A 922,746-nucleotide genomic window follows, 5' to 3' on the forward strand; every position below is an offset into this window, starting at 1 on the left:
TTCTGCTAAGGAATGATCCAGGGCTACCTTTCCCAATGATGTTAAATTCCCGTTTTCCCCTATGAGCTTATTGGCTTCAAGGTCCCGGCATGCCTCTTCAATCGTTTCCCTTTTAATCTGCGGGAACAGCGAAAATAATCCCGAAAGTCCAAACAGCTGCATGTCCTGAAGTGTCTGGGATGTTTTTTTCCCTCTTAAGAGATGATAAATTGCCGAAAAAGATCTCTCCCCGTTAAAGCGATCCAGGCACAAAAGACATATGTATGAATATCCTGTCACTACCATATTTAATCACCAGCGCTTCGCAGAATCTGACTATACTTGATTTTATTCTAGCAGATTTTTCATTGTCCTGAGATGTTTAAAGCTTAAGCATAAGGGTACGGTAAGGACTAGAAACGTTGTTATGATAAGCATTCTCATCGACTTTTTTATTGAAAAGTTCATACAACACCTATACAATAGGTATAAGTTAAGGACTTCACATCCTAAGAATGTGGTTTATCGGACCTTTATCCGTTCAGTCCTAAGAATGATTCAGGAGGTTTTTTACATGGCAAAGTATACAATCGTTGATAAAGACACTTGCATTGCTTGCGGCGCTTGCGGAGCAGCAGCACCGGATATTTATGATTATGATGATGAAGGTATTGCATTCGTTACCCTTGATGAAAATCAAGGTATCGTTGAAATTCCTGATGTACTTGAAGAAGATATGATGGATGCTTACGAAGGCTGCCCTACAGATTCCATTAAAGTTGCTGACGAGCCATTTGAAGGCGACGCACTTAAATTCGAATAGACTCATGATAAAAATCCCCCCTGCTGAAAAAGCCGGGGGGATTTTTTATATTCCATCATCCGGTTTGGACAGATTTTTGTTCAAACCATGCTTTCATTCTTACATAAACCATCGTAAAAATAACCGAGATCAGGATTCCTTTTATTAGGTTAAATGGGAGAATTCCCAGAATAATGAACTGATAAATTTGTTCGGCATTCATTTGCTGCGCACCAAGGAAATAGGTGTAAGCCGGCAGGATAACGTAATAGTTAAATACCGCCATCAGGACCGTCATTGCAATTGTTCCTGCCCCTAAACCGATTAAAAGGCCTTTCACCGCCTGATTCCTTTTATAGAAGAACCATACAGGCAAAATCAGCAGCGCAGCTGAAACAAAGTTCGCCGCTTCCCCAATCGGTACACCTGTCCCGCTGCCCTGGATGAAGTAGTGCAGAATATTCTTCAGCGCTTCAACCGTCAGAGCTGAACCCGGTCCGAATAAAATCAGAGCCGCCAGTGCAGGAAGATCACTAAAATCAAATTTTAAAAATACACTTCCCGGATAAGGAATTTCGAGCATCATCAGCAAATACGCAATGCTGCTTAATACCGCTGTGATGACTCTTTTTCTAATGCTGCTTTGTACCATAAACTGTTCTCTCCTTTTCATGATCTCTCTCTTGAAAAGAAGGGCTGTTCTGATTTGCAAAAACCCCCTGTCAGCAATGACAGAGGGAGTTGATGTGCAATCTGAATAAACGTGAAAAATATATATTTTTCAGCGTTCAGCCACCATCTTCTCCCATCCAGACTATACTGTCGGCTCTGGAATCGCACCAGATCCTGCCCTCATCAGGCTCGCGGGCTTAGAGACTTTCGCCTCATCACCGCCGGTAGGGAATTGCACCCTGCCCCGAAGAATGATCATATTTTATTTTGTATTCCAAGTAATTATATCGGCTTTTTTTTCATTTGTATAGAAAAAAGTCTTTTAAGTGACTGTTCATTCTTTGGGAAAAAAATATTCTTAAAGTAACCGCTTTCACACTTTACCGTGCTGATTTGTATTGTTACACTATTCTCAATATGATAAATTATCTAACAAATAGCAACCGGAGGAGATGCTTTATGTTTAGAGTTCTTGTTTCAGATCCAATAAGCAGAGATGGTCTTGAACCGCTGCTTGAAGCGGAGAATATAGAGATTGTTCAAAAAAACGTTGCCGAAGAAGAAAATTTGGCACAATATGATGCACTATTTGTTAGAAGCGCTACAAAAGTTACGGAACAATTGATGAATCAAATGCCAAATTTAAAGATTATCGCAAGAGCAGGAGTCGGTGTTGACAACATTGATGTCGATCAGGCTACAAGAAAAGGAATCATTGTCATCAATGCACCTGATGGCAATACGATTTCTACTGCTGAACATACCTTTGCGATGATTGCCTCTCTCGTCCGCCATATTCCCCAGGCGAATATGTCTGTTAAAAACCGGGAGTGGAAGCGGTCTTCCTTTGTCGGAAGCGAACTGCACGGTAAAATGCTGGGTATTGTGGGGCTTGGAAGAATCGGGACTGAGCTTGCTAGACGAGCGAAGGCTTTTGGGATGAGAGTGGCTGTGTTCGATCCCTTTTTAACGAAAGAGCGATCTGAAAAAATCGGGGTCGAAAAGCATGACTTTGAAGAGCTTCTTAATCAGGCGGATATCATTACGGTTCACACCCCGCTGACGAAAGAAACAAAAGGTCTATTGAATAAAGAAACGATCGGTAAAACGAAAAAAGGGGTTTATCTTGTCAACTGTGCCCGGGGAGGCATCATTGATGAAGATGCGCTGTGTACATATCTCGAGAACGGCCATGTGCGGGGAGTGGCACTGGACGTATTTGAAGTCGAACCTCCCGAGCATACGCGTCTTCTTGAATTCGAACAGGTCATTGCAACACCTCACCTGGGTGCCTCAACAAAAGAAGCACAGCTGAATGTTGCTTACCAGGTTTCAAAGGAGGTACTGTTATTCATTCAAGGGAAACAAGTTACAACCTCCATTAACCTCCCTGCCATGTCTGACGAAGCATACAAAAAGGTAGCTCCTTATGATACACTAGCACAAAAAATCGGCTCTTTCCTATCACAATATATGAATCAGCCGGTCCAAAGCATTACGATTGAGTACGAGGGTACAGCTGCAGAAATTGAAACGGCCTATGTAACGAAAAGTATGATTGCCTCTTTTCTTAAACAGCGCATGGACATAAACATTAATACGGTGAATGCAGGAGTGCTGGCAAGGGAACGCGGCATTCAATTTATTGAAAAGGTATCTGATCAAAATTCCGGATATTCCAATAGCATGAAGGTGACCATTCACGGAGAACAAACCACTTCAGAAATAAAAGGTACCTCTATTCCCCACTTTGGAGAGCGGATTGTATCTGTCAACGGATTTTCTATAGATTTTCATCCATCGGGCCACCTTTTGTATATTCAGCATACGGATGTTCCAGGGGTAATCGGCAATGTTGGTAGAATCCTTGGCAACCATTCTGTCAATATCGCAACCATGCAGGTGGGCCGGAAAGAAAAAGGCGGCGAAGCCATCATGATGCTGTCGTTTGACCGCCCGCTTGATCAGCCAATATTATCGGCTTTAACCGAGCTTGATGAAATCGTGTTTGTAAAAGCGATTGAGCTGTAATGAAGCTGTAAGAAAGGGGCCTTCTGCGGAAGGCCCCTTTTCTAGTTATCCAATTGGAACAACGGTTCTTTCACCCTTAGCAAACGTCACTATTGTTTCATAGCCGGTTTTTTTCGCCAGCGCAAGCGCCTGATCATAATCGGCACCGACATCCTGAGGCTGATGGGCGTCAGATGAGAGCACAATAGGCACACCTTTGTCATAGCACATTTTCAGCAGTCTTTCATCAGGATAAAGCTTGCCAGTCGGCTTTCTCAGACCCGCTGTACTGATTTCTACACAGGTTTTGCTTTTGGAAAGGGCCTCTGCTGCTCTTTCATATTGCTCCAGTAAGAATTCTTCCTTTTCAGGGACGTAGTTAAAAATTTTCACTAAATCCAGATGTCCGATAATATCAAAAAGATTCGATTCCGCGAGGGTTACTACCTGGTCAAAATACTTTGTGTATGTATCATATACATCCCGCTTATCCCATTCATGCAGGAACTCCTTTAAATCGATGCCGAAGTCCTCTACCCAATGAATGGAGCCAATGACATAATCAAAATCGTATTGGCGGATAAACCGCTCCATTTCCTTATGCCTGCCTGGTGTATAATCCATCTCGATAGACATTTTTACATCAATCCCGGCCTTTTCGGCTTCCTGAAAAAGTGCAGTGTAATCGTTCATATCATAAAATCTTCTTTCATCGACCCATGGATTGCTCAATATATCTGCAGTTTGATAAAAATGATAAGCATGCTCCGAAATACCAAAATGCTCAATATTCTTCCGTTTTGCTTCATCCGTGAATTTTTTTAAATAGTCTAAAGTGAGTGTTCCTCTTTCTAAATGATTATGATAATCAGTCAGCATGGTGTTCCCTCCCTTATTCTTTCTAAACTTTATCATATTAAAGGGAGAGAGTTAAGGAAAACGGTGAATTTTTCGACAATTTCTATAGGCAAGCAGATGGCTGCTATTTTTTCATGTCTATAAGGACTGGATTCGGGCCGAATGGAACGGTGATCGGCTTATCAATCTCTAAAGTCCCAATTTTGTTTAAATCTATATTTTGAAACTTGACCGTTTCAAAATTGAATTCTTTTGCTGTGAGAAGCAGCGCTTCCAGCATAAAGACTGTGTCTTCATTATTCTGAAATTCAAAAGAGTTAAAAGTTAGAATAAGTTCATTTCCTTTTTCTTCAATATTTTCAATTTTCGCGCCTTCTGTCATGACAGACTGAAGCCCGCTGCCGATATTTTCAGTCATATCCCTATAAGCATCGCTAAAAGAATCGTATGATACATTGGACTTCACAAAAAAAGGCTTTTTGCTTTTATGAAGATATTTAAAAAATCCTTTTTTTTCAGATGGCTGGAGCTCGATTTCATTCAGCACTCCTAAAGGACCCATATCAATACCGGGACTGTCCCCGGTGTAAAGTTCAGCCGCGCTATACCCTTTTCCGCTGAAAGAAGTCTGTATAATTTCCGCTAAGAGCGCATCCGTTGAGCTGACTATTTTGCGGTTTTCGTTCATGTGAATTTCAATATGCTGAGGATTTTCCGACTTTCTTATGTCTATGTCCTGAAAGTAATCAGATAAACCCCACTCTTCTTCATTAAAGGAAGAGCGCAGATCATTATATTGTTCAGCTTGAAGAAAGCCTCCAGAAGATACAAGCGTCACAGGGATTGTATAATTATCATTGCTGTCTGAATAAGCGAGGACGAGTGATTGATCCCTCTGATCCTCTTTTGCTAAAAACGTAACATTCAGTTCAGCAGGGGGAGCCGGTTTTTTTTCTGCCTTTTTCTCTTCTTTACGTTCCGGTAAAGCCGCCTTAGGTGCAGATGCTTCAGGCTGTTCCTGTTCAGCGGTCTGATGGTTGTCTTGAGCCTGACTTTCTTTTTCAGCTGCAGGCTCCTCAGAGGGTGTTCCTTTATTTTCTTGTGCCATTTGAAGAGACTCCTTGGTCGTATCGCCTGACTGGAACTGATTGATCCAGAATGGCGAGATTACGGCCAAAATAAAAAGCGCTGCGAAGCTTGCAACCAATGGACCGATCCAGATTTTTCTTTGTTTAAAAGAGCGGTTTCCCGCTGCCCTTTTATACACTTCATCCCGAGAGCGTTTATCTTTAATTTCAGGAAGCTTTGACAGCAGTTCTTGTATGTGCTCTTCATTATACCCGGATTTTTTCATTATTTGCTCCCTCCTTCTCGCTGAGATGAGCCATGCTCTTTTTCAGTGCTTTAATTGCCCGATGCTGGGTGGTTTTCACCTTGCTTTCCGACCATGTAAGCGCTTCAGCTGTTTCCTGGATTGAAAGACCCTGTACGTATCTCATAACAATGACCGTTCGCTGATCAATCGTACAGGCATCAAGTGATTGGTATATCCATTGGATTTGCTCGTTTTGCAAGGCTATTTCATCCGGAAGAGGAGATTGATCCTTTACCTGGTTTGCATCCCAGTCAAACTTCTCTGCCAGTCGCTGGCGTATGGTTTTTTGTTTCCTGAACCAGTCAATTGCGACATGCCTTGCGATGGAGAACAGCCATGTTTTTTCAGAACTTCTGCCTTCAAATTTATCGTAGGATTTCAGTACTCGTATATAAACCTCTTGAACAAGGTCTTCGGCCTGTTCACGGTCTTTCACCATATAAAAAAGGAATTGGAACAAATCCTTATGATGCTTCTCATATAAAGTCTGAAAGGCTTCTTCCATGGAAACCCCTCCGTTCATTTGCTTAGTCGTTTCAGACATTTTAAAAGTTACACCTGAAGCCAGGTGCCGGAAATCTGTAATAATTGAAATATTTAATTACAGTAAAAATTATACCTATGCAAAAAAAAAAAGGAAGGTGCTTCCTTCCTTTTTCATAAAAATTTACGATTCTTTTTTGTTCCCTCTAAAAACGATGGCACTTCTTTCATATTCAACATCGTTCTGACCCGATCTAAAGTTGATCACTCTGGATACGGCAAAAAAGTAGTCTGACAAACGGTTTACATATTTCATAACATGTTCATTGATTTCAGAATGCTTTTGAAGAGTGACAATCCGGCGTTCAGCTCTTCTGGCTACTGTTCTTGCCAGATGAATAGCGGCGGCTGCCTGAGTGCCGCCCGGCAAAATGAACCGTTCCAATTCAGGAGCTTCCTTCACGTATTCATCAATTCTTTCCTCTAAAAACAAAATCATTTCCGGGTTCGTTTTATCTTTGCGCTTTTCCGGACTCAGCACAGATGCAAGGTCTCCCCCGCAATCAAACAGCTCATGCTGAATTTTTTCCAGCTCGTTATATATATCCTCAAATTTTTTATCTGTCAGCAACGTCATCGCCTGGCCCACAACCGCATTCAGCTCGTCCAGCGTTCCATAAGCCTCAACACGGATGTCGTCTTTGTCTACTCTTCCACCGACAAGGCTCGTCTGGCCTTTATCCCCTGTTCTCGTGTATAAATTCACGATTCTGTATCCCCCTTTAATTGAGCTTCATCTACTTTTGATAAATAAAACGTAAAAGTTGTGCCTTCATGAATTTTGCTGTGAACCGTGATGGTTCCATGATGGGCTTCGATAATATTCTTGGCAATCGCAAGACCAAGTCCTGTGCCTGCCCTGCCCCTTGTCCTTGCCTTATCAGCTTTGTAAAACCGTTCGAATACGAAGGGAAGGTCTTCTTCGGGAATGCCCGTTCCTGTATCCGTCACATCAAATCTTAGCCCTTTGTCAGCAGATTGAACGGAAAACGTTACTTTACCGCCTTCATCAGTATGTCTGATGGCATTATCCACAAGGTTTGTCAGTACCTGCTCGATTTTATCGGAGTCCATCACAAAACTGTCATGATCCAAGTTGAGCGATGTAGACAATTCTATGGTTTTGTCGCGGGCCATGCCCTGGAATTTCCGGGAGATCTTGCTGACAAGCTCAGATACATGCACCTCTTCATATAGAAGGGTAACATGCCCGGCTTCCATTCTGGCAAGATCAAGCAGCTCATTGACGAGCCTGCCCATTCGGAGAGATTCCTCATAGATGACTTTGGAGATTTCTTTCTTTTCCTCATCCGTACTCGCAATGTCGTCGACAATCGCTTCACTATAGCCTTGCAGCAAAGCAATCGGAGTTCTCAATTCATGGCTGACATTTGCAATGAAGTCTTTTCTCAGCTTATCGAGACGTCGTTCCTCTGTCATGTCCCTTAAGACGGCCACTGCACCGCGAACATAATCCTGATCATAAAGAGGACCCATGACCATCACCCAGAATCGCCCTTGGAGTGTCATTTCAATCACTTGTTCCTTCTCTGTGTTCACGACTCTTCGAAAAAGTTCTTTGGCTTCAGGAGGAAGCTCTTCCCCGCTTTTTATATCCATTTGCTGCTCGTAATACCAGGCCTGCAAAAACCTTTCAGCAGGAGGATTCGTGACAAGGATCGTCCCATCAATATTTAAGGTAATCACTCCATCTGCCATACTGCTGAGAATGCTTGTTAAATGCTCTTTCTCCTGATTCAGGGCATTAATATGGTATTTAAGCTGACGCCCCATCTGATTGAAAGCTGCTGCGAGCTCCCCAATCTCATCCCCGGTTAAAATCGGTACTTTTTTATCAAACTTCCCTTTTGTGAGTTCAAGGGCGGCTTCTCTCATTTTTCTAAGCGGATATGTAATTCTTGTAGACAGGAAAAATGCGAAAATGGTGGTTAAAATAAGACCTACCGCTGCTCCGATAAAGGTGTAGCGGGTTGTACTGGCTGTCGCTTCCCTGATTGATGCCAGGGATTGCGATACAAAAACAGCACCGTGCTTCCCTTCAGATAATTGATAGGGAACTCCCTGAAGAAGGACCTTCTCTTTTTTATGACCGGTTTCTTCATCTGCGGTAATGGTTTTCATGCTTTCGCCTGTTCCTTTTAAAACTGCAGAAAGCTCTCTGTCATTCTTAATCGTCTTCAGGCTTATATATGGCTGCTTCCTGCCATTTCCTTTAGAGGAATACCACGCTTTCCCCTTTTCATCTACAATCATGATTCCTGTCTTTTCATCGGAAAGCTCAAGTGCAATCGATCGGGCAAGTTCCGCTGAGTCATGAATGTCATGATGATTTTCTAAAATTCCTGATATTTTGTCTGCCATTTGAGACAATTCGCTCTCTGCCTGATTGGTCTGATAATTCTCGATAAATTCAAACCAGAGGATCGTCAAAACGAGAAGAACGAACGCAACGAGCAGAAGAATGGTTCCCCAAAGCTTACCTACTACACTGCGCCAAAGTCTCATTCATTGCCAACCTCGAATTTATAGCCTACTCCCCAAACCGTTACAATCATTTTCGCCGCATCCTGTGATACTTTGTTTAATTTTTCCCTCAGTCTCTTCACATGAGTATCGACCGTCCGCAAGTCTCCAAAAAATTCATACTGCCAAACTTCTTTAAGCAGCTGTTCACGGTCGTACACTTTGTCCGGTGTCCGTGCAAGGAAGTAAAGCAGTTCATATTCCTTCGGCGTAAGACTGACTTCTTTTCCGTCAGCTGTCACGCGGTGAGCGTCATGATCGATCGTTAAATGAGAGAAGACAATGACATTTTTCGCCTTTGTTTCGGTTTTTAAGAAGCTTGTAGATGAAGATCTGCGCAATAAAGCCTTCACTCTCAAAACGACTTCTCTCGGACTAAACGGTTTAATAATATAATCATCTGTTCCTACTTCGAAGCCCTGTACTCTGTTTGCTTCTTCTCCCTTAGCAGTCAGCATAATCACCGGGGTAGCCTTTTTCTCACGGAGCTGACGGCAAACTTCAACCCCATCAATGCCGGGCATCATTAAATCCAGCAGGATCAGATCATAATCATTCGCAAGGGCTAATTCCAATGCTTCGTCACCGTTTTCTGCTTCCTCTGTTGTATAGCCTTCCCGTTCCAAATACATTTTTAAGAGTCTTCTAATTCGGTCTTCATCATCCACTACTAGTATTTTACCGTTGATCATTTCTTCCATCATCTTCTCCTCCTTCATAGTTCAGTTCAGATATGTATGTGTTCATCATACTAATTAACATACCTCTCCTGCAACGAAGAGCCTTTTCCTTGATATAATCATTAGCTCTTTTCGAAATTTACCAGTTGTTAACTAGGTCCTTGGCGCAAGGTTCGAGACTCCGCTGGAACTGAGGCTCACCTCCCGGAGCCCTTGGAAAACCAGCATTGTTTGCTACAACAAAGGGACTGGTTCAATGAAAACCGGCCCCTTTTATGATTATGCATATGAATGAAGACCCGCAATGACCATGTTCACAAAAATCAGATTAAACATGATGATGGCAAAACCAATAACAGCAAGCCACGCTGATTTTTCTCCATGCCAGCCCCTTGATAAACGCAAATGAAGGTAAGCCGCATAAAACAGCCATGTTATTAAAGCCCAAACCTCTTTGGGATCCCATCCCCAAAAACGGTTCCAGGCAAGCTGGGCCCAAATCATAGCAAATATGAGCGCACCAAGCGTAAACACCGGGAATCCAATGGTTACAGAACGGTAGCCAATCTCATCTGTTAAATCAAGATTGACTTTTCTCGTTAAGGGCTGAAGAACAGCTGATATTCTTTTCCTCGCAATCAGCCTGAATAATCCATAAAGGATGATACCGGCAAGCAAAGACCACAACACAGTATTGAATTTACTTCCATCGATGATGGCAGGCAATGAAAACAGCGGCTTCATGGCCCCTTCTGCAGCAAGCTTCCATTCATTCGGACCAGCAATTGCCGGCAAATGGTACACCATTGTATCTGCCTGGCCCCGCTTGTCTATCCATGAAAATTCAGTTTCATAGTCAGCGAGACGGAAGCCGGTTGTAATCAATATGTAGCCTAGAGTCATAATAAGAATAAACATGATAGCTTCCAGCCAGAATGTCTTCTTTGACGGCTTTGACTGGTCTACATTTTTCAAAAGATAGATTAGACCGGCAATAAAACTTAGCGCTAAAATAGCCTGGCCAAGAGCAGCCGTTGTAACGTGAATGTGCAGCCACTGGCTCTGCAGGGCAGGAATAAGCGGAGTGACATAGGACGGAAACATGCTCCCGTATGCGATAATTAAAAGGACAATCGGGAGAGTAAACAATCCAAGAATAGAAACCTTATACATAAAATAGATAATGATAAAGGCTAAAACAAGCATCATTCCAAAAAAAGTGGTGAACTCATACATGTTGCTGACAGGCGCATGGCCTGAAGCAATCCACCGGGTAATAAAGAAACCCAATTGAGAAGCAAATCCTGTGATGGTAACCGCCACTGCTGCTTTGGCCCATCGATTCGGCCCCGCTGCTGTCCGGCGTTTATCCCTTATGGAACCGCCGAAAAGAAAGGTTCCTGCAAGATATAAAATGAAAGCCGCAAATAAAAAGCCACTGCTAATTTCCGCCAATTCCAACCCCTCCGCTTCGTATCTCGCTATTTTTTTGATCCCAAGGTGCCGGGAAGGACGTTCCTTCGACTGCATCCTCAATTTCTTTTTTCAGGGTGTACCAGTTTTTATTCGTGTGTCCTGCCACTAAAATCATGCCATTTTCTCTCTTGAACCAAATCCGGCGGTGGTTCCAGTACATTCCCTGACATACCCCGATCATAAAGATCAAACCGCCCAGAGCGATAACCCATATGGTTAAATCTTTTTTAACCGTAAGCAACGATTGGCTTATCGTCTTGACACCCGCAAATTTCATCGCCATCTTGTTTTCGCCGTTTGGCTCCAAATTCATCTGAATTCCGACGAAGCTTACTTCTCCATCAGGTTTTTCTGGGGATATCATATTAAATACAAAAGCCGGATTGATTGGTGCCCGGGATTTTGTGTCCGGTCTTCCTTCCTCATTCATATAGAAATCCGGGAGGTAGGTGAGGACCTCGACTTTGTGTCCTTTCCCGAGGTCATATTCTGACTTAGGTTCATCAAGGTCCACTGTAATTGGCCCAAACGTTTCCTTTGAATCTTTGTTTAATAGATTAAATTTCAATTCCTTTAATGCTCCTGTAGAGTAGCTGTTTTGATATAAACCAAAAGATTCAAACTGAAGCGGATGATTCACTTTTATTGCATCCCGCTTTACTTCCTTCAGCTCTGGTTTCTCACCGGGAAGCGCATTACCGACTCGTTCATAAAGCACGGCATCTGTTTGAAAATTTTTCGCCACATTTCCCTCACCTGCTTCATTAATGGCTTCCTGGAATACAGCTTTTTCTTTACCGGATTCGTACGTTTCAATCGTAAATTTTTCATTCTTCAGAAAATACTTTCCATCTGTTCCGGGGATGGCTGCAACCTGACCTTCTCTCAGCCACATGTTTTCATCTACATACATTCCGGGTACAAACCTCAGCATCGCACCAATTAAGACAATAATCAGTCCCACATGATTTACATAGGGGCCCCATCTGGAGAAGCGTCCCTTTTCAGCCATCAGATTCCCGTTCTCGGTTAAGACCCTATAGCGTTTTTTCTCCAGCTTTTCTTTCACGATTTGCAGATCATTATCTTTATCAAGAACCCGTTCACCGTATAAGCGCTGTCTTCTCAAAAAAGCCGTGTTTTTCGTGATTCCCTGCACATTGAGCGTCCGGTAAAGAGGAATCACCCGATCAAGACTTGCTACGACTAATGAGATTCCAAGACAAGCAATAAGGGTAATGTACCACCATGAGCCGTAAAGATTATGAAAGCCAAGCATGTAGTAGATTTCTCCCGGCACGCCAAATTCGTCTTTGTAATAGTCTTCCGGAAGTACATTGGAAGGTATATACTCCACTTGAGTGAAAATCGTTCCTACAGCCGAAGCCGCCAGAGTAAGAATAATCAGCCAAACTCCTACCTTAACTGATGAAAAAAAGTTCCACACTTTATCAATCCATGTTTTCCTGTATGTTTGAGACCGCCTCGCGCTGCCATCATACCTCATATCAAGCAGAGGCCCGGAATCGGTGACCGGATTCTCGTAATCTGCCAGCTGCTTTCCGCAGGACTCACATAGCAGGGTCCCGGGAGGATTAATGTGTCCGCACTCGCACTTCAATTCTTCCATGTGCATGACTCCCTATCTAAGGTTTGATAGATTCCATCATATCTCTTATATTACGTTCTGTTTGCTGACCTTTTACAATATTGGTAACCTTTCCAGTTTTATCAATCAGAAACGTTGTCGGCAGCGGTTTAACTCCGTATTCATCAAGAATCTGCCTGTCCTTATCAATGCCTATAGGGAAAGTCAATCCATACTGCTTCGCAAAGCTGTTTACAGCAACGTCTGACTCCGCTATATTCACGGCAATAATTTCAACCCCTAAATTCTTATAATGATCATATTGGTTATCCATATAGGGCATCTCTCTCTTGCACGGCTCGCACCACGTCCCCCAAAAATTCAAAAGAACTCCCTTGCCGCGGTATTCAGATAGCTGATGGCGCTCACCCTCAAGATCTGTAACGACAAAATCCGGCGCCTCACTCCCTACCTTCACTCTCTCTTTATTAGCAAAAAAATTGGAGTACAGCGTATAAGCCAAAGCCGCAGCCAGCACAAAGAGAATCGCACTTCTCACAACAAGCCTCTTTCTTTTCTCCATAAAAACTCCCCTATTATGTATCCATTTCCTCTTATTATATCATTACGTAAACGCTCTCAAAATCTTTTGTTTGAAGGTTGTGTGAAATTAAGAAAAGCGGAGGCGGCTGTTTAGCCTTGAGAGACGGTGGAGCTTCTGACCGAAGGGCGCTCTTTGCCCTGACCGAAGAAGCGAAGCGGCCGAAAGGCTAGCCGCCGGAGCTAGACACCGAAACTAAGTCCAAAGCAGTTCTCAAAAACCCCTCTACTTTACGCACGCAGCCTGCTTCCAATTAGAAAACTGTTTTTGCTTTCCGCAATCCTTCCGGAGGATGAGCGGCTTATGACCTCGAGGGGCTAGCCGCTGGAGCCGGAAGATAAGAAAAGCGGAGGGCGCTTGCTCAGCAGTGAGAGACGGTGGAGCTTCTGACCGAGAGGCGTTCTTTGCCTCGACCGAAGAAGCGAAGGCCGAACGGCTAGCGCCCGGAGCTGGACACCATGAAAAGCGGAGGGCGCTTGCTTAGCCCTGAGAGACGGTGGAGCTTCTGACTGAGAGACGCCAAGTAAAGATGTTCTGCTAAAAGCGCGACGTCCTGTCACAACGCAGAACTGACCTGCATTGTGCAGGCCCACGACCGAAAAAGTGAATTGGCTGAACAGCTAGCGGGTGTAGAAAACCGGAGAGAGCTTTTTCGCTTTATGGACCGAAGTCATCTTTTTAATTACAACAACACAAAAATACTAAATAATACAGCCAAAACAATTCGATAATAAGCAAATGGCGTTAATCCAATTTTACCCAGAACTTTTAAAAAAGTGAAAACTGCAATTATTGCTACGATAAACGAAGTTATAAACCCTGCAGCAAATAGGGGAATATCTGCAGAGCTTAAATTTCCCCAGTTTTTCACCAAGTCAAGAGAGGTCGCCCCTGCCATTAAGGGGATAGCGATTAAAAAAGAAAATTCTGAGGCTGTTTTATAATTGGCTTTCGAAAGCAGTCCGCCTGAAATCGTCGAACCCGCCCTTGAAAATCCCGGGCAGACGGCTAAACACTGAAACAGACCTATTGTAATTGCCTGCTTATAAGTAAGTTCGTCTAAATTGGTACTGATCGGTTCCGGTCTCTTTTTTTCTGCAAAAATCATGAGAATAGCTCCTGCAACCAGTCCTACTACCACTACTTCAGGCTGGAACAGAGACTTTATTTGTTTATAAAAGACTAGACCAACGATCAAAGCAGGTAAAATGCCTAACAAAACATGAAGGGCATTGAATTTCTTTTCCTTTCTTAACAGCGGCTGGATATTAAACAAAGAAAGCAGCCGCTTCCAATACAATACTGCGATAGCAAGAATCGCTCCGAACTGAATAAATACCTCAAAAGTGGTTGCCCGCACTCCCTCAAAGCCTAATAAATGTCCGGTCAATATTAAATGTCCGGTCGAGGAAATCGGCAGAAACTCGGCCATACCCTCTACGAAGCCCATGATCATTCCTATAAATATATCGCTCATAATGATCTCCTTTTGGCTGAATCCAATTATTCGCCTTATCAAATCGCAGAAATATAAAGGATCCAAAAAACCCTCTATTTCTATCTATATACTAAAATAGAAATTTTTTCAAATAAATCCAACAAAAAAACAGCACCGTTTGAAATAACGGTGCTGCCGCTGATTTTCTTTTAAAAACCAACTTTCCCTGTCTCAGCTAGAGCACGGAGCTGTTTCACTTCATGCGGAGTAAGCTCTCTTGAGTCGCCAGTACTCAAGCCCTTTAGATCAAGGAAGGCATATGTTTCTCTTTTTAGCTTAGTCACTGGGTGACCCATTGCTTCAAACATGCGGCGCACTTGGTGGTTGCGCCCTTCATGAATGGTAATTTCTACAATGCTTGTTTCCTTCTTTTTATCAAGGGACAGCATTTTAACTTTTGCCGGAGCGGTCATTCCATCCTCGAGCGTAACGCCCTTTTCCATTGTTTTCAAAATCCCTCTTGGCGGAATTCCCTGTACTTTCGCTACATACGTTTTATCAATTTCATAACGCGGATGCATTAAAAGGTTCGCGAATTCTCCGTCATTTGTCAGCAAAATCAGACCGGACGTGTCATAATCCAATCGGCCGACCGGGTAGATCCTTTCCTGAATATACGGAAAGAAATCTGTAACGATTTTTCTGTTTTTATCATCCTGCGCTGCAGAGATTACGCCTCTTGGTTTATATAAAAGAAGATAGACGGGTGCTTCCTTTTGCAAAGGAACTCCATTCACTTCAACCCTGTCGTTTCCTGATACTTTAATTCCAAGTTCTCTTACGGTTTTTCCATTAACGGTCACTCTGCCGTCTAATATTAGCTGCTCCGCATTTCTTCTTGATGCAATTCCCGCGTGAGCAATCACTTTTTGCAATCGTTCCATACTATTCACCTCTTTGTACATCTTACTTGTTTCCCGTCCATTAAACAAGCACGCAAAGAGACAAAAATAAGCCCTGCTTCTTCAGCTGGGCTAAAATTATGGAAATAGGAGCGACACCACTACAATGGAGGCGATTACACCAATAAGGTCTGCAAGAAGACCTACTTTTAGAGCGTCTCCCATTTTCCTGATTCCCACCGCTCCAAAATAGACCGTTAAGATATACAGTGTCGTATCTGTGCTTCCCTGCATCACTGCGGCCAATCTTCCAATGTAAGAATCCGGACCGTTGCTTGATATTAAATCAGTTGTCAAACCGAGGGCAGCTGTGCCAGAAATAGGACGGATAAAAGCAAGCGGTACAATATCGGAAGGAACGCCGATTAGAGATAGAGCCGGTTTAATTAGATCCAATGTAAAATCAAGGGCCCCTGATGCTCTGAAAATCGTAATCGCCGTGAGCATTCCAACGAGAAACGGGATAATGGAGAAGGAAATTTCAATCCCCTCTTTTCCGCCTTCAACAAATGCTTCATATGTCTGAACCTTTTTGAATGTACCATATATAAGGATAAAGGCAATAATCAACGGAATAAGCCATAAGGACAGGATGCTGATCCACTCCATCAGGCTCCCCCTTTCCGCTTTCGTTTATGGTAAAAATACCGGTCAATCAGCAAAGCTCCGATTGCGGATATTATGGTAGCCATCAGCGTTGGCATAACGATGTCGGCGGGGTTTGCAGAGCCATAGGTTATTCTTACCGCTATCACCGTAGTCGGAATGAGAGTAATACTCGATGTGTTAACCGCTAAGAACGTAATCATGGACCGGCTTGCCGTGTCTTTTCCATCATTCAGTTTTTTCAGTTCCTCCATCGCTTTTATTCCGAGCGGAGTTGCGGCATTTCCAAGCCCAAACATATTCGCCATCGTATTGGAGAGGATGTACCCCATTGCCGGATGATCGGGCGGGACTTCAGGAAAAATCTTTTTAACCACCGGTCTGCACAGTTTCCCAAGCGCCTCCAGAAGGCCCGCTTTTTCAGCAATCCGCATAAGCCCCAGCCAGAATACGAGGACACTGATTAAGCCAAAAGCGATCGTCACCGCATTTTTGGCTCCTTGAAAAATGGCTGCATTCACGAGATCCATCGTCCCATTAAACAAAGCGTATACAATTCCAATGACAATCATGCCCACCCATATATAATTAACCATCCGTATTAGCCCCTGCCAGAGCGAAGAATAGGCGCTTGACGGACTCCCAGAGAGAAGCTTCCGGCTTTCTTGTATGTCCATTTTCATAATAGACCGGGACGTTCAGGACAGGTTCATCTTTTACAAAAACTTTCATAAGCCCTACAACGGAAGGAACCTTATCCGGGTCCTTCCAAGATTTTTGAGGTTTTTGCAGACTCACTTCTGTCCGGATCGAATCCTTCTCTTCATTAGTAAGCGGATAATACACGTCCCGTTGAATAAAGGCTTTATTTTGATAAAAGGTGTCATTCAGTGATCCTAAATCACCTTTAGGCTTTATTTTATATAAATCATAATGGTCAAAGCCATATTCATACATGCCGATATGATCGTTCCAGTCGTCCCCGGCATTGATGGTAACCGCAATCAGATCCAATCCATCCTTAGAGGCTGTAGTGACAAGGGTCCGCTTCGCCCGCTTTGTGTAGCCTGTTTTCCCTCCAGTACAATATTGGTATAGGCTTGTCAGCAGTTTGTTTTTGTTTTTCCAGACCCTGTCCCATTTCTCCTCCGGGTTTGGCGATTTATGTACCTTGGTCCCGGAAATTTCTTTAAAATCAGGATTGTTCATGGCATATCTCATAAGCAGCGCCATATCATAAGCAGTCGAAAAGTGATTTTCATGATCATCCAATCCATGAGGATTCGCAAATTCTGAATTAGACATGCCGATTTCTTCCGCTTTTTGATTCATTTTATATACAAAACCCTCCAGGCTCCCGCCTACGTGCTCTGCAATTGCAACAGCCGCATCGTTTCCTGATCTCAGCATTAATCCATATACAAGCTCGCGGAGTTTTATTTTCTCGCCAGCCTGCAAATATACAGAGGAACCTTCGGTGTAGACCGCCCTGGAACTGATGGTCACTTCCTCATCCAGCTTTCCGGATTCGATGGCAAGAATCGCCGTCATGATTTTTGTAATGCTCGCTATTCTCAGCTTCTCATTTTCATTTTTGGATAAAAGGACTCTGCCGGTCGCCTGCTCTATGAGAATCGCGCTTTTGGCGCTGACATTTGCCTCTTTAGACACTTCAGCTCGTGCAAATCCTGGAATCATCACTGTCAAAATAAAAACAGCGGCTATTATTTTTTTCATTCCTTTCATCTGCCTCCACGTCCCTTGTCCTTATTTGTACAAGTTTATGCGGAGGTAGATGACTTATGACATTGAAAGTTCAGCCTGAAATAAGGACCAAGGGCAAGACTTCCTGAATGGGAGGATGCATACGGAAGAAAACGGGTCCAAAAAAAAAAACAGCCCATCACAGGCTGCTCATCTCGATTGCATCATTTTAGTCCGGTAATCTGTTTCATAATATTCCAATTCTTCCCGTGTTTGCTGGAACTGACTTTCAAGTTCGGCAACCAGCTGTTTGACTGAAAGAGGAACCGGCTGTCTGAACTTAATGGAATTCTTTCCGGTATAGGCGGAACGGCTGTCTTCATACCACACATCATGCTTGGGCTGGAAAAATTCCTCGATGCACTGGTGATATACCCTGTACAGAATTTTCTCGGCCGCTGCTTTGCGGAACGGTTCGGTTTGCGTAATGATGCTGCATGCCTCAAGCCCCTCTTCACAGAATACAGTCAGGCGGCGGAAATTACTTAGCAATTCTTCATAAAAAAGACGGTCTCCAGGCTCTTCTTCAAGCATTGAATCGGTGGTTACCGAATTTAAATGCTTGGAAAGTCCGAAAACCACTGTTTTTAGAAAATCGGCTGTTTGCTCCGTTTGCAATTTTACCATTGAATTACCCAATTCTATCCACTTCCTCTCAAAGCATTCATTTTAAGCAGGCTGTCTCTGTAATCATACATATCTCATTTCTTCATGTTTCATGCTTAGTTTGCATGAAAAACTCTATATTTCTATTTATGTATACCCTGTTTGAACTAGATTAGACAAACTTACATGTTCTTCCCTTTAATAGTAACATATTTTCTGACTATTTAATCGCTTATTTAAGCTCTTCCATGGTTTGACTGAACTTTTCGAAAAACAGATCTGCTTCCTCCTGTACATTTTCATCACCGTCTTCCGGTAGAGGAGGAAGATCTTGAATGGAATTTAATCCAAAGTACTCTAAAAAATCCCCTGTGGTGCCATACAGTATGGCTCTTCCTGTACCTTCCGCTCTTCCCACTTCTTTAATAAGAGCCTTTGACACTAAGGTTTGAAGAGGCCTCTCTGTTTTTACTCCGCGTACTTCCTCGATTTCCACTCTGGTAAGCGGCTGTTTGTAAGCGACAATTGCAAGAGTTTCTAATGCAGCCTGAGAAAGCGATTGGCTCCCGGGCGTTTCTACTAATTTTTTCAGGTACGGGGCATGCTCTTTTTTAGTAGTCAGCTGATAGACACCAGCCACTTCTGCTATCTCAATTCCCCTCTCTTCCTTGTTGTACTCTTGCAGAAGATCTTCCATAATATCCTTTACAATGAGTTCTTCAACCTCTAATACGTTCATAAGCTGTTTAACGGACAGCCCTTCGTCTCCTGCAGCAAAGAGCAGTGCTTCTACGATGGATTTCCACTGGATGATTCCTGTCAATTGCTTTTTCCACTCCCTGTAATATATAAATCTGAAAAGTTTCCTTCCTGTTCGATCACAATAAGCTGAGATTTCATCAGCTCTAATACGGCTAAAAACGTCACAACCAGATATTCCTTTGAATCGTCAGGGAATAATTCCATGAAGTTTCGGCGTCCGGGTCTGGTTTTTAAATCATCAAGAATCTCATTCATCCGTCTTTCAATCGGTATTTCCTGTCTGGAAATCTTTGTTTGAAGCGGTTTTTGAAGCTTCTTTCTTCTTAGAACCTTCTGAAAAGCACTCAGCATATCGTAAACGGAAATATCAAGAGGTGTTCTTTCAGGAGAGGTTTCCTGTGCGAACTCGCTTAAATCGCTTGGCGGCTTTGTGTAAACAAGCGCTCTCTCCTCTTCACGGGTTTTCAGTTCGATGGCTGCTTCTTTATATTTTCTGTAATCAATGAGCCTTCTCATCAGCTCATCACGGGGATCCTCTTCAAGTTCCAGACCGAATTCCTCATCAAAAAGCTCTTCCTCCTGTTTAGGCAAAAGCATTTTGCTTTTAATGGAAAGAAGAGTTGCAGCCATGACAAGATACTCTGAGGCAACATCCAGCTCAAGCTCTTTCATTGTGTGTATATAGAGCAGATACTGCTCCGTGATTTGGGAAACGGGTATATCATATATGTCAATTTCCAGTCTGTTAATTAAGTGCAAAAGAAGATCCAGCGGCCCTTCAAACGCATCTATTTTCACTTGATATTCCAAATTAAATCTCACCAACATCCTTCTTTAAACTGCGCTATCCCTTAGTATAGAACAATCCAACTTATTGTCCAACATTAAATTAACCGGAATCGCAAAATGATATTTTTCTATAAACCGGGCGAACGCCCAGACAATTGAGTCATCCGCACATATGATACGAAGGAAAAGAGCATGATTTTGAAGGAGGAAATTAAAAATGGGTGATAAAGGATTCGGATACGGCGGCGGCTTTGCATTAATCGTTGTGCTTTTCATTTTGCTTATTATTGTTGGAGCGGCTTGGCTGTACTAATAAATATTCGGAAAGCGCCCAGCAGGCGCTTTCTTTTGTTTTAAAGGAAATCTGATCTATGGTACAATTTTGGCAATCAGAAACCGGGGTGATGGCAATGTATCCTAAAGCCTACATAGAGTATCTCGTTCATTTTCACGGAGACAGAGACTATTTTGAATGTCATGAGCTGCTGGAGGAATATTGGAAAGAAGCACCAGCTTTAGAAAGGGATCCCGTCTGGGTCAGCCTCATTCAGATCGCTGTCAGCCTTTATCATCATAGAAGAGGAAACTTTAGAGGGGCGGAACGGCTGCTTGCGAATTCCATTCGCTTCATTCGCACAAACCCTGGAGCCATGAAGGATCTTGGCTTACAGGAAGACACGCTTGCAGATCTTCTTAATGAAAGGCTCTCGGATATTCAAAAGGGCGTACCTTACAAGAGCATCCACTTGCCAATTTCAGATTTGAAGCTTGAGCATGAATGCAAAGCTCTGTCAGAAGCGAAAAATATGGAGTGGCAGTCGTTAAGTGATTTAAAAGATCAAGGAATGATTAATCGGCACAAGCTCCGTGACCGCTCTGACGTCATTGCAGAAAGGTTAAACCAGCTCGCCGAGAAACAAAAAACACGCAGAGGATTAGAATAAGTGTACAAAAAAAGCAGAGGAGTAGACCCTCTGCTTTTTACGATTCTTCCTGACCGGTCTCCCGGCATTTTTCAAAAAATGATTGAGTATGTTCATTCGGAACAATCGTCTTATTCTTATAGACGTCTTTAAGTGCCAAGACCATCTTTTTACCGATTCCCTGCTGCCGATAGGAAGGATTCACACTTACATGCTGAATTTCCACTTCGTCATTTTCTTTTAAATGAACACCAAGTGCACCGATAATGTCCTCTTCTTCTTTCCATAAAAACAGCTGCCAGTCTTTCTCTGTTTCATAGCTTTTTATGGTTTGCTGAAGAGTCTTCAGTTCTTTTTCAGCTGGCATGAAAGATAATAATCCCATGGCAATCTTTTCAAAGCTTTTCTTAAAGCGAATTAGCATAAGTACCCCTCGATTAGCGAAATGGCTCTGCATGCAGAGCGATAATAGCAATTTTGGAAATCTTATAATGAATGTATAATTGAGTCACTCCAAGTAACATTATATACAGAATTCCCGCTATTTTAAACACTTTTCGCCAATTTTATTCGAATGACTTAAGAAGATTGGCCATTTCGATTGCTGAAACCGCTGCTTCCCAGCCTTTATTTCCCGCTTTTGTTCCGGCACGCTCAATGGCCTGTTCGATTGTTTCGGTCGTTAACACTCCGAATATTACAGGGATGCCGCTCGATGCAGAAGCATTAGCCACGCCTTTCGCTGCTTCGCTGCATACATAATCATAATGGCTTGTGGATCCGCGGATTACGGTTCCAAGCGTAATGACCGCATCATATTTGCCTGACTCCGCCATTTTTTTAGCAATAAGCGGCAGTTCAAAAGCTCCCGGCACCCAGGCTATTTCCACATTTTCGTCCTCCGCTCCATGGCGCTTCAATGCATCCTGTGCCCCGCCTAATAGCTTGCTCGTTATAAATTCATTAAATCTGCCAACTACGATCCCTACTTTTAATCCAGTTGCTACTAGGTTGCCTTCATAAATCTTTGTCATATTACTCATCCTCCCGGTTTAATTAAAAGTTCAGCAAGTGCCCTAATTTATGGTGCTTTGTTTTTAGGTAGTTCTCATTCTCTTTTCTATGCGGCATTTGAATCGGCACCCGGTCGGCAATTTTCATCCCATACCCTTCCAGGCCTTTGATTTTCTTCGGATTGTTTGTTAAAAGACGCAATTCTTTCAAACCGAGATCCTTTAGAATTTGGGCTCCAATCCCGTAATCGCGCAAATCTGCTCCAAATCCGAGCTTTTCATTCGCTTCGACTGTATCATAGCCCTCTTCCTGCAATTTATAGGCTCTCATTTTATTGAGAAGGCCAATTCCTCTGCCCTCCTGCCGCATATACAGCAGAACTCCGCTGCCTTCTTTTTCAATTTGGGCAAGAGCTGCATGCAGCTGAGGTCCGCAGTCGCAGCGGTAGGAGCCGAACACATCTCCCGTGAGACATTCTGAGTGCACCCGCACCAGAACAGGTTTTTCAGGATCAATGGTCCCCTTCACTAGGGCTACATGCTCTTTTCCATCCAGTACACTTGAATAGCCGATTGCTTTAAAGCTGCCGAATTCGGTAGGCAAATTGATTTCAATCTCTCTGTGGATGAGCTGATCTGTTCGGTTTCTGTATAAAATAAGATCCTCAATAGAAATAATTTTCAAATCCATTTTTTCAGCCAGTTTTTCTAGCTCCGGCAAGCGGGCCATCGTCCCGTCTTCACTCATAATTTCACATATGACTCCGACAGGTTCGGAACCGCAGAGCTTTGCCAAATCGACGGCCGCCTCTGTATGACCAGCTCTTCTAAGTACACCGCCCTCTTTTGCAATAAGCGGGAAGACATGTCCCGGCCGTTTAAAATCATGCCCTTGGGCTTCCCGGTTTAAAAACGCCCTGATGGTTTCTGAACGTTCAAAGGCACTGATTCCTGTAGTCGTTGTTTTATAATCAACACTAACGGTAAAAGCCGTGCCATGGGGATCGGTATTTCGCTCGACCATTGGTTTTAAGTTCAATTTTTCAGCCCGGTCTTCAGTCATCGGCGTGCAAATCAAACCTTTTCCATATGTAGCCATTAAATTTATTACCTCAGGTGTGGCCATTTCACCAAGCGCTACAAAATCCCCTTCATTTTCGCGATCCTCGTCATCTACTACAATGACCGGCTTCCCTAATTTCAAATCGTGAAGTGCTTCTTCAATTGAATGAAACATCCATCATGCCTCCAGTCCAGTTAACAGTTATTTAAACCCATGCATTTCAAGAAAGCTTTCAGAGATCGGAGCTTTAGAAGAATCAGGCTTGGAAGCAGACATGAATTTTCTTACATATTTCCCGATAATATCGCACTCCACATTCACCATATCCCCTGTCTCTTTGCTTCCAAGGACCGTTTCAGAAAGAGTATGCGGGATAATCGAAACCTTCACCTTTCCGTCTTCCAGACCAAAAATCGTTAAACTGATGCCATCAATGGCTATCGAACCTTTCATAACCAGTGTGTCTGTAATATCTGAGGCTGTGCCAATCTCGAAGTAAATTGCGTTTTGATCCTGTTTTTTCGAGAGAATAACGCCCGTTCCGTCAATATGGCCGCTTACCATATGCCCGCCAAACCTTCCGTTTGCTCCCATAGCTCTCTCAAGATTCACCGGTGTCCCTTTTTTCCACTGATGGATACTTGATGCTTTGACGGTTTCCGGCATCACATCCACAGTAAAATCATTTTTCGTGAACTGCGTGACTGTCAGACAGACTCCGTTGACAGAAATACTGTCCCCGAGCTTAACATCCGTAAGAACGAGAGAAGCTCTAATGGTGTATGACATCATTTTCCCGCCTGAAGCAATCCGTTCTACGGTTCCAAGTTCTTCTACAATACCGGTAAACATCTATTCTCCCTCCTTCCGTATTGCCGTGATTTTTATATCCTTCCCCAAAACCGCGGTTTCCTGAAATTCAAGATCGATTGCATCCTTCATCCATTCAAATCCGGGGCCGCCGGAAATGGAAAGACTCTCTCTTCCCCCGAGCAGCTTGGGTGCGATATATAAAACCATTTCGTTAAAGCAGCCTTCCTTAATAAAGGAACCATGTATTTCCGAACCGCCTTCAGCCAGAATGGACGTAATTCCCCGGGCTCCAAGCTCTCTTAGGATGTCTTCTAATGAATGCATCCGTGGCAGAGAAATAATGACAGCCCCTAGATCTTCAAGTGCGGACACACGCCCAGGATCAGCCTGCTCAGACGCAACGATCCATGTTTCCGCTTGTCCGTCCGTCACTGCTTGTGAATTCAGAGGGGTCTTCAATTCCCTGTCAAGAATAATTCGGATGGGCTGTTTCTTTGGGTTTTTCAACCGGCATGTCAGACTGGGGTTATCGAAAAGAACCGTGTTGACACCTACTAAAACCGCATCATGCATTTCCCGATAGCGGTGAACATCTTCTCTTGCAAGTTCGCCTGTGATCCATTTGCTGTCCATCGACTTGGATGCTGTTTTCCCATCCAATGTGGATGCTGCTTTTAAGGTGACATATGGTGTTCCAGTCCTTATGTAATGGAAGAAAAATTTGTTCAAACTTAACGCCTCTTTTTCCAAAACGCCTTTCGTTACCTCAATGCCAGCAGCTTTAAGAAGGGCTATCCCGTTTCCTGCCACCAGAGGATTTGGGTCCTGGCTAGCGATCACAGCCCTTTTAATCCCGGACTCGATGAGAAGCTCAGCACAAGGAGGTGTTTTCCCATAATGGCTGCAGGGCTCCAGCGTGACATAAATTTCAGCCCCTCTCGCTTTTTCACCCGCCATTTGGATGGCATGAACTTCTGCATGCGCTTCTCCAGCTTTTAAGTGCGCACCCATACCGACTACGCATCCATCTTTAACGATAACAGCGCCAACAGCTGGATTTGGAGAGGTCTGGCCAATACCCTGCTGAGCAAGTTCCAAAGCAAGCCGCATAAACGATTCATCCTGCATGCTTGTATCCCCCCTTTATAAACATAATAAAAAGCCCCGAAACGAATTTCGGGGCTGGAATAGTCACGAAGGCATATCAAATAAGAGTAAGGAAACTCCATATTTTCAGAATTTACAATACCCGTCGCTGAAATAGCACGTTCGATCCTTCTCCCATCCAGACTTTAACTGTCGGCTCCAGAATCTCACTGGATCCACCGCTGGCATGCGCCACCGGGTCACGGACTTTGAAGCATTGCGCTTCATCACCGCCGGTAGGGAATTCCACCCTGCCCCGAAGGATAATCATAGTATTTAATTGTCTTGAAGCTATTTTAGCCTTTAAAAAGAATTTTTGCAATTGTAAAGCAGATATGAAAAGAAGGGATTCAGCTGTTTTCATGGAATAGTTAATTTTGAAAGGAAGTGGCATGCTTGATAAAAGCTATTTTTTTTGATTTGGATAATACCCTTCTGAACCGAGATGCCTCCGTTGAAAGGTTTATAGAAAATCAATATTACCGGCTTATTCAATACCTGGCGAAAATTCCGATCGATCATTATTGTAAAAGATTCATTGAATTGGACGCAGGCGGGTATATGTGGAAAGACAAGGTTTATCAGCAGCTCGTTAAAGAATTTGATATCGAGTTAATTTCATGGGAAGCGCTTCTTAACGATTATGTGGAATTTTTCCACTTTAGCTGTGTGCCGTTTTGTAATCTTCATTCTTTGCTGCGTTCATTGTCTGCCTATTCACTTGGAATCATTTCAAATGGTCACGGAGCGTTTCAGCTGCGGAATATTCATGCGCTAGGGATCGAGGAGTATTTAGAGGTCATTTTACTTTCAGAGTGGGAAGGCGTAAGAAAACCTGATCCGGAAATTTTCAATAGAGGATTAGAGAAATTGCATGTTTTACCAGAAGAGAGTATTTTTATTGGAGATCATATCGAGAACGATGTGAAAGCTGCCCGGGAAGCAGGCATGAAAACGATGTGGAAGAGAAACGGCAGAAACGGGGATGGTTCGGCTGATTATGCAATTGATGTTCTGGATGAAATTCCAAATCTGGTGGAAAAGCTAAGCGGAAAACTCAAATCCAGCAGATAACCAGAAGAGATATTGAACCGGCAGGCTGCTTTAGAACGTATATCGACCATGATTTTGATATATCGGCTATTAATTTCATTTATCGGCTATTAATTTCATTTATCGGCTATTTTTCAAATATATCGACCGAAATTTTGAAATATCGACCTTTCGACAAAGCCTGCTCCCAATATAAAAATAGAGAGGCAAACAGCCCTCTCTCTTACTTACTGATAAATGCTTGAGTCCAGTAGTTTCCGTCCTTCACATAACCGACTCCGATATGAGTATAGGAAGAATTCAGGATATTGGCTCTATGACCTGAACTGTTCATCCACGCTGTCATCACGGCCTGAGCACTTGTCTGGCCCTGTGCAATGTTCTCTCCAGCTGTCTTATATTTGATACCGAAGGTTTTCATCATATTAAAAGGAGTTCCGAATGTGGGGCTGTTGTGGTCAAAATAATGGCGGTCGTGCATATCCTGAGATTTATATTTTGCTACTCTTGCTAACTCCCAATCAACCGCAAGAGGCTTTAACCCTGCCTTCGCTCTCTCTTTGTTAACCAGGGAAACAACTTCTGCCTCAGTTGATGCCTCAACATTAGCAGGAATATTGATCTTTTGGCCAGCTGTGATCTGGTCCGGGTTTTTCAGCTGAGGATTGGCCTGAACCAATTCAGATACACCTGTTTTTGTTTTAGCTGCTATTTTCCAAAGACTATCCCCTTTTACCACGGTGTATGTACTTGCTGCAGAGGCGGCTGCAGGCAAAATTAAGGATAATGCCAAAGCAGATGGAATCAATTTCTTTAACACGATATTTCCCCCTGAATATGTATTTAGTTTTTTGTAACCCAGCTGATTACTCTTATAATTTAATTACATTCCAACGCCTCTATCAATCATCAATAATTGGTAAAAAGGCAAAAAAAAAAGAGAGGCCAGCAGCCCCTCCCTGTTGAAATATTACGCTTCGAACACTTCTACTTTTTCCATTTTGTCACCATTTTTCATGGCTTTCGCAGCCGCAACGTTTGATGTTACTTTACCGAAAACCGTGTGAACCCCGTTTAGATGAGGCTGTGGCTCATGTACAATGAAAAACTGGCTTCCGCCTGTGTTTTTTCCAGCATGTGCCATCGACAGGCTTCCCTCTTCGTGCTTATGCGGATTCCCTTCAGTTTCGCAATCAATGCTGTATCCAGGGCCGCCGGCACCGGTTCCAGTAGGATCTCCTCCTTGTGAAACAAAACCAGGGATTACACGGTGAAATGTAACACCGTTATAAAATCCTTCGTTCGCCAATTTTTCAAAATTAGCTACTGTATTAGGTGCTTCTGCAGGGAAAAGATCGAACTCGATTTTTTCTCCGTTTTCCATTTGTATGTATCCTTTTTTAGCCATTGTAATCTCTCCTTTAGAGTTAATCAGCCATATTATAGCACAAAAGAAGAATGACATAAAAAGTGACGATTTTTCTCCAAGTGAAACTTTCTTCTCCCTCACTCCGTCTAACGCTTTTGAAGTCCCTTATCCCGCCGGAAAATAGACTTTGGAAAAAAATATGCTATGACGTCCAAATGAAAACGGCTATAATGGTGTGGTGACCCGCAAGATCTTTTTACCTTTAAAGGAGGGTATTTACTTGAAGAAAGTATTTGCAGCGATGCTTGCCGCGTGCATGATCGCCGTTCCCCAGATCGGACTGGCAGATGCCGCTGTCGGGGATGTTATTGTTACGCTTGGAGAAAATCTTACTCCGGAGCAAAAACAAACCGTATTGCAGGATTTAAATGCACCAGAAGATGCCCAGACAGTTACGGTTTCAAACAAAGAAGAACATAAATATCTTGGCCAATATATTCCGAAAAGCCAAATTGGAACAAAAGCTCTCTCCTCTTCATCCATTACGATTGAAAAGGCAGGCTCTGGTCTTGAAGTAAAAACGAAAAACATTAATGTCATTACAGATGAAATGTATTTGAACGCACTAATGACAGCTGGTGTAAAGGATGCCAATGTTCAGGTTACTGCACCAATTGAAGTATCCGGAACCGCTGCTTTGACAGGTTTGATTAAAGCTTATGAAGTAAGCTCAGATGAAGTTATCCCTGAAGATGTTAAGCAAGTAGCAAACGAAGAACTGGTCACAACTTCAGAACTTGGCCAAAAACATGGCCAGGAAAACGCTTCTGCTCTTATGGCGAAGGTGAAAGAAGAAGTAGCAAAAAACGGCGTGCCGGCAAATGATGAAGAGCTGCGCACGATGATTGAAAATGCAGCAAAAGAACTTGGAATTACCTTAACCGAAGAAGAAATCAACAGCCTGATTTCATTGTTTAATAAAATGAAAGATGCCAATATTGATTGGAATCAGGTAAGCCAGCAGCTGGATCAGGCGAAAGAAAAGATTACGAAATTCCTTGATTCTGAGGAAGGTAAAAATTTTATCGACCAAGTTATTCAATTTTTCGCTGCCTTGTGGAACGCCATTGTCTCGATTTTCACCGGCGGACAGCAAAACGCATAATAAACGGAAGAAACCCCCAGGCAAACCACTGCCTGGGGGATTTCTTTGCTTATTTATTATCGAAAACCCAATATTTATTATCGATAATCTATAATCTGACAAATTTTGTCACATCCAATTACCTTACCTTCGCTGACAGCGGAAGGTCAAGCTTCAGCAGATCCTCAAACGATTCTCTTCTGATAACAAGCTGAGCTTCTCCATTCTCTACAAAAACGACTGGCGGTCTGGCAATCCGGTTGTAATTATTCGCCATTGAATATCCGTAAGCCCCCGTGCAGAAAACAGCCAGCAGATCCCCCGCCGAGGTTTCAGGAAGTTCGATATCCCATAAAAGCATGTCACCGCTTTCGCAGCATTTGCCTGCTATGGAAACTTCTTTCGAACAGGCGTCATTCATTCGGTTTGCAAGGGCAGCTTCATATTTTGCCTGATACAGAGCCGGGCGGATGTTATCACTCATTCCGCCATCTACTGCAATGTATTCGCGGATGTTTGGAACTTCCTTCCTTGAGCCGATGGTGTACAAAGTAGTACCGGCATCCCCTACAAGCGAACGGCCAGGCTCAATCCATATTTCCGGAATTTCCATCTCAAGAAGCTTGGACTGTGCTTTTACCGCTTGAATCATTTGTTCAACATAAGAAGCAGGATGAAGAGGCTCGTCTTCTGAGGTATAGCGGATTCCAAAGCCTCCGCCGAGGTTTACAACCGATGGGACGAAGCCAAAAGATCCCTTCCACTCTTTTATTTTCTTGAAAATCTTTTCTGCAGCGAGGACAAACCCTGCCCCATCAAAGATTTGAGACCCAATATGGCAGTGAACGCCCAAAAGGTTAAAGCTTGAATCGGCAAGCACAATTTCCATTGCACGCTCAATCTGCCCGTTCTGCAGGTCAAAACCGAATTTGGAATCCTCCTGCCCTGTTGTTATGTAATCGTGAGTGTGGGCTTCAACTCCAGGAGTGACACGGAGCAGGACAGAAACCGTCTGCTTGTTAACCTTTGCAAGTTCTGCTATGAGATGGATTTCATAGAAGTTGTCGACCACGATGCAGCCAATGCCTGCCTCCATCGCCATTTTGAGCTCTTCTTCACTCTTATTGTTCCCGTGGAAATGAATTTTTTCCGGAGAAAAACCTGCTCGTAAAGCTGTATAAAGTTCTCCTGCAGATACAACATCCAGGGAAAGGCCTTCTTCCTGTACAAGCTGAAACATAGCAACAGATGAGAATGCCTTACTGGCATATGCTACCTGAGCTTTGACGTTTTCATTCTCAAAAGCCTGTTTAAATTGGCGGGCGCGCTTGCGGATCAGTTCCACATCGTACACATATACAGGCGTACCGTATTGCTCGGCAATTGCGACTGTGTCGACTCCGCCGATTTCGAGATGACCCAAATTGTTAATTTTGCTCGTACCGTGTAGATACACCGTTCATTCCCTCTTTCTATCTGCAATAAAGTGAATCCCTCATCATTGTCATTCCCAGCCTGTCATTTCTTTTTTATAGTCCTGAGGCGGGGACGGTTATGCCCGTTTATGCCCGATAAAGGAAAAAAGCAGCCAACAACATACGGTTATCAACTGCTTTTTGTAAAAGCCCTTTAAAGAATTAAACATACATTATCACAATTATTGGCAGGATTCAATGCTCATTTTTATTTGCGTTGTCTCATGATGTCCTGAGGATGAACGATGCTTGGCCGCAGCTTCGCTCCCGGCACAGAGGTGCGAATCGCGATCTGTTTAAAAGCGGCAGCGTTAAATGGAAGAAACGGCCACAAGTAAGGAGTATTCAGTGTTTTTGTTGATGCAAGGTACAAAATAAAAGCGGTCACACCAATAATAAATCCCTTCACATGGAAAATAGCGGTTACTGCGAGCAGCAGCAGACGGACAATCTTGTTGGCGACGCTAAGTTCATAGCTTGGTGTTGTGAAGCTCCCGATTGCTGCAATGGAAACATATAAAATGACTTCGGGGACAAACAATCCGACGTCAATAGCAATTTGTCCGATTAGTACTGCCGCAATCAGTCCCATGGCTGTAGATAGAGCGGTTGGAGTATGGATGGCTGCCATCCGCAGGAATTCAATTCCGAAATCCGCTAAAAAAATTTGAGCAACGGCAGGAATGTTCGTCTGCTCATTTGGTCCTACGAACGATAAGCTTTTTGGGAGCAGCGACGGTTCCAGGATAAATAGAAACCAGAAGGGCAGCAGAAATGTGGAAGATAAGATGCCCAGAAAACGAATCCAGCGCAAAAATGTTCCAATTGCTGGAGCCTGGCGATATTCCTCCGCATGCTGAACGTGATGGAAGAGTGTGGTAGGAGTAATGATGACGCTCGGAGAAGTGTCTACGATCACAATGACATGACCTTCTACTAAATGATTTGCTGCCACATCCGCTCTTTCTGTATACCGAACCATAGGAAATGGATTGAATCCCTGTTTCACAAGAAATTCTTCAACCGTTTTATCTCCCATCGTAATTCCATCTACTTGAATCTCCTTTAATTCTTTTTTGATCAGATCAACCAGGTCTTTGCTTGCAATATCCTCTATATATGCAACACATACATCCGTCTTAGAGCGTTCTCCAACTTTAATTAACTCATATCTCAGCCGCTCATCGCGCACCCGTCTTCTGATTAAAGCTGTGTTGACTATTATGTTCTCGACAAAACCGTCCCTCGCTCCCCTGACGACCTTCTCCGTATCAGGTTCTTCCGGGTTCCTTCCAGGATAGCTCCGAACATCTACTACAAGAGCGTAGTCTGCGCCCTCAAGCATGATGGCAACGAGTCCAGACAGAACTTCTGTAACTGTTTTTTGAATGGTTTGTACTTTCGTTACCTGCTGATGAACGAGGCGGTTCTCAACAATTTCCTTAAACTTATCCAGATCCTGGTCCGTGTCATTGATCTCAGAAAGTGCCGTCAGCAAAAGCATCAGATACTGGGAGTCGCATAAACCCGTTACATAGTAAAGATTGACTCCCTTGCCCATGATGGTAAATTTTCTTACCCCCAGGTCAAAGCTCGTTCCCATCCCAACGTATTCTTTAAAATAGTTTTCATTTTCATAAAGCTTGGGTGAAATCGGCGATTCACTCTTTAGATTTCCGGGCATCTATCCCATTCCTTTCCAAAATAAGTTCAGCCGCCTTCATTGTTATCGGCGCCCCTCTTCTGACATCATCTCTTCTGGCCATTTTTCCTATGTCGCCTATGCCAACTATGATTGGAATGTCGAGCCGGTCCAGACTATAGACTGTATCGCCGTTAATTCTTCCGTCATCCAGTTCCTGAATCCCGCTTTTATCGACTCCACGCCCGGTCAGTTCCCCATCGCGGTCTATACATACATCAACTCTTGCCCAATCTGATTGTCTCGTTTTAGCAGCGACTGCGATGACGCCCAGCACCTGAATGGACGGGTGCCTGGCCACATACATCATTGCCTTCTCCCCGGGGCCTTCACCAGGCATTCCGCAATCATCAAATAGAACAAAGACCGGATCATATGGTGTTTGCAGGATCAAAGCGACCAATTCTTTCCCTGTAAGTAACGATGGATTTCCCTGGGACTGCGAAATCCAGCGCCCGCCTATCTGCTCGGCTGTATAGGCGATGGTTTTGGCCGCGTAAACGTCTCCATCTGTCACCAATATGACCTTCCTTTTCATGAGTGCATCCTACCCCTTCGGTTTAAAGATAACCGCTACGATAAAGGCGAAAAGTATTGCAGATGAGATACCCGCTGACGTCAGTTCAAATATTCCCATAGCAATTCCGATAAACCCATGTTCATCCGCCTGCTCCATCGCTCCATGCAGGAGGGAATGTCCGAACGATGTGATCGGCACAGTCGCTCCAGCTCCAGCAAAATCGATAAAGTTATCATATATCCCAAACCCATCGAGAATCGCCCCGATTACAACAAAGGAACTCATTACATGAGCTGGGGTCAATTTGAACTTATCCAAAAGAATTTGCCCCACCACACAAATCAATCCTCCGCAAACGAATGCGAGTACATATTCCATCACGCCATCCCTCCTGCAGTTCGTTCAAACACTACTCCGTGAGCAATGGTTGGAATCGATTCCTTTTGCTGAATCATTGTCGGGCTTAGCAGTGCTCCTGTCGCGACTACAAGAACACGATTCAGATTTCCAGCCTTCATTTCATTAAAAATATGACCGTAAGTAACAACTGCTGAGCAGGCACACCCGCTTCCTCCAGCAAATACATTCTGATCAGGACGGTACACAAGAAGACCGCAATCCTGATGCTTTGATGAAATCTGAATGCCTTCTTCTTTAAGGAGGTCGATTAGGATCGGGCTTCCGACTCCGGACAAGTCACCTGTTAAAATCAAATCATAATCTTCCGGTGTCCGGTTCATGTCTTCCAAATGCCGCTGTATTGTATCGGCTGCTGCGGGTGCCATAGCAGAACCCATGTCGTTCGCATCCTTTATTCCTAAATCCTGCACTTTACCGATAGTGGCAGCTGTAATCCGGATTTCACTGGGCTCATTTGTAATAAGCATGGCACCAGACCCGGTTACGGTTGATGTGGATGTATCCGGCTTCTGTCCGCCATATTCAGTAGGATTTCTAAATTGGCGCTCAGCAGTTGCATTATGACTGCTTGTTGCAGCAATCACCTTGTTAGCATATCCTCCGTCGACGAGCAAAGATCCAAGTGCTGCGGTCTCCATCGATGTGGAGCATGCTCCGAACATACAAATAAATGGAATTCCCATGTGCCTTGCAGTATAGTTTGAGGTTACATTTTGATTCAATAAATCCCCGGCAAGCATAAAGTCAATCTGGTCTGCATTTAAGCCTGCTTTACTCAGTGAATGGCCAATGGCCTGCTCCATCAGTTTGCGCTCCGCAAGCTCCCAGTTGTCTGCCCCGCAATGAAGGTCATCATGTGTTTCATCAAAAAGATTGCCAAGAGGGCCTTTCGCTTCTTTCGGTCCGACTGCCGTTCCGACGGAGGTGACAAATACATTATTTTGAAAAATCCAGGTTTGCTTTCCAGTCAGTTTCATGACTTATCCTCCTTACGATCCTATCAGCATGCCGAAGAAATAGCGGATAATTCCTACGATATAAGCGGCTACTGTACCGAATACGATGACACTTCCCGCAAGCTTGAACATATTTGTTGCAACTCCAAGCACTAATCCTTCACTTTTATGCTCAAGGGCTGCACTCGTCATTGAGTTTGCAAATCCAGTAACCGGAACCGCAGATCCTGCACCTGCAAACTGGCCGATCCGGTCATAGATTCCAATTCCCGTTAACACGGCGGAAATAAGAATTAAGGTTGCTACCGTAGGATTTCCGACCGTATCCTCTGTGAAATTGAAAAAGGTCATATAGAAATTGCTGATGGCCTGGCCTATGACACAAATAATCCCGCCGACGACAAAAGCTTTGACACAATTTAGAAAGTAATTCGGCTTCGGCTGATAAGCTTTAATGTTATCTGAATAATGATCTTTTAGCTTTGACATTCTGTTTCCTCCTTTACTGATCCACAAAAAATATCCAATGATAGAGCGATCCGCATACTTTACCGAGTACGATGGCCATAAGCATGATCAGAATCTGTTCAGCAATGCCAATTCGTTTTGCAAGAATCGGCAGTACATTCAGCACCTCAGTAAGGGCTGCTGCCAAAAGACCAATGAACATTCCATCCATTAACCCAATTGGCACCGAGAAAAATGAGGGAAGATTCAAAACTGTATTTCTCAAGCTCATCCATCCGCCTGCTGCTGCACCGGTCACCACGCTCCATTCGTATGTTTGAATAAAGGTCATTGTTTTCGTCAGCTGGCTCAGCCTGGGAATAATCCCAAGAACAGCAAGAAATGCAACAAATCCCGCTCCGACAGCGAAGCCCCAGGATAAACCCAAAAAAATAATGAACAGCATGCTAATGATCATGCAGTTTTTTCACACTTTCTTTGTTTTCATTCATTGCAACGTATTGATCCAAATCCATTTGATACTTGAACATCTCGACTTCAAGCGGACTCGGTTCTTCATTAATGCGTTTTTTAAACACATGATTAAAAAATAAAATCATTCCCAGTCCCAAACCTATGGAATAAGGAATTTGGAGCAGCAGCGGTTTTTCAAGTCTGTGGCCTGTCAGCATGAAGTACAGCTTTTGATGCACCGCCTGCATGCTCACATCCTCGTGAAAATTGATGATGGCCATTGCGGCTCCAACAAACAGAAGCATCCAAACGAGAATTAAATAAATGAGCTTCCTCTTTTTTCTCTCGTAAACAATTTCCACAACTGTTTGCGTTGGGCCGATGGATTGGATTTCTGCATTCGGCTCTGCTCTTCTGATCATTTTAATGACATGCATAACATCCACAACGACCATATTCCGGTCCCCGGCCGTCACTTTATATACATCAATTTTTTTTAATGAAGAATCTTCCTCCGAATCGATTACCTGAGCTAAATCCGCTAAAACTAAGGACGTCTCAGGGGCCGTTTGAATCCGATGCCTCAGCCTTATGTAAACCGTTTTAGCCACTTTCTTCACATCCCATGATGATACTCAGTGTATAAGTAGTATGCTATGTACGTCCTTTAAACATGCAGACAGAGCTTATATACACAAATTACCATTTAAACAAAAAGCTGTCTTCGTAAACTTCGCTTCAGTGAATGGCTAATTCACGCTCCCTCCCCGCACTAAGCGCCTGCGCGTCCCATTTGTCTGGCTGCTCCAAAGGAGTCTCGCCATCAGCTCCAATCAGCCTAAACAGTTTTAGTTCATCTAAATTAGAAACGAGCACAAAAAAAAGCAAATCCAGAGGATTCACTTTTTTTGCGGCTATCCGCCCATCAGACTTTTCATCTGACTTAATATTTTCTTTTCCAGTCTCGATACTTGAACCTGTGATATCCCAAGCCTCTCTGCCACTTCAGATTGAGTCTGATCTTTATAGTACCTCAAATACACAATCAGTTTTTCTCTTTCATCGAGGCCCTCGATCGCTTCCTTTAGGACAATTTTATCAAACCATTTTGAATCGGTATGATCCGCTATTTGATCAAGCAATGTGATGGGATCCCCATCGTTTTCATAAACTGTTTCATGAATGGAGGAAGGAGCTCTGACAGCTTCTTGTGCTAAAACAACCTCTTCAGGTGATATCTCAAGATGAGCAGCAATTTCTGTGACTGTCGGCACCTTGCCCAATGTTTTGGATAATTCGTCCTTTGCACGCCTGATTTTATTTCCAAGCTCTTTAAGCGACCGGCTGACCTTTACCGTTCCGTCATCCCGTATAAAGCGCTGAATTTCACCGATAATCATCGGCACCGCATACGTAGAGAACCGGACATCGTAGGACAAATCAAATTTATCTACTGATTTAAGAAGGCCGATGCAGCCAATCTGAAAAAGATCATCCGGCTCATAGCCGCGGTTTAAAAATCTTTGGACGACCGACCAGACGAGTCTCATGTTGCGCTGAACGATTGTGTCCCTCGCTTGCTGGTCACCCTGCTGACTTTTTAAAATCAGCTCTTTCACCTCGTGGTCTTTTAACTGAACGTTCTTCTGTTCGTTCTTAACCTCCACATCCATGGCTCGTCTCCTTAATTAACCAAAGCTTTACTTTTCGATAAATGCTTTGTCAATTTAACCGATGTCCCTAGAGAAGGGGCTGATTCCACTTGAATATCATCCATAAAATTCTCCATTATGGTAAAACCCATTCCGGACCGTTCAAGCTCAGGTTTCGTTGTAAAAAGAGGCTGTCTTGCTTCTTCCAGATCATGAATGCCCATCCCTTCATCACGGATGGTAAGCTGGACGACTTCCTCCTCTAAAGAGGCCGTAATATAGACGATACCGCTCGGATCATTGTTGTAGCCGTGAATAATCGCATTTGTAACAGCTTCAGATACGACCGTTTTAATTTCCGTCAGCTCATCCATTGTTGGATCAAGCTGGGCAATGAATGCAGCGATCGTTACTCTTGCGAAAGATTCATTTTGGCTAAGGGCTGAAAACTGCAGCTCCATTTGATTTTTCATTATGAAGCCACCCCCAATGTCTGAAGCGCTTTTTCTTCATCTTCTTCCAAACGGACAATTTTAAACAGACCCGACATATCAAAGAGACGCTGAATCGACGGGGAAATGGAGCATACAACCATTTCTCCCCCGCGCTGCTTAATTTGCTTATAACGGCCCAGGATGACACCAAGACCCGAACTGTCCATAAACATGAGGTTTCCAAGGTTCAGGATGATATGTTTCACTTGGCCCTCTTCTAAAATTTCATTCACCTTTGACCGTAATTCGTCCGTACTGTGATGATCTAATTCACCCGATAGACGAATGCACAGCACAGATTCTCGAACGCTAAGTTCAACGGCTAGACTCATCTGCAATTCCTCCTTGTTCAGTGCTTGTATGAGTCTTTCGTTTTTCCTTAGGCGTTTTCCTGCCCCTTGACAAAACTAGTGGTCTTTCGGCACAATCAGCCAGCTTTTGTAAAGTCCGACATGACCCGTTTGAATAAGGACCACCAGCTTGCCGTTTTAATATCCTTTTCGGCCATGAGCGGACTTTTCGCTACTACCGCTCCGTCTTTTTTCAGGACGAGCATTCCAAGAACATCCCCTTTTTTCAAAGGAGCAGCCAGGTTCTTTTTAGGGATAACCTCTTTTGTAATGTTTTTCGTATTTTCTCCCTTTTTTGTAAGAAGAGAGATCGGCTCAGATGTCACAAGATTTACGGTTTGATCGCTGCCTTTGCTTACTTTTTGAACGCCGATTACTTCACTTCTCTTATAGAGCGGATGGGTTTCATATTGACTGAAAGCATAATCAAGCATCTTTGTTACTTGATTGTTCCGGTCCTTTGGCGTTTCTGCGCCCATTACGACGGCAATCACTCTCATGTTCCCTTTTTTCGCAGTAGCTGTCAGACAATATTTCGCTTCATTCGTAAAGCCGGTTTTCACCCCATCTACTCCAGGATAGAATTTTACAAGCCGGTTCGTATTGACAAGCCAGAATTTCTTATCTGTATCCGTTCTTAAGTAATCTTCATATTTCCCTGTATACTTTGTAATATTTTCATATTTCAAAAGCTCCTTCCCCATAACCGCCATGTCATGGGCCGTGCTGTAATGTCCTTTTTCAGGCAAGCCGGTTGTATTTTCAAAATGGGTGTTTTTCAGTCCGAGTTCAGCAGCTTTCTTATTCATCAGCTCAACAAATCCATCCTCTGAACCACCAAGATGCTCAGCCATCGCGACGGATGCGTCATTTCCTGAACCGATTGCAATCCCTCTAAGCATTTCATCAGCTGTCATTTCTTCTCCCGGCTCAAGGAAAATTTGTGATCCTCCCATGGAAGCCGCATATTCGCTTGTTCTGATTTTATCCGATAGCTTCAGATTCCCCTTATCAAATGCATCCATAATAAGAATCATCGTCATGATTTTCGTCATACTTGCCGGCGGAAGCTGTTCATCACTATTTTTTTCATAGAGGATTTTGCCTGTATCCCGCTCAATCAGCACAGCAGACTTTGCCTGCGGCGCCAAATTCAGGCTGTTTTCTTTTGCAAATGCTCCTTGTGCAATCGTACAAAGGAAGCAAACAATTAATAGCATGGAAAAACTTTTTTTCATTTCCAAACCCTCCCAATTAAGATACAGTCCATTTTCTCCAATCCGGGCGGGATTATACATCCAGGTTTATGAAAAAGGTAGATCCGTTATTTGAGGTTTCGATAGGTTCTACTATAAGGAAGGCACAAATATTCAGTAACTAAAACTGGGGGAAAAGAAAAAAGCGAAGGATCATTGACCCTTCGCTTCAGAAATTATTCGGTTATCGTTGCATAGATCAGCTTTGGCGCATCGACTTTTTCAGAGCTCAGTTTGATGCTATCGTAAAGCTTTTCCCTTACTTCTTTTATATCTTCCTGATTGCTGTGGATGGTCACGAGGGATTCACCCTTCATTACTTGATCACCGATTTTTTTATTCAGGACAAGTCCTACAGCCAAATCAATAACGGATTCCTTCGTTGCTCTTCCTGCACCTAGCCACATAGCAGCTGTTCCAACAGCATCGGCAGCGATTTCGCTGACGTATCCGTCTTCTTTTGCTTCAAGCTCTGTTATGAATGACGCTTTCGGAAGGTCTTCAGGGCGGTCAACGACTGATGCATCACCGCCTTGAGCCTCCAGGAATGTTTTAAAGGTTTCAATCGCTTTTCCGCTGTCAATCGCTTCCTGAAGAAGTGTTCTCGCTTCTTCAAGGCTTGAAGCTTTTTCTGCAAGATAAACCATGTAGCTGCCGAGCGTCATGCAAAGCTCCTGCAAGTCCTCCGGGCCTTCTCCATTGAGCGTATCAATCGCTTCTTTGATTTCCAGCGCATTTCCGATAGCAAGACCAAGCGGCTGGCTCATATCAGAAATGACGGCCATCGTTCTGCGGCCGACTTCATTCCCGATTTCAACCATGGATTGAGCAAGCTCTTTGGATTTTTCCAATTCCTTCATGAAAGCCCCTGATCCTGTTTTAACATCAAGAACGATCGCGTCTGCGCCTGCAGCAATTTTTTTGCTCATGATGGAGCTCGCAATAAGCGGGATGCTATTAACAGTTGCGGTAACATCTCTTAATGAATAAAGCTTTTTATCCGCTGGTGTTAAATTGCCGCTCTGTCCTATAACGGCAAGCTTATTCTTGTTTACTAAACGAATAAATTCATCATTCTCAATTTCGGTATGGAAGCCGGGTACCGCTTCAAGCTTATCAATTGTTCCGCCTGTGTGGCCAAGTCCTCTTCCTGACATTTTCGCAACTGGCACGCCTACTGCTGCTACAAGCGGGCCGAGCACTAATGTCGTTGTATCCCCAACGCCGCCCGTTGAGTGCTTGTCTACTTTGATTCCTTCAATTTCCTTCAAACTGATCGTTTCACCGGAATGAACCATGGCCATTGTCAAGTCGGCGCGTTCTTTTGCCGTCATGTTCTGGAAAAACACTGCCATCGTAAAGGCGCTTACTTGATAATCCGGAATATCCCCATTTGTATATCCCTCAACGAGATAGTTGATTTCCTCTGTTGTGAGCTCATATCCATCGCGCTTTTTTTGAATCAAATCGACCATTCTCATGCTGTTGCACCCGCTTCCACAATTTTTTCAACTGCCCCTTTTACAAGGCTTAAGAAGTTGGATTTCACCTTCTCTGTTGTTTCGATTACTTCATCATGGGATAAAGGCTGATCCAAAATTCCGGCAGCCATATTGGATATACATGAAATGCCAAGGACATTCAGACCTGCATGCCGAGCCGCAATCACTTCAGGTACGGTCGACATTCCTACTGCATCTCCCCCCAGAACTCTCAGCATTTTAATTTCTGCAGGAGTTTCGTAAACGGGGCCAGTATTGGCTACATAAACACCTTCCTGGATTTTGATGTCCAACTCGTTTGCCGTTTCCTTTGCTAAACCGAGCAGATCCCTGCTGTAAGCCTGTGAAAGGTCAGGAAAACGAACACCGAGTTCTTTATCGTTCGGGCCAATCAATGGATTGGTTCCCATATTGTTGATGTGATCACGGATCAGCATCAGGTCGCCCGGCTCAAATTCTTCGTTGATACCGCCTGCTGCGTTCGTAACGATTAGCGTTTTAATTCCAATCTGCTTCATCACACGTACCGGCAGGACAACCTTTTGCATATCGTACCCTTCATAAAAGTGGAACCTGCCCTGCATGGCAATAACGTTCGCGCCTCTCAACTTGCCATATACAAGCTGGCCTGCATGTCCTTCAACGGTGGAAACAGGAAATCCAGGTATGTCCTCGTAAGGCATTTTTACCGCTTCCTCAATTTCATCTGCTAAGACCCCAAGTCCCGATCCGAGGATTAACCCGATTTCCGGCGCCTGACCGATTTTCGACTGGATATAATCCGCTGCTGTGCTCATTTCATTCATACCGCTTATCCCTCCTCTTTTATCTCTTTTAAAAAGCTTGTTCCGTATTCAGGCATTTGCACCTGGAAATTGTCTGCGATTGAAGCTCCAAGATCAGCAAATGTTTTTCTAACCGGTATTTCTCCGCCTTGACTCATCCGCGGACTGTAAGCCAATAAAGGAACGTATTCTCTCGTATGGTCGGTTCCGTGATGAATCGGATCATTTCCATGATCCGCCGTAATCATGAGCAAATCATCTTCAGTTAATTTTTCAAAAACCTCAGGAAGACGTGCATCGAACTCCTCAAGTGCTTTTCCATATCCTTCAGGATCGCGGCGATGGCCAAACAGGGCATCAAAGTCAACAAGGTTCAGAAAGCTGATGCCGGTGAATGGACGGTCCATCACTTCAATAAATTGGTCCATCCCATCCATGTTTGACTTCGTTCTGATGGAGTCTGTAATCCCTTCCCCGTCATAAATATCGGAGATTTTCCCGATGGCGATTACATCGTAATCCGCATCCTTCAGCTCATCCAATACCGTTCTGCCAAATGGCTTTAACGCGTAATCATGTCTGTTTGATGTTCTTGTCCAATTTCCCGGTTCCCCGATGAACGGTCTTGCAATGACACGTCCTAATTTAAACGGCTCAGTCATAGTCAGCTTTCTTGCCTTCTCGCAAATATCATATAATTCGTCAATCGGAACAATCTCTTCGTGAGCGGCAATTTGCAGAACGGAATCCGCGGAGGTGTACACAATTAAATCTCCCGTTTTCACATGCTGTTCGCCCAGCTCGTCGAGAATTTCTGTCCCGGAAGCCGGCTTGTTTCCAATGATTTTTCTTCCTGTTTCCTTTTCAAGCTGATCAGTCAATTCTTTCGGAAAGCCTTCCGGAAATACCTGGAAAGGCTCGCTGATGTTCAGCCCCATGATCTCCCAATGCCCGGTCATCGTATCTTTACCGCTTGACGCCTCCTGCATTTTCGTATAAAAAGCCTTTGGCTGCTCCGGCACCGGAATTCCTTTAATTTCTCGAATACTGCTAAGTCCGAGCTTTGCCATATTCGGCATATTCAGCCCGTTCATTTTTTCAGCTATGTGACCTAATGTATCCGCGCCTTCATCGTTGAATTCTTTTGCATCCGGTGCTTCCCCGATGCCAACTGAATCAAGGACGATAACAAACACCCTTTTATATGTATAGTTACTCATAGAAACCCTCCTCAAAATCGGGATTTTTTCATAACGAAGCCATCCTGTCAGAAGTCTGACAACCTCATTATAAACCGGTTACAAACAACCTGACAATCTTAATCCCGTATATAAGCAGTATTCCTTTAATTTGGAGAAGAATGTCAAAGATCGTAAGACATATAGAAAAAACCCCCTTATTAAAGCAAGGGGGTTTACGCTCTTGGATGAAACTGCTGATACACATCTTTTAATCTTGTTTTCGACACATGTGTATAGATTTGCGTGGTAGAAATATCTGCGTGACCCAGCATTTCCTGAACTGCCCTCAAATCGGCTCCATTTTCGAGCAGGTGCGTCGCAAATGAGTGCCTTAATGTATGGGGAGTCAATTCCTTTTGAATTCCAGCTTCCAGAGAAATTTTCTTGAGATTCTTCCAGAAACCCTGCCTTGTAATGCGCTTGCCGTGATGATTTAGAAAGAGAGCATCCGTTTTTTCTTTCCTGCTGGCAAGCTTAACGCGGCCTTTTTCCAAATAATCTTGAATTGAACCGGCCGCTGTCCGTCCGATCGGCACAATTCGTTCTTTGCTGCCTTTGCCGAAGCAGCGAATAAAGCCCATTTCTAAATGAACATCAGCTAAATTAAGCTGCGTCATCTCGCTTACCCGTATTCCGGTAGCATACAAAAGCTCAAGCATCGCTTTGTCTCTGTATCCAAAAGGTGAATTCATTAACGGGGTGTCCATAAGTTTCTCTACTTCCTGCAGGGATAAAACTTTAGGAAGCGTCCGTTCAACCTGGGGTGTTTCAATGTGGACAGAAGGATCCTGATCAACCGCTCTTTCACGAAGCAAAAATTGATGAAACGCCCTAATTGAAGCAACATGGCGGGCAATTGTTTTGCTCGATTTGCTGCTCTCTTTAAGCATCTTTAAAAATTGAATAATATGGACTCTTGACACCTTATTCAGGCTGTCCAATTCCTGCTCAGTCAAAAACCGCAGATAATTTTTCAAATCTCTCTCATAGGAAACAACGGTGTTATGCGATAAACCCCGTTCTACGACCATGTAATGAATGAAATCTTTTAGCTGATCATTCACATTCCTCTACTCCCCATCTGAATAAAAGAAGAAAAGACGGCTCAGCCACTGATCTGGCTGATTCTCCACCATCTTTGTTACCTTCAGCGCCGATCCTTCAGGAGGATCATACCGATGGTAATCCTGATACTCTAAGTTAATCCAAATAATAGCATAGTAGAAGAGAATCGTAAATCCAGTAAAGACAATGAATACTTTAAACATGTCTACTCCCGCTTGCAAATATCGTTTCATGAGGGCCTCCGAAGTCTTGTCTCATTTTTTAGATACTCCATTATATGCCGGAACGCCTTGCTTTTATACGAATCGGAGGGAAAGAAAAAAGACCTTTCCGCTAAGGTGGAAAGGTCTTATGTATTCTTATTCACTTTGTTCCTGATCTTCTTTTTTCTGCTGGCATTTTACGCAAATTCCGTGAAAGGTAAGACGGTGGTCCATTATTTTAAACTTCCAATCTCTCTCCACGATTTCTTCTACATCTTCAAGCAAGTCATCTTCAATTTCAGCTACTGCTCCACATTCAATGCACACTAAGTGGTGATGAAAATGAGCTGCTCCCTCTTTCCGCAAATCGTAACGGGATACACCATCACCAAAGTTTATTTTATCGATAATTTTCAGTTCTGTCAGTAATTCAAGCGTCCGATAGACCGTTGCCAAGCCAATTTCCGGAGATTTTTCCTTAACGAGGAGGTAAACATCTTCGGCACTCAGATGGTCTTCTTCATGTTCGAGCAAAACCCGAACGGTCGCTTCACGCTGTGGCGTTAACTTATAGCTAGAAGAATGGAGCTGCTTTTTAATCCGGTCAATGCGGTTTTCCATGAACGATTTCCTCCCTCGCCGCTTCCTCAACCATTATAGCAGAAGAGCGAAAGGGTTCCAACTAAAATAATTACAATTAAAAGATTATAATGATTATAAAATGAAAACGATTATTATTTATTAACAATCTGTACGACCGCCTTCATAAGTTCAGGGGAAGCAAATGCTTCCAAGACGGATGCTCCAGCGATCATAACAATGATTCCTGCAAAAACAGCTGCGTACTTAGAGAAGGATTGAAGCGGAGAGTCAATCAAGTTTCTTTTTTTATTTAACACGTACATGGCAAGCTTAAGGGAAAAAGAGATAGCTGCGGCACTCAGCACGATAAATCCAGGTATGATCAAAATGTTTTGAGGGAGGATGGAAACAAACGAAAGGATGAACCCATTCCAGCCCATTTGATTGACAAGGAAGCCGACAGTAAATCCGACTACCATTCCCTTCAGGAACAGCATGATCAGGATAATAGGAAGTCCAATAATGGAAATGCCGAGAATCCAAATCAACCCGAGATATTTAACATTATGCATAAAGCTCTGCTGAAACATTTCGGTGGAATCAGCTACTTTTCCGTCCGTGACCTGTCCAAAAAATCGGCTGAGGTAAAAAAACAGATCTTCTTTCTGTGTGAATGTCATGCTGTTAACAATAATCGCACCGAATATAACCCCCATCATGAACAGCACGCAGACAAATAAATAAATGGATGAGTGATGTTTTATGTGATTCGCGATGAATGCTTTCATCGGCTGTCTTTTCATATACTTGTCCTCCCAAACCCTAGGTTAATAGATTGTATGCAGCTGGAAGGATAATATACCGAAGAAAAAGCTGCCCCTTTAGGAGCAGCTTCTCGCCAAAATCAGTTCTTAATATATGTGACGGAAGCTTTGTCAGCTTCAATATATTGTCCGCCGCCGAGCATTAGTTTACTTCCTTCTGCTCCATACACACGGTACATGCTTCCCTTTTTAAGTTTTTTCGTTACTTTTCCATCTTTCATTAAAGAGATGTCCTGCTTAATCATAGCAATCCCTTCATAGTACACTGCATTTCTGTTTTCTTTTACATAATAGCCGTTTCCAACATTGTACTTGCCGTCTTCTCTATCAAATACTCTGACAGCTTCACCTTTTTTAAGCGTTCTGTGAACTTTTCCATCTGGTGTATACATAGTCAAAGGTGATTTGATCAGGATTCTGCCATTATAAACGGAGATTCCCTTCTCCTCTTTTTTCACATAATAAGCGCCGCCGACATTATAGTAATCTTTCAATTGACCATAAACACGGTAGGAACCCTTCTTAAGCTCTGCGGACTCAGAAAGCTCGCCATTGCTGTCAATCTTGTAAAGCGGCACGTTTTTCTTAACTTTCATCATGCCGATTGGGTTTTTGTGAATGGCTGCAGAGCCTTCTTTCAATTGCGGGAATCCGTCAACATAGCCGACTCCGCCTGTTTTATTGATTCCGATTTGCTTGTCTACTTCAGCAATCAGTGCTTCTTTATTAACAGCTGTGATTGATAGATCCTTAAGACCGTCTCCCGGATGCTGGAAGTTGCTCAGCATATAAGAATGATTCATCATGTCTTCAATCATACGCAATCCAGTCGCCTCAGCTCCTGCCGGCACGGAAAGAAGGCGCTCGAGGTTTTTCGTATCCAGGTCATATGCCCAAACATAGTTATTCGTATGGGCACCGCTGTCCTCACCAATCAGAAGGGCATTCATATCTTCTGAATAGCTCAGGTTATCAGGGCTTGCGATTTTATTAGGATTCGCAGTGTTTCCGTAAGCATCAGGCGCTGCCATGTCTTCTCCTGTCAGAAGTCCGCTGATGGAGGATGCTGCATATTCACTGTTGATAGACTGGCCGTTTTGATCCTTTTGGCCGCCTCCAAGATTCATTTCATATGCCGCACCGGATTTGATCTTCGGGAGCTGGATGTGATCTGCAGGCTCTTTTCCTGTAGCATCTTTTTCCATCGATTTTGATACATCAGCCATCGCGACATAGACCTTTTTGTCTTTTTTATTGAGCGCAAGACCTTCCATTTTATTCCACTCAGAAGTTGCACCTCTCATTGCAGCGTAACGGCGCGGTTCAAGGAAGGCAGCCGCCTTTTCCATTCCTGGTTTAAGCTTCAGGTATTCAACTTTTGAATTTGAATACGTTTTAACAGCTGTAAAGCCTTCTTTTTCTGTGTCAGAAACTTCAAAGATTGAGCTGAACTTCACACCGCTGTCGATCATCGCTTTAATTTCGGCGTCTGTTCCGTGGCCAAGGCTAATCCACTCAAAATTCCCGGAACCGCCGTTTTCTGTTCCTGTTTGGTTAAACTTCGCAGCATAAAGCGTTCCTGCTGAAAGATCCTTTTCCTTATCTGCTACATACATGAACATCATTGTATTGGCTCCGTCATCACCGAAGAACGCAGTGCGGTTATCAGGCATTACTTGCATTTGCTCGTGAGAGAATCTTCCTGTGCTGTAATGCTTCATAACTTCCGTTTTTCCGCCAGGCTTGACTGTAATTTCAGGAATCCATCCATAGTTGTATGGGTTTGCTTTCTTTTCATCACCGAAATAGAGTTTCGCAAAGCTTGTAGTCTGCGTGAAAGCTGGAGACTTTGGATCTGCTTCAAAGCTGCGTGCATCCGGCTCGTACTCTTCAGATCCTAAATGCGTTCCCCACGGAGAAGTCGATCCGTTACATGGAATCCAGATTCCGTTTACATCAGAGAAATCAATTTTTTCCACTTTCTCAGGGACAAGCTTGCCTGTCTTTTTATCCTGTTTCATTTTTGAAAGGGACATAGAAGCAGGGACGATGCCGTACGCAGATTTCCCGGCCGCATCCAATGTCTGGTATTCATAATGAGTGACCATATAAATTTCATTGCCGACTTTCAGAAGACTGTTGGAGTCCGGTGCATCAGAAACGAACGGTACAGGCTTGCCTTCAACGCTGTTGTCCATAATAGGATTACCGTTCACATCGATCGGAGTACCCGCTGCAATCATTTGACCTTTGTTAACTGCTACTTTGTCTTCTGATTTGAAAAGACGGTTGTAAGAGAGCGGATAATTTTCTTTTAAGCCGTTGCTGTAGGTTACTTCAATTGAAGCTTTTGTATAGGTGTTCACCATTTCAGGGATGGTCTTAGGTGCCTCCATGCCTTTATATTCTATGGATTTCACTGTTACTGGTCCGCTCACAGCTCCTGCGGAAGTGAAAGCAGGTACCATTAGACTAAGCGTTATTGCTGCTGCCATTCTTTTTTTCATGTCAATCCCCCTAAAAGTATATAAATCCATTACAGTTCTAATTAAATCAGAGGATTGTAAATTTTTTGTTACCTTTTGTATAATTTCGTCTAAATTTTCACACTGTATATAAAAATTACTATAATATGTTAATTCCATCAATCCAAAAGATCACCACTTGCAATAAATCATTTAATGAAATTCACCGCAGTTTTATTGGTCATTTAACCGAATTCATTTCCTTATTTTATATAAACACCAAATACACCCTAAACTTAATTCGGAATAATAGTACTCTGGTAATATATTTCATTACAAAAATTAACATAATCAATACAAAATTATTGCGAATTGGTTTCTTTTTAGATATTCAGGCGTTTTTTTCGGACATTTTATCCCTTATTCTCGCTTTGCAAGCGAAAAAGTACGACGCCGTTACTAATGAATTAGGAACTAATGCTTGCAATTATGAGTTCTGGCACCATCAAAACCATCACCGATCCATTAATGAGCGACCATTAATATTGGGGACGATTCAAATTCACTGGCATCACTTAAGAGGATGAAAACGGACCACCGCTATAATACTCACAGATTTTTTATAAATTCAGCAGCCAAAAAGGCAGCGAACCCCTTGGATTCAGCTGCCTTTTTGGCTTTGTTTATGTTCGATCAACTTTACCGTATACGCCTCCCCCGCCGCCAAATATGGCAAGTCTACCGCTTCGCGCATTTGCAATTAGCTCCGCAATTTTTGCAGGAACTGCACGGGCTAGTTCATCCTTCGATACACGATGAAGAATATCCATTTCTGTACCGAAATGATCTTTCAGTTTCACAAGTGTTTTAGGTCCAACCCCCGGTAAAAATTGAAGCGGAACCTGGTGAATGTAGGGGGGGCGGGTGTTTATGTTTACAGGCGAATCCGCAAGATCCTTTAATCGATCACTGACCCCTTTTACGACTTTCCTTGAATGGCATCTTGGACAGACCTTGACTTCATAGGTCACGGCTGCGCCACAGCCTTCACATACAGTGTGATGATATTTACCTAGAAGCGGATTAAGACCGTAATTTGCAAGGATCGTTCTTCCATTCTCATTTTTAAGAGCCAATACTAATTCTTTATAGGAAGGTTCCATCAATCGCAGCTTCTGGTATTCTCTTGCTATTTTACCTGTTGAATGAGCATCCGAGTTCGTTACAAAAGGATAAACATCAAGCTCGGAAATGGCAGACGCCATTTCTGTATCCGCGCTTAATCCCAGCTCCACCGCATCAATTAAACTCGGATCAAAGACCTCGGTTAATGATTTTTTTACTCCCCTTCCATACAAGCTTTTGAAAGGAGTGAATATATGAGCCGGGATGAATAGTCCGCCCAGCTCTTTTACTTTCAGCTGGAGAACCTTCCCTGGTGCGTAGATTCTTTGCGAGCTGAGGGTATTATTTTTCATGTATTGAGAAATCCATACCGAGAACTCTTTCATTGTTTTCAAGTGTGGAAAATAGACAAGTACATGAATGGGTCCAGAACAAGTTTCGTCATAGATTTCGAGCTCTGACCCAAGAATCAGGGTCGTATTTTGAAAACGGATTCCGCCGCCGTCAAGCTCTATGCATGCACCTGTTTCCAGCAAATGATCTGCTTCTTCCAGAACTTCCGGGACGTGGGCATCTATTATGCCAATTATGTCCATTCCCTTCTCTTCGCTGGCTGCCGCTAAAACAGACGAAAGGGTTAATGCTCTGGAAGCGGTAATCTTAACTGGCTTTCCTGACATGGAAGAGCCGATGTGAACGTGCAGATCGGCAAAAAATTCCTTCATTTTGCCTTTATTGCTTGACGAAGCTTTAAATATTGAACAGCATAGGCCGTTTTTGCATCATAAATTCGCCCGTTTGCCACCATTTCCTCTGCTTCTTCAAGCGTCACTTCCATTAACTCCACAAACTCATCCTCGTCAAGACTTGCTTTATTTTTTAAAGGAATTAAGTCTTCAGTTATGTATAAATGAACCAGTTCATCCGCAAAACCTGGTGATGTATAGAACGAAATAAGATGGTCGATACTTCCTGCTGTATAGCCTGTCTCTTCCTCCAGCTCACGAACTGCAGTTGTTTCAGGTTTTTCGCCTTTTTCCAGTTTTCCTGCTGGAATTTCAACCAGAGTCCGTTCAAGCGCCTTGCGGAACTGCTCAACCATCAATATTTTCCCGTCACTTGTCAGGGCTATAACAGCCACTGCCCCAGGATGCTTAATGATTTCGCGCTTTGAAGTTTTCCCGTTAGGAAGCTCGACTTCCTGTACATATAAATCAATGATTTTGCCTGAGTATATTTGCTCGGATGAAAGTTCTTTTTCTCTTAAATGCTCCATCTTTTCAGCTCCTGTCGTAATATTCACGCTATCCTCATACATTCTATCATAACCCTCTTTAAACGAAAGGAACGGGATCGCATGAAAATATACAAACTTGAAAAAGGGATCATCCTTGTCGGAAAAGCATGGGAAATCAGAATGAAACTAAAGGAATACAGCAAGCAATTTACAACTGTTAAGGAATGGATTGACAAAACATAAGACAGGCTTCCCGTTTGCAATTTCATCGGCGGTATACTACTGTCAGAATATATAGGACAGGAGGGAAACGCTGATGGAAAAGAGACAAATCGGGCGCTCAGATTTATATGTGAGCAAAATGGGGCTGGGCTGCATGTCACTTGGCAAAGAAGAGTCACATGCAAGATCCATCATTGATGAAGCCATCGAGCTTGGGATTAATTATTTTGATACAGCCGACCTTTACGACTTCGGTCTAAATGAAGAATTTGTGGGTAAGGCCATTCAAAACCGCAGACAGGACCTCATCATTGCGACAAAGGCGGGGAATCGCTGGGAAGAAGGAAAGGAAGGCTGGACGTGGGATCCGTCACAATCTCATATCCAGAAGGCTGTCAAAGACAGTTTACAAAGACTTGGGACAGATTACATTGACCTCTACCAGCTGCACGGAGGCACAATCGATGACAATATTGATGAAACGATTGAAGCCTTTGAAGAACTGAAAAAAGAAGGTCTTATACGAGAGTACGGGATTTCTTCCATAAGACCGAACGTAATCAAGCAGTATCTTGAGAAATCATCGATTGTCTCTATCATGATGCAATACAGTCTAGTTGACCGGAGACCGGAGGAATGGTTTCCTCTTATCGAGGAACATGGAGTCAGTGTTATTGCACGGGGGCCGCTGGCCAAAGGAATTCTTTCTGACCGGGAGTTAGACCAGGCTAGTTCAAATATGAAAGAAAAAGGATATATGAGCTATTCTTTTGCAGAGCTTGCTGAATTGCGTGCAGAATTGAAAAAAGCGGCACCGCGACACTCTTATACGGAGGCAGCCCTCCAATATTGCCTGGCTTCACCAGCTGTTGCAGCCGTGATTCCTGGGGCAAGCAAGCTTTCGCAGCTAAAGCAGAATGCAGCGGCTGTGCATGCAGAACCGCTTACTAAGGAAGAAGCCGGGCTTCTTCGCAAAATAAGCAAGGCCGGCCAATATGAACAGCATAGAGAATAGAAAGAAAGCTCTGGCCGCTAATGGATCAGAGCTTTTTTTGTATCTTTTTTTCAATGGATGGATGAATTCTTCTCCAAAAAGGGTATTGAAATCGTAAATAACTCTCTGGAGGTACATAGGAATGACAAACAGTTCGGTAAAAAACACGAAGGTTGCAATCGTTTCAGGCGGAGGATCCGGTATTGGTAAAGCGGCTGCCCTAAAATTTGCTCGTGAAGGAATTCGGGTTTGCATATTGGATTTGGATAAGGAAAGCGCGCTTGAGGTAAGAGATGAAATTAATCAATTTGGCGGGGAAGCCATTGCGATTGAAACGGATATGGCGGATGAAGCGATGGTTAAGGCTGCAATTGAAGAGGTTGAAAACCATTGGGGTAATTTAGACATTATCTTTAATAATGCAGGAATAAATGGCGTCTTCTCATCAATTGAAGAAATGGAAGCAGACGATTGGGATAAAACGATCCAAATCAATTTGAGAAGTACGTTTCTATTTGTGAAATACAGCATTCCTTTGCTTAGAGAAAACGGGGGCAGCATTATCATTACCAGTTCCATTAACGGGAACCGCATCTATAAGAACTTCGGGATGTCAGCTTACAGCACAACGAAAGCGGCTCAGGTTGCCTTTATGAAAATGGCTGCGCTGGAATTGGCTCAATTTAAGATCAGAGTAAATGCTATTTGCCCGGGTGCGATTGACACAAATATCGATGCTTCAACCGACAAGCAGGAGAACCTGAAAGAGGTAGAAATTCCGGTCGAATACCCGGAAGGCAATCAGCCTCTTGCCCAAGGATCCGGTCAGCCTGAACAGGTAGCCGATCTTGTTTATTTTCTTGCATCCGAACAGTCCTCTCATATCACAGGAACAGAAATTTATATTGATGGGGCAGAGTCCCTGCTATAACGCTAGAAATGGGCGGAGCCGTTGTTCCGCCTATTTTTATTTAGTGCATCTTTAAATTCAAGTCTCCTGTGAAAAGAGTTTGTAAAGTTTATGAGAAAAGGCTTTCTAATATGAAGCAGTCGAAATTCTATTCGGTGAATAAACTCTCTCATTCCTCAGCCTGATTTTCTTCCCGCAATCTTAGCTGAGTGCGAATCTCAGCAGCGGTTCTAGTCGGATTCTCTACCTGCAGCACAATAAGCCTGTATTTAGGATGGCCATTAAGTTCCATTAACAGTAGCGGTCCTCTGCCGCTGTAGGAAAGAAAATACCACTCATTCCTGTATTTATAGCTTCCTTCATAAATATGGAGAAAAGAAATGGACGTCCCTGGCATCCGCATCATCCATCTTGGAGCTTCAAATTGATCCACATAGACCTGGCTAATTGTTTCATAAGGAATGTCGAGCTTCATTTTAATGGCGAAAAACCCTGTGAGACCCGTTAAACGAACAACTGCTTTGTCTTTTTCCAGTTCAATTATTCTTCCCATTGCTTCCCGCACCCTTCTTTTTAAAAATAGCTCTGTTAAACTTGGCTGTTGATTTCCGTTGCAGGAATCAACATCAGGCTTTAACAGAGCCTAAAAAATAAGGCAGAACAGGGATTTACCGCCGTTCTGCCTTTGCAGGTTAATAAGCTTCGAGAATCACGTCGTCTCCTGCTATTAGTTCAGGCTCAGTCGAATTTATAATATCTTCGACTGTATACCCTTTTGCGATTTCCACCAATTTCAATCCAAGCTCGGTAACATCCAGTACAGCCCGGTCCGTAATAATGCGGTGTACGACTTTTTTTCCTGTAAGAGGCAATGAGCACTCTTTTAAAATCTTTGGAGAACCGTTCTTGCTGACATGTTCCATAATGACGATGATCCGCTGTGCGCCATGAACAAGGTCCATCGCGCCGCCCATCCCTTTAATCATTTTACCAGGTATCATCCAATTTGCCAGGTCTCCTGTTTCTGAAACTTCCATCCCGCCTAAAATCGCCAGGTTCACATGGCCTCCGCGGATCATGCCAAACGATTCGGCGCTATCAAAATAGGAAGCTCCTGAAATGGCGGTGACCGTTTCTTTTCCAGCGTTTATCAAATCCGGATCTACATCCCCCTCTTCAGGATATGGTCCGATGCCGAGCAGGCCGTTCTCCGATTGCAGCACAACCTGCTTGTTTTCCTGGATATAATTTGCAACAAGGGTCGGCATCCCGATTCCAAGATTCACGTAGAAGCCGTCTTGAATTTCTCTTTCCGCACGCTTTGCTATTTTTTCTCTGACCAGCACTTTATCTTCAATCATGACCGTTCCCCCTCATCCCGTTTTCTTTACAGTCCGGCGCTCGATTTTCTTCTGCTGCTCTCCGACTATGAGACGCTGTATGTAAATCCCTGGAGTGTGGATTTGATCCGGTTCAATGTATCCGGTCTCAACAAGCTCCTCCGTCTCTGCGATCGTAATTTTACCGGCTGCTGCAATCATTGGATTGAAATTACGCGCGGTCTTATTGTAGATGAGGTTCCCCATTTTATCAGCCCGGTACGCTCTTACAAGGCTGAAGTCAGCTGCGAGCGCTTCTTCCAGAACATATTCTTTTCCATGAAAGGATCTTGTTTCTTTTCCTTCCGCTACCTCGGTTCCATATCCTGCCGGAGTAAAAAAGGCCGGAATTCCCGCTCCGCCTGCACGGATCTTTTCGGCTAGTGTTCCCTGCGGAAGAAGCTCGACTTCCAGTTCTCCTGCAAGAACCTGGCGTTCAAATTCCTTATTCTCACCGACGTAAGAGCTGATCATCTTCTTTATCTGCTTGTTTTTCAGCAGCAATCCAAGACCCCAGTCATCCACACCGCAGTTGTTCGAAATAACCGTCAAATCTTTTACACCCGTTTCAGCTAAAGCCAAAATTAAGTTCTCGGGAATCCCGCAAAGACCGAATCCTCCGACCATTAAGACCGCACCATCACGGATATCCTCTACTGCCTTTAAAGAAGAATGATAAACCGGCTTCATCCCATTCCCTCCCTTAGTTTACGTTCTCAACGATTGTCGCAACGCCCTGACCGCCGCCAATGCACAATGTCGCGAGGCCTTTTTTAGATCCTCTCCGCTTCATTTCATGAATCAGGGTAACAAGGATTCTCGTACCGCTCGCTCCAATCGGATGTCCAAGAGCAATGGCTCCTCCATTGACGTTTAAAATCTCTTTATTAAAATGAAGCTCTTTATCCACCGCCAGCGTCTGCGCTGCAAATGCCTCATTCGCTTCAATTAATTCAATTTCGGAAAGCTCAACGCTCGCCCGTTCCAGCGCTTTTTTCACCGCTTTGACCGGCCCGATGCCCATAATGCTCGGGTCCACACCAGCGTTTCCGTTGGCTAAAATTTTTACAAGAGGTTTTACGCCCAGCTCTTCAGCTTTCTCGCGGCTCATCACCACCACCGCAGCTGCTCCATCGTTAATACCCGACGCATTTCCCGCGGTAACGCTTCCATCCTTCTTGAACGCAGGACGCAGCTTGCCAAGACCTTCTGCCGTTGTCCCTTCCCGCGGATATTCATCCGTATCAAAAATAACGGGATTTCCTTTTCGCTGCGGAATGCTGACGGACACAATCTCATCCTTAAATGTTCCTTCCTTAATGGCGCGTACCGCTTTCCCCTGGCTTTCTGCGGCAAACTGGTCCTGTTCTTCTCTCGTAATGCTATATTGATCAGCCAGATTTTCAGCTGTCATTCCCATATGGTAATTATTGAACACACAAGTCAAACCGTCAGAGGTCAGGCTGTCTACAAGCTTTTGATCGCCCATACGGAAACCATCCCGTGCGCCTTTAATCAAATAAGGAGCCTGGCTCATATTTTCCATTCCGCCTGCTACAATGACATCCGCTTCCCCAGCTGCGATTGCCTGGAATGCAAGATGGACAGCTTTTAATCCGGATCCGCATACTTTATTTATGGTCATGGATGGAATATCCTCTGGCAATCCGGCTTTCATTGCAGCCTGTCTGGCAGGGTTCTGGCCGATTCCTGCCTGCAGAACATTTCCCATAATGACTTCATCTACATGCTCCGCAGGCACTCCGGCTCTTTCCAATGCATCTTTAATGACGATGCCTCCAAGCTCAGGTGCTGAAACCCCCTTAAGTGCACCTCCAAAGCTTCCCAAAGCCGTTCTTACTGCGCTTACGATTACGATTTCTATTGCATTCATTTTTTCATCCCCTTTGCAAAAATTCCAATACTCTGAAAATACCATTTGCTTTCCCCTTTATTTTCCTACTAAAATAACAATATGTAAACCCTTACAATTAGAAGGAGGCGCGAAATTTGAACTTTCCCGCAAGAGCAGATCTCATTGAAGTCGGACCAAGAGACGGGCTGCAAAATGAGAAAAACCTGATTCCGACTGAAAACAAGCTTCAATTTATTAAGGCTTTGAAGGAAGCAGGCTTTAACGAAATGGAGATTACCTCCTTCGTTTCCCCAAAATGGGTACCTCAGATGGCAGATGCCGAAGAGATTGTGAGATATGGCTCTGCTGCTGGCAGAAATATCGTTCTGACACCCAATGAAAAAGGGCTTCAAAGAGCATTGGACAATGACTGCCGTGCTGTCGCCTTCTTTGTCGGTGCAAGCAATACATTTAATCAGAAAAATATTAACCGCACAACAGAGGAAAGCATGAATTCACTCCTTCCGTTAATAGCAAAAACGAAAGATCGCGGACTGTTCATTCGTGCCTGCATATCTACATCCTTCTATTGTCCATACGAAGGAAAAATCGAAGAGGAACCTGTTCTTGAAATCTGCCGTCAGTTCGCTGATGCAGGAGTGGATGATTTAAGTGTTGCCGATACAATCGGAATGGCCAACCCTCAGGAGGTCTACTCCCTCTTTTCCCGCTTAAAGCAGGAATTTCCCGAAACCTTAATCACCGCTCATTTTCATGATACAAGGGGACTTGGACTAGCGAATGTACTGGCTGCTTTGCAGGCGGGAGTCGACCGGTTCGATACCTCTGCCGGCGGCCTCGGGGGATGTCCCTTCGCTCCCGGAGCAAGCGGCAATGTGGCGACAGAGGATGTTCTTTACATGCTTCAGGAGATGAAGATCGAAACCGGGATTTCACTTGAGAAGGTTTTAAAGGCGGTAAACAGCATTGAGCCGTTTCTTAATAAAGCGATTTCCAGCAAGCAATATACGCTATGGAAAGCCCAAACGGCAGAAAAAGCGCAATGATGCATCGACACTCTCAGGGGGTGTCTTTTTTTTTAGCACATTGAGGAGGACGTATTATTTTTAATCTTTTCAGCATACATGTAAAATGTGACAAAAACCTTTTAAAGGGGGAAAAACCAATGAAGAAGCTTGTAATCGGACTTGGTGCAGCCCTCTCTTACATCGTTTCTGTCGGGTTCTTTTTCACTCATATGATGATGTATTCGAAAAAGAAAACGGATGAAGAGATAATCGAAAAGGAAAAACTCGGCGGCCATTTTGTCCAAAAGGATTTCGATGAGCTTGAGAAGAGGAACGTGAGCATTCCTTCCAGGTTTGGGTACAGCATTAAGGGCTATCTGATCGCTCCTTACAAAGAGAAAAAATTTGTCATCGTCAGCCATGGTGTCACGATGAACCGGTATAATTCCATTAAGTATATGAATCTGTTCCTTGACCGGGGCTATAACGTCCTGATTTACGATCACCGGCGGCACGGTGAATCCGGAGGGAAGACAACGAGTTACGGATACTATGAAAAATTCGACCTGCGCTCTGCCGTCCATTGGCTGAAGCATCAATACGGCGAGAACATTACCCTCGGTATCCATGGCGAATCTATGGGAGCTGTGTCCATGCTTCTATACGCAGGCATCCTGGAAGACGGGGCTGATTTCTACATAGCCGATTGCCCATTCGAGGATTTGGAGCAGCTGCTTCTTTACCGCCTTCAAGCTGAAATCAGTATTCCTAAATGGCTTGTCATGCCAATCGCCCGTCTTTTTCTAAAATGGCGTGACGGGTATAACATGGATGATGTTTCACCGATAAAAATCATAGACCAAATTCAAAAACCAATCCTATTTATTCACGGAAAAAAAGATGGGACCATTCCCTTTTCCTCTTCCATTCATTTGTATAATCAAAAAACTGGTTTAAAAAAGATCTATATCGCTGAGAACGCAGAACATGCGATGTCCTATACGAGGAATCAAACTGAGTATAAGCAAAGGATTAAGCTCTTTCTGCAGGAGAGCGGCATCGATGAAAAGGCTGACTAAGCTGGTCCTTTGGTTGTCCACTTCAGTCAGCTCTGCATTTCAATACTTTTCCACTCTTCTGCTTTCTCTGCGCTTAAACTTTTTATGATAGTATACATACAATCCCGCCCCAAGCAGAAACACGCCTGCAAACACCCAAACCGGATTTCCCCAGTAAAAGACTCCTTTGACGTAAATGAAATCAGTGTACCGTATTCGGTTAAGTTAATGGACGTACTAAAGAACCCCCTATTTCTTTCTTTTCAATCTATCAATCGTTAAAATAGATATAGACTAAGTCCTGAATGGAGGATGCATGAATGAAAAAGCTATGGATCGGCCTCGGCATCGCCCTCTCATACATATTCATCGTTGGCTTCTTTTTCACGAATATGATGATGTTTATTAAGAAGCGGACCGATGAGGAAATTCTGGAACGCGAAACACTGGACGGGCATTTTATTCAAACGGATTTCGATGAGCTTAAAAAATCAGAAGTGACGATTCCTTCTAAGTACGGATACGACGTCAAAGGCTACCTCGCCGCACCTTACGAGGAACGCAAATTTGTCATCATCTGCCATGGTGTTACCGTAAACCGCTACAATTCAGTAAAATACATGAATTTGTTTTTAAAGCGCGGCTACAATGTCCTGATCTATGATCATCGCAGACATGGCGAATCCGGAGGGAAAACAACAAGCTATGGACATTATGAAAAATTTGATCTGCAGTCTGTTGTCCATTGGCTGAAAAATCAATACGGCCAGGATATTACCTTAGGAATCCACGGAGAATCCATGGGATCGGTTACCATGCTTCTTTATGCTGGAATGCTGGAAGACGGTGCTGACTTCTACATTGCGGACTGTCCATTTGACAGCCTGGAAAAACAGCTGCTCTACCGGCTTAAAGTAGAATTCCGCCTGCCCGGTTTTCTCGTCATGCCGATCGCCCGTCCTTTCATGAAATGGCGAGATGGATATTCCCTTAAAGAGGTGTCTCCAATTCAATTCATTGACCGGATTAAGAACCCAGTTCTCTTTATCCATAGCAAAGGCGATGCTTACATTCCATCTGAATCGTCACAGCTGCTGTATGAGAAGAAAAACGGTGCTAAAAAAATCTACTTTGCTGAAAAAGGCGATCATGCGATGTCATTTACAGAGAATAGGGAAGAGTATGAGAGGATTTTGGATGAGTTTTTGGAAGAGGCTGTGCAGCATACTACCTATTAAAATAGACCTTTAACGAGTTTATAAATCGGGGTTTTAAGCTAATTTTCTGCTTAGAACTCTTTTTTTCTTTCTGTCTGCCATATGGGTTTCATGACCGAATTACATTTCGCGATTCCTATTTTCCATATTTTGAGATATAATTCTAACAGGAACGAATGTTCTTTTATTTTGTTTGGAGGAATTCTATTGAAACCTAACCTCACTTTAGATACACCTGTGCAAGAATTTAAAGACTATTATTGGCTTAAGGAAGAATTGCAGTCTTTTTGCAGAAAGCATGGATTATCACCCTCTGGTTCCAAATCGGAGCTTTCATCAAGAATTGAACTATTTTTGCAGACAGGGGAGATTTTAAAGCCGCTTCGATCTCCTAGGAAAAGAGAGTCCCATAGCCAGCTGAGTCTGGAAACGGTCATCACGGAAAATCATCGCTGCAGTCAGGAAGCAAGAGTCTTCTTCAAGACGGTGATTGGACCGAAGTTTCATTTTTCCACTTACATACAGAACTATTTTAAAACGCATGCTGGATATACATACAGGGACGCGGTATACGCCTGGCATGAAGAAGAGGAGCGGAAAAAGGAGTCCTCTTATAAAACGGCTATTGCCCCTCAATTCGAATACAACCAGTTCACCCGTGACTTTTTCGCAGATCCTGCAAATAAAGGGAAAACCCGCAAAGAAGCCATTGATGCATGGAATACGGTCAAAAACCTTCCTGGGAGCAATCGTTATAAGAACGGACTGTGATTCGCATTAAGCAGGAGAAGCGAATTCGTTTCTCCCTTCTCTATTATTCTTTCAAATTTTCCTTGTAAGGAGAGATGATCTCATGTCAATAAAAACCATCCTCATCACCGGTGCGTCAAGCGGATTTGGAATGCTCGCTTCCCTTGAATTAGCCAAAAGAGGCCACTTTGTGATTGCAGCTATAAGAAATATGGATAAATCAAAGGAACTTATAAAATTAGCAGAGCATAACGGATGTGCAGAAAAGATTACGATCCATTCTCTGGATGTGACCAGTGCAGACTCGATCGAGGCACTCCAGCAGTTTCTGAAAAAGATCCGAAAGATTGATGTCCTGATCAACAACGCGGGATTTGCCTTCGGAGGGTTCAGTGAGGAAATTACGATGCTTGAGTTTAAAGAACAATTCGAAACGAATTTCTTTGGTGCCATCGCGGTAACTCAGGCTGTTCTTCCTTTCATGCGCGCCCAGAAAAGCGGAAAGATCATAAACATGAGCAGCATTAGCGGACTGATCGGCTTTCCGGGTCTGTCCCCTTACGTCTCATCCAAGCATGCACTTGAGGGATTTAGTGAAAGCCTTCGTTTGGAAGTGAAACCGTTTGGCATTGATGTCATGCTGATTGAGCCGGGATCCTTTTCAACGAACATTTGGACCACCGGGAAAAAAGTGGCGGAGGTATCAATGGACCCGCATTCTCCCTACTTTTCTTATATGACAGGAATTGAAAATGAGCTCAAACGAGGAAGCGCAAAATATGGCAATCCAATGGATGTGGTGCAATTAATAACCGTTCTATGCGAAAAACGCAGGGTGAATAAGCTCAGATATCCGATTGGAAAGGGAGTCCGGCTAACACTCCTTTTAAAAAGAGTATTGCCTTGGCGTATTTGGGAATCCATTATCATACGCAAACTTTTGCCGGAAAAATAAAAAAGAACCCGTCCATCATGGGTTCTTTAAGCGCGGCTTGACTGTCTGCGATGGCGGTATTGCTGCCATTGGAAACGGATAAAGCATCCAATGCAGAAGCCCAGTATTGCTATAAAGGCTGAGAGGGCAACCATTGCCGTAAAAACATAAGCCAGAATCATCCAATTCATGACGTAGCCAATATAGCCAAGAGCAAGACAGCTAACGGCTATCGCCTGGTTAAACTGCTGCTGATCAAAATCCTCCGGAATGTATGCGGATGCCGGTTTTCTAAGAAACAGTCCGGCCGTCTTCATGACCGGATTAAATTTAAAAATCAAGCCCATCAATCCTGCTGCTAACGGTATAAGCAGTATCCATCCCCATCCAGTAAGCCATGCTGCTAAAACAGAAAGTACGATGAACCATTGATTGGTCATAACGAGAGGTTTCGGAATGGTTTTCATAAAAACCCACCTTGTCGATTGGAATATAAGTATTTTACACCATTCTATCCTTTTTGGGAAACTTGCTGTTTTCTTTCTCAAGCTTCAAGTAAACGACAGATCCAGCCAGGGAAAAAAAGCTCCCCAATATGATTACAGCATGTGTACCTGCCCTTTCAGCCAAAACACCCGCCATAAAGGCCGCGAGCGGCATAAGCGCCCATGTCATAAGCCTGCTTGTTGCCTGAACTCTCCCCAAAAAGTGATCTGGAGTAAGCTCTTGCCTTATTCCGGCGATACAAGGATTCATCACCGCAGCTGCTGCCGTTCCAACTGCATTCAGTATGATCAGCAAAAAGAATTGTTCGGTCAGAGCAAATATAAAAATGGAACACCCGCCTATAAGAGACGAGAGAAATAGAAGCTTTCGATTTGATATCCTTTTTTTGAAGAGTCCTGCCGCCATGGCCCCCGCTACCGCGCCAGCTCCGCTAAAAGAGAGCAGCAGTCCGATTTCCCATTCAGAAAGACCAATTGTATCTTTTAAATGAAAAATCAGCATCGTCACAAAAAGAGTTGTTCCAACTACAGACAGAAGCAGCGCCATGTTCGTATAAAAAATAGGCTTCGTCTTCATGACAAATTGAAAGCCCTCCACTGCATCGTTCCAAAAGGAGCGCTTTACTTTTTGAGAAATAGGAATGGATTTAATCGGGATCAATAATATGGACAAATACGCGATGAAAAAGCTAACACTGTTGATCAGCAATCCAATACCAGGATTGTACAAGCTTATTACCAGTCCCCCAATGGCCGGTGCCATTAGGACAGATGTGTTAAGGATCGATGAATTAATGGAATTTACGGCCGGTAAATCGGTTTTTCTTACGAGTTTAGGTATATAGGCAAACTGTGCAGTATGATACACCTGGCTAAAGATTCCGATTACAAAAACACCAAAGAACAAATGCCAAATTTCTAAAGCACCAATAAGATGCAGAGTACCCAAGATTCCTGTTAAAAGACATCTCCCTGCATCACAGATCAGAAGAAGCCTCCTTCGGTCCATCCGGTCTGCCAGGATCCCTGCTGCCGGCTGAAGGAGTATTGGCAGACGTTCGGCGGCAGCGGCAACCCCCATCATTAAAGGCGACCCCGAAAGAGCGAGTACGATCAGCGGTACAGTGATCAAATAGACCTGGTCTCCGAAAAATGAAATAAAATTACCGCTCAAAAGCCTCAGAATCTCTCTATTTTTCTTCAGCTCCGGTTTTGTGTCCCCGATTACATAAGCACGTTCCCCCACCCATCTTCACTCCCTTTCCAGAAATTGGGTGAGTTCTTCAGAAAGCGTTTGAAGCGAGACCTGTCTCAGGAAGTACTTAGATTCTTTTACTTCTACGAGCCTTGCACTTTTAAGCGTTTTTAAATGATGATGAATCGTTGTTTTCCCCATTCCTAGTTCATCTGTTACTTCCTGCAAAGTCCGCCCTTTACCGGAGAGCATTTTAATGATTTTTAACCTGATTTCATCTCCAAGCGCTTTATGTTTTTGAACGAGCGAGGCAGGCGGAATAAACGGATCATTCGGATAGATGCTTTCATTGGATGCCGGATAATAAAATACTTTCGTGTCTTCAAAATCCGCTTCAATATTCCACGGACGGTAAATGGTGTGGGGAATGAGCAGAACGTGATGAATACTCGGCTCAGGAGGATAAGACCTCCCCTCTGTCGCCCATTCTACAAACGCCTCAGGTTTCATTTTCTCCGCCATCTTGCTTTTGGACTCAATATCTCTTTTCAAAATGATGTTCAGTTTTTCTTCATCAGGCTTTACTGCCGCCTCATACCAGCCGGTAAGCATATCTATTAGATGCATCTTCAGCTTTCCCGGATCCTCCTTGCACACCAGCTCAATATAAGCCGGGAAAAACGGATTCCAGCTTGCCGCTTTTTGCAGCTCAAGCAATGACACTTCATCTCCCCCCGCAGCTTTTTTTCTCGTTTTCTGTAAGCGAGAGCCAAGGAATGGGAGACAAATAAATTTGAACGCTTCATCTGAAAGGGAATTTATGGAGGCTGCGAACGATGAAAGATCTTCAAAGTTCTCTTCATGCAGCAGCTGAAGAAGCGCCTTCCATGTGTTGTTTTTCTCTGCAAAATCAAGATGATGCAGCATCTCTTCCGGTAGAGAATCTTTTATTCTCTTCCACTCTGCCTCCGGCTGCTCAAGCGTCTTAATCAGCGGAGTGTTCGTGATGGCTGCAATGCCAAGTGCAGCCTCCCATAATAATGAATAGCGAACCTCAACCTGATAGGTTTCTCGTTCTCTTCCTGTCTCAAAAACAAACTCCATTTCCATCACCTCTGCTTATATTCTATATTTTTAGAATATTAAATTCAATATAATTAGAACTTTTTTCGAAAAAGCTTTGAACATAAGGGATTTTTACCTTTTACAGCGAAAGAGGGCTAGAGATTGATAGCCTGCTTTCAAATCCCCCAGTTTTTTTCTGGCGGATTTAGCTGACAAGCATCTTATATGATTTTGACCCTGACAGACTGCACCTTACCCACAAAAAAAAGAAGCGCCTAAGCGCCTCTCTCTTCATAATACATCCGTTACATCTTCCATATTTTCGCGCATCCAGGTGATGGCATCATCAATTGTCGGAAATTCCTGGGCCTGGAACGTCATTTCGTCCTGCAGGAGCCAGACGTTCTTTTGCTCGTCATGGATTCCTCCGATTGACCAGTGCATCAGACTGAATGGATGATTGTTGTTTAAAAATGATACCCATGTTTTGTCCTGGGCAATGTTTTTCATGGATTGGAATTTGTCTTTTTTCATGGTGTCTTCCTCACTTAACGACTAAACTCATGCGCGGATTGAGCATTTGTGACGGGCTTTTCAGCGCAAAGGTATTGGCGGATTCAAGAAAATCAACGGTCATGTTTTCATCTAAAAAGACCAATTTTGTCTTTTCCAAATAGACCGGTACAAAATTGGTTTCAATCTTCAAATCATCCTCTTCTGTTTCCTTCACAAGCCAAAGTGCTGCGACCCCGGATACGACACAGCCGCATCCCTCTGTATCATACTTCAGCTTCAAATGAGCTTCCGGGTTTTCACTTAAGCTTGGCGCAATTCGTTCAATTGCCTTTTCTGTAAATGTTACATTCATGTCCTGCACCTTCTTTTAGATGATGTATGGACAGTGTACCACAATCTGTGGTTTAACGCCCTACTTGTGCAAAGGGCCGTTGCTTTTTCAGATGGTTGGGATTAACATTAGAGTATCTTTTTTCTGGAAAGGAGGACACTCGTGTCTAAAGTTCAAATCAAAATACTGGATAATGGCCCTTTCCGTGTAACTGGAGATGTGGAGCTTGTGGATGCAGAAGGCAATGTGTATCCGGCCAAGCCCGCTTTCTCCTTGTGCCGCTGCGGTCAATCTCAAAACATGCCTTATTGTGATGCTACTCATAAAGGCAAATTTGACTCATGCGTGCGCGCTGAAAAAGAACTGGATTAATTTAATTAGGGGGATGGGGAAATGAAGGTTCGAGTTTTAAAGCCTGTTTTTGCCGATTCAGCAAGCAAGCTGGTTCATACAGCCAATCAGTTTGAGGAAAGAATCCTCATTAAAAAGGAGCATTGGGTCATTGACGCAAAGAGTTTGCTTGGCGTTTTGGCTCTATCTCTTCAGCCTGGCGAGACAGTTGAAATTGATGCTGAAGGCAATTCAGCTGCTGGCGAAGCGTTTATTGAACTCGGGATTTTTGAAAAATAATCCTTAAAAGCAAGGACCAATTGGCCTCTTCCAATTGGTCTTTTCCCGCTCAATCCTCATACTCCTCAATCTTCACAACGTTTTTGAGCAAAATCGTCTGCCGCTTTCCTTCTGCGTTTATAATACGGATTGCCTGTTCAAGCTGATCGAAAAAATGAATGTACCCGGTGTACGGAACGAGCTGCTCATGCTCGTGAACGGTGAAACGCAGCGGATGATGATTTTCCATTGCGATGCAGATAATTTCGTTAAACTGCTCAAGCTGCTGTTCATCCATTTCCGGCTTCGCTGTATACCGCTCTTCCTCTTTCCACTGCCGAAGCAGCTTTACGTGCTCAGGCAGCATCATAGATGTCCATTTGATGTTTCCCCGGTCGCGGATCATGTTCTTTCTCCTCCTTCCTTATGCTTTGTGCCCGCCTACAAGTGTAGCCCGGTGTCTTGCCGTTCCCGCTTTCGTGTAGGAAACCGCCCGGAGCAGGGAATCGGAGCCGTATTTGCTGCGTATGGAGTCCATAACATACCCGAGCTCGCGCTGCTTTTCCCGGTTTGGCTGAAACAGATTCAGCTGGCTTTCTGTGTCCTCTTCGATGTTCGAGAGAGCAATGGAAATTTTCCGTACTGTCTTTCCGTCATAAAATTCCTCAAAAAGCTCCAGGCAGGTTCTGTAAAGATCCATCGTAATATTCGTCGGCTCCTCCATCGTACGGGACCGGTAAAAGCCTCCGCCCAATTCATCCTTGCTGTAGCCGATGCCAAAACTGATGGTCCGGCCGGCCCGGGAGTGATGGCGGGCTCTTCTCGCCACCTCCTCGCACATCTCAAGAATGACATGCTTTACCTCTTCCGGATCCGTGTAGTCGCGCATGAGAATCTGGCTTTTGCCGAAGCTGATCTGCCCCTGCATAATCGGTTCGCCGATATCGGACAAATCCACGCCCCAAGCATGATAGTAAAGCTGATTACCCATAATGCCGAATTTCTTCTCCAGCATTTCAAGCGGATAATTAGCCAGCTGGCCTATGCTGAAGATTCCCATCCGGTTCAGATTTTTCTCCATCCTTCCCCCGATCCCCCACATCTTGCTCAGAGGCTTCAGGCTCCACAGCTTTTTCTCCACGTCATCATACGTCCACTCTGCGACGCCTGTCTTTTTCGCATCTGTATCGAGGCAGACCTTGGATAAAAGCATATTAGGTCCAATTCCGATTGCGCATGGGAGCTGAAATTCCCGCTCCATTTCATTTTTAATCTTCCAGGCAATCGTATGGGCGTCGCCCCACAGGTGCTCGACACCGTCGACCTGGATAAAGCTTTCGTCTACACTGTAAATATGAATCGCTTCTCTCGGAACATAGCGGTGAAACATTTTGGAAAGTTCAGTTGAAATGCGGATAAACATCGCCATTTTCGGGTTCACAACGTGGATCCGGGGATCATCCGGAATTTCAAATTTTCTCGATCCTGTTTTAATATTGAAGTCCTTTTTCAAATGGGGAGATGCGGCCAGTACCACACTGCCCTGCCGTTCGGTGTCCCCGACGACAGCAAGATAGCAGGTATGCGGATCCAGTCCCATCAGGACCGCTGCGCAGCTCGCATAAAAGCTTTTCATATCAACGCAAAGGATTTTTTTTTTGGGAAGCTGGTCATAATCCATCGCACTTACCCCTCCAATAAGAATATGTGTTCGTAGTTCTATTATACCGCTAATCATAATCGAATAAACGTTCGTCTTCAATGGTATTTTTTGCCGAACAGTGAAAAAGTGAGGATTTTCAATACGCAAACCATTCCATCTGCTGAAAAATCTTTTTTAAACAGAAGGAGTTATCATATAATGTGAGGAAATAGAAAGCAGGGGTGACGATGCAAAAAGAATGGCTGGAGAAAATGCTGATCCGTGCCTTCAAGCAGTATGGACGCGACTTAGAGGAGCACCCGCTTCCGGAAAAAGAAATGGTTTCATTTATTGAGGATTTAAAACATGCAAAGGATGAAGAAACGGAATATTACGAAGTTATTGAAGATCTCGTGTATGAATATATGGTGAATAAGGACGACTGCAGGTTCTAATACGAAGCAGGGGTGATGAAATGAGTCTGGGAACCGTGTATCTCAATGTTGTGATCAACCGCTTTAAAGGTGTAAAAAGCTTAGGTGACCGGGCAATGGAGCAGTTAACTGAACAGGATTTGCATTGGAAGCAAAACGAAGAAACAAACAGCATCGCGATCATTGTCAAGCATCTGAGCGGCAACATGGTTTCCAGATGGACCGACTTTCTCACAACAGACGGAGAAAAACCTGACCGCAGCCGTGAACAGGAATTTCTGAACGATTTGGGAGACAGAGCGGCTGTCATGCAGGTTTGGGAAAACGGCTGGAATGTATTGTTTCGGACACTCGATCAGCTCACGGAGGATGATCTGCTAAAAGAAATCTATATACGGGGCGAATCCCACGTGGTGATGGACGCGATTGAAAGGCAGATGGTCCACTACGCCTATCATACTGGACAGATTGTGCACATTGGAAAAGAACGGAAGAATGCGAGGTGGAAAAGCTTAAGTATTCCGAAGGGAGAGTCGGAAATTTTCCTAAAGGAAATGCTGGAGAAGCATCGGAAAAGCTGATTAGGGATTAGATGCTATTGGATACTGGAGACTTTTTTAAGCGGGGGCAATCCTCAAGCCGGCCCGCTTAGATTAGAGCCTTTCTTAACAGCACAGGCCCAAATAAACCCGTACCCCTCATGGGCACGGGTTATATTCATGGTTTTTATTAAGCCTGCATCGCAATCCATTCTCTCCGCAGAATCCCCATCACAATGCGGTCAAACGCTTTCCCATCTCTGAGAACGGTTTCTCTCAGGCGGCCTTCTTCTGTGAATCCAGCTTTGCGGTAAGCACGAATGGCTGGTTCATTGTAAGAGATTACATCAAGACCAACACGGTTCAGATTCAGCTCATAAAACGCGTATTGCAGAAGCAGCTGAAGCGCCTCGGCACCGTAGCCTTTTCCCCGGTTTTCTTCCTCGCCGATTCCGATTGCGAGAAGGCCGCATTGATTGTTCCATTCAATGCTGTGAAGGGCGGCAAATCCAAGCAGCTGATCCTCTTCATTCGTTCTGATCCTGAATTCAAGTGCTTTTGAAGGAGCATCCGGAACTTTTGGAAAGGCGTAATCGGTATCGACCATCCTAAGATAATGGCTGTTTCGCCAGTTGTTCATGTCCTCTATGTCTGCGCTCCTTGGTGCGGTAAGACTGATCGTTCTTCCTGTAAATAAATCGATCATTTGTTTCATGTCCCCCTCATTTTAGGGGCTCAGACGGTGCCGGCCCCGCTATTTTTAAAATTGGTTTTCAGCACGGCAATCATAGGCGCATCTCCTCTTATTAAGATATGTGAATTATATGACAATTCAGCGTGTAAATCAATCCCGAATGGAATATAATGGTTTTTAGAAAGGGAGGAAGAATGAATGAAGTCATCTGTCAGGCAGGCTGCGATTTATGCTGTGTTTTTACTTTTAGCTGCATCGTTATTGTATAGCGGTGCACGTTTCGGAGCCCAATTAGAAAAAGAAGCGGAAGAAATTTATGATATGAGAACGTTTTGGGCATTTCAAACTCTCTTTCCTATAGCAGCCGGGATGCTGTTTGCGGTTCCTGAGCTGATATTGGACTTCTGGAGAGAAGGACGCTGGAGAATCAATTGGCTTAAGCTCTTGATATTTGGTCTGCCTCTTGCATACGTAACAGGAGGAAGCTTACAATTTCTCACCGGAGCAAATCTCCTGCCCTTTTCTGATTTTTTCACAGGAGGATTCGGGACCTTACAGAGTCTTATGATGAGTACCATTTGCGCCACTGCTTTCGGGTATATTCTCCTTTCATGCGTAAGAAAGCAGCCCGGATAAGAGCTGCTTTTGCGGCATTTATTTACCTGCCCATACGTCCTTCGCAAAACGCCCCTGCTGCTGAAGATCAGCAAGCCACGCAGCTGCCTCTTCCTCTGAGGCATTTTTTACTGCCTGGTAACTCTCTTTCAAAGCCCCTTCAACGTCCGGCGCCATTTTACTGCCGTCGCCGCATATATAGAGGTGTGCATTTTTCTCAAGAAGCGAAAGCAGCTCGGACGCATGTTCTTTGATCAGATGCTGCACGTAGGTTTGCGCGCTGCTTTCCTCACGGGAAAATGCGGTGTGCAAAAAGACAAGTCCGTCCTTTTCCGCTTCCTTGAGCTCCTGCTCATAAAGAAAATCGAGCTTGCTGTTTCTGCAGCCAAAATAAAGGTGGGCCTCACCAAGCTTGCAGCCTTGATCCTGCAGAGCACGGCGTCCTTGGAGAAATCCTCTGAATGGTGCAACTCCGCTGCCCGTCCCGACCATAATAATTGGCGTCTCAGGATTCGCAGGGCGCTCAAAGCCGTTTTGCGGCTCTCTTATGAAACATTTCACCTCATCTCCCGGCAGCAAACGGGCAAGGTAGCCGGATGAGACTCCCTTGTATTCTCCTGCTCCGCTCCATGCCGGCCCCTTCAATACGCTGACGGTCAGGCTGACTCTTCCAGTGAACTTTTCCGGGGAGCTGGAGATGGAATAATATCGCGGTTTCAATGCCGGAAGCATACCAATGAACCGCTCAAAAGTGAGCTCGCATGCCATATATTTTTCCAATAACTCAAGAATTGAAATTCGTTTAGCCAGGATGTCCTCTTGATATCTATTTAGCATGGCTTCCAGCTCGAACTTATGGGGAGGACAGACTGTAGCCTCTGCGAGATTTTTAAGCTGGTTCCTTGTCACAGGGTGCTGCAGTTCTACACACGCAGAAAGCAGCTTGCGAACTTCAATGGGCTGACCCATTGGCAAGTGAGAAGCGCTCGTTCCTTCTCCTTTAAGGACAACCGTTTCCCGGCCGGATAAACGAAAGCGGCGGAGCACACGGTTTACTGATTCCGGACTGTTATGAGGGAGTATTCCAATATGGCCTCCTTCCCTGTAAGTCACACCTTCCGGCAATGTAATCTCAATGTGACGGGTACTCCGGCTGCTTTCAGGCGCTTGAAGCTCTTTGTTTACCGCAATTTTTGCTGAAAACGCCTGATAAACTTCTGCGATGGGGGTTTTAATCTCGCCGCTGACAAATTCAATCGTCAATTTGTCCGCTTCCTCCATACTCTCAAACTGAAGCTCTATATTAAAATGGACGGCAAGTGAAGCCCACAGCTCCCGTTCCCATTCTTTGTATTCACCATGAAAATCCGCGTCTGCGTCTCCTTTACCAAGTCTGGCAATCCGAAGCGCCCCCTTTTCCTCCATTTTCTGATCAATAAAGACAGGGATACGCTGATAGGTTGCCGACCAGCTTCGGTCACCGCAGCCGAAGACTCCATAGGCCATCCCATTCATTTCCGCTTCCTCTGCTTCATCCACCCAGCGAATAAAATTCCCTGCATTATCCGGCGGGCTGCCGTTATAGGAAGATGAGAAAATGACGACGGCACCTTGTTTAGGCAGTCTGCAAACAAAGTCATCAAGTGAACCGATTTCGGCTTGAAATCCGAGGCCAAACGCCTTCTTCGCCAGCTGTTTAGCCAGTCCTTCCGATGTACCCATATTCGAGCCATAGAGAATAAGAAGCGGTGTCCGGTGAGCGTCCTCCGATGGCGCAGAGAGGGCAGCTGAAACGGGCGATTCTTCTGATGGCTTTTCCATTTCCGCAGCAATCCATTTTTTCCTCGATTTCACCTTCATGGTAAAACCGTTCGGCTTCCAACTAAGAGTCTCTTTGATATCAAGCTGATAATTTGTATGATCAACAAAGTCAAAATGCTTCAGCAGCAATCCGAGGATCAGTGTTGCCTCATGAAGGGCAAACTGCTGGCCGATGCAAGCCCGCTGTCCGTTCCCAAAAGGTTTAAATGCATGAGGCGGAAGCGTGCTCATGTCTTCAAACCTCTCAGGCTTAAACTCTTCCGCGTCCTCTCCCCATACGCTTTTATCACGGTGAAGCTGCGGGAGCAGAACGGTCACTTCCTGTCCTTTTTCAAGTGCAAACTCCCCTCCGATCACTTCCGTTTTTTTAGCGTAAAGGGAAATAGCGGGAGCTGTAGGCCAGAGGCGAAGCGTTTCGTTTAGAATCATCTGAACATATTTCAGTTTTTTAACCTCTTTGTAAGTTGGGACAGAAGATGTTAAAACGCGGTCAGCTTCCTCCTGCGCTTTTTGCAGCACCCGCTTGTTCTTGAGAAGCTGGTAAAAAGCAAAGGTCAGCAGACCGCTTGTTGTTTCATGGCCGGCAATTAGGAATGTAATGATCTGAAATCGGATATTCTCATCATCAAGCAGCTCACCCGTTTCCGGATCCTTGTTTCGCAGCATGCTGGACAGCAGATCCTCTGCCCATTCTTCTTCCGGAAGCTGCTTTCTCTCTTCAATCACTTGATCTACCAGATCAAACATTATCTGGATATGATCCTGAAAAGCCGCTTCTTTCTCTGCAAATCGCGCTGCATCTTTTTTGGAGCGCATGAGCTTGCTCATCGACTCGCTAAGAGCAGCTCCCATGCTTTGTAGAAACGGATGAAATTGCTCGCGATAAAAGCTGTTGAACCGGTAATTAAAACCGCATAGACCGATTGTATCCAAGGTCAGCCTTGTCATATCTTCTGATACGTCAATTGAATCCCCCGAATTCAGACGCTCCCATTTTTGCAGAAGCTGGACCGCAACGTCTATCATCATTGAGTGATAGCCTTTCATTGCTTTCTGACTGAAGCACGGGAGCAGGATATTATGAGCCTTTTTCCAGTTTGGCTCATGAGTCCAGCTAGTAAAGAGACCATCTCCCGATAGCGGCCGGAGATTTTGCAAGGCGCGGCTCACGCTTTTATCAAAACGGGATTCATCGAATACTTCTGAAACGAGCTTGTGACTTGAGAGAAAAACAGGCCCGTTTGGGGGCCTGTCAAATTGAAAGATAGGCCCTGCTCTTTCGGAGATTTTCATAAGTGACTGAATCAGGCATTCGGGGTTCAGTAACGGCTGTGCCTGATTGGCACTTTTCAGCTCAAGCTTTGGGATATGGTTTTGCGATGTCATCTGATAATACCTTCTTTCGCTTATAATTCAAGTTTGACTAAATGAATCTCATTGTTTTTTTCCATACAGATACAAGCAGTTCCAAATTTTCTATGACAAGAGGCAAAGCTATGGATGGCTCCAAAATGAATCAGCCTAGTTTTAAAGAGCATGAGTTTATACTTATTCTGCGAACGCAGCAAAAGGATGATATATGAATATGAAAAATCCCTCATTTCGTGTGGACAAATGGTCCAGCGCACATAAAAAAGACCGGATAACTCCGCTCCTGGCTCTCCATATGAACAATTTCACATTGATAATAAAGAAAAGAAAGCAGTCCTTGTAATCCGGCTGCTTTCTTCTCTGTTATTTTCCTGCCCATACATCCTTTGCAAAACGGCCTTGCTCCTGAAGGTCAGCGAGCCATTTGACTGCGTCCACTTCTGAAACATTTTTATCCGTCTTATAGCTCTCTTTCATAACCGTTTCTACATCCGGGGCCATTTTGCTGCCATCACCGCATATATAGAGGTGTCCCTTAAGATCAAGAAGCGAAATTAAATGGGAAGCATCCTCTTTCATCAGATGCTGAACATATCTTTTGGCCATACCTTCCTCACGCGAGAAGGCGGTATGAAGAGTTACCAGTCCATCCTTCTCCGCGTCAAGGAGCTCCTGCTCATACAAATAATCGTGCTCCCTCGCTCTGCACCCGAAATAGAGATGTGCTTCTCCGAGCTTGTATCCCCGCTCCTTTAAAGCACGCCGTCCCTGCAAAAACCCTCTGAATGGAGCAATTCCTGTACCAGGGCCAACCATAATGATTGGCGTTTCAGGATCCGCAGGACGTTCAAAACCGCTTTGAGGCTCTTTGACAAAACACGTTACCCGGTCTCCCGGAAGCAAGCGGGCAAGATAGCCAGAAGCGACTCCGTTGTATTCACCTGTTCCGCTCCAAGCCGTATCTTTTACTACGCTTACCGTCAGGCTCACTCTTTCAGATGACATTTCAGGTGAGCTGGAAATGGAATAATAGCGCGGCTTAAGTGCCGGAAGCAAACTCAAGAACTGATCAAACGGGAGTTCACAGGCCATGTATTTTTCCAGGAGTTCGAGCACCGTTATTCTTTTTGCTAGTATTTCTTCCGGATAATTGGCGAGCATTGCTTCAAGCTCCATGCGATGCGGCGGACAAACATTTACAGCGGCCAGTATTTTCAGCTGTGACCTCGTAACCGGCTCTTGAAGTTCCACGTATTTGGAGAACAGTTCCCTTACTCCAATCGGGTGGTTTTTCGGTAAATGAGAAATGCTTGCCCCTTCTCCATTCAAAAGAAGCTGTTCATCGCCATTCAATCGGAAGCGGCGCAGAACACGGTTAACCATTTCCGGGCTGTTTTCAGGAAAAATGCCAATGTGGCCGCCCTCTTTATAACTCACGCCTTCAGGCAGAAGAAATTCAATATGGCGGGTGCTGCGCCCGCTCACTTCGGATTGAAGCTCTTTTGCCGCACTTACTTCAGCTGTGAAAGCGTTATAGGTTTCGGAAAGAGGTACAGCCGTTTCACCTGTAACAAATTCTAATGATAGACCGGTTCCCGCAACAGGTACTTCTGCAGGCAGCTGAACTCCAAAATAGGAAGCAGCGGATGGCCAGAACTCTTCCTGCCAGGCTTCAAAGTCCCCGTCAAAATCTGCGTCCGCATCTCCTTCTCCCCGCATAGCAAAGCGGATGGCGCCTTTTTCTTCTAGAGTCCGGTCAAGGAGATGGGGAATTCGCTGATACGTGCTTGCCCAGTTGCGGTCCCCGCAGCCAAATACCGTATATTGCACACCCTTGAGTTCATTCGAATCTGCTCCTATCAGCCATTCGGTAAACTTTTGGGCGTTGTCAGGAGGATTGCCGTTGTAGGAAGCGGAAAAAATAACAACTGCACCTTCCTGAGGCAGTCTTCCTGTATATTCATCGAGCGGAGCGGCTTTTGATTCGAAACCATACTGCACCCCTTTTTCAGCAAACTCCTTCGCCAAGCCTTCAGATGTGCCCATGTTTGAGCCGTAAAGAACGAGCAATGGTGTCTGATGAGCATCCTCTGGGGGCTTAGAGACAGCCTCTGCCTTGCTTGCTTTCAAAGGCTCTTCTGCCTGTACGGCAAAGCCCATCCATTTTTTTCGGGATTTCACCTTCATCGTAAACTGATTTGGCTTTAATGTGAGCGTTTCTTTCACATCAAGCTTATAGCTGGTATGATCAATAAAATCAAAATGCTTCAGCAGCAGTCCCATGACGAGGGTCGCTTCATGAAGAGCAAATTGCTGGCCGATACAGGCACGCTGACCGTTTCCGAACGGTTTGAAAGCATGCGGAGGAATGGTGCTCATATCCTCGAACCGCTCAGGCTTGAACTCTTCGGCATCTTCACCCCATATGGAACGGTCGCGGTGAAGCTGCGGAAGAAGAACGGTTACTTCCTCTCCCTTTTGGATTGAATATTCTCCTCCAATTACTTCATCCTCCTTCGCATAGAGGGAGAAAGCAGGAGCAGTCGGCCAAAGTCTTAGTGCTTCGTTCAGGATCATCTGCACATATTTCAGCTTCTTGACCTCTTTGTAGCCGGGAACAGACTCAGTCAAAACACGGTCTGCTTCTTCCTGCGCCTTTTTTAGTACGTCAGGATTTTTCAGCAAATAGTAAAAGGTAAAGGATAGAAGACCACTTGTCGTTTCGTGGCCTGCGATGAGGAACGTGATAATCTGGAACCGGATATTTTCATCACTTAGCCCTTCCCCTGTCTCCGGATCCTTGCTTCTCAGCATGTGGGAAAGGAGGTCGTCTGCCCACTCCTTCTCCGGCTGTTCTTTCCGTTCCGCAATGAGCTGATCAACCAGACTGAACATGGATTGAATGTTTTGCTGAAAGGCTTCTTCCTTTTCCTCCAAGAAAGCTTCATCCGTTTCCGTTCGCTGAAGCTTGCTCATCGCCTCTCCAAGTGCACCTGTCATACTCTCAATGAAGGGATGGAAGTTTTCCTTGTAGTAGCTGTTGAACCGATAGTTAAATCCGCAAAGTCCGATTGTATCAAGAGTCAGTCTTGTCATATCCTCGGAAACATCAACAGCGTCCCCCGCATTCAGCCGCTCCCACTTTTGTACGAGCTGGATAGCAATGTCGGCCATCATATGGTGATAGCCCTTCATTGCTTTTTGACTGAAACTTGGGAGCAGAATATTATGCGCCTTCTTCCAATTGGGCTCATGCGTCCAGCTGGTAAACAGCCCATCTCCTGAAAAGGCCCGCACGTTTTGCAATGCCTGGCTTACGCTTTTATCGAATCTTGTTTCATCAGAAACCTCTGCAGCCAGATTGCGCCCTGACAAATAAACCGTCGATTGCCCTGGTTTTTCTAACCGGAAGATCGGTCCCATTTTTTTTGCAATTTCCATTAGAGACTGAACGGGTTTATCCGGATTAAGAAGCGGAAGGTTTCCATTGTCTCCCTGAAGATCCGGCATCGGAATTTTGCTCATTGTGTTCATTCTGCATTCCTTCTTTCAAAGTGGTATTCAATCATGAATTCTGACAGCATCCCAGCAGCTTTCTTCAATCCCTTTCATTAGCTCGGGAGTTTCTTCAAGGTGTCCGGCGCGTATAAGGCGGTGAAGCTCCAGGAACGCTCCGAAAAATATAGCGATTAAGCCGTTAGCCGGCAAATCACGGATAATCTGTTTCGTCTTGCCTTCTTCAAAAAAATCATAAAGACCAGATAGAGCCTGAATGAATTGATTGGTGCTTTTCTCATTCAAAAAGTGAGCATGTGCATGATTTCTGATAAAGCACAAAGCATGTTCATTCTCATTTGTGAAAGTAACCATTCCATAAAAAAAGTGCTGAAATTGCTCCCTGGGGTTTTCCGAATCTGCAGGATATCCGTTTTTAAGAGTTTGTTTAAACCGGCTGAGACATTGCTGAAACAGCACATTTCCGAGCGTCTCTTTGTTCTCGAAATAACGGTAAATCGTTCCGGCTCCTACACCTGCTTCCTTAGCGATGGCTGGAACAGCAGTGGCATCGAATCCGCGCTCAGCGAATAAATGGAGCCCGGCCTGCAATATCTGATGTTCTTTTCCTGCCGCAGCTGCAGTCATTCTTACTCCCCCTTTCAAAGCGGAATGAACGTTCATTCCGTTCTCCTTAAAGTGTAACGCCGGGGGAATATCATCGTGAATAGAGCGGAAGAATGAAAATTTTCTGAGCGAAAAAACCCAGAATGTTCGTACATTCTGACTTTTCATACAAAAAAAGGAACAGAAAAAAGACCGGGTATATACCCCGGTCTTTTAAAAGCAGCCAAGCCTGTTATTTTTTATTAAACGCATTCCCTGCAAGTTTTTCTACTAATCCAGGCGCGATCTGGTACATGGTGCTTCCTGCGTTCATCCACCTTGGCAGGTTGATTTCCCGTTTGTACTTAACCATCGAGCCGATCACTTTATCCGCCACATAGTCCGGCGCAAGCATCCACCGCTCCACATTTTTTGTATAATCGCCGCTTTCATCTGCTGTTTCAAAAAAATTCGTTTTAATCGGTCCCGGGTTAACGGTTGTTACCTTGATCCCGGTCCCGCTGCATTCCATCCGAAGACTGTTTGAGAACCCGAGCACGGCATGCTTTGTTGCCGCATACAGACTGGATTTAGGCGTAGCAATTTTCCCTGCTTGCGAAGCAATATTGATGATGTGACCGCTGCCTTGTTTTTTCATAGCGGGCAGCACAGCTTTTGTGCAGGCAATCAAGCCAAAGACATTGACTTCAAACATCCCTTCCATTTCCTGAAGAGTGGACTCTTCCACCGTCTTGAAGACACCAAATCCGGCATTGTTAATGAGTACATCAATGCGGCCAGTCTCAGCCAGCAGCTGCCCGATGACAGGTGAGATGCCTGCCGTATCCGAAACATCCAGTTTGGCATACCGGGCTTCCGTTCCATACTTCTCTTTCAGCTCCAAAGCGAGTGCCTGCAGCCGGTCCTCTCTTCTCGCAAGCAGGACCGGGATTGCCCCGGCAGCAGCCGTTTTTCTGGCCATCGCTTCTCCAATTCCTCCGGAGGCTCCAGTTATATAAACCACTTTGTTTTTAAGCTCCATGTTCCACCACCCTAAGCAAAATACATTCGGTTTTCTTTTGAACCGTTTGAAGTGATTTTACCTAGATTCTCTAAATAATCCAACTGGGCCACTGTTTCAGACATGGTCAGCATCAGCTCTTTATGAAATACGGTCGGAAACAGCTCCGTGCAAACCTGAAAGGCTGTCATCGGTTTTTGCGCAAGCATTTTACGGACTTCCTCTGCACGGTCAGCCTGGCGCTTTTTCCGGTAATAGATGAGTTCGTGAGCATTCTCAATGATCTCCCCGTGGCCGGAGAATACTCTTGAAAGAGGAAGTTGAAGCAGCTTGTTAAATGTTTCGTTGAATTGAAGCTGCGGTTTTGGCCGCTCCGTGCCGGACATAGGCGGCTCAAGTAAAGGATTGGCGGATATTTTTTTCAAAAGGACATCTCCCCCGAACAGAATCCCGTCCGCTTCCCTGTAAAGGGCGATATGCGATTGCGCATGGCCCGGTGTTTCAATTACACGGAAGCCGGGCATTCCCGGGACTTCATCTCCATTTATAAGGGTTCCATCAAGAGAAACGGTGCAGGAAAAGGCTAAAGACCGCTCTAAATTCTTAATGTATTTCATGAAAACAGGATCCACTCCAAACTCAAGGAGAAGGCCCTGGAAGAAGGTTTTTTGACTTTCAAGAAATCCCTGATCCCTTGATAGCCAAGGCTCATTATAAGGATGCCCGATAAACCTTGCTCCTTTTAATTCATCCAGGAGTCCTACATGGTCAGGATGATGATGCGTTACAATAACCTGTTCGATATCATCAAGCCGGTAACCGGCCTTTTCAAGCTGCATTTTTAAGGAGTCCAGCGCTTCTTCTGTTTTCGGACCTGCGTCAATTAATGTCAGAGAATCTCCTCTGTAAACATACACATTGATATCCCCTACCGGAAATGGGGTTGGGATCGGCATTGTGATAATGGATTCCTGGTTCTGTGCTGGATTCATCTTTATCGCTCCTATTATTATTTTTCTATAGAGAGCTCTAGATCATTGGGGCGTTTACCCTCTCCCGCTGATGGTCTGCTCAGACCCGTTGATTGAGTATCACACAGACATTGCCATCTTTAACTCTGTGTTTTAACCCCGGGCTTTTCCTGGTACTTATGTATAATACTAGTTTACTCCGCTAACTCATTTTTGTCATTATATTCAAATAATTCAATAAAATATTTTAAACACAAGCCTATTGACATCGGCTTGTCCACCCTTGCATAATGGAGTACAAATATAAACGAGATATCGGAATCGGCGACGATCAGGATCAGTACATTCATCAATGGCGAAAGAGAGCACAGTTCACCGGCTGAAAGACTGTGCAGCCCGCTTGAGAATCGAACCTACCCTGCTAGCTGTTAGGAAAACCTAAGCGCGGCCCGCGATAAAGGCAATGAGCTGGGTGCAGAACGTTTGCGCCAACTAAGGTGGTACCGCGGAACCTTTCCGTCCTTTTACTAGAGGATGGAAAGGTTTTTTGTTTTTTTTAACTAAAAAAGGAGGATGGAATGTAATGAAAATAGGAGTAATTGGTGCAGGTTCAATGGCTGAAGCGGTCATTTCCGGATTAATAAACGGGAATGTTGTCCGTCCTGAGAATATAAATGTCTGCAATCGCAGCGACCGCAGCAAGCTTTTATATATGCAGGACCATTACGGAGTAAATGTCACTGAAAATAAAGAAGAACTATTGGACCGCTCAGAAATTATCATTTTGGCAATGAAACCAAAGGATGCTGAAGAAGCCGTTCTCTCCATCCGCCCTTACGTTAAAAAGCAGCTGTTCCTTTCCGTTCTGGCTGGAGTTACCATTCATACGATTCAGAGGCTGCTTGGAAAAAAAGCACCGGTCATACGCGCGATGCCGAATACTTCTGCAGCCATTCAAATGTCCGCAACGGCGATTGCTCCAAGTGAAGAAGTCACCATGCATCAGCTGAAAATGGCCAAACATCTCTTTGAAACGATTGGAATGGTCGCTGTTGTGGAAGAACACAGACTGGATGCTGTAACGGCTCTTTCCGGAAGCGGCCCTGCCTATATTTACTACTTTATAGAAGCAATGGAAAATGCGGCTAAGGAAATTGGACTTGACCAGGAGATTGCTAAAAGCTTAATTCTTCAGACACTTGCAGGCGCATCCGAAATGCTGATGCAATCCGATAAGCAGGCTTCCCAATTACGAAAAGAAGTTACGAGCCCAGGCGGAACAACAGAAGCCGGAATTGAGAAACTAAAAGACTATCAGTTTCATGATGCCATCATTGCGTGTGTGAAAAGAGCTGCCGAGCGCTCCGTGGAACTGCAGGCACAGGTTTCAAATGAGGAAAAGAAAATCAGAGAAGCTTAAAAGGCAGTCCGCATGATGCGGACTGCCTTCAAAACAGTTACACTTTACCTAACATCCAGTAAAATCTTCCCGGTACTCATCCGGCTTTCAATTAGGTCGTGAGCCGCTGCTGCCTGTTCAAGAGGAAAACGGTCTCCCACTTCAATATCCAAAACCCCTTCTTCAAAAAGGGCGAACACCTTTGACGCAGTATTCTGCAATAAATGAGGTCTTTTCTTCCGGGTTGTGCCAAAGCTAAAGCCTAGTATGGATCGGCAGCTTGCATGAAGGTCGGACGTTTTAAACTGGCCTGCCTCCCCCCTGCATTTCCAAAATGAACAAGACGGCCATAAGGAGCCAGACATGTTAAACTTTTCTCTGACACATCACCTGAAATGGAGTCCAAAATAACATCTGCACCCAGTCCGTCCGTATATTCTGTAACAACTGGCGCAAAATCCTCACTTTCCAGACAAATTACATGGTCGGCTCCAGCCTGATAAGCAGCTTTAATTTTCTCTGCCCTGCTCACCGTTCCAATCACTTGGGAGGCGCCCAGCCGTTTAGCCAATTTAATCGCCGTCGTTCCAATTCCGCCTGCTGCGGCATGAATCAAAACCGTTTCTCCCGGCTGGAGTCTGCCAACATCCGCAAGCAGCTGATAGGAAGTAAACGAAACAATCGGGAACGCGGCTGCAGTAGTCCAGTCCATGGCTTCAGGAATAGCAAAGGTAAGCTGCTCATCAGCAACCGCGAACTCAGCATACGAACCGCTTGAAGGGAAGGCAATAACCCGCTGCCCCGGATGAAATTTCGTTACCCCTTCACCCGTCCCGACGACTGTTCCCGCTAAATCAAGACCGGGAATATAAGGAGTTTTAGCGCCTTTTTTACCGTATCTTCCTTTAATGTCAGCAAAATTCACACTTGTTTTTTCTACTTGGATGAGTACCTCATTGGATGACGGCTCCGGTGTTTCCCACTCTATGTATTTCATATTTTCTGTACTGCCGAACTCCTCAACAATAATTGCTTTCATCTATGACACCCCTTTGTCTGCCGATCTGCTTTTATTTTATTCCCTTTTCCTTTTTTAGTAAATATATGAGCTAAACCCGTCATTTGGCGATCTGAATCCTACAAAATTGACATAAAAAAAAGAAGCGGCAGCCATATGGCTCAGCCCCTTCTCTTTTCCCAGCTGAAAAACTCCTTAATGCTCATCTCCAAAATTTCGGGCAGCTGACCGAAGGAATATGGCAAGTATAGCCTCTCTGTCCATTGATGGGCATCGCGCCCAACCGGCCCGATATTGATGACTGGCATGTTTAGATCCTTAATTTCCTTAACTGGCAAGGAATATCCTCTTTCATAAACCGGTAAGCTTTTTGTAAGCTTCGAGAGTGATTCATCTGAATCCTGCAGCTGAAGAAAGCTTAGATCGGAAAGACCCGGAAAATAGACCTGACGTTTTAGTGAAATTCCATACTCTTTTTTGGCCAATGCTGAAACAAAATCCGCGATGTGCCGAATCATTCGATTTTCATTCGATGAAACTGCAGGATAAAACGGAGGGCCATAGAAAAGAATAATCATCGGTGAAAGCTCTTTACATAAGCCAGCCAGCTCAGCGGCAATGCGGATCGAGGTTTGTCGTCCATCCGTTTCTCCTCCAGCCTCCGTCTCCAGATTGGCAATTCTTCGTTCCACTTCCTGCTTCCCGGCTTTTTTCACTGCATAGCTGAAAAGTTCGTCATAACTTATCACTTTAACAGAAAATGGATCCGGCTTGTAAGGAACTTTCTCAGAGTAAGAATTTGCTCTTTTTATGTAATGCGCTTCGATTTCTTTCGCAGCGGTTTTGGCAGATTGAAGAAGCAGTTCATGAAGCTCTTCCAGCGGCCTCTGCATGGTTAAAACATTAAACAGAGATACCGCGATATGAGGAATCTGCACGGAATACTCCTCTTTCAAATCCTTTTGCAGCAAGCTCGTTGGCGGCGGTGTGACCTCTTCTTCCACCATTTCACAGTAATCATCATTCAATTCAAGCTGCTCGCTGATTTTGGATGCCATTAAATTAGCATTCAATCCGGAAAAAGGTTCTCCAACATGTGTCTCTTTCCCATAGCAAAGGAATCCTGCGAGTACTTTTCCAATCGACCCTGTGTACAGATAATAGTCCGGGTCATTCGGATATTTCGTAAACATCGGCTCTGAATTGATGCACGCCGTATACTCGAGATGATGCCTTTCCTTCAAATCACTCAAAGCATGTACCGCTGCAAGCATTCCTTCAGAGTTTACCTCCTCGTCCGGAACCGTAAGAAGCAGCAGGTTTCCGTCGAACTCTTCTTTCATTGCCTTTTCGAGCACACCCATTTGCACGGTTAGCCCCGCCTTCATATCCATCGTTCCCCGGCCAAACAGCCAATCTCCGCTTTCCAGCTCTTTCTGGACTTGTTCAGGCAGCCACTCTTTTTTTTCCTTCAGCGTATCAGTTAGTTCTTTCGGCCGGAATGCAAGATGCCGGAGTTCTCCATAATCAATGACTTCTACCGTATCAAAATGACTTAATAGTATGAGGGTTCTGTCAGTCTTCCCTTTCACAAGAGCCGTTAAAAAACGTCTGCCATCTTTAAGTGGATGAAGAGTTAAGTAGTCCGGATTTTGGTTGAAATAATTTGTCTGATTCAGCAAATACTGTACGTATTCAGGAAACGAGGCTTCTCCAGCCGTTCCGGTTACACTATCGTATTCAACCAGTTTTGCCAATAATTCTGTTAGCTGTTCCTTTGTCTGCCATAATGTTTTCATAAACTCCCCTCCAATCCCCATTTGAATCCATTGTATAGAATATACTAATAATTTCAACAGCTTAGGGGAGAAAATCTACTCTTACCAAGTTTCCCGGGCAGATTAAGTGACTTGCCGTTATGACGCTGGTATACTTTTTTTGAATTTATTTCATGGAGGCGAAAATCTTGAATCGAAAATTATTTGAACCATATAAGATAAAAGATGTAGAACTGAAAAACCGGATTGTTATGTCGCCGATGTGCATGTATTCATCCATGAATGAGGACGGAAAGCTTGAAAGCTTCCACCGCACCCATTACGTAAGCCGTGCAGCAGGCCAGACCGGTCTGATCATGCTTGAAGCATCTGCGGTTACGCCACAGGGCAGAATTTCACCAAACGATCTCGGTATTTGGAGTGATGAGCATACAGAGGGTTTTGCAAGCCTAGTGAAAGAAATTAAAAGCTATAGATCCAAAACGGCTATCCAGCTTGCTCATGCGGGACGAAAAGCTGTATTAGAAGAAGAAATTGCAGCTCCGACTGCTATACCTTTTAATGAAAATTCAAAAAGACCAGTAGCCATGACCAAAGAAAAAATCCAGGAAACCATCCTGGCATTCCGTGATGGAGCCCGCCGAGCGAAAGAAGCCGGATTCGATATTATTGAACTTCATGGTGCGCACGGCTATTTGATCAACCAATTCTTATCTCCATTATCCAATCATCGCGATGATGAATATGGAGGTTCGGCTGAAAACCGCTACCGCTTCCTTAGAGAAGTGATTGAAGCAGTTAAAGAAGTATGGCATGGACCGATCTTTGTCAGGGTTTCTGCCACTGATTACCACCCTGAAGGATTAACTCCGGATGATCATGTTGTATTCGCCAAATGGATGCGCGAGCAGGGAATAGACCTAATCGACGTAAGTTCAGGAGCTCTAGTACCGGCAGATATTCAGGTTTACCCAGGATACCAAGTTCCATTTGCAGAAAAAATCCGCCGCGAAGCTGAAATAGCAACAGGTGCAGTAGGTATGATTACGCATGGTCTTCAAGCAGAGGAAATTCTGCGCAGCGAACGGGCAGAATTAGTTTTCATAGCCCGTGAACTTCTTCGTGACCCCTACTGGCCGAGGACTGCTGCTGAACAGCTTGGGATATCAATTGAATCTCCGGTTCAATATGAGAGAGGCTGGAAGTAAGCAGCCTCTTCACAATAAAAAAGCATCTCAAATCGCACAAGCTTCATGCGATCTTGAGATGCTTTTTTCCGCAATAGGCCCTAAAGGACTGCTTCCGAAGCCATTTTTCGCAGCACGTTCTTACGGTAGGTTTTGGTTTTCTCCCTCACCGCGGCTTGAAGGGCAATCGCATCCACTGTTTTTAGCCATTCATAGGTTTTCTTTAAGATGGGCAGCTTTTTGATGGCGGGGTCTAGTTTTAGTTGGAATCATTCAAATTGTGATGGAGGATCGTGTTATAGACGAACCTGACACATCCAAACGTCTGATTGATGAGCTGTTGCTGGGCGTGGTTTGGATGGATTTTGAACATGTACGAAATATGATTCCAATCGCTAGGTTTTTTTGCTATCGCTGCCAACTCCTGAACATCTGTTCGTCTCGCTCCTCTATTATATACAGGAAAAGGGAATTTTTCAAGGCTGAACCGATTTGAAACCACGATTCATCCCCCACTTAGCAAGCTCTTCTCGCTGTGATAATAAAATCATATGGAACACATCAACCAGGAAAACAGGTGTTATTGTGAAGAAATTCTGCCATCATTTATTTCAACCGCTTGTTCAGCAATACATACTTCAATTCGCAAACAAAACATTCCAGGTTTTGGATCCAACAACTCCATCAGCAGATAGACCTTTCATTTGCTGAAACGTTCTTACAGTCCGCTCTGTCTTAGCTCCGAAAATTCCATCCTCAGCCAGCTTAAAATTAAGCTTATTCAACTGTTTTTGCACATCCGCTGCATACATCCCTTTCGAACCTTTTTTAATTAATTCTCCAGGGTATGGTTTCGAGACTTTGGAAGGCGGAACAGGAATGCCGGACATCGTATCATACTTAGCCAGGCTGTTTCTCTCAATAATGCCGATCAGCTTTTCCGCATACATTGGATCACTTGCGTATCCTGCCTGCTGCAGAGCGGAGCATGCTTTCTTATAATCTGTTTCACCAAAAATAGGCGCGTATCTCGTCCCTCTTTTGTAAAACTCAACAAGGTCTTTAAAGGATTCATACCATGTTGGATAGCGTTTGAAAGCAGAGGAAACCACTCTTTCTTCTCCCTCCACATATTCAATAGTCCGGATGGTAACGGATTGTCCTTTATAAGAGCCTTTAATGCCGAATAAATTTAAGGCGTTTTTTGCCAGAAAGCTCTCTCCCCAGCCAGTTTCCAGTATGGATTGGGCTATTAGCATAGATGCTGAAATATTTTCTTCCTTTTGTACTTTCATAACATAAGGAACGACTAAATCAATAAAATTTTCCACAAACGGCTCTCCTTTCAAAAAAAATTTAAAAAAGATATTACATCATAAGCACATTTGCGGAAATGGTATGGATACTTGTACGGGAAAATTAAAAAGAGGCCATGCCTTTTCAATAGGCTGGCCTCTTCTTCCTTATTTCGTTTCTCTGTGCAAGGTCACACGCTTCAATCTGGGACAATATTTTTTCATTTCGATCCGGTCCGGATTGTTTCGCTTATTTTTAGTCGTAATATAATTTCGATCCCCAGTTTCAGTACATGCTAAAGTGATATTTACACGCATGTCAATTCCTCCTTATGTAATTCAAAACGTAATTATTACGATTTGATATTATTTTACACAATTACGTCGCTTTGGTCAAACTCGATTGAAAAAAATTATGGCTGCAGCATTTGAGATCAGCAATCATTGTAGACTCATATCACCCTCTTGATGGCTACTTGATTTCCAGCCTGAGCAGATCCTCCGCTATGATCGTATTGCTGTAGATTTTTCCTGCCTCGTTCAAAAGTGCTCCAACCTGATCTCCCTGATACCTTGCACTAATATGGGTAAGAACAAGCTGCTTTACTCTGCATTGTTTGGCGAGTGCTGCGGCTTGAATAGTGGTAGAGTGATAATATTCGTATGCAAGCTTCTCATCCTCTTCTCCAAAGGTTGCTTCATGGATCAGCAAATCTGCATCCTCTGCAAGTTTAGACAGCTGAGGACAGCTCCTTGTATCTCCGCAGATGGAGATGATTTTCCCCTTTTTAGGCGGTCCGAGAAAATCCGAACCATGAATAACTTTCCCCTCTTCCGTTTCAAGTGTTCCGCCATCTTTCAATTCCTGATAGGCGGGGCCAGGTTTAATTCCTGCAGCCATAAGCTTATCGGCCATGAGTGTGCCTGGTTTATCTTTTTCCATCACCCTGTAGCCATAGCTCGGAAGCCCGTGCTCAAGAAGAATGGCCTCAACGATAAACTGTTCATCCTCAAAAACAATACCTCCTTCACCTTCAATTACTTCTATTGGGTATCGTAAATGGGTCTGGCTATGAGCGAGTGCAGCTTTTACAAATTGAGTAATTCCCTTTGGCCCATATATGGTAAGAGGATCTTCTGCTCCCTGGAATGAGCGGCTGCCCAGCAAGCCGGGAAGGCCGAATATATGATCTCCATGCATATGTGTGATAAAGATCTTTTCAATTTTACGGAGCTTTAAGGAAGTGTGCAGGATTTGATGCTGGGTTCCTTCTCCGCAGTCAAACAGCCAAACGGCCCCCCGTTCTTCGAGCAGCTCCAGCGCCAGAGAAGACACATTTCTTTGTTTGGATGGAACCCCTGCTCCGGTTCCTAAAAATAATACGTTCACCGTGAAATCCTCCTAAGTACAATTCTTTCATCTAGAATACATGAAAAAAAGAAGCATGCACAGCGCACTTTGCATGCAATGGCCAATTATCCTTGAGTTATCAGCACTTCCTAAAGAGAAACGCTGTTTCCTTTTCTCTTAACCCATTGAAGCGAGGCCCGATAGGTGAAAAAGACAATCAGAAGGCCACCGGTTTTCATGGATGGACTAGCCGGTACTGGGAGGGTAAATCCTTCTAATTTTTTCGTAATCAAGTTCTGAAATATATTAATTTAAGTACTTCATTTTTTGCTCCAAATATTTTTAAAAGACTTAATTTCAGCAAAGATAAATGTTTTTAGGTTCCCCGTTCATACTAATGAAAGGAAAATTGGTTCAATTGTTTGCTTTAACCGGAATGAAGCTTTAAAATTAAGAACCTGTACGGGACCTTTTTTATGAAAGTAATTTTTTCTTATTCGGAAACGTGACACAGCCAAAGAACTGGCACTTGACTATATGAAAAGTGAGGTCTTTATAGTGAATACAGAACAAAATCCAAAAGCCGTAATTGTTATTTTTGGAGCGACGGGGGACTTGGCTAAACGCAAGCTTTATCCATCGATATACCGTCTTCTTCAAAACAATCGAATCGGTAAAGACTTTGCCGTTGTTGGGGTAGGACGCCGGCCTTGGTCCAACGAAGAGTTCCGTAAAAATGTGAACACTTCTATTGAAAATAATGTACCGGAGCATGAAGAAATGGACGAGTTTCTTTCTCATTTCCACTACCATCCTTTTGATGTGACAAACCCCGGTTCCTATAAAGAATTAAAGGGGCTGCTTGAGGAGCTTGATCATACATACGAAATTCCAGGCAACCGGATGTTTTACATGGCAATGGCGCCTGAATTCTTTGGAACGATTGCCATTAACCTTAAAAACGAAGGACTGACTTCCACTGAAGGCTGGAGCCGCTTAGTGATTGAAAAGCCATTCGGAACCGATTTGCCAAGTGCTCAAAAATTAAACGATGAAATCCGAGCCGCGTTTTCAGAGGATCAGATTTTCCGGATCGATCATTACCTCGGGAAAGCGATGGTCCAAAACATAGAAGTGATCCGATTTGCAAATGCAATCTTTGAACCTCTGTGGAACAACCGCTATATCGCCAATATCCAAATCACATCAAGCGAATGGCTTGGAGTCGAAGACCGCGGCCGCTATTATGAGTCTTCAGGTGCTCTTAAAGATATGGTTCAAAATCATATCCTTCAGGTTGTTGCCCTTCTTGCCATGGAACCGCCGATTAAATTGACGGATGAAGAAATCCGCAGTGAAAAAGTGAAAGTGCTGCGTGCCCTTCGTCCGCTTAAGGAAAACGAAGTATCTGACTACTTTGTGCGCGGACAGTATGGAAAAGGCAGCATCCGGAATGAGGATGTTCCCGGCTATCGCGAGGAAAGCAATGTGGATCCGAATTCAAATACGGAAACCTTCGTAGCAGGAAAACTGACAATTGATAATTTCCGCTGGGCGGGAACACCGATTTATATCCGGACGGGAAAACGGATGCCGGCAAAATCAACTAAAATTGTTGTGCAGTTTAAAGATATTCCAATGAATCTTTATTACAACAACGGTCATAACATGCATCCGAACCTTCTTGTAATTAACATTCAGCCTGATGAAGGTATTACACTTCACCTGAATGCGAAAAAGACAGGAGACGGTTCCTATGCAAGACCGATTAAGCTTGACTATTGCAACAATTGCATTGACGGAATTAACACCCCGGAGGCTTATGAAAAGTTAATTGATGATTGTCTTCGCGGTGATGCAACCAACTTTACGCACTGGGATGAAGTCGCCCTGACTTGGAGCTACGTTGACACCATTGCAAAGGCTTGGTCGAGTGTAGCTGCAGAATTTCCGAATTATGCTTCCGGTACAATGGGACCAGATGCTTCAGATGATCTTTTGGCAAAAGACGGCTATCACTGGTGGCCGGTAACAGACACGGAATAATGTACCTGAGCGCCCTGCCTTGCAGGGCGTTTATCCAATACATAAGGGGAATTACTTATGAAGATGTACGATGTATCCGCACCGATTTTTGAAGGAATGCCTGTTTACAAAAATAAAGAAGAAAAGCAGCCTGTTTTAAACACGGCAACGAACGGATATGTAACAGAAACACGCATCGCAATGGATTTGCATACCGGTACACATGTCGACTCCCCTCTTCACATGATTGTTGAAGGAGACACAATGGAATCGATCTCTTTGGACGATCTTGTCGGAGAAGCAAAGGTTTTTGATTTAACACATGTCGAAGACCGGATCCGCAAAGAGGATATCGAAAAATTTGATATTCAAAAGGGGGATTTCGTTCTTTTCAAAACGAAAAACTCTCTTGAGGATGAATTCAACTTTGAATTTATTTTCGTAGCTGAATGTGCAGCGAAGCATTTAAGCGAAATCGGTATCAGAGGAGTAGGAATTGATGCACTTGGCGTTGAGAGAAGCCAGGAAGGCCATCCTACACACAAAACGCTATTCAAGCATGACGTCATTATTATTGAAGGCCTCCGCTTGAAGGAAGTCAGCGAAGGAAGCTATTTTATGGTGGCAGCGCCCCTGAAGATAGTAGGAAAAGACGCAGCGCCGGCCAGAATTCTATTGTTTGAAGGATTAAAAGCAGAATAACTGATAAAAGGCTGCCGGACATGTCCGTCAGCCTTTTTCTATATCATCTTCATACGAAAAAACACGCCCCTCTCAGAGCGTGATTGCTATTAGCCTTTACCGGCCTGGAAGCTTGGATAGTTCGTCATTCCGCCATCAATGTAAAGAGTTGTTCCGGTTACATAGCTTGCTTCTTCAGATGCCAGCCAGACGGCTGCAGCCGCTACTTCCTCAGGCTCTCCGATTTTGTTGAGCGGAATCATTTTCAGGACTTCTTCCTTTGCAGCCGGGTCACTGAACTTTTCTTTGTTAATTGGTGTGTTGATGGCTCCTGGTGCCAAGCAGTTGACACGGATGCCATGCGGTGCAAATTCAAGCGCCAGTGTTTCACTCAGCATTTTAATTCCGCCCTTCGAGGCAGCGTAATGAGCAAAATGAGGCCACGGGATGATCTGGTGAACGGAGGACATGTTGATAATGCTTCCCTTTATGTCGTTTTTAAGCATATAAGCAATTGCTTCTCTGCTTCCAACAAAGATACCTGTCAGGTTCGTTGATATGACTTTATTCCAATCATCAAGGGACAATTCCTCTGTCGGCACTTCGTTTTGAATACCCGCGTTGTTGACCATGACATCAAGTGTTCCATATGTATCAATGGCAAATTGGATAATTTTTTTTACATCCTCTTCTTTCGATACGTCTCCTTGAACCTTAACGGCTTCTCCGCCTGCTTCTTTTATCTCGCCGATCAGCTCGTCTGATTTTCCCTCGTTTTTGTAATAGTTAATGACAACCTTTGCTTTCTCCTGGCCAAATCGTTTTGCAATCGCACGGCCCAGGCCTGAACTTGCACCCGTGACAACAACGACCTTTCCTTCTAAATCTTTAAACATCCCTTCAACAGCTCCTTTTCATCGTTTTGTATACCCGAGGAGAACGCCTCCTGCGATAATGAGCAGGCATCCGATGATCACGAATATGACTTGTTTTTTCGCTGATTTCTCCTGCAATAAGAACAGGCCGCCAAGTGTTGATATAACAATACCTGTTTGTGACAGGGAAAAGCTTGTGGCTACTCCTATTAACGGGAGTGACAGGAGCAAGCCCAGGTTACCTGCAGACCACCAAATTCCCGTCAGAATATTCCTTACTGCATATTTGTTAAACGGCTTGCTTTTTATGGTAAGGACCAGGGCTCCTGCGACCATACCGATTCCTTGCGGCAGGATGGCTGACCATCCGTCAATTTGAAATTGCCGGATAATAACGACGTAGCCAATATATCCAAGTGAGGAAACAAGTAAAATGAGCATTCCTTTTTTAAAATGCTTTTTGTCTTCAGCATTTTCTGCTTTTTGGCCGATAGAAGTAAGAACCACTCCAATAATAATAGATGCTACAGCAATGGAACCAAGAATAATGGCTGATTTTGTATCCCATTCTTTAAAGAGCAATACCCCGAAAAGGGTTGTACCCATTAACTGCAGACCCGTAGAAATGGGCACCGTTTTGGCAACCCCTATGTACTTGACGCTGGACAGCTGACCGAATTGTCCAATGGCCCATAAAACACCTGAAACAATTCCAATTCCCCAGGCTAAACCGGTGATATCCGGAAAGGTAAAAAAATAGGTAACGATGGCAAACAGCAGTGCGCCAATTGTAATTCCAAGCGTTTGGCTCTTAGCATCCCCGCCCAGTTTTACACTGATTAATACTAAGCTTCCCCACGTAATTGCCGGGATTAATGCTAATAAAATTCCTATCATGATGATCGACTCCTAATATGGCTAAATCTATTGACTGGTTGGTGTTCTCTTATACTTCCTCAATTCGTGAAACTTCAAACATTCATAAAGACATGAATGAAATTTTTTTTACGGTCCTTGATGAAATGAACGAGCTCCAGATGATTCTTAACAAGCTAAAAAATAAGGCCTGGCTTTATTAATAAGCCAGACCCATCAAATAAACTTATTTAGTCATCCATTCTGTGTGGAAAATTCCTTCTTTATCTGTTCGCTGATACGTGTGAGCACCGAAATAGTCTCGCTGTGCCTGAATCAGATTTGCCGGCAAAACTTCTGTGCGATAGCTGTCGAAGTAAGCAAGTGCGCTTGAGAAACCTGGCACAGCTACCCCGCGTTCAATCGCCACAGAAAGAGTTTTCCTTAATGAAACCTGATATTTTTGAACAATTTCTTTGAAATATGGGTCAAGAAGCAGGTTTGAAAGATTAGCATCTCTGTCAAACGCTTCCTTGATTTGCTGAAGGAATGCTGCACGGATGATGCATCCCCCTCTAAAAATCATCGCAATTTCACCATATTTAAGGTCCCAGCTGTATTCCTCTGAAGCAGCTTTCATTTGCGCGAAGCCTTGGGCGTAAGAGCAGATTTTACTCATGAACAGCGCCTGGCGGACCGCTTCAATCAGTTCTTGCTTATCTCCTGTGTAAGAACCCGCTTCAGGTCCTGACAATACTTTGCTTGCCTTCACACGTTCGTCCTTCATGGCTGAAATAAAGCGTGAGAAGACGGACTCTGTGATGATTGGCAGAGGTACACCAAGGTCTAATGCATTGCTGCTCGTCCATTTTCCTGTACCTTTTTGTCCAGCAGTATCCAAAATAACATCCACTAGCGGTTTGCCTGTTTCGTCATCTTTTTTTGTAAAGATATCAGCTGTAATTTCGATCAGGTAGCTGTCAAGCTCTCCTTTGTTCCACTCCGCAAATACTTCATGGAATTCCTCAGCAGAAAGTCCAAGTACATTTTTCAATAGAAAATAGGCCTCTGAAATGAGCTGCATGTCCCCGTATTCTATTCCGTTGTGGACCATTTTTACGTAATGGCCCGCGCCATCCGGACCGATATAGGTTGTACAAGCCTCACCATCTACTTTGGCTGAAATAGCTTCAAGAATTGGCTTTACGAGGTCGTGTGCTTCTTTTTGTCCTCCGGGCATGATGGAAGGTCCTTTTAACGCGCCTTCTTCACCGCCTGATACACCTGTTCCGATAAAGTGAATTCCGCTCTCCGCAAGCTCTGCATTTCTGCGCTGTGTATCTTTAAAGAATGTGTTTCCTCCGTCAATAAGGATGTCGCCTTTATCCAAATATGGGAGAAGCGTTTCAATTGTTGCATCCGTTGCAGGTCCTGCTTTCACCATTAATAATATTTTTCTTGGAGTTTCCAGTGATTGTACAAACTCCTCAATGCTGTATGTACCTTTTACATTCTTGCCTTTGGATTCTGTAAGGAAATCCTCTGTCTTATCAGAAGAACGGTTGTAAACGGATACTGAATACCCGCGGCTCTCAATATTCAAAGCTAGGTTCTTACCCATGACGGCAAGACCAATCACACCAATTTGCTGTTTTGACATGTCAAAACGTCCTTTCCTGTACGTTTGGTTCACTACAATCATGAAAATATCACACTTGCTCCTCTGCTTTCAAGCGAAGCGACCTGAAACGCCCTATTCCTTAGAATCTCTCAGAAAATCTTTGTTGAAGCTCGTTCCGCTCGTGTTGTCCTCATCGAACCTTCCAGTCAATCCCCGTTTAATCGTATTCCTTCCAAATTTCCCGTTAATTTGATCAAGTACATTCCAAAGCGGCTCATCCTTCGCATCCTCCTGGTAGGAAAACAAATCGAGCTGTTTGACGGCTTCCTCTTTCTCAAGCAGATCCATTCCGGTTATGCCAAGAAGCCGGATTGGTTCTCCTGTCCAGTGCTTGTAAAAAATCCGCTTTGCTTCTTCTTCAATACCGGATGCTCCGGCAATCGGATTTTCAAGCTTTGCCGTTCTTGTGAAGGTCTGGCGGTTTCCATACCGGATCATAACGGATAATCTTGAGGCCAGAACATTTTTCCGGTTCATTCTTCTGCTTACCGACTCAGCAAGCTTCGAAATCAGTTTATCCAGTTCCCTCGGATTTGATGAATCTTTAGGAAGCGTAGAAGAATTTCCAATGCTTTTAAAATCGTAAATGGACTCCGGATCAACAGGCCGGTCATCTGTCCCGGAGGCTCTTTTTTTCAGCCGCTCCCCATTGATTCCAAGCAGTTCTTTAAGCCTTCCATCCTCTGCCTGTACAAGATCATGGATTGTGTGAATGCCGATTCCTTTCAGCTTTTCTCCCGTCTTTTCTCCCACTCCATGCATTTCTTCAACGGGTAGAGGCCATAAAAACTGATTCAGTTCGCGCTTGCGAAGCACCGTAATACCAAGCGGTTTTTTCATATTGGATGCCATCTTAGCCAGGAACTTATTTGGAGCAATCCCTATACTGGAAGGGAGCATAAGTTCTTCAAGCAGCCTTGATTGAAGCGACTTGGCTATATCAATAGGGTTTTCACCATTGGTATAATCGGTGATATCCATATAGCCTTCATCGATGCTCACAGGCTCGACTAAAGGAGTATACTCTCTCAGAACATCAAACATCGCTTTAGAGGACTGGCGGTAGCGGTCGAAGTTCGGTTTCCTGACAATAAGATCCGGACATAATCTTCTAGCCTGCCATAGCTGCATCGTAGTTTTCACCCCATATTTTCTTGCTTCATAGGAGCAGGTCACAATGATTCCCTTCCGTTCTTCTGCGTTCCCGGCAATCGCCACCGGCTTTCCTTTCAGCTCGGGATCGTAGGCCATTTCAACCGAGGCATAAAAGCTATTCATATCGATGTGAAAAATGATGCGTCCTTTTTTCACTTCTTCCTGCATTCCGTTCACTTCCCTAGTAAGGTCCTGCCTCTATTTTATCACATTTCATTTTTTTCTCTTTCAAGCCTGCTTAAAAAAGGAACGGAGTGGAAAGAATAGAATAATTGAGTGAAAGATGTTTATGATGGAGGATATCAATCATGATGCGCCTGATGACTTTATTGATCATTTCCATGCTCTTCCTGTATGGCTGCTCTGTGTCTTCTAAGCCTGCTACATACGGGGAAGAAGCTGCAAACTTTGCATACGAATTGTCAGCAACGTCTGAACAGATCTCGACTCTATTCTATGATGCAGCTGATAGTGAAACGGCCAGAACTGAGCTTGAAACGATTCTGATCAGTATGAAAAATCAAATCACAGCCTTTAATAAGACTCAGGCACCTGAGCAGATGTCGGAGTGGCACCGGGAACTTGTGGAACAGAATCGGCATGCCTTGCAAAACATTGATGATTACTTAACTGCCATTGAGAATAACACCTACACTGATAATCTGAAAACCGATCCCGGATTGCCGCGGCAGGTAAATGTTATCCAAAGTATTGCTAAAAACATCGAGAATGATGAGAAGAAATAAGTCCATCACAAATGCAAAAAGCATCCGATTAAATGGATGCTTTTTCGTTTTCTTCATTATTGATATTGTGTATTTCAGCCTTTATTTCATCCAGTGCCTCCAATGTTCCGATGAAGGAAGCTGGGTTAACCAGTGTAATCAGCCTGCTGTCCTTCATGGCGATGGATGAGAACCATTTTGATGAGGCTCCTGCTCCGATTGGCAGCGGTTTGAGCTGTTCTTCTTCAAGTTCAAGTATTTCCTTCGCTTCGTTCACGAGCAAACCTGCTGTTAGATCATCCGTTTGAACCGTTATTACCTTCGCCTGCTCCAGCTCATTGTTTTCTATTTTGGTGAATAAGAAAGAAACGTCGATGACTGGGACCAATTCGCCTCTTATCGGCATAACACCCTTTACATAGTCCGGCAGATTGGGGATTGGTTTGAGATCCAGAACTTTTTCGATTGAAACTACATGCTCGATCGAAATCCCGAAATCCTCTTCTTGAGTTTGAAAAATGACCGCCTTCATAATTGACCATGCTCCTTCCGATATCCATCTTATCTATCATACTATGGATTGGCTGTCTGGAAAAGCCTTCCTGATATTTTTTCCTGTTTCAAGAGAGGAACAGCTTTTTATCGTTCAGGCCCTTACTGATCTTTTATATGAGTTTTATTTGAGATTGAACAGGCAATGGCTCGGATCAAGCAAGTGGAAATATAGAACACTCGCTGCGTTCGATCCGGAGTTCACGAGTGATTTCATGGAGGCGCTGGATCGTTTTTATGAGAAGAGGGAAACCGGAAAGCTCGTCCAAATAGCCGACAGGATATTGAAGCCTTTTGGCGGAAGGCTGTTTGATGGTTTTTCACTTGGAAAAGACTAAAAAAAGCAGGGCCATCTCTAATCGGGACGGCACTGCTTTTATATCATTTTGCTGCTTCTTCGATAACGGCAACAACCATTTCGGCTGTTTTGACCAGCTCTTCGATTGGCATCTTTTCGTTCGTTGTGTGAATATCTTCATAGCCTACAGCAAGATTGACGGTCGGAATTCCATTGCCTGCAATAACGTTCGCATCACTTCCGCCTCCGCTTGTCAGCAGACGGCTTTCACGGCCGATGGCAGCTGCGGCACGTTTCGCTATTTCAACAACGTGATCGCCTTCCCCGAATTTAAAGCCCGGGTACATAACCTGAATGTCTACTTCCGCTTGCCCGCCAAGTTCTTTTGCCGCTTCTTCAAACGCTCGTTTCATTTTTTCTACTTGGGCTTCCATTTTTTCAGGCACTAAAGATCTTGCTTCTGCCAGAATGTCGACATGGTCGCAGACGATATTCGTTTGAGTGCCTCCTTCAAAGCGTCCGATGTTAGCCGTTGTCTCTTCATCCAGGCGGCCGAGCGGCATTTTAGAAATGGCCTTGGCAGCAATCGTAATCGCAGAAACACCCTTTTCAGGCGCTACTCCAGCATGAGCTGTTTTGCCTTTAATTACGGCTTTTACCTTCGCCTGAGTAGGAGCGGCAACAATGATGTCCCCTACTTTCCCGTCACTGTCCAATGCATATCCGAATTTTGCTGTCATCAGCTTAGGATCAAGGGCTTTTGCTCCGACAAGACCGGACTCTTCTCCGGCAGTAATAACAAATTCAATTTTGCCGTGCGGAATTTCTTTTTCTTTTAAAATACGGATTGCTTCAAACATAGCAGCAAGCCCCGCTTTGTCATCTGCACCAAGAATCGTCGTACCATCCGTTACGATATAGCCGTCCTTGATTGATGGTTTAATGCCCTTGCCAGGTACAACGGTGTCCATGTGGGACGTAAAGTAAATGGGATCGAGTCCCTCTCTCGTTGCTTCCAGTGTGCAGATTAGATTGCCTGCACCATGGCCTGTTATGGCGGTGGTATCATCCTCAGTAACGTGGAGTCCAAGGCTTGAGAATTTTTCTTTCAGCACTATCGCAATTTCTGATTCAAACTTTGTTTCGGAATCGATTTTAACCAATTCCAGAAATTCTTCTACGATTCTGTCTTGATTTACCATGCTGGTCCCTCCGTTTTCATTTCAGTTATAGCGGGATGTTTCCGTGTTTTTTGTAAGGCCGTGTTTCTTTCTTTGAAGAAAGCATGTCCAGTGCCTGAATAAGCTTAATCCGGGTTTCCCGCGGATCGATGACATCATCAACCATTCCCTGGCTTGCAGCCACGTATGGATTGGCGAATTTTTCACGGTATTCTTCGATTTTTTTCGCTCTTTCCGCTTCCGGATCCTCACTGTTTTGAATGTCTCTTGAAAAAATGATATTTGCCGCACCTTGGGGTCCCATAACGGCAATTTCAGCGTTCGGCCAAGCGTATACCAGGTCTGCACCGATTGATTTGCTGTTTAAAGCTACATAGGCTCCCCCATATGCTTTTCTCAAAATAACCGTAATTTTGGGAACCGTTGCTTCTGAGTACGCGTATAAAATTTTTGCTCCATGACGGATAATTCCACCATGCTCCTGTTTAACACCTGGAAAAAATCCGGTTACATCTTCAAATGTAATAATCGGAATGTTAAAGGAATCACAAAAACGAATAAACCTGGAAGCTTTGTCAGAAGAATCGATGTCCAGTCCTCCGGCCATGTATTTCGGCTGATTGCAGACTAAACCGACCGTTTTTCCCTTTATCCGTGCAAATCCGACCACCATATTTTTGGCAAAGCCCTCATGGACCTCCATGAATGAATCCGGGTCCATAATATTATGAATGACGGTTCTTACATCATAGGGTCTGATTGCATCAAAAGGGATTAAATCGGTTAAATCAGGACGGTAATCGCTTCCTTCCGGTTCTTCTTCGGCTGGCGGCTTTTCTTCATTATTCTGAGGCAGATAGCTTAAAAGAAGCCGGACCTTTTCCAAAACTTCCTGCTCTGTCCCGCCGGAAAAATGGGCATTCCCGCTGACTGTATTATGTACGTGCGCTCCTCCAAGATCTTCAGAGCTGATTTTCTCACCGGTCACAGTTTCAATAACCTTTGGCCCTGTAATAAACATTTGGCTCGTTTTCTCCACCATGAAAACAAAATCAGTGATAGCCGGGGAATAAACTGCACCGCCTGCACAAGGTCCCAGAATAACAGATATTTGAGGAATGACTCCTGAATAAATGCTATTCCTGTAAAAGATGTGTCCGTAACCATCTAATGATACCACACCCTCTTGAATCCTCGCACCTCCAGAGTCATTCAGGCCAATGAAAGGAGTGCCGTTCTTCGCTGCAAGGTCCATCACAGCTGCTATTTTTTTCGCATGCATTTCACCGAGCGCTCCGCCAAATACCGTGAAGTCCTGTGAAAATAAATAAATGGGTCTGCCATTTACCTTTGCATACCCTGTTACCACTCCATCTCCCGGTCCTTTTTTGCCTTGAAGGCCAAAATCATTACACCGGTGTTCAATAAAGGCATTCAATTCAACAAAGGTCCCCTCATCAACCAGCAGGTCAATTCGTTCTCTTGCCGTCAGCTTTCCTTTTTCATGCTGTTTTTCTATTTTATCGTCTCCGCCGCCCATTTCAATTTCCCGCCTGCGGTCATATAATTCGTTAATTTTATCGTAAATATCCATAATCATTTCACATCATTCCCCTTTTTTTCACAAAGCTCTGTCAGCGTTCCACCTGTTGATTTCGGGTGAAGGAAAGCGATTGATGCTCCTCCTGCCCCGAGTCTTGGAGCATGATCAATCATCATGATTCCCTGTTTGCTAAGCTCAGCAATCCGTTCGTCAATATTGTCTACTTTATAAGCTATGTGATGAATCCCCTCGCCCCTTTTTTCGATAAATCTGGCTACCGGGCTATCAGAAGATGTCGGCTCAAGCAGTTCAATTTTTTGATTCCCCGCATCTAAAAAAGCAACCTTAACCAGCTGGGAAGGCACTTCTTCCTCACCAATGAGCTTCATCCCTAAAGCGTCTACATAAAACGGCAGCGAATTTTGAATAGATGTTACCGCGATCCCTAAATGATCTACATTTTTTATCATGCTTCATCTCTCCCATGCTGTAAACGGATACATACATACATTCTCCAATATCCGCCTTGATTCCTTCTTATTCGAGTGAATCTCTTATTTCTGATTTGGTCTTGTCCGGAAAAGAAATTCACGTTAAAATGGAACTATTGATTTTTGGGAGTGATTGACATGTCCAATAAAAAAGTCCAGAAAATTGTTGTGATGGTTATGCTGGGAGTCATGCTCCTGACAACGCTTCTAGCCGGATTATCAACTTTTATCGGGTTCTAAAATAGGTATTAATATGAGGATCGCTCAGGCAGAAACATTCTGCCGCAGCGATCCTTTTTCTTTCAGCGGAAAATTCACTTAAGGAGAAGAAATGTACAGGCAGAAAAAACTACAAAGATAAATCTCCGGAACCATTAAATGCATCCCCCGCTGAATGATACATAGGAAAATACAAAAACTCGCCAAATTTGGCGAGTTTTTTAAATCCTTTTATTCGGTTGAAATGGCCCCTTTTTCCTTAGCAAGTGTTTCAAACGTCTGATTCGTATCGGTAATCCAGACTTTGGTTCCAATTGGAATTTTAGAAAAGAGCTGTTTAACTTCTTCATTGTGCATGCGGACACAGCCCTGAGTGACAAAGCTTCCGATGGATGATTCGCGATTCGTTCCGTGAATACCGTATGTCCGTCCATCCGTTCCTTCTGCATCAAATCCGATCCATCGCGGACCGAGAGGATTTTTCGGATCTCCGCCGGGGATGTCTTTCTTCCGGTAATAAGGATCCACCGCTTTGACAATAATTGAGAATTCTCCCTCTGGTGTTAGCTTTGATTCCTTTCCGCTGGCAACAGAGTAAATTTTCTGAATTGATCCATCATCAATAAAAGCCATTTCATTCGTTTGCTTGTTTATGATCAGGTAGGGATCCCCCTCAACCGGGTTATGTCCCAGCGGCCAAATCGGAGAAGCCATCAGTATTGAAAGAATAATCATCCATTTCAAAAGCAGCACCCTCTTTTTTTCTTATTATGAGAAAAAAGAGGACGTTCCATCCTTATTTCAGGCCTTTGAAATAACTTTTCATGACTAAATATTGTTCAAGCTCCCGCACCAGATGAAGCAGGCAGGCGCGGGTTTCAAACTCATCTCTTGTTTTCGGCAGCTCCATTTCCTGAAAGGATGCTTTCATTTCATGCAGCTTTCTTAAGAACATATGGGCGGTGTTTCCGGGATGAATATGCTCGCGCAGATCCTTAATGAAGTCGGCGATCATTTCCCCCTGTTCAACCGTAACGGATAAGTTTGAGATCAGCGGCAATAGCCGTTCAATTAACTCAAATTGTTTTTCTCTCATCCGAAAATAATGGTAATACAGGTTTTCGTTCCGGAGGAAATGGTTTTCAACATCCCGGAAGGCAAGTGTTTTGGCTTCATGAATAATACTTGCCGTTTCTGTTATCTCTTTGCCATCCCATTGATTGTCTCCTTCAAGCAGATATAACTCCATCTGACGGAAAATTGAGGCAAAATTGGCTTCTATCTTTTTTTGGTATGTTTCCAGCCTTCGGTCGACGCTCGGCATATAAAGGTTCATGATTAGGGCAACACCGATACCTGTTGCTATTAGTGCAAGCTCATTTAATATGAGCGATAAAGTAATGTGGTTGGATGCGTATAAATGAAGAATGATGACAGAGCTGGTGACAATGCCCTCCTTCGCTTTTGCCATAACGGCTACCGGAATAAATAACAGCAGCATGAATCCAATGACAATGGGAGAGTAGCCGAACAGCTCGAAAAATACGAATGAAAATAAGATGGCTATGGAACACGCCAGAAATCTCGCCCATGAGCTTTGCAGGGATTTTTTCTTTGTTACCTGAATGCAAAGAATCGCAATGATTCCTGCTGAGGGGAAATTCTGAAGTCCGAACAATTGGGCGAGGCTGATCGCGGCAGCTGTTCCCAAAGCAGTTTTAATTGTCCTGTAACCTATTCTAAATGGCTTCATGCAAAAACTCCTAATTCTTGTTGTTCCTTTATTGTAACCTAAAAAAGAACCGGCTAAAGCGGAAGCACCCTCCTCTTTTGACAGACACCTCTATTAGGTGCAGCAAAAGGAGGCGGGTGCCGCTTGGCCAGCTCCTAAGTCCATCAATAGTTTACAGCATTTTGCTTAAAAAGTCTTGTGCCCTTTGCGTTTTGGGATGGGCAAAAAATTCGGCAGGAGGAGCATCCTCTACAAGTGCTCCGCCATCCAAGAACAGCACCCGGTCCGCAGCTTCCCTTGCAAAGCCCATTTCATGCGTCACAATGATCATCGTCATTCCTGTATGCGCCAAGTCTTTCATAACATCGAGTACTTCTTTGACCATTTCAGGATCCAGAGCAGATGTCGGCTCATCAAAAAGCATGACATCCGGGTTCATAGCCAGTGCTCTTGCGATAGCCACCCGCTGCTTTTGACCGCCGGAAAGACGGCTCGGGTATTCATTTGCTTTATCGCTTAAACCAACCTTTACAAGAAGCGCCTTCGCTTTTTCCTCTGCCTCTGCTTTTGACAGACCCTTAACAGTAGTCGGAGCGTAGGTTAGATTTTGCAGCACTGTTTTGTGCGGAAACAGATGAAAGTGCTGGAACACCATTCCTAAGTTCTGACGGATGACGTTAATTTTCGCTTTAGGAGCAGTGACTTTTTCACCGCCTATTTCAATTTCACCGCTTGTTGGAACCTCAAGCAGATTTAAACATCTTAAAAAGGTTGATTTTCCTGATCCTGATGGACCGATAACCGCAACCACTTCTCCTTTATTTATGGATACTGAAATATTGTGCAATACTTCGTTTTTCCCGAAGGATTTATGCAGCTTGTCCACCTTAATCACTTTGTCTCAATCTCCTTTCAATCAGCTTGCCGATCATGGTAAGGATCATGACAAGAACGTAGTAGATGAGTCCCGCGAAGAGCAGCGGTTCAAAATATTTGTACATATCGGCACCTACTTGGTACGAACGTCTCATAACGTCTCCAAGCCCGATAACCGTCACGATAGCTGATTCCTTTGTCAGGGTAATAAACTCATTTACAAGCGCTGGCAGGATGTTTTTAAAGGCCTGCGGGAGTATGATATCCTTCATCGTTTGATTGTATGGAACACCGAGAGCCATAGCAGCCTCGCGCTGCCCTTTATCTACAGCCAAAATCCCCGCACGTATTACTTCAGATATGTACGCTCCTGAATTAAGTGTAAAAGCAGCAACTGCAGCCCAATACGGTTCGATCGTCCCGATAAATTGAGGAAGTCCGAAGTATATAATCAGCAGCTGAAGAACGAGAGGCGTTCCGCGAAAGATCGATGTATAAAAATCAGCCAGCCAATTAAGCGGCTTTATTCGGCTAATTTTAAGAAGGGCAAGAATAATTGCCCATGTAAATCCAAAAAGAGCAGAAAGAGCCACAAGCTTTAATGTGATGCCAAGTCCTCCCAGAATAAAGGGAATTGAACCGGCTATTGCTGAAAAGTCGATATTCATAAGCTGACTCCTTTCTTCTTTGTCAAAGGATCTTGTCTAAAAGATTTTTACTAGAGGCTTATTTGAGCGGAAATCAACCATTTCCAATCCTGTTTATAGCAGCACAGTTTGTGAAAACAGGCTTGTCATAAGAAACGTTCAACCTTCAGAGTTGAACGTTTCTTATGCTTATTCAGATTTTTGATCTTGACCGAACCATTTCAGAACAAGCTTTTCCAATTCGCCGTTTTCTTTCATTTTATTAAGAGCTTCATTAAATTCTTTTGTGTATTTGCTGTCTTTTTGGAAAGCGATAGCGGAACCCGCTTCCTCTTCATTTCCGGTTTCCATTGTAAATCCTTCAAGTTCTTTATCTTTTTCAAAATATCCTTTAGCTACTGTGTCTTCAATGATGGCAGCCTCAAAACGTCCTGCTTTAATTTCTTGAACGATGTCAGGAATACGATTGCGGTTTTCAATTTTAATTTTTGTTTTCTCTGCGATTTTCTCTGCTTCGCCTTCCTGGATAGAACCAAGCTGTACTCCTACAGTTTTCCCTTCCAGGTCTTCAACCGTTTTAATTCCGCTTCCTTTTTTAGACACAATCATGTGCTTCGCTGTGTAATAAACATCCGTGAAATCTACGTTTTTTTTGCGTTCTTCCGTCGGTGTCATTCCTGCCAGAACCATATCTACCTGTTTCGCTTGCAGGGCCGGTACAAGACTATTAAAATCCAGGTCCTGAATTTCTACCTTGTAGCCAAGTTCGTCTGCCAGAGCATTAACCAAATCAATATCAAATCCGATAATGTCATCGCCCTTTGTTGTATCTTTGTATTCAAATGGAGGATAGTCGGCAGATGTAGCCATCTTTATAACTTTCTTCTCTTTTCCACCATCCTCTGATGTTTCTTCTGAAGATCCGCATGCGGCAAGCATAGAAGCGATAACGAGGCCAATTGCTAGCAATAACCATTTTTTCATTGATTGTTTCCCCCTATAATTTTGTAAAGTTAAAAATATTCTAAATTTAATAAAATTATGTCCTAAATCCTAGAACTTTTCAAGAAATTTTTAACCTTATATTTATACGATATTTTGTATTTTAACACGATTTAATATTTATGCAATAACTCTATTAAAAATAAATTTTATTTTATATTTTACTATTCTTAAAAAATACCGCTATATCAGGGAGCAATACCTCTTTAATTGATAAAAGCATAAAAAAAAGAGACCTTAACTTAAAGGTCTCTTTTAATAATTATGCACAAGTATGATTATACTTCTTTGCAGTGCTGCTCAAATGCTTCCTGCAGTTTTGCTACAACGGCCATCGGCTCATGGCCTTCAATTTCATGCCGCTCTACCATTGCTGCAAGTTTTCCATCTTTCATAAGGGCAAAAGATGGAGAGGACGGCGGAAATCCTGTAAAGAATTCACGCGCTCTTGCTGTCGCTTCCTTATCCTGACCGGCAAATACCGTTACAAGGCGGTCTGGACGCTTATCATAATGAACAGAATGAGCTGCAGCCGGTCTCGCAATTCCTCCGGCGCATCCGCATACAGAATTCACCATGACAAGAGTGGTTCCCTCTTGATTTAATGTATCCTCTACCTCATCTGCTGTTGTTAGTTCTGTATAGCCTGCAGCCGTTATTTCCTGGCGTGCCTGTCTGACAACATCATTCATAAACAAATTAAAATCTATGTTCATATTTATCTCTCCTTTGCTTTACACATCACAATTGGCTTTTTTTGAACCTGCTGAAGGAAGTCCTTGCCTTTATCTTACCAAGAGCAGGGACGTTTCCGCAAACAGCATGATTAGCTTTTTCATTTTAGCTCTGTTAAACTTGGCTGTTGATTTCGGCTGCAGGCTTTCGCTTCGATCATCAGGCGTTATAAATCAGCCTTATACTTTAAAATAGCCTTGATTTTAAAAAATCATCAACTAGCTCTTTGACGAGCGATGAAACAGCTGCTTTCTCTTCTGCTATATTCTGCTCAGCTGCTGAGAGCCGTTCCATCACGGACGGATTTTTGTAAAAAGCATGAAGCAGCTCATCTTTTATACTTTCGTGGAGCCAGTCCTTTTGCTGTCCGCGCCTCCGGTTTGCAAACAGTCCTGATTCCTTCGTTGCTTTCTGAAATGCCTCAATCTTTTCCCAAATCTCCCTAATTCCTGTTTCTTTAAGGGCGCTTGCCGGCAGCGCATCAGTGGTCCAGCCCTCAGTATAGGGTTTCAGAAAGTGAAGCATTGTGCTGTATTCCTGTACCGCTTTTTTGGCAAGCTGGAGATTGCCGCCATCTGCTTTATTCACAACAACGAGATCGGGAAGCTCCATAATTCCCTTCTTCATGGTCTGCAGCTCGTCGCCTGCTCCTGTCAGGACAAGCAGCAAAAAGAAGTCTACCATACCCCGAACGAGGTATTCCCCCTGTCCTACCCCCATCGTTTCTATAAGAATAATGTCAAATCCAGCAGCCTCGCAAAGCAGCATCGTTTCTCTTGTTTTCCTGCTTACGCCGCCAAGGGTTCCGCTTGAAGGTGACGGCCTTATAAAGGCATCCGGATTAATGGAAAGCCTCTCCATCCTCGTTTTGTCACCCAGAATGCTTCCTTTTGAAACATGACTGGTCGGATCCACAGCCAGTACTGCCACCTTATGGCCTTTCTTGCATAAATAGGTTCCGAACGTATCAATAAATGTGCTCTTTCCCGCTCCGGGCACTCCCGTAATTCCAATTCGGATGGAGCCGGTTCTTTTTGATAAAACCTTTTCCAGAAGGCTCTGAGCTGCCTCAAAATGCCGCTCAGCATTGCTTTCTACAAGAGTTATCGACTGAGCGAGTATGCTTCTGTCTCCCTTTAAAATCCCCTCAGCAAGATGATTGGGATCAATCGGGCGATGCACTCGTTTTCTCTTCATCATTCTTCCTTTGCGTCCTCATATCCAAGGACATCATAAAGTTTATCCAGAACCTTCATAGCAGCGGCAGGGATGACCGTGCCAGGCCCAAAAATTTCAGCTGCTCCGTTTGCTTTAAGGAAATCATAGTCTTTATAAGGAATTACACCGCCGATGATGATCAGGATGTCCTCCCTCCCCAGCTTTTTCAGCTCTGCTTTCAGTTGCGGCAGCAAGGTTTTATGACCTGCTGCAAGGGAACTCATTCCGACCACATGCACATCATTTTCTACGGCCTGTGCAGCGGTCTCAGCAGGTGTCTGAAAAAGCGGTCCGATATCCACGTCAAACCCCAAATCTGCAAAAGCCGTAGCAATCACTTTCGCACCTCGGTCATGTCCATCCTGGCCCATCTTTGCAATCAGAATCCTTGGTCTTCTGCCCTCGTACTCCTGAAATTCATCGGCTGCCTTTCGGACCGAGCTGATCTCTTCTTCATTGGAATATTCAGAACTGTATACGCCGCTCACAGATCGGATCACCGCCTGATGTCTTTTTGAAATGCGCTCAATCGCAAATGAAATCTCCCCAAGCGTAGCACGGTTTCTTGCTGCATCTACCGCCAGCTCAAGCAGGTTGCCTTCCCCTGTTTCAGCTGAATGTGTGATTGCATTAAGCGATTGCTCTGTCTTCGCTTCGTCCCGGCCGGCTTTTAAGCGTTTGAGTCTTTCAATTTGCTTGTTTCGCACTTCTGTATTATCTATATTCAGAACATCCAGGTCATCTTCTTTTTCGAGTCTGAAGCGATTCACCCCGACAATCGTTTCCATTCCTGAATCAATCCGTGCCTGCCTCCTGGCCGCTGCTTCTTCAATCCGCATTTTCGGAAGGCCGGTTTCAATGGCTTTGGCCATCCCCCCGAGCTCCTCCACTTCCTCTATTAATCTCCATGCACGATCCATTAAATCATTCGTAAGAGTTTCAACATAATAGGATCCTCCCCATGGATCAATAACGCTGCAGATGCCAGTTTCCTCCCGCAGGTAAAGCTGCGTATTCCTCGCAATTCTTGCACTGAAGTCAGTCGGCAGGGCAATCGCTTCATCCAATGCGTTTGTATGAAGCGATTGAGTATGACCCATTGCAGCCGCATGCGCTTCTATAGCCGTTCTCGTTACGTTGTTAAACGGATCTTGCTCTGTAAGACTCCATCCGGATGTTTGCGAATGTGTCCTCAAAGCTAAGGACTTTGGATTTTTAGGATTAAATGGCTTCATCAGTCTGGCCCACATTTGCCTGGCGGCCCTCATCTTCGCCACTTCCATGAAATAGTTCATGCCGATCGCCCAAAAGAAAGAGAGCCTCGGCGCAAAGGTGTCTATATCCATTCCTGCTTTCAATCCGGTGCGCACATATTCGAGGCCATCAGCAAGAGTATAGGCAAGCTCTATATCATTAGGCGCTCCCGCCTCCTGCATATGATAGCCGGAGATGCTGATGCTGTTGAATTTCGGCATATGCTGAGCCGTATACTTGAAAATATCGCCAATAATTCTCATCGACATATCAGGAGGATAAATGTACGTATTCCGAACCATATATTCTTTTAAAATATCATTTTGGATGGTCCCTGTGAGCTTTTCTGCCGGAACTCCCTGCTCTTCTGCAGAAACGATGTAAAACGCCATGATTGGCAGGACTGCTCCGTTCATGGTCATCGAAACGCTCATTTCATCAAGCGGAATGCCATCAAAAAGAATATTCATGTCTAAAATGGAGTCAATTGCCACCCCGGCCTTTCCAACATCCCCTTCTACACGCGGATGGTCAGAGTCATAGCCCCGGTGTGTGGCCAAGTCAAAGGCAACCGATAAACCTTTTTGACCCATAGCCAGATTGCGCCTGTAAAAGGCATTGCTTTCCTCAGCTGTAGAAAAGCCTGCGTACTGCCGGATGGTCCATGGTCTGTTCACATACATGGCTGCATAAGGACCTCTAGTAAATGGAGCGAGCCCCGGAAAAGATTCTTCTGTGTTTGATGCATCCTCTGCACTGTACCACTGTTTAAGCTGAATTTTTTCATTCGTTTCAAATACAGGCAGTGCGGTTTCTTTTGCTGCTGTATTTGCAGCTTCCTGTAAATGCTCTGCTGTCAGCCGGACTCTTTCCATCAGTTTTTGACCCCCAATACGTTTTGCAGCTCTTCCAAAAATGCCAGCCGGTTCATCCCCAATACAGCTTCGTTTTGAACGGACAGTCTTTCTTCCCATTCAGCAGGCTGTTTGCCGACAATGTATATCTCTCCATTTGCATTTTTGATAAAAGAAAAAATCTCATTCTTGTATTCTTTATAACTTTGATCATTTCCGCATAAAAAGGTTGTTTTGTTTAAATCGGCTTCAGCTAAAGGAGTTATGCTGCCCTCTATTCCACCGGAGGCAAGCAGACCCATCAGAAAATCAAGACGCGGTTTGAACTGTTTTAGGCTTCCAAGAACAGCAATTTGTACATAAGGGGCTTTGCCTGCCCGCTTTGTATATTCAAAAGCATCCATTCTTAATTTCTCAAAGGGTTCTGCTAGACGGCGAGACTGGATCAGTCCAGTCTTTCGATTAAGGGTTTCATAACTCAATTTTTTGCCTTCATCTAATTTAGATCTGGATTCGCTGAAGGATTCCTTTGGCCAGAGGGAGATATGAATGTGTTTTTCAGCTGCTGCAATCCTGTCTTCAGGGTTAGCGTAATAATTGACGCCGATCATCATTTTCTTTTGGGTATTCAAGCTCTCAGCCTGCGCTTGATAGCCGGCAGATAATTCAGCTTGAATATCACCCTTTCGAAGCACCTTTAGAAATCCCCCGTTTTCTTCGATTTCCAAAATTTTATCCCACGCTGCTTTGGCTAATTCCTGTGTAAGCGACTCGATATACCATGATCCGCCGGAAGGGTCGTTAACTTTTCCAAGCAAGCTCTCCTCGCTCAGCAGATAATGAATATTTCTTGCTGCCCGTTCAGATAGAATAGAGCCGCCGTTCACCTCATCAAAGGGAAGAATGGTAATTGCATCAGCATTCCCGAGCACTGCTGAAAAGGCTTCGGTTGACGTGCGGAGGAGATTTACATGAACGTCCAGCCGGGATTTATTAAAGGAGGACGTTTTAACATGTGAATACAGCTTTTGGGCTTCAAGGTCCCCTCCGAAAGCGGAAACAATCGAGCTCCACAGCAGGCGTGCTGCGCGGAGCTTCGCTGTTTCCATGAAAAATTGAGATCCGGATGAAAAACTGAATGCCGATTTACCGGCAGCGAGCTCTGCTGATTTACCATTCTGTCTGCACCAATTCAAAAAATCAATGGCTTTCGCAAAAGTATAAGCTAGTTCTTGTACGGCGTTTGCGCCGCTATTGTGAAGCAAATCCCCTTTAAACAGAATCGTTTTCTGATTCTTCTTTCCGCCGGCCGCTTCCGTGTAATCCATCATCCAGCATAGGGCATGATCAAGGTCCTCAAGGTTTCCGTTCATCACCGCCTCATATGGATCACATCCTGCAGTTCCCGCTCCAAAAGCCTTCATCTCTGCTGCAAAAAACGCCATTAGCTCCGGAGCCTCTTCAAAATCGATCATAAAATGGAGTTTGCTTGATTTCAGGAGATTTATCAGCTTCTGAAAATTATCCTGGTCGAGGATTGTCCGCATAGATGATAAATAAAAGGAATTTAACCCCTTTTCATCCGCAGAGTCCAGAGCGGATACGAGGTGATCGATCGATTCACAATGATTGACTGATTGAGCCGTTTTCCACATCGTTTTTATTTTCTCAGTACCCCTTATGTAGGGAGCTGCTCCAGGCTCTGGAACCTGTACTGAATCTTTTTTTAAATAAAGCGGTTTCAAAATAATATTCTCATTTGAAACCGTTCTAAGCGAATCAGCAGATTTCCCTTTTAAAGCTTTGCTGACTGCTTCAAGCCATGCCTGCTCTGTACTGTCTTGAAAAGCTTCCTGTGTTTTCTGCCCCTTGTTCATTCCCTGCTTCCCAATGGAAGCCCACCCCCTAAGAATGCGTTTTCATTTATGAGAAATTGCTGATCCCATCCCATACCTTATTGTATTATAACTATTTGTATCCAGCAATTGTACCGCGTAGTTTTCATCCCCTTCCCTGGTGGTATACTAGTTATAACCAATCTGTAGGAAAAGGAAGAGCGTTTATGAAAAAAACGATGCTAATCATTAATGGCAATGCCGGACAGAAAAATGTAGAAAAAAATCTGCAAATTATCGTACCGGTGCTGACCAAGGCAAGCCCGCATCTCCTGATTCTGCAGACGCAGCGTGCTTTGGATGCTAAGCGATACTGCGAATTGTATGGAGAAGAGATGGATATCGTCTATATTTTAGGTGGAGACGGTACGGTGCACGAATGCATAAATGGACTCGCTCAGCTGAAGAAAAGGCCTGCAGTTGGCATATTGCCCGGCGGAACATGCAATGACTTTGCGAGGACATTAGGTATACCGCAGAATTTGAAAGAGGCGGTCCAGGTTCTTTCCGATGGCAGCAAACGAAAGATTGATGTGCTCCAGGCGAGTGAGCTTTATTTCCTTAATTTCTGGGGAATTGGATTGATTACAGAAACCTCCAACAATATTGTGGGAGCTGAAAAGGCGATGCTCGGGAAAATCAGCTACTTTTTAAGTGCATTTCGCACGGTTCAGAAAATGGATCCATTTCCTGTCCATTTAAAGGCGGATGATCAGGAATTTAATGGCGAGGCTGTGATGGTGATTGTAGCCAATGGAGGATTTATCGGTACGAACCCTCTTCCTTATCCTGGTATTAAACCGGATGACGGAAAAGCGGATGTGTTTATATTAAAAAATACAAACCTGGCTACCATAAGAGATTTGCTTACCATGAAGGATGCGTCGCAGTGGGATAACAACGAATCGGATTTGCTGCATTTCACTGGAGCGAACATGGAAATCACAACAGAAACGCCGATGAAGGCAGATACTGATGGGGAAGTTTACTCCGGCACACCTGAAACGATAAAGGTCTTAAATCAGCATTTAGAGTTTTTGGTGCCCGTTGAGGAGCTGAAATAAAGAACCAGGTAAGGGGCTGTCTAAAAAGTCCTGAAAAGAGGATATAATAGAAACCAAAAACCCCCTGAGTGCTTCGTGGATCGAGCATTCAAGGGTATTTTACACGTATTTTTGAACAATCCTGGTATGGCTGATTGGAGCGGAAGGTGCTTGACTCCGTGCTGAGAGCAGCGGAACAGGTGAGATCCAAAAGGCGCGCAGCGCTGAGGAGGCTCACCGCCCGCCCCGCTGGTCGCTGAGCAGCCTGGAGCGGAAATCAGCAAAACAAACATAAGTAAAAGGACGAGAAGCTTTAAATCGGTCTTACTGGACAGCCCCCTTTTTCCATACCATTCACTATTAAAGTTGGTGTTCAGCCTTATTTCTTAATAAACAGATGTCGTTTCTTTCGAAATATTTTCGAGTATTTCTTTCACTCTTGCAAGGAAACGTCCGCAAACCAGACCGTCCAGTACACGATGATCAAGAGATAAACACAGGTTAACCATATCTCGGACGGCAATCATTCCATTGTTCATCACAACCGGGCGCTTTACGATCGACTCGATTTGGAGGATGGCAGCCTGCGGGTGGTTGATAATTCCCATTGACTGCACGGAGCCGAATGAACCCGTGTTATTCACCGTGAAGGTACCGTCCTTCATGTCATTGGAACCGAGTTTTCCGCTTCTTACCTTTCCGGCAAGCTCCGTAATTTCCCTGGCAATTCCTTTGATCGTTTTTTCATCGGCTTGTTTAATAACAGGGACGAATAATGCATCATCCGTGGCGACAGCGATTGATAAATTGATGTCTTTTTTCTGTACAATTTTGTCTCCCGCCCACATGGAGTTCATTTGCGGGAATTCTTTTAGCGCTTGCGAGACGGCTTTTACAAAGAACGCAAAGAAGGTTAAATTGAAGCCTTCTTTTTTCTTGAATTCATCTTTTATGGATCCGCGGTATTCCACGAGGCTTGTTACATCCACTTCAACCATCATCCAGGCATGCGGAGCCTCATGCTTGCTTTTAAGCATATTTGCGGCTATTGCTTTTCTTACACCTGTTACAGGGATTTCAATGTCTCCCGGAGCAACTGAAACAGAAGCCGGTGCAGCTTGAGCTTGAGAGCGGGCTGGTTCCTCTGCTTTAGCTTCTTTCTTCATTTCAGCAGGCTCTGGTATCTTTGTTTCTGCCGGTTTGCTTTGAGCGCCAGCTTTCGGTGCTGTTCCGCTGTCGATCAGCTGCTGCAGATCTTTTCGGGTAATTCTTCCGCCAGCTCCGGTGCCGTTCACTTGCTCAAGATCGATTGCGTTGTCCTGGGCAAGGCGCAGAACAGCTGGTGAATACCTTTTTTTATTGGGTTGATCGGCACTTGCTTCCGGCGTTTCCGAAGCTTCCTCCGCTGACTGTTCAGAAGAAGGGGCTTCTTCAGGAGCCCCTCCCTCCACTTCCACCTTGCAGATGACCTGTCCCACCTCAAGTGTGTCTCCTTCTTCAGCTACTAGTTCTTTAATAATCCCTGTAAAGGAGGAAGGGACCTCGGCATTTACCTTATCTGTCATGACTTCCGCAATCGGATCGTATTTGTTAACCTGATCTCCTACCGAAACCAGCCATTTGCTGATCGTACCTTCTGTAACGCTCTCCCCAAGCTGGGGCATGGTCATTTGTTCCATTCCCATCGATTGGCACTCCCTTTATAAAAGATTAAAATTCAGCAAGCTTTTTCATAGCCGCTTCGACTTTATCCGGATTCACCATAAAGTATTTTTCCATTGTAGGCGCATAAGGCATAGCAGGAACATCAGGCCCTGCAAGGCGCATAATTGGAGCATCGAGATCGAACAGGCAGTTTTCAGCTATAATCGCTGAAACCTCACTCATAATGCTTCCTTCTTTGTTATCCTCTGTCAGCAAAAGAACCTTGCCTGTTTTAGAGGCCGCTTCCATAATTGCTTCTTTATCAAGCGGATAAACCGTTCGCAGATCAAGGATGTGCGCAGAAATTCCGTCCTGCGCCAATCTTTCCGCAGCTTGAAGGGCAAAATGGACACAAAGACCGTATGTAATGACCGTGATGTCCTCTCCCTCTCTTTTAACGTCCGCTTTTCCGATTGGCAGCACGTAATCATCTGAAGGAACTTCCCCTTTAATTAAACGATAGGCCCGTTTGTGTTCAAAGAAGAGAACGGGATCTTCATCGCGGATCGCTGCTTTGAGAAGCCCTTTTACATCATACGGAGTAGAAGGCATGACAATTTTCAAGCCTGGCGTATTGGCAAAAAGCGCTTCTACGGACTGGGAATGATATAAAGCACCGTGCACTCCGCCGCCATAAGGAGCACGGATAACGATTGGACAGCTCCAGTCATTATTCGTCCGGTAGCGGATCTTCGCTGCTTCTGACACAATTTGATTTACAGCCGGCATGATGAAATCAGCAAATTGCATTTCGGCAATTGGACGCATTCCATACATGGCTGCTCCAATTCCTACGCCCGCAATAGCCGATTCAGCAAGAGGTGTATCAATGACACGCTCTTCTCCGAATTGGTCATACAATCCGAAAGTGGCTTTGAAAACGCCGCCTTTCTTCCCGACATCTTCTCCTAAAATAAATACTTTGTCATCGCGTTCCATCTCTTCCCGAATCGCCATTGTGACTGCATCGATATAAGATATTACTGCCATTTTGTCTCCTCCTTACTCCGCATACACATGCTTCATTGCTGATTCAGGATCTGCATAAGCCGCATTTTCTGCATAATCAGTCGCTTCATTCACAGCCTGCATGATTTCATCCAGGATTGCTTTTTCTAATTCATCTGTCAGGACGCCGGCTTCTCTCAAGTAAACAGCAAATTTAACATTCGGGTCATTCTTTTTTGCTTCTGCTACTTCTTCCTGTTCACGGTAGCTTCTGTCATCATCATCACTGGAATGAGGAGTAAGCCTGTAGGAAATTGTCTCAATCAAAGTCGGACCTTCCCCGCGGCGGCCGCGGTCAGCTGCTTCTTTTACTGCTTTATATACTTCAAGCGGATCATTTCCGTCAATTGTAAATCCAGGCATGCCATATCCAATGGCACGATCTGACACATTTTTAGCAGCGACCTGCTTCTCATATGGAACCGAAATCGCATATTTGTTATTTTCACACATGAAAATAACCGGAAGTTTATGTACTCCTGCAAAGTTAGCACCTTCATGGAAGTCACCTTGGTTGGACGAACCTTCACCGAATGTCACGAATGTCACAATATCTTTCTTTTCCATTCGTCCCGCCATCGCTATTCCGACCGCATGCGGCACCTGAGTTGTTACCGGCGAGGACCCTGTAACAATGCGGTTGGACTTTTGACCGAAATGTCCCGGCATCTGGCGTCCGCCCGAGTTCGGATCTTCTGCTTTTGCAAACCCGGATAACATTAAGTCTTTAGCAGTCATTCCGAATGTAAGTACAACACCCATATCTCGGTAATAAGGAAGAACGTAATCTTTCTCCCGGTCCAGCGCGAACGCTGCTCCTACCTGCGCTGCTTCCTGTCCCTGACAGGAAATAACAAATGGGATTTTTCCAGAACGGTTGAGCAGCCACATCCGCTCATCGATTTTTCTTGCCATAACCATTGTTTTGTACATTTCAAGCACTTGCTCATCTGAAAGCCCAAGTGCAGCATGACGACTTTCTGCCATGATAATCCCTCCTTATTCATAACTTTCATCCGCGGAATGTGTTTTCCTCTGATGGTTAGTTGAGGCCCGCAGGATGCGGCGCTTTTACTCTGTATTCCTTCGCTCGGGCAGTTATGCCTGTATATCAGACAAGCTTCAATTAGCTGTGGATGGCTTTTCCATCAACTGCAAGCGCGGCTTCCCCAATTGCTTCCGATAGCGTTGGATGAGGATGAATGGTGCGGCCAATCTCCCAAGGAGTTGCATCCAGCACGCGGGCAAGTCCGGCTTCAGATATCATATCGGTTACATGCGGTCCGATCATATGGACACCCAATACATCATCGGTATCCTTATCTGCTACGATTTTCACAAATCCATCGGATTCCCCGTATACAAGTGCTTTTCCAATTGCACGGAAAGAAAATTTGCCGATTTTAACATTGTAGCCTTTTTCTTTCGCTTCCTCCTCGGTGAACCCTACACTTGCGGCTTCCGGGGTGGAATAAATACATTTCGAGACAAGTGAATAATCAATCGGATGAGGATTTTGGTTTGCAATATGCTCTACAGCCAAAATTCCTTCATGGGATGCCACGTGTGCCAGCTGAAGTCCTCCGTTAACATCCCCAATCGCATAAATGTGCGATTCTTTCGTCTGCATGTAGGAATTTACTTTTATAAATCCCTTTTCTACCTGAATATCCGTATTTTCAAGCCCTATACCCTCTACATTAGCCTGCCTTCCTACAGATACGAGCATTTTTGAAGCTTCGAATGACTGATTGGATCCATTTTTCTCCGCTTCTACGAAGACCCCATTTTCTTTTTTCAATGTTTCCGGCAATACTTTAGCTCCCGTTACAATGGTGACCCCTTTTTTCTTTAAAAGGCGCTGCATTTCTTTGGAAATTTCGGCATCCTCCAGCGGCAGAATCCGGTCTGCATACTCAATTACCGTTATTTTGACACCGAAATCAGACAGCATGGAAGCCCACTCGATTCCGATTACGCCTCCTCCGACGATGATCATTGAATCTGGCAAACTTTCCAGTTTCAGTGCATCATCTGATGTCAGCACTGTTTCCCCGTCTATTTCAAGACCTGGGAGGGAGCGGGGACGTGAGCCTGTAGCGACGATTACATTTTTCGGAATAAGCATTTCATTTTCAGTACCATTATTCATCTCTACGGAAATCGTACCAGGCATAGGCGAGAAAATAGATGGCCCCAAAATCCGTCCAAGCCCTTCGTATACATCAATTTCCCCTTGCTTCATCAGGTGCTGCACACCTTTATGCAGCTGATCTACGATACCTTGTTTCCGTTCCTGAACCCTCGGAAAATTCAATTCAACTCCAGAGACGGTAACCCCGAATTCCTCGGATTTCTTTGTTTGAGCATAAACCTCTGCGCTCCTGAGAAGCGCTTTACTTGGGATACAGCCTGCATGCAGACACGTTCCCCCGAGCAAGCCCTTTTCAACAATGGCTGTTTTTAATCCAAGCTGAGAAGCGCGGATGGCTGCCACATATCCGCCTGTTCCTCCGCCGACAATAACGAGATCATATTCTGTCGCCATGAAATAAACTCCCTTCTGCTAGCCGAATACCTTTGCCGGTTTCTTCGTTCCGGGATATTCTTTTGCCTGTTCTTCTTTTTTCAATACTCGAAGAGCACCTTCAGCCAGTGCCTGCAATTCATTTTCACCCGGGAGAATAAGGACATCCGCTATCCAGTCTACATGACTGGAAATGAGTGAGGTAAAACGTTTGCCATGTGCAAGGCCGCCGGTAAGGACGATGGCGTCGACTTTTCCTTTAAGTACTGCACTCGCCGCTCCAATTTCTTTTCCTACCTGATAAGCCATAGCATCCATTACAAGCTTTGCCTTCACGTCTCCATTTTCAACCATTTTTTCTGCTTTAATGGCATCATTTGTACCTAAATATCCAACCATACCCGCTTGTCCTACAAGCTTCTTCATTACTTCTTCACGATAGTAGTCTCCAGAAAAGCACATCGAGATAAGGTCTCCTGCCGGAACTGTTCCCGCACGTTCGGGACTAAACGGGCCGTCGCCATGAAGGCCATTATTCACATCCACCACTTTTCCTTTTTTGTGGACACCTACCGTAATTCCGCCCCCCATATGGGTCACGATTATGTTAAGATCCTCATACTTTTTCCCGTGTTGCGCTGCCGCTTTTCTAGCCATCGCTTTCTGATTCAGTGCATGGAAGATGCTTTTGCGTTCAATTGCAGGCATACCGGATATTTTAGCTATAGGTTCCATTTCATCCACTACAACGGGATCCACAATGTAGGCCGGAATATTTAAACCAGAAGCAATCTCGTGGGCAATAATGCCGCCTAAATTGGAAGCGTGCTGCCCGGCATACCCCTTTTCGAGGTCTTCAAGCATCCTGCTGTTCACTTTATAAGTGCCGCCCTCTATAGGACGAAGCAGGCCTCCTCGTCCGCACACGGCAGAAAGCTTCGAAATGTTGATTCCTTCTTCATCCATGGCTTCTAATATCGCATTTTTTCGGAATTGATATTGGCTGATGACAGTTGGAAATTCACTAATTTCCTCTGTACTGTGCCTGATGGTTTTCTCTAGGATGGGCCGATTGGAATCAAACACACCGATTTTCGTTGAGGTTGATCCGGGATTAAGCACCAATATCCGATAATCTGTTTCCTGCAAAAGAATGTCCTCCGTTTCTAAACAAATCCGCATAGGATATAGTCCGCTCTTTTATCTGCGGTTTAAGATATGCTGGCCGTTCTGAAGAAACTGGCTTCTTGAATTTCTCATGCGCTCAATTCTTTCTTCCGCAAGACGGTCAGCTGCTTTATAGGTCGGAATGCTGTCGCGCTTCGCAATTTCAAGCACACTCTCAATGTTGCTGTATATGCCTTCAACCTTTTTCAAAGCACGGTCGCGATTATAGCCGTACAGTTCATCTGCTACGTTAATCACTCCGCCTGCGTTAATCACGTAATCCGGTGCATAAACAATGCCCATTTCATGAATGGTATCTCCATGACGTGTTTCTTTCAGCTGATTGTTTGCTGCTCCAGCAATAACACGCGCCTTAAACTGAGGAATGGTGTCGTCGTTAATTGTCGCTCCCAGAGCACACGGTGCGTAAATATCGCAGTCTACGCTGTAAATCTCATTTGGATCAACAGCTTTCGCACCAAACTCTTCGACTGCACGCTGAACGGCTTCTTTATTGATGTCTGTCACAATCAGCTGTGCGCCTTCTTCATGCAAGTAGCGGCAAAGATTGAAAGCTACGTTCCCTATACCTTGAACCGCGATTACCTTGCCTTCAAGTGAATCGGTGCCGAACGCTTCTTTGGCGGCTGCCTTCATTCCTCTGTATACTCCAAATGCAGTGACCGGTGAAGGATTTCCAGAAGAGCCGAATGCCGGGGAAATTCCCGTAACATATTTTGTTTCTTCATGGATAATATCCATATCTTCAACCGTCGTACCCACGTCTTCTGCAGTTATGTATCTTCCGTTTAACCCTTGAATATAACGGCCGAATGCACGGAACATTTCTTCATTTTTATCTTTTCTCGGATCCCCGATGATCACCGTTTTACCTCCGCCAAGATTCAATCCTGCCGCTGCATTTTTATATGTCATGCCGCGTGAAAGTCTAAGTGCATCCTCAATAGCTGCTGCTTCGGATTCATACGTCCACATGCGCGTTCCGCCCAAAGCAGGTCCAAGCGTTGTATCATGAATGGCTATGATTGCTTTTAATCCTGATTGCTTGTCCTGGCAAAATACTACCTGCTCATAATCGTATTGCTCCATATATTTAAAAAGTTCCATCTTTGTTTCCTCCCTGATTTTCATTCGTATTTATGATTGAGTAGAACAAATTGCTAGTGCTAAGGAATACAATTTGCTTTCAGCAGAGTCAGAACGGCTCGTTAAAACGATGGGAGCTTTTGCTCCTGCAAGGATCCCGCCAACCTTTGCCTGTGCAAAATAAGTCAATGATTTGTAAAAAATATTGCCTGATTCTATATTTGGCATAAGCAGAATATCTGCTTGTCCAGCCACTTCACTTTCAATTCCCTTATGGACGGCCGCTTCCTTGGATACAGCGATATCCAGCGCCATTGGTCCATCAATTAAACAGCCTTTGATCTGGCCTCTTCTGTTCATCTGCGTTAAAGCTGCCGCATCCAATGTCGCCTGCATAGAAGGATTCACGACTTCAACAGCTGCAATTGGAGCAACCTTTGGAGCATGTACTCCCAGACTGCTCGCTACCTTCACGGCATTTAAAGTGATTTGAAGCTTTTGCTGAAGATCCGGCTGCATATTCATAGCTACGTCTGTCAGAAAAAGGAGCCGGTCCATTGAGGGGATATCAAATACTGCAACATGGGATAATACACTGCCTGTTCGGAGACCATGCTCCTTATTCAAAACTTCCTTCAGCAATACAGCTGTGGGCAAGCCGCCCTTCATTAAAACATCGGCCTCTTGGCTGCTTACTGCTTTCACGGCCATTTCTGCTGCTTTTTCTGGAGACTGGGCATGTACAATCCGGATCAGATGGCTCGTGCGCAGTTCCCCATCTAACAAGGCATAAATGTTTGTTTCATCTCCATAAAGAATAAACTCTGCTAATTCCAGTTCGAGCGCCTTTTTGATCATTTCCATAACTTCCTGATCTTCTGAAGCAGCAACAGCAACTCTTTTCCCTCGAATTCCGGCTGCTTTTTGGAGAACTGTTTGCAAGTTCATGCTTGAATCACCCTCTTCAAAAATTCTGCACCCATAGAATATATAAGCAAGAACTGTGCCAACACCTAAACGCTGTTACCTCTGTACATATGAAAACTTAACCCTGCAAAATATTGCACAATACGCAAATTATTGCGTGCCAGGTTTTGCAATTCCGTACTTTTCCATTTTGTAATAAAGACTTCTCAGAGAAATTCCCAGAGATTTAGCCGTCCGCGTCCGATTATACTCGAATTTTTGCAGTGTTGCTTTAATAATGTCTTTTTCGGTCCTTTCCATAGCCTCTGAAAGGGTCATTTCCGGCTGGGTCAAACCAATTCCTGCTCTGGATTGAGCCGGTTTTCCTGATACGAAATCAGGCAGGTGGGCAGCATTTATACACCTTTCGGATGGAAGCATAAAAATCATCGCTCTCCCCAAAATATTTTCTAGCTCTCTTACATTACCAGGCCAATCATGCGAGTGAAGAATTTGAGCAGCCTCCGATGAGATCTCCTCAATATTCTTCCCGTAATCCTGGTTAATTTTCCTGATCAGATGGACGCATAGAGGGATAATGTCTCCTTTACGCTGCCGAAGAGGAGGAATGGAAATAGGATACCGATTCAGACGATAATAGAGGTCCTCCCGAAAGGCTCCCTCTGTCATGGCTTTTTCAATCTTAATATTTGTAGCCGCAATAACCCTTACATTAACAGGAATCGGCTTTGTCCCGCCTACACGGACAATTTCTTTTTCCTGCAGCACTCGCAAAAGCTTTGCCTGCATTTGCGGTGAAAGCTCTCCTATTTCGTCCAGGAATATGCTTCCATTGTTCGCTTCCTCAAAAAAGCCGGTTTTCCCGCCCCTTTTTGCTCCGGAAAATGCTCCCTCTTCATAGCCGAAAAGCTCACTTTCAAGCAGATTTTCCGCAATAGCCGCACAGTTAACCCTAATGAACTTGTTGTATTTCCTGTCACTTTCATTATGTATAGCATGAGCAAACAGTTCTTTCCCTGTTCCCGATTCTCCGCGGAGAAGAACGGTAGCGGGCGTTTTGGCGCCAAGTTTCGCCTGTTCAATCGCGAGCTTCATTTCTTCACTTTCCCCGATAATATCTAAAAAGGTGTATTTCGCTTCAAGTGTTCTAATGATTTGCCGCGCTCTGTTCAATTCCGCCGTCAGTTTCTTGATTTCAGACACATCATGAATGACTCCTACGCTTCCTTTCAGCTTTCCATCAACAATAACGGGTGCCACATTGACTAAAACATCTTTGCTGCTGTTCCCCACTTTCATCCGGACACCCCGCACAGCGCGCCTCGTCTGAAGCACCCTCAAATGCATGCTCTCCCCTTCTGAAATATCAGTTGTAGCGGGAAGGCCAATAATGTCCTCTTCCTTTAAGCCGGTCATTCGAGTGTATGCGGGATTCACAAGAATTCCTCTTCCTTTTTCATCCACTACGGAAATCGCTTCATCCGATGACTGAATAATCGCCGTAAGCATCGTTTCAATTTCCCGAAGATTCGTAATTTCTTCAGCAAGCTGGACTGCATCTGAAATATCCTTAAATATGGAGAGTGCCCCTCTCAGGCTCCCATCTTCATTCATAATCGGGATTCGAGTTGTAATAATTTTAAGCCCGTTATCAAGAATCTGCTCCTGGTTGTATTCCGATTCCTGGCTGTAAAGAACTTCAGGAAGCCTGGTAGATGGAATTACCTCTCTTATTTTCTTGCCTAACACCTGATTTCTCATGTGACCTGTCACATTTTCTGCCACTCTATTGAATAAGATGATGTCTTCATTTGCATCAATTACAATCATTCCGTCATTTGTTGAATCAAATATCGTCGTATATTTGCCAGTCTGTTCTTTCAGCCTGGTAATCAGCTGCTCTGTTTCTCTAACTAAATTCGCTATAATCAGCGCCACTGTAGAAGGTACAACGATGGTTCGGCTGCTTCTTGCCTTTAGAAGCTCCTCCATAATTTGCGGATCCCCCGTCGCTTCCATGACAACATCAATATCTTCGGTGAAAAGCATTTTCCAATTCGTGTTTACCGGAATTCCCTGTTCTCGTGCATAAACGATTCCCGGAGCTTTACGATCAATGTCGGCAACAGCCGCTACCTTCATCAGCTTTGTTTCAATTAGCATTTTTAATAGCACCGTTCCGCCTTTTCCTGCACCTACGAGCAACACTTTTTGCATAAAGATCCCCTTTGAACATGAAAAATTTTTCATCCTAATCATCTTATTTTGCAAATTATTGCACAAATCAATCATATCATACTAAACTGCCTTGACAAATCTTTTTTAAAAGCGAAAAATATAGCTAATGATCGCAATTGGAAAGGGTTACAGAGATGTCCAGAATAATAGCGTTACTCGTCGTATTAATACCGGGCATTATGGCTGCCTATGGGATCAAACTCTTACGGGATCTTTTTTTTGGTATTCTTCAGCCGCCTATTCCTTCTTTGCTTGTTCAATTCATTCTTGGAGTACTATTGTTCATCGGAGGGCTCGGTTTCACTGCAGGATTTATTTTTTATCGGGACCGTAAGCACAATAAGGTTCAAAAGCGTTTTAGCAGAAGAAAATAGAAGGAAGGCAACCCACCCGGGCTGCCTTCCTTTCTTTTACTTTATCGATTTCTTTATTTCAATTGCTTTTCCGGGATAATCGGTAAAAAAACCGTCACTTTCCCATTCGAACAGCATATGCATTTCCTTATCATCATTAACCGTAAAAGGCCGGACCGAGATACTGTTTTCCCTTGATAAATCGATTAATTCATTCTTGACCGTCCTCATTAATGGATGAATAGATCTTGCTCCTGCTCTTCTGGCATATTCATAAGGCTTGTAAATCCCGTCAGTGTAAAGCAGCGCTGTCTCAATTTTCGGTTCTGTTTTCAAAGCTAAAACCATGCTTGAGTGATTAAAGGAAGACAAAATCACCCGATCATCCAGCTCAAAATGCTTCACCAAACTAATTACTTTTTCCTCAAGCCCTGAATACTCGATTACATTATTCTTTAATTCAATATTGATAATAAATGGCACAGCGCTTTCAGAAGCCCATTTCAATACCTCTTCTAAGAGCGGTATATTTGCTTCTCCCCTATACTCATCAAATTTCCAGCTTGCATCTAAATGGACGAGTTCATCAGCTGAATAGTCTTTGACAAATCCTGAACCATTTGTCGTTCGGTCCAGCGTTTCATCATGAATGACAACTGGAATTTGGTCCTTGCTAAGATGGACATCAAGTTCAATCCCATCTGCCCCTAACCGAACTGCCTCTTTAAATGAGATCATCGTATTTTCTGGCCTTGTACCAGCCGAGCCTCTATGTCCGAAAATCAATGTCATTTCGTCACCTTCTCTCTTATAGTATCCTCTTATACTCTATATACCACAAAATTCAAACTTAAAAAACGCCTGCCCCATGCTAGGGAATCAGGCGTTTCAAAATCAGTTTTTAGAATAAGTCACTTTTGAAGAATCATGCAGGATGGAGTAGCCTCCTCCCATCATCAGGTTTTTGCCCTCCGTTCCATAAACACGGTATTGCAAACCTTTTTTAAGCATGATGGTTCTGCTGCCTTCTTTAACAAGCGGTACATTCGTTTTTATCGTAACAATTCCTTCAAAATAACGGGCATCCGCGGACTTCTTCACATAGAAGCCACCGCCAACATCATACTTTGTATCATTAGAACCATAAACCTTAATGGCTTCGCCTCTTTTCAGCGTGCGGTAAACCATTCCAGTTGAAGAGTATAACTTCGTATCTTTCATTACAAGGATTCTGCCCTTGTATGCAGCTGTATGAGAATCTTTTTTAACGAAATATTCGCCTCCGACGTTATACCATCCCTCATTGCTGCCATAAACACGAATGGTTTCGTTTTTCGCTGCCGTGCGGTGTTTTACAAGAGCTCCATCAGCGTTCCGCTTCATGATATCAACCGGCAGTTTTATAATTAGTCTTGCTGATGGAAGCATACCGATTTCCATTTCGCCAATGTCATCTTTCGATTCATCCTCTTCTTTCATCTTGGAAAGATCAAGCTGATAACCCGCAAATCCCTCAGCCTCTTCTCCTTTGTAAGCAATCGCACCATCCGCTGGGACAGAAGCTTTTGCTTCCGGTGAAGAATTAAACGTTACTTTTCCTTTGGCATCGACTTTTGCAAAGGACCAGTTTTCGTCTGCACTTGGGTCAAGTACTGATTTTGACTGTATATACTGAAGCAAAGCCTGTCTGTTTTCATCTGGCGCTTTAAAAACAATCTTGTCCGGAGTCACTCCAGGGAAATTCCCGCCGCCGGAAGCACGGTAGTTATTCGTTGCAACCAAAAATTCCTGATTCAAGTCAATCGGTTTGCCATTGTACTGCAGGTTTTTAATTCTGCTGGAATCAGCGTTTTTAATTTTGCCGTCACCCGCATATTTCGCTGGCTTTGTTACATCGATTTGATACGTAACACCATCGATAACATCATAATTGAAGGATGCAAACTCCGGGTTTAGCAGTGGCTGATCCACTGTTTTTGAAGGGTCAATCTGATTGTATGCACCCGCTGACATTTCAAGCCACTCTTTAACGTCTGAGCCTTTAAGCTTTACAATTTGAAGCGTGTTGTCATAAAGATATAAATCTCCAATATTTTTAATCGCCAATTTTCCTTTAGGTATATTTGTGAAATATCCGGAACCATTGCGTCCGCCTGCTTTAAATGGGGCTGCAGCTGATAGGAGAGGCAGCTTTTCATTCTCTGTTCCTTTCACCTTTGAAGCTGCATACCACCGTTGTGCGTCATTTACAATCTGTACGGATGGATCATCCTTGACTAGAGCGAAGAAGCTGTTAATCGGCGCGGATGTCTGCCCAACTTCTTTCCGTACATATTCCAGAGTTCCTTCATGTTCAGCCTTCACTGCATCCACGAGTTCTTTTTTAGGCTGGGCAAGTGATTTTTTTGCAGCCGAATCATAAATTGCCGAAGCGGCTGACTGGGAATCAGAAACCTCCCATTTCCCATTCATTTTAGAAAGAGTCATATCAATCAGACCAAGATGTGAGCCCCAGTTTTTAGGCATAACAACAGGTATGCCATTAACGGTTCCTTTTTTATTATCAATTTTATCAACGTTGTTATATTTCGCGTCTCCAGGAAACAGACCATGCTGATGTCCGGAAACAATGGCATCAATATCGGGAACCTTTGTAGCGAGATCAAATACCGTGTTTTCAGCTCCGTCCCCTGTGCAGCCGGATCCAGTCCGGAATGGGATAGAACAACAATAATATCAGCACCCTTTTGTTTCATTTCCGGAATGAATTTTTGCGCCGATTTTACGATATCCTTCGTTACGACCTTGCCTTCCAAATTCTCTTTATCCCATGTGTTAATTTGCGGCGGAACGAATCCAATATAACCGATTTTGATCGTCTGTTCTGCACCAGTCTCATCTGTTACTTTCTTTTCTGCGATTTTATAAGGTGTGAAGTAGTTTTCATCATTATCCGGATTTTGATCGCCATCCGCTTTGTATACATTCGCATTCACATAGTCAAAGTTTGCGTCATCCACCGCTTCATTCAGGAAATCAAGACCATAATTAAACTCATGATTGCCATATGTTGCAGCGTCATAGTTCATCAGGTTCATCGCTTTATATACCGGATGAACGTCTCCTTCTTTCAGGCCTTTAACTTTAGCCATATACTCTCCAAGAGGATTTCCCTGGATTAAGTCACCATTGTCTACAAGGATAGAGTTTTTAGCTTCTGCTCTCATTTTATCAATCAAAGTTGCCGTTCTCGTCAAACCAAAGGTTTCCTTTGCCTGATCGGAATAATAGTCATAATCTGTGACAAATGTATGTATGTCTGTAGTTTCCATTAAGCGCAGCTTCACAATGGATTCTGCTGTCTCCCCTTGAGCTGTTACAGGAAAGGCTGTTGGAAGTGAGATTGCGCTTAGAGCGACTGCTGCTGCTAAAGATAGGTTAACTAAACTATTTTTCTTTTTCATCATGTTTCCCCCGATTTTTTTAATGGGGAAGGAGAGAAGTCCCTCCCCGTTTTCCTATTTAGTTTTTGCTGTATGAAACCTTCCCTGCTTCAAGCTTGATCGAATAACCGCCGCCTACATACAGAAGGTCATCTTCTACTCCGTAAACACGGTACAAACTGCCTCTTTTGAGAGTCTTAACAGATTGTCCTTCCTTCCAGAGCGAAACATCTCCTAAAATGGAAACCATCCCTTCAAAATAAACAGCACTGTGGTCTTTCTTCACATAATATCCATTTCCTACCTTATACCTGTCCTCTTCCAAGGAATAAACTTTTACAGCTTCTCCCTTTTTAAGAGTACGGTAAACCAGTCCATTTGAAGAGTACAGTTTCATATCTTCTTTAATTAGAACTCTTCCTGTATAAAGGACTGTATTTGAATCAGCAGCTACAAAGTAGTCACCGCCTACGTTATGCCACTTGCTGTTTGAACCATACACACGAAGGTTTTCTTTTGCATTTAATGTACGAACTTCACTGAGGGATCCGTCTTGTTCATGCTTCATGAGCTTCACCGGTTTTTTCAAAATTAATCGGCCTACAGGGCTTTTCTCCTTTTCCATTTCCCATTCTGAAGGAGTTTCTGCAGCAGGTCCTTCTGAAATTCTTCCTGATGCTTTATAGGCAATTGGCTCTTTGAAGGATTTAACAAAGTTCACTGTAGCGTCCAAATCAACTGCTCCATCTGTTCTTCCCGTGCCGTTTGCACGAATCCGGTATTTATCATCTGTATGATCATACATATAGTTGTTCACAGTAAGGGTATAAACCTTTTTATCCTGAACAGGCGAACCATCTGCCATTTTCAATTCCGTTACTTTGTTTGTTTTTCCATCCCATTTGTACGTGAAGCCGCCGATTGAACAATCAGGTCCGTACTGAGAGGAAATCTGGGCATTGACGATATCACGCAGCCCTTCACCAGTGACAGACGTTTTGACAAGGTAATTTCCAAATGGCTGAACGTTAAACAGTTCTCCCCAAGTGATATCGCCTGCATTAATAACGTCACGGATTCCTCCTCCGTTCATTAGGGCAAAATCACTTTTCATTGAAGCGTTCATTCCGTCTGCAATTAAATTGCCCAGAGCATTGTCCCCTATGGCACCTTTTTTACCGTAGCCGCCTTCAATCGCTTCATCAGTTTTTCCCACTACCTCATTCAGCTTCGGCCCTGTTTGGTCAGCATACTTTTTAAGAATTTCTCTAACTGCCGGGTCAGGAGTGATGTTTTCCTGAACGACATCTACGATTTCAGCCTGCTTCTTAACAATGTCATGGGTATTACGATCAATCTCTAAATCTACATCAACAAAAGCCTTGCCGTATTCCCAGGCTTGAACGAGCAATTTATTATCCACCAGTCCATTTGCTTTCTTGTGATTGTGGGCACCGTAAATGACATCCACCTCATCATCTACTTTGTTCGCCAAATCAGCAAGCTCGCCTGTCGGAGTAACAACTCCTTCTACAGGAACGTGGGCAAGAACAACGATGGCTTTTACCCCTTGATTCTTGACTTCAGGAACATACTTATTAATCGCTTCTGCTTCATCCGTGAATTCGATATTCTCGACAGCTGACGCTACTACATTTGCAGGAGTGGCAGTTGTTGCTACACCGATGAAGGCAATCTTTTCTCCGCCTCTTTCTATGATTTTATAAGGTTCAAGAAGCAGCTTGCCGGTGTCTTTATAGTTTACGTTTGCTGCGACGAGCGGAAAGTTCATTCCGTCGTATCCTTTCGTTCCGTTTGCATGATCGCCGCCCTTAATAAGGCGATTCATCTCCGGAACCCCTTCATCAAATTCATGGTTGCCGACCGTTCCTATATCCAAACCAATGGATTCCATGATTTCAACAGTCGGTTCGTCCTGCAGCAAAGCGGATACCGGCGAGCTTCCTCCTACCATATCACCTGAATGCATTGTGATGGTGTTCGGATTAGCCGCTTCTCTTTGGCGCAAATAAGCCGCAAGGTAGTCAGCCTGTCCATACTTCTTCGGGTCATTTGCCAGCGTTCCTGTCACGTCAATTTTCCCATGCAAATCATTAATTCCCAGCAGCTGAACCTTAACATTTCCCTCTTCTGCTGATGCAGCCGGAATAGAAATAACGATAGCACTTGCCGCTGCCGTAAATGCCAGTGTGGCTTTTACCAGTCTTCGCTGAATGAATCTCCTGATTTTTCTTCTCATGTTTTCTAAAGTCCTCCTATAACGCTATGTATATTTTTAACTACTAATAATTCTAGATACACATTGTTAAATTCCTCTGTGAAATATGTTTATTTTTTGTAAATGCTGTAAAATGATAGAAAAGTAGGGGGTATTTTGTATGAATATAAGGAATGTTGTCATACGTGATTTTCTTCCAAAATGAATTACCCAGGGAGAAATATTTAAGAAGTTGATCAGATTTATTTGTAAAAAACCTAAAGCCACACCTTTATTGGAAAACTGTATTCTGGCAATTAAATGAGAAAACACAAGGTGAAAAATGATGATTGAAAGCGGGTGTATTCAATGAATGCGGCCTATACTGATCATTCGAGTGGAAGAGGAACTGATTGATTTTCCAGCGGAGCTTTAATGGAAAAAGGGAACTCTAAGTGGAAATGGAGTTCCCATGATTTATCTAGTTAACACAGCTATAAAGGTGTCCTCCGCTTCAAATTTTTTCGCCAGAAAATGAAGTGGCAGGTAGTTCAAAACCAAGTTTTAGATCCAATTCATCCTTTTGACGCAGATGATGACGAAAATGCATCCCGATAAGAGAAAACCATTCTTGTGCATTCAGCCATCCAAATCCTCCATGTTTGATTTTGTAATTTGGGTTTGAGTCTTTCACTCTCACTTCCAATTCTTTCATTCTAGTCATTAGTTGATTAAGCTCAAGGATCATGTCCTCTTTAGTTTTTGTATTGTCGGGTGGAGCATTAAGTTCATCAGGTAATTTAATTTTAATCGGAGGAAATCCACCAATAGTAAAAAGTTGTACTCCAAACTCAGTCTTTTCCTGCTTTTGATCACCAACAGCTTTTTCACAAGCCTTAACACTGTCCATATATTCATGAGCTACAACAATCAAATGGTCATACATCTGACCGATAGACCAAACCCCTGGTTCAGGTATATACCTTAGCTGCTCCAAAGAATAATTTTGCAAGGAAATTTTGTAGCTTTCAATCAGCTTCAAATCACTCAACGAAAACAACTCCTGTCATTTGATCTGAAATAGCGTGTTAACCTCCCTTCTAAATGTCATTCAATTGTCTTTCTTCAAGTAATGAACGGGACGGACTTCGATGTACCAGTCAAACTCTTCCCCTTTGCTGACTTGCGTCGTCGGATGAAGAGAGGCTTGCTGAATTGCTTCATCCATGTTTTCTGCTTCAAAAATGAATATGCTGCCTATCATCTCTTTTGTTTTTGTAATAGGACCATCTGTTGTCATCACCTTACCGTTTACACGACGCAAGCTTTTGATCTCTGACTCCAGACCGGCATCAAGCAGTACCTTACCGCTTTCATAAAATTTCTCAATGTACGGCTGGCATTCACTCATTACCGCCTCAATCTCCGCTCTTGGGCGTGCATCCATTTTTTTTGGGTTGAAATAGCCCATGCATAAAAATATCAAGTTCACCGCTCCTCGATCACTCAGATTTTTTTCAACGAATCATTCGACGATTAACAACCTGTAGATATTTTCCTTATCATTAAAAACTTTATTACTCTTTGCTCTTTAATTCAATAAAAAGCTGCTGCCTTCCTTTATTGACCTACTACCTATTAATTTCAAAGTGAAATTAGCAGTGGAGAATTCCAGGGTTATGATGCCACGTATTGTTGTATAAGTTCTTGTTTGATCCATATAAAATTTCAAATTAAAAAAGACACCTCCCCTTTACCGTTATTAAATAATAACCAATAAAAAGTGATGTCTTTCGGTAAACAACCCGTTATATTATGCTCGAAAGAAATTCGTTGGCATCTTTGGTTAGGAAGCCATATGTTCCAATCGAAGCTTATCCGCAACCATTGCGATGAATTCGGAGTTGGTTGGCTTTGCTTTCGTCATGCTTACCGTATAGCCGAACAGAGAAGAGATGGATTCGATGTTGCCGCGGCTCCAAGCCACTTCGATTGCGTGGCGGATGGCGCGTTCCACACGGCTTGCTGTCGTGTTGAATTTTTTAGCGATGTCCGGATAGAGAACTTTTGTGATCGAGCCAAGCAATTCGATGTCATTGTAGACCATGGAAATGGCTTCACGCAAATACAAATATCCTTTGATATGAGCCGGCACACCAATTTCATGGATGATGCTTGTAATGTTGGCATCAAGATTTCTCGATTTATTTTCAGGTTTTGAGCTGAGGATGGAGCTGGATGACCTTTTCATAATCGGTGCAGCATTTCCGCTTACCTGGCGGATGTGGCTCGCGAGATTTTCCATATCGAATGGCTTTAGGATGAAATAAGATGCTCCGAGGTCTACAGCCTTTTTCGTTACATCTTCCTGGCCAAAGGCAGTCAGCATAATGACGTTAGGCTGTTTTTCCAGATTAAGATTTCTAAGCTTCTCCAGAACGGCTAAGCCGTCAAGATGCGGCATTATGATGTCGAGAACCAATACGTCCGGTTTCTTTTCCTCCAGCATTTGCAGACATTCTTGTCCATTATAAGCCACGCCTTGCACTTCCATATCATTTTGTCCCGAAATATATTCCTCCAGAAGCCCCACTAGCTCACGATTATCGTCCACGATACACACTTTGATTTTATTCACCATTTTTCCTCCTCAGTCTTCAATTCCCATAGGTACTGGTCATCTAAAAGAAGTTTTCGACAATCATGAATAAAACACCTCTAATTTTTTGAAAAAAATTCAAAAATTAAATATATCTCTGTTTTTCTCCATTTTACTCATAATTTCGACCATAAATGCAATTTGACATTTTAATTTTCTGACAATTATGTCGAAAAATCTTTCTATGGATATTGTAACCAATATCCCGGCATAAATAAAGGGAATTTTAAAACTTTACAAACAAAAAGGAGTCGTGCAGAAAGCTGCTTTCGCGGTTTGAAATTCGATTGGTTTGGGATTTCCGCTGCAGGATGCTGCCTTGGAGAAGGAACACCGCCTATAATCTTTAACGGAAAACAAAAACCCGGAAATGCCAGCTTTCCGGGTTTTCATATTATTTCTCTGACAAGGCTTTTTAGGCAGCCTCCCTATCAGCTTGCAGTTTGAACTTTTTCTTTATAAAGGTTAATTCCTGCCTCGTTCAGCATCCATTCAATATGGACTCCGTAGCCCGAGGTTGGATCGTTTACAAATACATGTGTTACTGCTCCAATTACTTTTCCGTTTTGGATAATCGGACTTCCGCTCATCCCCTGTACAATGCCTCCTGTTTTTTCAAGGAGTCTCGAATCGGTGACTTTGAGAACCAGTCCTTTTGTAGCGGGGAATTTCTGCGGAATGGTACTGACAATCTTGACATCGAATGCCTCAACTTTATCATCTTCAACTACAGTAAGAATTTTAGCCGGACCTTCTTTTACTTCATGAGAAAGCGCAACCGGCAGAGGCTTGTCAGCAACTCCATTGCTCATTCCCTGATTCAGTCTGCCGAAAATTCCAAAGGGGCTGTTTCTTGAAATATCTCCGACAATGACGCGGTCACTTGAAAATCTCGCTATTTTTTCTCCGGGATTTCCGTTATTGCCTTTTTCAATGGATGTTACGGTTGATCTCATTACTTCGCCGTCATGAACGACGATTGGCTTTTTTGTATCCATATCCGATATAACGTGGCCTAGCGCCCCGTATTTTTGAGATTGCGGTTCGATAAAGGTCATGGTCCCAATCCCAGCGGCTGAATCACGAATATATAATCCGATTCTGTACGCCTGATCGTTTTCATCTTTGAGAGGGTACAATTTAGCTTTATGCGATCGATTGTCCCGGTAAATCACAAGGTTCAGGGGTTTTCCTGTTTTCCCAGATGATTCGATAAACGGAGTTACATCATTCATTTCTTCAATTTTTGTACCGTCAATTTCCGTAATGATATCTCCAACCTGCACACCGGCTATTTCTCCTGGTGACTGCTTGCCTTCAGCGGTATTGACCTGGTGATGCCCTACAACGAGTACACCAAGAGTGTTCAGCTTTACACCGATGGATTGTCCTCCGGGAATGATTTTTAAATCCGGAAGGACTCTGACCTCTGTCTTTTTTACAGGCATGCCGCCCCATTCAAAGACTACGCTTGATTCACCTGCTTTTTCACCTTTAAGCTTTACTTCAGAATTTGTTTGATCAACACTGAAAGCTTCTGTATGAGAACTTGCAGCGGCTGCCTGTACAGGCATAGCCGAAGCAAGACTGGCTGTTTGGGATTCAAAGATCGTAACCGTTTTTGGGAGCTGAATGTATTCTTTCACAGGTTTGAGAAAACCTATACTTATTAAAGATACAAGGAGAATTACACCAATTATTTTTCTGATTTTTTCTAATGCCACACTTTCACTCTCCTCGCTCCTTACCCACACCATATGAAATGGCTACACTCATTACTTTTGCCTTCTAGAGGCTCGTTTATAACCAGCGGAGAGAGAAAAAGTTGATTAAAACGAGGCAGGAATGGGAATTATATGTTTTTTTGCATCAGGACATGTACACCATAAACGCCAAGCGCCTGGAAGTGATGCCGTTTTGCTTAGTGCGCGGCGTCCTGTCTGTGCAGCCTTATCCTACGGGGCCCAGTAGGATAAGAAACTTGACGCTGGAGGTGGCGGAGGATCAAAATAAAAATGTCCGGGCACGAATAAGCCCGGACAGCTGTTTTATTTTTTTGAAGAACTTGCCAATGAAAGAAGTTCTTTTGCATGTTCCTTTGTTAAATTCGTTACTTCAACACCGGCAATCATCCTGCCGATTTCCCTGATTTTTTCTTCTTCTGTAAGCGGTTTGACACTTGTTTTTGTACGGCCCTTTTTCGTTTCTTTTGAAATAAAAAGGTGGGTATCTGCCATCGCTGCCACTTGAGGAAGATGGGTAATGCAAAGCACCTGAGAACCGATGGATACGCGGTAGATTTTTTCAGCAATCGATTGTGCGACTCTGCCGCTTACTCCTGTATCGACCTCATCAAAGATAATTGAAGTAACGCCTTGATGCCTGGAAAATATGCTTTTCAAGGCAAGCATGATTCTGGATAGTTCTCCCCCTGAAGCTGTTTTTGATAATGGCTTGAGAGGCTCACCAGGGTTCGTGGAAATATAGAATTCAATGAAATCGGCGCCGTCTGCTGTAAACTTAACGGTTTCTCCATTTATTTCCGGATCCTCTTTTCCACCCGGCTTCCGGTTGAAAACCACATCGAAGGAGGATTTATCCATATATAGCTCTTTCAGCTCGCGATGAATATCCGCCGAGAGCTTTTTTGCTGCTTGCTTCCTGACAGCGGTAAGATTTTCTGCTTCCACTTTCATGTCCATAAATAAAGAAGAAAGCTCTGTTCTCATTTTATGAACGTGGCTGTCCCTGTTAGTCAGAGTTTCGATTTCTTCTTCAATTTTGGCTGAATAAGCCAGAATTTCGTCAACGGAGCTGCCGTATTTTCTTTTTAGATGACTGATCTCGTTCAGGCGGCTTTCAATAAAGTTAAGCCGCTCCGGATCATATTCCAGTTCATCCAGCTGCGAGCGAAGCTGGAAAGACAAATCCTCTAAAATATAAAAGCTGTTGGACATGCTTTCTGACATGTTTTTCAGGGAGTCATTAATGGAGGAAACATCCTCAAGGCTGCTCATCGCAAGGCCCGTCCAATCCAATCCCCTTTGCTCGCCATTCAAAGCATTATAAGCATTCTGCAGGGCTTCAAAAACCTTTTCAAAATTAGAGATTTCTTTCCGTTCTTCCTGAAGCTTTATGTCTTCATCCGGCTGAAGGCCCGCTTCTTCAATTTCATTCAACTGAAATTGAATGAGATCAAGGCGATGTGCAATCTCCTGCTCATTATCTGAAAGCTGGCGTATTTTCTTTTTCAGTGCAGAATATTTTTTGTACAGTTCACTGTAAGCCTCATGCGCCGGCTCGATTTTAGCTGATCCAAACTGATCAAGCAGCGGCTGATGGTGCTCCTCGTTCATCAGCTCCTGATTATCATGCTGGCCATGAATATCAATGAGCATTCGGCCAACCTCGCGAAGAATCGCTATTGTTACAAGCTTTCCGTTAATGCGGCAAATGCTCTTCCCGTTTGAAGAAATATCCCTTCTTAGTACAACCATTCCGTCGCTTGCTTCAATGCCGAATTCTTCACACTTTTCAAGACAGGCATGCTGATCATTCTCAAGCAGAAATAAGCCCTCAAGCTCTGCCTTGCTCTCCCCGTACCGGACAAATTCGGAGGAGCCGCGTCCTCCGGCTAGCAAGTGAATGGCATCAATGATGATGGACTTTCCGGCCCCTGTTTCCCCGGTAAGCACAGTCAGCCCTTTTTCAAATGAAATGGTCATTGACTCTATAATTGCAAAGTTTTTAATCGATAATTCCGCTAGCAAAACAGAATTCACCTCGACTTATCATTTCTATGTCTAGAGCATTTCTAAAAAGCGATTTGTAATCTCTTCCGTGACTTCCGGAGACCTGCAGATGATTAAAATGGTATCATCACCGCAGATGGTACCCAGAATGTCATCCCAATCCAGATTATCGATAAGCGCCCCAATCGCATTTGCATTTCCGGGCAGGGTTTTCATCACAATCATATGGCCGGCAGAATCGACCTTGACGAAAGCATCAATGAGTGCACGCTTAAGTTTGGCGAGGGGATTAAAGCGCTGATCTGCAGGAAGGCTGTACTTATAGCGTCCATCAATCATTGGAACCTTCACCAAATGCAGTTCTTTAATATCCCTTGATACAGTTGCCTGAGTCACGTTGTAGCCGGAACTCTTCAAACGATCAACTAAATCATCCTGCGTTTCAATTTCATCATGTGTGATGATCTCTCTGATTTTGATATGTCTTTGCCCTTTGTTCATGCGGCACCCCTTACTGTCTTTATAGCCATCGTATGTTTTATACCCTCCATGTTATAGGAAAGCCTGATAAATGTACATTTTTTTGTCAAATTCAATCGGTTCGCGCTTTTATGTAAAAACGGAATGAAACCATGGTTTCATTCCGCTTCAGGCAGGGACTTGGATTTAAGTTCCTCATGTGCCTTCCTGACAACATCCGCTGTCTGAACGGGCAGATACGAAGCTGCTTCTTCGTCCTTTCCAGTCCACTTTAAATGCAGAAGAAACTCAATATTCCCATCCCCGCCGGTTATTGGAGAAAAAGAAAGATTCATACAGTCGAAACCTTCTTTCAATGCAAATTCAATCATTCCTGAAACAACCCATTCATGGACGTTCGGATCTCTTACAATCCCTTTTTTTCCAACCTGATCTCTGCCCGCTTCGAACTGTGGCTTCACGAGTGCAAGACAGTCTCCGCCTGGTATAAGAATTTTCTTCAATGCCGGCAGGATCAGCCGAAGTGAGATGAACGATACATCAATGGTAGCAAGCTCCGGAAGCCCTTCCTGGAAGTCTGCAGCCTCTGAATAACGGAAATTCGTTCTTTCCATTACAATGACGCGCGGATCCTGTCTAAGCTTCCATGCAAGCTGATTATAGCCTACATCTACCGCATAGGATTTAAGGGCTCCATTTTGCAGGGCGCAATCTGTAAATCCGCCTGTAGAGGATCCGATATCAATCATGATTTTACCCTCTGCCTGTACATCGAATTGCTTCAGGGCTTTTTCAAGCTTTAGCCCGCCGCGGCTGACATACGGAAGCACGTTCCCTTTAATGGTTAGCGGCAGGTCCCGGTCTACTTTTTCTCCCGGTTTGTCCAATCTCATTTCATTTGCAAAGACGAGTCCGGCCATGACGGCCCTTTTCGCCTTTTCTCTCGTCTCGATTAAACCTTTCTCGACGAGGAGTACATCTAAGCGTTCTTTTTTGCTCATTATTAGGCCCTTTTTTCTTTAATTGGTGTAATTTTTTTATGGCTGCTACAGTATGCTCAACCGTCATACCAATTTCGTTCAGCAATTTGGTTACGCTGCCGTGCTCGATAAAACGATCTGGAATCCCCATTCGTTCAATAACGGCATGGTGGAAGTGGCGGTCATGTGCGTATTCAAGAACTGCACTGCCGAATCCGCCCTGCAGGACTGCCTCTTCAATCGTTAAAATCGGCATGTTCTTTTTCAAGAGGCTATCAAGCATCGCTTCATCCATTGGTTTAATAAATCGAGCATTAACTACCTTAACCGAAATGTTCTGCCTCTCTAAAAGTTCTGCTGCTTCCATAGCCATTTCGATAGTGGTACCGAATGTCAGAATCGCTGCATCGCTTCCTTCGCGAAGGACTTCCCATGAACCGATTGGAATTTGCTTCAGCTCATCATCCATTTTAACTCCAAGGCCATTGCCGCGCGGGTAGCGCATTGCAATTGGACCGTCATCATATTTAAGAGCCGTATTGACCATGTGCTGCCCTTCATTTTCATCCTTCGGCATCATCATCACCATGTTCGGCAGATGTCTCATAAATGCAATATCAAAAACTCCTTGATGCGTCTCACCATCTGCACCTACAAGGCCTGCACGGTCAATTCCGAAGAAGACGTTCAAATTCTGGCGGCACACATCATGGACTACCTGGTCATATGCACGCTGCAGGAAGGTAGAGTAGATCGCAAGAAATGGCTTCATCCCTTGAGTTGCGAGACCTCCTGCCATGGTAGTCGCATGCTGTTCTGCAATGCCGACATCATACATTCGGTCCGGAAATTCCTCTGCAAACCCGAGGAGCTTTGAGCCTACCGGCATCGCTGGTGTTACAGCCACGACACGGCTGTCCTCTCTTGCGATTTTGCGAACCGTTTCGCTTACAAGTCCGCTCCAGGACGGGGCGGAAATGGAAGGTTTTACGAAATCGCCTGTATCAATTTTGTAGGCTGGCGTACCATGCCAATTCCCAAGTTTATCTGCTTCCGCAGGGGAGTAGCCTTTTCCTTTTTTTGTTATAACGTGCATCAGGACCGGACCTTTTGTCTTTTTCGCATAGCGCAGGTTTTCAAGCAGGTCATCATAATTATGGCCGTCAATCGGGCCAAGATACGTAAAGCCAAGCTCTTCAAAAAACACGCCGGATACAAGCAAGTACTTGAGGCTGTCCTTGATTCGCTCTGCAGTGGAAGCAAGCGCACCGCCCACTGCCGGGATCCGTTTAAGCAGCAGCTCCAGTTCATCTTTAGCCCATTGATATTTGCCGGCTGTTCTTAGCCTTCCAAGCACATTGTGCAAAGCTCCCACATTTGGTGCAATCGACATTTCGTTATCATTTAAAATAACAATCATGTCTTTTTGTTCATGCCCAATATGATTCAGTGCTTCCAGAGCCATACCGCCCGTTAATGCACCGTCGCCAATAATGGGAATAATGGTATCATCTGTCTTTTTTAAATCTCTCGCCAATACCATACCCATTGCGGCAGAGAGGGAGGTGGAACTATGTCCGGTTTCCCATACATCATGTTCGCTTTCGCTTCGTTTCGGAAATCCGCACAGTCCCTGATACTGTCTTAAGCTGTCAAAATCGCCTGCCCGGCCCGTAAGAATTTTGTGTACGTATGATTGATGCCCGACATCCCACAAAAATTTGTCTTTTGGACTGTCAAAAACCTTGTGCAAAGCAATGGTTAACTCGACTACTCCGAGGTTAGGGCCGATATGACCGCCTGTTGCAGCGAGTTTTTCGATTAAAAATTGCCGAATTTCAGCACTAAGTTTTTCAAGTTCATTATTTGAAAGCTTTTTCAGGAACCTTGGATTTTTTATCGATAATAGATCCAATTGGATCACTCACTTTCAGTGGTTTCTAATTTGGCGTGTATTTTAATCCTATATCCTATATTCTCCATGTTAAACTACTTTTACCGTAAAGAAAATGTTTATGGAACCTGAACTATTATACCAATGTGCAGATGAAAATCAATGTCCCTCAAAGGTATCTTAGTCCCCTGACTGCAGAAAAATAAAAACCGCTAGCACAATTGTGTTAACGGCTGTCAGGGAGAATTTATGAAGTCCTAAACAACCCATTTTATTTAGGACATTATAGCACAAAATTTTAAAACAGGCTCATTTTCCTATCCCTCAAGACTCTCTTATAGCAATCAGATCAGTAAGATCCTGTAAAAACGTATGTTGCATGTTCAAATCCTCAAGGACATTTTTCGCTAGGGCAATATGACTTGCAAGCTTGTCCTTAGCTCCATTAATTGTCAAAAGCGATGGATATGTTGTTTTCTGGTTGTGTGTATCGGAGCCGACAGGCTTGCCGATTTTGTCGACTGTCCCCTCTATATCCAAAATATCGTCCCTGATTTGGAAAGCGATTCCGATATGCTGGCCGAACACTCTCATTTTTTCGATTTCTGATTGTCCCGCTCCAGCTAAAATCGCACCTGCGACAAGGCTGAAGGTTAGGAGCTTCGCTGTTTTATGCATATGTATGTATTCCAATTCCTGAAGGGAGAGGTTTTTCGCTTCGCCTTCCATATCAGCAGCCTGCCCTCCAGCCATTCCTTCGGCTCCTGCAGCATGAACAAGCTCTGAAACTAATCGGAGTTTTTGGACGGGATCAACATTATCCAGGGAAATGACTGCCTGAAAGCTTTGTGTAAGAAGTCCGTCCCCGGCAAGCACCGCCAGTGCCTCACCATACACCTTGTGGTTCGTAGGCTTGCCTCTCCGAAGATCATCATCATCCATACAAGGCAGATCATCATGAATCAGAGAGTATGTGTGGATCATCTCGACTGCGCATGCAGCCGGCATGCCCATGGCTTCTTCTTTACCGAACGCTTTTAGAGAAGCAAGGACGAGAATCGGTCTTAAACGCTTTCCGCCTGCGTTCAATGAATAAAGCATGGCTTCTTTTAAAGTCTGAGGTGCACTCAGCTTCTCAATATAAAGGGGAAGTTCCTTTTCAATTAACTCTTTGCGGCTTGTCATAAATTCCTTAAACGATTCGGACAAATTATTCTTCCTCCTGAATTTCGAAAGGCTCCAGCTCTCCGCCTTCACGAAGAATATAATCCATTTGCTTTTCAACTCTTTGCAGCTTGTCATGGCAGAGCTTAGAAAGCTTCATGCCATCCTGGAAAAAGCTGATTGCCTGTTCAAGCGGGACATCTCCCTGTTCAAGCTTTCCGACTATTTCCTCCAGCTGCTCCATTGCTTCTTCAAATGTCACTTCTTCCGGAATGTTTTTTTTACTCATCTGTTTTCTCCACCTTCTCCATGACTTCACATAAAAGGGTTCCATCCTGAAGTCTCACAGTTACTTTATCTCCCTCAGCCGCATTGCTGACGGATTTGACCAGGTGATCTTCCTTATAAACCAGACTATACCCCCGCTCCATAATACTCAAGGGATTGAGCGCATTAAGTTTTTCCAATGAGTGCTGAAACTCTCTTTGCTTTGCCGAAAGAGATTGATTCATTTCCCTCGTTAGAGTTTTTACAGCTTGTTCATATCGCTGCAAGGCTGCTCTTGCCTGTGCTTTTGGATGAACACGCATCAAACGGCTTTCCTGGTTCTGAAACCGGTCTTTCTTCCCCGTTAATAAACGAATCATCTCCCGCTGCAAGTCCTCCACAAGGTTATCAAGCTGCTGTTCTTTTTGCTCATACAGCTGCTTCGGATAACGGAAGGCATAGGATCGTTCAAATGACTTTAACCGCTCCTTATCCCTCGTTACCTTTTCCTGCATCGATCTCATCAGTCTCGCTTTCCGGACTGATACTTTCTCCAAAAGCTCAAGCGTATGAGGAACAGCCAGTTCTGCTGCCCCTGTAGGTGTTGGCGCTCTGAGATCCGCAGCAAAATCAGCAATTGTGTAATCCGTTTCGTGGCCGACAGCAGAGATGATTGGAACAGCTGAATCGAAAATCGCCCTTGCTACAATTTCTTCATTGAATGCCCATAGTTCTTCAATCGAACCGCCCCCGCGCCCGATAATCAGCGTATCGAGAGTTCCCAGCCTGTTTGCTTGTTCTATGGACTCCGCAACCGACTTTCCTGCGTTTATTCCTTGAACGAGAGCAGGGATAATAATTACTTTTGCGATTGGATATCTTCTTTTAATCGTGATTAAAATATCCCGTATAGCAGCACCTGTTGGAGAGGTGACGACTCCGATGGTTTGCGGAAAAACCGGAATGGGCTTTTTGTATTTTTCATCAAAAAGCCCTTCCTTTTGAAGATTTTTCTTCAGTTCTTCATAGGCAAGATACAGGCTCCCAATTCCGTCGGGCTGCATTTCCTTTGCATAAATCTGGTACTGGCCGCTTTGTTCATATACACTGATTTCACCGCGGAGCAGCACCTTCATTCCATTTTCCGGACGGAATTTCATCGCTTTATTCTGACTTGCAAACATGACTCCCAAAATACGGGACTGTTCGTCCTTCAAAGTGAAATACAAATGTCCTCTTGAATGGATTTTCACATTGGATAACTCGCCTTTTACCCATATATCCCTTAGGTGGGGGTCGACATCAAATTTTCTTTTAATGTATTTGGTCAAAGCTGTTACCGTTACATGCTGGATTTCACTCATGACTGCCCCTCCTTTCTCCTGTTCCGGAGGCTGTCTTAGGAAATTGTATTTTTTGCTGCTTTCACAGTGTTGCTGGCGAGCATCGTAATGGTCATGGGGCCGACTCCGCCTGGAACAGGAGTAATAAAGGAAGCTACTTCTTTCGCTTCTTCAAACATAACATCTCCGCACAGCTTGCCAAGTTCATTGCGGTTCATTCCCACATCAATAACGACTGCACCTGGCTTGATATCGTTCCCAGTAATCAGATTCGCACGCCCAGCAGCTACAACAAGGATATCAGCCTGCCTGGTAATTTCAGACAAATCTTTCGTTTTGGAATGACAATAGGAGACCGTGGCATTTTCTTTGAGTAAAAGCTGGCCGATCGGCTTGCCTACGATATTGCTTCTGCCGACAACTACCGCATGTTTTCCAGCGGGATCAATCCCGGTAATACGGAGCATTTCCATAATTCCAGCCGGTGTACAGGAAAGAAAACATTTTTGTCCGGTTAGCATCCGCCCCAGATTGACAGGATGAAAACCGTCCACATCCTTCTCAGGTGAAATTTTTTCAATCACCGCTATTTCATCAATATGGTCAGGCAGAGGAAGCTGAACAAGGATGCCATGATAGGCTGGATCCTCATTGTAGCGGTCAATTACAATTAGCAGCTCCTCCTGGGAAAAAGTCACCGGAAATTGCTCTAGATTAAAATCAATTCCGATTTCTTCGGACGCCTTCCGCTTGCCTTTTATGTAAGAAAGGGACGCAGGGTTGTCTCCGACCAGAATGATCACCAGTCCCGGATTTACCCCTTGTTCCTTAAGTTCTTTTACTTCTCCAGCCAGGTTCGCTCTCGTTTGTTTTGCTATTTCTGTTCCGCTGATTATGGCAGCAGTCATCGCGCATTCCTCCAAACTGTTTAGTCGGTTTCGATGTCTTTTCTAATGTTAGAAAGTACTCCATTTACAAAACGGCTTGATTGATCATCTCCGAAAGATTTAGCAAGTTCAATGGCCTCATCAATTGATACGGAAGCAGGAATATCGTTCTCGTACTTCATTTCATAGGCAGCAAGGCGCAATATCCCTCTGTCAACATTCGCCAGTCTCTCCAGCTTCCAATTGACAAGATGCGGTTTAATGAGCTCGTCAATTTCTTCCAAGTTGGAAATCGTTCCAGTTACAAGGTCTTTTGTAAAGGAATTCACTTCTTCCTCATCAAACGCATGCTGCAGGGCATCTGCTGGATCAATTTGACTTACATCTATTTGAAACAAAGCCTGCAAAGCTTTCTCTCGGGCTGTTCTTCTATTCATTCGATTTCTGCTCCTTTTGTATACGTTAATATACTTTCATTTTATCCATGTCCATGTCTAGCCAAATCATATCATAATTTTGATGCCGAATCACTTCCAAAATACGCATTTCCGCTATAAAACCGAATAAAGAAAACTTTTTTTGTCTAAATATTCGTTATTTAATCACTTACGGCTCACATTTGGAACGAAAACGCTGGATCTGGGCGAAGTTATCGACGTTTAAATGATTCATATGCTGTAAAAAACTTCTTGTCAAACCTGCTTTTTGATGTCACTTCTTATAGGGGGTCCGGTTGACCTTTTTTATGCAGGATAATAGCGATTCCCCCTTTAATCACCAATTCCACATTTAGCCCTGGCCATTAAAAAAGGACTGCAAAATGCAGTCCTGATTCCCATATTAAAATGGTTCGTTTCTTACATTTCCTGATCGATTTCAACTTCAGGCGTTTTAGCGTCAAAAAGAATTCCCACTACATGAACATTAATTTCCGTTATATCAAGAGCCGTCATGGTTAAAAGCGCCTGACGGATATTATCCTGAATGGATTGCGCGACGTTAGGAATGGAAACGCCAAATGCCATGGTGCAATAGATATCAATCGAGATGCCATCCTCGGAGAGCTCTACTTTTACACCCTTGCCATGGTTTTTCTTTCCAAGGCGTTCGGCAACACCTGATGCAAAGTTGCCTCGCATATTGCCCACTCCCTCAACTTCAGAAGCGGCAATCCCCGCAATAACTTCAATAACTTCCGGTGCAATTTCCACTTTTCCAAGAGTACTGTCTTCCTGGTTCATTTCAAGTAAACGGTTTTCCTTCATTTCCTGCACCTCCATAAAAGATTAGGATTCCATTAGTGGATACAACTCCAGAAACTTCGTGTTAAAGTTTCCGCTTTTAAATGTTTCATGATCAAGCAGTTTTAAATGGAAAGGAATCGTTGTGGAAATTCCTTCGATTACAAACTCGCTGAGTGCACGCTTCATTCTTGCAATTGCTTCTTCTCTTGTTTCTCCATATGTAATCAATTTTGCAATCATGGAGTCGTAATATGGAGGGATTGTATAGCCGGGATATACCGCGGAATCCACCCTGACCCCAAGTCCGCCTGGAGGAAGATACATTTCAATCTTTCCGGGAGAAGGCATGAAGTTTTTGGACGGGTTTTCTGCATTGATCCTGCATTCAATCGCCCAGCCTTTGAAAACAACATCCTCCTGCTTAATGCTTAGTGTATCACCGGATGCCACTTTAATTTGCTCTTTAATCAAGTCCATTCCGGTTACCATTTCAGTTACAGGATGCTCAACCTGAATTCTAGTGTTCATTTCCATGAAATAGTAGTTTTGTTCATTGTAATCAAAAATGAACTCCACTGTTCCGGCACCCGTGTAATTAACCGCTTCTGCCGCTCTCACAGCCGCCTGTCCCATCTGCTCGCGGACTACGGGGTCCAATGCAGGTGAAGGAGATTCCTCTACAAGCTTTTGCAGTCTGCGCTGAATGGTACAGTCACGCTCGCCTAAATGAATCGTGTTGCCGTGAGTATCAGCCATCACCTGAATTTCAACGTGGCGGAAGTCCTCGATGTATTTTTCAATATAAACCCCCGGGTTTCCAAAGGCAGTTTCTGCTTCTTTCTGAGTAATACGAATTCCTTTTTCAAGATCCTTCTGATCCCGTGCAACGCGAATTCCTTTTCCGCCGCCGCCTGCAGTTGCCTTTATAATAACCGGATACCCAATTTCCTCTGCCAAGGAAACCGCTTCTTCAATATTTTTAATAATTCCCCGTGATCCCGGAACAATCGGAACGTTCGCTTCCCGCATTGTTTCTCTTGCTACATCCTTCGTACCCATCTTTGAAATGGCTTCAGGACTTGGCCCTACAAAGGTAATGCTGCATTCTCTGCACAGTTCAGCAAAGTCAGCATTCTCTGCAAGGAAGCCATAGCCGGGATGGATAGCGTCTGTTCCAGTTAAATTGGCGACACTGATAATATTGGTGAAATTTAAGTAGCTGTCTCTTGAAGAAGTCGGTCCAATGCAATAGGCTTCATCTGCGAGCTGGACATGCAGAGCGTCCCTGTCTGCTTCTGAAAAAACGGCAACGGTCTCAATCTCAAGCTCTTTGCACGCCCGGATGATTCTTACAGCAATTTCTCCCCGATTCGCAATGAGTAATTTCTTGATCATAACAGTTCGCTCCTTATTCAGGCTTTACGAGGAACAGGGGCTGGCCGTATTCTACAAGCTGACCGTTTTCCGCCAGAATTTCCACGATTTCTCCTTTAGTTTCTGCTTCGATTTCATTAAATAGCTTCATTGCTTCTACGATGCACACTACTGTGTCATTTTTAACTTTTGAACCTAATTCCACATAATTGCCTGTCTCCGGTGAGGAAGCAGCGTAGAAAGTTCCTACCATTGGAGAGGTGATTTTAACCAGGCTTTCATCCTCTGCGGATTCAGCTTCCGGCTTTTCTTCTGTTTTTGGCGCTTCTTGTCCAGCATTCGGCTGAGCTGCCTGAACTGGTGCGGCCTGCTGGACCGGAGCTTGGGCAGCCACTGGTGCTGCATGACTGTACACAGCTTCTGGAGCTGATTTTTTCAATGAAAGCTTTGCACCTTCATTTTCGTATGTAAATTCATCAATTGAAGATTGGTCGATTAACTTGATCAGTTCCCTAATCTCCTGGATTTTCAACATAAACTGGCACCCCTTATTGGAAAGTTACGTGATAAATGCAAATTTCTATCATCTGCTCCTAAAGCTAAGTCTCATAAACATCTTACGATACTATGCAAGCTTAATTCAACTTAAATCGATACGCTATACGACTTTTGAATGATTCCTGCCCCAATGCCCCTGTTCCTATTATAGACGAATTGCATTGGTTTTGAAACGAACCCGCGCAAGAGGACTGGAAAAACACAGGTTTGTCATACCTTGTGAAGGGTGGACAGATCATGGAAGGGCTGCCGATTCCCAAACTAGTCTTCCCTTTTCCAAACAAAAAATCAGCCTGAAGCTGCAGGCTGATTGGTTAAAATCTTTTATTTTGCCGGTTCAAAGGAAACGGCTACATTTTCCATACCGGCAATTTCGCTTCTTACAAGCATGATGATGTCATTAGCATCCGCTGCATTATGCTCTTTCGCTTTTACCGTAATCAAAACCTGATTATCTTCTACCCGGACTAAAGCATCATCATAATCCTCAGATTTGATTAATGTTTCAAGAATGGCTTCCTTGCCAGCCGTGTCAGACAATTCCTTCATCTGCTCATAGGCTTTGCTTTTTTCTTCAGCAGATGCATCTTTGCTTGCAACGACTGACTGAAGATGGCTCTTCAGCTCGCTTCGCTGATCTTCAAGCTCCATGCGAAGCGAGGTAAATAGTTCATCGCTTTCAACAGTTGAAACGACTGTGCCGTCTTCCCCTGATGCAGATTTTGCTTCCCCTTTAGCATCTTCATTTCCCTTTGTATCTTTGGAAACCGTTTTTGTTGCAGCCGCTTTTTCTTCTTGAGTCTGGTCCTTATTTGCTGCAGTCATATCGGTTCCTGTTCCGCCTTCAGGGGATGTAATGTAATAGACAGATAGCACTACGACTAAACTCAGCATCGTAAGCAGCCAAACGGTTTGTTTTTTAAGCATCATATTATGAAGCCTCCTTTATTTTTTTGGGAGCTACTGCAACTTTGAAGCTCTCAACCCCAAGCACTCTTGTCACAGAGTCCACGATCATTTTCTTTATTTGAACGTTGTCCGCCCCATTGGCTACAACGAGTACACCCCTGATTGCAGGTTTCGTATATTGGAGAACAAGCGGCGTTTCTTTATCGCCCTGCTTGATGATGACGACCTGTTCATCAATGGTGACATCATCAACTTTTCTTTCTCCCCCGTCCCGATCGGTTTCATTCGTGGACTGGCTTTGAGTGCTGCGGTTTTTTTCCAAAACTTTCAGTGATGTAGCATCGACATTAACAACGACTGATACATCGTCAATTCCGCTGATGGTTTCCAGTGCTTCCTTCAGCTGAGTTTCATATTCCTGTTCATAGCCTGCAATTAAATCCTTTTCGTTGTCGGCAGTTGGTTTAAACACTTCCTGAGATCCTGAATTCCCGCTTCCGGGGGAAGTGGCTGCCTGCTGTACACCTGCCGTTTTGCCTGCCTGATCAGTTAAGCTGCTTAAAAGCATAATTCCGATTCCCGCTGCGAGCAGGATCAAGATGGTTTTCGGATTCAGTTTTGACTGTCCTCCATGCTGGCTGAAAAACTTCTTGATTTTATCCATTAACGATGTTTTCTCATTCATGAACCTGATCCTCCCCTCCTTCCACATGAATCAGGATTTGCTCCTGATCCAGCTCCCATATTTGCGCAAGCAGCGAAGCCATATCCTTTAAGCGGCTATCGGCTATATCCTCTTTAGGAACCATTTCTCTGGATGCGTCAATTTGAATGGGTGCTATGGTTTCGACTGCAGTCTGTTCTTTTTCAGAGGGGGCGCTCACATATACATCTACGGATTCTACATCTTTGCTGCTGCCTATCGTTTTCTGCTCATCTGAAACTTGGATGGCAATGTCGCGAATTTCCATTGAGTATTCTTTTTCCATATCCTCCCCGGCATCTTTTTTCATTTGGACAGCCATTTGTTCTAAAATATATGCACGCTGGGAAGCTTGTATTTCTCTTTTCTGCGATTCTATTAATTTTTTTGATTGTTCATCCTGTGAAGCATCATTTATTTGGAACTCACCAATCAGCTTGTTGATATCAACAGAGAACAAACTGAATACGGGATTCATAATAACCACGATCAGCATTAATCCGATGACGATCTTTGCATATTTCTGCATGGAGGAGTTCGGAAGCAGCATATCAATGACGATGGCAAGCAGAATAAACAATAATATGTTCGTAATCCAGCTAGTAAGATAAGACATTTTCGCCCTCCTATCGAACCATTAAGGTTAAATTCCCCGCGGCAATAATGACCGTCAGACTGAGGAAGAACATAAACGAGACAATGGCCAGGGCCGCAAATATATAAATCACACTTTTGCTGATAATATCCAGGCATTTAATGACCGGTCCACCTCCAACAGGCTGGAGAATGGCAGCAGCAAATTTATAAATAAAGGCAAGGGACAGTACTTTCAGCGCAGGAAAAGCAGCAATCGCAAGCAGGATTGCAACACCGGCAATTCCGACTGTATTCTTCAATAGAACGGAAGCACTTATCACAGTATCAGTAGCATCTGTAAACATCCGTCCTAGTACCGGGATAAAGTTTCCTGTTAAAAACTTGGCGGTACGGATCGTGATGCCGTCCGTAACAGCAGCTGATGCCCCCTGAACAGAAATGACTCCTAAAAAAATCGTGAGAAAGGTTCCGAGAAGTCCGATTCCTGCCTGTCTCATGAGCTGTGCCAGCTGGGTAACTTTGTACTGATCGGTCAGTGTACTGACGATGCTCAGGAGAGCGGAAAGGAAAAGGAGAGGAAGCACAACATTCTGTATTAAAACCCCGCTCGTATTCATTAGGAAGAGAATAACAGGATGAAAGAATGCGGCAGAAACCAATCCTCCTGATGAAGCCATAAGGGCAAGCAATAAAGGGATAAGAGCCATAATGAAGTTTGTCATAGATTGGATCGCATCGCTTGTGTATTGAATGGCGATATGAAAGCTGTTTAGAGCAATAATCATCAGTACCATGTAGACGAGAGCGTAGGCTACTTTGCTGACTGTGCTCTGCTGAAAAGCATTTTGCAGCATCTGGAGCAAAACACTGAAAATCGTAAGCAGTATCAGTGTACCGAGCAATTTGCCATTGGCCAGGATTTCATGGAACAAATATTTCAGGAGCGCCTTCATCCAGTCCATAATGGAAAAATGCTTTTCACCTGTTACAAAGTCATAGAGACTGCCTTTTTGGCTTTCCGGAAGAAATCCACCATATTGTACAAGAAGCTCGTCCCAGAAAGCTTTAACATGTTCCAGTTCAAGCTTGTCCGCCTGCTGCCTGACAAGTCCTTCCTGTTCGGCAGGATCTAAAGAAGCTGAAGGGTCTGACATGTCAGCTGATTCTTCCTCTTCATTCAATGTTCCATTTTGGATGACGCTGTTTTGGGCAGGCTCATTGCCTAAGGCTTGTACACTTATAGGAAAAAAGACCATCATACAAAAAATTATCGCTGACAGCCGTTTCATGACCCTCCCTCCTCTCTCCTCTAAAATTCAGGGATCATTTGGATGACCGTTTCGATAATAACCGTTAAAATCGGGATGGCCATTGTCAGAATCAAAATCTTCCCGCCAAGCTCGATCTTGGAAGCGATAGCCCCCTGCCCTGCATCTTTTGTCAGCTGGGCGCCGAACTCTGCAATATAAGCGATGCCGATTATTTTCATAATTGTTTCTACATAAATCAGATTTACATTGGCATTTACAGCGATTTTTTCAATCATCCGAATGATTTCATATACTTGGTCTACCAGATAAAGAAAGATGACGCAGCCGGTAAAGACAACAAGCAGGAAAGCAAAGGTCGGTTTTTGTTCTTTGATCACCAGGGCAAGAAACGTAGCTACAAGACCAAGACCAACGATTTGGATAATTTGGATGGTGTTCCCCTCCTACCCTTGAAACAGAAAGACCGCTTTTATCTTTTTGAATAGGTCATCAACGATTGATGCCACCATGAATAAAATATAGATAAAACCCAGCAGCGTGACCCATTGTGCGTATTCTTTCTTGCCCATCTGATCAAGAATCGTATGGAGAAAGGCCACAACAATGCCGATTCCGGCAATTTGAAAAATGATGTTAATATCGACGCCCATTTTTAAAGCTCCTTCCTTTTGCTTCTACAGCAGCACAATAACGAGCAGCAGCCCGCACAGGAAGCCGATGCTCTTAATCATCCGCTCGTAGCGATGCTGCCTGTCAGCAGCTTCGGTCTCTTCCCGCTCTAGATGGACCATTGCAAGCTTGATATGCTTTTGCTGCGAAATCAGATCGTGGCGGCCAAGCGTCTCCCCAAACTGCTTCATCACTTCGAGTTCACCCTTTTGAAGACTGCTGGATGCAGCGAGCTGCTCTAAGCTCTCGGCCCATGCTGACTTTGTATTTTTGCCTCCGCTTGAAAGAATTTGCGAGAATTGCGAGAAAAACTCCGACAGCGGTTTCTCGAGCTGTCCGCTTAAATCATCGGCAGCAGCTTTTAAAGGCTTTTGGCTATACACGATCTCTGCTTCTAGTGACTGAAGCGCAACTTTTATTTCCCGCAGGAGCCTTGTTCGCTTCCCTAACCGGCCTGCAATCTCAAAGCCAATCCATGTGGCAGCAAAAATAATCATTGCAGCGCCAATCAGCTTGACCATATAAGTTCCTCCCCTGATACAGAAGCAAACTGCGAGTTAAGAATTTGCATGGTCCGAATACCGTTTTTCCTGCTGAGCTCCACGACCCGCTCAAACACCCCGTGTTCAAAAAGAGGCTGGATAGATGGTCTCTTTGAGGCATCCCCGGCTCCGAAACCGTGGACACTGACCATCACCTGAACTCCTGCGTGGACTGCTTCCATAATGGCACTGCAGTCTTCCGCTGAACCAATTTCATCTGCAATCAGCACATCCGGACTAAGAGAACGAATCATCATCATCATTCCTTCCGCCTTCGGACACGAATCGAGTACGTCCAGCCGGTGGCCAAAGGTATGCTGAGGAATGCCATTTACCGAACCTGCTATTTCAGAGCGCTCATCAACGATTCCAACCTTCATACTCTCTTTTCCTGAATCACCAGTGCTTACCGTGCGGGCTATATCTCTAAGAAGAGTCGTCTTTCCCGTTTGGGGAGGTCCAATAATCAGGGTATTCAGCCATCTGCCCTCATACAGATAGGGAATCAGGGGCTGGGCTGCGCCGATTTTCTGCTTCGCTACCCTTATATTAAAAGACGTGATGTCCCTAATCATTTTTACGCGGCCGCCTGCTGTAATGACCTTGCCTGCCAGTCCAATCCGGTGTCCGCCGGAAATGGTGATGTAGCCTCTGCGCAGCTCCTCTTCCAGCGTGTAAATCGAGAATTCGCTCATTTCGTTCAAGAGCACTTGTCCATCATCAAGGGTAGCCGCATACGGCAAAAAGAGATGCCGGCCGTTCAGTATGACCTCTACCGGCCTGAATACACGAATGCGGATTTCCTCCACCTGATAACGATCTCGTTCATCCATACGTTCCAAATGGCTTCTTATTGAGTCAGGAAGGATCCGCATGATTTCATCCAAAGACGTTTCCTCCTCATACCTTCTTGATATAGAAAATGTATGCAGGCTTGACCGCTTTATGCCATCGCTCATTTATAAATTCCAGCTAATATAAAAACAACTCCAAGACCGATGAAAATCATTTTCCCATAGGAAATCTCACCTGCGATCTGGAAAATACCGATTGCCATCGTTCCTATAAAGATAGCCGGTCCGACAATTGCCAGAACCGAATTAATCGCAATCGCCTTACGGACGTCATTTACAAGGAGCATACAGATTGCTGCAGTCAGTTCAATACTTGCTGATAAAAAGCGGAGACCTGCCATCGCAAGAACTGTTTGATCCAGTCCATTCCACCAATTTTTCATCCTTCCACCTCGGATCCTTTTTGTACAGCCTATGCACTTCGTCCATGAAATAGAAAGAAAAGCGTTTTTTTCTCAACCGATTCGAGTCATGATATAATGGAAATATAGGGAAATTTTTATTAAGAAGATTTTTGCAGTTTGATGCTGCGGAATGAAGGAGGGGATGAAGATGGAAGGATTTTCTCAAGCTTATTTCATACTTCAATGGATTGTCGCTGCAGGCATTTTTCTGGTTATCCCGGCTGTCATTATCATCAAGGCCTTGAAAAAGAAAAAGTACCCCAGAAGCAATTTCTACACACCATTTGACAATATCATTGAAGGCAAGAGTTCCAGTGAGAAATTGGCCGTTGACCAGCTTCAGGAAGACGAAAGACATCGGAACCGGTATGGAGAAATAGATTGATTGTCAAAAAGAAACCAGTGTCTTTATCCAATGAGAGTAAACGGATAGCGAATCTGTTTTCGTTTGCGAATCAATAGAAAAACCCGGTTCATTTGAACCGGGTTTTTCTAGGGCTTATCCATTTTTTCTGCCGGCAAGAGGAAGCAGTTCCGCTCTTGTAAGAAGAATTTTCTTTGCAGGAACGCGCGGTTTGCCCGTTACCCTTTTCAGTGACTTATAATAGGTTTCAATGATATTTTCATCAGAATGCGGAATTGCTTTACCTTTAACCATTTGTGCTCCATTAATACAGCCGCTGGTCAGCAGTATGATATCGTTAGAGTGACCGAGGCTAAGCGCCTTTAGGACACCTTGCTCCCTTGTTAAGGTTGGATGGATTTCAGCAGCTCCTGGTATACAAAAGCCGCTCATTACCTGATCGACAATCACACGCGGATCATGGTCTCCAGGATGATCGACTGTGACTACAATCTCATCCGCCTTGTTTTCAATTACCTGAGCCATTTTAGGCATTTTCGCAAAGTCTCTAATGCCTATTCCGGCAATCATTACAATCAGCCGATTGTGCGGCAGCTTCTTCACTTCTTCTAAAAGACGAGTCAAAGCAACAGGCGTATGGGCGTAATCCAATATGATCTTTTGGCTGTCAGGACCCTTTATGATCTGGAAACGCCCTTCAGGACTTTCAAGATAGCGAAGTGCTTTGATAATATCCTCAATCTTGAACCCAAATAAAAGAGCCGCTCCCACTGCTGAAAGCACGTTCGAAATGTTGTACTCACCATATACCGGAACTTCAATGCTGAAATGGGAACCCGCATATAAAAGGCTGAATTTCGAACCGGTTTCACTAAAATCAATATTAAACGCCCTTAAATCCGCCTGTTTATTTGAAGACAGGCTGTATGTGATTTGCGGTCCGGCGAAAGTGCTTGCTAACCGCTCTCCCATACCTTCATCATCAAGATTGATAACGGCATGTTTAGCTTGCTTAAACAGCCTCATCTTACATTCCATATAGTGTTCAAAAGTTTGATGGTATTCCAGATGCTCTTCAGAAAGGTTCGTATGGATGGCCACATCAAAAATAATATGATCTACACGGTGCTGATCCAAAGCAATGGATGATACCTCCATCGCTACTGCCTCATCTCCGAGAGAAACTAAATCATGAAACATACTTTGCAGATCTATGGACTCCGGAGTTGTTGGAGTACTCTTCTTATAGGACAATTTTTCCTTAGAAGACCAAATGCCTGTGGTGCCAATAGATCCAGATGGCATCCCAAGCAGTGTTAACAATGACCTCACATATGCCGCAACCGTCGTTTTGCCATTCGTGCCTGTAATTCCGACTGTTTTTATTTTTTCATCAGCAGAATTGTAATAGACTTTAGCAAACTTCGCCATCGTCTCTCTTACATTATCCACCAGCATAAAGGTACAATCAGGATGCTTTACGCTTAAGTCCTGAAGAATGGGCAGGCTGGAGCCAAAAACGGCAACTGCGCCTCGCGATAGCGCATCCTCGATATATTGATGGCCATCATGGTTTTGGCCTTTCATACTAAAAAAGACAGAGAAGTCTTTAACTAGTCTGGAATCATAAGCAAGATGGAGTATTTCCTGGGCTGGAGGACCTAATAGGTGTTTTATTGGCATTTCTTTAAGCTGGTTAAATTCAATTAGCATGATCGACCTCACAGATGATTAGTATAAATGCAAGTACAGCAGTTCTATTTTTTGCATGAGAAATGGATTGTATTCTACGAGGAATTTGGTTGATGCGTACTATGGCAGAGATCATACCTTACACTATGATTGAGTGAACCTCTTATATATATCCTGATACTATTTACCCCATTTATTGCGAATTAAAACCTGCATAGGCACTAACCTAAATGTTATTGTTTACCTATTATTTTTACACAACCATTTTAGTCATTTTTAACATCCAGTGAACATTAAAAAATCAAAGAAAAAAGAACATCGTTAAATTGATGCTCTCTTTGGTATTTAATCTAAAAATAACTAATTTGTATAGATGGTGGCTCTCCACCACTATTGCCCTTTTGCTTTACTTAAAATTTGAATAATTTGGTTATTCTGTTCAATTTGAGTATCCGTGTTATCCTTTATTTGCTTAATCCACAGTAACAGAAATATTATGGATACAGGATAAGTAAGAGTAACAATTATAGATAACAAGCCAATCAAACTTGTGACAACCGTCATAAATTTCCTCCCGCAAAGAAATTTTCCACACAGGTGAAGAGTTAATGATACTCGATTATTATCAAGTTTATGACTTTACATGGGCTGTATTCTTGTAAAGTATTTTAGGGAAAGGAAGAAGAAGTGATGGAAGATAACAATATATTAAAAGTAAGAGCTAAGATTCTACGCATAAGAATCTCATTATTCTTGATTGTCTCTGTTATATTGGCCCAAATTTATTATATTTTCCTTTTATTTGAGCCATATGAAATAGAGATGTTAAAACTTAGCCATTTTGAAGTTTTCTTATGGTTTCCTTTTTATTACACATTTCTGTTCATTCCAGTTGTATTTGCCGCAGGATTCCCTTTATCCTTGCTGCATAATTACGTGGCCAAAATATATACAGTAAATCATTTAATTAGGATTGTCCCCTATTTGATATTTGGTATCATACTTGTCTATTCACTTCCGTTTATAATTAATGATACTCTAACAAATTCTAGATACGATTGGATTGTTAATCCCTATTACTCCATACCTGTTATTGGTATTTGGTTATGTTATATTGTTGAATCCTATCTTTTAAAAAAAGAAATAGAGGCTTTCTAAAAGTCTATTCTGCGGAAATGTCTGATTTGAAAACTAAAGAACACTCGCTGTATGAGTCAAGGATGTTTTTAAGCTTTGTGCTTTGTACAATTTAGGGTTAGGCTGATTGGAGCGGAAGGTGCGAGACTCCTGCGGGAGCAGCGGGACAGGCGAGACCCCGCAGGCGCATGGCGCTGAGGAGGCTCACCGCCCGCCCCGCGGAAAGCGAGCGACCTGCAGCGGAAATCAGCTATACCTAGTCTAATTTCAAACAGTAACGTTCACGAAAACAGCTTAAAAATACCTTCTTGACAGCACCCTCACTCTCTAGACAAAACCACTTTTATAAGGAAGTTGCCGGAATGGTTGGACAACGTTGATATTCCTCAAAAATTGTCCATACAGTCGGTGCTTACTTCCTTGCCATGAACTTAGAATGATGACAACCTGGGTATTGGAGCCTGCGAAAATGTCTTAATCAGGCTCGAAGGAAGGATCGATCCTTATTTAAAAATCCCTACGAATGACAAAAAGCATCCGGATAGACTTCCGAATGCCTTTATTCTAAAAGTTAAAACCCGCCGTAGGCGGGTTTCCTATTACGCTCTGGAAACGTAAGAAGATTCTGTTGTGTTAATGATAAGTACATCCCCTTCATTAATGAAGAAAGGAACGTTAACTGTAAGTCCAGTTTCAAGTGTAGCTGGTTTTGTTCCGCCTGAAGCCGTATCACCTTTGATTCCCGGCTCTGTTTCTGTTACTTTCAATTCAACCGTGTTTGGAAGTTCTACTCCAAGAGTTTCAGCCTGGAACATCATAATTTGCACTTCCATATTTTCTTTCAGGAACTTCAGTTCATATTCAATAGCATTTGCTGGCAGCTCGATTTGCTCGTAGGATTCGTTATCCATAAACACATGCATATCATCGCTTGCATACAAATATTGCATTCTGCGCGTCTCAATCTGAGCTTTCGCTACTTTTTCACCAGCGCGGAACGTTTTTTCCTGAATCGCACCTGTACGAAGGTTGCGAAGCTTTGAACGGACGAATGCTGCTCCTTTACCCGGCTTAACGTGCTGGAAATCAATTACGCGCCAAATTCCATTGTCCACCTCTATTGTTAAACCTGTACGAAAATCATTTACTGAAATCATGAATGTGTTCCTCCTAGAAATCTTTTGCCCCGGTATTTTATACTAGAGGCTTATGTAAAAAAGCGAATGCGCCTTTTTTTACAGTATAATCAATTCTTTTGGTGATGACGTTAATGCCTCGTTGCCGTTTTCCGTGACAACCGTGTCATCTTCAATTCTTACTCCGCCAAGTCCTGCGATATAAATACCAGGTTCTACTGTTACAACCATTCCGGATTCCAACACAGTCTCGGAGCGTGAGGATAATGCCGGTCCTTCATGCACTTCCATGCCAAGCCCGTGGCCTGTTGAATGACCGAAATACTCTCCATATCCTTTTTCTGCAATGTAATCACGGGTTAAGGCATCTGCTTCCTTGCCAGTTATTCCTGCTTTAATTCCGTTCATGCCTCTAAGCTGAGCTTCCAGCACAACCGAATAAATCTCCTTCAGTTTATCAGAAGGCTCGCCGACTGCAAACGTTCTCGTAATATCCGAGCAGTATCCTTTATAATAAGCGCCGAAATCAAGCGTTACAAAATCGCCTGTTTCAATCTCTTTTTCGCTTGCTGTTCCGTGTGGGAGAGCAGAGCGAAAACCGGATGCAACAATAATATCAAATGAAGAAGAAGCTGCTCCGTTTTTCCGCATGAAGAATTCCAATTCGTTGGAAACATCAATTTCTTTTAGGCCTGGACGAACGAAATGCAGGATGTGAGAATAGGCGGCATCGGCAATCTCGGCCGCTTCCTTTAATATCTTAATCTCTGCCGGAGACTTAATCAAGCGTAACTTTTCCACGGCACCTGAAACCGGAGCAAGCGTGATTCCATTCATTGCTTTTTGGTACTGCTGATAAGCAGCAAATGTAATATGGTCCTGCTCGAAGCCAAGTTTCGTAATGCCCATCTTCTTAGCTTGTTCAGCTGCTTCCTCGATGATAGAGCCTGTATGCTGAATAATCTCGTAGCCTTGTGCCTGCTTCCCAGCTTGTTCAACATAACGGAAATCCGTAATGAATACTGCCTTTGATTCAGAAATAATTGCAAGACCGGCAGATCCAGTGAAGCCTGTCATATAACGGCGGTTGTACTCACTTGTAATAAGCATCCCATCAATTTCTGAACTTTTAAATGAATTTCTCAATTTTTCGAGCATGTTCATTTCCCCCCTGTTTGGTTCATTAGCGCTTGAAGCGCCAGTCTATATCCATAGAACCCAAGTCCGGCAATCTGGCCAATTGCTGCCGGAGCAATCACCGAATGGTGCCGGAATTCTTCTCTGGCATAAACATTTGATATATGTACTTCCATGACCGGGACCGATACTCCTGCAACTGCATCCCGAATTGCATAGCTGTAATGGGTGAAGGCCCCCGGATTCAGAACGATTCCATTGTACTGTTCATCCGCTTCATGAATGGCATCAATTAGATCCCCTTCATGGTTGGACTGAAAGCACGTAACCTCGATTCCTGCGTCTTCCCCGAATTGAAGAAGCTCTCTTTCAAGATCCGTTAAGGTCTTGCTGCCGTATACAGCCGGTTCGCGTTTCCCGAGTCTGTTTAAATTGGGGCCGTTAAGAATTAAATACCGCTGCATTTCTCTCTCTCCCGTCCTTAAAAACTGAAATATAAAGCTCGGAATCGACCAAGCCTCTTTCAGCAAAAACTGCTATGAATGCTTGTTTATTTTACCATAGTCAGCTATTTTCCTCTAATGATTTAGAAGGTTTGGATTTCGTCTCTTTCATTACTTCACTATAGTCATAAGATATGGAATACCCAACGAACGTTCCATATAGGATATAAACACATAAAGTAGTAACAACCGTATTGGAGTTCAAATCTGTAATTGGCTTTAGAACCGGAAATAGCGGAGTGATTAATAAAAAGACGAATGCCCATAAAGCGATCCCAAATCCAATTCCTGCCCATATTGAGTGAATTTTTCTTAAAATAGCGTAATAAACAAAGGCAACTCCGATTGAAATAACGCTGATCAAGCATATACTAACAATATTACCAGCCGTTCCATCCTTCCATGCACCTGCCGATACCGGCTGCAGAATCATATTTGGACTCACTTCTGAAAGCTTGAAGTAAGAAGCAATAAATGCCATTACAGACCAGATCAGGCCTCCTGCAAAACCGCATGCAGCAACCCTTCCAAGAATTGAAGCGGCTGTCGGCCCCTTTTTTTCCGTTCCTGAATTTTGATTGTTCATTTTCCCTTCACCTCATTGGTCAGTATGCCCCACTTTTCCCTGTCAATGTCAGTGTTCCGCTGATGTGTAAGAAAATAATGGATGGGTATACTATTCCTACATGCTGAAACGGCAAATAAATGTCAAAACAATGAAACATCAGCCTAGAGGTTTACCTGATTTTTAGGTAAAATAGAATAATAACACTTTTGACAGATATCCTTAGCAGAAGTGACCATGTTGAGATAGGTTGGTGTTTCATGTCTACAGAGAAAAAGCCCGCATATGGCGGGCAGGCAGTGGTTGAAGGAGTTATGTTCGGCGGAAAACATCACTACGTAACGGCGGTTCGGAGAAAAGATGATTCGATTGAGTTTTTTCATTTGCCGAGGAAAGGAAATCCAGTTCTTGCAAAACTGAAGAAAATTCCTTTTTTAAGAGGCATTATTGCTATATTGGAAGCAAGTGCAAATGGTACAAAGCATCTGAATTTCTCCACCGACCGATTTGATGTAGACCCCGCGGATGACAGGAAAGTGGCCTCCGAGAGAAAAGAATCGAAGCTTACCATGATCCTCGGCGTAGCTGCTGCAGGTATTCTGTCATTTTTGTTTGGGAAGTTTATCTTTACCTTAATTCCGGTTTTTTTGGCTGAGTCCACTCGTTTTATCTTTAGAAGTGATTTTTCGCAAATCATGGTTGAGGGGGCTTTCAAGCTTATTCTCCTGCTTGCCTACATTTATTTTATATCGTTAACCCCTCTCATTAAACGGGTATTCCAATATCACGGGGCAGAACATAAAGTTATCAACTGCTACGAAAACGATATGCCTTTGACCGTGGAAAATGTTCAAAAGCAATCAAGGCTCCATTACCGCTGCGGAAGCAGTTTCATTTTATTTACAGTTATCGTAGGGGTTTTTGTTTATATGCTCGTACCAACCGACCCTTTATGGGTACGTGTTGTAAACCGGGTGGCTTTAATACCAGTCGTGCTTGGTATTTCATTTGAAGTTTTGCAGCTTACAAATTCCCTTCGCAATGTTCCGGTCTTAAAAGCTCTCGGTCTGCCTGGATTATGGCTTCAGCTGTTAACGACCAAAGAACCTGATAGCAAACAGGTAGAAGTAGCGATTGAAAGCTTTGAAGAACTTATGAGAATGGAAAAAGAAACCAAAATGTCAAAAGAGCAAATTGTTTAACGATCTTTTCTAATTATATGGGAGGTGGAATCATGAAACGCGGATCGAACTGGTTTTTTCTGGCTATTGCAGGTCTTGCAGGTTTTTATTTGATCACAACCATGATCACAAACCCCGCTGCTCTTCTGCGGCAGGCAGCAATCTTGGTCATTACCATTGCCATTATCTATTTTGTGTTCCGTTATTTTATGAAAAAGAGAATGGGGTCTGATTACTCATCATACTCGAAAGCGGTGAAGCAGTCGAAACGAACCGCAAACGAAACAACTCATTCCGGCTCCCCTTCCAAAACGGTCACACCCATTAAAAAATATGCGAAAAGAAAACCATTCAAGAAGAAAAGTTCCAGTCACTTGACAGTCATTGAAGGAAAAAAAGGAAAAAAGAAAAATAGGGCCCTTTTCTAAAAGGCCCATGTTTGGAGAAACTTCTCCGTTTCACTTCTGCCTAGCTCAATTAGAGCTAGCTTTTTTTCTTCTGTTAAATTAAATTCTGTTGTCAAAATATGATCCACCGGTAAAAACACAATATTCCGTTCATGCTTGCTTGATATATGGCGGGCGTCATGGGCGTCCTTCATCGTTTCAAATAAAGCTCCGTACAATTCAATTGCATTCGTAATTTTATTTTTGGGCCTTTCCTGTTCATTTGGCGTTAACCGGATTCCCAGTACCGGCCGTTTCGGAAAAAGTTCCGCAGTGAAAAGCCAGATGGGAAAATTGCTGAGTACTCCTCCATCGACAATCATGCAGTTTCCCAAGCGGGATGTCAGCTTTACCGGCTCGAAAAAATAAGGCAGACTGCTGCTCATTCTTACCGCCCTCGCTACCGAAAAGTTTTCAGGAACAAGGCCGTATGAAGGCAGATCATCGGGCAATACGACAATCTTTCCGTTTGTCAGGTCAGATGCGACCACTTTCAACGAGCCTGCCGGCAAATCCCCAAAAGTCGAGATTCCCTTGACTCTTAGTTTTTCAGCAATCCAATTCTCCAATTTTTGTCCCTTGTATAACCCGAGCCTCCAATAAATCGAAATCCACTTTAAAAAACGGAGCGGAAAAAAAGAGATCCGTTCATCCATAAAATCCTTTAAATTCACTTCTTCCAGCAAGTCGATAATTTCATCACTTGTATACCCTGCCGCAATAAAGGCAGCAATAATCGATCCTGCGCTCGTTCCTGCTATACGGGCAAATCGCAGGCCCTTTTTCTCTATAGCCTGGCAGGCTCCCGCCATCGCCAGCCCCTTTATTCCTCCGCCTGAAAAAACACCGTCAATATACACAGGATTCCCCCTCTGTATGCTGTCTGTTAATCCTATTTCAATGTGCTGGTTTTTTAGAACTTAGGCACCCGGCTTGGGGTGAATCACGAAGATTTTTAGGGAAGTGTTCATTGAGGTTTTAGAAACGCAGGACAGAGTACACAGAAGCCGATGCGTCCCAGGAAACAAATCCAGGGCGCTCATCTGCTGCTTTTGTGATCTAAGAGGGATCCTGTTCACTCCGTTTCTGCACGGTTTTAAGATCTTTGGAGCGTTTCGGATCTTCCTCAAAATATTGGACAAGATCACCAATTCGATCGATGGCATTCCAGCTTAAATGGTGTTCAATACCTTCTACATCATCGTATATAATATCTTCATCAACACCAATGATTCTCATAAATTGTTCAAGAAGTTCATGCCGGTAAACGAGACGTTTGCCAATTTTCTTCCCTTTTGGTGTAAGAATTAAGCCTCTATACTTCTCATAAACTAAATATTCATCTTTATCCAGCTTCTGCACCATTTTTGTAACAGAGGAGGGATGAACGCCTAGTGCTTCTGCGATATCGGACACTCTGGCATATCCTTTTTCTTCTATAAGGTTGTAAATTTGTTCTATGTAATCTTCCATACTGGGCGTTGGCATAATTAAAAGTCCCTCCATTGCTTACCGATCATACTTCTAAAATAAATCATATCAAGTGTACACTTTTTTAGTTGCCGTGACAAGGAAAGTTCCCGTCATATAAGGCTTTTGGCAGGTATATGCATGAGATGCATACTTTGTTATTTATTTATAAAGCTCTGTTAAACTTGGCTGTTGATTGCAGCTAGCAGGCGTTCGCTTATCCTTGGGCGGGGGGTGAGCCTCCTATGCGCTTGGCGCATGCGGGGTCTCACCTGTTCCGCTGCTCCCGCAAGAGTCTCACGTCTTCCACTCCAATCAACAGGTGTTTTAAAAAAACATCATTCCTGGTTCTTACTCAAACATGGTGATTGAATGAATAACTGCTTTTCGGGTATAGCGATAATTATAGTCTAAAGGCGGTGGATAAAATGAACAATCCAGGCCCTGATCAGCTTTTCTAATTCGATCAGAATGTTGATTTAGGTTTAATCAAATTCACCGAAAAAACGTAAGAACCTCATTTATAAACATTGCAAATCTATTGCGCATAATCAAGTCAAATATGTCCTCATAACATCATTGAACTATTACACAGTCCAAAATAAACAGGCTGCCAGGATTCAGAATCCCTGGCAGCCTGACGCTGGATTAGTTATCCAGCATATTTTTTATTATAATCCGCATTTTAATTGGGCCCCGCAGCTTGTACATGTGTTGCAGCCGCCCAAATCTTCAACTGTACCTTCGCGGCATACAGGACAAGTATTGCCTACTTCGTTCCCAATGGTTACATCTGTTGAACGCAGGGCGTTGATTGTATCAACAAGAACCACCTTGCCCTTTTCTTTTGGTGCTTCTCCCGTTTCGTCATCAAACGAATTCTCTTCAGCCTTTAAAGTCAGAACCTGAGAGTCACGGCTTCCATCTACATAAACCGTGCCGCCCTTTGCTCCGCCTTTATACAGACGCTCATACACTCCCTCAACCTGTTCAACTGAATAGCCTTTAGGGGCATTTACTGTTTTAGAGATCGAGCTGTCAATCCAGCGCTGAATTACACACTGTGCATCAGCGTGGGCTTCCGGGGACAGTTCCATCGCTGAAATAAACCAGTGAGGAAGATTATTAGGATCTGCATCAGGATTGCGGTCTAAATACTCCTGAACAATATCCGCTTTCACTTCTATAAATTTACCGAGTCTTCCGCTTCTGAAGTATGAGAAGGAGAAATAAGGTTCAAGACCGGTTGAAACACCGACCATCGTTCCTGTTGAACCTGTCGGGGCAACCGTCAGCAAGTGAGAGTTGCGGATTCCGTACTTTTCAATATCTTCGCGGATATCCTCAGGCATTTTTTTCATATAGCCTGTTTCCGTGAATTTTTCGCGCAGCTCCATTGTTTCTGCTTCTCTTGAACCTGTCAGGAACGGGAAGCTGCCTTTTTCTTTGGCAAGCTCTACAGAAGCACGGTAAGCTGTGGTTGCAATCGTTTCAAACACTTTGTCAACAAGGGCATTTCCCTCTTCTGTTCCGTATTCCGTTTCACAGTAGATCAGCAGGTCATGCAGACCCATTACACCAAGTCCAACACGGCGTTCACCCAGTGCCTGTTTTTTATTCTCTTCAAGGAAATATGGTGTTGCATCGATAACGTTATCCTGCATGCGGACACCTGTTTCAACCGTTTGGCGAAGCTTTTCAAAGTTTACCGTTTTAGCAGTTTTGTCTGCCATTTCTGCCAAATTCACAGCTGCCAGGTTGCAGACTGAGAACGGTGCGAGAGGCTGTTCACCGCATGGGTTCGTCGCAACAACCTTCTGGCCGTAAGCCTTCGCATTCGTCATATCGTTCGCATTATCAATAAAGAAGATCCCAGGCTCTGCAGAGTACGTTGCACAAATGTTAACCAGGTTCCAAAGCTCTTTTGCCTTGATTTTACGGTAGGTACGGACTTTGTAGCCCTTCGCTTCCCACTCGCGAACGTCCCCTGATTTATGCCACTCTTCATTGTAAGCTTTCATTTCTTCCTTGCTGTAGCTCTCCACATCAGGGAATCTCAAGTCATAATCCAAATCCAATTCTACAGCTTTCATAAAATCATTCGTCAGGCAAATGGAGATATTTGCTCCAGTTAGGAATTCAGAGTTGTGTACGCTGTACGTTCCGCCCGTTTTAAGCTTTGTTTCTGCGTCTTTCATCACTTTGTCAGAAAAACCGCCGTTTCCGGGAATTGCTTTGTAATTCACAATGCCCTGATACATATCCTGCTCCGCTTGTGTGAATGGAGTGAACTTCAGTTTTTCCTGCGCTGCTCTTTTGATAGATTCATCCTTCGTATTTTCGATTAGATAACGGAGAATACGCGGATTTTGCATTTTGGAAATGATGAATTCCACAATATCAGGGTGCCAGTCCGCGAGCATAATCATTTGTGCACCGCGTCTTGACCCGCCCTGCTCCACAAGATGCGTTAGCTTTGCAATATCATCAAGCCATGAAACCGAACCGGATGATTTACCATTTACTCCGCGTGCTAGCGTGTTGCGCGGGCGCAGGGTCGATCCGTTTGTTCCGACTCCGCCGCCGCGGCTCATGATTTCCATGACCTGTTTACGGTGCTCTGAAATACCTTCACGGGAATCCTGGACAAATGGCATAACATAGCAGTTAAAGTACGTAACGTCTGTTCCCGCTCCTGCTCCATAAAGCACACGGCCTGCAGGCACAAAATTCATGCTGACAAGCTCCTGATAGAACTTTTCAAACCACTCCTCGCGTTTTTCCTCGGTTTCTTCCACAGAAGCAAGGCCTGTCGCATTTCGTTTCGCGATTTGTTCATAAAACACTTCTAGAGGCTTTTCAATGACATCTAAGGATCTAATGATTAATCCGCTTTCGATTTCCTCCGGCTTGTCCAGGGAATGACGGTATTCATCATCAACTAAAACAGTAGCCGTTTTGGACGTCCAATCAAGATCCGTTATGTAACCCAGCCCCCTGGCCGGAAACTTAGGATCCTCTTTAATGGTCAAAACAACGAAATCACCTTTGGATAACGTTACTTTTTCCGTATCCTTAAACGTATATCTGTCCAGCATGACAAGACGGGAAACCCCTTTATGTGTAAGGTGCATATCATCTGTCACCGGATGCACCTGCGGGAACAAGGAAATATCCTTATTCAGCTTGTCTACATCCATCTTCATCTTCTCCTCTAATGAAACGGGCATGTTAACAACTCCTCTTTCAATAGTACTAAGTAAAAATATCATACACTAGGCACTACAATCAACATATAGTGCATTCATTATTAAGAACAATACTAGATATTGATTATAGCCTGTTTTTTCCCCTATTTGTCAAATCGAAAACTTAATAAAAACAAGAGGAAAACAAAGAAAATAAGAGATTGTTCCAACTCTTCTATTTAAATTAGACCAATTTGTGATTTGCAATAATTTCGTACAAATCAACTTCTGATAAATAAAGGAAATAATTGAATTATTTTCTTATTGCACCTAAAAATAATTTCAGCTTTTCACTTATTATAGAACAAACGTTCCATCCAGTCATCGAGTAATTTCTGGCAAAATGAAAAAGCGGCAAAAATGCCGCTTAATGCTTGCTACCTTTTAAAATTCCATTCACTGCTCTCGTATTTGCTTTTTGCGAGATTCTCTACATAAATTAGTTCATCCTGCGAAAGTTCATAAGCTTCAAGCTCAATATTCAATCCTGATTCAAAGCCCTTTTTAAAAGCACGGCGCGCCTCTTCCATCGTGACAGGTGTTTCCCGTAAAGCATTTGCGGCAACGGCCTTGCTGCTGAAATTTCTGCGCATCCGTTCTTTTACCCGCTCACTTGGGTAAATGAATAAATCAAATAATTTATCCTCATCCAAATCAAGCAGAATCGAGCCGTGCTGCAGGATAACACCCTTCTGGCGGGTTTGTGCACTTCCTGCGACTTTGCGCCCTTCCACCACCAGCTCGTACCAGGATGGTGCATCAAAGCAAACAGAAGATCGCGGATTTTTAAGGCCTTCTTTTTCCTCATCTGTTCTTGGAATCGCAAAGTACGCCTCAAGTCCGAGATTCCGAAAGCCTTCTAAGATCCCTTCTGAAATAACGCGGTAGGCTTCTGTAACCGTTCGGGGCATCTCTGGGTGCTCTTCTGTTACAATGACACTATATGTAAGCTCTTGGTCATGAAGTACGCCCCTGCCGCCTGTCGGCCTTCTGACAAACCCCAGACCGTGCCGTTTGACGGCATCAAAATCAATCTCTTTTTCCGCCTTTTGAAAATAGCCGATGGACAAGGTTGCAGGATTCCAGCCGTAGAAGCGGATAACCGGAGGTATCTTTCCTTCGCTATGCCAGTCGAGCAATGCTTCATCTAGTGCCATGTTAAAGGAAGGCGAGCAGCTTCCTGAATCAATAAATCGCCATTTTTCTTTTTTCATATGCTTCCCTCTTTTAGCCATTTAATCATTGCCTCAAAAGATACTTTCTCAGTCTATCAAATCCAGACGGAGTTGAAAACAAATCTGACCTTATTTCAGTGACATTTAAGAGCCCGTCTTATATAATTAAAGGTATCGTTTAAACGAGGATTTTTTTCATTTACACAGAAGGAGTCGAGTTTCATTGGAATGGATTATTTTAATTGTGCTTATTGCAGGGATCGTTGCCTACAGTCTTTACACCTTTTTTTATCAGCGGAAAATTCTTAAATCACTTACTGAAGAAGAATTCAGGGCTGGATACCGCAAGGCCCAGCTTATTGATATAAGAGAACCGAACGAGTTTGATGGAGGCCATATCTGGGGCGCACGCAATATACCCCTTTCTCAAATGCGCCACCGGTACAAAGAAATCCGCAAGGATCAGCCGGTTTATCTGTATTGCCAAAACACGACACGAAGCGGCCGTGCAGCCCAGCAGCTTAAGAAGAAGGGCTACAATGATCTATACATGCTAAAAGGCGGCTTCCGTTCCTGGACCGGTAAAGTGAAAAAGAAATAATGAATTCCGTCCGCACTTGGCTGCGGGCGGTTTTTTATTTGAGAAGATTAGCAAACTTTGCTGCTTGAAAAAAGTATAGGGTATGGCTGATACTCCTCCCAAAAATCATCAGCCTTTAGATAGAGCGTCCCTCCGTTTGACAGACTTCCTTTGGAGGGTAAACTACCCAAAAGGAGGTTGCCGCTATGTCATTTGATTACGAGATGGATTTCGAACATACAGATTTCAGAAAAGAGCCAGAGAAATACCGGGTTGGCCGAGGCGAACAAGGGGTCTTGATGGTGGAACCATATAAAAGTGAAATACTTCCCCACTGGCGTTTTAAAACACCGGATATTGCCAAGGAATCTTCTGAAAAAATCTATGAGCTTTACCTTGGCTATAAAGAGAAAAATGATTTCCCCGGAATGGATATGGCGCGGAAATTTTTACAGATGGGCTATACCCGCTCAAGAAGGTACGCCAATTATAAAGGCGGCCGGAAATACAAAAAGGATGGCGAAGTAAATGAACGGAAAATAGATGACCAAAAGGCGGAATCTGCAGCAATCTTCGAAAAAAAGTGGAAGCTTGTCAGAGCGGATGAAGAGTATTTGAAACTAAAAAAAGAGCATCAGGAGAATTATGGCTAATCTCCAGATGCTCTTTTTGATTAATTCGTTACAGGTTCTTTTTTCTCAAACTTCAGAACCGGTTTTCTGGCAGCAAGCGTTTCATCAAGTCGTTTAACAACGGTTGTATGAGGAGCCTCCTGTACGATTTCCGGATTCTCTTCCGCCTCTTTAGCGATTTGAATCATGGCATCGATAAACGCATCAAGCGTTTCCTTCGATTCTGTTTCGGTAGGCTCAATCATGATGCACTCCTCCACGTTAAGCGGGAAGTAAATGGTTGGCGGATGGTAGCCAAAGTCAAGAAGGCGCTTGGCAATATCCAGCGTGCGGACCCCAAGCTTCTTCTGGCGCTTCCCGGAGAGAACAAACTCATGCTTGCAATGTTTATCAAACGGCAGGTCAAAATGCGGCGCGAGTCTCCTCATCATGTAATTCGCGTTCAGCACAGCATATTCAGTTACAGCCTTCAGCCCATCCGGCCCCATTGTTCGGATATACGTATAGGCACGAACATTGATGCCGAAGTTTCCATAAAACGGCTTCACTCTTCCAATTGAGTCCGGACGATCATAATCAAAATGGAACGCTCCATTTTCTTTTACCAGCACCGGTTTTGGAAGGAAGCGGATTAAGTCTTTCTTCACGCCAACAGGACCTGATCCCGGACCGCCGCCGCCATGTGGACCCGTAAAGGTTTTATGAAGATTTAAATGTACGACATCAAAGCCCATATCTCCTGGTCTCGCTTTACTTAGAACGGCATTCAGGTTCGCTCCGTCGTAATAAAGCTTGCCTCCGGCTTCATGAACAATTTCAGCCATTTCCAAAATGTTTTCCTCAAACAAACCAAGCGTATTCGGATTTGTCAGCATTAGCGCTGCTGTGTCGCGTCCAACTACTCTTCTTAAATCCTCGAGGTCCACCAGGCCAGTTTCATCTGATTTCACAGTTACCGTCTCGAATCCGGCGACAGTGGCCGATGCAGGATTCGTACCATGCGCTGAATCCGGAACAACCACTTTTGTCCGTTCCAAATCTCCATTTGCTTCATGGAATGCGCGGATCATCATCAGTCCTGTCCATTCGCCATGAGCTCCCGCTGCCGGCTGAAGCGTCACTTCGTCCATCCCGGTTATTTCTCTTAAATGCTCCTGTAAATCATACAGCAGCTCCATTGCCCCTTGAACAGTCTCTTCTTCCTGTAAAGGATGAATATGAGCAAGTCCTGCAATCCTTGCTACGTTCTCATTGATTTTCGGATTGTATTTCATTGTGCATGAACCGAGCGGATAAAAACCGGAATCCACTCCGTGGTTGCGCTTGGACAGGGCGGTATAATGACGCATAATATCAAGCTCTGATACCTCTGGCAGCTCAGGCTCCGCTTCCCTTAAGTAGCCCTCCGGAATCAGTTCATCGAGCTCCATCTCAGGAATGTCCATTTCGGGCAGGCTATAGCCGGTTCTTCCAGGCTTCGTAAGTTCAAAAATAAGTGCTTGATCCTGATTATTCATCGCGATCCCCCAATTCCTTAACGAGCTGATCTATTTCTTCCTTTGTTCTTAATTCAGTCACAGCAACAAGCATATGATTCTCCAAAGCGGGGCTGGTTAGGCCTAAATCATAGCCTCCGATAATTCCAGACTCAATAAGCTTAGCATTTGCTTCCTTCACAGGCTGATTCAGCTTAACCGCAAACTCATTAAAAATCGGCCCATTAAATGCGATATCCATTCCGGCTTCTTTAAAACGATTTCTTGCGTAATTCGCTTTTTGAAGATTTTGCACAGCCATTTCTCTCACCCCTTTTTTACCCAGGGCCGTCATGGCTACAGATGCTGCAAGAGCATTCAGTGCCTGATTGGAGCAAATATTGGAGGTTGCCTTATCACGTCGGATATGCTGTTCCCTTGCCTGCAGCGTTAATACAAACCCCCGGCGGCCGTCTTCATCCACTGTCTGCCCAACGAGCCTGCCAGGAACTTTTCTCATAAGTTTACTCGTAACGGCAAAATACCCGCAATGAGGACCGCCAAAAGCAGTCGGGATCCCAAACACTTGAGCATCTCCTACTACGATATCTGCACCTAAAGATCCCGGCGGGGTAAGGATGCCAAGTGCAAGAGGGTTAGAAGAGACTATCATCATGCTTTTTCCTTGATGGGCAATCGGTTCAATATCTTTCAGCGGTTCAATTTGCCCATAAAAGTTCGGATATTGGACGATGACTGCTGCCACATCCTCACCCATTTCCTTTTCCAGCAAAGCAAGATCGGTCACTCCGGCTGCTGCAGGAATTTCAATCACTTCGATATATTGTCCTTTTGCATAAGTACGCAAAACATCCTTGGATTCTGGATTAACAGCTTCTGATACCAGGATTTTCTTTTTCTTTGTGTGTCCTGCTGCAAGCATAGCTGCTTCTGCAAGAGCCGTTCCGCCATCATACATAGATGAATTGGCAACATCCATGCCGGTCAATTCGCAGATCATCGTTTGAAATTCGAAGATTGCCTGGAGCTCCCCTTGAGAAATTTCCGGCTGATATGGGGTATAGGCTGTATAAAACTCAGAGCGGGAAATGACATGGTCCACCACAATCGGCATGTAATGGTCATATACACCTGCCCCTAGAAAAGAAGCATTTTGGCGCAAATCTTTATTTTTCGCCGCCAGTCCGCTTAGCTCTCTTAAAAGCTCTGTTTCGGATTTGGCCGGCTTAATATCGTATTCACCTTTAAAACGAACCTGTTCAGGAATATCCTCAAACAATTCATCGATGCTTTGGACGCCGATTGCGCTGAGCATGTCTTTTTGATCTTGATCTGTCATCGGCAAATAGCGGTGCTTCATATCCATATCCCCTCTTCCTTATCCTTTTGGACGCTTATAAAATGGTGTTGGAACAACCTTTGCTTTTAATTGCTTGCCGCGAATCTCAACCAGCACTTCCGTTTCAAGTCCGCTATGTTCAGATTTCAAAAGAGCAAGACCGATATTCTTCTTAAGAGTGGGTGATTGAGTGCCTGTAGTCACTTCCCCAATGAGCTCTCCATCTTTATAAACCGGGTATCCGTGTCTTGGAATACCTTTATCAATCATCTCAAGACCGGCCATTTTCCTTGGTGCTCCGTTTTCCTTCTGATTTTTCAGAACTTTCTTGCCGAAAAAAGCTTCCTCTTTATTTGGCTTAACCGCAAAGCCGATACCTGCCTCGATTGGGGTAATATCCTTTGAAAGCTCCTGCCCGTATAGAGGAAGATTCGATTCAAAGCGGAGTGTATCTCTTGCTCCCAATCCGCACGGTACCGCACCGGACTCTTTTCCGGCTTCCAGGATTGCTGACCACAGCACCTCGGCATCTCCCGCGGCGCAATAGATCTCAAAGCCATCTTCCCCGGTGTATCCGGTTCTTGATACAAGCGCCTTCGCCCCTGCGATGGAAACTTCATCTTTAAATTTGAAAAATTTGATGCTGCTTAAGTCTTCTTCCGTCAGTGTTTGAAGGATTGCTTCTGCAAGGGGGCCTTGAAAAGCAAGGAGTGCGGTTTCATCTGAAAGGTTCGTCAGTTCAAACTCTCCTTCAGCATGCTGCGTCAGCCACTCTAAATCTTTTTCAATATTGGATGCATTGATGACGATCATGTAATCATCTTCCGCCTTTTTATAAACAAGCAAATCATCAACCGTGCCGCCATCCTCATAGCACATTGCCGTATATTGAGCACCACCGGCTTTTAACAGGGATACATCATTCGTCATCATTTTTTGAAGAAAAGGCAGACTGCCCTTCCCTCTGACTGAAACCTCACCCATGTGGGAAACATCAAACAAACCTGCTTTGGAGCGAACGGCCTGATGTTCTTCTTTAATAGAAGAAAACTGAACCGGCAATTCCCAGCCCCCGAAGTCGATCGTCTTTCCTCCATACTGTTTATACAGTTCAAATAACGGTGTTCTTTTTAGCTGTGACAATGCTTTCCCTCCCCGGAATATCATGATACAAAAAAGGACAGACTCCTCCTGATTGAATCAGAAGGCTCTGTCCTTGGCACCTGAAAGTTTACCCTGTTCGGCAGGGCTTTCCCCTTTGGCGGTTTACTGTACGTAAACTCTCTCCAGAGCTGCGTCAAATAAGAGTCTTTTTGCCTGAGAGATTCACAAATGTTTGCTCCTTCGGCGCCGCACACGGTCTTCGTCTGCTGCGGTCTCTCCCCTTATCGTCATCCGCACATATTAATCCAAATAATGGTTAAACTAATAGTCAGCATTTAATGGCTGCTCCGCTGAACGGACATGGACATAGAAGCAGACAAATGATTAACAGAAAATGATGCATTTTGTAAACTTTCTAACTACTTATCATCCTACCACCATCTTTAAAAGAGAGCAATCCTATTTTTACTGAATAATAGTTGTATAAATTCAAAAATCATTCGCTTTTAAAGCGAAATTCTTATATTTATTTACATAAAATCATTCATTTGCCTTGAAAAGTGAACATTAGAGAGAGTCGGTGAATTAAAATGAAAAGGTTTACAGGTTTTAATGTCCCTATCCATTATGATGATGAGTGGCAGCAGGAAATACTTGAACTTATTGAAAAAGATGGCCCATGGGCAAACTGGGAACTCTTTAAGCTATCCTCTGAAATACAGCACCATACAGCTGTACCTGATTTTGAAGGGCTGCAGGCCCCTAAGCATTTACCCGATTTTCAGCCCTTGCCCCACCAGCTGGAGGTTGCTAGAACAGTCGTCGAGAAAATGAACGGCAAAGCGATCCTGGCTGATGAAGTGGGACTTGGAAAAACAATTGAAGCAGGACTGATTCTCAAAGAATATATGATTCGCGGCCTTGTGAAAAAGGTGCTAATCCTCGTACCCGCTTCTTTAGTTTCCCAATGGGCTAGAGAATTAAATCAAAAATTTTATATCCCTGCTGTTGAACAAAAGAAAAGCTATGTGTGGGAGCAATGTGACGTCGTCGTTTCTTCTATTGATACAGCCAAACGGAACCCGCATCGCGACATCGTATTAAATCAGCTTTATGATCTCGTCATTATTGACGAAGCTCACAAACTGAAAAACAGCAAAACCAAAAACTACGATTTTGTCCTGAATTTAAAGAAGAAATATTGTCTGCTTCTCACAGCTACACCGATCCAAAACCGGATTGAGGAGATTTTCAATCTTGTTTCCCTCTTAAAGCCAGGCCATCTCGGGAACGAGGCCTATTTTACAGAGGTGTTTTCTGCTAAAAACCGATCTGTGGAATACCATGAACACCTAAGAGAACTGATTAATAAAGTTATGCTCCGCAACAGGCGCGGCGACACAGGAATCGACTGGCCAAAACGGATTGTAGAAACAATACCGATTGTATTTTCCGAAACCGAACAGCATTTGTATGATGAAATATCCCGTGTTAAGACAACTCTTGCCGGCGGAGTCAATACGTTTTCGATTATGACGCTTCAAAGAGAAGCATGCAGCAGCCGGGAGTCTGTCTACATGACGCTGAAAAAAATGCTCGACCGTCCTGAAGAAGATGGTTCTCCCATCCCGGAGGCAATCATTCAACAGCTTTTAGAGGCTGTAGATAACGTAACCCGTAACAGCAAGGCAGAAAAGGTACTGGAGCTGATAAAAAAAATCGATGACAAAGTGATCATCTTCACTGAATACCGGGCTACGCAAATGTATTTGCAATGGTATTTAAAGCAGCATGGCATTTCCTCCGTTCCGTTTCGAGGCGGTTTTAAGCGCGGCAAAAAGGATTGGATGAAGGATTTATTTAAAGGAAATATCCAGGTCCTCATCGCAACGGAAGCAGGCGGCGAGGGTATTAACCTGCAATTCTGCAATCAGATTATTAATTATGATCTTCCGTGGAATCCGATGAGACTGGAACAAAGAATCGGCCGGATTCACAGGCTTGGCCAGGAACGGGATGTTCACATTTACAATATGTCGACGAGAAATACGGTAGAAGAGCATATTTTGAAGCTCCTGTATGAAAAAATCAATCTGTTTGAAAAAGTAATTGGGCAGCTTGATGAAATTTTAACGAGGATGGAAATTACGAACTTTGAAGAACATCTTCAGGATATCTTATTCCACTCAGCATCTGATGGAGAAATGAAAATCAAAATGGAAAACCTTACTTCGATTCTTGATTTTGCACAGCATGAAACAGAAGGAAAAAAAGCGGCCGGAGATATTATTTAGGAGGGTGACGAATGAATCAAAAAGAAATCCATAACTTACTGGAAAGATTCTTTGAAGCCAATCAATGTGAGATTACTGAAAAAACAACCGGGGCGCTGGCCATACAGCTGACGATTGATATGGATAAGGAACTTATGAACCGGCCCTTTTACTGGCATTATCTTGAGAAAACAGGCGGAGAGCCAAATCCAATGAAACTTAATCTTTTAACGGATAAAGACGGGGTATTAAACGAAGAGAAAACGGAATTTGTTCATTTAGGCTCTCCGAGATTGCATCAGATTTTCCAGTCCGCCCGCAAGCTCGGCTCTTTTGCCCGCATGTATGAAAGACCAAATGCAGGAAGCGGACAGAAGCCCCTCCACCCTTGGCTATGCATGAATATGACCGTTTCCTATCAATGTGATATGAAAAAAGATTTCGTCTATTCCATTGGCCTCCATCTAATAAGCGGAACGATGGTTGAAAACTTTCAGGACCGTCTAAACCATCTTCAATTAACGCCGAAGATCCCTGATTTCTGTTTTACTCTTTCCCCGCTGATTCTGCCCAAAAGCGGGATGATGAGAATCCGCCAGCACATCGAAAACAAGGTAGCCGAGGATGACCACACATGGGCAGAAGAAGCAAGGCAGAGATGGAACGCTGACCTGATGCTTTTACAGCACTTCTACGAAGACATGGAAGAAAAGCCGGAGGTTTACGAGCTGGAGAAGGAAGCGCTGAGAGAGCTTTACGAGCCTAATATCCATATTTCTGTTAATAACGGGGGTATTTTTTACCTAAATCAGAGAACTATTTTCTAATTATATCGGCAGAAAAATCAAAAATTTTAATATATTTTTCCATTTCGACACAATTCAGCACCATTTTTTATTTTTCCATTCTATAATCGTGGTACAAAGGTTTTAGAGGTGAATAGAGACTATAGAATCACCTTTAGCGGGGAAAAGCTGTTCGGTCAGATAAAGGCAAACCTGCTGAAAAGCAGGGACGCAAAGTCACGGGTCTAAGGTTGTCCTCTTTGGGCAATGATGATCGCCGGATTGCCTGAAATACATACGTATTTTAGGAGGAAATGGGATGGAGAATGTAATGGTTAAAGAAGAAATGGATTTGGAGTGGAAGGAATTGATCCTGGCTGCACTTGAAATGGGGATAAGCAAAGAAGACATTCGGCATTTCCTACAATCTAAGCAGGATGAATGCAGCAATTGACCTACATGTCGAAAAAATTTTGTCGATTTTGTTCGATTTACCGAAATATTCCCTTCGTTATATGCTATAATATCTGAGGGAAGGTGATGTCATGATTGGTGAACGCATACGCAAATACCGCAAGGAAAAAAATCTTTCTTTATCTGAACTAGCAGACAGGGCAGGCGTTGCAAAATCCTACCTAAGTTCGATCGAACGGAATCTTCAATCGAATCCATCGGTTCAATTTTTGGAAAAGGTTTCATCCGTGCTTGGCATTTCCGTTAATACGCTTTTAAATGGCAATACAGAAGATGCTTATGCAAATCAGCTTGATCAAGACTGGACATCACTTGTGAAAGAAGCAATGCAGTCAGGTGTTACAAAAGATCAATTTCGAGAATTTCTGGAATTTAATAAATGGCGAATGGATCAGCCAAAAAAATAAACGGTCAGGACTCATGTCCCGGCCGTTTATTTTTTTGAATATGCCGTTCTTCAATTTTAAGAATGGCTTGCCATATTGTCAAAATAGAATAAATGATTAAGATCAGACCCGGTACAATCGCCGTCAGAGCACCGCCCTCTTTCGTCCGGGCAAAATTGCTCACGTAACCTGCATACGGCACCGTAAATCCTGTATATTGAGCGACCACGTTATCCGATTGAACCGGTGCTGAATCCTCGGACTTGTTGTTATCACCCTTAGTCCGGTATACAGCCTGTCCTCCGCTCATCACTTTTTGAGTGATTCTATGTGTCGCCAGGTCATATTCATCCATCCAGAATGTAATGACATCGCCCGTTTCAAATCTCGTCATATCCCCGCCCGTTTTCACGGCTATCACTGAGCCGGTTTGAATACCCGGCTCCATCGATCCTGAGAGGACCGTTTTTAATTGATATCCGAAAACCTGCGGCTCTCCACCGGATGCCTTCGATGAAAAAACGGCTAAAGCAAGTCCAATTAAAACGAAAAACAGTAAAATTGTAAATCCTCTGCTTATCAGTTTCATTCGGGTTCTCCTTGAGTGCCTGCCGGTTCTTCAAGAGCTTTTTCCTTCTCAGGCTCCTCCTCTGGTATGTTAGCATCTTTGGACTTTTCTTCTTTAACCCGATCCTTTACTTTCAGATCCTTTTCGGTATTCTTTATATGTTCTTCCTTGTTTTTCGGCTGTTCCTCTTCTTTATCCGGTCTCTTTTTATTCTCTTTTTTTGGAGGCGGGCATTCTGACACCGCAATGCTTGAACTTGCAGTCCGAATCGTCTCTTTTTCGTTTCCTTCATACCCCGGCCGCTGATCCGCTTCTGCATAATAGGTGCCAGGTTCGTCCGTTTGAATGGAAAGATGCCCCGTCTGATTCGCCCCTATTTGACCAAGTGTCCCTTCTGCTATTACCTTATCATCTTTATAAATGCGATAGCCTGTAGGTCCGATCATGCCGAATCCGGTATTACGAATTGAAAAAGGAAGATTCACTGAACTGCAAGCAGTGAGAGGCTTTTCCGGGCCTCCTTCTTCAAAACCCAGTTTGCTTCCATCCCACCATGACCCCATTTGAAACCCAATTTCCTGAGCTCCTTTTTTGCTAAAATAAGCTTGAACGGGCGATGCCGAAATAGCTGAAACAATTAGAACGGTCAAAGAAAATACCGATGTCCGAAATATGCGTCCCTTCTTCTTGTTCCTGCTGCTCCCCATTCTTTGTCCCCCGTTCGATATGTAGAATCTGCATTTCACATGCTGGTATATCGTCCTCATCCATTACCTTGGCGTTCATCCCGAAAAAACGAGTATAAAAAGGTAAAGGCGGATGCATCACAACCAAAATCTGCTGTTCTGCCTCCGTCCTCATACCCTTTATTATGTAAAACTACTATGATGAAAGTTTAGAATTATAGTTCCTGTCCGTCGCCTTGACGTCCGTCAAATGTCCATTTTAGCTGCAGGGAATCTCCTTGGAATTGGTTTTGATCTTCGCCATTATCTACAAATTCAAATTGGACAAACAGATCATCTGTTGTACCGGCTTTAAGTCCCTTTTTCTTTTCAAAAAGCGGAGAGAAGACATTGCTTGCCACTGCGTTCGGATCCATATCCTTCAGCTCTTCAAGTGTCGTGCTGTAAATGACATCGTTAAGCTTGTCAGCATTATAAAGGAAGTTAACTTTGATGTGGCTCCCTAAATCCTCAGTATTTGAAGGCTCGCCCTCTTTGTTCGCTACGGTGTATTCAGTAGTCAGCAATACTTTTTTGATATCCACTGTCCCGTCATTTTGAAGCTTGAAGGTGCGGGTCATCCAGTCACCAGGCTTCATATCCTTCACATTCACAATCTCAGTCGGAACCGCGTTTAAATCAAGCGTTCCGGCTGCAAAAGAGCTTGCCGCATCCGCTTTGTCATTGAAATACGCATACGTTCCCCCGCCGACTAAAGATAATCCAAGCGCTGCAGATGCAATACCCAACCCTAATTTTGTCTTGATCCCCATTTTACATTCCTCCTGATTTTTCTGTGTGTATGTGAACTCTTCACGAATAAAGAGGTTCAACCATTTTGTCATTTTCGCTCTTTTAAACTCTGCTGTTGACTTCCTCTGCAGCTCTTGGACTGCAATGAACAGGCAATCAGCAAATCAGTCTAATAGGGCTATATTTTTAAATATTCCGACAAATAAAGCTATAAGGAGGACTTTTTCCATAGTTGACAGTTTATATACAGGCTGTTAAAAATTCTTCCTTCTTGCCTCCTTTAGTTTAGCAGTCGCCTAAATTCGGCAAAAGGTTCTTTGTACCAATATATCTCCCCATCCCTTTGTACGATTTTTCCAACCGAAACTCCTTGATCTGAATTAGAAATCCTTGTAAAATGGGCTTTTTGAAAATCCCCTATTGTTCACCCTGTACCTTTCTATCCGGTACATTAGACATTTCTTGGAGCCTGAGCCAATATATACAAAAAAACCTCGAGCAAGCTCCAGGTTATCCGTTAGGCATATAAAGAAATGTTAGGCTTATGATCATACTTTTTTTCGCTGTACTTCGTTTTCATTGGAGTCACTTTAATCTGTGCATGTTCGAAAAGAGAACGCTGGAAGGTTAAATCATTCGAACATACAGGACAAATCCATTCTCCGCCATTGTGGCTGCTGTAAGAAGACTTCGCACAGCGCGGACATACTTTTTTAAACATCATCATCTCTCCTAAATCGTCGCATGAAAAATCCAAGTAGAGTGAAGCACCATCACAAACGTATATAAAATGCAGGCTGCAAATGTAACGCCCTTTAAAATTTTCGTTGTCTTAAGCGGAATTAAAAACACCATGCAAAGCATAAGCAAGGAGAACATCAGCTTCACTCCTATAAACGCAACAGGAGTCCACTCATACAGGCTTTTCATTAGAGGGTTCGCTTCCTTTATAAAACCGAGTTCAAGACCGGCTAATGTGATAAATAAATCAATTGCATTGACAATCGCCAGGTAAATGAAAGCAGTTTTCATTGGAAACATCTCCTTTGGCGTACAGGCCATTATTTATGCTATGCCTGGAATGACAGATTATGCGCCCTTCGGTTCCTCCAGCCTGGAAATCGCCCGCCAAATAGTCATAACGGAGTACCCGATCAGCAGCAAACCAGGAAGTATGAACAGGACCGCATTTCCTTCTTTAGACTTAGCATATTCAATAAAATAGCCTATATACGGGACTGTGAAACCTGTGTAATGGGCTGTCACGTTTTCGGCCAGCACCGGTTTCGAGTCAGCCGTTTTATTGTTATCTCCCTTTGTGGTGTAGATCACGGCATTGCCGCTTGCCTTTTTATCTATAATTCTATGGGTGGCAAGATCCGTTTCATCCATTTTAAAAGTGATGACATCGCCTGCCTTGAAACGCTTCATATCGCCGCCAATTTTAACCGCTATTATTGAGCCCGTCTGTATTCCTGGTTCCATGGAACCTGAAAGAACTGTTTTCAACTCGTATCCTAAGAATTGGGGATCTCCTCCGGAAGCCCTTGAAGTCAGAACGAGAATAATCATGGCCAATAGGATAATGAAAAGAAGAAACGATATTGCCTGGTTGAATAGTTTCAGTGCATATCTCATTCATTGTTTCCTCCTTCACTATGATTATTCTCCTCAATTGGCTGTAAAGAGACATCCGCTTCCTTCTCATCAGGTTTTTCTTCAACGGCTTCTTCTTTTTCTTCGGAAACCGCTTCCCCATCCTTAGCAGGTTCTTCTACTTCAGTTCCTGGTTCCTTATCATCTTTAGATTCGGTTTCCTTATCATCAATAGGCTCCACTTTCTCCTCTTCTGGAGGCGGAGGGCATTCACCAACAATAACTGTCCGGCTAGCTGTCTTTGTCACTTCACTCTCATTCCCGGCATACCCCGGCCGCTGATCCACTTCAGCCATATAGCTTCCAGGAGAATCTGCATTAATAGACAGAGTAACGGTTTGACTGGACTGAACAATTCCCAGAGAACCCTCTGTTATCAATTCACCATCCTTAAAGATTCTATAAGAAGTAGAGCCTATCATGGTAAAACCAGTGTTCGTAAGCGGAAAGTCTATTCTGACAGGCTTGCAGCTGGTTAAGTCTTCACCTGCAGGGATGTCTTCAAAAACCAAGCTGCTCTTATCCCACCATGTACCGGCTTGAATTTGGATACCCTGCTCCTGCTGATCAGTGAAATATGCCTCTGTTGGAGAGGCTGAATAAGTGAGGATTAACAAGAATGTATAAAGTAGTGCGGATCGTTTAAATAGAGAATTATTTCTAGAGTTTATGCGCCGAATCGTCTCCAGCCCCCGTTCTTATATGGTGGTAGAGTAATGAAAAAAGAAGACAGGAAGTTCCTGCCTTCCCTTCTTAAACTTATTTTTCTTCGTTCTTGCCTTGATATGCTTCAAACGTCCACTTCATTTTTAAAGAGTCTCCTTGGAATTCGTTCTGATCCTCTCCGTTATCAACAAATTCAAATTGCACATAAAGATCATCTGTTGATCCAGCTCTAAGGCCTTTTCTCTCAAACAATGGAGTGAATACGTTTTTGTCGATTACATTCGGATCCATGTCTTTTAGTTCACTAAGTTTCGTACTATAGATAACATCGTTTAATTTGTCTGCATTCCACAAGAAGTTTACTTTAATGTGATCTGCAAAATCCTCAACGTTAGCAGCAGCTCCATCCTTATTAACCACAGAGTATTCTGTTGTTAGCAAGACTTTCTTAATATCCAAAGACCCGCTGTTAACTAATTTAAATGCACGATCCATTGTGTCACCTGGTTTGATGTTTTGAACATCAATTACTGTAGTCGGATCCACATTCAAATCAAGCGTTCCAGCTGCGAAAGATGAAGAAGCCTCTGCTTTATCATTGAAATATGCATATGTACCCCCGCCTACTAGTGAAAGACCAAGTGCTGCTGATGCTAATCCCAAACCTAATTTCTTTTTAACACCCATTGTAAAAATCCCCCTAGAAAATTAATTTATATTGAACTTTTCTTTTTACAGAAAAGAATCAATCACTAGTAATCAATTTTTGCCTTCGCTTGCTGAAAAAGCAGTTTATAAGCTAAATATAAAAAGAAAAGCCCTGGCAGGATGAGTAGTACAAGAAAGCTGCTGGTGTTAGATTGTATGTAGATAAAAAGATAGCCTGCAAATGGAATCGTTAATCCAGTATAGGAGCCAACAATATTTTCCCTCTTAACTAATTCACGATCAATTCCATCGTTTGCATCACCCTTTGTCCTGTATGTTTGATTATTGAGGACTTCATGAATACGATGGGTTATCAATATTTCATCTTTCGTTTTGAAGGTAATGATTTCTCCCTTTTGAAGAACTTCTTTCGCTTCCAGTTTTTTTATTAATATCATGGATCCTGTGCTGAACACTGGCTCCATTGAACCGGATAAAACATTCTTTAAGTGAAAAGGAAGGAATTGGTTAGTGTTACCAAGAAGTAATACATAAAACAGAATGCCTAATAGAAACGTGAATCTTAAAGCATAAATCCGAATATTATTGAACATTTTGTCACCCATCACTCGTTCTCAATAAAGAATAACCTGTCCTGATTATATCTTATGGCCTATTTAAATGAAAAATCTCGAAAAATGCCATATTTTTCATTTTAACGAACATTATCGTTCGTTTTCTCGGTTTATCTTTCATTCTCTAACTATCTTGTAATTTTATTAAGAACGATTTGTTTTATATAATGAACAGAGGGGGAAGCATAAATGAATACGAAGGAGTCATTTAATGGAAGCAGTCGGGAAGAGAATTCGTGAAATCAGGCGGCAAAAAGGTTTATCACTGAGTGAATTGGCAGAGTTGGCAGGTGTATCGAAATCCTATCTAAGTTACATAGAACGAAATGTTCAAAAAAATCCCAGTTTGCAATTTCTATCTAAAATATCCGATACCCTCGATATTGAAGTGAATGTCCTTCTGGGCAGCGAGCATGATCCAAAAAGCCAGCTTGACGAAGAGTGGAAAACCCTCATAGAGAAAGCAGTTAAAGAAGGTATGAGCAAAGAAGAATTTGAAACCTTTCAGGACTATATCAAATTTACAAAATGGAAAGAATCCCAGGAGGGCCGAGATGATGATAACTGAAAAAAACATGGTCTCAGAAGAAGAATGGATTGAACTGCTGATTGAAGCAAGAAAACTAGGAATGACTCCTGATGATGTCCGGACCTTTCTATTCAAGGGTGAATTAGTAACTTCGCAATAATGACCTAAATTTGGAAGCAGGGTGCTGCATGTTAAAGGTCTTAGCTATTTTAATTCCAGCATTGTATATATCAGCAATATGGTTTCAATCCAGCTACTCCATTGATGAAATTATCTCATTTCTCACTTCAAGGATTGATCGGGTTGTTCTCATTGAAGAACCAACCTTGCCGGTAATTTTGCTTGGCACACTATTTGAACTTCTCCATTTAATTGAATTCGGAATTCTGTTTTTCTTAATGACTCTTTCTTTGCAGTTATTCGGTCTTTCGTGGAAGCGAGCGTTCCCAATCGCCATCCTCACTGCAGCCGGGTATAGCGTCATTGATGAATGGCATCAATTACATGTTCCTGGGCGCTCCGCATCATGGGTGGACCTGGTAAAGGATTGGGCGGGAATCGTGCTCGTTTGGTATTTGATGAAAAGATATGACCGAAATAAAAAGAAGAGAAGAAGACCTGAATGGAGCAGGAAAATTGGAAGAAGAGCATAATAAAAGCCGTCCGTCTGCTGGGCGGCTTTTTTCCAATTACGTAAAATATCATTTTAAGCGAATAAATCCCCGCCATCTAGCAGAGTGCAAACTCAAATAAGCCCTCACCTTCCCTCTTTTTAAAACATCATGTCCTGCTTCTGATTTTAATTGATAATCTTCGGGAAACACCCATCTACAAAATTCAGCTAATGAGTATTTGCACCGATCATAGCTGAAAAAGAGGTAGGATAGGAACGCTATATATTTCATAAAGGTCTTTTTTTCAGGTCTTCGAATCCATTCATATTTCCAAAGAACGTTTTTACTATATGGAAATGGGTTTATCTTATGAAGATATGGATAGGAATTATACACGATCGAAAGCGTCCGAATGAGCCTTTTTTTTGTATGATGTTTTTTGGCTCTCTTCAACAGCAAGTCAAAGTCTAATTGGTTTCTCAGTTTTTTAATTAGCTGGATGATATCAATAAAATACTTCAAGGAGTCTAAATTATGCCGCCAGCCATGAAGACAAATCATATAAAATTCATCAAGTTCAGAAAGTTCATGAATATAGTTTCGCTCATGCAAGAGCTGAGCTCGGCTCCAAATTTCTTCAATCATTGATATGGATGTATCCGTTCTCACAATATCCCAATGAAGTTCTACCTGCAGAGGGATAGGGGATTGAGGAATCGATTTAATAAGGGTGCAATGAAAATGTCCGGGTATTTCATCCTCGCTAGGTAAAAAACCCAGTTTCTTTAGACTTGAGATGGCGAGCAGCCACTGATCCTCCTTAATAAGCAGATCAATGTCAGAAGTGGGCCTGGCTCCGATGCTTCCAAAATATTTTCCAGAGAAATACACTCCTTTAAGAAGGATCGTATGAATGGCTAATGCTTCAAAGATTCCCAATATCAATTTTAATTGCTTATTTATGAACATATTTAAATAGAGCGTTTTATTGAATTCATTTTTCAGTACTTCTTTAAATACTGCCGGAGCATCATTGAGTTTTCCATTTTCTTTCAGAATTTGATAAGCTTGCGGCAATGCACGAAAATAAGAAAACTCCTTTAGAAGTTCATCATATGGAGGAGAAATTCGACTTCTCTCTTCAAACAAACTGGATAACACCCGATTAAGCATTTTATCCATGCTTGACACCTGCTGCACTTTCAAATGAAATCTCATCTTTTGCATACAACGTTTGGTACAGCCCCTTTCTTTGAACAAGATCCGTGTGTTTGCCCATTTGAATAATTTCTCCCTTATCCATGACAATCACCAAATCCGCATGACGAATCGTAGTCAAACGGTGTGCAATAATCAGGAGCGTGCGCTTTTGTTTTGCCTGTTTAAGCACTCTTTTCACTTGGTGTTCTGATTCATTATCGAGTGCGGATGTCGCTTCATCCAGCAATAGTATTGGAGCGCCTCTCAAGATTGCTCTTGCAATCGCAATCCGCTGCCTCTGTCCTCCTGAGACTTTAATCCCTCTTTCACCTATTTCCGTATCATAGCCATTCGGAAACTGCATGATGACTTGATGAATATAGGCATCTATGCAAGCCTGGATCATTTCTTCATCTGAAGAATCAGGACGTGCCAATTTTAAGTTCTCCCTGATTGTTCCGCTGAATAAAAAACTTTCCTGAGGGACGTACGCAATAAGATTTCTTAATTCTGCTGGGGTATAGGCATTAATCGGTTTTTCATTAAAAAGAATATCCCCTGTATGAGGCTTATAAAACCCCATTAACAACTGAGAAAGAGTGGACTTTCCCGCTCCGCTCGGACCAACAATCGCTACTGTCGAATTGGAAGGAATCACAGCATTCAAGTTCCTTAGCACTTTGCTATGATTGTCATAGGTAAAGGATAGATCATTTAATTGAATCGAAATTCCGTTTGATGAAGCGGGTTGATAGGATGGCAAATCCTGACTCTCAGATGGCTTTTCCAATATAAGAGAGATTCTTTCCAATGAAATCAAGGATCGCTGATATCCTGCCCACTGAGCTGCCAATCCTGTCATTGGGGATACCAGGTGGGATATCAAACTAATAAATGTAAAGAGACTGCCAATCGTGAGGTTTCCCCTTGCTACAAAAAACGAGCCCATAAGAAGACAGCCTAAAAATGCAGCGGAGCCTAACGCCTCGCCCCCGGCATTAAACCACCCTCTCCATTTCGCTTCTTTTAACTCCCAATCATATAGAGTATTATTCTCATTTTTATATTTTTGATAAAAAACCCTTTCGAGAGTAAAAGCACGAATCACATCCATCCCCTGAAACGTTTCATTGAGATGTTTTAAAATCCGGGTAATGCTTTTATTGATTTCTCTGCTGTTATTTCTTATTTTCAGCCCAAAAAAAGCTCCCCCAGCCGCAGCAGCCGGAGTAAGGATGAGTATACTTACTGTCATTACCCAGTTCATATTCAATAAATAAAGGAATACCGTCAATGAAATTAAAGGGAACCTGAGTAAGTTAAGAAGGCCGCTTCCAATGACACTGTCAATTTGATGCAGATCATTCGTGAAATGAGAAACGAGGTCACCGGAGTGATTGATGGATAGGGATGATTTAGGAAGCACCAGCATATGTCTGTACAGCTGAAGATTTAAATCTCTTTTTACAGAGTTAATGGCTATTGTCTCTAAATAGGTATACAAAAAGTTAGAAGCAATACTACTGGCGATGAGAATGCCTCCTATTGCTGCAAGCCATTTCATTTTATAGAAATCCCCATGCACAGCAGCATCTGTTACCGTACCGAAAAACCAGGCGAAGAGGATGGTGAAAAAAATATCACCGAGAAGCAGAATGAGCAAAAACAAATATTCTTTTTTATAGCAGAGCACATACGGTTTTAATAAATGTACAGCTTTTTTAAACTCTGCTGCTGATCCATATTCTTTCCATAAGCTGCGCAATGCCGGCTCCCCCAAACTGAAGTTTTATTTTCTTTTATAATTTAAATACTTTCTTAAAACAAGCGGAATGCAGGGCCATCCCAAAACAACAGCTGGCCATATAATCGTCCAAAAAAAAGAGGATTTTTTCGCCTTTTTGCCTCGGTGTATTTCTATTAATTTTGCAATTACCTGATCCTTTAAAACGGGAGCATCTTCCCCCAGGTTTGTATCGCCTTTAAAGATTAGGGAATGCTTTTCTTTTTTTAAGAAGCGATGAGCAATCAGCTTTCCTTCTGAAGAAACAAACAGTGCTACTTCTCCAGCCTTTAATTCAAAAGGATCTATCTTTTCAAACCGGCAAATTTCTCCCTGGCGAATATAAGGGAACATGCTTGTTCCGCTAGCAGGCAAATCCACCCGGCCATGTTTTTTTAAATATTGGCGAATTACCGCTTCTTCCGCTGAATTACCCGGCATTCTCAATCAGATCTAATTCAAGCAAATTTACCAGAAACAGTCGGACATCCTCTTCCATCTGATCCCCTTCTGTTTGAAACTGCTCTTTCATTGAACGGACTAGTGAGGTATCAGTCTGAGGATGCTTCAGCAGCTGCCAGCAGTAGCCGCCTGTTTCATTTAATGCTGTAACAGTAAACGCTTCCGAATTTAGAACAATCCATGAATTTTCATGCTTTAATGCTTCGTGGCCATGTTTTCTTATATATTTTGTCATGAAACAATCAGCTCCCAAAATGTATTATTTTTTTGAAAAGAAAGCCTGTTAATTGGAATTTTCAGAGAAAGCTGGTTCAGTAATTTTAGGACCTTTTTTGTTTGCAGCGAGTCATATTCCCAGTAGAAGGTCTTATTAATAAGCTGAACTAGGCCCTCCACCGTAGATAACCTTACCAATTGATTTACAGGCGACTGATGCAATAGCTCAATCGCTTCTAAAGGAAGCGCTTCTTCATCTATCAATGGTTCTGCTTCGCTGTTAAAAGGTGATGGAAAGACAGTGACTTTATTCTCTGAAATTTTTACAATTGCAGCTTCATCTGCATACACCATCCTTGGTGCCGAAAGTGCTGCTGCAGTTGATTTACCGGCCCCTGACTGACCTGTAAACAGAAATGCTTTCTTTAAATGGGCGACACATGATGCATGCAGCAGCAATCCCCATTGATCATGAACAATAACTGTGCTATAAAGATTCATCAAAGCGTGTTTTAACGCTAATGCATCATGCACATACATTCTGCCCTCCTGATAATTGCTGTCCAGTTCGATCTTGTAATCGCCTCTGTCGAATATAATGTGTTTATTCTTTTCAACTAATGTGCGAACCTCATATCCACCAAAAGCTTGACCATAGCCTCCATACAGTTCAAGCTGAAAAGGGATAGAACCTTCCATTATTCCAGGCTGAAGTGAATGATTAATCCATTCTTGTATCCAGCTTTCATCTATCCAAATCGAAAATAAATGTTCTCCCATTGCTTTATTAAATGATTTCATTGTTTTATCCCTATGAAAAAACTAGTACGGAGAAGGCAAGCCAAAACCTGCCTTCATCCGCCATTTCTAGTTATTTTCCCTTTCCTTTTCCTTTACCAGGTGTCCCAGCTCCACCACCTGGAGGATTTGGATTCCCGGGAGGAAAATGAATTCCATCGTTCCCTGTGCCTGGATGGTCAGTATTCCCTTTGCCCGGATTCCAGCTCTGAGCAGTTTCAAAAGAAATTGGTGCATGGCTTAGTACTGCTGGTGCTTCATATCGACTAGGGCTCATTTTTATCACTCCTTTTTTATAAAGAACATTAAGTTCTTATTATTAGTATTATAGTATTATCTTTGTTCTTTTTAAAGAATTATTTTGGTTTTGTAGTTCAAATTACTTAAATTACTAGGTTAGTAGATGAGGGATATTATCTTCGCAGGTATAAAATAGAAAACAAAAAAACCACCGCCCATAACAAGAGCGGTGGTTTTTGGTTATTGAATCGCTTCCAGCTGATTCCCAAGCAATCGGCCAAACTGACCAGACTTCTGACTAGCCAGCTCATGAAAGCCCCCAGCCTGAACAATGCGGCCTTCCTCTAAAACAATTACCTGATCGGCATTTCGAATCGTAGAGAGCCTATGAGCAATGACGATGATCGTCATCTTCCCTTTCAAGCCTTCGAGCGCTTCCTGAATCTTTCTTTCATTTTCACTATCCAATGCACTTGTTGCCTCGTCCAGGACGAGAATGGAAGGATTTCTCAAAATTGCCCTGGCAAGAACCAGCCTTTGGCGTTCCCCACCGGAAAGGCGCACTCCGCGGTCTCCGATATGAGTATCCAGTCCTTCCGGGAGCTTGCGGACGAATTCGGCTGCGGAGGAGAATTTGAGGGCTTGCCAAAGGTCGGGTTCTTTGGCGTTAGGGTGGACCATCGTTAAATTCTCCCGGATGCTGGCATTGAATAAGAATGAATCCTGCGGTACATAGCTGATTGATTTTCTCCATGCTGTCAGTCGTTCATCATTTAAAGGACCACCATCAATCAGCAGCTCCCCGTGGTCAGGTTTCATCAACCCCATTAATATATCAATAAACGTACTTTTACCTGCTCCTGACGAACCTACAATGGCTGTCATCTGGTTTGCACGAATCTTCGCATTTATACTTTTCAAAACATCGTTAGAACCAGAATTCTTATATTTAAAGCAGATATTGTTTGAAACAATACTGCTTTTTAATTTATACGGTTCAATACCATCATCCTGGTAGTCTCTCAGTTCACTAGATGAAAGGCATTCTTTATAAAGATGATGAACGGATTCAAATGCAGGGATTGTCGAAGCAATGTTTTGAATAGTAGATTGAATCCCTGTAAACCTCGGCCAAAGTCTAGAAAATATGAGGATAATTGCTAGCAGCTGTTCAAACTGAGCTTGAAATGCGGTTATAGAAAAATAAATTATAATTGCAATAAAAACAGATGAAGTTATTTTGTAATATAATTCGGAATTGGATTGCAGTTTTACATATTCAATTTGTTCACCCACCATTTTATGCGTTAGTGAACTAAACCAGGATAACTGGGAATTTTCCAATGTATTACTCTTAATGTCTTTGATTCCGTTAAATTGGTCAGACATACCCGCAAGATACTCTTGTCCAAATAATGAGGTCTTATTTCCGACTTTCCTAGCTCTATTAATAAACTTTTTAGAAAACAAGATCATAACGGCACCACATAAGAGCACAAATCCCGTGATACTAGCAGAAAGCCAGAATGCTAATATGACTTGTATCAAAGTAAATACAATTGATGTGATTAATTGCAGGACCAAATTAATCCCGCTTATGACCCTAGCCAATTCTGACGTTAACGAATTAATCAAATCAGATTTTCTTTTTCTAATGAAGAAAGACCAATCTGACCTAAGCGTCTCCCTAAAAAGTTTAATTCTTAAATCTCTGCTGAATTCATGAAGCAGCTTTACATTTAGAATGGCAATACCCCGCTGAAGAAGACTTTGGGCGATCATAATAAGAATAAATAGACAGAGCAGGAAAAAAAGCTCTGATCCTTCAGGAAATATGTCAACAAAACCTAAGTAAGGTGCGAAAAAATTGGATTCCTTGCCTGTAATCACTCCGCTGACACTAATCATAGGTATAAGCATTAAAATTCCTATGCCCTCAAGCAAACTTGCAATGACCATCCCAAAAAGGTTCAACGGCAATAACCAGCCGGAAAACTTAAATAAGTCCTTTATATATAATCGGATAATACTCATATAAGCAGCCCCTTAGGTAATCGCTTGTTTTGTTGTTTTTCTCCATAGCAAAAGGAATGGCCGTAACGGAAAATACAAAAAATGAAGTTTGCCAGGCAAAGGTAACGTATCAGCATCAATTGGATAAGGATAGAGAAAGCTGATCAAAAATAAGCATTTTTGTGCTAGAGATTTTAATGAAAATAGATAACGTGAATGATAAATGGAAACAATCTTGGGAAGTGGTTTTGTATGGAGATTCACTAGGTTTATTAAATAAAACATGCATGCATGTGCAGCTCTATTTGTTCTCCTTGTAATCAATTCTTTCATTTCAGCTGAAACATGTGTTGAAAAGATTTCTGATGATAAATGAATAGCTTGGCCGCAAGCAACGGTCGATTGATATCTTCTTTGCTGTTTTTTTATAAAAGCCCAATTTAATTGTTTCTTAGCAAGCTGATGAATATCCTGCAGCCACCTTAACCGGGACCACCCGTGTCTCGCGCCATGCTCAGCGAGGAAAATAAATAAATCCTCTGCTCCAAGATAAAAAACAGGATCCTTGGTTAAAGCACTCTTTCTTTTGCGCTCCCATAATTCAGTAAATGAAGGCTCCCTTCCCGGCCCTGGATTTAAACGCCAGTGCACTTCTACCGTAATGCCTTTTTCAGGATGTACAAACGTCAGGTGATGATGACGCCATTTCCATTCATCCAAGATAGATGAAAAATAGTCGTCTTTTACATACCCCCGGCTAACTAATAGTTTCTCTGCCTTTCTTAAATCCTGCATTGGTATAAGCAAATCTAAATCTCTTGATGTCCGGAGTGAAAGGTCCCCATATAAATCTTCTGATAATACAGGCCCTTTTAGGAACAAAGTATTGATTTCTTCATTAGCAAACAAATCGCTGACTAGTGCCATCTCATTCGTTAATTGAAGCATTTGGAACGTATTTTTCCTAAACAGGTTATAGAGTCTCTGTGTAACCATTTCAGGTACTAAGCCCTTTTTAAGCTTTGCTGTTATGGGATATAATGCTGGGAAAACCCGATGATGAAGGGCTAGCTCTATAAACTTATCCCAATCTATATTTAAAAAGTTCCCCTCTGCTGCTTTACCATTCGTTCTTAATAGTTGAATCATAAGCTGTAATTCAGCAGATAATTCAGAGAGATTTAAATGATCATATGTTCTTTCCATTTAACTCTCTCCCCTTTTTTATTAAGCATGTATTTGCAAAACAGCTTACCATAGTAAATCTCTCCATACCTTCAGATCCAGTAACCATATAAGTGCCGCTTCTTAGCCATGCATGAGCGATTAGCTGGTTATTCTCATCTTTCCCAGTACCTAAATACAACGTACTCTCAATATTTCGTCTTTCCAGCATTTTCATGGCTGCTATTCCTTTGACCAGGCATTGACTTTCCCAAAAAGTATAGCTGCTCATAATATGGATGCAATCCGATACTTTTTTAGCTATAGCAGTGTCAGCGAGAGTAAAATCTGTCTCTTTCATTGGAGTGCCCAGCAAATTGGCTGTCTTTGCAAATGGCTGGGCTTTTAACATTCTAGCCCATGCTAATAAAATGAACGCTTCAATTAAGTAAAACTTCGTTTCAAAATCCAACAGTAAAAAGTTTTTAACTTTTCTCATGCTGATCTGCCTTATTGGTCAATCGAGATTAAATTTTCTTTTCCCATATGTTCCAAAAACGAAATAACCTGTTCTTCGCATTCCATTTCATTAACATCATATTCAGACACTAATTGATGGACTAATTCCTTTATAGAAACAGGGTTCTGGATTCTTTCCCAAATAGCTCCGCCAATTTCACCTAGATTATAATAGTTCCCATTCTCAATATTTAGCATCACCTTTTCTCCGTTCATATCACTAACGAGATTGCCTTGCTTTTGAACTACAGTATGCTCTATGGATAATGGCGTTCTGATCATCTAACTCCCACCTTTTCAATTTTATTTAACATCTCTTTCATTAGCTTTTCTGCCGTTCTGCCATTTGCAGGCCTGCTTAACAAGAAAACATCAGCATGGTTCGCTATTCGTGAGATTTCACTGAAATGCCAATCCAGCATACCTAGCCTGTTCACAAAAAAGTTACGGTATGTATGGCGGGACAATGCATGCAGTTTTTCCAGTTTAGTAAGGGGCATACACTTTATTTCCAGATCTTCTGTTTTAGTAAGTTCAAAGATTCCTGCCAATTCAAGGGGTTCATTATAAAAGTGGTTATTTACAGGAACAGCATACTTTGTTTCCCGCTCAAATAGCGGCTGAAGTAGGGAAGGTTCCATTTCAAATAGCTCTAGACTTTCCTCCCATAGTTTTTGTTGAGGATAAGCGGGGGCTGCAAATGGAATTCGATTTTTAATGCTTACAGCAATGACGTCATCACTTAAAAGTTTGTAGCCTTCTCTTATTAAGGTGGAAGCCAGAGTGGATTTCCCTGCTCCGGACTCACCTACTATTGCATAGGCTTTTCCACCTATTGCTATGGAGCTTCCGTGAAGAGGGAGGATTCGTCTTTGAATTAGAAGAGCACCAAAGCAGGATCCAAGAATAAAGAGTCTAATCTTATCAATATCACTTCCAGGCATCGGTGATACGTTGATGCTGTTTCCATTTTCAATTTTAAAGATAGCTGTATCGGCAATTCTGAACATGATTATATTACTTCTGATTAAAAATTTATCCGACTCTAAGCAACTAGCATTCCATTCATCTGTTAAATCAGTCATGTTTACAGAAACATCTGTCCCAACAGAATCAATCTTTATTAGTTCTGGAAAAGAAATAAAACTGGAGACATTCAAACCATACACACTATAGCAGTTTTCATAATCAGCTTCTCTCATCTTACACATCCTTCAATATTCAGGCCTAAATGAAAAGAAAGCCCCTATAGACTTTTGGTATATAAGGGCAGGCACACATAAAAGAAATTGGCTAGTTAGCTGTATTTCGTCATATCATCTGGATCTGGCTGAACTGCATCCGGAAGACGGCGGCCAGGGCCAGCCATGGTCATGTTTACATCCAACACTTCAAGAACTGGTTTTTGCCATTGTTTCTTCATTCTAATCACCTCCTTTCAAGTTGCCGTTTTCATAAATTTATAAAAGATCAGGCTTCTCATCAGAATTCGGTAATCATCCTCAAAAACTTGATCAGGAGAAGGTTTGTTTTTGAGTTTGCTAAGAGATTTTCGAATAACATCTACATCCAAAAATTCACCAATATTCTTATCCATGCACATGGCAGATAGTTCACTAATGAAGTTCTTCCAGACCCCTGTCATTCGAAAAATTCCATCTGCTCCTTGAATCCCCGGGTTTTCATATTGAGCCTTACGTTATCTGGAAGATATCCATTTGTTGCACGTCTGATCAATGATCGATCATAGCCATTTTGTACAAACTGTTCTTCAGGAACGGATAGACAAAACCTTGCTACTCTCAAATCATTGGTTGGATCCCGATCCCAAAGCGAGTACTTAAGAGATAGTTTTGTAGAGTAGGTACCATTTATACCCCAGTAATAAGGTTTTTCAAATTGCGTTTTTCTCATCTCAAAAGCGCTTGGAAGGACAAAACCTTTCACATCCACATCTTCTTCGTTTAATCTTTCCCATACATGATGCTTCTTTGCAAATTCATTATTTATTAACATAGGGTACGGATTTATATTTGGCTTATTTATAGAAGGAAACGATTTATTGAGGATAATCGTAAATAATCTTCTTCTTCCAATCCCGATAAGATCACTGTACATTTTCAGTTCTTTATGGAATTTATTCCACTTAAACTGTTTGAGCAGCATGGCATAATAATCTAATGAGTGCCCCCATGAAACCGTCCAGTTCCCCGCTGACCATTTAATAAAACACCTACACCTTGTTGAGATGCTTGTTCATAGATGCCTTTCAGCCAAAAGCTGTTCTCATAAAACTTATATGGCATCTCCAGTGCATCCAGCCAGTCATCAATAACCGAATAGGGACTATAATTTTCAAAATCCAGAAAATTACCTTCAATATTTCCTGAGTGATCAATCGTTGATTGAATCCATGGGGTTTCATCAGGAAATCGCCTTTTGGGAGTCCAATCATCAAAATCTTTGACAGGCACATAGCTGAACGATAGCAGCTTTTTATTGCTTTTATGTAATTCTTTCGCAGCGATAGCAGCAACTGATCCGGAGTCGAGTCCTCCGCTAAGATGAGATCCTACCTGCTTGTAGGTTCTAAGCCGATCTGAAATGGCTGTTTGATACACATCCATAAAAGCTTCTTCATATTCAGCATTGGACTTTAACTTGATTTTCTTTATATCATTGAAAGAACAGTAGCGACTCAGGGTTAATTTCCCTTTTTCTAATGTTATAGAGTGGGATGGAGGAATCTGCTTAATATCCTTGTAAACTGTTAAATTTGAATCAGTAGACTCGAAATTTAAAGGAATGGCAAGAAAATCTGCAATCCATTGATTGTTAAGAGTTTTTTCAACGTAAGGCAAATTAAGTAGAGGTTTTATAACTGTACAAAATGTAAACCTGTTATTTTTCATGTGGTAATAAAGCGTGCGGCTACCAGAAAAATCTCTTGCACCGAAGAGTTTGTCTCGTTTTTTATCCCATATGATGAATGCGAAGTCCCCTACTAAATGCTTAGGACAATCGCTTCCCCATTTCTCGTAAGCTAATAAGATTAGGAAACTGTCAGTGATCTGAGTTTGTTTTTCTTGTTGTATATGCAGCTTTTCAAATAATTCACTACGGTTGTCAATTATAATGTCAGCAGTAATTGCTAGTTGTCTTTCATAATCGTAATATGGAAGTACTTCATCAATGGACTCTGGCGTGATCCACTGAGATAAGCAGCCCATAAAAATATGCTCCCTGTTCAGGCGGTTGATAGAATCAGATTGGAAAACTTTTAGCGATTCTATTAAGGAATTGCCATATTCTTCGGAAGCCCTTTCATGATTTAACTGCACAATACCTGTAATAGCACTCATATTTCCCCCACAATAAATTCTTAATAAAGAACGTTAAAGATAAAAAAAGAATACTCTGAACATCAATTTAAAACCTCATCTATTCTTTATAAAGAACATTTTATAGGTGTAGAATACCATTCCAAAATCCCTTTGTCAATCTTAATAGTCCTGAAGACTCATAATATATTTCTATTTTTCTCCAAATATCCCAAAATAAACTGGAAAAATTCCAAAAATATTATCTTCCTGTTCCTCAAATATTTCAATGTTTTTAAAACCTAGTCTGCTCATTTCTTTTATTAAACTTTGTTTGCTTAAGAATTTTGCCCTTTTCAATAAACCTAACCTTTCTTTTTGAATTGCTGGTATTTGATTTTTGCTTTTAAACAGCATCTTTCTTCTCCAAATAAAATCAAGTGGGTAGCCCGAACCATGTACAATAGCATAAAAAGAACCGCACTTGTTTAAAATTCTGTATATCTCAGCCAAGACTTTTTTTACTTCTAAATATTGAAGTGAGACTCTACATATCACATAATCTACATTCTCCATTTCATACGGAATAGAATTAGCATTTCGATAAATCTTATTAATAATCGTCCTGTTTTCGTTTTGTTCAATAAAATCAATAAATGATAAATTTGTATAACTTTCATCTATTGCATAAATTTTTTCGGGCTTTTCCTTTAATAATTCCTGAATGGTAGCTCCTGGTCCACAGCATAGATCTACAATAACTTTCTTTTTTATTGCTTTACTTAATAAAATCTTATCTAAATAACTTTTGGATGCTGATTGCCGATGGTATTCATAACAAGCATATCCAAGTGGTAAATCTAAAATATTTAAATGGTGATCTATTACACCTATATTTTGAAGATTTTTTATTTGTCCTTGATCAGGCTTATTAATTGGTATAGAATTTAAACCGTTTATTTCACAAAAATAGTAGGCTATTGAAGATATCAATAACTTATTGGAAATGATTTCTCTATAGTGATGTTCCATAAATTTGTTCCCCTTCTATAGAAAGAAATTCTTTGATGGTTGTAAATTCTCCCACTTTCATTAACTTCTCCAACCTATTATAAGCAGTCTTCCGGCCGTAGTATTGCTGTATTAACTTATTAATGTTGAAAGAGAATGTTATAGGTTGCTCATGATCAACATCATATGGATGAAGATAAAAGACGAATGGCTTGTTTCTAGTTGCTAAGAGCCTTTTCACTCCCCACTCATAAAGAGAGTATGGATATAATCTAAAGTATCCACCACCTCCCAGGGAATGGATAAGTTATTAATCTTCATATAAGGCAAAGATACTTCATAGAAATTATTATAGATCTTGTTACAAATGCTTAATTTTGAACTGTTAAAATGACTAAGATGGCTCTTCTTAAATACATTCGCAGCATAACTAGAGTCATATAAGTAGTCTTCTTCAGCCAGTATTGGTAATGCCCAATCCGTTATTGAAAAACAAGGAGCTCGATAACCGTATATTCTTTCACCTATTATGTCCTCTAGAATAAGCTTTGATTTCCTAACGTCATTTCGAAACTCATTTTTAGATTGTAAGTAAACAAGTTCATGAGCGTATCCATGGGATGATATTTCATGCCCAAGTTTGTGAATTTTTTTAACCATACCAGGTAATTTTTCTGCCATCCATCCTAGAATAAAAAATGTAGCAGAAGTCTTTGTTTCATCAAGTAATTTTAAAATTCGATCAATGTTTTTTTCTACTCTTAATTCATAATTTCCCCAACTATCTACTTTTATGCTCTGTCCATTTGTAAACCAGTCCTCTACATCAAATGTAATAACTAGTCTATATTTATTCGCTTTAAACATACTATTCCCCATTACATTTTATATTGGAAGTAGTTCAACAATTCTACCTAACTTCCTTCTTAAATTCTTTTGCTCATACATTTTTAAACCTAGGTCGTATAAGGAATCGATATCTTTTTTTTTATGGCAACTAAAAACTCGTTTGGAAAATAACTTATACTACCCTTATTTTCTATAGCCTCGAGAATTTGTTCATTATTAACATAGACAATTATAACTGCAGAGGGTGCTGTTTTAATCACGTATTTTAAGGGTTTAACTTTACTTGGATTTCCAGCACTGGCTACAGCTATCAGTTTAATTGCAACAGATGTTGAGAGAAGTATTGGCTTCGAATATTTTGACTTCCAGTAAAAGAGTTTGAACCATCGAGCGTAAAGTATATCGTTGCAGTTAATTTGAAGTTAGACTAACTTGCTGCTGAGTATTGTATATTCCTCCGCTTGGTAATGCATTGACGATTGGGGCGGATTGATCAGGTACATATTCTGAAATGTCCTGATTATTAACCATAGCTGTGTTGTCATATTATACTGGCTATTTATGCTTAAACTACTTTTCTTTTATCATTCATTATAGAAAAGTGTCAGTTAACTTTTTCCGCTTGCCTTTTAAAGGAATACTTAATTTACTCTTGAACCCTCTAATAATTACTACCAAATATTGAAATTCTTTTGTTTTATAAAATATAGCAACGTAGAATAGATTTATGATAAATACAATTAATGCAGACTTTATGAGTAATGAAATCAAGTTGTCATTAGAGACGAAAGAACTTAAATAATTCACTAAAATATACATACTTATTCCAATGGATAAGTAAGAAAAGTATAGTTTAAAGTAAGATACCAGCGACAATTTAAAAATCTTACTGAAAACTAAATACGGAGTGTACCAGAATGGCACAAGCAGCGAACTAATAAATGTCCCTAAAAAAACACCAGCCAGTCCAATGTTTTGTACAAGGATAATAGAGATAATTAAATTGAACACAGCTTGAATAATAGGCGCATATCTATCCTCGGCAAAAATGCCAGATGTAGTTTTAACAGTAGTAATTGGATTCCTCATTCCTCTTTCAAAGAAAGTAAATACTAAGATATAGAGTATCTCCTCATTTAATAAAAAATCACTTCCAATCCACAATTTTATAAATGGAGTAATAATAATCATCATGGTAACTGATACCAAAGAATACAGCCAAAAGTTAATTAAGGAATAAACTTTATAAATACTGAATACTTTCTCCTTACTTTCTTTTGCAACCAGGTTCCCTAAACTATGGTAAACGTTATTATTTATTTGATTAATGAAAGTCCTGCTAATTTCAATCAACATTTTATAGTTTGAATATAGCCCAACTGCTGCAACACTAATAAAAGAGGAAATAATAATGTTTTCTGTACCAAAAATAAGATAGTTTCCAATATTTTGAAGAACAATAGCTTTTACATTTCGAACAATATTTCCTCGTGTTTCTTCATCCAATCTTGCTGAGTTTTTCTCTAACAAATATGGGTACTTTCGATTAACTATTTTGACCAAAATAATAGATGTCAGTAGGGTAGTAGATGTTTCAATAAGAAGATACAATAAGTAGTTTTCAGTGAAATGCAGTACACAAATTTTTAATAGGGTAGAAATAATGGTCGATACTGAATAAATACCGGTGACAATATAACCTTTTTGGCAAATATTTAAAAAAGAATTTTTATAAACGTAAAGATAGGGCAGAACTGTGTTAAGCAGAAAAAGTCCATATATTAAGTACAACTGATCTACATTTGTATCTTTTGTAAACAAACCGAGAAAAGGCATGATTGATAGGCCCAAGAGTAAAACAACCGCAGCAATTGCTAAATAGGCCTTGCGAAAAAAGTTCATGAGGGCATTTATTTTATCTTTATCCTGCTCTGCTACTGGTTTATATAAACTATACATTATACTAGCGCCAATACCTGCTTCAGCTAATGAGAGCATAGCCAAGATATTAGTTAATAATCCATTTATTCCAAGGTATTCAATACCTAAAGTATTAATAAAAACTGTTCTGGAAAAGAAACTAAGTGATGTTATAAGGGCTTGATTGCCTAATCCAAACAGGATGTTAACTATTGAATTCTTTACTCTCATTTGGTCACCTTTTTATTAATTTCGTCATTTAATAAATCCAATTTGACTAGTGAGGTCATAGTACATTTTATTTCTTTGTTCTTTATTGATTTTTCCCTTAAGTGTATATTCAACTCCAAATAAAAGTGAACTTTCAGATTTTAATTTTCTTGACTGATTTAACTCATAATCTTCTATCGTTGAAATTACTCTCGCTGGATTACCACCTACCACACTCCCTTTAGGGACTGATTTGGTTACAATACTTCCTGCAGCTACAATTGACCTTTCTCCTATTGTGACTCCAGGCATTATTAGAGCTCTAGCCCCAATAAATACATTATCCTCAATAGTAACACTCCCGATTTTTGTGTAGCCAATTTTCGGCAAAGATTTTTCTGCTGGCATCATGCGCTAAAATATATGCTTCAGGAGCTATAGTTACATTGTTGCCAATCTTAATCAACCAGCAATGAGAATAATCGAAAACAACTCCCGGCTGGATGGAACAATTATGTCCAACTTTCATACCCATTTTTATAAGATCTTCAATTAACCATTTCTTGAATCTGGTTTTTATAAAATTAAGCCCCTTTTTCATCATAAATTTCACACTGCTTTCTTAACTTTCTTTTTGAGCTTAACCTGATTGCCAAGCCTTGCGTGAATGGGAGAATATTGAATAAATTAGAATAGACACCTATATCCTTTGTATCACCTTGTGAAAAATCAATTGCGCCATTTCTTCTAGTTACACTCTTTAAGTACTCACTTGCCTTATTTGCGCTAACAAGAAAACTTTCATCTAGATTTCCAGCATTAGCCATAAGCCATCCAATAGCTGCAGTAGCTGAAGAATCTGGTCTTGATTCATTTCTCGTAACTGTCCAGTTCCAGCTTCCATTAGCTTGTTGGAAACTTAGCGCTCTATAACAAAATTTCATTACTATATTCTCTAGTTCGGTATAATGTTTGTGGGTATTAGTCAGTTCATATAATGTATCAGTGATTCCTAAAGCAAACCAACCGAGTCCTCTCCCCCAGCCTAAAAGACCAAGAGGGACTTTATCATCTACCTTATAAGCATGCAAAGGGATAGTAAACTTCTCATGCAATCCATATTCTACATATTCCCGGATTTGTCTAATTGCCAAATTCACACAATCTTGCTTCTGATATTTCATTCCATAAGCGACTAAAAAAGGACATATAAAGCCTATGGTATCTACATATTTGTAGCCTTTCATAGTCTTTCTATATCCAACCGTTCCGTCTTCTTCAATATGTTCTTGGATTAGCTCCCAAATATAATCTAAAGATGGTTTGTATTCATCAGGGTTAACATTTTCCAATTTCATTATCGCATAAGCTAATATGGCTCCATCTACATGTATAGGCTTTTCTTTCCATAGCCCGTTGCTATCAAATTTCCGTTCTAAATATTTGTTGATTTCTTTGATGATTTTTTCGTTTTTTTCGTTTTTTAAGCTTTCTGTCAGTCCCAACAAGAGAGAAGCCTCCTGCCAATGCTGGATGGTATTTTTTAAATAGTTTCCCTTAAGCATATCGAGAACGATTAACCTTGTATTATCGGTGACCTTTATTTTTGGAGTATGGTTCAGCCATTTTGCTCCAATGCCTGTAACTTTTTGATTCCATTTTTCTTCTTCTTTAATTTTTCCGATTTTAATTCTGCCTGTCCAATCTGACAAGAGCGGGATCAAATCTATTAATAAAATAATAAGTACTATACTTAACACAAATCCTAATATTATCAAGACTAATGGCTTCCTCCTTTAAATTGCGTGTATGAATCTATAAAACTTTATAATTTCTTCGGTGGTGCCTAATTTTTCTTTTGAGAGATTATCTGAAAGCTGATCTCTTAAGGCAGGATCTAAAATCAACTTTTCAATACCATTTGCAAGAGATGTAGAATCCATTCCAACAATTAATCCATTGTGGTTATTTTTGATTTGATCTTTAGCAGTACTAAAATTAGTAACAACTATTGGTTTATGCAAAATTTTCGCCTCATCTATTGCAATTGATTTCCCTTCAAATCTGGAGGGCTGAACATAAATATCCGCATTTTTAATAAAAGGATATGGATTCTCTTTTATACCAAGAAAATTAACTATCCCATTCAGGTTGGTTTCTTGGACAAGGGTTTCTAATTTTTCTCGTTCTTCTCCCTCTCCAAGTATATCCCAGACCACTTCATAGCCCTTTTCGACTAATAGTTTGCATGCATCAATGGCCATTTCAAATCCCTTTTGATAATTCAACCTGCCTACGGAGACTAATTTGATTTTACTCGTAGCTTCCAGTGATTCATCCAATGATAATTGTCTTATTACTTCAGGTGAAATAATATTATACATGACTTCTATTTTTTCTTTTAAATCTGGAAACACCTCTATAAGAATGTTTGCACATTCTTCTGATACAGTAACTAAAGAATCAAGCTGTCTGAAGTATTGCTGATCCATTTTAGGAATCATTCCTAGTTTGTTGTAATCATTATGAATAAACCCTATTTTGTAATGAGCTTTTACTTTATCTACACAATAATAAATAGGATTTTTCTCTAAGTAACCAATTGCTACATCATAATTTTTCTTTAAAGGCTTAAGAATCCACCTTATTTGATTCCAAGCTTTCTGCTCGCATTTTGCTCCATTTTTCTCTGTTTTGTAAATGATTCCTGCTCGTATTCTGGAAAACGTAATATCAAATCGCTGCTGCTTAATGCTTTTATTGATAGCTTCTTTAATAGGCATATCAAAGAACGTAAACTCATTGATTTCATTCAGTAGATTAACTTGGCTAGGTACCTTGCTTAAAAATAATCCTTCCTTCTTAAACAGCAGCAAATCTACTTCAAAGCGAGAATAATCGATGGTTTCAAGTAATGAAATAAGAGCTTTTTCAGCTCCCCCGCAATTTAAATTGTTCATTACAAATAATAGGTTTTTTTTCATAGTAACCACCATTAGATTAGTTTATAAAGCTTTTTGATTTCTTCTTCTGTACCTAAACGTTCAGCGGAAAGATTTCGGGTAATGTAAGCTAAAAGCTCCTTATTTTCAGTTAATCTTTCAATTCCATTGCATATTCCCTCAACACTCTTCTCTACTATCAGCCCGTTTATACCGGTGCTAATCTGATCCTTCGCAGTATCAAAATTAGTGACGACGATTGGTTTCCCTAATATTTTAGCTTCATCAATGGCAATTGATTTTCCTTCATATCTTGAAGGCTGCACGTAAATATCTGCTTCTTTAATGTAAGGATAAGGATTGTCCTTAACCCCCAGCAAAAAAAAGTTCTTTTCTAAATTAGATAATTCAATTAACTTTTCAAGTTTCTCTCGTTCAGGACCTTCTCCGAGAACTTCCCACTTTACTTTGTATCCTCTTTCAATTAATCTCATACATGCTTGTATAGCTAAATCAATGCCTTTTTCATGACTGAGTCTTCCTACTGTGACTATTTTTATCTGTTCATTACTTTTTTCAGTAGAAGCTGTTCTTTGGTCAGCAAGCTTTAATATCGCCGCAGGGGACACAATATTTTGGATTACCTTGATTTTCTCCCTGCAGGTTGAAAATGTTTCTTTTAAAGAAACAGCGCATTCCTCAGAAACAGTTATAATGTGATCAAGCTTCTCAAAAAAGGGATTGTCATAGTCTTTATTCAAGCCGGAACTTGAATAATTGGTGTGAATCCATCCAATTTTTTTATTAGCTTTTACCTTATCAACTATGAAGTAAATAGAAGATTTCTCAAGATATCCGATCGCTGCATCATATTCTTTATCAAGAAAATTAAGCGACTTGCTTATAAATTTCCAGCTAACCTGTTCAGAATAGGCTTTATTTTTCAACAATCTGTTTGAAGCAGAATATGCTATTCTGGCATAAGCTAATTGAAATTGCTTTTTCATCACAAACTTCCTTACAGAAGAAAATAGAGTTAGTATGAAAAGCTGATAACTTTCTTGAAGTCCAATTATTTTCACATGAGCGGGTATCGAAGGAAGAAAGATACCTGATTCTTTAAACAAAAGAAGATCGACTTGATATTGGGAATAGTCTATTTGAGAAAGTAAATTTACCAGGCTTTTTTCTCCTCCGCCTGCTTCAAGACTGGGAATAACGAATAATAGCTTCTTTTTCATAGTGGTCAGCCTCTTTAAAGCTTCGAAAGAGCTTGTAAGTAATCGACAGCTTTATAGGACATTTTTTTAATTTTCGGGACCGAATTCTTTAATGTCTCTTTAATTAATTTTTCATTAATTAGCATTTCGTTGAATCCATCTATCAATCTCTGGCTAGAGGATATTTCCTTATAGTCTAGTACTAGTCTTTCCTCTCCAAATAAATCCTTAGCAATCCCTTTGGATTTAACGCTGTAGCCCAGTACAAGAGTGGGAACATAGTTAGAGTAGGCTGCAATTGTAGCATGAGTGCGCGCTCCAATAAAAAATCTCATTCTCCCGATAAATCCCTTGTACTGAGTTGCTGTTAATGAATCAGGAAGAATAAGTACTTTGCCTGTGTCTCTGTATTTCTCATAGAATTTATTGAGAATTTCATAATCGTTGTTCCCCTCAATAATGACATGCGGAGTTAAAGCGATTGTCATATCGGTAGTTTCCAATATATGCTCAATCAGCCGGCTCACTGATTCCGCGGATTCCGGATTCTTTTTTAATACAAGAGGACTAAAATTGATTCCTATGGTATTCCCCTCCTGCCATCCAGGTGGTAATGGCAGTTCTTCTGTTTCCATCGTAAACGCCGGATCTGCACATAATTTTACGTTCGTGAGTCCTTTTCTTTTTAGCATTTGGTAGGTAAGAGTTTCCCGTGCTAGGATCAAATCAAATGTCTTTAAATCGGCTAGCTTTCTCTCAGACATATCTTCTTCACCAATGGAGCAGCCCCATAGTACTAGCTTTTTCCCTTTGCTTTTTATTCTCCTGTCTATTTCATACCAGCCTGGCTGTTCTCCGTAGCAATAATTGTCTCCTCCAATTGATAAACATATATCAGCCTCATCAATCCGATTGATGATATTTTGATGTATTTTCCCTAAAGCATAGGATTCATCCTTAAACAGCTTTACTTTAAAGCTTGAAACCAGCCACTCATACGAGTACTTTTTTATCCCTTTTTCTGACCCGTCATAAATTTTATCTATGGCAGGAATAATGGAATCTGTCTCAGGTTTACCTGATGAAAGATAAATTTCAGTTTTTTTTGCTTTCTCTTTTATAATGGATGCTGATGATCTTACAATCGCTTCACAGCCCCTATTTAAGCTTCCATCATGGGCAAACATCATGATCTTCATTTTACATTCCTCCTGCTTGTTTGTTTCTAAAACGGCTGTATGAAGTTAGTCCATACAATCCTAAAACAGACTTTATTTTAAGCATCTTCAGTAGCTGCTGGTCATATCGGTTAATAGAGTCTTTCATATGCTCTAAAAATATATCGGCAGCATGCTGCACCTGATCATGTTGAATCATTTTTCTTACTTGTTTCATTTTTCTTGAAAAGCTCAATTCTTTTGAAGCAAAATAAAGGTGTATGTAGGCCAAAACACTTCGAATAAATTTAATCGATTTCAATTTTATTATCTCTGTCTTATTCATTTTTGCTGTAATTTCTTCTGGCAAATCCTCCAGATATACCTTTAAAGCATTTGAAAAATAATCTTTTTCACTGAGGTTCCGAGTGGCACTCCCTGCAACCTCACGATAGTGATATCCTGAATAATTAATGTATTTGAGAGATTCTGCACAGCAAAAATATTTCATATTGAATAAGCCGTCTTCCCCTAGTGCTACTCCTTCTGGGAATCTAATCCGGTTTTCCTTTATCAAATGATTTCGATACAGTTTTGTACAAACTGTATTTAAATCTTCAGCTTGGATGAGATATGGAACTAAATGCATTCCTATATATTCTTTATTTAACTTTTTGTTTATTGCAAATGGATAAGTGTTCATCACTTTTTCCTCATCCATTTTACTTTCAAAGTTTGAAACAATTACATCAATTTCTTCACAAACGGCCGCTTCATAAAGAATTTCCAGCATATTTGACTCAATATAATCATCCGCATCTACAAACGCTACATAAATACCCTTGGCTGCTAAAAGCCCTCTATTTCTAGCGGCACTTACACCATGATTATCCTGATTTATTAAGACAACTCGCTTATCTGATCTGCTATATTGTTCAATGATTAGCTGACTTCGGTCATTAGAGCCGTCATTGATAAAAATATACTCACAATCTTCAAGTGTTTGATTAAGCAGTGATTCTGCGCAGTGTGCTACATACTTTTCCGCATTATAAACAGGGATGATGACAGAGACCTTCATTTCCATTATGAAATCATCCCTTTCTATAATGAGGCCGCTGATAAAATGCAGGAAGTAATTCTATCCATATCATGCTCTGTCAGATTTGAACCCGATGGAAGACAAATTCCATTCTCAAATTGATCAGTTGAAACACAATTTCCTATATCATGAGGATAAAATCTTACATGTTTAAACAATGGCTGCAAATGAAGAGGCTTCCAAACCGGCCTTGCTTCTATATTGTTTTGAATTAGTGCATGCAGCAATGTCCCCAAGCTAATCCCGGCTAACTGTTCATCTATTGAAATAACTGTTAGCCACCGGTTCGTGCTGGTATCTTTCTGTTCTTGGATAAACCGAATTCCGGAATTTGAAGCTAAATCCTGCTTATATTTTTTAAAAATTTGTCTTCTTTGAGCGACCCTTTCCTCAAGTACCTGAAGCTGAGCTCTTCCAACACCAGCCAAAATATTACTCATCCTATAATTAAATCCTAACGAACTATGCTGATAATGAAGTGCCTTATCTCTAGCTTGAGTTGCTAAAAACCTGGCCTTCTCAATCGCTGCCTCATCATCCGAAACAAGCATCCCCCCGCCAGAGGTCGTAATAATTTTATTTCCATTAAACGAGTAAATCCCAAAGTATCCAAACGTCCCGCTCGCTTTACCTTTATAAGTAGAACCAAGTGATTCCGCTGCATCTTCAACCATCGGAACATCGTATAAGTTGCAGAGTGCCAGCAGCTCATCCATTTTGGCGCTTTGCCCGTAAAGGTTAACGACGATTACCGCTTTAGGAAGTTTACCTGCATCTGCGGCTTCCTTTAATGCCCGCTCAAGTGCATGGGGGGACATGTTCCAGGTTTCAGGCTCGGAATCTATAAAAACCGGCTCTGCTCCTTGATAGAGAATGGGATTGGCTGTAGCTACAAATGTGAGCGTAGAGCAAAATACGGTATCTCCCTTTTCCACGCCCAATAAAATAAGAGCCAGATGGATTGCAGCTGTACCTGAGCTAACGGCAGCTGCGGCTCTGACTCCTACTTTTTGGGCAAGTTCTTTTTCAAAGGCATCAACGTTTGGACCTAGCGGAGCGATCCAGTTGGTTTCAAACGCTTCGTTTATATAGTCAAGTTCCTTTCCGCTCATGTGCGGTGGTGATAAATAGATGCGTTTCTGCTGAATAGCCTGTTTCATACTTCTTGCCTCCTTTTCTCGTACCTCTTCTTTATCACTGCAGGTACTCCAGCTGCTAAACAATGGGAAGGAACGTGGTCAATAACTGTTGACCCTGCACCAATAACGGACCATTCTCCAATTATTTTGCCTGGAATGACAGTTGCAGAAGCCCCGATGTGAGCTCCCATTCCAATCTTTACACTGCCCGTTAACGTAGCATTAGGGGAGATGTGTACAAACTCCTGTAGAAGATTATCATGTTCAATGATTGAACCTGTATTGAGGATACAGTGATTCCCAATAGTTGCTTCCGCATTAACAATACAATTTGGCATGACTGCAGTTCCATATCCTATGGCGGCTGTTTTACTGACAATAGCACTTGGATGAATCAGCCTTGCATAGTGGTGTTCAGCAAGTCCCAGCCTTTGAAAGATTTTGTGGCGGGTGAAATTATCGCCAATTGAGATGAAAAACTTTGTCACAGTTAGATTAAAATCTTTCACAATAGACAAAGGTCCATAAACAATGTTTTCCATCATCGTTATTTCTGAAAAACAATCGTCCAGGATGGCAACTATTTCATAGACTTTACTTAAAATAGCTATTTCTCGAACTACCTTGCTGTGTCCGCCATTGCCGATTATTACGAGAGGATCCATCTTAGTTCATTCCCGTGCCTTTAAATTTTTCTACCGTTGCAAAGCCTGCCTGCTGCACACCTTCAGACTTTATTGCTTTTATACCAGTCAAAAATAGAATTTTAAGATCCAGTAAAAAGCTTTGGTTCTCTACATACCAAACATCCAGCTTAAATTTTTCTTCCCATGTAATAGCATTTCTCCCGTTGATTTGGGCCCATCCTGTAATTCCCGGCTTTACCTTATGGCGCTTTGCTTGCTCTTTCGTGTAAAGAGGCAAATATTCCATCAAAAGGGGTCTCGGGCCAACAAGACTGAGCTCGCCTTTGACTACGTTGAATAATTGGGGCAGCTCGTCTAAGCTGAACTTCCTTAAGATCTTTCCAAATGCCGTTAGGCGCTGTTCATCAGATAGCAAAAAACCATTTTTATTGGTTTCGTCTGTCATCGAACGAAACTTCATCAATAAAAATGGTTTTTCATCACGCCCTGGTCTTATTTGTTTAAAAAGAATTGGGCTTCCTAATTTTGTCTTAATCAACATCGCTAATACGATCATTGGGATACTAAAAATAAAGATAAGGAATAGGGCTGTTATCAAATCGAATAGCCGCTTCATAACATCTTCCCTCCTTATTTGGATGCTAGGATAATTTGCTTTTTAATTTCTCTTATTAATTCATTTGTTTGGATTTGTTCTCTTTTTTCAGAGATATAATAAGCACTCAATAAGATCTTTTTCAGCTGCTCCTGCGTCATGTTTCTTTATCACCTTTACCGTTTTCATTTTAAGAATATACTTTTGTTTTATATCCTGATGGATTCTTTACTTGCCAGTTCCATGCATCGCTGCACATATTGTTTAATCCTCTAGATGCATACCAGTTTAATTCCTTATTTGCTTTTCGTGCATCTGCATAGCATTCGGCTATATCTCCAGGTCTGCGAGCAGTGACTCGATAAGGAATCTTTACATGATTTACTTCTTCAAAGGCTCTTACCATTTGGAGGACTGAATAGCCAATGCCTGTTCCAAGGTTATAAGCATCAATCCCAGTTGAATAGAGATTTTTCTCGAGAGCTTTTAAATGCCCGGAAGCTAAATCCATCACATGAATATAATCACGGACTCCAGTTCCATCTATTGTCGGATAGTCATCTCCAAATATATTTAACATACTCCTCGCCCCTATTGCTACTTGGGTAATGAATGGAAAAAGATTATTCGGTATACCACTCGGATCTTCTCCAATCAGTCCGCTCACATGCGCTCCCACAGGATTGAAATAACGGAGCATGGAAATACTCCATTCGGAATTAGCCTTAGCTATGTCCGTAAGAATTTCTTCAATCATCAGTTTTGTTCGCCCATAAGGATTCGTTGCTGATAAAGGGAAGCTCTCTCTTATCGGAACAGAAGCCGGTTCACCATATACCGTTGCGGATGAGCTGAAAACTAAGTTTTTCACACCATGGTTTTTCATCACTTCCAGCAGATTCAAAGTACCCGTCAAGTTATTTTGATAATATTGAAGAGGCTCTTCAACTGATTCACCAACTGCTTTTAATCCGCCGAAGTGAATAACCGCCTCAATCTGATTCTCTTCGAATACTCTGTTCAGTTTTTCCTGATCGAGTAAATCCAGTTCATAAAAGACTGGTCTTTTCCCAGTTATCTTCTCAATCCGATTGATGGATTCAATATCACTGTTGCTAAGATTGTCGGCAATCACAATTTCGTAGTTGGCTTCAAGCAGTTCAACGCACGTATGACTGCCAATATATCCTGCTCCGCCTGTTAATAGAATCACCTTTTGTTCCTCCTGTCAGCTTTCGATCAGTTCATAAAGCTTGTTCAGTTCTGATGTATTCTCATAATTCATTGATTGCAAATTTGCTATCAGTAAATCCCTCAATTTTTTATCATGGATCATTTGTTTAATTCCCATTGCTATACCTACAGCACCATTAGAAGTGATCTTTCCATCAAAACTGTCTATTACCTGGCTTTTAGCTGTTGGAAAATCTGTAATGACAATGGGTTTTCCCAAAATTTGAGCTTCTCTTACGGTTACTGCCTTTCCCTCATACCTTGAAGGCTGAACATAGATGTCACATGCTTTTATGTACGGATATGGGTTAACTTTCTTCCCCAATAAAAAAAAACGATCCTCTAGTTTGAGATCGGTTATGAGCTGCTTTAATTCATTTTCAAGCGGTCCATATCCAACAATATGCCATTCAATGTCGAGCCCTTCATCAACAAGCAGCCTGCAAGCTCTTGCCGCTTCGTCAAAACCTTTTGCATGAGTGAGCCGCCCGACCGAAACAAAAATTGTTTTTCCTTCGCTTCTTTTGATTTCAGAGGGAACAAACAAACCTGCTTGCTCTCTTACAAAAGCAGGGGAAAGAATATTTTCTATGACTGAAGTTTTTTCTTTTAAAAAAGGAAATTCATGTATAAAGGTTTTTGAACATTCATCTGATACCGCTACAATATGATCAAGCTTGTTCCACACCCGCTCATCTGCCTTTTTATTCACATGAATATTTGAATAATCCGTATGGATCCAACCTATTTTCTTTTTTGCTTTCACTTTACTTCCTGTGAAATGATGCGGCCACAAAAATCCGATGGCAGCGTCATATTCCTTTTTCATCTTTGGAAGGAGAGGAGAGGTAAAATCCCAGCCATATTGAATGGTTAAGTAGCCTGGTTCAGGTACTTTTAGAAGTTTCCCCTGCACAGTGCTTGTATATTTAGCCAGTATTCTCCCCAAACCAATTGGATACTGTCTGTCTTTTAATACGTTAGTAATCGATTTCCTAAAAGTGGTGTAAGCCGGAATCTCTGGCAATAATGTCGGTCCTTTAGGTATAAATGGCATGAATTCCCCTTCTTGCTTGAAAAGAAGAAGGTCGACACTATATTTGTTGTAATCAATTGAATCCAAAAGCCCGATCAAACTTCTTTCTACTCCCCCAATAGCCAGGTCAAATGAGGAAACTAAAATGGTTTTCTTCATTTTATTCCCCCGCCCGATTGACTAAATGTATTCCTCATGGCAGCAATTGCTTTCGGTCCAATTATTTTACTGGCAGCTCTTTTCAACGAACTTTTAAACCTGGTACTGGCAGGTAGCCATGTTTGGGCATAGTGGTGGATGGTATAGCTTTCTTCATTTATGAAGCTTTCACCGTTTATATAATCGTATGGACTAAAATAGGTGCGGGGGAAAACGGTCACACCGTTATTTAAAACCTGATGCTTTCCATTTTGAATAAGTCCGAATTCCTTGCATTGGTTTGTCATGATACTCGTATTTGTTTTCATATTAAGTGATCCGTCATGATTAATAAAACGCTTTCCATCATAATAGCTGAGGAAATATTTAATAAGAATATGTTCCTTAGTGAATCCCATAGTTCCAGATTGAAGAAAAGTTCCATCTTCAAAGCCAGTAAAAGCTTCATATTCTAAAAGGGGATCGATTGGTTTAAGAACCTCAACATCTGTATCCATGTAGATTCCGCCATGTTCATAAAGGGCGGCTAATCTTACATAATCACTGACAAAAGCATATTTTTTTGACGCATATGCCTCTTTTACAAAGAGATGGGAATTAATATCAAAATTGTTTTCATTCCATTCAATGAAAGTATATCCTTCTAATTGTTTTTCCCAGCTTTTTATGCACTTTTGGACGATTTTGGGCTTTTCACCCTTACCAAACCAGCAGTAGTGAACAATTCTCGGAATCATTTCCTTTTTATTCATGTTCTAAACCTCCCCCCTAAAGACTAAAAAAGTTACTTTTATATATCATATTTAGTGTAATGACATGTTCATAATAAAAATAAACAGAGTAACAAATTACAATCGCATAATAAATTAGCTTCTCATCTTTGGGCCTGAATACTTTAACGATCCAAGAAATTAGGATTAAATTATACAACCCAAAATAAATAGAAAACCTGGCAAATATCCAATTCTGAGTGGATATGATCATAAATACAAGGCCTAAGATGGACATATTTACTATGATGTCACAGTTAGGAAAAACCCTTCGAAGCTTATCTCTTCCAAAATAGGCTAGAATGACTGGAGCTGCATTTACAATGACCCTCAGGTAGCTCGCTCCGCCTTCAGAAAATGTTTCATATCCAGCATATTGTGTATCCTCTATCGCAGAGAAAAGAAGAGAAGAGAACTGACCATACCCGATTACAGCTAATGCCGCAAGCATTAAAAGAATAAAGGTTTCTTTTGTCCATGCCTTCCGGTTTACTAAAAAGTAAATAGGTAGCAGGATGAATGCAGATTGGTGAATAGTTGAAGCAAGAAGAATTGTCAGAAAATACAGCAGCCATTTGCGTCTGATTAGAAACGTTGTAGCTGCAAATATGATGGAAGCTGCAAGGAACTGGCGAAGACCGTTCATCGATACTAAAAACATGCCCGATGAAATGTATACAAATAAACTGATTTCAATAACCCTTGAATATTGGTAAAGCACTTTAACGATTAATAGGTTTGTAATAAGTGCTGCTGTAAAAATAAGAACTTGAGGATCGTGAGTCATACTCTGTAAAATCATCTGCAAGACCCCGAATCCTATATCCTTTTCCTCAAGAATCTTCCCCCAGGTTAGGTTCTCTTTTTGGAAGTTTTCCATATAGACATATGTATCACCTATATTTGACCTAAGCCCTGAAACAGCTATTAGAATGATCCCAGCAGCAAAAATTAATGATTTATTTGATTTTACTTCCCTAAAATTATCTATACTTGGCTTCGAAAAATAACGGGAGAAGAGAGAGAGCAGGGATACCGCTGCTAAATTTAAATATAAAACCGTCATCTTCTGCTCCTTTCATTTCCTTAGCTAGTTTTAAAATTGATATTTCTATTGGAAAATTGGATATAAAAATAAAGCAGGATGCCAAAAGGTGTTGCAAATAGGGTCTCTAATTTGTATGGCGATTTATAAATGAAGAAAAATTCTTTAACCAGCAAACTTCCTGCAACGTAATGAATACTCTCTCTTACTCTTTTACTTATTGTGGGTGCGTATTTCATGGCCACTTTTCTATAATAGAGAAACCCTCTTGGATTTTTTTTATATTGCTTTAACATATTTAGACTTGATCCATCCTCGCGATATTCAACATGGCATAGAATTTCATTTAGGACGAGCAGTGGATATTCCTGGTCTATTAAAATGTACTTGATATTCAACGGACAATATTTTTCGCCTTCAAATAAGGGGTATGGCTGAACCTTCTTTATTAGTTCCGTTCTGTAGACGAGTTTTTTATCTCCTCTCACTTTATGAATGACATATAAATCAGTGAGTGGTGATTCCTTAATGTGCTCTGGTATTTTTGTTCCAATGATTTCTCCTGAAGGACTGGCATCCAATGCTACAATTCCCGCATACCTTTTATTTCCTTTCCGTTTCCAGAAATGAAGGATTTTTTCCACTGCATCGTCTGCCATGTAATCATCTGAATCTATACAAACATTAAGTTCTGTTACGATATTTTCATATGCTGTGTTATGAGCACCATGCATTCCCTGGTTTTCCTGATAGATGTATGTGATATCTATTATTCTTTCATTCATCCATTGTTTAACAAGTTCTTCTGTTTGATCTGTAGAACCATCATCAATAATCAGCCATTCAAAATCTTTATTTGTCTGCCTTTTCAAACTTTCATAACATTGGTCCAGACAATAAGCCCTGTTGAATGTGGGAGTAAACACTGTCAAAGTTTTCACATCATCACCTCGCAGCCTCTAAGTAAAACCCCTGCGCCCACTTTGAAGTATTTCGAATATCATAGCCATTAGAAGCCAGTGCATCTTGGGGAATATTTCTTTGTTTTGTCTCAAGAAGAATCTTAGGTATTTTTGCTGCCCAGTCTTCTTTTTGACTGATTGGAAGATAGGTTATTAAGTCAATTCCCATATCCGCTTCTCTAGTAATCTTGTCAGAAATGATACATGGAAGTCCTGCTCCCTGGGCTTCTACCAATGTTACAGGAAGCCCTTCGTGAAGAGAAGGAAACGCAAAAAGATCAAATGCTTGCAGCAGATGGTGTATGTCTGACCTAATTCCTAGGAAGCTGACTTTCTCCGACAGATTGAGATTTTTCACTTTTTGCTCCATCTCGTTTCTTAATGGACCGTCCCCTGCTAAAACCAAATGAAGATCCGTAAAGTTTTTAGAGCATTCATTGAAAACATCGATAAGAAAATTATGATTTTTTTGCAGGTTAAATCTGCCTACGTGGCCAATGACGTACTGATTTGTAATTCCTAGTTCCAATCTGATACGGTTTCTTGTTGAAGAAGAATGCTTGAATTGTTCGGAGTCAATACCGTTTTTCAGCAAAATACTTACTCTTCCTCTATCTCCAAAAAGCCATTCTGCTGCAGCTTGTGAGCAGGAAAATAAGTGTGTTGAGGAGGGATGGATCAGTCTGCCTGCATAATCTTTATATGTTTTTGCTAAGAAATTCCCTTCGCTCTGCGTATTGTGGCTATGTGCAATCCTAACCGGTATCCCATACTTCTTTGCAGCCTGCATTACAAACCCGCTCATCTTGTCCAGATGGGAATGAACAATTTTGTAATGCCTGTTTTGACTAAAAAAGGCATTTAGGCTGCGGATATATCGGAAGTGGCCGCCATCTGTGATATATGGGATGCGGTGGATCGTACCGCCAAGTTCGCGGATCTCATCATCAAAAACGCCTTCTTTACACGTAAGAAAATCAAATTGAACCTTTGACCGGTCCATATTTCGGTAAAGATTCATGATCAGTGTTTCTGCTCCGCCCCGATTCATATTCACCACCGTATGAAGCACTCTTACTGGACTGCCCATGCTGCACCTCCTGTATCCTTCATATATTTTGCATACAGAGCTCTGCTTTGCTGCAAAACAATTTTTTCACTATATTGTTTTTCAATTTTCCCTTTACTTGCCTCTCCAAGTAAATGCAGCTGATGCACTGGATAGTTGATCAGCTGCAGCATTCTTCCTGCCATATCTTCCGCATCCCCTGCTTTTACAAGCCAGCCATTCTCACCAGATACAACAAGTTCCTTATGTCCCCTGTTTTCAGTTGCGATCACTGGCAATCCGCATGCCATCGCTTCCATAATGTTTACCGGAAGTCCTTCTCTATAGCTTGATCCAACCGCTGCATCGCATAGAGGCAGGAGGTCTGCAATGTCTTTTCTGAAACCGAGGAATTCGATGAGATGATCGGTTTTCAGTTCCTTTGCAAGCTGCTTGCAGGATTCAAGCAGTTTTCCTTCTCCCGCTAGGAGAAGTTTGGCATTTGGCACTTTGTCTTTAATAGAAGAGAGTGCACGAATGAGAAGCTCTTGGTTTTTGTTCTCATTAAATTCAGCAGCATAAAACATAAGGAAATTCTCTTGTGCATAGCCGAGCAGTTTCCGCTTTTTCTCTCGTAATACTGCGTCCATTGGCTTGAACTGTTCGGTGTCTACTCCGACTCCGTTTATCTGTTCGATTCTGGAACTATTAAAAGGGTGCTGGACGGCTAAGTCGTAGTCTTCTTTGTTAATGGTAATTAAGCAGTCTGTAACAGCAGCCAGCGCCATTTCAATCGGATAATAAAGAATCCAGCTGGAAAGCGGTCCGCCTTTACAAAAATGAAAACCATGAGCGGTGTAGATTGCTTTTGTTCCTCTTTTTCTGGCATTTAATGCAGCCAGACGGGCGATAACTCCTCCCATCGGTGTGTGGCTATGGATCATATCGTAATCATGCTCGCGGATAATATCTTTTAATTCTTTATACGCCAGCCAGTTTTGGCTTCTAAAGGGAGAACGCTGTATTGGAATGTTAAATTTCAAATCTGTGTAAGGGAGCGTCAGATTTCCGCATGCCGCGATATGCACTTCCCAGCCTTGTTCTTTAAACCACTTCATTACCGGTAAATGAAACGCTTTGAAATGGTAGTCAACTGTTGCAACTAAAAGCACTTTTTTCACCATTTGATCTTTGCTCCCATATAAAAAACGCCATAAAGGCGTTTTGTATTTTATCCCGGTACGGAAAGAAGTTCTTTCGCTGCCGGTCTTCTATTGGCAAGCTCTAATAGTTTCTCTCTTAATTCCTGCGAAGTAAGATGCGGATAAGAAAGCAGCAATTCTTCTATATCCTCTATAAGCAGCTCTGACTTCTTGCCGATATAAATTTTTGGGTAAATCTGTTCTTCATGTACTTCCTCTTCTTGCAGCAATTCTTCGAAAAGTTTTTCTCCTGGCCGGATTCCTGTAAATTCGATTTCAATATCTTCTATGGAATTCCCTGAAAGAATTATTAAGTTTTTGGCAAGGTCCACGATTTTAACAGGATCCCCCATATCCAAGACGAAAATTTCTCCTCCATCTGCAAGTGCACCAGCCTGAATAACCAGTCTCGATGCTTCTGGAATCGTCATGAAATACCTGATCATATCTGGATGAGTAACTGTTACCGGGCCACCATTTTGAATTTGTTTTGTAAAAAGCGGAATGACGCTTCCCCTGCTTCCAAGAACATTTCCAAATCGAACCGCCACAAATCGGGTATCACTGACTGTATCCATATGCTGAATGACCATTTCTGCCAGCCTCTTCGTTGCTCCCATTACACTTGTCGGGTTAACCGCTTTATCGGTAGAAACCATAACAAACGTTTCGACGCCGTTCCAGCTGGCCGCCTGGGCTGCATTTCTTGTTCCGATTAAATTATTTTTGATAGCTTCTTCCGGATTTCTCTCCATAAGAGGCACATGCTTATGCGCTGCTGCATGGTATACCACATGCGGCAAATGTTTAGACATAACATGATTCATTTTATTGAGATCCTGAAGCTCCGCTATTTCTGTAATAAATTCAATGCTTTTGTCCTTATACAGCTCGTTCAGTTCCATTTCAATAGAATAAATGCTGTTTTCACCATGACCCAGAAGAATGAGCTTTTTTGGATGGAACTTCGAAATCTGGCGGCAAATCTCAGATCCTATAGATCCGCCTGCACCTGTTACAAGAACCGTTCTTCCTTCGATATATTCAGAAATGCTCCCGATATCAAGCTTTATCGGTTCTCGCCCAAGCAGGTCCTCAACCTGGACATCTCGGAATTGACTGACAGATATCTTGCCTGTGACTAAATCTTCGAGCATAGGCAAAATCTTTGTTTTCGCACTCGTTTTGCCGCATTCCTGGAAGATCCGGTTCAGCTCTTTTTTCTTAAGGGAAGGAATGGCAATTACAATGTTATCAATATTTAGATTTTCAACAGCTAATGCAATCTGTGGTACTCCTCCTACTACGGGCAGTCCCATTATATCGAGGTTTTGTTTTCTTTTACTGTCATCTATAAATGCGACCGGATGCAATTCTGCTTCCCGATTGTTTTTCAGCTGCCTTGCTACCATGGTTCCCGCAGCTCCAGCTCCGATAATAAGAGTTCGCTTTTTATTGGTGGTTCTTCTAATTAATGTATCTCTATATACCCTCCAGCAAAACCTGGAGCCTCCGATAAGCAGCATATGCAGCATCCAGGTCACAGCAAGGAGTCTGAAATAGACATCGTGAAAAGCAACTTCCTGTACAATTCCTGCTGTCATGATTGAAATGGTTACTGCCTTCATTATCATCAGGAGTTCATCAATGCTCGCGTATTCCCAGGCTTTTTTGTACAGCTTGTAAATATAGGAGAAAATATGATGGCAGATGAGGAGCGTGAAAGAACTGATGATGACGGGCACCGTTAATACATGTATATCTGCAGAAACGATAAAGCGGCTGAAAAACACAGCCGTTAGCACAATGATGGAATCAATCAGAATAAGCAAGGACAGTCTTGTCCGATAAGCCAAACTTTGTCACCCCTTTTGTTTTAATCAGTATTTGAAAACCTTAGCCATAAGCTTCTAAATAAAAGTTCATGACTAAAGTTTTCAATAGTAAAAATGGGGCATTTAACCCCTCCTCACATCACACTTATGACGACTGGCGTCTAAGGTTTATTTAAACCCGCAGCGTAACCGAGTGCCTCCGCAGATAACGGTGAGGAGACATTACCGCATTCCATTCGTTCTTTTTAAAGAACAATTTAAGTGTATGAAGTTCAGGAATCGATTTCAGTTCTCTTTTACTTTGCTTCGTTTAAGATGATCCCTAAGATTGCTGTATCAAATGATTCCAGTCTTTTTCTTGCATCTGTTAGTTTCGATTGATCGGTTTTCCCAACTCTGACAACTAAGATCAAACCCTCACATTGGCTTGCCATTACTTTGACATCTGCCGTTTCAAGAAGGGGAGGCGCGTCTAATACTACACAATCATAATCTTTAAGTGCATAATCTATAATGTTCTTTAAAGCTGAAGTGGCAAGCAGCTCTGAATGGTTAAACTTGATTGCTCCGCTAGTTAAAATATCTAACCGTCCAATTTCAGTTCTCCCTACAGCTTCTTCAAGACGGATATCTCCTCTTAAGACATCGCTGAGTCCGGCCGAATTATCGATCTTGAAAGTGGTATGCAAGCTGGGATTTTTAGAATCTCCATCAATTAACAGCACTTTTCTCCCTTGCTGGGAAAATGAAACAGCCAGATTTACACTTGTAGTAGATTTTCCTTCTTTAAACCCTGGAGAGGTAACGATATATGATTTTAATTTATACGTTTCAGGATTGTGCTGAAGGTTCGTGCGTATGGAACGATATTGGTCGGCAATTTTGGACATTGGGTTGAAATATGAAGTCAGCCTGTGTCTGTCCGTTTTTTTAGAAGCAGCTTTACTTATAGGAAACAACAGATTCACCCCTTACAGACAGCTTCAGCCGCTTATTTTTTATATGCGGTGCCGTTTTGCGGTTCATTTTAGACACCGTCCCAAGGATAGGAATACCGGAAATCTTTTCAGCTTCTGCTTCAGAACGGATACTATCATCAAGAGAATCGAGCAGGAAGATCAGTCCTATACTTAGAACAATTCCAATGATTAGCCCCATCATCATTTTTTTTACCGGACTTTCTTTATAAGGCTCAACTTTCTCTGTTGCCTGTCTGATGATCTTCATATTATTAAAATTCAAGAGTTTAGGAATTTCCTTCATATAATGCTTCATTGTGGAATTTGCAATTTTTGCAGCTATGAGTGGATTGGCATCTGTAACCGTGACCTCCACGATTTGAGATTCTCCAGCAGGGGTAACGATAATTTGGGAAGCAAGTGCTTCTGGAGAGCGATTCAGCTTAAGCTCTTCAGCAACTTTCTTCATAATAACCGGCTCACGCATAACTTCGGTCAGAGTGTTAAAAAATTTTGACTCATCCCTAATCATAATCTTTGCTGATGCACTGTAAACTGGAGTTGTATAATAGGCACTGTATAGGCCGCCCGCTGCAGAAAATAGCAAGGCAAATGCAATTAGAATCCATACTCGTCGCTTAATTACATTAAATAAATTCTTTAAATCTATCTCTTTTTCCACTTGCGCCATCCTTTCTCAAGAGAGAATGTTTTGTTTTTAATAAAGAACGAAAAGGTTAAAAAAAAGAGCTCCTGATGTTTATACTATAAGTCTAGTTCTTTATACCGAACGTGTCAACATTAGAATGGATATTTAGCGGAAAATTTACATAGAATTGACATAATTTTAGTGCCATTTACCATATATTGTTCTTCATAAAGAAATTTACTACTTTTTACCTACAAAATCAACCCTAAAATAGTAAGTTTCAGCCATTTTTTCTAAGTAGAAAGAAAAAAAGAAAAAAGACCCGGTGAATACCAGGCCTTTCTTCATCGTCTTGCTCTTCTATTCTTCACCCAAAGCATTACCGAAATCGGCAGAACACCAAACCACCGGCTCCAAAATGGAGTTCGCGTTTCCTTCTTGAATTCCTTCTGCTGCTGTCTCTGTTCCTTTGGGGTATCCATGTATTTTACGACTTGCTGGGTTACGTATTTAACATAGTCATTGGAAGACATGCTCATTCCTCCTGTCCTTACGTTCAGTATGGACAGAATTGGCGGTTTATAATCTGGAAATGATATCGTCCGCTATGTCTTCAGGGGTTTTGCCTGTTGTATTGATTGTTACAGATCCGTCCAGGTAGCAGGCCAGTCTGCTTTCGTATAATTTTTCAATTTGTTCTTTCGATTTTTCTTTTAACAGAGGGCGTGCTGTATCTTCTTTTAGCCGTTCATAAAGGACATCGAAATCACAGTGCAGGAAGAAGATTTGACCTTTTGTTTTTAGAACATGGCGGTTTTCTTCTTTAATCACGGCTCCGCCACCTGTTGTGACGATAGCTGGGGAATCGGAAAGGCTCTGGAGCATTTCTGTTTCGAAGTTACGAAACTTCTCTTCCCCATATTCGGCGAACATTTCTTTAACCTTCATCCGGTGTTTTTCCTCTAATAGCTGATCCGTATCGTAAACTGGAAGGTTTAATTTTTTTCCAAGCTCGATGCCCGCTGTCGTTTTTCCTGCTCCCATAAATCCGGTTAGTATGACTAATCCCATCTAAATCACTCCGTTAATTCGATGGTTTCTATCATACATCGAACCGCAGATTGCGTCTACCATTCATACCATTTTGATATCAATTGTTTAGGGATGCTGTATTCATAATAGGCATAATACTTGGTCTCTTTATTAAGAGTGATTTCCATGGATACACTTTTCGTCTCTGAAGATACAGATACAATCGTAAAGTGAATCGTTCCATATGGATCTTCAATGTTAAAATCTCCTGTTAAACCCTCCCTCACTTTTTTTGTGGATTGAGCCGCAGCCTTATATGTCAGGTGCTGCAGCAGGTAAAAATTTTTCGTGTCAGCATAATATTTTTTCTCTATTACGAGCAAATTTGTTAAATGGATTGCTGTCATGAAAAACAGAAGCACCAGCATGACTGTAAAGGGATAGATAAAGCCGGTTTTTATATTATCCCGCTCCATTGTTCACAGACCTGATTGATAGAGTGCGGGCCTTTCCGCTCTTGCTGGTTACATGGAAAACAATTCTATTCTTAATGACCTGCATTTCCGCTTTTTCAACCTTCTGCAGAACAATCTCATTTCCAGTTTGATTTACCTGTCTTCTCAAATAGGTTCCGTACCTTTGATAGGTAACCTTCTGCTTTAAGCGATTGGTAAAAGAGAGCGTTTCGCCGTTAATTACAGGCGACTCTGCCCCCTTCAATTCGATAGTTGCCTGTTCGCTGAAAAACTCCCATTCCAAATTGCTGATATCCCGGTACCCTTCCATTGATGTGTAAAAAAACATAATTAGCGGAAAAAGCGAGGAAACGATTAAACTGAATATTCCAAGTGAAAGAAGCATATTCAGAAAAGAGAAGCCAGCTGAATCAGTGAATCTGAAAGCAAATCTCTCTTTTTTTACCGGTGGCGTCATTCCAATACATACAGGATTGTTCTGGATCGTTCTGAATTTTATACTGAACCCCTCCTTCTTCAAACATCACTATTTCCTCAAAAGCCTGTCCCATGATCCGATCTGCTGTATGATTTTGCAATTGTTTTATAGCCTGGATTTCCAGCGATGAGTTTTCACGCTCTTGCATCATGGATACGATCCCCGGCAATAAAGTTAAAACAGCTAAACACCAAATGGAGAAGGCGGCGATGGATTCCAGGAGTGAAAAACCGTTATTGTTTGCTGACAACGAACCGCCCCTTTCCCAGATAGAATGTTATCTGATATGTTTGCTGTCTATAGACGATCCGCACTTTCCCGCTTGCAGAGATATTGCCGTTTGCAAGAAACGATACTTTTAAGCCTAATGTGTCTGTAATAAGTTTCATTCCTTCAGGAAGCCGTCTTTTTATCAAATCTGCCGAGACATCGGCCCTGCCCTCTCTAATTCTATAGCCTGTTTCATTTTCATCGAACAGGAGTGTACAGGGAACCCGGATCATTACAGCGTGCTGCTGTGCATAAAGGATGTCCTTTTGAAGCTGATCGAAAAATTGTTCCACAATCAATTCTTCCTGAATAGGTTTGAAGGAAACAATAGCTGTTAATGAAAGCACAGAAAAGATAGAAAGAACGATGAGGGTTTCGATTAAAGTAAAGCCATTCCTCCTACTTTTCCGGTTCAACAATTGCTCCGTTCGAATCCAGAGTCACTTCTGTTCCATCGGGACACTTATTCGATTTAATGTAACCTTCTGATTGAAGCACAGCAATAGTCGGTACTGTCTCTTTATTCATTCTGTAAGCTTCGGCTTGGGCAGAAATCATATTGCGCAAACCGGAACATCCTTTGTTTTGTATATTGCTGCTGTGATTCGCAATGTTAGGAATGGTAACCAGCAAAAGTATTGTAATGACAAGAAGAACAATCAGCATCTCAATGAGTGTGAACCCTTTTTGATTTTTCATATCATTTCCTCCTAAATTTGATCAATCATTTGATACATGGGGAGAATCATGGACAAGTAAACAAGAAGAACAATAAGTCCGACTGCACTGAAAACAGCTGGCTGGATAACGGATGCTGCCGATGATAGCTTGGATTCAAGTCTTGTAAGTGTGTACTGGCTGTATGTATACAGTTCTCTATGGAGCAATCCGTTTTTTTGTCCATATGCTACGATTTCCGGTAGCTGCTTGTCGTAATAGTGCTTGTCGAAAAGTCTTTCAAAATGCTCACCGTCTCTTAACCGATTGATCATTTCTTTTGCTTCCTCACAAAAAAAAGGATGCAGCGTCTGCTCACTGAAAATCAGCAAGCTTTCGTAGTAAGATAACCCCCCTTTAGAAGGGTGCTTAGCTGAAGACTTATATAATAACTGTTAAACAGCTTGAACCCTTCCCTTAGGATTGGAATTTTCATCAGCAGCCTCATTTGGGAGGATGGCTGGATCCGCCTAAAGTAAAGAAAATAATATCCGATGCATACGGCTGCAGCGGAAGGAACGATGACCGCAGCAGCTGATAGGATTTGAAAGCTTGCAAGTAAAGCTGAGTTTAAAGGGGAGGGTTTCATATCCATAGAATCGTAAACTGAAAGAAATTGCGGGGCGATCACATGCTGGACAATGTATAAAACACCTATCATGATAAATATCAGCAAGACAGGATAGCGGAGCATTTTGCTGATTTTTTTGTATTGCTCCTGCTTCCGATAGAGCAGCTCAGCACTTTCATTTAAGGAAAAAGCTAAGTCGCCATGCTGTTCTGCAAAATACAAATAGGTGACAACATCCCGGTGAAATCTCAAATGCTGCATGATTTTGAAAAACGGTGTACCGCGTTTCAGTTCTTCCAGACAATAAAGAAGATCTGTCCGCTTTTTCTTATCCGTTTGAAGCGATAAAAAACGGAGGGCTTCATCTAAGGAATAGCCTTTTTGAACAAGGCTATTTAAACGAGTGATGAATAGTGACTGGTCACTGCTCTTCCATTTAGTCTTCATTTGAGAAAATCCATCTGTGATAGGCGGCGTTGGATAAAAACCCCAGCGCAATCCCCTTTTTAATCACATCTTTCAAGGTTGGGTACTCTTCCGTTTCTTCTTCCCCTCTTGTTTCCTTAAAAGCAGCAGCTAAATTCTTTCCGTAAAGAAGCTCAAAAACTGCCGCTTTCCTTGCCTTTCTCATCTTTTTGCAAAAAGGTGAACATTTTCCCGGACAGAAAGGACACTTTATATCCACAAGTCTTTGAGCAGACACGGCAATGAGTGTCTGCTCTATTTCGGCCTGAGGCACCCCAAATTCCAGCAATCGGTATAGTGCTCCTTTTGCATTTCGCGTATGCATCGTGCTTAGGACCAGATGTCCGGTTAACGATGCACGTATCGCTATTTTCGCTGTTTCTGAATCCCTGATTTCACCCACCATAATGATATCCGGATCATGCCTTAAAATAGCTCTTAAGCCTGCTGCATAGGTGATACCTGCCTTTTCGTTCACCTGCACCTGCATCATTTCCTGATTTCGAGCTTCTACCGGATCCTCCAGTGTAATAATGTTCCGGTTAAAATGCTTTTTTGCATGGTGAAGCAGCGAGTACAGGGTCGTAGTTTTACCTGAGCCGGTGGGGCCTGTAAAAATCATTAAACCGTGAGAATGATAAAAGAAGGATAGAAGCTTTTTAGTTGCAGAGGGAAATAGAGAGATCCGGGATGATAGAGGAATTTTCTCGCTGGACAAGAGACGAATAACCATACTCTCTTCATAGATTGTAGGAAGAGTTGAAAGACGAATTGGGATCTCTAAATCTTTTAACATAATCGATAAAGCTCCGCTCTGTGGCTTTCTTCGCTCCCCAATGTCCATTGATGCTTCAAATTTCAAGTGGGATATGAGGCGCTGAGACACATCTCTTGGCAGCTGCTGCTGTTTGAGGAGATCATCATCAATCCTGTAAAGAACCTCTGTGTAATGTTCTTTCGGAACGATATGAATATCTGAAGCATGAAGCTCGACTGCCTGATTGACCACATTAGCACATAATGCTTCAATTTCCTGCAATGGATTTGCCCCTTTCATCTATTTGATTTGAAGTATAGACTGAAATGGCTAATCCGTCATATTCATAATTTTGCTTTTTGACAATTGAAAACCAGGAAAATATTAAAAATCACCAATAAAAAAACCGTTTTTTATTTTAAAACGGTCAAAAAGCAAAGAATTCATTCGCTTACGTAATAAATGTATGTCTTATTTTTACGGTTAAGTAAAGATGTTTTTTCATAGTAGATTCTATAACCGATTTGCAAAGATTCATGTCCAGTGTATTTAAGTTTACTCTCCTTCGCAAATGAGCCACTTGAAACAAACACGGGGTTATCGTAGCTTGTTGTAATAGTCCGCATATTAACCGCTACCAGGTAAAATTTATATTCAGCCATTTTGTTAACCACTCCATTAATTCTTTATAAAGAACACCTTAAGTCAGATATGCCACTTATTTTTTACAAAAACAAGGGAATTCCTCATATTTATCTTCTGAAAGTATTTTAAGGAACTTAAAAAATCACCCGCCCGGGTGATTTTTAAGAGACTGACATATGAAGCTGACCATTTTTTGTTAACTTGCTTAAGGCTTGCGGATTATAGCCGACGACCAGTTTTTTTCCATCTGTCAGGATGGGCCGGCGGAGAAGCTTCGGTTCATCGGATAAAAGCTTCAGCAGCGATGACAGATTCATATCTTCTATGTCCAGATTCAGTTCTTTGAAGGTTTGGCTTCTCGTGGCAAGAATTTCATCTATGCCGTCTGTCGTCAGCTGGAGAATTTTTTTAAGTTCATCTGCGTTAGGAGTCTCTCGGAACATATGCCTTTCCTCAAAATCGACCTCGTTTGCTTTCAGCCAGTGTTTAGTTTTTCTGCATGAAGTGCAGCTAGGATAAGTGAAAAAAGTTAAGTCGCTCATATGATCGTTCCTCCTCCATAATTTTCAAAGGCTTTTATAGTCAAGTTCAGTTTATTTGTCTGTATTTGTATTGTACATCATTTGTACATACTTTGTACAATAAAAAGCATTTTAATTATCACTCATTGCAAGGTCCCAAATGTAAACGCTTATTTACAATGAAAGGAAATGTCCTTTATAATATAAGTGGATGGACTAGAGGGGTAAGGGAGGAATTTGCATATGGATCGGATGTTTCGTGTGCTGGGATTCTGGACTGGGATCTTTGCGGTCATGTTTTACTTAGGGGAAATGGAAGAAACGTCTTTGTTATTCTTTGCTCAAACGGTATTTTTTGTATTTTTATCCTATCTTAAATTATCTGAACGAATGTACATTTATATTTTTGGAGCCTATTTAACCGTATTCTTTGTCGGATTCACGTATTGGACTACTTTTATGATGGTTCCTGGTCAAGGAGGCCATTAACTTCGTTCTTAATTTTTTCAATATTAAAAAAGAGGCTGATTTTCAGCCTCTTTTTTTATGGATGAGAACATAAAACGATTCGCTTATTCCTTCGTGAGATAAGAGGGATCGGATGGCCCGATTATCTTTTGCTGCTTTTGAAAATGGATTTGGGTCAGAGGTTTCCTGAAGAAAATCTGTAAGACCGTTCTCCCAAAAAAATTCGGTTTTCTTTTGGACAGCAGCTTTCACCCAGCCAAATTCCGCTGCTTTTTTAATATAGGCTGTTAAAGGTATGTCGTAGGTCAAATCCATTTGAAATGGATGCTTAAAGGGGTCGGGGATAAGAATATGGTTTTTGTAGCCTCGGATTGTCCCTTTTTTGCGTGTTTGCAGCTGTTCTGAGAAATATCCATAATCTGCGGTTACGATGTAAGCATTCCCAAGTTTATTCTGCAGATTCTCCAGCAGTCCGAGCATTGCGATGGGAATCTCGGCCCTATATCCTTCCGGCAGGGTGATTTCAGCCCAAATTAGATAATCAGACAGAGAGTCCTGATGATCTTCTCTCGCTTTGAAGATGAGCTTTCCCTGATCTGCTCCCACACCAATCTCTTCAATCCGTCCCTCTCGGTTTTGAGCGATCTGGACGGGCAATGCATCAAATAGTTCGTTGGAATAGAAAACGCCGGAGAATGCGTCAGGGAGCTCCTGTATGGAAGATAGAACGAATACCTCCAGAGAATCAAGCGCCGCCGCATGGTATGGGCTTGTCTCGATACAATAAACCACTCCTTCCTGATAAGAAGAGGGAGATATCCTTTTCCATTCGTTTAAAAAGGGCTGGATGAATGCCCCGGTGCCGCTTCCCATTTCACAAAAAACCGGGGGTATTTCCCCGGCTTCCACTTTTTTAATAAACCATCTCGCCATAACCGCTCCATAAAATTCGGAAATGGAACTGGACGTATAAAAATCGCCTTCTATGCCGATTTTTTGGCTTCCTGTCATATAATAGCCATGCTTAGGATGGTACAGACATAGACCCATATAGTCCGCAAATGAAAGAAAACCTCCATTTTCTTCGATTTGCTGAATGATCAGGCTTTTCAACTTAAAATCCGTTCAAAAAAGGATTTCGATCCATTTCATCCTGTATCGTTGTTTCTGGGCCGTGACCGGACAGCACAAACGTATCCTCCGGCAGATTCATTAACTGATCATGGATGCTCTTGATTAGCAGCTGATGATCTCCGCCAGGCAAGTCAGTCCTTCCGACTCCCTCTTTGAACAGGACATCTCCGCTGAATACAGCTTTTGTTTCCTCATGATAGTAAGAAACGCTGCCGGGAGAGTGTCCTGGAGTATATAGAACTTGAAATGTAAAATCTTTAAATGTAAGCGGTTCGCCAGGCAGAACAAATTCATCAGCCGGTCTGGCGTGAATAGGTCCTGCCTGGAAGAAATGAGAGCCATTCAGCTCTGGCGACGGCAGCCAGTCCTTCTCCTTTTTATGTACATAGACCGGCACGTTCCACCGGCCGCGTACTTCATCGACAGCACCTATGTGATCAAAATGAGCATGAGTAAGCAATATAGCTAATGGTTTTAAGCCTCTTGCCTGAAGAAGCTGATTCAATTTGTTTCCTTCGCTTCCCGGATCAAAGATAATGCATTCCTTATCTTTATTGCTTAACACGTAACAGTTTGTTTGCAGTGGACCTAGCGGAATTCGTTCCCAATTCATAGCAGCACCCCGTTTATTTTCTTAAATTTATGGCTCTGTTAACCTTGCCTGCTGATTAACGCCTCAAATCCCGCTTTTTTAACACGAGTCTCATGCAGTCCGCCCCAATCACCAGAGTGGCAGAATCAGCAATTAACTTGCCAAATTAATTTAGATATATCCTTTATTATTAAGGAAAATCCGAAAACTTTCAATGATTTGGGATTATGCTGAAATACCTTGCTGCTGAAAGAAACCATGGAAAATTTTAACTCGACTTTCATTTTGAAAACGTTTAAAATTGTTATGAGAACTTGTTTTTATTTTTTCCATGAAGCGATTGCAAGGGGGATTGGCAATGGGGTTGGTCATCATCTTTTCATTAATTTCGCTGTTAGCAGTATTTGGGGTATATCGCGCCTTTAAAGAAAAAAACATGCTCGGGATCATGTTTTGTGTCGCAACAGTCGGCGTGTTTGGCTGGTTCACCATTATGACCGTCATCAGTCATGGATATCCGACTCATCATTAGAAAAACCAGCAGCGCTTCATAACTGCCCCGCCAGACATAAAATGATTGCCGGTTTTATGTTTTAACGGTCAGAGCGCGGTTTCACTGCCTAATTAGAATCGTTTGCCCAAAGAAAAGCTGGCCTCAATTAGGCCAGCTTTTTTATGTAGAGCTTCTTAGTTCTTCTTCAAATGCTTTTGGACACTTTCCAGCTTGCCCTGCATTGTTGTTTTCTTATCTCTTCTGTCATCTATCCGGATGTTGGTTGCTACTCTTGATATGCCCTCCTGAAAAGGTGCTTCATGGATTGCTTGGATCACTTCAAATAATACAGGAAGCTCTCCCTCAATTAACGTATTCATGGGGGTCAGCTGGAATGTTATTTTCCCCTCTGACTTGTACCCTTCTAATATGGTTTGGATACCCGCTACATGAGCGCTGACACTTGGTGTAGCGGTTCCAATTGGTATGATTGTAACATCAGCTATTGGCATGAATCTTTCCTGCCCTTCTTTTCTTTTAAGTATATCATAGACTTAGAAGCTAAAACTTGATCAGGGTTTTCAGACTTCCGGTGATCATATCAAATACCTTTTCAAGCTGAAAACCGTATAATACTTTTGTTCCATCCGGGGAGAACAGCAAGGGCACGTTAACGGCATCTTCAAGACGAACCTTTTTTTTCTCATTGGAAAAAGAAAAAGAAATTAAATCCAGTTTACCCGTTTCTTTGTTGTATTCATAGGTTAGAAACTCTTTCCCATTTGGACTAATTTCCGCTTTAGGAATTTCAGCCGTTCCTTCCATCTGATTCAGAGAAGCAGGGAATCGATGAGTTTTCTTCCCATCATGGATATTGTAATCAATCTCTCCATTTACTTGACTCAAGGTGATCCATGCATTTTTTTTTGCATAGACAGCAAGCACCATTTCTGCCGCCAGTTTTTCCTCGTTTTTTTCCGGATCGAACTGATAAATATCTGATTGCTGCAGGCTATGATCTTTAGCAAAGAGCAGTTTGTCTTCTCCATTCCATTCAGCAAATGGAGCATCTATTGGGTTAGCATCTTCGTATCCGCTCAGTGGATGGTATATGGCGGTCTTGTAGGTCCAATCCTCGTTAAATGCTGTCACGAACAGCCGGTCAGAATTGCTTTTACTCCATGAAAAAGCAAGATCGTGTGATGAAAATTTTTCCTCAAACAACTCTTTTCCCTGTGCGTCAATCAAAAGTAAAACAATTTGTTTTGACGAAGGACTGCCCTGCAGCAGGAGGTAATCGCCTTTAGGAGATGTTTCAAAATGAGTAACTGGCATATTGACGCTGTATAGCTCCGATTTTTCACCAGTGGTTAAGCTGTACGTATACAGGATGGTTTGCTGATCCTCATATTCTGCAAAAACAACCGTATGATTCCCCATCCATCCACCAACCATTTGAAATGTCTGTCCATTCGCTTGGTAGGGAACAATGGAATCCTCCTGTTTCTGCTGATTCTTCTCAATATTTGCTTCAGCAGCGGGGATATTTTGCTGCTCAGCATTTGTACAGCCTGCAGTCACCGCTGCAAGGGCAAAAGCTGCCGTCATCACACGGAATCGATTGCTTCTCATACCTTCTTCACCTTTCTTTTTTCCTGCTTACATATATAAGGCGGCCCAAAAGATACCTTCCCCTTTTTTGCGGATGCTTTCATATTGAACTAGCGGAAGAGGATTTACTCCTAACCCCAATTCAATTGTATAGCCGGAACGGCCCCATTCATGGATAAACCAATCTCTGTAGCCGGCGTGGCTGTCAATATTCCGCACTTCTGTATAACCGCTTAATATAGAAAACTCCTTAACAATTAATGCAGCTTCCTCAGGCTCCCGATTTAAATAGCCCCAGTAAATTTCTTCTCCTTGGGTGTGAAAACATAAAAGCCGGTCGAACCCCTTCTCTTCAGATAGTCGAGCCATTGCCCTGGCTTCTGGTTCTGAAAGCGGACAATCTCCTGGATAATCTCTTGGAGCTGGAGTTTTTGGAAGCTTTCTTTCCTTTTCAATTTCCCAATAGGCAGGGAATTGATTATTTAAATCCACACCTCGAATATTCGCTTTCCATTGAGAAAAATCAAGAGATTGATGGTTGATTTGGAGAACGGTTTTCTTTAAATCGCTATCATCCGGAAGGCCTTCAAGGACAAGGTCGACACCATCCGGATTGACCATAGGAACAACCGAAAGGGAGGTATGCGTATAAAGCTGAAGAGAAGAATGGCCAAATCTGGCTTTTCCGTGAACAAGATCATTTGCATATTGTTCAAGCCAATCCATTAATACAGCAGAAGTAATCCATTCGTTTGCGTGGAAGGAGGCATTCATATGAACGTTTCTTTTTCCTGTACCCATTGTTATCTCTATTATAGGCTGATTTCGTATACTTTTTCCAATTATATGAGTGCGAATAAACGGGTACTTTAGAACCATTTTTTCTATATCACGATAGAAACAAGCTGATGTATAGCTTTTTTGTCTAAACACGATGCGTTCTGAAACTTTCACTGCTTTATCGCAGCCCTCCATTGCATCCTCCGGTTCAAAGGCTGACGGGATTGAAAGGCCGGTTAGCCCCCACTCATATCCAGGGATATTCACAATGGCTTCAGATGGAATGGGATCGGTTAACGTCTGATTGGATTGTTCAATTAAAATCGCGGGAATCTCAAAGTACGCTGCCAGGGCGTTTATTTCAACACTTTCTTTCAGTCTGATCTTCAAAGTAAATCCCCCTTTCATACAATTCATTTTATGAGAGGGATACTCCTTTCTGAACCAGTGAAAATGAGCCATTTGTCTATAGAAAAAAGAGAGGGTTTGGTTCATTTTCCCTAAAAAAAGAGCCTTGGTCATGTGACCAAAGCTCCTGAGCCTGCTATTTTTTTTCTGCCGATTTTTGTTCTTCTTTGTTGTAGAATCTTAACAAATCGCTATAGATAATTTTGTCTGAGTAGTCAAGCTCTTTCTTAGCTTTATCAACGTATGGTTCACACACATTTTCATCTTTTGCAGGCTGTCCAGTACTCTTATCGTAGCAAATATTATCGGTGTAGACATATTTATCTGTCACAAAGCTTCCGTCACGCATGACAGTGAATGGAAGGCGATCTTTAGAAAATAGGTCATTTCCAAACTCTACTTGATCTTTTGTATCAATACCCAGCAGGTTCATGATAGTAGGGCGAATATCAATCTGTCCGCCTACAGTATCAATCTCCTTAGGATTCTTATCTGTTACACCGGGAATATGAACGATAAACGGAACACGCTGAAGCTGTTCAGATTCAAAAGGAGTAACTTCTTTTCCTAAAAACTTAGCCATTGCTTCATTGTGATTTTCAGAAATACCGTAATGGTCTCCGTAGAATACAATGATGGAGTTATCATATAGTCCATCTTCTTTCAGCTTCTCAATAAAACGTTTGACAGCATCATCCTGATATTTAACTGTAGTAAAATAATTATTCAGTGTTTTACTGTTCGAATCGAATTTATCAATGGTTATATCTTCTTCACTTAATTCAAACGGGAAGTGATTCGTAAGTGTAATGGACTTGGAATAAAACGGCTGCTTCATTTCTTTCATATGGTCTGCCGTTTGTTCAAAAAACTCTTTATCCTTAAGCCCCCAGCCAACGGAAGTTTCCGGCGTTACCTTATAGCTGTTTACGTCATAGAATTTATCATACCCAAATGAATTGTAAATGAGATCGCGGTTCCAGAAAGATTTGTTATTTGCATGGAATGCAGCTGTTGTATATCCATTTTGCTTCATAATCTCCGGAGCAGCATTGAATTCGTTGTCAGGGTTTGTAAAGAAGACAGCTCCCCTGCCAAGCGGATATAAAGAATTTTCTACAAGGAATTCTGCATCAGAAGTTTTCCCCTGTCCTGTCTGATGATAAAAATTAGTGAAGTTGTAACTCTGTTTTGCCAAATCATTCAAATATGGAGAAATCTCCTGGCCGTTCAATTTTTTTTCATTCAATACAAATGACTGAGTAGATTCAAGAGAAACCATAATGACGTTGCGGCCTTTAGCGATTCCCTTCATATCTTGATTTGGCTCTTTTTTATTTGCTTTAATATAGTTTTGAATTTCTGTTAAATTTGTGCTGTCTGCCATTGCACGCTGTGCAGACGTTTTAGATTGAATAATTCCATCATAGACATGGAAGTTATATACACTGATGTTTTTAACAAGCATTTCACGGTCGAAAGATCTTGTTAGCAGCTGCGGGCGTTCTGTTTCAGCAAGGCCAAGATTAAAAAAGAAGATCGCTGCTACCAGTAAATAATATGCAGAGCGTTCTTTTCTTGTTGCCCGAGACTCAGAGCGGAAAGCAGGTTTCCTAAGCAGCCAGAACATGATGATCAAGTCTACAAACAGCAGAATATCAACAGGCTGGAACAATGAAGAAATACTGCTTCCAAGGTCGCCCATGTTGCTTGACTGGAACAATACCGGAATGGTAAGGAAATCATTAAAGAATCGGAAAAAGACCATGTTGGCAAGCAGGATAACAGTTAGCAGGATGCTGACTATAAATACATACCCGTTCCTGTTCTTTTCCTTCATAAACAATCCGATTCCAAAAATAAAGAGCAGGAAGCTGAGCGGATTGATAAAAAGGATAAATTCCTGTTTCCAGTTTTCAATTTTAATGTCGAAACTAGTTTTATAGACAATGTAAGTTTTAAGCCACATGAACAATGTAGCTATGAGCAAAAAAGAAATTTTTGATATTGAGTTTTTACGCATTCATTTACCTCCTCGTCCGGCAGAACTGCGCATTGCTTTCATCTATTCTTTTCCCAAATAAAGTAAAGGATTTATTAACAAGCTAAATCATATCTTAATACTTCGTTTACAAAAAATCAATGCTTTTAATACTTAGATTACATAACAATGGTAGAATTATATTTTGACTGTAATCTATACCCCTTGCAGAATCAAGGCAAACCGGTTTATATTACAGCTTGTTAAAGACTTTTAGTTTTTATTACATATTCTTTTTAAGCAGCTGTACCGCTGTTTTGAACAAAGAGCTAAGAGAGGTTGATTTTTACCGGTATCCATTAGTCAGCATCACAGCAATTTTTAGAATCGTGCCTTTATAGATGCACTTCTTATACATTTCACCATTTTAAGCTCAAAAACATTCATAAAAAAGGAGCCTCATGCAAAGGCTCCTTTTTAATATGCACATACTCGCTTTTCCCCATTAATATTCAGTGAGTAAGGTTTTCGCAAGCCAAGCTCCGCCGATTACACCTGCATCATTTCCAAGAGTGGCAATTTCAATAGCTGCCCCTTCTGCGACTCTTGGGAAAGCATATTTCTTAAAGTACTTCTCTACATGCACCCTCAAATATTCACCGGCTTTTGAAACCCCGCCGCCAATTACGATTTTCTCCGGGTTAAGGCCATTAGCCAGGCTGGAAAGGGCAAGACCAAGATGGAAGCTCACAAATTCAACGGTCTCCTGAGCAATGACATCGCCTTTAGCTGCGAATTCAAAAACGTCTTTAGAAGAAATTTCTCCTGTTTCATTTAGTGCATTCCTCAGCAGGCTATCCTGATCAGACTCCCCAAGCTTTTCTTTGGCAATTCTGACAATCCCTGTTGCGGATGCTACTGTCTCAAGACAGCCTGATTTGCCGCAGTTGCAAGGAGCTCCGCCTTCCGGAATAGATGTAATGTGACCGATTTCTCCTCCGGCTCCATTAACGCCGTGGATGACGTTGCCATTTGAAATGATACCGCCGCCGACTCCGGTTCCAAGAGTCACTAAAATGACATCCTTCGCTCCATCGCCTGCACCTCTCCACATTTCGCCGATTGCTGCAATGTTCGCATCATTATCAATCACAGCAGGGAGACCTGTTTCCACCTCAAGATGGTCTTTAAGCGGATAGTTCAGCCAGCCAAGATTGACCGTTTGATAAACAAGTCCCGATGCAAGATCAACAGGGCCTGGAGCACCCATTCCAATTCCCGCCAATCTGGATTTTGTTTCCCCAAGTTCCTGCAGTTTTGCATCAATCGCTTTCGCAATATCCATTGTAATCGTCTTTCCTGTTTTATCAGTAGGGATTTCCCACTTGCTGACCATTTCTCCGTAAAGGGAAATAAAAGCCATCTTAATTGTGGTTCCTCCCAAATCTACACCAACCAGCCACTTCTCGCTCATGTCTCTCAGTCCTTTGTCTAATAAATTAAGGAAACCGCTTGCACAAAATTAATTAATTAACGTTCTCTTTTCTCCCGCTCGATCTGTGCTTCGTGGCGAAGGATCAGCAGAGCCATTTGGAAAACCTGCGTTTCAATCAGCTTTGATTCATAAAGCTGCCTAACCTCGTCTTCCATCAGTTCGAGGTCTGCCACCCGGTCCCCGATATAAATAATTGTCCCGTACTTTTTTAAAAGCTGTCGGACATCATAAACTGTATTCAAGCCTTCACCTCATTTATTGCACAAGTACTTCCATATATAAGGTATCGGAGAATGTAAGTGTAGTCAAGAAAAAAAAGCCTGAATTTATGCAGATACAAACAGTTAAAATGGCTGCAGGAATCCCCTGCAGCCATCCATTTAACGTCACCATCTTGAATAGCCGAACGCCGCAAGAGAAACAGCCAGAACCAGTCCTGCTGCAGCAGCCAATCCCTGTCTTACCGATTTGGACTGCGAAGGCAGCTGCACAGCAAATGCTGCAGCCATGCCGCCAATAAGTCCGCCTATGTGTCCTGCGTTATCAATATTGGATATTGTGAAACCTAAAGCAAGGTTGATGCCAATCACCACCAGGATGTTTGGTCCGATCGTGCGCAAAAATAAATCACGCTGGACGACGCCAAGATAAAGCAGCGCACCAAAGCAGCCGAAAATGGCTCCCGAAGCACCGGCTGAAATCGATGTATTAAATGCAAAGCTTGCGAGGGTCCCCATGATTCCAGAAAAGAAATAAATCATCAAAAACCTGGCTGAGCCGAACATTTTCTCAACCGCTTCTCCAATGAAATAAAGCGCCATTGAGTTCATCAGAAGATGAATGAAGCCAATGTGGAGGAACATGGGCGTAATAAGCCTCCACCATTCACCTTCCATAATATAAGGATTGAATTTAGCACCGAAGTTCACAAGCGTCTGGTTATTCTGGCTCCCTCCTGCAAGCTCCATAAGGATAAACACAATAATTTGGATTGCAAGGAGAATTTTTGTGAATCTTGGTTTCCCATACTCAAACAGCTTTCTTTCCTGAGTTACCCGTGTATTTTCTTTCTCAATAACCTTGGCCCTGTAAGAATGAAGCTCCTCGTAGTCCGTGATTTCCGGAAGTTCTTTTTCCAGGCGGACAGATAGCATATCCTCCATTGAAATAATGCCCTCAGACCTGATTTCATCATAAATAAGTACATTTTTAAGTACAATATTTCCGTGGGAATAAGGCTTTTCGACAAGATGCTCCCAGTCATCCACAGGAGCGAAAGCGGAAATATAGATGTTTAGAATATTCATGGATTTTCTTCCAGCATCTTTCCGGATTTCATCAAACATACTCGCCGCACGTTCCATATCCTGCTCAAGCCTGTTTCCCCAATCTGCATCCATTCTTACAAAACGGACAAGCTGAAAATCAGCAACCCGCTGGCTTTCCAGCCAAACTTCATTTTGATCCTCTGCCATTGTGACAAAGCGGTACTTTCTGTCCATCAGCTGACCGATGATACTCCAATAAAAAACATCCTGCTCTAACGCCATTGCAACCTCTCCAGCACCCATTTTTGTTATGGATATTATATCAAGACCCTCCTTGAAATAGAAAGGGTTAACACTTGCATTTGAGGAAATGAAAAAAGCATCAGATGAATTTCTGATGCCTCATTCGTAGGTTTTAGGGTTCTCACAAACTTTGTTCCTATGAATGCGGTTTGTTGCTCACATTCCTTCGGGAGGCGGGTGGTGAGGGCCCAGGTCCCCTGCAAGGCGCACAGCGCCTGCCGGAGTCTCGCCTATCCCGCATGCTGCGAGAGGAGTCCCCCACTATCCGCTCGTGCTGTTAAAAGAATGCTTTATGCAGAAACTTATCTCTTACAAATGGAATTCTTAAGGAAAGCCGGATGAAAAATGCCCGCATTGTCTGGTTTCCGAGAATCAGGTTCAGTAAGCGGTATCTGAATTGGTATAAAAGATAACCGCCAAGCAAAGCAAGCAGGTAGCCTATTACTCGATTCATAAAAATCCCTCCTGCTCATACTGTTTGCCGACATTCTCGATTTTATCCGTATCTTTGTAATTTTTAACAGGCTATTCTCAGGATGTTTAGAATAGGAAAACCACAGCGGCAGATAAAGCAGCTGCAATACAGATGGAGATCATATTCACTGCATCGTTATTCAAGAACGAGTATCCTTGAACGACACGGCCTTTTACACTGCAATGTATTTTCTTCTCTGTTACTTTTCCGCATACAGGACATTCGTACTTTACTTGTACCGTTCCTCCCAGAAGTGTATCTGCCAGATTTCCTCCGAACCCGACCAGCGCAATCATTAGTCCCCATGTCCAGTCCAGATTAAAAACAAAGACGGAAAGAACCGCGATGAAACCAGCGCCGGCTGCAGCGGCAGCGGTACCTAGAAGAGAGACTGCTCCCGACGTTCCTTTTACAGTCTTCTTTAAAGACAGCAGCATGCGAGGAGCTTTTTTACTGAGTGTGCCAATTTCAGATGCCCATGTGTCTGAATTTGCAGCTGCAATCGAAGTACAGAAAACAGCAGTCCACAAATCCGCTCCGGTCAGCCAAAATAGGAAGCTTGCAATCGAAGAGATTCCGCCATTTGCCATAACCTGAACAGAGTCCCGGCGGTCACCCTTTTCCAGCATCTCATCCAGCACTTTTTTCTTATTCCGCTTATATTTGCTCAGCAGACTTGAGCTGGCGAAAAATGCTCCAAGCAAAAACAGTCCATGAAAGCCATACCCCAGATAAATTAAAAGTCCGATCAGGCATGCGGCGGCGGCACCGCTTAAGGTCAAAGACCTGATTTTCCATCCTGCCAGTGAAATCAGCCCGATTAATAGAAGCCCTATGATATGTATGGGATTACTCACGGCAATGAAGCACCTCTTTTTCAGTTATGATTCTTTGAACAGGTACATCAAAGTTTTCGGAAGGAACAAGAGGAAGAACCTGACACGAAAAGGCAAGAGACACTGTATGGCCGGTAAAATTCTGCAAATAACGGTCATAATATCCTCCGCCATAGCCAATGCGGTAGCCTCTGCTGTCAAAGCATAGCCCTGGTACGGCCAGCATTTCAATGTCACATTTATCCACCGGATCCGTCATACTTGGAATAGGCTCTTGCAGCCCGTAATATACAGTTTCCAGCTGGTTAAATGATGTAATTACCCTGAATTCCATCTCTTTCGATGCCGGAAAACATTTAGGGACCGCAATTCGTTTTCCCTCTTTCCAGCCTTTTTCGATGATGCTCCTTGTATTTGCTTCCCTATTTTGTGAAATGGTTAACCCGATTGTTCTGGCATTTTTCCAAAGCGGGGATGTTAGGAATTGCTGTTCTATCAATAGAGAGTACTCATTATATTGAACATCGTCCATTTTTTGGAGCTTAATTTTCATCTGCTCCCGTAAGCTTGTTTTCTTCATTTTTTATTCACCGCTTTTATATGTACTGATTCTATTATATATGCAAGCTTTTACATTCACAGTAAAATCCATAAAAAAAACAGCAGGAATGAATTCCCTGCTGCTTACTTTGTTTCGCGGTGCACTGTCATTTTTTTCTCTCTGGAGCAATATTTTTTAAGCTCCATACGATCCGGGTTATTACGTTTATTCTTTTTAGAGATATAGTTACGCTCACCACAGTCAGTGCAAGCAAGTGTAATATTCACACGCATGATTATCCCTCCAAACTGTTCAATCATTAAATCTAATCAGACTTTAACATCATACCACTGATACTCTAGAAATTCCACTTTATTTTTCATTTTTGAAAGTGTTTTATTTTGTTTGTGTAAACCTCATTTGTTTTCAATGCTTCTTCAGGGCGCTGATCCATTGTAATGATGGATAATACGGCATCATTCTTCAACGCAGCGATTCGTGTCCAATTGCCTTCGCCGTGGTGTATGTTGACTCCTTCAGATAATCTGATCCGTTCAAAATCTTCATCTGAAATCAAACGGCTGAGCACCCTGCTTTCATAACCGGAACGGCACGACACGTGCTGGCAGGCAGCATTGGAGTAAAGTGATAGCTTATCTTTCAGCGAGGGGTCCTTATTAATCCCCTTTAGCAGGGCGGAAAGCAGCTGAACGGGTGTCTCCGCTTCAGGCAATTCAAAACGGTGATGGAAGATTTCGTTCAGGATTGAGGGAGTGATCGGCAAATCCCCATGCGCTCCTTTTAATTCAAGTGTTTGCTCCCGCTCATCCAGCCTGAAAATTAAATCCAGCCTTTTATTAAAATTTGCAGGTTCTAATTTTACGATGAAGGGCTCTTCCATCAAATCCCGGTAAAATCGGTAGGAGAGTGCATCCATTTCCAAGCCGTATTTCAATGCTGAAGATGCTTTTATTCCCATTTCTTCAGTTTCAAGGAAATGATTGTGCTCTTTTGCCAAACCGGATAATCTCGTCTTTGTGCCGGCAATTTTGCTTGAAACGAGGGTTGCTTTGGAATAATGCAATTCGATAGATTTCTCCAATTCAGACGGCAGGATTTGCCCTGCCCCATCGAATAGCATAATGCTGCATACATGATCTGTTGAGAATGCATAAACCCCCATGCGGTGAAATTTATAGCATCCATATCTTAAAGCAGAGGGGGGGACCGGGTCTTCCTCCATATAGATTGGACAGCCAAATGATCGTAAGGAGTCAGTAAAGAGATTGGTTACTAAAGAGGAAAGGGCACTCCCGTCACTACCTGCGATTACTCCGGTTTTACCGCATGCAGCTGCGAATGCCTGGGCCAGCTTAACCGCTTTGATGGTACCTCCCTCTTCCATGGATAGATCGATGCGGCCTTTAGTGTAAAAAACCTCCTTTTCCGCAAAATACTTCGCAGAAAAAGTATCCTCTAAATGTGTTCCTTTAGGAACTTTAGTGCCCGGCCATACCCGTACGTGCTCTTTGACCACATTTTCACCCTCCAGAACTACATTTTCACCTAATACCGAGCCGTTGTTGAGTTCACTGAAAGCTTTTATTTCACAGCAGCTTCCTAATACTGAACCGCTGATATGGGTGCAGGAGTGGATTTGCTGATGACTCCAGCAAATGGATTCTTCGATTCGGGAACCTGCTGCAATGTGAGATCCGTCGCCAATTATTGCATATGGACCGATTTTGCAGCCCTTCTCTATTAATGTCCCTCTTCCTATTAGTACAGGCCCTTCTAAAACCGTTCCTTGTTCAATTACGGTTCCTTCTCCTAAACAAATCATATCCTTTAAATCATAATAGGAGAGACATTCAGGAGAGAGATTGTTGATTCCGCAAAGCAAGTCAAATTGAGCCGCCCTGTATTCGGAATGAGATCCAATGTCAGACCAATACCCTTCTGCCTTATACATTTGTACACCTCTTCCAAGGAGTATGGGCAGAATATCCTTACAAATGTCCTGAGGTTCATCCTCTGAGATGTAATGAAACAATTCGGGTTCAAATATATACATCCCTGCGTTGATATATTCGCTGTATACCTCAGTTCGATAGGGCTTTTCCATAAACTCGACAATACGTCCGGACGGATGGGCGATCATGCTTCCATAATCACCTGTCTGGATTTTTCTGACAGCAAAAACAGTACCTATGCATCCTGACCTTTTATGTGCGTGAATGCCAGCATGCAAATCAAAATTGCAGATCGTATCACCGCTTACAACCAAGAAGGCTTCATTCAAAAAATGTTCACCTAATTTCAGGCAGCCAGCCGTACCTAACGGATATTTCTCTTTAATATAAGTAATCTCGACTCCGAAGTTTGATCCATCCCCAAAATGCTGTTCTATGATACTGCTTTTCCAGCATAAAGCCATTAAAATATCATTTATTCCATGATACTTTAGATATTGAATGACATATTCTAGAACAGGCTTGTTCAGCAAAGGTACCATCGGTTTGGGCAATCTGGTTGTCAGGGGCTCCAGTCTTGTGCCCATCCCGCCTGCCAGAATTACTGCTTTCATATGAAACCCCTTCCTCTCACATGTGCTGCAGTGATTTCTTGTATAGATTGATTGTCTTATTTGCTGCTGAACTCCAGCTGTATTTTTTTGATTCATTGAGTGCTTTCATACCAAGGACTGCTGCCTTCTCTGGATGATTCAATAGCTCTTGAATCGAACGTTTTAAATCGTCTATGCGGGAGCTTTTATAAATCATACCGCTCTCATTGTGTACGATCATTTCAGGAAGTCCTCCAGCATCGGAAACGACTATCGGCTTCCCCGCCGCCATAAACTCAAGGGCCGCCAAGCCAAAGGGTTCGTAACGGCTTGGAATGCATGCTACAGCTGCATATTGTATATATCTATTCAGTTCATCACCCTTTATAAAACCTGGAAATATGACGTCTTGATGAACCTCTAAAGATTCTGCCAGTTTTTCGTATTTTTCTTTTCCCGGTCCTTCTCCCGCAATGATCAGCTTCAATGCAGGATGCTCGCTTTTAATTTTTGAAAAAGCCGTGATTAAGTCCTCAAATCCCTTTTCAGGCACAAAGCGGCCCATCGAAAAGATATATGGACTAATAAAAGGATTTCCCAAAGAATTTTTTTGGAAAGGAACAGCTCCGTTATGGATTACAGATATTTTCTTAGAATCTGCCTCTTCAAAGAGAATTTCTTCCCGCATAAAATTACTGCAGACGATTAGCTCATCTGCTTCTTTTATCAGCTTCTTTTCCATTTCATGAATCATTTTTTCAGCGGGGGTTTTCAGCACCTTTTTTCTGCCGGTTTCCAAGGAGTGAATGGTAGCGATTAGAGGGATTCTGTACATTCTTTTAGCATAGATAGCCGCTCCAGCTGTCAGCCAGTCATGGGCATGTACAAGACAAAACGATGGCTGAAGGGATTGGATCGCCTTAATCCAGGTTAGATTAATGTTCACCATCCATTCATAAGAATTATCGTATTCTTCATTCTGCAGCTGCGGACGGTATATCGTAAAGGAATGCTGCTTTTCGTATTCTGGCTCATGCGATGGTGCCGGTAAGGTAACTAGCATTCCATGAGTTTCAGCCGCGGAAAGCTCTTGTGTTAATTGTGCAGCGTGTGTTCCGAGTCCTCCCCATATTTGTGGAGGATATTCTGTTGAAAACATTAGGATGGGCGCATTTTTCGAAAGTGGTTTCATTGGATTATTTCCATTCTCCATAATCAGTGTAGGCGGAAAAATAAAGCCGGTAATCTGCATGAGACGGGTCATTCATCCTATCAGAAAGATCTAAGGGGATATCTGGTGTTTTAGCTGCAGTCAGCATCATGTTGGAGGAATTAAAAAACAGTAATTTTAATTGGAAAGCACAGAACCCTAATCTTGTATGCAGATCCATCTTTCCAGTTGAGGAATACATCGGATAGTCATAGCGGATCGGCTGTTTTGAACCATCAGGATATAAAGAAAGTCTTATTATCTTGTAAAGGCTTTCATAATCTTCATGCATGAGAATGGAAGATGCTCTTTCCGTGACCGCTGAAACATGCCATTCAGTGATCAGCAGGGATGAGACTTGCTTTGCCTTTATCCAATCTGTACCTGAAGTTTCTTGAGCCCGGTCGAAATTCAATCCGCTCTTTCCTCATTTCGCTGTTTTTCTTAACTATAATGCAAATTTCACATTGGTACAACTCCAAGCATGTGAACAAGTGAAATTTAACGAAATTCCTATAATTTATAGGAAAAACCATTAAAAAATTCGACAAACTATGATATAAAGAATAAGTGAAAACTTTATTAGAAGGTGAAGATTAAATGGAAATTGTCATCGTGGTATTGCTGATCGCAGCCATTGCCCTATTGGTGTACTCGTTTACGAAGAAGGATAAGGTCCAGGAAATCGAAAAAGATCTGGATCAGCTCCAGCTATCAGCCATGCAGGAGATTTACAAGCTTAAGAAAAAAGTAAAAGTGCTGGAAGAGGAAATTTTACAGGATGACATCCAGTCGCTGTCTCAAGAAGAGCAGCTAGACTATCATATCGAGAAAAAGGTTATTGCGAAGTATAAGCATGGAATGACGGTTGATGCCATTGCAAAATCAGAAAATATTTCTGTAAAACAGGTTCAGGCCATCATCAAGAGGAACGAGAGGATTCTAACATGAGCAGAAAAGGCATACAAGCTTTCTCCGCCGGGATCATCACCGCTACCGCTATCCTTTCCATTTCTTATTTTCTCACACCTAAAGAGGCAGCTGAATCTGAAAAAGCAACAGAAGAGCAAGTATCTGCCTATCTAGCTAGTGAAGGCCAGGTTTCTGTTTCAAGAGATACGTACGAAACCCTTGTCAAAGCGAAAGAAGCAACTGTATCGGAACCAAGCAAAACTGAAGAGGCACCAGCTAAAACTGAAGAAACACCAGCTAAAACTGAAAGTCCTTCAAAAAAGGAAACTTTCCGCTTCTTTATTTATGAAGGAACAAGTACAGCTGAAATTGCCCAAAAGCTAGAGCAAGGAAAGGTTATTAAATCCGCGAATGAATTTGCTGACTACCTGATCGATACTGATTTACATACAAAGGTTCGTCAAGGCGGATATAAACTTCCTACTGGATTAAGCAATGAAGAAGCAGCAAAATACCTCATTAAGCAATAACAAAAACTCCGCTGAGGATAATCAGCGGAGTTTTTATTAATTATTCAAATCATAGTGTCTGCCTTTTACAAGGTAGAAAATGTTTTCAGATATATTTGTCGCATGATCAGCAAATCGCTCTAAATAACGGCTCACAAACAGCAGCTGAGTAACCTGTGACATGGATTCACGGCTGTGCTGAGTCAATTCAAGCAGCTCCCGGATCGTCTGTCCATAATAATTATCTACCTCATCATCCATATCAGCCACTTTTTTAGCAAGAACAACATCTTCCTCGTTAAAAGCTTTAATGGATAATGAAAGCATCTCAGTTGCGATCGCATGCATTTTTTTAATGGTCTCTATCGGTTTGATAAGAGGATCATCCCCGATTCGAATAGCAGATTTCGCAATATTTACAGCAAAATCAGCCATACGCTCCATTTCATTCGATATTTTAATGGTGACCATAATCCTGCGCAAATCTGTCGCAACCGGCTGCTGCTTCGCAATAAGCAAAATGGAAAGATCATTAATTTCCTCATCCAGATTGTCGACAGCTTCATCCTCTTCCATAATCTCTAAGGCCTTCTCAATATTTTGATTTTCCAGCGCATCGATTGATTTAGCTAAAGCAATTTCAGTAAGACTTCCCATTTCAATTAACATTTCTCTAAGCGTATTTAAATCAAATTCAAATTTTCCACGTACGACCATGTTGTCAACCTCCAACTATTTCTTTTATTTCAATAGTTTACTCTTTTTCCTTAGAAAATGCATGAAAGATTCAAATCTCATACGTTCAAAAAAAGCCGCGCTGAACAAGCACGGCTTTTTTCTATTAGCCGAAACGGCCAGTAATATAATCTTCAGTTCTTTTATCTGCAGGTGTAGAAAAGAGCTTGTTCGTATTCGAGTACTCTACCACTTCTCCATTCAAGAAGAAAGCTGTACGGTCGGAGATACGTGCGGCCTGCTGCATATTATGTGTAACGATGATGATGCTATAGTTTTGCTTCAATTCCTGAACAAGTTCTTCTACCTTTAATGTAGAAATCGGATCAAGGGCAGATGTTGGCTCGTCCATGAGAATAACATCCGGCTCTATTGCAAGGCAGCGTGCAATACAAAGACGCTGCTGCTGGCCGCCGGAAAGTCCATATGCATTTTCTTTTAGGCGGTCCTTAACTTCATCCCAAATTGCTGCACCTTTTAAACTCTGTTCAACAATCTGATCCAAGACTTTTTTGTCGCGGATTCCGTGAATTCTCGGTCCGTATGCAACGTTGTCATAGATGGATTTGGGAAAAGGATTTGGCTTTTGGAATACCATTCCTACTTGTGTTCTCAATTCTTCAACACGGTAAGATTTATCAAAAATATTTTGTCCGCGGTAGATGATTTTACCGGATGTGCGTACAATCGGAACCAATTCGACCATGCGGTTTAAAGTTTTAATATAAGTAGATTTACCGCACCCGGATGGTCCGATAATCGCTGTTACTTCATTTTCATATACATCAAGGTCGATGTTCTTCAAAGCTTGATTATTGCCGTACCAAAGATTTAGGTTATCTGTTTTATAAACAACACTTTTATTAACATTTGCTGTATCTGTACTAATACCTGATGTTTGTTTATCTTTCACAACTGTTTTAACTTCCATTGCGAAAATCCTCCTTCACCTATAGAACCATTAAATTGTATTAATATCTTTTAGAAAATTTATTTCGAATCAGCACAGCAACTGTATTCATTACAATCAGGATAATAAACAATATTATTATACCAGCTGCAGCTAGATCATGGAAATCCGTCTGCGGTCTGGAAGCCCAATTGTAAATTTGAATAGGCATAACAGTAAACGTACTCAACAGTCCGTCCGGCAAGTAGTTGACGTATGCAAATGCGCCTACAACGATAAGCGGAGCTGTTTCCCCTACTGCACGGGAGAATGCAAGGATGCTTCCCGTTAAGATACCCGGGATCGCAGTTGGAAGAACGACACGATAGATTGTTTGCCATTTTGTAGCACCCATACCAAAGGATGCTTCTCTAAGCTGTCCAGGCACAGCGCGGATTGACTCCTGCGATGCAACTACGATAACCGGAAGAATGAGCAAAGCCATTGTGAAACCAGCTGCCAGGATGCTTCTTCCAAGTTCAAAATAACGGACGAAAATGGTTAAGCCCAAAAGACCGAATACGATGGATGGAACGCCTGCAAGGTTTGAAATATTCATCTGAATAAATCTGGTGAATTTATTCTTCTTTGCATATTCTTCAAGGTAAATTGCAGTCCCCACTCCAAAAATCAGAGCAACAGGGATCGTAACGCCCATTACCCAGAGAGTTCCGATAAAAGCTGCCTTGATTCCTGCGTTAGAAGGCCGTCTGGAAGCAAAGTTATTAAAGAAATCTGCTGAAAGGAATTCATATCCTTGAGTGAATATCCGATACATTAATATTCCCAGTACAACGAGTGAAAAAAGAGTAGCAATCAAAAAGATTGACTTAAAGACTTGATTATTAATAAGGCGTCTGCCCATCTTCTTTTCCACTTGAGCTTGATCGACTAATTTCATCTTAGTACTCCTCTCTAAAGCGGCGTGAGATGTATTGAGCCAGGATGTTCATTAGGAGAGTGAACACAAACAGGGTCATTCCGACAGCATAGATACTGTAGTATTGGGTTGTACCAAATCCTGCATCCCCAGTACTTGCCTGAACGATATAAGAAGTCATCGTCTGAATGGTTTCCGTAGGATTAAAAGTAAAGTTCGGATTTGATCCGCCTGCAAGTGTTACAATCATTGTTTCACCGATTGCACGGGAGATCCCAAGAACGAAAGACGCTACAACTCCTGAAATTGCGGCAGGCAAAATAATTTTAATGGCCAGCTCGAATTTTGTTGCCCCCAACGCCAGTGCACCTTCACGGATGGCATTAGGCACAGAGCTCATTGCATCATCTGAAAGGGAAGCAATCATCGGAATGATCATAATCCCAACTACAATTCCCGGGCTAAGCGCGTTAAAAAACGGAAGATCCGGGATCAGCTTTTGTAATAGAGGAGTAACGAAAGTCAATGCAAAAAAGCCGTAAACGATGGTGGGAATACCAGCAAGAATCTCAAGTATCGGCTTAACGATTCTTCTCACGCGGTCTGAAGCATATTCACTCAAATATATGGCTGCTCCAAGCCCGAATGGTACCGCAACAATTGTTGCAATCAGGGTTACAAGGAGAGTTCCAGAAACCAATGCAGATATTCCATAAACCTTATTTTCGTCTCCTGAAGCAAAAGGAAGCCATTCTGTTTTCGTAATGAATTCAATGAATGGAACCTGCGAGAAAAAAATAACAGTTTCTACAATTAACGTGTACAAAATTCCAAGTGTGGTAAGAACGGAAACAATTGCTGTTAGCAATAAAATTACCGGTACTGCTTTTTCAACCAATCTGCCAGAACTATTCTTGGCTTTTTTCTCTTTTATCAGGTCGCGTATTGATTGACCGCTTGACATAGCCATTTTTTGAAAACCCCTTTCCCTATACATAGGAAGGTGAGAAGCATTGCTGCTCCTCACCTATTAGATTGTTCAGGTATTATTTCGTTGCTTCTTCAAACTTAGTCATTTGCTCTTTTGTTTCGTCTTCTGGAAGTTTAACATATCCAACTTCTTCAGAAAGTGTTGGAGCATTTTCCAAGTAGAATTTAACGAATTCTTTAACTTGCTCTTTTTCTTTAAGAGATTTATTGCTTACATAGATGTATAGCGGACGGGAAAGCGGATTGTAAGAACCGTCTTCAATTGTTTTGTTGGATGGTTCAACAGCTTTTCCTTCTTCATTTACAATTGGTACAGCTCTCATAGTGTCTTTGTTTTCGAAGTAGTAAGAGTATCCGAAGTAGCCAATTGCGTTTTTATCGTTTTGAACACCTTTTACAAGAACGTTGTCATCCTCAGAAAGTGTTGCAGATTTAGTCATTGGGTTGCCTTTTTTATCGTTAGCTTCAAGGATAGCTTCTGTGAAATAGTCATATGTTCCGGAATCAGTTCCTGGAGAATAGAATTTGATTTCTTCTTTTGGCCAAGATGGATCGATATCAGACCATTTTTCTGCTTTGCCGTTCTCAGTCCACATTTCTTGAAGCTGATCTACAGTCAATTCTTTTACAAAGTCATTCTCTTTGCTTACAACAACAGAAAGACCATCGTTCGCAATTTTAAATTCAGTATATTCGATTCCAGCATCTTTAGCAGCTTTAGCTTCTTCATCTTTAATTGGGCGAGATGCTTGAGAAATATCAGTTTCACCTGCAACGAAACGCTCGAAACCGCCGCCTGTTCCAGATACACCGATTGGTGCTTTTACATCAGGGTTTTCAGCAGAAAATTCTTCAGAAACAGCTTCACCGATTGGCGCTACTGTAGATGAACCGTCGATTGCGATTTCACCGGATAGCTTTTTATCTGTCTGTTCTGTTTTTTCGCCTTCTTTAGTTTCGCCGCCATTTCCGCAAGCAGCAAGTGCTAGTACAGAAGATGCCATAATAGTAACAGCCATAAATTTTAAGCTTTTCATTATTTCTTTTCCCCCTAAAGTGGTGTTTTTGTCCTACTTGAATAAGAATACCGTTAGACTATTAACTTGGTTTTAACCAATTGTTAAGGTTTTGTAAATATGTGATGCTTTATGTCGGTTTTTGTGACAAATAGACCCATTTTTTCTCAAAAAAAGAGCACTCTGGCTTGAGTGCTCTTATTATGGCAATAGGGCTTGAAAATTATTCTAGTTAATCGTTTATCACCTTCTGCTCAATTTTTTCCATATTCTTTTCTTCTAATTGTTCCTTATCATGTTTAGATTTTAGTTCATAGTACTTATCCATTATTCTTTTGCTGATGGTTCGATTGATTGGATGGGAATTGGAACTTTTATCATACGCCCACGGAACAACCACCGAGAAGGCAATCTCAGGATGATCATTTGGAGCGTATCCGACCATCGTTAGGTTATAGGTAGGCGAAAGAAATTTGCTTTTCACAGGACCATCATAAAAAGCCTGTGCCGTTCCGGTTTTGCCGGCCGGCTTATAATCTGCACCCATGAAGTATGGATATCCTGTTCCGCCCTTCTCCTGCATGACTTGTCTGAAGCCTTCTTGAACCCTTTCAATATTGCTTTGGCTCATTTCTAGTTTATTCAGTATCTCAGGCTGAGAGGATTTCACAACCGGCCCAAGACCTTCTGAAGGAGCGGGCTCCCTTATTTCCCTGACCATCTGCGGCTTCATCCGGTAGCCCCCATTCGCAATGGTTGAAACATATTGGGCCATTTGCAAAGGTGTATACGTATCATATTGGCCAATTGATAAATCCAGCAGCAATCCCGGTGTGACATCTGATCCCTGATACCCTGTTGCTTCATTTGGCAGATCAATCCCTGTCGGAACGCCAAGACCGAATTGGCTGTAATAATTCCGGAGCACACTGAATGTCCCTGTATCAAGCGGCAGAGAACCATTTTTCTTATACTTTCCTCCGGCCATCTCAATAACCGTTTTAAACATGTAAACATTTGAAGAACGCTTCAGCGCTTCAAGATCATCAATGCTTCCCATGGTTTCATGTGATTTTTTTGGAGGCGAGCCTTTAATGAAAAGCGGTTCATCCAGCAAAGTGGTGCCGGGTTTTATCGCTCCGGACTGATAGCCTGAAAGAACGGTTGCCCCCTTGACGGCAGAGCCCATTGTATAGGAAGAAGTCATTGCACCGAGTGAGAAATCCTTCATTTTTTGCCCCCCGCTGCTATCCTTTACAATTTGCTTGCCTGCCATGGAAAGCACCTCACCATTTCTCGGATCCATCATAACAACAAATGCCCGATCCAAAAGCTCAGTGCCTGATTCTTTTTTTGCCGCTTTGAGCTCTTCCTCAATAATTTTTTCAACTTCTATTTGAAGTTCAATATCCATTGTCAGAATTAGATCTTTTCCGCTTTTGCCTTCTGAAATCATTTGGGTTTCCAGGATATTTCCTTCCCGGTCTGTTATATTCTTAGCCCTGGCCTTCTCCCCCTGCAGGACATCTTCATACTGCATTTCCAGATAGCTTGTACCTACCCTGTCATTCAAGCTGTATCCTTTAGCAAGGAAGGTGTCCCTCTGCTCCTTGGGAATTCCCTGCTCAGGTGAGGAAATGTTGCCGATCATTGTACGCAGCATTGTATCAAATGGATATTTTCGTTCCCAGTCTGTTGTAATGTCTACACCTGGAAGCTCATCAAGATGTTCGCTTACCGTTGCGAATTCCTTCGGTGTAACCTCTTTATTTTTAATAATTTGCGGAGTCATAGCATATCCGGCATCCATTTGCCGTTTAATGGCAAGTACTTCAAGCTCTTCTTTAGAAACCTTTGCTAAATCTTCCTTTGTAATTCTGCTTAGCTGAAGATCATACAGCTGGTCTTCGGATATCTTGCCTTCTCCTGCCTTTTGTCTGTCTTCATCCGTTATTTTTTTTTCTGCTTCATCAGGACGTGTAATAATCCAATAATCTTTTAAATCTCTTTCTGTGATCTTGTCCGTTTTTTGATCAATCATTTTCGCCAGGGATTTAGCAATAGCCAGCCGTTCTTCTTGGCTTGTCGCCGAAGATCTGGTGTATGTAATCGCGTTAAGCGGCTCATTGTCCACTAAAGTACTATAATTCCTGTCATACATTTTTCCTCTCGGTACCGTGGAACTCACATCGACTTCCTCTTTCCTGTCGAGTTCCTTCTGATAGTCCTGGCCATATACAATCTGGACAATGCCAAGTCTGAGAACGATTCCGCAAAAAACGAGGAATACGATCAGGAAAAGGGCATTTAGGCGGACTGGCAGAAACCTTTTTCTTCTGCTTTTCTTCTCTTTCGTCATTTTACACCACCTTTTAAAGCATTTTTTCAGAATGATGAAAGAAAGACACCCTATGAGGGTGCCTTGTCTATTGTATTATTTTTTCAGTATCATTTCTACTCAGGCACTGGATTGTTACAGAATTGTAAGGATTACAGTTAAGTACCGTTTTCCCCATCCATTAAATTGGATTCTGCGACAAGAATTTCTCCATCCTCCCTATTGATGGATTCAGCTGGCTCCTGAAGATGAATTCTCCTTACAAACAGGTAAATGAGAGCGTGTCCTGCTCCAATCACCGCTAAATAAACAGGCAGTGCCTTCTGAACATTGAATAGCGTGACGACCGTAATAAACCCTGCTATGGAAACGACCCTTCCCCCATTTAAAAATAGCTCCCTGATCACCATGTACTCGACTCTTGCCCCTGCCGCATTCCATGCTCTCCCAATTACATCATAGGTAAGCGATACATACGGAACGAGCAGCGTTGGATAAGCGATGGCAATGCACACTGCATAGATCAACAGGTTTTGATAAGACATCTTAAATAGAATCAGGAATATTGAGACATAAAGCAGCATTCCCCCTGCCAATATGGCTTTTTTCCGGATTTTTTTCGTAATCAGCCGTGACGCAGCATAGTAAGCGATAAAAGCAATCGCTGAGTTAATCATTCCAAATGTCCCTAAAGCAAGTTCACTTCCGGTGGTGATAAAAACGAACACCCCTATAACAAAAATAAAGGTGCCCTCCCGCAAGCCCTGAAAAAAGTGGGCAATCGTTATCAGCTTCCAATTCGAATCACTTTTCCTTTGAAGATAAACCTGTTTAATCAGATATTGTCCGTTAGATGGTCTTCTTTTAATAAGAAGGCTCATTCCTACTGCACAGGCAAATAAGATTAAAGAGATTGCAAAAATAATTTTATAGCCGCCATTACCAGAAAATAAGGAAATAACCAAACCTGCCGAAATTGGTCCAATCATCCCTGCAGATGAGGTTAAGATTCCTAAAAATCCGTTAAAAAAATCCCTTGTTTCCGGTTCGGTTATTTCAAAAGTCAGTACATTGAAGGCAAGCCAGTAAAACCCGTAGCCAATCCCGAGAAGGGCACCCATTAACACTAAAAATTGATTTGCATGGGTTCCAATGATGAGCACGAGTACATAAAAGATGGAAAGAAAAAGCACACCAAGCCTTAGTACAATAACACGGTCAATTTTTTTGGCCCATCGTCCCGCTAATATAAATGTAAGGGGCTGCATGATGGCAATCGATAAATTGTAAATACCCAGGTCCGCAAATTCTCCCGTTTGTTTCCAGAGATAGACATTTACAAAGGAGTTGGACAGCGCAATACTGAGGGAATACAGACCGCCGATCGTTAGCAGCATAAGCAGGTCTTTATTGATTTCGATATTACCGATGAGTTTTTGCATTTTGGACATAGCAAAACTTCCTTTCTGTCTCGTACTAGTGTGGCACGAAGAAAGGGAGTTATGTATTCAAAAACAAGACAAAAAAAGAAGCAGGGAAACTCCCTGCTCCTGTAAAATTTATTTTGCTGCTTCGTAGCGTTTTGAAACCTCATCCCAGTTTACAACATTCCAGAAGGAGCTGATGTAATCAGGACGGCGGTTTTGGTAGTTCAAGTAGTATGCATGCTCCCAAACATCAAGTCCAAGGACAGGAGTTTTACCTTCCATGATTGGAGAATCCTGGTTTGGAGTGCTTGTTACTTCAAGTTCGCCATTGTTTACAACAAGCCAAGCCCAGCCGGAACCGAAGCGGGTTGTTGCAGCTTTTGCAAATTCTTCTTTAAATGCGTCAAATCCGCCAAATTTGCTGCTGATTGCGTCAGCAAGAGCGCCAGTCGGCTCTCCGCCGCCGTTTGGAGAAAGGATTTGCCAGAAGAATGAATGGTTTGAGTGACCGCCGCCGTTGTTGCGTACAGCCGTTCTTTTTTCTTCAGGAACTGCGTCCAGGTTGGAGATTAGTTCGTCAATGCTTTTACCTGCAAGGTCTTCATGCCCTTCAAGTGCAGCATTCACGTTTGTTACGTACGTATTATGATGTTTCGTATGGTGAATGTTCATTGTTTCCTTGTCGATATGAGGCTCCAATGCATCATAAGCGTAAGGCAATTGCGGAAGTTCGTAAGCCATTTAAAATCTCCTCCTTAGTATATTATGTATTCCAGCAAAAGGACCAGGCCTTAAGCTTTCTGCAATCAGCGTACCAAATTAAATCAAATGTTTCAATGAATATGATTGGCTTTTGATACCGTTATCATTCACACGGGTTCAGGAGTCCGTTTACAGAACAACAAAGAGGAAGTACCCGATCATGATGAGCTGAATTACGCTTTTGGCAAATACGCCTGATATAAATCCAATCAGCGAACCAATTCCCACTTTTACAGAGGTTTTCAAGTCTTTTTTGTGCACAATCAGTTCTGCTATTACCGCTCCAATAAAAGGACCAATCAGAATTCCGGCAATCGGAATGGCAAAAGGGCCGACAAGAAGTCCAATCGTACTTCCCCAGATTGCCGCTTTGCTCCCGCCGACTTTTTTAATGCCAATTAAGTTGGTCACATAATCGGCCGCGAACAGCACTGCCACAAAAATCCCTTCGATAATCCAGAAGGTGTAGCCGAATTGATCAAATCCGTAAAACAATCCATAAAGCAGGAAGCCCCCGACCACAAACACGACGCTTGGAATGATTGGGTAAATCAGTCCTGCAAAAGCAATAGCAAATGCTGCGATGATTAATGCCCAATATAAGAAGTCCATTTTTTTATCCTCCATTATGAAATACGAGCAAACGCACATTGTGCTCTTGCTTTCATTATATCTTAAACGGACTATAATTAACCTTTATTTCCGATAGCCTAAAACCGCTTCCGCTACATTTACGCAGTGGTCGCCAATTCGCTCCAGGTTGCTCACTATATCAACATAGACCATACCAGCCTGTGCCGAGCATTCCCCGTTGTTCATTCTGATAATATGCTTTTTCCTGAGTGTTCTCTCCATCCGGTCAATCCGGTCTTCCGCCTCAAGAACGCGGTTGGCAAGTCCGATGTCTCGGTCATCCAGAGACTGAACTGCATGTTCAAGCGTTTTAACGGTTAAATCGAACATTTCCTCGAGGTCTTCTATAGCCTCGTCCGTTATTTTTACTTTGTTCGATAGCTTATAGTCCACTAATTCAATGATGTTTTCGAAATGATCGCCTACCCGCTCAATGTCCCTGACAGTGTCAATTAAAACAGAGTGTTCAGCCGACTCATTCTCATCCATTTCATTGCGGGATATAAGGATTAAATAGTCCGTAATTTTGCGGTCAAGATTGTTGATCACTTCTTCAATCTGGATCGCAGATTGTGCGTGCTTCTGCTGATTGGTTTTTAAATAGCCATTCGCTTCTTTTAGCCCCTTTACAGAGAAGCGCCCCATTCTCAGCACTTCTTCTTTTGCCTGACCAAGTGCAATGGAGGATGATTGTTCTATAAATAAAGGATCCAAATGCTTTGAACGGTACTCAATGGACGGATCTTCACCTGGAATAATCTTTGTTGCCGCCCAGGCAAGCGCCCCGATAAATGGAAGCTGAATAAGTGCATTTGTTACATTAAACGTGCCATGTGCAAAAGCAATCGTCATTGCCGGACTTAAATTGAGATTTGTCTCCAGAGATTCAATAAAAATCGTGTACAATGGCAAAACAATTAAAAAGATTGAGGTCCCTGCCAGGTTGAAGATGACATGAGCCATCGCTGCCCTTCTTGCAGCCAATGAAGCACCGATTGATGCGAGTACTGCCGTAATCGTTGTGCCAATATTATCTCCAAACATGACTGGAAGAGCCGCATGCAAATCGACAAGATTCTGGCCGTATAACTCCTGCAGAATACCGATTGTTGCACTCGAGCTTTGAACTACACCTGTCAGCAGCGTCCCTGCTAAAACTCCAAGGAGCGGATTAGCACTTAGTCCTACAGTTAAATCCTGAAACAGAGACAGGGTACCAAGCGGCTTCATACCGTTCCCCATTAATTCCAAACCGAAAAAAAGAGCCCCAAAACCAAATACGACTTGTCCAGCATAATGAACCTTTTTATTTTTAATGAAATACAAAAGGATGGCTCCGGCAGCTATAATCGGAAGTGAATATTCCGACACGTGGAATCCAATAATGAAGGCTGTCACAGTAGTGCCGATATTTGCCCCCATAATGACTCCAATCGCTTGCGGTAAATTCATAAACCCTGCACTGACCAGACCGACTGCAATAACCGTCGTTCCGCTGCTTGATTGAATTAATACGGTAACCGCCATTCCAGCAAGAACCGCCATAACAGGATTGGTCGTAAACCGGTCGAGCATATCGCGCAGCCGGTTACCCGCAGAACGCTGTAATCCTTCTCCCATATATTTTATTCCAAATAAAAAGATCCCCAGTCCCCCCACAAATTCAAAAATCACTCGTTGGAGATCTAATTCCATCCGTATTTCCCTCCAGCTTTCTCTCTTTATTACGTTAATCAAGTCAATTATTAATGGATTGTGTATTTATTGTAAAGCTTTTTCGATAAAAAGACTCATATTTTTACAAACATGGATATTTTCATTCAGCAGGACGAAACTTGTTTATACAGCTGCTCAAGAGTAAAATAAAATGGGATTGAATGATAAAGGAAGTGAACGCGTGAACGTATTCAAACAGCTTGCAAAAAGTCTTTACTCTCCGAAGGATATCGCTTCGTTCCGATTTCAGGGAATTGGAAAAACTATTCTTTATGTATTCATATTGAGCCTCGTGACCATCGTGCCGGCTTCTATTTTCCTTGGCCTGACAATCAGCAGCAGCATCACTGCTGCTCAGCAGACGATTCAAAGCGATCTTCCCGGCTTCGCTATTAAAAATGGAGAACTCACAGCCGAAACGGATAAACCTCTTGAAATTAAGGATGGAGAACTTTTCATCGTGCTGGACCCGACCGGATCGTTCACTTCAAAGGAACTTGAACTAAAACAGAATGCAGTTGGAATCCTGAAAAAGGAATTTGTTCTTGTTTCCAACGGTACTGCCCAGTCCATTCCATATAATAGTGCGGGTAACTTCAGTATTACAAAGGATCAAATTGTTGATTTTGCGGATCAAACCGGACAGTTAAAGCCTGTTATTATTGGTGCTGCCATCGTTCTGCTTTATTTAATCTCCTCATTTTCCAAGTTTGTAGAAGTGACGATTCTGGCTTTATTAGGGCTCATCATCCGCAGCATGCTCAAGAAAAAAGTGAATTACAAGCAATCCTGGGTTATGTCGGCCTATTCTGTCACTCTTGCCACATTATTCCTGACGATTATGAATGCTGTTCAGGCAGCTGTACCGAGCCAGGGCCTTGTCATATGGTTCGTTCATCTTGTCATGCTCTATCTTTCAATAAAAGAGGTTCCTTCAAAGAAAGAACCCGCTGTCATTGTTTAAATGTAAAAACGGCCGAGCGTGCATTCGCTTTGGCCGTTTTTCGAACACCTTTTTTTATTTTGCCAGTTTAAACTCGTTTGTCAGGCTTGACAGCTCATTGGAAAGGCTTGTCAGTTTGTTCCCAATCTCATGGGTGTGATTGATTTGAACCATCTGCTCTTCAGATGAGGCGAGCATTTGTTCCGCACTTGCTAATGTCTCCTGGGAAACCGATACGAAGTTTTCAGTTGACTGCTCCATCAAGGGCATACTTTCCTGAAGAGAGTGCATATTGCTGTTCATCTCTTTAAGCTCCGCATTCACACTTTTCATTTCTTCCATTAAATGATCAAACGAATACCTCGATTCTTCCGCAGCTGTTAAATGCGATTTCAGGCTGCTGTGGAGCTCTCCAAATTCATTGGATGCTTTAATTGAGATATTTTCCATTTTTTGAACAGAGCCTTTTATTTCTTCCGCTGCTTTTGAGGATTGATCAGCGAGTTTTCTGACTTCATTTGCAACGACTGCGAAACCTTTACCAGATTCCCCCGCCCTTGCTGCCTCAATTGCAGCATTTAATGCCAGCAATTTTGTCTGCTCTGAAACCGATTGAATTAAGCTGACTACCTTTGAAATAGAGCTGGAATGGTTTTTTACCCCGCGAATTATTTCATTCATTTTCTCAAATTCCAGTCCGAACTCATGAATTTCGCTGATAAGACCTGAGATCTTTTTCCCTCCCTTGTCCGCTGACTCATTCATTCCTTCCGCACTTTTAAATAAGTATTCCATGCTTGTTAATGCGGTTTTAATTTCTCCTTTCATCTGATTGAACGCGGCCACGCTTGTTTCCGATGTAGCAGCTGTCTGTTCGGCACCCATTTTTACCACTTTGATGGCTTCCACAAGCTGTTCATTCTGATCCAGTACATCAGCAGAAGACGCAGTCAGTTCAGAGCCTGTTTGTGATAAGTCCAGCGTGGTTGAATTCATATTCGATATCATCGTTCTCATTTGAGCAATCATTTGATTAAAGCTTGTCACTAGCGATCTGATTTCAGGAATATTGGTCTTTATTTCTTTTCCTGAATCCAGACTTCCCTCTCTTACCTGTTTCATTACAACTCTTAACTGGGATAGCGGCTTCGTCAGTCCTCTTACAAAAAATACAATCAAGATGGTAGCAATCAGAATGCTGATAGCTACTGTCCATGCTGTAAAGTTCGCCAAGGAATAGATAGGAGCCAGATAACTCTCTGTCTCTACAGCTATAATCATAATTCCTTTTAGCTCCTGAATTTCCTTTATGGACAGAGTGTAATCTACACCGTTTATTTTTTTGTGAACAATGGTCTGCTTTTCATTTTTCGCAAGATCCCCTAATTCTTGATACTTAAGTTCTTCCCCGGTACCTTCAAGCATTGTTACCTGCTTATCCTTTAGAAGGTAAAAATCTGCGTTCAAGCCATCCTGAATCAGCTGGCTGGATTGGTTAGGCAAAACCGTTTTATTAAATCGCTTGTTAAATCCTTCTTCGTCGCCAATATACGCGAACATCAGATTACCGGCTATTTCATTTGTTGTATTCACTTCCCGCTCAAGACGGTTTTCGATTATGGAAATGGTTGTTTCTTTCGCTTTTTGATAAGAAGTGATCCCAACTACTAATACGGAGGTAACAAGTATAAATAGAACAAGTGCGATGATCCGTGTCTGAAGGCTAAAGCCATTTTTGATTCCGCTGGAATTTTTGCCAAGGTTTGAGGCTGATTTCATGAACCGTTCAGCTGACTGTTTAAAAGCAAGAAAATATTGTCTATCCGGAAGCCGTCTTAGCCATATTCGTTTCATAAATGGAAAATTCTCCTTTTAAAGTACATAATGTGAAATGTAATTAAATTATCCCAAAAAAATGTTAAGGAAGTGTAAATTTCACATTAATTTTTGCGGGTTTTTGTCGAAATTTAGTTCTTTTATCATGTTTTATATCCATTATTTTTCTTAAACTTAGGTATTAGGAATCCATTTAACATTATTTTGATTGGACAAGCATAGGATGAACTAAGTCTAAAATTAAGGATGATCAGCCAATGAAAAGACTCATTCTGCTGTGCTCGATCGCACTGCTCACATATATCATTTATTATGATTTAAGCAGGGGGACCCTTCCCAGGATGGAAGAGGAGAACATAATGGCGGCCTCACAGCCTGTAAAGAAGGAGACCTTTAAAAAGCTTCATGTCCAAAAAGGGGAATCCGTTCTCATGATCATCAATAAAGTAAACGGTCATTCCATTCCGGTCCCCCTGGAAACTGCAGCAGAGGATTTCGAAAAGCTCAATCCTGGAATAAAAGCGAATAGAATTCTTACCGGACACTCCTACAAATTCCCTGTTTATGAGTAGCCGTTTTGTCTAATTCCTTGTCAATACTGCTAAATGACTGATACAATATGATAGGAAAAGATATCATTCCGGTTACCAAACCTATATGAATAAGGAGCGATCCACTCGTGGGTGAAATCACACATCGTACAAAGACTCGTCCCGTCAAAGTCGGTAATTTAACGATTGGCGGAAGCAACGAGCTGATTATACAAAGCATGACCACAACTAAGACACACGACGTTGAAGCAACGGTTGCAGAAATTAACCGTCTCGAGGAAGCTGGCTGCCAGGTCGTTCGGGTTGCATGTCCGGATGAGCGCGCTGCAGATGCGATTGCTGAAATCAAGAAGCGGATCAACATTCCTCTTGTGGTTGATATCCATTTTGACTATAAACTGGCTCTTAAAGCCATTGAAGGCGGAGCAGATAAAATCCGGATTAATCCTGGTAATATCGGCCGCAAAGAAAAAGTAGAAGCTGTGGTAAATGCGGCAAAAGCAAAAGGCATTCCGATCCGCATTGGAGTGAATGCTGGATCCCTTGAAAAACGGATTCTTGAAAAATACGGCTATCCGACTGCAGATGGAATGGTCGAAAGCGCGCTGCATCACATTAAAATTTTGGAAGATCTTGATTTTCACGATATTATCGTATCAATGAAAGCTTCCGACGTTAATTTAGCGATTGAAGCATATGAGAAAGCTTCAAAAGCATTTGACTACCCGCTTCATCTCGGTATAACTGAATCAGGCACCCTGTTTGCAGGCACTGTAAAAAGTGCAGCAGGTTTAGGAGCCATCCTCCGTATGGGAATCGGGAATACCCTGCGCATCTCGTTAAGCGCGGATCCTGTTGAAGAGGTTAAAGTAGCAAGAGAGCTCCTTAAATCATTCGGACTTGCTTCAAATGCTGCAACGCTGATTTCATGTCCAACATGCGGACGGATTGAAATCGACCTGATCAGCATTGCAAATGAAGTAGAAGAATACATTTCCACCATTAAAGCACCGATAAAAGTTGCTGTGCTTGGATGTGCAGTAAATGGGCCTGGTGAAGCCCGGGAAGCGGATATCGGAATTGCCGGAGCACGCAAAGAGGGATTGCTGTTCATGAAAGGGCAGATTGTCCGAAAAGTCCCTGAAGAAACCATGGTCGAAGAGCTTAAAAAAGAAATCGATAAATTAGCGGAAGCTCATTACGCCAAAGAAGCGGCGGAAAAAGCAGAAGCTCAGGCATAATGACAGAACGGGCACTCCCAAATGGGAATGCCCGTTTTTTTGCTCATTAAAAAAATGGTGTTACAAACAGACCCAGGACCAGGGAAACTGCTCCAATACCGATAGCCCATGCCCCAAGGGTTTTAGCACCCTTCCTTCTCGCTACAAATCCAACAATAATTCCCGCTGCTCCCAAGATTACGGGAAGGAGGAAAAGTGAGATAACAGAAAGAGCGATCGCTATATACCCGGTGGACCTGCCTTCAACAGCCCCATTACGTTCATCATCTGCCACCCGTTCCTCTTCACGGTATGAACCAATCGGAGGTGCGATTTCTGCAGCAGATTCCTCTTTATATTCACGGTGCTTTTCAATTTCCATTAGTTCATCACGGTTATTCAGGCCATTAACCTGATCTGAGTTCGTCATGTTGCCGTGATCTTCAAAGTGTCTTTCGTCTGCCATTCCTTTCCCCTCACTTTCAGATATAAGGAGCATTCCTTAGTATGCAGAGGAGTGTTCATAATTATGCCTCTAGCCATTCTTTTTGTGCACCGCTTTGTGATACACTTGGAAAAGATTAAAAAAGGAGTGTCGGCATGCTGCGTTTAGGGATTGATATTGACGGTACCATTACACCGCCAGAAACCTTTGTTCCATATTTAAACAAATCATTTAATAAGCAAATAACCCTTGATGACATAAAGGATTATGATTTAACGAAAGCTCTTGAAGTCAGTTACGAAGAATTGAATCAATGGATGGCGGAATTTGAACCAATTATTTATGGTGAAGCGCCTGTTTCAAAAGGAGCTAAAGAAATCCTCGGAAAATGGAAAAAGAAGCATGATTTAATATTCATCAGCGCACGCGGTCATCACCTCTATGATACGACCTTGAACTGGTTTGAGAAAAATCAGGTTTCGTACCATAATATCGATTTAGTCGGTTCACATGACAAGCTAGAGGCTGTTAAGAAGCACGGGATCGATGTGTTTTTTGAGGATAAGCATGATAATGCCTGCATGATTGGCGAGACGTTTAACATTCCCGTTATTCTTTTCAACACTCCTTATAACCAGGATCCCGTTCCAGAGCAAGTCGTCCGGGTTAACAGCTGGTTTGAGGCAGAAGAATGGGTCGATCGCCGGGTGCTTGAGCAAAAAGAGAATCGGTAATCGGGAAAAAAATAGGGGCAGTCTAAAAAGTCCTGCTGAGAGGAAATGATTGAAAGGGAAATCCCCGGAACGCTGTGTGAGCATTCCGGGGATTTTGTATTTTAAAATAAGCACTTTGAACAATTATGGGTTAGGCTGATCGACTCCTGCCTAGAGCAGCGGGACAGGCGAGACCCCGCAGGAGCTTGCACAGCGGATGCTCATCGCCCGCCCTGCTGGTCGCAAAGCATCATCTGGAGCGCGAAATCAGCCAAAAAAATCCAATTTCAAAAAGCGAAAGGAGCTTTAAAACCTAACTTACTGGACAGCTCTATCTTTTGTTTGTTAAACACAATCAGGACAGGTCCCGTATATCTCAAATTTATGGCCGCTCACATCATAGCCTTCAAGGTCATCCTTCAGTTTATCCATTGGGCATGAATGAAGCTCTTTCGTTTTTCCGCAGTCCATACAGATAAAATGGTGATGATGATGAGCGTGATTGCAGGTGAACCTGAATTGTTTCTCCCCGGATAATTCAGTGGTCTCCAGGATGCCAAGTTCAGCGAATAAGGATAAATTCCGGTATATTGTATCAAAGCTAAGACCGGGATAGTTGGACTTCATACTTTCGAGAACATCCCGTGCAGTTTGATATTTATTGCAGTCAGCAAAGAAGGAAAGCATTTCCTCCCGCTTGTTTGTATATTTGTAGCCAGAATCCTTAAGCATTTGGAGCGCTTGCTCAATATTCATTGTACATGTCCCCTTTTGAACTTGCTTGCTAAAATTGAAAGCACCAAGATGATAATATTCAATACCACAATCGTACCGCCTGGAGCTAAATCAATTTGATAGGCAAGGATTAACCCTATAATAACAGACAATTCACCGAAAATAACAGACAAAAACATCGCTTGCTTAAACCCTTTGGCAATTCGAATGCTTGCTGCCACCGGCAAGGTCATTAATGATGAAACAAGCAGGATCCCGACAATTCTCATGGATGCGGCTATGACTAAGGCAACGGTCAAAATAAAAATAAAATGGATCCATTTTGCCTGAATGCCAGAAGCTGACGCGTGTTCTTCATCGAATGAAAGAACAAAAAGCTCTTTATACAGAAGACCGATAATAAGCAAAACAAAAATGGAAATGCCAATCACGATCATCAAGTCAGACCGTGTAACCGCTAATACACTCCCAAATAAATAATTCATTAGGTCTTTATTGAATCCGTCTGCAAGGGATATAAAGATGGCTCCAATTCCGATTCCACCGGATAAGATGATTGGAATCGCCAGTTCCTGGTAGTGCTTGTAAAGGCCGCGGAGCCTTTCAATCAATAAAGAACCGGTAACAGAGAAGGCCATTCCCATATAAATCGGGTTAGCTCCTGCAAGGATGCCAAATTTCTTTTCAAGGAAAAGGCTGACCGCAATCCCTGCCAGTGTCACGTGACTCAGGGCATCCGCAATAAGCGAAAGACGCCTGACCACAATATAGACACCGAGCAGCGGAGCGATAAGCCCTATTAGAAGGCCTGAGAAAAATGCATTTTGCAAAAATTCAAATTCAAAGAACGGACTAATCATGATGATGCCCCTCCCCGTGATGGTCATGGGTCAAGACATGAACAGGATGACCATAGTAATCGGAAAGCGACTGTCCGTTCAATTCATCGAATTCTTTGGGAGAGCCATGGAAGTGAAGCGTTTTATTCAAACACGCGACCCGTGTTACCTTATCTGAAATGGTGCCTACATCATGAGTTACTAAAATCAGTGTTATCCCAAGCCGGCGGTTTAAATCCTTCAGCATGCGGTAGAAGCTTTGAACAGAAGCAGAATCCACTCCCACTGTCGGTTCATCCAGGATGAGGAGCTTCGGCTCACTGACAAGAGCCCGGGCAATAAATGTCCTTTGCTGCTGGCCGCCTGAAAGCTCTCCGATGTTTCTTTTGGAGAATTCACTAAGTCCAACCGCATCTATGGCTTTTTTCACTTTCACACGATCTGCTGCTTTCATATAGCGGAACAATCCAAGCTTACTTGTAAGCCCGCTCGCTACTACCTCAAAAACAGAAGCTGGAAAGCCTGTATTAAAGCTGCTCGCCTTTTGTGAAACAAAACCGATTTCGTGCCAATTCTTAAATTTTTTCAATTCCTCTCCAAAGAGCCGAATCGATCCGCTTTGCGGTCTAAGCAGGCCAAGCAGACATTTAAGAAGAGTGGTTTTCCCGGAACCATTCGGACCGACGAGCCCGATAAATGCTCCCTCTTCCACCGTTAAATTAATATCATCAAGAACTTTTGTCCGATCGTATGAGTAGGATAAATGCTCAATTTCAATAACAGGATGAATCATCCTTTTCACCTCTTGCTTTGCAATAATTAAAGTAAGAACGATTACGATTTACTTATCAAAAATAAAATGGCAGCTTTTCCGCTAACCATTTTATATAACTATGAAAGTATACATGCCTTCCCTTCTTTTGTAAAGACAATCAAATTAGTGGATGGCGGACTTAAATCGTGCACCATGTGTTTCCTGCGTGTTCATGATGGTGATAAATGCATTTTCGTCAATTTCATGAATAATAGACTTCAGCTTTGTTACTTCCAGCCTTGTGACAACTGCATAAATAACTTCTGTATCTTCGTCTGAATATCCGCCTTTTCCCTTCAGCTTAGTTGTACCGCGGCCCAGCCTGTGCAGGATCGCATCCGAGACCTCTTCGAACTGCTCGGTCACGATGATGACGGCCTTTGTCTCATCAAGGCCCTGTATGACTGTATCAATGGTTTTGAATGCTATGTAATAAGTCATTACCGAATACATGGCCTGCTCTGGGCCAAATACAAATGCTGCCCATCCAAAAATGAAAATATTGATGAACATAACGAATTCCCCTACAGATACCGGGAGCCGTTTTGTCATTAAAATTCCAAGGATTTCTGTTCCGTCCAGCGTCCCTCCATTCCGAATGACCAAACCAACTCCGAGCCCTAAAATAAGCCCTCCAAAAACAGTAGCGAGAATCGGCTCCGTTGTGAATGGGTCAACATGATGAAGGGACTGCTCAATGATTGCCAAAGCGATAACCCCGAATATAGAAGAAATCATGAAGGTTTTTCCGATGTGTTTGTAGCCGGAATACATAAAAGGAAGATTCAGCACAACTACAAGTGTACCAAAACTAATAAAAGCTAGTCCTGCGGGAGTTATGTGGTCAAGAATTAGAGATATACCAATAATTCCGCCATCAATGATGTTGTTGGGGATTAGGAAAAGCTCAAGTGCAGCGGCTGCCAGACCCGCTCCGATAATGATCATGATAAATCGATAGATGGTTCTTCCTAATTTTTCTTTGCGATGCTGTCTTTTTTCCATAGCCCTCTCCTTTTTCTGCTTATTTTCATACATGAAATACTCTTAAGCCCATATGTATATGATATCCCTCTTCATATAGAGGATTGAAGCGGCAAGGCCTCATCCTTCCGCACACCTTAGGCTTTAATCCATACATTGTAGTGAGAGGAGGTTTAATTTTGATTTTATTTCAAAAGATAGTCAATCAAAAGGTCAATTCCATAACAGCCGATGAACTGCTTCAGCTGGCTAAACAAAATCAGCTTTCCATCAATCCCGCTCAGGCAGTCCAAATTGTTAAAGTTATTAAAGGGAAAAATGTGAACATCTTCAATGAAAATGAGAGAAGAAAACTGCTTGCCAGTATTGCAGCGATTACGTCCACAGCTACGGCACAACAGGTGGATTTGCTGTTCAAGCAGTTTGTAAAATAGCTTATGTAAGAGAATTCCCTGCTATTACGGCTTTTGTGCAATTATAAAAAAAATACAGAAAGGCTGTCTTTAGGAGACAGCCTTCTTCTTGTTTATCCCGGTTTAGCGGGCAGGAAATCTCCCGCTCATGGAAGTTTCACTTTATTGACTGACGATTTTTTCTAAAACTCCATCATCAAATTCTTTAGACCGAATCATTTCAATCTCAAATTTGTATGGCGGTTTTTTATTTTTTTTATCTTCCCCTACATAGGGGGTTTCCAATATTTTCGGCACTTCCGCCAGAGAAGGATGGTGCACGATGTTAAGAAGTGCATCAAAGCCAATATGACCGAAACCGATATTTTCATGCCGGTCTTTTCTGGCACCAATCGGATTTTTGCTGTCATTGACATGAAGGACCTTCAAACGATCAAGTCCGATGATCCGGTCAAATTCCTCTAACACCCCATCAAAATTATTGATAAGATCATACCCTGCGTCATGTGTATGGCATGTATCAAAGCAGACAGATAAATGTTCATTGTAATGAACACCGTCCATAATCCGTGCAAGCTCTTCGAAGTTTGAACCGATTTCTGAGCCTTTTCCCGCCATCGTCTCAAGTGCAATTTGAACCGGCTGATCCTTGAGCAGCACTTCATTAAGTCCCTCAACGATTTTCCTGATGCCCTCTTCTGTTCCAGCCCCGACATGTGCACCTGGATGGAGCACAATTTGTTTTGCGCCAAGTGCCGCTGTCCGCTCGATTTCAGATCGCAGGAAGTTTACTCCAAGTTCAAAGGTGTCCGGATTAACGGAATTTCCAATATTGATGATGTAAGGGGCATGGACAATGATGTTGTCCATGCCGTTCTCTTTCATATGGGCCTGTCCGGCCTCGATATTCAGATCTTCAATTTTTTTGCGTCTCGTGTTTTGAGGGGCACCTGTATAAATCATAAAGGTGTTTGCTCCATAGGATGCTGCTTCCTGGCTGGCCGCCAAAAGCATATGCTTCCCGCTCATCGAGACATGGGAGCCGATTCTAAGCATGCAAATCCCCTCCTATTTCTCTCTTCTCTTGATTCGGCGCTGCTTTTTCTTGATTTTATCCATTTCCCATTTCATGTGTCTTTTGTAGCCAGGCTTTACTTTTTTAGGCTTGCGGATCCCGTGTTTCGCACGCTCATCGGTTTCTCTATCTGTTTTCGGACGATTTTTTCTGCGATGACGGTCATCTGCATCTTTAAATTCAGTGCCTTCTAAATCTTTGTATGCAAATGATATGCCCATTTTTTCAAGCTTAGCCAATGCATCTTCATCGGAAGTTTCATATATGGTTACTGCCAGACCTGAATACCCGGCACGCGCTGTTCGTCCCACACGGTGAATGTAGAAGTCCAAATCCTGAGGAAGTTCATAATTGATGATATGGCTGACACCTTCAATATCAATTCCGCGCGCAGCAAGATCCGTTGCAACAACGTATTGATATTCCAGATCGTTGACCTGTTTCATTACCTTTTTGCGTTCACGCGGAGGAAGTCCACCATGGATACGGCCAACTTTTAGACCTTTTGCAGCAAGCTCATCAGCAACGGCATCGGCCATTTTCTTCGTATTGGTAAAAACAATCGCAAGATATGGATTATAAGCAAGCAGCATATCATGGACGAGTTTCGTTTTATTGCGGTGTCTCAGCGGCAACAGCACATGCTCAATCTTCTCTGCGGCAGCCTGCTTAGGGGCAACATGAGTGAATTTTGGATTGGCCATGTATTTTTTCAAAAACGGCTTCAGTTTTTCTGGAATTGTGGCTGAAAAAACGAGCATTTGAAGCTGTTCCGGCATTCCGCTTGCAATTCGGTCCACATCCTCAAGGAAGCCCATATCCAGGATCATGTCGGCTTCATCGACGACGAATGATTTCGTATTGTTAACATGCAGGGCGTTTACTTTCAGCAAATCATGCAGTCTTCCAGGTGTCCCAATGACGATTTGAGGCTGCTGCTTCAGCTTATCAATAGAGCGCTGCTTGTCAGTTCCCCCAGTAAAGCATCTTGCCTGAATGTCCTGATCATGGTGGCTGATCAGTTTAAGAACTTCCTTGTAAATCTGATTAGCCAATTCTCTTGTCGGTGAAGTAATTACTACTTGTACAGATTGGGAAGCAGGGTCCAGGTTATTTAAAAGAGGAAGCAAGTAGGCGTGGGTTTTTCCTGTCCCGGTTTGAGACTGGCCGATCACACTTTCCCCTTTTATGATCGAAGGAATAATTCTCTCCTGTATTTCAGTTGGCTTATCAAAGCCCAATTCTTTCACTGCGTCTATTAGAAACGGTTTAAGCTTTAATCGTTCAAATCTCTCCATAGTATTATAAAACTCCCTTAATAATTTGCCATCCTGTCTGTTAGACGTTCCGTATCTGGACAGGTTTAACCATTTTCACATTATATACGATAACAGCCTAAAACACCAACCTTGCAAAGTCTTTTCCAGCGAAAAGAAAAACCTTTTTTCCGCTTGCGCATATTCTATAGCAGGTAACAGGATAGAAAGGAGTAAGACTATGTTTCCACAAAGACCTATGCCGCCGGGCGGCATACAGGGTAGAGGATTCATGCCGGGGCCATTTTCAGGCGGCAGACCGATTGCTGGCAGAGGCGGACCATCTTTTCCTGGAATTCGTCCATTTAACGGGCAGACACCAGGAGGAAGAGGCATTTTTCAAGGAGGAAATTTCGGAGGATTTGGCGGTCCTCAAGGATTTGGCGGCGGTCAGGGCTTTGGAGGCAGCCAAGGATTTGGCGGGTTTGGAGGCTTCGGCGGACAGGTTCCCGGCGCCCAGCAGGCAGCCGGTGCAGGCAGCGGAGGAATTAGAGGATTACTATCCCGCTTTATGCCTTCAGCAGGCGGTGCAGGAAATATTGCAGGAGCAGCCCAGCAGGGAATCTCTGGTCTTGCCAATCCGTCCAATATAACAGGGATGCTCGGAAATGTTCAAAAAGTTCTTGGTATGGCTCAGCAGGTGACACCAATGGTCCAGCAGTACGGTCCATTAGTAAGGAATCTGCCGGCAATGATCAAGATTTTCAGTCAAATGAACAGTGATGACGGGGAAGACAGCAGCTCTTCTTCTGAAGAACAGCCAGAAAAAAAAGCTGATATACAAACGCCAGCCAAGAAAAAGACAGAGTCTTTATCAAGGAAAGCTGATTACAGTTCAGAGCAAGAAGATGAATTGTCTGAAAGGGCTTCTGCCAGAAAAGGAACGTCAAAACCTAGACTTTATGTATAAGAGTTTTGTATTCTTCCTCCCATTTCGCTATAATAATGTCAGGTAATGAGAAAAAAGGCCGGTTATCGGCTTTTTTCATTTTCGTTCCCTGATCATCCTTTAGGAGGAAGATACATGGATGTAATTAAAATTGCTCCGCGCGGATATTGCTATGGTGTTGTAGATGCGATGGTCATTGCGAAAAACGCGGCAATGGACAAAACCCTGCCAAGACCGATCTACATTTTAGGTATGATCGTTCATAATAAACATGTTACAGATGCTTTTGAAGAAGAAGGAATTATCACTTTAGACGGAACAAACCGTCTTGAAATCATGGAAAAAGTAGACAAAGGAACCGTCATCTTTACAGCGCATGGCGTCTCACCTGAAGTCAGACGCATCGCCGAAGAAAAAGGACTTGTGAGCATTGATGCCACATGCCCGGATGTTACGAGGACACATGATTTAATCCGGGATGTAAAAGGAAAAGGCTATGAAGTTATTTATATCGGAAAAAAAGGCCATCCTGAACCAGAGGGTGCTGTGGGAGTGGCTCCTGAAATTGTTCACTTGATTGAGACGGTAGAGGATGCCGACGCACTTGAAATCAACTCCGAAAAAATCATCGTTACGAACCAGACGACGATGAGCCAATGGGACGTATACGATATTATGGAAAAGGTAAAGGAAAAATTTCCGCATGTTGAATTCCATCAGGAAATTTGCCTTGCTACCCAGGTGCGCCAGGAGGCTGTTGCAGAGCAGGCAAAGGAAGCTGACTTGACAATCGTCGTCGGTGATCCTAAAAGCAACAATTCAAACAGACTGGCACAGGTATCGGAACAGATTGCCGGAACACCGGCTTATCGGATCTCCAACCTTTCTGAGCTGAAACTGGAATGGCTGAAGGGCGTTAAAACAGTTGCAATCACTGCTGGCGCCTCTACTCCGACCCCTATTACAAAAGAAGTTATTGCTTTCCTTGAAAAATACGAGGATGATGAAAACAAGGTTTGGGATGTTGTCCATGCTGTACCGCTGAACAAAATCCTGCCGAAAGTACGAGCGAAAAAATGAGAAAAAGGTGTTCCCGCAAATTTGCCGGAACACCTTTTTTAAATCATTTATTAAACAAATTTAAATGGATCTGTATGAACGGCAGACGGAACAATACTGACCTCATATTTCTTTTCCTCACATAATGAAAGCATTATTTCTGTTACTCCCTGCTTCATTACCTTCTCTACGTTATGGCCTGGGTCCACCACATTAAGGCCCATCATTATGGCATCATGTGCCGTGTGATAATAGAGGTCTCCCGTAACATACACATCTGCTCCGCTGAATTTAGCGTCATAAAGGTACTTATTTCCGTCTCCGCCCAGTACAGCACATTTTTTAACTTTAGCATCTAAATCTCCAACGACCCGGACCGTTTCAACATCCAGCGCTTTTTTCACTTGTTCCGTGAATTCCCTGAGTGTGATTTCTTCCTCAAGCCTGCCGATTCTTCCAAGACCCATCACTAGCCCTTTTTGATCCAGAGTGTGCATATCATAGGCGGGTTCTTCATACGGATGTGCCTTTATCATGGCGGAAACCACTTTTTTCTCAAGGTTCTCTGGGAAAACCGTTTCCAGTCTAAATTCATCTGCCTCTTCAAGCTTCCCTGCTTCCCCAATAAAAGGGGCTGCTCCTTCTAAAGGCAAAAAGGTCCCTGTTCCTTGAGCAGCAAATGTGCAATGGCTGTATTTTCCGATAGCGCCGGCCCCAGCATCTCCAATAGCTTTCCTTACCGTTTCTATATGTGAAGAAGGTACGAAAACCGTTAATTTCTTGAGTTTTTCCTCAATCACAGGAGATAAAACTTTGGTATCCTGTAAATTTAATGCCTGTGCCAGCAAATCATTGACACCGCCCTCTGCAACGTCCAAATTCGTATGGGCCGCATAGATGGCAATGTCGTTTTTTATGCATTTTTCAAGCAGCTGCCCCGCAGGCTGATCGGTTCTCAATGCTTTCAGCGGTCTGAAGATCGGCGGATGATGGGCAATGATTAAATCGACATTCAGGCTAATGGCTTCATCGACTACTTCGTCCAGAACATCCAGTGCAATCATAACCTGTTTAACCGGTTTATTAAGGGTTCCCACTTGCAGACCGATCTTATCTCCTTCGACTGCATATCGTTTAGGAGAAAAGCTTTCAAACAGTTCAATGATTTCATACCCGTTCGGTATTTTGCTCATTCCAATACCTCCGATGCCATGGTTATCAAAGTCTCCATTTCTTCTCGTCTGCTCATTGATTCATCTGTATTCTTTCCCTTATCAATTTGAGCTGCGACACTTTCCCAGTGGCGTTTTTCATGCTTCCATTTTTTAATAAATACGTCATTTTTCTCTTCCATCAAAAATGGTCCGAATAAAATCGCTGATTCCTGTTTTTTTCCTCTATACGGATTGAGCGGCTCGCCTTTTTCTGCAACAAGCACCTCATAAATTTTCATGTCCTCTTCTAAAATTTCTTCCTTTATAAGCTCCCACCCATTTTCAATCAGCCAAGTCCGTATAAAATTCGCGTTAACATTTGGCTGAAGAATTAGCCGTTCTGTCTTATCAAGCTTGCTCTTTCCCTCCTCGAGGATCTTAGCAATCAGACCTCCGCCCATCCCTGCAATGGTCACACATGTGGCCTCAGAAGGGCTCAATACAGAAAGCCCATCCCCTTTTCGCACATCAATCTGTTTCGTTAATCCGGTCCTCTCCACCTGTTTGACTGCCGACTGATAAGGGCCTTCCACCACCTCGCCCGCGATAGCCTTTTGAACATTGCCGCTTATCACAGCGTAGCTGGGCAGATAGGCGTGATCTGATCCAATATCGGCTAAAACTGCTCCTGATGGAATGAAGTTTGCAACTGCGTGTAATCTTTTCGATAATTTCAATTCATTCATGTTGTCACCTTTTGTCCGTAATTTATGTATACCTTCCCCTATTTTAGGTGAAGAGCTTCTTCATGTCCAACAGGCAAAACAAAAACCCCTCTACAGGGGTTAAAGACGAATTATTTTAGTTCCGAAACCCATTTTGCCATTTCATCGAGTTTCTTTTCATCCGGAACCAGATTAGCCGGCATCCCGCCGCCCCCGTTTTTAATTTTCTCCTTAATTCCATTTACATCGAGATCATTGCCGGCTAGTTTCGGGCCTACACCGCCCTCGTAGTTTTCGCCATGACAGGAAATGCATTTCCCTTTATAAATTTCTTCAGGAGACAACTTTGAAATGTCTTCTGTTTTCGGCTTCTCTTTCTCACCGCCAGCCATTTCTTTTCCATCACCAATCCCTTTTACTGAAAAAAAGAGCATTAATCCTATACCGAAAAGAGCAATTAAGGCAAAAGGAATAAGCGGATTCCGTTTCATTTTTTCTCCTCCCAGACTTCGTCTCTCTCTATGTAATGATAGACGTAAACTTCCTTCATTTTACTTTATATTAGTAGGAAGGAAAAGAGAATAAGACCAATTTCATCCAAAAACCCATCTTCTACCCAAATTATGTTCAGCAGCCGATCTGTCTTGCAATAACCATTCTTTGAACTTCACTCGTTCCTTCGCCGATTTCAAGCAGCTTTGCATCCCGTAAATATCTCTCAACGTGGTAATCCTTCATATAGCCATAGCCGCCATGAATTTGAATGGCCTGATTCGTGACTTCCGAACAAATTTCAGAGGCGTAGAGCTTGCACATGGATGCTTCCTTCGTAAAAGCTTTCCCCTGATCCTTAAGCCAGGCTGCTTTATATACCATCGTTCTGGCGAGTTCGATTTTCAACGCCATATCAGCAAGCTTAAATTGAATAGCCTGAAAAGTAGACAAGCTTCTGCTAAACTGCTTTCTTTCTTTAGCGTAATTAAGCGCTTTTTCAAAGGCAGCTTGCGCAATGCCCACTCCCATTGCTCCTATTCCAATACGGCCGCCATCCAGAGTAATCAGGAATTGTTTAAACCCTCTGCCTCTCTTACCCAACAGGTTTTCCTCAGGTACCGAAACATCCTCCAGAACCAATTCTGTCGTATTTGAAGCGTTCAGACCCATTTTTTCGTAATTATCAATAACGGAAAACCCTCTCGCATCGGTCGGGACAATAATCGCACTTATTTCCTTTTGGCCGCCTTCTCTCCCTGTTATTGCGGTTAAAGCTAAAAATTTCGCATAGGATGCATTGGTGATGAAGCATTTGCTTCCATTAATTACGAAGGCCCCATTCTTTACTACCGCTTCAGTAGCTGTTCCGCCTGCATCAGACCCCGCGTTAGGCTCTGTTAAGCCAAAGGCTCCCAATGACTCTCCTGAGCAAATTTTAGAAAGGTACTCCCGCTTCTGCTCTGCTGTACCGAATAAATTGATTGGCGCTCCCCCAAGTGAAATGTGCGCAGAGTATGTAATTCCAGTCGAGGCGCAGGCTCGGCTTAATTCCTCTGTCACGATGGCAAAGCTCACGGTATCTGCTCCAGCTCCACCGAATTCTTCAGGAAAAGGAAGGCCGAGCATTCCCATATCTCCTAGCTTTTTAAATATTTGCTTTGGAAATTCCTTTGTTTTATCTCTTTCTTCAGCTCCCGGCGCCACTTCAGCATCGGAAAATTCCCTTATTGTTCTTTGAATCATTCTCTGTTCAGCCGTTAACTCAAAATTCATCCAATCCCCCCTGAATATTGAACACGCTTACATTATTATTATAAGAGGAAAGGATTATTTTCACAACTTTTTAAAAATTTAATATTTTATGCTTGTCAGCTGCCGCATTAAAAAAGGAAAGACGCAGCTGAAAGCAGAATTCCAGCGGATCCAGCAATAAAAAAGGTTCGCATTTTAAAGCGAATAGCGAAAAGGATCCAAATGAAGCTATGTATTATGATGGCGATAGCGGAGGAAGGTCCTTTGGGCAGCGGTGCAAAGCTGATTCCCGTCAGGCTAAGGAGCAGTAACAGCAGGAACAGGACACCCATATAATAAAAAAACATTCCCTGCCTTCTGCTTTTATTTAGAGCTGGAAGAACACTTAACACAAATACTGTCAAAAGGCCTATTTGCATTGGCGGATTCATTTCAGTAAAATAGATAAAAAGTGATAAAGGAAGAAGCAGCAGGATTAAATACGGCATTATTAAGGCGGATCGCTTCTTTTTCTTAACCGGTTCTTCTTGCTTCCCGCCTGTGTATAAGGCAAGCAGAAAGTCACAATATGTCTCAGGAAGCAGCTTGTTGATCTTCCAATGCTTTATTTCATCGATGATGATTTGTTTTCGTTCAATTTTCATTTGTGTCATTCTCCGTTTGTCATATTTATCCCGCTGAAGCGGACAGAAAATCCCAGCTCAAGGCTGCTATGAAGCTAAGAAAATAGCACGGGTACTGATAGCCCGGATGATCAAACTAACGGCAAGCGGTACTTTCTGCGGCAGTGTCTGAATGACCCATATCCTGCAGGCCGCAGCAACTAGCTGAAATGAAACTCCACTATGGAATTTTCACTTTATAGCTATATTTTAATAATGTTTGCTTCGCTCGTAAATACAAATAAATAAGTAAGCGCTTTCGTTTACTATTTTGAATCAGCATCGGGCACGGCTGATGCGGCAGACCGCAAATCGCTGCCGCATCTAAACCTATCCCTCTGTTCCCGCAGAAGCCTTGCACCTTCTGTAATCAGCCTAATAGAAAAACCGCCATCTTTCAGGCTGGAGTCTTTTAAAAAAGGCATAAAAAAAGAAAGACGGTGACCCGCCTTTCCTTTTCTATTCCAAGAAATCCTTAAGACGCTTGCTTCTGCTTGGGTGACGTAATTTTCTCAAAGCCTTTGCTTCGATTTGGCGAATACGCTCGCGTGTTACACCAAACACTTTTCCAACTTCCTCAAGCGTCCTGGTACGGCCGTCATCTAAACCGAAACGGAGGCGAAGGACATTCTCTTCTCTGTCTGTCAGCGTATCAAGAACATCCTCAAGCTGTTCTTTGAGCAATTCGTAAGCTGCATGCTCAGATGGAGAAGTTGCATCCTGATCTTCAATAAAGTCGCCGAGGTGTGAATCGTCTTCTTCACCAATCGGTGTTTCCAAAGATACAGGCTCTTGAGCAATTTTAAGGATTTCCCGCACTTTTTCCGGGGTCAAATCCATATCTTCTGCAATCTCTTCCGGTGATGGCTCACGGCCTAGGTCCTGCAGGAGCTGCCTTTGAACACGAATAAGCTTGTTAATGGTTTCGACCATATGAACAGGAATTCTTATCGTACGTGCCTGATCGGCAATAGCTCTTGTTATAGCCTGGCGAATCCACCATGTTGCATACGTACTGAATTTGTAGCCCTTGCGATAGTCGAATTTCTCTACCGCTTTCATCAGACCCATGTTTCCTTCCTGAATCAAATCAAGGAAGAGCATGCCGCGTCCAACGTAGCGTTTAGCGATACTTACAACCAGACGTAGGTTTGCTTCTGCCAAACGGCGTTTAGCCTCCTCGTCTCCTTCTTCTATTCTTTTGGCCAGCTCGATTTCTTCATTAGCAGAAAGAAGATCGACACGTCCAATTTCTTTTAAGTACATCCGTACCGGGTCGTTAATTTTAACCCCAGGAGGTACACTGAGATCATTCAGGTCGAACTCTTCTTCTTTAGCTAAATCCTGTATGTTAGGGTCTTCTGCTTCACCGTTTTCACCTTGAAGCTCAACGCCCTGTTCACCAAGAAATTCATAATACTCATCCATTTGGTCTGATTCCATTTCAAAGCTTGACATACGTTCTGCAATTTCCTCATATGTCAATGAACCACGCTTTTTGCCGATCTCCGTTAGCTGATCTTTCACTTGTTCAAGCGTCAGTTCTGTATCATGGGTTTGTTTGTCAGCCATTGGATCCCCTCCTTCCAAACTCTTGCAGCCTTTTCAGGCAGTTAAATTTTGCGCTGCCTTATTGTAAGACTGCTGGGTTGCTATAGATGAACTCCATTAATAATGGATGGTCATTTTCGAATAGTTAAGACTTAAATGAGCGTTTGAGCTGAACGATTTCCATGGCAATTCTAGCTGCCTTTACAAAATCCCTCTGCCTTTCCGCTTCATTTTTTTCAGCTTCTTTCTGCTGAAGATCCCGGGTTTTCGGATGATTTAGAATCTGTTTTATATAGTCCTGGATCTCGAGAGGAGAAGGCTCATCACTAATTTGAATCATGGCAATGTCTGACACGGCAGACATAAGCTCTTTGCTGGGAAGCCTTTGGATAAAAGAGCTGATCTTTTCATCAGTTGCTTCTTCATAATAGGCATATAAATAAGTGGCAATTACCCGGTGTTCTTCAATATTAAATTCAAGACCGATTGTATCCAGCACCTTTTGGGCGGCATCCCTGTTCTTGAGCATATGGGCCAGAAGCATCCGCTCTGCATTATGAAAGGCGGGCAAGAGAGTCTTGCGTTTACGGGAAGCCATTGGCCTATCCGCAGCAGCTTTTTTTTGCTCCCTATTGTCTTTCGGCCTTCCAGAGGTCCTAAGCACTTCAGACAGCCGTTCCTTGAGAATGCTCATATCGAGTGAAAATTCCTGAGAAAGCTGCTTTAGATAAATCTCCTGTTCCAGCGGATTTTGCATACCGGCAAATTCTTTTAATATCTGCTCGATGTATTGAAGTCTTTCCGCTTCGTTTTGAAGATTTCTCCCTCTTTTGTAATAATGCATTTTAAATGCCATCACCGACACGCTCGCCCCTATTACATCCTGGCGGAACTTTTCGGCTCCAAACCGGTTAATGTAGTCATCGGGGTCAAGTCCATCCGGTATCATTGCAACCTTGACGGCTGCTCCGGCCTGGTTCAATGTTTTTGCCGAACGCAATGTCGCTTCAAGACCGGCTTTATCCGAATCATAGCAAATTACAACCTCAGCACTGTTTCTCTTCAAAATCTTTGCCTGCTCCTCTGTCAGTGCAGTGCCCATTGCAGCTACAGACTGTTCAACTCCTGCCTTAGAAGCAGAGATTACGTCTGCAAAGCCTTCGAGAAGTACAGATTGCTGATGCTTCCTAATATGTAGCCTTGCTTTATGAAAGTTATAAAGCACTTTTCTCTTATTAAACAGTTTGGTTTCAGGGCTGTTTAAGTATTTTGGCTGTTCATCTGTCAAAACCCGGCCAGAAAAGGCAATGGTGTTTCCGTGATGATCTAGAATCGGAAACATAATCCGGTTTCTGAAACGGTCAAGAAACTCATTTCCATCGTTTTTCTTAACCAGCAGACCTGCCTGTTCCATGAGCGGAAGGCTGAACCCTCTGCTCGAGAGGAATTTAGACACAAAATTCCAGGAAGGCAGTGCGTAGCCTATTTCGAATTGTTCAATTGATTCCTTTGTAAATCCTCTTTGCAAAAGGTAATCCAACGCGTCCTGGCCCTCTTTTGTATTTACCAGCAAATGGTGGTAAAATTTCTTCAAGAGGTCATGGGCTTTCAGCATTGCCGCTGTATCATCATCCTGCTTTTCATGGCTGGAGGGAGAGACCTGCGCGACTTCTTCGGGCAGGGCTATTCCTTCTTTTTCGGAAAGCTGCCTTACAGCCTCCACAAATTCATAGCCTTCCATTTGCATCAGGAAAGAAAATACGTTTCCTCCTGCCCCGCAGCCAAAGCAATGAAAAATCTGCTTATCCGGTGAAACAGAAAATGACGGAGTATTCTCCCCATGAAATGGACAAAGGCCAAAATAATTGCGCCCCTGCTTCTTTAACTGGACATATTCTCCGATGATATCGGTGATGTCCACAGACTGCTGTATTTTATTGACAGCATCCTCAGGAATTCTCTGAGCCATTCTAACATCCCCGTGTTTGAAGTATTCGAGACTAACTAATCAATCCCTGCAATATTCGACAGGAACTTTTCCAGAGATTCTTTAAATTTTTCCCGGTCGGCATCTAAAAAAGGTTTTGGACCTTTTGAATGGACGCCCTCTCTTCTTCCCTTCGCAGACAAGTACCGATACTGCAAAGCCGTTTCTATATTATACTCTGTATAGTGTTTACCCCTTGGAGTTAAAACCGTAACGTTCTTTTTCAGGAGTAAGCCTGCCAGCCCAATATCCTGAGTAATCACAATGTCCCCAGGATTAATATGGTTTACAATGTAAAGATCTGCCGATTCTTTATCTGTATCAACATAAACCCACTTTTTCCCCAGCGTTTCGCTCGTCATGTGATTGTATGAAGCGACAAAAACAGTCTCCGCTTCATATTGATCAGCCAAATCAGCGATTTCTTTCTTCACTGGACATGCATCAGCATCCACTAATATTTTCAGCTTTTTTTCGGCATTTTTCTCTATTCTCCATCACTCCGTTAAAATCCTTCTTCCAAAGCAGAATCATTATAACAACTAGCCTTGACTAAAAGAGAAATTTGAATAAAACGTGATGAACCCGCTTGACGAAGCTGATAGCTAACACCATTGTCGAATAATTTTCGCGTTTTGTTCTTGACAGATACTAGTAAATAGTTTATTCTACCGCCTTAAAGTCTAAACCTAAAAAGTGTAATTTTATCACAATTTTTTATTATAATACAAAGTCTCCAATTTTTCTATGCTTTTTACTTAAATTTGAAAAAGGAATTTATGTACTTCCTGAACTCACGCCAAATGAAAGCCCGGCTGAAAAATTCAGCTGGGCCCGCGCCCGCAGGATGCGGGACTATTCTGCACATTACAGCTCCGCTGCTAAATAAAAATCAGACTATGTTTTGCAGCGCTTCACTGGTTCTGTCAAAATAAAAATTGTCCTCTTGCTATCATGCTCATTTATTCATAATGGTTTGAATAATATTAGCCGTTTCCTCTACAGCTTTGTTTGAAACGTCGATCACGTTGCAGCCAATGCGTTCCACAACTTTGTCAAAGTATTGGATTTCTTCATTGATCCGGTTGATGTTGGCATAGATCGCCTGGTCATTTAATCCGAGCGATTTGAGGCGCTCGCGTCTGATGTTATTAAGCTTTTCTGCACTAATTCTTAGGCCGATGCACTTTTTAGCCGGAATCTTGAAAAGCTCTTCCGGCGGTTCCACTTCCGGGACAATTGGAACATTGGCTACTTTAAAACGTTTGTGTGCAAGATATTGGGATAATGGTGTTTTGGATGTTCTTGAAACTCCGATAAGAATAATATCGGCTTTCAGCAGACCTCTTGGATCTCTGCCATCATCATATTTAACGGCAAATTCAATTGCCTCAACCTTTTTGAAATAGTCTTCATCAAGCTTGCGTACTCTGCCCGGCTCATATTTTGCTTGAATCCCATAAGATGTTTCCATTTTATCAATCAGCGGACCGATAATATCATGAAACGGCACTTTTCTGACAGATGCCAGCTGAATCAGGTAGTTCCTCAGCTCTGGAACCACAAGTGTAAAGCAGATAATGGCTCCGTCCATTTGCGCATATGACACGACTTCTTCAAGAGTTGTTTTGTCTTCCACGTATGGAATTCGCTTGATCATCGTATTTGCTGCGGTTCCATTGAACTGGCTGATTGCTGCTTTAACGACCAGTTCTGCCGTCTCCCCTACTGAATCTGATACTACATAAACGACTCGGTTATTCATCCCGTTCCCCCGCTTCCTATGCTAAATTATATCGTTATCTGCAAGTCTCATCAGAATCTTGGTCATATTGGTTTTCGTAATTCTCCCAATGACCTCAAATCCTTTTTCAGTATCCCGGATAATCGGAAGCGCATCGATCTGCTTCTCAATCAGCGATTTTGCCACATCCATAATAAAATCATCATTTCTGCAAACTGTGATGTTCGGCATTCTGGTCATAATAATATTAACCGGGATTGAAGCTAATTCTTGTTTGCCGATGCTAGCCCGCAGCAAATCTTTTCTGGAGAGCACGCCCACGAGCAGGGAATCCCTATCCACTACAAATAAAGTGCCTACGTCCTCAAGGAACATCGTAACGATTGCATCATAGACTGACACATTCTCGCTAACGACCACTGGAATGGATTGAAAATCCTTAACCTGAAGTTTTTTAAGCTTGTCACTTAATAGCTGATTGCCCGTCTTTCCAGTATAAAAATAGCCAACCCTCGGTCTTGCTTCCAAATATCCCGACATCGTTAAAATTGCGAGATCCGGCCTTAAAGTAGCTCTGGTCAAATTTAATTGATCTGCTATATGTTCTCCTGTTATAGGCCCATTTTCCTTCACGATCTGAAGGATTATTTCCTGCCGCTTGTTCAGTTCGATTATACTCACCACCAGTTCCGGCATTCTGCGGCTGTTCGTTTTCACTTCCGCAAAGGATTATGTAAATGCATGACGCTTGTTCTATCCTCATTATATATGAAACAGTCCAGAAAAAAAGTCATGATATTAAAGCATTTTTCTAAGTGAAACTCCCATGAGAGAAGGCTTCCTTTCATTCAGGGGCCGTATCCTTGGAATAAAGCTTTGGATCCTGAAAAACAGGATCCAAAGAAAGTTTATTTAACGATAATAGAGTTGGTTTCAGCGAAAGAACGAATGACATCAGCCAGCTGCTTCATTTGAGCGAGGCGGTTCATTTTCACTTTCTCATCCTCAGCCATAATCATCGTGTGATCAAAGTATGACGTAATTTCCGGCGTCATCGTTTTCAGCTCATCAAACGCACGAACGAAGTCCGAGGATGCTGCAGCCATATAATAACCGGAAATGGCTTTTTCCGCTTTGGCATGGAGAGCCTTTTCGTGTTCATTTTCAAACAATGCCGGATCAACAGCTGTATCATCTTTTGCCTTTCCAGCTATATTAAGTACGCGGGAGAAGGCTTCAATGGTTTCTTTGAATGATTCGGTACCGGACTCGGAAGCCAGTACATCCGCCCGTTTAATCATGGATGTTACCTCTGCTTCAGAAGATTGCAGAATTGCTTCAATTAAATCGTAGCGAATATTCCTTTCTTCCATAACATACTTCGCTCTCATCTTGAAAAATCCTGTTAAATCCTCTATTAGTTTTTCCGGTTCCGCCGCTTCAAGAGTAGCCAGGGAAAGCTGGAATAGCTCCTGAAGAGGAATCTTCCAATTATATCCAATAAGAATTTGAACGATTCCGCTTGCCTGCCTTCTGAGTGCGTAAGGATCCTGTGATCCGGTTGGGAGCATTCCAATAGAGAAAAAAGCCGTAATTGTGTCCAGTTTGTCAGCAATCGCAACGACCGCACCAGCCTCGGACGCAGGAATCGGATCTTCAGAGTGCCTTGGACTGTAGTGTTCATTGATTGCTGCCGCAACCGTTTCCTTTTCCCCTAAAAGCCGGGCATATTTTTCCCCCATTACACCCTGTAATTCAGGAAATTCATATACCATATGGGAAACGAGGTCAAATTTACTGATTTGAGCGGCACGTTTTGCATCTTCATGGACTTCTTCATTCAACTCAAGACGGTTTGACAAGGCGTCTGACAGGGCGGTTACTCTTCTTACTTTATCCCCCAATGAACCGAGCTCTTCGTGGAAAACAATCTTTTCAAGCTTTTCTGCCGCCACGCCAATTTGCAGTTTATGATCCTCATTATAAAAGAAGGCGGCGTCGGAAAGACGTGCTCTTAATACCTTCTCGTTTCCGCGGGCAACTTGTTCAAGATGTACATCGTTTCCGTTTCGTACCGTTACAAAGTAAGGAAGAAGGACACCTTTTTCATCCTTAACCGGGAAGTAGCGCTGATGTTCCTTCATCGTCGTTACAAGAACTTCTTCAGGCAAGGTTAAATAATCTGCTTCAAATTTTCCATATAGGGCCGTCGGGTATTCCACCAGATTGCTTACTTCCTCGAGTAAATCTTCATCAACTGGAATAACCCAGTGATTTTTCTTTGCCATTTCATCAAGCTGTTGTCTGATCATCTGCTTACGTACAGCCGTATTTGCAACAACATATTGTGCATTCAATTCGTTTTCATAGCTGGCTGGATCTGTTATGGATACAGAAGCCTCCCCCAAGAAACGGTGCCCGCTTGTTTCAGTACCCGTGCGAATGCCCGCCAGCGCAAACGGTATAACCTCAGAGCCGAATAATGCAATGATGGATTTAATAGGGCGGGCATAGCGCATGTCCTGGCTGCCCCATTTCATGTTTTTAGGAAATGTAAGACTTGAGAGCACTTTATCCATGTTTTTAAGAAGGTCGATTGTGAATTGGCCCTTTACATGCTTTTGAACATGAACATACTCTACACCGTTGATTTCTTTAAAATAAATATCCTCCACTGAAGCACCCTGGCCTCTGCAGAACCCCATTGCAGCCTTGCTCCAATTGCCTTCTCCATCGAGAGCGATTTTTTTCGCAGGACCTTTCGCCTCTTCTGTTACATCTTCCTGTTTCTCTGCTAAACCGGAAACGAAAACAGCAAGACGGCGGGGTGTTGAATACAGTTTCATAGCTCCAAAGGGAACAGAATGGTCATTGAGCCATTTCTGCACTTTTTCTCCAAGCTGATTCATTGAATCTGTAACAAACCTTGCCGGAAGCTCTTCTAGTCTGATTTCAATCAGCAGGTCACGTTTATTCATGATTTTCCGCCTCCTGTTCCTTTACCATTGGAAAGCCCAACTTTTCTCTTTCATCATAGAACGTTTTGGCCACTTTTCTTGCAAGATTCCTTACTCGGCCAATATAACCTGTTCTTTCGGTTACAGAAATGGCTCCTCTCGCATCAAGCAGGTTGAAGGTATGGGAGCACTTCAGCACATAATCGTAAGCTGGATGTACAAGACCCTGATCCATTTGACGATGTGCTTCTTTTTCGTAAACCGTAAACAGGTGGAAAAGCATCTCTGCATCCGATGTCTCAAACGTGTATTTGGAGTGTTCATATTCCGGCATGCCGAAAATATCCCGGACGGTAAATCCATCCGTCCATTCCAAGTCAAATACGTTTTCTTTATCTTGAATATAGGAAGCAAGACGTTCAATACCATATGTAATTTCAACTGAAACAGGCTTGCACTCTAAGCCGCCTACCTGCTGAAAATACGTAAATTGGGTAATTTCCATTCCATCAAGCCATACTTCCCATCCAAGTCCTGCACAGCCCAGTGAAGGATTTTCCCAATTATCCTCTACAAAACGAATATCATGCTCCAGCGGATTAATTCCCAATGCTTTTAGGGAGTCAAGATACAGCTCCTGAATGTTATCAGGGGATGGTTTCATGATTACTTGAAATTGATGATGCTGATATAGACGGTTCGGGTTTTCCCCATAGCGGCCATCAGCAGGACGGCGGGATGGTTCTACGTAAGCCACATTCCAGGGCTCCGGTCCAATCGCTCTTAAAAATGTATAAGGACTCATCGTCCCTGCGCCTTTTTCGGTGTCGTATGCCTGCATTAAAATACAGCCCTGCTCTGACCAATGCTTTTGCAGTGTTAAGATCATGTTTTGAATATTCATATAGATCCCTCCAAAAGGATAATAATTTCGGCAAGGAAACGAAAAAACTCCCGTCTCTATGCCATTATTGAATGACATAGGGACGAGAGTTACCCGCGGTTCCACCCTACTTGGGACTTCAGAAGACATCAGCTTCTTCGTTCCCCTCTTTTCATAAAACATGCTCCGGAATGCCTTTCTCAGCTGCTTTGCATCCGGCTCTCACCACCCCGGACTCGCTATGACGAAAGCTTAAGCTGATACTTCTTTCCTTCTTCACATGATCAAAATTCGATTAAATTATATACGAATCATAAAGAAATTTGAGTTGGATGTCAACCTGTTCAGCTACAGCTGATCCCGTAAACTTTCTATTTGGTCCAAAAATCGTTTTGATTTTAAGTACAGGCCCGAGTATTCCTGATAATAACTGTTCAATACGAGCTTCAGTTCATTTTTCGTTTCGGTTTTAACTGAAATCTGGCCAAGCCTGCTTAAATCGAAGAAATACAAGAGACGCAGAAGTCTAACCGCTCCCTGTGAAATAACGAGTCTGAATGGATCTTTTTCAAAACAGCGGTGGCATAAAAACCCCGCTTCTCTGATTGAAAAGTGAAAGGTTCCATCTGTGCTGCCGCAATTGACACAGTCATTCAGATGCGGAGTAATTCCCAGAACCGGAAGCATCTTCAGTTCAAACATTCTTAGCAGAATATCAGGATCCTGCCCCTTGTCGAGATGCTGGAAGATTTGCAGAAAGAGCTCAAAAAGAAAAGGGTTTCTTTCCAGGTTGTCAGTCCCCTTGTCCAGCAGCTCTGCCATATAGGAGGCGTAAGCAGTCATAAATAAATCTTCTCTGATCGACCGCATTGAAACAAGTGTTTCGGCCTGCTGCAAACTGCCCAGCCCCGATGATTTTTGAAATAAAAAGGTTCCATAAGTAAAAAGCTGAGTCATAGCTGCAAGGCGGCTATTTGGTTTTTTTGCTCCCCTAGCCATCACTCCAACTTTGCCCAGCTCTCTTGTATAAATTGTAACTATTTTATTGTTCTCTCCATAATTAGATGAACGTATGATGATTCCTTCGCATTTTTGGAGCACCTTTTTCCTCTCCATCCGAAAGGGCCAGAAATCAAATCAGCGGAAAATCTGGACTGATTAGCTCATCCTCTTGTGATTCGGGTCCATCAGCATGCTCCTTTTCCATTTCCTTAAAAAGAAGATACGTGTCAATATTACCTGTCTGATAAAATACTTTCCAGGTAAAATCCTTCATGTTACCCCCACCTTTCGTCAATAAGACCAGAAAAGCTTAATCCAATTTTCTTACTGATAGGATGACCCTGGCTCCCTTTAATCATGTTAAACAAAATTTGCTAAATTGTGCTATCTAATTTTTTACTGCTCAATATTCATCTTCTCTGAACCCATAATCTCTGAGCTGATTCATTTTATTTCGCCAGTCCTTTTGAACCTTCACCCAAAGCTCCAAAAACACTTTCGATCCTAAAAGGGCTTCAATATCCACCCGTGCACGCTGTCCGACTTCCTTGAGCATTTTTCCTTGTTTTCCAATAACAATACCTTTTTGCGAATCCCTCTCAACGATGACAGTAGCTGCCACATAAACCGAAGCGTTTTCCTCCCTGCGTTCTATTGCATCAATGACGACTGCAACCGAATGAGGAATTTCTTCCCTGGTTAAATGGAGAACTTTTTCTCTAACCAGTTCGGAAATAATAAAGCGTTCAGGATGATCTGTCACTTGATCGGCAGGATAATACTGCGGACCTTCCGGCAGATACTTTTTAATCTGTTCAAGAAGAGTTTCAACATTATTCCCCTGCAGCGCGGAAATCGGCACTACTTCCTTGAACGGGTACAGCGCTTTATACTTTTCAATCAGCGGGAACAGCTGATCTGGATGCAGCTGATCTATTTTATTGATCACTAGGAAAACGGGTGTTTTAACTTCTTTAAGCTTTTCGATAATAAATTCATCGCCTCTGCCATAGCCCTCCTCTGCATTTATCATAAACATAATAATGTCTACTTCCCGCAGAGTGTTTTGTGCAACTTTCATCATAAAGTCGCCAAGCTTATGTTTCGGCTTGTGAATTCCCGGGGTATCAATAAAAATGGTTTGAGAGTCGTCTGTTGTCAGAACTCCCTGGATCTTGTTTCGGGTAGTTTGAGGTTTGTCACTCATAATGGCAATTTTTTGGCCGATTACCCGATTTAAAAATGTTGATTTACCGACATTTGGCCTGCCGATAATAGAAACAAAACCTGATTTATACTCTTTGTTAGTCATTTAAATCCTCCGCTGAAAATGCTCCCGGCAGCAACTCACCTGCTGTAAGCTGTTCGATATCGCCGTTCATGTTCGTTAGTATTACTTTCATATCCTTGCTGCAAAGCTCGGAAATTACCTGCCGGCACGCGCCGCACGGCGGCACCGGTCTTTTCGTATCTGCAACTACTGCTATAGCTTCGAAGTCCGTTTCACCTTCAGAATAAGCCTTAAACAGGGCAGTTCGTTCTGCACAATTGCACATGCTATACGCGGCATTTTCTATGTTGCATCCGCCAAATACCCTACCGGATTTGGTCAAAAGTGCAGCGCCTACCTTAAATGTTGAATAGGGCACATACGCTCTTTCCCGTGCTGTTTTCGCTTCGATAATCAGTTGTTCTGTATTCATGCCGCATGTCATCCTTTCATTTTCAATCAGCTGCGTCTATTTCTATTTTACCCGAAAACACCCTCTATTTCACGTATCCTCATAAAATAAAGAATAAATAATTAGAATATTCTCAATTATAAGAATTCGATAAGCTTTGGAGTAAAGATGAGCATTCCAATAATAAATGCTGCAATGGCAGCCACGAAGACAGAGCCTGCAGCAGCATCTTTTGCAGCTTTCGCCAGCGGGCGCATTTCCTCCGTAACTAAATCCACTGTCCGCTCAATTGCCGTATTCATAAGTTCTAATGACAGCACTGCGGCAATTGCCCCTATAACCATATACCATTCCACTAAACTGATTTTCAGAAGAAACCCCGCAGCGATGGCCAGCACCATTAGTATACAATGGATCTGAAAATTCCTTTCATGCCGATACACATGCATGAGTCCTGACCAGGCAAATGCGAAGCTTTTCAACAGTCGTTTAAATTCAGATGCTTTCTGATCTTGTAAGCCCATAGGAATCTAAAATCCCCTTCTGCTTAGTAAACATTTCCTTTTCGTCTTCCTCCGTCAAATGATCATAGCCGAGCAAATGCAAAAATCCGTGAACAGCTAAAAACCCAAGTTCTCTTTTAAAACTGTGTCCATAGTCAGCAGCCTGTTCCCTGGTTCTTTCAACAGAGATGATAATATCGCCCAATACCGGAGGCATGTCCGCTCCAATAATCTCGATCTCATCTTCTCCCTGCTCTTCCATTGCAAAGGAAATCACATCTGTCGGCTGATCCTTATCCCTGTATTCCCGGTTGATTTCCTGAATTCTGCGATTATCCGTAAACGAGACCGATACCTCAGCCCCGTCTGTTGTCTGCTCTGCTTCTGCAGCAAATTGCAAAAGCTCCTCTACAATATTTATCTCCTCTGAAGACAGCTCCTGTGTTTCATCAGAAAAATCAATAATAAGTCTTTTACTCATGCCTGCTTCACCTTCTGTTTCGTTACTTCCGGATACTCAATGCGGGAGTGAAAAATTCCTTTTAGGGATTCACAAAAAGACTTCGCCACAATATCCAGTTCTTTTAATGTTAAATCACATTCATTAAGCTGTCCATCCTGGAGACGGTCAGCAATGATTCCTCTAACCAGCTTTTGGATACGCTCAGGTGTTGGGCTGGACATGGAGCGTACTGCTGCCTCAACACTATCGGCAATCGATATTACAGCGATTTCTTTGGTCTGCGGCTTAGGTCCCGGATAACGGAACTCTTCCTCCAGAATTTCATCCCCGCGTTCCTTCGCTTTGTAGTAAAAATATTTCAAAAGGCTCGTTCCATGATGCTGTTCGGCGATATCGACAAACTCTTTCGGCATCTTATGCTTCCTCAGCATATCCGCACCATCTGCAGCATGGGCAATGATCACATTTTTACTCAGCTGAGGTGAAAGCTTGTCATGGGGATTATCCATCTTCATTTGATTCTCAATAAAGTATTGGGGACGTTTTGTTTTCCCTATGTCGTGATAATATGCTCCCACCCTCGCAAGCAAGCCGTTTGCTCCGATCGCTTCACAAGCAGACTCAGACAGGTTGGCTACCATTACGCTATGATGGTACGTACCCGGTGTTTCTGTGAGAATTTTTCTGAGGAGCGGGTGATTAGGGTTTGAAAGCTCAATAAGCCGCATAGTCGAAAGCAACCCGAAGCCTGTTTCAAAAAACGGCTGAAATCCCATCGCCAGTACAGATGCTGCAATACCTGAAACCGCCGACATAATGAAATAGCTTCCAATTTCGAAATTCGAATAGTTTCCATTTTGTATCATAGTAAGCGCTGTAATCATCAAAATATTGACCAGCGCCACAAACAAGCCGGCCTGCAAAATTCTTGAACGTAAATTATGCTTATTAAGGAACAGCACACCTGCCAGGCATCCGGCCAGGTAATAGATCCCCATATTAAAATTAAATGTTCCTGTAATTCCTTCGTTAAAGATTATGCTTCCGCAAACTGAGAGAATGATGCTCGAAAGAATTGCCTGCCTCTCGCTGATAAGCAATTTAACCAGCATTGGCCCCATTGCAGCCGGAACAATAAGTCCTATGTACGTAATATCAAGCTGCTGGAATAGACTTATCGCCTTCATAAACGTTAGCGATATAAAAAATACGAGAAAGAAAAGAAGCAGGGAAAGATTCTTTTTTTCTGCTGTTTTCCGCTGGTTTTCAAAATAATAAATCAAGATTGAAACTGTGAGAAGAACAAAAATCAATAAGCCCAAAAACGGTTTAAAGGATTGCTTATTATTAATAAGACCTGCTATATCCAGCTTATGATAAATTTCAGGGGTAATCGTCTGCCCGTCTGAAACAATAATCTGACCTTGTTTAATGACACTTTCCTTCACTTTGTCTGCAGCCTGCTGACGCTTTTCCTTTGTAGCGGCATCGTCATAAATATAATTCGGAATGACTGCATATTGGCCGATTTCGATGGAGGATTGAAGCATTTCAGATGTTAGCGGAGTATATTGGAGCTCCTTCTCTACCTGCTGTTTCTTTTCCTCAAGTTTATCTGTCGAAATTTCCTCGCGCATCACTTTATTAACAGTGGTCACAACCGATTCTTTAGCCACCGTCAGTTCCTCTGTCGAAGCTCCGATAAGAGGCAGAAGTGTATTTTTTGAAATTTTTTGCTTAAGCCCGTCTGCCAGCTTTTTTTCAAGAAGAGCATACTTTTCTTCTGGAGAAAGCGGTTTCAATTGTTTCTCCTTTGCCGTTTCATCAGTTTGGGCTGCATCGCTTTTCACTTCGTTTAACGCCTCTTTATTCACTTCTATAGCAGAATTGTATATAAAATTAACAAGCTGGACCCTGCTGTCCGAATACTCTTCAACAAGCCTGTACTGATCCTCTGTCTGCTGATACGCCTCGTTCTTTTTTCTCTCCGTTTCCTCTCTGTCTACTACATTGATCGGGGAGTATAGTGTTTGTTTTGATATATCGAGCAGTTTGATATCGAGGTTTTGAGGTTTGACGTTCCCGTAAAGGGTGGCGAATAAAATAATTCCAAAAAGCACATACAGAATATAGTGAAGGAATCGGTTTTGATTAATGAGGTCAATTTGTTTTTTTAAGCCTGTCCGTTTTTTCTTCATGTAAAGCACCTCCCGCTGCAGTGAAGTAAGCTCAAATGGGTGATGATACATAGACAGATGACCCGGTGCGGGTCATCTGCCATCAGTTCTCATTTTTTTGATAGGCTTCAATGATTTTTCCAACAAGAGGATGTCTGACAACATCTGCCTGCTCCAATTCAACAAAGGAGATTCCCGGCACATTTTGAAGCATGCTGCGGGTAATGGCAAGACCGGATTTAACTCCTTTTGGCAGATCAACTTGTGTGATATCGCCTGTAACCACCATTTTTGAGCCGAATCCCAATCTGGTTAAGAACATTTTCATTTGAGCATGAGTGGTATTCTGCGATTCATCTAAAATAACAAATGCGTCATCCAGCGTCCTGCCCCTCATGTAGGCTAGAGGAGCAACTTCAATGGTTCCGCGTTCCATTAGACGCTCTGTGTGCTCTATGCCAAGGACATCATGCAGAGCGTCATAGAGAGGCCTTAAATAGGGATCTACTTTTTCTTTTAGGTCCCCGGGTAAAAATCCGAGGCTCTCTCCTGCTTCAACAGCGGGCCTTGTCAGCACGATTCTTTTAACTGACCCGCTTTTTAGTGCATTGACCGCCATAACGACAGCCAAATAGGTTTTTCCTGTGCCCGCCGGACCGATCCCGAACACAAGGTCTGATTGCCTTATGGCAGATATATAATGCCTCTGACCCAATGTTTTAATGCGAATGGGTTTTCCTTTTGCATTTTTCGTAATTTCTTCGTTAAATAAAGACTGGAATTCATCGAGTTTTTGTTTCTTCGCCATGCTTACCGCATAGATTACGTCCCTTTCGGATATGACAATCCCTTTGCGGATAACGCCTAGCAAAGCCTGCAATATATCATCAGTCAGCTGGACATTAATGGAGTCTCCAGAAACATATACTGCTTCACCGCGGGTCACGATGGTGACATGAAGCTCTTCTTCGAGCCTTTTGAGGTGAATATCCTGATTACCGAAGAGCATCATAGCTTCATTCGGATTTCCTAACTTCTGATTCATTGACACTAAGTCTTCTGGCATTCTTTAGTCTCCCTGAACTATTGGTGTGGTTTTCACGATATCTTCAATTACCTGGTAAAGTATTTTCAATTTTACTTTACCATTCTCATTCCTTTGGTGCAAAACTTTTTCGCCCGAGATCCGGCCGTTTTCTCCAATTTTTTGCATTAAGTCCTCTTTACCCATTTCCACTCCGGCTTTAACGGCTTCCTTTACTGTGTAACTCCTGGTTACTACTTCCTTTTCCCTCTTTATTTCTTTTATATACGCAAACGGGGTCTTCCACCCCAAAAATTGCAAATCTCTTTTGTCCTGTTCCTTAACAAAAACGGACGGATCTTCTTGTCTGTAACCCCAAATCTGCAGATTCCATCCGTTAATTGAGACAAATTGTTTTTCTGTTAAATTACCGTTGAAAACGCTGAAATCCGTCTTAAGAGGTACTTCGACTTCTGTTTCATACCATGTTTCGCCAAAAATCTTTGCCTTTGCCGGGATAGCTTTTTCGCCCACCATCCCCGAAACAAGAAGCTGGCCCTGCTGCACATGATCATGAACCATAGCCAGCGGCTTCCCCTGCTCTACATAGATCCTTGTTATAACTGCTTTTTTCTTTGCGACGATATTGCGGGGGCTTGCGTATTCCTCCTGATCCGGCATATTTTTTTCTACCACTTTCAAATGATAGGATGTCCCTTTTAATTCCACCCCGACCCAGGTTAAAGCCGGAATACGATTAGTTAAGATTTTCTGAATGTCATCTGAATCATAGGTCAAGAACTGAACAGCTCCTGCTTTTACTCCCATCCGGTCCAATTCCTTTACTATTAAATGCTCGGTTTCCGGCTTAGCTCCATGGACTTCAATTGACCAGATCATATTGGACAGCAAGAACAGCACGCCCAAAAACAAAAGCATTCCCAGGACAAATCCGCTGTTCTTGTATGATCTTTTCACAACAAAGGGGAAGCCGTTTTTCTTTGAAAAGCTGCATTTGCAATCCTGCTTTCTCCTTACAGCCCGGAAAGCATGTACATCTTTCAGCGGAATAAAAAAGGAAATCGATTGATCCCCTTCACGCTTCACTCTCCAGACCGATATACCGCTGCGGAGACATTCATTTATCATCCGCTCAAGGCCGGTACCCTCTGCTTTAATTTGAACATAGCCAATCCAAAAGTTTGTCCAGCTGTTTTTCACACCGTTTCTCCTCCATTCCCCCATTGCGGTTACTGTTCAAGGTAATGAACCTGCTCTATTTTTCCTTCAAGCATAATTTCCTCCGGCAATATCGTTCGGATCACAAAGCTCTTTCCTTTTATTAAAAGCTGTCCCTGTTTAAGGAGAAGCCTAATTTCCTGATCGGAGAACTTCAGGAGCCCCCGGTGGTTTTCAATATATATATGAATCTGGCCCACCATCGTAATTCTCGGCAAATCCATCATGACATCAGGCGGGAGTTCAATGGTTTTCGTTATCCATTCTGCAATACGGCTGTTCCATTTTTTAGCCATAAAAAAGAACCCCCCTTTATCTCATATGTATGAAATTATTTATAAATATATGTATAAACCCTTGATATGATTGTCCCTGTGAGATTATATTCGGGAGGAAAAACAACTATGCCAGTAGCAGCTATGATAAAAAACGTTGGAGTATAGCAGTTACAATACGTGGAATCGAAACATTTCATTTTTTTGTACCTTAGGGTTATTGAATAATGTACAAACTGATAATCGAATGACAAAGCTTATAGCAACAAGAGAAACAAAGCATTGAATATGGTTTTAAAAAAGTAAAACAGAACAAAAAGTCATTAATAAGCCGAGAATTTGATAGGAGTCTCTCTGAAATCAAGGAAAAGTACACTTTAGAGTACAAAAAGGCTAATTGAAAGAAAAATTCAGATTGGATTCAAGTAAAACCACCATTTATAAAAAGTAAAACATCCATTCGGATGAAACCCCGCCTTTTTTATAAAACTGGGATTTTATGAAGACCATCAAATCTTTTCACCTCCCCGCTATTTTAATACTAAGGTGAATTTAAAAAGACAATAGTTCTTGCAAGAAGATAAGACATGATTCTAGAGCGTGGCTTATCCTATTGAGGATATCCAGTTCTGAGGCAATTTGAACTTAAGTACATTCACCCAACATAGTGCATAGCATATTTTTATAACCTGGGAAAGGATTGAGAAAAATGCACTATGCTCCTTATATGTATCCATACCAGTATCCATATCAATACCCATATTATGTGAATGGGCCAATGAATTATTATGGAAGACAATCTGTTTACTGGACGTATCCTAATGAGATCATGCATGCAAACAGCTTTGATTCTTTTCGCTCTTCTGGCGGAGCCGGAAATATTTTATTAACAGATTACGGACCAAATCCATTTACCATAAATATCAATGAAGCAACGAAGCAAAACAATACTTATCGTACTGCTTTATGGACAGGAACACATTTACAAGTGACTTTAATGAGTATTAATCCTGGTGAAGATATCGGTCTGGAAATTCATCCTGATGTTGATCAATTCTTGCGGATTGAACAAGGCCAGGGGATCGTACAAATGGGTAAAAGTAAAAATGACTTAAACTTTAAACGAAATGTTTATGATGATGATGCGATATTTATACCTGCGGGAACATGGCATAATGTAACAAATACAGGTAATGTTCCGCTGAAACTTTACTCAATCTATGCTCCTCCTAACCATCCATTTGGCACTGTTCATGTCACCAAAGCAGATGCAGAGGCTGCGGAAGAAGGAAGCGGTCATAACACTGGAATTACAGGTGTTTTTGGCAGGACTCCAGATGAATGGGTACAGTACACGGAATTTTTGGTAAATGAAGGGTTAGAGGACGTTAAAAGAGGAATAAATGCTACACACATTCTTCAAGAATTTATTCTAATGGGCGTTCTTGTAGGGAAAGGGTATTTTCCCAAAAAAGCATATGAAACAGTAGAAGAATGGGAACGAACAGGAGAATCAAAACTTCTTCAGCAAAGCAAAAATATGTAGAATTAGAGTAAAAGCATATAGTTAAGAGAAAAAAATCCTTTTGATAAAAGATTCACTTAACCTTTGCTAACTTTAGAATCTAATAGTTAACATTACTAAGGAGTATGATTCCATACGCTGAGGAAGAAAGGACTAAGATTAAGACTCGTCAAGCTGAAGGCATAGCCGTCAGCAAAAGCAAAAGGCAAACACCTAGGAAGTAACACAACTATTACATCTGAATTTGAGCATGTTTATAAGCAATGGAAAGCTGGAGAAATCACTGCAGTTGAAGCAATGAAGAAATCAAATATGACAAAGGCTGCACTCTATCGTAGAGTTAAGGAATATGAAGCAAGCTAAGGGCTTCTCAAGCGGTCTCGATTCTTTTGCAATTAAAATGGAAAAGGTGAGGTTTACACTAAACCTCACCTAGACCACTTTCATTCAATTGTAATCATGCCATCCCCCTATATTTCCACATTTTCATGGGGGCTATCTACAGACCATGCCTTCAATTGGTTCACCCATACATCATTACAATCGAAGCAACACTCAAACGGTTATCCTTTGCTCTTATGACTTTCCCTTCATCTCATACATAACGTAACCCCCTATAAAAAAATTCAAATGTATGAGAGAAGCGGGGGTCTGATTGATAAATCTTGCGGTCTTATTTTCTCTGTCTTGTATAATGAGGATTTACAGAACGCGGCTTTCCAGTGATTTCTGCCCAGATGATTCCCTGGACGGCAGGGCTTTGAACAGCTGATTTTTTCCGATGCTTTGCTGCCCTGCTAAGCTTTACCACACTCAGTTCGTTCTCAGAACCCCGGTGATCCGGCTTCTTATCCGTTTTATGCTCTCTTTGAACCCTCTCATAAACCGTTTGCACAGTCTCCTGAAGCTGCTTTTCCGGTTCCTGGTAAGCGACCGGCCGGGAATTTTGCTTTTTCTGTTGTTCAGGGTTTTTTTCTCCACTCTTGAACACTCTGGAAAAGAAGGCACCAATCAGCCATAAAAGAACGGCTGATACAATCGGGTTTTCTGCAATCGCACGAATTAGCGATTCAATGGCATCCATTAAATCCCCCTCCTATTCTACTTAGAATCATCCTCCGGCCCATTCATCTTTCCGATTGAACCTCTCATATCGGTATCGGCAGACAGGTTTTGAATGTTTAAGTAATCCATTACCCCCATATTGCCGCTTTTGAGAGCATCTGCCATTGCAAGAGGAACAGCAGCTTCTGCTTCTACCACCTTGGCGCGCATTTCTTCCACCTTCGCTCTCATTTCCTGTTCAGATGCAACAGCCATTGCTCTGCGCTCCTCAGCTTTAGCCTGTGCAATTTTCTTGTCTGCTTCAGCCTGGTCAGTTTGAAGAATGGCTCCGATGTTTTTACCTATATCCACATCTGCAATATCGATCGAGAGAATTTCAAACGCTGTACCGGAATCCAGCCCTTTATTTAATACGGTCTGTGAGATCATATCCGGGTTTTCAAGGACTTTCTTATGGTTATTTGAGCTTCCGATTGTACTGACAATCCCTTCTCCTACCCTGGCAATTATGGTTTCTTCACCAGCTCCGCCTACTAAACGCTCAATATTCGCTCTGACTGTGATCCTTGCTTTCGCCTTCATCTCAATTCCATCCATCGCAACCCCTGCAATAAAAGGAGTCTCGATGACTTTAGGGTTTACGCTCATTTGTACAGCTTCTAAAACGTCCCGCCCGGCAAGATCAATGGCCGCGCATCTTTCAAACGTCAATTCAATATTCGCCCTTTCAGCAGCGATCAGCGCGTTAACAACACGGTCGACATTACCTCCCGCAAGGTAATGACTTTCCAGCTGATTAGTGGTTACACCGATGCCGGCTTTATGTGCTTTAATCAGCGGGTTAATCACCCTGCTCGGCGTTACTCGGCGCAGTCTCATCCCGATTAATGTAAAAATACTTACTCCGACCCCTGCAGCAAGTGCAGAAATCCAGAGCATGACTGGTACAAACGTAAAAAATATTCCTAATAAAATAACAGCTGCAGCAACTAATCCTATGGTTAATAATGTAGATGGATCCATATTCATCCTCCTGTCAAGATAAAGACTCTAATTCTCTTACGACCACACGGATTCCTTCAGTTTTAACAACCTTCACCTGTTTTCCCTTTTCGGTAAATGTCCCTTCTGATACGGCATCGACGCGCTCTCCATCAATTTCTACAGTGCCTGCAGGACGGAGTGCCGTTAAACAAATACCGGTTTTCCCTATCAGCTCCACCCTGGAGCGATTGGAAATATAGCCGCTTTTCGTATCCACAGCATCATTTAAAATAAACTTCTTAAAAAATTTCATTTTTTTACCAAACACCTTTGTAAGTAGGATGGAAGCAATAATGCAAACTGCAGCTGCAATTCCGATGGAAATACCCATCCAGACAGGATTATCAGCTGAAATAATCATACTGTATCCGATAGCAGCCACCCCTGCAAGACCGATGATTCCGCCTGGGAGGAAGAGTTCTGCAATCAGCAGGATCATCCCTGTAATAAAGAATAGTACAGCACCCAGTCCGGCCAGGCCTGCAGCCAAGTGACCAAAGAAAAATAAAAAGAGAGCAGATAATCCAAGGAAACCAAAAATACCAAATCCAGGGGTATACAACTCAAGAAGCAGCCCTAAAAAGGCAATGGTCAAAAGCAAGGGAATGATGACCGGGTTTGTCAAAAATCGAGCTGCCTGTTCTGCAAAGCTCATATTAGCTGTCTCCGCATTTGCTTTTGAAAAATTCAGTGCAGCGAGAACTTCATTCATCGAATCTGCTTCCCCTTCTGCATAATTGACTTCCAGTGCTTGTTTCCCGGTCAGAGTAAGCAGTTTGCCCTTTCCTGCATTGTATTTGGGAAGATCAATGGAAGCATCCGCCATAGCAAGGGCATATACCGGATCCCGTCCGCTGCTCTCTGCTGTTTCTTTCAGCTCTGCAAGCCAAAAGGACTGGGTCTTTTTATCAGCATCGTCACCATTCCCTTTTATAACAGCTGCAGCACCTATTTTTGATTGTTCGGTAATGTATATGGAGTCTGTACTTAATGCAATGTAGGCACCCGCTGAAAGAGCTCTTGTATTAATATAGGATGCAGTGGGGATTTTTGTTTTTCGAAGCTGTTCTGAAATATCCAAAGCAGCTTGAAGTGATCCCCCAGGTGTGTTGATATCAAGTACAATCTGCCTCACATGTTCTTTTTCTGCACGTTTAATATTCCTTTCAATAAACACGGCCAGTACTGAGTCCACTTCGGTCTTCACCGGGATGATCAGCACTTTTTCATTTTCAGAGCTTTCTGCTGAATTATTGGGTCCTGACACCATGCAAATCGCCATCAGTATGATAAAAACGCTCGCAAATTTTATCAGTTTAATCGGTCATTCCCCCCTTCCAGTTTCCCCATAATGGATATACGTATTAAAATTGGAAAAGATTCAATTTTTGGACAGAAAATACAAATAGAAGACAGAGATTTCCACATAACTAAAAACACCTTGCCTAATGGCAAGGTGTTTTGCTAATTATTATGATAGCTGCTGCTGTACGAGCTTATTGACAAGGGAACCGTCTGCTTTGCCTTTTACTTTAGGCATGATCGCAGCCATTACCTTGCCCATATCAGCTTTGGAAGATGCGCCAGTCTCTTCAATCGCATGATTGATGATGGCAAGCAATTCTTCATTTGAAAGCTGTTCAGGCATGTACTCATTGACGATCACAATTTCAGCTTGAAGTTTATCTACCAAATCAGAACGATCAGCGTTTTTGAATTCCTGGAGGGAGTCCTTACGTTGTTTAAGTTCGCGAGAGAGGATTGTTAATTCCTCATCTTCAGACAACTCGGATTTGTTAAGCTTGATCGCTTCATTTTGCATGGAAGCTTTGACCATTCGTATAACAGTGAGTCTGTCTTTGTCTTTATTTCTCATCGCTTGCTTCATATCCTGATTTAAACGATCAAGAAGACTCATGCAATACACCCTCTTTTAGAATTTGCGCTTTCTAGCCGCCTCTGATTTCTTTTTGCGTTTTACGCTAGGTTTTTCATAAAATTCACGCTTTCTTGCTTCTTGCAACGTGCCTGTTTTTGAAACGGAACGTTTAAAGCGGCGAAGAGCATCTTCAAGCGATTCATTTTTCTTAACTACTGTTTTAGACATGCTATTTCCCTCCCTCCGAATACACCAATCGACGAATGCTTCAAAGTTGTCATGCTTATTTAAACATGTACTTTGCAATTATAATATAATAGGAGGAAATGGTCAACCAAAACTCGCTGTAACCCTTGAATTACCGCATTTTATTCAATAATCGGACTTTGAGCTTCCTCCACTGACAATGCTGATCCCTGCGCTTGCTCCAATTCTTGTTGCTCCCGCTTCAATCATAAGGTCTGCTCCGGCACGGTCACGCACTCCGCCAGAAGCTTTAACTCCCAGATCAGGACCTACCGTTTTTCTCATTAAACGGATGTCTTCAACCGTTGCTCCTCCTGTGGAGAAACCTGTAGACGTTTTAACAAAGTAGGCACCCGCTTTAACGGAAAGCTCACAAGCAAGTGTTTTTTCTTCATCTGTCAAAAGGCAAGTTTCAATAATTACTTTTGTCAGCGCTTTGCCTTTTGCAGCTTCCGTTACAGCACGGATATCCTTTTCAACAAGCTCTTCATTTCCATCTTTAAGAGCGCCGATGTTGATAACCATATCTACTTCTGCTGCTCCCTTTTCAATCGCATCCTTCGTTTCAAATGCTTTTGTTTCAGGTGTAGATGCTCCTAGCGGAAAACCGATAACGGTACATACTTTGACATCTGTACCTTCCAAAAGACGGGCGCATGTTTCAACCCATGTTGGATTTACACAAACAGAAGCGAATTGATATTCTTTTGCTTCCTCACAAAGTTTTTCAATCTGAGCCTTGGTCGTGTCAGGTTTTAGTGCTGTGTGATCTATCATTTTTGCCATTTTTTCAGTCATGTTTGTAACCCCTCTCAACTAGTTGTCGGACTTCTTACCTCTTCTATTATACATAGACAAGACGTTCAAGTCATTACCTCAAAATCGAAGCACTTTCCAGCGGCTCTGGCAACTGGGTCCGACGACTATACGCATTAGGAATTTAGTGAAATAAAATCGCATGAACCTTAATTCGATTTGAAAATACCCTATTGAATTTGCCGTTAATTTCCGATTCAGACACTCCCCTTAAGCGGGCGGAAGAGTATCATTGGTTCTTTGCGATCTCCCCTGACTCGCTTCTCGCGCCTTACGCTCCAATCAACATTCTGCTTTTCAAAACCAAAAAAAAGAAATCCGAAAACCGGATTTCCTTTTTTAAGAGCTTAGTGGGATAGCATCCTTGGGCTCTTCTAAGACTCTCACGAATTGGCCTTCACTATAAGGATAACCGGCCTTTTCAATTTTTACCCGGACAATTTGCCCAACCATTTCCTCTGATGCCTGAAAAACAACTTTTAAATAGTTATCTGTATAGCCGACATATAAGCCGCTTCCAGGAGCCTCTTTGTATTCTTCTTCAGGAATAACTTCCAAAACGTCACCTTCATAGGAGGACGCATATTCCTTCGCAAGCTGATCGGATAGCTCAATTAAGCGATGAACACGCTCATTTTTCACTTCTTCATCCACTTGATCTTCCATTCTTGCTGCAGGGGTGCCTGTCCGCTTTGAATAGGGGAATACATGCAGTTCAGAGAACTTATGCTCTTTAATGAAATTGTAGGTTTCCATGAACTCCTCTTCTGTTTCACCAGGGAATCCAACGATTACATCCGAAGTTACCGCTAATCCTGGGAGGGCTTTTTTGAGGCGCACAAGTCTTTCCGCAAAAAATTCCATTGTATATTTTCTTCTCATTCTTTTTAGAACGGTATTTGAAGCAGATTGAATAGGAATATGCAGGTGGCGGACAATTTTATCGGATTGATCCAGAACCTCAATAACCTCATCCGTGATTTGGCTTGCTTCAATGGAGGAAATCCGGATTCGTTTCAAACCCTCTACCCGTTCATCCAATGCACGCAGCAGGGCAGCAAAATTATAATCCTTCATATCTTCCCCGTAACCGCCAGTATGAATTCCAGTCAGAACAATTTCTTTATAGCCTGAGTCTACAAGCTGCTGAGCTTGTTTAATTACTTCTTCCGGGTCTCTGGAGCGCATCAGTCCCCGAGCCCATGGAATGATGCAGAACGTACAGAAGTTGTTGCAGCCTTCCTGGATTTTTAATGAAGCTCTTGTACGATCGGTAAAGGCCGGTACATCAAGCTCTTCATAAGTTCTTGCTTTCATAATATTGCTAACACCGTTAATCGGCTGTCTTTCTTCGCGATACTGGGCAATGTAATCAAGCATTTTCACCCGATCCTGTGTACCGACAACTATATCCACACCCGGGATGGCCATAATTTCTGCCGGTGATGTCTGGGCATAGCAGCCGGTAACACAAATAACCCCGTCAGGATTTTTTCGAATTGCCCGGCGGATGACCTGGCGGCTCTTTTTATCCCCTGTATTTGTAACCGTACATGTATTGATGACATAAACGTCAGCTGAACTTTCAAAATCTTTCCTCTCATAGCCAGCTTCTTTAAAAAGCTGCCAAATGGCTTCGGTTTCATAATGGTTTACTTTACAGCCTAATGTATGAAACGCAACGGATGCCATATATCTTCACCTCATTAATTCAAAATGGTAGGAAACCGCTGAAAGTGCATACAGCGGAGCGGTTTCAGTCCTTAAAATCCTGGGTCCAAATCCTGCAGTTACGAAGCCATGCTCCTGAAGAAAATCAATTTCCTCAAGCGTAAAACCGCCTTCAGGTCCTGTAGCAACAAGCAGTGACTCCCCAGTGGACAGCTGTTCAAGAGCTTTTGAGAAACTGCTCTTTTCACCTTTTTTTGCTGATTCTTCATAAGCTGCAATTTTCACACCGTACTCTTTGGAAATCTGGACGAGCTCTTTTAAAGAAACCGGGTCATTCACTAATGGAATGCGGTTGCGGTATGATTGCTCGGCTGCTTCCTTCGCTATCTTTTGCCAGCGTTCGGTTTTCTTCTTGGATTTTTTATCATCCAATTTTACTACAGAACGAGCCGCATTAAAAGGGATAAACTTAAGAGCACCGAGCTCTGTCCCTTTTTGGATAATCAAATCCAGTTTATCCCCTTTAGGCAGCCCGCATGCAATCGTAACACGTACCGGCAGTTCTTTATTTTCAGTCACCCATTCTGCGACATTGCATTCTGCCTCATTTTGCCCCGGTTCGGCCAGAGTGCATAATGCTTCCTCTCCATCTGAAGTTACCCAAATGATTGAATCTCCCTCTCTCATCCGCATAACCTTTATCATATGATGAAAATCGTCGCCTGCTGCTTTAATAGAGGATCCAATTTCACTTTTTGGTGTATTGATAAAATAACGCTGCATCATAATCCCTCCAAACGCCGGTCCTGAAATTTTAAAGGGGCGACTGAAAGAGCCGGCCCCAGTTAAATGTGCGCATCAGATGGCACGATGTTCGTTTTTCCTTGCTGTAAAAGCAACCCAGTCTTCCATAACAACCGTTTCCGAGATCTCAAACCCCGCATTAATAAGCGCATCTCTCACATCGTTTTTCTTATTGAGAATGATGCCGGATGTGATAAACCATCCTCCGTCTTTTACAAGGCTATATGCTTCATCTGTAAACTTTAAAATAACCTCGGCCAATATATTCGCGACGATGACATCTGCTTGTTCGGAAATTCCGGATAGCAGGTCGTTTTGAAAAACTTCGACCTGTTCATTCACTTTGTTGAGAACTGTATTTTGCCTGGCGCTTTCCACTGCCACTGGATCTAAATCCATCGCGCTGACACTTTCAGCACCCAATAAAGCAGAAGCGATGCTGAGTACACCTGATCCTGTTCCAATATCAATGACCCGGTCCCCTTTATTTACAGTACGCTCTAATGCCTGTATACATAAAACCGTTGTAGGGTGCGTACCCGTTCCAAACGCCATACCAGGATCAAGTTCGATAATGAGTTCATCCGAATGAACCGGCTCATATTCTTCCCAGGTAGGAACGATGGTGAATTTTTCTGATATTTTCACAGGATGGTAATATTTTTTCCAGGCTGTAGCCCAGTCCTCTTCATCCACTTCGCTCGTCGTAAGCTGTTTAGAGCCTAAATTAATCCCATACTGAGATAACCCCTCAATAGAGTCCGTGATTCCTTCAACCGTTTCGGCTAAAAAACTGTTCATTGGCAGGTAGGCCTTAATAATGACTCCCTCAGCAGGATAGTCAAGAGGATCGAGGTGGTAGATTTCTCCATAAACACTTTCTCTGTCCTTTAGCAGGTCCATTTGGTCTTCGATTACGACACCGCTCGCTCCAGCTTCGTGTAGTATGTTAGAGATTGGTTCTACTGCTTCCTGTGTTGTATGGATACTGATTTCTGACCATTTCATCCTCTGCCAACTCCTTAATATTTAATCGCCTTTAATTGCTCTTTTTACTTTGTCGAAGAAGCTTTCTTCATTCTCATCAGGCAGGTTGCCAGTTGTTTCAGCAAATTCTCTGATCAGTTCTTTTTGCTTTTCTGTGAGGTTTGTAGGAGTGACCACACGTACGACAATATGCTGGTCTCCTTGTCCATATCCTCTAACATTCGGAATACCTTTTCCTTTCAGGCGGAATTTAGTGCCAGCCTGTGTTCCAGCAGGAACTTTAAGCTTCACCTTCCCCTGAAGAGTAGGAACTTCAATTTCATCCCCTAATGCTGCTTGTGCAAACGTTAGAGGCATTTCACAATATACATCGTCTCCGTCACGCTCAAAGAAATCATGCGGCTGGATTTGGAAAACAACATATAAATCGCCTGCCGGTCCGCCATTGATTCCTGGCTCACCCTGCCCGGATACACGAAGCTGCTGTCCATCATCCACGCCTGCCGGAATGTTCACTTTGATTTTTCTGCGCTTCTTCACTGTTCCATCGCCGCCGCATGTGGAGCACTTATGTTTAATCATTTTTCCAGTTCCGCTGCAATAATGACAGACTCTGCGATTTACGATACGGCCAAATGGTGTGTTCTGCTCAACATTCAGCTGACCCGAACCTCCGCAGTGTGAGCAGGTTTCCGGTGATGTACCAGGCTTAGCTCCTGAACCGTGACATGTATCGCATGTTTCATCTCTTGGAATTTCAATTTCCTTTTCCAGTCCAAATGCCGCTTCTTCAAACTTCAATGACATCGTGTACTGTAGATCGGCTCCCTGGCGAGGGGCATTCGGATCTCTTCTCCGGCCTCCGCCTCCGCCAAAAATAGAACTAAAAATATCATCAAAGCCAAATCCGCCGCCAAAGTCGCCGCCCTGTCCGCCGAATCCGCCAAATCCCTGATTCGGATCCGTATGACCGAATTGATCATAGTGACCGCGCTTCTGATCATCGCTAAGCACTTCATAAGCTTCTTTGATCTCTTTAAATTTCTGATCGGCATCTGCCTCTTTATTAATATCCGGATGGTACTGTTTCGAAAGCTTGCGGTAGGCGCGCTTGACCTCCTCTTTCGAAGCATCCTTGCCGACGCCAAGTACATCATAGTAGTCTCGCTTACTCATAATCCTCTCAACTCCCGAATTCTCACATAAAGTAAATTGTATCATTTTTTAATGAATAGTAGCAACACAGAAAAGCGGAGGGCGCTTGAACGTGCCGACTGGGGCATTGGAGCTTTCGACCGAGAGGCGCTCTTTGCCTCGACCGAGGAAGCGAAATGACCCTGCGGCACAGCGCCCGCAGCTAGACAACACAGAAAAGCGGAGGCGGCTCGTTCAGGCCCGACAGACGGTGGAGCTGGAACTGACAAAGTCGCCTTTTGACTTTGACAGGGCCAGCGAAGCGTCCGAGGGACTAGCCGCCGCAGCTGGACAACACAGAAAAGCGAAGGGCGCTCAAATAAGGTTGTTCTGCTAAGACCGCGACGTCCTGTCGCAACGCAGAACTGACCTGCATCGTTCAGGCCCGAGCTGGAACTGACAAAAGTCGCCTTTTGACTTTGACAAGGCCAGCGAAGCGTCCGAGGGACTAGGCCAGTCAATACATAAAAGCGGAGGGGGCCTGTTATAAATAAGCACCAAACCGGCCTTCCTCCTTGCCGCTCATGCTGCATGAAGCGTTCCCATGCATTTTATTGCTATAAGCTTCCGCCTGTTCTCAGCTAATCGTAAAAAAAGTCAAAGTCAAGGCAAGCCTGACTTTGACTTTTCTAAGGAAAGTGCTTCGTTTATTTCTTCTGGTCTTGGTCGTCTACTTCTTCATAATCTGCATCAACAACATTATCGTCTTTTGCAGTTTGGCCTTCTTGACCCTGCTGCTGTTTTGCTGCATCTTCATAAAGCTTCATAGAAAGCTGCTGGACGATTTCCTGAAGTTCATCTTTTTTCGCTTTGATTTCTTCAAGCTCATTTTTCTCAATCGCTACTTTAAGTGCATCTTTCGCATCATTAGCTTTTTTCACTTCTGCTTCGTCCACTTTGCCTTCAAGGTCTTTTAGTGTTTTTTCAGTAGTGAAAACAAGCTGATCCGCTTCGTTGCGAACTTCTACTTCTTCTTTGCGTTTTTTGTCTGCATCTGCATTTTCTTCCGCTTCTTTAACCATGCGGTCGATTTCATCATCACTCAAACCAGTAGAAGATTTGATTGTGATGGTTTGTTCTTTATTCGTGCCAAGATCTTTTGCACGAACATTAACAATTCCGTTTTTATCAATATCGAAGCTTACTTCGATTTGAGGAACGCCGCGTGGTGCCGGCGGAATATCCGTTAGCTGGAAGCGGCCAAGTGTTTTGTTGTCTGCTGACATAGGGCGTTCACCTTGAAGAACGTGGATGTCCACCGCTGTCTGGCTGTCTGCAGCTGTTGAGAACGTTTGTGATTTGCTAGTTGGGATCGTAGTATTGCGGTCAATAAGCTTCGTGAATACGCCGCCCATTGTTTCAATTCCAAGAGATAGAGGCGTAACGTCAAGTAGAACGACATCTTTAACGTCTCCTGTGATTACACCGCCTTGAATGGAAGCTCCAAGTGCTACTACTTCATCCGGGTTAACACCTTTATGCGGCTCTTTGCCTGTTTCTTTCTTGATTGCATCCTGTACAGCAGGAATACGTGTAGAACCCCCAACAAGGATAACTTTATCAAGATCGTCTCTTGAGATGCCGGCATCTTGAAGTGCCTGGCGCACAGGAGCCATCGTACGTTCAACAAGGTCTGATGATAGCTCTTCGAATTTCGCTCTTGAAAGGTTCAGTTCCAAGTGAAGAGGTCCAGCTTCCCCTGCAGTGATAAATGGAAGCGAAATCTGAGTGGAAGATACTCCTGACAAATCTTTTTTCGCTTTCTCAGCTGCATCTTTCAAACGCTGAAGCGCCATTTTATCTTTAGAAAGATCAATGCCGTTTTCTTTTTTGAATTCAGCTACTAAGTGATCAATGATTACTTGGTCAAAATCGTCTCCTCCAAGGCGGTTATCACCTGCAGTGGAGCGAACTTCAAACACACCGTCTCCAAGTTCCAGAACGGATACGTCAAATGTACCGCCGCCGAGGTCGTAAACAAGGATCGTTTGATCTTCGTCCTGTTTATCAAGACCGTAAGCAAGCGCTGCAGCAGTAGGTTCATTGATAATACGCTCAACTTCAAGTCCTGCAATACGGCCGGCATCTTTTGTAGCTTGGCGTTCTGCATCGTTGAAATAAGCTGGAACAGTGATAACAGCTTTTGTAACAGGTTCGCCAAGATAGCTTTCAGCATAGGATTTCAAGTGCTGAAGGATGACAGCTGATATTTCCTGAGGTGTGAAGTTTTTGCCTTCTGCTTCAACTTTATAGTCTGTTCCCATATGACGCTTAACTGACATAATCGTATTGGGATTTGTAATAGCCTGGCGTTTTGCCACTTCCCCTACCTGACGCTCGCCGTTTTTAAAAGAAACAACGGAAGGTGTCGTGCGGTTGCCCTCTGGATTAGGGATTACTTTTGGTTCTCCGCCTTCAAGAACAGCGACACAAGAGTTCGTTGTACCCAAGTCGATACCGATAATTTTGCTCATAATGTTACCTCCTCAAGTTATGTATAGATTATTGACTTACTTTTACCATAGAAGGGCGAATAACCCGGTCTTTTAGTTTGTAGCCTTTTTGGAACTCTTCAATGACTGTATTGGGTTCAAATCCTTCTTCTTCACCCTGCATGACAGCCTGATGCAAATGAGGATCGAACGTTTTCCCTACAGTCTCGATTTCTTCTACACCCTCGCTTTTAAGAGCTTGAACGAGCTGGCGGTGAACCATTTCCATCCCTTGCAGAAGAGATTTAGTCTGTTCATCGGAAGCTTCAACCTTAAGAGCTCTTTCGAAGTTATCCAATGCAGGAAGAATTTCAGAAATCAAATTTTGTGCGCGGTACTTTTGGACGGATTCAGCGTCCATTCTTGCTCTGCGCTTAAAGTTTTCAAAGTCTGCCTGAACGCGGAGCAGCTTGCTTTCAGATTCGTCCACTTTTGATTCAAGGGAAGCAATTTTCTCTCTCGCTTCGCTAAGCTCGTCCGTTTCAGTCTCCGCTTCTGCGGTTTCTTCCTGAGAAAGAGTCTCCTCATCTGAAAGAGGGGATTTTTCTTCTGCTTCTTCTGCTAAATCACGTTCGTTTAAATCTTTTTCATTTTCCACAATCTTTCACCTCCCTTAAATGCATGAGAAAGGGGATGGGTTTTGCCGCTCCCCATCCTTCTTTTGTTAAGGCTGTTCTGCTGGCTTTGCGCTTATAGAACAACACTTTTCAGAAGCAATTTCATCTTCAGCTGTAATACTGATCAGACATCGCTTTTGAAAGCCCCCCTGCAACCTTTTGGAGCAAGCTTACCACTCTTGAGTACTCCATCCGGGTGGGACCGAGTATGGCAATTGTCCCGATTTTCTTATCGTCAATTGAGTAATCTGCTGTAATCAGACTGCAGTATTCCATAGCAGTGATCTGATTCTCTTTCCCAATTGAAATGGAAAGCCCGGTATCTTTGCTGCTTAGTAATTTATAAAACAGCCGTTCCTCATCAATCATCCTCAGAAGGGTTTTTACCTTTTCAAGATCACTGAATTCCGGCTGATTCAGCATATTGGTTTTTCCGCCGAAGAACAGCTTTTCCTGATGATCTCTCGGCAGCAGACTGTCCTCAAAGGATTTAAGGAACATTCCGTAATTCTCAATATGCATTTTCAAAAGACTGGCTACTTCCTTGTACATTTTATCCTTAAGTTCAGAAAGTGAAACCCCTGAAAGACGTTCATTAAGGATATTGACGACTTTTTCTAAATCGCCTGGACGTACACCTTCCGGAAGGGAAATCGGTCTGCTTTCAACATGTCCCGTATTTGTCACCATAATGGCAACTGCAGCATTTTCGCTGATTGGGATAATTTGCAGGTGTTTAAGCTGATTTTCATTCACTTTTGGCCCTAGCACAATGGTCGTGTAGCTGGTCATATCCGAAAGGATCTGAGCAGACTTCTGAACCATTTTCTCCAGTTCAAAGATCTTTTCCTCAAAAAGAGATTTGATCAATCGAACCTCATTGCTTGCCAGTCTTTTAGGAGACAGCAGATGATCGACGTAATACCTGTAGCCTTTCTCTGAAGGTACACGTCCTGAAGAAGTGTGCGGTTTTTCAATAAAGCCCAATTCTTCGAGATCTGCCATTTCATTCCGAATGGTAGCTGAGCTAAAAGATATCTCTTCTTTTTTGGACAGGGTTCTGGAACCGACAGGCTGAGCTGACTGGATGAAGTCATCAACAATTACCTGCAAAATCAGCAATTGACGATTAGTTAGCATCTGTCATCACCTCTGTTAGCACTCGTAGTAGCTGAGTGCTAATACTATTAACAAATTATCAAAACAGAAAAGAAAAGTCAATTCAAAAGTCTTCTTTTTTTAAGGTTAAGAAAGCCCGATAAACGACTGAAAAACCTCATTACCGAGAAGCCTCCCCTGAACTGAAAGAAAGATGCTCGATTCATCCTCTTCAAGCAGTCCTTTCTGTTTTTGAACCTTTATCGGCTCGCAGAAAACATCCGTCAGTTCTTTACCGAATTTATTTTTAAATACTTGCTTGCTGACTCCGGCACTTTTTCGAAGTCCGAGGAATAGCTCTTCTTCCATTTGTTCGTCTTCAGTTACTTTATGCCGGGTTGTGATCGGGGAACCAGACTCATCAATTAACGCCATGTATTTTTTCAAAGGACCGGCGTTCACTTCCCTCATCCCATCTACATACCCATGAGCCCCCGCGCCAAAACCAAAATATTCTTCATTATCCCAGTAGGTGAGGTTGTGCCGGCTTTCCATTCCAGGGGAGGAAAAGTTGCTGATTTCATACTGATGAAATCCTGCTTGCTCCATTCTCGACATTAAGAGTTCATACATACGTGCCTCCTCCTCCTGAGGGGGAAGCGGCAGTTTTCCTTTTTGAACAAGATTGTAGAAAACTGTTTTCGGTTCAATGATCAGGGAATACGCAGAAAAATGCTGCACGTCAAGACTTAGTGCCAAATCCAGCGTTCTTTCAAAGTCTTCTGCAGTCTGTCCGGGCAGACCGAACATTAAATCAATACTCAAGTTGTCAAAGCCTGCTTTTTTTGCATCTTCAACTGTTCTAAGCACGTCCTGCTTCCGATGCACTCTGCCTATTTTCTCCAAGAGCCTGTCTTCAAAACTCTGGACCCCAATACTGAATCGATTGACTCCAAAACTTTTAAGAAGCCTCATTTTCTCGTAGGAGAGGTCCCCAGGGTTTGCTTCGACCGTAAATTCAATCTGCTTATCTGAAGGAAGAAGATGGCGGCTAATTGAGGTCATCAGCTGTGTAAGCTGTGACTCATCGAGCGCTGTCGGAGTCCCTCCGCCGATAAAAATGGTATCAAGCTTCTGTTTATCATGTTTTTGCATCACTTGGGCAATTTCTGTATTTAAATAGTCTAGATACAATTCAACCGGCTGGTTTTGGATAAAAATCTTATTAAAATCGCAATAATGGCAGATGTATTCGCAGAATGGGATATGGACATAGGCTGCTTTCACCATGATGGGCACTCCTTTTTAAAGGAAGATGCCGCAGAAACTCTGCGGCATCCCTTATCATTTTTAGTTATCATCCATTTTAAGAACGGCCATAAACGCTTCCTGCGGTACCTCAACTGAACCTACCATTTTCATGCGCTTTTTACCTTCTTTTTGCTTTTCAAGAAGCTTTCTTTTACGGGAAATGTCTCCGCCGTAACATTTAGCCAGCACGTTCTTTCTCATAGCTTTAATCGTAGAACGAGCCACAATTTTCTGGCCGATTGCTGCTTGAATAGGCACCTCGAACTGCTGGCGCGGGATGAGATCTTTCAGTTTTTCAACAATCACTTTACCTCTGTCATATGCACTGTCGCGGTGAACGATAAAGGATAAAGCGTCAATTGTTTCATTGTTAAGCAGGATATCCATTTTGACTAGCTTGGATTCCTTGTAGCCGATTAGTTCATAATCAAATGAAGCATAGCCTTTTGTACTGGACTTCAGCTGATCGAAGAAATCGTACACAATTTCTGACAGCGGGATTTCATATACAATGCTCACTCTGATTTCATCCAGGTATTGCATGTCGATAAAAATACCCCGCTTGCCCTGGCAAAGCTCCATAACGGCACCAACGTAATCGTTCGGAACCATAACCGTGGCTTTAACATAAGGCTCTTCTACGCGGGCAATTTTTTGAGGATCCGGCATATTGGATGGATTATCAATTTTAAGCTCTTCTCCATCTGTCAAAAACACTGTGTAAATAACACTTGGTGCGGTTGTAATTAAATCGATATTAAATTCACGTTCGATACGCTCCTGGATGATTTCCATATGCAGAAGTCCAAGGAATCCGCAGCGGAAACCAAATCCCAGTGCCTGAGACGTTTCCGGCTCATATTGAAGTGCAGAATCGTTCAGCTCCAGTTTCTCAAGCGCTTCCCGCAAATCATTGTATTTGGCCGTGTCAATCGGATAAAGTCCGCAATAAACCATTGGATTTAGTCTGCGGTAGCCAGGAAGCGGCTCGGCAGCACCGTTTTTCGCACTTGTAATGGTATCACCAACACGGGTATCACCGACATTTTTAATGGCTGCGGTAAGGAAACCAACATCCCCTACCGTCAGTTCGTCCTTCATGACAGCTTTCGGTGTGAATACCCCGAGTTCAAGAACTTCAAATTCTTTGCCTGTAGCCATCATTCTGATTTTCTGTCCGACTTTCACGGTACCTTCCATGATTCGAATGTAGGCTACAACGCCGCGATATGAATCATATAAAGAATCAAAAATCATTGCTTGAAGAGGGCCTTCCGGATCTCCTGTTGGAGCGGGAACTTTTTCTACAACCTGCTCTAAAATCTCTTCAATTCCAATCCCCGCTTTAGCTGAAGCGAGAACCGCCTCTGAAGCATCAAGACCAATAACATCCTCGATTTCCTTGCGGACACGTTCCGGCTCTGCGCTTGGAAGATCAATTTTGTTGATGACTGGGAGAATTTCAAGGTTGTTATCCAATGCCAAATATACATTGGCAAGCGTCTGGGCTTCAATTCCCTGTGCGGCATCGACAACTAGCACAGCACCTTCGCAGGCTGCCAGGCTTCGTGAAACCTCATAAGTGAAATCGACGTGTCCAGGTGTATCAATCAAATGAAAAATATATTCTTCGCCATCTTTCGCTTTGTATGTAAGCTGAACGGCATTCAATTTAATCGTTATTCCGCGTTCCCGTTCAAGATCCATCGAATCCAGGAGCTGAGCTTTCATTTCCCGTTGAGTAATGGCCGAAGTCTTCTCAAGGATTCTGTCTGCTAAGGTGGATTTACCGTGATCAATATGAGCAATTATCGAGAAATTACGAATTTTAGACTGTCTTTTAAATTTATCCTGATTATTCATGATCATCTATCACTCCTACAAAACTGCGCATTACGCTAGCATTGATTATATCAATTGGAAATTCAACATTCAACTAATGTTTTGAAAGGAGCAGATTTCTTGCATACAAAAGGGGGCGGTATAAAAAGTCCTGCTGAGAGGATATGCTTGAAATTGAAACCCCCGGGACGCTGTAGGCGCATTCCGGAGGTTGTGTTTATATAGGAATGTTGGACAACTATGGTGAGGCTGATTGGAACGGAAGATGCGCGACTTTTGCTAAGAGCAGCGGAAATCAGCCGGATCCAAAATACTTTTAATCAGAGGAAGCAAATTTTGAAAACCGCTTTCTGGACAGTCCCCCGGTTGCTATTTATCTTTTTCCCCCTTCACGGCAGAAATCAGTTTGCCAAAAAGGTTTTCAATACCAGAGGAAATTCCTTTAGCAGCCTCCGACAAAGGATTGAATGCTTCCATGCTTTCGAGCTGCTTTCTTTTCGTTTCCAAATCATGGCTAGTAATCGATTGGCCGAGAACAGAGGCCTCAATCTCCTGATCCTGTCTGCTGTTTTTTATTATGAATGCACTTTTCATATCTGGATTATCATATCCCTGGAGATTTTTCATTCCGTTCCCGGCAATCTGCATTCCCATTAGGACACCTAAGAAAAGAAGTGCTGCAAAAAGGGTGGTTTTCAGCATGAATTTTCCCATTCGAATCCCTCGCGTCTTTTTATTTCTTCTCTGTCTTGACGTCAGCCTGAACTTTTTCAGCCTGCCAGTAAAATTCGCTGAATACATCAGCAACAGCCTTTGTCGTATTTCTCAATTCTTCCATATTATTATCCACTCCCCCAAATTCCATAAGGAGGGAATTTCCAGATAAATCCTGATTAAACAGTCCGTTCGAATTTTTTATTTTCAATGTGACCCCTTTACTAAGACCGGGATATTTTTCAGACAGTTTAGCATGAAGTGTTTTAGCGAGTTCAATGTTTTTTTCGCGATTCGTATTCTTCCCCCCTACCACAAATACAAGCTGAGCATAGGCTTTCCCCTTTATCGATACAGTTGTATCAGCATGAGGTCGGGAATCACGGTGGATATCGATTAGATAAGCAAGATCCTTGCCGGAAGTCATCGCTTCTTGTACGACTGGTCTTGCAGCAGAGTAGGACTGGCTATATTTCATTTTCTTGTCCTTTAATAATTTCTGAATATCTTTTTGCTCAACACGGGTCCCGACTCCTTGAGCCTCCAATTCATCGGCCAGCATTTTTCCTACAAGAGTGACGTTCGCACTTTTGTGAAAGGCATCGTCCGGATTCTTGGATGGATCTTTAAACAGCGGCAAATATGATTCTGTATTGTGCGTGTTGTAAATATACACCACTTTTTTATCACCTGTATTTTGGACCGGAGGCTTAACCGTCCCCTCCGTCTTAGCTGAAGCCTTTCGCAGCTCCTCAATTGATGCCTCCCGTTCCTGAAGCTGCACTTCTTCAGGAGGTGCAGATTCAAAAGGAATAATTGTGCTGTAATTGCCCCCTCACCCGCAACAATGATTTCGCTGTCATATAAGGAAAACCCCGGAAGCTCCCTTCCAAGCAAGCTCCTCGGATCATTCAGGTTAATACTTGCGGCGAGCTTCAAGAACATAGAGGACCAATCAGCTGGCTTGCTTTCCACCGGCAGCGCCTGCGTGAAGTAATGATTTTCAGTTCCCATTAAATGAACGAACGCTTCTCCTGCAATCCCGTCTGCGAGACTGTGAATGGAAGTTGAAGCTGGACGGTATTGAGGCTTTAAAGAGGTAAGGACCCCTGACAAAACAAAAATAAATACAAGGCCCATAAAGGCCGAAATGAGCAGTTTTTTAATGCTTGTCCCGCTGATCGCCATTATGGGGGCTGTGCTTGTCCGTTTCATGCAAATCCGTCCTCTCGCAGAATGTCTTATACATTCTATGGACAATCTGCGAGAGTTAGAACCAAAATGCTAGTGTGTGTAAGTGCCTCTATTATCGTGGCCAATATGTCCGTGAAGGGCTGAATTCAGCCCGCTTGCAATGACATTGGCCATGTCACTGATGAATACATCCACTTCCTTCGGTGTGACCATTAGGTTATGCCCAAGCGGATTTAACACTTCATGAATCAGCGCGCGCTTTTCTTCCTCTGGCAGCGTCCCGATAATACCCAAATAAGTTTGCCGATGTTCCTCGCCGGGAAGATCTTCATCGCTTAATTTTTTGCGCTCTCCAAAAGACATTCCTGCCGGGACAAGCGACCTGGATGGGCGGTCTCCCTGTGCCATTTCCCTGCCAAAATGCTTCAGGATATAATCAATCGTGTCGCTTGCGATGGTGACGGCGTCCACTACGGTTGGTATACCGATGGCAATCACCGGGATTCCCAGTGTTTCCAGGCTTAATTCTTTTCGTTTGTTGCCTACACCGGATCCTGGATGGATCCCTGTATCAGATATTTGAATTGTCGCATTGACCCGCTCAACCGATCTCGCTGCAAGGGCATCGATTGCAATTATAAAATCAGGTTTGATCCGGTTGACAACTCCTAAAATAATGTCGCTCGTTTCAATTCCCGTGAGCCCCATTACTCCAGGCGAGATGACACTGACTGGACGGTAGCCTTCTTGAACATTTTCCGGCTGCAGCTCGAATAAATGCCTTGTCACAAGAAGATTTTCCGCTGCAATCGGTCCAAGTGCGTCGGGCGTAACATTCCAGTTCCCCAGGCCTGCTATCAGGCATGAGGCCTCTTTATTAATTCCAAGGTTTTCGATGAATTTGCTGAATTCCCTTGCAAATACACCGATTACCTCCTGCTGCAGATCCGTATCCTTTTGTCTGATACCGTCTGCTTGAATGGTCAGATAATTGCCGGCTTTTTTACCCGTAGCCTCCTCGCCCTCTTTTTTGATTTCTACAGAGGTGAGTTTTATTTCCCCTTCGGTCCGTTCTTTGACGATTATTCCCTTCACTTCTCCATTATCTGAAGGATTAGGCTGAGATTGACTTTTTTCCTGCTGTTCCAGCGCAAGGTCTCTTGCTTCAATAGCAAGATCAGTACGAACGGTATAATTTCCTAAATCAAGCGAGTCACTCATTATTTTCCCTCCTGTTAATCATCCTGGTTTTATTTTTTCCAATTAGAAGGTGAGCCATTCTTAAAGTAAGCTATCAACGAAAATTCCTTGTCAGAGGTATTGCATAACCGTGCGGGGTCTGATAAAATATCTCTTGTTCTCTATGTTGGAAATAATATCGAGTTAAATAGATCTCGATTGCTTTTTTTAGGAGGTGAATCGGATGCCAAATATTAAATCTGCTATTAAACGTGTAAAAACAAATGATCAGCGCCGCGCTCATAACGCAACACTTAAATCTTCTATGCGTACTGCAATCAAAAGAGTTGAGTCACTAGTTGTTAACAACGATGCTGACAATGCAAAAACTGCTCTTCAAGAGGCTGCTAAAAGAATTGATAAAGCTGCTCAAAGCGGAATCATCCACAAAAACACTGCTTCCCGCTACAAATCCCGTTTGACTAAACAAGTTAACGGTTTGTCCGCGTAAGCAATGAACAAAGAGGGCCGGCATATTGCCGGCCCTCTTTTCTTTGTGCTTTTTACAGCCTCCCCTGCAATTAAACATGGCTGTTTTACAGGAACGGGAGCAGAACTTCACCCCGCAGCAAATCGCTTGCAGTAGACCAACTACCCCTAAGCAGCAATCATTCTTCTCAAAATTAGCCTTTTTAAAAAAACCCTGTTTAACTTGGCTTTTGATTTTCGCTTCAGGCGTTCGCTTTCCGCGGGGCGGGCGGTGAGCCTCCTCTGCGCTTTGCGCTTGCGGGGTCTCACCTGTTCCGCTGCTCCCGAGGGAGTCTCACGCCTTCCGCTCCAATCAACAGGTGATAAAAATCAACTTCATGCTTTTACATAGCCTTTAAAAAAGTATGATTCTTTTTATTTCAACGCTTTCCCCGGTCTTGCAAGCTGCATTAAGAACAGCTCCAAGATTAATACCTTATTCATTCCTCCTATTTTCATACCGTAATCTGCATCGGCAAGACGCTTCATCAGCTGCTTCAGTTCTTCTTCATGAAAAGATGATGCCTGCTGGGCTGCGAGCTTTATTCTAAAAGGGTGAACTTTTAAAGTACCGGCTATTTGCGGCTGTCCATAACCTCCTGCACTCAGCTGCTTAACTTGAAGGATCAGACGGAATTGCGAGGAAATAAGAGACAGGATTTTTATTGGCTCCTCATTTGCCTTCAATAAATCATGGAGGACATGAAGAGCGAGATCGGCTTTCCTGGCCGTCACATGATTAATCAATTCGAAAATATTTTGTTCAAGCGTTCTCGCTGTCAGTTCGTCCACCAGCGATTTGGCAATGACTCCTCCAGGCCCGGTATAAGCCGAAAGCTTGTGAATCTCCTGGTCCATCATCATCAAACTTCCGTTGGTTAAAGCTACAAGATGCTCTGCTGCATCAGACTCCATTTCGGTTTCCTGTGCTGCAGCCAGGGTATGCGTCCACTGAATAAGCTCCTGTTCTGACAAAGATTTCGCCTCGCCAATCACAGCATTCTTCTTTATGGCCTTTGAAATCTTTTTGCGCTCGTCTAATTTTTCATATGGAGCTTGTACGATTAAAACAGTATAAGGTGCGGGTTCCTTAAGATATTGTTCAAGTCTCTCTGTATTGTGCTCTATTTTCTCTTTTTTCTTTTCTCCAGTCAGAAATGAAGGATTCTTAAGGAGAACCACTCTTTTTTCTCCCATAAAAGGAAGGGTTTCTGCATCTTCAATAGCCGTTTCGACTGCTGTCTCTTCCATATCATAAATAGAGAGGTTAAAATCCTTTTCTTCTTCTTGAAGGGCGGCGGCAATCAATTTCTTCACCGATTGTTCCAATAGATACGTTTCTGTTCCGATCAGCAAATAGACCGGAGACAGATTTTTAGTGTTTATCTGCTTCCAAAACTGCAGCACATTGATCCAGCTCCTATGTAAAAAAACTCTACACTCATCGTAAAGAGTTTCCTTCTGTTTGGCAAGGTGAAGCCCGCCAAATCTTTTATGAAACGGAGGAGGGAGAATCCCCTCCATCCATATATGATAAACGTCCTTTTGCAGGTCCCGGGTTCATTCTGCAAAAAAACGATGCCGCAGCTTCTTCTTTATTTTGTGTGTAAAGCAGCATAGTATCGCTGTTAAGATCTTCTATTCTTATACAAGCGCAGGATGGATTTTTTTTCTAGTTTCCCTTATACTAATGAGGAAACAGGAGGGGTAAATGTGAATGAATTTGAGAAAAATGTGCAGAGTAAACGTAATGACGCTGTAGATTCAGGAGTTGGTTTTGCTGTTTCCTTCGGATTTTTTGCAACCCTTTTCATTATTGCAACGGTCATCAAACTCGTTGCATCCTGACGTTATATGCGGAAGTAATTCTGATGGGAGAGACTGGCGTTCAGTCTCTATTTTTTTTATTTTTGCTGCCCGGGTTTACTACATCGTATGGCGGATGGGTTCTAAAGGTTCCTGTTTCCCCGTTAAAAAGGAATTGAATGGTCCCTTCTGTATCCGTTCTGAGCGTCTCCACTCCTTTCTCCTTCAGCCTTGTTAGTATTTCCTGATGGGGGTGGCCATATCTGTTTTTCCTTCCCGCTGATATAATCGCAGCGGATGGCTGAACCCTTTCCATCATATCAGCAGATGTAGAAAATTTACTGCCATGGTGGCCTGCCTTTAAAACATCTGCTTTCAAATACTGATGCGTATTAACCAATGCGGCCTCTCCTTCCTTTTCCAAATCCCCTGTTAGAAGCCACCATTTCCCACCCAAATTAAATCGCAGGACGAGCGAATCTTCATTTTTGCTATCACTCCACTTTAAAGGCCAAAGGACCTGAAATTGGATTCCGTTTTTTCTAATGATCTGCTGCCCTCTGGCCGTTTTTACTGCAGCTCCTCTTTGGATGGTTTCTGCAATAAGTTTTCGATCGGTTTGATCACGGACAAATCCTTCCGGTACGATGAGTTCCGCTATACTGATTTTATTCAGAATATGTAAATATTCGCCCGTATGATCCTGATCTGCATGGCTAAGAAACACTGCATCAAAGTGTGATATTCCTTTTGATGACAAATAAGGAAGAAGCGTGTAATCTGAAAGCGGTTTTTTCTCTCTCTGCTGCTTCCATTCTGCATTCTCTTCGTGAAATACGAATTTCCCTCCGGTATCGATTAAGTACGTTCCCTTTTTATACGGCAGTTCAATGACAATGCAATCGCCTTGTCCTACATCCAGAAACGTTATAGAACCATTAGGATCTGTGAAGGGAAGAATGAGATCAATAATGAGCAGCCCCGCTATAATTGAAATAGCACCTATCGTTTTTTTTATCCCTTTTTCCATCGACCAAAAACAATAGATGACTCCTGCCGTATAACAAAGGAGGAGTAGACTTGGGGGTTTTCCAAGTTTAAGAAGAAAGGGATCCGCAGCAGAAATGAATTCGGTCATTCTGTTGGTCCAATCTATCATCCAATTGGCAATCCGGATTCCGCCTTCCCAAAACGGGATTTGCATGGAGGCCATAAGAAAAGAAATCAAGGACAAAGGCATAAGAATGAATGAATACAATGGAACATAGCAAGTATTGACGAGCAAACTGAGGAGGGAAATTTCCCAAAAAGAAGATAAAATGAGAGGCATTGTGGAAAGCACCGAAAGAAAGGTGAGAATCAGATTCTGTAGATGAATTCTTCCGCGGTGCTTATTAAATACTGCAGCAGACATTAAGAGACAAAAACTTATAATGAACGTGAGCTGAAATCCGGCTTGAAATAAGTGCATGGGGCTTGACGCGAGCCAAATAATAAATAGGAGCGATAACAGCTTTAGCGGATGAACCGGCCATTTCATAAGAAGAAATAGCAAATATAGCTCTGCTGCCAAAACCGCTCTTATCACTGAGGGAGAGCCCCCTGCTATGATCAAATAGGAAGGCAGAAGAAAGAATAGCAAGAGGGCAGAAGTTTCTCTGCTCAACCCTATTCTCATCATCAGAAACCTCCCTGCTGCGGCAATCAAAGCAACCTGCATTCCCGAGATAGCCAGGAGATGAATGAGGCCGATTCTTTGATACGCCTTTTCTGTATCCTGGTCAATCCATTCCCGCTCTCCAAATATAAGAGCCTGTACAATTCCTGCTGATTCAGGCGGGAAAGACCTCAGGATGAATAACAGCCCTTCAGATCTCCATTTAAGCAGCGCAGCTTCAGGCGTGGAACCAATTAGGCAATCACTTACGCTTGATGCCGTTAAAATCCAGTGAATGGATTGCGCTTCCAAGTATTCTTTATAATTGAAGCCATTTGGAATAGTTGGATTGAGAGGATATTCGAGTGTTCCTTTCACCTTGCAGCTCATCCCTCCCTTTATTGTCTGCAGTTTTTGTTTCACTGCTTCATTAGGAATAAACAATCGGATTGCGATTGTTTCATGGCTATCGAGCCTAAGCCTGGCGCTGAAACGATCTCCATCCGTAACGGGATGCATGGTAAGCATTCCTCTTCCCGTAAAGGCTCCTTCATTGAGTCTGCTTTGGCTATGATGGGTGTGAAATGAGGACAAGAATAAAAAGATAAAAAAAGCGGCAGCTGCCAAGACACTTGCTCTCGCCCTATTTTTCGAAGCATGAAGCAGGCATCCTCCCAAAACGAGGAGGATGCCTGCCCATTCTAACGAGTATTGGACCGAGATGACAGCAATGACAGAGGCAGCTGCACTTAATACGTAATTCACACAGGCGCCTCCTAATAATATGATCAGGACCCCGACATAACCCGGTCAGCCCTTCTTCTCAATTCATCCATTACAGAATCATCATCAACCAGCTCTTTTAACCGGCTGAGCAAATCTGCCAGCAGCTCGTCCTTTTCCCCGTTTTGAATACTTTCCTGCTGCCTATGCTCTACCTGCTTTACTTTTACACCAGCCTGCTGAAAAAGCTCGATGGCATACGGATGATTCTTGTAATCTGCAGAGTAGAAAACCGATTGTATCCCCGCCTGGATAATCGCTTTGCAGCACTGCAGGCATGGAAAATGAGTCACATAAATTTCTGCATCCTTTGTCGGCACGCCAAATTTTGCACATTGTAAAATGGCGTTCATCTCGGCATGAATGGTCCGGACACAATGGCCTTCAATGACATAGCATCCTGAATCAATGCAATGATCTCCGCCAGCTATGGACCCATTGTAGCCTCCGGCAATCATCCTTTTTTCACGTACAATGGTCGCCCCGACCGCAAGCCTGGTGCATGTACTTCTCAATGCCAGCAAATGGCTTTGTGCCATAAAATATTGATCCCATGAAATGCGATTCATCATTTATCCCTCCGCTTTTGTACCTTCTATTATTTTAGCGGTGAAGGAAATCCTCCGTCAAAGGTTAATTAACCTGTATCAAATCTTCCAGCTTTTCATAGGTTTTATCCCCGATTCCCGAAACCTCTTTTAATTCCTCTTCGGACTTAAATTTTCCCTTTTCTTCCCTGTATGCTAAAATGGCTTCCGCTTTAGAAGGGCCTATACCCGGGAGCGTCTGCAGATCTTCCAGTCCAGCCGTGTTGAGATTGACCTTCCCTGCGTCTGACGAGGCACTTCCTTGAGCAGCGATCGTTCCCTGAGAGAGCTCTGTTTCCACTGTTTCTCCTTTAACAGGGATATATATAGCTGTACCATCCTCCAAAACCGCAGCCAGGTTAACTTGCTTCCCATCGGCAGATTCCAGCAATCCTCCTGCTCGATCAACAGCATCCTTCACCCTGCAGCCTTCCCATAATTCATAAACTCCCGGACGATGGACGGATCCTTTTACATCCACCATAAACAATTCTTTTTTCGTACTCGCTTCCTTTTCATCTGCCGCTTCAGTGAAAGCTTCAGCTGTGCTATTATCCTGAATTTCAACACGATCAGGGATTACCTGGGTTTTTTCTGCCTTTTCCGGCAGTTCTCTAGAAAACATTAAAAATACAGCTGCTAGCAGAATGAGAGACCCTGCAATCAATAAAACTTTATACTTCTGTAAAAAATCCATGAATCACCTCAAAAGATTATATTTGGAATAAGTAAAAAAGGAGCAGCATAATGTGTAGGAGAATAGGCAAGTGAAGGAGGGGAAAGCCATTGAACATCGGTTTTATTGGAACGGGCAATATGGGAAGGATACTTATCGAGGCTTTCGTTGAGTCAAAGGCGATAAAACCCCAGGCAATTCATATAACGAATCGGACTTTAGAAAAAGCTCATCATATACAATCGGAGTTTCCAGGAATTCATGTGAGCGAAAACAGCGAAGAGATTGCGAGAACATGCTCTTTGATTTTTCTTTGTGTGAAGCCGCTTGATCTGCATGCATTAGTGACACGTCTTTCTCCGCAGCTGACGAAAGATCATTGTCTAATTTCGATTACGAGTCCCGTTTCTGCAAATCTTCTTGAAACCATCTCTCCCTGCCAAACGGCCAGAGTGATTCCCAGCATTACCAACCGTGCACTGAGCGGAGTGTCGCTCCTCACTTTTGGAGAATCGTGCTCGGAGGAGAACCGGGCTTATATTCTTCAATTATGTTCTCGCATATCAGAACCTGTTCTCATTGAGGAGAATGTAACCAGGGCTGCATCTGATATTGTCAGCTGCGGGCCGGCATTTTTCAGTTACCTTCTGCAACGTTTTACTGATGCGGCCGTTCAGGAAACACAAATCAGCAGGGAAATGGCGGAGCAGCTTGCAGCAGGGATGATTACGGGAATGGGGAAGCTGATTGAAACCGGGCATTATACACTGCCTGGCCTGCAAAAAAAGGTTTGTGTTAAAGGCGGAGTTACCGGTGAAGGAATCAGTATTCTTGAAAAGGAGCTTGGGAACGTATTTGAGCACTTGTTCAGGAAGACACATGAGAAGTTTGATGAAGATCTTTCGCTGGTCGGGGATCAATTCAGGAGCCATCACTAATTCAAATTCGTCATCGTTCTGTATATTCCTTCAATAAATTTAAAAAAAGCGAAAAAAAAGGACGCAGCGCGCGTCCTTTTTTAGTTACTGGTTTTTCTGGCAGCAAAAAAAATCCGTTCTGCCTCTTCACTTACCGCACCCGGCTGAAAATCTCCAAAGCACTCAAGGACTTCAAATCCTGCATCCTTCAGCCAAAGAAAGATTTCCCCGGTTTCGTATGTCCGCTGCTGATGAAATTCATCAATCCGGCTGTAGCGCTCCTCATCATCTTTGACAAAAAAGGTAAGCTCATGCTCAACTGAATGTTTTTTTTCCCCTTCAAAGCACTGCCAGATCAAGCTCACATCATCGCCTGCATCAGCAAATGTTGAACCAGCAAGTATGTGCTTCATTTTATAAATGGAGTGAATATCAAAAAGGAAAAGTCCATTATCGTGCAGCATTTCAACAACGGATTTGAAGGCACTTTGCACATCTTGTTCTTCAAGCAAATAATTCAGGGAGTCGCAGTTGATGATGACAGCATCATAAGCAAGATCGTGGCCCTCCATCTCTCTCATATCCTGCTGAAAGAAAGGAATTGGCATCCTCTTCTCTTCTGCTTTTTGGATAGCGAGAGCGAGCATGTCTTCACTTAAATCTGCACCAGTCATCTCATAGCCTTTTTCATGAAGCAATACGGTGATTTCACCAGTTCCGCACGCTAAATCCATAACTTTCCTGCCTGTGTTTCCGTACTTTATTAGTAATGAATCCAGCAAGTCGGCCCAATCCTGATAAGGGACATCCTCCATCAGATGATCATAGACACCCGCAAAGCCCTGATACATCATACTTCAAGCAGCTTGGCCACATCTTCAGACGGGGCGTCTCCCCAAAGTTTTTCAAGATTGTAATAAATACGCTCATCACGGTGAAAAACATGCGCTACAACATCGCCAAGGTCGACGAGAATCCAGCGTGCTTCATCGAATCCTTCCATTTTTTTAACCTGTATTCCATTTTCGTCCGCTTTATCTTTAATCTCACGGGCAATGGCCTGAACTTGTTTATCTGAATTTCCGTGGCAGATTAAAAAATAATCTGCAATAAGAGATAAACCCTTCATTCGCAATGCGACCATGTCTTCTGCTCTTTTATCATCCGCTGCAGCAGCAGCCAGCTTTAAAATATCTTTTTCATTCATTCTGAATTCAAATCCTCCCGTTTTGCTAAGATTAAATCGTTATAAGCTTCAATTGTCATTGGATAAACAGCCTGATTTTTCTTAAGCAAAAACATAATTGTGTTTTGCAATGATAGAATCATCGCTTCATTCAAGTCCCTTTTAGCAGCTTCTCTTGCCTCTTCTGCACCCGGAAACCTTCTTCCGGGTTCAATATAATCCGCAACATATATGACCTTTTCAAGTACGCTCATACCAGCCTTGCCTGATGTATGGTAACGGATTGCGTCAAGTACTTCCAGATCTTCTATACCCGCTTCTTTTTGAACAAGGTAAGCGCCTGCTGGTGCGTGCCATAATTCTTCGTTATGGATAAGCAAATCTCTCCTCATGTTCTGATTGAGAATAATCTGCCTCATTTCTTCCTTTTGCCTGAACTTTGCATAGTCGTGGAAAATAGCAGCCATTTCCGCCTTCTTAACGTCCGCACCATATTTCCCCGCAAGTTCAATAGCCGTTTCCATGACCCCAAGGGTATGCTGATAGCGATGGTCTTTCAGCTGTTCCTTTACAATTGCCAAAGCTTGCTTACTTTCCATACAGCCCCTTCTCCTTAATTAAGTCCATTATTTTATCCTGCAGCAAAAAACTTGTTGTTATGCCTTGTTCAATCCTGTGCCTGATCATAGACGATGAAACGTCAAATTGAGGAACGTCGACCATGGTCAAACTGTAGGCTGTATCCGGAGAATAACCAGGCCTGCCCACTCCCACAAAACGGACCATAGATAAAAGCTGATCGACTCGGTTCCATTTTGGCAAATATTCAATCATATCTGCTCCGATGATAAATGAAAAATGATACTCAGGATATTTTTCCCTCAGCAGCACAATCGTATCATATGTATAAGAAGGACCGGTCCGCTCAAGTTCGATTGGTTCCACCAGGAATCCCTCTTTTCCGCTGATAGCAAGCTCGAGCATTTCGCAGCGGTCCATCGGACTTGAATGCTCCTCATCCTGTTTATGAGGGGGAAGGCTGTTTGGCAGGAACCATATTTCATCCAAAGAGAGGGCAGCCTTTACTTCGCTTGCCATAAGCAGGTGACCGAAATGGGGCGGATCAAATGTACCGCCAAAAATACCAATTTCCTTCATCCATAAATCCCCTTCGTCAGTTCGGCAGCTTAATCTGCTTATTCTCCCGTGATTCTTTATAAAGGACAATCGTATTTCCGATAATCTGTACAAGCTCTGCTCTTGCACCCTTTGAAAGTCTCTCTGCAACTTCATCTTTATCTTCATCACAATTTTGAAGAATGCTCACTTTAAGAAGTTCTCTTCCTTCTAGAGCTTCTTCAATTTGCTTAATCATATTGTCATTGACTCCACCCTTGCCTACTTGAAAAATAGGGTTAAGGTGGTGTGCTTCCGCACGCAAAAATCGTTTTTGTTTACCTGTTAGCATATTTATTTGCCTCCTAATTTTTCCAAAACTACTGATTCCATGAGCTGAATGTCCGGCATTTTCCCTGTCCAGTGCCGGAAGGAAAGCGCAGCCTGATAAATAAACATTCCAACCCCTGGAATAACGCGGCAGCCGCGCTGTTCCGCATCCTTTATAAAAGCTGTTTTTATCGGGTTGTATATGATATCGCTCACGAGCGTTCCTTCTGAAATATTTTCAAGGGAAATCGGCTGGTCATTTATATTAGGCGACATTCCAATAGAAGTCGTCTGTATGACAAGGTGATATTCAGCAAGATGACACTCCGCTTCCTCGAGACTCAATGTCCGTCCAGGAACAGCTGCATCATATTCTTGAATTATGGCCAATGCTTTTTCTTTTGTTCTGTTGGCCACGTCTATTCTGCCTGTCTGAGCATGTGCGAGTGCGGTATAGATTCCTCTTGCAGCTCCGCCTGCTCCAATAATCAGGCATTTCATTTCAGATAGCGGGGACGTTAAGAATGGTTTAATGGACTCCAGGTACCCTGGACCATCTGTATTATATCCGGTCAACACGCCATCCAGGTTAACGATCGTGTTGACGGCTCCCATTTCTGCAGCTGTCTTATCCACATGGTCTAAATAGGCGATTACATTCTCTTTATGGGGAATGGTTACATTGACTCCCTTTATGCCAAGAGCCCTGATTCCGTTAACCGCTGCACCAAGCTGGTCTTTTTCAACATGAAACCTGTGGTAGACTGCATCCAATTTCTGATCCTTAAAGGAGCGGTTGTGAATGTCAGGTGACATGGAATGGCCAACGGGACATCCGATTATACCATATAAATCTGCCATTTAAGCTCCCCCTTTATAGAAGTGCTTCAGATAAGCGAGTTTCTTAAGCCGACATAAACGCCTTTTGGAGCGTAGGCAACAATTTTCTTATTCGGTTCGTTCACTGTAATCCATCCTAAGCCTGAAAATACAATATCCGTTTTCTCCTGCTTGATTGTAAACACATGCGGAACAAGCTCAGGAAAATCTTCGAGCTGATCAGGTCTCGGCGGGGATAAAAGCTCTCCTCGATGGGTTTCATACAGGGTATCCGCCTGCTCAAGCTTTGTCCGGTGAATATAAAGCTCATTCGGGATGTAGCAGGTGAATGTACTTCTTCCTCCATGAATAAAATCGAACCGAGCCAGCCCTCCAAAAAACAAAGTCTGTTCTTCATTCAGCTGGAACACTTTGGGCTTGATCTCTTTTTTAGGGGAAAGGAGCTTCAAATCATCCTGATTCACAAAATGAGCCATCTGATGATGATTAATAATTCCCGGAGTATCATAGAGTGCAGAACCGTCATCCAGTGGGATTTCAATTAAATCCAGGGTGGTGCCAGGGTAATGAGAGGTTGTAATTAAATCCTGTTCCCCTGCCACTTCTTTGATGATCCTGTTGATAAATGTAGATTTACCTACATTCGTACAGCCTACAACATAGACGTCTTTACCTTCCCGGTAATGCTCAATCGCTTCGGCCACTTCTTTGACTCCCTGCCCTCTCGAAGAGCTCACTAAGAATATATCGATTGGTTTCAAACCGTTTTCTTTTGCTTCACGCTGCATCCATTGAATCAGCTTCTGTTCCTTTACTGATTTAGGCAGAATATCAGCTTTATTGGCTACAAGCAGGATTGGATTGTTTCCTGCAAAACGCTGTATCCCGCTGATCCAGCTCCCGTTAAAATCGAAGATATCGACAATCTTAACAATTAGTGAATCTGTTTCCCCAACCCCGTGAAGAATTTTTAAAAAATCTGCATCGGTAAGTGCCACATCTTGAATTTCATTGTAATTTTTCAGTCTGAAGCAGCGCTGGCATATTACGGGCTCTCTGAGCAGCGCGCTTGGGGGTGTATACCCGACTTCTCCAGGGTTTTCGGTTTGAATAACGGCTCCGCAGCCAACACAGGTAATTTCTTCTCTCACTGCTTTTCCTCCCATTGAATCATGCCTTTTTTCTTTAGTGTGTCCATGATTCTGCGCTCAATTTTGCGGTTGAATTTTGTCATGGCACCGTCTGTTGAAGCTACAGGCACCACAAGAATCGTATGGAATCCGTTCCGGTTCCCTCCAAGCACATCTGTCAGGAGCTGATCACCGATCACTACAACTTCTTCTTTTTTCAGCTGCATATCATGAATGGCTTTTCTGAATGCACGGCCCATTGGTTTCCTGGCTTTGTAGATGAACGGAATACGAAGAGGATCTGAAAAATCCTTCACGCGTTTTTCGACGTTGTTTGAAACAATGGTTACTTTAATTCCGCTGTCATTCATCTCTTTGAACCACTCGATTAATTTAGGCGTGGCACTGGGCCTGTCCCATTCTACAAGAGTGTTATCCAGGTCCGTGATGATTCCTTTTATATTGCGTTCCTTAAGCTTATAAGGGTTAATCTCGAATATACTTTTAACAAATTCGCCTGGTAAAAACATTTTTAACAAGGGGCTCACACCTCTAAGTTCATATTTAGCCAGTATCCATCTTACCCAATTTCGACAAATCTTTCAAAAAAATCTTCAAATAACACCGATTAATGGTAATTTAAAGAAAATTTTTCGACAGATACCGGCTCTATCCTACACCTGTGGATAACTATATTCACATCATCCAGCCTTTTATTTCAAAATTTTCCAGATTTATAAACAACATATTAACAGGTTATCCACTTTTACTTGTGGATAACAGAACGATTGTTCCTGTACCATAAACATGTTAGATTTAAGACAGTCATATAGAACTTACTATCCTATGCTTAAAAACGAGCACGTAGTCCATTTTCTCCCGGGAGGTGACCCGCCAATCATTTGGCCTGCCAGTATGCGAAAATTATCGGATGAGCTGCTGATTGAATCCTATTATAAAGCAACCGAATTAAAACTCAGCCATGATTTTATTGAGTTAATCGAATCTGAAATAAAGCGCCGCTCTCTTGCCCACATGCTGAGAAATTCATAAGCAGGGTTTTGAGAGCTTTTCTTTTATTTAGCCATACCCTATTTAACATGCATCAAAATCATGAATGCAAGCTATTATAACACGCCTGTGCCTCTAACCTCCACCCGGCCTGCAGGATGAACTGAAGAAGACACCTCAAGTAAAAGAGGTGCCTCATCTGCAAGATCCGCCATAGTACCAATAATATCCTCCAAATACCAGGAGCAGAATAAATGCCACGATAAGAATGGCATACCAAAATCCGCAGGAAGCATTAGGCGGAATGTAAGGGTATGGATAGGGCAGCGGTCCGCAGCCGGGACTGCATGGATAATATCCAGCTGACATATAGAAGACCTCCTTATGCACGTTCTCCTTAGCAGCATATGTATGTACCTATGCCAAGGTATAGGCTTCTGTCCGGACCCCCTGAGCAAATCATCTATTATTTTAATAGGCCGCCGTCAAGAATCGCCTGATAAAGGATTCTTGCTCCCTTTGGAGTCATATGATTCCCGGATGGATCGATTAGTCCCGATGCGATCAGAGCTGTATCTGTGTCTCCTCCAGCTGCCCTCACCATGTTCCTCCAATGGTCAATAAGCGGGAGCTGTTCCCTCTTTGCGATTTCTCTTACGATCTCATTATAGGAATTATGCCAGTTCCGCGCGCCCTTTCCTGCATCATAATAGATTTTTTCATATCTTGAATAGTAAAGCTTGTCTTTCCCGTTTCCTTCCACAATCGGCAGGCACGTAATCAGAATAGGATGCCCGCCGTTTTTTCTAATTTCATCTATAAAATAAAGGAGATTCGCTTCAAACCTTTTTTTTGAAACCCTTGGCTCTCCGCTTTGCAAAACCACCGCATCATTCGTACCGAACATAATAAAGACGGTTTCAGGATGGCGATTTAAAACATCCTTTTTAAATCGCTTTCTCGCATCCTCGGTTGTTTCGCCTCCTATACCCGCGTTGTATATATTAACTTTCCCCTGCTGTGATAAGTTGAGCAAGTTCACCCATTTTTCATTTTCAGGATAATCCCTAATGGGGTAATTCGCACCCCTTGTATTGCTGTCTCCAAACGCAACCGCATTGTATTCGTTATTTCCAGCACCGCACCCGGCTGCCAGTGAGAGACATAAAATAACTAAAAGCTTTTTCAACTCCTGCACCTCCGTAAGCTATACAACACTATAATATAGAACGGCCCGTGTTTCAACTGCGGCAAGCTGGCCATGCTTGCCGGTTTCACTATTCTTAACTTTGTGATAGTAAACAGACACGGGCAGGCCCTTCCCTACATACACATAATTAATAGGCGATTGCCTACATAACGACCCTTGGAGGTGCTTATTTGTCCGGATTATTCACAGCGCTGGCCTATGTCATGAGGGAAATGGTTTTTCTTGTAAGCTACGTAAAGAACAATGCGTTCCCGCAGCCACTGTCATCCAGCGATGAAAAGAAATACCTTCAGCTGATGGCAGAAGGCGATGAACATGCCAGAAATCTTTTGATTGAGCATAATTTAAGGCTTGTCGCACATATTGTCAAAAAGTTCGAGAACACAGGTGAGGACGCCGAGGACCTGATTTCGATCGGAACGATCGGACTGATCAAAGCAATTGAGAGCTATTCACAGGGAAAAGGGACGAAGCTTGCAACATATGCCGCAAGATGTATTGAAAACGAAATTTTGATGCATTTAAGAGCGTTGAAAAAGACTAAGAAAGACGTGTCCCTTCATGATCCGATTGGTCAGGATAAAGAAGGAAATGAAATATCGCTCATTGACGTTCTTAAATCCGAGAGTGAAGACGTTATTGATACCATTCAGCTGAATATGGAGCTTGAAAAGGTGAAAAAATTTATCGATGTGTTAGAGGAGCGGGAAAAAGAGGTCATTGTCGGCCGATTCGGGCTCGACTTGCAAAAAGAAAAAACGCAGAGGGAAATCGCAAAAGAGCTGGGCATATCAAGGAGCTATGTATCTCGCATTGAGAAACGGGCGCTCATGAAAATGTTCCACGAATTTTATCGTGCTGAGAAAGAGAAAAACAACAAAAAAAAGAAAAGATAAGGAGAAAGGGTTTTCCCCTCTATCCTTATCTTTTTTCTTTAGCTAACCGCTATCCTTCTCCACAGTGAGGTAGTTCATCATTTCCCTTTTCATCATTTTTACCGCTCCTTTCATGATTTTTGTTAAGCTTGCTTACAGCATAAGCTGACGGTTCTTAACTTTCTCCATCAGGTTCCTGACACGCTTTTCGTCATTCAATTCATCTTTTGTTTTAATGTTCCGTTTGAAAGTTACCGTTACAAACAGTAAATGGATGGTCATGATATCACCTCCTTTAAAGGCGAGGCGCCAAGGGTTCTCTACGCAAAAAAACACCGCAGGAAATACCCCGGGCGTCCGTCTTGTTTTAAATAGTAAACGCCGCAGAGTAAGCAAATCGCTTAGTCTGCGGCGTATATTCCAATCGTTAATGAAAAAAGAACATACGTTAGCTGCAAACCGGCCAATGAGATTTGATTACTTTATTCAATTGTTTAAGCTGATACGCTTTAACAGTCATCATCATTTTAACCGGCCTCCTTTGAAAAATTTTATTTACATGGTAATTATATCCACAATCTTTATGAATGTAAACCGATTTTTCTAACTTTTTGAAAAATAAGCCAAATGCCCATAAAAAAAAACGAATCGATCCTACTGGTATACTTAAATAAGCAATTAATTAAAAAATAACCTGCAGAATCATCTGCAGGTTATTCGGCTTCTTTTTGAAGTTTTTTATTAAAGGAAAGAGAAATGTTAAAACAAATAATTGCGCCGGCCAGCATAAAGGCAGAGGCACCCATCATGGTAGATTGCTCTGATACCTGGCCGGATTCAACAAATACTCCTATATAGAAAAATGTCCCCAATGCTAACAGGACGAACGCATAATTTTTGAAATCAAGGACTAAATCCTGCAACTGCTTTTTCAAGCTATATCACCTGCCCGAAAATATTTTGACAATTACTAGGATAACATAGCCTGGCAGACTATCTGACTTGTAATATCAGGAAATCAGGATAAAGCCTGCTTTAAATCATCAATTAAATCAGCCGAATCTTCTATTCCAACGGAAATCCGAATCAAGCCGTCTGTAATCCCCAGCTCTTTCCGGCGTTCTGCGGGAATGGAAGCATGAGTCATTCTAGCCGGTACTGAAATCAGACTTTCTACAGCACCTAAGCTCTCTGCCAGAGTAAAATATTTCACCTTGCTAAGCACTTGATCTGCTTTTTCCTGACTTCCGACATCAAATGAAACCATTCCGCCGAACCCTGATGCCTGCCTTTTGGCAATCTCGTGGTTCGGGTGATTTTCAAGGCCAGGATAATAGATTGTTGAAACAGCTGGATGCTCCTTCAGGAAACGGACAATCTCTTGCGTATTTCTTTCATGCGCTTCCATTCTGAGGCCGAGTGTTTTAACACCGCGGATCAACAGCCAGGAATCCTGCGGTCCAAGAACCCCGCCTGTAGAATTCTGAACAAAATGGAGGTCTTCTGCAAGCTGCTGGCTGTTTACGGCAACAAGACCGGCCACTACGTCACTATGCCCTCCGATATACTTTGTCGCACTGTGAAGGACAATATCTGCTCCCTGGGTAAGCGGAGTCTGCCAATACGGAGTACTAAATGTATTATCTACGATTGTCAGCAATCCTTTTTCTTTTGCAAGACGGGCTGAAGCCTCAATGTCCGTAATTTTCAGCAGCGGATTGGTTGGTGTTTCCAGATACAATGCTTTTGTATTGGATTGGATGGCTTCTGTAATATTTTCTAAATTACTAGTGTCCACAAAGGTCGATTCAATGCCCAGTCTGTTTAATACCTTTGTCATCACACGGTACGTTCCGCCATATACGTCATCTGTCATGATGACATGATCACCGCTGCTGAACAGCATCATGACTGCTGAGATGGCTGCCATTCCGGATCCGAATGCGAAACCAGCATGTCCTTCCTCAAGATCTTTAATTAATTCTTCCAATGCATGTCTTGTAGGATTTCCTGTTCTCGAATACTCATATCCTTTATGCTCGCCCACGCGCTCCTGCTTATAAGTGCTAACCTGATAAACCGGCACATTGACTGCACCTGTCTGTTCATCGCCCGGGATTCCTCCGTGGATCATTTTAGTCAGCTTTTTCATGACTAGATTCCCCCTTCGTAAATTTTTTTGCTTAAGTACCGTTCACTGCTATCAGGAAAAATGGTCACAATCATGCTTCCCTCTTTGGCAGTCTCAGCTTCAATTAATGCAGCGTGAAGTGCAGCCCCCGATGAACTTCCAACAAGAAGCCCCTCTCGCTTGGCAAGCTCGGAAACTCTGCGGAAGGCATCTTCATCTGTTACCGTATGAATGGAGTCAAAATACTCCTTGTTCATGTAACCCGGCAGAAACTCCATACCGATTCCTTCTGTTTTGTGTGGCCCTGATTCTCCGCCGTTCAGAATGGATCCTTCAGGTTCTACAATGCACGTTTTAACATTGGGATTCTGTTCTTTCAGGTACTCAGCTGTTCCCATAAAAGTTCCGCCTGTTCCGGCTCCTGCCAGAAAGATATCAATTTTCCCCTCCAGCTGCTCCCAAAGTTCCGGACCGAGGGTCTTATAGTAAGTAAGCGGATTGGAGGGATTTCCAAATTGCTGAGGGCAGTAAGAGCCGGGTATTTCCTTTATAAGCTCCTGGGCCTTATCAATGGCTCCCTTCATACCGAGACTGGTGGGTGTATGAACAATTTTTGCCCCCAGCGCCTTCATGATTTCCTGCTTTTCCATGCTGAATTTTTCAGGAATGCAGAACATAACCTGAAGATCCTCATGGATTGCTGCCAAAGCAAGTCCAATGCCCGTATTGCCGGCTGTCGGCTCAATGATTGTGCCGCCTTTGGCTACTTTTCCGGTCTTAAGTGCATCTTCAATCAGTTCCTTTCCAAGCCGGTCCTTAATGCTCCCGCCTGGATTGTAGAATTCAAGTTTTGCAAAAAGACGGGTGCCGTTCGGAAGCGGAAAATGCTTTATCTCCATAAGGGGTGTTGACCCGATCAGTTCGTGGACACCTTTGACTACTTTCATCCAAACACCTTCTTCATAACGCAGCAGGATGGATTCATTCTGCTGTGCTTTTAATTATTTCAAATTGCGGACAATACGAAGAACATGCTCCGCTGAATGAAGACCTGCTTTTTCAAGGAACTGATCAAACGATACATCTGATTCCTTGCCCGCAATATCTGAGAGTGCACGGATGATGACAAACGGCACCTGGAATTGGTGGCAGACCTGAGCAATAGCGGCTGCTTCCATTTCTACGGCATACAGGTTCTCAAATTTCGTGCGGATATAATCAACCCGCTCAGGATCGTTCATAAACGAATCACCCGTTGCAATCATCCCTGTAACCACTTGGATTCCTTCAATGTTTTTTGCCTCGGCTTCCGCAATCTCCAAAAGCTTGGGATCCGGCAGATAGGCTGAAGGAAGTCCGGGTACCTGACCGTATTCGTAGCCAAACGCTGTCACGTCCACATCGTGATGACGGACCTCGGTCGAAACCACGACGTCTCCAACATTTAAGGATTGATGAAATCCGCCGGCAGATCCCGTATTGATTACATAATCAGGCTTATAGCGGTCAAGCAGGAGTGCTGTGCTTAGAGCAGCATTCACTTTTCCGATTCCTGATTTAAGAAGGACGATTTCTTTTCCCTCGTACATTCCTTCTGTAAATTCACTGCCTGCAATCAGCTCGCTGCTTTGACCTTCCAGCTTTTCTCTTAATATATTTACTTCTTCTTCCATTGCTCCAATAATAGCTATTTTCATTAGGACAACCCTCTTTACTCTAAAATTACTGTTTTACTGCTTCCATAATCCATACGAATGGATTCATTTGTGTAAAGGTCACAATGAATCCATGCTTTTCGTATATTGACTTCATCACAACATGGGTTGTGTAATATTCTGTCTCAAGATCCAGAGCGAGGCTTAAAAACTGCCTTCTTCTCGATTCTTCAATCTTCTTTATATACGCATCCCGGTCAGTGAAAACAGTATCAGCAAAGATTATTTTACCACCTTTGGCAAGCATGCTTCCATAAATCCCGACGGCTTTATCTTTTTCTTCATCCGTAAGGTGGTGAAAAGCATACGTGCTTACAATCGAATCAATCTGCTCTGCAGGTTTTGGGAAATCAAGAAAGTCTCCATCTGAAATCAAGATGTCTGCAGGCAGTTTTTCAATTGCCTTTTCTCTCATTGCATTTGACGGTTCAATGCCATATACCTTTTTCCCCGCAGCATGCAGCAGGGCTGTCAGGTTTCCAGTACCTAAACCAAATTCCAGAACCGCTGATCCCGATCTGTTCGTTACTTCTTCAAGTATGCTGCTATAGTTTTGAAATACTTCTTTATATTCAACGTCATGTCCGCTGACGGTCGTATCATAATCAGAGGCCCACCCTTCAAACAACTCCAAAAATTCTCTGCCCATGATGACACTCTCCCTTAAAAACTTAATAATTCCTATGTGTATAGTATGAATTTAAATAAATAACTGTTCAAAGATTATCATATTCCTGTGAGAACCTCAACCTAAATGTTTTTCATATCCCGCTGCATCAAGGTTTTTGGTAAACTAAGAGAAGAGAACAGAGGAGGAAAACAGGGAATGAATTTTCAGCTTGATTATCTTAAAGACAAGGTAGAATTTTTTGAAGCTGCCAGCATAAAGGAATTGGAAAAAAGAATTGCCGAGCAGATTGATCATAATAAAGCTATTCTGATGGAGGTTCATTCGGTTTCGCATCAAATGCATGTCCTTGAGGATGGGCGCAGATTTTACAGCGCGGTCGTTCATTTTAAGACGAACCTGTAAATTAGCTTCCCGCAAAAAAGAACGCTGCCTTGAATCGGCAGCGTCCTTTTGTTTATTTCTGTTCAACTGTAAGAGGTTTCCATCCTTCATTTTCAATGAACTGAAGGGTTACTTCGTATTTCTCATCAGAGTTCTTTGCAGAAACGGTTCCTTTTGCATCGTTTGGCGAACCATTGTTTCCTATAAACCAGATGGTCATATTGTCTTCCGGAATTCCAGTTGCTACGCTCATTGCCCTGGTCATTTCCTTCCAATCCGCTGAGCCTTTATCATACACTGTGGTGTGTTCACCCTTTTGTTCAGTACCTACAGGCTCCCATTCAGAGCTTTTCGATTCCTTGTCCGCTTCTGCTGCTTTGTCTTCCTCATTCTGCTTTTTATCATCAGCAGGCTTGGATTCTTCCTTGGACGCTTCATCACCGGATGTATTTTGTGATTCTGTATCTTCTTTGTCTGTTTGCTCAGACGCAGTTTCTTCGCTTGTCTCTTCGCTTTGTGACTGCTGGTCAGAGATTTTGCTGCTGGAAGTCTGCTTCTTTTCGCCTCCAGTAATAAGCTGGTAGCCGACGGCCGCAATGAGAATGAGCACGACAGCGATCATGACATTCAATACGACATTCGTTTTTCTGCGCTTATCGCGGTTGCCATAGCGGGTTCTATTCATCATCTTCACTCCTCTTCCCACTTTCTTTCTGTACTATTCTATCAAAGGAGCAGGAATCTAGCCAGTTTTGATTCAATAGAATCATTCGAGGCCGGCCGCTATATCAAAAAACACTTGATTCGCAGCCGCCCTGCTTGCAATCGTATCAGCATCCACAACCACTAGAGCGTATCTTGGACTGTCAGATGGGAAATACCCGGCAAACCATTTGTTGATCAGATTATGCCCTTCTGCGTCCTTTCTCCCGGTCTCGGCTGTACCTGATTTTCCTGACACCTCAAAAGGAAGCGTCCGAAATTTTACTCCTGTGCCTTTTTCATCGGAAACAACCAGCCTCAGAAGCTTCTGGAGCCTTTGAACGGTATAATGATCAATCGATACATTCGCAAGCTCTGAATCCGGGAAGCGGTACATGGATGTTCCGTTTTTGTATAAAATCTCTTCAGCCGTTTTTAATTCCATGCCCTTTCCTCCTCTTGCGATCGTCGCCATCATATTGGCAATTGCAAGGGGAGTGACCTGGACATCTTTTTGGCCGATGGCGGTCTGGGCAACCGCTTTTGGGGAGCTCTTATCCCTGAAATCAGACCAGACAGACCCCTGCTTTTCTTCTGGAAATTGTTTAAAGCTGCTGTAATGGAACACCGATCCCTGCCAGCCCACCGGATGAATTAAACCCATTTTCTCAGCGGTTGTTTCCATATAATCCGGCACTTTTTTTATAAGCTTATTTGAAAGAACGTTAAAGGTATAATTGCAGCTTCTTGAAAAGCTTTGCTCAAAGCTGAGTGACCCCAGCTGCCGGTCCTCCTCCACATCACCATATGGATTCAAATCGCAATTGTAGCGGGTGGACGGATGATCAAGGCCGTTCTCTATCGCTGCCGCAGCGGTCACAATTTTAAAAATAGAGCCTGGCTTCATACTCTCTAGCATATAGTTGCTTAAGCTTGAAGCGGAACCGTTCACATTCAAATCAGGCTTGCTGGCCATCGCTAAAAGGGAGTTCGACTGAATGTCAATTAGAACAGCTCCTCCTTTTTTAATGCTAGCCTGTGCAAGAGCGTTTTCGGTTAGCTGCTGCATGTCTGAATCGAGGGTTGTTTTAATTTTCACCGGGTAATGCGGACTGGAATCGGCAATATATTTGACGTTCACTCCGAAAAGGGGGTTGTTGTTTGCATCAACATGATAAAGAAGCTTAGTCTCTGACTCAGGCAGCAGAAACGCATCAAACGCCTTCTGCAGGCCCGCTGCACCTATTTTCATATTAATAGGCAGCGTTTTATCAGGGTATCTTTTTTTGGCCGTCTCCGGCATTTCAGCTGTATATCCGATTATGTGCGAGGCTGATAATTCACCGGGCTTTTCCTGCACCATTACTCCATAGACCCCAGGAATTTTAAATTCATTGATTTTTGTCAAATCGGATTGGGTAAGCTCCGCCCCATCCTTACCAGACAAGATAACCGGTTTTTTTGCTCTGGAGACAAGAGAGTGGATAATTCCCTCTGACATTCCTGTAATGGCAGCTACTTCTTTACTTGGCCAATTTAAGCTCTTAATAAAGGGAAACAGCACGAGGGACGGCTCAACCCCGGCAGAGAGGGGTTCACCATTTCGATCCACAATGCTGCCCCTGCCATCATCGATTAAAACGGATTGCGTACGCTGTTTCACGCTCTCTTCAATCAAATTGATTCGATGGCTTCCGAACGATTCGGTCCGAAAAAGCTGGAGTTCAGCAAGTCTTGCTGTCAAAATCAGCAGAAAAATGGTGATTACAACGCAAACAGATACGATTCTCTTTTTAATTGTACGCATAAAAAAACCACCTCGTCACCATTGTCGACGAGGCGGTCATACTTTAATCGGATCTTATTTAATTTTTACAATTTTAACCTGCATTTCACCGCCTGGTGTCTGTACAGTTACTTCATCGCCCACTTGTTTTCCAAGAAGACTTTTAGCGATTGGAGAGTCATTGGAAATTTTTCCTTCAAAAGGATCTGCTTCCGCACTTCCAACAATTGCATAAGATTCTTCTTCTCCATTCGGAAGCTCTTGGAACGTAACCGTTTTTCCAAGTGCTACTGAATTAGAATTCGATGTATCCTCTACAATGATTTTCGCATTGCGGATCATGTTTTCAAGCGTTGTAATTCTTCCTTCAACAAACGCCTGCTCTTCTTTAGCGGAATCATACTCGGAGTTTTCAGAAAGATCACCGAAACTGCGCGCAATTTTAATCCGCTCGACTACTTCTTTACGACGTACAGTTTTCATGTACTCCAATTCTTGTTCGAGCTTTTCTTTTCCTTCTTTCGTCATCGGAAATTCTTTCTCTACTGCCATCGATACTCACTCCTTCTGAATCAGCTGTCCCCCGAAATTTGGTATGTAAGACCTGTTAATAATACAAGAGCGAGGGCAATGATGCCCTCACACTCTTTTTTCATATCGAGAATTGGCGTTCAATCTGCCTGAGCGCGTCTTTTACATGAAACGTTTAACAATCTATACATAATATGGGCACAGTGCTCTATATCTATGCTATGTTATTACAAAATAGCGTTTTGTTCAAGAATTGTTTGAATTTTTGTTACCATTAAATCGATTGCCACGTGATTTTGGCCGCCTTCAGGGATAATAATATCTGCATAGCGCTTTGTAGGCTCGATGAACTGGTTGTGCATCGGCCTTACAACGGACACATATTGCTCAATAACCGAGTCAATGGAACGTCCCCGCTCCTTAATATCCCGGAGGATGCGGCGGATAATCCGAATGTCCGCGTCGGTATCCACATACATTTTAATATCCATAAGATCTCGAAGACGTTCATCTTCCAAAATGAGAATTCCTTCAAGAATGATGACATCCTTCGGCTCTACCTCAATAATTTCTTCAGATCTAGTATGAATTTTATAATCATACACCGGTTTTTCAATCTTTTCATAGTGAAGAAGCTTCTTCAAATGGTCAATCAGAAGATTGTTATCAAAAGCCAGCGGATGATCGTAATTGGTATTGAGCCGCTCTTCATATGGAAGATGACTCTGATCCTTGTAATAATAATCCTGTTCAAGCATCATAATGGAATGCCCTTTAAAATGCTCGTAAATTGCTTTCGTTACACTTGTTTTTCCTGAGCCGGATCCTCCGGCAACCCCTATCACAACGGGTTTTTTTCCCATTTATCCTAGAACCCCTTTCGCATCATGTTGTAAGGATAAACCGGCCGGTCCAATTTAAATGTCACCGTTTGAAGAGGGTGCCGTGCAGCATCCAATTCTTTGCCTTCTTCATCATATACCGCTTCAATCACAGTCCGGAAGTTCTCAAGCTCAGGTCCGAAAAATTCAACTTCATCTCCCGGCTTAAAATAATTCCGCTGCTGCAAGGTTACCGTCCTGGATTCGGGATCGTAGCCCAAAACCATTCCGACGAAATCATATGCTGTCTTTTTCCCATGTAAACCAAACATTTGCTCTTTGTGCCCCGGCACTCCTTCAAAAAAGGCAGGTGCTGTATCACGGTTCGCACATTTATCAAGCTCTTCCAGCCATTCCTGCTGAATGACAAAGTTGTCCGGATCCGCACAATAGGCATCTATCACTTTGCGATAAACGCTGACTACAGTTGCAATATAGTGAATGGATTTCATGCGGCCTTCAATTTTCAGGCTGTCAATCCCCATTTCAATCATTCTTGGAATGGACTCCACTAATTTAAGATCTTTTGGACTCATGGCAAATGGCGAATCGCTGTCTCCGAACAAAGGAGTTTCCTCTCCATCTTCCTGTTTATAAAGATCATAATCCCAGCGGCAGGATTGGCAGCACCCGCCTCGGTTCGAGTCGCGGGCTGTCATATGATTAGAAAGGGTACAGCGTCCGGAATAAGCAATACACATCGCCCCGTGAATAAATGTTTCGATTTCGATGTCCACTTTTTCCTTCATTTCGCGAATTTCATCTCCGCTTGTTTCACGTGCCAAAACAACCCGCTCAAGGCCTTCTTCCTTCCAAAACTGAACAGCCTTCCAGTTGGATAAGGATTGCTGGGTGCTCAGGTGAATTTCAAGCTTTGGCGCAGCTGTTTTACATGTCTCAATAATGAGCGGATCAGCAACGATAATTCCTGTAACCCCTGCTTCTTCAAGTCCTTTTAGATAATCGGCAAGTCCGTCCATATTTTCATTGTGAGCAAAAATATTCGTTGTCACATAAATTTTGGCATTGTACTGATTGGCAAACTGTACGCCTTCTGCCATTTCTTCCTGTGAGAAATTATCGGCATTTGAACGAAGTCCATATTCGCGTCCCCCGATAAAAACGGCATCTGCTCCATAACGGACAGCAATTTTTAATTTTTCCAGGTTTCCGGCCGGTGCCAGAAGTTCAGGCTTTTTAGTAATGACCCGTTTTCCGTTAACGATCTTGGAAATAGAATCTTTTACGGCGTCCATCTGTGTGCCTCCCTATTTATTTTCATGACTAATTCTTCAATAAACGGTTTCTTTAAAGAAGAATCCAGTATCCAGCGGGCGGTGTTCAGGCTGAATCTGCTCGATTTCTTCAAGCAGGCTGTCCTTTGCCTCGTCATATTGATCCCTTGCTTCGATGCAAAGGTCGATGGCTTTTCGATATTTTTTAGTTACTTCGATTACATACTCACTCTTTTGGAGAATTCCGTCAATCTTAAAGGAATCTACTCCTGCATCGATGAGTTCCGGCAATTCATCAATAATGCACATATCGTTCGGGCTCATAATGTGTGTCCCATTCTCATCTTCAAATACGGGATATTTATTTTCGCGTTCTTTATCATGCAGCAAGAGGCCCGTATCCATTTTGTCTTTATTGACAACTTCCATTTCTTTGCCTTGATATAAATAGTAGTTGCCGATTAGTGAGCGCTTGGATTGAAACATGCACGTCATGCCGTGAACCTGAATTTCGATTTCAACCTCGGCATTTTCCTTGGTTTCAACAATTGCATCCATATTCAGCTCTCTTGCAAGCACGGCTCTTTTCGCGCCTTTCCTGCCCCAATAATTGCATGTATACCAGTTAGTTGCCGTTGTTTCTGTATTCCAGTGAAGTTTCATTTCCGGCAGCGTTTCGCGCGCTATCATTAAAACAGCCGGATCGCCAAACACAATCGCGTCAGCACCTGCTTCTTTAAGAAACAGCATATAGTCAGCCAATTCCCCGATTTTATCATTATGAAAAATCGCGTTCATAGCAGCGTAAACTTTTACACCTTTGCTATGGGCGATTTCAACCGCTTTTTTAAAATCTTCGCGATCGAATTCACCAGCGAGACGAAGTCCGAATTTCTGTTCTCCGATTATAAATGCAGTTGCCCCTGCTTCCGCAAGCGGCTCCAAATCTTTGAGACTTGAAGGAGTTACTAGCAATTCTGGTTTTTTCATATTCACTCACCTCTTTTAATGCTCACGGCAATGCCATCGCCGACTGGGATGATACACGTTTTATAATCAGGATGGGACATAAGCCAGTCGTTGTAGCCCGCTATTTTTTTAACGAGGCTCCGTATGCGTTTATTTTCAATCTGGTCCTGTTCTTCTGCTACAAGACCTTTAAATAAGATGTTATCGGTAATAATCATACCGCCTTCAGTCAGCATCGGCTCATATAGTTCAAAAAAGCGCTGATACTGGCCTTTCGCCGCATCAATAAAAAGAGCGCCGTAGGGTCCTTCACTTCGTATTGCATCAGAAAGCTCGAGGGCATCACCAAAATGAACGCGGATTCTGCTGCTTAGACCCATCTGTTCAATTCGTAAAAGTGCCTGATCATATCTTTCCTGATCTCTTTCAATACTGACAATAGAGGCTTTTGGAACAGCGGATGCCATGCGGATGGCTGAATAGCCAATGGCAGTTCCAATTTCAAGTATACGATGGGGAGAATGAATCCGAAGAAATTGAAGCAATACTTCCATTCCCGCCGCTTCCATAATCGGAACTCCATGCTCACGGGCATAGATTTCCATTTCCTGAATAGCCGGGGGGCGTTCGGGTATCATGCTTTCCATGTAGATTTGAAGCTTTTGGTCAAGCATTGATTTGGCCTCCTTGCGCAAAAAGAAGAGTTCCTGTTAAGAACTCTTGCCTTAATTTAAAACCAAAGTCTTGGTCTTCATATAACCTGATATATTTTAGCATAAAAAAACAGGGAATGAAAATAAAATTCATTCCCCGTTTTCCCTCACGATCCTTTTCTGGGACCGGTTATATGCTTTTCCTTCAGCTGGTTATGCTCTTTCAGCGTTCTGGAATAATAAACGGTACCATCCGGTGCTGCAAGGAAGTACAGATAGTCGGTGTTATCCGGCTTCAGTGCCGCTTCCATGGACATATTCCCGCTGTTTGAAATAGGCCCTGGCGGCAGACCTTTATTTTTATACGTATTATATGGCGAGGAAACCTTCAAATCTTTATAGGTAACCCGGTCTTTATGCTCTCCCAGTGCATACAAAACCGTTGGGTCTGTCTGCAGAGGCATGCCAGACTTTAAGCGGTTGAAGAAAACACTCGCGATCTTCTTTCTGTCTACCTTACCTGTTGCTTCTTCTTCAATGATCGAGGACATCGTAAGGAAATAATGGACGCTCCATTTTTTCTCTTTCATTTGAGGCAAATAAGGCTTAATCCTTTCATCTGTCTCGCTGATCATCTTTTCAAGAATGGTGTCCAGAGACGTTTTTGGATCCGAGAATGGATAAGTCGCTGGATACAGGTAGCCCTCAAGCTTATATTTAGCGGTTTTTTTATCAATTTCATTGGTCAAGGTATTCGGATATTTCTTTTTCATCGCTGCAATGAATGCTGGGTCCTGAATTTTCTTTAATACATCTTCCTTGGAAAATTCACTGTTGTTTTCAATGATTGCCGCGATTTGCGTCATTTGATGGCCTTCCGGTATGGTAAACTGTATGGCGATGTTTTCTGACATTTTTCCTGTTTTAAGGAGCTGAATCATGTCATCCATCGTCATGGATTTACTCATTAAATAATCTCCGGCCTGAAAATTGGTTTCATTTTTAAATTTCACATAATACTTAAACACCCTGGCATCTTTAATGATTCCTTCTTCTCTAAGCTCCGCAGCTATTCCAGAAACAGATGATCCTAGAGGAATCGACACTTTTACTTGGCTTTCGTCAGAAGGATCCACTGGACTCAATGCGTTCTGAATATATATGATGCCTGCAATAGCGATTGCTGCAAATGCAATCCCGACCACAAGGACAATTCGCCACACAATTTTCCGGATTGATTTTGCTTCTTCCTGTTTTTCAAGCAGTGTATTATGTATGGATGGTTTGTTTTGTTTTTGCTTCATCCTTTTCCCCCTTTCGCTTCCGTATATTATACTACAAAATTCTCTTCCTTTCGTCACTAGCTAAGTAAAAAAAGAAGCCGGGAATACAATCCCCGGCTTCTAATCATTTGCATTTAGTTTTCTTCTTCTTCCTCATTATCGAAGAATGTGTTCATCATTTCTTCAATCATGTCCCACTCTTCTTCTGTTTCAATCGGCTGCAGTTCGCCATCTTCGCCATTTTCGCTTGGCGTGAAGCTGGATGCATGAATTTCCACATCTTCTTCGTCTTGATCTTCACTGCTGATTGGGTAGTAAAGAACATAAGATTTTTTGAATTCATCTGATTCAAATGTAAAAAGGATCTCGCAAAGCTGTTCGTTTCCGTTTTCGTCTACTACAGTAATCTGTTTTTCACCATGTTCCATGTCTATTCACCTCGTTAAGTAATCTCCGTTATCGGAGGCTGTCAAGATATCCTTGAAGAATCATGACGGCGGCCATTTTATCAATGACTTTTTTGCGTTTTTTTCTGCTTACATCTGCTTCAATGAGCATGCGTTCTGCAGCCATTGTTGTTAATCTCTCATCCCAGAGGACTACTGGAAGAGAAAAAGTCTCTTCCAGCAGGGAAGCGAATCTTTGACACGCTTCCCCTCTGGGACCAATTGTGTTATTCATATTTTTCGGAAGACCGACGACAATCTTGTCCGCCTCTTCCGTTTTAATGATTTCAGAAAGCCTCGTCAGACCATAGTCTCCGCCTTCTTCATTAATTTTAACCGTTTCGAGTCCCTGAGCTGTCCAGCCCATAAGATCACTGACTGCTACTCCGATTGTTTTCGTTCCATAATCCAAACCTAATACTCGCATCTATTACTCCTCACGATGATTTTGCAGGTACGATTTAACAAGCTCTTCAATCAGCTCGTCTCTCTCAAGCTTGCGGATCAAGCTTCTTGCATCACGGTGACGGGGAATATAAGCCGGATCTCCTGAAAGCAAATAACCGACGATCTGATTGATCGGATTGTATCCTTTTTCCTTGAGTGCATCATGTACCGTAAACAAAACTTCGTTCACATCTGTTTGAACGGAATCGTCCGAAACGTTGAATTTCATTGTTTTATCGAATGAGCTCACTGTCTGCACCTCTTTCTCAAGTTCACGCTCGAGGACTTGATCCTGCTCGTCCTGACTCTTATCACCATTCTACACTAGAAATGAGAATTATAAAACGGATTTAATCCATTCCTCCGCATAGTTTAGAGCAGATTCAAGTTTTTCAGGGTCTTTTCCCCCTGCCTGAGCCATATCCGGACGGCCTCCGCCGCCTCCGCCGCAGCGCTCTGCCACTTCTTTTACGAGCTTGCCGGCATGCATGCCGCGGTCAATAAGATCCTTGGAAACGCCTGCTGCAATGTTTACTTTATCACCATTTGCAGCCCCTAACACGATAACGGCAGATCCGAGCTTTTCCTTCAGATCATCTAGAATGGCTCGGAGGCTGTTCATATCTTTCGCGTTCACCTTGCTTGCAAGAAGTTTAACGCCATCGATTTCCGTCACCTGGTCAGTTAAAGAGGATGCTTCAAGGTTGCCAAGCTTGGACGTAAGGGATTCATTTTCACGCTGAAGATCTTTCAGCTCCACAGTAAGAGCATCAATACGAGCCGGAACCTCTTTTACGTTCGTTTTCAGCTTAGCAGCGGCCGCTTCCAGAATGGAAATTTGCTCATTCATCGTTTCATAAGCGGTTTTGCCTGTCACAGCTTCAATCCTCCTAGTACCTGCTCCGATACCGGATTCAGAAACAAGCTTGAACATGCCGATTGAAGATGTGTTATCCACATGGCAGCCTCCGCATAGTTCAAGACTGTAATTTCCAATTTGAACAACACGGACAATTTTGCCGTACTTTTCACCGAATAAAGCCATTGCACCCATTGCTTTTGCTTCATCGATCGGTTTTAAGTCAATGTTTACACCGATGCCGGACCAAATTTTTCCATTCACAATCTGCTCAATTTGTTTTAGCTCGCTATTCGTAATCTGGCCAAAATGGGAAAAATCAAAACGCAGGCGGTTTTCCGTAACCAATGATCCTGCCTGATTGACGTGTCCTCCGAGAACGTCCTTCAATGCCTGATGCAAAAGGTGAGTCGCAGTATGGTTCTTCACAACACCTTCTCTTACTTTACGGTCAACGGCAGCTGTAACGGAATCATTGGCTCTTAATGTTCCTTTTTCAATAATTACACGATGCAAATTCTGGCCGTTTGGAGCTTTTTTAACGTCTTTAACGCGCGCTGTGAAGTTTGCATTGGAAATGGATCCTTCATCTGCAATCTGTCCGCCGCTCTCAGCATAGAATGGTGTCTGAACAAGGATAAGCTGGATTTCGTCTCCTTCAAATGCTTCGGAAACAAGCTCGCCATCTTTAACAAGAGCAGCAGCTTCTGTTTCAACAGTAAGATGATCGTATCCGACAAACGTACTTTCCGTTTTCAGATCACCAAGCACACCTCCCTGAACCTGCATTGAATCGACTTCCTGGCGAGCCGATCTTGCCCGTTCACGCTGTTTTTGCATTTCAGACTCGAAGCCCTCTGCATCAATCTTCATTTCTTCTTCTTCCGCATATTCTTCTGTCAATTCAACCGGGAAGCCATATGTGTCATAAAGGCGGAAAACGTCAGCGCCTGGAATGACATCGTGTCCAGCTTCTTTTTGCTTTTTGATAACTTCAGATAAAATAGCCAGTCCATCGTTTAACGTTTCATGGAACCGCTCTTCCTCGTTTTTAATGACCTTTTGAATGAACTCGGTTTTCTGTATAACTTCAGGGTAGAAGGCTTCCATAATTTCCCCAACTACGGGTACAAGCTCATACATAAACGGGCGGTTGATATCGAGTTTTTTCGCATAGCGCACAGCCCGGCGGAGAAGACGGCGGAGAACATAGCCGCGGCCTTCGTTGGAAGGAAGAGCTCCATCCCCTACAGCAAAGGATACAGTACGGATATGATCGGCAATAACCTTGAACGCCTCATCCTTCTCTTTGCTGTCATGGTACTCCATTCCGGCAATTGCTGCAGTCGCCTCAATAATCGGCATAAATAGGTCTGTCTCATAGTTGGTCGGCACATTTTGAATAACGGAGCACATCCGTTCAAGTCCCATCCCTGTATCAATATTTTTCTTCGGAAGCGGCGTATAAGTACCATCCGAATTATGGTTGAATTCAGAGAAAACAAGGTTCCAAACTTCTAAATAGCGCTCATTTTCGCCCCCTGGGTATAGCTCAGGATCTTCCGAATCGTTACCGTAAACCTCTCCCCGGTCATAGAAAATCTCTGTGTTCGGTCCGCTCGGTCCTTCACCGATATCCCAGAAGTTCCCTTCAAGACGAATGATGCGCTCTTCCGGAACGCCTACTTTAGCCGTCCAAATCTCAAATGCTTCATTGTCCTCAGGATGGATCGTAACAGAAAGCTTGTCAGGGTCAAAGCCAATCCACTTCTCGCTTGTAAGGAATTCCCAAGCCCATTCAATCGCTTCCACCTTGAAGTATTCTCCAATTGAGAAGTTTCCAAGCATTTCGAAGAAGGTATGATGGCGGGCCGTTTTCCCTACATTTTCAATATCGTTGGTCCGGATGGATTTCTGCGCATTGCAAATCCTAGGGTTTGCAGGAATTACGCGTCCATCAAAATACTTTTTAAGAGTAGCAACCCCGCTGTTAATCCACAGCAGAGAAGGGTCTTCATGCGGAACAAGTGATGCGCTTGGTTCTACTGAGTGCCCTTTTTCTTTAAAAAAATCAAGAAACATTTGGCGTACTTCTGCAGACGTTAAAAATTTCATTTGTATATCCTCCTTAGTATGTATGCCGGGCGGCTCCGAAAAACAAAAAACTCCCGTTCCTGTACAAATCCTTTAGATTTGCACAGGGACGAGAGTTGCTCGCGGTACCACCCTGATTATGGATTCCAACACATCCATCAGCTTCATTGGACCTTAACGCGGTCTCAGGACGGCAGGACTTTTACCTGCACTCAGGAATAGCGTTCCGTCACCCTTCATTAAACACCCTTTCAGCCTTGGGGCATTCTCTCTGGAAATGGACTGTGACCTACTCGTTTCCATCAGCGTTTATTACCTATTATACCGTAGATTATAGACAATGCCCGCCCGCCTGTCAATCATGCCGGACTAGCCGGACTCCATGCTCCAAAACGACCCTCAGGACAGCGGTGACAGGTACGGCGATAATCAGTCCGAAAATTCCTGCAAGCTCACCGCCAGCAGCGAGCGCCAGCATAATAACAATGGGATGCATATGCAGGCTTCTTCCAACAATCAGAGGACTGATTACGTTTCCTTCAAGAAATTGCAGAACCAAAATGATAATAACCACGGTAATCACCGTTTGTGTCGACATCGCTGCCGCAAGAATCAAAGCCGGAATTGCACCGATCACAGGACCAAAATAAGGAATCACATTCGTGACCGCTATAATCATCCCAAGCACAAGCGGGTACTTTACACCAAAGAACCAAAGAGAAAGAAACGCCAGCAGTCCGATAATGACACAAACAAAAAACTGGCCCCGAATGTAGCTTCCGAGAGACTCATCTGCATCCCTCAGCAGCTCCTTTCCACTTCTTCTCCATTTTTTCGGCGTCAAATACCAGGCAGTTTTTTTCAACAGCGAAAAATCCTTCAGCATATAAAAAACCAGAAACGGAATAAGCGTCAAAATCACTGCGTTATCAAACAGCGAACGAATGGAGTAGATAATGCCATCAATCATTCCTGACAGCCACTGCTCCGCCTCTCCAAGCAAACCCTCCACCCGATGATGCAGCCCCATCGGCCAATGATCCGTCTGATCCCTGATCATCGTAAGCCAGCCCTCATAAAGCTTCACCATCCGCGGCGCATTCGCCGAAAGTTCCATCAGCTGATTAATAAGCAGCGGAATCCCCCGATAAAATCCATATCCAATCGACCCGAAAAACAGTAAATAAATAATGAGAATCGAAAGCGTTCTTGGAAGCCCCGTTTCATGCAGCTTCTCTACAATCGGATGAAGCAAATACGTAATAAACGAAGCAATCAAAAACGGTATAATAATCGCCTGCAGCATAATCCAAAACGGATTCCACACCATTCTCAGCTTAAGAAATAAATAAAGGGATAATAAAGACAGCAAAATAATTCCCGCTCTTAGCAGGATCTTTTTTTCTTTCACGGGGCATCCCCTCCGGAGATTAGTTTGGGGGGAATTGGGGGGGATTATGCAGGGGGCATTCGATTTATATATTGATTTTATAAGCAGTGGATCTGTAACTGCCTGTCGTATCCAAGTTCAAGGATTTCAATAGCCTTTTTACAGTAGAGCTGGAAGACAGGTTTAAGAAGGATTTTGCCTCACGATTTGATATCGAATTTTGAAACAAATGGGCGTAATCCTCTAATGCTTCAATATGTGCATCCTTTGAAGTGATTCCACATAAACCGCACATCCACACTGAATTTTTAAGCCTTCTCATTGTTAACTTCGAACACTTAATACAATAAACCCCCGGCAAGATATTATGTGTGGAAATTTGATGCTTTGACATCATGTTTTTTTCTAGATCAGAATGAGCAGCCAATAGTTTATTACTTAATTCGTCCAGCTGTTCTGATGTAAGGAATTCTTTTTGGTATACCTTTTCAAGTTCCTTTATTTTGAAAGGGATTGTATTACAATGAAGCACCTTACGAAGGATATCATGATTATTTTGAGAGGTTTCAAGCATGGTACGAGGATTTCCAATTGCAACGTATTCCTGTATAGGAAGTACAGGGAGGCTGTTTTTTCTTAACCAATTTACCAATTGCAGTCTTTGCCGTTTAACTTGCACAATTGGATCGGGAAAGGGCTCCTTTATATTGTTTTGAATTCTAATGAGCTGATTGAAATCAGAATCGAAAATTAGGGTTCCTGCTATATTCTTCACTTCAAGAATAGTAATAAATGACCGAGATAGCAACAGTACATCTATCTGAAAAAAATGGATGCCGTCATGCAGCCTTAAATCATGGAATATTTGATAGGTCTCTGCTGGAAGAAAGCTAAGGGGATATTCCATTTCCTTTTCTCCTTTATATCCCGCTGTTTGAATAGCTAAGTCTTGGAGTACAGCTTCATAGTTAGGATGATCAGGGTCGAGTCTTCTTTTTAATGCCTGAAGTTGCTTCAGAGAACGAGGAATTTGCAGGGGTTTGTTAATCATTTAAGACTCTCCTTCCAATGTCACTCATTTTAATTCCACTTCCGCTAATAAAACTCCTTCTACATTATTATTGCCGGGCAAAATAATTTTACGGGCAATTTCTTGTCGATTACGGGCAACTATTTGTCGATTGCGGGCACAAACGTGTCGATATCAGGCAGTTCTGTGTCGATTACGGCCAAACCGACACAACTCTCTATTTTCCGACAAATTCCGCACCCGCATACATCCTCCAAAACAATAAAAAACCCCCGCAACATGCGGAGGTTTCCACCAACTGCAATTAAAACATTTTCTTCATCTGGCGCTGCCAGTTTTTTTTCATTTTGCGGGTATTCATGCGTTTGCCGCTCATTGCGTAGGTTGCGGCAGCGCCGATTCCCATTGAAATTATTGAGGTCATGGTGCGGTTCATGGCGTTTTCCTCCTTTAATTTCGAATTTAGATTACAGTACGGTCTTTTTCGTCAAACAAGTCATCAAGTGAGCTTAAGGTACCGTCCTCTTCAACCTGATGGGTTAAAATCATTCCTTTGGATACCGAAAGCTCGATAAAGCAGCCCCAGCAATAGTACTGGTTTACTCCTATTTTTCCAAGGTCCTTGCATTGGCAGTTCGGGCATTTTAACAAACCGGGCACACCTCACTCTTGAATCACATCCATGACGATGGCATCTTTGCTTACCATAAGTTCCTCGCTTAAGGGGTTTACTTTTTTTCGCCCTTCGGTTAGATCAGCGAAGAATCCGTCTGTCAGTTCGTATGCTACGATTGTGCCCAGTTGTTCTGTAAAATATACGTCTTCCAAAAGCCCGAGCTGTTCTCCGGTTTTCGAATAGACGGTTTTGTTAAACAGCTGCCCATTGCCGCGGAACCGGTAGTCTTCTTTCGCAGCAGCAAGCGGCTGCAGCTGTTCCGGATCTCGCACCATCACTCCGTCTTCTCCTACTGAATCAATGCAGGCCAGCGGAACGAAGCGGTCTTTCTTGAATAGGCCTTTGCCGTCCATAATGAGTCCGGAAACACGCCCGTCTGTGCTGATGACTAAATCCGTAATTTTGCCTATGCAGGCTGCATTTCTTGCATCAAAAACCGGAAGTCCCTTTAATGTTCCGTATGTCCGCAAGATGATCTCCCACCTTTCCGAACACACTTAGGATTCTTCCTCAACCTTAAAGTCATACGGCGTAACGTTTTCCAACCGGTTAATCACATTAGGTTTGATATTTCCCAAATGTGGTATTTAATAACAAGCAATCATACCAACACTGAGGACGTGATTTCATGAATGAACACAAAGATGTCGAGGTAAGAGAAAAGAGGAAGGATTCAAGTCTTGTTGCATCTACCTTTATCAAGTATGCCGCTTATCTAATCATCTTTTTCGGAGTCATTTGGTTTTTAATCAGCTATATATTACCGATGTTTAATTAAAAAAGCCGCCTGGCACTCACCAGGCGGCTTTTTTACATAAAATCAAATGGTGTTATATTTTCCATTCCAATATTCGCATCGCTTACATCAAACGGCAGGAGCTTCTGAAGTTCATCTTCTTCTTCTGTAAATTTATTCAGCCTCTGTTTTAATGAAGTTTGGCGCTCCAGCTGATCTCTGTTTTCAATTCCGCGTATAAAGGCTTCTTCCTCCCCGCACATGATCAGGAATTTTTTGCTTCTAGTGATCGCGGTGTAAATCAAATTCCTGCGGAGCATACGATAATAGCTCTTTACAACAGGCAAAACGACGATTGGAAACTCGCTTCCCTGCGATTTATGGATGGAACAGCAGTAGGCATGGGTGAATTGCGAAAAATCGGACCGGGTATAGGTGACTTCGTTTCCATCAAAGGAAACGACAATCATATCTTCTTTTTCCGTATTCTCTTTCGCGTAAAAGATGGATTCAATTTCGCCCATATCACCGTTAAACACGTTGCTTTCCGGCTGATTGACAAGCTGAAGCACTTTATCGCCGATCCGGTAGATGAGGTCGCCGAATTTCATTTCCCGCTTCGTACTCGAGGCCGGATTAAAAATATCCTGCAGCAGAATATTAAGCTGGTCAATTCCCGCTGGTCCTCTGTACATAGGCGCCAGTACCTGAATATCCCGGGCCGTGAAGCCCTTTTTTTTCGCATTCTCGACTACTTTCCGAACGACTTCTTTAACCTGGCCGGAGGCGCATTTAATAAAGGAGCGGTCCGAGGTCGGGTTTTTCAAGTCGGACGGGGTTTTCCCATCTTTTATGTGGTGAGCGAGCTCGATGATCGATGAACCTTCCGCTTGGCGGTAAATATCAGTCAGCCTGACAGTCGGCACTTCCTTTGAGGCAAGCAAGTCCCTTAAAACCTGACCGGGGCCGACAGAAGGAAGCTGGTCTTCATCTCCTACCATGACTACCTGAATTTGCTTTGGCAGCGATTTAAAAAGCTGATTGGCGAGCCAGATATCGACCATGGACATTTCATCAATGATTAAAAGCTTTCCTTCAATCGGGTTATCCTCATTGCGGTCAAATCCCTCCGATCCGTTCCAGCCAAGAAGCCTGTGGATGGTGACGGCGGGCATTCCTGTCGATTCACTCATTCTTTTTGCAGCCCGTCCAGTGGGGGCGACGAGCAAAATCGGAAAAGGCTCATCTTTTTTATATTCGCCGGGGTCCAAAGAACAGCCGTGCAAATCAGAGTATAGTTCTACAATTCCCCGAATGACGGTCGTTTTACCGGTACCTGGTCCGCCAGTTAAAAGCAGCATGGGTGTCATCAGAGCTCTTTGAATCGCTTCCTTTTGGCTTGGTGCGTATGTAACCTTCATTCTTTCCTCAAGATTGCCGAGGGACAGCAGGAATTCAGATTCCGGGAACAAATCATCATATTCAGTTTGCTCGAGGATTTGCTGAATGTGCTCGGCTACTTTCTTTTCAGAGTAGTAAAGGATTGGAAAATAGATCCTTCCTTCATCGGCAATCAGCTGTTTGCTCTCAGCAAGCGCTGCAATCTGTGCAGAAATGTTTTCTGTGCTTACCTGCCCTTTGTTTGAGGCAGTGAGGAGCTGCCTGGTCTTTTCAATTAGCTGGTCCTCCGTTAGGTAAACATGACCTTCCTGTGAACTCGACTGTTCAATGGTATACAGACAGGCGGCATTGATTCGTTCAGGACTGTTGCCTGAAATTCCTAAATGATGCGCCAGTTCATCAGCTTTTCCAAAGCCTATTCCCTCAACGTCTTTAACAAGCTGGAAGGGATTTTCCTGGATTTTTTCAAGCGTCTGATCCTGATACTGCTGGTAAATTTTCATTGAAAGCTGCGGACCGAATCCAAATTGGGACAGGGAAATCATTATTTGCTCCAGTCCCTGGTGCTGCTTTAACGTTTGGGCAAGGATGTCGGCTTTTTCTTTGTTCACCTTTGGAATTTTATGAAGGACAGACGGATCCTGCATGATTTTTGAAATTGCGGCTGTTCCAAGCTGTCCTACAATGATTTCCGCTGTTTTTTTCCCGATGCCTTTAAATAAGTCACTTGAAAGATATTGGATGATTCCTTCTTCTGTATTGGGAATATCTTTTCTGAAGTGATCGGTTTGAAATTGCATGCCGAACTTCGGATGGTGTTTGACCACTCCGTAGAACAGGTAGGTTTCTTCTTCAGCAAGGAGAGGAAAATAACCGGTTACGGTAATTTCTTTCTCATCGAATTCAAGATTGGACTCCAGCAGTTTTGCCTTCAGAACGGTATAGAGGTTCTGCTCGTTATGGAAAATCACCGCCCTTATGACCGCTTTGACAAAAGGCTTTTCCTCATGATTAGCGCTGGAAAGCTCATCCATCGATATTTGCATTTGCTTTTCCTCCCCTCCTGTATAATTGTTTCTTTAAGATTTGCCCAGTGCATCTGCCATTAGCTTTTTGCCGTTTAAAGCCAATACATGATCGGGCTGAATGGAAACGGCTTTTGAAAACATTTCATATGCTTCCTGTCCTTTTTCTTCAAAGGAATAGGCTACCCCAAGGTTATAATAAGCATCTGCATGATTCGGATCCAGCTCAATCACCTGCAGGAATTCCTTTGCTGCATGCTCGATTTGTCCTTGAGATGCCAGGCACAGGCCGTATTGAAAGCGTGCATCGGCATCTTCTCCGTTCATTTCAACCGCTCTCATAAAGTACGGAAGCGCTAATCTTTCCTTGCTGAGCTGGATGAGGGACATTCCTGTCATAAAATAAGCATCTGCTTCTTCAAGCCCTTCATTCATTGCCAATGTAAAGGATTTTGCTGCCTTTTCAAACTCGCCTTTTTCATAATAGACATTGCCTTTTCCGTATTGTGCAGTAGCTGATTTAGGATCAAGCTCTAGGGCTTTACTGAAAAAGTTTTCCGCTTTGCTGAATTCATTTATGGAAGCAAGCAGATTGCCGAAGTTCACATACAAAACCGGGTTGGAAGGTTCTTCACTAATTGCTTCCGTAAAATATTTAGCCGCCTGCTCCAGCTCTCCCTGCTGCATGGATTGAATGCCTAATTGATTTTTATCCATCATCAATCTCCTCACATTATGTAAAGTAAAAAGGACTGCTCAAATTTCGCCAGACCCATCATACAGCTCTAGGCTGATTGGCCGAACATCCTTCGAGACAGTCCTGCTTGCATTATCCTACGTACATTAATTTCTTGCTGTCTTTAAATACTTCATCGATCGTACCTCCGCCGAGGCATACATCTCCGTCATAAAATACAACGGCCTGGCCCGGGGTCACCGCTCTAACCGGTTCGGCAAACGTTACTTTGGCTGTCGTTTCATCCAGCATGGTTACTGTTACTTTATTATCGCTTTGACGATAGCGGAATTTAGCTGTGCAGTCAAGATCGCCTTCGGGTGCTTGACCTGAGCCCCAGCTGATGTCGGTTGCGATAATCGAGTCTGAGTAAAGCAGATCGTTGTGGAATCCTTGATCAACAAACAAAATATTCCGTTTCAAGTCTTTACCGATTACGAACCAAGGCTCTCCGCTTCCGCCGATTCCAAGTCCGTGCCTTTGACCGATCGTATAATACATCAAGCCGTCATGCTTGCCCATTTTTACACCTGACAAGGTTTGCATTTCTCCAGGCTGTGCAGGAAGATAGCCTCCCAGAAACTCTTTGAAATTCCGTTCACCGATAAAGCAGATGCCTGTGCTGTCCTTTTTAGCCGCTGTCGCCAGTCCGGCCTCAGCAGCCAATTCGCGTACCTTCGATTTATCAATACCCCCGAGCGGGAACATCACTTTAGAAAGCTGTTCCTGTCCAAGCTGGTTCAAGAAATACGTTTGGTCTTTGTTTTCATCAACGCCGCGCAGCATTTTGTATACGCCGTCCCGCTTTTCCACTCTCGCATAATGCCCTGTTGCAAGGTAATCGGCGCCGAGGGACATAGCATGCTCAAGAAATGCTTTAAACTTGATTTCCTTGTTGCACATCACGTCCGGATTTGGCGTTCTTCCTGCTTTATATTCATCAAGGAAATAGGTAAATACCTTGTCCCAGTATTGTTTTTCAAAATTCACTGCATAGTAGGGGATGCCGATCTGGTTGCATACCCGGATTACGTCGTTGTAGTCCTCCGTGGCTGTACAAACGCCGTTTTCATCGGTATCATCCCAGTTTTTCATAAAAATGCCGATCACATCATAGCCTTGCTCTTTGAGCATGAGCGCTGCGACAGAGGAGTCAACCCCTCCTGACATTCCGACTACTACTCGCGTATCTTTTATTGCTTTTTCCATTTGCTCTCACCTCTATTCTAAGCTGTAATCCTTTTTACGATTTCGGCTATTTTTTGAGCAGCCTGCTCAACCTCTTCGACTGTATTTCCGAGTCCAAAGCTAAAGCGAATGGACGATGCAGGCCGGTTAGAATCTTTTCCATACATGGCTGTCAGCACATGTGAGGGATCGATCGAACCAGCTGTGCAAGCAGATCCGCTTGAAGCGGAGATTCCTGCTAAATCCAGGTTAACAAGAAAGGATTCAACATTTGTACCGGGAAAATATACGTTCAGGACATGAGGGAGGCCTTTTTCAAGTGACCCATTTACTTCAAATGAAACACCGTTGCTGCGAAAAACTTCGGCCATCTTATTTTTCATGGCCTTGTATTCCTGCACCTTGTCTTCTCTCATATTCTCAGCGAGTACAGCTGCCTTATGCAATCCCGCTGCTCCTGCAGCATTTTCAGTCCCTGCCCGCCTTTTCAGCTCCTGCTCGCCGCCGAATACACGGGGCTTGAGCTTTAGGCCGGTTTTAATATACAAAAAACCAATTCCTTTAGGTCCATTAAGTTTGTGGCCTGAAACAGACATCAGGTCGACATTCAGCTCCTGCACATTCAAGCTTAATACACCAAATGCCTGAACGGCATCTGTATGGAAGACCGCCTGATGATGTTTCAGCCGTTCGCCTATTTCCTTAATCGGCTGAATCGTTCCAACTTCATTGTTTCCGTACATAACGGTAACAAGAATGGTTTCTTCGGTAAGTGCCTGATCGAAATCCTGAAGTGAGATTTCTCCAGCTTCATTAACCGGAAGATACGTAACCTGGAATCCTTCCTTCTCCAGAAACTCACATGTGTGCAGAACAGCATGATGCTCAACAGCTGTCGTGATAATGTGATTTCCTTTGGAGCGGTTTGCGTACGCGCTGCCGAGGATGGCCAGATTATCCGCTTCTGTTCCTCCGCTGGTAAAAATAATTTCGTTCGCCTTCGCACCGATTATTGAGGCAATCTCATCTCTTGCTTTATCCAAAATACGCCGGCTTTCTCTGCCATGCGCATGGATGCTGGATGGATTACCGAACGTTTCGGCCATAAATGAAGTCATCGTATCTATAACAGCTGGATGCATTGGTGATGTGGCTGCATGATCCAGATATATTCGTGACATGTTCTCACCTCTTACAGGTTAAATGTAAAACATATAGGATTCCTGCTCGCCGTCGGAATAGCTCGCAAGGTCTTCAAGAGTCGTACTGTCCAGTACATCCTTGACAGCATCCCGGATCCGGATCCATAATTCCCGTTTAGCCGGCTCTTCATCCTCCAAAACTTCTACGGGGCTAATCGGTCCCTCAAGCACTCTGATAATGTCACCGGACGTTATGTTCTCCGGCTCATCTCCAAGTACATATCCGCCGTAGGCGCCCCTGATGCTTTTGACAAGTCCTGCATTTCTTAAAGGAGCAATCAGCTGCTCTAAATAATGCTCGGACAAATCATTTGTCTGAGCGATGCTTTTAAGCGAAGTTGGACCTTCGCCGTGTTTTTTTGCTAATTCAATCATGATTGTCAGACCGTATCTGCCTTTTGTCGATATTTTCAACCAAAACACCCCTAATCCGGTATCGTTCAAATTACAGTCAGACGGGATCAGACTGCTCTATATCAATTATCCTTAAAATAAAATCTATAAAAGTTCATCCATTAAATAAGGATTTCCTGTTTCTGCTATTTGTAATTCCATGAAAACCTATGTCATTATACCATAATTAAGAGGGTGTCCGCTTGAAAACCGCAGGACCGATTGGAATATTATAATGAAATAGAACTGGTATTGCAAAGAATGTGTACCGCAAATCTCCTCCCTGCAAACAAAATGAAAACATACTATAATAGGGAGCACACATGATATTTTTGGGAGAGATCGAATTGAAGCCTCTTGCTTATAGAATGAGACCAAGAAAATTGGATGAAATAATTGGACAAGAGCATTTAGTTGGTGAAGGCCAGATCATCTCCAGGATGGTAAATGCCAGACACCTGAGTTCAATGATTCTTTACGGACCGCCAGGCATTGGGAAAACCTCCATTGCTACAGCGATTGCCGGAAGCACAGAAACGGCATTCCGGACATTAAATGCGGTCATTCATAATAAAAAAGATATGGAAATTGTCGTTGAGGAAGCGAAGATGTCGGGCAAAGTCATTCTAATTCTTGATGAGGTTCACAGGCTGGATAAAGCGAAGCAGGATTTTCTTTTGCCTCATTTGGAGAACGGGAGAATTGTGCTGATTGGAGCGACAACGAGCAATCCCTATCATGCCATCAACCCTGCAATCCGCAGCAGATGCCAAATATTTGAACTGAAGGCTTTGACGGAGGCAGAAATTAAGGAAGCACTGTCAAATGCAATCGTGGATAAGGAACGGGGTTTTGGAGAAAAACAAATTTCCGTTTCTCCTGAAGCTCTGGATCATCTGGCTGCCGGGAGCGGCGGGGACGTAAGGTCATCGCTCAATGCATTGGAGCTTGCCGTTCTTTCAACACCTGAGGATCAGGAAGGCGTCATCTCGATCGATTTAAAAACGGCCGAGCAGTGCCTTCAAAAGAAGGCATTTGCTCATGATAAAGATGGCGATGCCCACTATGATGTCCTTTCCGCCTTTCAAAAATCCATCCGCGGCTCAGATGTTAATGCAGCCCTTCATTACTTAGGCAGATTAATAGAAGCCGGCGACTTGGTGAGCATTGCAAGAAGATTGCTTGTCATTTCATATGAAGATATTGGTTTAGCGAGCCCTCAAGCTGGTGCTAGAACGCTCGCAGCCATTGAATCTGCTGAACGACTTGGATTCCCAGAGGCAAGAATTCCCCTTGCGAATGCGGTCATTGAATTGTGCCTGTCTCCAAAATCCAATTCTGCTTATAAAGCATTGGATGAGGCGATTGCAGATATCCGTTCCGGCAAATCCGGCGATGTTCCGGCATATTTGAAAGACGCCCATTACAAATCGGCTGGAAAACTTGGCCGCGGAATCGGCTATCAGTACCCGCATGACTATGAAAACGGCTGGGTCAAACAGCAGTACTTGCCGGACAGCATTAAAAACAAGATCTACTACACTCCAAAAACAACTGGCAAATTCGAACAGGCGCTTGCACAGGTATATAAAAAACTAACCGGACAGCAGGACAAATAAACAAGGACACCCTTTGCAGGGTGTCCTTGTTTATTTGATTTAAGCCTGATTTACCGGACGCACAATAACTTCATTCACATTTACGTGATCCGGCTGGGACACAGCATAAAATACCGCTTCTGCAATGTCTTTCGCTTCAAGTGGTTTCATGTCTTCAGGGACCATTTTCTTAAACATGCCTTGAACCTCTTCATCCGTAATATGGTTCGTCAATTCAGTCTGCACGGCTCCAGGAGAAATATTGGTCACCTTAATAGCGGTTTCCGCCAATTCCTTTTCCATTCCCATGGACAGAGCGCGGACAGCGTATTTCGTTGCACTGTATACAGCTGATGTCGGGAATACTTCATGTCCTGCAACAGAGGAAACGTTAACGACATGTCCTCTTCCGGCTTCAAGCATTCCCGGCAGAACAGCATGGACCCCGAACAATACTCCTTTAATATTCACATCAACCATCTTTTCCCACTGATCTACAAGGTCGTTTTTCAGGAAGGACAGCAGCATGACTCCCGCATTGTTGACAAGGATATCAACCTGTCCGAATTTCTCTTTCGCCTGTTTTGCAAGCTGCTCTACATCTTCCTTGGAAGTTACATCTGTAGTTATAGCGAGCACTTCTGAAGAATAGGATTCTTTCAGCTCGTTTGCCAATGTGGAAATACGGTCTTCGCGGCGTGCTGCAAGAACAATGTTAGCCCCTTCAGAAGCCAATTTTTTCGCGATTGCCTCTCCGATTCCGCTGCTTGCACCTGTAATGATAGCTGTTTTCCCTTTAATTGAATTCATGATAATCTCTCCTTTTTTACTCGACTCCCTATCTTTACCCTTTTAGAGCATGAAATAACAAAAAGGAGAGCATTAAAAAAAGCAGCATCGAAGGCTGCTTTAATCATTTACCCGGCTTATTTTAATATCTTTGAGCAATTTCATAATGACGTGGCCGCCCATGATAAGACCTGCTACAGATGGAACCCACGCGTTGGAAGAAGGCGGCATTTTCGCTTTGCGGATCGGGGCATCATCTTTTCCGACCACCTTGCGGACATCTTCACGAATCACGATTGGGCTTTCATCTGAAAACACGACTTCAATCCCTTTGTGGATTCTCTCTTTTCTCAATCGGGTGCGAATGACTTTGGCAATTGGATCTGTGTGGGTTTTTGAAATATCTGCTATCTTAAACCTGGTTGGATCAGTTTTGTTGGCAGCACCCATGCTGGATATAATCGGTATATTTCGTTTCAGGCATTCTTTCATTAAATGAATTTTGTATGAAATTGTGTCGGATGCATCGATCACATAGTCGAGGCCGTAGCTGAAAAATTCCTCATACGTTTCTTCGGTGTAAAACATCTTGAGTGAGATCACTTCGCAATCAGGATTGATTTCCTTTACGCGGTCTCTCATTAAATCTGCTTTCGGCTTGCCTACTGTAGAAACAAGCGCATGAATTTGGCGGTTTACATTGGTAATATCCACATCGTCTTTGTCCACTAATATTAAACGGCCAACACCTGAACGGGCAAGTGCTTCTGCTGAAAAGGAGCCGACTCCCCCGATTCCGAGTACAGCAACCGTACTGTTCTTTAAGATTTCAATGCCTTCTTGGCCAATTGCTAATTCATTTCTGGAAAACTGGTGCAGCATATTCATTCACTCCATTACTGTATGTTTTATTGGATTTTAAGTCATAAAAAACTGCATGAGCATCCTTGCCCATGCAGGTTATTGATTATTTCGATGGGCTAAAGTCCCAATCGTGCCGTCGTGTTCATCCTTTGTTTTGAACCCGCTCTCAGCAGGTGGGTGCCCTGTTTTGAAAGTTCGCAAGTCCTTATAAAAGGCGTTTGCTCATTTCAAAAACGCGGGCTCCCAATCAAAAAATTGTTCGGTCAAAATGTAAGGTATCCAACGAACACATCAGGACTCTTCCCCGTCTTTGAAAAGATTATACTATACGAAATTTCCGTTTTCAAGGGGAAACAGAAGGGTCGTTTCTCCCATTTTCTGTTATCTACTTTCTTTTTCTGGCGATATGAAGATCATCCAGCTGTGCGTCGCTTGCCTGGCCCGGTGCATCTGTCATCAGGCAGCTCGCACTTGCTGTTTTAGGGAAGGCAATGGTATCGCGCAGGTTGGTTCTTCCCGCAAGCAGCATCACAAGGCGGTCAAGTCCGAGTGCGATTCCGCCATGCGGCGGAACGCCATACTCAAATGCTTCAAGCAGGAATCCAAACTGATCCTCTGTCTGCTCCTTGCTCATGCCAAGCAGGGCAAACATTTTCTCCTGTATTTCTTTTTCAAAAATACGGATGGATCCTCCGCCGAGCTCATATCCATTTAACACTAGATCATACGCTTGTGCTTTCATTCCGGCAGGATCACTATCAAACTTATCCAGGTGCTCGCGCACAGGCATCGTGAACGGATGGTGGGCAGCGTAGTAACGGTTTTCTTTTTCATCGAATTCCAGAAGCGGCCAGTCCACAACCCAAAGGAAATTGAACTTGCTCTCATCAATCAGTTCAAGTTCTTTACCCAGTTTTAGACGAAGGGCGCCCAGAGAATCTGCTACCACTGATTTACGATCTGCAACGAAAAGCAGCAAATCGCCAATTTCTGAATCAGCCGTTTGAATTAAAGCATTTTGTTCTTCCTCAGAGAAGAACTTCGCAATTGGTCCTTTTAAGCCGTCCTCTTCCTGCTTCAGCCAGGCAAGTCCTTTGGCACCGTAGGGCTTAACGTATTCAGTAAGGGCGTCGATATCTTTTCTGGAATATTTGGAAGCACCGGCTTTCACCGTAATCAGCTTAACTTCTCCGCCAGATTCCACAGCGCCGCTGAACACCTTAAAGCCGCTGTCTGCCACAAGCTCTGAAACATTCACAAGTTCCATGCCGAACCGGGTATCTGGCTTGTCGGAACCGAAGCGGGACATGGCTTCATCAAAGCTCATTCTTGGAAGTGGAAGCGAGATCTCCAAACCTTTCGCCGTCTTCATCACGTAAGCCATCATTTGCTCTGCCATGTCCATTATTTGATCCTGGCTCATAAAAGAAGTCTCTATATCGACTTGGGTAAATTCAGGCTGGCGGTCTGCACGCAAATCTTCATCACGGAAGCAGCGGGCGATTTGATAATACTTTTCAAAACCGGATACCATCAGCAATTGTTTGAAAAGCTGAGGGGATTGAGGAAGCGCATAAAATTCCCCTTCGTGCACACGGCTTGGCACAAGATAATCACGTGCACCCTCAGGTGTGCTCTTTGTCAAAATCGGAGTTTCCACATCCAGAAATTCCTCATTATCCAGGAATGACCGGATTGCTTTCGTTACGTCAGAGCGCATTTTGATTGTATTGTATAGTGCAGGTCTTCTTAAATCCAAGTAGCGGTATTTAAGCCGAACATCCTCTGATACTTCTTCCGATTTGTCCTCAATCATAAAAGGAGGGGTTTTAGAAGCGTTTAGAATGGAAACGGATGATGCATGAACTTCAATACTGCCTGTTTTTAAATTCGGGTTAACGGTTCCATCTGCCCTCTTTGTAACAGTTCCTTCAATATCAAGGACATACTCGCTGCGTACATTGTTTGCCGTCTCCCAGGCTTCTTTAGCTTCTTCAGGATTTACAACAATTTGTACAATGCCCGTTCTGTCGCGCAAATCGATAAAAATCAAGCCGCCAAGATCGCGTCTTTTTTGTACCCAGCCTTTCAAAGTTACTTTTTCGCCAACGGCTTCCGGTGTAACTTCCCCGCAATAATAAGTTCTTCCAAACATGTAAACCTCTCCTTACTTTCAGTTAAGCTCTGTTAAACTTGGCTGTTGATTTCCGTTGCAGGCGCTCGCTTTCCGCGGGGCGGGCGGTGAGCCTCCTCGCCGCTTTGCGCCTGCGGGGTCTCACCTGTCCCGCTGCTCTTAGCTCGGAGTCTACGCGCCTTCCACTCCAATCAACAGGTGTTAAAAATCAATATCAGGCTTTAACAGAACCTTCAGTTAAAATCATTTTGATCATTAAAACCTAGGGCATCATTGCCCGTTAATGCGGGATAAAATAACTGTAGCAAGTTCTGTAATCGAGACTTCCTGCTGCTCGCCTGATTCCATATCTTTTAACGTGATGGCTTCCCTTTCCAGTTCATCTTCGCCAAGAACAGCGACAAATCGAGCCTGTAAACGGTCTGCAGCTTTAAACTGGCCCTTCAGCTTTTTGTTCTCATAATCTCTTTCAGCAGATAAGCCCGCTTTTCTCAAATTATTAAGGATCGAAACGGAACGGTCTTTTGCACTGTCCCCCATATAAGCCACATAACAATCGATTGAGGACTGGATAGGCAGCTCTGCCTGTTCCGCATCAATCGCTGCAAGGAACCGCTCAAGACTCATGGCAAAACCGATTCCCGGGATTTCCGGTCCGCCCATCTCTTTGACGAGTCCGCTGTAGCGGCCGCCGCCTGCAAGAGTCGTAATTGCACCGAATCCTTCCGCGTTGCTCATGATTTCAAATGCTGTGTGATTGTAATAATCGAGCCCGCGTACAAGGTTTTTATCAACGGTATATTCAACGTCCAGTTCAGTCAGGTAATATTTCACTTTTTCGAAATACGCTGCCGATTCTTCATTTAGAAATTCAAGAATGGATGGTGCTGATTGAACAAGCTCATGCTCCCGGTCTTTTTTGCAGTCAAGAATTCGAAGAGGATTTTGAGCAAGACGCTTTTGACAGTCTGAACAGAACTCACCTATTCTTGGCTGGAAATGCTGAACAAGTGCTTCTTTATGTGCAGAGCGGCTATCCTGATCCCCGAGGCTGTTAACGACAAGCTTCAAGTTTTTCAAGCCTGCTTTCTGATACACGCTCATTGCCAGGGAAATAACCTCTGCATCAATTGCAGGATCATCGCTGCCAATCGCTTCAATACCAAATTGGACAAATTGGCGGTAGCGGCCAGCCTGAGGTCTTTCATAACGGAACATCGGACCGATGTAGTAAAGCTTAACAGGCTGCTGCGCCGCTGCATGCATCTTGTTTTCTACAAAGGATCTTACAGCAGAAGCCGTTCCTTCCGGACGAAGGGTAATGCTCCTCCCTTTGCGGTCCTCAAAGCTGTACATTTCTTTTTGGACGATGTCTGTTGATTCGCCGACACTTCTTAAAAATAATTCAGTGTGTTCAAAAATTGGTGTGCGGATTTCTTTATATTGATAGGCGCTGCATACCTCTCTTGCAATATTTTCGATAAATTGCCACCGTTCAGATTGTCCCGGCAAAATATCCTGTGTCCCTCTTGGAACTTGAAATGCCATTTTTCATCACTCCTGCATCATTAAAAATAAAAATCCGCTTCAGAAACTCCCTTTTCCAGGCAGTCTCTTGCCTTCAAGCGCGCTCCAGTCAACAGAGCTAAAAATAAAAAAACTCCCATCCCTGCATAATCGCAGGGACGAGAGTTAATACCCGTGGTTCCACCCTAGTTGAAGCCCCATTATTCAGGCTTCCGCTCATAACCTTTAACGCCGGCTGCGTCCTTCTCCTACTAAGCGCAAGCTTTTCAGAAAGAAACCTAAGGAGTGTTCATTCATTGGATCATCATGGAGAAATGCTTTCAGCCAAGGCATTTCATCTCTTTCCACGTGTAGTTCCAGCTACTTTTCTCCCTCACTGGTTGTTCATATGTATAACCTTCATGGTTCGAATTTTATCTTATCATACGCATGCACGCTTGTCATGTCAAGATTGGCGCAAATATTTTTTCAAATTTCTTACCTCTCTCAATGTTAAACCAAATTCTGAAGCAAGTTCCATTGAGGATGAATCCTTTCCTGCTTTTGAGAGTGCGTGCAGGTCGGCCGAAAACAAATTTCCCGGTGACTGATGGGCCATTTCTCCTTTTTCACTGTATCTCATTCTGTCAGCCCCTTTCGTAAGATACATTTTAGCCTGCCCAAATTGACGAAAAATTATTTCAAACGAACCACGGAATTGACGATATAATGATAGAAGTCAGGGTTAAAAAGGGGGTTCTTATGTATAAAAGGATAACTAGCTCAATTTTGTGTATGATTCTGCTCTTTACAATCATTCCCGGAGAACCGTTTTATGCAGATGCTGCTCCGAAGGAAACGGCGAAAATCTTAAACGATACTCTTAATATTCGCAAAGGGCCAGGATTAAGCTATGGAATCGAAGCAATTGCACGCAAAGACGAAAAGTATGGAGTTATTGAAAGAAACAAGGATTGGGTAAAGCTTGATTTGCCGGGAAACCGGACAGGCTGGGCTGCTACTTGGCTTGTGCAAATTCAATCAGGAGCAGAAGAAGAGACCATTTATTCGAATGCCGAGGATGTCAGGATCCGCAAAGGACCGGGAACCAGCCATGCTGTCGTTGGCACCTTCCCGTTAGGAAAACAGGCAGTATTAGTGAAAAAGCAGGGCGACTGGTCAAACATCTCGTATAACGGGGTAAGAGGATGGATTTCGTCACGGTATGCTTCTTCCTCCGTAAAGGATTCGGAAGCTAAAAACGCTGCTCAGAGGCCATTAGGATACATAACAGCGTCTTCCCTGAATGTAAGGTCTGCCCCTTCGTCTGCAAGCTCGCTGCTTGGGTCGGTGAAAAAAGGGACTGAAGTTGCCATTTTGAAATCTGAGGGTACCTGGCTTAGAATTTCCTATAGCGGAAAGACAGGCTGGGTAAGCCGTGACTATGTAAAGAGCGGCAGTCTTGAAAGCCAGATTAAAACAGAACAAACAGGTGTAGTAACAGCGGCATCCTTAAACGTCCGGAATGCCCCTTCCCTTACTGGGGGATTAGCTGGAAAAGTGTTAAAAAACGAACAGGTATCCATTCTTGAAGAAAAATACAGCTGGACAAAAATCCGGTTTAACAGAAGTCAGACAGGCTGGGTTTCCTCGCTTTATATCAAAGCATCAGAAACAGGATCTCAAAAGGAGAAAACTCCCAAAAACAGTGGAGCAATACGGCTGATTTCAGACGGGACGAATATTCGTTCCTCCGCTTCCGTAAACAGCTCGGTCATTGCAAGAGGGAAAACAGGCCAGACATACACCGTGCTATCGCTGCAAAACGATTGGTACAAAATAAAGCTGTCCGGTGGCAGGACAGGCTATGTTGCTGGCTGGCTGGCTGAGGACGCGGAATTTGGCAAAACAGTCAATCGCCCGGGAGAGTCAAAGTCCCTCAAGGGGAAAACGATTGTTATTGACCCGGGACATGGCGGTATAGACGGGGGGACGTCAGGATCCGGCGGAACCCTGGAAAAATCCCTGACAATGAAAACAGCCGGCTACCTGTCGGGCGAGCTGCAGTCAGAGGGTGCCAATGTTGTCATGACAAGAAGCTCAGATTTGTATATCAGCCTGAGCTCAAGAGTCACTACAGCTCAATTACGATCAGCGGATGCCTTTATCAGCCTTCATTACGACAGCAGCTCAAATAAAACAGTCAGAGGGATGACCGTTTATTACTATCATTCCTCCGGCCAGAAATTAGCTCTGCCAATAAAAGAGGAACTGATTAAGAATACAAGATCAGCAGACCGCGGTGTCCGATTCGGAGACTACCATGTTATCAGAGAGAACAGCCGCCCATCCATCTTAATAGAACTAGGCTATTTAAGCAGCATTACAGATGAAATGACGGTTAACTCGAACTCCTTTCAGAAAAATGCAGTGCACGGCATTACGGAAGGACTTAAAGACTATTTCACCCAGCAATAGAAAAGCTGAAGAAACGAAAAAGGAAGCCGCAAATGCGGCTTCCTTTTTTCAGCTATTTTCTCCCTCTTTCAGAGCTATCCACAATTAGGGTCACAGGCCCATCGTTAATAAGCGCAACATCCATCATTGCCCCAAATGTTCCTGTTTCAACCTTCAAACCGAGCTGCCTCAATTCATGATTAAACTGCTCATATACCGGTTCTGCTATGTCCGGTTTGGCTGCCGCCATGAAATTCGGTCTTCTCCCTTTTCGGCATTCTCCATAAAGGGTAAATTGTGATACAGAAAGGACTTCACCTTCTATGTCAAGAAGGGAGCGGTTCAGTTTTTCGGCATCATCTTCAAAAATACGAAGGTTGGCAAGTTTATCAGCCAAATATTTCGCATCATCTGCCGTGTCATCATGTGTAACACCTACAAGAACCATGATTCCCCGTCCAATCTTTCCTGTGGAGCTGCCGCTGACTGAAACCTCTGCTTCTTTTACACGCTGAAGAATGATCTTCATTAAAGGAACCCTCCCTTTAGTTCATCAATCTTCTTACAGAGTAGATATCTGAAATTTGTTTAATTCTTTCAACCACCTTATGAAGGTGATTAATGTTTGCAATGGAAAGAGCCATATGAATGGTCGCTACCTTATTTCGGTCCGATCTTCCGGATACAGAAGAAATATTGGTTTTCGTTTCATTCACTGCCTGAAGCACTTCATTCAGAAGACCTCTGCGGTCATAGCCCATGATTTCAATTTCAACATTGTATTCTTTTCTGCCGTCAAGCTGATGCTCCCATTCAACCGGTATGAGGCGGTCCTTTGCATCATCTGTCTGGATATTCGTGCAATCGTCACGATGGACGGATACGCCCCGGCCTTTCGTAATAAAACCGACGATTTCATCTCCCGGAACCGGATTGCAGCATTTGGACAGCCTGATTAAAAGATTGTCGATTCCTTTAACTCTAACACCGGCATCCCGTTTTTTCTGAGCAGGATACTGCTTCGATTCAGTCACCACTTCTTCAACGGCTTTTTCCTGCTCCTCAAGGTCACGCTTTTTGCGCCATTTTTCCGTCAGGCGATTCGCTACCTGGAGGGCTGTAATTCCGTTGTAGCCGACTGCTGCAAACATATCTTCATCATTAGCAAAATTGAATTTCTCATAGACCCGTTTAACGTTATCGGAAGCAAGAATCTCTTTCAAATCAAAATCCATGTTTTTGATTTCTTTTTCAACCCATTCTCTTCCTTTTTCAACGTTTTCTTCACGGCGCTGTTTCTTGAAAAACTGTCTGATTTTGTTTTTTGCCTGCGAAGTCTGGGCCAGCTTAAGCCAATCCTGACTAGGTCCGTAAGAATGCTTAGAAGTCAGAATCTCAATAATATCCCCGGTCTTTAGTTTATAATCAAGGGTTACCATCTTACCGTTTACTTTTGCACCGATTGTTTTATTTCCAATCTCCGAGTGAATTCGGTACGAGAAATCAATCGGAACCGATCCCGATGGAAGCTCGATAACGTCTCCTTTAGGAGTAAAAACAAAGACCATATCAGAAAACAAGTCGATTTTCAGGGATTCCATAAATTCTTCCGCATTCGTGGATTCATTCTGGAACTCAAGAATCTCTCTGAACCATGTCAGTTTCTTTTCGAGTGAAGCATGGTCATCCAATTCTTTTCCTTCTTTGTAAGCCCAATGAGCTGCAATTCCGTATTCAGCAATATGATGCATATCCATTGTACGGATTTGCACTTCCAAAGGATCGCCTTTTGGGCCGATCACTGTCGTATGGAGGGATTGATACATGTTTGGCTTCGGCATTGCAATGTAATCCTTAAAGCGGCCGGGCATCGGTTTCCAGCACGTATGAATGATTCCGAGAACGGCATAGCAATCCTTAATGCTGTTAACGACAATTCTGACAGCAAGCAAATCGTATATTTCATTAAATTGCTTATTCTGAAGAACCATTTTTTTATAAATGCTGTAGATGTGCTTAGGCCTGCCGGAAAATTCAGCTGCAATCTGAACTTCCTGCACACTGTTTTTGACGTCATTAATAACCTCGTCCAAATATTCCTCGCGTTCAGCCCGTTTCTTTTTCATCAAATTCACAATTCGATAGTACTGCTGAGGGTTTAAGTATCTGAGAGCTGTATCTTCAAGCTCCCATTTAATCTTTGAAATCCCCAGTCTGTGGGCGAGCGGAGCGAAAATTTCCAGCGTTTCATTCGAAATTCTCCGTTGCTTTTCCTGCGGAAGATGCTTAAGAGTTCTCATGTTATGAAGCCGGTCAGCAAGCTTTATCAGGATTACCCTGATATCCTGGGCCATTGCAACAAACATTTTCCGATGATTCTCTGCCTGCTGCTCTTCATGGGATTTGTATTTAATCTTTCCGAGCTTTGTCACTCCATCCACGAGCATGGCCACTTCATCGCTGAATGCCTTCCGGATATCATCAAGAGTTACATCTGTATCTTCAACCACATCATGCAAAAAACCGCCGGCTATAGTGGATGGGTCCATATCAAGATCCACTAAAATACCCGCTACTTGAATAGGGTGGATTATATAGGGTTCACCGGATTTACGATACTGCTCACGATGTGCTTCCTCTGCAAAATCGTAAGCCCTCCGGATAAAATCAAGATTGTCATCATCCAAATACCGCTTCGCCCGTTCGATCACCTGTTCAGCGGTTAGGACTTGTTCATTCGCCATGAAATCACCTTTTTTGAAGAAAACTTTATTGTACCTATTATCGTGAAAAAAAAGGGTTCTGTAAAGGGTAAGGAAAATAATTCGAATGGATATCCGGTTTAAGGGGGTAGAAGATATATATCGTGCACCTGATATGCAGGCTTTGTCTGCGCTTACATTGGATTTTTAAAAAAAACATTTTTCCGTAAAATAATTTACACTTCTTGTTTTCTATTCGAAAAAAACTGACCGCAGCCGGCCAGTTTTCTCCAAATAATTTTTAATATTGCATTAATGTCATAACATCGTAGCCATCAAGCTTTTTGCGGCCATCAAGATAGGAAAGCTCGATCAGAAATGCCATTCCAGCAACTACTCCGCCAAGCTCTTCAACAAGCTTAATCGTTGCTTCAATTGTTCCGCCTGTTGCAAGCAGATCATCTGTAATCAGCACTCTTTGTCCTGGAAGGATGGCATCTTTGTGGATGGTGAGTACATCTTTACCATATTCCAGGCCGTAATCTACTTTAATCACTTCCCGGGGAAGCTTGCCTTCTTTTCTTACAGGGGCAAATCCTACTTCCAATGCATACGCCACAGGACATCCGATAATAAATCCGCGCGCTTCAGGACCGACAACTAAATCAATTTCCTTTTCACGGGCAAATTCAACAATCTGGTCTGTAGCATATTTATAGACTTCGCCTTTATCCATAAGTGTCGTAATGTCCTTGAAACGGATTCCCGGTTTCGGATAGTCCTCGACGATCGTTACATATTGTTTTAAATCCATCTTTCGTTTTTCCTCCTCAAACTTGAACAGGCTTAGAAAATCTGCTTATCCGTTCACCAAACAACTCGAGTAATTCACGGTAAGAGGAATACAGCAGCCTGTTTTCCAGCTCCATTTGATCTTTTTTCTTTTTATAGGCAATCGATTCACTTAAATCGCGTTTTCCACCTTGTCGATTAATCGAAATCAGACCATTAGTTATTGTAACAAAATCCAGCTCAAAAAACACCTTAGACATAAAATCTATCGTATCTGCTGTCCAGCCTTTATGCTTCGCAAGCTCCGCACTGTGCCTTTTCAAGTCAAAACTGTCTCTTTTTGCAAGGAATCCATAAAACCATTTAAAATGCTCCCGTGTCGGAAGCGTGGAGAAAAAGTGATCCTCTGTCTGGAGGAAAAAAGCATAAATTCTTTCCGGCACGCCTTGGACAAATAAAGCTGTGAGTAAATCAAGGTCGTCAGGCACATCCATAAACACAGCATACCGGCCATTAAGATTTGTTTTTTCCGCCTCTTCAGTACTTTGAACATGAAGGCAATCAGATGCAGCCCCATCCTTGATAAGCTGCTGCCGCGTTGCTTCTTTAAAGGCAATCAGCTGAGCTTTAGAATTTGGTATCCGTTCCAAAATCGTTTTCAGCTGGCGGGCACCGCGATGATCGAATAACTGCCATCCTTCGACTGCGGCATCCTGCAGCATAAATTGAGGCTTGCGGAAATTGTTCCATTCATTCACGGAAAGCTGGCCAACGACAGACACTTTGGACACGGGCGAAATCTCGTCATGCAAATACCCAAAACCGAATCCTACGCAGTCCACCTGGGAGGCATCCTGTTCAAGGGTAAGCTTCAGATGATTCTGATTCGAGCCGATTTTCCTCATCCCGGTTACCGTTAAATCCTCGATCATCACAACGGGCTTGGGATTGTTCATTCCGAATGGAGCGAGCAAATTCATTTCCTCAATCGTTGAAAGGCTCACCTCTTCTAATCTGCAGGACAAATCAACCTTCGTTAAAGGAATGAAATCTTCCTCTTTAAGCTGATCTTTCGCCAGCATGTTCAGTCTTTCCCGGAGCTCGTCTATATCCTCTGCAGCAAGAGTCATTCCTGCCGCCATCGGGTGCCCCCCGAAATGAGGAAGCAATTCACGGCATTCCGAAAGATTTTTAAAAAGGTCAAACCCGGCAATGCTTCTTGCTGACCCCTTTGCTTTTACTCCTTCTTCATCCAAACATAGAATGATAGCCGGCCGGTAAAATTTCTCCACAAGCTTCGAAGCAACAATCCCTACTACACCGGGATTCCATCCTTTATTCGCAAGGACAAGAACGGGATATTCCGCAGGAGGATAGAGCGTTTCAGCCATCTCTATTGCCTCTTGAGCGATATCCTGCACAATTTTTTGCCTTTCGCGGTTGAGACTGTCAATTTCCGCGGCAAGTTCCGCAGCTTTTTGAGAATCAGCTGTGCGCAGCAATTCTACCGCAGGGTCAGCTGATTGAAGTCTTCCGACAGCGTTAATTCTCGGAGCAATCGCAAAGCCGACCGTTTCTTCGGAAAGCTGGCTGTCCTTCGAGGATGCCTTCTGAAGCAAAGCTTTAATCCCGGGACGATTCGTCTTTTTCAATAATTCAATGCCTTTAAAAGCAATCAGCCGATTTTCTCCATGCAGGGATACTAAATCAGCGATCGTCCCAATGGCCGCCAGTTCAAGAAATGAATCCTGGACGGTCCCAAGGAGGGCATTGGAGACCTTCAATGCAACCCCGACTCCCGCAAGCTCCTTGAAAGGATATCCGCTCCCAGGCAGCTTTGGATGCACAAGGGCGAGCGCATCAGGCAAAACCGGACCTGCTTCATGATGATCGGTGATAATTAAATCTACTCCAATTTCTTTTGCATACTCTGCCTCATCTACAGCCGAAATTCCGGTATCGACTGTGATAATCAGCGAAACACCTGCTTCTTTCTGTTTAAGAAATGCCTCTTTATTCGGACCATACCCCTCTGTAAACCGGTTCGGTATGTAGAAGTCTGCATCAGCTCCTATTTGCTGAAGCGTTTCCAGCATTACAACGGTTGAGGTTACACCATCTGCGTCATAATCACCGTACACACAGATCTTTTCTTTGTTTTCAACTGCACTTTTTATTCTTGCAGCAGCTTGTTCCATTCCATTCATTAAAAAAGGATCATGAAATTCCTGATGTTCCATATATAAAAATGCTTTTGCAGCTTCGGGTTCTTCAATTCCTCTGTTCACAAGCAGAGAAGCAACCAAATTCGAGATATTCAAGCTGTTTGCCAGCTTTTCTGCCTTAACGGCATCCGCATCTTTGACGGACCATCGGGCTTTAGGTTTTAACATTTATTTCACCCCTCAATCACTCTATTATACTTTAGGCGGAAGACCGTTTCAAACAGGTTATGAGGGTCAAACGTTTCTAAGGCTTATGGAAACTGGAAGGAAATTCATTATTTTTATAAAATAGTTTTTTATAGAATAATAGAAATATCAGTGAGTGTTACCAATGAAAAATAAGGGTCAGACAGCAAAAAAGGATGTTACAGAAATTGGTGGTTCTTGATGGAATGCGTATTCATTGCAGGGTTTATTTCCGTCTTCGTTTTAAGATATTGACTAGTTCATCAGCCGGCGTATTTTTCCAGACCTGTTTTAAATAAGCTCCTTCACAAAAACAATCTCCTCCCCATTTCTCAGGCGGATGGCTCTTTTTCCTGTATAACCGTGTTTAAGCAGTCTGCTTGTTAATACTGAGATGAAGAATCCGTGGGACACAACAAGTACATGCCGGCTGTTTTGGGATTCCAGCTCAGAGATGTATTGATCTGCCCGATCAGCTGTCTGCTTCCTGGTTTCACTTTGAGAAGAATGAGAGAAAAACCAGGCGAGCCTTCCGAAGACAATCCATAGGAGATATGGAAGCCTGAAAGATGTCTGAACAAAAGGGGAAAGCGGAATTTCCCTCAAGCTTGGGGTTATGTGAGGCTGACCGTAGAGGGAAGCGGCGGTTTCGGAGGCTCTTGTCATATTGCTTGAGTGGCAGCTGTCCCAGGTTTCTGAACGCTTCATGTTATTCGGTTCGCAAAGAGGTGAATGATCGTAGCTGAAGCACCATTCAGAAAACTCTTTCGATGTCATCATTTTTTTAGGGGGACAATCTACTCTATAATGTCTGATAATAGTTATTTTCATAACAGGCAATCTCCCAAACTCTTTTCTGGAATTTTACCATATTAAGGAAGATCAGAGACGCTTTTTAAGAGATTTTTGTTTTTAATGTAAACTTGGGCTGCTGGGTAGCTCACATGCATCCTGGAGGAAAATCAAGCAGCAACGTTTGCGAAAACCCAAAATAAAAAATAATCCTTCCCTGCGGAAAGGATTATTTTTCAAGAGAATGCAGCAGCATAAGACCCGCTCCTGTTAAGCCGGCGGTATCTTTTAAAGCACTTGCTGATATCCGCTTTGAAATCGGTTCATTCCGAAGCGATCGATAACCATCCAGAGTATGGAAAATTTCAGCAGCAAGCCTGCGATTCCGGTTAATAACGCCGCCCCCAAGCACAATCCGGTGCGGATCAATCGTACAAATAATGGAATAAACTGATTTGGCCAAACGGGCAATTATCTTCTCCGTTTCCTTTGCCTGCTCTCCTGCAAGAAGGTAATCAAACAGCTCCATTTTCTGCTCCTCTATTTTCCCGCTGTATGCTTTCACCTTTTCGGAAATAGCTGATCCAGAAGCTACCTCTTCCAGGGTCCTATAAATAAAAGTGCCGTCTCCGTCCTCTTCCTCCACATTCATTCCAATTTCTCCGGCCATTCCTGCCCCTCTAAAAAAAGCTCCGTTATGAATAATGCTGCACGCAATGCCTGTGCTTACCGTCATAAACACAAAAGTTTCGTTTCGATTCCTGCCGATATGAACCCACTCCGCGTAAGCTGCCATGCATACATCGTTATCGAGGAGGACCGGCATCCCGAAGTCTTCCTGAAGTTTTTTTGCCAGAGGAAAGCTCCTCCAGGGAAGGTTATTGGAAAACAGAGCAAGCCCTTTTTCCCTATCAATTAATCCAGGAGAGCCAGCTCCAATTCCTGCAATACGCTCCCATTGAATATCAGATTTGGCGATGACTTCCCCAACACAATCCTTTACCCGCTCATACATTTCTGCTTCGCTGGACGGTGCAGAAGGGCGAGTCGTTACTGAACCGCATTTCCCTGACTCAAATACGAGTCCTGCCGCCACTTTGGATCCGCCAATATCCAGTCCAATCGCGCACTCCATACCGTTTCCCCCCTGATCAAATCGGAATATGAACCACCTGTGTTAAATTTTTGGGGAGATCCGGATTAAGGCCTAGTAAGCATGCCCGGTAATAAGCTATTTTCTGTACATAAGGCATTGCAAGGACTAAATGGTGATCCGCTGCTCCATTAGGTAAGACAAATGATTCCGTTACCTTCTCCCTGTCCTCTGAAGAAAGGACCGGTCCAAGATAATACACTTCTGCTCCAAGTTTCCTGCAATCCTCCAGGAGCGGCAGATCATATTTCAATGTTGAAGAGGAGCCAATGAGAATGACCGCTGTTTTGTTGCCGGCTATGGAAATCGGGCCGTGCCGGAATTCTAAAGAGCAATAGCTTTCGCATACAGTCTGGGTCATTTCCTTCAGTTTTAGCGTGGCTTCCTTTGCTATGCCGTTGTATATACCGCTGCCTAAATAAATCACGTTTTCCCATTCTATACTCTCAGAAAAATTTTTCACCTTTTCTGACAGATTTAAAGCTTCTTTCATTTTTCCAGGAAGAGCTTTCAATTCGTTCCATGCAGCCGGGTCATTGGCGTTATGCGCGGCATAGAGCTGCAGAGCATACAGCATGGCAGAAAAGCTTTGCGTCATCACCACACTCTTTTCATTCACATGAGACAGAACAATGGCTTCATCACAGCTTATACATAGAGGGGAATCTTCATTGCACGTTACTGCCATGACTGATACATTTTTCCTGTCCCGAACCTTGTTCACAGCTTCTACAGCCTCAGATGTCGTACCGGATCTTGAAATGACCGCAATTCTATAAACGGCATCCTTCGCCAATACTTCATCAGGACACAAAATCAGCTCGGACGCCGGAACAGCTGCTGCAGGTCTGCCCGTTATTTTCTGATAATATTTTGCTGCACTGTGCGCTAGATAATAAGAGGTTCCGCAGCCGGTAAAAAGAAGAATCGTTCCTGGGTTCAGTGCTTCAAATGATAGATTATCCACTGCAAAAAACGTTTTTTCAATTATAGTTCCCTGATCATTGATCTCGTTCAGCGTAAAGCTTTCCATGCTAATCCCTCCGCCTTTGTAATAGGAACCTTACATTGTCTGCCAGTTACACGCAAAAAACCTGCACCGTGTGTTTTATGTGTTCATAGTTCTCAATACGGATGGTGCCGGCTGTCCATTCCATTGCATTTGCAGCACCTGCGGCTGTCCCGCTGATCATCGCTTCTTTCCATCCAAGACCTTTGAACAGTGCAGCTGTAAATCCAGCCAGAAAGGCATCTCCGCATCCGGTTGGGTTAACGGCATGAACTTTAGGTGCCGCTGCGAAAAGAGTAAGTCCGCCGCTATAAAAAATTGAGCCTCTGCTGCCAAGTGTAAGAGCAATTGCATGTGCACCGGCATCTGCTGCTTTTTTAAGATCTTTTGCAATCTCGTTCACATCATTCAAGTCATAGTTCCTCCCAAATAAACCGGTCAGCTCTTGAAGGTTTGGTTTTATAAGAAAAGGCTTTGCTTGAAGTGCTTTTTCCAGCGCCTTCCCGCCCGTATCAAAAATAACCCTGGCTCCCTTTTCAGCCGCTCTTTCTGAAGCTTCAAGATAGGAGTCCTCATTCAGGCCCCTGGGAGACTGCCGGAAAAAAGAACGTATTGACTCTCAGCTGCAAGCTCTGCTAAATCTCTCTCCAAAAATTGCTTCCACTCGGCTGGTTTAATATCGGGACCTTTTTCAAGCAGTTCCGTTTGGATGCCGGCACATCCTGGATCTGCAATAGAGTGGCATGCCCGGCTTTCATCTTCAATTTCCGTAAACCGGCTGTTAATGGAGCGACTGGACAAAGATTCCGTGATAAACCGGCCATTTGCTCCTCCTGCAAAGCCTGCAGCTGTAACGGGAATTTGGAGAGTATGGAGTACTTTGGCTGCATTGATCCCTTTTCCGCCAGGCTCTTTAAAAACCTGCTGGATCCGGTTGATCTCATTCTTCCTGAACCTAGGGATGAGATAGGTCAGATCGGCAGCTGCATTCAGCGTAATGGTTGTAATCATTACGAGACCCGCTGTTTTTCAAATAGAACCGCGATTTTTTCTTTTACCAGCATTTCGACACTTTCTCTTGCTGTCATGAAGTACTTCCTCGGATCGGATGCAGTTGGATGACTGTGTAAATAATTTCTCAGCTCAGCTGCAAATGCGAGCTTTAATTCGGTTGAGTAATTAATTTTTGCAATTCCGCACTGGATTGCTTTCCTTACATCATCATCACTTACACCTGATGCACCATGCATGACTAATGGAATTCCAGAAGCATCCTTAATGGCCTCAAGCAGCTCGAAATCCAAATCCGGTTCGTCCGCGTATACACCATGAACTGTGCCAAATGATGGAGCAAGGAAATCAATTCCCGTCCTCTTTGCAAACTCCCCTGCCAAATCAGGGTCTGTATAGCTTAGCCGGTCTGTTTTTTCGCCGTTCCCTTCATTCCTTGCGATGGAGCCAAGCTCGGCTTCAACCGGTATCCCCATTGCCTGGGAAGCCTCTGCTACTTTTCTTACAAGCCGGATGTTTTCTTCAAATTCAAGGGACGATCCGTCAATCATGATGGACGTATAGCCTGCCCGCAAGCACTGCATCGCGATCTGGAAGGTATCCCCGTGGTCCAGATGAAGCGCGACAGGAATTTTCGCCTTTTCAGCTAAATCTTTAACTGCCGCAACTGTGTAATCAAGCCCCATATAACGGACCGTATCAGGTGTTGTCTGAAGGATCACAGGTGAATTCAGACGCTCTGCCCCATTAATAACAGCCTTCATGATCTCAAGGTTATGAACAGCAAATGCCCCAATCGCATACCCATTTTCAAAAGCATCCTTTACGATTTCTTTTGCCGTCACATAAGACACGTTCAATCCTCCCCTTGCCCATTATTTTTTAAAGTAAGCTGCTACTTTTCTAATGGCTCTTCCTGTTTCCTGGATATCCTGGTCTGTGAAAAATTCGCTAATCGGCAGCTTAATAGCCGTTTTCAGGATTTTTTCTGCCTCTGGACAGCTTCCGTCTTCATAGGTTTGCTCCGTTAAGCTGAACGGGTACTCGGTTCCTGGATAGGCAGACCGGTTTGCAAAAAGAGGCTGCTTGTAAAGGACTTCTGCTATATAACCTGCCTGATTGGGGATTCCCTCTTCCCTTAAAGCCTCAGAGAATTCTTCCCTCGAGCAGGTTAGCAAATTCAGGTCAAGCCTGAACATGTAAAACCAATAGGTCGACACGCTGTTTGCCGGAATTTCGGGAGGAAAGATCCCTTTGATTCCCTCTAGCATTCTAGTAAGCATCTCCCCGAGCTCCGTCCTTCTTGCACACAGGCCGGGAAGTTTTTTAAGCTGTGCAATCCCCACTGCACCCTGCAGCTCTGTCATTCGGTAGTTGGGAGCAAGCGAACTGATTTTTCGGGTAACGGATGAATCAAAGCGGGAGTAGTTTTTATCGGCAAATGCGTGCGCACGCCTGTATGCTTCTTCATTCTGGTGATTAACCGTCACCATCCCGCCGTCTCCAGTTGATATATGCTTGAAATCGTTCGTACTAAAGCATCCAAAATGGCCTATTGTGCCTGTCAGCCTGCCGTTTTGCTTTGCGAGATAGCTTTGTGCACAGTCTTCAATCACAATCAGACCATGTTTATTTGCAATCTCCATAATTTGATCCATCCGGCATGGAGTTCCGGCGAGATGGACGGCTATTATAGCTTTCGTTTTAGGGGTAATCACCCGCTCAATGGAAGCCGGGTCCAGATTAAAGCTATAAGGCTCTAAATCTGCGAAAACGGGGATCGCATTTTGATAAAGAATTCCAATTACCGTCCCCTGATCTGTTATAGGGCTTGTAATGACTTCATCCCCTGCGGAAATTCCAGCAGCACCCAGAGCGATATGGATGGAGGCTGTACCCGAGGAAGCTGCTACACTATGCTGTATTCCGTAAAGAGCATTAAAATGATGCAAGAAGGTTTTCACCTTCGTACCGAAGTGGTAGAAAAGGGTATCCTGTTCAAGCGCTTCCAGCAGTTCCTTTGCCTCTTCAAGGCCAAAGCGCTTCCCTGTGCCAAAGGGCGCCGTTTTTGATTTTCCCCCTCCATGAATTGCAAGGGAATTAGTTTGAATGGCCATCGCGTTCTCCTTTCAGGACGTTTGTGCTTGTTTATGCGAGAGGATTTTCTTTAGGCAAAGGTGACCATAACGGACCTCTGCTGCTTCTGCCGCCAAATCTGCCTTCTTTGGCACCGGTACCCAAATGACTGTATTTGCTCCGGACACCGCTCCTGATACGTTCGGTTCACCAGATGCTGAAACCCCTTCAATTTTCACCTTTCTTCTCGCCCGTTCCCAGATGCTTATCTGTTTGGATGTCCAAAATTCAAATTTATTGGCACGGGCTGCTTTCACTAATTTCCTGAAAGCCTCCGAAACCTTTGGCTGTTCAAGAAAATGAAGCTGATGAAAAAGAAAATGAGCAACACCGCCAATCCGTTTGACTTCTTCCAGAAAAGGATCAATCACGGATGTATCTGCAAGGGCATGATGATCGAGGTCCTGTGTTAAAAAGCCGAGCTCAAGTATGTCATACTGCCGGTTATTTTCGGTATGCCAGGCAATCGGGTAATAAGGCAGACACGTTCCAAATAAAAACCCGATGTTTCCCTTTTTGCTTGGTCCTCTGGACTGATCGACTTGAATGCCCTCTTTTTCACACCACTCAAACAGTTCTCCCCAGCCTTCAAAACGGGTATAGTGATTTTTATTTGTATAGACCGTTTTCAAATCTGCCTTGCTCTTCAAATCCTGCAGCTGACGTTTAAACTCTGACTCGCTCCACAGGCCACCCTCAGCCTCCAGCGCATTGTAATGAAAGGCAAGCTCATGGCCCTCCTGCTTGATCCTTTCATATAAAGGCCGCTCATATCCGGGCTCGATCATGCACCAAGTGGAATAAACTCCGCATTCTTTTAACAGCGAAAGTGTGATATCAGCCGATTCTTCCAAATTAAAATCACTATCATGCGAGATGGTGGCAATATGTTCAATCCCTTCAGGCCATCTCCCGACAAAAGGGACTGTCAGCCCTTTTTCCAAAGCCAGTTCTGCAAGCTTGTGAACGAGTACTTCCCGCCACTTATCCGCATGTGCTTCAGAGAAATATTTCATCCCTGTCTCTGTCGCTGCCCTGTCAATGCTCCAATCCAGTGTAAAGCCATCGTCAGCCTTCAGCAGTCCGTCATCAATTCCAGCCGTACCGTCCGGAGCCGGCTCCCCATCATGCAGGATTGGTTCGACTCCCTGCTGTATTCCGACAATTGAGTATGGGATGTCAGCCTGGCAGTGGACAATCTTTCCATTTCCTGCCTGAATAACCGTCCAAAGCTCTGACAGTATTTGTCCTGCAGGAGAGCCGCTCACTAAAAAGCCTGATTTCGCGTTCCACCCGGCAGGCTCCCCGTTATACCAATGATTTGTTTTCAGAAACCGGACAGGCTTTCGATGCCCAAGCTCCTTTGGCGTGTAGCCATATCCGGCACCCCCGCATACCGATTTGTATCCAGTCCAGTTTGCAAGCTTCGGAGAATCTGATAAATGAATCACAGTCCCCCCTTCCTCCACAAATGAGAGAAGCTGCGTGAGTGCCTGCTGGGATTCATTCAGCAACCCCGTAATGAGCAAATCTATCTCCTCTAATGAAGCGGTTTCCTTCGATAGATTCTGATAGGGAATTCCTAAATGGTCCAGCACTTCTCTTATATAGAAAGCGAAAACATTTTCCTGTTTTGCCCATTTATCTACTGCAGCCTGCTCATCCAGCAGCAATCCGATTTTTGCCATCCTCATGTGTCACACCTGCCCATGCTATTTCTCTCGTTCTTTTTTCGGATAACGATTCTTTCGCCGCCGCGGTTCCGGCTCTGATTTACCGCTTCAATAAAGTGTATAATTTCCAGTGTCTCTTCATTCTCAGGAACAGGTCTCCCTGTTTTTGAAAAATGCACCACTTGATCCAGAAGAGAAGCATAATAAGGTTTATGAGTCCGGCTCAAATTAAAATGCTGTTCCCCGGACTTCATAGAAACGAACGCTTCAAAATCAGCCTGTTCTGTTTTAGTGCCGATTATCGTTCCTGTTCTTGCCCCGCCCCACTCGCACATCACCATTTCCATCTCATCCCTTACGGAAGCCTGAACGCTCTCACATCCCTTTCCCATAATGGAAAAGAGCATTTCAGCTAAGTGGATTCCATACCAGAAATAACCCGGCTGTGTTTTCTCAAAAAGCAGTGGACCGATGCATTCCGCATGATGAATACGCTCATTGCACGCAGACAAAAAGGACTTAAGGTTTTCGCCAAACCTTAGTGAAGAGCTGCTCATCAGCGGCACGTTCCATTCCTTCGCAAAATCGACCATTCTTTTGGCAGAATCTGCGGCAACTGAAAAGGGCTTATCAATAAAAACAGGAAGACCAAACGGACAAACTTGACGGAGCAGTTCCTCATGCCTTCGTCCGTCAACAGAAGTAATCCAAACCGCGTCGCATTTTCCTGCCGCTTCTTCGGGTGTTTCTGAGATTTCAATGTGATATTTATCTCTTACTATTGATGTATAATGCTCTACTCTATTTCTGCTTAATGGAAAATCCTCCGAACCTCCCGGATAGGCCGCCTTAATTGAAACACCTTTAATAAAGTGAGGATTTTCCGGATTCATAACAAGATCGGTGAAAATTTCTGCATGGGACGTATCAAGTCCGATCAACGCTACATCCAGCATCCGCTCATCCTTTCAAGCTGAAATCAAATTTCCATATTGCTTCATGTTTCAAATCAATCGTTCCCGTGGAATTAGCCCTTATGGAATGACTTCTTTTAGCTCTCATCATGTTTACATGTTAAATACATGTATAAGAATAAAAAGGGGCATGGGATTCATAAAACCCAGCCCCCCCTCCTCTCTTACTTCCAATGTTCCTCATCTTTAATCTGGGAATTGTACTCCTCAATCATTTTCTGGCCGCCCATATTCAAATATTCCTCGACCATCTTATCCCAGTCAGAAACCGGACGCTGCCCCGCAATCATTTTTGCCTGTTCATCGAAAAGAAACTGATCAAATTCTTCTTTTTTCTGCTGTGCCGTTTCAGATACAAGGCCATTGACAGGATTCATGTAATGCTTTGTAGACTTGTGCATTTCTTCAAGCTCTTTCGCAAGGCTTGAAACTTTTTCATTTTTATAATCCTTGTAGAACTCATTCACATCTTCATTCGGCGGCCACATTGCATTGTCTACATAGTAGGTAGAAGGCGTTTTTCCCTCTGTAGCAAAATTCGGGTCAAGTACCGCTGTTCCATCCTGCATGGTGTACCCTTTGCCTTCATTTCCCCACCACCAGTCAAACTCTTTATTATCCGGTGTCCGGTCTTCACGCGGATAGAAGGTGCGCCCGAACTCCATCATTTCAAGAATTTTTTCAATCTTGCCCGGATCTTTTGCAAGATCGGCCGAAATCGCGGTAATTCCGCCATAGCCTGAGGTTGCTGTATAACCGGTATTGCCGTCCGGATCAGCGAATGGGTAAAGCGGAGCGAATTCGGCATTCGGCTGAAGCTCCAGTAATCCGGCATAATAAGCCTCCGACATTCCTCTCGGCGCTCCAACGAAAATTCCCGCTTTGCCTGAGAAGAACTCCTTATTCGTATCTGGCCACGTTAGTACCGCATAATCCTGCGTGATCGCTTTTTCTTTGTAAAGGTCGGCAAAAAATTGAATCGTTTCTTTGCGTGCATCGGAGATCATTCCCGGGATATAATTGCCGTTTTCATCTTTATGCAGCCACGACTCTGCATTCCAATAAGCGCCCATGTCAAAATCCGGGTTGATTTTTTCTCCCATCGCAAATCCGTACGTGTCATTTTTTCCATTTCCATCTGGATCCTTTTTGGTGAAAGCTAACGCTACTTCTTTCAGTTCTTCATAGTTCTTTGGCATTTCAAGACCCAGTTTGTCTAACCAGTCTTTACGGATAATCGGAGTCAGGTCAGCTTCAGGGTAATAAGTAGGGATACCATAAATTTTTCCATTTACCTTCATGGACTCCCAAATGTGATCTGGAACATTTTTTAACGTTTCATATTTGCCGATATAATCATCAAGAGGCAAAAATGCGCCTTGCCCCGCCCATTTTGCATACCGCGTGTCCACAGGTTCAAATCCAACCATGTCCGGTACATCCCCTGAAGCTACCACTGCAGAAAGCTTCTCCTGATAATCAGCCTGCGGAACGAATTGAACCTGATAATCCACATTGAATTTTTCATTAATCATTTTCAATCCTGCGCCATCCTTTGGAGGGGGATCCCCAAAACGAAAATCAATGGCGGTTACTGTATATTTTTTATTCGGATCCTTTTCCTTTTCTGCCGGTTTAGAAGCGGTATCATTAGACGTACAGCCTCCTGCCAGAAGAATACCTGCTAATAAAAGACTTAACCCTTTCGCTCTCTTCATCCCAATCCCTCCGTTTACAGTAATTGACCCATGAATTTAACCTGAATGCAGCGTTTCATCACCCTTTAACAGATCCAAGCATCACCCCTTTAGCAAAGTGTTTTTGAAGAAATGGATACACGAGCAGGATCGGAAGCGTGGCGAGCAGGATCGCCGCCATTTGTATAGTTTCAGGCGGCGGCGGACTTTCGAGCATGGCAGCTGTACTGCCGAGTGCTGAATTGGGCTCATTGATGACGACAATCTGCCGCAAAACCACTTGAATCGGCCATAGAGACGGATCATTCAAGTAAAGAATTCCAGTAAAGTAGTTGTTCCAATGCATCACTGCATAAAACAATCCAAACGCCGCAAGAGCAGGCTTGGATAGCGGAAGGACAATTTTCCAGAACACCTGTCCTTCATTCGCCCCGTCTATTAAAGCCGCATCGTGAAGCTCTTCAGGTATGTTCAGGAAAAACTGCCTCATGACAATCAAATAAAATGGACTGATCGCAACTGGAATGATCAGAGACCAAATCGAATTCAGCAAGCCGGTAGCTTTGACCACAAGGTAAGTTGGAATCATTCCGGCACTGAATAGAATGGTAAAGAGCACGAACAGGATGAAAAATCTTTGACCGGCAATCGGGCGGGCAAGAGCATAGGCCATTGTGGCGGTAAAAAACAAATTCACAATTGTCCCTGCCACCGTAATAAAAACCGTAACTCCGAGCGACCTTAAAAAGTTATTGGAGCTGAGGATGTATTCATAAGCATCCGTTACCCACTGCTTAGGCCAAAGCAGAAAGTCATTGTTTAAAAAATCGGATAAGGAAGAAAAGGAGACCGTGAAAATATAAAGAAAAGGAAAAATCATGACAAAGCCTATCAGGAGCAATGCGAGCATATTGAACCCTTCCAGGATCCGGTCAGGCACGGAACGATGGTGCATATCTTTCACATCCATTCATTGTTTAATAGAGGCCTTCCTGTCCAAATCTTTTGGCAAGTTTGTTGGCAGTGACCACAAGGATCAATCCTACGACTCCTTTAAAAAGCCCGACAGCTGTGGCAAAACCGTAATCAGCCTGCTGAATGCCTTTGAAGTAAACAAACGTATCCAAAACATTTCCAACATCCATGTTGAACGGATTCAGCATGAGGAAGATCTGTTCAAAACCGCTGTCCAGAACATTACCCAGTCTTAAAATCAGCAGGATAAGAATGGTGCTTTTTAGAGCAGGCAGAGTAATGTACCAAATTTGCTTCAAACGTCCGGCTCCATCCATAATGGCTGCTTCATATAGCTGCGGATTGATTCCAGACAAGGCTGCAAGGAAAATAATCGTACCCCATCCGGCCTCTTTCCAAATAACCTGAAGGACAATAAGCGGCTGGAAAAAGGCTGGATTTGTAAGGAAAGGGACAGAATCAAGACCTGCCGCCATCAGCATGCTGTTGATGAGACCTTCACTTCTCAAGAAAATCACTGTAATGCCGACAACAACTACCCAGGATAAAAAGTGAGGAAGGTAAATGACCGATTGAACAATCCGTTTAAACGTTTGGCTTCTCACCTCATTAAGCATAATGGCTAAAATAATCGGAACCGGAAAGGCGAAAACAATCTGGAGGAATGAGAGACTCAGTGTATTCCAGATTACCTGCAGAACATCACTATTTGAAAAAATTTTTTCAAAATGAGCGAAGCCAACCCAAGGGCTTTCAACAATCCCCTGAAACGGATTATAATCCTTGAAAGCAAGCACCAGACCAAGCATTGGAATGTATTTATAAATCAGGAAGTAGAGCAGCCCCGGAAGAAGCAGCAGGTATAAATAACGCTGTCTCATAAATGATCGTTTCGCCTTAGCAGCCAGTGATATTTTTCGAACCGGCAGCTTTTCATTTAATTTAGGCACGGCCGGGGTTTGAACAGGCTGATTTTCCATGTGATCCCTCCTTATATACCTGTATAGAACTTGTATTTCGTTATGCAGAGAGTGCCTTACCCTGCTCTGGACGGATGCAGTTTATGAAATCTTCTGCTGCATGCCCACTCAATGAAGCAAACCGGCCCGGATATAGCGAAGAACGGCAAAAGGCCTGGGATATAGAACAAAATCACTCCTATTAATAGAAGTCCTGCTGCCAGCAGAAAAAACGAAGCCGGGTATCCTAACAGAAGATAGATTGCGTTTTTTATATATCCAAAGTTTTTCATATCAAAATTTACATAAAGTGAAAAAACAGAAATAAATCCAAAGAGCCAGACAGCAAGTAAGATAAAGCATAAATAAGAGGCTAAAAGTGCATAAATCGAAGGAAAGGTCCTGAAAAAACTATAGTCAATATATAGAACGGCTCCTATCGTAAAAAAGAGGTATCCAAGCTTATTTGCATTTTTCCATTCCTTCCAGTAATACTCCCGAAACACCTTGCTTGTCTTCTGATCTCCGCCTTTAATGAAAGACCTGACGGTATGGTGGGCGGCGGCTGTAGCTGGGAAAATTCCCAGTACTGCCAATCCAGCGAGTGTATACATTATCCAGAGCACATTCAGCCAGGCCAATTTTGCACCCCAATCACAAAGCTCCATAACCTTTCCGCTAATTCCTTCCAAAGCTCATCTCCCCCTTTCCTTATGAAAGGCTTTATTCCCAAATAGGATTGATTTCGATGCAACTAGCTCTTAGAAAAGAGCCTTACCTTATAAAAGGATTGTTTTGTCAGACTCCGAATCTGCTGTGATTCGGATTTTCAAAGCATCCTCTGCATTAACGGGCAGCGATATATGGCATGTTTCAGAAAGACCTTCCTTTGTGATCTTCAGTTCGTTTTTATCTATTAGCCAGCTGATGCTGCAATCACATTTTTTGCCGTAAATACGCGGAATGATGACGGTCAACAGGGTTTCCTCACTGCTTTCAGCCTCCAGATAAGTACCATATTTCTCTGCGCCCCCGTATATTTTATGAACGGCCATAACCCTTTCTTTCGGCCAAAGTATTTCAGCCGAATGATGATCCCCTTCAATTGTCAAGGATTTCCCAGGCAATGATTCTCCTGTAAAAATTTGCTTGCCGTTTGACCTTATTGCGGATTTTGTGTGAAACAGATAGGTTAATCGATCATGTTTATTCTTTTTTTCAGTCTGATCCCAGATAAGATAAATCCCATGCTTCTCTGAAAAGATCAAGGTTCGCCGGAATCCATTAATTCGCCCTCCATAGCTTTTAGCCGCTTCACCAGTTACCCTTCCCCACCCATCCTTTGCAGCATGTTTGACAATCGCTCCCCCGCCCCTGAGGCTTTGGCCTTTCCCGTTTACTAAAAGGGAATTGTGTCCGATTGTTCCGGTTGTGAAATCATTCCCCGGTCCCGGAACGTAATCCTGGTATCCCGGATCTGTCAGCAGCCATTCCCCTCCTGCATTCAGGATTACACTATTTTGATCAAAGTGATTGTGATCCCTGGCGGAACGGCTTGATGTAAAGGAAAGAACGCTATCCTCTTTTCCCCATCCCGTTCTCATAGCAGCGAGTCCAATAGATTCAAAGACTTTGACATACGGCTGAGTGTAATACTTTTCAGGCGGGAGGGGCTGTATTGGATGAACCGGATAGTGCAGCTGCTCAAGTGATTCTCTGCAAAAATTATGAATATACCATTTTGCTGCCGGGTTTTGATTGCGGCTTGCCAGGAAATACATTAAAGCTGAAAGTTCTAGCTTATGAAAGGAATCCGAGAAGTTGCTGTGTTCCGGAATGCTCCCTGCACCCATCAGCCAGAAAAACTGATCTGGCAATATTCGGCTGAAATACATATGACTGCTTAAGCTTTTGTCGCCTGTTTTTTTCCGGTATGCATCTGCTGCAGACAGCAGGTGATGCACCGCAACTGCTGTATATAGAAGACCTTCCGTTTCCTCAGAAGCTGATTTTTCGTTCAAATAAATCTGCAAATAGGTTTTAGCGGAGTTTATGTAAGTTTCTGTTTGAGAGACTTCTTCCCAAATAACGAGGGAACCGATTAAAAGCGCACATTGTTTTGAGCATACGATGTTATGCATGTCAAAATTTTCAAAGTCCGCGGCCAGCGGCCGAATTCCGTGGGACAGAATGGCATTTCGAATCAATTGCGCATCCCTCTCGGACAGCAAATGGCGGATGGTATCATATCCGATTGCCGCCCCCATTAGGAAATGGGCATTGCTCAAGTTTCCTTCTGAACCGCGGTGCGGAAATTCATACCACCGGGTAAACCCGGCAAGCCCCAATAAGTATTCTTTGATTTTCTCTGCAAATTCCTTCCGCTCCGTTAAGCAAAAGGCGATGCTCAAACCTTTAATCCTTTCCTCTATTCTTCTCGAAAACATCGTCCAATAAGGATATTCCTTATATCCTGGAGGATCCTCCAGCTGATCCGGCTGAAGCAGAGGGATGGAAATGCTCATCGTGTGCTCTGCTTTGCCGTATGTAATTAAAAGCTCCCTTTCCTCTAAAAACTCTTCTGCCTTTGAAATGGACTTATGACAAGCATCCGCTAAAGAGCCTGAGTTCATTGAAGCGGGAGATAGAGACAGGAGTCTTTCTTTTAAAGCGCTTACATCTTTATTTTTAACTGCAGGTACAATCTTTATTTTTTTCCTTACAGATTCATCCCTCCCTATAACGGTAAAGAATGTTTCTCCTTCTTTTTGCGCAATCAGGTGACCATCTGAGACTGAGAGAAGTTCCGGTGCTTCTGTTTTGATTTCAGGAGTGAATCCTTCCGGGCAGTAAAACCATTTGACCTCTGCCTTTTCTCCAACCGCCAGTGTACTTATATCCAACACCTCAAATCTCGCTGTACTCAAGACTATCCCCCCTTTTGCATACATGTATTTCACTTGTATTCACTACAATATGAAAAGACTGGCAATCTATGTATCTACAAATAAATTATCACAATTTACTGACAACTTCAACGGCTTTTTCATATTTTTGGAAAACTATTGAGATAGGAATGGTTTATTTCAGCTCCATGATGCTTGCTTTCCCTATGGTCGGACGATTGATCCCTTTTTATCCCCCGGCGTCTATATAATTTTATCTGTCCCGCTGCTCGCATAGAAGTCTCGGATCTTCGGCTTGTTTTCACATAAAAGAACCTATTCAGATAATTTGAAAAGTTAGGGGAGGGCGCTTTACACGCCCCCTCACTATTTTTTAACCTGAACCGTTACTGCATCACTTTTATTTCCATTCTTCAAGACAGCTGTAATGACGGCTTCTCCCTCAGCCAGAGCGGTCACTGTGCCATCCTGCTCCACATTTGCCACTCCGCTATTGCTTGAATACCATTGAATCTCTTTATTGACAGCAAATTCAGGGATGACGGCTGCCTGCAGCTTTAAAGTTTCTCCCTGAGAAAGAACGGCGCCTTTATCTTTAATATCTACAGCCTCCGCACGAATGACAGGATCCTCGATGGTATAGCGCCATATATTGTTTCCTGTTGACAGGTCATCACCTTCTGCAAAATAGAAGTTCCCCATAGCATCCTCTGCTAATTTTTTTGCCTGCTGTTTAAGAGGGATCACTTCTTTAGTCGATTTATTGATTTTATAAAATGTCTGATCAACTGTGACGTAGAAATTGCCGTCTTTACCTTCCTTCATGATGCCGCCGACCCGATAGCTGCGGACGCCGGGGAATTTCACTTCCTGATAAATCGTCTTTTTCTGATCGGGATCATAAATAAAAAGAGTATCCTGTGCAATTCCCCAAATGTTCCCCTGTTCATCATCATTAAGGTAGCTCACCGATACTTTTCCTCGAACCGGAACCATTTCATTCGTCATTGCAGAAGATGCCGGATCCCACGTAATCAGCTTTGCTTCTTTCTCAACGGGATCTGCCCCTGTTCCTCCAAAAATACTGGATCCTGCATACACGAGTCCTTTTGATGCCTTCACTGAGACAATACTCTGGTTCGGGACAATATTCCGATTTACATTAAGCATGCCGGAGGAGCGATTATATATGGAAAGGGTGCCACCGTTCTTTCCATAGTCCGGGACCGAGCCTATATAAATTTCATCCCGCTCGGGTATCGAATCCATGGCAACCGGGCGATTTTGTTCATTTGGCCCATGCAGGTCAAATAACAGCTTCATATTTGTCCTGCGGTTCCATGGCAGGGAGGAATCGTATTCGTAAATTCTGGCAGCAGGATAAACGCCAAAATACATTTTACTGCCGATGGAGGTCATCCCTTCGACTTGACCAAGACCCGTTTCCTGCTTAGTGAGTCCTGTAAGAGGATTAAAAATCCCCACGTCACCCCCAATGAATCCGCTGCTGTAAATTTTACCGTCCGGCCCTCCCAGAATATTATAAATATTCGTCGGCTGGGGAGGCAGAGAGAGCACGGTTTTCTTCAATGCTCCGGAAGCCAGTCCGTATTTAAAAAAGCGTCCTTCATAGTTTCCAACGAACCCTACAAGAGCAGTACCGCTGAATGGAGTTTCTGATAGGGGCTGGAAGCCGAAACCGATCACAGGCTGTTCCAAATTTACCTGTGCACCCCCGGAGGTCACAGGCTCTGCTGTCTTGGATTCAAGATTGTATTGATAAAGAATTCCTGAGGACGTAAAGAATACACTTTTCCCATCGGGAGCAAGAGGAGAAACCCCTCTGGACTGTGCGGTTGTTTCATAATCGATTTCCATCGTTTTTTTATCTGCAACCACCAGCTTGAATTCCGGCTCAAGTTTAATGAAAAGCTTCCCTCCCTGAACCTGAAGATCATAAACCGATATGTACGATTTGTATTTAGCAGGGAGAACATTTGTCTTTTTGCCGGATTTGATGTCATATTTTATTAAATGTGCATGTGCACCTACTCCCGCGTACACGGCCTTCTCCTCTGAATCATAGGCAACGCTGCGAACATACTCTTCACCCGGTACCATTTCTCCAAAGTCAGTAAATCCTTTTGCCGGGTCATATTCAAATACATGGCCGTCAAAATACGTCCCTCCATAAATTTTTCCGTTCTCTCCTGCCGTCAAATCCCAGATCACTGTCTGCTTCGGAACCGGTTTGCCGAGAACCTCTGCTTCACTGCTTCCCGGAACATATTTATAGAGAGTCCCATTCGGAGTGGAGCCTGCATAAACCGTTCCATCTGAAGCAACCGTCACAGCCCATGCTGCCTCTGCTTCAGGAAGCGGAATAATCCGTTTGATCTGTTCGGTCTCAACATCAGTCACAATGAGCTGTGCAGGTCTTCCTGCAAGGACGGTGTAAGCCATGGATCGGCCATTCTCATCCTTTCCGAAGGCACCCCTCATCGCCATCAGTTTTTCAATTTGGGTACCCATGTCTTGAAAAGCTGGAAGCACCTCAGCTGTCTTTACAGTTTCTGCAATCACATCGCCATAAGGATTGGTAAGCTCCACCTTAAATGTATAAGATCCCGCTTTAGAAAATCTTAGTTCAGTCTTCAATGTTTCACTGTGATCTTTCTTTAAATCGATTTCGGTTGCCAAATCGCCTTTATTTTTAATAACGGTTATCCTTTCCCCGCGATTTATAGCAATCAGATCGCCGGGTCCAGACACTTTAGTGATCTGCACATCAATGTTCTCCGCTCCCCGCCTTTTTACGTTTGCAGCGGAAATTGAGAGTGGAGCAGGTGTATACGCTCCTGTTGAAAGCTGTTCAGGCAAATCGAGAACCGTCTGATAGACAGACTGATTATTATCTTGGATCACTTCCACCACCGCCTCGGTTTTGAACCCTTTGAACTCGGCAGTCAGCACTGTTTTTCCAGGGCTGATTCCTTTAACTGCCTGTCCATCAAGTATAGCAACTTCCTTGTCTTTTATCTTCAGGGAGCCGCCGCTGACCATGGTAACGCTTCCATTTTCCTTTTTTGCTAAAACCGTTACAATTTTTCTCTCCCCAGTTTTCACCTTAATTTTCTCGGGGACAATTTGTATGGACTCTATATCATCATCGGCCGCATTTGCATAATGAGGGAACAGAATCCCCCCAGCTGCAAGCAAGAACAAGACAAAGCCTTTAAAGGCAAGAAGCTTTCTGACTTTTATCATCGTATCCTCCCAATCTTCCTCTATTTTCCTCGTACGCTCTTTCAAATGTAATGAACTGGAAAGAATCCGTCAATTCTTTTAGCGAAATTTTCAGAAAAATGATGAAAATAAGAAAACCGGATTATCGATCGTATCCGGCTAATTGACTATTCAGCAGTTTTTCAATGCGTTCACATGCATCTTTCGGACTCTCCATAGACGCCCATGCAAGATTTAATTCATTTTGGAGAAGCATCATCTCCTGTGTATTTAAATTCAGTTCGCTAACGGGGACAGCATAGGGCATGACTTCTTTAAAAGCATTATAATTTTCAGGATGGATGGCCGGGTTCAAAAGGGTATCATCCTCCGCTGTCTTTTTTAAAGCAGGGATTGTACACCCGCTTTCTTTTAAGATTCTTTGAGACCTCTCCCCTGCCATAAAATCGGCAAGCGCCTGGGAGGCCCCCTTAGCCGCCGAATTCGCACTTACTGCTATCCCGGCTCCCAGCAGCAGGGTCGCTTTTCTCTCCTTTTTCGGGAGCGGCAGAATGTCCCATTGGATGTGCTGATCCCTGAACTCATTCAGATAGTAATAAGTTGTGAGAATCATTGCCACCTTTTCCTTATTGAAGATATCCTCTGCCAGCTGATTGCTGCCATGAGTAAAGATCGGCGATACCCGATGCTTGTACATCAAATCCACGCAATACTGCAAGGCTTCAATGTTTGCATCATCTGCCAGAGTAAAGCGGCTCCGGTTGGAAGTCATAAGCTTTCCCCCGTTTTGAAGGACGAAAACGGGCCAGCGGTGAAAAGAAGAGGAGAAGCAAAATCCGTAATGCTTAACAAGATGCTGATCCTCTATTATTTTCGTGGCTTTTTGAGCAGCATCAAGCAGATCTTCCCAGGTTTCAATCGACTGAAGTCCGGATAATCCTGCATTTTCAAAAATAGTCTTATTAAAGCAGATTACCACTGGTGTAAAAAGAAAAGGGGTAGCAAATACACTCCCATTATGAGAAAACATCTCAAATATTTGCCGGTAGCTGTTTTTCTCTGTCATGTTTGGTGACTGGTACGCATCCATTAGTTGAATTTTATCGGCTTCAGCAAACTCACGAAATTGGGAATCCGATACGATAAAAGCATCTGGGCCTTCTCCTTGTTCAAGTGAATGGATCAGCTGCGGAACGTATTCTGTTTCGGGCATTATTTTCAGATTCACTTTAATATGAGGATGGGCGTTCTCAAATTCCTTCAGAATTCTTCTGGCACTTGGAACTTCATAGGAAGTAGAATACCAGGCCAGGCTGATTGCCGTCGTATTGGCGGCAGAATCCAGCGTAACCCGGTTTCCTTTCCCGGGAATTTTTTCAATGAGCCCCTCCTCAACGAGCTGGGCAAGCCCCTTGCGGATTGAAACCCGGCTGATATCGTATTTATGACTAAGCTGATGTTCAGGAAGAAGGTATTCCCCTTTACGGATTCTGGTACTGACAATCTCATCCTTGAGTTCACTGATGAACTGATTATATTTTCTTTCAAAATCATTTTCTCTGCGTAATTGCATGAGCACCTCTCCTAGCGAATCGCAAACTTTAAATAACGGTCTAAAAATTGAAAGGAATGCTCACGGATTGCGGATGGAAATTCGTGGCCGCTGCTGCCGATCACCCATTCAAATGAATCGTTTTGTCCCAATACATCATAAACCTTTTGCACCTCAAGAATCCCCTTTAAACCCTCTTTCCAATGAGGAAAAATAGGATCATTCCTTCCCATCCATAAAAATAAAGGAACCGGAGCGCACAAGCTTAAAATTTCATGAAAATCAAAGGGAACCTCTCCTCGTTCAATCCATTCGCTGATTACAGGAAAATGACTGAACCAATCCCGTTTTCCCCATCTGTGATGCTCGGGATCCCCTGCAAACATGCTGAAGCCGCAGCTGCATACTGCCGCTTTGATTCGCTGATCAAGAGAAGCTAAAAAATAGGCATTATAGCCTCCCAGAGAGTGGCCGATTACACCAATTCTGTCTTCATCCACTCCCTTCAAGGAGGCCAGCACCTCTGCTCCCTGTCTGTGATCAGCCAGCATTTTTCCAACTGCTGTCCGTTCCGGATAACGATCATAAAAGCTTTTCGTTTGAAACGCCTGATCCCCTTTTTCTATCCGTTCTCCAGCTGTAATAGTGTCCGGTGCCAGAACTGCATAGCCTCTTTTAGCAAGCTCAATCCCATATTGGCGGCTCTTGCGCCCTGACGGATGGGCTATGTCATTTTTTCCATTCGCATCTGTCGGATGCAGAGCAAGAATTCCTGGAACCATCCCCGCTGAAGCATCTGGAATTAATAAAAGCGCCGGGACTTCATCCCCATCCTCTGTGGCATATTTCAGATGCTTTCTTATATACCCGTCCTCTTGAATCATGCTTGTGATTTCATACACAGGTTTGCATAGGGGATTAGTCTCATTAACAATTTGCAGCCACCTTGTCATAATGGAACGCTTTTTAATTTTCCATTCTTCCGCTGAAGGACTGGATAAAATCTCTGCTACCTTTAAATCACTCAATATGGAGCCCAGCTCGATTCACCCCCGTTAAGATCCATCGATAAAAGCGTGTTTCCTGAACAAAAATAGAGGTTGTTTTCGATAATGGCTCCCCCGCTGGTAATCTTCTCGCTCATGCGGCGATAACATGCTGCCGCTGAAGAGATATCCGCTTTGACCACAGCATCTTCAAGCAAAAAGAATACTTCCCTGCCCTGTTGAATGCAGCCGCCTCTGACTGGCTGGCCGAAGGGAAAACAATCTTTTACTTTCGCTGCGGCAAGGGAGGTGCAATCAAATTGAAAAAGGATGGAAGACTGTGTCATTCCAAGTCCGGAATTTCCCAAAATACATATATGCGTAATTTCCTTTTCATAACGAAAAGGCACAGTTACCCTCTCCAATTTTTTAGCCTTCCAATTCAACTTGTACAAGGAAGCGCTTTCTGCCAGCTCCGCTGCGCCGCCGGGAGTCCGGACACTTGTTGATCCAATCATGTTACCTGATGCATCAAATGCCAGACTGACCGTACTTTGTTCCGGTAAAAGCTGTTCAGGAGGCAGAAATGAAAGCTCGCACCTTGATGGATCATATATTCCAACAGAACCACCTCTTTTTCCATAGCCCGGGTAACCGGAAAAAACCACTTTCTTTTCGCATGGATGTATTGCAGAAGCACGCGGACGATGAACGGCATCAGCTTTCAGGATCAGCCTCGGGTTTTCATTTGCAGAAAACGGCTTGTTTAATGAAAACTCGTACAATTTCCCTCCCGCATAAGCACTGCCGAACATAGTATCTTGATCAAGAACGGCATAGGTGCAAATATTACCGCCGCCCCCCTGTTCTAAGCTTCCTATTAATTCCATTCCATTCTGATCCGCCCTAAAAAGCCTCATAGGGTGCATGCTGGTGCCGTAAAGTTTGCCGTCAGGACCAGCAGTGACTGTACTGAGCTCAGCTCCGGGGGTGTGATAGGAAACAGGAATAACCTGATTCGTAAGCCTGATTTTTTTTTCTGTAAGGTCAAACGACACTAATTTTTCTTTGCCGGCAACCTGGCCGTGGCATGTATGAAACCCCTCGCCCCAATATTCGTGCCCTTCCAATGGCTTTTGAATAGAGCGCAGCACCTTTCCGCCGCCAAGCTCAAGCCACGGCTGGGATGGATCGAAGGATCTGAGAGCAGCGCTTTTATACTGAGCGAATACCCTTCCTCCGTTTCCTTTCCTAACGTAGCCTGTTCCAATTCCATCTGTGAGCTGCCCAATCGCCGTTTGCTTTCCGCTTTCAGGATGAAAGGCCGCGATGAAGGGGTTTTCTGTACCAATTCCAGCATACATCCATCCATCCTTTCCTGAAGCCAAAGTTCCAGCATACCCTGACTCAATGTTTAAAGAAGCGAGACTCCTCAACTGATGCTGGTTTGGATCAAACTCTCTTACCATTAAATTCGGGTAGGACACAAAATAAATGAGTCCGTTCCATCCCTCGGTTATCGCAAAGACAGCTGCTTCGTCCTGCACCTCTCCTTTAAAAACAAAATTTCCAGAAAAAGGATCAAGACAGTAAAAAACCTGACCAGCTCCCGAGTAAAACAGACCGCCGGATGAAGCAAATGAGACATAGGGATATTCGCTGTTCTCTATTTGAAGCTGAATTGTTTTGCCGGTTTTAATATTGACGATAAGGAAGAAGCCTTTTGCCGCAACCACAAACCTTTCTTCCCCCATTGAGTTTCTGCATACCGCCGCTGTTCTAGTTTCGCTTAGCTGAACGGGAGCTCCCCAATTTTTTAATAAAATGATCTTTCACCTCATTTGCGGACAGGTTGTATACATGTATAGATTTATATTCTAAAAATTCAAAACTTTTGTCAAGGTAAAAATAAAAACAGCCGATCTTATCGGCTGTTATCTGTCATATGCTTCCGTTCTGTACGGCTGGGAAGCGAGTCATCCTGATGAACAGGCTCTTCCGTTTGCACAGGCTCCTTGCGGACAGGCTGAGTTTTTCCTTCTTCTAATTCTCTCTTCAATGCCTTATTCTCTTTTTTTAGAGAACGTATCCGGTTCATACCTGAATATCCTGCCATTAATGCTCCCATAAGCACAGAACCAAGAACAATTAGTATTAGCGGCCATTTGGATTGGCCTAATAAATAATCCACTTCTACCGGCTCCACATTAATAACAGCAAAAACAGCTACAATCAGTGCAAAAAAGATAACAAGCAATAAACTCCATTGTTTTTTCAAAGCAATTCCTCTCTCTCTAGGGGGTAAATGGATTAACATGGACAAAAACCTTTTGCACCACTTCATATTCCATTAGAGCAGCACTTACTTTCTTTGCGATTTCGTGACCTTCCAAAACCGAAAGTGTCGCAATGACAGAGATTTTCACATCCACAATTGCATAGTGGCCGTGTTCTCTGGCAAAGAGCTCATCAATCCGTTTAACTCCCTCAATATTTAAAATCGTTCTTTTCATTTCAGCTGTATCCTCATCATGCATAACATGATCCAGGGAAGCATGAATCGCTTCACTGCCTACTTTCCATGCAGTAAAGAGAACCAGGATGGAGACAGCTACACCCGCAAAGGGATCAGCGTACAAAAGCCAATCAATCTTAAACCATGAACCGGCAATCGCTCCAAGAATCCCGATTAAAGCTGCAAAGGAAGCAAATACGTCTGAACGGTGATCATAGGCATTGGCAATTAAGGCATCGCTCTTCAATCTTTTACCCAGTCTGTAGTTATACCGAAACATTCCTTCTTTGATTATAATAGCCGCCGCCACTGCGGCAATCGCAATTGCTGAGGGAGCTTTAGCCGGTTTAAAAAATGCTTCAAAGGAGGTCTTGCCGATTTCAAATCCAACAAGAGTGAGCAGCACCGCTACAACGACTGCTGCAATCGACTCAGCTTTTCCATGTCCATACGGGTGATCTTCATCTGGAGGCTTTTTGGCAAGCCGTACTCCAAATAGCACGACCACAGATCCAGCTACATCAGATACAGACATCGCCGCATCGGCAATTAAGGCCTTACTTCCTGAAATAAAACCAATGACCCCTTTTAATACAGCCAGCAGTAAATTTGCAGCAATTCCTGCAATAGCTGCGATCTGCACCTGCTTGAACCGATTATCCTTATTCATAAACTCCCTCCTCTAATAACCGGGCAATTTCATCTCCCCTTATCATATCCTTTGAAAGAGAAATGAATGAGCGTGAACCACGTTCCCCTCGTAAATTTTTGCACAATGGGACATATTATGAGTGACTCTGCCTGTCATAGAAAGGAGCGATCAATGATGGAAAAAACAAATGAATTTTTAAATAACCTGCACGAACGTCAGGAAAAAGATGAAGCAAATCGGAAACACCAGGGAAAAGGGAACGCTGGCAAAGACTCTCCAAGTAAGACCCATAAAGAATAAAAAAGAGGACCGCAGCTTATTGCGGTCCCCTCTTTAGTTATACTTCAGGGTGCTGATTGGAATGCAATTCTTTCGTTTGGTCGTCTTTCTTTTTAACAAACTCTCTCTTTTTCAAAATCAGCCACAGCTGAGCAGCGATAAAGATTGAAGAGTATGCCCCCGAGATTAACCCGACAAGCAAGGCGATCGAGAAATTGCGGATGGATTCACTGCCGAAAATCATCAGTGCAATCGTTGTAATCACGACTGTTAGAACCGTATTGATCGAACGCGTGAACGTCTGCTGCAAGCTTTTGTTCACAATAATACTTAGATCCTCAATTGACTTTACCTTTGTTTTCCTCTGAAGCTCTCGGATTCGGTCAAAGGTTACAATTGTATCATTGATGGAATACCCGACAATAGTCAGGATTGCAGCAATGAAGGTAATATCGACTTCAAGGCGTGTCAGACTGAAGAAAGCAACGATAAAGAATGCATCATACAGCAAAGCAACAATCGCTGATAGTCCCATTCTCCATTCATAGCGGATTGCTACATAAATAACGATTCCCAGGGAGGCAAGCAAAATACCATAGAAAGCATTGCGAGCCAATTCCTTCCCAACTTCAGGAGAAACAGTGCTTACTGTCGGCTCCTTTCCATATTTTGAAAACTGATCCTTTAATTTCGCAATTTCCTCTTTGCTCAAAACACCTACAAACCTTGCTACAGCTGTATCATTGTTCGCACCTGCCAGAACAATTTCATCGGCTTCCATATCAAGGGTTTTAAGCTCTGTTTCAACCTGTTCAGCTGTAATAGGCTTTTCGGAACCAATTTCAACACGTGTACCGCTTGTAAAATCAATTCCCAGATTCAGCTTGAATATCAGGATAATGATAATACCGGCTGCCACTGTTATTCCTGAAAAAGCGAAAAAGGCATTACGGTGTTTAAGGAAATCCACCTTATCAAATCGTGTTGGAGGATCTGTATTCTTATCCGTTTCATAAATCTCAAGCATTTGACTCTTTTTCACGCCAAACCATGACTTTTTCTTATCAAGCCAGCGGCTCTCTACAAGCATAGAAAGCAAAATCCTTGAAAGGAAAACAGCTGTTACAAAGCTTGCAATAATACTGACAAGAAGCATTGTTGCAAAGCCTTTAACAGCGCTCGTTCCAAAAAAGAATAGAACTGCTCCTCCAAGCATCGTAGTTAAGTTTGCATCAAAAATAGTCATGAATGAGCGCCGGTTTCCGGATTTGAAGGCAGAGCGTACAGACTTGCCAAGCTTCAGCTCTTCTTTAATCCGTTCATAAGTGATGATATTTGCATCGACAGCCATCCCGACCCCGAGAATTAGAGCGGCAATACCCGGAAGAGTCAGAACCGCATTCATCCAGTCAAATATTTGCAGGATAAGGAAAATATATGCACTCAATGTAATAACCGCAACCGCCCCTGGAAGACGGTAATAGAAGAGCATAAACAGGAAGATCACTGCTACACCGATAATTCCGGCAAGCACTGTGGAATGGAAAGCTTCTTCCCCAAATTTAGCTCCTACAGAAGTGGAATATGTTTCATCCAGCTGCACCGGCAGGGACCCGGCATTCAGCAGGTTCGCAAGCTCCTGTGCTTCTTTTATGGAGAATTGTCCTGTTATTACAACATCTGTTGTGTCAAATACTTCATTAACGTTCGGATCGGAAAGGAATTTTGGTTCTGCCTTTCCTCTTTCTTCTTTATACTTGTCTCCCGGCTGATAATCCAGCCAAATGACCAGCTGATTTTCCGGCTGCATGGCTACAATTTTGCTTGTAGCGTCTTTGAATTTCGTTTTATCCTTCAGCTTGACGGAAACGACAGGCTGATTGGACTGAGGGTCAAAGGTTTGCTTTGCCGCTCCCTGAACGAGATCGGAACCGTTTAAATATTCCTTGTCATTCACGTCCCGGAATGTAAGCTTTGCCTCAGTGGACAGAATTTCACGTGCTTTATTCTGATCCTTTACACCCGCAAGCTGAACGCGGATCCTTTTTCCTTCGATTTGAATATTCGGCTCGCTTACACCCAGCACGTTCGCCCGGTTTTCAAGCGCACGAACAGTACTGACCAGGGCTTCCTTGTCAATGACATCCCCTTTATTTGCAGGCTTAACATCATACAGAACTTCAAATCCGCCCTGCAGATCGAGTCCCCTTGGAATGTTTCCTGTTACTTCCGGTGTTCTGAATCCTATAATTACTCCAACTAAAACAGTAATGAGAAAAAACGCAAGGATGCGCCCCCGCTTGATCATTATGTATCCTCCTTAGCTACTTGAACCCGTCCGCTACAGCAAATCCTCAAGCATTTTGGTGCCTTCTTCGCTTCCGAACCAATTAGGTGCTTTATACGATTCGACGGCCGCAAAATTCATGAATTCTCCTGCTCTAACAGACATGATGTCACTCACCATTTTATAAATCATCAATTCTTCTTTAGACTTCCACTTCTTTTTCAACAAGTATGTCCACAATTCCTGCTCTGAGACCTGATCATAGCCTAATATCATAAACTCTTCCAGCTTGCTTTTCATAAAAGGCCTGACATGATGTCTGTACAGTTCCGCAGGATGCTTCTCCATTTGCGCACGCTCCTTTGACAATCCTTATAAGCTTTATACCGTACGATAGACCTATGCTTCTAAAACTTGTCATGCTTGGCCATCTCACAGTCATATAGTAATTGTATATGAAAACAAGCTATTTGAGAAGGCAGGGAAGGGAATGTCCAAGCAAACATTTTTAAAAGGAACGATCATTTTAATTGCTGCAGGACTCATTACCCGAGTTCTTGGGTTCATTAACAGAATTGTTCTGGCCAGATATGTAGGACAGGAAGGAGTCGGCCTCTACATGATGGCTGTACCGACTCTTGTGCTGATTATTACCATCACACAATTCGGTCTTCCCGTCGCCATATCAAAACTTGTGGCTGAAGCTGATGCGCAGGGAGATCAAAAACGGATTAAAAAGATACTCGCTGTATCCCTTGCTGTTACTGGAGGCTTAAGCATTATTTTCACTCCGGTCATTTTGCTTTCAGCTCCTTATTTGTCACAGCATCTTTTTACAGATCCAAGAACTTTATATCCACTCATGGCTGTCGCACCGGTAGTGCCGATTGTCGCCGTTTCTTCTGTACTTAGAGGGTATTTCCAGGGAAAGCAGAACATGAAGCCCGCCGCTTATTCTCAGGTACTCGAACAAATCATCCGGATATCGCTCATTGCTGTTTTCACTGCCGCTCTTCTTCCATACGGAATTGAATACGCTGCAGCCGGTGCCATGTTTTCAGCTGTAGCCGGCGAGCTCGTTTCACTTATCTATCTCCTTTTCATGTTCAAGCTTAAAAAGAAAATCAAAGTCCGAAAAAATTTTTTTCAATCAATAAAATCCGGCAGGGATACGTTTAAAAATTTAATGGAAATAGCGGTTCCAACGACTGGCAGCAGGCTGATTGGCTCTGTTTCCTGGTTTTTTGAGCCAATCGTCGTTTCTCAAAGTCTGGCACTTGCAGGGATAGGCACTGCCATTGCAACCAGGCAATACGGGGAACTGGCAGGCTATGCGCTGCCTCTGCTGATGCTTCCTTCCTTTATTACATTTTCCCTTTCCACCTCTCTTGTCCCGGCCATTAGTGAAGCAATGGCTCAAAACAAGCTGAAGCTGGTTGAGCACAGGCTCCGCCAGGCATTGAGACTTTCCCTAGTAACCGGCGGACTGGCGGCAGTTGTGCTGTATATTTATGCGGATCCTCTGATGAAGTTAATGTACGGAAATGCAGATGCCGCCATTTTTGTTAAACTAATGGCCCCGTTTTTCATTTTCAATTATATTCAGGGGCCGCTGCAGGCTGTCCTCCAAGCGTTGAACCTTGCACGTGCCGCCATGATTAACAGTCTAATAGGTGCGTTAGTCAAAACAGCTTTGATTTTTGTGCTGTCGGCCAGACCCGAGATGGGCATTAAAGGAGCCGCACTTGCTATCGTCATTGGCATCATGGTCGTCACCCTGCTGCACTTAGCTACCGTTATTAAAGTCGTTTCATTGACCATTTATGTAAGGGAATATTTGTATAGCTTTGCAGCGATGGTCATTACTGGGGCTGCAGGCTATTATGCATATTACGGCTGGCTTAAGAATTTCGGCAGCGTCATCGGTCTTCTAGCTGCTTTAACCCTCTGTACGGTGATCTATTTAATTGTTTTAATTCAATTCAAGCTCGTTTTAAAGGAAGAACTGAAGCGGGTACCACTATTTGGCCCCGCCCTGTCCAAGCTTATTCCAAATCCGCGCTGATTCTCTAGACATTTGATACATCTACGTAAAATACGCCGTTGGCATACGTACAAAAAGAAATATCCTGCAGCTCCTGATAGCCTAACTTTCGAAGTTCCTGTCTAAGCCATAGCTCTGTCTTTCCTATTTTTTCGAGATGGGCCGGCTGAATTGTTCCATCAATAATGAGCGCCAAGTCTATCGTCTGCATAGGCTTTCCTTCTTGTTTTGTAAACACATTCAGCTTTCCTGATGTTTCTAAAATCGCAAACTCAACATCCCCAAGATTTCGGACATTTTTTTCGCGAAGCTGGGTCATTAAATCGTCAAAATTGTACCGCTGAGATTTCATCGCCCTCTCATCTATTTTGCCTTTGTTAATAATGATCGTTGGCTTGCCATCGATCAGCTGGCGGACTTTTTCACTTTTTAAAGACAAAAAAGCCAATCCATACTGAATTCCCAATAACAAAAGCATGGATATGACAGAATGCATAAGCGGATCCTTCGGGCTCTCAATCGCCATAACAGCAAGCTCCGCAATCATAATAAAAACTACCAGATCTAAAATACTTAACTCACCAATTTCCCGTTTCCCCATCATACGGAAAATAAAGATGATCAAAAAATAAAGCAAAACCGTCCGGGCGATGATAATTAAATAAATCTCCATCCATGCCCCTCCCTTCGTCCATTGCTTTTTCTAGTTTGTACAGCCCTTTTTAAACCATGCGGCAAAGTTTCTTCCAATCAAAGATTCTAAACCGCCCCGGTTGCGAATACCTTATGAAAAGACGAGCATAAACAAGCATGTGCCAAAAAGGAGAGATGCTTAGTATGGAGACAAAAAAATGGGGAAAAGCCATTCTTAGCGGACTTATTGCGATTTTTGCTGCAGCTCTGGCCATCAGCCTTATCTTTTCACTGCTCCTTAAATTCACCGGAATGACGGAAAGCTCGATTCAATGGATCCTCCTCGCCCTCTCCTTCATCACCCTATTTATAGGGGGATTTATCGCAGGAGGCAAAGGAAAAGAACGCGGCTGGATCCTCGGCGGAATCACTGCACTTTGTTTTACACTCATTATTGTGCTCTTCCAATTCCTTGGATTCGGATCATCGCTAAAGCCAATGCAATTTTTATATCACGCAGGATTTTTAGCCATGGCTATGCTGGGCGGAATGATCGGAGTCAATATGTCATCGGATTAATGGAAGTGGGAGACCCGGCGGCTGCCGGGTTTTTTGGTGTTTTTACTATAGGGGGCCGAATCGTTGCCTGGCATTCTTGCCTGGCAATCCGCTTTCTCGGTCCTTTGCCTGGCATTCTTGCCTGGCAATCCGCTTTCTCGGTCCTTTGCCTGGCATTCTTGCCTGGCATTACGCTTTTCGGGGACTTTGCCTGGCATTCTTGCCTAGCATTACGCTTTTCGGGGACTTTGCCTGGCATTCTTGCCTGGCATTACGCTTCCCAGATACATTGCCTGGCATTCTTGCCTGGCATTACGCTCCCCAGATACATTGCCTGGCATTCTTGCCTGGCATTACGCTCCCCAGATACATTGCCTGGCATTCTTGCCTGGCATTACGCTCCCCAGATACATTGCCTGGCATTCTTGCCTGGCATTACGCTCCCCAGATACATTGCCTGGCATTCTTGCCTGGCATTACGCTCACCAGATACATTGCCTGGCATTCTTGCCTGGCATTACGCTCCCCAGATACTTTGCCTGGCATTCTTGCCTGGCATTACGCTTCCCAGATACTTTGCCTGGCATTCTTGCCTGGCATTACGCTCCCCAGATACTTTGCCTGGCATTCTTGCCTGGCATTACGCTCCCCAGATACTTTGCCTGGCATTCTTGCCTGGCATTACGCTCACCAGATACATTGCCTGGCATTCTTGCCTGGCATTACGCTTCCCAGATACTTTGCCTGGCATTCTTGCCTGGCATTACGCTCCCCAGAACATTGCCTGGCATTCTTGCCTGGCATTACGCTTCCCAGATACTTTGCCTGGCATTCTTGCCTGGCATTACGCTCACCAGATACATTGCCTGGCATTCTTGCCTGGCATTACGCTCCCCAGATACATTGCCTGGCATTCTTGCCTGGCATTACGCTTCCCAGATACATTGCCTGGCATTCTTCCCTGGCATTCCCCTTTTCCGGTCCATTACCAGACATTCTTGGCATTACTCTTCCCGATTAATTGCCTGGCATTCTTCCCTGGCATCATGCATTCTACAGGAAGATGCTTGGCATTCTGCGATCCGTTATCCCCTCCCGTTCCATTCCGAGCATCACACATTTCAAATGGGGAGCAATGACATCGCTGCATCCATACTGAACTCAAAACAAAAAAAACAGAGAAAGCATTAAGCTTCCTCTGTCTTTGCCAGTACGGATTTTTCTTTTACTTCGCGGATTGCTCTGCGTTCAAATGTTAAACGGGAGCCGTCACCAGCTTTTAGTACTGCTTTTTCTTCATCAATTGATTCGATCGTGGCGTGAAGTCCTCCGATTGTCACAACTTTGTCACCTTTTTGCAAACTGCTTTGCATTTGGCGGAATGTTTTTTGCTGTTTTTGCTGCGGACGGATCAGCAGGAAGTAGAAAATCGCGAACATTAGCACTAATGATAAGATAGTCGTCATGGAATTACCCATATTCTTTCACCCCTTTCAAAGATTAGAAGTTGCGAGCGTTCGGTTTGTTGAACCCATATTGTTCAAAGAACTCGTCTCTGAAGTCTCCAAGACGGTCTTCTCGAATCGCTTGTCTAACTTGCTCCATTAATTTTAACAGAAAATGAAGATTATGATAAGACGTAAGTCTGATACCAAAAGTCTCTTCGCACTTAATTAAATGTCGAATATAGGCACGGGAGTAATTTTTGCACGTGTAGCAGTCGCAGTTTTCGTCGATTGGACCGAAGTCTTTTGCATATTTCGCATTTTTTACGACGAGGCGGCCTGTGCTTGTCATTAAGGTTCCGTTGCGGGCAATACGTGTAGGCAGGACACAGTCAAACATGTCGATTCCTCTGATTGCTCCGTCGATGAGTGAATCAGGGGAACCTACTCCCATCAGATAGCGCGGTTTATTGTCAGGCATCCAAGGTGTTGTAAATTCAAGCACCCGGTTCATAACGTCCTTTGGTTCACCCACTGATAATCCTCCGACAGCGTACCCTGGGAAGTCCAGTGATACAAGATCTTTTGCACTTTGCTTGCGAAGCTCTTCGTACTCTCCGCCCTGAATGATGCCGAACAAGCCTTGATCGTTCGGACGCCCATGTGCATTAAGGCATCTTTCAGCCCAGCGGCTGGTCCGTTCTACGGATTTCTTCATGTAATCATATTCAGCAGGATATGGAGGGCATTCATCGAACGCCATCATAATATCTGAGCCCAGATCATTTTGAATTTGCATCGCTTTCTCAGGAGAAAGGAATAGCTTGTCTCCATTCAGGTGGTTGCGGAAGTGAACGCCTTCTTCTTCAATTTTACGGAACTCACTAAGTGAAAACACTTGGAATCCGCCTGAGTCCGTCAAAATCGCGCGATCCCAGTTCATGAATTTATGCAAACCGCCGGCTTCTTTTACAATTTCGTTTCCGGGACGAAGCCAAAGGTGATAGGTATTGCTCAATATGATGTTGGAGCCCATTCCCTTTAAATCTTCTGGAGACATCGTTTTTACTGTCGCAAGCGTGCCGACTGGCATAAATGCAGGTGTATCAAACGAGCCGTGGGGAGTATGAACCCTTCCCAGCCTTGCCCCTGTTTGCTTGCATGTTTTGATAAATTCGTACCGTATCGGTGATGATGAAGCTGTCACCGTCTCTCCTCCTCTATGTGTAGCCTTTTATTCAGTGTAGCCTAAATTTCTTTTTTATAATATGAGCATTGCATCTCCAAAGCTGAAGAACCGGTATCTCTCCCGGACTGCCGTTTCATAAGCGGACATAACATTCTCTCTGCCGGCTAATGAGCTGACCAGCATAATAAGAGAGGACTTTGGCAGATGGAAGTTTGTCAGCATACCGTCAATCCCTTTAAACTGATAGCCCGGATAAATAAAGATATTTGTCCAGCCGCTTTCTTCCCTGAACTCGCCGTCTCCAGCAGAAGCAATTGTTTCAAGCGTGCGGGTTGATGTGGTCCCTACTGTAATAATCCTTCCGCCGTTCACTCTGGTCTCATTAAGAAGGCGTGCCGTACCCTCTGTCATCTGATAGAATTCGGCATGCATTTCGTGTTCTTCAACGGTTTCAGCGCTGACCGGACGGAAGGTTCCAAGTCCTACATGAAGAGTAATATACGCAACGGATACCCCTTTTTCCTGCAGCTCTGAAAGGATTTGGTCTGTAAAGTGAAGTCCTGCTGTCGGTGCAGCAGCGGAGCCTGCTTCCCTCGAGAAGACCGTCTGGTAGCGTTCACGGTCATCAAGCTGCTCCTTAATATATGGCGGCATAGGCATTTCTCCAAGGGACTCCAATACTTCATAAAAGATCCCTTCATAGGAAAAGTGCAGCGTTCGGCCGCCGTGCTCCTGCTCTTCTACACATTTGGCTGTCAGCTTTCCGTCTCCAAACGTGATAACAGTGCCTTCCTTTACACGTTTAGCAGGTTTAATCAAGGTTTCCCATGTATCACCCTCAGATTGCTTCAGCAAAAGCACTTCAATTTTTGCTCCTGTGCCTTCCTTCATGCCGAAAAGTCTTGCCGGCAAAACACGGGTGTCATTCAGGACAAGGCAATCTCCCGGCTGAAGATGGCCGGTAATGTCAGGAAATTTTCCATGGCTGATTTCGCCGGTTTTTTTGTTCAGCAGCATCAGCCTGGAAGCGTCTCTTTTTTCAAGAGGAACCTGGGCAATGAGTTCTTCGGGAAGGTCAAAATCGAATAATTCTACTTTCATGCTATCACCTGTTTTTCTCTTGTCATTTAAATCGTCCAAAAATAGATAAAAGAACCGTTAGCAAAATGCTGATGATAATGGAGGTTGCAATCGGGAAAAAGAAGGTTGTATTTCCTTTTTTGAAGACAAGGTCTCCGGGCAGTTTTCCAATTGCCTGCATAAACAGTCCGGCCGCAAATAAAACGGCTCCAATAATCATCAGCAGTTTAGGCATTTCAGTCATGTTCCGGAACCTCCAGGTTAAAATGTCTGTAAACCGCATCGGTTACCATTCTTCCCCTGGATGTCCTTTGTAAAAACCCGATCTGCAAAAGATATGGTTCATAAACGTCTTCAATTGTATGGGATTCTTCTCCGATTGTCGCAGAAATCGTGTCCAGTCCCACTGGACCTCCTCTATACTTTTCAATGATCCCTGTCAGCAGTTTATGGTCAATATGATCAAGACCCAATCTGTCGACCTGAAGTCTTTCAAGCGCTTCAGATGCAAGCTCCTCCGAAATCCCTTCTTTACCGAGAACTTGTGCAAAATCACGGACCCTCCGCAATAGCCGGTTCGCGATTCTAGGGGTTCCTCTCGATCTTCTTGAAATTTCAGCGGAAGCATTAGGATCAATGCCGATTTGGAGGATATCCGATGTCCGCTCCACAATTTCAGATAACTCTGATTCTCTATAGTACTCGAGCCTGCTAAGCACACCGAACCGGTCCCTTAACGGAGCCGTCAAAAGCCCTACCCTTGTTGTAGCTCCTACCAATGTAAACGGAGGAAGATCGAGTCTGACGGATCTTGCTTCCGGCCCCTTGCCGATGACAATATCCAGACAGAAATCCTCCATTGCAGGGTAAAGAACTTCTTCAATGGAGCGATGCAGACGGTGAATCTCATCGATGAAAAGGACATCTCCAGGCTCAAGCGCGGTTAGGATCGCTGCCAGGTCGCCAGGTCTTTCAATAGCCGGTCCCGAAGTCGTTCTGAGGTTAACTCCCATTTCATTTGCTATTATCGCAGCCAATGTAGTTTTCCCGAGACCCGGGGGGCCGTATAAAAGGACGTGGTCAAGAGTTTCACCGCGCATTTTGGCAGCCTGGATAAAGATATCCAGGTTTTCTTTTACCTTGTCCTGTCCTATGTATTGACTGAGTCTCTGCGGCCGCAGACTAAGCTCCAAGTATTGTTCTTCATTTTCCGCATTACCGGAAACAAGCCGTTCATTCATTGTCATCACCTTACTTTAACAGCTTTTGCAGCGCTTTTTTCACCAGCTGATCGGTTGACAGTGCTTCATCTTTTAAAGCAGGAACAACCTTATTAATTTCCCTTTCTGCATACCCGAGAACTTTTAGAGCCTCAATGGTTTCAGCAAGAGCTTTAGAAGACGCATCTTTTTCAGCAAATACGTGATGATTGAATAACGATGGAGCAAATTCAGGGGCCACGTCTCCAAGTTTCCCTTTTAAATCAAGAATAATCTGTCTGGCGGTTTTCTTTCCTACTCCCGGAAATTTAACCAGAAAGACTTCATCCTCTGCTTCGATTGCCTGCACCACCTGCGACGGATCTCCTGACGCCAGGATCGCGAGGGCTCCCTTAGGACCAATTCCTGTTACATTCAGCAGCTTTGTAAAAAGAGCTTTTTCCTCTCTTGATCTAAATCCGTATAAAGCCAGAATGTCTTCTCTGACATGCTGGTATGTATATATGGTTGTTTCTGTTCCCATTGAATAAACGAACGGATTGGGAGCAAAAATTTTATAGCCGATTCCAGTATGGTCAATCACAATATACTCGGGAGATATATAGTCAATCTTCCCGCGGACAAATTCAATCACCTTTTTCACCTCTTTACAACTGTACTTCATTGTATCATAAAAAGCCGCGCCCAAGAACTAGAAACGTTAACATATGTTCGGATTAAGCAAAATAAAAAGCCTGCGGAAATTGCAGGCAAATTCGAGCAGCTCTATTTTTTTGAACAAGGCGTTCCGTATTGTTTAAAGGTTTCGATGACGTGCAGATATTTCTTCCTGCTCGCTACTCTGATTCCATTTTCCAGCTCCATATGCCGTTTTGTTTCAAGCTTTCCTACATCAATCTGGAAAAAGGATTGGATGACCTTTCCTTCCTCATTCGGTTTGCCATCAAATATAGACAAAATCCCTTCGTTATTCAGCCCGAAATAACCGTTTGCTTTCATAAAAGGAGATATATCATTCATACTTTTTCTTAGGACGATTCTCTTTTCGCTTTTCTCTACAAGTCTCCATCCCGGATAACGGGCGAGCACATGGGACTGGGAATAATACGGTTCCCTTTTAATTTCCACGCTTACTTCTCCATCAAGATAGTCTCGTTCCAGGAATAAAGTAATGGATTTTCCATTTGCCTCATCCGCTGTGCGCTGTTCCAATGCCTGAACGTTTACTGTACAAAATAGGGTGATCAAGGTGATGAGCGATAATTGAATGTATATAATAGGCTGGCGTGTCAGCAACAAGGCCACCTCACTATTTATCAGATTTAAACAGGTTCCAGCATGAAAAAAATTGCTGCTAAAAAACTTCCATGATTGCCACATTCATAGTGTGGCCATTCATGGAAGTTTTAGTCATAAGAAAAAACCAGGGATGCCCCTGGTTTTAGCGATTCGGATTAAGCGTGCGCTGAATGGTTTTGCCGGTGTTTTTCATAAAGTCTTTAATATCGGCATCAATGGTTTCCCGCGGCTTGTTATTTTTAATGTTGGTATCGATTTGCTTAACACGGTTGAAGGAGCCTTCGTCTGTAAATACATCCACGTTTCTGCCATTCGCCAATTTTTCTGTTTCTTTAATAATGGCGTTTTTCACATTTTTATTGTTCTTATCGTTTGTATCTACGGCTACAATCACGTTATCTTCGGTTACAACTGTCCTTGCATCATCAACATTTTTCATCTTGGAAATTTTATCTGAAACCTTTTCGGCTAGGTTCTGATCGCGATCAGAATAATACCCGTTTTCATTTCGGTCGTTATCTGCAATCGGGACCCCTTGATTATCCATATTGCTGTTATTAGATACTCGTGTCGGACGATCATTTCGATCTCCGTCCATCATCTCAGTTATAGGACCATCATTATCAGCGTGATCCTTGTTTTTACCATCGTGTTCGTTCGAATACATGCCGATCGGCTGTGTGTTGTCATTGTAATCCATTGCATTGTCTTTCCCATTGCCGCAAGCTGTGAGAAGACCTGCTAAAAGTGCCAGAGATCCGTATTGGATGGTCTTTCTTATCAAGATGACTACCCCCTGTTTTTTTACCAATTGAGCATAGCTGCTCTTGGTTAGCTTGCTCGTAACAGAAGGTTTTAATCTTGACAGTTCCCTCCATTAATCAAAAGCCTAGTTCCAATCCGCATTGCGCTTTAAAAAAGCTAATCAAAAAAAAGAGACGATTGCATAATCGTCTCAAACTGTATGAATTAATCCTCTTCCCCATTGTAAAAATCAGGGCGTCCGAACATTTGGCCGTATCCGGGCTGCATTCCATACCCCTGCTGCATCCCAAATCCAGGCTGCATTCCATAGCCTTGCTGCATCCCGTATCCTTGCTGCATTCCGTAACCCTGGGATCCTCCGCATCCGCAATCCTGAGGCATTTGTCCGTATTGCCCGCCGGTCATCGGCTGCTTATTCTTGCCTTCCTGCGCGCCCATCACATTCGGCTGGTTTTCATCCATTGCACCCATCACGTTGGGCATGTTCGGTGACATCGCACCCATCACGTTGGGCATGTTGGGAGACATCGCGCCCATCACATTTGGCATATTTTCATCCATAGCACCCATCACGTTCGGCATATTCGGATCGTAAGCACCCATTACACCCGGGCCAAACCCTGAACCTGGCATTACAGGAGAGGCCGGAGTGCATCCGGGAGGATATGGCGAATACCCTTGCGGAGCCATTTGCGGCATCATTTGAGGCATGCTTTGAGCGCCCATTACATTTGGCATGTTGGGAGACATCGCGCCCATCACATTCGGCATGTTTTCATCCATTGCCCCCATCACGTTTGGCATATTCGGAGACATGGCTCCCATTACATTAGGCATGTTCGGTGACATCGCACCCATCACATTCGGCATGTTTTCGTCCATGGCACCCATCACATTCGGCATGTTTTCATCCATCGCCCCGCCGACGCCATAAGGCATTGGAGATGGGACACACCAATACGGCATCGGATGATGGTGATGATGGTGGCCATAATGTCCATAGCCGTAAGGAGCTCCATACATCGGGGCCTGCATACCATATCCTGGCTGCGGTCCGCCGTACATCGGCTGCTGCATGGATGGCTGCATCGCTCCCATTACTCCTGTTGGAGCAGAATAAGGCATATTAGGCATGTTCGGCATTTTCTCCATTTTCTTGGTTGCCTCCTCTTTCTTGGCTGGTGAAACTGCCTTTTGTGCCACTTGTGCAGCTGGCTTCTCTTTTGGTTTTTCTGCCGGCTTTTTCATTTCAGGCATAACATTGGCCGGTTTTTTCATTTCCGGCATAACATTAGCCGGCTTCGGAGGCAGCTGCGGCTGTTTCGGCGGCATTGACATGTTCACCATATAATAATTATTAATATCCATTTCAGGGTAAACAGGCTGCGGTATGTTAGGCATTTTAGGCATAAACGGAGTAATTGGTTTTTCTTTTTTAGGTTCCTCTGCTGCCTGAACTTCTTTTGGCTTTTCCTTGGCAGGCTGCTGAACCGGCTGTTCTTTTATGGGCTTCTGCATTTCTTTTTTCGAATTGAAATTAATTTGAGCTTCCTTCTTTACTGGAACGCTCCCCGTCGGTACCTTAATTTTCATTCCAGGCATTATGGAATCGGGATTGCTTAGTTGAGAGTTCATTTTTTTCAGTTCTTCGAAATCCGCTCCATATTTTTTAGCAATGTTCCACAATGTATCCCCTTTTTGAACGATATGGATTTTCAAAAGTTCCCCCTCCTATGCATTAACTGTATAGTAAAAGCATACAGGCTAATTGCCGTTATTCTTCACCACAAGTTATGCGGAAAAAGGAGCGAATATGCCTTCTTTGAAAATTGCCCAGCTGGTAAGCCATGTTTTCCCCACTGAAACTTCCCTATTATAAAACGCAAAAACCGTGATATATGTGCCACTTTTTTTGAATAAATTCCACTTTTGTCCGTGACACAAAGAAAAGCGCAAGCGCCTTGAACAGCCCCGATAAGCATAAGACAATCAGCCGGAGGAAGGCGATCTTACTTCCGTAGGGTGAGTGGCTTATGACCTCGAGGGGCTAGGCGCTGGAGCTGGACAAATCACTTTATACAAAGAAAGATGATGAAATAGAAATTTATACTTTCTTATCGTGTAAGAAAAGCGCAAGCGCCTTGAAGGGATGAAGTTCTGCTAAGTCCGCGACGTCCTGTCGCAACGCAGAACTGACCCGCCTCCTGCGGGCCTCCGAAAGTCTCGAGGGGCTAAGCTGGCTGGACAAATCATCGTAAAAAAACCCATGCGGCGCATGGGCTATTGAGGGAGGCAAATTATATAGAAAGCATTCTGTTCAGTGCAAGCACTGCCTGTTTTGCATCTTCTTTTTCCACGATGATTCTGTTTACCCCTTTGCCTTCTGCAAGAGCTTCCAAAGACCACAGTAAATGCGGAAGATCGATTCTGTTCATCGTTAAACATGGGCACATATAAGGGTTCAGTGAAACAATTTCCTTATCAGGATTTAAGGAGATCAATCTGTTAACGAGGTTCATTTCCGTGCCGACCGCCCATTTTGTCCCTGCCGCTGCTGCAGAAATTTGATCTATAATATACTTTGTTGAACCGGCAAGATCAGCCAGCTGAACAACCTCATGCGTGCACTCCGGGTGGACAATGATTGTCATATCGGGTTTTGTCTTTCTGATATGGGCAATGTTCTTTTCTGTAAACTTCTCATGTACCGAGCAATGCCCCTTCCAGAGAAGAATTCTTGCCGGCTCGGAAGGACCCTCCAATTTCTCTGATATCGGGTTCCAAACAGCCATTTCTTCAAGGGGAATTCCAAGATCAAAGGCTGTGTTTCTTCCCAGATGCTGGTCCGGCAAAAATAGTATGCGTTTTTTTTGCTCCAATGCCCATTTCACAATTTCTTTTGCATTTGAGGAGGTCACGGATGCCCCTCCATGTCTTCCCACAAAGGCTTTGATGGCTGCGGTGGAGTTGACGTAGGTAAGCGGGATAATGGTATCTCCGTATAGAGCCGTCAATCTTTCCCAAGCACGCTCGGTCTGCTTGATATTTGCCATATCGGCCATCGAGCAGCCTGCTCTCATATCCGGCAAGTAGACGTATTGATCATCACCTGTCAGCATGTCTGCCGTTTCGGCCATAAAATGAACGCCGCAAAAAACAATATGCTCTGCCTCTTTATTCTCTGCCGCAGCCTGGGCAAGCTGCAGAGAATCACCAGTGCAATCTGCAAATTGGATGACTTCATCCTTTTGATAATGATGGCCGGGGATAAAAAGTCTGCTGCCGAATTCTTTTTTAATCTCCCATATTCTCTTCTCTATTTCCTCCGTGGACAATGTTCTGTATTTTTCAGGAATCAGCGAAACGGCTTCCTCGTTCAGCACATCCATAAGACTCATTTTTCTTCCCCCTGCTTCATCAATAAACTAAAATCCAATGCTTTAACAGAATGGGTCAGGTACCCAAGTGATACATAGTTCACCCCTGTGTTTCGATAAGTGTGAAGATTTTCCGGAGTTATGCCGCCTGAGGCTTCGGTTATGATTGAATCAGGCGTTAATTTAGCAAATCTTTTTACTTCTTCTGGTGAACGGTTATCAAACATGATGATATCCGCCTTGGCTTCAATCGCTTCCATAAGCTGATTCTCATTCTCTATTTCAACTTCAATTTTCACAGTATGTCCGACTGCCTGCTTGGCTTTTAAAACTGCTTCCCGGATGCTTCCTGCGAAAGATATGTGATTATCTTTAATCATGACCGCGTCATAAAGGCCATAGCGGTGATTTCGTCCGCCTCCGCATCTGACTGCATACTTGTCGAACATCCGAAGCCCGGGGGCTGTTTTTCTTGTATCGCATATATGTGTATCCGGACTATCCAGAAGCATGATGGCTTCGCGGGTTTTTGTCGCAATCCCGCTCATTCTTTGAATTAGGTTTAATGCTACCCGTTCTGCACTTAGAATTGAGATGATTTTTCCATTTATAACGGCAGCGGGTTCCCCTTTCTCCACTGCTTCCCCATCCTTTTTCAGGATTTGAACCTCTATTTGATCATCAAGCAGTGAAAAAGCAGTTTTTAAAACGGCTTCCCCTGAAAAAACGCCTTTTTCCTTTGCAAAAATGACCGCCTCTCCCCGATCACTTTCGGAGAAAATTCCGCTTGCCGAAAGATCATGATCACCGAGATCCTCCATTAAAAATTGGCTGATGCTTTCCTTTACTTTTAATCCATTCACACAATCACCTCTAAAGCTGGTTTATTCGTTTTCCATAGCAGTTCTTTTCGTTTCCAGGCTGCCTCTTTATAGGGAAAGTCTGACCGGAAATGGCAGCCTCTGCTTTCTGTGCGCTGCCATGCAGCCCGGGCAATTAATTCACCAGCCGTCATCATGTTGGCCATTTCGAAGATGCCGGGTGAGAGCTCTTCTGCCTGCCCGCTCTTTTGCTGGGCATCCTGAAACCACTCAATTAGCTGTCTTAACCCCTCTTCATTTCGTTCAATCCCTGCGAAACGCTCCATCATATCAGCTACATCCTGCTTCGTAACGGTGTACGCAGGAGGACGTTCCTTCTTAAATGACGGAACATCCTCCTGTGCTTCAATCGTTTTTACATCCTCTGCTATTTTCTTTCCAAACACCAATCCTTCCAGCAGGGAATTGCTTGCAAGCCTGTTTGCTCCATGAACTCCAGTGCAAGCCGCTTCACCAGCTGCGTAAAGCCTGTTTACACTTGTTCGGCCGTTCAGATCCGTCTTAATTCCGCCCATAAAGAAATGCATGCCAGGCATAACGGGGATCAGCCCATCCTGCAAACGGATGCCATTCTTCTCACACATTCTGGAAATTCCGGGAAATCGTTTCTTGAATTGAGGAATACTTTTAATGTTTAGAAAGATGGACTCTCCCTGCTGAATACTCCGGAAAATTTCTCTGGAAACAACGTCTCTCGGTGCAAGATCTGCTAACGGATGTACGTTTTCCATGATTTTCTCTCCCCTAGAATTTTGCAGGAAAGCTCCCTCTCCGCGGACAGCTTCCGAAACCAGTCCTTTTACCGAGCCTGCTGTATAGAGCATGGTAGGATGAAACTGGACGAACTCCATATCTGTCAGTATCGCACCTGCTCTATAGGCAAGAGCGATTCCATCCGCTGTACAATTCCTGTGATTGGAAGTATGCCGGTAAAGGGTGCCGCATCCGCCAGCTGCCAGAATGACAGCGGAAGCATAAATCACTTCAGTATTTCCATCCGCATTAAGAACGCGCACACCGTAGCAGGTGTTTTCTCTAACAAGCAGTTCTGTTACCATTGTTTGTTCATACATGCTCACTTTTCCGTTTACACCCTGTGCAAGAAACCGGACCATCGCTTTTCCTGTTTCATCGCCGCCTGCATGGACAATCCGGTTTAGCCTGTGCGCTCCTTCCATGCCCAGCTTTAGGGCACCGTTCTCCGCTCTGTCAGCAGGCAATCCGTCGCGAAGCAGGTTAAGAAGGATTTTGTTCCCTTCTTCCGTCAGCTGTTTGGCTGCATGAGGATTTGTATGGCCATCGCCGGCTTGAATCGTATCCTCACAATGCAGCATCCAGGAATCTTTTTCAGAAAGAGCAGCGGCAATCCCGCCTTGTGCCAAAGACGAGTTCCCATCGGTTACAGATCCTTTTGTAACAATCATTACGTTCAATTCTTCACAAATATAATAAGCAACGGCCAAAGCTGCTATTCCGCTGCCCACAATCAGCACGTCTGTCTGCTGCATTATTTTCACCTTGCTTTACATGTGTCTTGACACCTATCTTTACATAACTTTAAAATAAGCACAAGAGTTTTTTTGACTGGAGGAACCATCTTGATCTATTTAGATTACGCTGCCACAGCTCCTATGAGTGAGCAAGCGCTTGAAGCCTATATGAAAACCGCACAAACGGTTTACGGCAACAGCCAGAGTCTTCATGAAGAAGGCGGCCGGGCAGCTGAGTGGCTCTCGGCATCAAGGAAGAAAATTGCTTATTTGCTTGGCGGGGCGGAAGACGGCCTTTATTTTACCGGAAGCGGAAGTGAAGCCAATGTACTGGCATTAACGTCCCTCCTTAGTGGAGCAGATCCTAATAAAAAGGAAATCGTCATGAGCGAAATGGAGCACGCATCAATAAGAACATTCCTTTATGGGTTAGCAAATAAAGGCTATGTGATTAAAGAGGCTCAGCCCGGTACCGGAGGAATGATTGGATGGAACGAAATTGAACCGCTTATCACGGAAAGTACGGTATTAATAACAGTCCAGCATGCAAATTCGGAAACAGGAATCATGCATAACATAAAAGAAATCGCAGGTCTTGCCAAAAAAAATGGAATGCTATTTCATTCCGATTGTGTACAGACATTTGGAAAGGTACCTATTCTTGCAGAAGAATGGGGGATCAGCGCGTTATCCGTTTCGGCCCATAAAATTCACGGACCAAAAGGATTGGGTGCAGCGTATATTTCACCATGCGCTTCCTGGAAGCCGGTCATCGCAGGGACTTCTCACGAAAATGGGTTCCGCCCTGGAACAGTTGATGTCCCGGGCATTGTTTCCTTTGCCGTTGCAGCAATGGAAACAGTAAAAGAAATGGACAGAGAATGGATGAAAATGAGAGAATACAGGAAGCATCTTGTATCATTTATAGAGGAGAAAAAGATTGGAATACCAATTAAGGCAAATGATGAGGAATTTCAGCTTCCCGGAATCATCGGCTGCCTTTTATCTCATACTGAAGGCCAATATGCTATGCTTGCATGCAGTCAAAAAGGGGTGGCTATTTCAACAGGCAGTGCCTGCCACGCTGGAATGACCAAGCCTTCACATGCACTGCTCGCTCTTGGCATATCAGCTGAAAAAGCTCACTGCTTTATACGAATTTCTCCCGGCAGAGGAACGGACTTTTCACACGTTGAACGACTGGAATCGATTTTAGAAAGGCATTGTGCAGGAGCAGCAGAGAGGGTGAAATACATTTGACTTCTAAAGTATACGGAGAAGAAAGAAGACAGCAGATTTTACAGCTGCTTCGTACAAGTCCTGTCCCTTTGACAGGAAGCGGTTTAGCAAAAAAAATGAATGTAAGCCGGCAAGTAATTGTTCAGGATATCTCATTGTTAAAAGCAAAATCTGAGCCGATTATGGCAACAAGCCAGGGATATATTTATATGCATTCGCATGCCCCTTCTAAAAATGCAGAGCGTTTAATCGCCTGTGTGCATACTCCAGAACAGACTGCTGAAGAGATGAGAGTCATTGTGGACCATGGTGCAGCAGTGAAGGATGTAATGGTAGAGCATCCCGTATACGGAGACCTCACGGCTTCAATCATGGTCCATAACCGGAAGGAAGTAGAAGAGTTTATTGAAAAAATAACATCAAGCCAGTCCTTCTATCTCTCTCAGCTAACAGAAGGCGTGCATATGCATACGATCGCTGCGGATTCCGAATCTGTACTTGATGATGTTTGCCAGGCTTTGGATGATAAGGGGTTTCTGATAAAAGACGAGTAAAAAAATAGGCTGTCTAAAAAGTCTTGCTTAGAGGAAATGATTGAAATTGAAACCCCGGGACGCAATTCCGGGGGTTTTGATTTTAAATAAGTACTTTGAACAATTATGGGTTAGGCTGATTGAAGCGGAAGGTGAGAGACTAGAGCTAAGAGCAGCAGAACATGTGAGACCCTGCAGGCGCCCGGCGCCGCGGAGGCTCACCGCACGTCCCGCGGAAAGCGAGCAACATGGAGAGGAAATCAGCCAAAACCAATCCAATTTCAAAAAGCGAAAGCAGCTTTGAAAACTGCTCTCTGGACTGCCCTTATGCTATTCAGGCATAAAACGCTTTATAGCTGCCGAGAATTTTCACACCGCAGCCAAGAGCCTCCAGCTCATTCACTGCACCTGGAATTAAAACGCTGTCCATAGCGTGCTCCAAATCAATTAGGAAAAAATAGTTTCCGAGCCCCGTCTTCATAGGCCTTGATTCAATTTTGGACATATTCAGTTTTCTCCAAGCAAAAGCGGAGAGCACCTGGTGAAGTGTTCCTGACTGGTTGGAAGGCAGCGTGACCATGATGGTGGTTTTATCTTTTCCTTCATACCCAGGCAAGACTGGGGGCTTTTCTGACATAGACGGATGTAAAATAGCGAACAATGTATGGTTGTAATGATAATCATGAATATCCTTCTTCACAATGGATAGTCCGTAAACCTCTGCCGCCATTTCATTGGCAATGACTCCTGCGTTTTCTTCAGGGTGTTTGCTTACAAATTGAGCAGCCGCCCCTGTAGAAGCAGCATAGGAATGCTCGGCCTGCGGAAACTCATTATGCAGATAGCGGTGACATTGTGCGATTGCATGGGAATGGGATACAATCTTATCTACCTGCTGCCATGAGGATACACGATCAGGATGCACCATGAAATGCTGATTAATAGGGACTACCATTTCCCCGACAATATGAAGAGGCTGTTCATGAACGAGGTAGTCTACTGTTAAATTCACTGATCCTTCAATAGCATTTTCAAGAGGGACAATCGAGAAGTCCACGTCTCCCGCTGCAACGGCATCCATACAAGCTGGAATGGTAGCATAGGGAATCTGCTCAATCTGTTCATGAAAAAATTTTGAAACAGCCAGATGGGTGAATGTTGCTTTAGGTCCTAAAAATCCAATACGATAACTCAATGCTACCAACTCTCCTTAAGCCCCTGATCCAAGTATTTCTACTTTATCGACAAACTCCATTTTCTTAAATCGTGAAATTAAATGATTAATATCTTCATTCATTCCGTTAATATTTAAAGAAAGCGTTACGTTGGCTCTGCCTTGAAGCGGAATGGTTTGATGAATCGTTAGGATGTTGCACCCCGCATTAGCTACAAGGCCGAGAAGCTCAGACAATGTCCCGGATCGATCTTCAAGCTGAAAAAAAAGCGTAATGATTTTCTCTTTCACAACTGTGTGAAAAGGGAAAACGGCATCTCTGTATTTATAGAAAGCACTCCGGCTAAGATCTACCCGCTGGACTGCTTCCGCCACAGACCCCGCCTTTCCTCTCTCCATCATCTTTTTCACATCCAGCGTCTTTTTCATTGCTTCCGGAAGAACATCCTCACGGACAAGAAAAAACGTTTCCTCTTTCAATCCCATCACCCCTCCATGATAAAGTTGGCGAAGATAAGGATAGCTCTGTATCCTTAGCGGACATTCCAATATGTATAATGTCCAGGCAAATTGCCTGGACATTCCGTTTTATATCCTGCATTGACGGGCAGTAAAACTCCCGCTCATAAAGGATTCACTTTATTAATCAACAAATTCAAATTCAAACTCAAGAAGTCTGACGATATCTCCGTCCTTGGCTCCTTTTTTGCGCAGGGCCTCATCAACACCCATTGTACGCAGCTGGCGCGCAAAGCGGCGGACAGATTCTTCTCTGCTGAAGTCCGTCATCTTAAAGAGACGTTCGACTTTTTCTCCAGTGACGTCAAAAATTCCCGCACTGTCTCTTGTAATGATAAACGGTGTTTCTTCTTCTTCGAGTGTATAAACTACACGGTGAACACCCGGATCTTCTTCCTCTTTATGAAGCGGGAATTCCGGCGTATTCTCAAGTGTATCTGCAATGTTGAACAGAAGATCGCGAATTCCATCTCTTGTAGCTGCTGAAACGGCAAACACCGGAAAATCATCTTGAAGTTTTTCTTTAAAGATCTTCAGATTTTCTTCTGAATCCGGCATATCCATCTTGTTTGCCACAATAATTTGAGGACGTTCTGTCAAACGCAGATTATACTGTCTAAGTTCTTCATTGATTGTCAAGTAATCCTCATAAGGATCACGCCCTTCGAGGCCTGACATATCAATCACATGAACAATTACTCTTGTTCTTTCAATATGTCTTAGGAACTGATGTCCTAAACCGATTCCTTCATGCGCCCCTTCAATTAAACCCGGAAGATCCGCCATAACAAAGCTGCGCCCATCCTGCGTCTCAACCATTCCAAGGTTGGGAGCAAGCGTTGTAAAATGGTAATCGGCAATCTTTGGCTTAGCTGCTGATACAACGGATAAAAGTGTAGATTTACCCACACTCGGGAAACCGACCAGTCCAACATCTGCAAGCAGCTTTAGCTCCATCACAATGTAGCGTTCCTGGCCCGGCTCTCCATTTTCAGCAATCTCAGGAGCCGGATTGGAAGGTGTTGCAAAACGGGTATTCCCGCGTCCGCCTCTTCCGCCTCTTGCAATGACCGCCTGCTGGCCGTGCTCTGTTAAATCGGCAATGACCTGTTTCGTATCATCATCCATCACCACTGTGCCAGGAGGTACTTTAACAATCATTTGCTCCGCATTTCGGCCGTGCATGTTTTTAGACATGCCATGCTCCCCGCGTTCCGCTTTAAAATGACGCTGATAGCGGAAATCCATCAGGGTTCTTAAACCTTCTTCCACCTCAAAAATGACGTTTGCACCCTTGCCTCCGTCACCGCCGGCTGGCCCGCCGTCCGGAACATATTTTTCACGGCGATAAGCAACCATTCCATTGCCTCCGTCGCCGCCTTTTACATATATCTTGACCTGATCGACAAACATTATGTCTTTCCTCCGTTCTATGGTGCACGATTACTTCGTATAAAAAATGACAGCCGCCGTAAATTCTTCAGCTGTTATCGTAAGTTCTGAGAGTTGATGATCGGGCAGCTTCATAAAATATGTATGCAAGCGCTCCATATCTTTTAGCATGCCATGAAAATCTAAAAAGAAACGGACCTGTCCCAATTCTTCCGACATCTCAATCGTCAGCACGAGCTGATTTTCACACCTGTCACCCGCGCAATGATCCAGCAGGGCAAAAAAGTCTTTGCACCAGGCACTCAAGCTTCGATCGAGGCTGTCCAAATGAAACGTGTTCCCTACAATTTCATACTCCATGGAAAACAAGTGGCGCTCCCAGCCAAAGCTGATTAAATTTCCAGCCAGTTCTGGAGCCTTAAGATTGCAAAGCCTGGACTCCTGCTGGGCTTCAATAATGATTTCTTCCATAATCTCATTTACACGATCATATTTTTCAAGAGACAGGTTGCCCTTTATCAGCTGCAGCCGGTTCATCCAGTCATGCCGGTAGTGGCTAATGGCATCAACCATATTCCAGTTTTTGCTCTCTTTAGTCATTTGCACTCCACTCTTTCTATTCTTTTAGGAGCATTGTTCTAATCAATTTGTGCTGTGCTGTGTAAATAAGTGAATTCCTTCTTATGAAAAGATTGCTTGATGAAATTATAGCAAACCTATGCGCGGAAAAGAAACGGTTTATAACGAAAATAAGGATTTAGGGGGGTCTCAAGAGGATTTCTTGCCCATCTATCAAATTTTCACAACAAAAGCGCAAGCGCACGGTGAGGGTGTTCTGTTATGTTCGCGAGATCCTTCAGAAAGGATCTGCCTGCTGCAAGCCCCGAGGTGCTTTAGCCGCTAAGCTGTATGGTAAGAACCTGCTAAGCTCATTAAACTTGATAAAAGCAATAATAAAAAAAAGAAACTCTAGCTCTTATTCAGCTAGAGTTTCGGTTGAATTAAGCTTCTTGAGCTGCAGGGTACACGCTCACTTTTTTGCGGTCGCGGCCTAAACGTTCGAAACGTACTACGCCGTCAACTTTAGCAAATAGAGTGTCGTCACCGCCGCGGCCAACGTTTTCACCCGGATAGATCTTTGTACCGCGCTGACGGTAAAGGATCGATCCTCCACTTACGAATTGTCCATCAGCACGTTTAGCGCCAAGACGTTTCGAATGTGAATCACGGCCGTTTTTTGTGGAACCTACTCCCTTTTTGGAAGCGAAAAATTGAATATCCAATTTTAAGAACATGAGGTTCACCTCCTACTTTTCTAAAATGGTCATACGGATGTATTCTCCGTACTGTTCTTCTATGGTCTTAATGGAGACGACCATCCCTTCGATGAGCAGCTGTCCTTTTTGAATGGCTTCCTCTGAAACAGAATCAGGCCATTCAAAGGTTATATGTCCCTGCTTCTGGTCCATTTCCAATATGGGCTCGATGCCTGCTAGTTCATGGACCGCGTTAATCGCTCCGAACACGACACAGGATGCGCCTGCACATACAAGATCTTTTCCAGTTTCATCAAAATCAGCGTGCCCCGTCATGGCGAAGGACTGAATCGTTCCTTCAGCAGATCGGTTTACCGTAACGTTTATCATAGGATCAAGCCTTACGCGTTGATTTTTTCAATAACAACTTTTGTGTATGGCTGACGATGACCTTGCTTTTTCTTCTGGTTTTTCTTCGCTTTGTATTTGAAAACAACCAATTTTTTCGCACGGCCTTGTTTTTCAACTTTAGCTGTAACGGTTGCTCCGGATACTAGAGGGCTTCCAACTTTAACGTCGTCGCCGCCTACGAATAAAACTTTGTCAAATGTAACAGTTTCACCTAGCTCGCCTGCCACTTTTTCAATGTAGACTGCTTGGCCTTCTGCTACTTTAATTTGCTTTCCGCCAGTTTCAATAATTGCGTACATTCCACTGCACCTCCTATTTGATACTCAGACTCGCCAGTGTACAGGTGAATTATGATGAAGATCATCAAAATTTCTTACTACCTGCATCCGAGCGGTTGTAGCCACGGGTGCTACAAACAGTAACATAAGAATATTACCAGAAGTTTAATCTATTTGTCAATGTTCTTTTCCTGTTGTGATATTCGCTCCCGAATATCTTTTTCGTCTCCGATATGCCGAAGCTCATAACCCGGCTTCTCCCAATCACCGGCAGTTATGAAAATACGAAAATGAAGCTCCTTTTCAAGATCCCTGACGCCGCGTTCCAAAATGGCCATTACTCCGAGCTCCGCATGAACCCAGATCGCTTCATCTTCCATGTACCGGTATTGCCGCAATTCCCTTGCAAGCCTTAAGGCAACGGTTTCAGCAGAATCGACTCTGCCCTTTCCGGCGCAGACGCGGCACGGCTCTGTTAACAGAGCATCAAGGTCCTCACTCGTCTTCTTCCTCGTAATCTGAAGGAGATTAAGCTCCGTAAAGCCGATAATGCGGGTCTGGATTCGATCCCGCTCAACCTGCTTTTGCATCACCTGCAAAATACTTTTCTGATCAGACGCTTCCTTCATATCGATAAAGTCAATCAGGATGATTCCGTTTAAATTTCGCAGGCGGATTTGCCTTGCTGCTTCAAGAGCGGCTTCCTTATTCGTATCGAGTATCGTTTGGCGCTGCGAATCCTTGCCTGTAAACTTCCCTGAATTGACATCAATAACATGCAGCGCTTCGGTTTTCTCAATCAGCAGGTAGGCTCCATTTTTCAGCCAGACAGCCTTCTTTTGAAGCTTATGTATTTCTGAATCCAGCGTGTCGTAAATCTCTGAGCCTTCTTTTGAATGGTTCACGCTTGTCTCACAATCCTCTGGAAGATGCTTTCTCAGGCTCTCCGCTAAATCCGCATCATCACAGTGTATCTCCGAATAGACCGATATGGAACGTTCGGTTAGAATCGTTTCAAGCAGGTCCCCTGTTTCCTTTAGAGGTAGAGGGGCTTTCGAGGAATGAGACGGAAGAAGCTCCTTGAACTCCTTTTTAAGCCTGTACAGTTCATCTTTAAGTTCATCTGCCGGCAGGGAAGCTGCTGCCGTGCGAAGCAATACTCCTTCTTCGTCATCGAGAAATTTGCTGACCCATGCTCTAAGCTGACCCGCTCCGGATTCATCGATTTTTCTTGAGACCGTAATTCTTCCTCCATAAGGCATATAGACGAGCGAGCTCCCCGGAAATTCTATATTAGCGGTCAGGGCAGGACCCTTCCATTCGTCTCCTTCTTTTTTAATTTGAACCATTAGCTTCTGGCCTTCATGCAAAAAAGAAGAGATGGACTTCTGCTGATCAGATCGTCTGTAAGCAGGCAGATCCTCGACCCGGATAAACCCGTTTCGTTCCAGTCCGATATCGATAAAAGCTGCCTGCATCCCTTTGACCACTTTTTCAACTTTCCCGAAAAAAATGCTTCCCGCTTTCCCCTTTTGACCGGATTTTACAATTTTTAAATCTGCCAATTTTCCATGCTCAAATAAAGCAATTCGCTTTTCAGGCAGATTGGCTTGAACAATTAGCGTTTTCAACGGATTCCCTCTTTTACAATCATCATTTTCCCCATTTACTCACGTTTCAAGAGGGAAGTCAATAAGCATAAACCAGCTCCTCAACCCTTGAATTTGTTCTTTTCTCTGAAAAGAAAGCGTGAAGCAATTCGTTCTCATCCAGTTCCGACCACTTAGCCCCGTCTCTGTAAACAATGATTGGATGCTTGCAGCCTCTTTTAAACCTGGACATTACCGTCAGTATATCCTCTTCCGATTCCACTTCCAGAGGGTCCAGTTTTTGAATGGATTTTTGAGTTCCATAATACCGATCCATTAAAAATCTCAGATGAACAAAGCGGCGCTGTTTAAATTCTGTATATAAACTAAAACATAAAAAAATCGTAATCATCCATAAATTCAGCTGGAAAGGAAAAAAAAGCAGGACGGCAGCTTTATATATGACGAGAGCGCATACCGAAAAAGCCAGCATCCATTTATGGGCTGAAGGAAAAGGCTTAAAAAGCGAAAAAGCTATAAATAATAGTTTCCCGCCGTCAAGCGGCCAAATCGGGAGCAGGTTAAAAAGCAGAATGGATAGATTATAGAAAGTAAAAAGAGAGAAATCACCGGCAGAAATAAGCCCTCCGCTCAAAAGGAGCCAGGCAGCTCCCTGCATCACAAAATGCTGCAGCGGACCGGCAAGCACAACTGCGAGCTCTTCTTTTATGGAACGGTTCCCATGCTCCTCCATTTCTGCAGCACCTCCAAATGGAAGAAGCACAATGGATTTAACTCTCCAGGAAAAATAAAGGGCACATACAGCATGACCAAGCTCATGCACTAGGACAATGGCAAGCAATATAGTAAGCGTTTTAAATTGAGCGGTAGCTGCGCTGATCGCCATTACTGCCCACAGCAGAGGGTGAATGTGAACTTTCCTTAATAGGGATCCATATTTAATCAAAGGAAATCACCTGTTTCGGATCGATAAAATTATCTCCCTTTTTAATCGCAAAATAGTAGGTCCCTTTTTTGTTTTCATTCACTTTAATGGTACCGAGTTCTTTCCCTGTGACCACTGTGTCATAAAGAGCAACATCTACCCGTTCGAGATTCCCATACCACGATTCGCTTCCATCTGCATGCTGAAGCACAACCGTCAGTCCTGTATCCGGTTTTTCTCCCGCTTCAATGACAATCCCTTCGTCAATTGCATCAACCGTCGCACGATCGGTCTCAATCAAGACCCCTTGCCCATTAACCTGAAAATTTTCAGTGACCTTCCCGGAAGCAGGAACAGCGTATTCTCCCTTTGGCGAAGCAGAATCGGGGGAAACCTCATCAGCCTGAAATAACGCTAATGGGTGACCGAATTGCTTTTGATACCAGGCAGATACTGCAGCAAATTGAAATTCATGTTCCAGAGATACTTCAACCGTATTTCTAAATGAATCGAGCTTTTGACTGTGATCTTTAAAAACAACTGCCATAGCGAGAACCAGGCAGGCAGAAAGCAACAATTTAAAAAGAAAGATTTGCGGTTTGAACAGCGGATGTCCGGTTTCGTTAAGTGTGTCAGGTCCTCCCTCATACGAATGAATAATCCCTGTATACTTTTCCTCCTCTTCAATCACAGCCTCCTTGTTCCAAGTTACCGGAATCTCTGCTTTTTCTGCAGAAGGTTTTGCCTTTTTTCTTTTCGCCATCCGCTTTCTGATTTCATCGGCCCTTCTGGACATCGTCATCCACCCTTTTAATGTCAGTTTGTACAAGTCTATGACTTGTCCGGAGGAATTATGATTTGGTGAAAATAAGAAAAGCGGAAGCGGCTTCTAGTAAGGAGGTTCCGCTAAAAGCGACGCGTCCTGCCGCAACGCAGAACTGACCTGCATCGTGCAGGCCTCCCTGAGAGACGGTGGAATCGGGGCTGGCAAAGTCGCTTTTTGACTTTGACTGAACCGGTGAAGCGGCCGAAGGGCTAGCCGCTGGAGCTGGAACACAGAAAAGCGGAGGGCGCTTGCTCAGCTGTGAAAGACGGTGGAGCTCTCGACCGAGAGGCGCCCAAGTTAGGTTGTTCAGCTAAATGCGCGATGTCCTGTCGCAACGCTGAAAGGGCCTTCATCGTGAAGGCCCTCGACCGAGAGAGCGAAGCGGCCGAACAGCTAGCGCCCGGAGCTGGACAACATAGAAAAGCGGAGGGCGCTTGCTCAGCTGTGAAAGACGGTGGAGCTCTCGACCGAGAGGCGCCCAAGTTAGGTTGTTCAGCTAAATGCGCGACGTCCTGTCGCAACGCTGTACGGGCCTTCATCGTGAAGGCCCTCGACCGAGAGAGCGAAGCGGCCGAACAGCTAGCGCCCGGAGCTGGACAACTCAGTTCAGGTAGAGAATCACTCTTTTATCAAATGAAGAAAAGCAGCCCCTGTAAAGAGCTGCTTTCATCTGCAAATATTGTTTTCCATTACACGCGTGCTCCGAAAAACTTTTTCAGTTTATCTAAAAAACCTAAGTTTTGCTGGTCAAGAATTTGAAGGGGAACCGATTCCCCGAGAATTCTTCTGGCAATATTACGATAGGCAATCGATGCGCGGTTGTTCGGATCCATCGCAATCGGTTCACCGCTGTTTGATGCCTTGATTACCTGATCATCATCAGCAACAATACCCAGCAGATCAATGGACAGATGCGCGACAATCTCATCAACATCCAGCATGTCTCCATTTTGAACGAGATGAGTGCGTATCCGGTTAATGACAAGCTTTGGCGGCTCGATTTCTTCTTTCTCAAGAAGCCCGATGATTCTGTCTGCATCCCTTACTGCAGAAACTTCCGGAGTGGTTACAACAATCGCTTTATCCGCACCAGCCACAGCATTTTTGAAGCCCTGCTCAATGCCGGCCGGGCAATCGATCACAATATAATCATAATCCTGCTTCAGCTCATCAATAAGCTTTTTCATTTGTTCAGGCGAGACAGCTGATTTATCACTCGTCTGTGCTGCCGGAAGCAAGTACAGCAGGTCATCAAAACGCTTGTCCTTTACAAGTGCCTGATGGATTTTGCAGCGTCCTTCCACCACATCCACCAAATCATAGATAATCCGGTTTTCAAGTCCCATGACGACGTCCAGATTCCGCAAACCGATATCTGTGTCTACAAGACAAACCTTTTTGCCTAAAATGGCCAGGGACGTTCCTAAATTGGCGGAGGTGGTTGTTTTGCCAACTCCACCTTTACCTGAGGTTACAACAATCGCCTCTCCCACGGCTACATTCCCCCCTCGAGCGTAGTTACATCTGGTCTTACATACATCACATTCTGCAGTCGGTCTCTCTTCATTTGCCCATCGTCATCTATGTACGCACACTCCATCCCGTGTTCGTCTACATGAATACGCTCAGGAGACTGATTAAGTGAATCATAAATTTTAAGCTGGGCTGGCGCCATGACAGATGCAGCAATGATCGCCCTGCTGTTTCCATTATAGCCTGCATGGGCGGTACCTCTCAGAGCACCTAAAACGAAGATGCTGCCGTTTGCAATCACCGTGCCCCCAGGATTCACATCTCCGATCAAAAGGAGATCGCCTTCAACCTGAAGCACCTGTCCAGACCGGACAATTCTTGCAGCTTTTACAACTTCCGCTTCTTTTTTCAGTCTGTTGGCTTCTTCTTTCGTCACGACATCAGACTCAATGTTTTCGACCACAAGATTCTTCTTTTTGCGGATTGTCGTTTTCACCATTTGCTGCTGTTCTTCTGAAAGAAGCCGTTTGCCGGACTTCACACTAACTCCGATTAAAGGCCCGTTTTCCTGCACATACTGCTTAGAGGAAAGCATCTCTTCCAGTTCAAGAATAAGTGTTTCGTAGGTGCACCCGTCATCCAAATATAGAGTGAGGCCGTCCTTTGTTCCTTTTATTGTTACATACTGCTGTTTTTGGGCTTTCACGATGTTCACCTCAATAAAACTACAAATTCGACAAACCCCGCTAAATCTCCTTTTTTTGCTGAACCGTTTAATCCTCTGTCTGTCTCTTTAGACCCGTGAGAAACGATTTTAACGGATAAATAATCACAAGACCCGCGATGGAATTCACAGCCAGCGTAGGCAGGAGTCTGCGATTGGCAAATTCATAGAAATTAAGCGGATTCAGGCTAATAATAAGCTGGATCCCGTAAACGTAAAATTCGAGTATACTGATTGCCAGCATTCCGACAAGCAAAACAACAAAAGCATTATTCTGAAGAATCTTCAGTGCTTTCCCGGAAAGATAAGTCAGAAATGGATAAGCAAAAAGATAGACTCCAAGAATCTCTGTATACACAATATCGTGCAGCAGCCCAAAGACAATCGCGTATGTGATCGCAAGTCCATCTCTTACATAAACGGATACAAAAATTAATAGAAGCAGGGTAAACCTCGGAACATAAAACATATCCTCTGAAAAGGACGGAATAAGAACTAAATCAACTGCGGTACTCTCCATGATGAAAAAAAACAAGACAACGACAGGAAGGAGAAAACGTCTCACTTTGCTTCCTCCTCCGCATCGCCGTCACTTACATCTCCTTCTGGAGGAACGGAAGCTGCACGTTTGATGATAAATACATTTTCGACATCGTAAAAATTAGCAGACGGTTTCACATAGGCCATTTTCGTTAAACCGTAAGAATCAGGCTGAACATCTTCCACTGTTCCTATCGAAAGTTCCGAGGTGAACACTCCGCCGTTCCCTGCAGTTACAACTTTATCGCCCTTTTTAATATCCATGCTCGTATTGATGTTTCTATAAAGAAGCATTTCTCTTTTTTCATCGTAGCCTGCGATTAAGCCGAAAATATTTTCCTTGCCCTTAACAATTGCAGGGACCTGATTGACACGGTCCTGAGCACTTAAAAGCTGAACGGTGGAAGTAAATGCATCCACACTTTTAATTTTCCCGATGAGTCCTTTAGATGTCATAACCGCCATGTCTTCCGTTACACCATTTTGCTTGCCGCGGTCAATCGTAATGTATTCATACCAGCGGTCAGGATTTCTTGCAATCAGCGTACCAGTGATCGGTTCGAATTTGCTTAAATCTGTTTTCGCTCCTACATCTGCCCGCAGACGGTCATTCTCTTTTCTGAGACGCTGAACCTCAGAGTCAAGACTTGCATACTGCTCAACTCTTGATTTCAGATATTTATTTTCTTCATATGTATCCTTTAAATTGCCGATTTCCTCAAAAGCCCCGCCAAAGAATTGAGCAGGCTTATGAAAAACAGTTTGAAATAAACCGGTAGAATCCTTTACAAACTTCTCTGGCCATGACAATTCACGGTCGCCTTTAATAGAGAAGCCGATCAGTGCAACGAGCAAAATGACGCTTGCCAGAAGCAGAATAAGCCGTTTGTTCATAAAAAAAGGCGGCATCATTTACACCTCTTAACGTTTGATATTCCCAATCCTCGCAATGCCCCCGGCTAAAAGCATTCGGCGCCCCTAATGAGGCACCGAATCTTTTAATATCAGCTCTGTTAAACTTCCCTGTTGATCTCCGCTTCGGCATTCATTTTAAGAAGGCGAGCATCCAGCCGCTTTCCCTCAGGATTATCGCGGCATTCATATCAATCAACAGGATGCCAATAGAAGCATTTAGCTTTAACAGAGCTAAGAAATTAACGGAGGTTTTTCGTTTTTCCTTTAAATAGATGAATATGCTCAAGTGCTTTTCCTGTTCCAATTGCCACACAGTCCAATGGATTTTCAGCAATCAGTACAGGCATATTTGTCTCTTCACTAATCACTTTATCCAGGTTGCGCAGCAATGCTCCTCCACCGGTCAAAACAATTCCGCGGTCCATAATATCGGCTGCAAGTTCCGGCGGTGTTTTTTCCAGCGTGTTTTTGACTGTATCAACGATCGTATAAACCGTGTCACGAAGAGCCTCTGCAATTTCTTTCGCTGTAATTTCGATTGTCTTCGGCAATCCGGTAAGCAGGTCACGGCCGCGGATTTCCATGTTATCAACACCCTCAGGAGTTCCGGCGGAGCCGACTTCCATTTTGATGGCTTCAGCTGTCCGGTCACCAATCATTAGGTTATACGTTTTGCGGATATAGTTGATGATCGCGTCATCCATTTCATCGCCTGCCACACGGATGGATTGGCTGGTTACGATTCCGCCAAGGGAAATAATAGCGACTTCCGTTGTACCACCGCCAATATCCACAACCATGCTTCCAGTCGGTTCCCACACAGGCAGGTTTGAACCGATCGCAGCTGCGAATGGTTCTTCAATCGTATACGCATCCCGCGCGCCTGCTTGTCTTGTTGCATCAATGACAGCACGTTCTTCAACAGCTGTAATGCCTGATGGCACACAAACCATTACGTACGGTTTTCTTGAGAAAAGACTTTTGTTTTTCGTCGCTTGTTTTATGTAATATTTCATCATTGTAGCAGTCGTCTCGTAATCTGCAATAACGCCATCCTTCATTGGACGAAGTGCTACGACATTTCCAGGTGTACGCCCGATCATATTTTTAGCATCATTTCCAACAGCAACAATGGACTTGGTATCTGTTTGCATTGCAACAACAGAAGGTTCACGGAGAACGATTCCTCTGCCTTTCACGAACACGAGGGTATTTGCAGTACCCAAATCTATCCCAAGGTCTCTAGTACCAATTCCAAACATTCATGTATCTCCCTTTCTGAAACGAATCACTTTTTGTAATAAGGACGAACCTTAACGAAAAAACTCATAAACCTTATTATAACGTAAATCGTCAAAAAAAAAAGTGAATTTCAGGTTACAAATAGCCTTTTTCCTTCAAGCTGATGAATTTTCTGTCCCCGATGATTAAATGATCAAGTAATTCTATTCCAATCATCTTCCCGCATTCGGATAGTCTTTTCGTAACTTCGATGTCTTCACGGCTTGGAGACGGGTCTCCTGAGGGATGGTTGTGGATACAGATAAATGAAGCTGCGGATCTTCTGAACGCTTCTTTAAAAACTTCTCTTGGATGAACAATCGAGGCGTTCAGACTTCCGATAAAAACGGTGTGTTTATGGATGACGTGGTTTTTCGTATTGAGATAAATACAAACAAAGTGCTCCTGTGTCAGGAATCTCATTTCTTCCATTACATAATTCGCTCCGTCCTGCGGAGATCGAATGACATAGCGATCTTCGCTTGAAAGCTGCAGAATTCTTCTTCCGAGCTCCATTGATGCCATAATTTGAACAGCTTTCGCTTGTCCAATCCCGGAAATGGCAGTCATTTCCTCTATCGAAGCATCCTTTAGCAGCCGCAATCCTTCAAAATGGGAAAGCATCCTTGAAGCGAGCTGAAGAACAGATTCGCTGCTCGAGCCCGTTCTTAATAGAATGGCGATCAGCTCCTGATTTGACAGGCTTCCCGGCCCATCATTCAGAAGCCGCTCTCTTGGTCTTTCTTCTGCGGGGAAATCACGGATTTTAAGCAGCGGTACATTCATTGGTTCCTCCTGTCCCCTAAAGCGCTCATCTGTTTTAAATCGTAAATCCTATCTCTCTCAATTCACGAATAAGTCTTGAAACCGGCAGACCGACCACAGAAAAATAATCTCCTCTGATTTCTTTAACAAAAGCCTTTCCTAGACCCTGGATTCCATAGGATCCAGCCTTATCAAGCGGTTCACCGGTTTCTGCATACGTTTTGATTTCTTCACCGGACAATTCCCAGAAGGTTACTTCTGTAGAAACATAGAAAGTTCTTTCCTTTTTACCTTTAAAAATAGAGACACCGGTCAGGACGCGGTGGCTTTTTCCTGATAATAGACCAAGAGTCCTTTCTGCTTCCTCCTCGTTTTGAGGCTTTCCGAGGATTTGACCGTCTAATACGACGATGGTGTCCGCAGCGACGACAAAGGAGTCTGGAAAGGAGTCTGCTGAATGCCCTGCTTTCCTGCGCGCTAATTGCATGACGGCATCTTCGGGAGACTGTCCAGGCTCAATGGTCTCGTCTACATTCGTAATCATCACATTAATAGGGATGTTCAAACTTTCGAGCAGTTCCTTCCTTCTTGGAGAACCGGAAGCTAATATAAGGTGCTGTTGGAGATGTGCGTGCATAGGCCGTCCATCCTTTCCATGATTCTTAGGGAGATACAGGTGTATCGTATCAAAAGGACAGAAGAAGCACAATTTTTAAAAAACAGATTTTGTTCTTGAAAAACTCACTTTCAACTGTTCTTATGAAAGCTCTTATGCTTGCCGAGAAGAAGACCCGCGGCAAGGAATAAGACAAAAAGCACATATAATGCAAACCACCATAAAGTCCAGTATTTTAATACGAAATTATTAAAGTCCACGATATTTAAATGCACCTGATTGGCCATAATCCAAACAAAAAGGGCTGCAGGGATAATAAATGGCCTGTAGGTAGTATGCTTAGTCATCGCTTTAAAGCCTAGAACAGCCGCCTGCATACAGCATGTGATTTTCACAAATATCCCAAAAATCCAAAAAACCCCAATCAGAACCTCCACTCGCTCAAACAGCCTTACGATCGTAATATCACGCATCAGCTCAAATGTAGAATAGGTTTGGCGGATAACTAGGTCATAGCCTTGTATCGCAAGGCTCATTAAAACCGTTAAGGCAAGAACCGCACCCCCTATTAACATTGCAGCTAAATAAGTTCTGCCCAGCCCTTTTTTATTGCTAACATACGTAAAAAAGGAAGACATTATAATAATTTCGATAAAAGGAAAGCCAAGAATCGTGTATGCCCCATGCAACACAGGCATAACTCCTCTAGCGAAGAACGGCTTCAGATTGGAGAATTCAACCTGATTCAGAACCAGTACAAGGGAAGCAGCAAGCAAAAACAGGGTAATGGGTGTGAAAAATTCATTGACTCTCGCCAGGTTATTCAAGCCGAAGAAAACGGAGTACATGGCAACCAGCAGGATTAACACCTGAAAATTGGCTGGACTGCTCTCCGGGCTGATAGAAGTGGTCATAAAATTGCTTAAATTCCTCACAATATACGCAGCTAAACTCAGTGCATAAAAAATAATCAGCCCATTAACGAGATAGCTCATAACCTTTCCTAATATTTTTTCAGTAATTTCGAAAATAGAGGCATAATGATATTTTTTCATAAGCCACATAAGCAGCAGGTTCAGAATGAGCCCGATCACACTGGCTATGATTGTTGAAACCCATGCCTCATTTTTTGCAAAGGTAGCCGTTAGACCGGGAGCCATTAAAATAGAGCTGCCTGTTACAAAGCTGATGAACAATAAAAATAACTGCTGCTTGGAAATAACATGATTCATAATAATTAGGTCCCTCCAAACATCAGTCTGTATATAGGATCCATGACAAAGATAATCCAATCATCCACTGGAAAGACATCGATATGAAAAAAGGAGAACAGCCCGTAGCTTGCTGTAATCAGCCAAAAGCCAGTTAGCGTCAGCGTATATTTTTTATTTTTCATAGACACTTTTTAACCTCAGGCCCGTTTGCTGAATGGTTATATCAGCAGAAGTATCTAGCTGAGCCATTTTGAACCTTTCATCCCACTGGTTTTTCATCTTTTTCCAATCTGTATAATGGTTTTCATAAAGCAGCTGACGGAGACCAAGCATATCAATGTTATTTTTTACTGCTGTATGAAAAGCTTGCTGCATTTCCCGCTGAAGCTTTTCCTCTGCTTTTTTTCCAATTCGCTTGAGCTGCTCTCCATTTTCAAGAGCAATCGGACATGTAACCTCCTGAACCTCCGCAACAGCAGACAATGTAGCTTTATAAGACAGAGGATCTGTTGACAGATTCTCTAGCTTTCCCTTCGCTTCTTTAAATTTGACGCCGATTATTTCATCAGGATATCCAGGGCACTCCACGGTCGTTTCAAATCCATCCACGTTATTACCGAGAAAGGCCCATCCTCTCGATTCGCCGGGAGTAAACCATCCTGCAAGCTTATCATCGTTAAAAAAAGCAAATCCCGTCATTTCAAACATCTTCTGATTCCCATCGATGTTATCAAGAACTGCCGTTTCAGCCCCATCCGCTTCGGGGATCTTTTTTTTGATTCCCGGTATAACCGGCTCTGTATATCCGCCATAATTCCAGCGGATAATATCCTGCAGCTCCACTCCCTTTTTCAGCCCCATGCTGCCGCCGTAAACATCAATTCTTCTGGCTATGGAAAGAGAGGGAATATTTTGAATGGGAATATAAACAGAGAATAATTCCCTAGCAGTACTTTCCTTTGCTACAAAGACATTTACGTTGTCTCTGATCTGATAGTACCTTTCCAGATAATCCAAAATAGGCAGCAAGCCTTTGTTTTTCGCAAATTCCTCTCCAATTAAAATAACAGAAAGATGGGCAAAGTAAATTTTTCTCGAAAACATATTTCGTGCCTTTTCCATAATTTCCGTTATGGAACTGCCGCTGAATGTATAGGTGTAGACAGCTCCGCCTGCACCTCCGGATTCAGTGGCTCCTTTAGACTTAGCGGTCGCACCAGGATTAACAAGCTGGATCGACATGCTCATTCCCTCCGGACTCACATCAAACCCAAGGCCTGACACGATAATCAGTTCATTCAGCTCAATCCTTCCGCAGGAGGTGAGCAGAAGGAGGAGCGATAAAATGAGCGGCCATTTCTTCATGCCGATCCCCCGCTCTCCTGTTTCTTTTGAATCCGCTTATACAGTTTTGTATTTGACATCCACAGTGGCATCCTTAAAAATCCATCCTTCTGCTGATCCAGACTGAAGGGAGCAAATGGCTGAAAATACGGGACTCCTGCTGAGGTAATCGAGGCTAAATGAATGACTAATGCGATAAAAAAAATGATCATTCCATAAATTCCAAGCGTCGCAGCCATTACCATTAATAAAAAGCGCAGCAGCCTGCTTGCTCCTGAAAAAGAATAATACGGAGCAACGAAGCTAGATATCGCGGTTAAGGAAACCACGATGACAATTGCAGGGGAAACAAGTCCTGCCGCAACGGCCGACTCACCGATTACAATCGCTCCAACGATCGAAACAGCTGACCCGACCGGTCTCGGCATCCTAACGCCAGCCTCACGGAGAATTTCAAAAATAACCTCCATTAGCAGAGCTTCTACAAATGCCGGGAATGGCACCCCTTCCCGCTGAGCGGCAAGACTTATCAGGAGTTCTGAAGGAATGAGCTCTTGATGAAATGTAGTAACTGCTATGTAAGCAGCGGGAAAAGCGAGTCCGATCGCATAGGCAATCAGTCTGATAATACGGACGAGAGAAGCGATATCATAATTTTGATAGTAATCCTCGGCTGCCTGAAAAAAAGCCCAAAAGGTAGCAGGGGCAATAATACAAAATGGGGTTCCCTCCATCATGATGATGACTTTTCCCTCACTAAGAGCAGAGGCTGCCACATCAGGCCTCTCCGTAGATAAAAAAACAGGGAAAGGGGTTAATTTATTTTCTTTAAGCAGTTCCTCAAGCATGCCCGTTTCAAATAACTTATCGGTTTCAAGCGCAGACAATTTTGAACGTAAATGGTTCAAAACCTTTTTATCTACAAGCCCTTCAATATACCCTAAAACAATTTTCGTTTGTGTAATTTTCCCCGCCTTTAACGATTCAAAGTAAAGCATAGGAGTCGATATTCTTCTTCTCAGAAGGGGGATGTTATCTGCAATCAGCTCCACAAATCCTTCACGCGGTCCGCGTACCATCGTTTGAGTCTGAGGCTCTTCGATGGTCCGGCTCTTCCAGGAGGTTAAAGGAATGGTATGTACATAGGTTTGTCCGTCAATAAACAGGGCCACCCCGCCTCTGATCATGAGATCCGCCACCTCTGCAAAATGAACAGCTGCCGTTAATCCAGCCGAGGTGGATACCGTATTTTGAATCCAGCCTTCTATTGCAGGAACACCTTCCTGCACCTGCTTCAGAATCGGAGATACGATAAATTCTTCAATTTGCTTCCGATCCGCCATGTTTTCAAGATAAACCACCATAAACGAGAACGTTTCGCGAGGATAAGATTGAATGACAAGATCATCACTATTGCCAAATAAACCTGTAATCACCGCCTCATTTTCAGCCATCCTTTTCGAAATTGGAAGAGCAGCCCAGCTGGAGCGTTTTTCATCCAATTCCTTAATCCGGTCTCTCTTACTTTTAGCACGCAGCAAGGGAACCGCTCCTCTCCAAAAAGTTCGATGGTTTCAGTATGCTTCACAAATTTTTCCTTATTCACGATTCACACCCTCTTGATGAGGGCAAAAAAAAGAACACTTCCTATTTGAAGTGTCCTCTCCATTTATTTCCCCGCATTCAGCCCATCCAATATAAGCTGCTGGGCTTTCCAGCCGCTTGCAGCAGAGGAATCCATGGAAAGCTGTTTAGCCGCGGATAACAGATTTTTTTTCAAAGCCGAATCCTCTTTCACACGGCTAATGTCATCTGATGCTGTCTTGATTTGTTCAGCTTCAGGTTTTCCTCCTGAAATGACCTGAAGCGATATAGCTGATAACCTGCCTGCCGCTTTTTGCAGCGCTTCCGACGAATTCCCAGTGCTGGAAACCGGCCACTCTGTCTGTTTGCCACCCCATGCTTCCACTTGATTCTCCTGAAAGGCTTTGCTAAGTGCACTGGTTTCTTCCTTAGAAAAACCAATCCCTCCGTATACATAAAAAGCGCCATTTTCTTCTCTGACCACAGCCGCATATCCGCTGCTCTTCAGCTCACCCGCTACCTCTTCAGCAGAGGCACGCGATGAAAATTTTCCGTTTTGGACAACAAAGGCTGCTATCTTGCCCGCTGCGGACGGAATGACAGGAGATGGCGTTTCTCCGGATGGAGGAGGTGCCGGCTCACCAGGATCTGTCCCGCCATCTGCCGGCTTGGCGGCCGCCGGCATATCATCATTGGAAATGACATTCAGTGCAATAAATCCAAATGATATCCCCAATACGACCGCTACGATGACCGTAAACAAAAATTGTTTAATCGGAAACAGCCGATCCTGCACGCCTTTCGTATCCGAAGGGAATGAAAATCCCTTTTTCTTCTCCTTCTTCTGAACGATTACTTTTGGATCTTCTTCATACACATCCCCCTCATCATCAGGCAGAATCCACTGAAACTCCTCTTTCTCAGGCTCTGCAGATGCGGCAGCTTCTCTTGCAGCATTCTCCTCCCACGAAGTAAAGGGAATGATGGTCTCTTTCCTGGATTCAGGTTCACCATTCATCCTGATTTTAATGGTTCGCCCTTTATTCTGCTGCTTGTCCATTCCATCACCGTCCCCATATGGCAACTTTCCTCCATGCTAGCACAGCGAAATCAAAAAAAAACAAGACATTTGTCGTCTTGTTCGAAAAGGTTTTCGCCAACTATTCGCTCGTTTCGCCAATGTTTTCTTCTGAGGGTGATTTGAAAGGATCAATAACGCTGCCGGGATCTGAATTTGGAAATGGTGGCAGCTGGTCTTTTAGTTCTTCAAGGTTAGGCATGTAGTACGCCGAAACAATGACATCATATTTGAGAGGCTCGTCCATGTTTTCCTCCTGCATTCCTGTTTCAGGATTTGCAATTGTTACCGCCTCTATCTGGGTTATCCTTTTAATTGATTCCAGTGTTTCCAGGAATCGTTTAACCCCGCTGTAGTCCTTAGATTCAAGCGAAACCGTCATGGAGACCTTTTGCATACCGGCTGGCAGAGAAGGTTCATCAGGAGCAGGCTCTCCTTCAGGTGTTTCTTTTGCTGCTTCTTCCGGCGTTTCTTCTGCAGGGACAGGTTCTTCTGCAGTCTGGACAGCCGCTTCTTCCCCCTCCTGTTCGGCTGTCTCATCCGTAAACTCCTGGTCTGCAAAAACAGCAGAAGTAACAGCACTTCCTGACAATACCTCTGCTTTTTCAAGATCCAGAAGAAACTGCTCTTCGAACCGGTTGTTCGGGACCTCCATTTGCAGCTCAGCAAGAGAATACTGATTGAGAATGGCGTTCGTACCGCCGCCGGTATTTGATGAAGATAAAAGCTCTTCTGAAGTGCTGATATTATTCCTGTACGTTTCCTGCTCCATTTTCAACTTTTCTAGAACGGTAAAATGGAAGACAGCATATCCGCCGGCGAGGATTGCAAGAGAGAGAATTGCAATGATGAGGTGTTTTTTATTGAACTGAATCATCCTGTTTCTCCCCCTCTTTTTCTTCCTGTCCTTGCTGGTCCTTTTTTTGTTCCGCTTTCCATTTTTCACGATCCAGCACGAGTTCGTATGTTACCAGGAATGGCTGCTGTTCTTCCAATTCAGAAATTTCCTCTTCGGTAATATCCTCTGTTTTTTGTTCGGCTGCTTTCATTTCCAATAGCTTGGCAGACTTAAAATACGTGATTTTTTTTAACCGGTTTAAATAGAATGCCGCCTCTCGTGATTCTTCCAAGTGAACTGAAGCGATAAGTTTGTTGGCTTCCGTATATCCCAGCGCCTGAAAATAGCCGCTGTTCGGCAGGTTTTTCCGGAGATCATCCATAACTGGAACAAACTCTACCGGGTACACTTCTGTCCATGTGACAGCATTCGCCAGCGTTTCAAAAGCTGATCCTTCTGGCTTACCCGTTTCAGCAGAAACAGTCAGCTGTTCTTGAAGTGTCAGGTCCTCGTTCTTCAACTGATTGACATCTGCTTCACTGGCATTGTATTGATACTGCATAAAAACTAAAAGCGCTGCAGCAGCCACTGCTATGAGTAAAATCATTACAAGAGAGGCATAATTCTTCCTTTTTCGTTCAGGCAGTAAATTAATTTCAGCGAGCATACTACTGCACCTCTTTTAAGGCAAGCCCAAGCAATACGTCAAATTTCCCGGGCAATGCATCATTCTCTTGCGTATAAACCTTCTCGGTTAAAATATGTGAAACCGGCACTGATGCAGCTGCAGCTATTTTCTCTGTTAAATCCTTAAGCATTGGATGGTCCCCTGCAATATATACTTTTTCAATTTTCCGGTTTCCTTCATTCAAAGTAAACTGGTAGAAGTTCATAACTCGCTCTATTTCTCGTAAACTATCATCATAAATGGATAAAACCTCTTCTGGGGATTGGCTTTTATGCGTAAGAGTAAAATAATCTCCGTCAGCGGCAAGGTATTGGCAATCCCAGTCTTTAATCCTGACTTCCACAGGCAGGCTTCTCATCATCATTAATTCATCCTGTTCAAAAATCGAAAAGGTCACAGATTTCATATTCGCTTGAACGAGGAGGCTGCTTTCCATTCCCGTTTTCTGAAGTCTCTGCCGAAGCCTGAAAAGGCAAAGCGGAGAAACATCAGCTGCAGCTGGCGGGAGTTTATGCTGATCCAAGAACTGAGAATAATCCTGGACAATCGATTCCGGAGCGGCAAACAAATATACGTCACGGCTGTTCTCTGTCCGTCTGATGACGTGGATATCGAAAATCGGATCCTCAAAAGGGAGGTGAATGCTGTTTCCAAGCTCCAAATATAGATATCCCTTAATCTCATCCTCCAGAATATCATCAGGAACCTCCACCTTTTTCACGACTATAAAGGAGTCCGGCACCACAAAACGGATCTTTTTCCGTTTTAGTGACCACTCCTGGATACATTCATCAAGGATCAAGGAAAGCTTATCATAGTCCTGAATGCGACCGTTTACAATGATGCCTTCCGGAAGAAAGTGCTCACCAAAGTCACTGATCATAAGAGGATCGGCTGACTTCAGCTCGAGAAATTGAATGGAATAGTCCGTAAATAAAAGGTTGGCTGATGATGCTCTGGAACGGAACAGTGATAGGTTCATGCAAAAGCTCCTTTATTGCAGTATTGGATGTTTATAACGTTAGAAAGTGTGAAGTATACCAGCCTATTAACGAGCGGCCCCAAAAATAAGCGGTTAATGCACCAAGTACAATGTAAGGCCCAAACGGAAAGGGCTTCCCTTTCTTCAACAGGCCTGCAGCCATGCCGATTAAACCGGCAATTGTCCCATACAAAGTAGATAGGAAGAATGCTAGAAGAATAAGCTTCCACCCAAGAGCAATACCAAGCACTCCCAAAAGCTTCATATCCCCCGCTCCCATTCCTCCGCGGCTTGCAAGGATGATAACAAACGGGATAAATGCTCCAAGCAGAAGACCTGCTATAGGATCCCACCAAGGGTCGAGAGGGATCCATATTCGTTCGGCTGCAAAAAGCGGGATAAAGAACAGGAGAACTTTATCTGGGATGATCATGTAGCGGATATCTGAGACTATGATAATTATGCACATTGAAATGATAGACCATGCAACAATAAGTTCTTCAGACCAGCCTATTATAAAAGGGGCAATAGTAAACAGAATTCCAGTGGATAATTCTATTAGTGGATAAATAGGGGGAATAGATATATGACAATTAGCGCAAGAACCCTTTTGATAAATAAAAGAAAGTATGGGGATCAATTCCTTAGACTTAAGCCTATGATTGCATGAAGGGCAAGATGAAGGGGGGATAATAATTGACTGGCCAACAGGTAAACGAAGACCTACTACATTAAAAAAAGATCCGAGAACAGTCCCGAAAATAAATATATAGGAAATAATCATAAAATTTAACATATACTATTCAATCCCTTTATTTATAGGCTCTTTCAGAAAACTTTGTTGGTGTAAATGAGAATTGTTAAATTTCATTTCACTGTACTCGCATATGCGTAGCGGGCATTAGCCATCCTCGAAGTACAACACCTTTGAAATTTCAATCGAAACTTAGTTAATTAAAAGGAGTCTATTTGTTAACCACAGTATTTAAAAACCAGCCTTTTAACAGATAAAACTATAGGTCCTCAAATTGAGGACCCAAAATTATGGCAATTGAATATCTCCACGAACTAAAGTTTTAGCATCTTTAGTTGCAGAAGCTGTTTTTATATATTTAGTAGTGCCGTTTGAAGCCACAAGCTCAACAACATAAACTAATGTGCTTGAAGTTGCTGACTCTTTTTTTATAGTTACTTTAGTTGCAGTAGGGCTATAGGAAGCCGATCCGTTTGGATCTTTAATTGTTTCTAGATGCCCTGCATCAACTAAGTCTTTCATGGTTTTGTCTGTACCAGTAGTATTAATAGAAGAAGTTAAATCTTCTGAACTAACCAACATCCTACCAGCATTCGCAATTTGCTTAGCATTCGCAATATGTGCATCGATTTTTGAATTATTAATCATCCCACCAATAGCCGGAATCGCAATCGCAGCAATAATCCCCAAAATAACGACAACAGCCAACAATTCAATAAGTGTCAAACCGCGCTGATTCTTAAACATTTTCTTAAACATCTTGCAGGTTTCCCCCTAGTTTCGATTAGTAAATATAACCTATTTTACAAGCTTCATTATACAGCACTGTTAGGTAATGCGATACATATTTTTGACAAATATTTTTACTGGACATGATTGAAAATATCAAACATCGGGACTATTATCGCTATGACAATTGTCCCTACTATTCCTGCCAACAAAACAATCATCAAAGGTTCAATAATAGATTTTAAGCGATCTGTACTATTTTCGACTTCTTCTTCATAAAAGTCTGCTACTTTTCCAAGCATTGCATCGAGTGAACCGGTTTCTTCCCCTATCGCAATCATTTGTGTGATCAATGGGGGAAAAGCCCAGTGTTTTCGCATCGGTTCGGTTATGGAATAACCATTCTCCAATGATTTCTTTGATTCTGCTATGACCTTAGCAATTACATCATTCTCAACTACCTTTTCGACGATGTTCATAGCCTGGAGGATAGGCACTGAGCTCGTAAACAACGAGCTTAGGGTTCGGGTCATCCTTGCCAATACGGCTTTTTGAATCATTTTACCGAAGATGGGAAGCTTGAGCGCAGCAAAGTCCAAATAATAGCGTGTGACTGGATTATTTCGCATGATGACAAATCCAGTGACAATAAGCAGGAAAATGATCAGTACAACCCACCAATAACTTTGCATAAAATTACTTGCGTTCAGCACAAATTGTGTGATTGCGGGCAGTTCTGCTCCAAAGCTTTCAAACATCGTAACAAACGTTGGAACTACAGATAGAAGCAGGAAGATAACAACTCCTACGGCAACAACAGCAACTGCCATTGGGTAAGCTAGCGCAGACTGAATCTTTTGCTTTGTCCGGTTTTGTTTTTCAAAATGCTCCGCAAGCCTTTCGAGTGTTTCATCCATATTTCCACTCGCTTCCCCGGCCCGTATCATGTTAACGAACATACCGGAGAAAATTTTCGAATGCTTGGAGGATGCCGCTGACAGTGGATTCCCCGATCGCATATCCTCTTCCATTTGCTCCAGAGCTTTCCTAAGAGCTTTGCTCTCTGTCTGCTTCGCTAGTATATTTGTCGCATCCACAACTGATATTCCTGCTTTCAGCAATGTCGAAAACTGCCTGAGGTAAATGACAAAATCCTGAAGTTTTACGGGATTGCCAATGCTGATATCTTTCGTTAAAAAGGTTTCCGGAACTTCGCTGAGCTTTGTAACCCGAATTCCGGATTCCCCCAGCTTCATAACGGCTTCTCTTTTAGAAGGTGCGGTCAGTTTGCCGTTTACTTTGCCTTTTTTATCCCGGCCTTCATATTGGTATCTGCCCATTACTCCACCGCTCCATGCATATACGGAAGTGCAGATTCCATCTCAATGATTCCGCTTTTCACGAATTCATCAAGCTTGCTTTGGAAGGAATGCATGCCCTGAGCGCGGCTTGTTTGAATGACACTCGGAATTTGATGAGTTTTTTCATTGCGGATTAAGTTAGCAACTGCCGAATTGTTGAGCATGATTTCCGTAACCGCTCTCCGGCCTTTACGGTCCGCTGTGGGAAATAACCTTTGAGATATGACGCCGATTAATACAGATGCAATCTGAAGCCGGATTTGCGGCTGCTGATTTGCTGGAAAAACATCTATCATCCGGTCAATTGTTGTGGAAGCTGATGATGTGTGAAGAGTTGCCAATACTAAGTGACCCGTTTCTGCTGCTGTAATAGCTGTATGAATTGTTTCAAGATCTCGAAGCTCCCCTACAAGAATGATATCGGGATCCTGACGGAGCGCTGCCTTTAATCCTGTAGCAAATGTAGTTGTATCAAACCCAATTTCCCTTTGCTCAACTACGCATTTCTGATGCTTATGCAAGTATTCGATCGGATCTTCAAGAGTGATGACGTGCTTGCGGACCGTTTTATTCATGTAATCAATCATGGCGGCAAGGGTTGTTGATTTACCGCTTCCGGTTGGCCCGGTAACGAGTATTAGGCCGTGCGGTTTGTCCACCATATCCTTCAAAATGGGAGGAAGTTCCATAGAATCAATGGAAGGAATGGTTCTTGGAACGATTCGGATGGATAGTGAGATACAGGACCGCTGACGAAAAGCATTTATACGGAACCTGGATATACCAGGTATGCCATATGAAAAATCCAGTTCTCCTTTCTCTTCAAAAATACTCCATTTTGTTTTGGAAATGATGGATTTTGCCATCCCCTCAGTATCAGCCGGCATCAGCGGCTTATCTCCAAGCTTGATCAGATCACCGTTTATACGCAGGACCGGCGGTACACCTACAGAGAGGTGAATGTCGGATGCCTGCCGCTCATATGCAGTTGTTAAAATTGCATCGATTTGATTTTTCATGGCCGTATTCACCTTTTAATCCGGTATAGCTACTCGGAGAATTTCTTCTGTAGTCGTTAGTCCCTGCTTCACTTTCAGCAGACCGTCATCGATTAGAAAGATGGTTTTATTTCTCACTGCCAGTTCGCGCAGGGCAGAGAATGACTCGTTATTGAGAATCATCCGCCTCATCTCGTCATCAATCATTAAGAGCTCATGAATCGCTAACCGGCCCTTATAGCCTGTCATATTGCACATTCCGCAGCCTCTTCCTCTTATCGTTCTTTCAATTCGAAGCCCTCGTCGTGCAAAAATTTCCGCTTCCCTTTTTGTGACCTGCTGTTCTTCCGCACAGTCACGGCAAACTCTTCTAACCAGCCGCTGCGACACTACTCCAGTTAAGGAAGAAGCAACTAAAAATGGCTCTACTCCCATATCGATTAGCCTTGTAATCGAACCGAGTGAATCATTTGTATGAAGGGTGCTTAAAACAAGGTGGCCAGTCAGAGATGCTCTAACAGCAATTTCAGCGGTTTCTCTGTCCCGAATTTCTCCTACCATAATGATGTTCGGGTCCTGCCTCAGTATGGAACGAAGCCCTTTGGCAAAAGTCATTCCCACGTTTGTGTTCACCTGTATCTGATTGATCCCTTCAAGCTGGTACTCTACTGGATCTTCAATCGTAATAATATTAACTTCCTCACTATTCAGCTTGTTTAGGGCGGCATAAAGTGTTGAAGATTTCCCGGATCCGGTCGGACCTGTGATTAAAACAATCCCAGTTGGCTGTTCAATCAGCTTATTAAAGCGCTGTAGATTCAAGCTATTAAATCCAAGCTTATTCAAATCATTCAGTGTACTCCCCAAATCAAGAATCCGCATAACAATTTTCTCACCATAAACGGTAGGCAAGGTAGAAACACGCAGATCCACCGGGCTCAGTTCTATAGTTGTCTTAATTCTTCCATCCTGGGGGACACGGTGCTCAGTTATATCAAGATTAGACATGATTTTTATTCTGGCTGTTAAGACACTTTGCATATGCTTCGGCAAAGTTCGTTCATTTTTCAGGACACCATCGACACGGTATCGGATCAGAATTTTTGTTTCCTGCGGATCAATATGAATGTCACTTGCCTTTTGCTGCACAGCGCTCTGAAGAATCTGGTTGACCAGCCGGACAACAGGAGAATCTTCGCTGGTAATTGTTTCTTCTTCCACTCTTTCTTGAACCGTAATTTGATCCATAATATCGGTCACGCCATCATCCGTATCATAATACTTTGCTATTGTTTTGATGATATCGTCCTTTGACGCAATAGCTGTCTGCACTTGAAATCCCGTTGCAAGCCTCAAATCATCCACTGTGTAAAAATCCATAGGATCAGCCATTGCAACGAATAGCTTGTCCCCTTCCTTTTTCAAAGGAACAACAAGATTTCTCTTTGCCATTTCTTTCGGGACAATATTCATTAATTTTGGATCGAATGGATAACGGTAAAGACTGATATGCGGAATTCCAAGCTGAAATTCCAGAACTTCAATAAGCTGCTGCTCCGTTACAAATCCTTTTTCAACCAAAACATCCCCGAGCTTTTGGCCTTTCAGTTTGTCAGCTAATGCCTGGTTCAGCTGTTCATCTGTGAGAAGACTGGCCTCAACCAGAAGGTCACCCAGCCGTTTACGGGTTGTAGTCATATCATCATCGCCCCCGCTTTCTTATTTTTCAATAGGCTCTTGATTCTCTGCAGCGGCTGGCTCTTCTTTAGGATCAGATTGCCCGGATTCAGATTCTGACTCTGCTGGCTGCTGGGTTTTAGTCTCGGGTTCTTCCTGAACGGGCGGTTCCGAAGCAGGCTCTTCCTCTGCAGCAGGAGCTGGTTCAGGGTCAGCAGGAGCTGCAGGCAATCCTGTTTCAGGATTCAGCAAATCATTTATAACCGGCTCTACTGTTTCAATCGGCACATAATACCTTTTTTCAAGTATTTCATGTATAGGCGGATAAAAATCTTCAGCAATTTTTTCAATTCCCATAGAAAAGCCCTGACTATCCAAAACTCGTCTAGATACATTAATGAGGAGTCCGTCTGCACCGCTCCGCGTTTTTTTCTCTTCACCTACAGAAAGCGCGGGATTGTAGCGAATGATTTGTTTGAACGGAAAATACTCAGGCTCTGAGATCACCGGTTCATAAGCATATAATAGCGGTTTGCCGGTCACTTTCACCGTCAGATTACCTTCATTAAGTTCAAATGTCAGAGAGTAATCGGTATGATTTGGGTTGAAAACTTTAAGATCCATCTCATTAGGAATTATTTTTGCTTCGAGGCCAGGAGAAGTATAGGACGGTACTGCTATTCCAGTATGTCTTTCTACAACGATAAAATTAGTGCCCAGTACGGACTGAAATACAGCAGATGCAAGCATCCCTAATGAACTCTGATCTGTAGCCTCAGGAAACTGTTTAAATAGTGACCACTGTGACTGTGCTTCTATTTTCACAGTCGGGTTCGACTGAACAAATTTAAGAATTTCCGGGTCATCCGCTGGAACACTAAGACTTGCTTCGTGAATTACCCGCTCTTCTCCGGCTACATACTTTTCAAGATTGTAATTTTCGCCCTGTCCCAGATTGACAGCTGATTCAACAATCTGTTTTTTGACTGTATCCATATCGATTTGGCTCGCATCATTAGAGGCTAAATCGGCTAAAATCCGGTCAACCAGCATGCTGTCCAGCGAGACTTCTAAAGGATTTGTCTGGCCGTTCACGGCTGAGCGGATACTCTCATCAACATTGAATTGAATCGCATTTTCAGGAAGGATTTGTTCTTGCTGTAAAAAAGTCAGCTTTACGGGATTTTCATTTTTCCATTGCTTTATTGAGTCCTCTACTTTTTGTGCTGCTTTCTTTTGGGGCAGACCTGAGATGTCTATGGAGGCTATTTTTGTGTTGGGTTCAAAACGGTCACCGTTACTGAGATAATCCCACACAGCTTCACCTGTGTAGGAAAACCCAGTCAAATAGGCTGTACAAATCAGGAGGGCGAGGAATACTTTCAAGCCTGAGTTTCTCACCTAACATTACTCCTTACATTTCAACGTTCATGGATAGTTCTACAATAATGCCAGGACCTTCTTCCTGTGCCTGACGAATGGATTCCTCAGACAGAAGGCTGTCCTTTTTGACAAGAATATGGCCTGATTTTGTATAAATATCTTTCACAACCCGCTTACCTGCAAGCAGCTGCAGCTGTTTTTCTTTTATTTCATCCATTGGCTGAGAAACATATTTATTGGATTCCGGTGCCGGCGGAGCTGGTTTTGATACAGTCACAGGGATAGATGCCTGAATAATTTCCTCAATCTCTTCTTCTTGCATCATTAATTGTTCAGGAGACTCATAGTACTTAACATCCTCTTTAACAACCAGTATATCTTTTCCAAATGTCATGACATCCTCAGAATTGATGATGACCTGTTTATCTCTTTGTCCAATCTGAAGGCCGAGAATCGTGCCGTTATCTTCATCCACATAAAATTCCTGAGCCTCTCCCAGCAACTGGCCTTTCCTGGTCATTACGCGAGTGTCATTTATTTTAATCCGCTTATTCACAAGCTGATTAGCAATTGGAATTTCATTCAAGTCAATAATAGAGTTCTCAGATTCAATCGTTACCGCATATTCACCGATCCCGACTATTTTTTTAAACGGAATAGCTTTAACACTTACCTGCCACTCGGCATGCTCGACTGTTAGAAAATCAACCGTTCCTTTTTCCGGATTGATAACCAATGACTTTACCTCTCCCGCTTCCGTTCCTTCTGATATGCAAATAATAGGCAATCCTACAATTTCTATACTCTTCTTCATCGTTCACCACACCTAATAGATTAGTAGATTTACTTTTTCTGTTTTGTCCAGGATAACTGTTCAGTCAAATATGGATAGCCTTGCAAATGTTCGACTGCTTCTCTGTATACATTGCTGAATTTATCCTCCTGGCTGGATTCTGCTAAATAATTTAAATATAATTGCGCAAAAACGAAGTACTCGCGGATCCCTTTTGCCTGGATGAGCACATCATCCATTATGGCATTGAATTCATGTCCATGAGAAGTTTCTTTTAGCACAACAAGCTGGTTATAGAGTGCCTCAAATATGTCATCTGACATCCCTTTTTGCTTATACTCCAAGAAGTTACCATATAATTTTTCTGATTCTTCATCACCAGGATTAGGCATAAGGATTTCTTCTAGATTATCCTGAACTTCTTTTTCTTCTTCGGCATTCACGATTACCGGCTCCAGGATATCCAGGTCAATATCATAATTCCGTGAATTTTCTTCCTTACTTAAATATTGTTCATTATCTGAATCTTCTTCAAACCAGGAATCAAATATTTTCCGCTCTTCCTCTGCAATAGATGGATCGGGTGCTTCCTCATCCACATCAGAATCGGATTTATATGCGAGTTCCATATCATCTACCTCATGAGCCGCTGGCAGCTCAACAACGTCATTTTCCTTCATTTCAGAAATTTCATTCAAGAAATCCCAATTATCTAAAGTATTGGCTTCTTCTTCACTGTCTTCGTCTTCCAGTAAATCTTCTTCGTTCAGTTTTTCGAACCACTCGTTAATGTCTGCTGGTCCCTGGCCTTCATCAGAGTCATCAATTGCTTCTTCTAAAGATTCTTCTATAAGTATTTCTTTTTCAGAGGGAGTTTTTTCTAAAAACCAATCTAAATTCAAATTTTCCTCATCTTCATTACCTTTATCAGTATTCTCTTCAGCCTGTTCAGCCATCTCTTCCCTTGAAGTTATAGATTCTTCTATAGGACTCTCTTTTTCAGAGGGAGTTTCTTCTGAAAACCAATCTAAATCCAAATTTTCCTCATCTTCATTACCTTTAATATCAATCTCTTCGTTCTGTTCTGCCTTCTTTTCATTTACAGCTACAGATTCTTGCTCGGCTGTTACAAGTTGATTTTTCTCAACTGCCTTAAAATAAGACTCCTGCTCATAAATCTCATCTTCGTCATCAGGTCCATCCGCTAGAAGCAGATTTGAAGCCTTCTGATGAAGAAAATAAGCTGCCATACCGAGCAGCATTACCGTTATTAAAATCGCTTGCCATATAGGCATTATTTGTGAAGCTCCTTTATACAGCATAGCGAGCAAAAAGGATACAGCGGTTATAACCCACTTGCCCTCTGATCGAAGCTGTATAGGTATCAGGAGAAAAACTGGAATCCAGATAAATAGGCCTGCCAGCAAATACAATATACTATTCCAATTATAAAAATCCAATCGATCACCTCGGTCGAAAGTTTCATGCGGAAAGAACTACAAAAATCTAAAACCAGTAAAAAAATCCCTAAAAAAGACATTATTCGACTATCACTTATTGTATAATAAGTTTATTGAATTTGAAAGAAGGGATTGGATTGTTTGAAAGAATAATTTCTTCCGATGAAAAGGGATTTACCTTAATTGAGGTACTCATATCCATTTCCATTTTCAGCATTCTGACCATTGGAATGCTGCAATTTTTTAACCAGGCTATGGATTTCTCTAATAAAAATGAAGATAAGACACTGGGTATTTATGTTGCACGCAACATGATCAGTTATATGGAGCAGCAAAGCTTCAGCAGCATTGATAAATTTTATGTGAAAGAAAGCGGTTCAACATCCATTCAGTCATCAGCCTGTAATAATGACAAATTAACCAGTGATGAAATGGTACTGAATCAAACTGAAAAAATTACGATTAATGGAGTAGAAACATCTAGATGCGCATTGAATTTTTCTCCAAAAATAAATAACCGCCAGTTTTCAGTAACTGTTGAAGTAAAAAAACATACCGATAAAAATCTTCAAAGCTCCCTGATTCCAATGACCGTCAATGTTTCCTGGGATCAAAGCAATACTCAGCTCGAGGGGTACATTGCCAATGAAAACAGCCGCTGACCTATGGAAGAATGAGCATGGCCTTTCTTTAATTGAACTTCTTGCTGTTTTAGCGGTTTCGGGTATTGTTTTAACCGTTTTTTATAACGTATTCATAATGGGCATTAAAACGTATGAAAAAACAGGAGTTGAAGTTCAGCTGAGGGATGAAGCGGATTATGTACTCTCAGACTTGCTGGATGTATTGGATCAATCAAGAATCGACAACGCTGAATTATGCTCTGCAGAACAGAAAGGAATCCCTTGTCTGCGTTTTACCCAGAACAAGGTTATTAAAAATAATAATGGTATTTTCCTTGAACAGAATAATTCTGAAACTATTACAACAACTTTTATTTTCGACAAGCAAGTTAAAAAGATCACAAACAATAACGGCAAGCTGGAGACTGTTTTTCTTACACAAGCACCCTATGAATTGATTTTGCCCAATAATCCATTGGATTCTGCAAATATCATTTGTTTGGAACAGTCTGCGGATGAAACAAAATCTTGTAAATCAGGTCTTGTAGAAATGACGATTCAAATACAGGATGCCAATTTTTCGGCAGACAAACATATTACGGTTAAACCAATGACACTTAAGAGTCAGTTCGGGTTCTAAGCATGGAGGAGAAGAAAATGTTAAATAACCAGAGAGGCCAGACCTTACTGACCGTTATGCTTGTCTCCCTCATTTTCACTGTACTGGGAGTGACGATTGTGGCTGGTTCATTAGGAGGTACTAAACGGACAGAAATCCGGATTGATGACATAGAACTTACAGCTGCGGCTAAAAAGACATTAAATGAAGTGATTGTACAATTCCGGAATAAAGTAACGGATCAATCTCAATTTAAATTGACAAGTGTGACTAATATTGCAAGCATCAATACCAAGCTCAATACAGTAAAGACAGATTTATTGAAAATGACAGCTACTGACGGACAAGCTAATCCCCTTCAAATAACGGATCTCTCAAAATCCTCTGAATATGGCATTGATATTGATAAATATTTAACAAGAGCATACGAATTCTCTTATACCGCTAAAGAAGGGTCTAGAAAAAAGACGGTTACAAAAAGAATCTTTCTCTCTCCTACCCCTTCATTTCTAAATTATGCAGCCGGAACCGGTCCTAACGGAGAGATGTTTTTAAATGGTGCCTCCGAATTCATCGGAAATATTTACACAAATAAATTATCTGCTAGTCAGGAGGCACAATATGTTGATGCTTCTTCAAAGGGAACCCCTAAAACAGCTTCCACTCGATTTCCAAAGCTCGATGGAAAAGCAATTATTCGTACCAGTATTAACGGAAAAACCAATCTGACTAATTACTCACTATTAAGCAGCTATTTTGAAGAAGGCTCTAAAGCGGTTTTTCAACGGGATACAGAAGATTATATCCCTGTAAACTTTAAAAATACACTCGCGCAAGTTTTGAATGAAGTCGGTTCTGTCACAGCTTTTACTGAGGGTGACTTTGAAACAGAAGATTCAATTACAAACGCAATATCTGCTTTAGTTAAACCGTGTAATACAAAATTACTGGAATGGCTCTTCCCGCCCTTGCTTTCTAATGTTACTTCAAATAATGGAATCTGTTCAAACACACTGAAAGTAATAGATGATCAGCTTGGTAATCTGGAAGATATCCATTCAATCAATAAGAATCTTTCCCAAAACATCATTTATACGGAATTCAATAAAACCGCATTAAATAAATTTAAAGTTCTAAAAAACCTTCAACCTCTTACGATTCAAAAAAGTTTTGAACTTGCAGACAAAAAATGGATGATTGTAAACGGGGACCTTGACATATTGGCCAGCACCAAAATTCCAATCAGATTATCTGGAAATATTTTTGTAACCGGAAATTTAACGATAAAAGGAAACCAAACCGACGAATCCGGAAATTCAGAAACCATTGAGGATGATGATGTTCTTGTAGACTCGACAATATATGTACTAGGAAAAACTTCAATTTCAAATACAAATATTAAAGGAATACAAGGAAAACAGCTTGTTGTGATGTCTAATGGTGATTTGTCTGTATCACGAATCAATGAGTTTAAGGATCACGATCAGATTGAGCCGATTGATGCATTTTTATATACGGACGGAGCTGCTGAGCTGTATGGGGTTGGATCGATCTTTAAGATTAATGGCGGTATTTTTGCTGAAAATAAATTGACCATTAATGCAATCAGACAAAATTCAGTGAAGCGTGCTACGATTCTAACAGATTTTCAAAATTCTGATGTTCAGAAGGGCCAGACTTCGAGGTTTAAGGTTACCCATAATCCATCTGTATTAATCGATCAGCTGGATGCTCTCCCGCGCGTTGATAAATATCAGGTCATCATGGATGATACGTTAATTAATCGTTAAATAGAAAAGGCCTTTCCCTAGTGGAAAGGCCTTTTTTTTACCATTTTAGCTCTGAAGAATCATTCGGATCTTTTACAACAATGGTTCCCGCTGCATTTATTTGTTTCTGGCCATCTTTTACAACGGCCTTTACAGAATCAAATCCTGGATTTAAACCCTTAGCTTTAAACACTCCGTTTTCAACAGTTAGTATAAAAGCATTAGTTGGCCCTTTTGTCATACTCTCAATATATTGGTTTGTTGCATTCAGCGGATCGAATTTTAAGTATTCTTTAAGATTGATTGTCTCACCCACGTTAATTTCAATTGGGTTAAATGCAACATTATTAACGGAAATTTCCAATACGTTGATTGTTGCTTGTTTATTAAGTGTGTATTCTCCGCCATTATAGACCACCTGGAAATTAAAAACATAACGTCCGGATTTAGTAAACGACAGAGTCAGATAATGACTGATCTTACTAGGGTTTGGCAGCGGTTCATACAAAATATCTTTCAATGGCAGTTTGTACAGTCCATTAGTTGAAGTTGATTGCGTGATTTTAGAATCCTTTTCCATAACTAATTTAGCACCTTCAGGAAGAGAAAATTGGACATATCCATTCGAAAGGCTTCTCTTACTAGATGTAATATTTTCAGAGGTAAACTTTAATATGCTAACAATATCGTTCCCAACAGCATTTATAGCCTGCCCCTTGATCGAAATATCTTCCAATAATTTCATATCGATTTGAGCTCCATTCTGTGCTTCGCCAAATCCAATGGAATTTAAAATTATTCCTTTTTCACTTATCAGCTCTGCCTGCTCATCAATATGGTCCTTTATATTAGTCTGAACGGCTTCAGAAGTCTTCTGTTCTATATAATATTTGCTGTTATGCTCAACAATTACGTAATTTCTACCTGGATTTGTATCCAGATACTGCTTTTTTTGACCAATAATATTATAGGTCCGGTTGCTGGAATCCCCAATTACATAATTTTTCCCCATAAATCCTAGAGTAAGACCATACAAACTTTTACCCCAGTAAGAGAAGTTTCCAAAGCGGCTTCTATAATCATTTTCTTCAAATAATTCTTTAAATACCCCGTTAGTGTTATCCACTTTTTCAGAATTGGTAGGCTTTCCATCTGTCATAAAAATGATGTGTTGCTTTCTGTTCGGTAAATCCTTCCCACCCTCTAAGATTAATCTCGCCTTTTCAAGAGAGTTGGTATAATTCGTCCCGCCCTCCGCCTTCATGGCCGTAACCTTGTCCGTTATGCCGGAAGTATTGGAATTCAAAACAAATTGAGAATTTGCATCGCTAACGCCTGAATCAAATGCCACAAGCGCAAAACGGTCTTTCACCATTCTGTTTCGGTTATTCTCATTAAAAGTTGCGAGCGCGGCAGTCATCGCTTCCTTCGCATGCATCATTTTTGACTTGCCGTTGACGAGATCGTTCATCGAACCTGACTTATCGAATACTAAAACGACATCAACTGGAGGTCTTTCCGTCTTAGGAGCCTCTCCTTTTGGTGTCACATCAATTTGTACAGTAGATTCTGCATTCTTCCCGAACTCTAAATATACCTCTTCAGGAGCAGCGCGAACCTCAGACTCAATCGATATGCCAGCTTCAGCGGAAGCAAATTGACTAGGTAATATGAATTGCGAAATAAACAGCGACATTAGTAAAACAGCGGCAAATATCCGTTTAATCATCGGTATGCTCCTCCTATAGACTCATTAGAAATGTAAAACTTTGTCTTGACATTCACATTATACCAAATTAATTGAATGGTATAATCATTTTTTCCTATAAAGTGAATATTAATTTTTCGACAAAAAAACCGGCCCTTTTAGACCGGCTCAACAATGCTTATTTTGTGTATCCAGCTACCTTGTTTCTGCCTGCCTGCTTGGCTCCGGTGTACATGGCCCTGTCAGCATGGCGGACCAGTGACAAAGCATCGTCAGCGTCAAGCGGGGCTTGGGCAATACCAATGCTCGCTGTAATAAAAATTTGCTGTTTCGACTGCCCTTCCAAGTCCTGTTCAATAAGAAACGGCTTTCCTGCAATTTCCTTCCGGAGGCCTTCAGCCAGTGCAAGAGCTGCATTTCTATCGATTTCCGGCAGCAGAACGACAAATTCTTCTCCGCCGTACCTTGCTGCTGTTCCCTTGCTTCCGATGAATTTTTCAAGACGGTTTGCGAGCTGGATCAGCACTTCATTTCCGGATTGATGCCCGTACGTATCATTGACCCGTTTGAAGTGGTCGATGTCGAGCAGGATCAGAGCCAGCTGAGATAAGGCTCCGTCTTTCATTCTGCGAAATTCCATTTCGAGCTCCGCTTCCATAAAACGATAGTTATACAGACCGGTTAAGGAGCATCGGACAGACTGCTTAACTGTTTCTTCGTGGTAGCGGGCATTTTCAATCGCAACAGCAAGATGGGCAATCAGCAGATTCACGATCATTAGCTGATGGTTTTCAAATTTTCTTCTTTTATTGGAAGCCAAGATAACAACGCCTACTACTTGCTGATGCCTGAATACCGGGAATGCCATCATACTCTGGGCAGCTTGGGGGATATATTTGCTCAGATGCTCCCATTGAGTTCGTTTATGAAAGAGAAAACTCTTTTTTCTAGCGTAAACATACCCGCTGATTCCTTCGTTTAATGAAACAACTTTGTCTGGAGAATTTTTATGTTTTCCATCCTCCATTTTACGAATGACTTTGAGAGAGGCTTGGTCCACGATATCGATGATATACGCATAATCCACTTGAATCATTTCTGTTATTTTTTCAAGAAACACATCCAGAACATCTTCAACTTTCAATCTTTCTGTGAGCTGATACCCCACTTCACTTGCTTTTTGCAAATAGACATTGACGTGCTTCGCTGCATAATAATGATTCAGCATGATTGAGATGACGACAATGGGAAGTCCCACATAAAAAAGAGCAAGTATGCCAAGCTGTCCGTATAATACATAAAGAATAAATCCGAATGGAGAAACGATGCTTGCAGCAAAGGCTTCCCATAGGAAATCTCTTGAAAAGAAAGGGGCTTTTCTTTTGTAAATATATCTCCAAATGATGTTATTTAAAATTAAGTAATTTACAAAAAGGGAAACCAAAACATAAACAAGGATACTTGCAATAAACCAAAGAGTCAGTTCCTGGGAGCCATGGCCGCCGTCCATCCATTCATATACTGCACCGCTTACTAAGGAGATCATCATGAACATGAGAAAGTTAACAGGGTACCTGTAAAGATCTTTCCACCCGATCCGCACTCTCAAAAGCAAAACAATCATGGCAAGCTGAATCATCACCATTTCTGCAAATAATCCAAAATATAAAAAGACAGCAAGAGAAACCCCTTCTACAAAAAAGACGGGTGTTCCATTTACCACAATCGGCATTAATGCTACCGCGCACATCAGCACGAGGAAAAGAATCAAGTCCTGCAGCGATTGCCCTGCCAGATCAGGCGGCCAGATTTGATACGTTAAATATAAAATGATTGGCGAAACAATAGCCCATGTTAACCATAAGGTGATCAGCAGACGTTTATCCAACGCAGCCCCTCCTTCAGCCGTCCTCTATTTGTTCTATATTTTAGCAAATTTTCTGACGGTTGTGTTAACTTTTTAGGTCTATTCGCCTAAAATTTTCTTTTTGTCTGCTAGCAGATATTGTCGAACCTGAGAAATAAAGTACAAAGACCCGCATATAATCAGCATTTCATCGCGATTTAAGTTCTTGGGAAATTCTTTCAAAAATAATTTCCAGTCCTCTGCTATTCTCTTATTTTCTATTCGGCAGGCGTTGTATAGGGACGCACTGGAAGCTGCGCGGGGAAAATCAAATTCAGTAAAATATAGATAATCAGCTGCCTTTTCTAATTCATTCAGCATTTTTCCATATTCTTTGTCTTCAAGCGCAGTAAAGAGCATATGAATCGTTTTTCCTCTTTCATGGCTTCGCAGCGTTTTTGTTAAGCTTTGTACACCCTCAAGATTATGTGCACCGTCTATCACGATGAGCGGTTCACGGCTGATTACTTCATATCTTCCGCTCCATTTTGCTGCATACAAACCTTGTCTGACTTGTTCATCTGATAGCTGGATGTGTCCTTTTTCTTTTAGCAGGGAAAGGGCGGTGAGAGCCAGCGATGCATTAACGGTCTGATGCACTCCGAACATTGAAATCTGGAGGTCCTTCCAGTTTCCAAATGGAGATGTAAAAGAGAATGTTTCGCCTTCAGTGTGTGACTGAACCTCACTTGTTTGAAAATCTTGACCTAATACGTACACTTCGGCATTTTCATCCGCTGCTTTCTTCCGGATCTGTTCAAGCCCTTTGCTTTTCTCTACACCTGTCACCACCGGGGTATTCCTTTTAATGATTCCGGCTTTTTCCGTTGCGATTTCCTCTATCGTATTGCCAAGAATGTTCATATGGTCAAAGCCGGCATTTGTAATAATGGACAGGATCGGTTCTGCTATATTCGTGGAATCCAGTCTACCGCCAAGTCCGGTTTCTAGCAGGACATAATCAGGTGGATTCATTTCTCCAAAATAAAGAAACGCCATGGCCGTGATGATTTCAAATTCTGTCGGTGCTTCGTTTGTTTCTGCTTCCACTCTTTCTGCCACAGGTTTTATGGCATTTGCCAGCCGGACTAGGTCAGCATCACTGATGGGAATACCGTTCATGCTGATCCGTTCATTAAACGTCTCCAGGTAAGGAGAAGTAAAGGTACCTGCCTTATAGCCCGCCTCATTTAATATGGACCTCATATAGGAAACCGTTGAACCCTTCCCGTTCGTACCTGCTACATGGATCACCGGAATCTTCTTATGAGGATTCCCGAGTTTCTCCATCATTCCAATCATTCGGCCAAGGCCTGGTTTAATCCCGAACCTTAAACGGGAGTGAATCCAATTCAGTGCTTCTTCATATGTATTCAGCATCTTATCACCTCACTAGGATAAAAAAGCAGGTGACCATCCTGATGATGATCACCTTAAAAGCTTTAGCCTTTCAATTCTGCAATTCTCGCCAAAACGGAATCCCGTTTTTCGACGTATTCTTTTTCCTTCGCACGTTCTTCTTCAATGACCTTTTCAGGTGCCTTCTTCACGAAGCCTTCGTTACCCAGTTTCTTCTGGACACGTTCTACTTCATTCGTCCATTTATCCAGTTCTTTTTCAAGGCGTTTCATTTCTTCTTCCATATTAATCAAGCCTTCAAGCGGAAGAATGAGTTCTGCTCCAGTAACTACTGCTGTCATCGCCTTATCCTCGGAAGGCAAATCTGTTCCGATTTCAAGCGAGCTTGGGTTGCAGAAGCGTTCCAGATAGGAGCGGTTGTTTTCAAGCTGCTGTGTCGCTTCTTCATGTTTTGTTTTGATTTTTAGCTGAATTTTTTTGCTCATCGGCGTATTCACTTCCGCACGGATGTTCCGGACTGAACGGATAATTTCCATCAGCAGCTTCATATCGCTTGCCGCCTGCTCGTTGCTTAGCTCAGGTTTTACTTGAGGCCATTTGGCAACCGTAATGGATTCTCCTTCATGTGGAAGACTCTGCCAGATTTCCTCCGTGATAAACGGCATAATTGGATGAAGGAGTCTTAGTGTCTGATCCAGCACGTATGCAAGAATGGAACGAGTCGTATGCTTTGCCGCCTCGTCTTCCCCGTACAATGGAATTTTAGCCATTTCAATATACCAGTCGCAGAAGTCATCCCAGATAAAGTTGTAAAGAACACGGCCGACTTCACCGAATTCATAGCGGTCAGCAAGCTTCGTCACTTGTTCAATGGTTTCGTTCAGGCGTGTTAGTATCCATTGATCCGCCACTGATTTTTCCCCGGTTAAGTCGATTTGATCGAACGTCAATCCTTCCATGTTCATCAATGCAAAACGGGAGGCATTCCAAATTTTATTGGCAAAGTTCCAAGTGGACTCAACCTTTTCAAAGCTGAAGCGCAAATCCTGCCCGGGTGAACTGCCCGTTGCAAGGAAGTACCGCAGTGAATCCGCTCCGTATTGGTCAATCACTTCCATTGGATCTACACCGTTACCGAGAGATTTACTCATTTTGCGGCCTTGATCATCTCTTACAAGTCCGTGAATGAGAACATCATTAAATGGACGCTGTTCTGTAAACTCGAGACCCTGGAAAATCATCCGTGATACCCAGAAAAAGATAATATCATAGCCGGTTACGAGAACATCAGTCGGATAGAAGCGCTGATAGTCGATGGATTCTGTGTCAGGCCACCCCATCGTTGAAAACGGCCAAAGTGCGGAGCTGAACCATGTATCGAGTACATCTTCATCCTGCTTCCAGTTTTCAGGATTGAATGGCGGCTCATGTCCAACGTGAACCTCACCCGTTTCATTGTGATACCAGGCTGGAATGCGGTGTCCCCACCATAGCTGTCTTGAAATACACCAGTCGCGGATGTTTTCCATCCAGTGCAAATATGTTTTTTCAAACCGCTCAGGAACAAAATTTACTTTTTCGTCAGAGGATTGAAGATCAACTGCTGCATCAGCCAGCGGCTGCATTTTTACAAACCACTGTGTAGAAAGATAAGGCTCAACTACAGCACCGCTTCGTTCGCTATGTCCAACTGAGTGCGGATGGTCTTCGATATTGAAAAGCACACCATCCTCCTGCAGATCCTTCACAATTTGCTTGCGGCAGGCAAAACGGTCCATTCCTTCATATTTGCCTGCTTTATCATTCATCGTTCCATCTTCGTTCATAACGAGAATGCGAGGCAGGTTATGCCGGTTTCCAATTTCAAAATCATTCGGATCGTGGGCAGGAGTAATTTTAACCGCTCCAGACCCAAACTCCATATCCACATAGTCATCGGCCACAATTGGAATTTCTCTGCCGGTAATCGGCAGGGTGACCATTTTTCCGATCAGGTGTTTGTAGCGCTCGTCCTCAGGGTGAACCGCTACCGCTGTATCCCCTAGCATCGTTTCCGGCCGGGTCGTTGCAATCTCAATATGGCCCGATCCATCTGTAAGCGGATAGCGCATATGATAAAACGCACCTTGTACATCCTTGTAAATAACCTCTATATCCGATAATGCGGTTTTCGTTGCAGGATCCCAGTTAATGATGTACTCACCGCGGTAGATCAGTCCTTTGTTGTAAAGCGTGACAAATACTTCCCTAACTGCTTTTGAAAGCCCCTCATCAAGAGTAAAGCGTTCACGGGAGTAATCCAGCCCGAGTCCAAGCTTTGACCACTGCTCACGGATATGAGATGCATACTCTTCCTTCCATTTCCACGTTTCTTCAACGAATGCTTCGCGTCCAAGGTCGTAGCGGGATTTTCCCTCTTCACGGAGCTTTGCTTCCACTTTTGCCTGTGTTGCAATGCCGGCATGATCCATTCCCGGAAGCCACAGCACGTCATACCCCTGCATGCGCTTCATCCTGGTAAGGATATCCTGCAGGGTTGTATCCCAGGCATGACCGAGGTGGAGCTTTCCAGTTACGTTTGGGGGAGGGATTACAATCGTGTAAGGCTGTTTGTCCTGGTTGTTTTCTGCTTCAAAATATTTTCCGTCCAGCCAAAATTGGTAGCGGTTCTGTTCTACTGCATTTGGATCGTATTTTGTTGGCAGATTGGGCTGCTGATTTTCATTCATTTCCGGTTCCTCCTAAAAATTGACAAAATAAAAACTCCTCCCATCCAAAAGGACGAAAGGAGCTGATTTCGCGGTACCACCTTTTTTCATGGGAAAATAAAGCCTGCTCCCATGCTCTTAGACGTATTAACGGCCTGCGCCGGCTTTCCCTACTAAACGTTCAGGAAAACTGCTCAAGGGCGACCTTCCAGTCCCGCAATCCTGAGAAATCTTTCAGCAGATGATTTCCCTCTCTTTAGGCGCGGTATGCCTGTACTCTTCCCTATCCATGCATTTCAACATATTCTTTTCATGTTCTACCCATAATAGTATTATAAAAATGTTTTTTTCGTCAACATCTTCCCCGTTTTTTTATATTTTTATACTTGTATTCAAGGCAGGCACACCCGGGGCATATGTACATAAACTGATTATAACTCATTATGGGAGGTGAATACGAATGCGAAAACGTTTTAATTCCTATACAGTACCTCCTTGGGTTAAAGAGCTGAGGGTGACTGCAGTACAATTTATCATTCCGATCACTATTTTCCAGGGTATACGGACTCTTCTTTTCCCCACCGGCTTTGATGTCCTCCTCCTTGCTGCTTTGATTTTCCTCGCTTTAGCTTTTCATATGGGCTGGCTGTAAGCATAAAAAAAGAGGGACCTGTCATCCCTCAGTCTGTGCTTCAGCCTTTTTCTTATTTTCGATATCCACAAGCCTCATCACAAAGTATTCGTTGTTTTTAAAATACCAATATGCCTTAATCAAATCCTTGTTTTGCTGCAGCTGAGATGGTTTATTCATTTGATTTCCCGGCGCAAGGACAGTCCGGTATAGTGCCTCGGGATAGGATAGGTAGCTGATAAAAAGCGGCATTTCTTCCTTTGTAAAAGGGAAATCCTTTTGGTAGGTGTAAAACCAGTCTACACATTCTTCGCAGCGAATCGGATACGTATTAAAGGTTTTATAATAAAACTGAAGGAGGTCATTCATCGGCGCCGCTCGACGGGCTTTTTCAAAATTGATTAAATAGCTCTTCTCACTGGAATCATATACCACATGCTGAACGGACAAGTTTCCATGAATAAATGAAGTCCTCGCTGTCTCTTTTTCCTTCATGGCTTCGTTCCATTCCTCTAGCCTTTCAATTGCAAAATCTGTTGCCCGTGCAGCTTCAACAAAATACGTTACAGCCTGAAGCTCAAACGGGGAAAGATACCACTGTTTTTCGCATTTCTCAACATATGCTTCATACGCGTTTTTCTGCTCTTCCCATCTCTTTTTGGTGGCTTCAAAGCTCGCTTCCGCTTCTCCACCCTTTAATTTGATTTCCTGCAAAGTCTTTCTGTGCAGCTTTGCGGTCTCTTTAAATAGATAATCATGCCTTGCACTGCGTTCATCAGACTGTGAATCCGGGAGCCAGGGCATGAGATAATAATAATCCTGTCTGCCTGCGGTAACCAATTGATTATGAACATTGCGGTATATAGGGATAAGATTCGTATAGCCGGCTTCATACACAGAACGGACCCGATCCTCAAACACGGCAGATCTTGAAGCTCTCAGTTTTTTGAGAGCAAAGGTGCCCTGCGGGGAATACACTTTAATAAGCCTCGGACTATGCTGTTCCGCAAATTCGAGTTTTACCTGGTACTGGTCAAGAATAGCTTGAAAGTCCTCCATTGGTTTCACCACTTATTTATTTGATGATGAAAAAAAGCTGAGTAGCCTCAGCTTTTATATACATTTACTTGCTGCTGGCGTATTGGGGAATGTAAAGAGTCTGCCCCTCATAAACATCTTTATCTGCAGCCAGATGGTTAACCCTGATTAACTGCTGAGCGGATAAAGCATAGCGCTCGCAAATAGAATCAATGGTTTCTCCCTGCTGCACGATGCATATCTTAAGCCTGGTTAGTTCTTCATCTTCATCACGGCCGAACAATTTTGTAAGCAATAATGAGTTTTCACTTTGTGCACCGGCGGATCCCTGTTTTTCTCTTGCTTCTGACCGGTGATCTGCTATTGCTTCTTTAACTGCAGGTTCCTCATGTAATGGCTGTATTTCCTGGTACTCAAAGGACTGTTTTCGAACCTCCACGTCAATTTCAGGATATTCTCTTCCAGTCTCTTCATTCAACAGCGCCTCTTCTTCACTTCTGTAAGCATAAAGCTCCTGAAATGCCTCTTCTTTTTCCGCTTCTGTTCTCGCTTCTGCTTCGTACGTTTCTTCATCCGCATGCTGAACAGCTTCATCCCGGTAAAGAGCTTCAAACTGCTGTTCCTTTTCCTCTTCTCGAACTTCCTGAATTGCTTGTACCTCTTCCGCTTCCCTGCGATTCTCGTCTATGCCTGTTATAGACAAGTCAGCAAACAGCTTTAAGCATTTCGCTTCAGGCAAATCGTAATCAAACGAGTCAATGGATACATAGACTTCCTCGATCTTGTCAATTCTGTTTTTGGGAATCGTTATATCGACTGGAAACCGGTGCAAAAGCTCATGGGTGCCGTCCTCTCTGACATTTACCTCATTAACGAAGCGCGCTGCTGAAAACTCAAATTCCTTATCGTCATTTTCAGGATTCAGAACCGCACGATATTCTCCCGTCAGCTGAAGGGCTCCTCTTATGGAAACATACTGATCATGCTCTTCAATCGCTATATTCGGATCCAGGGATATCGATAAAAGTTCAAACACTTCCTGTCCTTTTTGAAACCAAACAGACTCTTCTACAGAAAATCGCAATGCCGCATCCTGTGACAAGCTGTTTTCCTCCCTTCTTGAAACTAACGCATAGAATCATGACACTTTCACTTTATGAGGGCAGGAAGGAAAAAAGAACTTCTTGTGGATCGGACCTTTTAAAGCAAAAAAAGCTGTCCAGGACAAAGCCCGGGCAGCTCTTGCATTACTTCAGCCTGCTGAATGCTTTCTCTGCAGCTGAAATCGTTTTGCTTATATCATCATCTGTATGAGCAGTGGATAAGAAAAGCCCTTCAAATTGGGAAGGAGGAAGGAAGACTCCTTCGTTTGCCATTTCCCTGTAGTAGGAAGCAAAGAAATCCAAGTCTGATGTTTTCGCTTTATCATAATTGATGACCTGCTCATTCGTAAAGAAAATCCCAATCATGGATCCGGCTCGATTAATGGTGTGCAGAATGCCGTACTTTTCAGCTGCTGCCGACAGCCCTTCTTCAAGAAGATCGGCTTTGCGGGCAAATTCCTGATAGCTTTCCGGTGTAAGCTGCTTCAGTGTTTCCAGTCCCGCTGTCATGGCGAGCGGATTGCCTGAAAGTGTTCCCGCTTGATAAATCGGGCCGCTCGGAGCGATCTGTTCCATAATTTCAGCCTTCCCGCCGTAAGCCCCTACCGGAAGACCTCCGCCGATTACTTTTCCAAGGCAAGTCAAGTCCGGCGTTACTCCGAAATAGCCTTGAGCACAGTTATAGCCGACTCTGAAGCCGGTCATCACTTCATCAAAAATAAGAAGCGCTCCGTATTGATTCGTTACTTCCCTCAGTCCTTCAAGGAACCCGGGCTGAGGAGGCACAACGCCCATGTTCCCTGCAACCGGCTCAACAATGATTCCGGCAATATCATCTCCAAATTCATTAAATGCAGCCCGGATGCTTTCCAGGTCATTGTAAGGGACCGTAATGGTATTTTTCGCTACCCCTTCAGGGACTCCCGGGCTGTCAGGCAAACCGAGAGTAGCAACTCCTGAACCTGCTTTAATAAGGAGGGAGTCTCCATGTCCGTGGTAGCAGCCTTCGAATTTAATGATTTTATTGCGTCCCGTGTAGCCGCGTGCAAGGCGGAGGGCACTCATCGTTGCTTCCGTTCCTGAGCTTACCATCCGGACGATTTCAATCGATGGAACCCGTTCTTTAACGAGCTTAGCCAGTTCGTTCTCAACCAGAGTAGGGGCTCCAAAGCTCGTTCCTGATTCTACGACCTTTTTCAAAGACTCAACAACCTGATCATTGGCATGTCCATGAATAAGCGGGCCCCATGACAGGACGTAGTCAATGTATTCATTGCCGTCAATGTCGTAAATTCTGGAGCCTTTTCCGCGCTCCATAAAAATAGGATCCAAATTCACTGATTTAAATGCTCGAACCGGACTGTTTACACCGCCCGGCATTAACCCTTGAGCTTCCTTAAATGCCTGCTTGGATTTTTCAAAGCTTCTCATCGTATTCCGGCCCCTTTCCTAATCGTTACTGCTCCTTCAGCCACCGGGCTGCATCTTTTGCGTGATACGTGATAATCAGGTCCGCGCCAGCGCGCTTCATGCTTGTCAGTTTCTCAAGAACAATCGCTTTTTCGTCAACCCATCCATTTTGAGCCGCTGCTTTAATCATGGAGTACTCACCGCTTACATTATAGGCAACAATCGGGAGATTAAAGCTGTTTTTCACATCGCGCATTATATCAAGATAGGAGAGAGCCGGTTTCACAATCAGGAAGTCCGCTCCTTCCCGTACATCGGATTCTGCTTCTCTCATTGCTTCCAAGCGGTTAGCCGGATCCATTTGATACGTTTTGCGGTCTCCAAACTGCGGGGTACTGTGTGCTGCATCGCGGAAAGGACCGTAAAAAGCACTCGCATATTTAACGGCATAAGACATAACCGGGACATCTTCGAAGCCATTTTCATCGAGCCCTTTACGGATTGCTGCTGTGAATCCATCCATCATATTGGAAGGGGCAATAATGTCAGCACCCGCTTTAGCCTGGCTGACCGCTGTTCTGGCCAGCAAATCAAGGGACGGGTCATTAAGTATTTTCCCCTCTTCAATTACTCCGCAATGACCGTGGTCCGTATATTGGCAAAGGCACGTATCCGCTACAACTGTTAAATCGGGAAAGCTCTCTTTAATTTGACGGATCGCTTTTTGAACAATCCCATGATCATGGTATGCTTCAGATCCTACTGCATCCTTATAATCAGGAACTCCGAAAACAATCACGGAGCGGATTCCTAAATCCACAAGCTCCTGCATTTCTGTATTTAGATGATCCAGCGATACCTGTTCAACACCCGGCATGGACGCCACTGCATTCCGCTTGTTCTCTCCCTCTACGACAAAAATCGGATAAATGAAATCTTCCGGTCTTAGAAATGTTTCTCTCATCATCGCCCGCATTCCTTCGCTTGAACGAAGTCTGCGGTGTCTGGCAAACTGTAAATCCATCTTAAGATTCCTCCTCATGTACATGTGCAATGATTCTCTCTACCATTCCTTCAATGGTAAAAGGACTTGCTATAAGCCCATCATACCCGTAATCTTTCAGTGTTTCAGCTGTCACGTCTCCAATGCAGACAAATACCGGCTCCCGTGCGTTCAGTCCTTCCGTTCTCTGCATGTAAGAGCGCACGATAGACGGGCTCGTAAACGTGGCGTAATCAATATTTCCTGTTTCAAGCAGCCGGGAAAGTTCCCCGCTATGGCCTGATACAGACTGATTTTTATATAGGATTAACTCGGCAGCTTCGATTCCCTTTTCTTTCATTCTCGTAAAGACTGCCCGATTTGACAAGCTCCCTCTTATAATAAGAACGCGGTCTCCGGAAGCTGCAGTCTGTGCCATTTCTTCAGCCAGCATTTCTCCCGAAAAAACTTTGGGAACTATGCTGGTTTTCATCCCAATTGCTTCAAGAGAGCGGGCTGTCTTTTTCCCTACCGCGCCAATCCGAATATTCTGCGGTAAAGGAAATCTTCCCATTTTCATGAAGTAATCGAAAAAACGGACTCCATTTACACTGGTAAAAATAATCCACTGGTACGTGTGAAGCCTGCTCAGCTCGTTCAGAATCTGTGTCTCATCATCAGCGGCATCAAAAGCAATGAGAGGAATGACAAACGGCAAGCCGCCTTTCTCTTCAATGAGACGCGCAAAAGAAGCCGCCTGGTTTTTTTCTCTTGTAATCAAGATTTTTTTTCCACTAAGCGGCTTCTCTTTATTCATGACGGATCCAGTTCCTCCTTTACCCGGGAAATAAGTTCTTTGGCACCCTGCTCTTCAAGCTTGCGGGCAAGCCTTTTCCCAAGGTCTGACGGTATAGCGCCTGTCATCGTTTCACGGTAAATGATTTTGCCATCTGGATCAGCTACAAGGCCTGTTAGCTGTACTTCCTGATCATCGGTAAGAACCGCATACCCGGCAATTGGAATCTGGCATCCGCCTTCCATGTCTTTCAGAAAAGCTCTTTCTGCGTTAACGGTTTCAACAGTTTCAGCATCTGATACCTTTGAAAGAATTTCGAGCAGCTCCGAATCGCTCTCTCTGCATTCGATTGCCAGTGCCCCTTGGCCGACAGCAGGCAGACAGTCGGAAGGATCTAAGTATTCCGTAACCGTATCCTCGCTCCAGCCCATTCTGGAAAGCCCGGCTGCGGCTAAAATAATGGCATCGTAATCTTCCGTTTGAAGCTTTGTTAAGCGTGTATCAATATTTCCTCTGATCCATTTAATCTTAAGATCCGGCCGAATGGATAAAATCTGTGCACTTCTTCTCAGGCTGCTTGTACCGATAACAGCGCCTTCCGGCAGCTCAGAAAGTTTCATGTGATCTTTTGAGATCAATGCGTCCCTTACATCTTCACGCTTGGGCATGCAGCCAATGGTCAGTCCTGCTGGAAGTTCAGCCGGCATATCCTTCATACTGTGGACGGCCATATCAATCTCTCCATCAAACATGGCCTGTTCAATTTCTTTCACAAACAGACCTTTGCCTCCCACCTTAGATAAAGTCACATCTAAAATGCGGTCACCTTTTGTTACGATCTCTTTCACTTCAAACTCGTATGGCAGACCCAAGTCTTGAAGCTTCCGGATAAACCAATTTGTCTGCGTTAATGCGAGCTTGCTTTTTCTGGATCCAATAATGATTTTCCTCATGTGTATCCTCCCAATCTCCATTCCCGAAATCTATGAATACACGTGAAAACGGGACAAACTTCCAAATAAGAAAAAGTTAATGAGCAAAACAAGGAAAGCTGCCGCATTCCATAATGCAATCGGTTTTCCCTGCTGATTCTTAACGATTTTAATGTACAAATACATGCTGTAAACAACAATAACTCCAAACGAGCCCGTTACCTTCGGATCATACCATTGAAAGTCCGGCAGCTTGATGAAGGCCCAAATCGACCCGAGGATTAAGCTGAGCAGCAGCATCGGAACTCCTGTTACATTCAATATGTATGCCATGTGATCAAGCGTCGACAGATCATTGATCCGAATGAGCTTTTTCCCCCATTGCTTCTTCTTTAAAAGCCTGTACTGGAGCAAATATAGCATGGAAAAAACAAAGCTGAGCGAAAACGCCCCATACGATAAGATAGCCATGGTAATATGAATGATCGACAGTTCTGAAATCAGCTGTTCAGATAGCTGTCCAGGCTGATTTTGCGAAAAGGCAAAGGTATGCAGGGCCAGCATGATGAATCCGAGTACACTCGTGAAAAAGGGAATGAAATCAGCCTTTTGCAGCCAGTTTAAAATGAGTGAAAGCGTCACGAGCACCCACGTGTAAAAATATAAGCCTTCAACTATATTTAAGATCGGAAACGTCCCGAATACGGCCATTTCATAAAACAAAAAAATTGTTTGCAGCAGCCAAACAATAGAAAGCAACCAGAAGGCAATTTTGCTCGCCCTCCGGTTCGTATGAACAAAATCAATAAAATAGAAAAGTACACAGCAAGCATATATAATGACCGCTGCTTCATTAAGGCGGTTCAGGTCCAACCCAATCATTTAGCCATATCCTTTCTAGTAAGATGGATAGGAAACGTGCTGAACGGTTTGAGATTCGACAGCGCGCTCAGATTGATTATTTTTTTCTTTTTGCTGTTTGACCTGTTCACTAATATTAAAGATATTTGTGAAAAGTTCCAGTGCCTCGTCGCCATCCGGTTCGGCTGCAAGCTCTTTCGCCTTTAGAATCGGATCACGCAGAAGCTGGTTTATGATGCTTTTTGTATGTTTGTTTAAGAGCTTAATGTCCCGCTCTGACAGGTCCGGCATTTTCCTTTCAATGCTCTGCATCGTCTCAGACTGAATCGACAAAGCTTTCTCGCGGAGCGCCGTAATGACAGGAACGACTCCAAGCGTGTTCAGCCATTGCTTAAACTGCACAATTTCCAGTTCGATCATAATCCCAACCCGCTCAGCTGCCGCTCTGCGCTCCTGCATGTTAGCCTCTACTATACCTTCCAGGTCGTCAATATCGTATAGAAAAATGCTTTCCAAATCATTGATTGCAGGATCAATATCCCTGGGAACAGCAATGTCCACCATAAATAATGGTTTTCCTCTGCGCTGCTTTTCGACCTCTGCCATCATTTCTTTCGTGACAACAAAATCCTTTGCACCTGTTGAACTGATGACGATGTCTGCATCTTCAAGGGCCGCTCTAAGCTCTGAGAAGCTTTTCGCTTTGCCGCTGAATTTTTCTGCCAGCTGTTTCGCTTTTTCATACGTCCTGTTTACAACCGTTACCTCGCTGACGCCGTTTCCGTGAAGATTCTGGGCAGCGAGCTCACTCATTTTGCCTGCACCGAGAATCAGTACGTGCTTTGCGGATAAACTTCCAAATATCTTCTTCGCAAGCTGAACAGCTGCGTAGCTTACGGACACCGCATGGCTGCCAATCTCGGTTTCAGAATGGGCTCTTTTAGCTAGCGTTATCGCTTCCTTAAATAGATAGTTAAAAACAGTACCTGTCGTCTGCAGTTCCTGTCCGTCCAGAAAGCTTGACCGCACCTGTCCCAAAATTTGAGTTTCTCCTACAATCATTGAATCAAGACCGCATGAAACGCGGAAAAGATGGTCAACAGCCCCATCATTCTCGTAAAAAGTCAGGAACGGAGCGAACTGCTCCATTTCAAGTGCAAACCACTCGGCTAAAAATGCCTTAAGATAATATCTGCCGGTATGAAGCTGGTCGACTACCGCATAAATCTCTGTGCGGTTGCACGTAGAAACAATAATATTTTCAAGAACGCTCTTCTGCGTTTTTAGTTTTTTCATGGCTGACCCAAGTTCAGCGGGATCAAAACTGAGCTTTTCACGTATATCAACAGGGGCAGTCTTATGATTTAAGCCTACAACTAAAATATGCACTTTCTTCAATACCCCCCTATCATTTCTAGCACTTAAATAACAATAATTATTCTAAAGTAAAAATAATTCTTTGTCTAATCATTTACTTCTTCTCTATTTTATATTATAACATGATAGAAAAGTGTGCTTCTGTTAAAATGTGAACAGAGTATGAAACAGAAATTCAATCAACGTATGTATTCCACCATGTACATTACCAAAAAAAGCGCTTTCTTTCAAGAGAGAATCCATTAATTGAGGTGACCCATGAAACAGCGACCAGCATTCCCAGCCTACTTTTTAATCATGATCGGAGCCTATTTTCTGCTGCAAAAGCTGAACATTGTGCTCTTTCCGGAACAAAACAGCTGGCAGACCCTGATCCTGCTGTTTGGAGCCGTTTTTCTTCTAACCAGCTTGGCTGGAAAAGATGATACATATCTGGTAACAGGATTGATTATGACAGGACTGGGCATTCATTTTCTGATGTCAGGAAAAAATCCAGCGTGGCCTAATCATCCAGCCGGAATCACCATCATAGTAGGAGCATCCTTGCTTCTCGCTTCTATTAAAGCCAAAAGCGGATATGCTTCAGGAGCTGTCGTTCTTCTTGCAGGACTGTTTATCCATTATTTCCAGCAGATAGCGGATACCTTCAGCCAGCTTCAACAGGGAATTGGCTATGCCGAAAAATTTTGGCCTTTCCTGTTTTTAGCAGCAGGGCTATTCTTATTATTCAGGAAAAAATAAGAAAATATTCCTTAAAAGGAAAAGCTTTTTTACAATGATTGGTGAAATAAGCAATCAAAAAGAGGGGCTGGCTAAAAAGTTCTGCTGAGAGGAAAAGGATTGAAATCGAAACCCCCGGGATGCTGTTGCATTCCGGGGGTTCTGTTTTAATAATAGGTATTTAGAACAACTATGGTTAGGCTGATTGGAGCGGAAGATGCGCGACTCCTGCGGGAGCAGCGGGACAGGTGAGACCCCGCAGGCGTTTGCGCCGAGGAGGCTCACCGCCCGCCCCGCGGAAAGCAAGCAATCTGCAGCGGAAATCAGCCAAAACCAGACTAATTTATGGACAATCTCTTCTTTATTTTACTCCAGTCAGCCTCTTAATGGCTCCCCATGCCTCTTCCTTGCCTTTGGCTGTTTCAGCGGAGAAGAGAACGATGGAATCTTCTTCAGCAAGCTCAAGTTCCTCTTCTACAATTTTCACGTGCTTTTGCCACTTCGTTTTCGGAATTTTATCCGCTTTGGTTGCGACAACAATCACAGGAATCCCATAGTGTTTAAGGAAATTGTACATCATGATATCATCTTTCGTCGGTTTATGACGGACATCAATAATGAGAACGACAGCTTTTAATTCTTCCCTGTTCGTTAAATACGTTTCAATCATTCTTCCCCATGCATCCCGCTCGCTCTTGGATACTTTCGCAAATCCGTATCCGGGTACGTCCACAAAATGGAGGACTTCATTAATAATATAGAAGTTCAGCGTTTGCGTCTTCCCCGGTTTTGAAGAGGTCCTGGCCAAATTTTTACGGTTCAGCAGTTTGTTGATGAAGGAGGATTTTCCAACATTCGATCTGCCTGCAAGCGCAATTTCGGGAAGGCCTGCGTCTGGGTATTGCTCTGGTTTTACAGCACTTATTACAATTTCTGATGAGGTTACTTTCATTTCGGTTCTCCAGTCAATGCATGCTTAAGCACTTCTTCAATGTCGGACACTAGAACAAACGTCAGATCATTGCGAATGCTTTCCGGTATATCTTCCAGGTCTTTTTCGTTTTCTCTAGGCAAAATTTTTTTTTTCAACCCGGCCCTGTGGGCTGACAGGGATTTTTCCTTCAAACCGCCGATTGGAAGCACACGGCCTCTCAAGGTGATCTCTCCTGTCATTCCTACCTCTTTCCTCACAGGTCTTCCTGTAAGAGCGGAGATAAGAGCAGTCGCCATCGTAATACCAGCTGAAGGCCCATCTTTTGGGACAGCTCCTTCTGGAACGTGAATATGGATATCATTCTTTTCATGGAAATCAGGATCGATATCCAATTTCTCTGCCCGGGAACGGATAAAACTGAAGGCCGCCTGAGCGGATTCTTTCATCACGTCACCCAGTTTGCCGGTTAGAATCAGCTTTCCTTTCCCAGGGGACAAGGATACTTCGATTGATAGGGTATCGCCTCCAACGGTTGTATATGCGAGGCCGGTGGCAACTCCTATTTGATCCTCGATTTCCGCCTGACCATAGCGGAATATCTGTTTTCCAAGGTAATCTTGAAGATTTTTGTCCGAAACAATAATTTTTTTCTTTTCTTCAGACACAATCTTTTTGGCTGCTTTACGGCAAATAGCTGCAAGCTGGCGCTCCATTCCGCGCACTCCCGCTTCTCTTGTATAATACCGCACTATATTCTGCAAGGCTGGCTCTTTCACCTGAAGATTGGCCTTCTTCAGTCCATGAGCTTCGAGCTGCTTCGGCATTAGGTGGTCCTTGGCAATATGGATCTTTTCAAGCTCCGTATATCCCGCAATCGTTATGATCTCCATCCGGTCGCGCAGCGGACCCGGAATAGTTGCAAGATTATTGGCTGTAGCGACAAACATCACCTTCGAAAGGTCATAGGTTTCTTCTATATAATGGTCACTGAAGTTATGGTTTTGTTCCGGATCCAGGACTTCAAGCAATGCTGAAGAAGGATCCCCTCTGAAATCACTGGACATCTTATCGATTTCATCCAGCAGGAAGACCGGATTGATGCTTCCGGCTTTTTTCATTCCTTGAATGATACGGCCCGGCATTGCTCCTACATAGGTCCGGCGATGGCCGCGAATTTCAGATTCATCTCTGACACCGCCAAGAGAAATTCTCACGAAGTTCCGGTTCAGCGATTTTGCAATGGAGCGGGCAAGTGATGTTTTACCGACTCCGGGAGGTCCGGCAAGACAAAGGATCGGTCCTTTAAGGGAGTTCGTCAGCTTTTGAACAGCTAAATACTCCAGAACCCGCTCCTTCACTTTCTCCAAACCGTGGTGGTCATCATTCAGGATTTTTTCGGCAAGTCTTAAATCAAGCCGATCCTCTGTTGCATTTGTCCAAGGGAGAGAAAGCAGCCAGTCAATATAATTGCGGATGACGGCGCTCTCTGCCGAGCTGGATGGAACCTTCTCATATCTGTCGAGTTCCTTCAGCGCTGCAGCCTTTATCTCCTCTGGCATGCCAGCCTGTTCGATCTTTTCTGAAAGCAGAGAGATTTCCCCTGTTTTGCCTTCTTTATCTCCAAGCTCCTTTTGGATGGCTTTCATTTGCTCGCGAAGGTAGTATTCCTTTTGAGTCCGTTCCATTGAGCGTTTAACTCGCTGGCCGATTTTCTTTTCAAGGTTGAGCACTTCTTTTTCGTTGTTTATCATGCTGATTACTTTGTGCAAGCGGTCTTTTATATCCACGGTCTCCAGGACTTCCTGTTTTTCCTTAAGCTTCAGCGGCAAATGGGAAGCAACAAGATCCGCAACGCGTCCGGGTTCATCTATGTCTGCAACAGAAGCAAAGGTCTCCGCGGATACCTTTTTGGAGAGCTTTATGTACTGCTCAAAGTATTCAAGGAGCGTTCTCATGAGCGCTTCGCTTTCCACGTCTTTTTTCGATGAATCCGAAAGCGTCTCAATCGTAACCATGAGCGTATCGTTTTCTTCCTGGAAAGATCGGATTTCTCCTCTTTCCAAGCCTTCTACGAGTACACGGATCGTTCCGTTTGGAAGCTTGAGCATCTGCTTTATTTTCGTAAATGTTCCTACACGGTATACATCGTCCTCTGCAGGTTCATCTATAGAAATGTCCTTTTGTGTAGCTAAAAATATCATGTGATCGTCCATCATGGCCGTTTCCAATGCCTGAACTGATTTATCCCTGCCAACATCCAAGTGAAGAACCATGGTTGGGTAGACCAATAGCCCTCTTAATGGAAGCAAAGGAATGGTTGCCTCATTATTCGCCATACCTATGCACCTCCGTCTCTTTCTTGATAGAGTATGTGCGAGTTCTTGTCTAATTCTAACTTATTCTTTATAGGGTGTCTATTTGGATGTTTAATTTTTGCCCATCGGATGCATTTGCCTTCTTTATGCAAAGGAAAACCTCCAGGCTGCCTGGAGGTTCACCGCTCTCTACTATATGCCAACTCAAACTGATTTTTTCTCATTCAGTAAAAATTCAGCAGGCGGATCAAGCAGGGCATGATCCAGGACTTCCTGGAAATTTGATACCGGGATGATTGTAATTCCGGGAATGTCCTCCAATATGGACTGACTGTTTTCCGCAGGAATAATGACTCGTTTTGCACCTGCAAGCTTTGCTGCTTTTATTTTAGGCACCACACCGCCGATTGGCTTCACGTGGCCATGAATACTGATTTCGCCTGTCATGGCAATCTTATGATCAATAGGGATTTTATGAATCGCCGAAAAAATCCCTGCCGCCATGGCGATTCCGGCTGAAGGTCCGTCAATCGGAACGCCTCCCGGAAAGTTCACATGAATTTCAAAGCTCTCCGCGTCGACACCCATAGACTTGAGGACGGTGATCACATTTTCCACCGAGCCTTTTGCCATACTTTTTCTCCGGATCGATTTCCCCCGGTCACCAATGCTTTCTTCTTCCACAATGCCGGTAATGTTAATGCTGCCTTTATCTTTTGCAGGAAGGACCATTACTTCAATTTCTAAAAGAGAGCCTGTATTAGGGCCATGTACCGCAAGTCCGTTTACTAGACCAACCTTTGCTTCAAGCCCGATTTTCCGATCAAACCGCGGTGACATTTGACTGGAATGAATGACCCACTCAATATCCTTTAAGGTCACCTCACCCCGGTCCTCATTCATCGCCATGCCTGCCACAATCTGCATCATGTTCACGATTTCCCGTCCATTTCTTGCATAAGAGGTCATTAATTCAATTCCTTTTGTCGATACGTTCATTCCGATTTTAACCGCTGCTTTATTGGCTACAATCGACAGCTCTGCTTGATCTAACTCCCGGAAGAACACTTCCACACACCGGGACCTGATGGCAGGAGGGATTTCATTCGGAGTTCTCGTGGTCGCTCCGATTAAACGGAAATCAGCCGGCAGACCGTTTTGGAAAATATCATGGATATGCGTCGGGATGTTCGAATTTTCTTCGCTGTAATACGCGCTCTCCAAAAAGACTTTTCGATCTTCCAAAACTTTAAGCATCTTGTTCATTTGGATAGGATGAAGCTCCCCGATCTCATCAATAAACAAGACACCGCCGTGAGCATGTGTAACCGCTCCTTGCTTTGGCTGGGGAATTCCTGCCTGCCCCATCGCCCCTGCTCCTTGATAAATCGGGTCATGAACAGAACCGATTAGCGGATCGGCAATTCCGCGTTCATCAAATCTCGCTGTCGTCGCATCCAATTCAACAAATACAGCAGAAGGCCTGAAGGGAGATTTTCCATTTCGTTTTGCTTCCTCTAATACGAGTCTTGCTGCTGCCGTTTTCCCGACTCCCGGCGGCCCATAAATAATGACATGCTGAGGATTGGGCCCGCATAACGCTGCACTTAAGGATCGAATGCCATCCTCCTGTCCAACAATGTCTCTGAAAGTCTTCGGACGTACTCTTTCTGATAGCGGCTCGCTTAACCGGATCGATCTCATCTTTCTAAGCTGTTCCATTTCCTTTTTTGATTCCCTGTCTATGGAAACCTTTTGAGTCCTCTGGCTTTTTAGCAAATTCCAAAAATACAGGCCGATGATAATGCCGAAAAACAATTGCACGAACAGTGCGATGCTTGTCCAACTCATATTGGTCCCTCCTGCCGCTTCTTTTTTCTATGTAAAAGAGTCTTCCTCTCTTAGCCATGTTGCTGCTTCTTGCTCCCCATAGTATCTCCCCCTGTGCGAAGGAATAAACCCAAAGCGTAAAGATTTAAGGAGGGAAATTAAGAGTTTTAGGGCGAACAATTTCATATGGATGAAGCCCCAGCTTAAAGAAGAACGCGAGCAGGAAAGGAGGTTTGAGAAACGCAAAAAAGCCCGGGGGATCCCGGACTTTTTTCACCAATCATTAAGCTGAAGTCTTTTTATCTTTTTCAATCACTGTTCCATCATTTGCAACAAGCTTTGGCGGAACTTGATCAGAAACTGTCGCTCCAGTGATTACACATTTTTCGATATCATCACGGGATGGAAGTTCAAACATAACATCCAGCATGAGTCCTTCAATAATGGATCTCAAACCGCGGGCTCCAGTCTTGCGTTCAATTGCTTTCTTGGAAATTTCAAGCAGCGCTTCATCTTCAAATTCAAGCTCTACTCCATCAAGATCAAGCATCTTTTGATATTGCTTAACAAGGGCATTCTTAGGCTTAGTGAGGATTTCAACCAGAGCATCCTCATCCAGCGGCTCCAGGCTTGAAATAACCGGAAGACGGCCGATGAATTCTGGAATTAAACCGAATTTAAGCAAATCTTCTGGAAGAACTTTAGAAAGAAGCATTTTTTGATCAAGCTCTTCTTTCGTATTGTCTGATCCGAAGCCGATTACTTTTTTGCCTAGACGGCGTTTAATAATTTGTTCAATTCCATCAAACGCTCCTCCGCAAATAAAGAGAATGTTTGTTGTATCAATCTGGATAAACTCCTGATGCGGATGTTTGCGTCCTCCCTGAGGTGGTACACTTGCAACCGTTCCTTCAAGAATTTTCAGCAAAGCCTGCTGCACACCTTCACCTGAAACATCGCGAGTAATCGATGGATTTTCAGATTTACGGGCTACTTTGTCAATTTCATCAATATAGATAATGCCTTTTTCAGCTTTTTCTACATCGTAATCTGCTGCCTGAATCAGCTTGAGCAGAATATTTTCTACGTCTTCCCCAACATAACCAGCCTCTGTAAGAGAAGTTGCATCCGCAATGGCAAATGGCACATTTAGAATTCTGGCTAATGTTTGAGCAAGAAGGGTTTTACCGCTTCCAGTAGGTCCGATCATCGCAATGTTACTTTTTGAAAGCTCTACATCATCAATTTTGCTGCTTGAATTAATCCGTTTGTAGTGATTATATACAGCTACAGCCAATGATTTCTTCGCTGCATCCTGTCCGATTACATACTCATCAAGAATTTCTCTGATTTCTGCAGGTTTTGGAACATCTTTAAACTCAACTTCTTCTTCTGTACCAAGCTCTTCTTCAACGATTTCAGTGCAGAGCTCGATGCATTCGTCACATATATAAACACCCGGTCCAGCTACAAGCTTGCGAACTTGATCCTGTGTTTTTCCGCAGAATGAACATTTAAGCTGTCCTTTTTCATCATTAAATTTAAACATTGTTTCACCCCTTATTCTTTATCTCTTCATACGATCAAAACCCCGTCCATCAGCGAATACAAATGGTACATTTACAGAGATAATCCGTGAGGGCTGTTCTCCGATCAGGTATAGGAATCGCAAGTAAATCAAGTATGTACTGCATTTTAACATAAACACTGCGGTGATGGATATTAAGATGTTTGAAGATCAATTGCTGCTATGTATGCTTTCCTATATCCTACCCTAATTTTTGAAGAAAAAACATCTTTTGCATACTTATGCGGCAGGTAAATCACGGAGTTCCCTGAGAGGGATATGTATTGATGTATGTATATGTATTTTAGCATGTTTTCATTTAATTAGGAATGATCCTGCTTCTATGTATGTGTCGCCATTTTCTGCAAAAGCTTTTGTTTAGAAAACAGGGCACGATCAAGTCGCGCCCTGTCAGCTATTTTATATTATGCAGCGTTTTTGCTGTTTTCCACTAGGAAATCGATCGCTTTGCGGATTTTCAGATCCTCTTTCACTGCATCGGTAGAACCAAGTGCCTGTTTGATGCTGTCTACCGGCATGTTGTACATTTCAGCCATTTTAGAAAGCTCTTCTTCCACTTCAGCATCCGTTACTTCAAGGCTTTCAGCTGAAGCTACCGCTTCAAGAGTAAGGTTGAATTTCACACGCTTCGCAGCATCTTCGTTCATTTGCTGTTTAAGTGCTTCTTCATCCTGACCTGAGAATTGGAAGTACAGTTCAAGGTTCATGCCTTGCATTTGAAGGCGCTGTTCGAATTCTTTCATCATGCGCTCTACTTCGCTGTCAATCATAACCTGTGGAATTTCCACTTCTGCATTTTCAGCAGCTTTTTCTACAAGTGCGTCGCGCAGCTTGTTTTCAGCTTCAGTTTTGCGTGTTTCCTGAAGGCGCTCTTTTGTTTTTGCTTTAAGCGCTTCAAGCGTTTCTACTTCTTCATCAACATCTTTAGCGAATTCATCATCAAGCTCAGGAAGCTCTTTCGCTTTGATTTCATGAATTTTCACTTTGAATGTTGCAGCTTTTCCAGCAAGGTCTTCAGCGTGGTACTCTTCTGGGAATGTTACTTCCACATCTTTCTCAGCACCCGTTTCAAGTCCTACAAGCTGCTCTTCAAAACCTGGAATGAAAGAACCAGATCCAATTTCAAGAGAATAGTTGTCCGCTTGTCCGCCTTCAAATGCTTCACCATCTACGAAGCCTTCAAAGTCCATAACAACTGTGTCTCCATCTTCGATCTTGCCTTCTTCTTTCACAACAAGTTCAGCTTGGCGCTCCTGAAGCTGTTTCAATTCCTGATCTACATCTTCGTCTGTTACTTCAGCATCGTCCTTGTCAACTTCAAGGCCTTTATAATCCCCAAGTTTCACTTCAGGCTTTACTGTTACTTTTGCTGTAAAAGTAAGAGTTTCGCCTTTACCCATGGAATCGATGTCGATTTCAGGGCGGTCAATTGGTTCGATCGCAGTCTCGTCAATTGCTTTTCCGTATTCAACCGGAAGAAGAATATCGAGTGCGTCCTGATACAATGATTCTACTCCAAAACGCTGTTCAAACAGGCTGCGCGGAACTTTCCCTTTGCGGAAGCCAGGAATGGATACTTGCTGTACGACTTTTTTAAATGCTTCGTCCAAAGCGTTGTCGAAAGTTTCAGCATCCACTTCAACAGTCAAAATCCCTTGATTACCTTCAAGTTTTTCCCATTTAGCAGACATGCGTTTCCCTCCAAAAATCTATAGTATGTGGTTAGTTTCATGATTCATTAAATCAGCAGCAACATCAGCTGCATTATGTAAATCGAGCGTTTTCCGCTCCCCATCACGATATGAAACCATTTCATTATAACACAGAATGACGTTGTTTCAACCTATTCCAATATTTTTCTGCTATTAGAGAGGTCCCTGATCCAGGTATGACATTTTTTCAATTTGAAAGATCCTGCTGCATGCATCTGCAAGCTGAAAAGAAGGTATTTTATATAAGGCCCCGATTTCTTCCTCTTCAATATCGATCCCATGCATTTCATATCCTGCTTTATGAAGAGCTGCAGCCCAAAGTGAAGCATCAGCAGGCTTAGGCAGGAAAGGAAACATGACAAACAAATGACGGATCCACAGTTCTTTTACTGCTTCAAATAGAGCCGGGTTTTCAGCTCCAAGTTGATCATCAAGCAAAATTAGTACCTTTTTGGCAAATGGTGTATCCGAAAGATCCGATAAAGAGGCTGGTACCACAGTCAGCACATCCTCAAACTTCTCAACCGTTACGCTTTTTTCCACTTCATGCTCCATTAGCACCTGCAGAATCATCGTCTTGATGACCGGATGGGCATGAGTATGTCTTAAAAGAGACCGCAGTGTAGGCATATGCTTCGCGACATTCCGGTCGCGGATCGATTGGATATAATCAATCTGCCTCGAAGGATCTGCCATAAACTTTTCTGATTCTGTCCAATCATCAGGCTCGTAGCTGAAAGACTCCTCCTCTTCCAAGCCGGCTTCCTGCTCAGTGCCGCTCATTCGGCGGCTGAAATCAAGCAATCTGTAAAATTGCTCTGCACTCTCCGCAGGAAGCTGATTCTCTTCCAGAACGGCTTCAATAGTCGATTGGACTTCATTATATTCCCTCAGCTGAATAAGAATGGTCAAATACACCTGCAGCACAGTAAAGTAATGACCAATGTCTTCATTTAGCATTTTCTTGCAAACTTTGCTTGCTTCCTGCAGCTCGCCCATTTCCATAAGGCACAAAGCAATTCCGAGCTGTATTTCAGCCTGATCTTCATCCATATTTCTTGCTTCCGAGAAAAATTCCAGCGCGTCCTGGAACTGTTTCTTTTTCAAAGCTTCCATCCCTTTGTCGACGAGTCGCTCCTTAAGGTTTGGAAATGGAATGATCTTTGATTTTTTGTCTTCACTCATGAATCAGACCAACTCCGCGTTCATTTTTGTTACAAGTTTACCAATGTGGTGAACGGAACACAAGCAGCAAGGCGGAGCGCCTGCAGCAAGGAACAAAAACGTGCGCGGCGTCCTGTCGAGGCGCAGAATTGACCCTCACCCTGCTTGGCCCCGCAGGATGAGGGACTTCGCTGGACGAAGATCCACTCCGGAACAGCAAAAAAGGTGCAAAGCGACACCCGCTTTGCACCTTCCTTCTTTTATACACGCCGGCTTTCTTCAAATTGGCGGATGCTGTCCTCATGGATGAGTGTATAAGCGATTTCGTCTCTTCCATTCATAAGCATATCCTTCCAGTGCGGGTCTATATCAAAGGCGGCTGCCAATCCTGTATCTGCCCAAATAGTCTGATCGGCTAAATTAACAGTGAGCTCCACTCCTCCGTCATTTGCTTTCTCCATAAACTCCGTAACTTTCTCTTTTTCCAGGCTAATAGGAAGAATGCCGTTTTTCAGGCAGTTCTGATGGAAAATATCTGCAAAGGACGGGGCAATTATGACTTTGAATCCGTAATCGCCCAAAGCCCATGGCGCGTGCTCCCTCGAGGATCCGCACCCAAAATTTTCTCCGGCAGCCAAAATCGTCGCTCCCGCAAATTCAGGCCTGTTTAATTCAAAATCAGGATTTGGCTCATAATCCCCTTTATAGCGCCAATCGTAGAAAGCAAACCTTCCATAGCCCGTTTTTTCAATCCGTTTTAGAAACTGTTTCGGAATAATTTGATCGGTATCGACATTGTCCCGATCGAGAACTGCTACCTTTCCTTTATGAAGAAGAAACGGCTGAAGCATGGAAATCCCCCTCCTTGTCCGGTGATTTTCGTATGTCTACGAACCGCCCGTAAATCGCTGCCGCAGCGGCCATTATCGGACTCACTAAGTGGGTGCGGGACCCTTTTCCCTGGCGTCCTTCAAAATTTCTGTTGGACGTGGATGCACAGCGCTCGCCTTCCGGAACAGCATCATCATTCATACTTAAGCACATGCTGCAGCCTGAATGCCTCCATTCGAAGCCTGCTGCGGTGAATATGGCATCAAGCCCCTCTTCTTCCGCCTTGCGCTTTACCGCTTCTGAGCCCGGGACAACCATCGCCCTTACAGTTGAGGCTACCTTTTTCCCTTGTACGAAAGCTGCAGCTTCCCTAAGATCGTGAATACGCGAGTTCGTACATGACCCAATAAAAACGTGCTGAACAGGCAGGTTCTCAAGCGGCTGGCCAGGAGTGAGATCCATATAAAAATAGGCGCGCTCTGCTTCCCGCTTCTCTTCTTTAGTTAAATAGGAATCAAGCACCGGAATACGCTTGTCAACAGATAAAGCCATTCCCGGGTTCGTACCCCATGTGATCATCGGACCGATATCTTCTCCGCGAATTAGGGCTGTTTTATCATAGACAGCTCCCTCATCTGAAGCAAGCTGTTTCCATTGCTCGACTGCCCGTTCAAACGCTTCGCCTTTAGGCGCATACTTTCTCCCCTTTATATAGGAGAAAGTCGTCTCATCCGGTGCAATCAATCCGGCTCTCGCACCTGCTTCAATGGACATGTTGCAAATGGTCATTCGTTCATCCATTGAAAGACTCCGGATGACACTTCCGCTATATTCAATGACATAGCCCGTTCCGAAGCGCACTCCGTATTGCCCGATGATATAAAGGATCACGTCTTTTGCCGTAACCCCTTCTCCCAGTTCCCCGTCAATCTGGATTTGGAGGGTTTTTGGCTTTTGCTGCCAAAGTGTTTGAGTAGCAAAAACGTGCTCCACTTCACTCGTGCCAATTCCAAATGCGAGGGCGCCAAATGCACCGTGTGTTGAAGTGTGACTGTCTCCGCATACAATTGTTTTCCCAGGAAGGGTCAATCCAAGCTCAGGCCCAATCACATGAACAATCCCCTGATCCTCGCTTCCCATGTCGGCAAGTTCCACTTCGAACTCCCGGCAATTCCTTTCCAGTGCACTAATTTGATTTCTGGCTGTTTCATCTTTAATGACTGTCCGATTTACGGTAGGGATATTATGATCCATCGTAGCGAAGGTCAGATCCGGTCTTCTAACCTTCCTGTTTTTAGTCCTAAGTCCTTCGAATGCCTGCGGAGAGGTTACTTCATGAATGAGATGCAGGTCAATGTAGAGAAGATCCGGTTTCCCCTCTTCATTATAGACAACATGCTGATCCCACAATTTTTCAAATAGCGTTCTTCGTTTCATGTTTCTCCTCCTCCTTTATCAGCTTTTAAGCGTAAGCTTCCATGATATGAAGAATGGCATTATCATCGGCCAATCCTTCTTTAATTTCATCGATCATTTCAGCTGTAGTAAGCGGATGATCGTTTTTAAACGCCAGATCTCCTGTTCGTTTCCCCGCATCCAGAACATGCTGGACGGCGCGTTCAACCGCTTTCGCTTCTTCCTCCATACCGAAGGAAGTGCGAAGCATCATGGCAGCGGATAAGATCATCGCAAGCGGATTGGCTTTATTCTTTCCGGCTATATCAGGAGCGGATCCGTGTACCGGTTCATACAAATGAAGGCCGTTCAGGGATAAACTTGAAGAGGGAAGCATTCCCAGCGATCCCGTTAATACGGAAGCCTCGTCGCTTAAAATATCGCCAAACATATTTTCTGTCACCAGAACATCAAATTGAGAAGGATTTTTAATGAGCTGCATGGCAGCATTGTCTACAAGCATATGCTCAAGCTCCACATCCGGGTAGTCCGCCTTCACTTCTTCAGCGGTTTCTCTCCACATTCTGCTCGATTCCAGCACATTGGCCTTATCAACGGACGTAACCTTTTTCCTCCGGCCGGCTGCCATTTCAAATGCAGCTGCTAAAATCCGTCTGACTTCTTCCTTCGTGTAAAAAAGAGTATCCACCGCCGATTCTTCGCCACCCTTGCCGGAACGTTCACTCGGTTTTCCGAAATACAAACCGCCGGTTAGCTCCCGGACAATAACGAAATCCACTCCATTAAGCACTGATTTTTTAAAAGGGCTGTGATCGGTTAGACATTCATATGCTTTTACAGGCCGGATATTGGCATAAAGGCCAAGTTCTTTGCGGAGTGCAAGCAAGCCTCTCTCCGGTCTGTTATCGGCAGGCTCCCGGTCCCATTTCGGCCCTCCTACAGCACCAAGCATAATGGCGTCTGCGTTTCTGCAAAGCTCCAGGGTTTCAGCAGGAAGCGGACCTCCCCGCTGATCAATGGCGGAACCGCCAATTAATCCGGATGTAAAGATAAATTCATGGCCAAACTGTTCGGCAATGACGGACAAGACTTCCTGTGCACCCTGCATCACTTCTTTTCCAATTCCATCTCCCGGCAGCATTGCGATTGTTTTCTTCATGATTCATCCCCCATTTCGTTTAGACTGGCATCTGAATGGCTTCCTGCTCTTCCTGACTGAACAGAAGCACGCGGTTCACTGCATTTACATAAGCCCTTGCTGACGCTTCAAGGACATCCTGCGCCATTCCGCGTCCGCTCGTTTCAATTCCCTTAAATTCCACTTTCACATAAACCTCTGCAAGCGCGTCTCTTCCGCTGCTGTTTGATTGAATGCGGTAGTCCTTCAAATGGACCGTTGCTCCGATACAGCGTTCCAGCGTATTATATATCGCCTCTACACTTCCTGCTCCAGTAGCGGCTTCCTGAATGACGGCCTTGTTCCGGTCTCTGAGCGTTACCGCAGCTGTCGTAATATTGGAGGTTCCGAACTGTACCTGGAGTGTCATCAATTCATAGCCGCAAGCTCCGTTTGCTGCTTTTTCTTCCATTAAAATTGAAATGAGATCGGCGTCCGTGAATTCCTTCTTTTTCTCCGACCAGTCTTTAAATCGGTCAAAGGCTCTTTTCAATTCTTTTTCCTCTAATGTAAAGCCCAGTTCCTTCATTCTTGCACCAAATGCATGCCTTCCGGAGTGTTTTCCTAAAACAAGTGAATTAGAGGATACGCCGACCATTTCCGGAGAAATAATTTCATATGTCGTTTTTTCTTTCAGCACTCCATCTTGATGAATTCCGGATTCGTGGGCAAATGCATTCTTTCCGACAACCGCTTTGTTGCCCGGAACGGCCATTCCGGTCAATTTGCTCACAATGTCACTTGTCCGCTTGATTTCATCCAGCTTCAAATCAAAATAAGATTGGTAATGATCTCCTCTAATCTTTAAAGCTACCGCAATTTCTTCCAGGGCCGCATTTCCTGCCCGTTCTCCAATTCCATTAATGGTCCCCTCTATTTGGCTGGCGCCATGTTCGATGGCGGATAGGGAATTAGCGACGGCCATTCCAAGATCGTTGTGGCAATGAGCAGAGAGAATGACCTGATCGATACCATCTACATTTCCTTTTAAATAAGAGAAAATTTCACCGTACTCTTTTGGATGAATATAGCCGACTGTATCCGGGATGTTTACAACATCTGCTCCCGCTTTAATCACTTCAGCAACAATCTCGCTTAAAAAATCAATCTCCGTTCTGCATGCATCTTCCGCTGACCACTGAACAATCGGGAAAAACGTTTTCGCGTATTTGACGGCCTCAACTGCTGCTTCGATGACCTGCTCCTTCGATTTTTTCAGCTTGTATTCCCTATGAATTGGGGAGGTTGCCAGGAAGACATGCAATCTTGGATCTGCCCCGTCCTTCAGCGCTTCCCACGCGGTGTCAATATCTCCTTTCACAGATCTGGCAAGTCCTGTAACGGAGCAGCTGCGGATTGTACGGGCAATCTCTCTGACACTCTTCATCTCCGATTTGGAGGAGGCCGGAAAGCCCGCCTCCATAATATCCACACCCAATCTTTCAAGCTGTCTTGCAATTTCAAGCTTCTCTCCGAACGTCAAATTGACGCCGGCTGACTGTTCGCCATCTCTTAAGGTTGTGTCAAATACATTAATTTTCCGCACCAGCGGTCACCGCCTCTTTTGCTTTTGGCTTGACGAACGGCATCATGCTTCTAAGTTCTCTTCCCACTTTTTCAATTTGATGTTCGTTTTCGCGCTTATTGATGGCGTTAAATTGAGGACGGTTCACCTGGTTTTCAACAATCCATTCCTTCGCGAATCTTCCGGACTGAATGTCTTCAAGCACCGCTTTCATGGATTCTTTTACTTTGGCATCCACGACTCTTGGCCCTGAAACAAAATCGCCCCATTGCGCTGTGTCAGAAACAGAGTATCTCATTCCTTCCAAACCGCCTTCATACATGAGGTCCACGATCAATTTCAGCTCATGCATACACTCAAAGTAAGCTAATTCAGGTTGATATCCTGCTTCTACAAGTGTTTCAAATCCAGCTTTTACAAGGGAAGTCAAACCGCCGCACAATACTGCCTGTTCTCCAAACAAATCAGTCTCCGTTTCTTCCTTAAACGTTGTTTCAAGAACTCCTGCACGGCCGGCACCGATTCCTTTTGCATAAGCCAGGGCTGTATCACGAGCTTTTCCGGAAACATCCTGCTGGATGGCAAACAGCGCTGGAACTCCGGCTCCTTCTGTATACGTTCTCCGCACAAGATGTCCCGGCCCTTTCGGAGCAACAAGGAAAACGTCAACAAATTCGGGCGGTACGATCTGATGAAAATGGATGTTGAATCCGTGGGCAAAAACCAATGATTTCCCTGGCTCAAGTGCGTCTTTAATCTCATGCTCATATACTTTCGCCTGCTGTTCATCCGGCAATAGTACCATGATGACATCTGCCGCTTCAGCTGCTTCCTTCACTGTATAAACCTGATGTCCATCCTGTTTTGCTTTTTCAAAAGAACCGCCTTTTCTGACACCGACAACAACATCAAGTCCGCTTTCTTTCAAATTCAGCGCATGTGCATGACCTTGAGAGCCGTATCCGATTACTGCGATTTTTTTCCCTTGAAGTGCCTGTTCATTTACATCCCCGTTATAGTAAACCTTTGCCATAGTCCATCTCTCCATTTCGAATTGGTTTTGTTAGACGATAAACGTTGCTTTTTCAGGTGTATTGCGTTTGCTGCTCCTTGTAAATGCGGTGGTGCCTGTTCTGGCAACCTCTTTAATTCCATATGGTTTCAGCAAATCGATGAGTGCTTCAACTTTTCCCGGTTCACCCGTGGCCTGTATGACGAGACTTTCTTTCCCGACATCAATGACCGATGCCCTGAATGGTTCAATAATTCCGTAGATTTCCAGTCTGCTTGCAGCTGGCGAGTTCACTTTTATTAGGGCCAGCTCTCTTGCCACTACATTCTGGTTGGTCATGTCTGTTACTTTCAGAACATGAATTTGTTTGTTCAGCTGTTTTGTGAGCTGTTCAACCTGTTTATGATCTTCAACCTCAACCGTAAAGGTGATCCTTGAAACCCCTTCAGTCTCGGTATGGCCAACTGTGATACTTTCGATGTTATAAAGGCGTTTAGTAAAAAGTCCGGTAATCCGGTTCAGCACGCCAGGCCGATTCAGCACGGTGATGGTAATAATTCTTTTCACGGTTTCACCCCTGTCATTTGTTGAATTCCTTTGCCTGGAGCAATCATCGGATAAACATTCTCTTCTTTTTCAACCAGGACATTGATCAACATCGGCTCTTCTGAATGGAGGGCATCCTTGAGTTCAGCTTCAGCCTCCGCCATATTTGTAATCGTCAGTCCCTTAATTCCGTATGCTTCTGCAAGTTTGTTGAAGTTGGGCTGCGACACGAATTTCGAATGGGAATAGCGTTCCTCATAGAAAATTTCCTGCCACTGCCTAACCATTCCGAGAGATTCATTGTTTAAGATAATAATTTTTATCGGAAGCTGAAGTTCGTATATAACGGAAAGCTCCTGCAATGTCATCTGAAATCCGCCGTCTCCGAGAACGGCAACTACTTTTCTGCTCCGATCAGCGAGCTGTGCCCCGATTGCAGATGGCAGGCCGAATCCCATCGTTCCAAGCCCTCCCGACGTCACCCAGCTGTCGGCTGTTTTGAATGGATAAAACTGCGCTGCCCACATTTGATGCTGTCCGACATCGGTCGTGACAATTGCGTTCCCCTCGGTGTGCGTATAAACCATTTCCAGCAGTTTTTGAGGCTTGATAACATCCTTTGATTCCTCATACCAGAGCGGGAATTCTTTTTTGGATTGATCCTGTTTTGCGAGCCATTCCGATGCTTCTGCTTTCTTTCCGTGTTGATGAATGAGTTCCTTCAGCACCCGTTTCGCGTCTCCTACAACCGGTATATGTACCGGTACATTTTTTCCGACTTCAGCAGGATCAATATCCACATGGGCAACTGTCGCATACTTCGCGAAGTCATCCAGATTCCCCGTCAGCCGGTCATCGAACCTTGCCCCGAAATTGATGAGAAGATCGCATTCATAGAGCGCCATATTCGCCGTATAGGTTCCATGCATTCCCGCCATGCCGAGAAACAGCCTATGGTCAGCCGGGAACCCTCCAAGGCCAAGAAGTGTATGAACGACCGGAATATCCTGCTGTTCGGCATAATTTTTTAAATCTTCAGACGCTTTAGCGTGCAAAACACCCGCTCCTGCCAGGATGACCGGTTTCTTCGCCCGGCTGACTGCCTCCACAAGTTTCCTGATTTGCAGATGATTCGGTTCTGTAACAGGCTGATAGCCAGGCAATTCGAGCTCTTGGTTGTATTTAAATTCTCCTTCTGATACTGCAATGTCTTTAGGAATATCAATCAGTACCGGGCCAGGTCTGCCTGTTGCCGCAATATGAAACGCTTCTTTGATGGCAATCGGCAGTTCATCCACATGTCTGACCTGAACGCTGTGTTTGGTAATTGGCATTGTTATGCCCAGTACATCCGCTTCCTGAAAAGCATCGGAACCGATAACCGTAGATGCTACCTGCCCTGTAAAAACAACTAGCGGAAGGGAATCGATCATCGCATCGGCAAGTCCGGTAACGAGATTCGTTGCTCCTGGCCCTGAGGTGGCAATGACAACTCCCGGCTTTCCTGAAATTCTTGCGTATCCTTCAGCCGCATGAATGGCACCTTGCTCGTGTCTCGTCAGAATATGGAACAGCCCTGACCCATACAGTTTGTCGTAAAGCGGAAGGACAGCTCCCCCTGGATATCCGAAAAGCACCTCGACCTTTTCTCTTTTCAGCGCTTCAATCAGCATGCTTCCTCCGGTCATCCTTACCGGGCGTTCGAGCTGTGCCTCATCCATCTCTACTTGCAGTTTCATTTTTATGCCTCCTCTTCTTTCAAAAAGCGTTTCATTCCTGAATTCTGTGCAGCGGGAACATTGTAAAGCAATATAAAAACCTCTCCACCCCTCATAAGACCCGTGTTTATCGGATCAAAGGGGCGAAGAGGTTAGAACTCTGCGCGGTACCACCCTTTTTCATGGCTCTAAGGCCATCTCAGGAACAATCATGTTCATTTTAATAACGAGTGCTTCGGATGCACCCGGCCCCTCCTACTTATTTCAGAAAGGCACTCCGAGGTGAGTTCATTACCCTTGCCACCGCCGGCTTCCAGCAACCCGGCTCTCTGTAGATGGCGTATACGGATAACTACTTATCCTCGTCTTTGTTTTGCTTTATGAATTTTTCATATTCAGCTTACGTGCAGGTTTTCATCAGGCAGATTTACTTTTTCGCCTTCTTCAATAACTTTTCTTCTAAACTTTTCAAGCAGATAATTGGTGTGTTCTCCAGGGACTCCGTCTCCAATGACCCTTCCATCCACTTTAACAACAGCAATGACTTCTGCAGCCGTTCCTGTCAGGAACACTTCCTCTGCTGTATAAACATCATGACGGGTAAACGGCTCTTCCGAAACTTTATAGCCCAGTTCATTCGCGATATCGATAATCGCATTTCGCGTAATTCCTTCTAATGCTCCAATGTATCCCGGCGGGGTAAGCAACTTGCCGTTTTTGTAAATGAATACATTATCGGCAGATCCTTCAGCAACATAGCCCTGATCGTTCAGCATAAGTGCTTCGCTTACGTTTGCCAGATGCGCTTCAATTTTCACGAGAATATTATTTAAGTAGTTCAGTGACTTCACTTTCGGGCTGAGAACATCTGGGCGGTTCCTCCTTGTAGGGACCGTTACGATATCGATTCCAGTATCGTAAAGATGCTTCGGGAAAATGGCCAGCGGTTCTACTATGATGACCACATTTGCTGACGGGCATTTATAAGGATCCAGTCCAAGATCTCCGACCCCTCTTGAAACGACCAGCCTGATGTAGGCGTCTCTTAATCCATTTTTTTCAACCGTTTTAATGACTAGTTCACTTAATTCTTCCTGATTGTAGGGCATATTGAGTAAAATTGATTTTCCAGACTCATATAGCCGGTCCATATGTTCCTTCATTCGGAAGATGTTCCCGTTGTATACCCTGATTCCTTCAAAAATGCCGTCTCCGTACAAGAACCCGTGATCATATACAGAAATCTTGGCATCTTCCTTCCGTACAAATTCACCGTTCAAGAAGATCCATTGATCACTCATGCCTGGTCACACCTTTCCTTTAATGATAAGACGCTTTAAACAAATACATAATTAGTTGTAAAAAAAGATCCTATAACTATTGTTATATGGATGATTTTAAGTTGTAACATTGCCGTGTAATGAATGTTTGAACCTATCTTACGCCCGTTCCAGACTAGAGTCAACACCCTTTTTCCGAATTGACTGATAATTTAGATTAATTAAACTACTTGTATACGCTTACATCCGCGCCATTATAGGAAAAGCTTTTTTGCAATTTTTATGTACTTTTTTCTGACAGGGTTTTTTGACAGGATTTTTATTGAGGGGGAAGGATCGGCAGGGGGAAGAGAAGTTAATACTTTTGCAGCAAAATAAAAATTCCACTGAACAAATTTGTTCAGTGGGATTTTTATTCGTACTTTGGATTCGCACTCTCAACCTGCGCCCTATAATTATATAGCTGAGCTACAGGCGGAGCTGTCACTTTTCAGCCAGAAATCTTTTGGGTTCACAATATATATCAAAGTCGCAATATGTAACGTACTTTTTTAGTATGCTCTGTTAAACTTAGCTGTTGATTTCCGCTGCAGGCGTTCGCTTTCCGCGGGGCGGGCGGTGAGCCTCCTCTTCGCTTCGCGACTGCGGGGTCTCACCTGTCCCGCTGCTCCCGCAGGAGTCTCTCGCCTTCCGCTCCAATCAACAGGTGTTAAAAATTATCATCGTGCTTGAACTTGATCTTTTTAAAAGAAAAACATAATTAAAAATCATTAAGCGCTTATAAAATTATCAGTGTTTACGTCAATTAGGGCCATCAGTGAGCTTCATATCCTCTGGCTTTCTGAGATTCAGGAAAATTATTTGCATTTTTCCACAGAGAATTTCAGGCATAAAAAAAAGAGATACTGCCACAGTAATTTAATCTGCGTTAGTATCCCTTTTCTGCTGCAAGCACAGTTTTGACTGTGTTGACTTTGGACGTCCCAGGAGAGATTCGAACTCCCGACCGACGCCTTAGAAGGGCGTTGCTCTATCCAGCTGAGCTACTGGGACATGTAGGATTTGTTTGTTGTTTTTTTGTTTTTGTATCAGCGACAAGATTTATTATATTTTCTTTCGATAATAAAGTCAATAACTTTTCTAAACTTTTTTATGGAAAAGGAGGAATTAATTCCTCCTCTTATATTTTATGCAAAGGTATAGGTTTTTTCCAGTTCTTTTATAGGATTTCCTGAAAAATCATAAAACAGAACATCGGCCTGCTTGCCATCCAAGGTGATTATAGCATAAGACCTTTCAGGACGCACTCTTGGGAGACGAACGCTGCCCGGATTAATGAACAGAATATTGCCGTTCATTTCGGAGCCTGCGATATGCGTGTGTCCGAAGCAGACAATCGAGGCTCCTGCTTCCTGCGCCTTATATTTTAAATTATTCAGTGTGGATTTTACCGAATGCAAATGGCCATGAGCAATAAGAAAACGGTAAGGTCCTGCTTCCTTCACTAATTCATCCGGAAGCCTCCCATCAAAATCACAGTTTCCCCCGACGATCCACATAGAGCGGATGCCAGGATCGTCAGCCTGAAGTTCAGAGTCTCCGCAATGAATAACAGCAGCTACTTCATCCTTATGACGTGCTGTTATCTCTTCCAATTCATCTGTAAATCCATGGCTGTCGCTCATAATGAGAACGTTCATTGCAATCCCCCCGTTAAAAATACTCTCCAATCAGCTTCTCTAATTTTTTCAGCGCAACGGCACGGTGGCTGATTTTATTTTTTTCCCCGGGCGGAAGCTGAGCCATTGTGGCCCCTTTATCCTTAACAAGGAAAATAGGATCATAGCCGAACCCATTGAGTCCTGCAGGCTCCTCAGTGATGTATCCTTCCACAGAGCCTTCGACCGTTTTTGTTTCTTTCCCGGGTGCAGCAATAGCCAGCGCACATCTGAACCTCGCTGTCCTCTGGTCCTTTTCAACACCCTTCATGCTATCAAGAACCTTTTCAATATTGGCCGTATCATCTTTTCCTTCTCCGGCATAACGGGCAGAGTAAATACCCGGCTCTCCTCCAAGAGAGTCCACGGATAGTCCTGAATCGTCTGCGATAACAGGTTTTCCTGTCAGCTTGGAGATGGTTTCTGCTTTTAATATCGCATTTTCTTCGAATGAATGGCCTGTTTCTTCCACTTCCGGAAGATCCGGCAGTTCGTTCAAGGAAGCAACCTGCAGTCCCTTTGGTTCAAACAGCGTTTTAAATTCTGCTGCTTTCCCTTCATTTCGAGTCGCAATAATGATTTGGCTCATTTGTTCATCCCTCTTTCTCAAGATTTTTGACAATATGAGATCCCCAATCACCGAGAACTGACTTTTGATGTTCAATTAATGTATGTATACCCTCTTCTGCAAGATCTAATAATTGATTCAGCTGGTTTCTGGAAAAAGTTGCTTCTTCACCTGTCCCCTGAAGCTCAACCAGTTCATTTTTAGAAGTCATGATAACGTTCATGTCCACTTCAGCAGAAGAATCCTCGATATAATTCAAATCAAGTATCTCACCCAGCTCTGAGTCAATACCTACAGAGGTTGCGGCGAGAAAATCAGTAATCGGCAATTCCGCCAGAACGTTTTTATCCACAAGTTTGCCCAGCGCAATCGTCATTGCCGTAAATGCACCAGTAATAGAGGCCGTTCTCGTTCCGCCATCCGCTTGAATAACATCACAGTCAATCCAGATCGTCCGCTCTCCAAGCTTGTTCAAGTCAACTACTGCTCTTAAAGCCCGTCCAATTAAACGCTGAATTTCCATCGTTCTTCCTGATATTTTCCCTTTTGAAGATTCTCTGATCGTTCTTTGCTCAGTAGCTCTTGGAAGCATAGAATACTCAGCGGTAATCCAGCCCTTGCCTTGCCCCCTCATAAAAGGAGGAACTCTGTCTTCAATACTTGCATTGCAAATCACCTTTGTATTTCCTACCGTAATCAGCACAGATCCTTCAGGATGTGTGATAAACTCCGTAACCATTTCAACCGGTCTAAGCTGATTTCTGCTTCTTCCATCGTTTCTCATCGACCAAACCTCCGTCAAATTAACGGGCCAAACGTCCGCCCCTCAATAAATAAGAGGCAGCTCCATAACAAGCATGCCTCTTTGCTTTCCTTTTATAGTATATCAAAAATCGGAGTTTAAAAACTACCAGTGTTCACATTTGCCGGACGGGCAACAGGTTTCGCCAGTTTTTGCCCTTTTTCATTTTGAAGGTCGGCCTTTCCGTCAACTGTCAGGGCAACGGTCTCCACACCCTGCTGCTCCGTTAAAGTCAGCACAAGTGAATTGAGCACTTTCTCAGAAATGACTTTTTTCTTTTCGTCATAGCTGCCATAAATGGACTTGTTAAAGTCGAGCGTCACTTTTCCATTTTCGTATTTTGGCGCCGAATTAAGCTTCACATGGCCCTGGAACTCATCTAGAAGCCCGCTTGAACTGGATGGACCTTTTAACAGCTCTCCAACTGCTGCGGCAATCGGATCCTTCTCTTTATTATCTACCCGTCTAGTGACTGGAACATAGTATGTTCCATTATCATTTTGTCCAAGGAAATAGACGGTCACAGGATGGGTATTTGTAATATCTGTCACATCAGAGGTATCCAGGTTTATTCCGTCAGCTCTTCCCATATCTTCGGAAATCGGGGTTCCGTTGACGGGCATTTCATTGAGCGGATGGCCATTCACCCAAATTTTCACTTTTTTCACCGATTCAAATTGGGTCAGCGTCCATGTGACGGACTGAAGGATTTTCCGCTCATCCTCCCGCTTATAGTTGGCGAATTCCTTAGAAAAATCTGCAGTTGCCGTTCCATCTTTAATGGTAACGCCGAGCACTTCCGTATCTGCCGGCAGCACAGCACGGAACCCATCAGGAAGCATATTGCTAACCGGCCCGCCATCCACAAGGTATGTCAGGACTTGTTTTGCTGCCCCTTCTTGTTTAGGGAGAGGCAGTGCCTGGGAAACGACCATGCCATTTTTATCAATTAAGTAGATATCCCTCGATACAGTCTGAGCCTTTTGCTCCCCCGCTTTTTCCGTATTTGCCGGCTTTTCCTGCGCATTTTTTCCATCTGTATACGTGACATCCTGCGGCGGATCCACTTCTTTAACCGCTTGCTCTCCACCGCCGAATAAGCCGCATCCTGATAATACAATGGAAGTGACAGCGATAGATGAAACAGCAATTGTTAACTTTTTGCTTATAGGCATGATAATCCCTCCTGAGGCAGTTTGTACTACTATGTATACGAGCCTGCGATAGATTTATACCGCCCTGTCAGAAGATTTTGTCCAGAACAAAATCCCAGGAGTAATGAAGTTCTGCTAACTGCGTGTCGTCCTGTCTCAATACAGAACTGCGGCGCAGGAAAAAGGAACTTATGTTCCCAAGGGGCTAGGAGCTGGACGATGATCAGTCATACATATCCACAACTAAACACAAAAAAGATCCCATTCAAAACGGGATCTTTTTCAGGATTGCAGCGCCTCTTCCAAATTGATGGAATGTACGCTTTCGATTGACTCTCCGAACCAATTAGATGCGAAGGATTGGAAAAGGTCTCGCGGACCTGTTGTGAAAAATTGATGATGTTTTTTGCCGTCTGTTTCATTTAGAGCCTGATGATAGGAAAGAATGGTACTTACTTCCCGAGCTGTTTCATCGCCTGACGATATCACCTTTACCGCTGGTCCCATAAAATCTTCAATCAGCGGTCTGAGAATCGGATAGTGGGTACATCCAAGGATCAGCGAATCAAGCGATTGATTTTTTAGCGGCAGAAGAGATTGTTTGACGATTTCTTTCGCAAGCTCTCCTTCAAACTTTCCGCTTTCTACAAGAGGCACAAATTCCGGGCAAGCAAGACTTTCAACCGTTACCGTCTCTTTCAATGCTTTAAGCGCCTCTTCATACGCACCGCTTTGAATGGTATTCACTGTGCCGATGACTCCGATATGCTGGTTCTTTTTAAGCTTGATCGCCGTTCTGGCGCCCGGCTGAATAACCCCTATTACAGGGATATCCACCTTGCTCTTAATATCTTCCAGAGCAATCGCCGTCGCTGTATTACACGCAATAACCAGCATTTTAATATGATGGGCAGACAAAAGATAATTCGTCATTTCCCATGTGTACTGCAATACTTGAGATTCAGGACGCGGGCCGTACGGGCAGCGCTGGCTGTCGCCTAAATAAATCAATTCCTCTTTAGGCAGCTGTCTCATCATTTCCTTTGCTACTGTCAGACCGCCTATTCCTGAATCGATGACTCCTATCGGTCTATTCAAAAAATCGCCTCATTCTTCATTCATTTCCTGTTGCAGTTTATTCAGCAGAAGCTCAAAAGTGAGCCTTTCCGATGGATTAAAATGAATCAGAAGCTGATCAAGATATTTCTGCCTTTTCTCAATCACCGCTTCGATAATCCGTTCCCCTTCTGTAAGCAAATGAACTCTGACTACCCGTCTGTCTTTTACGTCTCTTATACGGACGACAAGATTTGTTTTCTCCATTCTGTCAACCAGATCTGTCGTTGTGCTGCAGGCTAAGTACATCCTGCCGGCAAGATCCCCAACTGTCATGTCCCCATGATCGAGAAGCCACTGAAGTGCTACAAACTGCGGTGGAGTTATTTTATATTGATTCAGTATTTCTCTGCCTTTTTGTTTAATATTCCCTGAAATCCGCCTGAGCGCCTTTTCAATATCCGCTACATGGCCTTTTTCAGATAGTTTATCGTTCATCACGCCATACCCCGCTCATTTGCATTAGAAACGATTCATCAGCCGTTTCCCTCTGTTATTTTCCTCGTTTTTCTTTAAAAATGCAAGTCCCGCTTAAAGACAGACATGAAAAAACCGGCGGTCCTATGTATAGGCCGGCCGGCAGTTAATCAGAGCTCTAGTTCACCCATCCGAAGGAGCTCAACAACCGCTTGTGAACGCCCCTTGACTCCAAGCTTTTGCATCGCATTCGAGATATGGTTTCGAACTGTTTTTTCGCTGATAAAGAGCTCTCCTGCTATTTCTTTTGTGGTTTTATCCTGGACCAATAATTCGAAAACTTCTCTTTCTCTTTTCGTGAGTAATGGCTTAGATTGATACTCTTTGTCCTTCAATTATTGTAACCCTCCTTGCTAGGTGAGAGCTGCGCTTGCACGTGGGTATCCGATTAGTCACCATATAGTATGTGCTTTCAGGCATAGCGGTGACTGAATTGAAGATTTCGGGCAGTGATTAGGGCGTCCATTTTTTCCATACAAAAAACCGCCGATCTTTTGCTTTATAGATTGGCGGTTTCCTTTTTTATTAAGCTCTGATAAACTTGTCTGTTGATTTCCGCTGCAGGTGTTCGCTTATCCTTAGGCAAGCCTGAGCTTTGCGCCTGCGGGGTCTCACCTGTCCCGCTGGCATCTCACGCTAATCAACAGATGTAAAATATCAGCATTGCTTTAACATAGCCTTTTATTAAGCCCGGTCGCTTCCAAAGAAATTACGGAAGGCCTGGAGATTGGTATCTCTGTTAAGCGCTGCAATGGATGTTGTAAGCGGAATGCCTTTCGGACAGGATTGCACACAGTTCTGTGAGTTTCCGCAGTCCTGAAGACCTCCGTCTCCCATTAATGCGTCGAGACGTTCTGATTTGTTCATCTCTCCTGTCGGATGAGCATTGAACAGACGTACTTGGGAAAGCGGAGCAGGTCCGATGAAGTTCGATTTGCTGTTCACATTCGGACAGGCTTCCAAGCAAACACCGCAGGTCATGCATTTAGATAATTCATATGCCCACTGGCGCTTTTTCTCCGGCATACGCGGCCCAGGGCCAAGGTCATACGTTCCATCGATTGGAATCCAGGCTTTCACTTTTTTAAGAGAATCAAACATTCTGCTCCGGTCAACTTGAAGGTCGCGGACCACCGGGAATGTCTTCATCGGTGCAAGGCGAATCGGCTGTTCAAGCTGATCTACAAGGGCTGTACAGGATTGGCGCGGTTTGCCGTTGATTACCATTGAACATGCACCGCATACTTCTTCGAGGCAGTTCATATCCCAAGTGATGGGAGTTGTTTTTTCCCCTTTTGCATTAACAGGATTTCTCCTGATTTCCATTAGAGCTGAAATAACATTCATATTCGGACGATATTCAAGCTCGAATTCTTCATCATATGGAGCCGCTTCAGGAGAATCCTGGCGCGAAATCACGAATCGAATGATCTTTTTCTCACTCATGCTTTTGCTCCTTTCTTCTTGGAATAGTCCCTTTTCCTAGGTGCGATCAAGGACGTATCCACTTCTTCGTAGTGCAAAGCAGGCGCTTCATGATCGCCTGTGAATTTAGCCATCGTGGTTTTCAGGAAGTCTTCATCATTGCGTTCCGGGAAATCAGGTTTGTAATGAGCTCCGCGGCTTTCATTACGGTTATATGCTCCGAGTACAATCGTACGGGAAAGATTGAGCATGTTTTTCAGCTGGCGTGTGAAAGCTGCCCCCTGATTGCTCCATTTTGCTGTATCGTTAATATTGATGCGGTCATAGCGCTGCATCAATTCCTGTATCTTCTCGTCTGTTTGCATAAGTTTATCGTTATAGCGTACAACAGTCGCATTTGCGGTCATCCACTCGCCAAGCTCTCTGTGAAGTACATAAGCATTTTCATTTCCGTCCATGCTCATGATTCCTTCCCATTTCGCCTGCTCTTCTTTTTCATGCCTTTCAAATACGCTTGCCGGCATGTCCTCAGCAAATGTATCGAGACCCTGTGCATATCTTGCAGCACTTGGACCGGCTACCATACCGCCATAAATGGCAGAAAGAAGGGAGTTCGCTCCGAGGCGGTTTGCTCCATGCATAGAGTAATCACACTCACCTGCTGCAAACAATCCAGGAATATTCGTCATCTGATCATAGTCAACCCATAGTCCGCCCATGGAATAGTGAACGGCAGGGAAGATTTTCATTGGTACTTTACGCGGATCGTCACCCATGAATTTTTCATAGATTTCAATGATTCCGCCAAGCTTGATATCAAGCTCTTTAGGATCTTTATGGGAAAGATCGAGATAAACCATGTTTTCCCCATTAATTCCAAGCTTCTGATTGACGCAGACGTCAAAGATTTCCCTTGTGGCGATATCCCTTGGCACAAGGTTTCCATAAGCAGGATATTTCTCTTCAAGGAAATACCATGGCTTCCCGTCTTTATATGTCCAGACACGGCCGCCTTCACCGCGTGCCGATTCACTCATCAGGCGCAGTTTATCGTCACCTGGGATGGCAGTCGGGTGAATTTGTATAAATTCTGCATTGGAGTAGTAAGCACCCTGCTGATACACGATGGATGCCGCAGAGCCAGTATTAATGACCGAGTTTGTTGATTTTCCGAATACGATGCCAGGCCCGCCGGTTGCCATGATGACGGCGTCCGAGCGGAAGGATTTGATTTCCATGGAAGAAAGATTCTGAGCTGTGATCCCGCGGCATACGCGGTCATCATCCAGAACAACCCCAAGAAATTCCCAGCCTTCGAATTTTCTGACGAGCCCTGCCACTTCATAGCGGCGCACTTGTTCATCAAGTGCATATAAAAGCTGCTGTCCCGTTGTTGCACCCGCAAACGCTGTCCGGTGATGCTGTGTTCCTCCGAAGCGGCGGAAATCCAATAGTCCTTCAGGCGTACGGTTAAACATAACGCCCATACGGTCAAGCAAGTGAATGATGGAAGGCGCTGCCTCGCACATTGCTTTTACAGGAGGCTGGTTTGCAAGGAAATCTCCTCCGTAAACGGTATCATCGAAATGTTCCCAAGGAGAATCCCCTTCCCCTTTTGTGTTTACCGCTCCATTGATTCCGCCCTGCGCGCACACAGAGTGTGAACGCTTAACAGGAACCAAAGAAAACAAGTCAACACTGACTCCCTTTTCGGCAGCCTTTATAGTAGCCATCAGGCCGGCTAATCCGCCGCCGACGATAATTACACGATTGTTGTTCATCTAGCCCACTCCCTTGATTGACGTCTCCTCTTTAAACAAAAGCAAAAATTGAACTGACACCTACATAAGCTAAGGCCGCGAATACAGCAAGTGTTACATACGTAGAAATAAGCTGGGAACGCGGAGTAACCGTAATACCCCAAGTAACACAGAAAGACCATAGCCCGTTTGCAAAATGGAAAACGGTTGAAACAACACCAATTACATAAAAAGCGACCATCAGCGGGTTGCTTAAAATATTTTCCATCATTGAAAAGTTAACTGATGCACCAAATGCTGCGGCAATTCTGGTTTCCCAAACATGCCAGCTTACGAATACAAATGTAATGACGCCGGTTACACGCTGCAGAACAAACATCCAGTTCCTGAAGTAGCCGTAGCGGGAAGCATTGTTTTTTGCCGTAAAAGCAATATAAACACCATAAATAGCATGGAATAATAGCGGCAGGAAAATGATTACCGTCTCAAGCACAATCCTGAATGGAAGGCTCTCCATAAAATGAGCAGCATCATTAAATGCTTGTTCTCCCCTAGTAGCAAAGTTGTTAACCACAAGATGCTGAATCAGGAAGATTCCTACAGGAATAACCCCCAGCAGCGAGTGCAGTCTGCGCAGCGCAAACTCCTTATTTCCAGCCATAAATCCTTTACCCCCTAATCAAAGTTCGTTCTAGTTTTTATCGGGTTTCTCCTATCCCCATTTTTCAGTCTGGAACACGAGAGGATTAGTCACTGGCAAGCTATTAAAATAGCATTTCAATCCAAAATATTTCCCAAAACCGCTGTCGTTTTCCCTCATCTGCAAGATCAGGGAGCAAGACTTTCAATCCGGCATTCAGCCGCTGGAAACTTTTGACTAACCGCTGTTCCTCCTTACGAATAACTGATAAAATGTGACAAATTCATTTTACTCCTAACATTATATAGCGTCAAGAAAACGTGTTCATAAATTATAATTTTCGGAATTGTTATTGATTTTTACAAAATTAATTTTATTAATATATTGAAATATATTAATAAATATGTATACATACTTTCCGGTTCAAGCTGTTTTCAAATTGTCATCCAAATTTAAAAAGTTCATAAACATGAGTGTTTCCAAGCTTATGATCTATAACTCTTTATTCAAACGACCTGCTCTGCCAATCTTCCTTTTATTTCATGTTAATCCCCCCCTCTCTTGATATATAATGGGCATAGAAAGAGGGGTAAGAATATGAAAAGTATCCGTAAACAGGTAGAGGCCGGTGCATTTGAGGAACTGAGCATCCCTGCTTTTGGCCATGAGCTGCTCCGGGAAATACTGCTTCCCGAAATCCTCGGACAGGACTATCAGTCCATGATGTATTGGGCTGGCAGAAAACTTGCCAGGCATTACCCGCTGGAAGCTGTAGAAGAACTTCCTCAGTTCTTTACACTTGCAGGCTGGGGAACGTTATCGCTCGTACATAAGAAACAGGGTGAAATGGAATTTGAATTGGCATCAGATATCATCCAGCTTCGCTTCCAATCGCAGAAGGAGCCATCCTTTCAGCTGGAAGCGGGATTTATTGCAGAACAGGTGCAAACAATCGGAAAGCATGCTGCTGAAAGCTATGAGCAAGTGAAACGCCGCGCCGGAAAAGTAATTTTGACTGTAAAATGGGATAAAAAAGACATGATTGCTGAGTAAGCAAAAAACAGGCAAACCCTAGGGTGCCTGTTTTTTCATTTATCTTACGGGAGCTTTTTGACCGGACAGCTCGAATGCTTCGTGCAATGCTTCTACTGCACGGACCATATCCTCCTGCTCCACTACAGTAGAAACTTTAATTTCAGAAGTACTGACCATTTTCACCTGAATGCCTTCTTTTGCAAGGACAGAAAACATTCCGGCTGCCACGCCGGGATTGGAAACCATTCCAGAGCCGACAATGGAAACTTTCGATAGCCCCTTTTCAGACTCAATTTTTTTAAATTTCAATTTGCCTTTATGTGTTTCAAGCACTTCAATCGTTTCTTCAAGATCGTTTGTTTTGACGGAGAATGAGATCGACGCATTCTCTTTATCTGTCAGACTCTGAATAATGATATCGACATTCACGCCATGCTCTGCTAGCGTAGTGAAAATAGTGGAAAGCGTACTTAAGTCATTCGGAAGACCGCACACGGAAACTCTCGTAACCTGATCTTCAAATGCAATTCCTTTAACAATTAAATTTTCTTCCAACGTACTTTCCTCCTCAATTAGCGTTCCTCGCTCATCGTGCATACTGGAACGCACTTCTAAAGCGACTTGATAATTTTTAGCAAATTCAACTGCTCTCGGATGAAGAACTCCAGCCCCAAGATTAGCAAGCTCCAGCATCTCATCATACGAAATCCCGGCAAGCTTCCGTGCTCCCTGAATGTAGCGCGGATCCGTCGTGTACACACCGGTTACATCTGTATAGATATCGCATTTGTCGGCTTTAAGTGCTGCAGCTAGTGCGACTGCAGTTGTATCCGATCCCCCGCGCCCGAGCGTTGTGATTTCTCCGTTTTCATCCTTCCCCTGGAAGCCGGCAGCCACTACGATTCTTCCGTGGGCGAGATCATTTGAAATCCGTTCATCCTCTATATTCGTAATTCTGGCATTCCCATGACGTGATTCGGTCAAAATGCCCGCCTGTCCGCCTGTATAGGAAACCGCATCATATCCTCTTTCCTGGAGAGCCATCGTTAAAAGCGAAATCGTGACTTGCTCGCCTGTAGTCAGCAGCATATCCATTTCTCTCTTGCTTGGCTTCGACGTAATTTCTCCTGCCAGCGAAAGAAGCTGATCGGTTGTTTTTCCCATTGCCGACACAACTACAACGATGTCATGACCGTTCTCCTTTTCCTGAATCACCCTGTTTGCAACATTCAAAATTCTCTCAACAGATCCCACGGATGTTCCGCCGAATTTTTGCACGATCAGTCCCACGCGTTATCGCTCCTTTGGTCAAAGTAAATCGCAAGTTCAAACTTTAGAGGCCAAAATAAAAAGCAATGAGACAGAAATCTCATTGCTTGCATAAACGAAAAAGTTCTTCGCTCATACAATGAGATAGCTCTCCAAGATTAATCTTGACAGCCCTGCATTTATTCAATGCAAAACCAGAAGAAACAGCAATGGCACCCTTTCTTCTTCGGCGACGCTCCCCTTTCAGCATAAGTAAACGGAATCCATTTTCCTGTTTATGCTTACTGTTGAAGTTCGCACCTCTATCGTCATTTAACGAACTAAACGACCGTATTAAATTAGTTTGTATTGTAGCAAAGGTTTCCGGAAAGCACAAGCTTATTCTTTTAATTTTTCATAGATCAGCTCTGCGGTTGCATATGGAACTCCCGCTTCTTTAATCTGATCAACAGTAGCTTCCTTCATTTTCTTAACGGATCCAAAATGCTTGAGCAGCATCTTCCTCCGCTTTTCCCCAATTCCCGGAATTTCATCCAATATTGACTGAATGGCGTTTTTCCCGCGGACTTGCCGGTGAAAGGTAATCGCAAATCGGTGAACCTCATCCTGGATCCGCTGAAGCAGGTAAAACTCCTGTGAATTCCGTTCAAGCTGAATCAGTTCAAGAGGATCTCCAAGCATTAGATTGGACGTGCGATGCTTATCATCCTTCACAAGACCGGCAACCGGAATTTCCAGCGCCAGTTCATTTTCAAGCACATCCCTCGCAGCAGAAATCTGCCCTTTACCCCCATCAATCACGATGAGATCCGGCAGCGGCAGGTTTTCTTTTAATGCTCGGGAATATCTTCTCCTTACTACCTCTCTCATCGACTCATAATCATCCGGACCCGTTACGGTGCGGATTTTATATTTCCTGTACTCCTTTTTCGCCGGTTTTCCATCGATAAAAACTATCATCGCAGAAACAGGATCAGAGCCTTGGATGTTGGAGTTATCAAATGCTTCAATCCGGATTGGGACAGCAATCCCGAGCTTCTCCCCTAAATTTTCAATCGCCTTGATCGTCCGCTCTTCATCTCGCTCAATAAGAGAAAATTTTTCCCCCAGAGCGATCTTGGCATTCTTGTGGGCGAGCAACAGTAAATCCTTCTTCGCCCCCCGCTTTGGCTGAAGAGCGCGGATATCCAGAAGCTGCTCTGCCAAAGATGCATCTGCGCTGTCGGGAATCATGATTTCTTTCGGCAGAAAATGACTGCTCTGCTGATAAAATTGTCCAAGGAATGTCAAAAATTCTTCATCCGGTTCATTATAAATCGGAAACATGGAAACATCGCGTTCGATCAGTTTCCCCTGGCGGACAAAAAATACCTGTACACACATCCAGCCTTTGTCATAGGCATACGCAAATACATCCCTGTCAACAAAGTCTGTCATGGACATCTTTTGCTTCTCCATCGTAGCTTCAATATGCACAATTTGATCTCTGTATTCCTTCGCCCTTTCAAAATCCATCGACTCAGATGCTTTATACATTTTATCAGTTAAATCCGTTTTGATCTCTTTGTAGCCGCCATTCAGAAAACGGCTGATGTCATCGACCATTTTCCGGTTCGTCTCAGCGGTAACGTCATAGACGCATGGTGCCAGACACTGCCCCATATGATAGTAAAGACAAACACGGTCAGGCATACTGTTGCATTTCCGGAGCGGATACAGCCGGTCAAGCAGCTTTTTCGTTTCCCTCGCAGCCTGCACATTCGGATACGGACCGAAGTATTTCCCCTTATCCTTTTTAATTTTCCTCGTTACAATCAGACGCGGGTGCCGTTCTCCCGTAATTTTTATAAAAGGAAAGGATTTATCATCCTTCAGCATCACATTATATTTAGGATCGTATTTTTTAATTAAATTCATTTCCAGAATCAGCGCTTCTATATTCGAGGACGTTACGATGTATTCAAAATCCTCAATTTCATTTACAAGCCTTTGCGTCTTCCCATCATGAGAACCGCTGAAGTAAGATCGGACGCGGTTTTTCAATACCTTCGCTTTGCCGACATAAATAATGGTTCCCTGCCTGTCTTTCATTAAATAGCAGCCTGGCTGATCGGGAAGGATGGCTAATTTTTCTCTGATTTTATCTTTCATCTAACCACTTCCATCCAGTCATTTGCCTTTTATTTTACGATAAATGCACGAAAATTACTAAGAATAGCCTTCCACAAACTGTCCATTCGCTCCGTTTTATCGGCCGTTCGATATATTCTGTCCGTCCACCATGGTTATTTAGCCGTTCATATCTGAATTTTGGCCGTTGATCCGGGTTTCCTGCCCAATCTCCCATCGGATCTGGCCGCTCGATTTATTCTATCCATCCGCGCCGTTTTATTGTTCCGGACTGCCGATTTTAGATATAAAAAAAATCAGCCCTGTAAGAGGGCTGATTTTTCATTACGCGTGTTTGCTTAGCAATTCAGCTAGAGCTTCTTTCGGCTGGTAGCCAACCGCTTTGTCTACAACCTCTCCGTTTTTGAAAACTAGAAGAGTAGGAATGCTCATAACGCCGTATTTGCCAGCAGTTTCTTGATTTTCATCAACGTCAAGTTTGACGATTTTTACTTTGTCACCCATGTCTTGATCCAGTTCTTCAAGTACTGGGGCAATCATTTTGCAAGGTCCGCACCAAGGTGCCCAGAAATCTGCAAGAACGACGCCTTCTCCAGTTTCAGCAGAAAAGTTTTGATCCGTTACGTGTGAAATAGCCATCTCGTATTCCTCCTAAAATCTTAAAGAATATGCACTTAGTATAGCACCTAACCTTTGAGTGTGCTAAGAATTTGCTTCGATGTCATTATTCCCATTTAAATATGGAAAAACACAAGAATCTAATTAGCGTTTCTTTTTAGTAAAGCTCGGTTAAACTAGTCTGTTGATTTCCGCTGCAGCCGTTCGCTCCAATCAACAGGTGTTAAAAACCAACTTCATTCTTATACATAGCCTTTAGTAAAAACTGTTTGCGTTTTAATTAGTGCTTTCTAAAAACAATTCTATTACAGGAATAGGGTCATTTGCCTAAAAAAGCCCCCAGAATCATCCCGGGGGCTTTTCGGCTGCGTACGCCAATGATTATGAATGGACTTTCATTTTCTTAAACTCTTCCGTCAGCATCGGAATGACTTCGAAAAGGTCTCCTACGATGCCGTAGTCAGCCACTTTAAAGATGTTTGCTTCCGGATCTTTGTTAATGGCGACAATAACCTTTGAGTTGGACATACCCGCTAAATGCTGGATTGCTCCGGATATTCCGCAGGCGATGTACAGATCAGGTGTGACCACTTTTCCTGTTTGCCCAATTTGAAGGGAGTAATCACAGTAATCAGCATCACATGCACCGCGGGATGCTCCAACCGCCCCGCCCAAAACATCAGCAAGCTCTTTCAGAGGATTAAACCCGTCAGTGCTTTTCACGCCTCTTCCTCCAGCAACAATCACTTTTGCCTCGGAAAGGTCTACTCCTTCTGTTGCTTTACGGATTACATCTTTCACAATTGTACGCAAATCTTTAATTTCTGCCGTAACGGAACGAACCTCTCCGCTTCTGGATTCGTCCTTTTCGAGCGGTGCAATGTTATTAGGACGAATGGAAGCAAAAATGATTCCTTCTGTTACAATTACTTTTTCGAAGGCTTTACCAGAGTAGATTGGACGGGTAAAGACGATATTGCCCCCTGCTTCTTCTACGCCTGTAGCATCTGATACTAAGCCAGTGTTTAGTCTAGCAGCGATTTTAGGTGATAAGTCTTTCCCTAGTGCTGTATGGCCAAACACCATTCCTTCCGGTTTTTCTTCCTCCACAACGGTCATTAGAGCTTGTGAGTACCCGTCAGGTGTGTAAGCAGCAAGCTTTTCATCTTCTACGGTTACAACACGGTCTGCTCCATATTGAATCATTTCTTCTGCAAGAGCTGAAACTTGGTCACCAATTAAGACGGCTACGATTTCTCCGCCTTCTGAAACAACTTTACCCGCTGCGATTGCCTCAAATGAAACATTACGCAATGATTGATCACGAACTTCTCCCAATACAAGCACTTTTCTTGCCATCGTCATTTCCCCCTATTTCTCCGAATTCCCGAGCATGCTAATCAATATCAAGCGTTTGATACGGCAATTATATGACTTTTGCTTCGTTTCTTAACAAGCTGACAAGCTCTTTCACCTGTGCATCCAATTCTCCCTGAAGGACTTTTCCCGCTTCCTTCTTGGCCGGCATATAAATTTCAATCGTTTTTGTTTTAGGCTCTACATCGTCTTCTTCCAAATCCAGGTCATCGAGTTCAAGCTCATCCAGCGGCTTTTTCTTCGCTTTCATGATTCCCGGCAGTGAAGGATAGCGAGGTTCATTCAGTCCTTGCTGAGCGGTGATAAGAAGCGGCAGAGAGGTTTCGATGATTTCTGAATCTCCTTCAACGTCTCTTGTAACCGTAGCTTTGCGGCCTTCGATTTCAAGTTTTGTGATCGTCGTGACATAAGGAATATCCAGAAGCTCTGCAAGACGGGGACCAACCTGTCCAGATCCGCCGTCAATCGCAACGTTTCCGCCAAGGATCAAGTCTGCCTCTTTATCTTTCAAAAACTCAGAAAGGATTTTTGCAGATGTAAATTGATCGCCGTTTTCAAGGTCATCTTCCGTATTGATTAAAACAGCTTTATCGCAGCCCATTGCAAGAGCGGTACGCAATTCTTTTTCTGCTTCTTCGCCGCCGATTGTGACAACTGTCACTTCTCCGCCTTCAGCATCCCTGATCTGAATGGCTTCTTCAATCGCATATTCATCATAAGGATTGATGATAAATTCGGCTCCATCCTCTTGAATTCTTCCGCTGCTGATGGAAATTTTCTCTTCCGTATCAAACGTGCGCTTCATGATTACAAAAATATTCATTTCTCCATCCCCCTGTTTCGCATATCATTCCGTTTTAGTTGTATACGCTTCCATTATATAGCCGGGGAATTCCCCCCGTCCAACTATTCCCCTTTAAATTGAGGAGTGCGTTTCTCAAGAAAAGCCTGTATTCCCTCTTTAGCATCCTGTTTATCAAAAACTTCTCCAAAAAGAACAGCTTCTCTTTCAATTCCGCTGTGGAAGTCTGCTGACTTTCTATAGCTTAGAAGCTCAAGAACCGCTTTAATGGTATTCGGACTCTTAGAAGCAATTTTTAAAGCGAGCTGTTTTGCTTCATGAAGGAGCATTTCATCCGGAACCGCATTGTTTGCAAGTCCAAGCTTCGCTGCTTCTGCCCCGCTGATCGGTTCGCTCGTCGCCATCATTTCCAGTGCTTTTGCCTGGCCGACATAGCGCGGCAGACGCTGTGTACCGCCAAAACCAGGCACTAGCCCAAGCTGCAGCTCCGGCAGGCCAAGCTTTGCATTTTCTGTCACTAAACGAATATGACAGGACATCGCAAGTTCAAGGCCGCCACCTAGTGCAGCCCCATGAATGGCTGCAATAACCGGTTTGCTGAAGCTTTCTATTCTTTCAAACAGCTGCTGTCCCTTTGCTGCAAGCCTGGAAAATTCCGCACCGGATTCCACAGTAGTGAACTCCTTAATATCGGCTCCCGCCGAAAAGAATTTTCCTTCTCCGTAAAGTAAAATAACACGGATGGAAGGATCATGTTCGGCTTCTTCTATGAATCCCCCTAATTCCTCAAGGACGTAGGAACCTAAGGCATTTGCAGGGGGATTATCAATTTTAACCGAAGCGACGAATTGTTCTTTTTGAATGGTTAAGTATCCCACTGGACATCCTCCTGAAAATGGTTTATTGATTGCTCCCAAAGCCTCGGACAATCATATGATGAACCTGTCCGGCAAGAGCCATCAGGTCATACTTTTCTTCATTCATTACCCATGTGGTTACAATTTCATCAATTGTACCGAAAATCATTTGCCTTGCAAGCCGCAGGTCCAGATCTTCCCTGAATTCGCCGGTGTCGATCCCTGTTTGAATAATTGAATCCAATACGTTCAGGTATCCTTTCAGCACTTCATTAATTCTCAGTCTTAGATCCTTATTGGACTGTCTCAGCTCAAGCTGGGTAACGATCGCGAGATGATGATCCTCCGAAAGAAGAGAAAAATGCTTTTCAATCAGAACATAAAGCTTTTCTGCAGCTTTTGTTCTTCCTGAGGTTTCTCCTTCGATTTTTTCAATAAAGAGACCCATTTTCTCCTGAAACAATGAAACGAGGATATCTTCTTTATTTTTGAAGTATAAATAAATGGTTCCATCTGCTACACCGGCTTGCTTGGCAATCTTTGAAACCTGTGCCTGATGATATCCATTCTCAGCAATGACAATCACTGCTGCATCAATAATTTGTTTGTATTTCGGTTTGTTTTGTTTCACTGGACTACCTTCCTTTATGAAATGAATGAATCATCATTCATATTTTCATCATAGTAAATCAGCCAGGATGTGTCAAGCGAAATCCATTATTTTAAAAGGGGAAATTTCCTGGCCGGAGAAATCCCCCTCTGCCTGGGTTAATTGGCGTTTTTCAGTTTTTCTTTTTCTTCATCAATAAGTGCTCTTCTTAATATTTTTCCAACGGCAGTCTTAGGGAGCTCGCTTCTGAATTCGTAAATTCTCGGAACCTTATATGCTGCCAAATGCTGTCGGGCAAAGACATTCAGTTCTTCCTCCGAAATCTTTACGCCTTCCTTAGGGACCACATATGCCTTAACGGTTTCTCCCCTGTAAGGATCAGGCACCCCGGCGACAACCACTTCCTGTATTTTATCATATTCATAGAGAATTTCTTCAACCTCACGCGGATAAATATTGTACCCCCCTGCAATGATCATATCCTTCTTTCGGTCTACCACATAGAAATACCCTTCTTCATCCATATACCCAATATCGCCTGTAAACAGCCATCCATCCTTCAAAACAGCCTCTGTTTCCTCCGGTTTTCCCCAGTAGCCCTTCATAACCTGAGGACCGCGGACGATCAGTTCCCCTTTTTCACCGGGCTCGGCCTGGCTTCCTGTTTCCTGGGATAAAATCATGGCGTCAGTATTCGGCCAGGGTACGCCGATACTGCCTTTCTTCCTTCTGCCCCATAGAAAGTTGGAATGGGTAACGGGGGATGCTTCTGACAGGCCATATCCTTCCACGAGCTTGCCTCCGGTTTCCTTTTCGAACCTTTCCTGTATTTCTACCGGGAGCGGTGCCGAACCGCTGATGCAGCTCTGTACAGACGATAAATCGTATTTTTTCAGATCAGGATGATTAAGCAGGGCAATATAGATGGTAGGTGCTCCTGGAAACAATGTAGGCTTTTCCTTATGAATGGTTTTCAGTGTATCCCCTGCATCAAATTTCGGAAGGAGAATCATATTATAGCCCTCTGTAACGGAAAGGTGCATAACTGCCGTCATTCCATACACGTGGAAAAATGGAAGCAGCCCGAGTACCTTTTCTTCTCCGCGGCGGCAATTGTACATCCAGGCCGAGCACATCACGGTATTCGCTGCTATATTTTTATGGGTAAGCATAACACCTTTCGGGAAACCGGTGGTTCCTCCTGTATATTGCAGCAGCGCGATATCTTCAACCGGATCCGTTTCAACCTTTGAGAACACAGCTTGAGATTCCTTTATAATCTTAGAAAATAAATGCGTCGTTCCACCATGGGAAACATCTACCTTAACTTTTGTCTGTTTGCGCTGAACGATCGGATACAAAAGATTTTTCGGAAATGGCAGGTAGTCTTGAATCTTTGTAACAATTACATGTTTTAACTTTGTTAACGCTTTCACTTTAGACACTCTCGGGAAAAGCAAATCCAGCGTTATGATGTATTCCGCCCCGCTATCGTTCAGCTGGTATTCGATTTCCCGTTCCGTATAGAGCGGATTCGTGGAGACGACTACTCCCCCTGCCATCAGTACACCGTAATAAGAAATGACCCCCTGAGGACAATTAGGCAGCATGATCGCTGCACGGTCGCCTTTTTTCAGCCCAAGACCTTGAAGATATCCTGCTAATTTTTTGGCTTCATTCAGCAAAACGGAGTAAGTGAGTGTTTTTCCAAGGAAACTGATCGCCTTTTTTTCCGGAAACTCCCCGGCCGTTTCTTCTAAATAGGTTTGAAGCGTTTTGGGCTCAAAGCTTAACGCCGGCGGAATTTCCGCGGGATACTGATCGAGCCATGGTCTGATTAAATCCATATCTATTACCCCCTTATGACTTTCGGCTTACGGCTTTATTATAACAGTATATTCAGATTTTTGAATAAATTATCTGATCCACCTAATTGCTCTTTCATAAGTAAGGGGGCTAGAATTTGCATAGGCTGTTTTAAAGCCGCGGTTGAATGCCCATCTCAATCCAATCCTCCTTAGCAGGCCCATAAATCCAAGCCGGCTTTAAACCCGCCTGGCGCATAAGAACGGTCGCTTGTCCGCGATGATGAACAATGTGTTTAATCAGCCCCATCAGAATCGAAGCATTTGATTCTTGTCTTCCAAAGGCTTCCTGCACTTGTTTGAGTGTTTCATCCTTCCATTGTCCCTGAATTACTCTGGCTGCCTCAGCACTTACATCCTTGAAGGCCGCTGCTATTTCCTGTGCAGACGATGGCACACTTTCCTCAGTTCCGATCCGGTCAATCTCCAGTCCGAACTCGGCTAAATAATCTGGAATATTCACCGTGAAATGCCAGACAATGCTTCCCAATGTACGCCCTTCTGGATACACTTGCTGTTTCAATGAATCATCTGTCAAACGATCCATTAGCTTTTGGGTTAATCCTGCTTCCTTTTTCCATTCAAAAATAAAATCTGCAACGGTTATATACATTCTCTGCTCCTCCTTGCATTTTGATTGATCTCTTCCTCTCCATTATAGAACACTCGTTTGTTTCATTCCATCTCCTGAAGACCATGGATGGGACAAAAAAAGGACTCTCGTATGAGAATCCTTTTTTCAATCGTATCAAGTCCAAAAAAATAGATAAATCAAACCAATTATCAAAAACAATCCGCAGACAGCCAGCAGCACTTTTGCTAAAGTCTCCATTTCATACCCCTTAAATGTTTGATCCAATGACGTAGGATAGCCCCACTGAGATGACCATTGAAATGAATCCTACTGCACGGTTGTCTTTTTCAATTTCTTCGTCAATCCGGAATTTTGGTGTTAAAAACTCATAAATAAAATAACCGAGCAGCATGAGGAAGAAGCCGTAGCAACCCCAGCCGATCATCTCAAAAAGCGAATTATGCTGTTCAATGGAAAAACGAAAGATATTGGCGATCCCGAAAATTTTGCCGCCGGTTGTCATGGCCACTGCAAGGTTTCCCTTTTGAATTTCATCCCAATTTTTATATTTGGTTACAAGTTCAAAGATACTCATGAACACGACCATACATAAAACAACAACACTGTAATAGGCAGCAGTCTGGACCAGTTCATTTTCCCAGAAAGGATTCATCTAGCCGTTTACCTCCCTTATTTGAGCTCAACGATGGTGACACCGCTGCCGCCTTCTCCGGCCTCTCCGAACCGTGTATTTTTCACACTGCGATGGTTTTTCAGGAGTTCCTGTACTCCTTTGCGCAATGCTCCGGTTCCTTTGCCGTGGATAATGGATACCCTCGGGTAGCCGGCCAGTACCGCATCATCCAGATATTTTTCTACTCTCGAAATTGCATTTTCAAAACGCTCTCCCCTTAAATCGAGTTCAAGGGAAACATGATAATCTTTCCCTTTTACCGTAGCAAGAGGTTTTTCAATAATAGGCTTTGGCCTGCTCATATATTGAAGATCGGATTCTTTCACTTTCATTTTTAAAATCCCGATTTGAACATGCCATTCCTTGCTTCCTGATTGCTCAAGCAGAATTCCTTTTTGCCCGAAGCTGAGTACCTTTACTTCGTCACCCGGCTTAAGGGAATGATCTTCTTTCGCTTTTTCCTGCTTCTTTTGTGGAGCTGACTTCGCGAAGACTGGCTGAGCCTCTTCCAAGCGTTTTTTTCGCATCAATCAGCTCGTGCTCTTTTATCGATCCATGCTGTTCCATCTGAAGCTTTCGGAGATGGCGGATAATTTCTTCTGCTTCCTTCTTGGCTTCATCCAGCTTTTCTGCCGCCTTTTGCTCTGCTTCCCCGAACAGTCTGTCGCGCTGCTCATTAAACTCCAGAATTTGCTTTTGGAGCTCTTTATGAAGATCTTCAGCGTCTTTGCGGAATTGTTCTGCTTCCGCTGTTTCTGCTTCCGCCTCTTTTTTACTTTCTTCAAGTGAAGCAATCATCGTGTCGACTTCATTGCTTTCTGCATTCATATTCGATTTTGCGTAGTCGATGACATGCTCGGACAGACCCAGTCTCCTTGAAATTTCAAAGGCGTTGCTTCGGCCTGGAACTCCGATCAGCAAGCGATAGGTCGGGCTCAATGTCTCAACATCAAACTCAACGCTCGCATTTACTACTCCCTCGCGATTGTAGCCGTAAGCTTTTAACTCAGGGTAGTGAGTTGTAGCGACTACAGTCGATCCCCTGCCGTATACTTCATCCAGGATGGAAATCGCAAGAGCTGCCCCTTCCTGCGGGTCTGTTCCCGCTCCAAGCTCATCAAAAAGGACGAGACTCTTTTCATCCGCTTTTTTCAAAATGTCTACGATATTCACCATATGGGAGGAAAAGGTACTCAAGCTTTGTTCGATAGATTGCTCGTCGCCTATATCCGCATAGACAGAATCGAAAACAGCCATCTCTGATCCATCGGCAGCCGGAACCTGCAGACCTGATTGAGCCATCAGCGTGCAAAGGCCAATCGTCTTAAGAGTTACAGTTTTTCCTCCTGTATTCGGTCCGGTAATAACGATTGTTGAATACGAGTCTCCGAGTACAATATCGTTTGCTACGACTTCATCTGAAGATAATAGCGGATGACGGGCTTTTATCATATTGATATAGCCTCTGTCATTCATAAGCGGGCGAGAAGCTTTAATTGCTTTTGCATACCTCGCTTTTGTAAACATAAAATCCAAGTCGGCCAATACTTCTACATTGGATAGAATAAAATCTGCTTCAACAGCAATCGCCTCTGACAGCTCCCGCAAAATTCGTTCAATCTCCTGCTTTTCTTTTACCTTTGCCTGCTGAAGTGAATTATTGATGTCAACAATCGCTTGCGGTTCAATAAACAGAGTCGCTCCGGATGATGACTGGTCATGGACAATTCCGCCGTATGATGAACGGTATTCCTGCTTAACGGGAATAACAAACCGGTCATTTCTAATGGTAATGATGGCATCAGAAAGCATTTTTTGAGCCGCAGAGGAACGAATCATGGATTCAAGCTTTTGACGGACGCGGGATTCAAGCGTTCTCAGCTGCTGCCGGAGCGAGCGAAGTAAATCACTTGCATGATCAAGGATATCTCCATTATCATCCACGCACTGATTGATTTTTTTCTCAAGCTCTGAGAGTGGCTCAATAAGACGGGCCTTTTCCTCTGAATAAGGAATGGTCAGGATTTCATCTTCAGCAAGATCCAAAATAAATTGCTTCATTTGTCTCCCTGCATAAAGAACGCCTGCGGTGCTCATACATTCATGCGCACTGAGCACTCCCCCTATTTTTGCCCTTTTCAGGCTCGCCCGAATATCGGTCAGGCCGCCAAATGGAGCATGGCCTCTAACCCTCAATATATCTGCTGCTTCAAACGTTTCCTGCTGCCGCTTCTCCGCTTCATTGAGATCCCTTGTCGGCAGCAGGGCCTCGGCTCTCTCTTTACCCAGTGATGAGGCAGCATGATAAGTCAGCTGCTGCCTGATTTTATGAAATTCTAAAACACGCAATCCTTTTTCCTGCAACTTGCAGACCTCCCAAATCTTCAGGAATCATGTCTGTTCAGAAATTGTTTAAGCTGATCCAGTTCCCAAGTATTTAAGACATTTTCCCCTTTTACATTTCCTTTTATCGCGGTTGAAATACCGATTGGCATATGTTCGAGCATGTCCAGGCTGTGCGCGTCCGTATTGATGACGAGCTTCACTCCAGCCTCCTGAGCTTTTTTCAAGTGCTCGGCACTTAGATCCAGTCTGTTTGGATTAGCGTTTAACTCGAGTGCTGTATCCGTCTCTTTTGCGAGCTGAATCAGCATATCGATATCCACATCATAGCCATCCCTTCTGCCGATCAGCCGGCCGGTCGGGTGGGCAATGATATCCACATGGAGGCTCGTTAAAGCTGTTTTAAGCCTTTCCATAATCTTTTCTCTTGGCTGTGAGAAGCTTGAATGAATGGACGCAATGACAATGTCCAGCTCCTGCAGCATCTCATCATCGTAATCCAGTGTCCCGTCAGGCAGAATATCCATTTCCACTCCAGCGAGAATGGTAAAATCGTTGAATTTCTCATTGAGGCGGTCAATTTCTTTTCGCTGCTCTCTCAGTCTTTCAGGTGTCAGACCGTTTGCCACTTTTAAATACTGGGAATGATCGGTTATGGCCATATACTTGTAGCCTTTTGCTCGGCACGCATTGGCCATTTCTTCTATTGTAAAGGCACCATCGCTGTATGTGGAGTGCATGTGAAGGTCAGCAATGATTTGATCGTTTGAGACTAGCTCATCCACATTGACCCGTTCCTCCACTTCTTTCCCGTCCTCTCTCAGCTCGGGCGGGATAAATGGCAAACCAAAGCGGGCGAAAAATTCAGCCTCATCTTTAAAGGTCTCAATTTGGCCGGTTTCTAAATCCTCTACCCCATATTCACTGATTTTTTTCCCCTGCTCCTTGGCAAGCTGGCGCATGCGGACATTATGATCCTTCGATCCGGTAAAATGGTGCAGGGTTGATGCAAACTCCTCATCCTTTACAATCCGGAAATCTGCACTGACGGCAAAATCATACATGAGTTCTACCGAAACCTTCGTATCGCCGCCTGCAATCACATCACCTTTGTGCGGGATTTTCATAAGGTAGTCCCTGACCTTTTCAGGTTCAGAAGCTGAAATGATAAAATCGAGATCTTTCACGGTTTCAGCCATTCTTCTGATAGATCCAGCTTTAGAATACCTGATAATATCAGGGCATTCAGCTAAATAGGCTTCAATATCGCTTGCAATCGGGAGCATAAAAGCAAGAGGCAGACGTTCCGGTCTCTTTCCTATATCTTCAACTGCAGCAAGAATCTTTTCTTCTGTTTTTATGCCAAATCCGGCCAGTCCTTGTATTTTATGCTCAATGCAGGCTTTTTTCAACGATTCAACACCGTCAACGCCTAATTCCTTATACAGCTTGGCAATTTTTTTCCCGCCAAGTCCAGGAAGCTTTAGTAAAGGGATTAAGCCCTCGGGAACTTCTTTTTTCAGTTGGGCCAAAGCCTCAGACTCTCCTGTTTGCAAAAATTCCTGTATGACTGCTGCCGTTCCTTTACCAATTCCCTGCAGCTTCGTGAAATCCTCAATGGAGCTTAAGCTTCTTTCATCCTGCTCCAGTGCATTGGCTGCTTTTCGAAACGCTGAAATTTTAAATGGGTTTTCTCCTTTAAGTTCCATATAAATAGCAATCGTTTCAAGAAGCTTAATGACGTCCTTTTTATGTATAGCCACACAGCATCACCTCTTCATTTATCGTAAACATGGGAAAAAACCCCTCGTCATGAGAAGTTTAAGACTTGCCGGTATATTGAATCCACAGTTCATTCACCTTATCGGAAAAGTATGGTGTATGATGGACAATTGTATTCGTTAATGCAGAATTCTTCATAGCATTCTGAACATTTTCCATTGGAAGCAGACCTCCGATGAAAAGAAGGATAAACACGATGAGATAAACTTCTGCAAAACCAAGAATGGCCCCGCCCCAGCGGTTAAGCTGCTTGATAACCGGAAGCATAGCTATGAAATCGAGCATGGATCCAATGATTTGCGTAACAATTTTTGTACCGAAAAATAAAATAGCAAACGCTATTGCCCGGTAATAGGCTTCCTCCAGCTGCCCGCCAGTAAAAAATGAGATGGCAGCCTGTCCTTCTCCCATTGATGGATAAGGAATCCACAATTCGAGTTTAGGAGCTAAATCATCACAATATAAATATGCTACAATGTAAGCAATGATAAATCCGGTAAGATGGACAAGCTGCATGATAAAGCCGCGCCTCAAACCGGTAAGTATTCCAAATAGCAGTAAGACTGCCAGGATCAGATCAAGCATACTTTCATTCAATCCTTTTCTGAAAGCTTTCTTTCCAGAAGCTCGCATTCTTCTTTTAATTTTAAGTATTCGTGTACGACATTCACCGCTGTCAAAACGGCCAATTTGTTAATATCAAGAGAAGGGTTATGACTGTTCATTTCGCGCATTTTGTCGTCTACAATGGATGCGACAAGGCGCATATGGCTTGTGCTTTCCGTTCCTATGATGGAATATTGCTGACCATATATATCAACATTCGTTTTAGTCTTTGAACGATTCGACAACGTACATCCTCCATTCCTCGGAATCCTAATCTTTATCATAACACGTTTATTTCCAATATGGGAAGCAGTGTGAAGCTTGATCCGGGCGAAAATCCGTAATTTACCAAGGAAGGAAGAATCCTTTTGTCCCATTCCGTCATTCAGGCAAATCAAGAGCTGCTCATGAAAGCAGCAAATTATTACCAAAACAGCGCGGCTGTGAAACTCCCCCTGGTGCCGTTTTTTCAGCCAAAATTGAGGGCTGCACCATTACCGGCTATAAATCCGGTAAAATTCTTTTCCAGGGCAAGCTTGCCGAATCGGAAGCTCAGCGCTGGGGTATAGCGGGGACAGGGTCTAAACCGAAGTCAGCGGCCAAAACCGTTAACGGCTTTGCTCCGCCTCCAAATATCGCATCCCTCTCTGCTATTGGTTCCGACGAGGTTGGAACAGGCGACTTTTTTGGTCCGATTACCGTTGTAGCTGCATATGTAAGCAAGGAAAATATCCCGCTCATTAAAGAAATGGGAGCTCGTGATTCCAAAGGTCTTAAGGATCCGCAAATCATTGAAATTGCGAAAAACCTTATTCATGCTGTGCCGTACAGCTTGCTAGTTTTGAAAAATGAAAAATACAACGAGCTTCAAGGAAAGGGCATGACACAGGGAAAAATGAAAGCATGGCTCCATAACCAGGCGATCCGGCATTTGCTTGACAAAATCAGTCCCGAAGAGCCTGAAGCAATTCTGATTGATCAGTTTGTGGATCCAAATATTTATTACAGCCACCTGAAGGGCCAGACCTTTTCAAAGAAAAACACCTATTTCAGTACGAAAGCGGAAGGAATTCACCTTGCCGTAGCTGCCGCTTCCATTATTGCACGCTACTCCTTTGTAAAAGAGTTCGAAAAGCTTTCTAAGAAAGCGGGGATGACTCTTCCAAAAGGTGCCGGCAAACAAGTGGATGAAGCAGCCGCAAAATTTATTTTGAAAAATGGGGAACAGGATCTTGGCCAGTATACCAAATCACATTTTGCCAATACCCAGAAAGCCCTTGCAATTGCAAGCCGCAAACGCGATTAACTGATTGTCTCCGCCTCCTTCCCGGCGGGTTTTTTTATGCCTCGACAAGCTGTTTGTAATAAATGACCGTGGAGTGCAGGCTTCCGTCCGCAGATTTTGCATAAGCGGGGATAATTCCCGCAGCCGTATATCCCATTGAGACATACAAATTGTTTGACGGAGCACCTTCTCTTGTATCAAGAACGAGTAGACTCCTGTGTTCTTCCCCCGCTCGCTGCTCTGCTTTTTCCATCAGCAGACGGGCAATCCCCCTTTTACGGTAGTTCGGATGAGTCATCAGTTTTGCGATTTCAGCCCTGTGCAGACCATTTTGTTTAAGGGAAAGATGCAATTGGACACTTCCGGCAATCACGCCATTTATCTCAACGGTAAATAGAATTACCCCTTTTGAGGGCAGACTTTTCCAGTATTCAGCTGCCGCTGCCAGTGGCATAGGCGGCATAAATCCTACGGCGGATCCTTCCTCTACCACGAGCTTTAACAGATTTGAAAGTCCGTCCATATGATGTTCTTCTATATTGATTTCCTTTGCTATCAGTTCGTTTATACTCATGCTAATCCCCTTCCGGATGATCAAGTTGGCTTGATTGTAAGAGAAAACAGCAGATTTGTCACTGTTTTTATGAATTGGGCTAATTTAAAGCATGGCGTTGATTTTTAACACCTGTTGATTGGAGCGGCTCGCCTGCAGCGGAAATTAAAAGACAAGTTTAAAAGCGCGATAAATTAATATAAAAGAAAACCGCCTTCATAAAGAAGGCGGCATCTAAATTATCCTCTTAATGCTGCTCCAAATTTCTCCGATACCGCATTTAGAACTTTTTCGTGTGTTTTGGTTACTTCTTCGTCTGTCAGTGTCCGTTCAGGATCCAGGTACAGGATGGAGAACGCGACTGACTTTTTCCCTTCTTCCATCCGTTCGCCTTCATATAAATCGAAGATGACGGCTTCCTTCAGAAGGGTACCGCCAGCTGCTTTAATGACAGACAGCATCTCTCCTGCTGGCACTTCCTTGTCTACAACTAACGCTATATCGCGTGTAATGGAAGGGTACCTCGGAATAACCGTATATTGAATTTCACCGATTTCCTGTTCCAACAGGTCTTCAAGCATCAGCTCAAATACATAGGTTTCAGAAAGGTCCATTTCTTTCTGAATTGAAGGGTGAAGCTGACCGACAGCGCCTGCCAGTACACCGTTGATATACAATTCCGCAGTGCGTCCCGGATGAAGTCCGTCTCTTGATGCCGCCTTGTATTCAACCTGCTCTAATAGTCCAAGCTCAGAGAATAAACCATCTAGAATTCCTTTTACTACGAAGAAATCAAGAGGTTTCCTTTCTCCCTGCCATTGATGCTGCTCCCATAGGCCTGTAATCGCTCCAGCCAGGTGCTCCTTCTCCACAGGCTGCTCATCCTTCCCCTTTGTAAGGAAAACAGAGCCTGTTTCAAAAACGGATGCCTGATCCATTTGCCGCGATAAATTATGATTCAGCACTTCCAGCAGATGCGGAAGCAGGCTTTGCCTTAGAACGCTGCGATCCTCGCTCATCGGCAGAGAAAGACGCGTTATTTCCGTTTCCTTCAAGGCGAACTGAATCGCTTTTTCCTTGCTGGTTAAAGAGTAGGTGATCGCCTGCAGAAGACCTGCACCCTCAAGGTATTTGCGCACCTTTCTCCGTTTCGCCTGATACTCGGTCAATTTTCCGGGAGTTGATCGGAATAGCGGCAGAGTGGAAGGGATATTATCATAGCCGTAAAGCCTGGCAACTTCTTCAACGATATCCTCTTCAAGAGTAATATCACCGCGTCTCGTCGGTACGGTTACAGCAAGCTCTTCTTCATGAGCTTCAACAGCAAAACCAAGCCTTGCCAAAATGGATTTAATTTCCTCTTCGGAAATGCTCATTCCCAGAACGGAATTGATTTTTTCTTCGGAGATTAAAATAGTTTTAGGCTCTGGGGCGTGATGCTTCACTTCCGCAAATCCTTCTGCTGCTTCTCCGCCTGCATATTGCACCAAGAGCTGAACGGCACGTCGTGCAGCGTCGATTACTCGTTCAGGTGCTACCCCTTTTTCAAAGCGTGCACTTGCTTCACTGCGGAGTCCGTGGTCCTTTGAAGCTCTGCGAACCGTTTGTCCGTCAAAATAAGCGGACTCAAGGAGGACGTTTACAGTATCTTCTTTAACTTCTGAATCAGCACCGCCCATAACCCCTGCAAGAGCTACCGGAACTTTGCCGTTCGTTATGACAAGCTGATCTTCTTTCAGTTGCCGTTCCTTATCATCAAGGGTCAGCAATTTTTCGCCTTTTTTTGCCATTCGAATGACCACTTCTTTTGAACCAAAACGGTCATAATCGAAAGCATGAAGCGGCTGGCCGTATTCAATCAGGACGTAATTCGTAATATCGACGACGTTATTGTGCGGACGAATTCCGGCTGCCATCAGACGGGTTTGCATCCATAGCGGAGACGGAGCTACGGTGACATTTCGCACAACTGCAGCAGTATAATGAGGATTTTCCTGCTTCGCCTCAATGTTGACTGAAATATAATCAGAAGTTTTTTCTCCTTCTGTTTCATAAGATATCTCAGGCAATTTAACTTCTCTGTTCAGGATGGCTGCTACTTCATACGCCACACCAAGCATACTAAGGGCATCAGAACGGTTTGGAGTCAGACCTAATTCCAGAACTTCATCATCGAGGTTCAGCTGCTGGAGTGCATCTGCTCCCGGCTGAACATCTCCCGGGAATACAAAAATGCCTTCTGCGTATTCTTTAGGAACAAGCTTGCCTTCAATTCCAAGCTCCTGCAAGGAACAAATCATCCCGTTTGATTCTTCACCTCGAAGCTTCGCCTTTTTAATTTTAAAATTACCCGGCAGAACCGCACCGACTGTTGCAACCGCTACTTTTTGGCCTTGATCGACATTTGGAGCCCCGCAAATGATTTGAACGGGTTCATCCTGGCCGATATCCACTAAGCACTTATTTAATTTATCTGCATTCGGATGCTGCTCTCTCTCAAGAACGTGTCCAACGACAACCCCGCTGATTCCTTGATTCAGAACCTCTACACCCTCAACCTCAATCCCGCTCCGGGTGATTTTTTCCGCGAGTTCCTCTGCAGTAATCCCGCTTAAGTCCACGTAGTCCTTAAGCCATTTATAGGAAACGAACATGTATATCCCTCCTGTTACGCTCTTTTGAATTGTTTAAGAAAACGAAGATCATTTGTATAGAAATGACGGATATCATCAATTCCGTACTTCAGCATAGCAATCCGCTCAGGTCCCATACCGAAAGCAAATCCCTGATATTTTTTCGAATCGAATCCTGCCATTTCAAGCACGTTCGGATGAACCATTCCCGCTCCGAGAATTTCAATCCAGCCGGTTTTTTTGCAGACACTGCAGCCTTTTCCGCCGCAGTTAAAACAGGAGACATCTACTTCTACAGAAGGCTCTGTAAACGGGAAGAAGCTTGGACGAAGACGAATTTCGCGGTCATCGCCGAACATCTTTTTCGCAAATACTTCAAGCGTTCCTTTTAAATCGCTCATGCTTACCTTTTTATCAATGACAAGACCTTCGATTTGAGTAAACTGATGGGAGTGTGTCGCATCATCATCGTCACGGCGGTAAACTTTACCCGGACAAATAATTTTCACAGGACCTTTTCCTGCATACTTCTTCATCGTTCTGGCCTGAACAGGAGAAGTGTGGGTACGGAGCAAAATTTCATCTGTAATGTAAAAGGAGTCCTGCATATCGCGTGCCGGATGACCTTTTGGAAGGTTTAAGGCTTCAAAGTTGAAGTAATCAATTTCCACTTCAGGTCCTTCCTCAATGGAATAGCCCATTCCAAGGAACAGATCTTCAATTTCTTCTACAACCGCTGTAATCGGATGACGGTTGCCTGTTTTGACCGGACGTCCTGGAAGAGTGACGTCAATCGTTTCGGCAGCAAGCTTCTTCTCTACCTCCGCTTTTTCCAGACGGTCTTGCTTTTCGGTAATCTTTGTTGCAATGGCTTCGCGAACTTCATTCGCCAGCGCTCCCATTTTCGGGCGTTCTTCAGCGGAAAGCTTTCCCATCCCTCTTAACGCTTCCGTAATCGGCCCTTTTTTTCCGAGGTAGGCAACACGGATGTCATTTAAGCTTTTCAGACCATCTGCCTCTTCAATCTTTTGAAGTGCTTCTTGCTGCAATTGTTTTAATTGCTCCTGCATGGAAATCCTCCTTTTATACGGCTGTTTGGAAAATAAAAAAACCTCGCCCCTGGTAAAGGGGCGAGGTTTGAATTCGCGGTACCACCCTTGTTCAAGACTTTTGCGGATAGCAAAAAAGTCTGTCGCTTTGGAACGGATAACGGTTATTAACCGGGGCACCTTTACGTATATATACGGTCCTGGTGCCGGCTACGGAGGTGAATTCATTTGCGCCAGCTCAAAAAATGCTTCCAGTCTAAGGCATTTTATCCCTGATTGGCTGATCCTTGCAAACTACTGCTCTCCATCAACGCCGATTCTGATATTTTATTTTACAACCTGAATAGCTTTATTATAGTGAAAACAAGTCTGATTCGCAACCTTATCCGCGTAAATGGTACAGAAGAATACCGGCTGCAATGGCGACATTTAAGGATTCTGCATTGCCGTGAATGGGGATGTACAGGTTTTGATCGGTTTCGGCGAGATGTTCAGCCGACACGCCCTTCCCTTCATTTCCAAGCATTAAGGCAAAAGCGGGCTGAGATTGAATTTCTTTAAAAGGCAAAGCATTCTCTAAGGCTGTACCGTAAACAGGAATGGATTGGCTTTTAAGGATTTCTGTCCATTCACGGATACTGCCTCTTACGACAGGGATATGAAAAATAGATCCCTGGCTTGACCGAAGGGTTTTTGCATTGTAGGCATCTACCGTACCCTCACCGAGTATTACCGCGTCAATGCCTGCCGCATCCGCTGTACGAATAATCGTCCCAAGATTTCCGGGATCTTGTACGGCATCGAGAAGCAGAACTTTTTTCCACTGCTGTTCATTTTTATATTCCTGCAGGCGGTATACGGCAAATACGCCCTGAGAAGTTTCTGTTTCAGCCAGTGCTTTTAGAATATCATCTGTTACTAAATACAAGTTCACTTCATCTAAATCCCAGTTATTGGGGATAGCTGTGTTTTCTCCGAAAATGATTTCAGATATATGCTGCTTGTTCTTTAAGGCCTCTTCTACGAGATGATAGCCTTCCACGAGAAAGGTTCCGCTCTTCTCGCGTTCTTTTCTTGTATGTAATTTACGCCATTGTTTTACTCTTGGGTTCTGGGCGGATTCAATTCTCTTCAATTGTTCAAACTCCTTTGTCCAATGCTCCCTTCATTATATCCTTTCTTCTGTACATAATAAAATTGAAATTAGCAGATGCTACGGTCAGATGTTATTTAATAAGGAGGAATAAGCGATGAACTTAAATTTACGCAATGCCGTTCTTCACAATGTGACAGGCAATTCCCAGGACGAACTAGAGCATACGATTGTCGATGCCATCCAGAGCGGAGAAGAGAAAATGCTTCCGGGACTGGGCGTTTTGTTCGAAGTGATCTGGCAGCATGCCGATAACACGGAAAAACAGGAAATGCTTGAAACGCTTGAAAACGGCTTGAAGAAGTAATAATGGGGCTGTCTAATTAGTCCTGCAGAGAGGAAATGACTGAAACCAAAACCCCCTGAACGCTTTGTTTGAGCATTCAGGGGGTTTTGGTTTTACGTAGGTACTTTGAACATTTATTGGTTAGGCTGATTGAAGCGGAAGGTGCGCGACTCCTGCGGGAGCAGCGGGACAGGTGAGACCCCACAGGCGCTTGCGCCGCGGAGGCTCACCGCCCGCCCCGCGGAAAGCAAGCATCCTGCAGCGGAAATCAGCCAAAACCAATCCAATTTTAATTGCGAAAGGAGCTTAACAAATCGACTTTCTGGACAGCCCTTTCATAGCTTCCATATTAATCAAACGTAATGGAATCAACAGTGCTTCGGTCAAGACGCTTAATCACTTCCACAAGCAATTTCACCGTGTTTTCGTAATCATCCCGGTGAAGCATGGCTGCATGGGAGTGAATGTAGCGGGTTGCAATGGTAATCGATAAAGCCGGTACACCATTCGCCGTCACGTGGATTGCTCCTGAATCCGTTCCGCCGCCTGCAAGGGAATCATACTGATAAGGGATTCCGCATTCATCAGCTGTATCTGTTACCAATTCACGAAGGCCTTTGTGGGAAACCATTGATGCATCATAAAGAATGATTTGAGGCCCATCTCCCATTTTGCCAAGTGCTTCTTTCTCAGTAACTCCGGGAGTATCACCCGCAATTCCGACATCAAGCGCAAATGCGATATCCGGTTTAATAAGCTGAGCGGATGTTTTGGCACCGCGGAGTCCTACTTCTTCCTGAACAGTTCCTACACCATAAACAATATTCGGATGCTGTACTTCTTTCAGCTGCTTAAGTACATCTATAGCGATGGCGCATCCAATGCGGTTGTCCCAAGCCTTTGCAAGAAGCATTTTTTCATTTTTCATTACAGTGAATTCGAAGTAAGGAACAATCTGGTCTCCCGGGCGGATTCCGAATTCAATTGCTTCTTCTTTGCTTGAAGCACCGATATCTACAAACATATCTTTTATTTCAACCGGTTTTTTTCTAGCTTCAGGAGGGAGAATATGAGGCGGTTTTGAACCGATAATTCCCGTTACATCTCCTTTGCGCGTTACGATGGTAACACGCTGTGCAAGCATCACCTGTCCCCACCATCCGCCTACCGGCTGAAAGCGCAGAAACCCTTTATCGTCAATGCTTGTTACCATAAATCCAACTTCATCCAAATGTCCGGCAAGCATGATTTTAGGACCGTTTTCATCTCCGGTCTTTTTTGCGATTAAACTTCCAAGACCGTCTGTCACAACTTCAGTAGCATATGGAGCTATGTATTTCTTCATGACTTCCCGCGGTTCGCGTTCATTTCCGGGAATCCCTCTTGCATCCGTTAAGTCTTTCAGCATTTGCAAAGCGTCATCCAAGTGCGCCATTTTGCTGCCCCCTTTATTAATCGTTCACCTTATTATACTCAAAAAACAGACAATACAGCAAAAAATCCCTAGTACCCTTTTTTCTGCCTATCATGATTGATTTCATTTTTTAGAAGGTACGCCTTTTCAACATCCTCTGCCGTAAATCCAAGCAGTTCACCAAGATATAAATATTCCCCAAACACTGTCAAATAAGTGGATAGGCTTGGCTGTTTATCGAATAGAGAAATGGAGTCAAAAACCATCAGAAACTGGTGGGTAAGCGAAACGTCCCTGCCCCCGGTTTTTAAATCCAGAACTGTTTGCTCTTCATACTGATGTTCAAGTCCGAGTGAGAGGATGAAATGAATACCATCCACATATTCCTCAAGGATAACCTGCTTCTCTGAAGGGGCTTTTGTACTCCAAAATTTAAAACAGCGTGTTTCATTCGCCAGTTCTCCAAGCTCTACCAGCAGGGCGAGCGTTTTCCGCTGAGCCAGATTTTCATTTTCCAGGGAATGCTGACGCTTAATTTTCGCATCCAGTTCCCTTTGCATCTCAAAAAGCACCGATACGTTCATGTTGTAATCTCCTTTCAAGAATAAAAATTTTCTTCTTTTATGAAACCTTTTTCCAATTTGAAACGTATGTAAGAAAAAATAGCTGGAGGCCTGAACATGTTTGTTTTGCTCATTCGACTTGTCCTTATTGCGCTTATTTTCTTTCTCCTATACCGAGGGGTGAAGTTTATCCTTAATCCGAAACGCAAACTTGAATTGGCCCAGGAAAGAAAGGAACTATACTTCCTGGATGATCGGGAAAACGTCAGGAAAAACTTTCTCATCACTTATAAAGGAGCGCTATTTGAAGGAGAAAAATACCTCGGTACTACAGACCAGTCGTTTGAAGTCATCTCCATTTTTATCTGGAGCAGCACGGTTTCAAAGCTGCAGGGCCTCACGATCGAAGATTTCCGGTACCTGGAGTCGATCGTGAAGGAACACTATCCGTTTGCCAAGATAGATTGGAAAAGTCCGATTCATGAATTTCTCGGAGTTAAAGAATAATTCCAAATAGATAGACAGCCAGGGCGAAGTGGCCGGCTGAAAGCAGCGGCATGCCATATTTAAATGAGGCATGCTTTGTTTTATGCCGGATATGGTACATGCCTAACAGCGACCCCCAAGCTCCTCCTGCAAGAGACACGAGCCAAAGCGTTTTTTCACTGATTCTCCATTGGCTCTTTTGTGCCTTTCTTTTGTCAGCTGCCATTAGTAAGTAACCTGCAGCGGTTAAGATCGCATACACGATCAGCAGTCCTTCTGCCATTTTCTTCAGCTCCTGTCGTACAAAAAAGAGGCTGGTCCCTCACATGGAAGATGTACTGCAATCCCCCCTATCTAAAAGATATCGGAGATGCAGCAATCTGTCACGCTGTAAAGGGTCCAGCCTCTTTAATTTTTAACTTACTTGTCTAGTTTTGCTTTAGCAGCATCAGCAAGCTGTGCGAATGCTTTTGCATCTGCAACAGCAAGATCAGCAAGCATTTTGCGGTTTACTTCGATACCAGCAAGCTTCAATCCGTGCATTAGACGGCTGTAAGAAAGACCGTTGATGCGCGCAGCTGCGTTGATACGAGTGATCCATAGTTTGCGGAAGTCACGTTTTTTCTGGCGACGATCGCGGAAAGCGTAGTTGTAAGATTTCATTACTTGCTGGTTCGCTACCTTGTAAAGCGTGTGTTTGGAACCGTAATAACCTTTTGCTAATTTAATGACCTTTTTACGACGTTTGCGTGTTACTGTACCGCCTTTAACTCTTGGCATGTCATTTACCTCCTAGTTTTGTTTCCGATCTATTTTGAAATTATTTAATGTTATCAAGCATGTGGCGAATACGTTTGAAATCGCCTTTGCTAACCAATGAACCTTTGCGAAGTTTGCGTTTCGCTTTAGTGGATTTGTTAGCGAACAAGTGACTTGTGTAAGCATGTGAACGTTTAAGTTTACCAGATCCAGTCTTTTTGAAACGTTTAGCAGAGCCGCGATGAGTTTTCATTTTAGGCATAGGGGTTTCCTCCTCGTGTGATTACTTTTCGAATTTCGGTGCTAATACCAAGAACATGCTGCGTCCATCCATCCTAGGTGAAGACTCGATAGTTGCCACGTCAGCACAAGCTTCAGAGAAACGATCCAGAACGCGCTGGCCGATTTCTTTATGGGTAATAGCACGTCCTTTAAAGCGGATAGAAGCTTTAACTTTATCGCCTTTTTCAAGGAACTTGCGTGCATTTCTTAGTTTCGTATTAAAATCATGCTCGTCAATAGTCGGGCTGAAGCGAACTTCTTTAATACTGATGATTTTTTGGTTTTTGCGTGCTTCTTTGTCTTTCTTCTGCTGTTCGAAGCGGAATTTACCGTAATCCATGATCCGGCATACAGGCGGTTTAGCTCCTGCAGCAACCATCACTAGATCCAGGTTTGCGCGTGTTGCAATTTCCAGCGCTTCCTGACGTGATTTAATTCCAAGCTGGTCACCATTCTGTCCGATTAGACGCACTTCACGAGCACGAATGCCATCGTTTACCAACATGTCTTTGCTAATAGTTAGCCACCTCCATGGTTTATTACTGAATAGTGTTTGGCTACAGCAAAAGTTCAGCTGTCAACCATCCTGAGCGTTTCTTTGCGATTTTTAAGCATATAAAAAGTGCGGGCGCATTATACACCCACACTACGAATTCAAATAACCAAGTTTTGATCTCGTCATACCTGCTAACTGCAAATTGCGTCAATCAGGTGAGAAGCGGGTGCTTCTGCTTTTTCATCAAACAACTATTCAATTAACCTAAAACATCATACCATCTGTGCGGCATGAAGTCAAGGACCAGTACTGAATCACTGTTTTTGATTGTAACAGACGTATTCACCGTTTGCAATAGATTTTTTCACGGCCTGTTTCAGCATGAAACAAAGGGAGGTCCGCTCCAGGATGCCCGGCTTTCCACAGGCGGACGGCGGATCCCCCGAAGCGGGGAGGGAATCGCAGACGTTTCCTGAAACAGCCGTGCGATTCCCGTAAATAATTTGCGCTGTATGTTTACCTGTTAACTTCCTTTGAAATCATTTCAGCAAATTGTGCGTAAGGGATCGTTTCTGATTTCTGCTCTCCGTATTTACGGACATTCACTGCATCTTCTGCTGCTTCGTTGTCTCCAAGAACGAGCATGTAAGGGATTTTTTGAATTTGAGCCTCACGGATTTTATAGCCCATTTTTTCATCGCGAGTATCAAGTTCTGTGCGAAGTCCGAGTGACTGCAGCTGTTCCTGTACCTTTTTCGCATATTCCAAATGCACTGTCGGTGATACAGGAAGAATCTGCACTTGAACAGGGGCAAGCCAAGTCGGGAAGGCGCCTTTGTATTCTTCAATCAGGAAGGCAACAAAACGTTCCATTGTCGAAACGACTCCGCGGTGGATAACAACCGGGCGGTGCTGTTTGCCGTCTTCACCTACATAGCTAAGATCAAAACGCTCTGGAAGAAGGAAGTCAAGCTGAACAGTCGAGAGGGTCTCATCCTTTCCAAGAGCCGTTCTTACTTGAACGTCGAGCTTCGGACCATAGAAAGCTGCTTCTCCTTCTGCTTCGAAGTAATCATGTCCAAGATCATCCATTGCTTCTTTAAGCATGCTTTGAGCTTTTTCCCACATCGCATCGTCATCAAAGTACTTCTCTTTATCCTCAGGATCTCTGTAAGAAAGGCGGAATGAATAATTTTCAAGACCGAAATCCTTATAAACCTCTTCCACAAGACGGACAACACGGATGAACTCTTCCTTGATTTGGTCAGGACGAACGAAGATATGGGCATCGTTTAATGTCATTCCCCTTACACGCTGAAGTCCGGAAAGCGCTCCAGACATCTCATAGCGGTGCATCGTTCCAAGCTCTGCAATCCGGATTGGAAGTTCACGGTAGCTGTGGATATCATGCTTATAAATCATCATGTGATGAGGGCAGTTCATTGGACGAAGAACCAGGTCCTCATTATCCATGCTCATAACAGGGAACATATCATCCTGATAGTGATCCCAGTGTCCGGATGTTTTATATAGATCCACACTTCCCATAACAGGTGTGTAAACGTGATCGTAGCCTAAACGGACTTCTTTATCGACGATATAACGCTCAATGATGCGGCGGATTGTTGCCCCTTTCGGCAGCCACATCGGGAGACCTTGTCCTACTTTCTGAGAGTTTGTGAACAGGCTCAGCTCTTTCCCAAGCTTGCGGTGATCGCGCTCTTTTGCTTCCTCAAGAATCCGCATGTGCTCTTCAAGATCTGCTTTTTTGAAAAATGCCGTTCCATAGATCCGCTGCAGCATTTTATTGCTGCTGTCGCCTCTCCAGTATGCTCCCGCTACGCTCAAAAGCTTAAATTCCTTGAGTTTGCCTGTGGAAGGCACATGGACACCGCGGCATAGGTCAAAGAATTCTCCCTGCTCATAAATTGTCACTGTTTCATCCGCCGGAATAGCTTCAAGCAGTTCAAGCTTCAGCTCATCACCAATTTCTTCAAAGCGTTTTTGCGCCTCGCTTCTTGAAACTTCTTTGCGGACAATCTCTATATTTTCATTGATGATTTTTTGCATCTCTTTTTCGATTTTAGGCAGGTCTTCAGAAGAAATGGATTCTTCCATATCGATGTCATAGTAAAATCCATTTTCAATAACCGGACCTACACCAAGCTTCACTTCTCCATATAGTCTCTTGATTGCTTGAGCAAGCAAGTGCGCAGAGCTGTGGCGAAGAATTTCAAGTGCATCCGGAGAGTCCTGAGTGACGATTTCAATCGTCCCGTTCTCCTGAATGGGTGTACGCAGATCAATAAGATTGCCGTCCAGCTTTCCTGCTAAGGACTTCTTTTTAAGACCCGGGCTGATGGATGCCGCTATATCTTCAGTTGTCGTACCTTTAACAAACTCCTTCACTGCTCCGTCTGGAAATGTAATATGTATTGCTTCAGACATCCTGATCACTCCTTTTGTTTTTAAAAAAATAAGATCTGTTAAACTTGGCTGTTGATTGCAGCTAGCAGGCGTTCGCTTATCCTTGGGCGGGCGGTGAGCCTCCTCGCCGCTTTGCGTCTGTGGGGTCTCACCTGTCCCGCTGCTCCCGCAGGAGTCTCACGCCTTCCGCTCCAATCAACAGGTGTTAAAAATCAACATTATGCTTTAACATAGCCAAAAAATAAAAAACCCGCCCCTGTAAAAGGGACGAGTTATGTATACGGAATTATACAAAGCTTCATCGTGGTTCCACCCTAGTTCCCGGCAAGATTAAATAAACCTATGCTCGGCTCTAACATCTGTAACGGGAAAGCCCGTCAGCCATTAGTGAGGACGTACCTGTTCACGACTGAAGTTCAGAGGGGGTAAGGTGTGCCTTGCCGGTTAAAAAGGTTTCAGCCAGTGCCTTTTCTCTCTGAAAACCATTCACGCATCCTCATATCCTCATCGAAACTGATTGTGGTTGAATTTGATTCGATTATAGACTTTTTCTGTAAGGAAATCAAGAAGCTTTAAGGGATTTTTTTAGAGTTTAAATAAAACAAAACTTCCGGATGCAGGATGACCCGCTCCTGAAATACATTTTGTATGGTCTGCACCATCCCGTGATCCGGTTCATCGGTATACAGGAAAATTCTTTTCGGTGCAATACTGACAAGCGGTGCAAGAAGAGCTGTGTCAATATAAACAGGATGATGGAATAGCAGCGCTTTGTCTGTCATCCTCCGGAGTTCTGAATCCGTTAATTCGCTGTAATCCTCTGTAAACAGAAGAAAATGCCTCCGGTGAAAAACATGAATTTCCGGCAAAATCGAATGCTTTTGAAGAAGATAGTCCCTCAGCACCTGAATAAAATTCTGATACTCCTGTTCAAGCTTATATTCCTCAATGGCGGCCTCTGCATATTTACTGAGCCGCTTCAGATAATCATGGAGCCGGAAAAGGATGAACGACTCAAAGGAGAAGCTGAGCTCCGGTTTAATAAAATGGGTGAGAGCCTCTTCAATGCAGGCCTTCTTATCCGAAAACTTCTGAAGGTTTGGGATTTCCGTTCGTTCCCCTTCCATAATGGAATGGGCGATGCTGAGGATCTGCTGCTGTTCATCTTCATCTGTAAAATAAAATTGGTTTTGAATGATGGAAACGATAAAGGAATTTTCCACCTTTTCTGCAATGTATTCTGCAAGTGCAGGAATGAGAAAGATTTGAAACCCTTGCCCCTCCTGATCCTGTTCGGCTTCTACATATCCTGGCTTCCCCTGCCGGACGGACACCCCGGCTTTATTCGGCCTGCTGTGCAGCCACAAATATAGTGAATGTGCATCTTTTTCGGATTCAAAGAAAATCTCAAGCAAAGTTTGTCCCCCCCATAGCGAACATCTGCTTTATGTATATGGAGGCAGCTGGTTTTTTAGAAGGTTTTTTTCAAATATGTGCGGGAATTGGAGAAGGAAAAAAAAGCGCGAGCGCCTTGAAGTAATGAAGTTCTGCTAAGTGCGCGGAGTGCTGTCGCAACGCAGAACTGACCAGCGTCCTGCTGGCCCCCGCAGAATTAGGATTTATGGCCTCAGCGCTTGAGCTGGACGAAGATACCCCCGTAATCCTTATCAACATTGAATCATTTTCCTGCACAGCAAAAAAACTGCCCGGTATGGACAGTTTACTGGCGGCGGTTAACGCCCTCAAGCTTGACTGGGGTTGAAAGGTATTTCATTCTTTCAATAATCCGGGCAGCTTTCACCTTCTCCTCTTCCCCTCTTTGGGTGTAGGAAAGGTGGTGTTCAAGTTCCTTCAAATCAAAATTGGATGTAAAGAAGGTTGGAAGGTTTTCTGTCATTCGGTATTGCAAAAGCACGCCAAGTATTTCATCTCTTGTCCAGCTGGACATGGACTCGGCTCCAATATCATCGAGCATCAGCACCTCTACCTTTTTAACGGCGTCCATTTTTTCATCCAGGGTGGAATCCTGAATGGAGTTTTTAAGCTCTCTCATAAACTCCGGCAAATAAACGAGCATGGAGGGAATGTTTTTATGTGCGAGCTCATTTGCGATTGCACCCATAATATAGGTTTTGCCAACTCCAAACGCCCCATGAAGGTAAATTCCTTTTTGCCTTTTCTTTTGGCCGGCAGCTTCCATGAATTCTTTAATCAGGCCAAATACTTTGACCCTGCTATGATCGTCAAATTCAATATCCTGGAACTGGGCAGCGAGAACATCCTTTGGAATGTATAAGCTCTTAATTAAAGACTCATGCTTTTTCCTTTGGTCGGAAATAACCTTTGTAGGGCATTGATCATATTGCAGGTCGATGGTTTTCCCTTGCAGAACCAATTCGGGATGGTAGCCCTGCAGCAGGTTTTTGCATTGGCCGAGGCTCGGGCATTCTCTGCACTCGATGCTTTGCTGAGTATACTCATAAAGTTTATTCAAGCTTCTCTCTATGACTGCATCATCAATCTGGCTGCTGTTTGCAGAAATGAATGCCTGAATATCAGGATTAGCCAAGACCTCCTCTTTTAATGAGCTTAGCCTTTTTTTGAAGTCAGGCCGGTTTGTCACGTTTTTCATCGATTTTCCAATCGGCTCCATTCATATTCACCTCTTATCCGGATTCAGGATTCTGATTTTGGGGGATTTTTATAATTTTTTATCCATTCTGCCATTTTTTGCTTTTCCTCTTCAAGAGCTGCCTGCTGAGCGGCATCAGGATTAGAAGAAACCTGTTGATCGGGTTTCGGATCCGTGTCCTGCTCTTTCAGCCAATCCGGAAGCATTTCACTTCGGACCGGTTTCTTCCTGGATGATGCAGGTTTATTTTTGCCTCCTGCCCATTCCAGATACTTCTTATGCTCTTTTTTAGCCAGCTGCATAGCGCCTTCAACCGTCGAAACTTTCTTTCTCGCCCAATGACCGGCTATTGTCTGGACGAATCCCTTCGACAGCTTCATGTCAGCACGGAGCATCACATAGTAAATCAGCACATTTGCTACGCCCGGCATCAACTTTTGCTGGATCATAACTTCTTCAATAATCTGCATATCAGCAAGCGTCGGTTCCGCTCCTTCATATAAATCCTTCATAAATTGATAAGGAGAAATGGTTTCAAGCTGGCGAATGATCGTCTGTTCCTTCGTCAGTTCTTTATTCTCTAGGACGGTGCGCTGCATAACCGGCTGAACTTTATTCATTTCAACAAGCTTCGGCGTCTTTTTGCCATATTGGAAGTCATACCATTCCCTTGCACTTTTGCGAAGCCACTCCCTGTCAATGGATTCATCCGGCTGCAGCGAATCCATGAGCAGGTTTTTCATGTTGATCGGATCAATTCCATACACATAGGCAAGCTTTACGATGGTTTCCTTGACAGGATCTGTAATTGATTTCTTCGAGATAACCGATTCCGAAAGCCCTTCAAACAGCAAATCAAAATCAAACACAGATGGAGAGAGGACGGGCTCCGCTCCGCCTGATTCTCCAATATACTCTCTTTCATCACCCGGGTCTTCCTCACCTTGCATCATTGTCATTTCGCTCGGCTGAAGAGACTGGAATACTTCATCAAATGAGCGCGTTACATTTTCGGCAGTTCCGCGTTCTTCATCGGTGAAAAAGTGTTTAAGCTGCATATAGGTTGTATGACCAACCCGATTATATAAATAAATATTCAGCATCCCGTCGTTAAAAAATGCATCGGGCTGAAGAGGAGGCTGAATTTCATAAATGAACATTCGGCTTCCATCCACTTCCTGCAAATAGGAAGTAAGCAGTCCGATTCCTTCAAGCTTAATCCGTTCAGAATAAAAGCTCTTTAAATTCATTTGGGTCAGTGTCATCAGGCGGTGATGCGGGTGTTCCTTTCCCCATACCCTGTCCTGCTCAAGCTCCGCCCACAGGGTCATGTATAAACCTAGAGCAGCTGTACCGATCAGCGGCTGATAAAGCATGGTTGCAAGCTTCCGGTCGTATTCGTGCAGGATGCCCCTGCTTCTAGCCCGGTACCTGTCGCCCGGTATCAGTTCCTTCCAATGATAATCCTTCACTCCGATTGCCTCCCCATTTAAAAGAATAGCGATGGGGAAAAGGAGCCGGAAGCATCAAAGGTCCGTACTCCTAATTGCTTTCCCTCTTAATTAATTCCTTTAACTCATCTATAAAAACGTTAATATCCTTGAATTGTCTGTACACAGAAGCAAAGCGTACATAGGCGACTTCATCCACTTGGGCAAGCCGGTCCATGACCATTTCTCCAACACTTTCGCTCTTCACTTCTGAAACACCATTGTTTCTTAATTCTTTTTCAATATCCTGTACAATCTCCTCAAGCTTTGTCAGGGGGACAGGTCTCTTTTCACATGCTTTTATAAGACCGCGCAGCATTTTTTCTCTGCTGAATTCTTCGCGCGTACCTTCCTTTTTTACCACGATCAGCGGAATCTCTTCCACTTTTTCGAATGTCGTAAACCGGTATTGGCAATCTTCGCACTCGCGTCTCCTCCGGATGGCTTTGCCTTCCTCAACTGGGCGGGAATCAAGCACCCGTGTACCCTGATTATGACAAGTAGGACACTTCATGTTTTATTAACAGCTCCAATCCATGCATGGTAACCGGGCTATGCCCTATACAGCCTATCGTTTCTTTATTTGCCGGAATTCAGTCCGGAGCCGACAAATTTTAATTCGCCGTCTAATTTCTGCTGAAATTCCAGAATAACTTTTCTGCTGTAGCCGAAATCTGTCGGAAGGGCAGTGTCGGATGAAACAGAAAAATCAATGGCCGTCTCAAATGGTCTTACAGAAATAACAGTCGCGACCAAAAGAGCTGATTTAGGTTTTTGAATCTGAACACTGATTTCCCCGCGCTCCTCTGAAACGGATGTAACTTTACAGCCGCCTCTGACAGCTGCTGCAGCCTGTACTGCGTCCATTGCTTTTTTGGCCGTCGCTTTATAATAACGGCTTCTCAATTCAGGATCATTATGCGCCTCAGCTGTTTCGCTATGTGCTGAAAAGAATGCTTGTACTTTTTTTAATAGACTCATAGAAGATCTTCTTCTCCTCTGCAGCACCCCCGAATGGATGCGATATGTATTTATCTCTATCATACTGTTTTTTCCGGATAATCAAAAGAGGTGTGAATGAATCTTCACACCTCTTTACCCAATGACATTATCAAACTTGAAATTACTGAGCTTTTGCTTGAGACTGTTTTACTTGAACAGGTCCCATGCCGCGAGGAATTTCGATATTCTCACGCGTTTGTGCACTAAGTGCCTCAGCAATGTAGTCGGCAGCAATATTCGGATTTAAATCTCCGCATGTATATACGTCAATACTCGCATACCCATGTTCAGGAAAACTGTGAATGGTTAGGTGGGATTCAGAAATAATAACAACCCCGCTCACACCTTGTGGAGCAAATTTATGAAAAGCTACCTCTCTAACTTCTGCACCAGACTTTAAAGCAGCATTAACAAACGTTTTTTCAATATAATCCATGTCGTTCAACTTATCGAAATCACAGCCCCATAGTTCTGAGATTACGTGTCGTCCCATTGTTTCCATAGTCATGGATCCCCCTTATTCATATTTGGCATTAAATGAAATTCTCCGCACATTGGCATGCCATACTACCACGGGGGAAAGTTAGTCCTAAGAGGTCCTAACCCTTTAAGTAGCCACAACACCTTGCTCTCAAGAAGTTCACGAAAAATAGTATACTTCCTTTGAATAGTTTTTGCAACACACTTTCGGAAAAAATATTTTCCTGAAATTGAGAACATTTTACAAGAAATAGTTACCTTAAGATTCCTAACCCCTGTCGCAGTAACATGGTTGAGCATCTGACGGCAAAACGGCATTTTTTTTGCCTATAAAAAAAGCTTAGCGAAAAATCGCCAAGCCTTCAAGAAAGAAGATTATACATTTAACGGCTTCCTCAGACTAATTGCAGCAAGATTGACTAAATCCACAACCCTGCAGGAATAGCCCCATTCGTTATCGTACCAGGCCAGAACCTTTACTTTTTTCCCTTCGATGACAATGGTAGAAAGTCCATCAATAATAGCGGAATGCGGATCTGTATTAAAATCGACCGAAACCAAAGGCTCCGCTGTGAATCGGATGATGCCCTCCATCGGTCCTGAAGCCGCATTTGAAAAGGCTTCGTTGATTTCACTTGCTGTTATTTCCCGTTTTAAATCAACGACCAGGTCGACGAGAGATACGTTTGGTGTTGGAACTCGAAGTGACATCCCATGCAGTTTACCTTTTAAATGAGGCAGCACAAGCGAAAGTGCTTTTGCTGCTCCGGTTGTTGTAGGAATAATGGATTGTGCACACGACCGCGCACGTCTTAAATCTTTGTGAGGATTATCTATATTCTTCTGGTCATTTGTATATGCATGGACCGTTGTCATCAGTCCGTTCTCAATACCAAACTGCTCGTCAAGTACCTTTACGACCGGAGCAAGGCAGTTCGTTGTGCAGGATGCATTTGAAATGATTTGATGCTCCTCTTTTAGCATGTGCTCATTGACACCCATAACAATCGTAACGTCCTCATCTTTGCCGGGAGCAGTCAGGACAACCTTCTTTGCACCGGCAGCAATGTGATCCATCGCTTTGTCCTTCGAATTGAACTTTCCTGTAGCTTCAATAACGATATCCACATCCAGCTCCCTCCAAGGAAGCATTTTAGGGTCCCGATTGTTAAGCAGAAGGATTTTGTGACCGTTTACAATTAAGTGGTCACCAGCTGGAATAACGTCTCCTTCGAATTTCCCGTGGTTTGTATCATATTTAATCAGATGTGCAAGAGTTTCAGCCGGATAGCTCGCATTGATTGCGGCAATACGAAAATCTTCACCCATAATCGCCTTGCGAAATACCATCCTGCCTATTCTTCCAAACCCGTTAATGGCTACATTTACGTTCATAGTTAATGACCCCTTCCGCTTTGTGCTATACTAGAAGTGTTAATTATGTAATTAGTATATCACATTTGCGCTTTTTGGAAAGATGAAAACGACTAATTTTCTATAATTTTCATTCTTTTTAATGGAATAGTCCGGGCTATAAGATGCACAATTGGGTTAAAAGGTAAAGTAGGACTGTCCAAAGTACAGTTTTCAAAGCTGCTATCTCTGTTTAAAATTCGTTTGGTTTTGGCTGATTTCCGCTCAGCCTAACCTTAGTTGTTCTAAATATCTATTATAAAAATACAACCCCCGGAATGCTCATATAACAGCGTCCCGGGGGTTGCAATTTTAATACATTTCCTCTCAGCAGGACTATTTAGACAGCCCTTTCTGTTACTCGCTGATTTTCCATTTTCTAAGAATCCCGAGAAGCTGAACTTCCGTTTCTTCCCTTGTTCCATTGTTATCGAGCACTTCATCTGCAAGTAATTTCTTTTCATCAAGCGGCATTTGCGAATCAATCCGCTGCTGAGCTTCTTTTTGGGCATAGCCGTTTCTTTTCATCAAACGCTCCAGCTGAGTTTCAGGGGTCACATATACAAGAAGGCTCTTGTCGGCAAAATGGGCGAGCCTGCTTTCAAAAAGAAGCGGAATATCAAGAATGACCGCTTTGCTGCCTTGCTGTATATATTCATCCCGCTGGCGGATCATTTCTTTTCTGACCTCCGGATGAACAATCTCATTCAGCATCTTCCTTTTTTCAGGATCAGCAAAAATTTCACTTCCAAGCTTAGCTCTGTCAATCGCACCATCATCCTGCAAAACACGATGGCCGAAGACTTCAGCAATTCTGCTATAGGCAGGTTTCCCTTGATCGACGGCTTCTTTTGCAATTACATCTGCATCGACAATCGGGAAGCCAAGCTCCTTCAATAGGGAGGAAACGGTGCTTTTACCGCTGGCAATACCTCCCGTCAAGCCAATTACTAGTGTCATTTAAATCGTCTCCCTTATAGCTTCCAAAAGCCCACAAAGATTAAGAGAATTCCGGGAAGACAGCTGAATTTTTCAATCCATGACCATTTTGAGAACAGATGGCCTGATTTGATGCCAGCAAGCAGAAAGACGGAACTCATTACGGCAGCTGTCACACTCATAACATAAGGCGAAAACCCAAGCAATGCAGCCCCGAAGCCGGCACCAAAAGCATCCAAAGACAATGCAGTCCCCAGCAGCAGCGCTTCTATCCCGGCAATATGGCCGGAGCCATCCAAATCAGCTGTTGATGGTCTTTTCAATATGTGGATTACAATTCCCAGTGATTTGATTTCCAGGTTAAAAAGTGTTTTTTCCCGTTCTTCTCTAGTAAGGTCTTTGGAAGGCCTGAAAAATTGGTATAGCACCCATGCTCCGATTCCGATCAAAATGATCCCGCCCATTCTTTTTGTCCATTCCGGATCAATAAATGAGCTGAGCAAATGGCCAAGCAGCATGGCCGCAAGCAAACTAAAAGCAGAGCATAAAGCAATAATGAGCAGTGATTTTATCGGGATTTTCATTTTCTTCAGTCCGTAGCTGAATCCGACAGAAAAACTGTCCAGACTTATGGCAAAAGCCATAATAAAAAGTGAAATGGATGTCATATAAGGCACGGGCCCCTTCCGTTCGGTTCTCGTGCATTATATGACATTTGCCCATCAGAAGTGACGTGTTGGAATGAAAGGATTAAGCATCAGCACTGACACCCGCGTCAAGCGGCTGGCAGTTCGGACAGTAATGAGTTCCTCTCCCGCCGGTCGTTTTCTTCTCAATAGGAGTTCCGCATTGTTTGCACGGCTCTCCTTTTCTTCCATAAACGTAAAGCTTCAGCTGGAACATCCCCATTTTCCCTTGGGAATTGAGATAAGAGCGAATGGTGCTTCCGCCTTGCTCAACCGCTTCATTAAGCGTTTCAATAATTTTGTCCCTCAGAACGTTTATTTCCTCAATTGATAATTCTTTAGCTGGTTTGTCAGGATGAACACCTGCTCTGAACAATGCTTCATCCACATATATATTGCCGAGGCCGGTCACGATCCGCTGATCAAGGAGCACGACTTTGATCATCCGATTTGTCCGTGAAAGCTTTTCGGCTAAATAGTCTCGGGAAAACTCATCCGAAAAGGGTTCAGGACCAAGCTGGGATAAAGGAAGATCCAGCTGCTCTGTTCCTTTTTCAAAAAGATGCATCGTCCCGAATTTCCTTACGTCATCATATCTCAAATGGGTGCCGTCACTGAAGCGGAAAATTACGTGTGTATGCTTTCCTGCCTCTTCCCCATCCTGGTAAAGCCCATACTTCCCTTCCATTCGAAGGTGTGAAACCAGGACATAATCATCCAGTGAAAACATAAGAAATTTCCCTCTTCTTCCTATATCCTGAATCGTCTGTCCCTTTAGCGCATCCTGAAACTGCAGAACATCATCCGGCCGTTTAATCATCTTCGGCCAGCGAACTTCGATTTCCGCGATGGACTTCCCTATTATAAGTTCAGAAAGTGTTCTTCTGACGGTTTCTACTTCCGGTAATTCAGGCACATTCACACATCCTTTTACTACTTTGCATCATACCAGGAATCTCCGTAGGCATAATCCACTTTTAATGGAACATCCAGCTCAACTGCATGCTCCATGACCTGCGGCACCAGTTTTTTTAGAATTTCGATCTCTTCAGGTGGCGCTTCAAAAATCAGTTCATCGTGCACTTGAAGAAGGAGATTGGACTGAAGTCCTTGTTCTTCAAGCTCTCTCGCCATATCAATCATTGCTTTTTTAATGATATCAGCAGCACTTCCCTGGATTGGTGTATTCATTGCTGTCCGCTCTGCAAAGCTGCGAAGGTTAAAGTTACGGCTTGTGATTTCCGGCAAATAGCGTCTGCGCTGCAGCAGGGTGGAAACATAGCCCTTCTGCTTCGCGTCTCTAACGATATCATCCATATATTCTTTGACCCCATCAAAGCTTTCTAAATAGCGGCTAATAAACTCAGATGCTTCTTTTCTTGTAATGCCTAGGCTTTGAGAGAGTCCGTAATCACTGATACCGTATACAATGCCGAAGTTTACGGCTTTTGCCTGCCGCCTCATGTTCGAGGTCACTTCGTCCATTTCCACGTGGAAAACGTCCATGGCAGTCTTCGTGTGAACATCCATGTCATTACGGAACGCTTCCATCAAGTTTTTATCCTGAGCAATATGCGCAAGGACTCTCAGTTCAATCTGTGAGTAATCAGCAGCAAAGATCACCCAGCCTTCTTTTGAGGGAACGAACGCCTCACGGATTTTCCGGCCTTCTTCAAGACGGATAGGGATGTTTTGAAGATTTGGGTCGGTCGAGCTTAGACGGCCGGTCTGGGTAAGAGCCTGATTGAACCGGGTGTGAACTTTATGGGTATCCTCGTGAACCACTTTCAAAAGCCCTTCGATATAAGTAGATTGAAGCTTGCCGAGCTGTCTGTATAAAAGAATTTGCTCGACTATTTCATGCCGGTCAGCAAGCTTTTCAAGAACATCAGCTGACGTTGAATAGCCTGTTTTCGTTTTTTTCACAGGGGGCAGCTCCAATTTTTCGAACAAAATGACTCCCAGTTGCTTCGGTGAATTAATATTGAAGGACTCTCCGGCAAGACCATGGATTTTATTTTCAAGCGCCTGCAGCTGCTGGGCCAAGTCCGCACCCATTTCCTTCAATTTATTCACATCTACTTTGACCCCGATTGCTTCCATCTTACCAAGGATAATCGCAAGCGGCATTTCCAGATCATGATAAAGCTCGTACTGATCATTTTCACGGAGCTCTTTCTCCAGGACTTTGCTTAGCTTTCTGAGAGCTTCCCCCTTACGGACAAGATGGTCGCCAAGAACGTCATTTTCCGGAAGTTTTCGCTTTGCTCCTTTACTGTAAACGGATTCATCCGTTCTCGCCCCGCTGATTCCTTTCATCTTGGCGATTCCAGCTACGTCTTCAACCGTTTGGGAGGCATCAAGAATATAAGAAGCGAGGAGCACATCAAAATCCACTCCGGCTAGCTCAATACCTTTCCATTTCAGGGCGACAATTGATCGTTTAGCGTCAAAAACCGTTTTTCTCATGTGCTCATTTTCTGCCCATTTTCTGAAAGGGCCGGAATCCATAGCCAGTCCAAAAGGAAGATAATAACGGCCGTTTTCGTTAATAATGGCGAAACCCGCTATATCGCTTCGGTGATAATTTTCATTCCATACCTCAACAACGAAAATGGAATCATCCACAAGCATCTCATCTGTTATTTCCTCAGCAGCAACGAATGGCAGCTCTTCAATTTCTTCCGGTTCATCTGTTTCAGAACCCGTATCAAATTTATCAATCAGTGTTTTAAAACCAAGTTCTCTGAAAACAGGGAGAACTTCCTGCGGATTATAGCCGCTGTATAGAATGTCATCAATTGAAATCGTAATGGGTGTATTGAGGTTTATCGTTGCGAGCTCCTTGCTCATTATTGCATCCTCGCGATGAGTTTCCAGGCGCTCTTTCAGTTTTCCTTTAAGCTGATCAAGCGACTCAAGTACATTTTCAACCGTACCGTACTCTTTCAAAAGTTTAATGGCTGTTTTTTCGCCGATCCCCTGCACCCCTGGAATGTTATCCGAGCTGTCTCCCATAAGACCCTTCATATCGATGATCTGATCAGGTGTCAGTCCATACTTTTCTTTCACAAATTCAGGAGTATAGGAATCAACCTCCGTAATTCCTTTTTTTGTAATAGAAATTGTCACATGCTCGCTTGCAAGCTGAGTTAAATCCTTGTCCCCTGAAATGACTTTCACTTCAAATCCATCTTCTTCAGCCTGTTTGGATAGGGTCCCGATAATATCATCAGCTTCGTAATTCTCCAGCTGATAACGCGGGATTTTATAGACATCCAGCAGTTCGTGGATAAATGGAAACTGCTCTGAGAGCTCCGGCGGAGTCTTTTGTCTGCCGCCCTTATATTCTGAATACGTTTTATGTCTGAAGGTTGTCTTGCCCGCGTCGAACGCCACAAGCATATGGGTAGGCTGCTCTTCCTCTAAAATTCTCATCAAAATCATGGTGAAGCCATAAACGGCATTCGTATGTACACCTTTGTCGTTATTCAGCAGAGGCAATGCGAAAAAAGCCCGGTAAGCAATGCTGTTCCCGTCAATCAGGACTAATTTTTTACTGGCCAACGTTCTTCCTCCTTAAAGCGCAAGCGCTAAATATTTCAACAGCAAAAAAGCCGCCCTATTCTTCCTCATATTCTACCATGAGTTAACGGGGAAAGAAAAATGGCGGCTTTCTATTCAGTTTGTCTGCCCGAGCAGGGTTTGAGCATATGGAGAATCAAATGGAATGATGATGACGGTTTCTCCGTCTATTGTCTTCTTATAGGACTCCAATGTCCGGTACAGCCCGTAAAATCCCGTGTCAGCCGAGTAGGCTTTGTTATAGATTTTAGCTGCTTCCTGCTCCCCCTGCCCTCTGATGACATCCGCATCCGACTCTGCTTTTGCGAGGGTTTCCTTCACGAGTTTATCTGCATTGGCAGTTATTCTGTTTTTGTCCGCGTCACCCTTTGACAGATACTCCTGCGCAGTAGAATCCCGTTCTGAAATCATTCTTGTGTAGACCGATTTTTCATTGGCTTCGGGAAGGTCGGTTCTTTTAATCCTTACATCCGTTACGATGATTCCATATTGATCCCGTTCCAGTGAATCATTCACGAGCGCGGTCACTTTGTCATTCAAGCTTCCTCTTGAGGATTTTTCGTCGTTGATAATCTCATCGTAATTCAGCTGCCCCAATTCTGATCGGATAGAGGAAAAAACGAATTCTGCCATTTTTGCTTCTGCGTTCACCATATTGCGGGCATTGGAAATGAGTTTTTTCGGGTCTTTGATTTTCCAAACAGCATAATTATCGATAATCATGCGCTTTTTATCCTTTGTGTTAATTTCAGCCTCTTTTACGTCATAGGTCATCTGATATTTCGGGAGAGAAGAAACACTTTGAACTAGAGGGATTTTCGCATGAAGACCCGGTTTCTCAATTATGTTCACAACTTCTCCGAACTGCCGGACCACTTTGTATTCATTTTCCTGCACGATAAAAATGCTGGAGAACAGGACAATCAGAAGCACAGCGCAGATGATTAGAAACAATCCAAAGCGGATGAACTTTGAATAGCCGCCTGGAATTCTTTCTTTAAAATTTACGATGTTTTCATTGGCCATCTTTTTTGCCGCTCCCTTCTTCTGAAGCTTTCGGTACAGCTGGCTGCTGGGCAGCTTGTGAACCTTTGGAAGGATCGATTAGCGGCAGGTATTTCATTGTATTGCCATCATCCTTCATAATGTAAATTTGCGCGTTCGGCAAAACCTGGTCGATCGTCTCAAGAATCAAACGCTTTTGAGTAAGCTCCTTGGCGTTTTTGTATTCAGCGAATAAAGCGTTGAATTTAGAGGTTTCACCTATTGCCTTCTGAATACGTGCGGTTTTATCCCCCTGTGCTTTAGAGATGATGGCATCCTTTTCTCCAAGTGCTTCTTCTCTTTTTTGATTTTCATATTTCTTTGCTTCATTTATTTTTGTATTCATCGTTTCCCTGGCGTCCGTTACATTTGTAAACGATTTTCTGACTTCCTCATTCGGCAAATCCACATCCTGAAGCTTAACCGCTAAAATCGAAATCCCAATATCATATTTAGCCATCAGTTCTCCTAAGAGCTCCTGCACTTCCTTTTCAATGTCCGCTTTTCCTGAAGTAAGCGCGTCATCTATTTTTGAGCTTCCAATGATGCTTCTTAAAGAAGAAGATGTGGAATCATACAGGATTTCTTCCGGTTCTTCTGAAGCGAATAAAAATTTCTTAGGATCAGAGATTTTCCACTGAACGACCATGTCGGCTAGAACAATGTTCTCATCACCCGTAATCATTTTAGTTTCTGCAGGGAAATCTTTTACATCGCCATCTTTTTCCTCATAGCCAAATTGCAGACTGAATGTCTCTTTAGAAAGTTTCTCAACCTTTTGAATCGGCCAAGGCCACTTTACGTGCAAACCTGATTCTGTAACCGTATCCTGAACTTCTCCCAATGTCATAATGACAGCCTGATCGGACTCGTCAACTGTAAACCAAGTGGTAAATGCAAGGATAATAGCTATCACAATTACGGCAGCAAGTCCTGTCAGTGTGTACAATCGTTTGAGTGTCATCCGCTTTGCCCCCCTATATCTTTGTATACCTTACTTACGTTTATGTATCTTTAAAGTTTCATATTATGGAAATTTAAGAAAAAGGAGGAAAGCCGGATTATGGATGGACAAAAAAAAGGGACGAAAGCAGATTTGCTTTCGTCCTAAAGATTGGCTCCTTGGATGAAGGGGTTTTCATCTATTATATTATCAGGGATATGTTAAGTAAGAATAAATACCTTGTAAAGGTATTGTAAACTATTCCGTAATTTTCCGTTTGTTAAATTTAACGGTGAACGTCGTTCCTTCTCCTACTTTGCTGCTGACACTGATTTGTCCTCTATGAGCTTCCACAAGATGCTTAACGATGGCAAGCCCGAGTCCCGTGCCGCCAGAGTTCCTGCTTCTGGCCTTATCCACTCTGTAAAAGCGTTCAAAGATCCTCGGAATTTCCTCTTCACTGATACCGATTCCTGTATCTGAAATCGTCACAATCGCATGGTCCTTCCCGTTCCTTAAAGTGATATGAACCGTCCCGCCTTTAGGAGTATACGTTAATGCGTTGTTTATAAGATTAATAAAAATTTGTTTGATCCTGTACATATCCCCGATTGCCGGTATGACCTGCGCCCCGCTGTCAACGGTTAACGCAACTTCCTTCTCTTCAGCTTTACTGGAAAGAATCGCCACTATATCATCCAGGATTTCATGCAGATCACAATCATTGAAGGTTAATTTAAACGCCTGCTGCTCAATTTTGGATAAATCGAGCAAATCCTGAATAAGGGTTTGAAGCCGGTCGCTTTCCTTTAAGATAATGGACAGAAAATATTCAAGAGTCTGCTGATCTGACATGGCCCCGTCCAAAAGCGTTTCCGAAAATCCCTTAATGGATGTAATCGGAGTCTTCAGCTCATGAGATACGTTAGCCACAAAATCCTTGCGCATCTGCTCAAGCTTCTTCAGCTCGGAAATATCATGGAATACGAGAACAATTCCTTTCCATTCATCGTTGGTTCCGATAATCGGGGCTCCGTAAATTTCAAAATGCCGCCGGTCGATTCCAATTGCAACATGCAGCTGTTTTCTCAACCGTACTTCCGTCATGAAAATCTCTTCTATAATATCAACAATTTCCTTATGCTCAAATGCATCATAGTAAAGCCGGTAAAGAAAGTTTTCCCCGTCAACATGAAAGGTTTCTTTATATGCCCGGTTTACCAGGTTAATGTAGCCTCTGCCATCGATTAAAATCAGCCCGCTGCCCATATTTTCAATAAGGGTTTCCAGACGGTCCTTCTGCATTTCCTGCGCTCTGGTCATATCCTGCAGGTTTCTTGCCAATATGTTGATTGACTGGCTAAGCATTCCTGTTTCATCCATGTGATCTTCATATGTTCTTGCCTTATAATTTCCTTTAGCCAGTTCCATAGCAACCTTGGTGGCACTTTCAATCGGCTTCGTATATTGTGAGGTGATTCTAAATCCAAGAAGCAGAATCACTATAAGGGAGAGGCCCAGACTCGTTACCAGAAGACCCCATACTTGCTGATTCACCTGTTTCAGCGACTCAATGGGAGTGCTGAGAACTAAGTAGGCCTTATTTTGGCTGTAATCATTTATTTCAATTGCATAATAATAAAGACCTTCTCCCTGCCCATTCAAATGAGTGCCATCTTTGCTTTCCTTCAAATCCTCAAAGGCTTCTTTCGCTAAATCCTCATCATTTTGATGACGGCTTCCGGCATCATAAAGTACTCGTCCGTCTTCGTTTAGTACGGTAATATGCGACTGTGCAGCTTTGCTTGCCTGCTGCAAAAGAGAGGCAGTTTTTTCTGATTCCAGTCCTGCCTCAGCTATGAGCAATTCTGTCAGCTTAGCTTCCTTTTCAATCCGTTCCTTGAACGTATCGACATAATAGCTATTGAAAATTTGTCCAAGAAGAAGTCCCAGCCCCACTAATACAGCTATTATTAGGGTAATTAACGCAAATAGCAGGCGGGAGCGGAATTTATTCATCCGCCTTTGGCTCCTCAAGCTTGTAACCAAGTCCGCGAATCGTTTTAATATAAAGAGGCTTCTTCGTATTACGTTCGATTTTTTCTCTTAAATGACTAATATGTACATCCACAATACGGGTATCTCCTGCAAAATCGTAGTTCCACACAGCGCTTAAGAGCTGATCTCTCGTAAGGACTCTTCCTTTATGGCGAGCAAGATAAACGAGAAGCTCAAATTCTTTAGGTGTCAGCTCCAAGCGCTCCTGGCTGTAGTAAGCCTCATAATGCTCAGGCAGGATCCGCAAATCGCCAATGAGAATTTTTTCCGAGGACTCCGTTTCTTCTTTCGTGTCCGTTTCAGTCAAAAATTGTGTACGCCTTAAAATAGCTTTAATTCTTGCCACAACTTCCCTCGGACTGAACGGCTTGGTCATATAATCGTCTGCTCCCAGCTCAAGCCCAAGCACCTTATCGAACTCATCATCCTTGGCTGTCAGCATCAAAATCGGCACCATTACCTTTTGCTGGCGAAGCTGTTTGCAAACTTCAATTCCGTCCATCTTTGGAAGCATTAAGTCCAAAACCATTAAATCAGGTGATTCGGTCAGCCCTTTGTGGAGTGCTTCACTGCCATCCATAGCTGTTACAACTTCATATCCTGATTGCTCGAGATTATATTGAAGTAAAGTTAAAATGGAATGTTCATCATCCACTACTAGTATCTTCTTACTCATAAAGGCCTCCAAGTCGTATTTTCCTAAATGGCCATCTTGCCATTACTTCTATTATAGTCAAAGAAGCGGCTCCTACAAAAGAGGAAGATGGCAACTTCCAAATATATTTAGGCCGATTTCAGTGAAAATAGGATAAAAAAACCTAAAAACAGCCTGATTCAATTGAATCAGGCTGCCTGCATGGATAAACCTGTTAAAAATTTTCGAAGGCCAGTCCATCTTGGGAGTCTGGATATATGGGGGGAATGACCTCGAGAATGCCGCTCGCTGCCAATTTTTCCTCTTCACTGAAAGCTTCTACAGAAATACGGATCCGCCCCTGCTCTGCATCTACGTCTTTCACTTCAAAAAAGAATTGGATCACCTCATAATGATATACTGGCAAATGAAAATCCAGATGCTGTTTGGTCACATGGCTCCCGGGACCGGGCAGATACTTGGAAATGGCTGAGGTAATAAATCCGGAGAGCATAACTGCCGGGACGACCGGCTTCTTGAATGGAGTCATGGATGCATAATCATGCTGGATGTAAAGCGGATTCGCATCATTGGTAAGGCCCAAATACAATAGCAAATCTTTATCCTCCATCTTTTCGGTCAAGGTCAGCTTTTCCCCTGTATTTATCTCTTCAATCGGCCGCCCGAGCTTTCGTTTTTTTCCTAAAACCATCTTATAAGCACCTCCTAAGTAATCGCTTACATTTTTCTGTTAGCCTTGCCTGCTGGTATCTGCTCGAAGCCATAAGATGCCTAAATCAAAACAGACCCATATGAAAAGAAATTGGAGTTTCCTCCAATTTCCGTTTTTGTTCTATTAGTCAGCAAGAACCTTCATTACATTTTTTACCGATTCAGCAGATTTGCTGAGAGCGGCCTTCTCATCTTCTGTCAATTCAAGCTCGATAATCTGCTCTAAGCCGTTTTTGCCAAGGACTGCCGGAACACCAAGATAAATTCCGTCATAGCCGTATTCCCCTTCAAGATAAGCAATAGCCGGAATGACACGGCGCTGATCTTTTATAATAGCTTCTGTCATTTCAACCAGGGAAGCAGCCGGAGCATAATAAGCACTGCCGTTTCCTAAAAGGTTCACAATTTCTCCGCCGCCTTTGCGTGTTCTTTCTACAATGGCGTCCAAACGGTCTTTAGGAATCAGTGTGTCCAATGGAATTCCGCCTGCATAGGAGTATCTTACAAGCGGGACCATGTCATCTCCATGCCCCCCAAGAACGAATCCTGTTACATCCTTAACAGAAAGCTTCAGCTCTTGTGCCACAAATGTACGGAACCTGGCTGTATCAAGTACACCGGACTGGCCGATTACGCGGTGCTTAGGGAAACCGGATTCAGTGAAAACAGCGTATGTCATGGCATCAACCGGATTTGTCAAAACGATAATAGTACAATCCGGAGAATAGTTTGCAATTTCCTTTGTAACGCTTCTCATAATTTTTTCGTTGGTTGCCACAAGGTCGTCTCTGCTCATTCCAGGTTTTCTGGCAATACCCGCTGTAATGACAACTACATCAGAGCCTGCCGTATCTTCATAGCTTGACGTTCCAGTAATATTTGCATCAAAACCCATAACAGGTCCAGCTTCAAGCATATCAAGCGCTTTTCCCTTTGTAGGGTTTTCCATTTGAGGAATATCCACAAGTACAACATCGCCTAATTCTTTTGCTGCAAGAAGGAAAGCAGTAGTTGCCCCAGTAAAGCCGGCCCCGATGACAGAAATCTTTTTGCGTTTGTTCATTTTCCCCATCTCCCATACGATAAAATAGTCAGACCGTTAAAAGGTAATGCATGTAAAGTCAGGCAATGCCTTAATCAGCATTGCCTGTCATTTATTGATCTATTAGCCCATGTTTTTAATAAGCTCGTCCCCGAACTGAGAACATTTAACTTCTGTTGCTCCATCCATTAGGCGGGCAAAGTCATATGTTACAACTTTAGAAGCGATTGTTTTTTCCACGGCTTTCATCACTAATTCTGCTGCCTCGTTCCAGCCAAGGTGCTCAAGCATAAGCACGCCTGAAAGAAGGACGGATGAAGGGTTCACTTTATCCAGTCCGGCATATTTAGGAGCAGTACCGTGAGTAGCTTCGAAAATAGCATGTCCCGTTTCATAATTGATGTTTGCTCCGGGAGCAATTCCGATTCCTCCTACTTGTGCAGCAAGGGCGTCAGAGATGTAATCTCCGTTCAGGTTCATTGTAGCTACTACATCAAACTCGCTTGGACGTGTAAGGATTTGCTGAAGGAAGATGTCGGCAATTGAATCCTTAACAATAATTTTTCCTGCCGCTTCTGCTTCACTTTGAGCATTGTTCGCTGCATCCTTGCCGTCTTTTTCTACGATTCTGTCATATTCAGCCCATGTGAATACTTTATCGCCGAATTCTTTCTCAGCAAGCTCATAGCCCCAGTTTTTGAACGCGCCTTCTGTATATTTCATAATGTTTCCTTTGTGTACAAGCGTAACCGATTTGCGTCCTTGATCCAGCGCATATTGGATAGCAGCGCGTACCAGACGGGAAGTTCCTTCCTGGGACACAGGCTTGATGCCGATTCCTGAAGTTTCAGGGAAACGGATTTTATTTACACCCATTTCATTTTGAAGGAAATTGATTAGCTTTTTCACTTCATCAGAACCGCTTGCATATTCGATACCGGCATAAATATCTTCTGTATTTTCACGGAAGATGACCATGTCCGTATCTTCGGGTCTTTTAACTGGTGAAGGCACTCCAGTGAAATAGCGGACTGGGCGAAGGCAAGTGAAAAGATCCAGTTCCTGGCGAAGCGCTACGTTTAGAGAGCGGATCCCTCCTCCGACCGGCGTTGTAAGAGGTCCTTTAATAGCGATCATGTACTCGCGGATTGTATCGAGCGTTTCTTCAGGAAGCCAGCTTCCAGTTGCATTAAATGCTTTTTCTCCTGCAAGAACTTCTTTCCAGACGATTTTCTTCTCGCCGCTGTACGCTTTTTCAACTGCCGCTTCAAGAACGCGGGATGCACTTGCCCAGATATCAGGACCGATTCCGTCTCCTTCAATGTAAGGGATGATTGGCTGATTAGGTACATTCAATACACCATTTGATACTGTAATTTTTTCACCGTTTGTCATGTTTCTTACCTCCTGTTTATGTATACTGCCCACGTTAAAATGGTAAAAGAGGTTAACTTTTCAGTCAACCTCTAACCGGATTTTGGTGCTGATTTCTTTTCGCCTGCGTCCAGACTGAAGTTTAAAGCACCATCTTCCGGTTTTGCTGCATATGAATTAAGAACGCTCTTCAATTGGTACATAGCGCTGTTTGTCCGGTCCGATGTAATCGGCACGCGGACGGATTAGGCGGTTGTTTTCATATTGCTCAAGAATATGTGCAAGCCATCCTGAAACCCGGCTGACCGCAAAGATCGGCGTGAATAAATCGTGATCAATGCCAAGGCTGTGATAGACAGAAGCTGAATAGAAATCCACATTTGGCAAAAGAGATTTTTCAGAAGTTACAATTTCCTCCACCTTAAGGGACATTTCATACCATTTGCTTTCACCAGTCAGGTTGGAAAGCTTTTGAGACATTTCTCTTAAATGCTTCGCACGCGGATCGCCATTTTGATAGACACGGTGTCCGAAGCCCATAATTTTTTCTTTGCGGGAGAGTTTTGCCTGAATATAAGCTTCAGCATTTTCTACATCCCCGATTTCAGTCAGCATCTTCATAACCGCTTCATTGGCTCCGCCGTGCAGAGGACCCTTTAGAGCTCCAATTGCAGCTGTAACTCCTGAATAGATATCAGACAGCGTTGCGACACAAACGCGTGCCGTAAAAGTAGAAGCATTTAATTCATGATCTGCATGCAGAACAAGTGCTTTGTTAAAAGCCTCTACAGCAACATGGCTTGGCTCTTCCCCTGTAAGCGTATAAAGGAAGTTCGCAGCGATTCCGTAATCCGGGCGGGGATCAACCGGTGCAAGACCTTTGCGGATTCTGCTGAATGCGGTTACAAGCGTTGGAAGCTTCGCTTGAAGGCAGATCGCTTTCCGGTAATTTGCCTCTTTAGACATATCATCTGCTTCCGGATCAAAAAGCCCAAGCATGGATACAGCTGTTCGAATCGCTGCCATCGGATGAACTTCTGAAATTGAATACTGTTTGAAATGTTCAATCACCTGATGCGGAATGCCTGCATTATCTGCAAGCTGTTTTTTAATTTGTGCCAGCTCTTCCTCTGTAGGAAGCTTCCCATGCCATAACAAATAGATTACTTCTTCAAAACTTGCATTTTCCGCCAGGTCATCGATGTTATAACCCACATATGTAAGGGTATCATCGATGATGGAGCTTACTGCAGAAGTAGTCGCTACTACCCCTTCGAGACCGCGAGTTGCTGTCATATCCAATCTCTCCTTTGCGCAATTTTCCCTGAATTGTTTAAGATTAAAAGAAAGGAATTCCTTCTCTTATTCTATCAAACATTAAATGAATGAGCGCTTGCTCAGCAAGCAGCCATTATGAAAGCGATTCACAGGAAAAGTAAATGCTTACATTTTCACATAAGCAAATAATCAGAAAAGTCCTATTAAATCATCTCTCCGTTTGGAAAGGCATACATTTAATTTGTAGCCTATTGTCATTATAAACAATAATCTGACATTTGTGAATCGAAAGCACCTAAAAGCGCATAAAAAAATTTGCCAAAAAAATTTAATAAAAGGGAAATGCTTGATTTAACGCCATTTCCCTTTGTTCAATTTAATGTAATTGCTATATTAGCCAAAAAGTTTAACGAATTGCATGACAAGATAGGCAATTCCCGCTCCAATCAACGGACCAACAGCAACCCCATTAAAAAGAGCCACTGCCAAGATGGTTCCAAGGACAAGAGCTGCTGTAATGTGAGGATCCTGCGCAAGCAGCGTCACGCCATTCTTAGCAATTAAGGCCACGGCAATTCCGGAGCCCATTGCAATCCATGCATAATAGGATTTCAGCGCATCTCCCATCTGCTTAAACCCGATATCCCCTGTTGCGATCGGCACAAGGACCGCTATGGTAATAACCGTCACTCCCCAATTAATTCCTTTTGACTGCAGAAGCGGAAATAGCTTCGCATCAAGCCCCGTCCATTTGACAGCAAGCAAAAAGCCTACAGCGATCATCAGTGACTGATTTTTAGCAAAGACCCCTATTCCAAGAAGAATAAGAAGAAAAATACTTGCCTGACTCATTGTAACCCCCTTATTTTTGACATGTTTCCGTATTACGGGAGTAAGTATAATAGTACAACCCTTCCATAAAGAGGAGGATCGCTCATTGAATGCTCTTGCAGCCGCTATCATAAGAGGATTGATTGCAGCGGGCGCATTAGCCGGAGTCATTCTCCTGCTTTTTGCTGCCATTCCAATCATGTATCCATTCATCCTGGCCTTTTTTCTTGCATGGTTTATTAAAAAACCTTCCGACCTTCTGCACAGAAAAACAGGATTGCCTGCCGGGGTATCCGCAGGACTTGTCCTGATAAGCCTCATTGTCATCGTAACGGGCTTAACCGCTTTATTGACACTGGAATCCATTGCAGTGATTCAGCAGGCCGCTTCGTCTCTGCCCGCCTATTTAAATCATATGACAGGAGCGTTTAATCATATTCTCTCCTATCAGGTTTCCCCCCTCATAGAGAAAATTTCAGAACAATTCTCTGCATTGAGCACAGGACAGCAAACGACCATTATTGCAGAACTGCAGCAGGCAGGAAACGGTTTGATAGGGGAAGCCGGCAGCCTATTGAGGGCCTCGCTTAATGCTGTCCCTGCGATCATTATGTGGATTCCTAATGCTGCAAGTGTAATGATCATTATCGTCATCGCTGCCTTTTTCATATGCAAAGACTGGGATCATGTCATTCTTTTCTTAAATAAGAAGCTCCCTCAGGCAGCCGTCAGCCGAATCTTACTATTTGGAGCTGAGCTAGGCAATGCACTTACCGGTCTTGTTAAAGCCCAGCTGCTGCTGAATACCATTACACTTGCAATCGTTTTTCCCGGCCTTCTTATTCTCGGTGTTTCTCAGGCTTTGACCATCAGTTTCTTTATTGGGATCGTCGATTTTATTCCATACGCAGGAACGGGCACGATTTTTATTCCTTGGGCCCTCTATTTAATGCTTATGGGGCAAACGAAGCTCGCAAGCGGACTGGCAATACTGTTTATCATCGTCTTGATGGCAAGACAGATTCTGGAACCAAGAATTTACTCGCGGTCGATCGGGCTCAATCCGCTGCTCACTCTAATGAGTATTTATGCCGGATACAAATGCTTTGGCCTTCTGGGTATGGCATTAGGGCCCGTCATTCTTGTTATCGTCCAAAGCATGTATAAGCTCCGGCTCTTCCACGACCTTTGGAAATATATTGTTCAAAAATAGAATGCAAACAGAAAAAAGGACGGTTGAACTGGAATCCCGTCCTTTTTTCTTTATCTGATGATGGTGATTCGATCCCTGTTCATCCGTTTTTGAATCGCCCGCAGTATGAACGGTTTAATTCCTTTTCTTGAAACCGGCAAAAGCAAAAAGAACCCTGCGACATCTGAGATAAATCCAGGAGTCATTAATAAAACGGCCCCGATAAGAATGCAGATTCCATCGATAAGTGCATCTCCCGGCAACTGTCCTGAATTCATATTTCGCTGGGCCTTTTTCCATGTTTCCAGCCCCTGCTTTCTGGCAAGCCAAGCTCCGCCTAAGCCTGTGGCGGCAATCAATAGGATGGTTGGAATCAGCCCCAATGTTCTGCCAGACCATATAAGCAAACCGATTTCAAGAGCAGGTACAGCAATAAGCAAAAGAACAAGCCATCTCATTTGCCTCGTCTCCCCGGATTTTTGTAAAAAAAGAGAAGGAACAGCGTCCTTCCCTCTTTACTCATTAAATTACGCTTGCATGGCCTTTGTATATAGCACCGCGAGTGCCATCAACTGTTATTTCCATTCCATCCTCTAAAAGCGATGTCGCATTTTCAACCCCTACAATAACAGGGATTCCAAGGCTAAGCCCTACCACTGCAGCATGGCTTGTTAAACCGCCTTCTTCAGCAATAAGTGCTGAAGCCTTATTCAAGGCTTCCATCATATCACGGTCTGTTCCTCTGGTAACAAGAATCGCACCGTCAGTCATTTTTGAAGCGGCTTCCTCTGCATTATTAGCAATGACCACTTTGCCGAATGCAGATTTGCGGCCGATTCCTTGACCTTTAGCAAGAATATCACCGACAATATAAACCTTCATAAGGTTCGTTGTGCCAGCTTCGCCAATTGGCACTCCAGCCGTAATAACGATAAGATCACCATGTTTAACAATACCTGTGTTAATGGATTCCTGAACTGCATTTTCAAGCATTTCATCCGTTGAACCAGCCTTAGTTCCTGTTTTTGAGAATACTCCCCAAACAAGAGCAAGCTTTCTGGACACAGACTCGCAAGATGTTACAGCTACGATTGGAGCCTGCGGACGGTATTTGGAAATCATTCTAGCTGTATGCCCGCTTTCAGTCGGAGTCACTACTGCACTAACATTCAAGTTCAATGCTGTATGTGCTACAGATTGTCCGATTGCATCTGTAATCGTCATGCCCGTTTGTTCGCGGCGCTTAGACAGCATTCCTTTATAGTCAAGGGCAGTTTCAGCTCTTGAAGCGATATTGTGCATGGTTTGTACTGCTTCAATTGGATATTGTCCAGCAGCTGTCTCACCGGAAAGCATGATGGCGTCCGTACCGTCAAAGATGGCATTCGCTACGTCACTTGCTTCTGCACGTGTAGGACGCGGGTTGCGCTGCATGCTGTCAAGCATTTGAGTAGCAGTAATAACAGGTTTTCCAAGTGCATTGCATTTTTTAATCAGGTCTTTTTGCACAAGAGGCACTTCCTCAGCCGGAATTTCAACACCCAAATCTCCGCGTGCTACCATCAAGCCATCAGAAACCTCAAGGATTTCATCGATATTGTCGACTCCCTCCTGGTTTTCAATTTTTGGAATGATTTGAATATCCGTTGCTTTATGCTCTTCAAGAAGCTCGCGGATTTCAAGCACATCGGACGCACGGCGGACAAAAGAAGCAGCAATAAAGTCAACTCCCTGCTCGATTCCAAATACGATATCCTTTGCGTCTTTTTCTGTAATTCCAGGAAGGTTTACACTTACACCCGGAACGTTGACACCCTTTTTATTCTTCAGCGTGCCGCTGTTAAGGATTTTTGTTCTGATTTCGCCAGCTGTTTTATTTACTTCAAGAACTTCAAGACCGATTAGTCCATCGTCCAGAAGAATAATGGATCCGGCATGAACATCTTCTACAAGTCCTTCATAGGAAATCGAGAATTTTTCAGTTGTTCCGGTCACTTCAGTCATAGAAACAATGATTTCTTTGTCTCTTTCCAGCTCAATCGCGCCATCCTGCATCGAATGCGTACGGATTTCAGGGCCTTTCGTATCAAGCAGAATCGCAACAGTTTTTCCAGTCAGCCTGGAAGCTTCTCGGATGTTTTTGATGCGGTTTCCGTGCTCTTCGAAATCTCCGTGGGAAAAGTTAAGACGGGATACATTCATTCCTGCTTCCATCAATGCTGTAAGCTTCTCTACAGATTCACTTGCAGGACCAATAGTACAAACTATTTTTGTTTTACGCATGCAGATAATTCCTCCTAGTTCTATTATGGAAACGATACCAAATTGGCTGCGTTAAATGGATAACTCCTGAGACAGCTGATACAGTTTCGGGTCAACCGAATGCTTCGTTTCGAGAATCTCGATGATGTCATGGTCGACAAGCTTATTGTTTTGAATTCCTACACAGCGTCCGCCTTTTTCTTCAAGCAGAAGTTCAACTGCGTAAGCACCTAAACGGCTGGCAAGCACACGGTCCGCAGCGGTCGGCGATCCTCCGCGCTGAATGTGTCCGAGAACAGAAACCCTAGTCTCGAAACGGGTTGCTTCCTCAATCTTTTTGCCGAACTCCACGCCGCTTCCTACACCCTCGGCAACGATGATAATACTGTGCTTCTTGCCGCGGTCATGGCCTCTTTTAAGACGGGCTACAACATCGTCCAGGTCATGGTCGGCTTCGGGGATCAAAATCGTTTCTGCTCCGCCGGCAAGACCGGACCACAGCGCAATATCTCCTGCATGGCGTCCCATTACTTCGATGACATATGTACGTTCGTGGGACGTAGCTGTATCGCGAATTTTATCAATCGCATCGATAACCGTATTTAAGGCTGTATCAAAACCGATTGTTAAATCCGTTCCCGGTATATCATTGTCAATTGTTCCAGGCACACCTACACATGGGAAGCCCATTTCAGTAAGCTTCTTCGCACCCATATATGAGCCGTCTCCGCCAATTACAACAAGACCTTCTATTCCGTATTTTTTAAGCTGTTCAATCCCTTTTTCCCGTCCTTCAACTGTTCTGAATTCCGGACAGCGGGCTGTATAAAGCTTAGTACCTCCGCGGTGGATAATATCCCCTACAGAGCCAAGTTCTAATTTTTCAATGTTTCCGGCAATCAATCCGGCATATCCATGATAAATGCCAAAAACTTCAACATCATGGTAAATCGCTTTACGGACAACAGCGCGAACGGCTGCATTCATCCCTGGGGAATCTCCTCCGCTTGTCAAAACGCCGATTCTTTTCAACTTCCTCACCCCAATAGGTAATATGTATGTGCTTTAAAGATAACATGAAGGAATTGGCAGTACAAATACAAATCGACTTTTGTCGAAAATTCTTCATGTCTTTCTAACCGTATTCATTATACAATACTTTTTTCCAGAAAGAAAAACTTTGTTGGATATTTTCAAAATCCTAATTTTAACACAAATAGAAACGTGTCCCTTTAGAAAGGGGAGCACGTTTCATCAATGCATGCCAAGCATTTCTTCGGCAAAAGATACCTGGCCAATTGCCTTGTATTTTTCATAGCGATGTTCAATAAGCATATTCTTATCCATTTTTGACAGAATCTCCATAGACTTGCCCAAATGCTGTTCAATTAAAAGAGCCTGTTCCTGAAGATTACGATGCGCTCCGCCTTTTACTTCGCTGATAATTTCATCTACGACCCCTAATTTTTTAAGATCCGGTGCTGTGATTTTCATGGATTCTGCAGCTTTTTTAGCCTGGCCGGAATCCTTCCAAAGCAGCGCAGCCGCGCCTTCAGGAGAGATAACAGAATATGTGGAGTTCTCAAGCATCAGCAAATGATTCCCTACTCCGATCCCAAGAGCACCTCCGCTTCCGCCTTCTCCAATCACGATGCAAATCACCGGGACGGACAGTCCGGCCATCTCAAACAGATTCCTTGCAATGGCCTCACTTTGGCCCCGCTCTTCTGCTGCTTTCCCGGGATAAGCTCCTTTTGTATCTATAAACGTAATGATGGGGCGTCCGAATTTATCAGCCTGTTTCATCAGTCTGAGAGCCTTCCGGTATCCTTCAGGATGCGGAGAGCCAAAATTGCGGCGGATATTTTCTTTCGTGTCCTTTCCGCGCTGATGCCCGATAACAGTTACGGGTGTTCCTTTAAACTTTGCGATTCCTCCGACAATGGCTTCATCATCCCCAAAATAGCGGTCACCATGGCATTCGAAGAAATCGGTAAAAAGAATCTCCACATAATCCATTGTGGTAGGCCGCTTCGGATGTCTGGCAATTTGCACTCTGTCCCAGGGGCTGATATTGGAGTAAATATCCTTTTCAAGCTTTTCAAGCCTGGACTCAAGCTTCTCAATTTCAGAAGAAAGGTCAACATCTGCCGTAGCCGTAAATTCTCTCAGCTCCGCTATTTTCTTCCTTAATTCAATTACCGGTTTTTCAAACTCAAGCTCTCCAACCATTATTGCCTGCCTCCTTGATGAAGATCCAAAATTCTGGAGAGCGTTTCCCTCAGTTCAAGGCGGGAAACAACTGAATCCAGCTGACCGTGCTTCAGCAAAAACTCCGCTGTCTGGAAATCTTCAGGAAGTTCTTCGCGAATCGTCTGTTCAATGATTCTTCTTCCGGCAAACCCGATTAGGGCTCCAGGTTCTGCAAGGTTATAATCCCCCAGTGATGCAAAGCTGGCAGAAACTCCTCCGGTAGTAGGATGGGTCATGACCGAAATCGTTAATCCGCCTTCATTGCTGAACAGTTTTAATGCAGAGCTGGTTTTCGCCATCTGCATCAGGCTCAAGACCCCTTCCTGCATTCTCGCTCCGCCCGAAGCGGTAAAGATGATAAAGGGAAGCCTTTCTTTTTTTGCCTGCTCAACAGCTCTTGTTATTTTCTCTCCAACAACTGAACCCATGCTTCCCATCCGGAAGCTTGCATCCATCACTGCAATCACTGTGCGAATTCCATCAATCGTTCCTTCTCCGGTAACGACCGCTTCATTTTGCGACGTTTTTTTGCGGTCTTTCTCCAGCTTTTCTTCATAGTCGGGAAAATTCAGCGGATTTTCAGAAATCATTTCTTTATCGTATTCCTTAAACGAATGTTCGTCGAACAGACTCTTAATTCTCTCTTTAGCATTCATCTGTAAATGATAATCACAGTTCACGCATACCTTCAGGTTTTTATTCAATTCTTTTGTCACTAGAATTTTTTTACAGTTCGGACACTTCGTCATAATGCCTTCAGGAACATCCTGCCTAGCTTGTTCAGAAGGGACGGAAGCGTATTTCTTTTTCTTTGAAAAAAGATCCTTAAGCAATCTGAGTACCTCCCTAACGAGTCTTTCTCTTAATCTTAATGATAGCAGACAAGTATTTATATGTTACTTTAGCGAAAAAGATGCGCATTTTATGTAAAACGGTGTCATAAAGAGACATTTTTGTACTTTGTAATCCGTTCGTATGCTTGCAGGACAAGGTTTTTGTTGTTCAGAACGAGTCCTGACATCAGCTCTTCATAGATTGGAATCGGCGGTTCCTGAAACTTGCTTCCTGCTTTCAGGTAGTCAGCGAGAACCGACCACGTCCGGAAAAGTAAATGGTTTCCAGCCATATGTATCAGTTTACCCATAAGCTCCTGGGGATTATTAATCCCTTTTCTGAAATCCTGATCGATCTGGACAAGCTTCTTCTTGTCAAAGGATTGCAAAATTTTCATTAAAGCATGCTTCTCTATTAACACGCTCATCTCCAGTATATCCTCGATTGACTTTGCATCTTCCAGGACAAAGAGCCCGAGGACGCTGACGAGATGATTTTCCCGAAAATCCTTTATAAACGTTCCTTCTCCTCTTTTTGTCTCAATGATTCCAAGAAGTTCAAGCGCTCTTAATGCCTCTCTAACAGAAGAGCGGCCGACGTTTAACCGGTCGGCCAGCTCTCGTTCAGATGGAATTTTATCTCCCGGCAATAGTCCGTCCTTCTTTATAATCAATCTGATCTGCTGAAGGGTCTCTTCATAGACTCTCGACTTTGGACCAGGCATATCATTCACTGGACTCATTCCTTGCCGATGATTGCAAGCTGTCTTGTTTTTTCAGCAACCTCTTCAGGGGAAACCTTAATGCGCGCTACTCCTGTTTCCATTGCAGCCTTTGCTACAGCAGCCGCCACAGCAGGTGCCACTCTCGGATCAAAAGGAGCAGGGATGACATAATCAGGGCGGATTTCAGATTCATCTATCAAGCCGGCAATGGCTTCAACAGCCGCCATTTTCATTTGTTCATTGATATGAGTCGCACGGACATCAAGCGCACCTCTGAATATCCCTGGGAAAGCAAGAACGTTATTAACCTGGTTAGGGAAGTCCGAACGGCCGGTCCCGATGACCATTGCTCCTGCTTCACGGGCATCCTCAGGCATAATTTCAGGAACCGGGTTGGCCATTGCAAAGATAATCGGATTTTCCTTCATGCTTTGAACCATTTCTTTTGATAGGGCGCCTTCAACGGATACACCTATAAACACGTCCGCATCGGTCATAACATCAGCAAGCGTTCCTTCTATTTTTTCACGGTTCGTAAACTTGGCAACCTGATCTTTCACTTCATTCATTCCTGCAGGACGCCCTTCGTAGATGGCTCCCTTGGAATCGCACATAATAATATCTCTTACACCATAGCGATATAAAAGTTTAATAATTGCAATACCGGCAGCGCCGGCACCGTTTGCCACTACTTTAATCGAAGACATTTTCTTTCCGGCAAGCTTAAGTGCATTTAATAGACCGGCAGCTGTTACAATCGCTGTACCGTGCTGATCATCGTGGAAGATCGGAATGTTTGTCTCTTTCTTCAGTCTTTCCTCAATAACGAAACAATTAGGAGCTGCAATATCCTCCAAATTCACTCCGCCGAATGTAGGCTCAAGGAGCTTAACCGTTTCAACAATCTGGTCAATATCCGTTGTATTCAGGCAAATAGGAAACGCATCTACCCCGGCAAAGCTTTTAAAAAGAACCGCTTTCCCCTCCATAACCGGGAGAGCCGCTTCAGGACCGATATTCCCAAGTCCCAGAACCGCTGTTCCATCAGAAACAACTGCCACCATATTGCCCTTCATTGTATAATCGTACACTTTATTTTTATCATCATAAATTGCTTTGCATGGTTCTGCCACACCGGGAGAATAAGCAAGACTTAAGTCCTTTGCATTTCTAACCGGTACTTTTGATTTAGATTCCAGTTTCCCCTTGTTCACGCGATGCATATGCAGCGCTTCTTCTCGTAAAGACAATACTCTCACTCCTCATCAAATTCCAATGCAGTGGTCTGACCACCTATGTAATATAAAAACTATAACACATGCAAGTAAGGCAGACAAAAAGAATTTTGCCTGCCTTGCTCATTCTTTCAGTACAACATGATCTTCACCCAGGAGAGCTTTCAGCATCCCAATGCATTCTTTTGAGGCTGCAGCAGTTTTGTAACCGTTCAGCTGGACGGTTTTTTTATCTTCAGGGTTGAAAAGATATACCGGCGTGTTCCCTTTATGCTTTCCGAGTACTTCCCTAAGCATGGCCATTCTCTCGGCACTCCTGTCCATGTTTTCAATTTTCAGGAATAATGTCCCCGCTGATACCGGCTTTCTGACGTCCTTTAAAGGCTCCGCTTTTTGCAAAATAAACTGAACGGAATCATCACGCAGCTCTGCTTTTCCTTCCGCGAACAAAAGTGTTCCCTCTTTGATGATTTCCGAAAGCTTCGTATATTGGCCGGGAAAACAAACGCCTTCCGCATCTCCTGTTTCGTCACTCAACGTAAGGAAAGCCATGAGGTCCCCTTTTTTTGTACGGATCGTTCTGACTTTTGATAAATAGACACCCGCTCGGATATACGACCCTGCTTTTCTCTCAATCTGATCGAGCTTGACCGTCTTCAGAGCTTCCAGGATTTCTTTATAACTGCTGACAGGGTGATCAGAAAAATAAAATCCCAGCGATTCTTTTTCGAATTGAAGCTTCTCGGCAATAGTGAACGGTTCTACTTCAATGTATTTGGGCTTGAGTGTAAATTCGTCTTCAAATCCCAAATCCATCTGGCCATCCCCTGAATCAGGCCTCATCAGTTCGGCATGCTCAAGCGCCACATCCAATGTCGCAAGCAGCGATTCCCTGCCGATTTTGAATTCATCAAATGCCCCTGAGAAAACAAGTGCCTCAAGGGTTCTCCTATTCGCTGTTTTTGCTGAAACTCTCAAGCAAAAATCAAAAAGGTCCGCAAAAGGCTTTTGCTGTCTTGCTCTAAAAATATCTTTCACAGCAGCAACCCCAACATTTTTAATGGACGAAAGGCTGTACCTGATTGCTCCGTTTTCAAGCTTAAATGGCACCTCACTCCTATTGACTGACGGGGGCAGGATGGTGAGCCCTTTGCCGCGTGCTTCTTTCACATATTGTGCAATTTTCTCATCGTTCCCAATTGAGCTGGTCAGCAGGGCGGTCATGAAGGCAGAAGGAAAATGAGCTTTTAAATAGGCAAGCTGGAACCCGATCATACTGTATGCAAAGGCATGGCTCCGGTTAAATCCGTAATCAGCAAACCGGACGATAAGATCATATACTTCATTCGCAGTTTTGGCTGAATATCCTTCCTTCGTGCAGCCATCCACAAAGTGCTTTCTTTCTTCGTCCAAAACACTTTTCTTCTTTTTCCCGACCGCTCTTCTAAGCAAGTCGGCATCCCCCAATGAAAACCCGGCCATTAGTGAAGCAATTTCCATGATTTGCTCCTGGTAGACAATAACCCCATAAGTAGGCTCCAATAGCTCCTTTAAATCAGGGTGCGGGTAGGCAATCGGTGCATTTCCATGCTTTCTTTCGATATAATTCGGAATATTTTCCATTGGACCCGGCCTGTACAGAGCGTTAACGGCGGCAATGTCTTCAAGGCTTTCAGGTTTCAGCCTCCTAAGCACGCTCCGCATTCCTTCTGACTCCAGCTGGAAAACCCCTGTTGTATCCCCCTCGCTCAGCAGCTGAAAGGTTTTCAAATCATGATAGTCTATTTTTTCAAATGAAGGAGCGGTCCCTGTTTGAGCCTTGACCATTTTTACAATGGATTCAATCAGCGACAGGTTTCGTAGGCCTAAAAAGTCCATCTTTAGCAGACCTAGCTCTTCCAGATGATCCATTGAATATTGTGTTAAATACACATCCTGGTGGCCTTCTCTCAGCGGAACCACCGCAGTGAGCGGATCCTCACTGAATACAACGCCTGCAGCATGAGTGGAAACATGCCGCGGCAGTCCCTCAATTTTCGAGGCGATTTCGACAATCTTTGCAGCTGCCGGAGAATTTTGTACTTCCTTCAAAAAGGCCGGAGACTCTTTTAATGCTTTCTCAAGCGTTACTCCAGGGCCTGAGGGAACTTTTTTCGCAAGCTGATCCGCCTCTTTTGGAGAAATCCCCATAACTCTCGCTGTATCCCTTATAGAGGCGCGGGCAGCGAGTGTACCGAACGTTATGATTTGCGCGACATGGTTCGAGCCATACTTTTCAGCCACGTACCCAATGACTTCATCTCTTCTCGTATCCGGAAAATCAATATCGATATCCGGCATGCTGATTCTTCCCGGATTCAAAAATCGTTCGAATAGCAGCCGGTGTTTTATCGGATCGACATCCGTAATTTTCAGTACATAGGCAACGAGTGAACCCGCTGCAGATCCCCTGCCCGGTCCTGTCAGAATACGGTTTTCATGGGCAAACTTCATAAAATCCCATACGATTAGAAAATAATCGCTGAAGCCCATTTTCTTAATTACATCAAGTTCATAGGTAAGCCGGCGGTACACGTCTTCTCCCGGTTCCGGGAAACGCTTTTTCAGCCCTTCCAGGCAAATTCTCTCCAAATACTCATCAGCAGGCTCTCCTCCAGGTGCGGGGAACGACGGAAGCCTCGCTTTACCAAGTCCCAGTTCTACATGGCATCGATCCGCAATCTTAAGTGTATTCTCAAGAGCTTCAGGCAGATCGCTGAAAAGCCCGGCCATATGTTGTGCTGATTTAAAATACCTCTCTTTAGAGGCGTCCGATGAATCCTCGTTCAGCTTTTCGCCATTTTGAATAGCAATCAGGCTTTGATAAGCGAGGTAATCTTCTTTTTCCAGATAATGAACATCATTCAGCGCGGCCAACCCCGCTCCGGCTGATGCGGAAACCTTAAGAATGTACTGATTCAGACTCTTCTCTTCTTCCGTCTGTTCGGTTTTTTGGATACCAAGAAAGAAGGAATCTGCGCCGAATAACTCGAGGTAATGAGCAGCAGCACGTTCCGCCTCCTCTATCTCTCCGTTCTCAAGAAGTGTTTCAATCCAGCCTTCTTTGCCTGGAGAAATGGCAATAAGCCCTTCACGATAGCTTTTCATCCATCGATCGGGTATTCCATCAGGTGACTTCGTTTGAAGAGCACTACTGATTTTCAGCAAATTTTGATAGCCTTTGAAGTTTTCGGCAAGAAGAATGAGCGGGTATCCTTGGGGAATGGTTTCATCTTGGGGAATAACATCAGCGGTTAAGCCGAATATCGGTTTGATTCCGTTATTTTTGCACTGTTTATAAAAGGCGACTGCTCCGTACATAACGCCTTGGTCGGTTAATGCAAGCGTCTTGAAATGAAGCTCCGATGCTTTTTGGACGAGCCGGTCCAGGCGCACAGAACTATTCAGCAAACTGTAGGAACTTTGTAATTGGAGGTGAACAAACGGCATTTTAATCCCATCCTAACGGCATTCATTATTTTCATTATAGAACAAGCGTGCGCTCTTCACAAACTTCATTCCTTGAAAAAGTCTGTGTTAAACGATGCAATAAATTTTTAAACACCTGCTGACTGCAGCATAATACTCGAGTCTTCTGAGGAATAGCGGATCAGGCAAAACCCCGCATGAGCAAAGTGAACCCCTGCAGCAGAGCATGCTCAAAAACGCTTGAACATACTTTGAACTGTCTGTCCATATATTGAAGCGAGGGGATGATGAACGTATGGAAAAAGCATTTTTGCCTGCTTTTATTGATAGCTATTTCATTGCTCTGGGGGTGCTCTTAGGGGGAAGCATCATTGGAGGGATCGGTGCTTATTTATCAGGCGAACCCCCGATGACGACCATTGTTGAATTTGCCAACCGTCTGAAGATCTGGGCTCTAGTCGCGGCAATCGGCGGAACATTTGATGCCTTTTACAGCTTTGAACGCGGACTGTTTAACGGAGAGACTAGGGATATTTTGAAACAAGTCATGCTGATTGTTTCTGCTATGGGCGGAGCCCAGACAGGCTGGATTATCATAACCTGGCTTACACAGGAGCATCTTTCATGAGAATTCCGCCTTATCACAGACAGCCTGGGTGGCAGCGTTTTTTTGCCGGGATGATTGCTGGAGCGGCAGCTGCGTGGTGCGTCTTTCTTTTCACGTATGGCGTTCTTCAGGAAAAGCAGGTGAAAATTATTCAAGAGCAGAAATCGGCAGTACTTGAACTGACCCGCAAAAACAGCATTTATCAGGAGGATTCAAGAGAGCTGAATGAAGAAGTCAACAAGAAACTTGTCGTTCAGGAATTAAATGTAAAGCTGACAAACGGGGAAAGATTCAAGCTGAGTCCGTTAACGATCCACAAAATAGAAATTGAGGCAAAGGAAGATCTATCTGATTTGCTTGAGAGGGATTTGGAAAGCATCTTTGAAAGCAGGAAAATCATAAAGAAGGCCATAGAAAATAAAGTGTATCGGATTGATGACAAGGACTATCGGCTTTTAGTAAAGGAAATGACTATTTATACAACCCTTTACCTTGAAGTAGAGGTTTCATTCGTTAATTAAATGATTTTTTGAATTTTTATTCATTTTTATCGCAAATCCCTTCTTCCTTGGATACAATATATTTACAGCTGCAAATAAAAAAGGAGGGATAAGTATGGAGTTGCTGACACAGAAGATGTTTGTAAAAGAAAAGGTCGAACGGATGAAAAAAGGGTATTCTGCTTACGCTGAGTCGCCGGAAATGGCAAGCCTGCTGAAAAAAGAAATCAGCAAGCTTAAACTCAAGGTATATGAGGATATCACTGAAATGGGATCCTGGTTTATCCCTGAAACCTCTGGGGATCAAGAGATCAAACGGCAGCCAAAAACACCGTTATAGGGTTATTTCTGCTGATAATCCCTGCATATAAGCTCCAGTTCCTCAAACACCCGTTCCGCTTCTTCCCATTGATGGATGGAGGCGCCGGCAGCCAGCGGGTGCCCGCCTCCCCGGTATCTTTTTGCCAATTCATTAATAACCGGCCCTTTAGAACGAAGACGCACCCGGATTTGATCCTCTTCTTCCACGAAAAAGACCCAAGCCGTCATTCCTTCAATATCACCTAAAATGCTGACAAGCTGTGAAGCTTCTGAAGCGGTCGTCTCGTATTTTTCAAGCAAATCCTGTCTAATGATAACGCTCGCTGCTCCTGATGGGGATACTTCGAAATTTTGAAGAACATATCCGCTCAATTTAGCCACATTTATTTTTGTCTTGTACAAGCTGCTGTAAAGCTTATTAAGGGAAAAACCGTGGTCAATCAATTCACTCGCATATTTAAAGGTGCGATCGGTTGTACTCGGGAACAAAAATCTTCCGGTATCCCCCACAATTCCTGCATAAATAAGTTCTGCCCCTTTTTGGCTGATTTCAAGTCCGCTTCCTTTCCCATCAAGGTAAAGCTCGTAAATCATTTCACTGACAGAGCTTGCGGACGTATCGACCCAAATCAAATCGCCATACTGATCTTCATTCGGATGATGATCGATTTTAATAAGCATCGCTCCTGAATGATAACGCTGGTCGCTCACACGCTCTTGGTTTGCTGTGTCACACACAATAACAAGCGCCCCTTCGTAATCCTGGTCTGAAACAGTATCCATTTTGTATAAGAATTCAAGCGAAGGCTCTGTTTCACCGGTTACAAGGACTTTTTTTTCCGGAAAAGAAGTTTTTAATATTTCAGCAAGTCCGCATTGCGATCCTAAAGCGTCGGGATCGGGACGGACATGCCTATGAATAATGATGGTTTCATATTGTTTAATGGTATCCAGAATTTGGTCTCTCATCACTTTCTCCTTTAGTCTCTTTATACCATTTATTAAAACACAACCACTAAGGAAACTAAAGAATGCTTTTCTTATTTCAAAACAAAGATGGAAAAAAAGGACATGCAGAGATAAGATTAGAAGTAACTTACAGTGTTGGGAGCTGAATACATGCCTATACTGGCTTTTCTAATTGTAGCTGCATTTTCCTTCTATTTCTTCTACAAACTAAAGTACTACCGGTCCGGGAAACCAATGGAACGAGGCCTTTATTCCGGCAAATCAAGAATGGCTCTTGGAGTCTTTGTCTTTTTATTTGGAGTCAATCAATTTTTCCTCTATCCATCTGCCGTCTCCATTTCGATCGGCATCATCTTCATAATCATTGGAGCCGGCAGTTTCTGGGCAGGGCAAAAAATGCGCCGGCACTACCGTCCGCTTGCAGAAAAAGAACATCAGAAAATGTCCATATAAAAAGGGTTCGGCCATATCGGCCGGAACCCTTTTTTAGCTTCGTTCCATAATTTGAACCATCATCATCGCTTTTCCGACAATCACACCTTCATTGTAAACATCCACATCCATCTTCCCGAATTTTCTTCCTACCTCAAGAATGCGGGGATGGATTTCAATGAGGGTTTCCATTTGGACGGGCTTCATAAAGAAGATTGATAGGTTTTCAACAACCAAATCTCCTTTTTTCTGTGAGCGCAGGAGCCTGTTTGCTGCTTCTGTTACAAGAGTCGTAAATACTCCGTAGGAGATCGTTCCTAAATGATTCGTCATCTGCGGTGTAACGCTGCACTTGTAGACGTGCACATTTTTGGATTCATCCGTATCAACAAACTGATTGGTGACAATATCATCAAGCTTTTCGCCAATCTGGGGCTGCCGCTGAATAACTTGGAGGGCTTTCAATACATCCTGCCTTGATATCATTCCCTCAAGCTTATTATGGGCGTCAGTGACAGGCAATACCTCAATGCCTTCCCATACCATCATTTGAGCGGCAGAAGCTACAGATGTTTTCCCATTTACCGTTATCGGGTTGCGTGTCATCACCCGCTCCACCGAGCTCCCTCTGTCATGGCCCATAATATCCTTCGATGTGACCATACCTAATACTTTGCGATTCCGGTCAATAACAGGAAATCGTCCATGGCCTGTATCCTGATTATACTCATACCACATCTCTATTTTATCCGCTGTATGCAGACAAACCGTCTGATCAGCCGGGGTCAGAATATCCTCTACCAGCACAATTTCCTTTTTAATCAGCTGATCATAAATGGCCCGGTTAATCATCGTCGCTACGGTAAAGGTATCATAGCTTGTAGAAATGACGGGAAGCTCCATCTTATCCGCCAGCTTTTTCACATGATCATCCGTATCAAAACCCCCGGTCACAAGAACGGCAGCACCTGCTTCCAAGGCAAGCTGATGGGCATTTGTCCGATTCCCGACAATCAGCAGATTCCCGGCACCGGTATAACGCATCATGGCTTCAAGCTTCATAGCCCCGATAACAAATTTATTAAGCGTTTTATGGAGCCCTGAACGGCCGCCCAGAACCTGTCCTTCTACGACATTTACAACTTCGGCAAACGTCAGTTTTTCAATGTTCTCTTTTTTCTTCCGTTCAATACGAATTGTCCCGACACGTTCAATCGTGCTGACAAATCCTTTATTTTCCGCTTCTTTAATTGCGCGGTAAGCGGTTCCTTCGCTTACATTCATTTCTTTAGCAATTTGCCGGACGGATATTTTTTCACCGACTCCAAGCGAATCAATATATTTTATAATTTGCTCATGCTTTGTCGCCAAGCTTTTCACCCTTTGTCTGCTCATATTTCCAATATTTATTATAAGCCGGGGAAGCCCGCACTTTCAACGAAGGTTATCCATTTGTTAGATTTTACAATAGTATATAGGCAAAAAAACAGAATTCCCTGCATAGGAAATTCCGCTTTTCATCCATTTTTCGCAATGTTACAGTGAAATTTTATCACCGGCATGAAGGATTTGGCCTACTCCCTCAGGAAGCAAGGAAATAAATTCTTCTGGATTCTGTTCAATTACAGGGAACGTATTATAATGGACAGGAATTACTTTTTTCGCTTTCAGCCATTGGGCAGCCGCCGCAGCATCTTCAGGGCCCATTGTAAAATTATCGCCAATCGGCAGGAAAGCGGCGTCAATTGTGTGGCGCTCACCGTACATTTTCATATCACCGAACAATGCCGTATCACCAGCAGCATAAACCGTTTTATTATCTGCCGTGAAGAGAATACCCGCCGGCATACCGGTATAAACGATTGTCCCATCTTCCTCCGTGTAACTTGAACCGTGGAAAGCCTGCGTCAATTTAACTGTACCAAAATCAAATTGATGGGAACCGCCAATATGCATTGGATGAACATTCAAACCCTTTGTTTCCAGGTAATTGGCCAATTCAAACGGCGCCACTACCAGCGCATCGTTATCCTTCGCAAGCTGAATGGTATCCCCTACATGATCACTATGTCCATGAGTAAGTAAAATCACATCAGGTTTGACATCCTCTGCTTTCAAATCGCACTGTCCATTTCCCGTAATAAACGGATCAATAAAAATCGTTTTCCCATTTGCCTGTATTTCCAGCACTGAATGTCCATGAAACGTAATCTCCACTTTAAGCACCTCACTGTCATAGTCTCTCTCACCCAAACTATACCATAGTGAATGGGTATGAGCTCTCCATACACTTTTCTATAGCACATTTAAGGTAAATGCAAACATTGAAGCGGCCAGTGTGTGCAAGTTCTCTTCTCTATTTGAGTACCAAGGAACAGTTATTACCCCAGGAACGATTCCGGAGCACGGTATGGAAGCTTCCCTTCTGCTGCAACTGTATGATATGTCACGCAGCCGCCGCACGTATTCAGTCCCTTTTTCAATGCCTCATCATCTTGCAAGGCTTTTTTAAATCCTTTATTTGCAATTTGAAGAGCGTAAGGAATAGTAACATTTGTGAGGGCTAAAGCTGAGGTTCTCGGTACAGCGCCAGGCATGTTCGCTACTGCATAATGGAGGATGCCGTGCTTTTCATATACAGGATTTTCATGAGTGGATACACGGTCTGCCGTTTCAAAAATCCCACCCTGATCAATAGCAATATCTACAATCACAGACCCTTTCTCCATCATCTTTACCGTATTCTCAGATACGAGCTTAGGCGCTTTAGCCCCTGGAATCAGCACAGCCCCAATCACGAGATCCGCCCACATAACCGACTCATGAATATGATAAGGATCAGACATCAGTGTCATCACCCGTTCACCAAACACATTCTCGAGCTGCCGGAGTCTGCCGGCGTTTACATCCAATATCCGCACCTGAGCCCCGAGACCTGCCGCAATTTTAGCCGCGTTTGCTCCCGCTGTGCCTCCGCCGATAATCGTCACCTTCCCGCGATGAACTCCCGGAACACCTGCCAGAAGAATTCCCTTTCCTCCCTTATGCTTCTCCAAAAACTCCGCTCCGATTTGAGCAGCCATTCTCCCCGCTATCTCACTCATCGGCGTTAGGAGAGGCAGCGAACCATCGCGCAGCTGAACCGTCTCATATGCGATAGCTGTTACTTTACCTGCAATCAGCGCCCTGGTTAATTCCGGCTCCGCAGCGAGATGGAGAAAGGTAAACAAAATCAGCCCTTCTCTGAAAAAGGAATATTCAGAAGCTACTGGCTCTTTTACCTTCATCACCATTTCCGCACTCCAAACGTTTCCTGGTTCTTGAACGATAGCTGCCCCTGCATCTGCATACTGCTGATCCGAAAAACCTGCACCGTCCCCGGCACCCGTTTCAACCGCTACTTCATGGCCGGCTTTAACAAGGCTAAAAGCGCCAGCAGGAGTCAGAGCTACTCTGTTTTCATTATTTTTTATTTCTTTTGGAATTCCTATTTTCATGGTTTGTCACCTCCTAATATAGGGTGTGTCTGGGATATTGTTTGTCTGATGAGTTTGTCTGACAAGAGATGGATTGGCTGGTTTGTCTGACGATTTTGTCTGACAAATGGTGGATTGGCTGGTTTGTCTGACAAATGGGGATTTGACACCCTTCCCGCTCCTATTACAAAATACCCCTTCCCCCAAAAACCTCATCTTAAAGATGCCTTATACTGACCGTTTTTTTTATATGCGGGCTTTTATCTTTCTCCCATAAGCTGCTTATTCTGAACGGCCGCGTTTCCATATTTCAATTGTACTTTTTCCATCATATGAATGTTTATTACCCTTGGAAAAGCTCCGAGCAAAAAAGGGCGGAAAACGAGAAAAGAACGGACTTTTATTGTTAAAAGAGTCCGTTCTTTCTTTAATTTCCCGATTTTCGTCTGAGTACATCTGCTCCGCCATTTGCGTCAATAATGGCGCCTGTGATGAAGTCTGATTGTTCGTCGCATAGGAATGTGATAATGCGGGCGATGTCTTCACCTGTGCCGGAACGTCCTATTGGGGTGTTGGGATCACGCTGGCTGCGTGCGGTGTCAATTGCGGCTTCTTTCATGTCCCCAATGATATTTCCCGGGCAAACCATGTTAGCTGTGATTCCGTTTTCGGCTTCTTCGTAGGCGATGGATTTTGTTAAGGAAACGAGGCCAGCTTTAGAGGCGCTGAAGGCGGATCTGTGAAGCCATCCAGGTGCGCTGGCAGCGTCCTGAAAGCCGTATGTAATCAGGCGGCCGAATTTTTGCTGCCTCATGATGGGCACTGCTTTTCTGAACAGGTGGAACACGGAACTTAAGTTTCCTTCGATCATGCTGTACCATTCATCATCGGAGTAGTCGGCCAGTTTTTTTCGTTCGAAAATATATGGGCCAGCATTGTTAATCAGGCAGTCGATTCTTCCAAAGACTTGCATGGAAGTATCAATAATGGCTTCCATGTCACTTTTTTTGGTTACATCTCCTTGGAGAAGAAGCAGCCTTCCGGATAGATGCTGAAACTCATTTTCCAGTGCTTGTGCTGCTTCCCGATCGCTGCGGAAAGTGGCGGTAACCGAGTATCCCTGTTGCAGAAAGGCTTCGGTTACTTTTTTGCCGAGTCCCTTTGTTCCGGCGGTAATGATGGCATGCTTCATCGTTTAAGCTCCTTTCGAGCTGCTGTTTAAATAAGGAATATATTGTATCCTATTCGCATTGCTGTAATAATAAAGTGAACCTTTCTTCAATGGCGGTTTGTTCATTCTCCATTGACTTACGATGCAGCCCGCATAGCGCGGGTTACACAGCCGGTGACGAAGGATTCTAAGTCTATTGCACCGCGTCTATGCTTCATAACGCTCCTATAAAGGGGTTTGCCTGTGGATTAAGATGGTTCTATAATTTCGGGAAGCAGGTTAAAGAGATGATTCCAATAGAAAAAAAGCCGGTGCCCCGGCTTGAACGCTTCGGACTTGAAGCGGTCCCCCAAGAGCTGAGAAAAACGGGATGGGTTGAATATTTCATTATCCAATTTGCCTTTTCTTTTAATGCAGGAAATGTTTTGCTGCCTGCTTTGGCTGTTATGGATGGCGGGCTGAGTTTCAGTCAGGCATTCTTCAGCTGTGCTGCAGGTGCCTTTTTAGCTTTTCTGCTTGTATCATTTTTATCTTTGCCGGGTTCTGTCAGCGGTCTGCCTGCACAATATGCGATCCGCAGTATACTCGGGAGCAGGGTCGGACAATATGCAGCTTCTCCAATCCGCTCACTGATTTCGCTCTATTGGTTTTCGGTTCAGACCATTGGCGGAACTTGGATGCTGATTGAGAGTTTGAAAAGATTTGGTGTTCAGAGCGTTTCTTTCCCTTTGCTTGCCGCAGGACTTGGGGCGATTATGATTGGGATTACAATTGTTGGTTTCCATGCTGTGAAAAAGGCTGCTGCTTATTTCCTGCCTTTTTTGCTGGCAGGAGAAGGAATCATTTTATATTTATACTTTACTACAAATACAAGCCTGACTGCATCTGTAAGTACTCAGACTGCAGATGGTGCTGACAGTTTGAGGATGCTGCTGTTTGCAAGTCTTGTTTTTGTCCAATATGTAGCCGGAGTAAGTGCTTCAGCCGATATGACCCGGTACGCCAGATCGCCTCTTCACGGATTTTGGGGAATGTTTGCAGGTAATTTTATCGGGTTTTTAATGACGGCTTTTTTAGGGATTTTCAGTGCTTTTTATTTTGCGGAAATAAATCCATTTTTATCAGCATCCAGACTTACAGAGTCATCCCTGCTATTCTTTATTATTCTGGCAGCCTCAATTCTATCGCTCATTTCGATCAATTTAAGCAATGCATATACGGGAAGCTTCAGTCTTCTGAATATTTTCCCTTCCCTTGGCAGAATTAAAAGTGCGGTCTTATTTGGAACAGCAGGCATTATCCTTAGTACGATGCCTGCTGTTGTTACCGAGGCGAAGAATTGGATTACGATTCTCGGAAGCCTGTCCATCCCTTTATCTGCTGTCATCGTATCTGATTTCTTATTTGTGAAAAAAAGAACAATATCTGATACAGATCTTTTACACATGGGGAACGTTAACAGACAGGCTGTGTTTTCCATGGCTGCAGGAATACTTATTTACTGGGTGATTCCTTCAGCCGCTGGTCCAGGATTTATCAGTTTTATTGCAACATGCGTAATATATATCTTAATCATACAAAAAAAAGCTGGCTCCAATTGATGCCAGCTTTCCTCATTTAGATTTCGTCTGCTTTTTCTGTTTGATCCTCGGTAAAATTCTCATCAAAATTCTGCTCTACTACTCCGCTTTCGTATGCATTTTTGATTTGATCTGAAGTTTCCTGGTCTGCTGCTGAATCGTATTGGATAGACGGATTGTTTGGTTCTTGTTTTTTCACAGGACAGTCCTCCTCAAAATTATTGGGTTCCTGTCCTAGTGTGTGTGTTAGGTTGCGTTCGATTGCAAGGTAACATTTTCCTTTTGCAGCTTTGAATGGGCTTTCTCCATTGCATCTTTTACTGCTTCAAATCCGGTTCCGCCTTCGCTCATCCTTTTGGCAACCGCGTCATAAGGATCAATGGCCTCATATAGATCTTCACTAAAGAGCATGGACGCTTCCAGGTAATCTTCCATGGGAAGGTCTTTTAAGTAGCAGCCTCTTTGGATGCATTGATAAACGAGTTTTCCCGTTACTTCATGCGCCTCTCTGAATGGCATGCCTTTTTTAGCAAGGTAGTCTGCAAGCTCGGTGGCATTTGAGAAATCTTTTTGAACAGCAAGACCCATGTTTTCTTTTTTTACAGTCATGGTATCCATCATTCCTGCAAAGATTTCAAGACTTCCTTCTACCGTTTTCACAGTGTCGAACATGCCTTCTTTGTCTTCCTGAAGGTCTTTATTGTACGCAAGAGGCAGTCCTTTCATCACAGTTAAAAGGGAGAAAAGGTTCCCGTAAACCCGTCCGGTTTTCCCTCTAATCAGTTCTGCCATGTCCGGATTTTTCTTTTGGGGCATCATGGAGCTTCCGGTTGCATATGTGTCATCAAGCTCCACAAACTGAAACTCCTGGGAGCACCATAAAATGATTTCCTCGCATAATCTGGATAGGTGCATCATCAGCATGGAGCTGTTATTTAAAAATTCCAAGATAAAATCACGATCGCTTACGGCATCCAGGCTGTTTTCATAGATCCCGTCAAATCCTAGAATTTCCGCTGTGTAAGAACGGTCTATAGGGAATGTTGTACCAGCCAGCGCTCCAGCTCCTAGAGGTGATAGACGGATTCTCTTTAATGAATCTTCATAGCGCTCCTTATCTCTCTCAAGCATCCAAAAATAGGCAAGCAGATGATGAGCAAAAGAAATGGGCTGCGCTCTTTGCAAATGAGTATAGCCCGGAAGAATTGTATACACATGCTCCTCCGCTTTTTGAACCAAAACGTGCTGAAGTGCTTCAATTTTGTTTGTGATATTTTGAACGCGGTCATTCAGGTAAAGATGCATATCCGTTGCGACCTGGTCATTCCGGCTTCTGCCGGTATGAAGCTTGCCGCCGACGGGTCCAATTTCATCAATTAGATGTTTCTCCAAATTCAAATGGATATCCTCATATCTTGATGAGAACGAGAGCTCCCCATTTTTTATTTTTTGCTGCAGTGTATAAAGGCCATTCTTAATGAGCTCAGCTTCATCTTGAGGCAGGATCCCCGTTTTCCCCAGCATTTGGACATGCGCCAGAGATCCTTTTATATCTTCTTCAGCAAGCTGCTGATCAAACCCGATTGAAGCGCCGAACTCATCCACCCACTCTTCAGGGGTTTTCTGAAATCTGCCTCCCCATAGTTTGGTCATGCTTCCACCTTCTTTTTATTTTGAACCATGCTGCTGACCTTTGTCGGAAGCCCGTAAAGAGAGATAAAGCCGACCGCAGCCTGATGGTCGAAAGCATCTTCTGCTGTATAAGTAGCAAGCTTTTCATCATATAGTGAGAACTCGGATTTACGGCCTTCCACAATTGCATGGCCTTTAAAGAGTTTCACACGTACAACCCCTGTCACATGCTTCTGAGTTTCTTTCAAGAAGCTCTCTAATGCAGGCTTAAGCGGTGAGAACCAAAGGCCGTTGTAGATAAGCTCTGTCAGCTTCTGTCCGATAATTGGCTTAAAGTGGGCTACCTCTTTAACAAGCGTTAAATCTTCAAGCTCTTTATGTGCTTTCAGCAGGGTTATCGCTCCGGGACACTCATAAATTTCTCTCGATTTAATTCCGACCAGGCGGTTTTCAACGTGGTCGATTCTTCCGACACCGTGCTTTCCTGCTAATTCGTTTAAATTTAATATAATTTCAGAAAGTGAATACTCGACTCCGTTAATTGCTGCTGGAACCCCTTTTTCAAAGGTCAGTTCAATGACATCCGGCTGATCCGGTGTTTTTTCAATCGGAGCAGTCAGATCATAGGCCTCTTCGGGAGGAGCAGCCCATGGATCTTCAAGTACTCCGCATTCGTTGCTGCGGCCCCATAGATTTTGATCAATTGAAAACGGGCTGTCTAATTTGATTGAAATCGGGATGTCATGCTTCTGGGCATATGCGATTTCTTCCTCACGCGACCAGCTCCACTCGCGTACCGGTGCAATGACTTCCAGGTCCGGGTTTAAAGCCTTAATTGAGACTTCAAAACGCACCTGATCGTTTCCTTTTCCTGTACAGCCATGGGCTACTGCAGACGCGCCTTCTTTTTCAGCTACTTCCACTAGCTTCTTAGCAATGAGAGGGCGTGAAAGAGCTGATACAAGCGGATACTTCTCCTCGTAAAGCGCATGAGCCTGCAGGGCGAGCAGGGCATATTCTTCTGCGAATTCTTTTTTTGCATCAATGACATAGGACTCTGAAGCACCAACCTCTAATGCTTTGCTTTGAATGAATGCCAGGTCTTTTCCTTCTCCTACATCAAGACAGCAGGCAATGACATCATAACCGCGCTCCTGGAGCCATTTAATTGCAACGGAGGTATCTAAACCGCCGGAATATGCTAACACTACTTTTTGTTTCATCTGAATCTCCCTCTCTGTATATCATTGTATAAAAATACTTTTGAATTTATAAAAATACATCTTAGAGAAGACTTTAACAAGGATTCGGACCTTTTTCAACCCTTAATTGCAATCTTTTCGTGAATTTTTATTTAAAAGAATGTATGCTCATACAAAAGGAGGGATTTTAGCTTGGCGCCGGATTTTATTTTTGATAACCGTCTTGGCATTAACGTTCCATCAGACTTCCCATCGAATAAGAAACGTTCCATCCCGATGGCTGAATGGGAAAAAGAAAGGGGCAAAATTCCGGATCGGATTGCGGAGCTCGAGGGTCTGATCAGAGCGAAGCAAAGACTTATGGACAATGAGGAGAATTTCGAAACGGCCTGCATATATAATTCCGACATAGCGGGTCTCGCTTCTGTAATTAACGATCTTTGGCTATGGTACAGAGCTGCAGAGCCTCTTGCGGGAAAAGCTCATCAATAAAAATAGCCCCCCAAAAGGGAGGCTATTTCAAATTTATGTTAAACGCACAACATCGCGTGCAATCATGACTTCTTCATTCGTCGGAATAATCATGACTTTAACCGGTGAATGAGGATAGCTTACGAAGCGATCGTCACCGAATGTGTCGTTAAGGGCTGGATCCCAGTAAATACCCATGAATTCAAGGCCGCGCAGCACGCGAGCACGCACCTCTGCACTGTTTTCGCCGATTCCGGCAGTAAAGATAATCGCATCTACCCCGCTCATGCGGGCTGCGTAGGAACCGATGTATTTATGAATACGGCTTGCAAAAACCTCAAGAGCTGTCTCCGCCCGCTCGTTTCCTTCTTTTGCGGCAGTCGTGATGTCGCGAAGGTCGCTTGATAATCCGGAAACTCCAAGCAGTCCGCTTTTCTTATTCAGGATATTCAATACTTCATCTGCAGAAGATCCTGTTTTTTCCATGATGAATGGGATAAGCGCTGGATCGATATTACCTGAGCGTGTTCCCATTGCAACACCTGCAAGCGGGGTAAAGCCCATGGACGTATCAATCGATTTGCCGCCTTCGATGGCTGCAATACTTGCTCCGTTTCCAAGATGGCAGGAAATCAGACGCAAGTGCTCAAGAGGTCTGCCGAGCATTTCGGATGCACGCTCAGAAACGTATTTATGGGATGTTCCGTGAAATCCGTATTTACGAATGCCGTATTTTTCATAATATTCGTATGGCAAGCTGTAAAGGAAGGATTGCTCCGGCATCGTCTGATGGAAGGCTGTATCAAAGACTGCCACTGCTGGTACGTTTGGAAGAACTTCCTGGAATGCTTTGATTCCAACAATGTTTGCAGGGTTATGAAGAGGAGCCAGATCGGAAAGCTCTTCTATTGCTGCAAGTGTTTCTTCAGTTATTGGAGCAGAATCGCTGAATTTTTCTCCGCCGTGTACAACCCGGTGGCCGATTCCTTCAATCTCAGAAAGCGAAGCAATGATATGAAGGTCCGTCAGCTTTGAAAGAAGAATTTTAACCGCAACCGCGTGATCTGGAATATTCGTTGTTTCTGTTTGCTTTTCACCATTAACAGTAATGGTGAAGGTAGAATTATCAAGACCGATTCTTTCTACAAGCCCTTTCGTTACTACATCTTCGCTCGGCATATCAAACAGCTGGAATTTAAGAGAAGAACTCCCAGCGTTAATCGCAATTATTTTAGCCATTATTACCGCTCCTTTAGTAATCGTACAAGTTGAACGATCTATTCTTATCATTCGTTAAAGATCCGAAAAATATCTGACTTTTCCATTTAAACATTGCCCGGAATACAATGCAATATAAACCGGAACATGCAATCGTTTACAGATAAAAGTCATTGTTTTCGGACTTTTCCTGATATTTTAATCAATTGAAAAAGCAGCTTGAGGGAATCCTCAAACTGCTTATTAGATCAAAAAAGTTTTGAAAAGTTTGTGGCGATCGTATAAATGCTCATTCCTGCCATTAGTACAACAATAATCACACCAAACACGGTTAAAGCTGCTGGATGCTTGTAGTCGCCTACAACTGTTTTTTTGTAAGCCGCAATAAGCATAACAGCTAATGTGATCGGCAAAATCAAACCATTTAAAGCACCAGCAAGCAATAGAAGCTGTACAGGATTTCCAAGGGCCACAAATACAATGGTTGAAATCAGAATGAATGCAATGATCGTTGCTTTCTGATATTTCAATATAGTAGAACTGAATGTTTGAATAAAGGATACGGATGTGTATGCAGCCCCAATGACAGAGGTAATCGCTGCTGCCAAAAGGACCACTCCGAAGAATTTATAGCCTAAATCTCCTGCTGCATGCTGAAAGACGGATGCAGGCGGGTTATCTTTACTGATCGCCAGTCCTTGTGCCACAATGCCAAGGGATGCAAGAAATAAGAAAATCCTCATAAGTGAAGCCACAGCAATCCCGGTTACAGCGCTTTGTGTAACCTGCGGAAGCGACTGCCTGCCTTTAATACCCGCTTCTAATAGCCGGTGGCCTCCTGCAAAGGTGATGTATCCACCAACTGTTCCTCCAACAAGAGTAATAATGGCGATAAAGTCGGTTTTTTCCGGTACAAACGTTTTTGAAATCGCTTCTCCTACAGGCGGACTGCTTGAAAATGCTACGTAAATCGTCAGGAGAATCATTAAGAACCCCATGATCTGCGCAAATTTATCCATCAGCTTTCCTGCTTCTTTAACAACGAAAACAGCAATTGCAATGGCAGCCGCTATGATTGCGCCAAGCTTTTGATCAATTCCAAACAGAACATTGAATCCGAGTCCCGCTCCGCCAATATTTCCGATATTAAAAGCAAGACCGCCAAATACGATCAGGACGGCTACAAAGACGCCTAACCCCGGAAAAACTAAGTTGGCAATGTCCTGTGCCCTTTTTTCAGAAACGGCAATAATTCGCCATACATTCAGCTGTACCCCAATATCCAAGATGATGGTAATTAAAATAACAAACCCAAATGAAGCAGCTAAAGTTTCCGTATAATAGGTTGTCTGAGTTAGAAACCCAGGTCCGATTGCAGAGGTAGCCATTAAAAAGGCAGCCCCCATCAGGACGCTTAAACGATTTTCTTTCATACAATTCCCTCCTTTTTTATATTGTTTTGATCTGAATCCCTGTTTCCTGCAGTTCTTTTCTGATTTTTTCAGCAAATTCAAGAGCGTGTGCTCCATCGCCATGTATACAAACAGTATCTGCAGTTAGGGAGATTTCTTCCCCATCTGTGCTGATAACTTTTTGTTCAGTAATCATTTTCTTCACCTGATCAATGGCAGTTTGATCATCTTTAATCAGGGCGTTAGAGCGGCTTCTTGGCGTTAAAGCCCCGCTGCTTTGGTATGTCCGGTCAGCAAATACCTCACTAGCAGTTTTTAATCCAATGTCCTGTCCAGCTTTTATCAGCTCGCTTCCGGAAAGACCATATAGGATTAAAGATGAATCATATGTATAAATGGCTTTCGCTATAGCTCCAGCCAAGGATGCATCAGCAGCAGCCATGTTATAAAGCGCTCCATGAGGCTTCACGTGATGCATAACTCCTCCTTCGGAACGGACAAATCCGTCAAGAGCCCCAATCTGATACAGGACGATGTCATATGCTTCCTGTGCTGAAATGGCCAGAGCCCTTCTCCCAAAGCCTTGAAGGTCAGGAAGACCGGGATGGGCACCGATTGCCGTATGATTCGCCAATGCTTGCTGCACCGTCCTTCTCATAACGGACGGATCCCCGGCATGAAATCCGCAGGCCACATTAACGGATGAAACAAGAGGAAGAATTTCCTCATCATTTCCGATTGTGTAGGATCCAAAGCTTTCTCCCAGATCACAGTTTAAATCTGTTTGCATGTTAAAGAACCCCCTTGTCGATCTTGTCCTTTACCATCGACCGAATAAAATCAATCTCCTTTTTCCTTTGAACAAAAAGCTTTTGGGCTTCTTCAACCGTGGTCTTTTCAAATTTAATCTTTTCACCCGGCTTCAGCTGGGCCAGGTGCGGCAGGTCAACTGTTATGACCTGTCCCATTTTTGGGTAGCCTCCGGTCGTCTGGTGATCGGCCATCAGAATGATTGGCTGTCCTCCTGCAGGAACTTGGATTGTCCCGAACCCTACTGCTTCAGACAGGAGTTCTCTTTTTTCTTTTAAAGCTAAGACAGGTCCTTCTATCCGGTATCCCATTCTGTCGGATTGGCTCGTCAGCGTAAATTCCTCCGTATTAAAACCGGATCGCGAATCCTCTGTGAACCAGTCATATTCTCTGCCCTCTATGTATCTTACCGTTTTGTTTATCACGGTATAGTCCGGCTTCATATACCAGCTTGCCGCAATGGCTTTCGCTTCTGAATTTTTGATGGCTGCCTTGTCCAGCAGATCGGATTTCCTTATTTTCAGGTCGTCATTTTCTTTTAGCGCGCGGCCATTTACCCCGCCTATTCCTGCCTTTAGATAGGTTGAGCGGCTGCCAAGCTCCGGCTCCAGTTCATAGCCTCCAGATACGGCCATATAGGTTCTGCAGCCTGAAACAGGCGCTCCGAATTCGAGTTTTGCTCCTGCTCTTACAAAGACAGGTCTCCATAGCGGAATGGGCTGTCCGTTAACTTTCGGAGAAAGATTTCCGCCTGTAAGGGCAATAATGTGATCCTCCGTAAACTCAATGGAAGGTCCGAGCAGGGTCATCTCAAGTGTTGCTTCATCTTCTGGATTACCGGCTAAAATGTTCGCAAGCCGGTGAGCATAAGGATCCATTGCACCGCTTTTTATTACACCATACTTCTGAAAGCCGAATCTGCCGTTATCCTGAATCGTGCTTAGCAGACCGGATTGGAGGATTTTTAAGCTCATACTATGACTCCTTTAAACGGTTATATTCTTCTTTGCTGATCCGGTAAAACTGAACGGAATCCCCTGCCTTCAAGAGTGCTGGCGGTTCTTTCGCGGGGTCGAACAAAGAGAGCGGTGTCCTGCCGATGATTTGCCAGCCTCCAGGTGTCTCAAGAGGATATACTCCTGTCTGAGTACCTGCGATCCCTACAGATCCAGCCGGTATTTTAGGTCTGGGTTTCTCTTTTCTTGGAGCTGCTATTTTCCCGGTCATCCCCCCCAAATAAGGAAACCCCGGTGAAAACCCAATCATGTAAACCGGGTATATTCCTTCTGTATGAAGAGTAATGACCTCCTCTTTGCTTAAACCATTGTAATTTGCTACTTCATCTAGATCCATTCCAAATTCTTCGTCATAGCATACTGGAATTTTTACCGGCTCAGAGTCTGGAGATTTCAAGGTTTCCTGCTCCGTTGAGGAAAGGATATTCTCGATTTCTTCCTGAATTCTTTCATGGGATTGGCCAGGGTTTTCCTTAAAATAAAGCAAATCAAAAATGATGGTTACATTTGTAAACGCAGGTATGTATTCTACCAGCCATGGAAAATTCTGCTGATCAAGCAGGTCGGTGAATAATCTGATCTTATTGCGTAGTTCCTCACTTATTTCCTGGCCAAACTCTACAAGCATAGCCTGTTCACTTATTGGATAGTAAGCCGCTCTTTTCATTTCGTTCCCCCTTTCTGCCTGATTGTTATATTGTACATAACCAATTTTTTTAGCACAAATCAAATTTTGGCAAAAGAATAGGCGATGATATTCATTTCTGTGCTGGACCAGTACTAAGTATTTTTTCGTTCCTTTTACTAAAACATGCAGACAATGCAAGTTCAACTCTTATATAATAGAAAAAAATGGAACGGATGCGAGGTCGTTAACCATGTAAGATTTTTAATGAATAATCATATTCCACTCGAAAGGAGCTTGTCAGATGTAAAGGTACAATCCTTCCTAAAAATAAATATAAGGGGATGTGCCTATATGAAAACTGCAAACTTCCGCTATTTATGGATTGGCCAGACAATCGCAAATGCAGGCGATATCTTTTATGCAGTAGGGCTGATTGCCCTTCTTTACGAAGCGACTGGATCGGCATTTTATTTAGCAGCCGTTCCTTTTGCTATTACTGCGGCTAAATTCTCAAGCGGGCTGGCCGCCCCGCTTCTTCTCGACAAATGGGAATTGGATCGGATTCTTGTCTATTCGCAAGCGGGAAAAACCGCCTTCCTTTCCGTGCTTGCTATCGGAATAGCTTCGGGACAATCCGGCAATTTGCTCTTTATGTTTTTATGCATTATCACTATCTCTGTTTTGGACGGCTGGGCTGCCCCTGCCAAAAATGCTATGCTTCCTGGCCTGGTACCTTCAGATGAGCTCGTAAAAGCTAACAGTTTTACCGCGAGCATCGATCAAAGCGTACAGCTTGGCGGCTGGGCAGTCGGCGGAGTGCTTGCTGCTTTAATTGGGGCTATGAGTTTAATTTGGATTTCGGCTGGATTGTATGCTGCCTCAACTATTCTGCTAAAGAGGATCAAGTTTAAGCCAATTCCTTTTGAAAGCAATGAGGAAGGAATCTGGAGCCGTCTGAAAGAGGGCTGGATTGGAATATGGAAAAGTCCATCTCTCCGATCCATCCATTTCATATTGGTTCTTGAAACAGCGGCAGGAGCCGTATGGATTGCGGCCATACTTTATATTTATGTGAAAAATCAGCTGCAGATGGGGGAAGAATGGTGGGGATATATTAATGCCAGCTTCTTTGCAGGCCTGATAGCCGGAGGACTCTTCGGTGTGCGGTATGCTTTATGGATTGATCGAAACAGCCGGAAGGTCCTGATCACTGGGGCATTCGGAGTCAGTGCAGCAGCCTTTATTTTCGGAATGACAAATGTACCTTGGGTTGCGCTGGCAGCATCTGCTTTTTTCGGGATGATGGAACAGCTTAAAAATGTTTGTCTGCAGACGGCTGTTCAGCGCTTTACCCCTTCGGCGCTCCTATCCAAGGTCTATTCAGCCCAAAGCTCTATGCTCGCACTTACCTTCGGACTAGGATCGCTTGCTGTAGGAGCTGCGGCGGAGAGGATTCCGATTTATTTCGTTTTTATGCTGTCCTCAGGAATCCTGCTTCTATCAGCAGGATACACCATTCTGCGCAAAAACAGACTTTCCTCCTGAGAACAAAAGAGCAAAAAGGTCAAATAATTTCGCGGCGACCTGCAGCAAATCAAAAGAGGGGCTGTCTAAAAAGCCTTGCCAAGAGCAACAATATGAAAACCCGGAAACGCTGGTATGCATTTCCGGGTTTTCATTTTCCGTTAAGGATTAAGGATTATGAATGATATCAACTTTGTTCTTTATCCATAATTGGTATGGCTGATTGGAGCGGAAGGTGCGAGACTCCAGCGGGACAAGTGAGACACCGTAGGCGCAGAGCGCGGAGGAGGCTCACCGCCCGCCCAAGGATAAGGGATCATCCTGCAGCGGAAATCAGCCAAATCCAATCCAATTTCAAACAGCGGGAGCAGCTTTGAGAACTGCTTTCTAACAGCCTCGTTTTTTAGCGGCTTTTTTCAAACCATTCATTAATCTGCTTCATCATAGCCTGCATTCCTTCAAAATTAGAAAATTTCGGGAGGTCAGCAAGCATCGCCTGCTTTGGAGGGGCAGCCCCTTCCCCCTTTTTTTGAAGAATGAAAATGCTTTTGGCATGCTGTTCTCCCTGGAACATGGACAATGGCAGCTGCAATAACCCCTGTATATAGGCCTTCTCCTTAATAAATGCATTCAGTTTAGGAGCTTCCTTGGAACTGAATAGCTGATTTGGGATGATGAAAAACAAGTATCCTCCCGGTTTTGTATGATTCATGCTTTGTTCAATAAAGAGATGATGGGCATAGGAGTGGCCTTCGTCAGCTTTCAGTGTATAGGCTGAGGCACCTTCATCATTCGGATAAAAGCCTACAGGCAAATCACAAATAACAGCGTCCGCCGGATCCACAAATAAATTTTGAAGGCTATCCTGATTATAAAATTGAACAGGATGCTTTTGAAGATTGGCGTTAATATAGGAGAGTTGAATCAGAAGGTCATCTACATCCACCCCTGAGCTTTCCACTTTATGATCCTTAAGCTGATTTAATACAGCTGTAAGCAGGTTGCCGGTACCGACAGCTGGATCCAATAGTGAAAATACCGGCTGATTGCTCATGAATCGCTGAACGAGATACCCTGTAAAAATCCCTACTGAATCCGGGGTCATTTGGCGGTTTGGGTGAGCGCCTTCCTTCAGGCCCTTTAGCACACATAATTGGAATGCTTTTCTAACCTCTTCTGATTCATATGTATCAAGCTGGATATCAGCGTATAGTTTTCTTAATTTTTTCTTTGCTAATTCACTTAACTCGTCTTGCAGTACATCACCATGAAATAAGTTTTCTCCTGTTTCAGCTACAGCCTCTACATAGGATAATTCCAATTCTTCGGCAAGCTGTTCAGATGATTCATTTAAAGCAGTAAACAGCTTTTCCATATTTGAAACGGTTTGCATCCTTTTCTCCTCCTAGAGCATACTTCCTACTATTTTAGATAAGCTCTGATTGAAAGACAAGGCTTATGCCTAAAAAAGCGCAAGCGCCTTGAAGGAATGAAGTTCTGCTAAGTGCGCGACGTCCTGTCGCAACGCTGAACTGACCCGCGTCCTGCGGGCCTCCGGAAATAATAACCGGAGGCTTTTGAAATTTAATTGGCTGCTTTCGCTGCTTCAATCGCTGCTTCATAATCTGGATGATTTGTAGCTTCACTAACATATTCAGCGTGAACCACTTCATTATTGCTGTCGACAACGAAGACGGAACGAGCCAGAAGACGAAGTTCTTTAATCGCCACTCCATACGCTTCACCAAAGCTAAGATCCCGGTGATCGGAAAGCGTCACGACATTTTCCAGCCCGTTTGCAGCACACCAGCGTTTTTGAGCGAATGGCAGGTCATTGCTGACCGTTAAAACTGTTACATTGTCAAGCTTCGCTGCTTCTTCATTAAATTTTCTTGTCTGTGCATCACAAACTCCTGTATCAATAGATGGAACGACCGAAATAATGCGGATTTTTCCTTTTGTGTCCTCAAGAGTTACTTCAGACATATCATTAGCTAACACACGGAAGTCAGGAGCTTTGTCCCCTTTTTTCACTTCTGTATTCGGCAAGGTTACCGGATTGCCTTTAAACGTAATATTCGCCATGTTCATTCCTCCTCTATCATCTATGGATCTATGTACAATTTCATGATAGCTTGTCCCAGGAGGCTTTGCAAACTAAATATAGCTTTATTTACTGAATTTTACAAAAATGCACAATCTTGAATAACATGGAGCATTCAAAAAGAACCAATCAAAAAAAGGCCTGTACTCAGAACTTATGTTTTCTTAGAAAATTCTGATTGGACATCCTTACTAAAAAGTGTAAATAGCTGCCCTAACCATCCCATCAAAAATAAAACCCGCTGGCAATCAGCGGGTCCCATTTTGCTATTAAAAGTCGATATCATCTCTCATAGAAGATGGCTGGCCCTTTGAACCGGAATCATTTTTCTTAAACATTTTCTGGATTTTCTCCATCGTTTGAGGGGCAGATTCCAGAATTCTTTCATATAAGTGTGTACTTTCATCGAGATGAAGCATTTTAACTCCATTATGTCCGACAATAAGAAAGGCAATAGGTGTGATGGAAACTCCGCCTCCGCTTCCTCCGCCGAATGGCATTCTGCTGCGGCTGCTATTTCCGGACACATGTCCAGCCTGAGGCTGGGCAAAAGATTGATCTTCGCCGGAACCTGCCTGGCCAAATTCGCTGCCGCCTGCAGCAAATCCAAAGCCTACCTTAGAAACCGTTAAAATCACGCTTCCATCAGGAGTCTCGACTGGATCTCCAATGATGGTATTCACATCCACCATTTGCTTTAAATTTTCCATGGCTGTTTGCATTAAACCTTGAATCGGATGGTCGCTCATAATGTTGCCCCCTATGCAGTATTATTGTGTTCTCCAAATATTTTGGATAAAGGCTTATTGGCAAAGGACGGCTTTCCGCCCTTCCAATATTTAACGAATCGCAATCCACCGATAATAGCATGTCCGATTCGAAACCGGACTATACCTATAATCATTGTATCCATACAAAGCCCTTGAAAAATGGGAACGATTGAAAGAATAGGCTGTGTTTTCAGCTGCATATAATTTCCTGCCGCACCGCATATTAGACCTTTAATTGTCCAAAGCATCCCGGCAGCGCCGCCCGTGGAAGCAGCATCCCCTAATCCGAATCTGGAATGCCATTCGAATGATGTAATTTCGATATGCTTCAGAAATTTCTTTGCTATAGTATGAAGACCAGTAATATGTGCCGCCAGCTCTTTAAAATCCCCTAACCCCGTTTTAACGTCACTTTCTGTAATGTGATCTTCCTTCGTTTTCCCGCTGCTCTCTTCATTACCCATATTGGATTCCTCCACTACGCTTACACTCATATCCTTTTCACTTGCTTTAATAACGGGAACCTTAAATGAGTAGCGAAGCAATCCGCCCCATGCTCTCACCTTTACTTTTAAGTCATCATTCTTTCCAATCCGGCGATATTCAACAGTGATGGTCAGCTTCGTAAAGGCTATAAGCAGCATAAAAAGAAAGATAAAAATAAGAATTCCATATACCCATAACATTTATACCGCCCCTTTCAGCATTTAAGTATCGCCTTGTATGCCTCCTTTTAATCGAAAGGCTGTAAACTTGCCTTTTAAGCCTGTCTTCGAGGTGGAGGTGGAGCTTCGGCGTGTCCCTTAACACCCTGTCCGGCCCGTCCCGCTCCAATCTGTAACAAATCAAAAAAAGCTGTTTCCCAGTTTATCCAGGAAGCAGCTTTTTTTATTTGTTTCTGAACAAGTTTTCATGAATGACAGTGGTATCTGCAAACAGATCATGCAATGCCTGTTTTTTTGGAGTAAATCCCGCTACCAGGTACGCGACCCAAATCGTTTTGCTGATAAATCGACCGACGAGTTCTCTGAAAAGGATCGTTCCCCAGGATAGAGGTTTTTCTTGATTTAAGGAAACCACCCGGATACCAAATATCATTTTACCAAGCGTCTGATTTAGAAATTTCGTCATCAGCACGAAGTATAGAAAGAAAATAAGCAATTCCAGAAGCGGTTTAGGAGAGAACATTGAACTTCCTCCATCGCTTCCTGAAAAGATAAATATGGGCTTGATCAATATAGCATTAATCCCTGCGATAACAGCAAGGTCAATAAGATAAGCCCAAAAACGAATCCAAAACCCTCCATAAACCGGTTCTGAGTGAACGGTTTCCGATGTCAGGACAGAGGGCCGTTCCACTGTATCGTCAAATGTCGTGTCCATACAACGCCCTCCTTTATTTTGAATACATGTACATCAAGCGGCTATTAGCCGGTTTTGAAAACAGTTCATATAAGCCGAACATTTGATACTCATCACTGAAGGCTTTTTTCGCTCCCATTGAAAGCAAAGAATCAAAGCCTGAGCTTTGTTTATATTCAAATACCTCGGCATTTTCGATTTTTAGATCCTTTTTCATTGCCGCTACAGTGTCATCAATATAGCCCAGTTCATCAACGAGCTTTTTTTCTTTCGCCTGGCGTCCGTCATAAATACGTCCGTCCGCGATTTTTTTTACGTCTTCCCGGCTCATTTTGCGGCCTTCGGAAATAACACCCACAAATCCTTCATAGGCATTGTTCACCATTCCCTGAAGGATATTGCGCTCTTCTTTTGTCATATCACGTGATGGAGACATAATGTCTTTATATGGTCCGCTTTTAATCGTCTCAAACTTCACGCCATATTGCTTGGCGAGCTCGCCATAGTTCACACCCTCCATGATGACTCCGAGAGATCCGGTAAGCGTGTCAGGAGCAGCGAAGATTTTATCTGCTGCTGTTGAAATATAGTAGCCTCCTGAAGCTGCTGTAGTTCCCATGGACACATAAAGAGGTTTTTTTGTTTTCTTTTTCAGTTCCATTAAATGCTTATGTATTTCTGCACTTTCTACTACTCCGCCGCCTGGAGAATTTACATTCAGAATGACTCCGCTAATTGAATCATCCTTCTGAACCGCATCGATTTTTTTCAAAAACTCCTGATGATTGTATCCGGAGCTTTGAAAGAAAGAAGCTGATTCTCCCGTATCCTGAATAACCCCATCTACTTCAAGCACAGCAATTCTATTTTCTGCAGAACCTTCCTGAATGATTTCTTCATCGAACTCTGAATCATTCATCGCAAACATTTCATTTGCCGCGCTTTGAAACGTTGTAACGGTATTGAAGATTGCTGAAACTACGACTAGCACAACGGCGATCCCCAATGCAGCCCACCTTTTTCCATTCATTCTGTATCCTCCTTCATTCTCTTCAATATCATTTTTATAGCGGTAAAATTGTTCCCTTATATAAGTAAAAAAGAACATGTCTTAAGGGATAAATGGTAAAATAAACAACATAACACATTGTATCATAATTTTACTCTTCAAGGATAACATTTCCATTTTAAGGGAGGATGTACCATGACAAATCGCCGCAATGTATTTTTTTATTATCGGAACTCGGATGTCTTAGGAGACAAAGTAGAATCATTGACGAAGCTCGCTGAAAAATACGGGTTTACTGTTGTGCCTCACTCAAAGGATGCAAACATCATCGCAAGCATCGGAGGAGACGGTACATTCCTTCAGGCTGTCAGGAAAACAAATTTCAGAGATGACTGCCTTTATGTAGGGATCAGCACAAAAGGTTCAGCCAGCGTTTATTGCGATTTTGTATTGGATGATACAGAAAAAATTATTGAAGCGATCACAACGGAGCAGGTTGAAGTCCGAAAATACCCTGTTATCGATGTAAAAATTGATGAATCCGCTTCTTTTAAATGCTTAAATGAATGCACCATCCGCTCTGGGATTATTAAAACCTTTGTCATTGATGTGCATATTGACGAAATCCATTTTGAAACGTTCCGCGGAGACGGAATGATTATTTCAACACCAACGGGAAGTACAGCTTACAGCAAATCTGTGAACGGGGCAGTTATCGATCCTCTTCTGCCTTGTTTTCAAGTAAGTGAGCTCGCTTCCCTCAACAATAACCGATACAGAACACTAGGTTCTTCCTTCGTATTGAGCGGCAGCCGGAGACTAAGATTAGAGGTAGCTCAAGATGGAAATGACTATCCGGTAATCGGGATGGACAATGAAGCACTGAGCATCCGCAGCGTTCAGCAGATTGAAGTGACATTAAGCCCTTCTATCATAAAAACAGTTAAATTGAAGGACAACTCCTTCTGGGAAAAAGTGAAGCGCAGCTTTTTGTAAGCAATAGGAAGGCCGTCCCTGGATTGGGGGCGGCCTTTGTTTTTATTCAAAGCAAACTAAGTGAACATTTCCGAGCAGATCCTGGATTCAGAAATCAGCCTTTTGATAAACAACTTTCCCTTCCGCTACTGTCAATGCCACTTTCATTTTGAGGAGATCATCCGGATTCTTCATTGTAAACGGATCGCTATCGAAAATGGTAAAATCCGCGTCAAACCCAGGCTGAATTTTCCCTCTTTCGTTTTCCTTATAAATAGCTGCAGCGCTTCCTATTGTATAAAGCTTAATTGCTTCATACATGGAAAGTGCTTCTTCCATGTAGTATCCAGGCTCCTCTGGTGTATGAATACTTTTCCTTGTTACAGCTGCATGAATCCCTAAGAGCGGATCAATCGGTTCAATCGGTGCATCTGATCCGCCGGCACATGGAATTCCACGGTCTATTAGAGTTTTCCAGGCGAAGGATGTTTTTACTCTTTCTTCTCCCAGCCTCTCTATAATCCAAGGGAAATCACTTGCTGTAAATCTTGGCTGGATATCAAGAATAATCGGCATTTTCTGCAGCCGTCCGATTAGATCCGGACGGAGAATTTGTGCATGAATGAATCGGTCTCTCTTTCCACTTGCAGGAGGATAGAGTTCAACTGCATTCAGTGCCATTTCACATGCCAGATCCCCAATTACATGAATGGCAATTTCTTTTCCGTATATCCTTGCTTTCTTCACGAGCTCATTTAACTCGCTCTGAGTATGTACAGCAACCCCAGTAACATTCGGTTCATCTGAATAAGGCTTGCTTAAAAGTGCAGTACGCCCTCCAAGTGCTCCATCTGCAAAGATTTTCATTGCTCCAAATTCGATAAATCGCTGATCTTCTGCCATGGCCTGCATAAACTCGTCTATAACAAGGTGATGGACGAGGAGATGCGCTTTAAATGGAAGGGCTTCGGATAAAACTTCGTTATAGGCATCAATTGGAAGCTGCATGTCTCCGTAATAGGATAAGTCCTCGGAATGCCCCCGGTTAATCCATATTTGAAGCAATCTTGAACAGCCTTGCAGAGCGCCTGCTTCAAATAATCCTTTGAAACAGTGGGAATCGTTTCAAACAAAACGATATCCTGAGCTCTGTCCATTAAAAACCCAGAAAGTGAACCATCTTCCCTGCGGCCGATAATTCCTCCTGCTGGATCCGCCGTTTCCTCTGATATGCCAGCAAGCTTTAATGCAGCTGAATTTGCTAATATAGCGTGCCGGCAAATTCTTTTTAGTACAATTGGATGATCTGCAGACATTTCATCTAGAACCGTCCGGTCAAACATCCATCCTTCGCTCAGCTGATTTTCATTCCATCCTTCTCCGATAATCCATTCTCCCTTTGGAGTATGTGCAATTTTCCCGGCGAGTGCTTCTTTAATGCCTTCTTGGCTTTCCATCTCCGAAAAATCAAGCCTCATTAATTTCTCACCATGGCCTATTAAATGGAGGTGACTGTCCACAAAGCCAGGAAATACGGTTTTTCCATTTAGATAAACTTCCTCATCAATGGTATCCGCATATTCGGCTCTGATTAATTTTTCATCGCCTGCTGCTTCAATTTTATTTCCTGCTGTATAGATAGCCTCAACCTGTTTGGTTTCGCTTTCCATTGTATATATTGTGCCGCCATACCATAGCGTTCCCATGATTATCCTCTCTTTCTATGTATTTCTATGAAATCTAGTATACCCCATAAAGAAAACCAGGCGGCTGCCCGGCTCTTTTATTTCCCTGTGAAATTTAAACACTTTCTCTCATTTGCTCTTTTTGACGAAGCTCGATTCTCCGGATTTTTCCGGACGCAGTTTTTGGCAGGTCTGTTACAAATTCTATTTTCCGCGGATACTTATACGGCGCTGTCAGCTTCTTCACGTGCTCCTGCAAAACCTTCACCAGACCCGAATCTTCAGCATCTGCTCCTTCACTGAGGACCACATAAGCTTTTACCACACTGCCTCTTATTTCATCCGGGCTGGCGACAACGGCACACTCTCTGACAAACGGGTGTTTTATAAGCGCATCTTCCACCTCAAAAGGTCCGATGGTATAGCCTGAGCTGATGATAATATCATCCGAACGGCCCTCGAACCAAAAATAACCATCCTCGTCCATTCTTGCTCTGTCACCTGTTAAGTAATAATCTCCTCTGAATTGCATAGCTGTTCTTTCCGGATCTTTGTAATATTCCTTGAAAAGTGCCGGAGTTGAGCGATGTACAGCAATGTCGCCTACCTCTCCACTCTGGCAAACATCTCCATTCTCATTAATGATGGCCACTGTATTTCCGGGTGTAGGTTTCCCCATTGAGCCTGCTTTAATTTCCATACCTTTCATTACTCCGACCAGAAGCGTATTTTCAGTTTGCCCATAGCCATCGCGCACCTCAATACCAAAGTTCTTCCTGAAAATATCAATAACCTCTCTGTTCAAGGGTTCTCCAGCGGAAACGGCACTATGCAGATGTGAGAGGTCGAAACGGGATAAATTCTGTTCTTTAGCCATCAGTCTATATTCTGTCGGCGTACAGCATAATACATTAATTTGCTGATCCTGCAAAAGCTTCATATAATGTGACGCTTCAAATTTCCCGTGATAGATAAAGCCGGTTGCTCCCATACCAAGCACGGATAAAAACGGACTCCAAATCCATTTTTGCCAGCCTGGTCCAGCAGTCGCCCATACCTTGTCATCTTTATGAATGGAGAGCCAATTGGCTGCAGCGGTTCTGAGATGCGCATATGCCCAGCCATGTGTATGTATAACACCTTTAGGATTTCCTGTTGTACCGGATGTATAGGAAAGAAAAGCAGTGCTGCTGTTCTTTGTATCTGCAAAATCCATCTCGCCGGATTGCCGGCTCATCTCTTCCGTTAATGTGCGCCAGCCCGTCTGAGGTTTTCCTATTACCCATTTAAGCAGAGCTTGTGCTTCCTCTACTTCATTTGTCTGCTCCGTAAATTGGTCATAGCAGATGATTCCTTTCACCTCGCCATGGGTAATTCTGTAGCGCAGATCTTTAGGCCTCAGCAATTCAGAACTCGGGATGACAACTATTCCCGCCTTTAAAGCCCCCATATAAACGGCATAGGCTTCGACAATTCGCGGCGTCATGATCAGGAGCTTGTCCCCCTGACGCAAACCCGCTTCAATTAAAGCGCTTCCAATTTTATTTGCTTCCGAAATTAATTCTCCATATGTAAGCTCTTTGCGATGAACCCCGTCTTCCCAAATCAGTGCAGTTTTTTCAGCCTCAGCATTTTGCTCTATTTCTCTTACAAGGTTGTAATTAACAGGTGCAATTAAGCTGTCCCGGTTCATATGTAACTCCCCCTCTGCATTCTTCCATTTAATTATACAAAATATTTATAAAATTTTGTATAATAAAGATTCAAATTAGAAGGGAAGAGGACTTTTCATCTCAAACCTTTATGTATATTAAGTACGTGTCTCTACGCAATACAAAATAAAAAGAGCAGGGTTGCCCCTGCTCCTGTAGCCATGTTTATTTATTATTTTTGGTATCCACTCATGTTTGATTGAGCGTAAGAAACTAGACGCTTAGTGATCTCTCCACCTACAGATCCGTTAGCGCGTGCAGTAGTTTCTGCTCCAAGGTTAACACCGAATTCAGAAGCGATTTCGTATTTCATTTGATCGATCGCTTGTTGTGCGCCTGGAACTACTAGTTGATTAGAGCTGCTTTGTCTGCTTTGTGCCATGTGTTCTCACCTCCTTGTGAATATAGAGTGTGTAATAACACATGTCTTCATTCTTCAAATCTTGCTGGTAATTGTTACTAGGAAATCACCTGATTCAAAGGTTCAAAGCAGACTGTTTAAACGATTAGCTGAAGCGTCATTTTCTTCGGAAAAATCAAGAGTGACAGTGTGTTCAACCGCCGCCTTTGTCAGGCTTTCAAAGTCTACAAAACTTTCGTATCGATTTGCTTTATCAAGTTTCGGCCTCGTTTTTGGCGCTGCCGGAGTAAAAATTGTACAGCAGTCTTCAAAAGGACGAATGGAAATATCGTGTGTGCCAATCTCTTTTGCAATCTTGATAATTTCCGGTTTATCAAATGAAACGAGCGGCCTGATGACCGGAGTCGCTGTTACATCATTAATAGCAAACAGACTTTCAAGCGTTTGGCTTGCCACTTGTCCTAAGCTCTCACCTGTAACAATTGCAAGCCCTCCATTTTTAATCCGGAGCTGATCCGTAATTCGAAGCATCATTCTTCTCGTAGAAGTCATCGTATAGTTTTCAGGCACCTGCTGTTGAATTTGCTCCTGAATCGCTGTGAAAGGAACAATATGAAGCTTCATTTTCCCTCCATATTTGGAAAGCTGTTCGACGAGGTCAATGACTTTTTGTTTCGCTCTTTCACTTGTATAGGGGGGGCTGAAGAAATGAACAGCTTCCAATTCGACCCCTTTTTTCATCGTCATATAGGCTGCGACAGGGCTATCCAATCCGCCTGAAAGCATCAGCATTGCTTTCCCGCTGATTCCCGCAGGCAGTCCTCCTGCACCGAACGTATCCTGAAACATGATGTATGTTCCTTCTGTACGCACTTCTACTTTAATCTCATGATCGGGCTTCCGTACATTTACGGTCAGCTCTTCAGTATTTGTTAGGATATGCCCTCCAAGAATGCCGTTCATCTCATCAGATGGCACTGGAAAAGTCTTATCCGCTCTCCTTGCACTGATTTTAAAGGTGTCACCGGGCTGGTATACAGAACGGATCGCTTCCAAAGCAGTTTTCTTAATTTCTTCAACATCACTCTCGCACTTCGCGGCAAGGCTGAAAGAATGAATACCGAAAATGCCTGTCAGTTTTTTCGAAATTTCCTGATGCGGCTCCCCTTTAAGCTGAATGTAGATCCGGTCGCGATTTGACTGAAATCGGATAGCAGGAAAGTCCTTCAATACTTCTTTTATATTTCTTCTAAGTCTTTCAACAAATTTACTGCGGTTTTTTCCTTTGGTGGAAATCTCCCCGAACCGCACGAGTATATGTTCAAATTGCATAAATCTACCTCTTCATTTTCATAATATGCTTAATGGACTGTTCAAGAGCTGTGAACAGGTTTTCAAGCTGTGAACGGTCTGTATGGAAATCCAGGCTAATTCTTATTCCGCTCTCAGCCTCATCCTTGCTTTTGCTCATCGCCAGAAGGGTTTTGCTCGGTGAACTCTGTTTTGAAGTACAGGCAGAGGTGGTTGATACATAAATTTCACGTTCCTCCAGCCTGTGAACGAGAACTTCCGATTTAATCCCCGGAACAGAGAAATGAATGATGTGCGGGGCTGAATGCCTCTTAGTGGTGTTCAGTACAACGCCTTCTATTTTGCTCAGTCTTTTGAGTATTAGCACTTTTGTCTCCTCAAGAGCTTTTCCCAAACGTGCATAGTCTTCCTTCGCCATACGAAGAGCTTTAGCGGCTGCAGCGATCCCTGCTACGTTTTCAGTACCGGACCGATATTGATTTTCCTGTTCGCCTCCTGAAAGAAGCGGTTTAAGAAGGATGCCTTTTCTTACATATAAAATACCTGTTCCTTTAAGACCATGGAATTTATGGGCTGAAAGGGAGCATAAATCAACACCTGCTGCTTTTAGGTCCAGTGGAACCTTCGCTGCTCCCTGAACATGGTCTGTATGAAATGAAATGTCAGGATATTCTTGAAGTAACGCTCCAATTTCTTCAATTGGCTGGATGATTCCCACTTCATTATTAACGTGCATCACCGATACTAAAATCGTATCTTCCCTTATTTCTTTTTTCAATTGTGAGGGGCTGACTCTTCCTTCTTCATTAACTGGAAGAATGGTCAAATCAAAGCCAAAATCCTTCTCAAGCTGCAAACAGGCTTCCATTACAGATGGATGCTCAACAGCAGATACAATAATATGCTTGCCCCTATGTTTTTTCATAAAAGCCGTACCTTTAATAGCAAGATTATTAGCTTCCGTTCCTCCTGAGGTAAACACGATTTCATCCTCTTCAGCACCAAGGAGATGGGCTGTCTGCTTTCGTGCCTGCCTCATTAGATTTTCAGCATCGCTCCCCATTTTATGAAGAGATGACGGATTGCCGAAAAAATCATTAGTTACTTGTATATAGGATGCCAGAACATCTGGAAAAGGTTTTGTTGTGGCACTGTTGTCTAAATATAGCATTTTCATTCCCCCATGGATAAATGCACACATCGTAATATGTTATCATATTGGCCAGAATATTGAAATGGAGAAATCTATCCGTTGACGAGATGAATTTTTTGAATAAAATTAAAATTGAAACAGTTGAACAATTCGACATTTTTCACTTAGCTGTGTTAATATCTTACCGGTATGCATTGTCGGAGTCAGGAGGCTTATCATGAAACAAGGTTTATCAACTAAGGAAACGTTTGTAGTAGGATTGATGCTGTTTGCCTTATTTTTCGGAGGCGGAAATATGATTTTCCCCCCTTCATTAGGACAAGCAGCAGGTACGAGCGTATGGATTGCCATAGCCGGCTTTCTCATAACAGGTGTAGGGCTTCCATTGCTTGGAGTCATTGCCATTGGTTTGACAGGATCTGATGTGCAATCATTAGGGAGCCGGATTCACCCCGTTTTCGGAATAGTCTTTACCATTGTCCTTTATTTAGCGATTGGTCCGCTATTCGGTATTCCGAGAACCGGAACCGTCGCCTACGAAATAGGAGTAACCCCATTTCTTCCGGAAGGAATGGCTAAAAACGGAATCTCCTTATTCATCTATACCGTTATATTTTTCGGTGTAACCTACTGGCTTTCTTTAAACCCAAGCAAGCTTGTAGACAGAATTGGAAAGCTCTTAACCCCGGCTTTGCTGGCGATTCTCGCATTACTTGCTATTAAAACAATAGCAACGCCGATGGGAGCCGCAAAGGCACCTCAGCCTGCTTATCAGGATAGCCCGTTTTTCAAAGGTTTTTTAGAGGGGTACTTGACGATGGACACCCTTGCCGCCCTGGTCTTTGGAATAGTTGTCATTAACGCTGTTCGGGATAAGGGAATAACGAGCAGCAAATCCATCACAAAAGTCTGCATACAGGCTGGACTTATTGCGGCTGCAGGATTGGCACTGGTTTATCTTTCTCTTGCCTACATGGGGGCAACAAGCGTAGACTCCGTCGGCTATCAAAGTAATGGCGGACTCATTTTATCCAAATCAGCCAATGTCCTGTTTGGTTCTTTAGGAAACATTGTCCTCACACTGGCTATTACATTTGCATGTCTAACAACCAGCGTTGGACTTGTATCAGCCTGCGGACAATATTTTTCGAAAATTCTACCAAAGGTATCGTACAGCATCATCATTCTCGCACTATCCATTTTCTCCACGGTGATTGCAAACTTTGGTCTGACACAGCTCATTACATTTTCAGTACCGCTTCTGACAGCGATTTATCCGCTCGCCATCGTCCTGATTCTGCTGTCATTCGTTGACCAAATATTTAACAGGGCTCCGGAAGTATACGCCATTAGCCTGCTTTTCACAGGCCTCATTAGTTTCGCTGACGGTTTAAAGGCGGCAAATATACAATTGGCTTCCATATATAATCTTTTCGATACGTTTGTTCCTTTATTCTCAAAAGGAATCGGCTGGATTATACCCGCTATAATCGGTGCCCTTATCGGGTATGTGATCGCTCTTGTCCGCAGACCAAATCTTAAAACGAAAGAAAGTCATTAAAAAAGGACAGATCCATTGGATCTGTCCTTTTTCTCTGCCGGCATTCACGGCTTTATTTGTTTTTCAATTCTTCCAAATCCTCTTCAACAAGCGATCCGATTTTTTCAAAGGAACCCGGCTCTACATGCTCGATAGCGGTTGCTGCCTTCTTTAATGAGCTTTCATATTCATAATGCCTGAACAGGTTCTCTGCTTCATGCAGCTCTTTTGAAAGCTTCTCATTCCGGCTTCTGAACCGGTTTCCATACTGGATAATTTTTTCAACATAATACACTTGTTCAATCATATCTTCCGTCTGCTGATGGACTTTCGAAGAAGCAGCGACGGCATCCTCAAGGAGGATATTGACCGCTACCATATCCAGCGGAATTTCATCCAGTTTCTCAGAGACGTGGGCGATTGTCTTCTGTGCCTCTCTTAACAGCTCAGAGTAGGCTGCCGGCATTCCTGGAACATTGCTTTTGCTGATTAGTCTGGCAGAATCACTAAGCAAACGTCTTGCCTCTGTAAGCTGCTCGCGTGCCAGCAGCTCCTCTTTTCGAAGTGCATGAAGCATCTCCCGGTACTCATTATGTTCTGCCCGTACTTCAGACATCTGTTTCTCAAGCTCAAGCAGCTCTTCTTTCAGAAGGGAATAAGCAATTTTTTCACTCGCCATTTTATCCTGTATGTGATTGAATCGCTTTTGAAGCGCCGCTACCTGTTTATCAATGCTGCGCAGTCTGGATGTTTCCTCTTCGCTTAGATGATAGCTTTTTTTCACCGTGTCCGTTTCTTCTTTTGAAATAAGCTTAGCAGCTGTTAATTCATGAAGTGCTCCCTCTGTCTTCGCGGTTTCAGATAACACAAAATGGTGGGCATGCACTTCCTTTTCTAAAAGATCATACATCGTTTCAATCGATTCGTGGATCTCTTGGAGACTTTCGCTGATTCCGTCCAGTTCAAGTTCGCAGATCTTTTCCTGAAAAATGATCAGCGTACCGGATATCCGCTCTGCTTCACTTTGAATTTGAATGTGCTCAAGAAAATATCCCTGTTCTGCCATTTCCTTATACCCATCAGATATTTCAGCCAGCTGATTCGGAATTCCGCTCTGACAGTCTGCTAGCATTGCGGGGATCATCTCTATTTTGGCGCATAGCTCATCCAAAATAACATTTTGTTTTGTAAGGATTTCTCTCGCAGCCAAATAATTGCCTGCATCTGTTTCAGCTTCAAAACGCTTTAATTCTTCATACACTTCATAAAGGCCGGTCTCAAGCTTTGCATGAGCTCTTCCAAACGTATGACTGTGGGCAAGCAGGGTCTTCTTCGCTTTTTTAAATTTCTCTTTTACATCTTCAATTTCAATGCTGTTTCTCTCTTCGCTCGTTACTAGCTCATAGATTTCTTCGATGATCTGTTCAATGTTCTGATCGGCTGCCTCAAGCATCCTCTCAATATGGGCCAGTACCTCTTTCGATTTCTTGAATCGGTACTTGTCCGCATGATCTTCTGCATCAAATAGCAGCTCTTCTACTTCAGGAAGCTGGGACGTGATAATTTCATCCCATTCCAGTCTCCATTTTTCAAACAGTTCTTCCGCTTGTCCAGTCATCTTCAATTCTTTTACTCTGGACATCTCATCTGCGAGCGACCGGTTCATGATTTCAATTTTTCTCGCTTCAAGCCGGTCAACTTCCCGGTATATATTTTTCCTGATAAAATAACCGGCTGCGAAAAAGATAACGAGCGCAGCCAGTAAACCAATAACGACTTCCATAATGGGCCCCCTTGCTGTATATAAGAAAAAGCACAAGCTCTGATAGCCCCATGAGCTGCTTGCGGCTTACGTCTGCTCAAGCGTTCAAAAGCTTCACGCCGGAAAAAGAATCATGAGCCGGCTGATCCGCTGCGTTGATTGTTTATAATATAAATGTGCCCGTATAAAGGCTTTTACCATTGAAAAAATACGGTCTGCCGCTGTCATGTTAGAATATCTATCGACTCTATCAATACACTTCGTTTGTCATATGCACATTCTATGTATAACACTTGCAAAAGTTATGTTATTTCAATGTTTTTATGATACCATGTTAACGATATTTTTTGACCAGTTTTTTTAATTTTTTACATGCTATTATCCTGCTTTATGCCAAGGGGGAAAAGAATTTGATTAAATTTGACGGTCATATCCATACTCCCTTTTGCCCTCACGGCTCCCCGGACAGCCTTAAAAGCTATGCCGAAAGAGCTATTGTGCTTGGGTTTAAAGAGATTTCGTTTACAGAGCACGCTCCTCTTCCCGAGGGATTTTCCGATCCTGTTCCTGAGAAGGACAGCGCTTTGCCGATAGACCAGCTGGAACCCTATTTACATGCCATTCATGACGTAAAAAAAGCATATTCAAAGGAGATTAGAATTAACCTGGGGTTTGAAGTAGATTATATCGAAGGCTTTGAATCAGCAACGTCCAAATTCCTGAACGATTATGGAGAAGCAATGGATGATTCGATTCTTTCCGTCCATTTCCTGCTGAACAATGGGTCCTATTACTGTTTGGACTACAGTGAAGAAGGTTTTGAAGAAATTTGCCGGGCTGCAGGCTCAATTGAGCAAACCTATGACCTTTATTACCGGACTGTAGAAAAATCCATTCTTTCCGATTTGGGGACTTGGAAGCCAAAACGAATCGGCCATATCACACTCGCACATAAATTCCAGAAACTGTTTCCGGCACCCGGTCAAGATTTAGAACGAATCAGCAGCCTGCTTGATTTAATAAAAGCGGGCGGCTATGAGCTAGATTACAATACGGCGGGTTTAAGAAAGAAACATTGCCAAAATGCCTATCCATATGACAGCGCGGCAAGGCTCGCCATTGAAAAAGGCATTCCTCTTGTTTTCGGTTCAGATGCCCATATTGCTTCAGATATTGGAGCCGATTATGCTTACTATCAAAAGCTGATTACAGGATTGCCTCTCTCTTCGGAGTAAGCAAGGAAATCATCCAGCTCTCAAGCTCATGGAAATACTGTTTAACAAAGTAATCTTCATGAGGCTGAAGGTAAAGGACTTCAGCAATATACTGCGGCTGCAGGAAAGGCATCGTCAGCATCCCTTTCAGCTGGACAATGAAATGGCCGATCGGAATTTTGTTCAAACTGCCGTCTCTCATTCCTTCTTCCAGCAGGGAAGCCAGTAAAAACTTTTCCTTCAGCATGTACGTACTCATCACTTCTCTGATCAGCATCGTATCCAGTGTAATTTCCCGATAAACAAACCGGGTTAATTGACGCCGTTCATGCTGGTAGCTTAAAATGTTAAAAACTAAGCGGGTCAGCCTGCTTACCGGACTTTTATCAAGATCAGCAAGAATGGCCCCGTCCATGGCATTTAAATATCCTTCGTAAAAATCGGAAACGAGGTATTCCATTAATCCGGTTTTACCATTGAAATAGTATGAAATATGAGCTACATTGACGCCTGCTTTCTTGGCAATCGCCCTGACGGAAGTTCCAGTGAAACCATTCGTATTAAACAGAGAAATAGCTGATTGAATGATTTTTTCCTTAGTCAGATTAAAGGTTTCCTGTTTCATCCGGCTCACCCCTTGTATTCTTTCCTACTTCTTTCCATAGAAGGAGGGGGAATCCTTTATGATCTTCTCGACAAACTTCCTTTTGCGGGGGATTCCGTTCGTTATATTTGAATGAAAGAAGGAGATAAATCATGTTTCATGTCGAAAAATACTCAAATAACACGAAAGAAAATTACGAACTTGTTATTAAACAGCTGAAGGCTTTACTTGAAGGCGAACCGGACCGAATTGCAAATCTGTCTAACGCTTCCGCTTTACTTAACCAGTTTCTTACAGAAGTTAACTGGGTCGGCTTCTATTTAATGAAAGAGGGAGAACTTGTTCTCGGCCCATTTCAGGGACTGCCCGCCTGTGTAAGAATTCCAGTGGGCAAAGGCGTCTGCGGAACGGCTGCAGCGGCAGGAGAAACCCAGCTCGTAGAAGACGTTCATCAATTCCCGGGTCACATCGCCTGCGATGGTGCGACAAATTCTGAAATCGTCGTACCTTTAATAAAAAACGGAGAAGTCATTGGAGTACTCGATATCGACAGTCCCATAAAAAACCGGTTTAATGAGCTGGACAAAGAATACCTCGAACTCTTTGCAGAAGCACTGCTGCCGTTTATTTAACTTGAGTGAACAGCAAAACAGCCACTCAAAAAAGCGCCGGGACAATTGTCCCGGCGCTTTTTTAATTATTTTTGAGAATCTGCCTGAACGACCACTTGGTCCTTTCCATTGCTTTTCGCTTTGTAAAGGGCCCTGTCCGCTCTTAAAAACAGCTGTTTGGGCGTATCTGCCCGGTCTGCTTCCCACCAGGAAATCCCGCATGAAACTGTAATAGATGGAGATGTGATCTTTCTTACACGTTTTACAAGGCGGTTCGCAACTGCAATGCCAGACTCGACCTCAACCTGAGGCAGGTAAATCGCAAGTTCTTCTCCGCCCCACCTTGCTCCTACATCATGCTCCCTCACATTGCTTTTAATGATATTCCCTACTTGAATAAGAACCTCATCGCCTGTCTGGTGTCCATACGTGTCATTGATTCTTTTGAAATTATCAATGTCAATTAATATGAATACACCATTTCTTTCCTGGCTCATGGATTGGCGGATCCGCTCGTTTAAATAGTTTCTCGAAAACAGCTTTGTCAGATTATCTGTCTTAACAAGCGCCTCCAGCTCCTCGCGCAGCATTGAATTTGTCAGTGCGAGCGTGGAATGATGAATCAGAGACTGAAGAAGCTTAAAGGTTTCAAATGTAAAATGGTAAGGTGTTTCATGAACGGCAATGGCAAAACCTCTGACCTGCTCATTTTCCATCATCGGAACAGCCATTAGGCATCTGTACAGCCCAGACATGTTTTGGCCGGATAAATTACCTATGAAAATACCTTCCTTCTCATTTATTATCTTAGTCTGGACGAAGGAAAGATAAGACTCGGCTTCGGGAGTAATAAAGAAGCCTGTACTGCCGGGCAAAAGCTGGTAGCTTCCGGATGAATCCTTGTAAAAGAATCCTGCTTCCTGTGCATTAAAGGAATAAATGATCCGTTCCGAAAGGAATTTCATCGTATCTTTCAGCGGCATGTTTTTGTTTAGCTGATGGGATGTTTCATTGATTAGCCTCAGGTCCTCAATTACTTTTCTGGACTGCTGATAGAGCTGGGCATTCTCCATGGCGTTTCCGGCCGCGTTCGCAAGCATCATAATGAATTTAATTTCTGATTCCTTGAGAGGGCTGATTTTATCAGATATGACCTCAAGCACTCCGTATATTCCCTGTCTGCCTTTAAGAGGAACAAATACATGGATATTTTCAGAGGAGGTTCTGTCCATTTTAATGGTGCCCGTTAAAAAAGCTTCCATCGCACTGTCCGTTGACCCTTTTTCATCGAAATATAAATCCTTTGTCGGCAGCTGAAGCCTGCTGTCATTGTCATGAGAGAGAAACAAATAAAATATGTAGGAAGAATACATGCTTTGAAGCGCTTCAATAAGTTCAAAAAGCACCTGATCCTTGTCCATAGATGAATGAAACCGCTCAGTCAGCTCATAAAGATGGGTATGCTTCCTTGAATTCATCACACTCATCTCAATCTCCCTGCAATAAAAAAGAAAATTGCTGCAGGACGTGCTGACAGCCATGAGATCATCTTTAGCAGTCAAATCGGCTCCAATCATCTCAAGAACCGCAAACCATTCTTTTTGAGGATCGCCAATCAGCATTCTGCATTGATCGGTCTTTTTAGAAAAACCATTCTCAAACAATTCTTCCCGATCATCCTGTGAGGAAGCTGCAGGGGTCCTATCAGAAGAAGTGCTAGCGGTAAAATAGGGCAGCAAAGGAACATTTGCAGAATAATAGCAGGAAATTGCTACATGTCCAGCGTTAAATACAGATTTCAATTCGGAGGCCAGCCACCTAGACGCCTTTTCAATTGAATGATCTGCTCTTTCATTATATAAATAGGCAAAAAAACGGCCGTTCAGTGATGCAGCCTTGCTGATAGTTTCTTGCATGTTTGGACCACCCGTTAGATTCCAAATTAAGTAAATTTTAATGATTTTATTATAACATAAAACCAGCTCTTTCCATAGATGAACTTTCCCTGTCAGCCTATCAATTAAACACACTGTTGACATCATCTCTCCAACGTCATATAATGTTCTTTGTTGTGTAAAATATTGCAGCCTCAGAATCGCATAGATGTCCCCATTTTGTTCCCGTGCCTGACACGAGGTGCATCGAGTAACTCCCTGCTGCTGGAGCGAGGATGCATGAAAACATAATGGTCATACATGTAAGGTTCGGTCTGGTTTTTATTTTATACAAAATAAAAACACAAGGAGGAGTCATATAATGTCTCGTTATACTGGCCCTAGCTGGAAACTATCCCGCCGTCTTGGAATCTCTCTAAGCGGTACAGGTAAAGAATTGGAAAAACGCCCTTACGCTCCTGGACAACACGGTCCTGGACAACGTAAAAAACTTTCTGAGTACGGTCTTCAATTGCAGGAAAAACAAAAACTTCGTCACATGTACGGAGTAAACGAGCGCCAGTTCCGCAACACGTTCGTTAAAGCTGGAAAAATGAAAGGGATCCTTGGCGAAAGCTTCATGGCTTTGCTTGAATCCCGCCTTGACAACGTTGTTTACCGTCTTGGCCTTGCGCGCACACGCCGCCAAGCACGTCAATTGGTAAACCACGGACACATCATGGTTGACAACGCTCGCGTTGACATCCCATCTTTCCAAGTTAAAGCTGGTCAAGTTATCACTTTGCGCGAAAAATCCCGCAATCTTGATATCGTGAAAGAAGCTCTAGAAGTAAACAGCTTCGTTCCTGAATACTTGACTTTCGATGCTGACAAGCTTGAAGGAACTTACACTCGTCTTCCTGAGCGTTCTGAGCTTCCAGCTGAAATTAACGAATCTCTTATCGTTGAGTTCTACTCACGTTAATCGATTTGAAGAAAAAACCGCTGAACTTTTGTTCAGCGGTTTTTTTTGTTTTGTTTATTGTTTTTTTCACTCCCCCTCACCTGGATCTCCTCCTTTGATTGTAGACACTAACATGTATAAAGTGACCCTGTAAATTATATGGGGAGCATGGCACAGCGTAATGCACTGACCCTTAATACGGTAATGCGATGGGGGAACAAGCTAAGAGCGCGTCAACCCTTATTACATCTAACTTGAACAGCAACGGGGACGGAGGTTTAGTTCTTTAGCACAGCGGGGGTCAGTGCAAACAAATAAAAAAAACAAAAGGAAAAGGAGCGTTTTCCCCCTTCCCTCTTATCAACAGTCCCATTTTCTCGGGCGCTTTTTTCCAAACTATTAAAATTGTACCATCGTGTACTTCTTTTTCCCGCGTCTGATGATTGTAAATTCATCATCAATCCGGTCATCCGCATGCAGTGCGTAATCCAGTTCCTGCTTGCGCTCGCCATTAATGTAAACTGCCCCATTCGTAATGTCTTCGCGAGCCTGTCTTTTCGAAGGGGAGATGCCGGCTTCAATTAGCAGGTCAATCAGACTGATCTCCTTGCTGCTTGCCTGGTGGGAAGGAACGTCTTTGAAACCTTGTTTAATTTCTTCCCCACTGAGCGCTTTAATTTCTCCGCTAAAAAGAGCTTGGGAAATGCGAATCGCCTGGTCAAGAGCCTCTTGCCCGTGAACCATTGCTGTTACCTCTTCTGCCAAACGCTTATGAGCTGCTCTTTTTTCAGGAGCCTCCTGAACTTCCTTCTCGAGTGCATTGATCTCCTCATGAGTAAGGAATGTAAAGTACTTCAGGTACTTCACCACATCCCGGTCATCTGCGTTGATCCAGAACTGGTAGAACTCGTATGGAGATGTTTTATCACGATCCAGCCAGACAGCTCCGCCTTCTGTTTTTCCGAATTTCGTTCCATCTGCTTTTGTTACTAGCGGAATCGTCAGACCGAACGCTTTGGCCTCTTCTTCTGTTTTGCGGATGAGTTCAAGACCTGCCGTAATGTTCCCCCACTGGTCGCTTCCGCCGATTTGCAGTTTGCAGTGCTCATTCTGGTATAGGCTTAGGAAATCGTAAGACTGCAGAATCATGTAACTGAACTCTGTGAATGAAATGCCGGACTCGATTCTTGTTTTTACAGAGTCTTTTGCAAGCATGTAGTTAATACCGAAATTTTTGCCCACATCGCGCAAAAATTCTATGACATCCATTTTTCCAAGCCAGTCAAAGTTGTTGGCAATGACAGCTGGATTTGCATCTGCTTTAAAATCGAGGAATCTTGAAAGCTGCTCTTTAATGCGGTCGGACCAAAGCTGAACGATGTCCTCTGTATTCAGAGTACGCTCAGCCTTTTTCCCGCTTGGATCACCGATTAACCCCGTTCCCCCTCCAACCAGGGCAATGGGATGGTGGCCAGCCTGCTGAAATCTTTTAAGTGTCAGGATTGGCAGCATGTGGCCAATGTGCAGGCTGTCTGCTGTCGGATCAAATCCGGAGTAAAGTTTAATGGATTCCTTATTCAAAAGTTCCTCGAGTCCTGCTTCATCTGTAATCTGGCTAACAAGACCTCTAAATTTTAAATCCGATAATAGTTCATTCATATGACATACTCCTCTTCATTTTGATGGAAAATAAAAAAGCCCCTTCATTTTAAAAATGAAGGGACGAATTTCGTCGCGGTACCACCCTACTTAAGAATGGTGCACAAAAACCATTCTTCGCTCAATCAAATAACGGCCGTTAACCGTCTTCAGCCGCTAACCGCAGCTTCAGATGCTCATGGAATGTAATTCGCAGTCCTCTTGTGTACTGATTTTCACCGGCCATCAGTTCTCTGAAACAGGGAAGAAGCTGCTACTGTATACCAATCGTTGCTTATTATTCACATATTGAATTTTTACCACAATACAAGCTATTATGTCAAATCTGTTTTTCCGACAAATGATACAAATTTTCAGTTAATTTTGTGTTATAATATTTTTGCTTCAAGGGGGAGGATTGGAATGGAGAAATGGATACAGAAATGGACTTGGGATTCAGCTAAACAGGCAATTTGGAAAAAAAGACTGCGGATTGCTTATGGGGTTCTATGGAATATGACCCTTATTGCCCTTATTCTAATTGGTACTTTCATCATTTTCGCCGGAAGCGCAGGAGCCGGCTATTTTGCCTCGCTCGTAAAAAATGAAGATATTATCAGCTATGATGAATTGAAAAAAGACATCAATAATTATGAAGAAACGACAGAGGTTTATTTTGATAACAATGAGCTGATCGGGATGCTAAGATCGGACCTTTCGAGAACAAAAGTAAAACTTCAAGATATATCGCCTCATTTAAAGGACGCCATTATTGCAACTGAGGATGAATTTTTTTATGAACATGATGGAGTCGTTCCGAAAGCCATCTTCAGAGCACTTTATCAGGAATTTACGAACGCCAATATTCAAAGCGGCGGAAGCACACTGACCCAGCAGCTGATTAAAAATCAAATCCTTACTAATGAAGTGTCTTTTGACCGGAAAGCAAAAGAAATTTTGCTTGCCCTTCGTTTGGAGCGATTTTTCGAAAAAGAAGAAATTCTGGAAGCCTATTTAAATATGGCGGATTTCGGCCGGGATAACTCAGGAAGAAATATTGCCGGAGCCGAAACCGCTGCTCAGGGTATTTTTGGAGTAAGCGCTAAGGATCTGAGCATTGCACAAGCTGCGTTCATTGCGGGTCTGCCGCAAAGCCCCTTTGCATATACGCCTTATACGAATGAAGGGACTCTGAAAAAAGACCTGTCTCCTGGCATCAACCGCATGAAAACCGTGCTCCGCCGGATGCTCAGCGAAAAGGCTATTACGATGAGTGATTATGAAAGCGCTTCTTCAGAAGATATCTCTTCTGAATTTAAAAAGCCTAATGAAAACCGGCATCATCAGCAATATCCTTTTCTGACAGATGAGGTTGAAAAACGGGCAAAAAAAATTTTGATGGAGCATCTCGCGGACGAAGATGGCTTTCTGCCTGAGGACCTTTCCCGTGACTCCAAATTAAAGAGTGATTACCTGACTCTTGCTGATCGTGAGCTAAGACAAAACGGCTACCGCATTCATACAACCATTAAGAAAAACTTATATGAAGCGATGCAGCAAGCAGCAGAAAATTATAAGGATTACGGCACGGTCAACACCGTGCAAAAGAAGAATCCTGATACAGGCAAGCAAGAGTCCGTTAAAGAACCGGTTGAACTCGGCGCTCTGCTGATGGAAAACAAAACCGGAAAGATTCTTAGCTTCGTCGGAGGACGAGATCATGAAAGAGAACAGATTAACCATGCGACTTCAACTCTCAGATCGATTGGTTCAACGATGAAGCCCCTCGTGTTTTACGGACCTGCAATTGAAGAAGGATTTCTGCAGCCGGGCAGCTATGTTGCTGACCTTCCGTATGAGAAAAAACAATTTGATGGCAGCCTCTATAAACCCAGTAACTTCGACCATAAATTTCATGGACTGGTAAGTGCGAGGGAAGCTTTGGCAAGGTCCTATAACGTAGCGGTTGTCAGAGGCTATGATAAGCTGATGCCTTCAAAGCCGATCAAGTATTTGAAGAAGATGGGCATCACATCAATTCCTGACGAAAAAAACGATTTTACTTCTTTTCCTCTCGGCGGGGGCGGTGATGTCTCCGTAGAAGAAAACGTGAATGCCTATTCAACCTTTGCCAACAACGGCAAGTTTATAGATGCATACATGATTGAGAGTATCGAAAGAACAGATGGAACCGTCATTTACCAGCATGAAACGGAGACGGAAGATGTTTTTTCCCCTCAGACCGCCTATTTGACACTGGACATGCTAAGAGATGTGCTTTCAGATGGAACAGCAAAAAGTGTGCCTGGTCTCTTAAATTTTAATGCTGATTGGGCAGGAAAAACAGGAACGAGTCAAGATACAGAGGACTACTGGTTCGTTGCATCCAATCCGAATGTAACGTTCGGGACGTGGATTGGCTATGATACCAATACAACAATCGGTGCTTATCGAGGAAAAAGCTACAGCAGGCGCGGTCAGGAAATATGGTCATCGCTAATGAATGCTGCATACACAAAGAATCCGGAACTGATTGCACCGGAGGAGCCGTTCAAGATGCCAAAAGGAATTGCTGAATTCCCCTATTGCGCACTGTCCGGAGCCCTCCCTTCTGATCTGTGCCGGCAAGCAGGATTGGTAAAATCTGATTTGTTCAATGTAAAATATGCGCCCAGCACTGTGGACGACAGTCTGAAATCAGGAAAGTATATTCTTCAGGATGGTGCTGCCTTCGAAGTGCCTGCCAGTGCCCCGGGAGATTTTGTGTACGAAGGTCCAATGATCAAGAAAGATCTTCTGGAACGGCTGGGACTTCAATCTCCCCGCGATCTTTATAAATATACAAATAATTTGGGAGGTCTAGTGGTCTATTCGGGCAGTAGCTTTGTGGAAGACGGGCTTCCTCCGTCCCAAATTACAGGAGTGTCGATAAGCAGATCTACACTGAACTGGAGCCGCTCCAATAACTCTGATGTCCTTGGATACCGCGTCTATATGTCAACTGGAGGAACCGGCAGCTTTACAAAGATCGCCAGTATATCCAGCTCAGATGGAACAGGCCTCACAATAGGGACATCAGGTGCATCTTATTATGTAACAGCGGTTGATGCATCAGGTAACGAATCGTCTCCTTCCAGAATTGCCGGGAAAGCGCCTCCTCCTGCTCCTGTTGAAGCAAACCCGGCGAGTGCACAAGAGAAGACCGAACCAGGCGAAAGAGAAATTTCACAAGAGGCCTCTGCCGGCGCTATCATTCAGCCGGAAAATGAAACACCATAGAATACAAAAGAGCCAGACCTAATCAGGTCTGGCTCTTGATTTTCAAACTACCAGCCATATCCTCCGCCGTATCCGCCACAAGTTCCGCAAGAACCTCCACCGACGTAAGAAGCTCCGATGATAATTAAAAGAATAAACAGAACAACCACTAAAGCAAATCCATTATTATATCCGCCATCGCTCATTTTATAAGCCTCCCTTCTGCATTTTCAAAATAGTATATGGCCTTCCCTATAAATGTGGAACGGTTCACATCCCCCAATTATTGAAGCAAAAGCCAGTATAGGTTTCAAAATGATTTTCCAGAGGGTAACATAAGCATAAGAACCCTATTACAGGAGGCCATATATGTCATTCATCAAAGAACTTATTCATCGTATTCAAAAGCATGAATTAGGGGATTTGGCAGCCGTTCTTGCCTATTATTTCCTGCTGTCCCTTTTCCCGCTGCTTATTTTTTCACTTACTTTGCTTCCCTATTTTTCAATCGATCCGCAGACCGTCGGGAAATTTGTTAATCAATTTGCACCGGGTGATTCGGGCCAGCTGCTGGAGGAGCAAATCACGTCCCTCATTTCAACACCCAATGGCGGTCTGCTTTCCTTAGGAATCATCGGTACACTTTGGTCCGCATCAAATGCAACGAACGCAGTCATGAGATCATTAAATAAGGCGCATATGGTTGAGGAATCAAGAGCGTTCTGGAAGGTTAGAGGGATGGCCATTCTTTTAACCATCGGGCTTGTGCTTGGATTAGTCGTAACACTTGTTCTTCCTATTTTCGGGGATGTCCTCCTTTCAGGAATTAAAAGCATATTCCCGGAGACCGCATTAACTGACAGTTTATTTACGGTCATTCGCTGGCTGATTGCCTTTGTGTTGATGGCATTGATTCTTGGCATCATCTATTACTTTTCTCCAAACCTTGGTCTTAGAGCGAAGGACGTCATTCCAGGTGCCATCGTCGGAACGCTGCTCTGGCAGCTGATTTCGTTCGGTTTCTCACTGTATGTAAGCCAATTTGGGAATTATCAGGCGACCTACGGCAGTGTCGGAGGAGTCATTGTGCTTATGACCTGGTTATATTTATCTGGTTTTGTGATTCTCATAGGCGGAGAAATTAACGCAATCCGTTTTTGCAAAAGAACCAGTGAGCATTGTTATACAGAGGAAATAGATGATAAAAAAGCATCTTTATAAGAAAAAAATGGGGCTGTCAATGATGGAAATTGAAACCCCCGGGACGCTGTGAGCATTCCGGGGGTTTCGTATGTTTAAATAGGTAATATGAACAATTATGGGTTAGGCTGATTGGAGCGGAAGGTGCGACACTCCAGCGGGAGCAGCGGGACAGGCTAGAACCCGCAGGCGCGGAGCGCGGAGGAGCTTACCGCCCGCCCCTCGGAAAGGGAGCATCCTGCAGCGGAAATCAGCCAAAACCCATCTAATTTCAAACTGCGTAAGCACCTTTGAAAACTGACTTTCTGAACAGTCCTTTTTTTGGAGAATGCATTATTCAGCACCCGCCAATCGGTTTAACCGGCGGGACAGATTGTGAAAAGGACCCTCTATACGAGTATGGCGGGACTTACAGAAAGCATAATAATCGGCTTTGGAAACATATTGAAAGAGCCTGAACGATGAGTAGACAAAGCTGAGCAAGCTCCCTGCCGTAAAACCTACGCCATAGCCTGCCTCTCCTGCTGGAAGCATCAGCAGCGTAAACAGCGCAATTCCCCCAAAGAATGCTGCAGAGGTGATAAGGGCACCCACCCGGTCATCAAAATAAAGAAGCAGCAGCATCATGATCATGGTCATTCCGTTGCAAAAAGCTCCAATCAGCGTAATCCGGAATATGCCCAATATGAGATCTGCATTGACAAACAGAGGGAATATAAAGAGAGCTAAAAATAGTATCGCCAGGGAAATAAACCCTTGATTTCTGACAAGCCTCTCAATCTCCTGTTTAAGCACAAGCAGCATTTTTCCCTTTGACTTTCTGATTTGAGTTAACGTTCCCCCATCATTGATGAAGGAAAAGAAATCCCGGTATCTCTCATAAAATCTTGTTTCAATGGAAACGACGAAAATGACATAGGACGGCAAAATCGTTAAGTAAGCATAAAACACTGCCGTATCATAGCCTGGATGGTAACGAAAGGTACCTAAAAGCCAATGCCCGCCCGATACCCATATGATCCAATTGCTCACCCATAACCCGGCATTATAAAAAATCCCTGTAAACGCAAGCTGCGGATATTTATCAAAATAAGTCAAATATTCGAATGGCAGAGATGCGGCACGGTTTGGGAAGGTTTTCAGCATAGAGTTCACCAGCCAGAGAAAGGTCACTGCGATTCCTGCCGTAAAACTGCCCATCATAATCCAGGCTGGAGTCCATTCCCCTTGAGAGAATGGGTTCCATTTCAGCAATATAAACATACAGCTGATTGAAAAGACTCCGCCTGCCAGGAAGGCTAGGGCTATGGATTGATAATTCTTAGCACCTGACAGATAAAGGAGCATAATCCATATTAAATTAAGAAGCATAAATAAACCAAGCATAAGAAATTTATATTCCCACTGCAGCGGCGACAGCAATGCGAATACTAGCCATAGGATGAAGGCGGCCGCAGCCGTCACCGCCGAAAAACCAAGAAAAGAGGAAAATACCTTTTCTTCTTTTTTTTCGTAGAGGCAATCAGCCGTATACCTTGTCACAACGAGCTGCTGAAAACCAAATAGAACCTGAGAAAACATAAAGCAATAGGAGACAGAAATCATAAACAGCTGCTTATTCAGGGAGTTGACCCCCGGGACTGCCTGGAGCAGGATCTGCAGCATTAGAATGGTGAAAATAACAATCAGCCAAGGGCCCGCTGTAACAAACAGAGAATACAAATACGCTTTTAGCCTGGAAGAATAATAATCTTCTTTAAATAATTTTTGCAGCTGGAATCCGATGCCGGCCAACCTTTTCACCCCTCTCTGCATAAAGATTTCTATAAAATGTAATAACGTCCGATAATAGGTAGTCATTTTTCACACGGTTAAGACCATTTTGGCCCATCCGTCCAAGCAGTTCGGGATGATTAATAAACCATCTCAAACGATCCGCCAGTTCCTCAGGCTGAATAGGAGGAATGACAAAGCCGCATGCACCGTACGGATCTTCCTCCCTTCCCTCGATGAGTTCTCTGCAGCTTCCTACATCTGTTGCCACCCAGGGCCTGGCTGCGGCCATTCCCTCCAAGATAGCCAGCGGCTGTCCCTCTGACAGACTGGTCAGAACACACACATCGAAGGACAACAGGTAATCCTGTACATTAACCTTGCCAGTAAAGGTAACCCATTGCTCAAGTTCAAGACTCACAACTAAATCCTTGCATTCCTGTGCATACTCGGGCAATTCTTCATCTGACCCTAAAATGGACCAATGAAAATCATATCCCCACCTTCTTAAAGTGTTAGCCGCATAAATCATCGTTTTTATATCCTTAATCGGTACAATTCTAACAATGGCTCCGATATGGAAAACCGGCTTCTTCCCTTGAAGAGTTAACGCCGTATTGATGTCTATTCCATTAGGGACAATAGCCGTTTTCTCAGGCGAAGCCCCGAGCTCCAGCTGATAGCCGCGGTTTTTTTCAAATAAGGTGATAATATCCTCTGCCTGTTCATAGGCAATCTTGGAAAGATGATGAAAAAGCTGGATCCATCTTTTTTTGTATATAACAGGAATCCATGATGATTGAAGAATTTCCTCTTCTCTTTCCCTGGAGTATATTCCATGCTCAGTAATAATAAAAGGGATGTTTTGTACAATCGATATATACGTCCCGATTAACCCTCCATACCCGGTAGAAGCGGTATGAATGACATCGACTTTACTGTAATCCTGCTGGAGGAGATGCATAATGGGTGTATACATGGATTTCCACATCCACATATAATCAAGAAATGACCCATATAGCTCCTCAAATTCATAGCACTCCTGAACAAGGGTGTAAAAAGATTCACTCTCAAAAAATTCATCCACCGACCCCATTTTTTCCCGATTCCCAAGAATAAGAAGCGCCTGCGGATCAAGCGTTTGAAAGGTAAACCATCTGAATAGAAGAGATAATTCTTCTTTTGTAAGATTGGATTTGACCCTATTTACCGGAAGATCGGTTATTAATTCGATATTCTGATGATGAACAGTATTCTTGGTAAGTGTATATTTCAGTTCACTTTCTTTTTTCTTTTCAGGAGTAATCGTAAAAAGAGAGAATTCGATATCTTCCATTCCGGTGATCAGGGTATGAATCCAGCTCGATACCCCGCCGCTTACATAAGGATAACTACCTTCAGCGATCATTCCCACTCTCATTTCCTGCCCGCCTCTTTCCAGTCAGCCTCAGCATCAGGCTTGTTCATGCTTAATAAGTATAGTCCAGGCTGCCGCTCTTCAATTTTACCGAACGGATAGCTTCCCTCTTTCAGTTTTTTTCCCTGCTCCAGCCGGACATAAAATAAAGAAGGCTTCGGAACGTGATAGCCATGAATCTCCAACCCGTCTTCTTTGTAAGTAATCGACCATCGGCCTTCCTGATAGGCTGTCATCCGTTGTTTTGCATCAATTTGTTTATAGCCTTTAACATATTCAAAGTTCTTTGCAAGAAACGATTGCATGTGCACATACTCTCCCTTTAAACTTTCCCAGCTTGCATTTTTGGAGCGGTCTTCATCGAGCACATCGTCCGGATGAATAAAATGAGAAAATACCCCCATGTTGGCTATAGCATCCGTTAGCTGGAACTGATCCTCTTTTGTAAAGGTATAACCGCTATTAATCCTTGGGAAATGATATAAATCCGTATAGACCGAATCATAGCCAAATTCCTGAATCAAGCTGCCATTGGAAGGATCTCCAGTATAAAGACTTGAAAGAACCTCTAAATTGGGCATTGTGTGCCTCAAGGCGGATATTCCAGTGCGATTCAGCAAATTGGATGGAGGCACATAAGTCCTTAGCTTTTGATCAGGGAAAAGCTCCTCCTGAACGCCTCTAAGTTCAGAAAGCGAACTTTCCATTTCAGACTGGGACTCCCAGTAGCGGTATCCAAAATCCGAGGAAACCGGCTCCTCTTTTGTCACAAGTGATTCATGATTATATCCATGCAGCGCGAGCTCCCCGTTAATCGACAGCAGCTGCCTTCCATAGGCGAGCAAATCCTTTTGGTTCATTTCCATCAGCTGTCCGGTTAAAAGGCGCGGTTTATCAAGATACGTCCCGATGATGGCACCGGTATAAGGAAAATCATAGGTTTGACTAATTGCCTTCATGTCCGGCCACCATATTTTTTTATAAAATTCAGGGTATGACATTCCATATTCATTCCTGATTTTTTTTGACTCCAATGCTGCGATTGGGGCTGGAAAATCGTCAATATACATGACTTTTCCACCCATTTGACCAGAGACAAATGCTGGGAATGCGAGGCTGATCGACTGAACAATGAGACCGCGTGTGCTTTTATCCTGGAGGCTTGTACCGTTCCAGTTTACGATTCTTCCGGAGCCTGCGTCACGAGTCCACAGCAAAGGAAGCGATCCGGCGGACAAATAAGTTTTTGCCTCAGGATGCAGTTCAGCCTTCAGCATGCTGTTGGAGAAATAGTCCGAATTTGTATCCAGATCAGGATAGCCTTTAAAAAATGAATCTGAAAATGTAATTCCTTTGACTTCGTCATCGAATCCATTTTCCTTTTTTATACCGAGAAATTCATTCCATTCAGGATCAGAAAATCGATTTGCTAAAAAAAGCCGGCCTCCGTCATTTACAAATTGTTCAATTGCATCAAAATCCCAGCGGGCTGTATTCTCTCCCGTTAAAATAAGCAGCGTATACGGGTCGGGTTTTAGGGTCCCGGACTTTTCTGCTGGAATGACTTGGTACTGGATTTTCGCATATTCCAGCGCTTTTTTAATATTGAAAAAGGTTCCCTCACTTAGCTTGTTTCCCTTTTCAGGTTCCGTTAAATACACCAGCATATTGCCAGCCCTCTTATTAGGATAGCTTGAATTCATATAGGCAACTTTTTCTGCAGGCTGCCCATTTTTACTCAGCGGCAAATTGGAATAAAAATGATTCGAATTCATAAATAAAACTCCAGCAAGCAATAAGATGACTGCTCCAAACGTAAAAATGGCAAAACGGGGAATCCGCTCATTCACTTTTGCTCCCCTCCTAAAAATCGGATAATTTCTTGCTGATTTCCCGGGAAAGAAACCAAATCCGGATGGTTTTTAAGCCTGACAGCTAGCTCAAAAACTCTTTCCCATCTCTCTTTTTTATAGGAGATCTTCAACCATCCCCACATGACGTTAGCAGAATTCGGGTTTTGCTTAAGAAGTTTTTCAAAAATGCGTTCTCCCTCTTCGGGATTTTTTTCAAATAAACATAGACCAAGCGCTTCTGTATATTGAACGTCCTCAGGAAATGCTTTTGCTGCTTCTCTCAAAAATGCCTCATATTCAGCCTCGGTTTTCTCCCTGATCGCATTAGAAAGGAGTTCGCTGGAAAGATAATCCTGATAGGAAGCAAACAGCTGTTTATAAGAGGAGGGCCGGTCGGGAACTATTTCTTTTTTCTGCTGCTGGATAAGATTCAATAAACGATCATGCAGAACATTTGTAATGGTTGCTGCATAATGGACCGCCTCCATATCCGGATGGTTAAGTCCTTTCTTAATGATCTTTTCCTGATTGACTGTATTCTCGTTCGACATACGCAGCAGGAGATTCTTCATCATCCAGGTATTTTCCGCGCTGTGGCTCGTCATGTTCAGCAATTCCCGGTCCTGCCTCAGCGTTTCTCTCAAACTCTCAAAATTGTACACCTTATTATGAATGTAGCTAGAATATTCCTCCATGAAAGTGCCGTCCTGTTGTCTCATGTATACCAAGAGCAAAAACCAGCCATATGCGAAACCAGCAACGGGAACCGCGATTGAAAGAAGAATCCATAACGCAAGAAGACCGTACTGATTTTGTTCCATTTTTTTGGCATAGAAAAATCTGGACAGCAGATAGGCTGCCGTTATTCCTAAAAGAGACCCTGCAGCAAAAATCCATATCATCTTAACGAATCCACCTCTTTTTCCAGAGCTCTCTGAAGTCTCGCTTTCACTGCCGTTTCGTTTACAGGTTCTACACCCGGCAGGAGCACATAAAGAATTTCCGTCTCTTCATCCCAGCCTGCTGTATCAAGCTCCCTCAGCTGGTTTTTCATCAAGAGATCGATTTCATCCAGTGAAAGTCCGGCTGTATTCAGTTCAAAAATGACAAACGGCTGACCAATCTTTTCTGCCCTTTCAAGCTCTGCATTGAATCGTTTAAAAAACGAGGCAAGCTTAAAGATTCCCGTACCGGGATATCTTTCATGGTGATTCTGCTCCCGCTCATATTTGTAGGCAAAGCCAAGCCTTGTCCCCATCCACTTTAAGCACCAGTCAAGCCACTGAATCTGCTGAGATGTGCACGACTTTAAATCAATTCCATCCACTGCGAGTAAGTATCTCATCTCCCCATAAATAAAAACCGGTCCTGCCAGCGCGGGGGATGCAGGATCATCTTCTGGAGACCTGAACAGCACATGAGAAGTTTCCTGCATCACTTTGTTAAAGAGAGATGGCATTTCCGCCATCCAATAATTCGATTTCAGCTTTCCATCTCTGTTTGTATTTATTTTGGAACGTATTGAATCCCCGTGATTGGAAATAAGGTATAAAACAAGCTGGCTGCCTTTGAATTTTTGGTTGACAATGCGCACCATTTCATTAAAAATTGTGTCTGAATCCGTAAAATGAAGCGCAGTAATCATTTCATACATTTCTGCATACTGATCCTCTGATTCTAAAAATCTTTTTCTATAACTCTCATTTACAGATAATGCTTCGTCTAATGTTTCTTCCAGAAGTTTTTTATCCTCAGAAATTTCTTCATATAAATATGATATATCAGAATATCTTTCTTTATGAGATTTACTTGATAGTCCAGTAAAAAGCAGCAGGAAAAAGAATAGCATCATCGCTAGCATATGATTTAAGTCTGTCAGATAAAGATATAGATCGCCACCGCTTTGATATTCGTAAGCAAGCGAGGTTAAAAAGGCGATAAAAAAAGGAATCAGACCAAAATATAAGCCATACCTCATAGAAATAAGGACAATTGCAACAGACCAAAGCACCTCATTCAGCACAGGGAGACTGTCCGTAAAGAGGAAAACCAGGATGATGCTTAAAATGGATAGTCCAATCGCTTCAGTTAATTTTAGAATAGTATTAGATTGTCTGTAGATCATTCGAATCACTGCCTTTTATAAAAAATAGGTTGAGTTCAGAAAAATAGGCTGATATGATTAGGACAAAAGGTGATGGGCAAACTTGCTGAAAAGCAAGGACGCAAAGGCATGGGTCGTCGACTTCTACATGGAAGTACCGATCGCCAGCCTGCGAAGCTACCATCCCTCGTTAAAAAACGGAGGGATTACAAATGAATAACGTAATCAGATTTTTTGTATTGGCTTTTTTTGCTGTATCTAGTATTATTTCTTTATCTCCCGCTGCTTCTGCTTTAACGACTTCTTTTCCCGCTGCTTCTGTCCAAAATGTTTCTGCTGCAAATGGAGTGTTTGATGACGTGAAAACCTACAAAATTTTCTACGATGCTCCCACCCCGGCTATTATCAATAAGATGAAGGCTTATGACCTTGTCATAATAGAGCCTCTTCTTTACACCAAAACCCAAATCGAAACGATTAAGGCAAATGGTACGAAAGTATTCGGCTACATCAACTCGATGGAAGCTGATAATTGGAATACCGCATTTTTGCAAAAACTTCAGCCTGCAGATTACTATCAGCAATCCAGTCAGAAATATTATATTCAGCAATGGGATTCCTACTTGATGAATATGTCTTCCCCGCACTTCAGACAATTGCTGCTTTCTGAAATTGAAGCCCAAGTTTACAGTAAAAATATGGATGGCGTCTTTTTCGACACCGTTGGAAATATAGATGATTATTTCAGCGGAAATCCGGACGAGCTTGCCAAACAGCGCGCAGGTCTCGAGGAATTGCTTAAAAGTGTAAAAAACACATACCCTTCTCTTGGAATTATTCAGAATTGGGGCATGGAAACTCTCAAAACAACAAGTGCAAAATATGTAGATGCAATTATGTGGGAGAATTTCAACCACAATGTTGTCTCTAAAGATGCTTGGTCTAAAAATCAGATGAGCGATTTAAAAGCCATTCAGAAGGAAACTGGACTTAAAGTTCTTACTGTTTCTTTTGAACAGCACTCTAAGAGTGAATGGTATTCCCTTCAGCAGGGATTTCTCCATTATAAGGCAACTAAAGACTTTAATAGATGGTAATTATTATATTAGCCTAAAATACCCGGTATTTTTCGACAATAACTAGTTCTCCATTCTTAATAGACTCTAATCTACTTTAATTGACTTACATTATTTGTAGCACAGCCGTAAGATGCTGACAATATTCGAATAGGCTCAGTAAAACCAGACTTGCCTCAAATGCGAGTCTGGTTTTTTATAAGGTCCTACCACCCGATATAATTCATTGTACCCATTTCTATCGACTTAGTCTATTTAGAATATTTAAAATTCAGGTAAAAAGGTAACTTATTTCGCAATAAATATTCTTCCTAACCTATTACCCTTTAATTTAGGTAAACATGCGGAATACAAAAAAGAGGCTGCGGACTATTTTCCGCAGTCTCTTTCGCCATTTATTTTATAGGCTTTTTCCAGAATCCGATGATAAGAGCTGTTACAGCTGCTCCGATAAGGATGGCGAGAATATACAATAACGGATTGCCATCTACAACTGGAATAACAAATGCCCCTCCATGAGGTGCAGGAAGCTTGATGTTAAACAGCATCGACAGAGCTCCTGCTGTCGATGCGCCGATCACCGATGCTGGAATGACCCTTCCAGGATCTGCAGCAGCAAACGGAATCGCTCCTTCCGTAATAAAGGTAGCTCCCATAATGTAAGCCGTTTTCCCAGCTTCCCTTTCCTGCTTCGTGAATTTACTTTTAAAAAACGTTGTTGCAAGAGCCATGCCAAGTGGAGGTACCATTCCTCCAGCCATAATAGCTGCATGAGGAGCAAAGTTTCCAGCGTCAATCATCGCAAGACCGAATGTGTAAGCCGCTTTGTTCAACGGTCCGCCCATATCTACCGCCATCATGCCTCCAAGAATTAATCCAAGAAGGATTAGGTTTCCCTTACCCATCCCTATTAACCAGCCGTCAAGAAGATTCATTAACGCTTTTGCCGGTGGAATTACCACTACGATCATGATCACTCCTGTAAATAGAATCCCGAACAGCGGATAAAGCAAAACTGGTTTAATTCCTTCAAGTGCATTCGGTAACCGGCTGAATGCCTTTTTCAGAAATAAAACGATATATCCGGCAAGGAAACCGGCAATCAGTCCCCCAAGGAAGCCTGCGTCTCCACTAGAAGCAAGCAGGCCTCCAACTGCTCCTGGTGCAAAACCGGGTCTGTCGGCAATACTCATGGCGATGAATGCTGCAAGAATCGGAATCATTAGTTTAAATGCATTTCCTCCGCCGATGGTATTCAAAATTTCTGCGATTTGGTTATAGCTTGGGTCTTTAGGATTTGCGGAGTTAATTCCGAACATGAAGGAAATTGCAATTAGTATACCTCCCCCTACTACAAATGGGAGCATATTGGATACACCATTCATTAAATGCTTATAAAATCCCGTTCTTTGTCCTTTTTCTTTTTGGCCCTCATTGCTCTTTTGCGAGCTGCCCTGGCTGCTTTTATAAGTAGAAGCATCCTGTTTCAGGGCACGTTCGATTAGCTCCTGCGGCTTTCTGATTGCCTGGGCAACCGGCACTTCTATTACATGCTTGCCGTCAAACCGCTCCATCTCCACCTGCTTGTCAGCAGCTACGATGATCGCGGAAGCCCTTTCAATTTCATCCTGCGTTAACAGATTCTTCACTCCGCTTGAACCATTCGTTTCTACTTTGATCATAACGCCCATTTCTTTTGCTTTAGCTTTCAGAGCGTCAGCCGCCATGTACGTATGAGCAATCCCGGTTGGACAGGCTGTCACAGCGAGAACCAGCTGTTCAACTGAATCCGATACAGATTCCTCCTCCTCTTCAGACATCGCATCCTCTTTTGAATTGATGGCTTCCAGCACTTCATTTTCTGTTCTTGCTTCCTCCAATTTCTTTCTGAAATCAGGGTCCATTAGGAAGCTGGACAAAGAAGAGAGAGTTTCTAAATGTGTATTATTTGCCCCTTCTCCAGCTGCAATCATAAAGAACAAATGACTTGGCTGCCCATCTAAAGACTCGTAATCGATGCCGGTTTTCGAACGGCCGAATGCAATAGCAGGACTTTTCACAGCACTTGTTTTGGCATGAGGGATCGCAATGCCCTCTCCAATTCCTGTTGTGCTTTGTGCTTCACGGGCAAGAATCGCCTCTTTGTATAATTCACGATCATTCAGTTTTCCAGCATGATCCAGCTTATTTACAAGTTCGTCGATTGCTTCTTCTTTTGAACCCGCAGATAAATTTAGCAGGATGGTTTCTCTAGTCAGCAAATCTGTAATCCTCATCTTATAGCCTCCTCATCCAATTTTCTCTATTTTTACTTGTTCGAGCAGTTTTTCTGCTTCTTCCTTTGTACAAAGATCATGCGAAAAAGCTGTCGCACTTCCTGCAGCTGTACCAGCTCGAAATGCTTCTTCATAATCACTTTGCTTTGTATAAGACGCCAGGAAACCTGCCACAACCGAATCTCCTGCCCCTACAGAATTCTTTAAAATTCCCTTTGGAACGGAAGCCCTAAGAACCTGATCTTCATTAATAAACACCGCTCCTTCGCCCGCCATAGAAACAATGACGTTCCGGACACCTAAGCCGATGAGTTTTTTACCGAAGTAAGCGGCTTCATTTACTGTGGAAACTTTTGCACGAAACAGATCTCCCAGCTCGTGATGGTTCGGCTTGATTAACAGCGGTTCAAATTGAAACGTTTCCTCTAATGCAGGACCCGTCGTATCGATTACTGTCTCTACTCCTGCACTTTTGCAGATTTCTGTAAGATTGCGGTAAAATGTCAGCGGCAGTGAGGAAGGAATGCTTCCGGCAAGGACCAGTAAATCTCCTTTTTTAAGCTGACGTATTTTTGTAATAAGCTGTTCCTGCTGCTCAATTGTAATAGCAGGACCTGAGGCATTAATTTCTGTTTCCATTCCGGTTTTTAACTTAACGTTGATTCTTGTGTTGTCCTGAACTTCAATAAAATCAGCTGTTATCAATTCTGAATGAAGGAAATTTTGTATATAATCACCTGTGAATCCTCCCGCAAAACCCAGGGCCGTACTCTCGGTTCCCAGCCGTTTCATTACTCTTGAGACGTTAATGCCTTTTCCGCCCGGGAAAAGCTGCGTTTCCTTTGAGCGATTCAGGCTTCCTAATTGAAATTCTTCCAGCTGAATTAAGTAATCAATAGAAGGATTCAATGTACATGTATAAATCATGATGCGCCCACAACCTTTATCTCAGTTTTTTCAGCATATTCTTCAAGCAAATCCTCATCAAGTTCATTCGTAATCACGATGGCCTCGTGCAGGTCCGCAATTTTTGCAAACGCAACCTCGTCAAATTTGCTGCGGTCAGCAAGCATATAAGCCGTTTGCGAGAAGCGGATGGCGCTTGTTTTAACAGCCGCCTCCTCTGGATCAGGTGTGGTATACCCCGATTCAGCATGAATTCCGTTGACTCCCATAAAACATTTGTCAAAGCGGTATTCACTTAAGCTCGAGATAGCACGCGCACCAATCAGTGCTCTTGTTGTCTGCTTTACATAGCCGCCTATTAAATAGGTGGGAATTTGATATTGTGACAGCTCTTCTAAATGGGTAAGGCCATTTGTTACAACCATAATGTCCTTTCCTTCCAGATAGCGGATCATCTGCAGGGTAGTAGTTCCGGCGTCCAGAAAAATCCGGTCTCCGTCCTTCACAAGTCCTGCTGCAAACTTTCCTATTTTTTGCTTTTCATCAAGGTTGATATCTGCCTTTTGCGCGATGTTCGGCTCTATGCCCTTTTGATGAAGAAGTTCTGCCCCTCCATGAACCCGTTTCAGTTTTTTTTCTTTATGAAGCTGGCTTAAATCTCTTCTAATTGTAGATTCAGAAGAATGAGTAGCATCAACGAGCTCCTGGATATTAACAATTTCTTTTTCTTCAATCATGGCAAGAATCTTGCCGTGGCGCTCTGGTGTAAGCATCGGCGCACCTCCAATAAATAGTGCCTTATGACCACATTGTAACGAAAGCCCTTACATAAATCAATCAAAAACATTCAATTTCAATCAATATTAATCTAATAATATTTAAAATCAGTCATTTTCATTCATTATTGTTCAAAACATTAAAAAAAAAACCGAACCAACTTACGGGCTCGGGCTAACTCTATTATTTAATTAGTCTTCCATTGTCGACAAGTCACCTGCAGGCAAATCCAGCTCCCATGCTTTCAATACTCTGCGCATGATTTTTCCGCTTCTTGTTTTAGGAAGCTTATCTTTAAACTCAATTTCTCTTGGGGCAGCGTGAGCAGCCAGACCTTTCTTTACAAACGTCCGGATTTCCTCGCTCAATTCATCAGATGGCTCATAGCCGTCTCTTAAAGCAATGAACGCCTTAATGATTTCTCCGCGAACAGGGTCGGGCTTGCCGATTACCCCTGCTTCTGCGATTGCCGGATGTTCAACCAGCTTGCTTTCTACTTCAAACGGTCCTACCCGCTCGCCGGATGTCATGATTACATCATCAATTCTTCCCTGGAACCAGAAGTATCCGTCTTCATCCATATAAGCGGAATCCCCTGATACATACCAGTCGCCAGGCATAAAATAGGATTCATATTTTTCCTGGTTGTTCCATATCGCATGCATCATGGAAGGCCAGCCCTTTTTAATTGCCAGATTTCCCATTTGATAAGCAGGAAGTTCATTTCCCTGATCATCAACAATGGCAGCCTTGACCCCCGGAACTGGTTTTCCCATAGACCCCGGCTTAATTTCAAGACTAGGGTAGTTGCAGATGGTTTGGGCTCCTGTTTCTGTCATCCACCACGTATCATGGATTCTTTGGCTGAAAACTTTTGTTCCCCAGCGGATTACCTCAGGGTTGAGAGGCTCCCCGACGCTAAGGATGTGACGCAAGCTGCTGAGATTGAAATTTTTGATAATTTCATCCCCTGCACCCATCAGCATTCTGAATGCTGTCGGTGCACTGTACCAAACCGTAACCCCCAGATCTTCAATTGTCTGGTACCAGGCTTCCGGTTTGAATCTGCCTCCGACGATTACATTCGACGCGCCGTGCAGCCAAGGTCCGAATATCCCATAGACAGTACCCGTTACCCAACCCGGGTCAGCTGTGCACCAATATACGTCATCTTCCTTCATATCAAGAACCCATTCAGCTGTCTGAAAATGCTGGATCATGGCCCGCTGAACATGCAGGACACCTTTTGGCTTCCCTGTAGAACCGGAAGTATAATGAAGGAGCATGCCGTCCTCTGCATCCAGCCACTCTATTTCAAAATCCTTGCTTGCCTTTTCCATTTCTTTTCCGAAATGTATAAAGTCGCCTTCGACCGTCTCATCTCCCACGAGAATAATGTGCTTTAGATCGGGAAGCTCATCATGAGGAATCCGTTCGAGCAGTTCAGGCGTCGTCACAATGACCTTTGCACTGCTGTCATAAAGACGGTCCTTAACCGCGCCCTCCATGAATGCTTCAAATAGCGGTCCAACAATCGCTCCTGATTTGATGGCGCCAAGAATGATAAAGTAGAGCTCTGGCGTTCTCGGCATAAAGACGAAAACCCGGTCACCTTTTTCAACATTGGCCGCCTGGCGGAGTACATTTCCTGCCTGGTTGGATAGATCCTTCATTTCTTTAAACGTATATTTTTCGCTCCGGGAAGGGTCTCGATAATAAAGCGCAACTTTATTTTTGCGATGGGTCTCTGCATGACGATCAATTGCTTCATAGGCTGCGTTTAATTTTCCCGTTTGATGCCAGGAGAAATTCTTCTCCGCATCTTTCCAGTTAAAATTCTTATACGCTTCATCGTAGTCGTTTAGATTATAATTACCCTTCGACGCTGGCAGCGCTTCCAATTTCATCCCTGAATCCCCCTCTGTTCTTGATTCAATATTTATTATAGTATACGAGTTGATTTTTCTCAATTTTTAAACAATATGTTTGTGAAAACGCTTTATTATTTGTAGTATAATAGAAGGAAGTTTTAACGTTAGTTTGCTTTGTGTCAAAAAATCTACTAAATAAGAACAATCTATGAAATAAGAGCTTAAAATTATGCTCCGTTAAACTTGGCTTTCGTTCGATCCAATCAACAGGTGTTAAAAATCAACTTGATGCTTTAACATAGCCTATAATTAAAACAGAAGCGGCTAATTTTGCTTAACAGGGCAGCGTTCTACTTGCCGTTTTATAGAATGCGATAGAGGGACACCTTAATAAACTTATTTAGAAGAAAGAAACTTACTTTTCAATGATGCAGAAAGAGGCGGGTGACCTAATGGAACATAACAAAACCTATAATGCCATGGAATTGAAAACTCCTAACGGCTCTCTCATAATTGAAGGTCCGATTGCATCCGGTAAACTTGCAGATTATGAATTTCACCGGGATTTAGTTGCTTTCAGGCCCCCCGGACAGCAGCATAAAGCTTTAATCGAAATAGCTGATTTGCCTGAGGGAAGAATTCTCATAGCACGCCATAAGCATACAATCGTCGGATATGTGACGTACCTGTACCCGGACCCTTTGGAAAGATGGTCTGAAGGAAATATGGAAAATCTGATTGAGCTTGGCGCCATTGAAGTGATTCCCGAGTTTAGGGGATGCGCTGCTGGAAAAAACCTTTTGAGAGTATCGATGATGGATGACAAAATGGAAGATTACATCATCATCACGACAGAATATTACTGGCATTGGGATTTAAAAGGAACAAGCTTAAACGTATGGGAATATCGTAAAGTGATGGAAAAAATGATGAATGCCGGTGGACTTGAATGGTTTGCGACTGATGAACCGGAGATTAGTTCCCATCCTGCCAATTGTTTGATGGCGAGGATTGGAAAAAGAGTCGATCCGGAATCTATTCAGCAATTTGATAAACTTCGCTTTAAAAACCGTTTCATGTACTAAAATTAAGGCTATCAATTTTTCCGCGTACTGTAAGCTAAGGCTGCAAAGGGGATGGAATTGCATGATTGTCGATCAGATCATGAACAGGAAAGTAATTACGCTCAATCCAGGGGATACATTAGCAAAAGCAATTGATGTGATGAAGAAGGAAAGGATTCGGCATATCCCAATTGTTAACGGTAATGGGTCACTTGCAGGAATCGTCTCAGACCGGGATGTTAAAGACGCAGCCCCATCAGTATTTCAGCTTATCGAAAAAGTGGACGAGTTAGACCAGCCGCTTGAAAATATTATGAAAACGGATGTTGTAACAGGACATCCTCTCGATTTTGTTGAAGAAATTTCATCTATCTTTTATGAACGAAAAATTGGCTGCATGCCTATCTTAAAAGCTGGAAAACTAGCAGGGATTATTACCGAATCCGACTTGCTTCATACATTTGTTCAGCTTACGGGGGCAAATCAGCCGGGCTCTCAGATAGAAGTGAAAGTACCAAACCGTGCAGGAATGCTATCTGAAGTATCAGGAATTTTTCAGCAGCGCAATATCAATATTGCAAGTGTCCTCGTTTATCCTGACCGGGATGATCACTTCAAAATCCTGGTATTCAGGGTGCAGACAATGAACCCTACTGGCATTATTTCTGATCTGGAGGCGGCCGGTTACCCTGTTTTATGGCCAAATATGCCGGGGATGCCGTTATGAAGGACTCCCTTTTTGTATATTCTGAGGAATTCCTGAACTATCAGTTTAACCAGCATCATCCATTTAATCAGCTTCGGGTAAAACTGACTTTGGATTTGCTGAAGAAAATGGGGAAAATCGAAGATAGCATGATTATTCCCGCAAGGAGAGCTACTCCTGAGGAACTTGCTCTTATCCACGACCAGAAATACATTGAGGCTGTGCAAAAAGCAGGAAAAGGTGAATTAGGAGAAGAAGAAGCAGGAAATTACGGCATTGGCACAGAGGATACTCCCATCTTTGCAGGGATGCATGATGCGAGTGCAGCACTTGTCGGTGGTACACTTGAGGCTGTTGATGCAGTAATGACCGGAAAAGCGAAGCACGCATTAAATCTGGGGGGTGGGCTGCACCATGGGTTCCGGGGTAAGGCTTCTGGATTTTGCGTCTATAACGACAGTTCCGTAGCGATCAAGTATATGCAGGAAAAATACCAGGCAAGGGTCATGTATGTCGACACGGATGCCCATCATGGAGACGGAGTTCAATGGTCTTTTTATGACGACCCGTCTGTTTGCACCCTATCCTTGCATGAGACTGGACGCTATTTATTTCCTGGAACAGGAAACATAACGGAACGCGGTCACGGAGCCGGATATGGCTATTCCTTCAATATCCCTCTTGATGCGTTTACAGAGGATGAATCCTGGCTCGATGCCTACAGGAATTCATTCCGGGAAGTTATAAAATTCTTCAAACCCGATGTAATCTTTTCACAAAATGGTGCAGATGCTCATTATTTAGATCCTCTTACACATCTCTCGTCAACAATGGAAATTTACAAGGAAATTCCTAAGCTTGCACATGAATTAGCACATGAATATTGCAATGGCAGGTGGATTGCTGTAGGCGGCGGGGGCTATGATATATGGCGGGTCGTTCCAAGAGCATGGGCCATGATTTGGCTGCAAATGCAAAACGAAATTCCTTCAGGTCCTCTTCCGCAGGAATGGCTGGATGCCTGGCAAGACCAATCACCTGTTCCGCTCCCAGCCGGCTGGGAAGATCCAAGGCCGCTTTATAAACCAATTCCCCGCAAACCTGAAATTGAAGAAAAGAACGCGCACACGGTTGCTAAAGCGCTGCAAATCATTCGGCAAAATCAAATGACGAAGAAAAATGCCAACGGATAAAATAATCTATTAGAAAAGGGTCTGGGACAAAACTAACCAGAAATAATGAATAAAGGGTTCCGATCAGATGGTTTTTCTGATCGGAACCCTTTTTTGTGATGGAATCCACACTTCTCTGGACTTTTATGTGTTCATGGCGGTGTACTTTTTCAAGTTCACCGCCATGAAGGCAAAACCTAATTCGTTTTCTACCTTGTTTTTGCCCCTTACGGACATTCGGTTGAAACGCAAATTAGCCTTCAGATATCCAAAAACTGGTTCTACGTCAATCTTGCGTTGAGCGTAGATGGAGCCCGTTTTTTCTTCCGAAAGCTGCTGCTTGATCTGATTTTTCTGTTGCTCCCACTTCTCGTTGTAATAGACCTTGCGGTTATTCCCATCCTTCGCTTTTGTACATTGAGCGCGTAGAGGGCAATCGGAACAGTCCTCGCATTCATATACTTTGATCTCTCGCTTAAAGCCGGTGCGATCGGTGCGATGGGATAAATAGCGGAACGTCAATCGTTTCCCTTTTGGACATGTGAACGAATCGTCTTCTTCCTTGTACGCCCAATTGGCGGCGTGAAACTCGTTCTTCTTGAAACTCTTTTTGTTCTCTTTACGATAGGTATTATAGGTAATGAGCGGTGTACGTTTCCGATTCTCTAAGACATCCGCGTAGTTTTCTTCGCTTCCATACCCCGCATCCGCGACGATATACTCCGGGAGTTTGAAGAAGTACTTCTCAATATGATTCAAAAATGGAATGAATGTGCGTGTATCAGTTGGATTTGGAAATAAATCGTAAGCGAGCGTAAATTGACCTTGAGTCGCAATCTGAACATTATAACCGGGTTTGAGTTGTCCATTTTTCATGTAATCATCTTTCATTCGCATGAACGTCGCATCCGGATCCGTTTTTGAGTAACTGTTGCGTTCCTTGAAGATTTTCATATCGTTTTCATATTTTTGTTTGCGCGTCACAAAATCTGTAAACATCTTATGAAGCTTCTTTGGTTCTTTGCGCATGGAACGAAGTTCTTTCCGTGCTTTCCCATCTTCACTTGCCTCTATTTTTTGATTCAGTTCCTCCACTTTTTCTTCCAGTTGTTTCACGATTAAAGAGAGCTCTTCCGCCTTGAGTTCTTCCTCATGATCCCGTTCAATGGCCGGGATAATATCCTTTTCCAACAGTTCATCATAGATTTGGCTGGACTTCTCCACCAAGCTGTCACTATACCTCTCCACCGATTTCCGCCAGACAAATGTAAACTTATTGGCGTTGGCTTCAATTTTGGTTCCATCAATAAAAATCGCCTCGGCATCAATTAGCTTTTTTTGAACCAGCTGACATCGAAATTGGACAAATCCTTGACGAAGAAGGTGTTTCACTTCCGGATGGACCCGGAACCGGTTAATGGTTCGATAACACGGGACATACCCTTGAGAAAGCCACATCATCCGAACGCTGTCTGTAAGGAGTCCCTCAATTTTTCTGCCAGAAAAAACAGATTGGGTATAAGCGCATAAGATAATTTTCATCATCATTCTCGGGTGATAAGCTGGACACCCGGTCTCGCGTACGAAACTAGAAAAGGCTTCGTTGGGAATCTGTTCAACCATATGATGAACGGTGTGGGCAATATCTTTTTCATCGAGTTTCATTTCTAAATCCAGGGGCAAAACAACCTGGTCCATGTTATACTGTTTATACATAAGGGCACCTCCGATGGTTATTGTGTGGTAACTTTAATTTTATCAGAAGGTGTCCTTATATTCTTCATTAAAAATGAATGCAAAAAATAGAAAGAGAGGCCGTCGCAAACTTATTTGCGATGGCCTCTCTTATTTACTGGGTTTTGTCCCAGCCTCTTTTGTTTGTTTATTTAGTTGATTGGCGCACTTCGATGCGGTGCGGCAATTCAACCGCTTTTTCTTCTACGGTTTCTTTGTTCATTAGCTTCGTCAGTAAACGCATCGCAACCGCTCCAATGTCATAAGTCGGCTGGACGACTGTCGTAAGCTGCGGGCGTACCATTGTAGCTAAACGTGTATTATCAAATCCGATGATTTCCACATCAGCCGGGATGCTGCGTCCCCGGTCTTGTGCAGCATGGATAACACCTAACGCCATTTCATCCGTTCCTACAAATATAGCCGTAGGCTTGTCTGATAATTCCTCGAGCTTTTCATACGCCTCAATCCCTGAGTCGTATGTGTAATCTCCTTCAGTAACGAGATTTTCATCAAAGGAAATTCCTGCATCCTTAAGCGCACGCTTGTAGCCGTTTAGCTTCTTTTCACGATTTGTAGGCTCTTCCAATGGACCTGACACATAGCCGATCCGTTTGTGGCCTTTATCAGCAAGCATGGTTACCGCATCATAAGCACCCTGTTCATAATTAATGTTAACGGAAGGTGTTTCGTTTTCCATGTCTATTGAGGCAGCAAGTACGATAGGCACAGGAGAACGCTTGAATTCTTCGGTATGAGCGCTCGTAACGTTTCCGCTCATAAACAGAATTCCGTCCACTTGTTTTCCAAGCATCGTATTAAGCAAATGAAGCTCTTTATCCTGATTTTGGTCAGAATTGCTTAAAATAATATTGTACTTATACATCGTTGCGATATCTTCAATTCCTCTTGCCAGTTCTGCATAAAAGATACTGGAAATATCCGGGATGATTACACCTACTGTTGTTGTCTTTTTGCTCGCCAAGCCTCTTGCGACAGCGTTCGGGCGGTAGCCTAGACGCTCTATGGATTCAAGCACCTTTTTCCTTGTAGTAGGTTTTACGTTTGGATTGCCATTCACGACACGTGATACGGTTGCCATTGATACATTTGCTTCCCGCGCCACATCATATATGGTTATATTGCTCATTTTTATACACTCCTTTAACTTGCCTGCATGTCCTGTTTATATGTAGTATGAGCAACTTGACAAAATAATAGTATCATCGCTCTATTTCTACATTCATGTACCTAATCATACGATACAATGAAAGCGTAAGCAACGAATTTACACCCTTTTAACATGGATTTTGAATACTCAGTTTCGTTAAGCGCTTACTTATGATTTAGAAAAGAAAGATGCCGTCCAGAAAGTCAGTTTTCAAAGCTCCTTTCGCATTTTAAAGCTAGATTGGTTTTGACTGATTTCCGCTGCAGGCTGCTTGATTATCCTTGGGCGGGCGGTGAGCCTCCGCGGCGCAAGCGCCTGTGGGGTCTCACCTTCCCGCTGCTCCCGCAGGAGTCAAGCACCTTCCGCTCCAATCAGCCTTAACATTAATTGTTCAAAGTACCTATGTAAAACCAAAACCCCCTGAATGAACAAAGCGTTCAGGGGGTTTTAGTTTCAATTATTTTCTCTCTGCAGGACTTATTAGACAGCCCTTTTCCCATTATTATGCTTTTACTTTCACCATTGGTCTAAGTTCAGAAATCCAATTGTTGAATTCGTCGATGTTCATTTGCTGTGCTGAATCGGAAAGCGCAACGGCCGGGTCAGGATGAACCTCTGCCATTACTCCGTCTGCCCCAATTGCAAGTGCAGCTTTTGCAGTTGGAAGAAGAAGATCTTTTCTTCCTGTAGAATGCGTTACATCTACGAATACCGGTAAATGAGTTTCTTGTTTTAAAATCGGCACAGCTGAAATATCCAGCGTGTTGCGGGTTGCTTTTTCATATGTGCGAATACCGCGCTCGCAAAGAATGATTTGATCATTTCCTTGGGCAATGATGTACTCAGCAGCATTCATGAATTCCTGCAGGGTAGCAGCAAGACCTCTCTTAAGCAAAACAGGCTTGCGAACCGCACCAGCAGCTTTTAGAAGCTCAAAGTTCTGCATATTGCGTGCACCGATTTGAATGACATCAACATAATCAAGAGCGATTTCTATATCTGCAGGATTAACAATTTCACTGATTACAGCAAGATCGTATTCATCCGCTACTTTTTTAAGGATTTTCAAGCCTTCTAATCCTAAGCCCTGGAAATCATATGGGCTTGTTCTTGGCTTGAAGGCACCGCCGCGCAAAATTTTAATTCCTTGTTTTTTAGCCGCTGCTGCCACAGCTGCTACCTGCTCATAGCTTTCCACTGCGCAAGGGCCTACAATGAAGGATTGCCCTCCGTCGCCGATTGGCTCACCCTTTACCATAACCACTGTATCTTCAGCCTTTTTCTTTCTTGATACAAGCAGCGCTTTGCTGTGATCATCTTCCTGCAGCTCTAATCCCGCTTTGAAAATTTCTTTGAAAATATGCTGAAGAGTAGACTGTTCAAAAGGTCCATCATTAGACTCTAGAATTTGATTTAGCATTTTGCGCTCGCGAACCGGGTCATAACGATTAACACCCTGTGCTTCTTTTGCTTTTCCAATTTCCTGAACCAGTCTGCCCCGTTCATTAATTAGTTTAAGAATTTGAAGATTGATTTCGTCTGCTCTCTCCCGGAGTGCTTCTAATTCTGCGTGACTCATTCTACTCATCCTTTCGCTGTATCTTTATATTACGCAAGTTATGAATCGCTATGTTCACGCCCGCGTTTCTGATTAGTGTTTATTATAAACAACTTTACTCTCCATGTCACGAAAAAGTTCTTTAACATTTAAACGCTTTTAAGCGATAAAGCATTTTACGTAAATCAAAGCAAACTTGTGCTTATCTATTTTTAAGGCTCTGTTAGACTGGGCTATTGATTTCCGCTGCAGGCGTTCGCTTATCCTTGGGAGGGCGCGGGAAGCCTCCTCTGCGCTTTGCGCCTCTGGGTCTCACCTGTCCCGCTGCTCCCGCCGGAGTCTCACGCATTCGGCTCCAATCAACTTGTTAAAAAAATCAGCATACTCCCTTAACATAGCCATTTTTTAAGTAATCGGGAGTTTCCCAAGGGAGTTATATCAATCCCTAAATAAGGGAATTCAGGCTCCGTTCTTAATAAAAATTCATGTTCCATCTCATATCTCCTGCCTATTGATTTAAATAAAAAAAACAGCAGGATATCCCTGCTGCTCCTTATAACGCTGACGCTTTTCCGAGTGAATCCGCGGTAATATTCCAATGGGATGCATTCCATATCACCGATCCATTATCAATCAGCAATGCTTGGGGCGATTCATGCTTAACACCAAGCTTGTCTGCTATATAGGCAGAAAGTTCTCTGGATTCCTGTACATGGAGATAAAACGTTTTTAACTCATCCTGAGAGGAATCATATTGGGAAAATTGCCTAAAGGCTTCTTTGCTGATTGGGCATGTCAAACTATGTTTAACAAATAAAAATCGGTTATGTGTTTGAAGCAGGTTTTCAAATTCACTGATTTCCTTAATCTGTTCTTTCAATTCATAGACCTCCCTTTATATAAAAAACCGGCAGAAGTCTTCCCTGCCGATTTTTTATATTTTCCTTTTATTTATCATTGAATAGGTTCCGCTTGATTACTTTGAGGAGTCTTTTTCTGCAAATTCGCGCGCTTCCTGCAAAACGTTCTCCTGGGAGTCAAATGCCGATGGGCGGGAGGATGAGGCTGCTTCTTCAGCCAGTTCATCAATCGCTGACACTTCTGCATTCATCGGATCCTGTTCAGGCGTTTTGTCCCCGCTGCGGATATCCTTCACTTTATTCATAATGGAAGAAGACTGGCTGCTGACCGTTTGAGACAGGGAAGCCGTTTTTTCCTTTGCCTTATTCGCCCATTCAGTACTTTTGCCTAATGCATCATTCGTTATTTTATTTGTTTTCTCTGCAACCAAGTTCGCCTGGCTTCCAAGGTCATCTCTTAAATCCTTGCCAGATTTGGGAGCAAGCAATAGGGCTGCTGAAGCTCCAACGATTCCCCCAATAAGGGTGCCGATCATAAAATCTTTGCTATTGATCCCATCTTTGCTCATCCTGATTCCTCCCCATTTTCTGTTTCTGCTTAGTTCATGGTTGAAGTTTTTGATCTTTCTTTTTTCAATTTCCATTTTTGCCAAATGTCCATTGCTGCATTGCTCCATTGAACAACCTGTGAAATCTGTTCTTTGTTTTTATCCAGACCGTTGGATACGGAGGTGGATACATTGCTTACTGAACGGTTAAGCTGCTGAAGTGACTGTCCTACCCCCTGCACAGCGTTAACGACTGTGTTCAGCTTTTCAGATTTCTGCTGAATGTCATTGGCGAGCAAATTGGTTTTATGTAGGAGTTCTGTCGTTTCTGTCGTAATTCCCTGAACTTGTTTTTCCAGCCCTGACATAGTCCCTGCTACATTATCTAGTGTCGCCTGCACAGATTTCAGTGTTTTGGATACAAAAATAACAAGCACTGTAAAGGCGATTGCTATTAGTGCGATGCTTAAATACAAGATGATTTCCAAGATAGGGCACCTCCCATGAATTTAATAACCATTTACCCGTCACATGACATTATAAACATTTAATATACTTTCTATTAGCCAATTCTACATACAGGGCCTCATTTCCTTTTACGGAAAAAAAATTTTTGGAAACCTGGCGCGGATAAATGCAGAAAAATTCAGTTTTTAGGTTTTTTTCAGGTAAAATGATAAAGAATACAATAAATTGGGGGTTATTGCAATGAAAGATCCGCGCATACAGACACTGGCACATAATTTAATTAATTATTCAGTCAGACTTCAAAAGGGTGAAAAGGTGCTGATTGAAAACTTCGGTCTTCAAAGAGAACTTGTGACAGCACTGGTACAGGAAGCATATGAGGTCGGAGGTCTCCCATTTGTATTGCTGAAGGATCAGCAGGTGGACCGTTCTCTTCTCATGGGTGCGACAGAGGATCATTACTCGAAAATTGCTGAGTATGAAGCGAACGTAATGAAAGACATGGATGCATACATCGGGCTCCGCTCAGGAAACAATATTAATGAACACGCTGATGTACCGGATGAAAGAATGAAAGTTTCCAGCAAAACACTAGGCAAGAAAGTACATAGTGAAATAAGAGTGCCTAAAACGAAGTGGGTGGTACTCAGATATCCGACCGCTTCCATGGCTCAGCTTGCGAAAATGAGCACAGAAGCGTTTGAAGACTTCTATTTTGATGTTTGCAATCTGGACTACAGCAAAATGGATAAAGCAATGGACGCGTTAGCTAATCTGATGAATCAAACAGATCAAGTCCGTTTAACAGGTCCTGGGACCGACCTTTCGTTTTCTATCAAAGACATCCCTGCTGTAAAATGCGCGGGTCATCTTAATATTCCGGACGGCGAGGTCTATTCTGCCCCGGTAAGAGATTCAGTTAATGGAACGATTTCCTACAACACACCGTCTCCTTATAACGGCTTTACCTTTGAAAACGTGAAGCTTATATTTAAAGAGGGAAAAATTATTGAAGCCACTGCCAATGATTCAGAGCGGATTAACCGAATCTTTGATACTGATGAAGGAGCACGATTTGTAGGCGAATTTGCAATTGGAGTGAACCCTTACATCCTTCATCCGATGCAGGACATTCTCTTTGATGAAAAAATCGATGGGAGCTTCCACTTTACACCTGGTCAATGCTACGATGATGCGTTTAACGGCAATCATTCTAACATTCACTGGGATATGGTCATGATTCAGCGTCCAGAATACGGAGGCGGTGAAATTTATTTTGACGATGTTTTAATCCGCAAAGACGGCCGGTTTGTTATACCGGAACTGGAAGGTTTGAATCCAGAGAATCTTAAATCATAATCCTGTTTAATGGTTTTGCCGAGACTAACCAACTGAAATTAAAACCCCCGGGACACTGTGTAAGAGCATTCCGGGGGTTGTGTTTTTTTATATTGGTACTTTGAAGAATTATGGTTAAGCCGATTGGCGGAAATCAGCCAAAACCTTTCTAAATTTTATACTCTGTTAAACTTGGCTGTTGATTTCCGTTGCAGGCGCTCGCTTTCCGCGGGACGGGCGGTGAGCCTCCTCGCCGCTTTGCGCCTGCGGGGTCTCACCTGTCCCGCTGCTCTTAGCTCGGAGTCTCGCGCCTTCCACTCCAATCAACAGGTGTTAAAAATCAACATCAGGCTTTAACAGAGCCAATTTTTAAACAGAGAAAGCCGTTTTAGGCCAATATATTTTCATAGGCACGCTGATATTTTTGAATATCTCCTGCTCCCATGAAAACAAGCACGCCGTTCTCATGCTTTTTCAGTACATCCATTTCAGCTTCTTGTATTAAAGAGGATTGATCGATTTTAGCAATCAAGTCGTCAATGCTTAACTTTCCGGCATTTTCACGAGCGGAACCAAAAATATCACATAAGTACACGTAATCGGCTTTTTTCAGACTGTCCGCAAACTCCTGCATGAAGGATTGGGTGCGGGTGAATGTATGCGGCTGGAATACCGCGATGACTTCACGATCCGGATATTTTTGCCTTGCTGCTTCGATCGTGACCTTAATTTCAGTAGGGTGATGGGCATAATCATCAATCAGCACCTGTCTGCCGATTACTTTCTCATTGAAACGCCGTTTCACACCCTCGAAAGTCAGCAAACGCTCTTGAATGATTTCCACGTTTACTTCTTCGTAGTGGCACAGAGCAATAACGGACAAAGCATTCAATACGCTATGGTCGCCGAAGCCCGTAATTTTGAAAGAGCTGTAAAATGTATTCCTTACAAATACATCAAAGCTCGTTCCATCTGTGCTTTTCACCACATTTCTTGCCTGAAAATCGTTTTGCTCTCCGAATCCGTAGTAGACAACCGGCACTTTTGCCTGAATTTGCTGCAAATGCTCATCGTCTCCGCAAGCAATGATTCCCTTGTTAACCTGCAAGGCCATTTTCTGAAAAGCATCGAACACATCTTCAATATTTGCAAAATAATCAGGGTGATCAAAATCTATGTTGGTCATAATCGCATAATCCGGATAGTAAGAAAGGAAATGTCTGCGGTACTCGCAGGATTCAAAAATAAAATATTTACTATCTGGCAGCCCTTTACCTGTACCGTCCCCAATTAGGAAGGAGGTTGGCTCAGCCCCCTGGATTACATGTGAAAGCAACCCCGTAGTGGAGGTTTTTCCATGAACTCCGGTAACTCCCACACTCGTATACTTATTCATAAATTCACCGAGGAAACGGTGGTAGCGAATGACCGGAAGTTCCTGATTCATCGCTTCCGCAATTTCAGCATGTGTATCAGAAAAAGCGTTTCCTGCAATGATGGTAAGTCCCGGTTTAATATTTTCTTTATCAAAAGGGAGAATCGTAATCCCTCTGTCTTCAAGTGCTTTTTGAGTAAAGATCGTTTTGTCGATATCGGAACCCTGAACCTCGTACCCCATATCATGGAGAATCTGTGCCAGTGCACTCATTCCTGTTCCTTTAATTCCAACAAAATGATAAACAGTCATAATTGAACCTCCAGCAACGTCTATCTGTATAATGAACTTGCAATGGGCAATCGCCCGCAGCTATTCTACAGTATATGACGTTCATCTAATTTTGCAACCGCTCCATCCATCCTTGATAATCTTATGGATAAAGGAGAGGTATTTTCCTGTTTTTACTTGTATTGCCCTAACCTTTCAAAAGTAACCTTAACTACTATAAGCCTCTTTTCAAGCAGTGTCAATTTACCGCAGGACCTATTTGTCCTGCGGATTGTTTGATTATCCCAATTTTAGAATTAAAGGAGATTGCTTTCCTGGCTTGACAATAAATCATCTTCAGAAATTAGAATATCGCGCGGACGGCTTCCTTTGGCTTCTGAAATAATCCCTTGCTCTTCCATCATGTCAATTAGACGCGCCGCACGATTATATCCAATTCGAAAACGCCGCTGGAGGCTTGATGTTGATGCTCCATTTTGTGTGACGACAAACTCGCATGCTTCTAAAAATAAATCATCTTCCTCAGTCTGAATGGAGGATTTTTTCAAAAATTCCTCTTGGTTAAACAGATAAACTGGATCCATTTGTTTTTTAACATGAGCTACAACCTGCTCCATTTCATCATCGGACACAAAATTCCCCTGCACTCTTAAATGCTTAGACGTCCCATTTTCGAGGAATAGCATGTCCCCTCTTCCCAGCAGTTTTTCGGCTCCGCCGACATCAAGAATCGTTCTCGAATCCACCTGGGATGAGACAGAAAAAGCAATTCTTGTCGGGATATTGGCTTTAATAAGTCCAGTAATAACATCTACAGAAGGTCGTTGGGTCGCAACGATTAAATGAATTCCGCAGGCACGTGCCTTTTGGGCAATTCGGCAGATCGCCTCTTCCACTTCTCCTGGAGCTACCATCATAAGATCCGCCAGCTCATCAATAACAATAACAAGATAAGGCATGTGTTCACCCTGCTTATGGGTTTTCACAAGTTCATTGTATCGGCTGATGTCTCTCACTCCAGAGTGGGCAAACAGCTCATACCGTCTTTCCATTTCCTCAACAGCCCATTTTAATGCACCGGTAGCAGCTTTTGCATCCGTAATAACCGGACTGACCAAATGAGGAATTCGGTTGTATGGAGCAAGCTCCACCATTTTTGGATCAATCAGCAGCATCTTCACCTCATGGGGAGCTGCTTTATATAAAAGACTGATTAGCATCGAATTGATGCACACACTTTTGCCTGATCCTGTAGCACCCGCGATCAGCCCGTGCGGCATTTTCTTCAAATCCGTTACAATCGGCTGTCCTGAAATATCAAGTCCGAGTGCCACCGTAAGCGGAGAAGGATTGTTTTTAAACTCCTGCGATCTGATAATTTCCCTTAATGATACCGTTTTGCTCTGCAGGTTGGGAACTTCAATACCAATAGCATTTTTTCCTGGAATTGGTGCTTCAATGCGGATATCTTTGGCTGATAAACTAAGTTTAATATCATCTGACAAATTTGTAATCTTATTCACTTTCACACCAGGCTCCGGCTGAACCTCAAACCTCGTGACAGAAGGTCCCTGTGTGACATGAACTACCTTGGCCCGCACATTGAAATTCTTTAGGGTGCTGTCCAAAAGTTCACGCTGCGAGTCAAGCCACACCTGATCATTTGAAGCCTCTCTTGGTGGGATGCTCAGCAAATGAAGGGGAGGGAAAATATAGGAGCCCTCTTGAATCCGGTCCTTTATTCGATTGCGGTCCCTATTCAGCATAAGGACGTTGTAAGGGACTGAAGCGGTTTGAGACTTTAGCTCTGTCCTAATTGGTTTTACCTGTTCTGATTGCACCTGATTTGGTACAGATACGTATATTTCCTTGTCCGGCTCTGCATTCATGGATATTTGCGGAGCCTGTTCCGCATCTGCAGCAATTAAATTTTTAAATTCTCCATGAACGGCATGAATGGGTTCTGTCTCTTCAGCTGTAGCTTCTTCCCGTTCCTCCTGAATGGGATCCAGGTCTTCCATCATAATAGGAATCTCTTTTACCGCAGGATCAGCTTCAATCTCTATTTCATCAGAACCATTGTGCACGTGTTGAGCATTTGCAGCGGCGGCCTCCGGCTCATCAAAATATAGTGGTTCATCAATTGGGTTTACCAAGTAATCTTCTGTACCATGGTCTTCTTCTAAAAGAAGAAGGGATTCATCGTGTTTTTCCAAGACCTCTTTTTCATTTTCTTTTGGAACAAATGCAGAATTTTCATATCCTGCAAATGAAGTCTTTTCATCACTCAAAGGGGTTATAGAATCATCAGTGCCGGAAGGAAGCGTTCCCGTGTCCATTTCAAGCTGCCCATCTTCAAGCTTATCGGTTTGAACATGCGGCGGAAAATCCGGAATTGGGTTTGTACCTTTAGCGAAAAATTCTTTTTTATCAGAAGCGGCTTGTTTTTGAGCTGCCTCTGCTGCTCTTTTTTTATAAAAGGAAGAACTGTGCATGGATAATTTACGAAGCGTTTCTTCTTCATCCATCCTGCTTTCAGCTATGGTTTTTTCCCTGATTTTATATGGAAGAGATTCCATTTCTGACCTCTTGCGGAAACCGTAAATTGGAGAAGGAATTATGGTCGGCTGGAAAGGCTTCTTAACACTTTTAGTTTCAGGCTCTATTTTTCTTGAAGCAGCCGGTTTCGAAACAGTTCCAGGCGGTCTCAGTCCTTCATCCCTTCTGCTTTTCTCTCTGGTAATCTCAGCAGATTTTACTGGATTTGCAGGACGGGACTGTTGAGGTCTAGCCTGACGCTTCCGCTCATCCGGAATGGCAGGAAAACGAAAGTTTCCTGCAGGATATTGATAAGCAATTTTCGTTTCAAACTGATTTCCGGCAGCCCGCACATTCTTCGGCGGCGCCTGGTGATGGGATTGTTTGCGTTCACGCTTTATTTCCTCTACGGTTTCTTCCTCATCCACTCTTACATATTCCACGACTTCTACAATTTCCTCTGTTTCACCAAATAGAAACTGTTTAAATTTTGACATCCAGCTCATTTCATTATCACTCTTTCAGCATCATGTTGTTTGTTCATCTAAAAAGAAGTTAGGATTCACAGACACTATTATTTTTCAAAGGTTTATACCCCAATGGAGGGAGTTTTACTCATTCTCTTTTTATTTTTAAGCTCTGTTATACTTGGCTGTTGATTTCCGCTGCAGTCAACAGGTGTTAAAAAATCAACATAATGCTTTAACAAAGCCTATTCTTATAAGCGCAGACACAGAATACTTTTCCTTATGTTACTGCACAGCACTCTGCGATCTCAAAGTCCTGAAAGATGCAGGCCCCTTCAGCTTTGCGGCAGGACGTCGCATTTTTAGCTGAACTTCCTTGCTGGAAGCCGGGTTTTGAACTTTGTTTTGGTGTCTAGCTCCGGCGGCTAGCCTCTCGAGGTCATAAGCCACTCATCCTACAGAAGGAAAGAGCGCCTTCCTCCGGCAGATTGTCTTATGCTTGTCGAGGCTGAACAAGCCGCCTCCGCTTTTCAATTAAAAAAGCCACTGGATTTATTATCCTAGTGACTTTTATCTTATCATAATTTTCGATGAAAAATATGGTTTTCAGTGGGTTCAATCGTTAATCAGGGTGTGAATTACTGAAAAAAGTTCTCTCCAGGAGTCCTGTTTTCTTCTAGGACTAGAATTCCTTTTTCCTGCGGTGCATCAGGAAGGTCTAATTCCCGGGCGGAACAGATCATTCCGCTTGAAGGAACGCCTCTTAATTCAGCATGCTTAATCATCATTCCGCTTGGCATGACTGCGCCGACTTTAGCGACAACCACATTTTGGCCGGCTTCAACATTAGGGGCTCCGCAAACGATTTGAAGGACTTCTGTTCCTGTATTCACTTTGCAGATATTCAGTTTATCGGCATTTGGATGCTTTTCCTTGGAAAGGATGTGTCCAACTACAAATTTAGGAGAGAAGTCTACGTTCAGGCGCTCATCGAAACCATTTTGGGATAAGGCCTTATTTATATCTTCTACCACTGCTTCTGTTAATTCTACTGGTCCTGCTCCATTCACAGCTATGTATTTGGATGCGTTGAAAAGATTGTAGCCAGCGAGCTCATTTGATTCAGCATCAAAGATTTTTACTGCATCCTGCTTCCTTTCAAATGTCCTGTTTTCACGCGGAATATCATTAATAAAAATAAGCAGGGTATCGCCTACGCCTTCACGGTTATAAAAAACATTCATTCTATTCTTCCTTTCCATCTTTCGGTGAATTTGCTCTGTTTTTCCCCAGAATAAAAACAGGCTCCAATTCGCCATCCTCATATAAGAAAGATAACGCCGTAATCGGGACCCGGCCGCTTGCAAAAAAGCTCATCGTCATTTGGGCAAGTATGTCATACCCCGTCTCATTTTGAACGTCTGCAATAATTAAAACATCCTGGTGCGGCAGTGCCAAAGCCATTGTACCAGAAATTCGTTCTTTAAACGATTCCAGCAAGGAGTCATTTAATACCCGGCTTGCATCGTATCCATCATTGGCTCTGAAAAAGTAAAACGTATTGCCCGCCACCTGATCTTCTTTTACAGAAGGAGCTAGCGATCTTAGGTTGAAAAATGCCGTTTCTTTTATTCTTTTACGGTTCCATCCCTCTTTTTCCATCATGGCAACATCAATTAGCCGATACGTTTTTCCCATATCGAGTGCATAGAAAATTCTCGTTTCAGCAGTATGCTCATCAAAAAGCAGAGGGATGTCCTCGCTTGATTTTTCTGGAAAAGAAGTAGAACGGATAACTGGAAAAATCGATTTTTCCTTTCCTTCCAGACCGCTTTCTTTTTTCATGGCAAGCAGAGCTTCCTCTACATGGTAGATTACCTCTTCTATAGCCTTGTCCTTTTCCGTTTCATAACGGGCAGCAATTTCATTGAGCCCGATTGTTATTCCTTTTTTAATAGCAGGTTCTTCTATTCGAAGCGTTTCTTTTTCACGGTCATAATGAAATGACCATTGATGGCCGCTCAGCTTTTCTTCTATTAGTTGAGAAAGTTTTCTTGGCTTCATCCGCGGTGTCCTCCCGTCAGCCGATTATTGAATTGAATTCAGGAATTCCTGGATTTGCTCGATTGTTTTTCGGTCTTTGCTTACAAAACGCCCAGTTTCCTGGCCCTTATTGAAAGCGACAAAGCTTGGTATACCAAATACACTCAGCTCTGCGCAAAGATCAATGAATTCGTCCCGGTCTGCATAATAAAATGTAAATGACTGATTATCCTTTTCAAGCTCTGGAAGAAAAGGATCAATAACACGGCAGTCAGGGCACCAGTCCGCTGAAAACATAAGCACTGTATGCTCTTTTTGAATGATTTCTTTATATTGTTCCATAGATTGTAATTTTTCCATTAGATGATCCTCCGATTTCTAGATTTCACATAGTTGAATCATACCAGATAAAAGAGGCTTAAATCCATCCGCATGTTTCATTGGATGGATTTAAGCACCTTCATCATCGTCCCGGCTGCAGCAGGCACATCTTCTTTTTTAATTAAAGCTGTCAGTTTATTTCCGCCAATTCCTGCTGTTGCTTCATATTCTTTTTCCTTTGTTTTTCGTACGAAGAGATAGCCGAACTCGCCATCCTCGGTAAACGTTTTGTCAATAAGCGGTTTCTTATATTCTTTGCGAAGCGTTGCGTAGGAAGTTTTACTGTCTTTTCTTTCATTTTTATTTATGAAAAGCAAAAATTTTTGCCCGCCTTTAGTTAAAATCGCATTGTTAGGCTTTTTTGAAGAGATGCTGTAATCTTCCGGCAAGTAGAATGATCCGCTTTCAATCTTCTCATTCGGCTTCTGACTCTTTGCTTCAAAGCTTTTTGAAGCACTTTCTTCAGCCTGCTTTTTCATTTCCTTATCTGAAATTCCGCCGCAGCCTGAAGTCAGAGCAAATAAAGTAACTGCAATCAGACTTATCCATTTCTTCATTGCTTGGTCCTCCTATCAAATACCTTCAGTTCGTCCTTATCTTTACCATTCCCAATTTAAGGATAAACCTCCCTTCTTTTATGTTTTTTGCAATTGCTGTAAGGGTATTGACTGTTAGAATTTGTTTACAGGAGGAATGGATATGAATTTACATATCTTTTTGGCAGGAGAAATCCACAGTGACTGGAGAACGGAGCTGAAAGAAAAAGCAGCTCACTTGCCCATTACATTCACTAGCCCAATGGAAAATCACGAACGTTCCGATCAAATCGGCGAAGAAATTTTAGGGAAGCAGGCGGATTCCATTCAAAAAGACGAGGCAGCCTCCCGGATTAATAATTTAAGAACTTCCTTATTGCTGAAAAAAGCGGATCTTGTTATTTCCCTATTCGGTGAATCCTATAAGCAGTGGAATACTGCTATGGATGCAAGCGCCGCGATTGAAATGGGCAAGCCGCTTATACTAATTAGACCGAGGGAACTGCATCATCCTCTTAAAGAACTTTCCAGTAAAGCAAGTGTCACTGTTGAAACTGTTAGCCAGGCCATTCAAATATTGTCATACATTTACGATAAGGAATAGGATTCAAAAATTTCTGTGCAGACTCTGACAATTGATTTCGCCGCCCGCGAGTCTCTTTGGTGCTTTGTCCCTGCCGCGCGTTACTAATAATGCGTTTATACAGCATTGGCCCGCCGCCCGCTGCTCTAATTGACAGCTGATCCTAAAAACAGGCAGCCCTCCATTAAAGAGACTGCCTGTTTTTTTCATATTGATATCTGCCTGCAAGCAGTTTTACAACGTGGGCAAACATTTCCGTCCGGTCTACCGCTCCGTTCGTGAAAATTCCCATTGCCCCTTCATTTTTCCCTACTTCCGTCCGATGAGCAAATTCATCCATCACATCACTTAGTTCCCTGCCCTTTACAATCTCCGCTCCGATTTCAAGAGGAAGCTCAATCCGGGCTCCTCCGGCAACTATTGGCTGAGAAAGACTTCCATCTGTTAACGCTCCCCAGTTGCAAAGAAAGAAGCCGTATGACGTTTCAACAACTCCGCCTTCAAGTCCGATTCCTATGTCAGCTCCTGTTTCTTTTCTGGAAGCCGCGGCCCGGTTGATGGCTCCCTTCATCGTTTCTTCATCTGAAAAAGGCTGACTGGATACGCCTGAAGCAACATCAGCTTCTATGAATTCCTGTATTAAATCAATCTCTGCAAAGGCTAGTTTTACAGCTCTGACCTTTGTGGGATTTGTTGTCCCGATGCTTACAATCATTCTTTTCCCTCCATGAACATGGGGATCAGCTGTTTGCCCGGATAGAATCCACCGTGCTTTGATCACATGCCTTTACTAATTTAACAAGCAATTCTTTTGCCGCAGCATAATCATCAACATGAACAATGGAAGCATGTGTGTGAATGTACCTTGAGCAAATACCTATGACCGCAGATGGAACGCCTTCGTTCGAGGTATGTACCCGTCCTGCGTCTGTTCCGCCCTGTGAGACAAAATACTGATAAGGGATGCTGTGTGTTTCCGCCATATCCAAAACAAATTCTCTCATACCCCGATGTGTCACCATTGACCGGTCCAGTATCCGCAGAAGTGCACCTTTTCCAAGATGACCGAATTCTTTTTTATCACCAGTCATATCGTTTGCGGGGCTTGCATCCATGGCAAAAAACAAGTCCGGTTTGATCATATTTGCAGCAGCCTGTGCTCCGCGCAAGCCAACTTCTTCTTGTACCGTAGCACCCGAGTATAAGATATTATCAGTCTTTTCACCCTTTAGTTCCTTCAAAAGTTCAATCGACAGCCCGCAGCCATACCGGTTGTCCCATGCCTTTGCCATGATTTTTTTGGGGTTGGCCATTGGGGTAAAAGAGCTGTCCGGAATAATCTGCTGACCCGGTTTAATTCCGATTTCTTTAGCATCTTCCGCACTGTCTGCTCCAATATCAATCAGCATATTTTTAATTTCCATCGGTTTTTTCCGCTGTTCCTCACTTAACAGGTGAGGCGGGATTGACCCGATCACGCCTGGAATTGGTCCGTTATTCGTATAGATGATAACCCGCTGCGCAAGGAGAACTTGGTTCCACCAGCCTCCAAGCGGCTGAAAGCGGAGCATTCCGTTTTTTGTAATCGAAGTGACCATAAATCCGGTTTCATCCATATGCCCGGCAGCCATGATGACTGGTCCATTCGGATTTCCCTTTTTCACTCCAAAGATACCGCCAAGTCTGTCCTGAACTACTTCGTCCGAGTAAAGCTCTAGCTGGCTTCTCATAAATTTTCTTACTCCGTGCTCGTTTCCGGGTGCTCCCGGAAGCTCCGTAAGCGTTTTAAAAAGATCCATTGTTTCTTTATTCATTCTGTTAACCTCTTTTCGAATTTTGTCTGTATATGTAATCACCTTGCTTAACAAGGCCGGCTAACTTAGGTATACTAAGATAGAAAAAGCTGAAGGAGGCAGATAGTCATGAAATGCACAGGTTTAATTGCCGGGATTGGAATAGGCTTCGCAGCAGCGTACCTATTAAAAGACCAGCTCAAATCCCCATTTATTTCGTCCGATAAAGCACTCCAGCTCGTTAAGCAGGAATTTAAGAAAAAGGGACCGATTGAAGGATCCTGGATTTATACGGTTCCAGAGGATTATTCCATCCATGAATCCAGCCATAAAGTGTATAAAACCGGAATCACGAGAACCATTGAAGGATCACTCGAGCAATACGAGGCCATCGTGCACGCAGGAACAGGACTTTTGCTTGAAGTGAACAAGGTTTCGTAATCCCGTTTGGAAGCAGAAGAAAATCTTCTGTTTCTTTTTTTATAGCTCTGTTAAACTTGGCTGTTGATTGCAGCTAGCAGGCGTTCGCTTATCCTTGGGCGGGCGATGAGCCTCCTCTTCGCTTTGCGCCTGCGGGGGCTCACCTGTCCCGCTGCTCCCTCCGGAGTCTCACGCCTTCCGCTCCAATCAACAGTTGTTTAAGCAATCAACATAATGCTTTAACATAGCCTTTATTTAAAAAATTTCATTTTATTTCATTCTATCCACAGTCTTTACCGTTTCCTTTGAAGCATTCCATTTTATTGCCCTGTATTTTGCATCATGGTAAAACGTGATCCATGCTTCGTTTTCAGCAGCATAGCTCAGCCACTTCTCTTTTTGCTCAATGGAAGTCATCGGATAGTCATCATAGGCGAGTACCCAAAGTACATTGTCATGGGCATGTGTTGGCATGAGATCGGCCATATGGATTGCCGTTTCTCCCTGATCCTCGAAAATCAGAATGCTGTGGCCATTGCTGTGGCCTCCAGTGTGAACCATTGTAATGCCTGGAATTATTTCTTTTTTTCCTGTAAACGGGTTAATCTGCTGCTCGATTGCTTGCCAATTTTCTTTCCAATATGTATTCTTAGACCGAATGTTCGGATTTTTCATTTCATTCCATTCTACATCACTTGTATAAATGGACGCGTTCGGAAAGACCGATTGTAATTCACCGTCTATTTCTTTTGTAAGTCCCGTAATATGATCAAAGTGCATATGTGTTAGCAGGACGATATCAATATCCAGAGGAGTAAGCCCGAGCTCATGAAGAGATTCCTCCAGTTTCGACTCTTCCGTCACCCCGTAATTTTTAAGCTGTTTTTCTGACAGTCTGCCTTTGCCAATTCCGGACTCAACGATGATATTCTTTCCATCCTTTTGAATGAGAATCGGATCCGTTCTCAGCTCAATCTGGTTCCGCTCATTCACCGGATATTTCCTGGACCACAGAGCTTTCGGTACAACTCCGAACATAGCGCCCCCATCCATATGAGTATCCCCGCCGTTCAGCCAAGTAAGCTTCATCTGACCAATTTGCAATGTTTCCATACAAAAATCCCTCCCCCATTTATTTTAACAGCAATTCTGCGATTCTGGAAAGCACAGCCTCTCATTAAAGGAAATAAGCCAAGTGAAATTGCTGCAATTCCAAAAAGAACCTGAGCCAATCTGACGGCTTGCAGATTGGCTCAGGCTCCAAACTTCACTTATTCACTTTTGTCATTTTGAAACTTTGCCTCAGACCGGTAAATTCTTTGGCCTTTATTGGAGAACTTCTCTTCATACTCGGTCATAATATTTCCCTCAAAATCGCTTTGGTGCAAATCAAGGCTCACAAAGGTCAGAAGCATCCCATATTCCGAAAAGCTCCTTAAAGAAAACTCAAACAAACCCTGATTATCGGTTTTGAAGTGAATTTCACCGCCTTTTACAAGCAAGCGTTCATAAAGACTTAGGAAGGTTTTATAAGTAAGACGGCGCTTCTCATGACGCTTTTTAGGCCATGGATCAGAGAAATTCAAATACAGCCTGTCCACTTCGCCGTCCTCAAAAATATCCGTCAAAACCGCTGCATCTACATTTAAAAGCTTCAGATTATCCACTTCGGCATCAATAACCTTCTGCACGGCAATGACCATCACACTTTGAAAAAGCTCAATGCCGAGATAATTAATGTCTGGATTGGCTTTAGCCATTCCTGTTAAGAATTGCCCTTTCCCTGTCCCGACTTCTATATGAATAGGGTTGGAATTCCCAAAAAACTCCTGCCATTTTCCTTTTAATTCGGAAGGCTGTGCGATCGCGATATGCCGGTTTTCCGCTAAAAACTCGCTTGCCCACGGTTTATTTCTTACTCGCATAGTAACACCTCATGTACGTTTTTTCAGATTCTGCTCGTTAAAAAATAGCATGACTTTTCATATTGCGCAATACTTGCCGATTGCGGTCCGCCATTTTGAAACGATAAAGGCAATGCTTTTTAAAAATTAGCTCTGTTAAACTTGGCTGTTGATTTCCGCTCCAGGCGTCCGCTCCAATCAACAGGTGTTAAAAAAAGTTATCATTTAAACATAGCAAAAAAAAACCCGGCAGCTTCTGCATGCCGGAGCGTTATAGAATAAAACTTAATGGATGTATTCCTTCCCATTTAGGCGGGATAAAAAGAATGGAGTTGAACATCTTAAAGGTATAGCAAAAAGTCGAAAGGAAGATGAACCATGCCCCTGGATTATCATCATCAAGTCACGCTGCTAAAGGATATCCTTACCGAGCAGCAAGCGGATTGCTGCGGGACAGTTGCAGAATGCGAACAAATTGAACGGCTCATTAAATCTCTGATGGTCAATGCCCAGATTGATCAAAATGTTAAAAATGTTCTTCAGAATATTTACGAATACAGTCAAAGTGGAAAGTCCGCCTCTGAATTGAATCAGCATATCACTTCACAGCAGCAGAACTTAACCCAATGGATACAGGATATCGATTCCTTTTCGTAATCTAAATTTTCCGTTTCAGCAGCAAGGTTAAATTTTGAACCGCCTGATGCATTTCCTTTGCGTGGTTCTTGGAACGGTTCCACATAAGTGAGACAATCGTCTGAGCGAGTACATACCAATACATGCGCAACCGCAGGCGGTCTGTAAGCTCAAGACCATACCGGGAAAGCCAGTCACTCCAGCGGCTTTCCTCAATGTAAGAATACAGAAGGTTTCCTAAATCAATTGCTGGATCAGCGATGACAGCACCATCCCAATCAATCAGATAGAGCTGATCGTTTTCTGAAAGCAGCCAGTTATTATGATTTAAATCGCAGTGGCAAACCACTTTTTCTTGCACTTCCACATCAGGCAGCCGGTCATGCAGATATTGCAGAGCTTCTTCGATTTCCGGAAGAAAAAAAGTTTCGAACTCAAGGGTCTCCCGAATGTCTTCAAGAATAGTTGCTGGCGTCAGCGGCTGCTTCTCCAGCCTTTTCAGCATATCCAGCAGTTCTTTTGAATGATGAATCTTATGTAAAAGCGAGGCTACATGATCTCCGTCCATGTCAGCAGGCTTCAGCTCGCGGCCTTCCAGCCAATGCTGCGCCGTGATCACATCACCGTTTTCCATTCTTCTAGTCCAAACCAGCTTTGGAACAATTCCTTCTGCTGAGAGAACGGCAAGAAATGGCGAACTATTTCGTTTTAAGAAAAGCTTTTGTTCCCCATTTCGGGCATAATAAGCTTCTCCCGTAGCCCCTCCTGCAGGAGAAAGCTCCCACTCTTGTCCGAGCAGATGTTCCAGCCAATTTTGATTCAATGTCAACCCATCATTTCATGTTAAGATTTTTATCAATAAGTCCGTACAGCATTATTGCAGGCGAAGGCAAATGAAGATGGACTATTTCGAAAAAAACAGTTCATCCTCCGAGCCACTCGTTATATTTAAATATTAATTCATTTTTAGAAAGTAATCATAAAAAAAAATAAAAAGACCGCTGATTGAGGCAATCACAGAGCAACATCCAATAGCCGTCCTTTTAAATTTTATCGTTTACAGGTATTTCCCGTCAAGAAAAACTAAGGCCTAAGACTTAAACAATACATACGTTCCTATGTTTTTCAGCTTGACTTTTCCTTTTTCAGCCAAGTAATTTCCGTCTTTAGCTCCCGGGGAATAAGCAATCTCCCACTCATCTTCATCCGGCAAAGCAAATTCCGTGTCAAATTCCCACGCCTGATGAATGACTAAAATATTTGACCAGCTTCCATACTCCCCGACATTTTTCAATAGATAATAAATGGCGTATGGCGGAGAGGGAAGGATATGAAAATGACGCTCAACCTTTTCTTTGCCGCTCAATCTGAATGCTCCATGAGACTTCCTCAAATGGATCAGCTGTCTTATTTCTTCTATGTCCGCTTCAAATGCTTCTCTTAGGTTCCAATCTAAATGATTGATGTCATCATTTTGGTTATAGCTGTTTTCGCATCCTTGCTTTGTTCTGTAAAACTCCTGGCCTGCATGCAAAAAGGGAATGCCCTGAGATAAAATCACCATAGATGAGGCAAGTTTCTGATACTGACGAAGCTTTTCATCCGGCGCATCCGGTACAGCAATTTTTAATTTATCCCAAAACGTATGATTATCATGGGATTCCACGTAATTAACCGATTGGGACGGATCCTCAAGCCATTTGTCGGAACCTTGGCTGTATTGTACAATCCCCTTTATCACGGAAAGCGCTTCATCCTTTTTTCCTTCATCCCCCATTGAAAAGCCTCTGTCTCCATGAAGGAATGTGCTCCCTTTCACCACATCCCGGAAACGATCATTGAAAAATGCAACTCCAGGAATTTTCTTTGCATTAATTATGGTCGTTTTTCGGTCCGCTCCGAGAGGGGTTGATAAATCCCAGCCTTCTCCTAGCAGAATCGCATCTTTTTTAATGGATGATGTAAGCTCTCTTACCATTCTCATTGTGTCAAGATCAAGGATTCCCATTAAATCAAAACGAATGCCGTCTACATCATATTCTTCTATCCAATAACGAATGGAATCCAAAATATATTTTCTTGCCATTCTTCTTTCCGAAGCAAAATCATTGCCGACCCCTGTTCCGTTGGAGGGATAGCCATACTCATCCATTCTGAAAAAATATCCTGGGACAAGCTTTTCAAAAGAAGACAGGTTCATATCATACACATGATTGTATACGCCATCCATAATCATCTTAAGGCCATTTGCATGCAATGCCTGAATGCACTCTTTCAGCTCTCTGATCCTTGCCATCGGATTATCAGGATCTGTCGAGTAGCTGCCCTCAGGTGCGTTGAAATGAACAGGATTGTAGCCCCAATTGTATCCTCCGTCTGCCTCGCCCTCCGCAACTCCTTCAAAGTCATAGACCGGGAGAAGTTCGACATGTGTAACACCCAGACTCTTAATATAGGACATGCCGGAAGAGAAGCCTTTTCTGGAAGCCGTATCTTTTTCTGCAAAGGCTTTATATTTTCCTTTTGCACTCATGCCGCTGTTTTCGTGAATGGAGAAGTCTCTCACATGCAGCTCATAAATAATGGCATCCGTCACTTGGTTCAAAGGAGGGACTGGAATTTTGTCCACTTGTGCGTCTGCAGGATTCAACAGGACGCCCCATTCACCATTTTTAGTTACAGCTTTTACATAAGGATCTGCCGCTTCCCGCCATTTCCCATTAATCAAGGCACGGTATTTATAGAATTTCCCGTACTGATCCAGACCAATCTGAGCTCGCCATATTCCTTGGTCTTCCTTCCTCATCGGCATTTCGATTATCTGGCGGGCAGGATCGCTCAATAGGAGACGAACCTCTACTGCTGTAGGTACCCAGACCTTTAAAGAAATTTGGGCTTCGGTAAATTCAGCTCCGAGTTTGCCGTCAAAGCCATACAATTCATCAAACGCCGCCGTTCTGATTACAGCTCCCATCAGCAATTCTGCCGAGAGGCCGCTTGAGTCAGTGACCAATTGGCGTTTGCCGGCTTTCAGCTGGATACTGGAATGGCAAATGCATTTTACAAAATTTTCGATATCATAGCAATCTGACATGGATAAAGGGGACTCGTTTCCTTCGTCGTCCGTCACAGTAAAAGATTTTTTAAAGAAGTTCTGCCGATCACTCGGCAGCAAAATGGTAATGGTATGAAGATCATCTAAGTAAGCCTCAAATGGGCTGTTTACACTCGTCATTGCTCTTCCCCCTCGGAGAAACGTATATGAAAAATTAGGATGAATGCCTGCAATTGTTCAGTCTCTCCACTTATTACCGGATCTATAATTCATTTTATGTGCAATAGCCCCTCGCGTGTTAGAGGACTTCCCTTAATTTCCCCTGTCCTCCCAGTCACTGCGGATTCTTGAACGTGTAAGAGTGCAGTCAAGAAGGGCTTTCACAGCCTTCAGCTGATCATGTTTAACAGGGGAAGATAAATTTCTCATTTTGCTCAGCCATTCATTAAAGCTCCTCTTATCGGTTACCTCAACATCATAAGGGGGCGTTTGAAAATCAGCATATCCATGTTCAAAGATAAGCCGTTTCATCACAGGAAAATCAATTCCCCTGCTTTCTATTATTTTTTTGATAATTGTGGAAGTACGGTGTAAATCGAGCAATGGATTTAAAGTCTTTTTTGAATATTTACCGCTTTTGATGGTCCAAAATCTTTCGCCGGAGCCAACAAGTATATCCTCTTTTTTGCCTTGAATCCAGGAAATGCACTGGATTCCAGCAGGCGTGATAAGAACAGGGCCGATTTCAACTGCCGCATTTTTCACTTCGAGCACAGCATTGTGCATATACAGATTATGATCTGGAAGACGTTTCAGGAAAAACTGAAGCGTTTCATCATAAAAATAGCGTCTGTCAAAATCGGATTGCTCACGAATTGTCGAGCTCGCCCATTTCAGCTGGAAGCGGTAAATCTTATCCAGAAATTCATGTTTTAGCTCATCAATGGAAGCAGGCACATGGGTAAACAGCAAATCAGGGTCTTCTTCAGCTGCAAAAGCCGGAGACTCGTTTACCGGTTCTTCCTGTTCTTGTTGCTTTCGAAACGTCCATTTTCCCCAAAAGGAAGATTTCTCTTCCCCTTTTTCCGGCTCTTCAGGAAAACGGGCAATGTAGGTGTCAAACTGTCTTTCCTCCCAAGCCTTATTAATCCGCTCCCATTGATGTTTTTTCAAACGGATATATTGCCCTGTATAGTGATAGGGATCTATTTCATATCTTGATATGTAATCTCTCAGTTTGATCAATTGACCCATATCGGTCTCCTTTATAAAAGTAGTGCCGCAATATGCGGACATAATAATGAAGCAAAAATAGCACTGAAGGTCATCGCTGCGGAGCTGACTGCACCCTCCTGTTCTCCGTATTCCAAGGCCCTGGCCGTACCCACGCCATGGGAAGCAGCACCATAACCAATTCCGACAGCGATTGGATTTTGAATGAGCAGCTTTCTCATCAGGAAAGGTCCGAACATCGATCCCGATATTCCCGCCACCATGACGTATACGGCGGCTAATGCTGGAATTCCGTGAATCATAGAGGCAATGTCCATAGCAATCGGAGCGGTGACAGATTTCGGGATTAGAGAACGGATAATTTCAGAATCCATCCCGAACAGGATCGCCATATACATTCCGCTGAAAAGCCCGATTAATGTACCGGCAAGAGAAGCACCGGCCAGCAGCAGAATGTGCTTCTTTAGACGGTCCCACTGATCATGGAGGGGGAATGCAAGAGCGACGACTGCCGGACCGAGGAGCATGCTAATGAATTCCCCGCCCTCCATGTACGCCTCGTAAGCCGTCCCCGTCAGGAGCAGAACCATAATAAGAATTGCCGTACTTGTTACAATTGGAAGCAGTAAAGGGGTCGGAAGAAGCTTATGAACCCTTTTCATTCCGTTAAAGAGCAGAATTGTTCCTGCAAAAGATAAGACGGACGTGATCATGATTCCAAACCCTCTCTTCCGCTTTTCGCTGCTTTACGTTCAAGCGATTTTTCTGTCATCCAGGCAGACAGAGACATAACCAAAAACGTACTGATAAGTGCAGCTGCAGCACTAAGTATCCCTTTACCCTCAAACAGATGAAGATACTGTATAAGACCAACTGTGCCGGGTACAAATAAAAGAGTTAAGTTTCTCAGCAAAAATGAACTTCCCTCTCTAATCCATTCCGGCTTCATCCATCCTGCCCTTAGAAGGCAAAACAGCATAATCATACCAATCATGCTTCCGGGTACTTGGAGATGGGTCAGCCTTTGTATAAACATACCCGCTATGCTTATTCCAAAAAGGAGAGCGACTTGTATAGCAATTCTTGCATACATCATCATAATTCTGCTCCTGTTAAACGAAAAGAACGAATCGTCTTGTACTTAGGTTCTTCGTTTACATTCGTCTGCAGCAATTCAATGGATTTCACTTCAAATGAAGGAATGGACTCAGGATTCCATCCGTCCGGGTTAATATATGAATCTTTTCCGTCCCATTTTCTCGCCAGGGTAATATGAGGCTTGAATGGTCTCGGATCGAGCTGAAAACCATTCTTTATACACGAAGAATAGACTTGCTCTCTCAATTCCATCAAGGTTTTAGACGGACGGACTCCAAGCCATAATATTCTTGGTGAATCTGCTGCTCCGAATGTATGAACTCCTGCAAAGTCCAGAGAAAATGAAGGCAGCCTTCCTTCTATTATTTCGGATAAATCATCGCATAAGTGAAGAAGATGCTCCTCGGAAGGCGGCTCGCCGAGAAATGCAAGTGTAATATGATAATCAAACGGGTGGACCCACCGTTTGAACTTCATTTGACTTAACTGATTGATTAATGGATAAATAATTTCAGACTGCTGTCTCGGAATTCGGACAGCCAGAAAATAATGTGTGCCCATTTTCTACCCTCTTTGCTAATAACTCTTATTCCTATTCTATCAAATGAACGGACTGGATACACAATTCGATGACTAGGTAAACCATCATAATTTTTGTTATGATATTTTCAAATAGTACCTGGAGGAATGACGAATGGATGTAGCAAATAATATGGCAGATTTGATTGGAAGAACTCCGCTTGTGAAGCTTAACCGGCTTGCTCCTGAAGGCGGAGCACAAATCTACCTGAAGCTGGAGTTCTTCAATCCGAGTAAAAGTGTGAAAGACCGCGCAGCTTTTCAAATGATTTCCGAAGCGGAAAAAAGCGGACTGCTGACTGAAAAGTCGACGATTATTGAACCAACAAGCGGCAATACGGGTATCGGACTTGCTATGAATGCGGCCGCAAGGGGATATAAAGCAATATTGGTTATGCCTGACACGATGTCTCAGGAACGGATTAACCTGTTAAAAGCGTATGGAGCAGAAGTTGTTCTTACTCCGGGAGATGAAAAAATGCCGGGTGCCATTAAAAAAGCACAGGAACTGACAGAGCAAATTGAAGACAGCTACATGCCCATGCAATTCGAAAATGCAGCCAATCCGGATGCGCACAGAAAAACAACCGCTATCGAAATATTGGAGGCAATGGAGGCAGCCGGCAAGAAACTAAGTGCATTTGTTGCAACATCCGGAACCGGCGGAACCATCACTGGTACTGGAGAGGAACTGAAGAAGCATCTGGAAGATCTCACTGTGCATGTAGTAGAGCCAGCTGGTTCTCCTGTCCTATCAGGAGGAAAGCCCGGTAAGCATAAACTCGTTGGAACCAGTCCCGGGTTTATTCCATCTATATTGAATCAGGAAGTATATGATGAAATTTTCCGCATAGAAGATGAAGAAGCCTATACAACGGCGAGAAGGCTGGCGAAAGAAGAAGGAATCCTTGTGGGGCCATCATCCGGTGCGGCATGCTTCGCCGCGATTGAGGTGGCAAAACGGTTAACGCCAGAGGATACAGTGGTGTGTATAGCTTGTGATACAGGGGAACGCTACTTATCGACTGATTTGTTTTCTTCTAATTGATGGAGGAAAGGCGGCAGAATTCATTTCAGCCTTGAGCTGGGAAGCAGATATGCCATCTCAAGGCTTAATGAGTCAAGCTCTCTCCTTTCCATAAACCAATATGACGCTGCATACTTTTAAAAGGACTCTTCCATCAAGAGTCCTTTTGGCATATTTAGACCTTCAAACGTTCTTCCACAAAGTTCCCCATCCACAGGCAGATCTCCCATAAATCGGCTAATGGCCTCTTCGTAAAAGGCTCGGTATGCATGTATCCGGGAGGACCGTATTCAGGCGTAAAGCTCAAGGCTCCTGCTCCTTTTTGACGGTGTGCTTCCGCAATCTTTCTCCACCAATCTGAATGGATGTCCAGCTCTTCTTTATATTCCGGTGCTCTTGGATCAGGTACTTGCGGGCCCTGGGTAAACCCCACCCGCGTATGGATATGGACGGTTCGCTGAATAGCTAGATCAAGCCGATCGGCTTGATCGTTCAGCAATGACTCACATACACATACCCAATGACTGAAATCCGCTGTGATGCTTAAATCCTCGATATCCTTAAGCAATCGCTCTGTATTCCAGGGGGTGAACATAGCTCTGCCACGATGTGTTTCATGCCCGATAAGGATTTGTGCCTGTTTTTCAATTCCAACAGCCTTTGTAAAAAAATCCAGTTGGTCTTCGTATGGCATATCAGCTTTCGCACTTTGAGAATTGATTAGGAGGGGCTGGAAATTGACTGCTTCTTCAACCTGCTTTTCAAAACTGCCTGTTTCCTCTGCGAAAATTTGAGCAACGTAATCGAGCTGATGCTCCTGCAGCAGTTCCATGAATTCACTATGCTGACCGGGAGCAGGCAGCGGGGATTCTATCCCGCTGTACCCTGCGTCTGAGACAGCTTTGAACTGATCGCTGAGAGAACCCTCCATCCCCCACAGGGATTTGATTCTTTTCAACTTCATTTTGCTTTGGAGTAAACAAGGGGATTCAGCGGACTGTTTACTTTATCTCCTGTTTTCAATCCGGGCATCCACTGCTTTAAGTCATTTTCCCTTGCTTCGTGATCGATTTCCGATACAGTGGTACCGTCTGCCATGTAAATAATGGTCATGACTTCTCTTGTCCGGTCCGTTGGATTGCCAGGCGCACTGTGCAGTGTCCATCCATAATGGAATGTGGCATCTCCTGCGTTCATTCCCCCGTACGTCACTTTTTCTAACCCCTCTGCCTCAATATAATCGCCAAGCGTCCGGTGGGATTCGTCCGAGATCCCAAGCTTGCTTATATATCCGCGTTTATGGGATTCAGAAGCAAACGACATGGAACCCATTTCATCCGATACATCTACAAGCGGCATCCACATAGTGATGGTTTTATCCGTGTCAATCGGCCAGTAGGTCTGATCCTGATGCCATGGTGTATGACCGCCGCCCGGCTCTTTAAACAATGCCTGGTCATGATATATCCGCACCCCGTCAACACCCAGCAGGTCAGCCGCAATTTTGGCAAACCGGCGCGCCATGACAAACTTCTTAACATCCTCTGATTGCTCCCACAGGTTCATCACCTGTACAAAGGCTTTTCCGTACGTATCCCTTTCTGATAAAGGCGCAAGCTTTTCAGTATGTTCAAGCGTTCTTTGATAAATCACGTCGCGATAAGCTTCCATTTCTTCCTTTGAAGCAGCACCCCTTACACAAATATGTCCTTTATCCTGGTATTCTTGTATTTGCTTCTGAGATAGTAAATACTCACTGCTTAAATCCGGGAGCGCTTTCAATTGATTCTTCAAACCAATCCCTCATTTCATCCTTATTTACAGACGTTATGGCCTGTTAACATCATCATAAGGTTTAGCGAACAAGGAATGTTTTGTTTTTTTGTGCATGAATGTGCGTTTTTTTGATGTTTTCATTGTTCCTTTTGCTATATGATAGGTAGAAAACCGGAAAGGACGATTCATCCATGAATGCCGTTAGAGAATCTCACAGCTTTGATCCGCTCTTCCCCTTTGTATTTTTTTACCACTTAAAGGGAAATCCCGAACAGGAGCCGCATTTATCTCATTTTCACGATTGGTATGAAATCGTTTTTGTCCTGGATGGACAAGGTACCTTTTTTATTGATAAAGAGTTTTATCCAATGAAAAAGAATGACCTTTTCCTTATTCCGGGAAATGTCATTCATCATGCGAATCCTTCTAAGAGAAATCCATTTCTCTGCCACGTAATCTTATTTCATCCTGCACTTATGCAATCCCCGGAGCTAGGTGACTTCTTTTCTTATCTGTCCCCCTTTTCCCAAAAAGAATTCCACTACCTTCTCCTTGCTGAACATATGAAAGAGCATAAAGAATATTTATTCCGCATGCATATGGAGCTTGAAAAGAAAGAAGCCGGATACCGTCATGCTTTGCTCACTCATCTCCAGGGGATCCTTTTGCTGATTGCCAGACAGCAGCCTGCTGTTCCGGAAACATCCGGAAAGCTGTCCAAAAGTGAACTGTGGATGAAGGAGGTACTATTCTATATTGATCTGCATTATACAGATCATGAACTAACCCTGCCTGCCCTTGCTGAACAGGCTTTAGTTAGTCCCGAGCATTTCAGCCGGATATTCAGGCGGGTAACCGGCTTGACGCTCCCCGCTTATCTGGGAGTGAAACGATTGTTCAAAGCTAAAGAGCTCTTATGGCATACCGACTTGTCCGTTGCATTTATTTCTGATGCCTGCGGATATAAAAGCGTATCCTATTTTCACAGTAAATTTAAAGAACAGCTGGGCTGTACTCCCGGTGAGTTCAGGAAAAAATCAGCTGGTCCGGAAGTTTAAGCAATTAATAGGCTGCCTGGTTCTCTTCCTTCAATTGCCTTTTTTCCTTCATTATTCGGTTTAATCTTTCAGAGCTGAACATCATTGCGGCAATCACAGCCACGATAAACAGCGGGAAGATTCCAATGGTCGTGTGTGCAGAAACCATGCCCAGCAAAGGCGGCAGAAAGGTATTCCCTGTAAAGGCAAAGGCCATTTGATAGCCTACGATTGTCTGAGAGTGCGTTTTGCCGAAATGGACCGGGGTTTCATGCATCATGCACGGGAAAATCGGGGCTAATCCAAGGCCGGTCAAAACAAAGCCTGCAAGTGCGAAGCCAGCCGGCAGCGGCAGAACCAATAGCGCTGCTCCCGCTAACGCAATCCCCTGTCCTGCTAAAATTAGAATACGATTGCTTACCTTTAAGGTGATAAAGCCAGTTATAAAGCGCCCAACGGTAATTCCGCCGTAATAAAGGGAAACCCACTGGGCAGCGGTTGCAGCAGGCAGCCCCTTCATATCCACCAGAAAGCTGCTTCCCCATAAACCTATTGCAGCTTCAGCACCGCAGTAAAACAGAAAAGAAAACAGAGCCAGATGAACTCCCTTGATTTTATAGGCCTTGACCTGTTTTCCGGATGGCTGTTCCGCTTCAGCTGTTTCTTCTTTCACAGGCTCACTCTTATCCGCGGCACGTTTCCATAAAGGCAGGGTAAAAAATAATACGGCCGCTAAAGCAAGCTGAATCAAAGCAATGATGAGATAACCGTTTCTCCATGAATTTTCCGCAGAAATGGATTGCGCCATGATAATCGGACCGAGTGTTGCTCCTACACCCCAGAAGCAATGCAGCCAGCTCATGTGGTGCGCTTTATAATGGATTGCCACATAATTGTTCAAGCCCGTATCAATGGCTCCTGCCCCAAGACCAAGGGGAATGGCGCAGACCATGAGCCAAATGAGGGAGGGTGAAAAAGAAAATCCCAGGAGTGCAGCAGCTGTCATCAGGCAGCTGACAAGAGTGACAGGACCTGTACCAAACCGATCAAGAATTTTGCCGCTTGCCAGACTGGAGACAATGGTTCCTGCAGCGATTGTCATGAAAAGCAGGCCTGCCCGATCCATCGGTTCCCCCAAGTCTCCCTGCATGACAGGCCAGGCTGCACCGAGTACTGAATCCGGAAGTCCTAAGCTGATGAAAGCTAAATAGATGATCATTAAAAAGAATGTTGCCATAGATGAATGTCCTCCTTCACTTTCCCTCATTGACCTGACAGGTAATCATTAAATCCAGTCCAAGGCTTTGCAGCCCATATAGATAATCCCTCTTCCAATCACTAATAACGAGCTTTGGAAGGTGTTCTGCAGGAATATAGTGTGCGCTTCTAAGTTCGATTTCTTTAATTGCCGCTTCGTCCACTTCCTCCTGGCTGAAAATAATGAACCGGGGATTGATCATAGCAGTAAAGGAAGCGGCCATTCTGCTTATGGCATCGTATTCTATACCCTTTGAAGAATCCGGATTCCTGAAGCCTGCCCCATTTTGAAGAGCCTGCAAAAAGTTCCGGTCATCATACAGCGGAACAAATGAAACCTCTCCTGAAAAGAAGGTGCTCCCCCTTATAACAGCTCCATTTATCAAAATACCTGCACCTGGTCCATTTTTTCCTGAATACATATAAACAAGGGATTCATCTGCCACCCCCTTATTCTTGTAGTAACCAAGAACGGCAGCATTCATATCATTTTCAACTGCTACAGGAATGGAAAATCGATCCTCAAAATATTCTTTAACATGAAATTGGTCAAATAGCTCGTAATCAGGAATGAAAAAGACGCAGCCATCTTTGACAGATCCGGGAACTCCAATAGCAATGGAACGAATGTTAGGATAGCTCTGCAGAATTTTCTCCATTTGCCCGGTTAGCAAGTCCAAATCTTTCATTAAGACACTCTCTAACATCCGATGTTCCTTCACCTCGCCTAAGCAGGTAAAAACGGTATAATGCGTCTCTGATTTTTCTAAAATGACTGACAATCCCAGCATGTACTCCGGATTATATACATACCTCCGGGCTCTTCTACCGCCGCTTGAGTCATCAAATCCCATTGTTAAGAGCTCCCCATCCTTCTCCATCTGTGTGAGGAATTTGCTGATGGTCGGAAAGCTAATATCCAGCTTCCGGCTAAGTTCAGCCTTTGTGGCACTGCCAAGCTCCATTAATTTTAAACGGATGCCTCGGATGATTGCTTTTTTGATTGTTTTTGGATTTGAAAGTGAGTCATCCAAAACATCTGCCTCCTCTATAAATCTACTTATTAAACGTATTTAAAAAGTTACATCCATACTATACCAAACAGAATAATGGCAGACAATAGACTATTTTTAACGCTCAAAAGTCTTTATTATTTCGACCATATTAAAAGCCCCCTATTTATAAGGAGGCTCAATAAATTAAAGCGGGCCAGGCTGCTGCTTCACAAACAGCAGCAGGATAACGGCCAGCAGCGATAAAATGCCAAAGAATAGATAGACACAAAAGACGGAATACGCCTCCAAAATAAAACCGCCAAGAAAAGTGCAAAACCAGTTGCCAAGACCATTCCCTACTGCTGAATAGAGACTGATAGCTGTAGCTCCTGCAGACACCGGAGCGAGATCTTTTACATATTGTAGAGCTGCGGGAATAAACAACCCTGTTGAAAACCCTTGCGCAACCGTTGTTGCATAGACGAGAGCAAGCGGGGGCTCAAAGAAATATAAGAACCATCTGGCCATTGAAACAATGGCGGCAAGAAGGAGAATCTGTTTCATTCCAAATTTCCCAATCCAGCGGTTTGCAAATTTCATAACGGGTGCTTCGCTTCCGGCAGCAAGCATGAATGCCAGTCCGATTCCCGCAAGCCCTCCCCCTAAATCATCTACGAAAATACCAAAATAAAAATTGTTGGCGAGGATTGGCCCGAGAACCAAAAAAGCGACAGCGAGAAAAATAAAATACGATGGTGCTTTGACAAGATCACTCATCCCTTTTTTAAAGCTCACCTTAATTGGTTTGCTTTCTCTCGGAAGCTGCCACGCAAAAATCATCCCTAAAATCATTACGAGAGTAAACGTATAAAAAATAACGGACAGGCTGGTGGTTTCCGCCAGTTTTCCGACAGCCAGAACCGATACGGCAAATCCAATGGCTCCCCAAAGCCGTATTGAACCATAGTCCATTTTCGTTTTTTGAACATAGTTAATCGAGATGCTGTCCGATAATGGAATAATGGCTGCCTGGAATATGGCGAGCATCGCTGCGGCGCCAATAATGAGAGAATAGCTTGAAACGGCCGAATAAGCAATTCCCATCAAAGCCGTCACTGCAATTGCTGCGGTGAGGAGGTGAACAGGCTTTTTCGTGACGTCGCTCAATATTCCCCAGACTGGCTGAATCAGAATCATCACAACCGGACTGATTGAAAGAACCATTCCGATTTGGCTCCCTGAAAGACCAATCTCATCCCGTAAATAAACCGAAAGAAGCGGAGAGAGGGACCCAATACCGAAAAACACAAGGAAATAAAACATATAAAAATTCAATTTCACAGATCGTTTTTTTGCTAGAGAAGCTTCCAAATCATTATCCTTCTTTCTATAGCGTTTCTAAAATCAGCTTCTCTAACTATATCATTTATCAGGGAGGTATTGGCTTTCATTTTCCATGAATGCGAGAGCAAAAAAAAAGCGCCGGATCCGCGATCCAGCGCCTCTTACTCTTTATCTGCGATTCCGGTCTGCGTAAGGATAAACCGGTTCCTTCAGTTCGAAGTCATACGTTTCTCCGTTCACAAGTCCGACTGTTTTTTCACTGTCATACAGATCAAGCATGAAGCCGGCCATTTCTTTGGCCGTATGGAATTTCGGCACGGCTCCTTCATATTCAAAGCTGTCAAGGTCCATCGAGCGCTTGGCAAACTCCGTTTCTGTTGCAGCAGGAGCAAGTACTTTTGCCTGCATAGGAGCACCTTTTGATTTAAGTTCCTGTGCAAGACCCTCAGTAAAAGCACTCACATAAAACTTTGTCGCGCAGTAGGTAACGGCATCGGCTACGATGGTATAACCGCCTCCTGATGAAACGTTAATCAACTGTGTGCCCTCTTTATCAGAGTAGTCTCTTGCGAAAAGTGAGGATAAAATCGTCAATGCTTCAATATTCAGATGCAGCATTGTTTGAATTTTGTTTAAGTTTTGCTCTGCAACAGATGCAAAATTTCCGAACCCTGCATTGTTAATGAACGTTTCTAGATCATACTCGTTAAGTCCTTCGTAAAAATTGTACACTTCCTCTGATGAAGACAGATCAGCTATGCGTATCACCACATCAAGATCAGGATTCAGACTCTGGATTTCTGATTTCAGCTTTTGAAGCTCGTCCTCTCTGCGAGCAGTAATAATTAAATGTTTCCCGCGGGCTGCGAAAGCCAAAGCTGCTTCATAACCAATCCCTGAACTGGCACCTGTAATTACCGTATACTTCATATGATCTCCTCCTATTCTGCATTTTATATTGTGGTTCTTTACCATTTTCATTATACTGATTAGAGTTAACTCTAAGTCAAATTTGGAGGCAATCATGTATACAATAAGCGAAGCTGCAAGAGCTTTGGGAGTCAGTACCCATACATTAAGATATTATGAAAAAGAAGCAATCATTGAACCGGATCGCAAATCCAATGGAGATCGAATATATTCCGACTTGCATCTTAAATGGCTGCAATTTGTCCTTAAATTAAAAGAAACCAAAATGCCTGTAGCAAAAATTAAAGAATATGCTCAATTATTTAAAGAAGGCCAGCATACAAACCTGGCAAGGCTTGAGCTTTTAGAGCAGCATCGAAAAAGCATCCAGGATCAGCTCACTGTTTTGTCAGCTACCGATATAATGCTTGAAGAAAAGATTGACTCATACAGAAAGAACCTCAATTAATTCTGCATATTAAAATCAAAAAAATCTGTTCAGCTATTTGAAGCAGGCGTACGTTAAAATCATTTACATCGCCTATTTAAATGAAGATTTTATAGGGTTGTGCGCAAAGGAGAATTATTATGGGAAAGCATTTCAACTTAGTCAAATTGGCTAAGATTTTAATCCCGTTTATCATCATCATTTTTATTTATATAGAGGGAAAGAATGAAATTGCCCAGATCAATCCTTCCCGGCTGTTAATCGAGCTGAAATCCCTTGAACCCGTTCAAATCGTTTCAATGCTGCTAATAGGATTAACCGGAGTCTCAGCATTAATGGTATATGACCTTGTGTTAATCAGAAAATTAAGAATCTCTTTGTCTTGGCATACCTTTTTAAAGATCTCTTGGATTGCCAATACATTTAATAGTGTCATAGGCTTTGGCGGTCTTGCAGGTGCAAGTTTACGAGGTTTATTGCTTCATAAACACGTAAAGGATTCATCTAAGCTGTTCTCTTCTATTATTTGGCTGTTGCCGATTATGTTAACCGGGCTTTCGGTTCTTGCATGGCTGCCTCTTATTTCAGAAGGTTATAGGACACCGATGTATAATAGCCATCCATGGGTGAAATTTGCATTATGGGGAATGGCCCTATATCTGCCGGTTTACCTTCTTATTTTTCTTATTTTAAAGGATAAAAAAGCTCATTTCGCATTAAATCGATGGACAGCATCGGGAATCGCAAGCTCCCTGTTGGAATGGCTTTCAGCAGCATTTGTACTTTGGTCCATCGCCCTAATAACAGGGACAAATCTCCCTTTCATTTCCATGCTGGCGGTGTTCGTTATTGCTTCAATTGCCGGCGTCATTAGTTTAGTTCCCGGGGGTATTGGTTCATTCGACTTGCTGCTGTTAGTCGGTTTGAATCATGCTGGTGCAGATGACAGCCAAATTTTAATCATTCTGCTTTTTTATCGGGTCTTTTACTCTCTTGTCCCTTTTATTATAGGTCTGTTATTCGCTTTACCGGAAGCTTACTCTCAAACGAGATATACGGTCGATCCGTTCAAAAATAACAAATGGATGAAACGGTTCTCCTTTATTCCAAATTCGCTTATTCCTAATTTAAGCTTTTGGGCCCTGGCTGTTTTAGTTTTCCTTAGCGGCGTTCTCCTTCTATTATCTGCCGCAACACCTGGAATTGTTGAGAGGATTACATTTGCAGAAAAGCTTTTATCTGAACCCTTTCTCACTATTTCCGATCTTTTGTCTGTAACAGCTGGAATATCACTGCTTTTACTATCCCGCTCCATTCAGCTTAAAGTGAGAAGTGCTTATGTGCTAACCTATATTGCTTTATTGGCAGGAGCTCTGTTTACCTTTTCAAAAGGACTGGATTATGAAGAGTCTATTTTTTTATTCGCCATTCTTGCCCTCTTAAGATTTTCAAAAAATCATTTTTACCGGGAACGTCACCCTTTTTCGTGGAAAGCTTCAATTTATATGATGGCGCTGACGATTTGTTCTTTGTTCGGCTATGTATCGATCGGTTTCTTCGATCAGCCGTTTGAACGGCTTTCTCTGCCCGCTTCTGTAAAGGACGTTCTGATAAAGACACCCGGAGAGCTGGTTCTTACAGCAGCAGCAGGTTTTATTCTTGCGATCCTTTTTTACACAATCGGCTTCTCCTTTTTAACGAAAAAGGAACAAATGGCAAGAGATTCTGCTGAGCTGCTGGAGTTTTTGGAAAACACGAACGGGAATGTGTTAACTCATTTGGCTTTTATGGGGGATAAAGATTATTTTTGGAATAAAGACCGTGACGTTTTTATGATGTACACCGTTTATTCTGATAAATTAGTGGTGCTCGGAGATCCGATCGGGAATAACAAATCGTTCGGCAATGCCATTACCGAGCTTCGGGAATACGCTGATACGAGAGGTTTCACACCCATTTTCTATCAAACAGAGAAGGACTGGCTTTCGTTATACCATGAACATGGCTATCAGTTTTTCAAGCTTGGTGAAGAGGCGTATGTGAATCTTGAAGAATTCACGCTGACTGGAAAGAAAAAAACAAATATGCGTACCGTGAGAAATAAATTTGAAAGAGAAGGATATGTTTTTGCAATTGCCGAACCTCCTTTTTCGGATTCGTTTATTCAGGAACTTGAGAATGTTTCTTCAGACTGGCTGAGAGGCAGAAAAGAGAAAGGATTTTCCTTAGGCTTTTTTGACAGGGACTATGTTCAGCGGGCACCGGTAGCTATATTAAGAGATGGATCGGGGACGTTAATTGGATTTGCAACCATCATCCCTGTATATGACGGTGAGACCATATCCGTTGACTTGATGAGGCATTCACGAGAGGTCCCGAGCGGCACAATGGATATGATTTTCGTCTCCGTCATGCTTCATATGAAGGAACAGGGCTATAAGTGGTTTAATCTCGGAATGGCTCCATTATCAAATGTCGGGCAGAATAAGTACGCCTTCTGGAGTGAAAAAGCAGCGGCACGAGTTTATAAGCATGGCCAATATTTTTATCAGTTTGAAGGAATTCGAAAATACAAAGAAAAGTTCGCAAGCCGCTGGGAACCGAAATATTTGGCCTTCAGCTCAAGGTCCACTCTTCCTGTTACCATGCTGCAGCTCTCGAGACTCATTCAAAAAGACGTAAAAAAAATTTGAATTCTCCCCCTTTATGAAATCTGAAGGGGGTCTCCTCATATAAGAATAAAATCATCACTTTTCCTTATTGTTCCATTTGAGTTTAAAAGTTACAATTCTATCAAACGAATATTGGAGGAGTACTCTTAAGTGAAAAAGTTGTTGTTTTTACAAGCAGGGTTATTTCAGTTTGGTTTTTCCATTTTGGCATTGTTTCTTACCTCTGTAATAAATAGCACATTGCTGGCGTCTCTTATTTCTTTAGTCACCGGCGGACTTTTGTACGGATGGCTGACATCACGCAAGCTAGAAGAAAAAAATTTTTTTTATTGCTTCCTTCCCATTGCCTACACTGCGTCACTTTGGGCAATTTTTATTTTCATCACTGGAGGGGCACTTGGGAAAAGCCTATGGATGTTCTATTCCCTTCTTCACCTTGCTTTTTTACCTGTTTTGTTTGTGGCCAACATGGAAGGGGAAGGACGGATTTTTCTATGGGCTCCGCTTGCTTTTGAACTGGCGTTTGTTCTGCCTATCGTGATTAAGTTTGCCTCGGTGAAAAAATTACATATGATTTCAAGAAGGAATACCCTTATCCTGTTTTCCATTGTCCTGTTGGCAATTGGCTCTGGAATGGCCGTTCAATGGCAGCGGAGCAAGAGTGTTCTTCCCTCCTATGGATTTGATTACGGCGGCGGCTACTCCAGCACAGATTTGTCTCCATATAGGGTGTCAAATCCTGATCATATTCTTCCTAAATTGGACGAAACCTCAACCTATGTGATTAAAGATCCTAAGCAAATGCCTGTAATGGACGGGGCAGAAGCAGCTTATCCGGTTTATTCCGCTTTTGCCAATTCCGTCTACGAAAATGCTAAAGCAGCTAATGATCAAAAGGAGATTATCAGCTTTACCAATACCATCTATGCTTTTGAGCGATTGCTCTCAAAGGAAGTGGATATTTATTTCGGGGCTGAACCGTCTTCAGCACAGCGCAAAATGGCTGAAAAAGCCGGGTTGGAGCTCATTATGACCCCGATAGGAAAAGAGGCATTTGTCTTTTTTGTCAATCCGGAGAATCAGATTGACAGTTTATCGGTTTCCGAGATTCAATCGATCTACTCAGGTGAGGTTAAGAACTGGTCTCAGCTCGGCGGCAAATCTCAAGACATTGTAGCATTCCAGCGGCCAGCAGATTCCGGGAGCCAGACTCTGTTGGAGAAAATCATGGGTGATCAACCAATCATTAAGCCATTGAAGGAAGAAACCCCTGCTGGAATGGGCGGTATCATCGAGCAGGTTGCGGATTACAGAAATTTTGATAATGCCATCGGCTTTTCATTCCGTTTTTTCGCAACCGGAATGAAAAAAAATGAAAAGATTAAACTGCTTTCCATTAACGGAATCAGCCCAAGCCCGGAGAATATCGCAAGTGAAAAATATCCTTTTACCGCATCTCTTTATGCGATTACCTTAAAATCAAACAAAAAGAAAACAATCCCGCCGTTTCTTGAATGGATGAAAGGATCTCAGGGGCAGGAGCTCGTTGAAAAAATCGGATATATTAAGAACTGACAAATAGACGCCTCCGGAATTCCGGGGCGTCTGCTTCATTTAACGGATATCCGCCTGCTGCTTTTGAAAAAACAGCTGCTGCGGATTTTTAGTGAAAAGCTCCTCGAGTTCCTCTTCTGAAAATCCGCGGTCAATCAGCTGTGGCAGAATGTTTTCAAATAAATGGACCGGATGCCAGTTTCTCAATTGTACAGCGATTTCCTCTGGGAGCTCAGGCGGTCTGCCCAGCCAGATATTCACCGTGTCATGTGAGAGCAAAATCTGATTGCTATAGCCTTCTTTCAGCAAAACGCTGAGCGTCTCTATTTTTTCTGCATCAGGCCTTGCCCCGACGATTCCCTGGAGGCCAAAACGGTCAAAACCGATAAAGACTCCGCGTTCCAAGGCCCTTCGGTGATAAGCAGGATCCGTATTTCCGCACATATGGCCGATGACTATTTTTTCGGGCACGGCTCCTTCTGATATAAGAAGCTCTGCCTGTTCCGGACCCATTGTCCCTTCCTGTGTATGGGTTAGGATGACGGCTCCCGTTTCCTTCTGAGCTTTTGCAGCCGCCCGGAAAAACATCTCTTCATAAGGGGTAATGATATCCTTGCTCGAGGCAACTTTGATGACTCCTGCTCTGACTCCTGATTTCCCTATTCCTTCCGTAAGCTCCTCCATGAACATCTCAAAAATTTCATCCTCCGCTGTTCCAAGCTGCTGGCGGAACTTGAAATACGGGGTGGCTCCTTCCCCTTCATAGTAGTAGCCTGTTGCACATACGATCTGCAAGCCTGTCCTTTCCGATACCTCTTTTAAAAATTCCGGATTTCGCCCGCATTCATTCGGAGTAGGATCCACAACGGTTTCGACTCCGAAGCTTCTTAACGACAGGGCAATTGTTTCAGCGGTTTCCAGAGCTTCTTTTGTATTCATACCGCCAAGCGTCAAGTCTCCGCTGTATCCCGGATAGCCGAATAAAAAGTGCTCATGGATGAGAGTTTTCCCCAGCTCATCTGCATGGATGGCTCCAGTTACCGTTTCTAATCCATGATTCATCGCTCGATTCCTCCGCTCACCTTTTGGTGTTCTTCTTCCTGCAGCTGTCTCCACAGTAATTTTCCGCTTGAAGTCATCGGCAGAGAATCCCTAAATTCAATGACTCTTGGATACTTGTAATCAGCCATATTCTGCTTCGCCCAGTCTATGATTTCCTCAGGAGCTGTATCCAGTCTATCCTGTGCCAGAACAACAAACGCTTTTACGGTCTCTCCTCTTCTCTCATCCGGAATTCCTACTACACAGGCCTGCTGAACTGCCGGATGCTTATAAAGCAGTGATTCTACTTCCGCCGGCCATACTTTAAACCCTGATGCATTAATCATCCTCTTCACGCGGTCGACCATAAAATAATAGCCTTCCTCGTCTCTTTTGCCGATATCACCTGTCCTGAAATATCTTTTTCCATCAATCTCAATAAATGCCTGCTCATTTTCCTCCGGCCTGTTGTAGTAGCCAAGGAAAACTTGCGGACCGTTCACAACAATTTCTCCTTCTCCGCCTGCCGGCAGTTCTTCCTGAGTAAGAGGGTCTATAATTTTTGCATCCACATCAAAGGAGGGAATGCCGAGGCATTGCAGCTTTGGACGATCCGGCGGATTAAAATGAGTCTGGGCAATGGTTTCTGAAAGCCCATAGCCTTCGACAAAATGGAGGCCTGTCAGATTGAACAGCTTTTCTCCTACCGCTGCCGGAAGAGCCGCGCCTCCACCCGCAAGTCCCTGAAGTGACGCCATATCTTCCTTTTTCAGGTTCGGGTTGGCCAGGAAATCAATGAGCATCGTACTAATGTTGACCCAGTTGCTGACCTTTTTTTCACGGATGATGTTCCGCGCGTATTCACGGTCCCATCTTGTCATCAGCACCATGGTTGCCCCTGACAAAATCGGAATATGCATGCTATGGATCATTCCGGTAACATGAAAGAGCGGAAGGGTTGCAAGGCTGACGGCATCGGATGTTGCATTGAGCCAGTGGTATCCACCGAATGTATTTGCCTGGACGGTACGATTTGTATGCATACAGCCTTTTGGCAATCCTGTCGTCCCGGACGTATAAGGCATAACAGCTAGATCATCCGGTCCTGAAGCGGACGGAAGTGGTATGCACCCTGCACCTATTGCCTCCTTCCATAAATAATGTCCTTCCTCATTAAACATTCTTCTTTCTGCACGTACCTCTTCCGGCAATTTCACCTCGTGATTCCCTGCATAATCAGAATAGGCAGCAGCCACGACCTGTGTAATCAAGCCTTCTTTTATTAGCGGTGCAGCACGGTCATATAATTCCTGCCCCACTATGGCACTTTTTATTTCACAGTCTTTTACATAGAAACTGAGTTCATCTGCGGTGTTCATTGGATTGATCGGAACGACCACTGCATCCGCTCTAAGGATCGCATAAAACCCAATAATAAATTGAGGGGAGTTCTGCATATAGAGAAGAACACTCTCTCCTTTTGTCACATTCATTTTTTGCTGCAGAAAACCAGCCAGTTCATCTGCTTCTTTTAATAAATCTGCAAAACTCATTTCATTTCCGTAATAATCGATGGCTGTTTTTCCGGGATATCTGGAAGCCGTAACCTCAAGATTGTGATATAGAGTGGTTTCCGGCAAAGTCAGTGTTGTGGAGGTTCTTACCGGCCAAAATTTAAAATGATCCTGATTCAATTTATCCACCTCATCCCATGTATTGTAAACGCTTACTTTCTTGAATTTCTAGACGTTGTGTCTTTTTCCTTTAAAGTACCGTATTTTTTTCTTCTTTTTAATTCGACATGAAAAAAAGATGGGCTCCTGATGCCTCTCAACAGGATTAGAAAAAATTGCCGCTTGTTTGTCCTCCCAATTTAAAAGAAAATTAAGTTAGTAAAAAATACAGCCAAACCTATAGGAGGAAATCATGAAGAATCATAGATTGCTGCTTTCACTCATTGCGTCCACATCTATCCTTTTCTCAGCTTTAACCATCCAGCCATCTGTATCCAAAGCGCAGGCTGATGACCAAAATCCTGTAATTTTCATTCACGGTGCAGGCGGAATCGGCACCAGCTTCTACAGCATTGAAAATTACTTAAAAACACAAGGCTGGTCCGATAGCGAACTCTTTGCAATTGAAATGCGCGATAAGTCAGGAAATAACAAGAATAACGCCAAGCAGCTTGCTGCATATGTAGATGAAGTTCTCAAGAAAACCGGCAAAAGCAAGGTTGATATTGTGGGACACAGCATGGGAGGACCGAATGCCCTCACTTATATTCTAAATAGCGGCGGAAGCAAAGTAGACGACGTCGTAACATTTGGCTCACCAAATAAAATGGTTACATCGAAAGCGCCTGCCGGCAGCGATCCCAACCATAAAATTCTCTATACTTCCATTTACAGCACGAACGATTACGTGGTAAATAAATGGCTATCCCCCCTTCAAGGAGCGAAAAACGTTCAAATCAGCGGACCAGGCCATCTTGGAATGCTTGCGAACACTCAAGTTAACGAGCTGATTAAAGAAGGATTAAATGGCGGGGGCAAAAATACGAATTAATGATCAAGGGCTGTCCTAATGGGGCAGTCCCTTTTTGATTCCTGAAAAGGAGAGCGGAAAAAGCCAAAGGATTGCTTCCTCTGGCTTTTTTCACAGTTACGGCACCAAAATCAATTTTCCTTTCGTTTTACGCCCTTGAAGCATCCGGTGAACTTCCGGCGCTTCCTCAAGCGGGTAGACGCCTCCTATTGTCAGCTGCAGCTTCCCTTCGCTTAAGAATCCAAGCAGTTCATGCAGGCTTTGTGTGTAAAGCTCTTTCTTTCGCATCATTTGCGGAAGGAAGAAACCGATCACAGAAAGATTTTGCCCCATAAGTGAGGAGGGGTACAGCTTTGCCTGTTCTCCGCTCGCTACTCCATAAATGACGAGACGGCCAAATGGCGCCATGCAGGAAAGGGTTTTTCTGAAAATATCCCCTCCGGCCATTTCAAGCGCCACATCCACACCTTTTCCCTCAGTAAAGTTAAGTACTTCTTTTTCCCAGCCTTCCATCGTATAATCGACAGCCTCGTCTGCACCAAGACTTAATGCAGCCTGACGCTTTTCTTCTGTACTGGCTGTTGCAATGATTTTCCCTGCTCCAAAAAGCTTGGCAAGCTGAACTGCAATCGAGCCTACTCCTCCCGCTGCCGCATGGATAAGAACCGTTTCTCCCTCTTCAAGCCGTCCCATCGTTTTCAAAACATGATAGGCACTTAAACCTTGCAGCGGCATTGCTACCGCATGATGAAGATCCACGCCGGCGGGAACGGGAATGAGACCGCGCTCGTCTGCTACTGTATATTCCGCATACCCCGTAGCTCGTGATGTTCCAAGGAGGGTGACAATTTTATCCCCTTTTTTGAACCTCTTTACTTCACTCCCTGTTTCAACGATTGTTCCAGCCACCTCAGCTCCCGGAACAAAAGGGAGCGGCGTATCAATGACATATTGTCCCTCGCGCCTTGCTGTATCCGCATAGTTCACTCCGATTGCTTCAATTTTAATCAATACTTCTTTTTCCCCCGGGCTTGGTGTTTCAAGATCGACGACCTTCATCACTTCTGGACCGCCATATTCATTAAGCTGAATGGCTTTCATCTTCTTCTCCTCACTTTCCCTGAAATTCCGGTTTTCTTTTTTCTTTAAATGCCAAGACACCCTCTTGATGGTCAGCTGTTTCAATCATCATCGGCTGTGTCAGCCTTTCCTGCTCAAGAATGTCCTCTAATCGGGAATAGGAGGCCTGTTCAATAATCCGCTTCATTTGGCCGAATGCCTGGAGCGGTCCTTGGGAAAGACGGAAAGCGTAGGAGCTCACCTCATCCTTTAGCTGTTGAAGCGGAACCGTGTGATTGACGATGCCGTAAGACTTTGCCGTCTCTGCATCAATTGGCTCCGCATTGAAAAATAGTTCCTTCGCCCGCTGCGGCCCGATCAATCGAGGGAGAAAGTAAAGGCCTCCACCATCGGAAATCAGCCCCACCTGGGCAAAGCTCATAACGAATTTGCTGTCCTCCGCTGCAAAGATAAAATCACAGGCAAGCGCCAGGTTAAACGCAGCGCCTGCTGCAAAACCATGGACTGCAGCAATGACGGGCTTGCTAAGGTTTTTAATGGCAAGGATACATTCATTCAATTTTCCCAGGTGTTCATAAATCTGCTGCCCGTTCACCTGCCCCATTGTTTTGACATCCCCGCCGGCACTGAATGAGCGGCCAGCCCCCGACAAAATCACGGCTTTAATTTCCTCATTTGCCTCTGCCATACGAAGCGCCTCGGTGATTCCAACAATCATTTCTGCACTAAAGGCATTTAGCGATTCCGGCCGGTTCATCGTGATCGATAAAACCGGTCCGCTTTGTTCAACTAATAAATGGGACATTGAATTTCCTCCTCTTATTTAATGAGCCAGCCTCCATCAACGAGCAAATCAGAGCCTGTCATATAGGACGCCTGCTCAGATGCAGCAAAAGCAATGACATGGGCGATTTCCTCTGCCTTGCCCACTCGCCGAAGTGCCGTGTTTTTTTCAATCGCAGCTGCAAATTGAGTGTTTTGCAATCCTTCTTCGGTTAAAGGCGTCTCCGTAAATCCAGGTGAAACGGAGTTGACCCGGATTCCATGCGGTGCAAGTTCCAGGGCAAGGGCCTTAGAAAAATTAATTACACCTGCCTTGGCTGCGCTGTAATGAGGAATATGAGAACCTGCTTTATAGCCAGAAAGAGAAGCTACATTCACAATCGCACGATCCATCCTTTTCTCCTTGCTGCTCTCAATCATGAGTTTCCCAAGCACCTTGCTCACAAGAAAAACGCTTCTCAGGTTCAGGGACTGAACCTCGTCCCAATTTTCTAATGAAGTTTCAAGGATTTTGGATTGCCCGGAGCCTCCGGCATTGTTAACGAGAATATCGAGCGAACCGGCTTCCTTTACATATTGGGCTAACGCTTGAATCTCTTCTTCGTTCGTCACATCTGCCCTGAAAAACACGGCGCTCTCCTGTACTGTCTGTTCATTTATATACGCTGCAGCCTTTGCGAGCTTATCCTCGGTCCGTCCGACAAGGATTACCTTGGCTCCCTCTTTGGCTAGCATACAGGCCGTTTCCATCCCTATTCCGCTGCCGCCGCCAGTTACTACTGCTGTCCGCTGTGAAAAACGCATGAAGTTTCTTCCTCCCTAGATAACGGTATAAGATCCTTTTTGCAGAAGAGCGTCCGCTATAAAACGGTTTCTTTCTACCCGGTTTGCAGAACCAAGTTCAGCAAATGTAAAGCTGATCCGGGAAAGAAGAAGGTTCTTCCGGTCATCGGCCACTAATTGATGAACGAGCTGCTTGGCTAATGCTTCGCCTTCATACAATGCTTCCTCGGCTGCCGTTTGGCATAGGCTCACCATTAGCTTTGCTCTTTCTTCTCCTGTTGCATCAAGCGCCTTTTTAGCGCGAAGCAGAGAGGATTCTGCTGAAAACAAAGCAGCTGACAGATTGGACAGTTTCAAAAGTGTCTCCTGTTCTTCTGTCATTTTCCCGCCGTATTTTTCAAAGGCGGCTCCAAAGCAGACAAGCAGGGTATTCCGGAGCGCTGCAACCAGATTTTCTGCCTTTCCAAGGAGCACATCCCTGCTTTCCATGTTTTCCTGAAGGGCTGCATACGCATTTTTTATCAAGCTTTCAAATTCAACCTCTCCATTTGCAGCCTTCCTCAAAAAGTGAGTAGGCAGCAAAAGACGATTGATCTCATTCGTCCCTTCAAAAATCCGGTTGATCCGTGAATCACGGTACACCTGCTCGATCGGATATTCCTGAATAAAGCCTGCACCTCCATGCAGTTGCAGGGATTCATCTGCCGCATAATCGAGGGTTTCTGAACCAAACACCTTGCAGATTGCGCATTCGGCAGCGTACTCCATCATCTGTTTTCCAATCAGCCTGTGATCCTCTGTTTCATATAAATCACCAAGAGCATCCTCAAGGAGACCTGCCGTTCGATACTGGATCGACTCCGCCGCATAAATTCTCGAGGCCATTAGGGCGAGTTTTTCCTTCGTTGCCGGAAAGTCTGCGATGCTGCGCCCGAACTGAAAGCGCCCTTTCGTAAATTCAATTGCGAGCTTAAGCGCATGCTTGGATGCTCCCATACAGGCTGAACCTAGATTAAACCTGCCCAGATTTAAAACATTCAGGGCGATCACATGACCTTTTCCCGGCTCCCCAAGAAGATTTTCTTTCGGTACAAGACAGTCTTCCAGCAGCACCGTTCTAGTTGACGAGCCTTTGATTCCCATTTTTTTCTCTTCTGGTCCTAAGGATAAACCCGGGAAGTTTTTTTCAGCGATAAAGGCAGAGAAATGCTGGCCATCAATTTTAGCGTAAATGATAAACGTGTCCGAAAAAGCAGCGTTCGTAATGTACAGCTTCGATCCGTTCAGAACATAGTGCGATCCGGCTTCATTCAGAACAGCTGTCGTCTTAGCAGCCAGTGCATCCGATCCAGAACCGGGCTCGGTCAGGCAATACGCTCCGATATATTCACCGGACGCAAGCTTCGGAAGATATTTAGCTTTCTGTTCCTTCGTTCCAAAATAAGTAATAGGCAGGGTTGCAATACACGTGTGATTGGAGTGGGCGACCCCGTAGCCGCTCGTTCTACCAATCACTTCTCCGACGATTCCTTTGGTGATTTTGTCTAATCCCAGTCCGCCGTATTCCTCTGGAATGCTATGGGCAAGCAGGCCAAGCTCCCCTGCTTTATGCAAAAGCCCGACGACCCGGTCAAAATTTTGTTCTTCTATTTCTTCACGGTATGGATCCACTTCCCTTTCAACAAAAGTCCGCGCTGTGGAAGCCATCATTTTCTGCTCATCGGTAAAGTCTTCAGGTGTGAAGATGGTGCGGTGATCTGAAGCTTCATACATAAAGCTTCCGCCTTTAATTTTCACAGAGGCTGTCTGCAATTCTTTCACTCTCCTTTTTTAATAGCTCTGTTGGACTTGGCTGTTGATTTCCGTTGCAGGCGCTCGCTTATCCTTGGGCGGGCGGTGAGCCTCCTCGCCGCTTTGCGCCTGCGGGGTCTCACCTGTCCCGCTCCTATAAAGCTCGGAGTCTCACGCCTTCCACTCCAATCAACAGGTATTAAAAAATCAGCACCATGCTTTAACGTAGCCTTTTTAAAAACCGTATCTTGCATGCCTCACCCCATACTCATCGGAATGAAGCCCAGGCTTTCAGGGTATCTGCTTAAAACGCTTTAGCGATCTGTTTTTTAAAACGGGCAGGACTTCATAAACATCCGTTTGGGCCGCATAGGCAATTTCTTCTGCAAATCCGTATTGGCTGAGCATCTTTCCAACTCTTGAGGCAGACATGATTTCTGTCTTTTGACTTTTAAGGCTTGAATAAAAGAGCTTTGCAGCAAGCGCTGAGTCGGTCAAATCCCATGTTGAACCCAGTGTAAGAAGTTCAATCAAATAGCCGGCACCAAGGAAATCCTCCACACAAAATTGTCCGGAAGATCCGGAACATATAAGAATCAAGGTTTCTTCAGAATGTTCCGAAATCAAATGAGATGCCGCTGCCTTCGAATTAAGAAGGCTGGCAGCATACACCGCCTTTGCAGGGGCAGAATTCCGGATAGCGACGGTTCCATTAGTGGTGGAGAGAATAGCCGTTTTTCCGGAAACATGGTTTTTTAATGCAGAAGGTCCTGGATCGAGAAACCCTTCAATCGTCTTGCCCTCGTACTCCCCGATCAGCACAAACGAATTCCCCTCAAGTGATGCTGCTGCTTTCCTTGCTTCTTCTCCGTTCAGCACAGGAATAACTTCCTTTGCCCCGTTGGAAAGGACGCTTGTTATGGTGGTTGTCGCCAGCAGCACATCAAATACGACAGCGATTTTTCCGGCGAGCTTCTCCGGCTCAATCTCTTCCTTTTTCATAAGAACATGGATTTTACCCATGCTTCACGCCATTTGCGGTAATCAAAGCCTGATCAACTAGAGTCCGGACAAACGGCGCAAACTTAGCGAAGCGTTTATCCTTTGTCTGGCCCTTTTGATAACGGTAATAAATCTGCTGGCAGATCACGGCGAGCTTAAAATAAGCGAATGCCAGATAATAAGGAAATTCTTCTAAATTGCGGCCGCTTTTCTCTGCATAGCGTTCTGCAAACTGCTGTCTGGAATAAAAGGCTGGGTGAACGGTAATGGAAGGCTTCCCAAAGCCGAATTTGAGTGAATCCGGGTCATCCTCCTCTACCCAGTAGCTCATTGCTGCTCCAAGATCAGCAAGCGGGTCGCCGATGGTCGCCATTTCCCAATCAAATAAACCCGCCATACCCGATAAGTCCTCAGTAAAAAGAGCATTGTTCAGCTTGTAATCATAATGGATGACAGATGGAGAACCGGACGCAGGAAGGTTCTTTTCGAGCCACCCGGTCAAGGAGTCCACCGCTTCGATTTCATCGGTTTTTGCCCGGTGGTATCGTTCAATCCAGCCGCCCACCTGACGTTCCATAAATCCTTCCGGCTTGCTCAGATGGATTAAATCTGAATCCTGATAAGGAATGGAGTGGAGCTGAACGAGTTTATCCACCATAAGCTCAGAAAGCATCCTCCCCTTTTCTTCCGTCATTTCCATACCTTTCGGAAGGGCGGTATCCACCATGACCCCTCTTCTTCTTTCCATCAGGAAAAAAGAACTGCCTGCCACTGAAGGATCTTCTTCATATAAGAAAGGCTTAGGGGCTTCAGGAAACAGCGGATGCAGCGCTTTTAATATACTAAACTCCCTTTGCATATCATGAGCCTTTGGCGCCACTTGACCAAGCGGCGGTCTTCTCAGCACCGCCTCCCAGTCTCCCGCTTTTAATGCATAGGTGAGGTTGGAAGCACCCGCTCCAAATTGCTCGATTTGCAGCGGCTGATCCGAAATATCCGGGAACCGCTCTTTTAAATAACGCTCCAGCGCCTGCAGCTGAAGCTCTTCCCCTTCTCTTACAGGGATTGTATAGGACATCCATGCAGCCTCCCTTTTTAGGCGTGAGCCAAATATTTTTCAAGCACGCTCCGAAGCTCATCCGGGATTTCTTCACTCTTCTGCAGTGTAAAATTAAAATAGACAATCACTGCTTTTCCTTTTGCAATCATTTTTCCGCTGTTTGCATCTTCAATGATGTGTTCGAGATGAAAGCTTTTCCCGCCTACCTTTGAAATTGCCGTTTTCACAATCAGCTCCTGATTGAAATAGGCCTGCTCCATAAAATCACAGGAAGCAGAAGCGAGGATAAACGGCCAATTATCCGCCGTTAACGGAGAGCCCAGTTTTCCAAAAAACTGAACCCTTGCTTCCTCTATGTAGATGAAATAGCTCGTATTATTCACGTGTCCTAAGACATCGGTTTCACAAAATCTGACTTTAACCTTTATCTCATCATGCATGTCGTTATGCCTCCTTAGCGGTGGGTAAATTCCGGCTTCCGTTTTTCAATAAACGCCTGTACGCCTTCTTTAATATCGTCCGTCTGGAAAACCTCCTCAAAAAGCTCGGCCTCCCGTTCCAGCCCATCCTTTAAGGAAACACCAAGTCCTTCATCGACAGAGCGTTTAATTCTTGAGAGGGCAGGCAATGAAAAGCGGCTGATTTTAGCAGCGAGCTTCAAGCCATGCTGAAGGCCCTCTCCTTTTGCCGTGACTTCATTCACCAAGCCGATTTCTTTCGCTTTGGCTGAATCAATCGGATCTCCGGTAAACATCATTTCCTTTGCCCGCGCTTCCCCTATTACTCTAGGAAGCCGCTGGGTCCCGCCGCCTCCGGGGAATAGACCGAGTTTAATTTCAGGCAATCCGATTTGAACGTGTTCTTCTGCAATTCGTATATCGCACGTCAACGCAAGCTCGCAGCCTCCGCCGAACGTCAGCCCATTTAATACAGCAATCACCGGCTTTGGAAAATCATCAAGTTTATTCAGAACAGCATGTGATTCCATGAATTGTGATTTGATTCCCTTTTTCCCTATCAAACTCGGAAACTCCTTAATGTCCGCTCCTGCCATAAACGCACGGTCCCCTGCACCAGTCAGGATGACACAAACGATTTCCTGGTCATCTCTCATTTCATCAAGCAGCTGATCCAGTTCTCTCAGGACAGCCTGGCTCATCACATTGAGCGGTGGATGGTCAATCGTCAGGACCATAACTGATTCTTGTTTATCTCTCTTAATCACGCTTTCCATTATTGCTTCACCTCTTCCTTCGCGTATTCATACCAGCCCTTGCCCGTTTTTCTTCCAAGTTGGCCTTGTTTTACTTTTTCTTCAATGCAGTCAAATGGCTTGTCGGCAGGATCTCCCGTTTCTGCATACCGCTGCTGCATGACATAATAACCGACGTCAATACCGGATAAATCCATAAGCTCAAACGGGCCGATTGGATGATTAAGCGCTTTCCGGCAAATTGTATCGATGTCTTTAAAGTCTGCATAGCCGTTCTCATAAAGGTAAACCGCTTCCCTTTGAAGGGCACCTAGAATCCGGTTGGCGATGAAGCCTGAAATTTCTTTCTTCAATAGGACCGCTGTCCGGTTAATTGTTTCACATACTCCCATTGTCAGCTGCGCTGTTTCTTCAGATGTCTGTTCGCTTGTCACTACTTCCACACAGTCCATCACAAGAGCAGGAAAGAAAAAGTGCATATTGATCACTTTATCCGGTCTGTTCGTAGCTCCCGCAATATAAGAGTTCATAATCGTTGATGAATTCGTGGCTAAAATAGCATGCGGCTTCGCATATTCATCCAGCTGTGCAAACACTTCTTTTTTTACCTCCAGCTTTTCCACCACGGCTTCAATAATAAAATCAGCCTTTGCGGCAGCGTCTTTTAAGCTTGTGGTCATGGTCAGGAGGGAGAACGCCTTTTTCGCTTCCTCTTCCGATAGCTTGTTTTTCTGTACGCGTTTATCGATCAGTCTTTGAAGGACGGCATCCGCATTGGATAAAGCGGTTTCATTCACATCCTGCAAAATGGTTTTATATCCCCCAAGTGCACACAGCATGGCAATTTGATGCCCCATTTGTCCTGCACCGATTACAGCAATCGTTTTGATTTCTTCTTTTTTCATTAACAGCTCTCCTTTTTAAATTATTAGCTCTGTTAAACTCGGCTGCTGATTTCCGCTGCGGGCGCTTCCGTTTTTGCCCCTTACTGACCGGTTGGTATGTTTAAAGGAAAGAAAGCATCAAGTGCTTCCATTCAATCCTTCAAGCAGAATTTTAATAAAAATTTCCGAGATTTCTGAATCCGTTTCACGCCCCGATGGATCAAACCAGAAGTAGCTCCAGTTGGCCATTCCCAATACCCCGAGTGCGACAATATCCACCGGCAGGTCATTCCTGAATTCCTGTTTCTCCATCCCTGCCCTCAGAATTTCTTCGATTTGGCTGCGGAACAAATCCCGTTTAGAGGCAATCAGGCTAAGATGGGGTTCGCTCAAATTACGCATTTCCCTGAAATACACCTTAGCGCTCAATCCCTCTTTTTCTATATCGTGAATCAGCAAATAGACGACTTCATACAATTTTTCTCTATAACTCTTTTGCGGATCTTCGAGGATGGTCTTCTGCTTTTGAAGAAGACTGTCAATATAGCTTAAATGAATATCCATCAGAAGCTGCTCTTTGCTTGTGAAATAATAGTAGAATGTTCCTTTTGTGACATTCAGCTCGTTTACGATATCCTGAATCGATGTTTCCTTGAATCCCTTTTCAGCAAAAAGCTGAATGCTCATTTGTCTGATTTGTTCTTTCATGCTTATGTCCTCTCCATCTAGCCGGTTTTGCTCCGATTATAGCATAGCCGCTTAAGATTAGAGTTTCTTGGCTGATTCTTCTCTCAGAGCACGCCTTAAAATTTTACCGACATTTGTTTTCGGCAGCTCTGCGCGGAACTCTACCTCGCGCGGAACTTTATAGGCAGCCATCTGATTACGGCAAAATTCAATCATCTCTTCAGCTGATGCACTTTTGCCCTCTTTGCAGACTAGAATTGCTTTAACTGTTTCACCCCGGTATGGATCCGGAACACCTATAACAACAGCTTCCTGTACGGCTGGATGTTCATACAGCACCTCTTCTACATCGCGTGGATAAATATTGTAACCGCTCGCAATAATCAGGTCTTTCTTTCTGTCTACGATATAAAGATAGCCCTCATCATCTACCCTGGCCAAATCTCCGGTAAAAAGCCATCCGTCTCTTAATGCTGCAGCGGTTTCCTCCGGCATATTCCAATACCCTTTCATAATCTGAGGTCCGCTGATGACCACTTCTCCAAGCTCTCCATTCGGAAGCTCCTCGAGGCCTGTTGCGACATCGACAATTTTATAAGCGGTTTTTGGAAAGCCGATTCCAACGCTTCCTGGTTTGCGCTCCCCAAAGTTCGGGTTGCAGTGGGTACAAGGCGAAGCTTCAGATAAGCCATACCCCTCGAGTATATTAGCGCCTGTTTTTCTCTCAAACTCCCTAAGCAGTTCAACCGGCATCGGAGCACTTCCGCTATTGCAGATCCGAATGCTGCTAAGATCGTACTCTTCCGCTTTTGGATGGCTTGTGAGTGCCACATACATGGTCGGTACCCCGGGAAACATCGTCGGCTGTTCTTCCTTAATCGTCTGAAGCACTTCCTCGAGATCAAATCGCGGCAGCAAAACCATGCAGCTCGCTGTTAATACGGATAGATTCATACAGGAAGTCATGCCAAAGACGTGGAAAAACGGAATAACCGATAAGCTTTTTTCCTCTCCGATTACAACATCATGCTTGAAGAACTCATAAGACTGGTAAACATTTGCGACGAGATTCCGGTGGGAAAGCATTGCTCCCTTCGATCTTCCTGTCGTTCCGCCGGTGTACTGAAGGACGGCAATGTCATGTTCCGGTTCAATCGGAACATGAGCGGGTGGTCCCTCTGCTTCTGCAAGAAAAGAATTAAAGCTAAAAGCTGCACTGGCAGGCTTTTCGGTGTGTCCTGGTGTGAGACTTACAGTGACCGCCTGTTTTACGCTTGTTTCTTCCAAAACGGCTTCTGCTTTCGGATAAAGCAGATCATACACAATAAGCGTTTTCGCCCCGGAATCCGTCAAAATATGAGAAAGCTCCCTTTCCATCAGCATCGGATTCACTTGAGTGACAATCCCGCCGGCAGCAAGGATGCCGTAATAGGCGATGACATATTGGGGACAGTTCGGAAGCATGATGGCAACCCGATCACCTTTTTGCACGCCATTTTTTTGAAGAGCTGCAGCGAATTCCCCTGCCAATCCTGCAAGTTCCTTATAGCTGAATGTTTTTTTGTAAAACGTTATCGCCGTCTTTTCCCCGTGCATCTCAGCAGTCGAGCGAAGCATTTCATGAATCGGTATGTCAGGTATCAGGCAATTGTGGTCAATGCCTGGCGGGTAGCTTGCTAACCATTGATTCGTTGTCTCCATCTTTCATCCCTCCATCTGTCAGTAAGTCAAAGTGCCCCCATCAACAAGGAGCGTACTGGCCGTTACAAATGAGGCATCATCGCTTGCGAGGAAGAGTGCGGCTTTTGCGACTTCATCCGGGCTTCCCGGTCTGCCAAGAGCATTAGCAGAAGAAATAATCGGCCAGTTTTTTTCATCCAGCTTCCAGTCTTTAATAATATCCGTATCAATTACTCCCGGGGCAATCGCATTTACCCGGACCTTTTTCTTCCCGTATTCAAGTGCAGCATTTTTCGTCAGCATGATTACGCCTGCTTTTGATGCATTGTAAGGCGCAAGAAGCTTCTTCCCTTTTAGCCCTAGGATGCTGGACGTGTTGATCACACTGCCGCCCCCGCCCTCCAGCATTTTCGGAATTCCATACTTCATCCCTAGAAATACACCTGTTAAATTGATATCAATGACCCGCTGCCATTCCTGAAGTGACATCTCTGCAAGCCTTACACTCTCGTTGCTTACACCCGCATTATTAAATAAAATATCGAGAGATCCATAGGTTTCCGAGACTTGCTCCATAAGCTGCTTGATTTCATCCTCAGACGTTACGTCCGTTTTAATAAAAACGGCTTCTCCGCCCTCATCATGGATTTGAGAGACTGTTAGCTGGCCGCCCTCTTCCATAACGTCCGCTACCGCTACTCTCGCTCCTTCCTTTGCAAAAAGGAGAGCAGCCGCACGGCCAATCCCGCCCGCTCCTCCGGTCACGACCGCTGTTTTCCCTGCTAGCTTCATCCGTTCACCTGCTTTCTTTTTCAGCTCTTACGCCACCAAAACCTGCATAATCGGTTTTAAGAATATCTAAGAGAAACTTTACAAAACGTGCGTACCCCCATCGACTACCAGCACATCTCCCGTCACATAATCAGAAGCCTGGGAGGCCAGAAAAACAGCCGCTCCTTTTAAATCCTGATCGGATCCAAATCTGCCAAGCGGAGTACGCTGAAGAAGACCATCCTTCCCTTTTTCTATAATGACCTGTGACATTTTAGTAGGGAAAAAACCTGGTGCAATGGCGTTTACATTGATGTTGTGCTGCCCCCACTTGGCTGCGAGATCCTTCGTAAACGTAATAACCGCACCCTTGCTCGTGTTATAGCCAATTGTATCCATAAATTTCGGATCCGCACCGCCCAGACCCGCAACGGAGGAAATGTTGATGATTTTTCCGCTTCTCTGCCGGATCATATAGCGGCCTGCCTCCTGCGACATCAGGAACGTACCCGTAACGTTTACATTCATTACCTTCTGCCATGCATCCAAAGGCATCTCCTCAGCAGGCGCCCCCCAGGTTGCACCGCTGTTGTTGACGAGAATATCGATTGCTCCAAAGCGTTCATACGCAAGTTGAACAGTCCTTTTTACATCTTCCTGTGACGTAATGTCGCATTCAAGGGCCATCGCATGACAGCCGGTTTCTTTCTCGAGTCTTAAGGCCGTTTGTTCGCATGCCTCTTTTTTCCTTGAGCAAAGGACGATATTCGCTCCTGCCTCAGCAAGACTCTCCGCAATCTGCTCACCAAGCCCTCGTCCTCCGCCGGTAATAATCGCGGTTTTGCCTCTTAAATTGAATAGTTCATTTACATGCATTCGCTTCACCTCATACCGTCTGCAGGGAGACGTCGTATTTTTTCAATTCAAGCCGTGCAAGCTGTGCTTTATGCACTTCATCCGGTCCATCTGCAAGTCTGAGCGTTCTTGCATTCGCCCACTGCGCGGCGAGCGGAACATCCTCGCTGACTCCTGCTGCTCCGAATGCCTGGATCGCCCGGTCAATCACTCGTAAAGCCATGTTCGGTGCAACTACTTTAATCATCGCAATTTCAGGCTTCGCTATTTTATTGCCGACCGTATCCATCATATACGCTGCTTTAAGTGTCAAAAGCCTTGCCTGCTCAATGTCAATACGTGATTCAGCAATCCAGTCTTGTACAACACCTTGTTTAGAAAGCGGTTTGCCAAATGCTTCTCTTTTTTGTACGCGCTTACATAATTCTTCGAGCGAACGTTCAGCGGCACCAATCAATCTCATACAATGATGAATTCTTCCAGGCCCCAGCCGGCCTTGGGCAATGGCAAATCCCTTTCCTTCTCCCCAAATCATATTGGACGCAGGGACGCGGACATCCGTAAAAGAAATTTCCCCGTGTCCATGAGGCGCGTGATCATATCCGAAAACAGGCAAAGTCCGTTCGATTTTCACTCCCACTGTATCAAGCGGAACAAGAATCATCGACTGCTGCTCGTACTTTGGCGCATCCGGATCGTTTTTCCCCATCACAATCGCAATTTTGCAGCGCGGATCCCCAGCACCGGATGACCACCACTTCGTACCATTAATTACGTACTCATCCCCGTCTCTTTCAATGCGGCATGATATATTCGTAGCATCAGAGGACGCGGCATCTGGCTCTGTCATTGAAAAACAAGACCTGATTTCTCCTGCAAGCAAAGGCTCAAGCCACTGCTTCTTTTGCTCTTCTGTTCCATAGCGGACAAGCACTTCCATGTTCCCTGTGTCAGGAGCCCCGCAGTTAAACACCTCAGGTCCGATTAGTGACCGTCCCATAATCTCACATAGAGGGGCATATTCAACGTTCGTCAAGCCTGCTCCATATTCACTGTCTGGAAGAAATAAGTTCCACAGACCCTGTTTCTGAGCTTCTTTCTTCATCGTTTCCATAATTTCGGGAACGGCTGACCACCTTGATGATTGGCTGTTTAATTCTTCTTCATACCGCTTTTCATTAGGATACACGTGCTCATCCATAAATTCGTTGAGCCGCTTCTGCAGATTCTGTACCTTTTCCGAATACGAAAAATTCATACAACGGTTCCTCCTTCGGCCAACTTACTAACCGGTTGGTATGTAACGTTGACTCTATCATATACTAAATATTCTAACTTTTTCAACTGGTAATCTGTAATTATCTTTATAAGGGTCTATTATCTGTGAAACCCCGTACAGATAAAAAAGAACATAGGGGGATGATGAGAAGTGACGGAATTGAATAAACCGAATTAGGATGAAGTCATGAAAAAAATTGATGAGCTGAACAAAAAGATCGAAAGACTGGAGTCGAAATTGCAGCAGCCAAGCAGTACAGGATCGAATATTTTGGTGCTTGTTCCCGTTGCGGCTATCATAACGTGGGGTCTTACAAAAATCTTTTAAAAATAGAAGGGCACAGACAGGCAGAGTTTCCGCCAGCTTCTGTGCCCTTATTTTTTTAGTTGGCTCTGTTAAACTTGGCTGTTGATTTCCGTTGCAGACACTCGCTTTCCGCGGGGCGGGCGGTGAGCCTCCGCGGCGCAGGCGCCTGCGGGGTCTCACCTGTCCCGCTGCTCCCGCTGGAGTCTCGTGTCTTCCACTCCAATCAACAGGTGTTAGAAATCAACATCAGGCTTTAACAGAGCCTTTTAGTTATAAAGCGGAGTGAAAACCTTATTTCGCTAATTCATAAATAGCCTGCGCATAGATCGCGGTTGCGCGGATTAAATCCTCTATTTCGATATATTCGTCCTTTTGATGAGCAATATCCGGTCTGCCAGGGAATAGAGGACCGAATGCAACGCCTGCTTTCAGTGAACGGGCATACGTTCCGCCCCCGATTGAAATCAGGCTCGCTTTTTCCCCCGTTTGCTCTTCATACACTTTAGATAACGTTTGGATAAGCGGGTGATCTGCTTCTACATAATGAGACGGTGAATCATTGAACATGGTCAGTTCCGCACCTTGAATGGATTCAAAAGCAGCCTTGATTGGTTCTGATGATGCGGTAACCGGATATCGGATGTTGATCCCCAGTTCACCGGTTTGATTCGAAAATTTCATCGTTCCAAGATTAACTGTTAAATCTCCGCTTACATCATCATTCGCTTTTATTTCCAGAGCCTTACCTCTTGTATCCCCATCAAAATGGTCTTTTATAAATGAAACGAATCGTTTTCCGGCTCCGTCCAAATCGAGCGTGTTAAGGAATGAAGCTAAGCTGACTCCGGCATTCTCCCCATTATTTGGTTCCATCGCATGGGCAGAAACCCCTTCGATTTGGAGAACGGTTTGTCCGCTTCCTCGTTTAACTGAACCTTTTACTCCCTCTTTTTCAAGCCATGCTGAAAACTGAGCTTCCAGTTCAGCTGTTCCTTTTACTTCAGCTTCTGCAAAATCAGGCACCATGTTAAACCGCCGGCCTGAGGAGAAGGAAACAAGGGTTAAGCTTCCGGAATCAGCTGATTCTTCTCCATTAAATTGGAGCTTCGCATCAATAATCCCTTTTTCTGCATGAATAATCGGGAAATCCGCATCAGGGGCAAACCCGATATCCGGCATTTGTTCATGCTTAAAGTAATGGTCTACACAGCGCCAGTCACTCTCTTCATCCGTACCGATAATCATGCGGACTTTTTTATTCAGCTCGACACCTGAATCTTTTACAAGCTTCATGGCATGATAAGCAGCCATTGTCGGCCCTTTATCATCGAGGGCACCGCGGGCAAAGATTTTCCCATCGCGGATATCAGCTCCATAAGGATCTGAGCTCCATCCGTCTCCCTCAGGAACCACGTCAATGTGGCACAGGATGCCAAGCAGTTCATCCCCCTTGCCCATTTCCAAATGGCCTGCATAGCCGTCCAGGTTTTTTGAAATAAAGCCATCCTTCTCGCCTTTATTCAGCAAGTGCTCAAACGCTTCCTGGATTCCTTTCCCAAAAGGAGCTCCTTCCTGTCCGTCTTCTTCATCCAAAACACTTTTAATCCGCAAAAATTCCTGAGTGTCTTTAATAATCTGATCTCTTCTTTTTTCTGTTTCTTCAATCCAATTGAACATCCTTAAACCCCTTTTCTGCACTATGTATGTTTTACTTCTATATATGATAAGATACCAAACGAACAGGTTCCATGAAAGAACCGTGCAAAAAAAAGAAACGCACCCCTTGCATTTTTATCTAAAAACGAATATTATTATTAAGGTTTTGAAATAATGTTCGTATTATTTGGAGGTTTCCCATGTTTAAACTAAAAGAGAACCAGACCACTTTAAGAACTGAAATTATTGCTGGCTTTACGACTTTTCTTACCATGGTATACATTGTAGTAGTTAACCCGCAAATACTTGCTGCTGCTGGAGTACCGCCGCAGCAAGTATTCGTTGCAACCATCATTGCATCAATTATCGGAACGCTTTGGATGGCTTTATTCGCGAACTATCCCATTGCGATTGCTCCAGGAATGGGACTAAACGCATATTTCGCTTTTTCCGTTGTTGGAGGGAAAGCAAACATTTCCTATGAAGTAGCATTTGCTTCCGTATTTGTTGCAGGTATTATTTTTGTCATCCTATCACTCACTCCATTCCGAAAACAGCTGATTGAAGCCATCCCTTCAAACCTGAAAAATGGAATCACAGCCGGAATTGGATTATTTATCGCTTTTATCGGACTTCGTACTTCCGGAATTGTTGCCGATCATCCTCAAAATCTCGTAGCACTAGGGGATCTTCATTCAGCACCAGTCGTGCTCACGTTAATTGGACTTGCTATTACACTCGTCCTGATGGCCCGCAATGTAAACGGCGCAATCTTTATCGGGATGATCGTGACCGGCCTAATAGCCTTTTTTACCGGGCAGCTTAAAATTACAGGAGTAATGGCATTGCCCCATCTTCCTGAAGGGATCATCATCAACCCTATTACAGCATTTGGAGATGTCATTCATTACGGATTGTACGCTGTTGTATTTTCCTTCCTGCTTGTAACCATCTTTGATACAACCGGAACGATGATCGGTGTTGCCCAGCAGGCAGGCCTTATGAAGGGCAAAGAACTTCCTAATGCGAGAAAAGCCTTGCTTGCTGATTCATCCGCTACCACGATTGGCGCTATGTTTGGGACAAGTCCTACCACAGCTTACATTGAATCGTCTGCAGGAGTTGCAGCTGGAGGAAGAACTGGTCTTACTGCACTCGTGGTTGCTATTCTGTTCGCAATCTCCTCCTTCTTCTTCCCGCTTGTGAGCGCAGTTTCCGGAATTCCGGCGATAACTGCACCGGCATTAATTATTGTAGGAAGCCTGATGATGGGTTCCATTGCGAACATCAACTGGAGCGAATTGGACGAAGCGTTCCCTGCATTCCTTGTTGTTCTTAGCATGCCGCTTACTTCAAGCATTGCCACAGGTATTGCCCTCGGATTCATTTCTTATCCGCTCATGAAAGCAGCCAAGGGAAAATGGAAAGAGGTTCACCCATTTGTTTATATCTTTGCCGTATTGTTCTTTATTCATCTAGTTGTAATTGGTTCTCATTAAAAAACCGGCTAACGCCGATTTATTGACTGCCGCCAAGTCCTAATATTGGGAACTGGCGGCAGTTTTTTTATGGGCACGGATTCCACAACCTGTACCTTAGGAGAGTGAATTATTAATGTAATCCCAAGACCTTCTGTGTCCACGGGCACTGTATAAATCGAACCATAACTGTTTCCAAAAGGCATGTATTCAGGCTGACCAAGCTGAGTTCATAGTATGACCTTGCCTGCTGCTCCGGCCAGTTCATTTTCATTGGAATAGACGAGTCCGGTTACCTGATGCTCAACCATTTCAGGAATGCCCCCCCGCTTCAGGCAATCCAAAGATTTGTACTTTAGCTTAGAAAATGATATTTCAAATTAACACTCTGTTTCTATAGAACTAGGCAAAAGTCGAATTTGAGAAAAATTTATGATATCTGTTCCAACTGGCATAAAGGAGGGAAATAAGCATATATAGTAAAACTGAAGTATGTTTTTAAAATTAAATATGTTAATATTGTGTAAATTCAAGCCTCAAGGTAGAATCTTTTAAGCGATATCGTGTAAAATATGAGTGTAGCATCAACTATACCAACTAAATAGGGTAATACGAAGACATTTTCAGCGGTTGACATCCTAGATTGATTCGGGTCTTTAGACCTGTTCAATCCAATAATGAGGAGTGGTTTTTTGAAACCTTCAACTAATCGTATGCTAAACCGTATCAAATCTATTTACATGTACATCATGGAAAGAGGTACAGTTACAACACAGCAGCTTGTTGACGAGTTTGGTATAACACCAAGAACCATTCAGCGTGATTTAAATGTGTTAGCATACAACGAGCTTGTCAAAAGCCCCAGCAGAGGTAAGTGGACGACTACAAAAAAGAAAGTAAAACTCACTTCGTAACACAAGCACGGTAAGAACCTATACATAAAAAAGGAGCCGGAAAAATTCTGGCTCCTCTTTTTTATATAAAATCTGCCGGTTTGCTATTTCGCAAAATCTCAACTTCTTCATCGGTCAAATCACGGTACTCCCCAGGTTCAAGATCCTCATCCAGCTCTAAATCACCCATGGTCAGCCGCTTCAAAAAAGTCACCTTTTTACCGACCGCTTCAAACATTCTTTTTACCTGATGAAACTTCCCTTCCGTAATCGTCAGTTCGATTTCAGAGGTGTCACCGCTCTTTAAAATAATGAGTCTTGCAGGCTTTGTTACGTATTCATCATCCAGTGTTACTCCTTTTTTAAAGGCAGAGATATCAGATTCAGTGACCTCACCTGAAATAACCGCATAATACGTTTTCGGAACATGCTTTTTTGGAGAAAGCAGCTGGTGGGAAATCTGGCCATCATTCGTTATCACAAGCAGGCCTTCCGTGTCTTTGTCCAATCTGCCAACAGGAAAAGGCTCTCTGACCGCATCCTCTGGAGTCAGGAGGTCGATTACCGTATGCTGGGCAATATCCTCTGTAGCGGAAAGGACGCCGGGAGGCTTATTCATCATCAGGTAAATAAACTCCCTGTACTCCACCTGCTCTCCATGAACCGTAACGATCTGTTTTTCAGGATCCACATGTGTTTTGGCATCCTTGATGACGGTGCCATCTGCAAGCACAGCGCCTGTTTTCAGCATTTTTTTTACTTCCTTGCGGCTCCCGTAACCGATTGTAGCCAGAAGTTTATCTATTCTCATTTTTATTCCACCTCATTTTAAAAGGAAAGGCTCTTAGGCCTTTCCTTTGTTTTTTCTGTTCAAAAATGCAAAACGTGAGCCGAAGAGCTTTTCAAGAAGGCGGGATTTATAAGCCCCATAAAGATAAGCTGCCGCACCTCCGCCAATCGTCAATGCGAGCAAGATACCGGACTCTACTTTACCGGCTTTGAAGTTGATAAAGATTTCGGCGAAAGACTGTATAACAGAAACAATCACACTCATCACAACAGTCAGAATCAGAATAAAGATGGTTCTTTTAAAGAATTTTTTCATGTTAAACTTCGCGTGTTTTTTAATCATAGCAAATCCGTATAGTATGGAAACTGCGAAGCCAAGGGAAGTCGCAAGAATCGACCCTTCTCCTCCTAACCAGAGAACAAGCGGATAATTTACTGCCGCTTTGACGATTAATCCGACAGCGAGACTAATAACCGCAAGCTTTTGCTTGTTAATTCCCTGAAGTATCGCTGCATTTACGGTGAAGTAGCAAAATAATAATGCAGACGGTGCCTGCCATTGAAGGAGCAATGCAGCTTCTTGAGAATAATTAAAAAACATTTCATAAATAGGTCCTGCAAGAATGATCATTCCTGCAGTTGCGGGCAGAATCAAAAACATGATAATTTGAAAGGCCTGGTTGATCTGCTGGTGCACCTGGCGCATTCCGCCTGCTGTAAAGGCTCTTGTAATGGATGGAACAAGAGTTAAACCAAATGCAGTAGCTAGAGAAACCAGGATCATAATTAGAGATCTGCCTTGAAATTGTACATAAGCAAAAATGTCTTTGGATTCATCACGTGTATAGCCTTTTTCCATTAATGCAGCATACATCGAATCCTGATCAATCAACTGATAAAGAGGAATCGCGAGACCTACAAATACAAAAGGAAGCGAGTAGGCGAGGAGCTCTCTAAAAAGCTTTCTCATTTTGATATCAGAAGGCGGTATTGTATTTTCTTTCATCGCCTCAAGGGTATGTCTTCGCTTTCTCCAATATCCATACAGAACCAAAAGTCCCCCAGCCGCTCCAACTGCCGCAGCCAGAGTCGCATATCCGATGGCCGTTACAAGCGAGCCATGATAAATATTAAGTACCGAATATACGGAAGCGAGCAGGAAAATAATCCGGAACAGCTGCTCAACAACCTGAGAAACGGATGTCGGACCCATCATTTGATGCCCCTGGAAAAATCCTCTGATGAGAGCCATAATGGGTACGATAATCAACGCAACGCTCAGCATCCGTATCACATACGTGACATTCTCAATTTCCTGGATTGGAGGATTTTTTGAGTCCAAAGAAGCCCGGGCAATATCTGGGGCAAGATAATACAAAGCTGCAAAGCTAGCTAATCCCATGAGAAGCATTACAATCATTCCATTACGGAACATTCTCAGGCTGGTCTGATAATCCCCCATAGAGTTATACTTCGATACGAATTTTGAGACAGCCATTGGAAAACCTGCTGTTGCAATACTTAGAAAAATAACATATGGAGTATATCCCATTTGATAGAGAAAGGTTCCTTCGTTACCGACCATTGCAAAAAATGGTACCATGTAAATAATGCCAAGCAATCTGGATATGTATGTACCTAAAGTTAATATAAACGTGCCTTTTAACAATTTATCCGACATAAAGGTTATCACCATTCCTGTGAAAGATAGGGTTCATATATTAATTGAACTTTTCTATTTTAACACACGAATGCACGAAGCGGAAAAGTTGTTCGGATTTGGCATTTTTCTTTCTCCTGCTTTCGGCTATAATGAATGGAGATTTACGGAAAGAAAACAAAGGTTGTGAAAAAGATGAACTATGATGTAATCGTAATCGGCGGCGGACCCTCAGGGCTTATGGCGGCAATTTCGGCCGGCAGCAGGGGCGCCAAGGTTCTGCTCATCGATAAGGGCAGCAAGCTTGGCCGGAAGCTCGCGATCTCCGGAGGCGGACGCTGCAATGTAACCAACAGGCTTCCTATAGATGAAATTATTAAGCATATACCCGGCAATGGCCGATTTTTATACAGTGCATTCTCAGAATTCAGCAATGAAGATATCATTACCTTTTTTGAAGGACTAGGAGTCGGACTGAAAGAAGAAGATCACGGACGGATGTTTCCCGTTTCAGATAAAGCTCAGTCTGTCGTCGATTCGCTGCTGGAGGAGCTTAAAAGGCTCAAGGTTCAAATCAGAGTCAATGAGCCGGTTAACCAGGTCGAGTATGAAAATCATCAGGTGAAGGGCGTCACCTTGAAGACCGGCGAGTTTATCTCCTGTGATGCCGTCGTAACAGCCGTCGGCGGGAAAAGTGTGCCTCACACAGGAAGCACAGGAGATGGATATGCGTGGGCTGAAAAAGCCGGGCACACCATCACTGACCTATTCCCGACCGAAGTTCCCGTTACATCAAGCGAACCCTTTATCAAAAACAAATCGCTTCAAGGACTCGCATTAAGAGATGCGGCTCTAAGCGTGCTCAATCCTAAAGGGAAAACGGTCATCACTCATAAAATGGACATGCTCTTTACTCATTTTGGCATTTCAGGACCGGCCGTCCTTCGCTGCAGCCAGTATATCGTGAAAACGATGAAGAAGTTCAATGCGCAGTATGTCAGAGTATCCATTGATGCTTTGCCTGGCCGAAAAGAAGAGGATATTTTTCAGGAGCTCGTGAAGCTTGGAAAAGATGAACCGAAAAAAGCCCTTAAAAATCTCTACAAAGGGCTGCTTCCTGAACGATATCTTTTATTTTTACTGGAACAGCAATCCATCGATCCGAGCGAAACGTATGCCCAGATTCCCCATGATAAGCTCAGAGCTTTCGCTAAATCTTGCAAGCAATTTGAGTTTAAGGTCGATGGAACCCTGCCGCTTGATAAAGCATTCGTGACAGGCGGCGGTGTATCCGTAAAGGAAATTCATCCGAAGGAAATGGCCTCCAAGCTAATGCCGGGACTATATTTCTGCGGAGAAATCCTGGATATTCACGGCTATACAGGCGGATACAATATAACGGCCGCGCTCATTACTGGGAAACTTGCAGGACATAATGCAGCAGAATACGCGAAGTATAAAGAGGAAAGCCCGGTGTGAATATAGCCGGGCTTTTATGCTTTTTATAAGGGGCTGCGTAAGGGGCTGCGGGCATTAGCGAAAGCTGTCGAAAAGTCGATATTCTTGAAAAATAGCCGATATATTCGAATTTCGGTCGATATATCTGAATTTCGGTCGATATATCCGTATTTCGGTCGATATATCCAATTTCGGTCGATATCTCTGATTTTCAGCCGGTTCATCGGTACCCCACCCCCCACCGCCACTCCAGTTCAGCCAAATATACCCGAATCCCTACTAATATTACCGACTTCCGCTCCGTCCGATCCCTTTATATCAAGCCTCACTAAATATATCGAGCCCAGCCCCCGCAAAAAAAAAGCAAGCACACTGCCTCTCATGGCCGGTACATGACCATAGCCGAGAAACAATACACTTGCTCACCGCCGGAATCGCATGAGGCTGCTACAGAAAATTTTATATCCACCAGCTGTTCATCATCGATGGAGGATAAGAAGCGGTTTACCTCTTTTTCCAGGTCTTTTTCATGCTCTTCATCAAACAGAGCTACTTTCATTAAATCAGCACCACCCTAAGTCGCAGCCCTCCGCATATTGCTGCTGGCCGCAGTTTCGGTCATACAATTTGTAAATCCTGCCTTCTTCCAGTATAAAACCTTCAATTAAATCATATTGCTTGCCCTCTTCATTTATGACAAGCAGTCCGATGCAATCTTTTCCGCAGTACAATTCAATGAGGTCGTCACTTAATTTCGCAGTTACGCGCTTTGTGATATCGAGCATATGGTATTCACTCATCGCCCATTCCCCCTTTACCTCAATGTATGAAAAGAGGGGTTATTTATGTTAACGCTTTCAGTACAGACAATACAGTCTTATTCTATATACCTCTGGCAGACAATAATCGGATCCTGTTTTTAACTAAGAATAATAAAACCTGTATCCACCATCTCGATACAGGCAGATTTCTTCTGCTCAAATTGAAAGGACGCCATTCTAAAGCAGTCACTCCTATCTTTTTTTCTTTTTTGAATTGTCTGCAGCTGCTTTAATTTTACTGACGCTCTGGAAAGCAACTAGAACACGAACATTTTTTTCATCGGTTTGGGTAACCTCTGAAACTTTTCCTAATTTCCCTTTAATTTTCAAGTCTTCTCCAACGCTTGGAACTCTTTTAAGCATCTGGCTTAATACAATGTTTTTGCCGTCAAAAAAATGAACCGTAGTCAGCACGATTTCACCTGCTTTATATGAATGGGATTAGAAAAACATCTATTTCCTTCATATAAACTATAAGTTTAGCCTGCTGTTTAGAACCATAATTCGTTTTAGGTTTGACTTGAGAAAAGTCTAAAACAAGGTGTTCATTAAGTCCGTTTTAATGCTCTCTCCCCTTTTTACAATTTGTTTGATTTGGCTGATTTCCGCTCCAGGCTGCTTGCTTTCCGCGGGGCGGGCGGTGAGCCTCCTCCTCGCTTCGCGACTGCGGGGTCTCACCTGTCCCGCTGCTCCCGCAGGAGTCAAGCACCTTCCGCTTCAATCAGCCTAATCCAATTCTTTAGAACAAACTTATTTTCATAAAGAAAACCCCCGTTTTGCCTCAAATCAAAGCATATCGGGGGTTTTCCATCTCATTATTTTCTTTCAGCAGGACTTTTTAAAAAGCCCCGTTTTTCACTTATTGCTTCGGCACGGTTTCGCCTTTCCATTCAAGCATGCCGCCTGTCATATTGACCACTTTGTAGCCCTGCTCCTGAAGGAAAGCTGCCACATTTTCGCTTCGGCGTCCTGAGCGGCAGATAAAGATGTATTCTTTCTCTTTATCCAGTTCGCTTGCTCTGGCCGGGATCTCTCCCATTTTAATATGCTTCGCTTTCGAAATCATACCTTCTGCTACTTCTTCGTCTTCGCGGACATCGATTAATTCAATATTTTCTCCGTTTTGAAGCTTTTCCTGTACTTCTGACGGTGAGATTTCTTTAATCATTACTGCATTCAGCTCCTTATCCATAATGTCTTTATTATAGCAGGCGTGCCAGCGGGTTGCGAATAGCCGGATTATGTAGGAATTCAGCAGGTTAATGGTGAATAGATGTTCTATACAGGAGGGGATGATGTGAAGGAAATAGACAAACGAAACCGTTTGAATGAGAAGCCCTTCAGCTTTCAGACATCAAAAAATCAAACAGTTTTCCTCTTCTATAGAGGAAAGCAAGTAAAAATTTTAAAGGGCGGCGAGGCGGAGAAGTTTTTAGCCCGAATGAATCTGGCCAAGGATGATCACGAAATCCAGCTGCTTCTGGCAAAAGCTACGGGTAACTTCAAACGGGGAAATGAGCGAAGTAAATAAAGTATCCTTATGGCACTTCATCCTTCAGTTTCATGGTCCTTCCCGTCACTCTTCCTAATTTTTTTCCTTTGATGCGTATAGAAAAACGTATTTTATGGCATCCTTTATAATGGAGCCAGCTCCTTTCGTAATGCAGCTCTGATTTGGTTTGATTTCTTCAATCAGCCAAATTAACCTGCGAGGTTACGAGTAAGGGGCTGGTTTTGTTTGAAAAGCCTATGCAAAATATCAAAAAAGCTTGCAGAAGAATATCTCTGCAAGCTTTTTCTATCTTATTCAGTTCGCCACAATATTAATCAATTTGCCAGGGACGGCAATTACTTTGCGGATGGTTTTGCCCTCAAGCTGCTCTTTTACTTTTGCATCTTCAAGCGCAATTTTCTCCATTTCTTCTTTTGAAGCCTGGGCTGGAACAAGAAGTTTCGCTTTTACCTTGCCGTTAAATTGAACGACCACTTCCACTTCATCTTCCACTAGCTTGGACTCATCATATTGCGGCCATTTTTCGTAGGCAATGGTATCGGAGTGACCAAGCTTTTCCCAAAGCTCTTCCGCAAGATGGGGAGCAATTGGAGAAAGAAGCTTCACAAAGCCTTCCATATACTCTTTCGGAAGCTCAGTCGCTTTATACGCATCATTCGTGAATACCATAAGCTGTGAAATAGCCGTATTGAAGCGGAGCCCTTCGATGTTCTCGCTCACTTTTTTCACGGTTTCGTGGTATACCTTCTCTAAAGACTCGTTTCCGCTGTTTGTAACCTTCGGAGTCAAGTTTCCGTCATCTTCAATCATCAATCTCCATACACGGTCAAGGAAGCGTCTTGCTCCATCCAGTCCTTTTTCAGACCAGGCGATGGAAGCTTCAAGCGGTCCCATGAACATTTCGTAAAGACGAAGCGTATCAGCACCATGGCTTTCAACAACTTCATCCGGATTGACAACGTTGCCTTTAGATTTACTCATTTTTTCATTATTTTCACCAAGAATCATTCCTTGGTTAAACAGCTTTTGGAACGGCTCTTTCGTTGGAACCACGCCGATATCGTAAAGGAACTTGTGCCAGAAACGGGCGTAAAGTAGGTGAAGCACCGCATGCTCGGCTCCTCCGATGTACGTATCAACCGGCAGCCATTGTTTGATTTTTTCCGGATCCGCTAGATGGTTTTCGTTCGTTGGATCGATGTAGCGCAGGTAATACCAGCAGCTTCCCGCCCATTGCGGCATCGTGTTCGTTTCTCTGCGTCCTTTTTTGCCCGTTTCAGGATCAGTTACATTCACCCACTCCGAAATGTTGGCAAGCGGGGATTCGCCTGTACCGGACGGTTTGATTTCTGTTGTTTTCGGAAGCACAAGCGGAAGCTGGTCTTCAGGAACAGCGGACATGGTGCCGTCTTCCCAATGAATGATTGGAATCGGCTCGCCCCAGTAGCGCTGGCGGCTGAATAGCCAGTCACGCAGGCGGTATGTTACCTTCTTTTCGCCTTTGCTGTTCTCTTCAAGCCATTCAATCATTTTTTGAATCGCTTCTTCTTTCCCTAATCCGTTCAGGAATTCAGAGTTTACGTGCTCTCCATCGCCGGAGTAGGCTTCCTTCGATACATCGCCGCCTTGAACGACTTCTTTAATCGGAAGCTCGAATTTCACAGCGAATTCATAATCGCGTTCATCATGGGCAGGCACCGCCATAATCGCCCCTGTACCGTAGCTGATCAATACGTAATCTGCCACCCAGACCGGCATTTTTTCGCCGCTCACAGGATTGATGGCATATGCACCCGTGAAGACACCGGTTTTATCCTTTGCAAGATCTGTTCTTTCCAGATCAGACTTGGATTTCACTTGTTTGATATATGCATCTACCGCTTCTTTTTGATCAGCTGTTACAATCTTGCTCACCAGCGCATGCTCAGGAGCAATAACCGCATAGGTTGCACCGAAAAGAGTATCCGGTCTTGTCGTGAAAACGGTGAAGTTCTCCTCGTGTCCATCTACTTCAAAATGAACGTGAGCTCCTTCTGAACGGCCAATCCAGTTGCGCTGCATTTCTTTAATGCTTTCCGGCCAGTCTACTTCATCCAAATCTTCAATCAAACGATCCGCATAAGCTGTAATTTTCAGCATCCATTGCTTCATCGGACGGCGTTCAACCGGATGTCCGCCGCGCTCGCTTTTCCCGTCAATGACCTCTTCATTCGCAAGAACGGTTCCAAGTGCCGGACACCAGTTCACGGCTACCTCATCAATATAGGCCAAGCCTTTTTCATAAAGCTTGAGGAAAATCCATTGTGTCCATTTATAGTAATGAGGATCGGTCGTGTTGACCTCGCGATCCCAATCATAAGAAAAGCCAAGTGCCTGGATTTGGCGTCTGAAATTGTTGATGTTCTGTTCCGTGAATACTGCCGGATCATTTCCTGTATCCAGTGCAAATTGTTCTGCAGGAAGTCCGAATGCATCCCATCCCATCGGATGAAGAACATTGTATCCTTGCATCCGTTTCATACGAGAAAGAATATCTGTCGCTGTAAATCCTTCCGGATGCCCTACATGAAGACCTGCTCCTGACGGATACGGGAACATATCAAGCGCATAAAATTTAGGGCGGTTCGGTTCCTCACCTGTTTTAAATGTTTTGTTGGCAAGCCAATGCTTTTGCCATTTCTGTTCGATTTTCTTATGACTGAAACTCATATACATCCTCCTTGTTTTCGCTGAACGGACATCGAGTACGCGGCCGTGAAAAATAAAAAAAGCTCCGTCCCTATAAAAAGGGACGAGAGCTTTCTCCCGCGGTACCACCCAAATTAGTGTATACAAACTACACTCGCTTGACATTCGTAACGTGAATGCACGGCAGACACTACTGATTTATTTCGCATCTGCAAACTCAAAGGCGAGTTCATGAACATTTGCTGCTGACTTGCACCTTCCGTCAGCTCTCTATGGTGCATCCTGTTCACTACTGCTCCTTATCACCGTTCGACTATTTCATTCTAATGCTATTTTATAAAAAATTTGAGGGATATGCAAGCTGGTTGCGATTTTTTAGGGAATGCTGTCATCAAAGAGGCATTACTTAAGGGAGAGGCGGCTTGTGACTTGGACAATTTTTGGTTGGGGGACCTTCAGGCTGTTCTTGCTGAGTGGAGAATTCAAAGCTTTTTAGTACGGCTTCACCGCTATATCCAGCGATGATGGATAGCAGTACTAATTGAAAAGAGGATTGCGGTTCTGAGGAGAGGACCAGCATGATGGCCGCGATCGTTCCAACTGCAAAGTCTTCATAGAATCCAAGATATATAAAACGTTTCGTCATTCTCGGTTTTTCAAGACGCCCCCTTTTTTTCATGTGGCTAACAATCCCCATTATGCCTCCGATGATACTGGCAATTAAAATTTGAGCTGTCAATTACACCACCATTCCTTCTTTTTTATTCTGGTAAAGCGGAATAAAAAATGCAGATCGGCGGTCCCACGGGGATGGGAAAGGCTTTTTTATTTCTATTATACAAAATGAATGGGTAAACCGCCTGATTAATTGGAATTATTTTCTATATCGAACAAATGTACTAATTAGAGTGGTAAACTTTACTTCAAAGTTGTTAACATTCTTAAAATAGGAATAGTGCTGGTTGATTTCCACTGCAGGTGTTCGCTTTCCGTGGGGCGGGCGGTGAGCCTCCTCGGCGCTTTGCGCCTGCGGGGTCTCACCTTCCCGCTTCTCCCACAAGAGTCTCGCACCTTCTGCTCCAATCAACCTAAACAAGTCTTGTTCCGAGTCCCTATTTAAAAATAAACCCTTCATCAAATAATGCAGTAGAAAAACCCACTTCTCTTCTTCTATAAAACAAAATAGTGCCAACTTCTCTTATATAGAAATCGGCACTTCATATATTCGCATTAGGTTATCTTGACGCTTTTGGCGGCTGGCATGCGTCACATTTACGCTGGTTATTATTTTTAAATTTTGTAAATGTTTTTTCAAAGGTACTTCCGCATGCACATTTAAATTGCAGCTTTTGAGAAAAACCGTGATATTCCGTTGACAGCAGGGTGCTATCCGAATTTTTCTCAACAAAATCTTTAATTTTATCGATTGTCCATCGTTTATTCATTCTCTTACACCTCCATATTTTTGGCGGAGGCTTTTCTCGGCATCCGTTCGATTGTTAGGTAAAGCCTAAAAGTTTATAAGCTGTTAATTATAATACCATGAGCTGGAGTTGAGTTAAACAGATAGAAATATCTGATTAAACTAACTGCTCCGTAAGTAACCTGCCAAACTTCTAAATGCTAAATTCGCAAACATCTCTTTGTGTTGGAAAATAGTTCCACAGGGTTGGTGGCGGCTCCAGGCTGCTCGCTTTCCGCGGGGCGGGCGGTGAGCCTCCTCCTGGCTTCGCCACTGCGGGGTCTCACCTGTCCCGCTGCTCCCGCTGGAGTCTCCCTGCCTTACGCCGCCATCAACTAACCTTATTTTCAATCAATATTTAATTTCAAAAAGGACAAGTTTTACACTTTGTTGTAACCTGGTTGGTTTCCTTCAAAAAATTTTTGTCCATTTTCTATAAAATTTCATAACTCCCAAACAATCGCCTATCAAAAAAGCCCAAGAAGGATCCAACATCCATCTCAGGCTTCTATTTACCCTTTCACCGTTTCGGCGGAAAGGTCTTGATTTGAAAGATATTTTATATTGCGGTCGTATATCATCGTAATAAAAAAGCTAATAACGAGCAGGCCAATCAGCACGGCAAACATGACGGGCATGTTGTACAAGTCTACTAAAATTCCTCCTAGCAGAGGACCAACCATTCTTCCGGCGGTTGCTGTGCTGTTTATGAATCCCTGATAGAAGCCTTCTCTTCCTTTTGGAGCGAGGTCATTTGCAATGGTGGGAACGGCTGGCCAAACGAGCATTTCTCCGATGGTTAAAATAATCATGGCGGTCAAGAATCCGGAGAATCCTCCCGCTGCTGCAGCGATGACGAAGGATACCATGAAGATTCCCATTCCAATCAGCATCTGGGACTTGAGCGTTTTTGCAAAGCGTTTAACAAAAGCCGAAAGCAAAGGCTGTCCAAGGACAATCATCAGTCCGTTAATCGTCCAGAGGAGACTGTATTGCTTCAGGTCAATGTTGAGCGTTTGAGTATGAGCGGCAATCGTCGACTGCCATTGAACGTAGGCGACCCAGCAAAGCAGGTAGGCAATGGACAGGATGGATAGGGCGGTGAATTTCGTGCGGTCCTTCATGCCTGGTTTTTTTGTGACCAAGGCGGTTGGATGAATCGTTTGCCCCTGAATATTTCGGTATCCGAAAAATGCCACCAAAAAAAAGAGAACATAGAGCAATCCGTTCGCCATAAAAATCCACTGGAATGAGATCGATGCAACCAGTCCGCCCAAAGCGGAACCAATAGCTACTCCGGCATTTTGAGCTACATAAATCGCGTTGAACGATTTTCTTCCGCCTTCAGGCCAGACACTGCCTGCTAGCGCATAGGTTGCCGGGAAAACAATCCCTGATCCGAATCCAACAATCGTAAGCAGAATAACGTAATGCGGCCAGCCATGGAAAAAAATCATTCCAATCAGGGCTGCAAGCGTAATGATGATACCCAGCAAAATCGAGCGATAGCCTCCGATTTTGTCAAACAGAACCCCGCCCGCCAGATTTCCAATTACACTAGCGCCTGCATTCAGCATAAGCACGACGCCTGCTACGGTAAGCGATTTTCCCAGTTCATCGTGTATATATATCGTATTAAGAGGCCATAAAAAAGAAGCCCCGGTTACATTTATGATCATCCCAATTACGAGAAGCCATAGGGAACGCGGCATACGAACCCCTCCTTCTGTATAAATCTTTCAATTCCACTAGCTAGTGTATGAGGTTTTGCCACGTTTTTCAATAGAAGAATACTGGTTTAATAAATAAAAAACATTTCTGATAATTGGAAGTTCCAATCAGAGAAATCCCATTGATTTAGGTTGGTTTTTTCTTAACAGTCCAGGAATCTATCAATTTACGGGATTCGCATATGGTTCGGAAAGACTTTATAATGGAAACAAACATGCAATTTCAGAAAAGAAGGAATGCAGCTATGCAAAACTATAAGTGGGTTTCATTTATGATCACGTTGCTTTTTGCAGGGACTGGCGGTATTGGTTTTCAGCTGATTTCAATGCCAATTCCATGGCTGATCGGCTCCATGGTTTTTGTACTGATCGGCTCAAACATTTTTCATAGCACCAAGCTATACTGGCCTCAGCAAATAAGGAATTCCGGAATGGTAATCGTAGGCTATACCATCGGGTTGTCTTTTACAATGGAGGCGCTGCACCAAATCGGACTGCAGCTTCCTGCCATGATCCTGCTCACCGCGATGCTTCTCATGCTATCAACCATCATTTCAATAATCGTCTCCAAACTATCCGGAATTTCTTTTCCCACCATATTAATGGGCAGTATACCGGGCGGGCTGAGCCAGATCATTCCCCTTGCAGAGGAAACAAAGGGGATTGACATAACGGTTGTCACCTTTCTCCAGGTATCCAGGCTGATGATGATTGTCTTCTGTGTACCGCTGCTGATATTCAGTCCCTTGTTTGGAAATCCGGACCATCATGCTGCAGGCGTTCAGAGGGCTGCCGGCTGGGACGGGCTATTTCCTCACATTTGGATTTTCGCAGTCATCTGTATACTGGCAGCCATCATCGGAAAAAAATTAAAACTCCCGACGGCCTACTTACTCGGACCGATGATTGTGACCATTATTCTCAATCTATCAGGGTATGACGGACCGCCTCTTCCTCAATCCATCCTGAATATCTCCCAGCTGATGATCGGTGCGTATATCGGACTCATGCTGAAGCCTGAAAGATTAAAAAATAAGGTAAGAATTGCTTTCCTTGCTTTGCTAAGCGGATTGCTGCTGATTTCCGGCTCTATCTGCTTGAGTCTTCTCCTTACACAGCTGCATCCCATCACCTTTGTTAGCGCATTTTTAAGCCTATCCCCGGAGGTATGGACCAAATGGCGCTGATTGGAAAGGAAGTAAACGCCGATCTTTCTATTGTGGTTTGCTACCAGCTATTCCGGATTCTATTTATCTTCCTTGCCGTTCCCCCGCTCATCAGGGTTATTTTCAGGACGATTTTGAAAAGAAGTTTGGCTGCAGAGGCATCGAAAATAGAATAAATCACATGCAAAAAACCAGTTAGGTGATCCTAACTGGTTTTTTGCGCTAATTAAATTTCACGCCGAAGCGCGGACAAAACATCAATATTCGTCGCCTTTACAGCTGGACGCAGGCCGGATAGGATGGCCACTCCAATGCTGATGGCGGCTGCAATAAGAACGAGTGACACCGGGATATAGGAAATCTGCATATCAAAAGGAGCGGCCTCACCCCCGCCAGCTGTTGACTGCAGGATAAGCGGGACAATTTTATTTGCAGCCCAGCTTATCCCATAAGAAATGACAACCCCGATCACAGACCCTGCAACCCCAATCCATGCGCTCTCCATTAAAAACAGCCTTCTGATCATGTTTGGCTGCGCACCGATCGCCTTCATAATTCCAATTTGCTGCGTCCTTTCCGTAACGGCCATTGTCATCGTATTGAAAATACCAATAGAGGCGATTAATACAGCTACCGTCCCAACAAAGATCAGCCCAACCTTAAAGGCAGTGAAAAATAGATTCATGCTTTCAAGCTCCTCTGTAATCGAGTAAACGAGATAGCCTTTATCTTTAAGTGCTTTTGTCAGTCCATCCACCTGATCAATTGATGACGCATAAGCGTTCACATTCGTATACGTTATTTCCTTTTCATAATCAAAATCCGGATTGACTAGCGGAGCCAGCTCTTTCAGCATATTGTCCCCGATCATCACATTTGTGTCTTCCATAAAATCTCTTGCAGGCTTTTTGGATACTCCCGTAATGACCAACGGATAAGACTTTTCTTTCCCGTTTAGATCGGTATACACAAACGTTACTTTTTTGTTTAGCACGTCCTCTTTGTATCCTTCAGGTCTCTTCACATTGCCTTCTGGATTAGAGTTGTATGCATCAAGCTGCTTCTGTTCATTTTCAGTGAGAAGCTGTTTTCCAAAATGATACCCAACCACGATTTCATTCGGCTTCTCTGGCATTCTCCCCCGGTCAAGGGATAGATTCGCTTTTTTCTCCTGCTTCATATTCGTTACAATCGATGTGAAATTTTGTCCCGTTCTTCCTTCTAACTGAGCTTTTGCCGGGGCCTCAATCATGTTTCTCGTAACGACCGCTTTCACATTCTCAGTTTTCTCAATATCCTTTATTAAGCTGCTCGTAATGGGCTTGGCAGAATCTTCTCCATTCTGTTTTCCTTCAACCTTCACTTCCGTAAGGATCTGCTGCCTTTGAATTTCATCTGTCAGCGTTTTTTGAAATCCAAACCCAACCGAAGCTAAAACAATCAGGAAGGAACAGCCCATCGTTGTCGCTAGAATGGTCATGAAAACACGAAGACGGTTCTTTTTAATATTTTGCCGGACAAATCCGATCTGATCCTTAAACTTCAACCGGCACACCCCCATTCACTAATACGCCATCATGAAGATTGAAGCGCTTATGGCTTATTTCCGCTACTTCATCATCATGTGTGATGATAAAAAAGGTAATTCCCTTCTCGCGGTTCAGCTCTTGTATCAGTCCTAGAATCTCTTTTTCTGTTTCTGAGTCCAGACTTCCAGTCGGTTCATCCGCGAGAATGATCTGAGGATTCAAAATGAGAGCCCTCGCAATGCTGACACGCTGCTGCTGACCGCCCGAAAGCTCATTTGGATAATGATTCGCCTGCTCTAAGAGACCAACACGGCCAAGCATTTCATTCACTCTTATTTTCCGCTGAGATGCAGAAACTCCTCTAAGAGTTAAAGGAAGAGCAATATTTTCAAAGGTTGACAGACTCGGTATCAACTGAAAATTCTGAAAGATAAACCCAAAATTCTCTAATCGGAACTCCGCCCACTTCTTTTCATTAAATTGAGTTACATCCTGTCCATTAATAAGAATCTGTCCCGCAACCGGCTTCATAAATCCTGAAATCAAGTTCAGCAGCGTCGATTTACCCGATCCGCTCCGGCCGACAATAGAAGCAATTTCACCCTTTTCAATATCAAGGGAAATACCGGTCAGCACCGGAATTTCCCTCTCCTTCCCTTTTTTTCCGACAAAGAAGGAATGAGATAGATCGTTGATTTGTATCATATAAAATCTCCCCATTTTTTATTTTGCTTTCTTATAAATGGTATAGTAGCCAATACCTGCTCCCACCCCTGCCCCAATGAGCAATCCGGAGAAATAGCCAATCATGGATTCCCCTCCGATGGAAAAGCCAAATCCGGCAAACCCGAACATTCCGAGCAACAGAACAAGAATAAATACAGGCAGGTTAAACCCTTTCCATAAAAAGAAATAACCGTTCCTTTCAACAGGATGATGTATGAAAGTAAAATATCCGATAGCTGTATAAATAAGGATAAGTACCAGTGGAATGAAGATGTCTAAAGTAGAGACGCCTTCTGTATAAAGGATTGAATTGATCCCTGTGAATAAAGAAAGCACCTCCATTACACGCTCATCATAATAAAATGTGCTATCAACGAACACTGCAAGATTCATCGAGATTACTGATACAGTAAGTCCCGGTAATATAAGCATGCTTCCTGCAACAAGCCCCTGTGCAAAGGACGTACCCGTCAGGCACCCTGCTGCAAATACAAGCGAATAAAGCAGCAATGCTGAAACAAAGGTATTGCAATAATAAAGGAGCATGCTATCATCAACCACTGCATTCGTAAAAAAGAAAATTCCGGAACTGATTAAATAAGAAATAATCAACCCGATTAAAATCATGGCCAAGCCAATAAGCCACTTCCCCCAGTAAATCGTGCTTCGGGAATACGGCAGAGATAATGTAAAATCCATGCTTCCTCTCTGTTTTTCTGAACCAAGCTGGCCAATAGCCAATATAAATGGAATAATCCATACCATTCCACTAAAACTTGAGTCCATCAAATCAAATTCAAATATGTTCCCCTGCCCTTTTAAATAAAAAGAATAGGCATTCAATATCATCCAGGGAAGGTAAATAATTAAAATAGCTAACGTCGTAACCAGTCCTGCAACAGTCTGCCTCATTTCTTTTAAAATAAGACCTTTTACCATCTGCGTTTACCTCCAAACTTGGCAATGAAAACTTCCTCGAGGCTTACCGGAAGTTCATTCCAAATCCTCGGTTCAAGGGATTTTAGCCAATCTCTTTGTTCTTCGTTTTTCTTTTCCAATAAAACAGTATAAAACACGCCTGTATGATCCAAAATCGGCAGACCCCTCTCACGAATCTGGAGATGCCGGTCATTTTCAAATGCAAGCTGAACCTTCAAATAATCTTCCTTCACATCTTCCATATCCACCAAATTCGAAAGCGTATTATCCTCTAAAAAAGCAATCCTGCTGCAAATCCGCTCAATATCCTCTAAACGGTGTGACGTAACGACAATCGATGTATTCCGGTTAGCCACCTCATCAATCATCAATTCAAGAACATCGTGCCGAGTAACCGCATCAATCCCATCGGTAGGTTCATCCAGCAAAATCACCTCAGGTCTCATCGCAAACGCAATAATTAATGCAAATTGCTTTTTCAAGCCCGTTGACAAGTCACGGTATTTTTTCGTCTCAGACAAACTGTAGCGGTTCATAAGCTCATTCGCGTACGTCACATCAAAATCTGGATACATCGGCTTAAGAATCCTGATCAGCTGTTTATATGTATACCGATCATAAAACCCGTTCCGGATTGGGACATATACAACTTTTCTCTTAACTTCCGGGTGGGCGGCAATTGGAAGATCGTTGAACATAATCTCACCGTGGTCCGGAAGCAAAATCTGTTCAATCAAACGCAAAAGTGTCGTCTTTCCAGAACCATTCCGTCCCAGCAGCCCGAAAATCTCTCCCTCTCCCAGAGTAAACGATACATTCTGAAGAATAAGCTCCCCATTCATCTTCTTAGACAGATTCCGAACCTCAAGCATCTTCCCTTCCCCCAACCTCTTTCTTAATTTCATCAATCCACTCATGGAGCTCATTAATATCTATCCCTGCATAAGCCGCATCAATAATCAATGTCTTCAGCTGCTCCTTAAGCATTTCCATCTTCCCCTCATCCAGTTTTATTTTGACATTCTCCGAAACGAAGGTTCCCCGGCCTCTTAACGTCTCAATAATGCCTTCACGTTCAAGCTCCTTGTATGCTTTTCCCACGGTATTTGGATTCGCAATAATAATCGTCGCTAATTCACGAACAGAAGGAAGTTTATCCCCCGGTTTTAGAGCCCCTTTTAAACACAGCTCCTTCATACTCTGAACCACCTGTTCATAAATAGGCGTCGAGCTGCGAGGATCAATTTGTATCATGATCTCCCTACTTTCTTATATTGAATGAACTGTATTAGGTGTACTACAATGATTAATACACTTATCACAATATACAGTTGGATGTGATTTGTCAACGGCAATTTTTCATGTTGGAAATAGAGGTAATGGGGTTATGCGGAAGATCAGCCAGTTTACCTGTGTTGCCGTCATCGCACCGGTTTTCCCGTCTTGCCTGGCATTCTTGCCTGGCATTCTTGCCTGGCATTCTTGCCTGGCATTGCACCTGGTTTCCGCGGTTTGCCTGGCATTCTTACCTGGCATCGTACTTGGTTTCCGCGGTTTGCCTGGCATTCTTGCCTGGCATCGTACTTGGTTTCCGCGGTTTGCCTGGCATTCTTGCCTGGCATCGTACTTGGTTTCCGGTTTGCCTGGCATTCTTGCCTGCATCTCACTTGGTTTTCGGTTTGCCTGGCATTCTTGCCTGGCATCGCACTTGGTTTCCGAGGTTTGCCTGGCATTCTTGCCTGGCATCACACCTGGTTTCCGGTTTGCCTGGCATTCTTGCCAGGCATCGCACTTGGTTTTCGGTTTGCCTGGCATTCTTGCCTGGCATTGCACCTGGTTTACGGTTTGCCTGGCATTCTTGCCTGGCATCGCACTTGGTTTCCGAGGTTTGCCTGGCATTCTTGCCTGGCATCACACCTGGTTTCCGGTTTGCCTGGCATTCTTGCCAGGCATCGCACCTGTTTTCCGGTTTGCCTGGCATTCTTGCCTGGCATCGCACTTGGTTTCCGCGGTTTACCTGGCAATCTTGCCTGGCATCGTACTTGGTTTCCGGTTTGCCTGGCATTCTTGCCTGCATCGCACTTGGTTTTCGGTTTGCCTGGCATCCTTGCCTGGCATTCACACCCATCTTCCGGTTTGCCTGGCATTCTTGCCTGGCATCGCACCAGTTTTCCGGTTTGCCCAGCATTCTTGCCTGGCATCCCCACACTGTTCCACGTTTCCCACGCATTCTTGCCTGGCATTCAAACCCGGTTCCACTTTCCCCTTCCCCCAAAAAACCCCAAACAAAAAAGCACCCCAATAAATTCAGGGTGCCTTCCATAACTCCTTGCCCTATTCACGATCCAGCTGGATGTCATTTTCGCTTTCAACTGTCACATCCATGTGGCCTTTTTCTTCGAGCTCCCGCTGCATTTCCATGGCTTCTACTTCGCTTCCGAAGGCGGGTCCGTCGAAGACCCGCTCGCCTGTTTCTTTGTCTGTATATTGCACGATATATGTTTTCATTACGCATCTCCTCCTGTAATTCTTCTTCCCTTTTTTTATTTTCAGGAAACGAGGGATGACGTTGTTTTAGTTTTCAGCCGGGTGTTGTTTGGATTTGATTGGCTGGCCCTGCTTCGCGTATTTCTGTTTTGCCTTTGATACTGGATCCAGTTCTTTGGAAAATTCGCTTTGGCCGGTTTTTTGTTCTGGGTTGTTCTGATCGGAACGTTTTTTCACGGGTGTGAACCTCCTTAATGTCTTTGAAGAATCATTTCGTTTTGCAGCTGCTGCAGCTGAAGCCTCATTCTGTATAGCTGTTCTTTTTGCTGGTCATCACAGCTTAATGTGAGTTTGTTTAGTTCATTTACAGCGTCCTCGAGCTTGGATTGGGCTTCTGTGTATTCCTGGTCATGGTAATGCTCCTGCTTTGCTCCGCTTTCAAATTGCTCTTTTGCATAGTTGTATGTGTCTGTGCACATTTGCATATACTCTTCAACCGATTGCCTTGTGGCCATTGTATAATCTCCTTCCATTATTCAGGTTCGATGCTTCACTTTTATAGGGTTTACGATGGCTGGAGTTTTAACACCGAGAAAATTTGTCATTCAAAAAACGGGCGTGCTAAAATGGCTTAATGACTATAAATTTTTCGGGAGGCTTTTCTGATTTGATTCAGTCCAACCCTTTTCCATATGCGAACGATAAAAAAAGGTATCATACATGGAATTATCATTTAAAAGATTTCTTTGGACATAAAGTTTTTAAAGTGGCGTTAGACGGGGGATTTGATTGCCCGAACCGCGATGGAACGGTCGCTTACGGAGGCTGTACATTTTGCAGTGCTGCAGGATCCGGAGATTTTGCCGGCAGCCGTGCGGATGATCTTACAACTCAATTCCATGAAGGTAAAGCAAAAATGCATCAGAAGTGGAAAGACGGAAAGTATATGGCTTACTTTCAAGCCTACACGAATACGCACGCACCTCTGGAGGAATTAAAGGAAAAGTTTGAAACCGTGCTTGGATTTGAAGATGTTGTCGGTCTTTCTATTGCCACGAGACCGGATTGTCTTCCTGATGATGTGGTTGAATATTTGGCTGAGCTGAACAAGCGTACTTATTTATGGGTAGAGCTCGGGCTTCAGACGGTTCATGAACGGACGGCTTTGCTTATTAACCGGGCACATGATTATCCTTCCTATGTTGAAGGAGTAAACAAATTAAGGAAGCATGGAATCCGGGTTTGCACCCATATTATTGACGGACTTCCTCTTGAAGATCGGGATATGATGATGCATACTGCCAGAGAGGTTGCGAAACTGGATGTGCAGGGGATTAAAATTCATCTTCTTCATCTATTGAAGGGCACTCCGATGGTAAAGCAATATGAAAAAGGGATGCTTGAGTTTCTGTCATTCGAGGATTATGTTCAGCTCGTTTGCGATCAGCTGGAGGTCATCCCTCCTGAAATGATTGTGCACCGGATTACGGGGGATGGTCCGATTGATTTAATGATTGGGCCGATGTGGAGCGTAAATAAATGGTCGGTTATTAATGCGATTGACGCTGAAATGGAGCGGCGCGGCAGTTTTCAGGGAAAATTTTTTCAGGCAGAAGGGGTGGGCATTCAATGATTGTAACCCGGATTCTTCCCTTCTGCAGGGATTTGCTTTCTGCTGCCGTTCAGCCTGGCGATATCGCAGTTGATGCGACCGCGGGGAATGGTCATGACACAGCTTTTCTGGCCGGATTAACAGGTGAATCGGGCCAGGTATTCAGCTTCGATATTCAAGAGGATGCCCTCCTGGCAACCGAGAGGCTCCTTGAGGAGAAAAATCTCAGCAGCCGTGTAACCCTTTTTCATAAAGGCCACGAGTACGCTGAGGAATTCATTCCTGCTGAATACCATGGAAAACTTGCCGGAGCGGTTTTCAACCTCGGCTATCTCCCCGGAGGCAATAAAGAAATTGTGACGTCCCCTGACTCCACCATTGCAGGCATCAGCCAGCTTTTCCGCATGCTTAAGCTTGAGGGAATCATCGTTCTTGTCATTTACCATGGGCATCCTGAAGGGAAAATAGAAAAAAACGCGGTCCTTGAATTTGCAAAAAACCTTCCACAGGATGAAGCCCATGTGATTCAGTATCAGTTTATTAATCAAAAGAATAATCCCCCCTTTATTTGTGCAATTGAAAAAAGATAAAAAAGCGCCGGCCGATGAGCCGGTTTTTTCGTTTGCAGGGAAGAATAAATTCACCTCAAAAATAAAATACTAAATTCGAGATTTCTTCGTTGACTTTCGACAATTTCTGCCTTAATCTTATAAAGTATTTTTTAAATAAATTAAACCTATCAACTAACTGGGGGATTACAAAAATGAGAAGATTTTTATCCATTTTTCTTATAGCGGCTGCTTTGCTTGCATTAGCTGCTTGCGGTTCGAAAAAAGAAGAAAGCGCTGGAAGTCTGTATGATTCCATTAAAGAAAAAGGCGAAGTTACGATTGGAACGGAAGGTACATACGCGCCATTTACGTTTCATGACAAACAGGGAAACCTTACAGGATTTGATGTAGAGATTGCAAAAGAGGTTTTTAAACGCCTTGATATTAAACCTAAATTTATCGAAGCAAAATGGGATGGAATGATTGCAGGTCTTGATTCCAAACGCTATGACATGGTTGCCAATGAAGTAGCGATCCGCCCTGAACGTTTAGAGAAGTACGATATGTCTGAGCCTTACATCGTTTCAAAAGCGGTTCTTATCGTAAAGGAAGACAATAACGAGATTAAATCCCTAAAGGATTTAAAAGGCAAAAAAGTAGGGCAGTCACTGGACAGCAACTATCGTAAAATTGCTGAAGAAAACGGTGCAACTAATACGGTTGTGGATGGCTTCAATCAATCCATTGATTTGATTGCTGCTGGAAGAATCGATGCGACAATCAATGACAGTCTTTCATACCTTGATTTGAAAAAACAGCGTCCTGAGCTTCCAATTAAGAAAGTTTATGAAGAAAAAGAAGCGACAGAAAATGCATTCCTTTTCCGCAAAGACAGCGGAAAGCTGAAAGAAGAAGTCGACAAAGCATTGGCTGAAATGAAAAAAGACGGTACTTACTTGAAGATCTCCGAAAAATGGTTCGGTACAGATGTCTCGAAATAAAGGATTTGAGTGAATATGTTTGCTGATGAACGTTCACAGCGGATTATAGGGATTCTAACCGAATCCTTTTTTCCGCTTTTAAAAGCAGGAATTGCCTTTACCATTCCTCTGACCCTTATCACTTTTGCCCTTGGTCTGATTTTAGCGTTTTTCGTTGCCCTAGCCCGTATGTCGAATATTCGGATCCTTACGGCCATATCAGGCTTCTATGTCTGGGTTTTCCGGGGAACACCGCTGCTCGTTCAGCTGTTTATCCTATTCTTTGGACTGGGTAGCGTCGGGATTACACTGGATCCATTCACAGCCGCGGTCATCGGGTTCACCCTTAACAAGGGAGCTTACACCTCGGAAATCATCCGTGCTGCCATTTTGTCTATACCAAAGGGACAATGGGAAGCCGCCTATTCGATTAACATGACGAGAGCTCAGGCGATCCGGAGAATCATTCTTCCGCAGGCGGTGCGTGTATCCATTCCTCCGCTTGGAAATTCTTTTATTAGCCTAGTGAAGGATACATCGCTTGCTGCAACCATCACGGTTACGGAAATGTTCCAAAAAGGTCAGCAGATTGCGGCCGTATACTATGAACCGCTTTGGCTGTATATAGAAGTAGCCTTTATCTACCTTATTTTCAGCACCATACTTTCCTGGCTGCAAACCAAACTGGAACGCCGATTTGAACGCGGCATTGCCAAATAAGGAGGGGCTGTCATGATCAAAATAAGCAATCTTTATAAACGCTTTGGAGAGCTTGAAGTTTTAAAAGGCATAGATTTAACGATAGAAAAAGGAAAAACAGCTGTCATTATCGGCCCATCGGGTTCCGGCAAAACGACTTTGCTGCGCTGCCTGAATCTCCTTGAGGTACCGAATGCAGGAACAATTCAGCTTGGAACGGAAACCATTCAGTTCTCGGAAAAACAAAAGCTGAAAACCAGCACGGTGGCCGGATTCAGAAAGCAAACGGGGATGGTCTTTCAAAGCTATAACCTATTTCCGCATTTAACGGCTGTGCAAAACGTGATGGAAGGCCAGGTTGTGGTTAAAGGATTGTCTAAAGACGAAGCGCGGAAAAAAGCCCTCCTCCAGCTGGAAAAGGTCGGACTTTTGGACAGAGCGGACATGTACCCTCATCAATTGTCCGGCGGTCAGCAGCAGCGTGTTGGAATCGCCCGTGCTATGGCGATGGATCCGGATGTTCTGCTGTTTGACGAACCGACCTCGGCACTTGACCCCGAGCTTGTCGGAGAAGTGCTGAAGGTCATGAAAAACCTTGCGAACGAAGGGATGACGATGGTGATCGTCACCCATGAGATGCATTTTGCAAGAGATGCAGCGGACCTCGTGATTTTCATGGATAACGGGACTGTTGTGGAAACAGGCTCTCCTCAGGAAGTATTCGATCAAACGAAAAATGCCCGCACCCTTCAATTTTTGAATAAGGTACAGGCAACTATTTAATTGCAAAAGCTGCAGAAGAAATTTCTGCAGCTTTTTTGTATTCACTGAGCGGTCATTTTCTGGAACGTACGGTAGGCTCTGCCGTTCAGGTAAAAAAACAGAGACGTTCCGCCGCCCCTCCTCAACAACGTTCGCGCAAGCTTATTCAGTTCTTTTCTGGACGTTACTTTCCTGTCGGAAAGGTACACGCCGAGCAGCCCCCTATTGATGAGCTTGTGAAACCCTTCATGCGGGATTCCTTTTAAACTGCTGTCCGCTTTTTCGATAAAATGCTTAAGCCTTTTCATCATGCTTTCTTCTGTCGGGTAATAGCTGCAAAAGTTCAAATCTCCCCCTGCTCGATCCTCTTCCTGATCGATTAAGTAGTCCAGCAGAATGTGCAGTCCCTGAATATAAGGGAAATAGCTGTCCCGGATCTGCTTGGCCAAGTTCTCATCATAGGAGTTCTGGAATCCGTAAGCTGCAAGGCAAAAAATGCCGAGGGTTGAACCGCTGCAGGCAGAGAACTCGTACCATTCCATTTCAGGAAGCGCGCTTCGATGATGCTCGAACCATGTTTCAAGACGCGGCACCCTCTCATCAATCTGGACATGCTTATGTACTTGAAGATCACAGTAATACCCGGACAGCTCAAGCAGTGTATCTTTTATATGAGGGTAGCCCTCAATTTTCCCCAGCTGTCTTTGGCATATGGAGACAAGATCATGCAAATATCCGCCATCATCCTGATCCTCCCGGAATGAATAATAATTTTTCAGCTCCGCCCCGACCGTAAGTGCGTCAGGCATGGACTGATGCAGCATTCTGAAATCATCCGGATCGAGCGATGTACTGCGGTCGCACAGGTTATCCAGGTAATCGCTGATCGTCTGATAGGCGACGATAAACTCTACGCATTCTTTCATATTGGGCCCTGCCAATATTGCAAGGATCCCTCCGCCTTCACAGTGGAATGATTTTTCAGAGATGCTTGCCATCGCCTGGCTTCTCAGCTCTTCATTCGGTATGAGTTCAGCCTTTTTCTTCCACTCACCCAAATAATGGTGCACAAGCGGGAACACATTTTTGTACACCTTTTTCATAAGTGAAAAAGGCGAGGTTGGGATGGTCATGTCGATTCACTCCACTCTTCTTTCGGAAGCTCCGGAAGATGGTTTTCGGCAAAAGCATGGGCCATTTTAAAAACCTGATCGCGTTCAGGCTCATTGAAAATTTCGTGATAAAACCCTTTCCATTCCTTATACGCTTTTTCGGTGGCATCCAAACGGTTGAACCACGATTTCACGGCATTCTTATCCACTATTTTATCATCGCCTCCCTGCATAAGAAGGACGGGTATATCCGGGAATTTATGCTGTTTGCCGTTCGCCTGATCTATAGCATGCAGGAGCTCCCTGTACCAGCGAACCGAAACTTTGGTTACATATAGGGGATCATTTTCATCGATTTCAATAACAGACTTATTGCGTGTCGCCATCTCAATGGACAGGTTGGAATTCATCAGAAGTCCGGGGTATACAACGTTCAGCCCCTTTGACAGGACATCCAATGCCCGATTCGGCTTGTGGATTAAACCAAGGCACGGTGATGAGAGAATCACTCCGGCCAGCTTGTGTTCTTTCTCCTGCAAGGCTCTGATGGCAATCAGGCCTCCCATGCTGTGTCCGAGAAGAAATAAAGGAAGATCATACTTGTCTGCTTCTGTCAGCCATAAGCTTAGCTCATTTATGTATTCATTAAAGGACTGAATATGTCCTCTTCTTCTGGTTGAGGTTCCTTGTCCCGGCAAGTCTCCCATGATGACGTTATAGCCCGCGCATCTCCAATTCTCAATCAGCCATTTATAGCGTCTGTGATGCTCGGCTGCGCCATGAATCATGACGATCACTCCCTTAGGACGGTCTGCTTCCCATTTCCACATAAGAATCCCTTCCTTTCTCACAATTTTCCTGCATCTCCTTACAAGGAGCCTTTGTTTTATTATAATGTAATTAGAATTCCCTAATTACGTGAAAGGATGTTTAATAAATGATCTATCCATATAACGAATACATACCTGAAATATCTGAAAGTGCTTTTATTGCTGATTATGTAACCATTTCCGGAGATGTAAAAATCGGTGACGAGTCAAGCATCTGGTTCAATACGGTTATCCGAGGGGATGTAGCACCAACCATTATCGGAAAACGGGTAAATATCCAGGATCAATGCTGCCTTCATCAAAGTCCCGGCAACCCATTAATCATTGAAGATGATGTTACCGTCGGCCATCAGGTCATTCTCCACAGCTCCATTATCAAAAGAAATGCTTTAATCGGCATGGGTTCCCTGATTTTAGACGGAGCTGAAATCGGTGAAGGCGCCTTTATAGGAGCAGGAAGTCTCGTTCCTCCCGGAAAAAAAATCCCTCCCAATACCCTGGCTTTCGGACGGCCGGCTAAAGTAATCCGTCCCCTGAATGACGAGGATTTGAAGGATATGGCCCGCATCCGCAGAGAATACACGGAAAAGGCGCAAATTTACAAAAAGGCCATCCCAATTCAAAAAGGATAGTAAGCTGCTCTTAATCCCCCGCTGACGGAAGATTGACTATATTTTATCATGGCGGGGCATGACTTCAAAAGAATGATGCCCTCATCCCTTGGAAAATCAGGTTTTTTACGTCTTCTTAAAGGAATTGAAAAAAAAAGATTGAATTTCTTTACAAATTCTTATTATTAACTAAATAATTCTAAATTAGAATAGTATAAAAGGCGTTTGTAAAGGAGCATCTGATTATATGAAAACCAAGCTGATTGCAAACATGTATGATTTCGAATGCAAGCTCTTCCGAAGCGTCAACAGACATTTTGACCGCAAGTTTCTCAACTTGTACTTTCGGAATATCACACATGTTGGAGGAGCGACTCTAACCATTTTAGTCTGCTTAGCCATGATTTTATTTGCGCAGGGCCCTGTTAAATGGGTAGCGATAGCCAGTGCGGCATCTCTTGCATTAAGCCACATTCCAGTTGCCATGGTAAAAAAAATGTATCCAAGAAAGCGGCCGTATATTTCACTTTTGGAGACGAAGGTGCCTGCCAATCCATTAGAGGATCATTCTTTTCCATCCGGACATACAACAGCCATTTTTTCCGTCATTATACCTTTCTTGCTTTTCATGCCCAGTCTTGCCTTGATTCTGATCCCTTTAGGAATTAGTGTGGGGCTTTCCCGTATCTATCTTGGACTTCATTATCCTTCTGACGTGCTGGCAGGATGCCTGCTTGGCACATCTACAAGCATCATGACTTTTATGATGGTCAGCAAGTGGTTCCCGAATCTGCTGCATTTCACTTAATTATTCGGTCCGACTTTAATGTCTGGAGGGGTTCGATGAAAATCGCATTGTTTACTGATACGTATGCTCCCGATGTCAACGGTGTAGCCCGTACATTAAAACGGTTCACAGACTACCTTGAAGCGAACGGCCATGAATATCGTGTATTTGCACCAGAGAGCACGAAAGAAAGTTTATTTTCCAGTCACATTCACCGTTTTGCGAGCTTCCCATTCTTTTTATATCCTGAATGCCGTGTTGCCTGGCCCAACATGCTTCAGGTTAAAGGAGAGCTCCAAAAATTCCAGCCCGATCTCGTCCACATTGCCACTCCCTTCAATATCGGTTTATGCGGAATGCATTATGCAAAAAAATTAAACATACCGATCGTTGGATCCTATCACACGGATTTCGATCAATATCTTGAATATTACGACCTTCAGTTTTTTTCAAAAATACTATGGAAATACATGCATTGGTTTCACAGACCATTCAAAAAGCTTTTTGTGCCATCTCCCGAAACCCTTGAACAGCTAAAAGTACAAGGATTCCCCAATTTGCGTATTTGGGGAAGAGGGGTAGACTGTTCCGTGTTTTCTCCAAGTTTAGAGGGTTTTGATGCCCATGAGCAATACAATATTAAAGAGCCATTTATCCTCTCCTATGCAGGCCGTCTCGCTCCTGAGAAAGACATTCAGACATTGATGGCCGCAGCGAAAACGATGCCTGCCCATTTAAGGGAAAAAGTTCATTTTCTTATCGTGGGAGACGGACCATCCAAGCTTGAAATGATGAAGGACGCTCCTGAAAATATGACATTTGCCGGTTACGTCAGCGGCAGAAATCTTGCAAAAATTTATGCTTCTTCTGATTTGTTTGTCTTCCCTTCTCCTACAGAAACCTTTGGAAATGTTGTCCTTGAGTCCCTTGCCTGCGGAACCCCTGTTATTGGCGCGAACTCCGGAGGCGTAAAAAATATCATTTCTCAAGAAAAAAACGGGCTGCTGTGTGAACCGCGTAATTCTGAAGCCTTTATTGATGCCATTTCCTCTTTGCTTGAAAATCACCGATTACGGGAGGAAATGTCCCGTAATGCAAGAACCTACGCCTTAACCCAGACTTGGGACAGCATATTCGATGGACTTTTAAACGATTATGAAGAAGTCATCATTCATCCTGAAGAAGTTCGCTACGCTTAATCACCACCATAAAAAAGGCCCCGGCTCTTCACCAGCCGTGGCCTTTCTTTATTAGCGGAACCACTTAATATATCTGGCCGCCCATTTTTTCAAGCCCCCGTCAAAGAGCTTTTCCCTCCAATATAAATCTGCTGCCGACTGGATGCCGGCTGCCCGGTTCGGATAGGGGTATACCATTCCCGAAAGACTTCTCAGCTTTTTCCCGCTGCTTTTTGCAAAAACAACAGATTGCATCCAATCCCCTGCCCCCTCGCCGACCGCATGGGCACCCAGGATCTTTCCTTTTTGATCCATAATTAATTTAACAAATCCGGTTTCCTGTTCGGTTACAAACCGATCGACTTCATCCAAAGCTTTTTTATAAATGGTCACATTGCCATGCTGTTCTTTCGCTTCTTTTTCCGTTAACCCTAGGTGAAAAACCTCCGGCCTTGTATATACGTTCCACGGCATATGATCATATGAAATTTTTCCTTTTACACCAAATAGAGCATTCTGTACAATGGTTTTCCCCTCTTGTCCTGCTGCGTGCGTGAAAAGATACTGTCCAATTACATCGCCTGCTGCAAAGATGTGCTTCCGGTTCGTCTGGAGATAAGCGTTCACTTTTACATGGCCTTTATCATCCAGATCTACACCAGCTTTATCCGCTTTCAGTCCTTTTGTATTCGGGACGCGCCCCATAGCTAAAAGAATTTCATCTGCTTCAAGCATTTCTCCTTTTTGATCTGATACAAGATGCAGTACCTTACTCTGTCCTGAAAGAGAAACCTTCTCCACTTCTGTTTTTGAGCGGATTTCCATTTCTTCAGACAGCTTAGCGGTCATGAAATCTCTTACATCCTCATCCTCTTTAGCAAGGATTTTTGAAGAACGGTCTATGATGGTGACCTCGCTGCCGAGTCTCGCGAATGCCTGTCCCATTTCCACGCCAATTGGCCCTCCGCCTATAATAGCCAGCCTTTTCGGGAAAACCGGCATGGAAAAAATGGTTTCGTTCGTTTGAAAGCCAGCTTCCTTTAATCCATCAATATCCGGGATGAGCGGACTTGATCCCACCGCAATGACAAACCGCTTTCCAATCAGCTTTTGGCCGTTCACTATCACTTCATGCGAGCTTGAGAATTCGGCTGTGCCGTGAAAAATGTCCACACCAAGCTGTTCGAAGCGGTCATCCGAATCATGATGCTGAATGGTTGCTACAGCTGTTTTTACGGAATTCTTGACCTGATCAAAATCTGCGTTCAGGTTATATCCGTGTCTGGCGGCTGCTTTCCTTCCTATGTAGAATTCATTTGCCTGATGAATCAGCGCCTTAGATGGCACACAGCCCACATGCAAACAATCTCCGCCGAGAGTATCACGTTTATCAATAAGAGCAACCTTTGCTCCAAATGAGGCCGCACCGGCAGCAGCTGTTAATCCGCCGGATCCCCCTCCAATGACAATTAAATCATACTTCATTCCTGCTTCCCCCTACTTGAGTAATCGTTTCGCTTCAAACAATCTTTGAAAAGCTGTAAACATTTCAACTACGAAAAAGAGCAAGGTCATCCAGACAAGCTGGCCGCTGAAAATAATCATCAGGGAAAAAAGAATAAACCCTTCTGTCCGTTCCGCCACTCCTGCCTGATAGTAAAAGGATTTCACACCTTGTTTTTCACTAAGGGCTCCTACAGTTAAAAAGATGGTCATTGAGATAATAATGGAAACGCTGAGTAAAAGTAGAGCCCACTGTGCTTCCGGGAAAGCGAAGGCAAGGCCTAAGATCACACTGATCTCCACTACCCTGTCAAACGTAATATCAAGAACGGTTCCCCAGGCGGATGGCTTCGTTTTCCTGGCCATTGTGCCATCGACTGCGTCCAGAAAGCCGGAAATCCACAAAACCGCTATGGCCAGCAGGGGCTGTCCGGCATACACAAATATCCCTGATGACACTCCGATTAGAAAGGCGATACCTGTTACTTGATTCGCAGTGAGTTTCCACCTCAGTAGAACAGAGGCCGTCCCATCAATTGCAGGCTGCACATATTTCCTTCCATGCGTATCAAGCATCCTTCTTCACCTCATTTTCCTGATTCGAAAAGAGCCATTTCTTCATTTTTTTCCTAAAGAGAATAGGAATGATGGCAAGTATGATAAAAATGCCAATTGCAATATAAATGATCATTTTATTATCTGATGTAAAACTCGAGCCTAGAAAGCTGTAGGCAAACGTACCAGGTATAATTCCAATAATGGTCGCGAGCAAAAAGGATCCCCAGCGAATGGTCGTCAGGCCGGCCGCATAGCTGATTAGGTCGAAATTTACGATTGGCAGGATCCTCAGCACAAGAACATAGAGAAAACCATTCTTTTCGATGATCCTTTTTAAAGAACCGATCCATTCGGAATCCGGGACCATTCTTCTCCCAAAGGTACGAGAGAGAAAGAATGCAACCGCTGCTCCTCCGCTTGCACCTGCCATTATATAGATCATTCCCGAAATGGGACCGAATGCGAGTCCTCCCGCCAGTGATAGGATTGAAGCCGGAAAAAGGGTTAGGGGACGAACTGTATAAAGCAGAATATAAACGACGGGCCCAACCGCACCAAGCGATAAAATCCATCCCTTAATCATTTCCGGACTTATGTTCACGTAACTCTGATTAAACCAAATGAGAAGACCGGCCGCGAAAACAAGCAGCAGCAGTCTAGCTATCTTTTTCAAGAAACGCAGCCTCCTCCGGGTTTCTGCAGATATAAACAGTCTGCCCTTCCTTTAAAGGCAGCGATGATTGCAGTGTTATCCACTGTTCCCCGGAGCCAATTGCAATTCGGAAAAAAGACTGTCCGTATTTATACAATTCCCCTTCTATTCTGCCTTTCCAAGCATTCTCAGAAGAGTTTTCAGAGATCCGGAGCTTGTGAGAAGGAATAAATTCCTGCTTTTGCATCATGCCATCTCCATAGAAGGATGCCGCCCTTTCATTTGCAGGCCGCAAATAAATCTCGCGTGCTGTCCCCTTCTGAAGAATGGCTCCTTCATGCAAAATGGCAATCTCGTCGCCTATCATCGCGGCTTCTTCCATATCATGTGTAACAAAAATGGATGTAATGTTCTGTTCTTTAAGCAGGCTTTTCACCCAAATCCTCAATTTATCTCTCAAGAGAGGATCCACATTCGCAAACGGTTCGTCAAGCAGCAAAAGCTTCGGCTCCAATACGAGGGCTCTTGCAAGTGCAGCCCTTTGCTGCTCCCCTCCGGACAGTTCATCCGGATACTGCTTGGCCGCGTGCAGCATTTCCGTCTTTTCGAGCATCTTTTTTACTTTCTGCTCTCTTGCTTCTTTTTTTACTTTATGAATCTTAAGACCATACTCTACATTTTCGACAACGGTCATATGAGGAAACAGCAGCGCCTGCTGAAAGACGAGAACCACCTCTCTTTTTCTTGCAGGAACACGGGTTACGTCCTTTCCGTTCAGAAAAAACTGACCCTCATCCAGGGCTTCTATTCCTGCCAGGCACTTAAGGAGGGTGGACTTTCCTGTCCCGGAAGGCCCTATAAGAGAGAGGATTTCCCCCTTCTGAATAGAGAGCTGAATTCCGTCTAAGATTTTCTTCTTATGAAATCGCTTCGTACCATTGAAAACTAAATAAGGCATTTCTCAAAACCTCCCTTTATATGGAGCAAGGATCCGGTACACCGCTTCAAATGCTATCCAAACTCCGATGGGAATGATGGCAAACAGCAGCGAGAAAGCGGCCAAAACCGCTGTATCCGCCTGTTCAAAATAAGGAAAATAGACAAGAGCAAGCGTCAATACGCTCCCTCCGCCTATTAAACTTGTTAAGATAAACTGACCGAGAGATATAACAAAAATCAGGAATGCAGAGGATCGGAATGAAGAAAGCAGGAGCGGAAGATGGATGGACGTAAAAATCTCCCATCCTGATGCTCCAAGCGTTTTAGCCTGCTGCTCAAAGCTTTGCCCCATTTGTTCAAAGCCTGCTCTGAATATTTTAATGGTATACGGCAGGGTCGGGAGCAGCTGAATCAGCACGACCCCGCTCCACTCATTTGCCAGACCGAGGCGAATAAACGCTATATGCAATCCCATTGCAATAAGTAAAGCAGGAATTAAAATTGGAGCGAGAAGAATTGTCTCCGCGAGCGTCTTTCCTTTAAATTGCCGGAAAGCCAAAGCCCGTGCCGCTGGAATGCCTGCTGCCAAGTTCAGCAGCACGACAGCCGTTCCGATACTAACTGATGTCCATACGGACTGTACAAGCAGCGGATCTTCTGCAATCACCCTCCAGGCTCTCCATGTAAATTCCGAATTCAAGAGATGATTCCGGTCTCTTTGCATCACACTGCTAGCAATTAGAGCACCAATCGGAAGAAATACGAAGAGTAAATAAATGCTGAGAACAGCGACGGAGCCTTTTTTCCTGAAAACAGTGATTCCAGAACTGGACGGTACCATTCTTCTTTTTCTGCCCCATAAAAAATAGAAAATAGCAGTCACCAATATAATTAAAACGGTGACGGTGATCATCGCCGCATATGCCAAAGGGCGCTGTGACCAATCCCCGTTGTAAAACCAGTCAAAAGCCAAAACAGAAACCATCTTAGGGAATGTGATCCCAAGCAGTGCCGGTACCTCATAAGCTGTCAGGATAAAAGCGAACAAGATCAGAAAGGTCTCAATAAGGACGGGGAACACCACCGGCCATTCTGCCGTTTTAAAAACGTCCCACCGCGAGCCCCCAAGTGAGGTAATGACGTCCTTCCTCCTGCCATCCATAGAAAGATAGAGGGGCAGGAGCATCAAAATCACAAAAGGAATTTCCTTCGTGACGTACGTAAGGATTATTCCTATCCCCCATTCGTCCCTGATCAGGACCGGAAATTGCCCGGGCTGCTGCAGAAAACCAATCTCTGTCAGCACCTGAGGAATCCAGCCCGTCTGATCAAGCAGGAGCAAAAGCATGTATCCCCAAACAAAATGGGGAAAAAGAATCGGGGACCAGGCAAGCAGCTTGAAAAAAGGACGCCTCATAAACGGGGCTATTTTTCTCGTAATCAATAATCCTGCTGCAATGGCGAGCAGCGATGAGATCAAGGCAAGTGAAAAACTGTATAAAAAGGACATTCGAAAGCTTTTCCCATTCCAGATCTCTGCATAGGCTTTTAAACTTATATTTCCATTCATTGCTGCACTTTCATACAGTGAAAAAAGAATTCCGGACAGGAGCAGGATTCCCGATAAAACAAGAGCCGGTATAACCGCACCCGGCACTGATTTATTTTTGAACCACTTCATTCGTCCAGTTCTCCTTTAACCAGTTCACATACCGTGAATCAATCTCCGGAAGGAAAGCATCTTTTAATTGCTCCGGCTTCAACACACTGTCCCCCCGCTTAATTTCATCGTATTCAGCCTTCTGCTGATTGGATAGCTTTGAATAATCCAAAGCCGGACTCTCCCCCCAATATTCCGGTGAGAGCTTTTTAATTTGTGCTTCCGGTGAAAGCAGGAAATTAATTGACGCTAATGCCGCCTCTTTATTTGAGCTATTGGCTGGTATTGCGAGGAAATGCGTATTCCCAATCGAGCCTGATTCAAGAACAAAGGACCGGGTTGATTCAAGGAATACGCCTTTCTCAATAAGACTCTCTGCGCGGGCCTCATTATAGCCCATTGTCATGGCAAGCTCCCCATTAGCGTAGAGCTTATCAAGCTCGGTCAGATCATTCGGATAGAGCTTTCCCTTCTTCCAGAGATAGGGCTCCAGCTCATTTAAATCCTTCCAAAGCCTTTCACTGCCTGTTTTTGCAAATTTTTCATCATATCCTTTATCGAGAAGACCCTTTGCCCCGCCTGCTGATTCATAAAACAAGTGTCTGATAAAAGCATTTCCTGTGAAATCTTTCGGATCAGGGTAGGCGAACTGGCCAGGATTGGCTTTCACCCACTTCTTTAAATCCTCTATCGTTTTAGGCGGATCCACAATTTTAGATGAATCATAATGGAAGACAAACTGCACTTTCCCCCATGGTGCTTCATAACCCTCTGTTTCAAGACCGAAGTCATAAAGATTTTCAAGGGATTTTGTATCATAATATTTCGTGTAATTCGGCAGTTTTTCAGTAATCGGGCCAAGAAGCAGATTGTTTTGCTTGGCGTTCTTAAAGTTCTCTCCATTCAGCCAAACGATATCAATCGTTCCTTCTGTCTGTCCTGCTCTTTTTTCTGTTTCTAGCTTTTGAAGAATTTCAGGGGTATCCATTGGAACTCTTTCTAAAAGAATATTGTTTTTTTCTTTGACTGCAGGTTTCACGTACTCATCTATATAAGCATTGATCCCAGGGTCACCACCCCACATGAAGAGCCTCACTTTTTTTCCGGCTGCCACTTTTTCTATATCAGACCAGCTGGATGCAAGAACTTTTTGGCTGTCCTTTTCTGTATCGGCCTTGGAAGAGCAGCCTGCTAATGCCAGTATGATGATAAATAAGACCAGTAATCGCTTCATGCACAATCCCCTTTTACGTTAAGATAGACAGATATTAATACCCCATGAGACCTATATTGAATCCACATTCAGAACATCAAGCATTCAAAAGGCCGGCCATTCAAGCCAGCCTTCCATTTCACTTAAATTCCTCTGCGAATTCTCCATAGCCCTTTTTCTTAAGATCTTCCTTTGGAATAAATTTCAGCGCTGCAGAGTTCATGCAGTAGCGCAGTCCTGTAGGCTTTGGCCCGTCATCAAATACGTGGCCAAGATGAGAGTCAGCGTATTTGCTGCGTACCTCGGTCCTTGTCATAAACAGACCGTTATCCTCTTTTTCAACGATATTTCCGGGAACAAGCGGCTTTGTAAAGCTTGGCCAGCCGGTTCCAGAATCGAATTTATCCTTTGAGCTGAACAGAGGTTCACCAGATACGATGTCTACATATATTCCTTCGTCCTTTAAATCATGATAGGCATTGCTAAACGACCGCTCCGTCCCATTCTTTTGGGTCACCTTGTATTGCTCTGCAGAAAGAGTTTTTTTCAGCTCTGCATCAGAAGGCTTTTTAAAGTCCGCATAGCTTGAGGCAGTTTTTGATTTTCCCTTTATTTTCACTTCCCGGTCTTTCCCCCAGGCATCATCTAAAAACTGATCCCGTCCTGAATTGTTCCTGTAAAATTTATACTGAACCGAGCTCTTTTTATAATAATCCTGATGGTACTCTTCTGCTTGATAAAACGTATCTGCTTTTCTGATTTCAGTCACGAGCTTTGAATCGAACCTTTTCGATGCCTGCAGGTCTGATTTAGATTTTTCTGCTGCGGTTTTTTGCTCCTCGTTGTGGTAGAAAATAGCGGACACATACTGATCTCCTCTGTCTACAAATTGGCCGCCGCTGTCTGTCGGGTCGATTTGCCTCCAGAATACCTGAAGAAGCTCTTCATAGGAAACTTTAGATGGATCGTAGACAACCTGCACCGCTTCAATATGTCCAGTGGAGCCGGAGGAAACCTCTTCATAGGAAGGATTTTTCTTTTCTCCGCCTGTATATCCTGAAATGACTTCATAAACACCTTCCAGTTTTTCAAACGGCGGTTCCATGCACCAGAAGCATCCCCCTGCAAATGTTGCTGTCGCTTTTGTTGAATCAGCTTCCACTGTTTCAACAGGCTGTGTTCCATAGGAGCGTTTCGTAAAATACTCACCAAAATTAGGTGCAACTGCAAACAGAATAGCTGCAATTCCCGCTATGACGATAATCGGCACCCAGATTTTCATGGTCATTCCCCTTTCTGTTTTAGCGGAAGCGAAAACCAAAACTCGCTTCCTTTGCCCTCTTCGCTTCTAACACCAATCTGTCCATGATGAAGCGCGATAAACTCTTTTGCAATCGCAAGGCCTAACCCTGACCCGCCCAGGGCTTTGTTTCTTGATTTTTCTGCTCGGTAAAACCGTTCAAAAATCCGCTTCTGATCGGATAATTTTATTCCCTGCCCCTCATCCTTCACTGAAAAAACGAGCGATTGGTCCACTTTCTTCACTTGAAGCAAAATCACGCTGTTAACAGGCGAATGAGCAACTGAATTTTGAATGAGGTTCGATAAAACTCTCATAATCTGATCCCTGACTATCTGAATAGCCGGTATATCATCATGCATCCGGACTTCGAGCTGCACTTGCTTTTCTTTAAAAATAAGCTCAAACTGTTGCAGAACATCCAGCACCAGCTGATCAGCATGAACGGTTTCAGGACGGAATGGTGTCTGATTGCTATCAAGCTGGGATAGTTCGAATAGCTCCTGAATCAGTTTGCTTAGACGGTTGGATTCCTTTTTTATCGTCTCAAGGTAATCCTTTCTCTCCTGCTCACTTTTCACTACGCCATCCTGAAGTGCTTCAACATAGGACAAGATGGAGGCAATCGGTGTTCTCAGATCATGCGATACATTGGCAATCAGCTCCGTTTTGTAAGCCTCTGATTTCTTCACTTCCTGAAACATGTGATCCAGCTTCTTCGCCATTTCATTAAAATGGCTCCCAAGCTCTTTAATTTCAGCGGGACCTTTTTCAGAAACCCTTACCGCAAATTGTCCCTCAGACATTTTCTTCGATTCAGATTTGACCTGGTTCACAGCTTTCATAAGCGGACCCGTAAGAAAAAAATGAGCCAGAGCAGAAATGGAACCCGCAGCGAATGTAATAATCGTCAAGATTAAAATGGATTCGTTAGGGATGGACATCCGCACAAAACTAATCAGCAAAAACATCAGAATCAGCAGCGTACTTAAAAAATTAGCCAAGATGAGAAGCGTTCTAATTTTCATAACGGCTGCTCCAATTTATAGCCAATTCCCCATACCGTTTTAATATACTGAGGTTCCGCTGGATTGAGTTCAAGCTTCTCTCTCAGTCTCCGGACATGAACATTGACGGTATTTCCATCTCCTGAAAAATCATATCCCCACACCTTTTCAAGCAGCTGGGACCTGGAGAATACTTGAGACGGGTGACTGGCAAGCAGCCAGAGCATATCAAACTCTTTTGCCGTCATATCTATGATTTTTCCACCCGATTTAACTTGCCTTGTCGATAAATCGATGGAAATGGAGCCGATTGTAACGGACTGCTTTTCTTCGTTTTTGTATTTCGAGGTCCGCCTTAACATGTTCTTCACTCTTAATACAAGTTCTCTGGGGCTGAACGGCTTGGTTAAGTAATCGTCAGCCCCTAAGGTTAAGCCAAGGAGCCGGTCCCGTTCCTGTCCCAGAGCGGTGAGCATAATGATTGGGACATCCTCGTCCCCCATTCGGATTTCCTCCGCAGCAGTCCAGCCGTCCTTTTCAGGCATCATGAGATCAAGAACAATCAAATCAGGTCTTCCCCTTTTCCACTGCTCGACCGCCTCAAATCCATTGACCGCTGAATCAACCCTGTAGCCTTCTCTTTCCAGATAGCGCCGGCAAACATCGAGAATAGCGGGTTCATCATCAACAAGTAATATTTTCTGCATGTGTATTGACCCCTTTGATCTATACTTTCTTTATACAACAGTGTGTCTTGGAAACAAGCCCTTACTTTACTATATCCCAGCCAGCCAATCTCGCCTAAGAATCATGCTCTCTGCTTTTAATGGCATCATAAATCAAGAAAATTATGAAAGGATAAGGAAAAGATTAAATAAGTATGAACAGTTCTCTTTTTTGCTATGAAGCAGGATCCCCTCCAGGATGCTCGCTGCCATAAACCCTAAACTGGCATCATCTTTCTAACAGGAAAACGTGATAAATGAATAAAAAGATCATTCATAGTTTCTCCAATCTCTTGAACATAAAAAAACGTCTGGAACGATTACGTTCCAGACGTTTCTGTTTTATATTGCTTCTGTGTTAAGCCAGGCACCCATACGGAACTTTATTAAAGAACAGAGCGAAGTGCTTCTGCTTTGTCTGTTTGCTCCCATGGAAGCTCTACATCCGTACGGCCGAAGTGACCGTATGCAGCAGTTTGCTTGTAAATTGGACGGCGAAGATTAAGCATTTTGATAATGCCTGCAGGGCGAAGATCAAAGTTATTGCGAACCGCTTCAACAAGAACTTCCTCGCTTGCTTTGCCTGTTCCGAATGTATCGATGGAGATGGATACCGGCTGTGCTACACCGATTGCGTACGCAAGCTGAACTTCACATTTGTCAGCAAGCCCGGCAGCAACGATGTTTTTCGCAACGTAGCGAGCTGCATAAGCCGCAGAACGGTCAACTTTTGTAGCATCCTTACCAGAGAATGCTCCACCGCCGTGACGAGCATATCCGCCATACGTATCAACGATGATTTTACGGCCAGTAAGACCTGCATCACCTTGAGGTCCTCCGATAACGAAGCGGCCAGTCGGGTTGATGAAATATTTCGTGTTCTCATCAATTAATTCTGCAGGAACTACAGGTTTGATAACAAATTCTTTAAGGTTGCGCTGAATTTGCTCCAAAGAAATTTCAGGGTGATGCTGAGTAGAAATAACAATTGTATCTACACGAACCGGTTTGTTATTTTCATCATATTCAACCGTAACTTGCGTTTTACCGTCCGGACGAAGGTATGGAAGGATTTCTTCCTTGCGTACTTCTGTCAGGCGGCGAGCCAGCTTGTGTGCAAGGGAAATCGGAAGAGGCATTAGCTCTTTTGTTTCGTTGCATGCAAATCCGAACATCAACCCTTGGTCTCCCGCTCCAATTGCATCAATCTCAGCGTCTGTCATTTGGCCTTCGCGGGCTTCAAGTGCCTGGTCAACTCCCATTGCAATGTCAGCTGACTGCTCGTCGATGGAAGTCAATACTGCACATGTTTCAGCATCGAAGCCGTATTTCGCGCGTGTATAACCAATTTCCTTAACAGTTTCACGAACAATTTTTGGGATATCGACATAAGTGGTAGTCGTGATTTCTCCTGCTACAAGAACAAGTCCTGTTGTAACAGATGTTTCACAAGCTACACGTGCATTAGGATCGTTAGCAAGAATGGCATCCAAAATGGAATCTGAAATCTGGTCGCAAATTTTATCCGGATGGCCTTCCGTTACGGATTCTGATGTGAAAAGATGGCGTTTAATCGACATAGTAATTCCTCCTCTGAAATTCGGTTGTTCTATTGGCAAGGTTCAGTTATGTACTTCCCCTCTTTTTTTGAGACGGAACTCGTTCCCATTACTTATCTTTTGCTTTATTTTAAGAATCTTCCCCTTTAATATAGCCTTTAAGGAAAAAGATTCCAGACTGCATAAAAAAACCCTTCCTACTTAATAGAGGAAAGGAGTTGTTTTTCAGCCTTTCACTCTTATCGCTCAAGGACTACAGCCTTGCGTCAGGTTAGCACCTTTGCATGAGAGAAAACAGCATGTTTTCAAGTCTTGCAGGTTGCTGGGCTTCATAGGGCCTGTCCCTCCGCCAGCTCGGGATAAGAGAATCCGTTCAAGGACATATATTACCCCAAATTTCCCGCAAATGTCAACAAAAATTGACAAGCTTTCTTCCAAAAAGGACAGGGCAGCAGGAAAGATGGGCTTATGATGGATTCAGCTATAGAATTATTTTAGTTGGTTGTGAGTTTTACATTTTGTTCGGCGCGGCATTTTACGAGCGGATTCGGGCCGCTTTCTGGCGGGTTTAACTTCGTGTCCGGCTGATGCCACTCGTTTTCCGGCCGATCAGCGCGGTTTTCCAGCATGGCGTACTATCCGTGCTTGCGTATACGCACCTGCTAAATTTATCAAACCATGTCGGATAGTCGATATATTGAGAAAATAGACGATATAATTTTATTTCGGCCGATATATTTAAATTTCGGCCGATATACTCATATTTCGGTCGATATATTTTGTAATGCTTTTCAACCACTCTAGTTTCCCAGCCAATCAGCCCGGTTTCCCAGCTAAACCCCTTTCCCCGCAAAAGCCTGACCAACTGCTTATACCGCCTTCACCTCGGCCAAGCGCTTCGTTCCGGCGAGTTGATCAGGTTCCCTGATCTGCATGATCCACGAGTCCAGCCCAAACAATCCCTCTTCCAAGCCAAATTTATCGGTATCTGGTTATACGCGGTGGCACTTTCCAAGTTCGAACGTAAAATACATCAATTAGTATAGACTATTAACATTAATGTGTTATACTAATTATGCAAACCACATAATTACAAGCAAAGGAAGGTATGGGGATGAATTCACTTGCGGCAACAAACGAGCTTTCGCTTTTACTTGAAGGGGAAAATGTTTTTCAAAACTTATCGGTACCTCAGCTAGTTGAAAAAATTCTATCAAGAAACGAAGCCGTTCTTACTTCAACCGGTGCCATCCGTGCAACGACTGGAGCTTATACAGGGCGTTCGCCTAAAGATAAATTTATTGTAAAAGAAGATAGCGTAAATAGCAAAATTGATTGGGGCAATGTAAATCAGCCTATCTCAAGCGAAACATTCAATAAGCTTTACCACAAGGTTCTTTCATACTTAAAAATGCAGAATGAATTGTTTGTGTTTGATGGATTTGCTGGCGCTGATGAAAGATACCGCCTGCCGATTAAGGTGGTCAATGAATTCGCCTGGCACAATCTTTTTGCGAATCAGCTGTTCATCCGGCCGGACGGAGAAATGGCTTCCAGAGAAATCGAGCCTTTCACAATTGTATCAGCACCGAATTTTAAAGCAGATCCGTCTATAGATGGAACAAATTCAGAGACTTTCATTATCATCTCTTTTGAGAAAAGAACCATCCTGATCGGCGGGACGGAATACGCTGGAGAAATGAAAAAGTCCGTTTTCTCCATCATGAACTATTTGCTTCCTGAAGCCGGCATCTTTCCTATGCACTGCTCTGCAAATGTTGGCCAGGAAGGCGACGTTGCTCTGTTTTTCGGATTGTCCGGAACAGGGAAAACGACTTTATCTGCTGACCCGAACCGCAAGCTGATTGGAGACGATGAGCACGGCTGGTCTTCAAGCGGCGTTTTCAATATTGAAGGCGGATGCTATGCAAAGTGCATCAGTCTTTCAAAGGAAAAGGAACCTCAAATTTTCAATGCAATCCGCTTCGGTTCTGTGCTTGAGAATGTGGTAGTGGATGAGGAAACGAGAATAGCAGACTATGACCATGCATTTTACACGGAGAATACGAGAGCGGCCTACTCTCTCGATTCCATGAACAATATCGTGCTGCCAAGCATTGCCGGCCATCCGAATACGATTATCTTCCTGACGGCGGATGCCTTTGGTGTGCTCCCTCCAATCAGCAAGCTGACGAAGGAACAGGCCATGTACCATTTCCTAAGCGGCTATACGAGCAAGCTTGCAGGAACAGAGCGCGGAATTACTTCTCCGCAGGCAACCTTCTCAACCTGCTTTGGATCTCCATTTTTGCCGCTTCCTGCGCAGCGCTATGCTGAAATGCTCGGCAAGAAAATTGAAGAGCACAATGCTGATGTGTACCTTGTTAATACAGGCTGGACTGGCGGAGAATACGGCACGGGAAAACGGATGAAGCTAGAGTACACAAGAGCCATGGTTCAGGCTGCTTTAGAAGGGGACCTTGCTTCTGCGGAAATGCTGACGGATGAGATCTTTGGCCTTCAAATTCCTGCACATGTTCCCGGGGTGCCTGATGAAGTGCTAATCCCTTCCAAAACATGGGCAGATCCGCAGGCATATGAAGCGAAAGCCAAACTGCTTGCTGAAAAATTCAATCATAACTTTACGAAGTTTTCTTCCATCAGACAGGATATTGCTGAACTTGGAGGTCCACTCGTTTAATTGCAGCAAGGGATACCTTTATCAGCCGTTTGAGGCAAGGTATCCTATAAGGACGTGCTGCTGCCGTCCAGCCAAAAGAGGAGCATCCGTTTACCCCGGATGCTCCTCTTCCTCGTTTTCAGTTTTGAAAAGCCATAATGTAACCGCCTTGGACAGCCGTTTTCCATGCTTTGCCGTTAACTGACACAGACGTTATAGTTCCTTTGTTAAAGACAAGTGTCATTTTCTGCAGTCTATCTGCTTCTTTAAGGGTTACCTTTAATTCACCGTTTGCAGCAATACTTGTGCTCAGGTTATCTTCAAAATGATAATCCTCTTTATTTCTCGATGAGGCTTTTGCTGCCGTTAATTTTCCGGCAGTCTTTTCCTGATGGTTCTGGTAAAAATGATACGTTCCAGATGGACTTTCTGCTCTTACGCCATACTGACCTACCCTTTTTCCTGTAACAGCGGGTGCATTCAGCTGTGTGTAAGGCTGAAGAATAGTGACAAATTGCGCTTCGTTCCCCGTCACTCTTTGTATCATGATTGGAGACAGCTGGCTTGGCGATGTAGAAGGTCCCGGACCACCTGCCGTTAATACAGATGATTTTTCAAATGGGATTGAGAACGTTCGAAGTCCTTTGCCATTCTGATTCCAGGAGCTCCTCCAAGCAGAATCAATGCTCCCTGACCCTTTAGGATTTTTCAGGTGCTCATAGCCGCCTCCCTTTCCAATCGGATTGCCAAGAGGCTGAAGCGATAAATCGGTTTCAAATTCGCCTAAACCATGCAATGCCAGGTCATACTGATGGGTTTTGGCGTCATCTTTCACCAAAAACCAATCCAGCATAAATTCATCTTCCATCCATATGCTTCTTTCATAGGTGACGCCTTCATAAGCGCCGTCTGCCGTTGCATACATATATTTAAAATCAGGACTGCTCGAGAAGATCGGCATTTCTCCTTTTGTTTCACTTTGGGACTTTCCATCAATCGTGACCGTATTATGGCTGATGGATTGCTTATACCATCCCCTGTAAAGCGGATGAGTGTAGCCAGGTGTACCAAAGTCAGGTGCTAAAAGCATCCCTGCTCCATATACATCGATATTCAGCTTGTCATAATGGCCATGTGAGCCGCCGTGGTCGCCATAATCCATTAAAACATAGGATTGCTGGTCTCTGGAATCCGGGTGCCTTAAAATAGCCTGGCCGATGCTTGTGAGCTGAAGGCTTTTTGTTGGTACCTCAGCGGCCTCTTCTATGCTGTCGCTTCCGAAAAATAAAGCAAAATCACCCGTTCGGCTCAAATTTTTGTATTTTGTATGGAGAAACCAGGCATAGCCCCTGTCTTTATATTTTGAATAGGCAAGCTCATAATCATTGTATCCGCGAGAGGATGTATAATTGGTGATCGTGCTGCCGTATTTTCCTCCGTCATTATTCGCAGGCTGAACAAAATTCGGGTAGCTGTATAACAGCGGGATATCAAACATTTTCTTGAATTTTTCAACACTGTATAAATCATAGCCCCAGTGGGACGCGGTTTGCGCCAATATACTAAGAGGAGCCAGAGCATACGTGTGGTAGGCCATGGAGCCCTCCCACCAGAATCCATCCTCAAGAACGGCTTCATCCATTAAGAAGTAAAATCCGCGCTTCCCATTAATGGCTTCATCAAGAAGATCCTGATTATCAGCCGCAGCACCAATCATTCCAATGGCTGCATTGTGCCATGCCTGCCAGTTGGACTTGCTGTACGGATTTTGCTTCAATGTTTCAGCAATGGGAAAAAGCAATTCCTGCTCAACTTTTTCTTTTTCTTCCTCTGTGAAGGATCGGCTGCTGTAGAGCAGATCATAGCTTGAAGCCAAATCAACGGCACTTACAGCCTCGTCCAGAGATTGATAGTACCATCTTCCGCCTTTATCCTGCTTTGCGAAATCTTTATACATGTCCGCATATTGAAGCAATAGGTGCTGTGCGGCTTCTGCATACGTTTCATTGCCGTTCAATGCGAAAGCTGTTGAGAAAATCCTAATCTGTCTTACTCTCTCGTTATGCTCGTAGGCAAGGCGTCCGGCTTCAATTTTTTCTCCTTCATATATTTGTTTATCGCTAGGGCAGTAGTTTTGTCCATTCTTGTATACGAGCGGCGTTCCATCCTTGCACACATACCAGGAAGCATAGCCCGCAGGTTTTCTGGGAATGGTTTGTTCAAGCTTCAGAAAGGAATTGGATTCGCTCTCAAGTCTTTTTAAATAATTTTTTGCCCATGCATCGTTTAAAACCCTCTTTTTAGCTGTTTGAAGTTCTAATGCACCGATAAAGGAATGAGGTCTTGGATTAGCAGTTTGAGTGTTCATAACTGGAGTATACCCTGGGGCAGCGTTTGATGAACCGGGATGATTTACTGGTTTTGAATAGGTAACCGGAGCTGTTTTAAACTTTTCCGCTCTGGCTGAAACTAAAGACTCATAGGCTGAGGAATTGACGAAAGCTTCGTCCAATCTTCCTGAAGCGGGGGCTGATGCAGCGGTAACAGATGTGAAAGGAATAAGCAGCAGGAGCAATACTAAAAGAACACCCTTAAAGGGTTGAAAAGTCAATGTCATTACCTCCGAAGTTTTTATGTCTTTCTTACTATTACATATCGACTAATTCCCGGTATTATTTCACATTTTTTCATAAAAAAACGGGATTTTTTTCTTATTTGCTCAAGCTGGGTTAGAATTTCTGCTGATTTCCGCAGGATTCTCAAGTCCATAGCCAAAAATAAAAGAAGTCCCATTAAAAGGACTCCTTAGTTCGTTGAATTTAATTTTATGAGCTGGTAGGTAAGAATGGTCTTGCTGTTTTCCCATTCCACCTTATTGATAACCGCTCTCCCGCTCACTTCTCCTTCTTTAGTCTTTCTCACTTCTACTGGAAGATCCAGAGGATATAAGCGGTATCCATCTTTTTGGAGCGTAAATACGTTTTCTTCCATCCGCTTTTCTCTGCCCTTCGTTACAATCATCGTATTCAGTTCAAGGGGCATTCCCATCTCCATCTCTCCTTCTGCACAGTTAGTATCAGTTTACCATATCAGACAGACAGCTGCTTTTTCATCCATTGTGTCAGCCTTTTAACCGTCTCCCTGTTTATATGCGGAGGAAAATAATGAGTAAACTCCTCAAAGTACCATGCTTCCACTCTCTTCCCCAGTTCATGTGCCCGCTTTTCAAGAAGATGTGAATGTTCAACTGATACATTATGATCTTTAACCCCATGGATAATTAACAGAGGGGCTTTTAACTTTTCCAGATCGTTGAGAGGGGTTCTCCAGCTATAAGCGTCAGGCCGTTTGTTTGGACTGCCTCCTATAACCCTTTTCATCATTCTCCTTAAATCCTCCCGTTCCTCATAGGTGAGGACCATGTCTGAGACACCTCCCCATGTCACGATCGAACAAACATCCCTTCTTTCATTTCCTGCTATAAGTGCCATAACTCCTCCTCTTGAAAATCCAAAAACGTGAACCCTTCCTTCATCCGTTTTGGGATGCCTCTTCAGGAGATCAATTGCTGAAAGGGCATCCTCTCTGTCATCTCCCGCAAAATCTTCATTTCCTTCTCCTCCTTGATTTCCTCTGTAAAATGGAGCCATTACGACGAAACCTTCTGAGGCGAATTGAACGATACGGCCGGGGCGGACCATGCCAACTCCCTTTATGCCGCCTCTTAAATATAGAAATCCATCGTACGTCCCGCGTTTTTAGGCTCAGCCAGCAGCCCTTTCACCTTCAGCCCTCCTGACCAATATGTGACAAGGTGAAGGTCAACAGCGGGGTGTGGTGATGGATATTTCTGCTTATCTAAAATATCTCCATTTTTCATTTACATCCCACTTTCTTATATAGGCATTCACACATTTTCATCTTTTTCATAGTTTATTTTAGATCAGAATATTGCGGTTTGCGGCCTAGTCTCAGGCCCAAAGCCGACCAGAAGGAGGAACCGGTTATGAAAAAATGGTTCATCAGCATAATGGCGCTTGTCCTATTAGCATTACCACTTTCCGCCTGCACGCAAAACAAGGTTCAGAAGATTCGTGTAGCGGAAGTGACCCGGTCCATTTTTTATGCTCCTCTTTACGTTGCCATTTCGAAAGGCTTTTTTAAAGAAGAAGGCCTTGATGTCGAACTGACAACCGCATTCGGTGGAGATAAAACCATGACAGCGCTTCTGTCTGGAGGAGCAGACGTCGCTCTTGTTGGTTCAGAAACCTCCATTTATGTAGAAGCTCAAGGCTCGAAGGATCCGGTCATCAATTTCGCCCAGCTAACCCAAACCGATGGTACGTTTCTTGTTGCAAGAGAGAAAACCGAGTCGTTTGACTGGAGTGATTTAAAAGGAAGCACGTTCCTTGGCCAGCGTAAAGGCGGCATGCCGCAAATGGCTGGAGAATTCGTTTTGAAAAAGCACGGTATAAATCCGCATAAGGATTTGACCTTGATACAGAATATCGATTTTGCCAATATTGCCAATGCCTTCGCATCTGGAACCGGGGACTATGTTCAGCTTTTCGAGCCAACGGCAAGCATCTTTGAAAAAGAAGGGAAAGGTCATATTGTCGCATCCTTTGGTACCGAATCCGGTTTAATCCCATACACTACTTTTATGTCAAAGCAAAGCTATATTAAGAAAAACGGAGAATCGGTCCAAAAATTTACGAACGCTATTCAGAAGGCTCAAAATTGGGTAGAAGAGCATTCCGCTAAAGAAATTGCAGCTGCCATCACAAATCAATTTAAAGATACCGACCCTTCATTAATAGAAACAGTCGTCGGCAGATACAAAGAGCAGGGATCATTTGCTAAAGACCCGATCCTTGATAAGAAAGAGTGGGAGAATCTTCAGACCATTATGAATGAAGCTGGCGAGCTTCCGAAGCATATTGATCACAGCAAACTTGTAAATACAGAATTTGCGGAAAAAGCACCAAAATAGTAAGGAGGTTAAAGGATGGCGTTCCTCTCCATACAAAATCTGTCTCATTCCTATTTTACTAAAGACACCATCGCAACCGCCCTCGAGGGCATCAGCCTGACCGTTGAGGAAGGGGAGTTTATCTCCTTTCTCGGTCCAAGCGGCTGCGGAAAAACAACTCTTCTGACCATTATCGCAGGTCTGCTTAATCCAACAGAAGGAACGGTCCTGATCAGAAAAGAGCCTATTAATGAAATGAGAAGAAAAATTGGTTATATGCTGCAGCAGGATTATCTTTTCCCTTGGAAAACAATCAAGGAAAATGTGCTGATCGGTCTTAAAACCCAAAAAAAGCTCTCGCCGGAATCTGAAAAAAGAACGCTTTACCTCCTGCAGGAAATGGGGCTTGGCGATGTCGAAAAAAAATTTCCCCGGCAGCTATCAGGAGGGATGCGCCAGCGTGCGGCATTAATCAGGACGCTGTCAACTGAACCTGACCTCTTGCTCCTGGATGAGCCATTTTCAGCTTTAGATTATCAAACTAAACTCAAGCTAGAAGACTTGGTACAGCTAACACTTCATGAATATGGAAAAACCGCTTTGCTTGTCACTCATGACATTGGCGAAGCAATTGCCATGAGTGACAGGATTTTTCTTTTTTCTGCGAATCCGGGAAGAATCGCCAAAATGTTTCCTATTCCCCGGGAAATTCGAGAATTGACTCCCTTTGAATCCAGACAGCATCCTCTCTATAACGAGCTATTCCAAGCGATATGGAAGGAGCTGGAGCAGCTTGAACAGGGTTAAAACTCATTTGGAACAGCTTCATGACCATTATCTGGACCGATTAAAGCGGGAAAAGATGATTGTCCGTTTATACCAGCTCCTCATTTTTGCAGCATTCTTCAGTCTATGGGAACTCTCAAGCAAGAATAATTGGATTGACCCGTTAATATTCAGTGCGCCATCAAAAATATGGCTGCTCTTTTTGGAGAAATGGCAGGATGGGACATTATACGCAAACGCAAGTGCAACCATTTTCGAAACGGTTCTTGGCTTTATTCTGGGAACGCTTGCTGGAACCCTCCTGGCTGCAATCCTTTGGTGGTCGCCAAGACTGTCCAGGATACTCGAGCCCTATTTGGTTATATTGAATGCAATGCCTAAGGTTGCTCTCGGCCCAATCTTAATTGTTGCAATCGGTCCCGGCTTCTTTTCAATTGTAGCAATGGGGGCAATCATTTCCGTCATTATTACCACCATCGTTGTTTATACATCGTTCAGGGGATTGGATCCGAATTATTTAAAAGTGCTGCAAACATTTGGTGCCTCAAGGCTTCAGCTGTTTAAAGAAGCCGTCCTCCCTGCTTCCTTTCCAGTCATCATTTCATCATTAAAAGTAAATGTCGGATTGTCCTGGGTCGGTGTCATCGTAGGCGAGTTTCTCGTATCATCCAAAGGCTTCGGATACATGATTATTTATGGTTTTCAAGTGTTTAACTTTACCTTGGTCTTTCTTAGCCTCATGCTTATCGCCGTGTTTGCTACCATTATGTATCAGCTTGTCGAGTGGCTTGAAAAAAGGCTAATTAAAAACTCGGATTAAAATAGGCTTGCCGGTATGCGGCAAGCCCTTTTAGTCCTGTTTATTCCCTATAATCCTTTTTAAAGACTGCTGCAGTACTTCATCTTTCATGATGAAACTAAAACGCCTGTCCTGCTGTATATTATCAGGAAGTTCATCCAGAAGGACTGGACCTTTCGTTTCCATATAATCATCCAGTTGAATGAGTTCAGAAACTGCCGCATAGTAAATATTTTTTATAATCGTTTTTTCTTTTCCGGAAACACGATATTGTCCCATATACTGGAGAGATGACACTACACCGCCCGTTTCCTCTTTTACTTCTCTAATCGCTGCTTCGTCTGCCGTCTCATTTTCCTCGACCTTGCCGCCGGGAAACTCATATCCCCGATCCCCATGATTGGTTAAAAGCCACTTATCCTGATAGCGGCACACGACCCAAACATGCTTCGGAAGACTGGAAAATGGATTCTTTTCAAAAGAAAGCTGAACCTGATTGTGATAATAATCCTTAAAACGATACATGTGATCCCTCAATTTTCGACTTTTCCAATTCTATTTTATCACAATGGGATGACATTGTATAAGTTCTGCTAGGTTTGATCCTCAATATTATTCAGAATCTTCTGCTCATCGATATGCTGCTTCGCTTCTGCATCCCCAAGTTCATAAATCATTCTATAAATGTTCATGTTCGCCTGATCGACCGCATCATTAGGACGGTCGAAGTGGTAAGGCAAATAGGGTACATGTGTCCTGAAAAAGCCTTTCCAGTCCGATGCATACTGCTGTTCAAAATAACTCCTCAGCTCAATGATTTGGTCATCTGTTGCTTGAATACGGTAATCCCAAACAGATGAATCAGACAGCTGTGATATTTCTCCGCTGCCGACTGTCACATAATACGTTTTTTTCTCGGAACCTTCCATTAACCATCACACCTTCAAGCCTTTTCCCTTATTTTGCAGCATCTTCATGCTTTTATTCGGCAGTCACTTCTTCATCTTATTTTTAAGAACCTCGAGGGCGTCTTTGACAAATTGAGGAACCGGCAAGCCGCTGCTTGAAACGTGTGTAATAATATAGAGCATTTCGTAAAAAATATAAAAGATAACCGTGAAATCCTTTATTGAGAACTCCATCGGGATAACCTTGTCCAGTAAATTGGCAACAGCAACCATAATCAGAATCAGTGCCTTTTTTGATAGCTGAATGGAAATATCCCGTAATGACAAGTGACCATTTATCGATTTCAAAATCGTGAAGCTGATAAATTCAATAACCATTAGAGCAAAAAGAACATACATCATCTGCTCTAATTCTCCAAGTAAAAATGTCAGAACAGTCATAGTTAAGGAATATAACGTCATGACATCTGCATTCTTGCTCACCTCATCCCTCCTTTCAATAGAGGTATAGATTATGCTATTCAATCAAGGCTGAGGGGTATGGACAAACATAAGAGTTAATGAAAAAAGGCTAATTTCTAATGAATAGGAGGCTTTCTTTTGGACTGGAAAGAACATTTCACTAAAGACATCGCCATGAACTTTCGAACAGATACAGACGACCTGGAAGCTGCAATTGAGAGCTATGTGAGCGGGCTTTCAGAAACAGAGATTCTTCAGCTGACTAAAAAAATGGATGCAGAGAATCTCAGGGATATCCTGGCACAATCCATTTTAAATAAAATAGAAAAAGATGCAGAATAACCAAAAAAAGCACATCCTTCTTTCGGATGCACTTCAAAATGAACTATGCTTTTAGCTTGATTGCCTGCAGGAATCCCGAGCCTTCCGCTCCAATCAGCCTACCCTTTAAAAGAGCGCCTATTTTATGAAAGTATTCTGCTCAAGCTTATCAACCAAACAATAAAAATCTGCAAGCTCCCTTTCGTTAAAACAGGAAAAAAGTTCAGAAGCTAATTCATTGTGTGTGTATTTTGCTTCTTTCAAAAGCCGTTCTCCCTCAGCAGTCAGGGTTATGCGGATTTGCCTTCGATCGGATTCTAAATGGATTCTGTTCAGCCAGCCTCTTTTATGGAGCTGATTTGTTCCCATCGTGACAGCACTTGGCTTCACTTTTAATTTATCTGCAAGCTGGGTTGTTCCCATTTCGCCATCTTTTCCAAGTATCCATAAGATTTGCAGCTGGAACGGAGTAACCCCAAGCGGTTCGAGATTCTCCTTTACAAGCAAAGAATACTTTCTTTTAAATAAAATGGTCTTTTCTTGAACCCGCTCCAGCCATTCCGTTTCTTTCGGCTTCAGCATGATTACCGTTTCCCTTTATTCAATGTTTGCAAGGCTTTTCGATACGCATCATCATCCATTTTATGATTGTGCGCAGCTAGTTGGCCCTCTTCATTCTTAAATTGGGATAAGGCTTTACGGTATGCATGATCATTCATATTGTTAGATTCCGAAGAAGCAGGTTCTGATGGAGCAGCAGAGGCCGGATTCGTTTCTTTTTCATTCTGCTTTTCAGGCAGTTTGTCATCCTGCTGACTGCTGTTTGGCAGATCGTTCCTGCCTTTTGACCGGGACATTGCCTTCGTATTCGCAATTATAATGACGGCAAGCAATATGACCGCAACTACTATTAATAAACCGCCTAACATCTGCACTCACCTACTGTTATTTTGACATGCGTTTCGTAACTTCTGCTACACGTTCCCCTAAAGCCATCCCTAGTGCACGATCGCTTGCAGAAATAACTTCATTGCTTTCTACAGGACACGTAATACCGGCTCCATAATAGGAACCGTACAGGGCATTCTCAGGAGTGTTTCCCGGCAGTCCTGCAATAATCATTCCCTGATGAAGCATAGGGGTAATCAGGTTTAGCAATGTGGCTTCCAAACCGCCATGAGTAGTTGCTGTTGTGCAAAAAACAGCCCCGACTTTATTGATTAGTTTTCCTTCTGCCCAAAGATAGCCAAGTTTATCAATCCACGTCTTTAATCCGGCACTTATGGTACCGAAATGACCCGGGCATCCCCATATTATGGCATCCATTTCAGGAAGGTCGTATACATCTGCGTCATTGACGCTTTTTAGATAAACGGCTGCTTCCCTGGATTTTTCAGCACCAGCTGCAATCGCTTGGGCAAGTGCTTCCGTATGCCCGCCTTCACTGTCGTATACGATACAGATTTTCATTACAATTCCCCCAACTCTTCCGGCTGTTTATGAATGTACGTTTTTAGGTGCAGGGAGCATCCTTATTTCCTCTGAACGCTTAGAAACAGTAGGTTTTTCCGGAACCTTTTTATCTTTTCTCACGTCTCTCATAAAGAATGCAAGCACAAGTCCAATAAGTGAAATACCTGCTGCCCAGAAAAATGCGTCATTAATTCCGTGGATCGTGGAATCCTTGACCACCCTGGCATATAAAAGCTGAACGGCTTGCTGCTGCGCCTCTTCAGGTGACAAACTCATCGTTTGTGCGATTTTTTGAGTGAATTCGCTGAACGCTTCAGCAAAGAAAGGATCAGAAGTATTCATCTGGCTTCCCTGCTCTTCCAAATGGAATTCCGTTCTATTTGAATAAATGGTTGTAAGGAAGCTGATTCCAATGGAACCGGCCACCTGTCTAAACGTATTGGCCATTGTTGAACCATGGCTGCTAAGTCTGTCAGGAAGCTGATTTAATCCAGCTGTCATAATCGGCATCATAAGGAAAGACATTCCGAATGTCCGAATCATATACAAGATTAAGATATGATTATAGGTGGTATCCATTGTAAGCTGAGTAAATTCATAAGTCGTTATGGTCGTAATAACCATTCCGATAATACCGAGTGGTCTTGGTCCAAATTTATCGAATAGAATACCTGAGACAGGTGACATGATCAGCATAACGATCGCACCCGGCAGCAAGAGTAATCCTGAATCCAGAGGTGAATAGCCTCTAATGTTCTGCAAATAGATTGGAAGCAGGAACATCCCTGAAAACAGGCAAATTGTAATCGCAATGTTGATGATACTCGATAAAGTAAAGATTGAATATTTAAACACCCTTACGTCCAGCAGAGGGTCTTCAGATTTAAGCTGTTTGATTGTAAAAACAATCAATAGAATGACTCCGACACCCATTGATGATAAAACAATCGGGTCGGTCCATCCATCATTTCCCGCTTCACTAAAACCGTACAGGAGTAACCCCATACCAGCCAAAGAAGTGAAAATTGATAGGGAATCCGCTTTGATTTTCTCTGGCGGCGAGATGTCTTTTAGTCTAAAGAAGGCAATGATCAATACGATGGCTCCAAGCGGAACCATTCCGTTGAAAAGCAAATGCCAATCATAATTCTGAATTACAAAGCCAGATAGTGTAGGCCCGATTGCCGGGGCAAACATCATCGCTAGTCCAAAAATCCCCATCCCTTTCCCGCGGCTTTCGGGAGGGAAAATAAACACAATAATCGTCATAACGAGCGGAGCTAAAACTCCCCCGCCTATTGCCTGAATCAGCCTTCCCGTCATCATTATCGGGAAACTGCCAGCCAATCCGCAAATTAGGGATCCTATCGTAAAGCAAAACATAGCGAATAAAAACAAACGCCTTACTGCAAAACGCTTAATGAGATAAGCAGATAATGGAATCAGTGCTCCATTCACAAGCATATAACCAGTAAGAAGCCACTGAGCTGTATTGGCCGTTACACCAAACTCCGTAATGAGACGGGGTATCGCTACATTCAGCAGCGTTTGATTTAAAATGGCAAGGAACAAACCGAGCATTAATACAATCAAAAGCGGCATATGCTGACTGACGCCACTGTCTGATTTCGCTGCATTTTTTGTCATCACTCATTTCCTCCTTTCCTTAAAGCTTTCAGAAACACGTGACTTAGTTTTTAGAAATTTTCACTTCAGCATTCATTCCTGGAAGCACTTGTTCAGAATAATTCGTAATAGAAATTTTCACAGGAACGGTTTGAGTTACTTTTGTATAATTTCCATCATCATTGGATTTAGGCATTAAAGAGAAAAGGGAATTGGTTGCATATCCGATTTTTTCAACCTTTCCTTCAATGACTGTTCCGCCGTCGCCATCAACTATGACGTCTGCATCGTCTCCCACTTCAATATCCTGAAGCGTATCTTCTTTTAAATTAGCTGTAATATACAATTCGCTGAGATTTACTTCACTTGCAATGGTCTGGCCAGGCTGTGCCATTTGTTCATTATCCATTTGTTTTTTAATAATGGTTCCGTCTGCAGGGGCCGTTATAGATTGAGTGCTGTTTGCAGTGCTGTTTGCAGCGCCGATTTTGGCAATTTCAGCACCCTTTTTGATTTCATCGCCTTCTTCAACATTCATACCTGAAACTTTTCCGGCTGCAGGGGCCTTAATTGAATGAAGGTCACCTGCCACCTTTGCATTGTCAGTCGTCACATAATTTGTTTGCTGGAAGTAGTAGTAAACGCCTCCTGCGACTAGCGCAAGGATAACTACAATCCCTATAAAATTAATTAAAATCAGCCGTCCTCTGGACATAAATATTCCTCCTTGTTTCGTATTCAATATTACCATTATAAAAATACTTCTTGATAAAGTTACTTTTTAATAAAGGTATTTACGATTCGTAACTTTAACATATTTTTTTGTATTTTTACAGTAAAAACATTTGCCTTACTTTACATTGAATAAAAGTTGAACTAAATTTATAGGAGAAAAGGGAAAGAAATAAAAGTATAAAAGCGAAAGTGACTTGAACAGCCCCGACAAAAATATGTAAAACACTTATTCCTTCTATGGGTGAAGGACTCACGGCCTTAAGGGGAATGCGCCGGAGCTTACCGAAGATATCTTTGGTCAAGTAATGACTGTGAAAGTTTACTTAATTATTTTAAAAGGGGAACCTTCATGAAAAACAATTTAAGCAGTCAGCTGGAGAGGCTGGATGAGATAAAAGACACCTTATTTATGCATAAGCGCCAGCTGATCGAGATGAAAATTAAAGAGATGCCGTATAATTTGACCCCCACTAAATACCACATCCTTAAATTCGTATTCAAACAAAAAAAATGCAAAGTAGCTGAAATCTCCCAGAAATTACTCTTAACATCAGGTGCTACTACCACCCTTTTAAATCAGCTGGAGGACGATTTGCTCCTTAAAAGGGCAAGAGACAGCCAAGACCGGAGAATTGTCTGGATTGTCCTCACAGACCAGGGAGATCAATTTGTAGCAGGTATGATTGAGCAGCGGAATCTCTTCTGGAAAGAAATGCTTTCGGTACTGAATATGGAGGAAAGAGAAGAGTATTTCAGGATTTTGAATAAAATCGAAGCGGGTATTCTTCAAAAAGACGCCGCCGAAAAAAAGGATCAATAAAAAACGGAACCCTGAGGGCTCCGTTTTTTCAGTTCATTTTCCCAAATACGCTTTCAGCATCCAATTATGCTTCTCTAGACTTTGGTGAATAGCAAGAAGCATATCCCCAGTTGTTTCGTCCCCTACCTCAGCGGCAAGCTCCATACCTTCTTTCAGTTCCTGAGCGACATGTAAAAAGTCCTTATGCAGCTGCTCGACCATCTGCTCAGCAGTTTCGCCGCCTTCTGCTTCCTGGATTGTCGAAAGCTCGAGGCACCCTTTCATGGTAGCAGCCGGTTTTCCCTGAAGGGCAAGCAGCCGCTCTGCTAACTCGTCAATATTTGTACCTGCCTCGTTATAAAACTCTTCGAATTTAACATGAAGCGTAAAGAAATCTTTTCCTGTCACATACCAGTGATAATTATGCAGTTTTACATAAAGGACTGTCCAATTGGCAACCTGCTTATTGACCTTGTCCAGCAATTTTTGAGACATTATGTATTCCTCCTTCGATGATAAATCTGCTAAGAATTTCCCCTCATTATCATGTCTCGAAAGGCATCCCAATATCCTTTCTGCATGGTAATATAAAGGAAAGCGTTCTCAGTGTGGATTGTTCAGTAAGGAGGAAACAACCATGTACTTATGGATTCTTGGGATCTGCATCATTATTGTTTTCGTTGTATTAGCCTTAAGTGTGGTTACGACCAATAAAGCATACAAATATGAACACACTATTGACCCTATGGAGGAGGAGGAAATCAGTCCCCCAGTCAATAAAAAGGACTCTGCTGAAAAGTAGAGTTTTTTTATTTCGAATGGGTTCAGTATGTTTTAATTTGCGAAGTTCGGGGAATCTAATTACTACAACTACATGTTCGAAAAGGAGAATGAACCATGCTTTGGACGATTATTTGGATTTTACTGATCGTTTGGCTAATCGGCTTAGTTTTCAAAATAGCCGGAGCTGCAATTAACCTGATTTTAATCATTGTACTGGCTCTGATTGTAGTCAAATTTGTTAAACGGAAAAGGCTGTAGATGCCATTTAAAATAAGCGCACTTATTCAACTGGCGCAGCTTCGGGGCTGCAAGGGTGTTTGAGAGGAAGGGCTTACGCTGTGTAGGTGCTGCAAAAAAATACTTAAGAACAGAACCGAATTGATTCGGTTCTTTATTTATGTTCATTACAAATGCAGAATATCATTCAATGAAGAAGGCCCTCCTGATTGCAGGAGGGCCTTTCATTTATCAGCTGTTTGTTGAGCTGAATGTTTCAGTTAATATCGGAACGATTTGCTTCTTGCGGGAGACCACGCCTTTTAGCAGCGCTCTGCTGTCCTCGATTTTCACATTGTATGCTCTTTCTACTGCTTCAACTTCTCTTCCTGAAGCAAGAGCAATGGAATCACTTTCAAGAATATCTGTTACGACAAACAGAAACAGATCCAAACCCTTTTCAGCAACAACATGTGCAATTGCCGCTTCAATTTCGCTTTGACGAACCAGGATATCATTTGGATCCACTGCATTCACCTGAGCAATTTCAACTCGGCGTGTTCCCATTTGGAATTCCTTTGCATCCAGAGAAATGAGTTCTTCCACTGTTTTGCTGCTTAAATCAGCTCCCGCTTTCAGCATTTCCAATCCGTAGCTTTCGAGGTCCACCCCGGCAATTTCAGCTAGTTCTTTTGCTGCAGCAATATCCTGCTCCGTGCAGGTAGGTGATTTGAAAAGCAAAGAGTCAGAAATGATGGCTGAAAGCATGAGACCCGCTGTATCCTTTTCAATCTCTACGCCGTTCTCTTTATACATTTTATTTAAAATAGTCGTGGTGCAGCCCACTGGCTCTGCACGGTAGTACAATGGATCGCTTGTCTCGAAATTTGCAATACGGTGATGATCAATCACCTCAAGAACGCTTACTTCTGTAATATCATCCGCACTTTGCTGACGCTCATTGTGATCAACGAGAATTACATGGTTAACCTCTGCCGATACTTTTTCCACTAAACGCGGTGCCTGTTTATTGAACGTATCTAGCGCATATTGTGTTTCACCATTAATTGAACCTAATCGAACAGGCTCCGCGTTCAAACCAAGCTTATTCTTAAGCTCTGCATAAGCAATGCTTGAACAAATTGTATCTGTATCTGGATTTTTATGACCGAAAACCAATACTTTTTCCATCGTATCCTGCTCCTTGCTATAGATAGAGTATTTTGCAGCGTCCGCTTTGAACCCTGCTTCCGTTCTCTATTCTATCACATCTTTATTATTTTTTCGGCAGGGGATTTTCTGCATTAGACGAGTCTGTAGTACCTCAAAGCAGCTTTAGGATTATCCTTCCCGCTCAAATCGAGAAGTAATTAAAAAACCCCGCGTGGCGGAGTTAATGGTGATGCCCTGATTCTTTCTCTTCTTTATCCTTTCCGTTATCCGCAGCATGTCCTACTATTAGCTTAACCTTTGGCATGACATGCAAATCTCTCGCAGTTACGTGGGTTTGCAAATAATAAATCCCATCCTCTTTAAACGCCTTTGAAATGGAATAGACCCCGTTTCCGCTATGTTCTGCTTTCACCATTTCGCTTTGTTCCTTCGAACCTGACTCCCAGATTTCAAACTCGACCGAGCTTGCGTCCTGGACCATTCCCTTCCCCTGTGTCACTTTCACTTCATATTTTTGAGTTTCATTTTTGCGGATCACTTTCGGCACACTGATTTTTGCATTGACCATTTCAGGGACATCTGAAGCTTTACTGCCTGTTGCCTGGCATGCTGCCGTCAGAAATAAAACTGCAGATAATAGTACAAGCAATGTCCAATCTTTCCATTTCATATGTATCCCATCCCGTTTTCGACTTTCTTTTATTATAAGAAACACTGTAAGCGGTTTCTATAGAAGATGAAAAAAATTGATTCATAAGAAAAGCGGAGGGCGCTTGACCGTGCCAGCGGCTTCTGGCAAGGAGGTTCTGCTAGAAGCGCGGCGTCCTGCCGCAACGCTGAACTGACCTGCATCGTGCAGGCCTCCCTGAGAGACGGTGGAACCGGGACTGGCAAAGTCGCTCTTTGACTTTGACTGAACCGGTGAAGCGGCCGAAGGGCTAGCCGCTGGACCTGGACAATAAGAAAAGCGGAAGCGGCTTGTTCAGCTCTGAGAGACGGTGGAACCGGGACTGGCAAAGTCGCTTTTTGACTTTGACTGAACCGGTGAAGCGGCCGAAGGGCTAGCCGCTGGACCTGGACAATAAGAAAAGCGGAAGCGGCTTGTTCAGCTCTGAGAGACGGTGGAACCGGGACTGGCAAAGTCGCTTTTTGACTTTGACTGAACCGGTGAAGCGGCCGAAGGGCTAGCCGCTGGAGCTGGACAAAGAAAGATAATTGGGTAGAAATTTATACTTTCTTATCTTTACAAAAAAGCCTGACAGCGGATTGCTGTCAGGCTTTACATAAGATTATCCGAATACTTTTTCAAGCTCTTTCTTATCCTGATCAAGCCAGAACTTCATCAGACGCTTCGCTCCATCCAAATCATGAAGCTTCGCTTGTCCGCATTGCTTTTCATTTGCAGCTGGAATTTCGTCAATTTCAATTGCTGACTTTAATGTATCCTCAAGAAGATCTATAATTTCCTTAACAGTCGGCTCTCCGCTGACTACAAGATAGTAACCCGTTTGACAGCCCATTGGCGAGATATCAATAATATCAAAATGATCGTACTTTTCTGCATGGTCACGAATATTAAAAGCAAGCAAATGCTCAAGCGTGTGAATCGTGTCGGGTTTCATTGCCTGTTTGTTCGGCTGGCAGAAACGGATATCAAATTTATTAACAACACCATCGGATCCTACTTTATGGACGCCGCAATGTCTTACGTAAGGTGCTTTGACTGCATTATGATCAAGCTCAAAGCTTTCTACTGATGGCATATTTTTCACTCCCTATTCATATTCCATAAGCCTATTGTAACAATTCCGATAAGAACCATCAACTTAATTGGCTTTGGTTTTTTTATGTTCTTTGCTTTTTTATTCCCTTTGACGTAAATTTATAACATTAAGGTACATTTGTCCGGGCGTTTACACGTTCATATCATTAATAAAAGGAGGCGTATCATGAAAACATTGTTTTTGAAGCTCATTCGATTTTATCAAAAATTTATCTCTCCAATGACTCCGCCTTCTTGCCGATTTTACCCTACCTGCTCAAATTACGGTTTAGAGGCAATTCAAAAGCATGGAGCCATTAAAGGAAGCTGGCTGACAGCCTTAAGAATTCTTAAATGCAATCCTATGCATCCAGGCGGGTTTGATCCGGTTCCCGAAAAGAAGGAATCTACTCATACCCATTCGTAATCAAATCCAGCTTGCCCGTTCCAGGATCAATTACCAGTCCATGAACCCTAACATCGGCCGGAAGCAGGGGATGATTTTTTATGACATCTACACTATGTAAAACACTATCCTCTACTTTATCAAAGCCCTGAAGCCATTTATCTAAATCCATGCCCGAGTAGCGAAGCAAATCGATTTTATCCTGAGAGATGCCGCGGTTCTTGGTTTTTTCTAAAAATGACTTTGCATTCAGCTTGCTCATTCCACAGTCATGATGGCCGACAACACATATTTCTTCAGCACCAAGCTCATAAACAGCAACCAGCAGACTCCTCATAATACTTCCAAACGGATGCGCCACTATAGCCCCTGCACTTTTTACAATCTTCACGTCACCGTTTCGGAAGTTCATGGCATTTGGCAGAAGCTCAACCAGCCTTGTATCCATACATGTAAGAATTACGAGCTTCTTATCAGGAAATTTGCTTGTTTCAAATTTTTCATATTGTTTAGTTTCGACGAATGTCTGGTTGTGTTCTAAAATGTGATCAAGTATCTTCACTGTCATCTGCTCCTTTGCATTCATATCACATCCAATATAGCATATACCATTCCAATCGTGTCTATTTCATATATACGTTTAAACCAAAATGATTAAGAGAAGCTTAAAATGCGAACTCCCTGGATTGGACGAACTAACACCAAAAGCGATAAAAACCTTATTTTCACCGATTTTAATCAGTCTGCAAAAGAGCGCTCTAGTAGAAAAGTGACGATATTGACTAAATTTCTAGCTATTGCCGGTTCTCAAATCGTAACCTTTACGATATAATAGCGAAGGATATTAGGAACTGGTTTATTTTTGAGAGGAGAAACACAATGAGAAAAATAGCTCTTGCTTTAATTTTGCTCCTCGCTGCGGCTTCATCACTGGCGGGATGTTCATCAAGCGGCGAGACGAACGAGGCGAAGAATGGCAGATTGAAAATATATACGACGATTTTCCCGCTTGAAGATTTCACAAAAAAAATCGGCGGAGATCTAGTGGAAGTTAAAAGCGTGTATCCTCCTAATACAGACGCACATTCCTTTGAACCCTCCACTAAAACCATGGTTAAAATTGCAGAGGGTGATGCTTTTATTTACACTGGAGCAGGCATTGAAGGGTTTGCTGATAAAGCGGCAGAAACATTAAAGAATGAGGATGTTGAAATCGTTAAGGCAGCAGAAGGAATTGAACTCGCTAAAAGTGCAGCTCATTCTCATGAAGGAGAAGCAGGCCATGATGAACATGAAGGACATGAACATGGAGATACCGATCCTCATGTTTGGCTTGATCCAATCCGTTCCATCCAGATGGCTGAAAACATAAAGAATGCACTCGTTAAAAAACACCCTGAAGGCAAAGAAACCTTTGAGAAGAATTTCGCTGCATTAAAGACAAACCTTGAGAAATTGGACAAGGAATATAAGGATACTCTTTCCAAAACGGATAAAAAGGAAATTCTCGTTTCTCATGCAGCATATGGCTACTGGCAGGAACGCTATGGAATTGAGCAAATTAGTGTAATGGGGTTATCAGCTTCAGATGAGCCCTCCCAAAAGCAAATCAGCGCCATCATTAAGGACGCTAAAGAACATGAAATCAAACATGTAATTTTTGAAAAGAATATCAGCAGCAAGCTCTCAGAGATTGTGCAGAAAGAAATTGGAGCAACTCCTTTAACTGTAAGTAATTTGGAATCCGTAACCGAAGAAGATGCAAAAAACAGCGAGGATTATTTCAGTCTTATGAGAAAAAATTTAGAGACCTTGAAAACCGCGCTGACAGAATAATAAAAGTTAAACCGCGACGCCCGCCGGCCTTGCGGTTTTTTTAAACTAATATAGCTACGACCATCTTCCCTTCCTCCAAATATCTGTTCCAATGTCATTTGAAAACGCATACTTCTTGCCGTTATTAGCTTGAATGAGCAGACTCTTCCATGCTGTGATAGGAAAAATGGGCATTTTGCCATTAATCCCTCATGCACGCAACCTCCTGAAGGCACAGTTAACGTCCTATAAATGTCGAGAAAAAACGGTAAACCCATAGGGATAATAGGTCTATCCCCCTTTGCAAATCATCTCGTATTTCATCCCGAATTTAACCCTCTCCTATATTACTATATTAGAAAATAGATTCACTATCGCTTTAAAGCATATAATTGAGAAGGTTTTTCAATAATAAAATCAATTTTCCAAAGGGATTTTCCTTAAAATTTTCATATTTTCTTATGTGTAAAAGCATATTTTGTTACATAATCTTCCCCTTGAATCCTATTCCCTATAATTTCCGAAGCTATATGAGTCCTATTAATCATTTTGAATTTTTAGAAAACTTTTGATATGTTTTTCCGTTTGATGGTGCTACTATTCTATTTGTAATACACAATTTCATATTTGGAGAGGGGAATTCGTTTGAACAAAAAGTTTGCTGCAATAGTTATTGGTACTGCATTAACATTAGGCTCCGCCCTGCCGTCTGCATCTGCTTTGACTGCTCTAACAGACAATAATTTTCAAGAGAAAGCACAGCTTGTCCAGAAGCAATGGCTTAAAGACAAAGGCAGTCCATCTTTTCATACCGGTATTAAATCCTCTATTAAAGTTCAAAAAGAAGCAGATGCAAGAAGCTTCCTTAAGCAAGAAAACGCAGTAAAGATTGATCCCTCCAATGAACTGACTCTCTTGAGCGAAGAAAAAGATGAACTTGGATTTACTCATTACAAATACATTCAATCGGTAAATGGTGTACCAGTGGATGGCGCTGTGTATATCGTTCATACTGATAAAAACGGTACAGTAACTGCTGCAAATGGAGCTTTGCATGATGACGTTAAAGCACAGGTTAAGAGCACAAAAGCAAAAATCTCCAAATCTAAGGCTTCAGATTTGGCATGGAAATCTATTAATCTATCTAAAAAAGAAACTGAAGCTGAAGAACAGTCCATTCCCCAAGGTCCTGTTAAGAAAAGCAATGTGAAAAGTTCAAATGAAAAAGGCGAGCTTGTTCTTTACAAGAAAAACAATCAATTCCATCTGGCTTATAAAGTTCAGCTTCAATTCATTAAACCATACGGAGCCAACTGGCAAATCTACGTTGATGCAAATACAGGAGAAATTATTGATTCCTACAACGCAGTAAACGATGCAACAGGCTCCGGGACAGGGGTATTGGGTGATACGAAATCCCTGAATACTTACTTCTCAAGCAATACTTATTATTTATATGACATTACAAAGGCTATGACAGGTGTAATTGAGACGTTTACAGCAAAAAATGGATCAAGCCTTCCCGGTTCTTATTCCGTTGACAGCGATAACGTCTTCAATGCTACTGGACAGCGTGCTGATGTAGACGCTCACTTCTATGCAGGAAAAGTGTATGATTACTATAAAAACACTCACGGACGTAATAGTTTCGACGGTAATGGCGGTACAATCCGCTCTACTGTTCATTATGGCAGCCGCTATAACAATGCGTTCTGGAACGGATCTCAAATGGTTTATGGAGATGGAGATGGCTCTACCTTCACTTCCCTTTCCGGAGCATTGGATGTTGTTGCCCATGAGCTTACACATGCTGTGACTGAAAGAACAGCGAACCTGCAATACCAAAACCAATCAGGTGCATTAAATGAATCTATGTCCGATGTTTTTGGATACTTCCTTGATCCGGATTACTTAATGGGTGAAGATGTCTACACTCCTGGCAGATCCGGTGATGCCTTAAGAAGTCTTTCTAATCCCGAAGCATATGGACAGCCGAGCAACTTCGCTAACTATGTATACACATCTTCTGATAATGGAGGAGTTCATACGAACAGCGGTATCCCAAATAAAGCCTTCTATTATACAGTTCAAAGCATCGGTAAATCAGCAGCTGAAAAAATCTACTACCGTGCATTGACTAGATACCTGACTCCAACAAGCAGCTTTAGCAATGCCCGCGCAGCTCTTCTTCAATCTGCTGCAGATTTATATGGCAGCGGAAGCAGCACGTATAACGGAGTCGCTAGTGCCTGGACTCAGGTAGGCGTAAACTAATTTCATGAATTCAAAAAGTCGGCTTCCTTCAATGGAAGCCGACTTTTCATTTTACATATTATATTTTTTCATGAAACGATCAGCGCGGCCGCCTTTATCAGCAAACTTCTGTCTGCCAGTATAGAACGGATGAGTATCCGCAGTCGTTTCCATTTTAATGAGGGGATAGGTATTCCCGTCCTCCCACTTAATTGTTTCGTTGGCCCCTTTAGTTGAGCCGCTTAAAAATTTGAATCCGCTATTCACGTCCATATAGACGACTTTTTGATAGTTTGGATGTATGGCTTGTTTCATGATTATTACCCCTTCCTTACAAATCGTAATGTTTACGTTTTAATATTAACAAATGGTCGTGACCATGTCAATTTTGGCGTTTTTATATAGGCTTTATAGGAAAGGAGAGGGCCGGACTCATTGGGGGGACAAACCCGTAAAGAACCTGCACACCGCCTCCCTGCGGAGAGCGAATCAGCCATTCTCATTACTGTAAGGGATCATCCTGAAGCGAAAATCAGCCAAAAACAATAGAATTTCAAACAGTGAAAGGAGCTTTGAAAATTCACTTTCCGGACAGTCCCGCCACTTTATTCTTTTATACGCAGCCCTAGTAGCGCAGCAAAACCAATTGCCTGTTCAGAAGAAACCACACAGCCTTCCAAATTTCCAGGCTGCAAACTAATCTGATCATAATGACATGTACTTATGTCTATCCCTTTTAAAGCAGTGCCTGTAAAATCAGCGGAGTTCAAATCACATTGTTCAAATATAATCTTATTAAATCTAGCATCGAAAAAATTGACATTTTGCAAAGATGAACGTTCAAACGTAATTTGTTTTAAACGGGCATCCCCAAAATCGGCCAAATTTAACAGACAGTTTTCAAAGGTTACATTTCCGAGATTAGCCTCCGAAACATTCAGCCCCATTAGTTTGCAGTCCTTGAAAACGACTCTGTTTAGATTTCCCTCGCTTAAATCAACATTGGACAAATCACAGTTTTCAAAAACAGCATCTGTTAAATCAATTCTCTTAAAAGAAGCATTTACCAGACGCACATGATTAATTACTACTTTGGAAAGAGTTAATTTATCAATTTCCACATAATCAGCCTCGGTGTTTGAAATCAGGCAGTTGGACATATATGGGTCTTCATCATCAAATACGTCCTGAAAATTTCCCTCTTTAAGATCTTTTGGGATTTTTGGACGTTCCATTTTAAAATTTAAGGTCACGAAGCATTAGCACCCTTCAAAGGATAATTTTAAAAAACATTAATGAAAACATACCATAGCAAGGAGTTTTCATATAAGTCTTTATTTTGGTTAGTCATTGTGTTCTCAGAAGGAGCCTATTCTTTAAGTACCCCGTTTTTCAGCTCTGGATTTATATGAACCCAGCCATATCAGCTGTCTGCTTTTCTAGAGTGATAACACGAATAATGATTGGTAAAAAGCGGATAATAAGGAAAGGAAATCAGACAGGAAAGGCGGATTGTTATGACAGATTTAGTGTTTGCTCGCTCCCTTTTTGGAACGACGATGGGATTTCATATTATCTTTGCAACACTCGGGGTAGGAATTCCATTGATGATCTTTTTTGCTGAAATCATGTTTCAGCGTACGAAGGATATTGATTACTCGATTATGGCCAAGCGCTGGACAAAGGGTCAGGCTGTTCTCCTTGGAGTGGCAATCCCTACCGGAACCATTGCAGGAACGCAGCTGACCCTTTTATGGCCAGGCTTTATGGAGGTAATTGGACGAGTCATGTCCCTACCTTTTCAAATCGAAATTTATGCATTTTTCATTGAAGCTCTGTTCATGTCCATCTACGTTTACGCATACGACCGAATCGGACCGAAAACAAGACTTCTTAGTGTATTTTTTATTTTTCTGGGCGCAACAGCATCAGCCGTTCTGATAACAAATGTTCATGCTTTCGAAGGGACTCCGGCAGGCTTTCGAATTCAAAATGGAGAGATTGTGGATGTTGATCCATGGGCGGCATTTTTCAATCCCAGTTTCCTTGTTTCCGCTGCTCATGTAGCGTTTTCCGCCTTTATGACCGGAGCTTTTATGATCACCACAATTGCAGCCTTTAAAATGCTGAAAAACAGAAAAAACGAGCGGCTATTCACCTTTCACCGAAAGGCATTTATTATGAGCCTTCTAATTGGACTCGTGTCCTCTTTTTTAACTGCCATTAATGGGCACGAATCGGCTCAAATGCTTCATGAGTATCAGCCTGAAAAACTAGCCGCAGCAGAAGGCTTATTTGAAACCCAGGACCATGCGCCGCTTGCAATAGGCGGATTCACCGACAGAGAGGCGCAGGAAATCAAATATGGGATTGAAATTCCCTGGGCGCTGAGTTTTCTTGCTGGTAACAGCTTTGATACAGAAGTAAAAGGCCTTAACGATTTCCCGGAGGAATATTGGCCTCCATTATTCGTTCACACCCTTTTTAACGCAATGGTATTAATCGGCAGTGCACTGATTGGACTTTCACTATTCGGTCTTGTGTGGAAGAAATTTATAAAGAGGCCTTTCCCTAAATGGTTTTTATGGGTCTGCATTCCAGCCGGTCCCCTATCCCTTCTTTCCATCGAATTCGGCTGGATTTTTGCGTGTACAGGCCGTCAGCCGTGGGTGATCTACCGATTGCTTAAAACGTCTGAGGTCGTGACCAAATCCGGAAATATTGGAACGCTGTTTTTATGCTTTACTGTTGTGTACGCCATATTAGGGACCGCCGTTCTTCTTGTTCTTCTTTATTACTTCAAGCGGAATACCGTTGAAAAAGATCTTGCGGCTGCTCAGGGTAATTCCAGAGAAGGAAATGGTGTAGATGTTTATTAAAGCGCTCAAGCGACTACATAAGGAGGCAGCACAAAATGGGCGTATCCGCTGATGCACTACTCGCGATCACAGTCCTTTGGGGTTTTATTTTTATCTATGCTGTAATGGGAACAATGGACTTTGGCGCAGGCTTTTGGTCGATGATTTACTTAAATCAGAAAAAGACAAAAGCAACCAATATCGCAAACCGCTATTTAAGCCCCACTTGGGAAGTAACAAATGTTTTCATCGTGGCAATTGTCGTAGCTGTGTTCAGTTTTTTCCCGGGGGCAGCCTATATTCTTGGAACCGTCCTGCTCATACCGGGAAGCATGATTCTCTTACTTCTTGCAATCCGAAGCGGCTTTCTCGTCTTCTCCCATATTGCAAAGGATTATGAACGTGCCTTAACCTATATTTCAGGAATTTCCGGGTTTATCATTCCAGCCCTATTGATTTCCATATTGCCTATTACGCACGGCAAGTACATCAAAGTAGTGGATGGTGTCCACCAGCTTCAAATTGGTACGGTTTTCACAAGTCCCAATGTTTTCGCCTTTATAGGATTTGCCGTAAGCAGCACCTTATTTCTCTCCTCCCTGCTGCTTGCCGACTATTCACGCAATCTTGCCGGCGAAGAAAAAGCCTATGAAGTTTATCGGAGAGACGCTCTGATTACTGGCCCGATTTCACTTGTCATGGCTTTTCTTATCATGCTGACGCTTCGTTCAGAAGCAAGCTGGATTTACAGCAATATGATGGAATATTTGCCTGCACTCATCAGTTCAGTGGTCATGTTTTTAATTGCCGGAGCAGCTCTGTTTATCCCATTTAAAAACAGAAACACTCTGGGAAGACCGAGAATTGCCATGGTCGCTGTTTTATTGCAATATTTTTTCGCAAGCTATGCCTACGGACGCGCCCATCTTCCATATATGATTTATCCTGATATTACACTCGACGCAGGATTCACTGATCCAAATACATTTCATGCTCTATTTATCAGCTACATTGTAGGGTTTGCCATTCTTTTTCCAGGCTTCATTTTCTTCTGGAACTTGTTTATGAAAAACCCCAAAACCGCAGAGGAAAATGAATCCTGAAGATATCAGGTATGCAATGGCAGCCAAAGTGAAAAAATAACATTAAAGTGAAGGAGGAATACAGGATGTCCCATCAAAAAATTCAATGTGAAGTAAACAACTGCACCTACTGGGGCCAAGGCAACAACTGTACGGCCGATGCCATCTATGTAGTCAGCCATGCAGGGAATCATGCAAGCAAAAGCGAAGAAACAGACTGCAAAACCTTTAAACCACAGGATCTATGAGTAAATCCGGCCTAATGGCCGGGTTTTTTCATTTGGCCATGTTAAAGCATGATGTTGATTTTTGACACCTGTTGATTGGAGCGGAAGGCGTGAGACTCTTGCGGGAGCAGCGGGACAGGTGAGACCCCGCAGCGGCGAAGCCAGGAGGAGGCTCACCGCCCGCCCAAAGATAAGCGAATGCCTGCTAGCTGCAATCAACAGCTAAGTTTCACAGGACTTTCATTTAGAACCCGGCAGCCCTGCACACCTTTTGAAAACAGTAAAAAAACACCAGTAAATCGTACTGGTGCAAACAGATGAGCGCTTTTGGATGGGTTATTGGGTTAGAGTTTGCTGGGCTTGAAGCAGCAGGTCTTGAATTTCGTCTTTGGAGAGCTGGGTCAGCTCCTGGACGGTGTCAGGGGAGACATTGCGTTTTAACAGCAGCGCGGCTATAAACCTTTTCCTTTTCAGCGGATCGTGATCACTGGTTCCAGCACAAGCATTCATAAAATGTGGATCCCTCCTTTCCACGAAAGTATAGCGCTGAAAAAGGCTTGGGGCAAAGCAGCATATTGCTTTTATCTCCCTTTATTTAGCGTTTTTACTTGTAAAAAAATAATAACCCCGGCTTAGGAGGTTATTTTGAAAACGTAAAAATCTGTTTTGTATATTTTTTTAATAGCTGCCGGTTTACTTCAAATCCAATTCCTGGACCTTCGGGAACTAGAATTTCTCCGTTTTCTACGATGACTTCAGGTACAATGATGTCCTCATGCCAATATCTTGACGAGGACGAAATATCCCCTGGAATGGAGAAATTTGAAAGCGACGCCGCGGCAATATTATGGGCTCTGGAAATTCCCGTTTCAAGCATTCCTCCGCACCAAACTGGAATTCCCTGTGCCTGGCAGATATCGTGAATTTTTTTTGTCTCGGCTAGTCCTCCTACCCTGCCTGGTTTAATATTGATGATTCGGCAGCTGCCCAGGTTTATTGCTTTTCTGGCGTCATCTGCCGATTCAATACTTTCATCAAGACAGATCGGAGTTTGGATTTTTCTTTGCAAAACAGCATGGTCGATGATATCATCAGCAGCTAACGGCTGTTCAATCATCATTAATTCAAATTCGTCCAGCGCTTTCAACAGGTCTGCCTGTTCAAGTGAATAGGCGGAGTTCGCATCTGCCATCAATGGCAAATTTGGATAAGCCCTTCGGATTTCCCTGATTAATTCAATATCTCTGCCAGGCTTGATTTTCACCTTAAATCTTTTATATCCGGAAGCAAGTGCACCTTCTATTGAAGCAAGCATTTCCTGAAGAGGGGCCAGGCCAATTACGATACCAGCTTCAATATGCCGCTTCGTTCCTCCCATTAGGTTCGATAAGGACTGCCCAGTTTGCCTGCCATACAGATCCCAGCAAGCCATTTCAAGAGCTGCCTTCGCCATCCGGTTTCGTTTCAAGCTTGAAAAGGAAGCACTTACTTCATTTGGGTGGGAGTAATCTGTGTTCAGACAAATCGGAATCAGAAAATCTTCAAGCATATGCGCACTCGTCTTAACCGTTTCCTCTGTATACCAGGGAGAAGAAAAAGCGACGCCCTCCCCCCATCCAATTATGCCCTGTTCGTCCTCAGCTTCTACGATAATGCTTTCCCTGTTTTCTACTCTTTCAAGACTTGATTCAAATGGTTCAACAAGCTTCATTTCCGTCAGATGCAAGGTTATTTTTTTTATTTTCATCATTGCATCATCCCTTTCAATACATGTCTTTGAAGCTTGCGGGAGGCGTTTCTCGGGAGTTGGCTTACAAAAGTAATCCCATTGGGCACTTTATATTTTGCCAATTTTTTAGCGCTGAAGTGAAGCAGTTCATTCGCAGTCAGGTTTTCTGAGGCTACTACGAATGCGTACGGGACCTGTCCCCATTTTTCGTCTGGAACTGCTGTAACTCCTGCTTCCTTTACCAAAGGATGCTCCATCAGCACCGATTCAATTTCTGCAGGATATATGTTTTCGCCACCTGAGATGATTAAATCTGAGCGCCTGTCCAGAACATAAAGGAAACCATCCTCATCCATTCGCCCGATGTCACCCGTATGAAGCCAGCCTTTTTTAAGCGCTCTCGCTGTAGCCTCTTGCCTGTTCCAATATCCCTTCATGACATTCGGTCCTTTAACCATAATTTCACCCGGCTCGTTGATTTCTGCAGCAGCTCCGGATTCTTTCACAATTTTTATTTGGCACGGGAAAAGCGGTTTTCCGGCAGAGCCTGATTTCCGAAGTGAATCTTCCATGGAGAGTGTTGCAAACTGAGAGGAGGTTTCCGTCATACCATAGGTTTGAACGACAGGAATGTCCTTCTCTTTGCATTGATTAAGTAAGGACGCAGGCGCAGGCCCCCCGCCTAAAAGCATGCAGCGGAATGTTTTTGGATAGGAACGCTCTTTAAGATTTTCCAGCATCCCGTCAAGCATCGTACTCACCACTGAAATGATACTGGTTTTATTATGGATGATGGATTGATTAATGGTTTCGGCATCAAAACGCTCATGGAGGCTAACGGTCATTCCGTAAATAACACTTCTAAACAAAATAGAAAGCCCGCTTATATGAAACAAAGGCACTGCTGCCAGCCATTTGTCTTCCGTATGCAAACCAAGGTTTAGTGCAGAACCAACGGCGCTCCAATAGTGATTGCCGAACGTTTGCATGACCCCTTTCGGTTTTCCTGTCGTACCGGAAGTGTACATAATGACTGCAGTTTGATTTAAATCGTATTCTTCCTCGTATACTGCAGGCTTTTGTAATAAACGTACGGCATCCATTAAGGATAATTTTTTATTTTCATTTACTGGTACGCGGTCATAATATTCCGGAGATGCTATGATGAGTTTTGCTCTAGAATCGAGAAACTGATACTCCCATTCTTCTTCTGTAAGCCTTGTATTTAAAAGGACTGCAGTTGCCCCGCAATAAAACACTGCATGAATAATTTTGACCATTTCTGCACTGTTCCCCATCAGAATGGCAATATGATCGCCCTTCTGGATTCCAAGGCTCCCTAAAGCGCCAGCCCTTCCCAGCACTTCTTGATGCAGCTCCAAAAAGGTTAAGGATTCTTCCGCTGTCTCTAAAGCAATCCTCTCAGGTGTCATATACGCCCGCTGCTTGAGCCAGTTCGGCATAGTCGTTGTTTCCATGGTTCTGCCTCCTCTCTTAATGGTTATCCAAACTAACCAAGCTTTTAATACAAAGACAGGCAGCCGGTTAAGGGCTGCCTGTAAAGCTTCGGTTTAAGGAAAACGAGGGAATTGCTTGAAATCAGGATCGCGTTTTTCTTTAAACGCATCTCTTCCTTCTTTCGCTTCATCCGTTGTGTAATATAAAAGAGTTGCATCACCGGCAAATTGCTGAATTCCTGCAAGACCATCTGTATCTGCGTTAAATGCAGCTTTAAGGAAGCGGATAGCAGTTGGACTCTTTTCAAGAATCTCCTCACACCATTGAACTGTTTCTTTTTCAAGCTGTTCAATCGGTACAACGGTATTGACAAGTCCCATATCCAACGCTTCCTGTGCATTGTATTGACGGCAAAGGAACCAAATTTCACGGGCTTTTTTATGGCCTACGATTCGTGCTAGATAGCCTGAACCGTATCCGGCATCAAAGCTTCCCACTTTAGGTCCTGTTTGTCCAAATACGGCATTATCCGCTGCAATCGTCAAATCACAGACGATATGAAGAACATGTCCTCCTCCGATTGCATAGCCTGCTACCATTGCGATAACCGGTTTAGGAATAACACGGATCAGTCTTTGCAGGTCAAGAACATTTAGACGAGGGATTTGGTCTTCGCCTACATAGCCGCCATGGCCGCGTACTTTTTGGTCTCCGCCTGAACAGAAGGCTTTTTCACCGGCACCTGTCAGGATAATAACTCCCACATTGGAGTCGTCTCTTGCATAAGCAAAAGCATCAATAAGCTCCATTACCGTTTTTGGACGGAATGCGTTATGTACTTCCGGGCGGTTAATGGTGATTTTTGCAATTCCATTGTAAGTTTCATAAAGAATATCTTCATATTTACGTTCTGCTACCCATTCAAATGACATTCTGAAAACCTCCCTATTGTTTTAGAAACCCATTTACTATTGTACCAAAAATCCGAGGTTGTTCCACATGGATTGCATGGCCTGCATCATTTACTTCTATATACCGGCTATTTTCAAACAGTTCGGCCATTTCTCTTCCGATTTTGCAAAACTTGGCATCAAGCTCTCCAACCAGTATAAGGACGGGCAGAAGGCATTGGTGTAGTTGTCCCCACCAGCTATACTGAATACCCGTACCCATCCCCCGGAGACTGTTGGCAAGTCCTATAGTGCTATTTGAAAGACGCTGTTCCCGAATCGCCCGTCTTTTTTCCGGCGGAAGAGCTGCCTGACTTGAAAACAGCGGCAGCTTTTCCCATGCATCAACAAAAGAAGCAACCCCGCCTGCCGTTATTTTTTCTGCTAAAAGTCTGTCGCTGTTTATCCGCTTTGTTCTCTCCTCAAGCGTCTTAAGACCCGGAGAGGCACTTTCAAGAATCAAATGAGACACTCTTTCCGGAAACAGTATGGTAAAGTTCAATGCTGTGCGGCCACCCATTGAATAGCCGGCAACAGCTGCTTTGTTAATATCCAGTTCATCTAAAATAACAGCTAGATCCTTGCATACTTCGGCCATTGTATAGCGTGCTTCTTCAGCAGGTGCTTCCGTCTTCCCATGACCGATTAAATCAATTAGAATGAGCTTCCACCCTGTGAGCGCTGGGATCATTTCTTCCCAGTCGCTGCCTGCACCCGTAAATCCATGCAGGAGCAAAAGAGGAGAACCTCCACCGATGACTTGGAAATGATAGCGCACACCTCTGATCGTTTTAATCATAGCTTACATCTTTCATTATTTCCTGGGAAACAAATTGCAGCAAATCACGATGTATTTTGACACGTGTTTTGCGGTTTGTAGGAACTTCAATAATCTGGATACCTTTTTGTCCTGCAGACGTTTTAAAAGCCGACGCGAATTCTTCCCAACTTTGAATAAGAGAATATTCTGCTCCATATAATTGAGCCGCTTTTCCATAGTCCAGGCCAATAGGTGTACCGAATAATTGCTCAAAATGCTTTTCTTCGGCAGATTGGGGCAGGAATGAAAAAATTCCTCCGCCATCGTTATTCAGCAACACAATAGTCAAAGACAGATCATTCAACTTGGCTCCCAAGAGACCATTTAAATCGTGATAAAAAGATAAGTCTCCAATGACGAGAACGGTAGGAGATTGAGAAGCTGCCGCCACTCCCATGCTTGAGGAAACAACACCATCAATCCCGTTTGCCCCTCTATTAGCGTAAATGGTAATATTCTTATCCGTTACTCCGAAATACGTATCAGCATCCCGTATAGGCATACTGTTTCCTACAAATAGCTGGGAATCATCCGGCATAAGCTCCATCAGCTCCAGGAATGCTTTTCCTTCAAATAAATCGCCGCCCTCGTCAAGTAAAGGCAGATGATTTCTAAAAATTTGATTGGCATGCTTCCATGCTAAAGCATACTCATCATTTTTCTTGAAAATTTCAGTTGAAAGCTCTCGGCAAAAGGCTGCTTCATCAACAGAAAACATTTCTGCAGCTGCTAAAGTCGGGTCGCGCCACTTGCCATTCTGATCAACGACAATCTGATAAATCTCAGGTGAATCTCTGAGCATAAGAAACAGCGGCTTAGAAACGGGCATGGCTCCCAATCGGATGACCGCTTCAGGTTTTAGTCTCTCTCTTAATGTTTCATCTTTTAATATGGAATCATAATTTTCAATAATCATGTCTTTTGAGTGAGAACCTGTCCGCATATTGGAAAGGGGGTCGGCAAGTACCGGAAATCCTGTCGCTGATGCAAGAGCTGCCACAGCCTCCTTGTATGCATGTCCTTGTATTTCCCCGCATACAATCAATCCCTTTTCCATACCGCTCAGTGACTCAATCAGCCTTTTAATTTCTGCGCCTTCAGCCAGTGTAACTGCCTGGCCTTTACGTGCTTGTTTTTGTCTCGTTCCTTCTTCCCGCCAAAGGGAAGGAAGTTCGAGATTAGGAATCAGGGGTTCTCTGAATGGAAAATTCAAATGGACCGGGCCCATTGGTACAGCAGCTGACTGGCTGTACGCTCGTGCCGCTAGAGTTCTGGCATACCGGTGCATAAAGGGCCGATCCTCTGGAATTGCTGCATCAGTAAACCATTTTACATAGCTTCCGTACATTTCATTCTGATTAATCGCTTGAGGAGCTCCTACATCCCTCAATTCATGCGGACGATCTGCTGTCAGCACGACTAATGGTACATTTGAATAATGAGCTTCAACCACTGCTGGATAGTAATTAGCAGCAGCTGTACCGGATGTGCACAATAAAGCAACGGGCCGCTGGAGGCGCTTTGCCATTCCGAGAGCATAAAAACCAGCGGATCTCTCATCAATTTGGAGATGAGTCCTTACTTCAGGGTGCTCTGCAAGCAGAATGGCAAAAGGAGTTGATCTTGAGCCCGGGCTGATCACGGCATCTGTTATCCCCTGTGCTGCAAGCTCATCAATAAATCCTGCAGCATAACGGGTTAAAGAATCACGTCCTGTCATATTTCAGGCCTCCTAAAGCTGAAAGCATCGGCCTTAGCTTCATTTTTGTCTCTTCATATTCCATCTCCGGATCTGAATCCTTAACAATTCCGCACCCTGCATATAAAACAGCGGAATTTTCATTCACAAGACTTGAGCGGATTGCGACTGCAAATTCACCGTTTCCTTCTGCATCAAGCCATCCGATCGGCGCGGCATACCAGCCCCGGTCCATCGGTTCGATATCTCTAATCATACTCATTGCTTTTTCCTGCGGCAATCCTCCAAGTGCCGGTGTCGGATGCAGGTGTTTAACGATATCAAGGAGCGAAGAATGTTTATTCAAGAATCCCTCAATTGGTGTATATAAATGCTGAACGTTTTTGGTTTTATAAATTCCCGGTCCATCCGGACAATGAAGATCTGAACAATGATTAAGAAGAGCTTCTCTTATCATTTTTACTACATAAGCATGTTCTTCAAGGTTTTTTTCGTCCTCCAGCAGCGCACTCTCGAGCATCTGATCCTCTTTATTCGATGACCCCCTTTTTATTGTTCCCGCAAGACATGCAGAACGGACGTGCTGATCCTTTATTTGCACAAGCCTCTCCGGTGTAGCACCTATAAAGCTTGAGGTGCCGTTTTCAAAAATAAACCGGAAAGAGGATTGCTGCTCTTTAATCAGTGTTTTCAGGGCTCCCTGGACATCAATCGGCTTTTCAGAATCAAGGGTAATGTCTCTTGCAAGAACAACCTTATCAAGTTCTCCTTTGCGTATTGAATCTGTTGCCTTTGAAATGGAGGCGAGCCATTCTTCTGTGTGGTGCTCATTCATTTCGAATGGAGCGGGAGTGCTGCAAGCAGTAATTTTACCCCTGCAAAGCTTCTTTATATACAAAGTCCGTTTAGTAAAGTCAGCCTCTGCCTCTTCAGCTGTCTCATTGGGCAAAATCACCTTTGAGATAGTGATTTCAGGCTTTTGCCCTTTTTTCCAGGTGCATAAAAAACTCGGAAGAACAAACCGGCCTTCCTTATATGGCTTCCAGAGATGGTTATTATTTTTTAATGGATCAAAAGAAAATCCGCCCATTAGGATTGGACCCTTTTTATAATCAGAATCTGCCGAGTCCGTATACTTTTTAAAGCGCTTCCATTCGATTTCAATCTCCGTAAATCTTGCATTGGACTGTTCAGCTGTATCTATAATCCATTCATTTCCTGCTCCAACCATGGTCTCATCTGAATTAGGAGACATCCAAAATGTTCTCTCACCAGAATAAAGATCTTCCGCTGCAGCATAAAAATGAAGGGGGTTAATATGTGGAACAGGAATGGTTCGGCTGACGATAACCTGCTGCCCCTGCCTGGCATCATCAACAGCTAAGGCTAAAGTCTCCCTGAATGTTTTGCGCATTGTGGTAATCACCTTGCATACCCCCGTAATCCGTAAAAATCGCTTTTTCTAACATACACCCGCTTAAAGGGTGTGTCAATAGAATGAAACAGGCATATTCTGCTTCTCATCCTTATTATAATACGTTTTCTTATTCGAATAAATTGGAAACCCTCAGGAGCTATGCCCGCACGGACTCATTGACAGTAAGTGTCTATTTAACTACACTTATAATTGAAGAAGATTGTCTTCTATTGTGAACTAAAGGAGAGAAGAGAAATGCACCCTGACACACACACGCATTCAGCTCCTTCCATAGAACCTGATAAAAATTGGCGGATTTGGTGGATGCTTATGCGGCCTCACACCTTAACGGCAGCCTTTATTCCGGTAGCGATTGGAACCGTAATGGCCATGAAGGAAGGATCATTTAACGTTTTGCTGTTTTTATCAATGCTGGCAGCCTCAGTTCTCATTCAGGCAGCCACCAATATGTTTAATGAGTATTTTGATTACAAAAGGGGACTAGATAACGAAAACTCCATAGGAATTGGAGGAGCGATTGTACGGAATGGCGTTAAGCCGCAAACTGTTCTTAGTTTGGCATTTGCTTTTTTCGGAATATCAACCTTACTGGGCATCTATATCTGCTTCCAATCGAGCTGGTGGATTGCTGCGATTGGCACACTTTGCATGATTGCAGGCTATCTGTATACAGGCGGACCTCTGCCTATCGCTTATACACCGTTTGGAGAACTGACAGCAGGTCTTTTCATGGGAGTCGTCATTATCCTGATTTCTTTTTATATTCAAACCGGAACAATCAGCATGGATGCCTTCCTGATTTCGCTGCCTGTCTCGATATTGGTGGGAGCCATTCTTCTTTCCAATAATATCCGGGATTTGGACGGCGATAAAGAAAACGGCCGCAAAACTCTGGCCATTTTAATGGGGCGCAAAAAAGCCATTGATTTCCTGGCTCTATTATTTATCTGTTCTTATATATTTATTATTGCCTTTATTGTTGCAGGGACCGCATCTTTTTGGAGCCTTCTTGTATTCCTGAGTGTACCAAAATCCGTCTTTGCTGTTAAAGCTTTTAGAGGTAAAAGTCTTCCAATTGAAATGATGCCGGCTATGGTGGCTACAGCACAAACCAACACACAGTTTGGCCTGCTGCTCGCTGCCGGACTCTTTATAAGCTATCTAGTGTAACACGGTCCAAGACCGTGTTTTTTTTTGCTGTTTGCCCATACTAAGTAAAGGTATTTAAATTTCAATGTATGGAGGGAGAACTGCTATGCTAACAGATCACCAGCTGAATGCCTTCCGGGAACAGCTTCAGACTGCGAAAAAAGAGCTTGAATTAAGATTTGCGGATAACGGTCACTTTGGACTTGAAAGCGGACATCCGCATGACACAGTGGGAGAACTATCCAGCTATGATAATCACCCGGGGGATGAAGGAACTGAACTGTATGAGCGTGAAAAAGATGTTGCCTTAAATGAACATGCAGAAGAAGAACTTAGTGATATTAACCGGGCATTAATGGCGATTGAAAAAGGGACTTACGGAAAATGCGAAGTATGCGGCACAGATATCCCAGCTGAACGATTGGAAGCAATCCCATCTGCCACTACATGCAAAGAGCACTCGCCCAACCAGTCTATATCCTCAGATCGTCCCATTGAAGAAGAAGTACTATCTCCTCCATTTGGAAGATTCACTTCTGACGATAAAGATTCAGTCGCATTTGACGCAGAGGATGCGTATCAGGAAACAGCAAGCTTTGGGTCGTCGGAATCTCCTTCAGATTTTGAATATCCAATGGAGGATTATGAGGATGCATACATTGAATCGGACGAGCGCATAGGTTATGTAGAGGATTACGAAAATTTTGCCGGAACGGATATCGAAGGCAAAAACGTGACAATCTATCCAAATGATGAGCATGAAATATATGAGGACGCCCTTGATGAAGAAGGCATCATGACCTCCTTTGGCGACCTTCCTGCATCTGAAAAAGAACGTTATACCGATTGACACACGGGAGCAGTTTACTCTCTTTTCCTGCGAAGGATAGAGGAGCTAAAAAGCTCCCCTGAGAATAATGCAGAAACCCGGAAGCGCTCCGGGTTTTGTTTTTCGTTTTTGATGAATGGATTTTCCTGTTTACTTAACCATAATGGGTTAAGCTGATGGAGCTGACATCAGCCTAAACCAATCCCTTGCGAAAGATGCTTTGAGTTCTTATTTTCCGGACACCGCCTATTTTCTAAGCCTATCCACAGGTTTTAAACCGCTAGCTTAAGTGAATAGAAAGAAATACAGCGGTTCTCAATGAGGTCCGCCTTTAAGTATTTACCATAGATCCTGAGTTGAAGCGGGGGTTTGGTAAATTATCAGTTAAACGAGGAGGAGCATCCATGGTACGATCCATACTTATTTTTGTTATTACATATGCCTTATTTTTGATAAGCGGATTTTTGTTTCAAATTGATCAAAGCTGGTATGATGCGCTGAATAAACCTGCTTGGACACCTGCCGGAGGTACAATCGGAATGATTTGGTCGATTCTTTTCGCATGTATCGCGGCTTCAATTACCATCATTGATCGAAAAGCAGGGGGACTTAACAACCTTAAGCCTGCATTTTGGATCATACTAATTGTGAATTATCTCTCTAATCAATTGTTCAGCTTTTTCCAGTTCAGTCAAAAAAACCTTGGTCTTGCGACGATTGACTGCGCCATTGTTGCCATTTCTGCAATCATTTTAACCGTCTTTGCGTTTAATATTCAAAAAATAGCGGGTATTCTGCTTGTTCCATATGTGCTGTGGACTTCATTTGCCACCTTCTTATCGTTTATGTTTTACTCGATGAATTTATAAACACAAAGAGCCTTGCCGCCGGACAAGGCTCTCTTGTTTAATTAGCTTCCCACTGAGTTAAATATGGATAAGGATTAATGGCTTTAAAGCTTGAGTCATACAAACCGAAATGCAAATGGGAGACAAATTTTCCCGTCGTCCCCTCAGGACCATATCCGCTGCTTCCAACATATCCGATTAATTGCCCTTTCTTAATATCTGTTCCTGGATCAATTCCATCCGCATATTTAGAAAGATGTGCGTAATAAACGTTATATCCGTCAGGTGTATTAATTGTCAATCTCCATCCGCCAAGTTCGTTCCATCCTTTTCGTGAAACGCTTCCGTCAGTAGCGGCATACACTGGGGTGCCTTCTTTAGCCATGATATCTGTACCCTCATGAACCCTTGCCCCGCCATACTCTCTTGATTTTCCCCATGTATCCACAAATGGATCATACGTACCTTCATTTAGAGGAAACTGCCCGCTGTCCAGAGAGGATAAATTCTGATCTGCATTCACTTCAAGCTTTTGTCCAGCATAGATGGAGTCGGATTGGAGGCTGTTTAAGCTTTTAAGCTCAGCTACACTCATTTTATACTTTAAAGCTATACCGCTTAGAGTTTCTCCGCTTTCGACTGTATGTATGGATGCTCCCTTTACTTCAGTAATTCCATCGCCGATTTTTAGTGATTGCCCCGGAAAAACAAGATCGCCTTCCAAACCATTTACCTGCATCATTTGAGCAACTGTCATATTGTGGCTGTTCGCAAGTTCGGAAAGAGTATCGCCCTGCTGTACGGTCACTGTTTCCTCTGCAGCTGCAGGGATTGTTATAGAAGCAGCTGAGAACGCTGCCGCCAGAATCACTGGTATATACTTATGTTTCATGTTGCCGCATTCCTCCCTAATAATTGTTGGATAGACACCTATCCCATGAGAAGGTTCGAACTGCCCCAGCTCTTTACTTCGCAGTTAGAAAAAACCAAACGGATTGTCCTATGAAAAAGAGATTTTTTACAAAAACAGGTGTGTTTAGACTCTTACTGGATTTTCACCCAATTTCCTATGGCTCCATTTCTCACGAGCATGCATATGGTAAAAGCAAACTGCACGGGAGGAAATCCAATGGATGATCTAAATAAACCTGACAGAAAGACAGCTGTCCTGCTTGCAGACTGCTGCCTCCTGGCTTATGAAGGTGCACGGAATGGCGGAGATTTTAAAGCACCTGAAGGCTTTGTTAAGGCAGCCTCTTTAAGAGGAAATGTTCTCGGTCAAAACGAGTGGATTGGATTTATCATTGAATCGGATCAGCACATTATCGTTTCCTTTCGAGGGAGCCAGTCAGAACCTGATTGGGCAGCTACAGGAGATATCGAGCAAGTTGCTTATCCGTATGCATCCGCTGGCCTGGCCCACGATGGCTTTCTTGGAATCTATCAGTCTTTTCGAACAGATTTATACAAGGCTATCAGAAACCGCTCACCACGAAAAAGCCTATACTTTACGGGACACAGTCTCGGGGCAGGTATTGCAACCCTTGCTTCCCTTGACGCAGCAGAAAATACGGTAAATCCCATTATATATATGTATAATTTCGGAAGTCCTAAGACAGGAAACAGACGATTCGTTTCTTCTTATAGTAAATCAGGAATCCGCTATTGCAGGTTTGTAAACAGAGAAGACCTTGTCCCGCTTCTTCCACCAGGAAAAATAACAGATTTTAGTTTGGGCAAAAACTATTACTATGCCCATCTGCCAAATCAATGCTTATTCTCTCTACAAACCGGAACCATTGCCGGAAACCACAGCATGGCAACTTACTATAAAGCAGCCGCGCAGCTTCCATAACGGCAAATAGCGCCCCTTCCTGGAGGAGGGGCGCTATTGCAGAGTTAAATGGGCTTGATATTCCAAATTCCATCTGCGTACTCTTTAATTGTTCTGTCGCTGGAAAATGAACCGGAATAAGCGATATTAATTAACGATTTTTCCTGCCATTCACCTTTATTAATGAAGGTCTGCTCCACCCTCTCCTGTGCTTCTGCATAGGATGAAAAGTCTTTAAGAACAAAATATTGATCATTATGGGCGATAAGAGAATCATAGATCGCTTCGAATTCTCCTTCTGTTTCATGGAAAAAACCGTTAATCAGCTGATCCGTTGCCTGGCGGATCCGAACGTCGTGATGGTAATATTCTGTTGAACGGTATCCTCCATTCTCATAATAATCCAGGACTTGTTCTGCAGTCAGGCCAAAGGTAAAGATATTAGGAGTGCCAACTGATTCAAGAATCTCTACATTTGCTCCATCAAGAGTACCGAGAGTTAAGGCGCCATTCATCATAAATTTCATGTTTCCTGTACCGGAAGCCTCTTTAGATGCAGTGGAAATTTGTTCACTTACATCAGCCGCCGGGAAAATGGACTCAGCAAGCGAAACACGGTAATTTTCCATGAAAACCACTTTAATCATCTTGGAGACTTTAGGATCTGAATTAACCTTCTCGGCTAAGGAATTAATTAGCTTTATGACTTTTTTTGCATAATAGTAGCCAGGCGACGCCTTTGCCCCAAAAATGAACGTACGCGGATAAACAGAGAAGTTGGAATCTTCCCGGATCCGATTATACAGATACATAATATGAAGCACATTGAGCAGCTGCCGTTTATAGGCATGAAGCCGCTTGACCTGCACATCAAAGATGGAAGAGGGATCGACCTTCATTGAAGATTGCTCAAAAATTTTCTGAGCCAAAATCTCCTTGCGCGCCTGTTTAATTTTAGCTGTTTTTTCCTTCATGCCCTCATCATAGATAAAACGCTTCAGCTGGATCAAATATTCAGGATCCTTCACCCACCGATCGCCGATTGCCTCAGTGATCGTATCTGCAAGTTCTGGATTTGCCTTTAGCAGCCACCTTCTATGAGCAATTCCATTTGTCTTATTATTGAATTTCTCAGGCTCAAATTCATAGAAAAGCTTCATTTCACGCATTCTGAGGATATCGGAATGGATTTTTGCAACCCCATTGACACTATGGCTTCCTGCAATCGCCAGATGAGCCATCTTAACAAGGCCATGGGCAAGGATGGCCATTTGCTCGATTCTATTCCAGTCGCCGGGATATCTCTCCCATAATGCTTTACAGTAGCGTTCATTAATTTCTTCAACAATTAAATAGATTCTTGGAAGAAGCGGTTTAAACAAATAAATCGGCCATTTTTCAAGGGCTTCTGACAATGTTGTATGATTCGTGTAGGAGATGGTATTTGTGGTGATTTTCCAGGCTTCTTCCCATTCCATTCGTTCTTCATCCAGAAGAATTCTCATCAATTCCGGAATCGCCAATACAGGATGGGTATCATTAATATGAATAGCCACCATTTCATGAAAATTATGAAGGCTGCCATTCTTTTTACGAAAGGAGCGAATGATGCTCTGCAAGCTGGCTGATACAAGGAAATACTGCTGCTTAAGGCGTAAAATTTTCCCTTCATCATGTGTATCATCCGGATAAAGGAATTCAGAAACTGCCTCGGTTTCCCGCTTGTAAGTTAGCAAATCTCTGTTTAGGGGAGGATGATGGGCGGGCTCTGCGCTCCATAAGCGGAGCGTGTTCACTGTGCTGGTTTCATAGCCAATCATTGGCATATCATATGGAACGGCAACGACCGTTTCCGGCGAAACATGTTTGAATTCCAGTTTACCATCCACTTCACGGCTTTCAGTCGTTCCCCAAAAAGCAATATCAACTGCCTGATCGGGTTTTCTGACTTCCCACACGTTTCCATGGCGCAGCCATTGTTCTGGATACTCAACCTGATAGCCATCTGCAATCTTCTGATCAAACAACCCATGTTTGTATCGGATTCCGCAGCCATGGCCTGGAAGGTCAAGCGAAGCAAGAGAATCAAGGAAACAAGCAGCAAGGCGGCCAAGACCGCCATTGCCTAAGCCTGCATCCGATTCCGACTCTTCTATATCCGTTAAGCTGATTCCAAGTTCTTCAAGACCCTTTTCTACAACCTCCCGGATACCAAGGTTCAACAGGTTTTGCCCCATTAATTTACCGAGCAAAAATTCTATTGATAAATAATAGACCTGCTTATTGTTGGCAGAGCGGTTTTTTTCATTTGTTTCAATCCAGTTCGTGCTGATGTATTCTCTTACCATATGGCCTAAAGTATTGTATTGATCCCTGCTGGTAGACTCTCTGAACGTCTTTCCATATGTCATTTCCAGCCTTTTTAGAAAACTTTTCTGGAAAGATTCTTTACTTGAGAACAATACTCCCACTTCCCATCAAATCAGTATAGAGCTGATTGTATTTGCTGGCAGATTGAGACCAGCTGTAATCCTGGCTCATTGCGTTCCTGACAAGTTTATTCCATAATTCTTTATCCTCTCTGTAAATAGAGAGAGCACGCCTAACCGTATGCATCATGTCATGAGCATTAAAACTTTTGAATGAAAATCCATTTCCTTCACCTGTTGCTTCGTTGTAGGAAAGAACCGTATCATTCAGACCGCCGGTTTCCCGAACCACAGGGATCGAGCCATATCGAAGGGCTATAAGCTGTCCAAGTCCGCAAGGTTCAAATCTGGAAGGCATCAGGAATAAGTCAGAACCTGCATACACTCTGTGGGCTAATGGCTCATCAAAGCCTATGTACGCTTTTACATTCTCAGGATATTTATGTTCCATATGGCGGAAATAGTTTTCAAACTCATCTTCGCCTGTGCCAAGAATGATCCACTGCGTATCGCTGTCCACCATCTCTTCCATCACATGTCGCACAAGATCAAGACCCTTTTGTTTAGTCAGCCTTGTAACCATGGAGATAACCGGGACATCGGGTTTTTCAGGAAGACCGAACATTTTTTGCAAAGCAGCTTTATTATCCTGTTTCTTCTCAAGAGTTGACACATCAAAAGGTGCTTTGAGGAAAGCATCTTTTGCAGGATTGTAAATTGTGTCATCGATTCCATTCAGGATTCCATGTAGGGAGGCGCCTTTTGCCCTCAGCAATCCGTCAAGACGCTCACCATAATAAGGAGTCTGAATTTCTTCCATATAGGTTGGGCTGACGGTAGTAATGGCTGAAGAAGAAATGATCGCTGCTTTCATGAAGTTCACGCATTGATAAAATTCCAATTTATCGGCTGTGAAATCCTCATGTCCAAGGTTCAGGAGATCATAAATGATCTCCTGAGGGAAAATCCCTTGAAACTCAAGATTATGAATCGTAAAGACTGTTTTCATTTCAGCATAAAATGGATCAGCTGCATACACCTCATTCAGGAAATATGCCACCATGCCTGTATGCCAATCATGGCTATGAATAACATCGGGCTGAAAATCGATGGCTTTAATTGCTTCCAGAACGGCTCTTGAAAAAAATGAAAACCTTTCGCCATCATCGTAATGCCCATACAAAGAGTCACGTTTAAAATAATATTCGTTATCCAGAAAATAATACGTAACCCCATCCATCTCAAAAACTTCAATGCCGCAGAACTGAGATCTCCAGCCTACAGCCACTTCAATCTCTTTTACTTTTGTCATCTGTTCTCTGTATTTTTCGGGAATCTGCCCATACTTCGGCATGATGACTCTTACATCAGATCCTAACCGGGTAAGTTCTTTCGGCAGCGCCCCGGCTACATCGGCCAAACCGCCGGATTTGACGAAAGGCACACATTCAGATACGGCAAACAAAATTTTCACGACTTAATCAGCACTCCTTGGACAGATCCTTTGCGCAGAACAATTGGGTGCTCCATTGTACCTTTCAGAACTTCGTGGCTTCCAATTTTAACATCCTTATCTAGAATAACGTTATCAAGCACGCAGTTTTCGCCCACAGTGGATTTCTGCATAATAATCCCATTTTTTATTACAGTATCTTTGCCAATATGAACTGCTCTGAAGATGATGGAATTTTCTACATGCCCTTCAATACGGCAGCCATTTGCAATCATAGAATTGCGTACATATGAGGATTTAAGATATTTAGTAGGAGGTTCATCCTTTACTTTCGTATAAATAGGCGCAGCTTTAGGGAAAAGCTCTTTCCAAACTTCCGGCTTTAACAGATCAAGACTGTAGCGGAAATAAGACTGAATGGAATCAATCACCGAAACGTAGCCGTTATACGCATATTCACAGATGTTCAGCTGGGATCTGCCTTCATTTACTACTTGATTTAATGTTGTAAATCCATTGTTATCATAGGAGGAAATTAAATCTTTCAGCAGTGAGGTTTTAAGCACATACATTTGCAGAGAATTGCCTTCTTTAGTGATTTCCGTTACATCGCAGCCCATTTCAATATGGTGCTTAAGGACTTTGCAGAAATCAATGTTGCAAACAGTATGGCTGTTTGTAATAACTGTATATTCCTGACGGCTTCTTTTGAAATAATCAAAATGATCTTTGAATTGGCGGAACGATCCGAATTCATCGTATTCATCATGCAGATGCGGAGAAGGGAAAAAGAACAGGCCGTCCCGTTTTCTGTTTAAATCCCACTCTTTTCCTGATCCAAGGTGATCCATTAAAGAACGGTATTGGTATTTAGGGAATATAGCGACGCTGTCTACTCCTGAATTAACCAAATTAGAAAGTACAAAATCTATTAATCTATATCTTCCACCAAAGGGAATAGCAGCCATTGAACGATTTTGTATTAAATCATCAATATTCTGGCTATGCGCTGTTGCATCAATTATTCCAAGCATGCTCATGTTCATGCTTTGCCACCTCTTTCGTCTCAAGTAGTTTACGTTCTTTTTTCAGTGACTTCTGCATCGCGCGCAGCCACTTGCTGCTGTCTAATATAGTCCGGAGTAACAAGCAGGACTTCTTCTAATTCAGGGTTTGAGCGAATAACCGTTCCATCCTCAATGGTCATTCCGCTTGGAACGATGGCATTCTCAATATAGACGTTGTTTCCAATTACCGCATCCGGCATGACAACACACTTTTTAAGGAAGGTATCTTTGCCCACTGTTACACCCTGGAACAGGACGGAATGCTGTACGGTTCCGTATACAACACAGCCCTCATTTACAAGAGAATCGGTTACTTCTGCTTCTGCAGAAATAAATTGCGGCGGCTGGTTTGGATTGACAGAATAAATTCTCCAATCCTGACTGAACAGATTAAGCTCAGGATCGTCTTTTAATAGATCCATATTTGCTTCCCATAGACTTTTCACAGTTCCTACGTCTTTCCAGTACCCTTTGTACGGATAAGCTACAAGCTTTTTCTTTTCTTCAATCAGGAGTGGAATAACGTCTTTCCCAAAGTCATTGCTGGAATACGGATTGCGCTCATCCATCTCCAAATATTCCTGAAGGACAGACCATTTAAAGATATATACGCCCATTGAAGCGAGGTTATTTTTAGGATTTTGAGGTTTTTCATCGAACTCAACGACTTCCATCTGCTCGTTCGTGTTCATGATTCCGAATCTGTTTGCTTCTTCCCAAGGGACTTCAATAACTGAAATGGAAACGTCGGCGTTTCTTTCAACATGGTAGTCCAGCATCTTAGAGTAATCCATCTTATAGATGTGATCACCAGAAAGAATCAGTACGTATTCAGGGTCATATTGCTCTAAATAATTTAAATTCTGGTAGATGGCACTTGCTGTGCCTTTATACCATTTTACTTCAGAGGATTCTGCATATGGGGGAAGTACGGTTACCCCTCCATTTTTACGATCCAGGTCCCACGCGCTTCCAATTCCGATATACGAGTGAAGAACAAGCGGCTGGTACTGTGTAAGAACCCCTACAGTATCAATTCCAGAGTTTGTGCAATTGCTCAGAGTAAAATCGATTATTCTGTATTTCCCTCCAAATGGAACGGCAGGCTTCGCCAAATTCTTAGTTAATGAACTAAGACGGCTGCCTTTCCCCCCTGCCAGAAGCATTGCTACGCATTTCTTTTTCATTGTTGTTCTCCCTTCTCTTTTTAATTGCTCTCAGCAAGCTAAAACCAAATGGCGGGACCGTCATGCTGATGCTGTACGGCTGGCCATGAAGTTCCTCTTTTTCAGCTTTCAATTCTTTGATATTCACCTGACCGGAACCTCCGAAATGAACATCATCACTATTCAAAATCTCTACATATCTCGTGTCTGCCGGTACCCCGATTTTGTATCCGTGATACACATCGCTTCTGAAATTACAGACTGCAACAAGCACTTCCCCTTCTTTAGATCCTTTTCTCATGAAGGAATAAATACTTTGTTCCGCGTTGTCTGCATCAATCCATTCAAATCCTTCCGGAGAATGATCCAATTCATAAAGAGGCTTTTGCTTTTTATAAACATTCATTAGTTCTTTAAAATAAACCCTTGTATCACGGTGAAGCTCATAATCCTCCAGGAACCAATCGAGCTGCTCGAGATCTTTCCATTCATCGAACTGGCCGAATTCAGACCCCATAAAAAGAAGTTTCTTCCCCGGATGAACCAGCATGTAGCCTAGCAGCAAGCGCAGCTGAGCAAACTTTTGCCAGTAATCACCAGGCATTTTATTTAGAAGTGACTTTTTCCCATGAACCACTTCATCATGAGAGAATGGAAGAATAAAATTTTCATTAAAAGCATACATGAGAGAAAAAGTCATCTTATGATGAATATGCTTGCGGTCATGCTGGTCCGTCTCCATATACTCCAGCACATCATTCATCCAGCCCATATTCCATTTATAATTGAATCCCAGCCCTCCATCCGAAACAGGGCTAGTAACCAAAGGCCAATCAGTAGAGTCTTCAGCAATCATAAGTGTATGAGGATCATAGGCAAAAACTGTCTCATTCAGCTTTTTCAAAAAGTTTACAGCGTATGGATTTTCAAACGAATCACTATTTGGCCAATAAAGCATGTTAGCTACCGCATCTACGCGGAAACCATCTATATGATATTTCTCCAGCCAAAACAGGGCATTCGAGATCAAAAAGCTATGTACTTCCGGTTTGCCCAAATCGAAATTGGCTGTACCCCAGACTACATTTTCCCGATCATTGTAGTTTGTATATTCAAATACCGGCTCCCCGTCAAACATATATAGACCATGTGCGTCCTTGCAAAAATGTCCCGGAACCCAATCCATGATCACTCCAAGGTCGTTTTGATGGCAGACATCGATAAACTCCATAAACTCCTTAGGTGTACCATATCGGCTTGTTGCAGAGAAATATCCTGTTCCCTGATAGCCCCATGAGCGGTCATATGGATGTTCAATTACCGGCATGAGCTCAATATGGGTAAATCCATGATCGATTGCATAAGGTATTAACTCTTCGCTTAGTTCTTTATATGAATAAAGGCTTCCATCCTCTTTCTTCTTCCAGGAAGCTAAATTGACCTCATAAATAAAGACAGGCTTTTGATAAATATTTTTTGTTTTTTTCTTTCTTTGCCACTTTTGATCGTTCCATTTGTACCCTTCCAAATCGGCTACAATAGAAGCTGTATTAGGTTTAAGCTCTGAATAAAAAGCAAACGGGTCAGCTTTCAGCAGCCTGGAACCATTTTTGGCAATCAGTTCGTACTTATATACATCTCCTAGCTTCAAATCCGGAAAGAACCCAGTCCATATCCCTTCATTGCTTACTTTCTCAAGTACGTAATCCGTGCCCTTCCACTGGTTAAAATCACCAGCAATTCTTACCTGTTTTGCATGTGGTGCCCACACAGTGAATTGAACTCCGCTTACTCCATCAATAGTCTTAAAATGAGCGCCAAATTGTTCAAAGCTCTTAAACAGGCTTCCTTCATGAAACAAATGAACCTCAAAATCTGTAGGACTTGCAATCATTCAGCATAAACCCTCCCCGCATTTTAGAGTGTATCTCAATCTATATACCCCTTTTACTACTTTTTAATTCTCTACTTTGAAAAAAAAACCCTTTTGTGCAAACGCTTTTATAATTAGACATAATCTAACAAATATTTATTGAAGGCATATAAAAAGTTATTTTTATAAATAGAAATGAGAAAAGTATATAAAAAATAGAGGTAAACCCCCTGCTGCAAAGGGGTTCTTTTATAACGAACGAATAAAACCATTATTTCAAAAACATGTTTTAATAGAAAATTTGTCGTAATTAGTCGAATTTTAATTTTCAAAAAAGCTAAATTGAAGGAAAAAATAAAGGAATTACCAGGGTACAGAAAAGATTAATTTTCTATTTAATCCTATAAACTACAATTAATGACCAATAAATTTTAAATAAAATGGAAAAGCTGTGTTCAAAAAAGGTTGCAGAATCCAGTGACATGGACTATATTTCTAAAAAGATGCCGCACAAGGAGGCCAATGACTTGTTAAGTTTAATGAAACCGGATTTTACTCTTAAACATGCATATATGGAGTTTTATGAGGAATGGAAAAACTCAGAAGAAAAAATCGTTCCATGGGTGGTAGCTGAAAACCCTGCTGACTTTGAAAAGTATCTGCACTATTTAAAGGAACAGGAGCAGGGGAAAAACATTCCTGAGAATTTTGTACCCCACTCTACCTATTGGCTTCTTTTGGACAAGGATCGCATTGCAGGAGCGGTTAACATCAGGCATAGGCTGAATGAATACTTAAAAGAACGGGGAGGCCACATTGGATACGGAATAAGACCTTCTGAGAGGCAAAAAGGATATGCCACAGCAATCCTGTCCCTGGCCCTGGCTGAAACAAAACGAATGGGGATTAAAGAAGTACTGGTTACGTGCGACAAAACCAATATCGCCTCAGAGAAGACGATTATAAAAAATGGAGGAAAATTCGATTCAGAGTTTACTGAAGAAAACGGGAATGTTGTAAAGCGATTTTGGATAGCCGATTGAACTGTCCTCGCTTAACAAGTATGGAGCACCGGTTTTATGCTTGAAAAGATAAAACAAAAAAACGCTGCATCTGCAGCGTTTTTTACAATGACCCGTACGGGATTCGAACCCGTGTTACCGCCGTGAAAGGGCGGTGTCTTAACCGCTTGACCAACGGGCCGAATAGATGGCGGAGAAGGAGGGATTTGAACCCTCGCGCCGCTTACGCGACCTACACCCTTAGCAGGGGCGCCTCTTCAGCCACTTGAGTACTTCCCCTTATACATAAATAGATGATCTGTGAAAGTATTCTCACAAACCTGTTTAACACTTATAATGAAAATGGCTCCGCAGGCAGGACTCGAACCTGCGACCGATCGGTTAACAGCCGATAGCTCTACCACTGAGCTACTGCGGAACAAAATGGGCCTGAATGGACTCGAACCATCGACCTCACGCTTATCAGGCGTGCGCTCTAACCAGCTGAGCTACAGGCCCATATTCAATAGAAATGGAGCGGGTGATGGGAATCGAACCCACTACATCAGCTTGGAAGGCTGAGGTTTTACCAGTAAACTACACCCGCATGAAATGGGGCGACTGATGGGAATCGAACCCACGAATGTCGGAACCACAATCCGATGCGTTAACCACTTCGCCACAACCGCCACTTCAATATAAATGGTGGCTCGGGACGGAATCGAACCGCCGACACATGGATTTTCAGTCCATTGCTCTACCGACTGAGCTACCGAGCCATTATAATTTTTTCGTCAGAAACTTTTGATTAAGTTATCTTATGTACCAAGAAAACATAAATGGCGGTCCGGACGGGACTCGAACCCGCGACCTCCTGCGTGACAGGCAGGCATTCTAACCAACTGAACTACCGGACCATTTTGGTTGCGGGGACAGGATTTGAACCTGCGACCTTCGGGTTATGAGCCCGACGAGCTACCAGACTGCTCCACCCCGCGATAATAAAAATTATTAAGTTTAGCTGCGCTTATAACTAACCTAATTTCTGAACATTTCTCTTACTCAGTATTACTGTCATAGCGGAAATAATACCTGCTAAAGTAAAGAGTATATGGAGGAGGAAGAGGGATTCGAACCCCCGCGGGGTTTGACCCCCCTGTCGGTTTTCAAGACCGATCCCTTCAGCCAGACTTGGGTATTCCTCCAAAGAATAAGTGATGGTGGACCTTGTAGGACTCGAACCTACGACCGGACGGTTATGAGCCGTCTGCTCTAACCAGCTGAGCTAAAGGTCCTATATGGTAGCGGCGGAGGGGGTCGAACCCACGACCTCACGGGTATGAACCGTACGCTCTAGCCAGCTGAGCTACGCCGCCATATAGTGATATATATAATATTGGTGGAGCCTAGCGGGATCGAACCGCTGACCTCCTGCGTGCAAGGCAGGCGCTCTCCCAGCTGAGCTAAGGCCCCATTATTCAAGGAAATGGTCGGGAAGACAGGATTCGAACCTGCGACCCCTTGGTCCCAAACCAAGTGCTCTACCAAGCTGAGCTACTTCCCGATATGGCGCGCCCGAGAGGACTCGAACCTCTAACCTTTTGATTCGTAGTCAAATGCTCTATCCAATTGAGCTACGGGCGCAAAATATTATAAGAGTGCCGAGGACCGGGATCGAACCGGTACGGTAGTCACCTACCGCAGGATTTTAAGTCCTGTGCGTCTGCCAATTCCGCCACCCCGGCGTTAAGGATTGGAGCGGAAGACGGGATTCGAACCCGCGACCCCCACCTTGGCAAGGTGGTGTTCTACCACTGAACTACTTCCGCAAAAAAAAGAAATGGTGCGGGTGAAGGGAGTCGAACCCCCACGCCGTAAGGCGCTAGATCCTAAGTCTAGTGCGTCTGCCAATTCCGCCACACCCGCTTGTTATATAAATCGAAATGGTGAGCCATGAAGGACTCGAACCTTCGACCCTCTGATTAAAAGTCAGATGCTCTACCGACTGAGCTAATGGCTCTCTGTTTTGCCTACACTCTGAAGTTTGCAAGACGCCCAAATCTCAGAAAGCTTATTCAAGCAGCGGCTCCATTTGGGCGCTGATGTTTTGCTTTGAAGATTATTCGAACGTGCTCTACCGACTGAGCTAATGGCTCTCTGTTTTGCCTACACTCTGAAGTTTGCAAGACGCCCAAATCTCAGAAAGCTTATTCAAGCAGCGGCTCCATTTGGGCGCTGATGTTTTGCTTCGAAGATTATTCGAACGTGCTACCAAGAAAGTGGTGCCGGCAAGAGGACTTGAACCCCCAACCTACTGATTACAAGTCAGTTGCTCTACCAATTGAGCTACACCGGCATTTGAATTTAGGTAAAATAAATGGTGGAGGATGACGGGATCGAACCGCCGACCCTCTGCTTGTAAGGCAGATGCTCTCCCAGCTGAGCTAATCCTCCATATAGTTTCGGCTTGCGATGAGCGGCGCATTGCGTTGTCGTCTTCACTCACTCCCATCCTCACGCACTTATGTGCGCTCCGGTGGTCGATCTTTCGACTCCTAGCACTGCTTGCTCCTCTCAACCCTCTTGCATTTACTTTGTTTGGTGAGGTTTCGGCTTGCGATGAGCGGCGCATTGCGTTGTCGTCTTCACTCACTCCCATCCTCACGCACTTATGTGCGCTCCGGTGGTCGATCTTTCGACTCCTAGCACTGCTTGCTCCTCTCAACCCTCTTGCATTTACTTTGATGAGTGGCTGTTTCGGTTTATGATCCGAATCGAATCATGCATTTATAATAAAATATATGCCTGGCGGCGTCCTACTCTCACAGGGGGAAACCCCCAACTACCATCGGCGCTAAAGAGCTTAACTTCCGTGTTCGGTATGGGAACGGGTGTGACCTCTTTGCCATAGTCACCAGACATATTCCATAAAAAAGCGGCAAGATTTATTATACTATGATTCCAGAAGAAATCAAGATATTTTTAATCTTTTTTTGCTCTTTCAAAACTAGATAACGATTGCTGCACGAGTAAAGCAGCCTTACTTGAATAAAGGTTAAGTCCTCGACCGATTAGTATTCGTCAGCTGCACGTGTCACCACGCTTCCACCTCGAACCTATCAACCTGATCATCTTTCAGGGGTCTTACTCTTGCGATGGGAAATCTCATCTTGAGGGGGGCTTCATGCTTAGATGCTTTCAGCACTTATCCCGTCCGCACATAGCTACCCAGCGATGCCTTTGGCAAGACAACTGGTACACCAGCGGTGCGTCCATCCCGGTCCTCTCGTACTAAGGACAGCTCCTCTCAAATTTCCTGCGCCCGCGACGGATAGGGACCGAACTGTCTCACGACGTTCTGAACCCAGCTCGCGTACCGCTTTAATGGGCGAACAGCCCAACCCTTGGGACCGACTACAGCCCCAGGATGCGATGAGCCGACATCGAGGTGCCAAACCTCCCCGTCGATGTGGACTCTTGGGGGAGATAAGCCTGTTATCCCCGGGGTAGCTTTTATCCGTTGAGCGATGGCCCTTCCATGCGGAACCACCGGATCACTAAGCCCGACTTTCGTCCCTGCTCGACTTGTAGGTCTCGCAGTCAAGCTCCCTTGTGCCTTTACACTCTGCGAATGATTTCCAACCATTCTGAGGGAACCTTTGGGCGCCTCCGTTACATTTTAGGAGGCGACCGCCCCAGTCAAACTGCCCGCCTGACACTGTCTCCCGGCCCGATCAGGGCCGCGGGTTAGAAGTTCAACACAGCCAGGGTAGTATCCCACCAATGCCTCCACCGAAGCTGGCGCTCCGGTTTCCAAGGCTCCTACCTATCCTGTACAAGCTGTGCCAAAATTCAATATCAGGCTGCAGTAAAGCTCCACGGGGTCTTTCCGTCCTGTCGCGGGTAACCTGCATCTTCACAGGTACTATAATTTCACCGAGTCTCTCGTTGAGACAGTGCCCAGATCGTTACGCCTTTCGTGCGGGTCGGAACTTACCCGACAAGGAATTTCGCTACCTTAGGACCGTTATAGTTACGGCCGCCGTTTACTGGGGCTTCAATTCAAAGCTTCGCTTGCGCTAACCTCTCCTCTTAACCTTCCAGCACCGGGCAGGCGTCAGCCCCTATACTTCGCCTTGCGGCTTCGCAGAGACCTGTGTTTTTGCTAAACAGTCGCCTGGGCCTATTCACTGCGGCTCTTCAAGGCTATTCACCCTAAAGAGCACCCCTTCTCCCGAAGTTACGGGGTCATTTTGCCGAGTTCCTTAACGAGAGTTCTCTCGATCACCTTAGGATTCTCTCCTCGCCTACCTGTGTCGGTTTGCGGTACGGGCACCATTTTCCTCGCTAGAAGCTTTTCTAGGCAGTGTGGAATCAGGAACTTCGGTACTTAATTTCCCTCGCCATCACAGCTCAGCCTTAACCAAGGGACGGATTTGCCTATCCCTTGAGCCTACCTGCTTGGACGCGCATATCCAACAGCGCGCTTACCCTATCCTCCTGCGTCCCTCCATTGCTCAAACGGAAAAGAGGTGGTACAGGAATCTCAACCTGTTGTCCATCGCCTACGCCTTTCGGCCTCGGCTTAGGTCCCGACTAACCCTGAGCGGACGAGCCTTCCTCAGGAAACCTTAGGCATTCGGTGGAGGGGATTCTCACCCCTCTTTCGCTACTCATACCGGCATTCTCACTTCTAAGCGCTCCACCAGTCCTTCCGGTCTGGCTTCTCAGCCCTTAGAACGCTCTCCTACCACTGTTCGTAAGAACAGTCCACAGCTTCGGTGATCCGTTTAGCCCCGGTACATTTTCGGCGCAGGGTCACTCGACCAGTGAGCTATTACGCACTCTTTAAATGGTGGCTGCTTCTAAGCCAACATCCTGGTTGTCTAAGCAACCCCACATCCTTTTCCACTTAACGGATACTTGGGGACCTTAGCTGGTGGTCTGGGCTGTTTCCCTTTCGACTACGGATCTTATCACTCGCAGTCTGACTCCCATAGATAAGTCTTTGGCATTCGGAGTTTGACTGAATTCGGTAACCCGATGAGGGCCCCTAGTCCAATCAGTGCTCTACCTCCAAGACTCTTACTATGAGGCTAGCCCTAAAGCTATTTCGGAGAGAACCAGCTATCTCCAGGTTCGATTGGAATTTCTCCGCTACCCACACCTCATCCCCGCACTTTTCAACGTGCGTGGGTTCGGGCCTCCATTCAGTGTTACCTGAACTTCACCCTGGACATGGGTAGATCACCTGGTTTCGGGTCTACGACCACGTACTCAATCGCCCTATTCAGACTCGCTTTCGCTGCGGCTCCGTCTTTTCAACTTAACCTTGCACGTAATCGTAACTCGCCGGTTCATTCTACAAAAGGCACGCCATCACCCGTTAACGGGCTCTGACTACTTGTAGGCACACGGTTTCAGGATCTGTTTCACTCCCCTTCCGGGGTGCTTTTCACCTTTCCCTCACGGTACTGGTTCACTATCGGTCACTAGGGAGTATTTAGCCTTGGGAGATGGTCCTCCCTGCTTCCGACGGGATTTCTCGTGTCCCGCCGTACTCAGGATCCACTCAGGAGGGAACGAAGTTTCGACTACAGGGCTGTTACCTTCTTTGGCGGGCCTTTCCAGACCGCTTCTTCTACCCCGTTCCTTTGTAACTCCGTGTTGAGTGTCCTACAACCCCAGAAGGCAAGCCTTCTGGTTTGGGCTAATCCCGTTTCGCTCGCCGCTACTCAGGGAATCGCTATTGCTTTCTCTTCCTCCGGGTACTTAGATGTTTCAGTTCCCCGGGTCTGCCTTCCAGATCCTATGTATTCAGATCAGGATGCTGCTCCATTACGAGCAGCGGGTTTCCCCATTCGGAAATCTCCGGATCAACGCTTACTTACAGCTCCCCGAAGCATATCGGTGTTCGTACCGTCCTTCATCGGCTCCTAGTGCCAAGGCATCCACCGTGCGCCCTTTCTAACTTAACCTGATAACGGAAGTTATCTTCGTTAGAGCTGAAAACAGATGTCTTCAGACTTGATGTTCTCTTCATACGCAAGCGCAGAAGAAAATCGTAAGGTTACTTGCTTACTCGTGTGAATGTTTGACATTCATATCGTTATCTAGTTTTCAAAGAACAAGTTTATAGAGAGAATGATCTCTCAAAACTAAACAAAATCGAAGTGCGTCCGTTAATTGTGCACCGCATGGGTGCTGATAATTCTTCCTTAGAAAGGAGGTGATCCAGCCGCACCTTCCGATACGGCTACCTTGTTACGACTTCACCCCAATCATCTGCCCCACCTTAGGCGGCTGGCTCCCTTACGGGTTACCCCACCGACTTCGGGTGTTGCAAACTCTCGTGGTGTGACGGGCGGTGTGTACAAGGCCCGGGAACGTATTCACCGCGGCATGCTGATCCGCGATTACTAGCGATTCCGGCTTCATGCAGGCGAGTTGCAGCCTGCAATCCGAACTGAGAATGGTTTTATGGGATTCGCTTAACCTCGCGGTTTTGCAGCCCTTTGTACCATCCATTGTAGCACGTGTGTAGCCCAGGTCATAAGGGGCATGATGATTTGACGTCATCCCCACCTTCCTCCGGTTTGTCACCGGCAGTCACCTTAGAGTGCCCAACTGAATGCTGGCAACTAAGATCAAGGGTTGCGCTCGTTGCGGGACTTAACCCAACATCTCACGACACGAGCTGACGACAACCATGCACCACCTGTCACTCTGTCCCCCGAAGGGGAACCTTCTATCTCTAGAAGTGGCAGAGGATGTCAAGACCTGGTAAGGTTCTTCGCGTTGCTTCGAATTAAACCACATGCTCCACCGCTTGTGCGGGCCCCCGTCAATTCCTTTGAGTTTCAGTCTTGCGACCGTACTCCCCAGGCGGAGTGCTTAATGCGTTAGCTGCAGCACTAAAGGGCGGAAACCCTCTAACACTTAGCACTCATCGTTTACGGCGTGGACTACCAGGGTATCTAATCCTGTTCGCTCCCCACGCTTTCGCGCCTCAGCGTCAGTTACAGACCAGAGAGTCGCCTTCGCCACTGGTGTTCCTCCACATCTCTACGCATTTCACCGCTACACGTGGAATTCCACTCTCCTCTTCTGTACTCAAGTCCTCCAGTTTCCAATGACCCTCCCCGGTTGAGCCGGGGGCTTTCACATCAGACTTAAAAGACCGCCTGCGCGCGCTTTACGCCCAATAATTCCGGACAACGCTTGCCACCTACGTATTACCGCGGCTGCTGGCACGTAGTTAGCCGTGGCTTTCTGGTTAGGTACCGTCAAGGCGCGGGCAGTGACTCCCGCACTTGTTCTTCCCTAACAACAGAGCTTTACGATCCGAAAACCTTCATCACTCACGCGGCGTTGCTCCGTCAGACTTTCGTCCATTGCGGAAGATTCCCTACTGCTGCCTCCCGTAGGAGTCTGGGCCGTGTCTCAGTCCCAGTGTGGCCGATCACCCTCTCAGGTCGGCTACGCATCGTCGCCTTGGTGAGCCATTACCTCACCAACTAGCTAATGCGCCGCGGGCCCATCTGTAAGTGACAGCATAACCGTCTTTTATCTTCGAACCATGCGGTTCGAAAAGTTATCCGGTATTAGCTCCGGTTTCCCGGAGTTATCCCAGTCTTACAGGCAGGTTGCCCACGTGTTACTCACCCGTCCGCCGCTGACCTCCGAAGAGGTCCGCTCGACTTGCATGTATTAGGCACGCCGCCAGCGTTCGTCCTGAGCCAGGATCAAACTCTCCAAAAAGTAGTTTGACTAGCTCTTGTTTGTTGCTCTTGAATTAACGTTGGCACTTCGATTTGTTTAGTTTTCAAAGATCATTTTTTGTAACCGCTTCGTTAGCGGCTTTAATAATATATCACGCTGTTAGACAAGAGTCAACATCTTTTTCAACAATGTTTTCTAGAGGAAAATTCTTCTGTTTTCAGCGACGAATATTAATATATCACAATACTTCTAAAAGTACAATCTATTTCTCACATTTCCTCATGAATATGATGCTGAAATTTCTGAAGCGATATTTTATTCCCTGTTTCGATTTCAACTCCTTCTATAGATAAAGCTTTTTTCTGCTGTTCAAGAACATCCTGGTCTTTAATGGATAGTTCTCCTTTGGAACTGATCACTCTATGCCAAGGCAGACTATATTTCCTGCTCATCGTATGAAGAACTCTTACAACCTGTCTTGCTCCTCTCGGACTTCCGGCTGCAAATGCAATTTGTCCATAAGTCATAACCCGGCCCTCCGGAATGCTTTTTATTATTTGAATAGCCTTTTCCGTAAATGGTTTCATTCTCCCCCTCCTTCAGATTAATTGGAATCAAATCAATATTACCAAATAAGCGTCCCTTAAATGTCATGCTTCTATAAAAATTAAAATTGTTATTGTCGAAATTTGTGACATAGTGTATAGTAAAAATAATTAAATAATTCGGTATACGACCACTAGGGGAGCCTCCAGCTGAGAATGAACAATATGTTCTAAACCCTTTGAACCTGTTAGTTAATGCTTGCGTAGGGATGTGGCTTGATCGTTTAACTTCGTGATTAAAGCAGTGCGTGGAAGCAAGAGCATTCTCCGCATTGCTTTTTTATTTTCTCCTTTTGGTCGATGCCTGTAAAAGGAGCCTATATGAAAAACCAAAAACTGCTATTCTTATCCGAAACAGCAATTTTAACTGCTCTGGCACTGTTGCTGGACATGCTTTCAAGTTTTTTCATCAAGATGCCTCAAGGCGGGTCACTGTCATTTGGAATGATTCCAATATTTATTATGTCCTTCAGGTGGGGTCTTAAAGGCGGATTGCTCACAGGCCTTCTGACCGGAATTCTCCAGCCAATTTTGGGACCTGCTTTTATCGTACATCCTGCCCAGGCTATTTTGGACTATCCGCTGCCTTTCATGCTTGCTGGTACGAGCGGCTTGTTTGCAGGATGGGTACACTCTGCATTGAAGCAAAATAAATGGAGCAGCCTGGCCGCTGTTATGGCGGCAACCTTGCTTGGTTCAGCTCTTCGGCTTGCTTCACACGTTTTATCCGGAATCGTCTTTTTTGGCTCGTACGCACCTAAGGGCACTCCCGTTTTCATTTACTCACTTGTGTACAATGCAACCTGGATGATCCCTACTTGGATAGTCGCTGCCCTTGCTATCTGGCTAGTCATTATGAATTCACCCGTGCTAATTAAAAGCAATGCAAAAAAAACCGCAAGCCATTGAGGCTTACGGTTTTTCTGTTTTAATGAGATTTGCGATTAAAACATAGCGTTCTGGAGCTGAACCAATAAAATCGAACGGATAGCATGTAGATACAGTTAGCGTCGCCCTTGGTTTAGGTACGATCACCGTACGGTCATTTTCATCTACGATGCGTACCTTGCGAACTTTATAAGTAAAAGTGCCAGCTGATGTTTTCACTACAAGCAGATCGTTCTCCCCTACTTTTCCAAGCTGTCTGAAGACGGTATCCCGGTGTCCTGATAAAACAGAGTTATCCTTTTCACCAGGAAGGACAGATTGAGCAAAATGCCCAACTCCTTTTTCGAGCTCGTCTTCATCCGTCCCATGGTAAATGGGCAGAACTGCCTCTAGTTTAGGGATGATCAATTCACCCATCCTCTCACCTTTTACCGGTCTTGTTTCGTATAAAGGTGAAGGTTTAGCGCCTTCTGTCTCACTTGCTTTAGCCGGCGCCGTTTTGATGACATGGTAATCCGCTTTCTGCTGTTCATAGAAAAAGTAAGCTTTTGCTAATTTAAACGCATTTGTACTAGTTAAGAAAACTCCGGCAGCAAACAGTATCACGGCACTAAAAAGAAGAAGCGTACGCTTCTTCTTTACTAATGGAAGGAAATGTTTCATCAAATAGATGCACGCAGCTTTCTTCTGATGAAAAAGGACACTGCAATTAAAAAAGCTCCTGCAATCATCCAGTTTGCATGGAATCCTGCTGTCTTAGGCATTTTAGCACCTTTAACCGTAGCTTCCGGTTTTTCAGTCTGATTTTTAATGGATGAAACTGTTTCAGAGGTTTTTACTAAGTCCTGACCCGTTTCTTTAATTAATTCCGATCCAATCATTTCAGAAGTTAAGGTCATATCCAAAATCAGTTTGTTATCCAAATCATAAAGCTCGACGAATAGGTCTGCGCCATCAACATCATTGAGACTCATCATAGTCTGCAAGGAGAGCTCTTTTTTAATGCCATCCTTGACTAGGTAGTATTTCGCCTGCAAATTAAGCAGATCCATCATTTCACCGTAGATGGAGATCATTTCTTGAACGTCTTTCTCAGAAAGCTCATCCACACTTTCAAAATCACCGATTGCCATCATTCTGTCGCCAAGCTGCATCAGCTGCGCATCAATGTATGGATTGTTTTGATACACTTTTTCGAAATGTGCAGCAAGACGCTCAAATTCTTCTTGTGTTAAACCAAGCTGATCAAATATTTCTTCAAAATCAGATTCCATATCCGGAAGTTCCATAAAATTATAGATTTCCTCATCAAGTTCTTCAATAGAATCGTAATCTTCCAAAACAAGTCCGTGCTCCTTCATAAACTGGTCAAACTCTTCACGGGAGGCAAAATCGTAGCTTTCCCAAAGTTCCTGAAGTGTAGCATCATTTATTTCTGTAGGAAAGTCCCCCGCAATTTGGATCGTTTCAAGCAAATAATTTTCAAAATAGAAAACATCCTGTACTTTTTCCCCATCGAATAAATCCCCGTTTTCAACAAGGAGGTCTGTTAATTGTTCTTCTGTTAATTGATATTTTGCAAGAATTTCTTTAAGAACATCATCAGTCACCCTTCTTCCAAGATGACTTCTTAAATCTTCTACATCCTCAAATTCATCAAACATTCTGTAATCAAAGTTCTCTAAGTATGTCTCAAGCTGGCCATGTGTCAGGTTAATTTCTTTTAAGTAGGCTTTATAGCTGCTGCTGTTTACGTCAATCTTGCCTGCAGCCAGTGCTGTGTGTGCAACGAGCAGCTGAAGCAGTACAAGACATGCCGCGAAATATTTTTTCACCGCAGTGTCCCCCTGTAATATTTGTAATCTAGAAAATTATATACTGAAATTTTTGTAATGTATAGCACAATATTTTATTGGAGGTTTATTAAATAGTTCTATTTTAGCTTGAAGATGAATCTACTAGAGTTATAGGAAGTAGCTTCGGGAGGCCAGGCAATGAGTCCAACCTTTTTCTTTATGTTAGGAAGCATGCTGTTATCTATCATTCATTTTCTAATCAGCTATAGGGAAGCCATTCGGGTAAGTAATGAGGAAGGACCTGTATTCGGATGGGGATTGGTATTTAATGTACCGCTTGCATTTCTGTTTGCCATACTGGCTAATTTGTTCCATCACCAGCTAAATTAGAAAGGCCTCCTGAAACGGAGGCCTTTCTAATCTGCTATTAAACTCTGTTGCCTTGCAGCAGCATGGATTTAAGCCGTTCAATATCCTTCCAGCCGAAAGCATATTCAATATGTTCCCGATTTCCAATTGAAAACGTTTCTTCGCCTATTAATTCAGGAAAATAGGATTCGTAAAATCCACGTGAAGGATTTTCACTGATTACCCAAACCATGACAGATTGGAAGCCTTTATCCATGAGATCATCAATCGAATTTAACAGCAGCGCACTGCCAATCCCTTTTCGCTGAACCTCATCCAGAAGATAGATGGCATATATTTCTCCATCAAATCCATGTTTTTCAGAACGCTCCTTGCCATAGCTTGAAAATCCTACGATTCTCCCCTCCTCGTCTTCGGCTATAATCAGGTGATTTAAATCGGCCTTTTCCCACTGGTTTACCTTTTCAGCATAAGTAAGAGAGTTCAAATAATCAGAATCAACGATATCGCGATAAGTGGTCCGCCAACTGTCCACGTGTACTTCTGCAATCCCTTTTATATCCTCTTTCTTTGCTTTTCTGATTTTATACATAATAATCCCCCTGCTCTATTCTATTGTTCACTATTCTCCTATACCCAATTTCTTTCCTTAATCATCCAAATTTCTATTAGAATGCTGAGCAGGAACTTTTTTCCCCCGGAAGCTTCTCTTTATATCCCCCGCCATAAATAGCAAAATCCCCGCAAAAATTACGGCACTTCCGGCTGCCTGAGTCAACATGATCTGCTCATTCAGCACATAATAGGCAAGGATGATTGCACCCGCTGGTTCAAATAGAATAGCGACTGAAATCGTATTCGTGCTGATCCATTTCAAAGCCCAATTAAACAAGGAATGACCCAGCAGATTAGGAAAAATGGCCAAAAGCAGAAGCCACATTAAATTTTCTCCGCTTCCTGGATCTAAACTATACGAAAATACTAAACAATAAAGCAGCAAAGTTCCCGCACTAATTCCGTAAACAAGAGTTGTATGCAAAATCAGCGAATGCCGCTTTCTTACTTCCTGCCCGAATAAAAGATAGGCTGTAACCATAAAACAAGCTGTTAAAGCCAGTAAATCTCCTGCCAGTGCCCATCCGCTGATTTGCAGGTCACCCCAGCTGATTATCAAGCTCCCTATTATCGCAATTGCTGCACTCCACACGGATTGCCGCGTTACCCGCTCTCCAAAAAGAAGGTAGGTTCCTGCAAATGCGAATAGAGGCTGAAGCGTCACAAGAACCACCGAGCTTGCAACGGATGTTAATTCGAGGGACTCAAACCATAAAATAAAATGAAAGGCGAGGAAAATTCCTGCCAGGGAAATATAGAGCCAGTCTTTCTTTTTCATTTCTTTTATGCCCGATCCCTTCGCCATGAGAAAAAAAGGCATCATTAATAGCACAGAAAAGAACATCCGGTAAAAAGCCGTAACAGGCGGCGGAGTGGTGGTCAGTTTGACCATTACTGCAGAGGCCGAGACAGAGAGCACCCCAATTAATAGTGCGATATAAGCATATGTTTTTTGTTTATTCATGTTGATCTCCTCACCCTACTAAACATCTGCAAAAAGGCGAGATTTGTAGAAGGATAATTTTTAAAATATTCTGTTAATATTGTATAATGAAAGCGTTAACTCTTGCGATATAAGGAGGCCCAATGAATTCTTTAAAGCAAATGACAATCGGGAAAATGTTTCAGGAAACCGTCCGGGAGTTTGGAAGCCATGAAGCCATTGTCTATTCTAAAGAAGAAATCCGCTACACCTATCAAGAATTTTACGAGGAAACCGCAAAAATTGCAAAAGCTCTTATAGGAATCGGTATTAAAAAAGGGGACCATATCGCAGTTTGGGCAACGAACGTTCCGGAGTGGCTCCTTCTGCAATTTGCTACGGCAAGGATGGGCGCTGTTCTTGTAACGGTTAATACGAGCTACCAGGTTCACGAGCTTGAATATTTATTACAACAGTCCGATTCAGCTGCTTTATTTTTAATTGACGGCTACAAGGGAACCTCCTATACAGAGATGATCCAGTCAATTACCAGCCGAACCAATCATCCTCTTACCAAGCTAAAACACCAAATCTACATAGGCAGTGATCAGTGTCCTGAAGGGATGACTAGCTGGAATAAATTCCTAATGCATGCAGCTGCTGTTTCAGATGCAGAATTGGAACAAAGGGAATGCGAGCTTGATCAGCATGATGCAATTAATATGCAGTACACTTCCGGAACGACAGGCTTTCCAAAAGGAGTTATGCTTAGCCATCATAACATTGTTAATAACGGCTATTTAATCGCAAGCTCCATGAAACTGACAAATCAGGACAGGCTTTGCATTCCCGTACCGTTCTTCCATTGTTTTGGCTGTGTATTGAGTACGATGGCTGCTGTTACAGTTGGAGCTTGCATGGTCCCAACAATAGAATTCAGCCCTGACCTTGTGCTTGAAACGGTGGAAAGGGAACGCTGCACCGGCTTACAGGGTGTTCCTACCATGTTTATTGCCGAACTTTCACTTGATTCTTTTCCATCATATGATTTATCCTCTCTCCGGACAGGGATTATGGCAGGATCTCCTTGTCCGATCGAAGTGATGAAAAAAGTGATGGACCAGATGGGAATGAATGAAATTACAATTTGCTACGGACAAACGGAGGCATCTCCTGTCATTACTCAAACAACTGTAGATGACTCTATTGAAAGAAAAGTAGAAACAGTCGGGAAACCTCATCCGCATGTTGAAGTTAAAATTATCGATCCTGTATCCGGGAAGGAAATGGCACCAAATGAACAGGGAGAACTGTGTACGAGAGGCTATCACGTTATGAAGGGTTATTATAAAATGCCGGAAGCGACCAGCGAAGCAATCGATGCTGACGGGTGGCTGCATACAGGTGATCTCGCTGCGATGGATGAAGAGGGCTACGTTAAAATTACCGGCCGCCTTAAGGATATGATTATAAGGGGCGGAGAGAACATTTATCCCCGGGAGATTGAAGAGTTTCTATATCGGCACCCTGATATTGTAGATGTCCAGGTTATTGGGGTGCCCGATGAAAAATACGGAGAGAGAACGGCTGCCTGTATCCGAGTCAGGGAAGGAGCTGACCTGACGATGCAGCATATTCAGGAATACTGTGAAGGGCAAATCGCATTTTATAAAATTCCTGAATACTGCTTTATCATGGATGAGTATCCTATGACTGCATCAGGAAAAATCCAGAAATTCAAACTGCGGGAACAGGCACTGGACTGGGTTAAAGAGAGAGTTTAGATGAAGTGCATGAAGGGACTTCATGCATAGGTTTTGATATGATGGACGTGAAGAGGAGGAATCGGCCATGTATGAACATATGAAAAAAGTGCGAGAAGAATTGCTTAATACACTCAATGAAGTATCCAATGAGGAATTTAACAAAAAACCTTCTTCTGACGGATGGAGCGTTGGGCAGGTTGTGGACCACCTTCAAAAAATGGAGAAAATCGTACTGGAAAGCCTCAAAAAATCCATACATCATGCAGAGGATAAGACGGTTGAAGAAAAACAGCTTGAGATTGTAACGGACCGGTCCCGTAAGGTTCCAGCACCTGACTATGTTGTGCCAAGTCCTGTACCAATTGACCGGGTTGAGGTAATAACTGCACTCGAAGAAGCTAGACGAGATCTGATAAATTTCACTGAACTGCTTGCCAAAGATTTCGACCTTACTTCAAGGGCTCTTAAACACCCTGTCTTAGGAGAACTATCCATTAAACAATGGGTTGAATTTGTGGGGTACCATGAGGAGCGCCATCTTCTGCAGATTAAAGAAGCAAAAGAAATAATTGGTGCTTAACCAGCGTTCCGCAGCCGGCCTTAATCAGCCCGGCTGCTTGTTATTTTTGGATAAGTTTCACGTCACCCGTTACACGGTTGACTGAATACGTAACATTTTCATTTCCTGATGCAGTCGTGCCGTCCTCAAACCAAGAGGCACTGCAAATGTATCCATTCTTTGTTTCAACGAGGAATTTAGCTCCGGCTTCCCCTTTTCCGCTCCGTTCGAGAAAATCTACAACCAGAAGAAGTGCTTCATCCTTTGTCACTTCCTGATCAGCCATTACTTCATGCTGGATAGGAGATTTGAACCCGGCCGCATTAATTAATTCATCACCGAAAAATTCATAAATCAAAAACAGAGCCAGCCCTAATCCGAGCACTGCCTGCGCCACTTTCATGCTGATTGCCTCCCGCCTTTCTATCTAAAAGTATTATCGGTTCATTTCGCTTCTGAATAAAGTGATTTTATGTAAATTGATTGTAAATATTAGGTCTTTTTGCACCTTTTATCTTTTTGCAAATTTATTTTTAAATAATTATAAAACAATATTGACTTTTTTCGAAAAATCGTTATGATTTATATTATGCACTAACGCATAAAAATATTACGGGGGCTTAGCTCAGCTGGGAGAGCGTTTGGCTGGCAGCCAAAAGGTCAGCGGTTCGATCCCGCTAGTCTCCATCTAAAAACACCCTTGCGGATGCAAGGGTGTTTTTCTGTTTTCTGGCAGCAGCTCATGGGCATGACCGTTCATTTTCCGTATTTCCGTATGAAATCGTATTTTAGCTATCGTGCTTGCTCATTCCACTATTGTTTTGCAGCTTACTTTAAAATGGCTTTTTTCGTTGCTGGTCCCACTATCCCATCAGCTGTGAGACGGCTGGCCTTTTGAAAGGCTAATACTGCTTTTTCAGTGTTTGGACCGAATACTCCGTCAGTACCCTTTGTATTGTATCCCAGAGCAGTAAGCTTTTGCTGCAGCTCTTTTACTGCAGGGCCTTTGCTGCCTTTTTTTAATGTTCCGCTGTTCGCAAGCGTAGATCCGGGCTGCGGTGTACTTGATCCATTTAACGCATTCCATGTCGCGGGACCAGCAATTCCATCAGCAGTAAGCCCCTTGCTCTTCTGGAAAGCACGTACCGCTTTGTCAGTAGCTGAACCAAAAACACCGTCAATGCCGCCGGTGCTGAATCCAAGATCCGTTAATTTGCGCTGAAGCTCTGCTACTGCATCTCCTCTGCTTCCTTTCTTAAGCGTATCTCCGCTGTTACCTGAATTCCCGCCTGGCTTAACATTATATCCATAAGATTTGGCAATCGAATCGAATGATTTTCCTGAGCTTATGATAATCACTGCCGTATTGATAGGCACTTGACTATAAAGCCATTCAACCTCGTTATCATACATCCTGACACAGCCGCTGCTAACATATCCTCCAATTGAGCTTGGATTATTGTTACCGTGTATCCCATATGTCGAACCCGATGTTCCTCGCGCATTCAAACCCATCCATCTATTACCGAGCGGGTTTCTAGGATCGCCTCCAGGAATATTTCCTTTATAATAAGGTCTGTTTACGATTTTCTGAACAATCTTGAATTTCCCCTCAGGTGTAAGCGACTGGCTTCTCCCTGTTCCAACCTTGAACACTCGTTTCAGCTTGCTGTTTTCGTAATAAGCAAGCTTGTTTGACGACTTATTAATGATGATAAACTTGGTTGCTGCTGCAGATGCATCCGGTATACCTGCAAAAGAGAACAGAAGAAATACACTGCAAAACAAAATAAGCCATTTCTTAAGCAAAAACCTCAACCCCCGGTTCGATTTTTTCAAACATTTATATCTATGCATGGGCTGAGTAGAGAAGTTCCATTTTTACCAATTTAAAATGTGAAATGGTAAAAAACAGATATTTCGAGGAATATACTGTCGTTATTTCTATAATCATTGCTTTCCACATGAGATTTTGATGATAAATGAAGATAAATTTTTGCTTGTTTTAAGGAGGAAAACAGCCGGTTTTCTCAAAATAATAAGTAAAGCTTTTATGTTTTGGAAAGGTGCTGGGCTCCTGCAGGAACAGCATGACAAGATAGCCTGCGAAGAACAGAGTTTATCAGCGCGAAAAACTTAAAAAGGTGGTTAATGACATGATTCAAGAATTTACTTTACAGCAAATTGCAGAAGGTCTTCCTAAATCTGTATTGAATGCTTCGGATAGAGATTTAGAAGGTTTCCAAAAAATTATTGAAGAAACGATTAAACTTAGAGAAGGACATAAAAACCTGCAAAAGATGATAAAGAGCTATTCCACTTCTGTGATCCAGCGATCTTAAGTCTTCAATTATCTGCCTTTTCATAAGGCTTTTTTCTTTTTCCTCTGACTTTGCTAACTCCTTGACATTTTTACTGAATTTTCTATTTTTCATAAAAATACTTCGTGCTAACCCTCCCTAATTACTATATAAATGAATTATAGATATATAAAAATTAGAAGGGGGCACTGGCGATGCAAGCAAATACTCCATTGGAAATAAAGAAAAAGCGGCCGATAAAAAAATGGCTTCTTATAAGCCTATCGATTATGGCATTGGTTCTGATTTCAGCTGGTATTTTTGTAAACGTTTACACAAATAAAAGTCTGCCTAAGCTATCCGGTGAAACAGCGATTGCGGGGCTTACAAAAGAAGCTACTGTTATAAGGGATCAAGAGGGCGTTCCTCATATAAAAGCCGGAAGCGAAAAAGACTTGTACATGGCTCAAGGTTATACACAGGCCCAAGACCGGCTTTTCCAGATGGATTTAAGCCGAAGACAAGCATCAGGAATGCTTAGTGAAGTAGTTGGAGAAGCCACCATTGACCGGGATAAATTTTTCAGGACTCTTGGATTAAAGCGGGCAGCAAAAGCGTCCCTATCTGCTTATGATCAAGAGTCTCTCCAAGTTCTTCAATGGTTTGCTGATGGGGTTAATGCTTATATAAAGGAGGCAAAAAAAGAAGGAAAACTTCCATTGGAATTCACTCTTCTTGGATATGAACCTTCCGAGTGGACTCCTCTTGACTCCCTGACAATCGGCAAATACATGGCGTTTGATTTAGGAGGCCATTGGCAGGGACAGGCGTTTCGTTATTGGGCGATGGATCATCTTTCAAAAGAAGAGGCCATTGAGCTCTTTCCGAGTTATCCAAAGGATGCTTCTGCTATCCTTTCCAGCTATGAAAATATAAAGCTTGATATTCAGGATACGTTTGCAAGCGCCGTCTTTCCAAGGGAATTCAACGGAAGCAACAACTGGGCAGTGAGCGGCAAGAAAACTGTATCAGGCAAGCCTCTATTAGCTGATGATCCCCATCTTGGGCTGGCCACACCATCCATCTGGTACCAGATGCATCTCACCTCTCCTTCTCAGAATGTGAGCGGGGTCATTTTTGCAGGTGTTCCTGGAATCATTCTGGGACATAATGAAAAAATTGCATGGGGCGTGACGAATACCGGCCCCGACGTACAGGATTTATACATTGAGAAACGGAGTCCGCAGGATGATTCAAAGTTCCTCCATAACGGAAAATGGGAACAAGCGAAGCTGATAAAAGAACCCATCGCCGTTAAAGGCAAAAAAACGATTCCCTACGAGGTGACGGAAACGAGACACGGGCCTGTCATCTCAGAGTTTGCATTAGATAAGAAAAAAGATACGGTTCTTGCCATGAAATGGACAGCCTTGATGCCAAGCACAGAGCTGCAGGCTGTTCTCAACATGAACCGTGCTCAAGATTGGGATGAATTCGAAAAGGCATTGGAAGGGTTCCACGTTCCAACTCAAAATTTCGTTTTTGCCGGACAGGATGGAACAATCGCTTACAAAGCAAACGGGAAAATTCCTATCCGCAAAAAAGGTGACGGACTGCTTCCTGTTCCAGGCTGGACAGATGATTATGAGTGGACCGGCTTCATTCCATGGGATCAGCTCCCGCGGAGTGTTAATCCTGATAATGGCTTTCTTGCAACAGCCAACAACAAAGTCATCAATGACCGTTATCCATACCATATCAGCCATCACTGGGCACAGCCTTATCGGTATATGAGGATTGAGGAGTATTTGACAAGCAAAGAAAAGCTGACTGCTAATGACATGAAAAAACTTCAGATGGATCAGAAGAATCTTTATGCGAGAGAATTTGTTCCTTCTTTCCTTAAAGTGCTTAAAGAACAAAAACTCACGGCTCCGGAAAAAGAAGCCCTCTCCCTTCTTGAGAACTGGAATTACGAGGATGATCCGGAATACGGTGCTCCTCTCGTCTTCCATTTATGGATGAAAGAACTTCCAAGGGTTCTGTTTGCGGAGAAAATCCCGAAGGAAATGGATGAACTATTTGAGGGAAAACAGCAGGCAGTCGATGAATTGCTGCGAAAAGCTCTTAATGGAAAGAAATCGGTTTGGATCGACAACAAAGGAGGAATCGAAAAAGTCCTGCATTCCTCCTTGAAAAATGTCCTAGCCGCTATCCAAGATCAATACGGCAACGATCCTTCAGCATGGAAATGGGGTGAGTATCATCAGGTTTATTTCGCCCACCCCCTCTCCTCTGCTTCACCTGTCCTTGAGTGGGTTTTCAACAGGCAAAAGCCCATCCCTGCCGGAGGAAGCCAAGTAACGGTTCAAGCTGCTGCTTATGAAGAGGATGGAGTCGTTGATCATGGTGCTCCATGGCGTTTCGTAGCTGACCTTTCCGATTTGTCAAAGGCTTATCACAATAATAGTCCTGGCCAGTCAGGGCATTTCCGGAGTGAATGGTACAGCAATCAGCTGAAAAACTGGGTGGAAGGAACGTATCATAAAACCTCCCTGACAAGCTACGGTGAAAAAAAATTCGTACTGAAGCTGGAACCGGGAAAATAATTGTTGGTGTCGTCATGCATCTTGTAGAAGTGATGCATGACTTTTTTTAAAAACCAGCCGATAAACCCAATCTCAATAAGAATACCCAACTATTCTCCTAAAATCATATTGACATTGAAATTCATTCTCACTATTATATAAATGAGAATGAATTTCATTATAATTTACGGGGGATGGCATATATGTGGTCGAGTTTATTTCTTGCATTACGCGAAGGGCTGGAAGCAGCACTCATTATCGGAATTATTTTAATACATACAACCAGAATTAATCGGCAGGATCTCAAATCATCTGTCTATCTTGGAGCAGGTATCGGATTGATTGTCAGCATAATCGGCGGACTGATCGTTTTTTCCGGCGCTCAGGAGATGGAAGGCTCTTCTGAAGAACTGTTCGAAGGAATAATGATGCTGGCAGCGTCCGGACTCATCGCTTACTTTATTTTATGGCTGCACCGGAACAGCGAGGTAAGTAATTCGGTTACGTCTAAAGTTTCTTCCAATGCATCGAAAATCAGTTTGTTTATTTTGGCTTTTCTTTCCGTATTTAGAGAGGGCCTCGAGCTGATGATTTTTAATCTTACCCAGATCTCACATCACGCAGGATTGATTGCTGCAGGAAATATCCTTGGGATTGTACTTGCTGTGGCCATCACGATTGTACTATTTAAAACAGCGGTGAAACTAAACTTATCTATCCTATTCAAAGTACTCGGTGTCGCTCTGATTTTCCTTGGAGCCGAAATGTTTGGAGAAAGCCTTTTGAAATTTTATGAGGACGGCGGAGAATTATTGGAGAAAGCAGGCTTTGCCCTATTTATGATTCCTTCTCTTTACATCCTTTTGAAGGATGATATAAAAAGAATGAGAGTAACCCGCAAGCAGGCGGACGTGTAAAATAAAAACCACCAATCACAGATCGATTATTGAAAAACAGCCGGGTCTCCCCGGCTGTTTTCTTTCCTTTAGCAATTGGCAATCATGATTACATTTCCGTCAGGATCCTGTATATTGAACCAGGCTGTTTCTCCCGCCCATTCCAGTTCTCTTACAATCTTTATTTCTTTGTTTTTCACAAAAGCATAAGCCTCCTCTATTTCAGGAGCATAGAGATTGAAAATCGGATTCCCGCTTATGCTTTCTTTAAATTGGGAATCAAAGCTGTGATCATCCAAGGTGAGAGAGGTTGTTCCATTGATAGGAATGTTGCAGACTGGCGAATGAACTTTGTCCAAATCTGCTTTCTGCCCGAGCAGGTCATAATACCATTTTACAGAAACCTTTAAATTCTTTACATGAACAAATACACCATTCATTTGGTTTTTAATAGGGACTGCTGCAGCTTTCATTTTCCATCCTCCTCCGCATATTTTAATACCATTTTATTCCTTTATTTTCCCAAAAGAAAGAAGCAAAAATCCTTAATTTAAAGTATCTTTGCTTCATTCTAATCATTACTCCTTACACCCATCCAAACAGCCAAGCCGCCTGGGCAAGAATGAATGTTACAGCGATGGCTATAACGGTTGGGATGATAAAGGACATGAACGTCCATTTTTTGCTTTTTGTTTCCTTATATATATTGACCAGCGTCGTGCCGCACGGGAAGTGAAGAAGCGAGAACAGCATCATGTTTAAAGCCGTAAGCCACGTCCACCCGTGATCAAGAAAAATTTGCTTTAAATCCATCAGATTATCCACTTCCGTTAAAGATCCGGTCGAGAGATATCCCATCAAAAGAACGGGCAAAACGATTTCATTCGCCGGCAACCCGATAAGGAATGCTGCTAAAATGTACCCATCCATTCCTAGCATTTTGCCGAAAGGATCGAGGAAGTTAACGAAGTACATCAGAATACTTGTGTCCCCGATAAATACATTTGCAAGAATCCATGTAAGCATGGCTGCCGGTGCCGCAATTTTCACCGCTCTCATCAGGACCGAAATAGAACGGGTTAACGAAGCCCGGATCACGGTATCCCAAACTTTTGGTTTTCGGTATGGCGGAAGTTCCAGGGTGTAATGAGTCGGAACGCCTTTCAAAGCAGTTTTTGATAAAACAAAGGAAACGAAAAAGGTAACGATAATTCCAAATAAGACGATTCCAACAATGACAGCTGTTGTGACAAGTGAAGCCCAGCCTCCTGTAAACCCAGCTGCCATGAATAGGGAAGATAGGATAATGAGCGTTCCCCAGCGCCCGTTACATGGCACAAAGTTATTCGTTAAGATCGCGAGCATCCGCTCTCTTGGAGATTCAATAATTCTTGTTGACATCATGGCAGCGGCGTTGCATCCGAATCCCATAGCCATCGTCAATGACTGCTTCCCATGTGCTCCAACCTGCTTGAAAATACGGTCCATGTTAAAGGCTACACGCGGCAGGTATCCGAAGTTTTCAAGAAGGGCGAACACCGGAAAGAAAATTGCCATCGGAGGCAGCATCACACTGATTACCCAAGTCGTTCCCCTAAACAGACCAAGGACCAATATTCCATAAAGCCACTCAGGCGCTCCCATCCACTGAAAGAAAATCGTTAAATACCCTTCAATCCAGCTGAAGAATTCACCAAGCATGGAGGATGGCACATTGGCTCCTGCAATCGTTAAATAAAAAACTGCCCCGAGCATGATCAGCATGATTGGGAACCCAAAAATCGGCGATGTCAGAACGGCATCCAGTTTTTCAGTCCGAACATCTTCTTTTGTTTTACTAAAGGTAACGGTTCGGGCACAAAGCTCTTTACTTTTTTCATGAAGACTCTGAACAATCTCATCGCGTATCTCAGCAGACGAAATGTCTCGTGCCTCGTTTAATACTTTGTCAAACTGGATACTTAAGTCCACGTGTCTGTTCCTCCTTTTGAGCCATACGGCCTTTTATTTCATCCAAAAGGGATTCATCTCCATCCAGTAATCTTAAGGCAACCCATCTTGCAGAGAGGTCATCGTCAATGAGCGGACGGACAAGCGGTTCGATTTTGCTGATTTTTTCCTCAATAACCGTATGATAGCTAATCAGGGCCGGCTGACATTGTATGATCCCTTTGACAAGCCGGTCCATCGTATCAAACAGCAGAGGGAATCCCGTTTTATTGCGTGCTGATATTTTTACAACCGGCACTCCGAGTCTTCTTGTAAGCTGCTGCTCATTAATACTGATGCCCCGCTTCGCCGCTTCATCAATTAAATTGACGCAAACAATAACGTTAGTTGTCATTTCAAGCACTTGAAGAGCGAGATTCATATTCCGTTCAAGCGATGTTGCATCCAGTACCACTAATGTAATATCCGGTTTTTCAAAGACGATGTAATTCCGCGCAACTTCTTCATCCTTTGAATTTGAGAAAAGAGAATAGGTCCCGGGTAGATCAATCAGCTTATACGTTTCGCCCTTATGCTGCATCGTTCCCTCTGCCATATCAACGGTTTTTCCAGCCCAGTTTCCTGTGTGCTGCTTCAGACCGGTCAAAGCGTTGAACAGGGTGCTTTTCCCGGTATTGGGATTGCCGGCTAATGCGACTCTGTACACATTACTCATGAGTGATCAACTCCCCTTCAATTCTCATACTCTCTTCTTTTCGCAGGGCAATCGTCGTTTGGCTGACTCGAAAGGCAATGGGATCTCCAAGAGGACTCCTGCGGATTACTTTTACCACTGCTCCAGGGACAAAACCTAAATCAAGGAGTCTTCTGCGCATAACTCCTTCAAAGGAAAGTGAAGTAATTTTTAAGGTATCCCCATTATTCGCTTGGTATAGACAAACTGTTTTAGTATTGGTCATTTATTTTTCACCCTAACTAGTTTTTTTACCATACGCAACTTTTCTTTTATCATATGATTCTATTGTTAAAATGTCAATTGGCATTCCTCAATGTTTATAAAAATCCCCTGCTGATGGCAGGAGGATTACTGCTAAACTATTCGCTTATAAGCTGAAGAAATGAAACAATTTAATTCCTGATGCCGTTCCATCCACAAGCAAAAAAAAATTATTGAGGTGGAAAAAATGAATAAATGGCTTAAAGCATCAACTGCTTCCGTATTAGCTCTCGGCATCGTCCCTATGACAAGTACTAGGAATCTATACCCTGAATTGTCAGTAAATTACGATTCAGTACCATTAAAATAGTGAACGCGGGAGTAAACCGCCCGTAATGGCCGATTAGTTCAACTAACCGTCAGGAGAACCCGCCTGACGGAAGTTTCACTTTATCCCGCCGTAACGGGCAGTACGGGGCACGTTTTAAGGATTTCCTTGAAAATATGCTGGTGGACGCTTTTTCAATTAACTGCCCGTAACGGCCCGATTGGTTCAACTAACCGTCAGGAGAACCCGCCTGACGGAAGTTTCACTTTATCCCCTATCCAATTTCGTTTAAGATTAGGGATAACAATTAATGCCAGGGGGGAAATGTCATGCTATCTTATACTGAACAGCCTGACGGAGTCTTTAAATCTGTTTGCTCATTGGATTGTCCGGATCAGTGCGGCTTGCTTTTGCATAAAGAGAACGGAAAGATTGTGAAGGTTGAAGGGGATCCTGATCATCCTGTAACGAAGGGGAGCATATGCAACAAAGTGAGGCATATGACAGAACGTCTTTATGACCCGAAACGCCTTGCCTATCCAATGAAAAGGGTGGGACCTAAAGGAGAGGGCCGGTTTGAGAGGATTACGTGGGATGAAGCGATTGAAACCATTAAATCCCGATGGATGAAGCTGATTGAAAGAGATGGGCCCGAGAGCATTCTCCCCTACAGCTTTTACGGAAACATGGGGCTTCTCTCATCGGAAGGAATCGACCGCCGGTTTTTCCATCAGCTTGGAGCGAGTTTGCTGAATCGTGCCATTTGTTCTGTAGCGGGTTCCTTCGGCTACAAATACACAATGGGCGGCAGCTTCGGGATTGATCCGGAGGAAACGATTCACTCTAAATTGATTATTTTCTGGGGAATCAATGCAGTGAGCACGAACATGCATCAAGTGACACTCGCACAAAAAGCTAGGAAGAATGGCGCTAAGATTGTAGTGATCGATGTTCACAGGAATCAGACCGGCCGCTTGGCAGACTGGTTTATTCCGATTCTTCCCGGGACTGACAGCGCCCTTGCGCTCGGTATGATGCATATTCTTTTTAAGGAAAATTACACGGATGAAGCTTTTCTGGAGAAATATTCAGTCGGATATGAAGAATTAAGAGAACATGTCATTCAATATGATCCGGAGACCGTTTCGGCCATAACGGGCGTTCCGGTTAAAGATTTATATACGTTATCCAGAATGTACGGAGAAACCTCCCCCTCTTTTATCAGAATCGGAAATGGGATTCAGCACCATGATAACGGGGGGATGAATGTTCGAACGATCGCATGTCTTCCCGCTCTTACCGGACAGTGGATGAAAAAAGGCGGTGGTGCAATCAAAGGGAATTCGGGCTATTTGCAGCATGACAGTGAAGCACTGAAACGAACGGATTTGCTGAGGAATAAAAGCACACGTGTCATTAATATGAATGAGATTGGGCGCGCCCTTCTTGAACTGGAACCGCCGGTAAAATCAATGTTCGTTTACAATAGCAACCCTGCTGTCGTTGCTCCGGAAGGAAATAAAGTTCGGAAAGGGCTTGCCAGGGAAGACTTATTTACTGTCGTTCATGATTTGTTTTTGACAGAAACTGCTGCCTACGCAGACCTTGTCCTGCCTGCCACATCTTCGTTTGAGAATACGGATTTTTATACTTCCTATTGGCATCACTTCATGCAAATCCAAAAGCCTGTCATCGAAAAGTTCGGTGAATCCAAATCAAATGTTGAGCTTTTCCGCATGCTTGCAAAAGCGTTTGGAATGGATCCCGCTCTATTTGATGTTTCAGAAGAGGAATTAATCCGGCAGGCGGTAGATCAATCAGATAATCCATATATACATGGGATCAGCTATGATGAACTTTCAAAACACGATTATGTGAAAGCCGATGTAAAACCGCTGTTTCCGGGTAAACTCCCTACGCCAAGCGGAAAAATCGAGCTTTATTCCGAGCAAATGAATTCCCATGGTTATCCTGCACTTCCGACTTACTCCCCTCTGGTTGAGGACGGGGATTTTCCTTTCTTATTTGTTCCAGGCCCAAACCACAATTTCTTGAATTCAACCTTTAGCAATAATGAAAAACATACAGCCCTTGAAAAGCAGCCTCGTTTGTTTATGAACGATGAGGATGCCGCACGGCTTGGAATTAAGGATGGGGATCTTGCGAGAGTATGGAATGACCGCGGAGAATGTGAACTGACTGCTGCAGTTGGGAATACCGTACTGCCAAGTGTTTTAGTTACTCAAGGTTTGTGGGCTGACACCCCTGGAACAAAACAGCTTGTAAATTCCCTCACTCCCGACCGGCTTGCCGATATGGGTGGAGGCGCCGTTTTCTTTTCCGGAAGAGTAAATCTTGAGAAAAAAGGTTAATCAAAAAAACAGGCCTCCTAGTAAGCAAGGGGCCTGTTTTAATGCGTTCTTATTCCGGCTTCTGCAGTTCCTCTTCAAAATAAAAGGTACTGGGATTTTCGTTCACAATGTACGAAAACTTTTTCATATGTTTGACGTATTGGCATTTTGCAATCGTCACGGGTTCTTTCGTTTTCTTAATAATGGCCCTCTCACCAGAGTGAAACAGGTTGTTTGAGTTTTTCAAAAGGACACTCCCTCTCTATAGCAATTATACCATATAATATTCGTTCTAATTCCTGTATATAGGGATTGCAAAAATTCTCCTTTTTTAAAGCGCTTTCTCTGGATGATGGACCTGATTCTTTTTTATGCTGCAGATGTTTAACCGGATCAGCAGCGAGATGACAAGCGCTTAGATAAAGGCTCCTGTGAATAGATAGAGAGTAATCGAATAGCTTTCTGTCAGCTCTCTTATATTCGATACAAGCAGCAAGGCCGGCTGCCGCCCAGGCAGTCGAAATATACCCGTGAATGGCCCCCAGCTGTTTCGTCCCAAAAAAAGGACAGGCACACTCCCGCCATGTACCTGTCCTCTGAACCTATTATCCATTTTCTCCCAGGTCCACCCTTTCGCCGGCTTCCTGCTGCTTGTTTTTTTCCATATGCTCGGTCTCCTCACCAACACCTTTTAAAAATGTCAGCAGCAATGTCACTGCTCTGTTAATTTCAGGGTCTTTCAGTGAGCGGACAACGTCTAAATAACCGGTTTTATGATCTGTATCCTTTTTTTTCGCTACCCTTTCGACCCCTTTGTTCAGTTTGATCAAAAGGGGTTCAAGCTGCTGCACATTAATGGTGCCAAGGACACCAAGCATAAGCAGCATGTTTTTAAGTGCGTTTGTATTCTCTGGTTTATCGAGTGCCTTCACCAGGACGTGCAGCACTTTATCTCCCTGGCCGAATAAACCGTTTAAAAGAGACAATATCCCTCGATCCTGGATGTGCTGCATAAGCTGCAGAGATTCCAGAATGGCTGTTTTATTGGAGACTAATGCATCTTCCACTTCACGCAAATCCTTTTTCCGCTGATCCTCTTCACTAATCTCAAGCTTTTTGATTTTAGTGGTTGCATTAGCCATTATGGTTTCGCTCCTTTTTTCACTAAATCTCCCGGGAATACATAATCCTTCCGGGCCCATTTTCTTTGAACTTCCACCCCGGTTTGAGGCTTCGGATTGCCGTTCCGGTGGTTCACCCTCGGCAGCGGATCGATTCCTTCTGCTTCGAGGACTTCAAGCTTCGCTTTTACTTCTTTATAAGCTGGAGTATCCGTATCTTTGTCCGCATAGCTGCTTGTCAGCAGATTGATGGCAGCTTCCCCGCTGTCGTTCATAGGGAGATATACTTCCTTGCCGCGAACTCTGTCTGTTATATGCGCCTGTACTTTAACCTGACCGTAAGGGGTAATGAGCCGGACTAAAGATCCGGTTTTTATGCCTTTCTCCTCCGCTAATGCTGCAGATACTTCAAGGAAGGTCCTTGGAGTTTTTCCTGTAATTCCTTTTGATTTATAAGTCATGTTCCCTTCATGGAAGTGCTCAAGAAGACGGCCATTATTCACATGAACATCATATTCAGATTCGCAGGAGAGCGGATGAGTCCACTCAAGAGGTACAAGCCTTGCCTTTCCATCAGGGAATGGGAATCCATCCGTGAAAAGAAGCGGTGTATCTTTTCCATCTTCTGCAACAGGCCATTGAAGGCTATTGTATCCTTCTAAACGGTCATAGGTTACTCCCGCAAACAGGGGTGCTAGCTGGACAGCTTCGGCCATAATTTCACTCGGGTGATTATATGTCCATTCTGCGCCCAGTCTATTTGCGATCTCCATAATAATTTTCCAGTCCGGCTTAGAATCTCCAAGGGGTTCAAGCACCTGGTAAAGACGCTGTATTCTGCGCTCTGTATTCGTAAACGTCCCTTCTTTTTCAAGACTGGGGCTTGCAGGAAGAACAACGTCAGCAAATTGTGCGGTACGGGTAAAGAAAATATCCTGTACAACAAAGAAGTCCAGCTTTTCGTATGCTGCCTGCACATAATTGATGTTGGAGTCGACGATTCCCATTTCTTCGCCTTTGACATACATCGCCTTCAGGTTTCCGTCATGGATAGCAGCAATCATTTCATGGTTATTCAATCCGGGTTCAGCTGGCAGGTCGACTCCCCAAGCCTTTTCATATTTGCTGCGGACCGATGGATCTGTCACCTTTTCATAGGATGGGAAACGATCCGGCATGCTTCCAAAATCACTTGCCCCCTGTACATTGTTATGTCCGCGCAGCGGGTAGGATCCAGCTCCCGGCTTCCCATAGTTTCCGGTAATTAACAGGAGGTTAGAGATAGCCGTACTTGTATCGCTTCCTCCTAGATGCTGAGTAACTCCCATTGCCCACAAAGCACAAACCGTTTTTGCTTCGTGAATCATTTCCGCTATATTGATTAAATCGGCTATGCTGATACCTGTAGCTTCGGCGGCATATTCCATTGTGTAGGGTTCAAGACTTCTAACATAATCCTTCAAGCCATTTACCTTGTTTGTTAAAAAGGTTTCATCAGCCCAGCCCTGATCGACGATATATTTAGTCACAGCAGACAGCCATACTAAATCAGAACCTGGATTAGGTTTTACAAATAAATCGGAACGCTCAGCCATTTCATGTTTTCTTAAGTCGGCAACAATTAATTTTTGGTCATGAAGCTTGTGGGACCGCTTCACTCTTGTGGATAAAACGGGATGGGATTCAGACGTATTGGAGCCTATAACCAGTACCAGGTCAGACATTTCAATATCCTTAATGCCTCCTGAATCTCCTCCATGGCCCACCGTTCTAAACAATCCCATCGTAGCAGGGGTTTGGCAATATCTTGAACAGTTGTCAATGTTGTTGGTTCCAATGACTGCTCTTCCAAGCTTCTGCATTAAATAAGACTCTTCATTTGTACATTTTGAAGAGCTGATAAAACTTAGAGCGCCAGGGCCGTGCTCGTTTTTAATTTCTGTAAACTTGCCAGCAATCAATGCTAGAGCTTCTTCCCATTCTGCTTCTCGGAATCCGTCTCCTTCACGGATCAGCGGCTTCGTCAGCCGCTCTTCGCTGTTAACGAAATCCCAGCCGAATTTGCCTTTAACACAAGTAGAAATTCCGTTAGCAGGCGCTTCAGCCTGAGGCTCTACCTTTAAAATATCCCGGCCCTTTGTCCAGATGTCAAAGCTGCATCCTACTCCGCAATACGTACAGACCGTTTTTGTTTTCTTAATTCTCTCCTCACGCATTGCAGACTCCATATCCGATATGGTTAAGATCGATCCGTAGCCTGTTTCAACATTTTTCGTAATCTCAATCATTGGGCGAAGGGTTTCTTTTTGGATATCCGTCATATATCCCGCTTCGCCTTCCATTCCTTTTTCCATCATGGCGTTGCATGGACATACCGTGGAGCAATGTCCGCAGGAAACACAGGAAGATTCATTGATGGGAACATCATTGTCCCAGATAACACGCGGTTTCTCCCGTTCCCAATCAATTGTGAGCGTTTCTGTTACCTGAACATTCTGACACGCTTCTACACACCGGCCGCATAGAATGCACTGATCAGGGTCGTATCGGTAAAATGGATGGGAATGATCAACAGGGTAAGGCTTTTGAGCAAAAGGAGTGCTTTGATGATTGATCTTCATTTCTTTAACTGTATTATGTACTTCACATCCGCCGTTGTTGTAATCACAAACCGTACAGTAGAGCTCGTGATTTTTCAATATTCGGTCCATGGCGATAATCTGTGCTTCTTTTACAGGTTTGGAGTCCGTATCAACCTTGTCACCATCTTTAAGGGTTGCAGAACAGGATCTTACGAATTCTCCATTCACCTTCACCAAACATGTATCACATGTTTCGATTGCACCAAGACTCGGATGATAGCAAACGTTCGGAATCTCAATCGAAGAAGCCGACAAAAGCTCAAGAATCGTCTGCTCTTCACTCGCTACTGCATCGATCCCGTTTATTTTCACATTAAATGTTTCCGGCAATTTCTCCTCTTCCTCTCTGCTGAAAAAATTTAGAAAAAAAGAACTTCTATCATTTTTCTTTCCCCAACCCATTAGAAATAAACTGAATTTGAAAACTATTCGATTCATATTCCTCAAAATTGCCCTCATTTAAACTTGAGAAACAAAAAAAACAGCCCATTCAGGCTGCCTTCATCCCTTCATTTCTTCATAATAGTTCCCAAGCTCCACAATGGCGCTGCCCATCCGCTCGTGGTCAGGCACAACCAGTCTTTCTATTCCCTCTTCCTTCAAAGCCTGTGCTGTTACCTTTCCTATTGCTAAAGCAACAACATGGTCGGAAAAAGCTTGTGTCACTTGTTCTGCTGCGCCATACTTTCTTGCGAAATCCATTAGAAACCGGCCTTGAGGTTTGCTTGTGAAATAAACAGCATCTACATCTTTGTGGATAATTTCCTCCACCAGAGACCGCATCGTCTCTTCATCAGGAGCGATGTGAAGGTATGGCTGGATTTCCACACATTCAGCTCCCTGGGCTTTGAAAAATCCTACCAGTTTCGGAGCCCGCTCTCCATGCAGCTGAATAGCCACTTTCTTTCCGCTGAAATCATGCTTTTCGAGTTCCCTGAGCAAGCCATCGTTACTCCCGTCATCATCTCGAACAGCTGGTTCAAGATGCATCCCCGCAAGAAACTTGGCGGTTTTATATCCCCGGATTCCAATTGAAAGCTTTTTTAATTCTGCTAAGAATGAGTCTTCTGCCTTCATTTCTGCAGCTTTCTTTAAAAGCGCTTCAGATCCCATCCCTGTCGTTAAAATGATCCAGTCGAAATAACCGCTTATAATGGTCCGGACGTCTTTTTCAAGCTGTTCATCGTTTAAAAAAACCGTTCCTTGGGCAGGACGGTGAAGATACGTCCCTCCATAATTTTCGATGATCGATTTTATTTCCTCAGCTTTTCTCTGGCCCGCAAAAACAATTCTTTTATTGATAAGCTTTTTCATCTGAAACCCCCTCAAGAAATATTAGCCGATTCGTGCATGAAATGGTCAAAAGACCGTAAAACTAACCTTATCAATACAAATCATGGAGGAGATTATGGGAAATCATCAGAAGGAACTTTTAGATAAAATCCAGTCACTCCAGCTGGAGCATACGAAAGCATGGCTCCACTATTGGCTCAATTATTCATCCTTCCATACTTGGCAGTTTTGGCTGAATATCGGCTTCCTGATCGTCCCGCTCGTACTTCTTTATTTTGTAATAGACAGGAATAAAGCCTTTTTCCTTGGTTTTTACGGATATAGCACACATGTGTGGTATGTCTATATTGATGCGTATGGGGCCAGTCAGGGATATTGGTTATTTCCTTACAAGCTTATCCCGTTTCTCCCTGTGAGTTTTGCGTTGGATGTTTCTTTTGCTCCCGTTTCTTACATGCTCATTTACCAATGGGTTCTGAAACATAAGAAAAACTATTATCTCTATATGGCATTGTACAGTGCCTTCATGTCCTTTATCTTTAAACCAATCATGGTTGCTGCTGAGCTTTTTCAGCTGAATCGCGGAGCAAGCTATTTAACCCTATTTATCGGCTATTCCAGTGTAGCTCTTATTGCAAAGTGGATAACCAATATATTTATTCATTTAAAGAAAACAGCTGGAAATCTTTAACGTTCATTGATTTTCTGAAAAACCATGCCTTTTTCCTTCATTAAATATTGCAAAGCTGTGCGGAAGGATGAAAAGGTGTTCAACTCCTTCACAAAAGCCTGCCTGGATTCTGTAAGGATTTGGGTAATAGCAGGGGTGAAGCCAACAAACAGCACTTGTACACCCATGAGTTTTAAAGTAGAAGTCAAATTCTCAATGTATCTTCCAAAAACAGAAATCTCTCCTATCTCCTTCTTGGATATAGCAGTGAAATCAATGACCGCTGTATTCACATTTGCTGAAAAAATGTACTCGGTAATCTTCGTGATCATCAGCTCGAAACGATCCGCATCCAGCCTTCCCGTAAAAGGAATAAGAACGGTCTCCGGTATAATAGAAGGGATAATGGGGGCAGATAAATCCTTTATTAACTGCTCACAGTCCGTCACCTTTTGGTTTAGCGCTTTAATTTCTGTTCGTAATCCCTCTAATTCGCTTTCTTCACCTTTCATACTCCACCTCGTACTTCCGGTTATTTTGAAAAAACTCTTTATTCACAGCATGCAGTATCTGCCCAAAAGTCCTGTACGGTTTCCTAAAAGAAAAATGGGTAAGAACAAACTGCCGTAAATGCCTTGACGAAAGATCACAGACTGAATACGCCGCGTCCTGCAGCAACGTCTGTGCGGCCCTCATCCTGCGGACCCTGACTAACCATCAGCGAAATCCCAGCCGATGGACGTTTCACTCCATCAATTTTAGCATTATTTTTCCCATGTAAAAAGGAGCCTGCAGCAGACTCCTTTTATTGGCTGGCTGTTTCCGCAAACTTTACTGCTGAAATGGTATAGAATAGGGTTGGGATGCCCGTTTTCCCGGGCATCGTCCGCAAAGAACCTATTAAAGATCAGCAATTGAAAAGAAAAGAGCCATATTTAATTTTGATGCGCATTCATAATTTCTTTCGCTTTGCCGGAGGTTTGGATCATTAAATCTGAAATCAATTCATTATCAGTGGTGAGCGTTTCGACAGAAGCATTCATTTCTTCGAGTCCCGCACTCGATTCTTCAATAATCGCAGCAAGCTCTGCTGTTGATTTTTCAACTTCGGAGCTGCTGTCAACCACTTTGCTGTACACTACTTCTGTATGAAGAAAATCTTCATTCATCTTCTGAATCATTCTCTTCAGCGTTTCAAAATATTTCCCTACATCTTCAGATGAGCCCAATACCTTTACAATTTTCCTTTCGCTTTCCTCCATTTTTTTCAGGGTAAGCGAATTATCATGGTTGACCTGCAGCAAATTGGCCGTTATGCTTTCAGCTGTTTTATTTGTCATTTCAGCAAGCTTCCGGATTTCTTCTGCAACGACCGAAAATCCTTTGCCTGCTTCTCCCGCCCGTGCAGCTTCAATGGAGGCATTCAATGCCAAAAGGTTGGTTTGTTCAGAAATTTGTTTAATGCTGTTTGAGAAAGAATTGGTTTCTTTTACTTTTTCACTCAGCTCTTGAAACGACCGGTTAAGGTCCGAAATCGTCACTTTAATCTCCGTAACATCCTGAGTAAAATAGGAAACCTTGCTTTCTCCTTCACCAGTTATTTTCTGCGTTTGTCCGGCTTCCTCTAAAAGCTCTTTCATTTGATTACTCAGCTTCATCATCATTTCATGGGAGGCTGAGGTGTTTTGAGAAATATTTGAAATTTGCTCCGTCTGCTGGTAGCTTCCAGAAGCAATTTCATTGAGCCCTGCCTTCATATCGCTCTGAGCTCTTAGATTGCTTTGAATGCGTTCGCTTGCCACAGAAACACTTTCAAGAATATGTTTCATACTGTCGTGAAGCTTAGCAGCTTGCCTGCTCTCTTCAGCCGCTTTCGTTTCTGTTTCAAGAACAAGTTGCTGGACATGGTCCGACTGTTTTCTGTTTAAATGGATGAGCACAGATAAAATCAGTCCTGAAAGTCCATATGCAAGAATAACGGTTGCGACGTTTGCTTGAATGGAGGCCAATTCTTTTGTGCTGTGCAGAGCAGCAAGGATAATGGTGACAAAACCAAGTGTAAATCCAATCGCGAAAATTAGCCTTCGAAAATGAACCGCTGCAAAAATCGCCAAAAAGAAGGTGACAATCACTACGGTCCATCCTCCCCCGGCTACATAAATACCCGTAATCGTAAACACGTTTACCAGTACCGCACTTGTATAAGGAAAGAGAATATATTTTTTGAGGATCTTTTGGCATAGGAAGAAAACAACGGTAAATAGGATAAGTTCTGATGCAAAGAGGATTATCGTTTCTGTTTCTTTCGTTCCAATTGATTTTAATAGAGCAAGAACAAGTGATATGGAGAAAGCTGTGTACATTAATAAGTTTTTCTTTTTGATGTCCGCTTCGATTATCTGCTGAACATTCTGCATGTGAATACCCCTTTTACCCGAATGATTTTAGAAGACAAGCGGCTGCTTTACTGCCGCCTGCTGTATTAAGGTCTGATATCTGATTTAAAGCTTGAAAATCCATCATCTGCCATTACGACAGATCCATTAAGGGAGCGAGCTTCATCTGTTGCCAGGAAGGCTACAACTGCAGCAATTTCTTCTGGCTCAATCAGCTTTCTAGTAAGCTGCTGCTGCTTCATATATTCAAGCAAACCAGCATCTCTGTATCCTTGAACAATTTTCGTATTAACCGCTGCAGGTCCGACTCCTACTACTCGAATTCCATGAGGGGCCAGTTCAAGCGCACCATGTTTTGTCAGCATAACAACCGCACCTTTTGCAGCTTGGTAGCCCGTAATTCCGAGTGTCCCGACAAATCCGAACACAGAAGCATTGTTAATAATCACGCCTTCCGTACCCAGATCCTTCATTTTCCGGGCTGCCGCAAGCATTCCATAATAAACACCATGCTGATTCACATTTACAACCTTATGATAATCCTCAGGTGAATGATCTAAAAATGGTTTTGTAATTCCGATTCCCGCATTATTGAACATGACATGAATATTCCCGAACGTCTGTACCGTGAATTCTACAAGTGCTTCTACTTGTTCAAAGCTTGTTACATCTGCTTTAAAAAAGCGGGCTTCTCCGCCGCTTTCTTGAATATCGCGAACTGTAAGCTCTCCTAGTTCTTCATTAAAATCAGAAACAATTACTTTTGAGCCCTCTTTTGCAAGTCTTATCGCTGTTTCTCTGCCGATTCCTTCTGCTCCGCCTGTTACAACACTTACTTTATCCTTTAATCTCATTTTTGTGGGCCTCCTCTGATTACTGCTACAGTTATATAAATCGGCTATTTCTTGAAATTATGAAGAGAATTAGAGAAAATAGTATCGTGCGGTATTAAGTTTATTTGATGATATGGCATTTTAAAGAGAATTAAGTTACTCTTAATCAATTAATTATTTTACTAAAAAAGCATCAACTTCTTGCTGAACCCAATGAATTTTATGAAAAGCAGTGATTGTATTCTTCAGGACCTGCAGTTTTGCTTTTATTTTTAAACACATAAGAAACTTCTTCTTTTTTCTGGTAAAATAACAAAGAGATTTTAATATTTAGGGGTGAAATTTATGGATATGAATCAGGCGCTTCGAGAATACTTCCGCCAGCATGCCAGTAAACTGACTGAGGACTGGTACAGCACCCTCGGAAATTATGATCCTTCTACCGTTTATGGTTCTAAAGACCCTGAAGTAATTGAGGGAGTTAAAGCTCAAAATCTAGAATTCCACATCCATGCACCTGATATTTTTATAGAGGAAAAAGAAACATTTTTGATTCGATTCTACGAATGGGTTCATAAAGTGGCAAGAGATGGAGCCCATCTTAAAACTCCTAATTACTTTGTTATTAAAGAGTTTAAAAGAGTCCGCAAACAGTATATAACACTGATTAACGCATTTATTCTTGAGCACCGCGATGAAGTCTCGTGCGACCTGGCTGATGAGTGGATGAACAAAGTGCTGGAAGTCTTTGATATTGCCATTCTAAAATTTGTAGAGGAAGCGGAGAACAATTCTAAGCAGCAGCTGAAAGCACAGCAGGAAATGATCTACGAGCTCAGTTCTCCTGTCATTAGCCTCGCCAACAAGGATGCTCTTTTGCCGCTTGTAGGCGACATTGATACCGCAAGGGCAAAAATCATTCTTGAGAATACACTGGAGCAATGCTCTCAAAAAGGCATTGAACATCTGTTTATCGATTTATCAGGGGTTGTAATTATTGATACAATGGTCGCCCAGCAAATTTTCCAGCTGATTGACACTCTCAATTTAATAGGCGTCAAGACTACAATCTCAGGCATCCGGCCTGAAATTGCCATGACTGCTATGCAGCTTGGTCTTTCTTTTGAGAAAACCAATATCCGCTCGACTTTATCTCAGGCTATCGTTTCAGCAAAAAAGGACATCTAATGTATGTCCTTTTTTGCTGTTCTTTTCCAGGCGTTGCCTCTTAGTTTCTTGGTATAGAAATTGAATGAATGTCTAGAGTCATATTTGATTTTACTGAACGATTTTCGATCTTCCCTGAATACACTTCTTCACCCGTTTTCATGCTGAAGGCTTTTATATACGATTCTTTTGAATTCTTCTTACCTGCGGCGTACATCACACCTTCTTTGAAGGTAAAGGTGTCAAGAGAATTTTGCTGTATCGGTAATAACCGTTCCAGATCAATTTTTCCAGATTTTATGTCATAACGGAGTGCGTTCATTTTTCCGTTTTCAGAAACAGTATAGTACAGGTGGGAATTCTCAATGAACAGATCCTGAATTTCGCCCATAATGGACGGCAGAGTTATTTTTTCCTCTGTTCCTGTTTTATTATTTATTACATAGTACTCTCTCCGCTCGAACTGATTGTCTTCTCCATCCTGCTTATAATAATTTTTAATGTATGCAGTGTAATCGCTTGGTCTTAACGGATCCAATTCATTGAACAAGGTGATATAATAGTTTTCTTTATTCTTCATTTCTGTCTCGCCGAAACGCTGTTCTCCTACCAGCTCCCGGTCCTTTAAATTAAAATTATAACTTGTATAACTTTCCCGGTTTGCATCTGAAGCGCCATAGACAAGTACCTTTACTTCATTATTCACTCTCTGAACATCCGTAACATAGAACAAAGATTGACCTTTTACAGGAACCTTTGCATCAAACTTCATTTGTTTTTTTGTATTTTTGTCCATTATGGCAAAAGTGAACACTCTCTTTTCATCTTCCTCCTGAGCCAATTGAGCGCTCACAAGCCATTTTTCGTCCTCGTATATTTCTCCAGACTCTTTATTGCCTCTCATAAAATCCCGGTAATCATCTTGAATTCTCTCGAAATCTGTACTCCCGAACCATTTTCTGTCCTGCTGTTCAATGATTGATAGGCGGCTGTGGTATTCCGATCCTTTTTCCGTAATGCGGAGGCTCTCATTTGCATATTCTTGATTATCCTTCATGTAATAGCTGCCGATTAAAGAAATTCTGCTTCCAATGTCTTTGCTTCCGCTCTCTGTTTTTATCTTGAAATTAGGAAGTAGGCTTTTCGTATAAGCAGCCTGGACATAAAAGGAACCTATTCCTAAAACTGCGATGATGGTGATCAGCATCGTTTTCCAATATTTTTTCATTATATATGCTCCTTATACCGTAATCTTCTTAGCCAGCAGGAATCGGCTCATAAAGACAGACAGAACTCCAATGGCACCGACACAGGCTATCCCAATATATATGATTTCAATTGGGTATAACTGGTCCAATGTTTCGGCCAAAAACACTGGGATTAAAGCAACTAAGCAAGCCAGAACACCATATCCAATCCCAATTCCTGCACCAAGCCATTTATAGCTTCTTTCAAACAGGATGATCGTATTTAATACAAGTACTAATGTAATTCCAGCGCCATAGTACAAAACAAATTCCAAAAAGGTGGAAGGGATGATCATACTGAGTACAGCGTTGGAATTCATAACGTATGAAAGCGGAGTAAGGCCCCTCAAATCCTGCGGAACAATGGATTGATAAATGGCAAATTCGAATGGTAATAACAGAAGTTGAAGTGCCACCAGACCAAAGATCATTAAGAGAATCGCAGCGGTTTTAGCAAAGTAAATATTCATTCTGGAAACCGGAATCATCAGCAGCCTGTACATAAATGCATTGTTGGCAAACCAATCTCTGTACCAGATAAAGAATACGTAAAATAAAAGCGCGCAGATGGAAAGGAGGATAGGTCCCATATAGAACGAACTGTTTACAATTGATGAAAAACTCAGCGGCTCCATGGTTGAAACATATTGTTCTGCATTAATTCTTTGTTCCCTCATGTATTCACTTGCATAACGGGTCAACTTATTTGATTCATTAAACACAGCAATCATCTGTCCAAGAATAGTTAAGATAATCAATCCAAAATAGATTTTGGCAAACCGGTTCACTTCAAAGTTTACAAGCTTTAAAAAGCGGTTCATGCATTATACACCTCTCTCATCACATCAATTACAGATTTGCCTTCTGAGATTCTCATATCCTCTGCATTAAATTGTTTGCAGACTCTCCCATTTTCAAGAAGAACCACGCGATCAATCAGATGCTCAATGTCCTGAATTTCGTGGGTGGTAATGATAACCCCGCGGCCTTCGATCAGGTGGCTTGTAAAGACATTGGTGATCTGTTCCCTGCTGAAAATATCAATCCCTGAAAAAGGCTCATCCATCAGGAGATAGTCGGTATCAAGCGATAAGCCCATAAGCAAGCTTGCTTTAGCTGCATTTCCTTTTGAAAGGCTTGATATTTTGTCCCCTTTATTTAATTTAAAGAAATGAAGAAGCTCAAAGGCACGTTCCCTGTTCCAGTTCGGATAAAAATCCTCCATAAACTCCATGAACTGCTGAATCGTCATTCCGGGCTGCATGATCGGCGTATCCGGTATGTACGTAATTTTCTCCAGAGTCTTCTTATTCAACTTTTCTCCATCAATTAAAATATCTCCGGAATGAATGGGAGTAAGCCCCATGATGGCTTTTAGTACCGTAGTCTTTCCCGCTCCGTTAATCCCTATTAAACAAGTAATCTCACCCTTTGCCGCTTCAAAGGTTGCTTCGTCCAGTACGGTTTTAAACCCGAATTTTTTTCTTATCCCTTTTACTTCAATCATTTTGATCCCCCCTGCTATTCCGTCTGACTGTATTTCTCATGAATAATTTGAACAAGCTCCTCGACAGGAACCTGAATCGGTTTTATGGATTGGATAAACGAATCAACGGCCTCCATAATAAGCTCCTCCCGAACGCGATTTAAAATAGCGGTATCCGTTGTCACCTTGCTCGGAACATTTCTTTCTGTAAAAATCAGCTGCTGTTCCTCCATTTCCTTATACGCTTTTTGTGCCGTATTGGGGTTAATACTCAGCATTCCTGCAATCTCCCTCCTGGACGGAATTTCCTGCCCTGCCTTTAGCTTTCCGGTTGCTATTTGCTCTTTGAAGTAGCGGACCACCTGAAGGTAAACAGGGTCTCTATTATTAAAAATGGTACTCATCGTACACCTCCAAACTCAAACTGTGTGTACTACTTAGTTCACACAGTTTATATTTGTACTATACACATAGTACACCTAAGCCGTCAATCAATTTTTTCCATAAAAGAAAGAAGCTGTATCGAAACAGCTTCTTTTGTGTAATCATGCTCTTAATCATTCATGTATTCAGCTAAGAACTCCAGCTTCCTGGATTATTAAACCCCTTTAACCTTGAGACCATTTAAATACTGATAACTGATCGAAATGCTGTCAAGCGGAGGCCTTTTGCACACATCCTGTTCAACCACAAGCCATTCAGCTTTGGCTGCCGCAGCCTTTTGCACCACGGCCTGCAAATCGATTACTCCTGTACCAAGCTCGGCAAAAGCTTTGTCTTCGCTTGCTTCCATATCCTTCATATGTACGAGAGATAAGCGATTGCTGTACTTCTGAATCCATTCGGCCGGATTCTTCCCGGCATGCGTAAGCCAGTATACGTCAAGTTCTGTTTGTACCCAATCAGGATTTGTTTCATCCATCAATATGTCTAAACCCGTCTTATCCCCAAATGTAAGCAATTCAAATTCATGATGATGATAGCTTAGCGTAAGTCCAGCTTCATGTATTTTTTGTCCCATCACATTCAGCTTTTCAGCAAGCTCATGATATTCAGCTTCCTTCTCCATCCGATCATAAGGATAGGCAATAATGAGATGCTTACTCCCTAATATATGCTGAGCCTCAATGTGTTTCTCTAAATTCTCTTCAAGCTCTTTAAGGACGAAATGGCTTCCAGAAGCCCGCAGATTAAGCTCATCCAGGCTTTTCCGCAAATCAGCAGGATTAACTCCGTAATACCCGGCAAACTCCACACCGTCAAAACCAATTTCAGCCACTTTGTTAAGCGTTTTCAAAAAGTCTTTTTCACATTCATCTCTTAATGTATACATCTGTACAGAAACCGGCATTTGACTCATAAATAAACCCTCCCCAATAATTCTCACATTCTTATCTTACCACGATTTTCAGAATTAATTGGCAAAAAAAGAACCGGCCTTAGCCGGATCATAAGATTATCCTTTATAACGAAAAGAACTTTTTCCCATCGTATTTGTTTTATATTGAAAAATCGCACCCGCAAGCGGCTGTTGTGCCAAAGCATCATCCTCCAGGTTTTCCCGTCCGGTGGTAATGTATAATACATCAAGCCGGTCCCCTCCGAATGTACAGCAGGTCACCTGGGAAACAGGAAGATTGACCTCCTCAAGCTTTTCTCCCGTATTTGGATTCCATCTGGAAACACGAGATCCATTAAAATGAGCAATCCAAAGATTCCCTTCAGCATCGATTGTCATTCCATCTGGATGGCCTTCATCCTCGGGTATTTCAATCACAGTTCGTTTATTAGACAAGCTGCCTGTATCCAAATCATAATCAAATGCTGCAACCTTTTGCGTAGGTGTATCAATATAATAAAATGTGTCTCCGTTCTCATTCCATGCAAGGCCATTTGAAATGCCTGCCTGATCAATTAGCTTCCGGACATTTTGATTCTCATCCATACTGTACAAAGCCCCAGTTGTACCCTGGCCCTCTTTCTGCATGGTACCGGCAAGGAATCTGCCATTCGGATCACATTTTCCATCATTGAATCGATTATCCGGCTTATCTCTTTCAGGGTCAGTTAGAAATGTCATTTCCCCCGTTTCTAAATCAATCCGGTAAAATCCATTTTCCATGGCAGCAATCAGACCGCCTTTTTCAGATAGAGAAATCGCGCCAATCTTTTCTCCAGTATCGATCACCCTGTCTTTTTTGGAATCAGGATTGAAGATATGTATAGCTTTGCCGTGAATATCGATCCAGTATAATAAACCTTCCCTGTCATCCCAAACAGGACCTTCGGCTAAAATCGCTTTTGCATCATAAACCAGTTCCGCCTGATTCATTTAATCTCCTCCTCATCATTAACTATGCTATTTCTTCATTCCCTTTTTGGGGAAGAATTATGCTTTCTATTGAGAAGTTGTTTTTGGCCGGTGAATTCAGATTGATTTTATAGCTTGGGATCCCGGCCGGTCTCAGACTCTTTCCAGCCGATTTCTTCTTCTTTCCGGCTGGTACAACACCAAATCTCCCTCTTTCCATCATCTAGTAGTATAATAATAGTATTAAATCTAAGTATGGAGCCGGTAATGAAAATTCTAATTGTTGATGACCATCCAGTTAATTTATTTGTTGTAGAAAAAATCCTTAAAAATGCTGGCTATGAGGATAATGTATCTCTTTCCTCTGCTCAAGCTCTATTTGACTATTTAAAAATGGATTCTCCCGGTTCCGCTAAGCCGGAAGCCGATTTGATCCTGCTTGATATCATGATGCCTGAAATTGACGGAATTGAGACGTGCAGAAGAATTCAGCAGGTCGAACATTTGCGTGAAATACCAATTATCTTCGTTACTGCTCTGGAAGACTCTAATAAACTAGCAGAGGCGCTTGATGTTGGAGGGCATGATTACATTACAAAACCTATCAATAAAGTAGAGCTTCTGGCAAGGATCAGAGTGGCTCTTCGCCTTAAACAGGAAAAGGACTGGCATGCAGAACAGGAGCAGAAACTTTCTCATGAACTTGATCTTGCTATGCAAATTCAAAAGAGTTTATTAAATCCCCCGCTCAATGAAGAGAATATATGCATCCATGTATCCCATCTGCCTTCTAATAAATTAGCTGGAGACATGTACTATTGGCATAGGTTCAGTGAGCATAAATACGGCGTTATTCTCCTTGATATGATGGGTCATGGTATTTCATCCTCGCTGATTTGCATGTATATCTCTTCCGTATTAAGGGACTCAATTAAACAGATTGCCGACCCTGTTCTCGTTATTGAAGAGCTGAACCGGTATATGGCTCTATTATCCAACCAGACTAAAGAGCATAATTACTATTTTACGGCGATTTATCTTGTCATTGATACAGAAGCGAAAACAGTGGAATATGTTAATGCCGGTCATCCTCCAGGGTATGCTTTGCTTGATAACGAACTGGTTGATCTTAATAAAGGCTGCTGTGCGGTTGGATTTTTCGAGGAAATCAGCATTAGCAGTACGGTACTGACTTACACTGATAACGTTCAGCTCCTCCTGTTTACAGACGGTGTTTACGAAAATTATGGGGAAGATGAAAACACCATGCTTGAGAAGCTTAAATACATCGCAAGGCAAAAATGGTCAGGTGCTTCCATCTCGCCTATCCATCTGCTCGGCTTCCAGGACCAGGACACCCCTCAGAAGGATGATATGTGTCTTCTGATGATTCAAGGAAACCATTAAGCTGTAAGCTTGTTAAAATACAAAATGGGGCTGTCCAGTAAGTCCCATTTAAAGCTTCTCGCTCTTTTACTTTCGTTTGTTTTGCTAATTTCGCGGGGCGGGCGGTGAGCCTCCTCAGCGCTGCGCGCCTGTGGGGTCTCACCTGTCCCGCTGCTCCCGCTGGAGTCAAGCACCTTCCGCTCCAATCAGCAATACCAGGATTGTTCAGAAATACGTGTAAAAAAACCCCTTGGATGCTCCATTCACGAAGCACTCAGGGGGTTTTTGGTTTCCATTATTTCCTCTCATCAGGACTTTTCAGACAGCTCCATTTTTATGCGCTTTAGAAATCACTTTATTTTCCGGTATATTTTTTCACCGGCAATAAACTCCTGATAGTTGTAAGCCACTTCTGTGAATTTCAGTGACTCTTTATCTCCCAATCCTATAAATCCCCCATCACATAAGCTTTCGTGAAATAGATGATGAACTTGATTTTGCAGAGCCCCGGTAAAATAAATAAGGACATTTCTGCAGATGATGACGTGAAATTCATTAAATGATTGATCCGTTACAAGATTGTGCTGAGCAAAGCTTATGTTATTCAGCAGCTCCGGCTTGAAATAGGCAAACCGTTCATCTGTTGTGTAAAACTCCGAAAATGACCGGGTGCCTCCGGATAGAAAATAGTTTTTCGTGTAATTCTGCATCTTGTTAAGCACAAATCTTCCTTGTTTGGCTAACTCAAGAACTCGTTCGTTCATATCTGTTGCAAAGATATGGGTACGCTCTGCGAGGCCTTCCTCCTCAAGAAGGATCGCCATGGAATAAACCTCTTCCCCGGTAGAGCACCCGGCGTGCCAAATTCGAATGGCAGGGAGCTCTTTGAGAATCGGGACGACCTGTTCACGGAAGGTTTTGAAAAAACTTGGATTTCTAAACATTTCCGTTACATTAATCGAAAAATCATTTAACAGCTTATCGAGCATCTCCGGCTCATAAATAGCTTGTTCAAGAAGTCTCGATATAGTAGGGATTTGCTCCATTCCCATGCGGTTCTGAATCCTTCTTCCAATGGAAGAACGCATGTAGTTGCGGAAATCATAGCCTGATAAACGATAGACTCCTTCAAGAAGTAAATCTATTTCAATCTCTTCCCGGTGACTGAATAGCGGGGCATCCGTATTTGTTGATTTATTTTCTTCCATATATTCTTACCTCTTTTAGTTTGTAAGCCAGACTCTCATTGCAGAAAGCAGCTGTTCCATTTTTAGCGGTTTGCTGATGTAATCAGAGGCTCCTGCTTCAAGGCATTTTTCCCGGTCATTTTTCATGGCTTTAGCTGTTAGGGCAATAATTGGAACCTCGGTCATTTTATAATCGCCACGAATGGTTTTCATCGTTTCGTACCCATCCATCACCGGCATCATAATGTCCATTAATATTAAATCAATAGAGTCGTTTGTTTTTAGAATGTCCAGGCATTTTTGTCCGTTTTCTGCTGAAATGACGTTCATTCCTTCATTTTTCAATGCGGCTTCCAGCACATAGATATTGCGGTGGTCATCATCGACAATTAACACGTTTCTGCCGGCAAAAGCATTTCCTTCCGCAGCAGGTTCTGCCTGAGTTATTGCCGGGGCAATTTTAATTTCTGCCGCAGCTGCCGCCTCAAGCTGTGTTTTTTGCTCTTCAGTAATTGCGGATAAATCGGGATGAACAGGAATCGTTAATGTAAATGTGCTTCCTTTTCCTTCTTCGCTTGTCAGTGAAATACTTCCGCCAAGCAATTTTGCCAGTTCTCTGCAGATGGATAAACCAAGACCTGTTCCGCCATACTTCCTTACGGTAGCTCCATCTCCCTGCTGAAAGGCCTCAAAAATAATGTCATGCTTATTCTTTGGTATACCAATTCCGGTATCCTTCACTGTAAGGCGAATCTGATTTCCCGGAATTGTATCAATAGAAACTGTTATGCCGCCTTCCGACGTAAATTTGAATGCGTTTGAAAGCAGATTCTTAATAATTTGGTTTAACCGCTTTTCATCTGTATAGATTAAATCTGGAACTGCGTCAGATTTATCGATATTCAGATACAGCCCTTTTTGGGCAGCAATATGAGCAAAATTCCGCTCAATATATTCAGGGATTCCGGCTGCATTTACTTCGCTGAAATGAACTTCAAGCTTGCCTGATTCCACTTTGGAAAGATCCAGTATTTCATCTATTAAGTTTAGAAGATCCTGTCCGGATGAATGAATGATTTCTGCAAATTCCTGTTCTTCCAAGGCAAGCTTCTTTCCTGTATTTTCTGCAAGCATTTCTGACAAAATAAGAATACTGTTGAGCGGAGTCCTTAGCTCATGAGACATATTCGCCAAAAACTCCGACTTATATTTAGAGCTGGCCATAAGCTGCTTTGCCTGAGCTTCAAGCTCTTCTTTTGCATTCTCAAGCTCTTTTGATTTATCCTCTGCATCTTCGCTACGGGATTCAAGCTGCTCATTGATCATTTGCAGTTCTTCTGACTGCATCTGAAGTTCCTCTGATTGGGTCTGCAATTCCTCTGATTGGGTCTGAAGCTCCTCTGTCATTGCCTGTGATTCGGCAAGCAGGCGCTTAATCTCCATTTGGCCAAGCACACTGTTAACGGTGAGACCCATGGACTCGGTTAAAGCTTCCAGAAGCTCGATATGCTTTTGCTGGTAATCGCCTAAGCTTGATAGTTCAATTATGGCTATCGCATTGCTTTTATAAAGAATCGGCGCAACAATCAAACTGCTCGGTTTAATATTCCCCATACTGGTGGAAATTGGCTGGTAATCAGCACCCAAATCGTTAACGCAAACAACCTTCTTGTCAATAGCTGCCTGCCCCGCCAGTCCCTCGCCATAGGCAAATGAGTTTTTGGCATTTTCCGTTCCAAATGCGTATCCGGCTTTTTTCACAAAAACATCGCCGTCTTTCACATAAAAAGCACCCATTGCCGAGTCTGTCATATCAGCAAGGTTTTTAAGGAAGGTTTCGCCAAGCGGCTCAAGAGAAGAAATCCCCTGATTCTGGGTATTTACCGTATTGATGCCGGTTTGCACCCAGCTGCGGTCTTCCATAACATCCAGCAATCCATTTGTGGCTATTGCCAGTTCTTTAATTTCATCATTTGTCCTTACATTCAGTCTGCTGGATAGATTTCCCCCGCTTGTCATTGCTTTAATGTTGCCAATAACCTGCTGAACCGTAGAAACGATGGATTTGGAAATGGCAAGTCCAATCACAAGTGCAATGATTGTCGTGAGAACGATCAGGCCATACATGGTATATCGCAATGATAAGTTTTGCGTGTCGAGACTCGCTGCCCGCTGTTTCGTTAAATTCAGTTCAGTACCGCGGAATGTCTCAAACTGATCGCGGACCGACTTAATCGCAGCTGCATCCGGATTTTGTGAATAGAAGTCCCCGATTTGAGCATCCTGTCCATTATTTTTCAATCTGATAATCGGTTCACTTGTTTTGGTAATCCAATTATCGATTGAACTCTTAATTGATTGAAGTTTATCCTGCTGTGAGGGATTATCGCTGAGCAAATTGTAAAGCTCAGCATAATCATCCTCCAAATGATCTCTGGAAACTTCATAGGCATTCACATAGTCATTGCTTCCAGTGATGGCATAGCCTCTCTGCCCGGTCTGCATTTCCAGAAGAGACTTTTCAACCTGACCGGCTAAAACAAAAACCTGGATATCGTGATTTATTATGAAATTCCTCTGCTTTTGCATTTGGGATATTTGATTGCTTATTAATAGAATTGAAGCAATTAAGCAAACTAATATAACGACATAGCCGAATAGGATTTTATTCCTAATTCCGATTTTCATGGTTTCCTTCGTCCCCTTTTGTATTCTCTAAGAAATTATATACTAATTACTGCTTACTGCCTATTATCAAAACACATTTCCGCCTTGGTTTATCAACCCCGCATTCAAATGACGGCAAAAAACGGCTTGTTTATATATTATGAATGTGTTATAGTACTAGGGCGATGAGCTGAGTTGCATAAGCCGGGGGACGCACCTTTTTGGTACAAACGATGTGGCGTTTGGTCCCTCGCCGCAATACGCAAAGGCACCTGATGATTCAGGTGCCTTTTTTACCTTCAATTAGAATTCAAGCATCGCTCCTCTTTCATCAAAGACAGAAGAAGGATTCCACGCAATTTCCCACAGGTTTTGTTCCGGATCTGCGAAATATGCGGTTCTGCCTCCCCAAAAAGCATCACTTGGTTGCCGGAGAATTTCCCCGCCCGCCTTCCTTATGTTTTCGATTGCTTCATCTACTTGCTGCGGTTCATCTACATTTATCGCAAATGTGACTGCCTTGTATCCCTCACTAATCAGTTTAACTTCTGCATCTTTCTCAAGTTCTTCTAATGGAAAAAGAGAAAGAAGGACTCCTGCAGTTTTAAAAACCGCATATTGATCTGAACTGATCTCTGTTTCTGCCCATCCAAGCTTCTGATAAAAAAGCCTGAGATTTTTCACATTTTTTGCTCCAATCGTCAGGAGTGATACTCTCTGGGGAATCATTTTTTTCCTCCTTCATTTATTAAGGCTGTGTTTCACTTCCGCCTCTCACCTGACACGCTGCTCCCGCGGAAAATCCCCGCCTTCCGTTCAAATCAGACTAAACATTTAAAACAGAAAAATGTCTTTATTAATGATAATTCCAGCACCTTTTCCCCGTTCCTCTTTATATATTATTTATTTTTTCCACCATTACAAAATTCTACATATTTATTAGGTAATTATGATTATAATTAATTGGTATATTTATATAAATATAGAAATATAGGGGGCATTATGAAAAAAATAACTTTAAGTTTTGTTCTTATTTTCAGCTTTTTGCTTGGCGGACACATTACTCCGGCTTCAGCAAGCGGAGAACAATTAATCATTGTAAACAAAGCAAACAACAAATTGGCCTTTTTTAATAACGGCAAGCTTGTTCGTATTTTCAGCATAGGGACAGGCAGGAGTGATGACTTAACTCCGGAAGGAACTTTCCGGGTTGTCACGAAAATCGTAAACCGGCCTTATTATAAGGACAATATCCCAGGTGGAGATCCAAGAAATCCTTTGGGGGACAGATGGCTCGGACTTGATGCAAGAGGAACCTACGGGACAACCTACGCAATTCACGGCAATAATAACGAAAGCTCCATCGGCCGCTATGTGAGTTCAGGCTGCATCAGAATGCATAATTCAGAAGTCAGATGGCTTTATCCTCAAGTAGAGAAAATGACTAAAGCCGTTATTTTAAAATCCAGTGAATCCTTTGAAACAATTGCAAAGAAAAACGGGTACTCTTTGAATGCGGAATATTCACGCTATGCAGCTGCAGACGGCCAAGGAAAAATCCTTCTTCAAAAAACGGCTCAGTATCAAACGGCTGTAAATACCGGAAGCATTTCAAAAGTAAACGGATTATATGATGGATTAACGAATGAATTAAAGAAAGCAGAATCACTGATCGGCAAAGTTTCCGGTAAAAGCAACAGGGATGCATTAGGTCAAAAATACCTGACCCCTGCTAAAAGAACGGTTGAGAGAAGCATCTATGAGGTTTCACAATTTAGACTGATGAATTCAATTAAAGCAGACATTTCAGCCAAAAATAGTTCGAAAGCGGAATCGAAGCTGCAAACATTGAATCGACTTAAAAAACGTGCATTTCAGATTAAAGAAGCCGGCGGCTACCGTGCCCTTCCTGCAGTTATCAGCAGAAGCCTGGAAAGCCAGGAGGCAAACCTGTATGGAATGTTGCTGCAGATCAGAACAGCTGATTACAATAAGTCCATTACTAGCTCCAACATTACCTCTATCGACAGACAATATAATGGAGTTTCAGCAGCTATTTCCCAAACAGAGAGACAGATTGGAGATGTGTATGGATCAGCAAACCGCGATTCTTTGCTGAAGCTTTATGTAAAACCTGCCAAAATCGCACGCGAGCGGACAATTTATCAAGTTTCCATGCATCGCTTAATGAATAAAATAGATGCACTTGTAGAATCCGGCTCCACGTCTAAAGCAGCAGAAGAACTCCGAAAGCTGGAAAGACTTCAGAATCGTTCCATCGAAATTCAAAAGGCTCTAGGCTATCCTTTACTTAAAACAATCGATGAAAGCTTAAACAAACGTTATATTGAACTTAGTAAAAAGCTTGTCTAGAAAACCCTTAACTAAGGGTTTTTTTTATGTAATCCTTTTCAAAATCATGCTTTTTACCTAATTTTTCAACTCGAAATATTTTGACAACGAAATAAAGATGATAGTAATATAGTATCTTATAAGAGGGAGGTAATTAATATGACACCTATGGACCATGATAAAATAGCAGCAAGTGTCCCTCAAAAGGGATTCTTCGGTCATCCAAGAGGTTTATTCACCCTATTCTTCACTGAATTTTGGGAGAGATTTTCCTATTACGGAATGAAAGCTATTCTTGTGTATTACATGTATTACAGTGTTTCTAAAGGCGGACTTGGCATTGACCAATCCACCGCACTCGCTATTACCTCCATATACGGATCCCTTGTATATATGTCCGGGATTATCGGTGGATGGGTAGCAGATAGAATATTAGGATCCACCAGAACCGTCTTTTACGGCGGAATATTAATTATGTTCGGTCATATCGTACTTGCTTTACCAGGAACGTTTACTGCATTCTTAGTTTCTATGGTATTGATTGTTCTTGGTACAGGTCTGTTAAAGCCAAATATTTCAAACATTGTTGGTGACCTTTATACTGAAAAAGATGAACGCCGCGACTCAGGCTTCAGCATTTTCTACATGGGAATCAACATGGGTGCTTTCCTTTCACCTTTAGTTGTCGGAACAGTTGGAGAAATGTACAGCTTCCATTTAGGATTTGGACTTGCTGCAATCGGAATGCTTCTGGGATTAATCGTATTTGCAGCTACCAAAAAGAAGAATCTTGGACAAGCAGGTTCTTTCGTTCCAAACCCGCTGACACCTTCTGAAAGAAAGAAAACTTTCACACAAATCGGGATAGGGACAGCGATCGTCCTTATCATTGGTTTTGTATTAGCTCAGCAAGGTATTTTAACCATCGATTTATTTATCTTAATAGTAAGTATCCTTGGTATTCTTATTCCTGCCACATACTTCATTGTGATGTATAACAGCAAAAAGACAACTGCTGTGGAAAAGTCGAGGCTGCTTGCCTACATCCCGCTGTTTATTGCCGCAATGGTATTCTGGGCAATTCAGGAGCAAGGCTCAACCATCCTGGCTGCCTACGCTGCGGAGCGCACAGCCCTGAACATCGGCGGTTTCGAATTGAAGGCTTCCTGGTTCCAATCACTGAATCCTTTATTCATCATCACATTGGCACCGTTATTTGCCTGGATGTGGATTAAGCTTGGTGACCGCCAGCCTTCAACTTCTAAAAAGTTTTCCTTCGGTTTAATTTTTGCAGGTCTTTCGTTCATTGTTATGATTTTCCCTGCTTCCATTAATGGCACAGAGTCACTTGTTAATCCATTATGGCTCGTACTGAGCTTTTTCCTAGTCGTAATTGGAGAGCTTTGCTTGTCGCCAGTCGGACTATCGGCTACAACGAAGCTTGCACCTTCTGCTTTCTCTTCACAAACCATGAGCTTATGGTTCTTAACAAGTGCCGCAGCTCAAGCAATGAATGCCCAAGTAGTTCGATTATACAAGCCTGAAACTGAGGTTGTATATTTTGGAATCATCGGCGGATTAGCTATTGTTCTTGGTTTGATCCTCTTCATGGTTTCGCCTGCAATTCAAAGGCTCATGAAGGGTGTAAGATAAAGGAAATCCATTCCAGATCCACCCTCTAAGGAGGGTGGATCTTTTTGCGTTATTAGATGTTAGATTTTCTAACAAACTGTATTCGCTTACATAAAAAACATTTAATTTATTCGAAAATTCTTATTGATATTCTGCTCCCTTTCACATATGATACTTTATATAACAACTGATGTCATATAAACTAACACGGAGTAATTCAATTGACTTATGGGGAGGAATCAGCAATGCAGATGGGCGATTCGATATTAATGTTTGTAGCAACTTTGCTAGTTTGGCTAATGACACCTGGTATTGCCTTATTTTACGGAGGCATGGTTCGAAGCAAAAATGTACTTAGCACAGCGATGTACAGCTTAAGCTCTATTGCTATTATTTCGGTCTTATGGATCATTGCAGGCTATTCACTTGCGTTTTCAACAGCAGGAAACCCTTTTATAGGCGGACTGGATTGGGTGGGACTTCAAGGTGTTTCTTTTGAGCCTAATCCTGATTACAGCGCCACAATCCCTCACAGCTTGTATATGATGTTCCAGCTTACTTTCGCTGTTCTCACTTGTGCAATCATCTCAGGCGCTTTCGCAGAACGTATGCGCTTCTCAGCCTTTGTACTCTTCAGTGTTTTGTGGACCTTCCTTGTATATGCTCCTGTTGCACACTGGGTTTGGGGCGTAGGAGGATGGCTCCGCGATTTAGGTGCATTGGATTTTGCAGGGGGTAATGTAGTTCATATTTCTTCCGGTGTAGCAGGTCTTGTTTTGGCCCTTGTTATTGGAACGAGAAAAAGCAAAAATTCCGTGTCTCCTCATAACCTTCCATTGACCTTGCTCGGCGGTGTACTCATCTGGTTCGGCTGGTTCGGCTTTAACGTCGGAAGTGCTCTTACACTTAATGATGTAGCGATGACGGCATTCATTAATACAAATACTGCCGCAGCTACCGGAATCATCGGCTGGATTGCCGTAGAATGGCTTATCAATAAAAAGCCTACTATGCTGGGGGCAATTTCCGGGGCAATAGCTGGTCTGGTCGCCATTACTCCAGCTTGCGGGTTTGTTACTCCAACCGCCTCTATTTTAATCGGACTTGTTGGCGGAGCCGTATGTTTCTGGGGAGTTTTCTTCTTAAAAGAAAAGCTGGGCTATGATGATGCTTTAGATGCTTTCGGCTTACATGGCATAGGAGGCACATGGGGCGGAATTGCAACCGGACTATTTGCTACCACTTCCGTGAATTCTGCGGGTGCTGACGGACTTTTTTACGGGAATGCAGGGCTATTGCTGAAGCAGCTGATTGCTATAGGCGCAACTTATGTATTTGTTGGAGTGGTCACTTTTATTCTTATTAAAGCTGTAAGCTTTGTGGTAAGCATCCGTGCAAGTGAAGAAGAGGAATCAATGGGTCTTGACCTTACTTTACACGGCGAAAAAGCTTATCAAGAGTCTAACCTTTAGGAAGCGGGGCGTAAATTATGAGTGATAAATTAACCAAAATAGAAATCATCTCCCGTCCGGACCGTTTTGAAGAGTTTAAAAGGGAGCTCGTTAAAATAGGGGTTAGCGGTATAACAGTGTCCAATGTTTTCGGTGCGGGTCTTCAAAAGGGATTCACAGAGCTTTACCGGGGAGTCAAAAAAGAAATCAATATGTACGAACGGCTCAAAATCGAAATTGTTGTTTGCAAAGTTCCGGTACAGGATGTTATCGATCTTGCATGTAAAATTCTTAAAACAGGCAAGCCGGGGGACGGAAAAATCTTCATCTATGAGTTATCAAATGCAATTAAAATTCGAAATGGTGATGAAGGCTGCGAGGCTTTGCAAAATAAAGATTAAGAAGTTTAAAAGCCAATCGGATGATCCGATCGGCTTTTTTTATAGGATTAAACATCATTACTGGTTTATTTCGTCCAGCCATTACTAACGTTTTTACAAAAGAGCTCTTAGTCTTCAGAGATTTTACCAATGAAGAAGCCATCTGTCTGATCCAGTCTACCTCTCCATAAAAACTCGCTTTTTGAAGGAGTCGGCTTGCTGTCTCCGCAATAGATCCTCGTATCCTTAAGATGGATAAACGTAACATCCTCTGCCTGTTCAACGTTTTGCTTGCTTGCATCCAGCAATTTTTCACTAATTGCTTTCGAGAGGTCATTTCCCCCCTCGAACTTCCCGCTCATTTCTTCAAAATATTCTCTCGCTGATACGAGCGTCCCGGTAATAAGAGAACCCTTCATGTTTAATGTAATATCAAGTGAGAAATCATGCTTATTTGCCGCATGCGTCAGCATTTCTAAAATGCTATCCTTTGAGTTTCCACTCATGGCAGGCCCTCCTCTGATTCAGTAATTAGTTTGATGTTTTAACTGTATCGTCTTCGCTTTTTACGACTGTTTCACTGCTGTTCTCCGATGCTTCCTTAGCTGCAGCTGGTGCTTTCTTTACTTTTGCTGTTCTTGACCGCGCAGCTGTTTTTGCAGGGGCAGGCTTAGGTTTTTCTGTTTCAACAGTTTCTTCTTCCGTCTTAGCCTGAGCCTCTGAACCAGTTTTGCTGTCATCTTGATCATCTGTTTCATCCTGATCGCCTGTATCTGTTTCTTCCGTAGCAGCTGTATTTTTCAGCTCATTTGTTTCTTGTTTGTCATTAGTATTGTCAGTTTCATCTGTAATTGATTCGTTTTCATCATCTACAGCATTTTGAATGGATTTTTCGTTTTCTTTTTCAGAAGACGGTTCCTCTTTTTCTTCAGTGGCTGTGCTTGCTGTTTGGGATTGAGCATCCTGCTGCTCATTCTCAGCTGTTTCCTGCTCTTCAGACTTTGATTTATCCTCTTTTTTCACAATATACAGCGCTGATTTCTTAATCTTTTCGGCTGCTTCCTGCGTTTTGGATGTGCTTTTGTCCTTCAGTGAGGAGAATTTTTCTTTCGTGCTTCCTCCGAATTGCTTGCAGCTGTCTAAAACTGAAGAAGATTGCTTTCCAATGGATGATCTCATATCTTTACCTGTTTTAGGAGCAAGAAGCAGCGTAGCACCGATTCCGGCAAGTGCTCCAACAAGTGAACCGGATACGAAATTTTTATCAACTGCCGGGCGTTTAGCTTTAGCTGTCTTATCTTGGGTTTGCTGTTTATCCTGCTTGCTATTCTCTGCTTTTACCGGTTTTACCTTGGACTGTTTTTGATTGTTTTTTTCCATTTCCTATTCCTCCTAGGGTTCAATTAAGTTAGCAAAATTTAAATCTATTTTTTTATTAAGCTCTGTTAAACTTCGCTCCAATCAACAGGTGTTAAAGAATCAACGTTATGGTTTAACAGAGCCTTTTATTAAACGAGTCTTTGAGAATCCATTTTTTCTTCCAAAGATTTAATTCTTTCATTCAGGCGTTTGTTTTCTTCTTCAAGTGCCTCATTGTTATTATTGGCTGCCTTTGAACTTAGGTAAGGATCATTCTCCCACCAGTCCATGCCTATTTCTTTTGCTTTATCTACAGAGGCAACAATCAGCCTGATCTTAATTGTAAGAAGTTCTACATCTGCCAGGCCGATTTTGATGTCACCTGCAATGACTACACCTTTATCCAAAACCTTCTCGAGAACATCTACAATCGAACTCGAGCCGCCGTTATGCTGAATTTCATTCACCTTAATTCCTCCTCGCTTTGTTGGCGATCCCTATTGTTAAATTAAATTGCCGAGAGGGCCAAGGTCTATATTTAGATCTTCATCTTTCAGGTCAAAAATGTCTTTCATTTCTTCCATTTTTATTTCAAGGTTTGCAAGAGCAACTCCTAGATCCTCAATTTGCTGATCGGTCAGTGTGCCTCCGTCAACACGGCGGATTGCATGGCGCTCCACCAGCTGTCTTAAAAGCTCGATAACAGTCAGCACCAATTGGGCAAGACCCTGCTCTGCAGAATCCGGATCCAGATTGATTTTTCCATTACTGCTCTGTAGTCCGGTTTTAGCGCCTGCGGGATTCTGTGACATAAACAAGCTCCTCTCTTTCCCGGTCCATCTCAGTTGATGAAAGCGTGTTATTTCCGCTAGCTTCCACAAGGGTTTCAACAGCGGAAATCAAAACTCGTAAATCAAGATAAATCAAATCTATTCCGGCGATGGAAATAATGAGATCTCCTCTCAGTACTACGCCTTTATCAAGAATAACATCAAGGATGTCGAGCAAGGATACGTCGCTGTTGTCAATTTGCTGAGGCTGATCCATGTTTTCTCTCCTCACCTGTCAGCAGACTTGCGAAATGATAAGGCGGCCAAGGCCCGGTTGGTTCAAACTTCCATCCAGATTCCTGATAAGCTTCCGCTGCATGCTGAATTTTTTCCTTAAATGCTGCTATCTGGTCTTTAGGCAGCAAGTAAACGCTGTTCCAGCACATTTGCTCATCCCTGCCCGTTACGTCCTGGCTCCATGTTTTCTTTACTGTATTGTCCTCGGAAAAAGGGACAAGGTCCTTATGAATTTGCTCGCAAATCCTGTTTTTCTCCAGTTCCATTTCCCGATCGACTAGCTGATCGAGCTTTCTTTTCTCGAAATATTGTCTTCCGGGCGGAAGCTGGGCTATTTCTTCTTTCTTGGCCATAACAGTCGGATTATTTTCTCCAAACGTCTCTCTCATTTGGCTGTCATCACTGAAAATTTTCACATTCCATTCTTCCTTGCCTTCAAGATACACGAATAGTTCGAGCATGCGCTCTTTGTACTGAGTTATCGTCTCAGTCAGGCTATCCAGTGAAGAATAGATGGTGCAGAATTTTGTCGGAATAAGTGTGTAGCCTTTTTCAAGCATCATAAGCATTTCATGATGATGGAATGCTTTTTCGTGAAGCCATTCCATCTCATTTACTTTTTCTTTAATTTGTTCTTCGGAATATTCAGCCGGGTCAAGCTCGCAGATAACAGCTGTTACACTTCCGAACTCTACGGAGTAGCCATCATGCTCCTGATCAAATCCCTTAAAGGATGGCAATGCTGCTGCCGTTGCTTCTTCAGTAGGGATCAACCCGTATAAATAAATTAAATTACTCATATAAATCCCTCACTTCTCCTGCTTCAGCATCTCTTCATATTCTTCCATTTCCAGTCTTTTGGCCGTTTCATATCTCATTAACAGCTGTTCTTCCTGCTCTTTATAAGCCTGCTCTTCTATTTCTTCCAGTTCATACATCATTTGAAGCTGGATAAGCTTTTGCTGAATCGTTGGAATATCATACAGCTCTTTATCCGCTTCTTCTTTAATCTTCTCTCCTACCTTAACCACAAGGTTCATTGGGGCGGTGAAGAGTTTATGAATCATGAGGTTTCTTCAACCTTTAGCTGGATGTTTATGAAGTTATAAGCAGGCCAAGGTCCAGAGTAATGGAAGTCTACTTTATTTTCCCACTTTTGGTGGATTTCATTTACTTTGCTGTCAAACAGTTCTTCATATTTACGATCAACAAGGAATGCGCCATTTAAAAGCATCTTTTCGCCGATAAGTTTATTGCTGTTTGCTGCTTCTGAAATTTGCTGCAAGGGCTCGAATACTTCTTTTTTAATTTGGCGCTGCAGTTTCTCAAAAAATTCCTGAGCCATTCCGCCAAGCTTGATTCGGTCATAATAGCTTGCCTCTTCAGACTTGCCTTTAACCGAATCCTTCATTTTTAAAATGTCGCTGCGCCCTGCTAGCTCTTCATTGATCCAGTCCTCTTTCGCTACAACTTTTAATCCCAGTTCCATCTTCCCTTTAATTTCAGGAAAAAGCTTGCTGAATTGCGGATAAAGATTTTTCAGCAGCATCTGAACATCTTCCTGTGTTTTAAAGATGTTTCCGAAGCTGATTGGAATTACCGTATCATTTTTCTTCATTACAGAAGAAACGACTTGCTGATGCGCCATTACATTTTCCTTGTTAGGATGGTAAATCTTCATCGGAACTTCTGCAGCAACGATCGCTGCATCCTCGTAATGGATGGTAAAAATAGAATAATCGTTTCCTTCAAGCGTCATTTCGCCGAAGTCTGCACCTGCTTCAGGCTGTTGTATACCGCAAAAAATATAAATTCCAGTTTCACTCATCAATGGTCACCCCTAAATTTTCTTGCATTCTGATAGGATTATTTGCTGAATCTTAGCGTCACTTTCATTTTCAAGCGATTTCCGCATTTGATACCATACAATGTCTTGGCATAGCTGCTGGAATGCCTCGTTTTTTCCATCTATCTCGATTTTCTGGTCATGCGACATCTGTGCAATCATAATGGAAGCCCTTAAGCTCGGACCTTCCTTGCCTTTTTTTCTGCACAGATCCCTCAGGCTTGCTGTATATTGAGAAATGCTTTTAGCCTCTTCTGCTGTGACACCTGTTTTCTTGGCTATAATACCTGCTTCCGTCTCTGGTTCAATAAAGTTGAGCGGTATGGTAATCAGCCGGTCCAGCAGAGCTTCCTGAGTCTGATAAACCCCAGCGTATTCATCAGGATTGCTCGTAAAGATGACCATAAATTCAGGATGCACCTTAATAAAAGGCTCTGTATGCTTAGTCCCGTATAAGGGAAGAACCTTCTCTTCCAGAATCGATAAAAACAGATTGTTAGTGGAAGGCTTGGATCTGGTAAATTCGTCATAAACGAGTGTGTACCCATTTTGTACAGCTTCCAGCAGCCTTCCGTTTTTCCAGGTCTCCGTTACATTTTCATCTCTTTTATAAACGGACCGGATATAGTTATCGACTGTTTTTGTACTTGTATATCCTGTGAAGGAACCAATTAGATCTGCATTGGAAAGTTCGTGATTTCCGTGCATGAGCATAACAGGCCTTTTTCTCTTTTTCGCAAGATTGAGGGCAAGGGTAGTTTTCCCTACTCCGGATGGGCCTGTAAAATGGACTGGATATCCGGCCTTAATATAGGAAGCGGATCTATCCATAATGTCCGCAAACGCCTCTTTATAAAAGGTATCCTGATTTTTAGCCCCAGCCTGTTTAGCTTCTTTCAGTACGGTCATCTCTTACACCTCCAATCCCGCTGTCTTCTATTCCTGTTCATCCATCATGGCGCTTCTCGGTCTTAGACTTTTACGAGTATATGAGGTCACATCATATTCCGCATCCAATGTCACATCATACACCCCGAGCATTTCATCTTTGGCATACTTTCTCATATATTCACGTTCTTCCACGACTTCCACAACAGCTTTGCATCCTTCTTCAGTAGGTTCGATGGAAGTTATTTTATGGGGGGGAGCTATATGCTCTGAGAAGAATTCATTTAGTGATTTCATTACTTCTTTAATCTTCATTGGATTCACCGCCGCTTTCACATTTAAAAGGAGCCGCCGGGTTTCTATTCCCCGGCAGGCTTCTCTTTAGTCCGTATTAAATGCTGAATTGTTTATCGCGTTCGTTCGTCTGCTGCGGCAGAGCGTCATCTTCTTCTACGTCATCTCTCAGCAGCCCTACAGCATTTGCATAGCGCAGCCATGTATCTACACTTGCAATAACAACTCTGGCTTCAATTGTAATAAGCTCAATACCTACTAGTGATACTCGGGCGAATACATCAATAACTACACCCTTATCAAGAATACGATCGACTACCTCTGCAAGACTTGAACTATCCGTACTTTTTTGAACAGCCATTTTATCTTTCTCCCTTCTTTAATTAAGAATTTGAAATTGAGCTGATTGTTTTAATATCAGTTGCTGATTTAATCTGACTCGGTTTCTTCATATTTGCCGCACTCTTAACCTGTGAGGCGCTTTTAAGCTGATTCACACCTTTTAAATCTCTGACACTTTTCAATCGGCCTTTATCATCAGGTCTGATTTTTTCCTGAAAACTTTCTCCGGCTTCTTTGAAATTTTTCAGCTTAGATCTTACATTTAATAGTGCTTCCTGAACTTTATCTCTCATTTCTTCTGCCTTCGAGTGAACATTCTCGGCATTTTCTTCTTTTGCTGCTTCCAATTTACCCGCAGCTTCTTTTACTTTGGACTGCATCTTATTCTGAACACGTTTTTTCACTTCATAGGCTATTCTGTCTTTAGCTGCATCCTTTAGTTCATCTTTTTCTTGTTCAATCTCTTCTTTTACTTCATGCTTTTTTTCTTCGGTCTTCCGTCTCACTGTCTTAGGAAGGACTTTTTCCCTTACACCCGGTATTAGCATGGCACTCATGCCGGCGGCTGCAAGACTTCCATAACCTATTATCTTATAACGGTCTTTACTGCTAGAGCTCATTGATTGCGTCCTCCTTTCTAAACTGAAAGGCGGGAATGCCGCTTTCAATTCCGTTCTATTGTTGGTGATACCCGTATCTCCCGGCCCATCAAACTGGGTATTTTTTCTGCCGTCATCATCCTCTACCAGAAAGATATATCTGTAATGAATGTTTACCGTCATAATCAGGTTTTAAAGCCTCTTATTAAAAATATTTCAGTTAGATTACAATTTGAATTTCAGTGATCTTTTCCCGCATTCTAACGTTTACGCACAAAAAAACCCGGCAGATACCATTACCTGCCGGATAAATTATCCTTTCAAAAGCTCATCAATGACCTCCTGAAAAAAAGGATCTGACTTATTTTTCGTTTTATAACCTATATAAATTTCATTTAAAACGGTATATTCCTGCAGTACCGTCTTTACTGTACCCCGTTTAACCGAATTATCAATCAGATAATGCGGCAAAAGGCTGATACCAATCCCTATCTCAACTGCTGTTAAAATACCTCTCAAATCTGGTATGACGTAATGCGGATCAAGCTCCGGCCTCTTTTTAAAATGCTCCCGCCACAGTCTTCGGATAATGGGCAGCTCCATCCCGTAGCTTATCCATTTTTGGCTTAGCAGCCATGCTTCAGCGTTATCCCCATCCGCTGGTCCGATCATACTGCTTGGAATAGTAACAAAAAATTCCTCTTTTTCAATCAGCTTATATTCTATTCCCGGCTTACTAAATCTCTGGGTCGTAATGATGACATCTGCCCGGTTTTGATCAAGCATGTCAAAGAGCTCCTCTGACTCTCCTTGATGATGGATCACTCTGAGGGAGGAATTCTTAAGTTTTTCTAAACCTCTAACAGAGAAATAATCGACTGGCGAGCCGATCATGATCGTAGGTGACGACTGGATCGAATGTCTTATCTCCAGTGTTGTTTTTTCCAATGTTTCAATCAAAGGGGCAAGCCTTGAGTACAGTTCCTTCCCCCGTTCTGTTGGGGTAATCTTTCTTGTAGTCCGGGTAAAAAGAGCTTCCCCTACTTCAGCTTCCAGAGCCGCTAAATGCTGACTCATCGCAGGCTGGGTCAGGATGCGGGATTTAGCCGCTTCCGATACGGATTGATGTTTATAAATACTGATAAAGCTCCGATACCATTCAAAATCAATCACTCTGAGGCAGCCTCATTTCCTGTCCAGCATTCTTTCATTTCAATTTGATGCTCTTCTGCATACTCATCCCCCCAAAGGCACATCTCGTTTAGGGTCCGCTGCAGCTTCTTCCCCATAGCAGTCGTAGAATATTCTACTTTTGGAGGGGCAGCTTCATAAATTTTCCGTGTGACAAGTCCATGCTCTTCCAGCTCTCTAAGCTGCTGAGCGAGCACTTTGCGAGTAACAGAAGGCATTGCTCTTAGAAGCTCAGAGAATCTTTTCGTTTCACCGTTAAGGTTCCACAGAATCAGCACCTTCCACTTTCCTCCGATCAAGTCAATAACCAGATTGATTGCACATTGATACTCATGATCTAATTTTTTCATTTCTCATCTTCCTCCCGCAGTTTCCGAACGGTAACTATCTTACAAAAAAGTGCCTTCTTGTACAAAACAGTCAATTATCTTTATTATATACATTGGAATAGACAATACTAATTTTAAGGAGTTGAGCCGAATGAAAGCAATGCTGCTAGAGGAAAAAGGCAAATGGGAACAAATGAAAACCGGCGAAATAAAAACACCCTCACCCCAAAAAGGAGAAATACTCGTAAAGGTGCATGCAGTCGGCCTGAATCCTGTTGACTATAAAACAGCTACCAACGGAAATCCAGGCTGGAACTACCCGCATGTATTGGGCTTAGATGTTGCCGGTACAATCGAAGAACTCGGAGAAGGCGTAACACAGTGGACGAAAGGAGACCGGGTTGTCTATCACGGCGATATGACTAAAGGCGGCGGATTCGCAGAGTTCGCTGTAACGACCGCTCATACTGTATCCCGCATACCTGATGAGATTTCATTTAAAGATGCTGCCGCTCTTCCTACTGCAGGATATACAGCATACGAAGCTCTTTTCAGAAAGCTTCCGCTTCATACATTTAAAACAATCCTCATTCAAGGAGGAGCCGGCGGAGTTGGAGGATTTGCGATCCAGCTTGCCAAAAACGCAGGACTTGAGGTTTTCACAACAGCTTCCTCATCCAACCATGACTACGTGAAATCTTTGGGAGCCGACCACGTGATTGATTATCGTTCAGAAGATGTAAAAGGAAAAGTACTGGAGCTTACAAACGGACGCGGGGTAGATGCCGTGCTTGATACGGTAAGCCGTGCAACCTCAACAGAAGCTCTGGATTATATCGCCTACCGCGGCCAGCTCGCACACATCGCAGGCGCTCCTGACACATCCAGTCTTAAGCCATTTACAAAGGTCATCTCCTTCCATGAAATCGCTCTAGGGGCTATTCATAAAGCAGATTTCGAATCCCAAAAAGACCTGGCTGCAATGGGAGATGAAATGCTGCAGCTGCTAAAAGAAGGAAAAATTGACTCCCTGCTTTCTGAAACCATTTCACTTGAAGAGATTCCTGATGCACTCGTACGTCTTTCTGAGCGTCATGTTAAAGGGAAGATTGTAGCTGTAATAGCTGATTGAATTGTTTGGAGCTGGCTTTGACGCCAGCTCTTTTTTTGGTAGGATACCTTGAGCTGTGGAGGACAACTCTGGATTTTCGGTTACCCGGTTTTCTTTGCCATGCCTGGCATTCTTGCCTGGCATCACACCATTTCCTTGCTTTGCCTGGCAACAGACCATTCCCTTGTCTTGCCTGGCATTCTTGCCTGGCATCACTCAATTCCCTTGCCTTGCCTGGCATTCTTGCCTGGCATCACACCAATTTCCTTGCCTTGCCTGGCATTCTTGCCTGGCATCACACCATTTCCTTGCTTTGCCTGGCATTCTTGCCTGGCATCACACCAATTTCCTTGCCTTGCCTGGCATTCTTGCCTGGCATCACACCATTTCCTTGCTTTGCCTGGCATTCTTGCCTGGCATCAGACCGATTTCCTTGACTTGCCTGGCATTCTTGCCTGGCATCACACCGATTTCCTTGCCTTGCCTGGCATTCTTGCCTGGCATCACACCGATTCCCTTGCCTTGCCTGGCATTCTTGCCTGGCATCACTCAATTCCCTTGCCTTGCCTGGCATTCTTGCCTGGCATCACTCAATTCCCTTGCTTTGCCTGGCATTCTTGCCTGGCATCACACCGATTTCCTTGCCTTGCCTGGCATTCTTGCCTGGCATCACACCGATTTCCTTGCCTTGCCTGGCATTCTTGCCTGGCATCACACCGATTTCCTTGCCTTGCCTGGCATTCTTGCCTGGCATCACACCGATTTCCTTGCCTTGCCTGGCATTCTTGCCTGGCATTCCCCTGTTTTCCCACAATGCCTGGCATTCCACCTGTTTCGTCTCTGCAGCCATCCAGTCCGTTCAACGTTCTGTAATATTTTTAAAGAAAAATCCCTCATATTGCCTCTCTGCATTTTACTCTGCCTTCAAAAAAAACTATAATAGCAAAGTGAAAGCAACTTTAAAGGAGCTACTATATGAATACTAAAGAGCGTAATTATACACCGATTATTGTTACATTGACCATTGCGATTAATGCGCTTGTGGCTGTCTTGTACTTTATGCCGAAGGGAAATGACCTTGGTCATATCGATTTAACCTTTATGCCGTTTTTCAATGCGGTAATGAATAGCTTTACGTTCATCTTCCTTCTGGCGGCCCTGTATTCCATCATTAAACAGAAGAATATTAAGCGCCATCGGAATTATATTTTCGGAGCGTTCACTACGACGGCACTTTTTCTGATTTCGTATGTAACGTATCATGCATTAGCGCCGAATACAGCATTTGGCGGCGAGGGGATAATCCGTCCGATCTACTACTTTATCCTGATCTCTCACATTCTGCTCTCAGTCGTTATTGTTCCGCTGGCGCTTGTAACACTTGCCCGGGGATTAAATATGAAGGTGGAAAAGCATCGGAAAATCGCGCGCTGGACGATGCCTCTCTGGCTGTATGTAAGTTTGACAGGTGTTATTGTCTATTTAATGATTTCTCCATACTATTGAAAAATAGCCCTGATCCTTGGCGGATTGGGGCGTTGTATTTTTTGTTTCCTCATAATTGGTCTACCACAACCGTTAATAAATATGGTATTTTTGTAAGGACGCAAAATTGAAAAGTATGAAAAAAGTTGAGGTATAGAGAAATGGACATTTGGAATTTAATTGTTGCGATGATACTTGGAATTGTTGAAGGACTTACGGAATTTGCACCTGTTTCTTCAACAGGGCATATGATTGCGGTCGATGATTTGTGGCTAAAATCCAATAAGCTTTTTGGGAGCGAAGTAGCCAACACGTTTAAAGTCGTTATACAGCTGGGTTCGATCTTGGCTGTGGTTGTCGTTTTCAGACAAAGATTTTTCGATATGCTTGGAATTAAAACAAAAAAATCAGTCAGCGAAAATCCACGCGGATCAAAGCTTTCACTGGTAACGGTTATAATCGGGATTCTGCCTGCGGGAATTTTAGGTTTTGCATTTGCCGATTATATCGATGAAAAGCTATTCTCTGTTCAGACGGTTGTGATTGGTCTGATCGGAGGCGCTCTCCTGATGATTGCAGCAGATTTGCTTCAGCCTAAGGTAAAAACAGAGACTGTTGATAAAATGTCTTACAGACAAGCCTTCATGATGGGACTGTTCCAATGTATTGGTCTATGGCCGGGATTTTCACGTTCAGGTTCTACGATTTCCGGAGGAGTTTTACTTGGAATTAGTCATAGAGCTGCATCTGATTTCACGTTCATAATGGCTGTACCGGTTATGGCTGGCGCAAGCGGAATTTCACTGCTTAAGCACTGGGAATTCATCACGAGCAATTCACTTCCCTTCTTTATCGTGGGATTCATCACAGCTTTTATTTTCGCACTGATTTCAATCCGTTTCTTCTTGAAAATGATCAATCGTGTGAAGCTGATTCCATTTGCAATCTACCGTATTGTCATCGCAATTATCATTCTTTTGATGATTATGTAAAAACGGCTATATCATATTTTATAACTAGGCTCTGTTAAACTTGGTTGTTGATTTCCGTTGCAGGCGATCGCTTTCCGCGGGGCGGGCTGCTTGAGCCTCCTCGCCGCTTTGCGCCTGCGGGGTCTCACCTGTCCCGCTGCTCTCAGCTCGGGGTCTCGCGCCTTCCACTCCAATCAACAGGTGTTAAAAATCAACATTAGACTTTAACAGAGCCTATAACTAAAAAACCTGCCGCGGGACAAGCTGTCCTTCAGCAGGTTTTTTCTTTTTCCTGATACTGTCTCTTCTGCTTTACTCAATCTTATCCTCTTCATACCGCTCTTCTGTTGGGGAGGTGGCATAATAACGGTTGTATCGGCGCTTGTAAAGCTTGAAAAATTGAAATACAAATGTTCTTAGAATTGCGTATGCTGGTATTCCAAGGATTACCCCTAGTACTCCGAATAGATGTCCAGCCGTTACCAGGACAAAAATAATGGTTATTGGATGCACCCGAAGGGATTTCCCCATAATCTGAGGAGATATGAGCTTTCCTTCCAGCAACTGAACAACCGTCCAGACAAACGCGAGTTTCAATAGCATAAATGGCGACGTGACAATTGCAATAATGATGGCTGGTGTTATGGCAATCACAGGACCCAGGTAGGGGACCACGCTTGTCACGCTGGCGATGGCTGCCAGAACGACTGCATAATCCATACCTATAATAAGGAAGCCTATGTACAGCATGACTCCGATGCAGAGACTTACTAACAGCTGGCCTTGAATGTAGGCTCTAACCTGCTCATCGATTTCGCGAAATACTTTTCTAGTACCGCCGCGCATTCTCGGAGGCAGGAGGCGAATAAATGCTTTAGGGAGTTTTTCGCCTTCCTTCAGCAAGTAAAAAAGGATAAATGGGGCGGTTACCAAGCCAATGGTTACGCTAGTCAATGCACTGAGTACTTTTGTAAACCCGCTGAGTGTTTCAGAGGCGACGTTAGATGCATTGCTTCCTACCGAACTGAAGATTCCCGAACTGCGGTCCTTCAGATCTTCATATATAGGGGCTAGATAAGATTGTCCTTCTACATATGATTCAAAGCCGGTTATAAATTTATCCCAATATCCCGGAAACGATGTAAACAGACTTTTCGTCTGGTCTACTAGAAACGGAACGACTGACATAATTAATAGCACAAGTAATCCTATGATCAGGACCAGCAATAAGAAAATGGAGGTCGTCCTGCCGATCCCTGCTCTCATTAATAATCTCATGATCGGCCTGAGCAGGTAGTATGCGACAACGGCCAAAATGACCGGGAGTGCGACAGTTCCTATAAAGGCTGTGAGGGGTTTGAAAATAAATGAAACTTTTGTGTACAAGAAAATGTTCAACCCGAGGAGCAATAAAACACCTAGCACATATGCGGTTTTTCTGCCCCCCAGAAAATGAATAATCGGATTCTTTCTCTTATCCAAGGTCCATAAGCTCCTTCACTGGTTAAAAATTCACATAACAAGAGTAATGATTGGTTTTTCCCTATCATTTTGGTTTTTAATCATCCAATCATTGATTGATTTGTTTATTGGCAACATACTTTAGAGCAAGTATTTCATCTTCAGACAGGTTGTCTTCCGCCATTCTTAGAACTTCCTGCTGCTCTCCAGCGTCCAAACCATCCTTTGCCATGGACTGGATTTTCTGCAGATTGCCGGGGCCGACCTTCGTCATAACCACCCTGGTCGCATCTTCTTTTGAAGTAAATGGCAGGGAATCAGGGTCAGCATTTGCCCCCTCCTCCAGGAATTTCTTTACTTCAGGATTTGCATTCGCCGCTTTCCTAATCCTTTCAAAGCCCCCATTTTTTTCGACTTCTGCATCTAAATAACCTGTAATCTGGTCTGAAGCCATTTTAGGAAGAAAATAATAGGCAGCCCCTGCAAGAAGAGCGATCACTGCAATCGCAGCTGACAGACGCTTTAACCACTTTGGCCTGCGTTTATTGTTTCTATTATTATAGGTTCTGGATTCATAGCGTGAGTTCATTCATATGTCCCTCCAATTCGAGTACATGTCATATTAAGGATAATCTAACAAAGCATTTGTGTAAATGGAAGGAATTTTCCGACAGGTTCGTACAAGCACAACTTGATGATCCAAGCAAAAAAGACTGCCATAGGGCAGCCTTTCCTCGCACTTTTATTCTACTGCTGAACACAAAACAGATACAGATCCGCTATTGGATCGCTGTGCCGGGATCAGCAGTGCAAACGTTAGCACAAAAAAGCAAAACAAAACCTGTTATTCTTCTCACTCTCTTCGCCATTAAACCGCTTCCTCTCCTTTAGTAAAATAAAGCGATTACAAATTTGAATATACAATGATTAACAGTCTCTGTTCATGAATACAATGATTTATTCTTCTTATTCTGAACATAAGTATTTACTCCTTAAAAAAGAAAAAAGCCGTGCGATTGTGCACGGCTTAGTACAGTTATTTTTTTAGAAGCTTAGTTTTAAGAAGATAATCCTTCGCTACTTTTTCAGCTGGTTCTCCTTTAACGTTTACGAGATAATTCATGTTTCTCATCTCATCATCCGTAATTTGACCAGCAAGCTTATTAAGCGGCTCCTCCAGCTCTGGATATTTTTCCAGTGTTTCCTGTTTCAAAAGAGGGGCTCCCTGATAAGGAGGGAACAAACCCTTATCATCTTCTAGCGTAACGAGTTTATATTGCGCCAGTTCGCTGTCGGTAGAGTACGCATCAATCAGATTGACTTCACCGGATTTAATCGCACTGTAGCGAAGCTTCGGCTCCATCGTCTTTAATGCCGGGAATTTAATTCCATAGAGTTCTTGAATTCCCTTGTATCCATCCTGCCGGTCTGAAAATTCAAGGGTGAATCCCACTTTCATGTTTTGCTGAACTTGCTTTAGATCAGAAATGGTTTTTAAATCATACTGCTCTGCTGTATCTTTTGGAACAGCAAGTGTATACGTGTTATTAAATTGCATCGGCTCTAAATAGGCCATACTGTATTGGTCCATCATGCCTTTTTTCGCTTGCTCATAGACGGCTTTTTCGTCCCCGCCCTTCGGTTCTTCTTTAAGGAAAGTGGAGAGCGCTGTGCCTGTAAACTCAGGATAGATATCCACTTCTCCGGACTCAAGAGCATTAAAAAGGAAGGAAGTTTTGCCAAGACTCGGCTGCAGCTCTACTTCTAAATCCGTGTCCTGCTCAATCAGCAATTTGTACATATTGATAAGGATTTCAGGCTCAGAGCCAAGCTTTCCTGCAATCACGATATCTTTTTTCCCTGATCCCCAGGCGAGCGGCACAGCAATAATGAGAGCGATGACCAGCGCTGCAATTCCTGCTTTCTTCGCTGAACCTCTTGTAGAAGCTTTTTCTGCAAGTCTGAGCAATACATCAAAAAAGATAGCAAGCAGGGCAGCGGGAATCGCTCCAAGAATAATCAGCATGTTATCATTCCGGTCTATCCCAAGAAGAATCAGCTTTCCGAGTCCTCCTGCACCAATCAATGCAGCAAGAGTGGTCGTTCCGACAATCAATACCATAGCTGTTCGGATTCCAGCCATAATAACGGGCAATGCCAGCGGAAGTTCTACTTTGAACAAGCGTTTTCGGTTGTTCATTCCCATTGCTCTTGCTGCTTCAACAAGAGAGGGATCGACTTCTTTTATCCCGGTATACGTATTCCGCAGAATCGGGAGGAGTGCATAAATAACGAGCGCAATAACAACCGGTACAACCCCTATCCCTACCAGCGGAATAAGGAGTCCCAGCAAAGCTAGAGAAGGAATGGTTTGCAAGACAGCCGTTACTCCGATTACTCCTTCAGCAAGCCTTGCTTTTCTCGTCAATAGAATGCCGAGCGGAATCGTAATAATCACAGCAATGATGAGTGCAATAAACGATATTTGAATGTGCTCGAGCAGGGCTGTCCACAGCTGGTCCTGCCGCTCCTGGAAGGTGGTAATGAATGCGTTCATTTTACTCCCTCCATTCCGAGCTGTTCAGCCAGGTATTCCATCATACCCTCTGAAGTGATAACGCCCATAATGGCCCCATCTTTTTCGACGGCGAGAGCAGGTTTGCCTCTTAACCGTTCAATTGCTTCTTGCACAGAAGCATCATGGTTAATCGGCGGGTCAGGAAACTCAGCAGGGACCGTTTTAAATGCATGTGAAAGCTCGCCGATTTTCGCCTGACGGACCCTGCGCTCAGGAACGGCTCTTGAACCGATAAATTCTTTTACAAAATCGTTTGCCGGATTTTGAATAAGGCCATTTGGTGTATCGACCTGAATCAGCTCACCATCTTTCATAATAGCGACGCGATCCCCAAGTGCCAAAGCCTCCTGGATATCATGGGTTACAAAAACGATTGTTTTTTTGATTCTTTTTTGAAGATCTGCTATATCGTTTTGAAGCTTTTCTCTGCTAATTGGATCCAAGGCGCTAAAAGGTTCGTCCATCAAAATAATATCAGGATCTGCCGCAAAGGCGCGGACGACTCCGATCCTTTGCTGCTGTCCTCCCGATAGCTCGCTTGGTTTCCGGCCTCTATATGTGTCAGGATCAAGCCCAACCATTTCAAGAAGTTCATCAACCCGCTTTCTGATTTGATTTGATTTCCACTTTTTCAGCTCAGGTACAACTGCTATATTCTCTTCAATTGTCATATGAGGAAACAAGGCAATCTGCTGCAATACATAGCCTATATTCCATCTCAGCTCATGAATTTCATAATCCTGAACGTTTTTCTCCTGAATGAAAACACTCCCGTCTGAAGGATCAATCAGCCGGTTAATCATTTTCATCGTGGTGGTCTTACCGCATCCGCTTGGACCGATAAAAACAAAGAATTCTCCCTTTTTTATTTCCAAATCCATCGTATGTACTGCCTTTGTGCCATCTGGATAAACCTTTGTCGCCCTTTCAAAACGAATCATTTTCTCACCTGTTTCTATGAATGATTTCATAAACATCTTATTTGTTACCCGTTTTCCTGAATCATTAAGCGTTTATTTAAGGTAATAAACACATTGAGGATAACAGAAAATAAGGAACCGGCAAAAGGCCGGCTCCTTATTTTAACCAAAGTAGCGGTTATATAATGATCTTGCTTCATCGGTCTTTTTTGTACCGTGAATCAGCACTCTGCCATCCTTAAAAGCGACCAGACGGAATGGCCCTTTTGTAAAGGAAAGCAGGAATGGATTGAAAGAGAGGTTTTCCACTTTTCCTGCAAGCCTCTCCGCGATATGATCAAAGCGGATTTCCACCTCTTCGGGAGGCCTGATTTGGACGGTATTTCTTCCGCAAAGAACGGCCGTCCTCGCGGTGTTTTCATCCTTCAAATATGGATAAACAGGATCAGAACCGCACGTTTTACAGTTCATTTTCTTCATGTTTTCCACTTTTAATGCTGAATAACTGTTATTCCATACGTCAAATGAATAAAGCTCTGTCCTGACTGCGTGGATGTTTCCTGACAGAATTTTTAATGCCTGAGCGGTTTGATGAGAAACGGTCATACTGACAGCAGGAGCTATAATCCCTGCCGTATCACACGTTTCGCCTCCCATTGGCATACTGCCCATCAGACACGCTAAGCAAGGTCCGGTTCCCGGAATAAAGGTGCAGGATAAACCGTAGCTTCCAACACACGCCCCGTATATCCACGGAATGCCGTAACGATGGGACAGATCATTGATCATCCATCGTGTTTCGAAATTATCTGTACCATCCATGATTAAATCCACACCGGTTATTATTCTAGCAACGGAAGCAGGACTTGCATGCATGACGCAGGCTTCTATTTCTGGCAGATGATTGATTTGCTGCAGTCTTCTTTTAGCAGCTTCCGCTTTCGGCAGCTGCTCTTCCACATCCTGCTCTGTAAAAAGCTGCTGCCGCTGCAGATTGCTCTCATCTACATAATCCCGGTCCACAAGAATCAGTTTGCCTGTTCCTGCCCGGACAAGAGTTTCAGCTATTCCGCTTCCCAGTGCACCGCATCCAATTAACAAAACGGTTTTTGAGGAGATTTCTGCCTGTCCATTTTCCCCATTCGGGAAGAAAAGTGTCTGCCTTGAATACCGGTCACTCAATGACACTCATTCCTTCACTTGGACTGCTTGCAGCTGCATACCGTTTCTTCGGAATTCTGCCCGCTTCCCGTCCAAGATGACCCGCCTGAATGGCAAGCTTCATGGCAGCGGCCATTCTAACAGGATCCTTCGCAGCCGACACGGCTGTATTAAGAAGAACTCCATCCGCCCCCATTTCCATGGCAAGGGCTGCATCTGCCGGACTCCCGATTCCTGCATCAACGATAACCGGAACAGAAGCCTGCTCGATAATAAGACTTAAATTGAGCGGATTGACAATTCCCATTCCTGATCCAATTGGTGACGCACCCGGCATAACAGCATGAACGCCCATTTCTTGAAGGCGTTTTGCCAATATGACATCATCCGATATGTAAGGGAGGACGATAAATCCTTCCTTCAAAAGGATTTCGCATGCTTTAAGCGTTTCAAAAGGATCCGGAAGAAGCGTCTGAAAGTCTCCGATGACTTCCACCTTAATCATCGTACAAAGGCCGGAAGCTTTAGCGAGCTTCGCAATCCTCACCGCTTCTCCCGCGGTTTTAGCGCCAGCAGTGTTGGGAAGCAGAGAATAACGGTTCAAATCCAGCTTCTCCAGCAGGTTAGGCTGGGAGCTTTCAAATATATCCATTCTTCTAACCGCAAATGTTAATATTTCTGTTTCTGATTCTTCAATCGCCTTTTTTTGAACATCAAAATTGGGATATTTTCCAGTTCCAAGCAGCAGTCTTGATTGAAATGAAAGGGGTCCTATTTTCAGCATGTTATCCGCCTCCTACAAATGTAACGATCTCAAAATGATCTTCGTGTGCAACAGCTTCATCCTGATGGGCTTCCTTTTCCAGGATTTGTGCATTTTTTTCGATTACGATTGGTTTTCCATCAATATTCAAATGCTTGGCCAGTTGGGCAACCGAACGGATCGAATCCGGAATTTCCGTCCAGCTCCCATTAATTTTCACCTTCATTGCATTACCTCCCGATGGGTGCTGATTCTTTTGCGACTAAGTCCGCCATGGCCTTTCCGGAAGCAGGGCTTAACAGGATCCCATTGCGGTAATGGCCGGTACAAGCATAAAGTCCTTTCAGTTCATCATGTTCTTCGATGTAAGGGGCCCCTTTGGCACTTTGAGGCCGAAGCCCGCTCCATGCTTTTTCAAAGCCGGCTTGCGCAATCGCCGGTAAAATCCGCTTTGCTGTATCCATCAAATGCATCATCCCTGAAAGCGAAACATCCTTAGTAAAATCCCGTTCCTTCACTGTAGCCCCGACCAAGTATCTGCCGCCTCTTTTAGGAACGATATAAAAACCATTTTTATATAAAGGCTTGCTGATCAGTTTTTCTTTACTCAGCACACTGATCATTTCTCCTTTTACCGGATACGTTTCACTTGAAGGACTAAAAGGCTTTAAAAATGGAGTGCTCCATGCCCCCGCTGCAATAATTACCTTGCCACACTGGAAGATCTGGCCGTTCGCTCTCACTCCTGATGCTTTTCCGCTATCCAGCAATACCTCATCAACAGCGGCATGTTCAAATATCTTTGCTCCATTAAGAAGAGCAGAGTGCTCATACGCCTTCGCTAATGCTGGTGCGATGACGTGCCCATCCTTAGGGTAATAGGCTCCTCCTAGAACAGAATTTGATAGCAGCGGCTCTTTTTCTTTCATCTCATCCTTTGTCATAAGCTGCACAGGCTCTCCTGTTCTTGTCTGCCATGCCGCTGTTTTTTCAAGCTGAGCAAGCTCTTCGTCTGTTTCGGCTATTTTATAAATTCCTTTCTCCTCATAGCCAATGTCAATTCCTGAGACATCTCTTAATTCTTCTGCAAGTTCGGGGAACATCTCTCTGCTTTCCCTCGCTAGGTCAAACAGCGGATCATATTCATCCCATTCTGCCTGTACACCTAGAAGACCCGCTGCAGCACTTGAGCTTTCCTGGCCGGCTTTTCCTTTTTCAAAAATAGCTGCCTTGTATCCTTTTTTGGAAAGCTCGTATGCTATAGAACAGCCAATTACGCCGCCTCCAATTATACAGATGTCATATTCCTTCATAATCGCGCCTCCTTGCATGCCGTAATTGCATTCCTATATTCTTCTACTGCACTGATCGGGCTGCTGCTCTCCCAAATTCCGGACATGACTGCGAATCCAGCAATCTTTCCTTCTGACAAAGTTTGAATATGCATAGGTTTGATCCCTCCAATTACGAGGACATCAATGGAAAGCCTGCATGCCAGTCTCTTTGCTGATTCAATTCCCTTCGGCAGCAGGCCTTTTTTGCTTCCGGTTTCAAAGAGGTGTCCGAAAAGGACTGAATCTGCTCCTGACTTTTCAGCAATCATAGCTTCTTCGAGCGAATGAATCGATTGACCGGCATGAATGTCCGGAACTGCCGATTTGACCGCGGAAGGCGAAAGACTTTTATATCCCAGCTGCACCCTTGTCAATCCGACTGCCCAAGCAATATCTGCCCGGTCATTCATAATCAATTTCTCCGCGGGAATGCCTGACGCTATGAGAGATCGGACACCTTCATAAATATCCATAGCTGTTTTTTCTTTCTCCCTTATGTGGAGATAATCAATCTTTGAACCTGCGATTTTCATAAATCGGATGATCTCATCGAATCCAAGCTTTCCATTTGTAACGACGTGAAATTCCATCTGCTGTTTCCCTCCAATTTGAGAGCAGCAAAAAACCGCCCTCTGTAAGAGAAGCGGCTGCAATAAAACGCATTTGCATACCACTTCCCTTCGCCGGCATTATCCGGATCAGGTATTAAGGGTTAAAGCGAAATCGCTTCTCTCAGCCGCATCGGCACCCCCAGTGAAGGTTTTTTCCATCAAAAAAGCCCATTTCGCGTAAGGAAATGGGCTGAACATACATATATGAACAGTGCCGCTTCCCTACGCTAGTACGAACTAGATCAGGTTAAAGGGTCAAAAACTCATGTGTTTTCCTCTCAGCCGGACTACCGGCTCCCCTAGCAAACTTAAATATTGGTAATATTCTATTATTATACCACTACAGGAAAAATAATCAAAGAATCTGGAAATACAAACCGGCATGAGCGCTGCACCCCGGATTAAAGCATCCTTTGCATTCCGGACAAACAGAACTGCATTCCAAATAGTCATTGATCGTCAGTTCATTTCCGCACTTTCCGCATAATACGGCTTTCTCATCAAACATTCCGGCTGGCCAGACCTGTGCCTTATGATCTGCATGTTCCGCGTGGCATAGGTGACAAGGATAATACTCCTTGCAGCACCAGAATTTGATCGCAATGATATCAAGCGGACTATGGTAATGTGTACAGCGTGTTTCATTATCTACTAGAGAACCGATTACATTTACCGAATGATTCTTCATTAAAAAGGTCACCTCTTGTTTATCACTTTCCTTTCATCATATCTTAAATAATCTATCCTGAGACCAGTCATTTTCTGTTCACAGATGGGGCATAATAACATTTTTGTTACTTGGCATTGATTTTTTGTAATTAGCGATATTAATTAAAAGGCTCCCTTTCTATCAGCTTTGAAACAATTTCTTTTGGTACTTTTGCATACATATCACCCTTAACAAGTATAAGAGTTTTCTCATTAATCGTCTTTTCTAGAAAATTAACGACTTGGTCACTATTCCCAAAAGAATAATGCAATCCATTAAATCCGTGATCTAATGCGCGATTTGCCATCCACTTTGAGATGGGTCCGAGGGTAATTAGAACATCGATATCTGTCTTAGCAATAAATTCTCCGGCTCGCTCATGTATGATATAGTTCCAACTGCCTAAATCCGTAAAGCTGCTCAAGATCGCTACTTTTTTCTTATCTTTTCCTACAGCACTTAAAACTTTTAATGCAGCTTCTAATGACGTGGTATTTGAACTCCAGGTATCGTCTATTATCTTCGAGCCGTTCTTTCCATTAAAAAATTGAAGATGTTTATTTAATGGTTTAAACGTTCGTATTCTAGCTATGGACTTAGGGATACTTCCCCCTATATTTTTTACTGCAGCTACTGCAGCTAAGGCATTAAATACTTGATGTTCGCCAAAACCAGGAACAAATATAGGGTAATAGTGACCTTTATAATTTAATATAAAATCCATGCCATTATCCTTATATTTGAGATGGGAAGCTTTGAAGTGTGCATTTGAATGAATACCTATTGTTACTATTTTCCCTTTAAAATTTTCTAAATTTATTTTTTTACAATTCAAATCATCAGCATTAATGATCAATACTCCATTTTCACCAACAGCTCTTACCATTTCTCCTTTTGCATTAATATACTCTTCTTCCGTTTTGCAAAAGTTCAAATGGTGAGAACCTATATTTGTAATAACACCAATAGTTGGAGCGAAATATTCACTTGCATTCAAAATGTCTCCTGGTGCCCCAACCGCAGTCTCAAAAACAGCGGCATCAGTCTCATCATCAATGTTGAGGAGGTATTCAAGATGAGCGGTACGCGAATTATTACTTCTGCTCGTTGCCGCAACCTTTTTATCCTCTTCTAATATATGTTTTATCATTTCCTTGGTGGTTGTTTTTCCACTTGTTCCTGTAATCGCTATAATAGGAATATTAAATAATCCCCTATAATGTTTAATGAAATTCCATAAAGCCTTTTGTAAATCTTTTACTTGAATGATTGTTAAACCTAAGATATTTGTTTTTTTATTATTGATTTCTATAGACTCTTCAATTACAATTACTAAAGGAAAGTATTGTTCCATTTTTTCCCAATTTAGACCGATTTTTTTTGAAAAGAATAAGGTGTTTTTTCTTTTCACTTGCTTCAGGCGGTAAGCACAATTCTCAATCATTAAGTCATTAGAACCTTGTATTATATTTCCATCTATTATTTTCGTAATATATTTAACCGAAAGTGGTTTCAAAGTTCCCTATCATCCCTTTCCTTATTATTAAGCTCTGTTAAATTGTCTGATGATTTACGCTGCAGTCGTTATCATTCCGCGGGTAGTTTTGAAGCTTCCTCGGCCCTTTGTGCCTGCGAGGGTTTCCCCTAATCCGATTTCCTGCAAAAGCCTCACGCCTGCCGCTCCAATCAACAAATGTTCAAATCAACCTGATTCTTTAACATAGCCTGTTATTAATATATTCATTTACTTAACATGCGCTTGTATGATAGACCATTAGAACTTTTTTTATTGGCTATCTATTCGTTTCCAACGGGAAGATCCCCGCTTTATGATCGTCAAGCCTGGGATCCGCCAAAAACATTGAAAAAGAAGTCTTAAGCCTTCTTCATAGTAATAGGAATAATTTTTGATTGAGGAATAAAACTTTTGGAATACGAGGTAAGCCAGGTTACTTTGCGGGAGGATGCCATTGCACTGGAATACCCCACTTAAAATTCCGCAGTGAAAATTAAGTTCAATAGTATATATGCAAAGGGTCTAGTTAGAAGTACTAGTATAAAAGCAAAAAAAACCTACCCTAAATTCAGGATAGGTTTGCCAATGAACTACTGCTGTTTGTTGTCATTGTAGTATTGGACGCTGTACTGTGCACCTTCAGAAACCATTTTGTTATCTTCGACATCCTGAGGATCCGGATTGCCGCCTTTATCAATCGGGAAGTTTTCATCTTCTTTGTTTTTGCTTTTTGAGAACATGGAGACGACTTTGTCCTGCGCTTGTTTAACTCCGTCTGTCACTTTCTCGCGTCTTGATCTATCTTTCAAGTAGACAGTAGCGGCAACACCTGCAGTTGACAAAGCAACACCTGAAATAATTAATCCATTACGTTTATTCATGGGTGATTCTCCTTTCAAAACATTGATTTGATGTTAGTAATTAAAATACCCCATGCTCATATTGCTAAACATAACAAAAAAGCGGAAGTGCTTTTTTACCTTCATGATAAACAAAAACTGCTCCCGGATTAATAGGAGCAGCTTTTATGTTTACTCTTCGCTTTTCACTACAGCGTGTCCGCCGAATTCATTTCGAAGCGCAGAAACGACCTTGCCGTGGAAGGTATCATTTTCCTGGGAACGATATCTCATGAACAATGACATAGCAATAACAGGAGCTGAAGCTTGGAAATCAAGCGCAGCTTCCACTGTCCATTTCCCTTCACCCGAAGAGTTCATGACACCGCGGATTCCTGCAAGTTCCGGGTCTTTAGAGAATGCATTTTCCATTAGTTCCATGAGCCATGAGCGGATAACCGATCCATTGTTCCATACTCGTGAAACCTCTTTGTAATCATAATCAAAATCACTTTTGTCCAGAATTTCAAATCCTTCAGCAATGGATTGCATCATTCCATATTCCACACCATTGTGAACCATTTTAAGGAAATGGCCGCTTCCGGGCTTCCCTGCATGAAGATATCCGTTTTCAACTGAAAGATCACGGAACAGCTTCTCCACCGCCGCGAATGCCTCAGGCTCAGCTCCGATCATTGTGCAAATCCCGTTTCTTGCGCCTTCTGTTCCGCCGCTTGTTCCGCAGTCCACGAAGTATATTCCTTTTTCTTTGAGCTCCTGGCCCCTTCTGATTGTTTCTTTGTAATTGGAGTTTCCGCCATCAATCAGGATATCTCCTTCACTCATATGAGCGGATACCTGCTGAATGACATGTTCTGTTATCTCTCCTGCAGGAACCATCATCCAGATAATTTTCGGTGAAGGAAGTTTTTCTGCAAGCATTTGAATGCTGTCAGCCGTCTCGATTCCTTCTCCCCGTATGGCTTGAAGTGCCTCTGCACTTACGTCATTCGCAATGACATCGTAGCCATGATCTTTCATATTAAGAGCCAGATTATAGCCCATTTTTCCAAGTCCGATTAATCCAATTTGCATGTTGCTGCCTCCTTCAATCTGTGCACGACACTATGTAAATCTCCTTTAATACTATACCATTTTCCAGAGAAATTTGACGAAAAATATTCTGGAAAGGAATGTAAACCTTATTTTCCCTTCACTTCATCACCCATGCATAAATTAGCATCTGTTAGACAATCTAAGAAAAAAAAGGAGGGATCCGAATGAAGAGGATGACCCTTTTCCTTCTAGGATTCACCATGCTCCTCTCCGGATGCATGGGCAATACCGGAAACGCTAATGACGGCGAAACGAAAAACAAAATGATGCGCTCAGCAAATCAGGTAAATGAAAAACCGCGCGTTGACCAAATCAGCAACAAAACGAAGGATACCAATCCTTCTGACACAGAATTTAAAAAACGGAAAATTGAAACCATTGGATTCCTTGAGCCAGTGGATCCAAATGCAGCCTCAAAAGAAATACGCAATACAGGAAATCTCCTTTCCTATACCGCCTTTTTCAGCTACAGGGTGAAAGAAGACGGCAGCCTGATCCCGCTGGATGATCAGAAGCCGCTCTCATCCGTTAAAGACACTGCCACAGTTCCAATGCTCGTCCTTACAAACTTTATGGATGGAAATTTTTCACCGGATATCGCCCATAAAATTTTTACAGACAAAAAAGCCTCTGAAAAATTAATGACGAGCCTGCTTGATACGATGAAGGCTAAAGGCTACAAAGCATTGAATATTGATTTTGAACATATCCGTGAAAAGGATCGTGCCCTATTTAACGGATTCCTGGAAACCATCATTCCGCGTGTTCAAAAGGAAGGCTACCTTGTATCAACAGCACTTGCTCCCAAGACGAGCAATGACCAGGCTGGCCCATGGCATGGTGCTCATGATTACAAACGCCATGGGGAGCTCGCAGATTTTGTGATATTGATGACTTATGAATGGGGATGGTCAGGCGGACCTCCGATGGCTGTATCTCCGATTGAACAAGTAAAGAAGGTCGTTGATTATGCCCTGACAGAAATTCCAAGAGAAAAGATTGTCATGGGTGCTCCGCTTTATGGCTATGACTGGGTCCTTCCGTACAAGAAAGGAAATTCCTTTGCTAAACGAATTGCCCCTCAGGAAGCTGCAGATCTTGCCGTAGCAAAAGGATCTGAAATTCAGTTTGACAATAAAAGTCAATCTCCTTTCTTTTACTACAAAGGAGACGATGGGAAAAAGCATGTGGTCTGGTTTGAAAATGAACAAAGTGCCAGAGCTAAATTTAAGCTTGTTCAGGACTATAAACTTCGCGGCGTTGCTTATTGGGTTCTTGGAGAGCCATTCCCTGAAAACTGGGAGCTTTTAAATGAACTATTTAAAATCAAACATCCTAAATGAAGAATTAAAAACCGGACAGCCGCAAAGGCTGTCCGGTTTTTCGTTAATTTACATATTTCATTTGTTTTGCATCATAGGTGACGGTATAGCCGCCGCCCAAATCAAGCTGGTTTCCATTAATTCCATAAACCCGTGATTCGGTATTCTTTTTTAATAGGCTGAAAGGGGTCCCTTCTGGACTAATCATAACCGTATCAGCTGAAAACTGGACGCGGCCAAGGTGGTAAATGGGCTTGTCCGCTGCGGAAACATAATATCCTCCGCCTACCTGATAAGCATTTTCATCATAATCATAAACCCGAAGAGCTTCTCCGGTGCGGACCGGTCTGAAAACAGATCCGTCCGGACTGTAAATAACTGTTTTTGAGTCCTTAATCAATATTCTGCCTATGTACGCACTCATCTTGCTGCTATTGGCTTCAATTAAATACCCGCCGCCAACATCATAGCTGTTGCCTAAAACACCGTAAACACGGATGTTTTCATCTGTATTCAGCATTTTCAAGACAGATCCGTCAGGTGAAAGCATCGGTACCTCTGATTTGATCACAAGCTTTGCAACCGGCAGTTTGTGGTTGGCTGGAAGATATACTTTCGGAATCGCAAGCGTAATTTTTGCCATATTGAAGTGAATTTCCAATACTTTTTCGCCATAGTCTCTGCCTGGTACTGCCCATCTTCCATTCAAGTCAGACCATAAAGGGGCGATGCCGCGTTTAACCAGTTTGAAACGGGGATCAGCAAGCTCTGTATTCAGCGGTTCGGTGCTCGCATAAGCTTTCAAATGCTGAATATGCGCTCGAACTCCTTCTTCCGGTGTACTAAAATATGCACCTTTTACTCCGCCTCCGGTTGTGCCGATTCCAGCATAGTTATTTTGCTGCGGAACCACATCGCCGCCGTAATTAAAAAATCCGGTCTCATGGATGGCCTGAGCAAAGGCGATGTCTCCCCGGACGCCTTCTTTTCTGCCCGTTTCCAGATAAAGTTCAGCAAGCTGATAGATTGTGACAGTTGTTAGTTTGGGAGTTGGATTGTTTAGAAGGACATAATCGCCCATTTGCTTTGAGGTCAGCATGGAGGATCCCATTATGGACATAGATTCCGCTTTGGCAGGAGGGTTAGGGATGATAAAGCTTAACAGTAAGATCATTACCAGCAGCAAGGGATATGGACGGGTGTCTTTTAGCATATCAGTATAACTCCTTTTTCCATTTAGTAAACAACAAGTCATATTATAGCAAATAATAGATGAATAGGGATTTATTTCTTGTAAATTATTAATTAATTTGTCTATTACTGCAGAAACATGCGAAAACTGTTTCTAAATAAAAAGCTTTGTCAAACTCGGCTGATGATTTCCGCTGCGGGCGGGAGCCTCCTCTGCGCTTTGCGCCTGCGGTGTCTCACCAGTCCCGCTGCTCCCGCTGGAGTATCACGACCTCAACTCCAATCGGCAGGTGTTAAAAATCATCATGTTTAACATAGCCAAATAAAAAAACAGGGCCACGTGGTTCTGCCCTGTTTTTCATCATTCATTTTTGCTGTTTCCTATGAATTGGTACTGTGCTTGCTTGATTTACGCTCAAGGATGATGCACAGCTTTAGACATCAATTTGGGCAATCTATTCCTCTATAGCTGATATTCTCCCGCTTCCTCTTTCCGTGATATTTCACGATACTTTAAAACCGAGAACGCAATCGTTCCGGCCCATAAGAGAAGAATAACACCGTAAATGACTGGATGAAGACTTTGATTTGGCACCCACATCTGCAATAGCGTTCTTGCATTAGTTAAGACGATAAAACCGCCGACAAGAACTCCAAGTAAATGAGCAGGTATTTTTCGTACAAGCCAGGCAGCAAGCGGCGCTGCGATGACTCCTCCAATCATTAAGGCCCCTGCCCATAGCCAATTTACCTGTTCCCATCCAAGCGAAATAATAAATCCAATGGAAGCGGATAAAGCAATTGCAAACTCGCTTGTGTCAACTGTTCCGACTACCTTTCTGGCCGAAGTGCCTTTCTGAGAAAGCAGCACTGGTGTCGCAATCGGCCCCCAGCCTCCGCCGCCTGTTGCATCAAAGAATCCTGCAATCAGTCCAAGCGGAACAGCTTTTTTAGCAGATATCTCAAGTTTATCTTCTACCTTCTGCTGCTGCCTGACCAGGAATAGAAAGCGGATGGTGACGTAAATCCCGAGAGCGAGAAGGAAAATGGATACATAAGGTTTTACCAGATCCCCTGGAAGGCTGCTCAAAAAACAGGCTCCCGCAAACGCTCCGATTGACCCTGGAATAATCAGTTTCAGTACCGTCTTTTTATCTACATTTCCAAATTTAATATGGGAAGCTCCAGATGCGGCAGTTGTTGCCACTTCTGCAATATGCACTGAGGCAGATGCAACAGCAGGGGCTATGCCGAAGGTAAGAAGCAGGGTTGTTGAAGTAACCCCGTATGCCATTCCAAGGGCACCATCGATAAATTGCGCAAGCAGTCCTACGAAAATAAAAATAATGAGCTTATTCAAAGTTTTTCCTCCTCCTGGGACTGAAAAAGGCCCTGAACGTTTTTACGTTCAGGACCTTCGGTTGACCGATCAGTCTCTGTATCTATTAATGCAAGTTTATTCAAATAATTCCGATAAGTCAACTATGTTTTTAACGACAATATATTTTTTTCTGTGTACGTATTGTGACAAATGACAAAAATGGACATGAACTGCTGAATGGATTGTATATAATAGTCCTAGCACTCGATTAGGAAGGAGATTAAACATGCTGGTTTCTACACCAATTAAAAGACTGCGGGTCATAGGAACGATTGAGGGAATTTCTTTCATCGTCCTCCTTGCAATCGCTATGCCGCTTAAGTATTTTGCAGACATACCTATGGCAGTAACAATTGTCGGCTCCCTGCACGGACTGTTTTTTGTACTATTTATTCTCGCTGTTGCAAATGCAGCGTTCCGTCACCGCTGGAGCATTATAAAAATGGGGTTAGCACTCATCGCCTCCGTGATTCCCTTCGGAACGTTTTTCCTTAATAAAAAGCTGCCTAAAAAATAAGAAGAACGGGTCTGTAAACCCGTTCTCTTTTTATGCAATTAATTAACGGTGGTTATTTTTCTTTTTCTCAACTGCTTCTTTCAAAGGATCGCCTTGCAGCGCCTGTTCTGCATCTGAAAGAGCAGATTGAAGAGCCTGGCTATCATTTTGGCCTTGGTGTGATTGCTTTTCTGATTTGTGATCTTTTCCAAAAATACCCACGTGCTCACCTCCTAAATGAAGAATCTTTTTTAACATGAGCAATATAGGTCTAATTTATTCAATGAAAGGGAGAGTTCTTGACAAAATCTAACGTTAACGTTAAGGTTATCTTTAGTGCGAAGGGAATGGTGCGGATGAATAAATTCAAAATTGATGATGCAGCAAGAGAAACAGGCCTGACTAAAAGAACGATTCGATATTATGAAGAGCTCGGTCTGATTACAGAGCCTGAACGAACAGATGGCGGTACCCGGCTGTATAGTGAGGATGACATTGAACGGTTAAAAAAGGTCGTGCTGGCAAAGGATATCCTTGGTTTTTCTCTTCAAGAGCTTCAGGACTTTGTGAAGCTCCGCGAAAAAATTCAGCACCACCGCGAGGATTACCGTAATTCACGGGATACTTCAAAACGAAGAGAAGAACTTGACCATATTGCAGCCGGACTATCCGAACAAATCGTCATGATTGATAAAAAAATGGAACGGATGAGGGATTTCAGAGACGAGATTTCACAGCTTCAGGACAAAGTAACACAACTTTTGAAAGAGTAAGGTGATCCGAATGAAAAAACAAGCATTTGCACGAAATATTACAGTGCTCGCAACCTTTCTTGCTTTTATGGGAATTGGAGTGGTCGACCCGATTCTTCCAGTGATAGCTGATCAAATTGGAGCTACTCATTGGCAAGTCGAACTGCTGTTTACAGCTTATATTTTAACCATGGCCATCATGATGATTCCCGCAGGTATTTTAGCCAGCCGCTTTGGAGATAAAAAAATGATGGTCATCGGATTGGCCATCGTTACTATTTTTGCCTTTATTTGCGGCATCTCAAACACCATCGCTGAGCTCTCCATCTTCCGGGCTGGCTGGGGTTTAGGAAATTCCATGTTTTTTGCAACAGCCATGACGCTGTTAATTGCCCTATCCATTGATTCTCATAAGGCAGTCGGGATGTATGAAGCAGCAATCGGGCTCGGAATGGCCGGCGGTCCTTTATTAGGAGGAGTCCTCGGAGGTCATTCCTGGAGATTCCCGTTTATGGCAACAGGACTTCTTATTTTTGCTGCCTTCCTGCTGGTCATGCTGTTTGTGTATGAACCTGTAAACAAGCAAAAGCGGAAACCTGCCGGACTTAAAGAATTAAAGCAGCTTTTTGCCTATAAGCCATTTATTAAAACGGCCCTGGCTGGAATGCTCTATTATTACGGTTTCTTTGTGGTTCTTGCCTATTCCCCTCTTGTTGTAAAGTTGGATACAATTCAGATTGGATTCGTTTTCTTCGGATGGGGTTTATGTCTTGCATATGGATCTGCAGGGCTTAGTCATACTCTTGAAAAGAAATGGACGGCAAAAGAAATCCTTCCAGTAACTTTGGCTATTTTCACGGCACTGCTATTATTGCTCTTCTTCGTCAGCTCTACCCCGCTTATGATTATGATCATTATTCTTTCCGGTCTTGTATCCGGATTGAACAACGCTCTATTCACAAGCCATGTGATGGAGGCTCCGTTTGAGCGAAGCATTATTTCAGGAGGATATAATTTTCTGCGCTGGCTTGGAGCTGCATTCGCACCTGTCGTATCAGGGTTGGTCGGCCAGGCTGCAGGAGTGAAAATTCCGTTTTTAATTGCAGCAATAGTGGGAGCGATCGCGCTGCTTCTTGCCTATTCTCCAAAGAAAAAAACAGAAACGGTTCAATAATGAATGACGCGGGGCTGATGATTTATCCTCCCTGCACATAGCAAGAGGGAGCGGTGTTACTTGCCGCTCCCTCTTTTTATCCAATTTTCCATGTATTGAATAACCTGCTTTTGCTGCTGCTCTGCCGGAATGTCTGCTGGGTTATCCCCTTTTTGCTTTTCGTAAAGTCCAAATTGCGCATGATTCCCGCCTTGAATTTCTGAGTTTTCGATGTCCTTAAGTGACGTAAGTCCATCTTTCGAAGCAAAATCGTGACAAATACCTTCAGCCATTTTTTCATGGTGTTCCTCATTTCCACAACTTATTTTAACCCGATTTACCCGATGGCGAATCATAAAAGAAAAAATTACGGTTAAAGAGCACACATTGAGGTTAAATATACAATGTACTGAAAACCCTAGGAGGGATAATGACATGAAAAAGATATTAATGGTATTAACTAATTCAAGTGAGATTGATAAAGAACACGAAACAGGCTTATGGCTTGGTGAATTCGCAGAGCCGTATAATGAATTTGTGAACAGCGGATTTCAAGTTAGAGCAGCGAGTCCTAAAGGAGGAAGAATTCCTATCGACCCTAATAGTGTGGAAGGAACGCCTCCGGATGAATGGGACGATGCTATCGCTATGCTTCAAAATACGGAAGTGCTTTCTGCGCTGAACCCACAGGATTTCAATGGTATATTCCTGCCTGGAGGCCATGGAACAATGTTTGATCTTCCAGAAGATCCTTCGCTTCAAAAAGCTCTGGCCTATTTTGCTGAAAATAATAAAGTAATTGGCGCTGTTTGCCATGGCCCTGCCGGATTTGTAGGAACAAAGCTTTCAAACGGCAAATGGCTTGTCGACGGAGTCAATTTAACAGGTTTTACAAATGAGGAAGAACAGCAGACAGGTCTCGATGCCTTAATGCCATTCCTGCTTGAATCCAAACTAAGAGAGCAGGGTGCACAATTTGAGGGAGCTGCTGCTTATTCCGATCATGTAGTTGCCGATACACGGTTTGTTACCGGCCAAAATCCTCAGAGCAGTAAATCAGCTGCCGTTGCATTTGTACAGGCTATCAACTCGTAAAAGAATTCACTCATAAAAAAAGTACTTCCGCGTCAGGAAGTACTTTTTTCGTTTACTATTCTTTCTCCACCATGTTCAAAAGCATATGAGCTAATGCGTGCTGCTGCTGTTTATCTCCAGATTTCCACAGCTCCTGCAGAAGATACTCTTCACGGTTTTTCGGGTTTACGTGATCTGCCAGATAATTGGCGACACGCTCAGTCGTTTTCGCAAGCTGCTCCTCGCTCAGGCCTATTTTTTTGCCTACCTCGACTTTTTCCCTGAGATATTTTTTGAATCCATCAAAGTTTTCAAGTATTTCTTCCTGTTTATCCACACCGATTCGGCTGACTACGTCTTCGATTTCTCCCGGATTTACATCGCCTGTTCGGTCGATCATATGATTTTTCTCGGACATCTGAAACACTCCTTATTTATTATGCTACTTATCCTTTCCCTTACCGGAAATGTTGAAACACTTTTTCATCATAATTGCTGTTTTAACAAGGATTAGACGCTTTATCCGATTTCTAAGCATAGAAAAAAGCCGGAAATGAACCCGGCTTTACAAAAGATTTCACATATTAGCTTTTTAGCGCATTCATTGCTTCCCATTCTTCCTTGCTTGGTCCATAAATGCCAGGAACCTTCAATCCAGCAAGTCTCATGAGTACGGTCAGCTGTGCACGGTGATGTGCCTGATGCTGGATAAACAAACGAAGTACGCCTTGTACTGGAAGCTTATATCCAAAAAGATCCATGACTTCGTGCATTCTCTCATCCGTTACCTGATCCGGTAATGCTTCTGTTAAGCGCTGGCTGAGTGTTATGTAGGTCTCTTTGATTTCAGCAGCGGACTCAGGTGCCTTTTTTTGAAGATCAGGATGCTCAAATTCTACTCCAATTTGTGAAGGGAAATAGTAAACAGATCCCGTAATGTGCCAAGCCACGCTCCCGATGCTGTAGAGTTCTGGCGAAACTTCCTGGCTTAGTGATTCATCCGTCAGCACATCTAGTGTTTTTTGAGTTAACAATGATTCCTGTTGCCATTCGTTTAAAAAATCGTTGACTGTTGTAAACATACAATTCCCTCCTCGGATTAGCAGAAATTTGTTCAAGTCCATTGTATCACGAGGAACTGTTTTTCTGCTTCCGAGAGGGGTTTTTTCTAAAGACTGTTTTCGCGGACTTTACTGCTATGAAACAGGATTGGTTATGGAGGATTCCCGCTCCAGGATGTCCCCCTTTAAATGGAACGGGCGGAAACTCCTTTAGGGTCGCACCTGTCCCGTTGCTCCCACTCAGCCTAAACATTTTTGCACAAAGAACCTATTTAAAACAGCAAATTTTTAGTCTCAACCGGTGGTTCATGAATTGTCCGGGCAGCCGGATTTAATAAGCTTCTGCATTACCCGTTTGCCGGCTATTGTACGTTTCTGTATCCAGTTCCTTCGTTACGCGGCTTGTTACAATTCCAGCTGTCATGCTTCCGCTAACGTTTAAAGCGGTTCTCCCCATATCGATCAGAGGTTCGACTGAGATGAGCAGACCTGCTAAAGCGACTGGCAAGTTCAAAGTGGAAAGAACTAAAATGGCAGCGAATGTTGCTCCGCCTCCCACTCCCGCTACTCCAAAAGAACTGATCACTACAACCACGATCAGCGTAAGAATAAATCCAGGATCAAGAGGGTTGATATTCTGTGACGGAGCAATCATTACTGCGAGCATCGCAGGATAAATCCCGGCACAGCCATTTTGGCCAATTGTAAGGCCGAACGACCCGGCGAAGTTCGCGATTCCTTCCGGCACTCCCAGCTTTTTAGTCTGTGTGCTTACATTAAGCGGCAGCGTACCTGCACTTGATCTGGATGTGAAGGCAAACGATAAAACAGGTATGATTTTTTTTATATAAAGAATCGGATTTAATCCAGAAACAGAAATAATAACCAAATGAATGATGAACATCACAGCTAGCGCTATATAAGATGCAATGACGAATTTACCTAGTTTTAAAATTGAATCAAAATCGCTTAGCGCCACTGTCGAAGTCATAATGGCAAGTACCCCATACGGAGTCAAACGCAAGATAAGCGTTACAATCCGCATGACGATTGCATATAGAGCATCAATAATTTTTGAAAACATTTCAGCCTGTTCTGGCTGCTTCCTTTTCACTCCAAGAAAAGCAATTCCTATAAAGGCCGCAAAAATAACGACAGCAATAGTTGAAGAAGGACGTTCACCCGTAAGATCAAGAAATGGATTTGCCGGCAGCAATTCGACTACCTTCTGAGGGAATGTCTGCCCTTCAATTTCACTGAATTTCTCTTCTATCTGCGCCGCTCTCTCTTTTTCTGCGTCACCTTGATCAATTTGAATGGCTTCCAGTCCGAAGCCTGTAGCTGAAGCAATTCCGACAGCAGCTGAGATGGCCGTCGTTCCTAATAAAACTGCTAAAATAAGTCCGCTGATTTTCCCGATATTCGCTGACAGTTTCAACCTGGTGAAAGCAGCAACAATGGAGATAAACACAAGGGGCATAACAACCATTTGAAGAAGCTTTACATAACCGTCCCCCACTATGCCAAACCAGTCTATGGAGGATATAAGCGCTTCCGAATCAGCGCCATATGCGGCCTGCAGGGCGTAACCGAACACAATCCCAATTCCTAATGCGGTAAACACCCGTTTAGAAAAAGATACATGCTTTTTTTGCATGTAAAAAAGACCTGCGATGATGAGCAGCAATAAAATAATATTTAAAATAACAAAACCCATGCTTGTTTCCTCCCTATTTTGGCTTTCAATACGATAATATGATCATTCCAATGAATTAAGTAGGAATTATTTTCGCCTTTGTTATCTTATATGTTTTTTTCATATTTGTCATGTAAGAGGTCCTGCTAAAATCACGCCAAATCAGCTTTTTCAATGGCTTCCTGTCAACGACGCGGCTTCCTTATCCGAATCCATGCTCTCTTCGCACATATACGGCATAGACTTAACTATATGGCTGATGGGAGGAACTCTCTTGATTATCATTCAGAACAAGGAAATGGATTACAGCAAGCTCAAAAAAGAAGCGAAAACAGCCGTACAAAAAGAAATGATCTTGAATATGGAGAAATATAAAGAAAAGTATGTATTCGTAAGCATGGAACAATTTTCATTCGAGTTAAATATGAGGAATAAGGTAATCGATGCGGCAAAAGCATTAACGTATAGCGGTGCCGAATTTGCTACTTTCGAAACGTCTATGTGCAATCCGGCTTTGTGGATTTTGACTGAAAGAGGAGCCTTTATCTTAAGGCAGGGAGTGCCTTCTTCTGCGGGAATTCAGGATATCTTTACAAATGGACGCTTTTACGCCTTCGAATGCGCTACAGCAATCGTTATTTTATTTTATAAAGCAGCCCTCGACAGCCTTGGTGCCCGGGCGTTTGACCGATTATTTAGAGGCATTGTATTAAGGGACTGGCGTCATGATGAGGATCTTAATATCCGAACTCAGCGCGGGAATGATTATATACCGGGAGATTGCCTTTATTTCAATAACCCGGATTTTGACGCGCAATATCCTCAATGGAGGGGTGAAAACACCATCATGATGGGGAATAAAGAGTATTTTGGCCATGGTATGGGAATTAAAGATGCAGACGGGGTAATCAAAAGCCTGAATGACTACCGGTATCCAGGGTCAAAGCGTTCTGCATATCTTCTTTCACAGACAACCAGGCCGGACTATAAATATTTGTACTTTTTCAGCCCGGCAAACAGCGGATTGCCTGTTTATTATCAAAATAGAACGATTGTCTCTAAGATTGGGAGCTCTACAGCCGCTATATAAGCGGACTATTCAGGTTCTGCCGGCTGCTTAAAGGCCCTTCTCCGCTTGTACCAGGCTTCTAATCCAAAGTGCTTGTTAACGAGCCACTCCATATGCTCCAAATCGGCCCGCTCTACAATGGGATCCCGGTCATCCCATTTTACATACCGGACAAAAAAGTAATTTTTAATCGGACAAAGAAGAACTCTTGAATGAGGAAACGGGGAAAAAACAAACTCGACATTTCCTCTTTTTTTATAGGAATAATCCACGATCTCCAAATTCATCACCCTCTTAAGTGTAAAACACCTTGTACAGGATTCAAGTGTGAATGTGCTGGAAACAATTAATCACTGGTTATTTTTATAAAAATCCGGCGGGTTCTTGGCCCATCAAACTCGCAAAAATAGATTCCTTGCCATCTTCCCAGTACGAGACGGCCATCCTCTATCATAATTTGCTCAGATGCTCCAACAGTACTTGCTTTCATATGAGCTGCCGTGTTTCCTTCCATATGGCGGTCTGACTCCATTTCCCACGGGTACACGATGTTGAACCTTTCAATCATGTCTCTTTTTACATCGGGATCGGCATTTTCATTAATGGTGATTCCTGCTGTCGTGTGAGGGCAGTAGATAAAGACAAAGCCAGATTTCGTACCGGACTTGGTTACCTCCTCCTGAACAAGCTCTGTAATCTCTTTAAATTCATCGTGCTCCCTTGTCTCTATTGTATGAGTGATCATGAGAAAACTCCTTTTCCTAGATAGTAAACTTCTCTTTCTTTAATTAATATCACCGCAGTAGACTGTTTAAACGGAATTCGGAAGCTTTAGACATTAGTAATCGATAGCCTCAAATTAGAATGGGAATGGCTGATTTCAGCTGCAGGACTCGCTTTTCGCGGGCCGGGAAGTCTCGTTTCTTCCGCTCCAATCAGCCAAACCTATTATTTTTCAAAGAACTTAATTCAAAACATCCTTGAGATAAACATACAGAATCAAGATCCCTCATGCTTATTCCTATACCTGCTTTAAATCCGTTGGTTCAACAAAATTTCACTCTTAAATCCACTCTTTTCCATGATCACGAATGAATTGAAGGTCCTCTTGATAATGTTGATAATGTCCTTCATCAATCATTTTTTGGAACGCCATATCGCCTTCTTTGGCTTTCCTTTGCATCGTTTTACATAATCCTTCTACTCGAAGCAATACCATCTCTAAAAACCCTGTTTTCTTTCCCTCTAAACCGTAGGAATCAAAAAACTTCTCAATTCTATGTTTAATCCGTTCACTATCCTTTAGCGGATCGTAATAAACGGCCTCACCAGCTTCCGTATGATGCAATCTGCTTAAAGGAACGCACGTGTAAAGAGTATAGGCGATATCCCAAAGTCTAGGACCAGGAGCAGCCAGATCGAAATCAATAACACCTGCTGGTTTTTCTTGATGAAAAATAATGTTATAGATAGCAAAGTCATTATGGCACATCACCTCAAAGGGCTGCGGAGTATTATCTATTGGCTGCCATGTTTCTTTCATCGGAAAGTCACTTACCGCATCATGATAGCGGCGAAGCATCTTTGCAATTTCTTTTAAAGCCTCATCCGACCACATATATGTTTTTAACGGATAATTCCCGGCTTCTCCTTCGATAAAAGATAAAATCTCTCTTCCTTTTTCATCAATACCTAAAAACTTTGGCACACCATTTAAGCCTTTGCTTTCAAGGTGCTGGAGTAATGTATGAATTTTTATACTCTCAGGCTTTAATTCTCGTCGAACAGTATGTCCCAGCCGATATACGCTGGAGACATTCCCTCCTGTTAGCATTTCTTCATTGCCGTACTGACTATCCATTAAAATTCCCCCAATTTAGGGACTCTATGATTGTATCAATAGAGATGTATTTTTACCCAAAAATAAAAGCAGATATACAAGGTATCTGCTCGGCAATGGGAATACAATTGTCCACACCATGTGTCCCTTGAATGATTTAAGATAGACAAATAAACGTATCCTTAAAAAAAAGACCGCAATTGTCTCTATCTAATTAACGATCATTTCAAGGCATTCCACATATGAACAGATTCTCCTCTCATTTCATCTCTAGATTTTATATTACCAAAAATAACCCAGTAAAACAGTAAAAATTTAGTCATAGTCTATCATATTTTTTAAATAATCTATTTTTCTTAAATCTTTATGATTATTTTTATTTGCCCGGTAGCTATCCTTTGAAGAAGAGTTGAAAACATGTAAATATTGCTCAGGATTTAGTAAATAATACTTTGCGTTCTCCTTATGATGTATTTCTAAATCTACTAATTGTATCCTTGCGAAATTTGGTAAAGTGTCAAAAATACCAAATTCAACTGATAATCCCTCTTTATAGAACCCGTGCTCATGCAAGTCAATTAGGCTGTACTCCATTAAGGTCATGATTTTCACAATATCCATCCAGTTATGTATAGATAGTTCCGGCGGCACTTCCAATCCTCTTTTATCGCCTGGTACATGAATGTCTATGTCTTGAGCATCCCAGCTCTCCCCTGTAATCACTTCTAAGCCAACCGATCCCATTAACAACGGAATAATTTCAATTTCATTTAGTTTTTGGGAAATTTTAATGAACTCATTAAACTTGTGATTATCTATTTCCCCACCACTTTCAGCTTCATTTAATTAAAGTTTATCATTTGTTTCTACATTGGAATTAAATCCCTATACCTGAGTTGGACATATTTTGGTAATCACCCGTGTGAAATTGGATGGGTGTTCAATCACGCTTTTCTATCATTCAAGAAGAATGGGAATAGAAATTAAAAAGGTTGATTGGAACACCTTTCTGTCTTATAAGTCTTGCTGAGAGGAATTGATTCAAATTGTCCTCACCCCCGGGATGCTGTATGAGCAATCAGAGGGTTTTTAAAAAATAACTATGTTAAAGCAAGCATTATGATGATTTTTAGCACCTGTTGATTGGAGCGGAAGGCGTGAGACTCCCTCGGAGCAGCGGGACAGGTGAGACCCCGCAGTGGCGAAGCCAAGAGGAGGCTCACCGCCCGCCCAAGGATAAGCGAACGCCTGAAGCGGAAATCAACAGCCAAGTTTAACAGAGCTTTTAAAAAAGTAATTCGAACAATCATGGGTTAGGCTGATTGGAGCGGAAGGTGCGAGACTTCTGGGGGAGCAGCGATACAGATGAGACCCCGCAGGCGCTTGCCCCGAGGAGGCTCACCGCCCGCCCAAGGATAAGCGAACGCCTGCAGGAGAAATCAACAGCCAAGTTTAACAGAGCTTTTAAAAAAGTAATTCGAACAATTATGGGTTAGGCTGATTGGAGCGGAAGGTGCGACACTCCTGCGGGAGCAGCGGGACAGGTGAGACCCCGCAGGCGCAAAGCGGCGAGGAGGCTCACCGACCGCCCCGCGGAAAGGGAGCATCCTGCAGCGGAAATCATCCAAAACCAATCTTATTTAATACCAAGAAAAAGACACCCGCCACTTAACGGGTGTCTTTCCAATTAGTCCATTTCGCTTGCCGGAATTAATATTTGTCCATTCAAGTCCCGCTGCAGGAGGGTTTGAAGAATGAGTTTTGATAAAAGGCTCGGCTGGTATGGCTTAACAAGATAATCGCTTGCCCCAAGCTCAATGCCTTTTTCTTTCTCTTCAAGGGCCGATGAAATGAAGATCGGCATTTGCTTCAATTTTTCACATCCTTTTACTTCCTCGAGCACGTCCCATCCTGTGTAGGAAGGGTCATCTAGCATAATATCCAGTACGACGGCGTCTGGACGCTGCTCTCTGATTTGGCGCAGTGCTTCTTTTCCGTTTGTGAATATTTCAACCTTTAAACGGCTCTCCTCAAGCTCGGTCTTAAGCAAATTCGCCAGATTCAGGTCATCCTCAATAATGATTACATTGGTGCAGTTATGGTCTGATGACGGTTCCTCATAAGATTCACTTGCCATTTGGATAACGAGCGGGAGGCGTACTGTGAATACACTGCCTTTTCCCAGCTCAGATTGGATGCTGATCATTCCTTCATGGGCTTTGACAATCTCTTTTACTATGGCAAGTCCAAGACCTGTTCCGCCGATTCTTCGGCGATCGGAGTTGTCGACTCTGTAAAACTTATTGAATAATTTATCCATCGCTTCTGGAGGAATCCCCAGCCCTTCATCTTTTACGGAGATATTCAAGTACTGTTCTTCTTCGTATACCAAAATTTCGATATTTCCTCCATTAGGGGAATATTTGATTGCGTTGCTAATCAGGTTGCTGAATACCTGTGACAGTTTATCTTTGTCTCCGAGCACTAGTGTTTGCTCTGTCATTCGTTCCAGTTTTATCAAATGCTGAGCAGCGTGAACTTGCTGCAATTCAGCCAGCTGCTGCAGGAGGGGAAACAAATCATCATATTTCTTTTCATAGGTTTGTTTTCCGGCTTCCATTCGCTGGACATCCAGAAAGTCATTAATCAAAGATGTGAGCCGCTTTGCTTCCTGGAAAATAGTTGTTAAATATTTTTTCTGGCGTTCTGGTTTGAGCTCTTTATGCAGCATTAGTTCTGTAAACCCGAGTACGCTTGCAAGCGGCGTCCGAAGCTCATGGCTTACCGTGCTGACGAATTCCGATTTCATTTTATCCACTTCATACTCATGGGTAATATCGCGGTGAACCATTACGGTTCCAATTCGATGGTCCATTCTGTAAAGAGGCTCTACATATACTTTAATGACCCTGGTACCCGAACCTTCGCGAAGCTGGTAGTGGAAGGGCTCACTTTCATGGCCATTCGTTTCAGCAAATACAGCCTTTTGGAAAAACCTCCTAAATCCTGCTTGATCTTCAATGTTCGGTTCGAATAAAGCCAGCCATTTACTAAATGGTGTTTTTTCTGCCGGCTTTTCCTCCCATTCCTGGATCAGTTCGTGCATGGTTTTATTCATCAGCAGGATGGTACCCCTTGTATCAACGAGCTGGATGCCTTCATGGACCGTGTTCATAATATCTCTGTTTAGCTGTCTCTCTTCCTCTGTCTGCTCGTACAGCTTAACCTTTTCTAATGAAATAGAAATGCTTTTTGCCAATGTCGTATAGTTATTTATTTCGTCCTGTGAAAATTCTCCTGAATACCTGGTGAAAAGGAGGACGGCTTCAAGATCTCCGGCTGAAGAATACACAGGCAAAAACAAATCAAAGCAGTACATGAGAGTTTGGTGATAGCCCTTTTCTGATGGAATCATTTCTCTTTTCACGGTGAAGGGCTTGCGGTTTTCTATTAATTTTTTTGTGAAACCTGAATGAAGATTTTGAAGGAATTGTTCGGCCTCGAAGTCCTCTACACCGGCAGAAGCATATTCCCTATTTTGATTCATAAGAACGATCATGGCTTTGTCTGCACGCGCTATCGGCGCCAGTGAGGCTATAATGCTCTTAAGCAGCTCATTTTTATCAAGCGTATTTGAAATTCCGTTAATCAACTCATTCCGGAGCTTCAGCTGATTTTCTCTGTCCTTCATTTGATCCAGTACTTCCTCAAGCTCAGCCTGCTGAGCCTGCAGCTCATCCTGCTGGGCAACGAGTTCTTCATTTTGAGCGCTTAAATCCTGCTCTTTTTCATGGATGCTGTAGCTCATCCGTTCAAATGCCTGATGAAGAACACCCAGTTCGTCATCCCGGCTCGTACGGTTCTCAAACAGCACTTCCCTGCCCGAAGCTATGTTGCTCGCCGCTGCGGTAAGCTCAACTAAAGGTTTACTGATTCTTCTTGTTAATAATCTGATTAGGAAGGACATGCCTCCCAGCAGAACAATTAGCAGAATAGAAAAGCTGATCTGTCTGTTTTGCAGTCCTTTTGTATATAGATGTTCATTTTCTTCAAGTTTTCTGTCCAGACTTACACGGTAATTTTTCATACTTTCCTGGAATTTCCGGACGTTTTCAGAACCTCCGCCTTGGATGGCAAGCTGGGTTACAGCTTTGCGGTCCCCGGACTCATAGAGTTTAACCGCTTTTGGAGTTGCCTCTTCAAAATAATATTGATAGAAAGCTTGTGCTGCCTGATAGAAAGCCAGGTCTTCTTTTTCACTTGCACTTTTTTCAAGTTTTTCTAATGTCAGCCGGACTTCCTCCTGCTGTTTTGCTGCATTGCTTTTATAAGTGGATTCTGACCCCTCGTTTCCAAAGGCAAAGTAGGCACGGAACTCGGAAATGGCCAAATTAAAACCATAATCCAATTCAATGGCCAGGTTTTCTTTTTTATTTAGCTCTTTATTGTTTTCACTAAACAATGAAGCTTCTCTATTTTGATTCATTAAAAAAAATGTAAAAAGGGAAACGCAGATTAACAGAATGGAAATGGTTAAAAAACTGAATTGCCTGGTCAGACTTTTCTTCATTCTACTTCAGGATCTCCTCTATTTTTTCAGAGAGCTGGATTGGGCTGAATGGCTTTGCCATGAAATAATCGGCTCCCGCATCCATTGCCGCCCGCTGGTCTGATACTTGGCTTTTTGCACTGAGCATTAGAATCATGGAATGTTTCTTTTCGGGTATAGCTCTGACTTTTACAATTACTTCAAGTCCCGTAAAGACCGGCATCATATAATCAAGCACGATTAAATCGTAATCATGAGCCATTATTTTGTTCAATGCTTCTTCTCCGTCACAAGCCTCATCGATTTCATGTCCGTCATCTTCCAATGTGTCAGATACGAGCATCCGTAAAACTTCTTCATCCTCAGCAAGTAAAAGGCGAGCCATAATTAATCCCCCTTAGCTGCATATAGCCGCTTTTTGTTCTCTTACTATTTATCGGCCTAAAAAGGCTCATTCTTTACCTTTTGTTTTTAGCTGCTGATTTTCTTAATAAGGTGGAATATTCTTGATTCGATCTCTGCTAATTTAAACGGCTTCGTTAAATAATCATCTGCTCCAAGCTTCAAGGCGGTTGTAATGTCCTCTTCACTTGTCCTGTTTGTTAGCATAACGACCGTAAAACGTTCTTGATGTTTGAGACTCCGTATGACTTTGAGCACTTCAATCCCGTCAATTTCCGGCATCATTCCGTCAAGCACAATGAAGGACGAAGATTCTGGATCTTTAAGATGCCATTCTGACTGCAGAAATTGCAATCCGTCTTCGAAGGCTTGGACATCCAAAAGAAATTTTTCATTTAAGCTGCTATTTTGGAATAGGTCTTGAAGAATCGTCCGAATAATCGGGTCGTCATCAACGACTGCAAAACGCAGTTTTTTACGCACGGCTTCAATGGGAGCCAAAGCTTCAGCCGCTATAGTTTTTGCGCGTCCTGTCTGTTTTGCTTTATATAAAGCATGATCTGCTGCCTTGACCGTATTCTCCAGTCCCTCCGATAAGCACGCCGCAGAGACCCCCGCTGAAAAGGAGACTCGGAATGATTCACCATCTGTTTCAAATGGATGGTCCATAAAGCGATTAAGAACTCTATTCAAAACCAGGCTGGCCGTTTTTACATCCGTCCTTGGAAATAAAATGAGAAATTCTTCCCCCCCATACCGAAATGGAAGATCACCAGTCCTGAGATTTTGCTTCAGCAGATTCGCAAACCCGGCCAGGACCCGGTCTCCCATAAGATGGCCATATGTATCATTGATAGATTTAAAATGATCCAAATCAATCATTGCCGCACTAAAAGGCTGTTGCTCACGATTCATTTGTTCAGCGATGCGTTTAAAAGACGGGCTTAGATGCTTTCTCGTATAGACACGGGTCAGTTCATCCAGCATAATCAGTTCCTTCAAGTGCTTTTTCTTCGTAACAAGTCTTCTCACCCGTACGATTAATTCGTCCATTTCAAATGGCTTAGGAATAAAATCATCCGCATCCAGCTGGTAGCTTTTCATTCTCGTTTCCTTTGAATCATCAACACTAATCATAACTGCCGGGATAAACCGAAAATTGGTGTACCTCTTAAATTCTTCCAGAATCTCCAGACCGCTTTTCTCCTGCATATGGACATCGATAATGACACAGGAGGGATCGAGATCAAAGAATGCCTTTAATGCTTTTTTGGCTTCCGTAAAAGCCATCACTGTAAATCCTTCATTCTCCAATTTGTCTTTTAAATAGATTAGTAGAGCTGGATCATCGTCTATGAGCATAATAAGATCCTTCTCTTCAGGGGTGTATTTTTTAGAGAGTGCTTCCCCTTTAAGATCCACTGCATCCTCATCATAAGCAACGGCTAATAATGGAGAAAGGAATTGCTGGATTGATTCCGCAGACCACATTTCTTCAGGAATCTCTTTATACTTTTTCATGAGGAGATTTGCCGCATCCCCGATTTTCTGCAGACCGATTGTCGGCGCTGTGCCAGCAAGGGAATGAAGGAATTTATCCAGCTCTTTTCCGTTGATCTCTTCCGTTACCTTATACCAGCTTTGAAGTTGCTTTCGGATATTTTCAAGCAATTTTGCTTTATATTTTTCCATTGAGATACTCCTATTGTTTAAAGATCAACTTTATTTTACCGATATTTCCATTTTAAAACGTGAGGATTAAGGAGAATAAAAAAAGGCCCAAAAAGCAAAGGATAATCCATTTGCTTAATGAGCCGTTATATCCTTAAAGAATGAAAACGGCGTCGAACTAGGTCGAATATACCATTTTATTCTGCAAAAAGATAGACGCGAGTTTCGTAAGGTTTCAGTGTTTCTGAAGTCATGTGTTTATGCGAGCCGCACTCATAGTTGGAAAGCAGAAGGGCTTCGCTTGATAGCGGCAGAGCGCTGAATTGATAGAAAGCCGGCTTAGAGCTGATATTGCTGATAATAAGCGCCTTTTGAGGTCCCAGTGTTCGAGTATACGCATAAATTTGTTTGTCTTCCGGCAAAATCAGATCGTAATCTCCGTATACAAATACCTCATTCTCTTTCCGGATTTGAATCAATTCCTTGAAGAAGTGATAAACAGAATCCGGATCTGCCATTTGTTTTTCAACATTAATGGTGTCATAGTTTTCGTTCACTCCAAACCATGGTGTACCTGCAGTAAATCCGCCATTTTTTTCATTATTCCACTGCATTGGAGTCCGGGAATTGTCGCGTCCCTTCAGCCAGATGATTTCCATGATTTCCTGGTGAGGACGCCCTTTAGCCGTTTCAAACTTGTAAAGATTTTTCATGGCTACATCATCATAATCGTCAATGGACGGGAAGCGTACATTCGTCATGCCAAGTTCCTGACCCTGATAAATGAACGGAGTTCCTTGCATTAAAAAGTACATCGCAGCAAGAGACTTTGCACTCTCTGTCAAATATTCTGTATCATTTCCCCATGTGGAAACAGAACGCGGCTGATCATGATTTTCAAGGAAAAGAGCGTTCCAGCCGTTTCCTTCAAGACCCTTTTGCCATTTCGTTAATGTCTTTTTCAATTCGACAAGGTCGACATGTCCTTCTGTTCCATTATCCCAAAGACCAAGGTGCTCAAATTGGAAGATCATGTTGAAGATTCCATCTTCATCTCCCACCCATTCTTCAGCCTGAGACAGCTTTACACCGTTTGCTTCTCCAACTGTCATGATGTCATAACGCGCAAACGTTTGCGCTTTCAGCTCAGTTAAATACTCCATAATTCCATCTACATTCATATGATAGTCAAATGAAGATACGTAATCCAGTCCATGAGGGTTTGGCAGGTCCGGGAAGTTTTCTTTTTTATTAATGTGCGAGATTGCATCCACTCGGAAGCCGTCAATCCCTTTATCCAGCCACCAATTGATCATATCGTAGACAGCCGTGCGCATGTCTTTATTTTTCCAGTTCAAATCCGGCTGCTTCGCTGCAAAAACGTGCAAATAGTACTGACCAGTCTTTTCATCCAGCTCCCATGAGGACCCGCTAAAGATACTTTCCCAGTTGTTCGGCTCCTTGCCGTCTTTGCCGTCTCTCCAAATATACCAGTCTCTCTTTGGATTATCTTTAGAAGAACGGGACTCAATAAACCAAGGGTGCTCATCACTCGAGTGATTCACTACAAGATCCAGAATCAATTTCATACCGCGGGCATGAACCTCTTTGAGGAGCAAATCGAAATCCTCCATCGTTCCGAAGTCTTCCATGATATCCTGATAGTCGCTAATATCATATCCATTATCCGCATTAGGAGACTTGAAAATCGGGCAAATCCATATGACATCGATTCCAAGGTCCTGTAAATAATCCAATTTTGAGATGATTCCCTTAATATCTCCAATTCCATCGCCGTTTGAATCCATAAAGCTGCGCGGATAAATTTGATACGCGACCGCTTCTTTCCACCAGATGCGTTTCATTTATGACACTCCTTTTATCAAAGGGACTGCTGCCCTATAAAGTATTCGCTTACATTTTTAAAAAACATAAGATAAATTTCTAAACCATATTATACTCTAAAAATGTTAAAGATTGAACATATTTTATTGGCAAAAACGAAGGTGCAAAAAAAGCCCAGAAGTTTCTGAGCTTATAATGGTTAAACAATCGTTTTCAGGCAGTTTTAGAAGAAATTCGTCCGGCTTGTTTCTTCATCCAGTTTTTCCCTTCAACCAATCGTGATACGAGCATTCCTGCTGCATTATCACCCGTTACATTCAGCATGGTTGCAGGAGGATCAATGATGGTCGAAATAGCCGCGATAATCGGCAATGCTTCCGGCGGGAAACCGTAAAGGGTTAGAATCAGCATTTCCCCTATCATTCCGCCGCTTGGAATAGCTCCCATAACCGTTCCAACGAGAATCGCAACCAGCACAATGCTTGTCATCGTGCCAAAATCAGCGAATTCTTTTCCAAAAATCCCGAAAAGGAAAACGATTTTCAGTACGCCTCCGAGAACGGAACCGTCTTTATGAAGGGCAGCTCCAAGAGGAATCGTTGTTTCACTGATGTCAGGCGCAATTCCCATTTTCTTCGATGCTTCCAGATTTACCGGAATGGAAGCAGCACTTGAACAGGTAGCAAGAGAGGTAACGGTTGGCGAGAGCATGTTGCTCCAAAATACTTTAATACCCTGTTTTTTCCCTGCCATGAATGCATAGACCGTAAACGCAGCAAAGAAATAAATGAACGCTGAAATATAATATAGAATTCCTGATTTAAAATAGGTTCCAAGCAGCATTGGACCATATTCCCCAACAAGAGTGGCAAAATAAGCGCCCAATCCAATCGGTGCATAATACATGATATAAGAAACGATCTTCATCATCACTTCAGAACCGGATGTAAGAAATGCTGAAAACGGCTTCCCTTTTTCACCGATGGCAGAAACAGCAATCCCAAGAAGAACAGAGAAAACGATAAGGGACAGCATATTGCTCCTTGAGAAAAGATCGGCAAAATCAGGAACCGTAAACGTGCTTACGATCTGATCAGCAAGACTCACCTCTTCAACTGCTTCAGGCTTTTCAAATTTCATATTCACACCTTCAGCAGGCGGGAAAATATTCACGATTACGAGCATGTAAAGAGCAGCAATCAGCCCCGTAAATAAAAATACACCAAGCATGCTCCCCATGATTTTTCCAAGACGCTTCGTGCCTCCCATCTTTGCGATGGACGAAGCAATTGTAAAGAATACTAATGGAACAACAACGGTAAACATTGCATTTAAAAATATGTCGCCGAATGGCTTAAGTACAACGGCTTTTTCTCCAAAAATCAATCCTATTATCGCTCCAATGATGATGGAAGATAAAAGGATAATCGGAAAGCGATAGGCTTTCATAAATGAACCTCCATCCAATATCTCTAATAAGTGCAGAATAACAGAATAATGCTATCAGAAATATGGATTGAATACAATGGAATTTCTTTTTAGCAGTCTTTACTGTTTACCTCGGGGGACCGCCTTGACTTCGATTGTTTTACTTCAATCAGCTTAATATGGTGCCCTTCTATTTCCATTACCAGGAATGTCAGCGTCCCTTCGGAAATGGATTCACCCTGCTGAATATCAATTTTCTTCGTCAGAATCCATCCTCCTAATGTGTCCACTTCTTCTTCTTCAAGCTCCGTACCGAGCAGGTCATTCATTTCCTCTAATAAAATTTTCCCATCCGCAATGTAGTGTCCATCGGCGATTTTCCTGATATAAGGCTGCTCATCTGTATCAAATTCATCCCTGATATCCCCGACGATTTCCTCAACGATATCCTCCACAGTGACAAGACCCGCAGTTCCGCCATATTCATCGACTAATATGGCTAAATGAATTCGGTCTTTTTGCATCCGGATCAGCAAATCCTGAATGGGAATGGTTTCAATTACTTTAATGACCGGCCGAATCATGTCTGCCATTTTAACATCCTTGCTAATATACAGCGCATGAAAGACTTCTTTAATATTAATGATTCCCACAATATTGTCTTTATCCTCTGCCTGCACCGGGTATCTTGTGTACCGTTCATTTCTCATGATTTCCATGTTTTCACGGACGCTTTCATTTAAGTCAACTGTTACCATTTCCGTTCTCGGCACCATAATTTCTCTCGCCAGCCGGTTATCAAATTCAAAGATTTTATTCACATATTTGTACTCTGACTGATTGATTTCTCCTTTTTCAAAGCTTTCGGATAAAATGATTCTCAGTTCTTCTTCACTAAGGGCTACTTCATGTTCGGATGCCTGATGGAAACCGAACAGTCTTACAATGACTCTTGCTGACCCGTTTAACGCTTTAATGAAGGGAAACATGATTTTATAAAATAACAGCAGCGGTCTTGCAAATAGAAGGGTGACTTCCTCCGCTTTTTGAATCGCTACGGTTTTAGGGGCAAGTTCACCAATAACTACGTGCAGAAATGTTACAGCAGCAAAAGCAATCACAAAAGAAAGAATAGATGATAGCGGTTCTTGCAAGGCTAATTTGTGAAAGAGAGGATGAAGAAGCTTTTCCACTGTAGGTTCCCCGAGCCACCCCAAACCGAGAGCGGTGATTGTAATTCCAAGCTGGCAGGCAGAAAGTGCCTCATCAAGGTTATTGATTGCCTTTTCTACATAGACGGCATTCTTGTTCCCTTCTGCGACGAGCTGGTCAATGCGTGATTTGCGGACTTTTACGACGGCGAATTCTGTTGCCACAAAAAAGGCAGTTGCGGCGATTAATAAAAACACTAAAAATAAATTGATCCCAATCATTTTTATACAGCTCCTTCTCCCTGCTTCTCTGTTAACATTGCTCCTGCTAGTTTCTGCAGTTTTTTTCGCAGTTATCCAGAAAGAAGATGGATAAACAAGTGCATACTACACAATAAAGAATGGATGCAGAAGGTGAAACCATGAAAATCTCAGGGAAAGAGAAGGAAAACCTTAGCGAAGCAATTGATCAAATGAATGAGGCACTGGATGTATTTATCCAGATATATAATCAATCGGAAGAAGACAAACCAATCCTCCGTTTTACTACCGAGACGGAGCAGGTGATACTTAAGGCAATCGAGATTTATGGTGAAAAAACAATTGAGAACAAGATCAATACTTTAATTAAAGAGTTTCTCTCCTTCACAGATAACAAAGCAGGAAAAGTAAATGAGTAAAAGCCGCTTTATTACGGCTTGGCAGAAGCTTCCTATTTATGCCCGGATCGCGTTATTTGTTCTGCTGCTGATTTTGATTTTCAGTATGATCATGACATGGGTTGAGCCTGAAACCTATCCCACTCTTTTCGATGGTTTATGGTGGACAGTTGTAACAATTTCTACAGTTGGATTTGGTGATCTCGTCCCAAAAACCATAGCGGGAAAAGCGGTGGGAATGCTGATTATATTGCTTGGGGCAGCTTTCGCTACAGCTTTTTTCGCTACTTTTGCAGCAGCGGCTGTGGAGCTTCAGCATAGCTATAAAAGGGGGAGACTCATGTTCAAAAGCAAAGACCATGTCATTATTGTAGGATGGAATGCAAAATCTGCTGAGATGATCCGCTCCATGATGAAAGCGACACCTGAACAGAAAATCGTATTAATCGATCAGACGCTAGAGGAATCTCCGATTGACCACATCCACTTTATCAAAGGACCTGCTATACAGGACAGCACACTGCTTCATGCAAACTCAGCCAATGCCAGGACTGTTGTCATCACTTCTGATCAGCATAAAAATGAAACAGAAGCGGATATGCAAACCATACTAATCATACTTGCAGTAAAAGGACTAAACCCTGATACATATACCATTGCAGAAATTCAAACAGCCCATCAGGCTGCAAATGCTATTCGTGCAGGAGCAGATGAAATCGTTAAAACATTCGAGTTGTCCAGTCACATTATGGTAAATGGAGTCCTGCACAAGCATTCCATCCGGGAAAGTACAGAGATGGTCAATCCGGGTGAAGGGAAGCATATCGAGGTGATTGATATCCCTATTCCTCTGTGCGAGACCCCTTTCAAGGATCTTAGCCTCTACTTTCTTGAACACAGAAGCATACTCGTGGGAATAAAACGCGATGATCAGCTAATCTATAACCCGGCAGCCGAGTTCACCGTACACGAAGGGGATAAGGCGATCCTGTTTATTTGCTAAACCAGAAAGCAGTATTAATCTGTTTTTGTAAATTTTGCTTTTGGAAAATGTCTTGTAATGGCTGATTTCCGCTGCAGGCAGCTCGCTTATACTTGGGCGGGCGGTGATCCTCCTAAAGCAGCAAAGCGCCTCCGGGGTCTCAGCTGTCCCGCTGCAGGTACATATAAAAACCGGAGAACGCTCATACTTCGAGCAGTCTTCGGTTTCATTGGAGATATATCCTCTAAAGCAGGCTTTTCAGGCAACTCCTTTATTCGGAAAGAAGAACCGTTTCAAGTTCTTTTACTAATGATTTCCCAAGGTCAATATACTTCTCGGGGAAAGAAGCATCCTTATCCTGCGGCTCCGAAAATTGATTAAAGGATGCTTGGAAATTGCCGATCCTTGCATGATCATCGAGACCAATTTGATATTTATGAGACAATAAATAAGGAGTACCGAGCTTTACTGTTGTATTTTTTGAGTCCAGGGCCCCGCTTGCTGCAAAGAATGGAAGCCTCAAGAACTGATACCCCACTTCATCATCTATTTTGTAATCAAACGATCCTTTTTCATAGTCCCAGCCCCCGCCAATGGAATATCCAAGGGGTTTGAGCTCTGACTCCAGATCAAATAAATTAAACTGCTGGCCTTCAAGCTTTGAAGGAATTTCAATCATGGGAACACCTCCGTTTTAAAAGGTAGGTTTTCCTTTACACAGGGTTTCATGCAAAAAGGAACTGCCCAAAATTGGACAGTTCCTTTTGTTACTTATTTTAAGCGTTTTTCAAGCTCTGCTTTCTTCTCTTCAAATCCAGGTTTTCCAAGCAATGCGAACATGTTGACTTTGTACGCTTCTACACCAGGCTGATCAAATGGATTGACGCCAAGAAGATAGCCGCTCATCGCGCAGGCGATCTCAAAGAAGTACGCAAGATAGCCAAATGTATAAGCATCCATCTCTGGAACATTGACAATCAGGTTTGGAACGTCTCCGTCTGTATGAGCTAGCATCGTTCCTTCAAACGCCCTTTTATTAACAAAGTCCACGTTTTTGCCTGCAAGGTAATTCAAGCCGTCAAGGTCATTGTCTTCCTCTTCAATCAGCAATTCATGACGGGAATTTTCCACATTCAAGACCGTTTCAAACAGATCTCTGCGTCCTTCCTGAACGTATTGTCCAAGAGAGTGCAAGTCCGTTGAGAAATTAGCTGAAGAAGGGAAAATGCCTTTTTGGTCTTTTCCTTCGCTTTCGCCGAAGAGCTGCTTCCACCACTCGGAGAAATACTGAAGACCCGGCTCATAGTTAATCAGCATTTCGATTGTTTTACCTTTGCTGTATAGAACATTGCGGACAGCGGCATATTGGTAGGCAGCATTTTCTTCAAGCTCAGAACTGGAGAAATCGTTCATCGCATCCGCTGCACCCTTCATCATTGCTTCAATGTCGTTTCCTGCTACAGCAATCGGTAGAAGTCCTACAGCTGTTAATACAGAATAGCGTCCGCCCACATCATCAGGAATCACAAAGCTTTCATAGCCTTCTTCATCAGCAAGCGTTTTAAGAGCACCGCGTGCTTTATCTGTCGTAGCATAAATGCGTGTGCGTGCTTCTTCTTTTCCGTACTTCTCTTCTAAAAGCTTGCGGAAAATACGGAAAGCAAGAGCTGGTTCAGTTGTCGTTCCAGACTTGGAAATCACATTAATTGAAAAATCTTTGCCTTTTAGAACGTCCATCAAGTCTTTCATGTACGAGGAACTAATGTTATTTCCAGCGAAAATCACCTGAGGAGTCTTTCTGTCTTCTTTTGAAAGAACATTATAGAAAGAATGATTCAGCATTTCAATTGCAGCACGTGCTCCAAGATAAGATCCGCCGATTCCAATAACAACCAGCACATCTGAATCTTCTTTAATTTTGGCTGCACTCTTTTGAATGCGGCTGAATTCCTCTTTATCGTAGTTGACAGGAAGGTCTACCCAGCCTAAGTAATCGCTGCCGGCACCTGTTTTTTCGTGTATGGAATGATGCGCTACTTTTACAAAATCGCGCAGGTATGTAACTTCGTGCTCACTGAAAAATGACAGCGCTTTGGAATAATCAAAACGAACATGTGTCATGTATTCATCCTCCAATCTTAAATTGTTTGCCTCTTTCACTTTAACTAAACTAAATCCTTAAATCAAGCCAAGCCACAGATGAAAGCGATACCAGGATCAAATTTTCTTTTGACTCCTCCAAAAAAGCTGTTACATTAATATTTAGATGGAAATTTTTCCTGATTCCAAGCCTTTCTAGGAGGAACCCATGAGAACGATGATCCGTTTTGCCACGCAGGCAGATGCTTTTAAAATGACACGGTATATTAAAAAAATCCTCGGTGAAACTCCTTATATGATCAGTGAAGCCGGTGAATATCATCCATCGATCGAGGATGAAGAATACTGGATTAAACAAACCTATCAGGACGGCGGTATGATTTTACTGGCCTTTTCAGGACGAAGTCTCATTGGAATGCTGAGTGTAAACCGCCATAAAAGAAACAGAAGAAACCACGTCTGTTCCTTCGGGATTTCCGTCAAGAATAGTTTTCAGGGCCATGGAATCGGCAAGGAATTAATGAGAAGAATGATCGAGTGGTGCAAAGGCGAACAAGGTCTTGAAAAGATAACGCTGGAAGTGTTCTCAAATAATCATAAAGCCATACAGCTTTATAAAACTCTGGGGTTCAAAGAAGAAGGCAGGATGCGCAGCGAAATCCGCTATGCAGATGGCGTATATGCCGATATGATTACTATGGCGCTGTTTCTCCACTATGACGAAATTACGTAAAAAGCTGATTTCCCTATGGAAAATCAGCTTTTTCACTTCTTATAGAGATGCTTGAAGAATGTCGATTACATCTTGTTTTTTAAGCGGATTAAAACGTCCGAATTCACCGTAAATCATTGCTTTGTCTGCAATCACATCAAGGTTCTCATCATTGATGCTGTAATCAGCAAGACGAGTCGGTGCACCCAGGCTGCTCCAGAAATCACGCAGACGGCTGATTCCTTCAAGAGCTGTTTCTTCATCCGTTTTCCCTTCAGGATTCACATCAAACACACGAACAGCAAGCTGTTTAAAGCGGCTGACATCCACATTAAGATTGTGCTTCATCCAGTTAGGGAAAAGAATTGCCAATCCTCCCGCATGCGGGATATCGTAAACAGCTGATACAGCATGCTCAATGTTATGGGATGCCCAGTCACCAGGTGCTCCCATTTGAAGTGTTCCATTAAGAGCAATTGTACCATTGTAAAGAATGGTTTCACGAAGATCATAATTTTCAAGATCTTCCAGCAGTTTTGGTGCTGTTTCAATGACTGTTTTTAGAACGGATTCACACATGCGGTCCTGCAGCGGTGTATTGGTTGCACGGTGGAAGTATTGCTCAAATACATGGGACATCATATCTACAATGCCATACACAGTGTGGTCTTTTGGCACGGTGAAAGTATTAACCGGATCAAGAATTGAGAATTTAGGGAATGTAAGCGGGCTGCCCCAGCCGTATTTCTCCTGTGTTTCCCAATTTGTGATAACAGAACCTGAATTCATTTCTGAACCTGTCGCTGCAAGTGTAAGAACTGTTCCGAATGGAAGAGCGTCAGCCGGAGTATGTTTTTTCGTTACAATATCCCATGCATCTCCATCGTACTTAGCGCCTGCTGCGATTGCTTTTGTACAGTCAATAACGCTTCCGCCTCCGACTGCAAGAATGACTTCAATTCCTTCAGTTTTGCAGATGTCCACACCTTTTCTTACTGTTGTAAGGCGAGGATTCGGTTCTACTCCTGCAAGCTCAGATACTTCCGCTCCCATTTCATTTAGTACAGAAATGACCTGATCGTAAAGTCCGCTGCGTTTAATGCTTCCGCCGCCATATACAAGCAAAACCTTGCTGCCGTATTGAGGCAGTTCGTTCTTCAATTGCTCCAGCTGGCCTTTTCCGAAAATAAGCTTAGTTGGATTGTAGTATGTAAAATTTTCCATTTTAATTCGCCTCCTCAAATTTACATCTGTATTATCTACCCTCGCCCAATCTTTTGTAAAGAAATGCGCTTCGGTTAGTATTTTCCTTCAATTGAAATTTTATTGACTCTATTTTTCAGATCAGCAGTGTATAATTTTTTCCGCACTCCGCAAATTAAGATTGAATAAATCAAACAACAGGAGGTTATGTGCATGAGTGGAATTCAGCGTGCAGCACTTGTACTTACTATTATCGGAGCTGTTAACTGGGGATTGATCGGCTTTTTCCAATTTGATTTGGTAGCCGCAATCTTCGGAGGACAGAATGCAGCCCTGTCCCGAATCATTTATGGCTTAGTAGGAATTGCCGGATTGATCAACCTTGGCCTTCTTTTCAAGCCAGCTGCGGAACTTGGACGCACTGAGCCGAAGCCAGATATGAGGTAACAATTTATACTCTGGAAGAGAATGGCAGTCCAGCAAGTGTTTTCAAAGCTCCTTTCACTTTTTGAAATTGTATTGGTTTTGGGTGATTTCCGCTGCAGGATGCTTCAATCAGCCTAACTCATAATTGCTCAAAGCACCTATTACAAACCCCCGGTATGCTCACACAGCGGCCGGGGGTTTCGATTTCAATCATTTCCACTGAGCAGGACTTTTTAGACAGTCTCATTTCTTTTGGCCCTATTATTGGCAGTTGATATCCCCTTCTGCCTCATTACTCGCAGGCGCTCTGCTCAGAGGAGGAGTCTTAAGCGTCCGCTTAAAGGAAGCCGAGCAGCTGGAGAGAAAATCAACCCTCCCCCTACCTAACCCTTAACAGCAATGTTTACGGAAAAAGGCGAATAAAAAACGTCAAAAAAGGCACCCGGCTAATCGGATGCCTTTTAACAGTTATTGATTATTTTTTGGATTGCTCGATCCATTCTTCAAGCTTTTCTTTCAGTGTGTTGAAACCTTGTGCGGAATCACCGGAAGAGTAAGAAGTAGCAGCTGAAGCAGCCGGTTGTTTCTTTCTTGGCTGTTTTTTCACTTCAGGACGCTCAGGAGCTTCTTGAGTGGCGCGGATTGAAAGGCTCATTTTGCCTGCTTTTTCGTCGATGGAAAGAACTTTCACTTGAACTTCCTCTCCAACTTTCAAATGCTCGTTAATATCCTTAACAAAGCTATGTGTTACTTCAGAAATATGAACAAGGCCTTGAGTATCGCCATCAAGCGCTACAAACGCTCCGTACGGCTGAATGCCTGTAATTTTTCCTGTATATACATTTCCAACTTCATAAGTGGCTGTCATCATTAAACACTCCTAAAAATTTTATATTTCGGTCTACATATACGCAAGTAAAAAGTATATCACAAGTTGCGGTTTTTATCAAAAAGAAAAAGGGACTGTCCAGAAAGTATTCTTTCTTAAATCCTGCTGTTTGAAATTGGGGCTGGTATGGCTGATTTCCGCTGCAGGTTACTCGCTTTACGCGTGGCGGGCGGTGAGCTTCCTCGGCATAAAGCGCCTGCGGGGTCTCACCGGTCCCGCTGCTCTAAGCAAAGAAGTCTCGCACCTTCCACTCCAATCAGCCTAACTATTTATTGTTAGAGCACATGGTTAAAAACATTCTTTAAGCCCAAATTAAAAACCAAAGATCACTCATACAGCGAGTGTTCTTGCGTTTTCAATTTGGATATTTCCTCTCAGCAGGGCTTTTAAGACAGCCCTTTACTACTGTCTGTCAATTTGTACTCGCGAAGATAAGCCGCTCCTGCTGGTATTCAGATAAAATGTTTGTTCGATCCCTTCCAAAGAATATAGTTCAAGGACCGTAATGCCCTCCTCTCCATCAGAGTGTTTCACTTTTAAATACTTGGCTTTTGTATTTAAAGACAAATAATCAGCCGGTGCTTTTTCAGCTTCCTGAAGAAATTCTGATTTTGATTTTTGAGTATCAGCAAGCGTATATGCCGTTTCATAATCTTTTTTAAGCATCGCATAAAGATAAATTCTTAAAACAGTGATTTGTTGCGTATTCATGTTTCCTTTATATCCAGTTTCAGCTATCAGAGCGGCTGGATCCTTTGATGATTGAAGATTTCTATACATCCCGCAGGCCGATACTTTTCAACCAGCTGATGAAATGCTGCCGTATTGCCTTGTTTTGCTTTTGCTACCAGTTCTTCCTCCTGCATGGTGCTCTCTCCTTTCGCACATATAACGAAGGTTTGTTAATGAAAGTTTCAAAAGTTGCTCACAGAAAATCCATTTTTAAGAAGGGCAGATCAGCGGGTTTAAAAGTAGGATAAGAATAGGAAGATAAGATGTTTAATGGAGGGATTTACATGAAAAGAATTGGAGAAATCATTAAGCATTATCGTGAGCAAAGAAGGCTGTCGCAGCAGGAGCTTGCCTTGAAAATGAGAATGGGCGTATCCGCTATTGAAAAATATGAGTCAGGAGAACAAATACCGGATACATCAAGCATTTTAAATTTTTCGACTGTACTGGACATCCCTGCATCCGAGCTTATGGAAAAACACATCACTGCATCATCAGGTTTGGATCCCGAATTGGAACAGCTAATCAAAGAAGCCGGCATTAAAAAAGCAAAGCTTATCCTTAGAAAGACAAATGAATTATCAGAGGATGACTTTCTAAAGGTCCTGCAAATCCTGTTCGAAAAAAATATAAAAAAAGGTGAATAAAAAAGGTTTAATAAGATAATCAGGGGGGAATACTAAAACCATCAAAGGCTTTCTAGTATTCCCCCCTTTTATTATCTGACAAAGCGAACTCGCTTTGTCCTTTTTTTTGCTTAAAAATCCTGAAGTGTTTTCCAATGGGCTCCAGAACGCTGTCTGCGTTTCATAAAGGCAGCCATCCTCTTTAATGCTTCTTCGAGCTGGGCAAGAGATGAAGCGTACGAGCATCTGACAAATCCCTCTCCTGAAGGGCCAAAAACACTTCCGGGTACTACTGCTACTTTTTCCTCCAGCAGCAGCTGCTCGGCGAATTCCTCAGATGATAAACCGGTGTATTCAACTGATGGAAAGGCATAAAATGCTCCGCCCGGTGTCTGGCATGGAAACCCCGCTTCGTTTAATGAACGGACAAAATAATTCCGCCTTCTGCGATAATCTGTTTTCATCCGCTGCACATCTTCTTCACCATTTCTTAATGCTTCCAATGCTGCGTGCTGGGACATCGTGGGAGCGCACATCATTGAATATTGATGGATTTTGAGCATCGCCTGCAGCAACGGTGCTGGAGCAGCAGCAAATCCCAATCTCCAGCCAGTCATCGCAAAACCCTTTGAAAATCCTGAGATTGTGATGGTTCTCTCTCTCATTCCCTCCAATGATGCGAGACTCGTGAATTCCTCATCATAGGAAAGCTCCGCATAAATCTCATCCGAAATTGCCAGGAGATCATGCTGCTTTATAATGACTGATATTTTTTCCAAATCTTTTCTGCTGAGCATTGATCCGGTTGGATTGCTCGGAGAACAAATCAAAACAGCCTTTGTATTCTGAGTAATTGCTTTTTCTATCTGACCTGGGAGCGTTTTAAACCCATTGTTCGAGTTGGAGGATACATATACTGGAATTCCGCCTGCCAGCTTCACAAGAGGCCCATATGCTACGAAGCATGGTTCGGGAATAATCACCTCATCACCGGGGTTGATTATGGCTCTTAAAGCTAAATCCAAGGCCTGGCTTGCTCCTACTGTTACTAAAACTTCACGTTCCGCTTCGTAATTCACATGAAATTTTCGATCAAGATACAAGCTGATTTCCTCTCTGAGCTCAATAAGACCGGCATTGGCGGAATATGCCGTGTGACCATTTTCCAGAGAAAGAATGCATGCTTCACGCACACTCCATGATGTGACAAAATCCGGTTCTCCGACTCCTAGTGAGATGACGCCATCCATGCTGGCAGCAAGATCAAAAAATTTCCTTATGCCGGAAGGCTTGAGTTCGGTTACACTGGTTGATAAAAAACGGGAACTATCCATTACGGAGTGACCACCATCCGTTTATCTTCTTCTCCGGTTTCAAAAATACGGCCATCATGCTTATATTTTTTCAGAATAAAATGAGTCGTTGTCGAAAGAACGGAATCAAGAGTTGAAAGCTTCTCTGACACAAATCTTGCCACTTCAGACATGGAACGCCCCTCAATCACGACACTTAAATCATAAGCTCCAGACATGAGATAAACGGATTGCACCTCTTTAAAGCGATAGACCCGTTCTGCAATTTCATCAAAGCCCACACCACGCTTAGGAGCAACCTTTACATCAATCATGGCAGTTACACCTTCATGGCCTTCCACTTTTCTCCAGTCAATCGTTGCCGCATAGTCAATTATGACTTTTTCCTGTTCCAGTTTATGAATAATCTGCTCTGCTTCCTCAGAAGTTATCCCGGCCATTTTTGAGATGGAGGCGATTGGCAGCCTGCTGTTCTCTTCCAGGATTTCCAGCACCTCTGTTTCTTTTTCATTCAGTTTCATGCTAATCCCTCCTGTAATAAAATCTTCAGAACATTATAACATGAAAATGATTTCGTTGACTGAAAATTCTGTTTTCAAAATAGCCATTCGGGGTATTTTTTACATGAGTGGGACAACATTTCCCGGACACAATAATAAAAAATCGGTCAAAATTTGTCCCAAATCGACACGTTTTGCCGTTTCTTACGAATACCTGTCAATAACTATCATTGCTGGAGTGTTGATTATGAACCCAACTTTTTGCCATTCTACAATGAACCTGCAGGGCATCAATATTCATTATGAGCTATATGAAAAACATCCCGGAAAACCGACCATGGTTTTGCTTCACGGTTTTTTATCTTCAACGTTCAGCTATAGAAGGCTTATTCCGTTGCTTCAGGAAGAATTCCGGATTATCGCAATTGACCTTCCCCCATTTGGAAAAACAGAAAAATCGATCCGATTTGTACACTCTTATTCCAATATGGCGAAGGTTGTCATTGAGCTGCTGGAAAAGCTTGAAGTAAAAAATGCAGTGCTGGTAGGGCATTCCATGGGGGGCAGGTGGCATTGTATGCGACAAAGGAAAAACCGGAAATGTTTAAAAAAGTCGTCTTGCTTTGCAGCTCAGGCTACATGAAGCGCATGAAGCACTACATGATATGCGGGTCCTATGTTCCCTATTTTTATCTTTGCATTAAGCATTGGCTTTCCAGCCAGGGAGTCTTCAAAAACCTTTGCAATGTCGTTTATGACCGTTCTTTGATTGATCAGGAAATGATGGACGGTTATATGCAGCCATTTATAGACGACAGCATATTCATGGCACTGACCCGTATGATCCGGGACAGAGAAGGGGATCTCTCACAGGATGATTTGAAGAAAATTGAAGTGCCGAGCCTTTTAATATGGGGACAGGAAGATAAAATCGTACCAGTAGAAGTAGGGAGAAGAATGAGTAAGGATTTGCCCAACGCATCATTGTTTGAATTGGCCCAAACAGGACATCTTGTTCCTGAGGAAAGACCGATGCATGTAATGGACAGAATCATGAATTTTTCACATGCCTGAGGAAAAAGAGAAAAAAGCCGGTTATGCACCGGCTTTTTTCTGATTCAGCAGCTTGCCTGTTCTTTGACAGTTAATAATTTACTGGCCATTTGCAAGCATTCCTCCATGGGAATCCATTTTTCGAAGGAATGTTCGTAAATAGTTTGAATCCGTTCCGCAAGCTCGGGCGAATGATCCAATTCATGAACAGCCTGAACAACATCAACGGCTTCGGTCTCGTAAAAACCTTCTCCGCATCCAAATGGATCCCATTTATATAGTATTTCCATCATGATTTCATTTGCAGCTTGTGTTTCCATATTCATCATCACCCGTACCTTATTTTTGCAAATTTATTTTAACACATTTACGATATAAAGAAGAAATCCGTTTAAGAGGTGAAGAAATGAAGCAATTCGATGAAATTGTTGAACGCCGCAAAACCAACTCCGTTAAGTGGGACTTAACAAAAGAAATATTTGGGACATCTGATGTGCTCCCTATGTGGGTAGCCGATATGGATTTTAAAGCCCCCGCAGAAGTTCTAGAAGCGTTAAAGAAAAGAATCGACCATGGAATATTCGGGTATTCTTCCATAGGAGAAAGCACCAAGACTGCGATTGTGGAATGGGCAGAGAAAAGAAATGGCTGGCGGTTTAAAAAAGAGGCGATCCTGTTCAGCCCGGGAGTCGTAACAGCTTTAAGTTTTGCAATCCAAGCCTATTCCGAGCCCGGAGAAAAAGTACTGATTCAATCCCCTGTTTATACACCATTTTTTGACATGGTCAAACGAAACGGACGGGAAATTGTTAATAGCCAGCTCATTCTTGAGGACGGGCGCTATGAAATTGATTTTAACGATCTGGCCAAAAAAATGGATGATCCCCAAGTAAAAATGATGCTTTTATGCAATCCGCACAACCCTGGGGGCAGGTCCTGGAACGCTGACGAATTAATGAAAATAGGCGAATTATGCGCAGAGCATGATGTACTCATGGTCTCAGATGAAATCCATTCTGACCTGATGCTCTTTGGTCATAAGCACGTCCCCTTTGCATCCATCAGCAAAGAATTTTCAGACCATTCCATAACCTGCTTCGCTCCAAGCAAAACGTTCAATCTTGCCGGCCTTCAAGCCTCTGTGATGGTTATCGAAAACGACTCACTGAGAAGAAGAATGGATGAAACGCTTCATCGGCAAGGATTCTTTACCCTCAATGCACTGGGAAGTTTAGGCATGGAGGCTGCATACAGCCATGGCGCAGCCTGGCTGGGCGAACTAAACGCCTACATAGAAAGGAATATGGAATATGCTATTGATTTTCTTAACAGTCAAGTTCCGGGTGTGACTGCAATCAAACCGGATGCCTCCTATCTCTTATGGCTGGATTGCCGGGAACTGGGGCTTGATGACAAAGAAATCAAAAGACGGCTCCTCCATAAAGGAAAGGTGGCTCTGGAGGAAGGAACAAAATACGGTCCTGGCGGAGAGGGATTTGTCAGACTCAACGCGGGCTGTTCCTTTGAAACTTTGAAAGATGGTCTTTCAAGGGTGAAAGCAGCCTTTTCTTCCTAAAGCGGAAGGGCTGTTGAGGGAGAATGGAAAAACCGAAGAACGCTCGCTTTACGAGTGATCTTCGGTTTTTTTTGGCTGATGGAACCTGCGGGGCACATCTGTCACACACCGACCATTTTCGAAAAAATAAAGTTTACTTATACTACTTTTAAACAGAAACTTTTTTCTTGGCACAACGTTGAAAATTCAACATTCGGCACACATAAAAACAACATATATTTTCCAATAATGGTATAATAACACTATCAACGACATAGGAGACCGTAATGGAGAATTTAAAGGATTTAATTTTGCAAGTGACGTTTATCCTGTTCCCCATCTATCTCTATCAGGCCATCTGGCTCAACAGACCCACAGCCACTATACCGAAACCAAATCTTTTTCTGATTTATTTGCTTTGCAGCCTCTCAGCTGTGCTTTGCATGATTTTCCCCATTTACGTGATAGACGGACTTCCCTATGGACTGCATTACATACCTTATTTGGCAGCTGCTTTATACGGAGGACCTATGACTGGCATCTCGGTTGCCTGTACTGCCTTGCTCTATCGCTTATATTCGGGAGGCGATGTCATTTGGATGTCCCTTATCATAACCCCGCTTTTTTTAATTGCTCCTCTCATGCTTCAGTCAAAATGGAATGACTTTAAAATTCATACAAAGCTTGCGCTCGCATTGCTATTCAGCGGAATAAAAACAGCCTTAACCTATCTGACTATTGCGATTCTTACTTTTTTCAAACTGTTTCCATACCCATTAGCTGAAAGTCTGCCTGAAATGCTACTCGCCTTTCTATTATTTACAATTGTGCTCATTCTGACCATCTATTGTATAAACTCTACGAAAGAGAGCGCCTTTCTCCGGGCAAGACTCATTAAATCAGAAAAACTTTCAATCGTCAGCGAGCTTGCAGCGAGCGTTGCCCACGAGGTACGAAATCCGCTGACAGTCGTTAGAGGATTTATTCAGCTCATAGGTACTGACCGCAAAAACATGGATCCTAAAAATGAGGAGTACATTGCCCTCGTTCTATCCGAACTTGACAGAGCACAGGAAATCATAACGGATTACCTCAATCTTGCCAAACAGCAGTACTTTGAGAAAAACAAGCTTTCTTTGAGCACTCTTTTGGAGGAAGTGGTTAAAATTATGACCTCCTATGCCAATTTAAAAAATGTCCATTTCAGAAACAGCATTGCGCCGGATTTATACGTTCATGGAGATTCATCAAGATTAAAGCAGGTTTTTCTAAATCTCCTTAAGAACGCAGTTGAAGCAGTCTCTGAATCGGACGGTGAGGTTAAAATTACGGCTTATTCTTCCCATGATTTTATCAGGATCAAAATTAAAGACAATGGAGTCGGAATGACGGCTGAACAGCTCGCAAGGATTGGCGAGCCGTATTTCACTCTGAAAGAGAAGGGAACGGGACTTGGACTGACCGTTACGTTTTCCATTGTCGAGCAGCATGAAGGAACGCTGCGTTATCAAAGCGAACCGGGTGCAGGAACATCCGCTACCGTTTCGCTGCCGATTTATAAACAAACAGACCCTCCTCTTCCTGCCCCATAAACACGGGGGCTGATTGTAAGTCCTTAAAATAAGCCCTGACTATGGCAGTCAGGGCTTTGCTTCAATATCGATTTCTTTTTTATCTTTACGCATGGCTTCCTTTTCTGTAATCTTTCCGCAAGCGATTCTGGCACCGGATTCGCCAGCAGGCTGAGACATTCCATCATCCTTCGTTTCGGTAATGATGATCGACGTTCCTTCTTTAAAGAGCAGCGAGTTTTTGGTACCCTTTTTTAAAGTGAGCTTCGGACCAAACAATTCAGCCTGTGCTTTCCCATCATTCTCCGCCACAATATTAGGCAGATCTCCAAGGTGTGCGCCTTCCGGATTCAGCAGACCGTGCTGTTTGTTATCAGGATTGTAATGTTCCCCGGCAGAAATAAAATCAGGGCCCTGGCAATCCGGCTTCTGGTGAATATGGAACCCGTGCTCACCCGGCTGAAGACCTTCCAGTACGATATCAAACTTCACGCCCTCCGGCTGTTCAGACAGCTTGATTGTTCCAAGTGAATCTCCGTCTGTATTAAACATTTCGACCCCGATTGAGGTCAGCTGATCCTGACTGCAGCCGCCTGCCAATATCAGAGCTGCTGCGGACATGCCCATCCATTTTCTCAAAACCCGAACCTCCATCCGTAGAGTGAACCTTCCAACAGCGTAAGAGTTTCACTAATTCAGCTGCTGACCGTTTCCTCTCAAGCCTTGCGCGGGTAATACCAGCCGCAAAAGCGGAGTAAAACCCTTTGTAGGCTAGTTTTTTCTTAGGATAAGGGATTTATACAGGTTACAGAGTGCGGATACATATCTCCGTCAAGATTTATTCATCCGTGCTGCCTCTTTATTTAGCCGTTCCTCCCGTTAATTTGGCCGGTCGAGACTGTTATTTAGCCTTACCCTTTTATCTAGTCGATTGAGCTCTTTATTTAGCAGGTTAATACCCCGCCGCAAGTCAGCGGGTGAAGCCCCTTTTCAAACTCGTTCACAGCAGCAAGGTTAGTGTAAACAGTAAAAAAAACGCAGAGCTAAGGCCCATGCGCAAACTATAAATCTTTTCCCTTCAGGTGTTTATAATTCTCATTTACTTCACGTTCTTCCTTTTTTGACAGCTTGATGAAAAAGCGGAATGCCAGAACGGCCAATAGCAGGAAAATGGCCATATGGAAGGCAGCAGGAATATACTCGGTTTTATCTTCAGGAAAATATAAAAACAAGGATAGGACAAAACCCATGTAAGCGGATCCACCTTTCTTGTACAGTCTTGTCTTCACTATACAGCTTTCTGCCGGATTATACCAAGTCCTTTTTTAAGGCCGGCTTTATATGTGGTAAAATGAACAAAAATGAGCGGAATGGGGAATGAGTTGTATGGAATTCCAGCCAGGCGATTATGTAACGGGTATTTACAAAACAGGGAAGTATGCAGGGGTTGTAACAGCAATCCGTCCTATGCATATTCTTGTACAGGTTAAGGCGGTTTTAAAGCATCCGCAGCAGGGAGATTTGCACATGCCTAAGGAGGCGGAGGTCCCCCTCTTTCATGAAAGGCGGGCACTGAGCTTCAACGAACAAACCAATGTGCCGAAAAACATGGTAAAACCGCTGGACGGGGATATTCCGGATTATAAGAAGTCCCTGCGCGAGTCAATTGATCAAATGAGGTCTTCTCTAAATAATGATGACTCTTTATGGGCAAAAAGATCAATGGCCTGCCTTGATCAGCTTGAAAAAGATTATAACCTCTAATTAAACACAAAGCCAAATCACAATGATTAGTGATTTGGCTTTATGTTGCGAACTTGCTTAGAAGCTTGGTGAAATCAACCCGGTCTCCAATTGTTGTGGGATTTGGCTTTTCGAGATATTTTTTATCTTTTTCAATCAGCTTATAAATTTTCATGGTTGTTAATGCATCATCCAGAGCCCGGTGATGCTGCCCCGTTCCTTTCTTTCCATATTCCTCAACGGCCTTCCATAAACCTGTCTGATTTCTGTCCCCGAAAAATTTCTTATATTCCATAGACAAATCGATAAATTCATCATTCTCAAATGGAAAGGCGCAGCGATTTTTTTCACAATTCATTCTCAAAACCTTCATGTCCATGTTTCCCCAGGTTACCACTTTTTTAGGGGAATCCAGCTGCTTAAGAGCTTCAATCAATTTAGAAAATGAAATTCCCTGATCCACCTGGGCCTGAGTGATCCCCAGAAACGATTTGCAGCGTTCTGTAAGACGCTTTCCTTTAACAGGCGTCACAAAGGATGAAAATTCCTGCTCGATTTTTCCGTTTTTAGAAAAGACGAGACCAGCTTCAATGATTTCAGCATAAAAGCCTTTATAGCCCGAATTTCCGTCAGGCATGCTGAATTCGAAATCAATAAACAGCAGAGGTTTCGACCCGTCCATGCTCTTCCTCCTTTCTTTCCTGCATTTTATTACCATTATATCACCGCCCTCCTTAATTTAACTGTATTTTTAGAAAAATTTTAATCGGAAAAGCACACATTTTTCCTGCACGTTTCCCTTGTCTCTGTGCGCAAAAAAATTCTTCTCAGATTTGGAAATCAATGCTAGGATTACATCAGAGCGGCGGCTTCTGAGTCGCTCCCTATAAAAAGCCAATGGCGGGGGTTTTACACCTCTTAAATGAATAAAAAAACGAATGGATCCTAAGTGAAAGAATGTGAAAGTGTTGAGAAAATGGTTCGGATGGGGCTTCATCCTGCTTCTTATCCCTTTATCTTTATCCCTCCTGTTAAGCTCCGGACAGGCTGTTGAAAGTCTGAAGTCCGTCCCCGAGGCCCTTGATGAACGGGTTCCGCTTAAAGAAACTTCTGCATTTATGAACAGTTATATCAAGGACTCTGAAGGAGCGGTAATATCCGAGTTGACCACTGAAGGACAGAATCGGATTTTCGTCCGGGACGCCGATATTCCCCCTCAAATGAAAGAGCTTTTTCTGCAATCAGAGGATAAGCGCTTTTATGAGCATGCCGGTCTTGATTTTGAAGGGACGGCAAGAGCGATGCTCGTAAACGCTAAAAATAAGTCTCTTGACCAGGGCGGCAGCACAATTACCCAGCAGCTTGCCAGAAATCTGTATTTAAACCATGAGCGAACCTATAACCGGAAGCTAAGCGAACTGCTGATTTCGGTCCAGCTGGAGCGGAAATGGTCAAAAGAAAAGATCCTGGAAAGCTATTTAAATACAATCTACTTCCAAAACAGGGTATATGGGGTGGGGGCGGCGGCAGACTATTATTTCAGCAAATCGCTGAAAGCATTGACGACCGCGGAAATGGCCTATTTAGCCTCCATTCCGAATAACCCTTCCTACTATAACCCTTTGAAATATCCTGAAAGGACTAAAAAGAGGCAGGAAAGGCTTTTGCAGCTTCTTGCTGAAACGGGAATGCTGAATTCGGATCAGCTGAAAAATGAGAAAGACCAGCCCATTAAATTAGCCATTAAAAAGAAGGAAGAACTGTATCCTGATTATACGGATTATGTAATGGAAGAACTAAAACAAGCAGTGGCCACCAAGGATAGCCTTGCAGATCCTGAGCAGATAAGCAGGGCTGCCTCCGATCTAATCAAATCCGGCATCGTGATTGAAACGTATTTAAATCCCTTTCTCCAGGAAAGAATTTATAAAGCAAATGAAAAATATTCAGATGACAGCCATCAATCAGCTGCGGTCATCATTGATCACAATAATCATCAAATTGTTGCAATGAGCGGTGGAAACCGCTATAAGAAGCATGAATTTAATAGAGCCTTTCAGGCAAGAAGGCAGCCTGGATCCGCTATTAAGCCGCTTCTTGACTATGTTCCCTATATCGAAAAATCAAAGGCTGGCAAGTTCAGTCTTATTAATGCAGATCGGTTATGCATTAAAACATTCTGTCCTGAAAACTACAGTAAAAAAGAGTATGGCATGGTTACTCTTGAAAAGGCCTTTAGCCAATCCTATAATACCCCTGCCGTAAGAATGCTGAAAGAGGTTGGAATAGAGAAGGCAGCTGCGTATCTTAAGCCTTTTAACTTCAGCGGCAGCATTCCAGCTGATAATTATGCAGCCGCTCTTGGAGGAGTTGAAATAGGTTTCTCTCCTCTTGAACTTGCAAATGCCTATACAGCATTCGGCAATGGAGGACAGTATCAATCCGGAAGAGCCATAAAAAGAATTCTTTCGATGGATGGATCGGTGCTCTTTGAATGGAAGGAATCACCTAAGCAGGTGTGGAGCAAGGAAACGAATACAGTTATGCGGGACTTGCTTGGAGCCGTCGTAAAAAAGGGAACCGGGAAAATAGCGTCCTTTGAAACAAATTATATAGGCGGGAAAACTGGAACAACCAATGACTACAATGATTTATGGTTCTCGGGGTTAACTGATCGCTATACAGCTGCTGTCTGGTTCGGGAAAGACAATAACGGATCGATCGAATCCATTTACAAAAACGGCAGTCTCCTTAAGTATTGGAAAATGATCATGGGCGGTGACCAAGTTGCAGAAGAAAGATAAAATGCACTCCCCTATCATTCTTTTTGACGGAGTCTGCAATTTATGCGAGGGTGTTGTGAAGTTTGTCATTAAGCGGGATAAAGAAGCAGTTTTCAGGTTTGCTTCGCTCCAATCCGAAAACGGACAGGCGCTGCTTAAAAAACATCAGCTAGACCACGAAAATTTTGATTCTTTTGTCCTCGCCTTTGATGAGAACGTGTATGTAAAATCAGAAGCGGCCCTTAAAACCGCAAGCTTTCTCCCGTTTCCCATGAATATGCTGCGTATTATGCTCATCATTCCAAGACCCATAAGAGATGCGGTATATTCCTTCATTGCGCGAAACAGGTACAAATGGTTTGGCAAAAAGGACAGCTGCATGCTTCCCGACTCCTCCGTTAGAAAACGATTTTTAGAATAGTCTCTGATTAAAGCAGAGGGCAAGAGACTTCTTCATGATTGAGTCCCTACGGCGGAGAGTGCTGAGCAGGCTGCGGCCAATTAACGTACGCAGCCGGAGTCCTCAGCTAGCGGAAGGCGCGAGACACCGCAGGCGCAAGGCACAGAGGACGCTCACCTTCCGCAGCGGAAATCAACAACCAAGTTTAACTTAGCTCAAAAATATGAAAAGGCTGTCATATCCAACAGAGGATCGACAGCCTTTTTCAAATCGGCAAGCTATTAATCAGTCCATTATAGAGGCGCAGGAATAAATAAAACAGTCCAAGGGTAAATACAAACCAGAACAGAATATTAAACAAAACCATTCCAATGAGAGACCAGGATGTTACCATAGAGCTTGCCTGATAGATGATAAATACGAAATAGCAAAGGGTCGATAAAAGAAAAACCCCTCCGATTATCCAGCTGAATTGAACGAGAAAGAGCGATATAGCCCCTCCAGCAAGATAGAAGGCCGATCCCGTTCTTATTTTATTCAATGTGACCCCTTCCGCATCCTGTGAGAAAAAAAGAAAGGAGAGCTCGGTTACTGTATTTGCAATCAGTTTGAGAGCGGAAAAAATCATAAAATAAAGAAGAGCAAATAAAGCAAAAAAAGCAATTTTCATTTCACTTTCTGAGAAGAAATCAAGCATACTGTTGTAGATGCCGATTTTTTTCAGCACTTCAGATACGTACATAACAGTGGAAATAGATAAGGAAGTACTAAAGAGCAATAGTGAGATTAATGGAAAATAGCTGGTGAAATAAGTATTTCTCATAAAGTCGTCCCTTCAAGAAGCATTCTTTTTCATTATGCTTAGGAGGGAAATATTTGTAAAGACTCTTTTTAGGATCACCGTTATGGACGTGGAATGACTTTAACGTACTCTCTGGGATTAAAGGATTCAACTTGCATCGGTTCGCGAACATGCCAAACATCATTCGGTCTGTTCATTTCAAGTTCGCTGATTTGCTGTTTTGAAGAAGCAACAAATGGACTTCCATAATATTCATTTGTCTTTAGCTGTACGAACCAAATGAGAGTACACAAAACTGCAAAAATTAACAATCCAGCCAATGCTTTGAATTTCATCATGAAGATCACTCCTTGCTGCTCAGCATCCCACCAAAACTTAGCGTTATGCAAAAAAATCATAATTTGTTATGATTATTATGAGTTCATATGAACCCGAAATAATCTGATAAAATTCTTCATCAGGTTCATACTAGAGAAAAAAGGATAATCTATGAAAATCCTTCTATTTCACAGATCGGTACGTAATCTTAAGACTGCTTAGATTGGAGGCAAAACATGTCATTGCTGCATTTAGCCATTCTTCTTCCTTTTATAATGGCTCTTTTTGTTCCATTGTTTTATAAATGGTTCAAAAATGTACATACTGGGTGGTTCGTGCTTCTCCTTCCGGTCATCCTTTTTATTTATTTCTTCCAATACATAAAACCGGTCAGCAGCGGCTCCAACACATACTCTACCGCGAATTGGATTCCTTCACTCGGAATTCAATTTACAGCCTATGTTGACGGACTTGGCCTTTTATTTGCCCTATTAATTACCGGAATCGGTGCACTTGTAATCCTCTATTCCATTTATTATCTGTCAAGAGCAAAGGAACAGCTTCATACGTTCTATGTATATCTGCTTCTGTTTATGGGCGCGATGCTCGGAATTGTTTTATCAGATAACATGATCGTACTGTATACATTCTGGGAATTAACGAGCCTTTCATCCTTCTTGCTCATTGGTTATTGGCATACTCGTGAAAAATCAAGATACGGTGCTCTTAAATCCATGCTGATTACAGTATTTGGCGGGCTTTGCATGCTGGGCGGCATCATCCTGCTTTATCTTGTGACTAATACATTCAGCATCAGGGAAATGGTCACACAGGCTCCTATTATAATGGACCATCCCTATTTTCTCCCTGCCATGCTGCTGTTTCTTCTAGGGGCTTTTACAAAATCCGCTCAGTTTCCATTTTACATATGGCTGCCTGATGCCATGGAGGCGCCAACTCCTGTCAGTGCGTACCTGCATTCAGCTACAATGGTTAAAGCCGGCATTTATTTGACTGCCAGGTTCACGCCTGTTTTCGGGCTCGCTCCAGAGTGGTTTTGGCTTGTAACAGGAATCGGAATCATTACCCTTGCCTGGGGTTCATTCCAAGCTATTAAACAGACTGATTTGAAAGCCATTCTTGCCTTTTCAACCGTCAGCCAGCTCGGTTTGATCATGTCCCTATTGGGTGCCGGCTCGGCTTCGCTTCATTTTGAGTCCTTGGATAATAACATGTTTTCTGCGGCAGTGGTGGCGGCGATCTTTCATTTGATCAACCATGCAACCTTTAAAGGGAGCTTATTTATGGCAGCCGGGATTGTGGATCATGAAACAGGCACAAGAGATATCCGCAGGCTTGGCGGTTTAATGAGCTTTATGCCGATCACTTTTACAATTGCTGTTATAGGAGCCTTTTCAATGGCAGGTCTTCCGCCATTCAATGGATTCCTGAGCAAAGAAATGTTTTTTACCAGTATGATTAAGCTTTTAGAATTTGATTTATTCAATGTAGAAACATGGGGCATTTTATTTCCCGTTTTAGCCTGGATCGCAAGTGTTTTCACATTCATCTACAGTATGATTATTGTGTTCAAGACGTTTACTGGAAAATATCAGCCGGAAAAATTAGATAAGGTACCACATGAAGCACCTCTTGGAATGCTTTTATCTCCGATTATTCTCGCGTCACTTGTAGTTTTATTCGGTATCTTTCCCAATGTGCTGTCTTTCAGCATTATTGAACCGGCAACAGCCTCCATCCTTCCATATTTATTGGAGGACGGGGAAAAGTTTCATGTTCATATCTCACACTGGCACGGGTTCAGCCCTGAGCTCTTTATGACACTCGGCGTCATTGCTCTTGGTACCCTTTTATACATAGGATTAGCCAAGTGGAGGAAGGTATACAGACTGTTACCGGAAAAGCTCACGCTGAATAAAGCCTACGATGCATCATTGAGAGGCTTGGATAAAGGATCTCTGAGAGTTCAAGAGCTTTATATGACCGGTTTTCTTCGGGACTATCTTGGTTACATTTTTGCATTTTTCGTTTTAATGACAGGATGGGCTCTGTTCGCTAACTCGGCATTTTCGTTTCAAATAGACGGCAATGCACCTATTGGTGTGTACGAATTCGTTTTGGCAGCAGTCATGGTTGCGGGTACTGTAACCGTTTTGTTTGCCAAATCAAGACTGACATCTATCATTGCCCTTGGATCAGTCGGCTACGGCGTAGCGCTGTTCTTCGTATTTTTCCGGGCACCTGACCTTGCATTAACACAGCTCGTAATCGAAACGGTTTCTGTGGCATTATTTCTGCTTTGCTTTTACTACCTTCCAGAACTGCAGAAGCGGGAAAAGCTTCCTTTTAAGCTGACAAACTTCCTGATTTCACTTGGAGTTGGAACGGTTGTCACACTTATTGCCCTTTCTGCAAACAGCCAGAGGGTTTCAGAAACCATCTCTTCCTATTTTATTGAAAATAGCTACAAAGAGGCTGGCGGCAAAAACATGGTCAATGTCATTCTAGTAGATTTCAGGGGCTTTGATACTCTGTTTGAAATAACTGTCCTGGGCATAGCCGCTCTTGGAATTTTTGCGATGGTAAAGCTGCGCCTGTCTAAGGAGGAAGAGTCATGAAGCGAACCAATTTGAAGACAAATGACCTGATATTGCAGACTGTCGTGAAAGTCGTCTTTTTTATCATTTTCATCTATTCCGTATACATATTTTTCGCTGGCCACTATACACCAGGAGGAGGATTTGTCGGAGGCCTCATGACTTCCTCTGCAATTGTCCTTTTGCTTTTGGCCTATGATGTGAAAACTGTCGCTTCAGTCATTCCGGTTAATTTTCTTAAAGTCGCAGCGGCTGGCCTGCTTGTCGCACTTGGGACAGGGCTTGCTTCCTTCTTATATGGAGTTCCGTTTTTGACACATGCGCATGGACCTGTTCATCTTCCTGTTTTCGGAGAGGTCGAGGTCGCCTCTGCAACGGCTTTTGACCTTGGAGTATATATGGTTGTTGTGGGCGTTACCATGACCATCATTCAAACGATTGGAGAGACTGAATAATGGAAGTGATGATGTCGATTGTATGCGGAATTTTATTTATGGCCGCCACTTATTTAATGCTCTCAAAGAGTTTGCTGAGGATCATTATTGGGACAGGGCTGCTCAGTCATGGTGCTCATTTGCTGATTTTAACGATGGGCGGGCTTAAAGGCGGGGCTGCCCCGCTTCTTGGGGAAAAAGCAAAATCGTACGTTGATCCGCTGCCGCAGGCACTGATCCTGACCGCCATTGTGATCAGTTTCGGAGTGACGGCCTTTATGCTCGTTCTTGCCTACCGGTCTTATCAGGAGCTTGGCACGGATGACATGGATCACATGAGAGGAACTGATTCACATGAGTAACAACCTTGTCATGATGCCGTTGATTTTCCCCTTAATAGGAGGCATTCTATTAATTTTCTTTAATAAAAAGCCGATAGTACAAAGAATTCTGAGCACTATTTTTTCCATAGCGGCTCTAGCCGTATCCTGCATTCTTGTTTGGACGGTTCACCAAAACGGAATTCAGATTGTGGAAATTGGAGGATGGGCACCGCCGTATGGCATTACCTTTGTTGCGGACATGTATGCCAGTCTGCTTGTCCTGACCACTAGTATTATAGGATTAACAGGGGTTTTGTATTCTTTCCGTACAGTTGGAAAAGAGCGGGAGTACTTTTTTTACTATCCTGCCGTACAGTTTTTACTTGCGGGAGTTACTGGGGCTTTTCTGACCGGAGATATATTTAACCTGTTTGTTTTTTTTGAGGTCCTGTTAATGGCTTCGTATGTTTTAATGGTTTTAGGCGGCACCAAAAGACAGCTCCGGGAATCCATAAAATACATTGCGGTAAATGTTTTCTCCTCCGCTCTATTCGTCATTACGGTAGCATTTCTTTATGCCGTTACAGGCACCCTTAATATGGCGGATTTGAGTGTGAAAATAAGCGAAAGCGGACAAACGGGATTACTGACCGTAATTGCAATATTATTTCTCATCGTGTTTGGGATGAAAGGCGCCATTTTCCCTCTGTACATCTGGATGCCCGGTTCCTATCAGGCCCCGCCCGCAGCGGTATCAGCCCTATTCGGGGCGCTGCTTACGAAAGTCGGAGTGTATGCAATTACGAGAGTATACACACTGATTTTTATTCATGATAAAGCCTTTACCCATGGAATTTTGGCATGGCTTGCTGCCCTCACAATCCTGTTCGGGGTTATCGGAGCAGTAGCCTATTGGGATGTTAAAAAAATTGTCATCTACAATATTATTACGGCTGTAGGAGTTATTCTTTTCGGGGTAGCTGCGGCTAACCCGGCAGGAATTGAGGGTTCAATTTACTATTTGCTTCACGATATGATTATCAAGGGTGCTCTGTTCTTCCTTGCTGGAATAATGATTAGTATTACCGGAACCTCTGATCTAAAGAAAATGGGAGGGCTGATAGGGAACTATCCGCTCGCCGGATGGATGTTCTTCCTGTCAGCCATTGCACTTGCTGGCATTCCTCCGCTAAGCGGATTTATCGGGAAGCTGAAAGTCATTCAAGGCGGTTTTGAGGCCGGTGAATATGCGATATCGTTTGTCGTTCTATTATCCAGTCTGCTCGTCCTCTATTCGGTTATGAAAATATTTATCAATGGCTTTTGGGGCGAAACAAAGCCCATTCAAGGGAATCCTTCCGTAAAAGGAATGGTGTATCCAGCAGTCATTCTGGTGGCGCTGTCTGCAGCATTCGGACTCGGAACAGAATTCATTGCCCCTTTTATTACACAGGCATCTGAGACTTTATTGGATCCATCTATTTATATTGAAGCCGTTTTAAAGGAGCAGTGATGTAAATGGCTTTTCAGTTATTGCTGAATGTCTTTATTGCATTTTTGTGGATGTTTCTTCAGAATACATACACACTGGTTACTTTTGCAGTTGGATTTCTCTTCGGACTGCTGATTATTTTTGGAATGAGGCGTTTTTTTTCAACCCGGTTTTACCTTTACAATGTAATGGCAGTCTTTACTCTTCTTTCTATTTTTATGAAAGAGCTAATCATGGCGAATGTCTCAGTGTTAAAAATCATCCTTACTCCAAAGCTGAAACTCACTCCAGGAATATTCGCATATGAAACCGAGCTTACAAAAGCCTGGGAAATCACCGTCCTGTCTAATCTGATTACCTTAACACCAGGAACACTCGTAGTAGAGATTTCAGAAGACAACAAAATTCTTTACATTCATGCTATGGATATAAGCAATGAAGAAGATGCAAGAAAAGATATCCGGGATTCATTTGAAAAAGCGATCAAGGAGGTGAGCCGGTAATATGTTCGACGCAATAATGAAGCTGTCTTTACTAATTCTGGCTGTCTCCACTCTCTTTTATTTTTACCGCCTTGTGAAAGGCCCGACAGTTCCTGACCGGGTCGTGGCCCTTGATGCAATTGGTATTAACCTGATCGGACTGACAGGGGTCACCTCAGTCATGCTGAAAACAAGTGCCTTTTTAGATGTAATCCTATTGCTTGGGATTCTTGCATTTATCGGCACGGTGGCATTCTCCAAGTTCCTTGAGAAAGGAGAAATCATTGAAAATGACCGTAATCAGTGAATGGATCATTGGCACTCTTATCCTTCTCGGTGCTCTGCTTTGTCTGATTGCCTCCATCGGTGTGCTGAGGCTGCCCGACGTTTACACCCGGAATCATGCAGCATCGAAAGGCGCAACCCTTGGTGTCATGAGTCTGCTGCTCGGAGTCTTTCTATACTTTCTCCTAATCCAGGGACATTTCAATTCAAGAGTACTGCTTGGAATTGTATTTGTATTTATTACTTCACCCGTTGCAGGCCATCTGATCATGCGGGCTGCTTTCAACACTAAAATTCCATTATGGGAAAATAGTGTTCAAAATGATTTGCAGAAGAAAAGGGATTCGGAGAAGAAATTTAATGAAAACTGATTACGCCGAGGGTCTTATTGAACTGATGAAGGTTCATGCCGATTCAGGAAATAATGCAGCAATGGAAGCATATATGAAAAATCAATTTTCGTTTCTCGGCATCAAGGCTCCTGAAAGAAAAAGACTCCTTACACAATATGCAGCGGAAAACGGTTGGCCTGAAACGAACAGCGAATTAAAAGTTATTGTTCATAGGCTGTTTTTATCTCCCTATAGGGAATGTGTATATGCAGGACTCGATTTGCTTATCAAAAAGAAGAAACTTCTGAAGAACAGCGATTTGGATTTTGTAATGGAATTAATCGTTACGAAGCCATGGTGGGATACAGTCGATCTTCTTGCTTCGCATATTGCCGGATACCTAATTGAACAGAATCCTTGTTTAGCATCTCAACCGGATGGCTGGATTAAACATGAATCGATGTGGGTGAAACGCACTGCCCTTCTATATCAGCTCAAGTACAAAGAAAAGACGAATAAAGCAAAGCTTGCTGAATATATTTGCAGCATGTCTGATTCTAATGAGTTTTTCATTCAAAAAGCAATCGGCTGGGCTCTAAGGGAATATTCTAAGACCGAACCTGACTGGGTAATCACATTTACCTCTGCCGAAGAACTAAAACCCTTAAGCAAACGGGAAGCATTGAAATATGTAAATAGAAGAATAGAAAAAGGAGCAGAGTAAACCCTGCTCCTTTTTTGTTGGCATTGGATTTGGATAAATAAAAGAACCTGTACATTGCCTCATTAGAAACTTTGGTTAAACATAACTTTATCTAAACTCTATACGGCAGCCTCCTCTCGTTTTCTCGCCTTTAAGATTAATGGTATGCATGCTGCTGCCTGCCTCCGATGAAAACGTCCCCTGGCTGCTCTCTTTAAAGGTTTCTTTCCAGATCATTCGTTTACGTTCGCTCCATTCAATGGTCAGCTCTCCTTCCTCCACCACTACATCGTATACAATCATCATCTTTTTCCCCTTTTTGAATACAAAATGATAATAGTCAACACCTGTATACTTCTTATAGGAAACTTCTAATTTTTTTCCAAAATGTTTATAAAAATAGCCCACTTTATAGACTCTATGGAATTTGATATATTTCCTTAGCATAAAGCCAATGACTAGAATGAATATTAATGATATCCAATTTGAGTCCAATTTTTTCATCCCTTCTCATGATTCTCAAATTCCCCTAACGTTTTCTTATCCCTCTTGCGCTATTATTAAACAAAACGGTTCACGTAAATAAAAAGGAGCAGAATCAATTCTGCTCCTTCCGTTTATTTCTTTTTGATGACGGCCATCGTACATCTTGAGATGCAGATTAGCTGTCCTTCTTCGTCTGTTATTTTAATGTCCCACACCATCGTCGATTTCCCTTTGTGAAAAGGAACCGCCCGTGCAGTGACAAATCCGTCTTTTTTGGAACGGATGTGATTGGCATTAATCTCAAGCCCTACACAAATCTCCGTATCCTGGTCAATGAAGTGGAAAGCCCCTATGCTTGCTGCTGTTTCAGCTAGTGCAACAGATGCACCGCCATGCAAAATGCCGAACGGCTGTCTTGTTCTCTCATTAACAGGCATAACCGCTATAACACCTTGATCAGAAACCTCCTTTATTTCAATCCCTAAGGTTTCAATCATTGTATTCGTGATATCCATTCATACCCCTCCCCTGTACTCATCCCATCTTTATCATAATAACGCTTCTTGCGCTGAAATGTCTTTTTATTTTTTTAAAATGTTTGCAACAAAACAAAAATAAACAGCCAATAAAAACAATGCGGGTATAACCGCCAAGATATTCATTTCATCCCCCTAATATGATTCTTTCATGATACATGAATATCATCATAAGGGATGAATATCATGGCAATATTGAGAATTTGTTTATTTTTTGTAAAGTTCTGTTATTTATAGGCCTTTCTACCCGTAACGATAGTGAACCAGTACTTCAGCAGTAACCGTTAAGGAACCTGGAAAAACAGGAGTTGGAGCTGAGGCTGCCATTAAAGCTGTGCCCTCTCTCTCAAAGGGAACAAACCCTTTTGACACTTCTACTACTTTTATCGGTGTAGACTGAAGAGATACCTGGTAGCTTTGAGCAAGTACAACCGCCTTTTCATATCCCTGTTTTACGGCGTCTCTTAATGCAGCTTCCACATAAGGCTTTGTGTTTTCAAGTTTAAACTGAACCCTGTCAACCCGGTTCACCCCATTATTAACAGCAGTATCAACAATCGCTCCAATTTGATCAAGCCGCTCCGTTTTAACAGAGAGCAAATTAACGACTTCGTACCCTTCAAGCGTTTGTTTCCCGTCCTGAAAGGAGTACTTAGGAGAGATATTATACGATATCGTCTGGACATTTTCTTTATCAATTCCCAGTCTGTATAGAGCATTAACGGCTTTTTCTAACCGGACCTTGTTCTCATCCTGCGCCGATTTTACATCCTGTGATTCTGTAACGATTCCGAGCTGAATAATTGCTGTATCAGGACTTGCTTCCGCACTGCCCTGTCCGGTCACTTCCATTAAATATTCTTTTCGGTCCCTCGCCTGGCCGCCTGAAACAGGCATATATCCTCCGTATTGCATGCACTCACATCCTATTAGAGAATTTCTTCTAACTATATGTGAGAAGCAAACGGTAATTGCCCTTAATCAATAATTGATTCAGACTTTGCAATTAAAACAGCCTCGGTTCTTGAGCCTACATTAAGTTTATTAAAAATAGAAGTCAGGCTATATTCAATGGAGCGCTTGCTTAAATGGAGGTTATCAGCAATTTCCTGATTGGTATGCCCCTTCTCGACCTCCTGCAAAATCGCTTTCTCCCTCTCATTCAGACAGTCCGTCTCAAGAACCTGCTCGGAATTCTTGATTTTCTGCTGAGATAGCAAGCTTTGCAGGTAACCATAAGGAAGAATGATTTCACCTTTGATCGCGTGACGAATATATGCCAAAATCTTTTCTTTGGACTCAGCTTTATTGATTGCCCCATGGATCCCCATGCGAATTGCTTCTTCAAAATAATCTTCCACTTCATACCCTGTATAAAGAATGATCTTGCAATCCGATTTTTGCTCAACAATCCCTCTGGATAATTCCATCCCATTTGCATCGCCTAAATTCAAATCCATTAAAACCACATCAAAAGCGGAGAAATCCATCTGCTCAACTGCCTCGAGTGTAAAAGGAGGATTCATAAAATCAACCGTTACCTCAGGATCCTTTTCTAAGATGGCTTTCGTACCCTCCCGGACTGCCGGGTGATCATCTACTACTAAAATATGTATCATAGCCCTCCTACCTCTCCATGAAGCTAGTCCTATTGTATAAAAAAGACTTGGCATTCGCCAAGTCTTTAATTGAAAAAGTTATATTTCAATTACTGCTTTAAATCCATGTCCTCTGGAAGTCTCAATTGTGAGCGTGCCTTTTAACGCTTTTACACGCTCGGTTATACCGGAAAGTCCCATACTTTCGGAACTATAGCTAATCTCATTTTGATCGAAGCCAATTCCGTCATCCTCATAATGCAGAACAATTTTATCCTTAATGCAAACAAGCATGATTAGGACATTGCTCGCATGTGAGTGCTTATTCGCATTCGTAAGCAGCTCCTGAATAATCCTATATAAGTTCAGCTGCACATCCAAATCCGTATTAGGCTGGAACTTCCCAGCATTCATCCGGATCTCAAAATCTGCAATTTCTTTATATTGTGTGACAAGTTTATTCAGAGCCTTTACCAGGCCTAAATCATACAGCAGCTGCGGACGAAGCTCCTGACACGTTTCTCTAGTCGTTTTAATAATCTTGGTCATATTCTCATTCATATCCTCAAGCTGATCCTTCAAATCGGCTGGGGCAGCCTCAAGCTCCACAAGCGCGACTTCGCACTGCCTCTTTAAAGAAATCAAATCCTGCAAAACCGAATCATGCAAATCCTTCGCCAGGTTCGACCGCTGTTTTTCTTCTATTGAAAAGAAGAGTTTTGTCAGCCAGGAAGGATTTGTTCCTTCTTTTTGAACGGTCTCCAAATGGTTCATGAGTTCTTCAATCTTTAAGAAGTTCTCAAGGGACACGTTAGTATAAAAGGAAAGTGCTTTGAGCCATGAGATTTCATCTCTGGTTAGTTTTGGAGTATTGATGGATGAGAGGCAGAGAAGTACGTAATTTCGATTGTCTGTTTCACCAATATTTATTAAAAAACCACGGTCGACTTCTTTTATTTTTCCAATTTCAGATATTACATTAACGCATTCATTCTTATAAAAATCAATATCATCTAAATTAGGATTAACATCTTTTGCTATTACCTTATTGTCTTTGCTAACTTCAAGAAAAAATGCTTTATTAACCAATAGCACGTCTGTAATAGTTCTTTTAAGTTCTGTTATTACCTGGTTTAGATTGCTTGCTTTTCTTAATTCACTTGTATATTTAAATATGCTATCCTGATAATTATATTTTTCTGAAAACCTTTTAAGCTTAAATCTAAAGTCAAAAATTTCCTTGAGATAAAATACAACTAACATAATTAAATAAATAAAAATAGATAATTGTATTGGATAAAAGACACTTGTTTTGTTATCTAAAGTAAGGGCTACAAAAACTGTTATCAATGTAGGCAAAATAGCTAAAAGGCCATAGTACCTAAAACGTCCTAGGAGAAATTCTATGTCGTAAATTTTTGTAGCTAAAAATTGATATACAAGAGAAAACGGTATTAGAAGCAAAAAAGAAGCTAGTGCAGCCGGTGGGAAAATATGTTTGTTAAAGATTACAAAAGGCAAGATATATAATATTAAGAAAGGTGAAAACGCAAGCACATTAGTTATAATCAAGACTTTCACAAAATATTTCTGTTCGGAAAGTTTTACTTTCCTTAATCCTATTATTTTAAGGGTAAATATTAATATAAATAAAGTAAGGAAAGAAACTAAATTTAATGCCTTGACCTCAGTATAAGTAGCGTATACATAAGTATTTGTAATATTTCTAAATACGTCTATTGAGACATTTATAAAAAGTATTCCATAAGCTAAGTATACAAATCTTTTATTAAATAACTCTACGCCAATTTCCTTAAAGTAGTGGTATATAAATTGGAGATAAGTAACAGGAACTAACAGAAATAAAGAGACATTAGTAAATCGCCCAAATAAATCTCCCCTGGACGAACCACCCGTACTTAAATATGCCATTGATATCGCGAACAAGAACCAGATGAGTATAGAAGCAGATTGCAGGTTCATTTTTCTATTTGATTTGTAAATAAAATAACTGCAAAACATACATAGTAGAAACAGCGTAAAAGGAATGACAATTAAAAATAAATTTTGATAATACAGAACAGATTCTGATACCTTTAAATTAATTTCTTCAGAACCTCTTTTAATTTTAAGAGATTCAAGTTGTTCAAGTAAGCCATATTTAGCCGTTTGAGAATGGAGTTGAGGATCTTTTCCATTAATTTCAAGGACAAGATCCCCAGGCATTAAATTTTTTTCAGACCATGTTTTTGGCTCTACTTCACTAACATAAAATTCACCATTACTTTTTGGAATTGCAGCAGCCCCAATATAAGGGAATTTCACAGTTATATAAGAGAAATATATGACTAAAATACAACTAATAATTAAAGTTATATAGTAGGTCTTTTTGTTGTTGAAAACCATAAAAACATCCCTTGTAGTTTATTGCAAGATCAATACCAGAACATGTTGACAGTTCGGCCGGCGTCAATCAGCCCCTCTAACAATCCTTTTAAATCATCTAATTTATCTAATCCTAAAATGCTGGCCTCTCCATTAACAACTTTTTCAAGAACCTCTGGATTCTCTACTAAATAGTTTACGATTTCTTGCATTCTTTTTCATCTCCTAAATGGCTTATTTTATCAAATGAGATTTTAATATCTCAATTCGATCAGTTGTTAATGGCAGGTTATTCATAGCTGTAGTCGCTTTTTGGATGGCTATCTGCTTCATCACATTTAAGTAATGTGTTACACCTGATTTAAGCAGTACCTCTTTATACGTCTTCATGTCGCCATATTGTTTTTCAAAAGTTTTACCACTCTCAATAAATTCAAGTAATTCCTTAGATGTTTCATTAAATTGTCTTTTTATATATAAAAGTGCAAGTGTATTTTTCTGAGCAGACAGATCACTTTTATGTAGTTGAAATAAGTCACGAAAATCATTCTCAGTCTGAGCTGCAATGCCAATCTGCACCGCATACTCATGGACTACAGGAATCTCACTTCCATATGAATACATGGTTCCTATCATGGAGGCCATCGCGATGAGGGAACCAGACTTGCGTTTCATCATTTCTAAACATGCTTCTTCTGTATCCGCAGATCCGGTCAAATCTTCGTGCTGCCCCGTCATTGCGTTAATAGAATAGTTATTTACTAAAGGAATCAGCAAACCGCTGCGGTCCGTTTCAGCTATCATCTGAAGACTGATCGTATAGATAAGCGTTGAAAGATTCAGGGCTTCTCCAGGAGGAATCTGCATCCATGGCTCAGAAAAATTATCCTGGTCTTCCAAATCATCAAAAATATCAAATGACAGCGCATAAAGTTCAACTGCGGCCGCAAGTTTATGCAAATCCTCAATGAACTGTTCAGACCGCCCTTGTTCTGCCGCAAATAACATCCCATGGATATAGGTCAAGTTTCCAAAAAAGGCCTGATCCTTCGTGCCGATAAACGACAAAATTCGATCCCGGGCTGCGGTATTTTTCACTTTGGAGGTTACCGATTGCGCAGATGCCTTTATTACTGCGTCGAAGTTCAAGTGTAATTGGTCACTAATTGCAATCACCCCTTTAAAAGTAATATTACTATATATGCATTTTTTTTAATAGATAATTATAAAATATTTACATTAATATAAAGAGATTCACATAATTTCAATAAAAAAAACAGCCTCTATTTGATGAGGCTGCTTTCTGTTTCATCCTATTATATGTTCTGTATGCAAAGAAAAAAGCTCTTTATGTAAGAGCCTTAAGAAACCTTTACATATGCGTATTTGTCATACTTATCAATGCTTTTGTTAATGGATTGCAAGGATTGTTTGGTTTCACGAATTTCCTTTTCCAGCTGGTGAAGAATCTGTGTCAGTTCTTCAATCTTATGTTGTGTCATCGCTTCCACACTCCTTCTTTTAGATCAGGCTGGCGAATGGGAAGCCACTAGCCTTTGTTAACTTAATTGTATAGGAGTGTAGACCGTTTGTAACCGAAAATAAGGCGAAATTCTCAGTGCGTGATACCGCAAACCTTTCAATAGTCCATTGTGTTTATATTTACGTGATTTTCAGTCGTGTTTATTATCCTATAAACCTGGGCTATTAGAGTCTGAATACTCATTTTATCCGCCTTTTCTGGATAAATGGTCCTCGATTAAATTCTCCGCAAGTATTTCGGCTCTCGAACGAACTGCGGCTAATTCAGCAGGACCTTTGTATCTTACAATTAAATCTACAATATTGTTATCTGAGCAAACAAATTCTGCTTCGACCGCATTTCCTTCGTGATGGAATACAAAGATAAATACCAGCTTACTCTCCAATTCAAAGATTTTCGGTTCGAGCAAAACCTACCCCTCCCAAAATTTGTCTTATTAGAGAAATTCGCCTCTGTTTTCAGAAACCCTTTCTTTTAACAGAAAAAGGACAAATCTCATAAACCCTGGACATATAGTTTAAGGATATGGATAGGAGGTGATTGTACTTGCCCAGCCCGCCGTTCAGTTCAAGCTATATTGAGATATTCCGCTTAAGTGCAAGAGAAGCCGCTTCACTTTTCGGTGATATGCAAAAAGTGCTTATCACGATATCCTCTTCCCCTCAATATGCATACCGCATCAAAAAGAGCGCAGAATTATCGAATACAAAGGAAGTAAGAAGGTTAATACGCCAGTCTGGGTTAGTTTCACCATTCGAGGTCACTTATACTCCTGATGGGATTAACATTTTATTGTTGAAAACTCATGGTCATCTTACTGCTTCCCTAAGATGGTAGCCCGCAATTAGCAAATTACGGTCAGCATATTAGGGGCGGATTGGACCAAAATAAGTGCGAGGTGGTTACATGGAGATTTTTACTGCAGATTTTTTAGCTTCACTTCTTTCCATTGTAGTCATTGACCTTGTCCTGGCAGGGGATAATGCGATTTTAATTGGACTCGCTGCAAGGAATTTGCCTGCAGGGCAGCGAAAAAAAGTGATTCTGTGGGGAACGGCAGGAGCGATTATCATCAGGGCAGTTGCCACTTTTGCATTCGTATACCTGCTAAAAATTCCAGGATTGCTATTAGCAGGAGGACTTATCCTTTTATGGATTGCATATAGGCTGCTTACCGATGATAAGGAGCATGATGTGAAAGGCGGAACGAGCACCATGTCCGCTATCCGCACGATCATTATTGCGGATGCTGTAATGGGACTTGATAATGTTCTTGCTGTTGCCGGAGCTGCACACGGCAGTTTTTTGCTTGTAACACTTGGTCTTCTCATTTCGATTCCGATTGTTGTTTGGGGAAGCACAATTATCTTGAAATTTATCGATCGATTCCCGGTTATCATTGTCATCGGTGCAGCGATTCTCGCTTGGACCGCAGCAAAGATGATTGTAAAGGAGCCCTTCCTTAAACCTTATTTTAGGGAAGAATGGCTTACTTATACATTTGAATTAGCAGTCATTGTCCTCGTTACTGGTATCGGGTATTACCGCAAAAAATCCCGAAGCCGACGAAGAGTGATTGAACAAAATTAAAACAAGGGCGCCGTCAGGCAGCCCTTGTTTAGTTAGTTGATGAGTTTTTCACTTCATATAATACATATTTTTCTGCCGCATCCTTTAACTGATCAAATGTATGCGTTCTTACGCCCTGGATCATATCAGGAGCACATCGTATGCATGAAAAAACCGGCTTTCTTTCCTTAAGGTACTTCGTGCCCCATAGATGCATGGAGGATGTCGAACCATTGCTGCCTGTCTAATTTCAAATCCAGCGCTTTTACTGCTGACTGGATGCGGTTTACCTTGCCTGACCCGACAATCGGCATGATTTTTGCCGGATGTGCAAGCAGCCATGCATAAAGAACTTCATCAATGCCGCTGGCTCCGATTTGTCCCCCGATTTTTTCAAGAACCGGATGAAGGCGCTTCGCCTTCTCATCTTCCCCTTTAAAAATTTCTCCTCCTGCAAGCGGTGACCATGCCATTGGAGGAATTCTCATTTCCTGGCACAAATCCAATGTTCCATCCTCAAAATTTTCAAGCTGATAAGCGGACAGCTCAATCTGATTCGTTACAAGCGGAAAATCGAGGTGGGACTGAAGCATATGGAATTGGGAATGCTTGAAGTTCGACACACCGAATTGACGCACCTTTCCTTCTTCCTTCAGCTTCTTGAAAGCCTCAGCCACTTCTGCTGGATCCATAAATGGATCTGGACGGTGAATTAAAAGCACATCTATGTAATCGGTTTGAAGATTCTTAAGCGACTGCTCTGCCGAAGCGACAATGTAATCTTTGCTTGTATTATAATGCTTAATGTTATTTTCAGGACGATTTTCTGAAACAAGCGCAATACCGGCTTTCGTCACAATTTCCATTTTGTCTCTAAGGGATGGTTTCAGTGCCAGGCCTTCTCCAAACAAAATGTCACATGTATATGAGCCATATATGTCTGCATGGTCAAAAGTCGTAATTCCAAGTTCCAGACATTGCTCGATTAATTTAAGCCGTTCCTCCTTGCTCATATTCCAGTCAGCCAGCCGCCATAAGCCGTGTATAATACGTGTAAAAGATAAATCTTCTGCAATTTGTATGCGTTCCATTTATATCATTCTCCTCTCATGTGATATTGTACTTCAATTATTAACGCTTTCACAGCACTTTGCCTCTAGATGCCTTCCGCAGCTTTTATTCATCCCGCCCGCTTAAGGCGAGTTCCTTAAATGGAAATCAGCCGGTAAGTTCAACAAATCCGAAAAAGTAAAAATGGGGGATCAAGACTGCATAAAATGCAATATCAGCTTGATCCACCCGTATAGTGCAATCCATAATGGAACGCTTAGAACTGTTGCACAGATCATTCCCTTAAAGAAGCTCCCATCGCTACTCATCTAAACGCCTCCTTTTACCCCTTTCAGTTTTACCTTTTCTATCTTCGTCTAAACGCCTTTGTTTTAGCTCTATTCTAAAAGATTGCTGTTTTTAAATAGGTTCTTTAAACAAAAACGCTGCGGGACTCCTGCAGGAGCTGCAAGATCGGTGAGAACCCATTGGAGTCTCATCGCCCGCTTCGCGGAAAGCGAGGATCCCTGAGAGGAAATCAACCATATTCAATCCTATTTCATAGCAGCAAGGTCTGCAAAAACCGACTTGTTTTATTATGTATTCTCTTTTTTTTTTCATGATGGATGAGTTGAATAAAACGCCTGATTTAAAGGGCTCACGTTCCATTTTGCACAGCATATAGTGAAAAAGGATTCAGTTATTCAGTTCGAACAAACATCTGTCGGGAGTGAAAAAATTGCCGGTCATTTCAGGAAAACAATTCATCGATCGGTTAAACCAGCTGCACCCTGCTATTTGGTATAAAGGAAAGAAAATTGAAGGTCCAGTTTCAGAGCATCCAGCATATAAGGGCGCCGTCCAGACCAAAGCTTCGCTTTATGATTTACAGCATGATAGTGCGAAGGCCGACAGGATGACCTTTTTATGCCCTGATACGAATGAACGTGCAGGTATGTCTTTTCTGCGGCCGCAAACGAAGGAAGATTTAGAGAAAAGACGCATGATGATGACGGAATGGGCACGCAAAACCCATGGCATGATGGGCAGGACACCTGATTACATGAACACCGCATTGATGGCTCTTGCAGCATCTTCTTCCATTCTTAAGGATCAGGATGAGGAATTTGCCAAAAATCTCATGCAGCATTACCACCGGGCAAAAAAAGAAGATTTATCTTTCACCCATAGTTTCATTAATCCTCAATCAAACCGTTCATCCACTTATTATGATTCTGATCACCACCCTGTTGCTGCAAAAGTAGTAAAAAAAACCTCTGAAGGCCTGATTATTAAAGGAGCACGTCTGCTTGCTACTGAAGGAGGTATGACGGATGAAGTCCTGGTATTCCCTTCAGGAGGGGGGGTTCAGTCAAAGGAATTCGCGTTTTCTTTTTCCATCCCCAGCAATACAAAAGGATTGACGTTTTTATGCAGAGAATCCTTTGCACAAGGTGAGTCATCCTTTAATTATCCGCTTTCCTCCCGCTTTGAGGAAATGGATACCGTCATCATTTTTGATCATGTCCTTGTACCTTGGGACCGGGTATTTTTTTATCATCGTCCAGACCTCGCTGTCCGAATGTTCAATGAGAGCTGCTTTGCTTCCCAGGCTCTTCACCAGGTTGTGAACCGGCAGCTTGTGAAGCTGGAGTTTCTGCTTGGCCTCGCCCAGCTTCTTGTCTCCACACTTAATGTGAGCGAATATCAGCATATACAGGAAAAAATCTCTGAATTGATTATCGGAACAGAAGTGATTGGGGCCCTTCACCACAAATCAGAGAGTACGGCATCTGTTGACCGATGGGGGACGATGTGCCCTAATCTCCAGCCCCTTTACTCTGCCATAATTTTTCATTCCAAGCTCTATCCGCGTTACATTGAGATCCTTCAGCTGATTGGTGCCGGCGGCTTCATGACGATTGCTTCCGAGGAAGATTTTGAATCAGAATTGGGTGAAAAAGCAGAGCATTATTTACAAGGTGCAGCCATCGACGGAAAAATGAAAACAGCCCTCTTCCGCCTTGCCTGGGATGTAACAATGAGCTCTTTTGGCGGAAGACAAACTCAATATGAACGTTTCTTTTTTGGCGACCCGATAAGGCTTTCTTCCAGCCTGTATAAATTCTATCCACGCCAGCACATGATCGACGAAGTGTTAGGCTGCCTGAACTATAACAACTAAAATAGGCGCCCAATGAGCGCCTATTTTTACATTTCGGTAATCCAGTGCCTGATCTTACCGGCAAGCAGTTTCGCTTTTTCCTGCTCCGTCACTTTAGTCAAGGATTGGAGGAGCTTTTCATCAACTTCTTCAAATGCTTCCTCATATCTCACCATAATAGACCATTGTTTCTCAGGTATGGCAACGAGGCTATATTCTTCCTTCTTGTTTTCATAGATAAAAACCATATCTGTACTGGGCAAATGCGCTCTTCTGATTTTCATTTCAGAATCCTTTCCAATAAGGTGGAGCTTCCTGATTACTTTATCATTTCTTTAGCTATAGGCTTCAGCGTTTCAGCTGCCTGAAGAATCTTAAGCGTATCCTGATTCTTTTCAGGAGATTTTCTTTCTGAATATAGCACTTCATTCACTTTGCTTTGTGACACACCTGCAAGCTTTGCGATGCATGCTGTTTCATTCATATTAAATCACCTCTATTTAAATCGTACATAAAGTTTATAAAGGAATCAACGTTTTTGCTGAATCTTAACATACTTGAAAAACGCAATTACGCATTAAGAGCATCCGTTTGATCGATAACATCTGCATCATAATCGTTCGTTAGATTCCTGCTGTTTACCAGCTGGTTTCCATCTCCATTGGAAAGAGCTCCTGCTCCAACAGCTGCCTTCAGCACACTCTTAGGAGAAATGGTAAACGTATCTCCAACTTTAAAAACACCGGAAACACTCTCTACTTCCATTGGGCCTACAAATGCCGGCATATCCTCACCTCTTTTTTATTCAGCCTATGCTTTTACGCTACAAACGGTTCAAACGAACAATTGGGCTTAAGCGGGCATACACTGTATAAGCGAATGGAGGAAGGTGACATTGTGCCGACTACGATTAATCTGTTCAACCTAAAAATTCATAGCATCTCATGCAACGGTTCCGTAAATATAGGCGAAACTGTGCATAACAGTCATACTGCCAGTTCTAAATCGACAGGATCGAATTCTTCCTTCGGCGATTTTTCACCTGCTGACTCCCTTATGGAAAATATATATATCGATCCGGATCAAAATGATCAATCCAACATTGCCAATCTTGATGAATTTATCGCCAGTCAGTCATAAGGAGGAATGGCAATTATGCCTTATCAAATCAACATATTTAACATAAAAGTAAATGGCGTAGCCCAAAACGGAAATATCGACTTCGGAAACGTCAGCCAAAACAGCCATACAGCCAATTCAAAGTCCGTAGGTGCAAGCTTTACAGTTGGAGACTTATCTCCTAACTGCTCCATAATGGGAAATGCCAATGCCGATCCTGACGTTAGTGACCAGGATCAAATTGCGAACCCGTCACTTCCAGTCACTACTCAAATTTGATCAGCAGGAGGGTGACCCTTGGATAAAGAAAAAATTCAGAAGTGGATGGAGCTTACCGAAAAATGCCAGAAAAATGATTTTTGGAAATCTATTTTTGATACAGAAGAAGCCGGGAACCCTGTATCATCTACATCTTCATCCCGCGGAGATGCAGCGTTTCCCAAATATGATCTTTACTCGCACAATGGCATTCTTGCAGTCTTAATAGAAATCCCCGGTTTCAGAAAGGAAGATTTTACGGTTACCCTTGATTCCACTAAAACGAAGATCCTCTTCAAAGGAGATCTTCGTCCGCCCTATTCCTTTCAATATAGAGTTTCTTCCGAACGAAGCTATGGAGAAACAGAACGGGTCATTTCGCTTCCCTATCCTGTAGAAAAAGAGTCTATCCAAAGCCAATATGCCAATGGGATCTTAGAGCTCACCTTTAAAAGGGCTGACGAAGAAGATGCCGTTTCAATAAACTTCACAGAAAGTCATAATGACGGGCAGTAATTCCATATAATACATTACCTTGCAAACATGTGTGGGATCAGTCCATGTTATTCAGAAAAAAGAAGAAAGAAGCGGAAACACAAGCCATCCAGCATAAGCTTGCTAAGCTTGAGAAATCCATTCAAAACCTGGCAGGGGTTCTTTCACAGCTCGACAGCCGGTCAGAACCTAAATCCGCAAGTGCCGAATCTATTATGATCCGAAAAACACAGGCAGAGCTTGGACACACCTTATCTATGCTGGGGAATGAACTTTCTTTTATTAAGAATCATTTGCTTTCAGCAGGGAATTCCGAGAACCCGTCCGAAAAAACCGGTCAAATCCCCGTTGTTTATATTCAAAATCTTCACGTTGAGCACGTCGACATGAAAGAGGTGGATTTAAGCAACAATCTGGGTCAATTGGGAATAAAAGAATTGCCCGGGCAGCTAAATATTGGAACGGTATACGGAAAAAGCAAACCAGCAGAAAAAAAGAATCCGAAAGTATATATTCAGCCAAAAAAAGACTGACTCAAATGAGCCAGTCTTTTTTACAATTTCGGATTTTTCAAATCGTTTGCTCTTTTTTCAGCCTGATACCTCATTCTAAGACGGATCAATCTTGTTAAATTTAAAATCGTTGCTTTTAAGACCGCATAGGTGGGAACAGCAAGAATCATGCCGATGATTCCGCCAAAGCTTCCCGCACCGATCATCAGAAGGATAATGGTCAAAGGATGGGTATTGATTCTTTTCCCAATGATCAGCGGAGATAAGAGATTTCCGTCAATCTGCTGAACTACTAATACGACCAATGCGGCAAGCAATCCTTTAGTCGGGGAATCCAGAAGCCCGATTACTACTGCAGGCGTTGCCCCAAGAAAGGGTCCAAGATAGGGAATGATATTAGAAACGGAAACGGCAATTCCAAGGATCAATGCGTAATCTAAGCCAATTATAGAGAATCCGATAAAACATCCTGTTCCAACAAAAATTGAAACAAGAAGCTGTCCCTGGATATAAGCTGCAAGCGTATCATACAGGTCATGGAAAATTTTAATTCCTTCATGACGATATGTATTCGGCAAAACTCTAACTGCCTGCACAGGGAATTTATGACCGTCTTTAAGCATAAAGAACAAAATAAAAGGCACCGTTACAATCGCCAAAGTAATATTTGTTACGACTCCAAGAACAGCTGTGATGCTCGCAGTCAGGTTTTGGGGCAGCTGTGATGCAAAGTTCGTGAGAGACTGTTCGATCTTTTCAATCGAAACATAGTCCTGAGTCATGATCCATTTAAACCACGTAGATTGAGAGAGACTTTGAATAAACTGCGTCAGTTCCGTTACATAGTTCGGAAAATTATTAAAAAGATCCGTTACCTGTTCGGATAGAAGCGGTCCCGCAATTGCGCCAAGCATGACAATAAGTCCTATAAAAATCAAGTAGATAATTAATATAGCCAAGGTTCTCGGCACACGGTTCTTTTCCAGGAATCGGACAATCGGGCTGAAGATAAAGAATAAGACACCTGCAATAAGCATCGGAAAGAAGAGGGTTGTGGTAAACGATACCAGTGGTGAAAAAATAAACGAGACTTTGGTACAGACGAAAATGATTAACAGGATTAATAATATTTCGAGCGTCCAAAAATGTACTTTAGACTTCAGCAACGGGCACCTGCCTCCTAAACCAGTTTATTCTTTTACCTTCAACCTACTATCCTCACATCTCTATGTCAATGCTAATCAATTAAAATCAAAAAATAAAGCGCGCAGAATGGATATCCACGCGCTTACCTTATTGTACATTTGCTGCCTTTTCCTTTTCAGACTGAAGCTTCAGGACTTCCACTGATCGGATCAAGTGCCCCTCCATTTCTCGGACGGTAAACTCATAGCCTTCATGAAAGACCGTTTGGCCCTCTTTAATGTCAATATTTCTTGTCAGCATCCATCCGCCCACTGTATCAATGTCCTCCTCTTCAATCTGGAGATGAAGAAGATTGTTTACTTGATGCAAAAGGACTTTTCCATCAAAAATATAGTGATGTTCAGACTTTCTCTGGACCTCTGGTACTTCATCCTGGTCAAATTCATCCCTGATTTCCCCTACAATCTCTTCAATAATATCTTCAACAGTTACGAGCCCTGCTGTTCCGCCATACTCATCCACCAAAACGGCCAGATGTACACGTTCTTTTTGCATTCTTATGAGCAAATCTTGAATCGGTGTGGTTTCAATCACTTCAATTACCGGTCTGATATATTTTATTATTTCCATATTCTCACGATTTTCCTCATTATGGGTAAAGAGATCAGTGAAAATCTCTTTGCTGTTAACCATCCCTAAAATGTGATCTTTGTCGCCATTCACAACTGGATAGCGGGTATATTTTTCTGTACTCATCAGCTCCAGGTTCTCCTGAAATGTATCCTCAGAGTCCAAAGCAGCAATTTCCGTTCTTGGAACCATGATTTCTTTTGCCACCCGGTCATCAAACTCAAAAATTCTGTTTACATATTTATATTCAGATTGATTAATTTCCCCGCTCTCATAGCTCTCCGATAAAATGATTCTCAATTCTTCCTCTGAGTGGGCAAGCTCGCTCTCAGATGCAGGCTTAATCCCAAAAAGGCCTGTAACAAATCGGGCAGAAGAATTTAACGCCCAAATAAAAGGAAACGCAATTTTGTAAAACATAATCAGCGGTCTGGCAAATGCGAGGGCTACGGCTTCGGTTTTTTGAATAGCGACCGTTTTCGGTGCAAGCTCTCCTACGACCACATGAAAAAAAGTAATGATAGCAAATGCAATCGCCACCGTTACAACATGCGAAAATGACTCTCCTATTGGAAGCATCTTAAATAAAGGCTCAAGCAAATGGGCTACTGTCGGTTCTCCCAGCCACCCCAAGCCAAGTGCTGTCACGGTAATACCGAGCTGGCAAGCTGATAAATACTCATCAAGACTTGTCGTGACCCTTTTAGCAGCGGCTGCGTTTTTATTTCCTTCTGCAATAAGCTGATCGAGCCGCGAGCTTCTGATTTTTACAATAGCAAATTCCGATGTGACGAAAAATGCTGTTAAAGCAATAAGTATGGCAACGAGCACTAGATTAACTATGTCCAAAATTCCCTTATCCATAATTGGATAAGGAGTCACCTCCCAATGGTTCAGGTTATCTGTATATTGTTTATGGTTTTATAAGGTACAGCCTTTTTAACCCGTCATTACCTATACCCTAAATTCTTTTGCCGCTCACATGTATATAAATGTCATCGCCAATTAAAATAAAAAGCCGGGTTCGCAGCTGAACCGGCTTCTTGGGACTTCTAATCGTTATCAGGCATAATGGATACGATTTGCTGAATACGGATAAAGAACACAGAATCTCCGTTAGCCTTTAATACGATGTGATCTGGCTTCACATCCGTAAGGTTTCCACGAACTGTATCCCTGGTCGTTTGAATGACAAGGTCCTTCCCAATAACCGTCTGAAGCGTTTGATATACATATGGATCAATGATTGTAATCATTTGAGGAGCCTGGTTCTGCATGGGGTTCATCTCCTTTTAAGCATTCTTCACACTTTTAACGTATGAGTTATGCAGCGGAGATATCACCACTTCCCGGATTCTTCGGACTATACCGTTCTTTTTAAGGGATGGTTCCTCTTTTCTATAAGCTGATCCAGTTCCTGTATCTTTTTCCTTGCAGTCTGTTCGGAAATTCTCCTGTAGTGATGCTTTCCATCCGGTTCCTCATCCATTTCGTCTGCCAGCTTTACCACTTTTTGCAGAGGATTCTGTGACAGGCTCCCGTCAGGCAGATAGGAATCTGTATGGAGAAGAATAGCGAGGGCGATCTCTTTTGCAGCTTCCCGGTCCTCTCCGAGACGAACCAGCAGCTTGTGAGCACGCTCTGCTCCTTTAATGGCATGAATGTCATTTTTCTTATATTGTTCGAAGTCCCATTCCCCATCTGTATACCATTCATAATGTCCAATATCATGAAGCAGTGCTGCCTTAACTGCCAAATCCGGATCAACTCCTTCTTTTACGGCAAGTCTATACGCATGATAAGCAGCAGAAACGGCATGGGCAATTCCTGAACGCTGCAAATATTTTTGTGCAATCGGATGGTCAAAGATCTCTGTCAGCGTAACTTTCCTCATCTATGAACCCTCCTTATCCTAAATAATTTTCTTATCAAAATATCATAGTTGAAAGACAATATCAAATGAAATGTAATATTCTATGACATCTCTTGAAAAGTTGTCCATTTAAATGCCCTGACTGTACAAGAAAAACCGTTCCTCATTATGAAGAACGGCGATTTATCGTGGAAGAAGAACCTGAAAGGCGACCCCATCCTTTTCGTTTTCAACTGTAATGGAGGCATGGTGAAGATCAGCAATCCGCTTAATAATGGCAAGTCCAAGACCGAAATTGCCCTTTTCTCCTTTTACAAACGGCTGAAACAAATTGGAAAGAAGCTTTTCGCTTACCGGTTCACCATCATTGTAGCAGCGTAAAAGAATTGAATCTCCACGTTGCTTCACAGAGAGATCCACTGCACTTCTGGCATATTTAAGCGCATTTTCCAGAAGATTTTCAAGAAGCACCCTGATTTGTTCCTCGCTGCCATAGATTTCAGCGGGTTCTAAATCTGTACGGATCTTTACCAATGGATTGGCGGCGCTGAATCTCACAATCACATCCTCTGCCGTTTCATTAATATTGACCGGTTTCTTTTCAAGCTTCAGCTGTGAAAGATAATCGAGTTTTGTTAAATAAAGCAAATCTTTAATTTTCTTCTCTAGCAGCAGAGCCTCTTTTTCAATGATATCGGCAGATCCCTCAAGCGAGCCCGCAGGATGAATCCCATCTTTCATTGCTTCTGAGTAGCTTCTAATCACCATAATTGGAGTTTTTAAGTCATGGGAAACATTTTGAAGCATTGTCTGCTGAAATTCGTCTTGTTTTTTGAGCTGCTTCCTCATATCATCAATTGAGACGGCAAGCTTCCCGATTTCATCCTTCCGATCTAATAGAAGGGATTCGCCAAGCTTTCGCTGAGAAATTTTATTTACATGGACCGTGATCAAATCGAGCGGTTTAACTAGCCATTTTGAAAATATAAAAGCAAGGACAATGCCGCCCACAATGATTAAGGCAAAAATGAAGAAAATCCGTGTTAATAAAGTTTGTATAAGTTCATTTCGATACTTGTCCCATAGGAAGGACACCAGATATCCTTTGTTTCCTTCTCTGTCATAGCCTTTTCTAATTACATAGAGCATTTCACTTTTACCGAAGGATAAATTATAGCGTTTAACATTTTCTTCTTGCTGCTGGCCCTGAGCCAAAAACAATCTCAGATACTGCTCCTGAGAGTCACCCTCATAATGCCCATTTTCGTAGATGAAAATATGTTTAACAGAACGGATTTGCTGATCTGCAGAAAAATTATCCGCAGGATCCGTGTAGTTTAGATTTGGGTAGGATGGCTGCTGCGCCTCTTCAATTGTGCGAAAAAGCTCATTTGTAAAAAACGTCTTTAGTGTTGAAGGAATGACAAGAAAAAAGACAATCGCCATTACCACGATTAAACCTGTGAAGAGTGTGGCAATTTGAATAAAAAGCGGCTTATTTCTCAAGATACTTTACCGTCCGGTATCCGTATCCGTAAATCGTCTCCACGTGCAGTTTAGGGCATTTTTTTCTTACTCTTCGAACTAAATCATCCACTACCCGGTCAGAACCAAAATAGTTGTCTCCCCAAACATAGGTCAATATCTGCTCGCGGCTCAGAGCGCTTCCAACGTGCTTGACAAGATAAACAAACAGATCAAATTCCTTTGAAGTCAGCTGAATCACTTGATTGTTTTCGGAAATGGTCCTCTCTCTTTCCTTAATAATATACGGACCATAAATCAGGCTTGGCTCCTCTTGCTTTTCATAGGTGCGCTTCATAATTTTTTTCGCCCGGATAATCAATTCCTTCGGCAAAAAAGGTTTAGCCAGATAATCATCCCCGCCGAGCTCCAGACCTATTATCCGATCGAGGTCTTCATCACGTGCACTAATAAAGATAACAGGAGTCTCTTCATTCATTTTTTTGATTTCTTTTATAACGTCATAACCATCAACGTCCGGCAGCATAATATCAAGAATCCATAAATGAGGCTGTTCATGAATGCTTTTAATGGCATCCGTACCATTATGAAAGGTCTTTACTTCCCAATTTTCCTGTTTCAAATAGGTGGTCAATACGGTATTTAAATGATTTTCATCTTCTACTAAATAGACGGTATAAGACATTTCAATCCTCCATAAGCTTGACATTCAATCAGTGAAGGCAATCACCGAGTCTGATTCACTAAAAAAGGGAGCAGGAATGCTCCCTCTTATTCCTTCTTATTATTGTACCTTTTCATCCAAAAGGTTTTCCAGTTTTTCATTTACAAATGGCATGCTCTCAATTGGTTCCGCATCCTTTTGGATGTAAGGCATGGTCCATTTTTATCCTAACCGAAAAATGACGCAGAAATATGATAGAACTATGGGGAATTTATTAATAAGCTTTACTTCACTCGTTGTTCGAGTTCTCTATTTCGGCTTTGCACCCGTTTAAGCATACTGTTTAGCGATTCTTTAATACTTGCTTCATCTTTATCTTTTAAAGCACGCTTAAGATCCTGTAAAACCCTTTTCCGGTCAGGATGTTGAGGATGCCCCTTGTGTTTGCTTTCCCGCCACTCTCTTGTATTTTTCCGGATGGCTTCCTCTGATAAATTTTGTTCCTTCCACTGTTTTCTTAATCCAGCTAGTTCATTCCGGTCTTTTTTATAATTTTGATGCAGCTTTCCCTTGAGCTCTTCTCTTTTTTTGATTGCAGCTTCCCATTCATGGGTCTTTTCTGGCGTATAGGTTCTCACAAGGCGGAAAAGCTCCTGCTTCCTATCCATTTTGAAATGCTCAGAGTGTTTTGGAATATGCGGTTTTACAGAGGAAGCGAATGCAGCACTTGGAGCAGACAGCACAATCATTAAACTGGTGATCATCGATAATGCTTTCATTTTAAATCATCCTTTCTTCCGGGAATTAGAATTCAGGTTTAGGATATCCAGAATTTCCTGGGAAATTATGTTGAATTGTGTAATATGATGATCCTTCATTTTTATTGTGAGTTTAATGATGCTCCCTCTTTTTGTTGATTTTTACAAAGGAGATGCGCATACTTTTTAATAGAAGAACGAGCAGGAGTGACGAAAATGACAGACCGCTATAATCAGCCTTTCATCTACCAATTTGACCGTCTGGAGGATATTGCCGACAAAATCAGTGAAGTATTGTCCCTCCCGATTACAATTGAGGACGTAAATCATCGTCTTCTTGCCTACAGTACACACGACGACTGCACAGACCCTGCGAGAATTTCTACTATTATAGGCCGCCGGGTTCCCGAGAAAGTGATTAACAGCTTATGGAAGGACGGGACGATTCCTAAGCTTATGAAAACAAAAGAACCGATCCGAGTGAACCAAATTGAAGAGGTCGGTCTAGGCAGCCGGGTTGCTATTTCTATTTGGAAAAATGAAGAGGTCCTTGGATTCGTCTGGGCTCTTGAAATCGAGAAAAAGCTATCGGCTTCAGAGCTTCAGCTATTAAAAGAAGCGGCCGAGGCGATTAAAAATAAACTGCTGAATCTTCATGCCAGTAAAACAAAAAAACAGGAACGCAGCCAGGAAATGTTCTGGAGGCTGCTGACCGGAAATGTCCATACGATCCACGAGATTCAACAGGGCTTTGGACAGCTGAATGTGAAGATTCCTCAGACATTTTCGGTCATTCTTTTTACATTTGCAGAAGAAATTTCCCAAAGCGCTGAGAAGCAAATTGATTATCTTCTTAAGACGACTCAGCAGGTTCATGTTCTGCTTTCTACAACAGATTACAACCAGCTTATTATATTGGCAGAGCCTCGCGGGGAGCAGGCATTGACAGAGCTGAAGGATTTTTGCGCTTCTACTGTAAAGCAGCTGGATGAGCGGTTTGCACTCCGCGGTGTTGAGGCTTGTATCGGAGGGGTTTACAGCGAAACGCTGAAAATTGAACAAAGCTACCGCGAAGCGCTTGCCGTTTCAAAGATTAAACAGCGTTTTTCCGAAGAGACCATTTCTTTAACCAGTTTTTCAGAGCTTGGGATCTATCAGTACCTTGATGTTCTTTACGAGAAGCGCAAGCAGGAAGGATTTGAAAATTACTCTTTGCAGAAGCTTAAGGAGTATGATGCCGATCACAAATCCAATCTAACCGAGACACTTGAGGTATACTTAGAGGCCGACAGCTCGGTGAATGCAGCAGCCAAGCTGCTGAATGTCCACGTAAACACACTTAGCTACAGGCTAAAACGCATTGCTCAAATAGCGGAGATTGATTTAACAAACCCAAATGAGAAAATGACCATTTATCTGGATATGAAGCTGGAGCGGATGTCTTTGTGAAATTTCACAAAAGCATGGAAACCCTTTCTCTTTTTTAAACAAACAAAAAAAATGGAGAAGCTATTATACTAAACCTATAACTTATTCCAAACCAATACCTGACCTTATAGGAGGACGGATTTATGATTATAGGTGTACCTAGAGAAATTAAAAATAACGAAAACCGCGTTGCGCTGACTCCAGGCGGAGCGGCTCAATTTACTGCTGCCGGACATCGTGTTCTTGTAGAAAAAGAAGCTGGCTTAGGAAGCGGCTTTACAAATGAGGCTTATTTGGAATCAGGAGCAGAAATAATTGAGACTGCAGCTGATGTCTGGGCTCAATCCGATATGATCATGAAAGTAAAAGAGCCATTGCAGCCTGAATACGGATATTTCCGCGAAGGCTTGATTCTTTTCACTTACCTTCACCTTGCGGCTGAACCGGAACTGGCTCTTGCTCTTAAACAATCCGGTGTAATTTCCATTGCCTATGAAACAGTCTCTGCCGGACGCACTCTTCCATTGCTTACACCAATGAGTGAAGTGGCAGGCCGTATGTCTGCTCAAATTGGCGCACAATTCCTCGAGAAGCCTAAAGGCGGAAAAGGGATTCTGCTTGCAGGAGTTCCCGGGGTCAGCCGAGGTAAAGTCACGATCATCGGCGGCGGCGTAGTTGGCACAAACGCTGCTAAAATGGCGATCGGACTTGGAGCGGATGTGACCATTATCGATTTAAGCGCGGACCGTCTTCGTGAATTAGACGATATTTTCGGCACCCAAATTAAAACACTCATGTCCAATCCAATCAACATTGCCCAAGCAGTCGCTGAATCCGACTTGCTTATCTGCGCGGTTCTTATTCCAGGCGCTAAAGCACCGACTCTTGTAACAGAGGAAATGGTAAAAAGCATGCAGCCTGGTTCTGTCATCGTTGACGTAGCGATTGACCAGGGTGGAATTGTTGAAACCGTTGACCACATCACAACACATGACCAGCCTACTTACGAAAAGCACGGAGTTGTCCATTATGCTGTTGCCAACATGCCTGGTGCCGTTCCTAGAACATCTACAATGGCGCTTACTAATGTGACCGTTCCTTACGCACTGCAAATCGCCAATAAAGGCGTCTACAGAGCCATTTCAGAAAATATTGCACTTAAAGCAGGCCTAAACACAGCAAAAGGAGAAATTACGTACGCAGCTGTAGCCCGTGACCTTGGCTTTACGTATGTACCAGCTGAAGTAGCCTTGGATAAGGAATTGACTGTATAACAATCGGTTGAAAAAGAAGGTGCGATGAGCATCTTCTTTTTTTAATGTTACAAGTTGCGATACACTAGCCTGAGGAGGCGATATCAATGGCAGAACACAGCTTTTTGCTTCAGGCAACATGGCCCGGCGGAAGAAACAGTGTCGGGGAAATACAAACCGGTCATTTAAAAACATCCATTTCCATCCCGCCTGAAATGGACGGACCTGGCGAGGGAACAAACCCCGACGAAATGCTTCTCGGGGCAGCAGCAACATGCTATATCATTACACTCGCCGCCATGCTCGAAAGAAACTCAATCTCGACAGAAAGTCTCACGATGGAGTCTGAGGGAATCGTCGAGGTGGTAAAGGGATATATTACGTACAAAAAAATCATTCACCGCCCTGTTTTGGTTCTTACATCTGAAGCGGAAGAAAAAGAGGTCCGCCTGGCTCAGAGACTGGCAGAAAAAGCAGAGCAGTCCTGTATGATCTCAAGAGCACTTAAAGGCAATGTTTCCATCGAATTGGAAGCTCATATAGAAAAAAGTTCAAAATAATCCGCCTGCCTAAAAAGCCTTGTCAAGGGCAGTATATGAAAACCCGGAAACGCTCAGCATGAGCATTTCCGGGTTTTTGTATTACATTAGGGTTTATGGATGTTTTTAACATTGTACATTGGTAATGCTGATTGGAGCGGAAGGGGCGAGACTCCAGCGGGAGCAGCGGGACAGGTGAGACCCCGCAGACGCAAAGCGGCGAGGAGGCTCAAGCAGCCCGCCCCGCGGAAAGCGAACGCCTGCAGCGGAAATCAACAGCCAAATTTAACAGAGCTTATTAAATAAATCTTTTCTTGGCTTCTTCAATCGGATCCAAAGGAAGAAGGATGGTCACGGTTGTCCCTTTTCCAAGCTCACTCTGGAACTGAATTTTCCCTCTATGCTCATCCTTTACAATTTTGTAGCATACCGTAAGCCCTAAGCCTGTACCTCGTTCTTTCGTTGTGAAAAATGGCTCTCCCAGTTTTTCAATCCGGTCAGGTTCAATGCCCTCTCCTTCATCCTGCAATATGAATTGGGCATAGCCATCGGCCGTCAGCGAGCAATAGATGGTCATCATTCCGCCAAACTCCATTGCTTCAATTGAATTTTTAATTAAATTCAGGAAGACCTGCTTTAAATGATTTTTGTTGCACATAATATACAGCTCCGGGTCAGCATTTATACTGAATTGTACATACGCAGCTTTAGCTGTTTCTTCCATAAGCAGGATAACATCATCCAGTATCTCTGCAGCTTTTTCTTTTTTGAACGTTTTGCCTTGAGGCTTTGCAATCAGCAAAAGCTCATCAATGACTTCATTAATCCGATCAATCTCCTCAGCCATTACACGCAGATGATTTTTATGCTTCAGGTTCTCATCCTCACCTAAAAATTGGACAAAACCTTTAAGAGAGGTAAGCGGGTTTCTGATTTCATGAGCCACCCCGGCTGCCAGTTCTCCAACTACACTCATTTTCTCTGTCTTTAAAATATATTCTTCGTCCCGCTTCCTTTGACTGATATCATTTCCAATACATAAGATCAGCTGTTTCCCATCAAGGGTTACTGGAATTTTCAGAACTTCAACCCACTTGACCTGTCCTTTTAAATCAACAATTTTGTCAACCTTTTCATATTTCGGTTTGATTCCAAGGAGAACCTTTTTCTCTTCCATCTCAATTTTAACTGCCTGAACGCTGCGGGGATTCAGATCCAGGTCTGTCTTATTCAGCAGATCTTTCACATCCATATCATAAAGAGAAGCCATGGCTTCATTGGCGATAATATACTGATGATCTTCATTTTTCACATATATATAGTTGGGATTAAGATTCATAATTTTATGAAGGAGGTTTTTCTGCTCCTTCAGACCGCGGGTAAGATTTTGAATAAGACCGATAAAAATGATTAGTGTAAGCAATATAGACGAAAAACCGGACACAAAAAGCGGAAGGATTTTATACCCGCTCAAGAGTCCAATCGTGATAACACTGAAAACCGTTATGCTTAAATACACGCTAAATAACCGATGTTCCTTTACAGTCAGGAAAATGGAGAAAAGAATTAAAATGAAGGCAACAAGTAAGGTTAAGCTCGTGTTCAGAACAAACAGCCACTGCCAATCTCCGAAGACAGGATAATAGTGATTAGGGTATTGTTTGCCAGGGTTATATATCTCCAGCCCTCGGACTCCTAAAGCAGTGTTGCTGAGCACATAAACAGCGGTGCTTAACGTAAAGGAGAAAATCAAGATAAGCCGAAGCATCCATACGAAAACTTTTTTGGAGAATAGGCTCACTTTGCTGTAGCGGGTAAGAAGAATGTACATGAAATAACAGACCACTGGAAAATTAAAAATGATGCCAAACCGGAAAAAGGTGAAATATCTTTCGGCTTCTTCAGGCTCAAATAACTCCACTCCATATAAGATGGATAAATCAAATTGCCAAAAAGCCAGCAAAAGGAGAAAACTGATGGCGACTTTAAAAAAAGGAGTGCGATTGTGAAACAAAATCACAACACCTAATACAAAAGGAATGATCGCGATAATAGCCAATAACGTAAAATACATGTAGTTTACACTCCATTAAATCTCGGGAATTAGATCGCTGTAAATATGCCAGCATAGTATTTATTATAACAATACAGGAGCTGTTTCGCGCCCCCTATGGTTAATGTTTTTTATTTTTCAAGTATTAATTTTTACCAATAAAGAAAATAAAGCATTAGTCCCAGGAAAACCTCTCCTCTTTCCATGGATTCCCATACATATGGTAGCCATTCTTTTCCCAGAATCCCGGATGATTTTGTTTAGTAAATTGAATTCCTCTCAGCCATTTAGCGCTTTTCCAAAAATAAAGATGAGGAAAAACAGCTCTGATCGGGTATCCATGCTCTGGGGTTAACGGTTTACCATCATGAGAATGAGCCAGCAGACTTGTCCCCTTCAGGAAATCCTCTAAAGGAAGATTTGCCGTCCATCCTTCCTCAGCATGAAGAACAACAAATCCCGATTCTCCACTAACTCCTGCAGCATGGGCTATATCCCTTGCTCTAACACCTGTCCATGTATTATCAAGCCTGGACCATCCCGTCACACAATGAATATCATTGGAAACCGTTGCTTGAGGAAAATTCATCAAATCCTCAAAACTGAGCAGCAGCGGTTTTTCTACAAGCCCGTAAACCTGCAGATTCCAGCTCTTCAACTCTCGATATTCCGGAACCGACCCAGCATGCAGGACCGGAAAGGATTTCGTCACATGCTGGTTAGGAGGAACGCGTTCTGAATCAGCATGCGCTTTAGATTTTCCGAAGTACATTTTGTTCACCGCTTTCTTATGTTAACCTTAAAATAATTTGAGTTGACATTAGTAGCACCATCTATTAGTCTATATATAAAAGCCTATAGGTGTAAAGGAGAATTATGGTATGGGTAGAAGATTTCAGACAATTGACTTAGTATACGCCAGTATGTTTGCCGCTTTAATGGCAGTCGGGGCAAATTTAACTTCATGGGTGCCGTTTCTGCAGGTAGCGGGAATACCGCTGTCCATGGCTCCATTTTTCTGCGTGCTTGCAGGGCTTCTGCTTGGAAGCCGTCTCGGAGCAGTATCGATGGCGGTCTATGCACTTATAGGCGCAGCAGGCGCACCTGTCTTTGCAGGATTTTCATCAGGATTGGGCATCCTTTTCGGAAAAACAGGCGGATTTATCCTTTCCTATATATTAGCTGCTTATGCAGCAGGAAAAATCGTAGAATGGAATAAAAATCCGAAGCTCCCGGTTTTTATGGCCGCTGCTTTTGCAGGAATTATCGTCATTTATTTTTTCGGAACAACCTACATGTATGCAATCATTAATTATGTTGCAGGGGCCAAGCTTTCCTATTTAGCATCATGGCAGATCATGGCCTGGTTCGCCGTTAAAGATATTGTATTCACCATCTTCGCAGCTCTCATCACTCCGCGTATTTATCATCAGGTAAAAAAGGGATCCCGTCAAACGAAACAGCGGGCAGCGTAAGATATTTATGGGATGGCAGCCAGGAGCTGCCGTCCTTTTTTAATGCGGCGGCTAATAGTTTTATGTTTTGAATACTGATTAAATCAGCAAAAATAAGGATATGAGCATTATGGAGCGACAATCAGTCTAGTGTATGCAAAACGAATTATTTTGCTCAGTTAGGAAATGACACAACTTTCCGTTCATTGCAGCATAAAATATTTAGGTAAAAATAAACAAAATGGGTTGAATTACCCTTTATTTTAATGTAATCTATTAACTATTGCCGCCGGAGGTATAAATAGAGCTCCAATTTGGCATAATGCAAGTATTGGAATAAAAGAGGTGAAGATCATGTCTGGATTAGCGATTAAACGCTATTTTTTGAGTGAGCTGGACCGCGAACAATATGAAACAGAAGTATTAAATCATACCCCATCTGCAGCCGATTATTTGTTCGAATGGGACGACGCTGAACTCCTTAACGCATGGAAAAATATACAATCACAAGCATTATAATGAAAGATATGTGACTGCCGAATCCCGGCAGTCTTTTGTTTTTATAAACGAAAAAGAGCCCCTAGAGAAGGCCCTTTTTCCAATCATGGCTTTATATATAAAGTCTGGAAACCAAACGATATACCGAAGTCAGAGAACCATTGCCGCAATCCATCCAAAAAGGACGAGCGGAATGTTATAAAGAAGGAACGTTGGTACAGTAGTATCCCAAATATGGTCATGCTGGCCATCGGCATTCAAACCGGAAGTGGGACCCAGGGTACTGTCCGATACAGGTGAACCTGCATCTCCAAGAGCACCTGCAGTTCCGATAATGGCGATTGTCGCTAAAGGACTGAAGCCGAGGTTTATGCACAATGGGACAAATAGAGCTGTAATAATAGGTACTGTTGAAAAAGAGGAACCGATTCCCATCGTGACAAGAAGGCCGACAATAAGCATGAGCAGGGCGGCCAATGCCTGGTTATTCCCGATTAGTGCAGAGGAACTTTTCACCATCTTCTCAATATGTCCGGTTTCTTCCATTACACTGGCAAAGCCCGATGCCGCAAGCATAACGAATCCGATGAATGCCATCATCTGCATCCCTTTTGTAAGGATGGCATCGGCTTCCTTCCATCGCATTGCGCCTGTAACATAAAGGACCGCAATACCCGCAAGAGCTCCGAATATCATTCCTCCCTCAATCTCCAGATGTGACAGGTATAACTGAACAGCAAGGGATATAATTATAGCCGCTGCCGCAAAGCTGAGAGAATTTTTAGAAAAGGCTACGGCCTCTGCTCCTGTAATTTCACGATCTTCATAATTCCTTTTCTTTCTATAGAAGAAGAAAGCAAGCAGTAAGCCGGTTACCATTCCTAAAGAAGGTATGAGCATGGCATCCGGGATATCTGAAAGTTTAATAGCTAGTCCCGCCTGCTTCATATTATCTCTTAAAATCCCATGAAAAATGGCTCCAAATCCTGCCTGAATATACATATAAGGTGTAATTAATCCAAATGTAATCACTGCTGCAACAAGTCTTCGGTCAATTTGAAGCTGATTAAAGATCTTTAAAAGAGGCGGTATTAAAACTGGGATAAACGCAATATGAACAGGCACGATATTTTGAGAAGAAATTGAAACCAGCAGGATGATGAATAAGATCAAAACCTTAGAAAGAGTTTTTCTATTCGATTCTCCTTCTCTGCCTACTAATTTAATCGCAAAATGCACCATTGCATCCGGCAGCCCGGTTTTAGTAAGTGCAACGGCAAATGCTCCAAGTGATGCATAGCTAAGAGCGACTGCAGCATTTCCTCCCAATCCGGTCGTAAAAGCTTCTCCAATTGTTTTTATATCCAAGCCGCTTGCGAACCCTCCGGCCAATGCCCCGATAATCAAAGAAAATACAACATTTACTCTGAGAAGGCTAAGCACTAGCAGAACAGCAACAGCTAAAATGACAGCATTCATAACGAACCTCCATAAATCCTTTAGTTTGCTAATATGGTAGAGCAATAAAATGACATGTTCCTAAATTATCACAGAATGAGAACCTATGTCAACGATTTGTTTATCACATTAGTATGTTAAAGGAATTTCATAATAGAAAAGACCGGACCCCCTGATTAGATCCGGCCTGTTTCTTATTAATAATAAGGGTATCCGTAATATGGATAAGGATAATACGGATATCCATAGCCATACCCATAATAAGGGCTAAGTAAGGCAGAAGCAGCTAATCCTCCCGCCAAGCCCAAGGGAAAGCCGTAGCCAAATGGCCCGAAGCCATATCCAAATCCGAATGGTCTTCCAAAGCCAAATCCGAATGGACGGCCGAAGCCCCCAAA

The 922,746-nt window shown here is 43.3% G+C and carries 912 protein-coding genes, 23 tRNA genes, 3 rRNA genes, 1 other RNA gene, 16 pseudogenes, 10 riboswitches and 8 other annotated features (2 of these 973 running past the window's edge); of the genes and pseudogenes, 195 read left to right on the plus strand and 760 right to left on the minus strand.

Translation table 11 applies throughout. The annotated features are described in order from the left end of the window. Positions 1–285 carry the start of a YpbB family protein gene (locus tag J9317_RS11800; RefSeq protein WP_211558839.1) on the minus strand. 753 nt of this gene lie to the left of the window's left edge, so the window shows 285 of its 1,038 coding nt (coding positions 1–285); its start codon is at positions 283–285; its stop codon lies off the left edge, out of view. A 268-nt stretch (positions 286–553) separates the two neighbouring features. On the opposite strand from J9317_RS11800, the gene J9317_RS11805 reads away from it, so the two are divergent. Then, positions 554–802, plus strand: coding sequence for a ferredoxin (locus J9317_RS11805; protein WP_035408566.1), 249 nt, complete (start codon positions 554–556; stop codon positions 800–802). A 55-nt stretch (positions 803–857) separates the two neighbouring features. Here J9317_RS11805 and J9317_RS11810 read toward each other — a convergent pair whose 3' ends face one another. After that, positions 858–1,433 carry an ECF transporter S component gene (locus J9317_RS11810; RefSeq protein ID WP_211558841.1) on the minus strand — a complete coding sequence of 192 codons (576 nt, stop codon included), beginning with the start codon at positions 1,431–1,433 and terminating at the stop codon, positions 858–860. A 141-nt stretch (positions 1,434–1,574) separates the two neighbouring features. Beyond that, positions 1,575–1,709: riboswitch (FMN riboswitch) on the minus strand. Positions 1,710–1,912: 203 nt separating this feature from the next. Between J9317_RS11810 and serA the strand changes: the two genes are divergently transcribed. After that, positions 1,913–3,484 carry a phosphoglycerate dehydrogenase gene (serA, locus tag J9317_RS11815; protein ID WP_211558843.1) on the plus strand — a complete coding sequence of 524 codons (1,572 nt, stop codon included), beginning with the start codon at positions 1,913–1,915 and terminating at the stop codon, positions 3,482–3,484. Positions 3,485–3,529: 45 nt separating this feature from the next. Here serA and J9317_RS11820 read toward each other — a convergent pair whose 3' ends face one another. The 17 genes from J9317_RS11820 to J9317_RS11900 all read right to left on the minus strand — a co-directional run bounded on the left by J9317_RS11820 (position 3,530) and on the right by J9317_RS11900 (position 20,076). Further along, entirely contained in the window at positions 3,530–4,342 is an 813-nt protein-coding gene (locus J9317_RS11820; protein WP_211558845.1) for a histidinol-phosphatase, read from the minus strand. Between the two features lie 103 nt (positions 4,343–4,445). Continuing rightward, complete coding sequence (locus J9317_RS11825) at positions 4,446–5,675, minus strand: GerMN domain-containing protein (RefSeq protein WP_211558847.1); 1,230 nt, start codon at positions 5,673–5,675, stop codon at positions 4,446–4,448. Continuing rightward, positions 5,656–6,201 carry an RNA polymerase sigma factor SigX gene (gene sigX / locus J9317_RS11830; protein ID WP_211562318.1) on the minus strand — a complete coding sequence of 182 codons (546 nt, stop codon included), beginning with the start codon at positions 6,199–6,201 and terminating at the stop codon, positions 5,656–5,658. Before sigX ends, J9317_RS11825 begins: the two co-directional genes overlap by 20 nt. 162 nt (positions 6,202–6,363) lie before the next feature. Continuing rightward, entirely contained in the window at positions 6,364–6,945 is a 582-nt protein-coding gene (locus tag J9317_RS11835) for a cob(I)yrinic acid a,c-diamide adenosyltransferase (RefSeq protein WP_211558849.1), read from the minus strand. Next, the gene (locus J9317_RS11840; RefSeq protein WP_211558851.1) at positions 6,942–8,765 is read right to left on the minus strand and encodes an ATP-binding protein; all 1,824 of its coding nucleotides are present in this window, start codon (positions 8,763–8,765) and stop codon (positions 6,942–6,944) included. The genes J9317_RS11835 and J9317_RS11840 overlap by 4 nt, the downstream gene beginning before the upstream one ends. Then, complete coding sequence (locus tag J9317_RS11845) at positions 8,762–9,484, minus strand: response regulator transcription factor (protein WP_035408553.1); 723 nt, start codon at positions 9,482–9,484, stop codon at positions 8,762–8,764. The genes J9317_RS11840 and J9317_RS11845 overlap by 4 nt, the downstream gene beginning before the upstream one ends. A 258-nt stretch (positions 9,485–9,742) precedes the next feature. Further along, a complete protein-coding gene (gene ccsB / locus J9317_RS11850) occupies positions 9,743–10,918 on the minus strand; it encodes a c-type cytochrome biogenesis protein CcsB (protein WP_211558853.1) in 1,176 nt (391 codons plus the stop codon). Then, on the minus strand, positions 10,905–12,569 hold the full coding sequence (gene resB, locus J9317_RS11855; protein ID WP_211558855.1) for a cytochrome c biogenesis protein ResB: 1,665 nt from the start codon (positions 12,567–12,569) through the stop codon (positions 10,905–10,907). Before resB ends, ccsB begins: the two co-directional genes overlap by 14 nt. Before the next feature lie 16 nt (positions 12,570–12,585). Continuing rightward, positions 12,586–13,110, minus strand: a complete 525-nt coding sequence (gene resA, locus J9317_RS11860; RefSeq protein WP_211558857.1) for a thiol-disulfide oxidoreductase ResA — start codon at positions 13,108–13,110, stop codon at positions 12,586–12,588. A gap of 700 nt (positions 13,111–13,810) precedes the next feature. Continuing rightward, positions 13,811–14,605, minus strand: coding sequence for an undecaprenyl-diphosphate phosphatase (gene bacA, locus J9317_RS11865; protein ID WP_211558859.1), 795 nt, complete (start codon positions 14,603–14,605; stop codon positions 13,811–13,813). Between the two features lie 170 nt (positions 14,606–14,775). Beyond that, on the minus strand, positions 14,776–15,510 hold the full coding sequence (locus J9317_RS11870) for a pseudouridine synthase (protein ID WP_211558861.1): 735 nt from the start codon (positions 15,508–15,510) through the stop codon (positions 14,776–14,778). Between the two features lie 96 nt (positions 15,511–15,606). Further along, a complete protein-coding gene (locus tag J9317_RS11875) occupies positions 15,607–16,137 on the minus strand; it encodes a spore maturation protein (RefSeq protein ID WP_211558863.1) in 531 nt (176 codons plus the stop codon). Further along, a complete protein-coding gene (locus J9317_RS11880; RefSeq protein ID WP_211558865.1) occupies positions 16,137–16,730 on the minus strand; it encodes a nucleoside recognition domain-containing protein in 594 nt (197 codons plus the stop codon). The genes J9317_RS11875 and J9317_RS11880 overlap by 1 nt, the downstream gene beginning before the upstream one ends. Next, positions 16,723–17,880, minus strand: a complete 1,158-nt coding sequence (locus tag J9317_RS11885) for a D-alanyl-D-alanine carboxypeptidase family protein (protein ID WP_211558867.1) — start codon at positions 17,878–17,880, stop codon at positions 16,723–16,725. The genes J9317_RS11880 and J9317_RS11885 overlap by 8 nt, the downstream gene beginning before the upstream one ends. 168 nt (positions 17,881–18,048) lie before the next feature. Beyond that, positions 18,049–18,537 (minus strand): YpuI family protein, encoded by a 489-nt coding sequence (locus tag J9317_RS11890; protein WP_211558869.1) that lies wholly within the window; start codon positions 18,535–18,537, stop codon positions 18,049–18,051. A gap of 199 nt (positions 18,538–18,736) precedes the next feature. Beyond that, the gene (gene scpB / locus J9317_RS11895; protein WP_249292144.1) at positions 18,737–19,327 is read right to left on the minus strand and encodes an SMC-Scp complex subunit ScpB; all 591 of its coding nucleotides are present in this window, start codon (positions 19,325–19,327) and stop codon (positions 18,737–18,739) included. After that, positions 19,324–20,076, minus strand: a complete 753-nt coding sequence (locus J9317_RS11900; protein ID WP_431190703.1) for a segregation/condensation protein A — start codon at positions 20,074–20,076, stop codon at positions 19,324–19,326. The genes scpB and J9317_RS11900 overlap by 4 nt, the downstream gene beginning before the upstream one ends. Before the next feature lie 196 nt (positions 20,077–20,272). Here J9317_RS11900 and J9317_RS11905 point away from each other — a divergent pair, with 196 nt between their 5' ends. Next, positions 20,273–20,368 carry a YjcZ family sporulation protein gene (locus tag J9317_RS11905; protein ID WP_211558873.1) on the plus strand — a complete coding sequence of 32 codons (96 nt, stop codon included), beginning with the start codon at positions 20,273–20,275 and terminating at the stop codon, positions 20,366–20,368. Between the two features lie 97 nt (positions 20,369–20,465). Further along, positions 20,466–20,999: a DUF309 domain-containing protein gene (locus tag J9317_RS11910; protein ID WP_211562323.1), complete on the plus strand. Its 534-nt coding sequence runs from the start codon at positions 20,466–20,468 to the stop codon at positions 20,997–20,999. Between the two features lie 37 nt (positions 21,000–21,036). On the opposite strand, the gene J9317_RS11915 is transcribed toward J9317_RS11910, so the two are convergent. The 5 genes from J9317_RS11915 to ribD all read right to left on the minus strand — a co-directional run bounded on the left by J9317_RS11915 (position 21,037) and on the right by ribD (position 24,995). Then, positions 21,037–21,402, minus strand: a complete 366-nt coding sequence (locus tag J9317_RS11915; RefSeq protein ID WP_211558875.1) for a GNAT family N-acetyltransferase — start codon at positions 21,400–21,402, stop codon at positions 21,037–21,039. A 142-nt stretch (positions 21,403–21,544) separates the two neighbouring features. Continuing rightward, positions 21,545–22,012, minus strand: a complete 468-nt coding sequence (gene ribH / locus J9317_RS11920) for a 6,7-dimethyl-8-ribityllumazine synthase (protein ID WP_211558877.1) — start codon at positions 22,010–22,012, stop codon at positions 21,545–21,547. Positions 22,013–22,034: 22 nt separating this feature from the next. Next, entirely contained in the window at positions 22,035–23,228 is a 1,194-nt protein-coding gene (locus tag J9317_RS11925) for a bifunctional 3,4-dihydroxy-2-butanone-4-phosphate synthase/GTP cyclohydrolase II (protein WP_211558878.1), read from the minus strand. 27 nt (positions 23,229–23,255) lie between these two features. After that, entirely contained in the window at positions 23,256–23,906 is a 651-nt protein-coding gene (gene ribE / locus J9317_RS11930; protein WP_211558880.1) for a riboflavin synthase, read from the minus strand. Next, positions 23,907–24,995 (minus strand): bifunctional diaminohydroxyphosphoribosylaminopyrimidine deaminase/5-amino-6-(5-phosphoribosylamino)uracil reductase RibD, encoded by a 1,089-nt coding sequence (ribD, locus tag J9317_RS11935; protein WP_211558882.1) that lies wholly within the window; start codon positions 24,993–24,995, stop codon positions 23,907–23,909. It abuts the gene before it with no gap. Between the two features lie 141 nt (positions 24,996–25,136). After that, a riboswitch (FMN riboswitch) is annotated at positions 25,137–25,281 on the minus strand. A gap of 128 nt (positions 25,282–25,409) precedes the next feature. Here ribD and J9317_RS11940 point away from each other — a divergent pair. Further along, complete coding sequence (locus J9317_RS11940) at positions 25,410–26,087, plus strand: HAD family hydrolase (RefSeq protein WP_211558884.1); 678 nt, start codon at positions 25,410–25,412, stop codon at positions 26,085–26,087. A 202-nt stretch (positions 26,088–26,289) separates the two neighbouring features. Here J9317_RS11940 and J9317_RS11945 read toward each other — a convergent pair whose 3' ends face one another. Beyond that, positions 26,290–26,886, minus strand: a complete 597-nt coding sequence (locus J9317_RS11945) for a CAP domain-containing protein (protein ID WP_211558886.1) — start codon at positions 26,884–26,886, stop codon at positions 26,290–26,292. Positions 26,887–27,036: 150 nt separating this feature from the next. Continuing rightward, complete coding sequence (locus tag J9317_RS11950; protein ID WP_035411225.1) at positions 27,037–27,474, minus strand: peptidylprolyl isomerase; 438 nt, start codon at positions 27,472–27,474, stop codon at positions 27,037–27,039. 241 nt (positions 27,475–27,715) lie between these two features. On the opposite strand from J9317_RS11950, the gene J9317_RS11955 reads away from it, so the two are divergent. Beyond that, the gene (locus J9317_RS11955; protein WP_249292146.1) at positions 27,716–28,600 is read left to right on the plus strand and encodes a DUF1002 domain-containing protein; all 885 of its coding nucleotides are present in this window, start codon (positions 27,716–27,718) and stop codon (positions 28,598–28,600) included. A gap of 118 nt (positions 28,601–28,718) precedes the next feature. Here the strand turns inward: J9317_RS11955 and lysA are convergent, their stop codons facing one another. From lysA to J9317_RS12065, 22 genes are all read right to left on the minus strand, one after another. Then, the gene (lysA, locus tag J9317_RS11960; RefSeq protein WP_211558888.1) at positions 28,719–30,035 is read right to left on the minus strand and encodes a diaminopimelate decarboxylase; all 1,317 of its coding nucleotides are present in this window, start codon (positions 30,033–30,035) and stop codon (positions 28,719–28,721) included. 227 nt (positions 30,036–30,262) lie between these two features. Beyond that, on the minus strand, positions 30,263–31,738 hold the full coding sequence (locus J9317_RS11965) for a spore germination protein (protein WP_211558890.1): 1,476 nt from the start codon (positions 31,736–31,738) through the stop codon (positions 30,263–30,265). Continuing rightward, a complete protein-coding gene (spoVAEA, locus tag J9317_RS11970) occupies positions 31,716–32,294 on the minus strand; it encodes a stage V sporulation protein SpoVABEA (RefSeq protein WP_211558893.1) in 579 nt (192 codons plus the stop codon). Before spoVAEA ends, J9317_RS11965 begins: the two co-directional genes overlap by 23 nt. A gap of 9 nt (positions 32,295–32,303) precedes the next feature. Then, positions 32,304–32,654: a stage V sporulation protein AE gene (gene spoVAE / locus J9317_RS11975; RefSeq protein ID WP_211558895.1), complete on the minus strand. Its 351-nt coding sequence runs from the start codon at positions 32,652–32,654 to the stop codon at positions 32,304–32,306. Beyond that, positions 32,654–33,673: a stage V sporulation protein AD gene (spoVAD, locus tag J9317_RS11980; RefSeq protein WP_211558897.1), complete on the minus strand. Its 1,020-nt coding sequence runs from the start codon at positions 33,671–33,673 to the stop codon at positions 32,654–32,656. Before spoVAD ends, spoVAE begins: the two co-directional genes overlap by 1 nt. A 12-nt stretch (positions 33,674–33,685) precedes the next feature. Next, positions 33,686–34,141 (minus strand): stage V sporulation protein AC, encoded by a 456-nt coding sequence (gene spoVAC, locus J9317_RS11985; protein WP_211558899.1) that lies wholly within the window; start codon positions 34,139–34,141, stop codon positions 33,686–33,688. A 13-nt stretch (positions 34,142–34,154) separates the two neighbouring features. Further along, a complete protein-coding gene (locus J9317_RS11990; RefSeq protein ID WP_211558901.1) occupies positions 34,155–34,577 on the minus strand; it encodes a stage V sporulation protein AB in 423 nt (140 codons plus the stop codon). Continuing rightward, entirely contained in the window at positions 34,567–35,184 is a 618-nt protein-coding gene (locus J9317_RS11995) for a stage V sporulation protein AA (protein WP_211558903.1), read from the minus strand. The genes J9317_RS11990 and J9317_RS11995 overlap by 11 nt, the downstream gene beginning before the upstream one ends. Positions 35,185–35,487: 303 nt before the next feature. Beyond that, a complete protein-coding gene (gene sigF / locus J9317_RS12000) occupies positions 35,488–36,246 on the minus strand; it encodes an RNA polymerase sporulation sigma factor SigF (protein ID WP_035411255.1) in 759 nt (252 codons plus the stop codon). 11 nt (positions 36,247–36,257) lie between these two features. Then, on the minus strand, positions 36,258–36,698 hold the full coding sequence (gene spoIIAB, locus J9317_RS12005; RefSeq protein ID WP_035411257.1) for an anti-sigma F factor: 441 nt from the start codon (positions 36,696–36,698) through the stop codon (positions 36,258–36,260). Further along, on the minus strand, positions 36,698–37,051 hold the full coding sequence (gene spoIIAA / locus J9317_RS12010; RefSeq protein WP_211558905.1) for an anti-sigma F factor antagonist: 354 nt from the start codon (positions 37,049–37,051) through the stop codon (positions 36,698–36,700). Before spoIIAA ends, spoIIAB begins: the two co-directional genes overlap by 1 nt. Before the next feature lie 95 nt (positions 37,052–37,146). Beyond that, positions 37,147–38,307, minus strand: coding sequence for a D-alanyl-D-alanine carboxypeptidase family protein (locus J9317_RS12015; RefSeq protein WP_211558907.1), 1,161 nt, complete (start codon positions 38,305–38,307; stop codon positions 37,147–37,149). 194 nt (positions 38,308–38,501) lie between these two features. Beyond that, positions 38,502–39,806, minus strand: a complete 1,305-nt coding sequence (locus J9317_RS12020) for a pyrimidine-nucleoside phosphorylase (protein WP_211558909.1) — start codon at positions 39,804–39,806, stop codon at positions 38,502–38,504. Then, complete coding sequence (locus tag J9317_RS12025; RefSeq protein ID WP_211558911.1) at positions 39,803–40,633, minus strand: purine-nucleoside phosphorylase; 831 nt, start codon at positions 40,631–40,633, stop codon at positions 39,803–39,805. The genes J9317_RS12020 and J9317_RS12025 overlap by 4 nt, the downstream gene beginning before the upstream one ends. 5 nt (positions 40,634–40,638) lie before the next feature. Continuing rightward, entirely contained in the window at positions 40,639–41,832 is a 1,194-nt protein-coding gene (deoB, locus tag J9317_RS12030) for a phosphopentomutase (protein WP_211558913.1), read from the minus strand. 194 nt (positions 41,833–42,026) lie between these two features. After that, positions 42,027–42,917 (minus strand): site-specific tyrosine recombinase XerD, encoded by an 891-nt coding sequence (gene xerD, locus J9317_RS12035; RefSeq protein WP_211558915.1) that lies wholly within the window; start codon positions 42,915–42,917, stop codon positions 42,027–42,029. Positions 42,918–42,923: 6 nt separating this feature from the next. Next, positions 42,924–43,151 (minus strand): YqzK family protein, encoded by a 228-nt coding sequence (locus J9317_RS12040; protein ID WP_211558917.1) that lies wholly within the window; start codon positions 43,149–43,151, stop codon positions 42,924–42,926. A 126-nt stretch (positions 43,152–43,277) separates the two neighbouring features. After that, positions 43,278–43,742, minus strand: coding sequence for a ferric iron uptake transcriptional regulator (fur, locus tag J9317_RS12045; protein ID WP_035404220.1), 465 nt, complete (start codon positions 43,740–43,742; stop codon positions 43,278–43,280). 113 nt (positions 43,743–43,855) lie between these two features. Next, a complete protein-coding gene (spoIIM, locus tag J9317_RS12050) occupies positions 43,856–44,506 on the minus strand; it encodes a stage II sporulation protein M (RefSeq protein ID WP_211558919.1) in 651 nt (216 codons plus the stop codon). Between the two features lie 101 nt (positions 44,507–44,607). After that, positions 44,608–47,034, minus strand: a complete 2,427-nt coding sequence (locus J9317_RS12055; RefSeq protein WP_211558921.1) for a PhoX family protein — start codon at positions 47,032–47,034, stop codon at positions 44,608–44,610. Between the two features lie 641 nt (positions 47,035–47,675). Then, entirely contained in the window at positions 47,676–48,842 is a 1,167-nt protein-coding gene (locus J9317_RS12060) for an endonuclease Q family protein (protein WP_211558923.1), read from the minus strand. Then, complete coding sequence (locus tag J9317_RS12065) at positions 48,839–49,393, minus strand: NUDIX hydrolase (RefSeq protein WP_211562328.1); 555 nt, start codon at positions 49,391–49,393, stop codon at positions 48,839–48,841. Before J9317_RS12065 ends, J9317_RS12060 begins: the two co-directional genes overlap by 4 nt. Before the next feature lie 81 nt (positions 49,394–49,474). On the opposite strand from J9317_RS12065, the gene mciZ reads away from it, so the two are divergent. The 3 genes from mciZ to J9317_RS12080 all read left to right on the plus strand — a co-directional run bounded on the left by mciZ (position 49,475) and on the right by J9317_RS12080 (position 51,501). Next, positions 49,475–49,597: a Z-ring formation inhibitor MciZ gene (gene mciZ, locus J9317_RS12070; protein ID WP_066098927.1), complete on the plus strand. Its 123-nt coding sequence runs from the start codon at positions 49,475–49,477 to the stop codon at positions 49,595–49,597. Positions 49,598–49,670: 73 nt separating this feature from the next. Further along, positions 49,671–50,591, plus strand: coding sequence for an aldo/keto reductase (locus tag J9317_RS12075; protein ID WP_211558926.1), 921 nt, complete (start codon positions 49,671–49,673; stop codon positions 50,589–50,591). A 121-nt stretch (positions 50,592–50,712) separates the two neighbouring features. Continuing rightward, entirely contained in the window at positions 50,713–51,501 is a 789-nt protein-coding gene (locus tag J9317_RS12080; protein ID WP_211558928.1) for an SDR family oxidoreductase, read from the plus strand. A gap of 148 nt (positions 51,502–51,649) precedes the next feature. Here the strand turns inward: J9317_RS12080 and J9317_RS12085 are convergent, their stop codons facing one another. From J9317_RS12085 to J9317_RS12100, 4 genes are all read right to left on the minus strand, one after another. Then, positions 51,650–52,033: a hypothetical protein gene (locus J9317_RS12085; protein ID WP_211558930.1), complete on the minus strand. Its 384-nt coding sequence runs from the start codon at positions 52,031–52,033 to the stop codon at positions 51,650–51,652. 139 nt (positions 52,034–52,172) lie between these two features. After that, entirely contained in the window at positions 52,173–52,841 is a 669-nt protein-coding gene (locus J9317_RS12090) for a CoA transferase subunit B (RefSeq protein WP_211558932.1), read from the minus strand. A 12-nt stretch (positions 52,842–52,853) separates the two neighbouring features. Then, entirely contained in the window at positions 52,854–53,549 is a 696-nt protein-coding gene (locus J9317_RS12095) for a CoA transferase subunit A (protein WP_211558934.1), read from the minus strand. 13 nt (positions 53,550–53,562) lie between these two features. Continuing rightward, positions 53,563–54,753, minus strand: a complete 1,191-nt coding sequence (locus J9317_RS12100; protein WP_211558936.1) for an acetyl-CoA C-acetyltransferase — start codon at positions 54,751–54,753, stop codon at positions 53,563–53,565. Between the two features lie 116 nt (positions 54,754–54,869). Between J9317_RS12100 and J9317_RS12105 the strand changes: the two genes are divergently transcribed. The 5 genes from J9317_RS12105 to J9317_RS12125 all read left to right on the plus strand — a co-directional run bounded on the left by J9317_RS12105 (position 54,870) and on the right by J9317_RS12125 (position 59,722). Next, the gene (locus tag J9317_RS12105; RefSeq protein WP_211558938.1) at positions 54,870–55,781 is read left to right on the plus strand and encodes a hydroxymethylglutaryl-CoA lyase; all 912 of its coding nucleotides are present in this window, start codon (positions 54,870–54,872) and stop codon (positions 55,779–55,781) included. A gap of 119 nt (positions 55,782–55,900) precedes the next feature. Then, positions 55,901–56,821, plus strand: a complete 921-nt coding sequence (locus J9317_RS12110) for an alpha/beta hydrolase (RefSeq protein ID WP_211558940.1) — start codon at positions 55,901–55,903, stop codon at positions 56,819–56,821. A gap of 299 nt (positions 56,822–57,120) precedes the next feature. Further along, a complete protein-coding gene (locus J9317_RS12115; protein ID WP_211558942.1) occupies positions 57,121–58,038 on the plus strand; it encodes an alpha/beta hydrolase in 918 nt (305 codons plus the stop codon). A 186-nt stretch (positions 58,039–58,224) separates the two neighbouring features. Further along, a complete protein-coding gene (locus tag J9317_RS12120) occupies positions 58,225–58,788 on the plus strand; it encodes a DUF6434 domain-containing protein (protein ID WP_211558944.1) in 564 nt (187 codons plus the stop codon). Between the two features lie 82 nt (positions 58,789–58,870). Further along, positions 58,871–59,722: an oxidoreductase gene (locus J9317_RS12125; RefSeq protein WP_211558946.1), complete on the plus strand. Its 852-nt coding sequence runs from the start codon at positions 58,871–58,873 to the stop codon at positions 59,720–59,722. A gap of 26 nt (positions 59,723–59,748) precedes the next feature. On the opposite strand, the gene J9317_RS12130 is transcribed toward J9317_RS12125, so the two are convergent. The 5 genes from J9317_RS12130 to J9317_RS12150 form a co-directional block, all read right to left on the minus strand. Further along, a complete protein-coding gene (locus J9317_RS12130; RefSeq protein WP_211558948.1) occupies positions 59,749–60,168 on the minus strand; it encodes a DUF4395 domain-containing protein in 420 nt (139 codons plus the stop codon). 34 nt (positions 60,169–60,202) lie between these two features. Then, positions 60,203–61,453 carry an MFS transporter gene (locus tag J9317_RS12135; protein ID WP_211558950.1) on the minus strand — a complete coding sequence of 417 codons (1,251 nt, stop codon included), beginning with the start codon at positions 61,451–61,453 and terminating at the stop codon, positions 60,203–60,205. Positions 61,454–61,459: 6 nt separating this feature from the next. Beyond that, on the minus strand, positions 61,460–62,506 hold the full coding sequence (locus tag J9317_RS12140) for an ArsR/SmtB family transcription factor (protein WP_211558952.1): 1,047 nt from the start codon (positions 62,504–62,506) through the stop codon (positions 61,460–61,462). Between the two features lie 252 nt (positions 62,507–62,758). Next, entirely contained in the window at positions 62,759–63,001 is a 243-nt protein-coding gene (locus J9317_RS12145; protein ID WP_035404181.1) for a DUF2552 family protein, read from the minus strand. A 10-nt stretch (positions 63,002–63,011) separates the two neighbouring features. After that, positions 63,012–63,335, minus strand: coding sequence for an iron-sulfur cluster biosynthesis family protein (locus J9317_RS12150; protein ID WP_211558954.1), 324 nt, complete (start codon positions 63,333–63,335; stop codon positions 63,012–63,014). 141 nt (positions 63,336–63,476) lie between these two features. On the opposite strand from J9317_RS12150, the gene J9317_RS12155 reads away from it, so the two are divergent. Then, positions 63,477–63,686 carry a CDGSH iron-sulfur domain-containing protein gene (locus J9317_RS12155; protein WP_211558956.1) on the plus strand — a complete coding sequence of 70 codons (210 nt, stop codon included), beginning with the start codon at positions 63,477–63,479 and terminating at the stop codon, positions 63,684–63,686. A gap of 21 nt (positions 63,687–63,707) precedes the next feature. Further along, entirely contained in the window at positions 63,708–63,944 is a 237-nt protein-coding gene (locus tag J9317_RS12160) for an HPr family phosphocarrier protein (RefSeq protein WP_211558958.1), read from the plus strand. A gap of 49 nt (positions 63,945–63,993) precedes the next feature. Here the strand turns inward: J9317_RS12160 and J9317_RS12165 are convergent, their stop codons facing one another. Further along, positions 63,994–64,329, minus strand: coding sequence for a YolD-like family protein (locus J9317_RS12165; protein ID WP_211558960.1), 336 nt, complete (start codon positions 64,327–64,329; stop codon positions 63,994–63,996). A gap of 18 nt (positions 64,330–64,347) precedes the next feature. Continuing rightward, positions 64,348–65,604, minus strand: a complete 1,257-nt coding sequence (locus J9317_RS12170) for a Y-family DNA polymerase (protein ID WP_211558962.1) — start codon at positions 65,602–65,604, stop codon at positions 64,348–64,350. Between the two features lie 209 nt (positions 65,605–65,813). Between J9317_RS12170 and J9317_RS12175 the strand changes: the two genes are divergently transcribed. Then, the gene (locus J9317_RS12175; RefSeq protein WP_211558964.1) at positions 65,814–66,020 is read left to right on the plus strand and encodes a YqzH family protein; all 207 of its coding nucleotides are present in this window, start codon (positions 65,814–65,816) and stop codon (positions 66,018–66,020) included. 20 nt (positions 66,021–66,040) lie between these two features. Beyond that, positions 66,041–66,580, plus strand: coding sequence for a DUF1572 family protein (locus tag J9317_RS12180; RefSeq protein WP_211558966.1), 540 nt, complete (start codon positions 66,041–66,043; stop codon positions 66,578–66,580). A 148-nt stretch (positions 66,581–66,728) separates the two neighbouring features. Here J9317_RS12180 and J9317_RS12185 read toward each other — a convergent pair whose 3' ends face one another. Continuing rightward, on the minus strand, positions 66,729–67,253 hold the full coding sequence (locus J9317_RS12185; RefSeq protein ID WP_211558968.1) for a GNAT family N-acetyltransferase: 525 nt from the start codon (positions 67,251–67,253) through the stop codon (positions 66,729–66,731). Positions 67,254–67,430: 177 nt separating this feature from the next. Between J9317_RS12185 and J9317_RS12190 the strand changes: the two genes are divergently transcribed. Next, a complete protein-coding gene (locus J9317_RS12190) occupies positions 67,431–67,868 on the plus strand; it encodes a hypothetical protein (protein WP_211558970.1) in 438 nt (145 codons plus the stop codon). 18 nt (positions 67,869–67,886) lie between these two features. Here the strand turns inward: J9317_RS12190 and J9317_RS12195 are convergent, their stop codons facing one another. From J9317_RS12195 to J9317_RS12215, 5 genes are all read right to left on the minus strand, one after another. After that, positions 67,887–71,054 carry a bifunctional cytochrome P450/NADPH--P450 reductase gene (locus tag J9317_RS12195; RefSeq protein WP_211558972.1) on the minus strand — a complete coding sequence of 1,056 codons (3,168 nt, stop codon included), beginning with the start codon at positions 71,052–71,054 and terminating at the stop codon, positions 67,887–67,889. A 348-nt stretch (positions 71,055–71,402) separates the two neighbouring features. After that, positions 71,403–74,573: a bifunctional cytochrome P450/NADPH--P450 reductase gene (locus J9317_RS12200; protein ID WP_211558974.1), complete on the minus strand. Its 3,171-nt coding sequence runs from the start codon at positions 74,571–74,573 to the stop codon at positions 71,403–71,405. A gap of 27 nt (positions 74,574–74,600) precedes the next feature. Then, positions 74,601–75,218, minus strand: coding sequence for a TetR/AcrR family transcriptional regulator (locus tag J9317_RS12205; RefSeq protein WP_249292148.1), 618 nt, complete (start codon positions 75,216–75,218; stop codon positions 74,601–74,603). Between the two features lie 175 nt (positions 75,219–75,393). Further along, positions 75,394–76,182 carry an SDR family NAD(P)-dependent oxidoreductase gene (locus J9317_RS12210; RefSeq protein WP_211558976.1) on the minus strand — a complete coding sequence of 263 codons (789 nt, stop codon included), beginning with the start codon at positions 76,180–76,182 and terminating at the stop codon, positions 75,394–75,396. An 11-nt stretch (positions 76,183–76,193) separates the two neighbouring features. After that, positions 76,194–77,153 (minus strand): MBL fold metallo-hydrolase, encoded by a 960-nt coding sequence (locus J9317_RS12215; RefSeq protein ID WP_211558978.1) that lies wholly within the window; start codon positions 77,151–77,153, stop codon positions 76,194–76,196. Positions 77,154–77,715: 562 nt separating this feature from the next. Between J9317_RS12215 and proC the strand changes: the two genes are divergently transcribed. Beyond that, positions 77,716–78,552: a pyrroline-5-carboxylate reductase gene (gene proC / locus J9317_RS12220; protein WP_211558980.1), complete on the plus strand. Its 837-nt coding sequence runs from the start codon at positions 77,716–77,718 to the stop codon at positions 78,550–78,552. 44 nt (positions 78,553–78,596) lie between these two features. Here the strand turns inward: proC and J9317_RS12225 are convergent. Together J9317_RS12225 and J9317_RS12230 are read right to left on the minus strand one after the other, a co-directional pair. Further along, positions 78,597–79,570, minus strand: a pseudogene (locus tag J9317_RS12225) (quinone oxidoreductase family protein). A 140-nt stretch (positions 79,571–79,710) separates the two neighbouring features. Then, the gene (locus tag J9317_RS12230) at positions 79,711–81,348 is read right to left on the minus strand and encodes a M20/M25/M40 family metallo-hydrolase (RefSeq protein WP_211558982.1); all 1,638 of its coding nucleotides are present in this window, start codon (positions 81,346–81,348) and stop codon (positions 79,711–79,713) included. Positions 81,349–81,515: 167 nt separating this feature from the next. Here J9317_RS12230 and namA point away from each other — a divergent pair, with 167 nt between their 5' ends. Continuing rightward, positions 81,516–82,535 carry an NADPH dehydrogenase NamA gene (gene namA / locus J9317_RS12235; protein ID WP_211558984.1) on the plus strand — a complete coding sequence of 340 codons (1,020 nt, stop codon included), beginning with the start codon at positions 81,516–81,518 and terminating at the stop codon, positions 82,533–82,535. Between the two features lie 238 nt (positions 82,536–82,773). On the opposite strand, the gene J9317_RS21035 is transcribed toward namA, so the two are convergent. From J9317_RS21035 to rnz, 4 genes are all read right to left on the minus strand, one after another. Then, positions 82,774–82,887 carry a helix-turn-helix domain-containing protein gene (locus J9317_RS21035; protein WP_431190704.1) on the minus strand — a complete coding sequence of 38 codons (114 nt, stop codon included), beginning with the start codon at positions 82,885–82,887 and terminating at the stop codon, positions 82,774–82,776. A 265-nt stretch (positions 82,888–83,152) separates the two neighbouring features. Then, positions 83,153–83,845, minus strand: coding sequence for a glucosaminidase domain-containing protein (locus J9317_RS12245; protein ID WP_211558988.1), 693 nt, complete (start codon positions 83,843–83,845; stop codon positions 83,153–83,155). A 132-nt stretch (positions 83,846–83,977) separates the two neighbouring features. Further along, positions 83,978–84,127, minus strand: coding sequence for a 50S ribosomal protein L33 (gene rpmG, locus J9317_RS12250; RefSeq protein ID WP_211558990.1), 150 nt, complete (start codon positions 84,125–84,127; stop codon positions 83,978–83,980). A gap of 154 nt (positions 84,128–84,281) precedes the next feature. Then, positions 84,282–85,199 carry a ribonuclease Z gene (gene rnz, locus J9317_RS12255; RefSeq protein WP_211558992.1) on the minus strand — a complete coding sequence of 306 codons (918 nt, stop codon included), beginning with the start codon at positions 85,197–85,199 and terminating at the stop codon, positions 84,282–84,284. A 519-nt stretch (positions 85,200–85,718) separates the two neighbouring features. Here rnz and zwf point away from each other — a divergent pair. Both zwf and J9317_RS12265 read left to right on the plus strand, forming a co-directional pair. Beyond that, positions 85,719–87,206, plus strand: a complete 1,488-nt coding sequence (gene zwf / locus J9317_RS12260; RefSeq protein ID WP_211558995.1) for a glucose-6-phosphate dehydrogenase — start codon at positions 85,719–85,721, stop codon at positions 87,204–87,206. 57 nt (positions 87,207–87,263) lie between these two features. Next, on the plus strand, positions 87,264–87,887 hold the full coding sequence (locus J9317_RS12265; RefSeq protein WP_211558997.1) for a cyclase family protein: 624 nt from the start codon (positions 87,264–87,266) through the stop codon (positions 87,885–87,887). Positions 87,888–87,976: 89 nt separating this feature from the next. Here J9317_RS12265 and J9317_RS12270 read toward each other — a convergent pair whose 3' ends face one another. From J9317_RS12270 to J9317_RS12285, 4 genes are all read right to left on the minus strand, one after another. After that, the gene (locus tag J9317_RS12270) at positions 87,977–88,762 is read right to left on the minus strand and encodes a glucose-1-dehydrogenase (RefSeq protein WP_211558999.1); all 786 of its coding nucleotides are present in this window, start codon (positions 88,760–88,762) and stop codon (positions 87,977–87,979) included. A gap of 18 nt (positions 88,763–88,780) precedes the next feature. After that, the gene (locus J9317_RS12275) at positions 88,781–89,635 is read right to left on the minus strand and encodes a GRP family sugar transporter (RefSeq protein ID WP_211562338.1); all 855 of its coding nucleotides are present in this window, start codon (positions 89,633–89,635) and stop codon (positions 88,781–88,783) included. 208 nt (positions 89,636–89,843) lie between these two features. After that, positions 89,844–91,256 carry an NADP-dependent phosphogluconate dehydrogenase gene (gene gndA, locus J9317_RS12280; RefSeq protein ID WP_211559001.1) on the minus strand — a complete coding sequence of 471 codons (1,413 nt, stop codon included), beginning with the start codon at positions 91,254–91,256 and terminating at the stop codon, positions 89,844–89,846. A 93-nt stretch (positions 91,257–91,349) separates the two neighbouring features. Beyond that, entirely contained in the window at positions 91,350–92,600 is a 1,251-nt protein-coding gene (locus tag J9317_RS12285; protein ID WP_211559004.1) for a DNA polymerase IV, read from the minus strand. A 140-nt stretch (positions 92,601–92,740) separates the two neighbouring features. Between J9317_RS12285 and J9317_RS12290 the strand changes: the two genes are divergently transcribed. Next, complete coding sequence (locus tag J9317_RS12290; RefSeq protein ID WP_211559006.1) at positions 92,741–93,178, plus strand: DUF6376 family protein; 438 nt, start codon at positions 92,741–92,743, stop codon at positions 93,176–93,178. A 28-nt stretch (positions 93,179–93,206) separates the two neighbouring features. On the opposite strand, the gene J9317_RS12295 is transcribed toward J9317_RS12290, so the two are convergent. Further along, positions 93,207–93,689, minus strand: a complete 483-nt coding sequence (locus tag J9317_RS12295; protein WP_211559008.1) for a chemotaxis protein CheW — start codon at positions 93,687–93,689, stop codon at positions 93,207–93,209. Between J9317_RS12295 and J9317_RS12300 the strand changes: the two genes are divergently transcribed. Further along, positions 93,676–94,047, plus strand: a complete 372-nt coding sequence (locus J9317_RS12300) for a hypothetical protein (protein ID WP_211559010.1) — start codon at positions 93,676–93,678, stop codon at positions 94,045–94,047. The genes J9317_RS12295 and J9317_RS12300 overlap by 14 nt on opposite strands. Before the next feature lie 43 nt (positions 94,048–94,090). Here the strand turns inward: J9317_RS12300 and J9317_RS12305 are convergent, their stop codons facing one another. The 3 genes from J9317_RS12305 to mce are packed head-to-tail and all read right to left on the minus strand — an operon-like array spanning position 94,091 to position 97,201. Continuing rightward, positions 94,091–95,209: a tripeptidase T gene (locus J9317_RS12305; RefSeq protein WP_211559011.1), complete on the minus strand. Its 1,119-nt coding sequence runs from the start codon at positions 95,207–95,209 to the stop codon at positions 94,091–94,093. 25 nt (positions 95,210–95,234) lie between these two features. Then, positions 95,235–96,782, minus strand: a complete 1,548-nt coding sequence (locus J9317_RS12310; RefSeq protein ID WP_211562340.1) for an acyl-CoA carboxylase subunit beta — start codon at positions 96,780–96,782, stop codon at positions 95,235–95,237. 2 nt (positions 96,783–96,784) lie between these two features. Then, on the minus strand, positions 96,785–97,201 hold the full coding sequence (gene mce / locus J9317_RS12315) for a methylmalonyl-CoA epimerase (protein ID WP_211559013.1): 417 nt from the start codon (positions 97,199–97,201) through the stop codon (positions 96,785–96,787). Positions 97,202–97,360: 159 nt separating this feature from the next. Here mce and prli42 point away from each other — a divergent pair, with 159 nt between their 5' ends. Then, positions 97,361–97,462 (plus strand): stressosome-associated protein Prli42, encoded by a 102-nt coding sequence (gene prli42 / locus J9317_RS12320; protein ID WP_156505830.1) that lies wholly within the window; start codon positions 97,361–97,363, stop codon positions 97,460–97,462. A gap of 210 nt (positions 97,463–97,672) precedes the next feature. Here the strand turns inward: prli42 and J9317_RS12325 are convergent, their stop codons facing one another. From J9317_RS12325 to J9317_RS12365, 9 genes are all read right to left on the minus strand, one after another. Next, the gene (locus J9317_RS12325; protein ID WP_211562342.1) at positions 97,673–98,176 is read right to left on the minus strand and encodes a L,D-transpeptidase; all 504 of its coding nucleotides are present in this window, start codon (positions 98,174–98,176) and stop codon (positions 97,673–97,675) included. A 61-nt stretch (positions 98,177–98,237) separates the two neighbouring features. Continuing rightward, positions 98,238–99,194, minus strand: coding sequence for an aromatic acid exporter family protein (locus tag J9317_RS12330; RefSeq protein ID WP_211559015.1), 957 nt, complete (start codon positions 99,192–99,194; stop codon positions 98,238–98,240). Positions 99,195–99,345: 151 nt separating this feature from the next. Further along, positions 99,346–100,068 (minus strand): amino acid ABC transporter ATP-binding protein, encoded by a 723-nt coding sequence (locus J9317_RS12335; RefSeq protein WP_035404127.1) that lies wholly within the window; start codon positions 100,066–100,068, stop codon positions 99,346–99,348. Beyond that, positions 100,061–100,717 carry an amino acid ABC transporter permease gene (locus J9317_RS12340; RefSeq protein ID WP_211559017.1) on the minus strand — a complete coding sequence of 219 codons (657 nt, stop codon included), beginning with the start codon at positions 100,715–100,717 and terminating at the stop codon, positions 100,061–100,063. Before J9317_RS12340 ends, J9317_RS12335 begins: the two co-directional genes overlap by 8 nt. 168 nt (positions 100,718–100,885) lie before the next feature. After that, positions 100,886–101,680, minus strand: coding sequence for a transporter substrate-binding domain-containing protein (locus tag J9317_RS12345; RefSeq protein ID WP_211559019.1), 795 nt, complete (start codon positions 101,678–101,680; stop codon positions 100,886–100,888). A gap of 296 nt (positions 101,681–101,976) precedes the next feature. Further along, positions 101,977–102,414 (minus strand): BrxA/BrxB family bacilliredoxin, encoded by a 438-nt coding sequence (locus J9317_RS12350; protein WP_211559021.1) that lies wholly within the window; start codon positions 102,412–102,414, stop codon positions 101,977–101,979. Between the two features lie 205 nt (positions 102,415–102,619). Then, a complete protein-coding gene (gene meaB / locus J9317_RS12355; protein WP_211559023.1) occupies positions 102,620–103,633 on the minus strand; it encodes a methylmalonyl Co-A mutase-associated GTPase MeaB in 1,014 nt (337 codons plus the stop codon). After that, the gene (scpA, locus tag J9317_RS12360; protein WP_211559025.1) at positions 103,630–105,780 is read right to left on the minus strand and encodes a methylmalonyl-CoA mutase; all 2,151 of its coding nucleotides are present in this window, start codon (positions 105,778–105,780) and stop codon (positions 103,630–103,632) included. The genes meaB and scpA overlap by 4 nt, the downstream gene beginning before the upstream one ends. Beyond that, the gene (locus tag J9317_RS12365) at positions 105,780–107,636 is read right to left on the minus strand and encodes a methylmalonyl-CoA mutase family protein (RefSeq protein WP_211559027.1); all 1,857 of its coding nucleotides are present in this window, start codon (positions 107,634–107,636) and stop codon (positions 105,780–105,782) included. The genes scpA and J9317_RS12365 overlap by 1 nt, the downstream gene beginning before the upstream one ends. Before the next feature lie 185 nt (positions 107,637–107,821). Between J9317_RS12365 and J9317_RS12370 the strand changes: the two genes are divergently transcribed. Next, positions 107,822–108,718: a YegS/Rv2252/BmrU family lipid kinase gene (locus J9317_RS12370; RefSeq protein WP_211559029.1), complete on the plus strand. Its 897-nt coding sequence runs from the start codon at positions 107,822–107,824 to the stop codon at positions 108,716–108,718. Positions 108,719–109,083: 365 nt separating this feature from the next. On the opposite strand, the gene J9317_RS12375 is transcribed toward J9317_RS12370, so the two are convergent. The 8 genes from J9317_RS12375 to J9317_RS12410 all read right to left on the minus strand — a co-directional run bounded on the left by J9317_RS12375 (position 109,084) and on the right by J9317_RS12410 (position 119,354). Continuing rightward, on the minus strand, positions 109,084–110,382 hold the full coding sequence (locus J9317_RS12375) for a dihydrolipoamide acetyltransferase family protein (protein WP_211559031.1): 1,299 nt from the start codon (positions 110,380–110,382) through the stop codon (positions 109,084–109,086). A 25-nt stretch (positions 110,383–110,407) separates the two neighbouring features. After that, on the minus strand, positions 110,408–111,391 hold the full coding sequence (locus J9317_RS12380) for an alpha-ketoacid dehydrogenase subunit beta (protein WP_211559033.1): 984 nt from the start codon (positions 111,389–111,391) through the stop codon (positions 110,408–110,410). Positions 111,392–111,403: 12 nt separating this feature from the next. Further along, complete coding sequence (locus J9317_RS12385) at positions 111,404–112,396, minus strand: thiamine pyrophosphate-dependent dehydrogenase E1 component subunit alpha (protein WP_211559035.1); 993 nt, start codon at positions 112,394–112,396, stop codon at positions 111,404–111,406. Between the two features lie 139 nt (positions 112,397–112,535). Further along, complete coding sequence (gene lpdA / locus J9317_RS12390; RefSeq protein ID WP_211559037.1) at positions 112,536–113,957, minus strand: dihydrolipoyl dehydrogenase; 1,422 nt, start codon at positions 113,955–113,957, stop codon at positions 112,536–112,538. 18 nt (positions 113,958–113,975) lie between these two features. After that, on the minus strand, positions 113,976–115,118 hold the full coding sequence (gene buk, locus J9317_RS12395) for a butyrate kinase (protein WP_431190679.1): 1,143 nt from the start codon (positions 115,116–115,118) through the stop codon (positions 113,976–113,978). Positions 115,119–115,136: 18 nt separating this feature from the next. Then, entirely contained in the window at positions 115,137–116,231 is a 1,095-nt protein-coding gene (bcd, locus tag J9317_RS12400; RefSeq protein WP_211559041.1) for a branched-chain amino acid dehydrogenase, read from the minus strand. A gap of 30 nt (positions 116,232–116,261) precedes the next feature. Next, the gene (yqiS, locus tag J9317_RS12405; protein ID WP_211559043.1) at positions 116,262–117,158 is read right to left on the minus strand and encodes a phosphate butyryltransferase; all 897 of its coding nucleotides are present in this window, start codon (positions 117,156–117,158) and stop codon (positions 116,262–116,264) included. Positions 117,159–117,287: 129 nt separating this feature from the next. After that, positions 117,288–119,354 carry a sigma-54 interaction domain-containing protein gene (locus J9317_RS12410; RefSeq protein ID WP_211559045.1) on the minus strand — a complete coding sequence of 689 codons (2,067 nt, stop codon included), beginning with the start codon at positions 119,352–119,354 and terminating at the stop codon, positions 117,288–117,290. 155 nt (positions 119,355–119,509) lie between these two features. Here J9317_RS12410 and J9317_RS12415 point away from each other — a divergent pair, with 155 nt between their 5' ends. Further along, on the plus strand, positions 119,510–119,749 hold the full coding sequence (locus J9317_RS12415; protein ID WP_211559047.1) for a DUF2627 domain-containing protein: 240 nt from the start codon (positions 119,510–119,512) through the stop codon (positions 119,747–119,749). A 36-nt stretch (positions 119,750–119,785) separates the two neighbouring features. On the opposite strand, the gene J9317_RS12420 is transcribed toward J9317_RS12415, so the two are convergent. From J9317_RS12420 to J9317_RS12555, 28 genes and pseudogenes are all read right to left on the minus strand, one after another. Beyond that, complete coding sequence (locus tag J9317_RS12420) at positions 119,786–120,520, minus strand: glycerophosphodiester phosphodiesterase (RefSeq protein ID WP_211559049.1); 735 nt, start codon at positions 120,518–120,520, stop codon at positions 119,786–119,788. Between the two features lie 102 nt (positions 120,521–120,622). Beyond that, positions 120,623–123,192 (minus strand): annotated as a pseudogene (locus J9317_RS12425) (bifunctional 2',3'-cyclic-nucleotide 2'-phosphodiesterase/3'-nucleotidase). Positions 123,193–123,250: 58 nt separating this feature from the next. Beyond that, positions 123,251–125,431, minus strand: a complete 2,181-nt coding sequence (locus J9317_RS12430) for a bifunctional metallophosphatase/5'-nucleotidase (RefSeq protein ID WP_211559051.1) — start codon at positions 125,429–125,431, stop codon at positions 123,251–123,253. Positions 125,432–125,903: 472 nt separating this feature from the next. Then, entirely contained in the window at positions 125,904–126,440 is a 537-nt protein-coding gene (locus tag J9317_RS12435) for a DinB family protein (RefSeq protein WP_211559052.1), read from the minus strand. Between the two features lie 60 nt (positions 126,441–126,500). Next, entirely contained in the window at positions 126,501–126,875 is a 375-nt protein-coding gene (locus J9317_RS12440) for a YciI family protein (RefSeq protein WP_211559055.1), read from the minus strand. Between the two features lie 360 nt (positions 126,876–127,235). Further along, positions 127,236–128,027 carry a sporulation transcription factor Spo0A gene (gene spo0A / locus J9317_RS12445; RefSeq protein ID WP_035404263.1) on the minus strand — a complete coding sequence of 264 codons (792 nt, stop codon included), beginning with the start codon at positions 128,025–128,027 and terminating at the stop codon, positions 127,236–127,238. Between the two features lie 452 nt (positions 128,028–128,479). After that, positions 128,480–129,805 carry a SpoIVB peptidase gene (gene spoIVB, locus J9317_RS12450; protein WP_211559056.1) on the minus strand — a complete coding sequence of 442 codons (1,326 nt, stop codon included), beginning with the start codon at positions 129,803–129,805 and terminating at the stop codon, positions 128,480–128,482. Positions 129,806–130,096: 291 nt separating this feature from the next. After that, positions 130,097–131,818: a DNA repair protein RecN gene (gene recN / locus J9317_RS12455; protein ID WP_211559059.1), complete on the minus strand. Its 1,722-nt coding sequence runs from the start codon at positions 131,816–131,818 to the stop codon at positions 130,097–130,099. A gap of 33 nt (positions 131,819–131,851) precedes the next feature. Continuing rightward, positions 131,852–132,301 (minus strand): transcriptional regulator AhrC/ArgR, encoded by a 450-nt coding sequence (gene ahrC / locus J9317_RS12460; protein ID WP_211559061.1) that lies wholly within the window; start codon positions 132,299–132,301, stop codon positions 131,852–131,854. A 137-nt stretch (positions 132,302–132,438) separates the two neighbouring features. After that, a complete protein-coding gene (locus tag J9317_RS12465) occupies positions 132,439–133,284 on the minus strand; it encodes a TlyA family RNA methyltransferase (protein WP_211562344.1) in 846 nt (281 codons plus the stop codon). Beyond that, positions 133,284–135,175, minus strand: a pseudogene (gene dxs / locus J9317_RS12470) (1-deoxy-D-xylulose-5-phosphate synthase). The gene J9317_RS12465 and the pseudogene dxs overlap by 1 nt, the downstream one beginning before the upstream one ends. Before the next feature lie 303 nt (positions 135,176–135,478). Continuing rightward, positions 135,479–136,363 carry a polyprenyl synthetase family protein gene (locus J9317_RS12475; RefSeq protein ID WP_431190680.1) on the minus strand — a complete coding sequence of 295 codons (885 nt, stop codon included), beginning with the start codon at positions 136,361–136,363 and terminating at the stop codon, positions 135,479–135,481. A gap of 1 nt (position 136,364) precedes the next feature. Then, complete coding sequence (locus J9317_RS12480; protein ID WP_249292154.1) at positions 136,365–136,607, minus strand: exodeoxyribonuclease VII small subunit; 243 nt, start codon at positions 136,605–136,607, stop codon at positions 136,365–136,367. After that, complete coding sequence (gene xseA / locus J9317_RS12485) at positions 136,600–137,949, minus strand: exodeoxyribonuclease VII large subunit (RefSeq protein WP_211559065.1); 1,350 nt, start codon at positions 137,947–137,949, stop codon at positions 136,600–136,602. The genes J9317_RS12480 and xseA overlap by 8 nt, the downstream gene beginning before the upstream one ends. 35 nt (positions 137,950–137,984) lie before the next feature. Beyond that, entirely contained in the window at positions 137,985–138,836 is an 852-nt protein-coding gene (gene folD / locus J9317_RS12490) for a bifunctional methylenetetrahydrofolate dehydrogenase/methenyltetrahydrofolate cyclohydrolase FolD (RefSeq protein ID WP_211559067.1), read from the minus strand. Positions 138,837–138,856: 20 nt separating this feature from the next. Then, on the minus strand, positions 138,857–139,252 hold the full coding sequence (gene nusB, locus J9317_RS12495; RefSeq protein WP_211559069.1) for a transcription antitermination factor NusB: 396 nt from the start codon (positions 139,250–139,252) through the stop codon (positions 138,857–138,859). 420 nt (positions 139,253–139,672) lie between these two features. After that, the gene (locus tag J9317_RS12500; RefSeq protein ID WP_211559071.1) at positions 139,673–140,080 is read right to left on the minus strand and encodes an Asp23/Gls24 family envelope stress response protein; all 408 of its coding nucleotides are present in this window, start codon (positions 140,078–140,080) and stop codon (positions 139,673–139,675) included. Positions 140,081–140,101: 21 nt separating this feature from the next. Next, complete coding sequence (accC, locus tag J9317_RS12505) at positions 140,102–141,454, minus strand: acetyl-CoA carboxylase biotin carboxylase subunit (RefSeq protein ID WP_211559074.1); 1,353 nt, start codon at positions 141,452–141,454, stop codon at positions 140,102–140,104. Positions 141,455–141,467: 13 nt separating this feature from the next. Then, positions 141,468–141,968: an acetyl-CoA carboxylase biotin carboxyl carrier protein gene (gene accB, locus J9317_RS12510; protein ID WP_211559076.1), complete on the minus strand. Its 501-nt coding sequence runs from the start codon at positions 141,966–141,968 to the stop codon at positions 141,468–141,470. Positions 141,969–142,315: 347 nt separating this feature from the next. Beyond that, positions 142,316–142,918: a SpoIIIAH-like family protein gene (locus J9317_RS12515; protein ID WP_211562350.1), complete on the minus strand. Its 603-nt coding sequence runs from the start codon at positions 142,916–142,918 to the stop codon at positions 142,316–142,318. A 4-nt stretch (positions 142,919–142,922) separates the two neighbouring features. After that, positions 142,923–143,585, minus strand: a complete 663-nt coding sequence (gene spoIIIAG / locus J9317_RS12520; protein WP_211559078.1) for a stage III sporulation protein AG — start codon at positions 143,583–143,585, stop codon at positions 142,923–142,925. Next, positions 143,578–144,219: a stage III sporulation protein AF gene (gene spoIIIAF / locus J9317_RS12525; protein ID WP_211559080.1), complete on the minus strand. Its 642-nt coding sequence runs from the start codon at positions 144,217–144,219 to the stop codon at positions 143,578–143,580. Before spoIIIAF ends, spoIIIAG begins: the two co-directional genes overlap by 8 nt. A gap of 10 nt (positions 144,220–144,229) precedes the next feature. Beyond that, positions 144,230–145,489 carry a stage III sporulation protein AE gene (gene spoIIIAE / locus J9317_RS12530; RefSeq protein WP_211559082.1) on the minus strand — a complete coding sequence of 420 codons (1,260 nt, stop codon included), beginning with the start codon at positions 145,487–145,489 and terminating at the stop codon, positions 144,230–144,232. A gap of 20 nt (positions 145,490–145,509) precedes the next feature. Continuing rightward, complete coding sequence (gene spoIIIAD / locus J9317_RS12535; protein ID WP_347880559.1) at positions 145,510–145,902, minus strand: stage III sporulation protein AD; 393 nt, start codon at positions 145,900–145,902, stop codon at positions 145,510–145,512. Positions 145,903–145,914: 12 nt separating this feature from the next. Continuing rightward, positions 145,915–146,121 (minus strand): stage III sporulation protein AC, encoded by a 207-nt coding sequence (gene spoIIIAC / locus J9317_RS12540; protein ID WP_035404031.1) that lies wholly within the window; start codon positions 146,119–146,121, stop codon positions 145,915–145,917. A gap of 24 nt (positions 146,122–146,145) precedes the next feature. Further along, positions 146,146–146,661 carry a stage III sporulation protein SpoIIIAB gene (gene spoIIIAB, locus J9317_RS12545; RefSeq protein WP_211559084.1) on the minus strand — a complete coding sequence of 172 codons (516 nt, stop codon included), beginning with the start codon at positions 146,659–146,661 and terminating at the stop codon, positions 146,146–146,148. Then, positions 146,649–147,569 carry a stage III sporulation protein AA gene (spoIIIAA, locus tag J9317_RS12550; RefSeq protein ID WP_211559086.1) on the minus strand — a complete coding sequence of 307 codons (921 nt, stop codon included), beginning with the start codon at positions 147,567–147,569 and terminating at the stop codon, positions 146,649–146,651. The genes spoIIIAB and spoIIIAA overlap by 13 nt, the downstream gene beginning before the upstream one ends. A 68-nt stretch (positions 147,570–147,637) precedes the next feature. Continuing rightward, positions 147,638–147,919, minus strand: coding sequence for a YqhV family protein (locus J9317_RS12555; protein WP_035404027.1), 282 nt, complete (start codon positions 147,917–147,919; stop codon positions 147,638–147,640). A 169-nt stretch (positions 147,920–148,088) separates the two neighbouring features. On the opposite strand from J9317_RS12555, the gene J9317_RS12560 reads away from it, so the two are divergent. Further along, the gene (locus J9317_RS12560; protein ID WP_211559088.1) at positions 148,089–148,325 is read left to right on the plus strand and encodes a DUF3951 domain-containing protein; all 237 of its coding nucleotides are present in this window, start codon (positions 148,089–148,091) and stop codon (positions 148,323–148,325) included. Between the two features lie 114 nt (positions 148,326–148,439). Here J9317_RS12560 and J9317_RS12565 read toward each other — a convergent pair whose 3' ends face one another. Then, the gene (locus tag J9317_RS12565; protein ID WP_211559091.1) at positions 148,440–150,017 is read right to left on the minus strand and encodes a UDP-N-acetylmuramoyl-L-alanyl-D-glutamate--2,6-diaminopimelate ligase; all 1,578 of its coding nucleotides are present in this window, start codon (positions 150,015–150,017) and stop codon (positions 148,440–148,442) included. Positions 150,018–150,686: 669 nt separating this feature from the next. Between J9317_RS12565 and J9317_RS12570 the strand changes: the two genes are divergently transcribed. Next, entirely contained in the window at positions 150,687–151,154 is a 468-nt protein-coding gene (locus tag J9317_RS12570) for a hypothetical protein (protein ID WP_211559093.1), read from the plus strand. A 578-nt stretch (positions 151,155–151,732) separates the two neighbouring features. On the opposite strand, the gene efp is transcribed toward J9317_RS12570, so the two are convergent. The 4 genes from efp to J9317_RS12590 form a co-directional block, all read right to left on the minus strand. Further along, a complete protein-coding gene (efp, locus tag J9317_RS12575) occupies positions 151,733–152,290 on the minus strand; it encodes an elongation factor P (RefSeq protein ID WP_211559096.1) in 558 nt (185 codons plus the stop codon). A gap of 78 nt (positions 152,291–152,368) precedes the next feature. Further along, a complete protein-coding gene (locus tag J9317_RS12580; protein ID WP_211559098.1) occupies positions 152,369–153,433 on the minus strand; it encodes a M24 family metallopeptidase in 1,065 nt (354 codons plus the stop codon). After that, positions 153,430–153,870: a type II 3-dehydroquinate dehydratase gene (gene aroQ / locus J9317_RS12585; RefSeq protein WP_211559100.1), complete on the minus strand. Its 441-nt coding sequence runs from the start codon at positions 153,868–153,870 to the stop codon at positions 153,430–153,432. Before aroQ ends, J9317_RS12580 begins: the two co-directional genes overlap by 4 nt. 100 nt (positions 153,871–153,970) lie before the next feature. Continuing rightward, on the minus strand, positions 153,971–154,495 hold the full coding sequence (locus tag J9317_RS12590; protein WP_211559102.1) for a YqhR family membrane protein: 525 nt from the start codon (positions 154,493–154,495) through the stop codon (positions 153,971–153,973). 239 nt (positions 154,496–154,734) lie between these two features. On the opposite strand from J9317_RS12590, the gene J9317_RS12595 reads away from it, so the two are divergent. Together J9317_RS12595 and J9317_RS12600 are read left to right on the plus strand one after the other, a co-directional pair. Next, positions 154,735–155,676 (plus strand): DUF1385 domain-containing protein, encoded by a 942-nt coding sequence (locus J9317_RS12595; RefSeq protein WP_211559105.1) that lies wholly within the window; start codon positions 154,735–154,737, stop codon positions 155,674–155,676. Positions 155,677–155,708: 32 nt separating this feature from the next. Then, complete coding sequence (locus J9317_RS12600) at positions 155,709–156,083, plus strand: SA1362 family protein (protein ID WP_211559106.1); 375 nt, start codon at positions 155,709–155,711, stop codon at positions 156,081–156,083. On the opposite strand, the gene J9317_RS12605 is transcribed toward J9317_RS12600, so the two are convergent. From J9317_RS12605 to J9317_RS12620, 4 genes are all read right to left on the minus strand, one after another. Further along, positions 156,080–156,961 carry a patatin-like phospholipase family protein gene (locus J9317_RS12605; RefSeq protein ID WP_211559108.1) on the minus strand — a complete coding sequence of 294 codons (882 nt, stop codon included), beginning with the start codon at positions 156,959–156,961 and terminating at the stop codon, positions 156,080–156,082. The genes J9317_RS12600 and J9317_RS12605 overlap by 4 nt on opposite strands. 199 nt (positions 156,962–157,160) lie before the next feature. After that, positions 157,161–157,589: a transcriptional regulator MntR gene (mntR, locus tag J9317_RS12610; protein ID WP_211559110.1), complete on the minus strand. Its 429-nt coding sequence runs from the start codon at positions 157,587–157,589 to the stop codon at positions 157,161–157,163. A gap of 653 nt (positions 157,590–158,242) precedes the next feature. Beyond that, on the minus strand, positions 158,243–160,801 hold the full coding sequence (locus J9317_RS12615; RefSeq protein ID WP_211559112.1) for a vitamin B12-dependent ribonucleotide reductase: 2,559 nt from the start codon (positions 160,799–160,801) through the stop codon (positions 158,243–158,245). 395 nt (positions 160,802–161,196) lie between these two features. Next, positions 161,197–162,033, minus strand: coding sequence for a lipoate--protein ligase family protein (locus tag J9317_RS12620; RefSeq protein ID WP_211559114.1), 837 nt, complete (start codon positions 162,031–162,033; stop codon positions 161,197–161,199). Between the two features lie 193 nt (positions 162,034–162,226). Between J9317_RS12620 and J9317_RS12625 the strand changes: the two genes are divergently transcribed. Together J9317_RS12625 and J9317_RS12630 are read left to right on the plus strand one after the other, a co-directional pair. Next, positions 162,227–162,595 carry a rhodanese-like domain-containing protein gene (locus J9317_RS12625; RefSeq protein WP_431190705.1) on the plus strand — a complete coding sequence of 123 codons (369 nt, stop codon included), beginning with the start codon at positions 162,227–162,229 and terminating at the stop codon, positions 162,593–162,595. A gap of 185 nt (positions 162,596–162,780) precedes the next feature. Next, positions 162,781–163,227, plus strand: a complete 447-nt coding sequence (locus J9317_RS12630; protein ID WP_211559116.1) for a DUF4385 domain-containing protein — start codon at positions 162,781–162,783, stop codon at positions 163,225–163,227. A 20-nt stretch (positions 163,228–163,247) separates the two neighbouring features. Here J9317_RS12630 and gcvPB read toward each other — a convergent pair whose 3' ends face one another. From gcvPB to gcvT, 3 genes are read right to left on the minus strand one after another with little or no spacing between them, the layout of a single operon-like run. Further along, complete coding sequence (gcvPB, locus tag J9317_RS12635) at positions 163,248–164,723, minus strand: aminomethyl-transferring glycine dehydrogenase subunit GcvPB (RefSeq protein WP_211559118.1); 1,476 nt, start codon at positions 164,721–164,723, stop codon at positions 163,248–163,250. Then, complete coding sequence (gcvPA, locus tag J9317_RS12640) at positions 164,716–166,062, minus strand: aminomethyl-transferring glycine dehydrogenase subunit GcvPA (RefSeq protein ID WP_211562364.1); 1,347 nt, start codon at positions 166,060–166,062, stop codon at positions 164,716–164,718. The genes gcvPB and gcvPA overlap by 8 nt, the downstream gene beginning before the upstream one ends. Positions 166,063–166,080: 18 nt before the next feature. Next, positions 166,081–167,184, minus strand: a complete 1,104-nt coding sequence (gene gcvT, locus J9317_RS12645; RefSeq protein WP_249292157.1) for a glycine cleavage system aminomethyltransferase GcvT — start codon at positions 167,182–167,184, stop codon at positions 166,081–166,083. Between the two features lie 152 nt (positions 167,185–167,336). Next, positions 167,337–167,436, minus strand: a riboswitch (glycine riboswitch). A gap of 299 nt (positions 167,437–167,735) precedes the next feature. On the opposite strand from gcvT, the gene J9317_RS12650 reads away from it, so the two are divergent. The 4 genes from J9317_RS12650 to J9317_RS12665 all read left to right on the plus strand — a co-directional run bounded on the left by J9317_RS12650 (position 167,736) and on the right by J9317_RS12665 (position 171,084). Continuing rightward, on the plus strand, positions 167,736–169,439 hold the full coding sequence (locus J9317_RS12650; RefSeq protein ID WP_211559121.1) for a DEAD/DEAH box helicase: 1,704 nt from the start codon (positions 167,736–167,738) through the stop codon (positions 169,437–169,439). 11 nt (positions 169,440–169,450) lie between these two features. Next, the gene (locus J9317_RS12655) at positions 169,451–170,245 is read left to right on the plus strand and encodes a YqhG family protein (RefSeq protein ID WP_211559123.1); all 795 of its coding nucleotides are present in this window, start codon (positions 169,451–169,453) and stop codon (positions 170,243–170,245) included. A 154-nt stretch (positions 170,246–170,399) separates the two neighbouring features. Then, a riboswitch (cyclic di-GMP riboswitch) is annotated at positions 170,400–170,493 on the plus strand. Positions 170,494–170,522: 29 nt separating this feature from the next. Next, positions 170,523–170,657: an anti-repressor SinI family protein gene (locus J9317_RS12660; protein ID WP_249292158.1), complete on the plus strand. Its 135-nt coding sequence runs from the start codon at positions 170,523–170,525 to the stop codon at positions 170,655–170,657. Between the two features lie 91 nt (positions 170,658–170,748). After that, entirely contained in the window at positions 170,749–171,084 is a 336-nt protein-coding gene (locus J9317_RS12665; protein ID WP_035403995.1) for a helix-turn-helix domain-containing protein, read from the plus strand. A 4-nt stretch (positions 171,085–171,088) separates the two neighbouring features. On the opposite strand, the gene sipW (J9317_RS12670) is transcribed toward J9317_RS12665, so the two are convergent. The 10 genes from sipW (J9317_RS12670) to J9317_RS12715 form a co-directional block, all read right to left on the minus strand. Continuing rightward, the gene (gene sipW / locus J9317_RS12670; protein WP_211559125.1) at positions 171,089–171,652 is read right to left on the minus strand and encodes a signal peptidase I SipW; all 564 of its coding nucleotides are present in this window, start codon (positions 171,650–171,652) and stop codon (positions 171,089–171,091) included. Further along, complete coding sequence (locus J9317_RS12675) at positions 171,649–172,194, minus strand: hypothetical protein (RefSeq protein WP_211559127.1); 546 nt, start codon at positions 172,192–172,194, stop codon at positions 171,649–171,651. The genes sipW (J9317_RS12670) and J9317_RS12675 overlap by 4 nt, the downstream gene beginning before the upstream one ends. A gap of 31 nt (positions 172,195–172,225) precedes the next feature. Beyond that, on the minus strand, positions 172,226–172,459 hold the full coding sequence (locus J9317_RS12680) for a hypothetical protein (RefSeq protein ID WP_211559129.1): 234 nt from the start codon (positions 172,457–172,459) through the stop codon (positions 172,226–172,228). A gap of 73 nt (positions 172,460–172,532) precedes the next feature. Further along, positions 172,533–173,129, minus strand: a complete 597-nt coding sequence (locus tag J9317_RS12685; protein WP_211559131.1) for a CalY family protein — start codon at positions 173,127–173,129, stop codon at positions 172,533–172,535. A 497-nt stretch (positions 173,130–173,626) separates the two neighbouring features. Continuing rightward, entirely contained in the window at positions 173,627–173,830 is a 204-nt protein-coding gene (locus J9317_RS12690) for a hypothetical protein (RefSeq protein WP_211559133.1), read from the minus strand. Positions 173,831–173,841: 11 nt separating this feature from the next. Continuing rightward, positions 173,842–174,141 carry a DUF5658 family protein gene (locus J9317_RS12695; RefSeq protein WP_211559135.1) on the minus strand — a complete coding sequence of 100 codons (300 nt, stop codon included), beginning with the start codon at positions 174,139–174,141 and terminating at the stop codon, positions 173,842–173,844. A 57-nt stretch (positions 174,142–174,198) separates the two neighbouring features. Then, a complete protein-coding gene (gene sipW, locus J9317_RS12700) occupies positions 174,199–174,747 on the minus strand; it encodes a signal peptidase I SipW (RefSeq protein ID WP_211559137.1) in 549 nt (182 codons plus the stop codon). Next, the gene (locus tag J9317_RS12705) at positions 174,744–175,277 is read right to left on the minus strand and encodes a hypothetical protein (RefSeq protein ID WP_211559139.1); all 534 of its coding nucleotides are present in this window, start codon (positions 175,275–175,277) and stop codon (positions 174,744–174,746) included. Before J9317_RS12705 ends, sipW (J9317_RS12700) begins: the two co-directional genes overlap by 4 nt. Positions 175,278–175,524: 247 nt before the next feature. Further along, positions 175,525–176,118 carry a CalY family protein gene (locus J9317_RS12710; protein WP_211559141.1) on the minus strand — a complete coding sequence of 198 codons (594 nt, stop codon included), beginning with the start codon at positions 176,116–176,118 and terminating at the stop codon, positions 175,525–175,527. 65 nt (positions 176,119–176,183) lie between these two features. Then, positions 176,184–176,705, minus strand: a complete 522-nt coding sequence (locus J9317_RS12715; protein WP_211559143.1) for a signal peptidase I — start codon at positions 176,703–176,705, stop codon at positions 176,184–176,186. Between the two features lie 220 nt (positions 176,706–176,925). On the opposite strand from J9317_RS12715, the gene J9317_RS12720 reads away from it, so the two are divergent. From J9317_RS12720 to J9317_RS12730, 3 genes are read left to right on the plus strand one after another with little or no spacing between them, the layout of a single operon-like run. Beyond that, a complete protein-coding gene (locus J9317_RS12720; RefSeq protein ID WP_211559145.1) occupies positions 176,926–177,282 on the plus strand; it encodes an XRE family transcriptional regulator in 357 nt (118 codons plus the stop codon). Further along, entirely contained in the window at positions 177,269–177,403 is a 135-nt protein-coding gene (gene sinI / locus J9317_RS12725) for a DNA-binding anti-repressor SinI (protein WP_211559147.1), read from the plus strand. The genes J9317_RS12720 and sinI overlap by 14 nt, the downstream gene beginning before the upstream one ends. A gap of 28 nt (positions 177,404–177,431) precedes the next feature. Then, complete coding sequence (locus J9317_RS12730; protein ID WP_211559149.1) at positions 177,432–177,896, plus strand: VanZ family protein; 465 nt, start codon at positions 177,432–177,434, stop codon at positions 177,894–177,896. A gap of 48 nt (positions 177,897–177,944) precedes the next feature. Here the strand turns inward: J9317_RS12730 and J9317_RS12735 are convergent, their stop codons facing one another. From J9317_RS12735 to J9317_RS12965, 48 genes and pseudogenes are all read right to left on the minus strand, one after another. Then, complete coding sequence (locus J9317_RS12735) at positions 177,945–179,039, minus strand: nucleotidyltransferase family protein (RefSeq protein WP_211559151.1); 1,095 nt, start codon at positions 179,037–179,039, stop codon at positions 177,945–177,947. Then, entirely contained in the window at positions 179,032–180,822 is a 1,791-nt protein-coding gene (locus tag J9317_RS12740) for an ABC transporter ATP-binding protein (RefSeq protein ID WP_249292159.1), read from the minus strand. Before J9317_RS12740 ends, J9317_RS12735 begins: the two co-directional genes overlap by 8 nt. Positions 180,823–180,846: 24 nt before the next feature. Further along, entirely contained in the window at positions 180,847–181,281 is a 435-nt protein-coding gene (locus tag J9317_RS12745; RefSeq protein ID WP_211559155.1) for a S24/S26 family peptidase, read from the minus strand. Next, positions 181,271–181,537, minus strand: coding sequence for a PqqD family protein (locus J9317_RS12750; protein ID WP_211559157.1), 267 nt, complete (start codon positions 181,535–181,537; stop codon positions 181,271–181,273). The genes J9317_RS12745 and J9317_RS12750 overlap by 11 nt, the downstream gene beginning before the upstream one ends. Then, on the minus strand, positions 181,534–182,319 hold the full coding sequence (locus J9317_RS12755; RefSeq protein WP_211559159.1) for a hypothetical protein: 786 nt from the start codon (positions 182,317–182,319) through the stop codon (positions 181,534–181,536). The genes J9317_RS12750 and J9317_RS12755 overlap by 4 nt, the downstream gene beginning before the upstream one ends. A 66-nt stretch (positions 182,320–182,385) precedes the next feature. Beyond that, positions 182,386–182,553 carry a hypothetical protein gene (locus J9317_RS12760; RefSeq protein ID WP_211559160.1) on the minus strand — a complete coding sequence of 56 codons (168 nt, stop codon included), beginning with the start codon at positions 182,551–182,553 and terminating at the stop codon, positions 182,386–182,388. 243 nt (positions 182,554–182,796) lie between these two features. Continuing rightward, complete coding sequence (locus J9317_RS12765) at positions 182,797–184,590, minus strand: ABC transporter ATP-binding protein (protein ID WP_211559162.1); 1,794 nt, start codon at positions 184,588–184,590, stop codon at positions 182,797–182,799. A gap of 12 nt (positions 184,591–184,602) precedes the next feature. Beyond that, a complete protein-coding gene (locus J9317_RS12770; protein ID WP_211559164.1) occupies positions 184,603–185,775 on the minus strand; it encodes a nucleotidyltransferase domain-containing protein in 1,173 nt (390 codons plus the stop codon). Further along, on the minus strand, positions 185,759–186,232 hold the full coding sequence (locus J9317_RS12775; RefSeq protein ID WP_211559167.1) for a lasso peptide biosynthesis B2 protein: 474 nt from the start codon (positions 186,230–186,232) through the stop codon (positions 185,759–185,761). Before J9317_RS12775 ends, J9317_RS12770 begins: the two co-directional genes overlap by 17 nt. 11 nt (positions 186,233–186,243) lie before the next feature. Further along, entirely contained in the window at positions 186,244–186,534 is a 291-nt protein-coding gene (locus J9317_RS12780) for a lasso peptide biosynthesis PqqD family chaperone (RefSeq protein WP_211559169.1), read from the minus strand. Further along, a complete protein-coding gene (locus tag J9317_RS12785) occupies positions 186,531–187,454 on the minus strand; it encodes a phosphoenolpyruvate carboxykinase (ATP) (RefSeq protein WP_211559171.1) in 924 nt (307 codons plus the stop codon). The genes J9317_RS12780 and J9317_RS12785 overlap by 4 nt, the downstream gene beginning before the upstream one ends. 95 nt (positions 187,455–187,549) lie before the next feature. Next, positions 187,550–187,675, minus strand: coding sequence for a paeninodin family lasso peptide (locus J9317_RS12790; RefSeq protein ID WP_211559173.1), 126 nt, complete (start codon positions 187,673–187,675; stop codon positions 187,550–187,552). Positions 187,676–187,690: 15 nt separating this feature from the next. After that, positions 187,691–189,614: pseudogene (locus J9317_RS12795) on the minus strand (asparagine synthase-related protein). Positions 189,615–189,785: 171 nt separating this feature from the next. Next, entirely contained in the window at positions 189,786–190,604 is an 819-nt protein-coding gene (locus J9317_RS12800) for a class I SAM-dependent methyltransferase (RefSeq protein ID WP_211559175.1), read from the minus strand. Continuing rightward, on the minus strand, positions 190,588–190,824 hold the full coding sequence (locus tag J9317_RS21040) for a DUF3473 domain-containing protein (RefSeq protein WP_431190681.1): 237 nt from the start codon (positions 190,822–190,824) through the stop codon (positions 190,588–190,590). The genes J9317_RS12800 and J9317_RS21040 overlap by 17 nt, the downstream gene beginning before the upstream one ends. Beyond that, positions 190,821–191,450 carry a polysaccharide deacetylase family protein gene (locus J9317_RS12810; protein ID WP_211559177.1) on the minus strand — a complete coding sequence of 210 codons (630 nt, stop codon included), beginning with the start codon at positions 191,448–191,450 and terminating at the stop codon, positions 190,821–190,823. The genes J9317_RS21040 and J9317_RS12810 overlap by 4 nt, the downstream gene beginning before the upstream one ends. A 573-nt stretch (positions 191,451–192,023) precedes the next feature. Then, positions 192,024–193,583 carry a lipopolysaccharide biosynthesis protein gene (locus J9317_RS12815; RefSeq protein ID WP_249292161.1) on the minus strand — a complete coding sequence of 520 codons (1,560 nt, stop codon included), beginning with the start codon at positions 193,581–193,583 and terminating at the stop codon, positions 192,024–192,026. Between the two features lie 24 nt (positions 193,584–193,607). Further along, complete coding sequence (locus J9317_RS12820) at positions 193,608–193,952, minus strand: acyltransferase (RefSeq protein WP_249292162.1); 345 nt, start codon at positions 193,950–193,952, stop codon at positions 193,608–193,610. 194 nt (positions 193,953–194,146) lie between these two features. Beyond that, positions 194,147–195,340, minus strand: a complete 1,194-nt coding sequence (locus J9317_RS12825; RefSeq protein WP_211559181.1) for a glycoside hydrolase family 88 protein — start codon at positions 195,338–195,340, stop codon at positions 194,147–194,149. A gap of 18 nt (positions 195,341–195,358) precedes the next feature. Beyond that, positions 195,359–196,546 (minus strand): glycosyltransferase, encoded by a 1,188-nt coding sequence (locus tag J9317_RS12830; RefSeq protein WP_211559183.1) that lies wholly within the window; start codon positions 196,544–196,546, stop codon positions 195,359–195,361. Positions 196,547–196,557: 11 nt separating this feature from the next. Continuing rightward, on the minus strand, positions 196,558–197,745 hold the full coding sequence (locus J9317_RS12835) for a glycosyltransferase (protein ID WP_211559185.1): 1,188 nt from the start codon (positions 197,743–197,745) through the stop codon (positions 196,558–196,560). A 14-nt stretch (positions 197,746–197,759) separates the two neighbouring features. Continuing rightward, positions 197,760–198,923 carry a polysaccharide pyruvyl transferase family protein gene (locus J9317_RS12840; protein WP_211559187.1) on the minus strand — a complete coding sequence of 388 codons (1,164 nt, stop codon included), beginning with the start codon at positions 198,921–198,923 and terminating at the stop codon, positions 197,760–197,762. A 1-nt stretch (position 198,924) separates the two neighbouring features. Further along, entirely contained in the window at positions 198,925–199,968 is a 1,044-nt protein-coding gene (locus tag J9317_RS12845) for a glycosyltransferase family 2 protein (protein WP_211559189.1), read from the minus strand. A gap of 17 nt (positions 199,969–199,985) precedes the next feature. Beyond that, positions 199,986–201,143, minus strand: a complete 1,158-nt coding sequence (locus J9317_RS12850) for a DegT/DnrJ/EryC1/StrS family aminotransferase (protein ID WP_211559191.1) — start codon at positions 201,141–201,143, stop codon at positions 199,986–199,988. Next, positions 201,140–201,787: an acetyltransferase gene (locus J9317_RS12855; protein WP_211559193.1), complete on the minus strand. Its 648-nt coding sequence runs from the start codon at positions 201,785–201,787 to the stop codon at positions 201,140–201,142. The genes J9317_RS12850 and J9317_RS12855 overlap by 4 nt, the downstream gene beginning before the upstream one ends. 1 nt (position 201,788) lies before the next feature. Beyond that, the gene (locus tag J9317_RS12860; RefSeq protein ID WP_211559195.1) at positions 201,789–202,385 is read right to left on the minus strand and encodes a sugar transferase; all 597 of its coding nucleotides are present in this window, start codon (positions 202,383–202,385) and stop codon (positions 201,789–201,791) included. Between the two features lie 14 nt (positions 202,386–202,399). Further along, positions 202,400–202,525, minus strand: a complete 126-nt coding sequence (locus tag J9317_RS21125) for a YwzD family small protein (protein ID WP_488656178.1) — start codon at positions 202,523–202,525, stop codon at positions 202,400–202,402. A gap of 29 nt (positions 202,526–202,554) precedes the next feature. Further along, positions 202,555–203,577: a UDP-glucose 4-epimerase GalE gene (gene galE / locus J9317_RS12865; protein WP_211559197.1), complete on the minus strand. Its 1,023-nt coding sequence runs from the start codon at positions 203,575–203,577 to the stop codon at positions 202,555–202,557. Positions 203,578–203,592: 15 nt separating this feature from the next. After that, positions 203,593–204,792 (minus strand): glycosyltransferase, encoded by a 1,200-nt coding sequence (locus J9317_RS12870; RefSeq protein WP_211559199.1) that lies wholly within the window; start codon positions 204,790–204,792, stop codon positions 203,593–203,595. Beyond that, entirely contained in the window at positions 204,789–205,544 is a 756-nt protein-coding gene (locus tag J9317_RS12875; protein ID WP_211559201.1) for a glycosyltransferase family 32 protein, read from the minus strand. The genes J9317_RS12870 and J9317_RS12875 overlap by 4 nt, the downstream gene beginning before the upstream one ends. Before the next feature lie 16 nt (positions 205,545–205,560). Then, a complete protein-coding gene (locus tag J9317_RS12880) occupies positions 205,561–206,628 on the minus strand; it encodes an EpsG family protein (RefSeq protein WP_211559203.1) in 1,068 nt (355 codons plus the stop codon). 20 nt (positions 206,629–206,648) lie between these two features. Next, complete coding sequence (locus tag J9317_RS12885) at positions 206,649–207,548, minus strand: glycosyltransferase family 2 protein (protein ID WP_211559205.1); 900 nt, start codon at positions 207,546–207,548, stop codon at positions 206,649–206,651. Between the two features lie 4 nt (positions 207,549–207,552). Beyond that, positions 207,553–208,659: a glycosyltransferase family 1 protein gene (locus tag J9317_RS12890; RefSeq protein ID WP_211559207.1), complete on the minus strand. Its 1,107-nt coding sequence runs from the start codon at positions 208,657–208,659 to the stop codon at positions 207,553–207,555. Next, positions 208,644–209,801 carry a glycosyltransferase family 4 protein gene (locus tag J9317_RS12895; RefSeq protein WP_211559209.1) on the minus strand — a complete coding sequence of 386 codons (1,158 nt, stop codon included), beginning with the start codon at positions 209,799–209,801 and terminating at the stop codon, positions 208,644–208,646. Before J9317_RS12895 ends, J9317_RS12890 begins: the two co-directional genes overlap by 16 nt. Before the next feature lie 47 nt (positions 209,802–209,848). Next, entirely contained in the window at positions 209,849–211,675 is a 1,827-nt protein-coding gene (locus tag J9317_RS12900; protein ID WP_211559211.1) for a polysaccharide biosynthesis protein, read from the minus strand. A gap of 275 nt (positions 211,676–211,950) precedes the next feature. Further along, positions 211,951–212,613: a CpsD/CapB family tyrosine-protein kinase gene (locus J9317_RS12905; RefSeq protein ID WP_211559213.1), complete on the minus strand. Its 663-nt coding sequence runs from the start codon at positions 212,611–212,613 to the stop codon at positions 211,951–211,953. After that, entirely contained in the window at positions 212,597–213,295 is a 699-nt protein-coding gene (locus tag J9317_RS12910; RefSeq protein WP_211559215.1) for a YveK family protein, read from the minus strand. The genes J9317_RS12905 and J9317_RS12910 overlap by 17 nt, the downstream gene beginning before the upstream one ends. A gap of 311 nt (positions 213,296–213,606) precedes the next feature. Further along, a complete protein-coding gene (locus J9317_RS12915) occupies positions 213,607–213,795 on the minus strand; it encodes a YqzE family protein (RefSeq protein ID WP_211559217.1) in 189 nt (62 codons plus the stop codon). Positions 213,796–213,841: 46 nt separating this feature from the next. Further along, a complete protein-coding gene (locus J9317_RS12920; RefSeq protein WP_211559219.1) occupies positions 213,842–214,333 on the minus strand; it encodes a shikimate kinase in 492 nt (163 codons plus the stop codon). A 56-nt stretch (positions 214,334–214,389) separates the two neighbouring features. After that, complete coding sequence (gene comGG / locus J9317_RS12925; RefSeq protein ID WP_211559221.1) at positions 214,390–214,770, minus strand: competence type IV pilus minor pilin ComGG; 381 nt, start codon at positions 214,768–214,770, stop codon at positions 214,390–214,392. Beyond that, a complete protein-coding gene (gene comGF / locus J9317_RS20840; RefSeq protein WP_284143276.1) occupies positions 214,757–215,227 on the minus strand; it encodes a competence type IV pilus minor pilin ComGF in 471 nt (156 codons plus the stop codon). The genes comGG and comGF overlap by 14 nt, the downstream gene beginning before the upstream one ends. After that, on the minus strand, positions 215,181–215,498 hold the full coding sequence (locus J9317_RS12935; protein ID WP_211559224.1) for a type II secretion system protein: 318 nt from the start codon (positions 215,496–215,498) through the stop codon (positions 215,181–215,183). The genes comGF and J9317_RS12935 overlap by 47 nt, the downstream gene beginning before the upstream one ends. Further along, positions 215,482–215,934, minus strand: a complete 453-nt coding sequence (comGD, locus tag J9317_RS12940; protein ID WP_211559226.1) for a competence type IV pilus minor pilin ComGD — start codon at positions 215,932–215,934, stop codon at positions 215,482–215,484. Before comGD ends, J9317_RS12935 begins: the two co-directional genes overlap by 17 nt. After that, positions 215,918–216,217 (minus strand): competence type IV pilus major pilin ComGC, encoded by a 300-nt coding sequence (comGC, locus tag J9317_RS12945; RefSeq protein ID WP_211559228.1) that lies wholly within the window; start codon positions 216,215–216,217, stop codon positions 215,918–215,920. The genes comGD and comGC overlap by 17 nt, the downstream gene beginning before the upstream one ends. 11 nt (positions 216,218–216,228) lie before the next feature. Further along, complete coding sequence (locus tag J9317_RS12950; protein WP_211559230.1) at positions 216,229–216,567, minus strand: type II secretion system F family protein; 339 nt, start codon at positions 216,565–216,567, stop codon at positions 216,229–216,231. Beyond that, on the minus strand, positions 216,561–217,253 hold the full coding sequence (locus tag J9317_RS12955; RefSeq protein WP_211559232.1) for a type II secretion system F family protein: 693 nt from the start codon (positions 217,251–217,253) through the stop codon (positions 216,561–216,563). Before J9317_RS12955 ends, J9317_RS12950 begins: the two co-directional genes overlap by 7 nt. Continuing rightward, entirely contained in the window at positions 217,243–218,310 is a 1,068-nt protein-coding gene (gene comGA / locus J9317_RS12960) for a competence type IV pilus ATPase ComGA (protein ID WP_284143277.1), read from the minus strand. The genes J9317_RS12955 and comGA overlap by 11 nt, the downstream gene beginning before the upstream one ends. Positions 218,311–218,834: 524 nt before the next feature. Continuing rightward, the gene (locus J9317_RS12965) at positions 218,835–219,215 is read right to left on the minus strand and encodes a Spx/MgsR family RNA polymerase-binding regulatory protein (RefSeq protein ID WP_211559236.1); all 381 of its coding nucleotides are present in this window, start codon (positions 219,213–219,215) and stop codon (positions 218,835–218,837) included. A gap of 222 nt (positions 219,216–219,437) precedes the next feature. On the opposite strand from J9317_RS12965, the gene J9317_RS12970 reads away from it, so the two are divergent. Next, positions 219,438–219,683, plus strand: a complete 246-nt coding sequence (locus J9317_RS12970; RefSeq protein WP_035403945.1) for a DUF2626 domain-containing protein — start codon at positions 219,438–219,440, stop codon at positions 219,681–219,683. A gap of 42 nt (positions 219,684–219,725) precedes the next feature. Here the strand turns inward: J9317_RS12970 and J9317_RS12975 are convergent, their stop codons facing one another. Both J9317_RS12975 and J9317_RS12980 read right to left on the minus strand, forming a co-directional pair. Then, positions 219,726–220,775: an SAM-dependent methyltransferase gene (locus J9317_RS12975; protein ID WP_211559238.1), complete on the minus strand. Its 1,050-nt coding sequence runs from the start codon at positions 220,773–220,775 to the stop codon at positions 219,726–219,728. Between the two features lies 1 nt (position 220,776). Then, on the minus strand, positions 220,777–221,409 hold the full coding sequence (locus tag J9317_RS12980; protein ID WP_211559240.1) for an MBL fold metallo-hydrolase: 633 nt from the start codon (positions 221,407–221,409) through the stop codon (positions 220,777–220,779). 337 nt (positions 221,410–221,746) lie between these two features. Here J9317_RS12980 and J9317_RS12985 point away from each other — a divergent pair, with 337 nt between their 5' ends. Next, the gene (locus J9317_RS12985; protein ID WP_211559242.1) at positions 221,747–221,920 is read left to right on the plus strand and encodes a DUF2759 domain-containing protein; all 174 of its coding nucleotides are present in this window, start codon (positions 221,747–221,749) and stop codon (positions 221,918–221,920) included. A gap of 155 nt (positions 221,921–222,075) precedes the next feature. Here the strand turns inward: J9317_RS12985 and J9317_RS12990 are convergent, their stop codons facing one another. From J9317_RS12990 to J9317_RS13055, 14 genes are all read right to left on the minus strand, one after another. Beyond that, on the minus strand, positions 222,076–222,393 hold the full coding sequence (locus J9317_RS12990; protein ID WP_211559244.1) for an MTH1187 family thiamine-binding protein: 318 nt from the start codon (positions 222,391–222,393) through the stop codon (positions 222,076–222,078). 49 nt (positions 222,394–222,442) lie between these two features. Continuing rightward, complete coding sequence (locus tag J9317_RS12995; protein ID WP_211559246.1) at positions 222,443–223,513, minus strand: YqgU-like beta propeller domain-containing protein; 1,071 nt, start codon at positions 223,511–223,513, stop codon at positions 222,443–222,445. A gap of 27 nt (positions 223,514–223,540) precedes the next feature. Continuing rightward, positions 223,541–224,662: a M14 family metallopeptidase gene (locus J9317_RS13000; RefSeq protein ID WP_249292165.1), complete on the minus strand. Its 1,122-nt coding sequence runs from the start codon at positions 224,660–224,662 to the stop codon at positions 223,541–223,543. A 154-nt stretch (positions 224,663–224,816) separates the two neighbouring features. After that, the gene (locus J9317_RS13005) at positions 224,817–226,703 is read right to left on the minus strand and encodes an LTA synthase family protein (protein ID WP_211559247.1); all 1,887 of its coding nucleotides are present in this window, start codon (positions 226,701–226,703) and stop codon (positions 224,817–224,819) included. 463 nt (positions 226,704–227,166) lie between these two features. Further along, positions 227,167–228,135: an ROK family glucokinase gene (locus tag J9317_RS13010; protein WP_211559249.1), complete on the minus strand. Its 969-nt coding sequence runs from the start codon at positions 228,133–228,135 to the stop codon at positions 227,167–227,169. A gap of 56 nt (positions 228,136–228,191) precedes the next feature. Further along, complete coding sequence (locus tag J9317_RS13015; protein ID WP_035403929.1) at positions 228,192–228,398, minus strand: YqgQ family protein; 207 nt, start codon at positions 228,396–228,398, stop codon at positions 228,192–228,194. A 144-nt stretch (positions 228,399–228,542) separates the two neighbouring features. Beyond that, positions 228,543–229,706 carry a rhomboid family intramembrane serine protease gene (locus J9317_RS13020; RefSeq protein WP_211559251.1) on the minus strand — a complete coding sequence of 388 codons (1,164 nt, stop codon included), beginning with the start codon at positions 229,704–229,706 and terminating at the stop codon, positions 228,543–228,545. A 298-nt stretch (positions 229,707–230,004) separates the two neighbouring features. Beyond that, positions 230,005–230,181: a hypothetical protein gene (locus J9317_RS13025; RefSeq protein WP_211559253.1), complete on the minus strand. Its 177-nt coding sequence runs from the start codon at positions 230,179–230,181 to the stop codon at positions 230,005–230,007. An 86-nt stretch (positions 230,182–230,267) separates the two neighbouring features. Next, a complete protein-coding gene (locus tag J9317_RS13030) occupies positions 230,268–231,059 on the minus strand; it encodes a DUF92 domain-containing protein (protein WP_347880527.1) in 792 nt (263 codons plus the stop codon). After that, positions 231,052–231,618 (minus strand): 5-formyltetrahydrofolate cyclo-ligase, encoded by a 567-nt coding sequence (locus J9317_RS13035; RefSeq protein WP_211559255.1) that lies wholly within the window; start codon positions 231,616–231,618, stop codon positions 231,052–231,054. Before J9317_RS13035 ends, J9317_RS13030 begins: the two co-directional genes overlap by 8 nt. A 104-nt stretch (positions 231,619–231,722) precedes the next feature. Next, entirely contained in the window at positions 231,723–231,872 is a 150-nt protein-coding gene (rpmG, locus tag J9317_RS13040) for a 50S ribosomal protein L33 (RefSeq protein WP_035403921.1), read from the minus strand. Positions 231,873–231,958: 86 nt separating this feature from the next. Beyond that, positions 231,959–234,166, minus strand: coding sequence for a nucleotidyltransferase family protein (locus J9317_RS13045; RefSeq protein ID WP_211559257.1), 2,208 nt, complete (start codon positions 234,164–234,166; stop codon positions 231,959–231,961). A 16-nt stretch (positions 234,167–234,182) separates the two neighbouring features. Further along, positions 234,183–235,337, minus strand: coding sequence for a glycosyltransferase family 4 protein (locus J9317_RS13050; protein WP_211559259.1), 1,155 nt, complete (start codon positions 235,335–235,337; stop codon positions 234,183–234,185). Between the two features lie 4 nt (positions 235,338–235,341). Next, positions 235,342–235,770: a hypothetical protein gene (locus tag J9317_RS13055; protein ID WP_211559261.1), complete on the minus strand. Its 429-nt coding sequence runs from the start codon at positions 235,768–235,770 to the stop codon at positions 235,342–235,344. A 185-nt stretch (positions 235,771–235,955) separates the two neighbouring features. Between J9317_RS13055 and J9317_RS13060 the strand changes: the two genes are divergently transcribed. Together J9317_RS13060 and J9317_RS13065 are read left to right on the plus strand one after the other, a co-directional pair. Then, on the plus strand, positions 235,956–236,306 hold the full coding sequence (locus tag J9317_RS13060) for a hypothetical protein (protein ID WP_211559264.1): 351 nt from the start codon (positions 235,956–235,958) through the stop codon (positions 236,304–236,306). After that, positions 236,303–236,797, plus strand: a complete 495-nt coding sequence (locus tag J9317_RS13065) for an MltG/YceG/YrrL family protein (RefSeq protein ID WP_211559267.1) — start codon at positions 236,303–236,305, stop codon at positions 236,795–236,797. Before J9317_RS13060 ends, J9317_RS13065 begins: the two co-directional genes overlap by 4 nt. Positions 236,798–236,833: 36 nt before the next feature. On the opposite strand, the gene phoU is transcribed toward J9317_RS13065, so the two are convergent. The 10 genes from phoU to J9317_RS13115 form a co-directional block, all read right to left on the minus strand. Next, positions 236,834–237,493: a phosphate signaling complex protein PhoU gene (phoU, locus tag J9317_RS13070; RefSeq protein WP_211559268.1), complete on the minus strand. Its 660-nt coding sequence runs from the start codon at positions 237,491–237,493 to the stop codon at positions 236,834–236,836. 124 nt (positions 237,494–237,617) lie between these two features. After that, positions 237,618–238,442, minus strand: coding sequence for a phosphate ABC transporter ATP-binding protein PstB (pstB, locus tag J9317_RS13075; protein WP_035403910.1), 825 nt, complete (start codon positions 238,440–238,442; stop codon positions 237,618–237,620). A gap of 40 nt (positions 238,443–238,482) precedes the next feature. Then, entirely contained in the window at positions 238,483–239,361 is an 879-nt protein-coding gene (gene pstA, locus J9317_RS13080) for a phosphate ABC transporter permease PstA (RefSeq protein ID WP_211559271.1), read from the minus strand. A gap of 1 nt (position 239,362) precedes the next feature. Continuing rightward, positions 239,363–240,310 (minus strand): phosphate ABC transporter permease subunit PstC, encoded by a 948-nt coding sequence (gene pstC, locus J9317_RS13085; RefSeq protein ID WP_211559273.1) that lies wholly within the window; start codon positions 240,308–240,310, stop codon positions 239,363–239,365. A 76-nt stretch (positions 240,311–240,386) separates the two neighbouring features. Continuing rightward, the gene (locus J9317_RS13090) at positions 240,387–241,367 is read right to left on the minus strand and encodes a PstS family phosphate ABC transporter substrate-binding protein (protein ID WP_211559275.1); all 981 of its coding nucleotides are present in this window, start codon (positions 241,365–241,367) and stop codon (positions 240,387–240,389) included. 211 nt (positions 241,368–241,578) lie between these two features. Continuing rightward, the gene (locus J9317_RS13095) at positions 241,579–243,705 is read right to left on the minus strand and encodes a peptidoglycan D,D-transpeptidase FtsI family protein (RefSeq protein WP_211559277.1); all 2,127 of its coding nucleotides are present in this window, start codon (positions 243,703–243,705) and stop codon (positions 241,579–241,581) included. Between the two features lie 137 nt (positions 243,706–243,842). Next, the gene (locus tag J9317_RS13100) at positions 243,843–245,135 is read right to left on the minus strand and encodes an MFS transporter (protein WP_211559279.1); all 1,293 of its coding nucleotides are present in this window, start codon (positions 245,133–245,135) and stop codon (positions 243,843–243,845) included. Between the two features lie 108 nt (positions 245,136–245,243). Further along, entirely contained in the window at positions 245,244–245,852 is a 609-nt protein-coding gene (locus tag J9317_RS13105) for a superoxide dismutase (protein WP_211559280.1), read from the minus strand. Positions 245,853–246,002: 150 nt separating this feature from the next. After that, positions 246,003–246,485, minus strand: a complete 483-nt coding sequence (locus J9317_RS13110; RefSeq protein WP_211559283.1) for a DUF456 domain-containing protein — start codon at positions 246,483–246,485, stop codon at positions 246,003–246,005. 84 nt (positions 246,486–246,569) lie between these two features. Continuing rightward, positions 246,570–248,201, minus strand: coding sequence for a Na/Pi cotransporter family protein (locus J9317_RS13115; protein WP_211559285.1), 1,632 nt, complete (start codon positions 248,199–248,201; stop codon positions 246,570–246,572). A gap of 172 nt (positions 248,202–248,373) precedes the next feature. On the opposite strand from J9317_RS13115, the gene J9317_RS13120 reads away from it, so the two are divergent. Next, positions 248,374–249,186, plus strand: a complete 813-nt coding sequence (locus tag J9317_RS13120) for a DUF1189 domain-containing protein (protein WP_211559287.1) — start codon at positions 248,374–248,376, stop codon at positions 249,184–249,186. Positions 249,187–249,240: 54 nt separating this feature from the next. Here the strand turns inward: J9317_RS13120 and J9317_RS13125 are convergent, their stop codons facing one another. Then, the gene (locus J9317_RS13125) at positions 249,241–251,019 is read right to left on the minus strand and encodes a methyl-accepting chemotaxis protein (protein WP_211559289.1); all 1,779 of its coding nucleotides are present in this window, start codon (positions 251,017–251,019) and stop codon (positions 249,241–249,243) included. Between the two features lie 239 nt (positions 251,020–251,258). On the opposite strand from J9317_RS13125, the gene J9317_RS13130 reads away from it, so the two are divergent. Together J9317_RS13130 and ispG are read left to right on the plus strand one after the other, a co-directional pair. After that, positions 251,259–251,573 carry a hypothetical protein gene (locus tag J9317_RS13130; protein WP_211559290.1) on the plus strand — a complete coding sequence of 105 codons (315 nt, stop codon included), beginning with the start codon at positions 251,259–251,261 and terminating at the stop codon, positions 251,571–251,573. 107 nt (positions 251,574–251,680) lie between these two features. Beyond that, positions 251,681–252,793 (plus strand): flavodoxin-dependent (E)-4-hydroxy-3-methylbut-2-enyl-diphosphate synthase, encoded by a 1,113-nt coding sequence (gene ispG / locus J9317_RS13135; protein WP_211559293.1) that lies wholly within the window; start codon positions 251,681–251,683, stop codon positions 252,791–252,793. Positions 252,794–252,839: 46 nt separating this feature from the next. On the opposite strand, the gene J9317_RS13140 is transcribed toward ispG, so the two are convergent. Beyond that, positions 252,840–253,154, minus strand: a complete 315-nt coding sequence (locus J9317_RS13140; RefSeq protein WP_249292482.1) for a DUF308 domain-containing protein — start codon at positions 253,152–253,154, stop codon at positions 252,840–252,842. A 218-nt stretch (positions 253,155–253,372) separates the two neighbouring features. Between J9317_RS13140 and J9317_RS13145 the strand changes: the two genes are divergently transcribed. Beyond that, entirely contained in the window at positions 253,373–253,951 is a 579-nt protein-coding gene (locus tag J9317_RS13145; protein ID WP_211559294.1) for a hypothetical protein, read from the plus strand. Positions 253,952–254,275: 324 nt separating this feature from the next. Here J9317_RS13145 and zur read toward each other — a convergent pair whose 3' ends face one another. The 4 genes from zur to J9317_RS13165 form a co-directional block, all read right to left on the minus strand. Next, positions 254,276–254,686, minus strand: a complete 411-nt coding sequence (gene zur / locus J9317_RS13150) for a zinc uptake transcriptional repressor Zur (protein WP_211559296.1) — start codon at positions 254,684–254,686, stop codon at positions 254,276–254,278. Then, a complete protein-coding gene (locus J9317_RS13155; protein WP_211559298.1) occupies positions 254,683–255,525 on the minus strand; it encodes a metal ABC transporter permease in 843 nt (280 codons plus the stop codon). The genes zur and J9317_RS13155 overlap by 4 nt, the downstream gene beginning before the upstream one ends. After that, a complete protein-coding gene (locus J9317_RS13160; RefSeq protein ID WP_211559300.1) occupies positions 255,518–256,297 on the minus strand; it encodes a metal ABC transporter ATP-binding protein in 780 nt (259 codons plus the stop codon). Before J9317_RS13160 ends, J9317_RS13155 begins: the two co-directional genes overlap by 8 nt. A gap of 144 nt (positions 256,298–256,441) precedes the next feature. Then, positions 256,442–257,323 (minus strand): YitT family protein, encoded by an 882-nt coding sequence (locus J9317_RS13165; protein WP_211559302.1) that lies wholly within the window; start codon positions 257,321–257,323, stop codon positions 256,442–256,444. Between the two features lie 158 nt (positions 257,324–257,481). Here J9317_RS13165 and J9317_RS13170 point away from each other — a divergent pair, with 158 nt between their 5' ends. Beyond that, the gene (locus tag J9317_RS13170; protein ID WP_211559304.1) at positions 257,482–257,736 is read left to right on the plus strand and encodes a DUF2624 domain-containing protein; all 255 of its coding nucleotides are present in this window, start codon (positions 257,482–257,484) and stop codon (positions 257,734–257,736) included. Between the two features lie 141 nt (positions 257,737–257,877). Here the strand turns inward: J9317_RS13170 and J9317_RS13175 are convergent, their stop codons facing one another. Both J9317_RS13175 and J9317_RS13180 read right to left on the minus strand, forming a co-directional pair. Continuing rightward, positions 257,878–258,771 carry a deoxyribonuclease IV gene (locus J9317_RS13175; protein ID WP_211559306.1) on the minus strand — a complete coding sequence of 298 codons (894 nt, stop codon included), beginning with the start codon at positions 258,769–258,771 and terminating at the stop codon, positions 257,878–257,880. A gap of 12 nt (positions 258,772–258,783) precedes the next feature. Further along, the gene (locus J9317_RS13180) at positions 258,784–260,088 is read right to left on the minus strand and encodes a DEAD/DEAH box helicase (RefSeq protein ID WP_211559308.1); all 1,305 of its coding nucleotides are present in this window, start codon (positions 260,086–260,088) and stop codon (positions 258,784–258,786) included. 199 nt (positions 260,089–260,287) lie between these two features. Between J9317_RS13180 and J9317_RS13185 the strand changes: the two genes are divergently transcribed. Continuing rightward, entirely contained in the window at positions 260,288–261,016 is a 729-nt protein-coding gene (locus J9317_RS13185; protein ID WP_249292167.1) for a YqfQ family protein, read from the plus strand. A gap of 114 nt (positions 261,017–261,130) precedes the next feature. After that, positions 261,131–262,075 carry a 4-hydroxy-3-methylbut-2-enyl diphosphate reductase gene (locus J9317_RS13190; RefSeq protein ID WP_211559310.1) on the plus strand — a complete coding sequence of 315 codons (945 nt, stop codon included), beginning with the start codon at positions 261,131–261,133 and terminating at the stop codon, positions 262,073–262,075. Positions 262,076–262,125: 50 nt separating this feature from the next. Here the strand turns inward: J9317_RS13190 and J9317_RS13195 are convergent, their stop codons facing one another. From J9317_RS13195 to yqfC, 22 genes are all read right to left on the minus strand, one after another. Next, on the minus strand, positions 262,126–263,247 hold the full coding sequence (locus J9317_RS13195) for a Nif3-like dinuclear metal center hexameric protein (protein ID WP_211559312.1): 1,122 nt from the start codon (positions 263,245–263,247) through the stop codon (positions 262,126–262,128). After that, positions 263,244–263,954, minus strand: a complete 711-nt coding sequence (locus tag J9317_RS13200) for a tRNA (adenine(22)-N(1))-methyltransferase (protein WP_211559313.1) — start codon at positions 263,952–263,954, stop codon at positions 263,244–263,246. Before J9317_RS13200 ends, J9317_RS13195 begins: the two co-directional genes overlap by 4 nt. Before the next feature lie 110 nt (positions 263,955–264,064). Continuing rightward, positions 264,065–264,424, minus strand: coding sequence for a cytochrome c550 (cccA, locus tag J9317_RS13205; RefSeq protein WP_211559315.1), 360 nt, complete (start codon positions 264,422–264,424; stop codon positions 264,065–264,067). Positions 264,425–264,560: 136 nt separating this feature from the next. After that, the gene (locus J9317_RS13210; RefSeq protein WP_211559318.1) at positions 264,561–265,700 is read right to left on the minus strand and encodes an acyl-CoA dehydrogenase family protein; all 1,140 of its coding nucleotides are present in this window, start codon (positions 265,698–265,700) and stop codon (positions 264,561–264,563) included. A 107-nt stretch (positions 265,701–265,807) separates the two neighbouring features. Then, positions 265,808–266,323, minus strand: a complete 516-nt coding sequence (locus tag J9317_RS13215) for a hypothetical protein (protein WP_211559320.1) — start codon at positions 266,321–266,323, stop codon at positions 265,808–265,810. A 477-nt stretch (positions 266,324–266,800) separates the two neighbouring features. Further along, positions 266,801–267,913: an RNA polymerase sigma factor RpoD gene (gene rpoD / locus J9317_RS13220; protein WP_211559321.1), complete on the minus strand. Its 1,113-nt coding sequence runs from the start codon at positions 267,911–267,913 to the stop codon at positions 266,801–266,803. Between the two features lie 124 nt (positions 267,914–268,037). Continuing rightward, positions 268,038–269,861, minus strand: coding sequence for a DNA primase (dnaG, locus tag J9317_RS13225; protein WP_211559323.1), 1,824 nt, complete (start codon positions 269,859–269,861; stop codon positions 268,038–268,040). A 35-nt stretch (positions 269,862–269,896) separates the two neighbouring features. Further along, positions 269,897–270,334 carry a YaiI/YqxD family protein gene (locus tag J9317_RS13230; protein ID WP_211559325.1) on the minus strand — a complete coding sequence of 146 codons (438 nt, stop codon included), beginning with the start codon at positions 270,332–270,334 and terminating at the stop codon, positions 269,897–269,899. Between the two features lie 503 nt (positions 270,335–270,837). Further along, positions 270,838–271,644: a pyruvate, water dikinase regulatory protein gene (locus J9317_RS13235; RefSeq protein ID WP_211559327.1), complete on the minus strand. Its 807-nt coding sequence runs from the start codon at positions 271,642–271,644 to the stop codon at positions 270,838–270,840. Positions 271,645–271,665: 21 nt separating this feature from the next. After that, a complete protein-coding gene (gene ccpN, locus J9317_RS13240; RefSeq protein WP_211562383.1) occupies positions 271,666–272,304 on the minus strand; it encodes a transcriptional regulator CcpN in 639 nt (212 codons plus the stop codon). Positions 272,305–272,531: 227 nt separating this feature from the next. Then, positions 272,532–274,601: a glycine--tRNA ligase subunit beta gene (glyS, locus tag J9317_RS13245; RefSeq protein WP_211559329.1), complete on the minus strand. Its 2,070-nt coding sequence runs from the start codon at positions 274,599–274,601 to the stop codon at positions 272,532–272,534. Next, complete coding sequence (glyQ, locus tag J9317_RS13250) at positions 274,594–275,484, minus strand: glycine--tRNA ligase subunit alpha (RefSeq protein WP_211559331.1); 891 nt, start codon at positions 275,482–275,484, stop codon at positions 274,594–274,596. Before glyQ ends, glyS begins: the two co-directional genes overlap by 8 nt. 327 nt (positions 275,485–275,811) lie before the next feature. Beyond that, positions 275,812–276,564 (minus strand): DNA repair protein RecO, encoded by a 753-nt coding sequence (recO, locus tag J9317_RS13255; RefSeq protein WP_211559333.1) that lies wholly within the window; start codon positions 276,562–276,564, stop codon positions 275,812–275,814. 31 nt (positions 276,565–276,595) lie between these two features. Then, on the minus strand, positions 276,596–276,739 hold the full coding sequence (locus J9317_RS13260) for a YqzL family protein (protein ID WP_211559335.1): 144 nt from the start codon (positions 276,737–276,739) through the stop codon (positions 276,596–276,598). A gap of 129 nt (positions 276,740–276,868) precedes the next feature. Then, positions 276,869–277,777: a GTPase Era gene (gene era, locus J9317_RS13265; RefSeq protein WP_211559337.1), complete on the minus strand. Its 909-nt coding sequence runs from the start codon at positions 277,775–277,777 to the stop codon at positions 276,869–276,871. Further along, positions 277,770–278,180, minus strand: a complete 411-nt coding sequence (locus J9317_RS13270; protein ID WP_431190682.1) for a cytidine deaminase — start codon at positions 278,178–278,180, stop codon at positions 277,770–277,772. Before J9317_RS13270 ends, era begins: the two co-directional genes overlap by 8 nt. A gap of 104 nt (positions 278,181–278,284) precedes the next feature. After that, the gene (locus J9317_RS13275; protein WP_211559341.1) at positions 278,285–278,671 is read right to left on the minus strand and encodes a diacylglycerol kinase family protein; all 387 of its coding nucleotides are present in this window, start codon (positions 278,669–278,671) and stop codon (positions 278,285–278,287) included. Further along, positions 278,643–279,131 (minus strand): rRNA maturation RNase YbeY, encoded by a 489-nt coding sequence (gene ybeY, locus J9317_RS13280; RefSeq protein WP_211559343.1) that lies wholly within the window; start codon positions 279,129–279,131, stop codon positions 278,643–278,645. The genes J9317_RS13275 and ybeY overlap by 29 nt, the downstream gene beginning before the upstream one ends. Continuing rightward, positions 279,128–281,311, minus strand: a complete 2,184-nt coding sequence (locus J9317_RS13285; RefSeq protein ID WP_211559346.1) for an HD family phosphohydrolase — start codon at positions 281,309–281,311, stop codon at positions 279,128–279,130. The genes ybeY and J9317_RS13285 overlap by 4 nt, the downstream gene beginning before the upstream one ends. An 82-nt stretch (positions 281,312–281,393) precedes the next feature. After that, positions 281,394–282,356: a PhoH family protein gene (locus J9317_RS13290; RefSeq protein ID WP_211559348.1), complete on the minus strand. Its 963-nt coding sequence runs from the start codon at positions 282,354–282,356 to the stop codon at positions 281,394–281,396. 3 nt (positions 282,357–282,359) lie between these two features. Beyond that, positions 282,360–283,535 carry a sporulation protein YqfD gene (yqfD, locus tag J9317_RS13295; protein WP_211559350.1) on the minus strand — a complete coding sequence of 392 codons (1,176 nt, stop codon included), beginning with the start codon at positions 283,533–283,535 and terminating at the stop codon, positions 282,360–282,362. A 29-nt stretch (positions 283,536–283,564) separates the two neighbouring features. Continuing rightward, entirely contained in the window at positions 283,565–283,849 is a 285-nt protein-coding gene (yqfC, locus tag J9317_RS13300) for a sporulation protein YqfC (RefSeq protein WP_211559352.1), read from the minus strand. A 757-nt stretch (positions 283,850–284,606) separates the two neighbouring features. Between yqfC and J9317_RS13305 the strand changes: the two genes are divergently transcribed. Then, positions 284,607–285,374, plus strand: a complete 768-nt coding sequence (locus J9317_RS13305) for a cupin domain-containing protein (protein WP_431190683.1) — start codon at positions 284,607–284,609, stop codon at positions 285,372–285,374. 116 nt (positions 285,375–285,490) lie between these two features. Continuing rightward, positions 285,491–285,716, plus strand: a pseudogene (locus J9317_RS21050) (recombinase family protein); the annotation flags it as partial. Between the two features lie 310 nt (positions 285,717–286,026). Here the strand turns inward: J9317_RS21050 and J9317_RS13310 are convergent. From J9317_RS13310 to gpr, 18 genes and pseudogenes are all read right to left on the minus strand, one after another. Further along, positions 286,027–286,437: a hypothetical protein gene (locus tag J9317_RS13310; protein ID WP_211559356.1), complete on the minus strand. Its 411-nt coding sequence runs from the start codon at positions 286,435–286,437 to the stop codon at positions 286,027–286,029. A 17-nt stretch (positions 286,438–286,454) separates the two neighbouring features. Beyond that, entirely contained in the window at positions 286,455–287,441 is a 987-nt protein-coding gene (gene floA, locus J9317_RS13315; protein WP_211559358.1) for a flotillin-like protein FloA, read from the minus strand. A 13-nt stretch (positions 287,442–287,454) separates the two neighbouring features. After that, on the minus strand, positions 287,455–288,732 hold the full coding sequence (locus tag J9317_RS13320; protein WP_249292174.1) for an NfeD family protein: 1,278 nt from the start codon (positions 288,730–288,732) through the stop codon (positions 287,455–287,457). Positions 288,733–288,933: 201 nt separating this feature from the next. Beyond that, positions 288,934–289,380 (minus strand): GatB/YqeY domain-containing protein, encoded by a 447-nt coding sequence (locus J9317_RS13325; RefSeq protein WP_211559362.1) that lies wholly within the window; start codon positions 289,378–289,380, stop codon positions 288,934–288,936. Positions 289,381–289,395: 15 nt separating this feature from the next. Next, positions 289,396–289,569, minus strand: coding sequence for a 30S ribosomal protein S21 (gene rpsU, locus J9317_RS13330; RefSeq protein ID WP_009791389.1), 174 nt, complete (start codon positions 289,567–289,569; stop codon positions 289,396–289,398). Positions 289,570–289,713: 144 nt separating this feature from the next. Then, positions 289,714–290,385: a deoxyribose-phosphate aldolase gene (gene deoC / locus J9317_RS13335; protein WP_211559363.1), complete on the minus strand. Its 672-nt coding sequence runs from the start codon at positions 290,383–290,385 to the stop codon at positions 289,714–289,716. Positions 290,386–290,742: 357 nt separating this feature from the next. Further along, positions 290,743–292,095 carry a tRNA (N(6)-L-threonylcarbamoyladenosine(37)-C(2))-methylthiotransferase MtaB gene (mtaB, locus tag J9317_RS13340; protein WP_211559366.1) on the minus strand — a complete coding sequence of 451 codons (1,353 nt, stop codon included), beginning with the start codon at positions 292,093–292,095 and terminating at the stop codon, positions 290,743–290,745. A gap of 6 nt (positions 292,096–292,101) precedes the next feature. Continuing rightward, positions 292,102–292,857 carry a 16S rRNA (uracil(1498)-N(3))-methyltransferase gene (locus tag J9317_RS13345; RefSeq protein WP_211559368.1) on the minus strand — a complete coding sequence of 252 codons (756 nt, stop codon included), beginning with the start codon at positions 292,855–292,857 and terminating at the stop codon, positions 292,102–292,104. A gap of 75 nt (positions 292,858–292,932) precedes the next feature. Next, a complete protein-coding gene (gene prmA, locus J9317_RS13350) occupies positions 292,933–293,886 on the minus strand; it encodes a 50S ribosomal protein L11 methyltransferase (RefSeq protein WP_211559370.1) in 954 nt (317 codons plus the stop codon). A 21-nt stretch (positions 293,887–293,907) separates the two neighbouring features. Then, complete coding sequence (gene dnaJ / locus J9317_RS13355; RefSeq protein WP_211559372.1) at positions 293,908–295,041, minus strand: molecular chaperone DnaJ; 1,134 nt, start codon at positions 295,039–295,041, stop codon at positions 293,908–293,910. Between the two features lie 665 nt (positions 295,042–295,706). Then, positions 295,707–297,533, minus strand: coding sequence for a molecular chaperone DnaK (dnaK, locus tag J9317_RS13360; RefSeq protein WP_211559374.1), 1,827 nt, complete (start codon positions 297,531–297,533; stop codon positions 295,707–295,709). 28 nt (positions 297,534–297,561) lie between these two features. Further along, positions 297,562–298,152 (minus strand): nucleotide exchange factor GrpE, encoded by a 591-nt coding sequence (grpE, locus tag J9317_RS13365; protein ID WP_211562385.1) that lies wholly within the window; start codon positions 298,150–298,152, stop codon positions 297,562–297,564. A gap of 124 nt (positions 298,153–298,276) precedes the next feature. Beyond that, on the minus strand, positions 298,277–299,308 hold the full coding sequence (gene hrcA / locus J9317_RS13370; protein WP_211559376.1) for a heat-inducible transcriptional repressor HrcA: 1,032 nt from the start codon (positions 299,306–299,308) through the stop codon (positions 298,277–298,279). 105 nt (positions 299,309–299,413) lie between these two features. After that, positions 299,414–300,553 carry a radical SAM family heme chaperone HemW gene (gene hemW, locus J9317_RS13375; protein WP_347880561.1) on the minus strand — a complete coding sequence of 380 codons (1,140 nt, stop codon included), beginning with the start codon at positions 300,551–300,553 and terminating at the stop codon, positions 299,414–299,416. Positions 300,554–300,616: 63 nt separating this feature from the next. Continuing rightward, complete coding sequence (gene lepA, locus J9317_RS13380; RefSeq protein WP_249292176.1) at positions 300,617–302,440, minus strand: translation elongation factor 4; 1,824 nt, start codon at positions 302,438–302,440, stop codon at positions 300,617–300,619. 348 nt (positions 302,441–302,788) lie between these two features. Beyond that, positions 302,789–303,133: a DUF3679 domain-containing protein gene (locus J9317_RS13385; RefSeq protein ID WP_211559380.1), complete on the minus strand. Its 345-nt coding sequence runs from the start codon at positions 303,131–303,133 to the stop codon at positions 302,789–302,791. Positions 303,134–303,152: 19 nt separating this feature from the next. Beyond that, a pseudogene (spoIIP, locus tag J9317_RS13390) lies at positions 303,153–304,348 on the minus strand (stage II sporulation protein P). Positions 304,349–304,417: 69 nt separating this feature from the next. After that, entirely contained in the window at positions 304,418–305,548 is a 1,131-nt protein-coding gene (gpr, locus tag J9317_RS13395) for a GPR endopeptidase (RefSeq protein WP_211559382.1), read from the minus strand. A gap of 202 nt (positions 305,549–305,750) precedes the next feature. On the opposite strand from gpr, the gene rpsT reads away from it, so the two are divergent. Beyond that, the gene (gene rpsT / locus J9317_RS13400) at positions 305,751–306,017 is read left to right on the plus strand and encodes a 30S ribosomal protein S20 (protein ID WP_035405160.1); all 267 of its coding nucleotides are present in this window, start codon (positions 305,751–305,753) and stop codon (positions 306,015–306,017) included. A gap of 392 nt (positions 306,018–306,409) precedes the next feature. On the opposite strand, the gene holA is transcribed toward rpsT, so the two are convergent. Beyond that, positions 306,410–307,441, minus strand: a complete 1,032-nt coding sequence (holA, locus tag J9317_RS13405; RefSeq protein WP_347880528.1) for a DNA polymerase III subunit delta — start codon at positions 307,439–307,441, stop codon at positions 306,410–306,412. A gap of 306 nt (positions 307,442–307,747) precedes the next feature. Here holA and J9317_RS13410 point away from each other — a divergent pair, with 306 nt between their 5' ends. Beyond that, positions 307,748–307,882, plus strand: coding sequence for a YqzM family protein (locus J9317_RS13410; RefSeq protein WP_035405161.1), 135 nt, complete (start codon positions 307,748–307,750; stop codon positions 307,880–307,882). Between the two features lie 40 nt (positions 307,883–307,922). On the opposite strand, the gene J9317_RS13415 is transcribed toward J9317_RS13410, so the two are convergent. From J9317_RS13415 to J9317_RS13425, 3 genes are all read right to left on the minus strand, one after another. Continuing rightward, the gene (locus J9317_RS13415; protein ID WP_211559386.1) at positions 307,923–310,262 is read right to left on the minus strand and encodes a DNA internalization-related competence protein ComEC/Rec2; all 2,340 of its coding nucleotides are present in this window, start codon (positions 310,260–310,262) and stop codon (positions 307,923–307,925) included. A gap of 23 nt (positions 310,263–310,285) precedes the next feature. Further along, positions 310,286–310,849 (minus strand): ComE operon protein 2, encoded by a 564-nt coding sequence (locus tag J9317_RS13420; protein WP_211562391.1) that lies wholly within the window; start codon positions 310,847–310,849, stop codon positions 310,286–310,288. Between the two features lie 64 nt (positions 310,850–310,913). Beyond that, a complete protein-coding gene (locus J9317_RS13425) occupies positions 310,914–311,564 on the minus strand; it encodes a helix-hairpin-helix domain-containing protein (protein ID WP_211559388.1) in 651 nt (216 codons plus the stop codon). 89 nt (positions 311,565–311,653) lie between these two features. On the opposite strand from J9317_RS13425, the gene comER reads away from it, so the two are divergent. Then, positions 311,654–312,481: a late competence protein ComER gene (gene comER, locus J9317_RS13430; protein ID WP_211559389.1), complete on the plus strand. Its 828-nt coding sequence runs from the start codon at positions 311,654–311,656 to the stop codon at positions 312,479–312,481. An 80-nt stretch (positions 312,482–312,561) separates the two neighbouring features. Here the strand turns inward: comER and J9317_RS13435 are convergent, their stop codons facing one another. The 8 genes from J9317_RS13435 to J9317_RS13470 are packed head-to-tail and all read right to left on the minus strand — an operon-like array spanning position 312,562 to position 317,592. Continuing rightward, positions 312,562–313,314, minus strand: a complete 753-nt coding sequence (locus J9317_RS13435) for a class I SAM-dependent DNA methyltransferase (RefSeq protein ID WP_211559391.1) — start codon at positions 313,312–313,314, stop codon at positions 312,562–312,564. After that, positions 313,311–313,667 carry a ribosome silencing factor gene (gene rsfS, locus J9317_RS13440; RefSeq protein WP_211559393.1) on the minus strand — a complete coding sequence of 119 codons (357 nt, stop codon included), beginning with the start codon at positions 313,665–313,667 and terminating at the stop codon, positions 313,311–313,313. The genes J9317_RS13435 and rsfS overlap by 4 nt, the downstream gene beginning before the upstream one ends. Then, a complete protein-coding gene (yqeK, locus tag J9317_RS13445) occupies positions 313,664–314,245 on the minus strand; it encodes a bis(5'-nucleosyl)-tetraphosphatase (symmetrical) YqeK (protein ID WP_211559395.1) in 582 nt (193 codons plus the stop codon). The genes rsfS and yqeK overlap by 4 nt, the downstream gene beginning before the upstream one ends. Then, on the minus strand, positions 314,235–314,804 hold the full coding sequence (locus J9317_RS13450) for a nicotinate-nucleotide adenylyltransferase (RefSeq protein ID WP_211559397.1): 570 nt from the start codon (positions 314,802–314,804) through the stop codon (positions 314,235–314,237). Before J9317_RS13450 ends, yqeK begins: the two co-directional genes overlap by 11 nt. A gap of 16 nt (positions 314,805–314,820) precedes the next feature. Beyond that, positions 314,821–315,114 carry a ribosome assembly RNA-binding protein YhbY gene (gene yhbY / locus J9317_RS13455; RefSeq protein WP_211559398.1) on the minus strand — a complete coding sequence of 98 codons (294 nt, stop codon included), beginning with the start codon at positions 315,112–315,114 and terminating at the stop codon, positions 314,821–314,823. A gap of 2 nt (positions 315,115–315,116) precedes the next feature. Next, the gene (gene aroE, locus J9317_RS13460) at positions 315,117–315,953 is read right to left on the minus strand and encodes a shikimate dehydrogenase (protein ID WP_211559401.1); all 837 of its coding nucleotides are present in this window, start codon (positions 315,951–315,953) and stop codon (positions 315,117–315,119) included. 26 nt (positions 315,954–315,979) lie between these two features. After that, positions 315,980–317,083 carry a ribosome biogenesis GTPase YqeH gene (yqeH, locus tag J9317_RS13465; protein ID WP_488656179.1) on the minus strand — a complete coding sequence of 368 codons (1,104 nt, stop codon included), beginning with the start codon at positions 317,081–317,083 and terminating at the stop codon, positions 315,980–315,982. Continuing rightward, on the minus strand, positions 317,080–317,592 hold the full coding sequence (locus J9317_RS13470) for a YqeG family HAD IIIA-type phosphatase (protein ID WP_211562393.1): 513 nt from the start codon (positions 317,590–317,592) through the stop codon (positions 317,080–317,082). Before J9317_RS13470 ends, yqeH begins: the two co-directional genes overlap by 4 nt. Before the next feature lie 385 nt (positions 317,593–317,977). On the opposite strand from J9317_RS13470, the gene J9317_RS13475 reads away from it, so the two are divergent. After that, positions 317,978–318,115, plus strand: a complete 138-nt coding sequence (locus J9317_RS13475) for a sporulation histidine kinase inhibitor Sda (RefSeq protein WP_035405183.1) — start codon at positions 317,978–317,980, stop codon at positions 318,113–318,115. Between the two features lie 153 nt (positions 318,116–318,268). Here the strand turns inward: J9317_RS13475 and J9317_RS13480 are convergent, their stop codons facing one another. Both J9317_RS13480 and J9317_RS13485 read right to left on the minus strand, forming a co-directional pair. Beyond that, complete coding sequence (locus tag J9317_RS13480) at positions 318,269–318,442, minus strand: hypothetical protein (RefSeq protein ID WP_211562533.1); 174 nt, start codon at positions 318,440–318,442, stop codon at positions 318,269–318,271. A 97-nt stretch (positions 318,443–318,539) separates the two neighbouring features. Continuing rightward, positions 318,540–319,262 (minus strand): SGNH/GDSL hydrolase family protein, encoded by a 723-nt coding sequence (locus J9317_RS13485; RefSeq protein ID WP_211559405.1) that lies wholly within the window; start codon positions 319,260–319,262, stop codon positions 318,540–318,542. 191 nt (positions 319,263–319,453) lie between these two features. Between J9317_RS13485 and sigK the strand changes: the two genes are divergently transcribed. After that, complete coding sequence (gene sigK, locus J9317_RS13490) at positions 319,454–320,179, plus strand: RNA polymerase sporulation sigma factor SigK (RefSeq protein WP_211559406.1); 726 nt, start codon at positions 319,454–319,456, stop codon at positions 320,177–320,179. A 132-nt stretch (positions 320,180–320,311) separates the two neighbouring features. Here sigK and J9317_RS13495 read toward each other — a convergent pair whose 3' ends face one another. From J9317_RS13495 to J9317_RS13520, 6 genes are all read right to left on the minus strand, one after another. Further along, positions 320,312–320,440 (minus strand): YrzI family small protein, encoded by a 129-nt coding sequence (locus J9317_RS13495; protein ID WP_211559408.1) that lies wholly within the window; start codon positions 320,438–320,440, stop codon positions 320,312–320,314. A gap of 431 nt (positions 320,441–320,871) precedes the next feature. Then, on the minus strand, positions 320,872–321,093 hold the full coding sequence (locus J9317_RS13500; protein WP_211559410.1) for a YrhC family protein: 222 nt from the start codon (positions 321,091–321,093) through the stop codon (positions 320,872–320,874). A gap of 83 nt (positions 321,094–321,176) precedes the next feature. After that, positions 321,177–322,310 carry a bifunctional cystathionine gamma-lyase/homocysteine desulfhydrase gene (locus J9317_RS13505; protein ID WP_211559413.1) on the minus strand — a complete coding sequence of 378 codons (1,134 nt, stop codon included), beginning with the start codon at positions 322,308–322,310 and terminating at the stop codon, positions 321,177–321,179. A 2-nt stretch (positions 322,311–322,312) separates the two neighbouring features. Beyond that, entirely contained in the window at positions 322,313–323,236 is a 924-nt protein-coding gene (locus J9317_RS13510) for a PLP-dependent cysteine synthase family protein (protein WP_211559415.1), read from the minus strand. Between the two features lie 54 nt (positions 323,237–323,290). Continuing rightward, entirely contained in the window at positions 323,291–323,986 is a 696-nt protein-coding gene (mtnN, locus tag J9317_RS13515; protein WP_211559417.1) for a 5'-methylthioadenosine/S-adenosylhomocysteine nucleosidase, read from the minus strand. A 25-nt stretch (positions 323,987–324,011) separates the two neighbouring features. After that, a complete protein-coding gene (locus J9317_RS13520) occupies positions 324,012–324,653 on the minus strand; it encodes a class I SAM-dependent methyltransferase (RefSeq protein WP_211559419.1) in 642 nt (213 codons plus the stop codon). Between the two features lie 177 nt (positions 324,654–324,830). Here J9317_RS13520 and J9317_RS13525 point away from each other — a divergent pair, with 177 nt between their 5' ends. Next, complete coding sequence (locus tag J9317_RS13525) at positions 324,831–325,037, plus strand: DUF2536 family protein (protein ID WP_211559421.1); 207 nt, start codon at positions 324,831–324,833, stop codon at positions 325,035–325,037. 52 nt (positions 325,038–325,089) lie between these two features. On the opposite strand, the gene J9317_RS13530 is transcribed toward J9317_RS13525, so the two are convergent. The 17 genes from J9317_RS13530 to J9317_RS13610 form a co-directional block, all read right to left on the minus strand. Next, positions 325,090–325,704, minus strand: a complete 615-nt coding sequence (locus J9317_RS13530) for a YrrS family protein (protein WP_211559422.1) — start codon at positions 325,702–325,704, stop codon at positions 325,090–325,092. A gap of 78 nt (positions 325,705–325,782) precedes the next feature. Then, entirely contained in the window at positions 325,783–327,525 is a 1,743-nt protein-coding gene (locus tag J9317_RS13535) for a peptidoglycan D,D-transpeptidase FtsI family protein (RefSeq protein ID WP_211559424.1), read from the minus strand. A gap of 54 nt (positions 327,526–327,579) precedes the next feature. Next, positions 327,580–328,056 carry a transcription elongation factor GreA gene (greA, locus tag J9317_RS13540; protein ID WP_211559426.1) on the minus strand — a complete coding sequence of 159 codons (477 nt, stop codon included), beginning with the start codon at positions 328,054–328,056 and terminating at the stop codon, positions 327,580–327,582. Positions 328,057–328,262: 206 nt separating this feature from the next. Continuing rightward, the gene (udk, locus tag J9317_RS13545; protein WP_211559429.1) at positions 328,263–328,898 is read right to left on the minus strand and encodes a uridine kinase; all 636 of its coding nucleotides are present in this window, start codon (positions 328,896–328,898) and stop codon (positions 328,263–328,265) included. 5 nt (positions 328,899–328,903) lie between these two features. Continuing rightward, complete coding sequence (locus J9317_RS13550; RefSeq protein ID WP_211559431.1) at positions 328,904–330,172, minus strand: peptidase U32 family protein; 1,269 nt, start codon at positions 330,170–330,172, stop codon at positions 328,904–328,906. Between the two features lie 36 nt (positions 330,173–330,208). Further along, the gene (locus J9317_RS13555; RefSeq protein ID WP_211559432.1) at positions 330,209–331,141 is read right to left on the minus strand and encodes a peptidase U32 family protein; all 933 of its coding nucleotides are present in this window, start codon (positions 331,139–331,141) and stop codon (positions 330,209–330,211) included. A gap of 2 nt (positions 331,142–331,143) precedes the next feature. Beyond that, positions 331,144–331,794, minus strand: a complete 651-nt coding sequence (locus tag J9317_RS13560; protein WP_211559434.1) for an O-methyltransferase — start codon at positions 331,792–331,794, stop codon at positions 331,144–331,146. 146 nt (positions 331,795–331,940) lie between these two features. Then, positions 331,941–333,077 carry an endolytic transglycosylase MltG gene (mltG, locus tag J9317_RS13565; RefSeq protein WP_211559436.1) on the minus strand — a complete coding sequence of 379 codons (1,137 nt, stop codon included), beginning with the start codon at positions 333,075–333,077 and terminating at the stop codon, positions 331,941–331,943. Between the two features lie 113 nt (positions 333,078–333,190). Continuing rightward, positions 333,191–333,484 (minus strand): DUF1292 domain-containing protein, encoded by a 294-nt coding sequence (locus J9317_RS13570; protein ID WP_035405218.1) that lies wholly within the window; start codon positions 333,482–333,484, stop codon positions 333,191–333,193. A gap of 28 nt (positions 333,485–333,512) precedes the next feature. Continuing rightward, positions 333,513–333,929 (minus strand): Holliday junction resolvase RuvX, encoded by a 417-nt coding sequence (gene ruvX, locus J9317_RS13575; protein ID WP_035405219.1) that lies wholly within the window; start codon positions 333,927–333,929, stop codon positions 333,513–333,515. 3 nt (positions 333,930–333,932) lie between these two features. Next, a complete protein-coding gene (locus J9317_RS13580; RefSeq protein ID WP_035405221.1) occupies positions 333,933–334,199 on the minus strand; it encodes an IreB family regulatory phosphoprotein in 267 nt (88 codons plus the stop codon). An 87-nt stretch (positions 334,200–334,286) separates the two neighbouring features. Then, positions 334,287–336,923, minus strand: a complete 2,637-nt coding sequence (gene alaS, locus J9317_RS13585) for an alanine--tRNA ligase (protein ID WP_211559438.1) — start codon at positions 336,921–336,923, stop codon at positions 334,287–334,289. 81 nt (positions 336,924–337,004) lie between these two features. Further along, positions 337,005–337,217 (minus strand) — a binding site (T-box leader). A gap of 40 nt (positions 337,218–337,257) precedes the next feature. Next, positions 337,258–338,313 carry an AI-2E family transporter gene (locus tag J9317_RS13590; protein ID WP_347880529.1) on the minus strand — a complete coding sequence of 352 codons (1,056 nt, stop codon included), beginning with the start codon at positions 338,311–338,313 and terminating at the stop codon, positions 337,258–337,260. A gap of 64 nt (positions 338,314–338,377) precedes the next feature. Then, positions 338,378–339,343: an NERD domain-containing protein gene (locus J9317_RS13595; protein ID WP_211559440.1), complete on the minus strand. Its 966-nt coding sequence runs from the start codon at positions 339,341–339,343 to the stop codon at positions 338,378–338,380. Between the two features lie 283 nt (positions 339,344–339,626). Continuing rightward, positions 339,627–339,758, minus strand: a complete 132-nt coding sequence (locus tag J9317_RS13600) for a DUF3918 family protein (RefSeq protein ID WP_082883708.1) — start codon at positions 339,756–339,758, stop codon at positions 339,627–339,629. Positions 339,759–339,784: 26 nt separating this feature from the next. Beyond that, the gene (locus J9317_RS13605; protein ID WP_211559442.1) at positions 339,785–339,973 is read right to left on the minus strand and encodes a hypothetical protein; all 189 of its coding nucleotides are present in this window, start codon (positions 339,971–339,973) and stop codon (positions 339,785–339,787) included. Between the two features lie 12 nt (positions 339,974–339,985). Next, on the minus strand, positions 339,986–340,468 hold the full coding sequence (locus tag J9317_RS13610) for a PRC-barrel domain-containing protein (protein ID WP_211559444.1): 483 nt from the start codon (positions 340,466–340,468) through the stop codon (positions 339,986–339,988). 158 nt (positions 340,469–340,626) lie between these two features. Here J9317_RS13610 and J9317_RS13615 point away from each other — a divergent pair, with 158 nt between their 5' ends. Next, a complete protein-coding gene (locus tag J9317_RS13615) occupies positions 340,627–340,776 on the plus strand; it encodes a hypothetical protein (protein ID WP_211559446.1) in 150 nt (49 codons plus the stop codon). A 32-nt stretch (positions 340,777–340,808) separates the two neighbouring features. Here the strand turns inward: J9317_RS13615 and recD2 are convergent, their stop codons facing one another. The 5 genes from recD2 to cymR all read right to left on the minus strand — a co-directional run bounded on the left by recD2 (position 340,809) and on the right by cymR (position 346,700). Next, positions 340,809–343,181, minus strand: coding sequence for an SF1B family DNA helicase RecD2 (recD2, locus tag J9317_RS13620; protein ID WP_431190685.1), 2,373 nt, complete (start codon positions 343,179–343,181; stop codon positions 340,809–340,811). Between the two features lie 33 nt (positions 343,182–343,214). Next, the gene (locus tag J9317_RS13625; RefSeq protein WP_211559448.1) at positions 343,215–343,877 is read right to left on the minus strand and encodes a tetratricopeptide repeat protein; all 663 of its coding nucleotides are present in this window, start codon (positions 343,875–343,877) and stop codon (positions 343,215–343,217) included. Positions 343,878–343,989: 112 nt separating this feature from the next. Then, positions 343,990–345,105 carry a tRNA 2-thiouridine(34) synthase MnmA gene (gene mnmA, locus J9317_RS13630; protein WP_211559450.1) on the minus strand — a complete coding sequence of 372 codons (1,116 nt, stop codon included), beginning with the start codon at positions 345,103–345,105 and terminating at the stop codon, positions 343,990–343,992. A 17-nt stretch (positions 345,106–345,122) separates the two neighbouring features. Then, a complete protein-coding gene (locus J9317_RS13635; protein WP_211559452.1) occupies positions 345,123–346,265 on the minus strand; it encodes a cysteine desulfurase family protein in 1,143 nt (380 codons plus the stop codon). Positions 346,266–346,283: 18 nt separating this feature from the next. Next, on the minus strand, positions 346,284–346,700 hold the full coding sequence (gene cymR, locus J9317_RS13640) for a cysteine metabolism transcriptional regulator CymR (protein WP_211559454.1): 417 nt from the start codon (positions 346,698–346,700) through the stop codon (positions 346,284–346,286). 326 nt (positions 346,701–347,026) lie between these two features. Between cymR and J9317_RS13645 the strand changes: the two genes are divergently transcribed. Continuing rightward, entirely contained in the window at positions 347,027–348,298 is a 1,272-nt protein-coding gene (locus tag J9317_RS13645; protein ID WP_211562397.1) for a replication-associated recombination protein A, read from the plus strand. A gap of 39 nt (positions 348,299–348,337) precedes the next feature. Here the strand turns inward: J9317_RS13645 and J9317_RS13650 are convergent, their stop codons facing one another. The 6 genes from J9317_RS13650 to J9317_RS13675 all read right to left on the minus strand — a co-directional run bounded on the left by J9317_RS13650 (position 348,338) and on the right by J9317_RS13675 (position 354,213). Further along, on the minus strand, positions 348,338–349,087 hold the full coding sequence (locus J9317_RS13650) for an SDR family oxidoreductase (protein WP_211559456.1): 750 nt from the start codon (positions 349,085–349,087) through the stop codon (positions 348,338–348,340). 99 nt (positions 349,088–349,186) lie between these two features. Beyond that, the gene (locus tag J9317_RS13655) at positions 349,187–349,948 is read right to left on the minus strand and encodes a tRNA threonylcarbamoyladenosine dehydratase (RefSeq protein ID WP_211559458.1); all 762 of its coding nucleotides are present in this window, start codon (positions 349,946–349,948) and stop codon (positions 349,187–349,189) included. 99 nt (positions 349,949–350,047) lie between these two features. Beyond that, positions 350,048–350,231: non-coding RNA, 6S RNA (gene ssrS, locus J9317_RS13660), on the minus strand. An 84-nt stretch (positions 350,232–350,315) separates the two neighbouring features. After that, entirely contained in the window at positions 350,316–352,085 is a 1,770-nt protein-coding gene (gene aspS, locus J9317_RS13665; RefSeq protein WP_211559460.1) for an aspartate--tRNA ligase, read from the minus strand. Positions 352,086–352,334: 249 nt separating this feature from the next. Next, the gene (gene hisS / locus J9317_RS13670) at positions 352,335–353,612 is read right to left on the minus strand and encodes a histidine--tRNA ligase (RefSeq protein WP_211559462.1); all 1,278 of its coding nucleotides are present in this window, start codon (positions 353,610–353,612) and stop codon (positions 352,335–352,337) included. A 130-nt stretch (positions 353,613–353,742) separates the two neighbouring features. Then, positions 353,743–353,977, minus strand: a binding site (T-box leader). Between the two features lie 59 nt (positions 353,978–354,036). Then, positions 354,037–354,213, minus strand: coding sequence for a hypothetical protein (locus J9317_RS13675; protein WP_211559464.1), 177 nt, complete (start codon positions 354,211–354,213; stop codon positions 354,037–354,039). Between the two features lie 119 nt (positions 354,214–354,332). Here J9317_RS13675 and J9317_RS13680 point away from each other — a divergent pair, with 119 nt between their 5' ends. Next, positions 354,333–356,048, plus strand: coding sequence for an N-acetylmuramoyl-L-alanine amidase family protein (locus J9317_RS13680; protein WP_211559466.1), 1,716 nt, complete (start codon positions 354,333–354,335; stop codon positions 356,046–356,048). Positions 356,049–356,100: 52 nt separating this feature from the next. On the opposite strand, the gene dtd is transcribed toward J9317_RS13680, so the two are convergent. The 23 genes and pseudogenes from dtd to J9317_RS13800 form a co-directional block, all read right to left on the minus strand. Further along, a complete protein-coding gene (gene dtd, locus J9317_RS13685) occupies positions 356,101–356,556 on the minus strand; it encodes a D-aminoacyl-tRNA deacylase (protein ID WP_211559468.1) in 456 nt (151 codons plus the stop codon). A 16-nt stretch (positions 356,557–356,572) separates the two neighbouring features. Further along, positions 356,573–358,771 carry a RelA/SpoT family protein gene (locus J9317_RS13690; RefSeq protein WP_211559470.1) on the minus strand — a complete coding sequence of 733 codons (2,199 nt, stop codon included), beginning with the start codon at positions 358,769–358,771 and terminating at the stop codon, positions 356,573–356,575. A 259-nt stretch (positions 358,772–359,030) separates the two neighbouring features. Beyond that, the gene (locus tag J9317_RS13695; RefSeq protein ID WP_211559473.1) at positions 359,031–359,543 is read right to left on the minus strand and encodes an adenine phosphoribosyltransferase; all 513 of its coding nucleotides are present in this window, start codon (positions 359,541–359,543) and stop codon (positions 359,031–359,033) included. A gap of 16 nt (positions 359,544–359,559) precedes the next feature. Next, a complete protein-coding gene (gene recJ / locus J9317_RS13700) occupies positions 359,560–361,914 on the minus strand; it encodes a single-stranded-DNA-specific exonuclease RecJ (protein ID WP_211559475.1) in 2,355 nt (784 codons plus the stop codon). 309 nt (positions 361,915–362,223) lie between these two features. After that, a complete protein-coding gene (locus J9317_RS13705; RefSeq protein WP_211559477.1) occupies positions 362,224–362,763 on the minus strand; it encodes a histidine phosphatase family protein in 540 nt (179 codons plus the stop codon). A gap of 190 nt (positions 362,764–362,953) precedes the next feature. Then, positions 362,954–363,859: an ROK family protein gene (locus J9317_RS13710; protein WP_211559479.1), complete on the minus strand. Its 906-nt coding sequence runs from the start codon at positions 363,857–363,859 to the stop codon at positions 362,954–362,956. A 16-nt stretch (positions 363,860–363,875) separates the two neighbouring features. Further along, on the minus strand, positions 363,876–364,910 hold the full coding sequence (locus tag J9317_RS13715) for an SIS domain-containing protein (protein ID WP_211559481.1): 1,035 nt from the start codon (positions 364,908–364,910) through the stop codon (positions 363,876–363,878). A 46-nt stretch (positions 364,911–364,956) separates the two neighbouring features. Continuing rightward, a pseudogene (locus J9317_RS21055) lies at positions 364,957–365,897 on the minus strand (1-phosphofructokinase family hexose kinase). Further along, positions 365,897–366,751 (minus strand): class II fructose-bisphosphate aldolase, encoded by an 855-nt coding sequence (locus tag J9317_RS13730; protein ID WP_211559485.1) that lies wholly within the window; start codon positions 366,749–366,751, stop codon positions 365,897–365,899. The pseudogene J9317_RS21055 and the gene J9317_RS13730 overlap by 1 nt, the downstream one beginning before the upstream one ends. 21 nt (positions 366,752–366,772) lie before the next feature. Then, positions 366,773–368,014, minus strand: a complete 1,242-nt coding sequence (locus J9317_RS13735) for a DegT/DnrJ/EryC1/StrS family aminotransferase (RefSeq protein ID WP_211559487.1) — start codon at positions 368,012–368,014, stop codon at positions 366,773–366,775. Positions 368,015–368,026: 12 nt separating this feature from the next. Beyond that, on the minus strand, positions 368,027–369,727 hold the full coding sequence (locus tag J9317_RS13740; protein ID WP_211559489.1) for a polysaccharide deacetylase family protein: 1,701 nt from the start codon (positions 369,725–369,727) through the stop codon (positions 368,027–368,029). Beyond that, positions 369,724–370,662 (minus strand): Gfo/Idh/MocA family oxidoreductase, encoded by a 939-nt coding sequence (locus J9317_RS13745; RefSeq protein WP_211559491.1) that lies wholly within the window; start codon positions 370,660–370,662, stop codon positions 369,724–369,726. The genes J9317_RS13740 and J9317_RS13745 overlap by 4 nt, the downstream gene beginning before the upstream one ends. Positions 370,663–370,844: 182 nt before the next feature. Continuing rightward, positions 370,845–372,398 (minus strand): extracellular solute-binding protein, encoded by a 1,554-nt coding sequence (locus J9317_RS13750; protein ID WP_211559493.1) that lies wholly within the window; start codon positions 372,396–372,398, stop codon positions 370,845–370,847. A gap of 58 nt (positions 372,399–372,456) precedes the next feature. Next, entirely contained in the window at positions 372,457–373,332 is an 876-nt protein-coding gene (locus tag J9317_RS13755) for a carbohydrate ABC transporter permease (protein ID WP_211559495.1), read from the minus strand. A gap of 22 nt (positions 373,333–373,354) precedes the next feature. Next, positions 373,355–374,332 carry an ABC transporter permease gene (locus tag J9317_RS13760; protein ID WP_211559497.1) on the minus strand — a complete coding sequence of 326 codons (978 nt, stop codon included), beginning with the start codon at positions 374,330–374,332 and terminating at the stop codon, positions 373,355–373,357. Positions 374,333–374,388: 56 nt separating this feature from the next. Continuing rightward, positions 374,389–375,003: a YesL family protein gene (locus J9317_RS13765; protein WP_211559499.1), complete on the minus strand. Its 615-nt coding sequence runs from the start codon at positions 375,001–375,003 to the stop codon at positions 374,389–374,391. 87 nt (positions 375,004–375,090) lie between these two features. Next, positions 375,091–377,238, minus strand: coding sequence for a heparinase II/III domain-containing protein (locus J9317_RS13770; protein ID WP_211559501.1), 2,148 nt, complete (start codon positions 377,236–377,238; stop codon positions 375,091–375,093). Positions 377,239–377,583: 345 nt separating this feature from the next. Beyond that, positions 377,584–380,484, minus strand: coding sequence for an Ig-like domain-containing protein (locus J9317_RS13775; RefSeq protein WP_211559503.1), 2,901 nt, complete (start codon positions 380,482–380,484; stop codon positions 377,584–377,586). A 121-nt stretch (positions 380,485–380,605) separates the two neighbouring features. Then, positions 380,606–382,036 (minus strand): extracellular solute-binding protein, encoded by a 1,431-nt coding sequence (locus J9317_RS13780; RefSeq protein ID WP_211559505.1) that lies wholly within the window; start codon positions 382,034–382,036, stop codon positions 380,606–380,608. 11 nt (positions 382,037–382,047) lie between these two features. Then, positions 382,048–383,043: an alpha/beta fold hydrolase gene (locus tag J9317_RS13785; protein WP_211559507.1), complete on the minus strand. Its 996-nt coding sequence runs from the start codon at positions 383,041–383,043 to the stop codon at positions 382,048–382,050. Beyond that, positions 383,040–384,755, minus strand: a complete 1,716-nt coding sequence (locus J9317_RS13790) for a PQQ-like beta-propeller repeat protein (RefSeq protein WP_211559509.1) — start codon at positions 384,753–384,755, stop codon at positions 383,040–383,042. The genes J9317_RS13785 and J9317_RS13790 overlap by 4 nt, the downstream gene beginning before the upstream one ends. Positions 384,756–384,925: 170 nt before the next feature. Next, positions 384,926–385,279, minus strand: a complete 354-nt coding sequence (locus J9317_RS13795) for a LapA family protein (protein WP_211559511.1) — start codon at positions 385,277–385,279, stop codon at positions 384,926–384,928. Between the two features lie 16 nt (positions 385,280–385,295). Then, positions 385,296–386,186 (minus strand): cation diffusion facilitator family transporter, encoded by an 891-nt coding sequence (locus tag J9317_RS13800; RefSeq protein ID WP_211559513.1) that lies wholly within the window; start codon positions 386,184–386,186, stop codon positions 385,296–385,298. 153 nt (positions 386,187–386,339) lie between these two features. Here J9317_RS13800 and J9317_RS13805 point away from each other — a divergent pair, with 153 nt between their 5' ends. After that, the gene (locus J9317_RS13805; RefSeq protein WP_431190686.1) at positions 386,340–386,468 is read left to right on the plus strand and encodes a DUF4023 family protein; all 129 of its coding nucleotides are present in this window, start codon (positions 386,340–386,342) and stop codon (positions 386,466–386,468) included. Positions 386,469–386,505: 37 nt separating this feature from the next. Here the strand turns inward: J9317_RS13805 and secDF are convergent, their stop codons facing one another. Both secDF and J9317_RS13815 read right to left on the minus strand, forming a co-directional pair. Continuing rightward, the gene (secDF, locus tag J9317_RS13810) at positions 386,506–388,752 is read right to left on the minus strand and encodes a protein translocase subunit SecDF (protein WP_211562400.1); all 2,247 of its coding nucleotides are present in this window, start codon (positions 388,750–388,752) and stop codon (positions 386,506–386,508) included. 36 nt (positions 388,753–388,788) lie between these two features. Further along, positions 388,789–389,082, minus strand: a complete 294-nt coding sequence (locus J9317_RS13815) for a post-transcriptional regulator (RefSeq protein WP_211559515.1) — start codon at positions 389,080–389,082, stop codon at positions 388,789–388,791. A 142-nt stretch (positions 389,083–389,224) separates the two neighbouring features. Between J9317_RS13815 and spoVB the strand changes: the two genes are divergently transcribed. Further along, positions 389,225–390,799 carry a stage V sporulation protein B gene (spoVB, locus tag J9317_RS13820; protein ID WP_211559517.1) on the plus strand — a complete coding sequence of 525 codons (1,575 nt, stop codon included), beginning with the start codon at positions 389,225–389,227 and terminating at the stop codon, positions 390,797–390,799. Positions 390,800–390,803: 4 nt separating this feature from the next. On the opposite strand, the gene J9317_RS13825 is transcribed toward spoVB, so the two are convergent. After that, positions 390,804–391,451: a DUF421 domain-containing protein gene (locus J9317_RS13825; RefSeq protein WP_211559519.1), complete on the minus strand. Its 648-nt coding sequence runs from the start codon at positions 391,449–391,451 to the stop codon at positions 390,804–390,806. A gap of 164 nt (positions 391,452–391,615) precedes the next feature. On the opposite strand from J9317_RS13825, the gene J9317_RS13830 reads away from it, so the two are divergent. Then, the gene (locus tag J9317_RS13830) at positions 391,616–391,990 is read left to right on the plus strand and encodes a TIGR04086 family membrane protein (RefSeq protein ID WP_211559521.1); all 375 of its coding nucleotides are present in this window, start codon (positions 391,616–391,618) and stop codon (positions 391,988–391,990) included. A gap of 1,166 nt (positions 391,991–393,156) precedes the next feature. Here the strand turns inward: J9317_RS13830 and yajC are convergent. The 12 genes from yajC to nadB all read right to left on the minus strand — a co-directional run bounded on the left by yajC (position 393,157) and on the right by nadB (position 404,733). Continuing rightward, the gene (gene yajC, locus J9317_RS13835) at positions 393,157–393,447 is read right to left on the minus strand and encodes a preprotein translocase subunit YajC (RefSeq protein WP_211559523.1); all 291 of its coding nucleotides are present in this window, start codon (positions 393,445–393,447) and stop codon (positions 393,157–393,159) included. Between the two features lie 22 nt (positions 393,448–393,469). Continuing rightward, complete coding sequence (gene tgt, locus J9317_RS13840) at positions 393,470–394,621, minus strand: tRNA guanosine(34) transglycosylase Tgt (RefSeq protein ID WP_211559525.1); 1,152 nt, start codon at positions 394,619–394,621, stop codon at positions 393,470–393,472. Between the two features lie 54 nt (positions 394,622–394,675). Beyond that, positions 394,676–395,704: a tRNA preQ1(34) S-adenosylmethionine ribosyltransferase-isomerase QueA gene (gene queA / locus J9317_RS13845; protein ID WP_211559527.1), complete on the minus strand. Its 1,029-nt coding sequence runs from the start codon at positions 395,702–395,704 to the stop codon at positions 394,676–394,678. Positions 395,705–395,726: 22 nt separating this feature from the next. After that, positions 395,727–395,927 carry a DUF2905 domain-containing protein gene (locus J9317_RS13850; RefSeq protein WP_211559529.1) on the minus strand — a complete coding sequence of 67 codons (201 nt, stop codon included), beginning with the start codon at positions 395,925–395,927 and terminating at the stop codon, positions 395,727–395,729. Next, on the minus strand, positions 395,920–396,924 hold the full coding sequence (ruvB, locus tag J9317_RS13855; protein WP_211559531.1) for a Holliday junction branch migration DNA helicase RuvB: 1,005 nt from the start codon (positions 396,922–396,924) through the stop codon (positions 395,920–395,922). Before ruvB ends, J9317_RS13850 begins: the two co-directional genes overlap by 8 nt. 10 nt (positions 396,925–396,934) lie before the next feature. Then, positions 396,935–397,537, minus strand: a complete 603-nt coding sequence (ruvA, locus tag J9317_RS13860) for a Holliday junction branch migration protein RuvA (protein ID WP_211559533.1) — start codon at positions 397,535–397,537, stop codon at positions 396,935–396,937. A gap of 131 nt (positions 397,538–397,668) precedes the next feature. Beyond that, on the minus strand, positions 397,669–398,199 hold the full coding sequence (locus J9317_RS13865) for a BofC C-terminal domain-containing protein (RefSeq protein WP_211559535.1): 531 nt from the start codon (positions 398,197–398,199) through the stop codon (positions 397,669–397,671). 145 nt (positions 398,200–398,344) lie between these two features. Next, a complete protein-coding gene (locus J9317_RS13870; RefSeq protein ID WP_211559537.1) occupies positions 398,345–398,986 on the minus strand; it encodes a YhcN/YlaJ family sporulation lipoprotein in 642 nt (213 codons plus the stop codon). Between the two features lie 185 nt (positions 398,987–399,171). After that, complete coding sequence (gene safA, locus J9317_RS13875) at positions 399,172–400,686, minus strand: SafA/ExsA family spore coat assembly protein (protein ID WP_211559539.1); 1,515 nt, start codon at positions 400,684–400,686, stop codon at positions 399,172–399,174. A gap of 578 nt (positions 400,687–401,264) precedes the next feature. Beyond that, positions 401,265–402,365: a quinolinate synthase NadA gene (nadA, locus tag J9317_RS13880; RefSeq protein WP_211559541.1), complete on the minus strand. Its 1,101-nt coding sequence runs from the start codon at positions 402,363–402,365 to the stop codon at positions 401,265–401,267. Beyond that, positions 402,362–403,207: a carboxylating nicotinate-nucleotide diphosphorylase gene (gene nadC, locus J9317_RS13885; RefSeq protein ID WP_211559543.1), complete on the minus strand. Its 846-nt coding sequence runs from the start codon at positions 403,205–403,207 to the stop codon at positions 402,362–402,364. The genes nadA and nadC overlap by 4 nt, the downstream gene beginning before the upstream one ends. Further along, a complete protein-coding gene (gene nadB, locus J9317_RS13890; RefSeq protein WP_211559545.1) occupies positions 403,204–404,733 on the minus strand; it encodes an L-aspartate oxidase in 1,530 nt (509 codons plus the stop codon). The genes nadC and nadB overlap by 4 nt, the downstream gene beginning before the upstream one ends. 90 nt (positions 404,734–404,823) lie before the next feature. On the opposite strand from nadB, the gene J9317_RS13895 reads away from it, so the two are divergent. Together J9317_RS13895 and J9317_RS13900 are read left to right on the plus strand one after the other, a co-directional pair. Continuing rightward, a complete protein-coding gene (locus tag J9317_RS13895) occupies positions 404,824–405,975 on the plus strand; it encodes an IscS subfamily cysteine desulfurase (protein ID WP_211559547.1) in 1,152 nt (383 codons plus the stop codon). Further along, positions 405,966–406,508 (plus strand): transcription repressor NadR, encoded by a 543-nt coding sequence (locus tag J9317_RS13900; protein ID WP_431190707.1) that lies wholly within the window; start codon positions 405,966–405,968, stop codon positions 406,506–406,508. The genes J9317_RS13895 and J9317_RS13900 overlap by 10 nt, the downstream gene beginning before the upstream one ends. 313 nt (positions 406,509–406,821) lie before the next feature. Here J9317_RS13900 and pheA read toward each other — a convergent pair whose 3' ends face one another. The 34 genes and pseudogenes from pheA to J9317_RS14065 all read right to left on the minus strand — a co-directional run bounded on the left by pheA (position 406,822) and on the right by J9317_RS14065 (position 437,910). Beyond that, positions 406,822–407,682, minus strand: coding sequence for a prephenate dehydratase (gene pheA, locus J9317_RS13905; RefSeq protein ID WP_211559551.1), 861 nt, complete (start codon positions 407,680–407,682; stop codon positions 406,822–406,824). Between the two features lie 15 nt (positions 407,683–407,697). Continuing rightward, positions 407,698–408,147, minus strand: coding sequence for an ACT domain-containing protein (locus J9317_RS13910; RefSeq protein WP_284143278.1), 450 nt, complete (start codon positions 408,145–408,147; stop codon positions 407,698–407,700). 156 nt (positions 408,148–408,303) lie between these two features. Then, the gene (obgE, locus tag J9317_RS13915; RefSeq protein ID WP_211559553.1) at positions 408,304–409,593 is read right to left on the minus strand and encodes a GTPase ObgE; all 1,290 of its coding nucleotides are present in this window, start codon (positions 409,591–409,593) and stop codon (positions 408,304–408,306) included. Positions 409,594–409,623: 30 nt separating this feature from the next. Next, positions 409,624–410,172 carry a Spo0B C-terminal domain-containing protein gene (locus J9317_RS13920; protein ID WP_211559555.1) on the minus strand — a complete coding sequence of 183 codons (549 nt, stop codon included), beginning with the start codon at positions 410,170–410,172 and terminating at the stop codon, positions 409,624–409,626. A gap of 401 nt (positions 410,173–410,573) precedes the next feature. Further along, entirely contained in the window at positions 410,574–410,867 is a 294-nt protein-coding gene (gene rpmA / locus J9317_RS13925; RefSeq protein ID WP_211559557.1) for a 50S ribosomal protein L27, read from the minus strand. 12 nt (positions 410,868–410,879) lie between these two features. After that, a complete protein-coding gene (locus J9317_RS13930) occupies positions 410,880–411,218 on the minus strand; it encodes a ribosomal-processing cysteine protease Prp (protein WP_211559559.1) in 339 nt (112 codons plus the stop codon). Between the two features lie 11 nt (positions 411,219–411,229). Continuing rightward, entirely contained in the window at positions 411,230–411,538 is a 309-nt protein-coding gene (gene rplU / locus J9317_RS13935) for a 50S ribosomal protein L21 (protein ID WP_035405301.1), read from the minus strand. Positions 411,539–411,554: 16 nt separating this feature from the next. Next, positions 411,555–411,645, minus strand: a sequence feature (ribosomal protein L21 leader region). A gap of 42 nt (positions 411,646–411,687) precedes the next feature. After that, positions 411,688–413,148, minus strand: a complete 1,461-nt coding sequence (locus J9317_RS13940) for an Rne/Rng family ribonuclease (RefSeq protein WP_211559561.1) — start codon at positions 413,146–413,148, stop codon at positions 411,688–411,690. Positions 413,149–413,206: 58 nt separating this feature from the next. Next, entirely contained in the window at positions 413,207–414,073 is an 867-nt protein-coding gene (locus J9317_RS13945; protein WP_211559563.1) for a M50 family metallopeptidase, read from the minus strand. Further along, positions 414,066–414,848: a M23 family metallopeptidase gene (locus J9317_RS13950; protein WP_211559565.1), complete on the minus strand. Its 783-nt coding sequence runs from the start codon at positions 414,846–414,848 to the stop codon at positions 414,066–414,068. Before J9317_RS13950 ends, J9317_RS13945 begins: the two co-directional genes overlap by 8 nt. Before the next feature lie 719 nt (positions 414,849–415,567). Further along, positions 415,568–416,371 (minus strand): septum site-determining protein MinD, encoded by an 804-nt coding sequence (gene minD, locus J9317_RS13955; protein WP_211559567.1) that lies wholly within the window; start codon positions 416,369–416,371, stop codon positions 415,568–415,570. Between the two features lie 2 nt (positions 416,372–416,373). Next, positions 416,374–417,057: a septum site-determining protein MinC gene (gene minC, locus J9317_RS13960; protein WP_211559569.1), complete on the minus strand. Its 684-nt coding sequence runs from the start codon at positions 417,055–417,057 to the stop codon at positions 416,374–416,376. A gap of 67 nt (positions 417,058–417,124) precedes the next feature. After that, positions 417,125–417,640 (minus strand): rod shape-determining protein MreD, encoded by a 516-nt coding sequence (gene mreD, locus J9317_RS13965; protein WP_211559571.1) that lies wholly within the window; start codon positions 417,638–417,640, stop codon positions 417,125–417,127. Next, positions 417,637–418,524: a rod shape-determining protein MreC gene (gene mreC / locus J9317_RS13970; RefSeq protein WP_211562404.1), complete on the minus strand. Its 888-nt coding sequence runs from the start codon at positions 418,522–418,524 to the stop codon at positions 417,637–417,639. Before mreC ends, mreD begins: the two co-directional genes overlap by 4 nt. Positions 418,525–418,769: 245 nt before the next feature. Next, positions 418,770–419,792 carry a rod shape-determining protein gene (locus J9317_RS13975; RefSeq protein WP_211559573.1) on the minus strand — a complete coding sequence of 341 codons (1,023 nt, stop codon included), beginning with the start codon at positions 419,790–419,792 and terminating at the stop codon, positions 418,770–418,772. A 115-nt stretch (positions 419,793–419,907) separates the two neighbouring features. After that, positions 419,908–420,597 (minus strand): RadC family protein, encoded by a 690-nt coding sequence (radC, locus tag J9317_RS13980; protein ID WP_284143279.1) that lies wholly within the window; start codon positions 420,595–420,597, stop codon positions 419,908–419,910. Positions 420,598–420,631: 34 nt separating this feature from the next. Continuing rightward, complete coding sequence (locus tag J9317_RS13985; RefSeq protein WP_211559575.1) at positions 420,632–421,213, minus strand: Maf family protein; 582 nt, start codon at positions 421,211–421,213, stop codon at positions 420,632–420,634. A 110-nt stretch (positions 421,214–421,323) separates the two neighbouring features. After that, positions 421,324–422,424 (minus strand): GerAB/ArcD/ProY family transporter, encoded by a 1,101-nt coding sequence (locus J9317_RS13990; protein ID WP_211559577.1) that lies wholly within the window; start codon positions 422,422–422,424, stop codon positions 421,324–421,326. A gap of 5 nt (positions 422,425–422,429) precedes the next feature. Further along, a complete protein-coding gene (locus tag J9317_RS13995) occupies positions 422,430–422,588 on the minus strand; it encodes a hypothetical protein (protein WP_211559579.1) in 159 nt (52 codons plus the stop codon). Then, positions 422,578–423,771: a Ger(x)C family spore germination protein gene (locus J9317_RS14000; RefSeq protein WP_211559580.1), complete on the minus strand. Its 1,194-nt coding sequence runs from the start codon at positions 423,769–423,771 to the stop codon at positions 422,578–422,580. The genes J9317_RS13995 and J9317_RS14000 overlap by 11 nt, the downstream gene beginning before the upstream one ends. Further along, positions 423,768–425,291 (minus strand): spore germination protein, encoded by a 1,524-nt coding sequence (locus J9317_RS14005; RefSeq protein ID WP_211559582.1) that lies wholly within the window; start codon positions 425,289–425,291, stop codon positions 423,768–423,770. The genes J9317_RS14000 and J9317_RS14005 overlap by 4 nt, the downstream gene beginning before the upstream one ends. A gap of 128 nt (positions 425,292–425,419) precedes the next feature. After that, the gene (locus tag J9317_RS14010) at positions 425,420–426,394 is read right to left on the minus strand and encodes an SPOR domain-containing protein (protein ID WP_211559584.1); all 975 of its coding nucleotides are present in this window, start codon (positions 426,392–426,394) and stop codon (positions 425,420–425,422) included. A 100-nt stretch (positions 426,395–426,494) separates the two neighbouring features. Continuing rightward, positions 426,495–427,289, minus strand: a complete 795-nt coding sequence (locus tag J9317_RS14015) for a hypothetical protein (protein ID WP_211559586.1) — start codon at positions 427,287–427,289, stop codon at positions 426,495–426,497. Then, positions 427,273–427,917, minus strand: coding sequence for a hypothetical protein (locus J9317_RS14020; protein WP_211559588.1), 645 nt, complete (start codon positions 427,915–427,917; stop codon positions 427,273–427,275). The genes J9317_RS14015 and J9317_RS14020 overlap by 17 nt, the downstream gene beginning before the upstream one ends. Before the next feature lies 1 nt (position 427,918). Beyond that, positions 427,919–428,920 carry a type IV pilus biogenesis protein PilM gene (pilM, locus tag J9317_RS14025; protein ID WP_211559590.1) on the minus strand — a complete coding sequence of 334 codons (1,002 nt, stop codon included), beginning with the start codon at positions 428,918–428,920 and terminating at the stop codon, positions 427,919–427,921. Between the two features lie 31 nt (positions 428,921–428,951). Further along, positions 428,952–429,389 carry a prepilin peptidase gene (locus J9317_RS20920; protein WP_347880563.1) on the minus strand — a complete coding sequence of 146 codons (438 nt, stop codon included), beginning with the start codon at positions 429,387–429,389 and terminating at the stop codon, positions 428,952–428,954. A gap of 66 nt (positions 429,390–429,455) precedes the next feature. Next, a pseudogene (locus J9317_RS20925) lies at positions 429,456–429,716 on the minus strand (prepilin peptidase); the annotation flags it as partial. Between the two features lie 246 nt (positions 429,717–429,962). After that, positions 429,963–430,433, minus strand: coding sequence for a type II secretion system protein (locus tag J9317_RS14035; protein WP_211559594.1), 471 nt, complete (start codon positions 430,431–430,433; stop codon positions 429,963–429,965). Between the two features lie 104 nt (positions 430,434–430,537). Continuing rightward, on the minus strand, positions 430,538–431,743 hold the full coding sequence (locus tag J9317_RS14040) for a type II secretion system F family protein (protein WP_211559596.1): 1,206 nt from the start codon (positions 431,741–431,743) through the stop codon (positions 430,538–430,540). Then, the gene (locus J9317_RS14045; RefSeq protein WP_211559598.1) at positions 431,743–432,783 is read right to left on the minus strand and encodes a type IV pilus twitching motility protein PilT; all 1,041 of its coding nucleotides are present in this window, start codon (positions 432,781–432,783) and stop codon (positions 431,743–431,745) included. The genes J9317_RS14040 and J9317_RS14045 overlap by 1 nt, the downstream gene beginning before the upstream one ends. 15 nt (positions 432,784–432,798) lie before the next feature. Next, positions 432,799–434,460: a GspE/PulE family protein gene (locus J9317_RS14050; protein ID WP_211559600.1), complete on the minus strand. Its 1,662-nt coding sequence runs from the start codon at positions 434,458–434,460 to the stop codon at positions 432,799–432,801. A gap of 21 nt (positions 434,461–434,481) precedes the next feature. Next, on the minus strand, positions 434,482–435,840 hold the full coding sequence (locus J9317_RS20930) for a VanW family protein (RefSeq protein ID WP_211559602.1): 1,359 nt from the start codon (positions 435,838–435,840) through the stop codon (positions 434,482–434,484). A 13-nt stretch (positions 435,841–435,853) separates the two neighbouring features. Beyond that, on the minus strand, positions 435,854–436,636 hold the full coding sequence (locus J9317_RS14060) for a PRC-barrel domain-containing protein (protein WP_211559604.1): 783 nt from the start codon (positions 436,634–436,636) through the stop codon (positions 435,854–435,856). 29 nt (positions 436,637–436,665) lie between these two features. Next, positions 436,666–437,910 (minus strand): hypothetical protein, encoded by a 1,245-nt coding sequence (locus J9317_RS14065; RefSeq protein ID WP_211559606.1) that lies wholly within the window; start codon positions 437,908–437,910, stop codon positions 436,666–436,668. A 302-nt stretch (positions 437,911–438,212) separates the two neighbouring features. Between J9317_RS14065 and J9317_RS14070 the strand changes: the two genes are divergently transcribed. The 3 genes from J9317_RS14070 to J9317_RS14080 are packed head-to-tail and all read left to right on the plus strand — an operon-like array spanning position 438,213 to position 441,107. Further along, entirely contained in the window at positions 438,213–438,737 is a 525-nt protein-coding gene (locus J9317_RS14070) for a type IV pilus modification PilV family protein (protein ID WP_211559608.1), read from the plus strand. Next, positions 438,721–439,338: a PilW family protein gene (locus J9317_RS14075; protein ID WP_211559610.1), complete on the plus strand. Its 618-nt coding sequence runs from the start codon at positions 438,721–438,723 to the stop codon at positions 439,336–439,338. Before J9317_RS14070 ends, J9317_RS14075 begins: the two co-directional genes overlap by 17 nt. A 17-nt stretch (positions 439,339–439,355) precedes the next feature. Next, positions 439,356–441,107, plus strand: a complete 1,752-nt coding sequence (locus J9317_RS14080; RefSeq protein WP_211559612.1) for a hypothetical protein — start codon at positions 439,356–439,358, stop codon at positions 441,105–441,107. Between the two features lie 37 nt (positions 441,108–441,144). Here J9317_RS14080 and J9317_RS14085 read toward each other — a convergent pair whose 3' ends face one another. From J9317_RS14085 to J9317_RS14100, 4 genes are all read right to left on the minus strand, one after another. Then, positions 441,145–442,815 (minus strand): VWA domain-containing protein, encoded by a 1,671-nt coding sequence (locus J9317_RS14085; RefSeq protein ID WP_211559614.1) that lies wholly within the window; start codon positions 442,813–442,815, stop codon positions 441,145–441,147. Between the two features lie 157 nt (positions 442,816–442,972). Further along, a complete protein-coding gene (locus J9317_RS14090; RefSeq protein ID WP_211559616.1) occupies positions 442,973–444,682 on the minus strand; it encodes a GGDEF domain-containing protein in 1,710 nt (569 codons plus the stop codon). 78 nt (positions 444,683–444,760) lie between these two features. Beyond that, positions 444,761–446,080 (minus strand): bifunctional folylpolyglutamate synthase/dihydrofolate synthase, encoded by a 1,320-nt coding sequence (locus J9317_RS14095; RefSeq protein WP_211559618.1) that lies wholly within the window; start codon positions 446,078–446,080, stop codon positions 444,761–444,763. A 62-nt stretch (positions 446,081–446,142) separates the two neighbouring features. Beyond that, positions 446,143–448,788: a valine--tRNA ligase gene (locus tag J9317_RS14100; RefSeq protein WP_211559620.1), complete on the minus strand. Its 2,646-nt coding sequence runs from the start codon at positions 448,786–448,788 to the stop codon at positions 446,143–446,145. Positions 448,789–448,833: 45 nt separating this feature from the next. Then, positions 448,834–449,066 (minus strand) — a binding site (T-box leader). 161 nt (positions 449,067–449,227) lie between these two features. Here J9317_RS14100 and J9317_RS14105 point away from each other — a divergent pair. Then, the gene (locus tag J9317_RS14105; protein WP_035405347.1) at positions 449,228–449,419 is read left to right on the plus strand and encodes a hypothetical protein; all 192 of its coding nucleotides are present in this window, start codon (positions 449,228–449,230) and stop codon (positions 449,417–449,419) included. Positions 449,420–449,440: 21 nt separating this feature from the next. On the opposite strand, the gene ysxE is transcribed toward J9317_RS14105, so the two are convergent. From ysxE to hemA, 8 genes are all read right to left on the minus strand, one after another. Then, entirely contained in the window at positions 449,441–450,457 is a 1,017-nt protein-coding gene (ysxE, locus tag J9317_RS14110) for a spore coat protein YsxE (RefSeq protein ID WP_211559622.1), read from the minus strand. A gap of 64 nt (positions 450,458–450,521) precedes the next feature. Next, positions 450,522–451,538 (minus strand): stage VI sporulation protein D, encoded by a 1,017-nt coding sequence (gene spoVID, locus J9317_RS14115; RefSeq protein WP_211559624.1) that lies wholly within the window; start codon positions 451,536–451,538, stop codon positions 450,522–450,524. A gap of 145 nt (positions 451,539–451,683) precedes the next feature. After that, positions 451,684–452,970, minus strand: a complete 1,287-nt coding sequence (gene hemL, locus J9317_RS14120) for a glutamate-1-semialdehyde 2,1-aminomutase (RefSeq protein ID WP_211559626.1) — start codon at positions 452,968–452,970, stop codon at positions 451,684–451,686. Positions 452,971–452,995: 25 nt separating this feature from the next. Next, entirely contained in the window at positions 452,996–453,973 is a 978-nt protein-coding gene (hemB, locus tag J9317_RS14125; RefSeq protein WP_211559628.1) for a porphobilinogen synthase, read from the minus strand. 1 nt (position 453,974) lies between these two features. Continuing rightward, a complete protein-coding gene (locus J9317_RS14130) occupies positions 453,975–454,748 on the minus strand; it encodes a uroporphyrinogen-III synthase (RefSeq protein WP_211559630.1) in 774 nt (257 codons plus the stop codon). Beyond that, the gene (gene hemC, locus J9317_RS14135; RefSeq protein WP_211559632.1) at positions 454,745–455,680 is read right to left on the minus strand and encodes a hydroxymethylbilane synthase; all 936 of its coding nucleotides are present in this window, start codon (positions 455,678–455,680) and stop codon (positions 454,745–454,747) included. Before hemC ends, J9317_RS14130 begins: the two co-directional genes overlap by 4 nt. A gap of 30 nt (positions 455,681–455,710) precedes the next feature. Further along, positions 455,711–456,541, minus strand: a complete 831-nt coding sequence (locus tag J9317_RS14140) for a cytochrome c biogenesis protein (RefSeq protein WP_211559634.1) — start codon at positions 456,539–456,541, stop codon at positions 455,711–455,713. Positions 456,542–456,556: 15 nt separating this feature from the next. After that, the gene (gene hemA / locus J9317_RS14145; RefSeq protein WP_211562408.1) at positions 456,557–457,909 is read right to left on the minus strand and encodes a glutamyl-tRNA reductase; all 1,353 of its coding nucleotides are present in this window, start codon (positions 457,907–457,909) and stop codon (positions 456,557–456,559) included. A gap of 246 nt (positions 457,910–458,155) precedes the next feature. On the opposite strand from hemA, the gene J9317_RS14150 reads away from it, so the two are divergent. After that, entirely contained in the window at positions 458,156–458,638 is a 483-nt protein-coding gene (locus J9317_RS14150) for a LiaI-LiaF-like domain-containing protein (RefSeq protein WP_211559636.1), read from the plus strand. A gap of 340 nt (positions 458,639–458,978) precedes the next feature. Here the strand turns inward: J9317_RS14150 and yihA are convergent, their stop codons facing one another. The 25 genes from yihA to J9317_RS14275 all read right to left on the minus strand — a co-directional run bounded on the left by yihA (position 458,979) and on the right by J9317_RS14275 (position 487,346). Further along, positions 458,979–459,569: a ribosome biogenesis GTP-binding protein YihA/YsxC gene (gene yihA, locus J9317_RS14155; protein WP_211559638.1), complete on the minus strand. Its 591-nt coding sequence runs from the start codon at positions 459,567–459,569 to the stop codon at positions 458,979–458,981. Then, on the minus strand, positions 459,566–461,887 hold the full coding sequence (gene lon / locus J9317_RS14160) for an endopeptidase La (protein ID WP_211559639.1): 2,322 nt from the start codon (positions 461,885–461,887) through the stop codon (positions 459,566–459,568). Before lon ends, yihA begins: the two co-directional genes overlap by 4 nt. A gap of 183 nt (positions 461,888–462,070) precedes the next feature. Then, positions 462,071–463,717 carry an ATP-dependent protease LonB gene (gene lonB, locus J9317_RS14165; RefSeq protein WP_211559641.1) on the minus strand — a complete coding sequence of 549 codons (1,647 nt, stop codon included), beginning with the start codon at positions 463,715–463,717 and terminating at the stop codon, positions 462,071–462,073. 262 nt (positions 463,718–463,979) lie between these two features. After that, entirely contained in the window at positions 463,980–465,245 is a 1,266-nt protein-coding gene (gene clpX, locus J9317_RS14170; RefSeq protein WP_211559643.1) for an ATP-dependent protease ATP-binding subunit ClpX, read from the minus strand. A 443-nt stretch (positions 465,246–465,688) separates the two neighbouring features. After that, positions 465,689–466,975 carry a trigger factor gene (gene tig / locus J9317_RS14175; RefSeq protein ID WP_211559646.1) on the minus strand — a complete coding sequence of 429 codons (1,287 nt, stop codon included), beginning with the start codon at positions 466,973–466,975 and terminating at the stop codon, positions 465,689–465,691. Between the two features lie 174 nt (positions 466,976–467,149). Further along, the gene (locus J9317_RS14180; protein ID WP_211559648.1) at positions 467,150–468,181 is read right to left on the minus strand and encodes a tetratricopeptide repeat protein; all 1,032 of its coding nucleotides are present in this window, start codon (positions 468,179–468,181) and stop codon (positions 467,150–467,152) included. Positions 468,182–468,420: 239 nt separating this feature from the next. After that, positions 468,421–469,011, minus strand: coding sequence for a 3-isopropylmalate dehydratase small subunit (gene leuD, locus J9317_RS14185; protein ID WP_211559650.1), 591 nt, complete (start codon positions 469,009–469,011; stop codon positions 468,421–468,423). Next, the gene (gene leuC, locus J9317_RS14190; protein ID WP_211559651.1) at positions 468,986–470,428 is read right to left on the minus strand and encodes a 3-isopropylmalate dehydratase large subunit; all 1,443 of its coding nucleotides are present in this window, start codon (positions 470,426–470,428) and stop codon (positions 468,986–468,988) included. The genes leuD and leuC overlap by 26 nt, the downstream gene beginning before the upstream one ends. 25 nt (positions 470,429–470,453) lie before the next feature. Next, positions 470,454–471,566, minus strand: coding sequence for a 3-isopropylmalate dehydrogenase (gene leuB, locus J9317_RS14195; protein ID WP_211559653.1), 1,113 nt, complete (start codon positions 471,564–471,566; stop codon positions 470,454–470,456). Between the two features lie 19 nt (positions 471,567–471,585). Then, positions 471,586–473,130 carry a 2-isopropylmalate synthase gene (locus tag J9317_RS14200; RefSeq protein WP_211559655.1) on the minus strand — a complete coding sequence of 515 codons (1,545 nt, stop codon included), beginning with the start codon at positions 473,128–473,130 and terminating at the stop codon, positions 471,586–471,588. Further along, a complete protein-coding gene (gene ilvC, locus J9317_RS14205) occupies positions 473,117–474,157 on the minus strand; it encodes a ketol-acid reductoisomerase (protein ID WP_284143280.1) in 1,041 nt (346 codons plus the stop codon). The genes J9317_RS14200 and ilvC overlap by 14 nt, the downstream gene beginning before the upstream one ends. A gap of 15 nt (positions 474,158–474,172) precedes the next feature. Then, positions 474,173–474,688: an acetolactate synthase small subunit gene (gene ilvN / locus J9317_RS14210; protein ID WP_211559660.1), complete on the minus strand. Its 516-nt coding sequence runs from the start codon at positions 474,686–474,688 to the stop codon at positions 474,173–474,175. Then, a complete protein-coding gene (gene ilvB / locus J9317_RS14215) occupies positions 474,685–476,406 on the minus strand; it encodes an acetolactate synthase large subunit (RefSeq protein ID WP_211559662.1) in 1,722 nt (573 codons plus the stop codon). Before ilvB ends, ilvN begins: the two co-directional genes overlap by 4 nt. Positions 476,407–476,521: 115 nt before the next feature. Then, positions 476,522–476,763: a binding site (T-box leader), on the minus strand. Positions 476,764–476,780: 17 nt separating this feature from the next. After that, positions 476,781–477,686 (minus strand): branched-chain-amino-acid transaminase, encoded by a 906-nt coding sequence (ilvE, locus tag J9317_RS14220; RefSeq protein ID WP_211559664.1) that lies wholly within the window; start codon positions 477,684–477,686, stop codon positions 476,781–476,783. Between the two features lie 958 nt (positions 477,687–478,644). Continuing rightward, a tRNA-Arg gene (locus tag J9317_RS14225) sits at positions 478,645–478,718 on the minus strand. Positions 478,719–478,852: 134 nt separating this feature from the next. Next, positions 478,853–479,365, minus strand: coding sequence for a metallophosphoesterase family protein (locus J9317_RS14230; protein ID WP_211559666.1), 513 nt, complete (start codon positions 479,363–479,365; stop codon positions 478,853–478,855). A gap of 13 nt (positions 479,366–479,378) precedes the next feature. Continuing rightward, on the minus strand, positions 479,379–479,972 hold the full coding sequence (locus J9317_RS14235) for an XTP/dITP diphosphatase (RefSeq protein ID WP_211559668.1): 594 nt from the start codon (positions 479,970–479,972) through the stop codon (positions 479,379–479,381). A 4-nt stretch (positions 479,973–479,976) separates the two neighbouring features. Next, on the minus strand, positions 479,977–480,735 hold the full coding sequence (gene rph / locus J9317_RS14240) for a ribonuclease PH (protein ID WP_211559670.1): 759 nt from the start codon (positions 480,733–480,735) through the stop codon (positions 479,977–479,979). 116 nt (positions 480,736–480,851) lie between these two features. After that, positions 480,852–481,928 carry a GerMN domain-containing protein gene (locus J9317_RS14245; protein WP_211559672.1) on the minus strand — a complete coding sequence of 359 codons (1,077 nt, stop codon included), beginning with the start codon at positions 481,926–481,928 and terminating at the stop codon, positions 480,852–480,854. A 261-nt stretch (positions 481,929–482,189) separates the two neighbouring features. Then, positions 482,190–483,005 carry a glutamate racemase gene (gene racE, locus J9317_RS14250; protein ID WP_211559674.1) on the minus strand — a complete coding sequence of 272 codons (816 nt, stop codon included), beginning with the start codon at positions 483,003–483,005 and terminating at the stop codon, positions 482,190–482,192. Between the two features lie 9 nt (positions 483,006–483,014). Then, a complete protein-coding gene (locus J9317_RS14255) occupies positions 483,015–483,461 on the minus strand; it encodes a MarR family winged helix-turn-helix transcriptional regulator (protein WP_211559676.1) in 447 nt (148 codons plus the stop codon). Between the two features lie 149 nt (positions 483,462–483,610). Continuing rightward, complete coding sequence (gene gerE / locus J9317_RS14260) at positions 483,611–483,835, minus strand: spore germination transcription factor GerE (protein WP_035410829.1); 225 nt, start codon at positions 483,833–483,835, stop codon at positions 483,611–483,613. Positions 483,836–484,184: 349 nt separating this feature from the next. Further along, positions 484,185–484,946, minus strand: coding sequence for a succinate dehydrogenase iron-sulfur subunit (sdhB, locus tag J9317_RS14265; RefSeq protein WP_211559678.1), 762 nt, complete (start codon positions 484,944–484,946; stop codon positions 484,185–484,187). Beyond that, entirely contained in the window at positions 484,943–486,706 is a 1,764-nt protein-coding gene (sdhA, locus tag J9317_RS14270; RefSeq protein ID WP_211559680.1) for a succinate dehydrogenase flavoprotein subunit, read from the minus strand. Before sdhA ends, sdhB begins: the two co-directional genes overlap by 4 nt. A gap of 31 nt (positions 486,707–486,737) precedes the next feature. Continuing rightward, on the minus strand, positions 486,738–487,346 hold the full coding sequence (locus J9317_RS14275) for a succinate dehydrogenase cytochrome b558 subunit (protein ID WP_211559682.1): 609 nt from the start codon (positions 487,344–487,346) through the stop codon (positions 486,738–486,740). A 585-nt stretch (positions 487,347–487,931) separates the two neighbouring features. Between J9317_RS14275 and J9317_RS14280 the strand changes: the two genes are divergently transcribed. Beyond that, the gene (locus J9317_RS14280) at positions 487,932–488,378 is read left to right on the plus strand and encodes a YslB family protein (RefSeq protein WP_431190708.1); all 447 of its coding nucleotides are present in this window, start codon (positions 487,932–487,934) and stop codon (positions 488,376–488,378) included. 39 nt (positions 488,379–488,417) lie between these two features. Here the strand turns inward: J9317_RS14280 and J9317_RS14285 are convergent, their stop codons facing one another. The 14 genes and pseudogenes from J9317_RS14285 to zapA all read right to left on the minus strand — a co-directional run bounded on the left by J9317_RS14285 (position 488,418) and on the right by zapA (position 504,132). Further along, on the minus strand, positions 488,418–489,650 hold the full coding sequence (locus J9317_RS14285; RefSeq protein WP_211559686.1) for an aspartate kinase: 1,233 nt from the start codon (positions 489,648–489,650) through the stop codon (positions 488,418–488,420). Between the two features lie 116 nt (positions 489,651–489,766). Continuing rightward, a riboswitch (Lysine riboswitch) is annotated at positions 489,767–489,942 on the minus strand. A gap of 65 nt (positions 489,943–490,007) precedes the next feature. Further along, positions 490,008–491,780, minus strand: a complete 1,773-nt coding sequence (gene uvrC, locus J9317_RS14290; protein ID WP_211559688.1) for an excinuclease ABC subunit UvrC — start codon at positions 491,778–491,780, stop codon at positions 490,008–490,010. Positions 491,781–492,083: 303 nt separating this feature from the next. Next, positions 492,084–492,398 (minus strand): thioredoxin, encoded by a 315-nt coding sequence (gene trxA / locus J9317_RS14295; protein WP_035410850.1) that lies wholly within the window; start codon positions 492,396–492,398, stop codon positions 492,084–492,086. 360 nt (positions 492,399–492,758) lie between these two features. Further along, positions 492,759–493,736: an electron transfer flavoprotein subunit alpha/FixB family protein gene (locus J9317_RS14300; protein WP_211559690.1), complete on the minus strand. Its 978-nt coding sequence runs from the start codon at positions 493,734–493,736 to the stop codon at positions 492,759–492,761. A gap of 67 nt (positions 493,737–493,803) precedes the next feature. Next, entirely contained in the window at positions 493,804–494,577 is a 774-nt protein-coding gene (locus tag J9317_RS14305; protein WP_211559692.1) for an electron transfer flavoprotein subunit beta/FixA family protein, read from the minus strand. 83 nt (positions 494,578–494,660) lie between these two features. Next, on the minus strand, positions 494,661–495,434 hold the full coding sequence (locus J9317_RS14310; protein WP_211559694.1) for an enoyl-CoA hydratase: 774 nt from the start codon (positions 495,432–495,434) through the stop codon (positions 494,661–494,663). A 22-nt stretch (positions 495,435–495,456) separates the two neighbouring features. Next, positions 495,457–496,044 carry a fatty acid metabolism transcriptional regulator FadR gene (gene fadR, locus J9317_RS14315; protein ID WP_211559696.1) on the minus strand — a complete coding sequence of 196 codons (588 nt, stop codon included), beginning with the start codon at positions 496,042–496,044 and terminating at the stop codon, positions 495,457–495,459. Positions 496,045–496,181: 137 nt separating this feature from the next. After that, positions 496,182–497,870: an AMP-binding protein gene (locus tag J9317_RS14320; protein ID WP_211559698.1), complete on the minus strand. Its 1,689-nt coding sequence runs from the start codon at positions 497,868–497,870 to the stop codon at positions 496,182–496,184. A 130-nt stretch (positions 497,871–498,000) separates the two neighbouring features. Next, positions 498,001–498,501, minus strand: a complete 501-nt coding sequence (locus J9317_RS14325; RefSeq protein WP_211559700.1) for a DinB family protein — start codon at positions 498,499–498,501, stop codon at positions 498,001–498,003. 229 nt (positions 498,502–498,730) lie between these two features. Beyond that, a complete protein-coding gene (locus J9317_RS14330) occupies positions 498,731–499,135 on the minus strand; it encodes a DUF350 domain-containing protein (protein WP_211559702.1) in 405 nt (134 codons plus the stop codon). A 17-nt stretch (positions 499,136–499,152) separates the two neighbouring features. Beyond that, a pseudogene (locus tag J9317_RS14335) lies at positions 499,153–501,520 on the minus strand (endonuclease MutS2). Between the two features lie 20 nt (positions 501,521–501,540). Continuing rightward, positions 501,541–503,256 carry a DNA polymerase/3'-5' exonuclease PolX gene (gene polX, locus J9317_RS14340; protein ID WP_431190709.1) on the minus strand — a complete coding sequence of 572 codons (1,716 nt, stop codon included), beginning with the start codon at positions 503,254–503,256 and terminating at the stop codon, positions 501,541–501,543. Between the two features lie 64 nt (positions 503,257–503,320). Further along, entirely contained in the window at positions 503,321–503,866 is a 546-nt protein-coding gene (locus J9317_RS14345) for a CvpA family protein (RefSeq protein WP_211559706.1), read from the minus strand. An 8-nt stretch (positions 503,867–503,874) separates the two neighbouring features. After that, complete coding sequence (zapA, locus tag J9317_RS14350; RefSeq protein ID WP_035410884.1) at positions 503,875–504,132, minus strand: cell division protein ZapA; 258 nt, start codon at positions 504,130–504,132, stop codon at positions 503,875–503,877. A gap of 123 nt (positions 504,133–504,255) precedes the next feature. Here zapA and rnhC point away from each other — a divergent pair. Next, positions 504,256–505,193, plus strand: a pseudogene (rnhC, locus tag J9317_RS14355) (ribonuclease HIII). Positions 505,194–505,227: 34 nt separating this feature from the next. Here the strand turns inward: rnhC and J9317_RS14360 are convergent. The 4 genes from J9317_RS14360 to J9317_RS14375 form a co-directional block, all read right to left on the minus strand. Next, positions 505,228–505,740: a GNAT family N-acetyltransferase gene (locus J9317_RS14360; protein ID WP_211562410.1), complete on the minus strand. Its 513-nt coding sequence runs from the start codon at positions 505,738–505,740 to the stop codon at positions 505,228–505,230. A gap of 224 nt (positions 505,741–505,964) precedes the next feature. Next, positions 505,965–508,379 carry a phenylalanine--tRNA ligase subunit beta gene (gene pheT, locus J9317_RS14365; RefSeq protein WP_211559708.1) on the minus strand — a complete coding sequence of 805 codons (2,415 nt, stop codon included), beginning with the start codon at positions 508,377–508,379 and terminating at the stop codon, positions 505,965–505,967. A 14-nt stretch (positions 508,380–508,393) separates the two neighbouring features. Next, the gene (pheS, locus tag J9317_RS14370; protein WP_211559710.1) at positions 508,394–509,428 is read right to left on the minus strand and encodes a phenylalanine--tRNA ligase subunit alpha; all 1,035 of its coding nucleotides are present in this window, start codon (positions 509,426–509,428) and stop codon (positions 508,394–508,396) included. Positions 509,429–509,789: 361 nt separating this feature from the next. Next, positions 509,790–510,542 (minus strand): TrmH family RNA methyltransferase, encoded by a 753-nt coding sequence (locus tag J9317_RS14375; RefSeq protein ID WP_211559712.1) that lies wholly within the window; start codon positions 510,540–510,542, stop codon positions 509,790–509,792. A gap of 115 nt (positions 510,543–510,657) precedes the next feature. Here J9317_RS14375 and sspI point away from each other — a divergent pair, with 115 nt between their 5' ends. Next, positions 510,658–510,867: a small acid-soluble spore protein SspI gene (gene sspI, locus J9317_RS14380; RefSeq protein WP_035410902.1), complete on the plus strand. Its 210-nt coding sequence runs from the start codon at positions 510,658–510,660 to the stop codon at positions 510,865–510,867. Between the two features lie 328 nt (positions 510,868–511,195). Here the strand turns inward: sspI and J9317_RS14385 are convergent, their stop codons facing one another. Together J9317_RS14385 and J9317_RS14390 are read right to left on the minus strand one after the other, a co-directional pair. After that, positions 511,196–512,281, minus strand: coding sequence for a M42 family metallopeptidase (locus tag J9317_RS14385; RefSeq protein ID WP_211559714.1), 1,086 nt, complete (start codon positions 512,279–512,281; stop codon positions 511,196–511,198). Between the two features lie 68 nt (positions 512,282–512,349). Beyond that, positions 512,350–512,844, minus strand: a complete 495-nt coding sequence (locus tag J9317_RS14390) for a dUTP diphosphatase (protein WP_211559716.1) — start codon at positions 512,842–512,844, stop codon at positions 512,350–512,352. A gap of 96 nt (positions 512,845–512,940) precedes the next feature. Here J9317_RS14390 and J9317_RS14395 point away from each other — a divergent pair, with 96 nt between their 5' ends. Continuing rightward, positions 512,941–513,330 carry a sigma-w pathway protein ysdB gene (locus J9317_RS14395; protein ID WP_211559718.1) on the plus strand — a complete coding sequence of 130 codons (390 nt, stop codon included), beginning with the start codon at positions 512,941–512,943 and terminating at the stop codon, positions 513,328–513,330. Here J9317_RS14395 and J9317_RS14400 read toward each other — a convergent pair. From J9317_RS14400 to J9317_RS14520, 25 genes are all read right to left on the minus strand, one after another. Continuing rightward, positions 513,320–513,592 carry a DUF1294 domain-containing protein gene (locus J9317_RS14400; RefSeq protein ID WP_211559720.1) on the minus strand — a complete coding sequence of 91 codons (273 nt, stop codon included), beginning with the start codon at positions 513,590–513,592 and terminating at the stop codon, positions 513,320–513,322. The genes J9317_RS14395 and J9317_RS14400 overlap by 11 nt on opposite strands. Before the next feature lie 137 nt (positions 513,593–513,729). Next, entirely contained in the window at positions 513,730–514,089 is a 360-nt protein-coding gene (gene rplT, locus J9317_RS14405; protein ID WP_035410911.1) for a 50S ribosomal protein L20, read from the minus strand. A gap of 40 nt (positions 514,090–514,129) precedes the next feature. Continuing rightward, positions 514,130–514,330: a 50S ribosomal protein L35 gene (gene rpmI / locus J9317_RS14410; RefSeq protein WP_035410913.1), complete on the minus strand. Its 201-nt coding sequence runs from the start codon at positions 514,328–514,330 to the stop codon at positions 514,130–514,132. A 21-nt stretch (positions 514,331–514,351) separates the two neighbouring features. After that, complete coding sequence (gene infC, locus J9317_RS14415; RefSeq protein ID WP_123920337.1) at positions 514,352–514,855, minus strand: translation initiation factor IF-3; 504 nt, start codon at positions 514,853–514,855, stop codon at positions 514,352–514,354. A 105-nt stretch (positions 514,856–514,960) separates the two neighbouring features. Beyond that, positions 514,961–515,090 (minus strand) — a sequence feature (ribosomal protein L20 leader region). A 272-nt stretch (positions 515,091–515,362) separates the two neighbouring features. Next, entirely contained in the window at positions 515,363–517,294 is a 1,932-nt protein-coding gene (gene thrS / locus J9317_RS14420; protein ID WP_211559722.1) for a threonine--tRNA ligase, read from the minus strand. Between the two features lie 551 nt (positions 517,295–517,845). Next, complete coding sequence (ytxC, locus tag J9317_RS14425) at positions 517,846–518,688, minus strand: putative sporulation protein YtxC (protein ID WP_211559724.1); 843 nt, start codon at positions 518,686–518,688, stop codon at positions 517,846–517,848. Positions 518,689–518,993: 305 nt separating this feature from the next. Further along, positions 518,994–519,926: a primosomal protein DnaI gene (gene dnaI, locus J9317_RS14430; RefSeq protein ID WP_211559726.1), complete on the minus strand. Its 933-nt coding sequence runs from the start codon at positions 519,924–519,926 to the stop codon at positions 518,994–518,996. 23 nt (positions 519,927–519,949) lie between these two features. Further along, positions 519,950–521,377: a replication initiation and membrane attachment family protein gene (locus tag J9317_RS14435; RefSeq protein ID WP_211559728.1), complete on the minus strand. Its 1,428-nt coding sequence runs from the start codon at positions 521,375–521,377 to the stop codon at positions 519,950–519,952. A gap of 70 nt (positions 521,378–521,447) precedes the next feature. Further along, on the minus strand, positions 521,448–521,909 hold the full coding sequence (gene nrdR / locus J9317_RS14440) for a transcriptional regulator NrdR (RefSeq protein ID WP_211559730.1): 462 nt from the start codon (positions 521,907–521,909) through the stop codon (positions 521,448–521,450). 65 nt (positions 521,910–521,974) lie between these two features. Beyond that, positions 521,975–522,376, minus strand: a complete 402-nt coding sequence (locus J9317_RS14445; protein ID WP_211559732.1) for a cytosolic protein — start codon at positions 522,374–522,376, stop codon at positions 521,975–521,977. A 142-nt stretch (positions 522,377–522,518) separates the two neighbouring features. Next, the gene (gene speD, locus J9317_RS14450; RefSeq protein ID WP_035410928.1) at positions 522,519–522,899 is read right to left on the minus strand and encodes an adenosylmethionine decarboxylase; all 381 of its coding nucleotides are present in this window, start codon (positions 522,897–522,899) and stop codon (positions 522,519–522,521) included. Positions 522,900–523,252: 353 nt separating this feature from the next. Next, the gene (locus J9317_RS14455; RefSeq protein WP_211559734.1) at positions 523,253–524,272 is read right to left on the minus strand and encodes a glyceraldehyde-3-phosphate dehydrogenase; all 1,020 of its coding nucleotides are present in this window, start codon (positions 524,270–524,272) and stop codon (positions 523,253–523,255) included. Positions 524,273–524,647: 375 nt separating this feature from the next. Next, positions 524,648–525,250, minus strand: a complete 603-nt coding sequence (gene coaE / locus J9317_RS14460; protein ID WP_211559737.1) for a dephospho-CoA kinase — start codon at positions 525,248–525,250, stop codon at positions 524,648–524,650. A 14-nt stretch (positions 525,251–525,264) separates the two neighbouring features. Beyond that, positions 525,265–525,897: a sporulation membrane protein YtaF gene (ytaF, locus tag J9317_RS14465; protein WP_211559739.1), complete on the minus strand. Its 633-nt coding sequence runs from the start codon at positions 525,895–525,897 to the stop codon at positions 525,265–525,267. A gap of 82 nt (positions 525,898–525,979) precedes the next feature. After that, entirely contained in the window at positions 525,980–526,831 is an 852-nt protein-coding gene (mutM, locus tag J9317_RS14470) for a DNA-formamidopyrimidine glycosylase (protein ID WP_211559741.1), read from the minus strand. Between the two features lie 17 nt (positions 526,832–526,848). Beyond that, the gene (gene polA / locus J9317_RS14475; protein ID WP_211559743.1) at positions 526,849–529,482 is read right to left on the minus strand and encodes a DNA polymerase I; all 2,634 of its coding nucleotides are present in this window, start codon (positions 529,480–529,482) and stop codon (positions 526,849–526,851) included. Between the two features lie 114 nt (positions 529,483–529,596). After that, positions 529,597–530,526, minus strand: coding sequence for a protease modulator HflC (gene hflC, locus J9317_RS14480; RefSeq protein ID WP_211559745.1), 930 nt, complete (start codon positions 530,524–530,526; stop codon positions 529,597–529,599). Continuing rightward, on the minus strand, positions 530,516–531,508 hold the full coding sequence (gene hflK, locus J9317_RS14485) for an FtsH protease activity modulator HflK (RefSeq protein ID WP_211559747.1): 993 nt from the start codon (positions 531,506–531,508) through the stop codon (positions 530,516–530,518). The genes hflC and hflK overlap by 11 nt, the downstream gene beginning before the upstream one ends. A gap of 237 nt (positions 531,509–531,745) precedes the next feature. Continuing rightward, positions 531,746–533,506: a two-component system histidine kinase PnpS gene (gene pnpS, locus J9317_RS14490; protein ID WP_211559749.1), complete on the minus strand. Its 1,761-nt coding sequence runs from the start codon at positions 533,504–533,506 to the stop codon at positions 531,746–531,748. Next, positions 533,499–534,221: a response regulator transcription factor gene (locus J9317_RS14495; RefSeq protein ID WP_211559751.1), complete on the minus strand. Its 723-nt coding sequence runs from the start codon at positions 534,219–534,221 to the stop codon at positions 533,499–533,501. The genes pnpS and J9317_RS14495 overlap by 8 nt, the downstream gene beginning before the upstream one ends. Positions 534,222–534,414: 193 nt before the next feature. Then, positions 534,415–534,891, minus strand: coding sequence for a MaoC/PaaZ C-terminal domain-containing protein (locus J9317_RS14500; protein WP_211559753.1), 477 nt, complete (start codon positions 534,889–534,891; stop codon positions 534,415–534,417). A 144-nt stretch (positions 534,892–535,035) separates the two neighbouring features. After that, complete coding sequence (mdh, locus tag J9317_RS14505; protein ID WP_431190687.1) at positions 535,036–535,974, minus strand: malate dehydrogenase; 939 nt, start codon at positions 535,972–535,974, stop codon at positions 535,036–535,038. A gap of 102 nt (positions 535,975–536,076) precedes the next feature. Then, positions 536,077–537,372, minus strand: a complete 1,296-nt coding sequence (gene icd, locus J9317_RS14510) for an NADP-dependent isocitrate dehydrogenase (protein WP_347880564.1) — start codon at positions 537,370–537,372, stop codon at positions 536,077–536,079. A 132-nt stretch (positions 537,373–537,504) separates the two neighbouring features. Beyond that, positions 537,505–538,623 (minus strand): citrate synthase, encoded by a 1,119-nt coding sequence (gene citZ / locus J9317_RS14515; RefSeq protein WP_211559760.1) that lies wholly within the window; start codon positions 538,621–538,623, stop codon positions 537,505–537,507. A 375-nt stretch (positions 538,624–538,998) separates the two neighbouring features. Then, the gene (locus J9317_RS14520) at positions 538,999–539,457 is read right to left on the minus strand and encodes a DUF441 domain-containing protein (protein ID WP_211559762.1); all 459 of its coding nucleotides are present in this window, start codon (positions 539,455–539,457) and stop codon (positions 538,999–539,001) included. Between the two features lie 85 nt (positions 539,458–539,542). On the opposite strand from J9317_RS14520, the gene ytvI reads away from it, so the two are divergent. After that, positions 539,543–540,649 carry a sporulation integral membrane protein YtvI gene (ytvI, locus tag J9317_RS14525; RefSeq protein WP_211559764.1) on the plus strand — a complete coding sequence of 369 codons (1,107 nt, stop codon included), beginning with the start codon at positions 539,543–539,545 and terminating at the stop codon, positions 540,647–540,649. Positions 540,650–540,699: 50 nt separating this feature from the next. Here the strand turns inward: ytvI and J9317_RS14530 are convergent, their stop codons facing one another. The 8 genes from J9317_RS14530 to dnaE all read right to left on the minus strand — a co-directional run bounded on the left by J9317_RS14530 (position 540,700) and on the right by dnaE (position 551,425). Beyond that, the gene (locus tag J9317_RS14530) at positions 540,700–541,086 is read right to left on the minus strand and encodes an FxsA family protein (RefSeq protein WP_211559766.1); all 387 of its coding nucleotides are present in this window, start codon (positions 541,084–541,086) and stop codon (positions 540,700–540,702) included. A gap of 64 nt (positions 541,087–541,150) precedes the next feature. Beyond that, a complete protein-coding gene (gene pyk, locus J9317_RS14535; protein WP_211559768.1) occupies positions 541,151–542,911 on the minus strand; it encodes a pyruvate kinase in 1,761 nt (586 codons plus the stop codon). Positions 542,912–542,962: 51 nt separating this feature from the next. Then, a complete protein-coding gene (pfkA, locus tag J9317_RS14540) occupies positions 542,963–543,922 on the minus strand; it encodes a 6-phosphofructokinase (RefSeq protein WP_035413611.1) in 960 nt (319 codons plus the stop codon). A 222-nt stretch (positions 543,923–544,144) separates the two neighbouring features. Further along, on the minus strand, positions 544,145–545,122 hold the full coding sequence (gene accA / locus J9317_RS14545; RefSeq protein ID WP_211559770.1) for an acetyl-CoA carboxylase carboxyl transferase subunit alpha: 978 nt from the start codon (positions 545,120–545,122) through the stop codon (positions 544,145–544,147). Continuing rightward, positions 545,122–545,976 (minus strand): acetyl-CoA carboxylase, carboxyltransferase subunit beta, encoded by an 855-nt coding sequence (accD, locus tag J9317_RS14550; protein WP_211559773.1) that lies wholly within the window; start codon positions 545,974–545,976, stop codon positions 545,122–545,124. The genes accA and accD overlap by 1 nt, the downstream gene beginning before the upstream one ends. Positions 545,977–546,080: 104 nt before the next feature. Continuing rightward, a complete protein-coding gene (locus J9317_RS14555) occupies positions 546,081–546,701 on the minus strand; it encodes a FadR/GntR family transcriptional regulator (RefSeq protein WP_249292509.1) in 621 nt (206 codons plus the stop codon). 14 nt (positions 546,702–546,715) lie between these two features. Next, on the minus strand, positions 546,716–547,951 hold the full coding sequence (gene ystJ / locus J9317_RS14560) for an NADP-dependent malic enzyme (RefSeq protein WP_211559776.1): 1,236 nt from the start codon (positions 547,949–547,951) through the stop codon (positions 546,716–546,718). A 108-nt stretch (positions 547,952–548,059) separates the two neighbouring features. Then, positions 548,060–551,425: a DNA polymerase III subunit alpha gene (dnaE, locus tag J9317_RS14565; RefSeq protein ID WP_211559778.1), complete on the minus strand. Its 3,366-nt coding sequence runs from the start codon at positions 551,423–551,425 to the stop codon at positions 548,060–548,062. Between the two features lie 274 nt (positions 551,426–551,699). Here dnaE and ytrH point away from each other — a divergent pair, with 274 nt between their 5' ends. From ytrH to J9317_RS14580, 3 genes are all read left to right on the plus strand, one after another. Next, positions 551,700–552,032, plus strand: coding sequence for a sporulation membrane protein YtrH (gene ytrH / locus J9317_RS14570; protein WP_211559780.1), 333 nt, complete (start codon positions 551,700–551,702; stop codon positions 552,030–552,032). Next, complete coding sequence (gene ytrI / locus J9317_RS14575) at positions 552,029–552,532, plus strand: sporulation membrane protein YtrI (RefSeq protein WP_211559782.1); 504 nt, start codon at positions 552,029–552,031, stop codon at positions 552,530–552,532. Before ytrH ends, ytrI begins: the two co-directional genes overlap by 4 nt. Positions 552,533–552,626: 94 nt before the next feature. Continuing rightward, positions 552,627–552,851: a YtzJ family protein gene (locus tag J9317_RS14580; RefSeq protein WP_211559784.1), complete on the plus strand. Its 225-nt coding sequence runs from the start codon at positions 552,627–552,629 to the stop codon at positions 552,849–552,851. Positions 552,852–552,853: 2 nt separating this feature from the next. On the opposite strand, the gene J9317_RS14585 is transcribed toward J9317_RS14580, so the two are convergent. Then, positions 552,854–553,801, minus strand: coding sequence for a DHH family phosphoesterase (locus tag J9317_RS14585; RefSeq protein WP_211559786.1), 948 nt, complete (start codon positions 553,799–553,801; stop codon positions 552,854–552,856). Between the two features lie 150 nt (positions 553,802–553,951). Between J9317_RS14585 and J9317_RS14590 the strand changes: the two genes are divergently transcribed. Next, a complete protein-coding gene (locus J9317_RS14590) occupies positions 553,952–554,254 on the plus strand; it encodes a YtpI family protein (RefSeq protein ID WP_211559788.1) in 303 nt (100 codons plus the stop codon). A 33-nt stretch (positions 554,255–554,287) separates the two neighbouring features. Here the strand turns inward: J9317_RS14590 and J9317_RS14595 are convergent, their stop codons facing one another. From J9317_RS14595 to J9317_RS14610, 4 genes are all read right to left on the minus strand, one after another. Beyond that, complete coding sequence (locus J9317_RS14595; protein WP_211559790.1) at positions 554,288–555,604, minus strand: CBS domain-containing protein; 1,317 nt, start codon at positions 555,602–555,604, stop codon at positions 554,288–554,290. Positions 555,605–555,769: 165 nt separating this feature from the next. Continuing rightward, a complete protein-coding gene (locus J9317_RS14600) occupies positions 555,770–556,450 on the minus strand; it encodes a metal-dependent hydrolase (protein WP_211559792.1) in 681 nt (226 codons plus the stop codon). A 164-nt stretch (positions 556,451–556,614) separates the two neighbouring features. Continuing rightward, positions 556,615–557,730 (minus strand): alanine dehydrogenase, encoded by a 1,116-nt coding sequence (gene ald / locus J9317_RS14605; protein ID WP_211559794.1) that lies wholly within the window; start codon positions 557,728–557,730, stop codon positions 556,615–556,617. Between the two features lie 406 nt (positions 557,731–558,136). Further along, the gene (locus tag J9317_RS14610; RefSeq protein ID WP_211559795.1) at positions 558,137–558,901 is read right to left on the minus strand and encodes an SDR family oxidoreductase; all 765 of its coding nucleotides are present in this window, start codon (positions 558,899–558,901) and stop codon (positions 558,137–558,139) included. A gap of 266 nt (positions 558,902–559,167) precedes the next feature. Here J9317_RS14610 and J9317_RS14615 point away from each other — a divergent pair, with 266 nt between their 5' ends. Continuing rightward, positions 559,168–560,481, plus strand: a complete 1,314-nt coding sequence (locus tag J9317_RS14615) for a purine-cytosine permease family protein (protein ID WP_211559798.1) — start codon at positions 559,168–559,170, stop codon at positions 560,479–560,481. Between the two features lie 16 nt (positions 560,482–560,497). Here J9317_RS14615 and J9317_RS14620 read toward each other — a convergent pair whose 3' ends face one another. Genes J9317_RS14620 through J9317_RS14630 form a run of 3 tightly spaced genes read right to left on the minus strand, consistent with a single transcriptional unit; the run spans position 560,498 to position 563,315 of the window. Continuing rightward, entirely contained in the window at positions 560,498–560,659 is a 162-nt protein-coding gene (locus J9317_RS14620) for a hypothetical protein (RefSeq protein WP_211559800.1), read from the minus strand. Positions 560,660–560,706: 47 nt separating this feature from the next. After that, positions 560,707–562,113, minus strand: a complete 1,407-nt coding sequence (gene argH / locus J9317_RS14625; RefSeq protein WP_211559802.1) for an argininosuccinate lyase — start codon at positions 562,111–562,113, stop codon at positions 560,707–560,709. Further along, complete coding sequence (locus J9317_RS14630) at positions 562,110–563,315, minus strand: argininosuccinate synthase (RefSeq protein WP_249292188.1); 1,206 nt, start codon at positions 563,313–563,315, stop codon at positions 562,110–562,112. Before J9317_RS14630 ends, argH begins: the two co-directional genes overlap by 4 nt. Before the next feature lie 171 nt (positions 563,316–563,486). Here J9317_RS14630 and J9317_RS14635 point away from each other — a divergent pair, with 171 nt between their 5' ends. Then, positions 563,487–563,786, plus strand: a complete 300-nt coding sequence (locus tag J9317_RS14635) for a radical SAM protein (RefSeq protein WP_211559804.1) — start codon at positions 563,487–563,489, stop codon at positions 563,784–563,786. Between the two features lie 33 nt (positions 563,787–563,819). On the opposite strand, the gene J9317_RS14640 is transcribed toward J9317_RS14635, so the two are convergent. The 5 genes from J9317_RS14640 to pxpB form a co-directional block, all read right to left on the minus strand. After that, positions 563,820–565,004: an acetate kinase gene (locus J9317_RS14640; protein ID WP_211559806.1), complete on the minus strand. Its 1,185-nt coding sequence runs from the start codon at positions 565,002–565,004 to the stop codon at positions 563,820–563,822. Between the two features lie 227 nt (positions 565,005–565,231). Continuing rightward, a complete protein-coding gene (locus J9317_RS14645) occupies positions 565,232–566,416 on the minus strand; it encodes an NRAMP family divalent metal transporter (RefSeq protein ID WP_249292189.1) in 1,185 nt (394 codons plus the stop codon). A gap of 16 nt (positions 566,417–566,432) precedes the next feature. Then, on the minus strand, positions 566,433–567,185 hold the full coding sequence (locus J9317_RS14650) for a LamB/YcsF family protein (protein ID WP_211559808.1): 753 nt from the start codon (positions 567,183–567,185) through the stop codon (positions 566,433–566,435). Between the two features lies 1 nt (position 567,186). Beyond that, positions 567,187–568,179, minus strand: coding sequence for a 5-oxoprolinase subunit C family protein (locus tag J9317_RS14655; protein WP_211559810.1), 993 nt, complete (start codon positions 568,177–568,179; stop codon positions 567,187–567,189). A 1-nt stretch (position 568,180) separates the two neighbouring features. Next, positions 568,181–568,888: a 5-oxoprolinase subunit PxpB gene (gene pxpB / locus J9317_RS14660; RefSeq protein WP_211559811.1), complete on the minus strand. Its 708-nt coding sequence runs from the start codon at positions 568,886–568,888 to the stop codon at positions 568,181–568,183. A gap of 312 nt (positions 568,889–569,200) precedes the next feature. Here pxpB and J9317_RS14665 point away from each other — a divergent pair, with 312 nt between their 5' ends. Further along, the gene (locus J9317_RS14665; protein WP_211559813.1) at positions 569,201–570,394 is read left to right on the plus strand and encodes an MFS transporter; all 1,194 of its coding nucleotides are present in this window, start codon (positions 569,201–569,203) and stop codon (positions 570,392–570,394) included. Positions 570,395–570,776: 382 nt separating this feature from the next. On the opposite strand, the gene J9317_RS14670 is transcribed toward J9317_RS14665, so the two are convergent. From J9317_RS14670 to sppA, 6 genes are all read right to left on the minus strand, one after another. Further along, positions 570,777–571,748 (minus strand): class I SAM-dependent methyltransferase, encoded by a 972-nt coding sequence (locus J9317_RS14670; protein ID WP_211562416.1) that lies wholly within the window; start codon positions 571,746–571,748, stop codon positions 570,777–570,779. A gap of 209 nt (positions 571,749–571,957) precedes the next feature. After that, complete coding sequence (gene tpx, locus J9317_RS14675) at positions 571,958–572,458, minus strand: thiol peroxidase (RefSeq protein WP_211559815.1); 501 nt, start codon at positions 572,456–572,458, stop codon at positions 571,958–571,960. 288 nt (positions 572,459–572,746) lie between these two features. After that, a complete protein-coding gene (gene ytfJ, locus J9317_RS14680; RefSeq protein WP_211559817.1) occupies positions 572,747–573,226 on the minus strand; it encodes a GerW family sporulation protein in 480 nt (159 codons plus the stop codon). Between the two features lie 11 nt (positions 573,227–573,237). Continuing rightward, positions 573,238–573,933, minus strand: coding sequence for a DUF2953 domain-containing protein (locus tag J9317_RS14685; RefSeq protein WP_211559819.1), 696 nt, complete (start codon positions 573,931–573,933; stop codon positions 573,238–573,240). A gap of 202 nt (positions 573,934–574,135) precedes the next feature. Continuing rightward, the gene (locus J9317_RS14690) at positions 574,136–574,630 is read right to left on the minus strand and encodes an RDD family protein (protein WP_211559821.1); all 495 of its coding nucleotides are present in this window, start codon (positions 574,628–574,630) and stop codon (positions 574,136–574,138) included. 13 nt (positions 574,631–574,643) lie between these two features. Beyond that, positions 574,644–575,639 (minus strand): signal peptide peptidase SppA, encoded by a 996-nt coding sequence (gene sppA / locus J9317_RS14695; RefSeq protein ID WP_211559824.1) that lies wholly within the window; start codon positions 575,637–575,639, stop codon positions 574,644–574,646. A gap of 174 nt (positions 575,640–575,813) precedes the next feature. On the opposite strand from sppA, the gene J9317_RS14700 reads away from it, so the two are divergent. After that, positions 575,814–576,614, plus strand: coding sequence for an NAD kinase (locus tag J9317_RS14700; RefSeq protein ID WP_211559826.1), 801 nt, complete (start codon positions 575,814–575,816; stop codon positions 576,612–576,614). An 87-nt stretch (positions 576,615–576,701) separates the two neighbouring features. Here the strand turns inward: J9317_RS14700 and J9317_RS14705 are convergent. From J9317_RS14705 to J9317_RS14725, 5 genes and pseudogenes are all read right to left on the minus strand, one after another. Next, positions 576,702–578,299 (minus strand): annotated as a pseudogene (locus tag J9317_RS14705) (amidohydrolase). Positions 578,300–578,393: 94 nt separating this feature from the next. After that, positions 578,394–579,971: an acyl-CoA synthetase MbcS gene (gene mbcS / locus J9317_RS14710; RefSeq protein WP_211559828.1), complete on the minus strand. Its 1,578-nt coding sequence runs from the start codon at positions 579,969–579,971 to the stop codon at positions 578,394–578,396. A gap of 191 nt (positions 579,972–580,162) precedes the next feature. Then, on the minus strand, positions 580,163–580,372 hold the full coding sequence (locus J9317_RS14715) for an alpha/beta-type small acid-soluble spore protein (RefSeq protein ID WP_211559830.1): 210 nt from the start codon (positions 580,370–580,372) through the stop codon (positions 580,163–580,165). Between the two features lie 102 nt (positions 580,373–580,474). Then, positions 580,475–581,683: a tRNA uracil 4-sulfurtransferase ThiI gene (thiI, locus tag J9317_RS14720; RefSeq protein ID WP_211559832.1), complete on the minus strand. Its 1,209-nt coding sequence runs from the start codon at positions 581,681–581,683 to the stop codon at positions 580,475–580,477. Positions 581,684–581,687: 4 nt separating this feature from the next. After that, positions 581,688–582,833, minus strand: coding sequence for a cysteine desulfurase family protein (locus tag J9317_RS14725; protein WP_211559833.1), 1,146 nt, complete (start codon positions 582,831–582,833; stop codon positions 581,688–581,690). Between the two features lie 199 nt (positions 582,834–583,032). Here J9317_RS14725 and brnQ point away from each other — a divergent pair, with 199 nt between their 5' ends. Beyond that, on the plus strand, positions 583,033–584,376 hold the full coding sequence (brnQ, locus tag J9317_RS14730; protein ID WP_211559835.1) for a branched-chain amino acid transport system II carrier protein: 1,344 nt from the start codon (positions 583,033–583,035) through the stop codon (positions 584,374–584,376). 52 nt (positions 584,377–584,428) lie between these two features. On the opposite strand, the gene ezrA is transcribed toward brnQ, so the two are convergent. Then, positions 584,429–586,138 (minus strand): septation ring formation regulator EzrA, encoded by a 1,710-nt coding sequence (gene ezrA, locus J9317_RS14735; protein ID WP_211559837.1) that lies wholly within the window; start codon positions 586,136–586,138, stop codon positions 584,429–584,431. A gap of 392 nt (positions 586,139–586,530) precedes the next feature. Between ezrA and hisJ the strand changes: the two genes are divergently transcribed. Next, a complete protein-coding gene (gene hisJ, locus J9317_RS14740) occupies positions 586,531–587,352 on the plus strand; it encodes a histidinol-phosphatase HisJ (protein WP_211562418.1) in 822 nt (273 codons plus the stop codon). Here the strand turns inward: hisJ and refZ are convergent. Then, positions 587,324–587,956, minus strand: coding sequence for a forespore capture DNA-binding protein RefZ (gene refZ, locus J9317_RS14745; RefSeq protein WP_211559839.1), 633 nt, complete (start codon positions 587,954–587,956; stop codon positions 587,324–587,326). The two genes, hisJ and refZ, sit on opposite strands and share 29 nt — an antisense overlap. A 131-nt stretch (positions 587,957–588,087) precedes the next feature. Here refZ and J9317_RS14750 point away from each other — a divergent pair, with 131 nt between their 5' ends. Then, a complete protein-coding gene (locus J9317_RS14750; RefSeq protein WP_211559841.1) occupies positions 588,088–588,567 on the plus strand; it encodes a GAF domain-containing protein in 480 nt (159 codons plus the stop codon). Between the two features lie 65 nt (positions 588,568–588,632). On the opposite strand, the gene J9317_RS14755 is transcribed toward J9317_RS14750, so the two are convergent. Then, entirely contained in the window at positions 588,633–590,462 is a 1,830-nt protein-coding gene (locus J9317_RS14755) for a sensor domain-containing diguanylate cyclase (protein WP_211559843.1), read from the minus strand. A gap of 340 nt (positions 590,463–590,802) precedes the next feature. Between J9317_RS14755 and rpsD the strand changes: the two genes are divergently transcribed. Further along, a complete protein-coding gene (gene rpsD / locus J9317_RS14760) occupies positions 590,803–591,405 on the plus strand; it encodes a 30S ribosomal protein S4 (RefSeq protein WP_211559845.1) in 603 nt (200 codons plus the stop codon). A gap of 378 nt (positions 591,406–591,783) precedes the next feature. On the opposite strand, the gene tyrS is transcribed toward rpsD, so the two are convergent. Then, the gene (gene tyrS, locus J9317_RS14765) at positions 591,784–593,043 is read right to left on the minus strand and encodes a tyrosine--tRNA ligase (RefSeq protein ID WP_211559847.1); all 1,260 of its coding nucleotides are present in this window, start codon (positions 593,041–593,043) and stop codon (positions 591,784–591,786) included. A gap of 56 nt (positions 593,044–593,099) precedes the next feature. After that, positions 593,100–593,323, minus strand: a binding site (T-box leader). A 122-nt stretch (positions 593,324–593,445) separates the two neighbouring features. On the opposite strand from tyrS, the gene J9317_RS14770 reads away from it, so the two are divergent. Next, positions 593,446–596,301, plus strand: coding sequence for a transglycosylase domain-containing protein (locus tag J9317_RS14770; protein ID WP_211559849.1), 2,856 nt, complete (start codon positions 593,446–593,448; stop codon positions 596,299–596,301). 101 nt (positions 596,302–596,402) lie between these two features. Here the strand turns inward: J9317_RS14770 and J9317_RS20645 are convergent. Next, positions 596,403–596,486, minus strand: a pseudogene (locus tag J9317_RS20645) (YjcZ family sporulation protein); the annotation flags it as partial. 163 nt (positions 596,487–596,649) lie between these two features. Between J9317_RS20645 and J9317_RS14780 the strand changes: the two are divergent. Next, positions 596,650–597,501, plus strand: a complete 852-nt coding sequence (locus tag J9317_RS14780; protein WP_211559853.1) for a YihY/virulence factor BrkB family protein — start codon at positions 596,650–596,652, stop codon at positions 597,499–597,501. Between the two features lie 312 nt (positions 597,502–597,813). On the opposite strand, the gene pelG is transcribed toward J9317_RS14780, so the two are convergent. The 5 genes from pelG to J9317_RS14805 are packed head-to-tail and all read right to left on the minus strand — an operon-like array spanning position 597,814 to position 604,648. Continuing rightward, positions 597,814–599,274, minus strand: coding sequence for an exopolysaccharide Pel transporter PelG (pelG, locus tag J9317_RS14785; RefSeq protein ID WP_211559855.1), 1,461 nt, complete (start codon positions 599,272–599,274; stop codon positions 597,814–597,816). Beyond that, positions 599,237–600,673 (minus strand): GT4 family glycosyltransferase PelF, encoded by a 1,437-nt coding sequence (gene pelF, locus J9317_RS14790; RefSeq protein WP_211559857.1) that lies wholly within the window; start codon positions 600,671–600,673, stop codon positions 599,237–599,239. Before pelF ends, pelG begins: the two co-directional genes overlap by 38 nt. Continuing rightward, positions 600,670–602,520, minus strand: coding sequence for a DUF2194 domain-containing protein (locus tag J9317_RS14795; protein WP_211559859.1), 1,851 nt, complete (start codon positions 602,518–602,520; stop codon positions 600,670–600,672). The genes pelF and J9317_RS14795 overlap by 4 nt, the downstream gene beginning before the upstream one ends. Beyond that, a complete protein-coding gene (locus J9317_RS14800; protein ID WP_211559861.1) occupies positions 602,517–603,425 on the minus strand; it encodes a tetratricopeptide repeat protein in 909 nt (302 codons plus the stop codon). Before J9317_RS14800 ends, J9317_RS14795 begins: the two co-directional genes overlap by 4 nt. Next, on the minus strand, positions 603,422–604,648 hold the full coding sequence (locus J9317_RS14805) for a hypothetical protein (protein WP_211559863.1): 1,227 nt from the start codon (positions 604,646–604,648) through the stop codon (positions 603,422–603,424). Before J9317_RS14805 ends, J9317_RS14800 begins: the two co-directional genes overlap by 4 nt. A gap of 65 nt (positions 604,649–604,713) precedes the next feature. Continuing rightward, positions 604,714–604,804, plus strand: a riboswitch (cyclic di-GMP riboswitch). Between the two features lie 35 nt (positions 604,805–604,839). On the opposite strand from J9317_RS14805, the gene J9317_RS14810 reads away from it, so the two are divergent. Next, positions 604,840–605,724, plus strand: a complete 885-nt coding sequence (locus J9317_RS14810; protein ID WP_211559865.1) for a glycoside hydrolase family 191 protein — start codon at positions 604,840–604,842, stop codon at positions 605,722–605,724. A 374-nt stretch (positions 605,725–606,098) separates the two neighbouring features. Here the strand turns inward: J9317_RS14810 and J9317_RS14815 are convergent, their stop codons facing one another. The 4 genes from J9317_RS14815 to acsA form a co-directional block, all read right to left on the minus strand. Further along, positions 606,099–607,979, minus strand: coding sequence for a PTS fructose transporter subunit IIABC (locus J9317_RS14815; RefSeq protein ID WP_211559867.1), 1,881 nt, complete (start codon positions 607,977–607,979; stop codon positions 606,099–606,101). A 12-nt stretch (positions 607,980–607,991) separates the two neighbouring features. Then, entirely contained in the window at positions 607,992–608,906 is a 915-nt protein-coding gene (pfkB, locus tag J9317_RS14820; RefSeq protein ID WP_211559869.1) for a 1-phosphofructokinase, read from the minus strand. Continuing rightward, positions 608,903–609,658 carry a DeoR/GlpR family DNA-binding transcription regulator gene (locus J9317_RS14825; protein WP_211559871.1) on the minus strand — a complete coding sequence of 252 codons (756 nt, stop codon included), beginning with the start codon at positions 609,656–609,658 and terminating at the stop codon, positions 608,903–608,905. Before J9317_RS14825 ends, pfkB begins: the two co-directional genes overlap by 4 nt. Positions 609,659–609,853: 195 nt before the next feature. Further along, on the minus strand, positions 609,854–611,569 hold the full coding sequence (acsA, locus tag J9317_RS14830; RefSeq protein ID WP_211559873.1) for an acetate--CoA ligase: 1,716 nt from the start codon (positions 611,567–611,569) through the stop codon (positions 609,854–609,856). Positions 611,570–611,985: 416 nt separating this feature from the next. On the opposite strand from acsA, the gene J9317_RS14835 reads away from it, so the two are divergent. The 3 genes from J9317_RS14835 (at position 611,986) to J9317_RS14845 (ending at position 614,496) form a co-directional block, all read left to right on the plus strand. Continuing rightward, positions 611,986–612,618, plus strand: coding sequence for a GNAT family N-acetyltransferase (locus tag J9317_RS14835; RefSeq protein WP_211559875.1), 633 nt, complete (start codon positions 611,986–611,988; stop codon positions 612,616–612,618). Between the two features lie 61 nt (positions 612,619–612,679). Next, positions 612,680–613,324 (plus strand): acetoin utilization AcuB family protein, encoded by a 645-nt coding sequence (locus J9317_RS14840; protein ID WP_211559877.1) that lies wholly within the window; start codon positions 612,680–612,682, stop codon positions 613,322–613,324. Further along, positions 613,321–614,496, plus strand: a complete 1,176-nt coding sequence (locus J9317_RS14845) for an acetoin utilization protein AcuC (RefSeq protein ID WP_249292195.1) — start codon at positions 613,321–613,323, stop codon at positions 614,494–614,496. The genes J9317_RS14840 and J9317_RS14845 overlap by 4 nt, the downstream gene beginning before the upstream one ends. A gap of 123 nt (positions 614,497–614,619) precedes the next feature. On the opposite strand, the gene J9317_RS14850 is transcribed toward J9317_RS14845, so the two are convergent. The 6 genes from J9317_RS14850 to J9317_RS14875 form a co-directional block, all read right to left on the minus strand. Next, positions 614,620–616,191: an IS1182 family transposase gene (locus J9317_RS14850; protein ID WP_211559881.1), complete on the minus strand. Its 1,572-nt coding sequence runs from the start codon at positions 616,189–616,191 to the stop codon at positions 614,620–614,622. 166 nt (positions 616,192–616,357) lie between these two features. After that, the gene (ccpA, locus tag J9317_RS14855; RefSeq protein ID WP_035409528.1) at positions 616,358–617,359 is read right to left on the minus strand and encodes a catabolite control protein A; all 1,002 of its coding nucleotides are present in this window, start codon (positions 617,357–617,359) and stop codon (positions 616,358–616,360) included. Positions 617,360–617,882: 523 nt separating this feature from the next. Continuing rightward, the gene (locus J9317_RS14860) at positions 617,883–618,959 is read right to left on the minus strand and encodes a bifunctional 3-deoxy-7-phosphoheptulonate synthase/chorismate mutase (protein ID WP_211559883.1); all 1,077 of its coding nucleotides are present in this window, start codon (positions 618,957–618,959) and stop codon (positions 617,883–617,885) included. A 532-nt stretch (positions 618,960–619,491) separates the two neighbouring features. Continuing rightward, entirely contained in the window at positions 619,492–619,818 is a 327-nt protein-coding gene (gene ytxJ / locus J9317_RS14865; protein ID WP_211559885.1) for a bacillithiol system redox-active protein YtxJ, read from the minus strand. 96 nt (positions 619,819–619,914) lie between these two features. Then, entirely contained in the window at positions 619,915–620,367 is a 453-nt protein-coding gene (locus J9317_RS14870; protein ID WP_211559887.1) for a YtxH domain-containing protein, read from the minus strand. A 29-nt stretch (positions 620,368–620,396) separates the two neighbouring features. Next, positions 620,397–620,834 carry a DUF948 domain-containing protein gene (locus J9317_RS14875; RefSeq protein WP_211559888.1) on the minus strand — a complete coding sequence of 146 codons (438 nt, stop codon included), beginning with the start codon at positions 620,832–620,834 and terminating at the stop codon, positions 620,397–620,399. 220 nt (positions 620,835–621,054) lie between these two features. On the opposite strand from J9317_RS14875, the gene J9317_RS14880 reads away from it, so the two are divergent. Then, positions 621,055–622,173, plus strand: a complete 1,119-nt coding sequence (locus J9317_RS14880; protein WP_211559890.1) for an aminopeptidase — start codon at positions 621,055–621,057, stop codon at positions 622,171–622,173. Positions 622,174–622,540: 367 nt separating this feature from the next. On the opposite strand, the gene murC is transcribed toward J9317_RS14880, so the two are convergent. The 6 genes from murC to J9317_RS14910 all read right to left on the minus strand — a co-directional run bounded on the left by murC (position 622,541) and on the right by J9317_RS14910 (position 629,804). Beyond that, complete coding sequence (gene murC / locus J9317_RS14885) at positions 622,541–623,839, minus strand: UDP-N-acetylmuramate--L-alanine ligase (protein ID WP_211559892.1); 1,299 nt, start codon at positions 623,837–623,839, stop codon at positions 622,541–622,543. A 275-nt stretch (positions 623,840–624,114) separates the two neighbouring features. Then, the gene (locus J9317_RS14890) at positions 624,115–626,862 is read right to left on the minus strand and encodes a DNA translocase FtsK (protein WP_211559894.1); all 2,748 of its coding nucleotides are present in this window, start codon (positions 626,860–626,862) and stop codon (positions 624,115–624,117) included. Positions 626,863–627,461: 599 nt separating this feature from the next. Then, the gene (ytpR, locus tag J9317_RS14895; protein WP_211559896.1) at positions 627,462–628,067 is read right to left on the minus strand and encodes a YtpR family tRNA-binding protein; all 606 of its coding nucleotides are present in this window, start codon (positions 628,065–628,067) and stop codon (positions 627,462–627,464) included. A gap of 1 nt (position 628,068) precedes the next feature. Beyond that, positions 628,069–628,887 carry a DUF1444 domain-containing protein gene (locus J9317_RS14900; RefSeq protein ID WP_211559898.1) on the minus strand — a complete coding sequence of 273 codons (819 nt, stop codon included), beginning with the start codon at positions 628,885–628,887 and terminating at the stop codon, positions 628,069–628,071. A gap of 24 nt (positions 628,888–628,911) precedes the next feature. Then, a complete protein-coding gene (locus tag J9317_RS14905) occupies positions 628,912–629,226 on the minus strand; it encodes a thioredoxin family protein (protein ID WP_211559901.1) in 315 nt (104 codons plus the stop codon). 77 nt (positions 629,227–629,303) lie between these two features. After that, positions 629,304–629,804 (minus strand): hypothetical protein, encoded by a 501-nt coding sequence (locus tag J9317_RS14910; protein WP_211559903.1) that lies wholly within the window; start codon positions 629,802–629,804, stop codon positions 629,304–629,306. A gap of 142 nt (positions 629,805–629,946) precedes the next feature. On the opposite strand from J9317_RS14910, the gene J9317_RS14915 reads away from it, so the two are divergent. Then, positions 629,947–630,387, plus strand: coding sequence for a YtoQ family protein (locus J9317_RS14915; RefSeq protein ID WP_211559905.1), 441 nt, complete (start codon positions 629,947–629,949; stop codon positions 630,385–630,387). Between the two features lie 163 nt (positions 630,388–630,550). On the opposite strand, the gene J9317_RS14920 is transcribed toward J9317_RS14915, so the two are convergent. Both J9317_RS14920 and J9317_RS14925 read right to left on the minus strand, forming a co-directional pair. Then, positions 630,551–631,081, minus strand: coding sequence for a DUF84 family protein (locus J9317_RS14920; RefSeq protein WP_211559907.1), 531 nt, complete (start codon positions 631,079–631,081; stop codon positions 630,551–630,553). Between the two features lie 25 nt (positions 631,082–631,106). Then, entirely contained in the window at positions 631,107–632,180 is a 1,074-nt protein-coding gene (locus J9317_RS14925) for a M42 family metallopeptidase (protein WP_211559909.1), read from the minus strand. A gap of 108 nt (positions 632,181–632,288) precedes the next feature. Here J9317_RS14925 and J9317_RS14930 point away from each other — a divergent pair, with 108 nt between their 5' ends. After that, a complete protein-coding gene (locus J9317_RS14930) occupies positions 632,289–632,600 on the plus strand; it encodes a hypothetical protein (RefSeq protein ID WP_211559911.1) in 312 nt (103 codons plus the stop codon). Positions 632,601–632,849: 249 nt separating this feature from the next. Here J9317_RS14930 and J9317_RS14935 read toward each other — a convergent pair whose 3' ends face one another. Together J9317_RS14935 and trmB are read right to left on the minus strand one after the other, a co-directional pair. Next, positions 632,850–633,692, minus strand: a complete 843-nt coding sequence (locus J9317_RS14935) for a YtnP family quorum-quenching lactonase (RefSeq protein ID WP_211559913.1) — start codon at positions 633,690–633,692, stop codon at positions 632,850–632,852. A gap of 158 nt (positions 633,693–633,850) precedes the next feature. After that, positions 633,851–634,504, minus strand: coding sequence for a tRNA (guanosine(46)-N7)-methyltransferase TrmB (gene trmB, locus J9317_RS14940; protein ID WP_211559915.1), 654 nt, complete (start codon positions 634,502–634,504; stop codon positions 633,851–633,853). Between the two features lie 357 nt (positions 634,505–634,861). Between trmB and J9317_RS14945 the strand changes: the two genes are divergently transcribed. Then, positions 634,862–635,140, plus strand: coding sequence for a YtzH-like family protein (locus tag J9317_RS14945; RefSeq protein WP_211559917.1), 279 nt, complete (start codon positions 634,862–634,864; stop codon positions 635,138–635,140). A gap of 1 nt (position 635,141) precedes the next feature. Here the strand turns inward: J9317_RS14945 and J9317_RS14950 are convergent, their stop codons facing one another. From J9317_RS14950 to thpR, 6 genes are all read right to left on the minus strand, one after another. Continuing rightward, the gene (locus tag J9317_RS14950) at positions 635,142–635,948 is read right to left on the minus strand and encodes a phosphotransferase family protein (protein WP_211559919.1); all 807 of its coding nucleotides are present in this window, start codon (positions 635,946–635,948) and stop codon (positions 635,142–635,144) included. Between the two features lie 261 nt (positions 635,949–636,209). After that, positions 636,210–638,354, minus strand: a complete 2,145-nt coding sequence (pulA, locus tag J9317_RS14955; protein WP_211559921.1) for a type I pullulanase — start codon at positions 638,352–638,354, stop codon at positions 636,210–636,212. Positions 638,355–638,486: 132 nt separating this feature from the next. After that, positions 638,487–639,428 carry a nuclease-related domain-containing protein gene (locus J9317_RS14960; protein ID WP_211559923.1) on the minus strand — a complete coding sequence of 314 codons (942 nt, stop codon included), beginning with the start codon at positions 639,426–639,428 and terminating at the stop codon, positions 638,487–638,489. An 11-nt stretch (positions 639,429–639,439) separates the two neighbouring features. Next, a complete protein-coding gene (locus J9317_RS14965) occupies positions 639,440–640,120 on the minus strand; it encodes an LrgB family protein (protein ID WP_211559925.1) in 681 nt (226 codons plus the stop codon). Then, the gene (locus tag J9317_RS14970) at positions 640,117–640,506 is read right to left on the minus strand and encodes a CidA/LrgA family protein (protein WP_211559927.1); all 390 of its coding nucleotides are present in this window, start codon (positions 640,504–640,506) and stop codon (positions 640,117–640,119) included. The genes J9317_RS14965 and J9317_RS14970 overlap by 4 nt, the downstream gene beginning before the upstream one ends. Further along, a complete protein-coding gene (gene thpR / locus J9317_RS14975; RefSeq protein ID WP_211559929.1) occupies positions 640,503–641,066 on the minus strand; it encodes an RNA 2',3'-cyclic phosphodiesterase in 564 nt (187 codons plus the stop codon). The genes J9317_RS14970 and thpR overlap by 4 nt, the downstream gene beginning before the upstream one ends. 133 nt (positions 641,067–641,199) lie before the next feature. Here thpR and cysK point away from each other — a divergent pair, with 133 nt between their 5' ends. Next, positions 641,200–642,132, plus strand: a complete 933-nt coding sequence (gene cysK, locus J9317_RS14980; protein WP_211559932.1) for a cysteine synthase A — start codon at positions 641,200–641,202, stop codon at positions 642,130–642,132. Positions 642,133–642,286: 154 nt separating this feature from the next. Here cysK and J9317_RS14985 read toward each other — a convergent pair whose 3' ends face one another. Further along, positions 642,287–643,075, minus strand: a complete 789-nt coding sequence (locus tag J9317_RS14985; RefSeq protein WP_211559934.1) for a sugar phosphate isomerase/epimerase family protein — start codon at positions 643,073–643,075, stop codon at positions 642,287–642,289. Beyond that, on the minus strand, positions 643,072–643,905 hold the full coding sequence (locus J9317_RS14990) for a phytanoyl-CoA dioxygenase family protein (RefSeq protein WP_211559936.1): 834 nt from the start codon (positions 643,903–643,905) through the stop codon (positions 643,072–643,074). The genes J9317_RS14985 and J9317_RS14990 overlap by 4 nt, the downstream gene beginning before the upstream one ends. Positions 643,906–644,078: 173 nt before the next feature. On the opposite strand from J9317_RS14990, the gene J9317_RS14995 reads away from it, so the two are divergent. Continuing rightward, the gene (locus J9317_RS14995; protein ID WP_211559938.1) at positions 644,079–644,945 is read left to right on the plus strand and encodes a helix-turn-helix transcriptional regulator; all 867 of its coding nucleotides are present in this window, start codon (positions 644,079–644,081) and stop codon (positions 644,943–644,945) included. 4 nt (positions 644,946–644,949) lie between these two features. Here J9317_RS14995 and J9317_RS15000 read toward each other — a convergent pair whose 3' ends face one another. The 4 genes from J9317_RS15000 to J9317_RS15015 all read right to left on the minus strand — a co-directional run bounded on the left by J9317_RS15000 (position 644,950) and on the right by J9317_RS15015 (position 649,450). After that, positions 644,950–646,161: an MFS transporter gene (locus tag J9317_RS15000; protein ID WP_211559940.1), complete on the minus strand. Its 1,212-nt coding sequence runs from the start codon at positions 646,159–646,161 to the stop codon at positions 644,950–644,952. 16 nt (positions 646,162–646,177) lie between these two features. Continuing rightward, positions 646,178–647,215: an ROK family transcriptional regulator gene (locus J9317_RS15005; protein WP_431190688.1), complete on the minus strand. Its 1,038-nt coding sequence runs from the start codon at positions 647,213–647,215 to the stop codon at positions 646,178–646,180. Between the two features lie 165 nt (positions 647,216–647,380). Further along, positions 647,381–648,547 carry an MFS transporter gene (locus J9317_RS15010; RefSeq protein ID WP_211559942.1) on the minus strand — a complete coding sequence of 389 codons (1,167 nt, stop codon included), beginning with the start codon at positions 648,545–648,547 and terminating at the stop codon, positions 647,381–647,383. A 141-nt stretch (positions 648,548–648,688) separates the two neighbouring features. Beyond that, positions 648,689–649,450 carry an SDR family NAD(P)-dependent oxidoreductase gene (locus J9317_RS15015; RefSeq protein WP_211559944.1) on the minus strand — a complete coding sequence of 254 codons (762 nt, stop codon included), beginning with the start codon at positions 649,448–649,450 and terminating at the stop codon, positions 648,689–648,691. Positions 649,451–649,544: 94 nt separating this feature from the next. On the opposite strand from J9317_RS15015, the gene J9317_RS15020 reads away from it, so the two are divergent. The 3 genes from J9317_RS15020 to J9317_RS15030 all read left to right on the plus strand — a co-directional run bounded on the left by J9317_RS15020 (position 649,545) and on the right by J9317_RS15030 (position 654,124). Then, positions 649,545–649,898 (plus strand): MerR family transcriptional regulator, encoded by a 354-nt coding sequence (locus J9317_RS15020; RefSeq protein ID WP_211559946.1) that lies wholly within the window; start codon positions 649,545–649,547, stop codon positions 649,896–649,898. 119 nt (positions 649,899–650,017) lie between these two features. Continuing rightward, positions 650,018–652,570 (plus strand): bifunctional lysylphosphatidylglycerol flippase/synthetase MprF, encoded by a 2,553-nt coding sequence (mprF, locus tag J9317_RS15025; protein ID WP_211559948.1) that lies wholly within the window; start codon positions 650,018–650,020, stop codon positions 652,568–652,570. A gap of 129 nt (positions 652,571–652,699) precedes the next feature. Continuing rightward, positions 652,700–654,124 (plus strand): PstS family phosphate ABC transporter substrate-binding protein, encoded by a 1,425-nt coding sequence (locus tag J9317_RS15030; protein ID WP_211559950.1) that lies wholly within the window; start codon positions 652,700–652,702, stop codon positions 654,122–654,124. A gap of 39 nt (positions 654,125–654,163) precedes the next feature. Here J9317_RS15030 and J9317_RS15035 read toward each other — a convergent pair whose 3' ends face one another. Together J9317_RS15035 and J9317_RS15040 are read right to left on the minus strand one after the other, a co-directional pair. Then, positions 654,164–655,165 carry a phosphotriesterase family protein gene (locus J9317_RS15035; RefSeq protein ID WP_211559952.1) on the minus strand — a complete coding sequence of 334 codons (1,002 nt, stop codon included), beginning with the start codon at positions 655,163–655,165 and terminating at the stop codon, positions 654,164–654,166. After that, a complete protein-coding gene (locus J9317_RS15040; protein WP_211559954.1) occupies positions 655,162–656,838 on the minus strand; it encodes a long-chain-fatty-acid--CoA ligase in 1,677 nt (558 codons plus the stop codon). The genes J9317_RS15035 and J9317_RS15040 overlap by 4 nt, the downstream gene beginning before the upstream one ends. 232 nt (positions 656,839–657,070) lie before the next feature. On the opposite strand from J9317_RS15040, the gene J9317_RS15045 reads away from it, so the two are divergent. Then, positions 657,071–657,709, plus strand: a complete 639-nt coding sequence (locus J9317_RS15045) for an esterase/lipase family protein (protein ID WP_211559956.1) — start codon at positions 657,071–657,073, stop codon at positions 657,707–657,709. A 96-nt stretch (positions 657,710–657,805) separates the two neighbouring features. On the opposite strand, the gene J9317_RS15050 is transcribed toward J9317_RS15045, so the two are convergent. The 14 genes from J9317_RS15050 to J9317_RS15115 all read right to left on the minus strand — a co-directional run bounded on the left by J9317_RS15050 (position 657,806) and on the right by J9317_RS15115 (position 671,535). After that, positions 657,806–658,789: a quinone oxidoreductase family protein gene (locus J9317_RS15050; RefSeq protein WP_211559958.1), complete on the minus strand. Its 984-nt coding sequence runs from the start codon at positions 658,787–658,789 to the stop codon at positions 657,806–657,808. A 10-nt stretch (positions 658,790–658,799) separates the two neighbouring features. Then, positions 658,800–659,573: an enoyl-CoA hydratase/isomerase family protein gene (locus J9317_RS15055; protein WP_211559961.1), complete on the minus strand. Its 774-nt coding sequence runs from the start codon at positions 659,571–659,573 to the stop codon at positions 658,800–658,802. Positions 659,574–659,587: 14 nt separating this feature from the next. After that, on the minus strand, positions 659,588–660,355 hold the full coding sequence (locus tag J9317_RS15060; RefSeq protein ID WP_211559963.1) for an SDR family NAD(P)-dependent oxidoreductase: 768 nt from the start codon (positions 660,353–660,355) through the stop codon (positions 659,588–659,590). Between the two features lie 15 nt (positions 660,356–660,370). Next, a complete protein-coding gene (locus tag J9317_RS15065; RefSeq protein WP_431190689.1) occupies positions 660,371–662,146 on the minus strand; it encodes an acyl-CoA dehydrogenase FadE in 1,776 nt (591 codons plus the stop codon). Between the two features lie 270 nt (positions 662,147–662,416). Beyond that, positions 662,417–663,148: a 2-phosphosulfolactate phosphatase gene (locus tag J9317_RS15070; protein WP_211559967.1), complete on the minus strand. Its 732-nt coding sequence runs from the start codon at positions 663,146–663,148 to the stop codon at positions 662,417–662,419. Further along, on the minus strand, positions 663,141–664,205 hold the full coding sequence (locus J9317_RS15075; protein ID WP_211559969.1) for a phosphotransferase family protein: 1,065 nt from the start codon (positions 664,203–664,205) through the stop codon (positions 663,141–663,143). Before J9317_RS15075 ends, J9317_RS15070 begins: the two co-directional genes overlap by 8 nt. 17 nt (positions 664,206–664,222) lie before the next feature. Next, complete coding sequence (locus tag J9317_RS15080; RefSeq protein WP_211559971.1) at positions 664,223–664,627, minus strand: acyl-CoA thioesterase; 405 nt, start codon at positions 664,625–664,627, stop codon at positions 664,223–664,225. Positions 664,628–664,641: 14 nt separating this feature from the next. Further along, complete coding sequence (locus J9317_RS15085; RefSeq protein ID WP_211559973.1) at positions 664,642–665,421, minus strand: enoyl-CoA hydratase; 780 nt, start codon at positions 665,419–665,421, stop codon at positions 664,642–664,644. Continuing rightward, positions 665,421–666,305, minus strand: a complete 885-nt coding sequence (locus J9317_RS15090; protein ID WP_211559974.1) for a 3-hydroxyacyl-CoA dehydrogenase family protein — start codon at positions 666,303–666,305, stop codon at positions 665,421–665,423. Before J9317_RS15090 ends, J9317_RS15085 begins: the two co-directional genes overlap by 1 nt. Before the next feature lie 117 nt (positions 666,306–666,422). Then, positions 666,423–666,992: a TetR/AcrR family transcriptional regulator gene (locus J9317_RS15095; protein ID WP_211559975.1), complete on the minus strand. Its 570-nt coding sequence runs from the start codon at positions 666,990–666,992 to the stop codon at positions 666,423–666,425. A 57-nt stretch (positions 666,993–667,049) separates the two neighbouring features. After that, positions 667,050–668,672 (minus strand): long-chain-fatty-acid--CoA ligase, encoded by a 1,623-nt coding sequence (locus J9317_RS15100; RefSeq protein ID WP_211559977.1) that lies wholly within the window; start codon positions 668,670–668,672, stop codon positions 667,050–667,052. 18 nt (positions 668,673–668,690) lie between these two features. After that, the gene (locus J9317_RS15105) at positions 668,691–669,443 is read right to left on the minus strand and encodes an SDR family NAD(P)-dependent oxidoreductase (RefSeq protein WP_211559979.1); all 753 of its coding nucleotides are present in this window, start codon (positions 669,441–669,443) and stop codon (positions 668,691–668,693) included. A 78-nt stretch (positions 669,444–669,521) separates the two neighbouring features. Beyond that, entirely contained in the window at positions 669,522–670,298 is a 777-nt protein-coding gene (locus J9317_RS15110; RefSeq protein WP_211559980.1) for an SDR family oxidoreductase, read from the minus strand. A 10-nt stretch (positions 670,299–670,308) separates the two neighbouring features. Further along, positions 670,309–671,535, minus strand: coding sequence for an acyl-CoA dehydrogenase (locus J9317_RS15115; RefSeq protein WP_211559982.1), 1,227 nt, complete (start codon positions 671,533–671,535; stop codon positions 670,309–670,311). Between the two features lie 207 nt (positions 671,536–671,742). Between J9317_RS15115 and J9317_RS15120 the strand changes: the two genes are divergently transcribed. Next, a complete protein-coding gene (locus tag J9317_RS15120) occupies positions 671,743–671,883 on the plus strand; it encodes a hypothetical protein (RefSeq protein ID WP_211559984.1) in 141 nt (46 codons plus the stop codon). Positions 671,884–672,153: 270 nt separating this feature from the next. On the opposite strand, the gene pepV is transcribed toward J9317_RS15120, so the two are convergent. Beyond that, positions 672,154–673,539: a dipeptidase PepV gene (pepV, locus tag J9317_RS15125; RefSeq protein WP_211559986.1), complete on the minus strand. Its 1,386-nt coding sequence runs from the start codon at positions 673,537–673,539 to the stop codon at positions 672,154–672,156. Between the two features lie 179 nt (positions 673,540–673,718). On the opposite strand from pepV, the gene J9317_RS15130 reads away from it, so the two are divergent. Continuing rightward, positions 673,719–675,017 (plus strand): NCS2 family permease, encoded by a 1,299-nt coding sequence (locus J9317_RS15130; protein ID WP_211559988.1) that lies wholly within the window; start codon positions 673,719–673,721, stop codon positions 675,015–675,017. A gap of 671 nt (positions 675,018–675,688) precedes the next feature. Then, complete coding sequence (locus J9317_RS15135) at positions 675,689–675,910, plus strand: DeoR family transcriptional regulator (RefSeq protein WP_035409698.1); 222 nt, start codon at positions 675,689–675,691, stop codon at positions 675,908–675,910. A 61-nt stretch (positions 675,911–675,971) separates the two neighbouring features. Here the strand turns inward: J9317_RS15135 and J9317_RS15140 are convergent, their stop codons facing one another. Both J9317_RS15140 and J9317_RS15145 read right to left on the minus strand, forming a co-directional pair. Next, positions 675,972–676,700, minus strand: coding sequence for a pseudouridine synthase (locus J9317_RS15140; protein WP_211559990.1), 729 nt, complete (start codon positions 676,698–676,700; stop codon positions 675,972–675,974). A gap of 33 nt (positions 676,701–676,733) precedes the next feature. Then, a complete protein-coding gene (locus tag J9317_RS15145; protein WP_211559992.1) occupies positions 676,734–678,359 on the minus strand; it encodes a putative polysaccharide biosynthesis protein in 1,626 nt (541 codons plus the stop codon). 174 nt (positions 678,360–678,533) lie between these two features. On the opposite strand from J9317_RS15145, the gene J9317_RS15150 reads away from it, so the two are divergent. Beyond that, the gene (locus J9317_RS15150; protein WP_211559994.1) at positions 678,534–679,817 is read left to right on the plus strand and encodes a BaiN/RdsA family NAD(P)/FAD-dependent oxidoreductase; all 1,284 of its coding nucleotides are present in this window, start codon (positions 678,534–678,536) and stop codon (positions 679,815–679,817) included. 358 nt (positions 679,818–680,175) lie between these two features. Here the strand turns inward: J9317_RS15150 and J9317_RS15155 are convergent, their stop codons facing one another. From J9317_RS15155 to J9317_RS15170, 4 genes are all read right to left on the minus strand, one after another. Continuing rightward, entirely contained in the window at positions 680,176–680,355 is a 180-nt protein-coding gene (locus J9317_RS15155) for a sporulation protein Cse60 (RefSeq protein ID WP_211559996.1), read from the minus strand. A 4-nt stretch (positions 680,356–680,359) separates the two neighbouring features. Further along, positions 680,360–680,596 carry a DUF2553 family protein gene (locus J9317_RS15160; RefSeq protein WP_211559998.1) on the minus strand — a complete coding sequence of 79 codons (237 nt, stop codon included), beginning with the start codon at positions 680,594–680,596 and terminating at the stop codon, positions 680,360–680,362. A 213-nt stretch (positions 680,597–680,809) separates the two neighbouring features. Further along, entirely contained in the window at positions 680,810–681,031 is a 222-nt protein-coding gene (locus tag J9317_RS15165; protein WP_347880530.1) for a hypothetical protein, read from the minus strand. A 445-nt stretch (positions 681,032–681,476) separates the two neighbouring features. Next, positions 681,477–681,785, minus strand: coding sequence for a rhodanese-like domain-containing protein (locus tag J9317_RS15170; RefSeq protein ID WP_211560000.1), 309 nt, complete (start codon positions 681,783–681,785; stop codon positions 681,477–681,479). Between the two features lie 129 nt (positions 681,786–681,914). Here J9317_RS15170 and J9317_RS15175 point away from each other — a divergent pair, with 129 nt between their 5' ends. After that, the gene (locus J9317_RS15175) at positions 681,915–682,148 is read left to right on the plus strand and encodes a hypothetical protein (protein WP_211560002.1); all 234 of its coding nucleotides are present in this window, start codon (positions 681,915–681,917) and stop codon (positions 682,146–682,148) included. Positions 682,149–682,424: 276 nt separating this feature from the next. On the opposite strand, the gene leuS is transcribed toward J9317_RS15175, so the two are convergent. From leuS to J9317_RS15195, 4 genes are all read right to left on the minus strand, one after another. Further along, complete coding sequence (gene leuS, locus J9317_RS15180; protein ID WP_211560004.1) at positions 682,425–684,839, minus strand: leucine--tRNA ligase; 2,415 nt, start codon at positions 684,837–684,839, stop codon at positions 682,425–682,427. 75 nt (positions 684,840–684,914) lie between these two features. Continuing rightward, positions 684,915–685,133 (minus strand) — a binding site (T-box leader). A 91-nt stretch (positions 685,134–685,224) separates the two neighbouring features. Continuing rightward, the gene (locus J9317_RS15185) at positions 685,225–685,557 is read right to left on the minus strand and encodes a DUF4257 domain-containing protein (protein ID WP_156505861.1); all 333 of its coding nucleotides are present in this window, start codon (positions 685,555–685,557) and stop codon (positions 685,225–685,227) included. Between the two features lie 496 nt (positions 685,558–686,053). Then, positions 686,054–686,263: a hypothetical protein gene (locus tag J9317_RS15190; protein WP_211560006.1), complete on the minus strand. Its 210-nt coding sequence runs from the start codon at positions 686,261–686,263 to the stop codon at positions 686,054–686,056. A gap of 529 nt (positions 686,264–686,792) precedes the next feature. Further along, the gene (locus J9317_RS15195) at positions 686,793–687,992 is read right to left on the minus strand and encodes an MDR family MFS transporter (protein WP_211560008.1); all 1,200 of its coding nucleotides are present in this window, start codon (positions 687,990–687,992) and stop codon (positions 686,793–686,795) included. A gap of 344 nt (positions 687,993–688,336) precedes the next feature. Between J9317_RS15195 and J9317_RS15200 the strand changes: the two are divergent. Next, positions 688,337–689,352: pseudogene (locus tag J9317_RS15200) on the plus strand (AbrB family transcriptional regulator). 50 nt (positions 689,353–689,402) lie between these two features. On the opposite strand, the gene J9317_RS15205 reads toward J9317_RS15200, so the two are convergent. The 10 genes from J9317_RS15205 to J9317_RS15250 all read right to left on the minus strand — a co-directional run bounded on the left by J9317_RS15205 (position 689,403) and on the right by J9317_RS15250 (position 695,372). Continuing rightward, entirely contained in the window at positions 689,403–690,722 is a 1,320-nt protein-coding gene (locus J9317_RS15205) for an ABC transporter permease (RefSeq protein WP_211560010.1), read from the minus strand. After that, complete coding sequence (locus J9317_RS15210; RefSeq protein ID WP_211560012.1) at positions 690,712–691,410, minus strand: ABC transporter ATP-binding protein; 699 nt, start codon at positions 691,408–691,410, stop codon at positions 690,712–690,714. The genes J9317_RS15205 and J9317_RS15210 overlap by 11 nt, the downstream gene beginning before the upstream one ends. Positions 691,411–691,428: 18 nt before the next feature. After that, entirely contained in the window at positions 691,429–692,370 is a 942-nt protein-coding gene (locus J9317_RS15215) for an ABC transporter permease subunit (protein WP_211560014.1), read from the minus strand. Beyond that, positions 692,364–693,242, minus strand: a complete 879-nt coding sequence (locus J9317_RS15220) for an ABC transporter ATP-binding protein (protein WP_211560016.1) — start codon at positions 693,240–693,242, stop codon at positions 692,364–692,366. The genes J9317_RS15215 and J9317_RS15220 overlap by 7 nt, the downstream gene beginning before the upstream one ends. Continuing rightward, a complete protein-coding gene (locus J9317_RS15225) occupies positions 693,235–693,624 on the minus strand; it encodes a GntR family transcriptional regulator (protein ID WP_211560018.1) in 390 nt (129 codons plus the stop codon). Before J9317_RS15225 ends, J9317_RS15220 begins: the two co-directional genes overlap by 8 nt. Positions 693,625–693,729: 105 nt before the next feature. Next, positions 693,730–694,020 (minus strand): hypothetical protein, encoded by a 291-nt coding sequence (locus tag J9317_RS15230; protein ID WP_211560020.1) that lies wholly within the window; start codon positions 694,018–694,020, stop codon positions 693,730–693,732. A 13-nt stretch (positions 694,021–694,033) separates the two neighbouring features. Beyond that, positions 694,034–694,558, minus strand: a complete 525-nt coding sequence (locus J9317_RS15235) for a hypothetical protein (protein ID WP_211560022.1) — start codon at positions 694,556–694,558, stop codon at positions 694,034–694,036. Between the two features lie 146 nt (positions 694,559–694,704). Then, a complete protein-coding gene (locus J9317_RS15240) occupies positions 694,705–694,878 on the minus strand; it encodes a hypothetical protein (RefSeq protein WP_156505866.1) in 174 nt (57 codons plus the stop codon). Between the two features lie 66 nt (positions 694,879–694,944). Then, positions 694,945–695,094, minus strand: a complete 150-nt coding sequence (locus tag J9317_RS15245; protein ID WP_211560024.1) for a glycogen biosynthesis protein GlgD — start codon at positions 695,092–695,094, stop codon at positions 694,945–694,947. Between the two features lie 14 nt (positions 695,095–695,108). Beyond that, positions 695,109–695,372, minus strand: coding sequence for a YtzC family protein (locus J9317_RS15250; protein WP_035409777.1), 264 nt, complete (start codon positions 695,370–695,372; stop codon positions 695,109–695,111). A 152-nt stretch (positions 695,373–695,524) separates the two neighbouring features. Here J9317_RS15250 and mnmL point away from each other — a divergent pair, with 152 nt between their 5' ends. The 5 genes from mnmL to J9317_RS15275 all read left to right on the plus strand — a co-directional run bounded on the left by mnmL (position 695,525) and on the right by J9317_RS15275 (position 699,482). Then, positions 695,525–696,490 carry a tRNA modification radical SAM protein MnmL/YtqA gene (gene mnmL / locus J9317_RS15255; RefSeq protein ID WP_211560025.1) on the plus strand — a complete coding sequence of 322 codons (966 nt, stop codon included), beginning with the start codon at positions 695,525–695,527 and terminating at the stop codon, positions 696,488–696,490. Beyond that, entirely contained in the window at positions 696,487–697,059 is a 573-nt protein-coding gene (gene mnmM, locus J9317_RS15260) for a tRNA 5-(aminomethyl)-2-thiouridylate-methyltransferase MnmM (protein ID WP_211560027.1), read from the plus strand. The genes mnmL and mnmM overlap by 4 nt, the downstream gene beginning before the upstream one ends. A 173-nt stretch (positions 697,060–697,232) precedes the next feature. Beyond that, the gene (locus J9317_RS15265; RefSeq protein WP_035409784.1) at positions 697,233–698,021 is read left to right on the plus strand and encodes an amino acid ABC transporter substrate-binding protein; all 789 of its coding nucleotides are present in this window, start codon (positions 697,233–697,235) and stop codon (positions 698,019–698,021) included. A 15-nt stretch (positions 698,022–698,036) separates the two neighbouring features. Next, entirely contained in the window at positions 698,037–698,720 is a 684-nt protein-coding gene (locus tag J9317_RS15270) for an amino acid ABC transporter permease (RefSeq protein WP_211560029.1), read from the plus strand. A 12-nt stretch (positions 698,721–698,732) separates the two neighbouring features. Beyond that, entirely contained in the window at positions 698,733–699,482 is a 750-nt protein-coding gene (locus tag J9317_RS15275) for an amino acid ABC transporter ATP-binding protein (protein WP_211560031.1), read from the plus strand. 41 nt (positions 699,483–699,523) lie between these two features. Here the strand turns inward: J9317_RS15275 and J9317_RS15280 are convergent, their stop codons facing one another. Further along, entirely contained in the window at positions 699,524–700,594 is a 1,071-nt protein-coding gene (locus J9317_RS15280; protein WP_211560033.1) for a tetraprenyl-beta-curcumene synthase family protein, read from the minus strand. Continuing rightward, on the minus strand, positions 700,591–701,403 hold the full coding sequence (locus J9317_RS15285; RefSeq protein ID WP_211560035.1) for an alpha/beta hydrolase: 813 nt from the start codon (positions 701,401–701,403) through the stop codon (positions 700,591–700,593). The genes J9317_RS15280 and J9317_RS15285 overlap by 4 nt, the downstream gene beginning before the upstream one ends. 107 nt (positions 701,404–701,510) lie before the next feature. Here J9317_RS15285 and J9317_RS15290 point away from each other — a divergent pair, with 107 nt between their 5' ends. The 3 genes from J9317_RS15290 to J9317_RS15300 all read left to right on the plus strand — a co-directional run bounded on the left by J9317_RS15290 (position 701,511) and on the right by J9317_RS15300 (position 704,000). After that, positions 701,511–702,035, plus strand: a complete 525-nt coding sequence (locus J9317_RS15290; RefSeq protein ID WP_211560037.1) for a gamma carbonic anhydrase — start codon at positions 701,511–701,513, stop codon at positions 702,033–702,035. Between the two features lie 226 nt (positions 702,036–702,261). Next, on the plus strand, positions 702,262–702,822 hold the full coding sequence (locus J9317_RS15295) for a phosphatase PAP2 family protein (RefSeq protein WP_211560039.1): 561 nt from the start codon (positions 702,262–702,264) through the stop codon (positions 702,820–702,822). Positions 702,823–702,857: 35 nt separating this feature from the next. Continuing rightward, the gene (locus tag J9317_RS15300; RefSeq protein ID WP_211560040.1) at positions 702,858–704,000 is read left to right on the plus strand and encodes a glycosyltransferase family 4 protein; all 1,143 of its coding nucleotides are present in this window, start codon (positions 702,858–702,860) and stop codon (positions 703,998–704,000) included. Positions 704,001–704,051: 51 nt separating this feature from the next. Here J9317_RS15300 and J9317_RS15305 read toward each other — a convergent pair whose 3' ends face one another. The 10 genes from J9317_RS15305 to metK all read right to left on the minus strand — a co-directional run bounded on the left by J9317_RS15305 (position 704,052) and on the right by metK (position 715,116). Beyond that, a complete protein-coding gene (locus tag J9317_RS15305) occupies positions 704,052–705,464 on the minus strand; it encodes a dihydrolipoyl dehydrogenase family protein (protein WP_211560041.1) in 1,413 nt (470 codons plus the stop codon). 12 nt (positions 705,465–705,476) lie between these two features. Continuing rightward, on the minus strand, positions 705,477–706,058 hold the full coding sequence (locus J9317_RS15310) for a CDP-alcohol phosphatidyltransferase family protein (protein WP_211560042.1): 582 nt from the start codon (positions 706,056–706,058) through the stop codon (positions 705,477–705,479). Beyond that, positions 706,051–706,713: a TVP38/TMEM64 family protein gene (locus J9317_RS15315; RefSeq protein ID WP_249292197.1), complete on the minus strand. Its 663-nt coding sequence runs from the start codon at positions 706,711–706,713 to the stop codon at positions 706,051–706,053. The genes J9317_RS15310 and J9317_RS15315 overlap by 8 nt, the downstream gene beginning before the upstream one ends. Further along, complete coding sequence (locus J9317_RS15320) at positions 706,697–707,650, minus strand: ABC transporter ATP-binding protein (RefSeq protein ID WP_211560043.1); 954 nt, start codon at positions 707,648–707,650, stop codon at positions 706,697–706,699. Before J9317_RS15320 ends, J9317_RS15315 begins: the two co-directional genes overlap by 17 nt. Before the next feature lie 3 nt (positions 707,651–707,653). Continuing rightward, positions 707,654–709,312, minus strand: a complete 1,659-nt coding sequence (locus J9317_RS20650; protein ID WP_249292199.1) for an ABC transporter permease — start codon at positions 709,310–709,312, stop codon at positions 707,654–707,656. Beyond that, positions 709,293–710,525 carry an ABC transporter substrate-binding protein gene (locus J9317_RS15330; protein WP_211560044.1) on the minus strand — a complete coding sequence of 411 codons (1,233 nt, stop codon included), beginning with the start codon at positions 710,523–710,525 and terminating at the stop codon, positions 709,293–709,295. Before J9317_RS15330 ends, J9317_RS20650 begins: the two co-directional genes overlap by 20 nt. A 118-nt stretch (positions 710,526–710,643) precedes the next feature. Beyond that, positions 710,644–711,786 carry a peptide-methionine (R)-S-oxide reductase MsrB gene (msrB, locus tag J9317_RS15335; RefSeq protein WP_431190690.1) on the minus strand — a complete coding sequence of 381 codons (1,143 nt, stop codon included), beginning with the start codon at positions 711,784–711,786 and terminating at the stop codon, positions 710,644–710,646. A gap of 2 nt (positions 711,787–711,788) precedes the next feature. Further along, positions 711,789–712,832: a sensor histidine kinase gene (locus J9317_RS15340; RefSeq protein WP_211560046.1), complete on the minus strand. Its 1,044-nt coding sequence runs from the start codon at positions 712,830–712,832 to the stop codon at positions 711,789–711,791. Further along, positions 712,829–713,518 carry a response regulator transcription factor gene (locus J9317_RS15345; RefSeq protein WP_211560047.1) on the minus strand — a complete coding sequence of 230 codons (690 nt, stop codon included), beginning with the start codon at positions 713,516–713,518 and terminating at the stop codon, positions 712,829–712,831. Before J9317_RS15345 ends, J9317_RS15340 begins: the two co-directional genes overlap by 4 nt. A gap of 404 nt (positions 713,519–713,922) precedes the next feature. Then, entirely contained in the window at positions 713,923–715,116 is a 1,194-nt protein-coding gene (gene metK / locus J9317_RS15350; RefSeq protein WP_211560049.1) for a methionine adenosyltransferase, read from the minus strand. Between the two features lie 215 nt (positions 715,117–715,331). Then, a riboswitch (SAM riboswitch) is annotated at positions 715,332–715,461 on the minus strand. Between the two features lie 748 nt (positions 715,462–716,209). Between metK and pckA the strand changes: the two genes are divergently transcribed. After that, a complete protein-coding gene (gene pckA / locus J9317_RS15355) occupies positions 716,210–717,796 on the plus strand; it encodes a phosphoenolpyruvate carboxykinase (ATP) (RefSeq protein ID WP_211560051.1) in 1,587 nt (528 codons plus the stop codon). Between the two features lie 118 nt (positions 717,797–717,914). On the opposite strand, the gene J9317_RS15360 is transcribed toward pckA, so the two are convergent. The 3 genes and pseudogenes from J9317_RS15360 to J9317_RS15370 form a co-directional block, all read right to left on the minus strand. Continuing rightward, positions 717,915–720,386, minus strand: coding sequence for a heparinase II/III domain-containing protein (locus tag J9317_RS15360; protein ID WP_211560053.1), 2,472 nt, complete (start codon positions 720,384–720,386; stop codon positions 717,915–717,917). 194 nt (positions 720,387–720,580) lie between these two features. After that, the gene (locus J9317_RS15365; RefSeq protein ID WP_035409820.1) at positions 720,581–720,823 is read right to left on the minus strand and encodes a DUF2584 domain-containing protein; all 243 of its coding nucleotides are present in this window, start codon (positions 720,821–720,823) and stop codon (positions 720,581–720,583) included. A 41-nt stretch (positions 720,824–720,864) separates the two neighbouring features. Continuing rightward, a pseudogene (locus J9317_RS15370) lies at positions 720,865–721,655 on the minus strand (alpha/beta hydrolase family protein). A gap of 126 nt (positions 721,656–721,781) precedes the next feature. Here J9317_RS15370 and J9317_RS15375 point away from each other — a divergent pair. Genes J9317_RS15375 through J9317_RS15385 form a run of 3 tightly spaced genes read left to right on the plus strand, consistent with a single transcriptional unit; the run spans position 721,782 to position 724,353 of the window. After that, the gene (locus J9317_RS15375; protein ID WP_211560055.1) at positions 721,782–722,768 is read left to right on the plus strand and encodes an ABC transporter substrate-binding protein; all 987 of its coding nucleotides are present in this window, start codon (positions 721,782–721,784) and stop codon (positions 722,766–722,768) included. Between the two features lie 15 nt (positions 722,769–722,783). Further along, positions 722,784–723,554 carry an ABC transporter ATP-binding protein gene (locus J9317_RS15380; protein WP_211560057.1) on the plus strand — a complete coding sequence of 257 codons (771 nt, stop codon included), beginning with the start codon at positions 722,784–722,786 and terminating at the stop codon, positions 723,552–723,554. After that, a complete protein-coding gene (locus J9317_RS15385) occupies positions 723,541–724,353 on the plus strand; it encodes an ABC transporter permease (RefSeq protein WP_211560060.1) in 813 nt (270 codons plus the stop codon). The genes J9317_RS15380 and J9317_RS15385 overlap by 14 nt, the downstream gene beginning before the upstream one ends. A 30-nt stretch (positions 724,354–724,383) precedes the next feature. Here J9317_RS15385 and ytkD read toward each other — a convergent pair whose 3' ends face one another. From ytkD to J9317_RS15400, 3 genes are all read right to left on the minus strand, one after another. Next, a complete protein-coding gene (gene ytkD, locus J9317_RS15390) occupies positions 724,384–724,857 on the minus strand; it encodes an RNA deprotection pyrophosphohydrolase (protein ID WP_211560062.1) in 474 nt (157 codons plus the stop codon). 68 nt (positions 724,858–724,925) lie between these two features. Continuing rightward, complete coding sequence (locus J9317_RS15395) at positions 724,926–725,261, minus strand: hydrolase (RefSeq protein WP_211560065.1); 336 nt, start codon at positions 725,259–725,261, stop codon at positions 724,926–724,928. A 63-nt stretch (positions 725,262–725,324) separates the two neighbouring features. Further along, on the minus strand, positions 725,325–725,723 hold the full coding sequence (locus tag J9317_RS15400; RefSeq protein WP_211560067.1) for a phage holin family protein: 399 nt from the start codon (positions 725,721–725,723) through the stop codon (positions 725,325–725,327). A gap of 117 nt (positions 725,724–725,840) precedes the next feature. On the opposite strand from J9317_RS15400, the gene J9317_RS15405 reads away from it, so the two are divergent. Next, a complete protein-coding gene (locus tag J9317_RS15405; protein WP_211560069.1) occupies positions 725,841–726,044 on the plus strand; it encodes a hypothetical protein in 204 nt (67 codons plus the stop codon). A gap of 117 nt (positions 726,045–726,161) precedes the next feature. Here the strand turns inward: J9317_RS15405 and J9317_RS15410 are convergent, their stop codons facing one another. The 5 genes from J9317_RS15410 to J9317_RS15430 are packed head-to-tail and all read right to left on the minus strand — an operon-like array spanning position 726,162 to position 729,837. After that, positions 726,162–726,605 (minus strand): MarR family winged helix-turn-helix transcriptional regulator, encoded by a 444-nt coding sequence (locus tag J9317_RS15410; protein ID WP_211560071.1) that lies wholly within the window; start codon positions 726,603–726,605, stop codon positions 726,162–726,164. Between the two features lie 2 nt (positions 726,606–726,607). Beyond that, positions 726,608–726,952, minus strand: coding sequence for a hypothetical protein (locus tag J9317_RS15415; protein WP_211560073.1), 345 nt, complete (start codon positions 726,950–726,952; stop codon positions 726,608–726,610). A 16-nt stretch (positions 726,953–726,968) separates the two neighbouring features. Beyond that, a complete protein-coding gene (locus J9317_RS15420; protein WP_211560075.1) occupies positions 726,969–727,493 on the minus strand; it encodes an NAD(P)H-dependent oxidoreductase in 525 nt (174 codons plus the stop codon). Positions 727,494–727,520: 27 nt separating this feature from the next. Then, complete coding sequence (locus J9317_RS15425; RefSeq protein ID WP_211560077.1) at positions 727,521–729,143, minus strand: DHA2 family efflux MFS transporter permease subunit; 1,623 nt, start codon at positions 729,141–729,143, stop codon at positions 727,521–727,523. 43 nt (positions 729,144–729,186) lie between these two features. Beyond that, positions 729,187–729,837 (minus strand): HlyD family secretion protein, encoded by a 651-nt coding sequence (locus J9317_RS15430; protein WP_211560080.1) that lies wholly within the window; start codon positions 729,835–729,837, stop codon positions 729,187–729,189. A gap of 369 nt (positions 729,838–730,206) precedes the next feature. Here J9317_RS15430 and J9317_RS15435 point away from each other — a divergent pair, with 369 nt between their 5' ends. Then, a complete protein-coding gene (locus J9317_RS15435; RefSeq protein WP_211560082.1) occupies positions 730,207–730,677 on the plus strand; it encodes a MarR family winged helix-turn-helix transcriptional regulator in 471 nt (156 codons plus the stop codon). 33 nt (positions 730,678–730,710) lie between these two features. Here J9317_RS15435 and J9317_RS15440 read toward each other — a convergent pair whose 3' ends face one another. After that, complete coding sequence (locus J9317_RS15440) at positions 730,711–731,151, minus strand: Dps family protein (protein ID WP_211560084.1); 441 nt, start codon at positions 731,149–731,151, stop codon at positions 730,711–730,713. A gap of 142 nt (positions 731,152–731,293) precedes the next feature. Here J9317_RS15440 and ytzI point away from each other — a divergent pair, with 142 nt between their 5' ends. Together ytzI and J9317_RS15450 are read left to right on the plus strand one after the other, a co-directional pair. Then, entirely contained in the window at positions 731,294–731,458 is a 165-nt protein-coding gene (ytzI, locus tag J9317_RS15445) for a YtzI protein (protein ID WP_211560086.1), read from the plus strand. A gap of 95 nt (positions 731,459–731,553) precedes the next feature. Next, positions 731,554–731,697 carry a lmo0937 family membrane protein gene (locus J9317_RS15450; RefSeq protein ID WP_211560088.1) on the plus strand — a complete coding sequence of 48 codons (144 nt, stop codon included), beginning with the start codon at positions 731,554–731,556 and terminating at the stop codon, positions 731,695–731,697. Positions 731,698–731,907: 210 nt separating this feature from the next. On the opposite strand, the gene J9317_RS15455 is transcribed toward J9317_RS15450, so the two are convergent. The 3 genes from J9317_RS15455 to J9317_RS15465 form a co-directional block, all read right to left on the minus strand. Beyond that, positions 731,908–732,846: a manganese-dependent inorganic pyrophosphatase gene (locus J9317_RS15455; protein WP_211560089.1), complete on the minus strand. Its 939-nt coding sequence runs from the start codon at positions 732,844–732,846 to the stop codon at positions 731,908–731,910. A gap of 202 nt (positions 732,847–733,048) precedes the next feature. Then, a complete protein-coding gene (locus J9317_RS15460) occupies positions 733,049–733,498 on the minus strand; it encodes a FixH family protein (protein WP_211560091.1) in 450 nt (149 codons plus the stop codon). A gap of 619 nt (positions 733,499–734,117) precedes the next feature. Beyond that, positions 734,118–734,591, minus strand: coding sequence for an S-ribosylhomocysteine lyase (locus tag J9317_RS15465; protein WP_211560093.1), 474 nt, complete (start codon positions 734,589–734,591; stop codon positions 734,118–734,120). Between the two features lie 186 nt (positions 734,592–734,777). Here J9317_RS15465 and yidD point away from each other — a divergent pair, with 186 nt between their 5' ends. Then, positions 734,778–735,017, plus strand: a complete 240-nt coding sequence (gene yidD / locus J9317_RS15470; protein WP_211560095.1) for a membrane protein insertion efficiency factor YidD — start codon at positions 734,778–734,780, stop codon at positions 735,015–735,017. Here yidD and J9317_RS15475 read toward each other — a convergent pair. After that, on the minus strand, positions 734,998–735,558 hold the full coding sequence (locus J9317_RS15475) for a beta-class carbonic anhydrase (RefSeq protein WP_211560097.1): 561 nt from the start codon (positions 735,556–735,558) through the stop codon (positions 734,998–735,000). The two genes, yidD and J9317_RS15475, sit on opposite strands and share 20 nt — an antisense overlap. 317 nt (positions 735,559–735,875) lie before the next feature. Between J9317_RS15475 and J9317_RS15480 the strand changes: the two genes are divergently transcribed. Both J9317_RS15480 and J9317_RS15485 read left to right on the plus strand, forming a co-directional pair. After that, positions 735,876–736,832 carry a metal ABC transporter substrate-binding protein gene (locus J9317_RS15480; RefSeq protein ID WP_211560099.1) on the plus strand — a complete coding sequence of 319 codons (957 nt, stop codon included), beginning with the start codon at positions 735,876–735,878 and terminating at the stop codon, positions 736,830–736,832. A gap of 624 nt (positions 736,833–737,456) precedes the next feature. Beyond that, complete coding sequence (locus tag J9317_RS15485) at positions 737,457–739,085, plus strand: M4 family metallopeptidase (RefSeq protein WP_211560101.1); 1,629 nt, start codon at positions 737,457–737,459, stop codon at positions 739,083–739,085. Positions 739,086–739,136: 51 nt separating this feature from the next. Here the strand turns inward: J9317_RS15485 and J9317_RS15490 are convergent, their stop codons facing one another. Both J9317_RS15490 and J9317_RS15495 read right to left on the minus strand, forming a co-directional pair. Further along, positions 739,137–739,379: a type B 50S ribosomal protein L31 gene (locus J9317_RS15490; RefSeq protein ID WP_211560103.1), complete on the minus strand. Its 243-nt coding sequence runs from the start codon at positions 739,377–739,379 to the stop codon at positions 739,137–739,139. 290 nt (positions 739,380–739,669) lie between these two features. After that, positions 739,670–740,317, minus strand: coding sequence for a pentapeptide repeat-containing protein (locus J9317_RS15495; RefSeq protein ID WP_211560105.1), 648 nt, complete (start codon positions 740,315–740,317; stop codon positions 739,670–739,672). A gap of 264 nt (positions 740,318–740,581) precedes the next feature. Here J9317_RS15495 and J9317_RS15500 point away from each other — a divergent pair, with 264 nt between their 5' ends. From J9317_RS15500 to J9317_RS15510, 3 genes are all read left to right on the plus strand, one after another. Beyond that, complete coding sequence (locus J9317_RS15500) at positions 740,582–741,943, plus strand: cytochrome ubiquinol oxidase subunit I (protein WP_211560107.1); 1,362 nt, start codon at positions 740,582–740,584, stop codon at positions 741,941–741,943. Positions 741,944–741,978: 35 nt separating this feature from the next. Beyond that, complete coding sequence (locus J9317_RS15505) at positions 741,979–743,025, plus strand: cytochrome d ubiquinol oxidase subunit II (protein ID WP_211560109.1); 1,047 nt, start codon at positions 741,979–741,981, stop codon at positions 743,023–743,025. A 65-nt stretch (positions 743,026–743,090) separates the two neighbouring features. Then, positions 743,091–743,252 carry a DUF1540 domain-containing protein gene (locus J9317_RS15510; RefSeq protein ID WP_211560111.1) on the plus strand — a complete coding sequence of 54 codons (162 nt, stop codon included), beginning with the start codon at positions 743,091–743,093 and terminating at the stop codon, positions 743,250–743,252. Positions 743,253–743,567: 315 nt separating this feature from the next. On the opposite strand, the gene J9317_RS15515 is transcribed toward J9317_RS15510, so the two are convergent. The 7 genes from J9317_RS15515 to J9317_RS15545 form a co-directional block, all read right to left on the minus strand. Further along, positions 743,568–743,741 carry a hypothetical protein gene (locus J9317_RS15515; RefSeq protein WP_211560113.1) on the minus strand — a complete coding sequence of 58 codons (174 nt, stop codon included), beginning with the start codon at positions 743,739–743,741 and terminating at the stop codon, positions 743,568–743,570. A 130-nt stretch (positions 743,742–743,871) separates the two neighbouring features. Continuing rightward, positions 743,872–744,978 carry an o-succinylbenzoate synthase gene (menC, locus tag J9317_RS15520; protein ID WP_211562428.1) on the minus strand — a complete coding sequence of 369 codons (1,107 nt, stop codon included), beginning with the start codon at positions 744,976–744,978 and terminating at the stop codon, positions 743,872–743,874. Further along, complete coding sequence (locus J9317_RS15525) at positions 744,978–746,438, minus strand: o-succinylbenzoate--CoA ligase (protein WP_211560115.1); 1,461 nt, start codon at positions 746,436–746,438, stop codon at positions 744,978–744,980. The genes menC and J9317_RS15525 overlap by 1 nt, the downstream gene beginning before the upstream one ends. 93 nt (positions 746,439–746,531) lie before the next feature. Next, positions 746,532–747,350 (minus strand): 1,4-dihydroxy-2-naphthoyl-CoA synthase, encoded by an 819-nt coding sequence (menB, locus tag J9317_RS15530; protein ID WP_211560117.1) that lies wholly within the window; start codon positions 747,348–747,350, stop codon positions 746,532–746,534. 13 nt (positions 747,351–747,363) lie between these two features. Then, positions 747,364–748,167: a 2-succinyl-6-hydroxy-2,4-cyclohexadiene-1-carboxylate synthase gene (menH, locus tag J9317_RS15535; protein WP_211560119.1), complete on the minus strand. Its 804-nt coding sequence runs from the start codon at positions 748,165–748,167 to the stop codon at positions 747,364–747,366. After that, complete coding sequence (gene menD / locus J9317_RS15540; protein ID WP_211560121.1) at positions 748,160–749,908, minus strand: 2-succinyl-5-enolpyruvyl-6-hydroxy-3-cyclohexene-1-carboxylic-acid synthase; 1,749 nt, start codon at positions 749,906–749,908, stop codon at positions 748,160–748,162. The genes menH and menD overlap by 8 nt, the downstream gene beginning before the upstream one ends. Further along, the gene (locus J9317_RS15545) at positions 749,895–751,313 is read right to left on the minus strand and encodes an isochorismate synthase (RefSeq protein ID WP_211560123.1); all 1,419 of its coding nucleotides are present in this window, start codon (positions 751,311–751,313) and stop codon (positions 749,895–749,897) included. The genes menD and J9317_RS15545 overlap by 14 nt, the downstream gene beginning before the upstream one ends. A gap of 246 nt (positions 751,314–751,559) precedes the next feature. Between J9317_RS15545 and J9317_RS15550 the strand changes: the two genes are divergently transcribed. The 3 genes from J9317_RS15550 (at position 751,560) to J9317_RS15560 (ending at position 754,172) form a co-directional block, all read left to right on the plus strand. Next, positions 751,560–752,495: a 1,4-dihydroxy-2-naphthoate polyprenyltransferase gene (locus tag J9317_RS15550; protein WP_211560125.1), complete on the plus strand. Its 936-nt coding sequence runs from the start codon at positions 751,560–751,562 to the stop codon at positions 752,493–752,495. Positions 752,496–752,580: 85 nt separating this feature from the next. Then, positions 752,581–753,324, plus strand: a complete 744-nt coding sequence (locus J9317_RS15555; RefSeq protein WP_211560127.1) for a TraR/DksA C4-type zinc finger protein — start codon at positions 752,581–752,583, stop codon at positions 753,322–753,324. Positions 753,325–753,707: 383 nt separating this feature from the next. Then, positions 753,708–754,172 carry a TspO/MBR family protein gene (locus J9317_RS15560; protein WP_211560129.1) on the plus strand — a complete coding sequence of 155 codons (465 nt, stop codon included), beginning with the start codon at positions 753,708–753,710 and terminating at the stop codon, positions 754,170–754,172. A 37-nt stretch (positions 754,173–754,209) separates the two neighbouring features. Here the strand turns inward: J9317_RS15560 and J9317_RS15565 are convergent, their stop codons facing one another. After that, positions 754,210–755,043 carry a M23 family metallopeptidase gene (locus tag J9317_RS15565; protein ID WP_211560131.1) on the minus strand — a complete coding sequence of 278 codons (834 nt, stop codon included), beginning with the start codon at positions 755,041–755,043 and terminating at the stop codon, positions 754,210–754,212. 237 nt (positions 755,044–755,280) lie between these two features. Between J9317_RS15565 and J9317_RS15570 the strand changes: the two genes are divergently transcribed. Further along, the gene (locus tag J9317_RS15570) at positions 755,281–756,006 is read left to right on the plus strand and encodes a lipase family protein (RefSeq protein WP_211560133.1); all 726 of its coding nucleotides are present in this window, start codon (positions 755,281–755,283) and stop codon (positions 756,004–756,006) included. 44 nt (positions 756,007–756,050) lie between these two features. Here the strand turns inward: J9317_RS15570 and J9317_RS15575 are convergent, their stop codons facing one another. From J9317_RS15575 to glgB, 5 genes are read right to left on the minus strand one after another with little or no spacing between them, the layout of a single operon-like run. Then, positions 756,051–758,447 (minus strand): glycogen/starch/alpha-glucan phosphorylase, encoded by a 2,397-nt coding sequence (locus J9317_RS15575; protein ID WP_211560135.1) that lies wholly within the window; start codon positions 758,445–758,447, stop codon positions 756,051–756,053. Beyond that, entirely contained in the window at positions 758,434–759,888 is a 1,455-nt protein-coding gene (gene glgA, locus J9317_RS15580; RefSeq protein WP_211560137.1) for a glycogen synthase GlgA, read from the minus strand. Before glgA ends, J9317_RS15575 begins: the two co-directional genes overlap by 14 nt. Further along, positions 759,885–760,913 carry a GlgC family sugar phosphate nucleotidyltransferase gene (locus J9317_RS15585; protein ID WP_211560139.1) on the minus strand — a complete coding sequence of 343 codons (1,029 nt, stop codon included), beginning with the start codon at positions 760,911–760,913 and terminating at the stop codon, positions 759,885–759,887. Before J9317_RS15585 ends, glgA begins: the two co-directional genes overlap by 4 nt. A gap of 29 nt (positions 760,914–760,942) precedes the next feature. After that, positions 760,943–762,121, minus strand: coding sequence for a glucose-1-phosphate adenylyltransferase (locus J9317_RS15590; protein ID WP_211560141.1), 1,179 nt, complete (start codon positions 762,119–762,121; stop codon positions 760,943–760,945). Then, positions 762,066–763,994, minus strand: coding sequence for a 1,4-alpha-glucan branching enzyme (glgB, locus tag J9317_RS15595; protein WP_211560143.1), 1,929 nt, complete (start codon positions 763,992–763,994; stop codon positions 762,066–762,068). The genes J9317_RS15590 and glgB overlap by 56 nt, the downstream gene beginning before the upstream one ends. A gap of 518 nt (positions 763,995–764,512) precedes the next feature. Between glgB and J9317_RS15600 the strand changes: the two genes are divergently transcribed. Next, positions 764,513–765,016, plus strand: coding sequence for a GNAT family N-acetyltransferase (locus tag J9317_RS15600; protein ID WP_431190710.1), 504 nt, complete (start codon positions 764,513–764,515; stop codon positions 765,014–765,016). An 88-nt stretch (positions 765,017–765,104) separates the two neighbouring features. Here J9317_RS15600 and J9317_RS15605 read toward each other — a convergent pair. From J9317_RS15605 to J9317_RS15725, 25 genes are all read right to left on the minus strand, one after another. Further along, positions 765,105–765,176: transfer RNA gene (locus tag J9317_RS15605), tRNA-Glu, on the minus strand. A gap of 7 nt (positions 765,177–765,183) precedes the next feature. Beyond that, positions 765,184–765,274 (minus strand) — tRNA-Ser (locus J9317_RS15610). Positions 765,275–765,338: 64 nt separating this feature from the next. Then, a tRNA-Asn gene (locus tag J9317_RS15615) sits at positions 765,339–765,413 on the minus strand. 6 nt (positions 765,414–765,419) lie between these two features. Beyond that, positions 765,420–765,493, minus strand: a tRNA-Ile gene (locus tag J9317_RS15620). Positions 765,494–765,507: 14 nt separating this feature from the next. Then, positions 765,508–765,581: transfer RNA gene (locus J9317_RS15625), tRNA-Gly, on the minus strand. 6 nt (positions 765,582–765,587) lie between these two features. Continuing rightward, positions 765,588–765,663: transfer RNA gene (locus J9317_RS15630), tRNA-His, on the minus strand. Positions 765,664–765,677: 14 nt separating this feature from the next. Beyond that, a tRNA-Phe gene (locus J9317_RS15635) sits at positions 765,678–765,753 on the minus strand. A gap of 61 nt (positions 765,754–765,814) precedes the next feature. Beyond that, positions 765,815–765,891, minus strand: a tRNA-Asp gene (locus tag J9317_RS15640). A 4-nt stretch (positions 765,892–765,895) separates the two neighbouring features. Continuing rightward, positions 765,896–765,972, minus strand: a tRNA-Met gene (locus tag J9317_RS15645). Positions 765,973–766,086: 114 nt separating this feature from the next. Continuing rightward, positions 766,087–766,179: transfer RNA gene (locus J9317_RS15650), tRNA-Ser, on the minus strand. 13 nt (positions 766,180–766,192) lie between these two features. Beyond that, positions 766,193–766,269, minus strand: a tRNA-Ile gene (locus J9317_RS15655). A 4-nt stretch (positions 766,270–766,273) separates the two neighbouring features. Then, positions 766,274–766,350 (minus strand) — tRNA-Met (locus J9317_RS15660). Between the two features lie 21 nt (positions 766,351–766,371). Next, a tRNA-Ala gene (locus tag J9317_RS15665) sits at positions 766,372–766,447 on the minus strand. A gap of 14 nt (positions 766,448–766,461) precedes the next feature. Beyond that, a tRNA-Pro gene (locus J9317_RS15670) sits at positions 766,462–766,538 on the minus strand. 3 nt (positions 766,539–766,541) lie between these two features. Then, positions 766,542–766,618 (minus strand) — tRNA-Arg (locus J9317_RS15675). 15 nt (positions 766,619–766,633) lie between these two features. Continuing rightward, positions 766,634–766,719: transfer RNA gene (locus J9317_RS15680), tRNA-Leu, on the minus strand. A gap of 9 nt (positions 766,720–766,728) precedes the next feature. Continuing rightward, positions 766,729–766,803: transfer RNA gene (locus tag J9317_RS15685), tRNA-Gly, on the minus strand. 12 nt (positions 766,804–766,815) lie between these two features. Continuing rightward, a tRNA-Leu gene (locus J9317_RS15690) sits at positions 766,816–766,900 on the minus strand. Positions 766,901–766,918: 18 nt separating this feature from the next. Further along, positions 766,919–766,994 (minus strand) — tRNA-Lys (locus J9317_RS15695). 260 nt (positions 766,995–767,254) lie between these two features. Further along, positions 767,255–767,330: transfer RNA gene (locus J9317_RS15700), tRNA-Thr, on the minus strand. 22 nt (positions 767,331–767,352) lie between these two features. Beyond that, positions 767,353–767,428 (minus strand) — tRNA-Val (locus tag J9317_RS15705). Positions 767,429–767,777: 349 nt separating this feature from the next. Beyond that, positions 767,778–767,893: ribosomal RNA gene (gene rrf / locus J9317_RS15710) — 5S ribosomal RNA — on the minus strand. A 132-nt stretch (positions 767,894–768,025) separates the two neighbouring features. Beyond that, positions 768,026–770,952: ribosomal RNA gene (locus J9317_RS15715) — 23S ribosomal RNA — on the minus strand. A 244-nt stretch (positions 770,953–771,196) separates the two neighbouring features. Continuing rightward, positions 771,197–772,735: ribosomal RNA gene (locus tag J9317_RS15720) — 16S ribosomal RNA — on the minus strand. Together the 16S, 23S and 5S rRNA genes with 21 tRNA genes alongside form the textbook arrangement of a ribosomal RNA operon. A 230-nt stretch (positions 772,736–772,965) precedes the next feature. Next, entirely contained in the window at positions 772,966–773,283 is a 318-nt protein-coding gene (locus tag J9317_RS15725; RefSeq protein WP_211560145.1) for an MGMT family protein, read from the minus strand. Positions 773,284–773,427: 144 nt separating this feature from the next. Continuing rightward, positions 773,428–773,528: riboswitch (TPP riboswitch) on the plus strand. Between the two features lie 94 nt (positions 773,529–773,622). Between J9317_RS15725 and thiT the strand changes: the two genes are divergently transcribed. Continuing rightward, entirely contained in the window at positions 773,623–774,210 is a 588-nt protein-coding gene (thiT, locus tag J9317_RS15730; protein ID WP_211560147.1) for an energy-coupled thiamine transporter ThiT, read from the plus strand. Positions 774,211–774,213: 3 nt separating this feature from the next. Here the strand turns inward: thiT and J9317_RS15735 are convergent, their stop codons facing one another. Together J9317_RS15735 and J9317_RS15740 are read right to left on the minus strand one after the other, a co-directional pair. Further along, complete coding sequence (locus J9317_RS15735; protein ID WP_211562431.1) at positions 774,214–774,852, minus strand: class D sortase; 639 nt, start codon at positions 774,850–774,852, stop codon at positions 774,214–774,216. After that, entirely contained in the window at positions 774,852–776,024 is a 1,173-nt protein-coding gene (locus J9317_RS15740) for a processed acidic surface protein (RefSeq protein ID WP_211560149.1), read from the minus strand. The genes J9317_RS15735 and J9317_RS15740 overlap by 1 nt, the downstream gene beginning before the upstream one ends. A 159-nt stretch (positions 776,025–776,183) precedes the next feature. Here J9317_RS15740 and J9317_RS15745 point away from each other — a divergent pair, with 159 nt between their 5' ends. After that, a complete protein-coding gene (locus tag J9317_RS15745; RefSeq protein WP_211560151.1) occupies positions 776,184–776,375 on the plus strand; it encodes a hypothetical protein in 192 nt (63 codons plus the stop codon). Between the two features lie 37 nt (positions 776,376–776,412). Here the strand turns inward: J9317_RS15745 and J9317_RS15750 are convergent, their stop codons facing one another. Together J9317_RS15750 and J9317_RS15755 are read right to left on the minus strand one after the other, a co-directional pair. After that, the gene (locus J9317_RS15750; RefSeq protein WP_211560153.1) at positions 776,413–776,946 is read right to left on the minus strand and encodes a GNAT family N-acetyltransferase; all 534 of its coding nucleotides are present in this window, start codon (positions 776,944–776,946) and stop codon (positions 776,413–776,415) included. Between the two features lie 57 nt (positions 776,947–777,003). Continuing rightward, positions 777,004–777,933, minus strand: coding sequence for a DMT family transporter (locus tag J9317_RS15755; RefSeq protein WP_211560155.1), 930 nt, complete (start codon positions 777,931–777,933; stop codon positions 777,004–777,006). Positions 777,934–778,055: 122 nt separating this feature from the next. Here J9317_RS15755 and J9317_RS15760 point away from each other — a divergent pair, with 122 nt between their 5' ends. Both J9317_RS15760 and J9317_RS15765 read left to right on the plus strand, forming a co-directional pair. Beyond that, positions 778,056–779,675: an AMP-binding protein gene (locus J9317_RS15760; protein WP_211560157.1), complete on the plus strand. Its 1,620-nt coding sequence runs from the start codon at positions 778,056–778,058 to the stop codon at positions 779,673–779,675. Positions 779,676–779,742: 67 nt separating this feature from the next. Further along, entirely contained in the window at positions 779,743–780,237 is a 495-nt protein-coding gene (locus tag J9317_RS15765; protein WP_211560159.1) for a DinB family protein, read from the plus strand. A 40-nt stretch (positions 780,238–780,277) separates the two neighbouring features. Here the strand turns inward: J9317_RS15765 and J9317_RS15770 are convergent, their stop codons facing one another. Beyond that, positions 780,278–780,619, minus strand: a complete 342-nt coding sequence (locus J9317_RS15770) for a hypothetical protein (protein WP_211560161.1) — start codon at positions 780,617–780,619, stop codon at positions 780,278–780,280. A 211-nt stretch (positions 780,620–780,830) separates the two neighbouring features. On the opposite strand from J9317_RS15770, the gene J9317_RS15775 reads away from it, so the two are divergent. Further along, positions 780,831–780,903, plus strand: a tRNA-Ala gene (locus tag J9317_RS15775). Positions 780,904–781,044: 141 nt separating this feature from the next. Here J9317_RS15775 and J9317_RS15780 read toward each other — a convergent pair. Continuing rightward, a complete protein-coding gene (locus J9317_RS15780) occupies positions 781,045–782,025 on the minus strand; it encodes a L,D-transpeptidase family protein (RefSeq protein ID WP_284143281.1) in 981 nt (326 codons plus the stop codon). A gap of 347 nt (positions 782,026–782,372) precedes the next feature. On the opposite strand from J9317_RS15780, the gene J9317_RS15785 reads away from it, so the two are divergent. From J9317_RS15785 to J9317_RS15795, 3 genes are all read left to right on the plus strand, one after another. Continuing rightward, complete coding sequence (locus tag J9317_RS15785) at positions 782,373–782,558, plus strand: hypothetical protein (RefSeq protein WP_211560165.1); 186 nt, start codon at positions 782,373–782,375, stop codon at positions 782,556–782,558. A 173-nt stretch (positions 782,559–782,731) separates the two neighbouring features. Continuing rightward, complete coding sequence (locus J9317_RS15790; protein WP_211560167.1) at positions 782,732–785,125, plus strand: penicillin acylase family protein; 2,394 nt, start codon at positions 782,732–782,734, stop codon at positions 785,123–785,125. 182 nt (positions 785,126–785,307) lie between these two features. After that, a complete protein-coding gene (locus J9317_RS15795; protein WP_211560169.1) occupies positions 785,308–786,021 on the plus strand; it encodes an FTR1 family iron permease in 714 nt (237 codons plus the stop codon). Positions 786,022–786,089: 68 nt separating this feature from the next. Here the strand turns inward: J9317_RS15795 and J9317_RS15800 are convergent, their stop codons facing one another. From J9317_RS15800 to J9317_RS15815, 4 genes are all read right to left on the minus strand, one after another. Further along, positions 786,090–786,473, minus strand: coding sequence for a VOC family protein (locus J9317_RS15800; RefSeq protein ID WP_211560171.1), 384 nt, complete (start codon positions 786,471–786,473; stop codon positions 786,090–786,092). Positions 786,474–786,585: 112 nt separating this feature from the next. After that, entirely contained in the window at positions 786,586–787,971 is a 1,386-nt protein-coding gene (locus J9317_RS15805; RefSeq protein WP_211560174.1) for a ferrous iron transporter B, read from the minus strand. After that, positions 787,949–788,665: a FeoB small GTPase domain-containing protein gene (locus J9317_RS15810; protein WP_211560175.1), complete on the minus strand. Its 717-nt coding sequence runs from the start codon at positions 788,663–788,665 to the stop codon at positions 787,949–787,951. The genes J9317_RS15805 and J9317_RS15810 overlap by 23 nt, the downstream gene beginning before the upstream one ends. Then, the gene (locus J9317_RS15815) at positions 788,658–788,909 is read right to left on the minus strand and encodes a FeoA family protein (RefSeq protein WP_211560178.1); all 252 of its coding nucleotides are present in this window, start codon (positions 788,907–788,909) and stop codon (positions 788,658–788,660) included. The genes J9317_RS15810 and J9317_RS15815 overlap by 8 nt, the downstream gene beginning before the upstream one ends. 635 nt (positions 788,910–789,544) lie before the next feature. On the opposite strand from J9317_RS15815, the gene J9317_RS15820 reads away from it, so the two are divergent. Further along, positions 789,545–791,587, plus strand: a complete 2,043-nt coding sequence (locus tag J9317_RS15820) for a molybdopterin oxidoreductase family protein (protein ID WP_211560180.1) — start codon at positions 789,545–789,547, stop codon at positions 791,585–791,587. Positions 791,588–791,636: 49 nt separating this feature from the next. On the opposite strand, the gene J9317_RS15825 is transcribed toward J9317_RS15820, so the two are convergent. From J9317_RS15825 to J9317_RS15840, 4 genes and pseudogenes are all read right to left on the minus strand, one after another. Further along, positions 791,637–791,813 carry a hypothetical protein gene (locus J9317_RS15825; protein WP_197491623.1) on the minus strand — a complete coding sequence of 59 codons (177 nt, stop codon included), beginning with the start codon at positions 791,811–791,813 and terminating at the stop codon, positions 791,637–791,639. 358 nt (positions 791,814–792,171) lie between these two features. Beyond that, the gene (locus J9317_RS15830; protein WP_211560182.1) at positions 792,172–792,708 is read right to left on the minus strand and encodes a helical membrane plugin domain-containing protein; all 537 of its coding nucleotides are present in this window, start codon (positions 792,706–792,708) and stop codon (positions 792,172–792,174) included. Further along, positions 792,701–795,659: pseudogene (fdhF, locus tag J9317_RS15835) on the minus strand (formate dehydrogenase subunit alpha). The gene J9317_RS15830 and the pseudogene fdhF overlap by 8 nt, the downstream one beginning before the upstream one ends. Before the next feature lie 171 nt (positions 795,660–795,830). Then, positions 795,831–796,643: a uroporphyrinogen-III synthase gene (locus J9317_RS15840; RefSeq protein ID WP_211560184.1), complete on the minus strand. Its 813-nt coding sequence runs from the start codon at positions 796,641–796,643 to the stop codon at positions 795,831–795,833. Positions 796,644–796,737: 94 nt separating this feature from the next. Here J9317_RS15840 and J9317_RS15845 point away from each other — a divergent pair, with 94 nt between their 5' ends. Then, positions 796,738–797,313 carry a CBO0543 family protein gene (locus tag J9317_RS15845; RefSeq protein WP_211560186.1) on the plus strand — a complete coding sequence of 192 codons (576 nt, stop codon included), beginning with the start codon at positions 796,738–796,740 and terminating at the stop codon, positions 797,311–797,313. Here the strand turns inward: J9317_RS15845 and J9317_RS15850 are convergent. From J9317_RS15850 to J9317_RS15860, 3 genes are all read right to left on the minus strand, one after another. Beyond that, positions 797,310–797,804 (minus strand): STAS domain-containing protein, encoded by a 495-nt coding sequence (locus tag J9317_RS15850; RefSeq protein WP_211560188.1) that lies wholly within the window; start codon positions 797,802–797,804, stop codon positions 797,310–797,312. The genes J9317_RS15845 and J9317_RS15850 overlap by 4 nt on opposite strands. A gap of 423 nt (positions 797,805–798,227) precedes the next feature. Continuing rightward, positions 798,228–799,709, minus strand: coding sequence for a methyl-accepting chemotaxis protein (locus tag J9317_RS15855; protein ID WP_211560190.1), 1,482 nt, complete (start codon positions 799,707–799,709; stop codon positions 798,228–798,230). A 65-nt stretch (positions 799,710–799,774) separates the two neighbouring features. Further along, positions 799,775–800,542: an SDR family NAD(P)-dependent oxidoreductase gene (locus tag J9317_RS15860; protein WP_211560192.1), complete on the minus strand. Its 768-nt coding sequence runs from the start codon at positions 800,540–800,542 to the stop codon at positions 799,775–799,777. 324 nt (positions 800,543–800,866) lie between these two features. Between J9317_RS15860 and J9317_RS15865 the strand changes: the two genes are divergently transcribed. Further along, entirely contained in the window at positions 800,867–801,709 is an 843-nt protein-coding gene (locus J9317_RS15865; RefSeq protein WP_211560194.1) for an STAS domain-containing protein, read from the plus strand. A 40-nt stretch (positions 801,710–801,749) separates the two neighbouring features. Here the strand turns inward: J9317_RS15865 and J9317_RS15870 are convergent, their stop codons facing one another. The 6 genes from J9317_RS15870 to J9317_RS15895 form a co-directional block, all read right to left on the minus strand. Then, positions 801,750–802,916, minus strand: coding sequence for a hypothetical protein (locus tag J9317_RS15870; RefSeq protein ID WP_211560195.1), 1,167 nt, complete (start codon positions 802,914–802,916; stop codon positions 801,750–801,752). A gap of 12 nt (positions 802,917–802,928) precedes the next feature. Next, complete coding sequence (locus tag J9317_RS15875) at positions 802,929–803,756, minus strand: hypothetical protein (protein ID WP_211560198.1); 828 nt, start codon at positions 803,754–803,756, stop codon at positions 802,929–802,931. Then, on the minus strand, positions 803,753–804,442 hold the full coding sequence (locus J9317_RS15880) for an ABC transporter ATP-binding protein (protein ID WP_211560200.1): 690 nt from the start codon (positions 804,440–804,442) through the stop codon (positions 803,753–803,755). The genes J9317_RS15875 and J9317_RS15880 overlap by 4 nt, the downstream gene beginning before the upstream one ends. Positions 804,443–804,456: 14 nt before the next feature. Further along, positions 804,457–804,825, minus strand: coding sequence for a GntR family transcriptional regulator (locus tag J9317_RS15885; RefSeq protein ID WP_211560202.1), 369 nt, complete (start codon positions 804,823–804,825; stop codon positions 804,457–804,459). 194 nt (positions 804,826–805,019) lie between these two features. Continuing rightward, entirely contained in the window at positions 805,020–805,781 is a 762-nt protein-coding gene (locus J9317_RS15890) for a sugar phosphate isomerase/epimerase family protein (protein WP_211560204.1), read from the minus strand. Positions 805,782–805,877: 96 nt separating this feature from the next. Further along, positions 805,878–806,753: an SMP-30/gluconolactonase/LRE family protein gene (locus tag J9317_RS15895; protein WP_211560207.1), complete on the minus strand. Its 876-nt coding sequence runs from the start codon at positions 806,751–806,753 to the stop codon at positions 805,878–805,880. 246 nt (positions 806,754–806,999) lie between these two features. Between J9317_RS15895 and J9317_RS15900 the strand changes: the two genes are divergently transcribed. Beyond that, a complete protein-coding gene (locus tag J9317_RS15900) occupies positions 807,000–808,139 on the plus strand; it encodes a PP2C family protein-serine/threonine phosphatase (protein WP_211560208.1) in 1,140 nt (379 codons plus the stop codon). 329 nt (positions 808,140–808,468) lie between these two features. Here the strand turns inward: J9317_RS15900 and J9317_RS15905 are convergent, their stop codons facing one another. From J9317_RS15905 to J9317_RS15915, 3 genes are all read right to left on the minus strand, one after another. Then, positions 808,469–809,326, minus strand: coding sequence for a CheR family methyltransferase (locus tag J9317_RS15905; RefSeq protein WP_211560210.1), 858 nt, complete (start codon positions 809,324–809,326; stop codon positions 808,469–808,471). 15 nt (positions 809,327–809,341) lie between these two features. Beyond that, complete coding sequence (locus tag J9317_RS15910; RefSeq protein ID WP_211560212.1) at positions 809,342–811,993, minus strand: ATP-binding protein; 2,652 nt, start codon at positions 811,991–811,993, stop codon at positions 809,342–809,344. A gap of 282 nt (positions 811,994–812,275) precedes the next feature. Then, positions 812,276–812,701, minus strand: a complete 426-nt coding sequence (locus J9317_RS15915; RefSeq protein WP_211560214.1) for a VOC family protein — start codon at positions 812,699–812,701, stop codon at positions 812,276–812,278. Positions 812,702–812,974: 273 nt separating this feature from the next. Between J9317_RS15915 and J9317_RS15920 the strand changes: the two genes are divergently transcribed. The 4 genes from J9317_RS15920 to J9317_RS15935 all read left to right on the plus strand — a co-directional run bounded on the left by J9317_RS15920 (position 812,975) and on the right by J9317_RS15935 (position 817,808). Next, positions 812,975–814,345, plus strand: coding sequence for a L,D-transpeptidase family protein (locus J9317_RS15920; RefSeq protein ID WP_211560216.1), 1,371 nt, complete (start codon positions 812,975–812,977; stop codon positions 814,343–814,345). Between the two features lie 138 nt (positions 814,346–814,483). Beyond that, positions 814,484–815,977: a peptide MFS transporter gene (locus J9317_RS15925; protein WP_211560218.1), complete on the plus strand. Its 1,494-nt coding sequence runs from the start codon at positions 814,484–814,486 to the stop codon at positions 815,975–815,977. 224 nt (positions 815,978–816,201) lie between these two features. Continuing rightward, positions 816,202–817,428: an ammonium transporter gene (locus tag J9317_RS15930; RefSeq protein WP_211560220.1), complete on the plus strand. Its 1,227-nt coding sequence runs from the start codon at positions 816,202–816,204 to the stop codon at positions 817,426–817,428. A 17-nt stretch (positions 817,429–817,445) separates the two neighbouring features. Continuing rightward, positions 817,446–817,808, plus strand: coding sequence for a P-II family nitrogen regulator (locus tag J9317_RS15935; RefSeq protein WP_035412240.1), 363 nt, complete (start codon positions 817,446–817,448; stop codon positions 817,806–817,808). A gap of 107 nt (positions 817,809–817,915) precedes the next feature. Here J9317_RS15935 and gvpU read toward each other — a convergent pair whose 3' ends face one another. The 14 genes from gvpU to J9317_RS16005 form a co-directional block, all read right to left on the minus strand. Further along, a complete protein-coding gene (gene gvpU, locus J9317_RS15940; RefSeq protein ID WP_211560222.1) occupies positions 817,916–818,293 on the minus strand; it encodes a gas vesicle accessory protein GvpU in 378 nt (125 codons plus the stop codon). Between the two features lie 25 nt (positions 818,294–818,318). Beyond that, positions 818,319–819,167 (minus strand): YtxH domain-containing protein, encoded by an 849-nt coding sequence (locus J9317_RS15945; protein ID WP_211560224.1) that lies wholly within the window; start codon positions 819,165–819,167, stop codon positions 818,319–818,321. A gap of 128 nt (positions 819,168–819,295) precedes the next feature. Continuing rightward, positions 819,296–819,604 carry a gas vesicle protein gene (locus J9317_RS15950; protein ID WP_211562435.1) on the minus strand — a complete coding sequence of 103 codons (309 nt, stop codon included), beginning with the start codon at positions 819,602–819,604 and terminating at the stop codon, positions 819,296–819,298. A gap of 45 nt (positions 819,605–819,649) precedes the next feature. After that, positions 819,650–819,958 carry a gas vesicle protein K gene (locus J9317_RS15955; RefSeq protein ID WP_051860830.1) on the minus strand — a complete coding sequence of 103 codons (309 nt, stop codon included), beginning with the start codon at positions 819,956–819,958 and terminating at the stop codon, positions 819,650–819,652. Further along, positions 819,933–820,193 carry a gas vesicle protein gene (locus tag J9317_RS15960; RefSeq protein WP_211560226.1) on the minus strand — a complete coding sequence of 87 codons (261 nt, stop codon included), beginning with the start codon at positions 820,191–820,193 and terminating at the stop codon, positions 819,933–819,935. Before J9317_RS15960 ends, J9317_RS15955 begins: the two co-directional genes overlap by 26 nt. Continuing rightward, on the minus strand, positions 820,171–821,013 hold the full coding sequence (locus J9317_RS15965; protein ID WP_211560228.1) for a GvpL/GvpF family gas vesicle protein: 843 nt from the start codon (positions 821,011–821,013) through the stop codon (positions 820,171–820,173). Before J9317_RS15965 ends, J9317_RS15960 begins: the two co-directional genes overlap by 23 nt. 9 nt (positions 821,014–821,022) lie before the next feature. Next, complete coding sequence (locus tag J9317_RS15970) at positions 821,023–821,280, minus strand: gas vesicle protein GvpG (RefSeq protein WP_211560231.1); 258 nt, start codon at positions 821,278–821,280, stop codon at positions 821,023–821,025. Next, positions 821,277–822,041 carry a GvpL/GvpF family gas vesicle protein gene (locus tag J9317_RS15975; protein WP_211560233.1) on the minus strand — a complete coding sequence of 255 codons (765 nt, stop codon included), beginning with the start codon at positions 822,039–822,041 and terminating at the stop codon, positions 821,277–821,279. Before J9317_RS15975 ends, J9317_RS15970 begins: the two co-directional genes overlap by 4 nt. Positions 822,042–822,053: 12 nt before the next feature. After that, positions 822,054–822,968, minus strand: coding sequence for a gas vesicle protein GvpN (gene gvpN, locus J9317_RS15980; RefSeq protein WP_211560235.1), 915 nt, complete (start codon positions 822,966–822,968; stop codon positions 822,054–822,056). Positions 822,969–822,995: 27 nt separating this feature from the next. After that, positions 822,996–823,262: a gas vesicle protein GvpO gene (gene gvpO / locus J9317_RS15985; protein ID WP_035412425.1), complete on the minus strand. Its 267-nt coding sequence runs from the start codon at positions 823,260–823,262 to the stop codon at positions 822,996–822,998. A gap of 76 nt (positions 823,263–823,338) precedes the next feature. Beyond that, entirely contained in the window at positions 823,339–823,602 is a 264-nt protein-coding gene (gene gvpA / locus J9317_RS15990) for a gas vesicle structural protein GvpA (RefSeq protein ID WP_211560237.1), read from the minus strand. A gap of 22 nt (positions 823,603–823,624) precedes the next feature. Continuing rightward, positions 823,625–824,203, minus strand: a complete 579-nt coding sequence (gene gvpQ / locus J9317_RS15995) for a gas vesicle protein GvpQ (RefSeq protein WP_211560239.1) — start codon at positions 824,201–824,203, stop codon at positions 823,625–823,627. 291 nt (positions 824,204–824,494) lie between these two features. Further along, the gene (locus J9317_RS20655; RefSeq protein WP_211560241.1) at positions 824,495–825,355 is read right to left on the minus strand and encodes a LysR family transcriptional regulator; all 861 of its coding nucleotides are present in this window, start codon (positions 825,353–825,355) and stop codon (positions 824,495–824,497) included. Further along, entirely contained in the window at positions 825,352–825,723 is a 372-nt protein-coding gene (locus J9317_RS16005; protein WP_211560243.1) for a winged helix-turn-helix transcriptional regulator, read from the minus strand. The genes J9317_RS20655 and J9317_RS16005 overlap by 4 nt, the downstream gene beginning before the upstream one ends. A gap of 130 nt (positions 825,724–825,853) precedes the next feature. Here J9317_RS16005 and J9317_RS16010 point away from each other — a divergent pair, with 130 nt between their 5' ends. Next, positions 825,854–826,834, plus strand: coding sequence for a zinc-binding dehydrogenase (locus tag J9317_RS16010; protein WP_211560245.1), 981 nt, complete (start codon positions 825,854–825,856; stop codon positions 826,832–826,834). A 191-nt stretch (positions 826,835–827,025) separates the two neighbouring features. Here J9317_RS16010 and J9317_RS16015 read toward each other — a convergent pair whose 3' ends face one another. From J9317_RS16015 to J9317_RS16025, 3 genes are read right to left on the minus strand one after another with little or no spacing between them, the layout of a single operon-like run. Then, positions 827,026–827,220 carry a hypothetical protein gene (locus J9317_RS16015; protein ID WP_211560247.1) on the minus strand — a complete coding sequence of 65 codons (195 nt, stop codon included), beginning with the start codon at positions 827,218–827,220 and terminating at the stop codon, positions 827,026–827,028. Then, positions 827,192–827,359: a hypothetical protein gene (locus tag J9317_RS16020; protein ID WP_211560249.1), complete on the minus strand. Its 168-nt coding sequence runs from the start codon at positions 827,357–827,359 to the stop codon at positions 827,192–827,194. The genes J9317_RS16015 and J9317_RS16020 overlap by 29 nt, the downstream gene beginning before the upstream one ends. A gap of 40 nt (positions 827,360–827,399) precedes the next feature. Then, entirely contained in the window at positions 827,400–827,663 is a 264-nt protein-coding gene (locus J9317_RS16025; protein ID WP_211560251.1) for a hypothetical protein, read from the minus strand. 125 nt (positions 827,664–827,788) lie between these two features. Here J9317_RS16025 and J9317_RS16030 point away from each other — a divergent pair, with 125 nt between their 5' ends. Together J9317_RS16030 and J9317_RS16035 are read left to right on the plus strand one after the other, a co-directional pair. Continuing rightward, complete coding sequence (locus tag J9317_RS16030) at positions 827,789–828,319, plus strand: DUF420 domain-containing protein (protein ID WP_211560253.1); 531 nt, start codon at positions 827,789–827,791, stop codon at positions 828,317–828,319. Positions 828,320–828,459: 140 nt separating this feature from the next. After that, complete coding sequence (locus J9317_RS16035) at positions 828,460–829,290, plus strand: undecaprenyl-diphosphate phosphatase (protein WP_211560255.1); 831 nt, start codon at positions 828,460–828,462, stop codon at positions 829,288–829,290. A 291-nt stretch (positions 829,291–829,581) separates the two neighbouring features. Here the strand turns inward: J9317_RS16035 and J9317_RS16040 are convergent, their stop codons facing one another. From J9317_RS16040 to gnd, 13 genes are all read right to left on the minus strand, one after another. Next, a complete protein-coding gene (locus J9317_RS16040; protein WP_211560257.1) occupies positions 829,582–830,751 on the minus strand; it encodes an AI-2E family transporter in 1,170 nt (389 codons plus the stop codon). Positions 830,752–830,839: 88 nt separating this feature from the next. After that, positions 830,840–831,319 (minus strand): hypothetical protein, encoded by a 480-nt coding sequence (locus tag J9317_RS16045; RefSeq protein ID WP_211560259.1) that lies wholly within the window; start codon positions 831,317–831,319, stop codon positions 830,840–830,842. A gap of 447 nt (positions 831,320–831,766) precedes the next feature. Continuing rightward, complete coding sequence (locus J9317_RS16050; RefSeq protein WP_211560261.1) at positions 831,767–833,287, minus strand: ABC transporter permease/substrate-binding protein; 1,521 nt, start codon at positions 833,285–833,287, stop codon at positions 831,767–831,769. Next, positions 833,284–834,249 carry an ABC transporter ATP-binding protein gene (locus tag J9317_RS16055; protein WP_211560263.1) on the minus strand — a complete coding sequence of 322 codons (966 nt, stop codon included), beginning with the start codon at positions 834,247–834,249 and terminating at the stop codon, positions 833,284–833,286. Before J9317_RS16055 ends, J9317_RS16050 begins: the two co-directional genes overlap by 4 nt. A 141-nt stretch (positions 834,250–834,390) precedes the next feature. Next, on the minus strand, positions 834,391–835,410 hold the full coding sequence (locus J9317_RS16060; RefSeq protein ID WP_211560265.1) for a ThiF family adenylyltransferase: 1,020 nt from the start codon (positions 835,408–835,410) through the stop codon (positions 834,391–834,393). Next, complete coding sequence (locus tag J9317_RS16065; protein WP_211560267.1) at positions 835,403–836,173, minus strand: thiazole synthase; 771 nt, start codon at positions 836,171–836,173, stop codon at positions 835,403–835,405. Before J9317_RS16065 ends, J9317_RS16060 begins: the two co-directional genes overlap by 8 nt. A gap of 1 nt (position 836,174) precedes the next feature. Then, positions 836,175–836,378, minus strand: coding sequence for a sulfur carrier protein ThiS (gene thiS, locus J9317_RS16070; RefSeq protein ID WP_211560269.1), 204 nt, complete (start codon positions 836,376–836,378; stop codon positions 836,175–836,177). Between the two features lie 4 nt (positions 836,379–836,382). Further along, positions 836,383–837,468 carry a glycine oxidase ThiO gene (gene thiO, locus J9317_RS16075; RefSeq protein ID WP_211562437.1) on the minus strand — a complete coding sequence of 362 codons (1,086 nt, stop codon included), beginning with the start codon at positions 837,466–837,468 and terminating at the stop codon, positions 836,383–836,385. Continuing rightward, positions 837,462–838,076, minus strand: coding sequence for a thiamine phosphate synthase (locus tag J9317_RS16080; protein WP_211560271.1), 615 nt, complete (start codon positions 838,074–838,076; stop codon positions 837,462–837,464). Before J9317_RS16080 ends, thiO begins: the two co-directional genes overlap by 7 nt. A 68-nt stretch (positions 838,077–838,144) precedes the next feature. Beyond that, a riboswitch (TPP riboswitch) is annotated at positions 838,145–838,248 on the minus strand. A gap of 51 nt (positions 838,249–838,299) precedes the next feature. Then, positions 838,300–838,408: riboswitch (TPP riboswitch) on the minus strand. Between the two features lie 44 nt (positions 838,409–838,452). Then, positions 838,453–838,785 (minus strand): CHY zinc finger protein, encoded by a 333-nt coding sequence (locus J9317_RS16085; protein ID WP_211560274.1) that lies wholly within the window; start codon positions 838,783–838,785, stop codon positions 838,453–838,455. 139 nt (positions 838,786–838,924) lie between these two features. Continuing rightward, positions 838,925–840,322 (minus strand): Mur ligase family protein, encoded by a 1,398-nt coding sequence (locus J9317_RS16090; protein ID WP_211560276.1) that lies wholly within the window; start codon positions 840,320–840,322, stop codon positions 838,925–838,927. 590 nt (positions 840,323–840,912) lie between these two features. Then, positions 840,913–841,203 (minus strand): hypothetical protein, encoded by a 291-nt coding sequence (locus J9317_RS16095; RefSeq protein WP_211560278.1) that lies wholly within the window; start codon positions 841,201–841,203, stop codon positions 840,913–840,915. 150 nt (positions 841,204–841,353) lie between these two features. Beyond that, positions 841,354–842,256 (minus strand): phosphogluconate dehydrogenase (NAD(+)-dependent, decarboxylating), encoded by a 903-nt coding sequence (gene gnd / locus J9317_RS16100; RefSeq protein ID WP_211560280.1) that lies wholly within the window; start codon positions 842,254–842,256, stop codon positions 841,354–841,356. A gap of 185 nt (positions 842,257–842,441) precedes the next feature. On the opposite strand from gnd, the gene J9317_RS16105 reads away from it, so the two are divergent. Beyond that, a complete protein-coding gene (locus J9317_RS16105) occupies positions 842,442–843,620 on the plus strand; it encodes a glycosyl hydrolase family 18 protein (RefSeq protein ID WP_249292204.1) in 1,179 nt (392 codons plus the stop codon). Positions 843,621–843,663: 43 nt separating this feature from the next. On the opposite strand, the gene J9317_RS16110 is transcribed toward J9317_RS16105, so the two are convergent. Both J9317_RS16110 and J9317_RS16115 read right to left on the minus strand, forming a co-directional pair. Continuing rightward, positions 843,664–844,812, minus strand: coding sequence for a glucosaminidase domain-containing protein (locus J9317_RS16110; protein ID WP_249292205.1), 1,149 nt, complete (start codon positions 844,810–844,812; stop codon positions 843,664–843,666). 441 nt (positions 844,813–845,253) lie between these two features. After that, the gene (locus J9317_RS16115) at positions 845,254–846,150 is read right to left on the minus strand and encodes a sulfite exporter TauE/SafE family protein (protein ID WP_211560281.1); all 897 of its coding nucleotides are present in this window, start codon (positions 846,148–846,150) and stop codon (positions 845,254–845,256) included. Positions 846,151–846,400: 250 nt separating this feature from the next. Between J9317_RS16115 and J9317_RS16120 the strand changes: the two genes are divergently transcribed. After that, positions 846,401–846,688 carry a DUF3817 domain-containing protein gene (locus J9317_RS16120; protein ID WP_211562443.1) on the plus strand — a complete coding sequence of 96 codons (288 nt, stop codon included), beginning with the start codon at positions 846,401–846,403 and terminating at the stop codon, positions 846,686–846,688. A 42-nt stretch (positions 846,689–846,730) separates the two neighbouring features. Here the strand turns inward: J9317_RS16120 and sspJ are convergent, their stop codons facing one another. Next, positions 846,731–846,889 carry a small acid-soluble spore protein SspJ gene (gene sspJ, locus J9317_RS20665; protein WP_347880531.1) on the minus strand — a complete coding sequence of 53 codons (159 nt, stop codon included), beginning with the start codon at positions 846,887–846,889 and terminating at the stop codon, positions 846,731–846,733. A 77-nt stretch (positions 846,890–846,966) separates the two neighbouring features. Between sspJ and J9317_RS16130 the strand changes: the two genes are divergently transcribed. Next, complete coding sequence (locus tag J9317_RS16130) at positions 846,967–847,440, plus strand: MerR family transcriptional regulator (protein WP_347880532.1); 474 nt, start codon at positions 846,967–846,969, stop codon at positions 847,438–847,440. A 10-nt stretch (positions 847,441–847,450) separates the two neighbouring features. Further along, entirely contained in the window at positions 847,451–848,593 is a 1,143-nt protein-coding gene (locus J9317_RS16135; RefSeq protein ID WP_211560285.1) for an MFS transporter, read from the plus strand. Positions 848,594–848,649: 56 nt separating this feature from the next. On the opposite strand, the gene J9317_RS20670 is transcribed toward J9317_RS16135, so the two are convergent. Next, positions 848,650–848,865, minus strand: coding sequence for an alpha/beta hydrolase (locus J9317_RS20670; protein ID WP_249292207.1), 216 nt, complete (start codon positions 848,863–848,865; stop codon positions 848,650–848,652). Between the two features lie 142 nt (positions 848,866–849,007). Between J9317_RS20670 and J9317_RS16145 the strand changes: the two genes are divergently transcribed. Then, the gene (locus J9317_RS16145) at positions 849,008–849,667 is read left to right on the plus strand and encodes a type 1 glutamine amidotransferase domain-containing protein (protein ID WP_211560289.1); all 660 of its coding nucleotides are present in this window, start codon (positions 849,008–849,010) and stop codon (positions 849,665–849,667) included. Between the two features lie 55 nt (positions 849,668–849,722). Here the strand turns inward: J9317_RS16145 and J9317_RS16150 are convergent, their stop codons facing one another. The 3 genes from J9317_RS16150 to J9317_RS16160 form a co-directional block, all read right to left on the minus strand. Then, complete coding sequence (locus tag J9317_RS16150; protein ID WP_211560291.1) at positions 849,723–850,064, minus strand: DUF3243 domain-containing protein; 342 nt, start codon at positions 850,062–850,064, stop codon at positions 849,723–849,725. A gap of 166 nt (positions 850,065–850,230) precedes the next feature. Then, positions 850,231–850,728, minus strand: a complete 498-nt coding sequence (locus J9317_RS16155) for a DinB family protein (protein WP_211560293.1) — start codon at positions 850,726–850,728, stop codon at positions 850,231–850,233. Positions 850,729–851,038: 310 nt separating this feature from the next. Then, positions 851,039–852,424, minus strand: coding sequence for an L-cystine transporter (locus tag J9317_RS16160; RefSeq protein WP_211560295.1), 1,386 nt, complete (start codon positions 852,422–852,424; stop codon positions 851,039–851,041). Between the two features lie 253 nt (positions 852,425–852,677). Here J9317_RS16160 and J9317_RS16165 point away from each other — a divergent pair, with 253 nt between their 5' ends. Further along, positions 852,678–853,493: a protein-glutamine gamma-glutamyltransferase gene (locus J9317_RS16165; protein WP_211560298.1), complete on the plus strand. Its 816-nt coding sequence runs from the start codon at positions 852,678–852,680 to the stop codon at positions 853,491–853,493. A 5-nt stretch (positions 853,494–853,498) separates the two neighbouring features. On the opposite strand, the gene J9317_RS16170 is transcribed toward J9317_RS16165, so the two are convergent. The 10 genes from J9317_RS16170 to J9317_RS16215 form a co-directional block, all read right to left on the minus strand. Beyond that, the gene (locus J9317_RS16170) at positions 853,499–853,753 is read right to left on the minus strand and encodes a hypothetical protein (RefSeq protein WP_035412339.1); all 255 of its coding nucleotides are present in this window, start codon (positions 853,751–853,753) and stop codon (positions 853,499–853,501) included. Positions 853,754–853,818: 65 nt separating this feature from the next. Further along, complete coding sequence (locus J9317_RS16175) at positions 853,819–854,217, minus strand: secondary thiamine-phosphate synthase enzyme YjbQ (protein WP_211560300.1); 399 nt, start codon at positions 854,215–854,217, stop codon at positions 853,819–853,821. A 318-nt stretch (positions 854,218–854,535) separates the two neighbouring features. Continuing rightward, positions 854,536–855,333 (minus strand): phosphotransferase enzyme family protein, encoded by a 798-nt coding sequence (locus J9317_RS16180; RefSeq protein ID WP_211560302.1) that lies wholly within the window; start codon positions 855,331–855,333, stop codon positions 854,536–854,538. 294 nt (positions 855,334–855,627) lie between these two features. Further along, the gene (locus J9317_RS16185) at positions 855,628–856,035 is read right to left on the minus strand and encodes a phosphoribosylanthranilate isomerase (RefSeq protein WP_347880533.1); all 408 of its coding nucleotides are present in this window, start codon (positions 856,033–856,035) and stop codon (positions 855,628–855,630) included. A gap of 964 nt (positions 856,036–856,999) precedes the next feature. Then, positions 857,000–859,882: an ATP-binding protein gene (locus tag J9317_RS16190; RefSeq protein WP_211560304.1), complete on the minus strand. Its 2,883-nt coding sequence runs from the start codon at positions 859,880–859,882 to the stop codon at positions 857,000–857,002. Between the two features lies 1 nt (position 859,883). Next, complete coding sequence (locus tag J9317_RS16195; RefSeq protein WP_211560306.1) at positions 859,884–860,246, minus strand: response regulator transcription factor; 363 nt, start codon at positions 860,244–860,246, stop codon at positions 859,884–859,886. Positions 860,247–860,332: 86 nt separating this feature from the next. Continuing rightward, on the minus strand, positions 860,333–861,955 hold the full coding sequence (locus J9317_RS16200) for a GGDEF domain-containing response regulator (RefSeq protein ID WP_211560308.1): 1,623 nt from the start codon (positions 861,953–861,955) through the stop codon (positions 860,333–860,335). Positions 861,956–862,131: 176 nt separating this feature from the next. Further along, a complete protein-coding gene (locus J9317_RS16205; protein WP_211560310.1) occupies positions 862,132–863,799 on the minus strand; it encodes a glycoside hydrolase family 13 protein in 1,668 nt (555 codons plus the stop codon). Positions 863,800–863,992: 193 nt separating this feature from the next. After that, positions 863,993–865,228, minus strand: coding sequence for a dicarboxylate/amino acid:cation symporter (locus J9317_RS16210; RefSeq protein ID WP_211560313.1), 1,236 nt, complete (start codon positions 865,226–865,228; stop codon positions 863,993–863,995). Positions 865,229–865,317: 89 nt separating this feature from the next. Next, positions 865,318–866,640: a hemolysin family protein gene (locus tag J9317_RS16215; RefSeq protein ID WP_211560315.1), complete on the minus strand. Its 1,323-nt coding sequence runs from the start codon at positions 866,638–866,640 to the stop codon at positions 865,318–865,320. A 140-nt stretch (positions 866,641–866,780) separates the two neighbouring features. On the opposite strand from J9317_RS16215, the gene J9317_RS16220 reads away from it, so the two are divergent. Together J9317_RS16220 and J9317_RS16225 are read left to right on the plus strand one after the other, a co-directional pair. Continuing rightward, on the plus strand, positions 866,781–867,038 hold the full coding sequence (locus tag J9317_RS16220; RefSeq protein WP_211560317.1) for a hypothetical protein: 258 nt from the start codon (positions 866,781–866,783) through the stop codon (positions 867,036–867,038). Further along, positions 867,031–868,020, plus strand: coding sequence for a potassium channel family protein (locus tag J9317_RS16225; protein WP_211560319.1), 990 nt, complete (start codon positions 867,031–867,033; stop codon positions 868,018–868,020). The genes J9317_RS16220 and J9317_RS16225 overlap by 8 nt, the downstream gene beginning before the upstream one ends. 250 nt (positions 868,021–868,270) lie before the next feature. Here J9317_RS16225 and J9317_RS16230 read toward each other — a convergent pair whose 3' ends face one another. Both J9317_RS16230 and J9317_RS16235 read right to left on the minus strand, forming a co-directional pair. Further along, a complete protein-coding gene (locus J9317_RS16230; protein ID WP_211560321.1) occupies positions 868,271–868,678 on the minus strand; it encodes a YugN-like family protein in 408 nt (135 codons plus the stop codon). A 92-nt stretch (positions 868,679–868,770) separates the two neighbouring features. Beyond that, the gene (locus J9317_RS16235; RefSeq protein WP_211560323.1) at positions 868,771–870,120 is read right to left on the minus strand and encodes a glucose-6-phosphate isomerase; all 1,350 of its coding nucleotides are present in this window, start codon (positions 870,118–870,120) and stop codon (positions 868,771–868,773) included. A 187-nt stretch (positions 870,121–870,307) separates the two neighbouring features. Between J9317_RS16235 and J9317_RS16240 the strand changes: the two genes are divergently transcribed. Further along, the gene (locus J9317_RS16240) at positions 870,308–870,832 is read left to right on the plus strand and encodes a GNAT family N-acetyltransferase (RefSeq protein ID WP_211560338.1); all 525 of its coding nucleotides are present in this window, start codon (positions 870,308–870,310) and stop codon (positions 870,830–870,832) included. A 39-nt stretch (positions 870,833–870,871) separates the two neighbouring features. Here the strand turns inward: J9317_RS16240 and J9317_RS16245 are convergent, their stop codons facing one another. Further along, positions 870,872–872,035, minus strand: a complete 1,164-nt coding sequence (locus J9317_RS16245; RefSeq protein ID WP_211560340.1) for an iron-containing alcohol dehydrogenase — start codon at positions 872,033–872,035, stop codon at positions 870,872–870,874. A gap of 192 nt (positions 872,036–872,227) precedes the next feature. Between J9317_RS16245 and J9317_RS16250 the strand changes: the two genes are divergently transcribed. After that, positions 872,228–872,461 (plus strand): DUF378 domain-containing protein, encoded by a 234-nt coding sequence (locus tag J9317_RS16250; protein ID WP_211560343.1) that lies wholly within the window; start codon positions 872,228–872,230, stop codon positions 872,459–872,461. A gap of 454 nt (positions 872,462–872,915) precedes the next feature. Here J9317_RS16250 and yugI read toward each other — a convergent pair whose 3' ends face one another. From yugI to J9317_RS20860, 3 genes are all read right to left on the minus strand, one after another. Beyond that, entirely contained in the window at positions 872,916–873,308 is a 393-nt protein-coding gene (yugI, locus tag J9317_RS16255) for a S1 domain-containing post-transcriptional regulator GSP13 (RefSeq protein ID WP_035412386.1), read from the minus strand. Between the two features lie 423 nt (positions 873,309–873,731). Then, a complete protein-coding gene (locus J9317_RS16260; protein ID WP_211560345.1) occupies positions 873,732–874,040 on the minus strand; it encodes a hypothetical protein in 309 nt (102 codons plus the stop codon). Positions 874,041–874,066: 26 nt separating this feature from the next. Then, positions 874,067–874,195, minus strand: a complete 129-nt coding sequence (locus J9317_RS20860; protein ID WP_284143282.1) for a hypothetical protein — start codon at positions 874,193–874,195, stop codon at positions 874,067–874,069. A gap of 150 nt (positions 874,196–874,345) precedes the next feature. Between J9317_RS20860 and J9317_RS16265 the strand changes: the two genes are divergently transcribed. After that, positions 874,346–874,708 (plus strand): helix-turn-helix domain-containing protein, encoded by a 363-nt coding sequence (locus tag J9317_RS16265; protein ID WP_211560347.1) that lies wholly within the window; start codon positions 874,346–874,348, stop codon positions 874,706–874,708. A gap of 110 nt (positions 874,709–874,818) precedes the next feature. On the opposite strand, the gene J9317_RS16270 is transcribed toward J9317_RS16265, so the two are convergent. Together J9317_RS16270 and J9317_RS16275 are read right to left on the minus strand one after the other, a co-directional pair. Next, the gene (locus tag J9317_RS16270; RefSeq protein WP_211560349.1) at positions 874,819–876,021 is read right to left on the minus strand and encodes an aminotransferase; all 1,203 of its coding nucleotides are present in this window, start codon (positions 876,019–876,021) and stop codon (positions 874,819–874,821) included. Further along, entirely contained in the window at positions 876,021–876,521 is a 501-nt protein-coding gene (locus tag J9317_RS16275) for an Lrp/AsnC family transcriptional regulator (protein WP_211560351.1), read from the minus strand. Before J9317_RS16275 ends, J9317_RS16270 begins: the two co-directional genes overlap by 1 nt. Positions 876,522–876,747: 226 nt before the next feature. Here J9317_RS16275 and J9317_RS16280 point away from each other — a divergent pair. After that, positions 876,748–877,574: pseudogene (locus J9317_RS16280) on the plus strand (alpha/beta fold hydrolase). A 44-nt stretch (positions 877,575–877,618) separates the two neighbouring features. Here J9317_RS16280 and J9317_RS16285 read toward each other — a convergent pair. After that, positions 877,619–877,873: a DUF1871 family protein gene (locus J9317_RS16285; protein WP_431190691.1), complete on the minus strand. Its 255-nt coding sequence runs from the start codon at positions 877,871–877,873 to the stop codon at positions 877,619–877,621. A gap of 86 nt (positions 877,874–877,959) precedes the next feature. Between J9317_RS16285 and J9317_RS16290 the strand changes: the two genes are divergently transcribed. Together J9317_RS16290 and J9317_RS16295 are read left to right on the plus strand one after the other, a co-directional pair. Then, a complete protein-coding gene (locus J9317_RS16290; protein WP_211560356.1) occupies positions 877,960–879,129 on the plus strand; it encodes a MalY/PatB family protein in 1,170 nt (389 codons plus the stop codon). 266 nt (positions 879,130–879,395) lie between these two features. Continuing rightward, positions 879,396–880,700: an ATP-binding protein gene (locus J9317_RS16295; RefSeq protein WP_211560363.1), complete on the plus strand. Its 1,305-nt coding sequence runs from the start codon at positions 879,396–879,398 to the stop codon at positions 880,698–880,700. Positions 880,701–880,748: 48 nt separating this feature from the next. Here the strand turns inward: J9317_RS16295 and J9317_RS16300 are convergent, their stop codons facing one another. Together J9317_RS16300 and J9317_RS16305 are read right to left on the minus strand one after the other, a co-directional pair. Further along, positions 880,749–881,300 (minus strand): superoxide dismutase family protein, encoded by a 552-nt coding sequence (locus J9317_RS16300; protein ID WP_211562448.1) that lies wholly within the window; start codon positions 881,298–881,300, stop codon positions 880,749–880,751. Positions 881,301–881,740: 440 nt separating this feature from the next. Next, positions 881,741–881,929 (minus strand): hypothetical protein, encoded by a 189-nt coding sequence (locus J9317_RS16305; RefSeq protein ID WP_211560365.1) that lies wholly within the window; start codon positions 881,927–881,929, stop codon positions 881,741–881,743. A 136-nt stretch (positions 881,930–882,065) separates the two neighbouring features. On the opposite strand from J9317_RS16305, the gene kapB reads away from it, so the two are divergent. Beyond that, a complete protein-coding gene (kapB, locus tag J9317_RS16310; protein WP_211560367.1) occupies positions 882,066–882,443 on the plus strand; it encodes a kinase-associated lipoprotein KapB in 378 nt (125 codons plus the stop codon). Positions 882,444–882,483: 40 nt separating this feature from the next. On the opposite strand, the gene kapD is transcribed toward kapB, so the two are convergent. Further along, positions 882,484–883,104: a 3'-5' exonuclease KapD gene (gene kapD / locus J9317_RS16315; RefSeq protein WP_211560369.1), complete on the minus strand. Its 621-nt coding sequence runs from the start codon at positions 883,102–883,104 to the stop codon at positions 882,484–882,486. Between the two features lie 283 nt (positions 883,105–883,387). Between kapD and J9317_RS16320 the strand changes: the two genes are divergently transcribed. Together J9317_RS16320 and J9317_RS16325 are read left to right on the plus strand one after the other, a co-directional pair. Further along, positions 883,388–885,226, plus strand: coding sequence for a transglycosylase domain-containing protein (locus J9317_RS16320; protein WP_347880565.1), 1,839 nt, complete (start codon positions 883,388–883,390; stop codon positions 885,224–885,226). A gap of 1 nt (position 885,227) precedes the next feature. Then, positions 885,228–885,626 (plus strand): thiol-disulfide oxidoreductase DCC family protein, encoded by a 399-nt coding sequence (locus tag J9317_RS16325; protein ID WP_211562450.1) that lies wholly within the window; start codon positions 885,228–885,230, stop codon positions 885,624–885,626. Positions 885,627–885,870: 244 nt separating this feature from the next. Here J9317_RS16325 and J9317_RS16330 read toward each other — a convergent pair whose 3' ends face one another. Both J9317_RS16330 and J9317_RS16335 read right to left on the minus strand, forming a co-directional pair. Beyond that, a complete protein-coding gene (locus tag J9317_RS16330; RefSeq protein WP_211560373.1) occupies positions 885,871–886,428 on the minus strand; it encodes a DUF5366 family protein in 558 nt (185 codons plus the stop codon). An 80-nt stretch (positions 886,429–886,508) separates the two neighbouring features. Further along, positions 886,509–886,745 carry a hypothetical protein gene (locus J9317_RS16335; protein WP_211560375.1) on the minus strand — a complete coding sequence of 79 codons (237 nt, stop codon included), beginning with the start codon at positions 886,743–886,745 and terminating at the stop codon, positions 886,509–886,511. Between the two features lie 216 nt (positions 886,746–886,961). Between J9317_RS16335 and J9317_RS16340 the strand changes: the two genes are divergently transcribed. The 8 genes from J9317_RS16340 to J9317_RS16375 are packed head-to-tail and all read left to right on the plus strand — an operon-like array spanning position 886,962 to position 893,415. After that, positions 886,962–889,364 carry a Na+/H+ antiporter subunit A gene (locus tag J9317_RS16340; RefSeq protein ID WP_211560383.1) on the plus strand — a complete coding sequence of 801 codons (2,403 nt, stop codon included), beginning with the start codon at positions 886,962–886,964 and terminating at the stop codon, positions 889,362–889,364. Then, positions 889,361–889,798, plus strand: coding sequence for a Na(+)/H(+) antiporter subunit B (locus J9317_RS16345; protein ID WP_211560385.1), 438 nt, complete (start codon positions 889,361–889,363; stop codon positions 889,796–889,798). The genes J9317_RS16340 and J9317_RS16345 overlap by 4 nt, the downstream gene beginning before the upstream one ends. After that, complete coding sequence (locus J9317_RS16350) at positions 889,798–890,139, plus strand: Na(+)/H(+) antiporter subunit C (RefSeq protein ID WP_211560387.1); 342 nt, start codon at positions 889,798–889,800, stop codon at positions 890,137–890,139. The genes J9317_RS16345 and J9317_RS16350 overlap by 1 nt, the downstream gene beginning before the upstream one ends. Beyond that, entirely contained in the window at positions 890,132–891,613 is a 1,482-nt protein-coding gene (locus J9317_RS16355) for a Na+/H+ antiporter subunit D (protein WP_211560389.1), read from the plus strand. The genes J9317_RS16350 and J9317_RS16355 overlap by 8 nt, the downstream gene beginning before the upstream one ends. A 5-nt stretch (positions 891,614–891,618) precedes the next feature. Continuing rightward, a complete protein-coding gene (locus tag J9317_RS16360) occupies positions 891,619–892,095 on the plus strand; it encodes a Na+/H+ antiporter subunit E (RefSeq protein WP_211560391.1) in 477 nt (158 codons plus the stop codon). 1 nt (position 892,096) lies between these two features. After that, complete coding sequence (locus J9317_RS16365; protein ID WP_211560393.1) at positions 892,097–892,381, plus strand: Na(+)/H(+) antiporter subunit F1; 285 nt, start codon at positions 892,097–892,099, stop codon at positions 892,379–892,381. Next, complete coding sequence (mnhG, locus tag J9317_RS16370) at positions 892,365–892,730, plus strand: monovalent cation/H(+) antiporter subunit G (protein WP_211562452.1); 366 nt, start codon at positions 892,365–892,367, stop codon at positions 892,728–892,730. The genes J9317_RS16365 and mnhG overlap by 17 nt, the downstream gene beginning before the upstream one ends. Further along, positions 892,720–893,415, plus strand: a complete 696-nt coding sequence (locus J9317_RS16375) for a DNA alkylation repair protein (protein WP_211560400.1) — start codon at positions 892,720–892,722, stop codon at positions 893,413–893,415. Before mnhG ends, J9317_RS16375 begins: the two co-directional genes overlap by 11 nt. Before the next feature lie 87 nt (positions 893,416–893,502). Here the strand turns inward: J9317_RS16375 and J9317_RS16380 are convergent, their stop codons facing one another. The 9 genes from J9317_RS16380 to J9317_RS16420 form a co-directional block, all read right to left on the minus strand. Then, a complete protein-coding gene (locus J9317_RS16380) occupies positions 893,503–893,802 on the minus strand; it encodes a hypothetical protein (protein WP_211560402.1) in 300 nt (99 codons plus the stop codon). A gap of 209 nt (positions 893,803–894,011) precedes the next feature. Continuing rightward, entirely contained in the window at positions 894,012–894,395 is a 384-nt protein-coding gene (locus J9317_RS16385; protein ID WP_211560404.1) for a PaaI family thioesterase, read from the minus strand. Between the two features lie 264 nt (positions 894,396–894,659). After that, the gene (locus tag J9317_RS16390) at positions 894,660–895,331 is read right to left on the minus strand and encodes an SIMPL domain-containing protein (RefSeq protein ID WP_211560406.1); all 672 of its coding nucleotides are present in this window, start codon (positions 895,329–895,331) and stop codon (positions 894,660–894,662) included. Positions 895,332–895,393: 62 nt separating this feature from the next. Continuing rightward, positions 895,394–896,035, minus strand: coding sequence for a response regulator transcription factor (locus J9317_RS16395; protein WP_211560409.1), 642 nt, complete (start codon positions 896,033–896,035; stop codon positions 895,394–895,396). Positions 896,036–896,113: 78 nt separating this feature from the next. Next, positions 896,114–898,420, minus strand: a complete 2,307-nt coding sequence (locus J9317_RS16400; RefSeq protein ID WP_211560411.1) for a histidine kinase — start codon at positions 898,418–898,420, stop codon at positions 896,114–896,116. A 29-nt stretch (positions 898,421–898,449) separates the two neighbouring features. Continuing rightward, positions 898,450–898,611, minus strand: coding sequence for a competence pheromone ComX (gene comX / locus J9317_RS16405; RefSeq protein WP_211560413.1), 162 nt, complete (start codon positions 898,609–898,611; stop codon positions 898,450–898,452). A gap of 22 nt (positions 898,612–898,633) precedes the next feature. Further along, positions 898,634–899,548, minus strand: a complete 915-nt coding sequence (locus tag J9317_RS16410; RefSeq protein WP_211560415.1) for a polyprenyl synthetase family protein — start codon at positions 899,546–899,548, stop codon at positions 898,634–898,636. 212 nt (positions 899,549–899,760) lie between these two features. Next, a complete protein-coding gene (gene degQ / locus J9317_RS16415; protein WP_035411014.1) occupies positions 899,761–899,901 on the minus strand; it encodes a degradation enzyme regulation protein DegQ in 141 nt (46 codons plus the stop codon). Between the two features lie 225 nt (positions 899,902–900,126). Next, positions 900,127–900,351 (minus strand): hypothetical protein, encoded by a 225-nt coding sequence (locus J9317_RS16420; protein ID WP_211560416.1) that lies wholly within the window; start codon positions 900,349–900,351, stop codon positions 900,127–900,129. Positions 900,352–900,488: 137 nt separating this feature from the next. Between J9317_RS16420 and J9317_RS21130 the strand changes: the two genes are divergently transcribed. Together J9317_RS21130 and J9317_RS16425 are read left to right on the plus strand one after the other, a co-directional pair. Continuing rightward, complete coding sequence (locus J9317_RS21130) at positions 900,489–900,779, plus strand: YuzC family spore coat inner layer protein (protein ID WP_488656180.1); 291 nt, start codon at positions 900,489–900,491, stop codon at positions 900,777–900,779. Positions 900,780–900,848: 69 nt separating this feature from the next. Next, positions 900,849–901,532 (plus strand): TerC family protein, encoded by a 684-nt coding sequence (locus J9317_RS16425; protein WP_211560419.1) that lies wholly within the window; start codon positions 900,849–900,851, stop codon positions 901,530–901,532. Positions 901,533–901,699: 167 nt separating this feature from the next. Here J9317_RS16425 and J9317_RS16430 read toward each other — a convergent pair whose 3' ends face one another. Continuing rightward, the gene (locus J9317_RS16430) at positions 901,700–902,602 is read right to left on the minus strand and encodes an aldo/keto reductase (protein ID WP_211560421.1); all 903 of its coding nucleotides are present in this window, start codon (positions 902,600–902,602) and stop codon (positions 901,700–901,702) included. Positions 902,603–903,300: 698 nt separating this feature from the next. On the opposite strand from J9317_RS16430, the gene hpaB reads away from it, so the two are divergent. Beyond that, the gene (gene hpaB, locus J9317_RS16435; RefSeq protein WP_211560423.1) at positions 903,301–904,746 is read left to right on the plus strand and encodes a 4-hydroxyphenylacetate 3-monooxygenase, oxygenase component; all 1,446 of its coding nucleotides are present in this window, start codon (positions 903,301–903,303) and stop codon (positions 904,744–904,746) included. A 26-nt stretch (positions 904,747–904,772) separates the two neighbouring features. Here the strand turns inward: hpaB and J9317_RS16440 are convergent, their stop codons facing one another. From J9317_RS16440 to J9317_RS16450, 3 genes are all read right to left on the minus strand, one after another. Beyond that, positions 904,773–905,009: a YueH family protein gene (locus J9317_RS16440; RefSeq protein ID WP_211560424.1), complete on the minus strand. Its 237-nt coding sequence runs from the start codon at positions 905,007–905,009 to the stop codon at positions 904,773–904,775. A 35-nt stretch (positions 905,010–905,044) separates the two neighbouring features. Beyond that, complete coding sequence (locus J9317_RS16445; RefSeq protein ID WP_211560426.1) at positions 905,045–905,209, minus strand: hypothetical protein; 165 nt, start codon at positions 905,207–905,209, stop codon at positions 905,045–905,047. A gap of 86 nt (positions 905,210–905,295) precedes the next feature. Beyond that, positions 905,296–905,511: a spore germination protein gene (locus J9317_RS16450; RefSeq protein ID WP_211560428.1), complete on the minus strand. Its 216-nt coding sequence runs from the start codon at positions 905,509–905,511 to the stop codon at positions 905,296–905,298. 111 nt (positions 905,512–905,622) lie between these two features. On the opposite strand from J9317_RS16450, the gene J9317_RS16455 reads away from it, so the two are divergent. The 4 genes from J9317_RS16455 to J9317_RS16470 are packed head-to-tail and all read left to right on the plus strand — an operon-like array spanning position 905,623 to position 907,130. Continuing rightward, the gene (locus J9317_RS16455; protein ID WP_082883896.1) at positions 905,623–905,865 is read left to right on the plus strand and encodes a spore germination protein; all 243 of its coding nucleotides are present in this window, start codon (positions 905,623–905,625) and stop codon (positions 905,863–905,865) included. A 15-nt stretch (positions 905,866–905,880) separates the two neighbouring features. Next, positions 905,881–906,123, plus strand: coding sequence for a spore germination protein (locus J9317_RS16460; RefSeq protein ID WP_211560430.1), 243 nt, complete (start codon positions 905,881–905,883; stop codon positions 906,121–906,123). A gap of 18 nt (positions 906,124–906,141) precedes the next feature. Then, on the plus strand, positions 906,142–906,618 hold the full coding sequence (locus J9317_RS16465; RefSeq protein ID WP_211560432.1) for an Hsp20/alpha crystallin family protein: 477 nt from the start codon (positions 906,142–906,144) through the stop codon (positions 906,616–906,618). Positions 906,619–906,662: 44 nt separating this feature from the next. After that, positions 906,663–907,130 (plus strand): hypothetical protein, encoded by a 468-nt coding sequence (locus J9317_RS16470; RefSeq protein ID WP_211560434.1) that lies wholly within the window; start codon positions 906,663–906,665, stop codon positions 907,128–907,130. Positions 907,131–907,150: 20 nt separating this feature from the next. Here the strand turns inward: J9317_RS16470 and J9317_RS16475 are convergent, their stop codons facing one another. The 7 genes from J9317_RS16475 to J9317_RS16505 form a co-directional block, all read right to left on the minus strand. Beyond that, positions 907,151–908,275: an AI-2E family transporter gene (locus J9317_RS16475; protein ID WP_211560436.1), complete on the minus strand. Its 1,125-nt coding sequence runs from the start codon at positions 908,273–908,275 to the stop codon at positions 907,151–907,153. Positions 908,276–908,402: 127 nt separating this feature from the next. Next, on the minus strand, positions 908,403–909,734 hold the full coding sequence (locus tag J9317_RS16480; protein ID WP_211560438.1) for a hemolysin family protein: 1,332 nt from the start codon (positions 909,732–909,734) through the stop codon (positions 908,403–908,405). A 203-nt stretch (positions 909,735–909,937) separates the two neighbouring features. Beyond that, a complete protein-coding gene (locus J9317_RS16485; RefSeq protein WP_035411056.1) occupies positions 909,938–910,162 on the minus strand; it encodes a YuzF family protein in 225 nt (74 codons plus the stop codon). Positions 910,163–910,248: 86 nt separating this feature from the next. Continuing rightward, on the minus strand, positions 910,249–910,779 hold the full coding sequence (locus tag J9317_RS16490; protein WP_211560441.1) for an HD domain-containing protein: 531 nt from the start codon (positions 910,777–910,779) through the stop codon (positions 910,249–910,251). Positions 910,780–910,941: 162 nt separating this feature from the next. Continuing rightward, on the minus strand, positions 910,942–912,264 hold the full coding sequence (locus J9317_RS16495) for a sensor histidine kinase (RefSeq protein ID WP_211560443.1): 1,323 nt from the start codon (positions 912,262–912,264) through the stop codon (positions 910,942–910,944). Beyond that, positions 912,254–912,928 (minus strand): response regulator transcription factor, encoded by a 675-nt coding sequence (locus tag J9317_RS16500; protein ID WP_211560445.1) that lies wholly within the window; start codon positions 912,926–912,928, stop codon positions 912,254–912,256. Before J9317_RS16500 ends, J9317_RS16495 begins: the two co-directional genes overlap by 11 nt. A gap of 263 nt (positions 912,929–913,191) precedes the next feature. Beyond that, a complete protein-coding gene (locus J9317_RS16505; RefSeq protein ID WP_211560447.1) occupies positions 913,192–913,686 on the minus strand; it encodes a hypothetical protein in 495 nt (164 codons plus the stop codon). A gap of 195 nt (positions 913,687–913,881) precedes the next feature. On the opposite strand from J9317_RS16505, the gene adeR reads away from it, so the two are divergent. The 3 genes from adeR to J9317_RS16520 all read left to right on the plus strand — a co-directional run bounded on the left by adeR (position 913,882) and on the right by J9317_RS16520 (position 916,906). Next, entirely contained in the window at positions 913,882–915,114 is a 1,233-nt protein-coding gene (gene adeR / locus J9317_RS16510) for a sporulation transcriptional activator AdeR (protein WP_211560449.1), read from the plus strand. A 122-nt stretch (positions 915,115–915,236) separates the two neighbouring features. Next, complete coding sequence (gene ald / locus J9317_RS16515; protein WP_211560451.1) at positions 915,237–916,367, plus strand: alanine dehydrogenase; 1,131 nt, start codon at positions 915,237–915,239, stop codon at positions 916,365–916,367. A gap of 86 nt (positions 916,368–916,453) precedes the next feature. Next, positions 916,454–916,906: an OsmC family protein gene (locus tag J9317_RS16520; RefSeq protein WP_211560453.1), complete on the plus strand. Its 453-nt coding sequence runs from the start codon at positions 916,454–916,456 to the stop codon at positions 916,904–916,906. 277 nt (positions 916,907–917,183) lie between these two features. Here J9317_RS16520 and J9317_RS16525 read toward each other — a convergent pair whose 3' ends face one another. Both J9317_RS16525 and J9317_RS16530 read right to left on the minus strand, forming a co-directional pair. Further along, the gene (locus J9317_RS16525; protein ID WP_211560455.1) at positions 917,184–918,959 is read right to left on the minus strand and encodes an ATP-binding protein; all 1,776 of its coding nucleotides are present in this window, start codon (positions 918,957–918,959) and stop codon (positions 917,184–917,186) included. Between the two features lie 154 nt (positions 918,960–919,113). Further along, on the minus strand, positions 919,114–919,710 hold the full coding sequence (locus J9317_RS16530; RefSeq protein WP_211560457.1) for a sulfite oxidase-like oxidoreductase: 597 nt from the start codon (positions 919,708–919,710) through the stop codon (positions 919,114–919,116). A gap of 109 nt (positions 919,711–919,819) precedes the next feature. On the opposite strand from J9317_RS16530, the gene J9317_RS16535 reads away from it, so the two are divergent. Both J9317_RS16535 and J9317_RS16540 read left to right on the plus strand, forming a co-directional pair. Further along, positions 919,820–920,413 carry a biotin transporter BioY gene (locus tag J9317_RS16535; protein ID WP_211560459.1) on the plus strand — a complete coding sequence of 198 codons (594 nt, stop codon included), beginning with the start codon at positions 919,820–919,822 and terminating at the stop codon, positions 920,411–920,413. Between the two features lie 333 nt (positions 920,414–920,746). Further along, positions 920,747–920,911, plus strand: coding sequence for a hypothetical protein (locus J9317_RS16540; protein ID WP_211560461.1), 165 nt, complete (start codon positions 920,747–920,749; stop codon positions 920,909–920,911). 129 nt (positions 920,912–921,040) lie between these two features. Here the strand turns inward: J9317_RS16540 and J9317_RS16545 are convergent, their stop codons facing one another. After that, a complete protein-coding gene (locus tag J9317_RS16545) occupies positions 921,041–922,369 on the minus strand; it encodes a Na+/H+ antiporter family protein (protein ID WP_211560463.1) in 1,329 nt (442 codons plus the stop codon). A gap of 176 nt (positions 922,370–922,545) precedes the next feature. Beyond that, positions 922,546–922,746, minus strand: partial view of a hypothetical protein gene (locus J9317_RS16550; RefSeq protein WP_211560465.1) — the 3' portion only. 120 nt of this gene lie beyond the right edge of the window; 201 of the gene's 321 nt are visible here — the last part of the coding sequence; the start codon falls outside the window, past its right edge; the stop codon is at positions 922,546–922,548.

It is taken from the genome of Metabacillus flavus, from assembly GCF_018283675.1.
Lineage (GTDB): Bacteria > Bacillota > Bacilli > Bacillales > Bacillaceae > Metabacillus_B > Metabacillus_B flavus.

Bases quoted from the DNA above. Each gene is read 5' to 3' on its own strand.
- J9317_RS14685 (WP_211559819.1), bottom strand. From the start codon at position 573,933: ATGTTATGGGTATATGGAATTCTTATTTTTATCTTTCTTTTTATGCTG.
- comGG (WP_211559221.1), bottom strand. From the start codon at position 214,770: ATGGAGCGGGATAATATAAAAACCGGCTTTATCTATCCCTTTACAGTC.
- J9317_RS16500 (WP_211560445.1), bottom strand. From the start codon at position 912,928: ATGTCTTATACCGTCTATTTAGTAGAAGATGAAAATCATTTAAATACC.
- J9317_RS14520 (WP_211559762.1), bottom strand. From the start codon at position 539,457: ATGAGTCAGGCAAGTATTTTTCTTCTTATTCTTCTTGGAATAGGGGTC.
- J9317_RS13505 (WP_211559413.1), bottom strand. From the start codon at position 322,310: ATGAAAAAGCTGACTAAAATGATCCACGGAGGAATCCCGGGCGATGAA.
- J9317_RS14325 (WP_211559700.1), bottom strand. From the start codon at position 498,501: ATGTATATAACCGTTGCAGATTTTATTTTTGAATGGAAAAAGGAAGCA.
- J9317_RS11840 (WP_211558851.1), bottom strand. From the start codon at position 8,765: ATGAGACTTTGGCGCAGTGTAGTAGGTAAGCTTTGGGGAACCATTCTT.
- aroE (WP_211559401.1), bottom strand. From the start codon at position 315,953: ATGGCAGATTTATATGGTATAATCGGATGTCCCGTTGGCCATTCCATG.
- J9317_RS12365 (WP_211559027.1), bottom strand. From the start codon at position 107,636: ATGAACAAGGGGCAGAAAACACAGGAAGCTTTTCAAGACAGTACAGAG.
- J9317_RS16390 (WP_211560406.1), bottom strand. From the start codon at position 895,331: ATGCAATACGGAGGATATATGCCTGTTTCAGGCGGCCAGGCGAGGGAC.
- J9317_RS14075 (WP_211559610.1), top strand. From the start codon at position 438,721: ATGAAAACAGCCGCTGACCTATGGAAGAATGAGCATGGCCTTTCTTTA.
- comX (WP_211560413.1), bottom strand. From the start codon at position 898,611: ATGCAAGAAATCGTAAACTATTTAGTAGAGAATCCAGAGGTTCTTGAA.
- J9317_RS14015 (WP_211559586.1), bottom strand. From the start codon at position 427,289: ATGATTCAGTTCAATAAAAAACACCTCATCATTGCAATTCTCTCTCTT.
- J9317_RS16210 (WP_211560313.1), bottom strand. From the start codon at position 865,228: ATGAAAGCCTATCGCTTTCCGATTATCCTTTTATCTTCCATCATCATT.
- J9317_RS13155 (WP_211559298.1), bottom strand. From the start codon at position 255,525: ATGATTAGTCCGTTCTTTGAATTTGAATTTTTGCAAAATGCATTTTTC.
- J9317_RS16215 (WP_211560315.1), bottom strand. From the start codon at position 866,640: ATGATTGGGATCAATTTATTTTTAGTGTTTTTATTAATCGCCGCAACT.
- J9317_RS15550 (WP_211560125.1), top strand. From the start codon at position 751,560: ATGCACCCTGACACACACACGCATTCAGCTCCTTCCATAGAACCTGAT.
- J9317_RS12480 (WP_249292154.1), bottom strand. From the start codon at position 136,607: ATGAGTAAAAAAAACATTCCGGAAGAAGTGACATTTGAAGAAGCAATG.
- J9317_RS12980 (WP_211559240.1), bottom strand. From the start codon at position 221,409: ATGAATTGGGAACGAATTCCGCTAGGTCCACTGCAAACAAACTGTTAC.
- aspS (WP_211559460.1), bottom strand. From the start codon at position 352,085: ATGTTTGGAAGAACTTATTATTGCGGGGAAGTTACACCGGAAGCCGTT.
- J9317_RS15900 (WP_211560208.1), top strand. From the start codon at position 807,000: ATGAAAATTCTAATTGTTGATGACCATCCAGTTAATTTATTTGTTGTA.
- J9317_RS14835 (WP_211559875.1), top strand. From the start codon at position 611,986: ATGGAACATAACAAAACCTATAATGCCATGGAATTGAAAACTCCTAAC.
- J9317_RS14400 (WP_211559720.1), bottom strand. From the start codon at position 513,592: ATGGCAGAAGGACTGCTGATCGTGTATGCGATCTTAACCGCTGCAGGT.
- J9317_RS13805 (WP_431190686.1), top strand. From the start codon at position 386,340: ATGATGGAAAAAACAAATGAATTTTTAAATAACCTGCACGAACGTCAG.
- J9317_RS12160 (WP_211558958.1), top strand. From the start codon at position 63,708: ATGAAGGTTCGAGTTTTAAAGCCTGTTTTTGCCGATTCAGCAAGCAAG.
- J9317_RS15155 (WP_211559996.1), bottom strand. From the start codon at position 680,355: ATGAAAGTAGCTCTGTTTGATGAAGAGCATGAAAAAGACCTGGAAAAA.
- phoU (WP_211559268.1), bottom strand. From the start codon at position 237,493: ATGGTCGTACGTGGAAAATTTGAATTTGATTTAAATACGCTTAGAGAA.
- J9317_RS15460 (WP_211560091.1), bottom strand. From the start codon at position 733,498: ATGAAATGGAAAGATTGGACATTGCTTGTACTATTATCTGCAGTTTTA.
- J9317_RS13615 (WP_211559446.1), top strand. From the start codon at position 340,627: ATGAATGAACACAAAGATGTCGAGGTAAGAGAAAAGAGGAAGGATTCA.
- J9317_RS12325 (WP_211562342.1), bottom strand. From the start codon at position 98,176: ATGATTATTCTTTCAATACTGATGGCTTCTCCGATTTGGCCGCTGGGA.
- J9317_RS12230 (WP_211558982.1), bottom strand. From the start codon at position 81,348: ATGAAAACATTATGGCAGACAAAGGAACAGCTAACAGAATTATTGGCA.
- J9317_RS14580 (WP_211559784.1), top strand. From the start codon at position 552,627: ATGGAGTTGCTGACACAGAAGATGTTTGTAAAAGAAAAGGTCGAACGG.
- J9317_RS13210 (WP_211559318.1), bottom strand. From the start codon at position 265,700: ATGAATTTTGAGTTAACGGCTGAACAGAGAATGATTCAAAGAACAATA.
- J9317_RS15280 (WP_211560033.1), bottom strand. From the start codon at position 700,594: ATGACCATCCCAACCTCGCCTTTTTCACTTATGAAAAAGGTGTACAAA.
- J9317_RS13215 (WP_211559320.1), bottom strand. From the start codon at position 266,323: ATGAAAATTGAACGAAAACAAATCATCATCGATGAAATAAAGCATTGG.
- J9317_RS15920 (WP_211560216.1), top strand. From the start codon at position 812,975: ATGAAAAAAATAACTTTAAGTTTTGTTCTTATTTTCAGCTTTTTGCTT.
- J9317_RS14665 (WP_211559813.1), top strand. From the start codon at position 569,201: ATGAAAACTGCAAACTTCCGCTATTTATGGATTGGCCAGACAATCGCA.
- J9317_RS12055 (WP_211558921.1), bottom strand. From the start codon at position 47,034: ATGAAAAAAAGAATGGCAGCAGCAATAACGCTTAGTCTAATGGTACCT.
- J9317_RS12195 (WP_211558972.1), bottom strand. From the start codon at position 71,054: ATGACATCGCAAAACCATATCCCAAAGCTTGAGCTGAAAAGTGCCAAT.
- J9317_RS16325 (WP_211562450.1), top strand. From the start codon at position 885,228: ATGCACTCCCCTATCATTCTTTTTGACGGAGTCTGCAATTTATGCGAG.
- J9317_RS12420 (WP_211559049.1), bottom strand. From the start codon at position 120,520: ATGACATTGATTTTCGGACATAGAGGCTCGGCTGGTACAAGGCCAGAA.
- J9317_RS20920 (WP_347880563.1), bottom strand. From the start codon at position 429,389: ATGTGCATAATTATCATAGTCTCAGATATCCGCTACATGATCATCCCA.
- J9317_RS14050 (WP_211559600.1), bottom strand. From the start codon at position 434,460: ATGACTACAACCCGTAAACGGCTGGGTGACCTTCTGGTTGAGGCCAGT.
- J9317_RS12920 (WP_211559219.1), bottom strand. From the start codon at position 214,333: ATGGGATTAGTCATACTAACCGGATTTATGGGAGCAGGAAAAACGACA.
- J9317_RS12830 (WP_211559183.1), bottom strand. From the start codon at position 196,546: ATGAAAAAAAACCTATTATTTGTAATGAACAATTTAAATTGCGGGGGA.
- J9317_RS15170 (WP_211560000.1), bottom strand. From the start codon at position 681,785: ATGATTAAAGAAATCTCACCGTCAGAAGTACAGGAAAAGCTTCAAAAC.
- J9317_RS13260 (WP_211559335.1), bottom strand. From the start codon at position 276,739: ATGAAGGATTTTACCTGGAAAGTATTTTATCAGACAGGTAATATTGAC.
- J9317_RS12775 (WP_211559167.1), bottom strand. From the start codon at position 186,232: ATGAGAAAAGTTAAAAACTTTTTACTGTTGGATTTTGAAACGAAGTTT.
- prmA (WP_211559370.1), bottom strand. From the start codon at position 293,886: ATGAAATGGTCAGAAATCAGTATCCATACAACACAGGAAGCAGTAGAA.
- J9317_RS14140 (WP_211559634.1), bottom strand. From the start codon at position 456,541: ATGATTGGGTTGGACCTGAACCGCCTTAATGAAGCAGCGGTCATTATA.
- J9317_RS13325 (WP_211559362.1), bottom strand. From the start codon at position 289,380: ATGAGTCTTCTTGATCGTTTAAATCAGGATATGAAGCAAGCGATGAGA.
- J9317_RS13470 (WP_211562393.1), bottom strand. From the start codon at position 317,592: ATGTTTTTACCAGGCGAATTTGTTAAAAGTATATTCGAGATTAACCCT.
- J9317_RS12110 (WP_211558940.1), top strand. From the start codon at position 55,901: ATGAAGAAGCTTGTAATCGGACTTGGTGCAGCCCTCTCTTACATCGTT.
- queA (WP_211559527.1), bottom strand. From the start codon at position 395,704: ATGAAAGTAGAATTATTCGATTTTGACCTTCCCGAAGAACTCATTGCC.
- J9317_RS12590 (WP_211559102.1), bottom strand. From the start codon at position 154,495: ATGAACAATCAAAATTCAGGAACGGAAAAAAAGGGGCCGACAGCCGCT.
- J9317_RS15795 (WP_211560169.1), top strand. From the start codon at position 785,308: ATGTGGTCGAGTTTATTTCTTGCATTACGCGAAGGGCTGGAAGCAGCA.
- J9317_RS14970 (WP_211559927.1), bottom strand. From the start codon at position 640,506: ATGATGATGTATGCAAGAATTGCTATACAAGTCGCTCTCCTTTTTGGA.
- sppA (WP_211559824.1), bottom strand. From the start codon at position 575,639: ATGAATGGAAAAAGGTGGGCTGCATTGGGGATCGCCGTTGTGCTAGTC.
- mnmA (WP_211559450.1), bottom strand. From the start codon at position 345,105: ATGGAAAAAGCAATAAAAGATACGCGAGTAGTAGTCGGAATGTCAGGA.
- J9317_RS14960 (WP_211559923.1), bottom strand. From the start codon at position 639,428: ATGGGTCAATTGATCAAACTGAGAGATTACATATCAAGATATGAAATA.
- J9317_RS12065 (WP_211562328.1), bottom strand. From the start codon at position 49,393: ATGGAGCATTTAAGAGAAAAAGAACTTTCATCCGAGCAAATATACTCA.
- J9317_RS12750 (WP_211559157.1), bottom strand. From the start codon at position 181,537: ATGACAAAATATATAAGAAAACATGGCCACGAAGCATTAAAGCATGAA.
- J9317_RS14330 (WP_211559702.1), bottom strand. From the start codon at position 499,135: ATGAATCCTTTCTGGGAAAATGAACTGGTCCAGACTGCTGCCTATTAC.
- J9317_RS14965 (WP_211559925.1), bottom strand. From the start codon at position 640,120: ATGATCACGTCCGTCTTATCTTTTGCAGGAACAATTCTGCTCTTTAAC.
- J9317_RS14305 (WP_211559692.1), bottom strand. From the start codon at position 494,577: ATGAATATTTTTGTAATCATGAAGCGCACGTTTGATACGGAAGAGAAA.
- J9317_RS16010 (WP_211560245.1), top strand. From the start codon at position 825,854: ATGAAAGCAATGCTGCTAGAGGAAAAAGGCAAATGGGAACAAATGAAA.
- efp (WP_211559096.1), bottom strand. From the start codon at position 152,290: ATGATTTCAGTAAATGATTTTCGTACAGGTTTAACAATAGAGGTGGAC.
- thrS (WP_211559722.1), bottom strand. From the start codon at position 517,294: ATGTCTGAAGCAATACATATTACATTTCCAGACGGAGCAGTGAAGGAG.
- J9317_RS14085 (WP_211559614.1), bottom strand. From the start codon at position 442,815: ATGATTAAACGGATATTTGCCGCTGTTTTACTAATGTCGCTGTTTATT.
- tpx (WP_211559815.1), bottom strand. From the start codon at position 572,458: ATGGCGAATATTACGTTTAAAGGCAATCCGGTAACCTTGCCGAATACA.
- J9317_RS11925 (WP_211558878.1), bottom strand. From the start codon at position 23,228: ATGTTTCATTCAATTGAAGAAGCACTTCACGATTTGAAATTAGGGAAG.
- J9317_RS13525 (WP_211559421.1), top strand. From the start codon at position 324,831: ATGAATTTTCAGCTTGATTATCTTAAAGACAAGGTAGAATTTTTTGAA.
- accB (WP_211559076.1), bottom strand. From the start codon at position 141,968: ATGTTGAAAATCCAGGAGATTAGGGAACTGATCAAGTTAATCGACCAA.
- J9317_RS12810 (WP_211559177.1), bottom strand. From the start codon at position 191,450: ATGTTTAAAGCGAATAAATATAGACTAGTTATTACATTTGATGTAGAG.
- kapB (WP_211560367.1), top strand. From the start codon at position 882,066: ATGGAATTCCAGCCAGGCGATTATGTAACGGGTATTTACAAAACAGGG.
- J9317_RS15600 (WP_431190710.1), top strand. From the start codon at position 764,513: ATGAAACCGGATTTTACTCTTAAACATGCATATATGGAGTTTTATGAG.
- spoVAC (WP_211558899.1), bottom strand. From the start codon at position 34,141: ATGTCAAAGCTAAAAGATCATTATTCAGATAACATTAAAGCTTATCAG.
- glgB (WP_211560143.1), bottom strand. From the start codon at position 763,994: ATGATTGCAAGTCCTACAGATTTTGAGGTTCATTTGTTTCATGAAGGA.
- J9317_RS12180 (WP_211558966.1), top strand. From the start codon at position 66,041: ATGAGTCTGGGAACCGTGTATCTCAATGTTGTGATCAACCGCTTTAAA.
- menH (WP_211560119.1), bottom strand. From the start codon at position 748,167: ATGATTAAAACGATCAGAGGTGTGCGCTATCATTTCCAAGTCATCGGT.
- proC (WP_211558980.1), top strand. From the start codon at position 77,716: ATGAAAATAGGAGTAATTGGTGCAGGTTCAATGGCTGAAGCGGTCATT.
- J9317_RS16300 (WP_211562448.1), bottom strand. From the start codon at position 881,300: ATGTCCGCAGCAGCTCTGATATTGGCAGGCGGCTGCAGTCAGGATCAG.
- ilvB (WP_211559662.1), bottom strand. From the start codon at position 476,406: ATGAAACTGCAAGTAGAGATGGATGAGGCACAGCTCGAACGCCCGGTA.
- pfkB (WP_211559869.1), bottom strand. From the start codon at position 608,906: ATGATTTATACATGTACATTGAATCCTTCTATTGATTACTTAATTCAG.
- J9317_RS15935 (WP_035412240.1), top strand. From the start codon at position 817,446: ATGAGTGATAAATTAACCAAAATAGAAATCATCTCCCGTCCGGACCGT.
- metK (WP_211560049.1), bottom strand. From the start codon at position 715,116: ATGTCGATTAAACGCCATCTTTTCACATCAGAATCCGTAACGGAAGGC.
- J9317_RS13825 (WP_211559519.1), bottom strand. From the start codon at position 391,451: ATGGAGATTTATTTAATTATCATCGCCCGGACGGTTTTGCTTTATTTT.
- J9317_RS14585 (WP_211559786.1), bottom strand. From the start codon at position 553,801: ATGAGAGACCAAATTCTGGATACCATTAAACAATATGAAACCATCATT.
- thiT (WP_211560147.1), top strand. From the start codon at position 773,623: ATGAAAAACCAAAAACTGCTATTCTTATCCGAAACAGCAATTTTAACT.
- J9317_RS13775 (WP_211559503.1), bottom strand. From the start codon at position 380,484: ATGATAAAAGTCAGAAAGCTTCTTGCCTTTAAAGGCTTTGTCTTGTTC.
- J9317_RS15075 (WP_211559969.1), bottom strand. From the start codon at position 664,205: ATGTCCTATACAATCCCTGTAAGAGAAGGGGAAGAGCTTCAGCTGCAG.
- J9317_RS12615 (WP_211559112.1), bottom strand. From the start codon at position 160,801: ATGCCCGTTTCATTAGAGGAGAAGATGAAGATGGATGTAGACAAGCTG.
- J9317_RS16080 (WP_211560271.1), bottom strand. From the start codon at position 838,076: ATGGAATTTCACGTCGTTACAAATGGAAAGCTTGGATTCGATGAGATC.
- J9317_RS14890 (WP_211559894.1), bottom strand. From the start codon at position 626,862: ATGAGCTGGATGTCAAAATTTAAACAGTTTCTATTTGGTGAAACAGAG.
- J9317_RS15480 (WP_211560099.1), top strand. From the start codon at position 735,876: ATGAGAAAAATAGCTCTTGCTTTAATTTTGCTCCTCGCTGCGGCTTCA.
- J9317_RS15465 (WP_211560093.1), bottom strand. From the start codon at position 734,591: ATGCCATCAGTAGAAAGCTTTGAGCTTGATCATAATGCAGTCAAAGCA.
- coaE (WP_211559737.1), bottom strand. From the start codon at position 525,250: ATGACACTAGTAATTGGCTTGACGGGAGGTATTGCCAGCGGTAAAAGC.
- rpoD (WP_211559321.1), bottom strand. From the start codon at position 267,913: ATGGCTGACAAACAAACCCATGATACAGAACTGACGCTTGAACAAGTG.
- J9317_RS14670 (WP_211562416.1), bottom strand. From the start codon at position 571,748: ATGGAAAAGCTGTTTACTGCTTTAAATGAATCATCTGAACAGCTTGCC.
- J9317_RS13140 (WP_249292482.1), bottom strand. From the start codon at position 253,154: ATGGAAATTGAAAAGCACCGTGAATATAAAGAGGAATCTGCTGCAGAA.
- tyrS (WP_211559847.1), bottom strand. From the start codon at position 593,043: ATGAATGAACTATTATCGGATTTAAAATTTAGAGGTCTTGTTAGCCAG.
- gvpA (WP_211560237.1), bottom strand. From the start codon at position 823,602: ATGGCTGTTCAAAAAAGTACGGATAGTTCAAGTCTTGCAGAGGTAGTC.
- ruvB (WP_211559531.1), bottom strand. From the start codon at position 396,924: ATGAATGAACGGCTTGTTTCCGGTAATGCGGAAAATGAAGAACAATAC.
- J9317_RS13710 (WP_211559479.1), bottom strand. From the start codon at position 363,859: ATGGAGTGCGCGATTGGACTGGATATTGGCGGATCCAAAGTGGCGGCA.
- J9317_RS13495 (WP_211559408.1), bottom strand. From the start codon at position 320,440: ATGACCATCCATTTACTGTTTGTAACGGTAACTTTCAAACGGAACATT.
- J9317_RS12100 (WP_211558936.1), bottom strand. From the start codon at position 54,753: ATGAATGCAATAGAAATCGTAATCGTAAGCGCAGTAAGAACGGCTTTG.
- J9317_RS15855 (WP_211560190.1), bottom strand. From the start codon at position 799,709: ATGCAGAATGTTCAGCAGATAATCGAAGCGGACATCAAAAAGAAAAAC.
- J9317_RS16340 (WP_211560383.1), top strand. From the start codon at position 886,962: ATGTCATTGCTGCATTTAGCCATTCTTCTTCCTTTTATAATGGCTCTT.
- J9317_RS16180 (WP_211560302.1), bottom strand. From the start codon at position 855,333: ATGGATAGTCAGTACGGCAATGAAGAAATGCTAACAGGAGGGAATGTC.
- J9317_RS15770 (WP_211560161.1), bottom strand. From the start codon at position 780,619: ATGAAAGTGGCGCAGGCAGTGCTCGGATTAGGGCTGGCTCTGTTTTTG.
- J9317_RS14300 (WP_211559690.1), bottom strand. From the start codon at position 493,736: ATGGCAAGAAAAGTGCTTGTATTGGGAGAAGTTCGTGATCAATCATTG.
- J9317_RS12875 (WP_211559201.1), bottom strand. From the start codon at position 205,544: ATGAATAAAAAGGAAATGATTCCGAGAATTGTTCACTACTGCTGGTTT.
- J9317_RS11825 (WP_211558847.1), bottom strand. From the start codon at position 5,675: ATGAAAAAATCCGGGTATAATGAAGAGCACATACAAGAACTGCTGTCA.
- lepA (WP_249292176.1), bottom strand. From the start codon at position 302,440: ATGAATAATCAGGATAAATTTAAAAGACAGTCTAAAATTCGTAATTTC.
- J9317_RS11885 (WP_211558867.1), bottom strand. From the start codon at position 17,880: ATGAAAGGAATGAAAAAAATAATAGCCGCTGTTTTTATTTTGACAGTG.
- spoIIAB (WP_035411257.1), bottom strand. From the start codon at position 36,698: ATGAAAAATCAAATGGAGCTGCAGTTTTCAGCCCTTAGCCAAAATGAA.
- J9317_RS15380 (WP_211560057.1), top strand. From the start codon at position 722,784: ATGGCGTTCCTCTCCATACAAAATCTGTCTCATTCCTATTTTACTAAA.
- J9317_RS12040 (WP_211558917.1), bottom strand. From the start codon at position 43,151: ATGAAACGATATTTGCAAGCGGGAGTAGACATGTTTAAAGTATTCATT.
- J9317_RS16220 (WP_211560317.1), top strand. From the start codon at position 866,781: ATGAAAATCTCAGGGAAAGAGAAGGAAAACCTTAGCGAAGCAATTGAT.
- J9317_RS16360 (WP_211560391.1), top strand. From the start codon at position 891,619: ATGGCTTTTCAGTTATTGCTGAATGTCTTTATTGCATTTTTGTGGATG.
- J9317_RS14650 (WP_211559808.1), bottom strand. From the start codon at position 567,185: ATGCAAACAGATTTAAACTGTGATCTGGGAGAAAGCTTTGGATCCTAC.
- J9317_RS15810 (WP_211560175.1), bottom strand. From the start codon at position 788,665: ATGAGTAATGTGTACAGAGTCGCATTAGCCGGCAATCCCAATACCGGG.
- J9317_RS12025 (WP_211558911.1), bottom strand. From the start codon at position 40,633: ATGAATGAAATGAGCACAGCAGCGGATTATATCCAGTCGAAAATCGGT.
- pstB (WP_035403910.1), bottom strand. From the start codon at position 238,442: ATGGAAGTTAAAACAGTTGTGAAAGATAAACAAACATCAGGTATTAGT.
- rplT (WP_035410911.1), bottom strand. From the start codon at position 514,089: ATGCCAAGAGTTAAAGGCGGTACAGTAACACGCAAACGTCGTAAAAAG.
- J9317_RS15225 (WP_211560018.1), bottom strand. From the start codon at position 693,624: ATGATACAAATTGATCCTCGCAGCTCGACGCCTATTTATGAACAGGTG.
- J9317_RS15080 (WP_211559971.1), bottom strand. From the start codon at position 664,627: ATGCATGATGAGATAAAGGTTAAAGTCAGATTTTGTGAAACCGATGTC.
- J9317_RS13310 (WP_211559356.1), bottom strand. From the start codon at position 286,437: ATGGATGCCATTGAATCGCTAATTCGTGCGATTGCAGAAAACCCGATT.
- J9317_RS12780 (WP_211559169.1), bottom strand. From the start codon at position 186,534: ATGATCAGAACGCCATTATCCATAGAGCATACTGTAGTTCAAAAGCAA.
- J9317_RS16135 (WP_211560285.1), top strand. From the start codon at position 847,451: ATGAAAAAACAAGCATTTGCACGAAATATTACAGTGCTCGCAACCTTT.
- J9317_RS13530 (WP_211559422.1), bottom strand. From the start codon at position 325,704: ATGATGAATAGAACCCGCTATGGCAACCGCGATAAGCGCAGAAAAACG.
- xseA (WP_211559065.1), bottom strand. From the start codon at position 137,949: ATGAGTGAAATCCAGCATGTAACGGTAACAGCTTTGACCAAATACATT.
- J9317_RS11880 (WP_211558865.1), bottom strand. From the start codon at position 16,730: ATGGTTAATTATATATGGGTGGGCATGATTGTCATTGGAATTGTATAC.
- J9317_RS13420 (WP_211562391.1), bottom strand. From the start codon at position 310,849: ATGAATCGCATTTCATGGGATCAATATTTTATGGCACAAAGCCATTTG.
- J9317_RS20860 (WP_284143282.1), bottom strand. From the start codon at position 874,195: ATGCAGGAGGAAGAACTGGTAGCAAAAGCAAAACAAGGCAATACGGCA.
- J9317_RS14555 (WP_249292509.1), bottom strand. From the start codon at position 546,701: ATGCCTGGTCCAAAGTCGAGAGTCTATGAAGAGACCCTTCAGCAGATC.
- J9317_RS11870 (WP_211558861.1), bottom strand. From the start codon at position 15,510: ATGGAACGATTGCAAAAAGTGATTGCTCACGCGGGAATTGCATCAAGA.
- J9317_RS15275 (WP_211560031.1), top strand. From the start codon at position 698,733: ATGATCAAAATAAGCAATCTTTATAAACGCTTTGGAGAGCTTGAAGTT.
- gcvPA (WP_211562364.1), bottom strand. From the start codon at position 166,062: ATGAAGCACCGCTATTTGCCGATGACAGATCAAGATCAAAAAGACATG.
- J9317_RS14920 (WP_211559907.1), bottom strand. From the start codon at position 631,081: ATGATTGTAAGCATCGGGACAACAAATCCCACAAAGGTCAGAGCTGTA.
- J9317_RS14905 (WP_211559901.1), bottom strand. From the start codon at position 629,226: ATGGAAAAATTACAATCTATGGAACAATATAAAGAAATCATTCAAAAA.
- speD (WP_035410928.1), bottom strand. From the start codon at position 522,899: ATGGAAACAATGGGACGACACGTAATCTCAGAACTATGGGGCTGTGAT.
- sspI (WP_035410902.1), top strand. From the start codon at position 510,658: ATGAACTTAAATTTACGCAATGCCGTTCTTCACAATGTGACAGGCAAT.
- J9317_RS12855 (WP_211559193.1), bottom strand. From the start codon at position 201,787: ATGGATCCTCTCGTAATAATCGGCAATGGCGGACACAGCAAGGTAGTT.
- J9317_RS12815 (WP_249292161.1), bottom strand. From the start codon at position 193,583: ATGAGAGTAAAGAATTCAATAGTTAACATCCTGTTTGGATTAGGCAAT.
- J9317_RS14755 (WP_211559843.1), bottom strand. From the start codon at position 590,462: ATGCAAGAAACTATCAGCAAGGCTGCATCACTGAACGGCCGTTTTTTT.
- J9317_RS12675 (WP_211559127.1), bottom strand. From the start codon at position 172,194: ATGGGGTCATGGTGGGATGGAAGCAAACTGGGTTTTGAAGAAGGAGGC.
- J9317_RS16110 (WP_249292205.1), bottom strand. From the start codon at position 844,812: ATGCTAAAAGACACCCGTCCATATCCCTTGCTGCTGGTAATGATCTTA.
- J9317_RS13285 (WP_211559346.1), bottom strand. From the start codon at position 281,311: ATGAAGAAAAAACGGACAGGCTTAAAAAAACAAATTGACCTCATTAAT.
- J9317_RS15565 (WP_211560131.1), bottom strand. From the start codon at position 755,043: ATGAAACATAAGTATATACCAGTGATTCTGGCGGCAGCGTTCTCAGCT.
- J9317_RS15815 (WP_211560178.1), bottom strand. From the start codon at position 788,909: ATGACCAATACTAAAACAGTTTGTCTATACCAAGCGAATAATGGGGAT.
- J9317_RS12565 (WP_211559091.1), bottom strand. From the start codon at position 150,017: ATGCTAATTGAATTTAACCAGCTTAAAGAAATGCCAATAAAACACCTA.
- mnmM (WP_211560027.1), top strand. From the start codon at position 696,487: ATGATTGTAACCCGGATTCTTCCCTTCTGCAGGGATTTGCTTTCTGCT.
- ybeY (WP_211559343.1), bottom strand. From the start codon at position 279,131: ATGAGTAAAAGACTTATTATTGATTTTTCTGATGAAACACAGGAGCTG.
- bacA (WP_211558859.1), bottom strand. From the start codon at position 14,605: ATGAGCGATATATTTATAGGAATGATCATGGGCTTCGTAGAGGGTATG.
- J9317_RS12890 (WP_211559207.1), bottom strand. From the start codon at position 208,659: ATGGGCAGTCCAGTAAGAGTGCTTCATACGGTGGTGAATATGAATCGG.
- J9317_RS13975 (WP_211559573.1), bottom strand. From the start codon at position 419,792: ATGTTTGGAATTGGTACTAGAGACCTTGGGATAGATTTGGGTACTGCA.
- J9317_RS12270 (WP_211558999.1), bottom strand. From the start codon at position 88,762: ATGTTTAAAGATTTAGAAGGAAAGGTCGTTGTTGTCACGGGTGCAAGT.
- J9317_RS13305 (WP_431190683.1), top strand. From the start codon at position 284,607: ATGAATTATTATGGAAGACAATCTGTTTACTGGACGTATCCTAATGAG.
- J9317_RS15750 (WP_211560153.1), bottom strand. From the start codon at position 776,946: ATGTATAAAATCAGAAAAGCAAAGAAAGAGGATATAAAAGGGATTGCA.
- J9317_RS12015 (WP_211558907.1), bottom strand. From the start codon at position 38,307: ATGAAAAAAAGTTTTTCCATGCTATTAATTGTTTGCTTCCTTTGTACG.
- J9317_RS12145 (WP_035404181.1), bottom strand. From the start codon at position 63,001: ATGAAAAAAGACAAATTCCAATCCATGAAAAACATTGCCCAGGACAAA.
- J9317_RS12860 (WP_211559195.1), bottom strand. From the start codon at position 202,385: ATGAAGCGGCTATTCGATTTGATAACAGCCCTATTCCTTATCTTTATT.
- J9317_RS14725 (WP_211559833.1), bottom strand. From the start codon at position 582,833: ATGCTATATTTAGACAACAGTGCCACAACAAAACCTTTTCCAGATGTT.
- J9317_RS14870 (WP_211559887.1), bottom strand. From the start codon at position 620,367: ATGAGCAAAGATGGGATCAATAGCAAAGATTTTATGATCGGCACCCTT.
- J9317_RS12140 (WP_211558952.1), bottom strand. From the start codon at position 62,506: ATGGAGTTTGTTTTTGAGACAGGAAGAGAACGAGAAACCTATCAGGTT.
- J9317_RS14615 (WP_211559798.1), top strand. From the start codon at position 559,168: ATGATTCCAATAGAAAAAAAGCCGGTGCCCCGGCTTGAACGCTTCGGA.
- J9317_RS13600 (WP_082883708.1), bottom strand. From the start codon at position 339,758: ATGAACCGCACCATGACCTCAATAATTTCAATGGGAATCGGCGCTGCC.
- J9317_RS12995 (WP_211559246.1), bottom strand. From the start codon at position 223,513: ATGAGAAGCAATCGATTCCGTGTGATGACGGCAGCTTTTGCCCTTGCA.
- J9317_RS13560 (WP_211559434.1), bottom strand. From the start codon at position 331,794: ATGCTTGACCAAAAGCTTCAAATCTACATGGAAAGCATGATACCCGAA.
- J9317_RS13270 (WP_431190682.1), bottom strand. From the start codon at position 278,180: ATGACATGCGGCATGAATACAGAACAACTGATTATCGAAGCGAAAACA.
- J9317_RS13625 (WP_211559448.1), bottom strand. From the start codon at position 343,877: ATGGATAAAAATCAATTAGGCATTCAATCCATGCAGCAGGGAGAGCTG.
- J9317_RS15960 (WP_211560226.1), bottom strand. From the start codon at position 820,193: ATGGATCAGCCTCAGCAAATTGACAACAGCGACGTATCCTTGCTCGAC.
- J9317_RS15820 (WP_211560180.1), top strand. From the start codon at position 789,545: ATGCTATCTTATACTGAACAGCCTGACGGAGTCTTTAAATCTGTTTGC.
- hflK (WP_211559747.1), bottom strand. From the start codon at position 531,508: ATGACACTCAAACGATTGTACACACTGACAGGACTTGCTGCCGTAATT.
- J9317_RS12720 (WP_211559145.1), top strand. From the start codon at position 176,926: ATGGAAGCAGTCGGGAAGAGAATTCGTGAAATCAGGCGGCAAAAAGGT.
- J9317_RS15875 (WP_211560198.1), bottom strand. From the start codon at position 803,756: ATGAACCGCTTTTTAAAGCTTGTAAACTTTGAAGTGAACCGGTTTGCC.
- J9317_RS12630 (WP_211559116.1), top strand. From the start codon at position 162,781: ATGTCATTTGATTACGAGATGGATTTCGAACATACAGATTTCAGAAAA.
- J9317_RS15100 (WP_211559977.1), bottom strand. From the start codon at position 668,672: ATGGAGACAACGAATCAATGGTTAGCAAGCTACCCGCCAGGCATTGAC.
- kapD (WP_211560369.1), bottom strand. From the start codon at position 883,104: ATGGACGGGTCGAAACCTCTGCTGTTTATTGATTTCGAATTCAGCATG.
- J9317_RS15095 (WP_211559975.1), bottom strand. From the start codon at position 666,992: ATGAAAGAACAAATCAGACAAATGAGCATTCAGCTTTTTGCTGAAAAG.
- J9317_RS16295 (WP_211560363.1), top strand. From the start codon at position 879,396: ATGGAGAATTTAAAGGATTTAATTTTGCAAGTGACGTTTATCCTGTTC.
- J9317_RS15105 (WP_211559979.1), bottom strand. From the start codon at position 669,443: ATGAAGCTAGCAGGGAAAACAGCGGTCGTGACCGGAGGAGCGGGCGGG.
- aroQ (WP_211559100.1), bottom strand. From the start codon at position 153,870: ATGCAGCGGTATTTAATTCTTAACGGCCCCAATTTAAACAGACTCGGG.
- J9317_RS16355 (WP_211560389.1), top strand. From the start codon at position 890,132: ATGAGTAACAACCTTGTCATGATGCCGTTGATTTTCCCCTTAATAGGA.
- J9317_RS13275 (WP_211559341.1), bottom strand. From the start codon at position 278,671: ATGGGCTTACAAGATCAGAAAGCATCTGAATTTAAACGACTGTTGAAA.
- J9317_RS14040 (WP_211559596.1), bottom strand. From the start codon at position 431,743: ATGGGCAGATACCAATATGAAGGCCGGGATAAAAAAGGCAAAGTAAAC.
- nadB (WP_211559545.1), bottom strand. From the start codon at position 404,733: ATGCAGCAGACAGACGTGCTGATTGTGGGCAGCGGAATAGCAGCTTTG.
- J9317_RS16065 (WP_211560267.1), bottom strand. From the start codon at position 836,173: ATGCTGAAAATAGGACCCCTTTCATTTCAATCAAGACTGCTGCTTGGA.
- J9317_RS13850 (WP_211559529.1), bottom strand. From the start codon at position 395,927: ATGACTGAAATGCCTAAACTGCTGATGATTATTGGAGCCGTTTTATTT.
- adeR (WP_211560449.1), top strand. From the start codon at position 913,882: ATGACAGACCGCTATAATCAGCCTTTCATCTACCAATTTGACCGTCTG.
- ald (WP_211560451.1), top strand. From the start codon at position 915,237: ATGATTATAGGTGTACCTAGAGAAATTAAAAATAACGAAAACCGCGTT.
- J9317_RS15035 (WP_211559952.1), bottom strand. From the start codon at position 655,165: ATGAATCATGGATTAGAAACGGTAACTGGAGCCATCCATGCAGATGAG.
- J9317_RS15850 (WP_211560188.1), bottom strand. From the start codon at position 797,804: ATGAAAGGTGAAGAAAGCGAATTAGAGGGATTACGAACAGAAATTAAA.
- J9317_RS12430 (WP_211559051.1), bottom strand. From the start codon at position 125,431: ATGAGAAGAAAAATCAGGAGATTCATTCAGCGAAGACTGGTAAAAGCC.
- J9317_RS15585 (WP_211560139.1), bottom strand. From the start codon at position 760,913: ATGAACATGAGCATGCTTGGAATAATTGATGCAACAGCGCATAGCCAG.
- J9317_RS12115 (WP_211558942.1), top strand. From the start codon at position 57,121: ATGAAAAAGCTATGGATCGGCCTCGGCATCGCCCTCTCATACATATTC.
- yqfC (WP_211559352.1), bottom strand. From the start codon at position 283,849: ATGGCTAAAAAATGGAACAGCCGTATTGCAGAATGGATAACGAAAACC.
- J9317_RS12265 (WP_211558997.1), top strand. From the start codon at position 87,264: ATGAAGATGTACGATGTATCCGCACCGATTTTTGAAGGAATGCCTGTT.
- J9317_RS16105 (WP_249292204.1), top strand. From the start codon at position 842,442: ATGAAGAGGATGACCCTTTTCCTTCTAGGATTCACCATGCTCCTCTCC.
- J9317_RS14500 (WP_211559753.1), bottom strand. From the start codon at position 534,891: ATGGTTTTAGGAAAAAAACGAAAGCTCGGGCGGCCGATTGAAGAGATA.
- J9317_RS21035 (WP_431190704.1), bottom strand. From the start codon at position 82,887: ATGTTCAAAATCCATCCAAACCACGCCCAGCAACAGCTCATCAATCAG.
- J9317_RS13090 (WP_211559275.1), bottom strand. From the start codon at position 241,367: ATGAAAAGCTTAAAATTTATGGCTGTTACTATTATGGCATCTTCTGTA.
- J9317_RS15000 (WP_211559940.1), bottom strand. From the start codon at position 646,161: ATGGCAACATTCTTTTTAATGATCATCTATTTAGCTTTCATCAGCTTA.
- J9317_RS13815 (WP_211559515.1), bottom strand. From the start codon at position 389,082: ATGGAGAAGCATCCTGCGGAACTGTACAGACATCATGTCAGGCCTTTT.
- J9317_RS16150 (WP_211560291.1), bottom strand. From the start codon at position 850,064: ATGTCCGAGAAAAATCATATGATCGACCGAACAGGCGATGTAAATCCG.
- J9317_RS13110 (WP_211559283.1), bottom strand. From the start codon at position 246,485: ATGGACTTCTTATATTGGGCATTAATCATCGCAGCATTTGCTATTGCT.
- J9317_RS13060 (WP_211559264.1), top strand. From the start codon at position 235,956: ATGGAAATTGTCATCGTGGTATTGCTGATCGCAGCCATTGCCCTATTG.
- J9317_RS14020 (WP_211559588.1), bottom strand. From the start codon at position 427,917: ATGCTCGCTGAAATTAATTTACTGCCTGAACGAAAAAGGAAGAATTAT.
- J9317_RS13705 (WP_211559477.1), bottom strand. From the start codon at position 362,763: ATGAAAATAACTATTATCAGACATTATAGAGTAGATTGTCCCCCTAAA.
- brnQ (WP_211559835.1), top strand. From the start codon at position 583,033: ATGAAACAAGGTTTATCAACTAAGGAAACGTTTGTAGTAGGATTGATG.
- J9317_RS15725 (WP_211560145.1), bottom strand. From the start codon at position 773,283: ATGAAACCATTTACGGAAAAGGCTATTCAAATAATAAAAAGCATTCCG.
- J9317_RS13750 (WP_211559493.1), bottom strand. From the start codon at position 372,398: ATGAAGAGAGCGAAAGGGTTAAGTCTTTTATTAGCAGGTATTCTTCTG.
- J9317_RS14935 (WP_211559913.1), bottom strand. From the start codon at position 633,692: ATGGAAACATTGCAAATTGGTCAGATGAAGCTTACTTGGCTGAACGGC.
- J9317_RS16535 (WP_211560459.1), top strand. From the start codon at position 919,820: ATGGGTAGAAGATTTCAGACAATTGACTTAGTATACGCCAGTATGTTT.
- J9317_RS14395 (WP_211559718.1), top strand. From the start codon at position 512,941: ATGTTTGTTTTGCTCATTCGACTTGTCCTTATTGCGCTTATTTTCTTT.
- J9317_RS13930 (WP_211559559.1), bottom strand. From the start codon at position 411,218: ATGATAAACGTTACGGTAAACCGATCTGCTGAAGGAACGATTCAGTCC.
- J9317_RS13690 (WP_211559470.1), bottom strand. From the start codon at position 358,771: ATGGCGAATGAACAAGTCCTAACCGCTGAACAGGTGATCGAACGGGCG.
- J9317_RS12165 (WP_211558960.1), bottom strand. From the start codon at position 64,329: ATGATCCGCGACCGGGGAAACATCAAATGGACATCTATGATGCTGCCT.
- pstA (WP_211559271.1), bottom strand. From the start codon at position 239,361: ATGAAATTAGTCGATCAAGCTCAAGTGGAAAAGAAGATGGGCAGACGC.
- J9317_RS13680 (WP_211559466.1), top strand. From the start codon at position 354,333: ATGTATAAAAGGATAACTAGCTCAATTTTGTGTATGATTCTGCTCTTT.
- mbcS (WP_211559828.1), bottom strand. From the start codon at position 579,971: ATGAACCGGGACAGCTTAATTGCACCTGTTAATTACAACCTTGTAAGA.
- infC (WP_123920337.1), bottom strand. From the start codon at position 514,855: ATGTTGGTAAACGATGGCATTCGTGCTCGTGAAGTGCGTCTAATCGGA.
- cccA (WP_211559315.1), bottom strand. From the start codon at position 264,424: ATGAAACGGAATCCGCTTATTCCTTTTGCCTTAATTGCTCTTTTCGGT.
- J9317_RS15195 (WP_211560008.1), bottom strand. From the start codon at position 687,992: ATGCCGCGTTCCCTATGGCTTCTCGTAATTGGGATGATCATAAATGTA.
- J9317_RS16085 (WP_211560274.1), bottom strand. From the start codon at position 838,785: ATGAAGAATCATTCGGTAAATGTAATCGGTTCTCTAGTAGATAATGAA.
- J9317_RS11805 (WP_035408566.1), top strand. From the start codon at position 554: ATGGCAAAGTATACAATCGTTGATAAAGACACTTGCATTGCTTGCGGC.
- J9317_RS16045 (WP_211560259.1), bottom strand. From the start codon at position 831,319: ATGAACTCACGCTATGAATCCAGAACCTATAATAATAGAAACAATAAA.
- J9317_RS12735 (WP_211559151.1), bottom strand. From the start codon at position 179,039: ATGGATAAAATGCTTAATCGGGTGTTATCCAGTTTGTTTGAAGAGAGA.
- rpsU (WP_009791389.1), bottom strand. From the start codon at position 289,569: ATGTCTAAAACAGTAGTTAAGAAAAATGAATCGCTTGAAGATGCTCTT.
- J9317_RS12130 (WP_211558948.1), bottom strand. From the start codon at position 60,168: ATGAAAACCATTCCGAAACCTCTCGTTATGACCAATCAATGGTTCATC.
- J9317_RS14780 (WP_211559853.1), top strand. From the start codon at position 596,650: ATGTCATTCATCAAAGAACTTATTCATCGTATTCAAAAGCATGAATTA.
- mprF (WP_211559948.1), top strand. From the start codon at position 650,018: ATGGGAAAGCATTTCAACTTAGTCAAATTGGCTAAGATTTTAATCCCG.
- J9317_RS12660 (WP_249292158.1), top strand. From the start codon at position 170,523: ATGGAGAATGTAATGGTTAAAGAAGAAATGGATTTGGAGTGGAAGGAA.
- J9317_RS14390 (WP_211559716.1), bottom strand. From the start codon at position 512,844: ATGAACGTATCGGTGCTTTTTGAGATGCAAAGGGAACTGGATGCGAAA.
- sigF (WP_035411255.1), bottom strand. From the start codon at position 36,246: ATGGATGTGGAGGTTAAGAACGAACAGAAGAACGTTCAGTTAAAAGAC.
- J9317_RS15790 (WP_211560167.1), top strand. From the start codon at position 782,732: ATGCAAGCAAATACTCCATTGGAAATAAAGAAAAAGCGGCCGATAAAA.
- J9317_RS14045 (WP_211559598.1), bottom strand. From the start codon at position 432,783: ATGAAAAATCAAATCGATGCAATTTTAACAACTGCATATGAGCGGCAG.
- nrdR (WP_211559730.1), bottom strand. From the start codon at position 521,909: ATGAAGTGTCCTACTTGTCATAATCAGGGTACACGGGTGCTTGATTCC.
- J9317_RS13235 (WP_211559327.1), bottom strand. From the start codon at position 271,644: ATGAATAACCGAGTCGTTTATGTAGTATCAGATTCAGTAGGGGAGACG.
- J9317_RS15055 (WP_211559961.1), bottom strand. From the start codon at position 659,573: ATGTCCCATTTATTAGTTGAACAAAGCGGACCGGTTTTATCGATCACG.
- J9317_RS12970 (WP_035403945.1), top strand. From the start codon at position 219,438: ATGGATCGGATGTTTCGTGTGCTGGGATTCTGGACTGGGATCTTTGCG.
- meaB (WP_211559023.1), bottom strand. From the start codon at position 103,633: ATGATGAAGAGAAAACGAGTGCATCGCCCGATTGATCCCAATCATCTT.
- J9317_RS12305 (WP_211559011.1), bottom strand. From the start codon at position 95,209: ATGGTAAATCAAGACAGAATCGTAGAAGAATTTCTGGAATTGGTTAAA.
- J9317_RS15290 (WP_211560037.1), top strand. From the start codon at position 701,511: ATGATCTATCCATATAACGAATACATACCTGAAATATCTGAAAGTGCT.
- J9317_RS12185 (WP_211558968.1), bottom strand. From the start codon at position 67,253: ATGAAACAAATGATCGATTTATTTACAGGAAGAACGATCAGTCTTACC.
- bcd (WP_211559041.1), bottom strand. From the start codon at position 116,231: ATGGAACTTTTTAAATATATGGAGCAATACGATTATGAGCAGGTAGTA.
- J9317_RS16430 (WP_211560421.1), bottom strand. From the start codon at position 902,602: ATGGAACGCATACAAATTGCAGAAGATTTATCTTTTACACGTATTATA.
- J9317_RS15765 (WP_211560159.1), top strand. From the start codon at position 779,743: ATGTATGAACATATGAAAAAAGTGCGAGAAGAATTGCTTAATACACTC.
- J9317_RS13995 (WP_211559579.1), bottom strand. From the start codon at position 422,588: ATGAAAAATAAAAAATATACGCTGACGCTAACTGGCTTTTGGCTGATT.
- J9317_RS14840 (WP_211559877.1), top strand. From the start codon at position 612,680: ATGATTGTCGATCAGATCATGAACAGGAAAGTAATTACGCTCAATCCA.
- spoVAD (WP_211558897.1), bottom strand. From the start codon at position 33,673: ATGAAACTGACTGGAAAGCAAACCTGGATTTTTCAAAATAATGTATTT.
- J9317_RS12215 (WP_211558978.1), bottom strand. From the start codon at position 77,153: ATGAATCCAGCACAGAACCAGGAATCCATTATCACAATGCCGATCCCA.
- J9317_RS14495 (WP_211559751.1), bottom strand. From the start codon at position 534,221: ATGAGTAAGAAGATACTAGTAGTGGATGATGAACATTCCATTTTAACT.
- J9317_RS15020 (WP_211559946.1), top strand. From the start codon at position 649,545: ATGTATACAATAAGCGAAGCTGCAAGAGCTTTGGGAGTCAGTACCCAT.
- J9317_RS12785 (WP_211559171.1), bottom strand. From the start codon at position 187,454: ATGAGAGAAGCTGATTATGAAAACTGCTATAGTGTGTATGGTTTGAAT.
- J9317_RS21125 (WP_488656178.1), bottom strand. From the start codon at position 202,525: ATGACGCAGGAGCAGCTGAAAAAGATCTTATTGAGTGCTTATTATATC.
- J9317_RS16460 (WP_211560430.1), top strand. From the start codon at position 905,881: ATGCCTTATCAAATCAACATATTTAACATAAAAGTAAATGGCGTAGCC.
- gvpO (WP_035412425.1), bottom strand. From the start codon at position 823,262: ATGAAGATTAAAGAAGTAATGAAATCACTAAATGAATTCTTCTCAGAG.
- recJ (WP_211559475.1), bottom strand. From the start codon at position 361,914: ATGTTAAAACCTAAAGCCCGATGGTCCGTCAAAGATGCGGATGCCGTT.
- J9317_RS13020 (WP_211559251.1), bottom strand. From the start codon at position 229,706: ATGGCGTTAGAGCAGGATGTTTTTTATTGGAGTATCATCGGTCAGCTG.
- J9317_RS16225 (WP_211560319.1), top strand. From the start codon at position 867,031: ATGAGTAAAAGCCGCTTTATTACGGCTTGGCAGAAGCTTCCTATTTAT.
- J9317_RS12730 (WP_211559149.1), top strand. From the start codon at position 177,432: ATGTTAAAGGTCTTAGCTATTTTAATTCCAGCATTGTATATATCAGCA.
- pilM (WP_211559590.1), bottom strand. From the start codon at position 428,920: ATGAACCTATCACTGTTCCGTTCCAGAGCATCATCAGCCAACCTTTTA.
- J9317_RS12190 (WP_211558970.1), top strand. From the start codon at position 67,431: ATGAAGTCATCTGTCAGGCAGGCTGCGATTTATGCTGTGTTTTTACTT.
- J9317_RS13715 (WP_211559481.1), bottom strand. From the start codon at position 364,910: ATGGAAAGCTTTACGCTGAACGAGATCAATGATCAGGGAACTATAATT.
- J9317_RS16305 (WP_211560365.1), bottom strand. From the start codon at position 881,929: ATGGGTTTTGTCCTATCCTTGTTTTTATATTTTCCTGAAGATAAAACC.
- J9317_RS14770 (WP_211559849.1), top strand. From the start codon at position 593,446: ATGGAGAAATGGATACAGAAATGGACTTGGGATTCAGCTAAACAGGCA.
- J9317_RS12755 (WP_211559159.1), bottom strand. From the start codon at position 182,319: ATGAAATCATTTAATAAAGCAATGGGAGAACATTTATTTTCGATTTGG.
- J9317_RS13760 (WP_211559497.1), bottom strand. From the start codon at position 374,332: ATGGAAAATCAGCCTGTTCAAACCCCGGCCGTGCCTAAATTAAATGAA.
- J9317_RS15050 (WP_211559958.1), bottom strand. From the start codon at position 658,789: ATGAAAGCCATTCAGCTTAATGAATATGGCGGTCCAGAAGTGATGAAG.
- J9317_RS16275 (WP_211560351.1), bottom strand. From the start codon at position 876,521: ATGAAACTGAATGAAAAAGAAACAGAGGTGCTGGAAATCCTGGAAGAG.
- J9317_RS11820 (WP_211558845.1), bottom strand. From the start codon at position 4,342: ATGCTGACTGATTATCATAATCATTTAGAAAGAGGAACACTCACTTTA.
- gndA (WP_211559001.1), bottom strand. From the start codon at position 91,256: ATGTCAAAACAGCAAATTGGTGTGATTGGTCTTGCCGTCATGGGTAAG.
- J9317_RS14000 (WP_211559580.1), bottom strand. From the start codon at position 423,771: ATGAAGAAATGGCCGCTCATTTTATCGCTCCTCCTTCTGCTCACCTCC.
- pyk (WP_211559768.1), bottom strand. From the start codon at position 542,911: ATGCGTAAAACAAAAATAGTTTGTACTATTGGTCCTGCAAGTGAATCT.
- J9317_RS12710 (WP_211559141.1), bottom strand. From the start codon at position 176,118: ATGGGTGTTAAAAAGAAATTAGGTTTGGGATTAGCATCAGCAGCACTT.
- J9317_RS15320 (WP_211560043.1), bottom strand. From the start codon at position 707,650: ATGCCTTATTTAGTTTTCAATGGTACGAAGCGATTTCATAAGAAGAAA.
- trmB (WP_211559915.1), bottom strand. From the start codon at position 634,504: ATGCGAGTAAGAAATAAACCGTGGGCAAGCGAGTTTTTAGCGGAAAAC.
- J9317_RS15915 (WP_211560214.1), bottom strand. From the start codon at position 812,701: ATGATTCCCCAGAGAGTATCACTCCTGACGATTGGAGCAAAAAATGTG.
- pckA (WP_211560051.1), top strand. From the start codon at position 716,210: ATGAATTCACTTGCGGCAACAAACGAGCTTTCGCTTTTACTTGAAGGG.
- J9317_RS16440 (WP_211560424.1), bottom strand. From the start codon at position 905,009: ATGAAAATCAGAAGAGCGCATTTGCCCAGTACAGATATGGTTTTTATC.
- J9317_RS11810 (WP_211558841.1), bottom strand. From the start codon at position 1,433: ATGGTACAAAGCAGCATTAGAAAAAGAGTCATCACAGCGGTATTAAGC.
- J9317_RS12685 (WP_211559131.1), bottom strand. From the start codon at position 173,129: ATGGGGATCAAGACAAAATTAGGGTTGGGTATTGCATCTGCAGCGCTT.
- J9317_RS15970 (WP_211560231.1), bottom strand. From the start codon at position 821,280: ATGATTCATAAACTCTTCACCGCCCCAATGAACCTTGTGGTTAAGGTA.
- J9317_RS13735 (WP_211559487.1), bottom strand. From the start codon at position 368,014: ATGGCCATTCAAACTAATTCCCTTGCAATTCATGGAGGGGGAAAATCA.
- J9317_RS16530 (WP_211560457.1), bottom strand. From the start codon at position 919,710: ATGTACTTCGGAAAATCTAAAGCGCATGCTGATTCAGAACGCGTTCCT.
- J9317_RS16545 (WP_211560463.1), bottom strand. From the start codon at position 922,369: ATGAATGCTGTCATTTTAGCTGTTGCTGTTCTGCTAGTGCTTAGCCTT.
- J9317_RS12385 (WP_211559035.1), bottom strand. From the start codon at position 112,396: ATGGCAGAAAGTCGTCATGCTGCACTTGGGCTTTCAGATGAGCAAGTG.
- accA (WP_211559770.1), bottom strand. From the start codon at position 545,122: ATGGTTGGAGAGCTTGAGTTTGAAAAACCGGTAATTGAATTAAGGAAG.
- J9317_RS16025 (WP_211560251.1), bottom strand. From the start codon at position 827,663: ATGGCTGCAGAGACGAAACAGGTGGAATGCCAGGCATTGTGGGAAAAC.
- J9317_RS16190 (WP_211560304.1), bottom strand. From the start codon at position 859,882: ATGAAGAAAAGTCTGACCAGGCAATTCAGTTTTTTAACCATTTCCATT.
- J9317_RS16400 (WP_211560411.1), bottom strand. From the start codon at position 898,420: ATGGTTTTCAACAACAAAAAGACCTACTATATAACTTTAATTATTAGT.
- J9317_RS13790 (WP_211559509.1), bottom strand. From the start codon at position 384,755: ATGGGGGAAGAAAGGTTTGTGGTTGCGGCAAAAGGCTTCTTCCTTATC.
- J9317_RS14810 (WP_211559865.1), top strand. From the start codon at position 604,840: ATGAATAACGTAATCAGATTTTTTGTATTGGCTTTTTTTGCTGTATCT.
- J9317_RS14100 (WP_211559620.1), bottom strand. From the start codon at position 448,788: ATGAATGAAAATCAGCAGCCCAATCTGCCAACAAAATACGATCCAAAT.
- J9317_RS14690 (WP_211559821.1), bottom strand. From the start codon at position 574,630: ATGGACACGACATTTGACGATACAGTGGAACGGCCCTCTGTCCTGACA.
- J9317_RS15440 (WP_211560084.1), bottom strand. From the start codon at position 731,151: ATGTCTCAAAAATTGCTGGACAAGGTCAATAAGCAGGTTGCCAATTGG.
- J9317_RS15265 (WP_035409784.1), top strand. From the start codon at position 697,233: ATGAGAAGATTTTTATCCATTTTTCTTATAGCGGCTGCTTTGCTTGCA.
- ribE (WP_211558880.1), bottom strand. From the start codon at position 23,906: ATGTTTACCGGTATTGTAGAAGAACTTGGAACCGTAGAACGGATTGCT.
- J9317_RS14995 (WP_211559938.1), top strand. From the start codon at position 644,079: ATGAATGCCGTTAGAGAATCTCACAGCTTTGATCCGCTCTTCCCCTTT.
- J9317_RS14985 (WP_211559934.1), bottom strand. From the start codon at position 643,075: ATGAAGTTGAAAAGAATCAAATCCCTGTGGGGGATGGAGGGTTCTCTC.
- J9317_RS12340 (WP_211559017.1), bottom strand. From the start codon at position 100,717: ATGAATATCGACTTTTCAGCAATAGCCGGTTCAATTCCCTTTATTCTG.
- gvpN (WP_211560235.1), bottom strand. From the start codon at position 822,968: ATGACCGTACTGAAAGAAGCTAAACAGGCTGGGGCTAAAAATCAGGAT.
- J9317_RS15140 (WP_211559990.1), bottom strand. From the start codon at position 676,700: ATGAGAATAGATAAACTTCTGGCTACAATCGGTTACGGGAGCCGCAAG.
- J9317_RS13910 (WP_284143278.1), bottom strand. From the start codon at position 408,147: ATGGGATTGAAAGAGGAAACGTTTTTTCTTGTCCGTGAGGATGTTCTT.
- J9317_RS14945 (WP_211559917.1), top strand. From the start codon at position 634,862: ATGCCCCTGGATTATCATCATCAAGTCACGCTGCTAAAGGATATCCTT.
- yqiS (WP_211559043.1), bottom strand. From the start codon at position 117,158: ATGAACTTGCAAACAGTTCTCCAAAAAGCAGCCGGAATTCGAGGGAAA.
- J9317_RS12800 (WP_211559175.1), bottom strand. From the start codon at position 190,604: ATGGAACATCACTATAGAGAAATCATTTCCAATAAGTTATTGATATCT.
- J9317_RS13105 (WP_211559280.1), bottom strand. From the start codon at position 245,852: ATGGCTTACGAACTTCCGCAATTGCCTTACGCTTATGATGCATTGGAG.
- ytzI (WP_211560086.1), top strand. From the start codon at position 731,294: ATGTACTTATGGATTCTTGGGATCTGCATCATTATTGTTTTCGTTGTA.
- J9317_RS15515 (WP_211560113.1), bottom strand. From the start codon at position 743,741: ATGAATGCTTGTGCTGGAACCAGTGATCACGATCCGCTGAAAAGGAAA.
- J9317_RS12990 (WP_211559244.1), bottom strand. From the start codon at position 222,393: ATGCCAATAGCTGATGTTACAATCATACCAATTGGAACCGCTACACCA.
- J9317_RS11910 (WP_211562323.1), top strand. From the start codon at position 20,466: ATGTATCCTAAAGCCTACATAGAGTATCTCGTTCATTTTCACGGAGAC.
- J9317_RS13990 (WP_211559577.1), bottom strand. From the start codon at position 422,424: ATGAATCATGTTATTTCCAAGCAGCAGTTATTTTTATTGTTCATCAGC.
- mciZ (WP_066098927.1), top strand. From the start codon at position 49,475: ATGAAAATATACAAACTTGAAAAAGGGATCATCCTTGTCGGAAAAGCA.
- J9317_RS13435 (WP_211559391.1), bottom strand. From the start codon at position 313,314: ATGATGTATCAGGGCTTTGCGGGTGTCTATGATCATCTGATGGAGGAT.
- J9317_RS16285 (WP_431190691.1), bottom strand. From the start codon at position 877,873: ATGGAAACACAAGCTGCAAATGAAATCATGATGGAAATACTATATAAA.
- dtd (WP_211559468.1), bottom strand. From the start codon at position 356,556: ATGAAGATCATTCTTCAGCGTGTAAAAGAAGCAGAGGTTTCAGTCAGC.
- J9317_RS13510 (WP_211559415.1), bottom strand. From the start codon at position 323,236: ATGAAAGTAGTCAAAGGTGTCCACGAACTGATCGGGTCAACACCCCTT.
- resB (WP_211558855.1), bottom strand. From the start codon at position 12,569: ATGGAAGAATTGAAGTGCGAGTGCGGACACATTAATCCTCCCGGGACC.
- mltG (WP_211559436.1), bottom strand. From the start codon at position 333,077: ATGAAGCAAAAACAAAACAAACCATCCATACATAATACACTGCTTGAA.
- J9317_RS14035 (WP_211559594.1), bottom strand. From the start codon at position 430,433: ATGTTTAAGAAAATGTTTAAGAATCAGCGCGGTTTGACACTTATTGAA.
- J9317_RS15925 (WP_211560218.1), top strand. From the start codon at position 814,484: ATGACACCTATGGACCATGATAAAATAGCAGCAAGTGTCCCTCAAAAG.
- J9317_RS20650 (WP_249292199.1), bottom strand. From the start codon at position 709,312: ATGAAGTGGTTCAAAAATAAATCAGTGCCGGGTGCGGTTATACCGGCT.
- lon (WP_211559639.1), bottom strand. From the start codon at position 461,887: ATGGCGAATAATGAGGCAACCATTCCTTTGCTTCCATTAAGAGGGCTA.
- J9317_RS15945 (WP_211560224.1), bottom strand. From the start codon at position 819,167: ATGGAAAAAAACAATCAAAAACAGTCCAAGGTAAAACCGGTAAAAGCA.
- rpmG (WP_211558990.1), bottom strand. From the start codon at position 84,127: ATGCGTGTAAATATCACTTTAGCATGTACTGAAACTGGGGATCGAAAT.
- leuC (WP_211559651.1), bottom strand. From the start codon at position 470,428: ATGAAACGAAGAACGCTATTTGAAAAATTGTGGGATCAGCATGTTGTC.
- J9317_RS16235 (WP_211560323.1), bottom strand. From the start codon at position 870,120: ATGACACATGTTCGTTTTGATTATTCCAAAGCGCTGTCATTTTTCAGT.
- J9317_RS15860 (WP_211560192.1), bottom strand. From the start codon at position 800,542: ATGAGATTAAAGGATAAAGTAAGTGTTGTAACAGGCGGAGCAGAAGGA.
- gvpU (WP_211560222.1), bottom strand. From the start codon at position 818,293: ATGAGTGGAAACTCAAAGGATAGCATTTTAGAAATGCTGACGCATGCG.
- J9317_RS15905 (WP_211560210.1), bottom strand. From the start codon at position 809,326: ATGGAAGAAAATAAATCAACAAATACGGATGCCCCGCTATTCAGTCAC.
- J9317_RS14845 (WP_249292195.1), top strand. From the start codon at position 613,321: ATGAAGGACTCCCTTTTTGTATATTCTGAGGAATTCCTGAACTATCAG.
- pheT (WP_211559708.1), bottom strand. From the start codon at position 508,379: ATGTTCGTTTCCTATAAATGGCTTAAGGACTACGTGGACTTAAGCGGG.
- J9317_RS15295 (WP_211560039.1), top strand. From the start codon at position 702,262: ATGAAAACCAAGCTGATTGCAAACATGTATGATTTCGAATGCAAGCTC.
- floA (WP_211559358.1), bottom strand. From the start codon at position 287,441: ATGGATCCATCTACATTATTAACCATAGGATTAGTTGCTGCAGCTGTT.
- J9317_RS12965 (WP_211559236.1), bottom strand. From the start codon at position 219,215: ATGAGCGACTTAACTTTTTTCACTTATCCTAGCTGCACTTCATGCAGA.
- J9317_RS13180 (WP_211559308.1), bottom strand. From the start codon at position 260,088: ATGGAGAGATTTGAACGATTAAAGCTTAAACCGTTTCTAATAGACGCA.
- J9317_RS15555 (WP_211560127.1), top strand. From the start codon at position 752,581: ATGCTAACAGATCACCAGCTGAATGCCTTCCGGGAACAGCTTCAGACT.
- cysK (WP_211559932.1), top strand. From the start codon at position 641,200: ATGGATGTAGCAAATAATATGGCAGATTTGATTGGAAGAACTCCGCTT.
- J9317_RS12095 (WP_211558934.1), bottom strand. From the start codon at position 53,549: ATGAAGCCGGTTTATCATTCTTCTTTAAAGGCAGTAGAGGATATCCGT.
- J9317_RS12285 (WP_211559004.1), bottom strand. From the start codon at position 92,600: ATGCAGGAAGAAGTGAAAAAAGGACGCATCATTTTTCACATCGATATG.
- J9317_RS14385 (WP_211559714.1), bottom strand. From the start codon at position 512,281: ATGGCGCACTTGGATGACGCTTTGCAAATGCTGAAAGACTTAACGGAT.
- J9317_RS15210 (WP_211560012.1), bottom strand. From the start codon at position 691,410: ATGATACAAATCAACGATCTATCTCATTCCTTCTTTGTCGGAAAAAAA.
- mnhG (WP_211562452.1), top strand. From the start codon at position 892,365: ATGACCGTAATCAGTGAATGGATCATTGGCACTCTTATCCTTCTCGGT.
- dnaJ (WP_211559372.1), bottom strand. From the start codon at position 295,041: ATGAGTAAGCGAGACTACTATGATGTACTTGGCGTCGGCAAGGATGCT.
- J9317_RS15410 (WP_211560071.1), bottom strand. From the start codon at position 726,605: ATGCTGAAGCCGAAAGAAACGGAATGGCTGGAGCGGGTTCAAGAAAAG.
- J9317_RS12850 (WP_211559191.1), bottom strand. From the start codon at position 201,143: ATGAAACAGGCTATTCAGCAGAAACGCATCTATTTATCACCACCGCAC.
- resA (WP_211558857.1), bottom strand. From the start codon at position 13,110: ATGGAGAAAAGAAAGAGGCTTGTTGTGAGAAGTGCGATTCTCTTTGTG.
- J9317_RS15505 (WP_211560109.1), top strand. From the start codon at position 741,979: ATGGGCGTATCCGCTGATGCACTACTCGCGATCACAGTCCTTTGGGGT.
- J9317_RS12020 (WP_211558909.1), bottom strand. From the start codon at position 39,806: ATGAGAATGGTCGATTTGATTCAAAAAAAGCGCGATGGATATGAGCTC.
- gpr (WP_211559382.1), bottom strand. From the start codon at position 305,548: ATGAGTGACTCGCTTGATTTAGGAAATTATACCGTTCGTACTGATCTT.
- J9317_RS13675 (WP_211559464.1), bottom strand. From the start codon at position 354,213: ATGAGATACAGTGAAAAAGGAGAAATGGCCCATCAGTCACCGGGAAAT.
- J9317_RS15840 (WP_211560184.1), bottom strand. From the start codon at position 796,643: ATGAAAAAGCTTATCAATAAAAGAATTGTTTTTGCGGGCCAGAGAAAA.
- pelF (WP_211559857.1), bottom strand. From the start codon at position 600,673: ATGAGAGTGGGAATGATCGCTGAAGGTAGTTATCCTTATGTAAGCGGC.
- J9317_RS14275 (WP_211559682.1), bottom strand. From the start codon at position 487,346: ATGGCTGGAAATAAGGAGTTTGCGCTGCGCAGACTGCACTCGCTGCTG.
- dnaI (WP_211559726.1), bottom strand. From the start codon at position 519,926: ATGGAGCCGATTGGAAAATCGATGAAAAACGTGACAAACCGGCCTGAC.
- J9317_RS15045 (WP_211559956.1), top strand. From the start codon at position 657,071: ATGAAGAATCATAGATTGCTGCTTTCACTCATTGCGTCCACATCTATC.
- J9317_RS13985 (WP_211559575.1), bottom strand. From the start codon at position 421,213: ATGCACGCACATCTCCAACAGCACCTTATATTAGCTTCCGGTTCTCCA.
- J9317_RS15570 (WP_211560133.1), top strand. From the start codon at position 755,281: ATGGATGATCTAAATAAACCTGACAGAAAGACAGCTGTCCTGCTTGCA.
- uvrC (WP_211559688.1), bottom strand. From the start codon at position 491,780: ATGAAAGATAAAATCAGAGAAAAATTAGCCATCCTTCCCGATCAGCCA.
- J9317_RS14915 (WP_211559905.1), top strand. From the start codon at position 629,947: ATGAATTTACATATCTTTTTGGCAGGAGAAATCCACAGTGACTGGAGA.
- J9317_RS12090 (WP_211558932.1), bottom strand. From the start codon at position 52,841: ATGATTGAAGATAAAGTGCTGGTCAGAGAAAAAATAGCAAAGCGTGCG.
- J9317_RS13195 (WP_211559312.1), bottom strand. From the start codon at position 263,247: ATGAGCAAAATACCGAACGGGTATGAAATCATTGAACTGTTTGAAAGC.
- J9317_RS14610 (WP_211559795.1), bottom strand. From the start codon at position 558,901: ATGAAGCATGCCATCATTACCGCCGGAACAAAGGGACTCGGCAAAAAA.
- J9317_RS14910 (WP_211559903.1), bottom strand. From the start codon at position 629,804: ATGAAGAAATGGATAAGTCTGATTGCAGTTACTTTATTTGCTCTGACT.
- J9317_RS11965 (WP_211558890.1), bottom strand. From the start codon at position 31,738: ATGCCCGGAAATCTAAAGAGTGAATCGCCGATTTCACCCAAGCTTTAT.
- acsA (WP_211559873.1), bottom strand. From the start codon at position 611,569: ATGAAATTGGAAGCGCTGCCAGCGTCGAAGGGTAATTATAATCTAAAC.
- J9317_RS11915 (WP_211558875.1), bottom strand. From the start codon at position 21,402: ATGCTAATTCGCTTTAAGAAAAGCTTTGAAAAGATTGCCATGGGATTA.
- J9317_RS15490 (WP_211560103.1), bottom strand. From the start codon at position 739,379: ATGAAACAAGCCATACATCCAAACTATCAAAAAGTCGTCTATATGGAC.
- J9317_RS16050 (WP_211560261.1), bottom strand. From the start codon at position 833,287: ATGAACGCATTCATTACCACCTTCCAGGAGCGGCAGGACCAGCTGTGG.
- J9317_RS13950 (WP_211559565.1), bottom strand. From the start codon at position 414,848: ATGTCCAGAAGGGCCGATGAAATCAGAAAGCGGATGGCGAAAAGAAAA.
- J9317_RS15745 (WP_211560151.1), top strand. From the start codon at position 776,184: ATGAGTCCAACCTTTTTCTTTATGTTAGGAAGCATGCTGTTATCTATC.
- J9317_RS12880 (WP_211559203.1), bottom strand. From the start codon at position 206,628: ATGACGGTTTTATATTTAAATTTAGCAGCGGTATCCCTGCTCTCTCTC.
- J9317_RS14150 (WP_211559636.1), top strand. From the start codon at position 458,156: ATGAAACAGCGACCAGCATTCCCAGCCTACTTTTTAATCATGATCGGA.
- tig (WP_211559646.1), bottom strand. From the start codon at position 466,975: ATGTCTGCTAAATGGGAAAAACTTGAAGGTAATCAAGGGATTTTGACT.
- J9317_RS16540 (WP_211560461.1), top strand. From the start codon at position 920,747: ATGTCTGGATTAGCGATTAAACGCTATTTTTTGAGTGAGCTGGACCGC.
- J9317_RS16250 (WP_211560343.1), top strand. From the start codon at position 872,228: ATGAGTGGAATTCAGCGTGCAGCACTTGTACTTACTATTATCGGAGCT.
- dnaE (WP_211559778.1), bottom strand. From the start codon at position 551,425: ATGCCGTTTGTTCACCTCCAATTACAAAGTTCCTACAGTTTGCTGAAT.
- gcvPB (WP_211559118.1), bottom strand. From the start codon at position 164,723: ATGAATAATCAGGATCAAGCACTTATTTTTGAACTTACGAAGCCTGGA.
- J9317_RS16505 (WP_211560447.1), bottom strand. From the start codon at position 913,686: ATGAAAGCATTATCGATGATCACCAGTTTAATGATTGTGCTGTCTGCT.
- spoIIAA (WP_211558905.1), bottom strand. From the start codon at position 37,051: ATGAGTCTAGCCGTTGAACTTAGCGTTCGAGAATCTGTGCTGTGCATT.
- J9317_RS12715 (WP_211559143.1), bottom strand. From the start codon at position 176,705: ATGGGTGACAAAATGTTCAATAATATTCGGATTTATGCTTTAAGATTC.
- J9317_RS12060 (WP_211558923.1), bottom strand. From the start codon at position 48,842: ATGAAGGAATTTTTTGCCGATCTGCACGTTCACATCGGCTCTTCCATG.
- J9317_RS15115 (WP_211559982.1), bottom strand. From the start codon at position 671,535: ATGAATTTTTCGTATTCGGAAAAGGTACAGAATCTGCAGAAGCGGCTC.
- J9317_RS12870 (WP_211559199.1), bottom strand. From the start codon at position 204,792: ATGAAGAAAACCATTTTAGTTTCCTCATTTGACCTGGCTATTGGGGGA.
- J9317_RS16155 (WP_211560293.1), bottom strand. From the start codon at position 850,728: ATGTTTACAACAGTCAACGATTTTTTAAACGAATGGCAACAGGAATCA.
- J9317_RS15110 (WP_211559980.1), bottom strand. From the start codon at position 670,298: ATGCATGTAAATGAACTATTCAATTTAAGAGGCAAAACCGCGATTATT.
- accC (WP_211559074.1), bottom strand. From the start codon at position 141,454: ATGATCAAGAAATTACTCATTGCGAATCGGGGAGAAATTGCTGTAAGA.
- J9317_RS16245 (WP_211560340.1), bottom strand. From the start codon at position 872,035: ATGGAAAATTTTACATACTACAATCCAACTAAGCTTATTTTCGGAAAA.
- J9317_RS12845 (WP_211559189.1), bottom strand. From the start codon at position 199,968: ATGGAAATGAAGGTCTCTGTCATCATCCCTGTTTATAATGCGGAAAAG.
- pnpS (WP_211559749.1), bottom strand. From the start codon at position 533,506: ATGAATAAATTCCGCTCCCGCCTGCTATTTGCGTTAATTACCCTAATA.
- J9317_RS15425 (WP_211560077.1), bottom strand. From the start codon at position 729,143: ATGACAAAAAATGCAGCGAAATCAGACAGTGGCGTCAGTCAGCATATG.
- J9317_RS15560 (WP_211560129.1), top strand. From the start codon at position 753,708: ATGGTACGATCCATACTTATTTTTGTTATTACATATGCCTTATTTTTG.
- ytaF (WP_211559739.1), bottom strand. From the start codon at position 525,897: ATGACATCCATTTCACTTTTTATTATGGCTTTTGCCATAAGTCTGGAC.
- hemC (WP_211559632.1), bottom strand. From the start codon at position 455,680: ATGAGGAAAATCATTATTGGATCCAGAAAAAGCAAGCTCGCATTAACG.
- menC (WP_211562428.1), bottom strand. From the start codon at position 744,978: ATGAAAATAAAAAAAATAACCTTGCATCTGACGGAAATGAAGCTTGTT.
- J9317_RS13065 (WP_211559267.1), top strand. From the start codon at position 236,303: ATGAGCAGAAAAGGCATACAAGCTTTCTCCGCCGGGATCATCACCGCT.
- buk (WP_431190679.1), bottom strand. From the start codon at position 115,118: ATGCGGATTTGTTTAGAAACGGAGGACATTCTTTTGCAGGAAACAGAT.
- ruvX (WP_035405219.1), bottom strand. From the start codon at position 333,929: ATGCGAGTATTAGGTTTGGATTATGGAACGAAAACAATCGGAGTAGCA.
- J9317_RS14590 (WP_211559788.1), top strand. From the start codon at position 553,952: ATGCCTATACTGGCTTTTCTAATTGTAGCTGCATTTTCCTTCTATTTC.
- J9317_RS15365 (WP_035409820.1), bottom strand. From the start codon at position 720,823: ATGGGAATGCCCCTTGAACTGAATACGATGATTGTAACGAAGGGCAGA.
- J9317_RS14630 (WP_249292188.1), bottom strand. From the start codon at position 563,315: ATGAAACAAAAAGTAGTGTTAGCATATTCCGGCGGTTTAGATACCTCC.
- rpsD (WP_211559845.1), top strand. From the start codon at position 590,803: ATGTCTCGTTATACTGGCCCTAGCTGGAAACTATCCCGCCGTCTTGGA.
- J9317_RS14860 (WP_211559883.1), bottom strand. From the start codon at position 618,959: ATGAGTCACGCAGAATTAGAAGCACTCCGGGAGAGAGCAGACGAAATC.
- J9317_RS13095 (WP_211559277.1), bottom strand. From the start codon at position 243,705: ATGACGAAAGAGAAGAAAAGCAGAAGAAAAAGGTTTCTGCCAGTCCGC.
- J9317_RS14105 (WP_035405347.1), top strand. From the start codon at position 449,228: ATGCGAAAACGTTTTAATTCCTATACAGTACCTCCTTGGGTTAAAGAG.
- J9317_RS13550 (WP_211559431.1), bottom strand. From the start codon at position 330,172: ATGGACGCCGTAAAAGATTCTATTTCCAAGATCGTTAACGGAAAACGG.
- J9317_RS16375 (WP_211560400.1), top strand. From the start codon at position 892,720: ATGAAAACTGATTACGCCGAGGGTCTTATTGAACTGATGAAGGTTCAT.
- pulA (WP_211559921.1), bottom strand. From the start codon at position 638,354: ATGACGAGTGTAAACAGCCCATTTGAGGCTTACTTAGATGATCTTCAT.
- J9317_RS15145 (WP_211559992.1), bottom strand. From the start codon at position 678,359: ATGTCGGATAAATTGTTAAAAGGCACGTTTATATTAACTTTAGGTACA.
- hrcA (WP_211559376.1), bottom strand. From the start codon at position 299,308: ATGCTAACTAATCGTCAATTGCTGATTTTGCAGGTAATTGTTGATGAC.
- J9317_RS16035 (WP_211560255.1), top strand. From the start codon at position 828,460: ATGGACATTTGGAATTTAATTGTTGCGATGATACTTGGAATTGTTGAA.
- J9317_RS14065 (WP_211559606.1), bottom strand. From the start codon at position 437,910: ATGCCTATATGGCAAGCGATTTTAATAACGGTAATGCTGCTCGGTATG.
- J9317_RS12790 (WP_211559173.1), bottom strand. From the start codon at position 187,675: ATGAAGAAACAATGGCAAAAACCAGTTCTTGAAGTGTTGGATGTAAAC.
- J9317_RS14230 (WP_211559666.1), bottom strand. From the start codon at position 479,365: ATGAACGTTCTCATTATGAGCGACAGCCATGGATTTACAGATGAATTG.
- J9317_RS12300 (WP_211559010.1), top strand. From the start codon at position 93,676: ATGACCGCCTTCATAATTGACCATGCTCCTTCCGATATCCATCTTATC.
- glyQ (WP_211559331.1), bottom strand. From the start codon at position 275,484: ATGAATATTCAAAACATGATCTTAACACTGCAAAAGCATTGGTCAGAG.
- spoIIM (WP_211558919.1), bottom strand. From the start codon at position 44,506: ATGAAAAGACAGCCGATGAAAGCATTCATCGCGAATCACATAAAACAT.
- J9317_RS14345 (WP_211559706.1), bottom strand. From the start codon at position 503,866: ATGCTTGATCTGATCCTGGCAGTCTTACTGCTATTTGGAATACTTACC.
- J9317_RS14805 (WP_211559863.1), bottom strand. From the start codon at position 604,648: ATGATCTACAGACAATCTAATACTATTCTAAAATTAACTGAAGCGATT.
- J9317_RS14080 (WP_211559612.1), top strand. From the start codon at position 439,356: ATGTTAAATAACCAGAGAGGCCAGACCTTACTGACCGTTATGCTTGTC.
- J9317_RS13010 (WP_211559249.1), bottom strand. From the start codon at position 228,135: ATGAGCGAGAAGTGGCTGGTTGGTGTAGATTTGGGAGGAACCACAATT.
- J9317_RS16385 (WP_211560404.1), bottom strand. From the start codon at position 894,395: ATGGATATCACGAATACAATGATTGAAACCTTAGGGATTGAAATAAAG.
- J9317_RS13115 (WP_211559285.1), bottom strand. From the start codon at position 248,201: ATGGAATTAGATCTCCAACGAGTGATTTTTGAATTTGTGGGGGGACTG.
- menD (WP_211560121.1), bottom strand. From the start codon at position 749,908: ATGACAGGACGTGATTCTTTAACCCGTTATGCTGCAGGATTTATTGAT.
- clpX (WP_211559643.1), bottom strand. From the start codon at position 465,245: ATGTTTAAATTTAATGATGAAAAAGGACAGCTTAAATGTTCATTCTGC.
- ribD (WP_211558882.1), bottom strand. From the start codon at position 24,995: ATGCAGGATGAATCGTTTATGCGGCTTGCTTTGGAACTTGCTCAGCAG.
- J9317_RS15420 (WP_211560075.1), bottom strand. From the start codon at position 727,493: ATGAAAATCTGTATCGTATACGACAGTGAAGGCGGGCATACGGAAGCA.
- J9317_RS13185 (WP_249292167.1), top strand. From the start codon at position 260,288: ATGTTTCCACAAAGACCTATGCCGCCGGGCGGCATACAGGGTAGAGGA.
- J9317_RS16335 (WP_211560375.1), bottom strand. From the start codon at position 886,745: ATGATGAAATTCAAAGCATTGGCTGGATTGTTAATTTTTGCAGTTTTG.
- J9317_RS16160 (WP_211560295.1), bottom strand. From the start codon at position 852,424: ATGGGTTTTGTTATTTTAAATATTATTTTATTGCTGCTCATCATCGCA.
- J9317_RS16345 (WP_211560385.1), top strand. From the start codon at position 889,361: ATGAAGCGAACCAATTTGAAGACAAATGACCTGATATTGCAGACTGTC.
- radC (WP_284143279.1), bottom strand. From the start codon at position 420,597: ATGAATGTACCGCTGCTTAAAATCCGTGATTTCCCCGCAGAAGAAAGA.
- folD (WP_211559067.1), bottom strand. From the start codon at position 138,836: ATGACTGCTGCCATAATCAGCGGAACAGAAATAGCAAAACAAACGAGA.
- J9317_RS13175 (WP_211559306.1), bottom strand. From the start codon at position 258,771: ATGCTTAGAATCGGCTCCCATGTCTCGATGAGCGGGAAGCATATGCTT.
- J9317_RS16055 (WP_211560263.1), bottom strand. From the start codon at position 834,249: ATGATTCGTTTTGAAAGGGCGACAAAGGTTTATCCAGATGGCACAAAG.
- J9317_RS15435 (WP_211560082.1), top strand. From the start codon at position 730,207: ATGAAAAACAATTTAAGCAGTCAGCTGGAGAGGCTGGATGAGATAAAA.
- J9317_RS15345 (WP_211560047.1), bottom strand. From the start codon at position 713,518: ATGCAGAAAATATTACTTGTTGATGATGAACCCGCTATTCTCGATGTT.
- J9317_RS15085 (WP_211559973.1), bottom strand. From the start codon at position 665,421: ATGGAAAGCGTGATTAAGAGAGATAAACAAGAATCAGTTATGGTCCTG.
- J9317_RS12895 (WP_211559209.1), bottom strand. From the start codon at position 209,801: ATGGTGAAAAAAGTGCTTTTAGTTGCAACAGTTGACTACCATTTCAAA.
- J9317_RS15305 (WP_211560041.1), bottom strand. From the start codon at position 705,464: ATGAAGTATGATTTAATTGTCATTGGAGGGGGATCCGGCGGATTAACA.
- J9317_RS15250 (WP_035409777.1), bottom strand. From the start codon at position 695,372: ATGGCCACAAGGCAATCGGTTGAAGAGTATATGCAAATGTGCACAGAC.
- J9317_RS15890 (WP_211560204.1), bottom strand. From the start codon at position 805,781: ATGAGTCAAATGCCGGTTTCTGTACAGATGTATACATTAAGAGATGAA.
- J9317_RS16525 (WP_211560455.1), bottom strand. From the start codon at position 918,959: ATGTATTTTACGTTATTGGCTATTATCGCGATCATTCCTTTTGTATTA.
- spoVAEA (WP_211558893.1), bottom strand. From the start codon at position 32,294: ATGAAAAGGAAGGTCATATTGGTGACAGATGGAGACGTTTACGCGGCC.
- J9317_RS13570 (WP_035405218.1), bottom strand. From the start codon at position 333,484: ATGGAACATGGTGAAAAACAGATTACTGTAGTAGACGAAAACGGAAAC.
- ezrA (WP_211559837.1), bottom strand. From the start codon at position 586,138: ATGGAAGTCGTTATTGGTTTACTGGCTGCGCTCGTTATCTTTTTCGCA.
- rpmG (WP_035403921.1), bottom strand. From the start codon at position 231,872: ATGCGTGTGAATATTACACTTGCTTGCACTGACTGTGGTGAGCGTAAC.
- udk (WP_211559429.1), bottom strand. From the start codon at position 328,898: ATGGGAAAAAAACCCGTTGTGATAGGGGTTGCCGGAGGATCCGGCTCA.
- J9317_RS12600 (WP_211559106.1), top strand. From the start codon at position 155,709: ATGAAACGCGGATCGAACTGGTTTTTTCTGGCTATTGCAGGTCTTGCA.
- J9317_RS16270 (WP_211560349.1), bottom strand. From the start codon at position 876,021: ATGGATAGTTCCCGTTTTTTATCAACCAGTGTAACCGAACTCAAGCCT.
- J9317_RS14880 (WP_211559890.1), top strand. From the start codon at position 621,055: ATGAAAGATCCGCGCATACAGACACTGGCACATAATTTAATTAATTAT.
- J9317_RS13535 (WP_211559424.1), bottom strand. From the start codon at position 327,525: ATGCGTACAATTAAAAAGAGAATCGTATCTGTTTGCGTTGTAATCACC.
- J9317_RS11950 (WP_035411225.1), bottom strand. From the start codon at position 27,474: ATGGCTAAAAAAGGATACATACAAATGGAAAACGGAGAAAAAATCGAG.
- mreC (WP_211562404.1), bottom strand. From the start codon at position 418,524: ATGCCGCCTTTTTTTATGAACAAACGGCTTATTCTGCTTCTGGCAAGC.
- J9317_RS12200 (WP_211558974.1), bottom strand. From the start codon at position 74,573: ATGAACACAATGAGCAAAATTCCGATGCCGGATCTTCAGGGAGACAAT.
- J9317_RS13800 (WP_211559513.1), bottom strand. From the start codon at position 386,186: ATGAATAAGGATAATCGGTTCAAGCAGGTGCAGATCGCAGCTATTGCA.
- thiS (WP_211560269.1), bottom strand. From the start codon at position 836,378: ATGAAGGTGAAAATTAATGGGAGCTGGACGGAAATTCCGGATTCGATC.
- J9317_RS12150 (WP_211558954.1), bottom strand. From the start codon at position 63,335: ATGAATGTAACATTTACAGAAAAGGCAATTGAACGAATTGCGCCAAGC.
- ccpA (WP_035409528.1), bottom strand. From the start codon at position 617,359: ATGAGCAATATAACCATATATGATGTGGCGCGGGAAGCAAATGTATCA.
- rpmI (WP_035410913.1), bottom strand. From the start codon at position 514,330: ATGCCTAAAATGAAAACTCATCGCGGCTCTGCTAAACGTTTCAAAAAG.
- J9317_RS13780 (WP_211559505.1), bottom strand. From the start codon at position 382,036: ATGCAATTACGCAGAGAAAATGATTTTGAAAGAAAATATAATCAGTTC.
- J9317_RS15300 (WP_211560040.1), top strand. From the start codon at position 702,858: ATGAAAATCGCATTGTTTACTGATACGTATGCTCCCGATGTCAACGGT.
- J9317_RS14235 (WP_211559668.1), bottom strand. From the start codon at position 479,972: ATGAGCCAAATCATTATTGCGACTCGAAATGAAGGGAAAGCAGCAGAA.
- spoVB (WP_211559517.1), top strand. From the start codon at position 389,225: ATGTCCAAGCAAACATTTTTAAAAGGAACGATCATTTTAATTGCTGCA.
- J9317_RS15955 (WP_051860830.1), bottom strand. From the start codon at position 819,958: ATGTCACAGAATCCCGCAGGCGCTAAAACCGGACTACAGAGCAGTAAT.
- J9317_RS15395 (WP_211560065.1), bottom strand. From the start codon at position 725,261: ATGGAAGGTTCCGAGAAAAAAACGTATTATGTGACAGTCGGCAGCGGA.
- J9317_RS13740 (WP_211559489.1), bottom strand. From the start codon at position 369,727: ATGAGGATGGCAAAAATCGGATTGCTGCTGGATGAGCAGGCTGCAGTA.
- J9317_RS16015 (WP_211560247.1), bottom strand. From the start codon at position 827,220: ATGCCAGGCAAAGCAAGGAAATGGTGTGATGCCAGGCAAGAATGCCAG.
- nadA (WP_211559541.1), bottom strand. From the start codon at position 402,365: ATGAGTCTTATGGATGTGCTGAACGAGGAAGCCGTTTCGCTGATTCCT.
- J9317_RS15895 (WP_211560207.1), bottom strand. From the start codon at position 806,753: ATGAATCAGGCGGAACTGGTTTATGATGCAAAAGCGATTTTAGCCGAA.
- J9317_RS14900 (WP_211559898.1), bottom strand. From the start codon at position 628,887: ATGAAGCCAAGAAAACTTTCTCAACTAATAGAAGAAAAGCTGAGCGGC.
- J9317_RS12085 (WP_211558930.1), bottom strand. From the start codon at position 52,033: ATGGGAAGAATAATTGAACTGGAAAAAGACAAAGCAGTTGTTCGTTTA.
- J9317_RS12295 (WP_211559008.1), bottom strand. From the start codon at position 93,689: ATGAAGGCGGTCATTTTTCAAACTCAAGAAGAGGATTTCGGGATTTCG.
- rpsT (WP_035405160.1), top strand. From the start codon at position 305,751: ATGCCAAATATTAAATCTGCTATTAAACGTGTAAAAACAAATGATCAG.
- J9317_RS16005 (WP_211560243.1), bottom strand. From the start codon at position 825,723: ATGAAAAAATTAGATCATGAGTATCAATGTGCAATCAATCTGGTTATT.
- pxpB (WP_211559811.1), bottom strand. From the start codon at position 568,888: ATGAAAAGAGCGGCTTACTATCCAATAAGTGAACAGGCTATGCTTGTA.
- J9317_RS15455 (WP_211560089.1), bottom strand. From the start codon at position 732,846: ATGGAAAAAGTATTGGTTTTCGGTCATAAAAATCCAGATACAGATACA.
- J9317_RS12375 (WP_211559031.1), bottom strand. From the start codon at position 110,382: ATGGGAATGGAACAAATGACCATGCCCCAGCTTGGGGAGAGCGTTACA.
- J9317_RS13035 (WP_211559255.1), bottom strand. From the start codon at position 231,618: ATGAAGAAAACAAGCTTACGGGAGCAGATGAAAATTAAGCTCCAAAAA.
- J9317_RS13200 (WP_211559313.1), bottom strand. From the start codon at position 263,954: ATGAATGAATTGAAATTATCGAAAAGATTACACGCAGTTGCAAACTTC.
- J9317_RS12560 (WP_211559088.1), top strand. From the start codon at position 148,089: ATGGAAGGATTTTCTCAAGCTTATTTCATACTTCAATGGATTGTCGCT.
- J9317_RS12330 (WP_211559015.1), bottom strand. From the start codon at position 99,194: ATGAAGCCATTTAGAATAGGTTACAGGACAATTAAAACTGCTTTGGGA.
- J9317_RS13480 (WP_211562533.1), bottom strand. From the start codon at position 318,442: ATGTCAGCTGGATATTATCCATGCAGTCCCGGCTGCGGACCGCTGCCC.
- ytfJ (WP_211559817.1), bottom strand. From the start codon at position 573,226: ATGAGCGACCATCCGATTCAAGGTTTAATGCAAACAGCCATGGAAAAT.
- ysxE (WP_211559622.1), bottom strand. From the start codon at position 450,457: ATGGAGGACTTTCAAGCTATTCTTGACCAGTACCAGGTAAAACTCGAA.
- J9317_RS12080 (WP_211558928.1), top strand. From the start codon at position 50,713: ATGACAAACAGTTCGGTAAAAAACACGAAGGTTGCAATCGTTTCAGGC.
- J9317_RS12410 (WP_211559045.1), bottom strand. From the start codon at position 119,354: ATGCAAAAAGTGTTGCTCGTAGGTGCAGGAAAAGGCGGAACGGTGCTA.
- J9317_RS16350 (WP_211560387.1), top strand. From the start codon at position 889,798: ATGGAAGTGATGATGTCGATTGTATGCGGAATTTTATTTATGGCCGCC.
- J9317_RS15120 (WP_211559984.1), top strand. From the start codon at position 671,743: ATGAAAAAAATTGATGAGCTGAACAAAAAGATCGAAAGACTGGAGTCG.
- J9317_RS12745 (WP_211559155.1), bottom strand. From the start codon at position 181,281: ATGCCGGGTAATTCAGCGGAAGAAGCGGTAATTCGCCAATATTTAAAA.
- J9317_RS12595 (WP_211559105.1), top strand. From the start codon at position 154,735: ATGTCTACAGAGAAAAAGCCCGCATATGGCGGGCAGGCAGTGGTTGAA.
- J9317_RS13555 (WP_211559432.1), bottom strand. From the start codon at position 331,141: ATGAAAAAACCAGAATTGCTAGTAACTCCTTCAAGTCTCAAAGATTTG.
- spoVAE (WP_211558895.1), bottom strand. From the start codon at position 32,654: ATGGAATATGTACTCGCATTCGTTTGCGGAGGATTGATTTGTGTGGTG.
- leuD (WP_211559650.1), bottom strand. From the start codon at position 469,011: ATGCTTCAGCCGTTTCTTCTTCATAAAGGAAAGGTAGCAGTTCTCGAT.
- pstC (WP_211559273.1), bottom strand. From the start codon at position 240,310: ATGGCTATGTCAAGCGGTCAATCAATACGCGACCTGATAAAAGAGAAA.
- refZ (WP_211559839.1), bottom strand. From the start codon at position 587,956: ATGAAACAGGAAACCTTTAATCTGACTAAGGAAAAAATCATTCAATCA.
- J9317_RS14700 (WP_211559826.1), top strand. From the start codon at position 575,814: ATGACAAATCGCCGCAATGTATTTTTTTATTATCGGAACTCGGATGTC.
- J9317_RS12555 (WP_035404027.1), bottom strand. From the start codon at position 147,919: ATGAAAAATTGGTGGAATGGACTGGATCAAACAGTTCTTGCGATGGCA.
- recD2 (WP_431190685.1), bottom strand. From the start codon at position 343,181: ATGCAAATATCGATGGATGAGCTTTCCAGCGCTAATCATGAGGAAAAG.
- thpR (WP_211559929.1), bottom strand. From the start codon at position 641,066: ATGGGCACACATTATTTTCTGGCTGTCCGAATTCCGAGACAGCAGTCT.
- J9317_RS13130 (WP_211559290.1), top strand. From the start codon at position 251,259: ATGAAAAGACTCATTCTGCTGTGCTCGATCGCACTGCTCACATATATC.
- J9317_RS13005 (WP_211559247.1), bottom strand. From the start codon at position 226,703: ATGCGTAAAAACTCAATATCAAAAATTTCTTTTTTGCTCATAGCTACA.
- J9317_RS16330 (WP_211560373.1), bottom strand. From the start codon at position 886,428: ATGAGAAATACTTATTTCACCAGCTATTTTCCATTAATCTCACTATTG.
- spoIVB (WP_211559056.1), bottom strand. From the start codon at position 129,805: ATGGTGTGGGTAAGGAGCGAGGAGAGTGAAAGTGTGGCATTAGAAAAA.
- J9317_RS15430 (WP_211560080.1), bottom strand. From the start codon at position 729,837: ATGTCCAGAGGACGGCTGATTTTAATTAATTTTATAGGGATTGTAGTT.
- leuS (WP_211560004.1), bottom strand. From the start codon at position 684,839: ATGAGTTTCAGTCATAAGAAAATCGAACAGAAATGGCAAAAGCATTGG.
- J9317_RS16490 (WP_211560441.1), bottom strand. From the start codon at position 910,779: ATGAGGAAAGTTACGCTGACAGAGATCTTTGACCATCCGATTGCACAA.
- J9317_RS13595 (WP_211559440.1), bottom strand. From the start codon at position 339,343: ATGATTAACAAACCCCTGCAAATTCCTCGTTCTCTGAAGCAACTTCAG.
- deoC (WP_211559363.1), bottom strand. From the start codon at position 290,385: ATGACTGAAAAAATGGCAAAAATGATAGATCACACAGCACTAAAACCT.
- J9317_RS15930 (WP_211560220.1), top strand. From the start codon at position 816,202: ATGCAGATGGGCGATTCGATATTAATGTTTGTAGCAACTTTGCTAGTT.
- yugI (WP_035412386.1), bottom strand. From the start codon at position 873,308: ATGACAGCCACTTATGAAGTTGGAAATGTATATACAGGAAAAATTACA.
- J9317_RS12170 (WP_211558962.1), bottom strand. From the start codon at position 65,604: ATGGATTATGACCAGCTTCCCAAAAAAAAAATCCTTTGCGTTGATATG.
- J9317_RS13160 (WP_211559300.1), bottom strand. From the start codon at position 256,297: ATGATTCATCCTGTTATTGAAATTGAGCATTTATCCTACTCATACGAT.
- J9317_RS15590 (WP_211560141.1), bottom strand. From the start codon at position 762,121: ATGAAAAAGAAATGCGTAGCAATGCTTCTGGCAGGGGGGAAAGGCAGC.
- J9317_RS12955 (WP_211559232.1), bottom strand. From the start codon at position 217,253: ATGAAGACTAAATGGAAGAGCAGTGACCAGTCACTATTCATCACTCGT.
- J9317_RS12125 (WP_211558946.1), top strand. From the start codon at position 58,871: ATGTCAATAAAAACCATCCTCATCACCGGTGCGTCAAGCGGATTTGGA.
- J9317_RS16145 (WP_211560289.1), top strand. From the start codon at position 849,008: ATGAAAAAGATATTAATGGTATTAACTAATTCAAGTGAGATTGATAAA.
- lonB (WP_211559641.1), bottom strand. From the start codon at position 463,717: ATGAGTTGGACAAGCATCGCACTGTTCGTGCAATTGTTTTTCGGCATT.
- pheS (WP_211559710.1), bottom strand. From the start codon at position 509,428: ATGCAGGAGCAATTAAAACAATTGCAGCAAGAAGCACTTCAAAAGATT.
- J9317_RS12915 (WP_211559217.1), bottom strand. From the start codon at position 213,795: ATGTCTTCCAATGACTATGTTAAATACGTAACCCAGCAAGTCGTAAAA.
- ilvE (WP_211559664.1), bottom strand. From the start codon at position 477,686: ATGAGTGATCAATGGATCTTCTTGAACGGTGAATTTGTACGGAAGGAA.
- mntR (WP_211559110.1), bottom strand. From the start codon at position 157,589: ATGCCAACGCCCAGTATGGAAGATTACATAGAACAAATTTACAACCTT.
- J9317_RS12985 (WP_211559242.1), top strand. From the start codon at position 221,747: ATGGGGTTGGTCATCATCTTTTCATTAATTTCGCTGTTAGCAGTATTT.
- J9317_RS12620 (WP_211559114.1), bottom strand. From the start codon at position 162,033: ATGAAAAAAGAAAAATGGCGATTTATTGATTCAGGAAGCTGCTCGCCT.
- prli42 (WP_156505830.1), top strand. From the start codon at position 97,361: ATGTCCAATAAAAAAGTCCAGAAAATTGTTGTGATGGTTATGCTGGGA.
- J9317_RS14255 (WP_211559676.1), bottom strand. From the start codon at position 483,461: ATGAACGATAAACTATCTGAAAAAGGCCATGTAGCGGATATTGAAAAG.
- mce (WP_211559013.1), bottom strand. From the start codon at position 97,201: ATGATAAAAAATGTAGATCATTTAGGGATCGCGGTAACATCTATTCAA.
- spoIIIAC (WP_035404031.1), bottom strand. From the start codon at position 146,121: ATGGGCGTCGATATTAACATCATTTTTCAAATTGCCGGAATCGGCATT.
- sdhA (WP_211559680.1), bottom strand. From the start codon at position 486,706: ATGAACAACAATCGTGTAATTATCGTCGGCGGCGGATTAGCCGGCCTG.
- alaS (WP_211559438.1), bottom strand. From the start codon at position 336,923: ATGAAATTTTTAACGTCTGCAGAAGTACGCCAAATGTTTCTTGATTTT.
- J9317_RS15375 (WP_211560055.1), top strand. From the start codon at position 721,782: ATGAAAAAATGGTTCATCAGCATAATGGCGCTTGTCCTATTAGCATTA.
- yidD (WP_211560095.1), top strand. From the start codon at position 734,778: ATGAAAACATTGTTTTTGAAGCTCATTCGATTTTATCAAAAATTTATC.
- J9317_RS14245 (WP_211559672.1), bottom strand. From the start codon at position 481,928: ATGCCTATAAGCAAAAAGTTAACAATTGCTGTTTCATCTATCGCTGTC.
- J9317_RS12075 (WP_211558926.1), top strand. From the start codon at position 49,671: ATGGAAAAGAGACAAATCGGGCGCTCAGATTTATATGTGAGCAAAATG.
- argH (WP_211559802.1), bottom strand. From the start codon at position 562,113: ATGACCAAACTATGGGGAGGCAGATTTCAGAAAACCCCTGAAGAGTGG.
- J9317_RS16260 (WP_211560345.1), bottom strand. From the start codon at position 874,040: ATGAATACGCAACAAATCACTGTTTTAAGAATTTATCTTTATGCGATG.
- J9317_RS15285 (WP_211560035.1), bottom strand. From the start codon at position 701,403: ATGTGGAAATGGGAAGCAGACCGTCCTAAGGGAGTGATCGTCATGATT.
- J9317_RS15150 (WP_211559994.1), top strand. From the start codon at position 678,534: ATGAACTATGATGTAATCGTAATCGGCGGCGGACCCTCAGGGCTTATG.
- trxA (WP_035410850.1), bottom strand. From the start codon at position 492,398: ATGGCTATTTCACACGTAACGGATCAAAACTTTTCTGCTGAAACTGGA.
- J9317_RS12840 (WP_211559187.1), bottom strand. From the start codon at position 198,923: ATGAAGATCATGATGTTTGCCCATGATGGAAGCTTAAATAGGGGCTGT.
- J9317_RS15220 (WP_211560016.1), bottom strand. From the start codon at position 693,242: ATGCTTGAGGTTCGGAATCTGTCTAAGAAGATGAATGGGGAGCTTATT.
- yqeK (WP_211559395.1), bottom strand. From the start codon at position 314,245: ATGGAAAGTAAGCAAGCTTTGGCAATTGTAAAGGAACAGCTGAAAGAC.
- rpmA (WP_211559557.1), bottom strand. From the start codon at position 410,867: ATGTTCTTAAAATTGGATATTCAATTTTTCGCTTCCAAAAAGGGAGTA.
- J9317_RS11990 (WP_211558901.1), bottom strand. From the start codon at position 34,577: ATGATCATTAGCATGCTGTTCATTATTTTTTTGGGTTTATCCTGGGGC.
- J9317_RS16395 (WP_211560409.1), bottom strand. From the start codon at position 896,035: ATGATACATATTTTAGTAGTAGATGATCACCCGGCAGTCCGGGAGGGT.
- comGF (WP_284143276.1), bottom strand. From the start codon at position 215,227: ATGACGCCACCGGTAAAAAAAGAGAGATTTGCTTTCAGATTCACTGAT.
- J9317_RS13695 (WP_211559473.1), bottom strand. From the start codon at position 359,543: ATGGATTTAAAACAATATGTAACGATCGTCGAGGACTATCCGAAACCG.
- J9317_RS13520 (WP_211559419.1), bottom strand. From the start codon at position 324,653: ATGGGCAGAGAATTTTTGGAGTTGTTTGAAGGGTGGGCCTCTGATTAT.
- J9317_RS16205 (WP_211560310.1), bottom strand. From the start codon at position 863,799: ATGAAACGCATCTGGTGGAAAGAAGCGGTCGCGTATCAAATTTATCCG.
- J9317_RS16030 (WP_211560253.1), top strand. From the start codon at position 827,789: ATGAATACTAAAGAGCGTAATTATACACCGATTATTGTTACATTGACC.
- sdhB (WP_211559678.1), bottom strand. From the start codon at position 484,946: ATGAGTGAGAAAAAGATCATTCGATTCGTGATTTCGCGCCAGGATTCT.
- J9317_RS15735 (WP_211562431.1), bottom strand. From the start codon at position 774,852: ATGAAACATTTCCTTCCATTAGTAAAGAAGAAGCGTACGCTTCTTCTT.
- citZ (WP_211559760.1), bottom strand. From the start codon at position 538,623: ATGACAGCAACTCGCGGTCTCGAAGGGGTAGTAGCGACTACTTCTGCA.
- greA (WP_211559426.1), bottom strand. From the start codon at position 328,056: ATGGCAGTAGAGAAAGAATTTCCGATGACGAAAGAAGGAAAAGAAAAG.
- J9317_RS12515 (WP_211562350.1), bottom strand. From the start codon at position 142,918: ATGCTTAAAAAACAAACCGTTTGGCTGCTTACGATGCTGAGTTTAGTC.
- J9317_RS12665 (WP_035403995.1), top strand. From the start codon at position 170,749: ATGATTGGTGAACGCATACGCAAATACCGCAAGGAAAAAAATCTTTCT.
- J9317_RS13320 (WP_249292174.1), bottom strand. From the start codon at position 288,732: ATGGTGTCAGGACCCAATAATTCAGCAGAAAGCTCTGAAAATGAAAAA.
- J9317_RS14010 (WP_211559584.1), bottom strand. From the start codon at position 426,394: ATGGACAAGCAGCAGAATAAAGGGCGAACCATTAAAATCAGGATGAAT.
- J9317_RS14060 (WP_211559604.1), bottom strand. From the start codon at position 436,636: ATGAAGAAGAGTATAGAAATTGTAGGATTGCCTATTATTTGCATATCA.
- ahrC (WP_211559061.1), bottom strand. From the start codon at position 132,301: ATGAACAAAGGGCAAAGACATATCAAAATCAGAGAGATCATCACACAT.
- J9317_RS12310 (WP_211562340.1), bottom strand. From the start codon at position 96,782: ATGGATATTTACGATAAAATTAACGAATTATATGACCGCAGGCGGGAA.
- hemL (WP_211559626.1), bottom strand. From the start codon at position 452,970: ATGAGAAGCTTTGAAAAATCCAAGCAGGCATTTAAGGAAGCTCAAGGG.
- J9317_RS15340 (WP_211560046.1), bottom strand. From the start codon at position 712,832: ATGAAAATTAGAACGCTTCTCATCTTGGCTAATTTTTTAAGTACGCTG.
- J9317_RS15525 (WP_211560115.1), bottom strand. From the start codon at position 746,438: ATGGAAACAACGACTATGCCGAACTGGCTCAAGCAGCGGGCGTATATG.
- J9317_RS12770 (WP_211559164.1), bottom strand. From the start codon at position 185,775: ATGGAAAGAACATATGATCATTTAAATCTCTCTGAATTATCTGCTGAA.
- deoB (WP_211558913.1), bottom strand. From the start codon at position 41,832: ATGAGTAACTATACATATAAAAGGGTGTTTGTTATCGTCCTTGATTCA.
- J9317_RS13290 (WP_211559348.1), bottom strand. From the start codon at position 282,356: ATGCCAGAAGACTTAGTGTCAATGAATCAGAAGTTAGGAAATCCGAAT.
- J9317_RS14815 (WP_211559867.1), bottom strand. From the start codon at position 607,979: ATGAGGATTACAGATTTGCTGACTAGAGAAACCATCCTGCTAAATTTA.
- J9317_RS12570 (WP_211559093.1), top strand. From the start codon at position 150,687: ATGGAAGATAACAATATATTAAAAGTAAGAGCTAAGATTCTACGCATA.
- J9317_RS16175 (WP_211560300.1), bottom strand. From the start codon at position 854,217: ATGATCACTCATACAATAGAGACAAGGGAGCACGATGAATTTAAAGAG.
- J9317_RS15235 (WP_211560022.1), bottom strand. From the start codon at position 694,558: ATGCTGGGCAAACCGGAAAACTGGTGCGATGCCAGGCAAGAATGCCAG.
- J9317_RS12650 (WP_211559121.1), top strand. From the start codon at position 167,736: ATGAAAAGGTTTACAGGTTTTAATGTCCCTATCCATTATGATGATGAG.
- J9317_RS16290 (WP_211560356.1), top strand. From the start codon at position 877,960: ATGAAGCAATTCGATGAAATTGTTGAACGCCGCAAAACCAACTCCGTT.
- J9317_RS16470 (WP_211560434.1), top strand. From the start codon at position 906,663: ATGTTATTCAGAAAAAAGAAGAAAGAAGCGGAAACACAAGCCATCCAG.
- J9317_RS16195 (WP_211560306.1), bottom strand. From the start codon at position 860,246: ATGGCTCGCCTTTTACTTGCTGAGGATGAAGAAGTTTTACGGATGCTC.
- J9317_RS14095 (WP_211559618.1), bottom strand. From the start codon at position 446,080: ATGCTGAATACATATGAAGAAGCACTGAATTGGATTCACTCCCGTTTA.
- ytkD (WP_211560062.1), bottom strand. From the start codon at position 724,857: ATGTATCGTTTTAAGGATTATTATCACAATCAGGTTCAGCTTTCTTTT.
- J9317_RS13745 (WP_211559491.1), bottom strand. From the start codon at position 370,662: ATGCTGGATGTAGCGTTGATCGGACTTGATACGTCCCATGCAGAAATT.
- spoIIIAG (WP_211559078.1), bottom strand. From the start codon at position 143,585: ATGAATGAGAAAACATCGTTAATGGATAAAATCAAGAAGTTTTTCAGC.
- spoIIIAE (WP_211559082.1), bottom strand. From the start codon at position 145,489: ATGAAACGGCTGTCAGCGATAATTTTTTGTATGATGGTCTTTTTTCCT.
- ytpR (WP_211559896.1), bottom strand. From the start codon at position 628,067: ATGAATGTTTTTTATAACCGTGAAGGCGTAGGCGATACCCTGCTTATT.
- J9317_RS13045 (WP_211559257.1), bottom strand. From the start codon at position 234,166: ATGAAAGCAGTAATTCTGGCAGGCGGGATGGGCACAAGACTGGAGCCC.
- spoIIIAB (WP_211559084.1), bottom strand. From the start codon at position 146,661: ATGGTCAAGCTGATTGGCGCTGCAATGATTATTTTTGCTGCCACATGG.
- era (WP_211559337.1), bottom strand. From the start codon at position 277,777: ATGACTAACAAAGAGTATAAATCAGGTTTTGTTTCTATTATCGGCAGG.
- J9317_RS16095 (WP_211560278.1), bottom strand. From the start codon at position 841,203: ATGAATAAACGTAATGGATTAATTATTTCAGGTGTTGCTTTGTCAACT.
- J9317_RS15910 (WP_211560212.1), bottom strand. From the start codon at position 811,993: ATGAAAATCGGAATTAGGAATAAAATCCTATTCGGCTATGTCGTTATA.
- J9317_RS15760 (WP_211560157.1), top strand. From the start codon at position 778,056: ATGAATTCTTTAAAGCAAATGACAATCGGGAAAATGTTTCAGGAAACC.
- J9317_RS16365 (WP_211560393.1), top strand. From the start codon at position 892,097: ATGTTCGACGCAATAATGAAGCTGTCTTTACTAATTCTGGCTGTCTCC.
- J9317_RS16445 (WP_211560426.1), bottom strand. From the start codon at position 905,209: ATGAATGAAACAGCATGCATCGCAAAGCTTGCAGGTGTGTCACAAAGC.
- lpdA (WP_211559037.1), bottom strand. From the start codon at position 113,957: ATGGCGACAGAATATGATCTCGTTATTGTCGGCGGAGGAACAGGCGGA.
- J9317_RS13920 (WP_211559555.1), bottom strand. From the start codon at position 410,172: ATGACTAAAGAGAGCAAAAACTGGAATATGGTTGATGCCATTAGCCAC.
- J9317_RS15785 (WP_211560165.1), top strand. From the start codon at position 782,373: ATGATTCAAGAATTTACTTTACAGCAAATTGCAGAAGGTCTTCCTAAA.
- dnaG (WP_211559323.1), bottom strand. From the start codon at position 269,861: ATGGCTCAGAGAATTCCTGAGGATGCTGTCAATAAAATACAGCAGTCT.
- J9317_RS13125 (WP_211559289.1), bottom strand. From the start codon at position 251,019: ATGAAACGAATATGGCTAAGACGGCTTCCGGATAGACAATATTTTCTT.
- J9317_RS14750 (WP_211559841.1), top strand. From the start codon at position 588,088: ATGTTTCATGTCGAAAAATACTCAAATAACACGAAAGAAAATTACGAA.
- J9317_RS15230 (WP_211560020.1), bottom strand. From the start codon at position 694,020: ATGCCAGGCAAACCGGAAACCAAGTACGATGCCAGGCAAGAATGCCAG.
- J9317_RS12580 (WP_211559098.1), bottom strand. From the start codon at position 153,433: ATGAACATGCTCGAAAAATTGAGAAATTCATTTAAAAGTTCAGAAATT.
- comGC (WP_211559228.1), bottom strand. From the start codon at position 216,217: ATGAAAAATCAAAAAGGGTTCACACTCATTGAGATGCTGATTGTTCTT.
- ald (WP_211559794.1), bottom strand. From the start codon at position 557,730: ATGAAAATAGGAATTCCAAAAGAAATAAAAAATAATGAAAACAGAGTA.
- yihA (WP_211559638.1), bottom strand. From the start codon at position 459,569: ATGAAAGTAACCTCATCAGAAATTGTAATAAGTGCTGTAAAACCAGAG.
- sipW (WP_211559137.1), bottom strand. From the start codon at position 174,747: ATGAGATATGCACTGAAACTATTCAACCAGGCAATATCGTTTCTTCTT.
- J9317_RS12350 (WP_211559021.1), bottom strand. From the start codon at position 102,414: ATGAACATAGATTTTAATTTGTTTATGAATGATGTTGTCAGACAGGCA.
- fur (WP_035404220.1), bottom strand. From the start codon at position 43,742: ATGGAAAACCGCATTGACCGGATTAAAAAGCAGCTCCATTCTTCTAGC.
- mtaB (WP_211559366.1), bottom strand. From the start codon at position 292,095: ATGGCATCCGTTGCGTTTCATACATTAGGCTGTAAAGTAAACCATTAT.
- J9317_RS14645 (WP_249292189.1), bottom strand. From the start codon at position 566,416: ATGAAAGAAAATCGTTTAAGCGTCCTGATGGGGGCTGCCTTTTTAATG.
- J9317_RS16520 (WP_211560453.1), top strand. From the start codon at position 916,454: ATGGCAGAACACAGCTTTTTGCTTCAGGCAACATGGCCCGGCGGAAGA.
- J9317_RS12380 (WP_211559033.1), bottom strand. From the start codon at position 111,391: ATGGCAGTAATATCTTATATCGATGCAGTCACAATGGCGATTCGGGAA.
- J9317_RS15755 (WP_211560155.1), bottom strand. From the start codon at position 777,933: ATGAATAAACAAAAAACATATGCTTATATCGCACTATTAATTGGGGTG.
- J9317_RS20670 (WP_249292207.1), bottom strand. From the start codon at position 848,865: ATGGCTGAAGGTATTTGTCACGATTTTGCTTCGAAAGATGGACTTACG.
- leuB (WP_211559653.1), bottom strand. From the start codon at position 471,566: ATGAAGAAAACAATCGCAATGCTGCCGGGAGATGGAATTGGAAAAGAA.
- J9317_RS13050 (WP_211559259.1), bottom strand. From the start codon at position 235,337: ATGAAACCACTTTCGAAAAATGCGCCCATCCTAATGTTTTCAACAGAA.
- degQ (WP_035411014.1), bottom strand. From the start codon at position 899,901: ATGACACAACATAAGATTGAAGAACTGACACAGATTCTTCACCAGCTG.
- J9317_RS12290 (WP_211559006.1), top strand. From the start codon at position 92,741: ATGATGCGCCTGATGACTTTATTGATCATTTCCATGCTCTTCCTGTAT.
- J9317_RS15130 (WP_211559988.1), top strand. From the start codon at position 673,719: ATGTTTAAACTAAAAGAGAACCAGACCACTTTAAGAACTGAAATTATT.
- J9317_RS14655 (WP_211559810.1), bottom strand. From the start codon at position 568,179: ATGAGCTTAAAAATCCTCCAATCCGGTCTGCTAAGCACGATTCAGGAT.
- J9317_RS16485 (WP_035411056.1), bottom strand. From the start codon at position 910,162: ATGCAGAACCAGGCTCCTCAAATGATTACAATCATTGATCCATATGTA.
- J9317_RS15240 (WP_156505866.1), bottom strand. From the start codon at position 694,878: ATGAAAACATATATCGTGCAATATACAGACAAAGAAACAGGCGAGCGG.
- J9317_RS15845 (WP_211560186.1), top strand. From the start codon at position 796,738: ATGGGAAATCATCAGAAGGAACTTTTAGATAAAATCCAGTCACTCCAG.
- J9317_RS15800 (WP_211560171.1), bottom strand. From the start codon at position 786,473: ATGAAAGCTGCAGCAGTCCCTATTAAAAACCAAATGAATGGTGTATTT.
- J9317_RS15415 (WP_211560073.1), bottom strand. From the start codon at position 726,952: ATGTTAGGCGGTTTATTAATAGTAGTTGCGGTCATATTGCTTGCCGTC.
- sipW (WP_211559125.1), bottom strand. From the start codon at position 171,652: ATGAAACTGATAAGCAGAGGATTTACAATTTTACTGTTTTTCGTTTTA.
- gvpQ (WP_211560239.1), bottom strand. From the start codon at position 824,203: ATGAGCTCTAGCAGTAAAGACCGTTATAAGATAATAGGTTATGGAAGT.
- J9317_RS14455 (WP_211559734.1), bottom strand. From the start codon at position 524,272: ATGAACGTAAATGTAGCCATTAACGGGTTTGGAAGAATAGGCAGGATG.
- nusB (WP_211559069.1), bottom strand. From the start codon at position 139,252: ATGAATAGAAGAACAGCCCGAGAGAAAGCTTTGCAGGCTTTGTTTCAA.
- J9317_RS13425 (WP_211559388.1), bottom strand. From the start codon at position 311,564: ATGGATTTTTTACAGAAGTATAAAGTTTTATTGATTGCAGGGTCTCTC.
- ilvC (WP_284143280.1), bottom strand. From the start codon at position 474,157: ATGGAGAGATGGACTATGGCAAAGGTTTACTATAACGGGGATGTAAAT.
- J9317_RS16450 (WP_211560428.1), bottom strand. From the start codon at position 905,511: ATGCCGGCATTTGTAGGCCCAATGGAAGTAGAGAGTGTTTCCGGTGTT.
- J9317_RS15510 (WP_211560111.1), top strand. From the start codon at position 743,091: ATGTCCCATCAAAAAATTCAATGTGAAGTAAACAACTGCACCTACTGG.
- ribH (WP_211558877.1), bottom strand. From the start codon at position 22,012: ATGACAAAGATTTATGAAGGCAACCTAGTAGCAACTGGATTAAAAGTA.
- J9317_RS12210 (WP_211558976.1), bottom strand. From the start codon at position 76,182: ATGGAGCTTAAAAACAAAGTGGTTTATATAACTGGAGCCTCCGGAGGA.
- J9317_RS12765 (WP_211559162.1), bottom strand. From the start codon at position 184,590: ATGAGTATTATCCGATTATATATAAAGGACTTATTTAAGTTTTCCGGC.
- sigX (WP_211562318.1), bottom strand. From the start codon at position 6,201: ATGGAAGAAGCCTTTCAGACTTTATATGAGAAGCATCATAAGGATTTG.
- J9317_RS16425 (WP_211560419.1), top strand. From the start codon at position 900,849: ATGGAGATTTTTACTGCAGATTTTTTAGCTTCACTTCTTTCCATTGTA.
- J9317_RS12690 (WP_211559133.1), bottom strand. From the start codon at position 173,830: ATGTTTAAAAAAGTATGTCCGCGCTGTGCGAAGTCTTCTTACAGCAGC.
- zur (WP_211559296.1), bottom strand. From the start codon at position 254,686: ATGAATATTGAGCAAGCGCTCCAAATGCTTAAGGATTCTGGCTACAAA.
- J9317_RS12345 (WP_211559019.1), bottom strand. From the start codon at position 101,680: ATGAAAAAATGGTTATTGCTAGCAATTGGCCTCGTTATCGCTTCTATG.
- obgE (WP_211559553.1), bottom strand. From the start codon at position 409,593: ATGTTTGTCGATCAGGTCAAGATATATGTAAAAGGCGGCGACGGAGGC.
- J9317_RS15500 (WP_211560107.1), top strand. From the start codon at position 740,582: ATGACAGATTTAGTGTTTGCTCGCTCCCTTTTTGGAACGACGATGGGA.
- scpA (WP_211559025.1), bottom strand. From the start codon at position 105,780: ATGGAAAGAGTCCGGCTGACAGCAGAGCATTTACAGGAAGCTGCAAAT.
- J9317_RS15070 (WP_211559967.1), bottom strand. From the start codon at position 663,148: ATGGGTAAAATCCATGTTCTTATGAAAAAGGAAGAGATTGAGCCGGAG.
- hemB (WP_211559628.1), bottom strand. From the start codon at position 453,973: ATGGATTTACAGTTTGCCAGACACCGCAGACTTCGTTCAAGCGAAGGA.
- glyS (WP_211559329.1), bottom strand. From the start codon at position 274,601: ATGAATAAACGTGACCTGCTGATTGAAATCAGACTAGAAGAGCTTCCG.
- J9317_RS13025 (WP_211559253.1), bottom strand. From the start codon at position 230,181: ATGAATCGAGTAATAGGCTACCTGCTTGCTTTGCTTGGCGGTTATCTT.
- spoIIIAF (WP_211559080.1), bottom strand. From the start codon at position 144,219: ATGTCTTATCTTACTAGCTGGATTACGAACATATTATTGTTTATTCTG.
- murC (WP_211559892.1), bottom strand. From the start codon at position 623,839: ATGACTGTTTATCATTTTGTTGGAATTAAAGGAACAGGAATGAGTGCA.
- rsfS (WP_211559393.1), bottom strand. From the start codon at position 313,667: ATGAATGAAAAAGATATTTTAAAGCTGGCTGCTGCTGCAGCGGATGAT.
- J9317_RS15190 (WP_211560006.1), bottom strand. From the start codon at position 686,263: ATGAATAAACGATGGACAATCGATAAAATTAAAGATTTTGTTGAGAAA.
- J9317_RS15090 (WP_211559974.1), bottom strand. From the start codon at position 666,305: ATGAAAAAAGAAGAAATCAAAACGATTGCTGTAATCGGTGCAGGACAA.
- J9317_RS16265 (WP_211560347.1), top strand. From the start codon at position 874,346: ATGAAAAGAATTGGAGAAATCATTAAGCATTATCGTGAGCAAAGAAGG.
- J9317_RS13755 (WP_211559495.1), bottom strand. From the start codon at position 373,332: ATGCACCATCGTTCCGTGCCTGACCGGATCCTGGAAGGGTTCAATATG.
- J9317_RS14800 (WP_211559861.1), bottom strand. From the start codon at position 603,425: ATGATATGGATTTTTGCTGCAGGGTCTCTTTTAGGAATAACGGCAGCC.
- J9317_RS13145 (WP_211559294.1), top strand. From the start codon at position 253,373: ATGCTGCGTTTAGGGATTGATATTGACGGTACCATTACACCGCCAGAA.
- J9317_RS15880 (WP_211560200.1), bottom strand. From the start codon at position 804,442: ATGATTGAAGTAAAAGGGATAAGAAAAAAATTCGGGTTTAAAACCGTA.
- pepV (WP_211559986.1), bottom strand. From the start codon at position 673,539: ATGTTCAATTGGATTGAAGAAACAGAAAAAAGAAGAGATCAGATTATT.
- J9317_RS15830 (WP_211560182.1), bottom strand. From the start codon at position 792,708: ATGGCTAATGCAACCACTAAAATCAAAAAGCTTGAGATTAGTGAAGAG.
- J9317_RS14640 (WP_211559806.1), bottom strand. From the start codon at position 565,004: ATGGCTAAAATAATTGCGATTAACGCTGGGAGTTCTTCTCTTAAATTC.
- J9317_RS12370 (WP_211559029.1), top strand. From the start codon at position 107,822: ATGAAAAAAACGATGCTAATCATTAATGGCAATGCCGGACAGAAAAAT.
- J9317_RS14130 (WP_211559630.1), bottom strand. From the start codon at position 454,748: ATGAATAAAGAGAAGCCGCTTAGTGGAAAAAAAATCTTGATTACAAGA.
- J9317_RS12175 (WP_211558964.1), top strand. From the start codon at position 65,814: ATGCAAAAAGAATGGCTGGAGAAAATGCTGATCCGTGCCTTCAAGCAG.
- J9317_RS11845 (WP_035408553.1), bottom strand. From the start codon at position 9,484: ATGGAAGAAATGATCAACGGTAAAATACTAGTAGTGGATGATGAAGAC.
- J9317_RS13650 (WP_211559456.1), bottom strand. From the start codon at position 349,087: ATGAATTCAATTAAAGGGAAAACAGCTATCATTACAGGTGCAAGCAGC.
- J9317_RS14180 (WP_211559648.1), bottom strand. From the start codon at position 468,181: ATGAGTGAAGACAAAAAATCAAAGATCATTCCATTTCCAAACCTTAAG.
- J9317_RS14850 (WP_211559881.1), bottom strand. From the start codon at position 616,191: ATGTATAAACAGTATAACATGGACCAGGTTGTTTTGCCCCTGGATTTA.
- J9317_RS16240 (WP_211560338.1), top strand. From the start codon at position 870,308: ATGAGAACGATGATCCGTTTTGCCACGCAGGCAGATGCTTTTAAAATG.
- J9317_RS13635 (WP_211559452.1), bottom strand. From the start codon at position 346,265: ATGTCACGAATATATCTGGATCATGCAGCCACATCACCAATGCATCCA.
- sinI (WP_211559147.1), top strand. From the start codon at position 177,269: ATGATGATAACTGAAAAAAACATGGTCTCAGAAGAAGAATGGATTGAA.
- ytrH (WP_211559780.1), top strand. From the start codon at position 551,700: ATGGAAAAAGCATTTTTGCCTGCTTTTATTGATAGCTATTTCATTGCT.
- J9317_RS13345 (WP_211559368.1), bottom strand. From the start codon at position 292,857: ATGCAGCGTTATTTTATCAATACACCAAAAAGTGAAATTGGATCCTCT.
- J9317_RS16020 (WP_211560249.1), bottom strand. From the start codon at position 827,359: ATGCCAGGCAAGAATGCCAGGCAAGGCAAGGGAATCGGTGTGATGCCA.
- J9317_RS15965 (WP_211560228.1), bottom strand. From the start codon at position 821,013: ATGAGTAATTTAATTTATTTATACGGGTTGATCCCTACTGAAGAAGCA.
- J9317_RS12205 (WP_249292148.1), bottom strand. From the start codon at position 75,218: ATGAACGTTCATTCCGCTTTGAAAGGGGGAGTAAGAATGACTGCAGCT.
- gnd (WP_211560280.1), bottom strand. From the start codon at position 842,256: ATGCAAATTGGATTAATCGGACTTGGAAAAATGGGCTATAATCTGGCT.
- J9317_RS11905 (WP_211558873.1), top strand. From the start codon at position 20,273: ATGGGTGATAAAGGATTCGGATACGGCGGCGGCTTTGCATTAATCGTT.
- J9317_RS13190 (WP_211559310.1), top strand. From the start codon at position 261,131: ATGGATGTAATTAAAATTGCTCCGCGCGGATATTGCTATGGTGTTGTA.
- J9317_RS14715 (WP_211559830.1), bottom strand. From the start codon at position 580,372: ATGGCACAAAGCAGACAAAGCAGCTCTAATCAACTAGTAGTTCCAGGC.
- J9317_RS15330 (WP_211560044.1), bottom strand. From the start codon at position 710,525: ATGAAGCGATTACTGGTCTTATTTATCATCATACTGGCATTAGCAGGC.
- mdh (WP_431190687.1), bottom strand. From the start codon at position 535,974: ATGAACAAACGCAAAAAGATTTCTGTCATCGGGGCCGGCTTTACTGGG.
- J9317_RS13830 (WP_211559521.1), top strand. From the start codon at position 391,616: ATGGAGACAAAAAAATGGGGAAAAGCCATTCTTAGCGGACTTATTGCG.
- rph (WP_211559670.1), bottom strand. From the start codon at position 480,735: ATGAGAAACGATGGAAGAAGCAGAAATCAGCTTAGACCGGTTGAAATG.
- J9317_RS12415 (WP_211559047.1), top strand. From the start codon at position 119,510: ATGTCCAGAATAATAGCGTTACTCGTCGTATTAATACCGGGCATTATG.
- J9317_RS15160 (WP_211559998.1), bottom strand. From the start codon at position 680,596: ATGAGTGAATACCATATGCTCGATATCACAAAGCGCGTAACTGCGAAA.
- J9317_RS14530 (WP_211559766.1), bottom strand. From the start codon at position 541,086: ATGAGATGGCTTGTTCTTTTGCTTATTGCTGTACCTGCTCTTGAAATC.
- J9317_RS15870 (WP_211560195.1), bottom strand. From the start codon at position 802,916: ATGAAAAAATATTGGAAAACGATGCTGATCACCATCATCGCAGTTTTA.
- J9317_RS13475 (WP_035405183.1), top strand. From the start codon at position 317,978: ATGCGAAAATTATCGGATGAGCTGCTGATTGAATCCTATTATAAAGCA.
- ytrI (WP_211559782.1), top strand. From the start codon at position 552,029: ATGAGAATTCCGCCTTATCACAGACAGCCTGGGTGGCAGCGTTTTTTT.
- J9317_RS14445 (WP_211559732.1), bottom strand. From the start codon at position 522,376: ATGAGTCTATTAAAAAAAGTACAAGCATTCTTTTCAGCACATAGCGAA.
- serA (WP_211558843.1), top strand. From the start codon at position 1,913: ATGTTTAGAGTTCTTGTTTCAGATCCAATAAGCAGAGATGGTCTTGAA.
- J9317_RS12835 (WP_211559185.1), bottom strand. From the start codon at position 197,745: ATGAAAAAGAAGCTATTATTCGTTATTCCCAGTCTTGAAGCAGGCGGA.
- J9317_RS13120 (WP_211559287.1), top strand. From the start codon at position 248,374: ATGGGATTGAATGATAAAGGAAGTGAACGCGTGAACGTATTCAAACAG.
- hflC (WP_211559745.1), bottom strand. From the start codon at position 530,526: ATGGCCAATGAAAACATCGTAAATTTTAAAGAAAGAATTCCAGGCGGC.
- J9317_RS12760 (WP_211559160.1), bottom strand. From the start codon at position 182,553: ATGCACCAATTTCTTTTGAAACTGCTCAGAGCTGGAATCCGGGCAAAG.
- J9317_RS16230 (WP_211560321.1), bottom strand. From the start codon at position 868,678: ATGATTGAAATTCCTTCAAAGCTTGAAGGCCAGCAGTTTAATTTATTT.
- hisS (WP_211559462.1), bottom strand. From the start codon at position 353,612: ATGGCATTTCAAGTTCCAAGAGGGACACAGGATATTTTGCCGGGACAA.
- mtnN (WP_211559417.1), bottom strand. From the start codon at position 323,986: ATGAAAATAGCTATTATTGGAGCAATGGAAGAAGAAGTAAATATATTA.
- J9317_RS13450 (WP_211559397.1), bottom strand. From the start codon at position 314,804: ATGAAGGAAATTGGTATTTTTGGCGGTACATTTGATCCGCCCCATTTC.
- yhbY (WP_211559398.1), bottom strand. From the start codon at position 315,114: ATGCTAACAGGTAAACAAAAACGATTTTTGCGTGCGGAAGCACACCAC.
- J9317_RS12500 (WP_211559071.1), bottom strand. From the start codon at position 140,080: ATGAAGGAAAACCGTTTACTTGAAATGAACCAGGAAGACAGTACTCTT.
- J9317_RS15865 (WP_211560194.1), top strand. From the start codon at position 800,867: ATGGATATGAATCAGGCGCTTCGAGAATACTTCCGCCAGCATGCCAGT.
- menB (WP_211560117.1), bottom strand. From the start codon at position 747,350: ATGTCATTTGAATGGGTAGCAGAACGTAAATATGAAGATATTCTTTAT.
- J9317_RS15215 (WP_211560014.1), bottom strand. From the start codon at position 692,370: ATGGTAAAAGGTCTTATTTTAAAAGAAATGAGGCAGACTGTTGCAGGA.
- J9317_RS13165 (WP_211559302.1), bottom strand. From the start codon at position 257,323: ATGGAAAAAAGACAGCATCGCAAAGAAAAATTAGGAAGAACCATCTAT.
- J9317_RS15270 (WP_211560029.1), top strand. From the start codon at position 698,037: ATGTTTGCTGATGAACGTTCACAGCGGATTATAGGGATTCTAACCGAA.
- J9317_RS14825 (WP_211559871.1), bottom strand. From the start codon at position 609,658: ATGCTTACACCAGAGCGCCACGGCAAGATTCTTGCCATGATTGAAGAA.
- J9317_RS15060 (WP_211559963.1), bottom strand. From the start codon at position 660,355: ATGCGTTTTTCACAGCGGACAGCAGTAGTAACTGGCGGCGGCAGCGGA.
- J9317_RS12695 (WP_211559135.1), bottom strand. From the start codon at position 174,141: ATGAAAACTGCTTTCATTTACCTGGCGATTGTCAATGCAATTGATTTA.
- J9317_RS13655 (WP_211559458.1), bottom strand. From the start codon at position 349,948: ATGCTGCACCAGTTTTCCAGAAATGAATTAGCAATTGGCCAAGAAGGC.
- J9317_RS16200 (WP_211560308.1), bottom strand. From the start codon at position 861,955: ATGGAAAAATATAAAGCAAAATTGCTTGAAAATATCCGAAAGCAACTT.
- J9317_RS15450 (WP_211560088.1), top strand. From the start codon at position 731,554: ATGCTTTGGACGATTATTTGGATTTTACTGATCGTTTGGCTAATCGGC.
- J9317_RS15310 (WP_211560042.1), bottom strand. From the start codon at position 706,058: ATGCTTGATACGCATGGAAGGAAATATGTGCAGCCTGCAATTGATGGG.
- J9317_RS15975 (WP_211560233.1), bottom strand. From the start codon at position 822,041: ATGAGTGAAACTGGAATTTATATTTTTTGCGGTATACAACAGCCTGAA.
- J9317_RS11875 (WP_211558863.1), bottom strand. From the start codon at position 16,137: ATGGAGTGGATCAGCATCCTGTCCTTATGGCTTATTCCGTTGATTATT.
- J9317_RS12655 (WP_211559123.1), top strand. From the start codon at position 169,451: ATGAATCAAAAAGAAATCCATAACTTACTGGAAAGATTCTTTGAAGCC.
- yajC (WP_211559523.1), bottom strand. From the start codon at position 393,447: ATGGGTAATTCCATGACGACTATCTTATCATTAGTGCTAATGTTCGCG.
- dnaK (WP_211559374.1), bottom strand. From the start codon at position 297,533: ATGAGCAAAATTATCGGTATCGACTTGGGTACAACGAACTCTTGTGTC.
- rplU (WP_035405301.1), bottom strand. From the start codon at position 411,538: ATGTACGCAATTATTGAAACTGGCGGAAAGCAAATTAAAGTAGCAGAA.
- thiI (WP_211559832.1), bottom strand. From the start codon at position 581,683: ATGCAATTTGAACATATACTCGTGCGGTTCGGGGAGATTTCCACCAAA.
- J9317_RS14930 (WP_211559911.1), top strand. From the start codon at position 632,289: ATGAAATGCACAGGTTTAATTGCCGGGATTGGAATAGGCTTCGCAGCA.
- J9317_RS13100 (WP_211559279.1), bottom strand. From the start codon at position 245,135: ATGTCCAAAATGCAAAAACTCATCGGTAATATCGAAATCAATAAAGAC.
- msrB (WP_431190690.1), bottom strand. From the start codon at position 711,786: ATGAAAATCTGGGTGCCGATTATCGTCATAGCGGGAATTGCAGCTATT.
- J9317_RS15885 (WP_211560202.1), bottom strand. From the start codon at position 804,825: ATGAGTACCATTTTTAATAATAGAGACCCTGTTTACCTTCAGGTGGTC.
- J9317_RS15015 (WP_211559944.1), bottom strand. From the start codon at position 649,450: ATGAAGTATACGGTAATTACAGGTGCCAGTTCAGGGATTGGTTATGAA.
- J9317_RS14925 (WP_211559909.1), bottom strand. From the start codon at position 632,180: ATGAATAAAGAAACAATGGATCTTTTTAAAACGCTTACGGAGCTTCCG.
- J9317_RS14320 (WP_211559698.1), bottom strand. From the start codon at position 497,870: ATGGATTTAATCAGACCATGGCTCGATCAGTATCCCGCGGAAATTCCG.
- J9317_RS13385 (WP_211559380.1), bottom strand. From the start codon at position 303,133: ATGGGAAAATTCATGCTGAAAACCACCCTTTTTGCAGCACTTCTTTTC.